Origin of the sequence: Bacteroides sp. ZJ-18 (assembly GCF_011038705.2) — a bacterium.
Taxonomy (GTDB): Bacteria; Bacteroidota; Bacteroidia; order Bacteroidales; family Bacteroidaceae; genus Bacteroides; species Bacteroides hominis.
Map to the genome: position 1 here is coordinate 634386 of NZ_CP072198.1, position 922746 is coordinate 1557131.

Consider the following 922746-nt stretch of genomic DNA (forward strand, 5'->3'; position numbering starts at 1 on the left):
CCTTGCCGTAGCGAGTGGTAACGGTACGTTCAGTTATCCGCAGGAAAAGAACAGTCTTTTTGAGACTTACCCCGGTTTTAGCGACTGGATAAACGGAAAAGCAAGTTCCATCGGCAGCTTCCAAAAGGAACTCGTTTACAAATATTGTTCCGGTGGCATCATAAGTGAAGATGGCAAGTCACATAAAATCTGGGACTATCAGGATCTGCAATAATTTCTCCGGAACTTATGAGGCAAATACGACTACGGGATTCCTTTAGCAGTTGTTCTGACTAAAGAAATCCCGTAGTTTCTATTTTTATTCAAAGAATATCTTACATTCTGTCCGGTACTTCAATGCCCAGCAATCCCATTCCCAAACGGACAACCTTGGCAATATTGGCAGACAGAGCGACACGGAACAGTTTCACGTCTTCATTCTCTTCACGCAGGATACTGAAGTCATGATAGAACTGATTGTATTCTTTCACCAAATCGTAAACGTAGTTGGCGATACCTGACGGGCTATAGTCTTCACCAGCCTGACGCACTACTGCGGCAAAGTCGGCAACCATCTGAATCAATCCCTCCTCTTTCTCACTCAGCTCGATATTGGCCGGAAGCACTTGCGGAATCACAATGCCTGCTTCGGCTGCTTTACGCAGAACGGACTGGATACGTGCATAAGTATACTGGATAAAAGGACCTGTATTACCGTTAAAGTCAATAGATTCCTTCGGGTTGAAGGTCATGTTCTTACGGGCATCCACTTTAAGGATAAAGTATTTCAGTGCTCCCAGTCCGACGATACGTGCAATGTCGTCTGCCTCTTCCTGTGTCAGCCCGTCCAACTTGCCCAATTCCTGAGAAGTTTCCTTGGCTGTCGCAATCATTTCCGCCATCAGGTCGTCAGCATCTACCACCGTACCCTCACGCGACTTCATCTTGCCTTCAGGCAGTTCCACCATACCATAAGAGAAATGTACCAGGCTCTTGCCCCACTCAAATCCGAGCTTATCAAGCAAGATGGACAATACCTGGAAGTGGTAGTTCTGTTCGTTTCCTACCACATAGATCATCTTATTAATAGGATAGTCGGCAAAACGCAATTTGGCCGTACCAATGTCCTGAGTCATGTATACCGAGGTTCCGTCTCCACGAAGCAGCAGTTTATGATCCAATCCTTCCGCCGTCAGGTCAGCCCAGACCGAGCCATCTTCTTTCTTAAAGAAGAAACCCTTTTCAAGACCTTCCATCACTTTCTCTTTGCCTTCCAGGTATGTATTGGATTCATAATAGATTTTATCGAAGCCCACTCCCATCTTACGGTAGGTTTCATCAAAGCCTTCGTATACCCAGTTATTCATCATCTGCCAGAGTGCACGCACTTCTGGATCACCCGCCTCCCATTTCACCAACATCTCACGCGCTTCATTCATCAGCGGAGAGGCTGCCTCGGCTTCTTCCTTGGTCATACCTTTCTCCATCAACTCCGCTACCTCAGCTTTATAGTGCTTGTCGAAAGCGACGTAATAATCGCCTACCAGATGGTCGCCTTTTTTACCCGACGACTCGGGTGTTTCACCATTGCCATACTTCTGCCATGCCAGCATCGACTTGCAGATATGGATACCACGGTCGTTGACGATATTGGTTTTGACTACCTTATTTCCGTTCGCCATGACGATATTGGCCAGTGCATTACCCAACAGGTTATTGCGCACATGGCCCAGATGAAGAGGTTTATTGGTATTGGGTGACGAATATTCAATCATTACCAGCGGAGCATTTTCATCCGCTGAGACAATGCCGTATTGTGCATCGGCATGAATCTCATTCAACAGTTCGATCCAGGCAGCCGACGCGATGGTCAGATTCAGGAAGCCCTTGATCACATTGAAAGCTGCTACAGCCGGTTCATTGGCTTTCAGATACTCACCGATTTCCTGTGCGGTTTGCTCCGGGCCCTTCTTCGACATTCTCAGGAAAGGGAATACCACAAGGGTGAGGTGTCCTTCAAACTCTTTCTTTGTCTTTTGCAACTGCACTTGCGCGGCAGGCACATCCTGTCCGTAAAGCGCTTTGAGTCCGCTGATTACGGACGCCACAAGTTTATCTTCTATCTTCATATCCAAGTTATTATTCTGCGCGCAAAGATACAAAAAAAGGAGACGCATCAGCGTCTCCTCTCTTAATTTCTTTTCAACTATAAATGCTTATTTTATAGCATCTGCCAGCTCAGCACCTGGCTTGAATTTAGCAACTTTCTTTGCGGGAATAATAATCGCTTTCTTTGTAGAAGGATTGATACCTGATCTTTCGGCTCTTTCAGCTACAGAAAATGTACCGAAACCAACCAAAGAGATTTTGTCACCAGCTGACAAAGCTTTTGTAACCGAAGAAAAGAAAGCTTCAAGTGCTTTCTTAGAATCCACTTTACTTAAACCGGATTCTGCTGCCATTGCATTAATAAGTTCAGCCTTATTCATAATACGTAAATGATTAATTAATATATGTTACACAAAAGATATCCTTAAAATCCTCACAAATATAGAGTAACAAAACAACATATCAAATAAAAACATCAAAAAAACACATCAAATTGTTGAAAAAGAACTAATAGTAGATTATTTTTCTGCTGTAGAACAGAATTTATTCGTATTTTTGCGTCTATTATCATGTGTAAAGGAGCTAATGCACACATTATCACATTAATTACATTAACAAATTAGAAGAATGCCAACTGTAACAAAAAACCTGATAATTATCAATGTCCTCCTATTCCTCGGTCAACTTGTAGCGCAAAGCTACGGGATTAACTTATCCGATTATCTGGGTCTCCACTTTTTCCTCGCCGACAACTTCAATCCGGCACAGCTATTCACTTATATGTTTATGCACGGAGGATTCAGCCACATCTTTTTCAATATGTTCGCAGTATGGATGTTCGGCCGGATTCTTGAACAAGTATGGGGACCGAAACGTTTTTTATTCTATTATATCCTCTGCGGCGTGGGCGCAGGCCTACTTCAGGAGGTGGTGCAATACATACAGTACGTGACCGAACTGTCGCAATATACCAGTGTAAACATCGGTACGGGCATTATCCCCATGAGTGAATACCTGAACATGATGACCACAGTGGGAGCTTCGGGATCCGTATATGCCATCTTGCTGGCTTTCGGAATGTTGTTCCCCAACCAGCAGTTGTTCATCTTCCCGCTGCCCTTCCCCATCAAGGCAAAGTTCTTCGTCATCGGATATGCCCTGATAGAGTTGTACGCAGGCTTTGCCAACAATCCGGGTGATAACGTGGCACACTTTGCACACCTCGGAGGAATGATATTCGGATTTATCCTGATCATGTACTGGAGAAAAAAGAACAGAAACAATGGGACATATTATAACTGACCTGAAAGAAGCGTTTCGCAGGGGAAACGTCTATATCCAACTGATATTCATCAACGTCGGTGTATTCGTTGTTACGACGCTGATCGGTATCCTGTTGCAGTTGTTCAACCGGAGCGCGGCAGGGATCTTTGAATTATTAGCTTTGCCGGCATCCTTCACACGGTTTGTGTGGCAACCATGGTCCATCTTTACCTATATGTTTATGCATGCAGGATTCCTGCACATCCTGTTCAACATGCTCTGGCTTTATTGGTTCGGTTCGCTGTTCCTGTATTTCTTCTCGGGCAAACACCTGAGAGGCCTTTATATTGTAGGCGGAATCTGTGGCGGGCTGCTGTATATGATCTCTTATAATGTCTTTCCGTATTTTCGCCCAATGACCGCCTACTCCACCATGGTAGGCGCATCGGCTTCGGTGCTGGCCATCGTAGTGGCAACCGCCTATCGGGAGCCCAATTATCCTGTACGCCTTCTCTTTTTCGGCAATGTGCGTCTGAAGTATCTGGCCCTGATCGTTGTGCTGACCGATTTGTTTTTTATCACCTCAAGCAATGCAGGCGGGCACATCGCCCACCTGGGCGGGGCACTGGCAGGACTCTGGTTTGCGGCCAGCCTGAACAAAGGGAAAGACATCACTTCATGGGTTAACAAAGCGCTCGACGCAATCGCCGCCCTGTTCAGCGCCAAAACCTGGAAACGGAAACCCAAAATGAAGGTGCATTACGGAAACAATACCCGTCAGAACGATTACGACTACAATGCCCGTAAAAAGGCACAGTCGGACGAGATAGACCGCATTCTCGACAAACTGAAGAAATCGGGTTACGAGAGCCTGACTACGGAAGAAAAAAAGAGCTTGTTCGACGCAAGCAAAAGATAACGCATGAAGCATATAGGCAGATTAGCCCTATTCCTGTTCCTGGCCGTCAACGCATTCTTCATCGGAATGTTGCTGCTGACGGCTTACAGTCCGTACATCAACCCTGAAGTACACCCGGTGCAGTCGTGTCTGGGACTGACATTCCCCATCTTTCTCGTCATCAATTTCTGCTTTCTGGTCTTTTGGCTTATCGTGCGCTACCGTCTCGCGTTGGTACCTCTTTTAGGATTCCTGCTTTGTTATCCGCAGATCAGGACGTATATGCCCTTCAACATGGGGCCGTCCGGACAGCCGGAGAACAGCATTAAACTCCTTTCGTACAACATCATGTCCTTTGGCAACATGAAGAAAGAGAATGGACAGAACCCTATTCTGAACTATATAAAGAACAGCAAAGCCGACATTGTCTGCATGCAGGAGTATGCGGGTTCCGAAACAGCCAAGATACACCTCAACAATAAAGAGATCAGGCAAGCCTTAAAAGACTACCCGTATCGTCACATCAAACAGGTGGGAAAGACGGGAGCCGGCAGCCAGATAGCCTGTTACTCCAAATTCCCCATTCTTTCCGCCCGTATGCTCGACTATCAGAGCAACTACAACGGCAGCATGGTTTACGATATAAAAATAGGAAAAGACACCGTCTTGCTGATAAACAATCATCTTGAATCGAACAAGCTTACCCGCGAAGATAAAGTAGTATACGAAGACATGCTGAAAGACCCGAAAGCAGGAAAAGTGAAAAGCGGTATCCGGCAACTCGTCAATAAACTGGCTGAAGCTTCGGCTATCCGCTCGGCACAGGCACGCGCCATTGCTCAGGAAATAGCCCGTTCGCCCTACCCCTCGGTCATCGTTTGCGGCGACTTTAACGACTCTCCCATATCGTATGCCCACCGGGTTATTTCGCAAGATCTGGATGACGCATTCACCGAATCGGGACGGGGACTGGGTATCTCGTACAACCAGAATAAATTCTACTTCCGGATCGACAATATCCTGATCAGCAAGAATCTGAAAGCATCGGGATGTACGGTAGACAATTCGATCAAAGACTCAGACCATTACCCCATCTGGTGCTACATCACGCTCCCCGATTAATCGTAGGAAACAGTTCGTTCCTACAGCATCCACACAGCCCCGTACGCGTCAGTACTGCCTTTGGGACACAACAAGCGGAATGTGCGCTTTTGTTTCCCGCCGATCCGATTCAGTAACAAAAAGACAGTAAAAAGCGCTATTCGCTAACCATACCCAGTGAAAAAAGTCTCAAACCAGGAGTCGGACAGAAGAAAAAACGGTGAATTGGAACCGGAAAGCCGGGGTTTACATCGACATGAGCCGGGGTTTAGGGCAAAAAGACCCTTTCTTTTCGGGAAAAGAAGTAAGCATTTACCCCAAAAGAAGTAAGCATTTTCGGAAAATGCTTACTTCTTTTCCCCCATATCTCTATATGTTATTCAAATTACATCTATTGTCCCGAAAAATAACACTTATCCGGACCTTATAATCTTCTAACAGCCTTCTCTCAACAGTCCTTATCGGAACATCAAAAAGACAGATTATCCTCCCCGGAAGACGTATCGGATACATTTACGTCCACACAGCTTTCTTTCTGAAAGAAAATGAAAGATAAAACCGAAAATGCGATAAACTCCGGAACGAAATAGAGCCGTTTTTCCGGGGCAACCTGTGCCAAGAGCCGAAAAAATGAAATCTGAGAGCCTTCATTTGACATATTGCCAAAATGACAAACGATACTTCCGCCAATATCCGCCAAAGCGTCTCAAAAATCCCCTTCACATTCAAATATTTGCCTCCTAATTACTTCTGAATGTGAAAAAAAAACTATATTTGCAGCCTTGTATGCGACAGAAATCAATTAAAATGTAATCATAATAAATTAAAAGTAAAATGCAAAACAAAGGATTTGTAAAGGTTTTTGCGGTATTACTCACGCTGGTATGCGTGTTCTACCTCTCTTTCTCCTTCGTGACTCGCCATTATACCAATAAGGCAAAAGAGTTTGCGAAAGGCGATGTGAAAGTGGAGCAGGACTACCTCGACTCTCTCTCCAACGAGAAAGTATGGTTGGGTAACTATACGCTGAAACAGTGTCGTGAAATGGAAATCAGTTTAGGTCTGGACCTTAAGGGAGGTATGAACGTTATCCTCGAAGTGTCTGTACCCGATGTTATCAAAGCATTGGCTGACAACAAGCCCGACGAAGCTTTCAACAAAGCACTGTCCGAAGCTGCCAAACAAGCTACTACCAGCCAGGACGACGTGATCACGCTGTTTATTAAAGAGTATCACAAGACTGCCCCGGGTGCCAAGCTTTCTGAACTCTTCGCAACACAACAGCTCAAAGACAAAGTAAACCAGAAATCATCTGACGCCGAAGTTGAAAAGGTGTTGAGAGAAGAAGTAAAAGCTGCCGTAACCAACTCCTACAACGTGCTTCGTACACGTATCGACCGCTTTGGTGTGGTTCAGCCCAACATCCAGAGCCTCGAGGACAAAATGGGACGTATCATGGTGGAACTTCCGGGTATCAAAGAACCCGAACGTGTAAGAAAGTTGCTCCAGGGATCGGCTAACCTTGAATTCTGGGAAACATACAACGCCAAAGAAGTAGCTCCTTACTTGCAGGCTGCCGACTCTAAACTCCGCGCAGTCCTGGCACACGAAACTACTGCCAACGATACTGTTGCCGCAGTAGATTCGACAGCTACAGCCGTAGCGGAAGCTACAGCCGATCAGGCAATCAGCGCCGCCGACAGCCTTGCTGCCGCACTGAAAGGCGGAGAAAAGAAACAGCAGGCTTCTTCTGCCGATCTGGAACAATTGAAAAAAGAACATCCGCTACTGGCCATCCTGAGTGTAAACCCCAACGGAGGTCCCGTAGTAGGTTACGCCAACTACAAAGATACAGCTACTGTCAATTCATACCTCGCTATGAAGGAAATAGCTGCCGAACTGCCGAAAGATCTCCGTTTAAAATGGGGTGTTTCTCCGTTCGAATACGATCCGAAAGGACAGACTTTCGAATTGTATGCTATCAAATCGACCGAACGTAATGGCAAAGCACCGCTGGAAGGTGACGTTGTAACCGATGCCAAAGACGACTACGACCAATATGGCAAACCGTCTGTAAGCATGTCGATGAACTCTGACGGTGCACGCCGTTGGGCATTGTTGACCAAACAGAACATCAATAAGTCCATCGCCATCGTATTGGATAACTATGTATATTCCGCACCGAACGTAAGTAACGAAATCACAGGCGGTAACTCACAGATCACCGGCCACTTTACTCCGGAACAGGCAAAGGACTTGGCTAACGTATTGAAGTCCGGTAAGATGCCGGCTCCTGCACACATCGTTCAGGAAGACATCGTTGGTCCGTCATTAGGTCAGGAATCCATTAACGCAGGTATCTTCTCATTCGTTGTCGCTCTGATCCTGTTGATGATCTATATGTGCTCTATGTACGGATTCATCCCGGGTATGATTGCCAACGGCGCTTTGGTGCTGAACTTCTTCTTCACGCTGGGTATCCTTTCATCTTTCCAGGCCGCACTGACTATGTCAGGTATTGCCGGTATGGTGCTGTCACTCGGTATGGCGGTGGATGCGAACGTGTTGATCTACGAACGTACCAAAGAAGAGCTTCGTAGCGGTAAGGGCGTGAAGAAAGCATTGGCGGACGGTTATTCAAATGCCTTCTCTGCTATCTTCGACTCCAACTTGACTTCTATCATCACCGGTATCATCCTGTTCTACTTCGGTACAGGTCCGATCCGTGGTTTCGCCACAACCCTGATCATCGGTATCCTCTGTTCATTCTTCACAGCCGTGTTCATGACCCGTCTGGTTTACGAACACTTCATGAACAAAGACAAACTGCTGAATCTGACATTTACTTCACCTATCTCAAAGAAGATGCTGGTAAATACCCACTTCGACTTTATGGGTGGCAACAAGAAATGGTTGACTATCACAGGCGTGATCCTGCTGATCTGCATCGGTTCATTGGTAACCCGCGGTTTGAGCCAGAGTATCGACTTCACCGGTGGACGTAACTTCAAGGTTCAGTTCGAAAATCCGATTGAACCGGAACAGGTACGTGAGCTGATTTCTAACAAGTTCGGTGATGCCAACGTAAGTGTCATCTCTATCGGTACCGACAAGAAGACTGTACGTATCAGTACCAACTACCGCATTCAGGACGAAGGTAACAACGTGGACTCGGAAATCGAATCTTACCTGTACGAAGCATTGAAACCCATGCTGACTCAGAACATCACCCTGGCTACATTCATCGACCGTGACAACCACACAGGCGGCAGTATTATCAGTTCACAGAAAGTAGGTCCGAGTATCGCCGACGATATCAAGACAGCTGCTATCTGGTCGGTTGTATTCGCCCTGATCGCCATCGGCTTGTACATCCTGCTCCGTTTCCGCAACATCGCTTACAGTGTGGGTTCGGTAGCGGCTCTGACCAGCGATACGCTGATGATCATGGGTGCATACTCTCTGTGCTGGGGTTGGATGCCATTCTCTCTGGAAATCGACCAGACTTTCATCGGCGCTATCCTGACTGCCATCGGTTACTCAATCAACGATAAGGTGGTGATCTTCGACCGTGTACGTGAGTTCTTCAGTCTGTATCCGAAACGCAATGTGAAACAGTTGTTCGACGACTCTCTGAACACAACTCTGGCACGTACCATCAATACCTCATTGAGTACGTTGATCGTATTGCTGTGTATCTTCATCCTGGGTGGTGATTCTATCCGCAGCTTTGCCTTCGCAATGATTCTGGGTGTTGTTATCGGTACACTGTCATCACTGTTCGTAGCTTCTCCAATTGCTTATATGATGCTGAAAAACAAAAAAGGTTCGGCACCGGCAACTACTACAGAAGAATAAAGCCTAATATATTATAAGGTATAAAAAAGCCTCCTTCGCGATTATGCGAAGGAGGCTTTTTGTTTTATGGTAGCCCCGAGGAGAATCGAACCCCTATCTAAAGTTTAGGAAACTTCTATTCTATCCGTTGAACTACAGGGCCATGATAGATATCGACTGCAAAGATAACGCATTCTCCCGATTTGGCAAACCCCGAAGAATAGATTTATACAAGAAGAATATGCAAATACCTCCTATATCAATAAAGAATAGACGAGCGATCACAAGAATGAACTCAAAACACAAAAAACGAAAGAAAATTCAATTAAAATACAATCATATATCTACCTATCAAGCCGATTGAAGAGCAATTCGTCAGAAGAAGGGTGAAGAAGCAATATCAATCTGTTTGTCAGAATGCCTATATTCGGACAAAATGCAGACATATTGCTTACTCCGGAGAACAAAATAGCAGCAAAACGGGTATCTTTTAATAAAGCCCTACAGATAAATCAGAAAAGATTTTGTTAAGTCACTTAACTTTGCGAACTTTGCCTGCCACATATACAAGGAAGTGACAAACAAAAAAGACACGCTGGTGGTTAATATTCTAAGAACACACTAACACCGGTTAATGTTAATCCTAAATTTAAATATATAAATAGAATTATGGCAGACGAAATGATGGTTAAAGAATTGGAGGAAGTGGTTGTTCGCTTCTCCGGCGATTCCGGCGACGGTATGCAGTTGGCCGGCAACATCTTCTCGAACGTGTCGGCTACGGTTGGAAATGACATCTGTACATTTCCCGATTATCCGGCAGATATCCGTGCTCCGCAAGGGTCGCTGACAGGTGTGTCAGGTTTTCAGGTACACGTTGGCGCAAGTAAAATATTCACCCCCGGTGATCATTGCCACGTATTGGTAGCCATGAATCCCGCCGCACTGAAAACTCAAATTAAATTCTGTAAACCGCAGGGACTGGTCCTCACTGACTCCGACTCCTTCGGAGAAAAAGATCTGGAAAAAGCACAGTTTAAAACAGGCAACCCTTTTGAAGAGCTGGGAATCAAACAACAAGTGCTCGAAGTGCCCATCTCATCGATGTGCAAGGAGAGCCTCAAAGACTCCGGACTGGACAACAAAGCCATGCTGCGTTGCAAAAATATGTTCGCCCTCGGATTAGTATGCTGGTTGTTCAACCGTAACCTGTCCGCCGCAGAGAAAATGCTGAACGAGAAGTTCGCCAAGAAACCGGAAATTGCCGCTGCCAACATCAAAGTGCTGAACGACGGTTACAATTATGGAGCCAATACGCACGCTTCTACTTCCACTTACAAAATTGAAAGTAAAACTCCGAAAGCCGCAGGACTCTATACCGATATCAATGGTAACAAAGCTACATCGTACGGCCTGATCGCCGCTGCGGAAAAAGCCGGGTTGGAACTCTATTTAGGATCATATCCTATTACTCCCGCTACCGACATCCTGCACGAGCTTGCAAAACATAAATCAATGGGGGTGAAAACCGTTCAGTGTGAAGACGAAATTGCCGGATGTGCTTCGGCCGTTGGTGCGGCTTTTGCAGGCGATCTGGCTGTAACAACGACTTCGGGACCGGGTGTCTGCCTGAAAAGCGAAGCCATGAACCTGGCTGTTATTGCCGAACTGCCATTGGTCGTAATTAATGTACAGCGCGGGGGACCTTCTACCGGTATGCCAACCAAATCGGAACAAACCGACCTGTTGCAAGCCCTTTACGGACGCAATGGCGAAAGCCCGATGCCCGTCATTGCAGCCACTTCGCCCACTAACTGCTTTGATGCCGCCTACATGGCTGCCAAAATAGCTCTTGAGCACATGACTCCGGTAGTACTGCTGACCGATGCCTTCATCGCCAACGGTTCTGCGGCCTGGAAACTTCCTAACCTGGACGAATATCCGGCTATCAAACCGCCGTATGTGACACCGGAGATGGCCGAAACATGGACTCCGTTCCAACGTAACGAAAAGAGCGGCGCGCGCTATTGGGCCGTTCCCGGAACAGAAGGATTCATGCACCGCATCGGCGGACTTGAAAAGAGTAATGAAACAGGTGTGATCTCTACAGAACCTGAGAACCACCAGAAAATGACGCTTCTACGCCAGGCTAAAATAGAAAAGATAGCCGACAGCATCCCCGAACTTGAAGTACAGGGCGATACTGATGCCGACCTGTTGGTAGTTGGCTGGGGCGGTACTTATGGACATCTCTATTCAGCTGTGGAACATATGCGCAAAAACGGAAAGAAAGTGGGACTTGCCCATTTCCAATATATCAATCCGCTGCCTAAGAACACTGCTGAAGTACTGAAGAAATACAAAAAGATCGTGGTGGCCGAACAGAACCTGGGACAATTTGCAGGATATCTGCGCATGAAAGTGCCCGGATTGAATATCAGCCAGTTCAACCAGGTAAAGGGCCAGCCGTTCGTAACGAGAGAACTTGTAGAAGCATTTACTAAATTATTGGAGGAATAAGAGATGAGCGAAACAGTATATACAGCAAAAGATTATAAATCAGGCCAGCCTCGTTGGTGCCCGGGATGTGGTGACCACGCTTTCCTGAACTCTCTGCACAAGGCCATGGCCGAACTGGGAGTAGCTCCACACAACATTGCCGTAATCTCCGGTATCGGTTGTTCTTCCCGTTTGCCTTATTACGTCAACACTTACGGTTTCCATACCATTCATGGACGTGCAGCTGCTGTCGCAACAGGCGCCAAAGTAGCTAATCCGAATTTAACCATCTGGCAGATTTCCGGCGACGGTGACGGGCTGGCCATTGGCGGCAATCACTTTATCCATGCGGTACGTCGCAATATCGACCTGAATATGATTTTGTTGAACAACCGTATCTACGGTCTGACTAAAGGTCAATATTCTCCGACTTCCGACCGTGGTTTCGTCAGCAAATCGTCTCCTTACGGAACCGTAGAAGACCCGTTCCATCCGGCAGAACTCTGCTTCGGAGCGCGCGGACGCTTCTTTGCGCGTTGTGTAGCAGTAGATGGACCGGCATCTGTCGAAGTCCTGAAAGCTGCCGCCAACCATAAAGGGGCATCAGTCGTAGAAGTTTTGCAAAACTGTGTCATCTTCAACGACGGCACACACGAATCGGTAGCAACCAAAGAGGGACGTTCTAAGAATGCAATCTATCTGGAGCATGGCAAACCGATGCTCTTCGGTGAGAACAAAGAATTCGGACTGATGCAGGAAGGTTTCGGACTGAAAGTGGTGAAAGTAGGCGAAAACGGCATTACGGAAAAAGACATTCTGGTTCACGATGCCCACAGCCAAGACAACACTTTGCAACTGAAGTTAGCACTGATGGAAGGACCGGATTTCCCGATTGCACTCGGTGTGATTCGTGACGTGGAAGCTCCAACCTATAACGATGCAATCGTTGAACAGATCGACGAAGTGAAAGGCAAAAAGAAGTATCACAACTTCAAGGAGTTACTGATGACCAATGAAACATGGGAAGTAAAATAAAACACCCTTCCCGTTAATTCATATGATCTAAAAATAAGGGGTATCGTTGAACGATACCCCTTATTTTTAGATCATATCTGTCCCCGCATCGTTTCACTCCTTCCATGTATGCTCTGGTCTGTATTTCTTCACAAACAATTCCGGTCTGTCCGTAGCCAACACATCCACTCCAAGTTCAATAGCTTTCCGGTCGGACTCTTCCACATTGTCGGTGCCCAATGCTAACGCAAGCACTCTCAACCCTTTTTTATGGCAACGCTCCACCAAATGCTCATCCAATGAATCGATCCGGATAACTGCAATATTAGGGTTTATTTCCGCTATAACCTTATCAAGTTCGGCACCACCTCCCACATACGCTTGCAAAGTCCGTACTTCAGGAGCCGCCTCACGAAATGCTTTTGCTTGTTTGTCCGACCAAAAAGTGAATGTACAATTTTCCAGCATTCCTTCTCTGCGCACCAGACTGAGCAATTGCCCGAAGTCCCCCGAACGATAATCGAGGGTCAGTTTTAATCCGTTCTGTTTGGCCTTGCGCAACAAAACCTCCAACCGGGGTACGCGCTGCCCCTTGAACTCTTCTCCGAACCACGAACCTGCGTCCAGCGTATCAATATCCGCCGAAAGCCATCCGGCAATCGGTCCTGTTCCATTCGTCGTACGGTCTAAAGTAGAGTCGTGTAACAAATAAAACACACTGTCCTTGCTGATACAGACATCACACTCCATAAAGTCAATCTTATACTTTATACAAGAATCCGCCGAAGCCAGCGTATTCTCCGGCGCGATACAATCGGCTCCCCGGTGCCCGCTCAGTTCCGGCAACCGGACGGGATCACTCTTACAAGCCCCGACCAATAAAGCAAAAGACGTATAAACAGCTATTGAGAATATTTTAGAAAATTTATTTTTCACTCTAATTGTATCTTTCCACGTTTCATTATATAGTGGTGACAAAGATACACAAATCTCTTCTTTCTTGTTTGCTATTAGAAACCATTTTATAAAAAAACAGCCTGCCTTCTTTCCCCCCGATCCATAATCAGGGAGCAAGAAGGCAGGCTGCCCGGCTATTATCTTTTCTATCTTTTTACTCTTTCTCACCAAAAGCAAGATCACCCGCATCGCCCAATCCTGGAACAATATACGAATGCTCGTTAATCTCAGGATCGATAGCGGCACACCAGATCGTAGTTTTATCTTCCGGCAGAATAGAGGCTATATGGTCCACAGCCCTTTGGCTGGCAATAATCGAAGCGACATGAATCTCTGAAGGATGCCCCTTGGTCAACATAGCCTGATAACTCAGCTCCATACTTCCGCCTGTGGCAAGCATCGGGTCTGTAATGATAAGAGTTTTTCCATCAATACGCGGTGAAGCGATATATTCAATATGTATGTCAAATTTCAGCGTATCTTTGTACTTGCGATAAGCTGAAACGAACGCATTCTCAGCATAATCGAAGTAGCTCAGGAAACCCTGGTGGAAAGGCAGTCCGGCACGAAGTATCGTACTGATAACTAACTGATTGTCCGGTGTACTGACAGGTGCTATTCCCAACGGGGTCTGTATCTCCTTTACCGAATAAGCGAACGTCTTGCTCATTTCATAAGCCATTACCTCGCCGATACGTTCAATATTACGGCGAAAACGCAAGCGGTCGTTTTGAACCTCAACGTTCCTTATCTCTGATACATACTGATTCAATATTGAGTTTGTCTCACTTAAATTAATAATCTTCATCTTTTCAACTGCGTTTTAATATTCAGGTTTTATACGGTGCAAAGTAAGTGATAATCTTTCAATTTGCAACGTTCAGTTTGCAGATATTGTTACGTAAACATAAAACGGTTTCTATTAAAGAAAAATTTCTCTAATATATTCTTTGTTTCCAAAGAAAGCATTACTTTTGTAGTCGATTTACAAGGGTATGTTTAAAAACATTCCTCTCCAAAATGCCAGAAAGAGATAATAAACAATATACCAATTTTAATTAATTCAAAAGAAAATGGCAAATTTAGATTTAAGCAAGTACGGTATTACAGGTGTAACTGAAATCCTGCACAACCCGTCTTACGATGTTTTGTTCGCTGAAGAAACAAAACCAGGTCTGGAAGGCTTTGAAAAAGGTCAAGTAACAGAATTGGGTGCTGTAAACGTAATGACTGGCGTTTACACAGGCCGTTCTCCTAAAGATAAATTCTTCGTTAAGAATGAAGCTTCTGAAAATTCAGTATGGTGGACTTCTGAAGAATACAAGAACGACAACAAACCTTGTTCAGAAGAAGCTTGGGCTGACCTGAAAGCTAAAGCCGTTAAAGAACTTTCTAACAAACGCCTGTTCGTTGTTGATACTTTCTGTGGTGCTAACGAAGGTACTCGCATGAAAGTACGTTTCATCATGGAAGTAGCTTGGCAGGCACACTTCGTAACTAACATGTTCATCCGCCCGACAGCTGAAGAACTTGCTAACTACGGAGAACCTGATTTCGTATGCTTCAACGCTTCTAAAGCAAAAGTTGACAACTACAAAGAACTGGGTCTGAACTCAGAAACTGCTACAGTTTTCAACCTGAAGACTAAAGAACAAGTTATCCTGAATACTTGGTACGGTGGTGAAATGAAGAAAGGTATGTTCTCAATCATGAACTACATGAACCCGCTTCGTGGTATCGCTTCTATGCACTGCTCTGCTAACACAGATATGGAAGGAACCAGCTCTGCTATCTTCTTCGGTTTGTCCGGTACAGGTAAAACTACTTTGTCTACTGACCCGAAACGTAAATTGATCGGTGACGATGAACACGGATGGGACAACGAAGGTGTATTCAACTACGAAGGTGGTTGCTACGCTAAAGTTATCAACCTGGATAAAGAAAGTGAACCGGATATCTTCAACGCTATCAAACGTGACGCTCTGTTGGAGAACGTAACAGTAGCTGCTGATGGCAAAATCAATTTCGCTGATAAATCAGTAACAGAAAACACTCGTGTTTCTTATCCTATCTACCACATCGAAAACATCGTTAAACCGGTGTCTAAAGGTCCTCACGCTAAACAAGTTATCTTCTTGTCAGCTGATGCCTTCGGTGTGTTGCCTCCGGTATCTATCCTGAACCCGGAACAAGCTCAGTACTACTTCCTGTCTGGATTTACAGCTAAATTGGCTGGTACAGAACGTGGTATCACTGAACCGACTCCGACATTCTCTGCTTGCTTCGGTGCTGCATTCTTGTCATTGCACCCGACTAAATATGCAGAAGAATTGGTTAAGAAGATGGAAATGACCGGTGCTAAAGCATACTTGGTTAACACAGGATGGAACGGAAGCGGCAAACGTATCTCTATCAAAGATACTCGTGGTATCATCGACGCTATCCTTGACGGTTCTATCGACAAAGCTCCTACTAAGGTTATTCCTTTCTTCGACTTTGTTGTTCCTACAGAACTTCCGGGTGTTGATCCGAAGATCCTTGATCCTCGCGATACTTACGCTGATCCTGCACAGTGGGACGAAAAAGCAAAAGACCTTGCCGGTCGCTTCATCAAGAACTTCGCTAAGTTCACTGGAAACGAAGCTGGTAAGAAGTTGGTTGCTGCTGGTCCGAAACTCTAATCAGACAAAGTTAACAACTTTAAATAATCGAAAGGCGGCTCCTTGCGGAGTCGCCTTTCTTTTTATCCTATACTACAAAACCCACCGATTAGCATCTTTTCTCAATTAACATTGTTAATACCGTTTTCATACTACTTTTTTCCTATATGCAAACAACAAGCCTTCTGCTTGTAAAAGACTTGTTATTTGTTAGCAGAACGCTTGTTTTAACAAGGTGTTAAAACAAGCGTTTCAATATCAGAAATCTCACACTCCATTTTGCTGATTTTCAAGATATCAGATAAAAAACAAGCCCTATTCTTTAAATATATCGTCATTCTTTTCTCAAAGACATAATTGTCGTTCTGATAAGTAGGCCCCCGCTTGGAGATAGAAAAAAAAACGTTAACTGACCGATACAAGCCTCCGATACGGATACGGAATAAATTTTGCAAAAATGATACTTGCGGAAAGAACGGAATTATCTAATTTCTCAGAATACGATAAACCACATTGAAAGGATCAACAACCCTTATAAATGATATATAATAAAAACAATGATAAAAATTTCAGCAGAAAAATAGCCTAAGTTCTAACTGAACTTAGGCTTTGTCCTATATATTGTTAGTCCTAAATTCATTTTTTCAAAATCCCATCAACTGTCGATAGAATGCTACTATGCCTTTAAGCCCTTACTTTGGGCAAAAGTAAAACAAATATTAATAAGAAACAAGAGATATTAATAAAAGATTGAAAAATATAGGTCTGCATTTGCCATTTTATTTTTGATAGCTAAAGTAGCTTTTGTAAAAAATGAAAGAATAAATTTTTCCGGGTAGAAAATTTAAATTGATTCTTCGTTCATATTATTGTTTTTTTTGTGATATTTTTTTATCAAATTGGTCATTTGTCTATTATACATTTACATATATCTATCTTTTATATCACATTTTGTGTGATAATCAATCTTATATATTCTCTCCATCTAAGTTCAGTTAGAACTGAGATAGTGGTCATACTGATACTATAATAATATATATACACGACTATAAAACATGACAAGACAAGATAAGATAAATGCCCCTTTAAATAACTAAAATATAATTTTTAAGAAATGCCTATGATAAAGTAAAGACACAAAAAACTAAATGATACAGAGGAATAAAGTTCCATCTGTATAATCAAACTTTAAAAGAATTAACAAATGAATGTTTAACCGAACAATTTAGTGTATGACAGAAAAAACTAACCTGTTTCCGAGCCTAATCCGGCTTCGAGAAACAAATCGCCTGAAAATGGCAATCGCTGCTTCTATCATGCTATGGTGTGCAACACCTCAGCAAGCGGCAGCCGATACTTACGAAAAGCACGAAATCACCACTGTACAGCAGCAGAAAGTGAAAACAACAGGTACGGTAGTGGACCAAGACGGAGAAGCCATGATTGGCGTATCCATCAAAGTAAAAGACAATGCTACCATGGGTGCCATCACTGACCTAAATGGAAGATTCTCTATCGATACCCCCAAAGGCGCTACACTTGAGATCTCCTACATTGGTTATAAAACAGTTACAGTTAAAGCAGAAGGTACAGCCCTCCAGATTACAATGAAAGAGGATACCGAGGTACTGGATGAGGTTGTTATCGTGGGCTATGGTTCACAGAAAAAAGTAAACGTAACCGGTGCCGTAAGCATGGTAGACGCTAAGGTGATCGAATCACGTCCGGTCTCTAACGTATCACAGGCTTTACAGGGAGTCGTTCCGGGCTTGAACTTAACAGTGCCTGCTGCGGGTGGCGCATTGGATGCAGGAATGAATATTAGTATTCGCGGTGCGGGTACGATTGGTGACGGATCTAATTCTTCTCCTTTAATCCTTATCGATGGTATGGAAGGAGATATGAACAGCATTAACCCTAATGATATAGAGACTATTTCTGTATTGAAAGATGCTGCCGCATCTTCTATCTATGGTTCACGTGCGCCGTTTGGTGTTATCCTGATCACTACCAAGAGTGGTAAAGCAGGTCGCACAAGTGTTAATTATAGCACTAATGTCCGTTTTAAATCTCCTATGTCAATGCCGGAGATGATGGATTCATGGAGTTTTGCCAATTATTGGAACGAGGCCGGTATTAATCAGAACGGTAATATTAAGTTCACTCAAGATGTGATGGATAAGATTCTGGCATTCCAACAGGGAACATTAACAGGGCCGGATGCATCCGGAATTTCCTGGGAAAACGGTCAGTGGAAGAAATATGCCGGTGCATGGGCCAATACTGACTGGTTTAAAGAGCAGTATCACAGTATCGTATCTAATGAGCATAATATATCAGTGAATGGAGGTACAGATAAAGTGACCTACATGGTTTCGGCCGGATACATGGGTGATAAGGGACTGACCCGCCATGGAGATGACCGTCTGACTCGTTATAACCTTTCGGGCAAAATTAACGCAACACTTTCTAAATATGTGAAGTTAATGTACAATACCAAGTTTATTCGTGAGGATTATGACCGCCCTTCTTATCTGACGGGTAATTTCTACCATAATATCGCTCGCCGCTGGCCGACCAATCCGGTAAAAGATGCCAATGGATATTACTTGGATCATAGTGAAATTATTCAGATGGAAGATGGTGGACGTGATGTGACTCAGAAAGATCAGTTCTACCAACAGCTTCAGTTGGTTATTGAACCTTTGAAGGACTGGTTGATCCATGCTGAAGGTAACATGAAGATTGTCAATAATCAAAATCAGTGGGAAATATTGCCTGTATATTATCATGATGACGAGGGGAGCCCTGTTGCCATGTCATGGTTTGACGGATATACTCCGGGGATGTCACGCGTCAGCCAGAGTTATTGGAAAGAAAACAATTATTCTCTCAACTTGTATACTGACTATTTCAAGCAGATTGGTGATCATTACTTCAAAGTGATGGGAGGTTTTAATGCCGAGTTGTATAAAAAGACAAACTTATCAGGACAGCGTGATGAGCTAATAACTCCGGATGTTCCGACATTGAATACTGCTACTACTGAACAAAAAGCGAATGGCGGTTATTCCCACTGGGCAAACGCCGGTTTCTTTGGTCGTATTAATTATAACTATAAAGAACGTTATTTGCTGGAAATCAATGGCCGCTATGACGGATCTTCTCGTTTCATCGGAGATAAACGTTGGGGCTTCTTCCCATCATTCTCTGCCGGTTGGAATGTTTCTCGCGAATCATTCTGGAGAGATCTGGAACACATTGTGAATAACTTCAAGATCAGAGGCTCATGGGGTGAATTGGGCAACTGTAACACGAAAGCCTTCTATCCTTTCTATCAGACGATGCCTACAGGTGTTGAAAACAGTGGTTGGCTGATTAATGGAAAGAAACCAAATACAGCTTCTGCACCGGGTATTGTGAGTGCTGAGATGACATGGGAAACCGTTCGTTCATGGAATATTGGTTTCGACTTCGGCTTACTCAACAATCGCTTGACGGGTTCATTTGATTATTTCGTTCGTAATACACTTGATATGATTGGTCCGGCTCCACAATTACCGGCAACATTGGGTGCTACGGTTCCTAAAATAAACAATGCGGATATGAAAGCATGGGGCTTTGAGGTGGAAGTTTCTTGGAGAGACCGCATTAAAGATTTTAATTACGGAGTGAAGTTTGTCCTTTCTGATGACCAGAGAAAGGTAACACGCTATCCGAACGAGGAACTGAATAGAAACCAGTGGTATGCAGGAAGAATGGATGGTCTGGTTTGGGGATATGAGACAGTAGGTATTGCCAAAACAGATGCGGAAATGGAAGCACATTTGGCTTCATTACCCAATGGAGGACAGAGCCAGTTAGGTAGTAAGTGGGCCGCCGGTGACATCATGTACAAAGACCTGAACGGAGATGGTAAAATTTCCTCAGGAGACGGTACTTTAAATGATCTCGGCGACTTGAAGGTGGTAGCCAATACTCAATTACGATTTAAGTATGGTTTGACAGTAGATGCATCATGGAAAGGTTTCGATTTCAGTGCTTTCTTCCAAGGAGTAGGCAAACGTGATGTTGTTGTCGGAGGACCATATTTCTGGGGAGCCAACGGACAGGGAATGTGGCAGGCTGCCGCTTTCAAAGATCACATAGATTATTTCCGTCCGGAAGATACAGAAAGTGTATTTGGACCGAATGTAAATGCCTACTATCCGAGAGTCATCTTTGGCGGTGGCAGCAGTGAAGGTGGAAAGAATACTCTGACACAGTCACGTTACGTACAAAACGGTGCTTATATTCGTTTGAAGAATTTGCAGCTTGGCTATACTTTACCGAGCATTATTACTAAGAAATTTGCTGTAAATTCACTTCGTGTATATGTCTCAGGAGATAATTTGTGGACAGGTACAAAGATGAGGGTATTCGATCCGGAAGTATTAGGTAGCACTAGTGATGCAGGAAAAGCATATCCTTTGGCAAGAGTGTGGTCTGTTGGTCTTAACGTAAACTTTTAATTGATACTTTTTATGAAAATAACATTCAAATATATAACTCTATCTCTGTTGGCCGGAGCGTCTTTATTGACCTCTTGCGAAGATTTTTTGGACAGAGAGCCGTTGGATTCAGTTACTCCGGATACATATCTTAAGAATGAAAGTCAATTGGCAGCTTATGCTATCAATGCATACAGTTTCAATGTTCATAGTGGATATAATGGGGGGCCGATCGTATCAGACAATGGCACTGATAATCAAGCTACTGCATCACCCAACACAACTTATTGGGAACCGGGACAGTGGCGTGTAGGTACTTATGACGCATGGGGATTCGGCACTATCCGTAACCTGAACTATTTCCTGGAAACGGTTATCCCGCGTTGGGAAGCAGGAGAAATCGAAGGTGTTGAAAAGAATATTAAACAATATATCGGCGAGATATATTTCCTCAGAGCATGGGAGTATTTCAGCAAGCTACAGAATCTTGGAGACTTCCCTATCCTCACTAAGGTATTATCTGATAAGAAAGAAGATCTTATCGAAGCAAGTAAGCGTCGTCCGCGTAACGAAGTGGCACGTTTCATCCTTAGCGACCTGGATAAGGCTGCCGAACTGATGACTAACAGCCCCGTAGGTGGAAAGAATCGTCTGACACGTAATGCGGCGTTACTGGTGAAGTCAAGAGTCGCTTTATCTGAAGCTACTTGGCTGAAATATCATAGAGGTACCGGACGCGTACCGGGTGACGATACGTGGCCGGGAAAACAAAAAGATTATTTGAAGGACTTTACCATTGACGTCAATCAGGAAATTAACTTCTTCTTAACAGAAGCTATGGCTGCTGCGAAAGAAGTAGGAGATCAGGTAACATTGACCGCGAATAGCAAAGAGGTGAATCCTACCGCTTCTGCTTCGGGATGGAATCCGTTCTTTGAAATGTATAATTCTAAAAACTTGGAAGATCTGTCAGAGGTTGTATTCTGGAAGGCTTATGATAAAGCACTCAGCGTAAATCACAATGCTACTTATTACACATCTCGTGGAGGTGGTAATTATGGTTTTACAAAAGGATACGTCAAGACATTCTTGATGGAGAACGGTTTACCATGGTATGCTTCGAACAGCCAATATCAAGGGGATGACCATATCTATAAAGAATTTCAGAACAGGGACTACCGTTTGAGACTGTTCTCGGCCTCAGAGCTGGATAGACTACAAATGAAACAAGAGCCGGTAGAGAATGATCCGACGACATGGAATGTACCAAAGATCCTGGAGTTACCGGAAGGAAGAAACGTAACCGGTTATCATATACGTAAAGCCATGTCGTACGAAACAGCACAAGGAAGTGGTGGCGATACTCACTTCTTGTCTGATTACGGCTGCATTGTATTCCGTGGTGTAGAAGCTATGTTAAATTATATGGAGGCTTGTTACGAAAAGAACAGCAACTTAGATGCTACCGCAGAAAATTATTGGAAAGCAATTCGTACACGTGCAGGTGTAGATCCGGATTTCAACAAAACAATTGCTGCTACTGATTACTCTAAAGAAGATGACTGGGCAGTTTATTCAGCTGGTCAGCCGATAGATAAAACGCTGTATAATATCCGTCGTGAACGCAGATGTGAGTTCATTGCAGATGGCATGCGAATGTGGGATTTGAAACGTTGGCGTGCGCTCGACCAAGTGAAGAATTATGTTATCGAAGGATTTAACTTGTGGGGAGGCGGTGCTGCTGAACTTTATAAAGACGATAAAGGTGAAAGTCGGTTGATTACAACCGGTGATCAAGCAAATGTTTCAAATCAGACTGCAAGCGGCAATAACTTGTGTCCTTACAGAATGACAGAAAAAAACAATACGATGTATAATGGATATACATGGACACCGGCTTGTTACTTGTACCCAATCGTATTCAGCGATTTCATGCTTTCATCCCCTGATGGTGATGTGAAAAACTCACCTATTTATCAAAATCCGGGATGGCCTATTGAAGATGGCGCTTCAGCATTGGAATTACCGAATTAAAGATAAAGAAAGACCTGACATTTTTCAATAGGTTATTTTCAATAAGCAATTTATCGCTACTATGTGAGGGCTGTAAAAGGAAATCGAATCCTAAGGCCTCACTAACCTAAAAAATCTTACCCAAGTTTACGCAGTTCAGCGTATTCTTGGGTAAGTTGTTTTTAAATGGTATTAAGTGCCATTTTTGTTATTCCTTATTATAGCTTTTATCAGAGACAAGAGTGAGATGGTAAAATATGGTGCACCGGAAACACTATAAAGTCACACCGTTCATCTCCACTTTCAGTTACATTCAAGTGCATGACCGATGACTCCATCAATCTAATATTTCTATTTTATATTTCTTCCTTGGAGAGGGTATGGGGGAATCCGATTGTTTTTCCGTGCCTTTTCAAATTATTATCAAAATAGCTTGTGATTTTTTCCCAAGTTCTTTCAGTACTTAGGAATTATACGAAAAGACAACAGATAGCTCTTAGAACCAGTTAACCATTGCATTTGCAATTATTAGCATTTATTATGGGGCCAAAGATAACAATAAGTTAATATCCCTGCAACTTTTTACTATATTTTTTTATGCCAACATAATTTATATAATAAGGATTTAATATCATTAAGATTTTCATTCATTCGGTTAGCACTGAAATGGCAGAAGAAACATGCGGATAGCGTTCACAACTCTTCCCATAAACGATAATCAACTATATTCCAGATGCATATATAAGTAAAAGGTAGAAAATAGGTATTATACCTCCCACTCAAAAGCATTAAAATATTCGGCCAAGCATCTTCACCGTTTTACACTCCACTTAGTACACCATTAATAATCAATCTAATACAGATGGTAAAAGTACTGAAAGAACCTATCTCATTTAGCTCTATTTTTTCCAGATAACAATCAGCATAGTTCAGCAAGGTTATTGAACAAACTTAATATTATAAACCCAAAGCTAATGCCTATGAGAACCTGAAAAAATCCTCCCAAACCGATGTAGATTAGACAGTCTGATCTATATCCTCCAAATCACATTTTTATGTTTAACCGAATAATTTAATGTATGACAAAAAGAACTAACCTGTTTCCGAAGCTCACATGCCCCCGAGAAATGCACTTTTTGAAAATAGCAGGCATCAGTCTCCTGTTATTCTGCACGACATCACAAGTTGCCGTAGCAGACACTTATGAAACATATGCTGTCACAGCCACACAGCAGAGTAAAACGGAGAAACTCACAGGTAAAATAGTCGATGAAAACGGAGAAGCCATTATCGGTGCCTCTGTAAAAGTACAAGGAAGCACTATCGGCACCATTACCAACCTGGAAGGAGAATTCACTCTGTCCAATGCCCCTCGCAAGGCCGTACTTGAAATCAGCTACATCGGATACAAACCGTTGGAAATCGCTATTGGAAAGTCCAGAGATTTGCGTATCACCATGGAAGAAGACACCAAGACATTAGATGAAGTCATCGTGGTAGGTTATGGCACGACTTCTAAACGTAAAACCACTGCTGCCATTGCCAGTGTCAACACCGAAGACATCATCAAAGCACCAACGGCAAACATCACCCAAAGCCTGGCGGGACGTGCGCCGGGTCTATTGGTTACAACCAGCGGTGGAGGTCTGAACAATTTCTCCAGTATTTCTATCCGCGGTGGCGGTACTCCTCTATATGTAATCGACGATGTTATCTCGGAAGAACGCGATTTCCGCAACCTGAATGCTGAGGATATCGAACAGATCACAATTTTGAAAGACGCCGCTTCTACCGCCGTTTACGGAGCACGTGCCGCCAATGGTATTGTAATGGTAGTCACCAAGCAAGGTAAAGCAGGAAAAATGAGCGTCAACTATAACTTTAACTATAACTGGAGCCAGCCTGCCAATATGCCCAATAAACTGGATGCTCACGATGCAGCCTTCTACAAGAACATGAGTATGACCAATGACGGATTGGCACCGGCTTATACGGATGCCGAGCTGGAATTGTTCCGTAACGGGTCAGATCCACGTAAGTACCCCAATACAGACTGGCAAAAACTCTGTTTGAAGAACTTCGCACCGGAAATGCAGCATACCCTGACCGTTACTGGTGGTAGTGAAAAGATAAAAGCATACACTTCACTGGGATTCTACGATCAGAAGTCACTCTATAAGTTCGACGTAAACAGCTTCAAACGCTATAACTTCCGTACAAACATTGTAGCGGACTTCAAAGAAATAGGCTTGAAAGTTACTTCCAGCATCGAAGCTTATAAGACGGACTTAAGATCGCCCAATGCCAAATCAGGAGACAGCTATTATCACACCTGGGGACATATCCAGAATAAAGCTCCCTGGGAAATAGCTTATAATCCGAACGGACAGATATTCAACACGCCGGACAACCCATTGCTGGAAATCTCCCCCGAAGCCGGATACACTAAGAACGAAAACCTCAGTGCCATAGCCAACCTCGCACTGGAATGGAGTGTACCTTATGTACCGGGCCTGCGATTAAAAGCACTGGGTAACTACCGCATCAACAACGACAAGTCAAAGAGCTGGAAAAAATCACCTTTAGCATATGACTGGGACGGCAATCCCAACGATCCGGGCAAACCTTCACTGAGTAAGTCTTACTCAAACTGGTCATCGTACACCGTGCAAGGTTTTGCCAATTACGACCGCACTTTCAATCAGGTACACACGATCAGCGCCACAGCCGGTATCGAAGCTTACAAGCTCTTCACTGACGACTCATCATTATCCCGCGAAGAGTATTTGCTGGATGTAGACCAAATCGGTGCAGGTCCTGTATCTACAGCCAAAAACAGTTCTTCGGAAGGGGAACAAGCACGTGCCGGTGTAGTAGCCCGACTGAAATACGACTATGCCAGCAAATATGTGGCCGAAGTTAGTCTCCGTTACGACGGTAGCGACAACTTCCCCCGAGGCAAACGCTGGGGAACATTCTATGCCGGATCTCTTGCATGGGTCATCTCGGAAGAAAGTTTCTGGAAGACATTAAAGGACCGTCATATTTTCGATCAGTTCAAAGTGAGAGCTTCTTATGGAGAGATCGGTTCAGATGCCATCGGACGCTATGCCTACCTCCAATCATACGGACTAAATGATCGTGGTTACCTGCTGAACGGAAGCTGGTATCCGGGATTTTCCGAAGGCGCTCTGGTAAGCAAAGATATTACGTGGTACACCACCCGTGACTTCAATATCGGCTTCGACTTCGGATCACTCAACAATCGTCTTTCTGGTTCTGTAGACTATTTCCGCAAAAGTACCAAAGGTTATCTGACCTCTCCGTCAGCAGTAGCTTATACTGACCCGTTGGGTATCGCATTACCCAAAGTAAAGTCAAACGGTGAATTCATCCGCCAGGGTGCTGAGTTTATTCTGCAATGGAAAGAGAAGAGAGGTGATTTCGAATATACACTTTCGGGCAATTTTACTTACTTTGACCAATACTGGAATATCAACCCGAATGAAGCGGAGACAGATACCAAGAACCCATACAAACGCACGACTCAAGCCAAAGGATATTGGGGTATCGGATACGACTGTCTGGGTTATTACCAGAATCAGGAAGATATAATGAACTCACCTAAAAGGCAGAGTTCCACCAACCTGGGTGCAGGAGACCTGAAATACAATGACTTCAACGGTGACGGTATCATTGATGGCTCCGACCAACACCGTATCGGTAAAAACAGTATGCCTCGCGGTCAATATGGTTTCAGTGCCGACTTAAACTATAAGGGTTGGTTCATGAACATGCTGTGGCAGGGAGCCACTCCCGCCGATCTCTACATGGGTGGTATGATCCAGGGAAGCCAAAGCGGCAGCGGCTATCCCCCTGTTATCTATGACTTCCAGACCGATGTATGGACTCCGAATAATACGGGAGCCCGCTATCCACGTTTGAGAAGTACGGCAAGCTACAATGGCAGTAACAACTACGGCAGTTCGGACTTCTGGCTGATCAACACAGGTTATCTTCGTCTGAAGACACTATCCATCGGTTACGATTTCAAACATAAATTACTGAAAAGAGTAGCATGGATGAATAAATGCAACGTTTCTCTGAATGGTTATAACTTATTGACTTTCAGTAAAGCGAATAAGTTCGATATCGACCCGGAAATCGGTGACGGAAACCTTTATACCTATCCGGTTTCAAGAGTATACTCCATCAGTGTCAATGTAGGATTCTAATAATATGAACTTAAAAAGAAGACAATATATGAAATTCATAAAATACATCACTCCCGCGCTCTTTTGCGCAGCACTGACACTCCAGAGCTGTGAACACTTCCTGGATACGAAGCCTATGGAATCTTATTCGGAAGACCTTGTCTGGAGTCTGAAATCAACAGCGGACGCCTTTGTATTGCAAACTTACAACAACGTCTTGCCATTCTACCACGATATCCGTACCGAAGAGCAATGGACTCTAAACTCGGTCATGCGGCAAAATTGCCCGAATGAAGCCAGAGACCTTATGAACCGCGACTGGGGATGGGGATTCAACCAGTTCGGTACCATCCGCCGATGTAATCTGATCATCGAAAAATCGCAAGCGTCTACAGGCCTGTCCGATGCTGATAAAAAAGCACTGGTAGCCGAAGGAAAAATGCTGCGTGCCATGACCTATTATTACATTGCCAAACATTGCGGACGCGTAATCTGGGTTGACCATGTACTGGCAGAAACCGATGAATTCAATCTGCCTCTTACAGAATCTATCGACAAAACATACGATTTGATTCTGAAAGATATAGACGATGCCATCGCAGGATTGCCCGAATCATCCTTGCAGGGACGTATCAATGCCAATGCCGCACGTGCGTTGAAATCAGAAGTCTGTTTAACGGCTGCTGCCTACAGCACAGACGACACACGTAAAAAGTCACTCTTTGAGCAAACTGTAGCTGCTGTAGACGGTATACAAGGATACACACTGGACAGCAATTATGGCAGCATGTTCAATCAGGATGGCGCCAAAACTTCTCCCGAAATCATCCTGGCACGATATTATAGCAAAGATAACACAAATGGTGCAGGAACACTTATGCAGGAGATGCTGCCTAACCAAAGCAACAAGCGCTTGGAGGACTACGGAGGACGTCCGTTCTTTAATCAGGATCTGGTGTTTGAATGCTGGCTGGAACACTCGCCTTCTCAAAACCTGGTAGACGATTATTTAGTGATTGACCAGACCACCAACCAAGGTGTGAAATGGAACAAGTCGACACAGTTTCTGAACAATACAACCGCGTTATCCAATGCCGATGTAGCCGACATGGCCGTAGATGCCAAAGAACTGGACGCCAGCAGTCTGGCATACAGGACAAACAGCAGTGATCCCAATGTACAGATCAACGATTTTATCTATAAAAACCGCGACCAGCGCTTCTACCACTCCATCCAGTATGATTCATGTATGTTCTACAATGAACTGATCACCCTCCACAAGGGAGGAAACCTACACAGAACAGCTGTAGACGGTAAAACACCGGGCAACGGATATATCCCTATAACAAACTACATCTGGCGCAAATATATCTATATCAATGCCGAGCGTATTTTTTGGAACAATCCGACGGATTACCATTATGTCATCTTCCGCTATGGCCGCGCGTTGCTGAATAAAGCCGAAGCGTTGCTCGGACTGGCCAAATACGATGCATCGAAAGTGAGCAGTGCGGTAGCTACATTCAACCAGACGCGTACCACTCATGGCAATCTTCCTCCTTCTATTGCCACTTCACTGGCTGACGCATGGAACGATTACAAGATTGAACGTCATGTAGACTTAGCTTTGGAGGGTGATTATTACTGGAGCTTGTTGCGTTGGGGCATGTACGGAGGAGAAGCCAACCACGGAAAGCCTGCGGGAGACATTATTCCTGAACTGAGTTCACCGGCAACGTTTATTGAAATCAGCCAGGACAGACACCGCATGTTTGTAGGTACCGTAGGTTACACCAACGCCGACCGTACATTCTCTAAGAAACGTTACCTGTTCCCGATTACACAAAGCATTATCAATGCCAACTCTGCCATCAATGACAGTGACCAGAACCCGGGATGGTAAACGTAGTATTTCATTAATAAACTAAAGAAAAGTAATATGAAGAGAATCAAATTATCAGATACGAAATGGCTCATGTTGCTATTGATGTGTATGCCACTCATCGCTTCATGCAGTAAAGAAGACCTGCCCGCCTACGAAGAGGCGGAAATAACCAAAGTAGGCGCTTACCACCGCTTCTACTCCGGTGATAAGGATGCCCTCACCGGAGAAAACATTGTGGCTGAAAAGGAATTGGACCGTACAAACGACATTGACTCCGACAACGGAATTGCTACAGCCGTATTTACAATTCCTGCCGCAGGAGGCAAATTTACAGAGGCCGAACGCGCCAAGGTATCATTGAACAACCTCGTAGTTTACGTCAATATATCTACCGCTGCACGTGTCACCCCATTGGACGGTTCACCTAAGTTCGGTGTACCTGCCGATTGGACCCAAGAGCATAAATATAGCGTAATGGCTGCTGACGGTACAAAGAAAATCTGGACCATAAAAGTTAGTCTTAATAAATAGCCCGCATGATTATGGCTTATAAAAGTCACAGATTTCAATAGGTAAGTATTGCTTAATTTTAAAGCCGTTGGTGAACGCGTTTATGAGAATAAATCGTGATCCAACGGCTTTTATCTAACTCCTCACCGATCTCTAATTCAGAAAATTTATATACCTTTAGATCCCCCAATAGTTTCCATCACTGATCTTATTAAATAATACATAAAACGAGAGATTAAATACCATGAAAAAGTATCTGCACATCTTATCCGCATTTTCTTTGCTTTGCGCTACCGCCTATGCGCAACAGAAAGATACCATCTACATCACCGATTTCGGAGCAACCCCGTACTCGTACGAAAACTGCGTTACGCAAATACAGGCAGCTATTGATGAATGTAAACGTACAGGAGCCAAGGTACTTTCACTCCCCAACGGACGCTATGACATCTGGCCCGAAGGGGCTACCCGCAAAGAATACTTCATTTCAAATACATCGACAGAACAGGAATGCCCTTCGAAAGTAAAGACTGTGGGACTGATGCTGGACAAAATCAATGACCTGACCATCGAAGGAAACGGAGCCACACTGATGTATCATGGAAAGATGACAACCCTTGCTCTGGAGCATTGTAGCCACATAAGAATCAACAACCTGCATATCGACTTTGAACGGCCGGCAGGTTCTGAGGTTCAATATAAGAAAGTAACCGAAGGAGAAACAGAAGTATCCGTACACCCCGACACACGCTATGAAATCGTAAATGGAAAAATCAACCTGTATGGCGAAGGATGGCGTTCAAACAAGAATCATTGCATCGAATACAACCCGGATACGGAATCTTTCACATACAGCCAAGGATGGAAAATACTGGCAAACTCTGCCGCCCAAGAGATTTCTCCCGGAATCATTCGTTTTACAACCCCGGCAGGATTCACGCCTAAAGTGGGAAATACGCTGACCATTCGTGATATAATCCGTGACCAGGTAGGGCTTTTCATACTCGAAAGCAAAGACATTACACTAAGCAGGGTGCAAATGCACTATATGCATGGGTTAGGTATCGTCAGCCAGTATACCGAGAATGTAACGATGGACAGAGTCAGGTGTGCCCCCCGCCCGGGAAGCGGCAGACTACTGGCAGCCTCAGCAGACATGATGCACTTTTCAGGATGCAAGGGAAAAATCCTTATCGATAGCTGTTATTTTGCCGGAGCGCAAGACGATCCGGTAAATGTGCACGGAACCAATCTGAGAGCCATTGAAAAAGTAGATGCGCAAACACTCAGATTACGATTTATGCACGGACAAAGCTATGGGTTCAACGCTTATTTCAAGGGAGACACAGTGGCTTTTGTCAGGGCGGCTACCATGGAACGCTTTGCCCGGGCAACAATCCGGAATGTAACACGAATATCGGACAGGATATTGGAAGTTCGCTTTGACCGGGATATACCGACAGGTATGGAGCTCAACCATGATTGTGTAGAAAACATGACTTGCACGCCGGAAGTGGAAATACGTAACAGTTACTTCACACGAACCAGCACAAGAGGTACTTTGGTTACTACTCCAAGAAAAGTAGTGATAGAAAACAATACGTACTACAAAACAGGAATGAGTGCTATCCTGATCGAAGCTGATGCCGAGGGATGGTATGAATCGGGACCGGTAAAAGATGTATGGATCAAAGGGAATACTTTCATAGACTGTGCCTACAACGGAGGTCCGGGGCATGCCGTCATCGCCATACATCCTTCCAACAAAATCGTTGATGCCTCGCATCCGGTTCATCAGAACATCCGTATCGAGAACAATACTTTCAAGACATTCGATTGTCCGGTACTCTATGCCAAAAGTACGGCAGGACTCTTATTCAGGAATAACACCATTACCCGTACACGAACCTTCCCCGCCACATCCGGCAATCCGTATACCTTCTATCTGAACGGCTGCAAAAATGCAGTGATAGAAAGCACCGTGTTCGAAGGAGAAGTGTTGGGGCGGAACATAAAAACAGAAAACATGAAAAGAAACCATCTGAAAACAACGCTTAAATAACCCACCCAACTTATGAACAAACCTTTATCGACCACCCCGCCCCGCTTGGCGTCACTGGACATTCTGCGAGGATTCGACCTCTTTCTACTCGTCTTTTTCCAACCGGTGTTATGGGCATTGGCACACCAACTCAACGCTCCCTGGCTGAACAGTATCCTTTCTCAGTTCGATCATGAAGTGTGGGAAGGGTTCCGCTTCTGGGATCTGGTGATGCCCCTTTTCCTCTTCATGACAGGAGCTTCCATGCCCTTCTCTTTCTCGAAGTTTAAAGACGATCCGGATAAGGGTCCCATCTACCGTAAAATCATCAGGCGTTTCATCCTATTGTTTATTTTCGGAATGATTGTACAAGGCAATCTGTTGGGCCTCAACCCCAAATACTTGTATCTATATTCCAATACCCTGCAAGCCATTGCCACAGGCTATCTGATTGCAGCCATCATCCTGTTGCATTGCAGCTTCCGCCGGCAACTGATCGTTACTGCCCTGCTATTATTAATCTACTGGACCCCAATGACCTTTCTGGGGGACTTTACACCGGAAGGAAACTTTGCCGAAAAGATAGACAAGCTGGTATTGGGACGTTTCCGTGACGGGGTATATTGGAATGAAGACGGTACCTGGAACTTCTCTCCGCATTATAACTACACCTGGATATGGAGCAGCCTCACCTTCGGAGCTACCGTAATGCTGGGTACTTTTGCCGGAAAGATAATGAAAGCCGGTAAAGATAACCGCCGGAAAGTAGTACGGACATTGCTGGTGATCGGCATAGCCCTGGTGGCTTTCTCGCTGGTATGGAGTCTGCAAATGCCGATCATCAAACGGCTGTGGACAAGCAGCATGACACTTTTCTCAGGAGGACTTTGCTTTCTGCTGATGGGTGCCTTCTATTACTGGATAGACTATAAAGGACACAGCCGCGGACTGAACTGGCTGAAAATATATGGAATGAACTCAATTACAGCCTATATTTTAGGGGAGGTGGTCAACTTCCGCTGCATAGCAGCATCTGTCAGTTACGGATTAGAGCAATACCTGGGCGGTTATTATCCGGTATGGCTCAGCTTTGCCAATTATCTGATTGTATTTCTTATTCTGAGGATCATGTATAAACAGAAGATATTCCTGAAGATCTAATCACATACAAGCAGACAGAGCGTTTAACAAACAATCTTTATAAGTATGAAAAGACATGTACTATCACTCGCACTCTTGTTATTTATAGCAGGAGGCACAGGGCTGATAAAAGCCCAAAAATCGCAGAACTATCTGTACGAAGTTCCTTCCCGCCCGTGGGAAGAGTCCTTCGGAAATCACCGGGCCGTACTGCAAATAGAAAAACCGGCACAAGTCGTGACTCTCGATTTTGAATGGCGGCGTCCGGATAAGGATGTGGACAACAAGCGGTTCCTGATTATCCATGCAACAACCGGAGATACCGTCCGCAACATCCGCCGGATGGAAGTGAACAATGAACACTGCCGTCTGCAATTCGGTCCGGTAGAGAAAGAAGGTACTTACTACTTCTATTACTTGCCCTACCGGGTACAAACAGGATATGGGTTCTATGGCGGCGGATATCTTCCGAAAGAGAGTACACCGGACACAACCTGGCTGATCCAAGCCCAAACGACCCGGAGAAACCCGCAAGCCACAGTGGTAAAAGTTGAGGCACGACAGGCTTTCGACAGTTTTTACCCGATGGAAATAGCCTCCACGGCAAAAGAGAAAGAGAACTACATCAATCGGAACAAAGCTGCACTCTATCTGTTTGCAGAGGACCGCAGATATCCCATCCGGATGCGCAACGACCTCCCCACTAAATGGTTGACACATAAACAGGGGGAGCTGTTTCAAGGAGAAGCAGCTCCCAATGAATACTATACTTTCCAAATCGGAGTATGGGCTGCCGGAAACAAGACCGACCGGATCGGTTATCAGGCTTCTTCCCTCCGGTGTGACGAAGAAATAATTCCGGCAACCGCCATCACTTGTTTTAATGTGGAAGGTACAGACCCTTACGGAAAGACCTTCAAGAAAGAAGTAAACGTAGCCGAAGGAAAAGTGCAGGCCCTTTGGTTTGGAATAGATATTCCCGGAGGACAGAAAGAAGGCGTTTACACGGGCACTATCACTATCAGCAATGCCGACGGGGCGCAAGGTACAATCCCCGTAAGCATACGGATCACGGGGAATCCACTGCCCGACAGAGGGGACAGTGAATTGTGGAGATACAGCCGCCTGAGATGGTTGAATTCAACCTTGGGCATTGCCGACACCCCCACTGCTCCTTACACAGCTATGACGATGGAAGAAAACCGTATCGGATGTCTGGGACGCACCATAACGGTGGACGAAACCACAGGATTACCGGCACAAATACGTTCGTGGAATAACGATGTGCTGAGTAGTCCCGTACAGTTTGTGATACAAACGGACAGCGGAGTGAAAGAACTGAAAGCAGGCCCCCAACTGACGGAACAGACAGCAGGCCATGTCGCAGGAAGTTGGAGAGCCGAAGATGAAGATGTAGCCGTAGACTGCAAAGCAATCATGGAGTTCGACGGATGGATGAATTATATATATACCATTACCCCAAAAAAGCGAATAGAGGTGAAAGATATCCGTTTGGTATTGCCGGTCAGAAATGAAATAGGAACTTACTTCCTGGGCATGGGTCTTCCGGGACAAGCCACTCCTCAACAGTATGACGGAAAATGGGATGCCCCCGAGAAAACGGTGAATAATTTCGGAGTGTCTATCCCCACATCCAAAGAACAACAATGGCTATGGCCATTCGACAGTTTCTGGATCGGAAACGAACATGCAGGTATCCACTGTGAATTCAGAGGCAGCACCTACAGCGGTCCGCTGTTGAATCTGTATCGTCCGGCCTATCCGGAAAGCTGGTTTAACGGCGGTAAGGGCGGCTTCTCTATACGGAAAGAGGCTGATGGAGTGAAAGCCATGGCATATAGCGGAGCACGTACACTGGAAACCGGCCAATCCATTACCTTCGACTTTGCCATGATTGTCACCCCGGTAAAACCACTGAATATGAAAAGTCAGTTCACGGACCGCTATTATCACAATGGTCCCAAACCCACACCGACACAGGCGGACATCGATGCAGGAGTACGCATCATCAACGTCCATCAGGGAAACGGCTACAACCCGTTTATCAACTATCCCTTCCTAACAGTCGATAAGATAAAAGAATTCACCAAAGAGTGGCATGCCCGGGGATGCAAAGTAAAGATATACTATACGCTGCGCGAACTAAGCAACGCTACCGCCGAGATATGGGGCATCCGCAGCTTGGGACATGAAATACTGAGAGGCGGAGACGGCGGAGGATTCACTTGGTGCCGCGAACACTTCGTAACGGATTATACACCGCAGTGGTACGAGCACTTTGACTATACCAACGAACAGGGTATTACGGCCGATGCATCCATACTAACAGCGGAAGGAGACTCCCGATGGTATAACTATTATATAGAAGGACTACGTTGGATGGTACAGAACCTGGATATCGACGGTATCTATCTGGATGACGTTTCCTTCGACCGCCGTATCCTGAAACGAATGCGCCGGGCAATGGAAAGCGTAAAACAGGGATGCCTGATCGACTTGCATTCGAATACTGGATTTTCCAGGGGACCTGCCAATCAATATACGGAGTTCTTCCCGTATGTAGACAAACTATGGTTCGGCGAGAGCTTCCTTTATGATAAAATGACTCCGGCCAACTGGCTCGTAGAGTCATCAGGTATTCCGTTCGGACTAACAGGCGACATGCTGTACAGAGGAGGTAACGCATGGTTGGGAATGCAATATGGAATGACCGTTCGTTATCCATGGTATACGGAAGGAGTCAACTGCGATCCGCGACAGGTATGGAAAGTATGGGATTCATTCGGCATTGCAGATGCCGCCATGCTCGGATTCTGGGAAGAACACCCGGCCGTCTCCACATCCGACGAAGCTGTCAAAGTCACTGCCTACCGCAAGCCGGGAAAAGTCCTGTTATCCTTAGGTAATTATTCGGATGAAGTGAAGACCGTAAAGCTGAACATAGACTGGGAACAGACTGGGCTGGATCCACAACAGGTGAAACTCATGGCACCCGGGATTCCGGACATGCAACAAGCCACTGAATGGGATATCAACGCTCCGATTGTGACAGCTCCCCGAAAAGGTTGGCTGATCTATATAATCCCAAAGTAAACATTTTATAGTCTGCACAAGATTCAAGGTTTTTCTTTATCTTTGTGCAGACTATGATCAACCAATACTAACTAATCCTAATAACACCAAAAACATGAAGAAACTTTACTCACTTCTCTTCACTGCCTTGTTTGCCCTGCCGGCTGCACATGTTCATGCTACCGATTACACACAAGGACTCACCATCTGGTTCGACACACCGAACACACTGCAAGGAAGAGCTATCTGGTACGGAAGCCGTCCCGACCTTTGGAAAGGCGAGAACAAACCGGAAAGTGCAGGAGACACAGCCAGAAACCCGGATGCCAACTGGGAGTCACAATCTTTACCGATAGGAAACGGAAGCATCGGTGCCAACATCATGGGCTCGATAGAGGCAGAACGCATCACTTTCAATGAGAAAACCCTCTGGAGAGGGGGGCCTAACACCTCAAAAGGAGCAGAAGCCTACTGGAATGTGAACAAGCAATCGGCACACGTACTGGACGAAATACGCCAGGCCTTCAGTGAAGGAGACCAGAAGAAGGCTGCAATGCTGACACGTAAAAATTTCAATAGCGAAGTGCCTTACGAATCGAATCGTGAAAAGCCTTTCCGCTTTGGCAACTTTACCACTATGGGAGAATTTTACGTAGAAACCGGGCTGAGTGCTGTGAACATGAGTGGTTACAAACGTATTCTATCACTGGACTCGGCACTGGCCGTAGTGCAATTCAAGAAAGATGACGTAGCCTACGAGCGCAGTTACTTCATTTCCTATCCGGCCAATGTGATGGCAATCCGTTTCAAGGCAGACCGCCCGGGCAAGCAAAACCTGACTTTCAGCTATGCTCCCAATCCGGTGTCAACGGGAAGTATGACAACCGATGGCAGTAACGGACTCACATACACCGCCCACCTGGACAACAACGGTATGCAGTATGTTGTACGCATCCATGCCACCACTAAAGGCGGAACATTGTCAAACGCAGACGGAAAAATAACCGTAAAAGACGCGGACGAAGCAGTATTCCTCATCACTGCGGATACGGACTATAAAATAAACTTTGATCCGGACTTCAAGGATCCCAAAACATATGTAGGAGTAAACCCTGCCGAAACCACCCGCCAATGGATGGACAATGCCGTAAGCATGGGATATGATGTATTGTTCAAGCAACATTATGATGACTACGCCGCCTTGTTCAACCGGGTGAAGTTGCAGCTGAATCCGGATCAGCAAAGTGCCAATCTGCCTACAGCCAAGCGTTTGCAAAACTACCGGAAAGGACAACCGGACTTTTATCTGGAAGAACTCTATTATCAGTTCGGACGCTACCTGCTTATCGCCAGTTCGAGACCGGGTAACATGCCTGCCAACCTGCAAGGCATCTGGCACAATAACGTAGATGGACCATGGAGAGTGGACTACCACAACAACATCAATATACAGATGAACTACTGGCCGGCTTGCCCGACTAACCTCAATGAATGTACACTTCCGTTGGTGGACTTTATCCGTACACTGGTAAAACCGGGACAGAAAACAGCACAGGCTTACTTCGGAACAAGAGGATGGACCGCATCCATTTCAGCCAATATCTTCGGATTTACCGCCCCGCTCGAAAGCGAAGATATGTCGTGGAACTTTAATCCGATGGCCGGTCCCTGGCTGGCAACACACATCTGGGAATATTATGATTATACCCGTGACAAGAAATTCTTAAAAGAAACCGGATACGATTTGATTAAGAGCAGTGCTCAGTTTGCTACTGATTTCTTATGGCGTAAACCGGACGGAACCTATACGGCAGCTCCTTCCACTTCGCCCGAACACGGACCGATTGACGAAGGGACTACCTTTGTGCATGCCGTGATCCGCGAGATTTTGCTGGACGCCATCGAGGCAAGCAAAGTACTCGGAGTAGACAACAAAGAACGCAAACAGTGGCAAGAGGTACTGGCACATCTGGCTCCATACAAGATAGGACGTTACGGGCAGCTGATGGAATGGTCGAAAGACATCGATGATCCCAAAGACGAGCATCGTCATGTAAACCATCTCTTCGGACTGCATCCGGGACATACCCTCTCGCCTATCACCACTCCCGACTTGGCTAAAGCCGCAAGAGTGGTACTTGAACATCGCGGTGACGGAGCAACCGGATGGAGCATGGGATGGAAACTCAATCAATGGGCACGTCTGCAAGATGGCAACCATGCTTACAAGCTTTTCGGTAACCTGCTGAAAAACGGTACACTGGATAATCTGTGGGATACTCACCCGCCTTTCCAGATCGACGGGAACTTCGGAGGTACCGCAGGTATCACAGAAATGCTGTTGCAGAGTCACATGGGATTCATCCAATTACTCCCTGCATTACCGGACGCTTGGAAGGACGGAAGTATAAGCGGAATTTGTGCAAAAGGGAACTTTGAGGTGGATATGTCATGGAAAAACGGACAACTTGCAGAAGCCACCGTTTTCTCGAAAGCCGGTGAACCATGTACAGTAAGATATGGCGATAAAACTCTTTCTTTCAAAACAAGCAAAGGCAAAGTTTATAAATTGGCAGTAGAAGCCGATCGCCTGATCGTCAAATAATACTTCATAGTAGGATGATAAAATAATATCCCCGGAGGAAAGATATTTTTCCTTCGGGGATATTTTTATTTCGTCATATCGTTATTCCTATTTATAAAAGAAAATCTTCATACAGTCCCCCATACACACATGCCATTCAGGCTGTATCCAACTATTACTGTTGTTCTACCATATTTTTATAAGATCTACAAAGTATCAAATTTAACATTTCCATTTTAGGGAGGGGTATCATTCCAATATAGAAACGAACAATGCCAAACAAGACAGAAAATCGGAAGAAAAATAAAATCTCAATAAAAAGAATCAAGTAAACAAAAGAAAGTTTCTATAATTAAGAGAATCTCATTGCTAAAATAAAAAAGAGAAGAAATTTAGTTCTCACGGAACTTATCACATTTAGATCTTTTCTTCAAGTATGCTTTAATCTTCGCCCTATTCCCATTTAATATTTTTCGTTAACACAGGTTATCATGTGTTTATAAACCCACAGTATCTTTTGGCAAAGATGCGATAAGTTTTAATAATACGCAAGAAAACATAATAATATTTTTCATTATCTCTTTTTATAGTACTGCCAATCTATTAAAAACAGATTAGCAATAAATAAAATATATCATCCTATAAGAAGACGGTAGAAAAGAAACTACTTTTTATTTGCGCAATATTCATCATCAGAATAGCATAATTATGTAACCATTTAACATAATCAACTATCTGAACCCTCTGTAACCACTAATACAGGCCCCAACAATAAAGAAAAATAACGAAAGACAAACACAAAAGATAGCTGATGGCAAACTTATTACCTTTTTCCAAGTTCCGTGAGAACTTAACACAAAAAACAAACAGTTAAATCAATAGGGCAACATCGTTCAGAAAGGAATAGGAAAGAAATGACATACATACATTAACCTCTAATAATTGCGCTTATGAAGTAGAAAAAACGAATCCTTTACAAACCTATTCCGGAAATACAATCGAATCCGGAATCCTAAAACAAACTATCAAATTAATGTTTAACCGAACAATTTAGTGTATGACAGAAAAAACTAACCTGTTTCCGAACCTAATCCGGTTTCGAGAAACAAATCGCCTGAAAATGGCAATCGCTGCTTCTATCATGCTATGGTGTGCAACACCTCAGCAAGCGGCAGCCGATACTTACGAAAAACACGAAATCACCACTGTACAACAGCAAAAAGTAAAAGCTACCGGTACCGTGGTAGATCAAAATGGGGAAGCTATGATTGGTGTATCCGTCAAAGTGAAAGACAATGCCACCATGGGAACTATCACCGACCTGAATGGTAAATTCTCTTTTGACGTACCTAAAGGCGCTACACTTGAAATTTCTTACATCGGCTACAAAACCGTAACTGTCAAGGCAGAAGGTACAGTCCTCAACATTACGATGAAAGAAGATGCAGAGGTATTGGATGAAGTCGTTATTGTGGGCTATGGTTCACAAAAGAAAGTGAACGTGACCGGTGCCGTCGGCATGGTCAGCTCCGACGTACTTGAAGCCCGACCGGTACAAAACGTATCGCAGGCTTTGCAAGGTGTAGTCCCAGGTCTGAACCTCTCGGTTGGCAACTCCGGAGGTGCACTGGACAGCTCGATGAGTATCAATATCCGTGGTGCCGGTACTATTGGTGATGGTTCAGGTTCTTCTCCTCTTATTTTGATCGATGGCATTGAAGGCGACCTGAACTCAGTTAACCCGAACGACATCGAAAATGTATCTGTACTGAAAGATGCAGCTTCTGCCTCTATCTATGGTGCCCGCGCTGCATTCGGTGTAATCCTCGTTACAACCAAGAGTGGTAAAAGCGGCAAAGCAAGGGTCAGCTATAACGGTAACGTACGTTTCTCTGACGCACTCTGTGTACCGGAAATGATGGACTCTTATCAATTCGCACAATACTTCAACCGTGCAGCCGAAAATGCCGGTGACTCAGGTCCATTCAGCCAAGAAGCACTCGACCGTATCCTTGCCTACCAAGCCGGAACCCTGAAAGAGACAATGACCATGAACGAACAAACCCGTAAATGGCAGGCTTATGGCGGTGCTAATGCCAATACCGACTGGTTCAAGGAATTCTATAATGACTGGGTTCCGTCACAAGAACACAGCCTGAGTATCAGCGGAGGTACAGAAAAGACACAATATACTATCAGCGGAAGCTTCCTCGACCAAAATGGTCTGCTTCGTCATGGTAGCGATAATTTCCAACGCTATACGATGAACGGTAAAATCACAAGCCAGATTGCTGACTGGTTCACTGTCACTTACTCAACCAAATGGACACGCGAAGACTTTGACCGCCCGTCATATCTGACAGGGCTCTTCTTCCACAACATCGCCCGCCGCTGGCCGACTAACCCGGCTTACGACCCGAACGGACATCCGGTAGACGGCATGGAAATCGAACAGTTGGAAAACGGTGGAAAACAGATCAACCAAAAAGACCTGAACACCCAACAGCTACAGTTCATTTTCGAACCCATCAAAAACTGGAGAATCAACGTGGAAGGTAGTTTACGCACAACGAACACGAATGAACACTGGGATGTATTGCCGGTGTATGCATACAACGCAGATAACGAACCGTACCTGATTTCATGGAACGGCGGCGCACTCGGCCTCTCTCAGGTAAACGAGTATTCATATAAAGAAAACTACTACACGACCAACATCTATTCGGACTACTTTAAACAGTTTGACAGCGGACACTACTTCAAAGTTATGGCCGGTTTCAACAGTGAGCTTTATAAAACCCGTTATGTCCAGGCTCAAAAGAGTACACTGATTTCAAGTTCAGTGCCTACCATCAACACAGCCACTGAAGACCCGAAAGCATGGGGAGGATATGCCCACAATGCCGTAGCCGGTTTCTTTGGACGTATCAACTACAATTATAAAGACCGATACATGGTGGAAGCTAACGGACGTTACGACGGTTCGTCACGTTTCATAGGTGACAAACGTTGGGGATTCTTCCCTTCATTCTCTGCCGGATGGAACGTTGCACAAGAACCATTCTTTGAAAGAATCGCCGAAAAATGCAGCATCGGTACATTGAAACTCCGCGCTTCTTGGGGACAATTAGGTAATACAGATACCAAAGACGCATGGTATCCTTTCTATCAGACTATGCCGACAGGCTCCAACTATGGCTGGTTACTGAACGGTGCATTACCTAACTACGCCAACAATCCGGGCATTGTCAGCATGAAGAAAACATGGGAAACCATCGAAACATGGGATGTCGGTTTAGATTGGGGATTGTTTAACAACCGTTTGACCGGTTCGTTCGACTACTTCGTTCGTTATACTTACGATATGATCGGTCCGGCTCCCGAATTGGCTGCATCTTTAGGTACAGGAGTGCCAAAGATCAATAATGCGGATATGAAGTCCTACGGTTTTGAACTTGAACTGGGTTGGAGAGACCGTATCCAGGATTTCTCTTATGGCGTGAAATTCGTTCTGTCTGATTCTCAGCAGAAAATCCTGAAATATCCGAATGAAGACTACAACATCGGTACTTATTACAAAGGCCAGAAACTCAATAATATCTGGGGATACAAGACAATCGGTATCGCACAAAGCCAGGAAGAAATGGACGCCCATCTGGCAAAAGTAGACCAATCGGCCTTGGGTAGTAAATGGGGAGCAGGCGACATCATGTATGCCGACCTCGACGGTGATGGCAAGATCAGCACAGGAAGCAATAAACTGGGAGATACAGGCGACCGCGTAATCTTGGGTAACAGTACTCCACGCTTTAACTACGGTCTGACTATCGATGCAAGCTGGAAAGGAATTGACTTCCGCGCGTTCTTCCAGGGCATCGGCAAACGTGACTATTGGCTGCAGGGCCCGTACTTCTGGGGATCAACCGGCCTTGGACAATGGCAGGCTGCCGGCTTCAAGGAACATTGGGATTTCTGGCGTCCGGAAGGTGACCCTCTGGGAGCAAACACCAACGCTTACTACCCACGTGTAGCAAGAAACGGCGGTAAGAATACGAATGTACAAAGCCGTTATTTGCAAAACGCAGCTTATTGCCGTCTGAAAAATATCCAGATAGGTTATACTTTGCCCAAAACATGGACAGAAAAGGCAGGCATGTCGTCTGTACGTGTCTATGTATCCGGAGACAACTTGCTTACTTTCTCCGATATCACAGGCATCTTCGACCCGGAAGCAATCGGAAGTACATATGATGCGAACAACGGTAAACTGTATCCGTTGCAGAGAGTCATTTCAGTCGGTTTAAATGTTAACTTCTAAAAAACACCAAGAATATGAAAATTAAAATGAAATATATCGTGGCGCAGGCTTGCCTCGTAGCGGGAGCATCCATGGCTCTGACTTCGTGCAACGACTTTCTGGACAGAGAGCCGCTGGATCAAGTCACTCCGCAAGAGTATTTCCAAACTGCAGACCACCTGGCAGCATATACTATTTCAAAATACAACTCTATGTTTTCAACACATAGCGGATGGAATGCCGGTACGGTAAACAATGATGGCGGTACAGACAACATGGTAGTGGGTGGTTATAACTCTACCTACTATGAAAAAGGGATCTGGAAAGTACCTTCAAACAATGACAACTGGTCCAACGGATTGTCACTGGCCCGTTATTGCAACTACTTCTTCGAACAAGTATTACCTAAATACGAAGCCGGAAAGATCTCGGGATCAGAAGATGACCTCAAACACTACATCGGTGAAATGTATTTCATGCGTGCATTGGTATATTACAACCAGCTACGCAAATACGGAGATTACCCTATCATCACTGAGGTGCTTCCGGATGATGAAGCGATACTGATTGAAAAGAGTGTACGTCAGCCACGTAATAAAGTGGCCCGCTTCATTCTTGAAGATCTCGACAAAGCTATCGGGTTAATGAAAAACCAAGGCTTTATGAACAACAATCGCCTGAACAAACAGTGTGCTTTGCTGATCAAATCACGTGTGGCATTATACGAAGCTACATTTGAGAAATATCATCAGGGAACGGGTCGCGTACCGGGTGACGAAACATGGCCGGGAAAGAGCGTACATCCGAATTTCTCACTTGATATAGCAGCCGAAATCAACTTCTTCCTCGACCAGTGTATGGATGCAGCTTCACAAGTAGCGGATGCTATCACACTGACCGAAAATACAGGGGTATTCAATCCGCTTAGCGACAGCGAATATTCCGGTTGGAATCCCTACTTTGAGATGTTCTCTGCCGAAGATATGAGCGGTTATTCCGAAGTTCTCTTCTGGAAAGACTATCTTCGTTCGGGAAGTATCAACATCAGCCACGGTGCTCCCAACTATATTTATTCAGGCGGAAACAATGGAATGTTGAGAAGCTATGTACAGACCTTCCTGATGGAGAATGGATTGCCTTGGTATGCCAGCAACAGCGGATTTAAAGGTGACAGCAGGGTTCAGGAAGAAAAAGAAGGACGTGACCAGCGCTTGCAACTTTTCTTATTCGGTGAGAAAGACAAGCAGGCTCCGAGAGCCGATGGTGACGGCACTATGCCCGAGTTCGGCGAACCTGCTCTCTTTGAGCTGCAAGAAGTAAGAGATTTGACAGGATATCGCATCCGTAAATGCCTGACTTATAAAAAGGATCAGATTATCTCCGGTTCCGACCAGTCGACCACAGGATGCATCATCTATCGTGGTGTGGAAGCTTACCTCAACTATCTGGAAGCATATTATCTGAGAAATGGCAAGGTAGATGGAAAAGCAGCCCAATACTGGACCGCCATCCGCAAACGTGGTGGGGTGGACACAGATTACGAAAAAACCATCCGCAATACAGATATGAGCAAAGAAGTAGACTGGGCTAAATACTCCGGTTCTACATTGGTAGACGCAACTTTATTCAATATCCGCCGTGAACGTCGTTGCGAATTCATCGGTGAAGGTATGCGTTGGGATGACCTGATGCGTTGGAGAGCTATGGACCAATTGCTCACAACCAAATATGTTCCGGAAGGATTCAACTTCTGGGATGAAGCTTATGATGACTATGTGGCAATGAAAAACGACAAAGGCGAGCCTAAATATAAGATTGTATCAGACGGTAGTTCAACAGCCAATATGTCAGCAAAAGAATTAGGTAAATATGTACGTCCATACTCAATCGTAAAAGCAAATAACGCTGTATTCGACGGTTACACATTCGCTAAGGCATACTACTTGTATCCGGTGCCGATACGGCAGATGGAGCTACTGTCTCCGGACCGTTCAGTCAGCAGTTCTGTACTTTACCAGAACCCATACTGGCCAAACAAAACAAGCGAGCCTGCTATCGAATAATAGTTTTCCAATAGGAATCAAAATATAAAAAAGTATTGATTTTTAGTATATAATAAAGTTGTTGTGGTAAGAGATTTATAGCAACTACACAAATTTAAAAAAGGAAAATTGGAAAAAGGGCGTCCGTGAGGATGTCCTTTTTTATATTACATATTAGAAGAACGGTATATATAAACAAAAAGGCCGCGCAAATTGCACAGCCTTTCATTATATAAATATCCGGAAATATCAGCTCTTGTTAGCGCGTTTACGTTCGTTTTCATCCAAAAGCACTTTACGCATACGCATAGCCTTCGGAGTAACCTCTACATATTCGTCTTCCTTGATGTACTCTAATGCCTCTTCAAGAGAGAACTGTACAGGAGGAATCAAACGGGCTTTCTCATCAGAACCGGAAGCACGCATGTTAGTCAGTTTCTTCGACTTAGTCACATTTACAACCAGGTCTTTTTCGTGAGCATGTTCACCCACTACCTGGCCAGCGTATACCTCTTCCTGAGGGAAAATAAAGAATTTACCACGATCCTGCAGTTTATCGATTGCATAAGCAAATGCAGTACCACTTTCCATAGCGATAATCGAACCATTGGTACGACGTTCGATATCACCTTTGAACGGTTGATATTCTTTAAAACGGTGAGCCATAATGGCTTCACCTGCCGAAGCAGTCAGAACGTTCGTACGAAGACCGATGATACCGCGTGAAGGCATGTCAAACTCAAGGTTAATACGCTCACCGGTATTCTCCATCATGGTCATCTCACCCTTACGGCGAGTCACCATATCGATGATTTTACTTGAATACTCTTCCGGTACGTTGATTGTAAGTTCCTCGATCGGTTCACACTTCACTCCATCTATTTCTTTATAAATTACTTGCGGCTGTCCAACCTGTAACTCGTAACCTTCACGACGCATCGTTTCGATTAAAACAGAAAGGTGAAGCACACCACGACCCGATACTACCCATTTACCGTCTTCTTCACTCTTACGCACGCGCAATGCGAGGTTCTTATCCAACTCCTTGGTCAGACGATCATGGATATGACGTGAAGTTACAAATTTACCATCTTTACCATAGAACGGAGAATCGTTGATGGCAAACAGCATGCTCATAGTCGGTTCATCAATAGCGATAGGCGGCAATGCTTCCGGATTTTCATAATCGCAGATCGTATCTCCAATCTCAAATCCGTCAATACCCACCAAAGCACAAATATCTCCTGAAGAAACCTCAGTCGTTTTCACACGGCCCAGCCCTTCAAAAACATGAACTTCCTTTATTTTAGATTTTACAATACTACCATCGCGCTTAGCCAAGGATACATTCATACCCTCCTTGAGCGTACCGCGGTGAACACGTCCTACAGCGATACGGCCTGTATATGAAGAATAATCGAGTGAAGTGATCAGCATCTGCGGAGTACCTTCCAATTGTTCCGGAGCAGGAATGTTCTCTACAATACAATCCAGCAAAGGCACAATGCTGTCTGTCTGCTCTTTCCAGTCCGTACTCATCCAGTTGTTCTTAGCCGAACCATAGATTGTCGGGAAGTCAAGCTGCTCTTCAGTAGCATCGAGGCTGAACATCAGATCGAACACCATCTCGTGTACTTCGTCCGGACGGCAGTTCGGCTTATCCACCTTATTAATAACAACAATCGGTTTCAATCCGATTTCCAAAGCTTTCTGTAATACGAAGCGCGTTTGCGGCATCGGACCTTCAAAAGCATCAACCAACAGAATACATCCATCGGCCATGTTGAGCACACGCTCTACTTCACCACCGAAGTCGCTGTGTCCCGGAGTATCAATAATATTAATCTTAGTTCCGTTGTAATTGATAGAAACGTTTTTAGAGAGAATCGTTATCCCTCGTTCACGCTCCAAGTCGTTGTTATCCAGAATTAATTCACCGCTTGTTTGGTTGCCGCGAAACAAGTTTCCGGCTAAAAGCATTTTATCGACGAGAGTCGTTTTCCCATGGTCAACATGGGCAATAATTGCAATGTTTCGAATATTTTGCATAGAATACCTATTATTTGGCGACAAAGGTACAAAAATTGGATTAGAAAAAAGGGATAGTATAGAAAATATTTCCTGCAATTCATTGTGGGATAAAAGATAATGCCTATCTTTGCACGCTCAAAGAAACATTTTATAGATCAATAATTTTATTAATTATGTATTTAGACGCTGCTAAAAAGCAAGAAATCTTCGGTAAGTACGGAAAGTCTAACACTGATACTGGCTCAGCTGAGGCCCAGATAGCTTTGTTTTCATACCGTATTACTCACCTGACTGAGCACATGAAGCTCAACAGAAAAGATTATAGTACAGAAAGAGCTTTGACTATGTTAGTAGGTAAACGTCGTGCTTTGCTCGACTACCTGAAAGCAAAAGATATCACCAGATATCGTGATATCATCAAAGAGCTTGGCTTGCGTAAGTAATCACTTACCGCGAACAAAATTTAAAAGCCGTTTCTTCCATCGGGAAGAAACGGCTTTTATTTTTTACCCTTCCCCTTGCTTGGATATAAAATTTCATTAATTTTGCAGCAAAACGAATTAAATTATAACCTTTTACCAGGAAAATACATTCAAACATTATGGATACAAGTAAAATCGTAGGAGAAAAGATAAAATCACTCCGTGAGAACAAAGGAATCTCAATAGAAGAACTTGCCGAACGCTCGGGACTGGCTATCGAACAGATAGAACGTATCGAAAACAATATTGACCTGCCGTCATTGGCACCGCTTATCAAAATAGCCCGTGTATTGGGCGTACGTCTGGGGACTTTCCTCGACGACCAGGATGAAACAGGTCCGGTTGTTTCGCGCAAAATGGAAGCAACAGACACTATCAGCTTTTCAAACAACGCCATCCATTCGCGTAAACACATGCAGTACCATTCACTGTCCAAGTCAAAAGCCGACCGCCACATGGAACCGTTCATTATCGATGTAGCCCCTACACAAGACAGTGATTTCGTGCTATCTTCCCATGAAGGAGAGGAATTCATCATGGTCATGGAGGGAGTTATGGAAATCAGTTACGGAAAGAGCACCTACTTGCTTGAGGAAGGCGATAGTATCTATTATGACTCCATCGTACCTCATCACGTTCATGCCTACGAAGGACAGGCTGCCAAAATTCTGGCAGTGATCTATACACCGATTTAATGATCAACGATTATCGCTCCACACATACTAAAAACATGCAACTATACGAAAGAACACTCGGCCAGTGGCTTGAACATTGGGCCGAAACAACACCCGACAAAGAATACATTGTATACTCCGACCGTAACCTGCGTTTCACCTGGAAGCAATTCAACAAACGGGTGGACGACATGGCGAAAGGATTGATTGCCATCGGAGTGGAAAGAGGTACCCATGTAGGCATCTGGGCGGCAAACGTTCCGGACTGGCTGACTCTGCTATATGCCTGTGCAAAAATCGGTGCAGTCTACGTGACAGTAAACACCAACTATAAACAAGCTGAACTGGAATACTTGTGCGAGAACTCGGACATGCATACACTCTGCATTGTTAATGGAGAGAAAGACAGCGACTTTGTTCAGATGACCTACAATATGCTTCCGGAACTGAAAACTTGTGAACGCGGACATCTGAAGAGCGAACGTTTCCCCTATATGAAAAATGTGATCTATGTAGGACAAGAGAAGCACCGCGGGATGTACAATACACAGGAAATCCTGTTATTAGGCGATAATATAGAAGACACCAGACTCAATGGACTCAAAGCCTGCGTCGACTGTCACGACGTGGTAAATATGCAATATACCTCTGGAACAACCGGTTTTCCCAAAGGGGTCATGCTGACACATTACAATATAAGCAATAATGGTTTCCTGACCGGCGAGCATATGAAATTCACAGCCGACGATAAACTATGTTGCTGCGTACCTCTGTTCCATTGCTTCGGCGTAGTGTTAGCCACCATGAACTGCCTGACTCACGGCTGTACCCAGGTGATGGTTGAACGCTTTGACCCACTCATCGTACTGGCATCCATCCATAAAGAAAGATGTACCGCACTCTATGGAGTACCTACCATGTTTATCGCCGAACTAAATCATCCGATGTTCGATATGTTCGACATGTCGAGTCTTCGTACAGGCATCATGGCCGGCTCACTCTGCCCGGTAGAGTTGATGAAACAGGTGGAAGAAAAAATGTATATGAAGGTGACCAGCGTATACGGGCTAACTGAAGCAGCTCCGGGGATGACTGCCACCCGCATTGACGATCCATTTGACGTACGCTGCAACACTGTAGGACGTGACTTTGAGTTCACAGAAGTAAAAGTGCTTGATCCGGAAACAGGTGAAGAATGCCCGATCGGCGTACAGGGAGAAATGTGCAATCGCGGATATAACACCATGAAAGGATATTATAAGAACCCACAAGCTACAGCTGAAGTGATAGATAAAAACAACTTCCTGCACTCAGGAGACTTGGGAATCAAGGACGAAAATGGAAACTATCGCATCACGGGGCGCATCAAAGATATGATCATACGTGGAGGGGAGAATATCTATCCGCGTGAAATCGAAGAATTCCTCTATAAGCTTGAAGGAGTAAAAGATGTGCAGGTATCAGGCATTCCGTCTAAAAAGTATGGAGAAGCAGTAGGCGCCTTCATCATTCTGCACGAAGGGGTAACCATGCAGGCATCAGACGTGCAGGACTTCTGCCGTAATAAAATCTCCCGCTACAAAATACCCAAATATATTTTCTTTATTGATGAGTTCCCTATGACCGGAAGCGGAAAGATACAAAAATTCAAACTGAAGGATTTAGGATTGAAACTCTGCGAAGAACAAGGTATCGAGATTATATAAAAACAGACATGATAAGTGATTAACCGGAGAGAAATTCCAAACGTTAATCACTTATCATTATCGCTTCACAGGTAAAGTAAAATAAAAAACAGTTCCTTTGCCCTGTTTGGAACGTACCCAGATTCGTCCGCCCATCTTTTCGACAAGCATACGGCAAATAGTCAGTCCCAACCCTGTGCCTTGCACAAAATCATCTATCTTTCCGAAACGCTGGAAGATCGTAGCCACCCTTTCTGCAGGGATTCCTTTCCCTGTATCCGATACATAAAACTGCACCATATCGGCCTTTTCCTGAAATCCGAAATGAATTTCTCCGGCAGAAGTAAACTTAATGGCATTGGTGATCAGATTGACCAAAATCTGCGAAATGCGCTCCCAATCTCCTTGTATGCATAGCTGCGGATCTACTTCGTCCAACATAAGTCGAACTTCCGGTTTAACCGATTTCACATACAATTCATGCAATTGCAGACAGATATCTTTCAACTTCACAGGATGATAAGAAAGTTCCAAGGAACCGGCTTCAAGGGCAGAAAGATCGAGAATATCATTGAAGAGATTCAACAGGACAGACGAATTGTGCTCTACGATATCGGCATATTGCCGCTTTTCATACTCATCGTCCGCCTCGATAATCAGTTTGGAGAAACCTACAATCGCATTTAGCGGAGTGCGTATTTCGTGGCTCATATTTGCCAAAAACGAAGATTTCATCCGGTCGGCCTCTTCGGCCTTGATCCGGGCCGCTATCAACTCTTTTTCCGTCTTCTTTGTTTCGGTCACATCCCATGACACTCCAATGATATAAGGATACCGTCCTCCTGAAGGAACCACTGTTTTCATGGTGGTCACTGTACGGGCTTCACCACTCATAGTGGTATAAGTTTCCAGATACTCAATGCGCCCCAGCTCCATCGCTTTCAAATCATCTTGCCGGAGACGCTCCGCATCCTTTTTATCCGGAAATATCTCCGCATCTGTACTCCCCACGGCCCTCTCGACAGAGATACCCGAATATTCGGCAAAAGCTTTATTCCAATAAAGATAACGAAAGTCGTTCCCTGTATCTTTCACAAACAAATAGACGGGAATATTATTGAGTATATCATTCATCAACGAATTGAGACGTACGATCTCACTTCGCTGAGCCTCGTTGGTTCTTGCCATTTCAGTCTCTTGTGATACGTCACGGCACATACACAACAAATATTGATCATCCAACGGGAAAATACGATTTTCATAATGATGAAGAACGCCGTCCAGCGTTAACGAATGTTCGGCTATCGAACTCTTCCCGGTACGGATTACTTTATCCATGTTCTGACGAACACTTTCATAAGCCTCCTCAGGAACAATATCTTTTACATTTGAATTTATAATACTATCGGCTGTCGTACCTTCAACATGATTCGTAGTAGGTGATGAAGCTAACTCTACTATATTGGCATTATGGTCAAAAACAGTAAGCATATCGGGCAAAGCATCCAAAATCCGAGTACTGTATCGCTCTCGGAACCGTCCTTTCCTGAGAGAGTCGAGTTCCGAAGAAAGCCTCTCCACTTTCTCCTCCAGTTTCTCTACAATTTCCAGTAGTTCTTCTTTTGTTTTATGCTCGTAATATCCCATGGATTTCAGTCTGTTTAAATCTATATTGTTGTATATAGCACTTCATTACTTGCAAATATAATACATAAATCTGAAAAATATCCTACAAATCGAAGTTATTATTGATTAAAAAATCCGATAGCTTTTGCCCTACTATTCAGAATGTTCTATCTTTGCACCACTTTATATTTTAAACAATTTACATTTATGTCCACAGAATTATTCTCTACCCTGCCCTACAAAGTGGCAGACATCACACTTGCCGACTTTGGTCGCAAGGAAATCGACTTGGCAGAAAAAGAAATGCCCGGCCTTATGGCTCTTCGCGAAAAATATGGAGAATCCAAACCGTTGAAAGGTGCCCGTATCATGGGTTCGCTGCACATGACAATCCAGACTGCTGTCCTGATTGAAACGCTGGTAGCTTTGGGAGCTGAAGTCCGTTGGTGCTCTTGCAACATATATTCGACACAAGATCATGCAGCAGCAGCCATTGCAGCTTCAGGTGTTGCTGTATTTGCCTGGAAAGGTGAAACTTTGGCAGACTATTGGTGGTGTACCTTGCAGGCTCTGAACTTCGAAGGAGGTAAAGGGCCGACAGTGATTGTCGACGATGGCGGGGATGCCACAATGATGATCCATGTGGGCTATGAAGCAGAAAATAATGCTGCCGTATTGGACAAAGAGGTACATGCCGAAGATGAAATAGAACTGAACGCCATACTGAAAAAAGTGCTGGCAGAAGACAAAGAACGCTGGCACCGGGTAGCGGCTGAAGTGCGCGGAGTTTCGGAAGAGACAACGACCGGCGTGCATCGCCTATACCAGATGCAGGAAGAAGGCAAGTTGTTGTTCCCTGCCTTCAACGTAAACGACTCGGTTACCAAATCTAAATTCGACAACCTGTATGGTTGCCGCGAATCACTGGCAGACGGCATTAAACGTGCCACAGACGTAATGATTGCCGGTAAAGTAGTTGTAGTATGCGGTTATGGAGATGTAGGTAAAGGCTGCTCACACTCCATGCGCTCTTATGGGGCCCGCGTGTTAGTGACAGAAGTCGATCCCATCTGTGCACTTCAGGCCGCTATGGAAGGTTTTGAGGTAGTGACCATGGAGGACGCCTGCAAAGAAGGTAACATCTTTGTTACCACAACCGGTAACATCGACATCATCCGTATCGATCACATGGAACAGATGAAAGATCAGGCCATTGTTTGCAACATCGGTCACTTTGACAATGAAATTCAGGTAGATGCCCTGAAACATTACCCGGGTATCAAACGTGTCAATATCAAACCACAGGTAGACCGTTATTATTTCCCTGACGGACACAGCATCATTCTGCTGGCAGACGGCCGTTTGGTAAATCTGGGCTGCGCCACAGGACATCCCTCTTTCGTGATGAGCAACTCTTTCACTAACCAGACACTGGCACAGATCGAGCTGTTCAACAAGAAATACGACATCAACGTATATCGCTTGCCGAAACACCTGGATGAAGAAGTAGCCCGACTGCATCTTGAAAAGATCGGCGTAAAGCTGACCAAACTGACTCCTGAGCAGGCTGCCTATATCGGAGTTTCGGTTGACGGCCCATATAAAGCCGACCACTACAGATATTAAAAAGTTACGATTGGACGATTTACGAATCACGGTTAAGCCGGATTGTAAATCGTCTAATCCTACAGTCAAACCTCAATCATAAATTGTAAATCGTCTAATCGTAAATGAAAAAGTTTCTTCCAGACCTTATTGCCATTCTGGCATTCATAGTCATCTCTTTCATCTATTTCTTCCCGGCGATCACTGAAGACCGGATTCTCTTCCAGCACGACACCGTAGCCGGAGCCGGAGCCGGACAGGAAGCTAAAGAGTACTATGAAAAAACAGGTGAACGCACACGTTGGACAAACGCCCTTTTCGGAGGAATGCCCACCTACCAGATGTCCCCAAGTTACGACTCCACCGAGCCGCTGACATTCGTACAAAAAGTATATCATCTTTTTCTCCCGAACTACGTATGGCTCACATTTATCATGATGCTCGGGTTCTATATCCTGCTAAGGGCATTCGGCATACCGGCATGGCTCTCGGGGTTGGGAGGAATTATCTGGGCCTTTTCGTCCTACTTCTTCATTTTGATTGCTGCCGGACATATCTGGAAATTCATCACCCTTGCCTATATACCACCTACAATAGCAGGTATTGTACTTGCCTACCGGAAAAGATATTTGTTAGGAGGGATTGTCACTGCTTTGTTCATGGCCATGCAGATTCTGTCCAACCATGTGCAAATGACCTACTATTTCCTGTTTGTCATTCTCTTCATGGTAGGTGCATTCTTCGAAGATGCCTGGCGCAAAAAAGAACTTCCCCAGTTCTTCAAAGCTACCGGTGTGCTGATTATCGCCGGATTAATCGGTGTATCCATCAATCTTTCGAGCCTATACCACACTTACGAGTATAGCAAAGAAACGATGCGTGGCAAAAGTGAGTTGAAATATGAAGGAGCTGCCGCAAAGCAGACAAGCAGCGGGCTCAATCGTGATTATATTACCCAATGGAGCTATGGCATCGGCGAAACATTCTCATTACTGGTCCCCAATGTCAAGGGAGGCGCCTCGGTGCCATTGTCACGAAGTGAAAAGGCAATGGAAAAAGCCAATCCGATGTACAGCAGCCTCTACTCACAACTGACCCAGTACTTCGGCGACCAACCCATGACAAGCGGTCCTGTCTACGTAGGTGCTTTTGTACTAATGCTTTTCATTCTGGGCTGTTTCATTGTAAAAGGTCCCATGAAATGGGCACTGTTAGGAGCCACCATTTTCTCTATCCTGCTTTCATGGGGTAAAAATTTTATGGGGCTGACAGACTTCTTTATCGATTACATCCCGATGTATAATAAGTTCCGCGCCGTATCCTCCATTCTGGTAATTGCCGAGTTTACCATTCCCCTGCTCGCAATCCTCACCCTGAAAGAGATACTTACCAAGCCGGAGCTGCTGAAAGAGAAACTGAAATATATCTATATCAGTTTCGGACTGACCGGGGGACTTGCGCTACTTTTTGCCATTGCTCCCCGCCTATTCTTCCCGACTTATATTCCTGCTAACGAGATGGCAGCCCTGCAGAATGCTCTGCCCGCCGATCAGTTATCACCTATAGTGGCTAATCTTGAAGAGATGCGTGTGCACCTTTTCACTTCTGACGCTTGGCGCAGTTTCTTTATCGTTACTATCGGTACCCTGCTCTTACTGGCTTACAACGCAAAAAAACTGAAAGCGACCTGGACTGTTGCCGCTATTGCCCTGCTATGCCTGGGAGACATGTGGAGCGTAAACAAACGCTATTTGTACGACGAACAGTTCGTCCCGAAATCCGAACAGGCTGCAACGTTCCGGAAGAGTCAGACAGATGAACTGATCCTGCAAGATCAATCACCGGATTACCGTGTATTGAACTTCGCAGGCAATACATTCGAAGAAAACAATACTTCTTATTGGCACAAGAGCGTAGGTGGCTACCATGCTGCCAAACTCCGCCGTTATCAGGAAATGATAGACCATCATATTGCCAAAGAAATGCAGGCAGCCTATCAGGAAGTAGCAACAGCAGGCGGTCAAATGGACAGTGTGAACGCAGCTAAATTCCCTGTACTGAATATGCTGAATACAAAGTACTTCATATTCCCTGCCGGGCAACAAGGCCAAACAGTCCCCATTGAAAACCCATATGCTTTCGGCAATGCGTGGTTCGTAGATAAAGTACAGTACGTGAACAATGCGAACGAAGAAATCGATGCCATCGGGCAAGTCGACCTCCAACAAACCGCTATAGTAGACTCTAAGTTTAAAGAGGCCTTGAAAGGGGTGAACGAGGGCTACAAAGACTCACTGTCCACCATCCGGTTGACCGACTATGAACCCAACCAATTAGTATACGAGACTTCCTCGCCCAAAGACGGTGTAGTTGTATTCTCGGAAATATATTATCCGGGATGGACGGCAACCATTGATGGCAAACCTGCCGATATTGCCCGTGCAGATTACATCTTACGTGCTATGAACGTACCGGCGGGTAAGCATACCATCGAAATGCGTTTTGATCCGCAAAGCCTGCACGTCACAGAAGGTATTGCATATGGAGCGATGGCATTATTGCTGATAGGAGTAATTATTCTGGTATGGATCAACCGGAAAAAATATGGAGAAAGCATAAAAAAATAACCGTCTACAGAGATCGGTTCATCATTTACAAACACAAACTCCTCAGACAGAAGTAGTCTGAGGAGTTTGTGTTTTATTCTATACGTAATTTATTATTAATTCTTTCATACTCTCTATAATTTCTTTTTCATTGATGGCATTTAAAAAAGAGTAGCCTCATCGAAAATGATAAATTCCGGATTCATATACACCGCTTGAGTTATTAAAACACATTATTTTTACCCAACACTTAAATCAAGACCTGCAATATCGCTTAGGAAGCTATTCTATAAATTCAGCAATGCGATCATAAGAACAGCCTGTATCAAATGTGCCATACCTCTTATGCCATTCATCTATATTCAACCGATTCATTGCCCCTAAATTCTTTGAATAAATCGTAGGATCAGCCACAGAACTATTCAATGGGCGACACAAGGCTATAGAGAAATATCCAGACATCTTGTTCTATCTTAGAGGTTAAAACGCCAACTAATACAAAAAGGTTGCAATAAAAATATATTCAAGTAAATAAATCCACGATAGCTTTTTGTCATTTTGTCTAAATGTATTCTAAAACTCTTCAGAATTGTTTTTTTGCACACCATAACAAAGAAAGAATAAAAAAACTCAGAAATAGCGTTGTTCTAAAAATCACATAGCCACCAAATACAGTGAAATACTATAAGAAAGATAATTAGCCGATCCCATTTACTATTCACAAGAAAGCCAGATAACAAACGAACGTTCAGAATGATATTAAAAAAAGAGGCTTTTAAAACTTTATTATAGAAAAAAAAGCCACTTTCTTCCCCTGAATTAAAGGCTTCTCCAAGAAAAAAAGCTCGTTTTCATCAGAAAACAAACTTCTTATTAATAAGAAGTTAACTTCCTACTCTCAGGAAATTAATTCTCTGCCGGCAGGAAGTTAGTTATTTGCCGACAGGAAGTTAACTTCGTGCCGGCACCTCTCACATTATTTCCCGGTAACAAGTGATCTAAAAAGAAATATCCGATGATTCCTCCTCTATTTCACAACATTTCGCCAAAGTGGATGTCAGCAAAAAAGTAGAATATCAAACATTTTGATACCGAACTACATTTTAAACCATCAAATAAAAAGCGCCATCCTTCCTCTGAATAGAGGATAAAGGATGACGCTTGATATAACTTCTTACTAAGAACCTTCTTACATCACGGCAGGTAACGTTACCTTAAAATTCGGATTTTCCGTATGTTGCCGGTGGATAATTCCAACCATTTTCTTCACAATATCCGGATTCTCGGCAGCTACATTATGGTCTTCATGGATATCTGTTGCCAAATTATAAAGGAAAGGAATACCTTTCTTAACAACCATTTTCCAATCTCCCATGCGTACGCCTATCTGGTTCGTTTCATTAAATTCCCAATAAAGAAAATCATGTTTCTTCTGGTTCTTCTTACCCAACAGAGTCCGGGCAAAAGAGATACCATCAAAATAATCGGATTCTTTCTTCTTATTCACATATTTTTTCGGGAAATTCTTCACACCCGTCAAATCACACAAGGTAGGCATGACGTCGTAAAAAGCACATTGGTGATCATTCACTGTTCCGGCAGCAACCTGACCGGGCCAACGGACAATAAACGGAACACGGATACCACCCTCGTAACACTGGCGTTTCAAGCCACGCAACTTCCCGTCACGCCCGAAGAAAGTGGGATCGGCCCCGCCTTCCTCGTGGGGACCATTATCACTGGTAAAGATGACAATCGTATTTTTATCCAATCCTTTCTCTTCTAACTTCTTCAGGACCTCACCCACATAATGGTCCAAACGGGTGATCATACCTGCAAACTGTGCATGTACATGGGTGATAGCGTTATATCGGGACCCCTTCTGACCACCAAAAGCTTTATCATCAGTAAACTGTGTCTTGTAATGGTTCAGAATAGAGTCTTCCGGCTGCACCAGTTCTGCGTGAGGCAAAGTATAGGTGAAAACACCGAAAAAAGGTTGATCTTCATTCTGTTTATCGATCCATTCCATCGCTTTCTGATGAATCAAGTCGGCTGAGTATTGAGTACGTTTATGATAATCGGGACCGTACATCGGATATTTGATATTCTCTTCCATCACAACACGTACGACACCCGTATCGCCCAACGACTGGCTATAACGGTTCAGGAAATTGGGATAATAGAGGTGAGCCTGAAACTGACAGATATATCCGTAATATTCATCGATTCCCCTTTTATCCGGAGTGGACACAGAACCTTCGTATCCCCCTGCCCATTTGCCAAACATGCCGGTAGTATATCCGTTATCTTTCATGATCTCAGGCAGAATGATATGTTCCGGATCATAAGGGTGTTGTCCGACAACCGAGAATTCTTTATTATCGCCATACATCACCGTAGATGCTTGAGTCCAATACTCTTTATTGCCACGTACTTCACAATGTCCGGTATGCTGTCCGGTCATCAACGACGCACGCGAAGGTGCGCTCACCGGACTTCCGGCATAGGCTTGCGTAAAACGCATACCTTCACGGGCCATGTTGTCGATGTTAGGCGTACTGATGTATGGCTGTCCGTAACAACCCAAATCTCCATACCCCATGTCATCGCACATGATAAAGATGATATTCGGTTTTTGAGGGTCATGTGCCTTCTCTTGATGGGCAAATGCTTGCGAGCTACCCAGCCCGACAAGCAATGCACTGCTATAAATGATTTTCTGGTTCATTCGTTGGGTTTATTTCGATTTCACCACAGATTACACGGATTTTCACAGATTAATAATTTATTTCACTGAGAGCTAAGTTAAATAATCTATGTAATCTGTGGTGAGTTTGGTTCATTTATATTCCGCTTCAGTTATTCCCATCCCGGATTGTTAGGTGCAAGTGCAGGATTCAGAATAATCTCCTGGCTGGGAACTTCATAAAGATAATATCTCTCCTGCCAGCCTTCGCCTGCTTTGATAGGATCGGGTTGCAGATAGATATATCCTTCTGTCATGGCTCCATCGGCAGGATCCGGTCCGCCGGTCGTTTCATCCAGCAAGAACTGGGCACCATGTCTGAACTTATCTTTCGTCATCCACATTCCTTTGAGCTGACGATTAAGGAACCAGGGAGCCATTCTCCAACGACGGATGTCATAGAATCCGAAGCCTTCACCCATTAACTCGATAATACGTTCACGACGGACTTCCCACAAAACAGGATCTACCAGAACACCTTGTTCATTACCTTTCGGGTAATAGCGGCCACGATTCGGGTCAAAGCTATCGTTGATCTCGGCAACCTTCATATCTGCCACACCGGCACGTTTACGTAGTTTATTGATAGACTCGTCGGCCACTGCCTGAGTGAACTGCCCTGTCTCGCACATGGCCTCAGCATAATTCAGCAATACCTCTTCTATTTTGAAGATAGGTTTATCCGATGTGTTCAGAGTGATACCTCCATTTCGGTTCGTTTCCCAGTTGCTCCAGTTCTTCCAGAAGTAATATCCCGAACGGCTTCTCACGAAACCTGTAGCTCCAATACCTCCCATAAAGTTGGGTGAAGAAGGAACCAGTGAGGCTGCCCAATTCTGTCCGGGCAGACGTTTCATACCGATACCGGGGTTATCACACGATTCGTTAGGTCCCATTATGTCAATGTATTCACGGTCGGCAGGATCATCGGTATAATCCCATGTTCTGGGATCATCTTTCGTCTTGGCCTTTGCTTTTACTTTATACGGAGGCATCACCACGTGATATAAACGCGGATCACGGTCGCGGAAAGTAGCGTATGGCGTTTTGTCTCCATGATAGTTCTCAGAAGTAGCAATCGGCTTACCGTCCTTACACAGATAAAGATCAACTGTGTGCTGGTTCATCTCCACATTATGGCTATCCATGTGTTCCAATGCACTGAAGTTGGCCATCTTGATGTCCTGAACAAACTCCATGTACAGAATGACTCCCGGCACTTTGCCCAAATCTTCTGTAGTCCACATCTCCCCATATCCGGCTGCAGGCTGACCGTCTGTTCCGTAGTAAAGAGTAGGATAATCATTCATCAACAGGCGAGACACCCGGATACATTCGTCAAAGAACTTCTGGGCACCCTCCATTCCGTGATATTTGCGCCAAGTGGCTTCACGCAACGTAAATCGTGAGATAGCTGCACGAATACAATCACGATTGATGGTATTCGCACCGTCTTGTTTCTCAAAATCCCCGATATTCGCTTCAGCCCATTTCAAACGATTCAATACGGAGTCTGCTACAATCTCACGGTCAACACGGGGGCCGTAAGCTTCGGGAGAACTTTCGTTAAGAACCGTATTGACCCAAGGCACTGCCCCGAAACGGTTGATAAGCTCCATGTACCAATATGAGTGGAAGAAATATCCCACCGCACGCCAATGGTCTTTTTCAGCATCAGTCATTTCTGACTTATCGATATTGGCAAGCAAGATGTTAGCACGACGGAATGTGCCGGAAAATCCCCAGCCATTGCCCGAAGCCACACTCTGCACCCTTCCGAAAGCATAGTCATTACCTGACTCATTGGCACGACTCTCCAAGTATCCGGCATTCATATCACCTGCGTAACAAGATCCTTGCCCGGTTCCGTTGATTGTATTGGCTATATTATTGTCTTTGAATATCTCATAGCAGGGCCATGCAAACGACTTAAAGTTATCGTAAGATTTAAAAGCATTATTCTCTGTCAGACTGGTGACAGGCGCATGCTCCAAAAAGCTGTCATTACATCCGGCCAGTCCGATTCCGGCTAAAATAGCCAATGATAGATATATCTTTTTCATTTTTAATTCTTGGTTATGCGTTTATAATGTAAAGTTGATACCGAACGAAACAGTACGGAATGCCGGATAGTTCCAGCTCAAGGTTTCAGGATCGATACCTGAAGGCAATGAAGAGAAAGTTGCCAGATTCTCTACACTGACAAAACCCTTCAACTGATTCAAGCCGATTCGGGATATCCATGTTTTAGGAACAGTATACGACAAAGTAACGTTCTTGATGCGGAAGTAAGCGGCGTTAGATAAGTATCTGTCTGTCTTACGTCCATAGTTGGAGCCGACTGTCGGATTCTGTCCGTACATACGTGGATATTTTGCATTCGGATTTACAGCAGTATAATCTCCATTGGCGGCATCTACCGGTTTCCAGTAGTCGGTCAGACCGTCAAATAACGGTTGGTACTTGATATCATTCACTGAGTAAATGTACATCGGGAATACCAGGTTGTTGGCAATCCATGCATCACGTTGACCGGTACCCTGCATCATAATATTCAGGTCGAAACCTTTATAATTGGCACCGAGAGTAATACCATACAGGTATTTAGGCAGGCTATTACCTATTACTTTCTGGTCACCGGGGTTATCCAATGTACCGTCTCCGCTGTCGATCTGGTTCGTACTCTTATCGTCATCACGGAGATTCTTGAATTTCAAGTCACCGGGACGCGGGCTGACACCTTTAATAGAGGCTACCCCGTCTTTAAGTTTCCAGCTGTTGGTATCTACAAAATCATCTACTGTATAGAATCCGTCTACTTCATATCCCCAGATCTCACCCAGTCTTTGTCCCGGATAGAAATTACTCAGCAATTTAGAAGCAGCATTGTCATCGTACTTAGTGATTTCAGAGTAGCTGTCAGAAAGATTGAATCCGACACGGTAGTTGAATTTACCGATGCGGTCTCTCCAGTTCACAGCCAGTTCCCAACCACGGGTACGCATATCAGCTGTATTCTGGAAAGGAGAACTTGCACCCACAACAGCAGGAAGCTGCATACCCGGTGCCAACATTCCTTTTGTGTCACGCTGATACCAATCGAACACGGCATTCAGACGATTGCCAAACATGTTCAGATCCAAACCGATATCAGTAGTCGCTACTTTCTCCCAGGTAAAGCTTGTACTTACCAGATTCGGCAAAGAGTTAATGGCAGTTACATAATCACCGCCTGACAACCAGCCGTTGTACTTGTTACTGACACTCATAGTCGGGAAATATGCATAGTTCACTACATTCTGGTTGCCGATCACACCATAAGATGCACGAATCTTCAGACCATCAATATAATTGCGTGTAACCTCCATAAACTTTTCCTGAGCCACGTTCCATCCCAAAGATACAGACGGGAAGAAACCGAAACGGGAATCTTTCGGGAATTTGGATGATCCGTCATAACGCCCGTTCACCTCCAGCAAATATTTATCCATGTAGTTATAATTAACCCGGAAGAATCCGCCACGAACAGAATATTCATTATAGCTGTCTGTCGCTTTCAGGTCACCAGTACCTGAGCCTAAGGCCGGCACTTCGATAACAGCTTGATTGTAAGACAGCACATTTACTCCTTCCGTATATTTAGACTCCTGGTTGAAACCGGCCATTACGCTAAAATGGTGGTCTTTCTTAATATCAAACTTATATGTACCATAAATATTGAAGGCATTGTAATCGGTGAACTGTTTTTCTTTCTGCAAATAGTCTTTTGCAGCATTCCAGATGTTGTTACCTCCCTGTATGTCTGTATACTGAGTTTTTCCGGTATAGAAATTATAGTCATACATGTTTTTGTCAAACGTGTATTCAAATACCCCTTCAAAGCCTTTGAATGGCTTCAAAATAGATTTCACGAAAACACGCGGATTGTCATACGACTTTTTCCATTTATTCGCCAACAACACCTGATTGCGCGGTGTATTGAAAGGCAAATCCTGAGAGATTGTAGAACAAACGTCCGCAGGCATATTACCTTCCGGTTGATAAGAAACCTGATTACTACCGAACATGCTTCCCAGGCCGGAACTCGGTTGTGACTGATTGGTACGCGCATAGCTCATTGTCAGCTCCTGAGTAAACCATTTGGTAATATCAGCAGAAATATAAGAGTTGATATTCAGACGTTTATACGTATCTTTATCGGTAATCAAAACACCGTCCGTAGATACATATCCGGCTGACATACGGTAACGCAACTTATCTGTACCGCCGGATACAGAAAGATTATGATTCATCTGGAAACTGGTCTCCATAAAATTCTTATATGGATCATGTTCGTTCAGATAATATAAGGCTCCGTCCGTATCGGCAAAAATACCATCACCTACAGTTTTGATAGATGAAGGATCCTGCCTGTACTGTGTCAGGTATTCCTTCCATTTTGAAACACTGGGTGAACCATAAGACCAATAAGCATCAGAATATCCTCCATCCTGATAAGCCTGCAGGTAATCCATTAACGATGCTTGCTTCGGCAGATTCATTGCAGTAGCAAAACCGAAATTATTGTTATAGTTCAGGCGGAAAGCCGTAGCTTCTTTCGGGCGCTTAGTAGTCACCAGAACCACACCACCGGCCGCACGCGCACCATAAATAGCTGCCGAAGCAGCATCTTTCAGTACCGTCACCGTTTCGATATCTTCCGGATTCAACATGTCGAGGCTACCCTCTACGTTATCAATCAAGATAAGAGGCGCGACATTGGCACCATAGCTTCCGTCGCTATTCTTGATACCTACTGAATAGGCACCACGCAGTTGGAATGACTTTCCGCTACCCGGTGCATTCCCGCTATTAGATACCAGCAGTCCCGGAACCGTACCTTGCAATGCATCGGAAGCTGTCATAATAGGACGGTCCCCGATAATCTCATCCATTTTGATAGATGAAACAGCACCTGTCAGGTTTGCTTTCTTTTGTGAACCGAAACCGACTACCACTACTTCGTCTAAGGTACGAGAGTCATCTTTCAGCACTATCTTCAAAGGAACACCGGCCACGGCTTTCACTTCTTGTGTTACATAACCGATATAAGAGATAACGATAACAGCACCCGGATTTACCGACAAAGAGAAATTTCCCTCTACATTACTGATCGTACCATTCTGGGCATTGTTTTTTTCCATAATGGTAGCACCAATAATCGATTCTCCCAGGTTATCCCTGATATTACCTTTTACAACGATCTTATTACTCTGCTGTGGTGTGGAAACTACCTCCGGAGCACTCTTCAGAATAACTTCATTGCCCTTGATGACATAGCTGATACCACTGTCCTTAAACAGCACATTCAGTACCTCCTCTATGGAGCCTTCACAATTGATGTCACGGATCTTTGCATTACCCAAATCGGCTGCCTTGTAAAAGAACGTATATTTACTGTTCTTTTCAATAACCTGGATGGCCTGTTTAATGCTCATTGCCTTTCCCTGCACGGCTATCTGTCCCTGCACGGCAAAAACGGACATAGGATACAGGAGCATAAACATAATTACGCCTGCCAGAAAACGCCTGTTACAGACGCTAAAACATTGTCTCATGTCTTTCATTTTTTTGATTATACGATTAATTAGTGATTGATAAAAAAGCGATTATTTATAAATAATGATTCTCTGTGTTTCTTTTCTAAATTTCAAATTCATATTGATACAAATCTTTTCGATAACTTTAGATGCGGGGTCATCATAACGCATATAGCCTGTGAACAAGTCATTTCGGGATACTTTCTCGTCGAGCTCTACCGGAATATGGTAAATATCATGAATGGCTTCTATCAAATCATCCATACGCATGTCGACAAATTTGTAACGTCCCTCATCCCAACTGATATTACCTATATTCTTTAATATCACTTCATCCTTTTCGGGATGAAAAATAATCTGTTGCAAAGGTTTCATTTCAATCTTCCTCTGCGAAGCCTTAGCGTTGAAATCAACCTTTCCACTGAAAAGAGTCACTTCCGCACCATACTGCCGGGTGGACTGAACACGAAAAACCGTCCCTTTGACTTCTACAAATGCCTGATCAATATATACCTTAAAATTACGTCCCTTACGTTTGGTTACCTCAAAAGTAGACTCTCCCTCCAACCAGACTTCCCGTTTATCCATAAAGTCCTGTGAAAAACGGATTCGACTTCCGGCTTGCATCCAAACCCTTGAACTGTCGGGGAGCACGTACAACCGGCTATTTGAAGAAACAATCTCAGTATACTCAATGATATGTTGCGAAGTGACAGGCTCCTCATTAAAAAAGAAGATACTTCCCCCAACAACCAATAACACTGTAATACATGCAGCGAGAGCAATCTTCAAGTACCTGAGCTGGAGCCGTTGCTTACGTTCAAAAGGAGTCTGACATTTGGAATCAATCTTATTCCAAATCCTACTTTCAACAGCAGCATCATCCACTATATTCCTTGCAGCATCAAATTGTTTTTTCATCTTTGTCTCCACAACATCCCAGTGCGCCAGCTCTTCTACTTCTCCCGGAGAAGACTTACCGGCAATCAATTTGCGGACAAGCCGATCGTATTTATTAGAAATCTTCATATTCTTTATATTTCTTTCCAAAAGCCCAAGCTATATTTATAAATCTATCCATAAATACACAATTTATAAAATTCCCCCCTATATGTTTTCCGCTTTTTTTCTGTTTTATAAATTGAGTATGCTATATTTGTAATCCAAACGTAACTCTTAATGAACGAAAAAGAAGCAATTATTAAACTGAAGACCCGCAATGATAAAGATGCCTTTGCATTCCTGTACCACTCTTATTGGGCTAAGGTTTACAACTTTACGCGACTTTATGTCACTTCTTTGGTTGATGTGGAGGAAATCGTTCAAGAGGTTTTTATTAAAATCTGGGAGAGCAGAGAGTCTCTGGATGAAGAACAAAACTTTGCAGGATATCTGTTCATCACCATGCGTAACCTTGTTTTTAACCGCTCCCGCAAGAATCTGAACGAGGCTTTCTACCAACTGTCAGTGATAGAAGCAGTAGAAGAGTCATATGATATAGAAGAAGAACTGGATGCAGCCAATCTACGGACACATATCGAATCACTTATTTCAATGTTACCACCCCGGCAACAGGAAGTATTCCGTCTGAGCAGGGACGAAGAACTTTCTTATCGTGAAATTGCAGAGAAACTGCAAATATCGGAAAGAACAGTGGAACACCACATATCCGATGCTTTGAAGTTTCTAAGAAAAAACATCAAGCTTTACACATTATTCCTTTCATTATAAATGAAGTAGCGCTGCTCTTCCCCGTTGGGACAGAACAGCGCCGATCATCAGTTTTTATGAAAAACGAAACTTTCTTTCATAGAGAGGTATTACACTTACATAACAATTCTCTCTTCACAGAGATACTATTAACACTATATATAAACATGATGATTTTCATTAATAAATCAAAAATAAACATTTCTATAAAAATAAGAAATGGAAATCGACTAATAGAACAATTTAATCGATCAAAATGTTCTCTACATTTTCAGTAAACGTTTACTCAAATACCTTACCGGATACCAGACAGATAAAAATCCGACAGTAAATACGGTAATAAATATCACGATGACATCCCCCAAATGAACACTGACCGGATAGGAATCAACTACAAAATTACCTGCAGCACTACCTCCACCCAATGAAACTATCCCGTAGGCCATCTGAACCCAACATAGAACCAAGCCGAGTATAATCCCGATTATAGCCCCATAAAAGGAAATCATACACCCTTCGAAAAGGAAAATACGCGAAACAAGCCGATCGTCAGCTCCCAATTTACGAAGTGTATTCACATCTTCCTTTTTATCCAGAATAAGCATCGACAGCGAACCTATCACATTGAAACAGGCGATCACGAGAATAAAGGTAAGAAACAAATACGAAACCAATTTCTCTATCTCCATGATGCGAAACACATCCTCCTGCTGCTCGTAACGGTTACGAATAACAAAACCATCTCCTAATGCCTTCCCGATCTTTTCTTTCACTACAGAAATATTAGATCCCGGCTTTAGTTTCAGTTCTATTGCAGACACTTCGGTAGTATAATCAAGCAAACGCCGGGCAAAATCCAACGAAGTGAGAATATACTGTCCGTCATACTTCTGCTGATTGACTACAAACACTACACCGGGCGAATACAAATAATCCATATTAAAGGAAGCAGCCGGATTTGCAAGATTAACCTTTCCATTCCTTTTAGGAATATATACCTGCAAAGGATCGACAAACCTGATTCCGGTCCCCAATGTAGAGACAAGCTCAATCCCCATCACTCCATAATCCACAACAGAATCGTTCAACAAAAACTCGCCTGCTCCATAAAGGATACTATCTATCGCAGTCAACTGCTCAAAATTATCTTGTACCCCCTTTATAACAGCCATTGTTTGACGATCCTTGTATTGCACCATCGCATTCTCTTCAAGTGTTTCAGTCAACACATCTACTTCCGGCATCTGCCGGATAGCCTGAATACGCGGATCCTGTGCATCGAAAACTTTCCCTTCGGCAATCGTCACTTTCAGTTCCGGATCAAACACAGTAAACAGATCGGCTACTGTATCCTGAAAACCATTGAATACGGAAAGTGTACACACCATTGCCATCGTAGCCAATGCTACTCCACACACGGAAATAGCCGAAATGATATTAATGGCATTGTGTTTCTTCTTTGAGAAAAGATATCGCCGGGCTATGTAGAAGGGAAGATTCACTTCAACAAGGCATCTATCTTTTCAATGTAGTCCAGCGAATCGTCCACAAAAAATTTCAATTCGGGGATAATGCGCAACTGATGACGAACACGGGTACCGAGTTCGAAACGGATGGACTTCATATTATTATTGATATTCTTTACCATTTCTTCGCTTTTATCAGAAGGGAAGACACTTAAATATACGCGGGCAATGCTCATATCAGGGCTGATACGTACAGCACTGACAGATACCAACACACCGGGCATGGCCTTGGTCTGCAACAGAAAAATCTCACTGAGTTCTTTCTGTAACAAACGGGCTATCTTATTCTGTCTCGTTGTTTCCATAAACTTTCTACGTAATTATTTTATCAAACAAGCAATTAGCACTTGTTACAATAGAACACAAAATTAGAGAAATATATCGTTTGACAGATAAAATATGTACTATTTTTAATCTTCATTATTGAATTATTCTTCCAATGCTAAAGAGTAATCAACTAATACACATCTCACTTTTTACGAATAATGGTCAGTCCATCACGCAAAGGGAGGATTACTTTCTCCACTCGTTCATCATGTGCCACCAATTCGTTGAAAGCCTTAATACCGATGGTCTGATAGTCGTTGTTATGTGGCTCTTCCAGCACATGACCATCCCATAAAGTGTTATCGGCTATGATATATCCTCCGGGAGAAAGATGCGCAAGAGTCATCTCATAATATTCAATATACTTACGTTTATCGCCATCCACAAAAGCAAGGTCAAACGTAACTCCCAATGCAGGTATCAATTGGAGAGCATCTCCAATGTAGAATTTAATTTTATCAGCATAAGCTGAATTTTCGAGCCAGGGACGGGTAAAGTCTTCCTGTTCGTCATTTATCTCAAATGTGTGGAGCATTCCACCCTCCTCAAGTCCTTCGGCCAAGCAAAGGGCGGAATAGCCACTATAAGTTCCTATTTCTAATATCTGACGAGGCCGTATCATACGAACAAACATCTTCAACATACGCCCCTGCAGATGACCGGAAGCCATACGGGGACGCAGAAGCTTGACATGCGTATCCCGATAAAGAGCTTTCAGGTATTCACCTTCTTCATCGATATGCTTTAGGATATATTCGTCTAAAAGATCGGTCTCTTTCATCTCATCCTACAGATAACGGTTGCTATTAGGCAATACACTGTCACCGGCATGCTTCAAAGCATCTTCCACGACATTGATCTCAAGGAAAGAGGTTTGTGTCCCGGCTTTACCGCTACTCAGATAACCCACCATATCAGTAGGATGTAAACGTCCTTCTTTCAATAAACGACGCAGAGCGGCAAAATAATACTCCTGTCCGTTGGCCAACTCAGGCATGTAGATCGCCTCCACTCCATAAGAGAGTGCCAGGTGACGCATCGTTTTCTCCTTATAACAAATGGCAAGCACCGGATATTTACCACGGAAAGCAGCCAGATTACGTGCAGTGCGCCCTTGATAGCTATCAGTAATGATAGCGCGTATTTTTAGTTTAGTAGTTGCTTTCACAGCCTGTTTGGCAAGGAAAGCAGTCACGTCATTACTATTCTCATCCAGAGGAATACGGATATCATTTTCTTCCAATTTGTCTTTTTCAGCCTGCGCAGCAATCTTAGTCATGGTTTTCACAGCCTCCACCGGATATTTACCATACGCGGTTTCACCACTCAACATCAGAGCATCCGTACGATAATAGATAGCATTCGCAATATCGGTTACTTCAGCACGAGTCGGACGCGGATTATTTATCATCGTATGTAACATCTGTGTAGCTACGATTACCGGCTTCTTGGCAAGAATACATTTACGTATCAATGTACGCTGAATTCCCGGAATGCGTTCCTGTGGAACTTCAATACCCAAGTCACCGCGAGCTACCATCACTCCATCAGCGACTTCCAGAATCTCATCTATATTATCTACACCTTCTTGATTCTCTATCTTAGCAATAATACGGATATCGCTGTTGTGTGCATCCAGAATTTCACGAATATCAAGCACATCCTGACGGTTACGTACAAAAGAATGTGCTATGAAATCGATATCTTTTTCTATCGCATAAAGAATGTTATTACGATCTTTTTCAGTCAGAGAAGGCAGGTTGATGCGGACCCCGGGAACATTTACACTCTTACGGCTCCCCAAAGTTGCTTCATTCTGTACCTCACAAAGCAAATATTCGGACGTTTTATCAATAACCCGCAACTCAAGATCACCATCGTCAATCAAAATAGTCCCACCTATATTCAAATCGTGTACGAAGTTCGGATAAGAAACGGCAATACATTCACGGGTAGTCTCACGTTCGGGATCCCCCACAATTTTAACCTTCTCGCCAATCTGATAAAGTATTGGTTCCGCATTGGCAGTGGTACGTACCTCCGGGCCTTTAGTATCCATAAGGATAGCGATGCGATTGGACACGGTACGAACATTGGCAATCAACGCTTCAAACCCTTCACGACTGGCGTGAGCTGTGTTCATACGAACCACATTCATCCCTGCATCAAACAACTCTTTTATAAAATCTACATCGCAACGTCTGTCTGAGATGGAAGCTACGATTTTAGTCTGTTTCAGCAACATAATCTATCTACCTATTTATATTTATACCTATTTATCTAATAAAGCCTCAAGTGCCAGACGATATGAGTTCAATCCAAATCCACAAATCACACCTTTACAGGCACAAGCAATCATAGAAACATGACGGAACGACTCGCGGGCATGAACATTGGAAATATGAACCTCAATCACAGGAGAGGGAACGGAACGGATGGCATCCTGCAAAGCAATGGAAGTGTGCGTATAAGCTCCTGCATTCAAAATGATTCCATCCACATCGAAACCGGTCTGCTGAATTTTATCTATCATTTCTCCTTCAACGTTCGACTGGAAATAACCCAACTCCACATCGGGATATTTTTTACGAAGCTCACCTAAATACTCTTCAAATGTAACGCTTCCATATATAGAAGGTTCACGCTTGCCCAAAAGATTAATATTGGGACCATTAATAATTTGTATCCTCATAACACAATCCTGCTATTTTTAATACCTTTGTCTTCGAGAACAATATTTCAAGATGCAAAGGTAGAAAAAAGAAATGAAATTAGACGAAAAAACAAAAAAGAAGGATGTGCAAGGGTTGATTATCAAAAAGTACCAACAGTATCTGAAACTGGAAAAGTCATTATCCAAAAACACATTGGATGCTTATTTGACGGATTTGGACAAGCTATTGAACTTTTTATCGGATGAAGGTGTGGATATACTGGAAATCAGCCTGAAAGACCTTCAGCGTTTTGCAGCCGGACTGCATGATATCGGTATCCATGCCCGGTCACAGGCACGCATCATTTCCGGCATCAAGTCTTTCTTCCATTTTCTGATAATGGCCGATTATATAGAAGCTGATCCGAGTGAATTACTGGAAGGTCCCAAGATTGGTTTTAAACTACCGGAAGTATTGACTGTAGAGGAAATAGACCGTATCATCTCAACTGTAGATCTGAGCAAAAATGAGGGACAGCGAAATCGGGCAATATTGGAGACACTCTATAGCTGTGGTTTACGGGTTTCGGAATTAACCAACTTAAAACTATCAGATCTTTATTTTAATGAAGGATTCATTAAAGTAGAAGGAAAAGGTAGTAAACAACGATTGGTGCCCATCTCCCCCAGAGCCATTCAGGAAATAAAATACTATTTCATGGATCGAAACCGGATTAACATAAAAAAAGATTATGAGGATTATCTGTTTTTAAGCAGACGGGGAACACATCTATCACGTATCATGATCTTTCATCTTATCAAAGAACTGGCCGATATGGCAGGTATCACCAAAAACATCAGTCCACACACATTCCGGCATTCTTTCGCAACACACCTTCTTGAAGGAGGCGCCAACCTGAGAGCTATTCAATGCATGCTCGGACATGAATCAATTTCGACCACCGAGATTTACACACATATCGACCGTAATATGCTGCGAAGTGAAATCATAGAACACCATCCGCGCAACATCAAATATCGGCAAGAAAAAAGGCATTTCAATAAACAATAAAGTCTGGTTTGGCGTTATTTAGAGAGAGAAATAGTGCTGAACAGCTCAGGAATGCGACAGTTTTCATTAAATTATAATAAAATTAAGGGTGTATTTGCCTAAATGTATAAGAATTAATATCTTTGCGTGGCATTTATGGGCAATCCACAGATGCGTATTGAATAGACAAAATTTCAATTACAAACATTTAATTTATACCTAAAATGATCAAGAAGTTGTATTTGCCTTTACTTATGGCATTGGTTGTTGCATTGTCATCATGTAGCAACAAAATGGGTGCACTGTCATCTGATTACTTCACTACGACTCCTCAGGTACTGGAAGCTGTAGGTGGTAAAGTTCCTGTGACTATCAACGGAAAGTTCCCTGAAAAGTATTTCAAAAAGAACGCAGTTGTTGAAGTAACTCCGGTCCTGAAATGGGAAGGTGGACAAGTGAAAGGACAGCCTGCTGTATTCCAGGGTGAAAAGGTAGAAGGTAACGACCAGACTATCTCTTACAAGATGGGTGGTAATTACACGATGAAAACTACATTCGACTATGTTCCTGAAATGGCTAAGTCTGAACTGTACCTTGAATTCAACGCAAAAGTTGGAAAAAAAACAATCGCTATCCCTGCAGTGAAGATCGCAGACGGTGTGATCTCTACTTCTGAATTGATTAACAATACTTTGAGCAGCGCTAATCCGGCTTTGGGTGACGACGCTTTCCAACGTATCATCAAAGAAGCACACAACGCTAACATCATGTTCCTTATCCAACAGGCTAACATCCGTTCAAGCGAATTGAAAACCGCTAAGGAATTCAACAAGGAAGTTGCTAACGTAAACGATGCAGAAAACAAAAAGATCAGCAATATCGAAATTTCGGCTTATGCTTCTCCTGATGGTGGTGTGAAACTGAACACAGGTTTGGCTGAGAACCGTGAAGGTAACACAACTAAACTGATCAATAAAGACCTGAAGAAAGCTAAAATCGAAGTTCCGGTTGATGCTAAATATACTGCTCAGGACTGGGAAGGTTTCCAGGAACTGGTTTCTAAATCAAACATTCAGGATAAAGAACTGATTCTTCGTGTTCTGTCTATGTATCAGGATCCGGAACAAAGAGAGACAGAAATCAAAAACATCTCTTCTGTATACAAAACTTTGGCTGACGAAATCCTGCCGCAGTTGCGTCGTTCTCGTTTGACTTTGAACTATGAAATCATCGGTAAGTCTGATGAAGAAATCGCTAATCTGGCTGCAACAGATCCGAAACAGTTGAATCTGGAAGAAATCCTGTATGCTGCTACACTGACTAACGACCCAGCAAAGAAGGCTGACATCTATACAAAAGCTTCTCAGCAGTTCCCGAATGACTACCGTGCATTCAACAACTTGGGTAAACTGGCTTATCAAGCAGGTGATTTGGACAAGGCTCAATCATACGTGAAAAAGGCAGAAAGCATTAAAGCTGCTCCTGAAGTAAACATGAACTTAGGTTTGATCGCTCTGGCTAAGGGTGACAAAGCTGCTGCTGAGTCATACTTAGGTAAAGCTGCCGGTGCTAAAGAACTGAACGAAACATTGGGTAACCTGTACGTAGCTCAGGGACAATACGAAAGAGCAGTAAACGCATTTGGAGACACTAAAACAAACAGTGCTGCTTTGGCACAGATCCTGGCTAAGGACTACAACAAAGCTAAAAACACTTTGGCTGGTATCTCAACTCCGGATGCTTACACAGACTATCTGATGGCTGTTCTGGGTGCAAGAACTAACAACACTTCTATGCTGACAAGCAGCTTGAAGAGCGCTGTAGCTAAGAACCCGGCTTTGGCTAAGAAAGCTGCTACAGACCTTGAATTCGCTAAATATTATACGAATTCTGATTTCATGAACATCGTAAAATAAGCGAGACTTAATTGAGAAAAATATAAAAAAGGAGTTGTCCGCCACATAAATGGCGGGCAATTCTTTTTTTTTATCTACAAAACCCTTACTTTCGCAGAAAAGAAATAAGAATGAGAAAGATAGGGATTCTATTTATTACCGTGTTTTGCCTGTTTGCCTGTAAAAGCAACAGCACCCAAATCAGTCTGGAAGGTGAACTTAAGGGACTGACTAACGACACACTCTACTTATATGGAACAGACGCTCTATATGATCGCATAGATACTATTTATGCACAAGAAGGTAAGTTTAGCTACAATCTCAACGTAGATTCGACAGTAATCGATACGCTCACAGCAACTGTACTCCTGATAAACGGGAATGTAGAGTATCCGCTCTTCCTGGACAAAGGAAACCAAATTAAGATAAAGGGAAATGCCAATGATCTCAGCCATTTGGACATAGATGGCAATGAACCGAACACAAGCTTGAGTCTTTTTATGAAAGAACAGAAAAGTTTGGGTCAGGCATCCAATAAAATGATGCAGGAAAAAGCCGAAACATTTATCCGCCAACACAACTCCTCACTGGCCAGCATTTATCTCCTCGACAAATATTTTGTGCAGACGCCACAGCCGGATTATACCAAAATAAAAGAAATAACCGAAAGCATGACGGGAGCACTCCTTGATCGTCCTTATATTGAAAATATCAGCGACTATATTGATCAACTGGAAAAAGTGACTGTTGGTAAATCTGCTCCTTATTTTAGTTTACCCAATAAAAAAGGTGAGAAGTTATCACGTTCAGCTGAAAAGTTCAGAGACAAATATCTTCTACTTAATTTCTGGGCTTCGTGGTGTGACCAATCATCCGAAACCAATACAGAGCTGAAAAGACTAAATAAGGAATATAAGAGAAACAAGAACTTTGCCATATTAGGCATATCGCTTGATATAGATAAGAAAGCATGGGAAACAGCCATCAGTAAAGATAGCCTGAATTGGGAGCAAGTATGCGATTTTACCGGTTTAAGTTCAGAAACAGCCAAGCAGTATGCAATACTGACGCTACCAACCAATATCCTGATCTCGCCAACCGGCAGAATTCTGGCAAGAGACATCAAAGGAGAAGCACTTACCAATAAACTAAAAGAATTACTGAAAACCGAAGAAAAGAAATCCGGAAGAACTAAACGCTAAAATCGAGTCACTAACCTCAAAATCATTAGAAACACGTGCTTATAAAAGTATTCGGAGCGGCTGTACAAGGCATTGAAGCAACCCTCATCACTATAGAAGTCAACAGTTCACGAGGATGCATGTTCTACATGGTAGGCCTTCCCGACTCAGCAGTCAAAGAAAGCCACCAGCGTATTCTGTCTGCCCTGCAAGTAACCGGGTACAAGATGCCTACCAGCAATATTGTTATCAACATGGCCCCGGCAGATATCCGCAAGGAGGGCTCATCTTACGATCTGCCATTGGCTATCGGAATGTTGGCTGCCAGCGAGACTATTTCATCCCAGAAACTATCTCGCTATATGATAATGGGAGAACTCAGCCTCGATGGAACAATCCAACCCATCAAAGGAGCTTTGCCCATAGCTATCAAAGCACGGGAAGAAGGATTTACCGGGTTAATCGTTCCTTTGCAAAACGCACGGGAAGCGGCAGTAGTCAATCACTTGTCGGTATACGGAGTGAGTAATATACAGGAAGTTATTGAATTCATCAATGATAAACACGAACTGACACCGACTACAGTCCAGACCCGTGAAGAATTTTATGCCTGCCAAAGTGACTTTGAATACGATTTTGCAGATGTGAAAGGACAAGAAAATGTGAAACGCGCACTTGAGGTGGCGGCTGCAGGAGGCCACAACCTCATTATGGTAGGAGCGCCGGGCAGCGGTAAATCGATGATGGCAAAAAGGCTGCCTTCCATTTTGCCCCCTCTATCCTTAGGTGAAAGCCTTGAAACAACCAAAATACATTCAGTAGCCGGCAAGTTAGGGCGCAACTCTTCTCTGATATCCCAACGTCCCTTTCGGGATCCACACCACACCATCTCACAAGTAGCTATGGTAGGCGGAGGCAGTTTTCCGCAACCGGGAGAAATCAGCCTGGCACATAATGGAGTCCTCTTTCTGGACGAGCTACCGGAGTTTAACCGCAGTGTGCTCGAAGTATTGCGTCAACCTCTTGAAGACCGTCGTATCACCATTTCACGCGTAAAAAGCACGATCGACTATCCTGCCAGTTTCATGCTGGTAGCGTCTATGAACCCGTGTCCGTGTGGCTATTACAACCATCCGACCAAACCATGTGTCTGTAATCCGGGACAAGTACAAAAATACCTGAATAAGATATCCGGTCCTCTGCTGGACCGGATTGATATTCAAATTGAAATAGTTCCTGTACCATTTGAAAAGATCTCAGAACAACGACAAGGAGAATCCAGTGCAGCCATCAGGCAAAGAGTGATTAAGGCCCGACAGATACAGGAAGAAAGATTTGCTTGTTATCCGGGAACTTATTGCAATGCTCAAATGACAAGCAAGCAACTATCGGCTTTTGCACAGCCTGAAACAAAAGGTTTGTCACTGTTGAAAAGTGCCATGGAACGCCTCAATCTTTCAGCCCGCGCTTATGATCGTATCTTGAAAGTATCTCGTACGATAGCCGATCTGGAAGGAAGCGGACAAATAAAACCAGAGCATTTGGCAGAAGCCATCAGCTACCGGAACTTAGATCGAGAGAATTGGGCTGGATAATGTTATGAAGAGCAAAGTTATAATGAAAGAAAACCTCCTTATCACACTCTGTCTTATCTTGTTATCATATGGAATGGCCGGATGCAAAGACTCTACACGAACTTTGCTTAGTAAGTCTGTAGAAATGGAAAAAGTCTCTACAGACAGTATGTTGTTTTATCTTCAACAAATACAAGAACCAAACCATCTAACCAATAAACAGCGGGCTGAATACTGCTTCCAATTATACAAAGCCACATTGTGGAAAACTCAAAAGCCCAAAGATTCTCTACTTAAAGTATGCATCCCACTTTTTTTACAATATGGAGATACAGCCCAATGGTTACAGGCTCAACTGGAACAAGCTAACAGTTACTTTTACAAGCACCAGCCGGATTCTGTTTTACATGTCGCTTCATCCCTTCAAAACAAGAAAAAGTATATGACATATAGCCAACAGAGGTATTATTACAACATGCAAAAATTTGCCTACTTTAATCTAAAAAAATATTCGCAAGCCCTTGATCTGGCAAATAGCGTACTGACACTGAATAATCCATCTAATGATACTCTATCTTTATTTTACGACCATCGGAGCCGATTGGAAATATTAAAAAAAATGGGAAAGACAGACGAAGCAATAGAAGGATATTATAAGATGCTTGAATGGCTTGCCCCTTCAAAAGAATACCGTTATCTAAACTATTCCATAGCCGAAGATATTGTGAATTATCATCTACAGCAGCAAGATTTCAACAAAGCACTGGAATCCATGCTGGAGCTCCGCTCGTATCGCCGTAATCGTTATGACGTACCCTACTATCAATTGATCCGCGGACAAATATTCCAATCCTTGCACCAACTGGATTCGGCCCAATACTATTATAAACAAGCAGCTATCTCAACCTCACCATATATCGCGGCAGAAGCAACCTCCCGCCTGTTCCGGTTAATAAATGCGACACAATATCCTGAGCAGGCATATTATCTGGCAAAAAATGAAGATATACTGTATGGCAATCTTACATTAAACGTTAAGACAGAAGAGACTACCAGAAAATACAACGAAGCCAAGCTTCAGAATGAGCTGTATCAACTGCGTCTCACTCAGCAAGAGAAAGAATTATGGATGATGGGAATCACAGTTATTCTATTATTCATAGCCCTACTGATATCATTTTTCTATCATCAGGAAAAGAAGAAAAGATTGCTATCGGAGCGAAAACTGCAAGCAGAACAGGCAGAAGAAGAGGCTCGCCGATTGCAACACGAGAATGAATTATTGCATAAAGAAGCTGAACTAAGTGCGCTACGCGAAAAAGAGATTTTCATGCGTAATAAAGAAAGTGAAATGCGTGAAGCCCTATTCCGTCACATCTCTTTCTTCCAGAAGCTTCCTTCCCTCCATACAGAAAACTCTCCGGAAGATAGTCCAAACAGCCGGAAAATCACTGTAAATGATGCAGAATGGAGCGAAGTAAAACAAGCGGTAAATGATGCATTTAATAATTTCGTTGACCGGCTGCAAGAAAATTATCCACAACTCAGTGAGAAAGATATTTGTTTTTGCTGCCTGGTAAAGATCAATGTGAACATACAAGACCTATCGGATATCTATTGTGTCAGTAAAGCAGCCATCACTAAACGCAAGTACCGAATTAAAACAGAAAAGATGCATATTTCTGATGAAACTCTCAGTTTAGACGCCATTCTCCAAAGCTTCTGATAATAGTTGTCCGCCAGACGAAAAGGAAAGTCCACAACTAATACACTGAGCAGCAACAAACTAAGCAACAGTCAAGCGTCTATTTTTGTCCGCCTGTTTTTTTGTCCTCCCTCCCACTAATAGCTAATTTTGCTATTACAAAACGCGTTTGATTATTCATCTAATTATTTATGCTTATGAAAACCAGAATGATTTATCACAGTTTGGCAATCTGCTGTTTATTGCCAACTTTTGCTTTTACAACGGGGGACAACGATCCACTCGCAAAATCACCCACAGTTGCCAAACTTACGAATACTCCCAATGGCCCGTTGATCAGTTGCGACTTAAAAGCACTGAAAGATACCGTAAATTTCCCATTGAGCCAGTTGACAGAAGAATTACAAATTGTAAAACTCGACAATCGGGATGAAGCGCTTATTGGTGACTGGGTACGAACGACCATCGGAGAGAAATATATTTTAGTAAGCAATAACAAACAGACCCCTTACAAACTATTCGATCGTTCGGGTAAGTTTATTGCCACTATCGGATCGTATGGACAGGGACCAAACGAATACCTTAATACATATGCCGAACAACTGGACGAAGCAAATAACCGCATCTACATTTTACCCTGGCAAAGCAACAAGATATTGGTATTTGACTTAAAAGGCAATGCATTAGACCCTATTCCCCTATGTTTGCGAGTTCCCAAAGGAAAATTCCGGGTAAATACTGCTAAATCAGAAGTCACAGTCACCGTTTTGCCATTCCCCAACTGGCCTGCAGTAGTATGGACTCAAGATTTAAAGGGTAAGCGTAAAAACTTTGTAGCACCGGGCAGTCTTTCTATGCCACAGGATTTCAGCAACGAAGTATTGATGGGAAATAATACCTCTGCTTATGATGTCATGCTACTCAAAATTATACCCAAACCAAGTATAGATACTCTATACCACTATAATGCCGCAAAAAACAAACTGGAAGGGCGTTTTACTGTAAAATATCCATCAAACGATAATCTGCCTTGGCACGGTTATTATGAGATACCCAATCATTTCATAGGCGATGTATCTTTCCCAGTACAAGTAGACGAGAACACATTCTCCAGTTCTAAACCGGCTTATTACATAGTTAACAAGAAAACTTTGCACGGCAATTATGTCCGTCTTTACAACGACTTCCTTACTACTCCCAGTTCGACAATCTACCCTTCATTCAGTAATGGGTATTATGTCACTAATATGGAACCACTGGCATTGAAAGAAATACTTGAGAAAGAAGTCAATAAGAAAGGACTGGCAGCTGACAGAAAGAAAAAGGTACAAGACTTAATTAAGTCTCTCAATGAAAACGACAATAATATCGTATTATTCGCCAAATTGAGAAAGTAAAAGAGTGATTGTAAATAGTAGCCATTGATAACTTAAGGGAAGTGCCCCGGTGAATTAACCTTCGGCACCTCCCTTATTGTCAAGCCATTGCGAATAATTTTCTAAAATCTTATAATAAATTTCTGCTATATAGAATCTGTTTCTTCCCGAGACTGTATTTACCAAATGTACGTAATAATCTATCAATCACCCCTGCTATGCCCCAACAACCCGAAATAACAAATAAAACAGTTGGATTTGCAGGACCTTTTATAAATACATTATCTCTCTATATGCTTAATTATAAGAAAAATAGTCCGGTTGCTTCTCCGTATTGATTATGTATATGTAACTTATATCCTTTATTTAGCGGCAAACCTTTCATCGAGATAGTATAAGTCATATTCTCGATTGGATGGACGAGATCATGGACAAGGACAGTGTTATGTGCATCCTTAATCTCAATATTTACATTATCAAAAGTTATATTAAATTTTACATACAATAACTCCTCTTCATAATTTATCGATGCTTCAACAGACGGTAAGCCTCTTACAACTTCCCAGCTTTCTGAAAGACTTATGTTCCGCTCCTGCACTGCGTTCAAAGATGTATTTTTTGTTATGGCTCTTGGAACCAAACAAAATAATAACGATAGAATAAATAGTAATTTTACTTTTTTCATAACTTGCTGTTTTTTTTGATTAGACACAGCAAAATTAATAGCAAATTTAATAAATACATCCATTTTGCTGCAATTAGGCATGGACAATCACATATTGAATATCAGTAATTTATATGATTTTTGATGGACAAAGGGAATAATGCCTATCTGTTTCTCAAGCAAATATTGTATTTATACCGAATAATTGGAAGTATATTGAAAAAAAGTAAAATCCGACACCGATTTTATGCTGTACCTAAGTTATAGATTAGTAAGTAAATGCTCGTAAAGAGTTGTTTTAGGTAAAGAGTTTAATCCAAGACGCTGGCGTAATCTTACTCTTTTTTTAGAGACAGAGTTTGGAGAAATACCCAACAAGTCAGCTTCAATATTAGAATCGAAATTAAACATAACCAGACAACAGTACTTCCACTCCTGTTCCGTAAGTTCCAGACACAGGCTATATACATGAGATTTGAGATTTGGGAATGTATCCGTACTCTCTTCCACTATGGAGTTCCATAACTTTTCTGTCAATAAACCCTCTTCCCGGGGAGCTTTATGATTGGTTAATTCCAACAGTTTTTTATAAATGGGGGAACTATTAATTTTCACTCTTTGCAACTGATGATATTTTTGTGTTAAATTGTCAATTTCTTCTTGCAATTCATTAATTGCACCTTCATTTTTATCTTTCAGGTCAACTAACTGGGACAGCTGCTGCCTCTTTTCTTCCAATTCAATAGTTGAATTCAATAATTCGATTTTCTTTGCAGCTAATTCTATCGTTTGTTTGTCCAGTTTGTTTTTTATCTTTTGTTTATAAAGAAAGTACATGAAAATTATAACACTCAGAAAGAAGACGCACATACAGAGGATTATGATGTAACGTTGTTGCTGGATTGTCAGCTCATTAACTTTTTCTCTTAATTTAAAGTTACTATACTTTTTCTCTATTTCCAACACTCTTGATGCATGTTGAGCCATAGTAATAGAATCAACAGCGCATTGATACTCTTCCAGATTCTCTAATGCAGACTGGTAATTACCCTCTGCTTTATTAATCCTATAGTAAGCCTTTCTAATTGAAAATTCTCCCGGAGGGAATTTCGAAGAAACCTTGTTCAATGCCATTCGTGCTTTTTGGGGGAATCCCGTTTCTAAATATAGATTGATTAGCCCCAAATAGCTGTAAGTTGTATTAATAGAATCGTAGGAAACCGATTTTATATAATAGTCTTCTGCTTCTTCGTACCGTTTCAAATCACGATATATATTCCCAAAAGCATTTTCTATAATTGATTGAATCCTTTTATCACTTAAACCTTGTGCAAGAGAATCAGCTTCTTTTATACAACACAATGCTCGATCAAAAGAGTCCAAAGCACACCATTGTCGGGCAATATTCCTTATTGCATAGATGTGGCTTTTTCTATTTCCCGCTTTCTCAAACAATACCTTAGAGTCTTCATATTGATTCATTGCCATTTGTGGCATATCGTTCAAGTTATATAAATCAGCTATATACGTACAGATATAGCCTGAAGTATTAAACAACCCATTATTTTTGGCAGAATGCAAGGCTTCCACATAGTTACTCATAGCCTTATCATATTCACCGTCGGCATAATAAGAACGTCCCAAATAAAGCTGCATCTTCGCTTGATCTTCGGTGCTTCCATGTTTCATGTACCATGCCAGTGCACGATCCAGATCACAGGGAGAAGGCAGATTGTTATTGTTCAGTTTATCAGCAACTTTTCCTTTCAGCATACACCACAAAGAGAATTCGGCTATACTTAGAGCGTCAGGAGAAGGTATTCCAGCTAAAATTATATTGGCACTGTCAGGGTAAGTTTCGATTAACCTTTCGGCATTAAGTAATAAAGGCAATGATGGGTGTTGCTTTTCACATCCTATAAGTATCATAGTGAATAATAGTAATAGAATATTTTTTGTGTGTTCACTCATCATTGTCTGATTTTGGTATCTGCAAAGGTAAGTCCTTCATGTATATGATCAAAATACTATAATAGCCTCTAAATAAAGCATGAATCAGTCCCTAATTATCCCAATCTATAAAAATAGCTCCAAATAATCTCCTAAAGTTTTACAATCCTCTTCTGATGACAAAAGAGGAGCTCCCCTTCGTCATTGTGCAAATGCATACCGTTACCTTCACAATAACGGAAAAAGCTACAATCCGCACATTCACCCTTACGTGCCCACTCACGATCACGGAACATCTGAAAGCGCTTCTCCCATACTTCCATAAAGTTATCTTTATAAATATTGCCTTGATGAAAATTACTGCGTATGCTGGGACAGGCTGAAATAGAGCCGTCGGCTAAGACAGAAGCCACACTGATACCCGCATTACACGAATAGAAATGATCACGTACTTCACTCTCATAATTACCAAGAAAGCCCTCACAACCATAGCTCAGATGGACACGTCCTTCCTTCCGTACCTGCTTGATAAATTCCAGAACTCTGGTAAATTCTTCATTTGTCAACTGAAATTCCGGATGACTGGCCGCACGCCCCACCGGAAAAATAGTAAAAATACGCCAGTTACGCACTCCTATAGTATACAAATAGCTTTTTAACTCTCCCAAATGAGAGTAATTCTTACGATTGACACAAGTAACAACATCCCAGGTCAGTTCGGGTTCGTGCACCAACATCTTAATGGCCTCCAACGCCTTTTCATAACTATCCGGATTACCACGTAACCAGTTATGCTCCTCTGCAAAGCCATCCAGACTAATTGTAACAGCATGCAGCCCGGCAGCCATCAGACTATCGAGCCGTTCACGGGTTAAATATAGCCCATTGGATACAATTCCCCATGGATATCCCCTACGATAAAGAGCTAACCCCACTTCCTCAAGGTCATTCCGCATCAGCGGTTCACCTCCGGTTATAATAATGTTAACCTCATTAGGATTGACGTGCGGTGTAATCGAATCTATAACCCGAAGAAAATCCTCTGCAGGCATATCCTTCTGTTCCGACATTTTCCGGCAATCACTTCCACAATGTTTACATGCCAAGTTACACCGTAATGTACATTCCCAGAAAAGTTGACGCAACGGATGCAATTCCCGGAGATTGTTTCTCATTTTAAGGGCTATCTCCAATCCCAGGCGTTTGCGAAGTGACAATCGTCCCGGATTATTTTTCATCGTCTTTTACCGTTTCCTTCTTGATTTGAATTGTTTTCTCTATAACTGTTTCTCCCCGATACCAATGGCTTCCACCTGTAAACCCACCAGCGTCTACATCTACGCTATCTTTAGAGTAACTGCCATTGGAATCACCATCCACATCACGGACGATAAAACGATATTTCTTAGACGGAAACTCTACCCTTTCAGTGGCAAAAGCCCCATCCTTATCAGTGATCAACGTATCCGGATAACTCAGCCATGCTCTGCCGTCACCTTCATGTACGGCTCCGGAAACTACTTCAATACCCGGAACAGGTTCCTGTGTATCAGCGTCGATAACTTTACCTTTCACCCGATATTTGGCAGAAGGCATACCATATTCGAGGGGCGTATCGCCCCCTCCATTGTCACAAGACATAAATCCAAGCAACACAAGTAGTCCAGAAAGTGCCCGATTACTATATCGCAGCCATTGTTCGTTTTTCTTTTTCATATATAGAATTCGCGTTTAAGTCCATCTCTTTTTAGTAAACGCAGGAATAAGTGTAATACTGCATCTGCTTTCCTTCTTTTTTATTCTGAAAACAGCATTTATTTTTCTATCCGGATACGGGCGTCTACGGCAATAACCTCCTTATCAGTGGCCAGCAGAGGGTTCATATCCATTTCTTTTATTTCTGTAGCAAAGCGAAGTAACGTGGACAGACGTACAATAATTTCCGCGAATTTATCTTCGTTCACCCCTTTCTGTCCGCGAGTTCCCTGGATAATCTTATAAGCCCGAAGCGAATGAATCATCGAATAGGCCTCCTCATAAGACAAAGGTGCCAAGCCGGAAGAGACATCTTTCAAGACTTCCACAAAGATACCACCCAAACCGCAAAGCACTACATGCCCGAACTTCTCCTCGTATTTAGCTCCGATAAACAACTCAGTCCCTTTCAGCATAGGTTGCACCATGATGGCCCGCGCCTCAGATATCTGCATCATACGGTCGAACTCAAGTGCCAAATGTTGCTCACTTTTTATATTAAGTACCACCCCTCCTACATCCGACTTGTGTACAGGTCCCACAACCTTAGCTACCACCGGAAAGCCACAACGTCGGGCAAAAGCAAGAACTTCATCTTTATTGCCGGACACAAACTCCTCAACTACCGGAATACCGGCAGAATGAAGCAAGGCCTGAACATAATGAGGTTCAATATAACCGTTCTGCGGAATAGAATCAATAATCCGGCGAATGCGAGGTACATCTACTCCAAACAATTCAATCTCCGGCACAGCCGGTTTAGGAGCATTGATGATACGCGACAAAGCCGTGCCCAACATCACCTCATCGGCAAAGTTAACATGTCCTTTCTCCAAAAAAAAGGCTACTTCCTCACCGGCAGTTCGTACTGAAGGAAGAACCGGAAAAAGAGGTTTCTTACAAGTCAGCATTTTCTGGTGCAGCACCTCATAGGTCTCAAACATTGTCACCAGTCCCGGCGTACCGAATATAGCAAGAATTGCATCTATATTCTCAAACTTTTCCTCACAATAATCAATGGCGATCCCCAAATGTTCAGGAGTTCCCGTTGCCAAAATATCAATTGGATTGCCTACTGAAGCACCGGGAAACAGCTTACTCTTCAACTCATCGGCAAGGGGACCCTCCAATTTCGGAACGTTCAGACCTCCTTTCGACAAAGCATCGGTCAACATCACACCGGGGCCCCCGGCATGAGTAACAATAGCAAAATTCCGTCCCTTCAATTCAGGCAAGGTAAAAATACAACCAACCGTTGTCAACTCTCCGCGTGAATAACATCGCACAATGCCGGCTTTACGAAATAAAGCCTCAACTGCCGAATCGGAACTGGCAATAGCTCCGGTATGTGAAGATGCCGCACGACTACCGCTTTCCGAACTGCCTGCTTTAATAGCTGCGATTTTACATCCTTTCCGAATTAACGAAGAAGCATGGAACAACAGTCGGTCGGGATTCTTAATGCTTTCAATATAGATAAGTTTAATTTTTGAGTCTTTTTGTGGATCGAAAGTTTCATCCATGTATTGCAGGACATCCTCTACTCCAATTTGTTTGGCGTTTCCTACTGACCAAACAGAATTGAACTGAAGACCTTTAGCTACTGCGGACTCCAAAATAAAAACAGCGGTAGCCCCGGAACTGGAGATCAGGTCTGCTCCTTGGGGGTTCAGGTTCGGAATGGGCTGAGTAAACACACTGTGATGCCACGTATTGAGCAATCCGATACAATTCGGACCAATCAGTGAAGCACCGTATTTATTAACAGTCTCAAGAATGCGCTCTTCCAATAAAGCGCCTTCCCGCGTTTCTTCTCCAAATCCGGCCGAAAGAATTATGAAAGCCCGCGTCTGCTTCTCTCCGGCCAGTGTTTCCACCACCTCCGGACAAAGAGCCGCAGGAATAGCAAGAATAGCGAGATCTGTATCGGGTAACTCCTTTGCATCGGCAAAAGAAGGCACTCCCTGCACTTCTGTTTCTTTGGGGTTGACAGCCCGGAGCTCTCCCTGATAACCACCGTTTATCAGATTCTTCAAGATAGCACCGCCCGGCTTATGTGTATTGTTCGACGCCCCTACCACAACAATGCTTTGGGGATGAAGTAACTGGGTTGTAATCATAGATTGTATATTATACGATTATTCATTCACAAATATATCGTTTTAGAAACAACCGACAAACAAATCTTACCTAAAAGATACAAAGCAAGAAGATCTCCGAACCGGACTCACTCATGTTTCAGGGAAATTAATACTATAACGGATAATAATGGGATTATCCTCAGGAGTCATTTGTTGCAATGCGGTTTTAAGTTGTCCTTCCGGTAAAAATGACACCAGTCGCATCGCCAAATAAAACTCATTCCATATATTATCAGTTCAAAATATAAATTCAATCACCAAACTCCGATTTCATCACCTCCTGTGCTTTGTCAAAAGCCTTATGAAAGTCACGAGAGATAATTTTCCCATCCGGTGAAATAAAAACAAAATAAGGTAGACCTGCAAAAGCAAAATCTTCTATAATCTTATGATTATCTCCCTTACTTTCTACTTCAGGCCATGGATGTGCCACCATATTTTCGAGAACAGGTTTCAGTTTCATTCCCAATACCTCGTCATCTTCTCCCACATTTTTATTCAGTTCACAAATAGTTTCCATATCATCCGTTATTCCAATAACGGAAAGATGATCCTTATATTTTTCATAGAAGGCAGTGACCCGCTTATCGACGGAAATAGAACCGGGACACAGCCCCCAATGATAAAGAAGAAGATATTTACCTCTGGCATCGTCAGAAGTGATCCTTTTCCCGTCAGTAGTAGTGACAGAGAATAAAGGAGCCTCATTACCGGGAGCAAGTCTTTCTATTGCCTCCACCTCCCGTCTAAATATCTGCCCATAATAACTATTCAGAGCCTCTTGGTTCATGTTCGACAGCACAGATTTCATTTCCTCCGGGGCAGCATACGAAACCTTTTGAAGATATTCCACTGTCACCCAAGTAGATGATGGATTGTTTGCTATCAATTCTTTTATCTTTTGCCGTAAGAGAGTGTAAGATTCTTGATGATTGCTACGAAAACGATTGAACTTATCAACGTATTCCTTAGCCTTCTCCATATCACCTTTCTTTCTTGCCTCATCGATAATCTTTCCATATTTTGCTCGTATGATTTCCAAAGAGTCTTCCAGGTGTACTATTTCTTTCAACGAAGGATCGTTATACAGTCCACCGCTAATGGTACTATAGTATATAAAATCAGTTTCTCCCTTTAGGTGATAGTCCCCTTCTTCCACAATAATCATCAGGGCTTGTCGTGAACTCGCTTGATATCCACCTGAAACGGGTTTATATATCATACTATAATATTGAGTATGTGGCTGTTCACCTGAGTAAAAGAATTTATTGGGATCACTTACAATTACGTTAAAAGCGACTTCCCCCTCCTCTCCTTTATAAGGAAGAGTGGTTTTCCGGAAGGAAAGAGTATCATTGGGCATTAATCCGTCTATCTCACCGGAAATGCTAAACTGATGACTTTCTTGGGCATCCGTGCCACTCACAAAAATCGGAAGAAAGAAAAATCCCAAGACAAGTATACACGAAAAAATTAGCTGCTTCATATATTTCGAATTTATGTTTTATTTCAAATAAAACGGTAACCGATTAATTCTTATAAACCTGATATTTAGGTATAAATATTAAAAATCCCCCTGCGAAATTCTCACCGGAAACCTTAAATATTATTCTCTATTTTTCACCAGCATAATCACCGGATTTGACTCTTCATCCAGTCCGGCAGCTATTTCTTTTAACTTCCCTTTCAATCCGTCATTCTTATACGCATCAACAATTTTGTTGGCTGCCAATGGTTGGATGGCTACTATTTCATCGCCATTCATAGGATCTGAAAGCATATCTACGTTTTGTTTTTCTACAAAATCACCATTGAGCACATTGGCTTCAAAAACTGCATTCTCCTGCTTGTCGTACATTAAATCGGTAATAAGAAATCCTCTTCCGGTAGTAAAATCAAAATCCTTCTTTACAGTATGCATAAAATAATAGCGGTCTGTAACAACTCCCATTGTGAGAAGTATCTCCAGATCCCTGGTAGGAGATTTTATAAGAAAAGGATTTAATTGATTCTTTTCCGGTACATAGTTATATACCGTATCGGAGGAAGTTTCAACAAGTAACCATTCTTTCCGATATGGAATTATAGAACGTATAGAAGTCATTGCAACCGCCCCACCCTTCTGTACAACCGGAGTTTTTATGACATCAAAAGGTATATAAATTTTTTGGGTGACACTTCCGTCTTGCTTCGATATAATCAGGTGATAGGATCTGTTTTCTTCTCTCGGTTGTCCCTCCTTATAATACAAAGACATATCATAACAAATCAGATTGTTCTTATCGTAATTAAATACTTCTAAATATTCACCACCTTCTACATGCTTAAAGTCCCGTTTAAAGTTTCCCGATAAATCATATACATATATTTTCTTTGTCGAAGCACAGTTGACAAACATTTCGTTGTTATCTTCATCTAAAATAATTCCGTTGATAAAACTATATTCTCCATCCCCCTGTCCTTTCCGGTTTATTTTTCTTATCCCTTTACCGGTTTTTCTGTCAAAAACAAAAATATTACCATCATGGCTCCAGTTTTTTACTAATATATATTTTTCACCTATAGCCATCACACTACCCTGAGTTATAAATTCATCGTTCGTTTCCAACGGAATATATTCTACGTCCATAAGATCTTGAAGAACCAATTCTTTCTTAGGATAAGTTGTAGTAACATCCACTGTGATTACATTTGTCTTTTCCTCTTTTTCCACGCATCCCAACAATCCGATTATCAGGAATAACGACATAATAATCTCTACTCTTCTCATAATATATGTTTTAAGTTTACTCTTGGTTTGAATCTAAAGCGAACCGGAAGCCTCCATATTCATCATTATAGTTTCCTATATCATAATCAATATATGACACTCGACATCCCAGGGAAGTACCTCCCCAACTACCTCCCCGCAATACACGCCTAAAGAAAAGAGTAGCTCCTTTTAACGGCCATTCCGGACTGACTGATTTGCCATCGTGATAATATTCTTTAGTGTACGTATCCTCGCACCATTCCCACACATTTCCACTCATGTCATACAACCCCAACTCATTGGGCTTTTTGAGCCCTACCGGATGTGTGGTTTTCATTTCTCCAGTTCCACCCTCTTGATAATTCTTAACATACCACGCCACCTCATCTATGTTATTACTTCCACTGTACTTATATCCTTCACTTCGCTTCCCGCCACGTGCTGCATACTCCCATTCTGTTTCTGTTGGAAGGCGGAAAGTTTTACCAGTAAGAGCATTTAGCTTACTTAAAAACTCGTGGGCTTCATTCCAGCTTACATTTTCTACCGGGCAATCATCACAGCCGGTATTTGCAGACGGATTAGAATCACTTCCCATCACGGCTTTCCACAATTTTTGTGTGACCTCATATTTACCCATGTAAAAAGTAGATACAGTTTCTTTATGCGCAGGCTTTTCATTGTCCTCACAATCACACCCTTGTTCATCTGTACATCCCATCATAAATGTACCGCCTTGTATTTGGATCATCTCAAAATCTTCTCCATTCACGGTAAACGTAACACTTTGTATAGGGTCTTGTACAGATTTGTTTTGCGTACAAGAAAAGGTGAGAAACAGTGCCCCCATAATTGTCAGGGTTCTGACTTTTGACATTCCGGTACAAGTACACAGATGTTTTATACTAAAAACAAAATCTCCCATTCTTTAATTCATTTAAAATTCTAAATAAGGCACCTCTGTATACTACAAGATAGGATATTTACCGATTTGCCGTTGTGTATTTACGTATATCTCTTCAAATACCTTTTGTCTATGGTTTTTATAGATACAACGTATTATTTATTTCATGTGGTCGTAAATGTAGATAATTAATTCAAGTTTTTGAATAAAGTTGTTTTTTTATTTCCCGGAAGTGTTCAACAACATAATTTCACTTCCTAAAAAACACAACCTGGCAAAAGGAAAAGATGACAAGACGTGGTATTTCCACCTATTTCATCGTTGATTATCCGGTCTCATCTGTCAATAGTACACCGGCTTGCCATCCTCCAATAAGAAAGGACGCTGCATAGGTCCCATATATGTATATACCAGGAACAGTGAGCGGACAGGTACTTCTCCAAAATCGAGTATACGGAAACAGGATATAAGGTCCGTCACCCAACTCCAAAACCCGCTTTACATCCTAAGTGAGAATACCACACACTCCAAAGAAATAACAACAACACTGTTTTCTACGAGTCAATCAAATTTTATCTAAGGAATTCTAAAATAATATTGTAAAATCTGGCGAAGATATGTTTTTGTTACGCTACTTTCATCTATTTGCGGAACATACGTGCTATTTATCCTAAAATTAGAATCAATTATAAAAAAATAGGGCCGTTCTATATCCGGAATACATTCATTCAGATTAGCACCTATATTAAATATTGGATATTTTATTTTTGAAATTCTTTTAAATTGCTTCATATAGAAATTACTATCATAATTTGTAAGCAATATAATATGATCAGCACCTATTGAGTCAACATACAGATTCAATAATTCTATTTGCTTATTTACACAAGTATTACAATTTAATTCAGAGTAACGTAACACTAACTTATTTCCATCAATAATCTTTGAAAGGGTTCTTTTATTCCCGTTAGTATCAAAGACTTCCAATGAAGGATTCAACACCTTCCCATTAGCCCTCAACTCATAGTTTCTAATTTCCCGCTCAATTCGATGACTACTCTTTTTTACAGAGTCTTCATTAACTAATCGTATAATAGTATCCTGCATCCTATCAGAGGTACTATTCCGTTTAAATATATATATGTTAAAACAGAGTAATAGTACACATATAATCAGAATTAAAAAATAATTAAGTTTCATCGTTTCTTATTTTACACTTTATAAGTACTGGATTATCATCTATATCCAGAGAATCAATTAATCTTTTCCATGTTTCTACTCTACCTTTATCTCTAAAGGTATTAGGACTAAAATGATTTTTCCACAAATTCAGGAGTTTAACAGGTAACCATGAAATAAAGTAATTATCTTCAATCAAAAAATTATGTGGAATAGTCAGATTACCTTCTTTCCTGACTCCCAATTGTCTCCCTATTTGATATTGCCCCGTTTTTTTATCAACTAACATATACCTATATTCCTTACCATCAACATAAGTACCTAACATCCATTGGTCTGAATGTTGAAGGTGAATTGGACCTCTTACATACCCCTCTTGGAAAGCTAAATCCATTATTTCATCTCCACTATGACTTTCTTTAAAATCATCAGGTATACTTCGTTTTGAAAACTTCAATGTATATACGGGGATAGCTCTATCTTTATTTATTTGATAGATTGTATCACTAAGGGCATAAAAAATAAACGACCGCTCACAAACCCGACTACATTGCTCCTCAATAGACCACGCACTTCTATTTACCGCAATTTTTTGAGAAAAAGGTAAATAAGACTCCATACTCGAATTTCTAAGATCAAGCCGATAGAGATTATAACATCCAGAATCAGCAGGGAAATATCCCGAGACAAAGTAAAGGATATCCGGATATGCAACAATCGAGTGATGATGAGGTTCATAGCGAATATCACCTACAAACCGATTTTCTTTTATACTATATACCAAATATTTATGAAGATTATAATCTTGAATCAGTAACGAATCTCCGGTTATAGTAAAATTACTAATTGTGCTATATTCTCCAGGCCCCCCTCCTTGGCTACCTATACTTTTTACAAATTTCCCATTTTTATCAAACATGAATATTTTTTGGCTAACATAAGGATCAGAAACAAAAATAAATTGATCGGTAAATGATACTTTTTTTATTTCTCCTATAAGACACTCATCACTGGTTTCCAATTTTATAATTTCAATCGAATCAGTTAAGATGCATGATAAATCCAAATCATCGGTAAAACGATCCGGATCTATTATAATGTCAAAAGTTTTATTTTGTTCCAGAATTCCATTTTTTGAACCAATACAACTCGCGCAAATAAATAAGAATAATAATAACAGATATTTTTGCATGTTTTCTATACTAATGCCACATGATTATTTTACCTCTCTACACGGCCAGCTATTGCATGTGCCATTAGTACCATCACAAATTCCTTTTTTGCCAGGAACCGTTACATTTATGATATGGTCCGCACCTTCAAGAAATACATCCTTAGAATAATTACAATCATGAGGAGTCGCCTCTCGATAGTCACTCCCTCCTCCTTCACCATCAGCTAAACTCTCAATACCCAGAAATGTCAATTTTTCTAATTGGTTTTCACCCCTTACACTTTTTGTAACGCCTATTAAAGTCGATACACTGGCAAATAGAATAATACCTACCATCCATTTTGTACTTCTCATAATCTATTAATTTATAGTTAATTATTTATGTTTCTCCTATTTTACCCGGCATCTAAATATGACGGGATTATCATCATCTTGAGATAAATCAATGATAGATTGTATTCTTTGTTTGTCAGCCGGATTAGTAAATTCAGCTTTATCAAAATACCTCCTCCATAACTTCAAACTTTGCATAGTATCCCAAAAAATCAGATAGTTATCCTCTATAAAAAATTCATTATTTATAGATTTTCTATCCAAACTATTAAAACGCAACAGTTTTCCCATCTGGGAACTATAATCGCGCTTATCAATCAAAAAATATCTGAGTCCTTTTCCTTCTGTGTAAGTTCCTAATATATATCCAGCAGATTGTTGTAAATGAACAATTCCGGAAATATGTCCTCCTTGTGTAGAAGATGTCCGGTCTTCACCATTAGGGAAGTGAATGACGCATTGAGGTGAGACTGTCAATTTATCAATCTGATATATGGTATCATTTGATCGATAATAAGCAAAAGACTTTAATTTATCTATCCGCCCACAAGGATGATTTATTGTCCAAGCCGGCTCGTTTGCAATACGATCTGCCGTAAAAGGCAAATAACCTTCTGTTTTCCGCATACTTAAATCATATCGGAAACAATTATAATCACCTATTGGAGAAGTGAAATAGTTAGATATAAAATAAAGATAATTATCAAGTGCAACCACTCCGGAATGGTGAGTATTATAGGGTATATCATCTTTAATTTCATCAGCTACCATATCATATACAACATACTTATTCTGATAATAATCCTGGATAAATACAGAATCCCCTTTTATCGCAAAATCTCCAATTACACTGTATTCACCAGGATTGTTTCCCTTATTGCTAATATAACGGATAAACTTGCCCTCTTTATCAAACAGATATATCTTTTGACTTACACGTGCATCCGAGACTAATATATACTTGTCAGTAAATGAAATCTTGTTAATAAAGCCAATAAGGCAACTGTCCGTTGTCTCTAATTTGATTACTTCTATCGAGTCCTTCATCATAACAGAGATATCTAAGCTCTTCAGGCAACTATCCGGATGCATAGCAATAGTAGGAATAGGACCTTGCAATGTATTTCGCTGACAACCTATGCAGCAAAAAACTACTAATATAAATAAATACAGTTGTTTCATCCTCTATTTGATTATAACCAGACTTCTGTGCATGGCCAACTTCTACATGTCCCTTCCGTACCATCACAAATACCAATTCTGCCTTCAACAGGGATATGCTCTAACCTACCCGTGCTTTCATCAAAGACTTCATTATTAAGATAGCACACATGTTTAGTTGCTATTCTCATATCACTACCTATTCCACCTTCCGGAAAGGCGAGACTCTCAACATTAACCAACATAATGTCTTCTATTTTCTTATTTTTTTGATTACTCTTAACGATATTAACTACCGTAAACAGGCTTATTAATAATACACCAACTACTGAAAATCTAACTTTCGCATGTTTTATTTTTATAATTTTGCGTAATATAATAAAAATAAAAACAAATTCAAAACATTTTCTTATTTATAATATAAAAACAGATACCGGCAAAAGTTTCATCTGTCAATAGTACACCGGCTTGCCATCCTCCAATAAGAAAGGACGCTGCATATGCCCCATATATGTATCGCCGTATACCAGAAACAGTGAGCGGACAGGTACCTCTCCAAAATCCAGTGTACGAGAATCTTTAGAGGTTACTTCTTTTAGTGGTTGCCAGCCATCTTTCCAATAAAGCAGCGTATAAGGTTCGTCACCCAACTTCAAAACCCGCTTTACATCATAAGTAAGAATACCATCCAACAAAGTAGGCTGCCGAGTCGGAGTAATGAAGTGAATGCTATCCGGGGTCATCACAAACGGATCACCTATCGGAAACAACTTTCCCTCCTTATCCGCCACCTGAAAATAAAGTAATCCGTAAGGCAACACGCGGTGCAATACACTGTTATCTTTCACTCTTCCCTGCGACACTACCTTGAAAGTTCCACGATTAAAAGTAGCGATATAAGCCACCGTATCCGATGTATGCACAGGTAACCGGACACTGTCGGACAAATAATACTGGGCAGTCACCCCCTTCAGTAAGCGATTGACCAATTGCGCATTCCAACGGTTGCGCTCTATTTCCGGCTCTGGTTGGCGTTCATAACAAACACGCTGCACCAAAGGAGCAATCCATCGATTCCGCTCCGGTTCACGCTCATAAGGAGAAAAGTAGAAAAATTTTCCGTCTTCATCGGTAAAACTGTTGTAAGCATGCCCTCCGTTTACCTTACCGTGGTATGGAAGAATATCCAGATTCAAAGGAATCCCGACAGCACGCATCAATTGAACCGCATTCAATGCCAGATGATCACAGGTACCTCCGCCCAGCTTCTCTATCAACTCGATAGAGAAGTCCCCCGGTATTTTGGCAGCATCATGAAGATATTTCTTTCCATGTTGTGAGTTAAAGAAGAAAACGACCTCCTGCATGGTAGCTCCTGCCCGTGCCAGCGAATCGGCTGTCGCTTTATAACGTGTATAGTAATAAGAACGCCATCGGTCCAAAGGCTCCTGTTTTAACCGATAAGGCAATATATTCCGGCAAAACTCTCCAAAAGACAATTGTTTGCACCAAGGATATTTTTGCCAGACCTCAAAAGCTAAATCAATGTTTTCTATCAAATAGTCGGCAGTAATACACGTTAAGTCCGGTTCAGGCTCTTGCCGTATATAACAGCTATCACTTTCTTGAAGCGAATAACGGATCGTCCCTTTACCAATCATATTTTCTATCAAAAAGCAGGCAGCTCTATGTTTCAACGAATCGTCTTCGTAATGCCCTAATACTTGTTGAAGTTCCTTCCGATTGTCTCCTGCCATTGTGAGAGCCAACTTTAACGGAGCATCATGTATCGGCGAACAAGAAAAATGAAGCAAAGACAAAAGCAATATGCCAATAAAGTGTTTCATCATCAGTCTTTAGTTTTTCAAAGTTAACAAAATTGTTCTTTCCCAAAGATATATCTTTTTTATAACGATACAGAGAAAACAGTACGTTATTTTAATACATCCCGATTTGTCACTCCCAATTTTTCGGACACACTTTATATATAACATTGAATATACTCACCACGAAGTTAAAATCAGAAGTCCTAAAGATGGCATTCAAAGTTTATCCGAACCCTCAGAGAAACAGTTTCCTTCACACATCTTTCTTCATCTTAGCGTTGAAGATACACATCTTGGCGTACAAGATATACATCTTAGCACGCAAGATGCACATCTCAGCAGCTAAGATGAACTATAACTACCGACAAGAACAAGTTTACTTCCGGTTCTTTAACTTTTTGAGAAGAACAGTGTGCTATTTATAATCAAACCCTTAACATTGATCTTTCCCTTAACGGACAATATTGGTCCATCACACCTATATCCCAAACCGGAAGCATGCAACCGGAGACACAAAAGAACTCTCAGTCCAACTGTTCCACCCCGCCATTTTATTCATTCCTTAAGATCATGATCTTTATTGAAATTAACAAAGAGTATGGGGTTATTATTCAAAATCATCCATCTTATTATATAAAGAATTCATCAGAAAGTCGTTATCTTTGCACGTTCCCAAGTAGATAACAATAAATACACGCAATATATCAATGGAAAAGAATTTTAAAAGAACTACCGTCACATCGGCACTGCCGTATGCGAACGGCCCCGTCCATATCGGCCATCTGGCCGGTGTATATGTACCGGCAGACATCTATGTCCGCTATCTGCGACTGAAAAAAGAAGATGTACTTTTCATCGGAGGTTCCGACGAACATGGGGTACCCATCACCATCCGTGCCAAAAAGGAAGGTATCACTCCGCAGGATGTGGTAGACCGCTATCACTTCCTGATTAAGAAATCATTCGAAGAATTCGGTATCTCGTTTGACGTATACAGCCGTACATCGTCCAAAACACACCACGAACTGGCTTCCGACTTTTTCAAGACCTTGTATGAAAAGGGTGAGTTCATCGAAAAAACTTCAGAACAATATTATGACGAAGAGGCACACCAGTTCCTGGCCGACCGTTATATCACCGGAGAATGTCCGCATTGCCACTCGGAAGGTGCTTATGGCGACCAATGTGAAAAGTGTGGAACTTCACTTTCACCTACCGATTTGATTAACCCGAAAAGTGCCATCAGCGGAAGCAAGCCGGTCATGAAAGAAACCAAACACTGGTATCTGCCACTTGACAAACATGAAACATGGCTGCGCCAGTGGATATTGGAAGATCACAAAGAATGGCGTCCGAATGTATACGGACAGTGCAAAAGCTGGCTCGACATGGGTTTGCAGCCACGTGCAGTCAGCCGTGATCTGGACTGGGGTATTCCTGTGCCGGTAGAGGGAGCCGAAGGTAAAGTCCTCTATGTATGGTTCGATGCCCCGATCGGTTACATCTCAAATACGAAAGAGCTGCTTCCCGATTCATGGGAGACCTGGTGGAAAGATCCTGAAACCCGCCTGGTTCATTTTATCGGAAAAGATAACATCGTATTCCACTGCATCGTATTCCCTGCCATGCTGAAGGCTGAAGGCAGCTATATTCTACCGGATAACGTACCGAGCAACGAATTCCTGAACCTGGAAGGAGACAAGATATCGACCTCGCGTAACTGGGCAGTGTGGCTGCACGAATACCTGGAAGACTTCCCCGGAAAACAGGATGTATTGCGTTATGTATTGACAGCCAATGCACCCGAAACCAAGGATAACGATTTCACCTGGAAAGACTTCCAGGCACGCAATAATAACGAATTGGTAGCCGTTTACGGGAACTTCGTGAACCGTGCGATGGTATTGACACAGAAATACTTCGAAGGTAAAGTACCTGCTGCGGGTGAACTTACTGATTATGATAAAGAGACGCTGAAAGAGTTCTCCGACGTTAAAGCTGAAGTTGAAAAACTACTCGATGTATTCAAATTCCGCGACGCGCAGAAAGAGGCGATGAACCTGGCCCGTATCGGTAATAAATATCTGGCTGACACAGAACCCTGGAAGCTGGCAAAAACTGACATGGAACGTGTAGGCACTATCCTGAATATCTCTCTGCAACTGGTAGCCAACCTGGCCATTGCTTTCGAACCGTTCCTTCCGTTCAGTTCGGAACGCTTACGCCGGATGCTGAATATGGATAGCTTCGACTGGGCAGAATTGGGACGGAACGACCTGCTTCCTGCCGGACATCAACTGAACAAGCCGGAACTACTGTTCGAAAAGATAGAAGATGCCACTATTGAAGCACAAGTACAGAAGCTGCTCGATACGAAGAAGGCAAACGAAGAAGCAAACTACAAAGCCAAACCGATCCGCGCCAATATCGAGTTTGACGACTTCATGAAACTCGATATCCGTGTAGGCACCGTTCTCGAATGTCAGAAAGTGCCTAAGGCCGACAAACTGTTACAGTTCAAGATAGACGACGGACTGGAGACACGTACCATCGTCAGCGGTATCGCACAACACTACAAACCGGAAGAGCTGGTAGGCAAGCAGGTCTGCTTCATCGCCAATCTGGCTCCACGTAAACTGAAAGGCATCGTCAGCGAAGGTATGATCCTGAGTGCCGAAAACAATGACGGCAGCCTGGCTGTCGTAATGCCCGGACGGGAAGTGAAACCCGGAAGTGAAGTGAAATAAGTAATAAAATAAAAGGTGTACTCAGGTCTCTATTGAATGAGGCTCCGGGTGCACCCTCTGTTTTTTTATTCAACCGTACTAATGTTTTAAGAACGAAAAGGAGGAATCTGCTTTAATATGACAGAGCAATCGCTAAAAGAGAAAACAGCCAAAGGATTATTCTGGGGAGGATTCAGCAATGGCATCCAGCAATTACTGAACCTTCTGTTCGGAATCATCCTCCTCCGTATGCTGGATGCAACGGACTATGGTATGATAGGCATGCTGGCCATATTTACCGCTATAGCCAATTCCATACAGGAAAGTGGTTTTACTGCCGCTCTCGCCAATAAGCAAGTGTTCCGTCATGAAGATTACAATGCGGTGTTCTGGTTCAGTTTTCTGATGGGGGCATCGCTTTATCTGCTGCTCTTTTTCTGTGCCCCTCTTATAGCGGATTTTTATAAGACTCCGCAGCTCGTTCCCTTATCCCGTTTCCTCTTCTTAGGCTTTCTGATCTCCAGTTGCGGGACCGCCCACAATGCGGTGTTGTTTAAAAAACTAATGGTAAAAGAGAAAGCGAAAGCTACGATTATCGCACTACTTTGTTCGGGGACCATAGGAATCGTAATGGCATACAACGGAATGGCTTTCTGGGGCCTGGCCGTACAGCAGATCACTTATATTTCCATCGCCAATGCGTTGCTGTGGCACTTCTCTCAATGGCGTCCCACTTTTTCATTTAATTTCAAACCCATCAGAGAGATGCTTCCATTCAGTAGTAAGCTACTTATCACCAATGTATTCCATTACATCAATGATAATATATTCTCTGTTCTTCTGGGACGTTTTTATACCAGTCAGGATGTAGGATATTATACCCAAGCCAACAAATGGACCAATATGGGATTCTCACTGATCAGCAACATGATCAACGGGGTGTCTCAGCCTGTCCTGGTCGAAACCTCTTCCGACGCCATGCGACAGAAAAATATATTTCGGAAGATGCTGCGTTTTACAGCCTTCGTATCGTTTCCCTCCATGTTCGGACTGGCATTGATAGCCAACGAGTTCATCGTAATTGCCGTCACCGCCAAATGGCAGGCATGTGTACCCATCATGCAGATTCTTTGCATCTGGGGAGCATTTGTCCCCATTACTTATATGTACTCCAATCTGCTGATCAGTAAAGGAAAATCGAATCTGTTTATGTGGAATACCATTGCACAGAGCCTGGTTCAACTCACAATACTTCTTTGTACGATCTCACAAGGCATACTCGTCATGGTCGCGATTTATACGGTTATCAACATCGGCTGGCTGTTGATATGGCATTACTTCGTAAACAAGCAGATACACATTACCCTGTGGGAGGCCCTGAAAGATATCACCCCGTACCTACTGATTTCCATAGCAATCATAGGCGCCAGCCATTTCTTAACACTCGGCTTCCACAACCTTTATGTGTTGCTGATACTCAAGATAACAATAGCCGTGAGCCTTTATGTATTCATCATGTGGATCGGCAAATCGGTGATTTTCTTTGAAAGTGTACAGTTTATCCGGAAAAAACTCCAGAAATAAGCTATGAATATCCTGATTCAACAAACCAAAGCATTTCCTCACCGTGCCAATAGTTTTTATTGGTTCTATGCGCAACTGACCGAATGGCTGACTGCACACGGGGTAGATAGCAAACTTTACTTTTCGTACCTGGAACTGGCTGACAGTGAATTTGAGAACGGGCTCTTGCTGCCCGATCATTATCCTCAGTTCTACACTCCCCGGAACATCGAGGCAATCTGTGAATTTATTGCCGATAAGAAAATAAATGTAATTCTTGACTACTCACATGTCATCACCGGAGACACACGCAGATATTACCTTGAAATCAGGAAAAGAAATCCCGGTATAAAAATATTCACGATGATTCACAACTGCCCCAGCCACACGACGCAGTTGAAACAATACGAATTGTCTACACTCCGTTTTAAGGATGTACGCGGGGCAAAACAATTCTTTCAATGGATGTTGCCACAACTTTATATCAACTTGTTAAAAAGAGTGGTCAGCCACCAGAACCGTTCAGCCTACGACACGCTTGATGAAGTAGTGCTGCTTTCGCCTGCCTATATCCCCGAGTTCAGAAAACTTATCGGTAAAAAAGATGCCCGGAGGCTATCTGCCATTCCCAATGCCATACAACCTGTACACAGCGTCATCCCAATAGAACAGAAGGATAAAGAAATTATCTTTGTGGGCAGAATGGCAACCGAAAAGGCATTACCCAGATTATTGAAAATATGGGAAATGATTCAGGATAAACTGCCGGACTGGAAACTTACACTCGTAGGAGACGGACCGCGATTCGACACATGCCGGCAGATCATCAGGGAAAAAGAATTGAAACGTGTCCGACTGACAGGTCATCAAATGTCTATTCCCTATATCGACCGTGCACGGATCATCTGTCTGACTTCTGTCATAGAAGGATTGCCCACCGTATTTACGGAAGCGATGTCATTAGGGGTAATTCCCATCGGATTCGACTCTTTCAATGCAATCTACGATATGATAGATGACGGAGTAGACGGGTTTATTATCCCTGACAACAATTATGAGCAATATGCGGCAACTATTCTTCGTTTAGCCGGAGATGACGCACTTCGCTGCCGGATAGCCCATAAAGCACAAACCCGTAAAAGCAGGTACGACATCGAGCATGTAGGCCCGCTATGGATGGACACTTTCCGCAGACACGGATTAATTTAACAGAAGAACACCATGAAAGTAACGATCTATCCTCATTCTACCAGTAAGGGCGATATACGGGTTAACCCGTATATCAGCGACTTTATCCAAACATTGGAACAAAACGGAATGATAATAGCCAATCCTCCGCATAAGAATCCACTGTTCAGCCTTATCCCGCAGAAAACGGACAGTGACGCTTATATTTTTCACTGGCTGGAGAATGTGCCGGATTATAAATACGGAGTATTACAAACCCTCGCTGCGATCTGGCTCCTTTTCAAAATCAAACTGCACAACAAAAAAGTGATATGGTTCCTGCACAACAAGCAGCCTCACATAATGAAGCACCGATGGTCGAAAAAGCTATTGATACACCTCCTTCTCCGCAAAGCGGATTTGATAGTGACCCACGCCACAGAAGGTATAAAAGTTGTTCAGGATCAATACCCGAAAGCCGTTCCCAGAACGATATTCTTACATCACCCCACAAAGAACCGGATAGAAGAATATATGCCTCAACCGGCAGAAACCGACCTGTTGATCTGGGGTAATATCTCCCGATACAAAGGAGTGCCGGAATTCGTGCGCTTTGCCGCGCGACATTCACTAAAGCTCAAGACTAAAATTATCGGCAAATGCAGCTCTACGGAACTGCTGGAAGAGTTGCGGACAGAAGGTAACGACAGGATCAGTATTGAGGACCGGAGTATCCCTTTTGACGAATTAAAACAAGAGATACGCAAATCACGCTTCGTACTGATACCCTATGCTGCCGAATCAATCCTGAGTTCGGGAATACTGATGGATTCTCTTTCATTCGGAGCTCAAGTAATCGGGCCGGATGTAGGCTCTTTCAGGGACTATGCAGCCGATCCTTTACTGAACGTATATACTTTTCATACGTTTGAAGACATACCGGACCTTGTCAACAAAGCAAACAAGGCGGTAAACATAGCCGATTACAATCGCTTCCTCGACACACACAGTTGGAACGAATTCGGCAAAGAATTCCAAAATTTACTTCAGAAAATAATACAGTTATGAAAGTTCTCTATACATTCGGCGGAATGCCCCATTACCTGAACGCCATGCTCAACAAGCTCCACGAAAAGGGAGTGGAAGTCACAGTCGTTACCCCACAAAAAGGAAATGCCACCATTGGCAAAGGGGTAAAAATGGTAGAAGGAGGTACATATAGGCATCTCACCAGTACCGAAAAGAAAGCATTTTACGGAAAAAGCGCTTACCCTGCCTTACCGGAAATAGTGCGTGAAGAACGACCGGACATTTTAGTAATGGGATGGCCTTACTTCCTGCAAGTATTCTTCCAACCCGGATTGAGAAAAGCTATGAAGGAGTGCCGGACACGGTTGGTGATTCGCGAGATTCCTTTCCAAACCCCTCCCTATGGAAAAATTAAAGAGTATTTCCGGAAAAACCCGATGTACGACGAAAATATGAGGCTGGTGAGTACCGGAACCGGCTTTTACCTTAAACAATGGCTCACGGCCAAAATACGCAAATATTGCTACGCACGTGCCACTGGAACACTGAATTACTCAACGGCCGCATACGATATCCTCCCTTCGTATGGTGTGAAGCGGAAACAGATACATGTTACTTACAACTCTACAGACACAGAATCGTTGCTGAAGGAAAAAGAAGCTGTTCTTGCCTCGGCTCCGCTTCTTCCCCACTCCGCCAAACGTGCCTTGCACATCGGCCGGTTGGTGAAATGGAAAAGAGTAGATCTGCTGATCGACGCATTTCCCAAGGTTATCGCTAATCATCCGGACGCAGAACTGGTCATAGTAGGTGACGGACCGGAACTGGATAACTTGAAGAAGCAAGCAGCCGAACGGAACCTGACGGATCGGATTCGTTTCATCGGTGCAGTATATAACCCCAAAGAATTGGGAGCTTATATGAACGAATCAACAGTCTATGTACTGGCAGGCATGGGAGGTCTGTCCATCAATGATGCCATGACTTACGGATTACCTGTAGTCTGCTCGGTATGCGACAGCACTGAACGTGATCTGGTAACGGACGGAGTGAACGGACTCTTCTTCAGGGAAGGTGATGCCGGCAGTCTGAGCGACAAACTTAACGAACTGTTCGCCTCTCCCGGACGTTGTACCGAGATGGGACGTGAATCGGAACGAATCATCCGCGAGAAAATCAACATTGAAACGGTAAGCGAACGTTATTTGCAAGCTTTCCGAACTTTTATGCAGTAAAAATGGAGTACGATAAAAAAGAATGATTATCTTTAGGCAAACAATAATCATTTAATAGCTCTACTACTATGACCGATCTTACCATCCTTATCGCAGTCATCGCATTGGCTCTATGGCCGATTGTATTCCTTATATCGCGTATCCTGCACGAGAGGAACAAGCTTGCAAAACCCTCGGGTGACACAGCCTCTTCCGAAACAGAAGAGGAAACAGAGGAAATGACCACCTCCGCACTGGTTATGAGTATCCTTCAACAGCTTGGTTGCCAGCCGGAAGTGAACGAAGAAAACCACATCAGCTTCAAGTATCAGGGAGACGACTTTCTTGTTGCAGCCGAGGACGGACTCCGGCTGATCATTGTATGGAATCCCTGGTGGGCCTCTATCAGCATCGATAATCAAGCGTTGCCTTATCTCAAAGAGATTATCAATGCGGTCAATATGAATTCATTAGTGACCACTGTCTATGCACTGGACGAAGATGAGAAAACACTGGGTATCCACAGCAAATGCCACATGCTTTTTGCACCGGAAGAAGAGGAACCGGAGAAAAGTTTCACCGATTTGCTGGACAGTTTCTTCACAACTCACAATACCATTAAGGAAAACCTGAAACAATTGAGCAACGGAATGCCCGATATGGAAAAGAAAGAACGGGTCAGAATCAAAGGGTTTGCCGCTTATAAGGATAACAGTACCGAACTGAAAGGGGAATAGCTCCCCATCTCACTCCGGCAAAAGAATCTAACGGATCAGTGCCGCTATGATACGTTCGCACGCATGCCCGTCACCATAAGGGTTATGTGTTTCGGACATACGCCTGTATAATTCTTTATTGTGAAGCAATTCGGTCACATTACCGACAATGGCCTCAGCATTCGTTCCCACCAGTTTCACCGTCCCGGCTTCTACTGCTTCCGGCCGTTCGGTAGTATTCCGCATTACCAACACCGGCTTGCCGAGCGAAGGAGCTTCTTCCTGTACCCCGCCACTGTCAGTCAGCAACAAAGTAGAATGTTGCATTGCGAAAATAAACGGCAGATAATCGAGCGGTGAAATAAGATACACATTATCCAACCCGGACAGAAGCTCGTATACAGGTTTTTGAACATTCGGATTCAGGTGTACCGGATATACAATATCCATATCGGGATGCAGTGCAGCCAGTTCTTTAATTGCTTTACAGATATGCAAGAATCCCTCTCCGAAGTTCTCGCGGCGGTGCCCGGTAACCAGAATATATTCGCGTCTACCTACTTCGTAACCTTTGTCGCGAAGTTCTTCATGCAGTCTTTCTTTGACTCCCGGTTTCTCCGAAATGATATCGACCGCCATCAGCAAAGCATCGATCACCGTATTGCCCGTAACAAAGATTTTTTTTTCATCAATATTTTCCTGCAACAAATTCTGTTTCGACTTCCCGGTAGGAGCGAAATAGTAAGTGCAAATACGATCCGTCACCTGACGGTTCATCTCCTCCGGCCAGGGAGAGAGCATATCGTAGGTACGCAAACCGGCTTCAACATGTCCCACGGCAATCTGTTGATAGAACGCAGCTAACGAAGCAGCCATGGATGTTGTGGTATCTCCATGCACCAATACCGTGTCGGGACAGAAGTCTTTCAGTACATCACGCAACCCCAACAACACTTTAGTCGTAATATCATATAAATCCTGATTGGGTGCCATGATGTTCAAATCGTAATCAGGAATGATGTCGAATACCTCGAGCACCTGGTCTAACATTTGGCGATGTTGCGCCGTCACACACACTTTCGTATCAAAGTGTTCCGTATCTTTTTGCAAAGCCTTTACCAACGGAGCCATTTTAATGGCTTCGGGACGGGTACCGAAAACAAGTAATATCTTTTTCATTGAACGATTACGATTGAGATTAGACAATTTCTATTTTCTGACTCCGCAAAAATCCAGTTCCAGTTTTCCCTCTTCGCGGGGTAATTCTACAAACGGAGTGTGGCGCACGAGCCATACAACAATATCGGCTTTTTTGTAAGCCTCCCGATAATCTGTCAGATGAAAGCTGGCGTGTGAAGCGACATTAGGTTCAACAATCAATACTTCAGCACGCGACTCGGATACGATACGGGAAGCGATATATTTGGCAGGGGACTCACGCAAATCATCGATATTGGGTTTGAAAGCAAGCCCCATGCAGGCTACTACCGGTTCCCGGTCATTCTTCTCCACAAACTGCTGGCAGGCTTCCATTACTTTGTTGGCACACCAATCGGCTTTATAATCATTCGTTTCACGGGCACGTTTGATGATCTGTGCCTGTTCGGGATAGTCCGAAACAATAAACCAGGGGTCAACCGCTATACAATGTCCGCCCACTCCGCAACCGGGTTGGAGGATATTTACACGCGGATGCTTATTCGCTAAATCAATCAGTTCCCATACGTTGATACCTGCCTTGTCGCAAATCATAGACAATTCGTTGGCAAAAGCAATCTGTGAGTCGCGCGAGGAATTCTCGGTGAGTTTACACATTTCTGCTGTCCGGGCATTGGTAGGATGCAGTTTACCCTGTACAAAGGCAGAATAAAACTCAATGGCCTTTGCTGTCGATTCGGGATTGATACCACCGATAACCCGGTCGTTATGAACCAGTTCATAAAGTGTATTGCCGGGCAACACACGCTCGGGACAATAAGCTATGTATATCTTGTCTTTGAGTTCGGGACGCTCCTTATAAATGACTTCGGCCATGCGTTCGGTAGTAAATACCGGTGAGGTGGATTCTATCACGAACAAATTGCCTTCCCGCAGATAAGGAATTACGGAACGGGTAGCCGATTCCACATAGGTGATGTCTGCACGGTGGTTTTGCTTGAAAGGAGTAGGCACTACCACAAAGAAGGCGTCTGCCTGCTCGGGCTTTGAAACCGCACGAAGGTTTCCTGTCCGCACTACCTTTTTGACAATTTGGTCCAGTTCCGGCTCCACAATATGTATCTTACCCTGATTGATGGTTTCTACAACCGAAGGATTAACGTCCACACCTACAACCTCATAACCATGACCGGCAGCCACGGCAGCCGTAGGAAGTCCAATATAGCCTAATCCTAAAAAAACAACCTTTTTCATACGTATATCTCCTTATCTATAAGTGCCGCAAAAGTACAAATAATATGTGACTTTGTACGGTTTCTCACCGAAAACCACTACTTTTGCCAAAACATTTCGATCGAATGAGAGTTTTAATTATCAATACTTCCGAACGTATGGGTGGAGCAGCCGTCGCGGCAAGCCGCCTGATGGAATCGTTGAAAAACAACGGTATCAAAGCCAAAATGCTGGTGCGCGACAAGCAAACCGACCAGATCAGTGTAGTAGGTCTGCAACGCAACTGGTGGCAAGTATGGAGGTTCGTTTGGGAACGTATCGTCATCTGGAAAGCCAACCGCTTCAAGAAAAATAATCTTTTCGCAGTCGATATAGCCAATACGGGTACGGATATTACAAGCTTGCCCGAGTTCCAGCAGGCAGACGTCATCCATCTGCATTGGGTGAATCAGGGAATGTTGTCATTAAACGATATCCGGAAGATACTGAAATCCGGTAAACCGGTCGTATGGACCATGCATGACATGTGGCCCTGCACGGGCATTTGCCATCACGCCCGCGAATGTACCAACTATCATCAGGAATGCCATCACTGCCCGTACCTATACGGGGGAGGAAGCAAGAAAGATTTGTCAAACCGTATCTTTCATAAGAAGCAACAACTCTATAAAGAAGCCCCGATCACTTTCATCACTTGCAGCCAATGGCTGAAAGGACAGGCCGAAAAGAGTGCCTTGCTGGCAGGAGAGACAGTAATCAGTATTCCTAACCCCATAAATACCAATCTTTTCAAGCCCAGAGACAAAAAAGAAGCGCGCCGCAAATGTCATCTACCCCAAAATGGTAAACTGATCCTTTTCGGTTCGGCAAAAATTACCGATAAGCGGAAAGGCATCGATTATCTGATTGAATCGTGCAAGTTACTGGCAGATAGGCATCCAGAATTGAAAGAATCGCTTGGTGTGGTTGTCTTTGGCAAGCAATCGGAACAACTGAAATCACTTCTTCCCTTCAAAGTATACCCGCTTAACTATGTAAGCAACGAACACGAGTTGGTGGATGTCTACAATGCAGTCGACCTCTTTGTCACCCCCTCACTGGAAGAGAATCTGCCTAATACCATCATGGAAGCTATGGCATGCGGTGTACCTTGCATTGGCTTTAACGTAGGCGGCATCCCGGAAATGATAGATCATCTGCATAACGGATATGTAGCACAATACAAATCATCCGAAGATTTTGCCAACGGTATCTACTGGGCACTGACCGATCCGGACTATCCCTCCCTCTCGGAACAAGCTAACCGGAAAGCGATTGCCAACTATTCGGAAAGTATCATCGCCAAGAGATACATCGATGTCTACAACAAAATTACAGGAAGATATGCATAACCACCTCAGCCCCAGATTCTCGGTCATCACGGTGACTTACAATGCCGAAAAGGTATTGGAGGATACCATACAGAGCGTGATTTCACAGACCTATCATCATGTGGAATATATCATCATCGACGGTGCATCGAAAGACGGCACTATGGCGATTGTAAACCGATACCGGGACCGGATCAGCCAAGTGGTGAGTGAACCGGACAAAGGACTTTATGACGCAATGAACAAAGGGATTGCCCTGGCAACGGGAGACTATCTTTGTTTTCTGAATGCCGGAGACAGTTTCCATGAAGACGATACACTGCAAAAGATAGTTCACTCCATCAATGCCAATGAGCTGCCCGATGTGTTGTATGGGCAAACCGCCTTGGTAGACACAGAAAGACACTTCCTCCGCATGCGCAGGTTATCGGCACCGGAGACCCTGTCCTGGAAAAGTTTCAAACAGGGAATGCTCGTATGCCATCAGGCTTTCTTTGCCCGCCACACACTCGTCGAACCATATGACTTACAGTATCACTTCTCGGCAGACTTTGACTGGTGCATACGTATCATGAAGAAGGCACGCACCTTACACAACACACATCTCACTCTGGTTGATTATCTGGAAGAGGGGATGACAACGCAGAACCGCAAGAAATCACTTCTCGAACGGTTCCGCATCATGACCCGATATTATGGTTTACTGAGTACCCTTGCATATCATGCCTGGTTTGTGGTAAGAAGTCTCTTCATCAAATCAGCCACTCCTTCCGACGCTCCTTTCTGAATGACATGTATCGGGCGGAAGCTATGCACATCCACCGGTTTGGGATCGATAAGGTATACTTCTGCATTCCGAGGTACGTAATTAAGCAACCCCGCTGCAGGATATACATTCATCGATGTACCGATAATCACAAAGATATCGGCTTTTTCTACCCAATTGATAGCTGTCTCTATCTCCGGGACCGACTCACCAAACCAAACTATAAACGGACGAAGCTGCGAACCGTCTCCGGCAAGATCACCCATCTTTACTTCAAACTCCTCCGGCCTCAGTTCTTTAATGTAGTGGGGGTTATTCGGATCCCGGCTTGAACATACCTTAGTCAGTTCACCATGCAAATGGATGATGTGGCTGCTGCCTGCCCGTTCGTGTAGGTTGTCTATGTTCTGCGTTACAATCGTTACACGGAAATCTTTCTCGAGTTCGGCCAGCAATTCGTGCCCCCGATTGGGTACTACTTCCAGCAACTGCTTACGTCGTTCATTATAGAAACGGACCACCAATTCGGGATTACGCGCATACCCCTCGGGGGTAGCTACCTGCTCCACCGGATAACGATCCCACAACCCTCCTGCGTCACGAAAGGTACTGATACCACTTTCGGCGCTCATACCGGCGCCTGACAATACAACCAGATTCTTCATACCAACTATTAATTTAAAGAAAAGCCCCCTCTGCCCGTTTTCGAGAAAAGCCAGAAGATGGAGCCTCACAAATTTAACTAAAATCTCCGAATAAACGAAGAAACCACCAAACATTCCACTTCTTCCCAATGCCTTTCCCATGACCGCCTGACCCGGATCGCATTGGATAATACAAACAATCCTTTCAAGAAACATCTTCCATCCCGGTTACGAAGTTAGCCGATAATAAGAAATTTTAAAACCAAAAAGTAAAATCATTCAAATAAAACACTTACTTTTGCCGCTTGTTAATTTGCAACTGACTGAAAGTGAAATAGAACATTCGGTCTCCAACAAAAAAATATATGGATAAATTTAGTTATGCAATTGGCCTCGGAATCGGCCAGAATTTATTAGGAATGGGTGCTAAAGGCATCGCAGTAGATGACTTTGCTCAAGCTATAAAAGATGTGCTCGAAGGAAACCAGACAGCCATCAGCCATCAGGAAGCCCGCGAAATCGTGAATAAATATTTCGAAGAGCTGGAAACCAAAATGAATGCAGCTAACATCGAACAAGGAAAAGCATTCCTGGAAGAAAACAAAAAAAGACCGAATATTGTTACCCTGCCCAGTGGACTACAATACGAAGTAATCACTGAAGGTAAAGGAAAGAAAGCCCAGGCTACCGATCAGGTGAAATGCCACTATGAAGGTACACTGATTGACGGAACTTTGTTCGACAGTTCTATCAAACGCGGACAACCTGCCGTTTTTGGTGTAAATCAGGTAATTCCGGGATGGATAGAGGCTTTGCAGTTGATGCCGGAAGGTTCAAAATGGAAACTTTATATCCCTTCTGAATTGGCTTACGGCGCACAGGGAGCAGGAGAAATGATCCCTCCTCACAGCACACTCGTATTCGAAGTAGAATTAATCGAAGTATTATAAAAATAAAATCGTAAAGCAAAATGAAAAAAGTAAGTATTTTAGCTGCTGTAGCCATAGCAACAGGCTTAGCTTCATGTACGGCTCAGGCTCCTAAAGCCACTCTCAAAACCGATGTAGATTCACTGTCATACGCTATCGGCATCAGCCAGACTAACGGTCTGAAAGACTATCTGTCACAGCGCATGGAGATGGATACAGCATACATTGCAGACTTCCTGAAAGGCGTAAACGATGCTGCCAATAAAACAAGCAAAAAAGACCAGGCTTATCTGCTCGGTCTGCAGATCGGATCACAGATGGCTGGTCCTCAGGCTATCAAAGGTATGAATCATCAGCTGTTCGCTGACGACTCGACTATGACTGTCAACAAGAGCGATATCCTTGCAGGTGTGTTCGCAGGTGTACTTAACAAAGATATGAAAATCACTCCGGAAGAGGCTCAGGTGCTGATTCAAAAGATGATGGAAAGCATCAAAGGAAAAGCTGCCGAGAAAAAATATGCCGATAACAAAGCTGCAGGTGAGAAATTCCTTGCTGAAAACAAAACAAAAGAAGGAGTAAAAACCACTGCAAGCGGATTACAGTACAAAGTGATCACTGAAGGTAAGGGTGAAATTCCTAACGATACATGTAAAGTGAAAGTAAACTACAGAGGCAAACTGATTGACGGAACAGAGTTCGAAAGCACTTACACACGTAACGAACCGTTCGTGACTAACGTAGGCGGAGTTATCAAAGGTTGGACAGAAGCTCTGAAAATGATGCCTGTAGGTTCTAAATGGGAACTTTACATCCCGCAAGAACTGGCTTACGGCTCAAGAGACATGGGACAGATTAAACCGTTCTCAGCATTGGTATTCGAAATCGAATTGCTGGGTATAGAAAAATAAGAAGCAGTCAGGCTTTGCTGAAAAACAAACAGGAGAGATGCCGGATAATTGTATCCGGCATCTCTTTTTTTGCATCCGGATAATTACAATAGAAAGTATACGATTTTTCTGTTTTTTCTGACTTTTATATAGAGAAATTAAAATAAATCTCTATATTTGCTTACTATTTGATAACAATTGGAATTTACATTTATTATTATGGAAAAAATAGACAACCTTGACAGGCAGATTCTGGAGATTATTTCTCAGAACGCCCGTATCCCTTTTAAAGATGTGGCAGCAGAATGCGGCGTTTCACGTGCGGCTATCCATCAACGCGTGCAGAGACTGATTGACCTGGGAGTCATTGTAGGCTCAGGTTATCATGTAAACCCGAAATCTCTGGGCTATCGTACCTGTACTTATGTTGGTATCAAACTGGAAAAAGGCTCTATGTATAAAGCTGTAGTAGCCGAGTTACAAAATATTCCGGAAATCGTAGAATGTCACTTCACGACCGGCCCATATACCATGCTGACCAAAGTATATGCACGCGACAACGAACACCTGATGGACTTGCTAAACAACAAAATGCAGGAGATACCGGGAGTGACTGCCACCGAAACCCTGATCTCGCTGGAGCAAAGCATCAAGAAAGAAATCCCTATCCACGCAGATAAATAACCGATGGAGTGGTTGAATGAATATCACCTGTCAGGGTTACTTATTGGGATCTGCACGTTTCTGATTATAGGCTTATTTCACCCTGTTGTGGTAAAAGCGGAATATTATTGGGGAACGAAATGCTGGTGGATCTTCCTGATATTGGGTATCGCAGGAGTAGCTGCCTCGTTGAGCACCGACAACATACTTGTTTCGTCTCTTCTGGGTGTATTTGCTTTTTCTTCTTTCTGGACTATCAAAGAAGTCTTTGAACAAGAAGAACGAGTGAAAAAAGGTTGGTTCCCTAAGAATCCCAAACGGACATACAAGTTTTGAGACATACGTAAAAGAGTCAGTTTTTGGCTAAAATATTTGCATAATTCACCCAAAAGCATTAATTTTGTCCCCGCATCCGATACAAAGGATACATCGGGCTTATAGCTCAGTTGGTTAGAGCAACAGACTCATAATCTGGAGGTCCTAGGTTCAAGCCCTAGTTGGCCCACTGAAATCGACTATAGATTATATAATCTATGGTCGATTTCGTTTTATACATACCTTAACAATTATTTTCTCAATGATTCAGCCATAGTTTGAAAGCAGAAAGCTTCTCTTCGCTGATCGTAATTTTCGATTTATAAGGCGGACGGACGGTTACTACTATTTTTCCGTTAAAAAAAGGCTCGGCATGGTCGATTGCATCGATACTGACAAGGACCTGACGGTTGGCACGGAAAAAACGTTCCGGATCCAACTGTTCCATCAGTTTATTCAAAGACAGATCGATGATATGTTCCTGACCTTTCCGGGTAACAGCAAACGTCACTTTATTCTCGGAATAAAAGTAGGCAATATCCGCAACTTGTAAAGACCAGAAACGGTCTACCCCGGAAATAAGGAAACGGGTACGGTAACGTTTCTCTTTGTGTTGAAGTGTTTCAAGCAGGACACCCAGATAATCTTCCGGCCGGGGAACTGCATTATTCAGTAAGCTTTCATATTTCACAATAGCTTCCGACAAGCGCTTCTCGTCTATCGGCTTAAGTATGTAGTCGATACTGTTGACCGTAAATGCACGGATGGCATACTGGTCATACGCTGTAGTAAAGATAATGACAGAGGAAGGATGTACCGCAGAAAGAAAATCAAAGGCATTCCCGTCTGCCAGATGTATGTCGAGGAAGATAAGATCAGGATGGGGATGCTCATGAAACCAAGCTACAGCCTCGTCTACATTGCCCGGAATCATAGTCAGAGTCCATTGTGGACGAAGTCCGGACACCATTGAATGCAGCAGACGTGCTGCCGGAATTTCATCTTCTATAATAACTACATTTAACTTATTCATACAGTAAAGGAACTTTTACGGTAAATACTTTCTCTTCCCTTTGAATGATTATCTCTTTGCCAAGCATTAACAGGCAACGGTTGGATAAATTTTTCAACCCTACGCCCGGGGATTCATGGCTCTTCTTCGGTTGTATGGGATTACTCACCACAAGATACTCTTCCTCTAAGCAGATCTCTATTTTCATGGGTTTACTCAATGTGATGGAATTGTGATTAATAACATTCTCTGCCAACAACTGCAAAGTCAGCGGGGGCAGCATGCAACCGGTATATCCGGAAGGAATACAACAGTTATAGCTAATACAGTCCCCTAAACGAACTTCGTGCAGGAACAAGTAAGATTGTAAAAACTCCAATTCTTCTGCCAACGTAACCAATGTTTTATCCTGGCATTGTAATACATAACGGTATACACTGGACAAATGCTTGGTGAAACGTACCGCATTGCCCGGATTGTATTCTATCTCAGCAATCAATGTATTGAGACTGTTGAACAGGAAATGAGGATTCAACTGACTTTGCAAAGCCGCATAACGGGCAGTATCGTTCTCCGTTTGCAATTTTGCAGCTTCTTGTTGCAGTTTCAGGTTGTTCTGGATGGAACGATTTGCCAATAGTAAGCCTACAATCACAAGTTCTACCAACCAGACTACAATCAGGATACGCCAACCGCCATTCGAGAAAGTGAACAGATTGGGCAGGCCTGCCAATAATTTGGCAGTAATCAGCAGACCATAGTTCAGCAGAAGGAACAACAGGGTTACGACGAGATAAGTAGCTGTTATTTTCCAACGATGGCGGATATTGAGTGCATACTGATTGTTTATCCACGAACTGATCCGAAGTGTAGAATATCCCAGCACATTGAGAGCTGCAATAAAGAAGACGAATGCTCCCTTTGAATAGAGAACATCCGCTACTTTAGGAGTAAGCTCCGTATAGTTGACAAGCAGGAGGTAGGAAAAGATACCTAATCCCGAGAATAGCAGACCATATAACAGGGTATTCCATTTCATGCGAACAAAGCTATTATATTTCGGGTAATTATCATAAACTATTTAATATTTATTCAAAGCTCTGATCAATTCGGAATAAGATCCTTGTGCCGAGACTTTCGCTTGTACATGGTTGATTTGGGAGGCCTGCCGATACGTTTGTGCCTCAATCACTTCTATGACAGAGGCCTTCCCTTCAGTGTACCGTTCCAATGCCATACGTTCGTTTTCAAGAGCCTTGCCCAGTGAGCTTTCGGTAAGCCGTACCTGCTCTAAGGCTTGGGAAAGTGAAACGCGGGCTGTTTCAACTTCCAGTTTTACCTGATCGGTTACCTGGTTCAAGTTGTCGGTTGCCATACCTATTTTCAAAGACGCAGCCCGCTTTTCATCACGTCTTTTCCCCCATTCGAATAATGGAACGGACAGCTTGGCGTAAACCGCATAATTAGGATCGAGATCAGAATGGAAATCATAACCGGGTGAAGAATAACTTCCATCCACACCTACATAAAATTGAGGCTTATATTTAGCATCTGTCAATTTCTTTGAGCTTTCTGCCATTTTAATCCGAGCATAAGCCATTTTCAACTCCGGACGGTCGGTTCCACCAGTCTCCCATAACTCCCCATCTAATACAACTGCAGAAATCGTATCTTCTATTTCAGTCGGGGCATGAAGTTCTACACCAATCAGAGAGTTTAGTGCCATACGCCCTGTTTCAAGATTTCTCTTAGCCTGCAACAGTTGATACTCCGCTTCATTCAGTTTCACTTCCGCCATGAGCAAATCCTGAGGATCGACCAATCCAGCTTCCACCCGTTCCCGAATGGTCTGAGAGAGAGTAGCGACCGAATTACGGTATTCGGTAGTTATGCGGACTATTTCCGAACGCGCAACAGTATTCCAGTATTGCATATCTGTCTGATAACACACAGCCGAACGGAAATAATCGGCTTGATATGTGGCCAGACTTTGCTGATGTTTAGCTAACCGGATATTCTCCAACAATCGTCCACCCGTATAAACAGGTTGCAATAAAGAGAGTGAAGCCCCGTACTTCATATTTCTCCCTTCAAAAGTCATCGGATTTTGCATCGAGGGTAAGTCAAGATCCAACTGAAGGGGATTACCGGTATACTGAAAATTCGCATCCCCTGACAATTTGGGTCTTAGGTCCTTCTGTGCCGCTTTCTCCAATTCGATACTTGCAGCGATATTCTTATCCGCAGCTTTCAGGTCGTGGTTATAATCTACAGCCATCGACCTGTACTTCTGCAGCAGATTATTTTGCTGAGCAAAAGAAGCTGTCGGAACACACAACAAAAGGATAAGCCATCTGTTTATTTTCTTCATCGTCATTTCTCTTTTATCTTATAAAACATAGCATAAAGTGCCGGAGTCACAAAAAGGGTCAGCAATGTGGCAAATGTCAGCCCGAAAATGATAGTAGCTGCCATTCCTCCAAATGCTATATCAAACAACAGGGGAACCATACCCAGAATTGTTGTCGTGGCGGCCATTAACACCGGACGAGTTCTCGAAACCGTAGATTCAATCACAGCCGTATAAGGAACAACCCCCTCCCGGCGCTGCACATCTATTTCATCAAGCAATACAATCACATTCTTGATAACCATACCCAATAATCCCAGCCATCCGGCAATCGGAAAGAAACCGAAATCAAATCCAGTCAGAAGCATACCTATGGCTACTCCAATGATGGATAACGGGAGTACACACAGGATAATAACCGGATCACGGAAGTTACCGAACAAAGCGACCAGAATAACTACCAACACAAGAAAAGCCAACGGAAAGAATTTACCGATTGCCTGCATCGCTTCCCCCTGATCTTTGTACTGCGAGTCCCAAAAGAAAGTATAACCCTCGGGCAGCTCCATCGCTTCTATCTCTTCACGAATCTCTCCATGCACTTCGGCCATTGTATGACCAGGTTTCACTCCACACATAGCAGCCATAGACAGCTGCCGGTTGTAAGTACGGATCTGCGGCCATTCCCATACTGACTCGATACGTTCCGTCACCTGCGACAGAGGCGCCGAATGTTCTCCGTTCCACACCGAGAAATTACCCAAAGAACGGACATCTGTAATGTCAACTCCCTCTGACTTCAATAACACAGGAACTTTCTTTTCACCGTCGCGATAAACTCCCACTCTGGTTCCGTCGCTAATCGATTTTACAGACTCCATCATCTGTGCTTTGGTTATGCCAAGGACACCGGCCTTCACCGGATCGTAAACCGGCCGTATCACCATCGTCATATTTCCCCATTCATTGCGTGTATCTGCCACTTTAGGATTACGACGCATAATTTCTATCGCTACGCCTGTCAACGAGTCCAAAACGGCAGGATCAGGCCCCAGAAAGCGAGCTTCTATCATAGCCTCCGTTAGTGGACTTAATTCAAACTTATTCACCTTGATCAGAGGTTCCGGGTATTTCAGCCGGATAGAATCCTGCAACAGAGCATTCAGCGTCCTTGATTCTTTGGAGCTCTTACACTTCACTAACAATTGGGCATAGTTGGATTGTGGACCAAAAGATATATTCGATAAATAATAACGGGGCGGAGTACGACCTATATAAGATGAAACCATCTCCGTTTCTTCATGCCTACGAATATAATCGGCTATATCTCCCGCCATACGGTCAGTCTCCTCAATCGCTGTCCCTTCAGGCAACCACATATCGACAGTGAAGTATTGCTTATCCAGAGCGGGTACAAAAACCTTGGGAATATACTTGAAACTCCAGGCCGAAAAGAACAACAAAACAATCAACGAAGCAACCGCCACCGTGCGATGCCGAAGTACCCAACGCAATGCTTTACGGAAAAGATTATAATACTTCCCGTCAAACAGGGATGCTTTCAACTCTTCGGGACGCGGACGTCGTACAAACTCCTGAATGAAAAAAGGAGTCTGTGTCAGGGCAAATACCCAACTGAACATCAACGAAACGCCGATCACCACGACCAATGATGATAATAGCTCTCCGGTAATATGGGGTGAATAGTAAATCGGCAGGAAAGTAAGGATAGCAATAACTGTCGCTGCCAATAAAGGCATAGCGGTTGACGAACATGCACGCATGATAGCAACCCGCTTGCGCATTCCCCGTTCCATGTTAATCAGTGCAGAATCGGATACGACGATGGCATTATCAACCAGCATTCCCATAGCAATGATAATCGCGGCAAGCGACATTCGCTGAAGAGCAATATCACATGCCATCATAACAATAAGGGTGGCAAAGATAGAGAAAACCAATCCGCTACCTATCAGAACCCCATTCCTGAATCCGATAAAGAACAACAGAATAGCAACAACAGTGATAACCGAAATAATCAGATTCAAGATAAACCCTTGATTTGCTACCGCCGATTCATAGCCTTGATCGTAGATGGGAGTCAACTCATAACCATCGGGCATGGTTTGAGACAACTCACCAATACGTGCTTTAACAGCCTCTGCCATATCCACGACATTTCCTGTCGGTACAGTAGAAATGGCAATTCCAATTGCCGGACTACCATTTATACGCATTTGGTTTGCAGGAGGAGTCTGATAACTCTCCTCGATCTTCGCAATATCAGCCAAACGAAAATGCTCACCGTTACGTGAAACAATAGTAAGATTCCGGATATCATTCAGCGAATAAAAGTTACCGGTAGACTCAATACGGATACGATTGGTACCGGCATCCATACCACCGGCATCCACAACTTTATTCTGAGCCTCAAAAGCTCGTGCAATGTCGGAAGTCGTAACTCCACTTTGTGCCATCACAGCAGGACTGATTAGAATATCAATCGTCGGTGTTTGCACACCATAGATCTCAATCTTCGCCACATCCTTGACTTTTAGCAATTCATTCTTTATCAGTTTAGCCTGGTCTTCCAGTTCTCTATACGTATGGCTATCCCCCGTCAGTCCATAAAACACGCCGAGCACATCACCAAAGTCATCGTTCACGATAGAAGTTCCCGCACCGGCCGGCAATTTATCCTGCACATCATTCACTTTCCGGCGCAACTTATCCCATAGCTGCTGCATCTCGTCAGCACGGATTTCTTTCTTCACATAAACTGTAATCTTCGATAGTCCGGCACGATTTTCTGTTTTCAGATAATAAAGCTCACCCAAAGATTGTATGGCTTCTTCCAGAATGTCGGTCACCTGCGACTGTACTTCTGACGGTGAAGCTCCGGGATAAGAAGTCAGAACCAATGCTTGCTTAATAGTAAAAGGGGCATCCTCCAATTTTCCCATTTTAAAATAAGAAAACAGGCCTCCTGCCAATATCAGCACCAACAATAAGATTGTAACAGCTCTTTTCTGTAGAAAGTACTTTACCATTTTCATAATGAATTCGCCTTAGAAGAGATTGTTACTTTCATGCCGTCTGATAAAAAGCGTAGTCCGCTTGTAGCCACAGTCTCGTTATCCTGTAATCCCTCAATTATGATAATATAACCGTTAGGAAGCAGATTTCCCTTTTTCACCTGTCTACGGTTCACCTGATGAGTGTCAGTGTTTACAACCCACACATAATCACCTTCCGACGGACGATGGCATAGAGCTGTCTGCGGAATGGAAACACCAACCGGATTTGTTACCCGGGAAACATCAAATATTGCCTTACCCGACATTCCAGCCAGTAATTCCCCTTTTTCATTTGGTAAAATGGCCGTTAGTAAATAAGAAAGGTTGTTGCGGGTTGTCCCCTTCGATATTTCCATAATCCCTGCCTTATAAATCTTATCCGGCCGGGCATCAAAACGTATCTGAACAGTATCTCCGGGATGTGAAACAAATGCAATATCTTGAGTAACATAAATCTCCATTCTCAGCCGGTCTATATCAATAAATGAAATGACCGGCTGAGTAGCCTTCACATCCTGAAACTTCTCTATATACACTTCTCCCACATATCCATTAAATGGAGCTATCAAGCGAGTATCCTCCAATTCGTAAGAGGCGGTATCAAAAGCTGCTTTAGCAGTAGTATAATCAGCCTTGGCCTTTTCGTATGTACTGGCCGAAACATTATTCTTCTCGTACAACTTCTCTATTCGTTCAAACTCAGCTTTAGCCTGGCAATAGATCGCTTCGGCCCGTTCTTTACGAATATGAAAGTCACGCGGATCTATTTCAGCAATAATACTCCCCTGTTTGTAAGAGTTACCGGCATATACTTCAAAACGATCGATGGGGCCTCCTACGCGAAACGACAATTCCGATGTACGGAAAGGTTGCGCAATGAACGGAAACTCCGTTGTGTTCTGTCCAAAGCCCGGAATAGCTTGTGTTGTCCTGACAATAAAGTCCTGACTTTGCTTACTGTCTTTATCTGTGCAAGAAAATAGCAGTAAGAGAGTAACTAATAATGCACCTATCTTCATATCTTATTTTTTTAATTTCCCGACAAAAATAGATAATCAGACGATGTAATAAGGAAGTAAAGATTCTGAGACCGGAAAAATGAAGATTGAGTCAGGAGTATATGGGATGAAGCCGATAAAAAGATTGTCAGGAGATATTGCTTATACCCAAAAACAAGTCATCCCCTCGTGTCTTCTGACCCGAGGGGATGAACTCTCTGAAAAAAACGGCGACTACCTACTCTCCCACTGTTACGCAGTACCATCGGCGTGATCAGGCTTAACTTCTCTGTTCGGAATGGGAAGAGGTGGAACCCTGATGCTATAGTCACCTGAATAAGGTAGACATAATGTACAAAAGTAAACTTAGCTGTCTATCAAACCGATAGTAAAGCTAAACGGATATATAAACCATAAAAGACAATAAAAGAAAGTCATCGGGCAATTAGTAACGCTCGGCTGTGATGTTACCACCTGTACACCTGCGTCCTATCAACGTTGTAGTCTACAACGACCCTAAAAGAAATCTAATCTTGTGGCTGGCTTCGTACTTAGATGCTTTCAGCACTTATCCAATCCCGACTTAGATACCCGGCAATGCACCTGGCGGCACAACCGGTAAACCAGAGGTCAGTCCAACACGGTCCTCTCGTACTAGTGTCAGAGCCACGCAAATTTCATGCGCCCACGATAGATAGAGACCGAACTGTCTCACGACGTTCTGAACCCAGCTCGCGTGCCACTTTAATGGGCGAACAGCCCAACCCTTGGGACCTTCTCCAGCCCCAGGATGTGACGAGCCGACATCGAGGTGCCAAACCCCTCCGTCGATATGAGCTCTTGGGAGGGATCAGCCTGTTATCCCCGGAGTACCTTTTATCCTTTGAGCGATGTCCCTTCCATACGGAAACACCGGATCACTATGCTCTAGTTTCCTACCTGATCGACTTGTGAGTCTCCCAGTCAAGCGCCCTTATGCCATTACACTCTGCCGCCGGTTACCAATCGGCGTGAGGGCACCTTTAGAAGCCTCCGTTACACTTTTGGAGGCGACCACCCCAGTCAAACTACCCACCAAACAGTGTCCTCGCAACTGCGAGTTAGAACTCAAATAATCAAAGGGCCGTATTTCAACAGCGACTCCACAAATACTGGCGTACCTGCTTCAAAGTCTCCGGCCTATCCTACACATCAATTACCCAAATTCAATGTTAAGCTATAGTAAAGGTTCACGGGGTCTTTTCGTCCCATCGCGGGTAATCGGCATCTTCACCGATACTACAATTTCACTGAGCTCACGGTTGAGACAGTGTCCAGATCATTACACCATTCGTGCAGGTCGGAACTTACCCGACAAGGAATTTCGCTACCTTAGGACCGTTATAGTTACGGCCGCCGTTTACTGGGGCTTCAATTCAATGCTTCTCTTGCGATGACATCTCCTCTTAACCTTCCAGCACCGGGCAGGTGTCAGGCTGTATACGTGATCTTTCAATTTTGCACAGCCCTGTGTTTTTGTTAAACAGTTGCCTGGACCTATTCTCTGCGCCCTCCCGTCACCGGGTAGGGACCCTTTATCCCGAAGTTACAGGGTCAATTTGCCTAGTTCCTTAACCGTGATTCACTCAAGCGCCTGAGTATATTCAACCCGACTACGTGTGTCCGTTTGCGGTACGGGTACCATTAAGATTAAGTTTAGCGGATTTTCTTGGGAGTATGTTTACACGCACTATTACCGTTTTCCGAGGAAATTGGTATACTATCAGGTTCGACTCTTATCCCGGATTTGCCTGGGACAATCAACATCTACACCCTTTAACGGACTATTCCGTCAGTCCGCGGCGTTGTCACTCCTCCGTCTCCACGTCACTCTTAATGCTAGTACAGGAATATTAACCTGTTCTGCCATCGGCATCACCGTTCGGCTGAGCCTTAGGACCCGACTAACCCTGATCCGATTAGCGTTGATCAGGAAACCTTAGTCTTGCGGCGAGGGGGTTTCTCACCCCCTTTATCGTTACTTATACCTACATTTGCTTTTCCACACGCTCCAGTAAAGCTCACGCTTCGCCTTCAACGCAGAGTGGAATGCTCCCCTACCGATACTTACGTATCCCATAGCTTCGGTAAAACACTTAATGCCCGATTATTATCCACGCCAAACTCCTCGACTAGTGAGCTGTTACGCACTCTTTAAATGAATGGCTGCTTCCAAGCCAACATCCTAGCTGTCTTAGCAATCTGACTTCGTTAGTTCAACTTAGTGTTTATTTGGGGACCTTAGCTGATGGTCTGGATTCTTCTCCTTTAGGACATGGACCTTAGCACCCATGCCCTCACTCCTGAGATCGAACTAATGCGCATTCGGAGTTTATCAAGACTTGATAGGCGGTGAAGCCCTCGCATCTTATCAGTCGCTCTACCTCACATTAGTAATTCTCAAGGCTGCACCTAAATGCATTTCGGGGAGTACGAGCTATCTCCAAGTTTGATTAGCCTTTCACCCCCACCCTCAGGTCATCCGGAAGCTTTTCAACGCTTATCGGTTCGGTCCTCCAGTTAGTGTTACCTAACCTTCAACCTGCCCAAGGGTAGATCACTTGGTTTCGCGTCTACTCCTTCCGACTATCCGCCCTGTTCAGACTCGCTTTCGCTTCGGATCCACATCTCAAGATGCTTAACCTTGCCGGAAAAAGTAACTCGTAGGTTCATTATGCAAAAGGCACGCCGTCACAGCATAAGCTGCTCCGACCGCTTGTAGGCGCATGGTTTCAGGGACTATTTCACTCTTCTATTCGAAGTGCTTTTCACCTTTCCTTCACAGTACTGGTTCGCTATCGGTCTCTCGGGAGTATTTAGCCTTACCGGATGGTCCCGGCTGGTTCACGCAGAATTCCTCGTGCTCCGCGCTACTCAGGATACCACTACGCTTCAGTTACCTTAGAATACCGGGCTATCACCGTCTATGGCGCGACTTTCCAGTCGCTTCTTCTCAATAACTTTCTTGCGAGAGCGTGGTCCTACAACCCCACACATGCCGTAACATGGGTGGTTTGGGCTATTCCCCGTTCGCTCGCCACTACTAGGGGAATCATTATTTATTTTCTTTTCCTGCAGGTACTAAGATGTTTCAGTTCCCTGCGTTAGCCTCCAACTTGGTTGGATGACATTCCTTCAGAATGCCGGGTTGTCCCATTCGGAAATCTTCGGATCAAAGGTTATTTGCACCTACCCGAAGCTTATCGCAGCTTATCACGTCCTTCATCGCCTCCGAGAGCCAAGGCATCCGCCATGCGCCCTTATTTACTTTCTTTTATCGCCAGGGTCATCTCCTTTTCTTAAAAAGGATCTGAACCAAATGGTTCGATATATACTTTTAGCTCTTACTAAATTTACTTTTTTTTGTACATCATGTCAAAGATCGTATGATAACATTCGGCAACTTGTGTTGCCAGAGTATCAATGGTGGAGAATAACGGATTCGAACCGTTGACCCTCTGCGTGCAAGGCAGATGCTCTAGCCAGCTGAGCTAATCCCCCAATCATACAAGATATCAATCTCGTCTTGGTAGTCCCAGGCAGAGTTGAACTGCCGACCTCTACATTATCAGTGTAGCGCTCTAACCAACTGAGCTATAGGACTAGTTCAACCGTGTCCTGTCTTTAGACTCGGCTTCTGTTTTCTCTTGTTTATCTCTATCTATATTGCTATAGACGGTCGATCTATATTCTATAAATAAACAAGTACCAGTAGTACAATTTTAGAACCGATGAACGTCGTTTTCAACATCGCTCCAGAAAGGAGGTGTTCCAGCCGCACCTTCCGGTACGGCTACCTTGTTACGACTTAGCCCCAGTCACCAGTTTTACCCTAGGACGCTCCTTGCGGTTACGTACTTCAGGTACCCCCGGCTCCCATGGCTTGACGGGCGGTGTGTACAAGGCCCGGGAACGTATTCACCGCGCCGTGGCTGATGCGCGATTACTAGCGAATCCAGCTTCACGAAGTCGGGTTGCAGACTTCGATCCGAACTGAGAGAGGCTTTTGGGATTAGCATCCTGTCACCAGGTAGCTGCCTTCTGTACCCCCCATTGTAACACGTGTGTAGCCCCGGACGTAAGGGCCGTGCTGATTTGACGTCATCCCCACCTTCCTCACATCTTACGACGGCAGTCTCTCCAGAGTCCTCAGCATGACCTGTTAGTAACTGAAGATAAGGGTTGCGCTCGTTATGGCACTTAAGCCGACACCTCACGGCACGAGCTGACGACAACCATGCAGCACCTTCACAGCGGTGATTGCTCACTGACATGTTTCCACATCATTCCACTGCAATTTAAGCCCGGGTAAGGTTCCTCGCGTATCATCGAATTAAACCACATGTTCCTCCGCTTGTGCGGGCCCCCGTCAATTCCTTTGAGTTTCACCGTTGCCGGCGTACTCCCCAGGTGGAATACTTAATGCTTTCGCTTGGCCGCTTACTGTATATCGCAAACAGCGAGTATTCATCGTTTACTGTGTGGACTACCAGGGTATCTAATCCTGTTTGATACCCACACTTTCGAGCATCAGTGTCAGTTGCAGTCCAGTGAGCTGCCTTCGCAATCGGAGTTCTTCGTGATATCTAAGCATTTCACCGCTACACCACGAATTCCGCCCACCTCTACTGTACTCAAGACTGACAGTATCAACTGCAATTTTACGGTTGAGCCGCAAACTTTCACAACTGACTTACCAGTCCACCTACGCTCCCTTTAAACCCAATAAATCCGGATAACGCTCGGATCCTCCGTATTACCGCGGCTGCTGGCACGGAGTTAGCCGATCCTTATTCATATTATACATACAAAACAGTATACATACTGCACTTTATTCTAATATAAAAGAAGTTTACAACCCATAGGGCAGTCATCCTTCACGCTACTTGGCTGGTTCAGGCTCGCGCCCATTGACCAATATTCCTCACTGCTGCCTCCCGTAGGAGTTTGGACCGTGTCTCAGTTCCAATGTGGGGGACCTTCCTCTCAGAACCCCTATCCATCGAAGGCTTGGTGAGCCGTTACCTCACCAACAACCTAATGGAACGCATCCCCATCCTTTACCGGAATCCTTTAATAATCAAACCATGCGGAATAATTATCCCATCGGGTATTAATCTTTCTTTCGAAAGGCTATCCCCGAGTAAAGGGCAGGTTGGATACGTGTTACTCACCCGTGCGCCGGTCGCCAGCAAAGAAAGCAAGCTTTCTTCCTGATGCCCCTCGACTTGCATGTGTTAAGCCTGTAGCTAGCGTTCATCCTGAGCCAGGATCAAACTCTTCATTGTAAAAGTATTGTTATATATCCCGTAAGGGATAATATTAGCTCTGTTCAGGATGTCGAAAATTTATTGACGGTCATTTTTTCATATACCTATATAATAAGTATTGACGGTTCTAAATTTTACTTGTACTACTTGTATTGTTTATCAATTTTTCAAAGAACTCTTCTTTTCGATTGCGCTTCGTTTCAAAAGCGGGTGCAAAGGTAAAAGGTTTATTTTAAAACACCAAATGTTTCTGGAAGTTTTTTTTTAAAATGTTCTCCCGGTCTGTTCTCTGGCTCTCTTAGCGAAAGGGAAAGGCACCGGAATAAACGCCTTTTATCGCGAATCGGACTGCAAAGATAACGAATTTTAATATTAAACTCCAAAGAAAAAGGAGATTATTTTTGTTGTTCGTTAAGGCAATCAATACGCACTTGCAACATGTCAATTTCAATCGGCTCTCCCTCTCTTGGAAAGCGGGTGCAAAAGTACGCGATTTACCAATACAAGGCAAATATATAAGGAAGTTTTTTTGAATAAAAATATAAATTTAGATGTAAAGGACTGAGGGAGAGGCAGGTTTTAGAGCATACTTTAAAAAGAAGGGAAAAGGGAGGGCCAAGGGAGACACATTATTATAATATATAGAGGGGGGAATACTTGGAAAACAAGAAGGGGGGATTCATTGGGGAGGGAGGGGAATCTCTGTGTTGGGAACGAACCGCCAGGCGGTTTCAAATTTCTCAGGGGGGGGATATGGGAAAGGGATTCTCAGGGGGCACCCGGACAAATGCGTAGCTGGGTCAGCAGTTAAATATCATTGATAATCAGAAGAGTATATTTACCTGAATTTTATTCTTGATGTAAAACCATTTACCCGGGCATGTAAAAGCATTTACCTCAGCATGTAAAGCCATTTACCTCGGCATGTAAAAGCGTTTACCCCGGTTGGTAAATGGAACCCGCATTCAAGGTTACGGGGGTACGCGCGTAAAGGCAGCGTCAAGGCAACGTATGCTTCGGACAGACCATGCTTGAGGGAAAGCGCCGGCGGAAGGAAAGGCGGGAGGACAAGGTAAAGGACAGACACCGTCTATTCAGGAAGGCGGGAGAAAGGGAACAGCGGACAGGAAATGGGGCGGACGGGGAGCAAAGAATATCCCAAGCGGCAAATAACAAAGGACTTCCGGAAAAAAGGCAAAGCATTTTCAAACAAACAAGCGGGGATATGAAAATGCTTTTTAAAGGGAAAACTGACAAGAAACAGAAAGTATAATTCTGAATACGAGGGAATTATGGAAGTTTTTCAAGCGATGGCAGAGGGTGGAAGATGGAAGATGAAGGTGGAAGATAAACGGGCTGAAAACGCAATCTTCCACCAGGGTAAATAAATGATAATCAGATAAAAAGATGGAAAAAGGTGGAAGATGGAAGATAGAAATGCATTTCGCGGAGGAGAGGACAGAAAAGGCACTGTCCACGATTTTGTGTAAATAGAGAGGACTCTCCATAGAGAGCAGCGCCCCTATTTACAATTACCTCTACCCATACCCTCACTTTTCTTTTGCAACTAACAGTAGTCATCCTTTTAAATACTTATTGATACATCTACGGTCCCAGTTAATTCCCTGTTTTACAACTTTAGCCGGAACACCCGCAATAATTACATTGGGTTCATTAAATACCCTCGTTACGATACTCCCCCAACCAATAATACTATTATCAGAGACTTTCACATTTTTACAAACCTTCACATCTTTTCCGATCCATACATGCTTACCTATTACGATACTCTTAGCAAAATTTATCGGCTCACCCTCTAAATTCGTTATCGTATGTGCGTCGGTACACCATATATCAACGCCCCAGCTCAACTGACTATCGTCTCCAATACTGATGCACGAATCATCTTCTTGCAAATATAACGTAACGCCATTAATTACTACACGATTTCCAATATCTACCCGACAATTATTAGCCATTCTTGAAACACCGGCTCCCAGTCCCGGAAGTTGCCCAATGATAAGCTTCAATCCCGTCATACCCAATATGGTAGAATAGCGTAAAATAATCGTCCCTATATTTACTATATTATTATCTCCTTTTACAACCAGAAGAAATCCATCACTTAGCAACAATTCTTCCGCACTATCTTCAGAATCGCAATACATTGAAATGTGATTGTTATTCCCAATGATCGTTATGTTAGCTTGATTTATAATCCGATTAAACCGTTCGTTCTGAGAAGCCATACAGTCAATCCGATTATGTGGGAAAATCAATGTAATTTCATTATTTTGACCATTAACATGTTCCATATCATTCTAAATCCTATAGTTTACATTCGTAGCAATACAGCTTTTACTCCTTTCTGCCAAATGTACGAAAAGGAATAGCTTCACATTCATTAGCCTACTCCTGATCTTCTTCATTTTAAGTAAATTAACGATTACAACAATAAACCGAAAGCAAATGATCCTCTCAAAGCAAATATCAGAGGAAAACAAGTATGGCAGGAAAGACAGGCACGATGAAAAGACTAATGCTTTTTGCTCAAAAAAGCTATCGGGAGAATCTAATTTATAATGCATTGTAAATCCGATGAGGTACATATAGGACAAGCCTTAAAAACGAAAAACTTCCTCACTTCTAAAATATGCGCATATGTTTTTATACTTTTGCATTTAATAATTCAACTAAAAAAATCATATGCAGCCCGGATCTTTAGCAACTTTCATCCTATTACTGTTTATCACAACCTCTTGCCGGAATAAGGAAACGCAGTTCTATCCCGTACCTATGGACTCCATAAATCTTGTAGCCCCAGAAAAGCCACAACCGATTGCAGCCAAAAGTCAAACAGCTCTTTATCTGGACTCAATCGGACTGGTAAATATCTCCGAACTCGACTCTACATTCATAATCAACCTGATGTATGCCACCCCGGATAATTTCACCGGTCAACTTCTTTATGGTGATTTGAAAGAGGCATATCTCCATCCGGACGCAGCTAAAGCCCTTTTGCAGGCACACCTGTTACTCAAAGCAGAGCATCCTGGCTATCGCCTGGTGATTTATGATGCAGCACGTCCGATGTCCGTTCAGAAAAAGATGTGGGATGTTGTAAAAGGAACCTCTAAATATTTCTATGTATCTAATCCGGCACGAGGAGGAGGACTGCATAATTATGGCCTGGCAGTAGACATCGGCATAGTAGACTCTCTCGGGCACCCACTTTCTATGGGAACCGAAGTTGATTATATGGGTGCAACATCGCATATCACAAACGAAGCAGAACTCGTGAAAAAGGGAAAAATAACACAACAAGAACGCGAAAACCGAATTCTACTAAGAAGAGTCATGAAAGGTGCAGGATTCCGTGCACTCCCCAGCGAATGGTGGCACTTTAACCTGTGCAACCGAGACGAAGCAAAACAAAAGTATAAACTTATAAACTAAAATAAGATATGTACCTTTCTCCGGAAACAGTCCTGTTTATCCGGGAGCATCGCAATGACGATATACGCTCCCTCGCATTACAGGCAAAGAAATATCCCCAGGTTGACATGTCCTCTGCTATCGTCCAGATAGCCGGATGGCAAGCCGCCGCTTCAAAAATACCAAGTTGGCATGCTACGGAAAACCTTCTTTATCCACGTCATTTATCATTGGAGCAATGTTCATCGGAAATCACCGCACTCTACAAAGCCTCACTGGCGCAGGGAGAAACGCTGGTCGATCTTACGGGCGGATTCGGTATTGATTGTGCTTTTCTCGCAGCCCGGTTCAAAACAGTCACCTACATCGAACGCCAAAAAGAACTTTGCGAGATTGCCGCTCACAATTTTCCACTATTGGGATTAAAGCAGATCCGGGTACAAAATGCCGATGGAGTAGAGTACTTGCAAACAATGTCGCCCACAGACTGTATCTTCCTGGACCCGGCACGCCGCAATGAACATGGCGGAAAAACAGTAGCCATATCCGACTGTGAACCTAATGCAGCCGCACTGGAGGAATTATTGCTCGAAAAAGGGCAACAGGTTATAATCAAACTTTCCCCAATGCTCGACCTTTCTCTGGCTATACGGGACATGAAGCATGTTTCTGAGGTCCACATTATCTCCGTCAACAACGAATGTAAGGAACTGTTGTTAATGTTGCGGTCCGAAAAGACATCTCCGACGATCCTGCCTACCCTATCGCAGCCTATCGTCTGCATCAACTTTGCAAACCGAAAAATACAGCGTTTCGTCTTTACGCGCGAAGCAGAGCAGAGCACCGATTGCTCTTACACCCATAAAATAGGTACTTACTTGTATGAACCCAACGCCTCTATTCTCAAAGCCGGTGCTTTCCGCAACATCGCTTCTGCGTTTCATTTAAGCAAGCTCCATCCCAACAGCCATCTCTACACCTCGGATGAACGGATAGAAGAATTTCCAGGCCGAATCTTCCGGGTGACCGGCTACTCATGCCTCAACAAAAAAGAACTGAAGAATCTCTTAAATGAAGTGGATAAAGCCAACCTCACTGTCCGCAACTTCCCACAATCTGTGGCAGAACTACGAAAACGGCTAAAAATAGCTGACGGAGGTGATATCTATCTGTTTGCTACTACCCTGAACGATGAAAGAAAAATCATCATCCGATGTGAGAAAGCATAAAATGAAGAGAGGCAACGTCGTCCCGACGCTGCCTCTTTCTCTCAATCAATTTATAGAAACTGTTTGTCCCAACGAATAAATCTCGTCTGACTGCCCATAAGGCTTTTCTTTCAACATCCCCTGAACTTTAACCACAATCCTGTATTTCGATTCAGGTTCTTTCAGTGTATATTCCCACGAAGTAGGCTCACCTTCCAAAGAAATCTGATGCTCTAACACCGCCCCCTTGTAAACCTGAACATAAACGGATAAAGGACGTTCCACCTCTTCCGGAATCGCTGTAGGCAATTTCCATTCAATCAAAGCTTCATTATCAGGTGATAGTGACGATTTCAAATCGGTCACCGGGGGCAAAGAAACCCCATCCTTGAAATCAATGATATCGCGATCCTGACAACCTGTGACAGCAAGTATACAAAGCATCACAGAGAGAAAATATAGTATTCTTTTCATAATCGTCTGTTTTTTATTAGTAACCCGGATTCTGTATATAATTTCCTTTCGCCCAGTTCATCTGTTGCTGAGGAATAGGCTTATATTCATCTCTTCCTGCAACAAAGACAGCATTATTCATCCACGAGAAGCGAGTTTTTTCTTTCTTGAAATAAGCATTCATCGTAGGTTCCAGAATTCCCCATCTTTGCAGATCGAAGAAACGTCTTCCCTCACATGCCATTTCAAGACGATTCTCAAACATCAGTGCTTTCCATGCATACTCTTTGGTCCATGCAGCCTCGTCAGTATATAAACTAACTTTATAATTCATATAAGGAGTACCGTCTGCCATCAATAGACGGATTCTACTGTTATTGGCACGTTCGCGTAGCTTATTGATGATAGGACGAGCTTCTTTATGGCGATCCAACTGAATCAGAATTTCAGCTTTCCACAATAAAACTTCAGCATAACGTATTTGTTTCACGTTCATTGAGTTGCGGTTTACAATGATACAATCGCAACCGGCAGGTACCAATTCCTTAACAGATTTCAGATAACCATAATCACCGGGGCTTCTGGAAGCCTTCTCTTCATACAACAAGTCCGGATTATATTTATAAGGATATCCCGGAATGGCTGCTGTATGACTCAGACGAGGATCGAAAGTATTTTCACTGAAATACTCTTTGAATCTTCCTTTCAGTTCCGCATCATTAAACGTATCGAACAAAGGCAAACCGTCTTTATCAGTTCTGAAAGCATTTGCCATATTAAAGCTCATCTTATGGAAGTCACAACATGGGAAATAAGGTTCCCAGGAAGGAGCATTCAATTCTGCACCGTTGTTTGTATTTCCTCCACTTGATGTTCCGTCATTGATAGAATACTGGATTTCCCAAATTGCTTCTTTGGTAGCATTATCATATTCCGGCAAGAAATTTTCGGCAAAGTCTTCACATAAACCTACATTTCCACCTTCCTGATCGGTGATCTCGTTGATATAAACCAAGGCACGTTCCAGAATCTTCTTATCCACCTCGACTACCTGATGTCTTTCATCTTGCTTGTATGCCATGAACAACAACGCTTTGGCAGCCATAGCCCGTGCAGCATTCTTATTGATACGGCCTATCTCTTCCTGCTTTTCAGGCAACAGTCTGACAGCTTCTTCCAGATCGGCCACAATGTGTTCCCACAAATATGTATCATCAGTACCATTGGGCCGGTTCGAGATATTGGTCACATCTTCCACCGTTCTGCCATTCTCTTCATCTACCCAAGGAATATATCTCCACAGCGTCTTCATAAAAAAATAGGTAGCTCCGCGCAGGAATTTCACTTCACCGGTACGTACGCCCTTCAACGGATAGTTTTCATCGGTAACTTTAGACAGGGCATAGAGTGCCAGATTGTATCTGGATATCGCTACATATCCCTTGAACCAAGGTCCGTCATTATTGCCTACATTAGCGGTCACAGAAGAGAAAACTTCCATATCGTGCCAGGCAGACTGGTCACTTACACCCGATCCGCCTTTGTAAGCATCGTCTGACCGGATGGAACCATGCATCCACCATGCATGAGCTTCCGACCAGGGCAGATAAGGGATCAGCGAATAGCACGGAGTCACAAAATCATCAATATGTTCAGGCTTTCCTAATAATAAATCATCAGCCAGCACCCCTTTAGGGTTAATATTCAATTGGTCGGCACAGCTCGTCACCAACAAGGAAAGCAAAAGGGCAGATGACAGAAATAAACTATAAAAGGTTTTCATACTATTTCTATTTAAAAGGTTATATTAACTCCAACTGTAGCGGTAAATGGAATGACATAGCCAAAGTCACGGATTTCAGGATCGGGACCCGAGAAGCGGTTGCTATCCCACCATTTCTTGATAGTGAATACATTGTTAGCCGAAACATAGGCACGCAAGCGGCTGATCATGGCTTTCTTCACCAGACTTTCCGGGAAAGTGTATCCCAATTCCACTGTTCTCAGTTTCAGGTACGAACCATCTTTGAGGAAATACGTAGACGTACGCTTTTCGTCATTAGTGTTACGGGTAGACAGAGCCGGAATGTTAGAATCCGGATTCTGGGGAGACCAGGCATTAAATACGCCTTTCAGGTGATTGGTATTATTCACATTCTGAATGTTCCAGAAGTCACTGTATTCAATCCATGAATCCCAAACATCTCCGCCATGTACACCCTGGAAAAAGAGAGCCAAATCTACATTCTTATATGAAGCCTGAAGGTTCAAACCATAAGTAAAGTCCGGATCGCTGACACCAATCCACGTACGGTCATAATCCTGAGTAATGCGTCCGTCGCCATCAAGGTCCTTGTAACGGATACGTCCCAAGCCTTTTCCAGCCTGTTGCGGTGAGTTGTCCACCTCTTCCTGAGTTTTGAAGATTCCGTCTGCCACATATCCGTAGACAGAGTTACGAGGACGTCCGATAATATCGTCCAACATACCGTTTCCACCATATACACTTCTCACGTTGTCCGGCAATTCGGTAATCTTATTCTTGAAGGTAGCAAGGTTTCCCGTAATGCTGTAACTAAATCCGGACGGAAGGTTATTCCGGTATGTCAACAAGATTTCAACTCCTCGGTTTTCCATGCTCGGACCATTCACATAAGTATCTCCACCTTCACCAAACGCACCGATATAAGGGGGTAAATAAAGCATATCGGTTGTTTTCTTATAAAAATAGTCGATAGTTCCGACCAGGCTCTGATTGAAGAAACCGAAATCGATACCGTAATTGGTCTGTGTCACCGTTTCCCATTTCAGTGTCGAATTACCGGTGAGATATTTGCGGAAACCAGACTGTAAAGAACCGCTTTCCTGTCCGTTCATAGCATAAGAAGTTCCGTTATAATCGGCTACATAGCTGCTTTGCAAGTATCCACTCGGGATAGCCGAGTTACCGTTACGCCCCCAACTGAATCTCAATTTCAGATCCGAAAGAAAATCTACATTCTCAAGGAACGGTTCGTTCTTGATTCTCCATCCCAGCGAAAATGCTGGGAAAACTGCCCAACGGTTATCAGCACCGAACTTGGAAGAACCGTCATAACGTAACGTTGCCGATGCCAGATATTTGGAAGCATACGAATAATTAAACTTACCGAAGTATGACAACAGAGCATAAGCATCACCCGAACCGGTAGCCTCTGTAATCTTGTCGCCGGTAGCCGAACTCAAAAAAGCATAGTCTCTGTCTTCCAGGGTCAAACCGTCTTTCCGCGCATAGAATGCTTCGCTTTCAGCTTTCGTGAATTCCATTCCGACTACAGCTCCTATCGAGTGTTTTCCGAATTGCCCGTTATAGTTGATCTGGTTGGTCCATTGGTATTCAAGGAAATGGGTCTGATCATTGCGGACATAATTAAATTTTTCATCACGGCCCGAACCATCTGCTTCACCCCATTTTTTATCGACTGCCCGATAGTATGAACCGCGATAGTCTACACCGAACGATGTTCTCAGGTTCAAACCTTTGATAATCATCAAATCGGCATACGTATTACCAATTACCTTCAGGAACTTATTGACATTGTCTTTCCCCAGGATAAGGTCTTTCACCGGATTACGATAATCGTCCATACCCACGTCGAGAGAGGCACCACCCCAGCCACCGGTTTCGGTATATACAGGAATGATAGGGGGTTCATTCGCTGCAAGCTGAGTATGATTGGCTTCGCGATAGTTCATGTAGTTCAACTCCAGATTCTCACCTACTTTCAGACGACCATTCAATAAATCGTATTCCGAATTCAAGCGGGCCGAATATTTCTTCCAGAAGGTTTCAATCTGGATACCTTCCGTATTTTCATAACCCAGGTTGAAAAAAGTACGTGATTTTTCAGTACCACTCGATACTGAGATCTGATGATTCTGCGATACTCCGGTACGGGATATTTCGTCGATCCAGTTAGTATCGGCCGAGCGCATAGTCTTGGCTGTATTCAGCCATTCCACCGGTTTCACGGAGTTAAGCACCGGATAACCGTTACCGTCATAACTCCAGTCGTAATCGAAGAAACGAACACTTTGTTTGATCTCACCCAATTTGTCATCGTTGGCATACGCCTGCCAGATGGCACGTCCATATTCTTCAGTATTCAGCAAGTCGGGTTTATTAACCCACTTGGAAAACTGTACACGACCTTCGTAGCTGATTTTCGATTCACCCTTTTTACCCTTCTTCGTTTCGATAATGATCACACCACCGGCAGCTCTCGAACCATAAATACTGGCCGAAGCAGCATCCTTCAACACCTGAATAGATTCAATGTTCGCCGGGTTGATGTCCCTCAAGTTGTAATCGCCTGCCAATCCGTCGAGTACGATCAGCGGGTTGGGTTGTGCATTCAATGACGTAAGTCCGCGAATCTGTATCGAAGCATTTCCACCGGGGCTACCATCGGCAGTAATAAATACACCCGGCAATTTTCCCTGCAAAGACTTCAGTGCGTTAGTCGAAGGATTCTGAGCCAAATCCGAGGTATTAGCAATGGCAACCGAACCGGTCAGATCGGCTTTGCGCTGCGTCATATATCCGGTCTGGATAACCACCTCGCCCAACATCGTGGCATCATCGGCCATTACCACGTCGATCTTGCTTAATCCCTTCACAGCTTTCTCCTGTGTAGCCTTTCCAATAAATGAGAATACCAGAATATCTTTATCCGAATTCACATCAACCGAATACTCACCATTCAGATTCGTAATCGTACCTTTCGAAGTGCCCTTTACCGACACGTTTACTCCGATCAGCGGGTCACCTGTTTCCTTTTCGGTCACCGTACCCGTAATGACTTTCACCTGGTTGATATCCAGATTGCCTGCGTATGCCATCATTGTCCCCGAGAACAAGACAACCACCCAGACCAAAAGCCTTCTCAACACTTCTTGCAGCCAGTCACTTCCGGAGGCCACAAGGCAAGGTCTTTCATGTTTCATATTCACCAATTAGATTTAATTAAAAATTTAAATAATACTATCATATGTTTTTCAGTTTGCCGAAGCTTCGACAGCAGGCAGCAGCTGCCGGCGGGCTTCTTCAATATCTGAAGTTCCAAATACCTGTGCCTCCGGATCACCATACCAGTAAATGGTAGTGGCATAATCAACCTCACCCCGTTTCCATCCCAGCATTTCAATATCGAACTTAAAGCTCTTATTGAAAGGGATGCCATCCAGATGGCGGGTGCGATAGAAAGCATTATAACCGTGAGAGCTTTCCAAATCGGCTCTCGGAGCTCCTCCGAATGGAGTATAGAAAGGCACTACCGGTGCCCAAGAGCTATTATAGTAGTCTTCCGTACCTGTGCCGAAATGTGAAGGGAAAGTATCATCGTCTACCCAAATCTTCTCGTCACCTTCGCCATACCACAACGGAGCATGATTGTACAGTGAAAGTAAATCACCTTTATAGACGCCCTTTCCTTTTAGTGTAGCGAAGTTCCATTCTACACACTGATCGGCCTCTTCGGGTTTATCATGGATGTAGATACCGTTCTCCTGCCTCCATGAAGCATAGAAATACAATGACCGGTCTTTATTCCACTTCAACGGGGCCACGTTTACCTCCAGTTCAGTATCAACCGGCTGGGAAGAAAGGTTCAGTACTTTCAAGACTCCCGATTTGCGGTAAGGCATCAACCAGCGACTGGAGATGTTCCCTTTCCCGTCGGACGTCAGATACCAACTATCCACTTTGGGAGCACCCATGCCACCTCCGGAGAAATCACTCAAGGGCACCCATACGGTCTGTTTCCCGTCGAATGTGGCACTGAACACCAATTCCCGCATCAATTGCGCATATTGCTCCGGATTATCAACACGGATATTGAACTTCACTTCATACACCGCATTTTCACCTGTCGGCAGCGGAATGGTCAGTGAATCGGAAGAAAGAAGGTTCTTATTCTCCCGGATCATTTCACCTTTACGTCCGGCCATCGGATGGAGAAGACGATCGTCTACTTCAGCTATTTTCTGTGCTGCTCTCTCTACCACTTCTTTAGAGAAAGTCTCCACCTGTGTACCCTCCGGATATTTACGGAAGTTGATGTGGTAATATTTTGGAGTAGGATTCACTCCCGGTTCGTCTTCGAACGTCACTTTACATCCACGGGCATACGGGATAGGCAGGAACAGGGTATTTCCTCCCTTACCTTCGGGCGTATAGCTGGTGTGTGCCTGCAACATTCCTCTTCCCAATCCGGGCACATTGATCCGCATCAGGTCATAGGCGGGAATAATCCAGCCCGGCTGGTCGGAACCATCGAAATAAAACCTCCATGTACCGCGTTTGTCAATAGTAGTAATCCAGATGCGGGTGATAGCCCCCGGTCCGACTTCGTCGAACATTACTTTCTCGATACGGCCTGCTATCGTATCTACCCGCTTGATTCCAAACCCATCGCTGTTGGCAAACCAACCGGCAGAATCGGGTGATACCGATGCACGGTCATAACTACTTTCCTGACGACAAGTATAAGAGGGAACCGGATATAGCGCCTGCTCCTCCACCGATACCATTTCGTCCAACAGCGTTTCCAGTGTTACCGGCTTATCCGACACTTGAGAGCCGCATCCCCACGAACAAAACAAGAGTCCTGCGCAAACGGACAACCATACATTTCTTTTACTTTGTTTCATACTTATATCTAATTTTGTGTTTATTATATTTTCGAGAAAGCATGTTCTTCTTTTGCGGTCTTTTCAGCTTCTTTATCCACTCCCAATTCTTTTTCTATTGCCTCCAGCGACTTTCCTTTAGTCTCGGGCACACAAAATAAAATGAATGCGAATGCAGCAATGCTGAAAACAGCAAAGATTCCGAATGCGACCGATCCGCCCAGGTTATTCAGTATCCAAGGAAAAAACTGAACGGTGAGGAACGTACATAACCAACTTACTCCGGTAGAGAGTGACATGGCCGTTCCACGGATACGGGAAGGATAGATTTCGGAAGTTACCACCCACATCAGCGGTGCCAGCGAAGCTGCAAAGAACCCGATGTAACACAGCACGGCTATCAATGCGCCGATGCCATTGGCAGCAGGTACAACGAAGGTATAGACCAAATAAAGCAACGAAAGACTCATTCCCAAGCTTCCGGCGAGAAGCAGGATTTTGCGTCCCACTTTATCGACCAGCCATACAGCAATCAGGGTAAACAACAGATTCACCACGCCCACCAGGATGGATTGCACAAGGGCAATATCCCCGGCAACACCTGTCATCTCAAAAATAGAAGGAGCGTAATTAATAATGACGTTAATACCCGTAATTTGCTGTAAGGCGGCCAGTATAGAACCTATGAAAACCACTTTAGCCAAGTTACCCTTAAACAATTCTGTTACCTTTATCCTATCTCTACCTTCTTGTGTGTTTGTGTCGGACACGGTCATCTCACCGGCTTCCAGGTTCAGCTTACTGGCCACCTGTCTGGCTCTGCCTGCTTTTCCGCGGGCCGAAAGCCATCGCGGACTCTCGGGCAATATAACCAACAGTAGCAGGTAGGCTACACTAAAGAAGAACGGGAATCCCAGCATCAGGCGCCAGTTCCGCTCGTAGTCCAGCAATATATAATCTACAATATAAGCAATCAGAATTCCTATCACAATGGCCAGTTGATTGTAAGAGACCAGTGTTCCCCTCAACCGGGCAGGAGAAATCTCGGATATATAGATAGGTGCTACGGCAGAAATCACGCCGATCCCCAGCCCACATATCAGGCGAAAAACCAGCAGTGAAACCAGATTGACAGACAATGCGCAACCTAAAGAAGAAACAATAAAAAAGATAGCTGACGAGAACATTACTTTCTGCCTGCCATAACGGTCACTGAAACCTCCTCCCAGCAAAGCACCGCAAAGGCAACCTACGGTCAGAATACTTACCACCAATCCCAAAGCCATATCATCCAACATGAATTGTTCCTGTAAAAAAGGAACGGCTCCGGAAATACCTGCCATATTTAATCCCACAATCAATCCACCAAAGACGGTGATAAAGGTATATAGGAATAAAGGTTTGTTCTCTCTGTTCATTTTGATTTTAAATTTATAGTAGTTATACGATGTGTGATTGTTGATGCAAGGTTAGCCAGAATAGTACAGAAGCGATATAACGCAGGAAACAAATAATATAAGAATAGTAACATCCAGCAAAAATACTGCCAGACTATCAATCCGGTTACCCACTGATGTAACGAAAGGATAAAGCTAATAATGAAGCATTTGGAAAAAAATGATTCTTGTAATAAGTGGGTTGTCTTTTATCAAAAGGAAGGTAACGTTTCAAAAGACGTTCGTCTGATGCAACAAAGATAAGTCGCTTTTTTCATCTGTGCAAATCTTTTTACATCGTTTTAATTATCAGTCATTTATCTCTTCTTTTTGTATTCAGCGCACAGAGCAAAGACCGTGTTTCAAAAAACGAACGTCTTTTGAAACACAAGAGCCGTTCTATCTATCTAACTTACACAAACTTACCGCAAAATAAAAGCTGTATTCACAGCCTGCTATAGCCGGCCTGTCCATTCTTAATGGGAAGGCCATGCTGAGTACGATCTATTTTATTCACTTCTAAACATTTGAATTATGAATACAAAGGCAAAACTTCTGTATGTAGGCTTTCGTGCGTTAAGCACATGCTGTGTGTGCGCGGCTTTTTTAATGATAACATCGTGTGGAGACAATGTTGTGAACCCCGACAGCCCCGAACCGGACGGAGGGGATATGATCCCTATTACGGTCAGCCGGGTTGAGGATGGCAGCTATATGGAAAGTCATGTTGATACTCCCGCCACAACCGGGGGAAGAACGCTTGTAGACGAATGGGTACCGGTTAAGGAATCACCCGCCAGCAGGGCCATACCTGCTACCGTACCTTACGAGGGTCCTTCAGTGGTCCGGATGACACTCCGCGAAGAGCCGCAAGTCACAACCCGTGCCGCTACATTGGGTAATGGCATTTATTTCCGATTGATCGCTTTCCGTAAGGTGGGCAGCAATTACGTGTTCCAGTCGGCAGCGGATTTTACGACGAACGGGGCTTCCGCTCCCACACTCAGGCAAGGAAAGTTACTCACCAGAACGGGAACTGTCCGTGTGATCGGATACTCGTTCAATAGTACGACAGCGATGGGAACAATCCCTTCATCCTATGCCTATAACGGTACTTCCGTCACTATCCCGAATATGAGTAATGACTTTATGGTTTATGACTCGGGGGACATAGCGAATGTGAGTACAATCAACCACAACCTGTCGGTTAGTTTCACGCAAAAACTCTGCAAGCTGACGGTTAAGCTCTCCTTGTCACAGTTTGGAAGCAACACGTTTACCAACTGTACGGGCGTATATGTTTCTCAGGGCGGTAATGCGTCCGCCTGGACGATAGGTCCCTCTACAAATAATGTAAGTGCCAATACCGGAAATACACCTACATTCAATATTGGCAATAATTCTACTGCCACTGTGCGGTTAGTTCCTTTTTCGGGTTCACGGGCGATCACGGTGCATATCGGTACGCTGAAACTTAGTAATTACTTCAATGCGAATAATCGGAATATCACCTCGAGTCAGAATGTGCAGTTGCTGCCGGGACGGAGTTATACCATTACACTGAAGTTTGAATTGGGAGTACAATTGGCGGCAAGTGACATTAACCTGACACAAAACGGATGTACAACGAGTGATAAGAATAACTTGGCGAAGTTGAGATGGGCCACGGGAAATTTGAAGAGTACCGGAAATACGAATTACGTGTGGACTACTGCAACAGATAGAGGTTATTATTATACGTTTTATAGTACTTATACCGGAAATACAAATACTAATAATACAGATCCTTGCTCTAAATTAAATACTGCATATTATGGTACAGGATGGCGTACTCCAAGTAGGAATACCTTAGCAATGCTATCTCGGTGTACAAACAAAGCATTGATTAATAAAGGCATGTGGTTTATGAATAGTAGTATAGGGCTTTTTTTACCTGCTGCAGGATATCGTAATGACAATAGGGGAGGCAGTGGCACTGAAGCCACAACAGGTCCTGATACTGAAGGATATTATCAAAGTAGAGACGATGCAGGGGGAACTGTTTCGTATTTTATGCTTTTAAGAAATGGAACGGCCGAAATTCAGGCTTACCAAAAGAAAGATGGTAAAACAGTACGTTGTGTAAAAGGAGATTAATGAGTTTTCTGAATATTCTTTAAATAGTAGCAGTCTATTTACAATAGATATTAAACAATAATATTCACTTTAAATAAACCGATTATGGGAACTTAATTCAAAAGCCAGCGTGAGAATAATGTTGTGTTACATATAAGAGAATAGGAATACAAGACAAGTAAATGAGAAGACTTATAAGATGCAAATTTAACTTTTGGGAACGGTGTTTCAAAAGACGTACGTCTGATGCAACAAAGATAAGACGCTTTTTTTATCTGTGCAAATATTTCCACAGTGTTTTAATTATCAGTCATTTATCTGTTCCTCTTATATTTAATGTGAAGAGTAACAATAATGTTTCAAAAGACGTACGTCTTTTGAAACATTATTGTGTATTCAAGACCGTTATATCTGATTGTAATACACAAACTTACGCATAATAAAAGTGGTATCAAACAGCCTTTCCGGACTTATACGAGGATGTATAGGTCTGCAATGTGTCTTTGATACGATTATTCACTTTAATATCATAGTATATGAATAGAACTTTTATTACGCGAGAGTGTCTCGGTAAAGCCTTATGGCTGTGTTTGTGCCTTTCGATAGCAGGATGTGCGGAAGATGACAGAATGACTCCCCTGTCTGCTGACAGCGGGGATACTGCCGACGAGTTAATCCCCATCCAAATCAGTCTGACGGGTGACAACGACTATCATTCTTCCTCTTTTAATGACGCTTCGACCCGTAACCACTCTCCCCTGATCGCCGAATGGGTGGGGGTAAAAGCTTTCTCCCCTACACGCACGGGAGAGCAACCGGACTATGAAGGTCCCCGGATAGCCTCGATGGAACTGACGGAAGATACCCTACCCCGTGCAAATACCCGTGCAACAGTATCTTCAGGAGTCTATTTCCGGCTAATTGTTTTCTGGAAGTCCGGAAATAACTATGTCTTTCAGTCGGCGGCCGATTACACCTCAAATGGTACGGGCACTCCTGTACTCAAACAAGGGAAATTGCTGACACGCTCGGGAACGATACGTGTAGTTGGTTACTCCTTTAATACCGCTACAGCTGCCGACTTGGGAACTATGCCTTCCACGTATGCCTACAACAGCAGCACAGTTTCTATCCCTAACATGAGCAAGGACTTCATGACCTTCGATTCCGGAGATATAACGAATGTAAACAGCCTCAGCCACAACCTTCCGGTGAGTTTCAGTCAGAAGTTGTGTAAACTGACAATTTCCATTAGTCCCACCGGATACCCGAGCAATACGATCAGCAATTGTACGGGTGTATACGTAAAGCAAGGGGGAAATTCCACATCGTGGAAGATCGGTCCTTCGAGCAATGTGGTAGCTGCCAACACGAATAATACGGCAGCATTCAATCCGAACACGACCCTGAGTACAACCATACGCATGGTTCCGTTTGCAGGGGCCAGAACGATTACAGTGCATTTCAATACGCTGACGGTAGGAGGACGGATTGTGAACAACAACACCGAAATCACGTCCACCCAAAGCGTACAGTTGAAAGAGGGAATGAGCTATACACTAAAAATACAGTTTAAAAAAGGTCCCGGCATCAATGTGTTGGAGAGTGATATTAATCTTACGCAAAACGGATGTACGGCTCAGGATAAGAAAGACCTGGCCAAATTAATATGGGCGGATGGGAATCTGAAAAGTACAGGAGCGAGTAATAATTATGTGTGGACTACTTCAACTGATTATGGATATTATTATACTTGGAATCAAGATTATAATAGAAACAATATAGATCCATGCGCAAGACTTAACCCTACGACATATGGTTCAGGATGGCGAACACCATCGATAAACGAATTGACTAAACTTTCTCGATGTACAAATAAAATAGTGACTAATAAGGGCGTATGGTTTATGAATAACAGCAAAGGAATCTTTCTCACTGTAGCAGGAGCAAGAGGAGAAGGAGGATGTGGTACAGTAGGGACACACTTTGTCGGAGAAGTTGGCTTTTATTGGAGTAGTGATAATAATAATAGTAATAATAATTGGGCGCGTAGGCTTGTTCTTGATGCTCGATCTACACTTAGCATAGAAATACAAGCTGATGGTCCGAAAGGTGACGGGCATTCTGTCCGTTGCGTAAAAGGCACCAAACAATAATATTCACTTTTAAACTTAACAAATCATGAAAACCGAACTCAAAGGCTGGCTTGCGGACAATACCGTGACCACCGACAACAAAGAAGACAAAATCCTGGTATTGGAAAGCGCCGGAAACCTGACGCTATCCGATGTACTGGATGAAATGAAGAAAGAAGATACCGGTTTGCGGGCAGAGACTTTAAAGCATGCCGTCGATCTTTTTCAGCGCACAGTATCGGAATTGGTACTGAACGGATACTCTGTCAATACGGGGCTTTTTCGTGCCGTACCACAGTTTCGCGGGGTAATAGACGGTGGAGTATGGAATCCCGAGAAAAATTCTATCTATGTTTCCTTCAATCAGGATAAGGATTTACGTGAAGCTATCGCACGGACCGGTGTGAAAATTCTGGGAGCCAAAGGTGACCCGGCCTACTTCATCGGCGGTGAAGACGCCGCCACCCGTGCTACGGACGGTAGTGCAACTGCGGGACGTAACTATCGCCTGCAAGGAAAGAATATTAAAGTAACAGGCACAGACTCTGCCGTAGGTATCGTATTGATTGACGAAAAAGGCACAGAAACGAAGTTACCGATGGATATGATTGCCATAAACAACCCCTCGGAAGTATTGGTGCTACTTCCTGCCGACTTGAAAGACGGAACCTATGAGCTGCGACTGACCACACAATACTGCCACAGTTCGCAGACAATGCTAAAAACGCCGAGAACTGTCAGTCGATTTATCAACATCGGCGCATCTCAAGGAGATGGCGATGGTGATATTGTAGATGATCCAACGGCCTAACAGTAAACATACCGGCACATTTCATATCGTCCCGCATTGAGAAAACTCAATGCGGGACAATTTTGTATAATGCGTATACAGCATTATCTACGGCTCGTATACTACTCTATATACGTACTGTATACAGAGTTGCATACGGTGCGTAGACAGAACGATCTGTTTCCCATATTCAGTTAGCCACCATTGCCTCTGTCGGAGTGACCCCATAAAGTGTACGGAAACATTTAGTGAAATAGGCGGGCGAAGTAAAACCGGTCATATAAGCTATCTCACTGATATTATACTGCCGGGCTTTAAGCAAAAGCATTGCTTTATTGAGCCGGTAATTCCTCAGGTAATCAGTGGGTGAAACCCCGAACAGTGTTTTCATCTTCCGGTAAAGGTGCACCCTCGACAATCCCAAATGTTCACTCAGGTCTTCGATGCTGAAATCGGAGTTTTCATATTGCGTGTCGACAATGCTCAGCAGCTTGTCCCTGAACAACTCGTCTACCTTCATCAGTTTGCATACCTCCACATTGTCCATCGTACCGGCCCGGAGATTCTTCATATAAGCTTCCTTCATCTTTTGCCGTTCCGAAATCATGTTGATGATACGTATTTTCAGGAAGTCGATGTTGAAAGGTTTGGGAATATACTCGTCCGCCCCTTCGGCAATGCCGTAAATGCGCTGGCTGTCTTCGGACAAAGCAGTCAGAAGTATGATAGGGATATGGCTGAAAGCAAGATCGTTCTTCACCCGGTTGACTAACTGGAAACCATTCATACCGGGCATCAGCACATCACTCAGAATCAGGTGGAAAGCGACGTCCTTCCCCAACAGATCCAACGCTTCATTGCCATTACCCGCCACTTCGACCTGGAAATTGTCGGACAGCTCCTTCCGCAGGCTGTATCGCACATCGGGGTCGTCTTCCACCACCAGAATATGATAATCGTAGGTCGTGGACAGCATTTCATTCACTATCGTCGTATCCACTTCCATGTCATGATAACTCAGATTGAAACGGTCGGTCTCTTCCAGTATATATTCGTGGGTATAGTGAGCCATGTCTTTGTAAAGCCGGACACTGAACAAGGTATATTCTCCGGGCTGGCTCTCTACACGAATTTCACCGTCATGCAAATCGACGTATTCTTTCGAAAGATTAAGTCCGATGCCGAAACCTGCCGTACCGAATGTCTTATTACCGGTATAAAACCGCTCGAAGAGATGCTCCATGCTCTCTTTTGAAATCCCCCGCCCGTGGTCCTCCACTTCCACCAGAACAGTTTCTGCCTCACCGATAACCCTGACGAAAATATCCCCGCCGCCATCCGAATATTTAAAAGCATTCGAAATGATATTCACCAATACCTGCTCTATCTTATTGACATCGATATGGATATTCAGCTTGTCGATGTTGGTGCAGAACTGATAATGGATCTGCTTCTCTTGGGCAATACCGGTAAAGTAATCGAAGACCTCTCTGACCATTCCTATCAGATCTACCTGACGCAGAATCAGTTTCATCTTGTCGTTGTCAATCCTGCGAAAATCGAGTATCTGATTGACAATCCGGTAGAGCCGGTCTACGTTCCGCTTCATCAAAGCCACATCTTCCTGAATAGAAGGATCGAGCCTGGAGTTTTTAATCAGTTTGTTTACCGGCCCCAGTATTAACGTAAGGGGAGTACGGATTTCGTGGGAGATATTGGTAAAGAACTGCAGTTTCTGGTTCGAGATGTTTTCTATCTGGTTATTCTTGACCGCCAGTTCCTCCTTCTGCGCCTCTACAAGCTGGTTTTTATCATACAGTTCTTTGTTTTTGTTCTTGATGCGGAGATTCATGTACATGACATATCCCAACAGAGGGATAATGAGTAACATCAACGCCAGGATCAATATGGTGGAGTTGCGCAGGAACTTGAAACGAGACAGCAGATTGTCTTCTTCCTGCTTCTGGCGGTTGATCCGCTTTTGGTAATGATTCAGTTGTTCGGACTGTGCCAGAATGGTTTTTGCGTTTCCCCGGTTAATGATAGCGGTATTCAATACGTAGTTTTTCTTCACCTTCTCGCCATTGATAATGGCCATGGCCACCTGAATGGAGATAGCTCCTCCGGTAGGATACTGAAAAGAGGCTTCCAATTTCTCGTCGGCTACAGCCTGCAACCCGGCTCCATCACCATATACTCCGTCGATACCTATAAACCGGATACGTCTGCCGGACACAGAGTCACGCTTCATAATGACATCACGTGCAGCAAGGGCCATTACATCATTATGGGCATACACCAAGTCGATATCTGTAAAAGCAGGCAGCTTGCTGACAGCATCGTAAGCACTGTTATAGTGCCACTTACCAAAAACCTGGGTCACCCGGAAGTTTTTGTCGCTGCGGAGATGGTCAATAAACCCGTCATGGCGTTCCATGGCGGGCGAAGAGCCTTCCAGTCCCCATATTTCAAGTATTTGGGAATTGGGCGAAAGTTGTCCGTTGATATATTCGCCGATGGCAGAACCGATGTTGTAATTATTGGCGCCGATAGAAACCGTATATTCATCCGACTGTATCTTACGGTCGTGGATAATGGTAGGAATGCCTTTCCGGTAGGCTTCCACTGCCACGTCGGTAATGGGAACAGCTTCGTTGGGTGAAATGATAAGTACATCCACATTCTGCGAGATCAGTTTACGGATCTGGGCTACCTGCCGGCTGCTGTTATCCATTGCATTATATACTACCAACTCCACGTTGCGGTAATTGGAGGCCTCAATCTGCATTTCGAGCAATACGGCTTCGCGCCAGGAATCGGAAGTGCACTGAGAAAAACCGATAACATATTTTCTGTCCGCCTCTTCCTTCCGTTGGCAAGAAGACAGGAATACGAACAGGCCTGCAAAAAGCAAAAAGCCGAACCGGAATAGATTTGTGTTTTTCATGCTGTGTTCTCCTTAGTAATACGTATATAAGACGTCCTGAAGCAAAGAAACAGGACGCCTTATCAAAAGAAAATGTTCGTTACCAGATGGATTTTACCGAGAACACTTCCAAGTTTTTGACTTCTATGTTGTTACCCCAGAAGTGAAGTCCTTCGCGATTTCCTTCACGCGGGCTCCGTTTCATCGAATACGAATAAGCTCCTCCGTCGATGAAGACTTCGATAGAGGTACGGTCGATGTATATGTCGGCTGTCAGTTCCATACTGGTGCGGTCGTCGGGTGAATAGAACACACCGTTTATCAGATTGGAGTTCATGTCATAATCCACCAGAGGCTGTCCGTAAAGATTCAGTCCGCCACTGGTGGCATGTGATAACTTGATGGTAGTCCGTATCCGCAAACAGTCCTTATCGGAAAATGATTGTAACCGCCCGTTGGCTGCATCAGAAGTAAGTGATGTCCAGTTTCCTACCGGCCGGAACAGTTGCTCTGCCTCCCTGACAGGAACACTAAACAAACGGACTCCCTTTGAAGTAGTACGAAGGGTCAGTTCATTAGGCAGCAGCATCATTCCGTTGAACGGCATGCCATCGTGTGAAATTCGTCCCCAGCCTATCTGGATGCGACGTCCGTCACTGGCAGGCAGGTTGCTATAGGTTTGGGCAGCATACATACTTCCTGTATAATAGTAGTACTTACCCGCCTCCGGAGTAAATGTCTGGCCATCAAACGATCCCAGCATATAAGTACCCGAGGCTCCGTACATCACCCATTTCGTGTGATTCTTATCTCCGTCGACCGGCAGCTCAAACAGTTCGGGACATTCCCAGAAACCGGTAACATGGCTCTTGTACTCCCAGTTCTTCAGGTCGGAAGAGTTGTAGATGGAATGTCCGTCCCGCTCGTTGAGCACCATCACCCAATGTTTGCCGGGTGCGTACCAGAAAACTTTCGGATCACGTGTGTCTTTACTATTCCATTTTGCCTTTGAGTCTATCACCGGATTGCCTTCGTATTTGGTAAACGTACGTCCCCGGTCGAGGCTGTAGGCAATGCACTGCCGCTGTTTCTCCGGATTATCCACTGTATAGGCGGCTACCAGTGCCGGCTCTCCTTTTTTATTAAATCCGGCGGTATTATCATAATCGATCACGGCCGAACCGGAGAAGATGGTTCCCAGTTCATCGGGGTGCAAAGCATCCGGCAGTTCCTCCCAATGTACCAGGTCACGGCTCACGGCATGTCCCCAGGTCATGTTCTCCCATTCCCGTTCGTAAGGATTATGCTGATAGAAAAGATGGTATTCACCTTCATAGTAAACCAATCCGTTAGGATCGTTAATCCATCCGCGACGGGTAGTGAAGTGAAATTGCGGACGGTTCTTCTCTTTATACAGGCTGTCTTGCCCCGCAATCACATCGTCCTGATAGATCTTCTCCAATCCGGCAGACTCTCCTTCATAGCTGATTCGGAGTGTCTTGCCTTTCCAGGAAGAAACATCGCAAAATACCCAATAATCGGGTTTCCCGTCGGCCAGGCGAATCACGAAATTACGTTCCGGAGCCCCTTTCACCTCGAATGTCATTTTCTTCCGGTCCATTTGGTGGGACACAGGAAGGTTGATATACTTCTTCGTAATCTTCAGCGTAACATCGCCGGCAAATGAAGCAAACAGGTTACCGGCAAGCAGCGTTGCGGCAAAAAATAATTTTGTAGTCAAATGCATAGTTTTATTTTGTTAGTTAATAATGGAAAACCTGAGTGCAATTTTACGCATTTTTTCAGGGATAAGCTATCACTCAGCGTACAAAACGTATCACTCAAGTTACCCGAAAGATATTCCCAATGGAAGCGACCGGCAGAGAATGACGGATTTAGCAAAGTTTATCACGGATTCAGCCAGAACCGGTAACCATAAAATGACCATCTTTGCAGCATATTACATTTTATATTATATCTGATCATCATGAAACATCTTACAAACATTTGCAAAGCAGCCTGTGGAGTCTGCCTGGGTGCAGCCTTATATGCCTGTACATCTACCGCCGTACAGACGGGGCCCCTGCCTACCAAAGGGCAACAAGCCATGATTGACCGTAAATACGGCATGTTTCTCCACTTCGGCATGAACACTTACCTCAACGTGGAATGGAGTGACGGCACTGCCCCCGCCTCAACGTATGCCCCTCCTGCCGACATTGCGCAGAAAGCCGCACAATGGGTGAAAACAGCCAAAGAAGCCGGAATGCGCTCCATCGTACTTATTACGAAACACCACGATGGCTTCTGCCTTTGGGACAGTAAATATACCGACCATGACATCGCCAATCCGGGCATCAAGCACAAAGTAGACATCGTACGCGCCGTATCGGATGCCTGCCACGAACAGGGAATCGCATTTTCCATATATTATTCTCTTTGGGACCGCCATGAACCCAGCTATAAGGATTCCGACAAATATAAATACATCGGGTTTATGAAAAACCAACTCAAGGAGCTGATGACCCAATATGGAACCGTACACGAACTCTGGTTCGACGGTGGATGGGACCGTAAAGTGGAAGACTGGCATCTGCAAGAGGTATACGATTACGTCAAAAAGATGCAACCAGAATGTCAGATATCTACCAACTGGACTATCGGCAAACGTCCGGTAGACATGCAGGAGGGCGATTCAATCATCTACTTCCCGTCTGACTTCCGTTTATGGGACCCGTTTCTCCCGGTAAAGGATGATCCTAAAATATATACACATAGCGGGAAGCAATACTATCTGCCTTTTGAAAGCACACAGACCATTTCTGTGCTTGGCAGTTGGTTCAATCATCCGGAAGACAGTACCGTACGTGAACTCGACGAGTTGGAGGAAATATTCTATGTGGCAACATCCAATGACAACTGTTTGCTACTGAATATCCCACCGGACACCAACGGCGAACAAAGCCCCAAAGCAGTGGAGCGCATCAAAGAACTGGGCAAGCTGCTGGGTATCGATTCCGGTAAACCGTTCCCGAAAACGTTGAAGCGTCCCCAGTCTATCACGACCGATGCACGGGCTGAAGCAAGCAGCACACTCAAAAACGACACCCTCCATTACGGAGCCAATTATGCAGTGGACAGTGACGTTACAACCTCCTGGATCAGTGCAGACTCCGTCGGCTCCATCACCGTCACTCTGGACAGGGAAGCCAGTTTCAGCAAGTTCTTTATAATAGAATCAGAGAACAGCATCCGGAAGTTCTCCGTCGAGGCAATAAAGGAAGGAAAAGAGATACAGGTTTACCAAAGCGAAGTATTGCCACTCACCAATTCCAATAGTTTCATGGGATACGGAATCATCGAATTCACACTTCCCGAAGTATTGACAACCCGACAGTTCCGTATACAGATTCAACAGTCCGACGGACATCCCAGCATCTATTCCATCCGTTTAAAATAGTCCGACTGTCCCAATATAAATGGATAACGTATAAAAACACGTTATCCATTTGTTTTTTTAGCCCCAAACATTTACCTTTAAACCCGCATAAAAACAATGTGTTTGCCTCAAACGATACATATGTCAATCTCAAACACGACATACACCTTTTCATTATCTATGCTCTACGCCGGCTTCAAGCGTGTAGAGAACTGGTGGAATTTCAGGAATGTCATCAGTCCGTTTTACCGCCTGTACTATATTGAGAACGGACGAGGAAGAGTATATATAAATAATGTGGTTTATGACCTTTTACCGGGCCAATTGTTCCTAATCCCCAAGTTTGCTTTCCACAGTTATGAATGCGATGACTTTATGGATCACTATTATATCTGTTTCTTTGATGATTTGAACGGAGTGCCGGGAGTGCTCAATCCACTTCAGCTAAACTTGCAACCGGAAGCCGCTCCGATGGACTTCTCACTGATAAAACGTTATCTGGAACTTAATCCGTACAAGTCATTACAGGTTGTAGACCCACAGAGTTATGACAATACCAAGTCACTTTATGAAAACAGGACCGAGAAAAATCTATCGCAGTTGTCCCACACCATAGAGAGTCATGGAATCCTGCTGCAACTTTTCTCCCGCTTCATTACAGAAGCCAGTATGAGTCAACTACACGGCAGTAACTCATACATCAAACTGGACGAGGTGATACAATACATCCACAAGAACCTCGACAAACGTATTACGGTAATCGAGCTATCCGAGCGGATGTGTCTCACCCCTGACCATTTCTCGAAAGTATTCAAAAAGATAATCGGTGTGCCTCCCTGCGAATACATCCAGATGAAACGTATCGAACGGGCACAAGCCATGCTGATCTCTTCGAAACTCAATATCATGCAGATAGCGGAATGTGTCGGCATTTATAATCCTGCGCAATTCACCCGCTTGTTCAGCAAGCTGACCCAATGTTCGCCCAGAGAATACCGGGCGAAACAATTGAATGATATCACTTACTTACGGAAGAAAGATTCAGCTTCTCACGCAAGCGGTTCAGAATCGTGATATCTTCTTGCCTCAGTTTGCCGTCACGACCGGGAGGGCAGTTTAAAATCAAAATATTGTCATTCCTGGTACATTGACGGTATAGTTTCGCCAACTCGTCAACAGACTTGAAGTTTGTATCCGTAGTATGATAAAACCAACGGTCACTAATACAAACGGTCGACTCCCAAGGCATATAATAATCTTTGCCGTCATGGGTAAACAGCTTCGGGTCATCGTCTGCCGGCAGGTACGGATCGCCCAGTCTGAAGTCACTCGGAAAATAACGAATCGGATATCCCGCCCGTTGATCACCCGGCAACACAGGATGCGCATCCGCATTTTCAGGTGAACCGATGCTCCAGTTGATGCCTATCTGGCATTCGGGTTCTTTCGACTTGATGGTTTGATAGATATCCATCACCGGCCAACGGTAATTCTGTTTCACCCATCCTCCGTCAAACCAGAACTCAACAATAGGAGTATGCTTTCGTGCAATGTCGACCAGTTCGGCGAGTTGCCGAAGCATATACTCATTGTATCCGGCATCTTTACTCCGGTCGTCAACGTCCCGGTTCATTTTGCGGTCCCAAAGTGAGTAATATAACCCAAGCCCAATTTTATACTTTTTGCAAGCCTTGGCCACAGCTTCTACCACATCGGTTTTGTTTCCGGAAGCAGCCACATCGTAATCGGTATACTTACTGTCCCAAAGACAGAACCCATCGTGATGTTTAGTGATCAGAATCACATATTTCATACCCGCATCCCTGGCGGTTCTTATCCACTGTTCGGCATCAATGGCAACAGGCGCATACGAGGAAGCCGGCTTGGAACCGTCCGTCCACTCTTCATTATGGAAAGTATTGATGCCAAAGTGAATGAACATGCCATACTTACGTGCGATCTGCTTCTGTTGTGCCTTGCTGGGGAGGTCAGAGGGAACAGGAAGAATCAGTTTTTGTGCATGAGCACTTATGCCCAGCATCATTAAAAGAAAGCTGCTTAAAAAGAATCTCTTCATAACTAATAATAAACTTGATGGTACATCACAGGATTATTCTCTACACAGCACAAAGATACCGGACATCCCGAAAGGTAACTTTTCAAAAAACGGGATATTATTGACTGTTTTAGTGTTATTGGGTAAGAAGATAACGACGGACAGGCGATAACAGAATCGTAACATCTTTGTCACCCAGCGTTCAAACAACTGTAAAAGTGACGAAACTTCCTCCCTCTACTTTTGCAACAAATTATTAACGCATACTAACAAATATGAAACGAATTCTGAAACTGGTATCATTCGTTCTTTTATTATCGAACATGGGCGGTCATCTCTACGCCGATGAAAAAGCAAACGTAGTAAAACAAGGTACGATCCGGGGACGTATCATCGACACATCCAAACAGACATTACCGGGGGCATCGATCTACATCGAGAACCTGAAAACAGGAGTAACGAGCGACGTAAACGGTTTTTATACCTTCGCCAATCTCAATCCGGGAACTTACACCGTAAAAGTAAGCTATGTGGGATATGCTCCCGTAGAAATGAAAATAACGATTCCCGAAGGCAAGACGCTCGAAAGAGATGTCATACTGAATGAAGGGGTCGAATTGCAGGAAATTGTAATAGGCGGTGCTTTTCAAGGCCAGCGCCGCGCCATCAACTCACAAAAGAACAGTCTGGGCATCAAGAATGTGGTTTCTGCCGATCAGGTAGGTAAGTTTCCGGACTCGAACATCGGAGATGCGCTGAAGCGCATCTCGGGTATCAACGTTCAATATGACCAGGGTGAAGCCCGTTTCGGACAGGTGCGCGGTACATCGGCAGACCTCAGTTCTGTCACGATCAACGGTAACCGCATCCCATCGGCAGAAGGTGATACACGTAACGTGCAGCTTGACCTGATTCCGGCGGATATGATTCAGACCATCGAAGTGAGCAAAGTGGTAACCTCGGACATGGACGGCGACGCCATCGGAGGATCGATCAATCTGGTCACCAAGAACTCTCCTTATAAACGTACGCTGACAGCCACAGCCGGTTCCGGCTACAACTGGATCAGCGAAAAGGCACAGCTGAACCTGGGATTGACTTATGGCGACCGCTTCTTTAATGATAAACTGGGAGTCATGCTATCGGCTTCGTATCAAAATGCCCCTTCGGGTTCGTACGATACGGAATTCCTCTGGGAGAAAGACGATAAAGGCAATGTATACATCAATGACTATCAGATACGCCAGTATTATGTGACCCGCGAACGCCAGAGCTATTCGGCAGCCCTGGATTGGGACATCAACGAAAACCATAAACTGATGTTCAAAGGTATTTTCAATAACCGGAACGACTGGGAAAACCGGTACCGCACTACTCTTAAAGATCTGGACGAAGAAGGCAAAGCAACCGTACGCGTACAGACTAAAGCCGGCACACCCGACAATCGGAATGCCCGTCTGGAACGCCAGCGCACAATGGACTTCACATTGGGCGGGGAGCATCTGTTCGGACCGCTATCTATGGACTGGAACGCCAGTTATGCCCAAGCAACCGAGGAGCGTCCGAACGAGCGTTACATCGACTTTCAGCTCAAAAAGCAGCAATTCGATATGGATCTGAGTAACGAACGCGAACCATTGGCTACTCCGAAGCCCGGCTCTACGATGACGCTGAACAAGGATTTCGGCCTGAAAGAACTTACCGAACAACAACAAGACATCAAAGAAGAAGATCTGAAATTCTCTATGAACTTCAAGCTTCCGTTCCAAAACGGAAACAAACTGAAGTTTGGAGCCAAAGTAGTGCGCAAAACCAAAGACAAGGAGGTGGATTTCTATGAATATACCCCGAAAGATGAAGATGCATTTATGACCCACAGCCTGCAAAATACGGTAGATCAGACTAACAAAAACTTCATGCCGAGTAACAAATACAAGGCAGGTGTTTATGCCAGCAAAGAATATGCAGGCTCACTGGATCTGAACAATCCTTCCTTATTTGACAAAGAACAGGTACAGGAAGAACTGGCAGGCAACTTCGAAGCACGCGAGACTGTAAGCTCGGGATACATCCGCTTCGACCAGAAACTCACCGACAACGTGGAGCTGATGACAGGACTACGCATGGAAAATACCAGCCTCAGCTATACCGGACGGACGTATGACGACGAAACAGACCAAACCTCAAAGACTGCCCGAGAAACAAACAGTTACATCAACTTCCTTCCGTCACTCCTTATGAAGTGGAGCATAAATGAAGATTTCAAGGTACGCGGTTCGTTTACCCAGACGCTGTCGCGCCCGAAGTATTCCGCCCTGGTGCCCAGCGTCAACATTAAACGTTCGGATAACGAAGTGACAGTGGGTAATCCCGGCCTGAAACCGACTCTTTCTTATAACTTCGACCTGAGCGCGGATTATTACTTCAAGAGTATCGGGCTGGTCAGCGCAGGAGTATTCTACAAGAAGATAGACGACTTCATTGTCAACCAGGTGGCTACGAACTACGAATACAACGGCAACCTATACAACCGCTTTATCCAACCCAAGAATGCAGGCAATGCCAATCTGATAGGTATGGAACTCTCTTACCAGCGTGATTTCGGATTTATCGCTCCTGCCCTGAAATGTGTCGGCTTCTATGGCACGTATACTTTCACCCACTCCCGTGTAGAAGACTTCAACTTCGAAGGACGCGAGAACGAAAAGGACCTGAGCCTGCCGGGCTCTCCGAAGCATACCGCCAACGTATCACTTTATTTTGAGAAAAGCGGGCTGAATCTCCGCCTGAGTTATAACTTTGCCTCCGCCTTTATTGACGAGATGGGTGAAGACGCCTTTCACGACCGCTATTATGACCGTGTGAGCTATCTGGACGTAAACGCCAGTTACACTTTTGCAAAACACTACACCCTCTATGCCGAAGCAAACAACCTGCTGAATCAGCCGCTCCGCTATTATCAGGGGACAAAAGACCGTACGATGCAGGCGGAATATTATGGCGTAAAGATTAATGCCGGGTTTAAGATCAACTTCTAACCGGCTATCAGAGGAGGTTGAATCAACGGTGCACCGCTGATTAAAAAACGGTGCACCGTGGGTCTGAGATTAAAACCGTCTTCTCGCATCACTGATGAAAAAACGTATTCAATTCATTAATAATCAATATAAAAAACCATATTTATGAAATTAAAGAACTTACTGACACTTCTGTTTATCTTCATCGGGGCGGTAGCCTCAGCCCAGATCAGAGACTACTCTATATTCGACAAGAAATTTAACTTCTATATTGCCAACGATCTGGGACGTAACGGCTACTACGACCAGAAACCAATCGCTGAATTAATGGGAACCATGGGCGAGGAAATAGGCCCTGAATTTGTACTGGCTCCCGGAGACGTCCATCACTTCGAAGGAGTACGCAGCGTGGACGACCCGCTTTGGATGACCAACTTTGAGCTGATCTACAGTCATCCGGAGCTGATGATCGACTGGTATCCCGTGTTGGGAAACCACGAATACCGGGGTAATACACAGGCTGTACTGGACTACAGCCGGGTGAGCCGCCGCTGGACCATGCCTGCACGTTATTACACCAAAACGTTTGAAGAAAAAGGTGCCACCATCCGCATTGTCTGGATAGATACCGCTCCCCTGATCGACAAATACCGCAACGAAACCGAAACTTATCCCGATGCCTGCCGGCAGGATATGAACGGACAACTGGCTTGGCTGGATTCTGTGCTGACTGCTGCCAAAGAGGACTGGGTAATCGTTGCCGGCCATCATCCTATCTATGCCGAAACACCGAAAGACCAGAGTGAGCGCGGTGATTTGCAAAAACGGCTCGACCCTATCCTGAGGAAGCATAAGGTAGATATGTACATCTGCGGACACATTCACAACTTCCAGCATATCCGTGTACCGGGCAGTGATACCGACTATATCGTAAACTCTGCCGGATCGCTGGCGCGTAAGGTGAAACCGGTTGAAGGTACTCAATTCTGTAGTCCCGAACCGGGCTTTTCTGTATGTTCTGCCGATAAAAAGGAATTGAACTTACGTATGATCGATAAAAAAGGGAATATACTCTATACAGTGACCCGAAAGAAATAAATCACTCTCTCTTGAAAAATACACAACTTTCAAAGAGCCGGCTTCTTCGCGACGAAAGAGCCGGCTCTGTTTTATGGGACACAGGAGCCGATTACGCAAACTGACACTGAGTTTTAATCTTTAGGAATATATAAGATAGAATCAGTCTCTATATCTTCTATAGTAAATCAGAACCTGAAAGCTCTATAGTACTCCTGCTTCTTCACTCTGCAATGAATCGGAGAACCGACTCTCTGAGAGGCTCTATTTGTCAATATTAAAAAACAAACCAGCAACCTATAAAATGTATTCTATAATTACCAGAATCGATTTAAGGGCGTTTACCCTCCGAAAAATTGAGATCACGACGACGATTTTTTGTCATCGAGACGATGTTTTGTTGAGATCGTGACGACGGCATATCGCCCTCTGGACGACGATTTTCAAATTTCCCGATTTTGTATAAAAAGAAAACCGCTACTAGTAGCGGTTTCTAATGGTATTATGTCTTGATTTTTACTTATCTTGATTTCTGCCTTTTTTAGAGGATCTATCCAGATACTGACCAAGCGGGCGGGATTCTTCTTTTTAATCTCCGTAAAGATAGGAACAATCGTTTGAGAAAGCAAAAAAACAGGGCGAAAACTTATTTCTTACGATAAAAGACATAGAGTGTGCCATAAAGTATTTATTCTTAATTAACCGGAAACTTAACCGTTTAAGATTCTCCGTGGTGTGAGTTTTTGACTCATCCGCTTACTACTGCTTATCGGTTTTAGGTCTCAGATCATCTTTCGGAATGGTAGACTCGTTGCCGTCACGCATAGCCATATAGTGAGGTGACATGATTTCGACGCCCGCTTCATTAAAACGATCCTGAATGTTCTGATGCAGATCCGAATAAATTTGCGCCAGCTTATCCGCCTCGCGAATATAAGCATTGATCTGATAAACCGGATACCAGTCGCTTAATGACGTTTCAAGTACAAACGGACGAGGATCATCAATCACTCCGGGAGTATTCAAGGCGGCTTCTATCAGCAACTGGTGCACCTGACGCCAGGGAGCATCGTAACCGATGGTCACCTCTGAGTGAATAATCAATCCGTATTCGCGCGCCGAAGAGCTATAGTTCACCGTATGGGACGACATGATAAACGAGTTGGGGATTGTCACCACTTCATTCTTCGGTGTCCTGATCCTGGTCACCAAAGGTGTTTTTTCTATCACGTTCCCGGTAGTATCATTCAGCTGGATGCGGTCCCCTAACTTGAAAGGACGCATATAGGTAATGACGAGTCCCGCAATGATATTACCGATCACCGTACTGGACCCCAACGAAACGATCAATCCGACGAAGACCGATATTCCCTGAAACACCCCGCTTCTGGATCCCGGCAAATAAGGATAAATCATCGCAATCATAAATGCATAAAGCAAAAAGCGGATAATATGGAAAGTAGGCATTGCCCAGTCGGGATAAAAACCGCCGAACTTAAGCCGCCCAGCCTCAATCTCACGGGACAGATAGTGGACAAAACGCACCAGATATTTAATAGCATACCAGATAATAAAGATGGTGAACAGATTGGGAATATAATCGACGATGCCTACCAAAATATCCTTCACCGGATTCCAGATATACGAAAAGATCGTGTCGGCCAACCCCTTGGTCTGCGGAAAAATAACAAATAGAAGCGGAACAGTAATCAACAACTGGAGAAACACCAGCACATAACGCAACAGGTTGGAAAGGAAGATCAGCAAATTAACCTGCCGTTGTGTGTCCAGCAGTTCATAGTCCTGAATGGAAATGGGTTTCAACTTTGTGTCCTTCAGCTTCTGGATACGTACTTTCAGCTTACGGAAAAGCCAGGTAGTAAGCCGGAACAAGAGATATTGCCCCACCAATACTAAAACGAAATAGAGAATCCGTTTACCCAATTGCCAGAAGCTGTGTTCCTCTTTCAGTTCCTTCAGCTTCTTCACTACCACGATACGCTTATCTGCCGCCAGTTGCTCACGGGAACGTCCTTCCCACAACCCGTCCTGGTCGGTAAACGAAGCAATGACCTTATTGCCATACATCAAATCGGACACTATATCACTGCTCTCTATATATACCGAATCGGGATGCAGCGTAAACCGTTTACCCAATTGGGTAATGGCCGCGTCAATCATTTCAGCCCTCTGCAACGGAGTATATCCTCCACGCTTGGTGTAGAGATAAAACAACGTATCACCCTCAACCACCACCGGTACGCCCGGAGTGAACTGACGGAGTGAGTCGATGCGTGCTTTCTGCTGTGCCAGCTTCACAGAATCGGCAGCAAAGGCCTTCAACCTCAACTGCTCCATTTCCATACGCATATTGGCTTCATTCAGACGTGCCTCTTCCAACTCCCTTTTCATATTTGCCATCCGTATGGAATCCGAATCATTCCGGACCGTGGTATGGGTAACGGCACTGTCGCCGGTCAGTATCTCCCGGACCGCTTTCCCTAACTGGGCAAACATACTGTTGGCCACTAACAGAAACAACAAAAGGCTGAATAATCTGTTCTTCTTCATATCAAAAACTCATATAGTCATTGTCACTAAAATGGATAAACGTGCCAAACATACAGATTGTTTTTGACATAGCATAGAGTGAAATCACTATATTTGCACCCGAATCAGTAATTTAAGGTATCAACATGGATATATTACTACTTATCGGAGGATTACTCCTTATTTTAGTGGGCGCCAACTGCCTGACGGATGGAGCTGCGTCCGTAGCCAAACGTTTCCATATTCCTTCCATTGTGATCGGACTGACCATTGTAGCTTTCGGGACATCGGCACCGGAACTGACGGTAAGTGTATCATCCGCCTTGAAAGGCAGTGCGGACATCGCTGTCGGCAACGTTGTGGGAAGCAACATTTTCAATACCCTGATGATCGTGGGTTGCACAGCCCTCTTCGCTCCCATTGTAATCACCCAGAACACCTTGAGAAAAGAAATTCCCTTGTGTATTCTTTCTTCCATTGTTCTGCTGATATGTGCCAACGATGTCTTTCTGGACAAAGCTCCCCGTAATACATTAAGTATTTCAGACGGACTGATTCTGCTCTGCTTCTTCACTATCTTTCTGGGCTACACATTTGCCATAGCTTCTCGTAATACGAACGACGCCCAGCCACCGGAAGAAGAAATCAAAAGCCTCCCGATGTGGAAATCCGTACTTTTTATTCTGGGCGGATTAGGCGGACTTATCTTCGGAGGACAGTGGTTTGTAGAAGGAGCAAGTAACATCGCCCGTAATCTGGGTGTCAGCGAATCCGTTATCGGACTCACACTCGTAGCCGGAGGCACCTCCCTGCCCGAACTGGCTACCTCCATTGTGGCTGCCTTGAAAAAGAATCCCGAAATAGCCATCGGCAACGTCATAGGCAGCAATCTGTTCAATATCTTCTTTGTGTTGGGGTGCAGTGCCTCCATCACCCCCTTACAGTTGGCAGGCATCAATAATTTCGATCTTTTCACGTTGGTCGGATCAGGCATCCTGCTCTGGTTTTTCGGATTATTCTTCGCCAAACGCACCATCACACGGATCGAAGGAAGCATTCTGGTCTTGTGCTATATAGCCTATACAACCTATCTTATCTATCAGATCTGAAAACATTGAGGCACACAGTTTTTAGTTTCTGTACGTGGTAATTTAAAGATTATCACGTATCTTTGCTGCCTCATCATAAATACAAGTTATGGCCATTACAATTAAAAAGGTATCGACGAAAAGAGAACTTAAGAAATTCATTCGTTTTAATTACGAATTATACAAAGAGAATCCCTATTCCGTACCTGACCTCTACGACGACATGCTGAACACATTCAATAAGAAGAAAAACGCGGCTTTCGAATTTTGTGAAGCCGAATACTTTCTGGCTTATAAAGACGGGAAAATCGTAGGGCGCATCGCAGGTATCATCAACCACCGTGCCAATGCCACCTGGAACAAGAAAGATGTCCGTTTCGGTTGGATCGATTTCATCGACGACCTTGAAGTATCTTCGAAACTCTTGCAAACCGTAGAAGAATGGGGCAAGTCCAAAGGAATGGAAAATATTCAGGGTCCCCTCGGATTTACCGACTTTGACGCAGAAGGCATGCTGATCGAAGGGTTCGATCAACTCAGCACCATGGCCACTATCTATAACTATCCCTACTATCCGCAACATATGGAGAAACTGGGATTCGGCAAAGACGCCGATTGGGTGGAATATAAAATCTTCATTCCCGATGCCATTCCCGAAAAACATCAGCGCATATCCGATCTTATCCAACGTAAATATAACCTCAAGGTAAAGAAATACACTTCATCCAGAAAGATCGCAGCCGATTACGGACAAGCCATCTTCGAATTGATGAACGAAGCTTACAGCCCGCTGTATGGCTACTCTCCCCTCTCCCAACGCCAGATTGACCAATACGTAAAAATGTATCTCCCGATTGTCGACCTGCGGATGGTGACCCTGATTACCGATGCGGAAGACAAACTGATCGCCGTAGGAATTTCAATGCCTTCACTTTCAGAAGCATTGCAGAAATCACACGGACGATTACTCCCCCTCGGATGGTATTATCTGCTGAAGGCATTATTTATGAAACGACGAGCCAAAATGCTTGACTTGCTGCTTGTAGCCGTAAAACCGGAGTACCAGAACAAAGGTGTTAATGCTTTGTTATTTTCCGATTTAATTCCGGTTTATCAAAAATTAGGTTTTATCTTTGCAGAAAGCAACCCCGAACTGGAAATGAACGGAAAAGTTCAGGCACAATGGGAATACTTTAAAACCGAACAACATAAACGACGTCGTGCGTTTACTAAGAAGATAGACTAAAAACAATGGAAGAGAACGAACTGATACCTGTAGACAACAACCCTGTAGAATATACAGACGACAACATCCGCCACCTGAGCGACATGGAACATGTGCGCACCCGTCCGGGTATGTACATCGGTAAGCTGGGCGACGGTTCGCATCCCGAAGACGGAATTTATGTCCTTCTGAAAGAAGTTATTGACAACAGTATCGACGAGTTCAAAATGCAATCCGGCAAGAAGATTGAAATCAGAATTGAAGAGAATCTTCGTGTCAGCGTACGCGACTACGGCCGTGGTATCCCACAGGGAAAACTGGTAGAAGCAGTCAGTGTGCTGAACACCGGTGGTAAGTATGACAGCAAAGCATTCAAGAAGAGTGTCGGACTGAACGGTGTCGGCGTGAAAGCTGTCAATGCCTTGAGCTCAAACTTCGAAGTACGTAGTTACCGGGATGGTAAAGTGCGCTGCGCCACCTTTACCAAAGGTGAGTTGATAGCAGATCACACCGAGGATACCGAGGAAGAGAACGGTACTTACATCTTCTTCGAACCCGATAATACTTTATTTCTGAATTATACTTTCCGTCCCGAATTTATCGAGACGATGCTCCGCAATTATACCTACCTGAACACCGGGTTGGCCATTATCTATAACGGGCAGCGGATTCTTTCGCGTAACGGTCTGGTCGATTTGCTGAATGATAATATGACAGCTACCGGACTCTACCCCATCGTCCACCTCAAGGGAGAGGATATCGAAATCGCTTTTACCCATACAGGACAATATGGCGAAGAGTACTATTCATTCGTCAATGGACAGCACACCACTCAGGGAGGTACCCATCAAAGTGCGTTCAAAGAACACATTGCCCGCACTATTAAGGAATTCTATAATAAGAACCAGGACTATACCGACATCCGTAACGGATTGGTAGCCGCCATTGCTGTCAATGTGGAAGAACCCATGTTCGAGAGCCAGACTAAAATTAAACTCGGCTCTACCAACATGTCGCCGGGTGGCGTTACTGTAAACAAGTTCGTTGGCGACTTTGTAAAACAAGAGGTAGACAATTTCCTCCACAAGCATGCAGATGTAGCCGAAATCATGTTACAAAAGATACAGGATTCGGAAAAAGAACGCAAGGCTATTGCCGGAGTTACGAAACTGGCACGTGAACGTGCAAAGAAAGCCAATCTGCACAACCGGAAACTGCGTGATTGCCGTATCCACCTGAACGATGTGAAAGGCAAAGGGCTGGAAGAGGAATCGTGCATCTTCATCACCGAGGGTGACTCGGCAAGCGGTTCCATCACCAAAAGCCGGGATGTAAACACACAAGCTGTATTCAGCCTCCGTGGTAAACCACTCAATTCTTTCGGCCTGACCAAGAAAGTGGTTTACGAAAACGAAGAATTCAATCTGCTGCAGGCCGCATTGAACATAGAAGACGGCATAGAGGGATTGCGTTATAATAAAGTGATTGTAGCGACCGATGCCGATGTGGACGGTATGCACATCCGCTTGCTGCTGATCACTTTCTTCCTCCAGTTCTTCCCCGATCTGATCAAGAAAGGACATGTATACATCCTTCAGACCCCTCTTTTCCGCGTACGCAACAAAAAGAAAACACTCTATTGCTATACCGAAGAAGAGCGGGTGAATGCCATCAAAGAACTTAGCCCGAATCCGGAAATCACCCGGTTTAAAGGTCTGGGAGAAATCTCGCCCGACGAATTCAAACACTTTATCGGTAAAGACATGCGTCTTGAACAAGTGTCGTTGCGCAAAACAGACACGGTCAAGGAACTCCTTGAATTCTATATGGGTAAGAATACAATGGAACGGCAAAACTTTATTATTGACAATCTGGTTATAGAAGAAGACATCGCATAGACATGAGAAGAGCCATCTTTCCGGGAACGTTCGACCCGTTTACTATCGGACACTATTCTGTTGTACAACGAACCCTGACATTTATGGATGAAGTTGTCATCGGCATCGGTATCAACGAAAATAAAAATACGTACTTCCCGATAGAGAAACGTGTGGAAATGATTCGTAAGTTTTATAAAGACGAACCCCGGATCAGGGTTGAATCTTACGATTGCCTGACTATTGATTTTGCCCGTCAGGTAGATGCCCGATTTATCGTCCGTGGCATCCGTACCGTGAAAGATTTCGAATACGAAGAAACCATTGCCGATATCAATCGGAAACTGGCAGGAATCGAAACCATTCTGCTGTTTACCGAACCGGAACTCACTTGTGTCAGTTCTACCATTGTACGCGAACTGCTGGGCTATAATAAAGATATCAGTATGTTTATTCCCGAAGGGATGGAAATGTAATAAATCCATGTGATCATGAAAAAAATAATATACCTGCTTATCGGCTTGTGTTCCGTTTTAGGATTACAGGCACAAAACTTCGGCTCACCTGCCATGCGAAAATTGCAACTGGCAGAGTTTGCCATCTCTAATTTATATGTAGATACGGTCAATGAAAACAAACTCGTTGAATCGGCCATTATCGAAATGCTGGCACAGCTCGACCCCCATTCCACCTATTCGGATGCCGAAGAGGTTAAGAAAATGAACGAACCTCTCCAAGGTAACTTTGAAGGAATAGGGGTACAATTCCAGATGATTGAAGATACGCTACTCATTGTACAACCGGTGAGCAATGGCCCTTCCGAAAAAGTGGGTATTCTGGCAGGAGACCGCATCATCGCAGTTAACGATACTGCCATCGCAGGAGTCAAAATGAGCACAGAGGAAATCATGGGACGTCTGCGGGGCCCCAAAGACTCGAAAGTAAATCTGACCATTATCCGGAGAGGTGTGAAAGAACCACTTCTATTCAACGTAAAAAGGGATAAAATCCCCATCCTCAGTCTGGACGCTGCTTATATGATTCAACCCAAAACAGGATACATCCGTATCAACCGTTTCGGAGCAACCACTGCAGAAGAGTTTCTGAAAGCCCTGAAAGAGTTACAGAAGAAAGGAATGAAAGACTTGATTTTAGACCTGCAAGGCAATGGGGGAGGTTACCTGAACGCTGCCATCGACCTGGCAAATGAGTTTCTGGGACAAAAAGAACTGATTGTTTACACGGAAGGACGTTCTGCGCAACGCAGTGAGTTCTTTGCCAAAGGTAACGGAAGCTTTCGTAACGGACGCTTGGTGGTATTGGTAGATGAATATTCGGCCTCGGCAAGCGAAATTGTAACAGGAGCCATTCAGGATTGGGACCGGGGTGTTGTAGTAGGACGCCGTTCTTTCGGAAAAGGATTGGTTCAACGCCCGATCGACCTGCCCGACGGCTCCATGATCCGCCTGACCATAGCCCGCTATTATACTCCTGCAGGGCGTTGCATACAGAAACCTTATGATAGCAACATCAACGAGAAGCCGGGAAAAGGAAAGAGCAGCGAAAGCAGTATCGATAAATACAATCAGGACCTTATCGACCGTTACAATCATGGCGAAATGGTAAGTGCAGACAGTATCCACTTCCCGGACTCACTAAAATGCCAGACTAAAAAGCTGGGACGCACCGTCTATGGCGGCGGAGGTATCATGCCTGATTATTTTGTTCCGGTTGACACGGCTCTGTATACTGATTACCATCGTAACCTGGTAGCCAAAGGGGTAGTAATCAAAACGACTATGAACTTTATTGAAAATAACCGCAAGGCTTTATTGGATAAATATAAGACCTTTGAGAAATTCAATGAGAAGTTTGAAATAGACGACCGGATATTGAATTTCCTGAGAGAGGCTGCCGACAAAGAAAAGATAGAGTTCAACGAAGAGCAGTACAACAAGGCTTTACCACTGATTAAGGCCCAATTAAAAGCTCTGATAGCCCGTGACTTATGGGATATGAATGAATACTTTCAAGTAATGAATGCTACCAATAAGAGCGTGGAGCGGGCACTGGAAATCTTAAATGACAAAGAATACGAGAAGATATTGAAATAATGATTCTCTAACGGAGAGTTATGAACGGTGAATGATGATCAGTCTACGCTTTTGGCAGAGTGTCCATCACTCACCGTTTATTGTTAATAATTTATGGTAACCTGCTTTTTCTCACCGAACAACCATTTATTGAGCCAGCGATTCACATAAATATTGGCTACTGCGCAACCGGCACCTATCACAGCTCCTGCCGCTACATCCGACGGGTAATGCACACCTTCGTTCATTCTTGAAAAGCCCACAGAACATGCCCAAAAGGCTGATGGAGCTATCACATACCACTTAGGATAACGGATACTCAAAGAAGTAGCCAACGAAAAGGCGGCTGCCGTATGCCCGGAGGGAAACGAAGGACTCGATTCATGGCTGCGCGCATTCACCCGATCCGGATAACGGTCATATGGCCGCTCACGGTCAAAAGCATATTTCATACCATATGTAATTACAACTGCCTCGGCTACACTCGTCCCAATATAAATAGCATCCTTCAATAACTCTTTATCTTTATCAATCCCTGCATATACAGCCATCGCCACCGGAACACCTACTGCGATATAAGGTGCCGATTTAGAAAAAGCCTTGCTATAATTCCTCGCAAACTTACCATCAAGACTGTTTATTTTATGTAACGTATTGATATCCCAGTTCTGAGCATACCCTCCCATCGAAGAAAGCACACAAAAACAAATAAGCACAAATTTCTTCATTTTTCTACTAATTTACTATTTTGCAGCAAAGATAGATTAAAAAGACAGAGTTTTCGCAAAAAAAACCTATCTTTGTTCCCCAAGTATTATTTACCCTGACACCTAACTTTAATTCATGGCCAGAGAAACTCTTTGTAATAGACAGACAGATTGTGCGCAATGTCCCAAAGCTACAGAAGGCATACTTGTTCATCGGACGTTTCCAAAAGGACAACATTTCCCGGCTGACAAATGCACACAAAACTGTATTCTGTTTATGCTACAAGGAGAGTTATTGATCAACAGCGAAGAGTATCCCGGCACAACGTTACGCGAAGGACAGTTTATCCTCCAGTCCATCGGCTCAAAATTAGAATTATTGGCGCTGACAGACGTAAGTTATGTAGTGTATTGGTTCAACGAACCACCTTTGATCTGTGAGCAACATTATCAGGAAATCCTCCAACAATCAGAATCACCCTTAACTTATACGCCTTTGGTAATGACCCAACGTATTACCAATTTCATGAAAGATATTTGTGATTACCTGAGTGAACAGATTCCTTGCGGTGCGTTTATCGATCTCAAATGTCAGGAACTTATGTATCTGATTACCTGCTATTACCCGTCACCCCAATTAAGTAGATTCTTTTATCCCATCAGCAGTTATACAGAAAGCTTCCAATATTTCGTCATGCAAAATTACGAAAAAGTGAAAAACGTGGAAGAGTTCGCACACTTGGGAGGCTATACAACTACTACCTTCCGCCGCTTATTTAAGAATATGTATGGAGTGCCGGTATACGAATGGATTCTGAGCAAGAAAAGAGAAGGCATCTTGGAAGATCTCCAGCACACCAAACAACGCATCACTGAAATCAGCAATCGTTATGGTTTCGATTCCTTATCACATTTTGCACATTTCTGCAAAGCTTCTTTTGGAGACTCCCCGCGTGCCCTTCGTACACGTGCAGCCAAAGGTGAAAAAATTACTACTCTAAAAACAGAATAGAAACCGCCCTTTGCCTGGCAAAAGAGAAACGGTCCGCTATTTGGCATCCATAGTAAGCAGACCTTCTGTTCCAATACCCTCCATTATATACCAGGACGATAACCATTACCACAAAACTTTATAAACATCCACTTCCTTGATGAAGCTTTTATTGGTGAGTTATTCCGGTTCTTCTTCAAATTTGGTGGTAAATTCTTTATTTCTTTATTTTCAAGTTGATAATTGTCCTTTTTATTTGCTTTAATAAGAAAAACCAGACACCGGCTGAATAAGATAACTCAAGTTTCGGAAGTGAATTTGCGCCGTCCGGACCGGTATCTTCATCCTTATACCTTTCTTCAATTAACATTGTTAACGCCTTTTGCAGTTCGTCAGGTTCTTATGCGCAAATAATAAGGCTTTTGCATTTAAAGAACTTGTTATTCACATCCAAAGAACAAGCTTTAACTCTGTGTTAAAACAAAGCTTTTGAGGATAGAAATCTTACTTTTTAAAGATATTGATTTTCAGATGGTTTATTCTAAAATTCGCTTCTTCACCTCATGGATGGACTCTTCGGGGGAAAGCCGGGATACTTGCTTTTTTGTCAACTATAAACGAGAGCTTACACTTCCGAAAACGGAATTAGATTCCATGAGTAAAAGAAAACTTACCACCAAATTTGGAGAAGAACCCTTATTCCACGAATTATTTATTTAACAGTGCTCTAATTCGCCTATTCATCGGCTTCTCAAAATAATAGTAAGAGAGCAGGCTTAACGAGACGATGACACAAAATAGAATCGGAATGGAAACGTACCAGACTATATGAAAGTTATTTTCTTTCTGCCACTCCGCATAAGATAACAAAACAAAAAGATGAATCAGGTAAAAGCTAAAGCTAATCTCTCCCCCAATCACTAAAATACGATTGGACAAAAGACGTGAGACCCAACCCTTTTGCAGAGAGAAACTGATCAGGATGAACGCGATCGGCAGCCAATAGTAACAGGAATACCGATATACTTTTGGAACTTCAGCAGCATATAGATAGAATACCCAAAATAAGACGATCGATATTATTTCAATAATACTTCCTTGGAAAGATGTGATGTTTTTATTTTTCAAACGGTCGTACAGTTGAAACAACAACATGCCGACTATAAAATCCGGAAATCGAGCAATCGGATTAACGTACCAATATCCTTTTATATCACTTTCCGGAGTAAAATACATACCGACAATAACCAATATAGCGGAAATTAAAAATACACAGAACAAACCCTTATAGTTTCTTGCTATCGGCACCAGAAATGGAAAACAGAAGTAAAAAAGCTGCTCGCAACATAAGCTCCACGAAGGACTGTTAAATGAAAAAAAGTAATCAGCTTTAGGTATATAGGCATTTGTTAATGTGAGTGAAGCCAAAAAATGCTTGCTCCAATCCGTAAATCCCGATGCAATTACATAGCCTCCTAAAGCGGCAGCAATCAATAAAGTCAGGACATGCAAAGGATAAATACGGGCTATGCGCGCTACCCAGAAAGATCGTTTGGTCATTTTGCTTTCACTTAGTTTCTTTTGATAATTGTATGCTATAATAAAACCGCTTAGTACGAAAAAGAAACTAACACCGACAAAACCTTCTTTAAAAAAATGAAGATCGAAAAAGTCGTCTATTACATAACAATGTGCTCCAAAAACCATTAAAGCAAATATAAGTCGCAAAGAGGTGAGTGTGTTTATCATAAATCCGGTATTGCCTGTTTCTTTTGATCATTCCTTCTCTGGGATGCAAAATTAAGAAAAGAACAGTTCGAATATGCACTAAACAACTTCTTTTTATACAGATCAAGGTTAACTTCTTAAGAACAAATAATTTACTCTTCTAACAGATTCACAATAAATCACTTATAAACACAACCGGCAATCCTTTGCCAGGTTTCCTCATGGAGTGCTTTCAGTCAATCAGTTACTATTTTACCGGCCCTATTTATCCTGTTCTCTCCGGGCACTTCAGATTAAAGAATTATTTCTTTAATTCTTTGGTTAATCAATGTATTTCGTGTACTTTTGCACAATGAGAAAGAAGGCTCGTAAAACAGAAATTATAGTTCTAACAATTAAATAATTTAAAATCAATCATTTATGTGGTTAAGTAATTCATCTGTAGGAAGGAAAGTGGTGATGAGCGTTACCGGTATCGCCCTTGTCCTGTTTCTAACGTTTCACATGGCGATGAACCTTGTTGCGATCATCTCGGCTGAGGGTTACAACCTGGTTTGTGAGTTCCTGGGAGCAAACTGGTATGCGTTGGTAGCTACGCTGGGCCTGGCTGCCCTCTTCGTGATTCACATTATCTACGCTTTCTGGCTGACAATCCAGAATCGCGCAGCACGTGGTAGCGAACGTTACGCCGTAGTTGACAAACCCAAAACCGTAGAATGGGCATCACAGAACATGCTGGTGCTGGGTATCATCGTTATCTTAGGTTTGGGCCTTCACCTCTTTAATTTCTGGGCTAAAATGCAGTTACCGGAATTGATACACAACATGGGAGGAGTAGCAGACACAACTTATGCTGCCGATGGTGTTTATCACATCATGAACACTTTTTCTAACCCCGTATACGTAGTGCTGTACCTCGTTTGGCTGGGCGCCCTTTGGTTCCACCTGACTCATGGTTTCTGGAGCTCTATGCAATCTCTGGGCTGGAACAACAAGATTTGGATCAACCGCTGGAAATGCATCTCCAACATCTATTCAACCATCGTTGTTGTATGCTTTGCTCTGGTAGTAGTCGTATTCTTCGTTAAATCGTTGGCATGCGGTGCTTGCTAAATTGTAAATTGTAAATGATTAAATTGTAAATAGCATTATGACTAAGATAGATTCAAAAATTCCTGAAGGCCAGCTCGCCGAAAAATGGAGTAACTATAAAGCTCATCAAAAACTTGTTAACCCTGCCAACAAACGTCGCCTTGACATCATCGTTGTAGGTACCGGACTTGCCGGGGCATCTGCCGCCGCTTCTCTGGGCGAAATGGGTTTCAGAGTATTCAATTTCTGTATTCAGGATTCACCCCGTCGTGCTCACTCCATCGCAGCACAGGGTGGTATCAACGCAGCTAAAAATTACCAGAATGATGGTGACTCGGTTTACCGTCTTTTCTACGATACAATCAAAGGTGGTGACTACCGCGCACGTGAAGCCAACGTTTACCGTCTGGCCGAGGTATCAAACGCTATCATCGACCAATGTGTAGCTCAAGGTGTACCTTTCGCACGCGATTACGGTGGCACACTCGATAACCGTTCATTCGGTGGTGCACAGGTATCCCGTACGTTCTATGCCCGTGGCCAGACCGGACAGCAGCTATTGCTGGGCGCTTATTCAGCATTGAGCCGTCAGGTACAAAAAGGTACTGTTAAACTTTACACTCGTTACGAAATGCTCGACCTCGTCGTTATCGAAGGACGTGCACGCGGTATCATTGCCCGCAACCTCGTAACCGGTGAAATCGAACGTTTCGCCGCTCATGCTGTAGTAATCGGCACAGGTGGTTACGGAAACGCTTTCTTCCTTTCTACAAACGCTATGGGTTCCAACGGTTCTGTTGCCATCCAATGCTACAAAAAAGGTGCTTACTTTGCTAATCCTTGTTTTGCCCAAATTCACCCGACTTGTATCCCGGTACACGGTGACAAGCAGTCTAAGCTGACATTGATGTCAGAGTCACTTCGTAACGACGGTCGTATCTGGGTTCCGAAGAAGATTGAAGATGCCAAAGCATTGCAGGCAGGAACTAAAAAGCCGACTGAAATTCCTGATGAAGACCGTGACTTCTATCTGGAACGCCGTTACCCCGCATTTGGTAACCTTGTTCCCCGTGACGTAGCTTCACGTGCTGCCAAAGAACGTTGTGACGCAGGTTTTGGTGTCAACAACACCGGTTTGGCCGTATTCCTTGATTTCAAATATGCCATCGATCGTCTGGGTGAAGATGTAGTTCGCGCCCGTTATGGTAACCTCTTCGACATGTACGAAGAGATCACTGACGAGAACCCGTACAAGACTCCGATGATGATATTCCCTGCTATCCACTATACAATGGGTGGTATCTGGGTTGACTATGAATTGATGACCTCTATCCCGGGCCTGTTCGCTATTGGTGAAGCTAACTTCTCTGACCACGGTGCCAACCGCCTGGGTGCATCTGCATTGATGCAAGGTCTGGCTGACGGATATTTCGTATTGCCTTATACTATCCAGAACTATCTGGCCGACCAGATTCAGGTACCACGTTTCTCTACAGACCTGCCCGAATTTGCGGCAGCAGAGAAAGAAGTGAAAGATAAAATCCAGAAGATTAAAGCTGTAAACGGAAAACATTCTGTTGACTCAATCCACAAGAAACTGGGTCACATTATGTGGGACTTCGTAGGTATGGCTCGTACTAAAGAATCTCTGCAGAAAGCTCTGACAGGTATTCAGGAAGTGAAAAAAGACTTCTGGACCAACGTTCGCATCCCGGGTGAAGTAAACGAACTGAACGTAGAACTTGAAAAAGCCCTCCGCCTGATCGACTTCATTGAAGTAGGTATGTTGATGGCTCGTGACGGTCTGAACCGTGAAGAATCTTGCGGTGGACACTTCCGTACAGAATATCAGACTCCGGAAGGCGAAGCATTGCGCGACGATAAGAACTTCTCTTACGTAGCATGCTGGAAATACACCGGTGAAGATTCAGAACCGGAATTGATCAAAGAAGACTTGAACTATCAATTCGTGAAAGTTCAGACTCGTAACTACAAGTCATAATTCGGTTAATCAATTAAAGGAAAACAAAAATGGATAAAAATATATCATTCACGCTGAAAGTATGGCGTCAGAAAAGCCCTAAAGCGAAAGGTGCTTTTGAAACATACCAAATGAAAGATATCCCGGGCGATACTTCATTCCTCGAGATGCTGGATATTCTGAACGAACAGATCATCAATGATGGTGGCGAACCTATCGTATTTGACCACGACTGCCGCGAAGGCATCTGCGGTATGTGTTCTCTTTACATCAACGGACACCCACACGGACCTGCAACAGGTGCTACTACCTGCCAGATGTATATGCGTCGTTTCAAAGACGGAGATACTATCACTGTTGAGCCGTGGCGTTCTGCCGGTTTCCCGGTAATCCGCGACTTGATGGTTGACCGTACGGCCTATGACAAGATCATGCAGGCCGGTGGTTACGTAAGCGTAAACACAGGTGCTCCTCAGGATGCCAATGCCATTCTTATCTCTAAGGACATCGCTGACGAAGCCATGGACGCTGCCGCATGTATCGGTTGTGGTGCTTGTGTAGCTGCTTGTAAAAATGGTTCTGCCATGTTATTCGTATCAGCCAAGGTTAGCCAACTGAACCTGCTTCCACAAGGTAAAGTAGAAGCTGCCCGCCGTGCAAAAGCAATGCTTTCTAAAATGGATGAACTGGGATTCGGTAACTGTACAAACACACGTGCTTGTGAAGCAGAATGCCCGAAGAACATCTCCATCAGCAACATTGCCCGCTTGAACCGCGATTTCATCATCGCAAAACTGAAAGACTAAGCAAAACTTAGCATTTGATTAATAAGTAGGAAAATTCCCCGCCGGCATCGGCGGGGAATTTTTTTATATGAAAAGTATTATTTCTTACGGTATCTACGATACCAGATAATGAAGCCGATCAGGGGAAGTGAAGCACCCGAACATTAAAAGCTACTCCTTACCGCTGGATTTTCGAATAGCCCGGGGCGAAGCACCGAACGACTTCTTACAAAAATTGGAGAAATGAGGCAAAGACTCAAAACCATATTTGTAACAAATCTCCGAAATGGTGGCATCGGTATACTTAAGATCATACATAATCCCCTCCTTACGGCGTTTCAGCATCCATTCGTAGACCGGTTCGTGAAAGATGGTATTAAAAATGCGACGGAATGTAGTCACGCTATATCCTCCCATGTGGGCCAGTTCCTCTACGGTTTTCACCCTCATATAGTTTTGCAGAACAAAATACTGAAAGCTATTGGTATATTGTGAGAGCGGATGAACCAATGAAGACAGGTCATAGTCCGAATAATAATACCCCAGAATAAAAGCAAGTTCTTTCCGTTTGAGTGATAACAGCTCCCGACAAATTTTATTTTCACTCAAATAGTTTTTCGATCCTTCAAGAAAATATTGCAACTCCGGGATAATTTTGAGAGGTGAGTAAATCAACGGTGCCGGAATTTCATTCATAATGTAGTTATAGCGTTGTTCACAAAAAAGCTCCGGCTGGTTAAAACTGTAACACACACACTCTACATCTGTCATAGCCAATACTTCCAACTTCGATCCGATGGCTTGAAGAATAAACTCTCCGGCACGTAACATCGTTCCGGCATATTCCTGACTATTGACTAATATTTCCCCTTTTAAGAGGAAAATCATCAGGTTCTCTTCACACTTCTGGGCAGGACGATGAAAACCTCTCGGATGAGAAGCATGCATAATGGCATTATCAACAGCCTTGGGACATATCTGACAGTTCATCTTATCTCCACAGAAGGAGTCGGACATAGCGCGTTGTGTTTTGTTTATGTTGCCGACAAATGTAGGAGATTTTTTTGAAAAAACAATTAAGAAAGAAGAAAATGGCATAAAAATAGGTTCATCCGACAAATACGTAACTGGATATCTTTCTCAATAGGATTGATAATCAGAAGATTATATTTACCATGGTTTTCTTCTCAATGTAAAGGCATTTACCCCGGCATGTAAAAGCATTTACCTCGGCATGTAAAGGCATTTACCTCGGTGCGTAAAAGCGTTTACCTCGGTACGTAAATGAAGCCGGCATGCAAAGTAACGGATCCTCTACCGTAGGATAAACGTCGGCAAGACGCATCCTTCGGATGAACCTAAAAAGATGTTCTAAACTAAAATGCCCATTCTAAATATTACAGATTGCAACCAACAAATATAAAAAGAGCCCTATCAAACTCTGCCTTTGAGTAATGATATGGCTCTTTTCTTTGTTGATAAGAGTTAGTCAAACTTCAGATGAAAAGTGCTCCTTTTCTAAACTGAACTTCAACACTCTCCTGCTGTTTACCTTTAATTCTTATCAGGTCCTGCTGTTTCCTCATTCCAAGGGTCTACTTTAGGAACGAATGTAACTTCTGCCCCATTATCTTTTAACAACAATGTATAACGTATTTTGCTACCAGCAGTCCAAGTTACTCCACCTAATTCAACATCTCCGGTACCATTAAATATGGTTGCATCTGAAGCGTCTTTCACTGTATAAGTAACTGTTATTTTAGCATCAGCAGGCAATGTCTGTGGCAATAGCATCAATGAACCATCCGATTTATCAAACGATTTTGTCTCAGTACCTGTTATTGTTGCATAGGTTCCAGCATATTCGTAAGGAGATGTAATAACCGAACTTGCAGTACCCCAAGTACCAGCAGTTACATCAAACGTAAATGTAGCAGTCTGATTGACACCCGATATTGCGATACCTGTTACATCATATTTGTAACCATCCGTGCTACCGGTTGCAGAAAAATTAACCTGAGTCAAAATATGCTTAAATCCAAGACTTACGCCGCTACCACTATCATCAGTCTTATTTTTATCGGCAGCCTGAGCTATAAGCAGATCCTCTTGAGAAGCCACAGGGTTGACGGTATAACTAAAGCTTGGATATTGCCCTTCGGCTGACCAAGCAGATAACGCTCCGGATTCAGAAGGAGAATAAGCAAAAAATTGAAGCTTATCAGTCAATGGCCAGTAATAGGTACCTTTTGTAGCCCATAAGCCTTCTTCTCCCTTCTCTGTTTTGATCCCATTCATAAAAACCGTAGTACTAAGTTTAGTAACGTCCTTTATAAGATTACTTCCCGAGTTATAGGCATACACTTTAAAGTCCTTAAAATTATCATTCAACATCGGTGTAGCTTTAGTTGCTTTGCCCACCGCCGTATTGAATCCAATTTCCACCGGCTGTACAGCCTTTTCAATCTCTTCATTCTGTGAGCAACCCGTAATTGCCATTGCAGCAACTGCTGCGAATAAAATCTTCTTCATAATAGTATGTTTTTTTAAGTTATTAATGTTTTATCTGTATGTATTCCTTTTTTCTTATCCAACGGGCAACTCCACATTTGTTTCGTCGTCCCAGTCTCCTACATCACCGCCAATGCCGCCACCTCCACCCGGAGGTACCTCCACATCGTCTACTTTTATTTCGTCTTCTATTTCAACTTCAACCAATGTCGGTGGTTTCGTTTCATCTCCTTCTCCTCCTTCACCACCGCCGGTAGGTTCTTGTACGGCTTCCGTTATATTAATCTTCACTTCCTGCACCGACTTGTCCACCTTAATAATCATCAGGTTCATCATCACCGGAAGTTCGGTCTCGGCACGGCTAAGAACAACTTCGGGTAGCCCAAAAGTGGTAAATACCCCTTCTATCTTTCCGGCTTTCACGTTCAGATCAATATTAATCGGACAGGCATCACACATGGCATAACCTTTTCCTAAAAAATAATGGTCTGCCATCCCACCGACACTCCCTATCACAGTAGAAACATTACTCAACCCCTGTGCTTTGATGCTAAAAGAGTAAGTTCTGACTACCAGCCTTGGTTTCAACTCCAGCGTCAATGTCTCCTCACTATTTCGTACATCCAGATCATCTATGTTTATCACATAAAGCGGATCCGGCCCCCAAACCATCTTTTCTGTTCCGGCAACCCCAAACTTACAGAGATTGGTGTAAGCCTGAATGGTTTCATAAGATTCTTCTCCACGAATCAAGACCGTTTCTGTATCGTAATTGTAAACCACAACCGAGTAATGTCCGGGAGGTACCGGTACCTCTCCACCGGTTACCGACAAATATGCACTCTTCTTTTTACCTCTTTCATCTTTCGGATAAAAGATAACCTGCATTCCCTCCGGTAGTTTCTCTGTCACTCCTTCCCAGTTTAGCGCGATCCGTACTCCACTAACCGGATAATCATCCAGCAGTTCCCGCCGGCTGCATCCCGTCATCAGCAACAACGGGCAGAAAAGCACAAAAAGCAACTGTCCTATATCTTTCATCCATCTCTATCTCCTTGCCGTTATAAGCCAGACCAATGATACCTTGGCTTTGGTAGGCCCGATAAAATTGTAACGTCCGCTATTTGTCCAGACTAACGAGCCTTCGTAAGGAGTATACTTACGGTATTCTGTTGTCAAGTATCCCACTCCCACACTAAACTCAAACGAAAGATGGCGGGCTACCTGTTTCGCATATCCATACGTAACCCCCGAGGCTGCATAATACTTTCCCTGATAACCATCTCCCTTAAACTGGAAGTCGTAAATACCTCCTTCTGCATAACATCCCAGAAAATGTCCTGTCAGCCTGCCGTGTTTCCGGCGATTTCCTAACCAGCAACGTCCTTCCACCCCTCCCGAAAGCAGCTGATAGCAGAACTCTTCTCTGCTGTTCAGCCACCAGGGACATTTGTATTCAGTATTCAAAGACCAACGCTTACCTAATGGTATTTCCACTTCTATATTGGGTGCCAACGCCAAGTCATAAAGCAGATTGTTCTTGACGGCCAATACCGTTTTCCGCCACACCTTCTCCGATTCCATTACTGATTTTTCCCTATTTACCATGACAGGCTCTCCTCCGGCAAGTTTACCGGGAAGCGGTTTAGCTGTTTCCACTCCATATACCGGCTTTGCTTCTTTTACCGTCATTGCCGGAAGCCGTTTTCTTTGCGGTACCGACAGTTCCGGTAATATCTGGTTCGCAATGTAATGGTAAGCTTTTCCTCCGTTAAGCCGACGCAATAAAGACTCACATCTTACAGGATCATCACGATGGTAATCCAACAACATCAGTACATCTCTCTGATCGGGCACCTGTGAATCTGCAGCAATCTTCTCGTACAAAACAGACCAGTCTATTTTTTGAAAATCGAACCCTTCTTTCCTTATGGCATCCGTCATCGTCATCATCGCAAAACCTTCACCCGGCAAAAAGAAAAGGATCCCCCAAAAGATGAATATATAGATGCGATTCTCCATAGTTGCTCTATTTGTATAAAGCAAATATAGAACTTTGAAATTAAACGAAATACACTTAATCTAACTAAATAAAGGGGCTGGTTTGTTGTGTGAAACGATTGGAACGATTTTGCAAGTTTGACGGGGTTTATCCTTCCCTAAAGACTGCTAAATAAACAGGAAGAAGAGACATTATAAAGGCATATCCGTGAAAAACCGTGAAGGAATTCAAAAGAGAGACAATATTCAGGGAAATATTTGGAGAATCATCCGAAGAGAATTACATTTGTATTGTGATTTTTTTCATAGTATTAGATTTAAGGTTAACAAAAGGTTGGAGTCAGGCGTGACTCCTTTTTTTTGCCCCTTTATTTAAGTAACTGATAGACTCCTCCCGCCAAGGCCCGGATTACTCCTTTCATTTCCAGCTCAAACAGAATGACACTGATCTTATTGATAGGAATATCAGCCTGCACCATCAACGCATTGATCTGCAAATCTCCCAGCCGTCCGAGAATATCTACAATCTTCAGTTCTTCGGCAGATAAATCAGGGAAAAGATTCCGCTGTACGGTTGTCGGTTTAATAGTATGTGAACCGGTATCCCACCCCATTGCCTTCACAAAATCCGCCGCAGACTCCAACAAAACAGCCTTATTGTCCCGTATCAACTGATTGCACCCTTTCGAATATTCATCAGTGACCCGCCCCGGGAAAGCAAAACAGTCGCGATGATAACTTCCGGCAATATCCGCCGTAATCAGAGAACCGCCTTTAGCGGCAGACTCCACCACAATAGTGGCATCGCTGATACCGGCAACAATACGGTTCCGACTGATGAAGTTATGTTTATCCGGATTTGTTCCGGAAAGAAATTCAGTTAACAGTCCACCCTGCCGGAGCATATCAATGGCTGTTTTACGATGTAACGAAGGGTAAATACGGTCCAGCCCATGAGCCAATACCCCCACAGTAGGAAGCTCGACAGCCAGTGCTGCCCGGTGGGCATTGATATCGATCCCATAAGCCAATCCGCTGACAACAAGTACATCCGGACATAACGCCTGCAAATCCTGCAGGAAACTGACGCAAATTTGTTTCCCGTAATCCGTTGCATTACGGGTCCCGACCATATTAATAATGTGGAAAGCATTGAGATCGGCTTTTCCTTTAAAGAATAATACGACGGGAGCATCATCGCATTCACGCAGTCTGGAAGGATAGCCCTCATCTGCCATCGTAAGGCAAGAGATACGGTTATCCCGTACAAACTCATATTCCTGTTCGGCACGCTTCAATGCCTGTGGAGAATCCAATGCTGCGACAACTGCCTGATTCACTCCGGGTAAGCGATCGGGCAATTCAGTCCGGTAACGGAATACATCGGCAGCACTCCCCATACCGTCTACCAGACGTTTGGCACCTATATGCCCAACGCCCGGTATTTGCGTCAGTGCAATACTGCATATCCGTTCTTCATCGGTGCTCATTGCAGGTAAGGCGCAAAAATCCGGTCGAATAATTCACTATCGCTCAAACGTCCGTTTACCACACATACCGTTTCCACCGTCGATTTAACGACAACCTTATTATCGCTTTTCCGGAAGATGTCCTGATAGAACACATATTTGATACCTTCTTTCTTCATATACAATTTGGAAACGAATTCATCACCACTCTTTAATGGGGTTTTGAAGGCCATATTAATGCGGGCTACCACCGGATCCACGCCCTCTTCGTGCAGTTTTGCAAAACTTACGCCTACCGATGAAAGAAACTCATGACGGGTATGTTCCAGATAATGTTGATAATTAGCGTTATTCACAATGCCTTGCAGGTCGCACTCGTAGTCACGTACCTTTAAAGTAAGTTCATAGATATACTTTTCCATCTTTATTCCAGTCCTTTAAATTTTTTCAGTTCTTCGGTCGAAACCAATTTATACAGTTTGTCACTCGGACGTATCTTATCCAGCTTCATAGAGAAGTGCTCTCCCTTCTTCACGGTTTCTACCGGTTTCAGGTCCACACGGGCCTCATCGAGCGTAGCAAACACAGCTCCGGTAGTAGGGCCGGTAATCAACAGCTTATCGCCTACACTCACTTCAGCCGCTTCCACCAGGAATTCGGCTACACCAATGTTGGAGAAGTATTTAATACCTTTCCCCACATAGATCTTACGTTCGGTTGCCGCCGATCCGTAATTCTTAGTCCATTCTCCCAGACGCTGTCCCAGATAGTAACCGTCCCAAAAGCCCCGGTTGAATACCGTTTTCAAGCGTTCATCCCACGCCGCAATCTTCTCGTCGGTAAACGTACCATCCAGACAGGCCTGAATAGCCTGCTTATAACACTCGACAACAGTACGTACATATTCGGGCCCGCGGGCACGGCCTTCGATTTTGAATACACGCACCCCGGCATCCATCATTTTATTCATGAAATGAATGGTCTTTAAATCTTTGGGCGACATGATGTACTGGTTGTCAACCTCAAGTTCCACATCGGTATCCTTATCACGGACAGTGTAAGAACGACGGCAGATCTGCATGCAGGCTCCCCGGTTGGCAGAATGATTCATTTCATGCAAAGACAGATAGCACTTGCCCGAAACAGCCATACAAAGCGCTCCGTGGCAAAACATTTCGATGCGGATCAGCTCTCCGCCCGGTCCACAGATATGTTCTTCTTGAATCTGACGATAGATCTCCGCTACCTGTTCCAGATTCAGTTCGCGCGCCAACACCACTACATCGGCAAATTGCGCGTAAAACTTCAAGGCTTCTGCATTCGAGATATTCAATTGCGTAGACAGATGCACTTCCTGACCAATCTTGTTGGCATAGCTCATCACCGCCACATCGGCGGCAATCACAGCCGAAATACCCGCTTCCTTGGCCGCGTCGACAATGGTACGCATCAGTTCAACATCCTTGTCATATATGATGGTATTCACCGTCAGATAACTCTTCATTCCATGTTCGTCACAGGTCCGGGCTATCTCGCGCAAGTCCTCAATGGTGAATGTATTGGCCGAACGTGCACGCATGTTCAGATTCTCAATACCAAAATAAATAGAATCAGCTCCCGCCTGGATGGCTGCCGCGAGCGATTCGCGTGAGCCAACCGGAGCCATTATTTCAAAGTCACTTATCTTATACATAGTTACCAATTATAAGTTACGAGTCCGCAACTACTGAATATATCCTTTTTCTTTCAGGTTTGCCACTATCTCCTGGGCAATCCCCATTCCGATCTGCTGACCCGCTTCCATGGCCTCGGCAGTCATCACCGGAGTGGACTCGGCCAGCTTCTTTCCCACAGGAGATTCATAGAACTGGGTAATCTTCTTCAGGTCGTTTATCGTCAGATACCTGTAATAAATAGATACATATATATCCATAAACTGTGTGTTTGCCTTTTCGGACAACTGCTCTTCAAAAGTTTTCCAGAATTCATCCGGAACGTTCGAATAAGTATGTTTCATCATCCCGATCATCTGCGGAACCATCGATTTCACAGTAGTCATAGCGCCCGAGGCCTCGAGCATCTTGCTTAACGCCTCTTTATAAGCAGCATCCTGAGCCGAAACGGAAGTGGCAGACAAGATAAAAGTCAGGCACAGAGCAATGGAAAATAGTCTTTTCTTCATAATTTCTATCCAGTTAAATAAATGAATGAAGTGCAAAGGTAGGGGTTTTTTCCGTACTTTTGCAGCCAAATAATGAATAGAAAATCGTAAAAAGATGAAAATAGGCCACATAGACCTGGGTGAACGCCCTGTATTTTTGGCTCCGATGGAGGATGTCACCGATCCCGCTTTCCGCCTGATGTGCAAAAAGTTCGGAGCCGATATGGTATACACAGAGTTCGTCTCGAGTGATGCTTTGATACGTTCCGTCAACAAAACAACTCAAAAACTGACCATCTGCGACGAAGAACGTCCCGTCGCCATTCAGATATACGGTAAAGATACGGAAGCCATGGTTGGCGCAGCACGGATTGTAGAAGAAGCACAACCGGATATATTAGACATCAACTTCGGCTGTCCGGTAAAGAAAGTTGCCGGAAAAGGAGCAGGCGCCGGTATGTTGCAGAATATCCCGAAGATGCTTGAAATAACCCGTGCCGTAGTAGATGCAGTCAAAATACCCGTTACTGTAAAGACCCGTCTGGGATGGGATGCGGACCATAAAATCATTGTCGACCTGGCCGAACAATTACAGGATTGCGGTATTGCGGCATTAGCCATTCACGGACGTACCCGGGCACAGATGTATACGGGCGAAGCGGACTGGACCCTGATAGGGGAAGTAAAGAACAACCCGCGTATGCATATACCGATCATAGGAAATGGCGACGTAACTTCGGCTACCGGTGCCAAGGAGTGTTTTGAGCGGTATGGAGTAGACGCTATCATGATAGGACGTGGCAGCATCGGCCGCCCATGGATATTCCGCGAAGTGAAGCATTATCTTGAAACCGGAGAAGAACTGCCGCAGGAATCCTTTGAGTGGTATCTGAATGTATTGCGTGAAGAGGTGCTAAACAGTGTAGCCCGCCTGGACGAGCGCAGAGGGATTATCCATATCCGCCGCCATCTGGCAGCAACTCCTTTATTCAAAGGAATACCCAACTTCCGGGAAACACGCATCGCCATGCTGCGAACAGAGTCGGTAGAAGAGCTTTTCCGGATATTCGATGGACTTCACCCCATCACTTAAACATCGGCACTGCAAACCATTTCTTGAACATCTTTGTCACCAGCACATACAGCACGAAAGCAGAGATAAAGCCCGCAATCGCATCAATCAGATAATGTGCCTGAATATAGACAGTAGCTCCGCAAAGCAACAGATAGAGCGGCAACAGGCAGGCAAAAAGTTTCTTGCTGCCACGCCAAGCCATAATCATCAGAATAGTCGAAACACCGACATGCGAACTGGGAAAAGCCGCCGTAGGACGTTCTCCCACTTGTTGCGAACCCTCTACCAGGCTATAAAAGAATCCATGCTGATAGCCGGGACCCGGAAGCAACTCCTGATTGTGATTGAAATAATCGCCAATGGCAGGAAAGACACCTTGTGAGACAGAATCCATGCCAATGGCAGGGAAATAGAACTGAGGACCGGCAACCGGAACGAATATATAAATAAGGTAGTAGATGAAAAAGCAGGTGACCAGTACAAACGACATCTTCTCAAACAGATCGAACCGATAGATGAAATAGAACAACGTCACCACGAGAATCATCGGATAATATGCGAAGTACCCCATATTGAAGGGTTCGCTCACCCACATTTGCGGAAACGCGTGGCAAAACCATACGGCAGGTTGCCCTCCGAACATCCACTGTTCGGCCGTAGCAAAAAGATGATCCAGGTTGGGGAAGACACGGTTGAACTCAAAAGTATCCGGATACCAGTATGACAAAAGGCTCATCTGGATAGCGATACGCACAAAAGCGGAAAACTTACATGGAGCCAACCGGTAGAGATACATCAGCAAAAAAGTCATTGCCGCAATCACTGCCCTGTCCCACAACATGTGGAGCGGATGGTCCATCCGTTGAAACATGAATAAAATCAAGATAGAAGTTAACAGATTATATATCAATGTTATCTTCTCAACAGCAAACAAGCCCTTACGGCTTTCTACACGTTTAAATAAATCTAAAGCCATCCTTCGTTCTTATACCAGGCAATCGTTTCCTTCACTCCCTTTTCCAAATCGTATTCAGGAGCATATCCCAGTTCTTTCACAGCCGGAGTTATGTCGCATTGCCAATTTCTTTGTTTCATTATTTTATATTTGTCCGAATTCAGTGTGCTGCTCTTTCCCGAACGGGTCGCTATAAATTCGGCGAGCAAAGATACGACTTTTAGCACAATTAACGGACATTTGATGTGAATAACAAACGGACTCCCCAATTCTTTTTGAATCAGATCGGAGAAAGCACGGCTTTTATATACCTTCCCGTCAGCCAGAAAGTAAGCACGCCGGGATACTTCCTTCTCAATTCCCAGAAAAATAGCCTGTACAATATCTTTCACATACACAAATGTCAGATCCTGCCGTTTATATCCCACGGAGAAATCCGTATGCTGCCGGATGGACTTCGCCATCAGGAAATAGTCTGCCTCACGAGGCCCGTACACTCCCGTCGGACGGTAAATGACATACGGAAAACCGGGCAGGCTCTGAATGTAGAGCTCTGCTTTCAGTTTGCTTAATCCGTAAGCCGTATTCGGAGCCGGAGTATCTTCTTCACGGATGGGAGTATAATCCTTTTCACGTATCGGACCGAATACACTCAGAGTACTGATATAGATAAACTGCTTGGGAATCATATTAAGCTCGCGCAACGTATCGACAAAATATTTGGTCTGCAGATAGTTGACACGGTCGAAGTCGTTCTTGTCCGCACACTTGGTCACGCCGGCACAATGGACGATATAATCGAATTTATTGTACGTACCTTTATGGCCGGACAGTTGTGCCCGCAACTCATTGGGGTGTGCAAAGTCCAACTCAAGGAAGTGAATCTTGCGTTCTTTCAGGTATTTCTTACTGCTGGATGCACGGATCCCCGCCCAGACACCAAACCTGCGTTTCAAAGCTTCCTGAACAATGAAACTGCCGATAAATCCGCTTGCTCCGGTAATTAGAATACTCTCCATAAAATTCAGATCAAATGATAATTATTTCGTTGGTTCCACATGAATGCCTACATGGGTTCCTTTCCCAAACATCTCTTTTAGTTTATTTTCGATAGCAGTAGCCGTGCCATGCGCCTCTTCCAGAGTTATCTTCCCATCCATGCGGACATGAATTTCGATGGCATAATAACTGCCGATCCTGCGGGTACGCAAATGGTGGGGCTGACTCACTCCCGGAAAAGAGAGTACGGTCTGTTCAATCTCTTTCTCGACATCGTCCGGCAAGGACTTTTCAAGCAGTTCGTCCACACAAGGAATCAGCAACTGCACAGATACCTTCATAATAAAGAAACTGACTACCACTGCGGCAATCGGATCGAGTACCCGCCAATGATCTCCCAGCAAAATGGCCCCTCCAATACCGATAGCCGTTCCGATGGATGATAACGCATCACTCCGGTGATGCCAGGCATTGGCTACCACGGCCTGAGAATTTAACTTCTTGCCCTGAATCACGGTATACTGATACAGTATCTCTTTTGACACAATCGACACCAATGCCGCCACCAATGCCACTACACCGGGAGACTCCAACTGTCCGCCCTGCAAAAAAGTATAAATGGAAGAGGCACCATTCCAAAAGATACCGAAGCCGACACACAAAAGTAACAACCCGATGATGGCCGTAGCCAATGTTTCATATTTGCCGTGCCCATAATCGTGCCCCTTATCTTCGGGCTTCCCGGCGATACGGACAAAGACAATGACAACAATATCGGTGATGAAGTCGGATAGTGAATGGACAGCATCGGCCAGCATAGCCGCACTATGCCCGGCAATTCCGGCAAAGAATTTAAAAACGAGCAAAAGGAAGTTCACGACACTTCCCACGATCGTTACTTTATAAATTCCCTTCTCCCTGGAAGACTTTTCACTTTCCATTTGTTAGATTATTCATAATGTGAGGGGCAAATGTACATGAAAATCTTGAATTATTAATATTTAATCGCTTACTTTGTACTGATTGATATAAAACGAACCGATTATGGCTAAAAAGAAAGAAAAAAAAGCCGGCAAAAGAATGAAGAAGAAAGAACTGTCAAAGGTGGTTCTCGATTTCTTCCATGCCAAACAAGACGAGGTTATCAGCCTGAAATATATTTTCTCGGAACTGAAGTTAACCACTCATCCGCTAAAAATGCTCTGCATGGATATCCTGTCCGATCTCCTGGCCGATGACTACATTACCGAAGTAGATAAAAACAAATATAAACTAAACAATCACGGTGTTGAGATGACCGGAACTTTCCAACGTAAAAGCAACGGGAAGAACTCGTTTATCCCCGAAGGAGGCGGAGACCCGATTTTTGTCGCCGAGCGTAACTCCGCTCATGCGATGAATAACGATAAGGTGCGCATCGCCTTTTATGCCAAACGTCGCGGACGCGAGGCCGAGGGAGAAGTGATCGAGATACTGGAACGCGCCAACGATACATTCGTCGGCACACTGGAAGTGGAGAAATCATATGCCTTCCTCGTCACGGAAAACCGTACGCTTGCCAACGACATCTTTATCCCTAAAGATAAACTGAAGGGCGGAAAGACCGGCGACAAGGCAGTGGTAAAGGTCACAGAGTGGCCGGACAAAGCTAAAAACCCGATCGGACAAGTGCTCGACATTCTTGGCAAAGCCGGTGACAATACGACTGAGATGCACGCTATCCTGGCCGAATTCGGATTGCCATACGTCTATCCGCAGTCGGTAGAAAAAGCCGCAGATAAGATTCCCGCAGAGATTTCCGCCGAAGAGATAGCCCGCCGCGAAGACTTCCGAAAAGTAACCACTTTCACCATCGACCCGAAAGACGCCAAAGACTTTGACGACGCTCTTTCCATCCGCCCATTGAAGGACGGACTTTGGGAAGTCGGCGTACACATTGCCGACGTGACGCATTATGTCAAAGAGGGAAGCATTATCGACAAAGAAGCCGAAAAGCGTGCAACTTCCGTTTATCTGGTAGACCGCACCATACCGATGTTGCCCGAACGTCTCTGCAACTTCATCTGCTCGCTTCGCCCCAACGAAGAGAAACTTGCTTTCTCTGCCATATTCGACATCACGGAAAAAGGAGAAGTGAGAGACTCGCGCATTGTACACACGGTCATCGAATCGGACCGCCGCTTCACTTACGAAGAGGCGCAACAGATCATCGAAACCAAAGAGGGTGACTTCAAGGACGAGGTACTGATGCTCGACACCATAGCCAAGGCCTTGCGTGAAAAGCGTTTTGCGGCAGGAGCCATCAACTTCGACCGTTACGAAGTGAAATTCGAAATCGATGAAAAAGGAAAACCCATCAGCGTTTACTTTAAGGAATCCAAAGATGCCAATAAGCTGGTAGAAGAGTTTATGCTGCTTGCCAACCGCACCGTAGCAGAGAAAATAGGCAAGGCACCCAAAGGAAAGAAGGCCAAAGTGCTGCCTTACCGTATCCACGACCTTCCTGATCCGGAAAAGCTGGACAACCTCGCACAGTTCATCGCCCGTTTCGGTTACAGACTTCGCACAAGCGGAACCAAGACGGATGTCTCTAAATCGATCAATCACCTGTTGGACGACATACAAGGAAAGAAGGAAGAGAACCTGATTGAAACCGTATCTATCCGTGCCATGCAGAAAGCGCGCTACTCTACGCACAACATCGGTCATTATGGACTGGCTTTCGACTATTATACCCACTTCACCTCTCCTATCCGGCGTTTTCCGGACATGATGGTGCACCGGTTGGTAACCAAATATATGGATGGCGGACGCAGCGTATCGGAAACGAAGTACGAGGATCTGTGCGACCACAGTTCGAACATGGAACAGATTGCAGCCAACGCCGAACGTGCTTCCATCAAATACAAACAGGTGGAATTCATGAGCGAACATCTGGGACAGACTTATGACGGAGTGATCTCCGGCGTAACGGAATGGGGACTTTACGTAGAACTAAACGAAAACAAATGTGAGGGCATGATACCTATCCGCGATCTGGACGATGATTATTACGAGTTCGACGAAAAGAACTACTGCCTGCGCGGTCGTCGCAAGAACCGTATCTACAGCCTGGGAGACGCGATCACCATCAAAGTGGCACGGGCCAATCTGGAGAAAAAACAACTGGACTTCGCACTGATAGAGTAACACTTTGTCAAAATGATAATCGGGACCCGCTCAGATTGCCTTATTTCCGGCAAGAGTACGTCCGCAAAGAAAAATCGCCTTCCACACGGATCGGTGATTTTCTTTTTATTATCCAGATAGGGAAAGTTGGCACAAAAGCGAAAGGATAAGTACACAGAAGCCGGACAAAGAAAAAGAAATAAAGGATATAAGGAATCATTTTATCTTTTCCTAAGCGCTCGCCATTCGGAAGCAACCAGAGAAATATATGGATTCACGCCGCTCCGAAATACCGGTAAAAGAAGATGTGAAACAAAAGACCTTTGTTTTTCTGAAAAAGAAGTAAGCATTTCACCCGAAAGAAGTAAGCATTTTCGGAAAATGCTTACTTCTTTTTGAGAAAAGCAAGGGGCTTCAACCCGAAAAGCCCGGGTTTCCGATCCCCAAAGCCCGGCTGTTGGAGTCCAAAAATCTGTTTTTGTGTTCCTGTGCTCCCTATCAGCCCGATAAAAGAGAAAGTACATGTAAGCGGAAACAGCCATTTACTCACTTTTTGAAATGAAACACAGACAAAACGCAGCAATCGGATCATCCGACAAGTTCTAATATATAAAATCCATTCCGACAATGTATCCAAGATGCCGTGCAATTCTTTGATTTAAGTGTAAATGCGACAGTTCTTCTTTTTACCATATACATTCGTACCCGCTTATCAACTCTGCTCATCGCCGCTTCATCATTTAGCATTTCAACAATAAAACCAATTTTCATTCGGTCATCGGAATTAAAACAGTATATTTGCCGCCAACTAAACAAAGTTGGAATACGGAGTAAAACAACTCAATAAAAAGAACATCACAAACATGCTTGGAATAAAACTGATTATAGCAATACTATTTGTAATCATCGCATTACTCAGCATCTTCTTTGTAATTATCAGAGCAATCAAGAATAATAAGAACTGGAAAATAATAGAACCTGAACTTATAAAGAAAGTTCAAAAGTCCACCGGGCAAGAAATTATACATACAATGACTTTAAACGCCAGCGACTCAACTGACTTCTCCAACGGCAAGGGTTTCTTACTATGGATAGCATTTACATCTGACTACACAGCTTTTATCAATAAGAGCTATATTGCCGATAGCGGTAATGGACATGTTTATCTTTCAAGAAGAATGGATACTTCAATGAAAAGATTAGAGAAAAGATTTATGGAACTTGAGTTCAGGAACAAGGAATCCGCAGAAATATTAAAATTAGACGTACTGGTCCGTCCCAAAGACATAGAGATACTAAGCGCATTTATTCCCAATAAAAAATCTTTGTAAAGATTGACAGTACAAAAACCGATCAGGAAACCGGATATCGAACGTACTTTCATCTGCTACGGCAGATAAAGGCAGAATGCAGATATTCCAATTATTTATTATCACAAAATAAACTAAGAAATCAATGAAAAAAGTTATTCTTTTACTCTTACTCGGAGCATGGGTATTCACAAGTGTTGCTCAGGAAAAGGTATTTCAAGTAAACGAAGTGTCCGTCATTAACTATGGTGACGGACGGTTGCTGTTCCGGGAACTGAACGAGGAAAAAACACCGTTACAGGGCGAATACCGCATCATCGACGGCTATCATTCGGAATATATCCTGGCTTCTTTCAAGAATGGCATGTACGACGGGCTGTATCGCCATTTCAAGAGGAATGTTCTTGCGGAGGAAAGCACATACAAGGATGGATGGAGAGAAGGCTATCGTAAAACATATTATGGCGACGGCAAAACCCTGCAGGGCGAAGGAACGTTCGTGGAAGGAAAGTTGCACGGTGTCTGTAAGTCATACTATCAAAATGGAAAAGTCGAAACGGAGGTCTGCTATAAAAGGGGAGACCAGGACGGATGCGACCGCAAATACAATGAGGAAGGAAGCCTCGTGCGCGATACTTATTATAAAGATGGCAAGCCCGATGGAAATTGGGTGGAGCATCTGTCCGGTAGTATTGATTTCACCCGTCGCAGCAGCTATAAAAACGGATTGCTGACGGGCGAATATTCTGAAACGCTAAAGAATGGAAATCTCCGTAAAAAAGGTACTTACAAGGAAGGCAAAAAAGACGGAATCTGGATCGAATATCGCCGTGATACGGGCATCCCCGAACGTTCGACTACCTACCGGGCAGGGGAAAAGACAGGAGAAGAGATTCGCTATTTCACTGATGGAAAGCCCGAAAGCTCCAAAAATTACCTGAATGGCAAGTTGGAAGGCATTAGCCGCGAATATTATTATAGCAACGGCCAGCTAAAGTCGGAATTCACCTACAAAGCCAACAAACAGCATGGCCCTTTTAAATATCTGAACGAGGACGGAACCGTCCGCGAAGCAGGCCGTTACGAAAACGATATGCGGAAAGAGTAATTCTGCCGGAACCAGTATGGAAGGCGGTTTTACATTTATAGATAGGAATATGAATAAACACATTTGTTTTTATGAATAGAAAGTGGATCTTAATAACATTGTGCATTATACTACTATCCGGTTGTATAAATTTTGGGAAACGTTCGTCCACTCCGAAGACTCAATCACCCGGCAACGAAACCGAACAATCAGAACACGCCATCAGTCAGCATTGGATTGGGAGCTATTCTTTATATATCCTCTCAGGAGAAACCATTCAAGAAGATGCCAGCAACATCGGAGTCGGTTATGATTTTGAAATTCAGGATTCGATGGTTTCTTTTACAGCAGAGGGCTTTCAGACGTTTTTCGTGTGTGAATGCTCGATCCGGGAAAGCAAAGATCAGTTGTTGTTACTCTACAAAAGAAAGATTGAAGAGACTACTACCGTACCTTTTAGAAACGAGGGCGATACGGTTGCCCTGATTACCTGCGAACAGGGAAAATATTATGTGCAAAGCCCGGTCATTCCGGTTGCCGGATGGGTTTACAATCAAAAGATATTGCTGGAGAAGGAGCCGGTTAATACATCAGAGGAATCGGATCATGGCTCGATCCCGGAAATAACCTATTGGCACGAGGACTTTGAATATGGCACTGAAGAAGATCATTTAGACCGTTGGGTCATTCCCATTGACGAAGCTGAATTTTTAGCTGCATCGGCTAACTATAAGAACATACAGCCGGACAGCACGGTTCAGTTACCCACTGATCAAGGGAGCTATTCTGTTTCACTGGAAAATGGGCACACAAAAGTGTTATCCGATTGCTATGAACAATCCGATGCGTATCGCAAATACCTATACAAAGGATATCTTGCAGAAATGAATTGTTATGTATTCGAATACGAAGGCCTTGAGTGGGAAGGAATTTCATACGTCTCTAAAGCGAACGGGGAAGAATACGGTCTCCGCACCCAAGCTTTGTTCTCTTTGAATCAGAATTGTTATTGTGTGGATGCATGCACCGAGCTTGAAGGCGAAAGAGCCGGAATTATAAAGGTATTTCAGGTCTCAGGCGGCGAATTCAAATTCATGTTCGGCTTATGGTCGGACAAGATATTCCCGCAAACCGTTTGCTGGAAGGATAACACCACTCTTTATGTGAAAGCCCTCCGGGAGGAAAATGGCGCAGATCAAACTTATTACTATAAGATACCTTTGGATCAGGTACAATGATTCGCTTTTGGTAAATGACCGATAAAGAGGCTGTCTCAAATTTTTTTTTGAGTTCAGCTTCTTGTTTTATTGTCTATTGCTTTTCTTACCTAATCTTTTTATACTCTTTTCCCTCTTATTCTTTTATAATAAAGCAATCTTGTAATAATAACATCGTTCGCCCGACTATAAAGTAAAGATTAAAACAAATGAAGTCGAACAAAAATGAATTTCTGAAGATGTTGACTGCCTATCAGGGGATTATCCACAAGGTAAACCGGGTATATTTCAGATCGGAAGCGGACAGAGAGGACAACTTTCAGGAAACCGTCTATCAGCTCTGGCGATCTTTCCCGGCATTGCAGAACAAGGAGAAACCCGCATCGTGGATCTATAGGGTAGCAATCAATACCTCTATTTCGAAAATAAGAAAGGATAGTCGCATCGAGTTTCATGACTCGCCGCCGGAGGGAGAGACCGTTGACCCTTGGGAACAGCAGGAACAGGACGAAAACTGGCAAAGACTTGTCAATGCCCTTCAAAAGCTGAATGAAATAGACAAGTCCATCATGCTGCTTTATATGGAAGACTATAGTTATGAAGAAATAGCAGAAATAGTGGGGATGAGCAGCTCCGCCGTCGGCGTAAAGATTCACAGGCTGAAAAGCCGATTACAAAAACAATTTAAAAAGTAAAGCATCATGGAAGCACATGACATTAAAGAAACCTGGAAAGCGGGAGTGGAAAAGAATATCAAACCGTATCCCGAAGACAAACTGAACGAGATGGTAGTCAAATCCGCGAGAAAATCAATCAAGACAGTGTATCCCGGAACCGTCTTCCGACTCGTTGTGGTCGCCGTGGTTGTTTACCTTATTGTAATGCTGTTTATAAGAGAGCAAAGCATGGAAAGAGCGTACGTGGATATAGCCGCTTTGGCCGTATTGTCCGTTTCCTATTTCCTTTGGGAACGTTCCGCTTACAGAATGCGGAAATACACCAACGGCATGGCTGTAAAGGAATGGTTGGAATACCGGATAAAAGAAGTTGAGAAAGACGTCAAATTCAATACCAAATATGGTTGGATCGTATATACGTGTTCCTTTCTCTCGGCAATAGGCTTCTATGTGTTCTATCTGATGGCAATGAATATAACTCCCGGCATATTGAACGTTGTAGTTGTCCCACTCGGCATAGCCATTTACCTGCTGATCATAGACCGTTCTTTAGGACGGAATTACCGGAAAACCCTCCGTGAACTGAAAGATTTATATAAACAGTTTGAAGTGGAGGATTGAAAACAACTATATCAAGGAAACGAATCATCATCGAGCAGGCACAGGCACTTACTATAAGCACCGGTACATCCCCATCCGACCGGAAATCAGAAAGTAAAAAAACAAGTAGACCCGGTCTGTCGGAAGATGAAAGTCGGAAAGACGGACTTTTATCTTCCGGCCGATCCCGGAAAAGAGGAAACATTATTATCCCAAGCATCCATCAACGTTCTTGCTGAAAGGTGAAAAAGAGAAATGACGCCGCTTTAGAGACAGCCGGTCATTGCCCCATGCCGGACTACCGCTTAACCGTAAAGACCTGACTCTGACCTGCCGGAATTACAACTTCCTTCACCTTCCGCCCGATCTTCAAACGGCAGGCATTTCCCTGTTCGGAAAATACCTTTACCACAGTTTTACCTGATTTACTCCAGGCAATATCTATAATAAAACCACCGCGGGCACGCAGCCCCGTAACCTTTCCTTCTGCCCATACATCGGGTAATGCCGGCAGAACGTCTATCACACCGTCATGGCTCTGCAACAACATTTCCGCCACACCGGCAGTATACCCAAAGTTACCGTCGATCTGGAAAGGGGGATGTGCATCGAACAAATTCTTATATAATCCCCCATGCCGATTTACTTTCGGCCCGAAGTCGGTGGGGGTGAATAAATTCCGTATAATACGATAAGCGTGATTTCCATCGTGCATACGGGCCCACATGTTGATCTTCCATCCCATACTCCAGCCCGTAGCTTCATCTCCACGCAATTCGAGCGTACGGCGGACTGCACTGACAAGTTCGGGGGTCTTGCCCGGTGTTATTTCACATCCCGGATGGAATCCATACAAGTGTGACAAATGGCGGTGGTGCGGTTCTACTTCATCAAAGTCTTCACTCCACTCCATAATCTGCCCCCGCTTTCCGATACGGTAAGGCACCAGTTGCTTTGCTCCCATTACGTGCAGCAAGAGAGTATCGGCAGGAGGAAGAATAGAATCGGCAGCTAAAATCGCAGCTGCTTCGGCCGTATTGCTGAAGAGTTCACGAATAATGGCCATATCCATCGCCGGAGCCGGAGCTACGGCCGAAGTTTTCTTTTCCGGAGTCAGAAACTGATTCTCGGGTGAAACTCCCAACGGAGTTTGCCACATCCCGTCTTTTTCCACCAGCCAGGCGTTATAAAACCGTGCGGCATCGCGCATCAGCGGATAGGCTGTCTCACGGAGAAACTTCTTATCCCCCGAAAACAGGTAATGATCCCACAAATGCCGGCAAAGCCAGCCGGCACTCATATTCCACATAAACCAGGTAGGTTCACCGTCTGCCGGTCCCGACTCACGCCAGATAGAGGTGATATGATGGGAAGTCCAGCCGGGAAGGTTATACATCTTTGTAGCTGTAGCGGAACCATTGACCGCAAGTTCCCGAATCAGTCGGAAAAGCGGTTCACTGCACTCAGGCAGTCCGGTGGTTTCGGCCGGCCAGTAATTCATCTCAGTATTGATATTAATGGTATAACTGCTGCTCCATGCCGGAACCACATCCTTATTCCATATACCTTGCAGATTGGCGGGTTGTCCGCCTTCACGTGAAGATGCTATCAGCAGGTAACGCCCATACTGAAACAAAAGTGCTGCCAGAGCATTGTCCGGATTGTCCCTGAATCCGATAATACGGCGGTCGGTAGGCAGACCAGAATAGTCTTTCTCCGATTTCAAAGTCAACGCCACACGACCGAACAGCCGTTGATAGTCCGCCAAGTGACGTTTCTTCAGATCTTCATAAGGCAGCTGCCCGGCAACGGAAAGAATCGTATCCAACTTGGCCTGATAATCACTGCCGTCCTGTGAAGGACTTCTATCAAAGCCATTATAGCTGGTGGCAGCAGCAACCAAAAGAATTATTTCACCCTCTCCGCTCACTTTCAACTGATTGTCTTGCAAGGTGGCATTTCCTTTCAGTACCTTCACCCGGCTTTGGAAAAACATCCCTTTGCCGCCAACCTCATCGGCATACAGCACTTGTTTGTCGGTCTTTCGGCGTCCGTGACTATCGAAAAGTTCCGGATGGCGATCTGTCAATCTGTTCTTTTCGAGGAAGTCCAGCGTCCGCCGCTCTACACAACCCGGAGCCTGTCCCGAAAGAATCAACTCTTCACCCGTACCATCCACTTTCGCTGTCGGATGCTCCGATGTATAGCTCACCGCTACATTTACGGGCGACCGACGTGAAGCAGAGATACGAATCACCATTACCCGGTCCGGATTGGATATAAAGTATTCACGGGTATAGCGGATGCCTTCTGCCTGATAGCGAATAGTATGTACGGCATCTTGCAGATTCAATTCACGCACATAGTTTTCCACCTTTCCCTGAACATCAAAGCTTAGAAAAAGGTCGGCCAGAGGTTGATAGCTCTGCGAAAGCCTGCCTTGCCAGTTCCGGGTTATCAATCGGTGGGCACCCGCATAATCGCCATGGTTCAACAAGGCAAGCACTTCATTGTATACACTTCCGATAGAAGGTACGCCAACACCGGAAAAAGGTTCACCGCTATACAGTGTGCTTTCATTCAGTTGCAAATGTTCTCTCCCGGCATCTCCGAATACCATCGCACCCAGATATCCATTTCCCAAAGGAAGAGCTTCATTCCAGTTGGCAGCAGGCTGCCGGTACCAAAGCGAAAGATTATTTCCGCCGAACAACAGGCAGGCTTCCAGTAAACAAAAAAGAGTGGTAAAAATGTGTTTCTTCATAACTATCAGGGTTAATTCATTTCAAAAACTGTATTTCTATATTCCCGGAAGGCAAAGTTATTAAAATAAATTTCCATCTTTGTATTCCTATCAAGAGAATATAGTTATGAAGACAGTAATCATTGAAAACAAAGAGCAGGTAGAAGAAATTATCTCCCGTTGCGATATTTGCTTTGTCGGTATCACCGACCTGGAAGGCAACCCTTATGTGATCCCCATGAACTTCGGCTATCAGGATGGAGTGATCTATCTGCATTCCGGCCCCACAGGCAGCAGCATCGATATGCTGGCAAAAAACAACCGTGTCTGCATCACTTTCAGTGTAGACCACGAATTGGTATTCCAGCACCCCAAGGTGGCATGCAGTTATCGGATGCGGGCCAAAAGTGTGATTTGCAGAGGACGCGTAAACTTTATCGAAGACCTGGAAGAAAAACGTGAAGCGCTCAATATATTGATGCGCCATTATAGCAGCCGGGAATTTGTATACTCAGATCCGGCAGTGAGAAATGTAAAAATCTGGGAGATACCGATTGAAAACGTTACGGCAAAAGAGTATGCGGTGCCGCATACGAAATAAATTCACCACAGATTACACGGATTCGCTCAGAATTTTGATCCGATAGTTAGTAAGACGAATCATTAATCTGTGCAAATCTGTGTAATCTGTGGTGAACAATGCATCAGAGCGGATACTCCTCGAACGCATACAAGATTGTCGACAGATAGCGTTCGCCTGTATCCGGCAATAATACAACAATCAATTTTCCTTCATTCTCCGGAAGTCTGGCTAACTCGGTAGCTGCATATACTGCCGCCCCGGAAGAGATTCCGACCAAAAGCCCCTCTTTAGCCGCCAGTTCACGACTGGTACGGATAGCATCATCGTTTCCTACCTGTTTAATCTCGTCTACCACAGCAGCATTATAGGTTTTGGGTATAAATCCTGCTCCAATACCCTGTATCTTGTGCGGACCGGGAGCACCACCCGATAATACCGGTGAATCGGTAGGCTCTACAGCCACAATTCGTACAGTAGGATTATGCTCCTTCAAAGCAGCCCCTACTCCACTTACGGTACCTCCCGTTCCTACTCCGCCCACAAAGATGTCCACCTTTCCATCGGTATCTCTCCAGATCTCCTGTCCGGTAGTACGTACATGAACCGCAGGGTTAGCCGGATTTTCGAACTGTTGCAGAATGACAGATCCGGGAGTAGCCGCTTGCAGTTCCTCAGCCTTGGCAATGGCTCCTTTCATCCCGTTTGCTCCCGGAGTAAGTACAAGCTCCGCTCCCAACGCCTTCAGCAGGTTCCTGCGTTCCATACTCATCGTGTCGGGCATGGTCAAGATCAGCTTATAGCCTTTGGAAGCAGCCACAAATGCCAAACCGACTCCGGTATTTCCACTGGTTGGCTCTATAATAACAGATCCTGGCCTCAACGTCCCCTTCACTTCGGCATCTTCAATCATAGCCAGAGAAATACGGTCTTTCACACTTCCGGCCGGATTGAAATATTCCAGCTTTGCTACTACACGTGCTTTGAGCCCTTTACTTGCGTTATAATTACTCAACTCCAGTAACGGAGTGTTACCGACTAAATCTGTCAGCTTCTTTGCTATCTTTCCCATATCTATCTATTATTAAATATCTGTTTATTAGTAATAGGACAAAAGTAGTGTAGATTTGGTTCATTCTCAATACCATAAGTATGGTAAATTCGTACTACGAATGAGGGAGAAATATCTTTCTAAAGAATCCAAACGAACCGCCGGTTACATTCCGGACACAGTAAAACGACGAATATAATTCGCCACCAGACAACAACCCGGAGTATATACCTGCCCGTGATCAAAGCCCTGCAATTCGTAAAGTGATACTTTCTGATTACCAATATTCTTCAGTACTGAAGCCAGCAAAGCATTTTCTTCGTAACGGTCTGCCATTTCCAAATTCCGGTCACCGGTAATCAATATAAAAGGAGGTGTATTCTTACGGGCTTTGTTGCAAGGCGCATACCGGTCTATCACCGGAATACCTTCGGGCAGCGCGCGTTCTTTACGTATGGTGAAATGTGTAACAGTCTGCCCGCTGATAGGAAGATACGCAGCTATGCTGTCAGCATCTACTCCATATTTCCGAAGATATGATTTATCTAATCCGACCATTAAAGTCAAATAACCTCCGGCCGAATGTCCGGTAACAAAAACACGTTTGGGACTACCTCCATATTCTTCTATATGTTTACAGGTCCAGGCAACGGCAGCGGCTGCATCATCGGTATAAGCAGGGTTTTTAGCTTTAGGACTAAGCCTGTAATTGACAGCGACTACTGCAAATCCTTGATTCATAAACATCTCAGGAATGTGTTTTCCTCCCCCTTCCAATCCTCCGCCATGAAACCAGACAATCGTCGGAAAGTCTTTTTTCCCAACCGGATAATAGACATCAAGTTTACAGCGTTCCTTACGGTAACCATCCGTTTCCCCCGCAGGAATATACGAAATGTCTTTTACTGTTTTGTACGTCTCCTGTGCCTGTAAGGTGAAGGCAACGAACAGGAGAATAAATGATAAATACTTTTTCATGCTATTAAGTGTTTGTGAATTACTTGGGCAAATATAATACAATAACGACACTGTTTGAAAAAATAATAGCTTCCTTTATACACTCAATATCAAAAAAGCATAGATAAGTGGTTGTATTAATTCCTATTTAATTACCTTTGTCAATATCATAACCTCCAAACACTTATTTCAATATGAGAAAGATCACCCTCATTATGTTTACGCTGCTAATCTGTGCAGCACAACAGGTAAAGGCACAAACTGACAGTATGCTCATCCGGCCGACAGTAGATAAGAGAGTCGAACTACTTAGCATTGTTTTCCGTTTAACGGGTAATCCGGAGTATAGCAAAAACGATTTCAAACTCTACACAGACCGCATCGAATCGCATTTTTCTCCATATAAAAACCACGAACTTATACTATTCGTACGCTCGTTGGTCAAGACTGACGGTGTTTCATACGATGCAGTGATGAGTATGGCTGTCAATCTCGACGACCAGTTCAATCTGCCCGAAGATTATGGTTCACTGGACTCTCGTTGGAATAGGAATCAAGTAGGGCCATTCATCAAACTGCTAAAGAAGTTTGTCAAAGACAGTCGTTTCGATGCCTTTTATCACTCAAACGAAAACTTATATAAAGAGGCTGTAAATCGTTTTATGCCTATTTACAAAAACATAGATATCCAATGGTATAATGACTTCTATGGGCAGAAGTCCAACGACCGGTTTCACATTATACTTTCAATGGGCAACGGTTCGGGAAATTATGGACCGAGTGTCACTGACAAGGAAAACGTACATAATGTCTTTTCAATCATGGGAGCATGGGTTACCGATTCCGTAGGAATGGTTGTTTATCCATCTGAATTAATCTTACCAATTTTAATCCACGAATTCAACCATTCGTTCGTAAGCTTCGATCCGGAAATGTTCCGCACAAGCGGCGAACAGATTTATGCTGCGGTTGGCGGACAAATGGCGCGCCAAGCCTATGGACAATGGTCTATTGTCCTCACCGAAGCAATGGTACGTGCGGCAGTCATAAAATACATGAAAGACCATAACTTCCCGGCTGTCGAAATCACCAAAGAAACCGTCATACAAAAAACACGTGGCTTTGTCTGGATAAGCAAGCTGGTCGATGAACTCGAGAAGTATGCCTCTGACCGCACGACATACCCGACTCTCAACAGCTATATGCCACGGCTGGCAGAAGCTTACACAGGCTTTGCCCAATACACCGCAAACTATGATTCTATCCGTCCCAAAGTAGTTTCGATCGACGAATTTACCAACGGCGATACAACCGTTCGGAGCGACATCAAAACTATTACTATCCACTTCGACCGTCCTTTGGTGGGCCGCGGATACTCTATCAATTATGGTCACCTCGGAATGGATGCAATGCCTAAGATTTTAAACGTCAACTACGCCAATGACAACCGTACTGTGATTATCGGAGTAGAATTGTTACCCGGAAAAGAGTATGGAATCACTCTTTTAGGGCTTTCTTTCCGCACTCCGGAAGGAGATGGCATAAAACCCTATGAAATTTCTTTCAGAACGGCACAGTGACATAAATTCTCTCTCATTGTCTGTGATCCAGGTAGTAAAAGGCAATCCCATTTTGGACAAAAAGGGAAAGCAGATGACTGCATTAGCCTAAAATTGATTATCTTTGCACCCCAAAACGGAATATTATTAGAGTAATTACTCTTTTTCAACTTTATAGGGTTACTCTTCCATTTGATAGAAATACACAACTGATTGATAATATAAAAAAGATTATAATATTATGGCATTGCAATGTGGTATTGTCGGACTACCCAACGTAGGTAAGTCAACACTTTTCAATTGTTTGTCCAACGCGAAAGCACAGGCGGCAAACTTCCCTTTTTGTACGATCGAACCGAACGTGGGTGTAATTACTGTACCTGACGAGCGTTTAAATAAACTGGCCGAATTGGTACATCCCAACCGTATTGTTCCTACAACGGTAGAAATCGTAGATATCGCCGGACTTGTGAAAGGTGCCAGTAAGGGCGAAGGACTGGGAAACAAATTTTTGGCTAACATTCGTGAAACCGATGCCATCATCCATGTACTCCGTTGCTTTGACGACGATAATGTAACTCATGTGGACGGAAGTGTGAATCCGGTACGGGATAAAGAAATCATCGATTACGAGTTGCAGCTAAAAGACCTGGAAACCATCGAGAGCCGCATACAGAAAGTGCAGAAACAAGCCCAAACGGGAGGTGATAAAGCTGCCAAGCAAGCTTATGACGTACTTGTGCAATTCAAGGATGCGCTGGAACAGGGCAAATCGGCACGTACAGTAACTTTTGAAACGAAAGACGAACAAAAAATAGCAAAAGAATTGTTTCTGCTCACCAGCAAACCTGTAATGTATGTTTGCAATGTAGACGAAGCGAGTGCAGTCAACGGAAACAAATATGTGGACATGGTACGTGAAGCCGTTAAGGACGAAGATGCCGAAATCCTCGTGGTAGCCGGAAAAACAGAGGCTGACATCGCCGAACTGGAAACTTACGAAGACCGCCAAATGTTCCTCGCCGAGATCGGTTTGGAAGAATCGGGCGTAGCACGCCTTATTAAATCGGCCTACAAACTGCTGAACCTTGAAACTTATTTCACTGCCGGCGTACAGGAAGTACGTGCCTGGACTTACGAAAAAGGTTGGAAAGCCCCACAGTGCGCCGGAGTAATCCATACCGATTTTGAGAAAGGATTTATCCGCGCAGAAGTAATCAAATATGAAGACTTCTTGCAATATGGCTCGGAGGCTGCTGTTAAAGAAGCCGGAAAGTTGGGCGTAGAAGGAAAAGAATACGTAGTACAGGATGGAGACATCATGCACTTCCGTTTCAATGTATAAGACATCTATTTTCAATTATAGACTGAGGAGCTGATCAAATGGTCAGCTCTTTTTTTCTCCTCCCCTCAAAACGAAAACTCCCCGCTTTCTAACACTATCTTCAAGCAAATCATTATCTTTGCGCCCGTATATTATGCCTAACAAGCAACACAAGAAAATATCATGAACATGGAAAGTACTAACAGACTTCGTTATCTTATCGCAGGAACCGGAGGCGTAGGCGGGAGTATCGCCGGCTTTCTGTCACTTGCCGGTAAAAACGTTACCTGCATTGCTCGCGGAGCACATCTGCAAGCGATACAACAGGACGGACTTAAACTGAAATCGGACTTAAAAGGTGAACATACATTACGGATAGACGCTTGCACGGCAGAAGAATATAACGGAAAAGCTGACGTGATATTTGTATGTGTTAAAGGATATTCCGTAGACTCCATCACAGAACTTATCAAACAGGCTTCCCATGAAAATACAATTGTAATTCCTATATTAAACGTATACGGTACCGGGCCGCGCATACAACGTCTGGTACCGGGAATCACTGTACTGGACGGATGTATCTACATCGTAGGGTTTGTTTCCGGACCGGGCGAAATCACTCAGATGGGAACTATTTTCCGTCTGGTATATGGTGCACACCGCGGAACCGTCGTTCCTGTGGGAATGATGGAAGCCGTACAGAGAGACTTACAGGAGAGCGGCATTAAAGTTGAAATCTCTCCTGATATTAATCGTGATACCTTCATTAAATGGTCTTTCATCTCGGCTATGGCAGTCACCGGAGCCTATTATAATGTTCCGATGGGAGAAGTGCAGAAACCGGGTAAGGTACGCGACACTTTCATTGGACTCTCTACCGAAAGTGCAGCCCTGGGAAAGAAACTTGGAATCGAATTTAAAGAAGATATAGTCACATACAATCTGAAAGTTATCGATAAGCTGGCTCCTGAGAGCACGGCATCCATGCAAAAAGACATAGCACGCGGACACGAATCAGAGGTACAGGGTCTGCTTTTCGATATGATAACAGCAGCTGAAGAACAGGACATTGATGTACCTACCTATCGGGAAGTTGCTAAAAAATTCATCAAACTATAAAGAAATAATTATGAACAACCTTCTTTTATCTATCAATTGGAATCCGAATCCGGAATTATTCAATCTTTTCGGCATCTCAATCCGTTATTACGGACTACTGTGGGCTATCGGAATATTCTTTGCTTATGTGGTAGTCCACTATCAGTACCGTGATAAGAAGATAGACGAAAAGAAGTTCGAACCGCTTTTCTTTTATTGTTTCTTCGGCATCCTCATCGGAGCACGATTAGGACATTGCCTGTTCTACGATCCGGCATATTACCTGAATCATTTCTGGGAAATGATACTTCCGGTCAAATTTCTTCCCGGAGGCGGATGGAAGTTCACGGGATATGAAGGACTGGCCAGCCACGGAGGTACGCTCGGACTGATTATTGCCCTTTGGCTTTACTGCCGTAAAACAAAGATGAATTATATGGATGTGGTAGACATGATTGCAGTAGCCACTCCTATCACAGCTTGTTTCATTCGCCTTGCCAACTTAATGAACTCTGAAATTATCGGTAAGGTAACAGATGTATCCTGGGCATTCGTTTTCGAACGGGTAGACATGCAACCCCGCCATCCGGCACAGCTTTACGAAGCAATAGCCTATTTTATCTTATTCCTGATTATGATGTTCCTTTATAAGAACTACAGCAAGAAACTACACCGGGGATTCTTCTTTGGACTTTGCCTGACAGCCATCTTTACCTTCCGTTTCTTCGTTGAATTCCTGAAAGAAAATCAGGTGGACTTTGAAAATGGTATGGCACTGAATATGGGACAATGGTTAAGTATTCCGTTCGTAATCATCGGTGTTTACTTTATGTTTTTCTATGGAAAGAAAAAGAGTGCAAAATGAAACATATTATTGATATTAAAACCTGGGAGAGAAAAGAAAATTACGAGTTTTTCCTTGGTTTCCAGAATCCTACTATTTCTATTACTTCAGAAGTAGAATGTTCGGGTGCCAAAACCCGTGCCAAAGCTGCCGGAGAATCCTTCTTCCTGCACTATCTTTATGCCGTGTTGCGTGCTGTCAATGAAATTAAAGAATTCCGGTTCCGCATCGATTCTGAAGGACAGGTAGTCTATTTCGATACAGTGGATATGCTGACTCCCATTAAAGTGGCAGATAACGGGCGTTTTTTTACTGTACGACTTCCCTGGCATCCTGATTTTAAAACTTTCCATACAGAAGCCAAAGCCATCATTAACAGAATAGATCCGGATAAAGACCCTTATGAAGCAGAAAAGACAGGAGGTAATGATCTACTGGATGTAGTGCTGCTCAGCGCCACTCCCGATTTATATTTTACCTCACTGACCTGTACGCAGGAACATCGTCACGGTAGTAATTACCCGTTGATGAATGCAGGTAAAGCCGTCATAAGAGGTGGTGTATTAGTGATGCCCATCGCTATGACCATTCATCATGGGTTTATTGACGGACACCACTTATCTCTATTTTATAAAAAGGTGGAAGAATTTCTTAAATAATTATTTGCCCCTGACTATTTTTTTGATATCGTTCAGTTTGTTTAATGCTTCAATCGGAGTCAGATTATTCACATCCAGATTAAGTATCTCATCCCGGATCTGACATAAGACCGGGTCATCAAGCTGAAAGAAACTCAACTGCATACCTCCACGATTCTCACTGACTTCTGCCAGCGGTTTACCTGAAATTCCCTGCTGGCGGTTGTCAGATTCGAGCTGCTTCAGAATTTCATTGGCACGTTTCACAATACTTTTAGGCATACCGGCCATCTTGGCCACATGGATACCGAAAGAGTGCTCACTTCCCCCCCTTTCAAGTTTCCGGAGGAAAATAACTTTGTTATCCACTTCCTTAACCGATACATTATAATTCTTTATGCGCTTAAAGGATTTCTCCATCTCGTTCAGTTCATGGTAGTGGGTAGCAAAAAGTGTACGTGCTTTTGCCTTCGGGTGCTCATGAATATACTCCACAATGGCCCAAGCTATAGATATTCCGTCATAAGTAGAAGTACCACGTCCCAATTCATCAAACAAAATGAGACTCCGGGAAGATACATTATTCAAAATATCAGATGCTTCATTCATCTCGACCATAAAAGTAGATTCTCCTACAGAGATATTGTCACTGGCACCGACACGTGTGAATATCTTATCCACCAATCCGATATGAGCACTCTCGGCCGGAACGAATGAACCAATCTGTGCAAGCAGGGTGATCAATGCAGTTTGTCTTAATAAAGCCGACTTACCGGCCATATTCGGACCCGTAATAATGATAATCTGCTGCGTTGCATTATCCAGCATCACATCATTAGCTATGTATTTCTCTCCAATCGGCAATTGCTTTTCAATTACCGGATGACGCCCTTGACGAATATCCAGCACATCACTGTCTTCAATAACCGGACGGATATAATTATTCTCTTTAGCTACATTGGCAAATGACAGCAAACAGTCAATGCGTGCTATTTGGTTAGCATTGATCTGAATGGCAGGAATAAACTCACTCAGCGCTTGCACCAATTCTGTATACAAGCGGGTCTCCAATACCAATATCTTATCTTCTGCACCCAGGATCTTTTCTTCATATTCTTTCAATTCCTGAGTAATGTAGCGCTCTGCATTTACCAATGTCTGCTTGCGTATCCACTCTTGCGGCACTTTATCTTTATGTACATTCCGCACTTCAATATAGTATCCGAAAACACTGTTATAGGCAATCTTCAAACTTGGTATTCCTGTCAGTTCGCTTTCACGCTGCTGTATCTGAAGCAAATAATCTTTACCCGAATAAGCTATCTGACGTAATTCATCCAGTTCCGGATTCACTCCGTCTTTAATGACTCCTCCCTTATTTATCAACAAAGGAGGATCATTATTAATTTCCTTCTCAATGCGGTCGCGAATAGAAATACAAAGATTTAACTGCTCTCCAATACGATTCAAACTGGGGTTATCAGCTTGCCGGCAAGCCTCTTTAATAGGTTCAATTGCTTGTAAAGCAACTTTTAACTGTACTACCTCACGTGGAGAAACCCGCCCGACGGCCACTTTCGAAATGATACGTTCCAAATCTCCGATCCGATGCAACTCGTCTTCGATCAACTCCCTGAAATCCGGTTTACGAAAAAAGTATTCTACTACATTTAATCGATCGTTAATAGGCTTCTCGTCTTTTAACGGAAATACCATCCAACGCTTCAGCAGACGCGCTCCCATAGGGCTGATAGTTTTATCGATTACATTGAGAAGGCTACTTCCACCATCATTCATGCTACCGATCAACTCCAGGCTGCGCACTGTAAATTTATCAAGACGTACATACTTGTCCTCTTCAATACGGGCTAATGAAGTGATATGCCCCACCTGAGTATGCTCCGTCATGTCCAGATATTGCAGAATAGCTCCGGAAGCAACAATACCGTTTTTAAGATGCTCGACTCCAAATCCTTTCAGATTTTTCGTCTCAAAATGTTTCAGTAACTTCTCCCGGGAACTGGATTCGGTAAATACCCAGTCATCCAGTTCAAAAGTAAAAAATTTACTTCCAAAGTTTCCTTCGAACATTCCACGTTTTCCACGTTCAAAAAGAACCTCTTTTGGGGCAAAATTATTCAGCAGCTTATCTACATAGTCAAAAGGTCCTTCTGCTGTCAAAAACTCTCCGGTAGAAATATCCAGAAATGCTATTCCACAAGCGGATTTTCCGAAATGAACAGCAGCCAGAAAGTTGTTTTCTTTATAATTTAAAACGTTATCATTGATAGAAACACCGGGAGTGACCAACTCCGTAATGCCACGCTTCACCAACTTTTTCGTTGTTTTGGGATCTTCAAGCTGATCACATATAGCCACCCGCTTACCGGCACGGATCAGCTTCGGCAAATAAGTATCTAATGCATGATGAGGAAAACCTGCCATTTCAATGGTTTTTCCTTTCCCATTGGCGCGTTTCGTGAGAGTAATTCCTAATATTTCAGCCGCAATAATCGCATCGGTAGAATAAGTTTCATAGAAGTCCCCACACCGGAACAGCATCACTGCATCCGGATGCTTAGCCTTCAGGTCAAGGAATTGTTTCATCATCGGGGTTAATTCAATATCATTGCTCACGGATAGTCTTCTTTTTTAAGTTCATAAATAACAAGGCAAAGATAAGGGTTTCCTACTAATCTACCTACCTTAACAGATAGTTTTACCATACCTAAAAAGATGTATATTTACTAACCTTACCAATTATCCCGCCAATAAAATCGGTTACACCAATTTCTAAATAAACCTTTCAAAAGGAGGTATATTTATTAATAACTTTATTAATTCCATTAAAATATATTATAATATACCGTTTTTCACCAGAATTATTTGCAGTTTTCGTGGAAAGCCGTACATTTGCAATGTGTTTTTCATAGTATTAGATTTAAGGTTAACAAAGGTTGGAGCAAGGCGTTGCTCCTTTTTTTATGTCCCTACTCCATGTCTCATCGGGAATCACGATAAACATCGTTTCAATCCGATTCACCACAAAAAATAGTAATTAAAGATCCTAAAACATTTAATAAACCGCACTTTTTTCTTAAAACGTGTTATAAAACATGCTTTTATTCTTGGATTATTTGCTATTCCCATGAAAAGCCGTACATTTGCAATGTGTTTTTCATAGTATTAGATTTAAGGTTAACAAAGGTTGGAGCAAGGCGTTGCTCCTTTTTTTATGTCCTTACTCCACAAATTCCAATAATTTCCCTTCCAAATGAATGTAATTCATTCCACACAGATGGTCACACTTTCTTCAAAGAGAGATTATTTTTTCCATTGATAATCAATATCAACCCGTCTCGCAATGGCATATTGAATTAGGAAAATATAAAGTAGCGGAAGATGCACGATACACACTGACAGATCCCAGAAAAAGTGTTTTTGATAATGCGGCGATATTGACTCTTATCGGAAAATGGGATAATAAACTCTTCTTTTCGGCAACAGCCAATAAACAAAATTATCTGCTCTACTATGATCTAAAAGAAAAGAAATCCGGTAATATCCGACTCCCCTATCCGCAATATTCATTCGCCATACCGGAAAAACACTCATTCATACCTAAATCCATGTCTGATAACGGAAAATATCTGATCTCGTATGAAATACAAGAAAATGATGAGAATCCGGTGATCATATTGGCCGAAAAATAAAAAAATCGGGATATATTCCATAAAGATTATATCCCGATCGTTATCCTTTCAGCACATCTTCGTGCTCAAACCTATTGAATGAATGTCATCATTTTTATCTTTTGAGTAATCATATGTCTAATCAATGATTACAAATATAAACACTAAAATTTAAATTATCAACAAATATAAGATTTTTATTTTCTGATCCTTCCCTTTCATACCTATTTTGTTTTTTAGCTATCTTCGTGGTTATCTGAAAATAATCATGTAAATTTGCTCCCTCATATTAAAGTATATATTATAAATCACTATAAACAAAAGGTTATCGCTATGGAATATAATTTCAGGGAGATCGAAAAGAAATGGCAGAAAATATGGGTAGACCACCATACCTACCAAGTAAATGAAGATGCATCCAAACAAAAATTCTATGTACTCAATATGTTCCCTTACCCTTCGGGAGCCGGATTACACGTAGGTCATCCGCTCGGATATATTGCTTCGGACATCTATGCACGTTATAAACGCCTGCAAGGATTTAATGTCCTGAATCCGATGGGTTATGATGCTTACGGACTGCCAGCCGAACAATATGCTATCCAGACCGGACAACACCCTGCAATTACTACCATCAATAACATCAACCGTTATCGTGAACAGTTGGATAAGATAGGATTTTCATTCGACTGGAACCGTGAAATACGTACTTGTGATCCCGAATATTATCACTGGACTCAATGGGCATTTATAAAAATGTTCAACAGCTATTACTGTAATGATGAAAAACAGGCACGTCCCATCGAAGAGTTGATCGAAGCCTTCGAAGCCAATGGAACGAAAAACATGAATATAGCCTGTGGTGAAGAAATGAATTTCACAGCCGACGAATGGAAAGCTAAGAGTGAAAAAGAACAACAGGAAATTTTAATGAACTACCGTATAGCCTATTTAGGCAATACGATGGTAAACTGGTGTCCGGCTTTGGGTACCGTACTTGCCAATGACGAAGTGGTTGACGGTGTTTCTGAAAGAGGCGGTTATCCGGTCATTCAAAAAGTGATGCGCCAGTGGTGTCTGCGTGTATCTGCTTATGCGCAGCGTTTACTTGACGGACTTGAAACCGTAGAATGGACTGACTCACTGAAAGAAACCCAACGTAACTGGATTGGACGTAGTGAAGGTGCTGAAATGAATTTCAAAGTGAAAGATTCCGATCTTGAATTTACCATCTTTACGACTCGTGCCGACACTGTATTCGGAGTTACTTTCATGGTGCTTGCCCCGGAAAGTGAATTGGTATCCCAATTAACGACCCCTGCACAAAAGGCAGAAGTAGACGCTTATCTGGAACGTACCAAAAAACGTACCGAACGCGAACGCATCGCCGATCGTAGTGTTAGTGGCGTATTCTCCGGAAGTTATGCCATTAATCCATTAACCAATGAACCTATACCGGTATGGATCAGTGATTATGTACTGGCAGGTTACGGTACTGGTGCCATCATGGCTGTACCTGCACACGACAGCCGTGACTATGCTTTTGCCAAACATTTCAATCTGGAAATTCGCCCGTTGATTGAAGGTTGCGATGTCAGTGAAGAAAGCTTCGATGCCAAAGAAGGCATCATGATGAATTCTCCCCGTCCGGGAACTCCTGAAGGGGGCCTCGTACTGAATGGCTTAACTGTAAAAGAAGCCATTGCTAAAACTAAAGAATATATCAAAGAAACCGGATTGGGACGTGTAAAAGTAAATTTCCGTTTACGTGACGCCATTTTCTCGCGTCAGCGTTATTGGGGCGAACCATTTCCGGTTTACTATAAAGACGGAATGCCTTACATGATCGATGAAAGTTGTCTCCCGTTAGAGTTGCCGGAAGTAGCTAAATTCCTTCCTACAGAAACAGGTGAGCCCCCATTGGGACATGCTACCAAATGGGCATGGGATACTGTCAACAAGTGTGTGACAGACAATGACAAAATCGACAATGTAACCATTTTCCCATTGGAACTGAATACAATGCCAGGCTTTGCAGGTTCTTCTGCCTATTATTTGCGTTATATGGATCCACGTAATCACGAAGCACTCGTTGCTCCTGCCGTAGATCAATACTGGAGAAATGTAGACCTGTATGTGGGCGGTACGGAACATGCTACCGGACACTTGATTTACTCACGTTTCTGGAATAAATTCCTGCATGATTTAGGCATATCTGTAGCTGAAGAACCTTTCCAGAAACTGGTCAATCAAGGAATGATACAGGGACGAAGCAACTTTGTTTATCGTATCAAAGATACCAATACTTTCGTATCTCTGAACCTGAAGGATCAATATGAGGTAACTCCTATTCATGTCGACGTAAATATTGTATCTAACGATATTCTCGATCTGGAAGCTTTCAAAGCATGGAGACCCGAATACGAAACTGCCGAATTCATCCTGGAAGACGGTAAATATATCTGTGGATGGGCTGTTGAAAAGATGAGTAAATCTATGTTCAATGTAGTTAATCCGGATATGATTGTCGAGAAATATGGCGCCGATACACTTCGTATGTACGAAATGTTCCTCGGACCGGTTGAACAATCCAAACCCTGGGACACGAACGGAATAGATGGCGTACATCGTTTCATTAAAAAATTCTGGTCGCTATTCTATGACAGAAACGGCGAGTATCTGGTAAAAGACGAACCGGCTACCAAAGACGAACTAAAGGCACTTCATAAGCTCATTAAGAAAGTAACCGGTGATATTGAACAGTTCTCCTACAATACTTCGGTAAGTGCTTTCATGATCTGTGTCAACGAACTCTCAAGTTTGAAATGCAGCAAAAAAGAAATATTGGAGCAGCTCGTTGTGGTCCTCGCTCCCTTCGCTCCCCATGTTTGCGAAGAATTATGGAATACATTAGGAAACACCACTTCCGTATGTGATGCACAATGGCCGGCATTTAATGAACAATACCTGGTAGAAGATACGGTTAATTACACGATTTCTTTCAATGGCAAAGCCCGTTTCAATATGGAGTTTCCTGCAGATGCCGCCAGCGATGTAATTCAAGCCACCGTACTTGCTGACGAACGCTCGTTGAAATGGACAGAAGGTAAAACACCGAAAAAAGTTATTGTAGTTCCGAAGAAGATTGTTAACGTTGTTATTTAATACCTACACACAAAATGATAAGCAAACCCACAAAATCCGATGTAATGCGAGAGTTGAGAGATTATATCTTTATCACTCTCGGACTGATAAGTTATGCGTTAGGCTGGACAGCCTTTCTTATTCCTTATCAGATTACTACAGGTGGAACAACCGGTATCGGTGCCATCATCTATTATGCAACAGGCTTTCCTATCCAATGGTCTTATTTCATCATCAATGCTGTGCTGATGACATTTGCCATTAAGATACTTGGTCCGAAGTTCAGTATAAAGACGACATATGCCATCTTTATGCTCACTTTCTTCTTATGGTTCTTCCAACTGGTTATTGTGGACGATAAAGGAGCTCCGCTTCAGTTGGTAGGAGAAGGTCAAGACTTCATGGCCTGTATTATCGGTGCCATCATGTGTGGACTCGGATTAGGGGTGGTATTCAATAATAACGGCAGCACAGGCGGTACTGATATCATTGCAGCCATTGTTAATAAATACAAGGATGTCACTCTTGGACGAATGATTATGTTTTGTGATATCATCATTATCAGTTCATGCTACTTCATCTTCAATGACTGGCGCAGAGTGATATTCGGTTTTGTTACCTTGTTCATCATTGGTTTTGTGCTGGACTACGTGGTTAACAGCGCCCGACAGTCTGTACAATTCTTTATCTTTTCGAAAGATTATGCAAAGATTGCCGACCGCATAACGAAAGAAACCCATCGGGGGGTAACCGTGCTTGACGGATTAGGCTGGTATAGCCAAAACAATGTAAAAGTATTAGTCGTGCTTGCCTATAAACGCCAGTCTCTCGACATCTTCCGCCTGGTGAAGGATATCGATCCGAATGCTTTCATTTCACAAAGCTCAGTAATCGGTGTATACGGCGAAGGATTCGACCGCCTGAAAATAAAATAAATCCAGAGCGAAAAAACAGATGAAAATAGAGCGTAGCGAAGAAGTTTGAAACTATATTCGTTACGCTCTATTTTTATTTGATTGAGGGCCAAAGAAAAGCCACATTAAAGCCAAACAGCACAGTATTTCCTGCCAAATATGTTGTAATCAATATATTACACATTTTTTATAGCTATCAATAAGTCATTATACACTATTTTGTAACCTAAAAGGAGTTGCAAAATGAATAAACACGAAACCTTATCACAAGAGGCACATACTCAAATGAATTCGCATTTTACGAAAATCTTTAAATAGAAAACAGACCAAAAGTCCATTATTTAAACCTCCCTTTAAATTCCATACTGTACATATCGAATCCTTCAGACCAATAATCTTTTTTGATTTCATTCAAAACAAATCCATGTTTTTCATAAAATCTATAGGTCAATTGCGAAGTTCTGACGGTTATTTTTTGAACACTATCAATAGTTTTCAATACCGAAATTCTATGTTTTAGCAGTTTCGTCCCTAACTTTTTTCCTTGAAATGTAGGGTGTATAATATCCCAACTTATTTTCCCAATAGTTCTGTTTTCAGCAAAATTTATCCCACCACAACCTACTATCTGTCCATCTACAAGTAAAACGTAATAAAATTCTATTTCTTTCTCCAAATACTTACTTAAATCAGATTCTTCCTCCGCTGCAAAAAAATCAGGAATATTCAGTCTGATTAAATTCATCACTGCATCCTTATCTGCCGGCAAGTACTCTCTAATTATAATTAATTCTGCTAATTTCATAAAATATACATCTAAAATTCCAACACAAAGGTATCACATTTATTGTTAGGCTTACACATCAGCAGATATCTATGAAGAATTGAATAACCTAAATTAAGAAGTCAATATTTGTACATTCAGAGAATTGTTATACTTTTGTATCCAGAAAGAGTTATTTGACAGTATAGCACCGCAAATCGCTGAAAATCGAACCATTGCTAACTTGTTATCTCTGTTTCTCAAGAACCTCACTAATTATTCTCAATCGGTTAAGTCAAATCGATTAAAATCTAAAATAAATAACAGACAATGAAACGTAAACTTGTTTTTGCCACTAATAATGCACATAAACTGGAAGAAGTATCATCCATATTAGCAGATAAAGTTGAACTGCTCAGCCTTGACGATATAAACTGCCATACAGATATTCCCGAAACAGCGGACACTCTGGAAGGTAATGCGTATCTGAAATCATCCTTTATTTACCAAAACTATGGATTGGACTGTTTTGGTGATGACACCGGATTGGAAGTTGAAGCATTGGGAGGGGCTCCCGGTGTATATTCGGCTCGCTTTGCCGGAGGAGAAGGACATAATGCAGAAGCCAACATATTGAAACTCATGCAGGAGCTGGAAGGAAAAGAAAACCGCAGAGCACAGTTTCGTACTGCCATTTCGCTTATTCTGGACGGAAAAGAGTATCTTTTTGAAGGAGTGATAAAAGGCGAAATAATCAAGGAAAAAAGAGGTAATTCAGGCTTTGGATATGATCCTGTATTCATCCCCGAAGGATATGACCGGACTTTTGCAGAACTGGGAAATGAAATAAAAAATAAAATCAGTCATCGTGCTTTAGCCGTAAACAAATTATGCGAATTTCTCCGCTCCATCTGATTGATAAAAACGGATAGATAAATGAATCCTCCGGAGGAATGTAATTTTCCTCCGGAGGATTCTATTTTTATATCTCCTGCTAAGAGAGATTATAGTATAACACAACAGCGTGTATATAACGAACTCTTTTTGCACTTTATCCAGTCCAAAACTTTAAATCTCCATTATCAAAACATCCGGATGTTTTGATATATAACATGGGGATCTTTTCATATAAAACATCCCCATGTTTTTGCGTTATAATTCTAACTTTAGTTCTTTTAATACCATTACTTCTCTATCATTCTTTACCAACTTTTTCATCCCTTCTTTAAAGAATAGCTTCCGATTGAATGAACCTGCTCTATCAAATTATCTATATTCTATTATTAACAGAGATTTCAACTATCTCTGTTAATAACAAAGAGCCGTATTATACCTTTATATATAAGTATAATACAACTCTTTCATATCATAGATCTATCAATTATTAACCGTAAAGTTAACTATTTATTCACAGCCTGTTTATAAACCCAGTTTCTCTGAAATTTCCAACATTCGTTTAATCGGTTTCACTGCTTCTTTAGCAACTTCCGGGTCAACAGTTACTTCAGGGAATTCATATTTAAGGCAATTATAGAGCTTTTCCAGCGTGTTCAGCCGCATGAAGTTACATTCATTGCATCCGCAGGTACTATCGTTAGGAGGGGCAGGAATGAATGTTTTTTGCGGGCACTTCTTTTGCATTTCATGTATGATGCCTGCTTCGGTAGCTACAATAAACCGTTGCTTGTCACTGTTCACTGCATATTTTAATAAGGCAGCCGTAGACCCCACTACATCGGCCAGTTTCAATACTACACTTTTACACTCAGGATGTGCCAGTACTACGGCATCGGGATATTGAGCTTTTAACTCCACTATTTTCTCCACCGAGAATTGTTCATGCACATGACAAGCTCCGTCCCATAACAGCATTTCACGTCCTGTGATCGAGTTTATATAATTCCCCAGATTACGGTCCGGTCCGAAAATAATTTTTTCATCTTTCGGGAAACTTTCCACAATCTGTTTTGCGTTAGTCGAAGTAACCACCACATCCGTCACTGCTTTGACTGCTGCCGTTGTATTTACGTACGAAATCACCGTATATCCCGGATGTTCCTTCACAAAGGCAGCAAACTTATCTGCGGGACAACTGTCTGCCAATGAACATCCCGCATTCAAATCGGGTACTAATACCTTCTTTTCCGGACAAAGCACTTTTGCAGTTTCACCCATGAAATGAACTCCACACATCACAAGAATATCCGCATCGGTTTTAGCCGCGATTTGAGCCAGAGCCAGACTGTCGCCAATGTAGTCGGCAATATCCTGTATTTCGCCTTTCTGGTAATAGTGTCCCAAGATTACTGCATTCTTTTCTTTTTTCAGTTCATTGATGGCTGCTTTCAGATCAATGCTTTTGTCTACGGGCTCGTCAACGAATCCCTTATTCACCCATTCTTCTCGATTCATTATATTCTTATTTTTTCTCTTCTTTTAAAAAGAAATCCTTTGTTAGTGATTATAGCCTGTTAATAGTGTTAGCAAATAAACTGGCTTTTTCTTGCCAGATAAGTTATTAGTTACTTATCTAAGTTTATAATCAGTTTATGAACGTGTCTATTTATTGATAATAAGCTATATTGCTAACTTCATTAACACCTTGTTGATAAAGTGCAAAGTTAAAAACTTTATGGATATAAACAGGCTAATTAGTACTGAAAAATCTGTTGAAGTATGCTTGGAAAGTTGAAGCTAACTTTTTTGTATTGTTCATATCCCGTTGCTCTTATACCTTCATTTGAATAATGCAAGAATTAGTTTTCAAAATATATGCTGATTCTTTTGACAGGTTTTAAACCGTTATCAACACCTATGTTAACAAGAAAAGAATTACTTTTGCAACATACTAACAGAAACGACATCATCATGCGAAAATTGAAAATAACCGAGCTGAACCGGATAAGTATAGAAGAGTTTAAAGAAGCTGATAAATTGCCTTTAGTTGTAGTGTTGGATGATATACGGAGCTTGCATAATATCGGTTCTGTGTTTCGTACGGCAGATGCTTTCCGGATTGAATGTATTTATCTGTGTGGAATTACGGCTACTCCTCCCCATCCCGAGATGCATAAGACAGCTTTGGGAGCCGAGTTTACAGTGGATTGGAAGTATGTTAATAACGCAGTTGAAACGGTTGATAACCTCCGGAGTGAAGGATATGTGGTATACTCTGTCGAACAGGCGGAAGGGAGTATCATGTTGGATGAGTTAACACTGGACCGTTCGAAGAAATATGCTGTAGTTATGGGAAATGAAGTAAAAGGAGTGCAGCAGGAGGTTATTGACCATTCGGATGGTTGCATTGAGATTCCCCAATATGGCACAAAGCATTCTTTGAACGTGTCGGTAACAGCGGGAATTGTTATCTGGGACTTATTTAAGAAGTTGAAATAGGATATTGGTAGGCTGTTGATAAACAATTTATAGTTGGTTTCGAAGCTATTAATTGCTTGGTTATTAAGCAGCGGATTTACAATTGTCCGCTTTCCACTAATACTATCACGCGTTCAGTCAGCTTATCTTCTCCTTCGGGGTCATATTGTTTTTTTAAACTGGCTCCGAAAAGAGCGGCAAATGTCTGATAGAAGCCTGCTTTAAAAGGCCCCATGAATGCTTTTACCAGTTCATAAGAACTCTGATGACTTTGGCGGTCTACCAACTTTATCAACAGCTTGCCTTGTGCAAAAGAGAGTTTTTTCATTCGTGGAGTATATTGTTCCTTCAACCCTTTTTCTACTCGTTTAATATGGCGTTGCCGGGCTTTTTCATTAGGTAAAGTTTGTAAGTATTCGTAAGTTTCAATGATAGTCTGGTTAATTTCTCTGGCAATGGGATATACCTTTTTTACGTTTCTCACTAATTTGTAATATTCCATCTGCTCCTTCTTATTCCTGAATTTTAAAGGCTTGAATATGTGGATGGTCGGAATCTGAAAGGCAGGTATTGTATCACCGTTATAAACACACATAGGTACCAGATATCCACCGAGATTTGTTTTTTCCTGTGCCTGTGATGCAGAAGAAAACAATAAGGCGATGGATAACATCAGTAGTCCTATGATAAGCCTCATATTCATTTTGCAAAAATAAGGGAATAAATTTATATTTATGATTTTCCTTGCAGCATTAACCTATTTAAATTATCTTCGACAACTCGTTTGCTATTTAAAACACAATAATCACACATGAAATGAATAGATATATATCTATATTCTGTGTATTTCTACTTGTTAATATAGCGTTGATAACTTCTACTTGCCATGCTCAGAATAATTCGGATTATCCTTGGGAGGACATAATGGAAAACCTGTCAATAGCCGATGAAGAAGGGGATACGCGCAATTGGGAGAATGAATTGGAGGAATTAACCGATCTTGTTAACAACCCTGTTAATATAAACTCTGTCACTAAAGATCAACTTCAACGTTTTCCTTTTCTCAGCAACATTCAGATTGAGAATCTGCTTGCGTACATTTATATTCACGGATCGATGCAGACTATCTATGAACTTCAATTTGTAGAGGGGATGGATCGACAAACTATCCGATATCTGGTTCCTTTTGTCTGTGTAGAGCCTGTTGATAAGAAAGAGTCTGTTACGTTAAAGCAGATTTTAAAATATGGAAAACATGAAGTGGTGACTCGTATGGATGTGCCTTTGTATAGACGTAAGGGATATGAGAAAAATTACCTGGGTCCTGCTGTTTATAACTCGGTGAAATACGGATTTCATTATCGGGAAACAGTTTATGCAGGCATAGTTGCCGAGAAAGATAGCGGCGAACCTTTCGGAGCTTTACATAATAAGCAGGGATACGATTACTACTCTTTCTATCTACTCCTTCATGATATAGGAATACTGAAAACGGGAATTGTAGGAAACTATCGGTTGAATTTCGGTCAGGGACTGGTACTCGGACAAGGTTCTATGTTTGGAAAAACAGCTTATTCTTCGTCTTTCACTTTCAGAAATACAGGGATACGCAGACATGCTTCTACCGATGAATATAATTATTTCCGTGGGAGTGCCATAGCTTTAAAATGGAAACAATGGACACTTTCTATGTTTTATTCACATCGTTCGTTCGATGGAGTGATAAAAGACGGTGAAATTACCTCGATTTATAAAACAGGTTTACACCGAAGCAAAAAGGAAGCTGATAAAATGAATCAATTGGTTATGCAGATGGGCGGAGGAAATATCAGCTATACCGGGAATAGTTATCAACTGGGTATAACCGGTGTTTACTACTGTTTTAACAGGTCTTATGAACCGGAACTTAAAGGCTATTCAAAATACAATCTGCATGGTCGTTCTTTTTATAATCTGGGTATGGATTATAAATATCGTTTTCATCGTTTTTCTATACAAGGAGAAGCAGCTTTGGGGATCAGTGGCATGGCTTTTATGAATCAGGTACTTTATTCTCCTTTACAAGATATACGGTTGATGTTGGTTCACCGTTATTATTCACATGATTATTGGGCTATGTTTGCTCATTCATTTAGTGAAGGAAGTAGTGTTCAGAATGAAAACGGATGGTATTTAGCTGCTTCTGTAAATCCTTTCAATCGCTGGACGTTTTTCATTTCTGCCGATCTGTTTTCTTTTCCCTGGTGGAGGTACCGGATAAGTAAGGCTTCGAAAGGAATGGATCTGTTCTTTCAGGCAGATTACGTTCCGTCGAAAACGGTTGATATGTATGTGAATTACCGTTATAAACGGAAAGAGCGTGATGTGACCGGTACGAAGGGAAAGGTGATTCTGCCTACCTATCATCACCGGCTGCGTTATCGTTTGAACTATTTACCCTGTTCTTCGTTATCTTTCCGGACAACGGTAGATTATAACCATTTTCATTCATACGGGAAAACGGCGGGGAAAGGTTATCAACTGACGCAAAAGGTCGGATGGAAACTTTCCCGGTTGCCTCTGACAACAGAATTGCAAGGTAGTTATTTCCATACAGACGATTATGATTCACGTATTTATATCTACGAGAAAGGGTTGCTGTATTCTTTTTATACTCCATCTTTTCAGGGAGAAGGTATTCGACTGGCTATTCATTTTCGCTATGATATGAACAAGCATTGGACAGTAATTGCCAAGCTCGGACAAACTACGTATTTTGATCGTGATGAAATAGGTTCCGGCAACGACCTGATCAGGGGAAATAAAAAAACGGATATACAAATGCAGCTGCGTCTAAAGTTTTAGTAATTTTGTAGAAATTCAAAACAGTTTCTAAGATTGAACGATTAAACAGAATTAAGTATGACTATTATTTTTCCTTCTCCCATATTCGGACCGGTTCATTCACGCCGGTTAGGGGTCTCACTTGGAATAAATTTACTTCCTTCCGACGGAAAAGTATGTTCTTTCGATTGCATTTATTGTGAATGTGGTTACAATGGCGAACATCGTCCTAAATCTTCATTACCGACCCGCGAAGAAGTCCGTATGGCTCTGGAAGATAAATTGAAAGAGATGAAAAGTAACGGACCTGCTCCCGATGTACTGACTTTCGCCGGAAACGGTGAGCCGACTGCTCATCCTCACTTTCCGGAGATTATCAACGATACACTTGCTTTGCGTGATGCTTACTTTCCGGATGCAAAGGTGAGTGTGCTCAGTAATGCTACTTTTATCAACCGTCCGGCTGTATTCGATGCATTGAATAGGGTGGATAATAATATTTTGAAGTTGGACACGGTGGATGAAGAGTATATTCGGACTGTAGATCGTCCGAACGGACGATACGATCTGAATGGAACAGTCGGACTTTTAAAAGCTTTTAAAGGCAATTGTATCGTGCAGACTATGTTTATGAAAGGAAAATATAAGGGGAAAGATGTGGATAATACTTCTGACAAGTATGTACTTCCCTGGCTGGAAGTTGTGAAGGATATCGCCCCGAGACAGGTAATGATTTATACGATCGATCGGGAAACTCCCGATCAGGACTTGCAGAAAGCCACTCCCGAGGAGTTAGACCGGATTGTGGCTCTTCTTACGAAAGAGGGACTTTCGGCCTCTGCTTCTTATTGAAAATTATTTTTAATATGTCATTTATAAACAGATTTTAATAGGATGAAATCAATTGATATCAACGAACTTACTGATAATTTCTTTGAGTCCATCAGTAAAGAATGGATGCTGGTAACTGCCGGTAATAAAGATGCGTTTAATACCATGACCGCCAATTGGGGAGGTATTGGTTTTTTGTGGAATAAACCAGTGGTTTATGTTTTTATTCGTCCGGAAAGATATACGTTCGATTTTATACAAAATAACGATTATTTTACTCTTTCTTTTTTAGGACAGGAGAATAAGGCCATACATAAAATATGCGGTTCTAAGTCGGGACGTGAAGTAGATAAGATAAAAGAAACCGGATTAAAGCCAATTATTACGGATAAAGGTAATGTTCTGTTTGAACAGGGAAGACTTAATATGGAATGTCGGAAAATGTACACAGATGTGTTGAAGAAAGAAAATTTTCTGGATCCGTCTGTCTATGAACAGTGGTATACTACCCATGGAGGTCTGCATCATGTCTATGTGGCAGAGATTACAGGAGTGTGGATAAAAGAGTAAATTTTAAATCATTTGAACCTATGAAAAACAATTATCTGATATGTTCCCTGCTGTTTACCACGGGTATGCAGAATGCTTGGGGAGTCCAAGCGACAAACCATAAAACAAATCCGGATAAAACGAAACCCAATATTATTCTGATTTTGTGTGATGATATGGGATTTTCTGATTTATCGTGTTACGGGGGAGAAGTGCATACGCCCAATATTGATTTCTTGGCGGAAAACGGAATACGTTTCAGCCAGTTTAAGAACACAGGGCGCAGTTGTCCCAGCAGAGCTGCTTTGTTGACAGGCAGATACCAACACGAAGTAGGTATGGGTTGGATGACTGCTGTAGATGAACATCGTCCCGGATATAGAGGTCAAATATCAGAGCAATATCCTACTATCGCAGAAGTGTTTCGGGAAAACGGATATCATACTTATATGAGTGGTAAATGGCATGTTACCGTTGACGGTGCATTCTCCAAGCCGAATGGAAGCTATCCGGTTGAGCGGGGATTCGAAAAATACTATGGTTGTCTTTCTGGAGGTGGAAGTTATTATACTCCGAAACCCGTATATTCCGGGTTACAGCATATTGCAGAGTTTTCAGAAGACTATTATTATACCACAGCCATTACCGACTCTGCCGTTAGTTTTATCCGTCAGCATCCGGTTGATGAGCCTATGTTTATGTATTTGGCCCACTATGCCCCTCATTTACCTTTGCAGGCTCCTAAAGAAAGAGTGGACGCTTGCCGTGAAAGATATAAAGTGGGATATGATGTGTTGCGTAAACAGCGTTTCGAGCGCATCCGGAAAAATGGTTTAACGGATTCCGAAAAACAGCTGCCGGTATTTGAGAGGGAATTCAGAGGAAAACGGCCGGCCTGGGATAGTCTTACTCCGCAGCAACAGGAACGTTGGATTACGGAGATGGCTACTTATGCCGCTATGATTGAAATTATGGATGATGGTATTGGAGAAGTAATAAAGACCACTGAAGAAAAAGGTATATTTGATAATACCGTATTTTTATTCTTAAGTGATAATGGAGCCACCAATGAAGGTGATCTGATCACACAGCTGCGGGCTGATTTGAGCAATACTCCTTTCCGCAGTTACAAACAATGGTGTTTTCAGGGAGGTACCAGTTCACCTTTGATTGTAATGTATGGAGGCGGGCAACCTGATGGGAAGAAAGGAGTGGTTTGTCATGAATTCACTCACATTATCGATCTTTTTCCCACTTGTCTGGATATAGCTTCTGTGAAATATCCCCGGGAGTTTAGGAATCATTCGATTAATGCTCCGGAAGGTAGAACCATTTTTCCGGCATTAAAAGGAAAGAAGCTACCGAAAAGAGATTTGTTTTTCGAACATCAGACATCTTGTGGAATCATATCCGGGGACTGGAAGTTAGTCAGGGCCAATGGTAAGCAACCCTGGGAGTTGTTCCATTTATTGCAGGATCCGTTTGAGCAAAACGATTTGTCTGCCAATTATCCGGAAAAAGTAAAAACACTGGAGAAAAAATGGGATGAATGGGCAGAGAAGCAACACGTATTTCCATTTGAATACAGGCCATGGACAGAACGTATCAATTATTATAAATCGCTGTATCCCGATCAGTCCGGGAAAGATTAAATACTTGAGTAAAGTAAGTAAGAGGAGTTGTATCAAAACTCTTTCACCATAGATTACACAGATTATCATAGACTAAGAATATTACTTTAGATTTACTCTAAAGTTACTCTGTGTCCTCTGTGGTGAGTTTCGATACATCCTCTTATATTTTCTTATCCGGAAAAGTACCTTTCCTTTATTGAAGGAAGGAAGTTAAACCAGATTTTTTCTTTTCAAATACATCCAATATCCTGTGATAGGTAATGAAGTTCCTATCAAAGCAGCAATAAAGGTGATGATTTTTGAAAACATTCCTGCATAGGTTCCGAAATGTAAGGCACGTACTACTTTCCAGACGGGAGCCCCCCGTTTTACTTCCACATCAAAGATAAAACTTACTACATCTCTGTACCATTGAAAGGACCACATTAATCCGGTCAGTGCACATACCAGCAAGATAAGTGCTCCATAGAATCCCAGTACGGAGTGTAGATCGAACATGAATCTCCGTTTTCCTCTTTGGTGTTCTATTGTCAGCCGGCTTTTTTTCCATTTGCGTGGCCAGTAAACTGTAAGCCCGCTGATCAATATAAAGATGAAAAAAAGAGTGGAGATGCCTACTATCATTTTGCCTGTCGTCCGGGTATCATCCATAAGCCACCGATGCAGCTTCATCACTATCATTAACGGACTTTCGCGGATAGATTCATATCCCATCATTGCCAGGAGTTCCTCTTTGAATACGAGGATGGCACCTGTAAAGCAAATAATACTGATCAGAATCCCTGCCGGAAGGGAGAGCCAAAGATGAATATAACGGCAATATCTTTTTATCTTCATTTAAAAACGGTAAGAGATTATTGCTGAGAAATTACGTGGATCGATCTGGTTGATGTATCCTCCACGATAGTAAGAATTATATCCTAATGCGTCGAATAAATTGTTCAGGTATACACGGGCGGTGAATTTGTGGATACTATAAGCCAACTGAGCATTTACTGTAGTATAACCGGGCATGTCAAAAGGCTTTTCGTTGGTCATGGAACCGTGTCCGTCCGGCTTGATTGCAAAATCATTAACAGGACGTTTTCCTACGAAATAGACCCCTATACCGGCTGATAGTCTTTTTAATACTCCTTTGTCGAATCGGTATTGAATCCATCCGTTAGCAGTATGTTTAGGGGTATTCATCGGGGCTGAACCATTTTTAAAGGCCGGGCTGTTTTCGTATTTTGCATCCAGATAAGCGTAACCCATCATTACTTGGAGGTTTTCAAGTATACTTCCGCTTAATTCGGTTTCGATACCTTTTCTTTTCAGGCTTCCCGCTTTATCAAAATAACCGGTAGGTTGTGTAGTTCCCGGATGATAAGTACTATAAGAGAGGTTTTTAGTAAGGATATCGAAATATGTCAGATTAAAGCGCAGGCGGTTATTCAGCCAGTCAGACTTGATGCCTACCTCAAATTGGCGGGTATTCGACGGACCTATTTCGTCTCCGTTCTCCATTCGTCTGGCCGCATGAAGGAGGCTGGTAGTGGTTGTATATGAACCGAACAAATTAATGTTCTTTATAGGAGTCAACATGATGCCCAACATTGGATTCCAGGCATCTCCGGTAGTGGGACCTGCACTTGTATTGTCCTGGCTGCTGATATAACTGTACCTCAGTCCCAGAATAGCTTTTATATACTTATTAAAAGTCATTACCTCCTGTGCCATTATTCCATAACTTGAAGAATTGGATTCTACCGGAGTCTCGGGAACAAATTTAACCGCGACAGGTAGCGCATTCGAGATGCTCGGGGCAAGTACGTTGATAGTGTCTATATTGACAGGGGTATAATTGGTGATCGACAGATCGGTGTTTTTGTAGTCGAATCCCAATTGGAATGTATGTTTAACAGGACCGGTGAAAATGTCTCTGCCGATAAAGTCAAGCTGGAAAGTTGAGTTGCGGTCATCGCGTAATGAACGTGAAATCGTTCTTCTACGCATGTTATATTCTTTATTGACTACGGTTTTTACGGAAGTACTTGTATTATCCACTTTATATGAAGAGCCGAAGTATGCTGCCCGCACACTGATATTATCTGTCAGCTGGCGGGTGATGCGTGCGGCATAAGTCAGCGTCTTGTTGTTTACATTATCGTTTTTGAATCCCAGGAATTTGTTGTGTGGCATGTCGTAGAGATTCTCTTCCGTATCTTTCGATAGATTGACTGAACTGGTATAAGGAGTACGGTTATCATTCAGGTAATCCATTTCTATGGTAATGCTTGTTTTGTCGTCCGGACGCCATTCTAATGAAGGGTTGATGTATACTCGATTGGAATGGATGACCGGGCGATAATTATCCGAACGTTCGAAGGCACCGTTCATACGGAAAGCGATCGTCTGATTTTTATCCAGAACGGACTGTACGTCGAATGTGGGACGGAACAATCCCCAGCTGCCTGCACGCAAAGATACTTCTCCTTCATTGGTGAACTTGGGTGTTTTGGTTACTACGTTGATTACTCCGCCGGCACTTCCGAGATCGTTTCCGATACCTTGTGTGACGGCTGCAGAACCCTTAATAACCTGTACACTTTCTACTCCCTGCATTTCGGATAAAGCAGATCCGGTACGGAAATCGGAATCTATCCGGACTCCATTCTTTAAAATAGGTACTCCCCGGTATCCGCGGATGGACATACTTTCTCTTACTCCGCCATACGATCCGAAAAGAGTAACTCCGGGTACATTTTTTGTAACATCGATTACGGTGAGTGCTCCCTGTTCGGCAATCGATTTTTCTGAGATTACAGAAATACTCTGTATCTGTTCACTGGGGCGTAATGGCATGCGGGTGATGGCATCCAGTTTTTTCGGTTGTTTATATCGTTCTCCGAATACTTCTACAGTCGATAGCAAATTCTCGTCCGGTAAAAGTGTAAAAGAGAGCTGTGCTACACTTCTTGAAGTGAGATCAACAGTACGCGTCTGAGTGACATATCCCACAAAACTGATATTTATCTTGTAAACTTTATGAGCCAGATTGCGCAAAATAAAACGGCCTTCACTATTGGTTGTTGTTCCGATGGTGGTTCCTTCTATTTGGACAGTGGCCGAAGCCAATGGTGTATCTGTTTCATCGTAGACTACTCCACGGATGGTGGGCACTCTATCGGCGGACTCTGATTCTGTGGCAAAAAGTAACGATGGGAATATTAGTAAAACTAATACAAGCAGGGCACTATACATTTGCTTCATACATTTAACGGCATTAAATTAATATTAAAAATTAGCGAGCCGCAAAGGTATGTGTACATGAAAGAGTCTACAATACCTATAAAAAGGTATAATGCAACACAAAATCCATAGAATTGGTGATTATTAAAAATAAGGAAAGCGGATGAAAGTGACCTCCGTCCACTTCCACCCGCCTGTTGTGTGCAGATAGTATCAGATTATAAATTCATAATTTCTTTGGCTCTGTCCAGTGCTACATTAATGTTCGGACAGATGTTTTGTTTTCCCAGTAATTCATAGAAGCCGGATTTCTCAAGTGTGTTGTGCACTTTTTCATTTACTCCCGAGAGCACAATGGTGATCTTTTCTTTTTGAGACATTTTGCAGAGGCTGGTCAGGTTATGAATACCGGTTGAATCGATAAATGGAACTTTACGCATACGTATGACACGTACTTTGGGACGGTCGCCCAGTTGTGCCATTGTCTCTTCAAATTTGGTTGCGATGCCGAAAAAGTACGGACCATTAATCTCATATACCTCCACTCCGGCAGGTATTATCAGATGTTCTTCGCACACCGCGATGTCCAGTTCGTCATTCGGATCTATTTCGTCTTTGATGACAGATATTTCGGTAGTTTCCATTACACGGCGCATGAACAAGATGCATGCAATCACCAGGCCTACTTCGATGGCGATAGTCAAGTCGAAGATGATGGTGAGGAAAAAAGTGATAAGCAGTACTGTTACATCCGATTTAGGATTTTTCAGTAATGCCTTGAAAGTGCGCCATTCGCTCATGTTATAAGATACGATAACCAATACTCCTGCCAGACATGCCATTGGGATGTACTGTGCCAAAGGCATCAGGAAAAGGAGGATCAGCAATAAAACTACAGCATGGATTATACCGGCTACCGGTGTTTTACCGCCATTATTGATGTTTGTCATTGTACGGGCGATGGCTCCGGTAGCAGGAATACCACCAAATAACGGTGTGATAAGGTTGGCTGTTCCCTGGGCAATCAGTTCGGTGTTTGAATCGTGCTTATCGCCCGTTACACCATCGGCTACGGTTGCTGACAATAACGATTCGATTGCTCCCAAAACGGCAATGGTAATAGCTACCGGAAACAAGTCCTTGATGGCCTCCCAATTGAGTGCAGGCATGGTCGCGTCAGGTAATTCGGATTTGATTGTAAAACGGTCGCCAATGGTATCGATGGTGTCAATACCGGCGTATGTTTTCAATAAATATACTACTGCCGTTACTACAATGATGGCAATAAGGGAACCCGGAATTTTCTTTGAGAACCGGGGGGTAATGGCAATAATGATGATACTGGCAATACTCACAATAGTGTTCCACCAATTGATTGTATCGAAATGGCGGAAATAAATCATCCATTTCCCGATAAAGTCTCCCGGTACTTTCTCTCCACCAAAGTTTAATCCGAAAATATCAGCAATCTGTGTTGTGAAAATGGTGACGGCTATACCGCTGGTAAAACCTACAATAATCGGGTAAGGAATAAATTTAATAATTGCGCCCAATTTAAAAACTCCCAATAAGATAAGGAGTATGCCGGCCATCAGGGTAGCTACAATCAATCCTGCTTCTCCGTATTGCTGGATGATGCCATAAATGATGACAATGAATGCTCCGGTAGGTCCTCCGATCTGTACTTTGCTTCCTCCGAGCAGCGAGATGATGAACCCCGCAATAATAGCCGTGATAATTCCCTTTTCGGGTGATACGCCTGATGCGATACCAAATGCGATGGCCAGAGGCAAGGCTACGATACCTACAATGATACCTGCCATCAAATCGGCCATAAACGTTTCTTTAGAGTAGTTCTTCAAGGCTGAGAATAACCTTGGTTTGAAATCAAACACTTTCATTTTTTTCTTTACTTATATATAATGTGATAAATGTCGTTATAATCCTTGTTTTGCAAAGTCGAGGTTGCAAAATTACATAAAATAAATGGTAATAAGATGTTTTTGAACATCTTATTTATTTTTGATCAGTTTTGTCTATATTGCAATAGATATTATTAATGAATAAAATTCCGGGTTTTGTGAACTAAATCCTTATATTTGCGTTGTTAATAAAGGCAAGTAACCGACAAACGTAATTACCAATCTAAAATATATCAGATTATGACTAAAAGTATTAAAGGCACTCAGACAGAAAAGAATTTGCTGACATCATTTGCAGGTGAATCACAGGCAAGAATGCGTTACACTTATTTTGCAAGCGTGGCTAAAAAAGAAGGTTACGAACAGATTGCAGCTATCTTTACAGAGACTGCCGATCAGGAAAAAGAACATGCAAAACGTATGTTTAAGTTCCTTGAAGGGGGTATGGTTGAAATCACTGCAAGTTATCCTGCTGGTGTTATCGGCAACACTCTTCAGAATCTGCAGGCTGCTGCAGCAGGCGAACACGAAGAATGGTCTATGGATTATCCTCATTTTGCAGATGTTGCAGAGCAGGAAGGTTTCCCGATGATCGCCGCTATGTATCGTAATATCTCTATTGCGGAAAAAGGTCATGAAGAAAGATACCTTGCTTTCGTGAAGAACATTGAAGTTGCATCTGTATTTGCCAAAGAAGGAGAAGTTATATGGCAGTGCCGTAACTGTGGTTATATCGAAGCAGGTAAGGAAGCTCCTGAGGTATGTCCTGCATGTCTGCACCCACAAGCATATTTCGAAATTAAGAAAGAAAATTATTAATAGAATCAGACTGTATTTTGGAGAAAGGTGGAGCTGTTTAATTATGGCCCCACCTTTTTTCTATGCATTAATAATACTGTTTCTTTATTTACCGGCGTGTGGATAGTCAACCGTGTAGTGCAGACCACGGCTTTCTTTACGTTCCATAGCCATGCGCATAATCAGATAACCCACATTAATCATATTACGCAGTTCACATATTTCTTTAGATGCCACGCTGCGTTTGAACAGGCTTTCGGTCTCTTCGTATAGGATATCCAGGCGGTCCCAAGCGCGTTTCAACCGGAGATCGCTACGGACAATACCAACATAAGTGCTCATAATTTGATTTACTTCTTTCATACTTTGAGTAATAAGTACCATTTCTTCCGGTGAGCGGGTACCTTCATCATTCCATTCCGGAATCTCTTCGTTATAAGAATATTGGTCAATCACCGATAAACAATGTTTGGCGGCAGCATCTGCGTAAACCACTGCTTCTATCAACGAGTTTGAGGCTAACCGGTTGCCTCCATGTAAACCTGTACACGAACATTCGCCGGCAGCGTACAAACGTTCAATAGAGGATTGGGCGTTCAAGTCTACCTTAATACCTCCACACAGGTAGTGTGCGGATGGTGCCACGGGAATATATTCTTTGGTAATGTCGATTCCTAAGCTGAGGCATTTTTCGTATATGTTAGGAAAATGTTTTTTGGTTTCTTCAGGATCTTTGTGTGTTACGTCCAGATAAACATGGTCGTCCCCACGATTTTTCATTTCATTGTCAATGGCACGTGCCACGATATCACGGGGTGCCAAAGATAAACGTGGATCATATTTTTGCATGAATTCTTTTCCGTCCATTGTGCGGAGCACACCGCCATATCCACGCATTGCTTCCGTAATAAGGAAAGAAGGACGGTCGCCCGGATGGTAAAGAGCTGTCGGATGGAATTGTACGAACTCCATGTCTTTTACGGTTCCCTTAGCCCGGTATACCATGGCGATACCGTCTCCGGTCGCTACAAGCGGATTAGTAGTGGTCTGGTAAACAGCCCCCACTCCACCTGTTGCCATTAGTGTCACTTTGGCCAGATACGTATCCACTTTACCTGTTCGGGGATCGAGTATATAAGCTCCGTAGCATTTTATGTCCGGTGTCTGGCGGGTGACAGTTACTCCTAAATGGTGTTGTGTCAGGATTTCTATGGCAAAATGATTTTCAATTACCGTAATATTGGGATGTTGTTGTACAGCTTGAATCAAACTGTCTTGAATTTCAGCGCCGGTATTATCTTTATGGTGTAAAATACGAAATTCCGAATGACCGCCTTCCCGGTGTAGATCGAACTCCCCTTTTTCATTTTTGTCGAAGTTTACACCCCAGCTGATCAGTTCTTGTATTTGCGCAGGAGCCTCACGCACGACTTTCTCTACAGCAGTACGGTCGCTGATCCAGTCACCGGCAATCATTGTGTCTTCAATATGTTTCTCGAAATTGTCTACCAGCAGATTGGTCACTGAGGCCACTCCTCCTTGGGCAAAATAAGTGTTTGCTTCTTCCAGCCCACTTTTGCAAACAAGGGCAACTTTTCCTTTATGTGCCACTTTTAGGGCAAAACTCATTCCGGCGATACCGGAACCGATTACGAGGAAATCGAACTTTTTAACCATAAGTTTTAGTGTTTATCACCGCAAAGCTACAAAATAAGTTTTTTCGTTGTGCTTTTCGTTGCCATTAATTCATAATTTTACTAACTTTCCGCCAAAAATCTGACAAAATGAACCGTATTTTTCATGCTCGCATTGTCTGGTACCAGTATTTTCTGCTGGTTGTATTGGGCATTAATGCTTTTGGTTTCTTATGGTGTAAGAATATTATATTGGCTACTTTGATGATGTTGTTTCTGATTGTTATCATCGAACAGATCATACATACAGTTTATACTGTTACCACTGACGGTTTGCTGATACTTAACTATGGGCGGTTTATCCGTAAGAAAACTATTCCGATAGCAGAAATTACTTCAGTCCGCAAAGTCCATTCTATGAAATTCGGAAATTTTGCAGTGACAAACTATTTATTGATAGAATATGGAAATGGAAAATATGCTTCTGTACTTCCGGTGAAAGAAAAGGAATTTATAGAACTGATTGAAAAAACAAGAAACTTAATTTAGTAAGCTATGAAATACCAGGTTATTATTATCGGCGGGGGACCTGCCGGTTACACTGCTGCCGAAGCAGCTGGAAAAGCAGGTTTAAGCGTGTTGCTTTTTGAGAAACAGAATTTAGGAGGAGTTTGTTTAAACGAAGGGTGTATACCTACAAAAACATTGCTCTATTCGGCAAAGACATATGATGGGGCTAAACATGCTTCAAAGTATGCTGTAACAGTTTCTGAGGCTTCGTTTGATCTTTCGAAGATCATTGCTCGTAAGTCGAAGGTAGTACGCAAGTTGGTTTTGGGGGTTAAATCAAAATTAACGTCTAATAATGTTACTGTCATAAATGGAGAAGCAACAATCTTGGACAAAAACAAAATCTGCTGTGGCGAAGAAATCTATGAATGTGATAACTTAATTCTTTGCACAGGATCCGAGACTTTCATTCCTCCTATTTCCGGAATCGATACGGTAAATTATTGGACACATCGGGAAGCATTAGACAATAAGGAATTACCCGCTTCGCTTGCTATCGTAGGTGGTGGAGTGATTGGTATGGAGTTTGCATCATTCTTCAACAGTCTGGGTGTGAAAGTGACCGTCATTGAAATGATGGACGAGATCTTGGGAGGCATGGATAAAGAGCTTTCTGCTCTGTTGCGTGCTGACTATGCCAAACGGGGCATTACATTTCTGTTGAGTACTAAAGTTGTCTCGTTGGCACAATCAGAGGAGGGAGTCTTAGTTTCTTATGAGAATGCAGATGGTGCCGGAAATGTGACTGCGGAGAAATTGCTAATGAGTGTAGGTCGCCGTCCGGTAACAAAAGGTTTCGGACTTGAGAACCTGAATCTTCAACGGACAGAGCGCGGAAGTATTTTAGTAAACGGGCAGATGGAAAGTTCATTGCCCGGAGTATATGTATGTGGGGATTTAACCGGATTTTCTTTATTGGCACATACGGCAGTTCGTGAAGCGGAAGTAGCCGTACATGCAATTCTCGGTAAAACAGATACAATGAGTTATCGTGCTATTCCCGGTGTAGTGTATACCAATCCTGAAATAGCCGGAGTCGGGCAAACAGAAGAGTCCCTTATTGCGAAAGGTATTGCTTATCGTGCTGTAAAGCTTCCTATGGCATATTCTGGACGTTTTGTTGCCGAAAATGAAGGGGTAAACGGTGTATGTAAAGTGTTGCTTGGAGATGATGATACGATTTTGGGAGCACATGTCTTAGGCAATCCGGCTTCTGAAATTATCACATTAGCAGGTATGGCCATAGAAATGAAACTAAAAGCGGCCGAATGGAAGAAGATTGTTTTTCCCCATCCTACTGTTGCCGAAATATTCCGTGAAGCATTGTAAGAGTTACAAGTTGTAAGTTACGGGTTATAAGTATCATGCGTATAATGGCGCAATTACTCGTAACCCGTAATTTATGACTTGTCATTCGTTGTTTATAAGCATTATGAAGAAACTGAATTTATTTATTTTATTCTCTTTTTGTTTTTCAATTATTATCCGGGGGCAGGTAGATTTCGCCGCAATTGATTCACTTATTAAGAAGGAATTGCCCCAAGGTTCCGAAGTTGGTATTTCCGTGTATGATCTGACTGCAAAGAAATCACTCTATACATACCGTGATGCCAAGCTTTCGCGTCCGGCATCTACCATGAAACTATTAACTACTATAACCGCGCTTGCCCGGCCGGATGCAGATGAACCTTTCCGGACCGAAGTGTGGTATAAAGGTACTATAGAACATGATACGCTCCGCGGAGACATTTATGTGATTGGCGGATTCGACCCGGAGTTTGACGATGAAGGTATGAATGCATTGGTGGAGGAAGTGATAACTTTTCCTTTTTCAGTATTGAAAGGGAGAATCTATGGAGATATATCGATGAAAGATTCTCTTTATTGGGGAAGCGGTTGGGCATGGGATGATACTCCCTATTCTTTTCAGCCTTATTTGTCGCCATTGATGTATCATAAAGGTGTAGTGAAAGTAACGGCTGTACCGGGAACGATACGTGGTGACTCGGCGCGCCTGAGTTTTGAACCATCGTCCTCTTATTATACTGTGATCAATGAAACTGAGACACGTACTCCTTCTGCCGGTAAGTTTTCTGTTTCGAGAGGATGGTTAGAGAATAAAAATAATCTTATTGTCAGTGGAAATGTAGAGAATAGAAGAATTGGTGATGTGAATGTGTATTCTTCGCAGGACTTCTTTCTGCATACCTTTGCCGAGCGTTTACGCAATAGGGGGATAGAGATTTCGGAGCAGTATGCTTTCGACAGCTTTCAGCCCGACAGCCTTTCTACCCGCATGGCACGTTGGGAATGTCCCGTTCAGAAAGTAGTAGACCAGATTATGAAAGAAAGTGATAACTTGAGTGCGGAAGCATTACTTTGCCGTTTAGGAGTACAAGCTACAGGCAAAAAGCAAGTTTCGGCTAAAGACGGGATCGATGAGATCCATCGGCTGATTAAAGATTTGGGGCATGATCCGGACAATTATAAAATAGCTGATGGTTGTGGATTGTCAAATTACGATTACCTCTCTCCTGCCCTGTTGGTTGATTTTTTGAAGTTTGCTTATTCGAGAACGGATATTTTTCGGAAGCTCTATAAAGCTCTTCCGGTTGCAGGTATTGATGGAACACTTAAGAATCGTATGAAAAAAGGGTCGGCATTTAAGAATGTACATGCCAAAACGGGATCTTATACTGCCATTAACACATTAGGCGGTTACCTAAAGATGGCTAACGGTCATCAGGTGGCCTTTGCCATTATGAACCAAAATGTATTGTCGGCAGCCAAAGCAAGGAATTTTCAAAATAAAGTATGCGAAATACTGGTAAATTGTAAATGATGAACGATGAACACTTTGTAGAAGTCACAGTCGGTTCATCGTTCATCGTTTATCGTTTATTTTTCGTATTCTGCCCAGTTCACGTTTTTCATATCTCCGCTTTTAGCCAGTTCGGCATGCATTCCCAAAGCGGCTTGAATGGCGTGAGGAGTCTGTGACTTATTACCGGCCAGTTTCAGATAATCCCATAAGATTTGTTTGTAATCCGGGTGTGCACAGTTTTCGATGATTGCCTGTGCTCTTTCCTTCGGACTTTTGCCACGCAAATCGGCTACTCCCTGTTCGGTAATAACGATATTAACGGAGTGCTCACTGTGATCCAGATGAGAAACCATCGGAACGATGGAACTGATTTTGCCTTCTTTAGCCACTGACGGACAAGTAAAGATGGAAATATAAGCATTGCGTGTAAAATCGCCCGAGCCGCCGATACCGTTCATCATCTTGGTTCCACCGATATGGGTAGAGTTTACGTTACCATAAATATCTGCTTCAATGGCGGTATTGATAGAGATGATTCCTAAACGGCGGACTACTTCCGGACTGTTAGAGATTTCAGACGGACGGAGAATCAGTTTATCACGGAAGAAGTCCATGTCGTCATAAATGCCTTGCAGACAGTCATTGGTTACGGTCAGTGAGCAGGCACTTCCGAATTTTACACGACCTTCACGGATTAATCCGATCACAGAGTTTTGGATAACTTCGGTATACATTTCGAAAGCAGGGATTGTTTTATCGCGTCCCAAGGCTCCTAAAACTGCGTTGGCGATGTTACCTACTCCCGATTGTAACGGAAGGAATGTGGAAGGAATAATGCCACGTTTCATGTCGGCAGCCAGGAAGTCGGCCACATTCTGACCAATCTTATCAGTAATAGGATCGGCAGCCGCAAATGAACGGGCTTCATCCGGCCAGTTTGTTTCTACGATACCTACAATCTTTTTCGGGTCGACTTGTATATAAGGTAGTCCGACGCGGTCACTCGGTTTGTAGATTGGAATTTCACGACGGTAAGGCGGGTCGAGCGGTTCGTACACGTCATGCATTCCCATCATATTTTTGCTATGTGCACTGTTCAACTCAATGATGATCTGATCGGCCAGTCGGCAGACGGTTGGTGCAATTCCACCGGCAGCTGTCAGATAGATTTTTCCATCCGGAGTCACTTCACAAGCTTCGATGATAGCTACATTCACTTTTCCCATGAATCCGTAGCGCACTTCTTGTGCCATTTGTGAAAGGTGAATGTCATTATAGGCAATCTCACCGTTATTCACTGCTTTACGGAAATCGGGATTGGTTGTGTAAGGGGCACGATAACGGATAGCCTTTACACGTGATAATATGCCATCACATGAGTCGCCGGTAGAAGCTCCGGTAAAGATGCCGATCTGGAAAGGGTTTCCTTTTGCATGTTCCGCTTCCGCTATTTTCGCTATTTCGGAAGTGACAGCTTTGGCCGTTCCTGCGGGGGTAAAACCGCTGAGGCCGATGTTATAGCCATGTTTTACAAGGCTGGCAGCTTCTGCTGCAGAAATGGATTTGAATGCCATAATTATAGTATTATTTTCGTGTTAGGAATAATCTTTCAATATTTTCTATTCAGAATTTCGGACCAGATAATGGCTTTTCGGGCTTCTTCAGCCGAGCGAATGGTAAATTCCGGATCATCTGTCGGGGATGCTTCCATTTTCGGAGGAATTGTTTTATTTTTCTTCACTTCCGCTTTCGGAGGGAGCGGTTGGGAACGGAATGTTTGATGTTTTCGCGGTGTTTGAAGGACTTCGGCCTCTTCCGTATCCGGAATGGGTACGAAAGGTTTTTGGGCAGATCTTTCCGTTTTGCTCTTTTTGATCTGTCTGATAAGAGGTAATGCGAAAACAGCCATAATGACGAGGACTTTTAAAATATCATCCATAGTACTTTTATTTTCTACAGTCCGCCAAAGTTATACATTTAATCTGATTGATACCAATATTTTGGCATGAAAAAAGGGCAGCTTCACAGCTCCCCTTAATTTTTTTAACCTAAACCTTAACTATGAAAAAATCTAATGTTTCTTTCATTGCACAAATGTGTGAAATAAAATTAATAGTGCCAAATCCTTACGCCATAAATGTTTGTTCTATTAACATAAATTATCCTTTTGCCTCTGAATCGATAAGCAAAAGTGTTATTTTGGTTTCATTTCACAACTTTTTGAGGATGAAGCTGTATCTTTGCAGGTACAAATTTAAATTCTGAATTTATGAACGAATTGACGGGAGCGGACTTTAAATCCGCAACTGCTGATGACAACAAGAAGTTGTTTATCGAGACTTATGGCTGCCAGATGAATGTGGCCGATAGTGAAGTAATTGCCTCTGTGATGCAAATGGCCGGTTATTCGGTTGCCGAAACGCTGGAAGAGGCTGATGCGGTATTTATGAATACTTGCTCTATCCGTGACAATGCCGAGCAGAAGATTCTGAATCGTCTGGAGTTTTTTCATTCGATGAAGAAAAAGAAGAAGCATCTGATTGTAGGCGTGTTGGGATGTATGGCCGAGCGAGTGAAAGATGATTTGATTGAACATCATCATGTAGATCTTGTAGTGGGGCCGGATGCTTATTTGACTCTTCCGGAACTGATCGCTTCTGTGGAAGCGGGTGAGAAGGCAATGAATGTAGAGCTTTCGACTACGGAAACCTATCGGGATGTGATTCCTTCACGTATCTGCGGTAACCATATCTCCGGATTTGTATCCATCATGCGTGGTTGCAATAACTTCTGCACCTATTGTATAGTGCCTTACACCCGTGGTCGTGAACGCAGCCGGGATGTGGAAAGTATTCTGAACGAAGTGGCCGATCTGGTATCAAAAGGTTACAAAGAGATTACTTTGTTGGGGCAGAATGTAAACTCTTATCGTTTTGAGAAGGAGGGAGGAGAAGTGGTTACCTTCCCAATGTTGCTTCGTGTGGTAGCTGAGGCGGCGCCGGATGTACGTGTCCGTTTCACAACTTCGCATCCCAAAGATATGAGTGATGAAACTTTGGAGGTGATTGCACAAGTGCCTAATGTATGTAAACACATTCACCTTCCCGTGCAAAGCGGTAGCTCGCGCATTCTTAAGTTGATGAATCGTAAATATACGCGTGAATGGTATCTGGATCGTGTATCGGCTATTAAGCGTATTGTCCCCGATTGCGGGCTTACTACGGATATATTCTCCGGTTTCCACTCCGAGACAGAGGAAGATCATCAGGAGTCACTTTCGCTGATGGAGGCTTGTGGCTATGATGCGGCATTTATGTTTAAATATTCCGAGCGTCCCGGTACTTATGCATCTAAACATCTGGAAGACAATGTTCCCGAGGAGGTAAAAGTCCGTCGTCTGAATGAAATAATTGCTTTACAGAATCGTTTGTCTGCTGAATCCAATACCCGCTGTATCGGAAAGACCTATGAAGTATTGGTAGAAGGTGTTTCGAAACGTTCGCGCGATCAGTTGTTCGGCCGTACCGAGCAGAACAGGGTGGTTGTATTCGATCGTGGTACTCACCGGATAGGCGATTTTGTGAACGTAAGAATTACGGAAGCCAGTTCTGCCACGCTGAAAGGTGAAGAAGTTTTCGGATAATCCGTAGTTTTGCATATAAAATAAAAGGTGTAGTCATTGAGAACGTATGGCTACACCTTGTTTGTTATATGGCTACAATGTTTTATCTTTGTGCGTACCTTAGAAAATAGAACACCATGAAGAACAAACTATTTATTTTAATTGCACTCTGCATTTCAATCCATGTTTTAGCCCAAGAACCTAAAAAGGAAATTCCTTTAAAATATGGTGCCACTAACATCGGCAAGCGTCAGGACGAAGCTATGAAGCGGTTTCGCGACAATCGTTTGGGAGAATTCATTCACTGGGGACTGTATGCCATTCCCGGTGGCGAATGGAAAGGTAAAGTATATAATGGAGCTGCCGAATGGCTCAAGTCGTGGGCTAAAGTTCCTGCTTCTGAATGGCTGGGGCTGATGAAACAATGGAATCCGGTAAAATTTGATGCACGCCAATGGGCGAGAATGGCCAAAGAGATGGGAGTAAAATACGTCAAGATAACAACGAAACATCACGAAGGATTCTGTCTCTGGCCGAGCCGGTATAGTGAATATACCGTAGCGCAGACTCCATTTAAGAAAGATATCTTAGGTGAGTTGGTAAAAGCCTACAATGATGAAGGTATCGACGTGCATTTCTACTTTTCGGTAATGGATTGGAGCCATCCGGATTATCGTTATGAGATTTCATCGAAAGAAGATAGCGTTGCTTTCAGCCGTTTTCTCACTTTCACCGATAATCAGTTGAAGGAATTGGCTACCCGCTATCCGACGGTTAAGGACTTTTGGTTCGACGGCACTTGGGATGCAAGTATTAAGAAGAATGGTTGGTGGACGGCTCATGTAGAGCAGATGTTGAAGAATCTTGTGCCGGGAGTCACTGTCAATAGCCGGCTTCGTGCCGATGATTATGGCAAGAGACACTTCGATAGCAATGGCTGTCTTATGGGAGATTATGAATCGGGGTACGAACGTCGTCTTCCTGATCCGTTGGAGGACTTGCAGGTGACTAAATGGGATTGGGAAGCTTGTATGACCCTTCCCGAAAATCAGTGGGGATATCATAAGGATTGGTCACTGAGTTATGTCAAGACTCCGGTAGAAGTAATCGACCGTATTGTGCATGCTGTATCGATGGGAGGGAATATGGTAGTCAATTTCGGTCCTCAGGCCGATGGTGATTTCCGTTCGGAAGAGAAGGAGTTGGCTGTAGCTTTGGGTAAATGGATGAAGAAGTATGGTGAGTGTATTTATGGCTGTGGCTATGCCGGATGGGATAAACGAGACTGGGGATACTATACCCGTAAAGGTCAAGAGATTTATATGGTTGTATTCAATTGTCCCTATTCGGGTTTCCTTGATGTAAAGGTTCCGAAAGGCACAAAAATAGAGAAAGCCGCTTTACCGGACGGACAGGAACTGAAGGTTGTCGAGACCACCCGGAATGAATATAATGTAGCTATGCCTTCGCAAAATCCGGGAGAACCCTTTATAATCAAATTGCAAATTAAAGAAACTTCCGCTACGACAGACAAGTACCGGGATGCATTGACATAGTAGAATTTCCTTATCTGTGTGTTCACCCGCAAAAAGGTGACCAATCATTAAAATAAAATATTATGAGAAAACTATCTTATTTAATTATTGCATGCTTATGCCTGTGCAGTAGTGTTTTTCCATTGATGGCACGACAGGTTACCGCATTCAATACCGGCTGGCAATTTAAGAAAGGTCCTTTTGCAGCCGATCCGATGCGGGCTGCTTCACAATGGGACGGAAAGTGGGAGACTGTTGAGATTCCACATACCTGGAATGCCAAGGATATGCAAGTTCAATCGGGCTCTTTCTATGAAGGGATGGGTTACTATCGGAAAACACAGTTTTTTCCTCAAGATTTGAAAGATAAACGTATATTTCTGCGTTTCGAAGGAGTAGGGGCTTGTTCGGAAGTATACGTCAATGGAAAATTGGTCGGCACTCACAAGGGGGGCTACTCTGCTTTTGCCTGTGAAATAGGTACGGTCCTTCAGTTCGGAACAGAGAACGAGATCGTTGTTAAAGCCGACAATAAGGCCCGTCCCGACGTAATTCCGGTCAATCAGAATCTTTTCGGAGTATATGGTGGTATTTACCGTCCCGTATGGCTGATTGTAACTGAGCAGAATAACATTACGGTTACCGATTGTGCCTCTCCGGGTGTTTATATTACCCAAAAGGATGTTTCAAAAAAGTCAGCCGATATAACTGTGAAGGTAAAATTGGATAATGCCGGGCTCCAACCTGCTGCTTTGACTCTTGAAAATGCTATTTATACGCAGGATGGGCGTAAAGTGAGTGTACACAGCCAGTCGTTCGACCTGACTCCGCAAGGAACACAGACCTATACATCTACTTTTAAGATGAAAGATCCGCACCTCTGGCACGGACGCAAAGATCCCTATCTCTATAAGGTTGTCTGCAAGCTGATGGCAGATGGAAAAGTAATCGACGAGGTGGTGCAACCTCTTGGTGTGCGTAAATATGAGATTGTGGCCGGGAAAGGTTTTTTTCTGAATGGAGAGAAGTATCCGATGTATGGCGTAACCCGCCATCAGGACTGGTGGGGACTGGGCAGTGCGCTTAAGAATGAACATCATGACTTCGATCTGGCTACAATAATGGATGTGGGGGCTACTACTGTCCGTTTTGCCCACTACCAACAGTCAGATTATCTCTACTCCCGTTGTGATACACTGGGACTGATTATCTGGGCCGAAATACCTTGTGTAAACCGGGTGACCGGATACGAAGCGGAAAATGCCCAAAGCCAGCTTCGTGAACTGATCCGTCAAAGCTTCAATCACCCTTCTATTTACGTATGGGGGCTTCATAACGAAGTATATCAGCCTCATGAATATACAGCTGCCTTGACCCAATCTCTTCATGATCTTGCTAAGACGGAAGATCCGGATCGTTATACCGTTTCGGTCAATGGATACGGACATATGGAACATCCGGTCAATCTGAATGCGGATATACAGGGTATGAACCGTTATTTCGGTTGGTACGAGAAGAAGATACAGGATATCAAGCCTTGGGTAGAACAACTTGAAAAAGAATATCCTTATCAGAAGCTGATGTTGACTGAATATGGTGCCGATGCCAACCTGGCCCATCAAACCGAATATTTGGGTGACGCCCTCAATTGGGGCAAGCCGTTCTATCCGGAAACATTCCAGACTAAGACACACGAATATCAGTGGAGTGTCATCAAAGACCATCCATATATCATCGCTTCTTATCTTTGGAATATGTTTGATTTTGCCGTACCGATGTGGACACGTGGCGGTGTTCCCGCACGTAATATGAAAGGCCTGGTTACCTTTGACCGTAAAATAAAGAAAGACTCTTATTTCTGGTACAAGGCCAACTGGAGTGAGAATCCGGTTCTTTATCTCACGCAACGTCGTAATGTCGATCGTGAAAAACGAATGACTACCGTTACTGTCTATTCTAATATCGGGACTCCTAAAGTATATCTGAATGGAAAAGAACTGGGCGGTATTCGCAAAGGATATACCGATGTGCATTACATCTTCGATAATGTGGCACTTGCTGATGGGAAAAATGTTCTGAAAGCTGTAGCCGCAATCAAAGGAAAGGAGTATACCGATGAAATCGTATGGAACTATTCCGGTGAGAAAAACCGGGAAGTAGATTCTTATGAGAATAAGAATGAACATTCAGGTTTTTGATAATAGATTTGTCCCACGTACCCGGGCTTATGAGCCCAGGTATGCGTGACGAGATCATGAAAAGGTTATAAACCCTTGTAGACATTATAAAATCTCTTTGATATAGCGCGTAGGCGGCACTTTATAGAACTTCTTGAATCTTGCTCCGAAATATTTAGCATCGCAAAAGCCTAAATAGGTTGCTATTTCTGTAATGGTGTATTTTTGTGTAACCAGTAAAATTTTGGCTTTATTCATTTTAAAATAATACATGTACTCTGCAGGTGCTTTATCTGTAATCTCTTTTAATTTAGTATAGAATGTAGTACGGCACATTCCCATATCGGCGCTTAACATGTCGACCGTATAATTGTCTGATGAGAGATTCTTTTCCAGAAGCTTATTTACTTTATCCATAAATAGGGTGTTCTCTTCACTCTTCGAAGTTGTCTCAGGGAGGTCGGCAGGCAAATTGCTTTCCAGAAGCTGTTTGATACGTTTATGCTTATTTATAAGTACTTGTATATCCGCTTTAAGCCTGCAAATACTGATTGCACGTGGTGCCAATTTATCTACTCCACAATGGATATGGGTGAGATAACTCCTATTATCATTGAAGTTCATCAGGAGAATGGCGGGAGTTTGAACCATGCTGGCATTTGATTTTATCCGGGAATAAATTTCTTTTCCGCCTATACCGTTCACTATTTCATCAATAATGATAATATCTGGTGTTCGCTGACCGGAGAAATTGGATAAACGTTCCGGATTATTAAGAATAGTTATCCGGAAGAGGGTTGAGAGGGCTTCATTTAAGTAGCTGCTCAACTCATTGTCTGACATGACTAACAGTACGTGTGACCTATTTTTATCAGAACGGCCCATCTTGCCATCTTTTATGGTAGGAATTTCCACTTCCGGACATTGGATTGTATTGCAGCAACCGTTTATGGGAACGATAACTTGAAAAGTAATAATTCGCCTATGGCAATCCCCGATTAATTTTCCACCATGTAAGCGGATTATCTTCTTTATGATTTGAAGATTCCCACAGTGGTATATCAACATAAGGGCAGAGAGTAGAGAAAGTAACTTTTTATTGTCCTGTTTGCATTCTGGTCCATTGGTAATCCGGAGGCTCCAATGGTTGTTCAGGTGAGACACGTTCATATTAATGCAGCCTTTGCAAGGTGTGGCATCGATTATTTTACTCAACAGGCATTGTAAGGCTGCAGTCATGGTAATTTCGTCTACCCGGCAACTGATATAGCCGAAATCTTTGCTGACGTTTAATTGTATCTGGCGAGTATTGGCATAACTCTGGCATTGATTGGTGATTGAGGTAATGAAAGTGTAAAGTTCAAACTCAATGGGAGAACCAGGATATATTTCATTCTCTATATTGCTGAATATTCCAATATTCTGGTAGCTGTTCATGATGTGGCTGGTGTAGCCGAGCACTCGCTTTAACTTTTGAGATGTAGGTTCAGGAAGGTTGTCAGAGGCGATTTCTTCCAGTAAGTGATGCATCAGAGTCAGTGGGGTTTGAGTTTTATGAGCTATGTTTTGAACAATGCCCAGTTTTTCGTGGGAAAAGAGTTTCGTGTTATACATGATTCTATAACGTATCATGAGAACAATAAACAACCCTATTACCAAACCCTCAATCGGGTATACCCATGACATCTGCCATAAGAAAGCAGGTATAAAAGTAGCTGTTTGGTACTGACTTGTAAGGTCGAGTTGTACATCGGTTTGCATACAAGGACATACATCATTAAATTGTGTGTCCAATAAGATCAACTGTAAAAATAGAATAACTGGTTCCATAACTGTATTTAGATAATTATTAATTTTGTTTTCATAGTTAAACCATCATTTTTTCAAACTTCTTTTTTGGGGGGAATTCCCAATTAGTCGTTGGTGCTGCAATTATAGGGCTTTTTGTACAGCTTGATTGGGTATAATCTTTTAAAAGATATGGGTAATATCTGGTAACGGATTTTAATGTATATATTTACGATTGTTTTAGACTTTGTCGTATGGAGGGGATTTTATAGTTGTGAGGTAATCAGGTTTATTTTCATGATCTATGCTTCACTTATCAGATTTTGCCCGCTTATTATTTATATTTAGATACTGATTGGTTACATAAAAAATGGTAGAAATAACTCCCGGGGATAAAAATAACTCCTGGCTACATACTTTATGGTACCTTCTGATAGTGGAATAATCGTAATGCCAGAATAGCTCCCTTTATGTTTGCAGATGCTTTTATGAATGTTTTGTTGTTTTTAAATATTTGATATTTAGACGGTTGTTGAATGTAGAGATCTTTTCCTTAGACAATTTTTTTGTTTTATACATTGAGTTGGGGGAGAGTGAGGCTGTTAAAACAATATTACCCTGACACCCAGCCTCGATTTCTTATCTGTTAATTGTATGTGCTTCTTTTAATTAAAAAGAGTGTATTACTTTTTATTACCTGTTAATGGATTGGTTTTTAATAATGTGATGGTATGTAATAAATTGTAATGCGTTGAAATGGACGTATTATGTCAAAATTTCTTTTTTAGCCTAATCGTTAAATTATTTTAGAATTTAATATGGGAAATGCCGTGAAATCAATAATCTTTTGATTATTGTTGTTTGAGGTAAACATTTAGGGTTCTATTTTTTATATCAATAACCGGGCGATTGTATGTTTATCCTCTGTTAATCAGTGAAATTGGTAGTGAGATTTTGAGATAATATTGTAAAGTATTACATTTGTTTGCAAAAACAAACTACGATGAAACGCTCTAGATTATTTTTATGGATTTTGGGTATAATAATGCAAGCATTCTTGGTCAGCATTCATTTCTATCAGAAAAATGTGGAGGCAATGCGTACCGAATCGGAAGACCTTTTAGTAGAAGTGCTCAAGAAAGAGTTGCACAGAAAGCAACAAGAGTTGAATCTGTTTTATGTTTTTAAGGTAACGACCGATACTATTCCTCTAACGGTACGCATTACAACCAGTGATGGAATTAAGGTTTATACTGTAGATGCTAAGAAAAGTGAAAAGAATATTTCGCAAAATATGGCAGAACGATCTTGGCATTCTATTGTTTGTATGAAGACTTGTTTGTCAGTAGACACTTTACGCCAACTTTGGGACGAGGAGCTCAAAAGGCGGGAAATTTTTGTTCAATCTGATATACACATATCAGTAACTAACTTGGATAATACTATCTCTCTTTTTAAATGTAAGGATTGCAATGACTTTTGTTCCGGGACGCACAGATTTACTTTTTATGTGGGTAATAGATGTGAACTTGAGATTATTGGTTTTTACTCTTATCCATGGTGGGCTGTATATCAGTATCATTCCACTCCATTTAAAGTGATAGGTGGTGTGGTAGCTGTTCTTATTGTTATTTTCTGTTGTTGGCTTCTGATAAAGAGATATATATCCAAAATTCGAATTGACAAGATACGTTTGGCCACTGATTGTGATCGTGAAAGAAAGGTTCGGATGAAATTAGAAAAGGATCAGAAAAGGTTAGAGGAAAAGCAAAAAGAATATGAGAATCGAGTTAAAGATCTTTCAGCAAGAGGTAAAGAGCGTGAAGAAGAACGAAAAAGAATGGAGAAGATGCTGAAAGAATATGAGGAACAGATTCAAAAGCTTAAAGAATTAAGGGAATCTGGTAAAGAACCATTGCTTTATGTATTGAGTCCAAAAGTTACTTTTGATTCTTATGCAAAAGTATTAATATGTGCAGATCGAGCTATTCCTCTTACTTCGCAGGCTTGTCGACTCTTGAATGCTTTTTTGAATGCTCCCGAGTATATTTTAACTTACGACGAATTATTAGAATGCCTGTGGAAAAATGGTGGTGGAGGTATGGTTCGTTTGCGAGTGGCTATTTCTCGTCTACGTATTTTGTTGAGTGTGGATCCTGATATTACTATTTTTCAAAGGGATATTGATAAATATCAATTAGTACTTCCTGAAAAGGGGTAATTTATGAAGCTTTTTATACTATGTAATAATTTGTAATGCAATAAATGATGCTTTATTGGTTAATAGCCTTTAACTTTGCAGTGAATAATTAAAACATATATCTTATGAAAATTAAGTATTTGAAGGTGGCTTCTCTTTTGGTTGCCATCGTTTCGGTTTGGTATCTAAAACCGGTGGAAAAATCTGAGAATGTAGATCCTCTTTTATTGCAAAATGTAGAAGCTCTGGCAAGTGGGGAAGATTTTACGCACACTCTGTGTTATGGGCCGGGCTCTGTAGATTGTCCTGTAAACCATGACAAGGTAGAGGTTGTATATGAGGGATACAGTTTAGGAGATTAAAGTTGTATTCAGTATCTTATCTCTAAAGAAAGATAGCTGCGTGTTTATCAAAGGGAGTGGAAGTATTTCTATTCCCTTTAAAACAGGCAAATCAGTCACTTCCTAAAGGACTTTAAAGTAGAAACCTTTGGGTCTGAAAGCTAAGTAAAGCTTTTAGTCCGCCTAAAATCGGATGCTTATGAATAAAAATGTTAGTGTATTAATCTTAATAGGGATTATTCTTTGGGGATGTCATCCGGCAAAAGAGAAGGTTGAGTTTTCAAACGAAGTTATTTGTAGCGATAGCATATCACGGGAACTGGTTGTTTTAAATGATACGTTTTTATTTTCGTATCCTTTGCAAATAGAGCTTATAGACTCAATGCTACTGGTGTTGGATAATGTTAATAATAACTTCTTTCATCTGTTTACTCTAAAGGGAGTACCTGTAAAATCATTTGGAGAAAAAGGTCAGGGGCCTGCTGATTTTATAAATGTGGGGGCATTCAATTTATCTGAAGATGGAAAAAACATGTATGCATACGATTCTTCAATGCGTAAAATAGTGAAATATGATGTCTCTTCTTTTTTAAAAGATTCATTGAAATCTGAAGTTATGCAAGTGAATTATGGTAGCTTGCCACACTCTGAGGTACCCACAATAATCTATGATATGCTTTCTCTTAAAGATTCGGATTTTCTTGTAAAAGCGAACCATAAGGATCTTCGGTTTGGATTATTAAAAGATGGAAAGATTACTCAATTATACAATTCTTTCTCTGATTGTTTAAATACAAATAATGAAGAAGAAGTATGGTCGGTTTTCTGTAGTAATACCAAAACCAAGTTAAAACCGGACAGGACGAAGATGTTGAATGCGACCTATCTGGGAGGGATCCTGGAGCTATTTGACTTGGACGAAAATTGTCGTTTGTCATTGAATAAAACGCTTTATATTTACGAACCTAAATATGGTATTGCTGAAGGAGCAATTCCGGCGTATGTAGTTTCCAATGGAACGACTCAGATTGGTTTCGAAGATGTATATGCAACAAATAATAGTATTTATGCATTATTGCATAATAGAGGAAGCGAAGCTTTACCTTCAGAGATTACTGTATTTAGTTGGCAAGGACTTCCAACAAGTAAAATTAAGGCTAATCACGGTCTTGTAAATATAGCTGTGGATGAGAAAAACAATCTAATCTATGTAATTGCGGAAAGTGAACAGAATGCTTATGAACTGTCTTGCTTATCTTTAAATTGATATGTATTCTACAATTTTCAAGAATAAAGCAAGCTGTCTATAAACGGTTTTCCGCTTAAATAGATTCACTACGGGGTGATGCTACTAAAAAACAGAAAGAAGTTAAGAAACCAATCTTAAAACGGCAAATCTTAGTTTTACGTTATATGGAAAAACTCCTGTCGATTTTAAAATCCCTGCTTCGGATTATAAGATCGTGACCTATGTCGATTCGTTGGGTTGTTCCAGTTGTAAATTGCAATTACCTAAATGGAAGGAGTTTATGAAATATGCGGATTCTATAGTAGGCTATCAAATACCTTGGTACTGTATGATCAGTCTTTGCAAACTATAAGTTCTTTTCAAATTGACAGTTTAGCTCAAGGAAGTCTCTCAAAGATAGATTGTGTTTCAGCTCCTAAGTTAGGAATGAATAGGGTGTATGCATATTCAGATTCCATATTTTACGGGAGTGGGACTTTTGAAAGTAGCCTGATAGCAAAATGTAATCAGAAAAAGGTTTTAAATCAATATCTCCCTTTTCCACAAACGGAGCAAGCGGTAAATCGGGATGTAAACTATTTGTTGTTCCAGGGGGATCTTATTATGAAACCGGATAACAAACGTTTTGCTTATTTGGCGTATGAGTGTGATTTATTATCTATTCAGAAAGTGGTAAATGACACGTGCCTCGAAAGTGTAGTACATTTGAATACGTATACGGCAGTATTTGAGAATCAATCTATTAACGAAGTGTCTTCTGTTAATGTCTCTGCCGATTCTCCTAAAGGATTTCTTCGTGGGGTAGCCACTGAAAACTATGTTTATGCACTTTACAGTGGGCAAATTGGGAAAAATAAGGCAATAGCAAATGAAGTTTATGTATTTGATTGGGAAGGACGTGCTGTAAAGAAAGTGATATTGGATAGATGGGGTATATGCATCTCGGTGGATAGTAATGATGAACGACTCTGCCTGATGACAAAAGAAACGGATGGTGGAGAAGAGCGCTATCATTATTATTGTTATCAGTTAAACTGACTTTTTTGTTAGGATGTTACGAGTTTGCTTGATATGTATATTTTTTGTTTTTCAAATCTTTCTTTATGCAGGGGTGGAACAGACAAGCGAGAGGAGGCTTTGTTATTTTCGGGCAATAACCGTGATGAATTTGAAACGGTACTGAATACAATCTATTTTGGAGGAATATTGGAATTAGTTGACTCGTGCAAGAGTTCTTGTTTGCGTGTGAAATGAACAGAATGCTTACAAACTGTTTTGTATATCTCTAAATTTGTTATTTAATTTTTTTCTGTCTTTTAGCTTCTTGTTAGGAAATAATATTATTTTTGTCAGTAAAATAAATCGAAATGACAAAAAATGAATTGCTTTCGTGTGTTATTGGAGTGATAATCCTATCACTATTGGTTGGAGCCTATTTCTATCAACGAAATAAGATGGGCATACATAAACAGGCGGAGAGACTATTCGTACAGATGCTTCAAGAAGAGATGGAAAGAAAAGAAAGAGATTTAAATCTATTTCACTTGTTTGCTGAGAGTTCATCCGATACTCTACCTTTGAAAATTTGCATTACAACAGCAGAAGGGAAAAAAGCGTACGAGGTTGATTCTTTGAAAAGTAAAAAGAACATTTCTCGGAATCTGAGAAACCGGTCAATACACTCTATCCTATGTGAGAAATCCCATTTATTGCCGGATTCTTTAAATGAACATTGGCAGAGTATGCTTAAGAAAGATCACATTGATACAGAGTCCACTATACATGTGCGGATGGAAAATCTTCAAGGAAAGATTATTAGTTCATCCAGTCACGATGGTGTGTGGGATACTTCTTTGGAGGTTGTGACTTCATATATAGGTAATCGTTGTGAGATAGAGGTCATCGGTCTTTTAGATTTTAGTTGTAAAACAATATTATGGTATCATTGGCAACCTTTTGGATGGATTGTAATTTGTTTGTTATTGATGCTTTTATTTATCTGCTTTTATTATAAAATGGTAAATCGGCCTCCGGAATTAAAGGAGGTTCCTTATGAGGTTGTCGTTGAAAAGGAAGTTATTGTTGAGAAAGAGGTGATTCGTGAAATAATAGTTGAAAAAGAAACATCTCCGGAAGAAAAGGCACCTCTAATAAAGCGGATTTGTAAAGTAGAAGGACAACTATATGGTTTACGTCATGGAGTTGTTTTTGATGCCCAGAATAGAGTTCTTAATTGTAATGGCAAGAAAATGTCTTTGTCCCCCCAACAGTGTCAGATTCTAAAGCTTTTTTTAGATGCTCCCGATTATACTGTGACTGATGAGGATATTATTAAGTTTATTTGGAAAGGTCAATCGAACGTTCAGATAAATACGTTTTGTTCTGCCGGAAACAAATTAGGGAAGAGATTAGAGCAAGCTGGTTGTGGTGTTTGTTTCAGGCGTTTTGGAAGCGATCGTTATCGTATGTTGTTCATAGACGACCTTGTTGGCAATGATTTGACATAAATGGCAATAAATGGCAATAAAATTGATAGCGGTTTATCCAAAATCTCTTTTTACCTTTGTTACCAGTTATTGACACTTATACTTTGAAACCATGAAAAACTATATGAAATTGATCTTTGGGCTTAGTTTAATAGCCTTGATAGCCTTGATCGGGTATTGGCCTACCGTGAAAACTCCTAAGAGAGTAAATTCCTTATTCTTGCAAAATGTAGAGGCGCTTGCCGGTGGTGAACACGTTACCAATTTAGGTTGCTTAGGTGACGGATCTGTAGATTGTCCTATTAACCATATCAAAGTAGAATATGTGGTTCAAGGATTTAGTCTTGGGGAGTGAGGACTCTTTTATATAAATCTTATCACATTATAATCATTCATTGCATTATTAATTGGGGTTAGAAAGGAGTGGAACGATCTACGTCCGAGAAAAGTCTTAGAATCGTCCACTCCCGGATAACCTTTAAAAAAGGAGGTTGCCCGGCACGAAGATAGCGAAAAATTAATTAGAAAGAGTAAATGTAGCATTTACTTTTTCTACGGAGGAGGTGGCTACCCGAGAGAGAGACACGGCAAATAAGAAAATAATTAACATCATAAAAGTAGATTATGAGTAAAAAGATTTTTGCGGCCCTGATAGTCGCTGTAGTCGCAACTTTTGCAGGCTACAATATATATCAGTCACAGAGAGTAGAAAGTATCATGTCGGATTTGACGATGGCCAATGTAGAGGCATTAGCTGGTTCTGAGATTAATGATGAGGATTGTGTCAGTGCATCTAATCGTTATTGCTCTGTTTTGATAGTGACCCCAAATGGGAATTATCTAGAAACTTATTTTGACCAAAAAACAAAGTACTGATTCTTATAAAAAGTGGGGATAGGAATATTAGCTTTGACTAGTATATTTTATCCCCTAATTTATTATTATGAATAAAATTGTATCGTTTTTTATTTTAATTCTTGTTTGTTCTTGTTCAGATAAGAAAGAGCATATAGCAAATATTCTGTCAATGAATTCTATAGATATTAAAACTAATAGGATTAATAAAGACGAAGTAATTGCTAGAGGTGCATTTCCTTTTGAAATGATTGATTCATTATTCTTTCTTTTCAATGGAGATCCTTCGTCTGGAGCATTGGTTTTATGTGAATCGAATGCTTCCGAACTGGGACACTTCTTGCAAAAAGGAAATGGTTTTGGAGAATGTATCACTCCTGGATATATAGGACATTGCAATGATACTATTTATGTTTCTGAACGTTCTAGGACAAGGCGAATGACTTATTTACTATCAAATCATAATGATAGTTTGCAATATAAGTGTCTTGAAGATGTTAGTCCTAAAATGAATTCAGAATTTTATTATCAGATTTGTCGTCTACAAAGTGGTTTATTTGTAGGGGCCCGTTTATTTGGAAAAGAACATTTGTTTACATTGTTAGACGAAAGTTTGGATACACTTACCACTTTTGCACGGGTGCCGATAGACATTGAGGAAAATGCAAATAATAAGCTCGCTCCTTTTATTGGTCATTTATGTATAGATGATAATACGGTTTATTATGCTTCTAATGACTTTTCTTATATGGCTGCTTATGATATTTTATCTGAAAAAGAGATAAAACCAGTATTTGAGAGGATGTATATATCTCCAATAATCCAAAAATCAGCAAATGGGATTTCATTAGATAAATACAAACATCTTTTGGGCTTTGGTGATATCAGGGTTTATCAGAATTATATTTTTGCGACGTATATAGGGAAACCTGATATAACAATGGATCAAGAGAATGATACTTCAGCCTTAGTCCCCACTCATTTGCTGGTTTTTAATAAAGATGGAGTTCCTATTGTAAAATTTAAGTTTCCGTTTAAAATAAGATCATTTGTGTTTACCAAATCCAAGATGTATCTATTAGATGTGGATTGTAATATAGAATCTGTCGATTTGGCAGAGTTGTGGAAGCATTTGCCTGATTGAAGTGGGATAGTGACTTTATAGAATAAATGTGAATAATATGAGATTTAATTTAGTCGTTTTATTTGTAATTTTACTTTCTTTCTCTTCTTGTGGCAGGGAAGAAAAAACTGTGTATGATTTTTCTTTAGAACAATCGCTTAAGAGTGATAAAGAAGTTAGTTTAAACAAGGAACTATTAGCTCCCTATCTGATGTGTTCTTATGATTCCACTCTGTGTCTAATAGATTGGACTGCCAATCCGATGGTGCATGTTTATAACATGAATACAGGGAAAGAGATGGTTGCTTTTGGAAATAAAGGCATGGGGCCGGATGATTTTCTATCTATATCCCAAATGTATGTAGATATGGGCAAGCGTTCTTTGGTACTGTATGATCAGTCTTTGCAAACTATAAGTTCTTTTCAAATTGATAGTTTAGCTCAAGGCAGTCTTTCAAAGATAGATTGTGTTTCAGCTCCTAAGTTAGGAATGAATAGGGTATATGCATATTCGGATTCCATATTTTACGGGAGTGGGACTTTTGAAAGTGGCCTGATAGCGAAATGCAATCAGAAAGAGATTTTAAATCAATATCTCCCTTTTCCACAAACAGAGCAAGCGGTAAATCGGGATGTAAACTATTTGTTGTTCCAGGGGGATCTTATTATGAAGCCGGATAAAAAACGTTTTGCTTACTTGGCCTATGAGTGCGATTTATTATCTATTCAGAAAGTGGTAAATGACACGTGCCTGGAAAGTGTAGTACATTTGAATACGTATACGCCGTTATTTGAGAATCAATCTACTAACGAAGTGTCTTCTGTTGATGTCTCTGCCGATTCTCCTAAAGGATTTCTTCGTGGGGCAGCAACTGAAAACTATGTTTATGCGCTTTACAGTGGGCAAATTGGGAAAAATAAGTCGATAGCAAATGAAGTTTATGTATTTGATTGGGAAGGACGTGCTGTAAAGAAAGTGATACTGGATAGATGGGGTATATGCATCTCGGTGGATAGTAATGATGAACGACTCTGCCTGATGACAAAGGAAACGGATGGTGGAGAAGAGCGTTATCATTATTATTGTTATCAGTTAAACTGACTTTTTGGTTAGGGTGTTACGGGTTTGCTTGATATACTTTAAAAATGAAATATACGTTAGTTGTTTAAAAGTAACGAAGATGAAACAAAAGTATATCTTATTTCTTTCATTGTGTTTTGTGCTTTTTTCATGTAGGAAGAACGATGTTGGTTCGGTCTATTCATTTGACACAGTATGCAAAATTGTAGACTATAATCTTATTTGTTCAGATGAAAATGCTCCTTGGGGAGCTATAATGAATATGGAAATAGTAGACAGCATTTTGGTTCTTCAGCATGCAATGGATGAATATGCATTTTCATTTATTAATGTAAATAATGGGGAGCTATTATCTCAATGGGGGCGTACAGGCGAAGGACCAGAAGAGTTTATAGATTTTGGGTCTGGTTTTGAAATCGTTGACTCGAGAATTGTTTTTCTGGATCGAATGAAGAAAGAAAGGATTTCGGTATTAATATCCGATATCTTAAGCAAAAAAGAACATCCGGATATAACAAGGGAGGCTTATCCTTATAATGTGGATTTCAGGGTTTTGGAGATTAATGCTGTTGGCAATAAAAAAATAGTAATAGGCGGGTTTAAGGAAGGTTATTGGGGAGCTCTTGACTCACAGAATCATATTATACCTAATGTGGTAGAGCTTCCTTTCGATGCGGGTGAGGTGTCCGGTTTAGAGAAGGGTACCGTTTTCGGAGGTATATTGAAGGCAAATAGTAAACAATCCAAATTTGTGCTTTCAATACGTGCTTCTGATATTTTCGAAATTTATCGTGTTTCTGACGATGGAATAAATCGTGTCTATGTGAGTCCTTTTAAGCATATTCCGAAAACCTGGAAGAAGGGAGGCGATTATGCAATTGATTATAACCAAAGTATTGGAGGAATAAAAAATATAGCAGTCTCGGATGACTTGATTTGTTTTTCACTCTTTTTACAAAATTACAATGAGGCTGCAAAAACAGACTTTGCGTCTAATGAGCTGTTCTGTTTTGATTGGGATGGGAATAAAGTGAAAAAATATGTGTTACCTTTTCCTATAGGTAATTTCTGTATTGATGGAACTCATATCTATGGAGTTCGGAACTTTGAAGATAAAATTATCATTTATCGTTTTAACATGTAATCTGAACACCGCAGAGGACACAGGGTAGCACGGAGGCGATTTTAAGTCGTTGATTATTAATAAAAGGCTCTGTGATGCTCCGTGGTGAAAAGAGTTATATGAATATGAAAATTATGAAATATATTGGGTTAGGCTTGCTTCTGCTTGTCTTCTCATGCGGGGGCAGAGACAGACAAGTGGAGGAGGCCTTATCCCTTTCGGGCAATAACCGTAATGAACTTGAAGCGGTGCTGAAGCATTATGAAGGAGATGGCCGGAAGCTGGAGGCGGCACGCTTCTTGATTGGCAATATGCCCGGAAGTTATGGAGCTAATCCGATAGTAGAGCAGGATTGTTCTGCTTTTTACGAGGCTTATGATTCATTGGGACAAAAGTATGGCTATCGGGTAGGAACGGAATGGGGGAAACAGGTAGATAGTCTTTGGAAAGATTTTAGTAATCGACATCGGGTGAGGCAGGAGCTTAACTATGATATTACCCGCATGAAGGCGGAAGATTTAATCCGGGAAATTGATCTGGCATTTCAAGTATGGGAGGAAAATGTTTATTCGAGAAACTGTTCGTTTAAGGATTTTTGCGAGTATATATTGCCTTATCGGCGGCAAAATGGCTTATCGATTGACAATGCACGCCGGGAGTTCAACAAACGGCATCAGGGAAAGTTTTTTGTGAAAGAGGGAAAGGATTGGCAACAAGAGATCGATTCGTTGTTATACGAATATAAGTATCTGACTCATTCCGGTTTTTGGGGGACGAAGATTCCGATATGGAATGCGGCGACTTTTGAGAAGATGCGTCATGGGTTATGTGCACAGCGCTGTTGGTATAACTCTTTGTTATTATCATCGTTGGGGATTCCGGTTGCCATTGACTTTGTTCCGGCATGGGGAAACCGAAATAATTCGCATACCTGGAATGTGGTGCTAATAGACGGGAAATCGCATGCTTTTGAGGCGTTTTGGGATAATGATCGCTGGAAATATAAGCGGATTTATAATAACCGGGATGATGATGAGCTTTGGGGAAGATTCCGCCTTCCGAAGGTATACAGATATACCTACTCAAATCATATTGAAGGACCGTTGGCAGATGTAGAGGTGGATAAAGCTGATATTCCGGAGCTATTTCGTAGTGTGAAAAAGGTGGATGTTTCTTCGGAGTATTTTGAAACGGCCGACGTAACGGTGGAGTTGACAGGTGAGGCGCCTCAAGGGGTGAAATATGCTTATTTGGCTGTGTTCGGATATCAGGACTGGCACCCTGTGCAGTGGGCAAAGATAGAAAACGGGAGGGCTGTCTTTCGGGAAATGGGTAAGGACATGGTTTATTTACCCGTTTATTACAAGCGGGGGGGATTATTGCCCGCAGCAGAACCTTTCAGATTGCGGAATGACGGAACGATGGAGAAGCTGAGCGGAAATGAAGAAACAGAGGAGGTTGCCGTGAGGATGGTGACGGGAGCGCCGGCTTATGATCAGAATAGGGAATATCTGGGGTGTATGAAAGGAAGCCGGATAGTAGGATTACTTGATGGAAAATCAGAAGAGGAACTGTGCAGATGGACGGACTCGCTGGCTCTGGAGCCGGTTGTACGGAAGGTGTCCGCACGATTACCTTACCGCTTTGTAAGGTTATTATTACCGTCGGATAGCATTGCTTTGGGGGAGCTTTCTTTTTATACGGAAGAAGGACGGATCGGGAATGTGAGGATAATTACTCCGATGAGGGCTACCGGAAGGAATGAAGTGCCCGGGATGATAACCGATGGTTTGGGGGCGACGGGCTATCGAGGTAGGGTGGCAGAAAGGCTGGTAGATATAGATCTGGGAAAAGAGTATATGGTCAGTCATATTGGAATGACTTCTTACCTGAAAACACAATTGTTCTGTCCGGATGAATTTGAGTTAAGATATTGGAACAATGGTTGGAAGACTGTGGAGCGTAAGCAAGCCGATAACAAAGGGTATCTTGTATTTGAGAAAGTACCCCGGGGAGCATTGTTGATGTTGAAGAACTGCCGCTGGAAAGGAAAGACGGCGGAGCGTATATTTACTTATGAAAAAGGAGATGTGAAGTGGGAATGATTGCTATGAACGAACAGTTGCCTTGCCATTATTGTTAAACCTCCTTAAGGAAATGCCTATCCGTCACTTTTTATTTGTTATTTTGCACCAAATTCGGGTGGAGTGTGTCCTGACGTTTCGGGGTACGCTTAAATATGCAAATAAAACCAATGAATAAACTCACTATAAATGCCTGTCCGCTATGTGGGAGCACACATTTGAAATGTGCTATGACCTGTACTGATTTTTATGCCTCCGGTGAACAGTTTGACTTGTACACCTGCGAAGATTGCGGATTTACTTTTACACAAGGAGTCCCGGTAGAGGCGGAGATAGGCAGATATTACGAAACACCTGATTATATTTCCCATTCGGACACGAAGAAAGGTGCCATGAATGCCATTTACCATCATGTACGTCAGTATATGCTTGGTCGTAAGGCACGTTTGGTCATGAAAGAGTCGCATCGTAAAACCGGTAGAATATTGGATATTGGTACGGGAACAGGTTATTTTGCCCATACGATGCAGAATAGGGGATGGGAAGTGGAGGCCGTGGAAAAGAGTGTGCAGGCCCGTGGGTTTGCCCGCGAACATTTCGGATTGGATGTAAAGCCGGAGTCTGCATTGAAAGAGTTCGTTCCCGGTTCTTTTGATGTGATTACGCTGTGGCACGTTATGGAACATTTGGAGCATCTGGATGAAACGTGGGAGTTGTTGCGCGAATTATTGACCGAGAAAGGTGTCTTGATAGTGGCTGTGCCCAATTGTTCGTCATACGATGCAATAAAATATGGGAAATATTGGGCTGCTTATGATGTACCCCGTCATTTATGGCATTTTACGCCTGCCACGATTCAGCAGTTTGGGTCGAAACATGGATTTATCCTGGCAGCCCGTCATCCGATGCCATTCGATGCTTTTTATGTGTCGATGCTGACTGAGAAACATAAAGGGAGTGCTTACTCTTTTGCAAAAGGTATGTGGACCGGATCGGCGGCTTGGTTGAGTGCCCAGGCCAAAAAGGAACGAAGCAGTTCAATGATTTATGTATTCAGAAAGAAACGCTGATGAAGAGTAAAAGCAGAAATAACGCTGTGTCATATTTTGATATGCAGTTCATAACTTCCAGCATCAGTACCACGTTGGTATTGCTGTTACTGGGGCTTGTGGTGTTCTTCGTGTTGGCAGCCAATAACTTGTCTGTTTATGTACGCGAAAATATAAATTTCTCTGTATTGATCAGCGATGATATGAAAGAAACGGATATTCTGAAGCTTCAGAAACGGCTGAATAATGAACCTTTCGTGAAAGAGACGGAATATATTTCAAAGAAACAAGCATTGAAAGAGCAGACCGAGGCTATGGGCACCGATCCGCAAGAGTTTTTAGGGTATAATCCGTTTACGGCCTCAATAGAGATTAAATTGCATTCTGATTATGCGAACTCTGACAGTATCGCGAAGATTGAGAAATTGATTAAAAGGAATACCAACATACAAGATGTGTTATATCAGAAAGATCTGATTGACGCGGTCAATGAAAACATACGTAACATCAGCTTGGTGCTGCTGGGATTGGCCATTATGCTGACATTTATCTCTTTCGCGCTGATTAATAATACGATCCGGCTGGCTATTTATTCAAAACGCTTCCTGATTCATACCATGAAACTGGTGGGAGCAAGCTGGGGATTTATCCGTCGGCCATTTTTGAAAAGAAATATATGGAGTGGGGTTTTAGCTGCTTTTATTGCAGATACAATCCTGATGGGAGCCGCTTATTGGCTTGTGTCGTACGAGCCGGAATTAATTCGGGTGATTACACCTGAAGTCATGTTGTTGGTATCGGGTGCAGTACTGGTATTCGGAGTGGTCATCACTTTCTTGTGTGCTTATCTTTCTATTAATAAATATCTGAGAATGAAAGCAAGCACGCTGTACTACGTGTAGTTCTGGATTTATAGATGTAAATAAATTAATTGTAAATAACAATGGGTGATAAACAGAAATTTGCCTTCGATAAAACGAACTTCATTTTGCTTGCCATCGGCATGGCAGTGGTTATCTTGGGTTTTATCCTGATGACAGGACCTTCATCGTCGGAAGCGGTGTTTCAGGCGGATATTTTCAGTGTGAGAAGAATTAAAGTGGCTCCGGTGGTTTGCTTCCTGGGTTTTATCTTTATGATATATGGCGTAATGCGCAAACCTAAAACAAAAGAATAAAACAGGATGGAATGGTTTGAAGCACTGATCCTTGGATTGATTCAGGGACTGACTGAATATTTACCGGTGAGCAGTAGCGGGCATTTGGCTATTGGCTCGGCTTTGTTTGGTATAGAGGGAGAAGAGAATCTGGCATTTACCATTGTAGTACATGTTGCAACCGTGTTCAGTACATTGGTCATTCTCTGGAAAGAAATAGATTGGATATTCCGTGGCCTGTTTAAGTTTAAGATGAACAGCGAAACACGTTATGTGATCAATATTTTAATTTCGATGATTCCTATTGGTATCGTCGGTGTGTTTTTCAAGGATGAAGTTGAGGCTGTTTTCGGTTCGGGATTGCTGATTGTTGGCTGCATGCTGTTGCTTACGGCTGCTTTGCTGTCGTTCTCTTATTATGCAAAACCACGTCAGAAAGAGAACATCTCGATGAAAGACGCGTTTATCATTGGGCTGGCGCAGGCTTGTGCCGTATTGCCGGGACTGTCTCGTTCGGGCAGTACAATTGCTACAGGTTTATTATTAGGTGATAATAAAGCAAAACTGGCGCAATTCTCCTTCCTGATGGTGATACCGCCTATATTGGGAGAAGCTTTGCTGGATGCTATGAAGATGATAAAAGGTGAGGCTATTGCGGGAGATATTCCGGCTTTGTCACTGATAGTGGGTTTTATTGCCGCTTTTGTCTCAGGGTGCCTGGCTTGCAAGTGGATGATTAATATCGTCAAAAAAGGAAAACTGATTTATTTCGCTATTTATTGTGCAATAGCAGGAGTGGTCACCATCGTTGTTTCACAATTGCAATAAGTAACGGATGAATTTTAAAGAAGGAGAAGTACTTTATTTTGATAAACCGTTGGGGTGGACGTCTTTTAAGGTCGTAGGGCATGCCCGGTACCATATTTGCCGACGGATGAAAGTGAAGAAATTGAAGGTGGGGCATGCAGGTACACTCGATCCGCTGGCAACAGGGGTAATGATTGTTTGTACAGGTAAAGCTACCAAGAGAATAGAGGAATTTCAGTATCATACAAAGGAATATATTGCTACCATTCAGTTGGGTGCCACTACTCCATCGTACGATCTGGAACATGAGATTGATGCTACCTATCCTACGGAGCATATCACCCGGGAGTTGGTGGAAGAGACGTTGAAAACATTTGTTGGTGAAATACAGCAAGTGCCTCCGGCATTCTCGGCTTGCAAAGTAGATGGTGCGCGTGCTTATGATTTGGCCCGTAAAGGTCAGGAAGTGGAGTTGAAGCCCAAATTGCTGGTGATTGACGAGATAGAACTGCTGGAATGTAACTTACCGGAAATTAAGATCAGGGTGGTATGCAGCAAGGGAACTTATATCCGTGCATTGGCACGCGACATCGGGGAAGCCTTGCAAAGCGGTGCACATCTGACCGGATTGATACGTACCCGTGTGGGGGAGATAAAGTTGGAGCAATGCCTGGATCCTGCAAAATTTGCAGAATGGATAGATCAGCAGGAAGTTGAGATATCTGATTGAAATAGAAAAGTAAGAAATAAAATAATTAATAAACGCACATTATTATCATGAAACTGTCGCAATTTAAATTTAAGTTACCCGAAGAAAAGATTGCTTTGCACCCTACAAAGTATAGGGATGAATCGCGCTTGATGGTACTCCACAAGCGTACGGGAGAGATTGAGCACAAGATGTTTAAGGACATCCTGAACTATTTTGATGATAAAGACGTGTTTGTATTCAACGATACCAAGGTATTCCCTGCCCGTTTGTACGGAAATAAGGAAAAAACCGGTGCACGTATCGAAGTGTTCTTACTGCGTGAGCTGAATGAAGAGCTGCGTTTGTGGGACGTATTGGTGGATCCGGCACGTAAAATCCGTATAGGCAATAAGCTTTATTTCGGTGATGACGATTCAATGGTGGCTGAGGTAATTGATAATACTACTTCACGCGGACGTACGCTCCGTTTTCTATATGATGGTCCTCATGACGAATTTAAAAAAGCATTGTATGCGTTAGGTGAAACTCCGCTGCCGCATACAATTCTTAACCGTCCGGTGGAAGAAGAAGATGCAGAACGTTTCCAGTCTATTTTCGCTAAAAACGAAGGAGCCGTGACAGCACCTACTGCGAGTCTGCACTTCAGCCGCGAATTGATGAAGCGTATGGAAATAAAAGGCATAGACTTTGCGTATATCACATTGCATGCAGGGCTCGGTAACTTCCGTGACATCGACGTAGAGGATCTGACAAAGCATAAGATGGACTCTGAGCAGATGTTCGTAACCGGAGAAGCTGTTAAGATTGTGAACCGTGCCAAGGATCTTGGTAGGAATGTATGTGCTGTGGGAACAACTGTGATGCGCGCCATTGAAAGCACGGTGAGCACAGACGGGCATTTGAAAGAATATGAAGGATGGACGAATAAGTTTATTTTCCCGCCGTATGATTTTACAGTGGCTAATGCTATGGTGTCCAACTTCCACATGCCACTTTCTACTCTGTTGATGATTGTGGCTGCCTTTGGTGGTTACGAGCAGGTAATGGATGCATATCACATAGCATTGAAAGAAGGCTACCGTTTTGGTACTTATGGAGATGCGATGCTGATTTTGGATAAGTGATGAGAATATATCTGGGATTAGGTACTAATTTGGGTGATAAGGAGTTGAATCTTCGTGTCGCTGTACAGAAAATAGAAGAGCGGATAGGGAAAGTGATTTTCCTGTCCGCTTTTTATGCTACTGCCCCCTGGGGATTTCAATCTGATAATAACTTTCTGAATGCTGCGGCGGGAGTGGAGACATCTCTGTCTCCTTTCGATATACTTGAAAGGACCCAACGGATAGAGCAGGAAATAGGGCGTTTACATAAATCACATGATGGGGTATATAGCGACCGTCTGATTGATATTGACCTCTTGCTTTATGGTGATAAGATATTACAGGACGAAAGGCTTTCATTGCCTCATCCATTGATGGCCGAACGAAAATTTGTTTTAGAGCCGCTTGCCGAAATCGCACCGGACGTTGTCCATCCGGTACTTCATAAAACAATCAGAGAGCTATTTCTGGTTCTTTCGTAATTTACGGATCATCAAATGCCGTGGAAGGTAAGCCACACAGCCGATCAATACGGCATACAATATGCGCAAGTCGTCAAACGGTTGATGGTTCAGATAACAAATAAAGGCATAAATACCCACTGTGACAGCAATATACACCAATAGTATAATAGCGGTTTTTAGTTTATTTTTCATAAGATAGTCTGTTAATACGAAGCAAAAGTAGCAATAAATCCAAAATATTATCTACCTTTGCCAATGAAATGAAGTGTGGAAAGATTTGAGTAGCTTGCAACCACAGAAAAAAATGCTAAAACAACATTCCCTTCTGTATGCGTTTTCTACTCTTTTTAATTTCTGTCCGCATTCATAATTTATAATTCATAATTCATAATTTTATTATGGGATATTTATTCACATCCGAATCGGTGTCTGAAGGACACCCCGATAAAGTGGCCGATCAAATATCGGACGCTGTGCTTGACAAACTGTTGGCTTACGATCCCAGTTCGAAAGTAGCTTGCGAAACCTTAGTGACTACCGGACAGGTGGTACTTGCGGGAGAAGTGAAAACAGGTGCTTATGTTGATTTACAACTGATAGCACGTGAAGTGATCCAAAAGATTGGTTACACGAAAGGCGAATACATGTTCGAAAGTAATTCGTGCGGTGTATTTTCTGCCATTCATGAACAGAGTGCCGACATCAACCGTGGTGTAGAACGTGAGGACCCTATGAATCAGGGGGCAGGCGACCAGGGAATGATGTTTGGTTATGCAACCAACGAAACTGAGAACTATATGCCGTTGTCGCTTGACCTGGCACATAGAATACTTCTTGTATTGGCCGATATCCGCCGGGAAGGTAAAGAAATGACTTATCTTCGTCCGGATGCAAAGAGCCAGGTAACTATTGAATATGACGATAACGGTACTCCCGTGCGTATTGATACAATTGTTGTTTCAACACAGCATGATGAATTTGTATTGCCGGCTGATGGTTCTGCTGCTGCCCAACTGAAGGCGGATGAAGAGATGCTGGCGGTAATCCGGAAAGATGTGATTGAGGTATTGATGCCGCGTGTCATTGCGTCTATCAATCACCCGAAGGTTCTTGCCTTGTTCAATGATAATATTGTTTATCACGTAAATCCGACCGGTAAATTCGTTATTGGCGGTCCGCACGGAGATACAGGGTTAACCGGACGTAAGATTATTGTTGATACCTATGGTGGTAAAGGGGCTCACGGTGGTGGTGCTTTTTCTGGTAAAGATCCCAGTAAAGTAGACCGCAGTGCTGCTTATGCTGCTCGTCATATTGCTAAAAACCTTGTAGCTGCCGGTGTTGCCGACGAAATGTTGGTACAGGTTTCTTACGCTATCGGGGTGGCGCGTCCGATTAATATTTATGTAAATACATACGGCCGCAGTAATGTGAAAATGAGTGATGGTGAAATCGCCGAAAAGATTGATGAGTTGTTTGACCTCCGGCCAAAGGCTATTGAAGATCGCTTGAAACTCCGTTATCCGATTTACAGTGAAACGGCCGCTTACGGACACATGGGGCGTGAACCTCAGGTAGTGACTAAGCATTTCCACTCTCGTTATGAAGGTGACCGGACTATGGAGGTAGAGTTGTTTACATGGGAAAAACTTGACTATGTGGACAAAGTAAAAGAAGCTTTCGGTTTGTAATCAGCGTAGCTTTACAGCTATTTATTATAGGGGGCCGTACTTGTTTTTATCCCATATGGGGAGAAAACAAGGCGGCCTTCTTCTTTTCTCCTTGAAATTTGGTACTTTTGCATCGTGTTTAACCAAACCCATGCAAGAAATGAACCAAATAACTTCCGTATGTGTATATTGTGCTTCAAGTACGAAAATAGATCAGATTTATTTTGATGCAGCTGTGCGATTAGGACAGTTGTTGGCAACCCGGCACATCCGTTTGATAAATGGAGCGGGAAATATAGGGTTGATGCGGTCGGTGGCTGATGCCGTATTACAGAACGGAGGCGAAGTGACCGGAGTGATCCCTCACTTTATGGTAGAGCAAGGATGGCATCATACCGGCTTGACGGAGCTTATCGAGGTGGACAGTATGCACGAACGTAAACGACTGATGGCTGAAAAGAGTGATGCTGTGATTGCATTGCCCGGAGGATGCGGGACCCTGGAAGAGTTACTTGAAATTATCACCTGGAAACAGTTGGGGCTTTATCTTCAACCGATCGTGATATTGAATACCAATGGCTTTTTCGATCCTTTGTTGACAATGCTCGACAAAGCCATAGACGGTAATTTCATGAGGAAACAGCATGGAGATATCTGGCATGTAGCCCATACTCCGGAAGAGGCTGTGGATCTGGTTTATTCAATACCTGTATGGGACAGTTCCATCCGTAAGTTTGCTGCTATATGATTTCTCCTCAGGACTCTGTCGGTGTGCAGGTGGCAGATACTTTGCCGCAGACCTTCCATGAAGCTTGTGTTCCGAAAGATACATTGGCGGCGGTTGATTTACAGACGGTGAGCGAGACAGTTACGGGAGTGGATGGCATATCGATCCCTTACTCTCCAAGGACGGATGACGGGTTGGCAATGATACTGCTGGGATGTTTCTTTATTTCTTCGTATGTATTGGCGCGCAGTAAGAAATTCCTGTTGCAACAAGTTAAAGATTTTATGTTGCATCGTGAAAGAACAAGTATTTTCGCTTCCTCTACAGCAGCTGATATGCGTTATCTGTTATTGTTGACTGTGCAGACTTGTGTTCTTGGAGGTGTATGTATCTTTAACTATTTTAATGATGTCCAGCCCTCACTGATGGAGCGCGTTTCGCCTCATGTGCTCTTGGGAGTTTATGTTGCTGTGTGCATATTCTATTTTTTATTCAAGTGGATTATATATTCGTTTTTGGGATGGGTGTTTTTTGACAAAAGTAAAACAGATATATGGCTGGAGTCTTATTCTACGCTGATTTACTACCTTGGATTTGCTTTATTTCCGTTTGTTTTGTTTCTGGTTTATTTTGATCTGAATGTTACCTTTTTAGTTTCAATTGGTTGCATTTTGGTAATTTTTACTAAAATATTGATGTTTTACAAGTGGCTAAAGCTTTTTTCCTGTAATATTTATGGGGTTTTCCTTTTAATTTTATACTTTTGTGCCCTTGAAATCATACCTTGTTTAATAGTCTATCAGGGTCTGATTCAGCTAAATAATGTTTTGATAATAAATTTTTAGGACGTTGAAAATTAAGAAAGTATTAGTGTCGCAGCCTAAGCCTGCTTCAGAGAAATCTCCTTATTACGACATTGCTGAAAAGTATGGTGTAAAAATAGATTTCCGCCCCTTCATCAAGGTTGAGAGCGTCTCTGCGAAAGAATTCAGACAACAGAAAGTATCGATTCTTGATCATACAGCTGTTATATTTACCTCACGCCATGCGATTGATCATTTCTTCCATTTATGTACGGAGTTGCGTGTGACGATCCCTGAGACGATGAAGTATTTTTGTGTAACAGAAGCTGTTGCTCTTTACATTCAGAAATATGTGCAGTATCGTAAGCGTAAGATTTTCTTCGGAGCTACGGGTAAGATTGAAGATTTGATTCCTTCGATTGTGAAGCATAAAACAGAGAAATATCTCGTTCCGATGTCGGATGTACATAACGATGACGTGAAGAATCTGTTGGATAAGAATAATATTCAGCATACGGAATGCGTAATGTATCGTACTGTTAGTAACGACTTTATGGAAGGAGAGGAGTTTGATTATGACATGCTGGTATTCTTTAGCCCTGCGGGAGTTTCTTCATTAAAAAAGAATTTTCCTGATTTCGATCAGAAGGATATCAAGATCGGAACATTTGGATCGACAACAGCACAGGCTGTTCGTGATGCAGGACTTCGTCTGGATTTGGAAGCACCTAATGTGAAGTCTCCTTCAATGACGGCTGCTCTCGATTTGTTTATTAAGGAAAACAATAAAGGAAAATAAATGAAACGGTGAACAGCAAACGGTAAACAATGAACAGGCATATTTATCTGTAGCATTGTTTACTGTTTGTTGTTTGCCGTTTATAATTATTATGGCAAATACCCTGTGCAAGGCCGAAAGGCTGAATAGTAAGATTCTGATTGAGAAGATGTTTGCAGGCGGCTCTAAGTCGTTTTCCATCTTTCCGTTGCGTGTGGTGTATATGCCTGTGGAAAATCAGGATGCTCAGGCATCTGTTTTATTGAGCGTTTCGAAGAAACGATTTAAACGCGCGGTAAAGCGGAATAGAGTGAAACGCCAATTGCGTGAGGCGTACCGGTTGCATAAGCATCTACTATTGCAGACTTTAACCGATAAACAGCAACAGTTGGCTATTGCTTTCATCTATCTTTCGGACGAATTAACGTCCTCGGCCGAAATAGAGGAGAAAATGAAGACTCTGCTGGCCCGTATCAGCGAGAGATTGGTATGAAACGTCTGCTTTCATATATATTATTGCTTCCCATATACTTTTACAGGGCTTGTATTTCGCCTATGACCCCTCCTTCATGTCGTTTTACGCCTACTTGTTCGCAGTACGCTATTGAAGCGATTAAGAAACATGGTCCTTTTAAGGGGCTTTATCTTGCCGTCAGGCGGATACTTCGTTGTCATCCGTGGGGTGGATCTGGGTATGATCCCGTTCCTTAGTGATTTATGAATATTCTGGATATACATACGCATCGGCTGCCTGCAGAACCGGGGCAGGCAATACAAAATTGTCAGCCGGCAGAATTTATTCCGCTGGCCGGTGCTTACTATTCTGTGGGGATTCATCCCTGGTACCTGACCCGTGAGAATTTCGTCCGCCAGTGGGAACTGTTGTTGTCAGCTATCCATTCTCCTCAGGTTCTTGCAATTGGCGAAGCAGGTCTCGACAAGTTGGCACAGACGGACTATGTGTTGCAGCAAGAAGCATTTGAAAAGCAGGCTATACTTGCACACGAAATGGGATATCCGTTAGTAATTCATGCAGTGCGGTCAGCAGATGAAATTATCCGCTTTAAAAGGAAAATGCAGCCTTCTAACCCCTGGATTATACATGGTTTCCGCGGGAAAAAAGAATTGGCTCTGCAATATATCCGGGAGGGAATTTATCTTTCACTGGGAGAGAAGTATCAGGAGGAAGCGCTTCGACAGATACCTTCGGAATACTTGTTTCTGGAGACAGATGAAAGTCTGATAGATATCCATAGCCTTTATGAGCGAGCTGCTTTACTTCTGGAGGTGCCTGTTTGCAAACTCATGCAACAAGTACAGCAAAACATTAATAACGTCTTTTTTAGGCAATAAGAGTTGCTTGTTCCGATAAAGAGTCGTACTTTTGCCCTAATTAAACTTTAAAACTTATTATCATTCGATGAATTTTGTAGAAGAACTAAGATGGCGTGGAATGGTGCATGACATGATGCCCGGCACAGAAGAGTTATTGGCGAAAGAACAGGTTACTGCTTATTTGGGTATTGATCCGACAGCCGATTCGTTGCATATCGGACACTTATGCGGTGTGATGATCTTGCGACACTTCCAGCGTTGCGGCCATAAACCATTGGCTTTGATTGGTGGTGCAACAGGTATGATTGGCGATCCTTCGGGTAAGTCGGCAGAACGTAATCTGCTCGATGAAGAGACTTTACGCCACAATCAGGCTTGTATCAAGAAGCAGCTGGCTAAGTTTTTGGACTTCGAATCTGATGTTCCTAATAGAGCCGAATTAGTGAACAACTATGATTGGATGAAGGAGTTCAGTTTCTTGGATTTTGTTCGTGAAGTGGGCAAACACATCACTGTAAACTACATGATGGCTAAGGAATCAGTAAAGAAGCGCCTGAACGGTGAAGCCCGTGACGGATTGTCGTTTACAGAGTTTACTTATCAGTTGTTGCAGGGTTATGACTTCCTTCACCTCTATGAAACCAAAGGATGTAAATTGCAGATGGGTGGTTCCGATCAGTGGGGAAATATCACTACCGGTACTGAGTTGATTCGCCGTACCAATGGTGGTGAGGCTTATGCACTGACATGTCCGTTGATTACCAAAGCTGACGGTGGAAAGTTTGGTAAGACAGAATCCGGTAATATCTGGTTGGATCCTCGTTATACATCTCCTTATAAATTCTATCAGTTCTGGCTCAATGTGAGTGACTCTGACGCAGAACGTTATATCAAGATATTTACTTCGCTTGATAAGGCAGAAATCGACGGGTTGGTTGCTGAACATAATGAAGCTCCGCATTTGAGAGCACTTCAGAAACGTTTGGCAAAGGAAGTAACTGTGATGGTTCATTCTGAAGAGGATTATAATGCTGCGGTAGATGCATCTAATATCTTGTTTGGCAATGCTACATCCGATGCGTTGAGAAAGCTGGACGAAGACACACTTCTGGCTGTGTTCGAAGGTGTTCCTCAATTTGAGATTTCACGTGATGCATTGACAGAGGGAGTGAAAGCAGTTGACCTGTTCGTTGACAATGCTGCTGTATTTGCTTCAAAAGGTGAAATGCGTAAACTGGTTCAGGGTGGCGGTGTTTCTTTGAATAAAGAGAAGTTGGCTGCTTTTGATCAGGTGATTACTACTGCTGATCTGCTTGATGAAAAGTATCTGTTGGTTCAGCGTGGTAAGAAAAACTATTATTTGATTATCGCTAAATAAGGAGTTTTCTTTTCCGCCTTTCATTCAGGGGGCGGGTTGAGTGAAACTTTAATATAAAAAAGAGGATGTCTCAAAAGGGGGTGCCATGTAATAGGCAAATTGACCCTGTGAGACATCCTTTTTCTTTGTGGAGTGGCAGATTAATGCTTTCCTGCTTTATCTGCCGGGAGTTCTTTCAGTAATTCTTCTACTGCCGTCTTCAATTGCGTATCTTCACCTTTGACGATTGTTTCCGGTGAGTTGGCAACTTTAATGTCCGGTTCCAGCTGTGTGTTTTCCAGATAGCTTCCATCCGGGAGTCGATAGCCTATGACAGGAATACCGAATACCAGAGATGGGTCTTGCAGGCGTTCCCATGAAACACTGGTCATAGTTCCCGGTACGGGCATACCTACCAATTTACCCAATTTCTGGTGGCTGTATACCCATGGTGTACCGTGCGCATTCGAGTAATTGGCTTCACATGTCAGCATGATAGATGGTTTGTTCCATCGGCGGCTGGGCATATCGCATGCTTCGCGTCCGCGAACAACCTGAGTGAAATACTTCTTGCCGCTGAACAATACTTCGATATCTTCGTGAAGGCGGCCACCACCATTGAAACGGGTGTCTATAACGATACCTTCGCGGTTATTGTATTTTCCTAAAATATCCGAGTAGACGGAACGGAAACTGCCATCACCCATCGACTGTATGTGTACATATCCCAGACGTCCATTGGACCATTTGTCTACATCGGCCGCCCGTTGTTTCACCCAGCGTTTGTAAAGCAGATTGTTGAGGGTTCCGTTGCCGACCGGGATTACTACTTCTTCCCACCGTTCACCGTTTTGCGGATTGTATAGCGAAACAAGCGTCTTCTTATTGGCTTTGTCATTCAGTAACGTCAGATAATCTGTTTCGGGAGTTATTGCCTGCCCGTTGATCTTTTCAATGACAGTTCCGGCTTTCACCTTCGAGCGGGCGTGATCAAACGGCCCTTTTTCAATCACTTCCATGATCAATGCACCTTTTCCTTTGTGATTCCAGTCTGTAAGCACTCCCAAACTGGCTGTGGCATCTCCCGGAATGGATGGAGAGAAGCGGCCGCCGGTATGCGATACATTCAGTTCACCCAGCCATTCGCTCAGCAATTCGGCAAAGTCGTAGTTGTTATTGATGTGCGGCAGGAATTTGCGGTAAGCAGCAGACATGGCATCCCAGTCTACTCCGTGCATGTTGGTGTTGTAGAAACGTTTCTGCTGCTGCTTATATACATGGTCGAACATATATTCTCGTTCTGCAGCTAAATCCATTTTCATCTCTGCTTTATAGCTGATCGGCTTCAGAGTCTCTCCGCTGAGGTCCATTTTCTGCATGGTGTTGCCTCCCAGGACAAACAGGGTTTTTCCTTCTTTGTCCATATTCATAGAAGCCCATCCGGCATTCATTTTATGAAGCAGCTTGGTTTCTTTTTTGCGGAGATCCATTTTCCATAGGTCAAATCCACCTTCGAATGCTGACAGATAGTAGAGGGTTTCACCGTCTTTTGAGATGATGGTACTGCCCAGATTCGAAGAATTGGGAGTGAGGCGGATGATACGGTCTTCGAGCCCATTCAGCTCCACTACGATGTTTTTTACCTCGTCTTTCTTTTCAGTCTCTGCTTTGGGATCTTTCTTTTTGTCTTTTTTCAGGTTAGCAGAAGCTTTTTCTTTATCCTTCTGTTGCTCCTTTTCCAGTTCTTTCTGCAATTCATAATCCTCTTTACTCAGATGGAACTTATCGAAAGCATCTTGATTGAGGAATACCAGCATGGCATCGTTTTGTGAACCCCAGGAAGCATGTGCACGCATCCCATATCGTTCGGTCGTGAACAAGATGGCATTGCCGTCCAGTGCCCAACGGGGAGATCCGCTCATGTAACCACTGTTAGTCAGGTTGATGATCGGGCTGCCACCCTGTGCACTCACTAATCCTATGTCTGAATATGGATCATGCCGGTTACCGATAAACTCGAGTGTGAACCATTTTCCGTCAGGTGACCATTGGTAGTCGAAATTTCCGTCGGTGCTGAACCAAGTGGATCCATCGGTGATCTGGCGAACCTTTTTCGTGTCTAAATTAACTACCATCAAGCGGTTGCGGTCCTCTATAAACGCCAGTTCTTTACCGTCCGGTGAGAATTGCGGATAAGCCCGTTCCACGGTTGTGGAGGGCAGTAACACTTCTTCTTCGATGATAGTGGCATTCGGGAAGTTGGCCTCCTCTTTACGGGCTATTTTAGCCAGGAAAAGTTGCCAGTTGCCGTTACGTTCGCTTGCGTAGGCCAAGGTACGGTTGTCCGGGGCGAAAGTGAGTCCGGCTTCGCGTGCAGGTGTTTGGGTGATTTGTTTTGTGGTGGCATAATCTGTCGAGGTCACAAATACTTCTCCCCGTACGATAAACGCAATCTGTTTTCCATCCGGCGATACGGTTCCCGATGTCGCTCCGTTTGTAAAAGTCAGGTCTGCTATTTTATCCTGATCATCGCGGACAATGTCTATGTCCGTTTTTTGTGGCGTGGCATTACCTTTTTGAGTATATATTTCCCCGTCATACGCATAGCATAATGTTCCGTCATGACTCATTGACAAGAAACGCACAGGATGTGTTTTGAAAGATGTCACCGTTTTAAGAGACTGTGTGTTGTCCAATGGGAAGTTGTAGACATTGAACGAGCCTTCGCGTTCACTTAATATATATACACTTTTTCCGTCCGGTGAAAGGATGGGGTTGCGGTCTTCTCCGGCGTGATTGGTCAGGTTGGTATGTTTTCCTGTTTTGGTGTTGTACATCCAGATGTCACGGGTGATGGACGAAGTGTGATGTTTCCGCCATTCATCTTCAAAACCTTTACGGTCCTGATAAAGGAAGAATTCCCCCGATGTTGCATAACAAACTGCTTCGGCCGGGGTGCCCAGCACCTGTTCCGTACGTCCTCCGTTTGCAGGGACCTTGTAGAGCTCTGTCATGGCTGTTGTCGGGAACATGGCGCTTTGTGCGGGATCTTGGATGGATGCTGAAAATAGAATATATTTTCCGTCCGGTGTAAAAGTTGAAGGGAGTTCGGATGCAGAATTGGTAGTCAGTCTTTGTGCCGTACCTCCTGTCGCCGGCATTATAAAAATGTCAAAATTGCCATTACGGTCGCTGGCAAAAGCGATTTGCTTACTGTCCGGCGACCAAATCGGTGTGCATTCATACGATGGTTGTGTTGTAAGCTGGGTGGCTACCCCTCCTCCGGCAGGTACCTTGTAAATATCTCCTTTGTAACAGAATGCTATTTCTGTTCCGTCCGGCGAAATCTGTACGTCGCGCATCCATAGCGGTGATGCGGCATTGCCGGTAAGCGTGGTGAGACCCAATGCAATGCATACAAAAAGTTTTCTCATACTTACTGAATTTATTCGTTTACTTTATTGATTTCTGTAAGTACAAAGGTAGCAATTAGCCGCGGCTAACGAGACTTATTATACAAAAAAGTCTAAAAAGATTTGGAAAATAACTTGCATGGCATTATCTTTGCATCGCTTTTTAACAGAAAGCGCATGAGCTTGTCCTATGGTGTAATGGTAGCACAACAGTTTTTGGTTCTGTTTGTCTAAGTTCGAATCTTGGTAGGACAACCCCCAAATGCCTTGAAAGTAAATTACTTCCAAGGCATTTTTCTTTTTGTATGGCCGAGTTTCCTTTAGGTCAGCTTGTATTATCCATCATCTCCTATTCATGTTATGCTATTTACCTTAATAATTAATTGAGATGGTACGTTCTTTATCTCGTCCTGTGTACGCAGGCTTATTAGCCCGTGTACCTGTGCCCATTAGCCTTGGTATGCGTGCCCATTGGCACGGGTATGCGGGACGAGATAGAGCCTTGACCATTTATATAAAAGATAGCAAGGAAAATGAAATACTTTTCAAGGTATAAATAGATAAGGAATTAACTTTATATGTCTATATAACAGTAGTTTACCATATACTTTCTGACAAAAATGGAGGGTGGAAGATGGAAGATAAGGGTGGAAGATTGATAGCCTAAAAAGACGATCTTCCACCATGATAAATTGCGGAATATCAGATGGTAAACTACAAAAAGGTGGAAGATGGAAGATGGAAATACTTTTTACGTATGAGTGGGTAAATTGGGGAAAAAATTTTCTTCTTTCTCTTTCTTTTTGCCTATTTTTGCCTATTCGTTAATACTAAAATCTAATAATCAATGAAACGTCGCGATTTTCTGAAGTGTTCACTTGCTGTAGGAGCAGGCTTGGCAACCTCTCCGTTGACTTATGCATTTAATGGTGAAAACCAAGAGTCAAACAATGATTCGTCCGGCTCCTCTAAGGCTCCTGCCACAAAAGGAGGGAAACCACATATCATTTTTATTATGAGTGACCAGCATCGTGGAGATGCTTTACATTGCATGGGGAATAAAGCCGTCATTTCTCCTAACATAGATAAGTTGGCTCAGGAAGGCAGCTTGTTTGTATGTGGTTATAGTTCTGCCCCCAGTAGTACGCCCGCGCGTGCCGGCTTGCTTACGGGGATGTCTCCATGGCACCATGGGATGTTGGGGTATGGAAAGGTCGCTTCCAAATATAAATATGAAATGCCCCGGATGTTGCGCGATTTGGGCTACTATACTTTTGGAATAGGGAAGATGCACTGGTTTCCACAGAAAGCCTTGCATGGCTTTCATGCTACATTGGTAGACGAGAGCGGGCGTAGTGAAACCTGTGATTTTATTAGTGACTATCGGGAATGGTTTCAGTTGCAGGCGCCCGGGAAGAACCCGGATTTAACGGGAATCGGGTGGAACAATCATAATGCCGGAACTTATAAACTTGAGGAAAGATTGCATCCTACGGCCTGGACGGGGCAAACAGCCTGTGAATTAATACGGAATTATGAAAGTGATCAGCCTCTGTTCCTGAAAGTCTCTTTTGCCCGCCCTCATAGTCCGTATGATCCTCCGAAGCGATATTTGGATATGTATGAAAAGGCAGATATCCCTGTACCGTTTGTTGGGGATTGGTGTGGAAAGTATGCTGAACGTAAAGATCCGGAAAAGGTTGCGAAAGACGCCCCTTTCGCGAATTTAGGAGAAGAATACGCTGTCAATTCCCGACGCCATTATTATGCGAATGTGACGTTTATTGATGATCAGATTGGGCAGATTATTCAGGCCCTGAAAGAGAAAGGAATGTACGAGAACGCAATCATTTGTTATACGGCCGACCACGGTGATATGTTGGGTGACCATTATCATTGGCGGAAAACCTATGCCTATGAAGGTTCGGCGAAGATTCCTTATATTATAAAATGGCCTTCTGCCATGACTACACAGGCTATTAAAGGAAAACGAATAGAACAGCCGGTAGAGTTACGTGATTTTTTGCCTACCTTCATCGAACTTGCAGGGGGAACGGTACCGGATGATATGGACGGCAAGTCTTTGGTTGCACTGGTTTCAGGAAATAATGATGGCTGGCGGAAATATATTGATCTGGAACATGCCACCTGCTATAGTGCCGATAATTATTGGTGTGCGCTTACTGACGGTAAAATGAAGTATATCTGGTTTATTCATACGGGCGAAGAGCAATTGTTCGATTTAAGTGCAGATCCCGGAGAACGGAGAAATCTTTTTGGAGACAGTCGTTATGCAGACCGGTTGGCTGAGATGCGTAAAGCAATGGTTTGTCACTTGCAAGAGAGGGGAACAGATTTTGTAAAAGATGGAAAGCTGGTAGTAAGAGATCAGACTTTACTTTATAGCCCTAATTATCCAAAAGATTAATGTTATTTATCTGTGCAGGATAATTGGGCGCAATTTATTCTCAAATCCCGTTTTCTTTTCTTATTTTTGTGTCGTGTACGCAAACGATGTTTGTCTGAGCGGCACCTAATGTAAACTTATAAATAAGAAATATGAAAACAAACTATGAGATTCGCTATGCTGCCCATCCGGAAGACGCAAGAAGCTATGACACCAAGAGAATCCGGAGAGATTTCCTGATAGAGAAGGTTTTTTCGGCCGACGAAGTAAATATGGTATACTCCATGTATGATCGTATGGTAGTGGGTGGAGCCATGCCGGTAAATGAAGTGTTGAAGTTGGAAGCTATCGATCCTTTGAAAGCTCCTTATTTCCTGACCCGTCGTGAAATGGGTATTTTCAATGTCGGAGGTCCCGGCGTTGTGAGAGCGGGGAATGCGATATTTCAGTTAGCTTATAAAGAGGCGCTTTATTTGGGTTCGGGCGATCGGGAAGTAACTTTTGAGAGTGTAGATGCCGCACATCCTGCTAAATTTTATTTTAATTCGCTGACCGCTCACCGCAATTATCCTGATAAGAAAGTAACGAAAGCCGATGCGGTGGTTGCTGAAATGGGCACGTTGGAAGGCTCGAATCACCGCAATATTAATAAGATGCTTGTAAACCAGGTGCTACCTACCTGCCAGTTGCAGATGGGAATGACCGAACTGGCTCCGGGAAGTGTGTGGAATACGATGCCCGCACATGTTCACAGCCGCCGTATGGAGGCTTATTTCTATTTTGAGGTACCGGAGGAGCATGCCGTATGCCATTTCATGGGTGAGGTTGACGAAACCCGTCATGTATGGATGAAGGGCGATCAGGCAGTATTGTCACCGGAATGGTCCATTCATTCGGCAGCAGCAACTCACAGTTACACTTTTATCTGGGGCATGGGGGGTGAGAACCTTGATTATGGTGACCAGGATTTTTCGTTAATCACGGACTTGAAATAAGGTGTTTGATATGAATATTTCTTTTTAGAGAATGGAAGTGAGATGAGTTTTTTTAAAACATTATAAGTATGGTAAACTTTTCATTAAAGGGCAAAGTGGCATGGGTCACAGGTGCATCTTACGGTATCGGTTTTGCGTTGGCTACTGCTTTCTCAGAGGCAGGCGCGAAGATCGTTTTTAATGACATCAGTCAGGAGCTGGTCGACAAGGGGTTGGCTGCATATAAGGAACTGGGAATTGAGGCCAGTGGATATGTGTGCGACGTCACGAGTGAGGAGCAGGTAAATGCTTTGGTTGCACGGATCGAGAAAGAGGTCGGAGTGGTTGATATTCTGGTAAATAATGCCGGTATCATTAAGCGCATCCCGATGTGTGAGATGACAGCGGAGCAGTTCCGGCAGGTGATTGACGTGGACCTGAATGCCCCGTTTATTGTGTCGAAAGCCGTGATTCCTTCAATGATTAAGAAGGGGCATGGAAAAATCATCAATATCTGTTCGATGATGAGTGAGCTGGGGCGTGAGACAGTATCTGCTTATGCCGCTGCCAAGGGCGGGCTGAAGATGCTCACCCGCAACATTGCGTCCGAGTATGGTGAGTTCAATATCCAGTGTAATGGCATTGGCCCGGGGTATATCGCCACACCTCAGACGGCGCCTTTGCGTGAAGCGCAGCCGGACGGTTCGCGCCATCCGTTCGACTCATTCATTATAGCCAAGACTCCTGCTGCCCGTTGGGGAACACCGGAAGACCTGATGGGACCGGCCGTATTCCTGGCTTCGGATGCTTCGAATTTCGTGAACGGTCATGTGCTTTATGTAGATGGCGGTATTTTGGCTTATATCGGTAAACAACCTAAATGAATCTGATCAATACAATTGAATCAATGAAGAAAGTTTTTCTTTTTGCCGCACTCGCTTTGTTGTGTCTGGCTTGCAATGAAGCGGGTAAGTCGGTTTCTGTTACGGTATCCAATGCCACTTCGCTGGAACGTGACGGTGAGATGGCAGAAGTATCCATGAGCGAGGTTTCCTCTAAATTGCAGTTACCCGATACCGCGCAGATAGTCATAGTGGATGCCGAAGGGCAGCAAGTATCCTATCAGATAACTTCCGACGAGAAAGTGATATTTCCGGTCAGTGTACAGGCGAATGGTTCGACTGTTTACACGATAAAGGCGGGCATTCCCCAGGAGTGTCCGGTGAAGGCTTGCGGAAGATATTATCCCGAACGGGTGGATGACGTGGCCTGGGAGAACGATTTGGTGGCTTTCCGTACCTACGGACCTGCTTTACAGGAAACCGGAGAGCGTGCTTTCGGATATGATATCTGGACGAAGTACAACACCACTGAGCCGGTGGTGGAAGCTCGCTATGAAGGCGAACTGAACCCGGATACAAAAGCTAAAATAGCAGAACTCGGGAAGACGGATCCTAAAGCTGCGCAGGAGCTTTACCGGTCGGTTTCTTATCATGTGGACCATGGCAACGGACTGGACTGCTATAAGGTCGGTCCTACTTTGGGAGGGGGCACGGCTGCGTTAATGGCAGGTGATACAATTATTTATCCGTATTGTTACGCTACCCAGGAGATACTGGATAATGGTCCGCTGCGTTTCACTGTGAGACTGGTGTATCATCCGTTGGTGGTAAGAGGAGACTCCGGCGTGATCGAAACACGTGTGATTACGTTGGATGCGGGTTCGCATCTGAACAAAACGATTGTTTCTTATACCAATCTGAAAGAGACAATGCCTCTGGCCGTCGGCATCGTATTGCATGAACCCGATGGAGCTGTGGTGGCGAATGCGGCAGAGGGATACATCACTTATGTGGACCCGACGGATAATGCCGGTAATGACAACGGTAAAATCTTTGTGGGTGCTGCGTTCCCCACTTTGGTGAAGGAGGCGAAACCTGTTCTGTTCCCGGAGAAAGAGAAGAAAGAGCTGCGCGGAGGTGCCGACGGGCATGTGCTGGCTATCAGCGAGTATGAACCGGGAGCTAACTTTACTTATTACTGGGGAGCTGCCTGGGATAAAGCCGATATAAAAGACGCTGCTGCCTGGAATGCCTATATGGCCGATTTTGCCCGGAAGATACGTAATCCGCTGACGGTAACGGTGAAATAAAAGAGTTACCTGACCAATAATCGATCGTTTTGCTGGCGTCAGCAAAACGATCGCTATGTCGGGAGGGGGCTGCAGGTAGATGATATAGCGAGAACATGCGGATAATAATTGGGCTACGTGAAGAAGGTGGGAAGAAGACTGACCAGTGAAGAGCGAAAGGCTTTGAAGAACCGGTCATAGCCCGACTTTTAGTCTTCCATCTGCTTTATATTCCTTATTAGTCCGCTATACTTAGCCCTCTTCACGGCACTGCCTTTGAAGAGGGTTCTGTATTTCTCCTCGCTTAGTTGTTGCCAGTCTTCTTTCTTCATATTCATAAACTCCGGCGAGGGTTGCAGCTCCGGTGTCCGGCAAGGAGTGGCAAACCGGTTCCAGGGACAAGCTTTCTGGCATTCGTCACATCCATAAACACGGTTTCCCATCAGAGGGGAAATAGAGGCCGGAATTTCGCCTTTATTCTCTATAGTGAGGTATGAAAGGCAACGGCGTGCATCCAGGCCGTACGGGGCTTCTAAAGCCTGCGTGGGGCAGGCTTGCAGGCAGCGGTTACACGTCCCGCAGCGATTCGGCCGGGGGCGGTCGTATGTGTCGGCTTCCGTGTTCAGGAAGAGTTCTCCCAAGAAGAAGGCAGATCCGGCACGGGGGATGATCAGCTGGGTATTCTTCCCGATCCATCCGAGGCCGGCACGCCAGGCCCAATAGCGTTCGGGTACGGGGGCGGTGTCACAGAACACACGTCCGTCCAGTTCCGGTACGTCTGATTCCTGTATGAAGCGGAACAGGGCGGTCAGCTTCTCACGCATGAGGTCGTGATAATCCATCCCATAGGCATACCATGCGAATTGGTACTCGTCCTCGGGTAACCGGGTAGCGGGGTAGTAGTTCAGGGCTACGGAGACTACGCAACGGGTGCCTTCGACCAGCAGAGCCGGATCACAGCGCTTGTCGAAATGGTTGGCCATATAAGCCATTTCGGCGTGCCTGCCCGAGCCCAGCCATTCCTTCAGAAAGTCCCGGTGTACGGGATCGACCGGCCCGGCCGGTGCTATGCCGCAAGCAGAAAAGCCGAGGCGCAAGGCTTCGGCTTTCAGGGCTTTACTGTTTATCTTCGTTTCCATTATAGGATCTTAAATTCGTATCCTTCCTCTTTCAGGAAGTCGATGGCACGGGGAAGTGCGTATTGCAGGTTTCCGTTGTTCCAGGACTTCAGCGAATCGTGGAAGGTAATGATAGACCCGTTGCGGGCATATCTCATCACATTGGCCAGCACTTGCGGCGGGCGGAGCTTCTTACTGTAGTCTCGTGTGACGAGGTCCCACATGACGATCTTATAGTGGCGCTTCAGCGTCATGTACTGCATCCAGCGCATGTGTCCGTGAGGCGGACGGAACAGGTCCGTTTTCATCAGCTCGTTGGCCTTGTCTGTATTGGCCAGATAATTTACCGACAGATATTCGAAGCCGCGGATGTGGTTGAACGTATGGTTGCCGATGCGGTGTCCGCGTTCCACTACCATACGGAACACATCCGGATGCTTGCGGATGTTGTCGCCTACCATGAAAAAAGTAGCCTTGATGTTGTGTTTGTCCAGCAACTCCAGTACCCAGGGCGTCACTTCCGGAATGGGGCCGTCGTCGAAGGTCAGGTAAACTGCCTTCTCGTCAGGGTCCATCCGGAAGATAGCGTCGGGATAGATTGCACGGAAAAACCAAGGCGGTTGCTCTATAAACATCTTCTTCGGTTACAGATTACTGATGGACTTTCATGCGTCCTACGTAAATGTTATATAGTTCGTTCACTTTCGGAGTATAGTTGCCGGCCAGTTTCGACTTGTATTTCTCCATCATTTTGGCTTCCATATCCAGTGCGCTGAGGTGCATGATGAATTCACGCTGCGACATCAACAGATGATTGTCGTCCAGGCTGAGATACCAGGTGAGGTATTCCACAGACTTATTCGCCAGTTCGTCGATGATCTGATCGGCTTTCGCGGTATCTCCCAACTGGTAGTAGGCTTCTGCCATCTCGAGTGCCCCGTTCTGGAAGTCGTAGGGTACGTTGAAGGCGGGAATCATCTTTTCGGCATATTCCAATGCGGCCAGCGCCTTGTCTTTCTTGCCTTCTTTCATCAGCTGTGTGATGAGTTGGGCGAAGATGCGGCGATGGGTGTAGCACATGCGCATTGTGTTCTCGTCGATGTAGATGCCCGGCTTGTCGATGCCTCCGAACTTGAATTTGTTCATCAGGTTGTCGTACATCTTCTCGCTGTCGATGGTTGCTTCGAGCGCTTCCGTATCGAACGGGGTGAAGCGGTACGTGAGGCCTTCCTGGATGAAATGCCCGCGCATATTCAGTTGGTTGTCCGTGCCTACGGTGATGGCCATGTAGATGGGGCGTTCCCAGTTGGCGTTGGCCAGCATCTCGAGCATCATCAGCTCGCTCTTGTAGAGGGCGCGTTTGGGGTTGCCCTTTTCGTCTTTGAGCGAGATGTGCATATAGTCGGGGATGGAGTCGCCCAACGCTGCCGGGATCATCATACCCGAACGGCGTACGGCTTCTTTGTCGATCTTGACAACGATGCTGTCGGTCGGTATCACCGCTTGTCCGTCTTTGGTGCGTACCCAGTATTTCAGGATATTCTTCAGTTCGTAAGGATTGTCTCCGAATTGTGCCCGGATGTTGTTCAGGGCTTCCGGGTTCTTGCCGTTCAGGACTTCTTCTTCGGCGGCTTTGTAGGCTTTGTCTATCTGCTTCTTGAAGTCCGGGCGGATGGGTACGTATTCGTTCTGTCCCTCCACGTATTCGGTTCTGTCCCAGGTGATGGGCAGTGCGGGGGAGTCATAAGCCGGGCGTTTCATCTGGTCGATGTACCAGTCGGTCTGCAGGTAGCTCAGGTTACAGGTGCGTGCGTCGGTGCGGAAACCTTCTGTCTCTTGGTTGTACCACAGCGGGAAGGTGTCGTTGTCGCCGTTGGTATAGATGATGGGGTTGCCGCTTTCCTGAAGTGACATCAGGTAGTTCTGTCCGAAGTCGCGTGCCACGTAGCGTCCGCTGCGGTCGTGGTCGTCCCATGTCTGGCTGGCCATCTGTATGGGTACGAGCAGGCAGACTGCCGACGTAAGGGCTGCTGCGGGAACTTCTTTCATGTATCTGCGCAGGAGGTGGACGATGCCCGCTACACCCATGCCGATCCAGATGGCGAAGGCGTAGAAGGAGCCTGCGTAAGCGTAGTCACGTTCGCGGGGCTGTCCCGGTGTCTGGTTGAGGTAGAGCACGATGGCTATACCGGTCATGAAGAACAGGAAGAATACCACCCAGAATTGCTGGATGCCTTTCTGTCCGCGCCATGCCTGCCAGAAGAGTCCGATGACTCCCAGCAGAAGCGGGAGGCAGTAGAAGACGTTGTGTCCCTTGTTGTCCTTCAGTTCCTGTGGCAGAAGGCTTTGGTCGCCGTACATGAGGTTGTCGATGAACGGGATGCCGGTGATCCAGTTGCCGTGCTCTATTTCGCCGCTGCTCTGGATGTCGTTTTGTCTTCCGGCAAAGTTCCACATGAAGTAGCGCCAGTACATGAAGTTGAGCTGGTAGGAGAAGAAGAACCTGATGTTGTCCCACTGTGTGGGCATGTTCACCATCAGCATCTCTCCGCATTGGTCGTAGGGGACGTCATATCCGGTGATGTTTTGCCAGGACTTGTAATAAGCGGCGTGTGCCGAACTGTACATGCGGGGGAAGAGCATGTTCTGCGCGTATTCATATTCCACGCGTCCCGGAAGTTCGACGTACGAGTCTTTTTCGTCCGGTGAGGTTTTCTCTTTGCGGACGTATTTGGTGTCCGCACTTTTCTGGCGGGGAACACAATAGCCGTCTTCCACGTCGAGTGCTACTTTTGAGGAGTAGGCCGGGCCGTAGAACAACGGGCGTGTGCCGTATTGCTCGCGTCCTAAGTATTCGCCCAGCGTGAAGATGTCTTCCGGTGAGTTCTGGTCCATCGGCGTGTTGGCTACCGAGCGGATCACGATGAGGGCATACGAGGAGTATCCTACCATGATCATCATGGTGCAGAGCAGCGCCGTGTTCATGGTGCGGGCGGACATGCGTATCTTGGCGTTGAGCTTCGATGCGTAGAAGAGGTAGAGGGCCAGTGCGCCCAGTACGAGGATGCCGATGATGACGGCGCCTGCTCCGTGTCCGTAGAACGGGATGCCGAGCATGGCGATGGTCAGCAGGAAGGAGAGGTTCATGCGGGTGCGGCTCTTCTCGTTGTAGCTTTCGTAGATGCCCCAGATGATGGCGGCTGCCAGCAGGGCGATGTAGACGATCACGCCGGTGTTGAACGGCATTCCGAGGGAGTTGACGAACAGCAGTTCGAACCAGCCGCCCACTTTTACGACGCCGGGTACGATGCCGTAGAGCACCGCTGCCACTAATACCATCGATCCGGCGAGTGCCAGCAGGGAGCCTTTAGCGTTGGCGCCCGGCACTTTCTTGTAGTAGTATACCAGTACGATGGCCGGCAGGCAGAGCAGGTTGAGCAGGTGCACACCGATGCTGAGACCTGTGAGATAAGCGATGAGGATGATCCAGCGGTCGCTGTGCGGTTGGTCGGCAACGTCTTCCCACTTCAGTATCAGCCAGAATACGATGGCGGTGAACATCGAGGAGTAGGCGTATACTTCTCCTTCGACGGCCGAGAACCAGAATGTGTCGCTGAATGTATAGGCCAGTGCGCCTACCAGTCCGGAACCCATGACGGTGATCAGTTGTCCGCGTGTGATGGCGTTCTCGTCTGTGATGACGAGTTTGCGGACCAGGTGCGTGATGCTCCAGAAGAGGAACAGGATGCAGGCGCCGCTCATCAGCGCACTCATGTAGTTGACCATTTTGGCTACCAGTGCCGGGTCGTTGACGAATTGCGTGAAAAGGTTGGCCGTGAGCATGAAAAAGGGTGCTCCGGGGGGGTGTCCTACTTCCAGTTTATAGGCGGTAGTGATAAATTCCGGGCAGTCCCAGAAACTGGCTGTGGGCTCTATCGTCATGCAATAGACGGTAGCGGCGATCAGGAAGGTGATCCAACCCACGAGGTTGTTTACGGTTTTGTACTGTTTCATTCAGACTATAGTTAGTTATTTGTTAACATGATAGACGGGCGCAAAGATAATGATTTACGTGAAGATAGCCGTAGAAAGTGTAGAGTTTTAGGAGTTTGGAGGGGAGAATTAAGAAACGGTAACGGTTGTTCTTAAATTTAAGAATAAGAATAATTGAAGATGAAGAATTATCATATGGGAGAATCAAAACAGGAGTTTCAAAAGACGTTCGTCTGATGCAACAAAGATAAGCCGCTTTTTTCATCTGTGCAAATCTTTTTACATCATTTTGATTATCAGTCATTTATCTCTTCTTTTTGTATTCAGCGCACAGAGCAAAGACCGTGTTTCAAAAAACGAACGTCTTTTGAAACACAAAAGCCGTTCTATCTATCTAACTTACACAAACTTACCGCAAAATAAAAGCTGTATTCACAGCCTGCTATAGCCGGCCTGTCCATTCTTAATGGGAAGGCCATGCTGAGCATGATCTATTTTATTCACTTTTAAACATTTGAATTATGAATACAAAGGCAAAACTTCTGTATGTAGGCTTTCGTGCGTTAAGCACATGCTGTGTGTGCGCAGCTTTTTTAATGATAACATCGTGTGGAGACAATGTTGTGAACCCTGACAGCCCCGAACCGGACGGAGGGGATATGATCCCTATTACGGTCAGCCGGGTTGAGGATGGCAGCTATATGGAAAGTCATGTTGATACTCCCGCCACAACCGGGGGAAGAACTCTTGTAGACGAATGGGTACCGGTTAAGGAATCACCCGCCAGCAGGGCCATACCCGCTGCCGTACCTTACGAGGGTCCTTCAGTGGTCCGGATGACACTCCGCGAAGAGCCGCAAGTCACTACCCGTGCCGCTACATTGGGTAATGGCATTTATTTCCGGTTGATCGTTTTCCGTAATGAGGGTGGCAATTACGTGTTCCAGTCCGCAGCGGATTTTACGACGAACGGGGCTTCCGCTCCCACACTCAGGCAAGGAAAGTTACTCACCAGAGCGGGAACTGTCCGTGTGATCGGATACTCGTTCAATAGTACGACAGCGATGGGAACAATCCCTTCATCCTATGCCTATAACGGTACTTCCGTCACTATCCCGAATATGAGTAATGACTTTATGGTTTATGACTCGGGGGACATAGCGAATGTGAGTACAATCAACCACAACCTGTCGGTTATTTTCACGCAAAAACTCTGCAAGCTGACGGTTAAACTCTCCTTGTCGCAGTTTGGAAGCAACACGTTTACCAACTGTACGGGCGTATATGTTTCTCAGGGCGGTAATGCGTCCGCCTGGACGATAGGTCCCTCTACAAATAATGTAAGTGCCAATACCGGAAATACACCTACATTCAATATTGGCAATAATTCTACTGCCACTGTGCGGTTAGTTCCTTTTTCGGGTTCACGGGCAATCACGGTACATATCGGTACGTTGAAACTTAGTAATTACTTTAACGCGGATAACCGGAATATCACCTCGAGCCAGAATGTACAGTTGCTACCAGGAAAGAGTTATACCATTACGCTAAAGTTTGAATTGGGAGTACAATTGGCGGCAAGTAACATTAACCTGACACAAAACGGATGTACCACAAATGATAAGAATGATTTGGCAAAGCTGAGATGGGGCACGGGAAATTTAAAAAGTATGGGAAACGCCAATTACGTGTGGGCACCTTCGCAGACAGAAACCGGATATTACTATGCCTTCAATAAACTTTATGATGGCAGTACCGGAGATCCGTGTTCTAAATTGAATACTGCATATTATGGCACAAGCTGGCGAACACCAACTAAAAATGAACTGGAAAAACTGGCACGATGTACAGATAAAGTTTATACTAATGGAGGTATGTGGTTTATGAATAAAAGTCTGGGGTTATTTTTAAAAGCTGGAGGAATGCGACAGGAAAGTGGAGCGGGTACAGGTGGAGCGGGATATACAGATCATGGGTGTTACGTGACTTCAACACTAGGGAGCAGTGGAAGTAATTGTTATGTTATGGAATTTACAACAACAACTGTAGTGGTCAGTAATACTGGTGCTTGGTGGTCTCTCCTAACTAATGGTTATTTTGTCCGTTGTGTAAAAGGCACCAAACAATAATATTCACTTTTGAACTAACCTATTAAACAAACTTGATTCAAAGGTTAGCATGAGGACAATGTTGTGTCACATGCAATTATAAAAGGCATGATAACGAGATTATAAAAGTGCTGATAACTTGGCACCTCCATACATGTTGAACGAAATGAGAAACAAGATTCTTTGCTATGGACAGAAAGCGTTTTGTCTATAGCAAAGAATCTGACATTGAATGAATATTTGACTAGTGCCAGTTTGTTTCGTGCTATAGATAAGTTCTGTAATGTAGTGGAGATAAACTGGAAATTAGACTTATAAAATACAGATTTAGTTTTTCAAATGGTGTTTCAAAAGACGTACGTCTGATGCAACAAAGATAGGTTGCTTTTTTCATCTGTGCAAATCTTTCTACATCGTTTTAATTATCAGTCATTTATCTATCCTCCTTGCATTTAGTGCGGAGAGTAACAATGGTGTTTCAAAAAACGTACGTTTTTTGAAACACCATTGTGTGTCCAAGACCGTTATATCTGATTGTAATACACAAACTTACGCATAATAAAAGTGGTATCAAACAGCCTTTCCGGACCTATACGAGAATGTATAAGTCCGCAATGTGTCTTTGATACGATTATTCACTTTAATATCTTAGTATATGAATAGAACTTTTATTATGCGAGAGTGTCTCGGTAAAGCCTTATGGCTGTGTTTTTGCCTTTCGATAGCAGGATGTGCGGAAGATGACAGAATGACTCCCCTGTCTGCTGACAGCGGGGATACTGCCGATGAATTAATCCCCATCCATATCAGCCTGACGGGTGACAACAACTATCATTCATCTTCTTTTAATGACGCTTCGCCCCGTAACCACTCTCCCCTGATCGCCGAATGGGTGGGGGTAAAAGCTTTCTCCCCTACACGCAGGGGAGAGCAACCGGACTATGAAGGTCCCCGGATAGCCTCGATGGAACTGACGGAAGATACTCTACCCTGTGCAAATACCCGTGCAACAGTGCCTGCGGGAGTTTATTTCCGGCTGATTGTTTTCCGGAAGTCCGGAAATAACTATGTCTTCCAGTCGGCGGCCGATTACACCTCAAATGGTACGGGCACTCCTGTACTCAAACAAGGGAAATTGCTGACACGCTCGGGAACGATACGCGTGGTGGGCTACTCCTTTAATACCACTGCCGCTGCCGACTTGGGAACTATGCCTTCCACGTATGCCTACAACAGCAGTACAGTGTCTATCCCTAACATGAGCAAGGACTTCATGACCTTCGATTCCGGAGATATAACGAGTGTAAACAGCCTCAGCCACAATCTTCTTCCGGTGAGCTTCGGCCAGAAGCTATGTAAATTGACGATTACCATCAGTCCTACCGGGTTTCCAAGCAATACGATCAGCAATTGCACGGGTGTATACGTAAAGCAAGGGGGAAATTCCACATCGTGGAAGATCGGTCCTTCGACCAATGTGGTAGCCGCCAACACGAATAATACCGCGGCATTCAGTCCGAACACGACCCTGAGTACAACCATACGCATGATTCCGTTTGCAGGGGCCAGGACCATTACAGTGCATTTCAATACGCTGACAATAAGCGGACGGACCGTGCCCAACAATACGGAAATCACCTCCACCCAAAGCGTGCAACTGAAAGAGGGAAAAAGCTATACGATGAAAATACAATTTAAGAAAGCCATCGGAATTAATGTACCTTCCGGAAGTATCAATTTAACTACAAATGGTTGTTCTGCAACTGATAAAACAAATTTAGCCAAACTGACCTGGGCAGATGGGAATCTGAAAAGCACAGGATCTGCTAATTATGTGTGGGGAACTTATTCAGAATACGGATATTATTATCCATGGTATAAAGATTATAGTGGAAATAATATAGACCCATGTACAAGACTTAAAAGTGATTACGGAACGGGCTGGCGTACTCCATCAAGGAATGAATGCTTATCGCTATCCAGATGTACGGATAAAGCTGCTGTAACTAGCGGAGGTAATAAGGGAATGTGGTTTATGAATAATTCCAAAGGTTTATTTTTACCCTTGGCAGGTGCGCGAACTTGGAGTGGGGGAAGTGGCACTACCGCTACAGAAAGTGGATACGCACGTTATTGGACCAGTACTAACAATAGTAGTAGTATTGCATATTCACTTAATTTTGAGAATAATAAAGCGGAAGTTAATTCAAGTACTAAAGGAGACGGATTTAGTGTCCGCTGTGTAAAATAATAGATTTATAAATTATTAAAATCGTAATGATCATGAAAACCGAACTCAAAGGCTGGCTTGCGGACAATACCGTGACCACCGACAACAAAGAAGACAAAATCCTTATATTGGAAAGCGCCGGAAACCTGACACTAACCGATGTACTGGATGAAATGAAGAAAGAAGATACCGGCTTGCGGGCAGAGACTTTAAAGCATGCCGTCGATCTTTTTCAGCGCACAGTATCAGAATTGGTACTGAACGGATACTCTGTCAATACGGGGCTTTTTCGTGCCGTCCCACAGTTTCGCGGCGTGATAGACAGTGGGATATGGAATCCCGAGAGAAATTCTATCTATGTTTCCTTCAATCAGGATAAGGATTTACGTGAAGCTATCGCACGGACCAATGTGAAAATTCTGGGAGCCAAAGGTGACCCGGCCTACTTCATCGGTGGTGAAGACGCTGCCACCCGTGCCACAGATGGCAGTGCAACTGCCGGACGTAACTATCGCCTGCAAAGCAAGAATATCAAAGTAGCAGGCACAGACTCTGCCGTAGGTATCGTATTGATTGACGAAAAAGGCACAGAAACGAAGTTACCGATGGATATGATCGCCATAAACAACCCCTCGGAAGTATTGGTGCTACTTCCTGCCGACTTGAAAGACGGAACCTATGAACTGAGATTGACTACACAGTTTTCAACCGGTAATAAGCTACTGAAAGTGCCTCGTACGGTGATCCGTAATCTGGTTATCGGTCTTCCTTCAGGAGGAGATGGTGGTATCGTAGATGATCCTACAGCCTGATTTCGGGGAAAGAGGATTTCCCAGTTCAAGGAAGGCTTTCTTCCAAATGTAGGGAGGGCGCCGTTCTTCGGCTGGGGAAGGAGGATTGTGTAAGGGCTCCGTTCTGCATTACTTCAGATTTTATGTGAGGTAGTGCAGAGCGGAGTTTTTGTATAGGGTGCGGCGGCGTTCATCACTCCTCGCCGCTCTCGTGGCAATGGCAATGCGGGCCCAGCACCCGGTGAGGCAGTGTGCCGTGTCCTAACAGCTCGATGGGGCAGTTGAAATTCCGTTCCAGCCATTCGGTGTTGACGCTTGCGGCCGGATGATAGTCCAGTGTTTCGTTCACACAGGCGATGTTCTTCACCTGTTGCAGCACCGTCCCGATGTCGTGGCTGACAAGGATGATGGCGCAGTCGCGGTTGATTTCGGCCAGCAACTGGTAGAGGCGGGCTTCGAAGCGCTTGTCGATATAGGTGCTCGGTTCGTCGAGAATGAGCAGTTGCGGGTCGCTGATGATGGCGCGTCCCAGCAGGGCGCGTTGCAGTTGTCCGCCGCTCAGCTGCCCGATAGCACGGTGTTCCAGTCCCTCGAGTCCCATGCGGAGGATGACTTGGCGGGCTTTCTCACGTTGAGGGTCGTTGAAGCGGCTGATCAGCGATTTCTTTGAGCTCAGTCCCGACAGGATCACTTCCAGAACCGAGATGGGGAAGGAGCGGTCGATCGAGTTATACTGCGGCAGATAGCCCGTCGTGAGCGGTTCGTGATGCTTGACGATCTCTCCTCCCGTGGGGCGGAGCAGTCCCAGGATGCACTTGATGAGGGTGGTCTTACCCCCGCCGTTGGGACCGATGATACCGAGAAAGTCACGCTCGTAGACTTCCAGGTTGACATCGTGGAGCACAGTGCGTCCGTCGTAGGCGGCCGAAAGGCCCCGGATGGAGAGGAGGGAGGCAGAGGCTGTTCCTTCCGTATGCTTGTGGCTGTTTCTTTCTTTATCCATAGGTTGGTTGGGGATTGGGAGTTCACCACGGATTACACAGATTAACACAGATTGATATTCTGTCTTGTTGGTTCTGGGATAAAAAGGTCTGTGTTAATCCGTGTAATCTGTGGTGAACTCTTATTCATGACTATTCTGTGGTGAATCCGCTGAGGCTCTTCGCTACGTTCAGCATCTCCTCCTCCCAGTCGTACGAAAGCGGATTGATGGGTACCACCCGTGTTCCGGTCTGCCGGGCAATGATTTCAGCGTTGCGGCGGTCGAATTCCGGCTGCACGAAGATGATCCGTACCCCTTCTTTGCGGCAGAGATCCATCAGCCCTTTCAAGTGGGCGGGTGAGGGTTCCTTGCCCCCTTCCTCGATGCTGATCTGGTGTAACCCGTAGTCGCGTGCAAAGTAAGAGAGGGCCGGGTGGTAGATGATGAAGGCACGGTCGGCTCCGGGTGCCGACAACGTCCGGCGGATCAGGCTGTCCGTCCGCTCGATGCGTTGGCAGAGCGAGTCGTAGCGGGCTTTGTAGTACGCCTCGTTCTCCTTGTCGAGCACGGTGAGCGCCTTGAACGTGTTTCCGGCTATGATCAGTGCGTTGGCTGCCGAGTTCCAGATGTGTGGCTCCACGCCTCCCTCGTGGCGGTGGTCGCCGTGATCGAAGGCGGATTCAAAGATCAGGTCTACCCCTTTCGAAGTGTCGAACACCTGGATGTGGGGCGTATTGTTCATCAGCCGGTCCATCCACGAACGTTCGAAGCCGATGTATCCGATGCGCAGGTACGCCTCGCTCTCGCCCAGCGACACCAGTTGCTGCGGGGTGGGGTCGTATGTTTCGGGGCTGCTGCCTTTGGGCACCATGCTGCGTACGGTAAACTTGTCTCCGGCGATGGCTTCGGTGAAATACCGTTGCGGCTCCATGGTGACGGTGATGATCCGTTCGCCGGTACTGTCCTTTCCACGCCCGGAACAGGCGGAAAGGAGGAGCAGAAAAAGAAAAGCGAAGACGGCCGCACCTCCCGTTCCTCTCCCCGGGAAGGGGAAGGCGGGGGCGACTGTCGGCTGTTGTATTCGGTTGGTTTTCATAATGGTTATCCTTGTTATCGTTTTAGTTCACCACAGAGGACGCAGAGGGCACAGAGTTTTAATCTCTTGCTTTTAAGATATGAAAGAGAAAATGCTCTCCGTGTCCTCCGTGGTGAGAGGTATCTTCTTCGCCCTCAATATTTCCCTTTTGCCACCCGGAGGGCCCGGAAGCCGTTCCACGGTGAATCCGGCCGCCTGCAGCATCCTCCGTACCACTCCTTTGGCGCAATACGTAGTCAGTATTCCGTCCTTTTCCATCATAACGTACAGGCGGTCGAATAGTTCTTGCGTCCACATCTCCGGCTGCTTCTCCGGTGCGAAAGCGTCGAAGTAGATAAGGGAGAATAGCGGTGAATGATCAGCGATGGACGGTGAATGATCAGCGATCGGCGACGGACACTCCATGCTTGTGAAGTCTCCCTGTATCTTCCTCAGGGTGAAATGTGGAGTGATCCGCACGTCTTCTCCCCAGGGCGATGTATAGAGAGCCTTCATCCATTGCGCAGCCTGTTCGTCGCCGGTCGTCCGCCTTTCCTCGTTAGTATACCCGAGCTTCTCCACCGTTTCCCACGGCAGGGGATAGAGCTCGATACCTGTATAGTGTACCTGCCTGCCCGACTTTTCCGCTTCGATCAGTGTGAGCAGTGCGTTCAGCCCCGTTCCGAACCCTATCTCCAGGATGCGGGGCGAGGGGGCGGCGGAAGTCTTCAGCCCCATGTCGATGAAGATATGCGAGGACTCCGTCAGGGCCCCTTTGACGGAATGATAGTGCTCGTCCAGTTCGGGAACGAAGAGAGTGGCACTTCCGTCGGCAGTATATTCAATGATTCTTTCCATCTTTCAGTTCTTTACATAACCAGGTTCAGGGCTTCCTGCATCGCTTTCAGCAGGATGATGTAACGTATCAGTTTCCCGGCAAACATCGAAGCGGTGGTCAGCCACACGTTGCTCCGCATGAATCCTAAGGCCATCGATATCACCTCGCCGATGGCCGGCAGGAAGGCAAAGAAAGCCATCAGGGCGCCTTTCCCCCGGAGGAAACGCTGCATCTTGTCTATCTTCTCCTTCTTGACCTTGAAGTATTTCTCAATCCAGTCTACTCTGCCCAGGCGCCCCATGTAATAGCACGTCATCCCTCCGGCTGTGTTCCCTAACGAAGCGGAAATGAGGCAGAGAGCAGGGTCGAGCCCTAATTTCACCAGCCCTAACAGTACGATCTCCGAACTGAATGGGACGATGCTTCCGGCCAGCAGCGCCGAAATGAACAGGCCGGGATAACCCCAGTCAATGAGTATCTGTGAAACGGTTTCTATAAAAGCGTCCATATGTTAAAGCAGAATAAGGCGATGAGGGCAACCATCGAACCGATGAAAAAGAGGTTGGATGTCCGGCTGTTGGTCAGTACGAACAGGTGTCCCACCAGGATACTGACGCCGATCAGCAGCAGCGAAAGCAGATTCATGCTCAGGGTGGGTTGCAGCACGATGAACAGGAAGATGCAGAAGTTGAGGAAAATAAGGAAATGCAGATAAGCGCGCGTCCGTATCTTATCCTCGTATCCTGCCACGATGCAATGCACCGAGCTGACCACATACAGGATGAACAGATAGCCTAACGTGACGACTTCCCACAAACGGAAATCGTGCCCGAAGTCGATGGGCCGGAAGCTGATCAGGTTGACGAACGGCTGATAGAAAAGCGCCATTTCGTTGTGGAAGAACGCATGTCCCAGTAAGAACCAGTAAGGGACGCTCCAGCCTGTCATTGCCCCACAGAAGCTGCGGAACGTGAGCGCCTGGAAGTTGGATGCCCCCAACAGCCAGATGGGGATGAAGTACGTCAGTTGCGGAAACACGATGCTGCCCGCGCTCAGAAAGGCGAACGAGTGGAACAGGTATCCGGCGGGCCGGGAGTCCTGATAGCTCTTGAACAGGAAATAAAGCGAGATGAGAAAGGCTACGGCGGCAATGTCGCCCGCATAGAGCAGGTGCATGCCGGGACAGGCCGTGATGAGCAGAAAGTAAAGCGATGTCTGCACGGATGCCCTCATGCGGATGATGGCAAACGTATTATTCAGCTCTATCAGGAAATAACCGATGGCGGCAAAGAGCAGGAAGCTGACAATGCGGTTGGCCCATGCGGGTATGTTTACGATATCCCATAGAGAGTAGGCCGACTCTTTCGTCTCCAGTCCGGGCAGTAGAAAGGAGGTCAGCACCCAACAGGCGATACACGTAAAGATAACGACAGGCAGTGTGAATCTGCCCGCCGTTATCCGGCCTTGTAGTCTTTGGTTTCTCATTATAAATCGAAGCCGATGTCGCGGCGATAGTTCTTGTCCTTAAAGTCAATCATGTCGGCCACCTTGTAGCATTGTGCCAGTGCCCCGGCCTTGTCGTTGCCGTAAGAGCAGATGGCGAGCACGCGTCCGCCACTGGTCACCACCTGGCCGTCCTTCATGGCTGTTCCGGCGTGGAACAGGATGCTGTCCGTTGCCCGGGCTGCTTCCAGTCCGCTGATGGCGTACCCTTTCCGGTAGGCTTCAGGGTATCCTCCGCTGACCATCATCACGCAAGTGGCCGTGCGCGGGTCGATGACGAGTGACCGGGTGTCGAGGTTGCCTTCGGCCACGCCTTCCAGCAATTCTACCAGGTCGCTTTGTATACGCAGCATCACGCTTTCCGTTTCGGGATCACCCATGCGGACGTTGTATTCAATCACCATCGGTTCGCCTTTTACGTTGATCAGTCCCAGGAAGATGAAGCCTTTGTAGACGATGCCTTCGGCTTTCAGTCCGTTGACGGTCGGTTCGATGATGCGGGTGCGCACCTTCTCCATAAACACCTCGTCGGCAAACGGGACGGGAGTCACGCTGCCCATGCCGCCGGTATTGAGCCCTTTGTCTCCTTCACCGATGCGTTTGTAGTCTTTGGCCACAGGCAACACCTTATAATGGTCGCCGTCCGTCAGCACAAATACGGAGCACTCGATGCCGCTCAGGAACTCTTCGATGACCACCGTTGCCGAGGCATTGCCGAACATACCGCCGAGCATCTCTTTCAGCTCTTTTTGAGCCTCTTCCAAGGTAGGCAGGATCAGTACACCTTTACCGGCGCAAAGTCCGTCTGCTTTCAGCACGTAGGGGGCTTCGAGTGTTTCGAGGAATGCCAGTCCCTCGTCCAGTGTATCGGCCGTTACGCTCCGGTAGCGGGCTGTCGGTATGTGGTGGCGCTGCATGAATTCCTTGGCGAACTCTTTGCTGCCTTCCAGCTTGGCTCCTTCCTTCGACGGGCCGATGACGGCAATCTCTTTCAGGCAGGGATTGTTCTGGAAACGGTCGTAGATACCTTCTACCAATGGGTCTTCCGGCCCTACTACAATCATGTCGATGTTCTCTTCAAGAGCGAATGCTCCTAAAGAGTCGAAATCGGTTGCTTTGATGTTTACGTTCTCGCCTACTTCAGCGGTTCCGGCATTGCCGGGCGCGATGAACAGCTTTTCTACTTTCGGGCTTTGGGCGATCTTCCATGCCAGGGCGTGTTCACGGCCGCCCGAACCTAATAGTAATATCTTCATGTCTTTTTGAGGATTTATATCTTTATAAATAGTCTTCGAAATAACGGGTTATCTTTTCATGCAGATGCACACGGTCGCGTCCCGACACATTGTGCTTGTGGCACGGATAGATGAATAGGTCCGGATACGTGCGGGCGTCGATGCAGGCTTTCATGAACGAAAGGGTGTGTTGCGGCACGCAAGTATCGTCGTGGTCGTCATGGATAATCATCAGATGTCCCTTTAGGTTACCCGCCAGGTTTTTCAGGTTGCACTCCTTGTACCCTTTCGGGTTGCTTTGCGGAGTGTCCATGTAGCGTTCGCCGTACATCACTTCGTAATATCCCCAGTCGATGACCGGACCGCCGGCTACACCTACTTTAAAGATCTCGGGATAGCGGAGGAGGAGGGCAGTGGTCATGTGTCCGCCAAAACTCCAGCCGTGTACTCCGATGCGGTTTCCGTCGACGTAAGGGAGGCTTTTCAGGAATTCGGCTCCTTTCACCTGGTCTCTTCCCTCTTCAATGCCCAGCTGGCGGAAAGTGACGTTCTCAAAATCGAGTCCGCGGTTGTCGCTTCCGCGTCCGTCCACGGTAAACAGGATGTAACCTTTGTTCGCCATGTAAATGTCCCAGCCGCGTGCCCCATTCTGCCAACCGTTGGTGACCATTTGTGCATGGGGGCCGCCGTATACATAGATGATGGCGGGATATTTCTTGTTCGGATCGAAGTCTGCCGGCTTGACCAGGCGGTAATACAGGTCTGTTTTGCCGTCTGCCGCTTTGATGGTACCGGTTTCGATGCTTGGCATCTTATAGCCTGCAAAGGGATCGGCTGCCGTGAGCAGGTTGACACTTTTACCGCTCTGTACGTCAAGGATATTAATGCTGCGCGGAACGCTTGGAGAACTGTACTGGTCAATCAGGTAGCGTCCCGAAGGGCTTAGTTTGCCGCTGTGCACGCCTTCGCCACTGCCCAGAGGAGTACGTGCCCCGGTTTTGATATCCACGCGGAACAGGTTGCTCTGCAAGGGCGAGAACTCCGTGCTTGCTATGATAATCTCCTTCTTCTTGGCATCGAAACCCAGCACCTCTTTAACCAGCCATTCGCCTTCGGTCAACTGGCGGAGTTGCTTGCCGCTTGTGTCGTACAGGTAGAGGTGGCTGAAGCCGTCTTTCTGGCTCTGGTAGATAAACTTGCTGCTGTCCCAGGGCAGGAAAATAATCGGTTCCTGAGGTTCTACATACTTGTCGTTTTCCTCTTCAAAAAGAGTAGCCATCAGCTCGCCTGTCTCGGCGTTATACTGGCAGAGCTTGGCATGATTCTGGTCGCGGTTCAGTTCTATCAGGTAGAGGCTCTTTTCATCCGGTGCCCAGCTGATATTGGTAAAATAGCGGTCGGTCGGGTCTCCGGCATTGAGATAGATGCTTTTTCCGGTAGCAGGGTTATAGATGCCCACTTTCACCTGGTGGCTGGTCATTCCCGCCATCGGGTAACGGATGTTGTTGACTTCGGCAATAGGAGTGGTGATATCGACCAAAGGATATTGGGCCACCATGCTTTCGTCCATGCGGTAGAAAGCGAGCAGGTTGCCCGAAGGACTCCAGAAGGTCCCTTTTTTGATTCCGAATTCTCTGCGGTGGACAGCCTGGCCGCATACGATGTCTTGCGGTTCGTTGGTTACGGCTTTGTCGTCTACATAAAGATTATTGCCGATGGTATAGGCCACATGCCCCGTTTCGGGCTGATAATCTCTGTTGACGCCTTCTTTGGGAACTGGGCGCGTACTGATAATCTCGCGGTAGTCGAAATCGTAAACGATGTATTTGTCCGGCAGACTGATCAGCATCAGGCTTTTCTTCGGCCATGGGAAGCTGACATTGTGGAAGTGTTGCAATTTACCGTGGTTGCCGGCTTCTAACGCCTTGTTTACTATATTACGGGTGGTCAGTGGTGTTTCCTTCCCGTTTTTGGGATTTATCATGAACACTACCTCTATTTCCGGTTTGATACACTCATCGCCCCACCATTGCAGGCCGAACAGATTCTCAGCAGAACGGTAGGTGGCTCCGCCTGGGATCAGGTCTTCCAAGGTCGGCGTTTTGGGTTCTTGTGCCATAACGTTTGGTATTAGTAAAGATAAGAGCATTACTAATAAAGCATTCTTTTGTTTACTGTTGGTTTTCATGATTTGCTTTATCATTATTTAGATCCTTTGATTTGTACTCTGCCCAAGTTCGTCGTTCTTGACTGGATGACAGCGCTTATCCGGGCAAGAACGATGTGCTCAGGTACGAAGAGCCGGATGGCAGCCGATTCATCCATTTACAGGCTTCTGTCGGGAAATAGCTTAGTCTTCCTGAGGTTTCTCGATTCTTGGCTCACGATTCCCTTTGAATTCTCTCGGTTTTCTGTCTCCATATCCCGAACTACGTTCTTCACGCGGTCTTCTTTCCCCTCTGAATCCGCCTTCTTCCCGGCGTGGCTTGAATTCTCTTCTTTCTCTTGGAGCACGTTCGCTGTTTTCATCACCACTTTCCTGACCCTTGAATTCCTTATATTTACCGTCGAAGATCTGGTATTTGCGGAACTCACACTCCAGGGGACCATTGAATAACGGGGTTTTTATACTCGGTTTCAGTCCGATCTGGTCGAAGCATTCTTCACGGTAAGACAGTATCCATGCATCGTTTCCGACAAAAGCATGTTTGAGGCGTTCGCCGATCATATTATACAGTCCCAGAAGGTCGTTGGTCGAGATACGTTCTCCGTAAGGGGGATTGGTTATGATAATCGACTTTTCAGCCGGTTGTTCAAATTGCTGGAATGGTTGCAATTTCAGGATAATGTCTTTCGATACTCCCGCTGCCTTTACATTATGGGTTGCTATCTCATTGGCTTTCGGGTTATTGTCGTAACCATATATCTTATGAGTGAACTCACGTTCCTGGCTGTCATCGTTGTATATCCGGTCGAACAGATCCTGATTGAAGTCTCCCCATTTTTCAAAAGCAAATTCTTTTCGGAACACTCCCGGGGCAATATTACGCGCAATTAAAGCCGCCTCGATGGGAATAGTACCCGAACCACACATTGGGTCAATCAGGTCGCACTCGCCTTTCCATCCCGTCATTAAAACCATCCCGGCTGCCAGAACCTCGTTCAATGGAGCTTCTACAGCTTCCTGGCGATAACCTCTCCGGTGAAGTGATTCACCCGAAGAGTCGAGTGAGAGGGTACAGGTGGTCTGTGCAATGTGGATGTTCAGTAGTACATCCGGCTTGCTGATGCGTACAGAAGGACGCTTTCCGTTCAATTCGCGGAAATAGTCGACAATGGCATCTTTTACTTTGTAAGAGACGAACTTGGAATGACGGAATTCATCGCTGAATACTACTGCGTCAACGGCAAAAGTCTTGTCTACATCCAAGATCTCTTCCCAGCGAATGGCTTTGATCTGTTCGTAAACAGCGTCAGCATCTTTTGCGGTGAAGTGCTTGATGGGTTTTAGAATACGGATTGCAGTACGCAGGCAGAAATTTGCTTTGTACATCATCTCTTTGTCACCGGTAAAAGAAACCATACGGCGTCCTATTTGTACGTCGTTTGCTCCAAGTGTTGTCAATTCCCCTGCCAGTATCTCTTCCAGTCCCTGAAAGGTTTTGGCAATCATTTCAAATTGTTCGCTCATAAAATGGATAGCATGCCAGTGTGTTAATGCTCCGGTTATGGACCGTGCGACCGGCGTTTTAATGTTGTTAATTATATTATTTTTTTGCTTTTGTCTGTACGATTCTGGCTCCTGCCGGTATGTTTTCGGTTACCCAAATATTACCGCCTACGGTGGCGTCACGTCCGATGGTAATCCGCCCCAGAATGGTAGCGTTGGAGTAGACAATCACATTGTCTTCCAGAATGGGGTGGCGTGGAATACCTTTAATCGGTTTGCCGTCAGCATCCAGGGGGAAGCTTCTTGCACCCAGTGTCACTCCCTGATAGAGTTTCACGTTATTGCCAATGATACTTGTGGCTCCGATCACCACACCGGTACCGTGGTCAATGGTGAAATGTGTGCCGATTCTTGCACCCGGATGTATATCGATTCCGGTTTCACTGTGTGCCATTTCGGTAATGATACGCGGAATTAGCGGTACTCCTAATTCCAGGAGTTCGTGTGCGATGCGATAGTTGCTGATCGCTTTAATGGCGGGATAGCAGAAGATCACTTCACCGAAACTTTGTGCGGCAGGGTCACCATTGTAGGCTGCTTCCACATCTGTGGCCAAAACACGACGCAGATGGGGGAGTTTACTGATGAACTTAGCCGCCAGACGAGCCGCTTCTTCACGTTTCGACTCGGTGCATTCATTGCATTGGTCACCATTGCCAAAACACAATCCGGCAAGAATTTGCTCTGTGAGCAGATTGAACAGTTTTTCTACATTGACACCGATATGGTAGTTGATAGTGCGGCTGTTGACTGTTGAGTTTCCGTAATATCCCGGGAAGAGAATGGAGCGCGCTAATTCGATAACATCGCACAATACCCGTGGCGAGGGCAATGGCTCACCGTCTTTATGTTGGTGAAACAGTCCTTTGTATGATTCGCTTTCCGATAGCTCATCGACTGTTTGTGTCAGGATGTGAGTGAAGTTCAGTGGACTCATTATGAGGCTATTCTAATTATATTGGCTACAAAGATATGAATAATTGCGCATAAAAAGTAGTTCGTTTGTTATCGAATTTAAAAAAAGGATGTATTTTTGTTGGGTATTACACGTGAAATCAAAACAATGAGGCATAAAACAAACCGGGCAATTGTATTTTTTTGTTTGTTATTACTGTTAACGGGCTGTAAACAAAACACAAGCCATTCTGATTTAGCTTTTCCGGGCATGAGTTCGGACTCTGTGGAACGGTGCGCCCAGGATTCATTGTTTACCAATACTCAATATTCACGTCATCTGTTGCGACAAGCCTTATCGGGCACCTCTGACAGCCTATCCTATTACCGTCTTTTATCATTCTATTCCAAATCTTATTTTGTTACGGCGGATTTTGATTCAATCCTGTATTATAATCAGTTTATTAAGCGTTTTTGCGACAGGGTTACACCTTCACCGGAGGTACATGATTTGCTTTCTACCGTTTATAATATAGAGGGTAACGTTCTGATGCAGCGTACTCAGCCCGACTCTGCAATCATCTCCTATGAAAAAGCATACAAAGAAAGGTTACAGGGAAAGGAGCCGGACTATCTGCCGGACTTATGCATAAATCTGGCTGATGCCAATGTTCATAAAGGAGATTATACGTATGCTGCGTATTACTATCGCCGGGCCTTGTTTCTTTGTGATTCCCTCGGATTACCGGATCGTAATAAGTTTCCGGTTTACTATGGTCTCGGACAGACATACATGGAATTGCGCGACTTTGAACTTTCCAATCATTATTATGAGTTGGCCGGGGCTTTTTTTGACCGGATGAGCGTTTCTGAGAAATGGACTTATCTGAATAACCGGGGAAATCATTTTTATTATAAGAAAGATTACCCCCAGGCTGTCTGTTACATCAGTCGTGCATTGGATGTGGTAGAGTCTTATCCGCAAATGGTTTTTGAGCAAAATCTTTGTAAGGCAAATCTCGGTGAGCTTTATGTGATAACCAATAAACTGGACTCAGCGCAACTATATCTGGACGAAAGTTATAGGTTCTTCTCCGAAATCGGGAATCAATCGGCGCTCTATTACATAGAGACACAAATGATTGAGCTTGCACTTAAAAAGGGGAATATGGCTCTTGCCGGACAAATTATCAAACGCTCGGCCAATTATGGACATATAGATGCCAATATGATAAACATACGTAATCACTACCTTCAGCATTATTACGAACGGGTAGGGGATTATAAAAAGGCTTATGAATATCAGAAATACGATCTTCAACTTAATGATTCTATTCGCAATGAACGGGTTCGTACTCGCGTTGCAGAATTGGATATGCGTTATCGGCAGGATACGATTGTGATGCGTAGAGAGTTGGTGATTGAGAAACAAAGAGGGGAGATGAAGGAACTGAAACTGACAGCATATCTATGGGCTTTGGTTTGTATTGTATCTGTTGTCGTGGCAGGATGTATTTATTGGTATATGAAGAAGAAGCGTATGTTTCTTCAGGAACGGCATATCAATCAGATCGGGCGTCTTCGCATGGAGAATATTCGGAACCGGATTTCACCCCATTTTACATTTAATGTGCTGAATCGTGAGATTAGTCAGTTTAAGGGTGACGGGGCTTTGTGTGATGATCTTACGGAGCTGGTCAGGCTGCTTCGTAAGAGTTTGGAGTTTACGGAGAAACTTAGCGTTTCTCTTTATGATGAACTGGAATTTGTGAAAACCTATATTCGTCTGGAGCAGGGACGGCTCGGAGATGATTTTTCAATGGATATAAAGATCGAAGAGGGCTTGGATATTCAACAAGTGATCATCCCCTCAATGATTGTACAGATACCGGTAGAGAATGCGTTAAAACATGGGCTGGCCGGAATCGAAGGTTTAAAGTCGCTCCGCATATCAGTCTGCCGGAGAGGCAATGGTATATTGGTTGATATTTGTGATAATGGGCGTGGATATTCACCACAAACTATGTCATCTGCGCGTGGGACAGGAACAGGGTTGAAGGTACTTTATCAGACCATTCAGCTATTGAATGATAAAAATCGAGAGAAGATATGTTTCGAGATAAAAAATCTGGCGAATAATGGGCAGACCGGAACACAGGTTTTAGTCTATATACCATTTGGCTATTCTTACAATTTATAAAGATAGGAAATATGTATAAGGTGATTATTATAGATGATGAGAAGGCTGCTATTGAGGCTTTGCGTCGGGATCTGGAAATGCAGGCTGATCTGGAGATAAAAGGGACAGCCGGCAATGGGGCAAAAGGGAAGAAGCTTATCATGGATATACATCCTGACCTTTTGTTCCTGGATATAGAATTGCCTGATATTCAAGGAATCCGTTTGCTTAGTGAGATTCGTGAGCAGGTCTTGTGGGACATGAAAGTCGTTTTCTATACTGCTTATGATAAATATTTGCTGCAGGCTCTGCGTGAGTCAGCCTTCGATTATTTGCTGAAACCTTATGATACTGAAGAACTGAACTTGATTATTGAGCGTTACCGTAAAACAATGGCTGCTGCCCAACCCATTCCCTCTTTCTCTTCTGCTGTCGGTACTTTAATTCCCGGTAGGGATCTATTTATGATCAGTACAGTGACAGGTTTCAGATTTCTCCGTCTTGAAGAAATAGGATATTTTGAATATTTGAAAGATAAGCGCTTGTGGCAAGTGGAGCTTTTTAATCAAACAAAGCTTTGTTTGAAGAAAAATACAACGGCTGGGGATATAACCGGTTACTCCGATGCATTCGTACAGATCAGCCAGTCGGCTATAATCAACATCAATTATTTGGCAATGATTAAAAGTAAGCAGTGCCTGCTTTATCCTCCTTTTAGTGATAAAGAGGACTTAGTTATTTCACGGGGATTTTTGAAGGAGTTGCAAGAACGCTTCTGTATAATTTAAGGTTTTTCTGTCAGATAAGCTTTTATTTTGCCATTTATACCTTGTCTGCAACCATATATCCTATTTTTAGATAAAGAGGAGTTGTTGTACTCTCTCTTTGCTTGTATCTTTGTGAGGTACGATTACTCTTAAAAAATACTGAGATGAACAGTATTAAACAATTAAACAATTCTCTTGATAGTTAACTGGTTGGGTAAAGCCGGAGCTTTTTGTGAAAAAACTCCGGCTATTTTGTCGGGGTACTTTTAAAGGTCATTTCTTTGATTTACTCTTTTATGTTTCACGTGACACAAAAAAAAGACCGAAGCTACTGCAACGGTCTTTTCAGAGTATGTATTGTGTTAGATCTTTAAGAGAGTAAAGTATTGGAGAATTATAGATTAGGGTTATCCATTGTAACAGTCATTTCCGGAGCCAATATAAATTCTTGTTTCCGGTTATTCCATTTATAATAGTTTGTAGTAACAGTTTTGCCTTCGTATGTATAGCGAACGAGCAGATCATTTTCCCAGTTATTTTTATAGCTGTTCCATTTCATGGTCTGACTTTCAATCATACGTTTATTGGTATCGTATTTATAGTTGTATTTCATGTAATTGGCCAAAGAAGAACCTTCCATTTTATAAACGGTTTGTCCTACAAGCATGCCGTTTTCTTCTTCAGAGTTATAAATAAGATTGTTATCATAGTTCCGTGCACAAACTGTAATGCTGCTTACTAAAAGAACTGCTGATAATACTGCTGTTTTTAAAAATCCTGTTGTTTTCATGATATCTGTTTTTAAGTCTTTGAATTGTCAAATTTCCAATGTTAGTTGGTTTTAACGGCGACAAAGTTACATATAAAACGGATATAAATGCATAAAACCCGAAGTTTTTTATCATATTGTCAATTGTCGGCTTCCGGTTAAGATTACTTTTTGATTCATTTAATAGAAAAAAGATATCCGGCAGGTAGTTTGCCGGATATTTATATAAACAGTAAGTATTTTTAGATGCTTTTTAAGTAGCTTTCTGAATGAATGGTTAATGATTGTTATCAATGTGCTTGCAGCCAGTTTGTACCCCATCCGCAATCTGCTTTTAAAGGGACATGCATACGATAGGCTTTCTCCATTTCTTCAATAACCACTTGCTCTACTATCTCTTTTTCTTTTACCGGTACACTGAAGTTTAGTTCATCGTGTACTTGCAAAATCATTTTAGCTTTCAAGCCTTCAGCTTTAAAACGTTCATAAATACGAGCCATAGCAACTTTGATTATGTCCGCTGCACTTCCCTGTATCGGAGCATTGATTGCATTGCGTTCTGCATATCCCCGCACTACCGCATTGCGTGAGTTGATATCCGGCAGGAAGCGTTTGCGATGGAAAATGGTTTCAACATAGCCGTGTTCACGCGCCACTTGAATACTTTTGTCCATGTAGGCTTTTACTTGCGGATAAGTTTCAAAATAACCGTTTATCAGTTCTTTGGCTTCTTTGCGGTCTACATTCATACGTTCGGCCAAACCGAAAACGGAAATACCATAAATGATGCCGAAGTTGGCAGTCTTGGCTTTACGCCGCATGTCTGCAGTTACCTCCTTTATATCTACTTTATAGATCTTAGCCGCTGTAGCAGCATGAATATCATAGCCGCTAAGAAAAGCATCAATCATGTTTTTATCTTCGCTCAAGTGCGCCATTATACGTAATTCAATCTGTGAATAGTCGGCGGAAAAGAAGCTGCAACCGTCATCGGGAATAAAGGCTTTACGGATTTCTTTGCCATCTTCGTCCCGGATCGGAATGTTTTGCAGATTAGGGTTACTGGAACTGAGTCTTCCTGTTGCAGTAACAGTTTGATTGAATGAGGTATGTATGCGGCCTGTTCTTGGATTGATCAGTTGCGGAAGAGCATCGATGTAAGTGCTTAATAGTTTCTTTAGCCCTCTGTATTCCAATATTTTACCGATAACATCATGCTTGTTGCGTAAGCTTTCTAAGACCTCTTCTGAGGTGACGTACTGTCCGGTCTTTGTTTTTTTAGCTTTTTCTACTATTTTCAATTTATCGAACAGTATTTCTCCTACCTGTTTGGGGGATGCAATGTTGAATTCTTCTCCGGCGAGGTTATAGATCTCTTTTTCGATACTCTGTAATCTTGTGGTGAAGTGCTCTGACGATTGTTTCAATGCTTCCGTATCTAAACGGACTCCGTTGCTTTCGATATTGACAAGAACGGGAACAAGAGGCATTTCTATTTCATAAAATAATTTCTCAGCATCATTCTTCTTTAATTCCTGTTCCAGGATATTTTTTAGCTTAAGCGTGACATCTGCATCTTCACAGGCATACAGATAAACATCTTTGGGAGAGAGGTCGCGCATGTTTTTTTGTCCTTTTCCTCTCGGCCCAATTAACTCTTCAATGTGGATCGTCTGATAATGCAGGTAAATTTCTGCCAGATAGTCCATGTTATGCCGAAGCTCCGGTTGGAGTACATAATGTGCCACCATGGTATCAAAGAGTCTGCCTCGGATTTCAATGCCATAGTTCTGAAGAACGAGCATATCATACTTTATGTTTTGTCCAACCTTGAGTGACTTATCGTTTTTGAAAACAGATTCAAATTCCTGAACGATTTTAGTCGCTTCTTCTCGTCCCGCTGGTACCGGAATATAAAATGCCTGATTTTCGGCGATACTAAAGCTCATTCCGACCAACTCTGCATCCATCGGATCTGTTCCGGTTGTTTCCGTATCTAACGCAAGAATTTCTGATGTCAGCAATTTTTTAATTATTTCCTGTCTTTTTGATTCAGTATCAATGAGTTGATAGTCGTAGGTTAATGAATTTAAGCTTTCCAGATTTGATTTTTTCTCTTCAGTTGGAGTGTCGGGCGTAAATTCTTCGAATAGATTACCTTGAATGGGACTATTTTCTTGACTAAACAGTGGTCCGGCAGGAGAGGGGGACGGTGATGATTCTTTTTTGAATATCCGTTCCATCAATGTACGAAATTCCAGCTCCTCAAAGATTTTGCGGAGTGCTTCTTCGTCTGCTTGTTCGCGGACAAGTGAATTCATGTCGAGTTGGATCGGTACATCTATTTTAATTGTTGCCAGGAACTTTGAGAAAATGATCATTTCCCGGTTCGTTTCAACTTTTGTCTTCAATGCTCCCTTCAACTGATCGGTATGTTCAAGGAGATTTTCAATGCTGCCAAACTCAGCAATTAATTTCTGAGCTGTTTTTTCTCCTACTCCCGGGCATCCCGGAATATTATCGGAGGAGTCACCCATCAGTCCGAGCATATCGATAACCTGTGCCGGAGATTGGATATCGAATTTAGCTTTTACTTGTTCTATCCCCATTACCTCAAATTCCTTGTCTCCATATTTGGGGCGATACATGAATACATGATCTGTTACCAGTTGACCATAATCTTTGTCGGGAGTCATCATGTAAGTGGTGATACCCTGTTTCCCGGCTTCTGTTGCCAAAGTCCCGATTACGTCATCTGCTTCGTATCCCGACACTTCGAGGATGGGAATTCGGTAAGCTCTGATGATATCTTTTATAATAGGTACGGAAAGGCGGATTGCTTCCGGAGTTTCTTCGCGTTGGGCTTTGTATTGCTCAAAAGCTTCGTGGCGGAACGTGGGGCCTGATGGGTCGAATGCAACTCCGATGTGAGTGGGGTTCTCTTTCTTCAATACTTCTTCCAGAGTGTTAACGAATCCCAGTATGGCCGATGTATTAAATCCCTTGGAATTAATGCGGGGATTTTTTATGAACGCATAGTACGCTCGATATATAAGAGCATAAGCATCTAAGAGGAACAGTTTGCTGTTTTGATTCATATTTTTCAGTTTTTTCATGGTAAAAGTACAAAAAAATACCGTATTAACCGTTTTATTATTACTTTTGTGCTCAAATAGTGTGTGCATGGATAGCTTATCTTTAATAAAGTCCCCGATTACTACGGAGCTGGAAGATTTCAAAAATCTGTTTGATAGTTCTCTGTCCAGTTCAAATCTTTTGCTTAATAATGTGATTGCTCACATCCGGCAGAGGAATGGTAAGATGATGCGCCCTATTCTTGTGTTGCTTGTAGCAAAGCTTTATGGAGAAATAAAGCCTGCTACTTTACATGCAGCTGTATCCCTTGAACTTCTTCATACGGCAAGTCTGGTGCATGATGATGTAGTGGACGAAAGCACGGAACGTCGTGGTCAACTGTCAGTAAATGCCATTTTTAATAATAAAGTAGCGGTATTGGTGGGGGATTTTCTTTTGGCAACGAGTCTGGTACATGCCGAGCGCACTCGCAACCATGATATTATCGGTGTGGTAGCATGTTTAGGACAAGATCTGGCAGAAGGAGAAATACTGCAACTTTCCAATGTCAGTAACCGGGAATATTCCGAAACGATTTATTTTGATGTTATCCGCAAGAAGACAGCTGCTCTTTTTGCAGCATGTACCAAGGCTGCAGCGCTTTCGGTAGAAATAACCGATGAAAAGGCTGAATTTGCGCGTCTTTTTGGCGAAAATATTGGAATCTGCTTCCAGATAAAAGATGATATTTTCGATTATTTTGAGAGTAAAGAGATTGGTAAACCTACCGGAAACGATATGCTGGAGGGTAAGTTGACTTTACCAGCATTGTATGTACTTAATACTACTAATGATGCCTGGGCGCAGGAAATGGCTCTCAAAGTGAAGGATGGTACGGCTACAGTAGACGAAATAGCCCGTTTGATTGAGTTTATCAAACAAAACGGAGGGATAGAGTATGCCATAAAAGTAATGTACGAATATAAAGAACGCGCTCTTGATTTATTGCGTATACTCCCGGATTCGGCAGTAAAGACTGCCCTGATTACATATGTGGATTATGTCGTTGATCGAGATAAATAACTTTTTTATTTCAGTGTTCTTTTTTTCCATGGGCTTTCTTCATCTTCTGTCGCTTTTCGGTAGAGGCTAATATTTCTTTCCTGTTTTTCTTTTTCAGAAGCCTCCATTGCTTGTCCCAAAAGGAAACTTTTTCCTACTTCAGTCCAATTGCTAAAAGCTTGCATACATTGTTGGCCCGCCGAACAAATATAATTCCACGCAAGGTCTTCATTAATATATCCGGTATCGTAGGCTATCCGTACCAGGCATACCATTCTTCCCATATCCCATGCTAATACTCCTTTTTTTAAGTCTTCTTCTTTGATTTCAACAGCCTGACCAGCTTTTGTACAAGTGATAAAATTGTGTAGGTTGTTGCATTTTCGTATGAAAAGTTCAATGCCGAAAAAACGCTCCCGTAGTTTTTCCTCCAGTTCTTTGGGAGCATATTCTGACAGTAGAAAGGGTAGGAGAATACTGAATGAAGTACGGTCGCCTTCATCATGCAGGAAGTGAATCATTTCAATAACAGCCGTTTCGTTTTTGATTCTTGGACTTCTCTGAAGAAGTTTAGAGAGGGTTTCTTGGTTTGCTCCTGTTGTCAGACTATCTACATAGAAATGCTCTTGCAGACTTGGAATCAGACTGATAAATAATCCGGTTTCCTTTGCCTTGTCTAAACTCTCCCTTTGTTGGTTCCGGTTGAATTGTTGAAATAATGCCTGTTCTGTCATACTCTTGTTTATTTTAATTCTTTGTTAACCGAAAAGCGTGAGAACTGTTGCTCTGTATCTTTCCTGGGGCTTCGGCAAGCCGTTATGATGATACAAGCAACAGTCTCACGCTCCGTTCGATATATAACAAGAGTATATACGTGAAGGTGCGTGAGACCCGTTTGCTTATTACCTTTCATAACATGAATTTTGCCGAATTCCAGGAAAAAGATAATAATTGAAACGTTCTCTAATACAATGATTTAGCCTACTCTCTGTGGGCTAATATCAGCGCAAAGATAGAAAAATCTTCTGACTTCTCTATAGGTAACTTTAGTTTTTCTTAAATAAAAATACCGTGTCACCCCACATTAATAAAGGGGACGACACGGCATGACATATTTGATTGCTAATGTAGCCTTTAGAAGAATTTTAGTTCTTCGCTTTTGATTTCAGACAGGAGCAGATTTGCCAAACGACTGGTTCCCAAACGGAACAGTTTGTTACTAAGCCATTCTTCACCTAATATCTCTTTTACAATGGTATAATAAATCAAGGCATCATTTACGCTGTTAATGCCGCCGGCCGGCTTAAAACCTATTTTATTTCCGGTTTGTTCGTGGTATTCTTTGATGGCCTGGCACATTACATAAGCTGCTTCCGGAGTTGCTGCCGGTTGCTGTTTTCCGGTGGATGTTTTGATGAAATCGGCTCCGGAATACATCGATAGGATAGAAGCTTTTTTAATGTTAGAGGCAGTCTTTAGAGCACCTGTTTCAAGGATTACTTTCAGATGATGTTCTTTACAAGTTTCCTTTAGCTCCATAATTTCTTCACACATCGTTTCGTAGTCACCGTTTAGAAATGCCCCTACAGGAATCACGATATCTATTTCGTCGGCTCCGTCAGCTACTGCCATTGCGGTTTCTGCTATCTTTATTTCAGTAAATGTTTGCGAAGAGGGGAATCCTCCTGATACGCAAGCGATATTTACACCTTCCACCTCGAGTGTGTCTTTTACCACCTGTGCAAAATTAGGATATACACAGATTGCCGCAACGTTCTTCAGATCAGGAAATTCATTATCGAACTGATTCACTTTTTCAGTGAATCTCATGACACTTTCATCGCTGTCTGTCGTATTGAGTGTGGTCAGATCAATACAGTTGAAAAGGAATTTTTTTACCTCCTCCGTATTGTTCTCCGGTACTTTTTTATCGATTAATGCTGCAACTTGAGCCTGTACGTCAGCATCGTTCAGTTGCGTGTTGTACTTAGCCAGAGCGGTCAGGTACTTGTCTTGAGGAGTATCATTCATTTCCATGTTCTCTCAGTTTTGGATTGTTGATATGTCTTTTATTATCTCTTTGAGTTTTCTTTTCCAGATTTCGTGCAAATGCCTCTGTGAGGTTTACGCCGGTTTGGTTCGCGATACACAGGAGCACCCAGAGTACGTCTGTTATTTCGTCACTGATGTTGTCTTTTTCGCCTTCCTTAAAAGATTGATCGCCATATTTGCGAGCCATAATGCGGGCCAATTCGCCTACTTCTTCCGTGAGAACAGCCATATTGGTCAGTTCGCTGAAATAACGTACACCGTATTCGTGTATCCACGAATCGACGGCTTTCTGTGCTTCTTCTAATGTCATTATTCCTTGTTTTTGGTATCAATACAAATAGTTACAGGCCCATCGTTCAATAATTCTACTTTCATATCGGCTCCGAATTCTCCTGTTCCCACTTCCTTCCCTAATGCACAACTCAAATCTTTGCAGAATTGTTCATAAAGCGGGATTGATATTTCCGGTTTGGCGGCCTTAATATAGGATGGACGGTTTCCTTTTTTTGTAGATGCGTGTAGCGTAAACTGACTGATTACCAATATATCACCTCCTGCATCTAAGATTGATTTATTCATAACTCCGTTTTCGTCATCAAAGATGCGGAGATTTACGATTTTCTTGCATAGCCAGTCAATATCCTCCTGTCCGTCCGTATCTTCAATACCTGTCAGAATCATCATTCCTTCCCGAATTGCGGATTTACAGTGTCCGTCAATTGTGACTGAAGCGTGGCTGACGCGTTGTATAACTACTCTCATTCGAATTATATTGCTTATCTTTACTATTGCAAAGATAGCTATTTTTAGCGATTATTGAGACCCTCTTTTACGATTTTTGCCTTCGATTCACCTATTACCGTGGCCACTTCTTCCATAGAAGCTTCTTTGATACGTTTTACGCTTTTGAACTCTTTCAGCAGGAGGGTTTTCGTTTTCTCCCCGATTCCCTTGATGCTGTCCAGAGCGGATGATACCTGTCGTTTGCTACGTTTGTCTCTATGGAAAGTAATGGCGAAGCGGTGTACTTCATCCTGGATCTGTTCCAATAGCCGGAATAAAGGGCTATGCTGTTTGATGCCGATTGTTTGAGGTGGGAAACCGAAAAGCACTTCAGAAGTTCGGTGTTTGCGGTCTTTGGCAAGCCCGGCAATAGGGATGTCCAGTTGCAACTCTTCCATTACTTGTCTGACTACCTCCATTTGCCCCTTTCCACCGTCAGTGATAATCAGGTCGGGCAAGGGAGATTCTTCCTCTAAGACGCGTTGGTATCGTCTTCTGACAACCTCTTTCATTGAGGCATAATCATCGGCACCTACAACTGTTTTGATATTGTATTTTCTGTAATCGTTCTTTGATGGCTTTGCTTTCTTAAAGACTACGCAGGCTGCCACTGCATCTGTCCCCTGGATATTTGAGTTATCAAAACATTCTATTTGCATCGGTAATCTGTCCAGATGTAGCTCCTGCTGAATCTCCTTCATCAGACGCATACTGCGTTGTTCGGGATTCAGTTTTTCAGCTTGCTTCATCCTGTCAGCCTTATATTGTTTTACGTTGAGTAGAGATAGTTCCAGCAGCTTCTTTTTATCGCCTCGCTGAGGTATGGTGAATGTGACGTTGTTCAACTCCATTTCTATATTGAAAGGAACGATAATCTCACGCGAAGCGCTTTTGTAACGTTCTCTCATTTCGATAATGCCCAATGTGAGCAGTTCTTCTTTTGTTTCATTCAGTTTCTTCTTGTACTCAAAAGTGAAAGCCTGATTGATAGCTCCGTTTGTGATATGGAGATAATTGATGAAAGCTGATTTCTCACCGTCTTCTTCGATTGAGAATACATCTATGTTATGCAGTACCGAACTGACAACCTCGGATTTCGAACGGTAATTTTCGATTAATGCGTATTTTTCTTTCACCTTTTGTGCTTCCTCGAATTTCATTTCAGCGGCTAATTCCTGCATCTGTTGGTACAGCATTTTGCTTATTTCCTGAGTATTCCCTTTAAGGATCTCTTTTATTTCAGAGATGTTTTTCAGGTATTCTTCTTGTGATTGCAGTCCGATGCATGGTCCGGCACAGTTCTTGATGTGATATTCAAGGCATACATTGAACTTCCCTGCACGAATATTCTCAGGTGAAAGGTTTAGGCTACATGTGCGTAAAGGGTATAAGTGCTTTATCAAATCGAGTACGGCATGCATGGACGGAGCGTGACTATATGGGCCGTAATAGGATGAACCGTTTCGGATGATACGCCTGGTTTTGAATACTCTTGGAAAGTATTCGTTCTGTACACAGATGGACGGATATGTTTTATCGTCTTTCAGCAGGACATTGTAGCGCGGCTTATACTTCTTGATCAGGTTATTTTCAAGCAGTAACGCGTCTTCCTCTGAATTTACTACGATGTAGCGTATGTCTGCGATCTTGCTTACTAATACACGGGTTTTTCCGGGTTGATGTTCTTTGCTAAAATAGGAATAAACTCTTCGTTTCAGGTTTTTTGCTTTTCCTACATAGATAATGGTGCCTTCGGCATTCAGATATTGATAAATGCCGGGCTTTTCAGGAAGGTTTGAAACAATTCCTTTTAAGTATTCGCTGGTTTTAAGTTCTTGATCTGTATTCATAAAAAAGGGCATAGTGATTATCACTATGCCCTGCAAATATATTCATTTTATTTATAACGACAATACGGATTGTACCTCTACGTCTTTGTCGTTTTCGAATACTTTTTTCCCATTCAACTCTTTTAATTCAATAATGAAGTTGATATATACTTTCTTCGGATGGAGTTTCTTTACGAGATTACAGGCGGCTTTCATTGTGCCTCCGGTTGCCAGCAGGTCATCGTGCAATAATACTACATCATTTTCGTTCAAGGCGTCTTTATGTATCTGCACTGTATCTTTGCCGTATTCTTTGTCATAGCTTTCTTCCATTGTCTCGGCAGGGAGTTTCCCGGGTTTGCGGATAGGTATGAATCCTGCTCCGAGGCGGGTTGCGAGAATCGGACCCATAATAAAACCCCGTGATTCGATACCTACTACCTTGGTGATCCCTTTGTCTTTGTACATTTCGTACATAATATCCGAGAGTTCTTGGAGGCGCTCCGGGTCTTTGAACAGTGTAGTGACATCATAGAATAAAATTCCGGGTATTGGGAAATCCGGTATTTCCCGGATGCTTTTTTTAAGCTTCTCTTTGCTCATAATCATTGTTTTATATCGTTTCTTTAAATGTTTTGTTTCACGTGAAACGCAAGTGCCCTATCGTCCGGAAAGGACCAGTAATACGTTGATGTCGCTTGGCGAAACACCGGGAATCCGGCTTGCTTGCGCTATTGTTTCGGGATCGATTTTCTTAAGCTTCTGCCGGGCTTCAGTCGAAAGTGATTGAAGATTGTCATAATCGAACTTGCCTTTTATCTTAATACTTTCAAGTCTCGCCAACTTGTCAGCGATGATGCGTTCCCGTCCAATGTAGCCTTCATATTTGATTAGAATTTCTGCAGCTTCCAGAATTTCGTCTTTCCTTTCATCTGTGATTTTTTCTAATTCGCGTTTAAATGCCGGTATGTGTTCGGAGATGTTCTCTATTGTAATTTGCGGACGATTAATCAAATCAATCAACTTGCATCCGTGGCGTAGGGGAGTAGTCCCTAATTTTTCAAGTGCATCGTTTATTAGTGCAGCTTTAATTGAATAGTTACGGGCAAAGTTTACGATGCTTTCTATTGCTTCACGCTTGCTCTTTAATAAAGCATAGCGGTCCTCTTTTACTAACCCCAATTTGTATGCTCTTTCTGTGAGTCGCATATCTGCATCGTCCATGCGAAGAAGAATGCGATATTCGGCTCGTGAAGTAAACATGCGATAAGGTTCGTCAACTCCTTTAGTCACGAGGTCATCGATTAATACGCCAATATATGCTTCATCTCTTGCTAAGGTGAAAGGCTCCCCGCCATGGCAATTGATGTGTGCATTAATACCTGCAATGATACCTTGTCCGCCGGCTTCTTCATATCCGGTAGTACCATTTACTTGTCCGGCGAAGAAGAGATTTCTGATTTTCTTCGATTCCAACGTGTGTTTTAGTTGTGTCGGATCAAAGTAGTTGTATTCGATAGCGTATCCCGGTCGATAAATAACGAGGTCTTTGAAAGCGGGAATCTTCTTCAGTGCTTTTATCTGTATATCCATCGGCAAAGATGAAGAGAATCCATTCAGATATAATTCCTGCGTAGTTTCCCCTTCCGGTTCAAGGAATAACTGGTGCTGTTCTTTATCGGGAAAGGTTACGATCTTTGTTTCGATACTCGGGCAATAGCGTGGTCCGATACTTTGTATTTGCCCGTTGAAAAGGGGAGAATCGGATAGGCCGTTGCGCAGAATGTCATGTACTTCTTCATTTGTAAAGCACGTCCAGCATTGCAATTGCTTAAGATGTCGCACACTGGTATTCATGAAGGAGAATTTGTGGAAGTCGCATTCACCATCCTGGGTGTCCATCAGTTCGTAATGTACGCTTCTTCCGTCAATACGTACAGGAGTGCCGGTCTTCATTCGTCCGTATTCAACGCCATGTTTCGCGATGGATTCGGTTAATTCGTAAGAGGCCGGTTCTGCCATACGTCCACCCGGAAGTTTTGTTTTTCCTACATGCATCAGTCCGTTCAGGAAAGTTCCTGCGGTCAATACGATGCATTTGGCGTGAAACGTCACATCCCAGAAAGTCTTCAGTCCCACAACCTCTCCGTTTTCAACGATGATTTCCTTTACGGTATCCTGCCAGATATGTAAATTAGGTATATTTTCTAATATTTCACGCCAGGTCCAGATAAATTTATTCCGGTCGCACTGTGCACGCGGGCTCCACATAGCCGGTCCTTTCGAACGATTTAGTATACGGAACTGGATAGCTGTCTGATCTGTTACCAATCCCATGTAGCCACCCAAAGCATCTATCTCACGTACAATTTGTCCTTTAGCAATCCCCCCTACAGCAGGGTTACAGCTCATTTGCGCCACCTTGTTCATATCCATAGTGATAAGGCAGGTTTTTGAGCCTAAATTTGCTGCCGCTGCAGCAGCCTCACAGCCTGCATGTCCAGCACCAATTACAATAACGTCGTACTTAAAATCCATTGAATCAATGTTTATTTCTTAACCGCGCAAAGTTACGAAAAAGTTGCCAGTTGCGGGTTTTATGCAATAAGTTTTAAGTGTTTATAGGTATCACAAACCAATGATTTAATTTATCGATAAGATCTTAATTTTGCTTTTTTACTGTCAAAACGTTTGTGATTTGAACGTTTTAAAAAACGCTATTTGGGACGAAATGTTCTCAATAGCCAAAAATATGAGCAATTGGGGCTCTTTTGGAGCGTAGGCGGTCAAATGAAGTTAACTTCATACCTTCGGGAAGTTAACTTTTTGTTGATAAGATACTAATTCTTTCCAAGTACGAAGTTAACATCGTATTAGCATGAAGTTGGGTTTTTGTTAAAAGAGGATGAACTTTACACTCAATAAGCTATTTAATAGTGTAAAAAACACCTTTTCTTTTTCTGAAACTCATCAGAAGTGTTTATGCTATTAAATGTCTTTTTGTTGAATGCATCTATTTTTTGCTTTCTAATATCCATGTTCTGGTTTTCTGTTTGGTCTTTTTGCTTGGGAAGGGTATAAATTCTTATCTTATTGAATTTATCTAATTCAAAATGCCAGCGTTTTTTTGAGTATTGTTTCCGGTTGGACGGAAATAGAGCGTTTTAGAAAGGTTTAAAAATACAGAATGACAGATTGGCAATTGAAGCAAGCAGAGTTACGCTGCACCACTGAAGAGAAAGTATATTTGAGTAATTGCCTGTTTAAGGAGACTTCTATTTTAATCGTATCCGGGTACTAAGCAAACTTGGATTTTTAGAACATTGGCGGGAGAATGTTATCACATTTGGCTGTTTTCTTCTATAAATCAGCCCTTTACAATGCTACAGATGTTATCCATTTTTCTCTTTTACGAAAGGGGAATGGGGTAACTTTGCCATCGAATTAATTTTATATCAATTATGAAGAAGAGTTTATTGAAAGTTAGTAGCTTTGCGCTACTATTGGGTGGTTGGCTATGTGCATGCCAAGATGACCAAATTGTGGATCAAAAGGTTGTTTAGACCATTCTAATACTATCCAATTAGTGGAAATAACAGATAATAATGAAGTTATTCCGGTTACATCCACTCGTGGTAATGTTGGTTCTGCTTCAAACTTAGCTCTTAGATTTGCTTCAGAGACGGATTATCTGGCAGCATTACGAGATATTGAGGGGAGAGATATTTCAGGAAAATTGCGTTTTGCTGATTCGTTGGGATTGACTTCAATGCAAAAGTTACTTCAACTTGCAGATGATGAATTGGAAAGTATCGGTGCTAATGCTTTGAATGAAAGTGATTTTAGGAATAAATATAATGCGTATAAAGAAAAATATTCAAAGTATTTTGTCTTTAATCAAGTTGATAAATCAGATTTATCTGCTTATATGCCGGCTGGTGATGAAAAAGCGTCTTTCGTTGTAGGTATAGGTCATAAAGTGGTAGTAGGCAATAGAGTGGAGCGCATTGACTTTCATCAAAGAATGAGTGTCGAAGATTCTTTGTTATTTGCAAATAGTCCTTCAAAAGCAGCTCAACCGTTTACGAGAGCTTTAAAACCGGAAGCAGAATGGCCTGTTAATAGTTTCAATGAACGTCCATTTAATGGGAAAAAAACCGTTTTTAATTTTAGACCTACGTCTGGCAGAGAATTTGAAATACATTTAGGTGCGCAAAAGAAAATGTGGTATGGATGGAAAAAAGATCCTGCAAGAGACTTTTATTTAAAATTTAGTGTAAGTAATTTTCAGTACGTTGTGGCGGGAGCTGGTGGTCATCCTGTTTGGACAAGTTCGCCGGAATATATTTATTCGTTTTTGGGAGCGAAAGGTAAAGTAAACATGACTATTGGGCGTGGATTAGGCGGAAATATTGAGGGGAAAGCATATGTCTGGACTGATCAAACTATTGAAAAGGATGCAAAGGGTAATGTGATAATGGAGCTGGTGAATAAAAGACCTTACCCGAAAGGTAATATCAATAATTCTTTGCCATGTAAGTTATCTTGGGCAAATGGTACTTATTAATTTTTTATGTTATATGAAAAAGATTTATTTTGTTTCTTTGATTATGTTAGTAGCTTCTATGAGCAGTATGGCTCAAGTGAAGTTTGGTATCGAAACCGGTATGACTGCTTCGCGCATAGTTTCAGGTCAGAGGATAACAGAGAGTGCTGCAAGTTCGGCCGGGGTACAGATTGGCCTGGTTGCCGATTTCACTTTTAGTAAAAAATGGTTGCTGATGTCCGGTTTGTCTTTTTTACAAAAAGGAGGCGGACTCAACAGGGAGTTGACTGTTAATGCCGGTCATGTGGATTTATACCAGGCTGGTCCTGCTTTTAATCATATCTCGTTTAAGATGAACTATCTGGAGCTTCCTCTAAAGCTGGGATATAAGTTTCAGTTAGGAGATAAACTTGATTTGATACCTTCTATTGGTATTTATGGAAGTTATGGTTTTAATGCAGGAAACTGTTCGTTGGATGTCTATCACTCCTATGAAAATTATGGAGCTTATGTGCCAACTCAATGGAAACCTTTTGATGGCTATTATAAGGTGGATGATGCAAACAGTAGCAGTGTGTCTGTCATTCCACTTAAAGAGTTGAGACATTGGGACTTTGGTGGAACTGTAGGATTGAAAGCGGTTATTTCTAACCATTTCACTGCGTCTTTCAACTATTCACATAGTATAAGGGCAATTCAACGGCAGATGGATTTGCGTAATTCAAACTTTCAACTTTCAGTAGGGTATCAGTTTTAAATATCATACGATTTCATTGAATTAATAAGAAGGCTTAGAGTGATCTTTGTACCAATGTACAAAGATAGTCTAAACTTAATTGAAATAACAGCTTAGACCGGTATTTATTGCTGTGTCTAAGTTGTTATTTTCTGATTTCGTCAATGTGCCACTCCAATCAATTCATCCTATTCGGTTTGTCGAACAGAGGCTGGATGCTGTGATGTTTGTTGGTAAGAAAGAGCGTTTTTTGTGTAAAAATCCGCTCTCAGGCATTCTTGCTCTGATTGTCGTAATGGTCTTGGCTGTATCCAACGCTTTGCCAACACTTGGATTGATATGCTTTAGCTTAATGATCCTCGTGTAGAAGTAACAGAGGAAAAGGCATTCTCTGTTATTACGCTTATATTCGTGGCAACAAGTGTTGAGGAAGGGGAGGAGTTGAATTTGCAGTCCGAATTTTATTTTGATTTGTGTTGACGTTTTTTATACACGCTGGTGGTCTTAATTAAAAAATGCGTATTTTTATAAAAATATTCAGAATCTGTTTTGAATTTATATAATAAGTTTTTAAGCATGATTTGGCAGAATGTAATTTGTAGCATTGCTTCTGCCGATTCTGTTTTATATTCATAATCCGCCGTCATTTTTCTGTAGTTTTCAATCCATGCAAACGTTCGTTCTACAATCCATCTGAGCGGAAGTACTTGAAACTTCTTTGACGATTCTTCAGGACGAAGTACTACAGATAATTCTCAACTCCAATTCTTTACTGTATCCGCTAATTTTCCTCTATACCCATCGTCGGCTATAATCTTCTTCAATCTTGGGAATGAATACCGAAGCTGTTTTATAGGTTCGACAGCCCCTATACGGTCGTGGATATTGGCAGTATGAACCGTGGCTGCCATTGGTAAGCCAAGCGTGTTGACAAAAATATGTTCTTTTCTGCCTTTGACTTTCTTTCCACCATCCATACCATATTTACGGCTGTCTATATGATGGGACGTTCTTACACTTCCGGAACCTATGAGTCCGATACCGGGGCTGATAGCTTTGCCAAAAGCTTTTCGAACTGATTCTAGAAGATGATGCATCAACTCCTCAAAGATTCCTTCCGGCTCCATTTACGAAAATAGAAGTAAGCGGTCTGCCAAGGACTAAATTCCTTGGGAAGCATTCGCCACTGACAGCCGATCTTAGTAAGGTATAACATAGCATTTATCATTTCACGTAAGGGATGTTTTCGTTTCCTTTCTTTGGTTTCTACTATATTTTTTATAACTTACCACTATTTATCAGTGAGGTTGGTTGGATAATTATTCATAACTTATGTCTTGGTAACCATAAGGTTAAGAGATGGTGCTTGATAAATCGGTTGATGAACAATATATTATATTGATCTTTTATAATTCAAAACAGCTTCTGAATATATTGTTCGTATAAATGGCAAATTGTTGTTTTATTGATATCGCGAGAATCGAAATACAGGCGTTTTTTTTTAATGAGTCTTCCGGTTGGACGGAAATAGAGCGTTTTAGAAAGGTTTAAAAATACAGAATGACAGATAGACAGTTGTCTTCCCTTGAAAAATTTGGAAGTGGCTGAAAAGAATCGTAAGTTTGTCATCATAAAGCATTATAATTATGAATAAGACATTTGTCGGTTTTATCTTTTTATTGTCTTTAGTGAGCGGAGTAGTTTCTTGTCAACGTTCTTCGTCACCGTATCCGTATTCTTTGAGATATGCCGATTCTTTGATGGAGATATTTCCTGAACGTACGTTGGCTTATCTTCGTAAACTTGATGTTTCTACTTATTCAGCGGGTGACCGAGCATATTTCAGTTTACTTTTGACACAGGCTACTGATAAAAACTTTTTGCCACTTCTTCCCTGTGATTCACTGATTGATGCCGCACTAGATTATTATGCTAAAAAAGATGGTATTAATTGGGCTAAAGCTTGGCTTTATAAAGGGCGGATCCAAAAACAAATGAATATGGCTGAACAGGCTTTGAAGAGTTGCTTTACTGCTTTGCAGGGAGTTGAAGGAAATACCGGGGAGGAATTAAAGCTGAAAGGAATGCTATATGAAGATATGGGATCGATTTATTTACATCAATCTCTTTATCAGAAAGCGTTTGATGCGTTTTATCGCTCTTATCAATGTGATTCTTTACTGAATGACCATAAAGTATTAATATATTCTCTTTCGAATATGGGATGGGTGCGTGTTGTTGAAGGAAAAGAAAAGGAAGCTTTGTTTTATCTCGATCAAGCCTTAGAGTTAGCATTGGCTTTGAAAGATTCTGTTTTTATGAGTAATATATACCAACGTATGAGCCTAAATTGTGAGAATGTTGACTCTGCATTTATGTATGCTCGTTTGGCCGAAAATTATCTGACGGAGAAGAATGATTCTATTAGTTACTATAGTTTGTGGTTAACATTTGGGGAACTATATTTGGATAAACAAGAGTTAGACTCTGCAGAATATTATTTAAAGCGTACATTTGATATTGCTGATTTTAAAAGGAAGATATTAGCGTCGTATTCTTTGGCTGAGGTTGAGAAGATTAGGGGTAACTATCAACGAGCTTTTGAATATCAGTCCTATTATGGCGATAATATAGACTCTATTTTTTCGTTAAACAAAGCCTCCGATATTGAGCGCTTGGCGTATAAATATGATTCAGAAGCAAAGGTAGCAAAAGAAAAGGAAAGGCATAGGCTTTTAGTTCAGCAGCTCTGTTATGGAGGAGTTTTGTTTGTGCTGGTTATTGCTATCATTTTTCAACGTATTTATAGGCGACGTCGAATAGCCCAGTTGCTGTACGAACAGCGTATAGCTCATTTAAATGAGCAAACAGCTTTATCTCAATTACAAATAGAACGTTTAGAGGCTCAAATCTCTGCTTTAAAACAGTCTGACATGGAGCGTGAACAGGAAATAGCTTTGAAACAGGCAGAATTGTGCCGTGTCATTGATGAAAAAGCACGCTTGCGTAACTGTCTGTTTGCAGAGACTTCTATTTTTAAGCGTATTCAAGAATTGAGCACTCAGGCTAAGCCGGGGCAAGATGGAGTGAAAAGGGATCCGAAAGTTCTTCTTATCAAAGAACAGGAGCAATTGAAAGGTGTGTTATTTGATATTTATGATGATTATATCCGATACCTTAAGGATACCTATCCTAAAATAACCGATGATGACTGTATTTATTGTTGTTTGAAACTTTGTGAATTTGACGATCAAACCATAGCTTATTGTTTTGGTAATGTGAGTAGGCAAATTGTGGCGCAGCGGCGTTTACGATTGAAAAAGAAAATGGCTGAAACCAATTGAATAAAGTCCTTTTGGAAGCTTTGTGGGGGGCTGACAAGGTTTAAATGTTATTGTGCCTGACTGCTTTCTACCTGTTAATCTGTTGTTTATAATGTTGTCTATGTTATCTCGTTTCTTCTTTTTAGAAGGAGAAATGGGGTAATTTTGCAGTCAAAATAAAAACGATATGAAACAATGAAAGTAAGAAAGGACGTTCTATTTACAGGGCTTATACTCCTACAACTGTTGGCATTGCCTGGAGAGGTATATGGCATGGAGCATGCAGTTATGGCTGTCATGAAGAAAAAGCATAATGTGCATACGAATACGCATTTTTCAGAAGAAAACCGGAGAGATATTTTACCTGTTGCTTGCGGTTATATTGAAGATAATCAACTGTTCTTAAGTTTTAGTTCTCCATTGAATAATATGAAGATACAAATTGTGGATTCTGAAGCAGGGCAGACGGTTTTTGATGATACTATAACGGGTACTTCTTTCTCTATTCTTTTAGAACGAGATTCTGATAGCTTTGACATTTATATTTCAAATATTAACAACTAAGAATTATTTTACAATGAAGAGAATTTTGTTTGCAGCAATTTCTTTTGTCGTATTATTTCCCGCATGTGGTAATGATGTAGAAAACATTCAGGGGATGCTAATGTAAATTTTAAATCTCTTTATGATGAATATGAAGCAGCATGGGAATTGAAGGAGAGTATCGGCTGACGGTAGATACAGATAAAATAGTTAAATAATAACCAGTTACAGATTATGAAAAAATTAATTTTATTATTGTTTTTGTCTTTACCGATAGCTGTTTTCGGACAACAGGTAGAGAAAGGTAGTGGTATCATTCTGGGTATAGGCGGAGGGCATATTTCTTCTCATACTCCAAGTGTTTATGGTGGTTTACCTGTAGATAAAGGAAGTTCTTTTTTAGACCGGAAAGTTGTTTTGGAAGCCGGGTACCGTTTTCGTTTGGTGCCTCAGAAAGGACGTTTTTTTTATGATGTAGACGCACTGTTTGGATATAGTAAGTGTGATTATAGAATTAGCTATTTGCCTACTGAGGAGAATACAGTATATAGTGGACCATCCGGTGATAAACAGAATTTGTCTTTGTCATTGGCAGGAATATGTAACTTTCAAATAGTGAAAGGACTTCATGTAGGTGTGGGAGTACAACCAACCTATTATATATGGGAAACAAGAACATTTGATATTCCTGTATTGGCTAAAATTGGCTATGATTTTGGGCCTGCTGAACTTGCCTTCTCTTATAAACAAGGACTTGTGAAAAATAATAAGATTTCGGCTTTTAAAGATAGCCGTTTCTCAAACTGGCAATTCTCTGTTTATATTCCTTTGTCAAAGTGTCTGCTAAAAAAATAACCTGAACTTGAGTTTACCTGTAAAGGTGGAGTGGAGTAAATATGTAGGAATTACTCCATTCCATCTTATTATTTTTCAAGTATCATTGTTTCCTTATCGCCAATGCCCTGTTTTCTGCCGCTTCCATGATTTCCCGCTCTCCGGGCCCCTTGTCATTAATGCCGCAAAGGTGGAGGATTCCATGAATGATGGTACGGTGTAATTCCTCGTCATAAGTCGTGTTGAATTGCTCTGAGTTAGTCTTTACCGTTTCCAGGCTAATAAATAAATCTCCAGAAAGACGGTCACCTTGACAATAGTCGAAGGTGATGATGTCTGTATAGTAATCATGTTGCAAGTACTGGCGGTTTACTTCCAGTATTTTTTCATCCGAACAGAATATATAGGCGATTTCACCGATTCTTTTCCCATAAGTGGCAGCTACGGCTTTGATCCATTCGGTAGTCTCGCGTTTCTTGATATCGGGTATTTTGACACCCTCTGTTTGATAAGTTACGGCCATAATTGTTTTTATTTTAAAAGAAGAATAAATAACTGATTAGAATTGCTGCAATGATTCCGGCAAAATCGGCAATCAGTCCGCACGTCACCGCATTACGTGTTTTCGTGATGCCTACGCTGCCGAAGTAAACAGCCAGAATATAGAAAGTGGTATCGGAAGCTCCGCGAACCACACAGCTCACGCGACCGACAAATGAATCGGGTCCGAATTGCTTCATGGTATCGATCATCAAGCCATTGGCACCGCTTCCACTGAGTGATTTCATTAAGGCAGTCGGCAGTGCATCTACAAAACCGGTGTCAAGCCCACAGAATGCCACAATGGAGCCGATACCTCCAACGAGTATATCCATAGCCCCCGAAGTACGGAAAACCGCGATTCCAACGAGGAATGCCACCAGGTAAGGAATGATGCGGACTGCTGTGGTAAAGCCTTCTTTGGCACCTTCTACAAAAGAATCGTATACGTTGATTTTTTTTCGAATGCCTGTGCCGATAAATAATATGATGACAGAAAACAGGATCACATTGGCTGTCAAGGTGGAATAAATTCCCATATCTTCGCGTGAAAGCGTAGCTGTCAGGTAAATGATTCCGCCAAAGAAAAGGCTCAGGCAACCCATAAGTGTCAATATCGCTTTGTTTATCAGATTGATGCGCTGGGAAATACTGACAGCGATGACTCCTACCAGTGTGGAGATAAAGGTACTTAGCAAGATGGGGATGAAAATATCCGTTGGCTGTGCAGCTCCCATCTGTGCCCGGTAGACCATAATACTGATAGGGATGATGATCAATCCGGAAGTATTAATCACCAGGAACATAATCATGGGGTTACTGGCGGTGTCTTTCTTAGGGTTCAGTTCTTGTAACTCTTTCATGGCTTTCAGTCCCATGGGGGTAGCGGCATTGTCGAGTCCCAGCATATTGGCAGACATATTCATAAAAATAGAACCCATGACCGGATGTCCTTTCGGAATGTCCGGAAACAAGCGGCAGAAGACCGGACTCAGCCAGCGTGAGAGGGCATTGATCAGTCCGCTGTTTTCACCGATTTTCATTATTCCGAGCCAAAGGGACAAGACACCGGTGAGTCCGAGGGAAATCTCGAATGCTGTTTTAGATGAGTCGAAAGTAGAATTGATAATCTCCGTGAATATTTGGGTATCGCCGAAGAACAGGAGTTTGCAGACGGCAACTACGAAAGCAATCACAAAGAACGCAATCCAGATATAATTTAGAACCATAAATATGCCCGTTAATTTTCCTACAAAATTAAGAATATGTTTCTATTCATTGTGGCTTTTTTGCCTATTTTTGTCAGGATGTAACTTTATAAACTCAATTGTCTCGATGAAATCGATAGAAATTCAAAAGGAGCTGGAGACTTATGTTGATCCGGTGAAGCGGGAATATCTTCCCGGATTCTTTAAAACCGGGAAAGGACAGTATGGCGAAGGTGACAAGTTTCTTGGGGTAGTAGTGCCCAATACTCGTATTGTGGCTAAAAGGCATAAGGACATCCCTTTTGAGGTAATGGCCGAATTGCTTCAGTCGGAGTGGCACGAATGCCGGTTGTGTGCATTGCTGATGATGGTGGAACGGTTTAAAAAGTCCGACGAGAAAGAGCGGGAGGCTATCTATCGTTTCTATCTGTCTCAAACGGAACGTATTAACAACTGGGATTTGGTAGACCTGTCGGCTCCTTATATTGTAGGCGAATATCTGAGAGATAAATCACGTGACGATCTTTATCGGCTGGCTGAGAGTAATCTGCTGTGGGAGCAGCGCATCGCGGTAGTGGCTACTGTTACTTTGATCAGAAATAACGATTTCACCGATATTCTTCGTCTGGCAGAGTTGTTGTTGCAGCATAAGCACGACCTGATGCAGAAGGCTATAGGCTGGATGCTCCGTGAGATGGGAAAGAAGGACCGGGACTTGCTGTTGCAATTCTTGGATAAATACAGGATGGTGATGCCACGAACTATGTTGCGTTATTCGATAGAAAAACTGACGGAAGCCGAACGAAAATATTACATGAAGCGTTAATTGGGGCATTGCAGGATTGGCTACAAGGATCCGGGGAACCGAGAGATTTAATCTCTTGCTTATAGGGATGTCATCCTCTGTGAACTCTGTGTCCTCTGTGGTGAACTTCTCGTTTCAAAGGAAAAACTCTGTGAAACGCTGTGCTACTCTGTGATGAAATCTATATCTTTGCTACCTATTTATAAAAAAGAAATGGAAGAAGATTTTAATATACGGGATCATCAACTGACCAGCAGAGAACGGGATTTCGAGAACGCTCTCCGTCCATTGAGCTTTGAAGACTTCAACGGGCAGGACAAGGTGGTCGATAATCTCCGCATTTTTGTCAAGGCGGCTCGCCTGAGGGGTGAAGCGCTGGATCATGTATTGCTGCATGGACCTCCCGGATTGGGAAAGACTACTTTATCGAATATTATCGCTAACGAGTTGGGTGTGGGATTTAAGATAACTTCCGGACCGGTACTCGACAAACCGGGTGATCTGGCCGGGGTGCTGACCAGTCTTGAACCGAATGACGTGTTGTTTATCGACGAGATTCACCGTCTTTCACCGGTAGTGGAAGAATATCTCTATTCGGCCATGGAGGACTATCGTATCGATATCATGATCGATAAGGGGCCCTCGGCCCGTAGTATCCAGATTGATCTGAGCCCGTTTACACTGGTGGGGGCAACAACCCGCAGCGGTTTGCTGACGGCTCCTTTGCGTGCCCGTTTCGGTATCAATCTGCATTTGGAGTATTATGACGACGATATATTAAGTGGCATTATCCGCCGTTCGGCAGGTATACTCGACGTGCCTTGTTCGTCTCAGGCAGCCGGTGAGATAGCTTCAAGGAGTCGTGGAACCCCTCGTATAGCCAATGCGCTGCTGCGCAGGGTGCGCGACTTTGCACAGGTGAAAGGTTCCGGGTCTATCGACACGGAGATTGCCAACTATGCGCTTGAAGCACTGAACATCGATAAATACGGACTGGATGAAATTGATAATAAGATTCTCTGCACCATTATTGACAAGTTTAAGGGTGGTCCGGTGGGATTGACAACGATTGCCACTGCCCTGGGTGAGGATGCCGGAACGATTGAGGAAGTATACGAACCATTCCTTATCAAGGAGGGGTTCCTGAAGCGTACTCCCCGGGGACGTGAGGTGACGGAGCTGGCTTACAAACATCTTGGGCGCAGCCTTTACGATAGTCAGAAGACACTGTTTAATGATTAGATACACAAAAACAACATGGCCGGATTAAAGTCATTGGTAAAAGATACAGCCCTGTATGGGCTGAGTAGTATAGTTGGTAGGTTTCTGAACTATCTGTTGGTGCCGTTATATACAGCGGTCTTACCTGCCGCATCCGGCGGATATGGGGTTGTCACCAACGTATATGCCTGGGCGGGGTTGATTATGGTACTGTTGACGTTCGGGATGGAGACCGGTTTTTTCCGTTTTGCCAATAAGTCGGAAGAAGATCCGGCAAAAGTATATGCCAATTCACTGATCTCGGTAGGAGGTATTTCACTTATCTTTGCCGTCCTTTGTCTGACATTCCTTCAGCCTGTCTCTAATTTTCTGGACTATGGCGATCATCCTGACTTCATCGGGATGATGATAGTGGTCATGGCGCTCGATTCTTTCCTGTGCATCCCGTTCGCTTATCTGCGTTATAAAAAGCGTCCCATTAAATTTGTTGCCATTAAGTTCGTTTCCATCATTGCCAATATCGTTCTGAACCTGTTCTTCCTGTTGCTTTGCCCGTGGCTGCATGTGCATTTTCCCGCATCGGTGGATTGGTTCTATAATCCGACCTATCTGGTAGGGTACATCTTTGTCACCAATCTGATAACAACCTGTTTGCAACTTTTTTGCCTGATTCCCGAGCTTCGTGGCTTTGCCTATCGGGTGGACAAGGCACTGTTGAAGCGGATGCTTGTCTATTCTTTTCCGATATTGATTTTTGGCCTGGTAGGCATTTTGAACCAGACGGTGGATAAGATTATCTATCCTTTCCTCTTTACCGATCGTCAGGAAGGGCTGGTGCAACTCGGTATTTACGGTGCTGCCACCAAGATTGCCATGGTGATGGCTATGTTCACTCAAGCTTTTCGTTATGCCTATGAGCCGTTTGTATTTGGCAGGGAACGTGAAGGAGACAATCGCCGGATGTATGCCCAGGCGATGAAGTATTTCCTTATTTTTGCCTTGCTTGCCTTTCTGACAGTCATGTTCTATCTCGATATTTTGCGTTATATGGTGGCACCCGATTATTGGGCTGGACTTAGTGTGGTAGCCATCGTGATTGGCGCGGAAATATTCAAAGGCATCTATTTTAACCTCTCGTTCTGGTATAAGCTGATCGATGAAACTCGTTGGGGAGCTTATTTCTCCATGGTCGGATGTGCTATTATCGTCGGAATGAATGTACTGCTGGTTCCCACTTACGGATTCGTGGCCTCGGCATGGGCTTCGGTAGCCGGATATGGGGTAATTACGGTTCTGTCTTATTGGATCGGACAGAAAAAATACCCCATCCATTATGACTTGAAGCACCTCGGTATGTATGTGTTGCTTACAGCAGTGCTCTATGCGGCAGGAGAGCTGGTACCTATTCAAAATGTGGTACTTCGCCTGGCTTTCCGTACCGTTTTGTTACTGATATTTGTGGCTTATGTTATCCGGACGGATTTGCCATTGAGCCAGATTCCTGTGATTAACCGATTTATTAAGAAGAAATAGTTATGAAGGCAGACAATCGAAACATTTTTGCCGTTAAGGCATTTCTCAGAGAATATCTGGACCTGAGAAAGGACAAAGACAACGAACTGGCAACGGTTGATTCCATCCGGAAAGGTGTGGAGTTCAAAGGGGCTAACCTCTGGATTCTGATTTTTGCTATCTTCATGGCCTCACTCGGACTGAATGTCAATTCGACGGCCGTCATTATTGGTGCCATGTTGATTTCACCGTTGATGGGACCAATCATGGGAGTGGGGCTATCGGTAGGGCTGAACGACTTTGAGTTGATGAAACGCTCTCTGAAAAGCTTCCTGATTACTACGGCGTTCAGCGTGACGACGGCTACTATTTTTTTTCTGTTTACTCCCATTGCCGAAGCGCAGTCGGAGTTGCTGGCACGCACGTCACCGACAATTTATGACGTTTTCATCGCACTTTTCGGTGGACTTGCCGGAGTGGTTGCCCTTTCTACCAAAGAGAAAGGAAATGTAATTCCGGGTGTTGCCATTGCTACTGCATTGATGCCGCCTCTCTGTACGGCAGGTTATGGGTTGGCTTCCGGCAATCTGATCTATTTTCTGGGAGCATTCTACCTCTATTTCATCAATTCCGTATTTATCAGTCTTGCCACGTTTATCGGTGTACGGCTGATGCACTTCCAGCGGAAAGAGTTTGTAGACAAGAACCGTGAAAAGAAGGTACGTCAATATATCGTATTCATCGTGATTCTGACTATGTGTCCGGCTATTTATCTTACGATGGGAATTATCCGGAGTACCTTTTTCGAGACGGCGGCCAATCGTTTTGTCTCCGAACAACTCAACTTTGATAATACCCAGGTTCTGAATAAGAAGATCCATTACGAAGGAGATTCATGCGAGATCCGTGTCGTGCTGATCGGTCCGGAAGTGCCGGAAGCTTCCATCGCCATTGCCCGCAGCAAGATGAAAGACTATAAACTGGAAAATACGAAGCTGATTGTTTTGCAGGGAATGAACAATAACGATGCGATGGACCTCTCGTCAATTCGTGCCATGGTAATGGAAGATTTCTATAAGAATAGCGAGCAACGTTTGCAGGAACAACAAGTCAAGATAACCACACTCCAGAAGAGCCTTGAACGATATAAGTCTTACGATGAAATGAGCCGGAAAATCATTCCGGAACTGAAAGTACTTTATCCTTCGGTGACGGCTTTATCTATTTCGCATACGATTGAGACGACGGTCGATTCGATGAAAACAGATACAATTGCACTTGCCGTGCTGAAGTTTACCCGCCATCCGAAGAACGATGAAAAGGAGAAAATCAGTGCGTGGCTTCAGGCGCGGGTAGGAGCCAAGAAACTCCGGTTGATTGTTGAAGAATGACGGGAAGCATATGGCGGGAGAGAAGAAGATGAATAAACATGATTAATATAAATGAATAGAAACAAAGTAATTAACTCTTTCTGTAGCAGAAAGAGATGGGGGGAAGTTCTGTGTCTGGTTTTGCTTTTTCTCTACCCGGCTTCATTGCATGCCGATGAAGGTATGTGGATGCTGGGCAATCTGAATAAAGAAACCCGTAAAGCGATGAAAGAACTGGGATTGCAGATGCCTGCCGACCGGCTTTACAGTACGAAGCGTCCGTCGCTGAAAGACGCTGTGGTCAGTTTCGGAGGATTCTGCTCGGGAGTAGTCGTTTCCGAGGATGGCCTGGTATTTACCAATCATCACTGCGGGTTCAGCAGCATACAACAACATAGTTCGGTTGACCACGATTATCTGAAAGACGGGTTCGTGGCGCATAGCCGGGAAGAAGAGTTGCCCAATCCCGAGTTGTATGTCCGCTTCCTGCTACGTACAGAAGACGTTACCCGCCGGGTCCTGAAAGCTACAACACCCGGTATGACCGAAGTTGAACGAGGTTTAGCCATCGATTCGATGATGATATTAATAGGGGATGAAGTCTCGAAAAAAGACTCCACATTGGTTGGCATTGTAGATGCTTATTACGGAGGCAATGAGTTTTGGCTTTCCGTTTACCGCGATTTCAACGATGTGCGTCTGGTGTTTGCGCCACCGTCCTCTATCGGTAAGTTCGGATGGGACACGGACAACTGGATGTGGCCCCGTCATACAGGCGATTTCTGTGTCTTTCGCATTTATGCCGATCAGGAGAACCGCCCTGCGGACTATTCGCCCGATAACGTGCCCTATCACCCCGAATATGTAGCTCCGATTACGTTGGATGGATATAAAGAAGGTTCGTTTTGCATGACGTTGGGCTATCCCGGCAGTACAGAACGTTATCTTTCTTCGTTTGGTATCGAGGAAATGATGAACGGGATGAATCAGGCTATGATCGACGTCCGCGGAGTGAAACAGGCCATTTGGAAACGTGAGATGGACCGGAGAGATTCTATCCGTATCAAATATGCGTCGAAATATGACGAAAGCTCCAATTACTGGAAAAACAGTATCGGAACCAATAAAGCCATACGTAAACTAAAGGTGCTGGATAAGAAGCGCCAGGCGGAAGACGCGCTCCGAAAGTGGATTCAGAAGACTCCGTCAGAACGGGAGAAGTTGCTGCACCTGATGTCGTCGCTCGAACTGAACTACAAGGATCGTAAAGAGGTGAACCGGGCGATGGCCTATTTCGGAGAGTCGTTTATTAACGGTCCCGAATTGGTGCAATTTGCGCTGACCATCCTGAACTTCGACTTCGAAGCGGAACAGAAGCAGGTGGTGGCTCAGCTCCAGAAGTTGCTCGATAAATATGCAAACTATGATGTGACCATTGATAAAGAAGTGTTTGTAGCCATGTTGAAGGAGTATCGGAGCAAAGTGGACCAGGCATATCTGCCCGATCTTTACCAAACCATAGATACGCTTTACGGAGGCAATGAACAGATGTATGTTGATTCATTGTATGCTCATTCTGAGATCACTTCTCCACGCGGCTTGAAGCGTTTCCTGGAGCGCGATACTACTTTCCATATGGTTGATGACCCTGCAGTTTCGCTCGGCATTGATCTGATTGTGAAATTTTTCGATATGCGTAGTCAGATGGCTGAGGCTTCTGATAATATAGAAAAGGACGAACGCGAGTTTAATGCCGCCATGAGAAGGATGTATGCCGACCGCAATTTCTATCCGGATGCCAACTCGACAATGCGGCTGAGTTTCGGTACCATAGGCAGCTATTCACCTTATGACGGTGCCGACTATGACTATTATACCACGGTAAAGGGAATTTTCGAGAAGGTAAAGGAGCACAGTGGTGACCCCGACTTTGCTGTACAGCCGGAGGTCCTGTCCCTGCTGGGATCAGGTGATTTCGGACGTTATGCCGACGAAAAGGGAGATATGAATGTATGTTTCATCTCAAACAATGACATTACGGGTGGCAATTCCGGCAGTGCCATGTTCAACGGCAACGGTGAATTGCTGGGGTTGGCATTCGACGGGAATTGGGAAGCGATGAGTAGCGATATCGTTTTCGAACCCGAAGTACAACGCTGTATCGGGGTCGATGTACGATATATGCTCTTCATTATCGAAAAGTTCGGAAAAGCAAGCCAGCTGATACAAGAACTGAAAATAGAAGACCGAAAGAAGTAAGCCCTTACCCTAACGTCTCAGTATGATTACGATTACTGCTGAGATTATGAGCAGAATGCCGATTCCGATGCTCCGGGTAAAGGGTTCGCCGAACATAAAGATACCTACACAAACAGCTGTTACCGGCTCCATGGCTCCAAGTACGGAAGTGAGCGTGGAGCCGATGCTTTTTACGGCCTGTACTAATGCCAGGTTAGAGATTACGGTTGGAATCAATGCCAGCAGCAGCAGATTTCCTCCCGTATGCCAGTCGGGAATGGCTTGAATACCCGTGGTCGCGCCTATCCCCACCAGCAGGAAAAGCGTACCGAACAGAAAAACATAGAAAGTAAGCCTTAGCCCTTTCATCTGTCCGATCTTGAGTTGACTCACCGTAACCAGGTAAAGCGCATATCCCAAAGCCGACAGGAGAACGATGAACAATCCGATGGCAGTAATTCCACCGGAACTGTCGCCGTAAGAAAGGCAGGAGACACCGACTACGGCAAGAGCGATGGCGAAGAAGCGCCAGGCTGACTTCTTTTCGCGGAAAAAGATCATCATAATCAGCGTGGTCAGTACCGGATACATGAAATGGATGGTAGTGGCTACCCCGCTTGCCATGAATTTATACCCCCAGAACAAGAAGACTGCGGACATCAGATAGAGGAAGGCAAGTAGCGACAGCGAAGGGATTTCTTTGCGGCTGATACGGAAAGACTGTTTGTCGAGCAACAGGATACATCCCAAAGCTAAGCAGGCGAACAGGAACCGATAAAACAGGATGGATTCGAAGTGCATTCCCTCACGCATGGCAGGGATGGTGAAAAGAGGAATCAGCCCGAAGGAGGCCGATGAAAGCAGACCGTAAAGGAAACCATTAAATTTGTTCATACCCGAAAACTATTACCTGTTTTTTTTTAATTCACGCAAAGGTAGTGTTTTTGGGGACAATATAAATAAGAGAACCCTGACTTAATCTTTTCTTATCATTTTGACTTTTTGCTTTTCTGACCCTTCCAGAATCGTTTATTTCGGGCCTCTCTCCGGTTGGTGTGAAAAAAACGTCCGGAATTTGCATTAGGTTCGCAATGTGCTGTCTTTGATTCGCTTGATCTGCTTTCTATTTTTAGAGTATATCGGGTGATTGCAAACAAATAGTTGCTTAATCTCTTTGTTTGAGCTCTTTTGGGTAGTTTCCGGTTGCTGCTCTATTGAAATGAACCAGCTTGTGAACAGAAGCTTTTTCGGAAAAAGTGGGAATAAAGAAGGCCTCTTCCTCCGATGGAGTAAGCATTTGCTCCGGATGGAGTAACCTTTCGGGGGAAATGCAGGTTGCATTTCGTCCGGAAGCCTGCTCTTCGGAGTGAGAAAGCCCGGCTCTTCACCCCGCTCAGACCGTTGCTAAGTGAAGTGAAGAGCCGGGCTTTCATCCGGCTTCTCTCCGAAAGAGAAATTTTATAAGAAAGGGAAGTAAGCAGGGAACGGCTAATCTGGTCTTTTTGAAAGTTGACAGACCGTTCTTCCTATCTTTTTGTCCTTAGCTCTTCTTGGGTTTTCTTCTTGCCCATCCCTCTTCGCTGAAGTCGGGTTCGGCATCTTTAAAGAACTGCTTCCATTCATCTTTACCTTTGGGACCACGTGCTGCGGAATATCCGCGTTCCTCGCGGCTGGGCTTTTGGGCTTTCCGGGTGTCCGCCTGTTTTCCGTCTTTACCGGCTCTGCCTTTATCCTTGCGGTCGGCCGATGCGGCTGTATTTCTTCCTTTGCCGCCCTTGTCACTGCCTTCATTCCGTTTTCCGCGTCCTCTGCGTTCCGTAGGTGCTTCTTCTCCGGCAACCTCTACCGTAACCTTGCGTCCGTTCCAGTTTGTCCGGTTCAATGCTTTTACTACGTTCTGCGCTTGTTTCTCTTCTACTTCGAAGAACGAGAAGTTCTTCATCAGGTCGATACGTCCCAGTTCCACTCTTCCACGGGTGTTATTGTTGAGCAGGGTAATCAGTTCATGGGGGAAGAAGTTATCCATCTTACCCAGGTTGATGAAAAGTCGGGTGAAGCCCGGTTCAGCCTGGCGGCCACTCTTGCCGTCACGGCTTTTTACGGCACGTTCGCTGCGGCTGTCTGTCGGCACCTCTATTTCTTCACGATTGCGATAATAATCCACGAACCGGTTGAACTCGTGCGATACCATGCGCTTGATAAGGTCCTCCTTGCTCAGCCATTCCAGTTTACGATAAATTTCGGGCATGAAGTCGTTAATGTCTTCCTCGTTTACCTTTACTTTTTCAAGGTCATCGATCACTTTAAGAAGCTGTTTCTCGCAAATCTGTTTGCCGGTAGGCATTTCGCCGGCAATGAACTTCTTGCCGATGATACGCTCTATTTCGCGCATTTTTCCCTTTTCACGCAGGTTGATAATCGCAATCGATGTACCTGTCTTACCGGCACGTCCGGTACGTCCGCTGCGGTGTGTGTAGCTTTCCGTATCATCCGGCAACCCGTAGTTGATGACGTGTGTCAGGTCGTCTACGTCCAGTCCGCGTGCGGCAACGTCTGTGGCTACCAGTATCTGGAGGTTGCGAATACGGAACTTCTGCATCACCGTGTCACGCTGTGCCTGCGAAAGTTCTCCGTGCAGTGAATCGGCGTTATAGCCTTCCTGCATCAGTTTATCGGCAATCTCCTGGGTCTCTTTACGGGTACGGCAGAAGACGATACCGTAAATCTGCGGATAATAGTCTACGATGCGTTTCAGTGCAGCATATTTATCTTTTGCGTGTACGGTATATACCACATGCTTCACATTGCTTGTACTTTCGTTTTTGCGTCCGATGGTAATCTCTTTTGCATCGTGAAGGTAGTTCTTCGAAATACGGGCTATTTCGGGGCTCATCGTAGCCGAGAAAAGCAGTGTGTTGCGTTCCTGCGGAACATCGGCCAGAATAGCGTTTATACTCTCCGTAAAGCCCATGTTAAGCATTTCGTCCGCTTCGTCCATTACCACGTTGGTGACAGTGGCAAGCGATACTGTTTTGCGTTCCATCAGGTCGAGCAGACGTCCCGGTGTGGCAACAATGATGTGCACACCCCGTTTCAGGCTGCGTATTTGGCTGTCGATGGACGAACCACCGTATACGGGCAATACTTTCAGCCCGTCAATGTATTTGGAGTAATCGTTCAGATCGCCCGCTATCTGGAGGCAAAGCTCACGTGTAGGGCATAGAACGAGTGATTGGGGGATTCTGTTTTTTACGTTAATTTTTTGGATGAGGGGCAAGCCAAACGCTGCGGTCTTACCCGTTCCTGTCTGTGCAAGAGCTACTACATCATTGTTCTCTCCTAAAAGGTATGGAATCACTTCCTCCTGTACCGGCATGGGATTCTCGTATCCCATCTCTTCAATAGCTTTACGTATCTCCGGAGAAACGCCAAGCTCTTCAAATGTCTTCATTAAATCTCTGTATATCTTTATATTCGGGTGCAAAGATACGGATTAATTGTGAATTACGAATGATAACAATAAATAATGATGGACAAAAAATGCGTTATTCCAGCAAGATGTTGCGTAGTCTGTGTGTGTCCTCGGGCTGCAGACCGATTGCTTTCTGCAGATAAGTGGATACATCACCGTATTTGCGCTCTATCTCGTCTTTGGCTGCATTAAGGAAATCTTCTTTTGCCGAGAAAAGAGTGGTAATGGCCTCCTGCGAGTTGGCGGGCAGGTTATAAGCGTACTTGGACGCTTTGGGGATATTAAAGTAATCGTTGCTCAGACGGTAATCTTCCATAATGATATCCGCATTAACATCTAAAGCAGCCAGTATCAGGGCAGATACGATGCCGGTCCGTCCTTTTCCCGACGAGCAGTGAATCACTACCGGATAGCTGTTTTTGTCGAGCAGGATATCGAATATTTCCTTGTATTCCTTCTGGTATTTTACCACCAGTTCGCGGTTCATCCCTTCCACCATGTGGTAAATGGTATCCGTCTTGATCTTCTCTTGTTGTATGCCGTGCAGGATATGTTCCATATCACCCGTACTGATAGGGATATGCACCACATTGAATCCTTTTTGCAAAGGAGGCGTATTATGGAGTTCGCTTTCGGAGCGCAGGTCCAGAATGGTTTTGATGCCCAGATTCTGTAGTTTTCTGAAGGCAAAGCAATTCAGGCTGTCTATCTGTGCCGAACGGTAGAGCTTGCCCCAGCGTACGTGCTTTCCTGTAGCGGATTTATATCCTCCCAAGTCGCGGAAGTTCTGTATGCCGGGCATATTTACATTGCGGGGAGCCACTTTTACACGGTATTTGTCATTGAATACCATTGTATAATAGGAGCGTTTGGAAGGATCGTTGGTCACAATCGTTATCCGTGCGTCGGAGATGTTAGCCATGGCGACGGGATTGTCTTCGGGTATGAACTCCGGATTGTCGGATGCATATACTTTCACCTGCCCCTTGATGAGAGGGGTTGTTTCCCATTTAAGAATACAGTTTCCTATATTATTCTCTTCGCAAACCACCGAAATGTTAGGAGACATATCTGTGCACGAAGGCAGAATAAGTAAAATAGTTAGTAAATTGAACAGGTTTTTGTACATAGTTCGTATTTGTCTGAGAGCACTATTTGCAAAGATATGGATTCTTGTTACATGGTATAATTACTTTGCTATAATTAGACAACGTTAATAGTAATTAGCTACGGGCTACACGCTACGGGTAATTATGCTGGATGATGCACATTTACTTGTTGCTTGTAGCTCGTAACTGACAAGCATTAACGGTAGTTTGCCGCAAACTCCTCCGATACGGAGTTGCTGAAACTCTTGCAGACTTCTGCGGAGAAATCCTGACCGCATTGTATCACCTTATCCCAGGTCTCCTCACTCAGGTTTTGCAAGTCGCGGTAACGGACGTCATATTTTAACATGCCGTAGATCAGGCCGGCATTGAAGTTGTCTCCTGCACCGATGGTACTGACTGCTTGCAACGGGGTGACAGGATACTCTTTCGATATTGTGTTGGTACGCAGCGAGATTTTCTCTGCTCCGGCTGTACAAAGGAATAGCGGACAATAAAACTTGATTTTATCCTTGTAGATCTTCTCTGCGTCTTTGATTCCGTACATGTAATAGAAGTCTTCCAGAGATCCCCTTACGATGTCGGCATATTCCAGATTCTCGATAATGGTTGGAGCTAACTTCATAGCCTCGTTCTTATGTGAAGAACGGAAATTGGGATCATAATATACAATCGCTTTTTTCTCTCTCGCTATGTCCAGCAGTTCCAGAATCTTGTCGCGTAAAACCGGATTCAGGGCATAATATGAACCGATGACAATGATATCATCTTCGTTGATGGGAGGGAACAAAACGTCCAGCCGCTGTTTGGGATAGTCTTTATAGAAGATGTATTCCGCGTCGCTGTGTTCGTTCAGGAAAGCCAGGGATACGGGCGATTTGCCATCCGGGAACACATTGACGTGATCCGTCGGGATATGATTGTCACGCATGAATTGCAAGATGATGTTTCCAACATGGTCGTTGCCCGTTTCGCTGATGAAACATACATTGACTCCCATGCGTCCTAAAGAAACGATGCCGTTGAAAACAGAGCCTCCGGGAACGGCTGCCGAAGGCTGGTCGTTCCGGAAGATGATATCGAGTATAGTCTCTCCGATGCCGATTACTTTACGCATAGTTTTCTTGATTTTTCACCCAGATAACCACCGTGATGGCGTTTGGAGTATTCTTCGATAGTGAATTCAGTCCTTTTCATTGTTTGTACCACGAGGATATCGCCGATGACGGTCATTACCGTAGTCGAGGTAGTAGGGGTCATACCCAGTGTACAAACCTCGGCAGGGTGCCCTGTACTCAGGCATACATCTGATTCGCTGGCAAGCGGACTGTCGGGGTTTCCGGTGATAACGATGAATTTAAGGCCCGGATTCAGGTTGTGGGCCAACTGCGTTAACTCTACGATTTCACGGGTTTTGCCCGAGTTTGAAATCAACAGCAACAGGTCGTTCTCTTGCAGGATGCCCAGATCGCCATGTTGCGCTTCGCTGGGATGCAGGAAGACAGAGGGAATACCGGTCGAACAAAACGTAGTGGCGATGTTCATCGCTATTTGTCCGGCTTTACCCATGCCGGAAGTTACAAGTTTGCCTTTTTTTCTGTGTATTTGTTCCACAATCAACTCAACCGCCTTTTCGTAGGCATTGGTCACGGGAATATTCAGCACGGCTTGTGCTTCCTTTTGCAGGAGTTCTTGAATCGATTCAATCATTATATCTTAGTTGTTAATTCATTAAATGTGTTTGCTACTTCATAATAGGAGGACAGCGGATGGCGGGCAAATCCTCTTGCCTGTAATTCGCTGAGTACGGCAAGCAACGGGCTATAAAAACCATTTGCGTTGTAGAAGATCACTTTCTTCTGGTGATAACCGATGGAAGCGGCTGCCATGACATGAAATACTTCATCCAGCGTGCCGATACCGCCGGGGAGAGCCACCAATACATCCGACTGTTGCAGGATGATATCCTTGCGGTCACTCAGATTGTGTGTGCGGATCATTTCATCGAGATATGTACTCACTTTGCCGTTCTCTTCAAGTTTGGAGGGTACTACACCGATGACACGTCCCCCGCTTTCTTTGACTGCCTTTGCCACACATTCCATGAGTCCGAGGTTGGCACCACCGTAGATAAGTGTCTTGCCGTTTCTTCCCATCCATTCGCCAATCTGATGGGCTGCATCGAAGAATGTCGGGTCGATGCTGTCGGACGCGGAACAGAAAATTCCTATCTTTTCCATAAGGGTTATTGATGTTATAGCTTACAAATATCTGCAATTTTCTATAAACGACAATAAGTTTTATTGTATTTTTGTATCCTCAACCTAACTTAATAGTAAGAATGAAGCAGTTAAGTACCCGTGCAGAAATGCAATATAATATACATACCCTGTCCAACGGTCTTCGCATCATCCATGAGCCTTCGCTTTCAAAGGTGGCTTATTGTGGATTTGCCGTAGATGCCGGCACCCGTGATGAGGCTGAAAACGAACAAGGAATGGCCCACTTTGTGGAGCACCTGATTTTTAAAGGTACCCGGAAACGGAAGGCATGGCATATCCTGAATCGTATGGAGAATGTAGGAGGCGACCTGAATGCATATACCAATAAGGAAGAGACGGTGATCTATTCGGCATTCCTGACCGAACATTTTGGGCGGGCACTGGAATTGCTGGCAGATATTGTTTTTCACTCCACTTTTCCGCAGAACGAGATAGAAAAGGAGACGGAAGTGATTATCGACGAAATACAGTCATACGAAGATACTCCTTCGGAGCTTATTTTCGATGACTTTGAAGATATGATTTTCCGGAATCATCCGTTGGGACGCAACATTCTGGGCAGGCCGGAATTGCTGAAGCAATTCCGAAGCGGGGATGCGGTTGCTTTTACTTCCCGGTTCTATCAACCTTCCAATATGGTATTCTTTGTTTTGGGCAACTTCAACTTTCAGAAAATAGTCCGCCAGGTGGAGAAACTGTTGGCAGACCTTCCGTTGATTGGAGTCGATAATCACCGTACTCCGCCTCCCCTTTACGTACCGGAGCATCTGGTTGTCCATAAGGAGACCCATCAGGCGCATGTGATGATTGGCAGTAGGGGATACAATGCTTATGATGATAAACGTACCGGCTTGTATCTGCTGAATAATATTCTGGGTGGTCCGGGGATGAACAGTCGCCTGAATGTTTCTCTCCGCGAGCGAAGAGGATTGGTCTACACTGTGGAGTCCAATCTGACATCGTATACGGATACGGGAGCTTTCTGCATCTATTTTGGAACCGACCCTGCGGATGTGGATACTTGTCTGCGGTTGACTTACAAAGAACTGAAAAGGATGCGGGATGTGAAAATGACCTCTTCGCAGCTGATGGCTGCTAAAAAACAACTGATCGGGCAGATTGGAGTTGCTTCGGATAATAATGAAAATAATGCGTTGGGGATGGCAAAGACCTTCTTGCATTACCACAAGTATGAATCATCCGAATCTGTTTTCCGGCGAATCGAAGCATTAACTGCAGAAGGGTTGCTGGAGGTAGCCAATGAGATGTTCGCAGAGGAATATCTTTCTACACTGATCTACAGATAAGAAGAAAAGGAAGAGGGTGCATCTGAGGATTGACATTACTATTAGACACACAATTAATACTTATATAAATCTTTACGATGCACTCTCTGACCTTGGAATATATAAACTAAAAAAACATCATAATCAGGGCTATGCCGAATCGCATAGACACCCGTAGTACAGAAAGTGCTAAATAAGAATATGCCTGAGCGCAAATACATAGTATTTTGGTGCAGGCTTAACTCTGTTATGAAGAGTATAAAAAGAAGTGTATTCTTTGAATGTTATTAATTTCTGAGAGTCCGTCTTGGCAGCCGGATGGAGGTTATTGCTTTGTTTATACGGGTTGGCCGAATCCGAAACAGCCTTTTTGACCAGTATCCCTTGATTAAAGTCGAATAGGTCATGTCCTGAGTTATCAAAAGAAGGTATGTTGTGAGTATGGCTTTTTACGGCAGTAGTGACTGTCACCCCGTTATTGGCGGGTTGTAGAGCACTGCTTTTCTGGATACCGAATACCAAAAATAACAGGCATAGCATTAATAGTTTGATGTATGCTGCCATAATTGGCGGCAAATGTATGGATTAATACGGATCTTTACTTCGGGTGGCTTTGCTTTTTCTCGGGTTATTAATCATTTTTAATAATAGAAGATTGAACCGTCCAAAGGAGCTGACCGACAGTGGGGCCATTAGTCACCTTGGATGGTTCAGTCTGCGGAGTTTGATTTATACTTTTAGTTTAATCTTAGCTTTGACCAGTAATCCTGTGATACCGACAATAATCAGTGAGAATATGGCCGATTTCATTAATCCCGGTATGCCGCTGCCCAATGCGGTGGGGTAGTGTAATCCAAGTAGTTGTTGCATTGCATACCAGATATATGGAATGATATAGCAGGTAAGGGTTGCGGTTCCTGCCGGTTTGATAATATCGAACCAGCCGGTTTTGCCTTTTATGTCAGTCAGCCAATAGAAGAAGCCGAATGACGGGAAGAAAGCTGCCGTACAGAAGAAGAACCAGCTTGGAGTGGCTTGTATCTTTGAGATAATCCAGAAAGGATGTGAGGCAAAGCCGACTGCCAGCATAAGGAGGCCCAGACCGCATAATATCCCTATAAACTTTCCGGGGCGTTCGGGGCTGGCATATTTCTGCATCAATAGTGAAGTTAGTATGCCCGATATCCCGAATGCGTGTAATGTCATATCACTTGGTATGAATGGAAGCGGCAGGACGTCTGCATGATTCAGCAATGCCAGGGCGATAAACAGTACCCAGACGAAAAGGTTGCGTACCAGGCTTTCCCGGGTAAATAAATATACAGAGGCACAGATTACATAGGTCCAGCCAATAAGGCCCAGAATTCCCCACCATTTCTGCTGGAAAGGTGCTCCATGAAATCCTTTGTAGAGGATCAGGAAAGTCAACAGTAAAATACCTGCTGTCTTCATTCCCGTATAGAGATATTTTTTTCGGGTGGTTATCGGTTTAGGGTATACTCCCCAGATCAGGAAGAAGCCAATCACCATAATGATAGAGAACCAGGGATGGGAGAGTCCTGCCACTCCTCCGCTGTTTACAGAGAAAAGTCCCATAACAACCAGTGCCACGGTTCGCCAGAAAATATGCATAATCACTTGGAGTGGTGAATCGCCCTTTTGGTATCGGTTTTGTACCGCAAACGAAATAGACATGCCCATGCAGAACAGGAAAGCTGGGAAAATAGTATCGGAGAAGCCCAACATGTCTTCTGTCATTGCTGCGTGTCCAAGCCAATGGGGGATGTTTCTGAGTCCGGGAATATCATTCACAAAAAGCATAAGGAACATGGTGAGTGCACGGAATACATCGACCGCAGCGACTCGTTGGGGGGATGAGGTTTTCATAATGTGTTAAATTAATCAGGGGTTATGCTCACAAAGATAGCGTAAAAATGTTTAAAGTCTGCTGTCTTCCGGCTTATTCCGCTTATCTTTGCCTGAAAACCTAAAAAATTATGATGACATTAAGCCGTATTACGAGTGCTGACGATTCACGTCTGAACCGTTTGATTCCTTTGTACGAGGAGTCTTTTCCCGAAAGTGAGAGAAGAAAAATCGGGCAGTTGAAACGAATGATTGAGAACCATACCCCCATGTATTTCAATGCTATTGAATGTGATGGAGAGTTGAGTGGAATGTTTGTATACTGGGATATGGGTGACTTCTACTATTTGGAACACCTGGCTGTATTCCCGGAAATGCGGAATAAAAAGATAGGGCAGCAGGTGCTTGATTATGTGGCCGGACACCTGAAAGGACTGCGCCTGCTGGAAGTAGAGCCTACGGAAGATGAAATGACTACCCGGCGCGTGAACTATTATCGGCGTAACGGATACAAGGTGCTCGATAAAACCTATGTACAGCCTTCTTATCATGCTATGGAGAACGCCTGTCCACTTTGGATTATGGGAAATGAAGATTCTCCCCGACTGTCTGAACAGGTGGAAAGAATTAAAGAGGAAGTGTATAGGCAGCAGATAGGATGAGGCCTTATAAATGTGTCAAAACTATCGCTGGCTCCACAGAAAAACAGAGATCGAGTAGGTCTCGGTCTTAATTTCTGTGTTAATCTGTGGAGGCAGCGGTGGGTGAAAAGGTCTTTTACTGCCTTTTCGTGTTTTTAAAAGATTGATTTTGCAATTCCCATTTCCAGTCCTCTTAGCTCGGCAAGTCCGCGCAGGCGTCCAATGCAGGAGTATCCCGGATTTGTTTTCTTCTTTAAATCGTCCACCATTTGGTGTCCATGATCCGGACGCATGGGGATAGATACTTTTCTTCTCTGTTGTAATTCAAGGAAAGCTTTCATGACCCGATACATATCTACGTCTCCTTCCAGGTGGTTGGCTTCGTAGAAATTTCCTTCGGAATCTCGCTGAGTGCTTCGGAAGTGGACAAAATTGATACGATCGCCGAATTGTTTCATCATACCTTCCAGGTCGTTGGCACTGCTTACTCCAAGTGATCCGGTACAGAGACAAAGCCCGTTCGATTCATTAGGCACAGCATCGATCAGTGCCTGAAAATCGGCCGCACAACTCATGATACGCGGTAAACCCAGAATGGGGCAGGGTGGGTCATCCGGATGAATCACCAGCTTTACACCGGCCTCGTCTGCTACCGCAGTCACTTCTTTCAGGAAGTAGATTAAGTGGGCACGTAGCTTATCCGCGTCGATACCTTTGTAACGATTCAGTTCCTGTTGAAACTGCTCCAGCGTGAAACTCTCTTCCGAACCGGGAAGTCCGGCAATCATATTACGGACAAGGAGTTGTTTCTCCGTTGCGTCCATCTGTTCGAAACGAATTTTTGCTTTGGCTTTTTCTTCATCGGTATAGTCGTTCTCTGCACCCGGTCGTTTCAGTAAGAAAAGATCGAAAGCGATAAAAGCGGCACGTTCAAAACGAAGTGCTTTGGAGCCATCGGGTAGGGTATAGGCAAGATCGGTGCGAGTCCAGTCGAGTACGGGCATAAAATTGTAGGTAACGATATGAATGCCACATTTACCGAGGTTACGTAAGCTCTCTTTGTAGTTTTCGATGTATTTTCTGTAATCGCCTGTCTGGGTTTTGATGTGCTCGTGTACCGGGACACTTTCTACTACCGACCATCGCAGACCGACGGATTCGATCAGTTCCTTTCGTTTCATAATTTCTTCTACAGTCCATACTTCGCCATTAGGGATGTGGTGGAGAGCGTTGACAATTCCCGTAGCTCCGGCTTGTTTAATGTCCCAAAGGCTGACAGGATCATCCGGTCCATACCAGCGCCAGGTTTGTTCGGAAAGAAAGAGTTTACTCTTTGATGAAGTGATATAAGGTTGATTCATAAGTCATTTTTTACTTTTGAAAGTAGGTTTAATCATTCTGTTTGTTTTACCTCTGGGGAGGGAAGATGTATGGGAGAGGCCTCTTTACATTGCAAAAGCATTGAATCCGCCGTCCACTATGGCCACAGTGCCCGTTACGAAGCTTGCTGCGTCGCTGATCAGGTATTGTATTGTGCCGCATAACTCTTCAGCGCGTCCCATACGTCCGAATGGGGTTTGGCGGATGACATCCTGTCCCCGTTGAGTATATGTTCCGTCCGGATTGGTTAGTAAAGTGCGGTTCTGCTCTGTCAGGAAGAAACCGGGGGCAATGGCATTTATACGGATTCCTTCACCAAACTTTTTGGCAATTTCTGTGGCCATAAATGCGGTAAAGTTGGAAATGCCTGCTTTGGAAGCCGAATAACCGGCCACACGTGTCAAAGGACGGAAAGCTGCCATTGAGGAGAAATTGACAATAGCTCCACTTTTCTGCTCTGTCATCGGTTTTAGAAATACTTGTGTCGGCAATACGGTACCGGTCAGATTAAGATCCACTACCTTCTGAAATTCATCTATTTTCAGATCGAAGATGTCACTTGCCGGTGCAATCGTAGCTCCCGGCATATTGCCGCCTGCCGCATTGAGCAATGCGTCTACCCGCCCATAAGCTTTCAATATATCTGCCAGGTTCTGTTCAAGGATGTTCCGGTCGAGTACATTGGTTGCCAGGAACAGAGCTTCGCCCCCTTTGGCGCATATTGTTTTTACTATCTCGTTGCCCACTTCGGCTTTACGTCCGAGGATAACGACCTTGGCACCTTCTTCTGCCAGATGGACTGCAATTGTTTTTCCCAATACTCCTGTTCCACCGGTAATGACCACTACCTTATCCTTTACACTAAATAAGTTTGCCATACTATTATATTTTAAGTTTAAACTTCTTCTTCTATAGCTCCGTTATCGTACACGCAGCATGCAAATATAGTTATAAAGTTGATGGAACGGTTCAAAAAAGGAAGGAAATTAATTTTTGGTCAACTCCTTTTATCGGGGATTGGCTATTGTTTGTTGCAGTATTAACAAACTTTCCGGTCCCATATTGAATAAGAGGTCGATGATACTCAGGTTGGGCAGGAATCCGTGGCGGGTTTCGAAAACCTGATAGTAAGGTTGGGGAATAAATTCCGGATCGGCTTGGCGGAAATTCTTTTTGGGATGGATGGCTTCCCGGAAGTCTATTTCGTTCGGGGCGAAGTCCGCTTTATATTCGGTGGTTCGTTCCGTATCAGGTTGTATATCTATCAGCTTGCATACAAGCCGGCACAATTCTTCATTGAAATCTGTGAGGAATTCATATTTCTTTTCATAGAAAGGGCGAAAATCGTCTTTATAATATTCAAAAAAAGGGGTGCTGTTATAGGCCGATTCCATTGCATTCCAGTGCAGATGCCTCCAGTTGCCATGGTCGGAAATCCGGATATCCTTCATCGGACATTTCGGGTTTTCCGGTTTTACGGTAGGAACAGAAAGTGCCAGTTCTCCCTCCGGACCTGCAATAGTACAGCGGTTCCGGTAGGTCTGTTTCATGTAATGATCGTGCTGCTCGATGAATATTTTATCGTAATTCAACAGTTTACTATAATATTCTACGGGTGCCAGATAGGCAGAAGAGAGATAAGCGACTTTCATGGGTAGTTGATACTTTGTGATTACTTGGTTGCTGATATATAATTTGTGGTTTGTGGGACTGACTACTTCACCGGTTGGAAGAATCGGTTCCAGCGGTATCCGTTGAAGATTCCCGTATGGTCTTTCTTTGAGAACCAGATTCGCGAAGCTTTCCCAATGACATGATCTTGCGGCACAAAGCCGAACAAGCGGGAATCGGAGAGATTTACCGAGTTATTGGAAGCCATCCAGTAATAATCTTTGGTAAAATAGCAATGCTGTGAAGGGTGACCTTCAATGTAGAGCGTATCGTTCCGGATTTCCGCTTGTTTGCCTTCATGCAACACCAGCGTATTCCGCAACAGGGTCCTGTTCCACGGATAAACTCTGACGGCCTTTCCCTTGCCAGGGATGATGAGCGGTTTAGTTTCTTCCTGCCGGCTTTGGCTCAGAGGTTGTATCCAGCTTTTTCCGTTCATCGCCTGTTCAAGCAGATAATATTCGTAACGGCTGAAGCTTCGTACATTCTTGCCTTCATGCTGCCCCATCAGTTCATTGGAGCCGATGGAAAGAATGGAAAGTAGTGAGTCTAACTGCTGTTCCTTGGTCTGTGGATAAGTGTAGAGTTGTTTCCGGTCCGGTCCGAGTTGTGTGTTGCGGTCTACTACATTGAATAGTGAATCGATAAGCAAAGTATCTCCCGGTACACCGATACACCGGCTGATATAGATTTCTCTCCGGTCGATGACCGGTTCTTTGATAGCCGCGGGATTATTGAATACGACGATGTCGTCTTTATCAATGCGCCTTGGATTCCAGCGGTGGTAGGAGAACAGTGACATATAAGGTGCCCGAAGTCCGTAGCTCCACTTATTGACCAGAATACGTTCGCCTTGGAAAAGGGAGTTCTCCATGCCCGATGAAGGTATCAGGCATGAGGTAAAAGCAAAGCCGCGGAGCAATAATACGATAACTATTGCTCCGGCAAATGCTATAATCCATTTAAATCCCTTTCTCATTACTACTTAGTCTACCCACTTAAAGATGCGGTTCCAGCGGATTTTACCGTCAAACCAGCCACGGTCTTTATCCAATGACAGCCATACGACGATCGGTTTACCTACTACGTGGTCTTCGGGTACGAATCCCCAATAACGGGAATCAGCCGAATTATGCCGGTTATCACCCATCATCCAGTAATAATCCAACTGGAAAGTATACTGGTCTGTCTTCACACCGTTAATGTAGATTCCGTCTTCTTTCTGTTCCAGTTTATTGCCTTCGTAGGCAGTGATGCAACGTTCGTAGATAGGCAGATTATCCGGAGTCAGCGTGATAGTGGCTCCCTTTGCCGGAATCCAGATAGGGCCGTAATTGCTGCGGTTCCAGTGAGTATATAAATTCAGAGGATACATGTCTCCGGCATAATCTTCCGGCTCTATCACGATTTTGCTGATCAACTTTTTGTTGGCGGACAGAGTATCATACATTTTTTTTGTGAGCGGAAGGTGATATACAGGATTCAGCCTGCCTTGGGCGTTTCGTCCATCCATTCCTAACTCAACCAACCCTTCTTCATAACCTGCTCCTTCGGGAGTTAATCCCTGGTCGGCTTTACTGATCCCCAGTTCGCGGAACATCTCTTCTGTGATATACGGACCCGTAGTTTGCACAAAGTAGTTGAATTGCAGGTTCTCAGGGTTTTCTATTGCCTTCCCGTCAATCATCACCTGACCGTTGATAATTTGGAGTGTATCGCCCGGCAGCCCTACACAACGTTTTACGTAATTCTCCCGGCGGTCCACCGGACGGGTGACAACTTTGCCATACCGTTGGGGATTGGACATTATTTCTTTTCGTCCGGCATTGTAATATAAATCGTATACTGTTTTCTGTTGTTCCCGGGTCAGACTGTCCATATTGATCGGATTCGGATAAATCTGCTTCCCGATGTTGTATGCCAGTGTATAAAAGTCGGCATCCGGAAAGTTCAGCGCAACAGTGTCTCCTGCAGGGAAGTTAAACACTACAATATCGTTCAGTTTTACTTTACCGAACCCGGGCACACGTTTGTATTTCCACTGAGGCCACTCAATGTACGACTTGGTGTTCAGTATCGGCAGTGTATGCTGTGCCAATGGCATCGATAGCGGAGTATTCGGTACACGGGGACCATAGCTCATCTTGCTTACATACAGGAAGTCTCCCACCAGCAATGATTTTTCCAGTGAGGAGGATGGGATCTGATAATTCTGAAAGATATAGATGTTCACGAAATATACTGCCACCAAAGCGAAAACGATGGCATCTACCCAACTCATTACGCTTCGGACAGTCGGGTTCTTTGACTTCTTCCAGAATGACCAGGGGATTTTCTTGGTAATGTAAACATCGAAAATAAAAGGAACCACAATCAGTCCCCACCAGCTTTTCACCCAGATCAGAAAGATCAGATAAAGAAGAATGGCAATGGAACACTTTATCCATTGAGTACGTGTTGCTTTTCTCATGATGTTAGTCTTTTAAGAATGGGAATAAATCGCTCATACCCAGATAGCCTTCATGGGTTGCTGTGTATTCTGCGGCAAGTACCGCACCCAAAGCAAAACCTCCCCGGTTTTTGGCATCGTGGGTGATGGAGATACTGTCCGCCTCCGAATCGTAACGGATGGTGTGGATACCGAATACTTCGCCTTCACGGATGGAGTGAATCGGCAACTCGTTCGCTGAGTGTGCTTCCTCTTTTACCCAAACGTTTTTACGTTCCATGTTTTCAAGAATACCTTCTGCCAGCGTGATGGCCGTTCCGCTTGGTGCATCGAGCTTGTGCACGTGGTGGGTTTCACTCATGGTCACGTCATATGCTGGGAACTGGTTCATTATTTTAGCCAGATACTTATTGACTGCCGAGAAGATGGCTACGCCCAGGCTGAAATTGGATGACCAGAACAGGGTTTTTCCACCTTTGCTGCATAGTTCCTTTACTTCATCGCCGTGCTCTGCCATCCATCCGGTACTGCCCGAAACTAACTTTACACCTGCTTTGAAAGCTCTCATATAATTGCTGTAGGCTACCATGGGATTAGTGAACTCAATAGCCACATCTGCCGATTTAAACGCTTCGGATTCGAAATCATCCTGATTATTGATGTCGATAATGCTGACAATTTCGTGTCCGCGACTGAGGGCTACTTTTTCGATTTCCCTGCCCATTTTTCCGTAACCTATTAATGCTATTTTCATTGTTTTACTGACTTTATAGACTTTATATCCAAAATATTAGTCGCAAAGATAGGATTTTTATTACATTTGTCGAGCACATTAACGTCTTGTTAACAATGGAACACCTCCTACACTATGTGTGGAAACACAAAATCTTTCCTCTTCATGAACTGCAAACAACCACCGGGCTGCCTGTTGAAGTGATTGATACGGGACTGCCGAATCCTAATGCAGGCCCCGATTTTTTTAATGCCAAACTAAAGATTGACGGTACGCTTTGGGTAGGTAATGTCGAAATACATGCAGTCTCTTCCGATTGGTTCCGTCACGGGCATGATCATGATATAGCCTATGACTCAGTGATTTTACACATTGCCACGGAAATAGATTGTGAGATATACCGCACCAATGGTGAACCTGTCCCGCAACTCCGGTTGGCTTGTCCCCGCCGGGTGAAGGAACATTATGACGAGCTTTGCCGGGCAGACGTACATCCACCTTGCTATTCGATCTTGGAAACTCTTTCCAAACTAACGGTTCATTCCTGGCTGACAGCTTTACAGACCGAGCGTTTCGATCAGAAGAACCAGACCATATCCCGGCGGCTTCAGCGCTGCAACCAACATTGGGAGGACGCCTTTTTCATCACGCTGGCACGTAATTTTGGTTTCGGACTGAATGGAGATGCTTTTGAAGCCTGGGCGAATCTGCTTCCGTTCCGCTCCATCGATAAGCATCGTGACGACCTGACACAAGTGGAGGCTTTCTTCTTTGGACAGGCCGGTTTGCTGGAGGGAGAACCTGTTGACGATTATTTCAGTTGGATGCAGAAGGAATTCCGTTATCTGCAACATAAGTTTGAACTTCCGCCGGTGATGAATGCTTCTTTGTGGCGTTTTCTCCGTCTTCGTCCCGGCAATTTTCCACATGTGAGGCTGGCACAACTGGCTTCCCTATATTACAAAGAGCGTTCCCTGTTTTCACGTGTCATGGAAGCGCAAACCCTGAAAGAGTTAAAGTCGATCTTCTCCGGTCATACTTCTGCTTATTGGGAGGAGCACTTCATGTTTGGCAGGACCTCTCCCCGGAAGGAGAAAAGCATCGGTTCCGGTGCAAGGGAACTGATCATTATCAATACGGTCATACCTTTTCTGTATGCTTACGGTTTGCATAAGGCAGACGAAAGGTTGTGTGAACGCGCAGCTTCATTGCTTGAAGAGTTGAAAGCTGAAAACAACTACGTCACCCGCATGTGGAGCGAAGCCGGAATTCCTGTCCGGACAGCAGCGGACAGTCAGGCGTTGTTACAGTTACAGAAGGAATATTGCGACAAGAAGAAATGTCTTTATTGCCGCTTCGGATATGAATACCTGAAACATAAATAATTCTGTCCTTCCCGATTGGATATTAGGAAGATATATTATCTTTGCCCGCTGAAAATGCGGGGTGGGATTCCCCGTCTTAATAACCCATTCATTATGAAAGTGAAAAGATTTGTGCTTTGTCTGTTTATGCTTACCCTGATGGGAGGCATTTGCTTTATTTCCTGTGGAAATACTTCGAAAGCGAAGGCAGAGAGTGCCGCTACTGCGGAAACGGCTGATGAACCTTTCCAGACGTTTCTGAAGAAGTTCACCTCAAGTGCTTCTTTCCAGTATACCCGTGTGAAGTTTCCGTTAAAAACTCCCATCACTCTGATGACGGACGATGGAAATAGCGAGAAAACCTTCCCCTTTACACAAGAGAAATGGCCGTTGCTGGATGGCGAGACTCTAAAAGAGGAACGCATTACCCAGGAGGAAGGAGGAATCTATGTTTCTAAATTTACGGTGAACGAACCTACCCATAAAGAGTTTGAAGCTGGGTATGAGGAGTCGGAAGTTGACTTACGTGTGATATTCGACTTGATTGACGGTAAATGGTATGTAACTGATTGCTATACCGGGTGGTATGGATACGATCTGCCGATTGACGACTTGAATGAAACTGTGAAGCAGGTGAAAGAAGAGAATCAGACTTTTAAAGAATTGCATCCATAGAGAATCTGGTATCAGGGGGAGGATCACTCAGGGACTCCCTCTCTTTTAAAGAAAAGATAGGTTACTGCTCCAAGATATGCAAGTCGACTAACATCGCCGTGTACTGGTCAAGATTTTACGTACCGGAGTAAATGGCTTTACATGCCGACGTAAAAGCCTTTACATGTCGGGGTAAATGCTTTTACATCGAAAGGAAAATACAGGTAAATATAATTTGCTGACTATCAGTGGTAATGAAACGGATGCCAAACTACGCATTGTCCGGATGAACTTTCTGTCAGAATGCCGAACGGACGGCAATGTTGTATTTGGTGAGCGTAGTGCTTTTATGGATAGCTTTCCAACTTTTCCGGTCGATCTGTGGAGCCAGATACTCCCAGAATGTTTTCATCTTGGTTACCAGTTGCGCTTCGCCACCTTGTATCTGCTCTTCATAATGAAGGAAAACGGCTGTGTGCAGTGCCTTAAGCTTTTCATGCCACTCTTCGGGAGAAAGCTTTCTGCCTTCTTTGTACTCCCAGCCTAATGCAGGGTTTGTCAGTAATCCGCGTCCGATCATCACTCCGGCAAGGCTTGGGAACTTGTCGGTAATGCGGTGGATGTCTGTTACGGTCAGGATATCTCCATTATAGACTACGGGATGTCTGCATGCTTCGTAGAAAGAGGTAAATCCCTCCATGTCTACCTCACCTTTGTATTGCTGGATGCCCAACCGGGGATGGAGGGTGATTTCGGTCAGGGGAGCAGCGTTAAGCAACGGTATCAGTGACAGGCATTCATCCGGTTTTTCCCATCCCAGACGCATCTTTACCGAAAAGCGTATGTCGGGAAATTGTTCCGTTTGTTTTAGCAATGCCTCCACCTTGTCGGGATAAGGCAGCATGCCGGACCCGCATTGCCGTTTTGCCAACATCGGGAAAGGACAGCCGAGATTGATGTCTATCTCCCGATAGCCCTGTTCGATGAAGAGGGCGATCATACGCTCTGTTTTATCCGCTTCGGAGGCTATGAGTTGCGGGATAAGGCGGGCCACCCGGTTGTTTTCGGGTAGAATGTCTCGAACGTCTTTGTGGCGGAACTCTCCCCGGTCTACTCGTACAAAAGGAGTATGATAGACATCTATGCCGCCGAAAACGGCGGCATGGGCATTACGATAGGCTGCCTCGGTATATCCCTGAAGCGGAGCGAAGTGGATAGGTAATGTATTATTCATCTGTTTTTAAAACATAAACATGGCTACACCTACGATACGGTTGTTACCGATGGAATGTGTATCGATGATTTTGCCGTTTTTAAGATTCAGTGAACCGTAAGCAGCGGAAGTATAGGTATATTCCACTCCAAACTTCCAGTGATTGACGTTGTATGTCAGTTCGGCTCCGGCAGTTACTACCTGGTCTACATTGGTTCCTGTTCCGTACAGTTGACCGGATGCTAAAGCATCACTTGTCCCCAGATTCTTGACATATCCCAGGAAGATGCCCGGTTTCCATTTCTGTCCGTATACAACGTTCAGCCATGAACTGGATACCCGGATCGGTGTATATTTCTGTTCTCCGGTCTGCTTATCGATCGATTTGATTCCGAATCCACCGAGCATCGAAGTTTGTGTCAGATTAGAGCCCAATACGGTTTTGGCCCCTACAAACCAGTCTTTATTGCTGTATTTTACATGTCCTTCATAAGATAAAGTGGTGATGCGTTCGTTCACTTTATAAACTTTATCATCTATTTTAGACTCTGTACGGGGTTTCAGAGAGAGAAGTTCTATGCCTGCTCCGGCTATCCATCCGTTGGCTTTATAATCGAGTCCCAGATAGAATTCGGGGACACAGCTGTTCTTTATATAAGCCTGGCTCTTGCCCGCAATGCCTTGCGATAAATACTGCGATTGCCAGATTGCGGCTCCTGTCAGTTGGAATCCCTTATGTGTATAGCGATAGCGAATTTGAGGGGCACGGCTGAATGGCTGGAAAGGTGCACCCACCGAAAGATTCAGTATTTGTGGTGATACGTCACCGAACAGCGGATGCCAGGTTTGGCCGAGTAAGAGAGCTGAACGTCCCCAATCCAGGTTCAGGTAGGCATGGCGTAAGCGGATGGTGGAGTAGGAAGTTCCTGAGCCGCGGAAGTCCACTTCTACTTTGGCAGAAGTCATGGCACGTCCCAATTTAGGGCCGGCTACGTCTATTCCCAGGCGGGTATATAAGGTATAAAAGCTACCGTTGGCAGTTGCGTTCAGGTCCTTGCCGTTTTCATCGAGTACTTCGTCTTTGGGATACATGTAAAACAATCCGTCTACTGTCTCTTCGTTAGCACGGCTGTTGTAATAAAGGTCTGTGCGAATCTGTCCGTAAAACTTATAACTAAAGTCTTTCTTTTGAGCAAAACTGCTTACTGCCATCATCAGGCAGGCAGATAAAATTAGATGCTTCTTCATTTTTTGTGTTATTTGTTAGATACAATGGGGATTTACCCGTTGAAGTTATTATCTTAAATCAATGTAAGATGGTTGTTTCACGCTGCAAAGGTAAGGAAATCATCTGACTGACCATGAAAAAGGATACCCGAAAGTAAACGTTTTCGGAAAAGGTTGTAAAATAGCACCGGATGGAGAATGAAATACTGGAATAAAGTATATATTTTTGCAAGATAAAAATAGAATAGACCATGAAAGTAAAAAAGATCAGTATTGCTAATGTGGAGGTCGATGCACTTCCCGAATTACTGGATAAAGAAAAGATCGGTTTCCAGACTATTGATAATGTGAATTGGGAAGCTTATCCTTATCGTCCGAAAGTGGAGTTCCGTATAGCCCATAGCGATGATGCTGTTTTGTTGCACTTTAATGTGAAAGAGGCCAGTGTGAGGGCTAAGTACGGAGAGGACAACGGGTCTGTGTGGACGGACTCTTGCGTGGAGTTCTTTTCTGTGCCTGCCGGTGACGGTATTTATTATAACATCGAATGCAACTGTATCGGGACGATTCTTATAGGTGCCGGAGCAGAACGTAACGACCGGGAGCGTGCCTCTCAGGAAGTGATGGATCAGGTAAAGCGTTGGGCCAGCCTGGGACGCCAGCCGTTCAATGAACGCATTGAAGAGTGTAACTGGGAAGTGGCGCTGATCATTCCATATACAGCATTCTTTAAACACAATATTACTTCTCTGGACGGAAAAACGATTACTGCGAACTTCTACAAATGTGGAGACGAATTGCAGACCCCGCATTTCCTTTCATGGAATCCGATTAAAATAGAGAAACCGGATTTCCATCGTCCCGATTTCTTCGGTACCTTGGAGTTTGAATAGAATGAACCTGCCTGTGTAAAAGCATGGAAAATAATAAAAGAAAGGTGTAGCCATCCCAGGATGACTACACCTTTTCTTTATCGGCAGATGATTGTGCCTATTTTACGATTCCACGTTTTGACTCCTTGACGAATGCAACGATATTTTCTATCTCTTCGCTCATGGGAACCTGGTCTACAATTTTTTGTACTGCATCCTGCAGGCTGAAATTGCCCTGATAGATCAAACGGTAAGCATTGGCAATATGTCGCAAGACCCTTTCGCTCGTATTTTTATGTTGTTGTAATACTACAGCGTTTACTCCGTGATATTCTACCGGATTTCCGGCCATAATAACATAAGGAGGTACGTCTTTTGATATGCGGCAACCGCTCTGAATCAACGTCCATTGTCCTACATGGCAATATTGATGGAGTGTGACGTTTCCACTCAGGATCACGCAATCGTCCAAGGCACATTCTCCGGCAATTGTAGTACCGATACCGGCTACGCAATTGTCACCGATTTGTACGTCATGACAGACATGAACCTTGTCCATCAGGAAGTTGCCGTTGCCGATCTTTGTGGCGTTTCCGCCGAAAGTGGCCCGGCTGATGACTACATTCTCGCGGATATGATTGTTATCACCGATGATCAGTGAACTTTCTTCTCCTTTGTAATGGAAATCCTGTGGCTCCGCTCCGAGTACGGCGTGTTGATGCACTTTGTTACCTTTTCCCAGCTGCGTACCATTCAGTATGCTGGCATAAGACATAATGATGCAGTCGTCCCCTATTTCGACATTATCTTCAATGTAAGCGAACGGTTGAATGGTGACATTCTTACCGATTTTTGCCCCGGGGGCTATCGATGCTAATGGACTAATCATAATTGTATTGTATTTAAAGTTAATCTTCTCTTCCGCCGCCTAATGCCTGATAAAGGCTTACTACAGCCTGCATCCGGTCGAAAGTATCGTTTACCTGAGATAAACGGGCACTGAGCAAAGATTGTTCGGCCGACAATACCTCCAGATAAGTAGACGTCCCTAATTTAAACAATTCTTTTGTATATTCAGATGCTTTCTCTGATGATTCCACTTGCATTTTGCGGGAAGCCGTTTTTTCGGAAGCACTCTGATACTGGTACAGTGCATTGCTTACTTCACTTCCTGCATTCAGTATACTCTGTTGGAAGGCCAGTTTAGCTTCTTCCTGTTGTGCCTTGGCTATCTTCAGACGGGCGATGTTTGCACCCCGGTAGAACAGCGGCTGAGTAAGTGAACCAAGTACGGAGGCCAGCAGTTTACCCGGGTTGACAATGGCGCTACCGGCACTGTTGGTCCATCCGGCTGACCCACTGATTGTGATCTGCGGATAGAAGGCGGCACGGGCTGAGTTTGCATTGTAATAAGTGCTGGCCAGAGCCATTTCGGCTGCTTTTACATCCGGACGGTTAGAAAGTAGCTGCAAAGGAACACCTACTGAAAACTCTTCCGGCAATTGCTGTTCTTCAAGGACTCCCCGTTGAATAGTCTGCGGTGCCTGTGCCAGCAGCATAGACATGGCATTTTCGGTTTCGCGGATACTCTGCTGAATGGCCGGGATAGAGGCCAATACTTGTGCATAGGCAGCTTTGCTTTGTTCCACTCCGGCAGAGGTCGTGTTGAACATGGCGGCATCCTTCATAGCTTGCATAGTTTCAACATTACGTTTCATGATGTCGGCGGTCTGTTCGGTGATGTCGAGCTGACGGTCGAGCATTAATAGCGTGTAGTATGTATTGGCAATTCCCGAGATGATCTGGGTCTGTACAGCTTGGCGATATGCTTTCGTTTGTAACAATGCTACTTGTGCACCCCGTTTGGCATTCAGCAGTTTGCCGAACAAATCGATCTCCCAACTGGCAGTTGCAGGCAGTGAATAAGTTTTCGTTGCCGCATGTTTGTCGAAACTGCTGATGGTTCCTTGTGGTGACAATCCGAGTGAAGGAGCATAAGCCAAGCGGGCTGACATCAGCGATGCCTGTGCCTCTTTCACTTTCAGTGCGGCAGTCAGCAGGTCAGTATTGTGAGTCAGTCCCTGTTCGATTAACGCTTGTAACTGAGGATCTGTGAAGACCTCTCTCCAAGGCAGATTTCCGAAGTTGGCAGTATCGGATACCAAAGTATCGGCAACAGATACTGTATCCCGGTAAAGCCCGGAAGCTTCTATATCCTTAGGTCTGTCATATGATTTATAGATGTGGCAGCTGCTCAGGAGAGCAGTTGCACACAACATACCTATAATTTGTTTCTTCATATTCTTTTCTTTATTCCTATTTAGCGTATTGTTCAATTTCTGTTTCTGCATCTGTATTATCGATGTCTTCCCATTCGATAGGTTTCACCTTCTCCTGTAAATACTGGAAGAGAACGAACAAAGCAGGAACCACAAATATCTGGCATATCATACCGATAAACATACCGCCTACCGCAGCTGTACCCAAAGCACGGTTACCATTGGCACCTACTCCCATGGCAAGCATCAACGGAATCAAACCTACTACCATTGCTAAAGAGGTCATCAGAATAGGACGGAGACGTGCACCTGCTCCCAATACGGCAGCCCAGGTGATGCTCATACCCATCTTACGACGGTCGAGGGCAAATTCGACAATCAGGATCGCATTCTTTGCTAACAAACCTATCAACATAATCAATGCAATCTGCATATAAATGTTGTTGGTAGCTGCTCCCAAAATAGGGATGATATTATTGGCCAATCCCATCAGGTGGGCAAAGATGAAGCTGCCTGCCAGACCGAAAGGAATAGAAAGCAATACAGCCAATGGTAAAATATAACTTTCGTACTGGGCACTCAGCAACAAATAAACGAATACGAAGCAAAGAACGAAGATCATAGCTGTGGAGCTGCCACTGGAACTTTGTTCTTCGCGGGTCATACCCGAGAATTCATAGCCATATCCTGTAGGTAAAGTCTGTTCGGCTACTTCCTGCATTGCCTGGATGGCTTGACCGGAACTATAGCCGTCAGCGGGAGAACCGTTGATGGTCATAGCGGTAAACATGTTGAATCGCTTGATATTATCCGGTCCGTAGATGCGCTTAATATTCATAAACTGAGTGATAGGCGCCATTTCGTTACCATTGCGTATCTTGATTGACTTCAGCGACTCGAGGTTGGTGCGACTGTTCGGTTCCGCTTGAATCATTACGCGATACATTTTACCGAAGCGGTTGAAGTTTGAAGAATACAAACCACCGTAGTAGCCTTGCAAAGTGGTCAGAATATCGTTAGGTGATAGTCCGGCTTTCTTACAGGCAGCTGCGTCGATGTCTATCATGTATTGCGGGAAGTTCGGATTGAACGATGTTTGCGCTGATTGAATTTCGGGACGGGCCTGCAATTTAGAGATGAAATCCTGAGCCACCTCATAGAATTTGTCAAGGCTACCTCCCGTTTTATCCTGTAGGTTCATCTCAAAACCGTTGGACACACTATAACCCGGAATCATCGGTGGAGCGAACAACAGTACACGGGCGTCTTTAATCACTTCACGAGCTTTGAGGTATAACATGCCCGAAACAAAGTCTGAACGTTCTTTGATGGATCGCTCATCCCAGTTTTTCAGTTTACAAATAAATGAACCGTAGCTGGGTCCCTGTCCTGCTATGAAGCTATAGCCTACAATCATCGTACGGCTGTCGATTGCCGACTCTGAAGCTATCAGGCTGTCTACCTGTTGCATCACCGCTTCGGTACGTTCTTTAGAACTACCCGGGGGCATGTCGACAACAGCCATGATGGTACCTGTATCTTCATTCGGAACCAAACCGGTCGGGGTGATATTCATCAGGAAAATCATCAGGGCAAAGCCGGCTACTACCGCACTGATTGTAAGCCAAGGTTTCTGGATGAAGAATAGTACCCTTTTCTTATATTTTTTCAAAATCGTATCGTATGCCGCATTGAATGAAGCATGGAAGCGTTTGGCAAGCGTCACTTTTTCTTTTTTGTTCGGATCGTGTGGTTTCAGTAGGATGGCACACAGTGCAGGACTCAATGTCAAAGCATTCAAGGCCGAAAGTGCAATAGCGATAGCCATTGTCAGACCGAACTGGCGATAGAATGTACCGGAAGTACCGGACATGAAACTTACCGGAATAAATACAGACATCATTACCAATGTGATAGAAACGATGGCACCTCCCAATTCATTCATGGCGTCGATGGAAGCCAGACGGGCTGATTTATAGCCTTGGTCAAGTTTTGCATGGACGCCTTCCACGACGACGATCGCATCATCGACCACAATCGCTATGGCAAGTACCATGGCACATAGTGTCAGAAGGTTGATACTGAACCCAATCAGATATAAGACAAAGAACGTACCGATCAATGCAACCGGGATGGCGATAGCAGGAATCAATGTAGAGCGTAGATCCTGCAGGAAAATGTATACCACAATGAATACAAGAATAAATGCCTCGATCAATGTCTTGACTACCTCATGAATAGAGGCGAACAAGAAGTCATTGGCATTCTGTGATACATTTACTTTGACGCCCGGTGGGAAGGTAGAAGCTGACTTATCCAGTAAGGCGAGGATGTCGTTGATAATAGCTGTCGCATTCGAACCGGCTGTCTGGAATACGATGATGGTTACTGCCGGATGCCCGTTCACTTTATTGGTAAATCCGTAAGTCAGACGTCCCAATTCTACACTGGCGATGTCTTTCAGTCGAAGTACCTGTCCGTCTTCAGTAGCACGGATTACAATATTCTCAAATTCTTCTTGACTTTGCAGGCGCCCCTTGTATCTCAGAGTATATTGAAAAGTCTGGTTACCCTCTTCACCGAATGCTCCCGGAGCAGCCTCAATGTTCTGTTCGGCCAACGCTGCGGAAACATCGGTAGGCATCAGGTGATATTGGGCCATGATATCCGGTTTCAGCCAGATACGCATTGAATAGTCTGCACCAAGCACCATGGCGTCACCTACACCCGGTACGCGCTGCACTTCCGGCACCAGATTGATCTTGGCATAATTTTCCAGAAATTCGTTATCGTATTTGTCGTCGGAACTATATAAAGAGAATACCAGCAACATACTGGTCTGCCGTTTTGAAGTGATGACTCCTACTTTGGTTACTTCGGCGGGTAGCAGACCTTGTGCTTTGGCTACGCGGTTTTGAACGTTTACCGCCGCCATATCCGGATCGGTGCCTTGTTTAAAGTATACGTCAATACGGGCTTCACCGGTATTGGTTGCTGTGGAACTCATGTACATCATGTTTTCCACACCGTTGATTTGCTCCTCCAGCGGGGCGACTACACTGTTTAATACCGTTTGTGCATTAGCACCCTGATAAGTGGTCGAAACGCTTACCGTAGGTGGGGCAATATCCGGATATTGGGAAATAGGCAGCGAAATCAAGCCCAGAATACCCAAGATTACTATAACGATGGAGATCACCGTAGATAGTACCGGACGATTAATAAATCTATCTAGTTTCATATTTAACTTGCTATGCTGATTTTATTTTCCTTGTTTTTTCTCTTCAAGTGCTTGTTGGAAGTTGGCTTTAGCCTGTTCCGGAGTAACTGGTTTGATTGCTTGTCCGTCTTTCAGGGTGCTGGCATTATCCAAGACCACTTTTTCACCGGCTTTCAAGCCGGAAGTCACTACGTAATCGTGTCCGTTATCCACATTGAAAACATTTATTTCAGTCATCTTTACAGTATTGTCCGGCTGCAACACGAAAGCAAATTTCTTGTCTTGTATTTCCGTTGTAGCTTTTTGCGGAATAACAATTGCATTTTCCAGATGATAGGGTACGATCAGGTTGGCCATACCACCGCTTCTCAGCAAATGTTCTTTGTTAGGGAAAGTGGCCCGAATACTTACTGCTCCGGTATTTTGGTTGATGACACCACTAATGGTGGACATTTTACCTTTATCGGCGTAGGTGGTTCCGTCCGATAGTTCAAGCCCTACCTCCGGATAAGACTCTACAGCTGAAATCTGAGAACCGTCTTTACGTACCAGTGCCAATAGATCTTTTTCAGTCAGTGAAGAGTAGACATACATTTCGTTAATGTCCGAAACGATGGTCAGCGGAGTTTGGATAGAAGGGCTGACAAGGCTTCCCAGACGATAAGGAATTGTGTTGACAATACCATCTGAAGGGCTTTTTACATTGGTGAAGGTTAAATTTTGTTCTGCACTTATCAGTTGTGCCTGTGCGGAAGCCAGTTGTGCTTTGGCAGATGCCAGAGAGTTTTCTGCCATCGCCAGGTCGTAATCACTGATGATATTCTTTTTATTTAATTCACGTTTGTTGTTCACTGTGATTTCTTGTGTGTTCACTCCGGCTTTTGCAGTAGCTACAGCTGCTTTGGCCGAACGGACAGCGGCTTCATATTGTACCGGGTCGATGATGAACAATATCTGTCCTTTGCGTACCATAGAACCTTCGTCTACGCAAACTTTTGTGATGAATCCCGATACTTGCGGACGGATTTCTACGTCTTGTTTACCTTTGATAGTGGCCGGATAGGAACTCTTCAGATTTACTGTAGTGGGTTGCAGCACCTGTACTGCGCATTCCGGGGTTCCCCCGCTCAGGTCAAATCCCTTTTTGCCGCAACTCGACAGGAGGGCTAAACAAAATGCAAATAAAACAATTTTACTTTTCATACCTTCTTTATATTCAATTTATAATGATGTCCATTTTGTGGTAATGTGATTTATCGTGCTAACCCTTCAATGATAAGGGAGAGAAAACCGAATGTACTTAATCAGTTTTCTGCGCAAAAGTACTCTTTTTTCCATCTTGATGTTCTTTGAATAGCTGTTTTTTAACTATGTTTTTCTCTAATTAATATAGGTGTTGCGTAAAAAGCTGTCAAAAGGTATCTGTCATTCTCGTTGGAAAGACTGCATAAGCGGAGCGGGAAAGGTATATATAAAAACAGTGATCCGGAACACTCCGGATCACTGTTTGATTGTTGCTTTGAGGAGTTTCTTTTTAATTCCTTACATGTTGACTTTATGACGTACAGGTGTCAGGATGAAACTGAATTCATAATCCTGATAAGGTACACGGTACTTTTCAAGCGGAAGTGTTCCCCAACTGTTGACACATCCTAATCCCATCTGCACCTTGTCAATGCACAGATTGGTGAAAGGAGCTTTCGGCACTTCAGGAGAGTGACGTTGGTCTTTCTGTGCTCCGTCATCCAAAGATTCGATGCTGTAGTTCAGGGCAGAAGCAGAGAAAGGAGTATCGCCTACGAACTGCAAGCCGTTTCCGCTGACGTCCAATACTCTCCACCAACGTAAATCGGTCTTGGTTCCGGTTTCCTGCGGTCGGATATATGGATAGAATTGTTCGGCAACTGTCTGGCGATATTTGCCAAGCATGGTAGAGTGATTACGGTCGGCGTAATTTTCTATCGGACCGCGGCCATAATATTCTACTTCATTAAAGTTCTCGGGCATTTGCATTTGCATGCCAAAGCGGAACATATCAGAAACTTTCTCTTCTTTGCCGGCTTCCATCTTTTGAGTTACTTTGATGGCGCCTTCATTGTTGATGACGTAAGTCAGGAACAATTTACCCTTTACGGCTTTCATGTCATATTCTGCCTGAATAACCGCCTGCTCGTTTTCAATATTCTGTTTCAGAGAAGTTAACTTCAGTCCCGGATTTTTCCATACGGCATACCGGTGCTGCAATCCTGCCCCATAGTCGTTGTCGGTAGGAGCACGCCAGAAGTTGGGAGTCAGTTGGGCTCCCTGATTCAATAACTGTATACCGTCTGCTTCGTAGCGAGAAAGATAGCCATTGTGTTTATTGAATTCAATAATGAAGTTTTCACCTTCTACAATCAGGTAGTTATGATCGTTATCTTTGATAACCGGTACATGAACGGCAATGTTAGATGCCTTCCGGTTCTTTAATTCCGGAGTTTGGGCTTTGTACGGACGGATGGTCAACTGGTCATATGCCACTGTACTTCCTGCCGGCATCAATGTTTCGGCGGATTTCAGTTTGTAAGCAACGTTGAGTAGCAGTTCTTTGCATGGGCAGATATTTTCCGTATTCAGATTCAGTTTAAGGGTAGCTGTTTGCTGTGGAGCCACGTTCAGGTCCTGAATCACTCCGGCTTGCATTACTTCGCCGTCTGCCAGTAATTGCCACTCCATATAGTATGCAGACAAGTCGCGGAAGAAGTTTTCATTATATACTTTTATTTCTCCTTTGGCAAGGTCTGCGGGAGTGGTCCAAATGGACTGATAGAAATATCCTACTTCATGGGCATGCGGATTCGGACGGCGGTCGGGACTGATCAAACCGTTATTATTAAAGTTATTGTCCGAAGCGTCATATTTATTGAAATCGCCGCCGTATCCGTAAATATCTACACCGTCTTTATTCTTCCAGTGGTTGGCTTGGTCAACAAAGTCCCAGATGAATCCGCCCTGGTATTTCGGATATTTACGTATCAGATCCCAATATTCTTTGAAACCACCCTGTGAGTTACCCATGGCGTGGGCATATTCGCACTGAATCAGGGGTTTGTCTATGTTGCCTTCACAATATTTCTTGCAGGCATCATAATCGTAATACATCGGGCAGAAAATGTCTGTGAACTGATTGGTGCCTGCCTGTTCGTATTGTACGGCACGCGTTTTGTCTTCATTCTTGATCCATGTGTAGCATTGTTCGAAGTTCGGACCGTATCCGGCTTCGTTCCCTAAAGACCAGAAGATGATGGAAGGATGGTTATACCCTCTTTGTACGTTGCGTTGGTTACGTTCCAGATGTGCTTTTTTATAAGATGGATTTTTGGCAAGTGTCTCTTTGCCATATCCCATTCCGTGTGATTCTACATTGGCTTCCGCCACTACGTAAATGCCGTATTGGTCACAAAGGTCGTACCACAGATTGTCGTCCGGATAGTGACAGGTACGCACGGCATTGATGTTCAGCTGTTTCATTCGTAAGATGTCTTGCAGCATGCGCTCACGTGAAACAACATATCCGCCGTCCGGATCTATTTCATGACGGTCGGCGCCTTTGAAAAGCACCGGCTGACCGTTTACCAGGATTTGTCCGCCTTTCAGTTCTATTTTGCGGAAACCTATTTTGACCGGGATCACTTCCAAGGTGGTATTGTTACCACTTTTCAATGTTGCAGTCAATGTGTATAAATTGGGTGTTTCTGCGGTCCATTTTGCGGGATTGTCTACGTTCATGCCAACAGACTTTTTACCGTTTCCGCTAACTTGGGCTGTGGCTACGTTTTTCCCTGTCGGGTCTGCCAGATTCAGTTCTACCGTTCCGCTTCCGTTTAGGTTGAGTGCTATATCCAGTGTACCGTTTGTATAATTGGCGTCCAAATCAGGCGTTACACGAATGTCCTGAATATATTTCTTATTGCGGCTGTATAGGTAGCAGTCACGTCCTACTCCGGAGTAGCGGAAAAAGTCCTGATCCTCCAGATATGTTCCATCACACCAGCGGAATACTTGGAAAGCGATCAGGTTTTTACCGGGTTTCAGGTAATTGGTCAGGTTAAATTCGGCTTCCAGCTTACTGTCCTCGCTATAGCCTACATATTTACCGTTGACCCATAAATACATATTTGAGGTTACCGAGCCGAAGTGAGCGAATATCTCTTTTCCTGACCATTCGGCAGGGATGATGATCTCTTTCCGGTATGAACCTACATGATTGTTTTCTATGGGTACAAAAGGCGGATTGTTTTTGTATTGGTTTCTCCAGGCATAACCTACATTCACATAAATAGGATCACCGTAACCGTTCATTTCCCATACACCGGGAACTTTCATTTGTCCCCATCCTTTGTCGTTATAGTCAGTCCGGTAGAAGTCGGTCGGACGTGCATCGGCATCTTTCACCCAGTTGAAGTTCCAGATTCCGTTCAGGGTTAAAAAGTTACTTGAGTTTTCTTTGTCAGCTTTCGCTGCTTCTTCACTTGAAGAGTAAGCAAAGTAATTGGTGTGCATCGGTGCACGGTTTACCGCATTAATTTCGGGGTTTTTCCATTCGTCATGTTGAGCCATGGTTGCGAGGCTACATATCGCCAGGCAGCAAGTCAGCAGTTGTCTTTTCATGGGGTTAATCTTATTAGGTTTGTAAATTGTTGGTCAAAGATACGTTTTTTGTCTTGTCAAGCAGACTCTTTTTGAATAAATTAGTGTAAAGTATAGCATTAATTAATGGATAAGGTTTATTTTTGCAGCATGTTAAAAGACAGTATACATAGAAAAAAACGATTCATCCGTAGTCTGTTGGGCGTCGCTATTTTGATGGCTACTCTTTATTCTTGTGCCAGTATGGGGCGTCCGGATGGAGGACCTTTTGATGAAACGCCACCCCGTTTCATCGGCAGTGCGCCGGCAGCAGGAGCTGTAAATAATAAAAAGTCAAAGATTGTTCTTGATTTCGATGAGTTCATTAAGCTCGAGAAGGCTAATGAAAAGGTAGTGGTTTCGCCCCCCCAGTTGCAACAACCCGAAATAAAACCCGGAGGAAAGCGGATCACCGTAAATCTTCTCGACTCTTTAAAACCCAATACAACTTATACTATCGATTTCTCCGATGCCATTGTTGATAACAATGAAGGTAACCCGCTTGGTAACTTTGCGTTTACGTTCTCTACGGGAGCTTCCATTGATACGATGGAGGTGTCGGGCACATTACTTGAGGCTTCCGATCTGGAGCCTATAAAAGGTATGTTAGTGGGGCTTCATTCCAACCTGAATGACTCGGCTTTTACCAAATTACCTTTTGATCGTGTGGCTCGCACCGATAGTCGTGGGCATTTTACGATTCGTGGAGTTGCACCGGGTAAATATCGTATTTTCGGTTTGATGGATGCCGATCAGAACTTTTTTTATAATCAGAAAGCCGAAGCTGTAGCTTTCAATGATTCATTGATTATTCCCCGCTTTGAAGAGAGGATACGTCAGGATACCACATGGGTCGACTCACTGACTATCGATACTATTGTTGAACAGAAGTATACTTATTACCTGCCCGATAATATTGTGCTCCGTTCGTTCAAAACACCTTCTGTTTCACAATATCTGGTTAAGAGTGAACGCCTTACTCCCCAAAAGTTTTCTTTGTATTTTTCGGCTCCGGCGGACTCTTTACCTGTACTGAAAGGACTGAACTTCGATGAAAAGGACGCTTTTATTGTAGAAAAAACATTCCGTAACGATACTATCCATTATTGGATACGCGACTCGTTGCTCTATAAGCAGGATACGCTTACGTTGAGTTTGAACTATTTGTACACAGATACGTTAAATCAGTTGGTCCCACGTACAGATACGCTGAGGTTGGCTGCGAAGAAAGTGAAGAAAGAAGAACCTAAAAAGAAAAAGAAGAAAGACGATGAGCCCGAACCTACCAAGTTTTTGTCGGTAAATACTCACGCGCCTTCATCTATGGACGTATTCGATTATATTACCCTGACTTTCGAAGAACCGGTCGCGCGCTTTGACAGTGCCGCTATCCATCTTCGACAGAAGGTAGATACGATATGGACGGATGTTTCTTTTGAGTTCGAACATGATTCACTGGATGTGCGCCGCTATAATCTCTATTATGACTGGGAACCCGGAGGAGAGTATGAGTTTGCCGTTGACTCTACAGCTTTTCATGGTATTTATGGCTTGTTTACCAATAAAATAAAACAAGCTTTCAAGGTTCGCCAGATCGAAGAATATGGTAACGTGTTCCTCAATATAACCGGAGCAGATTCTATTGCTTTTGTCGAACTGTTGGATAATCAGGATAAAGTGCTTCGACGGCGTCCGGTGGTTGACGGGAGGGCGGAGTTCTATTATCTGAATCCCGGCAAATATGGAGCCCGGTTGATTAATGACACCAACGGTAACGGAGTATGGGATCCCGGTGACTACGAAAAGGGTATACAGCCGGAGATGGTATACTACTATCCGCATATCATTGAATTTAAAGCGAACTGGGATGCCACTCAGGACTGGAATGTGACGGCTGTGTCTCTGGATAAGCAAAAGCCGGACGAACTTAAAAAACAGAAACCAGATGAAGACAAGAAGAAAAAGACCCGAGATAGTCAAAATGCTAACCGTAACCGCCGTAACAATTAGGCGGAAAGAGTTGGTATGTCTTATTATTGCTCTGCTTTTTGCTTTCCCATTGTCGGGTAACGCACAATGTGAAGCGAAAAACGATGCGTTTAAATCCGGTGAGCACGTCATGTACGAACTCTATTTCAACTGGAAATTCATCTGGAAGAAAGTAGGCTTGGCCAGTCTGACTACCAATTCCACAACGTATCATTCCGAACCTGCCTATCGGGTCAATCTGCTGGCCATCAGCAGTAAGGAAGCCGATTTCTTTTTTAAGATGCGGGACACCTTAACGAGTGTCATGACGGAGAAACTCGAGCCACGTTATTTCAGGAAAGGTGCCGAAGAAGGAAAACGTTATACCGTTGATGAAGCCCGTTTTTCTTTCCGGAACGGGATGTGCTACGTCAACCAGAAACGGGTGCGTAAAGATGGGAGTGTCACAGAGACAGAGCAAAGCGATACCCGGTGTATTTATGATATGTTGAGTATTCTGGCGCAGGCCCGTTCGTTCGATCCGAAAGATTACACCGTCGGCCAACGTATTCAGTTTCCGATGGCGACAGGGCGTAAGGTAGAGGAGCAGACCCTCATTTACAGGGGTATCAAGAAGATTACTGCCGAAAACGATACGACCTATCGCTGTCTGATATTCTCACTGGTAGAGTACAATAAAAAGGGAAAGGAGAAAGAGGTTATAACGTTTTATGTAACAGACGACCGGAATCATCTTCCGGTACGGTTAGATATGCACCTTAACTTTGGTTCGGCCAAAGCATTCCTGCGGAGTGTCAGCGGTTACCGTCATCCCCAGACCTCTATCATTACAAAGTAAACGGAACTTCGTCTTTTTTTCGGAATACGCTTGACTCAAAGGTGGCTATCAACCTGCCTTCCTGATCGGTTACATCTATCTGATAGTAACCCGTGCTGCGTCCTGTATAGCGTTCTCGTGCTTCGGCATAAAGCGTGTCGCCCGGTCCGCTGGCCCGTAAGAAGGTGATGTTGGAAGAAAGGGAGAAGGCCAGTGTGCCGTGTGAATTGGCTGCCGCTGCCAGTGCCAGGTCAGCCAGAGTAAAGATGGCACCTCCCTGTGTCCGTTGTCCTGCATTCAGATGTTCGGGCTTGATTTCCAGTTTTGCTTTACTGTATCCTTCCCTTATTTCAATCAACTCTACACCTGCGTTGGTGGCAAAAAGGTCATTTTTAAAGAATTCTTGTGCTGTCATTTTAATATCTGTTCCGATTTATTACAAAAGGACGCGGAGTATACAGAAAAAGTTATCAGTCCTGTTCCCTCCGCGTCCTTTGTGGTGCTTTTAAATAATTTTCTGAGATTTTATTTATTCAGTTTCCACTCAAATCCGTCCTTAGTATCTTTAATTTCGAATCCCAGTGCAGTCAGTTCGTTGCGGATCAGGTCACTCGTAGCCCAGTCTTTGTTAGCTTTTGCTTTCACCCGCTGTTCCAGCAGCATATCGACCACTTTCCCATAAGCGGCTTCACGTCCGTCCGACGAGCCGATTTCTTCTTTCAGGCCCAGGATATCGAAGCAGAATGTATGGAATACTTCTTTCAGTTCTTTCAGGTCATCGGCAGAGATGGTATTGTTTCCGGCAATGATATTATTGATCATCTTGGCTCCGTCAAAGAGATGTGAAATCACAATCGGAGTGTTCAAGTCATCATTCATCGCTTCAAAACATTTCGTGCGCAAGCTTTTTACGTCGACGTTCGAAGTAGCTGCAGGAGTGATTTTCTCCAAACCATCCACTGCTTCCATCAGTCGGCTCAGTCCTTTTTCTGCTGCCTGTAATGCTTCGTTGCTGAAATCCACCGGACTGCGGTAGTGTGCCTGCAAGATAAAGAATCGTATGGTCATCGGGCTGTAAGCCTGAGTCAGCAATTTGTGTGAGCCGCTGAAGAATTCATCCAGCGTGATGAAGTTTCCGAGACTCTTGCCCATCTTGGTGCCGTTGATGGTGATCATGTTGTTGTGCATCCAGTAGTGAACCATATCGTCACCCTGTGAAGCTACCGACTGTGCGATTTCGCATTCGTGGTGCGGGAAGATAAGGTCCATGCCTCCTCCGTGAATGTCGAAGTGTTCGCCCAGATACTTACGTCCCATGGCTGTACACTCGGCATGCCAGCCGGGGAAACCGTCACCCCATGGCGAAGGCCAGCGCATGATGTGTTCCGGTTGTGCCCGCTTCCAAAGGGCAAAGTCGGCAGGATTATGTTTTTCTTCCTGTCCGTCCAGTTCGCGGGTTGTATTCAGTACATCGTCCAGATTGCGTCCCGAGAGTTTACCATAATGGTAGTCTTTATTGTATTTGGCTACATCGAAGTATACCGAACCCTGGCTTTCGTATGCATAGCCGGCATCCAGAATCTTTTTTACCAATTCGATCTGCTCGATGATATGTCCCGAGGCATGTGGTTCAATGCTGGGGGGAAGTACGTTCAGTGCCTCCATGGCTTTATGGTACCGGTTCAGGTAGTATTGCACTACTTCCATGGGTTCCAGTTGTTCCAAACGGGCTTTCTTGGCAATTTTATCTTCCCCTTCGTCTGCGTCATGTTCCAGGTGGCCTACGTCGGTGATGTTACGCACGTATCGCACTTTATAACCCAACCGGGTGAGATAACGGAAGAGTACGTCGAACGTGATGGCCGGACGGGCATGTCCCAGATGTGCATCGCCATATACCGTCGGTCCGCAGACATACATGCCCACATGTGGAGCGTGCAAAGGCACAAACAGCTCTTTTTTTCTATCTAAAGTGTTGTAAATCGTCAGTTGATGTTCCATAACGTTTGAGATTTATTCTGTTTTAAACCACAAAGTTAGAATAAATAATTTGAATTGGGACGTGTTCTGCCGGATTATTCTCTGTAAGTATATGTGTCTGATGTAAGATCGGGCCACTCATACGAAAAATGCATTCCGATCTTCCATCTTCCACCTTTTTCTGTTTATTTGTCTAATTATCAACGAAATGAATGGGTGGAAGATAGCGTTTTCAAGCCGTTTATCTTCCACCTTTATCTTCCATCTTCCACCCACTGTTTTTGATGGATAAGGTATTGATCTGTAATTGTATATAGTGTGTTATCTATCTGTTTATGCCGTTTAAAGCATTTCCTTTTCCTTAGTATCTTTAGTGAAAATGGTCCGGACTTTATCTCGTCCCGCATGCCCGGGCCCATAAGCCCGCATGCCCGGGCCCATAAGCCCGCATACCTGTGCCCATGAGCCCGTATATCCGGGCCCACCGGCCCGGGTATACGGGCTGAGATAAGTTTAGTATGATGAATGATAATATACTTATATATAACGCGTTAATATCATGGAGAAATCAACTTGCTTTCTTATTAATTTCTGTGTTTAAACTGTTGTCTCCCCCTTCTCGGGTGCTTTTGTAAAGAACTTGTTTACGACCGCAGCTACACCGTCCTCCTCGTTGCTAAGGGTAATGTAGTCGGCGGCTTTCTTTACCGGTTCCTGTGCATTGCCCATGGCTACACCCAATCCGGCAAATTGAATCATTGAAAGATCGTTGTAGCCGTCGCCTACAGCCACCATCTCTTCCCGGTTCATGTTCAGCTTGTTAAGTAAGACAGATAAAGATTGTGCCTTGTCTATTCCCTGTGGCACCAGTTCGAGGAAGAAGGGCTCCGAGCGGTAAACACTCAGTTGACCTTGCAGTTCTACCGAAAGTTCGGCTTCAATGGGAATCAGACGATGTGGCTCACCCACAATCAAGCACTTAGGAAGCGGCAGACGGATATCTTTCAGAAAATCCTTGGACGGATATATCTGCATTTTATTGAGGAAAGCCTCTTTCCGGACATACACGTCATCGGGATATTCAGTGATGATATATTGCCGGTCGTAAGTCAGGATAGGGAGTTGGTTGCGTGTGGCGCATTCGTATAGCCGAGGTATCACTTCGTCCGGCAATACATTGGCATAAACGATCTCTCCGGTACTCCAGTCGATAATTTCTCCGCCGTTATAGGAGAGGATAAATCCGCCGAACTCCTTCATGCGCAGTTCGTTGGCCAAGGGTGCAATGCCGAAGGTAGGACGTCCCGATGCAAGTATCAGTTTCACACCCTGTTGTTGTACACGTATCAGTGCTTCTCGGTTGCGTGGAGTTATCTCTTTTTTAGCGTTGGTCAGTGTTCCGTCCAAGTCGAGTACGAGGAGTTTGTATTTCATCAGTCGCTTTTGTTTGGGTTTTGAGGGTGCAAAGGTAGTGGTTTTGGGTATATCACCCAAACAGGATGCGAGTAAATAAAGAATGAATGATACGTAGTCTGTTTGATGCGCTTTGATACGTTTATGCTATTGGGGAATTTATTGTCTTGAAATTTTTCTTTATTTTCTTTAAAACCAGAAATAAATACACGATATTTGTATAAATAGAGAATTAGATATGAGGCCGATAAAACTAATTTGGGGTATTGGAGGGATACTATTGGTAGCTTTATTAATAGGTTGTTATTTCTATCAGAGAAGTAATGAGATGATGTGTGTGGAATCAAAAAATCTATTCATACAGGCATTAAAAGGTGAAATGCTGCGAATGGAAAGGGAACTGGATCTACCATGTGTGTCTATGAATGTATCGGGTGCAACGGCTCCTTGGACCAGACTTTCTGTGAAAACTGAGTTTGGTACAAAAGATTATGTTGTAGATGTAAAAAAGGATTTGAAAAATATATCTTCTGATTTTAATGAGCGTTCTTTGCATTCTGTTGTTTGTATGGAGAAGCAGCTTTCTGCTGATACTTTGAATCGGATTTGGGCAGATAGTTTGAGAATGCGGCATATTGTTGCTAAAACCTCTGTACAGGTAGTTACTGTCGATTCAAGTAAATGTATTCGTTCTGAAGGGAGTTGTGACAATGATTGTTTTGTATCGCCCATTTGGATTGCCTATGTCGGGAACGAGTGTGAGGTAGAGGTTGCCGGTTTTTTATCTTCTACTTGTTGGTCGGTGATTCGATACTCTTCTTCTTCATTTGTCCTTATTGTTGGAGTGACTTTTATACTTATTGCTTTTTTCTACTATGTGTATAAGGTGAAAAAACGTTTGTCTGATTCGGAGGTTGAAGAAGAGCTTCTAAAGGAAAGGCTGGAGAAGGAGAGAGAGCGGTATCAAGATTTAGAAGAGAAACGCAGGCAATATGAACAACAATTGAATTTGCTTCAACAAGAAGAAAAAATGCGGATAAGAGAACTGAGTGATCTACGGGAGAAGCATAAACAAAAAGAAGCTCAGATTGAAATATTGTCAGTAGAGAAGAAACGTAGCAAAGAACAGCAAAGTATTCTTGCAAAGGAATGTCAAGAGGGTATGCTCCAAATAACGATGCTTTCCGATAAATTGGAAAAGGAAAAGATAGACCGGGGAGAGCTTCAACAAAAGTTGGCTGCATGCGAACTGCAAATAGCAGAACTGAGAAAAATAAAAGAAATGTTTGGTGAAGAATTAGTCATTTATAAACTCTGTTCAGGGTTGACTTTTGATCCTCGAAATCATATTTTGGATTGTGCCGGAAACCGGATAAAACTGGATGCTCAGGGTAGCCGGCTTTTACTCCTTTTTTTAGAGGCCTCTGAAAATAAACTATCATATGAAGAACTGCTTGAAATGATGTGGGCTGATCGTCGAAAGGATAAGAATCGTTTATGGACGGCTGTTTCTCGTTTGCGTAAAGCTTTAGCGCCTACTCGTGTTATCATAAAAATGGAAAATGAAGGTGGGTATCAGTTGGTGCTGCCTAAGAAGAGTGATGACTTCTCGCAGAGAGAACTCTTTTGATATAAGTTCTGGTAAGGGGGCATTTTATTGATTTTCAACTTGTAAGTTTTAGTAAGGAATGTTTTCTTAATAGACAGAAGAAATCGTCTATATTTGTTATGTGTTACTAAAACAACCGAGTATATGAAAAAGTATTTAAAAGCAATTGGCTGTTTTGCCATTTTCGTATTGGCTGTATTCTCGTATTTCAGAGAGCAATCTTATAAGTTGGATTCTTTGTCATTACAGAATGTTGAAGCATTGGCTGAAGGTGAGGAATATACACATATTTCTTGTATAGGTGTAGGCTCTTTGGATTGTCCTGTTAATCATAGTGGTGTGAAATATATATTTAAAGGATATTAAATATTTAATTGGGTTGGGAAGGGAGTGGAACGATGCATGCTCTGGAAAAGTTTAGAATCGTCCACTCCCGGAAAAACCTTCAAAAGAAAGGAGGTTTATAGGTTACAAAGGTAATGAATTTAAGTAAGAATCAGTAGGTGCATCATTTACTTTTTCTGCGGGTGGGTGATTCCCCGAAAAAGAGACACAAGAAACAACAAAATTATTAACCTCATAAAAAGGTGTGAAAATTATGAGTAAGAAAATCTTCGCGGCCCTGATAGTCGCTGTAGTCGCAACTTTTGCAGGCTACAATATATATCAGTCACAGAAAACAGAGAAAATAGTTTCAGACTTGGTGATGGCTAATGTCGAAGCATTGGCAGGCGATACTGAGGGTGGTGCTACTATCACTTGCTCCCGTACGTGTTCTGATGGAGTAGGACGTTGCTACAAGACCATTGATAAGTGGGGAAACTGTCATTTTGACGGTAGTCAATTATATTCTTGTACCTGTTAACTATTAAGAAGAAGTTATACCAAAAGTTTAGAGTTTCTTCATTTCCTTTTTTAAAATACGGGAGAGGAGATGATTATTACAAATTTCTTGGTATAACTTCCTGCATTGTTAATCTAATCTAATAAAGTTATGAAGAATATCTTGTTACCACTTCTCTTGTTTGTACTTTTTTCATGTAAAAGTACTGGAGATAAAACCGACTGTGAAGTATTACATGTCGATTTGGTTGAACGCCCTGTTCCAACGGAAGAATTATTTTCTAAAATATCTGTCATTCCATTGGAAACCAATGATAGTTCCTTTCTTGTAAGGCCTGTGAAAGTTATTATTAAAGATAACAGATATTATATTGTCGATGAAGGGGTTCCGGCTGTGTTTTCTTTTGATGAAGAAGGGCATCTTTTGCATAAAATAGGTAAAAAGGGACAAGGTCCCGGAGAGTATCGTGAAATATACGATGCCGTTATTAAAGAAAAAGAAAATGCAGTGTATATGCTATCTCCATTTGGCTCTCTTTATGTGTATTCTCTGGATGGAAAATTCATAAAAGAAATAGAACTGCCAACGAGGGCAAATTATCAATTGATAGAGGAGCTGGAGAGTAAGTATTTCATTACATGGACACTACCTGCTTCTGAGAATGATAATTGTATCAGCGTTATTTCTAAAGAGTCTTCCAAGAATGTGAAAGAATTTTGGCATGTGCCTCCCGTTTTCACTATTCTGAATTCTAAACCTTTCTATAATTATGAACATAAAGTATATTTTTCCAATCCTTATCAAAATGAAGTATATGAAGTAAGGACAGATAGCTTACGGGTTGCATACCGTTGGGATTTTGGAAAAGATAATCTTGATTTGAAGGAGTATGGATTCACTTTATTAGAGGATAAAAAGGTTGAAGAATATAAATTAATGTTGCAGTATTTACGTGATTCTACTGTGCCTTATTTTTTATGCGATCAATATCAGAATGATAAATTCTATTATATCATGTTGGTGTTTGGGCTTAAGCATTCGAAAAATCTATTTTACCGGAAGGAAGACGGCAAAAGTTTCTTTTTTGAAAAAACAACAGAAGACATTCATTTTGAACCTTTAGCCTTTAATGAAGATTTCCTGACTTGTATTGTTTTCAATGAAGACTTTCCAAACTATGAAAAAGTGCTTCCTCCAAAGGAATATAAGAAGCTGGAAGAGCGTTTAGAAGATGATAACCCCTGTTTAATCAAATTTTATTTTAAATGAAAAATCTTATATTTGTACTGGGTTGCTTTCTCTTTCTAATCTCATGTCAGCAGACCGAGAAGGAAAAACTTGAAGAACTTGTTAAAAATTGGAATGGGAAGGAGGTACTATTTCCGACAAATCTTAGTTTTACGTTATATGGAAAAACTCCTGTCGATTTTAAAATCCCTGCTTCGGATTATAAGATCGTGACCTATGTCGATTCGTTGGGTTGTTCCAGTTGTAAATTGCAATTGCCTAAATGGAAGGATTTTATGAAATATGCGGATTCTATAGTAGGCTATCAAATACCGGTTCTTTTTTTTCTTCATCCTGCTAATGTTCGCGAGATGAGGTCTGTGTTAAAACAAAATCGTTTTGATTATCCTGTTTGTATGGATACGGAAGATACTTTTAATAAAGTGAATAAGTTTCCTTCACAGCTAAATTTTCAAACTTTTTTATTAGATAGAAACAATCATGTAATTGCGATAGGAAATCCGGTCCATAATTACGATGTAAGAGAACTCTATATCCATCTTATTTCAGGAGGAATAGATGGAGATTCTCTTTCAAATATGCGAACTGTGATAAAAATAGAGAAAGATATGGTTGATTTGGGGAGTTTTGATTGGAGGCGAGAGCAGCATATAACTTTTGAGATACACAATATTGGTGATAATAATTTAGTCGTTTATGATAATAAGACATCTTGCGGATGTACTTCTGTTGAATACTCGAAAGAACCTGTTCAGCCCGGAAAGTCTTTAGCAGTTAAAGTAACTTATAAAGCGGACCATCCGGAACACTTTAATAAAACTATTATACTATATTGCAATGCTTCCGCTTCTCCTTTGGAGTTAAAGATAACTGGAAATGCTGAATAATTTAATGTTTATATTTAGTACTTTTGAATCTTTATTGACAGGTATTTGTATATGTCCCCTTAGCTTGAATATATGTTGCTAAATATAGGTAGTCAACCTTGGATCATTGCATTGGAACCTATTAATGTTATGGTTCAAGGTTGATTTTTATTTAATATTTGTTATATGAGAAATCTGTTTTTAATATTCCTTTTTTGCTATGTAACTGGGAAAGCCCAGGACAGAGCGTGTGTCGTGAGTGAAAAGGATAGCATTCCTCTTTCAAATGTATATATCTGTTTGAAAGATAGGAAAGTCATAGCTATCAGTGATGAAAAGGGTGTGTTCTCATTAGAGAAATATGATTCGTTGTCATTGAATGATACTTTATATTTTTCTCATATTAATTATTTGCACAAGAAATTGTCTTATGGTGATTTAATTAAAAATAGATGTACCGTTTTTTTGATAGAGAATAATCGGGTTTTGGAAGAAGTATCTATTTTTAGCAATAGGCATTTAAATCGCTTTTTGCATTATGAAATATTGTCTCCATTGAAAAGAGGAGTCTATTCGTTTGCTTCGGTCTTGGTAGATGGGCAGATTTATATTGTAGGAGGGAGTACGTCGTGCGGTCCCTTTCAGAGTAATATACGTTCTACTCTATTTTGGGAAAAATATAGTAACATGATGTATAGATATGATATCAAGCAAGATAAGTGGGAGACGATCAGGCATAAGTTTAGAGAAAGGGCATATCATACGGCGGGTTATTATGATGGAAAAATTTTTATTTTAGGGGGAAAGAGATTGTCTGAAACCAGAATTGTTGATTATCTGGATAATGCAATAGAAATATATGATATTAAGCGTGATACCGTTTGGACAGATTATACTAATCCGCATCAAGCGACTTTATTGGGATCCGTTGTGTATAAAGATAATATGATTGTTTTAGGCGGTGTTAAAAAGGTTTTGCAAAATAATGAAGGAGTCTATTCGGATGAAATGCATTTATGGAATTTAAAATCCGGCTATTGGTATGAGTTGGGAAAAATGCCGATTAGGCAAGCTCCTGATGCAATTCTGGTTGATCATTGTATTTATTTAATCGGAAATAGTAACGGTGGCGGCTGGAGTATTGAATGTTATAACTTATTGACAGGCGCATGGACCAATGCCGGACATTTGTTATATCGGCTTGGCTGGCCCAGTTTAGCTTATCATAATGATATAATTTATATTTTTGAACAAGGTGTTGTGCAGACGTTCAATATAAAAAGCAGGCAAGTTCGTTCGTATATGATAGATCTGAAATTGAAATCTCCAGCTTTGTATTACTTTGATGGGAAATTATATATTTTGGGAGGATTTTATATGGGAGATCCCTCGCGCAATGTATATAGTATTGATCTGAAAGAATTTGATAAAACAGAAATCGATTATTATTATAACAATAAAAGGTAAGCATTCGGTGAATCCTGTCTATTGTATAGAAACTGAACTTTATTGTTTTTTCTTATTCTACCATTATTATCATATTTTTAAAATCTAAAAGTATCTCTTTGCGATTTTTGAAATAGTCAACCCCTAAATAGCCATTGTATTTGCCATTAGCATTCTTCATGATAGAAAACTTATGCATATTTGTTTTGTGTTTATCAATAATTAAAGGGAAATCAGATATTGAATAGCTTTTATTAACTATAAATCCACTTATTCCACCAGCCTTGACAGAATCTTCTTTAAGTTTTAGCTCTCCCAATTTATCTTTGTTTTGTTGATAGAAATCATAATTAATATATCCTTCCATAGTCATACCTGTATCACAGAATAAAAGTAAACGAAGATTATTATAGAAAGCTTCTACTCCAACACTACCCATGAAATTAATCATATTAGAAGGTCGTTTTTGGATATTTAAATCTTGTGGAAGAGATGGGAATATTATTTTCTGTTCTTTAGGGTATATTATTGTTTGACCTATAGCTTCCATGAAAGGATTACCTAATACAGCTTCCATAGTATATACCAACGAATCTGTTTTGGGAAAAATATTGTCAAGTATATTAACTTTTACATTAGTGTAGGTAATATTACCTATTCTGAGTGTATCTACAACTCCCACTTTTGAATAGACAATGTCACCTGATATACCTGTTATGGACATGGAGTCTGCTACAACCTTTATGTGGTGCTTTTTTGCAAATGAGGTCGAAACCATATGAATTGCTGCTCCGGTATCAAATATAAAAGGTTCTTTTGTTCCATTTATTTCTACTGGAATGTACCAATAGTGTTTTGCACCTTTTATGTCTGTAATCATGTCTATAATAACTTCAGAGTTAGGAGATTGTTTTATGACTTCGCTCTTAGGCGTATTGCTTAGATTTTTATACCCTTTGTAGTAATTATGTATCATTGTCTGCATTTCTGCGTCTTTATCGTAGTCGTTCACTTTTTTTAGAGTTTCAGCAGCCTCTTTATATTTTCCTATTTTAGATAATTGTTCCGCCTTTATTATTGTATAAGCTATAACCGCAGATGAACCCAAATCTGCTGAATAGTTATTTAATAAAGAATCAAGTAGGCTTATAGCCTCATGTGGTTGATTAAATGCGCAATTTATACCAGCTTCAGCCATTAATCCTATCATTGGATATGCTAAACTATCCTTTATAGTAGGATAGACCCTTTTTAGTTCCAAATAATCGTACGTGTTGATCAAATCTGCAACTTTTTGATCAGTATATTGAGCATATGATGAAAAACATAGACTCAGAATTACTAAAATCAAGCTTGTTCTTTTCATAATATTATGGTGTTGTTTACAAATATGGTAAGTCTTATAGATGATAGCAAATATTCTTTTCCAAAATTTGTTAATCTTGTTTGGGGTGCTTGAAGTATTTTAAATTAATATGGTAGAATATTTATTTGGTTTTCTTTTTATCAAGAAATATCGAAATGAATATTTATCATTGGGAATATTGGGCATTTAATTCGATTAAATAATCAAAGTTATTATTGAATATATTCTTATAATTTTGGAATTATAGTAAGGGCTTTGGGAAGAATACTAAATTTTGAGGTAATGAGTTGGCAACTGTGTCTATTACTGTAATCTGCTTCGCCTTACTTCTTAGAGTAACTCTTATCACAAAAGTATAAATCTCGATAGAAGAAGCCTCTTCTATTATTTTTCTGTCGAATTTTAGATTTTCATTCAATGATTCCTGGTTTAGGAATGATATGCATGACAAATCTCTGGTTGTCTTTATTCCCTCTAATATCAGGTTGCACACGAAACTTGCTAGATTGTCCACTACCGGAAATCAATATTTCGCAATTACCAAGAGAATCAAATTCAATGCTATTAGTAGACCAGAATTTTATCAGAGCTAAAGCTCTCTCATAACTAAGTTCGTAATTTTTTATATAATTATCTTTTGATGACTGTCCTTCTATTATGAGAAGATACTGAGCTTCGGGTATTTTTATTTTAGCATTTTGCATAAAAAGCATAATAGCTTCTCCTGCTTTCAAAAGTTTATCAAGTTGCTCCTTCTCTATATCTTGGATATTGGAACTATAAGTGTTGAAAGAAACGTCAATATCTCTTAAGGTGTGTCTTTTAAACTGCTCGTCATACTTAAAATATTTATTGTCTATTTCTTTAATCGAATTGTTTAATTCCTCAATCTTTTCAAGTTGTTTCTTCGTTGCATTAGCAGTTCTGTTCAGTTCAGCATTTATTCCTTTCATTTTTACAATACTTACTATAAATAAAACAAGCATAACAAAGAAAAGACTTGTCATTAAATCCGAATAGCTCAACCAAAAAGAATCTTTTTTATTTCTCATTGTCATATTTTTCCACGTTAATATCTTTAATAGATTTCGTCATTGTATCTATTGCCATTAATATAGATTTATTCAAGTCTATATTCTCGATTTGAGCATCTTTATAATCTTTTCTAAGATTAAGAATTTCACTTTTTAAATCCTTATAGCACTCTGCTTGCACTTGGGTGTATTGAACAAGGGTTGCTATCACCTCTTTCATTTTATCAAAAGACTCAAAGAAATCTCGGTTTCCAGAAACAAATTTTTTGATGTACTCGGTTGATGCTGTAAGTTGCATAGACAAACTGTCTGAAACATGCTTTGCATCAGTCATTAATAAATCAAATTCTTTGCGCCAAATGTCTCGTCCTTCTGAACCTGTAGGGAAGTGCGTTTCTATTGCTTCTTTGAACTCTTGCTGGAGAATTGCTGCTTTATTTTGATTGCTAACAACAACTGATAATCCAGCACCAAATTCATCGAACCTTGACAAGACTGCATCTATTTTTGATGCTGCATCTGTAACTCCTTTAATAGTTGTATTAAGTTGTTCTTGATAAGTTTTAAATACATATAAGGATTCTGCAGAATCTTTAAGTGTCACAAATGTTTCCGCAATTTTATTGGCAGTTCGTGTCAAACTCAATTTGTTTATTTCTTCCAATACAAGATGTTGTTTCTCTAAATTGTCATTTAATAGTTCTGCCGAATCTGCATAAGCATTCAAATTCTTGCCAAACTTATCAACGAAATGACCAAGAACTCCTTTTAAAGAATTCAAACTTGATGCCATACTATTTGAAAGTACAGGCATTAATTCTCTGCGTATGAAATCATAATAATCCTCTTTTTTAGCATCAACAATAGTCATAGTCTTACCATATGAAAAAGCACTATTGTATACTGTAAGACCTAATCCAACCAAACTTGCCCCCATTGCCGCCATGACACCATAAAGAAGATGTTGCAAACCATTCATATTTCCATTACTTGCCAATATAGCAGAAAAATCGACTCCCCATAGACCTGTTATAATTCCTACAAATGTACCTGCAAGTCCTATATACAATGGAACATTCAAAGAGCTATGTATTTCATTCTCCAATGCATCAATTTGATGTTCACAAATACCTTTCAGAATGTCGAAATCTGCACTTGTTCCCACATTCTTACAAAGATATTCATTAGTCCGTGAAATAATTGATGAAAACTTGGTAGATTGGTTATTATTCTTCAAGGATATTAAAGTAATATCCATGTATTCTTCGTTTTCGCCTTCTTCATCTGAGTATTTAGAAGGAATATTCTTTATGAATTCTTTCAATTTACTTTTGCTTTTGAGGACATCTGTTGTTATGGAGGACATCTTTAAATCTAGTGAATCAATGCTCGGAAAAAAAGATTTCAACTCTTTGATACGCAAACGCGTTTGATTGAAATTCCATAATTGAAATAGAATCACGCAAATTACTACTGCAATTGCAACAATAAGGGCAATATTATTATCCATATTCTGTATGATTTATTCGTTAAATAATTTTATTTGTTTAGGCTTTGCTACTTTTTTTGTACGCTTACCTTTTACTTTTTTTGCTTCTTTCTCAATCTGTTTCTTTTGTTTGAGTTCTGCTTCGGTCATAGGTGAATATTGTTGAACTTCGTTGGGATACTTTCCTTCAATGTATAACTTCACAAGACCTGCATGAGAGAGCGGCTTAGTTATATCTCGGAAATCAATATTGGTGTTATAGTCAAGTAAAACTATATCTTGCTTAATTGATTGTGCTTTGATACGTTCTACTACATGATACACTTCTTTAATATTATCAAGAATCCATTTATATGTGGGTAAATAAATAAGCATTCTAGCCTCAAAATAGCCAAGAAGTTCTTTTCCATAAGCTCCTTTTCGATGTCCTAATGGGATTCCGAATTTTCGTACAGTTCTCTTCAAATTATGCATAGTATCATTCTTGAATGTCGAAAAATCCACATCTGCATTTTCAAAAACTTTAAGTCCTTGCCATACGGCTTCAACACAAGTAGCCTTTAACGTATCTGGCGTAAAAGGTATAGGAATATTGCCATGCGGATAGAACGGGCTCAGTATTTGGGCATATCGCATGGTAGAATTTGAAGTTACGTCAAGAATAACTGCATTAGGGTATTCTTCTTGTATCTTTTCGATTTTTCTTTTTCTATTTTCAATGTATATCATGTCTCACTTTTAATTATATTAATATTGGATTGTCTATATTTATAATATATTCTAACGGAATAAATGTCTTGACCATAACCTCTGCTTGATGAGGTTTGAAGTCTTCATCATTCCTATTTACATAATGTCTTTTTGTTGCTGCAAAATTTACTTTTTGTAAGTGGCACAAATCACCTCCATGAGAGTGTAATTGGTCTGCTGCATTTATATCGGAAAATAATGTTTCTTTAAACCATGCCACATCTATTTTTATTCGGAGCAAAACCAAATTACTTCCACTTTGTTTAAGTCGCCATGTCATAGGATGGTCATCACAAAAGCTTAATCTGACATAATCTTGTAAACCATAACGCATATCAAGGTTTTCAGAGTCCGCATCTCCACCTTGGTTGGGTATAACGATACCATGTGTTTTACAATAATGCCAAGACAGGAGTCCTCTTTGCTTTTTGATGGACAACAGGTTTCTCCTATCTGTAAAATGATAAAAGCAAGTAATGCCATTAGCTGTGAGTATATCCTTGAAACTTTGAATATTTAGCTTTTTTTCATTACAGAGAGAGTTTAGACGATCACGTTCAGCCTTTTCTGCTATTTCTTTTTGTCTTGCTTGTTCTGCAAGCCTTTTGGCTGCTCCTTCTCGTACTTCGTTCTCTTTTCTCTGTTTTTCTTCAATTTCACGTTGTCTACATTCTTGTTCTTTTCTTTTTTTTCTTGCTATATTCTCCTTTTTTTCCCGTTCTTCAGCAATTCGTTGTATTTCTCGCTTCTCTAATGTTTCTCGCAGATTAAGGATACTATTTTGTACTTCTTTGTACTGTTGCAAAATATGGGAAGTATGTATCTGAGATATTATAGATTGAACTTTATCGAAAATTTTATCTGCTTCATTGAGCTTTTTCCTTGATATAAGCGATTTTATCTCAAGTAAATCTTTATTTAACTGGTCTTCTAATGCAACTAATCTTTCTTGTTCTTTTCTCAGACGCTGTTCTTTTAAGAATTTTACTGTAACAATATCTGGAAAGCTATAACGAACGAAGATAGAAACCTCTTTGAAAGATTTATTTTCTTTAGGAGTTAGGTGATACCAATTAACGGATACAGTTTTCATGCTATTTCTAGTAGAAACCACATCTTTGCGCCTCCCTTCTAATATGTTAATCTTAGAGGAAGATTTACCTATTTCCCCCTTAGAATATGGGGAGATTGGTTTATCAAAGCCAAATACTTTTTTTATCCATTCAAAAAGCATATATCCTTTTTTATACAGAAGCGTGGAACTGCAATGCCACTTCTTAATTTGGAGGTCGTAGGAAACCTTGGATACAGATGTAGTAATAGCAGCCCACGCTATAGCGTGAGAACCACTATGCCATCCTTGTGTCCTTTTGAAAATTTCCTACGTTCCCAAACTATAAGATAAACATAACGCTTCTTTTTTCCTAATATGTATTGGAAAGAGTTTTCTCAATTCAATCGCAAAAATAGTACAAATCTTCAAAAATAAGGCTGTTTGAGAGTAATATCTTTGTGCCACAATGGAATAAAACTTTTTTCAGAGCCTCATTCCTTTATTTTGTTTAGTAGGAACATCCAAATTTTCTTTCCATTCGCTCATCTTCGTTCTGAACCATTGTATCAGTGAAACTCCATTTACTCATATCTGAAAGTTCCCTTTCTTACTGTTGTCTTTCCCAAACGGAAATGTGGCATTTTCTGCTTGGAACTTGCGGTTAAACTCCGAAGAATAGAAATTACCTTTAAAAGGTACTTTTTTGAACCTGCATAGCTCACTAATGATAGCATCGGAAAAGTATATCGTATTCCGACAATAATCAATCAGTGGCAATAGCTTTTCCACATAAGGGAAGTATCTTCTTGCCTTATCAAGGCATTCTGTAAGTTTAGATTGTTCCGTTTTGTGTTCCTTCTTGATATACTGCTCCCGCTCTTCTGCTTGGCTTTCAAGTTCAGAGATGCGTTGCTTCAATTGTTCATTCTCCGTTTTAGTTTTATTGCTTTCGAAAAGAGAACCGACACTTTCCACAATATTTGGTAGCAATGGCTGTCGCTGCTCCTTTCAGCCGTTCGGTATGCACCTCTTTCTTTACTTGTTTCAATTCTTCCTGCGCTATTTGCTGTTGCTCTTTTAATTGCTGCACGTTAATTTGTAGCTCTCCGGTCTGGCACAGTAACTCACGGTAATATTCTCTGGTCGAGACGTGTTTGACTTTCGAGTCATCAATGCCACGTTGTAGACCGTATCGCTTCATGGCTTCGGCATAGGTCTCTTGATAAGACTTGAGTTTATTCCTTGTCATAATTTCATCTGCACATAACCGGGGCATATCGGTTGGTTTCTTTCGGTATCGTTTACTAACCTGTTCTTCTTTTTTCTTGCGTTTACGCTCACCTCTGACAAGTGGCACGAGCGTAGCATGGATATGGGGAGTACTCTCATCCATGTGCAAGACTGCCGAAACAATATTTTCTTTTCCAAATGTATCCGAAAGATATTTCAGATTATCGTCACACCATTCATCAAGTTTACCCTCCTGCTCAATACGCTTCATATTTTTGGGAGTACCCGTCAATAATATTCGGATTGCCCTTACTTGGTTCTTTCCGATTTTACGTGGCAGTTCTGCATTCTCCAAACGGTGTTGGATAGCTTGTGTTCGGTTCGTCACACCATCGGGAAAACTTATCAGTTCTCGATTGAGGTGCGTTCTGTTTTCATCTGCATTCTTTGGTTTGATGGTTCGTTCGATGTGGGCGGACATGGCACTGTCCATTCCGTTAGTTTTCTCCATGTGCAATACGGCATAACCCATATATGATTTCTTTTTTAACTTGTGGAACAATAATTTATATAACCCGTTTATAGCACGGAAGCCATTCATAAGGAGAGTCCAGAGAGGTGAAACCTCTTTGGCTTATTGGGGAATTTTTAGTGTAATACTCAAACTCAACTGCTTTGTTCTTCCAATTTATTCGTCTATTCCAGCGTTTTTTAGTAATATTGCTTTAGTGCTATGATTTCATCTTTAAGTTTTCCTAATTCATTTATTGCTTGATTAAATTTTTCTTCATTATAACGTGACTTTATTATATGGAAACATTCTATTTTCTTATTTTCTGGGTATAAAAGTTCTATTAAATAGAGCTGGTTGAATATTATGTCTGCATGATTAACTCTGTACGATACATTTGGGGATTCTCTAAAAATGTGTCCAAAAGTAATCATGATACCTACACTTGGTTCCATATTTTGACCCCGTTTTACAAGTACATATCCACGTAGTTTCTCTAACAACAAGTCAAGAGGGAGCATACGTCATTGACAACCGGTCTTCACTAAATAAAAGATTGCATTCCAAATCATTCGTAAATCATATTTTCGCTTTCTTGCTTGCGGGTTCAACACTTTTGTTATATATTGCCACTCTGTTTCCGTTAAATCAGTTTGATACATCTTTTTTTAAGTTTGATCACTTCAAAGAAAGCAACTATCAGACTGATATGGAAACTTTGTTAGAATTTTTTTTACCGCCTCTAAACAAACTGCAAAATGCAGTAGTATTGGAAGGTCTGGAAATGAAGGTGATTTTCGGGGGAAGCGGGTCTTCGTTGTGCCCAGATGGTTATCCGTATGTATTCAGGTGTTCTAATGGCAATCTACATTGTTGCAAAGTTAATTCAGAGTCTGTTTGTTGTCCATAATTGACAACTTACTCTTTATTAAATGCTTATCATCTATTTTGGTGGATGATAAGGCTCTGTTAATTAATTAAAATTGAAGATCATGAATATGAGAAAAGTATTTTATTTAGTTCTATCACTTGTAATTGCAAGTTGCACCTCTAATAAGGAACTGCAAGAGAAACTGGCATTTATTGATGTCACCAAAGAATATCCCGAAAAGAAAATTGAGCTCACCGATATTGCGGATGTCTCTTATCTGTACCTCAATTCGAAAAATGATGATTATCTCTATAAAGGCAGCATTGATTATGTAACCGAAAACAATATTATTGTTATAGACCGCTCTCAGAACAGCGTGCTGTTTTTCTCAAAAGAGGGAAATCCCAAATCACATTTTAACCGTAGGGGACAGGGATCGGAAGAATACAGAGATGCATATTCGGTAATGTATGACGAAGCAAATGATGAAGTGTTTGTTTCGCCCGACTTTAGCGATCATATTATGGTCTATTCATCATTGGGTGAATTCAAAAGGAAAATAAATTTACCTCAGACGAATGTTAACGGACAAATGGCCTTATTTGACGATGTGTCCATATTGGTGTATGATAACACGAAATTGTGGAAATCTATCATGCAAAGCAATGCCCCAGATATAGTACAAACCATTGATTCAGCTTTCTTTCTTATTTCTAAATTGGATGGTACAGTGCTGGATTATATCTCACTACCAAACAAAAATATAGATCTGAGTTATAAAGATTTGAACAGTGTATTTACTGGTCAGGTGAGTTACGGACGTGTGAGAAAGTCGGCTGACGGATTACTTTTATACAATCCTGAATCCGGCACCGTTTTTCATTACAGCAAAGAAAAGCGTTTAACTCCATATATGCACAAAAAACCAATATTGAGCAGTCAAACCTCAATGACGGTTATGGATATCTGCATGGATGCGGGAAAATATCAGTTTATAGCGGTTTACCCTTATCGGGAAACAGCGAAATCTCCGACACCAAAGTATTATATGCGCAACAAAGCAACAGGAGAACTGTTTCGCCCAAAAATAACTCTTTCCGATTTTGAAGGAAAAGAGTTGTATATCAATCCCCGGCTTTTAAATTATTATGAACATGCATACCACTTTGAACTGGATTTTGCTGAACTCGAAGAAGCATATTACAAAAACAAGCTCAGCGGTAAACTCAAAGAACAGGTTGCTTCACTTCTTGAAGATGAGGAAAGTAATAATGTTTTTGTGTTTGCGGATTTTTATTGATAAAAACACACCTTCTGGGGTTGTTTTCAATATTGAGTGATTTGTAAAAAGAGTTACAGATAAGCCTGGACTACATGAAGAGATGATATTACATGTCGTACCAAGATCAATACAATATTTTAGTAATTGCCAACAAGTCTTCAAACTACAAAACAATGACTTTTCTCGTAGCGCACTCAGCGATAATACTCATTATTAAATATTTAATAGAGGGGGAAGTTTACAAAAGTCCCGCCCACTCCTGGTTGGTTAGTGTGGGGAGCTGATCTGTTTCTGTGATGAAAGTTTCCGCCAGTTTTCGTTTTTCCTCTTGTAGCTGTATGATTTTCTCTTCTATGCTTCCTTGCGTGATGAAACGGTAGGCAATTACTTGTTTGTCTTGTCCGATACGGTGCGCGCGGGCAATGGCCTGTGCTTCGGCTGCCGGGTTCCACCAGGGATCGATGATGAACACATAGTCTGCTTGTGTCAGGTTGAGGCCCACTCCTCCGGCTTTTAGTGAGATAAGGAAAGCTTGTATCCTGGGGTCACGGCTAAAGCGTGCAATCTCTTCCGGGCGATTGGTAGAAGAGCCTGTTAGAAGAGCATAATCCCATTGACGTTTACGAAACTCATCGGCCACCAATTCCAGATGTTTGACGAAAGAAGAAAAGATCAGGACCTTATGGCCTTCGCTCCGGAGTGTTTCGAAGGTCTCTATAATCAGGTTTAGTTTACCGGATTCACCGATGAAACCGGGTAAAATCATCTGCGGATGGCAGGCGAGTTGCCTTAAACGGAGAATCCCGTTGAGTACTATGAGCGGTTGCTGACCCTTCTCTGAGGTCTGTTCCAGCAGAATGTTCCGGAGACTGTTCTTTTCATGTTGGTAGAGCTCGTTCTGTTTCTTTGCCATGTCGCAATAAATCACTTCTTCGGTTAATGACGGTAGTTCCGGAGCTACTTCCTGCTTGCTTCTGCGTAGTATAAATGGGGAAATGAGTTGTCGTAGACGAAACTTCATCCGTTCGTCACCTTGACGGATGGCGTTGACGAACTGTTTGCTGAACGCTGTCTCGTTTCCTAAAAGTTCAGGCTGTAGAAAATGAAACTGTGCCCAAAGATCCTTCAGGGAATTCTCAATAGGAGTTCCTGTCAGAATTAGCCTGTGTTTACTTTGTAATTGTATCGCTGAACGGAATGTAAGTGATTCGCTGTTTTTTATGTTTTGACTTTCATCGAGAACTATGTACTCAAACTTATATTGGGATAAAGTCGCAATATTATTGCGCATCGTGCCATAAGTGGTAAAGACCAGATGATATTGGTCGAAGTGCTTTGACAAGCGATTGATTTCATTGGCGGAGTTTCCGTTATATTCCGTCATTGACAGGCTGGTAAAACGGGATGCTTCCCGTTTCCAGTTATGCAAAAGCGAGGTAGGCACAACAATAAGGGTGGCATGCAGACGTGGTGTCTGGCTTTTCTTTTGATTTAGTACAGCACATTGCAAGTCGTTTTGTCCGCTTCGGGAGGCGTTGAGGGCTTCGGTTTTTACCGGAAAAAGTGATAACTGCCCCTTTTCATCGAAGAAAGCTTCCTTTTGCACAGGAGAGTCTTGAGTGTTTTCTTTCTCTTCCAGGCTGTTTGTTTCCTGATTTGTTGAGGCGGCTGTTCCCGGTTTGTAGATGTATTGTAAAAGTGTAAGAGTTTGCAAGGTCTTTCCAAGGCCCATATCATCGGCCAGACATCCTCCGAATTTTTCGAGGTATAGGTTTGCCATCCATGAGAAACCTTTCTGCTGATAGGAGCGAAGATTGGCCTTGAGCCCTGCAGGTACAGGGATTGGTTTCTCCAATCGGAGGCCGATTGCTATACCTGGACCTTTTTCCAGGATCGATTTTATTACACCCACAAAAGGACGCTTCAGTCGGATGTTCTTACCTGATTCTTTACCTATCTCAAGCAGATTGGCGTATTTGGTGAACCATTCTTCGGGGAGGAGGATAATGCGTCCGTCAGAGAGGGGATATTCCCTGTTGTTGTCCAGTATATTTTTGCGGAATCGGCTGAAGGGAATTTTCTGATTGTCTATGACGACATTGATATGTAATTCGAACCAGTCGCGGCCATCTTCGTAATCCTGTTCTATCCGGATATCCGGAAGATAGTATGGCTTCTTGTGCGTATCACTTGATAAGATAAACTTTTCCAGTAGCATTTCCCGGTGACGGCTGACCCACTCGGTAATGTTTTTTTCGGGAGCGATAGGCGATAGTTTGAAATGGGAATCACTGACACATTGTAATCCGGCTTTTTGAAGCAGACGGATTGCCTGCTTCTCGGCAGTTGAGTTACGTTGGAAATAGTGGATGACAGTTTGTCCATTCTCTTGCTCCCGGAAGATGATTTTCTTGATTCCATCGGAACCATGAGGTGAAAAAGTCCGGTCTCCATAACGAAAATCAAGCCGTAACAAAGTATCATTATAGATTGTATCTTCAAGGTAGAGATAAGCATCACACGGACGTCTTTCTCTGATCACTTTGACTCCTTGAATATTGATTTCATGGTAATATGCAAGGGGAATCATGATATTGTCTATGTATTTTTCAGTCAATGAAGCGTCCACGCTGATACGTTCTTTCTTGGTGAAAGGCAGTAAGCGTGAAGCTTCAATATGGGGGACAGTAAATAAATCCATACCCAGCAATAAGGTGGCAGGATTGGAGGTGAGGACAGTGACAGGTTTTTGTTCCATCAGTGAAACCGGCAGGTCGTCATAGTAGCATTGCAGTTGATAGCTGAAATATTCCTCGGTTACTTTAAAAGAGAAATGGGCTTCTAAATCGTGGGGATGGACACGGTATGCATGGTGTTCATAGAGTTGCTTGCTTCCACTTGGTTTCTGATAAAACGGAAGTTGCCTGGTGCGTATCAGTTCTAACATCTCCAACAGTTTCTTCTCTATGAAAGGACGGATTTGTTCTTTAAGTTTGTTATTGTCCTCGGCCAGTTTGCGGAGGAATTTAGGGACTGTTTTTTCACGGGAATAGACTCCCATCAGATATTTTTCAGTATAATGAGAAGCAATGTCAATGGCTTTTTGTTCTGCTTCATTCATTTTTTTGATCGCATCGGGAGAGGCATGGAAAGCTTGTTCGATCACTTCCAACGTGTTGTCAGGGGTTCGGCTGACAGTGTAGGGGATGAGTAATATCCCCAGAACAGGGTGCTCTACGAGTACAATGACAACTTGGTTGGTGGAAAGTGCTTTTTTCATTCTGTCCGGTTTGGAAGGTCAAAGATACGGGATTTTATGTAATTTTGCGGTATGATGGAGGAAAACAAACGAGTCTTATTGGGAATGAGCGGTGGTACGGATAGCTCTGTGGCTGCCATGCTATTACTTGAAGCCGGTTATGAAGTAACGGGAGTTACCTTTCGTTTCTATGAGTTTAATGATTCTACGGAATACTTGGAAGATGCCCGTGCATTAGCAACTCGCTTAGGTATCGAACATATCACTTATGATGCGCGCGAGATTTTCCGGAAGAAAATTGTTGATTACTTTATCGATGAATATATGGCCGGACATACTCCGGTCCCCTGTACTCTTTGCAACAACTGGTTAAAATGGCCTTTGTTGGCCAAGATTGCCGATGAAATGGGTATTTTCTATTTAGCTACCGGTCATTATGTGAGAAAGAAATGGATGGATGGAAGCTATTATATTACGCTTGCCGCAGATCCGGATAAAGACCAGTCATTTTTTCTGTGGGGATTAAAACAGGATATTTTGCAACGTATGTTGCTTCCGATGGGTGAGATGACTAAACCTGAAGCACGTGCTTATGCTGCCGGAAGAGGTTTTGAGAAAGTTTCAAAAAAGAAAGATAGCATCGGGGTTTGTTTCTGTCCACTTGATTATCGTAGTTTTCTGAAAAAGCATCTTTGCGATGCGGGAGGCGACAGGAGCAATAAAATAATCCGGGAAGTGGGCAAAGGCAGATTCCTCGATGAAAGCGGCAATTTTATTGCCTGGCATGAGGGATATCCTTTTTATACTATAGGGCAACGCAGGGGGTTAGGCATCCAACTGAACCGTGCTGTTTTTGTAAAGGAGATCCATCCTGAAACCAATGAAGTGATATTGGCTCCTTTAAAGTCCCTTGAAAAGTCAGAGATGTGGTTGAAAGACTGGAATATAATCAACGAATCCCGCCTGCTGGGCTATGATGATATTATTGTGAGAATACGTTATAGGAAACAGGAAAACCATTGTTCTGTCACAATCACTCCGGAGGGATTATTACATATACAACTACACGAACCTTTGTCCGCCATTGCAGAAGGACAAGCAGCCGCTTTCTATAAGGATGGTTTGTTGTTGGGAGGAGGGATTATAACGATGAATGATGAACGATGAATCGTATGCGGATAGCACACAGCCCATTCATCGTTCATCGTTCATCGATTATCGTTCATTGTTTATTCAAAGCAATCATTTCTTCAATGTAGTCTCTTGTATTGCTGAGCCTCGGTACTTTATGCTGACCACCTAATTTCCCTTTTTGAGCTAACCAGTCATGGAAAAGTCCTTTGCGTGCGACAATCACTTCCAATGGTTGGAGAGCGATATCTTTCCATCGTTTTGCTTCGTAGTCGGAGTTTACTTCTTTCAGTGTAGTATCCAGTACCGCCGCAAATCTTTCGATGGAATCGGGCATTTTGGCAAACTCAATAAGCCATTGATGACGGCATTTGGCATTTTCATCCATAAATACGGGGGCAGCGGAATATTCGCTGACTTGAGCACCAGTTTCAGCACATGCTTTGGCAAGCCCTTTTTCTGCATTATCTACGATCAACTCTTCACCAAAAGCATTGATGAAGTGCTTGGTACGTCCTGTAATGACGAACTTATACGGATTCTTTCTGGTGAATTTCACAGTATCCCCGATCATGTACCGCCATAATCCGCAGGAAGTGGAGATCACCATAGCATAATTTTTATTTAGCTCTACTTCTTCAAGGCAATAGGTGCGGGGATTCTCTTTTTCCACATCCTCCAAAGGAATAAATTCGTAGAAAATACCATAGTCAATCATCAATAACATAGATGGGTCGGAGAAATCGTTTTGTGTCCCGAAATAGCCTTCCGATGCATTGTAGGTTTCGACATAATGCATTTTAGAAGAATGAATGACTTGCTTATATTGTTCACGGTAAGGGGTAAAAGCGACGCCTCCATGGAAGAATACTTCCAGATTGGGCCATACTTCTTCCAAGGTCTGCTTGCCTGTTTTTTCAAGAATACGTTTGATTAAGACCAGCATCCAGGAAGGAACACCCGAAAGATTGGTTACATCTACCGGTATGGTGCTGTTGGCGATAGCTTCAATTTTGGTTTCCCATTCGTCCATTAATGCTATTTGCTTGCTTGGCACACGTATCAGGTTGATCAGCGGACTTACATTCTGGATCAATATGGCTGAAAGGTCACCTACCAGACTATGGTTGGAGTTCAGGTTCGGACTATGGCTGCCTCCCAGAATCAGTCCTTTACCGGAAAAAAAACGGCTGTCGGGATTCATGCGGAAGTAGATTGCGGCCGCGTCTTTTCCTCCCCGGTAATGAATATCCTGCAAGGCCTCTTTGCTAACCGGAAGAAACTTGCTTTTATCGTTTGTGGTGCCCGAGGATTTTGCAAACCAGCGTATTTCTGAAGGCCACAATAGGTTTTGTTCGCCTGCACGGAGACGTTCCACATAGGGCTTTACTTCTTCGTAGGTTTGTATGGGGAGTCGGTTTTTAAAGTCTTCGTAATTGCGGATAGATTTATAATCATACTTCTTTCCCCATTCAGTATTTTCTGCCTGTTTTACGAGACGGGTCAATACCCGGTGCTGTATATCTCCGGCTTGTGTATCATAAAGATCTATGGCTTTTAAACGGGAATCAAATACTTTGCTTATAATCTTTGTAATATTCATTGCTCTTTAACATATAATGTTTAGTCGTGCAAAAATAGCCTTAATTATCTTTTTTTTCTATCTTTACGACGGAAATAATAGTTAAAAGTGAAGATATGTCATGCTTTTGCAGACAGATGAGTAACTTTTTTCTTTTAAATACGTAATATTCAATAAAAAAAGAGCAGCAATGAAGATCGGAATTCTTACATCCGGAGGAGATTGCCCCGGCATAAACGCTACGATTCGCGGGGTGTGTAAAACGGCCATTAATCATTATGGAATGGAAGTTGTGGGGATTCACAGTGGTTTTCAGGGATTGCTGACGAAAGAGGTAGAATCGTTTACTGAAAAATCCTTGTCCGGATTGCTAAACCTGGGTGGTACTATGTTGGGAACTTCACGCGAGAAGCCGTTCCGTAAGCAAGGTATTATTTCGGATGTGGATAAACCGGCGCTGATACAACGTAATATTGCTGAATTGGGACTTGATTGCGTGGTGTGTATCGGTGGAAATGGTACGCAAAAGACTGCCGCAAAATTTGCAGCGATGGGAATTAATATCGTTTCTGTTCCTAAGACGATCGATAATGATATCTGGGGTACGGATATCTCTTTCGGATTCGATTCGGCAGTGAGCATTGCTACAGATGCTATCGACCGGCTTCACTCTACGGCAAGCTCTCACAAGCGGGTGATGGTAATCGAAGTGATGGGGCATAAAGCAGGATGGATTGCTCTATACTCGGGTATGGCAGGAGGAGGAGATGTAATCTTGGTTCCGGAGATACCTTATAATATAAAAAATATAGGGGATACAATTTTAAATCGTTTAAAAAAGGGGAAACCTTATTCGATTGTGGTCGTTGCCGAAGGTATCCAGACTGATGGGCGTAAGCGTGCTGCCGAATACATTGCCCAGGAAATTGAATATGAGACAGGTATTGAGACGCGTGAAACGGTGCTTGGCTATATTCAGCGCGGTGGCTCACCTACACCTTTCGACCGTAACTTATCTACCCGAATGGGAGGGCATGCAACGGAGCTGATTGCTAATGGGCAGTTTGGACGTATGATTGCATTGAAAGGTGATGAAATATCTTCCGTTGCATTAGAAGAAGTGGCCGGAAAGTTGAAATTAGTGACTGAAGAACATGACCTTGTTGTACAAGGGCGCAGGATGGGAATATGCTTCGGATAATAATCGGAGGTGTTTAGATTATATACTGATATTTTCAGTTGATGTTATTTTATCAACTTGCGGAGATTCCTCTGTCTGGTTTATTTCAGGATCGTCGGGTGTATCTTCTGTGGAGATATTATTCTGTACTTTGGCTTCTTGTACACCTGCCATGAACTCAGGATCCCCTTTGATTTTTTTGAGGGCCATCTGTGCGGCATTCTGTTGTGATTCCTTTTTGGAGTATCCTGTACCGGATCCTCCGAGTATGCCTTCAATCCGGACTTCTGTCTGAAACACAGGATTATTCTCTTTGTCAAGGAACTGTTCTATTAGTTCGAAAGAAACTTCCATCTTGTTTTTCTGGCTCCATTCAATCAGTTTAGACTTGAAGTTCACCTCTTTGCGTGAGAGTTTGTCCAGATCTATATAGGGCTCGATGATTTTCTTCTGCATAAACTGTTTGCAACATTCATATCCCCGGTCAAGATAAATGGCTCCAATAAAAGCTTCGAACGCATTCCCATACATATAGCTGTTGTGGGAAGAAGAACGTGTAGAATATTTGATAAGTTTGTCCAGGCCTATTTCGACAGCCAGTTTATTTAATGTTTCACGCTGAACTATTTTAGAACGGGTGTTTGTCAGGAATCCCTCTCTTTTACCTTCAAAATGTTGATAGACAATATCCCCTACGATGGCGTCAAGAATGGCGTCACCAAGGAATTCCAGGCGTTCGTTGTTCAACGGACGTCCTTTCTCCGAACGTACAGCTGTCGATTTATGCAGGAGAGCCTGCTCGTATAGCCGGATGTTGCGTGGATAGAATCCAAGTATGCGATAAAAACAAAAATAAGACTCTCTATCCTTACAGAACAGGAGCCTTATCTTATCTATTTTATTACGTAACACGACTTTATTCAGCGTATTTCTTGAAGATTACACAAGCATTGTGACCACCAAATCCGAATGTATTCGAAAGGGCAACGTTAACTTCACGTTTCTGTGCTTTGTTGAACGTGAAATTAAGGTTATAGTCGATGTTCTCGTCGTTATCACCTTCGGCATGATTGATAGTCGGAGGAACGATGCCGTTCTTGATGGCAAGGATACTTGCAATAGACTCTACCGCACCGGCAGCACCCAACAAGTGACCTGTCATTGATTTGGTTGAACTGATATTCAACTCAAAAGCATGTTCGCCAAATACTTCCTTGATTGCTTTGGCTTCCGATATATCACCCACCGGAGTGGATGTACCGTGAACGTTGATGTAATCCACTTCTTTAGGATCCATTTCTGCATCTTCCAGGGCATTCATCATCACCAGTTTTGCACCAAGTCCTTCCGGATGAGATGCTGTCAGGTGGTGAGCGTCAGCAGACATACCTACACCGGCTACTTCTGCATATATTTTTGCGCCACGGGCTTTTGCATGTTCAAGTTCTTCAAGAATCAGACATCCTCCACCTTCACCCATTACAAAACCGTCGCGGCTCGCGCTGAACGGACGAGATGCTGATTGTGGTTCGTCGTTACGAGTTGACAATGCATGCATAGCGTTGAAACCTCCTACACCGGCTGCTGCGATAGCGGCTTCCGAACCACCGGATACAATCACGTTTGCCTTACCCAGACGGATCAGGTTGAATGCATCGGCGATGGCGTTAGTAGAAGTTGCACATGCAGAACAAGTTGCGTAGTTCGGGCCGTGGAAACCATACATAATAGAAATCTGTCCGGCAGCAATATCTGAAATCATCTTAGGGATGAAGAACGGATTATACTTGGGACCGTTTTCTTTGTGAAGGGCATAATTGCTTGTTTCCTCCTCAAATGTACGTATACCACCGATACCGGCACCAAAAATAACGCCGATTCTGTTTAAATCCTCATTTTCGATATCAAGACCCGAGTCTGCAACCGCTTCTTTGGCAACGGCAACGGCATACTGTGTGTACAAGTCCATTTTACGTGCCTCTTTGCGGTCGATATATTGAGTTACATCGAAGCCTTTCACTTCACATGCAAATTGAGTCTTGAATTGCGATGCATCGAAATGAGTAATAGGTCCTGCTCCACTAACCCCGTTCACGAGGTTTTCCCAAAATTCCGGGACAGTATTGCCAACAGGAGTAATGGCGCCCAGACCTGTTACTACAACTCTCTTTAATTCCATACTGATGAAATCGAATTACTTAGCGTGTTCTTCGATGTAAGCTACAGCATCCTGTACTGTGCCAATCTTTTCAGCTTGGTCATCAGGAATAGAGATACCGAATTCTTTTTCGAATTCCATGATAAGTTCTACAGTGTCAAGAGAATCAGCTCCCAGGTCGTTAGTGAAGCTTGCTGTTTCTGTAACTTCTGATTCTTCTACGCCCAATTTATCGACGATAATCGCTTTCACTCTTGATGCAATTTCAGACATAACTTTAAGTTTTTAATTAATAATTAGTTTTATTTCTTTAAATTTGCGGTGCAAAGGAATAAATATTTATCGTCCTGCGCAAATTTTTGATTAAATAAATGCAATCTTTTGCACATTTTTCACTGTTTTGTGCACTAAAAGGTCTGATTATGGAGAAAAACATCGCTATTTTTGCTTCCGGCTCTGGTACAAATGCTGAAAACATTATCCGGTATTTCGAGGGAAATGATTCAGTCAGGGTAAAATTAGTTCTTTCTAACAGGAAGGACGCGTATGTTTTGGAGCGTGCACATCGTTTAGGAGTGCCCTGTAGGGCTTTTCCGAAGTCTGATTGGGAAATAGCGGAATCCATCTTGGATTTGCTGCGTGAACATCAGATTGACCTGATAGTGTTAGCCGGCTTCTTGTTGCGTATACCGGATGCACTTTTGCATGCTTATCCTAATAAAATTATAAATATTCATCCGGCTCTTTTACCTAAGTTTGGGGGAAAGGGGATGTATGGCGATCGGGTGCATGAGGCGGTGGTAATGGCAGGAGAGTCCGAAAGTGGTATTACTATACATTATATAGACGAGCATTACGATGAGGGAAGTATCATTTTTCAAGCTAAATGCTCAGTACTTCCCGGAGATACCCCTGCGGAAGTGGCTAAAAAAGTTCATGCGTTGGAATATGAATGGTTTCCCAGGATCATAGAACAAACCGTAAATACCTTCTTGTAGAGCTGGTTTTCTGAGGAAATGTTTTATAGTATCGTATGAGGTTGTGTCGAAACTCTTTTCACCACAGCCTCATGCAATGTTTAATATCCTCTTATTGAGGATCGGCATTATCAGGGTTAAATAGTAAATCAACCGATATTAATCTTATATGCTCCTTCTTCTCTCCTTAATGGGTAATCTCCCCGGAGTTGTTCAAATAGCTTCGGATGGGTCTTTAGTGCATCGCTGTCCCGTCGGGGATCGTAAATTTGCAGGGAGGCCGCTTCATAAGTTGTTGCGGAAATTATTTTGTTTTCCGGTTCCGGAGGAACAATCTGATAGCCGGCTTCAATCCGGAAGAACCGGCATAAGGCTTCAAGTGACATTCGGGTTGCGTTTGCTTTTCCGTCTGCGGAATATCCGGCGATGTGAGGAGTGCCTATAATTACTTTCTCTAATAATTTAAGATTGATATCCGGTTCATGTTCCCATACATCAATGACAGCATCGGACAAGGTACCTGACTGAAGAGCATCGAGCAGTGCCTCTGTTTCGATAACTTCACCGCGTGAGGTGTTCATGACTATTGTCCCCTTTTTCAGTGAACGGAAGAAGTGTTTGTCTGCCAAATGATAAGTTTTATATTTTCCCTCCTTATATAAAGGTACATGAAATGTGATTATGTCACACTCTTTGGCTATATTCTCTAAAGTAGTGAACATTGTGCTTTCTTCTTTTTCTGCTCTGGGAAGATCGTTCAGCATTACTCGCATTCCTAATTTTCGGGCTACATCAGCTACTTTGCTTCCTACATTTCCTACGCCTACGATGCCAATGGTCATTTGATGCAACTTCATTGCATGGGTTTGTTGTAAAATGAACAGGGCAGATTGGATATATTGTGCAACGGATGCCGAATTACATCCCGGGGCATTGGTCCATGTGATACCTGCTTCCCGGCAATAGGCTGTGTCGATATGATCGAATCCTATTGTAGCGGTTGCGATAAATTTTACTTTGCTTCCGGCAAGCAGTGAACGGTTACAATGCGTACGTGTGCGGATAATTAATGCATCGGCATCATGTATCAGTTCCGGGGTGAAATCTTTTCCCGGAGCATATACTACTTCATCGGCTATTTGCTCAATAGCCTCTTTGATGTAAGGTATTTTGTTGTCTACAATAACTTTCATGATTGATCAGGGGTTTGCATGCAAAGGTAGGAAATAAAAAGCAGGAAAGATTGGCTATATGGAAAATATTGCATAGATTTGCCCGGTAATGCGCATTACGATAAGTTTGAACTTAGACAATTTATATCAATAATGAAGTGTATCCACATTATTACTCCGGTAAAAGATTCTATTGAGTTGACGTTGCAAACAGCTGAGGCTATTTTAAAATCAGATTTCACCGTTCCTTTTCATTATACTATTTATAATGATTTCAGCACCGATGAAAACACGAAACGACTGAAAGAAGCATCCCTGGCGATGGGATTTGAGTTAATTAATCTGTCCGAGATCACTTCTCATCCTTCTCCCAATTATTTGCTGGTGCTTCAGATGGCACAAGAAAAGGCTGTTGCCGCTGAAGCAGGCTTGCTGATCGTTGAATCTGATGTGATTGTGAAAAAACACACTTTGCAGGCTCTTTTTGATGGTGCGCAGTCCAGACAAAACTGTGGAATAGCTGCTGCTGTGACAGTAGATGAGAACGAGGTAATTAATTATCCCTATTTATATGCGAAAGGCAAAGAAAATCAGGTGTTTCCGGAAAAGAAACATCTTAGTTTCTGCTGTTCTTTGCTGACAACCGACTTTCTGCGTGCTTTTGATTTTCATTCTTTGAATCCGGAAAAGAACTGGTTTGATGTAACTATTTCCCATCAAGCACTTGAAAAAGGTTTTGTCAATTATCTGTTTACTACTTTGACTGTATGGCATCGCCCGCATAGTAGTCGTCCATGGAAACAGTTGAAATATACGAATCCGCTTAAATATTACTGGTTGAAGTTCACTAAAGGATTGGATAAAATTTGATGGTATGGCAAAGCCGTTAGTATCTGTAGTTATTCCTGTATATAATATGGAGGAGTTTCTGGAGGAGACACTGGATTCTGTCCTGTCTTCTGATTATCCGAACTTTGAGGTGATTGTGATGGATGATGGTTCGAAAGACCGTTCTTTTGAAATTGCCGAAAGCTATAAGTCCCGGTATGAAAATGTAAGGGTTTACACACAAGCAAATAGTGGCGTTGCTACGGCTCGTAATCATGCTATTTCTAAAGCAGGCGGAGTATATATCTTGCCGGTCGATGCTGATAATCGTATTAGTAAAGAATTGATTCATTCTGCTGTAGATATACTGGAGTCGGATCCGGAAGTAAAAGTGGTCTGTCCACGTGCCGAGTTTTTCGGAGACCGTTCGGGCGAATGGGTATTACCACCTTTCTCGCTATCATTGCTTGCTCGTAAAAATATGATGGATACTTGTGCTGTTTACCGTAAGTCCGAATGGGAAAGAATTGGAGGATACTGTGCGGAGATCGTGGCTCGTGAAGATTGGGAATTTTGGATCTCAATGTTAAAGGATGGAGGAAAGGTTGTAAAGTTGCCGGAAATAGGTTTGTTTTATCGGGTGCGCGAACAGTCTAAACGTGTTACTGACCGTTTGCTAAAAAAGCATGTGATTGATGTCCTAAATAGACGACATCCTGATTTCTTTGAGTGGGAATTGGGAGGGCCGTTACGTTATCAGCGTTCCTGGTCAAGGTTAATCAATCGGATTTCCCGAATAATCCACCCTCGGAGAGTCTTCGTTGGAGATGATTTTCAGGACTTATCTTCTTTTGTACGTGTATTACCTGTGCATTTTGAGAATGGAGGAACGTTGATATATGAAGGAAGAAATAAATTGAAAGAGTTTGAAATACATGGTAGAAAGTTGATAGTGAAGTCATATCAGCTTCCTCACCTGATTAATCGAGTTGTTTATAATTCTTTTCGTGCCTCTAAAGCCCGCCGTTCTTATCAATACGCACAGATGCTGCGTAAAGCAGGTATTGGCTCTCCTGCTCCTGTTGGATTTTATTCTACGGGAACATGGTTGTTGTTTGGCCGTAGCTACTTTGTGAGCCTAAAGTCCGAATGTCCTTATACGTATCGTAATCTGTTAGAGGAGACTTTTACCGGTGACAAAGAAAAGGTGTTACGTGCTATAGCCCGTACCACAGCAGCTTTACACGAAAACGGTTTTCTACATAAAGATTACTCGGGAGGGAATATTCTTTTTAGGGAAACGGATAAAGGCATTGAAGTGGAAATCATTGATTTAAACCGCATGCGTTTTGGTAAAGTCGACATAGAAACCGGTTGTAAGAACTTTGAGCGCTTGCCCGGAACACACGAGATGTTTGTTATCTTGGCAGATGAATATGCCAAAGTGAGGGGATTCGATGCCGATAGATGTCTGGAACTGATTGAGAAGAGTCATTTATGACGCATTGATTGAGACAACCCTTTGCCTAAGATTATGGTGGGCAGTATATACCAACGTCTGAAGTGGAAACATAATTTGATTATAATGATCCATTTATATATGATATAGAATAAAAAATTGGAATGCTTTTTATATACATATAATTTTGAAATAAACCTTTCTTTGTAAGCCAACGCATAAACTTTTGTAGATTCACCTTGGAGGTGTAAAAATCTATAGGTTGGCAGAACCGTTGACTGATAGTTGTGATAAGATAATCTTGTACAGATATCATACTCTTCATAATAGAGGAATATATTAGTATCAAAGCCTTTGATTTTGAAGAAGACTTCTGAAGGAAACATCATAAATGCTCCGTTGATCCATGAAGCATGTATAGGAAACTGGTATACTTTCTTTTTTCGTTTGGGGTAGCGGGCGGGACATAATCTTTCCGGGATGTCGTTTCCTAAAATCTCATATAGAATACCGATTGGATGATTGAATGAGGGTACTGCCTTCAGGTGTTTGTTGTATTGCTGTGGTGTAATGCATCCTGTTTGAGGATTTTCTTTCAAGTAACTGCATAATGGGCTAATGCAGTCCTCTAATAGCTCAGTGTCATTGTTTAGAAAACAGAGGTATTTCCCTTGTGCTATGTTTGCGCCAACCATATTCCCTGCCCCGAAACCACTGTTTATTTTGTTGCGTATAATAGTAATTTCCTGACCGGAAAGATTTTCAGTAAGGTGTTGATAGTCTGTTTCCTGGCTGGCATTGTCGACAACTATTATTTCGTAAGTGCCATTAGGCAGGTATTTGTGTATACTGTTAATGCAGTTTAGGGTTAATCGGGAGGTATTATAATTCAGGATGATAATTGATACTTTCATAGTGGTATGGGGGTTATTTAATTATTATTGGGGTTATATATCTATCGAAATCCAGCTTTCCGGAAGTATGTGGGGTGTCTTCTTGACGTTTGACCAGCGTGAAGGTGCGATAACAGTTTTATCCTTATAGGCATTTAGCCATGCTCCCCACCAACTGAAACTGCTGTTGGCTATTATATTATGACGGCACAGGCTCATCAACATCATGTCCTGCCAACTGTCAGGGCCCTTATTCCAGGATATATATTGATGGGGTAAATGATGTATCTTCAAATGTGCTTTCGTCCATTCCACATCATCAGAAAAGATATGGAAGAATGCTTTCGGTTCTTTTTTTAGTATGATTGAGATTGCCTTTTGATAGTATTCTTCTGTGCATATATTTCCATATTTTATTTTGTTTTTGGCTGATGTATAATCTCCTCTTCGGATATGAATTGATACGCTCGAACGTTGTTCTTTAATTATCTTTGCCCATTCTTTTGTTCTGAAATTGGCATTTTCTGTGTTGAAAGAAAAAATATCTCTTATGGTATCTGAAGATTCTTTGAAGAAGAGTTCAGATTGAAAGAATCCTTTGTAATATACTAATGGCCATCTCTTGTGTTGTGTGTATTTATGAATGGATAATTCTTCTTCGGATTTTTCTCGTATAATCGAAAAGAATGCATACACAATTACTCTTTTAAGCCATTTGTGGGCAGATATTGTTTGGGGACGGATCGAAAATACATCTTCCAATTCATATCCGTTATGTAATTTATATTTCTTCATTTCAGACATATCTATCCGAAGCTCCGGAAATATTGTTTTCATTTGTATATAGAAGGCGTAAATGAACATTTGATTCCCTAATCCGCCTGTCATTCGTACTAATTTCATCATTCTTTGATTTTGATATGTTTTTTTAAACGTACGTTTAAAAAACATCATATTTTAACCTGCCATTTATTTTTATATGTTGTGAAATATGGATTATATTGTATGAGGTGTAAAAGGCTTATTAAAGGTTTGTTTAATCTTTATCTTCGGTTTTCTTAATAAAAAACTGTAATTAGTTTTTTCAAGTAGAAAATAAGTCTTATTTTTGTTTCATTAAACGTACGTTTAATGAAACAAAAATGAAGCTGAAAGACGTTTAGCTTAACTGCTTAATGATATGAATGATAGTCTTTTATATAAACTTTCCAGTGGCAAGCCTCCTAAGTTTATTTATTTTATAAGTAATACTTTGAAGATGCTTATTCCGAATGCTTTTTATCGGTATAAGTTGAAAAGTACATTGGCTCAATTACAGTATCGTTCGGATAAAGACTATATCGAAGAGAGGGTGAATTATTATAATAAGCTGTCTTCTCCTTCTTCTTTGCCGGAAAAGTCTTTTATAAAGAATGAATTTCGGTATTTGATCTTTTTAGGAACTCTTGCGGACAATAAAAAATCTCTTTTTCATACCGCATATTTTTTTGATACCAGGGAATATACCCGTTGGTTTAAACAATCTCTTCGGTGGGGATATTGCCCGGGCGATGTATATTTCACTCCGGAATTCCCGTCTATTGTGAAAAGCCGTTTACTGACCGATTCCAATGATAACTCTGTTGTTATGAAACTGGATAAGTTCAGGCATTTTATGTTTGTAAATGATACAATGCCTTTTTCTTCTAAAAAGGATATGGTTATCTTCAGAGGGAAAATACGACGAAGCCGTACCCGTAAATTATTTTTAGAGATGTATATGGACCATCCGATGTGTGACTGTGGAGTCGTTGGTAAGGATGAGGGAGTACCGGACGCATGGATGACTCCTAAAAAAACGATTCGTCAGCATTTGGATTATAAGTTCATAATGGCATTGGAGGGGAATGATGTTGCATCAAATCTGAAATGGGTAATGTCTTCTAACTCGATAGCAGTGATGCCGCGTCCCACTTGCGAAACTTGGTTTATGGAAGGGAAATTGATTCCTAACTATCATTATATTGAGATTAAACCCGATTTTACGGATTTGGAGGAACGGTTGAAGTATTACATCGAACATCCGGAAGAGGCTCAACAAATCATAGAGCATGCTCATGAATATGTGGCTCAGTTCAGAAATCCTCGTCGTGAAAAATTAATATCGCTGTTGGTTCTGGATAAATATTTTCGGATGACAGGTCAAAATATTGAAGATTGATAAAACTCTATTCTCCTATGATACATATAGCATGTAATATTGACTCTAATTTTACGGTACACTGTGCAGTAACTTTGGTTTCACTGTTCGAAAATAACCGTGAATCTGAGTTTTGTATCCATATTGTGGCCTCTACACTGCCTTCTGAAGATAAGGAAGTACTAAAAACAATAGCAGGTCGTTATGGCAATGAAGTACGCTTTTACTTTCCTCCGGAAGACTTGTTGCATAATTTTTCTATCAAGAAGTTTGGTAAGCGCATTTCTATGGCTACTTATTACCGTTGTATGTTCTCAGCCATTTTACCGGAAGAGGTGGATAAAGTGCTTTATCTGGATTGTGATATTGTTATTCTTGGAGATATATCAGAGTATTGGAATACAGATATGAGTAATTATTCGGTTGCTTGTGTCGAAGATATCGGCAGTAATGAAGATGAACGTTATGATATCTTGAAATATGATAAGTCATTCTCTTATTTTAATGCGGGAGTACTACTTATCAATTTGCGCTATTGGCGTGAGCATAAAATAGATGAACAATGTGAACAGTATTTTTTACGATATCCCGAGCGTATCCGCTTTAATGACCAGGATCTTTTGAATGCTGTTCTGCATGAATCTAAACTTTTTGTTCCCTTAAAATGGAATATGCAGGATGGTTTCTACCGTTATGGGGCGGATAAAGGAGTGAAAGATAAGAAGCAATTGCATCAACAATTGCTCCATCCTGTTATCCTGCATTATACTAATAAAAAACCCTGGAATTATGATAGCATGCATCCTTTGAAAGGAGAATACTTTAAGTATCTGGATATGACTCCCTGGAAAGGCAAACGACCTTTATCTACTTTTAAAGCTCGTTTGTCCTGGTGGTTGAAGTTGCTTCCTTATGCAATGCGGTTCCGTAAGCCCAAGTATATGAATTTAATTTAACCTAATAAACTTAATTATGTATGAATGTGGATTGTGTGATAGTTACTTACAATAGGCTATCTTTGTTAAAAGAGTGTATTACTGCAGTGAAGGCTCAAACATCCCCTGTGCATAGGATATATGTTATAGATAATAACTCTACTGACGGGACGTTTGAGTTTCTTGAGAATTTTGCATTAGATTCTCAGGTGAAGGTTATTAGCTTGACTGAAAACATAGGTGGAGCAGGTGGTTTTGCCCGAGGTATTAAAGAGGCTGTAATAGCTGGGGCTGATTGGGTTTGGGTTATGGATGATGATACTATACCTTATGATGATGCGTTAGAGAAAATGCTGAGAGCTATTGATCTGACACAAGATGTGGGATATGTTTGTAGTAAAGTACTTTGGACAGATGGAACCCCGCATCGTATGAATGTGCCTGGTTATTTTATTGGTAAGCAGAAAGAGACTTTATATAATGCATTTTCAAATGGAGATACTCCTGCTTTTTTAATTCAGCATGCTTCTTTTGTTTCATTGTTAATAAATGGAGGAGCTGTAAAGAGAGTTGGTTTGCCTATTTCTGAGTTTTTTATTTGGGGTGATGATATAGAGTACACTATGCGTATCTCTTCGTCTGGATATATTGGCTTTTATGTAGATAATAGTATTGTATTGCATAAGACTCCTACTAATTATCAACCATATCCTGATACGGCTCCTGCTAATACAGCATGGAAGTTTTATTACCATGCACGTAATACTACATATTTGAAAAGAAGGAAGACTAAAAATAGATTATGTTTTTTGTTCTCTATTATTAATAAATATAGAGTGTATATACGCCGCATTAATAAACGAAAAAGCAATGATAAACTTATATTCAAAAAACATGTAAGAAAAGGATGTTGGGATGGATTAACTTTTAATCCTCAAATAGAATATTTGAAAATAGAGTAGCTATATAACCTTGCTTTTTATTAATTTCCGGTTTTAAAAAACTAAAAAGCAACTAGTTTATTGTAAATTAGTTGCTTTTTGTTCATTTGTAATATTCTTTTGTCTACTTCATTCCCATATTAGAGTAATTCTGTTTAAAAGGTGCTTTGAATTTCTTTATTCCAAAGAGATAAAGCTGCTTCTACCGTATCATCCATGTCTGCATACGTATATTGAGCCAGTCGTCCACCAAAAAGAACCTTCTTATTAGCTTTTGCTAAAGTTTGATATTTTCTAAAAATAGTTGTATTTTTCTCATCGTTAATTGGGTAATATGGCTCTTTGCCTATGCTCAATTCCTCTGGAAACTCATATGTTATAATTGTAGAGTCCTGAGTTCCAAATTCGAAATGCTTATGCTCTATTACGCGTGTGTAAGGAATATTGCTGTCGCAGTAATTAATGACTGCATTTCCTTGATAGTTGGATATGTCATTGAGGTAGTGAGTTTCAAATCGTAAACTTCTATATTCAAGCTTTCCATAACAAAAATTAAAATACTCATCAATACATCCTGTAAAAAGTACTTTTTCTGCAATGGAATCCCACTGGTCTCGATCATCTAAATAGTTTACATTAGTTCTTACTTCAATCCCTTCAAGTAGGGCATTTATTAATCGGTTATATCCTCCGATTGGTATACCTTGATATGGGTCGTTAAAATAATTATTATCAAAAGTAAATCGGAAGGGGATCCGTTTAACAATAAAAGCTGGTAGTTTAGTCGCGGCTCTTCCCCACTGCTTTTCTGTATAACCTTTTATTAAACGATAATAGATATCGCTTCCGCATATTTTTAAAGCCTGTTCTTCTAAATTTTTTGGATTTGTGATAAAACGATATTGGTGACGTTGCTCTTCTAACTTTATTTTTGCTTCCATAGGAGTCTGTACACCCCATAACTGGTAAAAAGTATTCATATTGAACGGAAGATTATATAATTTACCTTCAGAGGAAGCCAAGGGAGAATTAATAAATTGGTTGAATTCAACTAAGCTGTTTACATAGTTCCATATATTTTTTTTATCAGTGTGAAAAATATGTGCACCATATTTGTGAACATGTATTTTATTTATATTTTCACAATAAATATTGCCACCAATCCATGGGCGTTTTTCTATTACTAAACAGCGTTTATTCCTTTTATGTGCTTCGTGTGCAAATACAGATCCGAATAAGCCAGCTCCTACAATTAAATAATCATATTTGTTAATTTTATTATTAGCTTCTTGCATAATGGGTTATTTAGTTAAGGGTTTAGGGCTTTCTTATTACTCCGAAGAGTATTTAGGAAGGGCCAATGCATAGATGAAATTTACTTGCTTGTATTTTTCTGGTTGCAAAGATATGCATTTATCTTGATTATAATACAATATATTGCTCTAAATGATTATATGTAATATATTCGGTAATAGTAATAGTGAATTAGATCGCTTTTTATTAAATTATATAATTTCTTGTGTTTTTAGTTTTAATAGCATATATTTGCAAAACATTAAAAACTTAAACCATATTGTAATTTATTATGAGAAAACTATGCTATTGTATTCTTTCATCTTTTATTTTGTTCTCGTGTTCTGAAACTGATCTAATAGATAATCCTATTGATGATCAATTAATTTCGACCAGAGCCTCAGGCGATAGGCTTTATGATGTGCTTGGTTATGGATATGATATTACAAAGGAGTATTTACACCCTATGTCAGTTTGTAATCCTGTTTTAGATATAAATAAGTATGAACAGGATTATAAAGAGAGGCTTGTAACAGGTACTCCTAGTTTTGGAGGAGATCAAATGTATTATGGGTATTCTGCACTTGACTATCTAAAAGATATGACGAAAGAGACTAAAGCTTCACTCCAAGTGGGTGATACTGCAAAACAAGCTGCATATTCGGGATCAATTTCTGGAGGAGCTTATTTTAAATCGTCGTATTCTTATTCGTCCAAATATTCATTTGCCAGTATTGACGCAGTAAGAAAACTTAAATATATTAGAATTAATGATGAGAAAAGCCGATTAATGAACTACTTATCAAGCAGTTTTAAGGAAGATTTAAATAGGCTGTCAGCGGAAACGTTAGTGAAAAGATATGGGACGCATGTATTGACAAATTTTACAATAGGGGGGCGTTACAAATTACTTTTTAGATCTGTAATTACAAGTACAACGGAAAATTCTGTAAAAAGAAAAGTTATAGCCTCTGGCTTAAAAGCCCTCGTGAATGATATAGGAGTCGGTGTTAACTTTGATCGTAATGTTGAAACTTCGGAAACATTAATACGTGAGAATCAGCATCGAATGCTCTATGTTCTTTTCTATGGAGGTACAGGAACCAATTTAGTTTATGACTTGGAGAAGGGATTGCCAACAAGAATTGATATACAGCAATGGGAATCAGGTGTTAATTTGTCAAATGCTAATTTGACGGATATAAACTGGGAAGAAACTTATCCGATATATGAATTTATACAGAATCCGCAAAAGAAAGCAGAAGTAAAAAATGCTGTTGAGCGATATATCTTAGAAAGGCAAATAAAAGTGTTAGAACTTAGACCTATGTATAGAATGCATAGTAAGCGTCAAAAGAATACATTCTATGTGTTTACTAAAGCTGATGCCGATTATATCTCTGGAAAATGGGGAGATGTGTCAAGTGGTATTGATGGATATATTCCCATGACACCTGAACCTAATACTAAACCAATGTATTGTCTTTTTAGTAATAGAAGTAAGAATTCATTTTATGTGTTTGATAGGGCAGAGGCTGATTATATCGTACATAAATGGGGAGATACTTTTTATGGACTTGATGGCTATATGTTAACCAAGCCAGAAGTTAACACTAAGCCTGTTTACTGCCTACATAGTAATAGGGCTGATAATACTTTTTTTGTATTTGATAAAGGTGAAGCAGATCAGATTGTACGGAAGTTTGGAGATACCTATAGAGGGCTCGTTGGATATATTTATGAAGCGGATTAAATACTCGCTGATTTTGTTATAGTTAAAATGGGAGTTTGAGTGATATTACTTTAAACTCCTGTTTTTTTTTAGATGATATATGATGGATTGTTATTTAAGGATTGAAGTTCGCCACTGACTTTCTACTCTCTGAATAGTAACTTGCTGAATATTTTCTGTTATCTTTGCAACTTAATCATTTAATAGTAAGTAATGAAGGAATTTTTTCAACTTATGCGGCGTTTTGTACCGCCTTACAAGAAGTATGTAATATGGGCGTTGATACTAAATTTATTCTCGGCCATTCTGAATATATTTTCTTTTTCTTTGATAGCCCCCATTCTACAGATATTATTTAAGGTTGATAAAGATGTATATGAGTTTATCCCATGGGATACTGCTTCAATTAGTACAAGGGACCTTCTGATAAATAATTTCTATTATTATGTTTCAGATATGATCCAGATCAACGGCGCTTCTTTTACTCTGATGTTGTTAGGGCTCTTTTTAGTGGTAATGACTTTCTTTAAAACATTCTGCTATTTCGCTTCGTCAGCCGTGATGATTCCTTTGCGTACCGGTGTGGTACGGGATATTCGAGTGATGGTCTATGATAAAGTGATTCGTTTGCCACTTGGATTCTTCTCGGAGGAGCGAAAAGGAGATATCATAGCCCGTATGAGCGGGGACGTGGGAGAAATAGAGAACTCGGTTACCAGTTCATTGGATATGTTGGTAAAGAATCCGATCTTGATAATCGCTTATTTTACTACGCTGCTTGTAATCAGTTGGCAACTAACCCTTTTCACTTTATTGGTTGTACCATTGATGGGGTGGGTGATGGGTACGGTAGGCAAAAAACTTAAACGTCAATCCCTTGAAGCTCAGGCAAAGTGGAGCGATACGATGTCGCAACTGGAAGAAACATTAGGAGGACTTCGTATCATTAAGGCTTTCATTGCTGAAAATAAGATGATGAATCGTTTCCTGAAATGCAGTAACGAGTTTCGGGAGGCAACCAATAAAGTGGCGACCCGTCAGGCATTAGCCCATCCGATGAGTGAGTTTTTAGGTACGACCATGATTGTAATTGTGCTTTGGTTTGGCGGTTCACTGATTTTGAGCAGTCATTCTTCTATTGATGCTTCTACTTTTATGGTATATCTGACCATCCTTTATAGCGTAATCAATCCTTTGAAGGAATTTTCAAAAGCCGGGTATAATATTCCTAAAGGTTTGGCTTCGATGGAGCGTGTGGATAAGATTCTGAAAGCGGAAAATAAGATTGTGGAGATTCCTGATCCGAAGCCGCTGAATGGGTTAAAAGAGAAAGTAGAATTTAGGGATATTTCTTTCAGCTATGATGGAAAGAAAGAAGTGCTTCAACATATTAACCTCACTGTACCTAAAGGTAAGACCGTTGCTTTGGTTGGACAGTCCGGTTCAGGGAAATCTACATTGGTAGATTTGTTGCCCCGTTATCACGATGTACAGGAAGGAGCGATTACTATTGACGGAGTCAGCATTAAAGACGTTCGCATCTCCGACTTGCGCAGCCTGATCGGGAATGTCAATCAGGAAGCCATCTTGTTTAACGATACTTTCTTTAATAATATAGCTTTTGGTGTAGAAAATGCTACAATGGAGCAAGTGATTGAGGCTGCTAAGATTGCCAATGCTCACGATTTTATCATGGAGAAAGAAGATGGCTATCATACGAATATAGGTGACCGGGGCAGTAAACTTTCCGGAGGCCAGCGTCAGCGTATCAGTATAGCACGGGCTATCTTGAAGAATCCTCCGATTTTGATTCTTGACGAGGCTACTTCTGCTTTAGACACTGAGTCGGAACGGTTGGTGCAGGAGGCATTGGAGCGTTTAATGAAAACACGTACTACTATTGCTATTGCCCACCGTCTCTCTACCATCAAGAACGCAGATGAAATATGTGTATTATATGAAGGAGAAATAGTAGAACGTGGAAAACACGAAGAATTATTGGCTAAGAACGGTTATTATAAACGACTGAATGACATGCAGTCGCTGTAGGCATGGCAGAGAGATAGTGAACTCCCTCACTTTTTAATAATAACTTTTTTGCTAAGGCGGGTAGGGCAAGGTGGATTTGCCCTACCGGGGTTATAGGCTAATTCGATATCAGAAGAAAGAATCTTTGAGGCGGTTGAACGTTATCATGTTTGAAAGAAATTTTTTCGGTAGTATTCCTTTCGGGATTTATTTGTTATTGGGGGTGATACGATACAATCCTTATTTCCTTCCGAAGTCTGCCGGGATTTCTCCCCATTGCTTGGTTTCCCACTTCAATATTGGGGTGGAATATTTATTTTCTTTAAGCCATTTTTCTGCACGTTCTATCAATCCGAACAATTTTTCTGTTTCAGCGGTCCGGGGAAGTTTTGTCTTGCATTTTTTTTGTTTTACCCAGCTGATTGCATTTGCGCTATCGCTATAGATAGGCATGTCGAATCCTTTCTGTTTCAGTAAAGCGAGTCCATGTACCAATGCCAGAAATTCGCCAATATTGTTAGTCCCCTTCATCGGGCCGAAATGAAAAATCTCTTGTCGGCTTGCGACGTGAACGCCACGGTACTCCATAGGTCCAGGATTACCACTGCATGCTGCGTCTACTGCAAGGCTGTTTTCAATGACCGCTGCCGGGAGTGTGTCTGGGGGGGGAGGGGAATCAGCTGTTTTCTTCTTAGCATTCTTGCCGATATAAGCATAAGGTGATGAAGCAAAAGCACGTTCTGCTTCCTCCCGGTTATCGAAAGATTTATATTTGGCACTATCATATCCTTTCACCTGCAGCTGACATTCGGTCCAGGATGTATAAATGCCGGGAGTTACTCCATCCCATATAACGTAATATTTTTGTTTGGCCATACTTGGTGTTTTCAGCTTATTGGGCAGTAAAGGTACGAATATATTCTATTACCGAACAACTTTCGTTTATAGGTTGTTTTAATTTCAAAGAACCAATGTAAAAAAGAAAGGAGTATTTTTATGAAAAAATCCTTCGAAGAGGCCCTCAAGCATAGAAGGACCTATTATTCGATAACAAATCAGTCTCCGGTTTCTGATGAGGAGATAGAGCGGATTGTCAATCTTGCTGTAACCCATGTGCCCTCTGCATTTAACTCTCAGTCCACTCGTGTAGTGCTGTTGTTGGGTGAGAATCACAAGAAACTATGGCATATTGTAAAAGAAACATTGCGAAAGATTGTTCCACCGGAAGTTTTTAAAACGACTGAAGCTAAAATTGATAATTCTTTTGCCAGTGGTTATGGAACTGTTTTATTCTTTGAAGACCAGTCGGTTGTGAAGGGACTCCAGAATGCTTTCAGTAGTTATAAAGATAATTTTCCGGGGTGGTCGTTGCAAACGTCTGCGATGCATCAGTTGGCGGTTTGGACAATGTTGGAAGATGCCGGTTTTGGAGCTTCCCTGCAACATTATAATCCACTAATTGACGAAGAAGTTCGTCATACCTGGCACCTACCGGAAGAGTGGCACTTGATTGCCGAAATGCCGTTTGGACTTCCTGTGCAAGGACCGGGTGATAAGGATTTTAAAGATCTGGATTCCAGAGTGAAGGTCTTTAAATAAGGTATATTCATTTAAAGAGGCCCGGAGTTGGTTGATCCCTGGTGGGGCTTAGGGACTTTTAATATTTCTGTGTTTGCTTCTTTGTGAAATTGATAGCCGTAGAGAGGTCATCAAGAGGATAAAGAACAAATTGTATGATAGGATTTCATCCGATTCAAAGTGCTAAAGTATTGGAAGAAAACCTGCTTAAGAAAGCAATTAAGGTTCATCTTAGGCGCTAAGATGTGTATCTCAGCACGCAAGATATACATCTTGGCAGCCAAGATGTATATCTTAGCGGCTAAGATGGAGAAAATGAAATGAAGGGGCATAAACAGGAAAGATACTAAGGAACATAAAATGATATAATAGGCAAATATAGATAAAAAATACTGATATGCTATTGGATATCAGTAGTGCATCCGAAGTTTTACCTAAGAAACAGAAGGTGAAAGATGAAGGATCAAACTGAGCTTTTTGTATGGGAGATGCTTGAATTCAAGTTATGAATGCGAATGATAAATTGAAGAGTGGGGTCGCATTTATAACTTGAATTCAGAGCATTATAATTAAAATGACGAGTATTCCTTTTTATAGTCAGTTTTCATAATTTTCGAAAACCTTCTTACAATCTCTGGATAGGCATATATTATATTGTGCAATTCGGATGGGTCATTATTTAAATCATATAGTTCTGCACCTTGTCCGTTATAATGAGGAATGTATTTCCATTTTCCCATTCGTAAAGCTACCTGCCCGGCATTATTTTGTGTCATAATATATGGGCGATAGATAGGTGCTTCTTTAGAAAGAAACAATTTGGATCCGTCACGGCTGTCATTTTTTTCAGAGTCTGGTAAAGTGCTTCCAATCAGTGAGGGTAAAGTGGAGAGTAAGTCTAAGTATACAAAGGGCTGCTCTTGAATAAATGGAGATTTCATCACTGCAGGCCATGAAAATATAAATGGAACTTTAGTTCCTCCTTCATGTAGAGAATACTTTTCACCACGTAGATTTCCATAAGGATTGTGTCCGTTTATATTCTCCAAAGCTCCGTCTTGATACCCTTCCTTTATCATAGGGGCATTATCGCTCGATATAATTAAGATAGTATTTTCGTAAAGTCCCTCCTTTTTTAAGATTTCTACTAATCGACCTATCAAATCATCAAATTCTTCTATAACATCGCCATACACACCTGCTTGAGATTTTCCTTTGAAGGCTTTGGAAGGGACTCGTGGTTCATGGGCATTGTGTGGAGCATAATACAAAAAGAATGGCGCGTCTTTTTGAGAATGGATAAATTCTTTCACTTTATCAAATAAATGGTCAGCCATTTTATCATCTTTCCATAATGCTTTTTTGCCACCTTTCATCCAACCGATACGACTGATACCATTTATAATGGTACCATCATGTCCCAAATGATAAGGCATGGATAGTAATTCGGGATGTTCAGCTCCTGTAGGGTATTCTCCTATTTTCTTTCTATATGAAACTTCTATGGGATCTTTAGTATCAAGCCCATCTACTCGTTCATTCTCAATAAATAAGCATGGTACTCTATCATTCGTAGCGGGAAAATAATAACAATAGTCAAATCCGATCTCATGAGGTCCCATAGAAATTTCTTCGTTAAAATTTACAGGATTGTTTTTACTGCCTAACCCTAAATGCCATTTCCCTACTAAACCTGTAGAATAACCTAACTTCTGTAACATTTTGGGTAAGGTGTTTTTAGCCGTATCTATGGAAAGGGGAGCATCAGCTGGTAAAATTCCTACATTTTTTCTCCATGCGTATTCTCCTGTCAGTAGGGCATATCGAGAAGGAGAAGAGGTGGAGGCCGGGGCATAAGCATTTGTGAATCTCACACCTTGGGCGGCTAAAGTGTCTATTGAAGGAGTTTTTATTTTTTCTGCACCATAGCAACCTATATCCGTATAACCAAGGTCATCTGCTAAAATACAAATTATATTGGGGCGTTGTTGAGAAAAAGTGTTCATGATACAACAACTTGCTCCAAGCATAAGAAATAAAGGTTTCATAAGTTATTTTTTTATTATAATAATGTATTATTGAGTTTTTTGATAGAGAATATAAGTATGATTATTACTATGTTTTCATCTCCATTGTTCTCATAATATTAATTGTACTTACATTCTCTATTGTAATAAGTGAATTTTTACTCGATCAGCCTACTCACGTAAATTCGGATTTAAATTCTGTTCAGATAATGGTATAGGCCAAGTATAATCTTGTGGAATGCGGAAGTCTCGACGTCCCACATACCAGCGACAATTACCAGTAGGATCTACTTGTTTGGTAGCTTTATCATACTTTTTTGATTCAGGATAAGGAGCCCCCCAAATTGTGCCGACTAAGGCTTTATCAGCTATCTGCCAACGCATCACATCCCAGTAACGAATACCTTCAAATGCCAATTCCACACGGCGTTCGTTGCGTACCCTTTCGCGAAGTGTTGTAGGATTGGTATCAGTAATTTTAGGCATATTCACGTCAGTGCGTCCGCGTACTTTGTTGATAGTCGCATCCAAAATTTCTTGGGTGATGGGTTGACCGCTTTCAATCATACACTCCAAATAGCTCAATAATACTTCCGCATAGCGAACGATTGGGGTCACAGCACTGTAGCTGGTAATGTCAGTGATAGGTGCTTCGTTAAAATATTTTCTCCACATGAATCCGGTTTTACTTGTTTCTGACGAGTAGTCTAAACACTCTTTGGTCGCAGCATCATAGTCGGGGCTTATGCGGTATTCAGAGCCATTAAAGTTGGAACCGTTGTAGTAGATGGTGTAGTCTAAACGTGGATCACGGTTTTCGCCCAGATTTTTGTGATTGTAACGAGCATCGTCATAGCTGAACGCTGTACCATCATTGAACTCATATGCTTCGAACAGTCCTGCAGTAGGATTGGACAGGCTCCAACCACCATCTTTAGCTGAGAGACATTGTTGCGGCATACCGCAACCAAAGTAATTTTCCAAGTATTCAATGTAGAAGATATTTTCTTTATTGGCCACACCTGTGGCAGGCCAGAATAGTTCAGAATATGTACTGTGGATGTCATTGTCACCATAATCTATAATTTCCTGATAAGCAGTAGCGGCACTATTCCAGTCTTGTTGCAACATGCAAGTACGTCCTAAGAAAGCTAGTGCAGCCTGTTTGCAGGCATGACCTGTTTGAGTAGAAGTGATGTCCTTGAACCGAGGTAAATCGACAGCTGCTTCTTTGAACTCGGTTGCACACCACTTTAGAATGTTGATTTGTGTCTCTTTAGTCACATTGTTGGCCTCTTCACCAGTCAGTACGGTAGTCACTAAAGGTACGTCTTTGAAATAACTGGTCAAGTAGTGATACTGGGTGGCACGTAAGAAACGGGCTTCAGCAATTTTTCTACGCGTAGTCTCTGTATCAGGACAATTTTTTATGCCTTTGAGGAATCGGTTACATTTGCCTATGCGCATATAGGCTGATTGCCAATATGACTTGATAAAAGCATTATTATTGGTTAGTCTACCATTTGAGATCTGGAAGAAGCCATTGGTCTCTCCTCGACGATCGAAAGCGTTATCCGACAAATGTTCCATAAACAGAAGTCCGTGATATGACCAAAAATCCGACACTCCATATTCTAAACCGTTTGTGATGCTTCCACGATATAGAGCGGTTAATGCCAGATCAGCATTTTTCTCATCGTTCCAAAAGTTCTCTTCAGCCAAGCTCGTTAGAGGAAATCTCTCCAAATCGCATGAAGAAAAAGCCAGGGCAGTCATCAATGTGATGACTGATAAGAATCTATTTTTTTTCATTGTATATTAGAATTTTACTGATAAACCAAATGTGTAAGTTGACATAGTAGGATAATAATTACCACCATTACTTGTGATTTCAGGATCCCATCCTTGTCGATAATTACTAAAAGTAAGAGGGTTATCTAATGACACGTAGAACCGCAAACTCTCGGAACCGAATTTTTTAGATAGAGTTTTGTGTAATGTATAGCCCAATTGAACGTTACGTACCTTTACGAATGAAGCATCGAGTATCCAATAATCGGAAGTGAGTGTATTGTTACTGCCACCTTGTGAAATAGCTTCCAGACGCGGATATTTAGGGTATCGATTGTCCTGCTGTACGTTCCAGCAGTTTTCCATCTGCCATCTTTGGATATTTCCTTCTTGATAGAATGCATATCCTGCCCAACCTGAGAACATTCCGCTTACATCGGTTACTCCCTGAATCAGTACGCTGAAATCGAAATTTTTGTATTCTGCTCCTAAATTTAAACCAAAAGTATATTTAGGAATGCTTGTACCCAAATAAGTACGATCATCGGAAGTTACCTTGCCATCACCTGTAATGTCTACATAGCGAATGTCGCCGGCTTTTGAGCCTTTAGCGATAGATGACTGGTTGTACCATTCATCCACTTCTGCATCAGTCAGGAATACACCATCAGTTTTGTAACCATAGTACATGTTCATAGGATAGTTTATGAACAGGTCGCTACCGTTACCTACCATACCATTGGGTTGGGTGACATTACCCATACCCAATGTTAACACTTTATTTTTAATGATGGAGAAGTTGCCATTCAAATGATAGTGAAAATCGCCAATATGATTGCGATAGCCCAACTCAAACTCCCAACCTTTATTTTCTACGGCACCGGTATTAACTTGCGATACGTTCATACCGAAAATAGAAGAGTAACTGGCCGATGGCTTATAGAGTATATCAGAGGTCTTTCTGTGGAAGTAAGAAGTATTGAATGTTAATGAATTATTGAAGAAGGCTGTCTCTATACCAAAGTCATAAGTGCGTGTACGTTCCCATTTTAAGTTAGGGTCCACATAGGTTGTGACAGCAGCACCTTGGGTATAAACACCTCCAAACACATAGTTACTACCCAATGCATATACCGACTGATAAGGATAGTTACCAATGTTATTATTACCCAATACCCCATATGATGCTTTCAATTTCAAGTTGCTAAACCATGATGACAAGGATTCGTTCTCTTTCCAGAAGTGTTCCTCTGATATGCGCCATCCACCGGCCACTGAAGGGAAGAAACCAAACTTTGTGTCTGTAGGGAAGCGAGAAGATCCGTCGTAACGCATTGTAGTTTCAAATAGGTAGCGTTGATCGTAGTTGTAGGTTAACCGACCGAAAATTGATTGAATGGCCCAGTCGTATCCACCGCCACCGTTGGTTTGTCCGTCACCGCCGCCGGCATCCAAATAAGGTACATCATCTGAAGGGAAGTTAACGCGGTAGCCACTAAGAGTTCGCTGCCCTTCATCTTCCCAAGTGTAGCCAAACAATGCAGAAATATTATGCTTTTGAGCAATAGTAGTGGTATAGTCAGCTATGCCTTGGAAGGTTTTGTAGACTGTGCGATACATAGTCTGCTGCAAATTAGAGGGGCCAGTACTTTTGTCACCCGCTAATATTAAGTCAGCGCGATAAGCTTTTGTCTGGTTGAGTGTATAATTATACCCTCCGATAGCCTTCAATGTCAGTCCCTTGAGCGGTTTCCAGGTCAATTCCATATTTCCCTTGAACTTGTCATTATCTGCACGGTAAAACGATGCGCTGTTCATCCAAGCTACGGGAGTACCTGTTAGATTAGGTCCTAATCCCGGGTTTCCATTTTGTAGATAGCTGGGAGTCTTACCTGGATAGCGGACCGCATTAGTGATAATCCCTCCAGCGCCTCCTATATCGACAATACCTGGAGTAGAAGGTTCATGGTAATCGGAAATAACCCCTGATACGCGAATTCCCAAAGTAAAGTTTTTAGCTATTTCGGCATTCAGGTTAACACGAGCATTATATCGGTTATAGTAATTGTTTTCCATTAAACCATTTTGGCGAAGATAACCCATACTGGCCATGTACTTCACTTTGCCAGTACCACCGCTTACGCTCAATTCATGTTTGGTCTGTAGAGCATGACCACCTAACAGCTCTTCTAAATACATTTCATCGGCGTAATTATCAGGATCGCTTCCATCACGATACTTTTGAATCATTTCAGGGGTATAAGACTCTTTGCCAATAGCCATATTGTAATATTCGGCATATTCATAAGAGTGTGCCATATCGGGTAACTCGGTAGCTTGGTTCATACCGATAGAGGCATTGTAGGTGATGATTGGCTTACCTTCTTTGCCATTCTTTGTGGTAACGAGAATCACACCGTTGGCAGCACGCGAACCATAGATGGCAGCAGAAGAGGCATCCTTCAGTACAGAGATATTCTCAATGTCGGCAGGGGTTAGGTCACTGAGTGAGCCGGGCATCCCATCTACCAAGACTAACGGGCTGGGGGTAGCTCCGAATGAACCTACACCACGCACTCGGATAGTACCACCATCATAACCAGGTTTACCGCTTGATTGAGTGATGGTTACTCCTGATAATTGCCCAGTAAGCATATTTGACACATCGGCTGTAGCTCGCGATTCCAGTTTCTTACTATCAACTGTGGCGATAGAACCAATCACATTCACTTTTTTTTGTGAACCGTAACCCACTACCACAACTTCAGACAAAAGCTTGGAATCTTCCGCAAGTACCACTTTCAAAGGCTTAGTGGGTACAGCAGCTACTTCTTTCGTCGCATAGCCAATATAGCTGATTATCAATATGGAATTCTCGGGTACAGATAGTGTAAAGTTACCATTTAGGTCGGTTATAACACCAATGGTGGTATTCTTTACCATCACACTTGCACCAATGATAGACTCGCCCTTGGCATCGACTACATTTCCCGTTACCTTTACAGCATGCTGCTGAGTGGTGAAGGTTGCGTTTGTTGCTGCTTTTACCTCGGAGAAAGGTGTGAAGCACACTGCACCTACAAGAAGCAGTGAGTGTAGCATTCTACAATAAATAAAATGTTTCTTCATACATGATAATAATTATTGAACCATCATTCTGATGATTTAAAGTTAATAATTTGAGAAAAGAATATAGGGTGCACCAAAATATGTCGTTTAAGGGGGGTAAAATAATGTGGCTGATTCTTAATGTATAAATTATTGTTTATCTTTAATTGTTTTATCACTTGAATATATTTCTTTGTTGGAGCGAGATTGGTAGTTTGCATACACTTCATTAGACTGTAATGTAATTGGTGGACTTCCAGGCGGTTAGACGGATTGCTGCTCAAGCTGGAATTGTATAGTAGGAGTTTATCAGAACTTGTATTGGTATCTAATACTAAAGTCAAGTTACGACTTTTATAAAAGTTATCAGTCATTTGGGAGCTTTTAAAATAGTGATTTGTCTTCATATCTTGTTTGCTTTCATTATAGTTTTTTTTATATATTTGTTTGATCTCTAATTAATATTGTTTTAGTTCTTTTTTATGAGGAAGCATAAGCTTCCTCATAAAAAAGAACTATGTCTCCTGAAAATAAGTCTGTGTACTCTATTTATTTACCTTATTATGATAATTCATTGATAATGCTTTGTTGCTTAGATCTGTCTTCTTCCCAATATAATATGGTAGTAATAAGTCTGGTTCCCCTCTTCCAGATCATCTTTTTAAGTGCTTAATTGGGGGTAGTGAAAAGACAAACATAATTTTTTGTGCTTTCCAAAGGAGCGTGGTATCCTATTGATGCTGATTTTATCAAAAATATGATAAAAGATGAACCATTCCAATAGGGTGATAATTTTTTGGGGGGCCAAAGACAAAAAGTCGTTGACAAGGAATTTTCGAACATATTTTCATAATATCATTTTTTTATATTGCAAAGTTATGAATATGAATTTAAAAAAAAATGCAGGTTCTAATTGTATATATGTATTATATTACTATTTTTGTGGCATCAAAATCTATAAAACAAAAGATGTTTGACTTGCCATGTATAAAACTATGATTATGATGTAAAAATGAACTAAAAAATAAAAATGCTTATGGAAAAGGTCGCTGAAGGTTTTAAAGGAGAAAAGGCAATCGTAACTCCTTATAATATACGAAAGCTTCAAAGTGAAAATTCTATAACTCGAAGATTATTTGTAACTCACATAGGGTATTATCCCAATGCAGTTCACCATTTCAGAGAGAGAGAAAATGGATGCCCAGAGAATGTCTTAATATACTGTAAAGAAGGTTCTGGATGGATTGTATATAATGACGAGAAATATGTATTATACCCAAATCAAGCATTTATAATACCTGCAAATGAATATCATGTCTATGGTGCATCCGAGGCAACCCCTTGGAGTATCTATTGGCTACATTTCCGTGGGGAGGATGCTTCAATGTTTTCCTCAATTATAGGTACTTTAATTAGTCTTGAAGAATCAGATAAAAGCCGGCACGAAGATCGTTTTAGGTTATTTGAAGAGATGTATCAGAATTTAGAAATGGGATATAGCCCTGCAAATTTAGAGTATATCAGTTTTTGCTTAATGTATTTTTTAGCCTCTTTTCAATATATTAATCAGTTCAGAGAAATAAAAAAAATAAAAGGGAATGATTTGATACAAGAGAGCATATCCTATATGAAAGAAAATATAGAGAATTCTGTTACTTTAGAGAACATAGCTCGGCATATTAACTATTCCGCTTCACATTTCAGTGCATTATTTTCTCAGAGAACATCTTTTGCTCCTATGGAATATTACAATTCTCTGAAGATACAGCGGGCCTGTTCATATCTGCAGTTTTCAGATTTAAAAATTAAAGAAATAGCATTTCGTTTGGGATACTATGATCAATTTCACTTCTCAAAAGCTTTTAAGAAAGAAATGGAACTGACCCCAAAGGAATATAGAAAGAAATACCAAGAAGTCAAACTAACGACGTTAAAATAGACCTTTATAAAGAAGTCGTTTGTAGAGTAGAAGTAAGTGTTCATAAGATTTATACTTGCATGCGAAAAGTTACCATCCGGGTTATTGGTTGTTCTATTAATAAATATCTATCTTTGCACCAAAATGCCGTTTGCTTATGATTCGTATATTTCTGACCGGCTATATGGGGGCCGGGAAAACTACGTTAGGAAAAGCTCTCGCACGAGAACTACATGTCCCATTTATCGATCTGGATTGGTATATTGAAGAACGTTTTCACAAGGCGGTCGGAGAATTATTTACCGAGCGGGGAGAGTCCGGCTTTAGGGAACTTGAAAAGAGCATGTTACATGAGGTTGGTGAATTTGAAGATGTGGTAATCTCTACAGGGGGAGGAGCGCCTTGCTTTTTCGACAACATGGAGTATATGAACCGGGTTGGTACTACTGTTTTTTTGGATGTAGACCCCAAAGTGCTGTTTCGTCGGTTACGGGTTGCCAAGCAGCAGCGCCCCATACTGCAAGGAAAGGAAGATGACGAACTGTTTGATTTTATAATACAGGCGCTTGAAAAACGTTCATCTTTTTATCGTCAGGCTAAATATATTTTCTGTGCTGACGAATTGGAGGATCGCAAGCAGATTGAAACTTCCGTGGAACAATTGCGCAAACTTCTGGATTTGCACATAGTAAGCTAAACTCTAAGAAAACTTATTTTCTGATTCGGCAATCATTCTTTTTCTTCTCTATTTTTTGTTCAGTCGACCAATATTACTATCTTGCAGTCGCTGTGAGGTTTTGTGCCTTCCGGTATCTTACAACCCAAATAAAACGATCAGACAATTATGGAAACTTTAAAAGAGAAATTCGAAGCCTTATCCCGTCAAGTCCGGGCATCCGGGAAACCTGCCGCCGCATGGTTCCCTCAGTTTACACCTGCTACATTGCTGAATGCCGAAAACTGGTGGGAAGCACTTGCTGTATGTGAGTACGCATTGGATACACAGGAAGATGAAACGCTCACAGCTGACTTTTTTGAACAGATATTCAGTGCATACGATTGTAATGTAGAGGTGGATCTTAATGAAGAAGAGTATGCTTATTGGTGGGAGAAGGTGATAAGTATATGCGATCGTGTAGCTGTATTTAACGGTGCCGGTTGGTCGCAGAAAGGTGCGCAATATTCAGAAGCCCGTTATGGGACACGTGATCTCAGTCTCTTATTTCCTTATTATGAGAAGGCGGCAGCTATGGGAAGTCCGGAAGCTGAGGCAACCGTTGCCTATTGGCGTTATATGGGCTTCTATTGTGAACAGGATAAAGCGGAAGGAGAGCGCCGCTTTGAGGCTCTGTCTTCACCCGAGGCTGTGTTATGGGGAAAATACTACCGGGCCTATGCCGAACAACACACCGGTAGTAAAGAGAAAGCTTTGCTTATGCGGAAAGAACTGCTTGGTGAACTCCCTGAAGGACACCGTCTGCGTGCTCATGTTTATGCCGCTATGGGCGATGCACTGGACGTAGAAGAAGGAAATGTGGCCGAAGAGGCAGCATGCTATGAGAAGTCTCTTGAACTTGTTCCTAATTTATATTCTCTCAAGAATCTGGCTACGCTCTATTTCCGTTATCCGGAACTTGGTAAAAAGAAAGAGCTGGCGTTTGAGTTATGGGAGAAAGCCTGGCATGCCGGTGTATGGTCTGCAGCCAATTTCCTGGGGTATAATTATCAGGAAGAAGAGTGGCTTGACATGCCTAAAGCCATTGAATGGTTGGAGAAGGGAATGCTTTACTGCGAATCGTATTGCGCCTATGAATTAGCTTTGATTTACCTTTATAATGATGAGTATAAAAATGTAGAACGTGGTTTGATGTGCCTGCAGCGTTGCATTGACGATAATTATGTAGAGGCTTTTGAGACTCTTGCTAATATTTACTTTAACGGTGAATTGGTGGAAGAAGATATCCAACGTGCACGGCAGTTGCTGGAGAAAGCTATTGAATTGGGGTCCGGTAATGCGGCCTACCGTATCGGTTGGATGTATGAACGCGGATTACTTTCCGAAGATCCGGATTACCTGAAAGCCATGGAGTATTATGAGAAGGCGGCATCTATGAATAATGCTGACGGATACTCCCGGGCGGCTCTTTATCTGGCTAACGGATACGCCGGTGTTACGGATCCTGAAAAGTCAAAAGCCTATTATGAAAAGGCTGCCGGGTTAGGTTCATGCTTTGCATTGGTAGAGTTAGGATTCTTATATGAAAATGGAGATGTGGTAGAACAGAATTATGGGAAAGCTTTCGAATTGTTTCAGAAAGCCGCTGAGGAGGAGTACCCTTATGCGATGTATCGTGTAGGTCTTTATTTGGACAGAGGAATCATCGGTGAACCACAACCCGTAGAGGCATTCGCTTGGTATGAAAAGGCGGCCGGAAGGGGAGACGGAGATGCAATCTTTGCTCTCGGACGTTGCTATAAGAATGGGATTGGTACGGAAGAGAATCCGGATAAGGCTCTCGAATGGTTTGCTAAAGGGGCGGATAACAACGAACCGCGTTGCCTTACCGAGTTAGGACTGGCTTATGAATATGGCAGTGGGGTAGAAGAGAACCCGCATCAGGCAGTTGAATATATGACCAAAGCGGCCGAACAAGATTATGGCTACGCTCAGTTTAAGATGGGAGATTACTATTTCTTTGGTTATGGCGCTTGTCCGGAAGATAATAAACAGGCTGTGGAGTGGTATGAGAAGGCGGTCGCCAATGATATTCCCTTAGCTATGCTGCGCATGGGTGAGTATTATCTCTATGACTATGACAAACTGAATGAATCGGAGAAGGCTTTCAACTACTTTAAAAAAGCTGCTGAGGCAGAATGTTATAACGAAGGGCTGGGAATCTGCTACGAGATGGGAATCGGGGTGGAGGACAATGAAACCGAGGCGTTTAAATATTACACGTTAGCTGCGGACAGTGGAAATGTCATGAGTATGTACCGCACCGGATTGTGTTATTACAATGGAGTCGGTGTAAAACAGAATTATGCAGAAGCCTACCGTTGGTTTAATGATGCTGCCGGAAATGAGAATGTGGCTTCTTACTATTATTTAGGCAAAATGCTGATGTACGGTGAAGGTTGTGTGCCCGATGCGGAAACAGGTATTCAATGGCTGATGAAGGCTGCAGAGCATAACAGTGATAAAGCACAGTTCGAATTGGGTAATGCTTATCTGATGGGAAACGGAGTAGAGGAAAATGATGAGATTGCCATGGAGTGGTTTGAGAAGGCTGCTGAGAATGGAAATGAGAAAGCCTTGAAGATTACAGGAAGAAGACAACGCTAAAGTAAAATGGAAAAAGAAGGTAATAATCTGTTTCAGGTCAATCTAAAAGGGATGATTGCCCTGTTATCAGAACATATTTATAGTAACCCGAATACCTTTGTCAGGGAGTTGTTGCAGAATTGTGTAGATGCTATTACCGCACTTCATAATATCGACGAAAGTTATGCCGGGCGTATTGATGTTTTTCTGAAAGAGGACGGTTCGGTGGTCTTTCAGGACAATGGGATCGGCTTGAAAGAAGAGGAAGTCCATCGTTTTCTTACGGTTATTGGTGAAAGCTCGAAGAGAGATACCCCCGATGCAGACGATTTTATCGGTCGGTTCGGCATAGGCTTGCTGTCTTGTTTCGTGGTGACCAATGAAATTAGGGTAGAGAGCCGGTCGGCAATGGGAGGAAGCCCCGTCTGCTGGTGTGGAAAGGTGGATGGCACTTATCAGACCACTTTTCCCGAAGAAGAGTGGGCGATAGGTTCAAGGGTCGTGTTGTGCCCCAAAAGTGAGTGGACTCATTTGTTTGAGTATGAAGTGTTCAAGAAAATACTGATCAGTTATGGAGAGGTGTTGCCTTACCCGATTTATCTGCATCGTGGAGAGGAAGAAGAACTGGTTAATACCCCGTCACCGGTCTGGCTCAATCCGAAAGCTACCCGAAAAGAGTTATTGGACTATGGGACGAAGGTTTTTCAGTCGTCTGCTCTTGATGTCTTTCGTATCCGTACAGAGAGCGGGCGGGTAGAAGGCGTACTCTACGTATTGCCTTATCGTACACAATTTTCTGTACGTAACTCGCATAAGGTGTATTTGAAGCGGATGTTGTTGAGTGAAGATGATTGTAACCTTTTGCCCTCATGGGCATTCTTCATTCGATGTTTGGTAAATGCCGACGGGCTTCTTTCTACTGCGTCGCGCGAGTCGTTTGTCAGCAATGATTTATTGAAAGATGCCCGCAAAGAGATCGGGGTTGCTATTAAGGAGTATCTTCGAGGATTGGTGCAGAACAATCGATCGGTGTTTGACAAAATACTGGATGTCCATCATTTCCATATTAAAGCCATAGCTTCGGAAGATAATGAACTGCTACGTTTGTTTATGGATTACCTGCCCTTTGAAACGAACAGGGGAATACGAAGTTTCGGGAGCATCCGTTCGGCGGGGAATACCATTGGCTATACACGTAATCTGGAAGACTTCAGGCAAGTACGGAGAATAGCCGGTGCACAAGGCCGGTTGGTGATCAATGCTGCCTATACATTTGATGAAACGCTGTTAAAGAAGTATGCCCGTCTTAATCAGGAACTGACTTTGGAGGAGATCTCACCCGCTCGTCTGTTGGAGCAGTTTGCTGAAGTGGAAGGTAACAAAGAACACCGGGCCTTTGAGGCAAAAGCCAGTGAGCTGTTGAAACGTTTTGGCTGTATCTGCCGCTTGAAACATTTTACACCGGTGGATACTCCGGTTATATTTGTGGCCGAAGAGAAAGAAGAGAACAGCAAAGTCGCCAATAATCCGTTGGCAGCAGTACTGGGTTCGGTAAATGCTAAAAAACGCTTACCGCCTACATTGACTTTCAATGCCGATAACGAGATGGTACAGACATTACTGCAAATTCAAGGAGACAATAAACTGTTTCAGCATGTAGTGTGCATTCTTTATGTACAATCGCTGTTACAAGGCAAATATCCTGTAAACAGTGAGGAAATGGAACTTTTCAATCACTCTCTTTCTGAACTGATGACTACTAAAATGAATGATTTTATAAACTTCCTCAATTAAACAAAAGTATGAAATACACACTTGAGATACAAAAGCTACTGTTGCAGGCACAAAATGATAACCTGCATCCCCGTGAGAAAGCCAATCTACTGAAAGAGGCTGTTCGCATTGCAGATGAGAATGAAGATATACAATGGGCTGTAGAGATGAGGCTGGACCTTATCTATGAATTGAATCTCCTCTCGGCAGATGCTGAAGAGATCGCGGTGTTCTCTAAAATCCTGGACAACTATGAAAACCATAAGGATTTGATTAATGAGGATGATATCTTATGGAAATACAAATGGATATGGTCTTGTACCTTTGATCTTCCCAGTATACCGATGGAGCAGGTGGAAGCGGTAGGTGAAGATTATAAAACCCGTATTTTGCGCAATGGTTATTCATTGCGTACATATTATCACCGGTTGTCTGTGGAATACACTAAAATGAGGGAATATACGAAAGCCAAAGATTACATAGATAAGATGCTGGCGGAAAAGATGGATGACCTGACTTGTGAAGCTTGTGAGCTGAACTTCATGTTGGATTATTATCTTGAAACTGGACAGTTTGAAGAGGCCTATAATCGTGCGCAACCTTTAATTTCCAAGCAAATTTCTTGTTACGAAGCCAATCTGAGAGCTTATCTGAAATTGGCATATTATGCTTATAAAGCCGGGAAGCCGGAGATAGCGGCGGATATGCGTGCACGGGCCGAAGAAGCTTTGGCGGGAAGAGAAAAAGATGAATATCTGCTTCTTTATCTTGGGCTATTCATTGCCTATTATTTTATGACTGATCCGGACAGAGGCTGGGAGTATGTAGAACGTTGTATCCCATGGAGTCTGAATACTAATATGCAGAAAAGATACCGTTTCTCGTGTGATATGGTGGAGGCTCTAAACTACGAGCAGCGTGAAGAGGTCAGTCTGGCTTTACCGGAGGATTTTCCACTTTACCGGGTTGACGGAGTATATTCTGTGGCTGCGCTACGTAATTATTTTTATAGACAAGCGGATGAATTGGCAGGCTTGTATGATGCGCGTAACGGAAATAGCGGATATCAGGAACGATTATTTAATATCAATTTAATTGGCAACCTGTAGATTAATACGTATTTTTGCCGTCCAATTATTTATTAAAAACAACTGAATAACAGAAAAATGAGAAAGTGGCGTATTGAAGATTCTGAAGAACTTTACAACATCACAGGTTGGGGGACTTCATACTTTGGTATTAATGACAAAGGTCATGTTGTTGTTACACCGCGAAAAGATGGCGTAGCCGTCGATTTGAAAGAATTGGTCGACGAGTTGCAGTTGCGTGATGTGGCGGCTCCTATGCTGGTGCGTTTTCCGGATATTCTGGATAACCGTATTGAAAAGACTGCCTATTGTTTTAAACAGGCATCCGAAGAGTATGGATACAAAGCCCAGAATTTTATCATCTATCCGATTAAAGTGAATCAGATGCGCCCGGTTGTTGAAGAAATTATCAGCCATGGCAAGAAATTTAATTTGGGCCTTGAAGCCGGTTCCAAGCCCGAACTGCATGCAGTGATTGCTGTTAATACGGATTCTGACTCTCTTATTATCTGCAACGGCTATAAAGACGAAAGCTATATTGAGCTTGCTTTGCTGGCACAGAAGATGGGTAAACGTATCTTTCTGGTAGTTGAAAAGATGAATGAGTTGAAGCTGATTGCCCGCATGGCAAAGCAGCTGAATGTACAGCCTAATATTGGTATCCGTATCAAATTGGCTTCTTCAGGAAGCGGAAAGTGGGAAGAGTCAGGAGGAGATGCCAGTAAGTTCGGACTGACTTCCAGTGAGTTGCTTGAGGCACTTGACTTTCTGGAAAGTAAAGGCATGAAGGATTGTCTGAAACTGATACACTTCCATATCGGAAGTCAGGTGACAAAGATACGCCGTATCAAGACAGCATTGCGTGAAGCTTCTCAGTTCTATGTGCAGCTCCATGCGATGGGTTTCAAAGTGGAATTTGTTGATATTGGCGGTGGTCTTGGAGTTGATTATGACGGCACCCGTTCGTCAAGTAGTGAGAGTAGTGTCAATTACTCTATTCAGGAGTATGTCAACGACTCTATTTCCACGTTAGTGGATGCCAGTGACAAAAACGGTATTCCCCATCCCAATATTATCACTGAGAGTGGCAGGGCTCTGACTGCACACCACTCTGTCTTGATTTTTGAGGTACTTGAGACGGCTACTTTGCCGGAATGGGATGATGAAGAGGAGATTGCTCCGGATGCGCATGAACTGGTACAGGAACTTTATGGCATTTGGGATACATTGAATCAGAACAAGATGCTTGAAGCATGGCATGATGCCCAGCAGATACGTGAAGAGGCACTCGATCTGTTCAGCCATGGTATCGTAGACCTGAAGACACGTGCTCAGATAGAACGTCTTTACTGGTCTATTACTCGTGAAATCAATCAAATTGCCGGTGGACTGAAACATGCTCCCGATGAATTCCGCGGATTGTCTAAATTGTTGGCTGATAAATATTTCTGTAACTTCTCACTTTTTCAGTCGCTTCCGGATTCTTGGGCGATCGACCAGATATTTCCGATTATGCCCATTCAGCGTTTGGATGAAAAACCGGACCGCTCGGCTACCTTGCAGGACATTACCTGTGATTCCGATGGAAAGATAGCCAATTTTATCTCTACCCGGAATGTAGCACATTATATGCCGGTACATAGCCTGAAGCAGAAAGAGCCTTACTATGTAGCGGTCTTTTTGGTAGGGGCTTATCAGGAAATTCTGGGAGATATGCATAATCTGTTTGGAGACACGAATGCGGTGCATGTTTCTGTCAATGAGAAGGGGTATAATATCGAACAGATTATTGACGGGGAAACGGTCGCAGAAGTGCTCGATTACGTGCAATATAACCCGAAAAAGCTGGTTCGTACTCTTGAAACATGGGTAACAAAATCTGTAAAAGAAGGGAAGATTTCTGTAGAAGAAGGAAAAGAGTTCCTTTCCAATTATCGTTCGGGCTTGTACGGATACACATACCTTGAATAAATAAAAAGAACTATCATTTTATAAATGACGAGCTACAAGTTACGAATACTGCACATGATATCAGTCTCGTTTCTTGTAGCTCGTGGCTTGTAACCTGATGGAGTATAAATCGTAATTTGTAAATAGAAAGAATATGAAGGAAAAACTGACAGTCATTAAAGTTGGTGGCAAAATCGTAGAAGAAGAAGCTACATTGAAGCAGTTACTGGATGATTTTGCTGCCATTGAAGGGCATAAGGTACTTGTTCATGGAGGGGGACGTTCGGCTACAAAGATAGCTGCTTTACTGGGGATTGACAGTAAAATGGTCAATGGACGCCGTATAACCGATGCGGAGACACTGAAGGTTGTGACAATGGTCTATGGTGGGTTGGTAAACAAGAATATTGTAGCCGGATTGCAAGCCCGTGGGGTCAATGCCCTGGGGCTGACCGGAGCGGATATGAATGTAATCCGTTCGATGAAGCGCCCCGTAAAAGAGGTCGATTATGGATTTGTCGGGGATGTAGAGCAGGTAGATGCCACATTGCTTTCTGATTTGATTCATAAAGGAGTGGTTCCGGTGATGGCACCGTTGACACATGACGGACAAGGGAATATGTTGAATACGAATGCAGATACCATTGCCGGAGAGACAGCTAAAGCTCTTTCTGCCATTTTTGATGTGACCTTGGTTTACTGCTTTGAGAAGAAGGGGGTTCTTCGTGATGAAAACGATGATGAGAGTGTCATTTCTCAGATCAATCGTGCCGAGTTTGAACGATATATTGCCGAAGGCGTTATTCAGGGAGGCATGATACCGAAACTTGAGAATTCTTTTGAAGCAATAAATGCAGGTGTGTCTGAGGTGATAATAACCTTAGCGTCAGCCATTCACAAAGGTGGAGGAACCCGGATAAAAAAATAATTCAAAAAAAAGAGGAATACATCTGTAACTTTTCACCAACTCACCCGTCAACTTAATAGAGATGCAAGAAATCAGCTTCCGAGACGACATATTGCCATTGAAAGATAAACTCTTTCGTTTGGCACTCCGAATCACCTTCGACAGGGCCGAAGCAGAGGATGTTGTTCAGGATACGATGATTAGAGTGTGGAATAAACGTGAAGAGTGGACACAGTTCGGATCTATTGAGGCTTATTGCCTGACTGTGGCGAAGAATCTGGCCATAGACCGAAGCCAAAAGAAAGAAGCTCAAAATGTGGAACTCACACCGGAAATGGAGGAAGAATCCGAAGCATCCGGTCCTTATGATCAGTTGATTAATAAGGAACGAATGTCAATCATCCATCGTCTGATTAACGAACTTCCTGAGAAGCAACGGCTTATTATGCAGTTGAGAGATATAGAAGGGGAAAGCTATAAAGAAATAGCGAAAATCTTGAATCTGACAGAGGAACAGGTAAAAGTGAATCTTTTCAGAGCAAGACAAAAGGTAAAACAAAGGTATTTAGAGATTGATGAATATGGATTATAAGTATATAGAACAGCTTTTAGAGCGATACTGGCAATGTGAGACTTCTTTGGAAGAGGAATCGGAATTGCGGTCTTTCTTTTCGGAGGAAGAGGTACCCGCTCATTTGCTCCGTTACAAGGACTTGTTTGTTTATCAGGCAGTTCAACAGGAAGCAGGGCTGGGAGAAGACTTTGATGAACGTATTCTGGCTCAGGTAGAGGCACCTGTAGTAAAAGCAAAACGTCTGACGATGGTTGGAAGGTTTATGCCTTTGTTTAAGGCTGCCGCCGTGATTGCGTTGATTTTGTCATTGGGCAATGTAGCGCAACATACATTCTTTGCCGATGAGGCTTTGGATTATAATTATGATGCTTATAAGGACACATACGATGATCCCGAAGTGGCTTACAAACAAGTTTCTTCTGCTTTGATGATGGTGTCTGAAGGTATAAATAAATCACAGGATCAAATCGCCGGAGATAGTGTGAAGGTTGAATCGATTCGAGTGATGAAGGAATAAAATAATGAAGAGCGTTCTTTTAATGTGCTGGATGGCATTGCTGTCTGTGGCTGTTTCGGCCCAGGACTTTGCTTCACGTTTTATGGCTGAACATAAGGCGGATTCTAATCTGACTTGTGTTACGATCAGTCCGAAAATGATGGAGGAGATAATGAAGAGCGATGCTGAGAAAGATAAAGAGGTGCTGGATATGATCTCTAATCTCAAGAGTATGCAGGTGCTTACTTCCGATGTGGAAGGAAAAAAGTATTTTGATGCAGCTTTGAAGGTGGTTGAGAAGAATACCGGAAGGTTTGAATCGTTTCTTTCTTTTAAGGATAAATCTGAGAATTGTCAGATTATGGTTCGTAAAAAGAAGGATACAATTGTTGAACTGGTGATGCTAATGCACGAAAAGAATCATTTTGCTGTAATAAACTTTACCGGAAATATGAGTCCGGAGTTTATTGCACAGATAAAGAGACATTTTCATTTGCTTTAAACATATAATATAGTTAGTGTGCTTAATTAAAACAACTTTTTGATTTGAGGCTGTGAAGTTTCAATTCTCTCAATTTCAATAAAAAACTAACTAAATAAATGGGCTACCGCGTGATGCAGTAGCCCTTTTATGTTTATGCTACGTCGTCTTCATAGAGCGAAGTTAAACTAAGAGAGAGTTTCTATATTTAAAGTTTTCGTAATCCTCTTTTTGAAAAGTTTATTTGCGGATTACCTTTGTATGCCACACTTCCACTTCCACTGACACCTCCTGTCAGGTTTTCAGTAGCATGACATTTTATGCTGCCCGAACCACTGATATGTGCATTGACATCTTCTGTCTTTAAATCTATGGCATTAATATCTCCCGAACCTGCAATACGATACTCGGCTTTGCCCGATTTGCCGTTCAGCAATACATTTCCCGAACCTGAAATATTTGCTTCTGTGCATGGTACATCGATTTTTTTCAAATTGATGTTTCCTGAACCGTAAATATGCGTTGACAATTTTGTACAAGAGAAATTGGTTCCATTGATGTTCCCCGATCCGTAAATGCATATTTCTAAATCGTCGTTGCTCTCCATTCCATTTGTAAAGGTCGTGTTTCCTGAGCCATATATGGATAAATGGTTTAATGATGGAGAAGATACTCTGATTTCCAGTTTTCCGCTATTGCGGATGGAGCTATTCTTTTTAAATTTAACCACCAGTGTTTTTCCTTCAATAGTGGTTTCCAATAACTGGACGATGTTGTCGGGACCATAAATCTGTACAGTGGGAGTTCCTTGCTTTTGTGTATAAACAATATCCGAACTGCTCATTGATTTAATTTTGCTGAAAGAACCGACTCTTATGTCTTTAGTGATATAGTTTGAACTTCCACTTACCTGCTTTGTCTGTGAACAGGCCCCAATGATTAATAACAGCATGGAAATTGTAAGGCATGATAATAATTGTTTTTTCATGGTCTTGTGATTATTGTATCAGATATTCTTAATAGTTCCCACTCCTTTTTTATTGAGTGATTTTATGGTAGGATTACCTTTATACTTAATGCTTCCCACTCCTCGTACGGCTGCATTGATAGATTCTACTGCGTTGCAGGTAATATCTCCTACACCCTGTGAACTGGCTTCTACTATATTGGCCTGCAGGTTTCCGGCTTCTATATTGCCTACCCCTTTAGAGTGAAGAGTAGCTGCCTGAACTGTTCCTTCAAGTTTTACATTTCCTACACCCATTGATTGCACATTTAAGCTACTGCAGATTAGTGATTTAATTTTTATATCACCTACTCCTTTGCTTTCCACATAGAGGTTGTCGGTAGTCAAACCGTTATCAATATGTACATCACCTACTCCTTTGAAGGAAATACTGTTTAAAGTTGGAGATGTAATTGTTATCTTCATCTTTTTGAAGTTGCGTACCTTTTTCGATTTATCGATGCTTAACAATAAGGTACTATCTTTTACAGCTACCTGTATTAACGCCACAATGTTATCCGGCCCATAGATTTGTACGTCTGTTTTTCCATCTGCGGATTGTGTGTAATAGATGTCACCTACGGTCCCCGCGTCAATTTTGTTGAACTCCTTCACTTTATAATCTCTCGTGATGAGTTTCTTACTGGGTTGAATACCTTCACCCATATATACGCAACTGCTCAATAACCCTGCTGTTAACAGTAATGTTGACAACATTTTAAAGATTGTTTTCATTTTATTTCGTTTTTAGAGGTTTCTATTAGTTTAGACGTAGGTTGAGTAGGAAAAGTTGCATCTATCTTTCTTTTTTCTGCAAAATAATCCGTTTATTTGTATTTATAATTAAGAACAACATTGGATAAGATTATTGAAGATAAGGAGTTAGGACGTCTGATCGTACGTGATAATGTGCGTGCCAAGAGACTCGTTTTTCGTACAAAAGCTGATGCGATCTATGTTAGTATACCTCCGGGAGTTACGATGAAGGAGGTAAAGGAGGCGATAGAGAAATTACGTTCCAGATTGTTGGATTCCAGGCAGAAGTTGATACGTCCTCTGATTGACCTGAACTATCGGATCGAGACAGAATACTTCAAGTTATCATTGGTTAGTGGTAAGAGGGAGAAATTCTTGGCTCATTCCGAATTGGGAGAAATGCGGATTATTTGTCCCCCGACGGCCGATTTTACAGATTCTAATTTACAGGACTGGCTCCGTAAAGTAATTGAAGAAGCTTTGCGACGGAATGCAAAGATTATCTTGCCTCCCCGGTTGTATATGCTTTCGGAGCGGTATGGGTTGCCTTACAAAAGTGTTCAGATAAATTCAAGTCGTGGACGATGGGGAAGCTGCTCTTCTCACAAAAAGATAAATCTCTCTTATTTTCTTGTATTATTGCCAAAGCATTTGATAGATTATGTTCTTTTGCACGAACTTTGCCATACTTGTGAGATGAATCATGGTGATCGTTTTTGGGATTTGCTTAATGGTTTCACCGGAGGTAAAGCTTTAGAGCTGCGCGAAGAGTTGAAAAAATATAAGACTGAGATTTGACATTGCAATCACAAAACAGATGTTGCAAGAATCCTTTCCACCAAAGATTACACTGATTGTTACAGATTGATTGCCGGCATTGATAATCGGTTTTGGGCTTTTTCATCTGTGCGAATCGGAATAATTCTGTAGTGTCTTTTGATATCTCCCTTTACAGTCTTTTATACCCTATGCGGTCAGGAAAAAAACGTCTTTCTATTTTTGTGGTAGCTGTTTGATACCGTCAATATCCTTTTCAAAACGGTAAGTACCACCTTTTTCACTCAGATCAAATGCGGCTACTGTTTCAGTCTGATTATTTACAATCATCAGTGCACTTTGCTCTGCGAAGCGTCCGACTTCGATAGCAGTAGGCTCTTCTTTAATCTGTTTATTCATGATCAAGCTGTCATTGACAAACAGTGAGATCGAATCACCCACGAAGCCTTTTGTCAGCTGAATGGAGTACGTTTCACTAAAGTGACGGACAGCTTCTTTTTCCCGTTGCAATCTCAGACTCATATATACAAAGATGACTACGACAAATATGACGGCAAATGCTAAAATGCCGTTTCCTACCATAAATTGCTTGTTAGTGTTAAGACGATGTGCCATAATACTATATTCTTTAATATTCGGGGTAAAGATAGCAAATCTTTTTGTATCTCATTTGTTTTTGTGTAAGTATAAAAGTTACAAAAAAATAACGAGATCTCTGAATTCTAATGCTTTTGTGTTATATAACATATCAGTTTACATTGTTCGAGCAGAATAAATTATCTTTCTTTGCATCGTGATAGTTCAGCATAGCTATCTATAATTAAAAACCTTTATTGATACGTATGAAAATAACTTTTGGACAACAAACGACCAAAGTAAAGCAATTGGCTGACAAGATTAGCTTTGATATCTCGATGGGAGTATATAAATCGGGAGATTCACTGCCTTCGATCAATCAACTTAGCCATGCGTATGAGGTTTCCCGAGATACTGTATTTAAAGCTTTTCTTGATTTAAAAGAGAGAGGAATTATTGATTCTACTCCCGGGAAAGGGTATTATGTGGTTGGAAGATTGAAAAATGTACTTCTTTTACTTGATGAATATTCACCTTTTAAATATGCACTTTATAATAGTTTTGTAAAGCGTTTGTCTATCCGTTATAAAGTCGACCTATTGTTTCATCAGTACAATGAACGTTTGTTCAATACCATCATCCGTGAATCGGTGGGACGATACAATAAATATATTGTGATGAACTTCGATAACGAAAAGCTGTCTCCTAATCTTTATAAGATAAATCCATCCAAACTTCTTCTTCTTGATTTCGGTAAATTTGAGAAAGAGGAGTTCTCTTATGTTTGTCAGGACTTTGACCAAGGATTCTATAATGCGCTACTTCAACTGGCAGATCGATTGAAGAAATATCAAAAACTCGTTTTCGTGTTAGTGAATGATAGCATGCATCCCCGGAGTAGCCGTGACTTTTTTGAGAAATTCTGTGCCGATCAACATCTTGGTTGTGAGGTAGTGAGTGATATTGAAGGACTTCAGGTTCGCAAAGGAGAAGTATATATAGCGATTCGTCAAATAGACGTGGTGAGTATTATTAAGAAAAGTCGTATTGAGGGTTTACAATGTGGAGTTGATTTTGGCTTAATAGGGTATAATGACACACCTGCTTATGAAGTGATAGATCAGGGAATAACTGCATTAAGTGTAGATTGGGAGAAAATGGGTGATAAGGCTGCCGAATTTGTTCTGCAGGGAAAAGCCATACAAGATTACCTGCCTACGGAAGTCAGGCTGAGAGCTTCTTTATAAAAGAGTTTTTCAGAATTGTGTGTCAGCACAGGTCAGCATGGAAGAATTGTCTAATGAATTTAATAATATAGTATGAAAAAGTATCCGAAAATCGGGATTCGTCCCACCATCGATGGACGCCAGGGTGGTGTTCGCGAAAGCCTTGAAGAAAAAACAATGAATCTGGCAAAAGCTGTTGCCGAGTTGATTACTTCTAATCTCAGAAATGGCGATGGAACTCCTGTGGAGTGTGTGATTGCAGATGGAACTATCGGACGTGTTGCCGAAAGTGCTGCTTGTGCAGAAAAGTTTGAACGTGAAGGGGTAGGAGCTACTATTACTGTCACCTCATGCTGGTGTTATGGGGCTGAGACAATGGATATGAATCCATATTATCCGAAAGCTGTTTGGGGATTCAATGGGACGGAGCGCCCGGGAGCGGTGTATCTGGCTGCTGTGCTGGCAGGACATGCACAGAAGGGGTTGCCTGCATTTGGTATTTACGGTCGCGATGTACAAGACTTGAATGATAACTCTATTCCTGCGGATGTGGCAGAAAAAATTCTGCGTTTTGCCCGTGCTGCTCAGGCTGTAGCTACGATGCGTGGGAAGTCTTACCTTTCTATGGGTAGTGTTTCTATGGGTATTGCCGGTTCTATTGTAAATCCGGACTTCTTCCAGGAATATTTGGGTATGCGTAATGAGTCGGTCGATTTGACAGAGATAATTCGCCGCATGGCCGAAGGCATTTATGATAAGGAAGAATATGCCAAAGCGATGGCTTGGACTGAGAAATATTGCAAAAAGAATGAAGGACATGATTTCAATGTGCCTGAAAAAACAAAGACACGTGCACAGAAAGATGAAGACTGGGAGTTCATTGTCAAGATGACTATCATCATGCGCGATTTGATGCAGGGTAATCCGAAGTTAAAAGAACTTGGATTTAAGGAAGAGGCTTTAGGACACAATGCCATTGCAGCGGGGTTCCAAGGACAGCGTCAATGGACGGATTTCTATCCGAATGGTGATTTCTCGGAAGCATTGCTCAATACTTCATTCGACTGGAATGGTATTCGTGAAGCATATGTAGTGGCCACTGAGAATGATGCTTGTAATGGTGTAGCTATGCTGTTCGGTCATCTGTTGACGAATCGTGCACAGATTTTCTCGGATGTACGTACTTATTGGAGTCCGGAGGCTGTGAAACGTGTTACGGGTAAGGAACTGTCAGGTATGGCTGCTAATGGTATTATTCATTTGATTAATTCGGGAGCAACTACTCTTGACGGAACAGGGCAGCAAACGGATGCCAATGGAGAACCTACCATGAAACCTTGTTGGGAGGTTACGGAAGGAGAAGTTGAGAAATGTCTGGAAGCTACTACTTGGTACCCGGCCAATCGTGATTATTTCCGTGGAGGAGGTTTCTCTTCTAATTTCCTATCGAAAGGAGGTATGCCCGTAACTATGATGCGACTGAACCTGATTAAAGGTCTTGGACCAGTGCTGCAGATAGCCGAAGGCTGGACAGTAGAGATTGATCCGGAAATTCATAAATTACTTGATGAACGTACGGACCGTACATGGCCTACTACTTGGTTTGTTCCTCGTTTATGTGATAAACCTGCCTTTAAAGATGTATACTCCGTGATGAATAACTGGGGAGCTAACCATGGTGCAATCAGTTACGGGCATATTGGTCAGGATGTGATTACACTGGCTTCCATGCTTCGTATTCCGGTTTGCATGCACAATGTGGAGGATGATCAGATTTTCCGTCCGGCGGCCTGGAATGCCTTCGGTATGGATAAAGAGGGAGCTGACTACAGAGCTTGTACTACTTATGGTCCTATTTATAAGTAACCTTTAGAAGAACGCAATATGATCAATCGATTTATATTAAACGAAGTTTCTTACTTCGGTCCGGGAGCACGTGAAGTGCTCCCTAAGGAAATCTCACGTTTGGGACTACACAAAGCATTTGTCGCAACCGATAAAGATTTGATAAAATTCGGAGTGGCGGACAAAGTGCTTAAGGTGCTGGATGCTGCTAAGATTCCTTATGTGATATTCAGTGAAATTAAGCCGAATCCTACAGTATCGAATGTAAAAGCCGGTGTGGAAGCATTTGCGGCATCCGGTGCGGACTTTATCCTGGCGATTGGCGGTGGCTCTTCTATGGATACGGCAAAGGCAATTGGGATTATTACTAATAATCCGGAATTCAGTGATGTCGTTTCATTGGAAGGCGTGGCGGATACCAAGAAGAAATCCGTACCTATTATTGCATTGCCTACTACTGCCGGAACGGCAGCAGAAGTGACTATCAACTATGTGATTACAGACGAACAGAACCAAAAAAAGATGGTTTGTGTGGATCCGAATGATATTCCGGCTATAGCGATAGTAGATGCCGAGCTGATGTATACACTTCCTAAAAGCCTGACTGCAGCTACGGGACTTGATGCACTGACACACGCTATTGAAGGGTTGATAACCAAAGGTGCATGGGAGATGAGCGATATGTTCGAAATTAAAGCTATTGGAATGATCAACCGTTATCTGGTGACTGCCGTTGAAGAACCGTCAAATGCGGAGGCACGTAATGGTATGGCAGTAGCCCAGTATATTGCCGGTATGGCTTTTTCGAATGTCGGTTTAGGAGTCGTTCATGGTATGGCACATCCGTTGGGAGCTATTTTTGATATTCCTCATGGCGTAGCCAATGCGTTGTTATTACCTATTGTTATGGAGTTCAATGCTCCGGCTGCTCTTGACAAATATGTAGAGATAGCTAAGGCTATGAACGTGTATTCTGCAGGTATGGCTAAAGAAGAGGCAGCTAAAGCAGCCGTAGATGCTGTAAAAGCATTATCTTTGAGGGTCAATATTCCACAACACTTGTCCGATTTGGGCATTCAGGAAAGGGATCTTGACCGTCTTGCTACAGCTGCGTTTGCTGATGTCTGTACGCCGGGTAATCCACGGGAAGTAACAAAAGAAATTATTCTTGATTTATATAAGAAAGCATTATGATAACTAATGAACATATCGAGCAGTATCTTGCTCAGGCACATCGCTATGGCGATGCTAAATTAATGTTGTGCAGCAGCGGTAACCTTTCATGGAGAATCGGTGAAGAAGCACTTGTTTCCGGAACGGGTTCTTGGGTACCGAACCTGCAGAAAGAAAAAGTATCTGTTTGCAATATTTCTACGGGTATACCCCAGAATGGAGTAAAACCTTCTATGGAAAGTACTTTTCATTTGGGAATCCTTCGTGAACGTCCGGATGTAAATGTAGTTCTGCATTTTCAATCGGAATATGCTACAGCTGTTTCCTGTATGAGAAACAAACCGTCAAATTTCAATGTAACTGCTGAGGTACCTTGCCATGTCGGTAAAGAGATTCCTATCATTCCTTACTATCGTCCGGGTTCGCCTGAACTGGCTGAAGCTGTTGTGGAAGCGATGAAAGAGCATAACTCTGTATTGCTGACCAATCATGGACAGGTGGTGTGTGGTAAAGATTTTGATCAGGTGTACGAACGGGCCACTTTCTTTGAAATGGCTTGCCGGATTATCGTTCAATCCGGAGGAGATTATTCGGTCCTGACTCCGGAAGAGATTGATGATCTGGAAATATATGTGTTAGGAAAGAAAACAAAATAGAAATAATGACGACCAGCTTATGAGTACTTACTTAGCAGCTGACTTTGGTGGAGGTAGTGGCCGTATTATGGCCGGTACCCTCACTGAAGGTAAGCTAAAACTGGAAGAGGTATATCGTTTTGGTAATCGGCAAATTAGACTCGGAAACCATGTCTATTGGGATTTTCTTTCTCTCTTCGAAGAAATGAAAAACGGACTTCGTGTCGCTGCCCGAAAAGGCTATCTGGTGAAAAGTATCGCTATAGATACTTGGGGAGTCGATTTTGGGCTGATTGACAAAGATGGTAATCTGTTGGGGAATCCGGTTTGTTACCGTGATTCTCGTACTAATGGTATGCCTGAGCGGGTGTTTAAGCAGATTGATCAAGCTGCCCATTATGCAGAAACAGGTATCCAAGTGATGCCTATCAATACTCTGTTTCAACTATATAGTATGAAGCAGAACAACGATGTACAACTCCGGGTAGCTGATAAACTATTATTTATGCCTGATTTGTTCAGCTATTTCCTTACAGGAACAGCGAATAATGAATATTGTATTGCTTCTACTTCTGAGTTACTTGATGCTTGTCAGCGCAACTGGTCGGATAACTTGATTAGTGAATTAGGATTACCCCGACATCTTTTTGGTGACATTGTGCTTCCCGGGACTATTCGCGGTAAACTGAAACAAGAAATTGCGGATGAAACCGGTTTAGGCTGTATTGATGTCGTTGCTGTCGGTTCACATGACACAGCCAGTGCTGTATTTGCTGTTCCTTCCAATGAACCGGATCGGGCTTATCTTAGTTCGGGAACCTGGTCCTTGCTCGGAACAGAGATTGACCAACCGATTTTGACGGAGGAAGCACGTTTGGGAGGATTCACGAATGAGGGTGGCATACAAGGCAAGATACGCTTCTTGCAGAATATAACCGGGCTTTGGATTTTACAACGTTTGATGGCTGAGTGGAAAGAACGGGGCGAAGAAACCAGTTATGATCGTGTGATAGCCGAAGCAACGTTATCAGATATCCGTTCGGTAATCGATGTAGATGATTCCTCTTTTTGCAATCCGGACTGTATGGAAGAGTCGATTGCTGAGTATTGTCATAAGCATCATTTGAGAGTGCCGGTTTCTCAAGGAGAGTTTGTTCGTTGTGTCATTGAATCATTGGCACACCGTTATAAATTAGGAGTTGAACAGATGAATCGCTGTCTGCCGGTACCGGTTAAACAACTCCATATTATTGGAGGAGGCTGCCAGAATCGTTTGCTAAACCAACTTACTGCAAATGCTTTAGGCATTCCGGTATATGCAGGTCCGGTGGAAGCGACTGCTATCGGCAATATCTTAGTACAAGCAAAAGCTCAAGGTGAAATAGATACTTGGGAAGAGCTAAAAGAAATTATCATAAACAGTGTAAAACCTCAGGTATATTATCCTGAATAACCCGACAACCCATGAAAAACACCAACCGTTCCATTCTTCATAAAGATGGAGTTAGTTATATCCTGCCATTTATTTTAGTGACTTCTTGTTTTGCCTTATGGGGGTTCGCTAATGATATTACCAATCCAATGGTAAAGGCCTTCTCGAAAATATTTCGTATGAGTGTCACCGACGGGGCATTGGTGCAGGTCGCTTTTTACGGAGGCTACTTTGCGATGGCCTTCCCTGCTGCAATGTTTATTCGTAAATACTCTTATAAAGCCGGTATCCTGCTGGGACTGGGGCTATATGCTTTGGGTGCCTTGCTATTTTTCCCGGCAAAGATGACAGGCGATTATTACCCTTTCCTGCTCGCTTATTTTATTTTGACGTGTGGACTCTCGTTTCTGGAAACAAGTGCTAACCCTTATATATTATCGATGGGTACGGAGGAGACGGCGACCCGACGATTGAATCTGGCGCAGTCGTTTAATCCAATGGGATCATTATTGGGTATGTATGTAGCCATGAACTTCATTCAGGCGCGTCTGAATCCCATGGATACGGTAGAACGCAGCCAATTGTCTCCGTCTGAGTTTGAGGTATTGAAAGAGTCGGATTTGTCCGTGCTGATTGCCCCTTACCTGATTATAGGATTAGTGATTCTTGCCATGCTTTTTCTGATACGTGCCGTTAAAATGCCTAAGAATGGTGATAAGAATCATAATATTGATTTTATACCAACGCTAAAGCGTATTTTTAAAGTTCATCATTATAGAGAAGGAGTCATAGCGCAATTCTTTTATGTGGGTGCACAGATTATGTGTTGGACTTTTGTTATCCAATATGGAACACGCTTGTTTATGTCGCAGGGAATGGAGGAGAAGGCTGCTGAAGTGCTTTCTCAGGAATATAATATAATTGCTATGATTATTTTTTGCATAAGCCGTTTCGTGTGTACATTTATTCTTCGCTACCTGAATCCGGGGATGCTTCTCAAGATTCTTGCGATTGCGGGTGGTGCTTTTACGTTAGGTGTGATTTTTTTGCAAAACATATGGGGATTGTATTGTTTAGTAGCTGTTTCGGCTTGTATGTCACTAATGTTTCCCACGATTTATGGTATTGCTCTTCGTGGTTTGGGTGATGATGCCAAGTTTGGGGCTGCCGGTTTGATTATGGCAATTCTGGGAGGTTCTATCTTGCCACCATTACAGGCTTGTATTATTGACCAACATACATTGTTGGGTATGCCTGCTGTAAACTTGTCTTTTATACTTCCTTTTATCTGTTTCGTAGTGATTATCATTTATGGACATCGTACTTGTGCACGTGTGAAGAAGATAAAAGCAGCACGAAAGTAATATGGAGAATCGGATGCGGCGTTTGACGATTCTTCTGAGTAACTGTTTTCTTCTGCTTGTGTCATTAGTTTCTTGCGGGAAAGTGCCATTAGCGGAAGAAGCAGTGTTTTCTATACCGGTGGATACGGCATTTATGAGGCTTCGTCAATGGGAGTGGTATTGTCAGAAACGGGCTGACAGTTGCCTGACAGAGAATAATTATCAGGGAGCTTTATCTTGGCTGGATTCCGCTCGTATCCAAGTGGAACATTACGGACGTCCTTATTATATATTGGCACGCGGGGACGTATATTATTCCACCCATCAATATGATTCTGCCCGTCGTTATTTTAGTATGGCAGCCCATTCCATTCATCCGCATATTGCTATCGAAGCTTGGAGGAAACTTGCAGAACTGGAACTTATGGAAGGAAATGAGAAGCAAGTGTTCTATTCTACGCAGAAGGCAGATGCGCTTTTCCGGGTGGAGATAGGCCATGTGCAGAGTGATAACAGTGAAGCTCTATATCAGGAAGAGAGGTTGAAAAACGAGTTAAACCAATTGAAGATTGCCAAACAGAATCGGGAAATTGCCATGTTAACTTTGAGCCTTTGTCTGATTATACTGATTGCTTTGTTTATTTTCTACCGGCAAAATAAGATAAAGCGTGAAAAAGAGCGTCTGCTTCTTGAAGAGAAAGCCAAGTTGGAGCAAGAGAACCAAATACTGAAACAAACTGAAGAGTTAAGTGCTTTGAGAGAAAAAGAGGCGGTTTTGCGAGAGTCTTTGTTCCGTAAGGTCGATGTTTTGCGTAAAATACCCTCCCTCAATGAAGAAGAGCAGGAGAGTGGTGAACATCGCATAGCTTTGTCGGAAAGAGAGTGGGAGGAAATTCGTCAGACGGTGGATAATGCTTATGATGGGTTTTCACAACGGTTGCTTGCACGCTTTCCTTTGTTGACCTTAAAAGATATTTATTTCTGTTGTCTGGTGAAGATCAATGTCAGTATAAAGGACCTTTCCGATATTTATTGTATTAGTCGTACCTCGGTTAGTAAAAAGAAATTTCGCATCAAGCGAGAGAAGCTTGGAGCAGAGGATTCGGACTCTTTAGATGACTTTTTGCGTGGCTTTTAGTTCTCGGAAACTTGTTTGTCCATGCTGTTTTAAGAGGTGGTTTATGTAATATCTTGATATGTAGTATGATAGCATGTCCATTTTTGAAGTGCTTTGTCTATATCCCTTTTTGTTTTTCCTGTACCCGATGGTTAATTTTGCAATATCAAAACTTTAAAAATGTACATGATATGTTGAATCGACTGAACTATTTCATTATGTCGGCAGGGCTGCTTGTTTTAGTAGCATGTTCGTCTAATTCCGGGAAACAGATAGAGGTGGCAAATACACCTTTTGTTTACGATGGATTAAAAGAGTATCCGGTAAAAGAGTTGAAACTGTCCGATCTGGCAGTTAGTGATTATGTGGCATTAAAAGACAATGAAAATTCATTGTTGGGTAGGTTACCGACAAATCCTTGTATACAGGTCACTGAAGACCGGATTTATATTCAGGATGAAGAGCAGCAGGCTATATTTATTTTTGACCGTCAGGGAAATCCATTATTGCAAATGCGTCATAAAGGAGGCGGCCCTCAGGAATGGGCATCTCTGAACTCTTTCTATGTGGACAGTCCTAACAAAGAAATTATAGTGTTGGACCGCGCTAAAAAGTTTATAGTTTATGATTTGAATGGGAAATTTAAACGAAGCTTCCCGACACCCGGTTGCTCTTGGAAGTTTGCTAACTTGAATGATAAGGCTGTATTGGTATATTGTCCTTTTACAAAGCGTAATAACGGAGAGGCAGTTTGCATCCTTTCTAAAAAAGATGGCAAAAAGTTGCATGTGTGTCCTATTACGATAGATAATTTTGTGTGGGATAGCGAGGGGCGTATTGGCTATGAACCATTGAAGCCTGCTTATGGTGGGATTTTATTTTCAGATTTATCATTGAAAGGTGTGTATTTTATTGATGCTGAAACATATGAAGTAAAACAGGTTATTGATGAAGTGACAGAATATAAATTTGAAAATGCAGAGTTCGTTAAGCTACATCCGGCGATCGATGCTAAAGACTATACTTTGTATACTACGCTCGGTACGAAATGGTTGACTCCGGATATGCCAATGAACTATTATTATTTCGATAAGAAGGAGCAGAAAATGTATACTTTGAAAAATGAAACCGGATGGGCTGTTTTAAAAGATGTCTGCAATGTACAGAGAACCCGTACAACAAATACTCCAGGTATCGGCATTGGTTATTATTGGCCTTCTACTATGAAAGGAGAGTCGATGCAAGCTGAAAAAGAGCAGTTTGACCCTCGTTTCCGGGCAATAATGGACTCTATACCTGAAGAAGGTAACCCTGTATTACAAATTATGAACTTCAATAAATGATGAAGCTGTTCCGCAAGATATTGATTATTTGTCTTCTTGGGAAGTTAATGGCTTGTTCGCCATTAGCTTCCGGGGAGATAAATGATGTTTGGGGGCATAAGCAAGTGGCTACGGTTGAAATGGCAGGCTCTGATAGCGTTTGGGTTTGCCACTTGTCTATGTTGAAGGATACGGTTACTGTACCTCTTAGTCATTTTGTCGAGGAACTGGAAATGGTCAAACTTGATAATCGGGATGCTGCATTGGTATCTCCTTCCAAAACAATTATTGGCAAACAGTATATTTTAGTATATAAAATGGGGCATGTCCCTTTCAAACTTTTTACTAAAAGCGGGACCTATTTGAGGGATATCGGTTCCTTTGGTCAAGGTGCGGGTGAATATGGCTTAGCTTACGATGCACAGATGGATGAGGAAAATAACCGGCTTTATGTGTTATGTTGGCAGGCCGACCATATCTTGGTATTCGATTTACAAGGAAATATACTTCAACCGATTCGATTGGGGCATTGGTCACCTAAAGGGGTATTTCATGTAGAAACGGAACGAGGACGAGTGCATGTTTGTGCTCTTTCTTTTAATCGTGACTTTGTAGGTGATAGGCATTCGCCTATGATTTGGACGCAAAGTTTGGATGGCAAGATTATAAAAGAACTTTCGGCAGGGTATTTGGCCGTGAATGATTATGGAAATGAAATCAAATCTCTGAATAATGGGACGGTGATGGATATCGGTTTCTGGTTTGGAGGGCAATATCGTAACGATTCATTATATCACTATAATAACCACGAGTTTAGGCTCGTTCCACGTTTTACGCTTGATTATGGAGGACATGAGTTGACCCCACACAGCTTCGGAGAGTTGCCGAATCACTTCTGGGGAGAAATATCATATCCTGTAAGGCTAAGTCCACATTCGTCAACTACCACTCCTCCGGAATATTATATGGTTGATAAACATACTTTACGAGGCGCTTTTGTTGAAATATACAATGATTTCTTAGGTGGCATTCCTGCTGACTGGTTCTTTTCATCTCATGACGGATATTATGTTTGGAATGTTGAACCTGCACGATTGAAGCAAATGGTTGAGGATCGTTTGTCTTCAGGTGAGATTATCTCGGATTCGGATCGAAGAAAGCTGACCGAACTGCTTGGGAATATTAAAGAAAACGATAACAATTATATTTTCTATGGTCGATTGAAATGTAGATAGTTCCTGTTTTTTTCTTATCATTTCTTTTTTTTCTCTAATATTTTGTAGTCGAACAGATTATTTATATCTTTGCACCCGAAACGGATGAAAGGTGGAGGGGCGATTAAGCTCCTTTTTTTGTTCTTAATAGTTAATCAATGATAGAAAAAAGAACTGTTTGTCAGATTGTTGAAGAGTGGCTGGAGGGAAAAGACTATTTTCTGGTAGAAGTGACCGTCAGCCCTGATGACAAAATTGTGGTCGAAATTGACCATGCAGAAGGGGTTTGGATTGAAGACTGTGTGGAGCTGAGTCGCTTCATTGAGTCGAAACTGAACCGTGAAGAGGAAGATTATGAGCTGGAAGTAGGTTCTGCCGGAATCGGACAGCCATTTAAAGTATTGCAACAGTACTATAACCACATCGGCCTGGAGGTGGAAGTACTGACTAAAGGCGGACGCAAACTGAGCGGGGTCTTGAAAGATGCCGATGAAGAAAAGTTTGTTGTGACCGTACAAAAGAAAGTAAAACCCGAAGGAGCCAAACGTCCTCAGTTGGTAGAAGAGGATGAAACCTTCACCTATGATGATATAAAATATACTAAATACTTAATTAGTTTTAAATAATTATGGCCAAGAAAGAAGAAACAATCAGCTTGATTGATACATTTTCGGAATTTAAGGAACTGAAGAATATCGATAGAACCACGATGGTAAGCGTGCTTGAAGAGTCGTTCCGTAGTGTGATCGCGAAAATGTTTGGCACTGATGAAAATTACGACGTAATTGTGAACCCGGATAAGGGTGACTTTGAAATATGGCGTAACCGTGAGGTAGTGGCAGACGAGGATTTGACTAACCCGAATATGCAAATTTCGTTGACTGAAGCACAAAAAATCGATGCTTCTTACGAAGTGGGTGAAGAAGTAACCGATGAAGTGATTTTCGCTAAGTTCGGTCGCCGTGCTATTTTGAATCTTCGTCAGACACTGGCTTCTAAAATTCTTGAGCTTGAAAAGGACAGTATTTATAATAAATACATTGATAAAGTAGGTACTATCATCAACGCAGAAGTATACCAGATCTGGAAAAAAGAGATGTTGCTGCTTGACGATGAAGGAAACGAGTTATTGTTGCCGAAAACAGAGCAGATACCAAGCGATTTTTATCGTAAAGGAGAAACTGCCCGTGCAGTGGTGGCACGCGTGGACAACAAAAACAACAATCCGAAGATTATCCTCTCGCGTACTTCTCCGGTTTTCCTGCAGCGCTTGTTCGAGATGGAAGTACCTGAAATAAACGATGGCTTGATTACCATCAAAAAGATTGCCCGTATTCCCGGTGAACGTGCTAAGATTGCGGTAGAATCTTATGATGACAGAATTGATCCCGTAGGAGCCTGTGTAGGTGTAAAGGGAAGTCGTATTCATGGCATCGTACGTGAACTTCGCAATGAAAACATTGATGTGATTAATTATACATCAAATATTTCATTGTTTATCCAGCGTGCTTTAAGCCCGGCCAAAATCTCTTCTATTCGGTTGAATGAAGAAGAACGTAAAGCTGAGGTATTCCTGAAACCGGAAGAGGTATCGTTGGCTATTGGTAAAGGCGGTTTGAATATCAAACTGGCCAGTATGTTGACTGAGTACACTATCGACGTGTTCCGTGAGTTGGATGAAAACGCGCAGGATGAAGACATTTATCTGGATGAATTCAGAGATGAAATCGACGGATGGGTGATTGATGCTATTAAAGCAATTGGCATTGATACGGCTAAGTCCGTATTGACTGCACCTCGCGAAATGCTGATTGAAAAAACGGATCTGGAAGAAGAGACGGTGGACGAGGTATTACGCATTTTGAAATCGGAGTTTGAAGATAATGAATAATAGATCAATGCGATGATGTGCCGATATGCCAATAAACAGAAAGGGCGTATAGGAATTGGCACATTGGCATATTGAACGATTATCAAATTATTCTTTCTCCATTATTCTTTAAATTAAAGTATGACGATAAGGTTAAACAAAGTTACAAGAGATTTAAATGTAGGAATCGCGACGGTAGTTGAGTTCTTGCAAAAGAAGGGGTATACCGTTGAGGCAAACCCGAATACGAAAATTACCGAGGAGCAGTATGCAATGCTCGTGAAAGAGTTCAGCACAGATAAGAACCTTAGACTTGAATCGGAACGTTTCATTCAGGAACGTCAAAACAAAGATCGCAACAAGGCATCTGTTTCTATCGATGGTTATGATAAAAAAGAGCCGGAGAAAACTGTTGCTGATGATGTGATTAAGACGGTCATTCCGGAGGATGTACGTCCGAAGTTTAAACCTGTCGGAAAAATAGATTTAGATAAACTGAACCGGAGAACTGAAAAAGAGCCGGTGAAAGAAGAACCGAAACCACAACCTGTAGTAGCTACTGAAGAAAAGAAGGTGGCGGAAGAGGTTAAGCCTGTTGTCAACGAAGTGAAAAAAGAAGAAGTCGCTATGGCTCCTGTTGCTTCGGAATCGAAACCGGTGAAAGAAGAACCGAAACCGGTGGTGGTTGAAAAGCCTGCAGAAACAGAGAAGAAAGTGGTTGAGGAAGTCAAGAAAGAAGAACCCAAAGTCGTGGTATCTCCAGAAAAAACAGAGAAGAAAGAAGAGAAACCGGTAGCAGAAGCACCGGCTACTCCAGTAGAGAAGGAAGAGGAGGGCGTATTTAAGATTCGTCCGACTGAGTTTGTATCTAAGATTAATGTTATCGGACAGATTGACCTGGCTGCATTGAATCAGTCGACCCGTCCGAAGAAAAAATCGAAAGAAGAAAAACGGAAAGAGCGTGAAGAAAAGGAAAAACTTCGTCAGGATCAGAAGAAACAGATGAAGGAAGCCATCATCAAGGAAATCCGTAAAGAAGATAATAAACAAGCTAAAGTAGCCGGTAAAGAAAATCTTGATCCCAACGGTAAGAAGAAACGTAACCGCATCAACAACAATAAAGAAAAAGTAGATGTGAACAACGTTGCTTCTAACTTTGCGCACCCCACTCCAAACAGTGAGCGTACCAATAATAACCGTGGAGGAAATCAGCAAGGTGGCGGCGGACAAAACAGAAACCGTAACAACAATAATAAAGATCGCTTTAAGAAGCCTGTAGTGAAGCAGGAAGTGAGCGAAGAAGATGTAGCAAAGCAGGTAAAAGAAACTTTGGCTCGTCTGACAAGTAAAGGTAAGAACAAAGGAGCCAAATATCGCAAGGAGAAACGTGATTTGGTATCGAACCGTATGCAGGAACTGGAAGATCAGGAGATGGCAGAAAGCAAGGTACTGAAATTGACAGAATTCGTGACTGCCAATGAATTGGCCAGTATGATGAATGTATCTGTTAATCAGGTTATCGGAACTTGTATGAGTATAGGTATGATGGTTTCTATCAACCAGCGTCTGGATGCGGAAACAATCAATCTTGTTGCTGAAGAATTCGGATTTAAGACCGAATATGTCAGTGCGGAGGTAGCTCAGGCCATTGTTGAAGAGGAAGATGCTCCGGAAGATCTGGAACACCGTGCTCCGATTGTTACAGTAATGGGTCACGTAGACCACGGTAAAACTTCATTGCTTGACTATATCCGTAAGGCAAATGTAATTGCGGGTGAAGCCGGAGGTATCACACAGCATATCGGTGCATATCACGTTACATTGGAGGACGGACGTAAGATTACATTCCTTGATACTCCGGGTCACGAAGCGTTTACTGCAATGCGTGCCCGTGGTGCGAAGGTAACGGATATCGCGATTATTATCGTAGCTGCCGATGATGATGTAATGCCTCAAACTAAGGAAGCTATCAATCATGCTGCGGCTGCGGGTGTTCCTATAGTATTTGCTATTAATAAGATTGATAAACCCCATGCTAATCCGGAGAAAATTAAAGAGACACTGGCTCAGATGAATTATCTCGTAGAAGAGTGGGGGGGTAAATACCAGTCGCAGGATATTTCGGCCAAGAAAGGTCTTGGAGTACCCGAACTGATGGAGAAAGTCCTTTTGGAGGCAGAAATGCTTGATTTGAAGGCAAATCCGAACCGCAATGCTACGGGTTCAATTATTGAATCAACTCTGGACAAGGGACGTGGATATGTTGCTACTGTATTGGTTTCCAATGGTACGCTGAAGGTAGGTGATATTGTGCTTGCCGGAACAAGTTACGGCCGTGTAAAGGCGATGTTCAATGAACGTAATCAACGCGTAACACAAGCTGGACCTTCGGAACCGGTATTGATTCTCGGTTTAAATGGGGCTCCTGCCGCAGGTGATACATTCCATGTGATTGAGACTGATCAAGAGGCCCGTGAAATTGCCAATAAGCGTGAACAATTGCAGCGTGAACAGGGATTGCGTACTCAGAAGCTGTTGACTCTCGATGAAGTGGGACGTCGTATTGCTTTGGGTAACTTCCAGGAACTGAACGTAATTGTGAAAGGTGATGTGGACGGCTCTATCGAAGCATTGAGTGATTCGTTGATCAAGTTGTCTACCGAACAGATTCAGGTTAATGTGATCCACAAGGCTGTAGGTCAGATTTCAGAATCGGATGTGACATTGGCAGCTGCTTCAGATGCTATTATCATTGGATTCCAGGTGCGTCCGTCAGCTTCAGCGCGCAAGTTTGCCGAGCAGGAAGGAGTAGATATACGTTTGTATTCTGTAATTTACGCTGCTATCGAAGAGGTGAAGGCTGCTATGGAAGGTATGCTTGCTCCGGAAGTGAAAGAGGTGGTGACTGCTACTATCGAAGTGCGTGAGGTATTCCACATTACTAAGGTGGGTACTGTGGCCGGTGCCGTTGTGAAAGAAGGCAAGGTGAAACGTTCGGATAAGGCTCGTCTGATCCGTGATGGTATCGTAATCTTCTCAGGTTCTATTAATGCCTTGAAGCGCTTTAAAGATGATGTGAAGGAAGTAGGTACAAACTTTGAATGTGGTATCAGCCTTGTCAACTACAACGATTTGAAGGTAGGGGATATGATTGAAACTTACGAAGAAGTAGAAGTGAAGCAAACTTTATAATTCTCACGAAACTGAAAATATACGGAGGCACAGAGTGATTACAACTCCGTGTCTCCGTTTTCGTTTTACATAGAATGACTACCATAGATATTATCATACTGATTGCCCTTGGAGCCGGTGTTATTATCGGATTTATGAAAGGCTTTATCCGGCAGCTTGCCTCCATACTTGGATTGATTGTGGGGTTGCTGGCAGCAAAAGCTTTGTATACTTCACTGGCTGTAAAGCTATGTCCTACAGTGACAGATTCCATGACTGTGGCACAGATATTGGCATTTGTCATTATTTGGATAGCTGTACCATTAATCTTTACGTTAGTGGCTTCAGTGTTGACAAAGGCGATGGAGGCAGTTTCGCTTGGCTGGCTGAATCGTTTGCTTGGAGCCGGACTTGGAGCCTTGAAATATCTTTTACTGGTGAGTCTGGTTGTCTGTGTCATTCAATTCATAGATACAGATAGCCAGTTGATTAGTCAAACAAAGAAGGAGGAATCCTTGTTATATTATCCTATGGAAAGGTTTGCGGGAATGTTCTTTCCCGCAGCAAAAGAGGTTACACAACAATATATACTCAAATAAAAATGATGCAACAAGAAGAACCCAATAAATATGTAAAAGAACTCACGCAGGAGAAGTACAAATATGGCTTCACTACGGAGGTACATACAGATATCATAGAGAAGGGACTCAATGAAGACGTAGTGCGGCTTATCTCGTCTAAAAAGAACGAGCCGGACTGGTTGTTGGAATTCCGTCTGAAAGCCTATCGTCATTGGCTGACACTGGAGATGCCTACCTGGGCACACTTGCGTATACCTGAGATTGACTATCAGGCCATTTCGTATTATGCCGACCCTACAAAGAAGAAAGAAGGTCCGAAGAGTATGGATGAAGTTGATCCGGAACTAATAAAGACATTCAATAAATTGGGTATTCCTTTGGAAGAGCAAATGGCACTGAGCGGTATGGCTGTGGATGCAGTGATGGATTCAGTATCTGTGAAAACGACCTTTAAGGAAACACTGATGGAGAAAGGTATTATCTTTTGTTCGTTCAGTGAAGCAGTGCGTGAACATCCCGACCTGGTGAAGAAGTATCTTGGATCTGTAGTAGGTTATCGGGATAACTTTTTTGCTGCATTAAATTCCGCGGTATTTTCAGACGGTTCTTTCGTTTATATTCCTAAAGGGGTACGCTGTCCGATGGAACTTTCCACATACTTCCGTATCAACGCAGCCAATACCGGGCAGTTCGAACGTACATTAATCGTAGCAGATGACGATAGCTATGTTTCCTATCTGGAAGGTTGTACCGCACCAATGCGGGACGAGAATCAATTACATGCCGCTATTGTCGAGATTGTGGTACACGATCGTGCAGAAGTAAAATACAGTACCGTTCAGAATTGGTATCCGGGTGATGCCGAAGGTAAAGGTGGAGTATACAATTTTGTGACGAAACGTGGTAATTGTAAAGGAGTAGATAGCAAACTCTCGTGGACTCAGGTTGAGACGGGATCAGCCATTACCTGGAAATACCCTTCTTGCATTCTCTCAGGTGATAATTCTACCGCTGAATTTTATTCGGTAGCAGTGACAAACAATTACCAACAGGCAGATACAGGAACTAAAATGATTCATTTAGGTAAGAATACCCGTAGTACGATTGTCAGTAAAGGTATATCTGCCGGAAAAAGTGAGAACTCTTACCGTGGGCTGGTTCGTGTAGCCGAAAAGGCGGATAATGCCCGTAATTATAGCCAGTGTGATTCATTGTTGCTGGGTGATAAGTGTGGTGCACATACTTTCCCCTACATGGATATCCATAACGAAACAGCAGTTGTTGAACATGAAGCAACTACCAGTAAGATTAGTGAAGATCAGATATTCTATTGTAATCAGCGTGGCATTTCCACTGAAGATGCCATTGGGCTGATTGTAAACGGCTATGCAAAGGAGGTACTTAATAAACTTCCGATGGAATTTGCTGTAGAAGCTCAGAAGTTGCTTACGATCTCTCTTGAAGGTAGTGTAGGATAATGGGGTGCAAACGAATTGGTTGGTTATTGATATTCCTGCTTTATGTAGGTATAGCGTTTGCACAGAATCTGGATGATCAGGAGAGAAGATGGGCAATCAGTGGCTCTTGGGGAGGAGACTGGCCGATAGTAACAAAGAACACACTTTCGGGAAAAGCTGTTTCTACAGGCCATATACATACTTTATTGCTGGAGTATTATATCCCTTATACCCGTTTCTCTTTGAAGGGCGGTTATACAGGTGAAGAGATAAAACTGAATCCCGGTATTTCTGCCTCACTGAGCAATTTGGAAGTGGGAGGGCGATACTATTTCCTGCCACAACGTTTTGTGATTCAGCCTTACGGGGGACTTTCCACAGCATGGAATCTGTCTCCACGTCGACAATACGGCATAACCAGTGGCAGTTACTACGATCCTTCAAGGCAGGAATTTCGTAAAGACTACGATTGCCGATATCAGGTAAAAGAACCGCTATTCACTATCTCTCCGGTGATAGGGGCCGATATATATTTTCTTTCGTGTCTTGCTTTCACCCTGGAGTATAATTTCCGGATGGGCATTGCCGGAAGAATGAATGGAGAAGTAGAGAAGACTAATTCCCGGGGGACCGGGATAGTGCGTAGTAGCGGGATGCGGCAGACATTAAGCGTAGGAGTGAAAGTGAATTTTCCTTTTACTATTACGCAGACAGACGGCAATTCCATACTGCAATTGTTGGACGAAGTTATTTTTGGAGAAGAATAGATAATGAAATAATTGATAAGATCATGTTAGAGATAAAAGACCTGCATGCCAGCATTAACGGCAAAGAGATATTGAAAGGCATCAACTTGACGGTGAATCCGGGCGAAGTACATGCCATTATGGGACCCAATGGTTCAGGTAAGAGTACGCTTTCTTCTGTTCTGGTAGGTAATCCTGCTTTTGAAGTGACGAAAGGGAGTATTACATTCTACGGTAAGAACCTTTTGGAATTAAGTCCTGAAGACCGTAGCCACGAAGGTATCTTCCTTAGTTTTCAGTATCCGGTAGAGATTCCGGGTGTGAGCATGGTTAACTTTATGCGTGCTGCTGTCAATGAACAGCGTAAATACAAAGGTTTGCCTGCTCTGACAGCCAGTGAGTTCCTGAAGCTGATGCGTGAAAAGCGTGCAGTAGTTGAGTTGGATAACAAATTGGCAAACCGCTCGGTAAATGAAGGCTTCTCGGGTGGAGAGAAAAAACGTAACGAGATTTTCCAGATGGCTATGCTCGAACCCCGTCTTAGCATTCTGGACGAGACGGACTCCGGACTCGATATCGATGCGCTTCGTATTGTAGCCGAAGGAGTAAACAAATTGAAGACACCCGATACCAGTTGTATTGTCATCACTCACTACCAGCGTTTGTTGGATTACATAAAGCCGGATATCGTACATGTGCTCTATAAGGGACGTATTGTGAAGACAGCAGGTCCGGAGCTCGCTCTTGAGCTGGAAGAAAAAGGATACGATTGGATTAAGAAGGAATTAGGAGAATGAGTGTGATTATGAATGTAGAACAGCAATACATAGATCTTTTTGCTCAGTGTGAAGCGATGATCTGTCGTCATAGTGCCGAGCCCATGAATGCTCCCCGGGCGGCAGCTTTTGCTGATTTCGAGCGTCAGGGATTTCCTACGCGGAAGCAGGAAAAGTATAAATACACGGATGTCAGTAAATTCTTCGAGCCGGATTACGGCTTGAACCTGAATCGTCTACCCATTCCGGTGAATCCTTATGAGGTGTTTAAATGCGATGTTCCGAATATGAGTACCTCATTATTTTTTGTGGTGAACGATGCATTCTACAATCAGGCACTTCCTAAGTCCGGATTACCTGAGGGAGTTATTTTCGGCGGTCTGAGAGAAATGGCTGAGCAACATCCGGAACTTGTAAAAAAGTATTATGGTAAGTTGGCAGATACTTCGAAGGATGCAGTAACGGCCTTTAATACAGCTTTTACTCAAGACGGAGTACTGATGTATGTCCCGAAGAATGTGGTTGTTGATAAACCCATCCAGTTGGTTAATATACTTCGTGCAGATGTCAATTTCATGGTAAACCGACGTGTGCTGATTATCCTTGAAGAGGGAGCTCAGGCCCGTTTGCTGGTTTGTGATCATGCCATGGATAATGTGAACTTTCTGGCAACGCAAGTCATTGAAGTGTTTGCGGAAGAAAACTCTGTTTTCGATCTTTACGAACTGGAAGAGACCCATACCAGCACAGTGCGTTTCAGCAATCTGTATGTAAAGCAGGGAGCGAATAGCAATGTACTGCTCAATGGGATGACACTTCACAACGGGACAACCCGTAATACGACAGAGGTTACCCTTGCCGGTGAAGGTGCCGAGATTAATCTTTGTGGCATGGCCATTGCCGATAAGAACCAACATGTGGACAATAATACTTCGATAGATCATGCTGTGCCGAATTGTACCAGTAATGAGTTATTCAAGTATGTACTTGATGATCAGTCAGTGGGTGCCTTTGCCGGATTGGTACTTGTACGTCCGGATGCACAACATACCAGTTCTCAGCAGACAAACCGTAACCTCTGTGCCACTCGTGATGCCCGTATGTATACTCAGCCACAATTGGAGATATATGCCGACGATGTAAAATGCTCCCATGGAGCTACAGTAGGTCAATTGGACGAAAATGCTCTCTTCTACATGCGTGCTCGTGGTATTGCAGAGAAGGAAGCCCGTTTGCTGTTGATGTTTGCTTTTGTCAACGAGGTGATTGATACCATTCGTTTGGAGGCATTGAAAGATCGCCTGCATTTGTTGGTTGAAAAACGTTTCCGTGGTGAACTGAATAAGTGCCAGGGGTGTTCTATTTGCAAATAATCAGTGATAAAATGAATATTCAGAAGATACGTGAAGACTTTCCCATACTCGGCCGTACGGTATATGGTAAGCCTTTGGTTTATTTAGATAACGGAGCGACTACTCAGAAGCCGCGCTTGGTGATTGACTCGATTGTAGATGAATATTACTCGGTCAATGCGAATGTACACCGTGGGGTTCATTTCCTGTCTCAACAGGCAACAGAACTGCATGAGGCCTCACGTGAGACTGTGCGTCAGTTCATTAATGCACGTAGTACTCGTGAAGTCATTTTCACTCGCGGCACTACAGAGAGCATTAATTTAATTGTTTCCAGTTTTGGTGAAGAGTTCATGCAAGAGGGGGATGAAGTGATTATTTCAGTGATGGAACACCATAGTAACATCGTACCTTGGCAGTTGTTGGCAGCCCGTAAAGGGATTGCGATTAAAGTCATTCCGATGAATGATAAAGGTGAGCTGTTACTTGATGAATATGAAAAGCTTTTTTCTGAGCGTACTAAGATCGTCAGTGTAACTCAAGTATCCAATGTATTGGGAACAATCAATCCGGTAAAAGAGATGATTGCCACAGCACATGCCCATGGAGTACCTGTTATGATAGACGGTGCTCAGTCCATTCCTCATATGAAGGTGGATGTACAGGAACTGGATGCTGATTTTTTTGTTTTTTCGGGTCATAAGGTATATGGACCGACCGGAATCGGTGTCCTGTACGGAAAGGAAGATTGGCTTGAGCGTCTTCCGCCTTATCAGGGTGGGGGAGAGATGATTCAGTCCGTTTCTTTTGAGAAAACCGTTTTTGGTGAATTGCCTTTTAAGTTTGAGGCTGGAACTCCCGATTATATTGCTACTACCGGACTTGCCAAGGCTTTGGATTATGTCACAGGCATTGGTTTAGATCATATAGCTGACCACGAACATGAGCTTACCATCTATGCTATGCAGCGATTGAAAGAGATCCCGGGTATGCGTATCTTTGGTGAGGCTGCACATAAAAGTAGCGTAGTTTCTTTCTTGGTAGGTGACATACATCATCTGGATATGGGGACTCTGCTCGATCGGCTGGGTATTGCCGTTCGTACCGGTCATCATTGTGCAGAACCATTAATGCACCGTTTGGGTATTGAAGGTACAGTTCGTGCATCTTTTGCTATGTACAATACAAAAGAAGAAATTGATGACCTTGTAGCCGGCATCGAGCGGGTTAGTAAGATGTTCTAAGCCAGTGTGTGTATTCTGACAAATATTAAAGTGTCGTGAAAGTAATGGGTTTTCACGACACTTTTTTTATAATATCCGAGTGTTGAAATTATATTGATAAAAGGCGAGTCTTCGAGTATATCATTAGATGTTAAGTGGATAAAGTTTCATTTCCGAATGTAGCTTTTGAGAATATACAAATAATAAATAGCCGGTTCCTTGTAACTTTTCGCCTCTTTTTGCGTCTAATAATAATATAAACCTTATAAACAGAAAAGAATATGTTATTAGCAACCACTCCGATAATCGAAGGAAAACGAATAACCACTTATTATGGCATTGTGTCTGGAGAAACTATTATAGGTGCCAATGTCTTCCGTGACTTTTTTGCCAGTATTCGTGATATAGTAGGCGGACGCTCCGGTTCATACGAAGAAGTGCTTCGTGAGGCAAAAGATACTGCTCTGAAAGAAATGTCTGAACAGGCTCGCCAAATGGGCGCTAATGCTGTGATCGGAGTTGATTTGGATTACGAAACAGTTGGGGGAAGTGGTAGTATGTTGATGGTAACTGCCAGCGGGACAGCTGTATTTTTGGAATGAAAATATAATTATATGTCTATGATAATGGCGAGCTTTTCTGAAAAGCTCGCCATTATTTTCATTATAGTTTTATATTTTTATCTTTCTATTGAACGATAAGGTTGAGATGAAGCTCTCATATGATAAAATACAAACTGTTTCGATCTTAGTTTATTTTAAATAAGCTTGCTTTATTTCGTTAGAATAATTGTGATAAATCGTTTTAGCTATCTCTATTTCTTTCTTGATAGGTACTGCAGGAAACTCCTCCTGACTTTCGATCCAATCGGTTTCCATCGTGAAGAAGTCAATTTCTTTTGGATTTTTTCCTTTTAACTTAGCACGAAGATAATTGAAGTATGCTTTCCAGCGTGGAGCATATAAAGTACTCAATATCCCGTTCCATTCTTTGTGAGCATATTCATGTAGGCTTGAATTTACAGAAGCCCAAGTTGTAATCTGACGTTTTGCATTATTTATAAACATCCTTTTTTCCATCGGATCCGCACCACATGCATCTGCTTGTCTTATGAATTCTCCTAATAGGAATTCTTTGCGTGTACTTAATAGCAAATCTTGGTCAGAAATCATTTGAAGAAATTTTGAGGTGTAAAAATCAAACTTTTCTGTATTTTTTTCATAGTAAGCGTCTGCTATGCATTTATGAATATATTTTCCATAATCAGCTAACACTTGGCGAGTAACATCTACCACGTCATAACGGTACGTGTCGATTTCTTTTAACTCATTCTCTGCTTTTAACAGATGTTCCAGTGCTTGGAGGACGTTTATAGGTTGATAGTACAGATGGGCTGTTCCCCAAGATGATGTGCGATCTATTTTTAATGATGGACGGGCACAAAAATAGGACTCTTGTGGACCATCTGCTGCCCATGGACAATTGTATACAGAAGTTGATAATTGCTGCATGGCTGCTTTTGAGTTATTGTTTGAAGAGCCATATCGATAGGTTGTATAATTGGCTATCCAATTTTTTACGTCTATACTATCCGTCCTCCAGGCCATATCGTATACCATATCATAATCAATCGGGTTTGTTCCGATACCCTCTGGAGTAGTTCCTACTCCACATACGTATTTACCTTTGGGATGATGTTCGGCTTTTATAACTCCTGTAGCATAGCTATGGAGCTTTCCATACATTCCAATGCGTCCGCCAAAATTAGGTAAAGCACACCAGATCCAGTTATGATCCAGGTAGCCGCCTTCTCTATGGGATTGTGATGAAGGCTCACCTCCCCATTGGGGACGGGCGCATGACATTAGGTCGAGTATTAACGCTTCGCCATGTTTAAGCCCCTTTAATAATGCATACGAAGGATTTGTGCCCCAACCTTGGAGCACCCATATAGCATCTGGATTGTTGGCTTTCATTGCTTTATATATATCAGAGGCTGCCTCTGTTATATTAATCCCCTCTGAGTTGCCTCCTTCATGAAAAGGGTCTCCACCGTAGTAGCGGGACTTTCCAAATAGTTTCTCTTGTTCTTCATAGAATATTTGCGCAACTTTGGTAAATAGAGGATCTGAAGGAACTAAGAATGCTGGACGCTGGTAGGTGATCCATTTACCTGCATCGCGTATGTCTGCATTTGGAAATTTTGTGATCATACTGTTGGGTACCATGCCATAGAAACCTTGTAGCACAGGTTCCATACCGTATTCTCTCATTCGGTCTAACATCTTTTTTTGAAGTTTGGTTTGCCGCTCAATGAATTGTTGTGAAACTGGACCGCCAAATTTTTCAAGATTTCCCATTAACCACCATGCTTCGTAACCGGCTCCTGGTAAAAAGTCCAATATTTCTTTCTCTGAGTACCCTAAGCGTCGAAGTGTGTTTTGCCAGACCGCATACTGTCCAATAACTGCTACTAATGGCATATTGATGCCTTGCATAGCCATACGGTCTATTTCATCTTCCCATTGTGTCCAGTTCCAAAAAGCCATAGAGTAACTATATGTGCAATAATTCAAATAATATCTTAATGGCAACGTAGCATTTACATGTATTTTTTCTTTTATTATGGGCAAAGAAGATGTATATGATAGATTATGTCCCGTCCAACTTGTAGTGCTGTGCAGATAATAACGCATATAATGGTTTAGTCCACGGGCCATGGAAATGCCGTTATTCCCTCGAATAATTAACTTTTTGCCTTTGGTCTCTAACTCAAAGAAGTCGGTTTCGTTTACAACTCTTTCAAAGACGATGTTTTTTGCTTGGTTAGGTACCATTTTGTTAGCAAGACGTTGTAAGTTACTCTCTTTTGCGTGTATTATAGTGGTACAGAGACAGGATATAAATAGTATAAAAAACGTTGTGTTTTTACTTTTTATGTACGACATCATAAACTATTTTGTTTTTAAAATTTTAAAAAAAAGAGGGTGAATCAATTTATATTAAACCCATTCACCCTCTATTATATAATTACTCTATCGAAAACATTTTATTTACCATCCTGGATTCTGAATCAGATTCGGATTGATGTCAATGTAATCCTGTTTGATAGGATATAAATATTGCTTTTGGGTAAAGATTAACGGTCGTTCAGGCAAAACTCTTGCTGTATAGAACTCTTCTGCTGTTGCACCGGCTGAATTCAAGCCTCTCATACCATTAGCGTCTTTCGCAAAGAACCTCTCAGCTTCTTTCCAACGTTTCAGGTCATATAACCAATGTCCTTCAAAGATTAATTCGTTCATTCTTTCACGGCGTACCACTTTTACTAATGCGTCACCGGTTGGATTGCCAAAAGACTCGGCAAGTGTCGGTAAGCCTGCTTTTTCGCGAATGGCATTAAAGTAACGGGTTGCGTCAGCATCCAGTGTTCCGTTATATTCAGCGCATGCTTCTGCATAGTTGAGATATAATTCTCCTAAACGGATAATAGGGAAAGGATATGTGTCAATAGTGAATGTTCCTGAATTTAAAGCTTGGTCAGAAGGGCAGACGCCTTTCTTTAAAGCGTATCCGCCATAGAGGTGGTCAGCATTCAAGTCGGCTTGCGCTACACCGTTTTGTTCTCCAAAGCGAAGTTTCAAGGTTACGGTATCACTATTTATTTCGTATGGACCACGGTCGTATCCTACAAAGGCGTAAAAACGAGGTTCACGTTTACGGTGCAGATAAATTGTGGAGTCATTAGGCATGATCTTCATGCGGTCTTCCCATTTATAGCTCGGATCTTGGTCACATGGAATCCCGTTTTCGGAATAGAAAAATTCCACAGCCTCTAAAGAAGGACCGATACCGCCAATGGGAGCCTGACCTCGTGGACAAAATCCTTTAGGGATAACCAGCACCTGAAAAAAGTTCTGATTAGTAGCATCTTCTTTTACGCCACTGTATCCCCAGATAAGTTCTTTATTCCATGGATCTACCATTGTATAGCGTTGATTAGCTACAGCCTGATCAAATTTGCTAAGTGGTCTACTGCTTGCATATCGGTATAATTCATTACCAGCTTGCTCGGCTAAAGTGATTGCTTTTTTAGTCTCATCCATCGCAGTCTTCCATTTAGCTTTGTCATATGTCTGATTGATAAATGGGGTTCCGTTTTGATCTTTAAAATCTGAGTAGAATTCACTATTGCCATTGTATAATGGGCTAGCTGCAAATAGATACATTCTTGCTTTTAATGCTTGGGCAACAACTTTGGTAGCACGTCCAAGGTCACTACTGGGAACAGTTAAAGGTAAATCTGCAATTGCTTTATCAAACATTCCTCCAATTGTCGTGACACATTCGTCGTATGGTTTACGGGGACGGAAAAATGTTTCTCCTTCTCCGTCCAATGGAATGTCTGAATCGACAATCACTACCGGACCGTAGTTTTGTAGCAGTACCGAGTGGAAATAGGCTATCAGGAAGTTGGTTTCTGCAAGCCATACTTTCTTTTTAGCTTCGTATTCAGCGGCCGAGATTGTCATAGGAACTACCTTGTCGATATTACTTTGAAATATATAGCATTGTTTGATGCCTTTATAACACTGTTGCCAAATATCCAGAACCGGATTACTGGAACTATATTGTAGCTGCTGCATCTGCAAAAAAGAGAACCACTGTAATCCCCAGTGTTTGGAACAAACTGTTTCGTTTGACATCAGCCAACCGAAATTAGTGCGGCAGTTGTTATATTGAGGGATAAAAGAGTAACAAGAATAAATGAAATTCTCTGCTGTTGTTTCGTTTTTAAAAGCGTCTTCCAATGTGGCGGTATCATCTGGCACTATATCCAAATAGTCACAGCTATGGAAGAGAACTGCAGTAAAGAGTGTAAGAATAAATATTAACTTTTTCATATAGACTCATTTAAAATGTTAATTGTAAACCGATTGTTGCAACACGTAAGTTTGGATAAGTTAGTCCTTTTCCTCCACCAAGTTCCGGATCCCAGTGCTTGAATGGAGAGAAGGTTAACAAGTTCTGGCCTGATATAAAGAGGCGCGCTACTTTGTAGGTATAACCTATTTCTACATTTTTCAGACGCAAGAAAGCGGCACTTCTTAACCAGTAGGTCGAATTCATAAAGTTATTATGTGAGTCGAGATTGCTGATTAAACGAGGATATTCTGCGTTTGGATTAGGATTCTCTTCTGTCCAATAATCTTTTGCTATAAAATCGAGCAAGGTTGTCTGGTCGGATGTAAACGGATGAATGTTTTGCATCATTAGGCTTGTTTTGGCGACTCCTTGAAAGAAGACAGAGAAGTCAAAGCTTTTGTATTGTACAGAGCCTCCGAAACCGTATACAATTTGAGGGACCGTTGGATCACCTATTTCAGTCATGTCATTGCTGTCGATTTTCCCGTCTCCATTTAAATCTTTGTATTTAATGTCTCCTGGTTTCAGGTTCGGAGAGAAAGTCTGTTCCGGGCTATTCTCAACATCTGCTTCATCTTTAAATAATCCCATTGCTATCAATCCGGTATAACGATTCAGCGGTTTGCCGATTTCGGAACGGTAGGCTTCTTCTTCCGGATAGCTGGGTTCGTCTGCTTCAAGAAGTGTGTTCTTTGCGTATGTAAAGCTACCTTTTAATGATACAATCAGATCTCTGGAGAAAGCTTTATTATACTCAATATTTAGGTCGACACCTTGATTTTTCACTTTCCCTAAGTTAGCGTATGGGCGTAAATCCCCCGTAATGCCTGATTCTGCCGGTACGATGTTTCTGCGCATAAAAATGTCTTTACGGGTTTCTGTAAACCAGTCAAAAGTGATATTTAATGAATTGAATAAATTCAACTCAACTCCCATATCGGCTTTTATACCGGTTTCCCAGCGTGCGCCAGCTGCACCGTATCTTGTGATTATGGCACCTGTTCCTGTGTTCTGCCAGTTGTTGCCGAATGTATAGGAGGCTCCGGACAGATTTACGTAGGTCAGATAAGGGAAACGAGAATCGGTTGACGAGTTACCTACTTTTCCATAAGAACCTCTGATTTTCAGATTAGAAATGACTTTTCTCAGCGGAGTGAAAAAGTTTTCGTTAGAAATATTGTATCCGATAGCTACTGAGGGGAAGAAACCGAAACGCTTGCCTTCTCCAAAATTCTCACTACCGTTATATCCAAAGTTGGCTTCAATCATGTATCTGTCATCATACCCATAAGTAACACGCCCTGCGATACCTTGGTTACGTACCGGTAGAGTGGCGTAAAAGTCTGCTGGTGCATTCTGGTTGTAATCTCTTTGCAGATAGACTAACATTGCTCCAACATTGTGTTTGTCTGCAAAGGTCTGTGCGTAGTCCAATGAAAGTTGATAGTTAAGTAAACGGTCGCCTCCATTAGATGTGCTTGTGGAAAGAGCTTTACTACCTTTTGTGATAGCCTCGTAAGTATAGGTGTATTCACCGTTGGCTCCTTGTTCGTAGTCTTTGATTCCGTAAAAATAGGGGTCGAAAGAACGTACTACGTTGGTTGTAGCCCAGTTTTTGAAAGATATCAATCCTTTGGCTTTTAATCCTGGAACAATGAATTTGAGGTCTTGTTCAAGATCGAGGCTCGCGATCATAGTAGATTCGTTTTTTTCGGAATAGCCTCTAACCATTTCAGCATATGGGTTACGGTATCTACCAGAAACCGGTCCACCATTGCGATTACCAAACAGGATATAGTCTTCGCCATTTTGTGCGGGAAGTACCGGAGCAAACATAACGGGAGGGGCTTCGAAAATGCCCTGATAGATTGCGTCAGTTCCAGCGGCAGAACCTGAGTAATCCAGTACCTGTGCGTTTAGTCGCACATTAGCCTTAGTGGTTGATGTCAAATTGACACCCACATTTGCTTGTAAAGATAAACGTAGCTGATTGATGTTGTTGTCAAAGTTGTTTTTGGAGTCTTTCTTTAGCATACCGTTATCATTGTTTAGTGTACCGCTAAGGAAATAAGTGACACGTTTACCACCACCGGTAACATTTACATTGGCAGATTGAGTAGTGGTGAAATCTTTAAATAGATAATTCTCCCAATCTACATTCGGATAAATGTATGGATTTAGTTGCTTACGTGTCCCTTCAATAACCTCCTCAGAATAATAAGGTTGCGCATTCGGAGTACGGTTTAGTACTGCATCGTTTCTTGCAATCATATAGTCTATACCATCTGCTACTTTTACGGTTTTGGTAGGCTGTGTAAAAGAATTTTGCACACGGATGTTGATTCGTGCCTTTTCCATGTCTTTACCATTTCTGGTTGTAATCAACATAACTCCATTGGCACCGCGTGCACCGTATAATGCCGTGGCTGTTGCATCTTTTAGAATTGAGAATCCTTCAATTACTTCTGGAGAAAGGGCATTCAGATCACCGATAGATACTTCTACATTATCAATAAAAACGAGTGGAGATGTGTTGCTGGCGAAGGTTGAAATACCACGTATCCAGAAATTTGCTCCATCGGCACCCGGTTCGCCACCACGCTGCACTGCTACTACACCAGCGATACGTCCGGCAAATGAATTACTTAGTGTACTTGATGGTGAACGGAGTTCACTGGCTTTTACCGTTTGCACAGCTCCTACTACACTCGCTTTCTTTTGGGCGCCAAATCCGACGACGACCACTTCGTCGAGTTGCTTAGCATCTGGAGCTATTTTTAAAATGACGTTTGTTTTGCCGTTTAAAGGAAATTCCGTAGGGGTATATCCGATAAAACTGGCTACCAAGACCGTATTAGCTGGGACTGTGAGAGTAAAGTTACCCTCTATATCCGTCATTGTGCCTTTGGTCTTATCACCTTTCACCACAACATTAGCTCCAGGAACTCCTTCACCATTTTCGTCAAGAACTTTTCCAGTAACTTTTATTTCCTTTTTCTCTTGCTGCGGTGCTTCTGCCGCAACTTTGGTGACTGTGATCTGACGGTCGTTAATGTTATACTTCAATCCTGCTTCTTTAGATAAAATATTCAGAATCGACTCCACGTCCTGTTTATCTATCGAAATGGATACTTTTTTCTGTAGTACAGGTAAGAGATCTTTTGAGTACAAAACAACAAATTCACTGTTTTTCTCAATGTATTCCAACACTTCTTTTACAGTTTTATTACTTGTGTGAAGCGTGAAAACAGTTTGCTGGGCATAAGTCTTTGCAGCATAAATCGGAGTAGTGATACTCGGTATAAGTAAAAAAATACTAATTAATAAAAAAAAGGACGTAATCCTCCCTGCCTTATGACAAGGAATTGCTTTCTTTTTCATACATTTACATTGATTTTAGTTAATCATTAAAGTTTGTGATTTAATAAAAAGTCATTAGAGTCGGATAATATGGGCGTATTATCCGATTTTCTTTTTTTATCCGCTTTCTTTCTACATAATGGTGTGTGTTTTTTAAGGTTAAACATTGGTTACTTAAAACTTGTATTATTCTATATAGATTACATTGTTTTTCATTGTATATTCAGTAGGTAAAATAGACAGAATCGACTTCATTACCTGATTTAGATCATCATTCAAGTAGAGTTTACCAAACATTTGCTCGTCCTCTACCGCAGCGTCACATCGTATGTCCTGACCGTAATAATCTCGTAAATGTTGCAAAACTTGTTTCAGGCTTTCTCCCTGCAAAGTCCATATCCCGTCAATCCAGCTGATATAGTCGCAGGCATTTACTTTCTCTTTTCCCGATATACCTTTCTCGTTAAGTTCCACTTTCTCGTTAGGCACCATTTTTATATGGTGATTTTGCTGGTCTTTTACGTTGACCGAACCATCGACCAGTACGACCGTAGCTCTTTCTTGATTTTTGTAGGCCGATATGTTGAAAGATGTACCCAAAACTCGTACTTCAAATCCGGAAGTATTTACAATAAACGGTTTCGAAGTATCATGTGTCACATTCAGATACACTTCTCCTTCCACATAAATTTCTCTATATTTCCCTTCAAATGTGCGGGGATAAATAACTTTACTTCCGGAGTTGATCCATATTTTACTGTTATCGGCTAAGACAATCTGCGAGCGTTTGCCTTTCGGAACGATAATTTGGTTGTACTCCTCTTTACTGTCATCTTCTGCAAGTTTATTAGAGTTGACCTGCACTTGGCCCGTCGCGGAATAGACGACTTGGGCATTGTTATCCAATTCTATCTTTTTTTGATCTGAAACGACCAGTGTTACTTCTTTAATGTCGTGTGGAATTTCCGTTTGCAGACTTTGCGCGATCTTATTTAAGTCATGCCTTTCTTCGTCATTCAACAGAAGAAAACAGCTTATTCCTATCAACAGGACTACAGAAGCCGCAACTGCCGAATATCTCAGGATACTGAACAGTCGTGTCGTTTTATTAATCTTTGAGGTAAGACGGACCGGTGTGTTGCCGGCATTTATCTTTTCCCGCACTTTTGCCCATATATCCGGTTCACTCATTTCTTCGGAGTGACATCGGTTCCAGAGAAAGTCGAGCTTATCATATTCGGCCTGCTCTTCCGGAGACTTAAATGATATCTTTTCCGGATGGTCGCCATCCTTATTCAGGCGTGAGGCAAATGATTTAAACTTATTCTTTCTCATACTTTAATAGGGTTACATAAATAAAGACGCAGTTTACCCGGGAATGTCCTATCCGGATTCCATCTTTTTTAGATTATTTTCTGATTTATTTTTTCAGGCCGCTCGAGATGATCTCTAATGCTTTGGCAACGTGTGCATTAATGGTCTTTACAGATATATTCAGCATATCGGCTATTTCTTTATAGGGTAGGCGTTCTATCTTGGCAAGAGCGAAGACTACCTTGCATTTGGGAGGAAGTGTTTGAATGAGGCTGTTGATTTGGGCTATCTCTTCCTTGCTGATCATCTGTTCGTCGGGAGTTTGCAGATTTCCGATTATCTGGAAGCTGTCTATTTCTTCCCAGGAAGTTATTTCATTTGAATTTTCCGCTTTTCGCAGATACGAGATGGCTTTGTTGTGAGTTAAAGTAAGCAACCAGGCTTTTATATTCTTGATTTCTTCTATTTCTTCCCGGTGCCTCCATACATCCAGAAAGACATCGCTGACTACTTCTTCGGCAGTTTCTTTGGTTCGTACGAAACACTGTGCATAGTAGAACAAGTCTTTCGAGTAGCTATTCACAAAATGACGGAAAGAAGCTTCTTCTCCTTTCTTTATCTTGCTGATATATTCGATGTCGTTGTTCATATATAGAGTAATGGTTGCTATATGTGTGCTGCAAAAATATAAAATATAAACTTCTTTTCTTAATATTTATTACATTCTTTCGTTCTTCAATTTAATAATATGTGGTATTTAAAGGTTGGATTAACTTTTCCTGCTTTTATTTGCATGTTTTGTGTTAACCATAAATGAAAGGCGGGATACTGTCAAAGTGCCCCGCCTTTTGCATCTGTGTTTTGTGGGTTGATAGTAATAAGTTTATTCTGCCACCAGTTCTATTACCCGGCTATGGGTCTGTGAAGTAGTAAATGCATTCAATCCTATTTTCATCAGATAGTCACCGGAGAAGATTTTTTCATTACCCGGTAGATTCGATTTCCGGCCCGGCATTAGATTAATTTCTTTCACCCGGTACATTTTTCCGGCATCAAGTCCCTGGAGCTTAATCGGGAGCAGTTTCTCGCCAAAGCGGGGATGGATATCATATGCGAAGAGAACAGCTTTCGAAGCATCCGGTGCGGCATACATAATCGCCATGTGATTGCTTTCATATGGAGAGATGAGGCGGTATTGATCACCATCCAGTATGACAGGCTTCAGGCGCTTATAATTTGCCACGGCTTCCTGGCAATAAGCCAGTTCGTCCGCTTTCATATCTTTCAGGCCGATGTCGAATCCCAATTTACACATGCTGGCAACATCGGTACGGAACTTTACACTCGTCCTGCTGTTCCAACTTGTAACATGGGCACACATGGCTTTGGAAGGGAAGAATTGTGAAAAACCCCACTGGATGAACAAACGCTCTATCGGATCGGTATTGTCCGAACACCAAAACTCTGTGAAGTATTTCAGTGCTTCGTAGTCGCAACGTGCACCACCGCCGGAACATAGCATCATCGGGACATTGGGGTATTTTTCTTTGACCCGTTTCAATACATTATATATACCGCGTACATGATCGATATAGAGTTGTCCTTGTTTGTCTTTCAGATAGGGAGAATAGATATTGGTGATGGGGCTGTTGCAATCCCACTTAAAGAAAGCTACATCAGGGTTTTCCGTCATAATCTTATCGACTACGCCGAATACGAAATCCTGTACTTTGGGATTGCTCAGGTCGAGTACCAATTGATTGCGGTAATAATAAGTTTCACGGTTCGGATAATGGATTGCCCAGTCGGGATGTGCTTCGAACAGATCACTTTGAGGATTCACCATCTCCGGTTCTATCCAGATACCGAATTTGACACCGGCTTCTTTCGCTTTCTCTACTAATGCAGGGATACCTCCGGGAAGTTTGCTTTTCATTGCTTCCCAATCGCCCAGGCCGGCATGATCGTCGTTGCGTGGATGTTTATTCCCAAACCAGCCATCGTCGAGCAGAAACATATCTACACCCAGATGTTTGGCTTCTTTCATCAATTTACCCAATAACTCTTCATCGAAAGTGAAATAAGTGTTCTCCCAATTATTGAGGAGAGTCATCCGGTCTCCCTGGCCATCTTTCAGTTGGTAGTTGCGTGCCCAGTTGTGTAAATTGCGGCTGGCTTCTCCCGTACCGTTGTTACTCAGGGTAAAGATAAATTCCGGGGTAGTGAATATTTCGTTTGCTTTTAATTGATAATCCGAAGCATACGGGTTGATGGCAGGGATTACCCGCAAGTTCCCCTCGTTGTCTACCTCAAAAGTAAACTGGAAGTTGCCTGTCCAGCCAATGGTACCCAATATTACTTGTCCCTGATGTTCTTGTGCAGGCTGTTCCAGTCCGAGTTCGAAGAAAGGTTGCATGTGCATGGCTGCGCGGCTTCCTAATTTTGTATCGAGAATTTTTTTGCCCGGTTGCAGCTGTTGTGTACTCATCTGTACCTCTTTGGCCCAGTCACTGCTGAATTCGGTGAGATAATATTTTTGGTTTGCGAAATAAAGCATCGTTGAAGCATAACGCCATAGAGTGACCGGTTTCTTCTGTTGATGCGTGATCTCACTCCATGTCTTGATTACATTTTGTTTAGGATAAGATACATAGTGCAACGTCACATCTACCGGATACTGGTCGTCTTTCATCCGGATGATGGTCTCTGTCCCTCCTTCTACTGTTTTCTGTTCCGAGGACACATAACGCAGGATGGTACTGGGGTTACCGTCGTTGTTTGTAATGGCTACAGCCGGTTCGAAATAGTCTTCCCCACCGGATCCCGGATATACTTCCCATCCGCGGGATCGCCCTGAAAGGTGGCTCAGGTCCCGGTCGTTTAATAGTTTGTCACCCAGATAAGCCTGATATAGGCGTCCGTTCGGAGCGACTTCTAAAATAAGGTCTGTCCGTTCTGTCGAGATGCGAATCTGCTTCGATTCTTGTGCACTTACATGGAGGCAGGCTGTAAGAACCAATAGTGTTGCAAGTAATTTTTTCATGGTATTATTATTGATGTTATAAAATATGCATTGTGCATGCAAAGTAAAGGAAACTTCGCTATATTCACAAATGAAACGAAAGGAAACAAACGGGAATCCATACTTCTGTTTGTTAAGTGGTTCTCCGGCAAGTAGTGCAACTTTCAGGGCAGATTCCTTTATTGCGGGAATTATCGTTCCGCTACTTTGTTTTTGCATAACATAAAATTGTGTAATTTTGGAGAGCTAAAAATAAAGGAGGATGAAAACAAGTCTGAAACTAATTCCGGGAGCTATGCTTGTGCTTCTTTTTCTGATTACCGCCTGCAATCTCTACAGGCGACCGATTCCCGATGAGATGATAGGAGAGCATAGGATTCACCGTGCTGACGGCTTCATGACCCAGGACTATCGTTTAGCGATTAATCCGGTCAATGATTCGGTATATGATATTAAGTTGTGGGAGAAGAAGAGCTCCTCAAGAAAGCCGGAGCAGATATATTATGATGGATTACGTTTCCATTACCGGGATACTGTGCATATTTCCACGAAACGCGTCACGAGCGGTACGGAAACTTATCGGGTAAATAAAAGACGGGTAACACGAGATAAGAATCCTCGTACGTGGTATACTATTCGGCTGAGCAGTGGCGGATTTGTAATGTCTGATTCATTGATAGAGCGGCAAGGAGTTTCCGACGAGCAACACCGGAAGTGGCTTTACAAACAGTATGGCAAATTGACTTTCCGCGAAGGGAAAATTGTTTTTCTGAACAGTCGTTGTCCGGCGTTTTATTTAAAGAAGCAGGAGAGATGAAGCGTTTTGTATCTGCTCCCATTTTTTGGGGCTGGCAGAAGCAAAAGGCAAAAATATTTGGTTATCTCGTTTAGATTCAATACTTTTAGGCTTTCGTTAAACCTTTAAATATTGTACGTCTATGGATAGCATCCTTTTCTGGCTTGTTCCGCTTGCCTCTGTTCTGGCTCTCTGTTTTGCGTTCTATTTTCATAAGCAAATGATGAAAGAGAGCGAAGGTACTCCGCAAATGATTAAGATTGCCGCTGCTGTACGTCGGGGCGCTATGTCTTATCTGAAGCAACAGTATAAGATTGTTGGCTGGGTCTTTCTGGGACTCGTGATTCTGTTCTCTGTAATGGCTTATGGTTTTCAGGTACAGAATGCCTGGGTACCGATAGCCTTTCTGACCGGGGGCTTTTTCTCCGGACTTTCGGGTTTTCTGGGAATGAAAACTGCCACTTATGCTTCGGCACGTACTGCTAACGCTGCGCGTACGTCACTGAATGCCGGACTTAGGATTGCCTTCCGAAGTGGGGCTGTGATGGGACTGGTGGTAGTAGGGTTGGGGTTGCTCGACATCTCTTTCTGGTATTTGTTGCTTAACTGGGCGATTCCCGCTGATGCACTGACACCTACCCATAAACTCTGTATCATTACCACTACGATGCTCACTTTCGGTATGGGTGCCAGTACACAGGCGCTCTTTGCCCGTGTAGGCGGGGGAATTTATACAAAGGCCGCTGATGTGGGAGCCGATCTTGTAGGTAAAGTTGAGGCCGGCATTCCGGAAGACGATCCGCGTAATCCTGCTACCATTGCCGATAATGTAGGTGATAATGTAGGCGATGTGGCAGGTATGGGGGCCGACTTGTATGAATCTTATTGTGGTTCTATTCTGGCAACGGCTGCTTTGGGTGCTGCCGCCTTTATTCATACGGGTGATACGGTGATGCAGTTTAAAGCTGTGATTGCCCCGATGCTGATTGCTGCTATCGGTATCATTCTTTCCATTATCGGTATTTTCTCTGTCCGCACCAAGGAGAATGCCACCATGAAGGATCTGCTTGGTTCGTTGGCTTGGGGAACAAATCTGAGCTCGGCTTTGATTGTAGTGGCTACTTTTTTCATCCTATGGCTCTTGCGACTGGACAACTGGATGTGGATTTCGTGTGCGGTAGTTGTAGGGTTGGTTGTGGGTATTGTCATCGGTCGTTCGACGGAATATTATACTTCTCAATCCTATCGTCCTACTCAGAAGTTGAGTGAAAGCGGTAAAACCGGTCCCGCCACAGTTATTATTTCAGGTATCGGGCTTGGTATGTTATCTACGGCTATTCCGGTGGTTGCGGTGGTGATCGGCATCATTGCCTCCTATTTGCTGGCTTCCGGTTTCGACTTCGACAATGTAGGAATGGGGCTTTATGGCATCGGTATCGCTGCTGTCGGTATGCTTTCTACATTGGGTATCACGCTTGCTACGGATGCTTATGGCCCGATAGCAGATAATGCCGGTGGCAATGCAGAAATGTCCGCTTTGGGTAAAGAGGTCCGTAAACGTACCGATGCGCTCGATTCGCTGGGAAATACAACGGCGGCTACCGGAAAAGGGTTTGCCATTGGTTCGGCAGCTCTGACAGGATTGGCATTGCTGGCATCTTATATCGAGGAGATCCGTATCGGACTGACCCGTTTGGGTAATCTGGAACTGACCTTCCCGAATGGAGATACCATTACTACGGCTAATGCCACCTTTGTAGACTTCATGAATTACTATGAAGTAAACCTGATGAATCCGAAAGTACTTTCCGGTATGTTCCTCGGTTCGATGATGGCATTCCTGTTTTGTGGACTGACTATGAATGCAGTCGGTCGTGCGGCCGGACACATGGTAGATGAAGTACGACGTCAGTTCCGCGAGATGAAAGGTATCCTGACCGGAGAGACCGAACCGGATTACGAGCGTTGCGTGGCTATCTCTACGAAAGGGGCACAACGTGAAATGGTGGTTCCTTCTCTGATTGCCATCGTTGCGCCGATTCTTACCGGGCTGATATTTGGTGTCCCCGGTGTATTAGGCTTGCTGATTGGCGGATTGAGCAGTGGGTTTGTACTTGCCATTTTCATGGCCAATGCCGGCGGAGCATGGGATAATGCGAAGAAATATGTGGAAGAAGGGAACTTTGGCGGTAAAGGCAGCGAGGTACACAAAGCTACAGTGGTGGGTGATACTGTCGGTGATCCGTTTAAAGATACGTCCGGTCCGAGCCTGAATATCCTGATTAAACTGATGAGCATGGTTGCTATCGTCATGGCGGGATTGACTGTTGCCTGGAGCCTGTTCTGAGTTCTAAAAAAGACCGTTTTATCCTTCTCCTACAGAAAATGTGTTTCGATCTTCCATCTTCCACCTTTTAATGACCAATTGCTTGTATCATTGTGTGTTAACAAGGTGGAAGATGCGTTTTTAAGGCCGTTTATCTTCCACCTCTATCTTCCATCTTCCACCCTCTTTCTGGGAGGTTGGTTTAATGTTAAATGTCTGGGAGTTAGATAGATGAAACTGCTTTTCTATGGATAAATGTCAGTAATAGCATTTTGCTTTCCTTCATACCTTTAGCGATTATGGTTTGAAGTTTATCCCGGCCCTTGTACCCGGACTGATGAGCCCGCATACCTGTGCCCATGGGCCCGCATACCCGGGCTTATGAGCCCGGGTATGCGGGCCGGGATAAAGTTACGGTAACAGATGCTTGTTCTCTTATTCTTAATGTGTTATAGATGCTATGACGGATGCTTGCTTTCTTCTTAATCTTTTTGCAGAAAAGGTAGATGCTCCTATTCCGGATAGTAAGATGAGATTCGGTTTGTTCTGTTGTTCATTTCCGTTTAATTGATTACATTTGCCATGTTAAATAAAAGAAACGATGCTCTTACCCTGGTTAAACGAAGAACTGATAGAAGCCGGTTGTGATGAAGCCGGACGTGGTTGTCTGGCGGGTGCGGTTTATGCCGCTGCTGTGATCCTGCCCAAAGATTTTGAGAACGAGTTGTTGAATGACTCCAAGCAGTTGTCCGAGAAACAACGTTATGCTTTGCGCGAAGTGATTGAACGGGAAGCCATCGCTTGGGCAGTCGGCATTGTTTCACCCGAAGAGATTGATAAGATAAACATCCTGAATGCTTCGTTTCTTGCCATGCACCGGGCAGTAGATGGGCTAAAAAACCGTCCTCAGCATCTGCTGATCGATGGAAACCGTTTCAGGAAATATCCCGATATTCCCCACACCACCGTCGTAAAGGGAGACGGCAAGTATCTTTCGATAGCTGCCGCCTCTATTCTTGCAAAAACGTATCGTGACGACTATATGAATGGGCTGCATCAGGAATTTCCATGTTACGGCTGGGACCATAACAAGGGGTATCCGACGAAAAAACACCGTGCGGCTATTGCCGAAAACGGTGTTACTCCTTATCATCGTATGACCTTCAACCTGTTAGGCGATGCACAGCTGGAGTTGTTTCCTAAATAGACGATTCTTTATCAGAACCACTTTATTTTCCTGAAGATAACAAAAGAAAGAGCCGACAGGAGTACGGATATCAGAATAATCAGCATGAAGGCATGAGGCATCTCTTCCAGGTGTATATCCACATTCATGCCATAAAAACTGGCTATTAACGTGGGGATCATCAATGTGATGGAAAGGCTTGTCATGCGTTTCATGATGGCGTTCACATTGTTTGAAATGATAGACGCAAAGGCATCCATCGTCCCTGTGAGAATATCGCTGTAAATGTTGACCGTATTGAACGCCTGCTTCAGTTCAATGATAACGTCTTCCACCAACTCTTCATCCAGAAAGTCGGTATCCTGAAAGATGGTTTTCAGTTTACCGATCATCACTTCGTTGCCGCGGATGGAGGTGTTGAAGTAGACCAGTGTCTTCTGCAACTTCATCAAGCGTAGCAAATCTTCGTTACGGATGCTGCGTTCCAATTCCTTTTCGGCAGCGGTGATGTCAATATTTATCTGTTTCAGGTACTTCAGGAACCAGACTGCCGAGGAATAAATCAGGCGGAAAATCAGATCGAGTTTGTTGCGCACTTCGATTCCTTTCCGGCGGGTATGCTCGATGAAATCCGGAATCATATCCGTCTGATGGTAACATACCGAAACAATGATTTCATTGTTGGTGATGATGCCGATGGGGACGGTGATGTAGGGGAGGCTGCTTTGAGTGTTCTGTACCGGTATGCGCAGAATGGTCAGCAGCCAGTTACCTTCGGTTTCCGTTCGCGGGCGTTCATCGGTATCGGCTATATCGTTTAAAAAAGATTCAGGGACTTTCAGCGTTTCGGTCAGGAATTTAAAATCACTGCTGTCCGGGCACACTACGTTGACCCAGCTGTTCGGAAGCCATTGTGCTTTTTCCACAAAGCCGGCTTCACAATAAAGATATGTTCTCATCTTATTGCCTCCTTTCGTTTGTTGATGTCCGAGCAGAGGCATTACCGCAGAATGACTCTGTTCGTGTTAGTTAATACTGTTGCACGTTCGCGGGTTTGAATCGTCCATATTCTGTTTTTTATTTTTAAAGCGGCGCAAAAGTAAGGAAATCATTTCAAATCCACCGCATTTTTTCTTCCTTTTTGTCTGATAGGGAGATAGCTTAACATAGATTAAACGTGTTCGTAATTAACTTTTTTGTACCTTTGCACCCGAAAATCAGAACGACAATTAAATTTTAGAATATTATGAGTAAGAAAGCCCTTTTAATGATTCTTGATGGTTGGGGATTAGGCGACCACGGGAAAGATGACGTAATCTTCAACACTGCTACTCCGTACTGGGATTATCTGATGGAGACCTATCCTCACTCTCAGTTACAGGCCAGCGGTGAAAACGTAGGTTTGCCCGACGGACAGATGGGTAACTCAGAAGTGGGTCACCTCAATATCGGTGCAGGACGTGTAGTTTATCAGGATTTGGTAAAGATCAACCTCTCTTGCCGTGATAACAGCATCCTGAAGAATCCGGAAATCGTTTCAGCTTTCTCTTATGCAAAAGAAAATGGAAAGAATATCCATTTCATGGGATTGACTTCAGATGGCGGTGTGCACAGTTCTCTGGATCACCTGTTCAAACTTTGTGATATTGCTAAAGAATATAATATTGAGAATACTTTCGTTCATTGCTTTATGGACGGACGTGATACAGACCCGAAAAGCGGTAAAGGCTTTATCGAACAGTTGGAAGCACACTGTGCCAAGTCTACCGGTAAAGTAGCTTCTATTATCGGACGTTACTATGCCATGGACCGTGATAAACGTTGGGAACGTGTGAAAGAGGCATACGACCTGTTGGTAAACGGTATCGGTAAGAAAGCTGCTGACATGGTGCAAGCTATGCAGGAGTCTTACGATGAAGGTGTAACGGATGAGTTCATCAAACCGATTGTGAATGCCAATGTAGACGGTACCATTAAGGAAGGCGATGTCGTTATTTTCTTCAATTACCGTAATGACCGTGCTAAGGAACTGACAGTCGTTTTGACGCAACAGGATATGCCGGAGGCGGGTATGCACACTATTCCCGGGTTGCAGTATTACTGTATGACTCCGTACGACGCTTCGTTCAAAGGTGTACACATTCTCTTCGACAAGGAAAATGTTGCTAACACACTTGGAGAATACCTGGCTGCTAAAGGAATGAAACAGCTTCACATTGCCGAAACAGAGAAATATGCTCACGTAACATTCTTCTTTAACGGCGGTCGCGAAACTCCGTACGATAACGAGGACCGTATCTTGGTTCCGTCTCCGAAAGTTGCCACTTACGACTTGAAACCGGAGATGAGTGCCTATGAAGTAAAAGATAAATTGGTGGCTGCCATCAACGAGAATAAATACGATTTTATCGTTGTGAATTATGCAAATGGTGACATGGTAGGTCATACCGGTATCTACGAAGCCATTGAGAAAGCGGTAGTTGCGGTAGATGCTTGCGTGAAAGATACCATTGAAGCTGCCAAAGCCCAGGGTTACGAGGCTATCATCATTGCTGACCACGGTAATGCTGACCACGCTCTGAATGAAGACGGTACTCCCAATACGGCTCACTCTTTGAATCCTGTACCCTGTGTATATGTGACAGAAAACAAAGATGCAAAGGTAGCAGACGGACGTTTGGCAGATGTGGCTCCTACTATCCTGAAGATTATGGGATTGGAAGCTCCTGCTGAAATGAACGGTCAAGTTTTAATTAAGTAAAAGCCTGATAAACAGATAGGAGGGCGGAGTTCTACTCCGCCTTTTTTATAGGATAGAATTATGATTCAGATAGATGACGTTGTTGTAAGCCTGGATGTGCTTCGCGAAAAGTTTATATGCAACCTGGATGCCTGCAAAGGTGAATGTTGCATTGAAGGAGATGCCGGGGCTCCGGTAGAACTGGAGGAAGTGGAGAAACTGGAGGAAGTGCTTCCGGTCGTTTGGGACGAATTGTCACCCGAGGCGCGTGCCGTGATAGACAAGCAGGGAGTGGTGTATACCGATCCGGATGGCGATCTGGTGACTTCCATTGTGAACGGAAAGGACTGTGTGTTTACCTGTTATGACGAGAAAGGATATTGTTATTGTGCCATCGAGAAAGCATACCGGGAGGGAAAAGTAAATTTCTATAAACCGGTCTCTTGCCATCTGTATCCCATACGGGTAGGTAATTATGGACCTTATAAGGCGGTAAACTACCATCGGTGGGATGTGTGTAAGGCTGCTGTATTGTTGGGCCGGAAAGAGAATGTGCCTGTCTACCGTTTCCTGAAAGAACCGTTGATTCGCAGGTTTGGTCAGGAATGGTATGATGAACTGGAAATTGTGGTAAAAGAGTTACAGGATAGAGGGATGATATGAACAGACAAGTAAAGAAGATACTCAAGATCAGTGGCATCACATTGGGCTCTGTACTCTTGGTGCTGCTTGTAGCCATTGCTTTCGTGATTAATTTTATCGTAACTCCGAAGAAACTGACTCCGGTCGTGTTGGATGCTGCCAATCAGACTCTGAATGCACACTTGGATATGGAAAGCGTAGAATTGACTTTCTTTTCGACTTTCCCACAATTTGGACTGAAAGTTAAGAACGGCTCTCTGGTGTCCAGAACTTTGAATGATAGTAATTGGTGTAAAACCGATTCATTGCTTTCTTTCAAAGAGTGTGTGCTGACTGTAAACCCGGTGGCATATTTGACGGAGAATCGTATTATCGTTCATAATCTCTCTTTGGACGAAGTATCAGTGTATGCCTACCGGGACAAGGCCGGACAGGCAAACTGGGAAGTGACCCGTGCTTCGGCAGATACGATTCCGGAGGATACTGTGTCTGCTGACTTTAATAGCGAAATTGATATCCGGAATATCGAACTTAAACATGCCAATCTCATTTTCGATGACCGGAATACGGATATCTATTCGCGGATAGATGATGCTAATCTGAAGTTGAGACTTTCATTGACAAAAGGTGTTTCTACCCTGGGACTGAAGTTCGACAATAAGAATATACTTTTCTGGCAACAGGGAGAATTGCTGGTCAATAAGATAGCTACTTCTCTTCGGACGGATATTACGGTGGATCGTCAGACTGCTGTCTGGAAACTGAAAGATACGGAGCTTAATGTAAATGGGATTCAATTGGATGTGAACGGGGCATTCCGTCGGGATACTGTGGCAAAAACGATCGGTATGGATCTGGAATATGGCTTGCATGCTCCATCTATGGAGACAGTACTTCGAATGATTCCGAAAGCATATGTGAAAGACAGTAAAGTATCGGCCAAAGGGGAGGTTACTGTCAGTGGCAGGGTGAGAGGTGTGTATGGTGACAAAAAGTTACCGGCTGTGTCATTGAAGATCGGTATTAAAGAGGCTTCGGCACAATACAAGGGTTTGCCGTATGGCATTGATGAGGTGACGGCGGATTTTGATGCGTATGTCGATCTGATGCGTCATCAGCCTTCTTATCTGAATCTGAAAATCTTCCACTTTAAGGGGGCGCATACCGAAGTACTGGCCGATGCGAAAGTAGACGATTTGTTGAATGATCCGTTGATCACTTTTCATACCAAGTCGACCGTTGACCTGGATGCACTTGCCAAAACCTTTCCGTTACAGGAAAGTGTGACGATCCGGGGTAAACTGGATGCGGATATGGGAATGAAGTGTCGTCTTTCTACTTTGAAGAAGCAGGACATCGGACGTATGAAGTTGGGAGGCAAGCTCGAACTGAATGATTTCGAATTGAAAGATACCGCTAAAGATTTCAACTTCCTGGGTAATGCGACTTTCCGTTTCCGTGATAACGAGACTCTGCAGGCTCAGGTGGATATCCGGAAACTGGTGTTGAGAAGCCGTTTGCTTTCTTCTGATATTGAACGGTTGGTTGCCAACGTAACTTCTACTAATCCGCAGGATACTACCCGTATCGTTTCTTTGCAGTGCGATATGGAAGTAAGTAAACTTCATGCTTCGATGGGAGATTCGATAAAGTTATACAGTACCCGTGCTAAGGCCCAAGCGGCTTTGGAACCTCAGGAAGCGGATGTAACAAAGCCGGCAGTTGATTTCTCGCTTCGTGCCGATTCGCTTTTCTTCAGTGCGGCGGAGACTCGTATGGCTATGAATGTGGCCGGCATCAAGATGAAAGCTGAGAAATTGAATGACTCTTTGTGGGTGCCTAAGGGAATCGTTGGTTTCGACCGTTTGCGTTTCCGTACACCGGAGTTCGGATTGCCCATCCGTATGGCAAAGACAGCGGTAACAGTCGATGGGCCGAAAATCAGGCTGAAGAATGCTTCTGTCCGTATCGGACGTTCTGACATGACGGCTACCGGTGATATGGAGGGCGTTTACAGGGCTATGACGAAAGGCGAGAAGCTGACAGCGCATTTATCCCTTACTTCCAATCTGATAGATTGCAATCAATTAATTAATTCATTGTCTTTCCCTCAGGACACTACGGAAGTGCTTACCGACAGTGTGCCTTCGGAGATGAAGTTATTCGTGATTCCCCGAAACATAGATTTTGAACTGCAGACAGATTTGAAAAAGGTAGTTTTTGAAAAAATGCTCTTTGAAAATGTGCATGGTGCGGTGGATATTAAAAATCAGGCCATACATCTGGAAGACCTTTCGATGCGCGCTCTCGATGCGGATATGAAAGCGGTAATGGTTTATAAGGCCAGTAGCCCGCGTGGTGGATATGCTGGTTTCGATTTCAAAATCCGGAATATCAATATTGCAAAGCTGGTTGATTTCGTGCCTTCACTCGACACGATAGTGCCCATGCTCCGTTCTTTTAAAGGGCGTGTTATGTTTGATGTGGCAGCCGATGCCCGCTTGGATTCGGCTATGAATATCCGTATCCCGACTTTGCGCTCGGCTATTCATATCAAAGGGGACAGTCTGGTTCTGATGGATGGAGAAACCTTTGCTGAGATTTCGAAGATGTTGATGTTTAAGAATAAGAAGGAAAATGTATTCGACAGTATTTCTGTCAATGTGACGGTACATGACGGTAATGTGACCGTTTATCCGTTCCTCGTAGAGATAGACCGTTATAAAGCGGCTATCGGCGGTGAACAAGGACTGGATATGAATTTTAATTATCATATTTCCATTCTTAAATCGCCATTGCCGTTTAAAGCCGGAGTAAATATTACAGGTAATCTGGATAAAATGAAATTCCGCATTGGCAAGGCTAAGTATAAAGATGCGGTTACCCCCGCTGCAGTGCATCGGGTGGACAGTACCCGTGTGAATATGGGTAACGAGATTGTTAACCGCTTCCGGAGAGTAATTACCGGACGAAGGCCCAGATAAAAAGATAATCAAAGAAAAGCGCCGGTCCGAAGGATTTTCCTTCAGTACCGGCGCTTCTTCGTTGTAAGATGTGAGGTTGGTGTTTATATTACGAATTATGCATCGATATTTGCATACGTTGCATTCTCTTCTATGAATTCGCGGCGTGGTCCTACATCTTCACCCATTAACATGGAAAAGATATAATCGGCTTCTGCTGCGTTGTCAATATTAACTTGTTTCAGCATACGGTTTTCAGGGTCCATGGTTGTTTCCCACAACTGCTGGGCGTTCATTTCACCCAAACCTTTGTAACGTTGTGTATGAATTGCATTTTCCGAACCGCCACCGTAAGTGTCGATAAACTTCTGGCGTTGTGCATCTGTCCAGCAATACTCTTCTACTTTACCTTTTTTGCAGAGATAGAGTGGGGGAGTTGCGATATAGAGATACCCATTCTGTATGATTTGCGGCATATACCGGAAGAAGAAGGTCATGATCAGTGTGTCGATGTGTGAACCATCGACGTCGGCATCGGTCATGATGATGATCTTGTGATAGCGCAACTTATCGATATTGGCAGCCTTACTGTCTTCTTCAGTGCCGATGGTAACGCCTAAGGCGGTGTAGATATTGCGTATTTCTTCACTTTCAAGAGCTTTGTGATACATTGCTTTCTCTACGTTCAGAATCTTACCGCGTAGTGGAAGGATGGCCTGGAATGCACGGTTACGGCCTTGTTTGGCTGTACCGCCTGCTGAATCTCCCTCGACGAGGAACAATTCGCACTTTTGCGGGTCTTTATCCGAACAGTCAGCCAGTTTTCCCGGTAGTCCGCCTCCTGACATGGGGGATTTGCGTTGAACCATTTCACGTGCTTTACGTGCAGCGTGGCGGGCAGTGGCAGCCAGAATCACCTTGTCTACAATGGCTTTTGCTTCTTTCGGATGTTCTTCCAGATAATAGTTCAGCACTTCACCTACAGCTTGGTCGACAGCACCCATCACTTCGTTGTTTCCCAACTTGGTTTTAGTCTGTCCTTCAAATTGAGGTTCAGCAACTTTTACAGAGATCACGGCTGTAAGTCCTTCACGGAAGTCATCACCGGAGATTTCTATTTTGACCTTTTCCAGCATTTTGCTGTCTTCTGCATACTTTTTCAGTGTACGGGTCAAGGCACGGCGGAAACCTGCCAGATGCGTACCGCCTTCTATTGTATTGATATTATTGACATACGAGTGGATATTCTCAGAGAATCCGGTATTATACATGATAGCTACCTCGATGGGGATGTTCTGCTTCTCCGTGTTCAAATAGATCACATCGTTAATCAAGTGTTCGCGTGACGATTCTATGAAGCGTACGAACTCTCTTAAACCTTCTTCCGAGTAGAAAGTTTCGTGTTTGAAGCTACCGTCTTCGTTTATTACACGTCGGTCTGTCAGTGAGATGCGTAATCCCGCATTCAAGTAAGCCAGCTCACGTAAGCGTGAGGCCAGAATCTTGTAGTCATAGACTGTTTCGGTAAAGATACTGTCGTCAGGCCAGAATTGTTGTTTGGTTCCTGTATGGTCGGCTGTTCCTACTTCTTTGACTGCATAAAGGGGCTTGCCGATTTCGTATTCCTGCTGGTAGATTTTACCGTTACGGAATACCTGGGTGGTCATGTGTGTAGACAATGCATTTACACAAGACATACCGACACCGTGCAAACCTCCGGATACTTTATACGAGCCTTTATCGAATTTACCTCCGGCATGTAGCACAGTCATGGCAACTTCAAGGGCAGATTTCTGCTCTTTTTCGTGGAAATCTACGGGGATACCACGGCCATTGTCCTGTACGGTGATAGAGTTATCTTCGTTGATAGTTACTTCGATATGGTCGCAATAACCAGCCAATGCTTCGTCGATAGAGTTGTCGACAATTTCATATACCAAGTGATGAAGTCCCTTTACGCTGATGTCACCAATGTACATCGCAGGGCGTTTTCTAACTGCTTCAAGTCCTTCCAATACTTGGATACTATCTGCTGAATAAGACCCGTTATTGGTGGGATTCTGTTCTTCGCTCATAATTTGATTCCTAATTATAATAACAGAGCAAATATAGTGAAAATATCTGAGTTAGAGAAGAATGAAGAGTGAAAAAAGAAGAATTTAAAGTAAACCGGATGGGATGGTTTTAAACATGAAAAGCCGAACTAAAAAGTTCGGCTCTCAATATTGTATAGAGTCTGTTATAAGTCTTATTTCTTAAGCAAGCTTATTGATGTAAATAGCCAACTTAGATTTCAAGTTGTTAGCTTTATTCTTATGAATAACATTTGTTTTAGCTAACTTGTCTACCATCTTAGTGATGCTTGGGTACATAGCAGTTGCTTCTGCTTTGTCAGTAGTTGAACGAAGTTTTCTAACAGCATTTCTCATGGTTTTACCATAATATCTGTTGCGAAGTCTTCTGCTTTCTTCTTGTCTGATTCTCTTGATTGATGATTTATGATTTGCCATCTCGACTAATCTGTTTTAATTCGTTTATTTTTTTAATTGTAGCCCGTGGGGGAATCGAACCCCCCTTTCAAGAATGAAAATCTTGCGTCCTAACCGATAGACGAACGGGCCATCCTGTATTGAGCATTTCTGCTCTTTTTGTTTCGCTTTGCTTTCGTTCTGTATCGTTGTTTCCCGATTGCGAGTGCAAAGGTAGGCCTTTTTTTGAAACTACCAAACTATTTGCAGAAAAAAAATCTAATTATTTTTGATAGATATATTGTTTTTCTTTGTTTATTTATTGATAATCAGTGATATATGTTCTTTTTGCGTTTTATTCGGGATATGAACTTTTTTTTGAGATAGGAGTCTTTGATTGTCTATTCACACTTTTTTCGTAGCTTTGTTACCCGAAAGAAAAGTTAGAGATATGCTGCAAAAAACAGTTGGAATCGTTCTTCATATACTAAAGTATAACGATACTTCAAATATCGTTGAGATGTATACTGAGCTTTCAGGACGTGCATCTTTTCTGGTTGCTGTGCCACGCTCTAAGAAGGCTGCTGTCAAATCAGTACTATTCCAGCCGTTGGCGCTGATTGAGTTTGAGGCAGATTATCGGCCGAATACTTCGCTTTTCAGAATTAAGGAAGCTAAATCCTTTAGTCCGTTCGCCTCCATTCCTTATGATCCTTTTAAATCGACTATAGCTCTTTTCCTTGCGGAATTTCTTTATCGTGCCATTCGCGAAGAGGCGGAGAACCGTCCATTGTTTGCCTATTTACAGCATTCTATCTTGTGGTTGGATGCTTGTAAGATTAGCTTTGCCAACTTTCATCTGGTGTTTCTGATGCGTCTTTCCCGCTTTCTGGGATTGTACCCCAATCTGGATGATTATCATACGGGTGACTATTTTGATATGTTGAATGCTAACTTTACTTCGGTTCGTCCTCAACTTCATTCTTGCTATATCCAGCCTGATGAAGCTGGGAGATTACTGCAATTGATGCGTATGAACTATGAGACAATGCACCTTTTCGGAATGAACCGTACGGAAAGGGCCCGATGCCTGGCTATTATTAATGAGTATTACCGGTTACATCTTCCTGATTTTCCTGTACTGAAATCATTGGATGTATTGAAGGAATTATTTGATTAGTATCTCTTGCCTATTTCTGTGTACTTCATTTGGCTTTGGTAATCCGTGTCTGTAAACAAGATACCCCCGGATGTAATTCTGATGTACATCCGGGGGTAGATTTCTTTTAAAAGAGAGTATAGCTATTGTGTAGCTTCTCTTATAAGCAGGATTTATACGTTGAGATTATCCCAACAACTCTTTTACTTTAGTTGAAATAGCGCGTCCTTCGGCCAATCCGGCAAGTTTCTTGGAGGCTACTCCCATTACCTTTCCCATATCTTTACCACTGGTAGCACCTACTTCAGCAATAATCTCTTTCAGTGCAGTTTCCAGTTCTTCGGCAGTCATTTGTTTCGGTAAATAGGTTTCCATGACTTGTACTTGTGCCAATTCTGCATCGGCTAAGTCCTGACGACCCTGTCCTATATATATTTCTGCAGCATCTTTACCTTGTTTTACCAGTTTTTGCACGATTTTCAGTGCATCTGCGTCTGTAAGGATGTCATTGGCTCCCGGAGCGGTTTTAGCTTCCAGAAAGAACTTCTTTACATTTCTAAGGGTTTCAAGGGCTACTTTATCTTTCGCTTTCATTGCGTTTTTAATGTCTTCGCTGACTCTTTCGAATAAATCCATGATGTTATGTTATATTATGATTTAACGATTTACGGTTTATAATTGGTAAATCCGGGTTAATGATCGATATATTTAGTTGGTCATTAAAATGTGATAACTCCACTGTCATCTATAGCTTCTTCAGTAGCTATCTCTTCTTCCAATGCGGCTTTTGCTTTGATCTTACCCAAAGTCGTTTTGTCGCGAAGGTAAGTAGGAGAGTCTTCTACCATAGCGATGATATCATCATTGTCCAGATCTTCCGGATTGAAGAGATAGATATGACGGCGTTTCCGCAGGTTGCGCGTTCCGATGCCACTGGCACTTTCACCATATGCTTTACGAATGCGCTCTTTGTTCTTTTCCTTCTCTTCTTCCAGCTGCAACTGACGTTCTTCTTCTTCCTGGCTGCGTTTCTCGTGTAGGTCGTCCATACCTGGTACGTCTTCCACACCGAAACCGGTAGCAAGCACAGTGATCTTCACTTTCGTATCCAGTGAGGTATCCATAGCCACACCCCAGATCACTTCTACACCTTCGCGGAATTTGCTCATAAACTCGTGTACTTCATTCATTTCCTCCATCATCAGTTCGGAAGCAGGACAGAACGAAACATTCAGCATGACTTTCTTCGCATTAAAGATGTCATTGTTATTGAGTAACGGTGAATGGAGTGCGTCGTCGATTGCTTTGGTTACGCGGTTTTCTCCTTCACCGAATCCGGTACTCATGATGGCTACACCACCGTCTTTGAGGATTGTTTTTACATCAGCGAAGTCCAGGTTTACCGTACCCCGCATGGTGATGATTTCGGCAATACTTTTGGCTGCGATTGACAGTGTGTCATCTGCCTTGCCGAATGCGTTCATAAAGGTAAGGTCGGAATAAATTTCACGCAGGCGTTCGTTATTGATCACCAACAAAGCGTCTACATGTTGGGCAATGCGTTCTACTCCATCCAGAGCCTGGATAATTTTCTTTTCGCCTTCAAAGATAAAAGGGATGGTAACGATTCCGACAGTCAGGATATCCATCTCTTTAGCGATACGGGCGATGACGGGGGCTGCTCCGGTTCCGGTACCTCCGCCCATTCCGGCAGTGATAAATACCATCTTGGTACCATCATTCAGCAGGTTTTTTATGTCTTCGATGCTCTCTTCGGCAGCATCACGTGCACGCTCCGGACGGTTTCCGGCACCGAGTCCTTGCGTGATGGAACGTCCCAGTTGCAGTTTGACCGGTACAGGAGACTCAGCCAATGCCTGGTTGTCGGTATTGCAGAGAACGAATGTCACGTCGTGTATGCCTTCCCGGTACATGTGGTTGACGGCGTTACCTCCACCACCTCCTACACCAATCACTTTGATGATTTTCGGCGAATCTGTAGGGAAATCGAATTGTACTATCTCGTCCATATTATATTGTATTATGAATTATCACTTTATTTCATATCTTCATCGGAGAAAATCTCATTAGAAAGTTTGTCGAAAGTCGATTTAAACCAATTCGGTTTGTTTCTTCTTTCTTCTTCTCTTCTTTTTTTCTCCTCCAGTTTACGTTGCTTTTCTTCTTCTTTCCGTCTTTTTTCCTCTTCCTCTTTTTTCTTTTTGGCAGCACGTGCAGCGGCTTCCTGTTCTTTCAGACTCTCATCTTCTTCAAACATATTCACCGGTTCGGGTTGAGGCTGAGGTTGTACATGCGGCTGGGGAGCAGGTGTCTCTTGCAGGCAACAGTTTTCATTGCCGGCAGCAAGCAGTCCGAATAAGGTGTTTTGTGTACCGTCTTTCTTCACAACATCTTCGTCTGCATGAATGGTGTTGCGTACGAATCGTGCGCTTCTCACCTTTTCTATCTTACTTCGTTTACGGAGAGCTTCGTCCAGGTTTTTCAGATTGGAGGCTCCTCCTGTAATGATAAGTCCGGCCAACAGTTTATCATCATACCCTGAAAGTTGAATCTGATTCCATACGTTTGCGATAATTTCTTCAGTACGCGCCTCGATGATATTATTCAGTTTGCCGAGTTCTACGGTTCTACCTCCTTCTTCCAGTTGGCAGGTAGCAGGTTCTTCGCCTTCTTCCTCTTCGTAAAAGGCGTTACCATATCTGATTTTCAGGCGTTCGCCTTCTTCCTCTTCTATCTGAAGGGAAACGAGATCATGAGTAATACTGTTTCCTCCTAATGGCAGTACGGTAAGGAATCGGAGAATGTTATTCTTATAGATGGAAATAGTCGATGTGTCGGCTCCGAAATCAATCAGTGCACAGCCGGAGCGTCTCTCACTTTCCGTCAGCACTGCATCTGCAGTAACCAGCGGGGAGATCAATAAATCTGCTATTTCAATTTTGGCTTGTTCGAAACAGCGTTCCAGGTTTTTTTTGAGCGAAGCACGTGCCACAATGTTCAGAAAGCGTCCTTCAATATGGCTTCCTGCCACACCGACGGGATCTGCCTGGAGATTGTTTCCAATTTTGTATTCTTGCGGAGCAACGTCCAGTATATCCATATCGATCAGTGGTATCTCAAGATTTTCATCACAGATGGAGTCGACTAATTCCTGAGAGATAATGGTCTCCTCCTCAAGATCGCGACTAACTACGTTGCGTACCGTACGGAGCGATTGCCCCCCGATACCCACATAGATCTTGGCAATTGAGTTGTTGAGAGCACCCTCCAGCTTATTGATGATGGAGGTCAGGCTCTGTGCCGTTTTATCCAGATTGTAAATCACTCCTTTCCGGATGAATGAAGACGAATCCTCCCTGGCATAAGCTAATACCTGTATGCTTCCATCACTATTCTTCTTTCCGGCTATACCGGCTATTTTCGATGAACCCAGTTCAATAGCGGCGATAAAATCTGTTGTTGCCATATAAAATTCTATTTTATTCCCTTTTGTATTATAGACTCATCTCTTTAACACAAAGGTACGTTTAGCTGTTTACGAATTATTGTTTCTTTTTTGTGCAGATAATCTGATTACCGAATTCCAGGCTGATGCGTGAATATTTGTTCCATCCCACCTGGTTCAGCCCTTTTTCGTAAAAGGTCTTCAATCGTCCCAGTTTATCCTCAAAATGTTCTAACTTGCCCAGATAGATAATATGATTACCTACACGGGGAATCAATTCGATCTCTTTCCCGGGGAGCACGTTTATTTGCACAATCTGGGCTTCCCAGAACGGATTGTTTTGCAAAAATACACCAAACTTATATAAATCCTTCATTGCAAACGACTTTTCTACATTTCCGGTGACAATTGCCCGGTGTGCTACGCATTTTGCAGCGGGAGGCATCACTTTACCTTTGTTATCCAGATAGTAGTTTTCACCATTGTTGCTCATGATGCGGAGAATCGGTACACGTTGTGTCACTTCCACGCAAAGTTTGCCGCTTGGAGTTTTATAGCATTGTGCTTCATTGATCAGCGGATGCTTGTTCAACTCTTTTTCCAGCGTTTTGGTGTGAATGCGGTCCATTTTCTTTCCAACGGGATAAATGCCTTTCTTTTGCAGGATGGCAGCTACCTCGTTTTTAGTGACGAAACCGGCATTGAGCGTATCCTTTATTACTAATTCCATGTCGCGGCAGACCTGATGGGCAGGTTTGCTGTTGAATACTGTCACAGCCGCTACGAGATAGGCTATGAGAAGTAACATGACGATGGTCAGAAGGATTCTTTTTATCATGAGGAAATTTATTGTTTTGACGATTTACAAATTAATTGTCCGATGGAGTTACCCTTCGGGTCAATAGTTCACAAATATCCGGGACATAGCTATCTATGTCTCCTGCTCCCAACGTGATCAACACCTCGATATGCTTCGTTTTCAGCACATCGAGTATTTCCTCTTTCTTACACATGCTTTTTTCAATACCCGGACGTAGGTTATCATATATCAGTTGACTGGTTACCCCTGGAATAGGCTGTTCGCGCGCCGGATAGATATCTACCAGTATTACTTCGTCGAGTAGCGACAAGCTATCGGCAAAGTCTTTATAGAAGTCCCGTGTACGGGTATAGAGGTGTGGCTGAAAAACAGCGGTGATCTTTTTATCCCGGTAGAGTTCACGCATGGACATCACACTCTGTTTGATTTCGGAGGGATGATGAGCGTAGTCACTCAGGAACACGATCTGGTCGTTTTTGATCTTGAAGTCGAATCGACGGTCCACACCTCGGAAACTTGCCATTCCTTGTTTGATTTCTTCGGCGGTCACTCCATTGAGATAGGCAAGTGCCATGGCAGCGACTCCATTCTCTATATTGATACTTACGGGCACTCCCAGCTGAATGTTGTCGATGCGAATATCCGGTCCTATAAAATCGATGAAGATTTCTCCGTTTCCAATGCGAATGTTTTCAGCATGGAAGTCTCCTTTATCGCGTGAATAGGTGTAAATCTTGACACCCTCTTGCACTTTAGGCTGAAGAGAAATGCCTTCGCGGATGATCAGTGCCCCTCCCGGCTGGATTAATGTGGTATAGTGCTCAAAGCTTTCCAGATAAGCCTGTTCGGTTCCATAAATATCCAGATGATCCGGATCGGTTGCGGTAATGACAGACATATATGGAGACAGCCAGTGGAATGAACGGTCGAATTCGTCAGCTTCGATTACGGTATACGGACTGCTTGGAGAGAGTAACAGATTCGTTCCATAATTTTTGGAAATACCTCCCAAAAAGGCAGTGCAGCCTATATGCGAGTGATGAAGCAGATGGGCCGTCATCGTTGATGTAGTGGTTTTACCATGTGTACCGGCTACACAAAGCCCTTTACTGGAATGGGTGATGGTGCCTAATACTTGTGCACGTTTTTGTATTTCGAATCCGTTGTCACGGAAGTAGGTCAATTCGGCATGTTCCTGAGGTACGGCAGGAGTTAAAACGACCAGTGTCGTGGCCGGGTCTTTACAGGCATCCGGGATAAGATTGATATTTTCTTCGTAATGAATCTGTGCTCCTTCTTCTATAAGGTGTTGAGTCAGTTCACTGGGGGTACGGTCATAGCCTGCCACTACCTTCCCTTTAGAAAGGAAATAGCGTACGAGGGCACTCATTCCGATACCTCCTGCACCGACAAAATATACAGATTGAATAGTTTCTATGTTCATGGCTGTTGTGCTAATTTTATAACTTCTTTTGCTATCACGATGGCAGAATCTGGTAGGGCCAGGTGAGCGATGTTTTCACTAAGTTCTTTTAGTTTTCCGGAATCTGCTATGGTTTCTAATGCCACGGATAATAATTTCTCTTCCGCTTCTGCGTCCTTTACGTAGATGGCAGCTCGTTTGTTCACCAATGCCAATGCATTTTTGGTTTGGTGATCTTCTGCTACGTTGGGAGACGGAACCAGGATAACTGCTTTATTCAACAGGCAGAATTCGGAAATGGAGCCGGCACCTGCACGCGAAATAACCAAGTCGGCAGCAGCATAAGCGGCAGCCATATCTTTAATGAAGTCTGTCACATACAGATTAGGAATGTTTCCGGCAACTTTTACGGCTTCCGTTACTTGCTGGTAATAGATTTTTCCTGTTTGCCAGATGAATTGTACATTTTTAGTCTGACGAATCAGCTGCAATCCGGCAATCAATGTATTATTGATTGTGCGGGCGCCCAGGCTTCCCCCCAGAATCAGAATGGTTTTCTTCTCCGGATCCAGTCCGAAAGAGCGAATAGCTTGTTTTTGTTCCGGCTTCTCCGTTAACAGATTCTGACGTACCGGGTTGCCTGTCATAATGATTTTGCTGCCCGGAAAGAATTTTTCCATCCCATCATATGCTACACAGATTTTCCGTGCTTTCTTTGCCAATAGTTTGTTGGTTACTCCGGCATATGAGTTTTGCTCCTGTATTAAGGTGGGTACACCCATCATTCCGGCCATTTTTAATGTCGGACCGCTTGCATATCCGCCTACTCCTACTGCTACCTGTGGACGGAACTGACGGATAATGCTGCGCGCTTTCCATTGGCTGCGTGCCAATTTCAGTAATACGGCAACATTTTTCCACAAATGTTTGCGATCGAATCCTGCTACGGGTAATCCGATGATCTGATAGCCTGCATCCGGTACTCGTTGCATCTCCATTCTTCCTTCGGCTCCTACAAACAGGATTTGTGCATCGGGACGTAATTCTTTTATGGCGTTTGCAATGGATATAGCCGGAAAAATATGTCCTCCGGTACCACCGCCACTGATGATGATCCTTAAAGTGTCATCCCGTCCCTCTTTATTATTTTCCTTATTCATATCACTCTTCAAATTTAGCATCACTGTTTAAGACTTCCGCTGTAGGCTCAGCTGCTGTTTGGGCTTCGCTTGCAACGGTTTCACTCCCTTCTTCTCCGGTAAGGAGGGGAGCGGGATTATCTTTTTTCTCTTCCAGATAAGCGGTATAACGGCTGACACTCAATATCATTCCGATATAGGCGCAGTTGATCAGGGTACTTGTACCTCCTTTACTGATTAGTGGTAAGGGCTGTCCTGTGACAGGAAACAAACCGACAGCTACCATCATGTTCAATATGGCTTGTGATACCAGCATCAAGGCGATTCCCATGACAAGGAATGCCGGAAATGTACGTTCACATTTCTGGGCGATTCGGCCTGTTCGAACCAACAGCCAGATGTAGAGAATAACCACAAAGGCTCCTCCTACCAGCCCCAACTCTTCAATGATAATGGCAAAAATGAAATCGGAGAATGCCTGACTCAGGAAATCGCGTTGAATTGAGTTTCCCGGAGCTTTACCTATCACGTTACTGGTAGCAATGGCTATACGTGCATGGGCTATCTGGGCATCTTTGTCAATATCGAACTTTGCAGCCGGTACTTCCTCTTTCTCAGTGAAGTTGGTGATACGGCTTTTCCAGGTATCAAAGCGGTGGAGGAACGGAATGTCGGTGTCTTTAGGTATGGCCAGCAGGAAGATTACTCCCAGACACCCAGCCAGTGCCAGTCCGCCCAATAACATAGCTAACTTTTTGAAGGCGACACGCCCGATGAACATCATCAATACTACGACCCCGAACAGCAGCATAGCTGTCGAAAGATTTTCCGGAGCAATGAGCATGCACACCAGTCCGGTCAGTATCATTATATATTTAAAGGCTTTTGGATTGGCTCCTTCATCATCCTGTTTTTTGGAAAGAATAAAGGAAACCGCAATGATTACTGCCATCTTGGCCAGTTCCGAAGGTTGAAACTGTAATCCCATAAAACTCATCCAGCGGGCAGCCCCATTTACACGGTCGCCTGTGATGACTCCCATCAATGTGACGAAAGCTAACAGCACTACCGAAATGGGGTACAGGAAGACCGGGAACACCTGAAACCATTTATAAGGGATGTTGTGCATCAAAACCACCACGATTGCGCCGATCATCAGGATGATGGAATGCTGTGTGATGGGTCCCCAGTGATCACCACTTTTATAAGTCAGTGTACTGGCAGCACTAAACACCTCTATAATAGAGATGAGGCAGAGGCAAAGGAAAATGATCCAGATTACCTTATCACCTTTGAATATGTTCTTTAATAAATCCACGGCTTTTAGTTTTTAGCTCTTAGGAGTCCTGCCTTTTTAAAGCTCAGAGACTCTTATTTCATAATTCTCTTACATACTTCTTAAATTGGTCACCACGGTCCTCATAACTCTTAAAAAGGTCGAATGAAGCACAGCACGGGCTTAACAATACCGTTTCACCTTTTTTTGCCAGTTTGTAGGCTGCTTCTACAGCATCCTTCATACCGGTTTGTACTTCTGCTACGGGAAGTCCCAGGCGATCGAAGAACTCATGGAGTTTTTCGTTGTGCAATCCAAGGTAAACCAATGCCGAGCATTTTTCCCGAACCAGCTCCTCTATTTCCGTATAATCATTCCCTTTATCTTTACCCCCGAGGATCAACACTGTTTTGGTGGTCATACTTTGCAGAGCGTACCAGCAAGAGTTGACGTTGGTTGCTTTGGAGTCGTTGATAAAATCAATCCCCCGTACACGTGCTACTTTTTCCAAACGGTGCTCTACCCCTTGAAAATCGCTGAGCGCTCTTCGTATATTCTCTTTGGTAATGCCGGCCAGATTTGCAGAAATCCCGGCAGCTAAAGAGTTATAAAGGTTATGTTGTCCCGTCAAAGCCAATTGTTCCTGCTCCATGTTGAAGGCAATTGGTGCGGTAATCACTACTTCATGGTCTTCTACATAAGCGATAGACCCTTCTTCTTTAATTGCCGAGAATGGATACAGGTGGGCACAGATGCCGTGTTTATCCAGTTCACGTTTGATGATAGGGTCATCATTCCAGAAGATAAAAGCGTCTTCTGATGTCTGGTTCTGTGTAATACGGAATTTTGCGTTGATATAGTTCTGCATGCAGTGATCGTATCGGTCCAGATGGTCTGGTGTGATATTCATCAGCACGGCGATATCTGCACGGAACTTATACATATTATCCAGCTGGAATGAACTCAGTTCAATTACATAATAGTCATGCTCCTCTTCCGCTACTTGTAATGCCAGGCTCTTACCAATGTTGCCGGCAAGTCCCACATTTAATCCGGCACTTTTAAAGATGTGATAGATAAGTGAGGTCGTAGTTGTTTTTCCGTTCGAACCGGTGATACAGATCATCTTTGCATCAGTGTATCTGCCGGCAAATTCTATTTCAGAGATAATAGGCGTACCCTGCTCTTTCAATTTCAGAATTAGGGGGGCGTCATTAGGAATTCCGGGGCTCTTCACCACTTCATCTGCATTCAGAATCCGTTCTTCTGTGTGCCGGCCTTCCTCCCAGGCAATGCCATGGCTGTCAAGGAGAGTTTTATACTTATCCTTGATGGCAGACATATCCGATACAAAAGTATCGAATCCTTTTACTTTTGCCAGAACGGCTGCTCCCGCACCGCTTTCACCGGCTCCTAATACTACAATTCTTTTCATGATTTTTAGTTATGGTTTATCAACCGGAGTTTTGTGTACGGTCGGTAAATCCTTTGTCTCTATGCTACAAGTTTGAGGTTCATACTCAGTGATCGGCAGCAGGCACTTGTAGCTTGTAGCCTGTTACCTGTCACTTTGGGTTATCTTATCTTTAGTGTTATAATCGTAATGGCTGCCAACACGATGGTTACAATCCAGAAGCGGACTGTAATCTTGGATTCGTGAAACAGTTGATCCGGTTTTGTAAATTTCACACTGCATCCCGGTTCCACCAGGCTCATCGAAGTACGGAAATGGTCATGTATCGGTGCCCGTTTGAAAAGACGTTGTTTTACCCCTTTTCTTTTGCCTGCTTTATAATAGAAGCGTTGCAGGAGTACTGACAGGTTCTCAACCAGGAATATACCACAGAGAATCGGAATCAGCAATTCTTTGTGGATAATAATAGCAAATACTGCGATGATTCCTCCAATGGTCAGGCTGCCTGTATCACCCATGAATACCTGTGCCGGATAAGCATTGTACCATAAGAAACCGATTAATGCGCCGATAAAGGCACATATAAAAATTACCAATTCTTCACTTCCCGGAATATACATGATATTCAGGTAACCGGCGAATTCAATATGGCTCGATACATAGGCCAGTATACCCAGTGTCAGTCCGATGATGGCTGAATTGCCTGCTGCCATACCATCCATACCATCATTCAGATTGGCGCCGTTGGATACGGCTGTTACAACGAAGATAGTGATAATGACAAACAAAATCCATCCGGCCGTTTGGGCATGTTCTCCCATGAAGCCCACAAGGTCTGCATAGTCCAGGTTGTTGCTTTTGAAAAATGGAATCGTGGTCTGGGTTGATTTCAGGTCGTGGGTGCCATGTATCACTTCGATTTCGTTTTCTGATTTCTGAATCTCTATATTCTCGCGGATTACTACATTAGGGCTCAGATATAGAGTCAGTCCGACAATCAGCCCGAGTCCCACTTGTCCGATGATTTTGAATTTGCCATGGAGGCCTTCTTTATCTTTCTTGAATATCTTGATATAGTCGTCCGCAAACCCCAAAGATCCCAGCCATACAGTAGTTATCAACATCAATATCATATAGATGTTATGCAGTTTTCCCAGTAATAAACAGGGAATCAGAATTGCTACAATAATGATCACACCTCCCATACTGGGTACGCCTACTTTATTAACCCCAAACGGATCGATCTTAGCGTCACGCTGCGTTTCGGTGATTTGTTTCCGTTTCAGCAGATTGATGAATTTGTCTCCCCAGATACTGGAAATGAGTAGCGCCAGGATGACAGCCATCAATGCCCGGAACGAGGTGTACCCAAACATTCCGGCACCCGGAAAGTTGAGTTTATGTAGCCATTCAAACAAGTAGTATAACATAACTTTATTTACAATGAGACGATTTATGGTTTACGATTGAAGGAATCAGGCATTTGGCATCGGAATTACTTCAATCATTGTCCGTTAAATAGTCAATGAAAAAATCTCTTTTAAAACCTCTTTATCATCAAAGTGATGTTTCACTCCTTTGATTTCCTGATAATTCTCGTGTCCTTTTCCGGCAACCAGAATCACATCTCCTTTTTCAGCAAGCATGCAAGCCGTGCGTATAGCTTCCTTACGGTCTGCAATGCTCAGTGTTTTTTTCTTGTCTTCGTTGTCCAGTCCGGCCAACATGTCGTTGATGATGTCCTGTGGCTCTTCGAAGCGTGGATTGTCTGAGGTGATGATAACCCGGTCGCTTCCCTTGGCTGCTTCTTTTGCCATGATGGGACGTTTGCCTTTATCCCGGTTGCCACCGGCACCGACTACAGTAATCACTTTGCCCTTTCCTTCAAGCACTCCATGTATGGCGTTCAAGACGTTGACCAAAGCATCCGGTGTGTGTGCATAGTCTACGATCGCTGTATATCCTTGCGGGGAGCGTATGGCATCGAAACGTCCGGCAACAGGATGCAACGTACTAAGTGCAACCAATACCTCCTCTTCCTTCTTACCCAGTAAAACGGCGGCGCCGAATACGGCCAATAAATTCGAAGCATTGAATCTTCCTATAAACTGTACTGCGAGCTCATGGTTGTTGAAGTCAAGAAGCATTCCCTCAAAATGTGACTCCAGTACTTTCCCTTTGAAGTCACTCAGGCTGCGGAGAGAATACGTGTATACTTTCGACTTCGTATTCTGCGTCATCACGAGTCCGTTTTTGTCGTCCAGATTGGTGAGGCTGAAAGAACTTTTAGGCAGTTCATCGAAGAATTTCTTTTTTGCTTTCAGATAATTCTCTACTGTTTTATGGTAGTCCAGATGATCGCGTGTCAGGTTCGTAAAGATGCCGCCGGCGAACTTCAGTCCGCTGATTCTTTTTTGCGCGATGGAGTGCGAACTTACTTCCATGAAAGCATATTTGCAGCCTTCGTCTGCCATACGTCCCAAAAGACGGTTCAGCGTAATCGGGTCAGGAGTGGTGTGTTCGGTAGGGATGGCTTCATCGTCTATATAATTGCATACCGTAGAGATAAGCCCCACTTTGTAACCGAAATACCGGAATGTATTATATAATAAGGTGGCAATCGTCGTCTTTCCATTTGTACCGGTGACACCCACCAGTTCCATTTTCGAAGTCGGGTCTCCATAGAAAGCCGTAGCTACTTTACCAACAGCATCTTCACTGTCGGTTACCTGAATGTAGGTAATTTCTTCGTTTAGTTCTGCTGGCAACTCTTCGCAGAGAATGGCTATGGCCCCTTTCTCAATTGCTGCCGGGATATAGGCATGTCCGTCGGTTTGTGTACCGCGCATGGCCATAAACAAATGGCCGGACCCTACCTGTCTGGAGTCGATGTCAACTCCGGTTATTTCGATATCCTGATTTCCGGTTATTTTTACCGGATGGATAGATGTTAGAATCTCTTTTAATTTCATACCTTAATCTATAATAATCAATTCAGATGGATACTGATGGTTTGTCCTTTCTTTATTGTAGTACCCTGGGGCAACGATTGGCTTCTCACTTTGCCAACTCCCGACAGAGCCACTTTCAATCCTTTGCTTTCCAGCAGGTAAACAGCATCTTTGGCTCCCATGCCGATAACGCTGGGTACAAAGTTCCGTAATTGTTCCTTTCCCTGCAGGATCACTGCTTTGGGAGCTGCCTGTGCATGTCCCCAAACTTCTTTATTCTTTTTAGTTTTAAACTCTGCCTGAGTCTGAATATTCAATCCTTCCAATACTTGTCTGGCCTCTGTCATTTCGCCTGCTTTAACATCGGGAATCACTACCGTATTGGTATCGATTGCGTTCCGAATGTCCAAACGTAGGTCTTTGGCATACACTCTTTCGGCAATTTTGCTGAAAACGCTACCGGCCATCAAGCCTCCGGAGGCAGGAGGATTTGGCTTTTGTATGGAAACGATACAGCTATACTTTGGAGCTTCTGAGGGAAAGTATCCGCAGAAACTGACCAGATAGTTCACTCCTCCCGATGTATATCCGGCAGCACCTTGTGAGATCTGCGCCGTACCCGTCTTACCCGAAACGGCAAATTGTTTGGAGCCTGCCGGGGCTGCCAGACCTTCATGCACAACCTTATAAAGAATCTCCTGTATTTGTTTCAGGGTCCGTTCCGAACAGATTCTCGGATTGATAATTTCTGTCGGATATTCTTTCACTATTTCACCATTTTTTATGGCTGCTTTCACAAATTTGGGACGCACCATAACACCGTTATTGGCAATGGCATTGTAGAAAGTAAGGATATTCATCGGTGGTACCTGGGTCTCATAGCCGATGCTCATCCACGGCAGAGTAGTTTTTGCAAAGTAACGCTCTTTCGGACCTTTGATATTAGGCTTACCTTCTCCGGCTATTTGCAATTGGAGAGGCTGATCGATACTCATTCGTTTCAGTCCGTCGACAAACTTTTGCGGGTTACTACCATAATATTTATCAATAATGCTGGATGTACCCACATTTGAAGATACTTCCAGTATTTGTGTAACTGTCAATGGACCATATCCGCCTTTGCGCCAATTCCAATCTTTCATGGGACGACCGTACATCATCTTGACACCATTGCCTGTGTCTATTACATCTTCTGGTGTGATTTTACCGTCTTCAAGTGCCACCATGATAGAAGCTGTCTTAAAGGTAGAACCCGGCTCGAGCATATCACTGATGGCATTGTTTCTCATTTCATAATAGTTGCCGTCTCCGGCTTTCATCATGTTTACGATGGCTTTAACCTCTCCGGTCGCTACTTCCATCAATACGGCTACTCCTACTTTGGCATTCAGCTCTTTCAGTTTATCGGTCAGGGCCTTTTCACAAATATCCTGCATGCCTACATCAATCGTAGAAAGAAGGTCACAACCATCTACCGGAGGAATATCTACAATATTCAGGTATTTATTCATCACTTTTTGCCGGTGGGTAATCCCGTCATGCCCCTTCAGTATGGAGTCAAAAGCTAACTCTATGCCATTCTTGGCACCTTGGGCGGTGTCAGCATATAAGTCCCCCAGTGTGCGGGCTGCAAGTGAACCAAAAGGTTTTTTTCTTTGGTTATAAGCTAACTCGTGGAAACCGCCTTTGTATTTATTCAGGTTGAATACCGGCAGGCGTTTGGCTTCTTTATATTGGATGTATGAAATACGTTTTGGATAAATCAGATAGTTGCGACTTCCCTGTTTCCGTCCTTTTTTAAGGTGCGCTTTAAATTCCGAAGCACTTTTATCAGGGAATATCTTATGGAGTCCTGCACATATTTCGTCCAGATGATTCATCAGCATGGTGTCCTTCTTTACTCCACCGGCTTTGAAATCCATATAAATGCGATATTCCGGCAGCGAACTGGCCATTAGTTTGCCGTCGGAAGAGATGATGTTTCCGCGGTTGGGCTTTACCGTTACATTCTCTTTGACGAAACGGTCGGCCACATCCTGCCAATATTGACGTTCGGCAAACATCGTGATGCCTGCTTTGACAACAATGGCTACTCCAATCAATCCCATCAGCAGGATGACGAAGAAGTAACGGGTCATTATATTTTTCTTGTTTACAGCCATCTTTTATTTCGTTCTGATTAAATAAGGTGGATTGGTCGATGTCTGCAAATCACTTTCTTTGGTGGATATATAGTCCTCTATTCGTGACTGGCGGCTTTTTTCCATCAGTTCCGAACTTCGGGTCAGTGCATCGTATTTGATGTCAATCAGCTCTTTTTTCAACTTGTCTATTTCGATTTGCTGTTGCTGGCTTGCGTAACGATTATGAATGTAGAAAATGACAAGCACCATAATCAGTACCAGCAATTTAGTCTGGCGGCGAAAAAAATCCGTTGCCAGAATATCACCTCCCAGAATACTTTTCAGGGAATTGCTTTTCTTCTTTTTTGCTTCTTTATCTTCCATTTCACTTCTCTTATTTCACTCTGTTCTCTTACTTCTTTTCGGCTATTCTCAGTTTGGCACTGCGTGAACGCGGATTGCGTGCTATCTCTTCTTCATCGGGCACAATTACTTTGTTGTTTACCAGGCGGAAGGGAGTTTGCAGGTTGCCGAAAAAGTCCTGCGTTGTTTTACCTTCTACATTACCGGTTTTCATGATGTTTTTCACCATGCGATCTTCCAAAGAGTGATAGGTGATTACCACCAGCCGTCCTCCTGGCTTCAATGCTTCTGTTGCTGCCATCAGCATTTCCTTCAGTGCTTCCATTTCCTGGTTTACTTCAATGCGGAGTGCCTGAAACACCTTTGCCAATTCTTTCTTTTCGCGTTCGCGTCCGAAAAGCGGTTTCACTACTTCAAGAAATTCACCGATCGTTTCTATTTTCTGTCCGCTGCGTGCTTTGACTATGACGGAAGCCAGTTTGCGGCTGTTTTTCAGTTCACCATATAGGTAAAAAATATCTGCCAGGCGTTCTTCTTCGTATGTATTTACCACATCGGCCGCTGTGATGCCTGCACGCTTATTCATGCGCATATCCAGTTTTCCGTCAAAGCGGAAAGAGAATCCCCGTTCACTGTCATCGAAGTGATGTGAAGATACTCCCAGATCAGCCAATATGGAATCTACTCCTTCAATATCGTGGTAGCGCAGAAAATTATGCAAATAACGGAAATTGCTCCGTACAAAAGTGAAGTGCGGGTCGTTTACAATGTTACGTTCGGCATCCTCGTCCTGATCGAAACCCAACAGGCGTCCGCCGTTTCCAAGACGCGAAAGTATTTCGCGGGAATGTCCTCCCCCGCCGAAAGTAACGTCTACATACGTCCCGTCCGGGGTAATGTTCATGGCATCTACGCTTTCCTTCAGCAGTACCGGTACATGATATGTTGTTTCTTCTTCTTTCATTTTACCTCTTTGTTCGTTGTTCACCGTTCTTCTTTCATAATTTCCTCCAGGGCTGCACCAAATGCATCGGGGGGCATAAAGGGCATTTCCGTACGTTCCTTAGCCCATATTTCTATCTTGCTGTCTACACCGATAAAGCGCACGTCGCTTTGTATACCGGCTATTTGCAGATAGCGTTTGGGTATTAATATCCGCCCGTTTCCGTCTATCGTGATAATTTCTACATCACTGACGAATTGGCGGAAGATAAGTTGGTGGTTAGCGTTCCATTTATTTAGTCGTTGCCGGAGTTCATTCAGCTCTTCATTCCAGACTTCTTCCGGATAGAGTACCAAGCAGTCTTGAAATACGTCTTTGCGCATGATGAGCTTGTCTTCAGAACCGGCTTGTAGCTGCCGTCTGAATTGGGCGGGGATAAAAACTCTTCCTTTCGCGTCCGCCTTAGCTTCAATATTGCCTAAAAAACGTATCATTTCACCTTATTATAATAAGCGACCGTAAAAGTAGGTATTTCCCCACAATTCCCCACAATTTTCCACCAAAAACTTTCGGAGAAGTTTTCAACCGATTGTTAATTGCTTATTCGTCTGATAATGAATTATGTTCGGAGATGCTTTGCTGGTGGGGGATAGAGTCGGTTGTATCCTTCCCGGAGCCGTTTTGTGGCTTTGTGGGCTTCCGTCCGTATTTTAGTTGCAGACTGACAAAATCGGTTTTCCTCACGTTGTTCAGGAAAGTCGGGGCGGCTTTGAAGCAAATGCGGGATACCCATACTTTGTTGGCGGTACATTCTTCCGGTTTATCCACCGCTTCACTGGTGATGCTGGGATAAAAATTGCCCAATCCATCGATAGAAACGGTGCGGCCTTCCTTCAAGTGGGCGGCAATAATGTCCGATAGTTGAGTAAGTGCAGAGAGTACGTCTCCGTTTTGAAGAGAACTTCTTTCTGCGAGCTGATTAGCAATCTGTACACTGTTTACAGGCTTTTTCTGTAAAGCTCGTGTTGTGGCATAATATCGTTCTTTGACGACACCTTTACTTTTGTCTACTTTCTTAGTGACTGCGTAGTTGATGGACATTAGTACTTCGTTTTTTTTATGTGTATACTTTCTCTGTCTTTCTCTTATTGTGTTAATCTATAACATCTATATCTAATAATTAAAAACATCCGGATGTTTATGAATAAAACATCCGGGTCTTTTATAGAATAACATCCGGATGTTCTATATTAATACATCCGGATGTTTTTAATCATAAATTTTAAGCAAAGATATGCTAAAGTGAGGATATCAGCAAGGAAATATGGGACGTTTCTTTGTTTTATGTTTCAAATGGTGCGAAAGAAAAGGAGCAGAAAAAGAGAATCTCTCTTCCTGCTCCTTGATACACAACTAAAAATCTGCACTAAAATGATTTATTGAAATCGACAATGTATGTGGCCTATTGTCTAAAGTCTTTCAGTTCTTCCTGTAGACGCTGGCGAGTGAAAAAGATGCGGCTTTTTACTGTTCCGAGCGGCAGGTCCAGTTTCTCGGCTATTTCTCGGTATTTGAATCCGGAAACATGCATGGAGAAAGGTACTTTATATTCTTTGGGTAATGAATTGACAATGCGGTGCATTTCTTTCAAGTCATAACGGCTTTCGGTGCTGTCGAATCCGGACTCTTGCGGAAGGCTCAGGTGATAGAGGTTATCGGTCTGATCTACAAAAGTCTGATCGCGTACCACTTTACGGTAGTTGTTAATGAAGATGTTGCGCATGATAGTGTACATCCATCCTTTAAAGTTAGTGTCGGGAGTATATTTATCTTCGTTATCTAACGCTTTAAGAGAGGTTTCCTGCAACAAATCGTTTGCTTCTTCACGGTCGGTTGTTAGTTTGTATGCAAAGCGAAGTAGTTCTTCCTGAACTCCAATTAAATCTTTTCTGAAGCTTAAACTTTTCATAACGTTGCTTTTTAAATTGTGAATATTCGTTGTTTTTCGATGATGCAAGTTTACGGCATTTTTTTAATTGTGATGGGGGAAATTTAGGCTTAAAACAGGGCGAAAACTGTCAAATGATAGTTTTTAGGTGTATTTTGATAGTTTTTGGGTGTTTTTGAGACAAGAGGTTTTCTATCTTTGCGTCGGTTTAAATATGAATGGGCATGAGGAGAAATACTATACATAGGATTTGGCTTGCATGGATGTTGCTGATGACATTCATGCCCTTGTCCGTCGTGAAGGTTTTTCATAATCATTGCGATGAAACATCGGCAACCTGCACAAATACGCAGCCCGGGAAAACACATCACGCATGTGACACCTGTCCCATTTGCCAATTCATGCTTTCTCCATTCATCGAGACGTCTCCTGCTCTTTTGACTTATATACCTTTCTATATAAGATGGGAGACCGGAACTTTTCAGGATAAGAAGCTTGCTACTGCTTTTTATCCGCATTATCTTCGCGGACCTCCTTCCAATTTTCGTCATATCGTATAATTTCTCGGGCAGATATCTGTTGTTTGCCCGTTTATCAGTTTTATCTAACTAAAACGATTAAGTATGCGTATCGGATTTATTTCGGGTATGCTGGGTGGATTGTGTTTAACTTCTACCTTGCATGCCCAGGAGCCCGATTCACTGAAAGCTGTGTCCTTATCCGAAGTAGTGGTGACGGAGAGTTACCGACATCTGAAGAATAAGAATTCGACATGGCATATGGAGGTGGTAGGGAAGGAGTTTTTGCGTGAACACTTCACTGGCAACTTGATACAGACTCTTGGAACGATTCCGGGAATACATTCGATGGATGTCGGTTCGGGCTTTTCTAAGCCGATGATCCGGGGAATGGGATTCAACCGGATTTCGGTTGTAGAGAATGGAATCAAGCAAGAGGGACAACAGTGGGGAGCCGATCATGGGCTGGAACTGGATGCATTCAATGCAGGACAGGTGACTATCCGTAAAGGACCTGCTTCACTGCTCTATGGCAGTGATGCTATGGGAGGTGCTATTGAATTGGCTCCATTACCATTACCCACCAGTAACCAGTTGTTTGGTGAAGCGGACTTGCTGGGAAAATCTGTAAACGGAACGTTGGGAGGCTCGCTGATGCTTGGAATAAAGAAAGACGCCTGGTATACCTGGGCGAGATATTCGGAGCAGCATTTTGGCGATTATCGTATTCCGGCAGATACCATTGTGTATCTTACCCAACGGATGCCTGTCTATCACCGGAAACTGAAAAATACGGCAGGTTTTGAGCGAGATGTCAGTTGGACAGCCGGTTTCAGGTATGGACGATACAAGTCTTCCTATTCAGTAAGTAATGTTTTTCAGAAAACCGGTTTCTTTCCCGGAGCACACGGTATTCCTGATATATCGCGTTTGCAGGATGATGGGAACAGCCGCAATATAGAACTACCTTACAGTCAGGTGAACCATCTGAAGGTATCTGCCCAGCAGAGCTTCTTGTGGGATCGATCGGCATTGATATGGGATATCGGCTATCAGAAGAATCATCGTGAGGAATGGAGCCGGTTTCATACCCATTATGATACTCAGCCTGTTCCGGAGAAGGATCCTGACAAAGAGTTGGCTTTTATATTGAATACTTATAGTTCGGCTGTTAAATTGAAGTTGTTTGGAGCTGCTTCGTGGCAACATATAGCAGGTTGGGATATACAGTATCAGAGGAATACCATTTCCGGATATTCATTTCTTTTGCCTGCTTACCGGAGATTCACCACAGGGGCTTTCTGGATGACAACTTACCGTCCGGGTCCTGCTTTGTCAGTCAGTGGGGGCTTTCGCTATGATTACGGAAAGATAGATGCATCTGCTTATACTGATCCTTATCTTGCGGTTTATCTGCGGGAGCAGGGATATGATGATGATTTTATCCGGAAATATGAGTGGCGTAGCTATGCTGTCCATCGCCATTTTGGTGACTATTCCGGTTCGCTGGGAGTGGTGTGGACCCCTTCCGGAGGACACATGCTTCAAGTGAATATCGGGCATAGTTTCCGCTTGCCGGGGGCCAATGAACTGGCATCGAACGGTGTTCATCACGGCACTTTCCGTCATGAACAGGGAGATGCGGCTCTTTCGTCCGAGCGTGGTTGGCAACTGGATGTCTCGTATACCTATGAGAATGGTCCGTTATCGGTCAATTTTTCGCCATTTATCAGTTGGTTCAGCAATTACATCTTTCTTCGGCCTACCGGAGAATGGTCGGTGTTGCCCCATGCCGGACAGATTTACCGTTATACCGGTGCGGAAGCGTTGTTTGCGGGTGGTGAGGCGACAGTGGGAATTGACTTTTTACGTCATTTCAACTATCGTGTCAGTGGAGAATATGTCTATACTTATAATTGTGACGAACATATTCCTCTGAGTTTTTCCCCTCCGGCTTCCCTTCGCAATACGCTGACGTGGAGGTATAAAAACTTCAGTATTTATGGTGAGGTACAGCACATTGCCGCACAACACCGGGTAGCACGGAATGAGGATCCTACTCCCGGAGCGCAGTTACTGAATGCCGGGATATCCGCCAATCTCCGTATGGGAGGTGTATTAGCCGAAATTACTTTATCGGGTCGGAATTTATCCGATACCAGATATCTTAATCACCTTAGTTTTTACCGGAAAGTTGAAATCCCGGAACCGGGACGTAACTTTCAGATTTTAATTAAAGTACCATTTAAAAGTTTATTAAAATGAAAACCAGAATTTATTTATCAATAATCGGCCTGATGGCTTTTTCTTTCTTGTTTGTGTCCTGTTCAAAAGATGACGAAGGCGATACGGTAAAGCCCGTTATTAATCTGTTGGAACCTGAAGAAGGTGCAGTGTTGAAGATCGGAGATGCTAACGGAGTGCATTTTGAGATGGATATAGCTGATAACGAAGCAATTGCTTCCTATAAGATTAATATTCATAATAATTTTGACGGCCATTCGCATACCAGAGCTTCAGAAGGAGGAACAACCAAACCTTTTGCTTTTGAGAGAACATATACGGATAAGGCAGGCCAAAAACAGGCGCGTGTACATAACCATGACATTAAGATACCGGCAGATGCCACTCCGGGAAATTATCATCTGATGGTATACTGTTTGGACCGGTCTGGTAATGAAACTTACGTAGCACGTAATATCGTATTAAGTACGACAGGCGGTGTAGAGAGTGAGCATCACCATGATTAAGTGGAATACCTGAACCTGAATATGGACAGGGCCATGCCGACGGATGGGAAGTTTAAACTCCCGTCTTCGGGCATGGCCTTCTTTTGTGTATTGTTCTTTATCGCTTGATTATTAGCACTCTTTCTTCTCTTTTTTCTTCTCCATTTTCTCATAAATCGCCTTCTTTTTCTTTTTTTGATAGGACAAAATCTGTATTTTCTACCGATTTATTGCGATTAATAAAAAAGAACAGTTAATTTTGCGCAATCATTTCATCTAAAAAGAATGGCTGACGACTCTTTATTTTTAATAGATATTGATAAGATACTTCAGACGAAAGCTCCGAAGCACTCCAAGTACATACCAAAGTTTGTCGTCTCCTATCTGAAGAGAATCGTTCATCAGGAGGAGCTAAACGTTTTTCTGCGCGACTCAAAAGATAAAGTGGGAGTGGATTTTCTGGAGGCTTGTCTTGAGTTTCTGGATGCAAAGCTGGATGTGAAAGGACTGGAAAATATTCCGAAAGATGGTTTATATACGTTTGTGTCCAATCATCCGTTGGGAGGACAGGACGGAGTTTCTCTCGGGTATATTTTGGGACGCCGTTTTGACGGGAAGGTGAAGTATCTGGTAAATGATTTGTTGATGAATCTTCGCGGATTGGCACCCTTGTGTATTCCTATTAATAAAACGGGCAAGCAGGCCAAAGATTTTCCGAAGATGGTAGAAGCCGGATTCAAGTCGGATGACCAACTCATTATGTTTCCTGCGGGACTCTGTTCCCGGCGTCGGAATGGAGTGATCCGGGACCCTGACTGGAAGAAAACATTTATTGTAAAAAGTGTCCAGTTCCAGCGTGATGTGGTTCCTGTCCATTTTGAGGGTCGTAATTCTGATTTCTTTTATAATTTGGCTAATGTCTGCAAGACACTGGGGATCAAATTCAATATTGCTATGCTTTATTTGGCAGACGAGATGCTGAAAAATCGTCATAAAACATTTACTGTCACTTTCGGTAAACCCATTCCATGGCAGACTTTCGATAAATCGAAAACTCCGGCAGAGTGGGCACAGTATGTGAAAGATATCGTGTATAAACTGTAACAGATTAAGGAACAACTACTAACAAAGTATATGGAAGAAGTTATTGAACCGGTAAGCAAGGAGCTGATTAAAGCTGAGTTGACTGAAGACAAGCGGCTACGTATGACCAATAAGAGTAATAACCAGATATATATTATTACTTATCAGGATTCTCCCAATATTATGCGGGAGATCGGGCGTTTGCGTGAGATTGCTTTTCGGGCAGCAGGAGGCGGTACGGGATTATCGATGGATATCGATGAGTATGACACCATGGAGAATCCGTATAAACAATTGATTGTCTGGAATCCTGAAGCAGAAGAAATTCTGGGAGGTTATCGGTACATTCTGGGGACAGACGTACGTTTTGACGAGCATGGTGCGCCGGTTCTCGCTACTTCACACATGTTTAATTTCTCGGATAAATTTGTGAAGGAGTTCCTGCCTACGACTATTGAACTTGGACGTTCGTTCGTTACGTTGGAATATCAGTCAACCCGTGCCGGAAGCAAGGGATTATTTGCCTTGGATAATTTGTGGGACGGATTGGGAGCATTGACAGTAGTTATGCCGAATGTGAAATATTTCTTTGGTAAAGTAACCATGTATCCCAGTTATCACCGTCAGGGGAGAGACATGATTCTGTATTTCCTGAAGAAACATTTTGGGGATAAAGACGGACTCATTACCCCGATGAAACCGCTTGAGATGGAAACAGAAGAGGCGGAACTGGCGAGAATCTTCTGCAAAGATTCATTTAAAGATGATTATCGGATACTGAACGGTGAGATCCGTAAGCTTGGCTTTAATATCCCCCCTCTGGTAAATGCTTATATGAGTCTGAGCCCGACTATGCGTATGTTTGGCACGGCTATTAATTATGGATTTGGAGATGTGGAGGAAACCGGTATCCTGATTGCTGTAGACGAAATTCTTGAAGAAAAGCGCATGCGTCACATCGAATCGTTTGTTAAGAATGATCCGGAAGACTGCCAGATAACTTCCGGTGTAAATAAAGTTTTCACTCCGAAAGTGGTTACACCGCAGGAAGACTGTTCCCGTTAATTTTACGATAAAGATCCAGGGCAAAGACATCGGTCATGCCCGAAATATAATCAAGCACCGCCTGTACTCTTTCGTAGAGTGCAGGCGCTTTTATATTATATTGCCCTGATACGCGGTTAATAAGCAGCTGTGAATAGGCTTTCTCCGGCGAAGTGACAGCATCTATCATTAATTCAAGGAGCGTGTTGATGACCCGGAAACCTGCTAACTCAATGTCCAGTACGTCCCGTGAACGGTAAATCTTCTTAAACGATACTTCCGAGCAATGTTTGTATGCTTTTTCCGGACGCTCCGAGATGTGCTTGATAAGAGGTCCTTCAAATGTGCCGGAAAGGATTTCGGTTTCGTTATCTAAGAATGCCCGGGTGCATTCCTTGATCAGCAGGCCAATGACAGAAGAACGGAGGTAGGCTATCTGTTCGTTTGTGTCGTTGACAATGTTGAACGTTTTACGAATACGTGATTGGCGTTCCTCTGTGAAATAAGCCAGAAGCAGCTCCTTAGTCTCTTCCGTAGTCAGGATTTTCAACTTGTGGGCATCCTCGATATCCATCATTTGGTAACAGATGTCATCGGCTGCTTCTACGAGGTAAACTAATGGATGGCGTACGTATTTTAATGGCTGATCACTAATCTGGATAAGTCCCAGTTCCGTTGCGATGCGGCGGAATCCTTCTTCTTCGGTCGTGAAAAAACCGAACTTGGACTTGTTTCCTGCAAGGCTCGATGAAAAAGGATATTTGACAATAGAAGCCAGGGTAGAATAAGTTAGTACGAATCCCCCTTTCCGGCGTCCTTCAAACTGGTGTGTCAATAAGCGGAAAGCGTTGGCATTTCCTTCAAAATGTGTCAAATCATCCCATTCCATCGGTGAAAGCTGATCTTGCAGCCGTGTTCCTTTACCTTCCGAGAAGAAAGTGGAAATCGCTTTTTCGCCGGAGTGTCCAAAGGGAGGGTTACCCAAATCGTGTGCCAGGCAGGCGGCAGAAACAATAGAGCCTATCTCCGGCAGAAAAGAGTCTTGTAATTGGGGTTGCCGTGTGAGGATCGCTTTTGATACATCATTGCCCAAAGAGCGTCCCACGCAAGATACTTCAAGGCTATGCGTCAATCGGTTGTGAACAAATATACTGCCCGGGAGCGGAAAAACCTGTGTTTTGTTCTGTAACCTTCTGAAAGGGGCAGAGAAAACAAGGCGGTCGTAGTCCCGCTGAAATTCCGAACGGTTTTCCTGACGCTCCTCGTGAAACTCTTCCATGCCGAAACGTTTAGCTGAAATCAATCTTTTCCAGTCCATCATGATCTTTACAATTGGGTATTTGCACATTATTTAACTGCAAAAGTATGAATTTTAGGCTCAAATTGCGTATTTTCGCCCGTTAAATAGTAAACATACTGAATATGAACGTACAAGTAATCAATAAATCGAAGCATCCGCTTCCGGCATATGCAACCGAACTTTCTGCAGGAATGGACATCCGCGCTAATATTTCCGAACCGATTTCTTTAGATCCGATGCAACGGTGTCTGGTTCCTACAGGACTGTTTATCGCTCTTCCACAGGGATTTGAAGCGCAAATTCGTCCTCGGAGCGGACTGGCTTTGAAGAAAGGGATTACTGTCTTGAATTCTCCCGGAACAATTGATGCCGATTATCGTGGGGAGATTTGTATTATCCTGGTGAATCTTTCGGCTGAGACGTTTGTCATTGAAGATGGGGAACGTATTGCACAGATGGTGATTGCACGTCATGAGCAGGCGATGTGGCAAGAAGTAGAGATCTTGGACGAAACGGAACGGGGTGCAGGTGGCTTCGGGCATACCGGAAGAGGATAGAAGTTCGATTGAATCAATAATTGTAGTAAAATGAAGATAGATAAATTGCTTTTCGGAGTGCTGTTGCTTCTGTTTGCCTCCTGTGGTTCATCCCGTAAGGTGGAGAAACCGTCAGGGCAAGCTGCCGTTCAGGAGATAAAACTCGCTCCGGAGCAGCAACGTAAATATGACTATTTCTTTCTTGAAGCATCGCGTCTGAAAGTGAAAAAGGAGTATACGGCCGCCTTCGACCTGTTACAACATTGTTTGGCTATTAATCCAACCGGTTCGGCAGCTCTATACGAGATTTCCCAATATTATCTTTTCCTTAAACAAGTGACGCAGGGGCAGGAAGCATTGGAGAAGGCGGTAGCTTATGCTCCTGATAATTATTGGTATAGCCAGGCATTGGCCACTCTGTACCAACAGCAGGATCAGAAAGAAAAAGCGATCGGAATACTCGAAAAGATGGCGACACGTTTTCCCGCTAAACAAGATCCGTTGTTCAACCTGCTCGATTTATATAATCAGAAGGAAGACTATGGCAAAGTTATTTCTACCCTAAACCGTATAGAGGAAAAAATGGGGAAGAATGAGCAGATTACAATGGAGAAGTTTCGTATCTATCTGCAAATGAAGGATGACAAAAAGGCTTTTGAAGAAATAGAGAGCCTGGTCAATGAGTATCCGATGGACTACCGCTATCAGGTGATTCTGGGCGATGTCTATATGCAGAATGGCAAGAAGCAGGAAGCTTATGATACTTATAAGAAAGTACTTGCCGCAGAACCGGACAATCCGATGGCATTGTTTTCATTGGCTTCGTATTACGAGCAGACCGGACAGAAAGAACTGTTTGAACAACAGATGGATACTTTGCTATTGAACCGGAAAGTTCCTTCGGATACAAAGGTGAATGTGATGAGGCAGTTTATCGTCCAGAGCGAACAGGAGGGAAAAGACAGTACACAGGTTATCGGACTGTTTGACCGGATGATGCAAATGGATATGGACGACGCGCAAATTCCGATGCTTTATGCACAGTATCTACTATCCAAAGGGATGGAGGCACAGTCTATTCCGGTATTGGAACAAGTAGTACAGATAGATCCTACCAATAAAGCTGCACGCATGACTTTATTAGGTTCCGCCATCCGAAAGAATGATTATGAACAGGTGATTAAGATCTGTGAGCCGGGGATTGAAGCAACTCCGGATGCCTTGGAGTTTTATTTTTATCTGGCTATTGCATATAATCAGGCCGAACGTTGGGACGATGTACTGGAAGTCAGTCTGAAAGCACTGGAACATGTCACTCCGGAGAGTGACAAGCAAATGGTCTCCGATTTCTATACAATTACGGGTGATGTATATCATACCAAAAAGTTGATGAAGGAGGCGTATGCAGCGTATGATTCGGCTTTGGTATACAATCCGTCCAATATCGGTGCACTAAATAATTATGCTTATTATTTATCGGTAGAGCGCAGGGATCTCGATAAGGCGGAGGAGATGAGTTATAAAACCGTAAAAGCCGCACCGAGCAATGCGACCTATCTGGATACTTATGCCTGGATTCTTTTTGAGAAAGGAAACTATGCTGAGGCCCGTATCTATATTGACGATGCCATCAAGAATACCAAACCGGAAGAAGAGAGCAGCGTGGTGTTTGAACATTGCGGGGATATCTATTTTATGACCGGTGACGTAGAAGGTGCCTTGAAATATTGGAAGAAAGCACTCGAACTGGGTACTGAATCGAAAACACTTAAACAGAAAATAGAAAAGAAGAAATACATTGCGGAATGAAAGGATGTATGTTTAAGAAATCTGTTATCAGACAGTCATACCTGCTGCCTTTACTACTTTTGGTAATGCTGCTTGCGGGTTGTAAAACATCGAAGGTTGTCAAGACCGCACCGGTGGAACCGGCTTACCTTTCGTCTAAGCTGCAGCTGACAGTGCCTAACAAAAACGGCAGTATTACTGTAAGTGGCAGTATGAAAATGAAAAGTGGCGAACGGATTCAGCTGTCTGTCCTGATGCCGGTGTTCCGTTCGGAAGTAATGCGCATGGAGGTCACTCCGGATGAAGTATTGCTGATAGACCGTATGAATAAACGTTATGTACGGGCAACCCGTGATGAACTGAAAGAGTTATTGCCTGAGAATGCCGATTTCGACCGCTTAGAGAAACTTTTGTTCAAGGCCTCCCTTCCGGGAGAGAAGAAAGAGCTTACAGGACGTGAACTGGGGATTCCTTCTTTGGAGAAAGCCAAAGTGAGACTGTCTGATTTTTCGACCGCCGAATTTGAATTAATCCCCACCGAGGTATCATCCAGATATACTCAGGTGGCATTGGAAGACTTGCTAAAAATGCTGATGAAACTATGAACCGCTTTCTTTTGATTCTGGTAAGCTGTCTTTGTTTGACAACTGTTGTTTCAGCTCAGTCCAATAAACTGATTAAGGAGCTGGAGAGTAAGCGTGGTGCCTTGCAACAACAGATTGCGGAGACTGAGTCATTGCTGAAGAATACGAAGAAAGATGTAGGCAGTCAGTTGAACGGGCTTGCCGCCCTTACCGGGCAGATAGAGGAGAGAAAGCGCTATATCATTGCCATGAACAATGACGTAGAGGCTGTCGGTAGAGAAATCTCCGGATTGGAGCGTCAGCTCAGAGGGCTTCAGCGTGACTTAAAAGATAAAAAGAAGAAATATGAGTCATCCGTACAGTACTTGTACAAGAATAAATCGGTTGAAGAGAAACTGATGTTTATTTTTTCTGCGAAAAGCCTTGGACAGACTTACCGGCGCCTCCGTTATGTGAGAGAATATGCCACTTATCAACGTCTGCAGGGAGAAGAGATCTTGAAGAAACAGGAACAGGTGAACCGTAAGAAGAAAGAACTTCAGCAGGTGAAAGCCGCTAAAGAAAACTTGTTGCGTGAACGGGAGGGCGAAAAGGCTAAACTGGAAGCACAGGAGAAAGAGAAACGTGAGATGGTGGCCAGCCTTCAGAAGAAACAGAAGGGGCTGCAAAACGAAATTAATAAAAAACGGCGTGAGGCTAACCAGCTGAATGCAAAAATCGACAAGCTGATTGCAGAAGAGATAGAGCGTGCCCGCAAGCGTGCCGAAGAAGAAGCTCGCCGGGAAGCAGCTGCCCGCCAGAAAGCGGCTGCCAAAGAGGACAAGACCTCCTCAACGGGAAGCGGCACTGCTCCGGCAAAGAAAAAGGCGGCGCCTCTGGAACGTTTCACTATGAGTAAGGCCGACCGGGAACTTTCGGGTAATTTCGTGAGCAACCGGGGCAAACTGCCGATGCCTATCACAGGTCCTTACATCATTACCAGCCATTACGGACAATATGCCGTGGAAGGATTGCGTAATGTGAAACTCGATAATAAAGGAATTGATATACAAGGCAAGCCGGGTGCACAGGCACGTGCTATCTTCGATGGTAAAGTAGCAGCCGTGTTCCAGTTGAACGGGCTTTTTAATGTACTGATACGTCACGGGGATTACATTTCGGTATATTGTAACCTCTCGTCTGCTTCTGTGAAATCCGGTGATACGGTAACCACCAAGCAGGCTATCGGTCCGATTTTCTCAGACGGCAGTGACAATGGGCGGACTGTCCTTCATTTCCAACTGCGCAGAGAGAGGGATAAGTTGAACCCCGAACCGTGGTTGAACCGGTGACGCTTTCATTGGGTAAATAGGCACATACAATAACAACAAGTCGTTTTTTAAATCTTAAATGAATACAACACATGCGAATCATCACTCTACTAATTACTTTATTTGCTTTTGGGATAACACCGTTACAGGCATTCTCCTATTTCTCTTTTAAGAAGTATCAGGTAGAAGACGGATTATCACATAACACAGTCTGGTGTGCCATGCAAGACAGCTATGGCTTTATCTGGCTGGGCACGAGCGACGGTTTAAATTGTTATAACGGGCGGGGCAACAAGGTTTACAGGAATATCCTGAATGATAAGTTCTCGTTGGAGAATAACTTTGTGCAGGCGCTTTTTGAGGAAGAGAATCAGAATATATGGGTGGGAACCAACTGGGGACTTTATATTTATGATCGGGAACATGACCGTTTCAGCTATTTCGACAAGAAAACCCGCTATGGAGTCTTTATCAGCAGTGAGATTAAGAAAATCATAAAGACCGAGAGCGGATTGATCTGGATTGCCACTCTGGGGCAGGGATTGTTTGTCTATGATCCTAAGACCGATGTGCTGACACAAAACAGCCTTCAGACTTCTTTTGTATGGGATGTCTGTGAAAGTAACTCCCGCCACATTTATGCTTCTTCCTTACAGGAGGGCTTGCTTTGCTTCGATGAGAGCGGCAAATTTCTACAGTCTTATCCTCTTTTATCCGCGGGGAATAATCCCGATAATTACCGCATTAACTGTTTGCTCGATATTCGCAGCGATATTTGGTTCGGAGCCGGAAGCAATCTGCTGTATTGCCTGAACGAGCGCACCGGAAAGTTGGACAGTTATAATGCCTCCCATCTGAATTTCGGTGTTATCCGCTGCCTGCTGAGTTATTCGGAAACAGAACTTCTGGTAGGCACTGACAACGGGCTTTACCTTTTTGACTTGCGTGATAAAACTTTTTCGCGGATCGATAACCCGTCAGATCCCAGAAGCCTGAGTGACCAGTCGATCAATGCGATGATGCGTGATGCGGAAGGTGGAATCTGGGTGCTGACCAATCTCGGAGGAGTGAATTATCTGGCTAAACCTACCAAAAGATTCGACTATTATCCTCCTGTCTACCGGGATGGGGGGGTAACTGCCGGGAAAGTGGTAGGTCCTTTCTGTGAGAATGCCGCAGGAAATATCTGGGTGGGTACCCGCGACGGTTTATGTTTCTTCGACGTGTCCACTTATCAGTTGACCGCTTATCCGATCGGTGGGAAAGCAGACAAGAAATATGACATACGCTCTTTGTTGCTGGATGGTGACCGTCTGTGGATAGGCACTTATGCCGAAGGGTTGAAGGTACTCGACCTCCGGACCGGGCATGTGAAGTCGTACAATCATCTGCAGGACACCCCGAACACGATTTGCAGTGACGATGTTCTGGCTGTCTACAAAGATCGCAGCGGAGATATTTTTGTCGGGACCAGTTGGGGGCTGTGCCGTTACAATCCTCAGGAAGATAACTTTTCAACCATCACTACGGTAGGATCGATGGTATCTGTGGTCGATATTCTGGAGGACATGTATGACAATTTGTGGATTGGCACATCCAACAGTGGGGTGTTCCGCTTTAACACACGAAACGGACACTGGAAACATTTCCAGCACGAAAGGAATGATTCGACTACCATTACCAACAACTCCGTGATTACACTGTTTGAGGACCTGAAAGGTACCATGTGGGTTGGTACGAACGGTGGAGGACTTTGTTCATTCGATCCGAAGACGGAGACATTCGTTGACTTTGATCCGGACAATACCATATTGCCCAATCGGGTCATCTACTCCATCGAGCAGGATAAGACGGGCGATTTCTGGATATCAAGCAATGCGGGACTGATAACGATTAACCCGATCACCAAGCAGCATTTCCGCCAGTTCACGGTCAATGACGGTCTGCAAGGTAACCAGTTCACTGCCCAGTCATCTTTGAAGACGGCAAGCGGCAAGCTTTATTTCGGCGGAATCAGTGGGTTCAATTCTTTTGTTCCCGACCAGTTCATGGATAACCAGTACATCCCTTCTGTATATATCACCGAAATACGTCTGCCCTATACGACAGATGAACGGGTGGTACAGGATATTCTTCATCTGGAAGAGCCTCTTTATCGTGCCAAGACCATTACGTTGCCTTACGAATATAATACTTTCTCGGTTAGCTTCGTTGCCTTGAGTTACGAAGATCCGTTGAAGAACCGCTATTCCTACCGCTTGAAAGGGGTGGACAAAGAGTGGGTGGTCAATTCAGAACTGAATACGGCTTCTTACACCAATTTGCCTCCGGGCAAATATGTGTTCGAAGTAAGAGGCTCGAATAATGACCATAAGTGGAATGACCAGACTACCTCTCTCCTGATTGTAATCACGCCTCCATGGTGGCTGACTACATGGGCATACTGCATCTATACGCTTCTTCTCATCGGATTTGCCTATTATGCAGGTTGGCGATGGAACCGGCATGTGAAGAAGAAGTACAAACACCGGATGGAAGAGTATCAGACTGCGAAGGAGAAGGAAGTCTACAAATCAAAAATTAGTTTCTTCATCAATCTGGTGCACGAAATCCGCACTCCGTTGAGTCTGATCCGTCTTCCTCTTGAAAGGTTGTTGGAAGATAAACGGGAAGGACGGGATGCCAAGTACCTGTCGGTGATCGACCGGAATGTCAATTACCTTTTGGGAGTCACCAATCAACTGCTTGATTTTCAGAAGATGGAGAACGGCGGAGTACAGTTGAATCTGAAGAAATGCGATATCAATCAGCTGGTAAGCGATGTTTATGGGCAGTTTACAAGCCCTGCCGAACTGAAAGGCATCTCGGTGATGCTTGATCTCCCGGAAGGTGAGATCTTTGCCTCGGTGGATCGCGAAAAGGTCTGTAAGATTATTGTCAACCTGATAGGTAATGCGGTGAAATATGCCCAGAGCCGTATCGACATTAAATTGGTATCTTCCGGTGAAGGTTTCCGGGTTTCGGTGAGCGATGACGGTCCGGGTATTCCGGATGGAGAGAAGCAGAAAGTGTTTGAGGCCTTCTACCAGGTGAAGGACGGTAAGTCGGGTGCGGTGGGTACAGGCATCGGACTGGCCTTCTCCAAGTCGTTGGCCGAAGCACATCATGGTACGTTAAGTCTTGAGGACAGCGTGTATGGCGGTTCTTCTTTCGTGCTCACTTTGCCTTGGGGCGAGGAGGTGGTTTCTGAAGAGTCCGAAGTGCTGATACCGGAAAGTCAGAATCCGGTTGCCGAAGGATCGGTTGCCGAGGCGCCGGGCAGTAAGTTTACCATCCTGCTGGTAGAAGATAACGTAGATCTGTTGAATCTGACGCGGGAGTCACTGAGCACCTGGTTTAAAGTCCTGAAAGCCCAGAACGGCCGGCAGGCGCTTGAAGTGCTTGCCAATGAAACGGTAGACGTGATTGTCAGCGACGTGATGATGCCTGAGATGAATGGTTTGGAGTTGACGGCTAAAGTCAAGACAGATATTGAATACTCCCATATTCCTGTCATCCTGCTGACGGCAAAAACTACGTTGGAAGCTAAGGTTGAAGGTTTTGAGTATGGAGCGGACGTGTATATCGAAAAGCCGTTCTCCATCCGCCAGTTGCACAAACAGATTGAAAACCTGCTGAAGTTGCGCCAGTCGTTCCATAAAATGATGACCGAATTGTCCGGCAACAGTGGAGCTTCGCCCGTCAGTCTCGTAGAATATTCCGTTTCGCAGAAAGATTGCGAACTGATGGCTAAAGTGCGGGCAGCTGTTGAGGCGCAGCTCTCTGATGAGCATTTCTCTGTCGACACATTGGCGGAGTCCCTCAATATGAGCCGTTCCAACTTCTATCGCAAGATAAAGGCACTGGCCGGCATGCCGCCCAATGACTATCTGAAGACGATCCGCCTGAACAAGGCTGCCGAATTATTGAAAAACGGGGTACGCATTACTGACGTGTGTGAGCAGATCGGTTTCAGTTCTTCGTCTTATTTTGCCAAATGCTTTAAGATTCAGTTTGGAGTGTTGCCCAAGGATTATCATTGATCATCTTCTGCGATGAATAATATTTTACGAAAATATTTGCTGAAAGATGGCTTGGTCCGGCCTTTCGGAGACCTCCCGGAGAAGGGGGGATTTCCGTATATGCGCAGGCAAGTTTCCGCATATACGCAGATTTATTTCTGTCTATGCGTAAATCCGAATCCTTCAGAAAGGTTGCTTTGGGGCGTTTTGGAGAGAGAAAGAGTGATCGGAGCGGAGCGGGGAGTAGCGGTACCCCCTGTTCCGCTTTTATAGATAGAAGTCGGGATGATTCTTAATTTTTATAAATTAAATATCGGGCGGAGAGGTGTCTTTCACTTCTCATTGATCCCTTCTTCGCGAGGTTTTCCCAGGAGAGGCATTCCATCGGTATCCCAGCTTATTTTTTGCAGGCGGGGACTGCGTGAGTCTGTTGCGCCCGGAGCGTCATTCGGGATTCTTCGGGCATGATAAAGCATATACCATTCCTTTCCGTCCGGCGAAGGTACGAAAGAAGGGCTGCCCGGTCCGAAGACACTGTCTTCGGGTTGTTGTTCAAAGACAGGCGTGTCCAGCTTCTTCCACGATGCTGCGTCTGTCAGGTCGCTGCCGGCATCGGCAGTCAGCAGTCCGATGCAGTAATAAGGGGTCCAACTTCCACTTGCACAGTAGTATATCAGCACTTTGTCCTTGTTTTTCGACTCAAAGAACTGTGGGGCTTCGTTGACGTGGATCGGATAGGCCGTTTTACTGCCGTCGGGCGAAATCCATTGACGTTCCCATTCATACTCCGGTTCCGAAATCATCACCCTGTCCGACGAGAGTATCCATGGATTCTCCATCTTGGCTATGTAGATGCATTGGGTTTCGGCCTCGATCCGTCGTTTGGGCCATCCGCACCAGATGAGGTAGCGTTCACCCCGGTGCTCAAACGTACTGGCATGGATTGCCCAGTTATCGTCTTTGTCCGTTTTGATCCGCCCTTTCATCACGAACTCACCCTCCAGCGGGTTGGCTGAGACATTTTCGATCACATAGATGTGGTGATTGTCCATATTGCCGTCGTCCGCGGCGAAGTATACGTACCATTTTCCGTCAATCCGGTGTATTTCCGGTCCCCAAAGGTGATACGAGCTGGATACCTCCTTCGGTATCCACACCTCTTTCCGGGTTGCATGCTCCAGATCGGTGATATCATTCGTTTCCCAAAGGATGATTTTATTCTCGGCTCCTTGTGTATAGTAATACTTGCCTTCATGAAAAACAGCCCATGGTTCTGCTCCCACGGGCAGTAGGGGGTTGGTATAGGTGGCTCCGGAAGGGACCTCCTTGGATACGGGAGCTTTTTTGTTTTGACAAGCCGGACAGCAGATGAGTGCCAGCAAGAGCAACGGGATATGTATGAGTTTCATAGGCTTGGGGTTTACAACAACGTTACAAATATAGATACCTTTTGAGGGGGCTGAAGGCGGAGAGGGGCAAGTTTAGGCTATTTTAACGTGAATCGGTCAACCACGCGGAGGGCACAGAGTCCCACAGGGAATCTATTTCTTAGTAAAATAAGAGATTAACACTTTGTGGAACTCTGTGGTGGGCCGATGGCGTTAGAGCTCGCTGATTTCCGAATACAGCTCAATCATGCAGGAGTTTTCCAGCAAGCTTTTGAACTTGTCTTTACGGTTGCCCGACCAGTCATTGTTCAGCAATCCGTTTTCGTCACGGGTATACTGCCAGGCATAGTCCGCATTGTCTATCATGGCTTTCACGTATGTATCATTTTTATCAACCTCGTAAAGAGCTTTCAAGCCGCGGAAGAGGATGACGTTGAACCACGGACTTGACGGAAAGAACTTCATTTCCCCTTTTACCGTAGGCTGCGGTTTCAGGAAATGCCGGCAGGCACCTTTGGCCGTCTGCTGTGCGTCTTTCAGGTACTGTTCGTCGCCGGTAGCCTGATAGAGTAATACGCCTGCCTGGATCATCTGTCCGCTGTTGTACGTATATTTGGCATAACCGATTTTTCCTTGCAGATTTTTATTGTCCCAGTAGACAAAATCAGACGGGTCACGGAGGTTATCACGTGTCCACTGGTAAGTTGCCTTGGCTTGGTCGAGGTATTTTTTCTCCTTGGTCAGCTTGTAGAGCTTCATGCAGAGAACTGTTGCAGGAGCATTCGAACAAGTATTCTTTGATTCCTTTTTCTGTTCGCACCAGTAGATACCGCCTCCCAGATCGTCCGACCATCCGGAATAGATGTAATCGTGCAAGGCAATGGCCTTCTTCAGGTATTCCTTATTCTTTGTGGCTGCGTAATAGTCGCAGAAGTCAATCGCTACCCAATCATTGTCGTCGTAGTAACGGTCATTCTGGCCGGCAAAGGCGGGATAAGACTGATAACACTCCGGTTGGCGGGTAGTATCCCAGTACAAGTCGAGTCCGGGCTTGATTTGTTTGTCCATCAGTTTCTTGTACTTTTTGTCGCCGGATGTTTTATAGAGCGATACACAGCCTGACACCATTGCCGAATAAGGCCACAGGAAGGATACTTCTTGTTGGGTAACCTCTGAGCCGGTGTTGGCTGTATACGTAATTTGTTGATTCGGATTTCGTGGATAAGTTTCCATCAGCAATCCATACTTTTTTACCTCATAGAGAGACAGTACCCGTTGGAGGAGTGAATCGGCTCTTTGAAGGTAGACTTTACCTCCCAACTGTGCCGACAAACAGGCAGGAACCAGCAAGAAGGTGAGGGCAATGAATGATTTTCTCATACTTATATTCAAATAATGGCGATCGGTGGTTGGGCAGGTGGCACGGCGTTCATAGGCGTTAATCCGGTGAGCGGGCTGTGCGACTTGACAATAACTCAACTACTGATTCGCATAAACAGTAAAATTGTAGATTGCAGTCGAGAGCTTCCCGGGGTGCAAGGACCTTTTCACCACAGGTAACACAGGTTATTCATGTTGACCATTCGTGACTTAGAAGTCACTCTGTGTAACCCTGTATCCTCTGTGGTGAGTTTGGACACATCCCCGGGCGCGAGGCTCCCTTCTTTACTTTATTTTCTCGAAGATAGCTTTGATCCGTTTCATATCCAGTTTGGGAGTACGGTCGTAATAGTAGATACCGTTCTTCTCCTGTTCCACGTCGGTCAGCTGTGTATAGCAGAATCCCGTCACGTGCGGTGAGTCGATAAAGGCATCGATCTGACCTTCCAGACGTTTGTAGAATGCTTCTGCATTTTCCGGCATGCCTCCGTATCCCCATGAATTTTTCCGGTCTTTCTCTGCCATCCAGGGGATACCTCCGAACTCGTCAACCATGTAAGGTTGTCCTTCGTAAACAGCCAGAAAGTCTTTGTCGCGTGCATTACGATAAGGCTCTTTGCCCTCTTCCATCTTTAACTGTTCCGTCAGTTTGACACGATCCTGTTCGTAGTTGTGTACACTCCAGATATCTGTTATCACGTGATTGTCACCACTGGCATCATTTACCGGACGGGTCGGGTCGATGGCTTTCGTGATGTTGTATACGTCGCGGATCAGGCGGACATAAGCATCCGGACCGCCACCCCAGGTTTCGTTAAAAGGAGTCCAGGTCACCAGCGAAGGGTGATTCCGGTCACGGACTACGACTTCACTCCATTCGCCCAGGAAGTTACGGGCAGCCAGTTCCTTGTTTACATCCAGCATCCAGCTTGCCGATTCTCCCCAAGTGATGTAGCCTAACTTGTCGGCCCAGTAATAATATCTCTCTTCGAAGACTTTCTGGTGGAGGCGTGCCCCGTTGAAACCGGCTTCTTTACCCAGTACGATATCGTTCTTCAAAGCTTCGTCACTCGGAGCTGTCCAGATACCTTCCGGATAGAATCCCTGATCGAGTACCAGACGCTGGAAATAAGGCTGGTTATTCAGGTAGAAACGTCCGTTGGCTGTGTGTACTTTACGCATACCGGCGTACGATTTTACTTCATCCACTACGTTGCCTTTGGCATCCTTTACCTGATAAACGAGGTCGTACAGGAACGGAGATTCCGGCGACCACAGTTTCATATTCTTAACCGGCAGAACCACTACTGAACTATTGGCACAGTTTACGCTCTTTTTGGCCACGGTTTTGTTTCCGTCTTTTAGAGTGACTTCCAATGTGTTGGCTGATTCATTGTAAAACTCCGGTTCGATGACCAACTGCTTCTGGTCGATGTCCGGACGGGCGAATACCGATTTCAGTCCATTGGCTGAAACGGCCTCCATCCATACGGTTTGCCAGATACCGGTAGTACGGGTATATGAGCAACCTCCCGAATAGTAGTTACCACATTGTTTTCCTCCGGTCTGGAGTCCGGAGCGGAGGTCGTCCTGCACAAATACTACCAGGTTATGAGTCTTTCCGGGTGTAACATAACGGGTCAGGTCTACAGCGAACGAAGATGAACCGCCGAAGTGACGCTGTACGAACTTACCGTCGATAAAAATCTCTGCGCAATAATCTACGGCACCGAAGTTCAGGAAGATTTTCTTTCCGTTCCAGTCCGATGGAATGGTGATGTTGCGCTGATACCACATCTGTTCGATGAAATCGGTATAGCCCACTCCCGAGAGTTTGCTTTCCGGACAGAAAGGTACCGTAATGTTTTTATCAAATTTCTCTGCCGATTGCAAGCGGCGGTCTTTTCCCGACTTTCCAAAATCAAAATCAAATGTCCAGGTACCGTTCAGGTTGATCCACTGTTCTCTTTCGAACTGTGGACGGGGATACTCCGCTCGCGGAGTATCTGCGCTGAAACAAGACCAACTGTTCAGCATGAATAGCATTGCTGCTGCTAAAAGTTTTTTCATTGTAATTGTGTGTTTGAAGCCTCTTTCCCCCCTATCTCTTCCCACAGGGAGAAGAGGAAAGAAGGCTTATGTGTGAATATTAAGTTGTTTTTGTTATCACTGTTTGTTGCGGAAATCAATGGGAAGCTCCTACTACCGGAAATTCCGTTATTCTTAAGGTAGTGCATCCGTAAGGAATCAGTGTGATCTCTGTTTCCGGTCCCTCACCTCCACTACAGAAAGAATAGGGTTGAGGCCCTGCCATCTCGTTGTAAAGTTTCCATGACGGTATCAGCCTTGCCTTCATCCGTATCTCTATCGGAGCGTTTTCTTTATTCCAGGGGAATATGGAAGATTGCTTTTCCGGATGAATCGTTACCCGGGCATGTTCATTCGCTTTGCTGCGGTTGAAGTCCACCAGACCGTAATTCCATGGTTCTGTTGGAGTCACTGCATAATAATACGGGCCGTACCAAGGTTCCTCAAACTTTTTCTTTTCCCATTTCTCTTCCATCTTCAGGGCAAATACCAATGGGCCACGTTCAATGGCTACCGAATTTTCATACCAGGTATCGGCAGTGACTTCCATCGGCAGGTGTAGTTCCACGCGGTCTCCTTTTTTCCAGATACGGTCTACAACAGCCATCCGTCCACCTTCCACATGCTGAAGAAGCTGGCCGTTGACTGATATACCGGCTTGTTTGCACCATTTGGGGATGCGTAACTGAAGGGCAAAGTTGACTTCTTTCCGTTTCTTGTCCATAGATTGGAGTGTGAAACTGATTTTATCATCCATCGGATAGTAAGTGTCTTCACAGAAAGTCACCATGCAGCCTTCTGCTACCTTGGCCGTCACCTCCGATGGGGCATATGCTGTAACAGCCAGTCCGCCATCCGGTGTGGCATACCAAAGGCTCTGCGTGAATTTGGGCCATCCTTGGTGCATGTTCGATGCGCAACAAGGATATCCTGTCAATAGTCCGAAACAGTTGTCCGTTCCTCCATGATCCTGATCGAAGTTGCGGCGGTGGCGTGTCACCATTACCTGATTAGCTTGCTGGAAATATTGTTTCGTCATGAAATCGTCAGAAATCTGGGTAGGCAGTGCATTGAATGCAATCCGTTCCAGATGGTCGGCGAAGTCGATATCACCTGTGATCTCTACCATTTTCTCCAGCGAATACATCAGTTCCACTGCCGAACAAAGTTCGGAACCCTGAGTTGGATTATTGCCATGCAAAGCTTCGTCACCGCCATACATTCCCTGGGGCTGACCGTGAAACTGGCGAATATCACTGAAAGCACGTTTCACTGCATCGAGATATGCCTTGTCCGGTTCTTGTTGATAATAGATGACAGGTTCTTTGATGCCTTGCGCCAGGTTGACGCAATGAATTGTGTTGATGCGTCTCAGGTCACCCCGGTTCACCATGTCTACAAAACTAAAACTCTGTTTATGGATCAGTTTGCCAAGATCAAGGAGGAACGAATCTCCGGTGATATTATAAAGCCAATACACAGCCTGAAGATTATCACAAGCACGGAATTCTGCCCAAAAGGTCCAGTTGCCCAGTGGCTTTTCCGGTAAAGTTTTCAGTTGGTAGCGGAAATAGTTGGTCATGAACCGGATAACCCGCTGGTCATTGGTGGCGGAATAATATTGTTGAAGTATCTTTAACATTACCATGCGTGGCCACCAGTCGTGTGAGTTGTCCCGTTGTATGCCGGCCTCTCCCGGATAGTCTTTGGCCGGGCCAAAGAATCCGTCTTCCCGCTGGCTATTTAAAGCCCATTCTATCCAGGGTTGTACTTTGGCCTTCAGCTGTGCGTCGTCCAGAAGGTATGCCAGTGGAAGTAATCCGTCAATCCAATACGGTCCTCTTTCCCATTGGTCACCGTCGCCGCCGAGCCAACCGTTGCGTTCGCCCATCACTAACGGATACAGTTTGTCCATTTGCCCGGTTGCCCCGTTTTTCTGTCTGACCAGCATTTCCTGCAGCCATCCTTTAGCTTTGATACTGCCCAATGGCAGTTCCATAAAAGGTTTGCGCACCAACGGATAGCGGTTGTTGGTATAATTTTCGGGGGTATCGGCCCGGAGCCCGCTTCCTAAAGAAGAGAAGCAGAGGCCCAGTCCGATAAGCAGATATGTAAACGTATTCTTTTTCTTCATGAGTGTTTTTCTATTAATGTTTGGGTACAGAAAGTTTTATTCTCTGGTGTTCGGGAAAGCGGAAACACGCAGCCTGGCTGCTCCCATCGGTATCAGTGTAATTTCCTCTTTCTCTCCTTTCGGTGCATCCATTTCAGGGAGTTCGCTGCACAAATCGTATTGGTCGATGATCCATGAAGGAACTTTCCGTCCGATGGCTTTTACTTCAATCGGTGTACTTGCTACGGTGAACGGGAAGTTATCTGCCGGCCATTCTTTGCGTACTACTTTAAAGTCTTTCAAAGGTTTGTCCTTGCCGAGTACCAATGCGTAGTTCCAAGGAGTTTTTGCATAGATCTCGTATGTCGGCCATTGGCTGGCGTCGGCGCCTTCCTGCCATTTGGAGTCACCGATAGCCGTAGCGCGGCTGTCCTTTTTCACATAATCTTCGTCAATTTTCAGTGACATTGTCAACGGACCGTAGTCTACGCTTACACTGTTTTTGTTCACTTGCCATGTACGCATCGAAAGTTGCATCGGCAGCTGAATTTCCACTTGGTCATTGTCTTTCCATTCGCGATGGATGCAGGCATATTGTCCGGCTTCGGGGTTGGCCGCTACCTTTTTGCCGTTAACAAAGATAGTCGCACCCTCTGTCCATGAAGGAATTCTCAGATAGAAGGGGAAACTTACTGCTTTCGGAGTATTTACCGTAAACCGGATCGTTTCCTCAAAAGGATAGTTAGTCTGTTCGTGAAGAGTTATTTCGTTTCCGTCACCCACTTTCACTGTTGCTTTGCAGGCAGCATACATAGCGGCTGCTATACCGTTATCCGGGCTGGCCAGAATCAGATGTTCGGCATAGTAAGGCCATCCCTGTGCATGATTGTGCTGGCAGCAACGGCTACTGAAGGGATTCATTGCCAGGAAAGGTCCCCGGTTGTCGATGCCCGGATGATGGTTCTTTGAGTCACTGACAGTTTGATTGGGACAAGTGATATAACGCAAACCCTTGAAGTCCGGCATTACGGCAGCCGGATAACTGTTGAATGCCACCTCTTCGCAGTGTTCTGCCCAAAAAGGATCGCCGGTCATACACAGCATCAACTCGTCCGAGGCCATCTGTTCCACCAATCCGCAGGTTTCTACTCCCTGGCGCGGGTCAATTGATCCCATACGTGCATTTTCATCGGCACCGAACATACCGCCCGGCACTTGTCCGAAAGTACGGCGGATCAGGTTGTGCACATTATAAGATGCTTTCAGCAGGGTCGAGTCTCCCGTCATCATATAATAGGTAGCCGGTTCGCGGAAACACTGCGCGATGTTCACGTTGTGCCAGTTTGGCAATGCCGACGGACGGGTCCAGTCTGCTGTGTTGCGGTGTATTTTCTCAGCCAGTTCCAGTAAGAACTGATCTCCTGTACGGTTATAGAGCCAATATACGCTTAACAGGTTGTCCCCGCCACGGCTGTTTTCCCAATAATCTTCCAGAAACTGTTCATCCGGTACACTCAGTTGCCATTTGAAGTAATTGGTCATCAGGTCAATAACCCGTTGATCATTTGAATATTCGTAATAGGATTGAAGACACCAGAGCATGATCATCTGTGCCCACAACTCTCTTTTTCCGTTTCGTTCGTTGATAGGACCGAAATATCCGTCAGGCTGTTGGCTGGCAAATGCACCTTCAAGCCATATCTTGGCCTCGTCGATCATTTTCTGATCCTTTAATATATAGGCCAGGTTTCCATATCCTTTCAGCCAGTAGGGAACCTCTTCCCATCCATGGTCTCCTCCTTGGGTCAGCCAGGCATTGTTCTCCTTACCCAGCCATGCGCTGATTTCATTCAGATGCCCCGTCAGTCCATCTTTCTGTAGTTCCAGATATTTCTTTAACCATCCTTCGGGTTGGATACTTCCTACAGGTAGTTTAATGAAGTTCATCGGTTTCAGTGGCAGGCGGTTTCCTACATAATTTACGTTGGTTTGTGCACAGTCGGGCCGATTCACTATAGCTACTGCCGACGATGATTGATCGGAAGTGCACGATGCTGCCAGTAATCCGGCGGTAATCAGGATTCCTGCCAGGCCTCCTTTCAGATTTTTCATCTTTTTCATGTTTGGGTGTTTTTACTTATGGTTATTATTTAGGGGTTATTTCGATACAAATCAGTAGCTTCGTCTGATATCATGCTACAAAGTTTGTGAATTCTGCATGAAATGTGTGAAACAAACTATTCAATAAATAGCAATTACTGACCAATAAGATGTGAAATACAGGTTCAGTGAACAATAGGAGCATAAAAAGAACAGTTTCTTTTGTTTATTGAGCAGTATTTATCCCTTTATTCAACGAAAATGTTTTTTCTTTGTAGCATCTTAATAACGAAAAGCTATGAAAACAAAGATCTACCTGCTATTTATTACTACCTTATTCTTCTGCGCCGGTTGTGGAAACAAGAACGGCGGGCAGAAACAGAGGTCGGTAAGTGCAGCAAAGGATACATATGTAAATCCTTTGTTTCCGGAAGGAGCCGATCCGAGTGCTCTGTTCCATAATGGCAAGTATTATTATACACATGGGACAGAAGATAAAATCCTGCTTTGGGAAACGTCTGACATTACCGATATGGCTCACTCTGTTTGTAAAATGGTGTGGCGTCCGGAAGATCCGTCCAATTGTTGTCACCTCTGGGCACCGGAGATTCATTATATAAATGATAAATGGTATATTTATTATGCTGCCGATGATGGCAATACGGACAACCATCAGTTGTACGTACTTGAAAACTCTTCTCCCGATCCCATGCAGGGTAAATTTGAAATGAAGGGGAGCATTATGACCAATCCCGAATGGAATTGGGGTATACAAGCCACTACTTTCGAACATAAGGGAGTTCGTTATTTAGCTTGGTCCGGTTGGCCCAAGAGGAGAACCAATGCTGAAACTCAATGTATCTATATTGCCCGGATGAAAGACCCGTGGACACTTGACTCTCCTCGTGTCTTGATATCCAGACCCGAATATGAGTGGGAACGCCAGTGGGTAAATCCGGATGGTAGCCGTACGGCTTATCCTATTTATGTGAATGAAGGACCTCAGTTCTTCCATTCGAAGGATAATAAGACATTGATTCTCTATTATGCCGCCAGTGGTTCATGGTCACCTTATTATTGCATCGGAATGCTGACTGCCGATGCCGAAAGTGATCTGCTCGATCCGGCCTCTTGGACAAAAAGTCCGGTTCCGGTATTCCAGCAATCGTTGGAAAACGAAGTATACGGTCCGGGTGGTCTCTCGTTTGTTCCGTCGCCCGATGGCACGGAGTGGTATATGATTTACCATGCCCGTCAGGTAACCAACGGAGATACCGGTAGTCCTGAGACCCGCAATCCGCGGATACAGAAAATAGGATGGGATGCTAACGGAATGCCCGATTTAGGGATTCCGGTTCGTGCAGGAGTCGCCTTGCCGAAGCCTTCGGGTACTCCCTTGAAATAAAATAGTTATTTAGAACGTTTTTCCTTAGTTTGACAGGTAGCCGACTACCTGCCCCGGGGAACGTATTGCGTAATCAATAGGTTAAACATAATTTTAAGACAATGAAAAAGAGCATTTTAATTGCTGTTCTGACAGCGTCGATGGCTACTTCCGCTTTTGCACAATGGAAACCGGCAGGAGACAAAATCAAGACAAAGTGGGCTGAACAGGTAAACCCTGAGAATGTACTGCCCGAGTATCCGCGTCCGGTAATGGAACGGGGAGAGTGGAAAAACCTCAATGGTTTGTGGAATTATGCCATCACAGAAAAGGGAGCCGTTCCTTCGGCTTATGAAGGACAGATCCTGGTTCCTTTTGCCGTAGAGTCCAGCCTTTCAGGTGTTGGTAAGAAAGTAAGTCCCGATGAGGAACTCTGGTATCAGCGTAACTTCACTGTACCTGCCACTTGGAAAGGTAAAAAGGTGATGTTGAATTTCGGTGCTGTAGACTGGAAAGCCGATATTTGGGTGAATGATATTAAAGTAGGGCAGCATACCGGCGGATTTACTCCTTTCTCGCTTGATATTACAGCTGCTTTGGCTGCTAAGGGAGACAATAAGCTCGTAGTGAAAGTATGGGATCCGACAGACCGCGGACCTCAGCCTCGCGGCAAACAGGTGAACCGTCCCGAAGGTATCTGGTATACGGCCGTGACAGGTATCTGGCAGACTGTTTGGATGGAACCTGTGGCCGAACGTCATATAACGAATGTTCGTACTTCTTCGGATATCGACCGAAAGAAACTGACCGTAGATGTTGCTACCAGTACCGGTTGTCCTTCCGAAGTTATTGAAGTGAAAGTGTTCGATGGCAAACAATTGGTTGCTACCGGAAAAGGACTGAATGGCCAGACCATCGACATTCAGATGCCTGCCGATGCAAAATTGTGGAGTCCTGCCTCTCCGGCTCTCTATTCCATGCAGATAGCTCTGTTGAATAATGGTAAAGTGACTGATAAAGTAGACAGTTACACAGCTATGCGTAAATATTCTACCCGTCGTGACAAGAACGGAATTGTACGTCTGCAACTGAATAATGAAGATGTGTTCCAGTTTGGTCCGCTCGATCAGGGTTGGTGGCCCGACGGGTTGTATACAGCTCCGACAGACGAGGCATTGGTGTATGACATCCAGAAAACCAAAGACTTCGGATTCAATATGATCCGTAAGCATGTGAAGGTGGAACCGGCACGTTGGTATACACACTGCGATAAACTGGGTATCATTGTATGGCAGGATATGCCGAACGGTGACCGTGAGCCGGAATGGCAGATGTATAATTACTTCACGGGTAACGAGCTGAATCGTAGTGAAGAGTCGGAACAGATTTATCGTAAAGAGTGGAAAGAGATCATGGACTATTTGTACAACTATCCTTGCATCGGTGTATGGGTTCCGTTCAACGAGCGTTGGGGACAGTTCAAGACCGAAGATATTGCGGCATGGACAAAGAAGTATGATCCTTCACGCTTGGTGAACCCGGCAAGTGGCGGCAATCACTTCCCTTGTGGTGACATTCTCGATTTGCATCATTATCCCAATCCGTCCCTCGACTTCTATGATGCCGGACGTGTTACTGTATTGGGTGAATATGGTGGTATCGGACTGGCATTAAACGAACACCTTTGGGAACCGAATCACAACTGGGGATACGTAAAGTTCAATTCTCCGGAGGAAGTAACGAAACAATATGTTGAGTACGGTAATGAATTGTACCGGTTGATTCAGCGAGGTTTCTCGGCTGCTGTCTACACACAGACCACTGATGTGGAAATGGAAGTGAACGGACTGATGACATATGACCGTAAGGTGATTAAGGTGAATGAAGCCCAGGTGAAGGCTATCAATACCAAGATATGCAATTCTTTAAATAAGTGATTAGAGTAGGGTGTCGATAGGTACACAAGTTTTTGATTAAGGTATAGATTGTTGAAGGATACGATTTTGAGTGAAACATACAAATAAATAAAATAATGAAAAAACTATTTGCAATGGCTTTAGCAGTCGGTATGCTATGTAATGCACAGGCAGCTGATTTGTACAAAGCGAGTAAAAATGTAGCTTTGCGTGCTCCGGCAGTGCCTCTCATCACTTCCGACCCTTATCTGTCCATCTGGTCGCCCACAGATGCACTGAATGAAAGCAGCACGATGCATTGGACCGGAACGGAACATCCTTTGTTGGGTGCCATACGTGTGGATGGGAAAACCTATCGTTTTATGGGCAAAGATAAGTTGAACCTTGAGACTCTTGTTCCGATGACGGATACCGATACCTGGCAGGGAAGTTATACTTTTGACCAGCCGGCTGCGGGATGGAATACCCTTTCGTTCAATGCTGCCGGATGGAAAGAGGGACAAGGTGCTTTCGGTACTCCCGATATGCCTCGTGTCCAGACTCGCTGGACTACTCCGGATATCTGGGTTCGTCGTGAATTTCAGATCAATGACGACCTGAACGGAGAAACCATCTATCTGAAATATTCGCACGACGATGTATTCGAACTCTACCTGAATGGTGAAAAGCTGGTTGCTACGGACTATTCATGGAACAACGACGTATTACTCGAACTATCGGACGCAGCCAAGAAGAAGCTGCAAAAAGGAAAAAACGTACTTGCCGCACACTGTCACAACACAACAGGAGGTGCTTATGTAGATTTCGGCCTTTATCGCCTGAACAAACAGACGACAGGCTTTGAGACGGCAGCCGTCCAGAAATCGGTAAGCGTACTCCCCACACAAACTTACTACACGTTTACTTGTGGTCCGGTGGAACTGGACCTGGTGTTTACCGCACCTTTGATGATGGACGACCTCGATTTGTTGTCTACTCCCGTTAATTATATTTCTTACCGCGTTCGTTCGCTGGATAAAAAACAGCACGATGTGCAGATGTACGTGGAGACCACTCCACAGCTTGCCATCAATGAACTGACACAACCTACCCGTTCGAAAGTGATCCGTCGTAACGGTATCAATTATGTACAGGCGGGAACCATCGATCAGCCTATCCTCGGACGAAAAGGAGATGGAATCTGCATTGACTGGGGATATGCTTATCTGGCCGGAAATATAGGTGCCAATACGGCTGTAAGCCTGGGTAACTATTATGGCATGAAGAACGAATTTGCGACTAAGGGTACTTTATTGCCCACGCAAGCCGAATGCGTGACCCGTCGTGCCGACCAGATGCCGGCTATGGCCTATACCGATAACCTGGGCAAAGTAGGTGCCGATGGCAAATCCGGCTTCCTGATGTTGGGATATGATGATATCTCAGCTATTGAATACTTCTACCAGCCTCGTATGGCTTACTGGAAACATGACGGTAAAGTGACTATCTTTGATGCCTTCGAACGTGCCAAGGCCAATTATGCATCTGTTATGGAACGCTGTCGCGCTTACGACCAAATGATTCTGAACGATGCAGAAAAAGCAGGTGGCAAAGAATACTCTGAACTGTGTGCGCTCGCTTACCGCCAAGTGATTGCCGCCCATAAGCTGTTCAAGGATGCGGATGGTAACTTGCTCTTCTTCTCTAAAGAGAACAATAGTAACGGTTGTATCAATACCGTCGACCTTACCTATCCGTCTGCCCCGCTCTTCCTGGCTTATAACCCCGAATTGCAGAAAGGTATGATGACCAGTATTTTTGAATACAGTGCCAGCGGACGTTGGAACAAACCTTTCCCGGCTCATGACATAGGTACATATCCTATTGCGAACGGACAGGTTTACGGAGGAGATATGCCGATTGAAGAGGGTGGAAATATGGTGGTCCTGACTGCTGCTATTGCCAAAGTAGAAGGAAATGCCGATTACGCCAAGAAGTACTGGGATTTACTGACTATCTGGACGGATTATTTGGTAGAATACGGACAAGATCCCGAAAATCAACTTTGTACCGATGACTTTGCCGGGCACTGGGCACACAATGCCAATCTTTCGGTAAAAGCCATCATGGGAGTAGCCGGTTATAGCGAAATGGCCCGTATGCTCGGTATGGATGATGTAGCCGACCGGTATGCCGCTAAAGCCAAAGCCATGGCCACCAAATGGGAACAAATGGCACGCGAAGGCGATCATTACCGTCTGGCTTTCGACCGTGAGAATACCTGGAGTCAGAAATACAATATGATTTGGGACAAAATGTGGAATCTGCACCTCTTCCCCAACAATGTGATGGAGAAAGAAGTCGCTTACTATCTGACCAAACAAAATCTTTATGGTCTCCCGTTGGATTCCCGCAAAGAATATACTAAGTCCGACTGGATTATGTGGAGTGCTGCCATGTCTTCGGACAAAGCGACTTTTGAGAAGTTTATTTCTCCGGTATATAAGTATGCCAACGAAACCGTATCACGCGTTCCGCTGAGCGACTGGCATTATACCGATAGTGGTAAATTTGTCGGTTTCAAGGCACGCTCTGTAATCGGTGGTTATTGGATGAAGGTATTGATGGATAAAATGCAGAAATAATAAGAACCGGTATATAATAGAGTTTACTGTTAAGGGTTGTATCCAAAGCTTGTTCGGCTTGGACACAACCCTTTCTTAATTTCCCTATAGAAGATACTGCGCTGGCTGTTCTACTTAAGTCGGTGCCGATTTAAGTAAAGATTGGTTGTTAAGGATGTTCCGGTATCTCTGCAACCTGGAAGTCCGTACCAATCAAACCCTCTTCCGAATGGCCTTCACAATGGATCACGTATTCTCCGTCTTCCTGATCGTTTAAAAAGAAAGATATTTGTGCTTTACCTTCCTTGTCGGTTTTTACAGTAGGATTCCAGTACAGTGTATTTCTTTGTTCCGGCTGTTCGAAGAATAAATGATCGGAAAGATCAGGGGTATAAAACTCTTTTGTTTGATTATAACCTATCCAGTGACAGATTTTGTTATTTGTTGCTATAACTTCTCCTTGTATCGGACGGCTATATAATACGATAGTACCTCCATAGTTTCTAAATCCTCCGAACTGAGTGGACGTCTGTTGTAGGACTTCTACCCGTTCGATTCTGGATGCCTCCATGCTATACACTACTTCAGGATCTTGGGCAATATACCCATCCAATACCAAGGCAGCTACTGTCCCTCCGGGAAGTCCGTTGATGTGAGCATACTGTAAATTACTCTTTGTTTTATCCGGATTAGGAACCATGGTGATGCCGGGCATTGTTCTCAGTAATTGACGGACATCTCCAAAACTGTTGCTTGCTTTCACTTGAGTACTTGTTTTCACGAACCCTTCACTATAAGGACGCCGCTTTTCAATCGGATCTCTTCTTCGTGCGGTTACTTTTACTTCTCCTAATTCGAAGAGCTGTTTGTCAATCTCCTTTTTGGGGATGTAGGACTTGGTGATATCCCATTGTACGTGAAAAGAACTATCAGGTGCAAAAGGAGAAGGCATATATTTCACCGGTGGAACCGGGATGGAATCATCAAGTTTGATCGGATAGGTTTTCCCATTTTTATCGGTGGCTGAGAGCATGACCTCCTTTGTTCCTTCAAAAGAGATTCCCGATAGGCTAAAACGTTTTTGTCCATCCAACGGACAGGTAATAAATTGTTTGAGTGAATCTTGACGTAGGATAGCCTGAAGTTCAACAGATTTAGCCTTCTGTTTATTTATATTTTCCACTTTTCCTGATAAGGTGAGAGATTGTTCCATAGGATATCGGGGGAGATTATCGGGCTGGTTGAAAGCTTCAAGTGAGTAGCGTCGCCATCCTTGAGTCAGCAATAGAAGTTCTATTTTAGACAGACTTTCAGCATCTCCTGGATTCCAGTAGCTTAATGGTTGCTCCGTTTGCCCTTTCAGGTTGCTACTAAGAAAAGAGTAGGTATTGAAGTTATCACGGATCGTTGGTTGCTCTAAAAAAGTTTGTGCGACTGCCAGCGAGAAAGAACCCGGTTGGGGAATTCCCCTCTGATCGGTACTACGGATATTCACCAACATTTTTCGATGTCCTTCTTGTTCCGAAATAGTAGATGAAAGTTTTAGGTTGAGTGTTTCAGGGAAGTGAGTAAATACCAGCCTTTCACAATAGGCATGATAGTTTTCATCGATCAGGGTTAGTGTGAAGACACCCGTAGGCAGTTTATCTAAAGGCAAATCGAAAAGTGTACGCGGTTGCGAACCATCGACAGGTAGTATAGCAATCAACCGTCCTTCTTGATGGAGGATAAGTGAATAAGCCGGGATTTTGGTTGAAGGGTCAATGTTTTGAGTCAATAAGATGCGTAACGCTTCTTTCAGGTGCTTAACTGTGATTACAAACCCCTGTTCGCTTATTGAAGGCATTTTAAAATCCGTATTATCTCCTGTCAGACGGGCAATGTATTTTTCTTTTTTTTGTGGGATGAAAAAGAAACTTCCTTTACCCAAGTGATTGGTAGCAAATTTACGGATACTGTCTCCGTGAGCATTCAGTATGACTCCTTCTGCCTGGACACCTTTTCCGGTGCTGGCATCCACTATTTCGAATGCTATCCGGGAGGTAAGTCCGTTGATCAGATTTCCTCCTTCCGGAAAGAATTTCAGTTTAAATCTTGTTGTCTGCTGGGGTATTTTGTCTTTCTCTGAATCTCCATAAATCGTTAGTTCACGATGGAAGAAAAACTCCGGATCAAAATTCTGCATCCATCGGGTATAGGCGCGAAGTTGATAATGATCGGTGTGTAGATGCTCCGGGATCGAAAGGCTACCGGAGGCTGCTCCGTCTGCCAAAGGATACTTGACTTGTTTTACAATTTCCCCTTTACTATTTGACAGATCTACGTATACAATCCTGCTGGCTTCACTTGCTGAGGCAGAGAGTGTTTGATACACCTTAAACCAAATGGTTTCTCCGGCATAATAGTTGGTACGGTCTTGATGCAGATATAATTTCTCAATCGGATTTTCACGGGCGTATTGGTTGAACCGGATTGACAAAAGAGTGTCACTTACGGCTTTTTGTGGGGTTGCTACGCAATGGATGGTGCATACCAGACAAAGAATGGTTAATGTTGAATGTATTTTCATATGTAAATTATATTCCTTATCTAAAGCGAGCTGTTTTAAATCATTAATAAATTGATTTTATAATGTTATATCAGAATTTCTTTGAATAAAAGTAGAAACAACTATTCGCTATTTATATTTTTATTCAAAGGAATAATTAGATATTTTTGAGATTATATTTATCTTATTACAGTATAACACCGAGTTTCATACCGATAGGATATATCACTCATGTCAGCACTTATATTTGTTGCTTCTACATTAATAATAAATTTGTCTGTTGAAAAGTATGGGATATCGACATAGTTACTATAATTCGAAGGTGTGTATATCTCTATATAAGTTTTTGTTCCGGATTGCCAATCAATTCTTACACGTTCAACAGACGGATGGAGACGAATGCGAAAGGAATAAAATTGATTTGAAAAATCTCCAATCTCAACAGCTTTTATTAGTCCACTCCCAGATTGGTAGACTATGTTTAAAGATACTGCATTAATCTCCAGATTGTTCTCAATCAGTGAAGATGCTTTGGTGTTAAAGATAAAGCAACTGACTAATAAAATAATGAGATGAATTTTTTTCATAATAGTAATAATTTAAAAGTTAAAAATAGGCATTGGTTTTCTTTATAAACTTTTCTAATATATAGAAAAAATGATTCTGGAAATATTTAGTTCAGAGTTATTTAATATTAAATAACTCTGAACTAAATAAACATAGCTGTTATTTATAAACTTCCAGTTCGTAGATACGTGTATCTCTGCCTCTGGTGCTCTGTGTAGGACGGGTCACAAGCAGACGGATGTAACGTACTTTTCCGTCATAGTTCAGCGGACGTGAAATGACATTTGCATGATTACCATCTATGGCATCCAGAGTAGTCCATTCGTCACTCTGATTCATTTTCCCTTGCAGGAAGCAACCATTGGTGATGTATGAGTGACTTTCCTGTCCGGCGTTCACCATCTTCCAACCGCTGATGTTTTGTGCTTTACCCAGATCGAAGTCTACATAGTTCGGCGTTTGTGAAACGTCACACCATTTTGTATCCGTTTTACCATCCAGCAGGAAGTCCGGTTTTTCTTCGTCGTTGGTGTATCCTGAACAAGCAATGATTTTAGCTCCTTTCAGGATATTTTCGCGTACTACTTCCTTACCTTCTCCGGCAGTGGCTGCATTGCCTACGTTATTGGTGCGGAAAAGAGTGCCGGCAACGGTTGTAGCCGGTTCATTTTCGGTAACCAGGGTAGCAGCAAACAAAACCACTTTCTCATTTCGGGGCAAGATTACACTGGTAGCTCCTTTCGGAATATCCATACCAAACTTGAACATATAAGTGAATTCATAAGGCTGATCACCGTTGGATACATGGCGGTGTGTACCGACATAGGCAATCTCGGCGTCTTTGAGATATCCTTCGGTGTGTCCTTTATGTCCCCATTGGCCGATGAAGCCGGTATAAGAAGGCACAACGAATGAAGCGGTCTGCTTGCCAATGCGGAAGTCGGCCTGATTGTCTCCTTCGGTAGAGGCGGCGAGGATATAGAGACGGTTGTATTTGTTTCCCGCAGGCAGTTGCAAGGTGTCACCCTCACAAGTCATTCCGTTCGCAATCTCTTTTTCTCCCAAGCGGAAAGTGATCTGACCGGCTATCAGTGAATCCGGCAGAAGTTCGGCTGCAAAAGAATAACCCGATTCGAAGTCGCCTTCTCCACGGAATTCATTATAAGAAGCACATTTGCGGTCGTAGTCAAGCGGTAAAGCGGCATATTCGATCGGAGATGCCTCACGTCCCGATGGTTTGAGGCGAACCTTGTAAGTTCTTACAGAATAAGGAGTAATGTTTACCTGCAATTTGTTTCCTTCGAAAGTTGCATCGCCGATTGCCTTTTCCGTACCGTTGGCTTCGCTGGCACTGATGATCTCACCGGCAAAAGTCAGTGTGGCACTCTGTGCTTTCCGACCCTCGGTTTCGTATACGCGCACTACATACTCATCGGTTTCTTCCGCTTTTTTCAGTGCTTTGATCAGTACGTTGCGGTTGTCCGAAGAAGCAAACGAGAACGATTTTCCGGCATTTCCTTTGTGCTTTTCAGTACGGAAGGCTTTCAACTGTTGATTCAGTATCTCAGCTTTCTCCACAGTACCGGGCTTGTCCAGCTTTCCCTGATGTGGTACGAGGCTATAAGTGAACACATGATGTCCGAAATCCTGGTGATCCTGATATGCATAACCGTTGCGTGTTTCCGGTGTGTGGAGCAGTGTGAGGCGAAGTGTATGGTTATCCGGTTTGTCCCATCCATATTTGCTGTCGTTCATCACCGATACACCGTAACTTCCGTCACGATCGGTCAGGTCGGCCCAATATTGTGCGTATACTTCATAAGCGGTTTCGATATTATTTCCACGTTCGATGCTTCCGATACCTAAGTCGTATGTAGCTTTCTCGTTCTCAATGTTGAGAGGAAATTCGGCTTTCAGCAGTGCGTTAGTCGATTGCCAGTCTACTTCATTATAGAAGTCGATGCGTTCTGCACGGCTGCCTTCATATAGCCGTATATATTGGCGGAATACCGATTCTCCATGACGTTTCTCTATACAAAGCGATTTACGTAAGATTCCGTTCTCTACTAAAGTCATTTTTACATCATCCGTAATCGAAACCGGAGTTCGGTCAGTTGTCTCTTTCAGCACTTCCCATGCCGGCCAGTTGTACGACTTATTTTGAGTGAAGAGTGCCAGGCGGATTGCTTTCCCGGCTTTCACCAGCTCTTTGCCGTTCTTTTTGTCAGTCAGAGAGACGATATCTCCGTTTTTATCCAATGTAATCTTATACAGGGAGTTTTCCAAAGTATTGACGTTGGGGGCAACATCACCTGTGGCGGTTCCCGATGTGCGTACGTCATATACCACATATCCTGTAGCCGGAACTGTTGCTTCTACCAGGATGCGTGCCTTTCCGTCAGTATAAGAAATGAGCTGTGCAGATACTTTTTTGCCCTTTTCATCGTATACTGTTACTCCTTTAGGAGCTTTCGGAAGGTCAAGTTCGATTTCGGCAATATCTGAAACTGTAAATCCCAGTGCATTATAAAGGATTACCGGAATACCGCTAACCCGTGTATCCAATTCCCTGCCGATGCCATGGATGGAGGAAGTCAGTACATTGGAGAACTGTTTCAGTGAGATCAGTTCATCGTTCCATGAGAATTCGTAGGCACGCGGTATGCTGGTTCCTGTCAGGTCATCGTGGAACTGATGATAAATGAAGCGTTTCCATGCTTCATTGATGGTGCTTCCCGGGTATTTGGCCTGATTCAGCCATTCGGCAGTTACGGCAGCTCTTTCGGCAGCATCTCCCAGCAATTCGTTCTGGCGGTTGTACAATTTCATGGCAGCCTGAGAGGTGTAGCATCCTGTACCATGAACGTCCATCAGCAGTTCACCGTCGTATACCGGTAGTTCGGGATGATTCTTATAAGGAAGGTAGTCTTTATAAAGCTGGTCGCTGGTCGCACTGATAATTTCTACCGGACCGTTCCCTTGAAGCCCTTTCTCCACAGATCGGACGGACCCCAGTGTCGGTGATCCGCCGATATCGCCTGTACCGTAATATCTGTATACTGTATTAAGAGGTGTACGGCCTGCCAGCTCTTTCAGTTGTTTGTTTTCTGAAAGGTCTTCGTCATTCCATCTTCTGCCATAATCATATCCATGTGCCAGCATGATAGACGATCCGTCTATTCCTTTCCACAAGCCGATTGTAAACGGATGCTTGCTCTTACCATAGAATGGATGCACACGCCAGTCCAGCTTTTGTGAAGAGAAACCAATCAGTCCACAATGTGAAGCGATGGTAGGCAGTGTCCAGCCAAATCCGAAACAGTCGGGCAGGAAGATGTCCGTGCTTTCTACTCCGAATTCTTGTCTGTAATACTGTTGTCCCAGCATAATATTGCGGATGAACGATTCAGTCGAAGGTACCAGAGCGTCCGTTGCGTCCCAGCTACTTCCGGAAATGTGCCAGCGGCCTTCCCCGATGTACTTCTTCATTTCTTCGTATTGTGCAGGGTAGTACTCCTTCATCCAGGCATATTTCACTCCGCCTTCAAAGTTGAACACATAGTTCGGATACTTTTTCAGCAGAAACAGGTTCTGGCTGATCGTATTCCAAACATACTCTTTAATGGTAGTCTGTACATCCCAGTTCCACTGAGTGTCCAGATGGGCATCTGCCACCATGTAGGCTTTCGCCTTTTTTTCCTGTTTATTCCCTTGGGCGTACGAGGCTCCTCCGGATAACAGCAGGGTAGCTGCCAGCATAGCAATGTGTAATTTCATGTTTGCTTAATACATTATTTAATTAATAAATGAGGAATTATACAAAGGTGACCAAATTCGTAGAAAGGAGATGAAAAATACTGTTCAATAAATAGCAGAATCTGTTCAGATGTCGTTTTGAGGCTCTGTGAAGGGAATTGAAATGTAGAAAAGAACAGATTTTGTTGTTTATTGAACGGAAATTATCGTCTTATTAGCTAAAAATAACTTTCCTTTGCAATGTTTCGAAACCGTAAGAGCTATACTATGAAATACATCCCGTCTTATATCCCGGGGATTATTTCCATAACGATGCTTTTATACATTAAAGATTTATAGAACCTGTTTTTTAAATTTATGTACTATGCGTAAAAAAGAACAAATGTTTTGGCTCGCAAGTCGTAGCAGAATGTGGCGCATACCACTTTGTATGGCTGCCTTTTCGCTTTTGCCAAGTGCCTACAGTTTCGCCGGTGCCGAAAATCCGGCAATAGAAACTGTATGGGCTGTGAACTCCGTTCAACAACAACGGACCGTAAAAGGTATAGTTATCGACGCCAATGGCGAAGCGGTAATTGGTGCTAATGTAAAAGAGCCGGGAAGCACGACTGGTACCATCACCGATATGAACGGTGAATTCTCGCTGAATGTTGGCCCTAAAGCTACACTGGAAGTCTCATTTATTGGTTACACAACACAAAAAGTAAACGTAGGAGCATCAAACACAGTTAAAGTTATTCTAAAAGAAGACACAAAAGTACTCGATGAAGTCGTTATTACCGGTTTCGGTATGTCACAGAAGAAAGCTACTTTGACAGGTGCCGTTGCTGCAATTGCTTCTACTGACATCGAACGTTCCAATGCAACGACAGCTTCAGGTGCATTGGTTGGTAAGATTGCTGGTATCAATACCCGTCAGAATGATGGACGTCCGGGCGCTTCTACACAATTGCAGATCCGTAATATGGGAGCTCCATTGTATGTAATTGATGGTGTTGTATCTGATGATGGACAGTTTAATAATATGGATTTTAATGATATAGAATCTATCTCTATATTGAAAGATGCATCTGCTGCAATTTATGGTGTGCGTGCTGCCAATGGTGTAGTAGTGGTTACATCAAAGAAAGGACATCGTAATTCTAAGAACTCTGTATCTGTTAATGCTTATTATGGTTGGCAACATAATTCACGTTATGTTCAGCCTGCTAAAACTAAAGACTATGTGACTGCTTATGTCTCTGCAGAAACTTGGGCTAAAAAGGCGGACAATGATCGCAGGTACAACAAAGAAGAATATGCGAAATGGATGGCCGGTACTGAGAAAAATTACCAGGGTTTTGACTGGAGCGACTATATTTGGATTACTGCTCCCCAATCGTATATTAGTGCGAATCTTTCAGGAGGTACCGATAAAGCAAATTATTATGTAGCAGTTTCTCATATCGATCAAGAAGCGACTGTGCGTGGTTATGGTGGATTCAGACGTACAAATGCTCAAATGAATATTGATATGAATATTTCTGATCGTTTCAAGATTGGTGCCACGATGAATGGACGTATTGAAGATCGTCACCATCCGGGTGTTCCTGGTGGAGATGATACATGGTTGCCTCGTTTTGCTACAATGAAGAATCAGCCGACAAAGCGTCCGTATGCCAACGACAATCCTTTATACCCACAACTTGTTTCTGACCAGAAAGAGACAAACTTCGCTCTTTTAAATTATGAAACCAGTGGTAAGGTATCCGATGTATGGCGTGTTCTTCAAATGCAGACAACTGCCGAATATGAGATTCTGAAAGGATTGAAGGCTAAAGGTATGTTGGGCTATTATTATGCTTACAATGAACTGGATAATCAGGAATACACATTCAAATTGTATGGATACAATGAGAAAACGGGTGAGTATTATGAAACAGCTTCTATGGATAATCCTTATCGCGAACGTAATCGTGAGAAGGTGGAGGATCAGTTTGCTAATTTCCAGTTGAACTTTGATCGTAGGTTTGGTAATCATTCTATCAATGCTGTTGCTTCTTTTGAGGCTACACAACGTAAACGCCCCAAATCATGGGTACATTCAGTTCCGGTTGCTAACGGTATGGATCTGATTCGTTTTAAGGAGATTGTGGAGTATAACGATACTGGTAACAATACGGAAGCTCGTTTGGGATGGTTAGGACGTATCAATTATAGTTTTGCTGATCGTTATCTGATCGAATTGATTGGTCGTTGGGATGGTTCTTGGAAATTTAAACCGGAAAACCGTTGGGGCTTCTTCCCTTCTGCTTCTTTGGGATGGAGAATATCTGAAGAAAATTTCTGGAAAGAAAGTAAGATTGCCAATGTATTCTCTAATTTGAAGATACGTGGTTCATACGGTGTGGTTGGAGATGATAATGTGAGTGATTATGCTGCGTTTGATTATCTGCCTGGTTATAAATACAATAACGGTGGCGCCGTATTAGATGGCGATTGGGTTGTTGGAACTGAAACTCGTGGCTTGCCTAATAAAACTTTATCATGGATGGAATCTAAGATTCTGGATATTGGTGTAGATTTGGGCTTCTTTAATAACCGTTTGAATGCTCAGGTAGACTTCTTCCAGCGTATTCGTGATGGAATTCCTGAGTCTCGTTATGATGTGCTGATTCCGAATGAAGCAGGTTTTTCTTTACCTAAAGAAAATTTGAAATCGGACAAACATGTTGGTTTTGATGCAATGGTAAACTGGACCGATCATATCAATGATTTTAACTATAGTGTCGGTGCCAATATGACTTATTCACGTTTCTGGGATTGGGAACAATATGACACACGTCACAGCAACTCTTGGGATGTGTATCGTAACAGTATTTGGCATCGTGTAGGTTACGTAAATTGGGGATATGAGGCAGTTGGCCGCTTTACAAGTTGGGAACAGATTGCTACTTATCCGATAGATAACGATAGAAAAGGAAACAAGACAGTTGTTCCGGGTGATATTATGTATAAGGATGTCAACGGTGATGGTGTAATCAATTATATGGATGAGCGTCCAATCGGTTACCGTAGTGATAGTACTCCTACACTCAACTTTGGTATTAATTTGTCGGCAAGTTGGAAAGGATTTGACTTGGCAATGGACTGGACAGGTTCGGGTATGACTTCATGGCAACAACAGTATGAAACGGCTCGTCCGTTCCAGAATGACGGTAATAGTCCGGATGAGGTGTTTAAAGATGCTTGGCATTTGGCGGATATCTGGGATGCTGATAGTCAGTTGATTCCAGGAAAATATCCGTTAATTCGTTTGAATAATGAAGAGACAAGTGCTTACGATAAGAGTACATTCTGGCTGCATAATGTGAAATACATTAAGTTGCGTAATCTAGAGTTTGGTTATACTTTGCCCAAACGGATTGTTGCTAAAGCAGGTATCAGCAATTTGCGTTTATATGTATCCGGAACCAACCTGTTCTCTATAAGTAATATACCTTTTATGGATCCGGAGTGCATCGATTCAAATGGTTTGGATTATCCGACGATGCGTGTGGTTAACTTAGGTATCAATCTCAAATTTTAAGTAAACAATGAAAAACAGATATTTTTTAATGGCTCTTGCTGCTGCGGGGGTATTATCGTTGAGTAGCTGTAATGGCTTTCTGGATACGAAGCCAAACGACATTATGACACAAGATCAGGTGTATGCTGACCCGGCGTTGGTGAAATCTGTTCTGGCTAATTTTTATGGTCGTATCACTTTTGGCCAGCGTAATGAAGCTGTAGAAGATTATTTCATGCTGGATGAGGCTATTCATTATGATAACAATAGTGATGAAAATATAGATAGAAATAAATGGCGTCCTTATGACTATACATTGATTCGTAATTTGAATCAATTCTTACAGGGTATTAAAGGATCTACTGCTGTAGATGAGGAGACTAAGAGACTTTATGAAGGTGAAGTTCGCTATATTCGTGCTTGGACTTATTTTTGCATTGCCCGTGGGTTAGGTGGTATTCCAATTGTAGGAGATGACGTATTTGATTATACCGGTGGTATGGATATTACTACAATTCAGGTTCCCCGTTCTACTGAAGCTGAAACTTATGACTACATTATTAAGGAGTGTCAGGAAGCGGCTGCTATGATGAGTAAGCAGACTAATAAGAACAATTCTCGTGCAAACTATTGGGTAGCAAAAATGTTGGAAGCACGTGCAGCAATTACAGCAGCTTCATTGGCTACATACAATACGGTGGCCGAACATCCTCAATTGAGGACTGCCGGTGGTGAAGTAGGTATACCCGCAGATAAAGCAGAGGGCTACTATCGTACAGCTTTAGCTGCGGCAAAGGAGGTTATCGAAGGATCTGCAGATGGTACGGCTTCTCCATATAAGTTGATGTTAGCTGCTGATAAGACTTCAGAAGCTTTAGCTGATAACTTCTTTAAAGCTGTTTGTGAGAAAAGTGGTAATACTGAAGTTATTTGGACACGTGACTATGCTACTCCTGGCTATGGTCATGAATTTACAAAGAATTGCTTACCTAAAAGTATCGAACAAGATACTGGTAGCGACAGAATGTCTGTATTGTTGAATTTGGTTGAGGCTTATGAATCAACAGATGCAACGGAAGCAGAACGTGGTAAAGCTGCGAAATTTGATATAGGTACATTAGATGATCCTAAATTCTTTGATGATCCGATGGATTTATTTGCAGACCGTGATCCACGCTTGGCGGCTACAGTTCTTTTACCGGGATCTACTTTTGACGGAAAATTAATAGAACTGCAAGCAGGTCAATTAAATAAAGTGGATGGACGATGGACCGAGAGAACAGGCCGTAGAAATGAAACGGATGCCCAAGGACGATTGATTACTGCCAATAATGGTCCGTTCGGAGGTAATGAACGTGAAATTAACCGTACAGGATTCTTCGTTCGTAAATATCTGGATAAAACACCTTTGGCCGGTACTCAAGGTACAAAATCGGCTATGTGGAATGTATATTTCCGCATTTCAGAGGCTTATCTGATTGCTGCTGAGGCTTCTTGGGAACTGAGTCATAATAACAGCGATGTAGAAGCTTTGAAATATATCAATGCCGTTCGTGAACGTGCCGGTATTCAGCCTCTAACTTCTATCGATCACCAGAAAATTATGCATGAGTATCAAGTTGAATTTGCGTTCGAAGGTCATCGTTGGTGGGATTTGAAACGTTGGATGGAAGCTGATAATATTTGGACTGGAAATGAAAATGATCGTACAGCACAACGTCTTGGCTTATGGCCTTACCGCGTAGTTGCAGAAGGTGATGTTAATAATGGTAAGTGGGTATTTGTAGAAAAGAATATGCAGACATTAGATTTATGGCGTAAACCGCTGAAGTGTACTGATGTTCAGTATTATTCAGAAATCGACAATGGCTGGATTAATAATAATCCGAAATTGGTTAAAAACCCGTATCAATAATCTAAAATTAGAAGAGACAATGAAAACAATATCAAAGATTTTTTCAGTATTGCTGTTGGGAGCGATGATGTTTACCAGTTGTATGAAAGACAACTATGACGCTCCTGAGTCAATGTTGACAGGTCGTGTGATGTATAATGGTGAAGCATTGCAACTTCGTGGCAATGAAGCTGTACAATTACAGCTTTATCAACATGGTTATGCTAAACACGATCCTATTAATGTGTATGTTAATCAGGATGGTATGTATTCTGCTAATTTGTTTGATGGTGAATATCAGATGATAACAAAGAGTGGAAATGGCCCTTGGTCTTCAGAAGGTCGTGATACTATTTATGTAACTGTTGCTGGTAATACAGTGCAGGATGTTGAAGTAACTCCTTATTATCTGGTAAGAGATGCACAGATGACATTAGAAGGTAATAAGGTAAATGCATCTTTTAAAGTGGAAAAAGTTGCAGGTGGAGGTATTGACCGGGTATTTTTCATGTTAAGTACTACTCAGTTTGTGAATGATGCAGAACATAATGTAGACCGTTATGATGAAACTGACAATATGGGTGCTTACGATGAAACAGGTAAGCTATATACTTTTGCTACAAGAGATTATACGGATAATAGTATGTTCCAAACTGCTTTGAAAAGAGGTACATTGTTCGGTCGTATTTGTATCTGGCCTAAAGGATCTGATCAGGGTATTTACTCTAAAGTAATCCGACTGAAATAATTCATATCAATGTTTAATGTGGGAAGGGTGTCGGGGTTCCTGGCACCCTTTCTGTTTAAATAAATTTTTTATAAACTTTTAAATTATTGTATTATGAACAAAACGATTTTGTTAGTATTGGCATTTGTGTTTGCGGGGATAACAAGTGTAATGGCTAATACATCGAAGGATGAAAAAGCTGAAGTAAGCAGTGTTGATAAAAAAGCTGCTACAGAGTATTATTTGGAGATTGGCAGCCAGAGTGGTTCCGGAGTTTTTTCTACGATTGAATTAATAAATCCATTTGAAAGAAAACTTAGGGTAGTGACTCGTGGACGCTCTACAGTTGAGATAAGCTTTCATGAAGAGGGGACTATTTATGGTCGAAGACTTTTTTATACTCCAAATACTGATGGACAGGTTATTACCGATGAAATTAAATCTAGTGAATTTACCATTAGTACCAGTTACAATGAGAGTAGTAGTAGCTCTACTATTAAATATGAAACTCGGTATTATTATATCAGAGAAAGATAATTTGATAACTGGTTAAAATTAAAGTCTCCTATGTTTGGGTTTATTTCTGATAAACTGAATAAGGGGACTTTTCTTAATTTATATATTCAGCATGAAGAAACTTTTATTTTCCCTTTTTACTGTTTTTTCTTTCTGTGTTCCTTCCATTGCACAGCAGTATTCCAACCCCGTTATTAATTACAGCCTTCCCGACCCTACGGTTATCAAGGCAGATGATGGTTATTATTACCTGTATGCAACGGAAAATATCCGGAATCTCCCTATTCACCGATCGAAAGATATGGTAAACTGGAGCTTTGTGGGTACGGCTTTTACCAATGAAACCCGCCCTACATTCGAGCCGAAAGGAAATCTTTGGGCGCCGGATATAAATAAAATCGGTGATCGGTATGTGATGTATTACTCCATGTCTGTTTGGGGTGGAGAGTGGACCTGCGGGATTGGTGTGGCTACGGCAGATAAACCTGAGGGACCTTTTACCGATCATGGAAAACTCTTCCGCAGTAACGAAATAGGGATTCAGAACTGTATCGATCCTTTCTATATAGAAGATGGCGGCAAGAAATATCTTTTTTGGGGGAGTTTTCATGGCATTTATGGAGCCGAGTTGAGTGATGACGGGCTCTCATTGAAAGAAGGAATGAAACCACAGCAGGTGGCAGGCATAGCCTATGAAGGAACTTATATTCACAAGCGGGGAGGTTACTACTATTTGTTTGCTTCCATTGGTCGCTGTTGTGAAGGGTTAAAGAGCACCTATACCACAGTGGTGGGGCGGTCAAAACACTTATTCGGTCCTTACGTAGATAAAAAAGGGGCATCGATGCTGGAGAATCACCACGAAGTGCTGATTGATAAAAATGCAGCATTCGTGGGCCCCGGGCATAACTCTGAAATCGTAACAGATGATAAAGGAGCGGACTGGATGTTTTATCACGCTGTCAGTGTAGCCAATCCTGAAGGAAGAGTGTTGATGCTCGACCGTGTAAACTGGAAAAAAGGATGGCCTGTTGTAGAGGGGAATACACCATCGTTGCAAGCAAAAGCCCCTGTTATCCGGCACAAATAAGGGGGTAAACATCAGTATTCTGCTATACTTCTAATGGTCTGTATACCGATATGCTACGTCTTATTCCGTTATCTCTATCTCGTCCCGCATGCCCGGGCCCGTCAGCCCGGGTATGCGGGCTCATGGGCACAGGCACGCGGGCTCATGGGCCCGGGTATACGGGACGGGGTAAACATCGCACCATTTTCAGCTAAGTAATAGGGAAAAACAAAATGCTTTATACGGCATATTTGCTTAGAAAACTCGACTTTATTCTTTGTGAATCAGTTCTTTATTCTGAATTATTCTCCTAAAACAGTGGGTGGAAGATGGAAGATACAGGTGGAAGATAAACGGGCTGAAAACGCGATCTTCCACCAAGTCATCCTGCTGATTATTAGAATGATAATCGTTGAAAGGTGGAAGATGGAAGATTGGAATGCATTTTTTGTATGAGAGACGGCATAGCGAGAACTACAAATGAATTCTTTTCATATTGCTGAATGTGTTTCTTGGTCACGCAGAATATGGAATGAACAAATTCAGGTCAAAAGCCTGCTACAAATGTTCCAATATTGATATTAAGTGTTCTATCCCTTGTTTTTGGTCAGTTTTTGCTATTTATTGAATAATAATTATCCTCTTTTCTCCAATATTTCCCCAATCTTTGTAACATCAAAATTTAAAATCTGAGGCAAAGACATGAAAAACAAAGTACTGACCCTGGTAACTATCTTATTAATTCTTCCCTGTACACTCGCATGGGCCGCTCAGCCCGGGGATGGAAAACTGAAGCACTTTACGAAGAAAGACGCAACGACGGCAATCGATGCTTTTCATTCTACTTTTTATAATCCGGAGATGAAACTGTATGCCATTTCTTCGGATATGAAAGGAAGAGCTGCCATCTGGGTACAGGCTATCTATTGGGATATGATTATGAACGCGTATAAACGTACGAAGGCTCCTGAATATCGCCGGTTGATAGAAGAGGTGTATCAAGGCGGATACGAACAATACGATAAATACAATTGGGACAATAAAATCGAATGGTTTATTTATGACGATATGATGTGGTGGATTATTTCGTTGGCGCGTGCTTACGAAATCACCGATGATCCGAAATATCTGGCACATGCCTCTTCGGGATTCTACCATGTCTGGAAAGAGTCGTATGATAAAGAGCGGGGTGGCTTGTGGTGGAACTTCAAGCACGATGGCAAGATGGCTTGCATCAACTATCCGACTACGGTGGGTGCCATGACTCTTTATAATGTAACCAAAGATCCCGACTATCTGGAAAAGGCTAAAAATGTATATGCATGGTCGAGGGATGTTTTCTTCGATAAAGAGAAAGGCCGTATAGCAGACAATATGCACTATCATTTCCAGAGACAGAATGGTATGGATATTGACTGGACCACCCAACTTTATAATCAGGCTACATTCATCGGATCGGCAGTGATGCTTTACAAAGCAACCGGCGAAAAGTCTTACTTGGACGATGCCATTCTGGCTGCGGACTATGTTCGCAACGAGATGTGTGATTCTGACGGACTGCTGCCGTTCAAGAACGGAGTGGAACAAGGTATTTATGCCGCCATCTTTGCACAGTACATCATTCGCCTGATAGAAGATGGCAATCAGCCTCAGTATATGGATTGGTTACGCCACAACATAGACGTGGCGTGGAACAACCGGGATATGAAACGCAACGTGACATTCAAAGATGCAGCCAAACCCTGTCCGACAGGTGTGATGGAAAGCTATGATGCCAGCGGATGTCCCGCTTTGATGCAAGTGATTTCTCCATTCAAATAACAACACAAACACGTGACAACACAAACACATGAGTAAGAGGGTATTAGTTTTGATTGGTTTGTTTTTGGCCTGTGGCGGCGTCTATTCTCAAACCGCCACAGGCACAAAAACGAATTTCCAGACAGCAGAGCCGTGGAAACCGGAAACAGATGTGCGTGCCGATGCCGTGATGGTATACGGAACGCTGGATAAGAAAGGCGTTACTTTTGAGCAACGCGTACAATCGTGGAGAGACAAAGGATACCGGGCCGAGTTTATGACAGGGGTGGCCTGGGGAGATTATCAGGATTATTTTCTTGGAAAATGGGATGGGGTGAAAGATCACCTCAAAGAGGGGCAGCGTGACCGCGAAGGACGGGAAATTGCGCACGGGCACCTGATTCCTTATATCGTACCTACCGAGAGCTTTATCCGTTACATGCAGGAAAAGCAGATCAAACGGGTGATCGATGCGGGCATTACTTCTATTTATCTGGAAGAACCGGAATTTTGGATGCGGGGCGGATATAGTGAAGCTTTCAAGTCCGAATGGCAGAAATATTACGGATTTCCCTGGAGAGATCAACAGGAATCTCCTGAGAATACGTACTTATCGAATAAACTGAAATATTATCTTTATTATAACGCTCTTAACGAGATATTTACGTATGCCAAAGCATATGGAAAATCGAAGGGGTTGGATGTGAAGTGCTTTGTGCCTACACATTCACTGGTCAATTATACGTCGTGGCAGATTGTAAGCCCCGAAGCGAGTCTGGCTTCGCTGGATTGTGTAGATGGATATATAGCGCAAGTCTGGACAGGAACTGCCCGCGAACCGAACTATTATAACGGAGTGAAGAAGGAGCGGGTATTTGAGAATGCTTTTCTCGAATATGGATGTATGAAATCGATGACGGCTCCGTTGAACCGTAAGATATATTTTCTGACGGACCCTATTGAAGATCGGGCGAAGGACTGGCTTGACTATAAGATAAACTATCAGGCTACTTTTGCTGCCCAACTGATGTATCCGACAGTAGACACATACGAGGTGATGCCTTGGCCGGATCGTATTTATCAGGGATTGTATCGTGTGGCGGGGACAGACCGGAAAGAACGTATTCCGCGTGACTACTCTACACAAATGCAGATTATGGTAAATACGCTGAACGATATACGGACTTCGGAAACCCGGGTAAGCGGTACGCACGGCATCGGAGTGCTGATGGCAAATTCACTGATGTTCCAGCGCTTTCCCGACCACGATGGTTATGACGATCCGCAATTCAGCAGTTTTTATGGGCAGACCTTGCCATTACTTAAAAGGGGAATACCGGTAGAATTGGTACATATGGAGAATACTCCGTTTGAGGAGACGTTTGAAGGGTTGAAAGTGTTGGTCATGTCTTATTCGAATATGAAGCCGATGGAACCCCGTTACCATGATTTCCTGGCAACCTGGGTGAAAAAAGGGGGAGCCTTGATTTATTGTGGTGAAGATATTGACCCCTATCAGTCAGTACTGGAATGGTGGAACTCCAATGGTAACCGGTATAAAGTCCCTTCGGAACATTTGTTCGAAAAGCTGGGACTGGATAAGTCGCCTGTCAACGGGACTTATTCTTGTGGGAAAGGAACAGTGACCGTCCTGCGTGAGGATCCGAAACATTTTGTGCTGAAAAGTGGGAATGACCAACGATATTTTGACACGGTTTCGGCTGCTTACAGAAAGACTGCCAAGAAAGAAATAGAACTGAAAAATAGTTTCCTGCTTGAACGGGGACCCTATACCATTGCTGCCGTATTGAACGAAAGCGTCTCTGATGCTCCGATGGAACTTTCGGGATTATATATCGATCTGTTTGATAAAGATCTTCCGGTGCTGACTCGTAAAGTAATTCGTCCCGGTGAACAGGGTTATTTATATAATGTCAATCGGGTTCCGGGCCGGACAAAGGCAAAAGTCCTTTGCGGTGCTTCCCGGATATATGATGAAAAGATAGGAAAACGCAGTTATTCATTTGTTGCGAAAAGCCCGTTGCATACAACCAATGTTTCGAGAGTGCTTCTTCCGAAACAACCGCGACGGGTTTGTGTGAACGGGAAAGAAGAACTTGAACCGGGAAAATTGTGGGAAGAGCGTTCGGGTACCTTGCTGTTGAGGTTTGAGAATGATCCCGCCGGCGTGCAAGTAGATATTGAATGGTAAAAACTATAAAAAAAGAATCTGAAGTTATGAAACTTAAACTATCGACTCTGTTCTTAGGTGCAGCCGCCATGCTGAGCAGTTGTGGTGCACCGCAGGACATCAAGAGTGACAAAAATGAGTTGCGTGCGCCGGCTTATCCGTTGGTGACAATTGACCCTTATACCAGTGCCTGGTCGTTTACGGATAATCTGTATGACGGACCGGTGAAACACTGGACGGGTAAGGATTTCCCGTTCCTGGGTGTTGCCAAGGTAGACGGACAGATTTACCGTTTCATGGGAACGGAAGAACTGGAGCTGCTTCCGCTGGTAAAGACCTCGGAACAGGGCAAGTGGACAGCTAAGTATACAACAACGAAACCGGCTGACGGCTGGCAAAATGCCGATTTTAATGATGCTGCATGGAAAGAAGGCGAGGGTGCTTTCGGTACTATGGAAAATGAAAGTACAGCCAAAACCCAATGGGGAGAAGAGTATATCTGGATACGCCGTAAAGCGGATATTAAAGACAACCTGCAAGGTAAAAATGTATATCTGGAATATTCTCACGACGATGACGCCATCATCTATGTGAATGGCGTGAAGGTGGTGGATACCGGTAACTCGGCTAAAAAACACATGCTTGCCAAACTGCCGGAAGAGGCTGTGGCCGCACTGAAACAGGGAGAGAACCTGATTGCAATTTACTGTAACAACCGTGTTGCCAACGGTCTGATCGATTGCGGTCTGTTGGTAGAGAAGGACAATACACAGAACTTTACTCAGACAGCCGTGCAGAAATCAGCAGATGTGCAGGCAATGCAGACCAATTATGAATTTACTTGTGGACCGGTGGATCTGAAACTTATCTTCACTTCACCTCTCTTTATGGACAATCTCGATTTGATGACTCGTCCGGTGAACTACCTTACATATGAAGTAGCTTCGAATGATGGAAAAACACATAACGTAGAACTTTATTTTGAAGCCGGTCCGCAGTGGGCACTCGACCAGCCTCATCAAGAAGCCGTAGCCGAAAGCTTTACCGAAGGTGATTTGGTATACCTCAAGACAGGAAGCCGCAATCAGGAAATATTGGGTAAAAAGGGAGATGATGTCCGCATTGACTGGGGATATTTCTATCTGGCTGCTGACAAGGAAAACAGCACTTGTGCAACCGGAGATGGAAAGACACTGAGAAAGAGCTTCATCGACGGACAACTGACTTCATCGAAAACCGATGGAAGTGATAAGTTGGCATTGGTTCGCTCATTGGGTGAAACGAAGAAAGCAGAAGGACATCTGCTCCTGGGATACGATGATTTATATTCTGTTCAGTATTTTGGAGAGAACCTCCGTCCGTACTGGAATCGTACCGGAACCGAAACCATTCTGTCACAGTTTGCAAAAGCCGATAAAGAGTACGATGCATTGATGGATAAATGTGCCGCATTCGATGCCAATCTGATGAAAGAAGCCACCGAGGCCGGTGGGCGTAAATATGCCGAGCTCTGTGCGCTGGCTTATCGGCAGGCTATCGCTGCCCATAAGTTGGTGGAAGCTCCGAACAAGGACCTGTTGTTCCTTTCAAAAGAAAACTTCAGCAATGGTTCAATCGGTACGGTAGACATCACTTATCCTTCTTCTCCTTTGTTCCTTATGTACAATCCGGAATTGGCAAAAGGTTTGATGAACCACATCTTTTATTATAGCGAAAGTGGAAAATGGAACAAGCCGTTTGCAGCACATGATGTAGGTACTTATCCGTTGGCTAACGGTCAGACATACGGCGGCGATATGCCGGTAGAAGAATCGGGAAATATATTGGTACTGACTGCTGCTGTCGCTGCTGTTGAGGGGAATGCCGACTATGCTCAGAAACATTGGGATGTACTGACCACCTGGACGGATTATCTGGCAGAATACGGTCTGGATCCGGATACCCAGTTGTGTACAGACGACTTTGCCGGACACTTTGCACACAACGCCAACCTGTCTATCAAAGCCATTCTGGGTGTAGCGTCTTATGGCTACCTGGCTGATAAGTTAGGCAAGAAAGAAGTGGCTGAGAAATATACACAGAAAGCCAAAGAAATGGCTGCCGAATGGGTGAAGATGGCAGATGACGGTGATCATTACCGCCTGACCTTTGACAAGCCCGGAACTTGGAGCCAGAAGTACAATCTGGTATGGGATAAACTGATGAATCTGCAGATATTCCCTGAAACAGTTGCACAGAAAGAGATAGCTTACTATCTTGGCAAGCAGAACAGATATGGATTGCCGTTGGATAACCGTGAAACTTATACCAAGACCGACTGGATTATGTGGACTGCTACACTGGCATCGGATAAAGCCACATTCGAGAAGTTTATCGATCCGGTTTACCTGTTCATGAACGAGACTACCGACCGTGTACCGATGTCTGACTGGGTATTTACCGATCGTCCCAACCAGAGAGGTTTCCAGGCTCGTTCGGTAGTAGGCGGATACTATATCAAGATGCTCGAGAAGAAGTTGAAAAAATAAGATTCTGTCACAGGTTACACGGATTTTCACAGGTTAATCATTTTTCCCATTGGTATTGAAGATTAAAGAATCTGTGTTAATCCGCGTAATCTGTGGCGAATTTAAAACCATTATTATCATGAAGAAATTAGCGCTATTACTTGTTGGCGTACTGGGTACTGCTCTTTGTACTTTTGCAAAGAACACAACAGAGCCGGTGGACTATGTGAGTCCGTTGGTTGGTACCCAGTCAAAACATGCTTTGTCTACCGGAAATACATATCCGGCTATTGCCATGCCTTGGGGGATGAACTTCTGGGTGGCACAAACCGGAAAAATGGGTGACGGATGGGCTTATACGTATGATGCTGATAAAATCAGAGGGTTTAAACAGACTCACCAGCCCAGCCCGTGGATTAATGACTACGGGCAGTTTGCCATTATGCCTGTCACGGGAAAGGTGGTATTCGATCAGGATCAGCGCGCAAGCTGGTTCTCGCATAAAGCTGAGGTTGCCAAACCGTATTATTATAAAGTATATCTGGCCGATCATGATGTAACTACCGAGATTGCTCCGACCAGCCGTGCGGCTATGTTCCGTTTCACTTTCCCTGAAAGCAATGACTCTTATGTGGTGGTAGATGCTTTCGACAACGGTTCGTATGTGAAGGTGATTCCGGAAGAGAATAAAATCATCGGATACACGACCAAGAACAGTGGAGGTGTACCCGAGAACTTTAAAAATTACTTTGTACTGGTTTTCGATAAACCGTTCACTTTCACTGCGGCAGTAACCAACGGTAATATCCGTCCGGGTGAATTGGAATCGAAAGATAAACATGCCGGTGGTATTATCGGTTTCTCCACCCGTCGTGGAGAAACGGTAAACGTGCGTGTCGCTTCCTCCTTCATCAGTCCCGAACAGGCTGAACAGAACCTGAAAGAACTGGGCAAAGACAATCTGGAAGCTGTTGCTGCCAAAGGACGCCAGGAGTGGAACAAGGTGCTGGGACGCATTGAGGTGGAAGACGATAATATGGATCATCTCCGCACGTTCTATTCTTGTCTGTATCGTTCGGTACTCTTCCCGAGAAGTTTTTATGAACTGGATGCCAAAGGAAGCCCGGTACATTACAGCCCCTACAATGGGAAAGTCTTGCCGGGTTATATATTTACCGATACCGGTTTCTGGGATACTTTCCGTTGCCTGTTCCCGTTCCTCAACCTGATGTATCCTTCGATGAACGAAAAGATGCAAGAAGGATTGGTGAATACTTATAAAGAGAGTGGATTTCTTCCCGAATGGGCAAGCCCGGGTCACAGAGGCTGTATGGTAGGAAACAATTCCGCTTCGGTAGTCGCCGATGCCTATCTGAAAGGTCTGAAAGGATACGAGATAGAAACCCTCTGGGAGGCAGTGAAGCATGGTGCGAATGCAGTTCATCCGCAGGTTTCCTCTACCGGACGTCTCGGCTACGAGTATTACAATAAACTGGGCTACGTACCCTACAATGTAGGTATTAACGAGAATGCCGCCCGTACGCTGGAATATGCTTATGATGACTGGTGTATCTATCAACTGGGCCGGGCGCTGAATAAGCCCGAAGAAGAGATAGCCGTCTATGCACAGCGTGCCATGAACTATAAGAACCTGTACGATAAAGAACATAAGCTGATGCGTGGCAAGAATAAGGACGGACAATTCCAGTCACCATTCAATCCGCTGAAGTGGGGTGACGCTTTCACCGAAGGAAACAGCTGGCATTATACCTGGTCCGTATTCCATGATCCTCAGGGACTGATCGATCTGATGGGCGGACAGCAAGGATTCAACCAAATGATGGACTCGGTGTTTATCCTGCCTCCTGTATTTGATGACAGCTATTACGGTGGTGTGATTCATGAGATCCGTGAAATGCAGATCATGAATATGGGACAGTATGCCCACGGTAACCAGCCTATCCAGCATATGCTTTATCTGTACAATTACTCGGGACAACCGTGGAAAGCGCAGCATTGGATTCGTGAGGTGATGGATAAACTTTATACACCCAATCCTGACGGTTATTGCGGCGACGAAGACAACGGGCAGACATCGGCCTGGTATGTGTTCTCTGCAATGGGATTCTATCCTGTATGTCCGGGAACGGATCAGTACGTGATGGGTACACCGTACTTCAAGCAGATGAAACTGCATCTCGAAAATGGCAAGACGGTGGTAATCAGTGCACCGGGTAATAGTGATGAAAACCGTTACATCGCGTCGATGACTGTAAATGGTAAGTCGTTAACCCGCAATTACCTGACACATAAAGAACTGATGAACGGTGCGAAGATCACGATGAAAATGTCGTCTACTCCCAACAAACAGCGCGGAGTGCGTGAATCGGATTTTCCATATTCGTTTTCTAAAGAAGTTCGTTGAGGCTGCAAAAAAGATAACTTATATAAACCAATCAAGATTATGCCAGGAAAAAACTCAAAGAAAATGATCGGGGCATGTGTCGTAACTGCGGCATTGCTCTGTGTACCTTCGGTTCTGAAGGCAGAAGGTATGTTGTCACATTATACTTGTGTGGCAGATGCTATTCAGAAAGACAACCGTCCGGAATCGGCTAAACGTCTGTTCCGTTCACAGGCAGTAGAAAATGAAATTATCCGCGTACAGAAGCTGTTGCGTAATTCGAAGTTGGCCTGGATGTTTACCAACTGTTTTCCGAATACGCTGGATACCACCGTACACTTTCGTATGGGCAAGGACGGCAAACCCGATACTTTTGTTTATACCGGAGATATTCATGCCATGTGGCTTCGCGACTCGGGCGCCCAGGTATGGCCTTATGTACAGCTCGCCAACTCCGATCCGGAGTTGAAAAAAATGCTTGCCGGAGTGATCAACCGCCAATTCAAGTGTATCAATATCGATCCGTATGCCAATGCATTCAATGACGGTCCTAAAGGAGGCGAATGGATGAGTGACCTGACGGACATGAAGCCTGAACTGCATGAACGTAAATGGGAAATCGACTCACTCTGCTATCCCTTGCGTCTGGCTTATCAGTACTGGAAGACAACAGGTGATGCCAGTATCTTCGATGAAGAATGGATACAGGCGATTACCAATGTATTGCGTACTTTTAAAGAACAACAGCGTAAAGACGGTGTAGGCCCGTATAAGTTCCAGCGTAAGACAGAGCGTGCACTCGACACGGTGACTAACGACGGACTGGGTAATCCGGTGAAACCTGTCGGACTGATTGTTTCTACTTTCCGTCCTTCGGATGATGCTACCACACTGCAATATCTGGTTCCTTCGAATTTCTTTGCCGTGTCTTCGCTTCGTAAGGCAGCCGAGATTCTGACAACGGTAAATAAAAAGACCGCTTTGGCCAACGAATGTAAGGCTTTGGCAGATGAAGTGGAGACAGCCTTGAAAAAATATGCTGTTTACAATCATCCCAAATACGGAAAGATCTATGCTTTCGAGGTAGACGGTTTTGGCAACCATATGCTGATGGACGATGCAAACGTTCCGAGTTTGCTGGCTATGCCTTATCTGGGCGATGTTTCAGTGGACGATCCGATTTATCAGAATACCCGTCGCTTTGTGTGGAGCCTCGACAATCCTTACTTCTTTAAAGGTAAGGCAGGCGAAGGCATTGGCGGACCACATATCGGTTACGATATGGTATGGCCTATGAGTATCATGATGAAGGCTTTCACCAGCAAAGACGATGCAGAAATCAAGTCGTGCATTAAAATGCTGATGAATACGGATGCGGGTACAGGCTTTATGCACGAATCGTTCCACAAAGACAATCCGGAGAAATTTACCCGTGCCTGGTTTGCGTGGCAGAACACTTTGTTCGGCGAATTGATCCTGAAACTGGTGAACGAAGGTAAAGTGGATATGCTGAATAGTATACAATAAGAATATAACGAAACAGAAAAGAATACGATTCACCACAGATTACGCGGATTACCACAGAATTTTTGATATAAAGTCTCAATAGGACAATTTATTAATCTGTGGAAATCTGTGTAATCTGTGGTGGACTCAAAACAGTTTAATCATGAAGAAATTAGCTGTATGGGCACTTGGTGCCCTCTTTGTAGCCGGTTGTGCAAAGACAGAACAGACTACTACGGATTCCGGTTTGGTGAAGAGTAACTTCCGGACTGAAGTGAACGGAAAGAAAACCGATTTATACGTACTCCGGAATCAGAACAACATGGAGGTTTGCGTCACTAACTTTGGCGGACGCATCGTTTCGGTGATGGTTCCCGGTAAAGACGGGGTGATGCGTGATGTGGTACTTGGCTTCGATTCCATTCAGGATTATATCAGCAAACCTTCGGATTTTGGTGCGAGCATAGGCCGTTATGCCAATCGCATCAATCAGGGAAAGTTTACGCTGGATGGTGTTGAATACCAGTTGCCGCGCAATAACTACGGACATTGCCTGCATGGTGGTCCGAAGGGATACCAGTATCAGGTATATGATGCTCTTCAGACCGGTCCTCAGGAACTTGAACTGACCTATCGCTCAAAAGACGGTGAGGAAGGTTTCCCCGGTAACATTACTTGCAAAGTAATCATGAAACTGACAGACGATAATGCGATTGATATTCAGTATGAAGCCGAAACTGACAAACCGACTATCGTCAACATGACCAACCACTCTTATTTCAATCTGGATGGTGATGCCGGCAGCAACGCAGATCATCTGCTGACTATCGACGCCGATTCTTATACTCCGGTGGACAGCACCTTTATGACTACAGGTGAGATTGTGACAGTGGAAGGTACTCCGATGGACTTCCGCACACCGACTCCGGTTGGTGCACGTATCAACGATTTTGATTTTGTTCAGTTGAAGAATGGCAATGGCTACGATCATAACTGGGTGCTGAATGCCAAGGGAGATATTACCCGGAAAGCTGCTACTCTCGAATCGCCCAAGACAGGTATCGTACTCGATGTATATACCAACGAACCGGGTATTCAGGTGTATGCCGGCAACTTCCTCGATGGTTCGCTGACCGGAAAGAAAGGCATTACTTACAATCAACGTGCTTCTGTCTGTCTGGAGACTCAGAAATATCCCGATACACCGAACAAGCCCGAATGGCCTTCGGCTGTGTTGCGCCCGGGTGAGAAATATAACAGTCATTGTATATTCAAGTTCTCGGTTGACAACGGCAAATAATCACAAGCGTTTTTAGTTGTATGGGCATAAGGAACATAGGATCCGACAGGTTTGATTCTATATCCTTATGCCTTTTTTAATTCCTTATGTTCATACCATAACACATACACAAACTAAAGGTAAGATTGATACCGATAACCTGTTGAAGTTAGACTGGTTTCAGTTTAATAAGCGCCGAAGAAAATAGTCGGTTGGCTTAATACTGATCAGAAACGAATACGATTCACCACAGAGGACACAGAGGACACAGAGTTTTAATCTCTTGTTTATATGGATGTTTAAGAGAAAGATATTCTCTGTGTCCTCTGTGTCCTCCGTGGTGAATTAAACTCAAAACCCTTACAGTTATGAAAAAGAAAATGATTATTGGCGGGACAATGTTGCTGGGATTACTGATTACGTTTTGTTCGTATACAGGAGTTACTGAAAAGCCGGACATCCCCGGAGTGAAAGCTATGGGAGAGTCGGTTCCATTGGGTGATCCATTCATTCTGTTGCACGACGGCGTTTATTATGCCTATGGAACGCATGCGGCAGATGGCATTGAAGTCTATACTTCAAAGGACTTGAAGCGGTGGAAACTGCATGGGCTGGCACTGAATAAAGAAGATGTGTGGGCGGATAGCCGCTTCTGGGCACCTGAGATTTATGAGATCCATGGTAAGTTTTATATGTATTATACGGCGGATGAACACATCTGCGTAGCGATTTCCGATTCACCCGTAGGACCGTTCAGGCAGAAGGAAAAGAAACCAATGATAGCTGACGAGAAAATGATCGACAGTTCGTTGTTTATTGATGATGACGGGAAGCCGTATCTTTTCTTTGTCCGGTTCAACGACGGTAACAACGTGTGGGTAGCCGAACTGGAAAATGATTATATGACGATCAAAGCAGAAACCATGCGTCCTTGCATTCATGTGTCCCAAGCATGGGAAGAAGTCTGGCCCCGGGTCAACGAGGGTTCTTATGTGCTTAAACACAAGGGGCTGTATTATATGACCTATTCCGGTAATAGCTTTGAAAGTCCGTTCTATGGGGTAGGCTGTGCCACGGCAACCGATATAATGGGCGAATGGACCAAATATGATGAAAACCCTATTTTGCAGAACCCCGGTACTTTGCAGGGTGTAGGGCATAGCGCTATGTTCAAAGATAAAGAGGGTAAACTTCGTATCGTTTATCATGCACATAAGGATAAAGAGCATATTCATCCGCGTGGAATGTATATTGGTTCTGTCAGCTTTCAAAAGGTGAATGGTGTGGACCGTATGCGCATTAGCAAAGATTATATTACTGCAGAGCTGGTAAAGTAAAGCAGAGAGAGTGATTTGATAATATGATCCTGTTTTCCTGTATCAGCTTTCAAAAAGTAACTGAAATGCTTTTTCTGATAACTGCCTCTTCCTTTCTTTCTGTTCAACCGGAAGGATAGGAGGGCGATAGCCGGGGTAAATGCAATGAAAAGCCGGACTTTTGGGACTCTGAAGCCGGCATTTCCCGGAAAAGAAGTAAGCATCCGGCACAAAAGAAATAAGTATTTACTCTAAAAGAAGTAAGCAATTTCCGAAAATGCTTACTTCTTTTTTGAAAATCTCCTAATGTTTTGCCCGATTACATATATTGTTCCGGAATAGAGAGATTATTTTCTTCCTTTCTTTTCTGGTTGACAAGTACAGGAGATCTCTCTCTGACTTTCTAAAAGCACTTTCTTTTTACGAAAAACAAACATGAGTGCTCTCGGTTCCCCCCTTTGGGCATTCATTGTGTTGTGAAAACGTCCGGATTCCTGCAATATGATAAACAGAAAAATGAAATGGAGACGATTTTTAGTACGAACCTGGCTAATGTACTGAAATAATCGAACCTGAGAAGGGCTGTTTAGCAAACTGTCAAAAAGCTATATGGCATGTTTCTTTTGATGCCGAACTAATTTATAAAGGAGCAGATTTCATTTGTTTCTTTCGTAATTCTGATTTGAGGTTGTTATCTTTGTTGCGATAACTTTAAAGGGCAGTATTAAGAAAATACACATTCTTCATTTTAGACGCGATTATGGTTAAACTCTTATTGATATGTCTGGCAGCGATAGTGATGATCTCTTGCGGATCGGAGCAGGAAAAATTAACTGTGTATATTTCCGATACGTGTACGGATACTCTTCAACACGAAATCTTCTTGTCGGAAGAAGAAGGACTGAATATTTTCTATGATTTGTGTGTAACTGATTCTTTTTGTGCTTTTTTGGACGCACGTAATGATACATTATTAAAGATTTTCACAGCTACAGTTCCTCCTGCTTTTGTCGGATTGGGGATGAAAGGAGAGGGTCCGGATGATTTTCTTTTTCCTTTTTTTGAGAAGTCGATAGGCAGGGGAGGCAAGGGAAAGCTGTCGTTCATTGAATTGAATAGTTGGAATAAAAAGACTGTTGCGATTCATTCGGCGGCATCTCCCGGTCCTGTCGCTGTTTCTGTTGTTGAGGCACAACAATTGCCGGAGATGCCTGTAGTCAGGGATTATAATGAAACAGACTCTTGTGTATATGGCATTGATGTAGATATGCAGCATGGTTTGTTTTTCATTTATGATAAGCATACTGCCCGGGTTAAGACAGTGGATTATCATCGTGATATTAAGTCCGAATATCCGGAAGGACATTTATCTTATCTATACGAGAGCTGTTTAATGGTAAATCAAGATGCAAAGGCAGTTTGTACGGGATTGCTGAACCTGAACTCTCTCTGTTTTTATGATTTAAAAGGAAATCTGATGAAAGAAATAGTGATAGGGAAAGATCTGAAATACCCGGACTATGATCCTGAGTTTCTTGATTTTCCGAATGCACCTAAATATTTCATTTCTCTTTGTGGCACCCCCAATTATCTTTATGCCCTTTATAACGGTTTCCCGGGTACTTCGGGTAAATCAAAGATTATGGTCTTTATCTGGCAAGGTGCTCCGGTTGCCATTTATCACACAGATGTAAAATTGGAGAGAATTGCCGTTGATCCATCCGGCAGATATGTATTGGGACTGAATATAACGGAAGAGGGAGGGAGTGATGTGTTGAAGTTTGACCTTCCTCTTAATGAAGTTTAACTCTGTTAGGTGCTTATATTCAGCACTATCCTTTAACTTTGCCTGAAACATAAAACCACATGACTATGAAGACTTTTTATTCCGTCTTTTATTTATGCTTCTTGCTCTGCCTGCCTTTTTCCGTGGTGGGATGTTCGGAAGATAATGAACTATCCGGGGAGATTGAAATAAACCAGCTGCCAGGTACTGCGCAGTTCTTTTTATCTAATTATTTTCCGGGACAATCTCCGGAGAAGATAGAAAGAACGATGACCGGGCAGGAGAATGATCAGTTGCTCTACCGGGTTGCTTTTCCCGATGAGGTGAAAGTGGAATTTAATGAAAATGGAGGATGGAAGAGTCTGATGGTTCCAAATCAAAACTTGCCCGAATCACTTCAATCCCTTTTTGGAGGAGTCATCGCATATGTAAAACAACACTTCTCTAATGATCCGTTTGTCGGTGTGGAGAACACCTGCTACGGAGAATGTGTGTTATTGAACAGTGGCAAGAAAGTAGCATTCTACTACGACCAAACCTGTGTCGGATATGAAATGGATATAAAAGGTGAATCTTCATTGCCGCAGCCGGTGCGGGAGTTTACTGAAAAATACTTTCCGGATGGAACCTTTGAGGCTGTGATTGAACATATACCTGATAGGGAGTTTCCTGCCGGTTATACTTTCTGGTTGGAGAACGGATTTAAATGCGTGCTTGATGATAGGGGAGAGTGGACGGAAGTGAATGGAGGAACCGAACTGTTGCCGACTTCGATTCTGGGAACATTACCTGCGAAAGTGACGGAAGATTTGCACCGGAACTATCCGAATGCACAAGTCACCTTCATTCGTCTGGAGGGTACCCGTTATACAATTCAGGTCAGCAAGACTGTGTATGTGACTATCGATCCCGAGAGTAAACCGATAGAGGTACCTCTGATGCAGGCACAGGCACTTGCAGAAGAGTATTTCGGTAAGCAGAGTTCCATCTCTATCAGTCATCCGCTGCATTCGGATGTGCTCAACTTTACCGTCCGCCTGCCGAACGGCTTTAATATGCTTGTTAACGAAGATGCCAGTGCATGGATTAATATAGACGGAAACGGATTTGCGTTTCCGGAGAAGCTCGTGGCATCGTTGCCGGAAAAGATTACCGATTATGTTTCGGGATATTCGAACTCTGAAATTACACGGGTAGACCGTTCGGTGGCAGCTTCCTATTTGGTGGAACTAACCAACGGAGACGGATTGATGTTCGACTCACAGGGAGATTTTCTTGGGAAAGAAAAGATAGAGTTGAGCGCCTCAGAGAAGGTGTACAGGTATATGCGTTATCATTATCCCAATGACCTGGATATGTATCTCGGCTCTTACAGCATAGAGGGTTGGGTATACAAACTGAGTGACGGTTCGCAAGTCAGATTCGATCGGAACGGTAATTTTGTGGAGATCATCTCATTAAAGTGAGTGCCGGATATTCAGTTCCCAAGGGTTCTCTATGGTTTTTATCTCTTTCTGCGTAAGAAGTGAAGCCATGGTTTGCCCCATTTGCTTGAAGTCGGTGGATAAAGTAGTGATACCTCCGGCCAGTATCTCTTTCAGCGGAGTGTCGTTGTAAGAGATGATACCGAAGTCTTTTCCGGGAACAAACTGCTGTAGTTGCGCCTGTTTAAGCAGATCTACCAAATCCCGGTCGTTGACAGTCATAAATATTTCTCCTTTCTTGATCATCCGGTCCCTTACGGAGTCGGTATATTCGTGTGTAAACTGATGTTCCTCACAGAAAGTACAGAGGCCGTTGTATCGTTCGATAGGCTCTTTCTCTTCCTTCTGGACCATGATGATGTGGTCGTATTTTTTCAGGTGAGGGAGTCCGTATACCAAAGCTTCGTAAGTGTCTTTCTCGAAATTCTGTGCAACGGAGGAGTATTTGCCTGCCAGTTCCGGGTGAAAGTGGTCGAGTAGGAAGACCCGTCCGGATAGGCTCTCCAATAGTGGGGCTATGTTGGTGAACTTGCCCGGCATCAGGATATATGTGGTGTATTTATAGTTGGCTTCATTGATGAGCGTCTCGAAGACTTTGCGGTTATAGTTGTGAAAATAGAGATCTACGTTTGCGGTCTTTTTGATGGAAGACATGAATGAATTGTAAAGATCTTCCTTGAACTCGTTGAATTCGTTGAAAAGGAGGAATACATTTAGCTTTTGCGCAATTCGGGTTGTTGCTATGTAATAACCTACACCCGGGGTGGAATCGATAATTCCTTTTGATTTAAGCTCGCTCAAACCTGCGAATACCGTATCTCTGGATAGATTATAGTTCTTTCTGAATTCATTGATAGAGAGAATCCAGTCTCCTTTTTTATAACTACCATTGTTGATGCCGTCTATAACGTGATTTACTACTTGTTTGTATTTTGATTCATTCCTTTTCATATTCTTGTTTTTGGTGCTGCAAAGATAGGATAAAAAACGTAAAAGGCTATGGATATTCTCCGGATATAGTATATGTTTTGTAACATAATAAAAATACAGACCAGTTCGTATCAGTTTTGATGGCTTTCATTATCTTTGCACTGTTGCTTGGATCATAAGATTCATAAGCAAGAAAGAAAGACGGGAAAACAACAAACTATAAATAAAACAATGAGAACGTACAGATTTATGTTTCCGGTGTTGCTTGCAATGACTGCGACCGGAAGTTTGACGGCAAAGCCGTCTGATAAAGGAGGTTCCGGCATTCAGTTTCCGGAAGTAAGCCAGGTGAAAATAGAAGATGCATTTTGGAAACCCAAATTGGATCTTTGGCAGAAGGTGACGGTGAATGATGTCTTTGACAAGTTTGAAGGGAAGCATCTGGAACATCCGGGAAAATTCTGTAATACGTTTGAGAACTTTGACCGTGTAGCAAAGGGCGAGCGAAATATCGGTCAGCATGCAGGTGCTCCCTGGTTTGACGGACTTGTTTACGAAACAATCCGTGGGGTGGCAGACTTGATGGCAAGACAGTCGGATGTTGCTTTGGAGAAACGTGTCGACGGATATATCGACCGAATAGCTAAGGCACAGGCATCGGAGCCCAATGGTTATATCGATACTTATACTCAACTGATGGAAGCTGACCATCAGTGGGGAGAACGGGGAGGAATGCTTCGTTGGCAACACGATGTGTACAATGCCGGTATGCTGGTGGAAGCAGGGATACATTATTATAATGCAACCGGAAAAACGAAGTTGCTGGAAGTGGCAACCCGCTGTGCCAATCTGATGGCTGGATACATGGGGGCTTTCCCTAAAAAGAATGTGGTTCCGGCCCATTCCGGTCCGGAAGAGGCTTTGGTGAAACTTTATATCATTTATAAAAACAATCCGGAACTGAAAAAGCAAATCAATGTCCCGGTTGCTGAGCAGGACTATCTCAAATTGGCCGAATTCTGGATCGAAGGCAGAGGACATCACTGTGGATTCCCTTTGTGGGGTACATGGGGTAATCCGTCTGCCGAACAATGGATACGTGACCGGAAATATGAAGCTCCCGAATTCGGGAATCATACCCGTCCGTCATGGGGGGACTATGCACAAGATTCCATTCCGCTTTTCGAACAGAAGACTATTGAAGGACATGCCGTTCGTGCTACTTTGTTTGCTACCGGAGCAACGGCTGCCGCACTTGAGAATCATTCACCGGAATATATCGCTGCCGTTAGTCGTTTATGGGATAATATGATTGGAAAGCGTATGTTCATCACCGGCGGAGTAGGTGCTGTTCACTTTGACGAGAAGTTCGGACCCGATTACTTTCTGCCTACAGATGCTTATCTGGAAACTTGTGCTGCTGTCGGTGCCGGTTTCTTCAGTCAAAGAATGAACGAGCTGACAGGTGATGCCAAGTATATGGACGAATTGGAACGCACCTTATATAATAACGTCCTGACAGGTATTTCTCTTTCCGGCACACAATACACTTACCAGAATCCGCTGAACTCTGCTAAGCATGCCCGTTGGAGCTGGCACGATTGTCCTTGTTGTCCGCCAATGTTCCTTAAGATGATGTCTGCAATGCCCGGATTTATCTACTCGCAGAAGGGAAGTGACGTTTATGTGAACCTTTTTGTTGGTAGCGAAACGGAAATGACTCTGGCGGATCGGAACCGGGTACGTTTGACGCAAAAGACCGGTTATCCGTGGGAGGGTGTTGTCACCATGACCGTTGAACCCGAAAAAGAGAAGACTTTTATATTGAAAGTGCGTATCCCGGGATGGGCGCAAGGTGTGGAGAATCCTTATGGCCTGTATCGTTCGGAGGTACGGTCTGCCGTAAGCCTGAAGGTAAACGGTAAGTCGGTTCCACTAAAAATATTCAAAGGATATGCCGAAATTCAACGGAAATGGAAAAAGGGGGATCAAGTTGAGCTGACACTACCCGTTCAGCCGCGTTTGGTGACAGCCAATGAAGCAGTGGCGGATTTACACGACAAAGTAGCCATTGCCGCCGGCCCCTTTGTATATTGTCTGGAAGGATGTGATAATGAAGGTTTGGCTGATTTGAAGGTTGATATGCGTTCTCCCCTGTCGATCACTTTTGAAAAGGGATTATTGAATGGAATCAATGTAATTAAAGGTCAGGCACTGGATAAGACAGGAAAGAAAGTACCGGTTACGGCTATTCCTTATTATGCTTTGGGTAATCGCCAGGATAAGGGTTATGCGGTTTGGATTCCGGCAAGTAAATAATGCGAACGAACATAAACACAATTGTAAGATGAGGGTAAACTGTTTGTTAGCTCTGATATTGTCTGCTTCGGTAGTAGCGGCACAGGACGCTGTGATCCGGGTGGATGCGGGTAAGGTCGAAAATAAAATAACTCCTTATTTATATGGAGCTTGCATGGAAGATGTAAATCATGAGATTTATGGGGGAATTTATGATCAGCAGATTTTTGGCGAGAGCTTTGAGGAACCTGCCTCCATGGATAACTTTATCGGGTTTACCCGGTGCGAAGGGGTATGGAAGATGCAAGATGATCAACTTTCCGTATCGTCGCATCCGGGGGCGAAATTGGTTTATGATGATGCGGAGTTCTCTGACGGTAGGGTCGGAGTCGATATAAAATTTACCGATGACATTTCGTCTGCCAATAATGCGGGACTTTTGTTGCGTGTCGGTGAATACGGAGGTGGAGCGGATAATTTTGATGGATACGAAGTCAGCCTGTTTGCCGATGGCAAACGCGTGCTGTTAGGTAAGCATCTGCACAACTGGCAGGAACTGAAAACAGTTCCGGTAGATGTAGATCCGTCGCAATGGAATCGTATGGAAGTGAAGATGGAGGGTGATGAACTGGTGATTCTGCTGAACAGTCGTGAAGTATTGCGTTTCGAAGATCATCTTACCACTTTACGTAATGGAAAGGTCGCTTTCCGCAATTGGGGTGCCGGTGCATCTTTCCGTAACCTGACCATCGGAGATGGTACTCCTGTCAAGCTGTTAACCCGATCGGCACCACAGGTCAGTGGCATGTGGGATGCTTTTGCAGATCTGAATGCGGCCGCTTCATATAAACAGGTTGCGGACAAACCTTTTCATGGACACTATGCTCAGCAAGTAGAGTGTCTGGCAGGTATCGGTAAAGTGGGCATTGCCAACCGGAGTTTGAATCGCTGGGGGATCTCCGTACGTCAGGGTGAGAAGAAAACCGGTAGCCTTTATTTGAAAGGGAAGGCGGAAGTATGGGTAGCCCTTCAAAGCGTGGATGGTGAAAAAGAATATGCTGTACAGTGTATCCGTACCGAGTCCGGTGACTGGAAAAAGTATACATTTGAGTTGATTCCGGACAAGACCGATGAAAACGCACGCTTTGCCATTTATTTGAAAGGGAAAGGGCGTTTTCTGGTAGATATGGTCACTTTGATGAACGGTGCCGACCGACAGTTTCGTGGGTTGCCGTTGCGTAATGATATCGGGCAGGCAATGGTGGATCAGGGGTTGCGTTTCCTGCGCTATGGAGGTACGATGGTTAATGCTCCCGAATACCGTTTTAAGAACATGATTGGTGATCGTGCACTGCGTCCGCCTTATAAAGGCCACTGGTATACTTATTCGACTAACGGTTTCGGTATCGAGGATTTTCTCCGGTTCTGCGAGAAGGCAGGGTTTGTGCCTGCTTATGCAGTGAATGTAGAAGAGTCGGCGCAGGATATGGCGGACATGATTGAATACTTGAACGGGCCGGTAGATACGGAATGGGGGAAGAAGCGTGCCGCGAACGGGCATCCCGAACCTTACGGATTGAAGTATCTGGAGATTGGAAACGAAGAGGTCATCTGGGGGGATATCGAGGCAGACTATCAGCATTACATTGATCGTTTTAATGATATCTATGAAGCGGTTCATGCCAAAGATCCGGAGGTGCAATTTATTCATTCTGCCTGGTGGCGTCCCGAATCGCCTAACATGGAAAAAGTATTTAAAGCCCTTGACGGAAAAGCTGCTTATTGGGATTATCACCCTTGGACGGATGATCTCGGTAGCCGTGAGAACATAGACAGGGAGTTGACGGATATGAAGGCCAAGTTCTTGAAATGGAATCCGAATACAACGATGCGTTGTGCCATTTTTGAAGAAAATGGAAACCTGCATAACATTCAGCGTGCCATTGTACATGCTACCGTTCAGAATGTAGTTCGCCGCCATGGTGACTTCATCCTGACTACCTGTGCGGCCAATGCCCTTCAACCCTATCTGCAAAATGACAATGGTTGGGATCAGGGGCAGGTATTTTTCACACCGGGACAGGTTTGGGGAATGCCGACTTTCTATGCACAGCAGATGTCTGCTGCCCATCACCATCCGTTACGTTTGTGGAGTGAAGTGAAAGGAGAACTGGATGTGACAGCCACAACGAATGAAGCACGTGATGAAGTGATTCTGCATGTTGTGAACACTTCACCTGAGGTACGGCGGAGCCAGATAAACTTGTCCGGTTTCATTCCGGAGGGAAATATGGAAATATATACTTTGAGTGGAGAACTGAATGACGAAAATCTTCCCGATACGCCGACCCGGATTCTTCCGAAAGCTATCTGGATGCAGGCTGCCGGATCTGATTTTACTTATTCGTTTCCTGCTTACTCGTATACGATTGTCGTGCTTGGGAAGTAAGTTATCGTTATGGGAATTAACATTGTTAATACCGCTTCGGAAAGTTTTGCTGACAGATTGTAAACAACAAGTCTTTTGCATGTAAAAGATTTGTTGTTTACAATCAAAACACTTGTTTTAACAGACCGTTAAAACAAGTGTTCCTTCAATGTGATATAAACACTTATAACCTTCTATTTATCAGCCGGAACCTAATCAAAGGACCTTTGTTTCCTAAAGCCTCTGCCTGCATGGTTTCGAGTGATCTACTTGTCAGAATGACAAGTAGAATATAATTGATGAAAAGTTATGGAACCTTTTATGGTCTGGAAATAGCTGATACATTGCACGAATTTGTTCCATCGGCCGACAGCACTACAGACGGAAGGGTCAGATTTCCAAGCCGTCCAGTATCTTCAGATATAACTCCAATGCTTCTTCGATTTCTTTAATCATGATATATTCATCGGCTGTATGTGAACGCGAAGAACGGCCGGGACCCATTTTTACCGAAGGGAAAGACATTAACGCCTGATCAGAAAGGGTAGGGGAACCGAAAGGTATACGTCCCAGTTTTTTTGCTTTTTGTACAAACGGGTGACTCTCTTCGATACGTGAAGAGTTAAGGCGGAACGAGCGGGCTTCGGCTTTGCAGGAAATATGTTTTTGTATTTCGGCAAACAGTTCTTCATTGGAGTAAAGTTCGTTGCTTCGTACGTCCACTACGAAATTGCAACGGTCGGGGATGACATTGTGCTGTGTACCGGCATTGATCACCGTGACACTCATTTTGACAGGGCCCAGCAGAGACGATTCTTTGGCAAAACGGTAATCGCGGAACCAGGCAATGTCGTCCAATACCTTATATATAGCATTATCACCTTCATTACGGGCTGCGTGTCCTGCTTTTCCGATGGCAGTGACATCAAGTACCATTAACCCTTTTTCGGCAATAGCAGGTTGCATTTCGGTAGGTTCTCCCACTACGGCAAAACTGATAGGAGGAAGTCCGGGCAATACACTTTCGATACCCCCTTTTCCCGATACTTCTTCTTCGCAGGATGCCAGATAAATGAGGTTATAACTTTGTTGCCTGCGGCATAGTTGCAGAAACACCTGTAAGAGTGTCACTACGCTTGCACCGGCATCGTTGCTGCCCAATCCGTAAAGTTTCCCATTCTCTTCGCGAGGAGTGAACGGATCTTTTCGCCAACCGTTGACCGGTTTTACGGTATCGATATGGGAATTGAGCAGGATTGTCGGTTTCTTCAGGTCGAACATGGGACTCAGACACCAGATGTTGTTTCCTTTACGGCCTGTGGTCATACCTTCGGCCTCGATATAGTTTTGCAGGTAATCGGCTGCTTTTTCTTCTTCGCGGCTGAGCGAAGGGATGCTGATCAGAGATTTCAGCAAGCCGACAGCTTCGGATGTAATGGATTCGTCTATCATTTCTTTTTTTGCTTTGAACGGATGCAAATGTACAAATAATACTTGAATCTTTCAGTTTGTCAGACAACTATTTATCAGGTACTATATGGCTAAGTGCCTGACTCTGTTAAGCAAAATAATTCAGTGTTCACACCTGATAATTCCAAATTAAACGATACCTTTGCAGACGAATAACTAACAACAAAGGATATGACTTATCATCATTTATCTGTCTTGGTTCATCGTCAGGCTGAAAAGTATGGCGACAAGACAGCTCTGAAATACCGTGACTATGAGAAGGCACAGTGGATCCCTATCTCTTGGAATGAATTCTCGCAAACTGTAAGGCAGGCCGCCAATGCCATGGTGGAACTGGGGGTACAGGAAGAAGAAAATATCGGTATTTTCTCTCAAAATAAGCCGGAATGTCTGTTTACGGATTTTGCCGCTTTTGCTAATCGTGCGGTGACGATTCCACTCTATGCAACCAGCTCTCCGGCACAGGCACAATACATTATCAATGATGCACAGATACGTTTCTTATTTGTAGGAGAGCAGTTCCAATACGATGCTGCTTTCAGTGTATTTGGCTTTTGCCCTTCACTTACCCAGTTAATTATTTTCGATCCGGCAGTAGTAAGAGACCCGCGTGATATGAGTTCCATCTACTTTGACGAGTTTCTGGCCAAAGGAAAAGATTTGCCGCACAACGAAGTGGTGGAAGAACGTACGGCACGTGCCGGTGCCGATGATTTGGCAAATATATTGTATACGTCCGGTACTACCGGTGAGCCCAAAGGAGTGATGTTACATCATTCTTGCTATCTGGAAGCATTCCGCATTCACGATATTCGTTTGGTGGATATGACCGATAAGGACGTTTCGATGAACTTCCTGCCTCTGACCCATGTGTTTGAGAAGGCGTGGACTTATCTCTGTGTGCATAAAGGAGTACAGGTATGTATCAATCTCCGTCCGGCCGACATCCAGACGACGATTAAAGAAATTCGTCCGACGTTGATGTGCAGTGTACCCCGTTTTTGGGAAAAAGTATATGCAGGTGTCCAGGAGAAAATTGCCGAGACTACCGGTATCAAGAAAATGTTGATGCTGGATGCCATCAAGGTAGGGCGTATCCACAATCTTGAGTATCTGCGGGTAGGTAAGACGCCTCCCAAAATGATTCAGCTGAAATATAAATTCTACGAAAAGACTATTTATGCCTTATTGAAAAAGACTATCGGTATAGAGAATGGTAACTTCTTCCCGACGGCCGGTGCCGCTGTTCCTGATGAAATCTGTGAATTTGTGCATTCCGTAGGTATCGATATGTTGGTGGGATATGGTTTGACGGAATCTACTGCGACTGTTTCGTGTACTTCGAAGACCGGTTATGACATCGGTTCGGTAGGACAAGTGATGCCGGAGGTAGAGGTAAAGATCGGGGAAGACAATGAAATTCTGCTTCGGGGAAAAACGATCACGAAGGGATATTATAAGAAAGCGGAAGCTACGGCAGCTGCTATTGATGAAGAGGGATGGTTCCATACCGGAGATGCCGGCTATTTCAAAAATGGTCAGTTGTATCTGACGGAACGCATCAAGGATCTGTTCAAAACATCGAATGGAAAATACATTGCTCCCCAGGCGTTGGAAACCAAATTGGTTATTGACCGTTATATCGACCAGATAGCTATTATTGCCGACCAGCGTAAATTTGTATCTGCGCTGATTGTACCCGTATACGGCTTTGTGAAACAGTATGCCAAAGAGAAAGGTATCGAATACAAGGACATGACCGAACTGTTGGAGCATCCTAAGATTATTGCTTTGTTCCGTGCACGTATTGACACGTTGCAGCAACAATTTGCCCACTACGAACAGATTAAACGTTTCACATTGCTTCCTGAACCGTTCAGTATGGAAAAGGGAGAACTGACTAACACTCTGAAACTGAAACGCCCGGTAGTGGCACGCAATTATAAAGAGGTAATTGATAAAATGTATGAGGAGTAAGAACACGAAATTTTGTATATCTTTGCTCCCCATTATTAACGAAAACCATAAATAAGAAGTATGATTACTATTGAACAACTTAAAGACGTGAAAGAGCGCACTGATGCGCTGAGGAGGTATCTTTGACATCGACGGGAAGAAAATTCAGGTCGAAGAAGAGCAATTGAGAACACAGGCTCCGGGATTCTGGGATGACCAGAAGAAGGCCGAAGCACAAATGAAACTGGTGAAAGGATTACAGAAGTGGATTGACGGTTACAACGAAGTCAAAACACTGGCAGACGAACTGGAACTGGCTTTCGATTTTTATAAAGACGAACTGGTCACCGAGCAGGAGGTGGACGAGGCGTATGCAAAGGCTCTGGAACATGTGGAAAACCTGGAGTTGCAGAATATGCTTCGTGATGAAGCCGACCAGATGAGTTGCGTGCTGAAGATTAACTCCGGTGCCGGTGGCACGGAGAGTCAGGACTGGGCATCGATGCTGATGCGTATGTATCTTCGTTATGCCGAGACCAATGGTTATAAAGCAACCATGGCCAACTTGCAGGAAGGTGATGAAGCGGGTATTAAAACCTGTACCATCCAGATCGAAGGCGACTATGCTTATGGATATCTGAAAGGCGAAAACGGTGTACACCGTTTGGTTCGTGTTTCCCCTTACAATGCGCAGGGTAAGCGCATGACTTCTTTTGCTTCCGTGTTTGTCACTCCGTTGGTGGACGATAGCATTGAAGTGAATATTTTGCCGGCCTGTATCTCTTGGGATACTTTCCGTTCGGGAGGTGCCGGTGGACAGAACGTAAATAAAGTGGAATCCGGCGTTCGTTTGCGTTATCAGTACAAGGACCCTTATACCGGAGAGGAAGAGGAAATCCTGATTGAGAATACCGAAACCCGTGACCAGCCTAAGAACCGGGAGAATGCGATGCGTCAGTTGCGCTCTATTCTTTACGATAAAGAATTGCAGCACCGCATGGCCGAACAGGCCAAAGTGGAAGCCGGTAAGAAAAAAATCGAATGGGGGTCGCAGATACGAAGCTATGTATTTGATGACCGTCGTGTAAAAGACCATCGTACCAACTTCCAGACCTCTGATGTAAACGGAGTGATGGATGGTAAAATAGAAGGCTTTATCAAGGCTTATCTGATGGAATTTTCGTCCGAAGAGGCTTAAACATAACAGAATTGTAACATCCTCCGGGGTTTTCTGCCCCGGAGGATGTTTTTTTTATTTCCTTTCTTTGCTCATCATTTTATTCTCCATATTTTTGGCTGGTTAAAAGATTTGTTCTTACTTTGTTAGCGTTGAACTTTAAAGCTAACGATTATGAGTAAGAATAAGAAAAAAGTAACACACAGCAAGAAAGAAGAAGAACAAGCCAAAAAGGTTGTTAAGGTAGTTTTTGTCTCGCTGGTCATTCTGGCATTGGCTATGATTATCGGTTTTTCTCTTTTGGGCTAAGAGTGAGTGATTAGTGACTGACAATTAGTGATTAGTACCGTATAGATGAATTGTACTAATCACCGGTTATTAGCTGCTAATCACTGCCAATTAATCGCAAATCACTAAAAAGACGGATGAACAAGCAACTGATTACTATTTTTTCTATCTTCTCAATTACTTGTCTGGGGATGGTTTCTGCCCAGGAGTCTAAATCTTTTCTTCCTGAGGTGAAGAAAGAATCATTAACCTTCAGTTCGGAGGACAATAAGTTTAAACTGACTTTCAATGGCCGTATCCAGGCAGATGGAGCGGTGTTTTTTGGAGAGGATTACCAGCCCATAGGCAATGGTGTCGGATTTAGGCGTGTACGTTTAGGTGCCACTGCTGCATTTGGTAAAAGATTATCCGGTAAAATAGAGATGGATCTGACCGATGGCGGATTTTCGTTAAAAGACTGTTTCATTAAATATGCTTTTCCCAACGGGCTCTACTTTAGGGCAGGTAATTTTAAAGAGAGTTTTGGGATGGCTGCAATGACTTCTTCGGGCGATTTATGGTTTATGGAGAAAGCGAATGTGGTATCGGCATTTGCTCCTGAATATCATATTGGCGTACAGGGAACTTGGGAACATGACCAGTTCCTGGGGGTAGCAGGTGTACATTTCAAGCGAATTGAAGGTAATAAAGAAAAAGATTATTCTGAAAGTAACAACAAAGCCGGAGAAGATGAAGGAATATCGGTGACTGCCCGTGCGGTTTGGCAACCTGTTTCGGCAGATAAAGTGAAAGGCTTTCATCTGGGAATTGCTGCATCTTATCGCACTCCGAAGACTACGGTTGGTTCACTGATGCCAAATACGGTGAGATACAGTACAAGGTCGCTGTCTTATATCAATAAAATCAAGTTTCTGGATACGTCGCCTATTGCCTCGGTCAGTCACGACTGGCTGGCGGGTGCCGAGTTGGCCGGATTCTACAGAGGGTTTCGTTTTCAGGGAGAATACATTATGAACAACACAGTGCGTATGGAAGGATTAGCGACGGAGAAGTTCAATGGTTTCTATGTACAGGCTGCTTATCTGCTGTTTGGCGGACAGCAGCGGTATAGTAAATCACGTGGCGCTTTTTCACAGCCGTCGTTTGGGCGTAGTTGGGGCGACATAGAACTGGCAGCCCGTTTTGACCGTATCGACCTGAACGGAACAGAGGTGATGGGCGGATCGGCCAACGGATGGACGTTTGGGGTGAATTATTATGCTACCCGGAATCTTAAATTCCAGATTAACTATTCGTATGTAGATAATGATAAATATGCCAATGCCTTCGGACAGGCAGCGGTGGGGTATAAATCGAACGGAGAGATTGCTTACAAACCCGAGGAAGTAGACGAATCGTTGGGGAAGGGGGGGAATGCATATGGCATTCTGGGACTCCGTATACAATTGAATTTTTAAATATGCCACAAGAGATAGAACGTAAGTTTCTCGTTAAAGGAGACTATAAATCACAGGCTTTTGCGCAGAGTCGCATTGTTCAGGGATATATCAGCAGTGCCCGTGGAAGAACGGTCCGGGTACGTATCCGCGATGGGAAAGGTTACCTGACTATTAAAGGAGCCTCCGATGCCTCAGGGTTGAGCCGCTATGAGTGGGAGAAAGAACTGCCGCTTATTGAGGCAGAGGAACTGATGAAACTTTGTGAACCGGGAGTGATCGATAAAACCCGATACCTGGTTCGTAGCGGGGAACACGTATTCGAAATAGATGAATTCTACGGTGAGAATGAAGGACTTGTAGTAGCTGAGGTTGAATTGGGGGCAGAGGATGAAATGTTTGTAAAACCTGACTTTATCGGGGAAGAGGTAACTGGGGATGTTCGCTACTATAATTCCCAGTTAATGAAAAAACCGTATACTACCTGGCCGTAGCTAACAAATAATCCGTATATTTGTTTCTTTAGTTACGGGCTCAAGAATAAAGATATATGGAACAACTGTACAACTACTTGCCGGAAAAGCTGGTGACCTTTATTCTGGTCACCTTGTTTTCACTTTTAATAGGACTCTCGCAACGCAAGATCAGTCTGAAGCGTGAAGGAGAAACCACTCTTTTCGGTACGGACCGCACCTTTACGTTTATTGGAATGTTAGGGTACCTTTTGTATATCCTCGATCCAGAAGAGATGCGGCTCTTTATGGGAGGCGGGTTGATACTCGGTATGCTTCTGGGATTGAACTATTATGTAAAACAAACCCAGTTTCACGTATTCGGGGTGACGACCATCATCATTGCGCTGATCACTTATTGCATTGCTCCTATTGTTTCTACACAGCCTTCCTGGTTTTATGTCATGGTGATTGTAACCGTTTTATTGTTCACTGAATTGAAGCATACCTTTACGGAGATTGCACAGCGAATGAAAAACGATGAAATGATCACACTTGCCAAATTTTTGGCTATCAGTGGAATTATTCTCCCCATGCTGCCCAATGAGAATATCATTCCGGATATCAACCTGACCCCCTATACCATTTGGCTGGCTACAGTAGTTGTCTCGGGCATTTCTTACCTTTCTTATCTGTTGAAGCGATATGTCTTTCGTGAATCGGGAGTATTGGTTTCCGGTATCATCGGTGGATTGTATAGCAGTACGGCCACTATTTCGGTATTGGCGCGTAAAAGCAGGAATATCCACTCGCAGGAAGCACCCGAATACGTTGCTGCCATGCTGTTGGCTGTGAGTATGATGTTTCTGCGTTTTATGATTTTAATTCTTATTTTCAGTTCCACCATCTTTGCCTCTATCTATCCTTATCTTTTGATTATGGCTGCTGTTGCAGCCGGCGTTGCCTGGTTTATCCACTGCCGGCGGAAACGGACGCCTGGTGCTGATCTTGTGGAAGAAGAGGATGACAGCAGTAACCCTTTGGAGTTCAAAGTAGCACTGATTTTTGCCGGACTATTCGTTATCTTTACTGTGTTGACACATTACACATTGATTTATGCCGGTACCGGAGGATTGAACTTATTATCGTTTGTGTCCGGATTCAGTGATATCACTCCTTTCATCCTGAACTTATTGCAGGGAACCGGGAGTGTGGCGGCCACTGTTGTGATGGCTTGTACCATGCAGGCCATTATCAGCAATATTGTGGTGAATATGTGTTATGCACTTTTCTTTTCGGGTAAACAGAGTAAGTTGCGCTCATGGATATTAGGCGGTTTCGGCTGTGTGATTGCGGCAAATGTTGTCGTACTTTTTTTCTTTTATCTGATTTAATGTGCGTTATCGAACAACTTCTGATAAAAAAGAATAAAAATCGCCCTATTTCACCTTTCTTAACTCCGAGGGTTTCGTAAACGAATATAAAGTCGATATTTTCGTTGCCAATCTGTAACAAATACTATGATTTTGCGTCTGATAGACTATAAACTAAAACATAACTTCACATGAGAAACAAACTACTACTATTATTGCTGTTGATGTTTATAACATCCGGCATGATGTATGCTCAACAGCAGAAACCTCAGCAAACCCAGCAACGTACAGCAGCTCCATCTTATACATTGAAAGGCGTGCTTCTTGACTCGCTGACGCAAGAGGGAGAACCTTATGCTACGATCAAAATCGTGAAAAAGAGTGCTCCCCAAAAAGCCTTGAAAATGGCCGTAACTGACTTGAATGGTAAATTCCAGGAAAAATTGACTGTCGCTCCCGGAAACTATGTCGCTACTTTTTCATCTGTAGGTAAAGTGACATTGGTGAAAGACTTCACCGTAAAGGCAGGAGATAAAGTAATTGACCTCGGACAATTGAATATGGCTGAGGCTACTAACGAACTGAAAGGCATAGAGATCGTTGCCCAGAAACCATTGGTAAAGGTGGATGTGGACAAGATTGAATATAACATTGAGGACGACCCGGACTCAAAGACCAACACAGTGATGGAAATGCTTCGTAAAGTCCCGTTGGTTACAGTGGACGGTGAAGACAACATTAAGGTGAATGGCAGCAGCAGTTTTAAAATCCATGTAAACGGTAAGCCGAATAACATGATGAGCAATAATCCGAAAGATGTGCTCAAAAGTATGCCTGCTAATACAATTAAGCATATCGAGGTAATCACTTCTCCGGGAGCTAAATATGATGCAGAAGGTGTAGGCGGTATCCTGAATATCGTTACTGTAGGCGGTGGCTTTGAAGGGTATACCGCTACTTTCCGTGCCAGTGGCAGTAACCGTGGTGCCGGTGCGGGCGGATATGCCACTATTAAGTCGGGTAAACTGACTCTGACCGGTAACTATAACTACAATTATAATACAACTCCGAAGAGCTACTCAAATAGTTTCCGTGAAAACTTCGACTCGGAAGATCAGAAATATCTGGAATCAAACAGTACTTCCGATTATGACGGTAGTTTCCAGTACGGTAATCTGGAAGCCAGTTACGAAATTGATACATTACGCCTGCTGACTGCTTCTTTCGGTATGTATGGAGGTAGTAATGATAATAACAGTGACGGACTGACTACGATGTGGAATGCAAACAGAGATGTGTTGGCTTATCAATATGGCTCTCTGAGTGATGGAAGCGGTTCGTGGTATTCGATGCGGGGTAATGTCGACTACCAGCGTACGTCTAAAAAGAATAAGGACCGTATGATTACTCTTTCCTACAAGATCAGCACTCAACCCCAGAATTCGGATTACTACACTAAGTATAGAGATATAAAGGATCCTTTTGAATTGGAAATTATTGAGAAGTTCCTATTAAACAACTCTCACTCGGATGGAAAAACGAATACTACTGAACATACCTTCCAGGTGGACTACACCACCCCTATCGGAAAGTTACATACGATAGAAGTAGGTGGCAAATATATTATCCGTAATAATTTAAGTGATAATAAGTTGTTCGAAGCTAAAGGGGCAACCGACGATTATGAATACAACAACGACCGTAGCAGTAAGTACAAGCATATGAACGACATTCTTGCTGCTTATTTAGGATACACTCTTCGTTATAAGGGCTTCTCTTTTAAACCGGGAGTACGTTATGAATATACCGCTCAGGATGTAAAATATTTGGCTGGAGCTATCGGTCCGGAAGCGGATTTCAGCACCAACTATAATGATTTTGTTCCATCTGTTACGATGGGTATTAAGATTGGTAAGACACAGAACTTGCGTGGTGGTTACAACATGCGTATCTGGCGTCCGGGTATCTGGAACTTGAATCCTTATTTTGACGACCGTAACCCGATGTTTATCAGCCAGGGTAATTCGAATCTGGAAAGTGAAAAGAGCCACTCGTTCAATCTGAGCTATAGTATGTTCAGTATGAAGTTCAATGTGAATGTTTCTTTGCGTCACTCATTTGGAAACAATGGTATTGAGCGGGTGAGCCGTCTGATCGGTAAAGGCGGTGAGGACTTCCCCGGAGGACATCATGCTCCCGAAGGTGCATTGTACAGCACGTACGAAAATATCGGTAAGAACCGTAATACAGGTCTGAGCCTTTATGCTAACTGGAATGCTTCTCCCAATACTCGTATCTATCTGAATGGTGATGGTAGCTACGCTGATATTAAGAGTCCGGCCCAAGGATTACATAATTATGGATGGAGCGCTTCTATGTATGGCGGCATTCAGCATACTTTCCCATTGAAAATACGCGCCAGTCTGAATGCCGGAGGAAGTACTCCTTACATTAGCTTGCAGGGTAAGGGATCGGGTTACTATTACTATAGCCTGAGTGTGAACCGTTCATTCATCAAAGATCGTTTTACGGTAAGTGCTTATGTTAGCAATATCTTCGAGAAATATCGTTCGTTCAACAACACTACTATCGGTGAAAACTTCTTGTCTAAGAATAGCAGCCGCTATCCGAGCCGTAGCTTTGGTGTCAGCCTCAGTTATCGTATCGGTGAGTTGAAAGCCAGCGTGAAGAAAGCTGCCCGCAGTATCAATAATGATGATGTGAAAGGTGGCGGTGGCCAGGGTGGTCAAGGCGGTGCTAACTAAGAGTCAGGACTTCTGGTAAAGATAAAAACAGAAAGGTGTAGCTATCCGCAGTGGTAGCTACACCTTTCTGTTTTTGAATGGGGATGTGTCATTATTCACCACAGAGTAATACAGAGTCCCATAGAGCGAACTTGATCTATTGATAACTACTGAATATTTATCTGTGTAAATCAGTGTAATCTGTGGTGAATACGAGTTCCGGCACACCCCATTTCGTCCGGTTGCCGGTTTATAATGAATGATCTGCCGGCACCTCTTTCCCCGACCAGGCTTTCAAGTTGGTCCATTCGGCGGGAGGAGCTGACCAAAAGGCATCGTCAGCAGGTAATCCCAGTGGTAAGAACCCGGTCAGACACAGATAAGTACTTCCCGTATTGATGTAGCTTTCCGACATTCTTATCTGATTACCGGAGAAACCTATCCTTAACCAACCGTTTGCGTCAAAATTGTCGGCTGACCGAAACTGATTTTCAATGACCTTGGTCATTGCACAACGTACTTGGGCGGGAGTAATATGTTCGGGAAGCAGATGTAGTAGGGCAGCTTGCCCTAACGCATGAAATACTCCGGTACGATACACGATAGACCGTCCGATTACCGGATAAGTTCCTTCCGGTGAAATAAACCGTTCCAGCTGTTCGGCATAGCGTTCCAAGCGTTTCTGCTGTACTTTCAGAAATTCAGCTCCCGGCATCCGGTGCTTTTGCATGACGATTAATATGTCAGTTAGCATGGGGTGAATCACAAAGCTGTTGTAATAATCGAGATGGAAGTCAGCCCCGTCACCGTATTGGGCATCTCCCTTATACCAAAGATCCCTGAACTTGCGTACTCCGTAGTTAAGGCGTACCGTATCGCACTCACCGGTGAATTCTTGCAATGCAGCCTCTATGATAGAGGCAAACAGCAACCAGTTGCTTTCGTTGGGTTTAATGGCACGGCTTCGCTTCAACTCCGTCACTACCCGCTTGCGGGCAGATGCAGAGAGATTACCCCATAACTGTTTGGGGGCGCGCAGCAATCCTTCTGCCAGGAATGCGGCATCTACCAAGGGCTGCGAAGGTTCTCCGAAAATCAGGTAATCGGGTGAGGAGGGGTTAACGGCATTGCTGATTCCTTTTACAGTCAGCTCGATGTATTTCTTGCGTAACTGTCCTTCCGGCGTATCGTCCGCTCCCAATTCCAGCCATGGAGCCATGCCGCAAACTGTACGTCCTACTGCTTCCAGATAAGAGAAACGTTGCCGGTCGGGGGCAAGCGATTGGTATGGCATTCTTTTCTTCAGTGTTTCGTTAGCCAGATTACTGAGTACCGGATTGGCCAGGCGGACAAGTGTCTTTACCCAGACATCCCGGTCGGCAGTTCCTGGCCGGCACTGTGCCCAAAGACAGGGGACTGCCGGCCATCCTCCGGCCAGCAATCCCCATACAATAATTAAGATGATCCGTTTCATTGAAGCGATCCGTCTTCTTTATATTCCACTACCACTACGTCCGTAAGTGGTTTTTTCCCCGGAGTAGTTACACGGATGGTATTTTCTCCTGCCTTCAGTTTGACACCTTTCCATACAACTGTTGAGTAAGTATCTGCTTTTTGTTTGCCACAACTGACACCGTTTACAAACAGTTCGGCTTCCGGGGCAGTGGTGAATGCCATGAAAGTCTGCTCCGGTTGGTAGCGAAGCCTGCATCGCTTCTCTGCCAAATAAATCATCGGCTCCTGTTTGTTCCAGTTTGCTTTATAGAAGTAGTAGGAGTCTTTCTTCACCTTTCGGTCGAAGGTGACGAGACCTTTGTCATTAATACCCGGGCGGTCACCTTCCGTACGATGGGCAGCGCCGAAGTCGAACATGTTCCAAACGAATGTACCCCATACGAACGGACGTTCGGCTATGATTTTCCAATTCTCCATATGATAGTAGGTCTGCCAGTTTTCAGGGTGCCACCATCCCGAAGCGGACGGTTGCCTGAGCGAGTCCTGCTGGTGGTAGACACTGGCTCCTGCCCCGTATTCACTGATGCCGATACGTATTTCGGGATATTTCTCGTGTGTACGGTCCAGAAAGGTTGCCAATGTTTTCGGAGTACTTCCATACCAACCATCGTAACGGTTCCAGGCAATGTTATCGGTAATGAAGTTCAAATCACCGTTCTGGTTGCTGGCGGAAGTTGTCGGACGGGTAGGGTCTTCCTGTTTCGCCAGTACATTCAGTTCTTTGATATACTCTACAGGATTGTCCCCGACTTCCTTCAGTTCATTGAACAGGCCCCAGAAGCAGATAGAGGGATGATTGTAGTGCTGGCGAATCAGTTCGATGAGTTGCTGTTTGCCATTCTCACGGAAGGAAAGCTGGTTGACAAAACCTTTATCCGCATATCCTCCGGGACCGACAAACGGAATCTCAGCCCAAGTGACGATACCGTGCCGGTCCATCAAATCGTACATATAAGTTGCCTGCGGATAGTGTGCCAGGCGGATGGCGTTGACTCCCATCTCACGCATCAGTGCCACATCTTCTTCATGATGCTGGGGACAGAGTGCGTTACCCACTTCGGCACGATCCTGATGGCGGCATACCCCATGGAGTGGCAGATGCTTGCCATTCAGGAAGAATCCTTGAGCCGGATCGGTATGATAATAGCGTAGACCTAATGGCTGTGTTACACTGTCGATCTGTTTACCGTTCTTGTGGAGGCTGACAGTGACCTGATACATAAACGGGTCTTCACAACCATTCCAAAGACGTGGTTTTTGAATCAGTAAAGGAAGCTGTTCCTGAATATCGGTCCCCTGTTTCAGCGATATGCTCCGGTTTTCTTTGCAAATCACTTTAGAGCCGTCCGTCACTTGGATCCGAAGTTCGGCTGCTCCATCGGCTGCTCGGTTGGACAGGTTCACTTTGGCACATACTTTTGCTTCTTGGGCGCTGACGGCTTCCTGCACCAGATAAACTCCCGGTGAAGCATAATCCAGAGGCGAGATACAAGTCTCGTCCGTAATCAGCAGATGTACATCCCTGTAGATTCCCCCGTAAAAATTGAAGTCGCCTACGAGTGGCATTATGTCCAGTTGCTCACCGTTATTGGCACGTACCAGAATGGAGTTCTTTTCTCCGTATTTCACTAAGTCTGTGATTTCGAATATAAAGGCTCCGTATCCGCCCCGGTGTTCGCCAATGTGTTTGCGGTTGATGAACACGTTGGCTACACTGTTCACACCTTCAAAGCGAAGAAACAGGCGCTTGCCTTTCCATTCGGGACGAACATATAGAGCTTTTTCATAGTTCCCGATACCCCGTTTGTAGTCTGTTTTGCCGGCAAGCGCATCTTGTGCATTCCAGGTGTGCGGCAGGTCTACCCTGCGGGTGTCTCCCTGTACCTGATGCGAGAAACGGAAATTCCAGTTATTGTTGAGTAGAATATCCTGACGCTGGGCGTGAAGGGAGAGAGAGAAGAGAAGTAGGAGAAGAAAGGGGATTAAATCTTTTCCTCGGCCCCTCCGCCATAAGGAGGGAAAATAGTTACATTTCTGCTGTTTCATATGTTCTTGATTATGTATTGATTAATGATGTTATTATTGAGATCATCTGTATTTCCCTATCCGTTTTGTAATACGTCCGCTTTCTCCGGTCCGCCCGGTTCGGGAGTTTCTTGTGGGTGAATCACATCGAAATAATAGATGCCTTGTTCCTTCAGATAGTCCAGGAAGGACGGCAACCGCATGCAGAAACGGCTCCAGTCTTTTGCGCCGGGTGAAGTCCATGCCGATTCTGCCAAGGCTATCAAACGCGGGAAGGTCATGAAATCCAGTCGTTTGGCATCCGCGATCCGTTCGGTCCAAAGTGTGAACTGCATACCCAGTATCTGATTTTCGTATCCTTTAAAGAGATGACTGACCGGTTCGGGAAAAGCGTAGACATCTTGCAACGGATTGAATCCATCCCAATAGCGTCCCACTTTATGTGAGGCATCCTGTACGAAATCGCCATACAGCGGACGGCGTGGAGTCAGCACTACCTGATAGCCCTGTTCAAGCGCTTTCAGCAACTGGTACTTGCGGTCGTGACGCCACCACATCACCAGTGCTTTCGAGGGGGAGATACCGGCATCCACTATTTCGTCCCAACCGATCATCTTCTTGCCTTTGGCTACTACCAGATCGGCGGCACGGCGGATGAAGTAATGCTCCAGTCCGGTTTCATTGACCAGCCCTTTTTCCTTTATGAAGTTCTGGATATCCGGATCTGTGAACCAGTTCTGGTTACCATAGTGCACTTCGTCACCTCCGATATGGATATAGGGAGCCGGAAAGAGAGCAGTTATTTCATCGAGCACATCGCTGATAAAACGATAAGTTTCTTCTTTGCAAGGATGGAATGTGAAATGCTTCCAGCGTCCTTCACCTCCCCCCGATACCTCCGGATAGGCACGGCAGACTGCCGTGGCATGTCCCGGCATATCGAACTCCGGAATCACCATAATCTGGCGTTCGGCTGCATAGGCCACGATCTCCCGGATGTCGTCCTGTGTATAGAACTGCGGAGCTGCTTTGGCATCATGCCAATTACCGACGGCTCCTATCTCCGTCAGCTTAGGATATTTCTTGATTTCAATGCGCCATCCCGGTTCGTCTGTCAGATGCCAGTGGAATACATTGAGATGAAGTCTCGCCATCAGGTCGAGGTATTGTTTTACTTTCTCTTTGCCGAAGAAGTGGCGGCTTTCATCGAGCATAAATCCGCGCCATGTGTAGCGTGGCGAACTGTAAATCCGGCAACAGCGGATTTTGCCCCGTCCGTGCTGTGCCAGTTGTCTGATGGCCTGGCCGGCATAAAATGCGCCTTTCTCAGAAGTGGCATCAATGAAGATAGAATCCGGCGTAATTTCCAGTTGATATGCTTCATCCGAATATGCTGTACCGATGGCAGGCAGAGACTTAGAGATAGTAGTTCGTACACACTCAGCCGAAATTTCGTCATAAGAGAATGTGCCTTTATGTGTCTCTATCGCAGAAGGAGCGGGGAATAGCTTTTGTGCTTGTAAGCCTTGAAAAGCAAATAGAGCAAGAAGAAGAAATTTTATTCTCCCTCTTGCTGTATTATGAATGAATAATGGTCTGTTGGTTCGTTTCATCCTATGTCTTTAACTTGTTAGCATTCTTTTTTACTTAAATACTTCCATTATAGGCCTTCCGATCCATACTTGTGGCTGTTTCAGTTTGAAAATGGCAGCCACGGTAGCGGCTACGTCAAACTGCATCATGCTGGCCTGAATCTCATGCCCTTTCCTGATATTTTTCCCCGAGATGATGAACGGAGTCTGCATTTCCAGCATTGTTTTTCCTCCGTGTCCTTTATTGATTCCGCCATGGTCGGATGTTACTATAAAAATCGTTTCATCCAGCATTCCGGCTTCTTTCACCGCGTCAATCACTTTGCCGATGTATCCGTCTATTTCTTCAAGCTTCTGGTAATAAGCCGGTGTGTCATGTCCTTCCTTATGTCCTACATGATCCGGATTATCCCAAGCGATAAGTGTCAAAGCCGGCTTTTTCTCTTTAATATACTTCACGGCTGTTTCGCATAGTTCCGTAGGATGTTTTTCGTAGTTAATCCCTTGGTTGTATTTGTTTACTGCCAGCGTATCTACCAGGTATTTGATGCCGATCCATTCGTAGAGAGTGCCAATTTCAGCTTTCGGGTCAGCTTCGCGGAGCAATTGGAATACAGTTGGAAAAATGCCATCTTTACTTAATTCTTTCGAAGGAAGATCCGGAGTGCTTGAATTCCAAGTCGTGTATCCGTGTAGCTCCGGGCCTGCTCCCATGAACATAGATGCCCAGTTCACTGCACTGGACGAAGGGAGTACAGAGCGTTTGGTCAGTGTGTAAGAACCATCATTCATTAATTGTTTGATATGGGGAATATTCGCTTTCTCTACACTGTAGGAACCCCAGCCGTCCAACCCAATCAAGACTACATGTTTGGCTTTCCACTTGCTGCCGGCATGGCAATTGGGAACTATCGTTAATAAACAGATAATTAAACAGGCTAATTTAAACACTTGTGTTTTCATGATACTTTTTTATAATAAAATTATTTATCTAAATCTTTTCTACGCTTCAGGGCTTCCAGAAAGTAGTAGTCTGCATAGTTCAGAGGTACGTCGATTTCACTATTATGCGGAATACTGCCTACGCTATGCATCAGGATAAAATTGCCGTTAGTGCCCAATGTGGCCCGATAGTCAGGTGAGGCGAGACTATGCATGATGCGGTCTGCATATTCCCTGTAGGAAGCGGCATCGGGGACGTCATATGTGCTGATCTCGTACAGGGCAGAAGCGATGCAGGATGCGGAAGAGACGTCCCGGGGTTCATCGGGTATATTGGGTGCGTCCATGTCCCAATAAGGTATCAGGTCTTCGGGCATGTGCGGATCATTTTTCATCCTATTGAATGTTTTCAGTGCCTGATCCAGATATTTGCGGTCTTTCGTTTCACGATAGCAAATAGTGAAGCCGTAGATGGCCCATGCCTGTCCGCGTGACCAAACCGATTCATCAGCATATCCTTGTGCTGTTTGTTTATGGCGTACGGAGCCGTCCGAAATATTGTAGTCCACTACGTGATAGCAACTTCCATCAGGACGGAAATGCTCGGAAAGAGTACGGTCGGCATGTGCTACGGCTACTTTATGGAAAGTGGAATCACCGGATAGTTTGGTTGCTTCGAACAGAAGTTCCAGGTTCATCATGTTGTCAATGATAACCGGACATTCCCAGCCTCTTTCACTTTGCCAGCTATTACCCTTTACATCCCAGCTTTGAATGACTCCGGCATTGGGGCGGAAACGCGTACAAAGTGATTTGGCTGCCTGTACCATTACGTCTTTATATGCAGCTGTATCGGGAGCGAGCCTCAGGCCGTTACCAAAACTGCAATTAATGATGAATCCTATATCGTGATGCCAAGTCAGGTGCTCGGCCGGGCGGATGGCTTCAGTATATTTTCTGGCCAGTGGGAGGTAGCTGGTGTCACCTGTCAGTTCGTACAGATACCAGATGCTACCGGGAAAAAATCCACTGCGCCAATCGGCATATCCGCAATAATATACAGATCCATCTCTATTGAGAGTTACAGGATTGAGACATTTTCCACTGGCCTCGATGGTGTCGATGGCCAAACCGAGTTGTGCTTTGGCAAATTCTACATTTTCTGTTATAAAAGACGGTACTGTGGGTTTGTGGCTTGAGCAAGCCACACATATCATTGCGCAGGCTGCTCCCAATAAGGGTTTTAAGTTCATGTTTTATTGTTTTTTTATGGTAAAAGAATAATTTCCTGTTTTATAAATGTTTGTTGCTGTGAGTGTAATGCGACAAATCGATTTACCCCATACATTGGATAGCCGGGGATCTGTTAATGGGATTATTTCTGTTTTCACATCGAACAGTTGTTTATCATATTCTATGACAGCTTTCTTTCCTTTTACTTCCAATTGAATTTTTTCCGGTATTTCCGTACACACCTGCCCCCATGTCATGAAATTGATTTGATTGGGCTGTTTGGCTGTCTTCAGACGGAAAGAATCTGAAATCCGTAATTGTCCTTTCTGAAGTGAATAGGAACGTATCCATGATTCCACTTCTGCTTCGGCCGGATAGGCTGTCGCTATATTGGCTGTGAATGTGTTTTTCCTTTTGTCAGCTTGTACTTGTGTTGCTTTATATGTTGCTCCGTATTTCTGGGGGACGCCATTAATCAGGGGGAGATTGTGATAATTGCTCTGCATGGTCCAAATGGTGTAGCGATCCTTGCTGAATGTCTGGCGTGTATAAGTCCCTACTCCGGCATCAATAAGAAAAGGAGTTTGGTCTATCCAGAATGAGAAGGTACCTGCGTCATTATGATTATGGCTTTCGTCGTTATATCCTCCTTTAGCGGCCAGGAAGTTTCCTTTATTGTCAGTTATATAGCAGAATTCGGTTTCCGGATACCAGGAGAATGGGGGAGTGAGATGTGCCGCTTGAGTTTCTTTTAGTTCGTTCGCAATTTTTATAGCAGCAAGCGTACGGTATATATCGCGTCCGGAAGGAAGCTTATTGGTGTTAATCATAGCAGCGAATCCTTTCATTTCGTTACTGTTTACAGCCTTGCCATACCGGAATATCAAGGGAGCGTCTCCACTGCTTTTCGCCGAGGCATCAGCGAAATTAACCACCCATCCTTTGCCCACGTATGAACGTGATATATATTCGCCCATATTCTTTATCATGGGATTATCGAAGATGGAGACAGTTCCTCCGGTAACGGCTGACAGTAATTCCAGATAATCAAACATTTTTCCTGCGGCATGTCCCCAGTAGGAGGGACCTTCCTCACATGCACCGTCGGTATGGGTATAGTTGATGAATTTATCTACCGAAACCATACTGCGGTATACTGCCTTCGCTAACATTTCTTTATCATTTTCAAGCAGCATAAAACACATTAAGGCGTTGCTGTTACACCAAGGATTCCAGTTGTTGACCATCATTCCCGGTTTATAGTCCACTGCCATCCACCAGAAGTGATCGTTATTCATGTAAGGATCCAGTATACGCTGTTGGAGCGTATGCCGTAAACGTTCGGATATGGCAGGATTGAGTTTGTCAAATTCTTGATGCATGTAATAATAGGTCCATGCGAGTAAAGAGCCCAGGTCACCTGCTGTCAGGTCTATGATGTTTTCTTTAAAATCGGGTAGTGAGCGGTGAGACTGTTGTGCATTCAAATGGGCGGCCAATGCCCAGGAAGTCATCTCGCAGGAATGATATGCACCGTTGATCAGCTGATCGATAAATCGTCCTTTTCCTTCTGCGAGTTCAGCGAGTAGCAGGTCGGCTATGGCATTGTTATTGTTGGCGAAAGGAGTTTCCATGACGCTACGGTTGCCGCTGCGTTCAAATTCCATATAATCAGTAGCTTTCACAACCTGCCATTGATAATTCAGCTGCTTCTCTCCGCGAAGGATACATTCATTCTTGAAAGAGCCTAAAAAAGTGTCCCATCCGGTTCGGTCGGTATAAGCAGGATAAGTGACCCATTGTTGATTTAATATAAGCACTTCCTGCAAACTGCTTACGCTGGCTTGTTTTTGAAGATAGTTCCGTTCTGTATAGCTGAGGGCTCTTACAGTACAGCATAGCAAGAGAGTGAATATTAATAATTTCTTCATCGTAATAAAATTAAGATTTTAACGTAGGCAAAGTAACAAAATTTATTGCTATTTCATCTTACTAAATGGTTCTTAATGCTATATAAATTTTCTATTTTAGTTGGATATTTGAGGGAATCAATCCTCAAAAGAGGAAAAGTCGATAAGAGAGTTTATTTAGAACTTTCTTTTCAGATGGAATAGAGGGCGTGTGTCGAAACTCACCACAGAAGACACTGAGTAACACAGAGTGAATTTTAAGTCATTGATTATCTATGTTGATAATCTGTGATAATCCGTGTAATCTGTGGCGAAAAGAGTTTTGACACACCCCTTTGGTTTATAAGAATCAGTAGCTTAAACGTATTTGTTTAATTCCAGCCCGAGTTCTGAGTCAGTGATTTATTCATATCAGTTTCATGTTTTGGGATTGGCCATACATAATATTGGTCTCCTCCCCATGTATAAGGATAGGTGACAGTACCCCATACATCTTTCATCCCGGCTGTACCATCAGCATTATTAAACTTACTTTCTTTCCATGTTTTCCAACGGAGTTCTTCGTAAAAGTCAACCCCTTCACCCGCTGTTTCCCAGCGGAATTCATTCTGGATGCGAATGCGCATATCTTCCTGTCCCTGGACCATAGTGGCAGTATTGCTGTTCAACAGTGCAACACCGGCACGTTGGCGTACTTTATTCAACCATTCGATGGCCTCGTCGGTTTTACCCTGCTCATTCAATGCTTCAGCCAATCCTATGACGACAGTTGCGTAGCGGATAATTGGCAGGTCAATCGGAGATTGTTCGCGATTGGTCATTTCACTTGAACCTTCGGCAACAAATTTGCGGAACAAATAGTATAAATGGCTCTGGGTGTCAGTGCGTAAGTCATAAGGATAATCGGTGTCGGCACCATAATAAGGCCAGCGTGAAGTGAAGGTGTGGTCTACGCTGTTTCCGGAACCATCATATGTAGCATATGGAGTGATGACAGTCTGGGCTAAACGAGGATCTCGGCTGTCATAAGCAGCTTTAATACGGGCCTCGTTTCCTGCCGGCAGATAGAATGCTTTTGCCTTGTCACTTAGCTTTTCCAGACGTCCGTCTACTTTTGCTTTTATTTTTTTTACCATATCGTCCAATGCCTCTTCCGTACCGTCAAAGCCGATTTCGCGATACTGTGCTTTTACTGTTGCCGGATCAGTATTACGCAAGAAGAATACTTCACGGTCTTTAATATCTAAGCTTGAGAACCCCGGAATGTATTCATCCCAGTTAAATTTACTGCCGTCTATATTTTCGTAGGTTTCTACAAAATCCACACTGGCCAACATGGTGTTCCAGCAAGAACCAAATGTAGTACGGCCGCCATAACGGAAGCTCATGGAATTTCCGTAAGTGCTGCCATTGTTATCGATACACTGCAAAGAGAAGATAGCTTCATCACTCTGTTCATTAGCTTCTTTGAAGAGTTGCTTGTAACCATCCTGAAATAATGAATGTCCCAATTCACCTACTTTACGGAAATCTGCTTCCGCCTTACTCCATTCTTTGGTCCACAGATAGATTTTGCCACGCAGTGCATAAGCCACTGATTTGGTGACATGACCCCATTCTGCTTTACCGGCAGCGATACGGTCGGGGAAATTCGGATCGTTTATTGCGTCGGTTAAATCTTGTATGCAGAAATTCCATATATTTTCTTCGCTTTCACGTGGTTTGTCTGCTTGATCAAGTTCCATAGGCGTATTATAATAAGGAACACCCCTGAAGACTGCATTCAGTTTGTAATAATAAAACGCACGCAATACTTTTGCTTCGGATAATAATTTGCCTTTTACGCTTTCACTTATCGGTGCGTCGGGTAGATGTACAATGGCATCATTGGCACGATAGATACCTGCATAATGTTGTTTCCAATAGTCTGAGAATATTCCGGAACCGATAGAAGCTGTACCGGCCAGCAGTGGATAATCGTTGTCGCGGCAGGTTGCACCCACGCTGAATGCCTCCATTAGATAAGCCTCTTTTGCCACATACCCTTCGCGCAGGGTGGCGTAGATAGAGGCTACTCCCATAGTACAAAAGTTTTCATTACTCCACATACTGCCCGATGATGCTTTATCATATGGCTTTGTATCCAGTAAATCTCCTTGGCAACTGCTTATAGCAATTGCTGTGGCTGTTAATATGAATAATTTATTTAATAGTTTCATAAGATTTCAAGATTTATTTAGAATGTTATATTGGCACCTATTGCAATTGTTCTAAACGGAGAATAGCCCATACCGGTAGCAGATTCCGGGTCTTGGCCTTCAAATCCGGTAATTGTCAGCAGATTTTCAGCTGAAACGTAAACACGTGCATTCTGCATAGCGATTTTTGAAACCCAGTTTTTCGGTAGAGTATAACCTAAAGACAGGTTCTTCAATTTGATGTAATCACCTTTGTATAGCCATAAAGTTGTATTTCCATGACGATTTTGTACATAGCCGTCTATATAAGCCATACGCGGATATTTCGCATTGATGTTGGTACGTGGATCATCCGGATTTTCGGGATTGTAGAAATAATGGTTTTCGGCAATCCGTTGTGCGATGGTGCTACCCCATTCTGTAGATGCGGCATTATAGCCAGTGGTTGCTCCCCAGTATATGCTGAATCCGGCAGCTCCCGCCCATACCATAGAGAGGTCGAATCCTTTCCATGCGGCAGAGGCCTGAAAACCGAAATTATATTTGGGCTTATTGGATGTTTTTTGGAAAGTATAGTCGTTATCGTCACCATATACTCCATTATTATTGGAGTCGGCATAGATGTAATCACCATACCAGATCTTGTTTTTGGCAACCGTCTTGCCCGGCTGAAATTCATATCCGGCTGCGATCATGTCTTTTACCCATGTCATATCTTTTTCTGTACGGATCATACCGGTCTTAGGTCCTCCTTGAGGATTTACGCTGCCATCCGCATTGTAGTAAGAGCCATTGCCATGATAAACGTTCCGTAAATAGTATTCATTCATCATGCGGCCTTCAACAATGGGGGTTGTGCCACCACTGGACACTTTACCGATATTATCTTCCCATTTACCTCCGGTCAGTTTGTTACTCGGATCTTCTACCCATGTTCTTTCATAAGAGCCGTTATAGGCATCTATATTGCTTTTGTTGTATGAGAAGTTGCCGTTAATGGAGTAGCTTACCCCTCCTATGTTATCACGCCATCCCAGTGATAACTCAACTCCCTTATTGCTCACTTTGGCGAGGTTCTGACGGGGGGCAGTCATTGTTCCGAATACATAAGGAATAGTTGGGCGGTATAAGATACCGTCGGTTTTCTTCTGATACAGGTCGGCACTTATGCTCAGACGGTCCTTTAATAAATTAACATCAACACCAAAGTTGACAGAGGTGGTAGATTCCCATTGCAGTAAGCTATTGGCGATGGCACCCATATACAGTGCAGAATTTAAGGCATTTCCAAATACTGCGTTGGTGGTACTGTATACCGACATGTATTCGTAGTTACCAATTTCAGAGTTACCTAATTTACCCCAGGATGCACGGATTTTCAGGTTATCCAGCCAGGCACGGGTATTTTCCATGAAGCTTTCTTCTGAGATGCGCCATGCACCTGATAAGGAAGGGAAGAATCCCCAACGATGATCTTTATGGAAGCGTGAGGATCCGTCATAACGGAAATTCGCCTCAAATAAATACCGGGAGTTATATGCATAGTTCACGCGTCCGAATACAGAACGTGTGGCATAATCCTGGGTTGCACCTTTGGTACTTGTCATTTCGGTTGCTTCATCAAACTGGTTCAGTGATTCGTCGATCAAGCCTTTCTTTGCGGCATCTACAGTATAGTAATTCTTGTAGAATTCCTGATAACCTAACAATGCGGATACATCGTGTTTCTGAGCAAATGTGTGATGGTAGTTTAACAGGTTTTCCAATGTATAAGAATAATTGGATTCATAACCGAAACTTGTGCTTAATTGAGAAGGAGGAGTGATACCATCGACAATTACCCCGTCACTGAAACGTGTCTGATAAGCGGGTACTCCCCATTGGCGGGTTTCGTAGATGTAACGGTTGTAATTGAAGTTGAAATCCCAACTTAGATCTTTAAAGAACTTGACCTTACTAAACAGGGTCGTGTTGAAACGGTTGTAGCGTTTGAAGCCATCATTCCGTGCCAGTTTATATAGTGGGTTATTGGCTGTTGCACGTTCGTCCGGACATTCCGGGTAGCCGAAACTTCCGTTCCATTCAGGATAAGTACCGGCTGTAGATTGTCGGAGGAAAGTATTGGCATTGCTAAAGTCACCCACTTCACGGTCCATTTGTGAGGCATAAGTGCGCGTACCTAAAGTCAACCATTGAGTTGGGTTGGCTTCAATATTGGCACGTACAGAGTAGGTTTTGTTGGCTGTATTGTCTACAATACCTTCATTATCCTGATAACGGGCTGACAATAAGAAACGAATTTTGTTGGATCCTCCTGAAACTGAAAGATTATGTTCGTGTATCATACCTCCTGAGTATAGCTCTTTCAGCCAGTTGGTATTTGGGTATGCGATGTAATTAGGAACACCGTTTTCGTTTACTCCATTGGGATCTTTTGATTTCTCTCTCCACAAATCGATATACTTTTGGTCAAAAAGAGTTCCGGAGCCAACATTTTCGCAAGATTCGTTCATTAATTCCATATAATCCGCATAGTTGCTCATAGTTTCTATCATGCGTGTCGGGCTGTTGAAAGAGACGCGTCCACTATAGTTTACCTGTATCTTGTCGCGATCGCCGCTTTTTGTTGTGACTAAGATGACTCCGTTGGCAGCACGGGCACCATAAATAGCACAAGAAGCTGCATCTTTTAGAATAGAGATATTTTCTATGTCCTGAGGGTTAATGGCATTCAATGAACCTTCCATGCCATCGATGATAATCAAAGGTGAGGCATTATTCATTGTACCGTTACCGCGTACCCGTAGGGTTGTGTTATCCTCTCCCGGCATTGCCGAGCCTGAGCTGGCTTGAAGTCCTGGACTTAGACCGGCTAATGCCGAAGATACTGTCGTAATGGGGCGTGATTTAGTTTGTTCTTCAAAATCAACGGAAGATACGGCACCTGTTAAATTTGCTTTCTTCTGTGTGCCATACCCTACCACTACTACCTCGTCGAGTGTTTTGCTGTCTTCTTCCAGTTGGATGTTGAAAGACACCTGGTTGCCACTTACTTTGACTTCTTTATTGAGATAGCCGATGTAAGAGATTTGCAGTGTTGCGTTGGACGGTACTTCGAGACTAAACTCTCCGTTCAGGTTTGTGATGACGCCAATAGTTTTATTACCTTTTACAATGACGTTAGCTCCGATAATCGGTTCTCCATTTGCATCTTTTACAATACCTTTAATCGTTCTGTGCTGTTGGGGGACTGCTGTGATCGCATCTCCGTTTTCAACTGTCTCTTGTGAAGAAACAGCCCAGGCACTACCGCTTAAAAGCATTATTAACGATGTACTTACAAGTACCCTTTTAGAAGATAAGGGTAGCAAATGTAATTTGCTTTTTCTCATAATACTTTAGATTGAGTTAATAAAAGTGTTAAATACATCGCAAAACTACGGTAACTGATCTGATCCGATGTGATACTTTTATTCTCAATAGGGGCACTAATTATTCAGAGCCTATTTGGAAGCTGTCCTAATCTGTGTTTTCCATATGGTTTTATGTACAAAATTTTGTGATAAAATGCTAAATTGAATAGGAATTTTGGGCATAATTTGTTCTTTTTCATGATCCGTATACTATTAAACTTTACAAAAAACAAATGAAAGAATCGGACTATGTCGTGAAGCAGACCTCTCTATGCTATTTTTGTTCGCAGTATAGGCACTAATTGTTCTTAACTCAGTAGAAGTTCCAGAAGAACTTTGGCGATGTCGCTGGAGAAAGAACGTATTGAAAAGGAACATATTGAAGAAATGAATCAAGCTAAATTACGATTCTTTACCAACGTGAGCCATGAGTTCCGTACTCCTTTAACTCTCATTATAAGTCAGGTAGAACTTATGTTACAGAAGAATACAATACCTCCATCTTTGCACAACAGTATTTTCAGGATAAGGAAGCATGCCCAACAAATGAAACTCCTAATCTCAGAATTACTTGACTTCCGGAAATTCGATCAAAACTATATCCAATTAAAACTATCGGAACAAAGTCTGAATACATTTTTGGAGGAGGTCTATCTGTCTTTCTCAGCTTATGCCTCTCAGAAGTCTATTTCTTATCATCTGAAGCTACTGGAGCAGGATGTATTTATTTGGATAGATGACTGGCAAATGAGAAAGGTTCTGTTTAATTTGCTTTCGAATGCTTTTAAACATGTTCCGGATAAAGGAAAAATAAATATATTGACCTCTACTACGCCGGATCAGGTAATTATTGCGGTTAAAGATTCCGGAAATGGCATTAGTAAAGAAGAACAGGAGCGGATATTCGACCGTTTTTATCAGGCGGACAATCGGAATAAAGCGATTCATGTTGGCACTGGTATCGGACTCGCATTAACGAAAAGTATTATTCAGCTACATCATGGTACAATTGAGGTAGAAAGTGAGTTAAATGAAGGAAGTTGTTTTATTGTGAAGTTACCTAAAACTCGTGCTTGTTTTGAAAAGGATACTGAAGTCGTTTTTCTGGAATCTCCAGAAAAAGAGCCTATGATACAAGAGAGTACCATACCGGATGAGAACTTTATGGAAAAGGATGATTCTATGTTCGAAACTCCCTTGATAGATGGGCGGGAAGGGAAACGGAAAGTTCTGTTGGTAGAAGATAATGTGGAACTTCTGCATGTACTCAAAGAAATATTTTCATCACTTTATCAGGTGGTGACGGCAGCTAATGGCGAGGAGGGATTAAAACAGGCTTTTGCAGAAGTTCCCGATTTGATAGTGAGTGATGTTATGATGCCGGTAATGACAGGAACGGAGATGTGCCTGAAAATAAAGAATAACATAAACCTGTGTCACATTCCGATTGTATTGTTGACTGCACTTGACACTGTAGATCAAAATATTGAAGGACTACGTCGTGGGGCAGACGACTATATCACCAAGCCATTCAATGCAAAAATCTTAATAACCCGTTGCAATAATTTGATCCGTAACCGCTTGTTGATGCAAAGCCGTTTTGCTAAAGATCAGATTTCGGAAGTCGATCTGTTGGCTGCTAATCCGATAGATAAAAGTTTCTTGGATAGAGTAATCAAAGTGGTAGATAAGTATCTTGATAATGAGGACTTTGATATTGGTATATTATGTCAGGAACTTGGAATGGGGCGGACGTTGTTGCACACAAAATTCAAAGCATTGACAGGAATGACACCCAATGAATTTATTCTAAATCACCGATTGAAAAAAGCATCGCTGATGTTGAAGAACGAACCTTATTTGCAGGTAGCAGAAATATCCGATAGGTTAGGTTTCGGTTCTCCGCGCTATTTCAGTCGTTGTTTTAAAAACCAATATAACGTTACTCCGATGGAATATCGCAAAGGAGCTAAACAGGAAAATCTTAAATGACCTAAGTTGGATACCGGATAAGGAGAATAACATCTGAAAGTAAATTTACGCTCGTAAAGAAACTATTTAATCAATATGGACTCATGGTCTATTTAAATAGCCGGATTAAAAAGAATCTGATGATAGGTGAGAGAAGAGGGATTTTGCCGTAATATCGCCAAAGTTCTTCTGGAACTTTTTTCGCGCCATATAAAGTAGGTCACTGAAATGCTGATGGTGATGTAACTGAGCCATGCCCACCAAGTAAGATACCAGGGAGTGCTGATATGTATCTGTAATAAGATTTCTTGTGCTTTGCGCATTTTCAGCGAGTTGCCTTTTTGGCGTACGTGTAGCACGTAGTCTCCAGGATCAAGGTTGGTGTATTTCAGGCTTGTTTGTGAGGTGAGTGACCATTGCTTGTCAAAACCTTCTAACTGATACTCATACCAAGTATTATTCAGTATATCCACATAGTTGGAAGAAGCAAACTCAATAGTCAGGTTATTTTGAGCGGCATTTAGATTTACTTCCCGGACAAAAGGGAGCCCTTCTGTCAGTATACGACTTTTGTCATCCGGACTTATCCGTGCGTTGTTGACGGATAAACTTGAAAAATAGAGTTTAGGTTTGGGATATTCTTTGTTCAGGTCTTTCTCCAGAAAAGAACTAAGCCCTCCTGTACCTCCGATAAATATTGTATGGTCACTACACATCCATACACCACAACCATTAATGATGGATGAGAGGGACAGTCCGTTATCCAGTTCAATGGAACGGAATGATTCGGTGGTTGGATTAAATAGTGTGATACCCCGATCACTTGTGATAAGTATGTTATCTGTCGAAGTCTGTAGAAGATTATAGCAATAATTGCTAAGTAGTTGGTTCTGTTCGGGAGTATAGTTGATGCAGGTCTGAGTTTGTTCGTTATAGCAAAAAAGTCCTGAACCTAAAGTGGCGATATAAAGATATTGATTGTTACCTTTCAAAATCTTGCTGATGCCGAACTGTCCAATGGATGCAGGCAGGCTGAATGATTTAACTTCTTCGGGGTGTTTCAGGTTTATACTATATAAGTTAGTACCTGCCGACAACCAGAGAAAGCCTTTGGGGTCAATGGTGAAAGTTTGATAGTAATATCCGTCATAAAGCAAGCGGAATTCATTCGTATCGGGATTCATGGAGAAAACTCCGTTGCGTGCGGAAACGATTAGCTGGTCGTTATAGAAAGATACTTGGAAAATAACATCATTGGGCTCTTTTTTGCCTTTCGTGGAGTAATTGAGGTAGTTGTAAAAACGTCCTGTTTTGCGGTCGAGCCGGGAAAGACCTCCCATATGCGTACCTATATATAAGCAGTCTCTTTTAGGGTCGTAACAAATACTCTTCAGATTGTTGTGGGGCAGAGAGTTGGGGCCTCCGGCAGTGTAAGTCCTGAAATGCCCCGCTTGGCGGTCTAAACATGCCAATCCGCCACCATCGGTGCATATCCATAGGTGATGATCTTTGTCCTCGGTCATGGCCCCGGCGAACGGGTAGTTGAGACAGTCACTGCGATCGGGATTATAAGTGTAGTAATTGAATGTGTTGTTATCCGGGTTGAAGTAGTTGACTCCTCCATAATAACTACCTATCCAGATAGTGCCTTGTACATCTTGATAGAGCGAAAATATAGAAGAATGGCTGAGTCCTCCCGGGCGTTGTTCTTGCTTGATGAGGCTGTAGGTTTGGGTGTGTGGATCATATTTTTGTAAACCGTCGAAGGTTCCGAACCAGATGTTCCCTTGCTGATCTTCAACAAATTCACGTATTTGTTCACTGGAAATGCCTTTGGGGGATGAGGGGTCATAAGGAATACGGCTAATTTGTCCGTTTCGGTTGATATGGTATAGCCCTTGTGTACGGCAACCTACCCAAAGTTCCTGACTGGAACTTTGGAAAATACGGTAAACATCTACTTTGGGGATCAGGCATTGAACCGCTCCTTTATTTTCTGTCGTATATAGGCCTTCTTTGGCACCGATATAAAATCTGTTGCCATCTGTCATCAGATAGTTGATGGATGGTATACCTGTTTTTTGCTGAAAATCTAATTGATTGTTTTGGGGATTGTATCGGAAAATAGAGTCGTGCCCGGCACACCATATCTCACCGGCATGAGATGTTAGAGCATAGACAGAGCCTTGACGCAGACGTTCGAAAGTCTCTTTACGAATATCGTATTTCAATAAAGCACGATCAACAATTAAAAACACATCTCCGTTTTGACTTCCAGTAATGGCGCTCACCTCATTCCCTATCAGAACTCTCTGATCCGGTTGATTCCCGTTCTGGATCCATGCTTTATAAACCGTCATCCTATCACTATTGTAGATGTTGACCCCTTCACGTGTACCAAACCACATTCTACCCAGTTTATCTTGATAGATAGCCATAACAGACGATTGCGAAAGACCTTCTTCTCTACCTATGTGTTTAAAATATCCGGCGTATGATAATTGAACGATGAAAATGCCGATAAAAGAAAAGGCTAATTTGTGTTTATTCATAGTTATTCCGTATTTATAAACGCAAATATATAAATAACAGATAGATTTAGTATACCAACTCTATGAAAAAAGTATATAAACAGAAATAAACCTCCCTACCATTCAACAGATAGGGAGGCTTGTGGGGGAAATCGTAGGTTTATCGGATGCTTTCCTGTATTTTCGGTTTCAGGATAGCGGTCCAGAGATCGTAGCCATTCTGATTCATGTGCAGGCCGTCCGGTTTAAAGATATCTTTTCGCAGTTCTCCGTTTGCACCGTACAAGCAAGAGGCTACGTCGACATAAGTGAGTCCGTCCGTCTTCGAAGCATACTCTTTAAGCAAAGTATTAATGATTTCATGCTTCGGAATCATCTCCTTGCGTGCGAGCGAAGGCTTATAGGAGAGAATGAATATCGGAATATCCGGATAGTCCCGTTGCAGCCGGTTGGTCAGTAAACGAAAAAAGTCGAATGTTTCTCCGACAGTCAGATCTTCGGGGGTACCTGCAAGATCATTTTCTACATAAACCACGATACTGCGCGGGTGATATCCCCGGGCAATCACGTCGTAATTATAAAGCATGTCTCGTAAGGCGGCACCACCGTATGAACGGCGGAGAATCTTCAGTGGGGCCATGTCCCGGTAAATGTTATCCCACAAGTTGATGGAAGAACTGCCTAAAAAGAGAACGTCGCAAGAAGTATCTTTCAATGTCCGGTTTTCTGTTTGGTACCGGTCTATTTCTCCTTGGTATCGGGTTACCCATGTAACCGGATCCGTGTGGCGGACAGGAAGATATTCGCTGAAGCGCACAGAATCCTGTGGCGTTTGTACCTCTGCTGCAAGAGTGTTGCAGCAGAGGAGGACAGTACAAAAGGTGATAAATATTGATTTTATCATTTATTTCTTTACGTTAAATCCAAGTTTCTTCAATCCGTTCTGCACGTCGGGATGACTCATGAAAAGTTTCCATAGAAGTCCGGTCCGGTAGTTTTCTATCATTACGGCTATCGGCCCTTGGTCGATGGCCAGATATCGCTTCGGATACCAGTCCGCGGTTTCGCTGAAGGCATCATAGAATCCGTAAGGACCGAATACCTTATCTCCCATCTGATACAGATGACGCATCACTTGCAGTGACTGGTCCGGTGTATAGACGATGGAAGAGAGGGCGGCGGTGGGAGAGATCACTCCCCGGTCATCACGTTCCAACGGGCCGTGGGCAGCATATCCATCCACGGAATAACTGGCGGTCAGCCCCCAGCAGTCAGCCCCGTAACCTTTATAATGTTTGGGGTTGCGGATGCAATATTCACGGTTTACCAGTGTAAGATTTCGCATCTCGTTGAAGTAGCTCGGGCAATATTCATCTTTCAAACCCACCGGATCGAGTCCGAGGAAGGAATACTGCGCCCAGAACAACGGACCGACTTCTCCACCCTGATAGCGGAGATGCAGTTCGATACCCTCTACCCGGTGTGGAGAAACAATCGCACCATTCTGTGCCCATCCTTCATGATATACCGCAGCCGGCACTCCATGAGTAGGAGAAGCAGCGGCAAGGATATACATAATCAGGCATTCATTGTAGCCGTGTACCGGAAAGTTCATTTCCCAACCATATTCCGGACTCCAGTGCCAGTAAAGCACATTTTGCCCGTCACGGCGATACCAGTTCCAGTCTACCTCCCGCCATAGTTTATCGATACGTGCCGCAAGAGCTTTCTCTTCGGTTGAACCTCCTGCATAGTATTGATGTACGGCCAGCAAACCTTGCATCAGGAAAGCTGTTTCTACCAGATCGCCTCCATTATCTTTTTGTCCGAAAGGTTGCACACGTCCCGTTTCACCGTTCCACCAGTGTGGGTAAGCGCCTTTAAAGCGGTCCGCCTTTTCCAGGAAACGGACTATTTTCTCCATGCGGCGCAGCCCTTCTTCCCGGCTGACGTATCCACGATCGATACCCGCCAGTATGGCCATGATGCCGAAGCCGCTTCCTCCTGAAGTAACAATCTCCGGACCTCCGGCCGGATATTCGCCATCCATATGATAGCGTTCGCGTGCCAGTCCGCTATTGGGTTCGGCTGCTTCCCAGAAATAATTGAAGGTTCGTCGCTGGACGGTATCCATCAGGGCATCGTCTGTCAGGGTAGCGGCAGAAGAAGGTTTATCCTTTGGCTTGCAAGCTACAAGAAGAAAAAGAGCGAAGAGGAAGAAGAGGAGCTTGCTGTTGTAAGTGACAAGTTGGGTATTCATAATGATTTCTTGTTTGTAATGGTTTTGAGTTTAATTCACCACGGAGGACACAGAGGACACAGAGTTTTAATCTCTTGTTTATCAGGATATTTAAGAGAAATATATTCTCTGTGTCCTCTGTGTCCTCCGTGGTGAATCGTATTCTTTTCTATTCCCTTGTGTAGCCGATTCAACGCAACGTGAACCGTGCCGTTTTCACGTTTTGGCTGTCAGGTCCTATCATCACATCGAAATCGCCCGGTTCGGCTACGAATTGCAGGTCGGCATTGTAAAACTTCAACATTTCCGGAGCAATCGTAAAACGGACAGTACGCGACTCATTGGGCTGCAGGTAGATCTTTTCAAATCCCTTAAGCTCTTTTACCGGGCGGGTGACACTGCCTACGAGATCACGGATGTAGAGCTGCACTACTTCACTGCCGGCACGGTCTCCGGTATTCGTTACGGTGACGGAGGCTACCAACTGATTGTCCATCCCGATGGAGGGTTGACTTAAAGTGACATCACTGAAGCGGAATGTGGTATACGACAATCCATATCCGAACGGATAAAGTGCATCATTGTCTACGTCCAGATAGTTGCTGCGGAATTTCTCAAACCATTTGCCTTCTTTGAGCGGGCGACCTGTATTTTTGTGTGCATAGTAAAGCGGAATCTGGCCTACATTCTTCGGGAAAGTCATGGTGAGTTTGCCGCTTGGGTTCACTGCTCCGAACAGTACATCGCCGATAGCCAAGCCTGCCTCCGAACCTCCAAACCATACGTTTAAGATGGCGGGTACATTCTCCTGCTCCCAGTTCAGCACCAACGGACGGCCTGTGAAGAGTACGAGAACCACCGGCTTGCCTGTTTTCAGTAGAGCTTCCAGGAGTGTGTGTTGTACGTCCGGCAGGTCGAGGTTGGTACGACTGCTGCTTTCGCCACTCATTTCCGATGATTCGCCCAGTGCGGCAATGATTACGTCCGACTGTGAAGCTATTTTCAACGCTTCGTCCAGCAGTTGCTTGTCAGTACGGTTGTCGCGGTTCAGCGAACGGCCAAACAGGGTGGCTCTTTCCTCATAGGCAGCATCGCTTATCAGGTTACTGCCTTTGGCATAAAGAATCTTTGCCTGATTGCCTACCCACTCGGTCAATCCCTCTACCAAAGATGGGCTCTTGTCCAGAACTGCCGCCACACTCCACGTACCCGGCATATTCGAGCGGGTATTGGCCAAGGGACCTATCACTGCGATGGTACCGGTGGGTGAGAGAGGGAGAAGGGGAGAGGAACCGGGAGAGAGCTGTCCGTTTTTCAGTAGTACGAAACTTTCTCCGGCAATTCTCCGGGCTACGGCACGATGCTCTTTGGTAAAGATGTCACGTGCCGGACGTTTCAGGTCACAATATTTATAAGGATTGTCAAATAACCCCAGTTTATATTTGGCTTCCAGAATGCGGCGGCAAGCGGTATTAACGGTTTCTACCGATACTTTGCCTTCTTCGATCGATTTCTTCAATGTGCCGGCGAAGCCTTCACTGACCATGTCCATATCTACTCCCGCATTGATGGCACGTGCCGATACGGTTTGCAGGTCGCCAATCCCGTGTTCTATCATTTCAGAGATTCCGGTGAAGTCTGTCACTACAAATCCGTTAAATCCCCATGCTCCACGCAACACATCGGTCATCAGCCATCGGTTGGCAGTTGCCGGCACACCCTCCACTTCGTTGAATGAAGCCATTACACTGCCTGCTCCGGCTTCAACACCAGCCTGATAGGGGAGCATGTAATCGTTAAACATCCGTTGGCGGCTCATGTCTACGGTATTGTAGTCCCGTCCGGCTTCGGCTGCCCCATACAAGGCAAAATGCTTGATACAAGCCATGATCTCATCGTTACGGCGCATATCTTTTCCCTGATATCCGCGTACCATGGCTTGGGCAATCTGAGCTCCGAGGAAAGGATCTTCGCCCGAACCTTCGGATACCCGTCCCCAGCGTGGATCGCGACTGATATCTACCATCGGACTGAAAGTCCACGAGATGCCGTCAGCGCTTGCTTCGATGGCTGCGATACGTGCCGATTCTTCGATGGCCGGAATATCCCAGGTACACGAAAGCCCCAATGGGATAGGAAAGATGGTTTCGTAGCCGTGAATCACGTCCATACCGAAGAGCAGAGGGATACCCAGACGGGAATTTTCTACAGCCAGACGTTGTACGTCACGAATTTTATCCACTCCTTTCAGGTTGAAGAGTCCACCTACTTCACCTCGCTTTATCTTGGCGGCGATGTCGCTGCTTTTAGCTTGTCCGGTGGTGATTTCACCTGTTACCGGCAGGTTAAGCTGCCCTATTTTTTCTTCCAGGGTCATCCGTTTCAGCAGATTGTCGAGGAAACGGTCCATGTCCTGAGGAGCTTTTTGCGCTTGCAGCCCCAACGGGAGTAAAAGTGCAAGCAGAATGAGTAAAGAATATTTCTTGTTCATAACTGTATATGGTTAAGAGTTCACCACAGATTACACGGATTATCACAGAGAAGAGATCCATTGGATTGATAATCTGCACTTAATATATCTATGATAATCTGTGTAATCTGTGGTGAAACTCTGAGATTAATAATCCGGGTTCTGTACCAATACGCCTTTCGACTTGTCTATCTCGTCCTGTGGAAGTGGCAGCAAGGCATTCTTGGGTTGATAACCCGTTTTGCCAGCAGCATGTAGCACTTGCGAAGCGATACCCCAGCGTACCAGGTCGTAGAAACGTCCCGATTCCAATCCGAGTTCTACCCGTCGTTCATGCCGGATGGCATCACGCAACACGGTCTGATCCAATGAAGTCACTTTGGGCAGAATGTCCGGATTGTTGCCACGGGCGCGGGCACGCACCATTTCCAGATAACCCGATGCTTCGCCTGTTTTACCTAACTCATTAGCCGATTCTGCTGCCATCAGCACTACGTCGCCATAGCGGATGATACGGATGTTCACCCAGAAACCATGACGGGTAAACTCCTCACGAAGTGCCGGGTTGGTATAAGCTTTCTTGTTAAAGTAAGCCCCGTCAGCCTGTGATACCGGAGACTCTCCATAAGGCTTGTTGGTGTTTTCAGGAGTAATCGGGTCGTCATCCGAACGGCGGAAGTAGAGCAGGGTAGCGTCTTTGCGCGGGTCACCCGGTTCGAATGCTTCACCCATCAGTTCGGTTCCCATATGCCATCCCCAGCCAAGGTCCCATTGGCCGGAGCCGCGTACACCTTGTACCTCGCAGAACTGACTGCCTATTTTATCACTTGCAGGCAGGGCGGCAGTCGATGCACATTGCAGCTCAAATACCGATTCACTGCTGTTTTCGCCATCATCGGTAAAGATAACGTCATAAGGAGTGTCCAGATTATACTGTCCGGAATTCATTACATCGGTTGAGGCAGTATACATGTTCTGCCAGTCGTTACGCATCATATACGTGCGGGCATGCAGTGCACGGGCACTTCCCCAGGTTAGACGTCCCAGGTAAGCAGACTGCCATTGACGGGGTAAAAGCCCTTCAGCCTGTGTCAGGTCTGAGTCGATCTGTTTATAGATCTCTTCGGCGGTGGTCTTCGGTACATTGGCTTCCGAGGCGTCGTTCACTTTGAAAGTGACCAACGGCACTTCGCCGAATGCACGGACCAGGTTGAAGTAACAGTAAGCACGGAAGAAAAGAGCTTCTCCCTTATTCCGGAGATCATTTTCTTCTGTCAGGTTACCTTTCTCGATGGTTTCTATCACGTCGTTGCATTGATAGATGATAGCGTAATTCTGGCTCCAGTAGGCTTTGATCAGTCCGTTATTGGTATTGTACTGGAAATCATCGTACATGGCAGCCTGATCGGCACCGTCGCTCGCCGTACTTCCTTTTTCCGAATCTTCCGAGCGGAAATATTCGATGGCAAAGGCCGGGATACCTGCGGTAATGTTATAGTTACGCATCATGGTGTAGATATTGAAGACTTTTCCTTCGGCAAGTGCTCCGGGATTATCATCTTCGGTGAACTGCCCTTGAGGGTGACGGTCCAGAAAATCGTTGCAACTGCTGAAGCTCAGAGCCGATACGGCTAATGCAATGGGTAGGATGTATTTATTTAGTTTCATACTCTGCTTCGTTAAAATGTTAAGTTAATACCAAATGTATAGACTGCCGGTACCGGATATGTTCCGTTATCCACTCCGAAGGCAATGGCCGATCCGCCGATTTCCGGTGTATAGCCCGTGTTATGCTTCCACGTCTTCAGGTTTTGTATGTTGACATAAACCTTCAGAGCCTGCATGCGTATTTTCGCCAGCAAGGTTTTGTCGAAGTTGTAAGCCAGTTGGAGGTTACGGATACGGAAGAAGCTGCCGTCTTCGATGAAGTACTCGGAGTTCTCGCTGTTGATGGCATGTTTTGTATTCAGCAGGGGTTGCGTGTTCGATGTGCCTTCTCCGTGCCAGCGGTCGAGACGTTGCTCCATATAATTGAACTGTGCCCAGTTATAATTGTCCCAGGTACGGTAAATCTGATTGCCGCCTTGTCCCATCATTTCCATGCTGACTTCCCAGTTCTTATATGAAAGGCCGAGGCTGATGCCGTATGTTACGTCCGGTGTCGGATCACCGATCATCGTGCGGTCGTCCGGTGTGATTTTTCCATCTCCGTTTACGTCGGCAAACTTAAGGTCGCCGGGTGTGACGGTTGCCAGTGTATTCGCCGGTGAAGCGTCGATCTCGGCCTGGTTTTGGTAAACGCCCGCTACTTTGTAGCCGTAGAAATAACCGATCGGATAGCCTGCCATTGTGTAGCTCTGGCTTTTGTCGCCTGCGATGATGGAGTATCCTTCCTGTACCAGACTCTTCACTTTGTTACTGATAGTGGTCAGGTTCGCGCTGACAGAATATCCCCAGTCGCCGATCTGATCTCTCCAGGAGGCCATCAATTCGATACCTTTGTTCTCTATTTCTCCAAGATTTCCGATACCCGGTACGGTTCCCGACAATCCCGGTACGGTAGCCAGCAGGTCTTTGGTATTCTTCTTGTAATATACTCCTTCCAGATGGAAGCGGTTGCGGAACATATTGGTCTCGAATCCGGTTTCCCATGCTTCTACTTTTTCCCAGCGGAGGCGCGGGTTGGGCAGGTAAGCCAGTTGGTATCCGGGATAGATGATAGCCGGTTTGCCGAATACGGCAGCGAAAGCATTCTCCAACAACGGTTCTGCCGGATAAGCCCTATCCATATTCTGGTTACCTAATGTGCCCCACGAACCTTTCAGTTTCAACATGTCCAGCCATGTGATGTCTTTCATGAACTCCTCTTCAGTCATCAGCCATCCGGCACCTACAGAGTAGAAGTTCTGCCATTGGTTGCCCGTGTATGCGAAGGCCGATGAGCCGTCACGACGGAATGAGCCGTTGAACAGGTATTTTCCTTTATAATTATAGATCACACGGGCCAGCATGGACACGGTGGTGCGTTCCCACTGTGTACTTCCGTTGGTAGCGGTAGCCAGATCGCCAATGCTGACGAACCATTTATCGGGATTATTCGGAATCACCAGCCCGATACCCTGTCCGCGCGAAGCATCCAGTCCGCTGAGTGAATTGTAGTAGGTTGTGAAACCGGCAGTAGCGGTCAGGTTGTGTGTACCATCGGCAAAACTGTTTTGGTATGTCAGCAGATAGTCACTCTGCACTTTGGTTTCATTTTGTTTGTTCTGGCTCACTTCCGTCTTTCCCGTTCCGAGTGTAGCCACATTGCCGGCTACGGTTGCGTCATATACTTTAATGATCGGTTTGTAAGTCCGGCTGTCATTGGTGGCATAATCCATGGAGAACATTGCTTTGAATGTGAAATGCTTCAGGAAATCCACTTCACCGTAAATGCTACCCGATGCACGGTAATTGATGGCGCGGGTGGTGTTGGCACGCAGATCTACGTCGACCAACGGATTGGTCATCTGTGCTTTCTGGAATTCCGGCAATGAAGTATACAGACCGTATTCTTCGTTGTAAACCGGAGCTACAGGAGTAGTGCGAATTGCGTTCAGGACCGTTTTGCTGTCGGCCGGGAGCATTCGTGCTCCGTTGAACTGAAATCCCACTTTGATATCTTTGGTGATCTTATAATCATTACTTGCATTGATCGTCACTTTGCTATACTTCTCATGCTTAATGTTTCCCTGTTCGTGCGAGTAGCCCACACCGAGATAGAAACTATGTTTTTCCGAAGCACCTGTGATACTGATATTATTGTTCGTGATGAATCCGGTCTGGAATATTTCGTCTTGCCAGTCCGTATTTGCGTTCCAGTTGCTGAAGTCGAATGGGGTGTTTCCCTGATTCGCCATCTGCTCGTTATAGAGTTCCTTGAACTGTGGCGCATTCACCATTTTGATTTTGTCTACTACGCTCTTCCAGCCGAAAGAGGTGTTGATGTTGACCAGCGTCTGTCCCTCTTTGGCGCGTTTGGTAGTTACGATGATCACGCCGTTGGCACCACGTACACCGAAGATAGCCAATGAAGAGGGGTCTTTCAATACTTCCATCGATTCGATGTCTTCCGGGTTCAGGAAGTTGATATTGTCATTGAAGAGTCCGTCTACAATATACAGCGGCTTGTAACCATTGATGGAGTTTGTGCCGCGGATACGGATTTCGGGATCGGCACCTGCCTGTCCGGAATTGACAATCTGCACACCGGCAATCTTTCCTTGTAGGGATGATAGTGGGTTAGTGGCCGGTTTGTTGGCTATTTCCGAACCCTTGATGTTGGTGATAGAACCGGTCAGGTCACGTTTCTTGGCACTACCATAACCGATAATTACTGTTTCAGCAAGCATTTGGGAGTCGTCTTTAAGCGTGACATTAATCACAGTCTGCTGCCCCACTTTGATTTCCTGCTTTTCATATCCTACATACGAGAATACGAGTACATCGTTGGGCGTTACCGAGATGGAGTATTTGCCATCCATATCGGTGATGGCTCCGGTAGAAGTCCCTTTTACCAGAATAGATGCGCCGATCAGGGGCTCATGGGTTGAATCTGTAACAGTACCCGTTACTGTTTTGGTTTGCGCCATGGCTACCGATGCGCTCAGCAGTAGGCACGTCAGGACAAATACACTTTTTAGCCATAAGGCTCTCTTCTGCCGAAGAGGTCGTAAAGGTTTAGTCTTCATTGCATTAAATTTTACCATTGTATAACTATTTTGATTTAACACACCTTCTGCCAGCTCTCTTTCAGATACTCGATAGTTATATCGACGGCAAAAGTACCCAATGAAACAAATAAATGTCGAAAAAGATGTGAACGGATTCAAACTCCCTGCACTTTTAACATATATCGGACTTGGAATCCGACTAATGTAGAAGAAGTTTCTATTATGATATATTTACCTTATGATGGCTATTGGATTTTATATAATTGTATGGAATTATGTGCTTTAATTGAATAGCTTTTCGAGTTGCGTCTATTATCTAATTGTTAATTGTTTAGGCTGGATAAAATAAGCAATGATATTAGAAAACTTTTTCATGATAGATGGTGTTCAAATGGCGAAATCTCTATTATAAACTCATAAAAAAATAGTTATGATTAAAAAAACGATTTTACTGGCAATGTTAGTCAGTGCGCTGTTTGCTTGTGATGATAAGGAAACAACAGAAGACATACCTTTAGCAGGTATTAATAATGTGACTCTGAATGTAGGGCAAAGTGCTTTCTCCAGAGGTGTTAATGGGCAAAAAGGAGCAAGCGAATACGCTGTTTTGGGTTCTGGAAAGCTCTATTTCCTCGATAATACTTATACCAGTATTTTCCAACGCCAGTTGACACCAGCTGAGGTGACTACATTGGCCAACACTTCTTCTACTGCGACAAGTGGAAAAGGGGTTACTATCAGCGGTGTGCCCAGTTCCGCACAATATCTCTATTTTATGGCTAATATTAAAACAGATGTCGGTCAGGTATTTCCCGCTGTCGAGGGAACGACAAGTGCTGATGCCAGACTACGCCTGGATCGTTTACAAGGAAATGCTCAGAACGTGCCTATGTCCGGATTGAGTTCGGCCTTTACGCAAAGTAGTGGAAATAATTACACGACTTCAGTAGAAATAAGTCCTATTGTAGCCCGTATAGAGTTGGGACAAGTGACTTGTCAGGATGTTACCGTAGGTTCTCCAATCAGTACGGATATTATCAGTTATAAATTGTCAGGTGTGTTTATTAACAATGTCAATCAGTATGTTTTGTTGAATGGTACTCCTTATCTAAATGCTCCTGTAAATATTGTTAACCAAGCAGGGTGGGCGACCGACTATGCCACTTACTTTACTGGTAATGTGAACTTTCCTCATTTTTCCGGTGGCTCTCCTACAGCACCCAGTGACTGGACTGCCAATGCTTTCGTGGATTATTGTACGCCTCTTACTTCCGGATTGAGTTTCTATCCGGATGTAACCAATGGAGCAACAATTGTTCCTCCGGTTACTACTCCTAAACCGGCATGGGCTTATCAGGTATGTCCGAGTACGGTTCCGGCATCAGGACAAACTACGCCGGTTGGTGATATTCCGCATATCATTCTCAAATTAACAGAGGTTCAGTATGTCAATAACCCGTTAGGGGCAACTACTCTTTATGTTGTAGTCTCCAAATATAAAGATAGTACGACTAATGATAATATTCTGGAGTTTAAACGTGGTAATGTGTATCGTATTAATAATCTTGTTTTCAATCAGACGCAAGCGACTGGTAAGCCTTACGATAGCAATATTTCAGTAACATGCAGTGTCACTGTGAAACCTTGGGTGATAAACACCATTAATCCGGTGTGGTAATATTTTTATTTCAAACATCTTCTCCGTATGAAACATACGGAGGAGATTAAATGCGGACGACTTATGAGATGTATATCTGTGAAAATTGTCATTCTCACCGTTCTCTTTTTTATGCAATCGTGTATAAGGGAGGATACTTCTGATTGTATTACTAGTGCGTTGCGGCTCAGTTTCCGATATACATTAAATAATCAGAATTCTGATTTGTTCGGATCTGAAGTACATCAGGTGGCAGCTTATATTTTTGATGCTGAAGGCAAGTATATAGGGAGTTATTTGGAAACCGGTGATAAGCTGATAAGTAAGTATATCATGACTATCCCTCTGCCTGAAGGAAGTTACCAGGCTATCGTCTTTTGTGATAATCTTAACACCTTTTCCGCAGGCTGGGTGGATAGGGAGACAAATTTGTTTTATGGTGAGCTTCAGCCGGAAATAACCACTGTTGCCGATTTCCGTGTCATGCTAAAAAATAAAGAAGGGACAGACGGATACCTTGTACCTGAGTCGGTCCCTGGTGATCTTTATGCCGGATATATAACCAATGCTCTTTCCACTTATAATGTATCGGACATTACCAATGTCAATTTAATGAAAGATACAAAGAATATAAAAATAAAGATATCAGGTCTGAATTCTCTGACACGTTCGACAATTATTCCTGAAGTATATGTTACTGCCAAAAACGGCAGGTATAAAAGTGATAATAGTATAGATACTTTACATCAGGCATTGAAATATATACCCCATAGCACGTCTGTAACGAACGATACGATCAATAGCGAGTTAAAAACCATGCGCCTCATGGCTGGCTATAAGCCAATGCTGGTTATTAAACATCCTGTAACTTCCGGATATCTTTTTAATCGGGATATAACGGAACTCATCTTATCGAACCCCAAATATGCTTCTCAGGAAGATATTGATAGAGAAGACAGTTTTGTATTCGAAGTGAATTTTAATAGGGAAGATAATGATTTAGTAATATCCGTATCAATAAATGGCTGGGAAGTAAATACTGTTGTTCCTGTAGATGACTAAAAATATTCATATTTATGAAACAGATATTAAGTATATTATTCACTATCATAGTCACCACATCTTGTACGGCGGAATATGGGGAAGATATCCCGTATAAATCAGTCGATGTTGATTATACCTTCAATTTGGCTGTTGACGGGCGTTCGGTATCAACACGTTCATTGGCTGCTGCTACGGACGAGAACAGTTTATATGATCTGAATGCATTTATTTTTGATGCTTCAAACGGAAAGGCCATATCATTCAAATACTTTCCCCCTTCAGCGATGTCAAACCTTTCAATACCCATGTTGATAAGTGGCTCTTCGGGGAGTCGTATCTTTGCTTTTATTGCGAATGCAGGGGTGTCGATCGGTAGTACGGTGACTAATCTGACCGATTTAAATAATCTGAAAAAAACGATGTCATCCGGAACGGATTTCCTATCTGGAGGACGTGTCGTAATGTCTGCCCTTACAGATACGAAAGTAATCAATATTACTCCGGGAACCACTAATGGAACGTATGCTCTCGGTGTTATCAGTCTTGAGCGGCTGACCGCTAAGGTGACTGTCGTAATTGATAAAAGCGGGCTTGAGTCAAGTACGCTTGTCACAGTACGTTCTATCCAGTTGAAGAATGTACCGATGGTGTATAGTTATATTGCTGCGAATGCACCTACTGCTTCGACTACCACTTTTGTGAACGGTGATAATATCACGGTGAACGACGGTAATCTGGAGCCTGTGGATCCTACTGGAAACAATCTTCCTCACAATTATGCCACTCCGCTATATATGGTAGAAAACATGCAGGGAACAAGGACGTTGCCAACCAACGTGCCGGGTGAAGAATGCACTTCGTCAAAAACACAGATTCCACTCCAGCCTGCACAATGCTCTTACATAGAAGTCGTCTGTGAATATCGCACTACTTTGCCTGTGGGAGAACGCGACGGACTGGTAACCTATCGTGTTTATCTGGGAATTAATATTAACGGGAACCATTGGAATAATTTTGATGTGAAGCGTAATGTCTGGTATCAGGCTACTCTTACACTGACCGGGCGAGGAGGAGCTGACGAGGTGTCTTGGCGCATAGTGACTGATCTTATTACTCACAATGGCGAAAACTACCCATGGGGTAAAGGAGGATTCGCGTATACTATTGATCCTTCGGACTCTCGTTTTTGGAGTATCGAAAGTCCTTATCAAAATACCTTGGTGACATTTGCTTCCAGTAATGCTAATCTCCATCCCGATAGTGAGTATTCAGAAGGTCGCGGAGTGACTTATCTTAATGGTACCTCACAGAATCAGACTGCCATCCGCCAGTGTTGGAGGTTGAATGGCGAAAATGGTATAACACTTGATGCTGTAACGAAAACCATCTACTATTTACCTTCTCAGAACCAGCTCCAGATGATAAGTATTTATTTCAATGCCCGTACTTATCCGACCGGACTATTCTGGAGTTCGACACAGTTGATTGGCGGAACAAGCAACTCAAACCAGTATGCTCGTGCTATATCATACGCCAACTATGGTGAAGCTCAGACGTATACCAGCATCAGCACACAAGGATATTCACGTTGTCTGATGGAGCCGGATCGTACTTACCCGTTCCCGGTAGCCAGTTTGTCTACCCCGACAAGTCCTGTTTATTATCCGTTGCAGATAGCTCCTAATATAAAGACTTATCCTTATTTTCAGACTGGGGCATTCCCCGTTATTGTAAATCAGGAAATGTGGAATTATGGAGGAGTAATAGGATTTCAGCCACGTGGTGTAGTATCCATATCACTTCGTACGGGAGAACCTTATACGGCCCTCACAAGCAACTATCACACGGTGCGCAAACCTTATACCCTTATCAGAGTAGCGAAAAACGATTGTGATAAAAATGGGAATCCGGTAATAAACAATGCAGTTACACGCTACACGATGAACTGGTATGAAGCTTTGGGGTATGTAACTCCTTCAGGAACTGACCCTGCTACTCCAACAGTAAATACGACTCGTACCGGTTGTAATGCCTATTCGGAGCGGAGCGATAAAAAGGACTTGGGTACCTGGCGCGTTCCGACTTCACTCGAATTGACACAACTTTGGGTTATGGGTGCAGGAGTTGGCGGTACTACTCCTGTAAATCCGAATTATACATATGCAGTAAGTGGAAGCGGATCGAATGTAACGATCTCAACACCGAGATATCCCCGTATGAGTGAACAATATCCCGGAGTGCTCCCATTGTGGGGAGATGTTAGCACTCTGACCAATAATATTGCGAATATAAACTATGTGTGGCCTGGGGGAACGGCTTCAACACCTTATAACTTAAATAAATTATACTGGTCGTCGAATACTTCTCCTAATACGACTCCAGCAAATGCTTTCGCTATGATGCTTGATTTTTATTCGGGGGATTCCTATACGGGAAGTGGTCCGCGGACTGCCGGATTTCCACGGAAAAAGGGGCAGGGGCTTTTGCGGTGTGTGAAAGATGTGACCGAATCCACACGCTACCAGCAATAAAGCGGAAGCTTGTGGCAGCTATCTATAAAGATGTCAATACTTTAATAGATTTTTGATAGAAGTTGTATGTTTTATATATATCTTTGAATGGACCGGGCATAAACAATTCGCCCGGGTGATGCTTCCATCACCCGGGCGAAACCGTTTAAATTTTTACTTCGATATTCAGTTTACCGCCAAGCCCCCGTTCAACTATATCTATCAGGGTTTTTAGTGTCAAGTTGCCTCCGTCATTCTCTACTTTAGAGATAAACGTACGCTTTTTATCAATGCGCTCGGCCAGTTGTGCCTGCGTCATTTCTTTCTTCTGACGGGCATTGCGGATTTGAACGCCAATACACAAAGCTTCCAACTCACGTTCAAAACGATCACGATCTGGTGTACCTTTTACACCGAAATACTCGTCTTTAATTTGGTCTAATGATTTGAGTTCCATCTCTTTCCCTCCTCTTTTTTTTCTGCATAATACTCAGCCATCAATCGGACAGCTCTGTCAATCTCTCTTTTAGGGGTTCCTTGTGTCTTTTTTTGAAAGCCCGAAAGTAACACAACTAACTTCCCATCATCAAAAAAACAAAATACCCGGAATATATCACTACCCAGGGAAACACGTATCTCAAACAATCCGTCAGTGCCTTCCATATATTTAAGATACGTTGTCGGAATACGTTCTACGGATTCTATTAAACTTAAAATTTTGGCTATCTTTTCTTGGACTTTTCGTGACTGTTTCCCGAAAAAATCCTCAAAGTATCCTTTATACGTAGTAACCTTCCTTACTTTTTTCATTACGTAAAGGTAATGTATAAATGACACATAAGCAAGCAGAAAGTTCAGTAATTACAAATTTTTATGTATCTTTGTTCCGTGCTCTCTACCGAGAGGGCACTTTGTTTTTATCACGTTTAGTCGAAGCGCAAAGAAAAAGCGGCAATTTTTTCAATAGCAGAGCATAGACTAAACGGACTGGTTGTGTTGTATCCATACAACTCAATAAGCGTGTCCGTTTAGTTTTTATAATGCTCTGCTTGGTTTGATGCCGCTTACCTCTTTGCCGTTATATTAACTAATTCGGGCACGTCCTCTTTAAATCTGTTTATATGTAAAATTACGGCAAACAAAACTTTTTCGGCCTACCACACAAAGCCGCTTACTGCTTGGTGATTAGTACATGGATCATCAGTATATATGCCATTATAGAGCAACAAGAAATTATCCGGGAATATCAAAGTATAGTAGACGATTCCATACGCAGCACGCAAGCTCTGATTACACCCATGCGGACACTACTCAAACCCGAACCGCCGTTTGACTGTATGACGATCAGCGAATACAACTACATCTTTAACCCGGAAAATGACGGAAACCGATAGAGGGGTATTTTTCCTCTTTTCATGCACAAAGATAGGTCGCAGCCGTTCATTCATCAATGACCGCTACGCTATTTCAGCACAAAATATCCTGCGCTCCTGCGTCGTCCGGTATTTTCTGCCGAAATTCATTGCCGGCTGTCCGTCTGTGTCCTGACGGATGTTTAAGAAAAAAGGAAAAAAATGTGTAGAGCCTGCGCTGGTGATACCGGAAATTATGTACACCTTTGTATGTTTCCAGTGGCGTCGGTCTTGCCGCTTACTTGGCGGCTGCTGAGAGACAGCTATTTAAAACTTTAGATAAACGGTTCTGTTCCCGTGTCTGATACTGTAATAGGTCGGTATATTTTTCTTTCTTTGTTTCTGCATCGGATGTCTTATAGTGCAACGGGTCAGCAGAGCCATTCTATTTTCGTTAAATCACCCTATACTAATGGCGCTCAGTAAACAATCCTATCAATAAAAGTGTTTCATTATACTTTTTTCGTCCGTTTGCTATGGTATTTCAGAAATAATCACCATCTTTGTAATGCGTTATGTGATTTTTTTGATGTAGAATAAAGGGACTGCATTTCTTTGTTTTACACTAACTGTAGGTGTATAATTTTATATGCCTACAGTTTCTGGATAAAAACGGCTCTGCCCCCGGGACTAATACCGTAATGGGTTAGCATATGCTTTTCCTTGCTCTGCATCGAAATTACATAACGCAAGCGGGTCAGCAGGGCCGTTCATTTTTCCCTGCCCGATTTACGTTTGAATTATGGGCGAACAATCTACTATCAAAATTCTGTATTTCCATCGACGCAAAACCAACGCAAGCGGTTGGTATAAGTTGGAATATATTTTTCAGCGAGGTAAAAAGATTCTGCATTATACACTCTCTACCCGGGATTATGAATATTTAGAAAGTTTCTGTTCCCCCTGCATTGCCGAACGTTCAGAAGTGATTGTCTATGTGGCCGAACTTCTTTTGGAAATCCACAAAGTGAAATATTCTCGCTTGAAAGTCAACCCAAGTTATGCCTATGCTACTTCTAAATATAAACCCCGAATCAACCAAATGTGCAAAAAGAGCCGTTACCACAGAACATCTGTCATTATAGACGGGCTATAGTACTTTGATTTTTCATAATAAATTCTCTTTTATAATTGGCCTTGAATCTAAATTCTGCTCACCTAACCAGTTAGCTCGCCGAACCGCTGTCACTCTATCCCCCCGGAGGACAGCGGTTCTTTTTCTTTAGTATACAAGAGCACGAATAATTTATCAGACACATTACCCTTTTTAATTTTTGATGTATATTTGTTCGCTACAGATATGTGCTGATTCATGGCTGTATTTGAAGAAAAAACTTGTGAAAAAATGAATAAAATTAGTGCTTGTGTGATTCTCTTAATAGTCGTGCTTAGCTGTAGCGATCCTGTGAATAACAGGCAGTTAAAGACTACGGAATCTTTGACTCAGAACATTGCATCCAGTGACACGATTAAAGATGTTCTTAATGAAAATACAGTTAAAGACTTTTCTACGGTTGCTTTAGGAATGAAATATAGGACTAAAAAAGAATGGAATGACTTTACCGAACCTGACAGGGAGGAATACATCATCACTTCAAAAGGGTTAGGAAAGTTGTTCGGAATACAGGATAGTGTATTTGCAGATAATGATGGAACTATATTGTCGGAAGAAAACCCTGTGGTTTTATGTGATTATATATCTGCAAATAAATATGAATATCCCAATTGGCTAATCATTTCTACACAGAATAAATCCGAAGGGCAATACACATTGACCGGAGTAATTCGAATAAACGAGGGGACTACTTATAGTGTTCATTGTAAATTAAAAGATGACTACTATGCCGGATGTGTATGTGTCGGGAAGTATCCTATTATGAACGGTGATTCAATCTTATTTAGGATAGAAGAAATCTATGGCATAACAAAAACAGGGAAAGTGGATATACTTCCATTGAATACGCCGGTGGAAAATTGCCCCGAACCGTTTGAACCTACTTTCCCGGAAGGAAGAACTCCTGCATACTATTATGTACAAGGAGATGAGAAGCATACTCAAAGCTGGCAGGAACTGTAATCTAACCAATCAAAACGAATTGTTTCTTTATTTTATCGCATATTTAATTGTTTAATTATAAGTGGTTAATCATTCGTGTCGGTATCTTTATCCGGGCCCGGGCACCCGGGCTCATAAGCCCAGGTATACGGGCTTATGGTCCCGGGTACACGGGCCCATGGGCACACCTGCCTGGGACCAGATGTAGATTGCACCATTTCCGGTTGAACACGAAGGGAAAACAAAATGCTTTAAGAGGTGTGTTTGCTTAGGAAATAGATGGTTTGTGATTGATAATCAATGGTCTGTGCAGCGTTTTCGCCTTAAAACAGTAGGTGGAAGATGGAAGATACAGGTGGAAGATAAAGGGCTGAAAAACGCGATCTTCCACCCGGTCATTTCTTTGATTATTAGGGCAATAAACTCTAAAAGGTGGAAGATGGAAGATCGAAATGCATTTTTCGTATGAGAAGGCCTTACATTGATTTATTTCCCGGTGTTTTTCTTTTGCTCATTTCTTTCTCTTTTTTCTTTTTTATCTTTGTAGATAGCTACAATGATATCTTTCAAAATGGGGCAGAGGCAGGTAAGAATTATGCCACTTATTATCGCCATAAAAATGCCATTGAGGAGTGGTTGAATGGCTCTTGCTGTGTGGGAGATCGTAAATAGTCCTATAATACATAGGAACATTCCATAAATAAAAAAAGTCAGGGACAATATCAGACCGGCAATACAGAGCATTACTATGTCATACTCTCTGAATACTTTCAATGTCAGCCATTTTTTCCATTTTTCTCGTTTGGCCTCCTTTCTGCGTTGCTTTTCTCTTTCCGGGCTGCCTTTTTCCCATTCTTTGACCATCTCCAAAAATTCTTCTTGGGGACGTTTTAAGCTGATATTATATCTCCGCATCTTTTCGCTGGTGCGTCTCTTTTTCCTTTTATTCATTTGGGTAGTATGTTGCGGGTTTAAAGAAAAAGCCCGCCAAAACAATTGTTTTAGCAGGCTTTTTATACAACATTGAAAGTTTGTGCGGATGATAGGACTCGAACCTACACGTCGCAAGACACCAGATCCTAAGTCTGGCGCGGCTACCAATTACGCCACATCCGCTCACTAAATGCTCACTCGTTTGGAGTTTTGCGCTGCAAAGATAGATACTTTTTCCGATTTTACAAATTTATAAGCAATAAAGTTATTTACCGGGGAATCTGCGGGCGATCTCTATCAATGTAGCTTTTCCTCTCAGGGGCTCTTGTCAAGAGGGTTGTAGAATAGTTCCACATCTTTGTGGAGCAGTTCTACAACCCTTCTTTTCATTTTTAGCTTTTCTTGAATATTTAATACTCTTATTTACTGATGTTTAGACTTTATTGATTTCATCAATACTTTTGAGGTACAATTATTGGAGTACAAGTGCAAATAGGTATTTGTAGATTTAAAATGATTAGCCAATGAGAAGTTTGAAAACAGTGTTGATTATCTTGTTGTGTATGTGTGGTATACATGTGCAAGCACAACAGTTGGAAATAAAAGGTTTAGTGACGTCATCGGAGGATAAACAGCCGCTTATCGGAGCTACGGTTGCCGTAAAAGGGGTACCGGGAAGGGGAGTGGTAACGGATATGGACGGCCGTTACACTCTGAAAATAGAACCATCAGATAAAATCCTTGTCATATCCTATATAGGAATGAAATCGTCTGAGGTCAAAGTGCCGAAGAATGGAGTCTTGAATGTGGTGTTGCAGCCCGAATCACTTAATCTGGATGAAGTTGTGGTGACCGGATACGGAAATTTTTCAAAGTCATCCTTTACCGGATCAGCTAACACCTTACGGGCCGACATGCTGAAAAACGTACCGGTACTTTCTGTAGAACAGAAGTTGCAAGGTATGACCACGGGGGTAAATATTACTTCCGGTTCCGGCCAGCCAGGAGCTAACCAGAGTATCCGTATCCGTGGTATGGGTTCATTCAATGCATCCAATGAACCTCTTTTTGTGATTGACGGTATACCGGTCACTTCCGGCAGTATGGGAGCCGGTACGGGGGCTGATGCCGCCTATATGAACAATGCGAAAACAAATGTAATGAGTACCCTTAATCCTGCCGATATTGAGAATATTACAGTGATAAAGGATGCCGCCGCCGCTTCTCTTTACGGTTCGCGTGCCGCGAACGGGGTGATTCTGATCACTACCAAGAAAGGAGCGGCAGGGCGGACTAAAGTTACTTTGAGCGCGAGCGGAGGCTTTTCTAATGCAGCTGTCAACTTCCGTCCCACATTGAACGGTGAACAACGCCGTGAAATGATTTATGAAGGTCTTTACAACTCTGCAGTAGACAAGGGACTCCAATCTCCCGAAGCATATGCAAACGCCAATATTGATACATATGCGGGGATACCGGAACTGGGATATACTGATTGGAGGAAAGAACTGATCCGAACCGCTCATAATCAAAACTACGAGGTGACGGCTTCCGGAGGTAACGAGCGAACTACTTTTTATGCTTCTCTCGGCTTTAACCGTCAGGAAGGTCTGGTCGAGAATTCTAATCTGGACCGTTACTCTGCCCGCCTGAACATGACACATAAAATGGGTAGCCGTGTCGAGGTAGGAGGTAACATGATGTTCACCCAGATAAGTCAGGAGATGAACGAGGAGCGCGGTTCCAATATCAATCCTTTCCTTTGTGTTGCTGTATCTGCCACACCTTCCATGCCTGTGCGTGACGCTTCGGGCAACTATGTGGGGTCTTATATAGGAACCAATGTGAATCCGCTTCGTGACATCCGTACCGACTATAACCGCAGTCGTATGACACGTATGTTCTCCACCGGTTATGCTTCGGTAGATATCATCAAAGGATTGAAACTGAAAGAGACCCTGAGCTATGACTATACTGTACAGAAAGATTCCCGCTATTTGAATCCGCTTAGCGGGGCAGGTCCCAAGAGCGGAAGTGATGCTCAGACCTCAAAGGGATTTACCGAATATGGTAAGCTATTGTCGTCTACTTCACTCAACTATACCCACACATTTGCCGCTAAACATCACCTTGACATTTTGGCTGCCTATGAATTGGAAAGCTATCAGAGTGATAAAGCTATGGGAGAGAAGGCTAAACTCCCCTCGGATGTGTTGCTTGAGCCGGATAATGCCGCTGTGCTGAAGAGCTTTGTTTCTTCTACACAGGCATACAGAATGATTTCTTACCTGTCCCGTTTGAACTATGATTACGATAATCGTTATTACATTGCAGGCAGTTATCGCCGCGATGGCAGTTCCCGTCTTGCTCCGGAAAGTCGGTGGGGAGACTTCTGGTCTGTTTCCGGTATGTGGCATCTGGGCAGTGAACCTTTTATGGAGGCTGTGAAGCCGGTATTGAACGATGTGAAAATCCGTGCTTCTTATGGTGTCAATGGGAATCAGCCGGGAGCTTTTTACGGATATATGGGGCTATACAGCTACGGGCAGAACTACATGGGGGCAGCAGGTTCATATGAGTCTGCTCAAGCCAATCCCAAACTGAAATGGGAAAAGAACTATAACCTGAATATTGGGCTTAGCCTGACTTTTATTGACCGTATCTTTGTGAATCTCGAATACTACAACCGCGATACAAAGGACTTGCTTTATAATCGCCCTATCAGTTCTACTACCGGTTTCCTGAACTATCTTGCAAACATCGGTCAGCTCAACAACAAAGGGGTGGAGTTCGAACTGCGCACGATTAACTTTGCCGGTCCTGACTTCAACTGGACATCGGTGCTGAATTTAACACATAACCGTAATAAAATCGTGGCACTGGACGGAGATATAAAGCAATCTGTCGAGGGCTCCTGGTTTATTCATAAAATAGGTCTTCCTTACAATAGTTTCTACGTGAAAGAGTTTGCCGGAGTAGACCCGTCGACCGGGAAAGCTCTTTATTATCTCAATACACAAGATGAACAGGGGAATTATAATAGAGAGATGACTGACGATGCTTCTAAAGCGCAAGCTATTCCGTATAAATCTGCTGATCCTAAGATATCGGGAGGGTTCACTAATATCATTTCTTATAAGTGGTTTGATCTGGGACTTACCTTTACCTATTCGTTGGGAGGATATTCTTTTGACAAGACAGGTACTCTGATAGAAACCGACGGCAGCAAAGAAAAGTCATACAACCTGCCTGTATATGCTTTGGACCGTTGGCAGAAGCCGGGAGATAGAACTGATGTGCCTCGTTTTGTATTGGAACAGGGAGCCGGTCCACAAAATTCATCCCGCTATATTCACAGTACCGATCACATCCGCCTCAAGAACCTGACACTCGGTTTCACACTTCCCAGCAGATGGGTACAAAAGGCACTGATAGAGAATGCACGTGTCTACTTCTCAGGAAGTAATCTGCTGACATGGGCCAAATGGAAACAGTATGATCCTGAAGTACCGGTTAATGGTGAGGTGTTCTGTGAGGCTCCTCCCATGCGTACCTTCAATTTTGGGGTTGAGATAACTTTCTAAATCATTCATCATTATTAATATTCAGATATATGAAACGTACACTTATATACATGTTTGCCGCTATGTCGCTTGTGGGTTCTTCTTGTTCCGGCGACTGGCTGAATTTAAATCCATCTACCTCTGTGACTACTCCGCAAGCCATCCGTACACTTGAGGAAGCACAAATAGCTTTGAACGGCATTTATCGCATTGCCGCTTCACATAGTTATTATGGTGATAATTATCTCTATTATGCCGATTGCCGTGGTGAAGATGTTCAAGCACGTGTCAGCAAGGGAGCCGGAAAACGTGTATCACCTTATTATGAGTTCAATGTCACGGCCGATGATGCCTTGAATATTACCCGTGTATGGAATCAGCCTTATAGTGTCATTCATCAGGCAAATAGTCTGCTGGAAAGAATAGAATCCGGTGCGGTGGTTACCGATGATGTTGTGGCTCTCAACTGTATCAAAGCTGAAGCGCTTGCTTTGCGCGGACTGGCTTTGTTCGATCTCACCCGTCTGTTTGCTATGCCTTATACCTTGAACAATGGTACTTCTTTGGGAGTACCTATTGAGATTAAAACAACTTTGCCTACTCACCAGCCTGCCCGCAATACGGTGGCCGAATGCTATCAGCAGGTGATAGACGATATGACAGGTGCACTGAAACTCTCGGCACTTTCCGCTGATAAGAAAAACGGTTATCTTAATGTGTGGAGTGTCAAAGCATTACTTTCACGGGTATATCTTTATATGAATGATAATGAAAAGGCTCTCGCCTTGGCCAAGGAAGTGATGAATAACGGTGGATTGTATCAGTTGTTCACACACGATGAATATCCTACTGTATGGGGAAAAGACTTCAGTTCTGAGTCACTGTTTGAGTTTTACTACACTCTTTCCGAGCCTGATGGCGGAACGGGAGGTGAAGGCGCTCCGATGGTTTATGCCGATAATGTGAAGGATTGGAACAACCTTGTACTGACCAAAGCATTCCTCGATCTGTTGGGAGAAGACCCGGATGATGTGCGTCATTCATTGAATCGTTTGCCGGAGAAACCGGAAGAGGATATATTGCCCGAAGGTTCCAAGGGGCATCCTAAATATCTGAATAAGTATCCGGGCAAGACGGGGGATAATCCGCAGGATAATGACATCTGTATTATCCGTCTCTCCGAAGTTTACCTGAATGCTGCCGAAGCTGCCTTTAAGTTAGGGGGAGCAGAAAACCTAAAGTTTTCTTTGGATTGCCTTAATGCCATCGTGAGCCGTGCTAATCCGGCGAAGTCTGTAAAAGAGTCGGAGTTGAGCCTGGAGCGTATCTTGAAAGAACGCCGTAAGGAATTGGTAGGAGAGGGACATGCTTTCTTTGATGCCATGCGAAATGGTTTGTCTGTAAATCGTACCGGTGGTTGGCATTTGCCTTCTGTAGCGGCTGCTGCGGTTATTGCTCCGTCTGATCCGCGGGTAGCATTACCTATTCCGCAGGCGGAGATAGATGCTAACCCGAATATGGTGCAGAATCCGCGTTAATGCTTTCTGGGAGGTGAGATATACCGGCTTTTCGGATGACAGGGCTCGAACCGGCATGTTGTGAGACACCAGAAGGTTATTTACTGAGGAATCTGCGGGCGATCTCTATCAGTGTATCTTTTCCTCTCATTTCGTCTTCTTGCAGCATATCTACCTGAATGTCCGGTTCAATGCCGAACTCGATGTGCTTCATCTCCGCATCGAAGTGCGGGCTGGCGGAGAAACGTACGCTCCACCCGTTGGGTAATTCGGAGGTAAAGGGCATACCCGATCCTCCTCCGGTTTTATCTCCGATGATGGTGACATTGGGCAGGCAACGCATGTGGTTGACAAAATCGTTGGTTGCGCTGAAAGAACGGCGATTGGTCAACACGACTGCTTTCTTTTGCCAGCGTACCCCATTGGCTGGTTCCAGATAGATGGCATAGGGTTTAGAGAAGTCGTTGTGTCCGGTTCCTGTCTTATGGCAGATGTATCCTGTCAGAACCTTTTCGTTAGTGAATCGGGAAGCGATGCGGGCGGAATTTGTTGCGTTTCCACCACCATTATCGCGCACATCGATAATTAGTCCATTGCAAATGGCCAGGTAGGAGAGCACTTCGTCCAAGTTGCCGTTGCCAATCGGGTCGGCAAAGCTTTCATACCGTATATAGCCGATGTTGTCTTTCAGTATCTTATATTTGAGGCCTGCTGCCGTACGATAGTCCGTACTGGCACGGCCCAGATAAGAATCTTCAACCAGGTCTGCACGGAAGTTACGGGGATAATCCTGATACCAGGCGTCGTAATAAGACACGTTGTGAGCCGAAGCCAGATTGACATGCCCGTCCTGCAATTCATAAAGCATTTCACTCAGAACTTCGAACAGCCCTTCGTTGCTCATATTCGGGGTAATACGTTTTTGATATTGGGTATAGATATCATCCCAGTCGATTTGTTTGTAATCGAGAAAGCAATATTGCCGGTCGATGATTTTCCATAACTGCTCAAAGTTTCCTTGTGGATCGTTGGCATACTCTTCTTCCCGGATACAGGAAGAGAGGAGAGCCAGAAAGAAAATCAGGCAGAAGCTTTGTTGCAGGATACTATGGATAGGAGGATTCTTCATGATTCACTTCTGTTTTAATAGGCTCTGACGGCAGGTGGCAGGGGAGTTCCGTTTTTATTTCGGATACGGAACAGATCGTGTACAAATCCCACCATGAAAACTTGTGAATAAGTATGTGTTTTGATTCCGTTCAGTTTGGATTGTTGGAGATCACACAAATAGCTAAGGCGCATTTTGGTATATCTGATTGGAAAGTCGACTGATATCATCTGTCGTAACGCCGGCTGATTATGCAGAGAAGTAAAACGGACTACGCCACTGGCGTGTCCGAGTGTGAATATTTCGTAGTAAGATTGCCCGTAATGGGGAGAGAACATGAGCCCTATTACCGGAAGATTAACCTGGTAACGTAATGCCAACGGATAATTTTTTATTTTTGTATGCCAGATGGCCATTCCCGAAGCGTCCAGGTTGATGTAAGCACGTGCTGAGGCCGGATTGTTGGTATTGCGCAGATTGTAGACAAAGCCGCCGTTGAAATCTCCCATTCCTCCGGCAAGCAGCTTAAAGTTGTCTGTTATGCGGAACTGATAGTGCAGTCCATAGTTCCAATTCACTAATCCGGCAAATGTATTGTTGTTATCTACCCGGTTGTGAGTATATGCCAGGTTTGCCTGGAAAAAGTTCTGTACCGAGACATTGCCATCGCCCCAGGCGGTCATACGCATTGTTTCGCGTGAGATACGAAATTCGATACCTTTATATTCCTGCGGAGAAAGATAGGTGTCGAATACATTGGTGTATCCCACACCGTACATGGTGGCACGTGTCACATAGCGGGTAGCTTGAAGTGAGTCTGTGCCGTTACCATTTCCGTTCCCTCCAAAAGAAGGGAGAGCGATTGCTATCATTAATAATAGCAATATACTTGTATTTACTTTCATACGCAGTTTTATCTTGGACTTGTGCTAAAACAGCTTCATCTGTCCGGTCATTTCATCGAGTATGTCGTTTTCTGTTTTACCATTGTCCGGGTCCAGATTTTCCGGTTCTTCATCCGTGTTTTCGTCATCCGTGGTTTGTGGCGGATCCGGGAAACGGGTCGGTTCCAGTTCGTTGATGGTCTCTACTGTATAAGTAGTGAGACGTTTCCCTTTGGCCTTAAAACCTTTGACGGCAATGAATTCTTCGGCATCAATGACAACAGGTTCGCGGAAACTGTCGTGACCTCCGAAGATGATCTCCAATCTTGGGTAATACTCATCCGTCAGTAAAATCAGGCGGTTATGTTTGTTCTCACCCAGATAGTTCTGCTTGCGGGCAGTGGCTTCGAAGCAGAAACGTTTCAGGTACGGATAGTTCTGTTGGTCGGCATCATAAAGCGCAGCCGTCCATATCTTGTTGGCATCGAACTTCTCGACGATACTCACATTATCTTCGTAGTGATTGCTGAGATCGAAGTTTGAGGTATAGAACTCTCCGGTGTTCAGCACAACAAGGATGCTGTCGTCGCTCTGGAACTCACCCAAATATTCACCCCGGCCGTCGTAATTGAGGCGGAGCACATCGCGGTCGAACCATACTTTACGTCCGCCCAGTGTAGAGCCTCCCCGTTGTTTCAATACAATTTTGTGTACTGGCAGACGTGTCAGAATGACACCCAGACTTTGTCGGCTGCGAATGGTCACTTCACTGAAATCACGCTCGAAGATGATGCGGCGTACACGAGGATTAGGTTTCAAGGTGACCTTGATGATTTCAGCTTCACCATTGGGGTTGGCACTGAAATAAGAAATGCGTGAATCGGGTTTACCTTGTGTCACGTCGTATTCACGGTCGCGTACGATGGAAGTGACTGCAAACCGTTTGATGTAGTGTGTTCCTTCTGCACCGTCGCGGTAGGCTACGTTGTAGATGGTGCGTTTGTCATTCTTCTTAAATACATTGACGTAGATTACGTTTTTGCCCACAAACTTTTTGTCGGCTACGGGAGTGACCATGTAACGCCCGTCCCGGTAGAAGATGATCACATCATCGATGTCCGAACAGCATGCCACGAATTCGTCTTTCTTTAATGACGTTCCGATGAAGCCTTCTTCACGGTTGATATAGAGCTTTTCGTTGGCTTCCACCACTTTGGCGGCTTCAATGGTGTCGAAGTTGCGCAACTCAGTACGTCGGGGGAAGTTTTTCCCATATTTATCTTTAAGCATCCGGTACCATTGGATGGTGTACTCCACGATGTTGGCCAGATGATTGTTGATCTCGGCAATGTCTTCGTTCATGCGGGCAATAGCCTCTTCCGCCTTGTCGGAATTGAACTTCAGGATACGTCCCATCTTGATTTCCATCAGGCGGAGGATGTCTTCTTTCGTTACTTCACGTATGAATTGCGAATAGAAAGGAGTCAACCGTTCGTCGATGTGTGCGCAGGCGGCATCCATATCTTTAGACTGTTCGAACTCTTTATCTTTATAAATGCGCTCTTCAATGAATATCTTTTCAAGAGAAGCGAAATGCAGGCTTTCCTGTAGTTCGTCTTTCTTGATTTCCAGTTCCTGGCGAAGCAGGGACAATGTATTGTCGGCAGATTTTCTCAGGACGTGGCTGATGGTGAGGAAGTGAGGCTTCTGATCATCAATCACACAACAGTTGGGCGAGATGCTTACTTCGCAATCTGTAAAAGCATAGAGGGCATCGATTGTTTTGTCCGATGAAGTGCCCGGAGCCAGATGGACAAGGATCTCTACGTTGGCTGCTGTGTTGTCGTCTACCTTGCGTATCTTTATTTTTCCTTTGTCGACGGCTTTCAGGATGGAGTCGATGACCGAAGTCGTAGTCCTGCCATAAGGAATTTCGGTAATGGCGAGTGTTTTATTGTCTACTTTATTGATTTTAGACCGTATCTTTACTGCTCCACCGCGTTCACCGTCGTTGTATTTCGACACGTCAATAGAACCTCCGGTCTGGAAGTCGGGATATAGTTTGAACTCTTCGTTTCGCAGGTAACTGATGGAAGCGTCGCAAAGTTCGTTGAAGTTATGTGGTAAGATCTTGGATGAAAGTCCTACGGCGATACCTTCTACTCCTTGTGCCAGCAAAAGTGGGAACTTCACCGGCAAGGTGATAGGTTCTTTGTTTCGTCCGTCATACGACAGTTTCCATTCGGTTGTTTTAGGGTTGAACACTACATCGAGTGCAAACTTTGACAGGCGTGCTTCGATATAACGGGGAGCGGCCGCACCGTCACCGGTGAGGATATTACCCCAGTTACCCTGGCAGTCGACCAATAAGTCTTTCTGTCCCAACTGTACCAATGCGTCACCAATAGATGCATCGCCATGGGGGTGAAACTGCATCGTATGTCCTACAATGTTAGCCACCTTGTTATACCGTCCATCATCCATGCGTTTCATGGAGTGCAGGATGCGGCGTTGCACCGGTTTCAGTCCGTCATTGATATGGGGCACGGCTCGCTCGAGGATAACGTATGAAGCATAGTCCAGAAACCAGTTCTGGTACATTCCTGTAAGTTGATGTTTAATGCTTTCGTTATGTGAGTCCGCCGGCTTATAGTCAGAATGTCCTTCCGTAATCTCGTTGTTCTCTTCGCTCATAAAATCAAATTTCCCTCTGGTTTTAACAACAAATTATCTTTTTTACATCATTATTGGGTGATGTGCAGGCAAAAATACGAATTTAATTGAAAAAAATCATTTACTTTGCAGATTATTTCTGAGTCTGGCTTACAGGCAGATGTATGAAATGTAAATTGTAAATGACTAAATTGAAAATAAGACGATGGCACAAGAAGATGTTTTTAAGAAGTTAGTATCACATTGCAAAGAATACGGTTTTGTGTTCCCCTCAAGCGATATCTACGACGGATTGGGCGCAGTGTATGACTACGGACAGATGGGTGTTGAACTGAAAAACAATATTAAAAAATACTGGTGGGACAGCATGGTGCTGCTGCACGAAAACATTGTCGGCATTGACTCTGCAATTTTTATGCACCCTACCATCTGGAAGGCTTCCGGACATGTGGATGCATTCAATGATCCGTTGATTGACAACAAAGACTCTAAAAAACGCTATCGTGCCGATGTACTGATCGAGGATCAACTGGCTAAGTACGACGATAAAATTAATAAGGAAGTAGCCAAGGCTGCCAAGAGATTTGGCGAAGCTTTCGATGAAGCCCAATTCCGCAGCACGAATGGCCGTGTTCTTGAACATCAGGCAAAGCGTGATGCATTGCACGAACGTTTTGCAAAAGCACTGAATGATAACAATCTGGAAGAACTTCGCCAGATCATTATCGACGAAGAAATAGCATGTCCTATTTCCGGGACCAAGAACTGGACGGAAGTCCGCCAGTTTAATCTGATGTTTTCTACCGATATGGGGTCTACTGCCGATGGAGCCATGAAAATTTATCTTCGTCCGGAAACTGCGCAAGGTATTTTCGTAAACTACCTGAATGTACAGAAGACCGGTCGTATGAAAGTTCCTTTTGGTATCGCTCAGATCGGTAAAGCTTTCCGTAACGAAATTGTAGCCCGTCAGTTTATCTTCCGCATGCGTGAGTTCGAACAGATGGAGATGCAGTTCTTCGTTCGTCCGGGCAGCGAATTGGAATATTTCAAGAAATGGAAAGAAATTCGTTTGAAGTGGCACAAGGCACTTGGTTTTGGCGATGATCATTATCGTTTCCACGATCACGATAAATTGGCTCACTACGCGAATGCCGCCACCGATATTGAGTTCCTGATGCCATTCGGTTTCAAAGAAGTAGAAGGTATTCACTCTCGTACTAATTTCGATCTTTCCCAGCACGAGAAGTTCTCCGGAAAGAGCATTAAATATTTTGATCCCGAGTTGAATGAATCGTACACTCCGTACGTAATCGAAACTTCGATCGGTGTCGACCGTATGTTCCTCAGCATTATGTCTGCCGCTTATTGTGAAGAACAGCTGGAGAACGGTGAAAGTCGTATCGTATTGAAATTGCCTGCTGCATTGGCACCCGTGAAGTTGGCTGTAATGCCGTTGGTAAAGAAAGACGGACTGCCTGAAAAGGCTCGTGAGATCATTGACAATCTTAAGTTCCACTTCCATTGCCAGTATGATGAAAAAGACAGTATCGGTAAACGTTACCGTCGTCAGGATGCCATCGGTACCCCGTACTGTGTGACTGTTGACCATCAGACATTGGAAGACAATTGTGTGACACTGCGTAACCGCGACACTATGGAGCAGGAACGTGTGGCAATCTCTGAATTGAATAATATCATTGCCGACCGGGTAAGTATTACCTCGTTGTTGAAAACAATCCAATAACTCTTTAGCGAATGAACAAAAAAATCTATTTATTACCGTTGCTGTTACTGGCCCTTATCTTTGTTTCTTGTGAAGAGACGAAAGAAGCTACAAAGTTTGATAATTGGAGGGCACGTAATGAAGGATATATTGATTCTTTGAAGGCGGTATTTGATGACAAGAAGGATCCCGAGCTGAAAGCTTTTGCACCGGAAATAAATCCTAAGTTGCGAATTTACTATAAAGATAAAACACCTGCTGATAGACAATTGGGCGATAAACCTCTTTATACGGATTCTGTCGAAGTATTCTATCGTGGTTATTATATTTTTGGGGAATCTTTTGATGGTAATTTTACTGGTAGTCAGCCGAATCTTGACTTTGATGTACCTTTGAAGTGTTATGTAGATCCATTTAAGAGTACTACACAAACTTCAAAGTATATATCTGTCATTAGTGGTTGGGGAGAGACTCTACAACGGATGCGTGTAGGACAACACTGGACTATATATTTGCCTTATGAAATGGGGTATGGTGAAAAAGGGGATAGAGATATTCCAGGATATTCGACTTTGATTTTCGATATACAATTACAAAAAATTGTAAATGAATAGGATATGATTAATCTCTCCTGATTATTAATGCAATAATCAGGAGAGGTTATTTTAGGGTTTGTTTTATGATATTCTTACTGTGTGGCAGACTTTTTATTGAGGTTGCCATTCTACTAATGGGTAACTCCATCCATTATACATTTTAGTGCTTGGTATTCCGACTACTTCATGAATAATATAACCTTCTATATTTATGGAGTGCGATTGGGAGGTTGTGTTTTGAACGTCTATGCGGATCTCTTGATTGAGTTTTACTTTTCCTAAGTTACGTTTACACACATTGAAGTTTATGGAGATGTTCCTTTCTTCTTTTTCTGCAACTTTCCATTTCTTCTTACCTTTCCATTCTAACTTTAAAACCAAGAAAAGATTACTCCATGTGGTATGGGGTGGGAGGTTTTCGCGAATAATGACCGATTTAAGTTCATGGACATATTTGTATCTGAATTTGGATCCTGGTATTTTAAATTCATGTTGATATGATGTCCCAATCTTTCCATATTGTGTTTTGTATATCGCTCTTGTTGTTATTTCTGATTCTTCTTGGTTAACTCCTACTTGCCCATATAAAAGTGGGACAGTCAATGTCTTTCCTTTAATTGATTTCACGTACATATTTCCTTTTTCAAATGCAATTATGGTATCATTTATTTGCATTTCCATTTTATGGTTGAATAGTGCTTGAAATGCTCTCGGCATTTCTGCCATGATTTCATCTTCGCAAAATTCAAGGTCTGTATATAGCGGATATTTAATACCCGAGGCACGAACCCATTCTGTTTGTTCTTCATAAGTCATGTAAGATAGTGTGTCAAGGGTGTTATAAAACTCTTTTGCACTATTGAATACAATTCTGGAATCTTCTTCTTTTTGCGGATTTACTTGATTAGTCACCGTTTGATCCAATTCTGTTTCATCACATGATGAAAGTAGAATAATTGAAAATAGCAAAAATAATTTAGATATGGTTTTCATATATAATAAAGATTTATGCTCTTTGAGAGAAAGAGCTTGTTATTATTTAAAAATAAAATCTCAGATTTCATTTGTTGTAAATTCTCCGGTATATGCTCTGTTATCCAGTATTAATTCAATATTATAGTTTGATTCACTTTGATTGTTGCCTAAATCTATAGAGATACTACAATCGTTTGTTGAAACATTGTAATGAATGGCTTCTCCCGTATCTAAATTCATAATTGTGACAACTGCAGTTTTATTTATTTCTCTGAAAATAAGATCAACCGTATTTCCACAGATAAAAGCTTCTGCGGGACAAGGTGGGGGCAGAGAACGTTGATGGTGCTGAGTTTCTACTTTCATTTTAATTTTCTTTCTTGAGGCCATTGTTTCTGCATTTATATAGCCAACACTAATGAATAAGAATAGGGTAATTAGACAGGTTAACTTTTTCATGATAAATGAATTTATGTTTCTGCAAAGATAGTCCAATGCCCAAGTGATGATACTGATGTGAGATAACAATTGAAGGATTTATGATCACTGATAATCAGTGGTTTATGAATTTTGATATAACAAGGAGGCGGAACCGTATGATAAAAGGTCATAAAATTCTTTCTGAAGGAGAGTTCTCATTAAAAATTATAGAAAAAGTCTGGGGACTGATTTGTTTTTTTATGCGATACTTTCTTTGGGTGAGTGCCTGGTTACTTTCAACTCTCATACAAAATTTGATTGTAGAGGTAGATAGACGCAAATATTGTAGAATGCAATAGAAGAGGTTTTCTTGTGTTAGTTTTGGATATTGTTCTCGTAAATCCTGAATTGCTTCGATGAAAACTTCGTTTATCTCTTTCTGTATGGAATTAATTTCTTTCTGTTTTTCTTCTTTTTCTTTTTTAAATTTGGCTGTTTCTATTGCATGTAATTTTTTATATGATGTGGAAGTATGAAACAGTCGTGTACATATTTGAAGTGTTCTTCTCCATAATTCAACTTGTTGCTGCTTTAGTTCTTCTTTTTTCAATTCTTTATTCCTTTCCGCAATATATGTATTACTATCAATCAGCGTTTTGATTTTCTCTTTTAATTCATCTTTCTCTATTTGGTTATTTCTTAATTCACATTGTATTTTAATGTATACTTTTTTTCTTTTATTATCTTTATAAAGAAAGATAAATGTGATACACGCAATGAGTAATAATGTAGTTACAATAAGAAAAGCTGCATGCTTTTGCCGTTTTATAACTTCGGCCTGTTGTAATGTCTCTGTCGCATGTTGCTTTAGTATGTGACTTATTTCTGCACTATGGTTTAAATCTTGTATAGAATCATATAGAATGAGAGACGTGTCATTGTATAGAATTGCATCATTTAATTCTCCTTGTTCTTTTTTTATTTCATATAGAGCTTGGTATGCCGATGCCTGTGTATTTAAGTCTGAACTTTTTTTAGCTAAATTGATATAGTAAAAAGCAGAATCCAATTGATTCAGATTGTGTAATATTTCTCCTTTCCAAAAATACATGGCAGATAGATCGCTACTGCGTGGAGCATATTGAATAGAGCGTACTATATAACTATATGCCGCTTCATAGAGGTTTTCATTGTCATAAATCCGGGAAATATCACAAAATAAGATAGACTGCCATGTAGAGTCATTGGTACTTGATGCAATGGTGAGAGCTGTTTGGTAATATTTAAGAGCTTTCTCAAACTGTTCTTGAATAGCATATATGCTTGCCATTCCTCGAAGTGGATATAGGATATTCTTGCTATTGTATTGTTTATAAATGTAGTATGCGTCTTTATATACTTCTAAAGCTTTGTCATAAAAATCTTGGTTTTTATAGCATGTACCCAAATTATCGTATATCAAAGTTAATAATGTGTCATGGTCTGATGTTGCTTTTTCTGCAATGAGATATGAGTTAATGGCTTTTGCATAATCATTATTGTTTTGATAAAAGCGTCCTAAATAAAAGTATGCTTTTGCTTTATTGTTGTCTTTTGATAAGTGATCATAATGGTTTATAGCAATCAAAATTAATGAATCGTTGATTAATTGATAGCCGGTTTTATCCTGTGCTTGTGCTAATAATAATGCGTATTTTGCGTTTTCTGAAACAGATAAATCTGTTTGATTTATTGTTTTTAATAATTTAAACGCACTATCGGGTTGATATTCCATAATGGAATCTGCCAGAAAGATGGTTCTGTTTATTTGTTGATGCTGTGAACAAGAATAAATGATAGTGAATCCTAAAAATAACAGTATTATATTTAGTAAATATTGTCTCATCTTTATATTTTTGCTTATTCGGAAGGTAAAGGTAACAAATTTTGTAAAAATAATAATTGATATTACTTTTTAAATTTTGATAGAATGGAATATATCAACGATTTAATCCGACGGAAGGACCGCCTTTTATCGGAAGACGAAGCAATGAGTTTACTTGAAAATGGAGAATACGGAGTGTTATCTATTTCTTCACCTGAAGAAGGTGTTTATGGCATTCCCATTAATTATGTATGGGATAAACAACAGTCTATCTATTTTCATTGTGCTCCCGAAGGGCGTAAGCTTTGTATACTTCAAGACTGTAATCAGGCATCGTTTTGCGTGGTAGGACGCACGCGCGTTGTTTCCAATCAATTTAGTACCGAGTATGAAAGTATCGTGATTAATGGGACTATGATTTGTCAGTTAGAAGAAACTGAGAAGCGAAAGGCATTGGAACTTCTGCTTGATAAATATTCTCCGGAAGATAAAAAGGTGGGGTTGAAGTATATGGAAAAGTCTTTTCACCGTACCCACGTCTTGAAACTTGTTATTAAAACAATATCCGGTAAGTGTAAGAAAATGAATCAGCCCTGTCCAGATTATTAAGAAGCCCCTGCCTTATCTCTCCCTTGTTTATCTTTTGTTTTTTTAGCATGGGTTATTTTTCTTTCGCAAATGTAATCTGGATTACATTCTTTTTAAATGGAAATCCCTTTCTTTGCATAAATACATAGCATACATACTATGAAGGTAAAAGAATATATCCAATGGTTACTCCCTTCGCGTAAGTGGAGAGTACTTGCGATCATTATAACAGGTGTGATTGTAGGTGGAGGGGCTCTGACCCTTTATATGCTTCGGGCACATACCTATCTGACCGATGATCCGGCTGCTTGTGTTAATTGCCATATCATGGGACCGTATTATGCGACGTGGTTTCATAGTTCGCATAGCAGGAATGCTACATGCAATGACTGTCATGTACCACACGAAAATGCAGTGAAGAAATGGGTATTCAAGGGAATGGACGGTATGCGTCATGTTGCCGTATTCCTCACCCATGGAGAAAAAGATGTGGTTCGTGCCAATGGTGAAAGCTCGGAGGTGATTATGAATAATTGTATTCGTTGTCATACACAACTGAACACTGAATTTGTAAGTACAGGACGGATAGATTATATGATGTCTCAGGTAGGTGAAGGGAAAGCTTGTTGGGACTGTCATCGGGACGTACCGCATGGAGGAAGTAACAGTGTCGCATCCACTCCTAATGCGTTAGTCCCTTATCCGGATTCTCCTACACCGGAATGGTTGAAAAAAATGATCGAATAATATAGAAAATCAAGATAACAGAATTATGGAAAAGAAACTGAAATCATGGCAAGGATGGTTGTTGTTCTGCGGAGCGATGGTAGTCGTTTTTGTGCTTGGGCTTGTTGTCTCGGCGCTGATGGAACGCCGGGCAGAGACGGTAAGCGTTTTCAATAACAAACGGGTGGAAATTACCGGAATAGAACCACGAAACGAAGTGTTTGGGGATAACTACCCACGTGAGTATGAAACATGGAAAGAAACGGCTAAGACCGATTTCAAGAGTGAATTTAACGGTAACGAAGCGGTAGATGTACTTGCACAACGTCCCGAGATGGTGGTGCTTTGGGCCGGCTATGCATTCTCAAAAGATTATTCGACTCCGAGGGGACATATGCATGCTATTGAGGACATTACACATTCACTCCGTACCGGTGCGCCGATGGATGATAAAAGCGGGCCGCAACCTTCTACCTGCTGGACTTGTAAGAGTCCGGACGTTCCTCGCATGATGGAAGCTATTGGAGTGGATTCGTTCTATAATAATAAGTGGGGAGCTTTCGGTAGTGAGATCGTCAATCCGATAGGTTGCGCCGATTGTCATGAACCGACAAATATGAAATTGCATATCAGCCGTCCGGCTTTACGGGAGGCTTTTGCCCGCCAGGGAAAAGATATAGACAAAGCGACTCCGCAGGAAATGCGTTCGTTGGTATGCGCACAATGCCACGTGGAATATTATTTCAAGGGAGATGGCAAATACCTGACTTTCCCTTGGGATAAAGGATTTTCGGTAGAAGATATGGAAGCCTACTATGACGAGGCCGACTTTGCCGATTATACACATGCACTGAGCAAAGCCCGTATACTGAAAGCACAACATCCGGACTACGAGATCTCTCAGATGGGAATTCATGCCCAACGCGGAGTGTCGTGCGCCGATTGTCATATGCCCTACAAAAGCGAGGGAGGCATGAAATTCAGCGATCACCACATTCAGAGTCCGTTAGCTATGATCGACCGGACTTGTCAGGTTTGTCATCGTGAGAGCGAAGAGACATTGCGGAATAATGTATATGACCGTCAGCGTAAAGCGAATGAAATTCGTGGCCGTCTGGAACAGGAGTTGGCTAAAGCGCATATTGAAGCTAAATTCGCCTGGGATAAAGGTGCGACGGATACTCAGATGGCAGAGGCGTTGAAGTTGATTCGCCAGGCCCAGTGGAGATGGGATTTCGGTGTGGCTTCACACGGTGGTGCGTTCCATGCTCCGCAAGAGATACAGCGCATTCTGGGACACGGACTTGATAAAGCTTTGCAGGCCCGTCTTGCCATCTCAAAAGTGTTGGCTCAGCATGGCTATACAGCCGATGTGCCGATGCCTGATATTTCGACTAAAGAGAAAGCGCAGCAGTATATCGGTCTCGATATGCAGAAAGAGCGTGAAGCGAAAGATAAATTCCTGAAAACAGTAGTACCCGAATGGTTGGAGAAAGCGAAGGCTAACGGTCGTCTGGCTAAACTGTAAACTATGTGGCAGAAACCTTGGGGATATAAAGAAGGGTTCGCCATCTGTGGCGGACTTTTTCTGACAGGCATTTTCCTGCAAATGACGTTGGGGAAGTGCACGCTTTCCATTCTTTCTTACCCTGTGAATGTGTGTGTAGGGTTGCTATATGTCGTTATCTTGTTATCGGCCTACACCTTTTCACAAAAGAGTTATTTTATCCGGTGGATGGGGAGCTGTCAGGCTGTCGTTTCATCCATGGTGTCAGTGGCTGTGCTCACTGTAGTGATGGGACTGATCCGCCAGGTGAAGTCCGATATACCTTTGTCCGGTATTGAAAACTGGCTGGGATTTTCGCAAATGTTGTCCGCCTGTTCGTTTGTGCTGTTGTTCCTCTGGATGGTCACTTTGTTGGGGTTGACCACCATTCGGCGGATTCATCATTTCCATTGGCGGGACGTTCCTTTTGTGCTGAACCATCTGGGACTTTTCCTTGCACTGACCGGAGCTGTATTGGGAAATGCCGATATGGAGCGTCTGCATATGACTACAAAGATAGGACAAGCCGAATGGCGGGCTTCCGATGAAAATCAGAAAATGCGGGAGCTGCCTTTGGCTATCGAGCTTCAGAACTTTACGATCGATGAATATCCCCCGAAATTGATGTTGATTGACAATGAAACAGGTAAAGCACTGCCGGTCGGGAAGCCGGAAAACCTGCTGATTGAAGATGATTTTCGTGCCGGGCATTTGCTTGATTGGGAAATCCACATAGAGAAGAAACTCCCTTTGGCAGCCAGTGTAGCGACTCAGGATACTTTGAACTTTGTGGACTTTCCTTCAATGGGAGCTGCTTATGCTGTCTATCTGACGGCAGTGAATGATAAAACAGGCCGGAAACATGAAGGATGGGTGAGTTGTGGCAGTTTTATGTTTCCTTATAAGGCTATCCGTCTTGACGATCAGACCAGTTTGGTAATGCCCGAGCGTGAACCTCGCCGTTTTGCATCCGAGGTGAAAGTTTATACAGAGTCGGGACGCCGTGATTCGGCCACGATTGAGGTAAATAAATCTTTTGAGTTGGAGGGATGGAAAATATATCAGTTAAGTTATGACGAGTCGAAAGGTCGCTGGAGCGATATAAGCGTGTTTGAACTGGTTCGTGATCCGTGGTTACCGGTGGTTTATACTGGTATCTGGATGATGATAGCCGGAGCTGTCTGCCTGTTCGCCCTGTCACAGAAAAGAAAGGAGGACAACGTATGAGTTGGGATCATTTTGTGATATTTGCCATGGCAGCTCTTCTGTGTTGGGCTATCGGTGCCGTTGCCGCATGGAAAGAGAAACGCCAGTTTGTTGTTTATGCAGCCACGTTGGCAGGACTGGCCGTCTTTTTTGCTTTTATCCTTGGGATGTGGATTTCATTGGAACGGCCTCCGATGCGTACAATGGGTGAAACCCGATTGTGGTATTCTTTCTTTTTACCTTTGGCGGGCATCATCACTTATAGCCGCTGGCGATATAAGTGGATTCTGAGTTTCAGCTTTGTTCTTTCGCTTGTATTCATCTGTATCAACCTGTTTAAACCCGAGATACATAATAAAACCTTGATGCCTGCTTTGCAAAGTCCTTGGTTTGCACCGCATGTCATTGTATATATGTTTGCTTATGCTATGTTGGGCGCAGCGGCCGTTATGGCGGTATACCTGCTTTGGATCAAGAAAAAAGCTACCGAAGAACGTGAGATGGAACTGTGTGATAATTTGGTCAATGTAGGACTATCCTTCATGACATTGGGAATGTTGTTCGGAGCTTTGTGGGCTAAAGAGGCCTGGGGGCATTACTGGAGTTGGGATCCGAAGGAAACCTGGGCGGCAGCCACGTGGATAGGCTATCTCTGTTATATCCACTACCGGATGAACAGGCGGCAAAAAGTACGTGTGGCACTTGTCGGGCTCCTCATCTGTTTTGCATTGCTGCAAATGTGTTGGTATGGCATTAATTATCTGCCATCGGCACAGGGAACCAGCGTACATACGTATAATTTGAATTGATAAATCGCTAACTACTAATTACTAATTGAGTTATGAGAATCACGAATCTAATCTGGGCAGCAATGCTTTTTGCACCGCTGTCCGCCTTTGCACAGCAACAAAAGGAGAATCAGTTTACAATTGATGCACAAATACGTACTCGTGGTGAATACCGCAATGGAGTGTTGAACCCCCGTCCCGAAGGCGCAAGTCCGACTTTCTTTATCAACGAGCGGGCACGGCTATCCTTAGGTTATCAGCGCGATCGCCTGCAAATGAAACTTGCTGCACAGCATGTAGGGGTGTGGGGGCAGGATCCGCAGATCGATAAAAACGGACGGTTTATTTTGCACGAAGCTTGGGCACGGCTTGATTTTTCAAAAGGCCTGTTTGCGCAGTTGGGGCGTCAGCCACTCTCGTATGATGATGAGCGTCTGCTTGGCGGACTGGACTGGAATGTGGCAGGCCGCTTCCACGATGCATTGAAATTGGGGTATGAAAGCAAGATACACAAGTTGCATTTGATACTGGCTTTTAATCAGAATAATGAAGATCGCTCCTATGGTGGCACTTATTATGCTCCCGGTGGACAGCCTTATAAAACCATGCAAACGGTATGGTATAATGGCCGGTGGGCTAAAGATTTCACTGCTTCACTGCTTTTTATGAATACCGGATTTGAAACAGGGACGGAAGAAAAGGGTAAAACTGCTAATATGCAGACGATGGGTACTTATCTGGTGTATACACCCGGGGCATGGTTGCTGAACGGTAGCGTCTATTACCAGTCGGGTAAAAACAAAGCCGACAAGAAGGTATCTGCTTATATGTTCAGCTTGAAAGCCGGGTATAAGATTGATCCAAAGTGGAGTGTAAGCCTCGGCACGGACTACCTGAGCGGAGATCCCGACAGTAAGAAGGTAACTACTTTTGATCCGCTTTACGGGACACATCATAAATTCTATGGAGGAATGGATTATTTTTATGCATCGGCTTATAACAAAGGTTTGTGGGACAAAATACTCAGTGTTGACTTCAAGCCGACCCAAAAGATAGGGTTCTCACTGAATTATCACCATTTTTCTACGACTTATGACGTAACGGCCACAGACGGTAAAGAAGGACGCAGTCTGGGATCGGAGTTCGATTTGCAGGTAGATTATACTTTGATGAAAGATGTAAAACTGACAGCCGGTTATTCGACCATGCTTGGAACTAAATATATGGACATTGTAAAAGGTGGCAGCCATAAGAGCTGGCAGGACTGGGGATGGCTGACACTGAACATCAATCCGCGTATTTTATTTACCAAGTGGTAGGATTGGTACGGGAGAAAATGCTATCTTTGCTAAAAAGACAAGCATTGTGGTAAAAGTAGAGTTTACAGACGAATATCAAAAAATCTTGTGGCAGATATCTTTATTTAAGGATATGGATGTCAGTTTGCAACGTCGGCTGCCTTTGGAACTGGAACTTTCGGTGTACGAGGTTGCCAGGAAAGAGGTCGTATTGAAGCAGGACACCTATTGCAATCATTTGTATGTATTGCTGAAGGGAGAACTGGAGGTCAATATCGTTGATGTGGCAGGAAATCTGGTGAAGGTAGAAGATATCCGTGCTCCCCGTGCTTTTGCCACACCCCATCTGTTTGGCGATAAGAATCTCTTGCCTGCTACGTTTACTGCCAGCGAAGATTCTGTTTTGCTGATGGCTACCCGTACTTCCGTTTTTAAGTTGATCAGTTCCGTACCCGATTTACTGCACCGTTTCCTGTGTGTCACAGGCAATTGTAACAAGTGTACGGTCACCCGTCTGAGGATTCTTTCTTACAAGATGCTGCGCAGCCGTTTGGTTTATTACTTCATGGAGCATAAGACTTCTCCGAATACGGCTATATTGGAGCATAATCAGGTCCAGTTGGCAGAATATCTGGGGGTAACCCGCCCTGCACTTTCGAAAGAAATAAATAAGATGATGAAGGAGGGCCTGATTTCAATCAATAAGAAAGTGGTGACGCTGGAAGATATGGCGGCACTTAAAGAATATATTTGAAAGGGCTGTGCCAAGAGTCTTTTCACCACAGATCACCACAGATTATCAATATTGATAATCAATGGCTTAAAATTTACTCTGTGCCTTCTGTGGTGAGTTTCGACACACCCTTCTCAATGCTTTGCTCCAAATCTTGTAGCCTTCCTCCGTCAGATGGAGTCCGTCCGTAGTCAGTTCTTTCCGCATCACATTGCTACCTTTCTCCGTAAATAGAGGGAAAAGGTTGATAAAAGGTATTTTCCTGTCTTTGGCAAGTGCTTCCAACTTACTGTTGATTTCGGGTATCAGGTCGGTTTTACCGGTCATTGTTTTGTATCGTCCGAACGATTCGTTAATGGGTAAAAGGCTCTGCAGATAGAGTTCGGTGGATGGTGATCCGGTTCGTATTTTGTCTATGACCAGAGTAACCAGTTCTACCACACTATCGGCACTCAGGTTGTGTGACACATCGTTTATTCCTGCCATCAGGAAAATCTTCCGGGGAGTGCCGGGCAATATCTGGAAAAGACGTTGGTAAATTCCCATTGCTTCGTCACCGATGATTCCGCGGTTTCTTATATTCTTTTTATTCAGGCGTATGCTCCAGTCTCCGCCGTTTTCGGTGAGGCTGTTGCCCACCATTACGATATCCTTCGGCCCGATGGGAGCATCTGCTTCAAATTCCAGGAAACGTTTGTAATAATGATCCGTATATACTTGTGCGGGCGGGCAGATAGAAGCGGCTACTGCATTGGCAACCAGCGAACGGAGGCGGACTACACTGTGTCCGTCTTCCGGATGCACGGCGTTGATGAGCAGGATGACGGCCGTGTCGTTATCTGGGTCAATCAGGATGGAAGTACCCGTATATCCTGTGTGCCCGAAGGTGTTCGGGCCGAAGAGGTCGCCATGATTTGAGGCATAGGCTGAGAAGACATCCCATCCCGGAGTGCGTCCCAGTCCGGCTACTTCGCGGGGAACGGTACGCATGGTTTTTACCCCCAGTGGGCTGAGAATACGGCGACCATTATATTCGCCCCCATTCAGCAAGGCAGCTGCGAGAACGGCAATATCATTGGCGTCCGAGAAGACCCCTGCATTGCCGGAGATTCCTCCGTTCAGGATGCGCGCCAACGGATCGTGCACCTGTCCGCAGAGTACACTTCCGTCTTTTTGCTTCTCGGTAGGTGCAATCAAATCCATCCAGGGGTAATCTACGGTATTTATCCACTTTCCGTCTTTCTGCTGTACGGTGGGCAGATAATCGGTGTGCTGCATGCCCAGGACATTGAAGATATTCTCTTTGGCAAAGTCCCGCAGGTTTTGTCCGGTAATGACTTCGATGACATGTTGCAAGGTGATATAGTTGAGGCAACTATACTGAAAATTCGTTTGAGGCTTGAAGTCACGTTTGCAAGTGGAAATATACTTCATGAGCCCTTCCGGATTGGGTGAACCGTACTCTTTCTGTAACTCGGCTACCGGTGCGTAAGGTGGAAGGCCCGAAGTGTGAGTCATAAGGTCTACAATGCGGATGTCCTGTTTCTCTCCGTTCTCTCCCTGCCATTCCCGGAAGTCAGGCAGGTAGAGGTTGACGCGATCGAGTAGGCGCAGTTGTCCGCGTTCAATCAGAATCATGGCAGAAACAGCAGTCGACATCGGCTTGCTGCAAGAAGCCATATCGAAGACGGTATTTATCTCCATCGGTTCTATATTGGGATAGATCCGCCGGTTACCATAAGCCTTGAGATAGGCCATTTTGCCATGACGGACCACGGCGAGTACGGCCCCCGGTATTTCTTTGTTAAGGATCGCCTTCTGAATAGCCTCGTCGGCATGCAACAGACGGTGAGAATCCATGCCTACTTGCTCGGGGGCAACGCGTGGCAGAGGTTGTGCGACAGCTTGCAGGCTGCAGAACAGAAGCGCCAAAGCGGTGAGCAGAGATTTCGTCCCTTTTCTTTCCTGCAGGGAGATGGGGGAGAAGTGAACTTTGTTTTTCGTATTCATGGTATTGTAAGTTTAGGAGGGTTCGGTTTTGTTATCCGGCTTTATATGCATCCACCGCTTTTTTTACGGAACCGTGCATCAGCAACAGTGCTTTAGCCTTGTCATATTCTAACCCGAGTTCTTCGACAATCATGCGTGTGCCGCGGTCCACTAACTTCTGGTTGCTAAGCTGCATATTGACCATCTTGTTGCCTTTCACGCGTCCCAGTTGAATCATAACCGAGGTTGTGATCATGTTCAGAATCATCTTCTGTCCTGTTCCTGATTTCATGCGCGAACTGCCTGTTACATATTCGGGGCCTACGATCATTTCGATGGGTACATCGGCTTCTGCGGCCATCGGCGAGTTCGGGTTGCTGGTGATGCAACCGGTGAGGATGCCGTGCTCGCGTGCCGCATGCATGGCTCCGATCACATAGGGAGTCGTACCTGAGGCTGCAATACCGATGACGGTATCTTTACTGTTGATGTTATGTTCCGTCAGTTCTTCCCACCCCCGGGTGGTATTGTCTTCGGCATTTTCCACCGGATTACGCAAGGCGGTATCTCCGCCTGCAATCAGCCCGATGATCAATGTGGGAGGCATCCCGAAAGTGGGAGGGATCTCTGAAGCATCGAGAACCCCGAGGCGTCCGCTGGTTCCGGCCCCCATGTAGAAGATGCGTCCCCCCTGTTTCATGCGGGGGACAATCTGTGTGACTAACTTTTCAATTTGAGGAATAGCTTTCTGTACGGCAAGAGCCACCTTTTGGTCTTCGGTATTGATATCTTCCAGTATTTCGCGGACCGACTTCTTCTCAAGATCACTGTAGAGCGAGGGTTGCTCGGAAATCTTGACGAAGGATGTTTTATCTGATTTTTCTATATTACTATTCATGTTTTTGTTCTATAATTCGTATACGTTACTCGTGAAATTTAATCAGTCCTTCCATCGGACTCTTGATAATCGTTCCCAGGTGAATCTCCATTGCCTTACACGCCTCCGATAGTAATTCTTTGTAGTAGAACGCTACTGAACCGATGAAATGGACCCGGGCATGCTGGTAGTCGTATTGCATTACATTGCGTTTCAGGAACTTCTTAAAGCTGTTCAGAACCAGTTCGCGTATGGCCGGTTCATCGAGGTGTTCGACCAGGAATGGAGAGAAACTTGCCAGGAAACGATTTGGAAACGGTTGGCGATATACCCGGTCGATAATTTCGGCAGGCGTCAGGTTGTATTGTTCCAGGAACTTTTCTTTAAGTCCCGGAGTCATTTGATTCTTAAGGATATCGCCTACCAGCAGCTTACCCAAAACCGCCCCACTGCCTTCGTCACCCAGAATAAATCCTAATGGCGATACATTGCTGACTATGTTTTTACCGTCATAATAACAAGAGTTCGATCCTGTGCCCATGATGCAGGCGATGCCCGGTTGATGGCCACACAGTCCCCTGGCGGCAGCAAGCATGTCCGTACTGACCTCAATCTCTCCGCTTACTTGCAGATGCGCAGCTATGGCTTTGCGCACCGTTTCTATTTTGTCGGGGAAAGCGCAACCGGCTCCATAGAAGTGAACAGTCTCGAACTTGTTTGTCTTTAATTGAGGAATCAGGGCGGTTGCTATTTCATTACTGATTTCCTCTTCAGACTGAAAGAAAGGGTTAGTGCCTTTCGTAAAAATCTGCTGGACTAACTGTCCATGCTCTACTACACACCAATCGGTCTTAGTAGAACCACTGTCTGCTATTAGTATCATATCTTTATATATATTTTTTTCTTATACAGGATGTATCCGATACACCAGTTCAGCCCTACGAATAAGATGGCGAATGCTAAAGAACCGGGATAATCGCCGAGCAGGGGTTGGAGGATGATCTTATACACAAATCCGTGAAGGCTGATGGTATGACCGTCATAAGGTATCAGTATGTTGCCCAACAGAATAGAGAGAACGGCTCCGGTCACGTAGATGAATAGTGGGTTGACTCCGAACGATTCGAAGAACCGGCTCCATCGTGTATAACCTTTTACGTCGATAATCCATACGAGGAGTGCCAGGAAACTGGATGCCAGTCCGCAAGTGACAATCGCGAATGTCGGTGACCAGATCTTCTTGCTGATTGGACAGCCGTAGCTGAGTAGGAAACCCGCAAAGGTGAGGATAGTGCCAACCAGGAACAGGCGTTCTATTTTTTCATTGATGTCTTTTACTTCCATCAGCAGTTTGCCTACGCAGAAGCCTATCAGCACATGGGCTATCGAAGGTATGGTGCTTAATACACCTTCCGGATCGATGCCGTTGTCTTTGTACATATGTGCCTCGCCCAATACGGCACGGTCCACCACCGCCAGGATGTTGGTACTGTTGTATTCAAATCCGTTTCCGGTGATCAGGATGATGAAGTAACCGATTAGCAAGGCGGCTATCAGGTATGGGATGTATTTATGCTTCATGATTAAAGCGATGATAGCCGTTGCGCCGTAGCAGAGGGCCAATCGCTGCATGACACCCAGGATGCGAATGTGACCGAAAGTCCAGACTGATTCCCCCAGACGGGAGAAGAATGGAATATCTTCGCCGGATAGTGAATTCCAAGTGTGGCAAAACATGGAGAACCATGCGATTCCCAAACCGATGGCAAAGATCACAATGGTTCTTTTAAGTATTTTCAAGGCCGCAGAATGACTGAATTCGAAGTTATACTTTCTTAATGATATATAGGTGGAAATGCCCATGATGAACATGAAGAAAGGAAAGACCAGGTCGGTCGGAGTCAGACCGATCCATGCCGCATGTCCGAGGGGAGCATATACGTAGCTCCAGCTGCCGGGATTGTTGACCATAATCATTCCTGCGATAGTGATACCCCGCAACACATCGAGGGCAAGTAGACGTTTGTTGGCTGTTTGATTCATTGCATTCTTATTTAAGTGTTAAGTTATTCTTTTGTTTCACGTGGACGAGTGCACTGATCCACCAGATAGGCAATCGATACATAGGGGATGCCGGTGTTAGTGGCTAAACCGATTTCACAGGTGCGGCTGTTTGAATAGCCGATACTGATTCCTGCTTTCTCCAGTTGCGGACGTAGTTTGCGTAAAGCATAAGTGTTGAGTTCCGGCCGGGTGAATCCTTTATCTCCGGCAAAGCCGCAACAACCCACCTCTTCTGGAACAAGCACTTGCGTTGAACATAGTCCGGCCAGTGAAATCAGTGTATTCGACAATCCCATTTTACGCATGGAACATGTGATGTGTACGGCTACGGGACGGTTTGTGGGAGTGAATTCCAGTTTATCCCGCAGGAACGTATAGATAAATTCAGCCGGTTCGTATAGCTTCATCTTTTGGATAGTGGCACGCATACGGTGCAGACAAGGGCTCTGGTCGCAAAGTACCGGATAACGTCCCTGTTCGCTGGCCTCCCATAAGGCGGCTTCCAGTTCAGCCGATTTGCTGTCGGCTATATCCAGCATACCTTTGCTTTCCCAAATGGTTCCGCAACAGAGTCTCTCCATCTTGGGCGGGAAGATGACTTCGTATCCCGCTTTCTGAAGCAGAGAGAGCATTTTGTTAACCAAAGGTTGCTCTACGGGAGAATTTTTTGCCAATCCCATAGTTTGGTTGATGCAACTGGGGAAGTAGACCACCTTGTTCTTTGCATCCGGTGCCTTGTTGTTGTCCTTCTTGTGTATCTTATAGCTCATAGGCATGGCCGGTGTCCATTGCGGAAGTCCCCATACGTTGTGCATCTTTCGAGTAATGGAAGTCATCCTGGAAGTTCCCAGCAGGCTGTGTGTCGTATTGGCAAGTGACAGTACCGGTCGCAGGGCATTTTTTATTCCTGCGAAATGATTGGCGGCAAATTTCCCCGCCTTATAACCGGTGCTGTTGGACGGTAGCTCTGCCTGACGCAGGAGGTGGGTCAGGTCACCGGTATTGATACCCATCGGACAAGACGTGGCACACAGGCCGTCACCGGCACAGGTCTGATTACCCGGATACCGGTATAACTTGGACAGTGTTTCCAGTAACTGCGGATTTTCCCCGCTTTTTTTCAGGCGTGAAATTTCCCTCTGTATGACAATGCGCTGGCGTGAGGAGAGCGTGAATCCGCACGAGAGACAGTTCACTTCGCAGAATCCGCATTCGATACACCGGTCTATCTGGCGTGTCACTTCGGAGCCTTCTCCTATTGTCAATGGCGAGAGAGGCTTGAAATGTTTGATATGGCATTGAGGGTCGTCGTTGAAGATAACACCCGGATTAAATAATCCTTTGGGGTCAAAGAGTTGTTTTACCGCCTTCATGATAGCGAAAGCTTCTTCTCCCCATTCCTGCTTTACGAACGGAGCCATGTTTCGTCCTGTGCCGTGTTCTGCCTTTAATGAGCCGTCATATTTGTCCACTACCAGTTCTTTTATGTCGTTCATCAGGGCTTCATACCGTTTTATTTCAACTTCATTACTGAATGACTGGTTGATAATGAAGTGGTAATTGCCTTCTAACGCATGACCGTAAATGCAGGCGTCATCGTATCCGTGCCGGGCAATGAGCTGTTGCAGTTCGGCTGTTGCCTCGGGGAGGTCTTCAATGTGGAAGGCCACATCCTCAATCAGACAGGTTGTTCCCGGAGGACGGGTTCCTCCTACAGAGGGGAAAATGCCCGAACGGATTGCCCAATATTTGGAATATTCCTCGGGACGGTCGGTAAAGTGGACCGGGATGTAGGTTTTAAATGCCTTTAATGTATCTTCGATGACAGTGATGTTGTGGTTGAGCTCTTCCTGTGTGCGTGCTTTGGTTTCGGTCAATACGGCTGTTAGCCCTTCTCCCGTCGGATCATTCACAGAAGCCAGGGATTTCCAGTCGAGCAGTTCCGCACCTTTTACAATCCACTCCCCATCTGTGTTGACGAGTTTTTTCATGGCTACCACTGCACGGCATGCTTCTTTGATGTCGCTGAAATAGAGCATGGCGCTTGCCTTGTGCGGATAGTCGTATTCCGTTTTCATAGTCACACCGGAAAGGAAAGCTAATGTGCCCTCCGAGCCTACCATCAGGTGGGCAATAATATCGAACGGATCATCGTATACGAGGAAGGGAAGAATATTCAACCCTGTTACGTTCTTGATTGAATATTTATAACGGATACGTGCACTCAGTTCTTTGTTGCTGCGTACCTGGTCACGTAGCTCGCAGATGCGGCGGAGGAAATCGGGATGATCTTCTTCAAAGTTTTCTCGGGATTCCTGGCTGGCGGTATTAAGATAATATCCGTCAGGGAGTATGATACGTACCGACAGCAGCATCTTATCACTGTTGGCATGTGTCCCGCAGTTCATGCCCGAAGCATTGTTCATTACGATTCCACCTACCATGGCGCTTTTTATGGAAGCCGGATCGGGAGCAAATTTACGTCCGTAAGGTGCGAGGATCTCGTTTACCCGTTGTCCGATGATACCGGGCTCCAGGTAAATCTGTTCGTGATCGGGTGAGAGTTCGTAGTGATCCCAGCCTTTGCCGGCTATAATCAGAACAGAGTCACTGATGGACTGTCCCGAAAGACTGGTTCCGGCAGCGCGGAAAGTTACCGGTATATTATATCTGTCGGCCAGATAGATCATTTCGAATACTTCATCGTCGTCGATCGAGTTAACTACAATTAGAGGAATCAGTCGGTAGAAACCCGCATCTGTCCCCCATGCCAGGCGATGGAGCTCGTCGGTAAATATTCTATCCTGTGGGATAAATCGGCTGATGTCTCGCAGGAATTCGTCATAGTTTCTTTCCGTTTTCATTGTTTCTTTGTTTGTCGGGCACTCCTCGGTCCCAGTTTTTATTTATACAAATAATACTTCTTCGACAGCCGGCGGAAGTCGTCAACGTCTTTGTACCAATAATCGCGGACGTCTTCCCAGCGGTTGCGCCGACTGAAACGTTCGCGTACTTCTTTGGAGCCGCTAACGAGATCGAACATACGGAAACGTCCTTTATCGGCATGGTCGAATACGGCCCGGCCCGGATAGAGTACAGCTATTTCCTGCATCACGTAAAACTGTATCTCGCTTAGTGCAGCTTTATTAAAGTCCACAATATGTACTTGTACGCCTTGCAGATGTTCCCCTTTGCCTACCGAATAGAAGGGTTTGAGGTGCATCGGACGGAATATCACTCCCGGCAGGTTCAGACGGTTCAGGTTATCAGCCAATCTGTCTGCCTCTATCCAAGGAGCGGCAAACATTTGGAACGGAATGGTATAACCCACACCAATCGACATATAGCCCAGTTCGCCGAGTATCCCCGAAACGGGATAGAAGAAAGCGGAATGCGGATGCGGGATGTGTGGGGACGAAGGAATCCATTGGAGTCCTGTCTGTACATAATCCATTTTTCGCTTCCACCCCTTCATTTTCACAACATGCAGGTTGCATGGCCTGCCCAACATTTGTTCTCCATTGAGCATCAGTGCAAGCTCGCCACAAGTAAGTCCGTAAAGGTACGGAATTTTAAATTGGCTGACAAAAGATATGTATCCATCTTCTACGAGATTCCCTTCTATTTTTAATCCGCCTATCGGATTGGGGCGGTCAAGGACAATAAACTCTTTACCATTTTCGGCGGCAGCTTCCATAGCCACTCCCATGGTGCTGATATAGGTGAACGAGCGGCAGCCGATGTCCTGTATGTCATATACCAATACATCAATGTCTTTTAGCATTTCAGGGCTCGGCTTACGCGTTTTGCCATAGAGTGAATAAACGGGTAGTCCGGTAGTGGGGTCGTTCGTGTTATCCACTTTGTCGCCGGCATGTACATCACCCCGTACACCATGCTCCGGTCCGTACAGAGCCACTAAGTTGACATTGGGCGCTTCATGAAGAATGTCGATAGTGGACCGCAACTGATTGTCTACACCGGTCGGGTTGGTGATCAGTCCTACACGTTTCCCTTCAAGACATTTGAAGTTTTGTTCTTTTAGGACTTCAATACCTGTTTTGATACGGATTCCCGGAGGTTTTACACCTGGTTCCATCCCTTGGGAAAAGGGAGTATTGGAAACAAGGATAAAAAGAATGAGCAAAAGTCTCAATATACTTCTTTTATGTGTCATAATCTTATCTTTTTTTAGTTATCCTACCAATGCCTGGAGTAACTTTATTTCTTCTCCTCGGCAATATTCTCTTTTTTCTTCCCATAATCGGGGTCTATCTTGATGAATGCACATACGGCAATTGTGGCGGCACAACAAGCCATTACCCAGATAAAGAAGTTTTCGTATCCGATCAGTTCCTGTAACCAGCCGGCGGCCATGCCCGGCAGCATCATGCCTAATGCCATGAAAGCAGTGCAGATGGCATAGTGCGCCGTCTTATGTTCTCCGTCAGAGTAGTAAATCAAGTAAAGCATATAGGCTGTGAATCCAAACCCGTAACCAAACTGTTCGATAAATACGCACAGGTTGATGATCACAAAGTTCTGTGGCTGGAAGTAACCCAGATATACAAAGGTGAGGCAGGTCAGCGACAGGCTCCATGCCATTGGCCACAACCATTTTTGCAGTCCTCCTTTGGCTGCGCAAATACCGCCGACGATGCCTCCTAATGTCAGTCCGATGATGCCGATGGTTCCGTAAACCAATCCTACTTCGGCGGTAGTCAGTCCTAATCCGCCTTTCTCGACAGGATCGAGCAGGAATGGGTTGATGAGCTTCACTAACTGTGCTTCAGGGAAGCGATAGAATAGCATAAAGAGGATGGCTACTCCAGCCTGTTTTTTGCGGAAAAAAGAGGCAAAGGTTTCTATGAATCCATTGAAAATGGCGCTTGCGCTGTTCTCACCTACTACTGCTTTGTCACTGTCAGGTTTCGGTAATACGCATTTGTGGTAGAGGCAAAAAGCGAGGAACAGTCCTGCAAGGATAAAGAAGGTGATGCTCCATCCGTATTTAATACTGCCTGTCCATATTTCCAGGCCGCCGGCAAGCATCACCAACAAACCTTGCCCGGCAATTGTGGCAATGCGGTAGAAGGTACTGCGTATCCCTACATAAAGTGCCTGGTCTTGTACGTTCAGTGCCAGCATATAAAATCCGTCGGCAGCAATGTCATGCGTAGCCGAACTGAAGGCCACCAGCCAGAAGATGGCAAGGGTGGTCTGGAAAAAATTTGGCATGGGTATGGTGAAAGCGATTCCTGCCAGTCCGGCACCAACCAGCAACTGCATGCTGATTACCCACCAGCGCTTGGTTTTCAATAAGTCGACGAACGGGCTCCAAAAGGGCTTGATGACCCAGGGCAGATAGAGCCAGGAGGTGTAGAGTGCAATATCCGTGTTGGAGATACCCAGATTCTTGTACATAATTACCGAAATAGTCATTACGGCTACATAAGGTAATCCTTGTGCAAAGTACAGGGTCGGAATCCATGCCCATGGTGATATGGTCTTGTTTTTCATGATAAGAGTGTGTGTTTAATAAAGTTTATCTATCGTTGCACCGATGTAGTAATGCAATAAAATAGTATCGTATGGGTAACCTTGTTCGCCCATGACGGCTGCTCCTATTTGGCAAAGTCCTACTCCGTGCCCCCATCCGGCACCGGTGAGGATAAACCGTCCCGGTACGTCATCCACGATATCTGCCTTGTCGATGACGAAAGCGGAACTGTAAAGGTGAGATGTAGAGAGTGTACGGCGTATTTCCAGTTCCTTACCGATAGTCATGGTCCGTTTGCTCCCTCTGATTTTTAACTTGACAAGCCGTCCGGAGGTTCCCCGTTCCACCGGAATCAGGTCGAGTATCTGTCCATAATCAATGCCCGAACGTTTCAGGATAAGCTCGGAAAGTTCGTCTTGTTTATACTCTATTTTCCAACGATAGAAGTCGGTGGTCTCCTGATCGTAGTTATTTAAAACCTGAGACAATATTTTCTTGTCTTTTGTGTTACAGAAAGCTTCGGGTGAGGTTCGAATCCATTGGTCGGCTTCGGACTCTACCCGTAGATCGGACAGTCCGGATCCTGTTTTGCTGTCTCTTTGCTTGGAAAGATACGGATGCTTGATACCTTCCCAACAATATTGGAACTCTTCGAAAGCACCGCCGCAACATTTTGAGAAACGGGCGTCACAAATGTTTCCTTCCCACATAAGTACTTGTCCGCAGGTGGCAGCGATGGCTTGCCTCACCATTTCGGTTGAGGCACGGGTGATGCCTTGGTAGCGCTGGCAATGGTCGTCGGCGCAAACGTCGAAGTGGGTGTGATCTTCACGGTCGTACCATCTGATAAGCTCCTGGTCGGTCTGTGTGAAAGCTGAATAGAGGCTTTGAGATGCCGTAATTGCTTTGTTCTTATGAATTTGGGCCAATAACCAGCTTCTTGAGATCACTGCATGGGCCTTCAGCAGTTCGAGGCTTGCCGTTGCACTCATCTCTGATGAGATGACACTGGTCAGGTAGTCTTCCACATGAATTACATTGATCCCTGTCAGCTTTTCGTTCTCGACAATGATTTTCAATGCTCCCATAAAGCGTTGGTCTTCTTTCCGTTCCCAATGGAAGTTAATGCCGATGGTGACATTCAGTAATTCGAAAGCATCACTTTCTTCGTGCATGGGTTCAAACAGCAATTCGTCATAAAGGTGTCCTTGCCAGCGGATTTGTCCGTCAACATAGGTCACGACCTGTCTGCCGGCAATCTCTTTTCCTTTGATATGGTAAGAGTTCAGCAGTATGAATTCGATTTGAGGTTCGGACAAAATTCCGACCTGTACTTTAGGCTCTTTCATGATCGTTGTTTTATGCGTTCTATCAATGCACGGAAGTCTGCCGGTTTCAAGCATACCTCACTGAGAATGTCGGCAATATCATTTGCTGTGATTTTCTCAAAGTCCTTCTCCAATGGGGTGATGAAAACGCCACCCATATCTACTGACGCCGGGCTGATCAGTATATTGGTATCCCCTTGGGCCATATAACATGCAGGGCGGTGTCTGGCGCGGGGAAAGGTACAGACAATCTGTTTGCCTCGTTCTTTCCATGCCAATACATTCATCATCGGCTCCTCTTCGCCGGATTTGAGATTCATGGCTCCGTATACGGCGTTGAACAGTGTGACGGCTGCCTCTTTACTTTCCGATTCAATTAAGAGTGTTGTACGGGGAGAGTCGTCCAGTGCCCATAGAGTGGCAGCTTCATTGGTAATTATTTTCTCTGCCCTTTTCTCCTTCCATTCTTGTTCGATGGGAAGGAAGCCTTTGCTACCGGCCTGGAAATGCATATGGTCGGGGGCTGATGCGCCACATTGGGGGCCGTTGTAGAAGACAATATAATCTTCCGCACAATCAGCCAGATCGAGCATATCAGCAAAACGGTACAAGATGCGCTGGTCGACGTGCTGTAGTTCGGGAACTGTCAGGTGCCTGGGGAATATGGGAAACGGATTGACCAATATCTGATAATGGTCTCCGAAAGGAATCCCCTTTTGCATTGGCGGAAGATGGGCCGGACACAGGAAACACTTACGTTCCTGAATCGACTTGCTGTCTACTTTGGCTGCCGATGAAACAATGCGTGCCGGGTTGAATTGCACTTTGTAAAGACAGCCATTCACTTCTACCTCTTTTACACGTACACGCTTCAACGCATCGTAATTCTTTTGCGCCATTTCCCACGAGGTGAGCTGTTCATTCAGCAGGTTCTGTAATTCCTTGTTCATCTTTGTTTTTTGTTTAATGCGATCCGTGCCTGCAATTCCCAGGTACGGATGCGATCTTTGTAAAGGTTGTGTCCATTCATCTTCACAATGTCGAGTGAGGCGTCCGAGTTATCGTCCCATCGGCGGCAGAGGTAGACAACTTCGTATATACGGCCGATCTGGTAGCGGCGTGAGAAATTCAGTCCCAATGCGTAATCTTCACCATAGCTGGTATTGGGCACTTTCACTTCGCGGAGCATCGGTGTATAGAATGCACGGGGAGCACCCAGACCATTAATACGGAGCGCATTGTTGCGTCCGTTTTCCGGGGTCCACTCTTTATGGTCAATGACGCCCGGCGGAATCATGTTCATATCGAAGTCTGTCATCATGTAGGTGCCTACTACCATGGCACAGTTCTGTTCGTAGAAGGCATTGACCATCAGTTGCAGCGCTCTCTCGTGAGCATATACATCGTCACTGTCCAGTTGCACGGCAAACTTGCCGCACAGGGGGTGGTACACGCCCAGGTTCCAGCAACCGCCGATACCCAGATCGTTACGCTCGGGAATGAGGTGAATCAGGCGGTCATCCTCTTTATATTCGTCGATGGCTTCGGTAGTGCCGTCGGTAGAATGATTGTCGATAACGATCAGATTGAACTTGAATTCTGTTTTTTGGCTGAGCACCGAACGGATGGCATCGCGTATGGTGCGGATGCGGTTACGTACCGGGATTATCACGGAAGCTTCGTATTCAAAGTTATCGGCACTGAACTCTATCTTTTCAAACTCCGGTTTCAGATAACCGCCTATCTCTTTCAGGTGTTCGGTGCAAGTTGCTTCCATTTCGATCTGCCGTTCACGATTTTTCGGGTCTACATAATCGAATATTTTTTCACCACTCTTGCGGGTATCATTCTCTATTTCCGAGTAGAGATATTCGTTGATGTGTACCAGCGGATATTTCTGCGATAGTTTGAGGCGCAGGTCATAGAGACCGGCGAAGTCGTAACTGGTTTTCATCCTCTTGACAGTCTCTTTCAGGGCTGAGGCCTTGAATAGGAGTACAGAGCCGAAGTCAAAATCGTCACGGAGGCTTCCGAACTGATAGTCGATGACAGGGGCATTGCTCTGCTTACCTTCCGTCACCTGATAGTGGTCGGCATATACCATGCCGGCTCCCGAGTCTTTGGCGATATGAATCATCCGTTCGAGTGCGAACATGCCCAACTCGAGTGTGGTATGTTTGGTATAGAGTAATGCATAGTCTGCATCGGAACGCTCAGCAATGGCGTACATGGCAGCACTGTCAGTGAGTTTGTCCACATAGAGCAGTTCGCATCCCGGCAGTGGATCGATGTCGGGAGAGGTGGCGAGGAGGTAGATTTTCTTCACTAAATCTGTAGCCTGTAATCCTTGAACTGTTTTTTCTGCTTGTGCCACTCCCGCATAGGGGATGAAGCAATTGATTGTTGATTCCATAAGCGATTGACGGTCTCTCCCAAAATCTCTCCTACATTGGAGGGGCGGAGGGATACTGCCGATTATTATTGTTATTATTTCATTTTTTTCTCTCTTTATTGTCTTCCGGCCTGTCACTAAGGCAGGTAGTCTCTTTTTCATTCATCCGATAGATGCGTAATTCCGATAACCGGAATAAAGCGTTCGTCTCTTTTCACGATCACTCCATTCACTCCGCATGATCACTCCATTTACATACCGGAGTAAAGAGCTTTACATGCCGGGGTAAAAGGTTTTACACGCCGGGGTAAAAGCCGTTACGCGCCGAGGTAAATGCTTTTACATCCGTTCGAAAAAGCCGGTAAATGTAACGCGTTGATAAATAGAGCTATTTATTAAACTACGCATTTACCGGATGAACCTCTCTATTCTCCTCATTACGGGAGGGGAGAACAGTTGAGTCTTCCCACTTCGCCGCCGGTAGCTGTAAACAGTACCTGGTGGCGACTGACGGGAATCACGGTATTAATCAGTGAATTACCGATCTTATGTTTCCACAGTACCTGCCCGGTGCTTGCTTCCAGTGCAAAGATAAGTCCTTCTTTGGTACTACTGAACACTACGCCGTCTTTTTCCATCTGCATGGATGGGGCATGTTCATAGCCGAAACCGACATTAGAGGCCCAGAGCTTTTTCGGGACGTCTCCGATGGTGGAGTAACAGACTACGCTGTCATTCATTGTTTTGCTATAGATCCTTTTTTTGTCGGCGGATAATCCGATGGTTTCGCGTACCATCGACTGGAAGGTACGCCATACAGTTTCTCCTGTCTCCAGGTTGATGGCAGTCATGGCACGTTGCGGGTCGGTGATGAATACTTTTCCGTGTGCAGCTACCGGCCATACGGCAGCGGGTGAGAAGTGCATGCGGGTGAGTCCTCCGGTCCATTTCCAGAGTTCCTTGCCGTTAGTCTTGTCAAGGGCATAGAGCGTATTGTCCCATGCACCGAATATGACTTTGTTTCCTTCTATCAGAGGTTTTGTCTCAACATAGCCCTTGATGCCGGCATAGCTCCACAACACCTTTCCGCTTTTGATGTGGATGGCACGGAAGGTGGAGTCGCTGGCACCGATATAGGCAACTCCTTTTTCAATGGTTACGGCTCCCAATACCGGTTCTCCTGCGGTCACTCGCCAACGTTCTTTACCGGTTCGGGCATCCAGACCGTAAATGTTATGGTCGGCAGAGCCAAAGACGACGACTCCGTCGGCTACATCGGGAGTGCCTACAATACGTTTTCCGGATTGGAAATTCCACAATTTCTGTCCGCTTTTCAAGGTATAGCAGGTCAGAAAACCCAAGTCGTCACCGACATAGACTTTGTCTTTCCAGACAGCAGGTGAGCAGTAAATACCGGCTCCGGTCTGCACTAACCAGTCTGCTTTCACTTGTGGATATTCTTCGTTCACCGCGAAACTGGGATATTTCACTGCTTTTCCGGAACGGTCGTAATAAGGTTTAGTGAGTGACAAGGCAGCCCATCGTTTCATCGGTTCACCGATACGCTGTTCGTAAGTGATAATAGAATCCGGAGTGACATCAAATATGCCATAACCGCCTATGCCATCTTTGTCCCGCAGGTTCGAGCGGGTGAGAATGCCCGGAATCCCGTCGTACGAGAGGAGACGGTTACGGTGATAGTGCCCTCCGATAAAGGTGCGGATATTATAGGGACGCACGGCATCGGTGACATCATACCAGTTGTCAACATCTCCATCCAGCATGGGGTAGTGGGTGACCAGAATCACAGGCTTGTCTTTCCCTGCTTTGTTCATTTCCTGTTTCATCCATGTGATGTCTTGCGGCACTACATGCCCGTAGGCCATGCGCATTAGCGGACCGGAATTGAATCCAAGGAACAGGAAGCCTTTGTGTTCAAATTCAAATCGCTCTCCTCCGAAAATATCGCTGAACGCGGTGCATCCGGAGTCGCTCCATTTGGTTTCGTGATTACCCAGTATGACATAGTATTTCACCTCCAACTGGTCGAGTATGGACTTTACAAGCAACATGGTGGCACGGTCACCTTCTTCGGTGAGGTCTCCGGTGACTAATACAAAGTCTATTCCCGGCGTGGTGTTAATCTGTTCGACAGAACGCTTCAAATCTTCTGCCGGTTTCGGGTTGTTGGGACTGAGGTGTATGTCCGTCAGTTGTGCAAAGCGGAAAGAACCTGTTGCCTGTGCCTGCACGGCGGCAGGCAACAGGAAAAACAAAATGATTACGAATATAGAAAGCCTTCTATTCATAGATGATGATTTTATTTGTTATTACTACACTTTTCAGTTTCTTGTCAGTGGAACGGTTGCTGCCTTGATGAGGGTATGTACCCTATACGTGCAGTTACTCCACCTGTGTTATCATTGTCCAAAGAAAGCCAGTATGGCTTTCATTAACTGTTCTCTCTCTTCGGAGGTACGTACCGATTCGAACGGGAATCCCAATATACAGGTCTTATAATCTCCTTTATAGGCTATACCGGCACTCAGGTTGTTTTCCGAATATCGCAATACGGTGAATGCTCCCCGGACGGCCGGTTCGATGGCATCGGGCGACTCTACGACATACGATTCCGGATTCAACTCCTGATGGTATGTGTAATTTCCCTTGATTGCAGGGAATGGGGAAGCAACGCCTTTCACTTTTCCGTTACGGGCGGCTTGTCCTGTGCGCCATTTGTATTTCAATACTTCCATCGCGAACTTCTTGTCTTTTTCGTCCGCTTTCGCTAAACGATTATCCCATAGGTCCGATGCTACATAGGCTCCCGATACGAAGAAATTACCCCCTGTCCGGCAATAATCTGAGATGGCATTCTGCATTTCTTCGCTAAAAGTCTTAAACTCCAATGGTTTTACTCCTTCCCGTCCCATCTTGCTCTGACATTGTTTACCCAAAATCAGGTCTACGTATTTGTAGTCGTTCATCCGCAAGACCGGAATGCCCCCTGACGCAGCATCCGTCTGGTTGGCGATACTATCTCTCCCGTTTTTCTTCTTGAGTGAAGAGCAGGGAGTGAGACCACACGATACAAATGAATATCCTGCTTTCAGAATCGCCTCTCCATGTACAGCCGGATAGTCGAATGAGTTTCCGGCAATTACCATTGTCTCGTGCGTACCATAGCTGTCGCCGAATCCGGAGGCGTCGTCGTCCATCCATGGGATCTGTCGACGAAACTCTTTCATCGGACCAATATAGCTGATGTCTGTCTGGTAAGGTACTCCGTGGTCCAGTTCGTCAAGGAATCCGGCCAGGGTGTCTGCATCTGCCGTAAAGTCTGCCGGACCACTGACTCGGCTAAACCCGTTCACTACCAGTACTGTTCCCTTTTCGTTGAGGGCTTTCCCGATAGAAAGAATTTCGGACGGGAAACTTTCACCTCCCTTGTTGAGGGCGGTTACTTTGAAACTGCAAACTACGCCTGAAGGGATGTTTGTCTGGTAATCCGGAGTGTCTACGATCACGCCATTATCAAAGTCTCCTTCTCCAATGCGGGTATATACGATGTATTGGTCTGCTTTTGCGGTAGGTTCCAGCGGATCGTCTACCGGTTGCCATGAAAGCATTATCCGGTTGCCCTCTATGAAGCGCAGGCTTATAGAATCGACGGGCAAAGGCTGTACCACATAATCCATTTTATATTGGGAACAGAGGAATTGCAGCATTCCTTTGTAGATGGCACGGCTGACGGTGAAACGAAAACGAGGATCCAGTCCGTAACGCATGTCGGCAAAGTTCTGGTGAGACAGGAGCTCAAGCAACATGGTTGGTACTCGTGGCACACGGGCCTCATAATAGGACTGGTTCCACATTCCCCGGCGGGTCCATTCCGGTTCATGCAAAGTGCGGATGTCTTTCACGATGTTGGACTGTATCAGGTCGCACAAGTCCCGGGAGGCATACCGTGAAGTGCCATTTGCATATATCCCGTCATAGGCAGAGGTTTGGAAAATACCTAATGTGCCGATAATGGTGTCACCATAGGTGGTGCCGGCATCTGAATGGAAGGCGAAAGCCATGTCTATGGGAATATTCAGTCCTTTTTCAGTGGGGTTGGCAGCCGAACCTCCGGCGAGATAGTTCACCCAAATTCCACGTGATTTATAGTCATCGGTATAATCGTTCTTACCGCGACTGTCTGAGTAAACGCTATCCGGTATGCCTGCCCATTGCATCCAGTAGCGTGCTGCTTCGCAGAAACGAGGGTAGTTACTAATCTCATAGGGATAATCTACACTCCCTTCTTCAGAGATACTGCGGGCGATGTTTCCATAACCACCGCCTATTTTTACAGCATCGGCTGTCACCAGACGGCCCGCTTTGGAGGATTGGTTGCTGAGGACGACTTTATGATCGGTTTTGCCTGCACTGAAACTAAAAGTGCCTAAGTAGATCCAGGTTCCTCCTCCCATCTGCTGGTTTACTTTGAACTGTGATGTGCCGCCTTGGTGATAGACGGTGTATAGGGCATCGTCTGTACTGTTGTCCACCGTTTTATAGGAGACATAAACAGCATATCGGCCTGACCGGGGAATTTCGGGGATCCATTCGGCAATGCTTGCAGTTCCTTTCTTAATCGTTTCTGTCTGGCGGTAACTGCCTTCGCAAAAGGGATTCTCAAAGTCTTTGTACGTTGCCCTCAGGTGGGCGAATCCTGTTTTGGCTCCGTTGCTCCATGCCTTACTGCCGTTTTGTTCTGTATAAACTGAGTGTCCGTCTCTGCATCCATCGTTGTCGACAATAATTTCAGTTGTCTGCCAGTCTCTTTCACGAGGAAGAAGGACAGTCGCTCCGGCATTTTCTAACATCGGAACAAGGAAAGGGAGTACATAGCTTTGAGTGTAGAGATCTTCTACGGTCTGAAAAATACGTGCACGCTGCCACTCCCAACGGGTTAGCTTCGGTTCGTAATAAAAGCCGTGACTTTGCCATAAAGCGATGTGCCGGTTCTGTAATCCGTTTGTGGGAGCATACGGAGCAGATAACCTGGTAATCAGGGGGTTGTCTACTTTGTGGCTGAATGTCAGAGTTTTCATCTTGCCCTTTTTACTTCGAAGTGCCAGGGGGATCAGTTCTTCGATGGCATGGTGGTCTGTCCGGATCTGTAATTTCCGTTTGCTCAACTCTGGGGGGAGCAGCGCTTTTACGCTCTGATAGATTTCGGCTACGTTGTTTTCGCGGAAAGGAATGTATGAACAGTTCATGTTAGCGAAAAATATCAGTTCGTTTTTTTCCATACTGATAGAATCGATAAGGATTTTCCCGATAGAAACTTCTTTTCGGGCAGTTTCATTCAGGAGCTCACCTACTTGGGAGCGTAGGCCTTTGGGCAGGTCTTGCGCTGCTGCGGCTTGTGGGAATAAGCCGGCTGCAAGCAGCAGAATCAGGGAAGTGCGGATTGGTTTCATTGTGATGTTAAGTTAATTGGTTTTCTTAATCAGGAGGCATAGTCCTATAAAAGTGAACAAGGCATTAAATATCAGTAGTTCGTAACTGAATTGATAACCATTGAACCAGGTCTCCGAGTTCTTTTGCAAAATGAAACAGAGGATGGGTGAGAGGATGGCTACCAGGGGGATATATCGGTCACGTACTTGTTTTTTAGTAAAAATGCCAAAGGCGAACAGGCCTAAAATAGGGCCATATGTATAGCTGGCAAGGATGTAGACAGCATCAATAACGCTGGTATTATTCAGTAGATTGAATACGAAGATGACAATTCCCATCACGACCGCCATGCCGATATGTACTCGTTTACGTATCTTTTGTACAGTCTTTTCTGTTTTCCCTTTGCTTCCCAGTATGTCTACGGTGAACGAGGTAGTCAGTGCTGTCAGGGCTGATCCTGCTGCGGAATAAGCTGCTGAAATCAACCCAATGATGAACAAGATGCCCACAATGGCTGGAAAATATCCACCTGTAGCGATCATAGGGAAAAGCTCGTCACTTTTTGCCGGATTTGCGATGCCCTGGCGTGACGTGAAGATGTAGAGCAGTACTCCCAGCATCAGAAATAAGAGGATTATGAAAAATTGGGAGATGCCGCTGGTAATCATATTCTTTTGTGAGTCTTTGAAGTTTTTGCAGCTTAGGTTACGCTGCATCATGTCTTGGTCGAGTCCTGTCATGGCTATCATTGTAAACACACCGGCAAGAAACTGCTTGAAGAAGTAACGTTTGTCATTTACGTCGTCAAAAAAGAACATACGTGACAGGGAACTGTCGGAGATACTGGAAATCATCTCTGTGAAACTGAGCCGCAGATCGGTGGCAATGTAGTAAATACATAATACGACGGATACTACCAGACAGAATGTTTTCAGTGAATCAGTCCAAATCAATGATTTCACTCCTCCACGGAATGTGTAGAGCCAGACCAATGTTACTGTGAGAATGACATTCAGGATGAAAGGCATGTGAAAAGGTTCGAAAACCAGAAATTGTAATGTGAGGCATACGAGGAATAACCGTACAGCTGCTCCCAGCATTTTGGAGATGAAGAAAAACCATGCTCCTGTCTTATAAGAAGAGGTTCCGAAACGGCTCTCCAAGTACTCATAAATGGATACCAAATTCATCCGGTAGAACAAGGGTATCAAAACAAAGGCTATAACGATTTGTCCGGTTACAAAACCAAGTACCATTTGCAAGTATGAGAAATTACTGACTCCAACCATGCCGGGAACCGATACAAAGGTGACTCCGGATATGCTGGAACCAATCATGGCAAAGGCTACCACATACCAAGCCGATTTGCGGTTACCCACAAAGAATCCTTCGTTATCAGCTTTTCTTCCTGCAATGTATGAAATGGTAAACAATATCAGGAAATAAGCAGCAATAGTGATTAATACCGCTATAGGTGTCATGCTTTTCAGATTAATGAATATAATATTTCCGGTTAAGAGTTAATCAATTGTCTGGATAGAGTAGATAAGGCTTTCGCTGTACTTTGAACTTCTCCACATCCTCTTTCCATCTTGCTTTTATTTCGTCGGCATTTTTGCCCTCTTCTATCATTTTACGTACATAGTCCGTACCGATCAGCAACTCAAAAAATGGTCTGAAGAAATGGTCCCCCATATTTAGATTACGATAGGCATCGATTATGTAGGTTAGGTTTACTCCTTTTTTCCATATATCTTCGTCGCTGAGATTGCTTAGATTTACTCCATGACACAATTTATTGAGTTGTGGCGGGTTCTTCGCTCCTGGGACACTTCGAGGAGTAAAACTGTAGTTGTATCCGGTCATATTAGGATGTCCGTAAACTTGGAAAGGTAGACTGGTCCCACGTCCCAAACTTACCGGGGTCGCTTCAAAGAAGCAGGTAGAAGGATATAGGTAGATCGCTTTCATATTCGGCAGATTAGGTGAAGGAGGAATGGGCAGGCGATACATCGTCTGGTGAGTGTAGTTCTTACAAGGAATGACTGTCACATCACAAGTCCGTGAGGAGGGCAACCAACCCTCACCGTTGACCATCAGGGCTAACTCACCCAGTGTCATTCCATGTACAATGGGAATAGGTAATCCGCCTACTCCTGATTTATATTTCATATCCAATATCGGTCCATCGACATAATGCCCGTTCGGATTGGGGCGATCCAAGATAAGAACCTTGCGGTTGTATTCTGAACAGGCATCCATCAGCCGTACCATGGATATGTAATAAGTGTAGAAGCGCAGCCCTACATCTTGTATGTCTACAATCAATATGTCGAACTTTCGTATGGAACTCTCACTGGGTTTCTTGGATTTTCCATCGTAGAGAGAAAGAATGGGGACTCCTGTTTTTGAATCTACTGTACTGGATACATGCTCACCGGCATCGGCATTCCCTCGGAAACCATGTTCGGGAGAGAAAATAGCGACTACATTGAACTTGTTTTCCAGCAAAACATCCAGAAGATGCTTGTTTCCTATCATTCCGGTATGATTGGAAAAGATAGCTATTCGCTTATTTTTCAGGATAGGAAAGTATTCATTGGTTTGCTCGGCACCTACAATTACCTCCTTCTTTTGTGCCTGACAAAAGAGAGTACTGCATAATAAAGTGAGTATAAGTAGGATCTTTTTCATAAAAATAGTATTAGCAGGAATTTCTTTGTAGCAAAGATAGTCTTTATTTTAATATCAAAAACATATATTCAGATATATTTTGTATTATAATCAATAATTTGCAAATTGAATCTTTGTCTGAAGCTATAAGGTAAAATATAAAACTCTTCCTATTTCTATGGTTCAAATCGTTATAGGAATAGGATGAGCTTTGTATTTTGCTGAGTATCCCTGATTGCCAACCGGGGATGTTGAGGCTTAATTGCGGATTTTACGCAATTGATAATGTCTTAAAGTATAATTCTTCGCAGCCTGTGCCATTATCATATCCTAAGAGTTATTCATAAAATGTATTCACATAGCCGGATATATTTCTTTCATTGGGGCATTTAGTTCATGAGAATTGTCACGTACTGAGTTCTGATCTACTCTGCATCTTCATTGACTTCTGTTGGGGGGAGAAGTATTTATTTTTTTCTCCCTGGGAATTTCAATACACTGTCGGCAATCTACTGGTTTAATGGCTGTATTATTGAGGTTAAATATATAGTTGGCATTTGAAGTTAATCCTTTGATAGTATTTGCTTTAAGGAAAGCTTCTATACGGGTATAAGAACTGTTGGTTTAGTCATTTACTGTTTGCTTGAGGATATGAGGCAATGTTCTTTATGCCAACTTCCTGATAAGTTCCATTAGAACTTATATGAAAATTAGTGTACTTATATATCTGCACCTGTTCTGAGTAGTTAATCTTCTAATTAGCACTAATAATATGCGTCCAATCCAACACAAGTCCTGTAAGTATCTGGTAACCTGTTTTTTGATATTGATAGTTTTAAAATAAGTCATAATATCAATGTTATGTTAAATCAAAGTGTCTTTTAATGAACTGATGACTTCTATTGCATATAGATAATCATCACATTATTATATATATAAAAGATTCTCGGATATTAGGTTATGGATAAAAGAGTATATTAAATAATATTGTTTTTGACGATCTCAAATATTCGGCATATGCAGAAAAAACACATGGATTTTTCTACCAACTATAAATAAAGTTTTGGGGTGGTTATTGCGTTATAGAAAAACTTTCCGATCAAAATAAATTAAATTACAAAAAATGTTATATATTTGTATCCAAATCAAAAAAAACTGCGAAATGAAACTTATTGCGGAAAGTGGTTCTACAAGAACAGAGTGGGCATTGGTTGAAGACAATCATCTCGTACAACGTGTGTTTACCGAGGGGTTAAACCCTTTCTTTCAGACCAGAAGAGAAATTAGCAGAAGTGTCAGACTGGGATTACCGGAGTCTTTCTTCAAAAAGAAACTGGACCAAGTATATTATTATGGTGCCGGATGTAGTTCATATGAAAAGAAAAACATTTTAGGTGCTTCCTTAGTAGCACAGTTTAAAACTCCTATCCAAGTTGAAAGTGACTTGTTGGCGGCGGCTCGAGGACTATTCAAATGTGAATCTGGAATTGCCTGTATTTTAGGTACCGGATCGAACTCATGTTTTTACGATGGTAAAATCGTTGTCAAAAATGTGAAAGCTGCAGGATATATTCTCGGTGACGAAGGCAGTGGAGCTGTTCTCGGAAAACTATTTCTGGCTGATCTTCTTAAAGGGTTAGCTCCCAAAGAATTGGCGAGTGAATTCCATGAAAAATTTCGCATATCTGCCAATGATGTGATGGAATCTGTATATAATTTACCTTTCCCTAACCGTTTTTTAGGTACGATTGCATATTTTTTAGGAGATTATATGGACAATGAATACGTATATAATTTGTTAACCAATAATCTGCGAAGCTTCTTTAACCGTAGCGTGTGCCAATACGATTATATGAATTATCCTATTCGGTTTGTAGGATCACTTGCCTATGCGTATTCAGACACTTTGCGTAAAGTAGCCAGAGAATTTGGAGTGGAGATTGACGTTATAGAAGAAACTCCAATGAATGGCTTAATTGAATTTCATTCAATGAACATTGAAGAACCTTAAAAATACACAGCTATATCTAAATAATAGTTTCGAACTCTTAAATACCGCATTTTTATCTGTCAGTATGAGCCAAAACTCTTAAAGTCAAATCACTCTCTATGTGAATATATAGATATAAATCTAAAATATAATAAATATTTGTTCTTGATATTAAAATAATATATATCTTTGCTATGATGAAACTCGGAAGGGTTTGAACCTTTGTTAATAATGGACAATTTATCTCTTAAAAGAACCATAAAGCTAATTGACATTAATTAAACTGGCGAAAACCAAAGTTCTAATGGAACTTTAACTCAGTTAATAATAGAGATAATATAAAAATTAAAACCTTTAAATGACAAGAAGCCTATGATGAATAAACAACCTCTTGTGGTGGGATGATTCCCACTTCCTAATTTTACCTTACCTGCATTTTGAGAAATCAATCGATTAACAAACAATTTAATCATCTATCTTTTATGAATGAAGATCGCAAGAAACGAGGACTAGCAAACAGCAAGCTCCTTACGGCCGTGGCAATAACTGCTTTGTTTATAGGCAGTGGTAATGCGGTGGCTGCTTCAACTGCTTCCGGCAGTGTTTATGAAGTGACAGAACAATTACAGTCGCAAGCTATTAGTGGTGTAGTGACTGATGCAAACGGAGAGCCTGTTATTGGTGCCAGTGTTTCAGAGAAAGGGACAACAAATGGTACTATTACAGATATTAATGGCAAATTCAGTTTAAATGTTAAACCCGGGGCTGTCTTGAAAGTCACATTTGTGGGCTATAAGCCACATGAAGTGAAAGCTACAAGAACAATGAAAATCATCTTGAAAGAGGACAGTGAGCTTTTGGATGAAGTTGTCGTTGTAGGTTATGGCACTCAAAAGAAAGAGAACCTGACAGGTGCAGTGGCTTCAGTAGATGTGAATAAAACACTAAGTAGCCGTCCGATTGCGGATGTTGGACGTGGCTTGCAAGGAACGACACCGGGACTTTCTGTTGTAATCCCGAGTGGAGAAATTGGTTCGGATCCTACCATGAAGATCCGTGGCCAGATTGGGTCTATTAACGGAGGTTCCGCTCCGCTTATTTTAATGGACAATGTTGAGATTCCAAGTATTCAGATGGTCAATCCGGACGATATTGAATCTATTTCAGTTTTGAAAGATGCGGCAGCATCTTCTATTTATGGTGCAAAAGCTGCGTTTGGTGTTGTATTGATTACTACTAAAAAAGGAGCTAAGCAGGAAAGTATAAATGTGAGCTACTCCGGAAACTTTTCTTGGCAGAATATTTCCAAGAAAATGGAGATGGGAGGAATTGATGCCTTGGAGTATTCGGTCGAAGCTTTTAAACGTGTGGGAGGAACCGTAGCCGGTGCATTTGTTCAGATTACTGAAGAGGGTCTTGTCAAAGCCAAAGAGTGGGACCAAAAGTATGGTGGCAAGTTAGGTCCTAATGATCCTTACGTGTATGGTCGTGACTGGTATGTAGACGCTAATAACCGTAAGATTGGTTTGAGAACTTTCGATCCATATGATTATATGATTAAAGAGTGGACTCCCTCAATGACTCATAATCTCTCGGTTAATGGTAAAAGTGGACGTACGACTTATAATATTGGCTTCGGTTATCTGGATCAAACAGGACTGATGAAACCGGCGAAAGATGATGATTTTAAGCGCTATAATGGTTCTTTGAGAATCAGTACCGATATTAATAAATATGTCACAGTGAGAGCTGGAGCCATGTATTCTAAACGTGAAAAGAGATACGCCTATGCTACCTCCTCTACTACTGCTGATCCTTGGTTGTATTTATACCGCTGGGGACCGAACATGCCGATGGGGTATGATGATGAAGGAAATATTATCCGCAGCCCGCATTCGGAAGTAGCTCAAGCCAATACGGCATCACGTGCATACAACTATATAAATGTAAACGTAGGGGCTACGGTCAATATTATGAAAAACTGGAAGTTGGATATTGACTATACACATGCTGCCAATGAATATGTACTTAAAACTCCTGGTACCCGCTATACAGCTCTTAATTCATGGGGTGGAGCAGTAGCTAAAAATGATGCCAGTGGTAATCGTATTTATGTCAATGAAGCCGGTGAAACAGTTGCTGCCGGAACTCCGGGAGCAATGCCTGCCTATAAATTAGGTATGACAGAGTATACGGCTCATGGAGCGAATCCCGACCATATGTATCGACGTTCTGAGACAACGAACCAGGACACTTGGAATATTTCTACTACATATGACTGGAAAGTGGATAAGAATAATGCGTTTAAGTTCTTGGTCGGCATGAACCGGGTGACTTATGATGAAGAATACAACTGGTCGCGGAAAGGTGACTTATCTGATATTACCAATCCACAGTTTGACCTCGCTGTAGGTTTACAAGAGGCAAGTGGAGGATACGATTGGGAGGGTCAACTCGGGTTCTTCGGACGTATCAATTACGCTTTAAAGGATAGATACTTATTGGAGGCTAATCTCCGTTATGATGCAACTTCCAAATTTCCGGATAACTTGCAATGGCGATGGTTCCCATCTTTTTCAGCCGGATGGCGTGCAAGTGAAGAAGCTTTCATGCAGTGGATGAAACCTGCTGTCACATCATTGAAATTCAGAGGGTCGTGGGGTATTATCGGTGACCAGACTGTATCCAATTCTTTATATATCCCCACCATGTCTACCGGTCAATTGAATTGGCTGGACGAGAGTGGAAATAAGCTGGTTTATGTAAGTACACCCAGTGCAGTGGCAAGTAACATCACTTGGCAGGACATTCAGACTGTCGATGTTGGCTTGGATGCACGTTTTCTGGATGGCGAACTCGGTTTAACTGTTGACTGGTATCAACGTGATACAAAAAATATGATTGTCCCGGGTGCCGGTGTTACTTTGGCGTTTGGTACCGGAGCCCCGAAAGGAAATTTTGGTTCTTTGAGAACCAGAGGATGGGAAATCGCACTTGATTACAATCACCGTTTTTCTAACGGATTAGGTATAAATGCGATGGCTACCCTGTCTGATGCTGAAACAGAGATTACAAAATATAGTGATACCCGGGTCGTTAGTGATTGGTATGTTGGTAAAAAGTATGGAGAGATCTGGGGATATCAGACGGAACGTCTATATCAGAAAGATGATTTCGTATATAATGGAGATCAGATTGTGACAACTTGGGCTTTGAATGGTAAAGAAGTTGCTCAGGGAACTAAAGGTGCTAAAAAAGTGAATAAACTGAAAGGGGATAATCCTGTTTATCAGGACTTTTTGCAGAGTGGCAACTTTGTTTTTGGTCCGGGTGACGTAAAATTTGCTGATTTGAATGGAGACGGATTGATTGATTCCGGAAGTGGAACAGTCGATGATCCGGGTGACCGTAAAGTAATCGGTAATTCCACTCCGCGCTACGAATATGGTTTCCGTTTGGGAGCCGACTATAAGGGGTTTGATTTTTCTGTATTCTTCCAAGGTGTTGGCAAACGCGAAGTTTGGGGTAATGGTTTTCTTGCCATTGCCGGATATAACTCTTCGGATGGTGCTATGCCTCAGGCTATTGCCGGAGACTATTGGAGGGAAGACCGTACTGATGCTTTTTATCCGCGTCCTTACAATTTAGCCGGTTCCAATAACTCTTTGAATATGGTAACTCAGTCGCGTTACCTTCTCGATATGTCTTATTTGAGAATGAAAAATATTACGATAGGTTACTCCATACCTGCCGATATCCTACGAAAAGTGCGGATGCAGAAAGCGCGTATCTATATGTCTTTAGAGAACTTTGTGACTTGGGATAATTTGAATGGTCTGCCTATCGATCCGGAAGAGGTACAAGGATTTTCGATGTTTAATACAGATAATTATAATTCGGGTCGTACCGGTGTCGGAACTCCTACCTTTAAGAGCTTGTCCGTTGGTATTCAGTTGAATTTCTAAAATAAAGAAGAATATGAAAAAATATATATTTACTTTACTTTCACTTGCCGCACTGAGTTTCACCAGTTGCGATGATGTGTTAGACCGTCCTCAGTTGACGAAACCGGTTGATACGAACTATTGGCGAAGCGAAACAGATTTCCGTCTGTATGCCAATGAATGTTATCCTAATTACTTTGTTGGCTATAACAATACATGGGGAGTGGATTATGCTCCGTTGCGTGGATATTATTTTTCGGATGATAACGCATGGGCAGGGAAGCAGTCTGTGATGGAAAATGCCGTTCCGTCCAGCAGGGGATCGAGCAGCTTGTCTACTGGTAGCGACCTTTGGTTGACTAAGTATGGAAGTGCAACTTGGAATTTTGCATGGGTACGTAAAATTAATACGATGATCGACAGACTTGATATGTATGGCAAAGTAAATCTGACAGAAGAAGCATACAATCACTGGATGGGGGTTGCCCGCTTCTTCCGGGCATTCGAATATCATCGTTTGGTCTGGTCTTTTGGAGACGTCCCCTATTTTGATAAGGTTTTTGTGGAGACAGACGCAGCTCAAATGTATAAAGACAGGACGCCGAGAGCTGAAGTCATGGAGAAAGTTTATGATGATTTGAAGTTTGCTTTTGAGAATCTTCGTTTGTCAGACGGTGCGATGTATTTGAATAAAGACATAGCAGCCGGCTTTATTACCCGGATTATGTTGTATGAAGGCACTTGGCAGAAATATCATAATTTAGATCAGGCATTGGCAAAAAAATATCTGGAATTTGCCAAGGAAGCGGGTGATTATGTGATTGGTACCGGGAAATATGCGATTTCCGGAGATTTCAGAAGCCTGTTCGGTTCTCAGGACTTGAAGGGACACAAAGAGATGTTGATGTACAGGCACTATGATGCTGCGAATGCGACACATCACGTGGCTTCTTATTCGAATGGTTACGGGGGGCAGTCCCCGTCTCCTAATCTGGCATTGGCTAAGTCATTCTTATGTAATGATGGTAAACCGTATGAAGCATCAGCAGTGCCTGATGCCGCGAAACTGGATATCAAACACATGGTTAAAACCCGTGATCCCCGTTTTGAAGCTACCTTCTGGGATGAACCGAGAGTACAGGCCAGTACGCTTTTATACGCTTGTAAATTTATCGACCGCACCGGGCCAACATACTGGAATGCTGCAACTATACCACCTCAGTACGGAAGCATGACCAACACAAACGATGCTCCTGTTATGCGTTATTCCGAAGTGCTTTTGAACTGGATAGAAGCTAAAGCAGAGTTGGCAATCATGGGAGAAGCGGCAGTCACACAAGGTGATATTGATATTTCAATCAATGCGATTCGTAATAGAGATCTCGACGCTGAGGCTATTGCTAAAGGGGTACAGAAAACAGCTCCGATGAAACTTGCCGATATCACTGAAGCTTTTGCACCCGATCGTGATGCCGATGTGCCTGCTTTGATTTGGGAGATCCGTCGTGAACGTCGTATGGAATTTGTATACGAGCATACTCGTTTGGCTGATATCAGACGTTGGAAGAAACTCGACTATATGGATAATAATAAATACCCGGATACAATGTTAGGATTGTGGATTAATCTGAAAGAAGAACTTCCTTCATATCTGGAACAGGGTAAAGACGGAAAGTATACCGCTTATCAGGTTCGCAAGATGGACGGTACCGTGGTTACTTATGATGGTAGTAATGCTGACGATATGGTTGGCTTCTTTGTTCCGCTGAAGGCGGTAGCCCGTGATGTGTTTGGCGATGAATGTTATTTGGCTCCTGTGGGCAAAGCACAAATCGATCAGTATGCCGATCAAGGCTATAAATTGAGTCAAACTCCCGGTTGGGAGAATAAGTAAATAAAAAGGGGAAGCAATTGCTTCCCCTTTTTTGATATGAATATTTTGGCTTATCCGATATTTCCTTCTTTAATCAGGTATTCGGCAATCTGAACAGCGTTCAGTGCGGCACCTTTCTTAATCTGGTCACCTACAATCCAGAAAGTCAGTCCGCAGTCATTGGTCAAGTCTTTGCGGATACGGCCAACGTAAACAGGGTCTTTGCCTGCCAGGAACAGCGGCATCGGATAGTCTTTTTCTGCCGGATTGTCCTGAAGTACCAATCCTTCGCCTTTGGCAAAAGCTTCACGAGCCTCTTCTACGGAAATAGGACGTTCTGTTTCTACCCAGATGCTTTCGGAATGTGCACGAAGTGCCGGAACACGTACGCAAGTAGCACTAACCTTTACGTCAGAATGCATGATTTTGCGGGTTTCGTTAAACATCTTCATTTCTTCTTTTGTATATCCGTTTTCTGTAAATACGTCAATCTGAGGAATCAGATTGAAGGCCAGCTGGTATGCAAACTTCTCAACAGTGACAGGTTCATTGGCCAAAACCTGGCGATACTGTTCATAAAGTTCGTCCATAGCGGCTGCGCCGGCACCACTGGCTGCCTGATAAGTAGATACATGCACGGTTTTTATATGAGAAAGCTCTTCGATGGCTTTCAGTGCGACAACCATCTGGATGGTTGTGCAATTCGGGTTAGCGATCACGCCGCGCGGACGATCTTTAGCATCGGCTGCATTCACTTCGGGCACCACCAAAGGTACATCTGTATCCATACGGAAAGCGCTGGAATTATCGATCATTACCGCACCATATTGGGTAATGGTTTTCTCGAATTCCTTAGATGTGCCTGCACCGGCCGAAGTGAAAGCAATGTCCACCCCTTTAAAGTCATCGTTGTGTTGCAGAAGTTTGACCTCGATCTGTTTACCGCGGAAAGTATATTTGGTCCCGGCACTACGTTTAGAGCCGAACAAAACTAACTCGTCCAACGGGAAATTTCTCTCATCGAGCACGCGCAGGAACTCTTGTCCTACGGCTCCGCTTACGCCAACAATAGCTACTTTCATCTTTTTCTTTTGTTTTATGTGAATACTCATCCTCTACAATTTAAATCAATCGTAAGGATTTGGCTGCAAAATTATAACATTTTGCAATATAATAAGCATTTTAGGGAGAAGATTTCTCATTGAAAATCTCTTTCCTAATGAATTGGCGGTGTGATAACTTTTTTGTTATTTTGCAGTTAAATACAAAAATCCCGATATATGCACTGGTTTGATCTCAGTTTACAACTTCCGATAACAGACCCTACATGGGTGTTTTTCTTGGTTCTGATCATTATTCTATTTGCGCCGATGATACTGGGACGCTTGCATATCCCCCATATCATTGGTATGATTCTGGCCGGGGTAGTTATTGGTGAATATGGTTTCAATGTTCTCGAACGGGATAGTAGTTTTGAGCTGTTTGGGAAAGTGGGACTCTACTATATCATGTTTCTGGCCGGGTTAGAGATGGACATGGAAGATTTTAAGAAGAACCGGACCAAAGGGTTGGTCTTCGGGTGGTTTACATTTATTATTCCGATGACATTGGGCGTATGGAGCAGTATGGAGTTGTTGGGGTATGGATTTACCACAGCTGTGCTCTTGGCCAGCATGTATGCTTCCCATACATTGATTGCCTATCCCATTATCAGTCGTTATGGGCTATCTAAGCTAAGAAGTGTAAATATAACGATTGGAGGGACAGCCGTAACCGTTACTTTGGCTTTGATTATTCTGGCTGTCATTGGAGGTATGTATAAAGGGACTGTCGACGGCATGTTCTGGATTCTGCTGGTGGCAAAGGTTGCATTCCTGAGTTTTTTGATCGTATTCTTTTTTCCGCGTATCGGCCGTTGGTTTTTCCGTAAGTACGATGATAGCGTGATGCAATTTGTTTTTGTACTTGCAATGGTGTTTTTGGGTAGCGGCTTGATGGAGTTTGTTGGCATGGAGGGCATTTTGGGGGCTTTCCTTGCAGGGTTGGTACTGAATCGTCTCATTCCGCATGTCTCTCCTTTGATGAATCGTTTGGAATTTGTCGGAAACGCTTTGTTTATTCCCTATTTTCTTATTGGTGTGGGGATGATTATCGATGTCCGCACTTTGTTTGCCGGAGGCGAAGCTTTAAAGGTTGCGGTAGTGATGACCGTATTCGCTACTTTGAGTAAATGGCTCGCTGCCTGGATTACACAGAAGATTTATCGTATGCAGCCCAATGAGCGGAGCATGATGTTCGGTTTGAGCAATGCGCAGGCGGCTGCTACTCTGGCAGCAGTACTGATAGGGCATGGCATTATAATGGAGAATGGAGAACGTTTGCTGAATGACGATGTGCTGAACGGTACGGTGGTGATGATTCTCTTTACATGCGTAATCAGCTCACTTGTGACCGAACGCTCTGCACGACGTTTCGCTTTGCATGAAGAGATGCAGTTCGAAGATAACAAGGAGAAAACAGAACAGGAACAAATCCTGATTCCGGTAGCGAATCCGGATACTATTGAAGATCTGATTAACCTCGCATTGGTTATCAGAGATACCAAACAGAAGAAAGAACTGATTGCACTCAACGTAATTAATGATAATAACAACTCGGAAAATAAGGAGTTACAGGGTAAACGGAATCTGGAAAAAGCAGCGATGATTGCTGCCGCTGCCGATGTTTCGGTTAATATGGTGAGTCGTTACGACCTTAATATTGCTTCAGGCATTATCCATACCATTAAAGAGTATGATGCGACGGACGTAGTAATCGGTCTGCACCGTAAGGCAAATATTGTCGATTCATTCTTTGGTAATCTGGCTGAGAGTTTGCTGAAAGGTACTCACCGGGAAGTGATTATTGCCAAGTTCCTTATGCCGGTCAATACACTTCGGCGGATCATTATTGCCGTACCCCAAAAAGCTGAATACGAGACCGGGTTCTCTAAATGGGTGGAACATTTCTGCCGTATGGGAAGTCTGTTGGGTTGTCGGGTACATTTTTTTGCCAATGAGCAGACCCTGATGCGGTTGCAGCAGTTAGTGAAGAAGAAGTATGGAAGTACTCCCACCGAATTTTCCAGACTGGATGAATGGGACGACCTGCTTTTGCTGACCGGGCAAGTGAATTTTGATCATTTGTTAGTGATTATCAGTGCGCGGCGCGGATCTATTTCGTATGATCCTGCGTTTGAGCGGTTACCCAACCAGCTTAGCAAATATTTTTCTAACAACAGCTTGATCATCCTGTATCCCGATCAGTTTGGCGAGCCTCAGGAGATAGTTTCTTTTTCTGATCCACGGGGGTACAACGAATCTCAGCATTACGATAAGGTAGGTAAATGGTTCTATAAATGGTTAAAAAAGAATTGATGGAAAACTGGCAGCAGAGAACTAAACTTCTTTTAGGAGAAGAGAAAACGGAACGTTTAAGAAAATCACATGTGTTGGTTGTTGGGTTAGGTGGAGTAGGCGCTTATGCGGCCGAAATGATTTGCCGTGCAGGTGTAGGCCGAATGACGATAGTGGATGCCGATACTGTGCAACCTACTAATATCAACCGCCAGTTACCGGCTACGCATGCCACCTTGGGTATGGAGAAAGCAAAGGTGCTGGAAGTAAGATTCAGGGATATTAATCCGGAGATAGAGTTGAACGTATTGCCTGTTTATCTGAAAGACGAAAATATACCGGAGTTGCTGGATGCCTCAAAATACGATTTTATAGTTGATGCCATTGATACCATCAGTCCGAAGTGTTACTTGATTTATCACGCTCTTCAGCGCCGTATAAAGATAGTATCGAGTATGGGTGCCGGAGCGAAAAGTGATATCACTCAGGTGCGTTTTGCCGATCTTTGGGATACGTATCATTGCGGTCTTAGCAAAGCTGTCCGCAAACGTCTGCAAAAGATGGGAGTGAAACGTAAGTTGCCCGTCGTCTTTAGTACGGAACAAGCCGATCCGAAAGCAGTATTGCTGACGGAGGACGAGAGAAATAAGAAATCGACTTGTGGAACAGTGAGTTATATGCCGGCTGTGTTTGGCTGTTATCTGGCAGAGTACGTTATAAAAAGATTGTAAGATTATGATTCATTTAGAAGGTATAACCAAGAGTTTCGGTTCGTTGCAGGTGTTGAAAGGGATAGATCTGGAGATAGCCAAAGGAGAGATAGTAAGTATCGTAGGTCCCAGCGGAGCCGGAAAGACCACACTGCTTCAGATTATGGGGACTTTGGATAGTCCGGATACAGGTACGATAAATGTTGATGGTACGAACGTAAGCAAGATGAAGGAGAAGGAACTTTCTGCTTTCCGGAACAAACACATTGGCTTTGTGTTCCAGTTCCATCAATTACTGCCTGAGTTCACGGCATTGGAAAATGTGATGATCCCTGCATTTATTGCGGGTGTGTCTACCAAAGAAGCTTCTATACATGCCATGGAAATACTTGATTTTATGGGATTGACGGAGCGTGCATCACATAAGCCTAATGAACTCTCGGGCGGAGAAAAACAACGGGTGGCTGTAGCTCGTGCATTGATCAATCAGCCGGCGGTTATTCTGGCCGATGAACCTTCGGGAAGTCTGGACACCCATAACAAGGAAGAACTGCATCAACTCTTTTTTGACCTGAGAAATCGGTTTGGACAAACCTTTGTGATTGTGACACATGACGAAACATTAGCAAAAATCACCGACCGTACGATTCATATGGTGGATGGAAAGATCATCTGATTATTCAAAACAGACGTAATGACTGATCCGTTCCAGATCTTGAGTCGTGAATTCTTCGTAAAGGGATAATTGTTTCAGGCTCTTCAATGTTCTTTTTTTCTTTCTGTATTCTACGATTACTTTGGCTTGATAAAAGTTGATATAGGGATGAGCTCTGAGTCGTTCAATGCCGGCTTTGTTGAGGTTTATTCGTTGAGTCGTTCCGGCTGTCACACAGAGCCAGGGACGGAGTTTATCCACATCGAGATGTATCTCTTCCAACTGGGCTATATCGTAGAATCCACCCAATCGTTTGCGATATCCTGTTATCATACGCGCAATCCCACTACCGATGCCGGGAATCTTTTTCAATTCTGTAGTATCTGCCTGGTTCAGTTCGACTACTGTTCCGGCTTCGTATTTAAAGTCTTTCAGTGTATCCTTCTCCGCTTTCCGGATGTAGAGGTGAAATGTATCTTTTTGTTCTATGATCGGAGCTATACGGATATAAGGCTGGAGAGTGGCGTATTGTTCTTGTGTCAATCCATATACTTTCCGGAAGTCTTCTACCCGGCGGAATTTTCCTCCTTTATTTCTGTATCTGAGTATATTCTTTGCCATCCATGCAGGAATCCCTAAGTTGAGAAATCCTGTAGAATCTATTGTGTTAGGATCGAAAGGTGCCAGAACTATTTCCCGTCGGTGCCGGAAGTGGCTGTTGTGTGTATATCCTCTTTCTTTTTTCTCTTGTATGGAGGCCATGAACTCTGCATATTCCTTTTTGAATTTCTCAGTATCGTTCGTGGCGGTATTCTCTTTGTCGGGTATCAACCATCCGCCAATGAATACCAGTATACACAAAACGGCAAGTATCAGGATACCTTGCCGTTCTGTACGTGTAAAGTAAAAGAAGTCTTTCCACATTTTTATTTCAGCAGCCCCAGTTCATTGATGAAGATTACTGAAATGGCAATCGGGGCTACATATTTCAGAATAAAGATAATCAGTTTATAGATAGGTACTTTCAGTGTACCATTATTGGTTATTTCCGACCAGACAAGCTTCTTGTCCAGATACCATCCGGTAAAGATGGAGATAAGCAATCCTCCTAACGGCAACATCAGTTTGGCGGTCACGAAGTCAAATAAGTCAAACATGCCTAATCCGAATATGGTGAAATCTTTGGTAACTCCCAAAGAGAGTGAACAGAGTACCCCCAGCAGAATACAACCGGCAGTTACCAACCGGGCCGCTTTTCCCCGGGTAAAGTTGAATTCTTCGTGTAAGTAGGCCGTTACTACTTCATGCAACGAGATGGTAGAAGTAAGGGCCGCCAATGCCAACAATACGTAAAACATCACCGAAAAGATGTATGCCAGGACAGGTATTCCGCTGAAAGCCTGTTGGAATACATTGGGCAGGGTGATGAAGATCAAGCTTGGACCTGCATCCGGCTGGATGCCTACCGAGAAAGCCGCAGGGAAGATGATAAATCCCGCCAGTACAGCTACAAATGTATCGATAATGCCTACACTGAAAGCAGTCCGGGTTAGGTTGGTGTCTTTGCTGAAATAAGAAGCATAGGTACATAGACATCCCATGCCCAGACTAAGCGAAAAGAATGCCTGTCCCATAGCTCCCAGAAACACGTTACCGTCCACTTTGCTGAAATCCGGTTTCAGTAGAAATTCGATGCCTCTGCTTGCTCCGGGTAAAGTGACGGAACATCCCACCAATACAAGAATAATGATGAAAAGGGTCGGCATCATAATTTTGGATGACTTTTCGATACCCTTCTCCACTCCTTTTACAATGATGAAGTGGGTAGCGAGTAAAAACAGAGTGAGCCACAAGGCCGGACGCCAGGGATTGCTGGAGAAGCTTTGGAAAGAAGAGATGAACTCTGCCGGAGTTTTACCTGCAAAACTATTGCTGACAGCCTCAAATATATACTCTAATGTCCATCCTGCTACTACGGAGTAATAGCCAAGAATAAGGAATCCTGCCAAAACTCCCATTCGCCCTACCCAACGCCATTGAGTGCCCGGAGCCAGTATCTGGTAGGCACGGGCGGTGTTGGCTTGTGAGTGTCGTCCGATTAAGAATTCGGCTATCATAATAGGTAACCCCAGTAGAAGGATACATCCCAGGTAAATAAGGATAAAAGCTGCTCCTCCATGATTACCTGTTTCATAAGGGAATCTCCATATATTACCCAGCCCGACAGCTGAACCTGCAGAAGCTAATATCACACCTAATTTACTACCAAAATTACCCCTGTCTTTTTTTGTCATAGAAAGCGTATGTTATCTTACAATTCGATAGATTTTATTGTTTTAAACGTGCAAATATAGAAAATGTTCCTTATATTTGCGACTCATCTGTAATTTATTTAGGTATGCTATCTTATATTAAGAAATATCCCGTATCGCTCTTTATTATTCTTGCGGTCATCTATTTATCGTTCTTTAAACCTCCTTCAACGGAGATCAGTAAAATTCCTAATATCGATAAGATTGTTCATATTTGTATGTACTTCGGCATGTCCGGTATGTTGTGGCTGGAGTTTTTGCGGGCACACCGTAGAGATCATACCCCGATATGGCATGCATGGGTAGGAGCTTTCGTTTGTCCTGTATTATTCAGTGGATGTGTAGAATTGCTACAGGAATATTGCACTACTTATCGCGGAGGAGATTGGTTGGACTTTGCAGCCAATACCACAGGAGCGGTATTGGCCAGTCTGATAGGGTATTTTGTAGTTCGTCCACGGATGGTAGACCCAAAGTAACTTATTATAGGAACTCTACGACCGTACTTAGCTTAATGCCATTTGAGCCTTTAATCAGGATGGTGTAGCCTTGGGGTTTTTCCGTTTGCAAGTCCTTTATTAATTCCTGTGCGTTAGCATATGTAGGATAGGGAGGATTGGTTGATGCAAATAATTCTCCTACCAGCAGGACTTTTTCAAACGAACACTCTTGCAGGTATTCTACAATTTTATGGTGTTCGGCTGCGCTTTCTGCTCCTAACTCGCGCATATCACCTAATATCAGCATTTTCCGTTCCACAGTCATGTTACGGAAGTTCTGCAGAGCGGCCATCATACTGGTCGGATTGGCATTGTAAGCATCTATAATCAGTGTATTATCCGCGGTCTTTTTTAGTTGCGAACGGTTGTTGCGGGGAGTATATCCGGCCAAAGCTTCATCTATCTTTGAGGATTCTACTCCAAAGAATCGTCCGATCGTGACGGCAGCCAGTGCATTCGGAAAGTTATATTCACCGATAAGTTGTGTTTGTACCTGATGTAAATTTCCATCTTTGCCTGCTTTCCATTTGAAAGTCAGGTAAGGAGAATTACCGGTTACGTGGCCGTTGACGTACAGCGAATTTTCACTTCCGTAAGGAATCAGGTTCAGCCCCCGTGCGATGTCCATCAGATAAACATTATCATGGTGGATGAATACGGTAGAATCATCCTTTTCACGGAGGTAGTCATATAATTCACCTTTTGTCCGAATCACTCCTTCGAATGAACCGAAACCCTCTAAATGGGCCTTACCCACGTTGGTGATGATTCCATAATCCGGTTCAGCAATATGTACCAGAAACTTAATCTCTCCCGGATGGTTAGCCCCCATCTCGATCACTGCCAGGTCGTGTTCCGCCTTTAGGCGAAGCAAGGTCATCGGTACACCAATGTGGTTGTTCAGGTTACCTTCCGTGTAAAGCACATTGTGGGCTTTCGCCAGAACAGCAGAAATCAATTCTTTAGTCGTCGTCTTACCGTTGGTTCCGGTGATACCGATCACCTTCGTACCCAACTGCCGGCGATGGTAATTGGCAAGTTGTTGCAGGGTTTGCAGACAGTTGTCCACAAGTATGATGTGTTTATTATCTTCCGGAGCATATTCCGCTTCATCCACCACAGCATAGGCACAACCGTCCTTCAAAGCCTGGGCGGCAAAAGCATTTCCGTTGAACGATTCGCCTTTCAAGGCAATAAACAGTGAACCTTCAGGGCAGTTACGGCTGTCGGTGGTCACTACGGCACAATCCAGGAATATCTGGTAGAGAGCAGAAAGTTTCATAATAATCCGTTTTTACGGAGGGTGTTGCAAAAGCTCATCACAGACTTTAGTAACACCCTCTTCTGTTGTTGCTGCAAAATTACATTTTCTATTTCAGATTATCATTAAACAGGAACGAATTTCGTTTGGTATAAGAAATGACGAGCATCACAATGCTGATACATAAATTGAATACAAAAGCAAACTGTTGGGATTTGATATGAAACACGGTCGACTGGAAGAAATCGATAATGAAAGGGCACAACAGGATGGCGAGGTAATTCATCGCCATCACAAATGCCAATGCCAATGTCACTTTGCGGGGGATTGCCGTGTGGGTTGTCTGATTGTAGACAACAGGTTGAATGACTCCGTATCCCAATCCTACCAAGATACATCCCGGAGCTATCATCCATTCCTTGGGTGAGATCCAGATCAGTGCCAGCCCGATGCCGATACTGAGGAAGCTGTAGAATTTAGTTTTCTCCTTCAGTGTACCAACGATGCGGCTTAAAAAGAAGCCGGGAGCCATGATGGCCAGAAAAAAGAGTGAGATCATAATGCCGGAGTTACCGCTGGTGAAATGATATTCTTCCATCAGGAACGGCAGGTTGAAACTGACTACCAGTACCAGGAAAGTGGCAAGCCCGTAAACAGACATGATTCCTGCAAGATGGCGGATATGAATGCCGTATTTACTGTTTCCCGTATCTACATCCTCCTCTTGGCTTGCCGTATCTTTATCATTGGTAAGTGAGGTGCTTCCTTCGCTTGCCATGCTGCGTTGCAGATATACTGACAGGATAAGTGAGACAATCGGCAACAGGTAGACCACAAATGGCAGATGCCAGTTGACTTCAGCCAGATATCCGGTGACCACCGTAGCTATCACAAGGGTTATATTCGTAATGGCGGAACTTAATCCGAACTGTTTCACACGATATGAACCGGTGAAGTATTTTGAGATCAGGCCGGTGGACAACGGAACGATCAGCCCCGATCCTACTCCCAGTAAAGCACTTACAGCAATCAGTTGCCACATTTGTCCCGAAAGTAGATAAAGTATTCCGCTTAAGGCAAAGATGGCAAGCCCGGCTTGTAATAGATGTATGAAATTGACCCGTTCGGTCAGTTTGCCCGCCAGAAGGATAAATGGGATAATCAGTAGTGAGGGCAGAGACGAAAGCATCTGTATGTCCAGTTCGGTGGAGTGTGGAAAGATGACGGATAGCTTCCCCAAAATAGGAGAAACCGCCAGACCGGGTAGGGCATTCAGGGCCGAGATAGACCAGATGCCGATAAGGGTGATAAGGGGTATAGTCCCTTGGCCAGTTTGAATACGCATAGTTGTATAGGTATTATAAAGTTTAGGTGTGTGAAGAACAAACGATTCGTCAGAATGTTCGGCATCTAAGCAGCAGAAAGTGTGTTGGGATATCTTCCTGCAGGATTGAAGATAACTTATTAACTTTTCCGTTTCCCTCCCTTTTTAATAAACGCCAAATAATGTAAAACCGAAGAACTTTCATATCCCTTCGATGTTGTTGTGGGAAATTCGACGGGGAAAATCCCCATCGCCTAAACCTAATTAAAAATAAGAGTAATTATGGAAGATTTAAATTTCAGAAAAGGTGATGCTAAAACCGATGTATTTGGTTCAAACAAAATGTTGCAACCCTCTCCGGTGGAGAAAATACCTGATGGACCTACGACTCCGGAAATCGCCTACCAGATGGTGAAGGACGAAACTTTTGCTCAAACTCAGCCCCGTCTGAATCTTGCTACATTCGTGACTACTTATATGGATGACTATGCAACGAAGCTGATGAATGAAGCTATCAATATCAACTATATTGATGAGACAGAATACCCGCGTATTGCCGTAATGAATGGTAAATGTATCAACATTGTAGCCAACTTGTGGAATTCTCCGGAGAAAGATACCTGGAAGACAGGTGCGTTGGCTATCGGTTCTTCAGAAGCCTGTATGTTGGGTGGTGTTGCAGCTTGGCTGCGTTGGCGTAAAAAACGTCAGGCACAGGGCAAACCGTTTGACAAACCAAACTTTGTGATTTCAACCGGCTTCCAGGTAGTTTGGGAGAAATTTGCGCAGTTATGGCAAATTGAGATGCGTCAGGTTCCTCTGACATTGGACAAGACCACACTCGATCCGGAAGAAGCCTTGAAGATGTGTGATGAAAATACAATTTGTGTAGTTCCTATCCAGGGTGTTACATGGACAGGCCTGAATGACGACGTTGAAGCGCTTAACAAAGCCCTCGATGCTTATAACGCCAAGACCGGTTATGACATTCCTATCCACGTAGACGCTGCCAGCGGTGGTTTTATCCTTCCGTTCCTGTATCCGGAAACCAAGTGGGACTTCCGCCTGAAATGGGTACTCTCTATCAGTGTATCCGGTCATAAGTTCGGTCTTGTATATCCGGGTTTAGGTTGGGTTGTCTGGAAAGGTAAAGAATATCTGCCCGAAGAAATGGCTTTCAGCGTAAACTATTTAGGAGCTAACATTACTCAGGTAGGTTTGAACTTCTCACGTCCGGCTGCTCAGATTCTGGGACAGTATTATCAATTCATCCGTTTAGGATTCCAGGGTTACAAGGAAGTACAGTATAACTCTCTGCAAATAGCTAAATATATCCACAGCCAGATCGCTAAGATGGCTCCGTTTGTCAACTACTCTGAAGATGTAGTGAACCCGTTGTTTATCTGGTACATGAAACCGGAATATGCAAAGAACGCCAAATGGACTCTTTATGATTTGCAGGATAAACTGGCTCAGCACGGCTGGATGGTTCCGGCATATACACTGCCTTCTAAACTGGAGAATTATGTGGTTATGCGTGTGGTAGTTCGTCAGGGATTCAGCCGGGACATGGCCGATATGCTGTTGGGAGATATCAAGAATGCTATTACCGAACTTGAAAAACTGGAATACCCGACAACCACCCGTATCGCCCAGGAAAAGAATCTGCCGGTAGAAACCAAAGTGTTTAATCATACCGGTAAACCGCAAGTTGCTAAGAAATAAATAACATTATTGGTATGGACAAAAAAATATCTATTTCCCAAATAAAAGAGATAGTACAACAGGCTTATGAGCAAGTCAAGGGTAATACCGGTGGTAAGAATGCCGATTATATTCCCTATCTTGCTAATATTGACAAGAACCTTTTTGGTATCAGTGTCTGTTTGCTGAATGGTCAAACTATTACCGTAGGGGATTTTGACTATCGTTTCGGTATCGAATCCGTATCTAAAGTACATACAGCCATTCTGATTCTCCGTCAATACGGGGCGCAGAAGGTGTTGGAAATGATTGGAGCGGATGCTACCGGACTGCCTTTCAACTCTATCATCGCCATCTTATTGGAAAATGATCATCCGTCTACTCCGTTGGTCAATGCCGGAGCCATCTCTGCTTGTTCCATGGTGACGCCGGTTGGTAATTCCGATAAGAAGTGGGATGCGATTGTACAGAATATTACCGATCTTTGCGGCTCTGCTCCACAGCTGATTGAAGAACTCTATAAGTCGGAAACAGCTACCAACTTCAACAACCGTTCTATTGCCTGGCTGCTGAAGAATTATAACCGCATCTATGATGATCCGAATATGTCGCTCGACCTCTATACCCGTCAGTGCTCTTTGGGAGTTACTGCACAGATGCTGTCGGTGGCTGCCGGTACGGTTGCCAATGGTGGTGTGAATCCTGTTACCAAGAAGCAGGTGTTCGATGCCGAACTGACTCCTAAGATCACTTCTATGATTGCCACCGTAGGTTTCTACGAACATTCGGGTGACTGGATGTATACTTCCGGTATTCCTGCCAAGACCGGTGTAGGTGGTGGTGTGATGGGGGTATTGCCGGGCGTATTCGGTATTTCTGCCTTTGCACCTCCTTTGGATGGTTCGGGCAACTCTGTGAAAGCACAGTTGGCCATTAAATACATCATGAATAAGTTGGGGTTGAATGTATTCAATGGTGCAAGAGTAACCATTGTTGAGTAGTAGCGGTAACGCTTTACCGTTTTTTTGTTTAGGTTGCTCCGAGGGCGGTTTCCGCCTGAGGGGCAACCTTTTTCTTTTCACACATTGGCCCGGATCAAAGGAAGGGTGAAGATAAAACGGCATCCTCCTGTATATTCCTTATCTATGATGAGGCTGCCACCTAACTTTTCTGCGATAATACGGCATATCGGGAGTCCCAGTCCGGTACCTTGAGAAAAGTCGTTCAGTTTGGCAAAACGCTCGAATACATATTCCTGTTGTTCTGCAGGAATGCCTTTTCCCGTATCGGTAACGGTGTATATGATCCGGCTTGGACTTTCCGCTATAGTGTAGGCCAGAATAATGCTTCCTCTATCCGTAAATTTAGCTGCGTTGTGTAGCAAATGGGTCAGTACTTGCGCTACTCTTGTCGGATTAGTCAATATGGTGAGCCGTCTGCATTGTGGCTCAAAGTAAAGGCTGACCCCCGGTTTCACAGAATCTCTTGACCGCTCGATGCTTGTCTGGCAGCAATTGTTGATGTCGTCGGGTTTATTGTATGGCAATTCTTCCGACTGATCAAGATACGAAATGTCGAGTACGTCACTCACAAGCCGCAATAAGTTAGTGCTGCTTGTCTCTATGATAGAGGCATACTCTTTTGTTTCATCTTCGTTTTTAAAGTAAGCACTCAGTACTTGCGAGAATCCTACAATCGCATTCAACGGCGTACGTATTTCGTGTGACATACTTTGGATGAATGTTGTTTTCATCTGGCTTGCAGTTTCCGCACGTTCTTTGGCTTTGCGCAGCTCCTCACCGTTTTCTGTCAATTCCTTGTTCTGTTGCACCACAATTGCTTCCGACTTCTTTAATTTCTGATTCAGTTTAGAAATGCGGCAGAACATCATTGCTACTACTAACAGGACGACAACGAGTGAGATCAGGATTGTATAAATAGTCTGTAGCTTTTCCTCTTGCATGTGAAGCAGCAAATCGCTTTTTTCTTTCTGTAACTGTTCTACCTCCAGGATGGCGTAGAACTCACTGGTAGAGTTCTGTATTTCCTGGGTGCGTATCGAATCTGTAGCCAGGATGTAGTCCCGGTAAAATTGGGCCGCCCGTGCTCTATCGTTCATTGCCCAGTAAATATTTCCTTCTTTTTGAGTGATGCTGTAGTTCAAGTATTTGTTTGAAAAGAGAGAGTCGGCTTTGATCCGGTCGATCACTTCGAGCGCTTTATTATATTCTCCGGTAGCCAGGTAATACTCAGTCTGTACATAGTATAATCCGTTTCTGTAGATGGTAAGTGTTTTGTCCTCTTCGAATAGTTGTTCCATCTTCCGAAGTATTTTCTTCGCTTTATCGTATTCTTTCGTTTCGATGTAGTACAGAATGTAAGCCTTGTTTATTGTAAAATTCTGATAGGCACTTTTTATCTTTTTGCTTCCTTCGTCCAGCGCTTTTTTGGCATCCTCAGGTTGGTGCAATTCAAGGGCACACTGGGCAAGCGATGCGTATTGGGTAGGCAGGTTGATGTCTTCTATTCCGTTTTGCTCGATAAGCTCTATTTGTTTTTTGAAATTCTCATATGCCAGTTTGGGATTCGACTGAGTCATATAAATGGTTGCCAATGCCCGATAACACTGTACGATTCCGGGGATGAAATTATCAGCTTCGGCCGACCGGAGCATTTTTTGCGCCTCATAAATGGCCGTACTGGTTTGATGTTGCTTTATGTAATAAGTAATCAGCCGGCTTCCCCAGGCAAAATAGAAGTATTTCAACTGGCCATTCTGTTTGCTTATCTTTTTCACGTTCTCTACTTCAATCAGAATGCTGTCGAGATCATTTTTATAATAATAATAGTCCAGCTTCAGCGAAGCGGCAACAGCTTCCATGTGTCTGTCCTTTTTCTGTTTTGACAGGCGGGCAAGGGTATCGTTTATTTGCAGGAAAGCCGGACTGTTGATTTCTGCCTTACATTTTAAGAAGTAGCTACGCAAAACGCTGTCCGTCTTTGTAAGCGTGTGTTCAGCTCTTGTCTGATATTGAAAGCAGAACAAAACCAGTATAGGTAATATGATGTGACGGCATAATTTGATAAACATTGTTTCAGTAGTCTTGATACCTGCAAAGATAACTTTATTTTTAGTGTGCAGATAGCATAGGGACATTTATTTTTCTTTATCTTTGCGACAATCAACTGTAAAAACAGAAAATGGATTCAATGATTCTCAAAAGTCTGAATGTAAACGGACGTTTACTCGATCTTTCCACTCCGCAGGTCATGGGAATACTCAACGTCACGCCCGATTCTTTTTATGCAGGCAGCCGTAGCCGGACTGAAGCCGAGATCGCTGCGCGTGCATGTCAGATATTGGATGAAGGTGCATCAATTATTGATATCGGTGCTTATTCGTCACGTCCCAATGCCGAGCATATCTCACCGGAAGAAGAGATGCAAAGGCTGCGTACCGGGCTGGAAATATTGAACCGTAATCACCCGGATGCTATTATTTCCGTGGATACATTCCGTGCCGAAGTGGCGCGGCAGTGTGTCGAGGAGTATGGAGCCGCCATTATCAACGATATTTCGGCGGGTGAGATGGACGAGCAGATGTTCCCAACCGTAGCCCGTCTGAACGTTCCCTACATCATGATGCATATGCAGGGCACTCCCCAGAACATGCAGAAGGAACCCCACTATGAAAACTTGTTGAAAGAGGTTTTTATGTATTTTGCACGGAAAGTCCGGCAGTTGCGTGATTTGGGGATGAAAGATATTATTCTTGATCCCGGTTTCGGTTTTGGCAAAACACTGGAGCATAATTACGAACTGATGGCACATCTGGAGGAGTTCGGTATCTTCGAATTGCCTTTGTTGGTAGGAGTCTCACGCAAATCGATGATTTATCGCTTGTTCGGAGCTACTCCGCAAGAGGCACTCAACGGGACGACTGTGCTCGATACGGTGGCATTGATGAAGGGAGCCGATATACTACGTGTCCATGATGTACGTGAAGCAGTGGAGGCGGTCCGGTTGATTGAAAAACTGAAAAGCGTATCGTTTCATTCCTGATATCCGAATATTTAACTCTTAATATTTTAATCCGTGTTTTTTGAATTTGGCATAAAAGATTTTATTGATATCCTGTTGGTGGCTTTCCTGCTTTACTATACATACAAGCTGATGAAAGCCTCCGGATCTATCAATGTGTTTACCGGTATTCTGGTGTTTATCCTTATCTGGCTGGTTGTTTCGCAAGTGCTCGAGATGAAACTCCTCGGTTCTATTTTCGATAAGTTGGTAAGCGTGGGAGTATTGGCACTGATCGTTTTGTTTCAGGATGAGATCAGGCGTTTCCTTCTCACGCTCGGTTCGCATCAACATGCCAGTGCCTTGGTACGTTTCCTTACCGGAAATAAAAAAGAAAAACTTCAGCATGATGATATCATGCCCATCGTGATGGCCTGTATCAGTATGGGAAAGCAGAAGGTGGGGGCCTTGATCGTGATGGAACGTAATGTCCCTCTTGACGATGTCATTCGTACCGGTGAGATTATCGATGCCAATATCAACCAGCGTCTGATAGAGAACATTTTCTTTAAGAACAGTCCTTTGCATGACGGTGCAATGGTAATCAGTAAGAAGCGTATCAAAGCTGCCGGATGTATTCTTCCTGTGTCACATAATTTGGATATACCCAAAGAACTGGGACTCCGTCATCGGGCAGCAATGGGCATATCTCAAGTCTCGGATGCTTTAGCCATTATCGTTTCCGAAGAAACCGGAGCAATTTCTGTAGCATGGCGCGGACAGTTCTATCTTCGCCAGAGTGCTGAAGAACTTGAAAGTCTGCTGACAAAGGAAAGCTAAATATCACGCTCTCATACAAAAAATGCATTTCGATCTTCCATCTTCCACCTTTTAAGAATTTTGGTTCTGATAAACAGACTCTTAGCGGGTGGAAGATGCTGTTTTTAAGGGCTTTTATCTTCCACCCCTATCTTCCATCTTCCACCCTTCATTTTAGTAAAGGAAATAAGCGTAATCTATTTATATATAGCATGATGGGTGGGCTGTTCTTTCTGTTTATACCTATAAAAGCATTTTGTTTTCCTTAGTATCTTTAGCGAAAATGGTCTGAATCTTATCCGGGCCCGCATGTCTGTGCCCATGAGCCCGGGTACGTGGGCCGATGAGCCCCGGTATGCGGGCCCATGAGCCCACGTATGCGGGCCGGAGTAAAGATCGTATGAAAAATGGTAATTATCTTGTTCATAAAGGTTTATGATATGGGGGAAATCAAGTTGGTCTCTTCCTTATTTGTGCAGGGGGAAAGGTCTTTGGGAAATTGTGTGAAGAGTAATGAATCAATAGTGTATTTGCATGTGGCTCAGTTGGATAATGCCGGACTGTTATTGATAAGATTTATAGATGAAACTGGAGGTAGAAAAATTATATTTTATTTGCAATCAACTCTTTTTTTGATTTTCTTTGCAAAAGAAAATGATGAACAATGAAATTTATCTATAGTATCTTATTTGCTTTACTTTGGATAGGGGTTACAATTACTTTTGGATCCTATCTTTATCGTATGGGTCTGCCTATTGTAAATGCAAGTGTACAAAAACTCTTGTTGCGTACAATTGATGAAGACTTGGAATGTAGATTCCGAAAATTGAATCCCAATCATGCGTACGCTACCGGAAAGAAACAAACAAAGCATAAGAAAGTAACCCTTACAGATAAAAGTGGGACTTGCAATGTATGTCAATTTGCCATTGATACTGTTTATACGGATACATCTTTTATACAGAAAGCCAAGCAATCTTTCCTGATAGAACGAAACCCTATTCATGTAGATTCTCTGAATCAGAAATGGCAGTTGAAACTTCGTATGGATGGAATCTGTGCTAAGACCGGAATAAAACTAACAAATTCTCTAAAGAACGGAGAGCGGATATCGGCATCGAGTGGGCTAAATGAACCCGATTGTTTTTTATTAGCCTATAGTACAGGGGTCGGTTATGGTATAAAAATGGATGCTTTTATAAGACCTTTTTGGGCGAGCGTTATTTTAAAAGCGCATTGGAATAATATCTGGACTTGGAGCTATGTTCTTTTTTCACTGATCTTTTGTTTGTTTTATGTTCCGGGTGTTCGTCTTTTTCTTGTTCAAGTTTTATCTAAGTTCAGAATAGTAGATAATCATGTTAAATCGCCGCAACCGCTTGTTCAACAAAAAAGTGAATTTGTTTGGGAAGTCAATGGACTTACATTTGATTATCTGGAGAGGAGTATCACTTATCGTAAACAGACTTGTATACTCCGAAAACAAGTTGCTGAGGTATTGCTGGCATTTCTTAAAGCACCCGGCCATTTGCTGTTGAATGAAGATTTGAAAAAACTATTCTGGAAAGAATTAGAGGATGTAGATTCTTGTATGGAACGCAGGAACCGACTGATTACTGATTTACGTACTGATTTAAGGAAAATAGGGGCTAATCTTGGTGTTACTTTGGTAAATGGAGGCTATCAACTCCACTTTCGTTCAGAAAATAGTAAGAAATCAGTGAAAAATCAGTGAGAAATCAGTCTTTCTCACTGGCGGTGGGCGGGATAAGCCATACCTTTGCAAAAAAAACATAGAGTATGAAAAACGCAAAAATTACTATTGGACTTATCGGGCTATTGCTAATAGGTCTTGTTTCTGTGAGAAAAGAAGGAAAGGTACAAGAAGCCGGTTTACTATTGCAAAATGTGGAGGCTTTGGCTACAGGAGAGTCGTTTCCGGATGGAGAAATAGCCTGTTTCGGTGACGGATCTGTGGACTGTCCGTTCACATATCTGAAAGTTGAGGTAGTATACCGTGAAGAATAATGGGCTGTCCCATTAAACTTATCGGCTATTTATGCTTTCTGATGACACTTTGCTCATGTAAAGAGACCAAAGAGCAGCAAATATCCCGTTTGATTCACGAATGGGAAGGTAGAACGATTGTCTATCCCGCTGATTGATATAACATTCAGTGTTTTGGGAAAGGGCAGTGCTGACTATTCGTTTCCTCAAAATGAATATACCATAATGATTTGCATATTTCAAAGGGAGAAAAGGAAGCTTCAATACACATACACAGACTTGCAACCTTTGTTAATGAAGCTCCTCATACCCCATCATTATCAACCAATACGAAAGGAGGTGATGTGTGCAAAAGTAGCAAATTCTATCAAAACAGGAAAAGGTTTTTGATTCCACCTTAAAAGGAATGAGTGTCATGTTTTGGCACAAATGTCTATAATTTTTCCACACGTAGTTTAATAGTATGTAAACCTATGCAGAAACAGTTCTTTTTTATAGTAATTTTTTCATGCTTATTGTCGAGCTGTAATTTGAGGGATAATACGAATATCTCAACATTCGATAAGGTAATAGAAGTAAAATGCGAACAATCAGATACAGAATTATTGATTAATATGGGATGGATTGGTTGTGTTGATACTTTTTTAGTAATGACCCATATCGCCCAAAAGGACTTTTGCAGTGTATATTCGATACCTTCAGGAATGAAAAAAATATATGCTTATGGATCTTTAGGAAATGGTCCGGGTGAATTTCTTCAACCGATGATTACATACGCTCATGAAAACACATTTGGTTTGAACGATATCAATACGCAAACTTTGGCTGTAATGTCTTTGAATGATAGTAAAGATGGTATGGTTATTAAAGAGTTATCAAGAAATAGAGTACCTTATAAGCGTAAGAAAGGTGAACTAAATCCGGCAGATTATAACTTTGTGAAATTGGATGACAGACATTTTGTTTCGCTATTATGCGGAAAAGATGGAAGTTTCTTTTCGCTGTTAGATAGTAATTTACAACCATTACAAAGATTTGGAAATTCTCCTATTGAAGGAGAATTGTCTATGCAATCGTCACGAATGAATTTAAAGGGGTGTTTATCTGCTTATGAGGGCAATATGGTATTTACTCCTAACAAATTGCCATACCTTGCAAAATACCATTTGGAAAACGATGTCATGATAAAAGATTGGAGTTTTTATTTTGATAAATCTTTTTATGAATGTAAAAACAGCGACCTTCTGTTTAGTAAAGAAAGAAGTTTTGGACAAGTATTAGATTTAGCAATGGATGACAAGTATATTTATGTATTATATTTAGACCAGCTATTAAGTGATTATGATTTTAAAGACCCACATAAATCAATGGCAAACAAAATATTAATTTTCGACTATAAAGGATTGCCTATTGCAAAATTATTATTAGATAAAAGAATATACCGGATAGCTTTATGCACGAAGTTGCATAAAATAATAGGATTGGGTAATATGCCTGAACCTACTTTAGTATCGTTCGATAACATTCCATAATTTCAGAAGAGAGTGGGGCATTTCGCTGCGACTAAGTCCCTATATTCAAATTTATCATTTGGTCCTGTTAAGCATCATTGGTATCATTGTTAGGTATATCATGGTTTGTGAAGTTTCTGGAAGTACTTCGTTGTCTTTACTGAGCCTTCTAAAACTTTCGAACCATGAAAAAGTTCTGTCCACAATCCATCTTTTGGATGGTACTGTGAACTGTTTGGCGGCATCAGGCCTGAGTATGTTTGCAGTGTGAATAACTACCACCGGAATTATGCCAAGCGTATCAATGTGATGAGAAGTTCTTACAGTTTTGGAATCTATGGGGCTGATAGCTTTGCCAAAAGCTTTTCGGACCGATTCTCGGAGATGGTGCATCAACTCCTCAAAGACTCTTTCCAACTTCCATTTACGGAAATAGAAGTAAATGGTTTACCAAGGGCCAAATTCCTTGAGAAGCATTCGCCACTGACAGGCGGTCTTAGTAAGGTACAGCATAGCATTTATCATCTTACGTAAAGGATGTTTTCGTTTCCTTTCTTTGGTTTCTACTATATTTTTTATAACTTACCACTGTTTATCAGTTAGGTTGGTTGGATAATTACTCATAACTTATGTTTTGGTAGCCATAAAGTTAAGAAATGATATTTAATTAATCTGCTGATAAATAATATGTTATATTAATGTTTTATAATTCAAAACAGCTTCTAAATATCTTAAAAACAATAATTGTGAATAGAAAGAATTGTCAGGTTTTTTTTCGCTATCATGATAGTCGTTTGTTATCTGTTTTTTTATTCAGATGCAGTTCGGGTGTTAATGACGGAAGTGGTGAGTAAAAGTCTTGCTGCTTCTAAAGAAATTTATTTTCGATCGGCTAAAATTGATTCGGTATATAGGAAGCATGAGGGGTATAAATACTTTCGGTTTGTGAAGAAGCTTGATGATGTGGAATTATCAAGTAACCTTGTTGAAGGCTCAGACTTGGTACTGGTTATAGTTGATGATAGATATAAATTACCTGATTGTGAACATTTGGTTAGTCTTTCTGCCGATGCATTTCCATTTATTCTCCTAGATAGTGAAGAGGATGTCTCTTTTGTTGTGTCATGTGTGGTGAAAGATTCGTTATATCGTTATCGGTTGAAAAGAGAATAGAAGGAAGGAAAGAGCTGACTGTTGTGTGGTGATGGCATTTACTGGTTGTTTTGAATTTATTGAATCATCACAACTGCCAGCTCAACAAAAAGGTGAATTTGTTTGGGAAGTCAATGGACTTACATTTGATTATCTGGAGAGGAGTATCACTTATCGTAAACAGACTTGTATACTCCGAAAACGAGTTGCTGAGGTATTGCTGGCATTTCTTAAACCCGATCATTTGCTGTTGAATGAAGATCTGAAAAAACTATTCTGGAAAGAATTAGAGGATGTAGATTCTTGTATGGAACGCAGGAACCGACTGATTACTGATTTACGTACCGATTTAAGTAAAATAGGGGCTAATCTTGGTGTTACTTTGGTAAATGGAGGCTATCAACTCCACTTTCGTTCAGAAAATAGTAAGAAATCAGTGAAAAATCAGTGAGAAATCAGTCTTTCTCACTGGCGGTGGCCGAGATAAGCCATACCTTTGCAATAAAAACATAGAGTATGAAAAACGCAAAAATTACTATTGGACTTATCGGGCTATTGTTAATAGGTCTTGTTTCTGTGAGAAAAGAAGGAAAGGTACAAGAAGCCGGTTTACTATTGCAAAATGTGGAGGCTTTGGCTACAGGAGAGTCGTTCCCGGATGGAGAAATAGCCTGTTTCGGTGACGGATCTGTGGACTGTCCGTTCACATATCTGAAAGTTGAGGTAGTATACCGTGAAGAATAATGGGACGGCCCATTAAACTTATCGGCTATTTATGCTTTCTGATGGCACTTTGCTCATGTAAAGAGACCAAAGAGCAGCAAATATCCCGTTTGATCCACGAATGGGAGGGTAGAACGATTGTCTATCCCGCTGATATGACATTCAGTGTTTTGGGAAAGGACAGTGCCGGTTATTCGTTTCCCCAAAATGAATATACCATAATGACTTACGTGGATTCGGTGGGCTGCACCAGTTGTAAATTGCAACTTCCTACATGGAAATATTTCATTTCTATGGTCGACACAATGGCAAATGGAAAGGTATCTTTTCTCTTTGCTTTCCATCCGAAAAACAAAAATGAAATCTCTTTTCTATTGAAAAGAGATCGATTCCTTTATCCGGTTTTTATCGATGAAAAGGGAGGTTTTGATGCTTTGAATCATTTCCCTTCGGATGTGAACTTTCAAACTTTCCTTTTGGACAGTCAGAACAGGGTGATTGCGATTGGTAATCCTGTCCATAATAAAAAGGTGCGTGACCTTTATTTGCAAATTATTACCGGACAGCAAACCGGAGTCGCTACCTCCTCCCAAACAAAAGTGGTTTTGGATAAAAACCTCGATGAAATGGGCGATTTTGATTGGAAAACTCCCCAGACTGCTACTTTTAGTTTGCGGAATCTTGGCGATCATCTTCTGATTATCGAGGACATAAATGCTTCGTGTGGCTGTACATCCGTCACTTACAGCAAGGAACCTGTGCCTTCGGGGAAGTCTGCTGATATTCAGGTTACTTACCGTGCAGAACATCCCGAACATTTTGAGAAGACCATTACTGTATATTGTAATACTCCCACCTCTCCAATACGTTTGAAGATTCGGGGTAATGCGGTTGATAAAGAAAACTAATAGTTAACCTTAAAAAAATATGGAGAATGTTAGCCTATGGAAAAAGTTTGATTTAGAAGGCAATTGGATTGCTTTTCCGTGGAAATGATAAGCGGGAAATTATTGGAGTGCTTATTATCGATATTTTTTTCATTTCTTTTTATTTATTACTATGAAGGGTTATAATATTTTTTTCTTTATACCGTTGTTGTTTTTATTGCTTTCTTTGCACGCTTGTACAAGTAAATCAAAGAAAGATATGGAATATGTAAAAGGCTGGCACGGCAAAAAAATAAGTTTACCTTCGGAAAGTGATTTTTTGTTATTTGGGAGAGACTCAGTGGTATATGACTATAGCTCTTTTCCATATAAGATTGTTCTTGTAATTGGAAAAGAACAATGTATAAGTTGTAAGTTTGATGTGGCTAAATGGCAAGAATTGATTCAACAAGTAGATTCTATCACATCTTTTAAAGTTGGTTTTGTTTTTGTGTTAGAGCCTATTTATCAGCATGATGTCTACGTGATGTTGAGATCTCATCAATTTATGACTCCAGTATTTATTGATACTAATAACACATTTAGAAGTATGAATAAAATATCAGATAATGATTCTCATGTTTGGTTGTTGGATTCTAACAATAGGATTATTTATATTGGAGATCCAACTGTTAATCAAAAGATAAATAAAGAATATATGGAGTTAGTGAGAACTAACTATTTGTTTAACGATAAATAAAAGTGTATTATGAAAGTAAAGTTATTATTTGTGATATGTTTAAGCGTTTTTTCGCTGTGTGGTATTTATCATGTTCAAGCGAACAAAGAGGATAAAAACGTATCAACTTTAGTATTACAAAATATTGAGTCATTGGCTCAGAATGAAGGAAATAGTGATCATGGAAATATTGATACGACTCTGGAACCTTATTATTATCTGAGTTCTAGAGATTATTGGTTACCGGGGATGAATGGTACAACTGAAATTCCCTGTTGTGAAAAATGTGATAGTAAATACAGTGGATGTGCTAAAGGATTAGCTCGTTGTTAAGAGATTATTGTGAGGCTGATCAGAAGTTAGATAGTATAATAATTATTTTTCATAAAGGTGTTTATAAATTAATATATGGTTGCCTTTTCAACTTTTGATCAGCTTCTTTAAAACAATATTTATGAAGAAACTGAATCAATTTTTATTGGGATTATTACTCGTTGGAAGTGCGATAGCCTGTCATCGAGAAACATCTTTGGAAGAGAGAGATATAGTAATTGATCTGTCTGTCTCTAATCCATATCTGCCGATGTCTGTATTGGTGGACACCATTGAGTCTGTCAGGCTGCAATTACCTTCTCCTTATTTTTGGGGTATGGTCGATAATGTAATTTCAAAAGATTCTTGTTATTACATTTCGGATAGAAAGCAAGAAATGGCATTCCGGTTTGATAAGAATGGTACTTTTTTGAATACGATTGGCCAGCGGGGTGAGGGACCGGGAGAGTATAGAGAGATGGACTCTTTTTTCGTAGGAAAAGATTGTGTTTATGTCTGTGATATGGGTAAACGGACTATTTATTCTTACGGTTTTGATGGAGAATTTCTTCATTCGTTGAGTTTCCCTTATTCTCTTGTTTTCAATGATGTTGTTGAGTTGCCGGATGGCCGTTTTCTCTGCCATCGTCCTTCTCAGTCTGAAAACTGTACAGGGCTTTGGATTCTGGATCAGAAAGGGAGAAGAGTGAAGAATTTATTAGAATATGAAAAAGGGACTCCTTGCAAGAACTCCTATTGGAATACGCTGTGTGCTCAAGAGGATGGAACCATAAAAATCTATAATCCGGTAGATGGAAGCTATTATCAATATGATGCTGTGAATGATACGGTGGTAAGAACCATGAGGCAGAAGTCTAATTTGCCTATGTTGGCGGATTTTCACTGCTCGGACCGGGAATTGTACGAGACGAAAGAGGAGTGCACATACAGTCTTTTCACGGTGGATGGAAAGAATCTTGTTTTCTCTCTTTGGTCTTTTAATTCAGCAAATAAGGGAATGTGGTCTGTCTATTTTAAGAAGGATGGGCGGATAGAGCAAGGAAATTTGACCAAGATGGATATTCCGGGATATTCGGAAATGGGACGTCCGGTTTCATCTAATATCCCTAATACATTTGTCACAGTTTATACGGATGAATTCCCGGATGATGCATTTCCGTCCGCTTATCAGCAACAGGAGATAAATGAGCAAACTGCGATACTTAGTCTTTTGAGATTAAGATGAGTATTAGGGGTATGAGAAGGTATGATTGTCTGTTAGTAAGTTAGCGAAATAGAACCAAGATGGGAATCAATGAAAAGGTTAAACTTAAAAATCAATAAAGAGATACCGGAAGAAGAATTCAAACGCTTTCTAAATAGAATGCTAAACTTGATTCTCTCTTCTGGATAGTGCAGTCTCATGTATTGATGTATGTGTATAGACATTGATTGACGAAGGGCTGATTCCTTTATCCGACTTTTATCGATGAAATGGGCGATTTTGATTGGAAAACTCCCCAGACCGCTACTTTTAGTTTGCGGAATCTTGGCAATCATCTTCTGATTATCGAGGACATAAATACTTTGTGTGGGTGTACATCCTGCTTATAGCAAGGAGCCTGTGTCTTCGGGGAAATCTGCCGATATTCAGGTTACTTACCGTGCAGAGCATCCCGAACATTTTGAGAAGACCATTACTGTATATTGTAATACTTCCACCTCTCCAATACGTTTGAAGATTCGGGGTAATGCAGTTGATAAAGAAAACTAATAGTTAATCTTAAAAATTATGGAGAACGTTAGCCTATGGAAAAAGTTTGCTTTAGAAGGCAATGGGGTTACTTTTCCGTGGAAATGATAAAACGGAGTTAATGAAGTAATAATCGGCTAAAAAATGAAAACAAAAATAATGATTGCATTTGTTCTATGTGCGTCATGTCATCGGAAAGAGAATCGCTTACGAGAACAAATTGTGATTGATTTATTATCCAATGTGTAAGATACTTTGAAATATTCTTCTTTTGTAGATTCTATAAGTTATGTATCATTGGAGACAACAGACCAGTACCTTGTTGGTTCTTTTGGGGGGATGGGGGAATTATTCTCTTTTTCAATACTGGAAAGTGTCAATTGGAAAATAAAAGTTTTTTGGGTTTTTAAAGTGTTATCGAAAGGAAACGTTTTGGCAATGTGACTGAGACTTTCTTCCTCCTGAAGGGGATAATAACGATTATCAACTAAAAGATGGGGAAGTTGATTCTCTTTTTGACATTGTTTGAATGATTATTATTTATTACTTTCTTTTAAATATTAGTACAATTGCTTATCTTTAGATCGTAATCTAATTATTAGCTTATGAAAACGGTATTATTTTTAATTATAGGCTTTTGTCTATTCTCTTGTGTGCACAAAGGAAGGATGGCGGGAGACAAAGCTATCTGTTTGGATTCTATTGTTATACAAAAGGAGCTTCGATTCTCAAGTCTTTTTGAAAAACCGGAAATTATTATTTTGGATGATGATACCATTGTTGGCAATATTGACAAACTGTTGGCAAAGGACTCTTTGCTTCTTATTTTAGATGAAGAATTGAATGCTCTCCACGTATTTGATCGAAGCGGAGAATTTAAGTATAATATCGGAAGCCAGGGGAGTGGTCCGGGAGAGTATACGTTGCTGTGTGATTTTACCCTTGATAAGGAAGGGAATGTCTATGCCTTAGATTTTACCAGGCAGATTGTGTATTGTTATTCTTTATCCGGTCAGTTTTTCGGCTCTTCATCGTTGAATCGTGATGAAGGTCAAAGCCATTATATACACTATAATCAGGGTGATTTATACACAGATTTACATTCAAAATCGGGTGAAGACGCCATGATGAGGAAAGTTGATTTGAAGGGGGGGCAAACAGAAAGAAAATATTTTTCTGTAAATGTTAATAATGAAGGATGGAGGCAGATTCAAGGGCATTCTCCTTTCTGTTTACCTTTGGAAAAGGAATTATGCTTTTCTCCTTTGTATTCAAAGGATATATTATGTTTACAGGGTGACCGGGAAGATATCTGGCTGAAATTTGTAACGGACGCTTGGATGGATAAAAAGACACTTGATAAAATAGATGTGAATAAAGGAGAAACTCTTCGGTATTTAGTAGAATCCGGTAAGGTACATAGCTTGATATTTTTGGCTCATGTGAAAAATGATTATCTTTTTAAGTATCAGAAAGGTTATCAAACTTATTATGGTTTATTGAGTGCGTCTCGGGACTCTTGTTCTATATTCAATGGGTGTGTTGATGATTGGGTGTACAGGGCGAAGGGGGACGATGTACATATCATTCCTAATTTGATAACTTATGACGAGAAGGGAGTGTATGGCTGTCTTGATATGTACACTATGCCTTTGTTTTTGTCGTTAGTGAGATCGGGGCAAGTGAATGAGAGTTTGGATAGGATTTTAGAACTGAAGAATTTGACAGAGAATTCTAATCCATTGGTATTTTATTATCCTGCAAAAGAATAGATATCTTAGAAATAATAACTATGAATAGAAAACGGTATTTCGTTTTTTCTTTGTCTGCTATCACGATAATCGTTTGTTATCTGCTTCTTTATTCAGATGCAGTTCGGGTGTTGATAACAGAAATAGTACGTCAAAGTCTCACTACTTCTGAAGAAATTTATTTTCGATCGGCTAAAATCGATTCGATATATAGAAAGCATGAGGGGTATAAATACTTTCGGTTTGTGAAGAAGCTTGATGATGTGGAATTATCGAGTAACTTTGTTGAAGGCTCAGATTCGGTACTGGTTATAGTTGATGACAGATATAAATTACCTGATTGTGACCATTTGGTTAGTCTTCCTGCCGATGCGTTTCCATTTGTTTTCACAGATAGTGAAGAAAGTATTTCTTTTGTCGTTTCATGTGTGGCGAAAGATTCGTTATATCGTTATCGGTTGAAAAAAGAATAGGAGGAAGAAGAGAATTGGCTGTTTGACAGTATTTACTGGTTAAATTTTTATATTATGAGAAACTTCAGTTTAGTAGTATTGGGAATATTGTTTACGTATTGTGTTTCATCTTGTCAGAAACAGATTGATAAGGGGTTTGAAATGACGGTCGATCTGTCTATTTCTAATCCATATCTGCCGATGTCTGTATTGGTGGACACCATTGAGTCTGTCAGGCTGCAATTACCTTCTCCTTATTTTTGGGGTATGGTCGATAATGTAATTTCAAAAGATTCTTGTTATTACATTTCGGATAGAAAGCAAGAAATGGCATTCCGGTTTGATAAGAATGGTACTTTTTTGAATACGATTGGTCAGCGGGGTGAGGGACCGGGAGAGTATAGAGAGATGGACTCTTTTTTCGTAGGAAAAGATTGTGTTTATGTCTGTGATATGGGTAAACGGACTATTTATTCTTACGGTTTTGATGGAGAATTTCGTCATTCGTTGAGCTTCCCTTATTCTCTTGTTTTCAATGATGTTGTTGAGTTGCCGGATGGCCGTTTTCTCTGCCATCGTCCTTCTGAAGATGAGAATTGTAAGGGACTTTGGATTCTGGATCAGAAAGGGAGAAGAGTGAAGAATTTGTTAGAATATGAAAAGGGGATTCCTTATGTGCATTCTGCTTGGAATACACTGTGTGCTCAAGAGGATGGAACCATAAAAATTTATAATCCGGTAGATGGAAGCTATTATCAATATGATGCTGTGAATGATACGGTGGTAAGAACCATGAGGCAGAAGTCTAATTTGCCTATGTTGGCGGATTTTCACTGCTCGGACCGGGAATTGTACGAGACGAAAGAGGAGTGTACATACAGTCTTTTCACGGTGGATGGAAAGAATCTTGTTTTCTCTCTTTGGTCTTTTAATTCAGCAAATAAGGGAATGTGGTCTGTCTATTTTAAGAAGGATGGGCGGATAGAGCAAGGAAATTTGACCAAGATGGATATTCCGGGATATTCGGAAATGGGACGTCCGGTTTCATCTAATATCCCTAATACATTTGTCACAGTTTATACGGATGAATTCCCGGATGATGCATTTCCGTCCGCTTATCAGCAACAGGAGATAAATGAGCAAACTGCGATATTTAGTCTTTTGAGATTAAAATGACTATTCTGTTGATTTTTAAATAATAATCACAATATAAACTAAATTAAAAATATGCATATCATTAAAGTGATATTTAGTCTTGCACTAATATTGAATATTTGCGTTAGTTGTCATGAAAATGATGACACCGCATACTTCAATGGTAAAATTCAAACGATTGAAGATAGTATCAAAGACACGAAGAAAGCTACATTGAAAATACTTCCATTGGATGGAGCGAATTTTGGATGGCTATCCACATACGACTCACTGATGTTTTTTATGAATCCTAAATTACCGGATCGCTTTTATAATATATTTAATGTAGACACCGGAAAAGAAATAGGCACTTTTTGTTATAGAGGAAGTGGTCCTGGGGAAGTTGCCGCTTTGGGTCCGATTTTTCATTTCTTTAAAGAAAAAGGGGATCTGAAAACTCTACTGTTCGCTCCTAATGAAGAGAAGCTATTTATCTGGAATATAACTCAGTCGATCAAGCGGGACACCACTGTTATGGATAAGCAAATCTCCTATCCCTGGAGAGAGGAGAATGGAGGTGCTCCATACTATTTGATGTTTCTGAAGGATGAAAATACATTAATTACAGAGTTACAGTCGTTCCCGCTTAATGATAAAGAAGCTACTTTGCCCGCTTATCAAAAACGGACACTTGACACGAATAAGTTGCTGAAGAGCTTTTCAAGCTATAAGAAGTCGATAAGGAATGATGAAGCTTCCATTCTGCCGGAGTCTTTTTTCTACTCGAATGATGCCATTAAACCGGATGGAACTAAAGTGGTGCAAGCTATGGTTCATCTTGCGCAATTGAATATTCTGGATCTTGAAACAGGTCATGTGAGCGGCTATCGTTTGGAAGGTGAACCGGACTTTTCTGTTTTTAAAAGTGATGAAAAAATAAAGTCGTATTTTACAAGGGTTCAGGCGGATGACAATTACATATATGCAGTATATTGGGGAAAAGAGCGTTGGGAACGTTTTGAGACTCCACACATGAATATCATTCATGTATATGATTGGGATGGGAATCTGATACAAAAAATAGAGACGGATTATAGCATTGGGCAGATGTGGATAGATCCTATCCGAAATAGATTATATGTGACAAATCCCCAAATAGATGACGTGCTTTATTTAGACCTGGATGATTTCTTGGTTCCTAACACAGGCTTATGAATTCATCAACTAAAATAATAGGATTGCCTCCGATGTCAAATTCAATCCTAAAACATGAATATCTTAGAAAGAATAAGTCTGAATAGAAAATAAGCATTTTTTTTACTATGAAATATATACTGTTTATCCTGTTAGTTTTAACTTTGGCAGCTTGTCAATCGGAGAAAGATAGGCGGTTGGAATATGCTTTGGAATTTGCCGGCGATAATCGCGTGGAGCTTGAAAAGGTATTAGAACATTATAGAACTGATCCGGAAAAATTGGAGGCAGCTCGTTTTTTAATTCGTAATATGCCGGGATGGTATTCTTATGAAGGAAATGAACTTGATTCTATTCACCATTTATTAGTTGGGGTTTGTGAAGGGCGTCCTATATCTAAAAGGGAGAAGAATAAATGGAACAGAATTTCCTTTGACTCTCTCTCCAAGATATATGACGCCCAAGTGATAACAGCGGAATATTTGATAGATAATATAGACCTGGCTTTTGAAGTTTGGAGGAAATATCCTTGGAATAGAAATTTGCCGTTCGATGATTTTTGCGAACTGATATTACCTTACAGAATAGCCGATGAACCTTTATCGGATTGGCGTAAATTGTATTATGAAGATTATGGAACTCTACTCGATTCTCTTTATAAGGGGGATGATGTTATTGAAGCTTCTAAGATCATTGACGGGAAACTGAGAAAGCTGTATTACATCTACAATACTGATTTTCGGATACCTCACTTGGATGCTGTTTTTCTTTATCATAATCGGATTGGTTATTGTCGTGAAGCATGCGACCTGACAATATATGCTATGCGTGCTTGTGGAATTCCTGTTGCGACCGACTATTTTGCTTATTCACCCGATTATCAACATTATCATTGTTGGACGATGTTGCGTGACACAACGGGAACTTTTCTTCAATTCGGATTTAATGAGTTTGAAGCGTCACGTGATACCTTACGGCATGACGGAAGGAAAAAGGGGAAGGTGTATCGCTATTGTTTTGGCGTACAACCTGAGAAAATCTCCGGGATTTCGGGCAATAAACGGTTGTATCCTGTGTTTAGAAATAGATTTGTGAAAGATGTGACATCTGAATATTTTGGAAGTAATGATACGACAATACCGATACAAATACCTGGAGAGCAATACATCTACTTAGGGATATTTAGTCCCGGCGGATGGATTCCTGTAGATATGGCACTTGGTAATGCAGGTAAGGTTACTTTCCGGGATATAGAACCCGATGTGATTTATCAGACTCTTTATCAGGGAGATGGAGGAAAACTTTATCCGGCGGGATATCCGTTCATATCTAAAAGGGGAGGTGAGTTTGTTTTGCTGAAACCCAATATCGATTTGATGAAGGAAGCTATATTAAGGCGGAAAATGCCTCAGCAAAAGACAATTGCGGAATGGGCTTATCGAGCAGTTATAGGGGCAAAGATTGAAGCTGCCAGTGATTTGTCATTTATACATGCAGATCTGTTATGGCAATTTGAGGATACGCTTACCACTAATTATTGCATATTAACTCCGCCTTCAAGAAAGAAGCATAGGTATGTGCGGTATGTTGCTCCGGCAGGGAAAAGAATGGAGTTGGCGGAACTGGCACTATTTAAGGATTCACTGTGTCAGGAGAAGATTCGGTTGAGGAGGATAAACAGTATAGAACCGATTGCAAAATTAGAGTATGTTACAGATGGCAATATATTGACTTATTTTCAGGCACGTGATACATCTTCTTATCTGGCCTATGATCTGGGAGAAAGTATGCCGATTGAAAGAATTGTTTTCTCTCCGCGTAACGATGATAATTACATTTGGCCCGGGGATAATTATGAGTTATTCTATCAAGACGGAATCAATGGATGGAAGTCATTAGGCAGGAAAGTGGCAACGGAAAGAAAAATTGAATTTTTAGTTCCGCAGAATGCCTTATTGTGGTTGAGGAACTGTACCAAAGGACGGGAAGAACAGGTTTTTATCTATAAAAATGGAAGGCAAACTTTTACGTTTGATTTATAAAAGTCGGGTGTGCGATGGTGTATAGGTGGATATGTTATATATTTGTGGGTCTAATCTTAATTGGTGTACTATGGAGATATTGCTATTAAAAGACATGCGACTTAAACTTACAGCCGTTTTAGGAATATTATTCTTGGTTGTTTCATGCCAAAGACAACCGGAGGAGGTGTCTATTCCTGTTTTACCGTTAGATTTAACTTCTGCTACTTCTGTTCCTTATCAGGTGGTACGGACTGATTATTTATTCTCTTATCCGGAGTGTATGTGGATAGATGGTGATTGCTTGATTGTTCAAGATAAACGGGCTGTTACCAAACTTTTCCATCTGATAAACTTGACGGATGGGTTATTGAAAGAAGAGTTTTGTCTTTGGGGAGATGGACCGGGGGAATATTCGGATGCAACTTTGAATACTGTATGGGACCGGACAAAAGGAACTTTATCTTATTTTAGTGCCAATAAAAGGGCTCTGGTAACTTATCGTAAATATGGAGACTTTTTTAAATATAGTGATAGTCACTCTTTAAGGGGGATGGAAGGAAGCAAAGATACACATTTTAAAGAAATGATTCCTTGTGGTAAGCATTATATCGCCTTAGGGGAGCGTGGCATATTTCAACAGAGGCGTTTTGCCGTATTGGATAGTGCTTGCCAGATTATGAACCAATTGGGAAACTACCCCGCATTGTCAGATTTGCTGGTGGATCCGGAGAATGATTTGCAAAAGATGCTATTTGATCCTGCTTTGTTTAAGATATCTCCCGACTGGGGAAAAGCCGTTTTTGCAACTTATAGGGGTGCGTTAATTCAGTTCTATGATTTAAAGGGGCTGCCCGATTCAATACATCATGTGTACTCCAGGCAACTGGAGGTACCTATCAAAAAGTCGCAAATCTCAAAAGAACATGAGGGGTGGGTTTATGGCTTTGAGGATGTTTCTGTGACTGATAGTGCCGTTTATGCTATTTACAATGGAGAAACAGCAGAAGAGAATCCTTTGTTAGGGAAAAAAATTTTAGTATTTGACTGGCAAGGCAACCTTCAGAAGATATATCAGTTAGATTTAAACTTGCGTTGTTTGACAATTGATGAACGCAGACATTGTATTTATGCCGTTGGTTACACAGAAGAAGATGGCTTCTTTTTGGTGACTATAAATATGTAATAATAAAGATGTGTGCTTATTACTAACTGGATGAATTAATATTGTTAATTCTGTTGTGAACCTCTTTTTTCCCCAGGACTGAAAGGTTTAGTTCATCATCAGACTCATATACGGTTGCATCTCGCACAGTATTTTTTCTGATAGTTCACCGATGGTCATTCGGGTGTGTGCTCCCGGTAAGCGGACCTCACTGGTCATGCACTTTCCATTGCAAAGATAATAATATCCGTTATTGGCTGACAATTGTTCATCGGTCAGTTCAATGTTCATTTCTATTTCCGGATGACTGGCTGCGTAGAGCTGAAGAACTGTCCGGGCATCAATGACACGTGCCATTCCTAATGTTTCGTTGGGCAGGGAGGCTACAGGAGGAAGTTGAAGAATGATCCGGTCGGTGCCATTCCTTAGCCCGGCCCGGCAGAGCAATTGTGCCCGGACAGCTTCATTGTCAGCAAATAACTCGTTGATATACGAGGTATTATCGTGTTTATAGACAACAGCTATACCCGTTATTCGATTGTCCTTTCGGGCTACGAGAGCGGTATTTTGTGTCAAGGCAAGATCGGCAAGAACTACTTTGAAATCAGTGGACGTATGTTGTAAACAACAGGTACGTTCTGATAATTTGCCGTTCAAATATTGATAAACATCTTCTTGGTATTCTGTAACTTCCTCAATGCTGCCCGTTTCCGAATCGGCAGGTAATTCTGAAAGAGAGAAGGATTGGTGAGAGATGCGGAAAACCGGGGCATAACCTGCTTTTGCATAATAACCGAACAACCAGGGTTCAGCGGGAATAAGCGTACTAAACAGGACACCGTTGCGGAGCATACGTGCAAAACTTTGTGACAGTAGTTCGCGCATCACCCCTTTGCTTCGATAGTCGGGATGAGTGCATGCGCCGGATATGTATGAAGTAGGCACGGTTTGACCACAAAACGTCATGGGATAAGGGAGCATTTGGAGCGCAGCAATCACTTCTTCGCCACTTTGGATGGCTAAGTTGACTTCGTTGTTATAACGAAGCCGGAAGTAGAGTTCGATGAATGCTTCGCTATCATCGAAACACAATTTCCATAATGATTTTACCTGTTCTCTTATCATCAGTATGCTACCATTTTATCATTTCTACAGGTTGTTCTTTCAAACAAGCCATATATTTCTCCAGAATCGTTTCCGGGTGATATGAGAGCTTAGCTTTACGCAACCCTTCTATTCCCAAATCTTCTTCACGGTTGATGTAAATATATTGTTCGGGGATGTGGTTGGCAAATTCGTAATTGATCATGGCATAAGCTCCATCAATATTCGTATCTGCTTTTTCCACATGTACACCGAAGGTTTCTTTATTGATCGGCATGCCGAAAGTAAAAGCTACAATCTGACCATTGACATGCAGGATACCTCCCGTTAATCCTAACTCTTCGAAATGGTTGAGGGCATAGAGCAAAGCACGGCGCTCGTTTCCGGTTCCCTCCTGCTGGTCACAGTCATTGGCTTTGCACCATTTTGCTTCCAGTTCCAGACACTCCTGAATTCTGTCTTTGGTGATCGGAGTGTATTCGTAATCAGGGTATGTGTTGCGAAATTTGTTGATGTGATTCCGCTTTGACTGGAATTTTTTTCCCTTCAGTGTTGCGAGATCGCTGCGCAAATAAATGTAGTCGGCATAATCACGGTCAACCGTGAATCCGAACTGACCGGGCATGATAGCCTCAAGGTCTTCGCGCATACACGAACAGACACCCAGCATACAAAAAGGTTCGCCCTCCTGCCGGGCATCCTCAACCAGTTCGTTCAATACCTTTTCGAGGTTTCCTTCACCGACAGGCATCATATAAGCCAGTTCATCACCGGCCCAAAATTTGAAAACCAGAAAATTATCGACTATGGCAAACTTGGTGTGATACAAGAACCGCCAGCTGCATAAGTTTGAAAAAGATAGGTCGCAGTTGCGGCGGCAACTATTCATCGTGTAAGCTGTGATGGTATCCTTATCCTGGATCGTTATATCTTTGAATGCGATCATAAAGTTTTTGTTTCCTAATTAACTGTTTATATATAACAAAGATAAAACGATTTTGTTAGAGAATGCCTAACATTCGTAAAATAGTTGGAGTCAACAATGCGGTAAATATACCGTTGAGCGTTAAGCCAAGACTTGCATAAGCTCCGTATTTGCTACTGATGTCCATAGCCGTTGAGGTGCCGACGGCATGTGCGGCCGTACCCATGGATAGCCCTTGAGCTATAGGACTACCTACGTGCATGATTTTCATGGTCTTGAAACCTAATACAGCACCCAGCAGACCTACACATACTACTACAGCTGCTGTCAGTGACGGAATTCCCCCCAATGTTTTAGTGACTTCCATAGCAATCGGAGTGGTTACCGATTTAGGAGCAAGTGACAGAATTACTTCCTGCGAGGCTCCCATTAACTTGGCTATCAATACTACTGATATCACACCGACGATACAGCCGGCCAATTGGGACAGAATGATGGGAAGCAGCTGTTTTTTTATGGTTTCAAGTTGCAGATATAAAGGAACTCCAAGTGCTACGACTGCCGGTTTCAGCCAAAATTCAATCAGATGTCCACCCTGATTGTAAGTCTCAAAAGAGATGTTTGTTATTTTGAGGAAGATAATAATGACTGCAATAGTCAACAGGATCGGATTTAGCAACAGAATTCCTGTCTTTTTCTGTAAAAGCTTGGCAAAGAAGTAAATCCCAAAAGTGATTGCCAACAGGAAAAATTCATTTTCTAAATAGTTCATTTGAGTTTACGTGTTAATTGATGAACCCATCCGGTGATGACAAGCACCAGCAGGGTACTGACTAAGGTAGCTATCACAATCGGCCAGAATTGCGCCGCAATGATGTCGAAATACAACATCAGGGCCACTCCCGGGGGGATGAAGAAGAAACCAAGATTAGCAACCAGAAAGTCGGACATTCCTTGCACCCAATGCAATTTGATCCAACCTAATTTTAAAAAAAGGGTGAGCAGCAACATCCCGATGATGCTGGACGGGAGCTTAATTCCCGTGAGATAAACAATCAATTCACCCAAAGCCAAACAGCCAAATAAAATGGCACACTGACGTATCATACTATTACCTATTGAATTTTGAAAACGTTGCAAAGTTATGAAAAATAGAGTTAGGGTATCAACTAATATGGTACGAAGATTCTTTTTTAACAGTGGGCAACTACAAAAAAATCAAGAAAAAGTAAACGAAATGGATTACTTTATCTATTTTTGCAAAATGAAAAACGAATATACATAACGAATATTAACTACTAAAAACAGAATTGACATGAAAAAGAGTTTGTTAATCAGTGTTTTTGCAACACTGGCAATGATGATTTCTTTAAATGCATTTGCACAAGAAAAAGCGACAGGTAAGGCTTATAAAGCAATTCAAAAGGACGAAAAAGTAATCAACAAAGATTTGCAGAAAAAAGCGATTAAAGAAGCCCGCAAAGAGGCGAAAGCACTGGCAAAAGAAGGCTTCAAGACTCCGGTTGGAAAATTGCCGTTGGACAAACAGCTGGAAAATTCATGGGAAAAACAGATGGAAATCGATATGAATGGCAATCCATATTGGTATATAGCAACTGCAAGAGTGATTGGTGGAAATCAGTCGGCTGCGGCTATGCAGGCAACCAATACTGCTAAGATTGACATTGCCGGACAGGTTCAGACAAAGGTGACTCAACTGATTGAATCGAAGGTTGCCAATGATGATATGGGACAGGAAGAAGCGGCCAGCCTGTCGAGTGCTGTAGCTGCCGGAAAAAGTATTATCAGCGGAACATTGGGGCGCACTATTCCTTTGGTGGAAGTGTACAGGACATTGCCAAATAAAAATGTTGAGGTAATGGTTACCATTGGTTACAGTCTGGAGGCGGCAAACAAAGTTGCTGTCAAAGCGCTTAGCGAAGAATTGGCTAAAAAATCACCGGAACTGGCTAAAGAACTGGATAAACTTGCTCAGTGAGTTTTAATATAAAAAGGCAAACTGAATGAACGTAAACAGGCTATTAGGAATTTTAGCTGTACTTTTATTGACCGCTGCCAGCGCTCTTTACGCGCAGAAACCCGTAAAAGTGAAAGGTGTACAAGGGCGTTGGCAGGTCAGCGATGACATCACATTGAAGCAGGCGGAAGAGCGTGCTTTTATGGAAGCAAAGAAAGCTGCTTTGCAAAAGGCGGGCGTGATGGAGAATGTGTGGTCTGTTTTTGGGCAGATTACCCAGGAAGACGGACAGGAGCTTCACGAAGCTTATTCGCAAATGAATGTGCTTGCTATCGGAGGAATGGTGAATATTACTAATAAAAAGGTAGAAGAGGTTTGGGACACAGATACACGCAGCTTGTATAAGGTAGTAACCATCGATGCCGAAGTGCAGAAAGAGGATAAACCGGACAGTTCGTATGCTCTCGAAGTGAAAGGGGTGGAGACACTCTATCGTGAGGGGGATGTGTTTCACTGTAAATTGACTGTACATGGTACGGATTCATACTTGAAGTTTTTCTGGTTCGACAGTAATGGGGGAGCTTTGCTTTATCCTAATAGTTACGAACCCAATACGTTGTTGAAAGCCGGCAAAGAATATTCGATTCCTTTCAGTAATGCTGTGGACTATCGTATGGAGAAACAGCATAACAAGGAGAGCGAGAAGATAAATATGATGATGGTGGCAACTAAAGAGGATATTCCGTTTACTAAAGAGGTCACTTATCAGAATGTATTAGAGTGGGTGTACTCTATTCCGGCAGTTCAGCGTTGTGCTTTTTATGATATGGTACTTATAAAATAGTGGTTCCCGAACTACTGACCGTTAATCATTAATCACTTATTATGATGAAAACGAAATATTACTTTTCTTTCGTTTTTGCGTCACTCTTTCTGGTTCCATCCGTTGCTATGGCACAGGATGTGAATTATCAGAAGGAGTTTGATAATTTCCAAAAGAAACAGCAGAAAGAATATAAAGACTTTAAAAATAAAGCAGACGAAGAGTTTGCCACATTTCTGAAGGAAGCGTGGCAAAAGTATAATGCCTCTGTGGGGGATTCAATGCCGACACGACCGGAACCGGTGAAACCGACACTTTTCGATAAAAAGAAACCTGTCCCTGCTCCGGTAGAGATTAAGCCGGCGGCTCCCAAAATACCTGTGTCCGATAGACCGGGAGTAGGGGATAAAGTAAATGTGGAAGTTAAAAAGCCGGATCTGCCTGCGGTAGCAGATAAGCCGGCACCCGGTGTCTATGTACCGGGTAAACCTTATATTCCTGTGAAAGTTGATATCCCGGTTCCGCTGCCCGGAAGTTCGGTGCGGCGCAATGTGGTTGAGTTCTATGGTACTCAGTTTGAGGTGGCTACGGATATTATTGAAGACTTTGTACTGGGGGGGACAAGCGAGAGTAAAGTTGCGGCTGCTTGGAGCCGGTTGTGTAAAGCCGATCACGAGCAATTGATTAACGATTGCGTCCGTTTGAAGAATGAGCACCGGATGAACGACTGGGCATTCTTGCTGTTCATTAAACAGTTAGGGGTACAAATGTGTGGTGCTGCCCGGAAAGATGATGTTGCTTTTTTACAGATGTTTATTCTCAATAAATGTGGATATAAGGTGCGTCTGTCTAAAATAAACGATAAGCTGAAGTTGTTGGTGGCTCCGGCAGGAACTATATTCGGTGTTCCGTATATTACTTTCAAGGGTGTCAAGTACTATGTGTTTGAAGCAGATAAGGGCGGTTCGATGGCTGTTTATACCTACAGTCAGGATTTTGCCAATGCCAAGAATCTGGTGTGTATGGATTTGAACGCTGTGCCACAGTTCGGTATGCAAAAGTTGGGTAAAACAGTGTCTCCTTCGGAAAAATCTCTTCTTCAAATCAATGCGGTTGTCAATAAGAACCTGATGGACTTTTATAAAGATTATCCGCAATGTGAAGTTGCTGTCTACTATAAAACACCTATGAGCAAAGAGTTGAAGAGTGCCCTTTACCCGTCTTTACAGACAGCTATAAAGGGAAAATCAGAGAAGGATGCTGCGAACATTCTGATTGATTTTGTACAGAATTCATTTCAATATCAGACAGATGGTGAACAATTTGGCTATGAAAAGCCTTTCTTCATGGACGAGAACTTTTATTATCCGGCTTGTGACTGTGAGGACCGTGCCATCTTGTTCTCCAATCTGGTGAAAGACTTGATGGGATTGGACGCTGTGCTGCTCGACTATCCGAACCATATCGCTTCGGCTGTCCGGTTCAACGAAGAAATCTCGGGTGACTACATCTTGCTGGATGGTAAAAAATATCTTATTTGTGATCCTACTTATATCGGTGCACCGATAGGAATGTGTATGGATCGTTTCAAGAGTGTAGCTCCGGAAATAATCCGTTAGTGTTAAATATTATAATAATTGCAGGTTCGGGGTAAAAAATACCCCGAATTGCAATGTTGATATTGCAATATTGTGTACTTTTGCGGCGTGAAATAACACACCCTACTGAATTTATATACAATATTAAATATCTATGCTTAATTTAATTAACTCTATCGTTGCGCGTGCGCAAGCTAATCGCCAGCGCATTGTCCTTCCCGAAGGTACAGAGGAACGTACCTTGAAAGCTGCCAATCAGATTTTGACAGATGAAGTTGCAGATTTGATTCTTTTGGGTAATCCGGAAGAAATTAATGCTGCCGCTGCCAAATGGGGACTCGGAAATATCAACAGGGCCACTATTATTGATCCTGAGAATCATCCGAAGAAAGAAGAATATGCGCAATTGTTGTGCGAACTCCGTAAGAAAAAAGGTATGACTATCGAAGAAGCCCGTAAATTGGTACTCGATCCGTTGTATCTGGGCTGTCTGATCATTAAAAGTGGTGACGCTGACGGACAATTGGCGGGTGCCCGTAATACTACGGGAGATGTGCTTCGTCCGGCTCTCCAGATTATAAAGACATCTCCGGGGATTACATGTGTGTCGGGTGCTATGCTGCTGTTGACACATGCACCGGAATGCGGTCAGAATGGTCTGCTGGTGATGGGGGATGTTGCTGTAACTCCGGTTCCGGACGCTTCACAACTGGCACAGATTGCCGTTTGTACAGCGCGTACTGCTCAGGCGGTAGCAGGAATAGCTGATCCGAAAGTAGCAATGCTTAGTTTCTCTACTAAAGGTTCGGCAAAGCATGAAAATGTGGACAAGGTGGTAGAGGCATTGAAATTAGCTAAAGAGATGGCACCCGATTTGAATATCGATGGTGAAATGCAGGCGGATGCTGCTCTGGTTCCTTCGGTAGGTGCGAGCAAGGCTCCCGGTTCTCCGGTTGCCGGTGAGGCAAATGTGCTGATTGTGCCGAGTCTGGAAGTTGGTAATATTTCTTATAAACTGGTGCAGCGTTTGGGACATGCCGATGCTGTAGGCCCGATTCTTCAGGGTATTGCCCGCCCGGTAAACGATCTTTCACGCGGATGTTCTATTGAAGACGTATACAGAATGATTGCAATCACAGCCAATCAGGCGATTGCTGCAAAGAATGGTAAATAATTAAATCGAAAATCAGATATGAAAGTTTTAGTGTTGAACTGTGGTAGTTCATCTATCAAATACAAGCTGTTCGATATGGACAGCAAAGAAGTGATTGCCCAGGGAGGAATCGAAAAAATCGGTTTGAAAGATTCATTCCTGAAACTGACTTTGCCCAACGGTGAGAAGAAAATCCTTGAGAAGGATATTCCGGAACATACTGTAGGGGTAGAGTTCATCCTGAATACCTTGGTAAGCCCGGAATATGGCGCTATCAAATCACTTGAAGAGATCAATGCCGTAGGTCATCGTATGGTACACGGGGGTGAACGCTTCAGTAAATCAGTATTACTGACTAAAGAAGTGCTTGAAGCTTTCGCTGCCTGCAACGATCTGGCTCCCCTCCACAATCCTGCTAACCTGAAAGGAGTTGATGCCATTACGGCTATTCTGCCGAATGTTCCGCAAATCGGTGTATTCGACACTGCATTCCACCAAACCATGCCGGAATATGCATACCTGTATGCTATTCCTTATGAATTGTACAAAAAGTACGGTGTACGTCGTTATGGTTTCCACGGAACTTCCCATCGTTACGTTTCACAGCGCGTGTGCGAATATCTGGGGATTAAACCGGAAGGACTGAAACTGATTACTTGCCATATCGGAAATGGTGGTTCGATCGCCGCTATCAAAGATGGCAAATGTATCGATACTTCTATGGGATTGACACCGTTGGAAGGTTTGATGATGGGTACCCGTTCTGGTGATATCGATGCCGGAGCTGTAACATTCATTATGGATAAAGAAGGTTTGACAACTACAGGCATTTCCAACCTGTTGAATAAGAAAAGCGGTGTGGCTGGTATGATGAACGGTTCAAGTGATATGCGTGACTTGGAGGCTGCCGTTGCAAAAGGTGATCCTCAGGCTATCTTGACAGAACAGATGTATTTCTACCGCATTAAGAAATATATTGGTGCATATGCTGCTGCTTTAGGAGGCGTAGACGTTATCCTGTTCACAGGTGGTGTCGGTGAAAATCAGGCAACTTGCCGTGCCGGTGTTTGTGAAGGACTGGAATTTCTGGGCGTGAAACTCGACGCTGAAAAGAATAAGGTTCGTGGTGAAGAGGCCATTATCTCAGCTGATGACTCAAGAGTGAAGGTAGTGGTGATCCCTACAGACGAAGAATTGCTGATTGCGTCTGATACAATGGCTATCCTGGATAAATAAAGGTTGATAAGTAATATAGAGGAAAGGCCGGAGGCGGAGATTTATTCTCTGTACTCCGGCTTTTTATATAGTTTGGGTGTGGAGGGAGGCAATCCGTTTTTGAGCGCTAAGCAGCCGGGGACGAGCTATTTAACAGAATATTCATACCCCTTTCTCCTTTTCTTCATTTTAAAAGTTTTATCTTTGCTATCACTAACTCAAATAAACTTAAATGATACAAGAATGAAACGACTTTTTTATTTCTTTCTTTTTGTCTGTGTGGCAGTTATTGCGAATGCTCAGGCAAAATATGTTTTCTATTTCATTGGTGATGGAATGGGTGTGAACCAAGTAAATGGTACGGAGATGTACCGTGCCGAAATCCAGAAAGGGCGCATTGGTGTGGAGCCTTTGCTTTTCACCCGGTTTCCCGTCGGAACGATGGCTACTACTTTTTCTGCTACCAACTCTGTGACAGATTCTTCTGCTGCCGGGACAGCCCTTTCAACCGGTGAAAAGACCTATAATGGTGCTATTGGCATGGATGATCAGAAGAATCCCTTACAGACTGTTGCCGAGAAAGCTAAGAAAGCCGGCAAGAAGGTTGGGGTTACTACCAGTGTAAGCGTCGATCATGCTACTCCTGCAGCTTTCTATGCACACCAGCCGGATCGTAATATGTATTATGAAATAGCTACCGATCTTCCTAAAGCCGGTTTTGACTTTTATGCCGGTGCCGGTTTCCTGAAACCGACTACTACTTACGACAAAAAAGAAGCTCCGAGCGTTTTCCCGATGTTCGAAGAAGCCGGTTACACCATTGCCCGTGGATATAACGATTATAAGGCTAAAGCTGCCACAGCCGGTAAGATGATTTTGATTCAGGAGGAAGGTGCCGATGCGGGTTCTTTGCCTTATGCTATCGACAGTAAAGAAGGTGACTTAACCCTCACACAGATAACGGAAAGCGCGATTGATTTTCTGACCAAAGGAAAAAATAAAGGTTTCTTCCTGATGGTAGAAGGTGGTAAGATAGACTGGGCATGCCATGGAAATGATGCTGCTACAGTGTTCCACGAAGTAGCCGATATGGATAATGCGATCAAAGTTGCTTATGAATTTTACAAAAAACATCCGAAAGAAACCCTGATTGTAGTAACTGCCGATCATGAGACAGGTGGTATGGCATTGGGAACCGGAAGATACGCTCTGAATCTTAAAGCACTTGAAAACCAGAAGGCATCTGCTGAAGAATTGTCTAAGAAGATCAGTGATTTGCGCAAAGCTAAGAACAACCATGTGGCTTGGGAAGACGTTAAAAATCTGTTGTCCGAACAGATGGGCTTCTGGTCTGTACTTCCTATCTCGTGGGAGCAGGAAAAGAAACTGCGTGACGAATATGAAAAGTCATTCGTGAAAAATAAAGTAGAATTTGCCGAGAGTATGTATGCCAAGACCGAACCGATGGCAGCCAAAGCCAAAGAGGTGATGGATCAGATCGCTATGGTAGGCTGGACCAGCGGTGGGCATTCTGCAGGATATGTGCCGGTGTTTGCTATCGGTGCCGGTTCTGATCTGTTCATCGGTAAAATGGATAATACAGAGATTCCGAGACGCATTGCAAAAGCGGGCGGATATAAGTAACCGGCAGGTAAGTTCACCATAGAGCCCGCAGAGTATACAGAGGATTTGTTGATATACGTATTAATAAACTCTGTGTACTCTGTGTGTTTTGTAATGAACTTGCCTCGTTGACGTTAATTTATCCTCAATATTCTCTATCTTTCAAAGAATTTCTTTAGCTTTGTCTTGTAAACTTTCAAAGAAATATAGAAATGACTAAGTTTGAAATAGAAGAAAAGATAGTAGATATGCTCAAAACCGTATTCGATCCCGAGATACCGGTAAACGTATACGATCTGGGACTGATCTACAAGATAGACGTCGCCGAAGAGGGAGAGGTTTCTATCGATATGACCCTGACCGCTCCTAATTGTCCTGCGGCAGATTTCATTATGGAAGATGTGCGGCAGAAAGTAGAGTCAATTGAGGGAGTGAATTCCGCCACTATCAATCTGGTTTTTGAGCCGGAGTGGGACAAAGATATGATGAGTGAAGAGGCTAAACTGGAACTGGGCTTTTTATAATCGTTACTGTTTTACCTCTATTCTTAAACGATCTATTCTTACAGTATGAAGAACGTATATTTCCTTTCTGATGCCCACTTGGGTTCACGTGCCATAGAGCACGGACGTACACAGGAGCGGCGCCTGGTCAATTTTCTCGACAGCATAAAACATAAAGCTGCCGCGGTATATCTGCTGGGTGACATGTTCGACTTTTGGTATGAGTTCCGTTTGGTGGTGCCCAAAGGTTATACCCGTTTTTTAGGAAAACTCTCTGAACTGACTGATATGGGAGTAGAGGTGCATTTCTTTACGGGCAACCATGATCTTTGGTGTGGCGATTACCTGACCAGGGAGTGTGGGGTGACGATTCACCGTGAGCCGGTGACTACGGAAATCTATGGGAAAGAGTTCTATTTGGCGCATGGTGACGGACTGGGCGATCCGGACAAAAAGTTTAAGTTACTGCGCACGATGTTCCATAGTCGTACGTTGCAGACTTTATTTTCCGCCATTCATCCCCGTTGGAGTATGGATTTAGGACTGAATTGGGCCAAACATAGCCGATTGAAACGTGAAGGGGGGAAAGAGCCTGATTATATGGGTGAAGATAAGGAGTTCTTGGTGCTTTACACAAAGGAGTATCTGAAAAATCATCCCGATATAAACTTCTTCATCTACGGTCACCGTCACATTGAACTTGACTTGATGTTAAGTGCTACCGCACGTATACTTATTCTGGGCGACTGGATCAATTATTTCTCTTATGCGGTGTTTGATGGTGAGAACCTGTTTCTTGAGAATTACATCGAGGGAGAAACACAGCTTTAATTTTCCGGAGTCAGTTGCCGGAGACGAATCAGATAAGCCCTTCGTCAGCAAAACTATAAAAACAACCGTCGCAGACAATGATATGATCCGTCAGGGTAATATTCATTGTTTGCGACGCTTTTTGTATAGCTGCCGTCAGGCGTTTGTCTTCCTGGCTTGGTTTTGCATTGCCCGACGGATGATTGTGAATCAGAGCTATCTGTGTGGCACGTCCTATCAGGGCTTCCCGCAAGATGGTACGTACATCGGCGTATGTTCCGTCAATCCCCCCTGTACTGATACGTAATTTGCTGATTACTTTGCATGCCTGATTCAAAAGTAGGATCCAGAACTCCTCTTGTGGCAGGTCGCACATTAATGGGTGGAACAGCCTGTAAATGTCCTCTGAGCATCTGACTTGTTTACGCTCTTTGCTTTCCTGTAGTTTGCGCCTTTTCCCCAGTTCAAGAGCTGCCATGATAGTAAGACTTTTGGCGGGTCCCATGCCCTTGAACGAGGAAAAGTCTCGTACTTCCCATTTCCCCAGTTCATTCAGGTTATTGTCGCAAGAGGCAAGTACCCTTCTCATCAGTTCAACGGCACTCTCTTCCGTATTGCCCGAACCTATCAAGATGCCCAACAGCTCGGCGTCGCTCAATGCTTCGGCACCTTTTGCCATCATTTTTTCGCGTGGCCTATCGGCTTTGGACCACTGGTTGATGTTTAGTTTTTGTTTGTTTTTCATAAGTCGGATAGAGAGTGTTTGTATTCTTTTTATATCAACAACTGAAAGACCGCCTTTTTTATTTATAGAAGTTCTTGCGGAAAGCTTCAAACTCGTTTTTTCCCAATACACAGCGTTCCCACCACGCACGCCAGAATCCCGTTCCGTATCCGATAAGTTGGATGAAAGAGGCAGCGATGGAATAGATGCCGATGCGTAAACTTTTGTTTTGCAGCGCAGAATCCAGACAGACCAGCAATGTATAAAGCAGAATCGGGACAAGACTGAACAGGCAGAAGGGAGTACATAATAGCAGAAGTGTAACTCCTAATGTGAATGCAGCCGGTAGCAGGTGGACGACTTTCAGCGATTCGGGATATTTTTTATAGAGGTTGATACGCGCAATGCCGGAGTTGTGTACTTGCTTGAAGAACTTCTTAAAATCTGTGCGCCGTTTGTGGTATACCCAGGCACCGGGAAAGAGACGGCATCGGTATCCTCCTTTGAAAATGCGAATGCTGAAATCGATGTCTTCGCCGAAGCGCATATTAGAGAAACCTCCCAATGCCTGATAGACTTCACGGCGGACACCCATATTGAAACTTCGCGGATAGAACTTATCCATTTTCTTTTTACCCCCGCGTATGCCTCCGGTAGTGAAGAAAGAAGTCATCGAATAATTGATCGCTTTCTGTATATCAGTGAAAGAACTATGTGCCCGGTCCGGTCCGCCAAAGGCATCGGCCGGGGTGGCAGAAAGTTCCTGTTCCACTGCATCGAAGTATCCTTCGGGAAGGATACAGTCCGAATCTAATATGATAAGGTAGTCCCCTCCGCTGCGTTCGGCCCCGTAATTACGGGTCTGTCCCGGGCCGGAGTTTGGTTTGGCGTAATAATGTATGTCCAGTTTCCCTTGATATTTATTTACTATCGCTTCGCAAGGGACAGATGATCCGTCTTCTACCACTATGACTTCGAAATCCTTGAAATGTTGGGTAGTGAGGCTTTGCAATAATTCGTCCACTTCATCGGGACGATTGTAAACGGGGATAATAACGGAGTATCGCATAGGTTTAATGATAATCGGTTGTTGACTTGCAAATATATGCCATTATTTTTCGATAACCGTCATGGATGGTAATAAAAAAATGCGGCCCCTATTCCCGTAAGGGATAGAGACCACATTTTTTTTCGGCAGTTAACCTGTTTATGCTTTTACACGACCTACATAAGAGCCGTCACGAGTATCGATTTCGATTGTTTCGCCTTCGTTGATAAATAGCGGAACACGAACGGTTGCACCTGATTCTACAGTAGCCGGTTTCAATGTGTTAGTAGCTGTATCCCCTTTCATGCCCGGTTCTGTATAAGTAACCTTCATCTGAACTTTGATAGGCATATCAGCGTAAAGTACGGTTTCAGTAGAAGCATCAGATACTACTTCCAGAACGGCACCTTCCAACAGGAAGTCTACACCGTTGATCAGGTCGTGGGCAATCGGGTGTTGGTCGAAAGTTTCCTGATTCATAAAGATATAGTCTTCACCTTCTTTATATAAGAACTGGTAGGGACGACGTTCTACACGTACATCTTCCAATTTTTCACCGATGTTGAAGCGACGTTCGAGAACGTAGCCGCTTACCACATCTTTCAGTTTAGTACGCATGAAAGTGTTACCTTTTCCAGGTTTAACGTGGAGGAATTCGATACAGAAATACAGTTTGCCATCCATGCGGATACAAGTTCCGTTCTTGATGTCTTGAGCATTAATCATACTTGATATTCTTTATTTTATAGATTGTTATTGAGTTATCTTCGAACCTTTTCGGGTGCAAAAGTAATCTAAATCGGCAAAAAACACAAAATGTTTTGACTAAAAATGACTTAACTCTTGGTTTATTTAAAAAAAGTGCCTATTTTTGCAGCCCGAATCCGTAGAAATAATAACATAAAACAAGATACAGTAATGAAAAGAACATTTCAACCCTCTAACAGAAAGAGAAAAAACAAACACGGTTTCCGTGAGAGAATGGCTACAGCTAACGGTCGTAGAGTATTGGCTGCGCGTCGCGCTAAAGGTCGTAAGAAACTGACTGTTTCTGACGAATACAACGGAGTGAAGGCATAAGTATTAGCCATAGCAAACGAATAAGAAGAAGTGAAGGAAGATTCCTTTGCTTCTTTTTGTTTTAATAAGCTTTTATCAAAAACTCAGTGAAACTCTGTGATACTGTGTAGCGAAAATAGTATCTTTGTCCGGATTAACAGCTTATAATTATGACGATAAAAGAATTTTTTTCTTTCAAAGCCAATAGATTCTTCTGGGTAAACATCATAGCCATGGTTGTGGTGGCTGTGCTCATTGTGTTCGGCGCACTTAAAGGATTGGATATATACACACGCCATGGCCAAGCTGTAGTGGTGCCCGACGTAAAAGGGATGTCTGTAAGCGAGGCTGAAAAGATGTTCCGGGATCAGGGACTGACTTATGTTGTGTCCGATTCCAATTATGTAAAGAACAAACCGTCCGGCATCATTCTTGATCTTAATCCGTCGGTCGGGCAGAAAGTGAAAGAAGGACGAACGATCTACCTCACAATAAATACACTCAGTACTCCTTTGTGCGTAGTGCCCGATGTGGCCGATAACAGCTCCGTGCGTCAGGCACAGGCAAAGTTAATGGCTGCCGGCTTTAAGCTGACCGAGAACCGGATGGTGAGCGGAGAGAAGGACTGGGTATATGGTGTCATTTATCAGGGACGCCAGTTGCAGATTGGAGATAAAGCTCCTATCGGTGCTACTTTGACTCTGATGGTGGGTGACGGGGTACAATCTGCCGGAGCCGATTCGGTCGATATGGTAGAAAATGCTGCCATTTCTGCTGATGATTCCGGGACTGAAGACGATTCCTGGTTTTAATGTAAGAAACGTATACGTAGAAAAAACGCATGATAGAAGAATTGCCTGACGAACTTGAACAGGACGAATTGGATGATATAGAACTTGTAGGTGACGAGAACCAGCTCTACGAGCATTTCCGTGTGGTAGTGGACAAAGGGCAGGCGATGGTCCGGGTAGATAAATATTTGTTTGAACGCATCGTCAATGCTTCGCGCAATCGCATACAGAAGGCTGCTGAAGACGGTTTTGTCATGGCTAACGGCAAGCCCGTGAAGAGTAGCTATAAGGTGAAACCGCTGGATGTGATTACGGTGATGATGGATCGTCCCCGCTACGATAATGAGATTATTCCTGAAGACATTCCCTTGAATATTGTCTACGAAGACAAATACCTGATGGTGGTGAACAAGCCTGCCGGGCTGGTTGTGCACCCCGGACACGGAAACTATCATGGTACATTGGTCAATGCCATCGCCTGGCATCTGAAAGATAATCCGGACTATGATGCTAACGACCCTCATGTGGGATTGGTACATCGCATCGATAAAGATACTTCGGGGTTACTGGTCATTGCTAAAACTCCGGATGCCAAAACCAATTTGGGCATTCAGTTTTTCAACAAGACTACCAAACGCAGATACCGTGCACTCGTATGGGGAATTGTCGATCAGGACGAAGGTACCATCGTGGGGAGTATCGCCCGTAATCCGAAAGACCGGATGCAAATGGCCGTTATGCCCGACCCGGCTCAAGGAAAACATGCTGTCACCCATTACCGGGTACTTGAGCGTCTGGGATATGTCACTCTGGTGGAATGTATTCTTGAAACAGGGCGTACGCACCAGATACGCGTACACATGAAGCATATCGGTCACGTACTCTTTAATGACGAACGGTATGGAGGTCACGAAATCCTGAAGGGAACTCACTTTAGTAAATACAAACAATTTGTAAACAATTGCTTCGACACTTGTCCGCGGCAGGCCTTGCACGCCATGACGCTGGGGTTTGTGCATCCCGTCACTGGTGAAGAGATGCATTTCACTTCGGAGTTGCCGGATGATATGACCCGGTTGATAGAGAAGTGGCGAGGCTATATTAGCAACAGAGATTTAGAATGAAACGCAACATTGCCATCGTGGCAGGAGGCGATACCTCCGAAATCGTAGTTTCCCTGCGTAGTGCACAGGGCATTTACTCCTTCATTGATAAGGAGAAGTATAATTTGTACATCGTAGAAATGGAAGGCCGTCGCTGGGAAGTGCAGTTGCCGGACGGAAGTAAAACGCCGGTAGACAGAAACGACTTTAGTTTTATGAATGGGGCGGAGAAGGTTGTATTCGACTTTGCCTATATCACCATTCATGGGACGCCGGGTGAAGACGGACGTTTGCAGGGGTATTTCGACATGATGCGCATTCCGTATTCGTGTTGTGGTGTATTGGCTGCTGCCATCACTTACGATAAGTTTGTCTGCAACCAGTATCTCAAGGCATTTGGCGTACGTATCTCCGAATCATTGTTGTTGCGTCAGGGACAGACTGTTTCCGATGAGGATGTGATAGAGAAAATCGGTCTGCCTTGCTTCATCAAACCCAATTTAGGAGGGTCCAGTTTTGGAGTGACAAAGGTAAAAACGCGCGAACAAATTCAGCCGGCCATCGCTAAAGCTTTCGGCGAAGCGGAAGAGGTAATGATAGAAGCTTTTATGGCCGGAACAGAATTGACTTGCGGTTGTTATAAGACGAAAGAAAAATCGGTCGTTTTCCCGTTGACTGAGGTAGTGACGCATAATGAGTTTTTCGATTACGATGCGAAGTACAACGGACAAGTAGACGAAATCACTCCGGCACGTGTATCGGAAGAACTGACCAAACGGGTACAGGCATTGACTTCGGCTATCTATGATATATTGGGATGTTCGGGCATTATCCGCGTAGACTATATCATTACGGAAGGTGAAAAGATTAATCTTCTGGAGGTGAATACCACACCGGGTATGACCGCTACCAGCTTCATTCCCCAACAGGTGCGTGCTGCCGGAATGGATATAAAAGATGTAATGACTGATATTATTGAGAATAAATTTTAACTGTAAGCTGTGAGCAATGGGCTACAGGCTGCACAAACCGCAAGTTTGGTGTGGTATAAGATAGCGTGGCTCTCGTAGCTTATACAAAGAATGAAAGCTATGAATACAACCGAGTTTGATGAAATCCGTCCTTACAACGACGAAGAGCTCCCCGGAGTTTTCGAAGAACTGATTGCCGATCCGGCTTTTCAGAAAGTGGTTGCCGGGGTGATACCGGATGTTCCCTTTGAGATGTTGGCACAAAAGATGCGTGCCTGCAAAACGAAACTGGAATTTCAGAAGACCTTCTGTTACGGTCTGCTGTGGAAACTGGCGGGGGAGTGTACTGATGGTATCTCATTAGATCATACGGCTATTCCGGACAAGAGTAAGGCATACACATACATTTCGAATCACCGGGATATAATCCTCGATTCCGGCTTCTTGTCGGTACTGTTAGTCGACCAGGGGATGGATACGGTGGAAATTGCCATTGGTGATAACCTGCTGATTTATCCGTGGATCAAAAAGTTTGTCCGGGTCAATAAATCATTTATCGTACAGCGCGCACTGACTATGCGGCAAATGCTTGAATCATCGGCACGTATGTCCCGTTATATGCACTATACGATTGGTCAAAAGAACCAGTCCATCTGGATTGCACAGCGTGAAGGACGTGCCAAGGACTCCAATGACCGCACTCAGGACAGTGTGCTCAAGATGCTTGCGATGGGTGGAGAGGGTGATGTAGTGGATCGTCTGATGGAGATGAATATTGCTCCTCTTGCTATTTCTTACGAATATGATCCTTGCGATTACCTGAAAGCACAGGAGTTCCAGTTGAAACGTGATATAGAGGGGTATAAGAAGACCATGGAAGACGATCTGAAAAATATGCAGACCGGTCTGTTTGGTTATAAAGGTAAGGTACACTTCCAGACCGGGGCCTGCCTCAATGATTTGCTTTCGACAGTGGATCGTTCTTTGCCTAAGCCTGAGTTGTTTACACGCATCTCTACATGGATCGACGAACGCATTCATGGCAATTATCGACTCTACCCGGGCAATTATGTGGCTCATGACTTGCTGACCGGCAAAAATGATTTTGAGTCCCATTATACATTGGCCGACAAACAACGTTTCGAAGCCTATATGGAGAAACAGCTTGGAAAGATTGAGATACCCGATAAGGATATTCCATTCTTGCGTGAAAAGTTGTTGCTGATGTATGCTAATCCGCTTGTGAATTACTTAGCTGCACGTCAATGAGAATATGGGTGCTGCATATCGCCCGACTTGTATTGCTCTCTGCTTTCCTGATCTCCTGTAATGAAGAAGAGGGAGCCTCTTACCCTCCTGTGAAACTGGAGTTTCTGACCGCTGAGGCGGGAGCAGACGGTACTTTGCAAACATTGGTAACGGATAAGGGAGAGCGTCTGGTGGTGGCAGAAGACCGCACCCGGACGGAATTATTCCCGAATGGAAGTAGCCGCGTGGTGAGTAATTATGAAGTAATCTCGTCCGCCAGTGGGCAGAAGGAGGTGCGGATTTATGCATTGGCCAATACTGTATCTCCTGCCCCGGTACCCGCTGCGGAGTTCGGAAATGGTTTGAAACTGGACCCGGTTGATGTGCTGAGTATCTGGATGGGGCGTGATTTTCTGAATATGACCCTCTCCATCAAAGCACAAAGTGAGAAACACAGGTTCCATTTCATTGAAGAGTCCGTTGTGAGGGATGCCGTAACAGGGCGGTTAACTGTCCGTTTGATGCTCTATCATGATAATGGAGGAGATATGGAAGCCTATACCAAGCGGGCTTATGTCTCGGTACCGTTGGGCCGGTATGCGGCAAGTGCTGCCGAACCGGCAATGATTTATTTCAGCTTGCATACGTATGACGGGAAGGTGAAGACCTATCAGTTTGAGTACGTACCCAGTCACTAATCATTAATTACTAAAAAGTTGTGTTTTGAATTTATTATTTAATTCTGTAGAGATGTGTATGATTGTATTGGGTGGAGTATATTTAAGTGATATTGGAAAGCGTTTTTGTTATTAAACGACTTTAGATATTATTCTTATTTTGTGTTCTCATTTCACCATGTCTTGAGAATTTATTAGTTTATTTATGTGTATATTGTGACCATTAAATGATATTTGATTAATCTTAAAAAAGAAGCTTATGAAAAAGAACATTTTATTGGGGAGTGTTTTGTTATTTATTATGGTTATCACATTGGGAGTCTCTATATCAAGAACTCAGAATGTGAATTCCGATTTGTTTTCTTTGGTTGGCGTGGAACAGCTATCTTATGCTGAGGTTATTGGCCCTGTTGAAGTAACTTGTAGTGGAGGTAGTTCTGGTACTTGTTTCAAAATGGGATATCAAGAGGGATTATATGGTACTTGTTACTTCTTTTGTACTTTTACTGGATATCAAAGCGACTATTGTAGTTCTTGGTATGTTAACTTGGTGAATTTTTGTACAATAATAGGGGGGATCTAAACGTATCGATATAAAATGATTTTGAGGGTTATGTATAACTTTTGAGAGCAGAAACTATGAATTTGAGTAAAAAGTGTTAATATACAATGTGCTAATGTATTATAGCTTTTTACTCAAATTGTTTTAATATTTATTTCTCTGAGGCTTAAATTATGAAAAATATACTTGTTTTTATTATTATAGCAATGGGACTTGCAGCATGTAGGCGTTCGTCTACAATCACTCCAAGAGATGTAAAGGGCATAAAGACAGTAAATATAGATAAAAATAATGTAGTTTCTATCTATGATATTTTTTCTAAGGTGGAAATAATTCCTTTAGAGATGACTGAGGAGTCTGCATTAGGCTATCCTCTAAGAAAAATTTTAGTGAATGATGGAAATTATTATGTTTTAGATTACACTCAAAATACAATCTTTAAATTTGACTCTTGTGGCAAATATTTAGATAAGATTAATAAATTAGGCTCTGCTCCAGAAGAGTATACTTTATTATATGATTTCAGTTTTAATCCTTATAACCAAAATTTGGAATTAATGTCTGCTATGGGATATATTAATATTTATGATCATTCTGGGGAATTTTTTAAGCAGCGTGTAAATTTACCCAAAACAGTACATTCTATTAACTATTTTGCAAATTTATCTCCCGACAAATATGTTTTCTTTAGTAACACAAAAGAAGGTAATAAGATTATGCTTTATGATATAAAAGAGAAAAAAATAACTTCTGAGAATTATGATGTACCAAGTTTTATTTTTACTAATACCCCTTATCATCATTCTTATAGTCCATTTTATATGCATAATGATACTGTTTGCTTTGTGCAAGCTTATAATGGCGATGTATTTACCATTTGTGAAGATGGAACTCTGAAACCTAGATTTCAATGGAATTTTATGGAATATAATTTTGATATTTCGACTCTTAAAGAGGAGTCGATCGAATTTTATGTTAATCATAGTCGTAACGTAAGTAGCCATTATGCAACATGTTTTTTAGCTTATGGTGAGAATTCTGATTATTATATAACTCGTTTTAGACTGAAGAAGAGATATTACCATTTGATATTAAATAAAAAAGAAGGGACCTGTCTCACATTTAATTCTTTGAAGGAGGGGTGTGACTGTTTCCCGTTTTTAATGGATAATAATTATCTCTACTTTTATGTAAGCCCTCGGGAACTAAATTTTGCATTGAATCCAGATGTACTTAATAGTAGAGACCGATTGAAATTTGAAACTGTAACTTTTGACGATAATCCAATAATAATTAAATATACATTTAAATGACAGAAATGAGAATAAAAGTGATTTTGTTTTCTGGCCTTTTGATGGCTTTTTCGATTTTAATAATAACAGTTATAATATTATTTATGTGCGCAAATATTACTCAGAAACCAAAAGAAGAAGATAATCCTGACTTTGGAATAGAGAGAATGTATATTGAGGATAATATTTATGAGGCCAGTATGAATAATGGTTTAGAGTTAGATTTGCCTTGGATTCATTTAGATACAGTATTTGTCTGCTATTATTCTGCTCAATCATGTGGCATTTGTGTTGAGTATGCTTTAAATAAGATAAAAGAGTCCTTTGAGCCTACTGATATGGGGCAATGTGTATGGTTTTTAACTTCTGATTTTAATCCTAAAATGAAATTTAGTGAGGAAGGGACAATAAATCTTGGTAAGAAAAAAAGTGGATTAAAAATAGAAGGCTCCATGTATGTATGTTATTTTTTGCTGATAAATGGAAAGGTCCAACATCTTTTTATACCTGAAAAAAAATTCCCTAATTATACAGATATTTATCTGAAAACAATGAAAAAACGATATTTCTAGGAACTTGTTTGAGGAATAATTTCTGAGTTGTAAAATTGTAATATAATATATTGGGCTTTAATTAAATATTGTTTCCTAACTTCTTGATTATTATGGGATAACTTGATGTAAACATAATGGGTATTGTTAAAATATGGTAATCGAATTATTGACATCTCTTTCGATGTTGACAATCAACTTTGGGGAAAGAAACAATATGCAGCAATGCTGCTCAGTAGATTTACAACAAGATTTGAAAAGCTTATGTTTGGAATGCCCTATTTGGACGATGTTCTTTAGTTCATCATTGATAGTTTCGGTGATAGATTTTTTCTTGAGCAATATTCTGTCGTGAATGCTCATAGGTGTTCTCCGGTGTGTTGCTGTTGAGTAGGGTAATCAATTGTATTCAGTTAATAAACAACTTTTTGAGGAGTTTTTGATTATATGTCCTTTGTTTTCGATAATGATCATAGGAAATCAGATGGAGAAACAGGTGAGTCAAATGTGTGTATACATATTGCTGATAATAATGTTCCAAACGTCTGTAATCTAAGGTATGAAACATAATGAGAATTGAATCACCTACGGCATTCTTGGATTTTGGTGATATTTCTGCTTTTGAGAAGTGTTTCAGAATTTATGTTATATTTTTCAACAGGGTATCAAAAAACTAACAGAAATCATTTGTTAAACAGAATATTTCAATAACTTTGTTTTCAGCAAACATAGCGATAAGAGACTTGAAAATGTTATAATTAAGCATTATAACTTTGCGGGTATTATTGTTATTTATCAAATAATCAAACGATTAAATCCTGTTGAACTCACGTCGTTATAGAATCAAACAATTACTAAATTATATGTCGAAAATGAATTCAATGCTTATGGGAATATGGTTTTTATTGTCATCTCTCTTTTCTTGCCAGCAGTCGAAAGGGGATTTCAAGACAGTGCCGGTAAAGGAGTTTGCTTCACTGATTCAGGACGAGAGCGTACAGCGGTTGGATGTCCGTACAATGGCCGAGTACTCTGAAGGCCATATCCCAGGGACTATCAATATCAATGTGCTTGATGATTCGTTTGCCGCTATGGCAGACTCTACGCTTCAGAAAGATAAGCCGGTAGCTTTGTATTGCCGTAGTGGTAAGCGCAGCAAGAAAGCGGCTGTCATCCTCAGTGAGAAAGGTTATAAAGTTTACGAACTGGATAAGGGATTTAATGCCTGGCAGGAAGCGGGAGAGAAAGTAGAGAAATAACGATCAACGATGAACAGCAATCATGTGCAACCCTGTTCATCGTTGATCGTTCATTGTTATTATAGATTTTCCAACAGTCTTTTCAATACTACTGTTGCTGATATTTCGCGGTTTGCAGCTTCTGGGATCACAATGGATTGCGGGCTCTCGATAACATCGTCCGTCACAATCATGTTCCGTCTTACCGGAAGGCAATGCATGAAGTAGGCGTTGTTGGTTACGGCCATTTGGCGTTCGCCTACGGTCCAGTTGCGGTCTGTACTCAAAATCTGTCCGTAGTTGTCACCTGTGTAGGCTGCCCAGTTCTTGGCATATATAAAGTCGGCTCCTTCGAATGCTTTCATCTGGTCATATTCTACCCGTGCGTTTCCTACAAACTCCGGGTCGAGTTCATAACCTTCAGGGTGGGTGATGACAAATTCATAGTCAGTGGCATTCATCCATTCGGCAAACGAGTTGGGGACCGCCTGTGGCAATGGACGCGGATGCGGTGCCCAGGTCATTACTACTTTCGGACGGGCAGTCTTTTTATATTCTTCGATGGTGATAAGATCGGCAAAGCTCTGCAACGGATGGCGGGTGGCCGCTTCCATGGAGAATACCGGGCGTCCGGAATGTTGTATAAACTGATTGATGATTACTTCGTTATAGTCGTACTCGCGGTTCTCGAAGCGGGCAAACGAACGTACACCGATAATGTCGCAATAACATCCCATGACCGGAATGGCTTCCAACAGATGCTCTGGTTTGTCGCCGTCCATGATGACGCCACGTTCCGTTTCCAGCTTCCAGGCTCCCTGGTTGATGTCCAGCACAATTACGTTCATACCCAGGTTAAGCGCAGCTTTCTGAGTGCTGAGGCGGGTGCGGAGGCTGGAGTTAAAGAAGATCATCAACAGGGTTTTATTACGTCCCAGTTCTACATATTTAAACCGGTCTTTCTTGATCTCGAATGATTCGGCCAGGGCTGATTTCAGGTCGCCGATGTCTTGTACGCAAGTAAATTTCTTCATAATTGTCTTTGTTAGAATGAATATACCTTTCCGCAAAGGTATGATAAAATTTTCAATTGGCAGACTGTGCCCATGAAAGATACTCCGTTTGCCGTGGGGACAGGAAAGTGCTGTTGGCCAGATAATCCTTATTATTGGCATAGATAAAGAGCACACTGCCCTTTTTAATCGTGTCGATTATCGGTTTGGCAAGTGCCTGCGGCAGGGCAGGACAACCCAGGCTTCGTCCCAGGCGGCCGGCAGAAGCGGCTATGTTAGGGTTGGCATAAGCGGCGCCGTGCATCACGATGGCACGTTGTTTGGCTTGGTCATTAATTCCTTTTTCCAGTCCGTTCAGTACCAGAGAGTAGCCGTTGCGCCCCTGATATGTATTTTCTGTCAGGTAAAAGCCAAGTGAACTTTTGTATGAACCGTTTTTATTGGAGAAAGAAGTTGCATAGTTCTCTCCGCTGTTTCTGCCATGTGATACGACAGAGGTATAAAGCAATTTCTTATTCTTCATATCGAGCACATAGAGGCGCTTCTGGGTAGATGGTTTAGAAAAGTCTATCAGCGTCATGATAGACTTGCTTTTCTGCTCGATTTTCCGGTAGCCGGTGACTGCCTGACGGAAGGCTGTATAGCTTACGATACCATCCAGGTGCATATCGTCGAACAGTTGATCCACTTCGTCCGTTTCGGGAGTGGAGGCAACGGATACAGGTTCACTGACCGGTATACGGCTGGGTGCTTCTGCCAAAGGAAGAAGAAACAACAGGAGAAATAGAAATACTTTTTGCATAGGAAACAGAGAAAAATAACGGCGCAAAGATACGGATTTCTATTCCAAAACAAAAATAATTGTCTCATTTACAGGTGCCCAGTCGAAAATAAACTTCGAATGTGAGGTGGCATTCCGTACACACATGTGCGAACGGGGGGTAGTGCCCAGTGACGGACTGTACTCGATGAGTGCTTTGCGTGGCTCGTTTACCGGGACTCCGTGAATGTATCCTCCGTCCGAGAACCGGCTTGCGTAAGGTGCAAAGCCTCCGGTAGCGGTAGAACCGTCTTTGAGGAATATCATGCGTGCCTTTTTCTCCTGCAATACGAAGATGCCTAACGGGGTTTCCTGTGCATACGGCGGGCGGTGTCGTCCGGTGGTGGCGGGGTTCATGCTGCGTACAGCCCATCGGGCCTCACCGGTTTGTTCCAGTGTTGCTATGTTCTGGTCTCTCCGGTCTATCATGATTGCTTTGGTGAAACGGGTCGTATCCGGGAGTACTTTGACGTATTTCTTGGGTACATACCACTCTTCGCCTATGTAGATGGGAGATACCTTGACGAACTTTTCTCCGTCTGCCAGAAAACGTACCAGCGAACCGTCTTCTCCATAACGTTCGGGTACCAGTGTATCGGTGAGCAGATAGAGCGGAACGGACTGGTAACGCTCTATGCCCAGGGTGTCGGCAATGCGTTTGTAAGCATTCCGTTTGTAGTGGCGCACCAATGGGGCTTCACCGTTCCGATTCTTATAGTTTTGCAGGATACCCCATCGAGAGGGCTCTTGCTGGATATTTTCGAGCAGAGCCAGACGTTCTTTGATCTTATCCCACTGGAAACTGCGGGTGGTATCTTTGTACGGGTAAGTATCTTCAAGGGTATATTTGTCGTAGAGCAGGTCTTTCACAATCTCTATCTGCTCTGCCGAGATAGCCTTGGGCTTCTCTTCGGGAGGTGTTTGTTCCAGTGAATCTGCTACAGTAACCGTTTCGGGCTGTAGCGGATTTGTTTTGTTTTCTCTGTTGCATGCGCAGAAAAGGAAGAGGAGGGAGAACAAGTATATATGGGCTGTTTGCTTCATAATGGGATGGGTTAGGGGTTCATTTACAAATATAATATTTTTTATAAGGAATAGCAAAGCGTTTTGTTTTCGTATTATTAATAATTTGCATATTTGCCCTATGTTTTGTCAAGAGCAAGTTTACACTTCTTTAACGTGAGGCCTTGCCGGATTAAACTATTTATACTTTTCGGATTTTGCGCGGAGGAGTTATGCCGGATGTAACCGCGATAATAAGGTGAAGATGCCGTCTCCGGTTCCGGAAGCAACCGTCTTCGGGCCGGAACACCGGCTCTTCCGGCACGGAATACCGGCTCTGTTGAGGGGAAACACCGGCTCTGTCTTTCGGAAATGCAGCCTTTGAAAAAAAGAAAGGGGGAGGCAGCGGCCTCTCCCTTTTATCGCATTCTAAATAGAATGTAATGTATGATTGTATTTACAAAGATAGCATAATCCGGGGGCAAAGTCAAGTTTTGAACCGATTATTTTGCGGATTTCGCCTGAATAAAGATCATCGGCGCGTTTGTCCGTCACCTTCGATGATCCATTTATAGGAAGTGATCTCTTCCAGCCCCATCGGGCCACGGGCGTGCAACTTCTGTGTACTGATGCCGATCTCTGCTCCCAACCCAAATTGTGCTCCGTCGGTAAACGCCGTAGATACATTGGTATATACACATGCTGCATCTACCATCCGGGTGAAAAGGGCGGCGCGTTCCCGACTTTCAGTGACGATGCTCTCGCTGTGGCGGGAACTGTACTCTTGAATATGTCCGAGTGCGTCTTCAAAACTACAGACTGTCTTGATCGCCATTTTATAGTCCAGGAACTCTGTCCCGAAACTTTCGGGTGTAGCCGGTTTCAATCCTTTGGCAGGATAATGTCCTTCAAGTGCCTGATAAGCCAACGGATCAGCGTAGATAATCACATTGCTTGCTTTGAGCTTCTCGCATAGCGCAGGCAGGTCGGACAATCTGCTCTTATGAATGATCATACAATCGAGTGCGTTGCAGACGCTGACACGGCGTGTTTTGGCATTGTGAATGATGGCTGCTCCCTTAGTAGTGTCTCCGTATTCGTCAAAATATGTATGGCAGATGCCTGCACCTGTTTCTATCACCGGTATGGTGGCATTCTGTCGCACGAAGTTGATCAGGCTGCTGCTACCGCGGGGAATAAGCAGATCTACATATCCGGCGGCATGCAAAAGTTCGTTGGTCGCTTCGCGGTCAGCCGGCAGCAACTCGACGGTGTGGGTGTCTGCATCAAACAGCCGGAGCACATTATGTATCACTTCTACGATGGCGCGATTCGAAAAGTCGGCATCGCTACCGCCTTTTAAAATACAGGCGTTACCACTTTTCAGGCAAAGCGAAAAGACATCGAAACTGACGTTAGGACGTGCTTCGTAGATGATACCGATAACTCCGAAGGGCACACTTACTTTTGTCAGCTTCATTCCGTTGGGCCGGATGCTTTCTTTCAGGACCCTGCCCAGCGGTGAGGGGAGTGTCGCTACGTTCCGTATGTCGGAGGAAATTCCTTTCAACCGTTCTTCGGTCAGTTTCAGCCGGTCGTATTTCGGATTGTCGGGTGACATCCGATCCAGGTCTTTCCGGTTTTCGGAAAGGATATACGGCGTTTGTGCCAAAGCAGCATCCGCTACGGCGTTCAATATCCGGTTTATTTGTTCGTCGGGCAATAATGCTAAACGACGGCTGGCTGCTTGTACGGCAGCAAATGTATCATTCAGGTTCATACGCAATTCGTTTATTCGATGTAAAGGTAGTCATAATGGACCACTGCTTTTTTTCCATGCTTTCCGATGGCGTCCCGTGCTTGTGTCGAGTCACAGTTGGCTTTGCCCACACCTATGGGAACGCCCCGGTTATCGATGATCCGCACGATGTCATCTTTCTCAAACTCCCCTTCGATGCGGGTGATTCCGATGGGAAGGATGCTGACTGCCTTGTCCGAGTTCAAAACTTCGGAGGCTTGTTCATTGATGTGTATCTCTCCTTTGGCGAAGCCTTCGCTGTGGGCTATCCATTTCTTGATACTCGACACCGGCTGTGGGGCGGGGATGAAACGGGTGCAAATGGTTTCTTCCGGATGTTCCGTCAGGTTGATGAGTATATTGTCACGTTTGCCGTTGGCAATGATTACGGTAATACCTTCGTCTGCCACTTTGCGGGCAATGTTGGTTTTAGTCAGCATACCGCCCCTCCCAAAACTCGATTTGCTGGTCTGGATATAGTTTGTCAGGTCTTTCCCTTGCCCTATTTCCCGTATCACGGATGAAGCCGGATCGGCAGGAGAACCGTTGTATATGCCGTCAATATTGCTTAGGATGATAAGAGCCTGCGCATCCATCATTGAGGCGATGAGTCCCGATAATTCGTCGTTGTCCGTGAACATCAGTTCGGTGACGGAGATGGTATCGTTTTCGTTGACAATGGGGATGACTCCGTTCTCGAGCATTACCGTCATGCAATTTTTCTGGTTGAGGTAATGCCGGCGGGTACCGAAATTCTCTTTGGTGGTGAGTACCTGGCCTACGGCGATGCCGTGATCACGGAACAATTCGTAATATCGGTTGATGAGTTTGGCTTGTCCTACAGCAGAAAATAACTGGCGTTGGTCAACGCTGTCGAGTTTCCTGAGGGTGCGTATTTCACTTCGTCCTGAGGCGACAGCCCCCGAAGAGATAAGAATGATTTCCATTCCGGCTTTATGCAGGGCAGCTATCTGGTCGGTTAGGGCAGACATCCGGGTGACGTCCAGCGTTCCGTCTTGCCGGGTAAGTACGTTACTTCCCACCTTTACAGCTATTCGTGTAAACTCCTTTTTCATTATGCTAACGATTTGAAAGCACAAATATATGGATTTTTGTCGAAATGTAACCTAAGGGGTACATTAAATGAAAGGTCTTATCATCCGGGTGCCTAAAGAGAGGGATTAGGTGCCGGTAGTACATACCTCTCCCACGTGGGTATGCCTAACGGACATGTCTGCGTGGGAGGAGAAAAAATGTTTGGTGATTTATTCGTTCGCCTTTTCCCGGTTTCTCACTATTTCCATAGCCTGCTCGTAGTCGTCTTCATTGACGAGGACGGCTATTTCCTGTCCGATGTAGTAAGGTGCCAGAGCCGCAAGGCCGCCTCCGTCCTTCAGAATGGATTCTATTCCATTGCTTTCAAGTAATCCTTTGGTAAACTCTGCTTCCCAAGGCGAACCGGTGAAGACTTCTACTAAGCGGGTGTCTTTATCTTCTTTCATAATGGTAGGGATATTATGTGGTTATCTCCTACAAATATAACAAAAAGAACCTGGATAATGTTGTTTTACATATAGATTATTCCAAAGATATCCGTTGTACCGTAATGTCTTGGTTGAGGAATGTTGAGGCCGATTCAATAAATTTATCTTCGGCTTCTGTGGTACAAAAGCTGCAACTGCCTCCCCGAGTGCATTTCCGGTCCATTTCGGGGTGCCTGTAGAGGTAATCTTTCAGGCTGGCGGCTACATATTCTCCCTGTGCAACCACTTTCATACTTTGGGGCACGAACTGTTGTATCTTGGGCAGCAGCAGCGGGTAGTGGGTACATCCCAAAATGATAGTGTCTATCTGTCCGTCTTTGGCAAGCAGGTTGTGGATGTATTTACGGATGAAAAAGTCGGTTCCCTCACCATTGGCTTCGTTGTTTTCGACCAGAGGTACCCACATTGGGCAAGCTTCTCCACTTACTTTTATGTCCGGAAAGAGTTTATGTATTTCGAGCGGATACGATTCCGATTTGATGGTGCCGGCTGTGGCCAGTACTCCGACATGGCGGGTTTGGGTTATGCTGCCGATGCACTCTACCGTTGGACGAATGACTCCCAGGACTCTTCGGCTGGGATCGATATCCGGAAGGTTGTTCATTTGTATGGTTCTTAATGCCTTGGCCGAAGCTGTATTGCAGGCAAGTATCACTAAGTGGCAACCCATCTCAAACAGTTTGTTAACCGCCTGCAGGGTAAATTCATATACGATTTCAAAAGAACGGGTACCGTAAGGGGTACGGGCGTTGTCGCCCAGGTAGATATAGTCATAATCCGGAAGAGCCTCCCGGATTTTACTCAGGATGGTCAGTCCGCCATATCCGGAGTCGAATACTCCGATAGGACCGGGTTTCTGGGAAAGGGATTGTTTCATAACGGAGATGGGTTAAAATGTTACGAGCTACAAGTGACAAGTCGTAGCGTATTTTCCGCATAGTACTTGTAGCTTGTAGCTCGTAACTTTATAGCTTCCGACTCTTATTTAATGCCCAATTGGGTCTTTACTTTCGGAGTCAGGTTGATGCTCTGATTTTCGTTAATGTAAGGTATCGGAGTACGTGCCATGTCGAAAATGTAGATAACACCTTCTGCTGCGCCTACTGCTTTGATAGCATCGTCCAGCTTCTTGTATACCGGAGCCATCAGGTCGTTATTAGCTTTCTCCATATCCTGTTGCGCCTTAGCCTGGAATTGTTCTTGTCTCTGCATCATGTCTTCCAGCTCTTTTTGTCTTCTTTCTGCAATCACAGTAGGAAGAGAGTCTTTCTGCTGCATGAACTCCTGATATTTTTTGTTGAATTCTTCTTGAGTTCTCTGAAGGTCCTGTCCGAGTTGTTTGTTCAATGCCTGCAATTCAGATTGTGCTTTGGTGTATTCCGGCATAGCCGAAACAATTTCCATTGCATTGATGTGACCGAATTTAAGATTTTGTGCGAATACGCCCATCGGGAGTACCAGCATCATTAAAAGTGCAATTTTTTTAAGCATAGTTCTATTATTTATTTGAATGATTACTTTTTAGTTATCGGCTGCAAATGTATGAAATTAATTTGAATATCCTAATTTCGCCAGCACTTCATTGCTCACATCAATGCGCGGAGTGGCAAAAATAATGCTCGAAGCTGAGGCTCTGTCCACTACTACAGCGTAGCCGTTTTCTTCGGCTACTACTTTTACGGCATTGTATATTTCATCCTGAATGGGCTTCATCAGTTCTTCTCTCTTCTTAAAAAGCTCGCCTTCGGGACCAAAGTACTTCCGTTTCAATTCTGAGGCAGCCTTTTCTTTTTCTACGATGGCATCTTCTTTTTGAGTTTTCTGCGCAGCCGTCAGCTTTGCAGATGCAGCTTGATATTCTTTAAACATGGTTTGTGCTTCCTTTGCCAATACTTCGACTTCACCCTGCCATTGTTTGGTGGCTTGGTTCAATTGTTCGTTGGCACGTTCGTAAGCCGGAATGTTCTTCAGGATATACTCCATATCGATCAGAGCAAACTTTTGTGCTTGAGCTGTCATACCTACGGCAAACAGCAAGATGATAAATAGAACAGACTTTTTCATAACGCTTAGTTTTTAATGAAACAATTAGAATTCCTGACCCAATACGAAGTGGAATCTGCTTCCGCCTGCGCTCTTGTCGCCAAGTACTTTGTCGAAACCGTATGCCCAGTCGATACCCATCATACCGATCATCGGGAGGAAGATGCGGACACCTACACCGGCCGAACGTTTCAGGTCGAACGGATTGAAGTTCTTCACATCATGCCATGCATTACCGGCTTCCAGGAATGTTAACGCATAAATATTGGTACTTGTTTCCAGCATCAGCGGATATCTTAATTCAAATCCGATACGAGTGTAGGCATATCCTTCCTGTCCACGGTACGGAGTTAACGAACTGTTTTCGTAACCGCGAAGGGCGACACTCTCGGTTGCATAGCTTGAATATCCGGTCATACCGTCACCACCGACGTCAAATGTACCGAACGGAGATTTCTTATATTTGTTGTAGTGGCCCAATATACCGAATTCCACACGTGTCATCAGCACCGGAGTCTTTTTCACGGTTGTCGGGTTCAGCAACGGAATATATGTTTTTGCTTTGAACTTCCACTTATGGTATTCTACCCATTTGTGCATTTTGTTCATATCGTTCTGGTTGTACTCGTTATATTTACTGTAGTCTACTCCGTCGAACAGTGAGTAAGGCGGTGTGAACTGTACAGACAGAGAGAAGTCTGAACCACTACGCGGATAAATCGGGTTATCATAAGAAGCACGTGCCAATGTCAAGCCGATGCTTAAGTCGTTACATTTACCGTTAGTTACCGGGAAGTACTGCCAGTCTTTCAAGATATATCTTTGATAAGAAAGCTCGGCTGAAAGCTGGAAGTAGTCATCCGGCCAGTTCAAGCGTTTTCCCCAACCTGCTGACAGACCCCACATTTTGATTGACTTGTCAGGGTCATAATAGTTTTCGTAGTTGTTATAGTTACCATAATTGTACATACCGTAACCGCCTAAGCCGCTGTAATAACTGTTGTAGTAATTGTTATAGTAGCTTGAGTTATAGTAACGGCTACTGATATCAGTCTGAACTGAGAAGAATGCCGACAGGGAGAATGAATTCGGACGTTTACCTCCGAACCAGGGATCAAAGAACGAAATGCTATACTGCTGATAGTATTGTGCATTGGTCTGTCCACTGATGGTCAGTGTCTGTCCGTCGCCCTGAGGCAGGATACCACGATAGTTTTCTCCCGGGTGCAATAGGTTTGCCAAAGAGAAGTTCGTAAATTTCAAACTTAATTTACCGATAACACCCGTCTGTCCCCAACCGGCAGAGAACTCTACCTGGTCATTTGCTTTGGATACCAGATCATAGGCAATATCTACCGTTCCGTTCACTTGGTCCGGCTGAATATCCGGTTTGATGTTTTCCGGGTCAAAGTGTCCCATTTGTTGGATCTCACGCATAGAACGCATCAGGTCCTCACGGCTGAACAACTCGCCCGGGCGGGTACGGAGTTCACGGCGAACAACGTTTTCGTACAAACGGTCATTACCATTGATCTTGATCTTATTGATGCTGGCTTGCCGGCCTTCGTAGATTCTCATCTCCAGGTCGATAGAGTCGTTGTCGATATTCACTTCTACCGGATCTAACGTGTAGAACAGATAACCATTGTTGTAATAGAGGTTACCGATAGCGTCTTCATCGGTTGACAAACGTTCATTCAGCAATTTCTGGTTGTATACATCTCCTTTCTTCATGCGGAGCATAAAGTTCAGTTGTTCTGAGGGATAAAGAGTGTTACCCACCCATGTTACGTTGCGAAGGTAGTATTTATCGCCTTCCTCCAATTCAATGTATACATCTACCGTTTTATCGTCAAATTTGGATACGCTGTCTTTCACGATACGTGCATCGCGATAACCCAGTTCGTTGTACTTATCAATAATCAGTTGCTTGTCCTCTTCATACTTCTCATTAACAAACTTCTTGGTGCGGAACAAGTTCAGCAGTTTTCCCTTTTCGTTTGTTTTCTTCATCACACGTTTCAGCTTCGATGTTTTGATAGCATGGTTACCGGCAAAAGTAATGGCATGGACTTTTACCTTTTCTTTCTTATCGATATCTATGTCGACCAATACTTGATTTTCATTTGCAGGATCATCTCTTTGAGTGATGGTTATTTCTGCATTCTTAAATCCTTTATCGTCGAAGTAGCGTTTACTTAAAACCTTTGCACGGTCCACCAGATTAGGAGTGATCTGACTGCCTTTTATCATACCCAGTTTGGTCTGTAGGTCTTCACGCTCCGACTTTTTCACACCGTGATAGCGTATGTCTGAAATGCGCGGACGTTGAGTCAGACTGATCTTCAGCCAGATTTTATTGCCTTCTACCTTTTCGGCTGTGATTGACACGTTGGAGAACAGACCGTGACGCCAGTAGCGTTTGATTGCCCCCGTGATCTCATCACCCGGTACGGTAATAGTTTGTCCTACAGAAAGTCCGGACAGTCCGATAAGAACATAATCTTCGTAGTTCTTGACACCTTCGACCTTGATGTCGGCTATTTCATATTTTTTCGGTGTCCCGGAATACATGATAACGGGTTTTGATTCGTCAGTGTTAGCATCTTGTGCTACGCCCGGCAATGCAAAGCAAAACAGGCTGATAAACGTTACGAATATGAAGGAAATACGATAATGCATTTATGTTATAATTAAGTTTTGAGTTAACTGATTTGTTCGCTGGTCTTTCCGAATCTGCGTTCGCGTCTCTGGTAGTCACAGATAGCCTTGTGCAATTCTTCTTCCTTAAAGTCTGGCCAGAAGGTTTCACAAAAATAAAGCTCCGAATAAGCACATTGCCAAAGTAGATAGTTGCTTAAACGAATCTCTCCGCCTGTACGGATTAAGAGGTCCGGATCGGGCATGAAATTGGTTGTCAGATGCGTCTGGATGCTTTCCGAAGTAATTTCTTCAGGAGTCATTTCTCCTTTCTGGACCAATGTGGCAATCTGCCGTGCGGCCTCGGTTATTTCCCATCTGGCAGAATAACTGAGGGCAAGTACCAGACACATTCCTGTGTTTTTGGAAGTACGTTCGACACAGGCATTCAAGCGCTTCCGTACATTTTCGGGTAGTTTGTTGATGTCTCCGATGATACGGAAACTTATATTGTTTTTCATAAATGTTTCCTCTTCGATAGAGTCGAATAGGAGACTCATCAATGCAGCGACTTCGTCCGATGGCCGGTTCCAGTTTTCGGTTGAAAAGGTATATAAGGTAAGGAATTTGACTCCTAACCTGGCTGCCTCTTCAGTGATGATATGCACAGTTTCGGCTCCGGCCTGATGTCCAAAACTACGTTCGCGTCCGCGTTGTTTGGCCCATCGTCCGTTACCGTCCATGATAATGGCTACATGCTTAGGTATCCGGTTTAAATCTATTTGTTCTTTATAGGACATTTCTTTAATTATTTGTTCTGTCTGGCAAAACCAAATTTATTAAGTCGTCCACGCCATACTTCGTTGGCATCGCCGTTACTCCATATTACCCAGATAAAGTTATCTTTGTCCACTACAGTAGAGTAGTTGTTCCCTCTGTCTTTGAATTCAGTCGGTAAGAAGATTTTCTTATCGGCTTTATACCAGGCAAGTCCTGCTTCCGATGTGTAGATCGTTTCGAACTTTCCTCCGAATGCCCAGAAAGCGTTGCCATAATAGAAGAAAGACGGTTTGTCGAGCTTCGGACAATAGGCAGTGGTCGATGACGTTTTTAAAGGAATCCAAAGTAAACCGTCCTGTGAACTCCAGGCCACCGAAGTTGTATCGCTTGCATTGCGATTATTGCCCATTACGGCTATCGTCTGTATTCCTGTAGCATTGAGATAAGAAGTTGCTGACAAATTATCCAGCGGGAAGTCAGATCCGACTTCTTCTGGACTGATATTCCATGTGGTTGCTTCAGAATTGCTTATCGCAAATGTAGATTGACTACCATTATTAATAATACCGGCAATTCCGGAGATATCCAGCAGATTGCCCTCATTCTTGGGGAAGGGAGCGATCAGCATCTCTACTTTACCGTTTTTATTCAAATCGGTTGCAAGACTCCATGATGCCCCATCTGAAGAAACATATACTTTCTCACCGTTTGTGGCATACAATTTTTCACCAAAGGCAATGAGGGAAGAGAGTTTTATGTTTTCCGGAAGACCGGTAACAGATACCTGTGTCCAACTTCTTCCTTTGTTGATTACGTCTCCTGATGATTTGTAGGCAGTAGTGTTTGATGTATACACAAGAATGTCTTCACCCAGAATTACGGACTTCTGATACCCACTGTAGTTAGCAAAGTTATCTGTCATTTTAGTCCAGTTCATGGAATCCGGATCCTGTCGGTGTACGCGCACTGAAATGGTGTACTCTTTGGTATATTGCATATCCGCGGCCCATACCTTTATTCTCATGGGCTTTTCCATAGTGCCCCTGAAGTCAATAGAGTCAGAGTAATTAAACAAGGTGTCTTGACCCTCTGCGTTTTTAGCCGTGATTATTCCGGACGCTGTGGTCAATGTCTTTATAAGAATACGGTCAATAATTGTATCGGAGCCCACAGGCAGTGAATCCTGGTTATAAATAAGTCCAACTCCGTCAGGTCCAAATTGATCTATTGTAAATTTATAGTTTACCCCATGTACGGTATCAAGTGCAAATGCATGTATGGTAGCATCCGGGCTGTATTCAATTTCTTCAGTGTCAAGGCACGAAGTAACGGCAAACGATACAAGGAAGAAACTTACAATTACTGATAAAAACTTTATTCTCATTTGAAAGATTGTGTTTATTTACAAGTTGCAAAAATAGGAACATTTTTCTCTATATTGAACATTGAAGGGAAGTTTTATATAAAATTATAGATAATCTGCTCGATTTTGTCGATATAAAACTCCCTGAATGCTGCGAATTTAGGTATTTCTCTTTAAGTAATGCCTGAAGGTTGTAGCGAAATGTTTTTCTTCTGAATAACTAATTTTATCGCTTATTTCAGGTGCTTTAACACCGGAATAAAGCCGTTTGTCGCTTCTTTCTATAATAATTTCATCCCATATTCCGGAGCAGATAAATGATTCCAGCAATATCTTGCCTCCTTCGACCATCAAGGATTGTAGATTACGCTGATAGAGGGTTGCCAGTATTTGTGGCAGAATATCTGTTTGATAGTCCAAGGGGATATATTCCAGATTCTTTTTACCGGGGCGGTGGCATTCCGTAAAAATGAGTGTAGGCACACTGCCATCCAAAAGGTGTGAAGTCTGAGGAAGCGAATGATTACGGTCCAGAGCTATGCGTGCCGGGTTATGCCCGTACCAGTGACGTACAGTTAATGCCGGATCGTCTAATAATGCTGTTCGGGTACCTACCATGATAGCATCCGATTCTGCTCTTTTTTTATGTACCAACATGGAAGTGAGGGGAGTGGATAATAGCACAGGATGTCCTTCTGTACGCTCTAAGTCGATGAAGCCATCAGCCGATTCTGCCCATTTTAAAACAATATAAGGGCGATGAAGGGTGTGGAAGGTGATGAATTTCCGTATAAGTTCGCGGCACTCCTTTTCCAGGACTCCCACTATGACCTCACGTCCGGCATTCCGTAATTTTTGGATGCCTTTACCCGCAACTTTGGAAAATGGGTCCTGGCAACCGATTACGATTTTGGGAATTTGCTTTTCTATGATTAGGTCAGCACAGGGAGGTGTCTTTCCATGATGGGAACAAGGCTCAAGGCTTACGTATATAGTACTGCGTTTCAGTAAAGAGGAGTCTTTAACAGAACGGATAGCGTTGACTTCGGCATGGGCTTCTCCACAACGGACATGATAACCTTCGCCGATGATTTGTTCATCACATACGATGACGGCCCCCACCATTGGGTTGGGAGATACGTTGCAAAGACCGTTTCTTGCCAATTGGATGCAACGTCTCATGTATTTTTCTTCTTCCATCTTTTAGGCTTATAGCTATATTATTTGTATTTTTGCACCCCAAAATAATGAGAATGAACTGCGTCACCACTTATATCCGCCAGTCTTTACACCATATTTATCCACCGGGAGAACTCAGGAGCCTCACAAAAATGATTTGTTGTGATCTGCTGGGGCAGGATGCTATTGACTATTATTTGGGCAAAGATATAATTTTATCTGCAAACGAACAGCGTGATTTAGAAAGCATTGTTGAACGGTTGAAGAAAAACGAGCCAATTCAGTATATTCAGGGAAGGGCAAATTTCTACGGATCCATGTTCCGGGTAGCTCCGGGAGTCCTGATCCCTCGTCCCGAAACTGAAGAACTGGTGGATTTAATAGTAAAAGAGTCTGCTACAGGTGTCCGTCTGCTTGATATAGGAACCGGAAGTGGGTGTATTGCTATAAGTTTGTCTAAGCATATTCCTGGAGCGGAGGTTACGGCGTGGGATGTGTCGGAAAATGCACTTGCCATTGCCAGGCAAAACAATCAGGAACTGAAAACTAAAGTGAATTTTGAGAAAGTGGATGTCTTTTCTACGGAGTTTTCTGGAGACAGACGATATGATATTATTGTAAGTAACCCTCCTTATGTGACAGAGAGCGAAAAAAATGAAATGGAACCTAACGTCTTGGATTGGGAGCCCGGTCTGGCTCTGTTTGTTCCGGATAATGATCCTTTATTATTTTACCGGCGTATTGCCTCTTTGGGGAGAGAGATGCTAAGTCTGCATGGTAAACTCTATTTTGAGATAAATCGGGCGTATGGTGAAGAAGTTTTGCAAATGCTTGGCGGAAAGGGATATAGAGACCTTCGTTTGATAAAAGACATATCGGGTAATGATCGAATTGTAACTGCTAAACGATGAATATAATAACAGAAGAAGATGCGTTAAACCGCATGGCTGGCTATTGCTCTGCAGCCGAGCATTGTAAAGCTGAAGTGAGTGAAAAACTACAGAAGTGGGGCTTGCCTTATGAAGCGGTCAATCGGATTATTGATCGGCTTGTGGTTGAGAAGTTTATAGATGAAGAACGTTACTGTAGGGCATTTGTCAATGATAAGTTTCGTTTTGCCAAATGGGGTAAAATGAAGATTGCTCAAGCACTTTACATGAAAAAGATATCTCGTGAAGTGTCTTATAAATACCTGAATGACATTGATCAGGAAGAGTATCTTGCTATTTTGGGAGATTTGATGGCTGCTAAACGTAAAAGTATACACGCTAAAGATGAATTCGAGTTGAATGGGAAGTTGATCCGTTTTGCTATGAGCAGAGGATTTGAAATGGATGATATCCGCCGTTGTGTGCAAGTGGAAGAAGAGTAAGTGACAAATAACAAAAAAATAATACGGCTTCTTCTTTTTAGTCTCGTTCCATTTCCGTATTTTTGCATCCTGTAATTATCATAGTTAGTTTAGTTATGAAAAATTTAGAGAGATTATTCGCCGAGAAGTTGTTGAAGATTAAAGCTATTAAGCTTCAACCGGCAAATCCGTTTACATGGGCTTCCGGATGGAAATCACCGTTTTACTGCGACAACCGTAAAACCCTTTCTTATCCTTCTCTTCGTAGTTTTGTTAAGTTCGAAATTACACGTCTGATTCTGGAACGTTTCGGACAGGTAGATGCCATTGCCGGAGTTGCAACAGGTGCTATTCCTCAAGGTGCTTTGGTAGCTGATGCATTGAATCTTCCGTTCGTGTATGTCCGTTCTACCCCTAAAGACCATGGCTTGGAGAATCTTATCGAAGGCGAACTTCGTCCGGGTATGAAAGTCGTTGTAGTAGAAGATTTAATCTCTACCGGTGGAAGTAGTTTGAAAGCCGTAGAGGCTATCCGTCGGGATGGTTGTGAAGTAATTGGTATGGTAGCTGCCTATACTTACGGATTCCCGGTTGCCGAACAGGCTTTTAAAGATGCTAAAGTACCTTTGGTAACGTTGACTAATTATGAAGCAGTGTTGGATGTTGCATTGCGTACCGGTTACATTGAAGAAGAAGATATTGCAACGTTAAACGAATGGCGCAAGGATCCAGCTCATTGGGAAACCGGAAAATAAGACTGATTTTTTTGATGATTAAAATATAGAAAGAAGGGCCATTCGGACAGAGTTTGTTCGGATTGTTCTTCTTTTTTCTTTATAAGTAAGATAGAATAAGATGACTAAATTTGAGAGTAGTGTCAAGGTAATACCTTATAGCCAGGAACGTGTGTACGATAAACTTGCGGACCTTAGTAACCTGGAATCCATAAAGGACCGTTTACCACAAGACAAAGTGAAAGATATGAGTTTTGATACGGATACACTTAGTTTCAATGTAGATCCGGTGGGACAGCTAACCCTTAAGATTATTGAACGTGAGCCCTGTAAGTGTATTAAATTTGAGACGATTAATTCTCCTCTGCCTTTTAATATGTGGATTCAGATTGTATCTTCAGCCGATGAAGAATGTAAACTTAAAATAACCATTGGGTTGGATATTAATCCATTTATGAAAGCAATGGTACAGAAGCCTTTACAGGAAGGACTGGAGAAGATGGCTGATATGTTATCCATGATACAATATTAAAGAATATGGCACAGAAACTTTGGGAGAAATCTGTTGAGGTAAACAAGGATATAGAACGCTTTACCGTTGGTCGTGACCGTGAGATGGATCTTTATCTTGCTAAACATGATGTACTTGGTTCAATGGCACATATCACTATGCTTGAGAGCATAGGTTTATTGACAAAAGATGAATTATCTTTATTGTTAGCCGAATTGAAAGATATTTATGTTTCTGCCGAGAAAGGTGAGTTTGTAATAGAAGAAGGAGTTGAGGACGTTCACTCTCAGGTGGAGTTGATGTTGACTCGTCGGTTGGGAGATGTGGGTAAGAAAATTCATAGTGGTCGTTCACGTAATGACCAGGTATTACTTGACTTAAAGCTTTTTACCCGCACACAGATAAAAGAAGTGGCAGAGGCGGTGGAGCAACTCTTTCATGTTTTAATTCGTCAGAGTGAACAATATAAAGATGTATTAATGCCCGGGTATACTCATTTGCAGATTGCGATGCCCTCGTCATTTGGCCTTTGGTTCGGGGCATATGCCGAAAGTTTGGTGGACGATATGCTCTTTTTGCAAGCTGCATTTAGGATGTGTAACCGTAATCCTTTGGGATCGGCTGCGGGATATGGTTCTTCATTTCCTTTGAATCGTACGATGACTACCCAGTTGCTTGGTTTTGACTCTTTGAACTATAATGTAGTTTATGCTCAAATGGGACGTGGCAAGATGGAGCGTAACGTCGCTTTTGCACTGGCAACAATTGCAGGAACCATTTCAAAATTGGCTTTCGATGCCTGTATGTTCAATAGCCAGAATTTTGGTTTTGTGAAACTGCCGGATGAATGTACTACCGGTTCCAGTATCATGCCGCATAAGAAGAATCCGGATGTGTTTGAATTAACACGAGCTAAATGTAATAAGTTGCAATCTCTCCCACAGCAAATTATGATGATTGCCAATAACCTGCCTTCTGGATATTTTCGTGATCTGCAAATTATCAAGGAGGTTTTCTTGCCGGCTTTTCAAGAACTGAAAGATTGCTTGCAGATGACTACATACATCATGAATGAAATTAAGGTGAATGAACATATTCTTGATGATGATAAATATCTTTTTATCTTTAGTGTAGAAGAAGTGAATCGCCTTGCACGTGAAGGTATGCCTTTTCGGGATGCTTATAAAAAAGTAGGCTTGGATATTGAAGCTGGTAACTTCTCGCATAATAAGAAGGTGCATCATACTCATGAAGGGAGTATTGGTAATCTTTGTAATGATGAGATATCCGCTTTGATGCAAAATGTAGTGGAAGGCTTTAATTTCTACAGCATGGAACAGGCTGAAAAGACCTTGTTAGGGCGTGTTTGATAGATTATTGCTATGTGAAGATAACTTCTATCTTTACATAGCTTTTATGATAAAAATAGTTTTCCGTTTCTTTGAGAATTTTTTCTTTGGAAAAAGTTTGGCAGAAAGCAGGAAACTACTTATCTTTGCACCCGTTGAAAAAACGCGGAAATAGCTCAGTTGGTAGAGCATAACCTTGCCAAGGTTAGGGTCGCGAGTTCGAGTCTCGTTTTCCGCTCTCTTTGAAAGGATGCTCGAATGGTGGAATGGTAGACACGAAGGACTTAAAATCCTTTGGCCATTGCGGCTGTGCGGGTTCAAGTCCCGCTTCGAGTACTATAGTTGCATCCTAAAAAGCTCCATAAGTAATGAACTTATGGAGCTTTTACTTTATTCATGGAGATGTTATCTATATGCCGTTAGTTATGCAATAAGGATAACATTCGCATGCATTGATGGACAGTTCTCTCTATGTTGCTGCAGGTCCTTGATTTTTCCATAGCTTGCTCTTGAGAGACCGGACCTTCTACAATAGGATATACAGCCAGAAAACCTGCATTATTCAGCAATTCGGTTTCATCTACACATCCGGCAATACCAATTACAGGAATATTTTTTCGTTGGGCTGCTTTGAGAACTCCCATAGGAGCTTTTCCCATTATAGTTTGGGCATCCATTTTCCCTTCGCCTGTAATCACAAGATCGGCTCCTTGTAGTTTCTCATTAAAATGGAGAGCATCCAATACAGTGTCAATTCCCCGGGATAACCGAGCGTTGAAGAAGGCCATAAAACCGCCACCCATGCCTCCGGCTGCTCCTGCTCCAGGGATAGCATCAATATCCTTATATAGGGTTTGGGCAATCAACTGTGCGAAATGCTTCAGTCCTGTGTCTAATATGCGTATTTGTTTTGCATCGGCTCCTTTTTGGGGAGCAAAAATAAATGCGGCCCCTTGTGGTCCGGAAAATGGGTTGTTTACATCGCATGCGATGGTGAATGTACACTTTGCCAGTTTATCTTCCGGGAAATCGTTGCTATCAATCATCTCTATCTTTTGAAGTATTTCTCCTCCATACCCTAATAAATTTCCGGCTATATCCCGGAACTTCATGCCTAATGCCTGCAACATTCCCGTGCCTGCATCATTGGTGGCACTACCTCCGATTCCTATCAGAAATTTCCTGCAACCGCGTTCCAAGGCATCCTGTATTAATTCGCCTGTACCATAAGTGGTTGTTTTCATCGGATTTCTCAGATGGGGTTCAATCAATGTCAGTCCACTCGCGGCTGCCATTTCGATGACAGCAGTTTCTCCATCTCCCAAAACGCCATACCGGGCTTCTATTAACCGCATTAATGGATCGTGCACGTGACACGAATGTATCCGCCCATTTGTTGCACTGACCAGTGCTTCAATTGTTCCTTCTCCGCCGTCCGCTATAGGGAGTTTTATGATTTCACATTTCGGAAATACTTTTCGAATACCTTTTTCACATGATACAGCTACCTCTGCGGATGACAGGGAACCCTTAAACGAGTCGGATGCAATGATTATCTTTTTCATGCTTGGAGAAAATTGTTTTTATTTAGAAGATGTGATAATAATCATAAGAAGCGTTGAAAATAAAAAGCCGGAATGTAACACGAATCATTCCGGCTTTTGTCCCTAATCAAACCTAATCTAACAAACCTATGAAGCTATTCTGTTGCTGATAACCCGCATTGCTGCAGTGTAATATTCACAGGGGACAGAAAGCAGTATGCAATCTATTCCTTTGTCCTTCATCACCACTTCGATAGATGCAGCCTTTAGAAGGGTTCTCACACTTGCCACTTCCCATGGGCTACCAGCGAATACTTCAACCTGAGAAATCTTTCTACTTACTACCATTTGCTTTTTAGTTATTAAATGAATATGTTGCAAATATAGCAGGTTGTTTTCTTTCAGAAGAGCAATTTTAGTTCATATTATAGCACTTATGTTGCAAACGTTTGCTGATTTGTTGGTTTGATCAATATTTTATGTACGAATTTTGTATAATTGGGCTATTTCTCATCATTCTTACGGATTTCCACCCGCCGGATTTTGCCACTGATAGTTTTGGGTAATTCATCTACAAATTCAATGACACGTGGATACTTATAAGGAGCCGTTACTTTTTTCACATGGTTCTGGAGTTCTTTTATCAATTCTTCACCTGCACGTTCTTTATAATCTTTTGCCAGCACAATAGTTGCTTTTACCACTTGCCCTCGAATTTCATCGGGTACACCAGTGATGGCACACTCCACTACAGCAGGGTGAGTCATCAGCGCACTTTCTACTTCAAACGGTCCGATACGGTAACCGGAGCTTTTTATTACGTCATCGGCACGCCCTACAAACCAAAGATAGCCGTCTTCATCTTTCCAGGCCACATCGCCTGTATAATAGATGCCGTCATGCCATGCTTCGTGTGTACGCGCAGCGTCGCGATAATACTCTTTGAACAGTCCCAACGGTTTACCGTTAGTAGTCCGAATAACAATCTGTCCTTGTTCGCCAGCCTCTACCGAACGGCCTTCATAGTCTATCAGGTCAACATCATATTGGGGGTTAGGGACTCCCATGCTTCCCGGTTTCGGTTCCATCCAGGGGAAGGTGGCAACCGTTAGTGTTGTTTCCGTTTGGCCGAACCCTTCCATCAGTTTGATGCCTGTCAGTTTCTTAAATGTATCGAATACTGCCGGATTTAATGCTTCACCGGCAATCGTGCAATATTCCAAGGAAGAAAGATCGTATTTGGTCAGATCTTCGTGAATCAGAAAACGGAAGATTGTGGGAGGGGCACAAAGTGAAGTAACATGGTAGTTTTGTATTTTCTCCAATATGTCGGCTGGAGTAAACTTCTCGTGGTCGTAGACGAAAACATTAGCTCCGGCTATCCATTGTCCGTACAGCTTTCCCCATACAGCTTTTCCCCAACCTGTATCGGCGATGGTGAGATGAAGGCTGTTCTCTTTCAGATTGTGCCAGAAACTACCGGTGACAATATGTCCCAACGGATAGGTGAAATCATGTGCAACCATTTTGGGCTCACCGGTCGTTCCGCTGGTGAAGTACATCAAAGAGATATCATCGTTGGAGTTTGGATGTTCCGGTTTAGCGAAAGGGGCTGCATCTTTAATGCCTTGATGAAAATCTTCGAATCCTTCTGCTATTTCAGGGCCAACACTTACCAAATGTTTCACTGTAGGAGAGTCCGGCATGGCATCTATGATATGTTTAGTAATAACCTCTTCTCCGGCTGCTACGATCATCTTTATATCGGCTGCATTGCAGCGATATACGATGTCTTTCTTGGTTAGCAGGTGGGTGGCAGGGATAACAACGGCTCCCAGCTTATGCAAAGCGATGATGCTGAACCAAAATTCGTAACGTCGTTTCAATATCAGCATGACCATATCACCATGTCCGATGCCCAGACTTTGAAAGTAGGATGCTGTCTGATCTGTATATTGTTTTATATCCGCAAAAGAGAACTGGCGTTGTTCACCTTTATCATTGGTCCATAACAAAGCCGGTTTGTCTGGCTGTTCAGCAGCCCAGGCATCTACTATATCGTATCCGAAGTTGAAGTTTTCCGGAACATTTATCTTTAAGTTCTTGACAAAATCTTCCTGTGAACTGAAGGAAGTTTGCGATAAAAATCTATCTATCATTTTCTTCATTTAAATAATTACATGATTACTGCCAGAAAGCGCACTGTTTTTCCATCCAGTGCTTTCATTCCATGGGGCAGTTTTGAGTTGAAGTACAAGCTGTCTCCTTCGTTTAGTATCAGGTCTTTTCCATCTATGCTGATCATCATGCGACCTTCAAGTACCAAGTTGAACTCCTGGCCGCCATGGCTATTATAGTGTATCGGTTCGTTGTCCGGTTTTGGTTCGACAGTTACGATAAACGGGTCGGCGTTTCGGTTCATAAAGCCCGCCGCTAATGATTGGTATTTATACGCCTTTGTACGTTCTATACTGGTTCCTTTACCTGCACGTGTCAGGAAATAGCTGCTCATCTTAGGCTCTTCTCCGAACATCAGAGCATCAAGAGCTATGCCGTATTTACGTGCGATTTTTTGCAGCATACTTACTGAGATGTCGTAATCTCCGGTTTCTGCAAGACGATATTCTTCCGCTGAAATCTCACAATCACGGGCGATGTCTTCAGCTGTCAGTTCAAGTACGTCACGTAGTCCACGCAGACGTTCTGCTATTTGTTTAATTTGGTCGTCCATATAAATTTAGTGTTTAGTGATTAATGTTTTTGTTTTTTGTGATTAAAATTAGATAATCACTATCTTGATGCTTTCATTGCTTTAATAATGGCAGAGGTAAATCCATTATGCTCTAACTCATTGATACCTTTGATTGTAATTCCGCCGGGAGTAGTCACTTTGTCAATCTCTACACTCGGATGGGTATCGTTGTTCAGTATCAGTTCGGCAGCCCCTTTTACAGATTGCGCAATCATATCCATGGCATCCGACGGGCGGATTCCCATTTCAATACCTGCTTGCATAGCAGCCTGAATATATTTCAGTACATAAGCAATGCCACAAGAGGTTAGAGCAGTAGCTGCTTCCAGCTTGTCCTCAGGCAAAATCATAGCCATCCCCATCTCACTGAAGAGGTTGACCATCAGTGTTTCCAGATCGTGTCCGGCATTTCGTGAAGCTATCAGTGTCATACTTTGTAGTTCGCTGATAGCTGTATTGGGGACAATACGGAACATGGGCATCTCTGGTTCAACGACATCATGCGCCAATTGTTCGAAGCTGATTCCGGCTGCAACGGAAACGAGAATCTGTTTGCTTTTTAGTTTCATTTCGCGGAGCACACTTCTGATTAGCCAGGGTTTCACGGTCAAAATCACAATATCAGCACCGATAGCAGCTTCTGCATTATTGCGAGTGGTAGTGATAGAAGGGAATTCTTTTTTCAACGCTTCCAGTTTTCCGGCACTGGGGTTGGACACTATAATATCGGAAGCCGAGATCAGCTTGCCTTTTGCCAGTCCGCAGGCAATGGAGCCTCCCATATTTCCTGCACCAATGATAGCTACTTTCATATTTTATAATTATTTAGTCTGTTTCTGACAAAGGTATAAGTAAAAAGTGAAAATACGAGCAAACGTGGCAGGTATTTTCACTTTTTCACTTTCCTTATAAGGATGCTGATTATTAACCGAGTACTTTTCTTAGCCGGACAAGGAATTCATCGGCTTCTGCCTTGCTGAGGCAGAGAGGAGGTAGCAAACGGATTACATTCGTACCACTGGCACCGGTAAATACTTTTTGTTCGTGAATCAGGCGGTTGCGGATTTCCTTTACCGGTTGGTCGAACTCCATTCCGATCATAAGTCCGCATCCGCGAACTTCTTTGATTTCTCTGAATTTTTTCAATTCTTCTAACAGATAGGTACCGATGTCGGCTGCATTTTCTACCAACTTTTCCTGTTCAATGACATCCATTACTGCCAGTGCAGCGGAGCAAGCCAGATGATTGCCACCAAAAGTAGTCCCGAGCATGCCATATACCGGTGTGAATATCGGGCTGATCAGTACCCCTGCCATTGGAAATCCGTTTCCAATGCCTTTGGCAACAGTGATTATGTCAGGTTTGATTCCGGCATACTGGTGGGCAAAGAATTTGCCACTACGTCCGTAACCGCTTTGTATCTCGTCCAAGATCAGGATTGTGCCGTTGTCAGTGCAGGCTTTACGGAGTTCCTGCAGGAATTCGGTTGTTGGTATTTTGATACCGCCTACTCCTTGTATGCCTTCAATAATGACAGCACAAACATCTCCTTTTGCCAGTTCGGCTTTCATCGTCTCCGTATCGTTTAGCGGAAGGTAGGTTATATGCCCGTTGGCATTGATCGGAGCTATAATCTTAGGATTATCTGTAGCTTCTACCGCCAGCGAAGTACGCCCGTGAAAAGCTTTGCCGAAAGATATTACTTTGGTCCGTCCGTTATGGAACGAGGCCAATTTCAGTGCATTTTCATTTGCTTCGGCACCACTGTTGATCAGGAATAGGGAGTAATCTTCATATCCGGATAGTTTTCCAAGACGTTCGGCTACCTGTTGCTGTAACTTGTTGATTACAGAATTTGAATAGAAGCCCAGTGTTGCCACTTGCTTGCTAATCATGTCAACATAATGCGGGTGAGCATGTCCGATCGAGATGACAGCATGTCCTCCGTAGAGATCCAGATATTCCGTGCCGTTTTCATCCCAAACGTGACAACCTTTTCCTTTTACTATGTTTATATCAAAAAGGGGATATACGTCAAATAGGTTCATTGCTTTTTAGAATGCAGAGGGTTTAAGGCGCAGGCCTACCGTCTCCTCCAGATTAAACATCAGGTTCATGTTATGGACTGCCTGCCCGGATGCACCTTTCAACAGATTGTCAATACAAGAAATGATCAATAGTTTATCACCGTGTTTTTCCAGGTGAATCAGACATTTATTGGTATTTACTACCTGTTTCAGGTCTATGTTTTTGTCTACGATGTGTACAAACGAGTCTTTGGAATAATATTCCTCATACATGCGTACAATTTCCTCTAATGCTACCTTTGTTTTTACGACTAAAGTAGCAAAAATACCGCGGGGAAAATCACCCCGGTAAGGGATGAAGTCAATTTCTGAATCAAAACTATTCTGTAATTGTTTCAGTGATTGCCTGATTTCGGGAACGTGTTGGTGTTCAAAAGCTTTGTACACGCTCATATTATTGTTTCGCCAACTGAAATGACTGGTGGCTCCAGGTTTTACTCCTGCTCCTGTGCTTCCTGTAATAGCGTTTACCATTACATCTCCGTTTAGCATCAGATGTTTTGCCAATGGAAGTAATCCTAATTGGATACAAGTAGCAAAGCATCCCGGATTGGCTACATGTTTTGCTGTGCAGGTTGCACGGCGATTTAATTCCGGCAGGCCATAAATAAAGTCATGATCCGGTGAAGCAATGCGGTAGTCCATTGATAAATCAATGATTTTCAGATCCTCCGGAATGTTGTGACTTTCTATAAATTTCTTTGTATCTCCATGGGCGGTACAGAAGAAAAGCACATCGATGTCTTCTAACGGGAGTTCGTCGGTAAAGACCAGATCGCACTCTCCGTAAAGTCCTTCATGCACATCGGTAATTTTGTTTCCGGCATTACTGGTACTGTTAACGAATATGATTTCGGTTTCGGGATGGTTGATAAGCAGGCGGATAAGTTCGCCTGCCGTGTATCCTGCTCCGCCAATTATTCCTGCTTTTATCATACTTCTTCGTCTTTATGGTTAGCATAGTAAACACGTAGCGGGGTAGAAGTTACTTTGATGAAGCCTTTAGCGTCTTCGGCTGTCCAACCCTTTTGCATTTCTCCATATTCACCAAATTTGGTTTTTACCAGATCGTCTTGTGACTCTACACCAACGGTGGAGAATGACAAGGGGCGGAGTTCAAGGATTGCAGTACCGTTTACATTGCGCTGAGATTCCTGTAGCATTGCTTCAATATCACGCATTACCGGTTCCAGATACTGGCTTTCGTGAAGGAACATGCCATACCAGTTGGCTACTTGGTCTTTCCAATATTGTTGCCATTTGCTCAGCGTATATTTTTCGAGGAACCGGTGTGCGCCGATGATAAGCATCGGGGCAGCTGCTTCAAATCCAACACGTCCCTTAATGCCGATGATGGTATCTCCTACGTGCATATCACGACCAATACCGTAAGCTGCACCTATTTCTTCCACCTTCTGGATGGCTGCAATCTTGTCTTCAAAGACTTCACCGTTTACAGCATGAAGCTCACCGTTTTTAAATTCAAGACGCAGTAGTTCGCTACCTTCTTTGGTGACTTGTTTCAGATAAGCTGTTTCGGGCAATCCCTGTGCGCTGTCCAGAATTTCTCCTCCACAGATGGAAGTACCCCATAATCCGACGTTATAAGAGTATTTCAGCTTCGTAAAGTCGGCTTCGAAACCATTTTTGTTCAGGTAATCGATTTCCTCCTGACGACTTAGGGCCATATCACGAGTCAGCGTAATGATTTCTACACCCGGAGTCATGACAAGGAAAGTCATGTCAAAGCGAATCTGGTCGTTTCCTGCTCCGGTAGAACCATGTGCAATGGCTTCTGCACCAATCTCCTTGGCATAACGTGCAATGGCCAGTGCCTGGAAGATGCGTTCGGAGCTAACAGAAATCGGGTAAGTGCCATTACGCAGTACGTTGCCGAATATCATGTATTTCAAACTCTTTTCGTAGTATTCCTGAGTGACATCGAGGGTGACATATTTCACAGCACCCAGTTTGTAGGCATTCTCTTCGTTCTGCTTCAGTTGTTCTTCGCTGAAACCGCCTGTGTTGGCGCATGCAGCGTACACTTCATATCCTTTTTCCTTAGCCAGGTACATTACAGTGAACGAGGTATCGAGACCTCCGCTGAATGCAACCACTACTTTCTTTTTCTGTTCCATAGTGCTGTATTTTTTAAATGTTATTTCTTTCTTGTTCCTTTTTAATGTTATGCGGATCTGCCGGATCATATAGCATGGCGGTGCAAATACAGAATTTACGATTCTTTGCCACCAGGATTTCATGGTTAGTGCAACCTTCACATCCTTTCCAGAAAGCTTCGTCATCGGTCAGTTCATTAAATGTGACCGGTACATATCCCAGTTCCGTGTTCATTTTCATCACGGCCGCACCACTGGTCAAACTGAATATTTTAGCTCTCGGCCATCGTAAACGAGCCAACTGAAAAGAGGCCTGTTTGATACGTTTGGCCAATCCTAATCCCCGGAAGTCGGGATGTACAATCAATCCCGATGTAGCAACGTATTGTTTGTTTCCCCATGATTCAATATAAGTAAATCCGGCAAACACATCTCCACTGAGGGCTATGATTGCTTTTCCTTCTTTCATTTTGGTGGCTACGTACTCATGTGTACGTTCTGCTATTCCGGTTCCGCGTACTTTTGCTGCGTTTCTGATTGTCTCCAAAATAGTGTCAACGTAAACCTCATGCGAGGCGTCGGCTACCATAACATCTATTTGTTGAGTGTCCATTTTTGATTTAGTGTAGAGTATAATTGTTGTTAGTTAGTTGATATTCGGAATAATGAGAGACAAGAAACTTCGTACGGCAGTGGGAGTCACTCCTTCGCGCAACACCAGCATGATGGTATCGTCTCCGGCAATCGTTCCCAGAATGGTATCCGACTCACGGTTATCAATGTCGTAAGCCATGCTGCTCGCGTATCCGGGGCGGGTTTTGATTACTGCAATATTTCCGGAGAACTGAAGGGAGATAAATCCATTATTCATTAACATTTCACTGGCACTTTGGTCGCCAACCCGTTTGTACATGATGTCATTGGGCAATACATATACATATTTGCCATTCATGCTGGCAGCTTTGGCTACTTTCAGTTGTTTCAGGTCACGTGAAAGAGTGGCTTGTGTCAGTTCGAATCCTTCCTGTCCTAATTCTTGCAAGAGTTCTTCTTGTGAACCTACTTCTTTACTGGAGATAATCATTTTTATGGCATCTAACCGGTTTGCTTTCTTCTTCATCTTGTATAATTATTCTAAGAATGGCGCAAAAGTATGCAATAATTTGGAAATAGTATGCATAAAAGGCTGTTTTTTTACTCTTTTTATACATAAACATAGCATATATTGTGGAAATATGCAGAAATGGTAGCATGAATATATCTATGCTTGAATGGTTATGTAGTTTTTATGAATTGCTGAATTCTGATTAGAAGCGATATATAAATAAGGTGAAGATATATTTCTATGGAATCAGAACTGATTGGGAGGTGGATAGTTGTATGGAAAGGAAGATTAGGAAAACTGTTGTTTTTAATATAATTCAATTATTCCTCTAAAAAAACAGACAAGCCGCTCAATTTGAACGGCTTGTCTATGCGAATGTCGGAATGAGGCGACTCGAACGCCCGACCCCTACGTCCCGAACGTAGTGCGCTACCAACTGCGCTACATTCCGCTATCTGCAAAGTGGTGCCACCAGGAATCGAACCGGGGACACAAGGATTTTCAGTCCTTTGCTCTACCAACTGAGCTATGGCACCTTTGTGATTGCGGGTGCAAAGATAGGTATAATTTTTAATACTGCAATAGTTTGGCAAAGAAAATATAAAATATTTGCTCAAACGAGGTGAAGAGCATCTTTCTCTTCCGGATTTTAAGATGGATATAATATACATTTCTGATGAAAACGACATTAATTGATACGTTTCTATACATAGGACAGGGCGTTAATTGGGGACATAACTTGCCATCTGTATTATTAGGAGGAAAGGTTTTTTTAAATGTAGTCATTTTTAGTAAAATAAAGGTTTACTCTTCCTTTGACATCCTGAATGGTTTCTCCAAAGAAATAAGAGGTTGTATCCGGTAGAATTTAGATTAAATCTCCGGATACAACCTCTTTCATTCAGGTAGATAGATATTTCCTTTTAACTTTACTTTTGCGGAGTGTCCTTATCAGAAGGAGCAGAACCTGCTGACGGTGCAGAAGTAGTATTGGTGGAAGTGTTAGCACCGCTTACAGCCGGGCCGGATACTGTTGCAGTAACGGGAGCTGCTTGTGGTTTGGCTTGTGCTTCCCAGTGGAAGGGTTCAAAAGTACTGTTGGGGTCGGCCCATGATGGTTTCTTTGCTGCGTAGATGATGAACGGAGCAATCACTACGATCAGTGCGCCGATGATCAATACTGAGAACCATACAGTGTTGCTGCCGGTAGAGATTTGGCTGGGCGGAATGAAGCTGAGGATGAATGCCAGCAATGAGCCAAGGAAGCCCAGGCCGCCTACAATCCACATTAAACCATTACCCTTCTTACCGATACGGAACGGACGGTTGGCCTTCTTCATGTTATAGCGCAGATAGATGGCGCCGGAGAACATAAGCAAGTACATCACCAGATAAAGAATAACTGTCAACTGTGACAAAATCTGATAGAAACTCTGTACGGAAGGCATAACCACAAACAAAAGGCTCAATACGGTAACAGCACCACCCTGAACGAACAGAATGTTTTTCTGTACACCCAGTTTGTTGGTCTTCTGGAAGAACGGAGGCATATAACCGGCCTTACCTACGGCAAAGATACCTTTTGACGGACCGGCAACCCATGTCAATACACCTGCCAACACACCAAATGCAAGGGCGATGGCGATGATTGGTGATAACCAGGAGGCATGGATATATCTGAAGTAATTATCGAAACCTACAAGTAAACTCTGTGTCAGGTTAATGTCTTTTGCCGGGATGATGATACCCAGTGAGAAAGTACCTAAAACGAAGATAATAACTGTGATCAAAGCACCGATGAATACGGCCTTAGGATAGTTCTTTGAAGGGTTTTGCATGTCTTTCACATGAATGCCGCCCATCTCCATTCCGGCATAAAACAAGAAGATACTGGCAGCCAGTACAACATTATCAAAGTTTGTGAGATCCGGGAAAAAACTGCTGTGGAAATCCAAATTGGAATGTCCTCCTGTTGCTAAATAAGCGATGCCGAGAATAATTAAAAGAGCTGCAGGAATAATAGTTCCTACAAGTCCGCCAACTTTCGCTACTTTACCAACCCATCCCATACCCTTGAGAGAGATGAATGTGGCTAACCAATAGATGATTAAAACAACGATTAAGGTGTAAATCTTATTGCTGGCTAACGTCATATCGTGTGCGTCATTCGTTCCGATAAAAGCTATGGAAACAGCACCAAAGGTGAGCACTGTAGGATACCAGATGGTACTTTCAATCCATTGTAACCAGATGGCAAGGAATCCTAATTTTTTTCCGTATGCTTCGCCTACCCAACGGAACACACCACCTTGTTTGTCTTGGAACATGGCAGCCAATTCCGCCGCAACGAGTGATGTCGGAATAAGGAATACGATAGCTGCGAAAAGATAATAGAAGGCCGAACTCATTCCATATACGGCCTCGGCAGGAAGTCCACGTAGGGATACTACTGCCGTTACGTTCATGATCGCCAGGGTGAATACCCCCAGTTTCACTGCTTGTTTAATATTTGCCATAAGTTAAGGTTTTAAGTGAAAAATATTTTTAAGTCAGTGTCTATAACAACGTTTAACGTAAGATGTTTCAGTTTACTAACGTCAAACTTGGTTAATTAACATCGGCCAAGAGTGAGAAAACCGGTTTTCCTCCTGATCTTGATTCGATATCAAACAAATCGTGTATGACTCTTGTTCCTTTTGCATAATTAAAAATAACCCATAAAATATCAGTGCTTATGAAAATGGCTCTTTCTGATTTTTCTTTACGGAAGAAAGGGATCTACGGCATTCTGCATGTCATCATCCTGCTGCTTTCTCTTTTTCTGGTCATCAGTATTTCGATTGATACATTCAAGGGCATCCCTTTTTATACTCAGTCGGTATATATGAAAGTCCAGTTGTGGATTTGTGTCTTGTTCCTGTTCGACTTTATTCTCGAATTGTTTCTTTCGAAAAACAAATGGCACTATCTCAGTACACACTTCATTTTCCTGCTGGTGGCGATACCCTACCAGAATATTATATCGTATATGGGATGGACTTTCTCTCCCGAAGTGACTTATATGATTCGTTTCGTTCCCTTAGTACGGGGTGGGTATGCGATGGCCATTGTGGTAGGTTGGCTCACTTATAATAAGGCTTCCGGTCTGTTTGTCTCTTATTTGACTATGCTGCTTGCCACTGTCTATTTTTCCAGTCTGGCTTTCTTTGTGCTTGAGCATAAAGTCAACCCGCTGGTGACCGGTTACGGAGATGCGCTCTGGTGGGCATTTATGGATGTGACTACGGTTGGTTCCAACATCATTGCCGTCACCGTGACGGGACGTGTACTCTCGGTGCTGCTGGCTGCACTGGGTATGATGATGTTCCCGATTTTTACTGTTTATGTCACTAGTCTGATTCAGAAGAAGAATAAAGAGAAAGAAGAATATTACAAGCAGTTGGAGACGGCCGATGACAGTAAACAAAAGTAAGGCTTTTCAGCTCTTTGTCCCGCAGGGACGGGAGTTGATATAGAGAAAGGGAAATAGCTCTATTCGGAGAATGCGTCATTGGAGTGCGTACCCTATGGGAGGGCATCTGTCACGTCGAATGCCGGTTCCGTTTACATACCGGGGTAAATGCTTTTACGTACCGGGGTAAATGGCTTTACATACCGAGGTAAATGCTTTTACATGCCGGGGTAAATGGTTTTACATAGAAAGGGGAAATTCAGGTAAATATAATCTGCTGGTTATCAGTGTTACTGAGGCGGTCGCCCAAGTCGATGTTTTCCGGATAAAACTAAAAATACTGCCCATCCGCATATGGCAGACAGGCAGTATTCCAACTAATTAAACTTTGTATGATGTCATCAATTTATATGCTTGTTCAGCTCGTGCCATTTATTGATTTCCGGAAGGATACCCATAGCTATCACTTCATCACGCAGTTTGCATAAGTGAGCGTAGCTCTCTTCCATTTCTTTCTGTTCTTCAGGAGTACCTTGTACTTCTTTATAGCTAACGCCTTCTTTGGTGATGGAAGTTTCCATTGCCATCAGGATGTGGTCGAACTTCTTGTCAGATACATAAGTGCCTGCCGGCCAGCGGAAAGGTTGTCCGCCCATGGCTGCCGCGATCATTTCGATAGACAGATAAGCCGGGCTTTGGAATGAAGAGCGTCCGCGCAGATCAATGATGTGTTTTCCACCTTGAATAACGCGTACTTTCAGATCTTCCCAATCCTGCATAGGCATGCGTGGAGTATCGATGATCTTGGTCAGCGCTTCACCTTGTACTTTAGTGGTAGAAGCAAATACGGCCATCTGTTCTCCGTGGCCGCCATATGTACGGCAGTTTACAATTTCGGATGCGGGGATATGGAGGTACTTCACCAGTTCGTTTTGCAGGCGGGTGCTGTCCAGAGCGGCCAGTGTGGATACCTGTGACGGTTTCAAGCCGGCATAGAGCAATACAATCAGTCCGGTGATATCGGCAGGATTGAACACTACGACCACATGTTTCACATCCGGGCAATACTGGCGGATATCTTTACCAAACTGGGCTGCGATTTCTGCGTTACCTTTCAACAAGTCTTCACGGGTCATGCCTGCTTTACGGGCGGCACCACCGGATGACACAATGTACTTCGCACCTGATAAAGCTTCTTTGATATCTGAAGTGTAAGTCAGGTTTACGCCTTCGAACGCACAGTGGTACAGCTCCTCGGCTACACCTTCCAAAGCGGGTGCATAAGGATCATACAGACAAATGTTCGGAGTCAGTTTCATCATCAGGGCAGTCTGTGCCATGTTAGAGCCAATCATTCCGGCAGCTCCTACGATCGTAAGTTTTTCGTTGGTTAAGAATTCCATAATTTATATCTTTTTTTAATTCGACAATTGCTTTGTTTCTTGTTTCCGGTGCAAAGATAACTCGTTTAAACGCAGGTTGTTTATCGAAAAAAGTTTTGCGCTATAATGAAAAGTTATCGTCTGCGGATGATAACAAACAGATGCAGCGATATGTTTTTCGACGGCTTATTATTCTTACGTCTGTTTTTTATTTATCTTTGTCACAAACTGAATGAAGATTATGAGTATTGAATTAGGAAAATTCAACCAGCTTGAGGTAGTCAAGCAGGTAGATTTCGGTATGTATCTGGATGGCGGAGAAGAAGGCGAAATTCTGCTGCCTACCCGTTATGTGCCCGAAGATTGTAAGGTGGGAGACTGGTTGAACGTCTTCCTCTATCTGGATAATGAAGAACGGTTGATAGCCACTACGCTGACACCTTTGGTACAAGTAGGCGAGTTTGCTTGTCTGGAGGTATCCTGGGTCAATCAGTTCGGAGCTTTCCTCAATTGGGGACTGATGAAGGACCTGTTTGTCCCTTTCAGTGAGCAGAAGATGAAGATGCAGGTAGGGAATAAATACGTCATTCATGTCTACATTGACGATGAAAGTTTCCGCATCGTAGCTTCAGCCAAGGTAGACCGCTATTTGTCCAAAGAGAAAGCTCCTTATCAGCCGGGCGAAGAGGTGAACATACTTATCTGGCAGAAGACGGACCTTGGGTTTAAGGCGATCATTGAGAATATGTACAGTGGTTTGCTGTATGATAGTGAGATCTTTCAGACCTTACATACGGGCGATACGCTGAAAGCATATATTAAGCAGGTACGCGAAGACGGCAAGATAGACCTGATTCTCCAGAAACCGGGTTTTGAGAAAGTTGATGATTTCTCAAAAACACTTTACCACTATATTGCAGACCACGGCGGACGGATCGGATTGAATGACAAGAGCCCTGCCGAAGAGATTTACGATGTTTTCGGTGTCAGTAAGAAGACATTCAAGAAAGCCGTTGGCGACTTATATAAGAAACGTCTGATCCTGCTCCACGAAGACGGAATCGAGTTGGTTCGTCCCTAAACTGAATAGGGAAAACCCTACGTATGAATAGACAGAATCATTAGGGTGGGGAGTTTCCTCACCCTATTTTTGTGATATTAAAAACAATAAAAACTAAACGATATGCGAAAAGTAATCATAACCCTTTGTTTCTTGTTCGCTGCATTTATGGCACAAGCCGGAAGAATCAGCGGAATAAATATCCAGAGTGCAGGTGAGGCGATTCTTGTCTTTATGGATGGCGAACAGATATGCACGCCGACAGAGACTTGCTTCATTGCCAACTATTCGGGCAGACACCGCATAGAGGTATATGCCGCACGCTATATCCCGCGCACCGGACAGAGTGTAAAAGGAGATTTGTTGTTTCAGGAATGGGTGTCAAATCCCGGTATGAACATACGCGATATCCGGGTAGGTAGAGAGGGTCGTCCCGGATACGGATATGATGTGGTGATGAACCGTGCAGAGTTCGACCGCTTTCTGAGAACAGTGAAAGATAAGCCTTTCGATTCTGACCGCAATAAACTGATCGAGACTACGCTTGTCTCTACCGGCTTTACTTCCGATCAATGCCTCCAGTTGGTTAAGTTGTTCAGTTTCGACAGTGAAAAAATAAAGCTGATGCAGGCCATGTATCCGCGGATTGTTGATAAACCGAATTTTTATCTGGTTATTGAGAGTCTGACCTTTCAGTCCGATAAGAATAAGATGAACGAATTTGTGAGAAAATACCATAGTCAACGTAACTAAAACCTATATAAATTATGAAAAAGATACATGTTTCAGCAATACTACTTTTGCTCGTTGTCATGAGTAGTTGTGCCAGCCTGTTGGCAGATTTCAGGAACAGCCAACTGATGGGTATTCAGAAAGGAATGACGCAACAAGAGGTGAAAACCATTCTTGGAGAACCGAACTACAGACGCTTTGATGGTGGCATGGAAGAGTGGGAATATCGCGGGTACCTTTCCAAAGCAGGGCCTTCGGTGATTTGCGTTAACTTTATAGACAACCGTGTCATAGGGCTGGATTCGTTCAAGGACGGTGCACCCACTGTTCCTCCCGCTCCATCTTTCTCTTTAGGTATTGGCGGTACAGTTTCCGCTTCGGAAGTGGGGCATTCCTATAGCTACAGGGCAATGAGAAATGATGAATTTGCCCGCTTCCTGAATGATGCAAAGAGTAAAACATTCGACTCGGACAGGACGGACTTTATCGAAAAAGCAGCGAGTTCTACCGGGTTTACTTCAGAGCAATGCCGTAGACTGATAAAACTTTATAGCTTTGATGATGACCGCACTAAGGTGCTGAAGATACTTTACCCGAGTGTAGTGGATAAAGATAACTTCTCCATAGCAGTAGATGAACTGGACTTCCTGTCGAATCAAAGTACTGTGAAGGATTTTGTGAAGAATTATAATAGAACTAAATAGACTTGAGATATGAAGAAACGAGTACTGATATTCTTTCTGGCCATCGGAATCACTGCTGTAAGTAGTGTGAGCATGGCTGCCATGAGCAATAGCCGCATTCGTAAGGAGACTCGTTTCCTTACCGACAAGATGGCCTATGAATTGAACCTGAGTACGGGACAATATAATGATGTATACGAAATCAATTATGATTTTGTTTACTCCATCCGTTATCTGATGGACGATGTGATGCGGGGAGAAGAGTGGGCGCTCGATAAATACTATCGCACGTTGGATATTCGTAACGATGACTTACGATGGGTGCTGACTGCTTCACAGTATCGGCGTTTTATAGGGGTGGATTATTTCTATCGCCCGATTTACGCCAATGGCGGAGGCTGGAGCTTCCGGGTCTATATCCGGTATACAAACCATAACCACTTCTATTTCGGAAAGCCTTACCACTATAGCAGTTATTGCGGCGGACACTATCGTACGCACTATCATAACAGCTATTATCGCGGACGTTACCGGCATGATTTCTATTCCGGTTCCCACAGCATAAGAGATCACCGGAATTATAACACGCACCGTCGTTCCGATTTCGGTACGGTAACTATACGTCCTAATTCGGCACGGAGAGATGATGTGCGGAGGAATGATGTGCGGAGGGAAAGTTCTGCCTCACGAGATAAAAACAGGGTGACTCCGAGGAGTTCGGCAACTCCCAATAGGGTGACTCCTGAACGTACGGATAGCAGACGCAGTAGTAGCCGGAGCCAGGAGAGGGTGAAGAGTAATAATGGCACCCGAAGTTCAGTCTCTGAGCGTTCTTCTTCAAGCAGACGCAGCAGTGGAAATTCTGCTTCAGGCAGTAGCCGTAGTTCTTCTTCCCGCTCGTCGGAAAGAGGGAGCCGGGATAAATAACGTCAGTTCGACGAATCTTATTTGTCTGCATTTCGATCTTCCATCTTCCACCTTTTTGCGTTTATTACTCTAATAATCAAAGAGATATCCGGGTGGAAGATCGCATTTTTCAGTCCTTTATCTTCCACCCGTATCTTCCATCTTCCACCTACTGTTTTAAGGCAAAAATAAGGCGTAAAATGCTGGTCATCAGCCGAAAGATACGCCTTTCTTAAGCAAATAGACCTCTTAAAGCATTTCGTTTTCCCTTGTTGTTTAACCGGAAATGGTGCAATCTGCATCCGGTTCCGGGCAGGCGTGCCCATGAGCCCGGGTACACGTGCCCATGAGTTTGTATACCTGGGCTTATAAGCCCAGGTATACGGGACGAGATAAAGATACCGACATGAATGATTAAATATTGATAATTAGATGATTAAATATGAAATAGAATAGAGAAGCGATTCATGTGAACTGGTTAAATGAAAGAAAAAGAACCGCTGTCCTCCGGGGGGTAGAGTGGCAGCGGTTCGACGAGTTAACTGGTTTGGTGAGTCGGATTTAGATTTAAAGTCAATTATAAAAGAGAATTTATTATGAAAGATCAAAGTACTATAGCCCGTCTATAATGACAGGCGTTTTGTGATAATGGTTCTTTTTGCATATTTGATTGATCCGGGATATATATTTGGAAGTGGCATACGCCTGGCTTGGTGTACGTTTCAGGCACGAATATTTCACTTTATGAATTTCTAAAAGAAGTTCGGCTACAAAGACAATCATGTCTGCACGTTCGATATGGGAAGGTGAACAGAAACACTCTGAATATTCATAATCCCGCGTAGAGAGTGTATAATGCAGAATCTTTTTACCTCGCTGAAAAATAAAATCCAACCGATACCAACCGTTTGCGTTGGTTCTGCGCCGGTGGAAAGACAAGATTTTGATAGTAGATTGTTTGCCCATAGCTCAAACGTATATCGGGCAGGGAAAAATGAACGGCCCTGCTGACCCGCTGAACTATATCAATTTCGATGCGAAACAAAGAAATAACATATGCTAACCCATTACGGAATTAGACACGGGGGCAGAGCCGTCTTTATCCTGAAGCTACGGACATATACATGTAATACGCCCGTAGCCAGTTTAAAACAAAGAGATGTATCTCTTAGTTTCGCCAACAAAAAATTGATAATAGTTCACCACAAAGATGGTGATAATTTTTGAATTACCATAGCAAACGGCTAAAAAATGTACAATGAAACACTTTTTGCGCTGGAATTGTTTGCTGAATACCCTTTGTATAGGGGGACTTAACAAAAAAAGAACGGTTCTGTGTCGGTAAATGCTCTCTTAGTAGATAAATCAGTTAGGATGGGGATGTGTCAAAAGCCTTTTCACCACATAGATTATCACAGATTAACAACTTTACTAATCAATGACTTAAAATTCACTCTGTGTCCTCTGTGTCCTCTGTGGTGAGTTTCCTCCTATTCTGCTTTTGGTATCTGATAAATTACTGTATGCTGTCTCTCTCCAAGTCTTTCCTTGCTTCGCCGGCCACATTTATCTCCGGGCGGATACTGTCCGCCGTTGCTTCGCTGATAACTCCTTTTTTTGCCAGTCGTTCGGCTATCAATCGATAATAGCCTTCCAGGTTTTCTTTCAGTTTCATGTCACCGGTGAACGAATTTCGGAAATGCTTGGGCTTCGGAATGATGGATGCCAGGAAGATGGACTCCTCGGCTGTCAGTTGAGACGGGCGTTTTTTAAAGTAGTAGGCAGCAGCCTCCTGTGCTCCGTAGACAAGCGGCCCCCATTCCACTATGTTCAGATATACTTCGTACATCCTGTCTTTGGAAGTGAGACGTTCCGTTTCTATCAGCCAGACGATCAGGGCTTCTTCCAGTTTCCGGGCGATGTTTTTGTTCCGGTTCAGGAATACGTTTTTTACCAGCTGCATGGTGATGGTACTTCCCCCACGGGCAAAACGTTTCACTTTCAGGTCTTGTATCAATGCTTCACGCATGGCATCGGGAAGAAAGCCCCGGTGATAGTAGAAAGCTCCGTCTTCACTTTGCATCACAGACATTTGCAATAGTGGGGAGATGCTGTCCAGTGGCGTGAAATGCTCCCATGAGGGGCCTATGGGGAAAGTGCGTACCGGCTGTCCGTTTTCGTAAGCCGTATAGATAAACTCTTCCGACATTTTACCAAGGTCTGTGGCTCCGTATTTCACAATGCGGAAGTTTCTCTCCTTTAATTCCGATTCCAGCTTCAGGCTGTCCGGTAGGGCAAAGTCCACATCCAGCAAGAAATGATAGGACAGCTCGCCGTCCGTCTTTATCCCTTCCAGATTGCTGAATAGTCCTTTGGGGAGCGAGCCGAAGAGTTCGTTTGCCGGAAACCAGGACTTGTTTAAAGCTGCTGTGAAGTGCCATTGGTGTTCTCTCTTCTCAGCTTTCAGATAAGGATGAAGCTGCATCTGGTTGAATTGCACCAAGGTTGTGCTGTCCAGTTCGGCGAACTCTTTACCCACAAGAACCCGGTAGGATATTTGTCCGCGGTCCAGATTGACTGTTTGAGGGGAAAGAGCTTTGTGATACACTTCAAGTCCGTTGACTGCTGCTTGTCCTGTCAGTATAATCTGACCGCTGTTTCCTTCCGATTCAGTCAGGCTATAGGTAAGGGTATCCAAGCGAATGTCCGCACCGAAACGGCGTTTGAGATAGGGGAGGGCGATCTTCTCCTTATGCTGTGCATAAAGTTCGGCTTTTAGCGTGTGGTTGCTTCGGTTTACCTCTCCACAGGTGGTCCAGTGTTGGCTTACCGAATCTTCCTGTACTTCGATATCGGAGTTGAAATGGTTTTGCCGTATGCTTAATTGCGGGATGCGGATGGCTACGAAGTTACGGTCTTTCCGTTCGCTGACGTCGACTTGACGCAGTGTTCCGTTTTCGGGTAAGAAGCCATAGAGCAGGTTCAGTATCCTGTTCACTCTGTGGGCATAGTCGGCTTGTGCCGAACCGGCCGGTACCTCCTGTTCCTTTTTCAGGAAGAGGAAGTCATAATTAGCTGTGCTGTCTGCTTTGATGAATGAAACTTTCAGCCGGTCGGCGGTTACGTTGCGTACTTCGATCTTTCCGCGTAGCAGTTTCCAGAAGCTGAGGCGCATGTTCAGGGCATGCAGGGTGAGGAGGGTGTCCCGCTTGTCAGGGACTACGGAAAGATTGCTCAGCTCGATTTCGTTCAGCCCTTTCATTCGCAAGGCATCGTAGCGGATGGATAATCCGTATTTTTGTTCGGTGCGCAGTATCCGCTTGCCAACCATTCGGCAGAGAATTCCGTTGCGTCCCCAATATAAACCTGTCAGAACAAGGATCAGGACACTTCCTGCAATGATGAGAGCGATGCTCCCTTTCGTACGATATTTTCCCATTATGATATGTAAACTACGGATTTATCGGCTGCAAAGTTATACAATTCCGGGAGGATGGATGATGCTCTTTCCGGAAAAATATTCTATCTTTGAGAAATCGATCATATGAGATACCGTGAAACAACTACGAACAGATAGACAGACTCTCAATGACTTAGGAGTGATGGAGAGTACGTACGGAGAGAAAACTCTTTTCTCTCTCTTTGACATGACGGAGAGTGACGGAGGAAAGAGGTGTCTGGAAGATTGGGCAACCCATCCCATATCCGATTGGCAGATGCTGCATGAAAGGCAGGAGGCAATCCGGTGTCCGGACTTCCCCGAAATACGTATTTGTCGGGAAGAGCTGGATTTTATAGAGTTTTATCTTAGTCAGGGAGACCGTCCGACAAGGGTTACTTATCTGGAATCTGTTTTATCACGTGCTTTCAGGTTGTTCAGAAGCACTCCCGAACGCTATATCATTCAGAGAGGAACAAAGTTGCTTGAAAATGTTTTGCTGGAACTGAAGATTTTTGCGGATCATGTGACCGAACTTTCTCCCCGGTTAATCCGCAGCATGGTAGCTACTGTCCTGGAGACTTATCAGGCTACGGAGTTGGGCAAAATGGTAGAATCCTGCGGACAGGAGGACGGTTTTTACCGGACCGACCGACTGGATTATATTTTCCGCTATCGGCGCAACCATACCATTGCTGATCTTCTTTCGATTGTATATCAATTGGATGCCATCCGTACCATGCACCGTACGGCTGTTACGAAAGGATGGTGTTTCCCTACGTTTACGACCGATGGCAAATTTGTGCTTCGTGACTTTTACCATCCTCAGGTGAAAGATGCGGTGAAGAACGACTGGGATATGGAGAATGGGAATATCTGTATCTTTACAGGATCAAATATGGCCGGTAAATCCACGACCTTGAAAGCGATAGCGTCCGCCGTATGGCTGGCTCATGCCGGATTTCCGGTGCCTGCTTCTTCTATGGTCTGTCCGGTGTTTGATGGTATCTTTACTTCTATCAATCTTCCGGATTCGTTAAGGGATGGGCGCAGTCATTTTTATGCGGAAGTACTCCGGGTGAAAGAGGTGTTGCAACAGATTAATGAAGGTAACCATTGTTTTGTGCTGTTCGACGAATTGTTCAGGGGGACCAATGCACGGGATGCTTTTGAAGCATCGGTAGCCGTGACCGAAGTGCTCAGGGGGAAGGTGCACAGCCGTTTCCTGATATCCACGCATATCATAGAACTGGCCCGGAGGCTGGATGGAGACGATTCTTGTTGCTTTTATTACCTGGAATCTGCCATAACAGATGACGAACTGGTATGTAACCATAAAGTGAAGCCGGGTATTTCGGAGTCCAGGGTCGGATACTGGATTGTGAAGAGAGAACTTGCCGGAATGCAGTAATCGGATATAGAGGGTGTGCCTGGAGCCTGCCACAGCCTGACGGGTTCCCGGCACATCCTCGTGTTATTACTGTATCTTGATTACAACCGGTTTACGGATGTCCGTAACCTTGACTTGCACTACAATTCCGTTTAATTCCTTATCCGGAGTGGCTCTTACCTTTTTACCGTTCACCTGTATGCGGGCTTGTGTCGTGACTCCCGGCAGTTCAATCCGGTAAGCACGTTTCCGGGGCTGCCCTTCATAGGTTCCTTCTGCCGGCGACACGGTGATGATTGTTTGTTCTCCGGTCTTCTGATAGTTGAGGCGGGTGGTGGCATACTTGCCGGCCAGATAATCCTGCGTCAGTCCGTCATCCTCGTACAGGGTGTAAGTGTTGTCCGCTCCCTCTTCTCCCGGATAGCAACGCACGGTCAGTTCGGTGAGCGGGGTGGAGCACATTCTTTCCGTATATGGCTGCATCGGCAGCGGATGGCCTCCTTTGATAAACAAGGGGAATTCGTCCAGTGGGCTTTCTGTCTTTATGACTTGTCCACCCTCTTGTTTCTCGCCGGTGAAGAAGTTATACCAGCTTGTTCCGCCCGGCAGCCAGACCTCTTGTGTGGCTGTTTTCTTCTCTCCTTTGCCCTTTGTAGTGATGGGGGCACCCAGTAAGAGATCTCCGAACAGGAATTGTCCCGGATATTGATAGGCTTTTTCTTCTTCCGGATATTCGATGTACATGCCCCGGTTGAGCGGCAACATATCCGTATGGCACTGGCGGACGGAGGAGTAAATGTAGGGCATCAGCTGCGAGCGCAGGTGATAAATCCTGTGCATGGCCTTTTCTGCCTCTGTCCCCCAAAGCCAGGGGCGGCGGTCGAGTTTCTTGTCATATACCGAGTGGATGCGGAGTGAAGAGTTCAGCAGTCCGAATTGTGTCCAGCGGGTATAGAGTTCCGGATCGGTTCCGTCATAGAATCCACCGAGATCGTGTGCCCAGAAGAAACAGCCCGCATTGCCGCTGGTAGTCGTCAGGTCAACCTCAAAGCGGAGCAAGTCCCAGTTGCCCACGGCATCTCCGGAGAACTGGATCGGATGGCGATGGTCTCCCCAACCTGCCCAACGGCTGAATCCTGCGCCGCGGAGGCGGTTACCGGCCGAGTAGTTATAATAAATGTGATTCAGCCAGGGAAGGTGTTTCATGTTTGTACCCCGTACCAGCGGATACAGATAATCTTGTTGCCAGTCGAGCCACCAGAATGCTACACCCATGGAGTCGCTTTCCTGATGGGCATGTCTCATGAAGGCATTCATATAATTGCGGTCGCCTGCGTCAAACAAGGGTACGCCGGTTTTCAGCGTATCTGCTCCCAGGTCACGTATGAATGCTTTGTAGCTGTCCTCGTGCGGGCGGATACCGTCGTGCGGATGTTCGTTCAGTACCACGTAAATATGGTCGTCTTTGAAGTCGCTTATCAGCTTCTCCGGTTCCGGAATCAGTTTCCGGTTCCAGCTGTAACCCGTCCAGCCGCGTGTGCCGGCATGTCCGGTTCCCACTTTGGCGTTTTGCGTATGCCATCCCATGTCGAACACCATGATGTCGAGTGGGAAGTCGTGTTCGCGATATTCACGTACCAGTTGACGGTAGTCTTCGTCCGTATAATTCCACCAGCGGCAATACCAGGAACCGTGTACATATTTGCGGGTCATCGGTGACGGACCGCTGACTGCCTGAAGCGATTTCAGGGCTGCCTTGTAGTCATTGCCGTAAACAAACAGATACAAATCCTGTACATGGCTGCGGTCGCGTTCGGTGACCCATCCGTTTTTCAGGATTTCTTTGCCGGTGTCGTTAATCAGGTACCATCCATCGCGGCTCAATAATCCTTCCTGTCGGTCGATGGGGCCGTCTACATCGTCGAGCGTGGTCACCGGTCCCAGCAGGTTCCGGCTTTGGCGGCTGGCTATGTACCAACGCGTCTCTTTGGGTGCGTCTCCGTTTCTGAAGTAGACAAACAGGTTGGTTTGCCCGAAGGGGAATCCGTCGTTGTAGTACTCGATGCGCAGGACGGGGGTGGTCATTACGTAGCGGTTGCCCTCTTTTCTCTCCACTTTTACGTCGGTACATCTGGGAGTGCGGTCGACAGCGAAGAGTGTAGAGTCATTCAGGAACTGTCCTTGCTGTGCGTACTCCATACGCACCAGATGGTCGGTGATGAACGTGAACCGGCTGTTGCCTATAACTACCGGATTTGAACAGAAGGACGGCAGGCAGAAGAGTAGCCCGGCTATCCGGAGAATGGTTCGTTGGATGTTTCTCATGTCGTTTTTATTTTCGTTAATTGAACTGTTCAGGCTGTATTTTCATTTCATACGAGGGACCCTCGCATACCCGGACGAGGGTGCTTCGTATACCCGGACGAGGGTGCTTCGTATACTCGGACGAAGGTGCTTCGTATACTCGGACGAAGGTGCTTCGCATACTCGGACGAAGGACCCTCGTATACTCGGACGAGGGTCCCTCATAAGATTCTCCTTTTATGGATTCTGTTCCAGTACTCCCGGATACGAGTCGATCTCACGTTGCGGGATGAACTCGATTGCTGCCGGATCATCGGCAGAAATGGTCAGGCGAACCGAAGTTGCGGCGCCACGGTCGTGAGTACCCGGATAACTGCGGTTCATCGTCAGTCCGTTGCGGAAGATGTCGAAACGGCGATGACCTTCGAAGGCCAGCTCTTTGCGACGTTCTTCCAACACGTATTCCAGCAGGGTTTTGCCCGGTTTCATCTCTTTTGCCGTGAGTGCCGGGATGTGTGCACGGGTACGGATCACGTTCAGGTCTGCCAAAGCATCGCCCAGTGCCGGTTCTTTTGCATACGCTTCCGCACGGTTCAGGTACATCTCGCCCAGGCGGAGAACGGTTGGCGACCACAGTTGAGGCTGGTTCTCCTGCTTGGAGCATTTGTATACATAGTACTTCGGGTAGTCGTTGCGTTTTGCCATCAGGTTCTGGATGGTTACGTAATGCTTTTCGTACGTGCCCGGATTGGGGTTATCCTTGCCCTGTTTCAGCCTCGATTCCACGTAATAGCCTCCGGCATCCTGCTTCATGGCCAGTGTGTCTTTGTATTCGTACTTCGACAGATAAGCGTCTTTGATGCGATAGTTTCCGTTTTCTTCCACGATTTCATTCCAGCGGTAGTACTTTCTGGGCACTCCGTCTTCTTCGGAAGATTCGATGTAGATAAACTCTTTGCGATATTCGCCCGTATCATCGTCTTTCAGATATTGTGGAACGATGTAGCGTGAGCGCAGATCTTCCGGATATTCGGCATACGCATCCCGGAGTGGTTCGGAAGCGTACAACTCTCCCCAACCCACACCGTCGATGTTGGCATAAAAGCCTCCGATGGAGTTCCAGCCGTAGTCGTCTTTATCTTTGGTGCAACGGATGGCGAAGATGATTTCCGGATTGTCCTCGGGCACCAGTACATTGGCTGTGGCATACGTTTCTCCTTCCAATAGTGTGCGTCCCGAGCTTTCTATCACCTCCGTTGCATATTCGGCAGCCAGTTTATTGTTACCCATATACAGGTAGACACGTGACAGTAGCGCTTTGGCGGCACTGGGGCCGGCGTAGATATTCGATTCCGAGTTCAACAGGGCTTCCGCTTTCTTCAGGTCTTTCAGGATCTGTTCGTAAGATTCCTTCACGGTAGAGCGCATCGGATAGTCGTTTACGTCCGCCGTCAGTTTCAGGGGAATCCCCAGGTTGGTTTCCGGCGATTGGTTGTAAGGGCGTCCGAAGACGTTGACCAGTACAAATTGCAGCCATCCTCTGAGGAAGTAGTTTTCACCGATCAGCTGATCCATCTCTTTGCTTTCCCCCTCTTGTGCCTTCTCAAGTATCTTGTTCGAGTTGATGATGGAGCGGTAGGCCCATCCCCACATGTTGGACATGTGGTAGTTGTCCGTGATGCGCTGATAGTTGTAGATGTACATTAAGGCATCCGACGATACACCGCTCAATGACACGTTGTCACTGGCCAGTTCGCCTGCATAGTGCCATCCCTGGTGGAAAGCGGTTTTTTTGAATACGGCATAGTTGCCGCGGGTGGCAGACAACAACGATTCATAGCTGCCGTCCAGTTCGTCTTCCGTCAGCTGGTTATAGGGGAGTTCCTCTATGGAGCAGGCCGAGAACCCGATCAGAGAAACGAATAAGCAAGATACGATATGTTTGATTTTCATAATATGACGTGATTTTTTAGAATGAAACATTAAGACCGAACACGATTCTTCTGCTCAACGGATAGATGGTACCTGCATAGCCGTCCGTGCTGCTGTCCGACAGTTGCGGAGATACACCCGAGAACGGAGTAAACGTGAACAGGTTGTCGGCACTGCAAGAGACGTTGACCCGGTGCAATCCCAGTTTTCCGCATAGCTTTTCCGGTATGGAATATCCCAGTGACAGGTTGCGCAGGCTGAAGTAGTTGCCTTTCTCCAGATAGCGTGAAGACGATTTGTTGGAGTTCTTGTTACCGCCGTTGATGGCTTTCGGATGCGTGGCGATGTCTCCTTCCTTTTCCCAGCGTTTCCATCCGCTTTTCAACTTCATAGAGTTGTAGTCGGCATAGGCACCGTCGGAGTCAAGCAATTCACGGGATTGGTTGTAGAGCAGGTTGCCATATACAAAGTCGAAGTTGGCAGTCAGCGTAAAGCCTTTGTAAGTGAACGAGTTCATCCATCCGCCGGTGAACTTCGGTGCGGCAGAACCACAGTATACGCGGTCGGCTTTATTATAAGAGTCGGTGGTGACACGGTTGCCGTTTTCGTCGGTGGTATACCACAGCGGAGAACCGTTGGCAGGATCTACGCCGGCCCATTCTCTCAGGTACCATTCGTCCATATCCCGTCCCTCTTCCAGACGTTTCAGACCCTTCAGTTCCGGTTTACCTCCATAAAGTTCGGTTACCCGGTTCCGGTTGAATCCGATGTTGAAATCGCTGGTCCATTGGAATTTGGACGTACGGATGACATCTGCGTTGAGGCTGATCTCGATACCCTTGTTATTGATGGCACCTACATTTTTGTATTGTCCCGTATAACCCGATATATTGGGCAGCGGGGCGTAGTACAATAAGTCCGAGGTGTTTTTGTTGTACAGGTCGATGGTAACCCCGAAACGGTCGAAGAACCGTGCGTCAATACCGATGTTGGTAGTGTAACACTTTTCCCATGACAGGTCGGCATTTCCCATTTGTGAGGGGAAATAGGCAACTTCATCATTGTACATCATTGAAGAATAGAGCGGATAATGACCATAGTATGCTCCGGGAGTGTTTCCCAAAGAACCGTAACTCACTCTCACTTTCAGTTGGTCGATGGATTCACGGAGAGACTCGAAGAAAACCTCGTTCTGGATATTCCAGCCACCACTGACTGTGAAGAAGTGCCCCATGCGGTTGTTTTTACCGAAACAAGACGATTCGTCCATACGATAAGACACTTGCCCCATGTAGCGGTTGTCATAATCATAGTTAGCGTTGAACAAGGCCGATTGAGTGGCGATGGCATCTTTGTATCCACCGATGGATTTGATTCCGGTCGTTACATCCAGAATCTCTCTGCCCGGCTGGATGCCTCTTCCTTCGGCAGAAGTCGATTCATAAAAGTGGCGGGTGTATTCGTAAGCTCCTAATGCGTTTACCTTGTGTTTGCCGAATGACTTTTCAAAACGTATCATCTGGTTGGTGAACTGCTTGGTCAGTAACGAATTGGAGTTTGACAGAGAGCCTTTGTCCGATTGTCCCGAACGCGAACGCTTGTCCGTATAGCTTTCGGAGCGGTTACTGATGTAACGGATGTAGTTGTTCGATTCGAAGCGCAGCCAATCCGTAATCTGGTAATTGAAATTGATGGTCCCGTCAACCGTCAGCTTCTTTGAACGGCCCCAGTTCCATTGCAGGTCATACATGTCGTTGATCCCGTCACGCCCTCTCCAGTCCTGCTCTTGTCCCGAGCGGATGGAGCCGTCTTCATTGTACGGATAATCCCAGGGCAGATAGAGGTAGGTGTTGTACACACTGCGCTGTTGGCTGTCTGTGCGTGACAACGAACCCGAAATCTTGGTTGACATCGTGAAGCGGTCTGTAAACTTCACATCGTTGTTGGAGCGGAAAGTGAAGCGGTCCAGTGTAAAGTCCTTGATGGCACCCTCTTCGCGATAATAGTCTGCCATGACGAACGAACGCATGCGGCCGCTGCTTCCGGTATAGGTAATGTTTGCGTTGGTATATAATCCCGGTTTGGAAGCTTCTTTAAACCAGTCCGTGTTGTGTTTCAGCAGTTCTTCCGTGAACCATGACTGATTGTTCCAGGACTTCTGGTAGTCGTAAAGCTCCTGTGAATTCATCATTTCAAGACGTCCGGTCGAGAGCAGCGATACACCGGCATTCACCGAAATGCTATATTTGTTGGCATCGTATTCACCTCTTTTAGTCGTAACTACAATGACCCCGTTGGCAGCACGCGAACCGTATAATGCCGTAGCCGAGCCGTCTTTCAATACGCTGATGTTGTCTATTTCATTCGGGTTCAGTCCCGGATCTTCACCTACGATCACACCGTCGACTACCCAAAGCGGGGAGACTGACGAGTTTAGCGTGCCTTTACCGCGGATGCGGATTTTGCTGGCCTGTCCCGGCTCGCCGGATGAACCGGAGACGTATACACCCGAAACCTTTCCTTGAAGCATGTTTCCCACTTCCAGTGTGTTTACGTCCTTCAGTTTATCGGCTTTCACAACAGCCACTGAGCCGGTTACGGCCGATTTTGTTTGCACGGTATAGCCCACCACGACAACCTCTTCCAGCGTCTTACTGTCTTCCAGTAACTTGATGTTCAATGTCTTCTGAGAGCCTACTTTAACCGTTTGAGTCAGATAACCGATGAAGGAAACCACCAGTTCGTCACCAACTGCCGCTTCGATGGAGAATTCACCGTCAATGTTGGTACTCACGCCTGTAGCGGTACCTTTTATCATAATATTGGCACCGATGATGGTTTCTCCTTTGATGTCTTTCACCACTCCTGTGATGATACGCTTTTGCAGGGAAGCGTCTGTCTGGTTTGTTTTTGCCATCAACATGATGTTATGGCCCTCCATGGCATAGCCTACATTGGTGTTACGGAATAGAGAAGAGAGCACCTCGGCTACCCGTTGCTGTTTTACGTTTACGGTTGTGTGCTGATTGACATCGACTTCTTTCTCGGAGTATACGAACAGATAGTCGGTCTGGCGTTCTATTTCGCTCAGGACTTCCCGGATTGGTTTGTTGTTTTTCGAGATAGATACCTTTGTTTCCTGAGAGTTCGCATTGTTGGCGAATACTCCTGAAATGAAAACGAAAAGGAATAAAACTATCATTTTCATAGTATGTGAAATTGATTTATTTACGATTTTACTTGTTTTTATCAGAGTGTTTTTCATACATTTGTACACTGTGTTAATTAATACTCACTAAGTTTTCGCAGACTGGGGTATTGTTAACCCGGAGCCGGAAGTGTGCCACCACTTTCGGCTCTTTTTGTTCTTATGTTTTCATTTGTTCCGGTTTTTAATTTAAAGTTAATACTTGGTTTTTAGTTTATAGTAATGGTATTATGTTCTTCGTCGCGTTTATAGGTGAATTTACATTTCAATTGAAGTACTTTCAGCACATGTTCCACACCATCTCTGATACGGAACTTTCCGGTAAACCGTACATTCGCCAGTGACTCTTTTTCCAAGACGAATTTTACATCGTAATATAGACCTAACTGGCGGATGATTTCATCCATACGTGTGTTGTCGAAATAGAGGATTCCTTGCATCCACAATGCCCGGTTCCATTCGCTGATACTCTCTTTCCGGAGCTGACCGGCTTTGCCGAACAGACGTTCGTTGGGTTGCAGTCTTACTTTCTTACCGGTAGTGGTCTCGCTCACCTCAACCGAACCTTTTAGGAGCACCGTTTCAAAGAAATCCTGGTCTTTATACATCATCACATTAAATTCCGTACCCAGTACCCTTACTTCATATTCTTTGGCTTGCACGATAAAGGGCTTTTTTTCGTTTCTTGCTACCTGAAAGTACCCTTCACCATCCAATGTCACCCTGCGCTCTTTCCGGTCAAACCGGTCGGGGAATGTGAGTGTCGAATTTGAATTCAGGCATACTCGTGTTCCATCGCCCAGTGTCAGTTCTGCCCGTTGTCCCGAAGGAACATGTATGGCTCTCAGATCCGGGGTCTGTTTCCCTCTTTCCGGCGCCAGGAAATAAACAGAGGTAACTGCTATGAGGAAGATAGCGGCAATTTTAATGATCTCCCGGATGAAGGGGAGTGTAAACCGTTTCTTTCCCTCTATGACTGTTGCCGGTTTTTCTTGCCAGAGAGTGATGTCGTACAACTTTCTCAAGGCCAGATATTCGCGCATGTGTTGTGGGTCGGCATCCAACCATTGCGCTACCATCTGTTTTTCTTCCGTACTGGCATCTCCTGCAAGATATCTGTTGAGTATCTCTTGATTCATAATTTATTAAGAGTTCTTGATGAACGTTTTTCGATCCGTTACATATATAAGACGATAGAAATGAATGTAACCCTAATCAGTTTCTTCATTTTTTTTAGTGAAAATAGAAAAAGAAGTAAAAAAGAGGTAGATAATCTTTGAGTGAAACGCGAAATTCTTTGAGTGCTTTCGATATGTGATATTCCACTCCTTTAACTGTAATGTGCAGTTCTTCAGCTATTTCCTTATTCATCTTGTTCTCGAAACGGCTTTTCTCAAATACCCGGCGGGTCTGTTCCGGAAGTGAGCGTAAAGTAGCCTGAATAATTTTGTTAACTTCGGCAGAAAAAATCTCCGATGGGTCGCAAGCTTCCAGACTGGATACACGAATGTCCAGTTCACGGACACAAAGTTCGCTCAATTCGGACATCGCGTTCAGTTTGTTCTGTTCCAGACGCAGGTAATCCAGTGATTTGTTCTTCAGGATAGTGAGTAACATAGCCTGGGGAGAATTTATAATATCAGATTTCAGCTTCTCCCATAGCTTTATCAGGGCTTCGGCAGCGATGTCTTCTGCTGCCTGTTCGTCGTGTACATACGATCTGGCAAACAAGAAAGACTTTCTGTAGTAGAGAGTATAAAGAGTATTAAAACTGTTGATATTTAAGTCGTCCATCCTAATATTCCGTACCTGGGTATTTTTCTGTATTATCTAAATGCGCTGCAAGGTATGAAAAAAAAAGCAAAAGAGGATTAAAAGGTGTGTGTTTTCCTTTTTTCTGATATAAAATGTCCGCTAATGTAAGTGATATGTCCGTTACTGAACATCTCTTCGTTTTGTTTATGTGTTGATAATTAGATAGTTGTATGCTTGGCACATTACTTGTACAGGGATAAACGGGTGAGTTGTCCGGTCGTGGTGTAACTTACTCTTAGATTGTAATTTTGATTGATAAAGGGTGGAATGTGAATTTCGCCCTTTATTTTGTGCGGGCAACAGGGTAAAAAAGATAGGGGGTGTGTCGAAACCCGTATTCACCAAAGACTACACAGGTTTGCACAGATAAATATCATTAGCTATCAATAGATTAAGCTCTCTCTATGGAACTCTGTGTTACTCTGTGGTGAATAATGACACATCCCCCTATCACTTACAATAATAATAACCTCTTTTCTTAATCAATGGGCTGTCCTTTATAGAAGTCCAGTATCTTTGTACGGAACAGATAATCATATTTGGCTTGAATCCGGTCGGACAATGCTTTGGTGAGATTCAGCTTAGATTCATTGTATTCAACCGAAGTTGCTTTTCCATTATCGAATTTCTCACTCATCAGACGGAAAGATTCCCGGTTGGCCTCTACGGCTGATTCGCTTGACTTAAACTTGCTTTCGGCGGCTACAGCATTGTACCATGCTTGTTGGATTTCTTTGTACAGTGCTTTCTTGCTGTTGTCCAATTGCAGTGCCAGATTGGTCTGTTGCAGGCGTGCCGTACGTACGCGGTTGCGGGTAGCCAGACGATTGAATATAGGAATATTCAAACTGAATCCGGCATATTTATTCAGGTTGTTCTTCATTTGATTACCAAAACTTGAACCGGCACTACCGTTTACTGTATAGAAATTCGTACCTAATCCGGCTGAGAAGGATAACTGAGGATAGTAGCTGCTTTTAGCTATACGGATGTTTTTCTCACTACCTTCAAGGCGGTATTGGGCTGCTTTGATACCAGGCTTGTATAACATGGCCTGATTATAAATATCGTCCGGTGAAGTAAGTGGAGAAAACTCCAACTCAGTATCCGGGGCAGCCAATGCGAAGTTCTCCGGAGTTGGCAGTTCAAGCAATTGGCTTAGGTCGAGCAAAGCCAACCGGTAATTGTTATCTGCCTGTACAGCGCTCATTTCGTCTTGTGCAACACGTGCTTTGGCTTCAGCAACCTCGGCAGGAGAGGCTTTCCCTACTTCATGCAAGCGGGTGATACGGTTCAGTTGCTCTTTACTGAGGCCTACCTGGCTCTGGGCCACTTTACTTAGTTCCAGATTAAAGAGTACTTGCAGATAAGCAGAAGTGACATTGATGGCCAGATCCTCTTTCGCTTTATTCAAGTCTTCTATTGCAGCTTTCAGGTTGAGCTTCGTAAGCTCGTACTGATTGGGTAGTTCCAGACCGGTGAATAAGGGAATATTCGTACCCAGGCTAAAGCTGCTGCTACCGCTGTTAATGTCGTTGTAGGTATTGTCTACGGGTGATGCCGTGCGCCCCCAGCTCCAGTTTTGCGAAGCGCTACCGCTGAGGTTGGGCAGGCGTGCCCATTTGGCTGTGTTTACATCCACCTTGCTTTGTTCGGCTGAATTTGCTGTTTGCTGCACACTGATGTTATGCTCAATGGCGTAATCGATACACTGACGTAGGGTCCATCCTTCCTGTGCCTGTGCAGCGTAAGTGGACAGTCCGGTCAGTATCAGTAAATTAATTAATATTTTGTTTCCCATATTATGCGTTGTTGGTGATTCGTATTTTCTTTATACCTCTTTTATATATAAAGGCTTATTTACTTTTCTTTTCCGAAGCTCTCACTTTTTCTTTTCCGGTCAGACCCTCTTTGATTTCCAGTTTGATACCATCGCTCATACCGGTTTTTATTTGGCGACGTTCGAACTTCTGTTCAGGAATGCTATCGGTCATTACCCATACGAACGTGCTGTCACCGCTGAATTCGATTACGCCCTCGGGAACTGCCAAAACTTTCTGTGCGCGTTGCAGCACGATTTCTGCGTTGGCAGAATATCCGGAACGGATCTGTACTGAATCCGGTGCGTGAACGGCCGCTTTAATCTCAAACTGATTGGCTCCGTTTTCTTCCACACCTTTCGGAGAAATGTATTCCAGTTCGGCATCAAATGTAAGATTCTGCAAAGCACCGATCGTCAGTTTCACCGGCATACCTTCATGGATACGTCCAACCTCTGTTTCGTCTATTTTACCTTTGAAAATCAGATCATTCATGTTAGCTACCGTGGCGATAGTCGTACCGTCATTGAACGTATTACTCATAATAACGGAGTTACCTACTTTGATAGGTACATCCAGAATCAGTCCGTCGATGGTCGAACGGATCAGTGTGCTACTGAACGATGCACTGTTTTTGGTGATCCCCTCTTTGATGATTTCCAATGCATCTTTTGCTGTCTGCAATTCTTCGCGTGCCTTCTTTATATCCACTTCACTCTTCTCGAACTCCTCTTTGCTGATTAGCTTGTCATTATAAAGCTTCTTGATACGTCCGAAGTCGGTTTCTGCCTGAGCTGCACTGATTTCTGCTACACGCACACGGCTTTCGGCTGAGTTTAACTGGCCCAGTTCCGGAATAACTTTCACTTTTGCGATCACTTCACCTTGTCTGATGGTTTGTCCGGCCTCCTTATATACCTCGGATATGATACCGGATATTTGTGGTTTAATAAGTACTTCATCTCGTGGTTCTACTTTACCGGTGGCCACTGTAGTCTTTTCCAGGTCGGCAACTTCCGGGGTGACAGTTTCATATACAGTTGTTTGGGGTTTCGACTTCTGGTACAGGAATATGAATGTCCCAATGAAGATGGCGGCTACCACTACCAGTAATGTGATTTTCAGATACTTTTTCATCTTGTTTTATATTTTGAATTGTTATTTTCTATACTTGACTGTGTCTCTTTTCTGCTTTTTGTGGGGGAGAGGCTGTACTTTATTCATCTCTGATAGCCTCTATCGGACGGATGGCCATTGCCCTGTAAGCCGGTGCCAGCCCGGCCAGTAATCCCAGTGTCACCAGCAACAGGCACGTTCCGATAGCCATGCCAAAGGAGACCTGGAAGTGAGAATAATGGTCTTTACCGGAGTTAACGCCTATTTCCATCAATTGCAGGATCAATACTCCAAAAGAGATGCCGGCCATGCCTGCTATGGTAGTCAGTACCATACTTTCCGATAAGATCTGTTGCAAGATATCTTTCGGACGGGCACCGATGGCACGTCGTATACCTATTTCCGTGGTTCGTTCCTTTACCGTTACCATCATGATGTTCGATACACCGATGGCGCCGGCCAGCAAAGTACCTAAGCCCACCATCCAGATCAGTACATGGATACCGGTAAACAAATTATCCATCATCGAGAACATGGCTTCCGCATTCAGCTTCATGACTGCCTGCTTATCGTCCGGTGCTATATAGTGTGCTTCTTTCAGGATGCTTTCTATTTCCGGTTCCAGATCGCTTACTTTTTTCCCTGGTTTCACGGTATAGCATATCACATCGATACGTTTTCCCATATTGTAGGCTTGTTGCATGGTACTAAAAGGTAATACAACAGCTTCCGAAGCTCGTCCCTGAATATTTATGTTTCCTTCGGATACGCACATACCGATCACCTGGTAATAGATTCCGTCTACCCGTACATACTTTCCACAAGGATCTTCGCCCGGATTGAAAAGGCTTTCGTAAACGCGTTTGCCGATCACGCAGACTTTGCGTCCTTCGCGTACGTCCACATCATTGATGAATCTTCCGTAAGCCATATCCTGATTTTCAATCTTGGCGTAGTCCGGATAGAGCCCCTTTACGCTGCAATCATACTTTTTTTCTCCGAAAATGGCCGTCGAGCCCCAGCGGGCTATCGATGGGGTAATAACATCGATATCTTTTACTTTCTCACGGATTTGTTCTACATCCGAGTTCTCGATATCCCAGTAGCGCCCTTTACGGAATCCTTTGTAAGCTTCCCCTGTTTTCTGGGAGCCCATGAATCCCGAGTTGGTGGCAAATCCTTCGAATTCGGCTTGCATCATGTCCTGCATCCCTTGTCCGCCCCCCATCAGGGCTATCAACATGAAGATACCCCAGAATACTCCGAAAGCCGTCAGCAGGCTTCGTGTTTTGTTTCTTGTTATCGTGACGAGGATTTCCTCACACGTGTCTATATCTACTCTCATAATCAATCTGCTCTAAGTGCTTCAATAGGTCTGATACTTACTGCTTTTTTGGCCGGGAAGAATCCTGCCAATGTGCCTGCGATTACCAGGGTTAATGTGGCCTGTATGGCAATACTGATATCTACCGTCGGATTCAGGAATACCGTCTCCGAGAACATTCCCACATCTACGGTTTGTTCTCCGGCCACCTTATTCATCCATTCGGTAGCTGCGATTCCCGCTACCATGCCGATATATCCAAAGAGGGTCGTAATGGTTACACTCTCTACGATAATCAGCCACAGGATGGAGAATGGCTTGGCACCCAATGCCTTGCGGATCCCAAATTCGCGTGTTCTCTCTTTCACTGTGATCAGCATGATATTTGATACACCCACAATGCCACTCAGCAGTGTAAAGACACCGATCACCCAGATGGCCGTGCGCAGGATACCCATGGCATTCTGAGATTGCAGATAGTTGGTAAAGCGGTTCCATATCCATAGTGCACTGTTGTCCGAAGGATCGAAACGATGTTTGGCACCCATCACTTTACGATAGGCTGCTTCAAATGCCTCATTCGATTCCATCGTGGTGAGCCCTTTGGTCGTGAAAGTCAGGTTGTTTAGTTTATCGCCTTTATTGTAAATCACCTGTAGGGTTGAGAAGGGAATATATGCTTCACTGCTTCCCTGGTCACCCGGATCGGTGTAAAGTCCTACTACCTGATAAGAAACTCCACCGGCATTTACGAATTTTCCGATAGGCTCTGTTCGGCTTTTTCCGAAAAGGATCTCAGCCGTCTTGGTATGTAGTACAATTACTTTTCGCCGTTCTTTGAGGTCGATATCATTAATGAACCGTCCCTCTGTCGATTTTACGGATTCCACTTCTGTAAAGTTCGGATATACCCCTTCCAGTGAAAGGTTAACGTACTCCTGTCCGTAACTCAGATTCACATTGCTCTGCCATTGACTGGCACCTACGCTGATGATGTTGTCACTGAAATGTTCCATGGTAGCATTCAAGTCTTTGTTATCCAGTTGAATGCGGCGTCCCTCTTTCAGTCCGTCGTAGGGTTTTCCGGTCCATCCCGGATAGATTTTGATGGAGTTCAGTGCTCGTGCGGAGGATGACTTTTCAAAAGCATGGATCAGCCCGTTACCGGCTCCCAATAGCACTATCAGCATGAAAATTCCCCATGCTACGGCAAATCCGGTCAGGAACGTACGAAGTTTGTTCCGTTTGATGGTGCCATATATTTCTTGCCAAATGTCAATCATATTTGTATTTGTTTTTATTTCATATATCCATCCTTGCCGAATGGTGAGGCATCATGATTCTGGTTCTCTTCAATCCGTTCGATAATACCGTCTTTGATGTGAATAATCTTGTCCGTCTGGTTGGCAACTCCGCTTTCGTGGGTTACTACGACAATGGTCATTCCGGTCTTGTGCAGGTCTTTCAGGATTTGCATGACTTCTACTGAAGTTTTGCTGTCCAGTGCACCGGTAGGTTCGTCAGCCAGAATAATCTGAGGCTGTGTAATCAGGGCACGGGCGATGGCTACACGCTGTTTCTGACCGCCGCTCATTTCGTTGGGCATGTGATGTGCCCAGTCTTTGAGGCCAAGTTTGTCGAGGTATTCCATAGCCATTGCGTTCCGCTTTTTCCGGCTTACTCCTTGGTAAAATAGAGGTAGTGCAACGTTTTCTACTGCGTTTTTGAATGAAATCAGGTTAAACGACTGGAAGATGAAACCGATCATCCGGTTGCGGTACTCCGCGGATTTAGTTTCGCTCAGGTTTTTAATCAACACATTGTTGAGGTAATACTCTCCGTCATCGTAATTATCCAGTATACCTAATATATTAAGTAAAGTAGATTTGCCGGAACCTGATGCTCCCATAATGGAAACGAATTCACCCCGCTCGATATCGAGATTGATGCCCTTGAGTACGTGGAGGGGGGCTCCGTTGTTGTAGGTTTTGTTAATGTCTTTTAAGTGTATCACAGTTTCATCTATTTAGTTTCAATTTTCTTATGATTTGTTCTATTAGACGCACGGTTGATACGAAAAGTTGCAAACGAAGTGAACTTTTTTAAAAAAAGATTTTGTAGACTCAATCTTCTTTACGTAATTTGTGTGCAATAAACATTTAATATTAACTAACCCTTTAAATAAGAGTATCATGAATTCAAGCATGGAGAAACCCTACGTAGTGGGTATTGACATTGGCGGAACAAACACTGTCTTTGGAATTGTTGACGCGCGCGGAACTATTATAGCAAGCGGTGCAGTGAAAACTCAGGTATATCCTACAGTAGAAGAATATGCAGATGAAGTATGCAAAAATCTTCTGCCGTTGATCATTGCAAATGGCGGGGTGGATAAAATAAAGGGTATCGGCATTGGCGCTCCTAATGGAAACTATTATACCGGAACCATTGAGTTTGCTCCTAACCTGCCTTGGAAAGGTGTATTGCCGTTGGCTTCTATGTTCGAGGAACGTCTGGGCATTCCGACAGCCTTGACAAACGATGCTAATGCTGCCGCTGTGGGTGAAATGACTTACGGGGCTGCTCGCGGTATGAAAGATTTTATCATGATTACTCTGGGAACAGGTGTCGGTAGTGGTATTGTTATCAACGGACAAGTGGTTTACGGACATGACGGCTTTGCCGGAGAACTCGGTCACGTGATCGTTCGTCGTGACGGACGTATCTGTGGTTGCGGACGTAAAGGATGTCTGGAAACATACTGTTCGGCTACAGGTGTGGCACGCACTGCACGCGAATTCCTCGCTGCACGTACCGATGCCAGCTTGTTGCGCAATATCCCGGCAGAGAGCATTGTATCGAAAGATGTATACGATGCTGCCGTACAGGGAGATAAGCTGGCTCAGGAGATTTTCGAATTTACAGGTAATATTCTGGGTGAGGCATTGGCTGACGCTATTGCTTTCTCAAGTCCCGAAGCTATTATCTTGTTCGGTGGTTTGGCAAAATCGGGCGACTATATCATGAAGCCGATTACAAAAGCCATGGAAAATAATCTTCTGAACATTTACAAAGGCAAAACAAAATTGCTCGTTTCTGAGTTGAAAGACTCCGATGCTGCCGTACTGGGTGCCAGTGCATTGGCTTGGGAGTTGAAAGACCTGAGAGACTAAGAGCGAATGAAAGCGATTATTTAGCTGAAAGCTCCGGAAGCAATTCCGGAGCTTTTTTTGTCTGTGTGTGGGCAGGAACTTCGGGATGTACTCCAATATCGTTTTGTCAGAAATGTCATTTTGTATTTTCTATCGATTCAGGGCGGGCATATTCCGATCTTTGTTGGGAACCGGTGGGAAAAATGAATTTTAGCTGACTCCCGGCAGGTCAAAAAGATGTCTTATTGAGCTTAACCCTCGCCGGAAGAAAGAAAAACTCTTTTATTTCGTTTTATGTGATAGTGAATCTTGTAGTCTAACTTTGAAATGGTATTTGGGGTACTTCTCTCCAACCGGAGCTAATAAGTGAAAAATGACTTTGATTTTAGACTATTAATAACCTCTTTGGAAGAAGTTAATGATTTGTTTCGACTTTATTAATAAAAGACTTGGACGTTATTAACAAAAGACTTGGACGAAATTAATAATCTCTTTCGTCTTTTTCCGTATATATACTCTCAAAGTGATCAAGTTCTGCATGAATACTCTTTTTTTATTCTTTTTTATGCAAGAAAGATCTACAGAAGCTCTTTGTTTAAGAAAGGGGTGGTTAGCAAATCGATTGAAAAGAGAGTATAATGATTCCATTTTATAAGATTTAGCATCTTTTTGCCGGATTCCTTTTTTATCATCTTCCAATGCTGTAAGGGGGGCTATTTGTTTCTTTTGGATTTCCACACATGAAGACTATCGGAAGCTTTTTGGTGATTATACTGTATAAGTGCTTGTGCCGCGAAAGGTAGGAATGATAATTGTGTTACGAAATAAAAAAGAGGAAATCTTGCCAGAAGATTCCCTCTTTTTTATTTCGAATCGAAAAGTAAGGCTGATTAGCCGTTAACTCTTTTTTCTTTGATTCTTGCTTTCTTACCAGTAAGAGCACGCAGGTAGTACAGTTTAGCGCGACGTACTTTACCAACCTTGTTCACTTCGATGCTGTCGATAGCCGGTGATTCGATTGGGAAAATTCTTTCTACGCCTACAGTTCCTGACATTTTACGTACAGTAAAACGTTTCTTTTCTCCGTGACCTGCAATTTTGATAACAACACCACGGTACAACTGTACACGTTCTTTGTTACCTTCGATAATACGATATGCTACTGTTACAGTGTCGCCTGCTTTGAAGCTCGGGTGCTGTTTTCCGGTAGCGAATGCTTCTTCTGCAATTTTAATTAAATCCATTGTTGTTTATTATTAAATTGTTTTATCGTTACAACGCAACATACCAGGCAACTCTCTCCTGACAGCGATTGCGCGAAAGCGGTGCAAAGTAACGAATTATTTGCCGGATAGCCAAATGTTTTTGTATATTTGTAGCATTATTAAGTACTTAAGGATATGAAACAAAATTACGCAAAGATTATTTCAGGAGTAATTCTGGCGGGGTTGCTGACATTTACTTCTTGCCAGTCGACGCACGAAATGGCAAAAGCCGATTATCGGGTTGCCAAGGTAGAAGGAAGGATGATTGACATTGACGCTAAATGGGATGCTCATCCCGATGCAGATGCCGTGGCAATATTAAAGCCTTACAAAGAGAAGATAGACAACATGATGTATGAGGTAATCGGCACCAGCGAGCAGAAGATGGACAAAGGTCATCCCGAAAGTCTGCTTTCCAATCTTGTTGCGGAAGTATTGCGCCAGGCTGCGGTGAAAGTACAGGATAAGCCGGCTGACATGGGATTGGTGAATATGGGCGGATTGCGTAATATTTTGCCTGCCGGGGATATTACGGTGGGAACGGTATATGAGATATTGCCATTCGAAAATTCACTTTGCGTAATGACGATGAAGGGAACACACCTGAAAGCATTGCTCACAAGTATTGCTTCGCTGAAGGGAGAAGGAGTGAGTGGTATCCGGATGGAAATCACTAAGGATGGAAAATTACTGAACGCTACAGTGGGCGGCCGGCCGATTGATGACAACAAACTTTATACGGTGGCGACCATTGATTATCTGGCTGACGGTAACGGAAGCATGGAAGCTTTCTTGCAAGCGGAGAAACGTGTATGTCCGGAAGGAGCAACATTACGCGGACTCTTTCTTGACTATGTGAGACAACAAACAGCTGCCGGAAAGAAGATAACTTCGGCACTGGATGGTAGAATCACCGTGAAGTAAAGGTATAATAGAATGTAAAATGATAAAATTCAGTGAATTATGATATCCCCAACCAATAATAAATATATTCTTAGTTTTATGGAAAAGAATTTTCTGGCTTTCTTTTTCATTTTCTTTTTTTCTTTTTCAGCATTTGCCCAACAGGATAAAAAACTGATCCTGTTGCAGACCAGTGATGTGCATAGCCGTTTGGAACCTATCAATCAGGAAGGTGACCGGAATTATGATAAGGGAGGATTTGTACGTCGCGCTACATTTGTGAAAGAGTTCCGTAAGGAACATCCTGATATGTTATTGTTCGACTGCGGAGACATATCACAGGGGACCCCTTATTATAATATGTTTCAGGGTGAGGTAGAAGTGAAGATGATGAACGAAATGAAATATGATGCCATGACTATTGGCAACCATGAATTTGATTTCGATCTGGATAATATGGCACGTTTGTTCCGGATGGCCGACTTTCCGGTGGTATGTGCCAACTACGATGTGAGTGCCACAGTGCTTAAAGACTTGGTGAAACCATATGTAATCATCGAGAGAGACGGAGTTAAGATTGGTGTTTTGGGATTGGGCTGCCAACTTGAAGGCATGGTTCAGGCCAATAAATGTGTGGGAGTCGTTTATAATGATCCTGTAGCTACGGCAAATGAAGTGGCTGCTGTCTTGAAAGAAAAAGAGGGTTGTGATGTGGTTGTTTGTCTTTCTCACTTGGGTGTGCAATATGATGAAAACCGGTTGATTCCTAAAACCCGTAATATAGATGTTGTTCTCGGAGGGCACTCGCATACCTTTATGAAAGGACCGAAGACTCTTCTTAATATGGATGGCAAAAATGTATCATTGATGCATACCGGTAAGAGCGGGATCTATGTAGGACAGATGGACTTGACACTTGAAAATAAGAAATAAGAGGGATTTTCCCTCTTGAAATACCCCCAAACAAACTATGCTAAAACAACTGCTAACCGCTGCGTTGCTGCTGGGTGCGGGTGCTCTTTGGGCTCAGCAAACAGCAGGACTCTTGCCTGTACGGGAAGATGTACATTGCAATGAATGGGTAGAGCAAACGCTCTCCCGCATGAAACTGAAGGATAAGGTCGGACAATTATTTGTTTATACCCTGGCTCCACGGACAGATAAAGATACTGAAAAATTAGTGGATAAACTGACCCGTAAGTTGAAAGTGGGTGCTTTCCTGTATTCCGAAGGAACGGTAGAAGGTCAGGCGAAATTGACCAACCGGGCACAAAGCCGGTCGAAAATTCCGTTGATGATCACTTTTGATGGTGAGTGGGGACTATCCATGCGATTGGAGAATACGCCTGTGTTTCCGCGTAATGCGGCATTGGGTTGCATCAGTGATAATGCACTGATTGAGGCCTACGGTCAGGAAGTGGCACGTGAATTCCGGGAGATGGGTGTACATGTTAATTTTGCTCCGGATGCGGATGTCAATACCAATCCTGATAATCCGGTGATCCATGTGCGTTCGTTTGGTGAAAACCCGGAAGCGGTGGCTGAGAAAGTGATAGCTTATGGGCGTGGATTGGAGAGTGGTGGTATCTTGTCTGTTTCCAAACATTTTCCCGGACATGGTGATACGGACGTAGACTCTCATAAGGCGCTGCCTGCGGTCTATTACAATCGGGCACGTCTGGACAGTGTGGAACTATATCCTTTTAAAGAGGCCATTCGGGCTGGTTTAGGTGGTATTATGGTAGGGCATTTGCAGGTTCCGGCTCTGGAACCTGATCGTATAACTCCTTCTTCATTGTCGCGTAGCATTGTGACAGATGTGCTGCGAGGAGAGCTGGGATTCAATGGCTTGGTCTTTACTGATGCGCTTGCCATGAAAGGAGTAGCAAGCGAACCGGATGTGACGGTGAAGGCTCTGAAGGCGGGCAATGATATGGTATTGGTGCAACAAAATATAGAGAAAGCACAGCAGGATGTTCTGCAAGCCATTAAGGAAGGACGGCTCAGTATGGAAGAAGTAAATGCAAAATGCCGCAGGATCTTAACTTATAAGTACCGTTTGGGATTAAATAAGCGTCCTGTGATTTCAGTAGATGGGTTGAGTGATCGTATCAACACTCCTGAGGCACGGGCTTTACTGACAAAACTCCGCACGTCAGCAGTGACCGTACTGGGGAACTATTTCCGGATTCTACCTCTTGTTACTAAAGATGAAATAGCTGTATTGACGGTAGGTGGTGAAGGTAGTGATGCTTTGTTCATTGAAGAGTTACGCACCAGGCTGTCATTGAAAACATTCCGAATGGATAAAGATACGGGAGAGGAAGAACGCAAACGGATAGCAAAAGAACTTGGAAAACATCGGAGGGTCATTGTGAGTATGACGATAAAAGATAAAGAAGCGGAAGAATATCGTCCGTTCTTTACAGACCTCAATCTCCAGGCTCCTGTGGTTTATGCTTTCTTTACTTCGTACCGGACCCTGGTGACACTTGAAGAGGCTGTTGCCCGTTCGGCTGCTGTTGTACTGGCACATTCCGATGAAGCGGATTTGCAACGTTATGTAGCGGATGTGGTATTGGGTAAAGCTTCGGCGACAGGGCGTTTGTCTATGCGTATCGGAGAGACGTTTGCTGCCGGTTCAGGTGTAGATATAGTGCCCGGCATGACTGCCGGTACGGCTCCTGAAGATTATGGATTGAAATCGTACCGGCTTCATCGTATAGACTCTGTAGTATCTGCCGGATTGGCTGCCAAAGCATTTCCCGGGTGTCAGGTACTGGTATTGCGACATGGACAGCCTGTTTATGATAAATGCTTCGGCATTCATTCCGATACGGATAGTACCCCGGTACGTCCGACCGATCTTTTTGACCTTGCCTCTTTGACCAAGACAAGCGCTACACTATTGGCTGTGATGAAACTTTATGATCAGGGACAGTTGAAATTGACTGATCCTGCTTCTAAATATTTGCCTGCTTTACGGAATACGAACAAAAAGAATATTACCATCCGGGAGTTATTGTTGCATGAATCCGGCTTGGTTCCCTATATCCGTTTTTATCGCAACGCAATCGATGAATATTCAGTAACCGGTCCTTTTACACAAGGGTTTGTGGATGAATGGCATCATACCCGTATGGGGGAATATACTTATGCCTGTTCGGATTTCAAGTTCAGGAGAGGGCTCGTCTCTGCAACAAAAACGCCGGAACATACGTTGAAAATAGCCGATGGAATGTGGCTGCACAGAAAGTTTAAAGCCGCAATGATGAAGAGTATTGTTCAGTCGGAACTGGATCGTAAACGTTTTGTGTATAGTGATATCGGCTTTATTCTGTTACAGCAGGTGGTAGAATCCATAACCGGTCAAACGCTCGATGCTTATTTGGCTGCTGAGTTTTATCGACCTATGGGGTTAGAACGTACGTTGTTCCAACCGTTAAACTGTTATAAGAAAACAGAAGTAATGCCGACTGCTACCAATGATTATTTGCGTCGGCAGAACCTTTGCGGATATGTGCATGATGAAGCGGCTGCCTTTATGGGAGGCGTGAGTGGCAATGCCGGATTATTTTCGACAGCCTGCGAACTTGGAAAGATCTATCAGATGATTCTCAATGAAGGCGAACTGGACGGGAAGCGTTATCTCAGATCGGAAACCTGCCGTGCATTTACTATGGGAAAATCTGCTGTCAGCCATCGTGGATTAGGATATGACAAGCCTAACTTGAATGATCCGAAAGCAAATGCCTGTGCACCTTCGGCACCGGCCTCTGTTTACGGACATACCGGATTTACCGGTACTTGTGCTTGGGTGGATCCGGAAAATGACTTGGTTTATATCTTTCTGAGTAACCGTCTCTGTCCCGATTCCTGGAATGGAAAGTTGAATAGCATGAAGATTAGGCAAGGGATACAGGAAGTGATTTATCAGTCATTATATACAACAGAATAGCTAATGGCTTTTTACAATATAGAATGAAAAGAAGATATTTATTTGCTGGTTTAGTCGTATCAGCGTTTTTTGTGGTAGGGGCGAAAACTCCTACTTTAAAAGATACTCCTATTGGTGAGAACTTTCATGCTCCTCCCGGTGTATCTGCTCCTATAGAACCTTTATTGCTTTATCAGGCCTCTCAGGACGAAAAATGCCGTCACTGGGTCGATTCTGTTTACAAGCGGATGAGTTTGAAAGAAAAGGTTGGCCAATTGTTCATTTATACCATTGCACCTGTGCAGACCAAACGGAATATGCAGTTGTTGCGTGATGCCGTTCATACCTATAAAGTCGGTGGATTACTCTTTTCCGGTGGAAAGATACAGAATCAAGCTACACTGACCAACGAAGCGCAACGGATGGCGCGCTGTCCGTTGCTGATAACCTTCGATGGTGAGTGGGGACTTTCCATGCGTTTACGCGGTACTCCTGTTTTCCCAAGAAATATGGTATTAGGATGTATTCAGGATAATCGGCTGATCTATGAGTATGGACGGGAAATGGCTCGCCAGTGTCGTGAACTGGGAGTACAGGTGAATTTTGCTCCGGTGGCTGACGTAAATATCAATCCGGATAATCCGGTTATCAACACCCGTTCGTTCGGTGAAGATCCGATGCAGGTAGCCGACAAAGTGATTGCTTATGCTTCGGGGCTGGAGAGTGGAAAAGTCCTTTCGGTTTGCAAGCATTTCCCGGGGCATGGTGATACGGACGTGGACTCACACAAAGCATTGCCCGTATTGCCTTTTACACGTGAACGTCTGGACAGTGTAGAACTATATCCGTTTAAAGAGGCTATCCGTGCCGGAGTCAGTGGTATGATGGTGGGGCACTTACAGGTTCCTGTAATCGAACCAATCGGTGGATTGCCCTCATCTTTATCGCGCAATGTGGTTTATGGTTTGCTGACCGAGGAATTGGCTTTTAAGGGACTTATTTTTACGGATGCGCTTGCTATGAAAGGGGTTTCCGGTAATCAGAGTGTCTGTCTGCAAGCCTTGAAAGCCGGAAATGATATGGTATTGGCTCCCCGCAGGCTAAAGGAAGAGATAGATGCTGTATTGGCAGCGGTGGAAAAAGGAGAACTTCCGGAAGAGGAAATTGATGCAAAATGTCGGAAAATACTCACTTATAAATACATTTTAGGTCTAAAGGATAAACCTTTTGTGAGACTATCGGGGTTGGGGTCTCGTATTAATACGCCTCAAACACGTGATTTGATTCGCAGGCTAAATCTGGCTGCAATTACAGTGTTGAATAATAAAGGAGGTGTATTGCCTCTGCATCCCGACCTGAAAGAGGTAGCTATATTGAATGTCGGTGATGGCGGGAAAACAGAACCTTTTGACCGCGAAATAAAGAAGTATATTCCATTTACGCGTTTTCAATTGCGTAAAGATTTGCCGGAGGTCGAACAGCAGAAACTGCGTGATTCTCTTGCTGCTTATCGCCGCGTTATTGTTACTGTTACCGAGCAACGCCTTGCTCCTTACCAATCATTTTTTGCCAGGTTTGCTCCGGAAGCTCCTGCAATTTATGTGTTCTATACTCCGGCTAAATCCATGTTGCAGATCCAGCGGGCTGTATCGGCGGCTGAGGCTGTGGTACTGGCTCATGCTCCTCATGATGATGTTCAGGAACGTGTGGCTGATATACTTTTTGGCAAAGCGACAGCAGACGGAAGGCTGTCTGCCAGTGTGGGTGGATTGTTTTCTGCCGGTTCGGGAGTGACGATCACGCCGCATACGCCTTTCCATTTTGTACCCGAAGAATATGGTCTGAAATCGGAAGTGCTAAGTCGCATCGATTCAATTGCTTTGGAAGGTATTAAAGAAGGAGCTTATCCCGGTTGCCAGATACTGGTAATGAAGGATGGTAAGGCTTTATATGACCGATGTTTCGGGCACCATACAGATAAGCATAGTGAAAAAGTGAAACCGACCGATCTTTATGATCTGGCTTCACTGTCAAAAACAACAGGTACATTGTTGGCTGTAATGAAGCTCTATGATAAAGGGTGCTTTAATCTGACTGATAAAGTGTCTGATTATCTGCCTTTCTTGCGTAAGACGAATAAGGAGAATCTGACCATTCGTGAACTACTCTTGCACCAATCGGGGTTACCTTCCGGATTAGTCTTCTATCAGGAAGCTATTGATAAGAAAAGTTATAAAGGTTCGTTGTTCAAGCAGTCAAAGGATGCTTTGCATACGGTACGGTTAGGTGCTCGTACTTGGGGAAATCCGAGGTTCCGGTTCAATAAAGGGATGGCAGCCGAGACGAAAAGCGGAGACTGTATCCTTCAGGTTTGCGATAGTCTATGGTTGAATCAGTCGTTCAGGGAAGAGATGCAGAGAAAAATTGCAGAAGTACCGTTAAAGGATAAGAACTACCGTTACAGTGATATCGGATTTATCTTGTTGCAGATGCTTGCAGAAGAGTTAAGTGGTAAACCATTGGATGAATATCTGTGGCAGGAATTCTACAAACCGATGGGGCTGGAGCGTACTGCATATTTGCCATTGCGCTACTTCGAAAAGAAAGAGATTGTACCTTCTGCTGTAGACCGTTTCCTCCGTAAGACCACTTTGCAAGGTTTTGTACACGATGAGTCGGCCGCATTTCAGGGAGGTGTTTCAGGAAACGCCGGACTTTTTTCTACAGCTCGTGAGGTTGGCAAGGTCTATCAGATGTTACTTAATGGTGGTGAGCTGGATGGACGACGTTATTTAAGTAAAGAGACTTGTGCTTTGTTCACTACCGATAAATCAAAAATCAGCCGCCGTGGTCTGGGCTTTGATAAGCCGGATGTGGTGAATGAAAGTAAAAGTCCGTGTGCTGTTTCTGCTCCTGCTTCTGTATATGGGCATACCGGATTTACAGGAACCTGTGCTTGGGTAGATCCGGATAATGGTTTGGTTTATGTGTTTCTGAGCAATCGTACCTATCCCGATGCTTGGGTTAACAAATTATCTAAAATGGCAATACGGGAAAAAATTCAGGAAACCATTTATGAGGCGATGAAGTAGAATTAATCATTACATATGCCAGCGTGTTATAAGTCAACTCTTGGTGAGGATGTACCTCGCTGAGATTTGATTTATAATGCTTTATGATTCATGATGTTTTGTGCTTTGATATTTTTATTTAGTACTATAACTCCACCGTGATAGCTTCTGACAAATGTGAATGGCATTCTTTTAATGTAAATAATTTAGCCTGAGATGGGTGTGGGATAGAGAAAAGTATTAAAATCAATAGTAAAAAGAGCATTCTCTTCTAAGTTCTATCAGAACTTTCCGAAAGGAGTTAGGGGAAATTGGGGAACATTTTCTCATAAGTATTAATATTTAATTGGTTTTGAGATAGCAATATAGGATCTGTTTGGAATCGGTTAAATATATGTTTGTTTACTATCCTAATCCTATTTTTCTACCTGTATTAGATTTAACTTTCGCAGACAAAGTTAACTCTATTTTTTATAAATACAATAAACAATACTAAAAAATAATATAAAAGAAGTCCCCTGTTGGAGTGAATGTTTCCCCAATATGAATCAAAAAGTAATATAAAATGAAAATGGATGATTACATATTGTTTTAAGTTCTGATAGGACTTGGCATTTCTGCCGGCCTACTCTCTCCGAACCATGTGTTCGCTACGTCTTTAGAGACTTATGAGAACCAGTCTGTTGCTGCCGTTCAGCAAGCAAGGAAGATTACCGGTACTGTAACCGATGCTGCCGGTGAACCGGTCATTGGTGCTACTGTCCTGGAAAAGGGTAATGCTTCCAATGGTACAATTACCGATATTAATGGTAAATTCTCTCTTTCTGTTTCGGGCAATGCCGTAATCAGTATTTCGTATATAGGATACATAACGCAAAATATTAAGATAACCAATCAGAGCTCACTCAAAGTGATATTGATGGATGATACCCAAGCACTGGAAGAAGTGGTAGTGGTAGGCTATGGCTCTCAGAAGAAAGCGAATCTGACCGGTGCCGTATCTTCAGTCAAAATGGATGAGGTATTAGGTGACCGTCCTATCTTGAATGCATCCGATGCTCTTCAGGGAGCTGTCCCGGGATTGTTTGTTTCTAACGGAGGTAATGCTCCCGGAACAAGTAAATCTTTCCAGATTCGTGGTGCCTATTCTGTCGGCGTCAAGAACTCGGACGGTTCATATGGTAATACCATTAAGCCACTGGTACTGATCGATAATGTGGAAGGTGATCTTGACATGGTCAATCCGGAAGATATCGAGTCAATCAGTGTATTGAAAGATGCTGCTTCTGCGGCAATCTATGGTGCACGTGCTGCCGGTGGTGTAATTGTTGTCACAACCAAACGTCCCAAAGGTGCCGCTAAATTCTCATTGAATTACAATAATAACTTTGCTTTCGGAACAGCTGTCAACCTGCCTAAGCAAGCTCCGTTGATGGATTATCTGCAAGCTTATCTGGATTGCGGATATTCGGATGCTTATTGGTCGCTCGGTTCGCCAAGTGTCAGTAAATGGATGGAGTATCTCAGTGAATACCAGAAAAATCCGTCTGCTTTCAATACGGTAGGTGATGGTATCTATATGGATGAATCCGGTGTACCTTATTATCTGAATGAGAAAGACCTCTATAAAAACTTTATGGAGACCAGCTTCCAGATGACCCATAATATTTCGGCCTCCGGAGGTACGGACAAGCTCCGTTATCGTATTTCGGGAGGATATACTTCAAACGATGGTGTGTTGATATCCGATCGTGATAAGTTTGAGCGTATGAACATCAACACCTTTATTTCGGCCGATGTGACTAATTGGTTTACTCAGGAAGTGACAATGAGCTATGCTCACAGTTTGCAAACTTCACCTGGTGGAATGGGTGGTGTGTATAACACCCGTTTGATTTCATACTATCCCGAAGGAGATTTGCCGGCATCGGTTAATACTTTGGCAAACGAAGACCTTCCTTTGTTTACCCCGCGGAATCAGATTTTACTGTCGAACCCGGTAAACAACAATAATGATAATCCACGTATCTTCTTGAAATCCATTCTGAAACCGCTTAAAGGGCTGGAAGCAGTATTTGAGTATACGTTCGATAAAAACATTTATGATTATCATTGGTATACAGGGCAGTATGATTATACCACTATCCAGGGAGGAAGCTCTAAATCTTTTGTAGACGATTATCTGAGAAAATACAAACAGCATACGAATTATAATGCTATCAACGTGTATGCTACGTATAGTAAGAACTTTGGCAGTCATAATTTTAAAGTAATGGCCGGATTCAATCAGGAATCGAGCTATCAAGAGACTTTGGATGCCTACTCATACAATCAAGCTGTGATTGATGTGCCGGCAATGGGCTCCGGAACCGGAACCATCAAGACTACTGACTCATATAGTGAGTATGCTGTACGTGGTGGCTTTTTCAGGGTTAACTATAACTATCAGGACAAATATTTGCTGGAAGTAAACGGGCGCTATGACGGTTCTTCCAAATTCCCGAAGAGTTCCCGTTTTGGCTTCTTCCCTTCAGTGTCAGCCGGCTGGCAGATAGCACAGGAGAAGTTTATGGAGTCTACACGTAACTGGTTGGATGGGTTGAAAGTCCGTGCATCATATGGTGTTATTGGTAACCAGAATGTGAATCCATATACATTCACTCCGACCATGAGTGTCAGCAATAAGTCTACCTCCTGGATTATCGATAATACGTATGTTACCTCTATCAGCTCGTTGCCTGCATTGGTAAGCCAGAATTTTACCTGGGAAAAAGTAGGTACGGTCAATGTCGGACTGGACGTGAATCTATTCAATAATCGCCTGAATGGTGTATTTGAATGGTATCAGCGTAATACTAACGGTATGCTTGCTCCGGGCGTACAGTTGCCTGCTGTTGTAGGTGCCAGTGCTCCTTACCAAAATACGGCCGATATGCGTACCCGAGGTTGGGAACTGAGCCTGAACTGGCGCGACCAGATCGGTAAAGTAGGATATCGTCTTGGTTTTAACCTCTCTGATTATAAGTCGAAAATTACCAAATACGATGACAATGCGGCCACTAAACTGTTAAGCAGTTTCTATCCCGGACAGGTGATGGGTGAAATATGGGGTTATGTAGCAGACGGCTATTATACAGTAGATGATTTTGAAGATACTTCGTCCTGGAAACTGAAGGAAGGCATAACTTCGATTAATGGTTATAACGTCCGCCCGGGTGATGTGAAATTCAAAAATCTTCGTGATGATGAAAGTTCTACTAATGTTATTACAAGCGGTGACAACACATTCGATAATCCGGGTGACCGCAAAGTGATTGGTAATACGACTCCGCGTTATCAGTATGGTATTAATCTGGGAGCCAACTATGCCGGTTTCGACCTGAATGTTATTTTGCAGGGAACTGGAAAACGTGATTACTGGATCTCGAATGTTCTGACTTTCCCGATGAACGGTGATAACTTTATTCCTCTATTCGATGGGCTGGATGACTATTGGAAGCCGAAAGACCCGGATAACGGTGACTGGACAGCAGTTAATCCGAATGCTAAGTATCCCCGTCTGTATGGTAACCGTGGTAATTCAGGATCAAATCTTCGTCAAAGCGACAAATATTTGTCCGATGCTTCTTACCTCCGTATCAAGAACATTACTCTGTCCTATAACCTGCCCAAAAAGTGGCTGTCTCAGATCTTCCTGTCACAAATGAAAGCGTTTGTCAGTGTTGAAAACGTAGCTACTTTCACCTCTCTGCCTTCGGGTATCGACCCGGAAAGAATAGAATGGAACTATCCGGCATTCCGCACGGTTTCATTCGGTATAAATGTCACATTATAAACTCTAATCTGATACACGAATATGAAAAAGATATTATTGTTTTTAACCCTTTTCGCGGGGATGATGCTGTCGGGATGCAACGATAGTTTCCTGGAGAAATATCCTGTAACCAGCCTGACGGAAGAAAATGCCTTCAAATCTTATGACAATTTTAAGGCCTTTATGTGGCCATGTTATGAAATGTTTTCTAATACGAACATTGCTACTTCTACCACTGCAATCGGGCGTAATTCTCATTACTTGGGTGATGTGTATGCCGGATATCTGAATCAGCGCGGAGCCAGCAGCCAGAATAAATATGCGTTCCAAACGGTGACTAATGCTACATCAGGTAATGGATGGAATTTTTCCACCTTTATCCGCCGTATTAACCTGATGCTTTCACATGTGGATGCTTCTGATATGACGGAAGCTGAAAAGAATCACTGGAAAGCCGTCGGATATTTCTTTCATTCATTCTGGTATATGGAGCTTATCGATCGTTTCGGTGATGTGCCTTGGATTGATAAACCACTGGATGAAACCTCAGAAGAGGCTTATGGTACCCGCATGCCACGCTTTGAAGTAGCCGATAAAGTGCTGGAGCGTTTACAATGGGCTGAAGAGAATATCGGTGATGCATCGGTTTACGAGAAAAAAGACGGTTCGAATACCATCAATCGCGACTGTGTGCGTGCAGCTCTTTCACGTTTCACGCTGCGTGAAGCTACCTGGCGTAAATATCATGAACTGGGAAGTTATGATAAGTATTTCACTGAGTGTATCCGTGTATCCAAACTGTTGATGGCAGACTATCCGACATTATATTATGGAACTGACGGACAACCGGCAGCCGGATATGGTGAGATGTGGACCACAGAGGACCTGAGTAAGGTACAAGGCGTTATTCTGTATCAGCAGTGGCTGGAAACAATAAAACCGGGACACTCGTGCTATTATGAACATACTTCTTCGCACGACATAGAAATGCATCAGGGAACAGTGGACCTGTATTTGTGTAAAGATGGAAAAACTATTTCTCACTCAGATTTGTATAAGGGAGACAAAGATATTTATTCTACTTTCCGCAACCGTGACCCGCGTATGTATCATACCATCATGCCGCCTTATAAAGTGAAAGACGGTAAGGGAGATTATGCTACATGGTCTTATACCAGTGATCCCGCCGACCGTGAATATATCGACATCATGGGAGCGAATGAGTCGTGTAGCAATCCGGGTATCGGTATGAAACGTTTACCGGGACAGAACTGGAGTGCTTCATTGGTACGCCGCGTTCCGAATTTGCAGGGAGGCGCACAATATACGATTGAAGGAAAGAAATACGGACCACATGCTTATGTTGCTTGCCGTTCGGGATATTATGTATGGAAAAACTGGGATAACTGGGAAGAAAATTATAACAATGCCCAAGTGAACACTGCCGATAAACCTGTCTTTAAAATTGAAGAGGTTTTGCTGAACTATGCCGAGGCTATGTTTGAGACCAACCAGTTCACACAGACAATTGCTGACGAGACAATCAATAAATTGCGTAAACGTGCCGGTGTGGCCGATATGGTAGTGGCGCAGATTGATGCTAATTTTGATCCGAATCGTGGAAAATATTATCCGAAGGGAAATGATAATGGAATTCTCGTTGATCCGGTATTGTGGGAGATCCGTCGTGAACGTATTATTGAACTGATGGGAGAAGGATTCGGTTTCTACGATGTACGTCGTTGGAGAATGGCTCCTTGGTTTGTGAATATGCAGCAGAAAGGTATGTGGATTTCGAAGAGCGAACTCAGCTCACTGACACTGCTTAACGAAATGACCGGAACATCGGATGGGGCAAATGGATCTATGACCGAAGGTTATATCTATTTGTTCAACGATCCGTTGAAAGAAGGAAAAGGCTGGCTTGAAAAATATTATCTCTATCAAGTCCCGTTGGAAGAAATAGCGCTTAATCCTAATCTGACTCAAAACCCGGGCTGGGAATAGAAAGATCTTTATCCGTTCTTTTAAATTAAACAATGAGAGAAGAAGAGTGGCGAAACTGGCTTTAGTAGCGCCCTCTTCCTTCTGTTTTGAAAACTTTAAATACATATCATGAATCAGAAATTATTACTCGGAAGTGCATTGCTCGTAGGGATGGTTTCTACACAACAAACGTTGGCACAGAAAAAGAAAGCACAGGGGCAAACCCGCCCTAACGTTGTTTTTATACTGGCTGATGACCTGGGGTACGGAGATTTGAGTTGCTATGGGCAAGAGAAGTTCGAAACCCCTAATATCGACCGATTGGCACAGAATGGCATGCGTTTCACCCAATGTTACTCGGGAACAACGGTTAGTGCTCCCTCGCGTTCGTGCCTGATAACCGGAACCCATAGCGGGCACACAGCTATTCGCGGGAACAAAGAGCTTGCTCCGGAAGGACAATTCCCATTACCGGAAAACTCACAGACCATCTTTAATGATTTTCGTAATGCAGGTTATCGTACAGGTGCCTTTGGCAAATGGGGGCTTGGCTACATCGGTTCGGTGGGTGATCCTAACAAACAGGGAATCGATCAATTTTACGGATATAACTGCCAGTTGCTCGCCCATAGTTATTATCCCGACCATTTGTGGGATAATGATAAACGTGTCGATTTGCCGGATAATAATTTAAACGTGCAATACGGAAAGGGAACTTATTCGCAGGATCTGATTCATTCTAAAGCATTAGCTTTCCTGGATGAAGCTGCTAAGGATAAAGATAAACCGTTCTTTATGTGGTATCCTACTATTATCCCGCATGCCGAACTGATAGTACCGGAAGATAGTATTATCAAGAAGTTCAGGGGGAAATACCCGGAGAAACCCTATCGTGGAGCAGAGCCCGGCAGTCCCGGTTTTCGTAAAGGGGGATATTGTACCCAGTTCTATCCGCATGCTACTTTTGCTGCAATGGTTTACCGGTTGGATGTGTACGTAGCGCAGATTGTACAGAAACTCAAAGATATGGGAGTATACGATAATACCATTATTATTTTCTCAAGTGATAATGGTCCTCACATGGAGGGCGGTGCCGATCCGGATTTCTTTAACAGTAATGGTATCTGGCGCGGATACAAGCGTGATGTATATGAAGGTGGTATTCGTGTACCTATGATTATATCGTGGCCTGGACGTGTACAGCCAAATACGGAAACCGATTTCATGTGTTCATTCTGGGATTTGATGCCTACTTTCAGGGAAGTATTGGATCCGAAAGTGGATACTCGGAATATGGATGGTGTCAGCATACTTCCTTTGTTGCAAAACCGCAAAGGACAGAAAGAGCACGAATATCTTTATTTTGAATTTCTTGAGATGAACGGACGCCAGGCTGTCCGCAAAGGCGATTGGAAACTCGTTCATATGAATATACGTGGAAACAAACCCTACTACGAATTGTATAATTTAGCTTCGGATCCGTCAGAGAAACACAACGTGCTGAACCTGTTCCCCAAGAAAGCGGATGAGCTGAAGACAATTATGAAAGAAGCTCATACAGAAGATCCTAATTGGCCTTTATTTCGATAAATAGTGATTGATAAAGTTGTCAAAATGAAAGGCAAGCATGTATTGCTTTAAAAGGAAGGGGCTGTTATGTGATATAACAGCCCCTTTATGTATATATAGTCAGGTACCTCTGCTCTTTTTAGAAAGCAAGACCTACCCTGAAGCCGAAGTTGTTCAGTTTGTCTACATTGTAAGTCAACACATTGGCTTTGTTGGTAGCATAGCTGTAATAAACAGCGATGTGCAGGCCCGGGCCATATGCCCAAGGGTAAACGTTCAGACCGAGTTCCGGTGATACGTAAAATCCCCAAGTATTGTCGCGGGTTTCGAACATATTGTAGTTAGAACGTACTTTCGCATAGTTGGCACCCAGTTTGACACCAAAGTAAGGCTGCCATGCTCCCCCACGATTCAACTGATAGCGTGCGGCGGCACCAAAAGGTAACTGGAAGATGGTATGCTGCTGGTCAGTATTCACGGTTCCTTCGCCCACAGGGAAAGTTGCGCGTGGGAAGTATTCGTGATTGCTGCTATAGTTCATAAAGAGACCCAGTCCGAGGTTAGGGGTTACAAAATAACCGCCTTCGAAGTTCATACCCCATCCACTGGCTTTATCGGCAAAGTGATTTTTCAATGGCACGTTGAACTGCCAGTCCACGTTAGCGTATCCATTATCTGATAACTGTGCCTTGGCCGGCATGGCAAAGGCCAGAGCAAGGGCCGCTATGGCCAGTACTCTAAGAGAAATATATTTCATTGTTTTCATAACGGTTCTTAATTAAATTATTTGTTAGTGAGATAAGGTGACTGTGCAAACGACTGATTGATTGCGCGAACAACCAGAGTCTGGTTCACTTTGCCGGAATAGCTTGCAGGACCGCTCAGGAAGCTGCTCCACAGAACCGGAAGTTTCTGATTATCACCTTCGGGAGCCTTCAGGTTCATGATTTCAGTCAGGAATGAGTTGGTTGTAATGCTATAGTTCACAACATACGGATAGTACCAACCGCCCCAGTTACCCCAGTAAGGTGCATCCCAATAGCCGGGATAGTTCCACCACCATTCGGGTTGTCCGTAGTCGGTAAAGTAATAAGTACTCTGAACGTAACTAATCTGCACACCCAGATCGGCAGCATCTTTATTGTCAGTATAAGCAAAACCTTTGCTGTTCAGGTTGTCTTTGTATGCATTGATAATGGCTGCTGCTGCTTCACCTTTCCAGTATTCCGGATCTTTTTTATCTCCTATTACGAGAACGCTGTCAGGGATGTAGTACGTGCTGAACTGTTTAAAGTCAGCTTTCTTGTCGTAGTTGGTATAAACCAAATAGTCATTGTCCAATTTGTCCATGTCAGGGTCTTTTTCGCAAGCTGCGAATGCAAAGACCGCCAATAAGATGGGAATTAATCTCTTCATATCTTTATAATGTTTAGGTTATTAAAAAAATCTTGCCCTGGTACCTTAAGGCGTTTGCAGAAAATAACAAGACTCTTGTTAAAAGGTTCGCAAAGAATAATGTTAAAATGCAGTATGATTACTTGGAGCCTTTGGTGAAAGATCTATCTTTGTACAAAATTAAAACCGAAATAAATATGAAGAACCTACGCATCTGCCAGACATTTTCTCTTTGGCTCGTTTTGCTTGCTACATCTTTGTCTCTATCCGCCCAAACAACTTTATTGGATAAGTTGGGTAAGATTACCGAAATCACCAAGACCCAGCCCTTGGAATCTACAGAGTTTGTTGAGAAATATGTGGCTTATTTCACCCAGCCGTTAGATCATCATCATCCAGAGAAGGGCTCTTTCAGTCAGCGTGTTATTGTTTCCCATGTCGGATTCGATCGTCCTACTGTGATGGTTACCGAAGGTTATGGCGCTTCTTATGCTTTGGGAATCAATTACCGGGAAGAGCTATCAAAACTATTTAATACCAATATGATATTTGTGGAGTATCGCTATTTCCTCGAATCGACTCCTACTCCTAAAGATTGGCAATATCTGACAGCCGAGAACTCTGCTGAAGATTTACATGCCGTGCGCGAGGCTTTCCGCTCCATCTATCCCGGTAAGTGGATTGCTACCGGCATCAGTAAGGGGGGACAGACAGCGATGCTTTATCGGACTTTCTTTCCCGAAGATGTGGATATCTCTGTTCCGTATGTGGCTCCACTCTGCTATGGAGTCGAAGACGGGCGTCACGAACCATTTTTAAAGATGGTATCTACTCCTGAGGCTCGTGAGAAAATTGAAAATTTTCAGTTGGAAGTGTTGAAGCGTAAACCTACTTTGCTACCTCGTTTTGAGAAGTATTGTGCCGGAAAGAAATATAAATTCCGCGTTCCTGTAGAAGAGATTTATGATTATTCAGTACTCGAATATTCGTTTTCTATCTGGCAATGGGGGACCCCGGTCGATCAGATTCCTGCAATTACGGCCTCGGATGACGAACTCTTTAAACATTTGCTTGCAATTAGCGAACCGTCTTATTTTGAGGAAGAGGGTGCCAATACTTCCTTCTTTGTCCAAGCTGCCCGCGAGTTGGGGTATTATGGGTATGATATCCGTCCATTCAAAAAATATCTTACCATTAAAACCAGTGAAGATTACTTGAAGCGTTTGATGCTTCCTGAAGAACTCGGCAATATGAAGTTTGATAAGACTCTGAGCCGGAAAATAATTCATTTCCTAAAGAAAAATGATCCGAGGATGATCTTTATCTATGGGCAGAATGATCCATGGACGGCAGCAGGTGTCACTTGGCTGAAAGGAAAAAAGAATATTCATGTCTTTGTGCAACCAAACGGAAGTCATTTGGCCCGTATCGGCACTTTACCTCAAAAAGAGAAAGAGGAGGCTATCGAGTTGATAAAAGAATGGTTGGAAGAGTGATTCCATTCTTACCCTTCTGTAAATGAATAGAAAAGTTACAGGGGTGTTTTCACCACAGATTACACAAATTTATACAGATGAAAAGCAACTGGATTATTGCCCATACAGATAATCAGTGTAATCTGTGGTGATCTCTGATGTTACAAACTTACATCAGCGGTTTCAATATCTCCGGCACCTCTACTTTGTCCAGGTCCAGCTCGTCTAAACGCTTCTTTCCCGCTTCTGTCAGGCTGAAATACATTTGACGTTTATCTACTTCACCCAATGAGCGGCGGATAAGTCCTTTATCCTCCACTGCACGGATGACTTTCGACGTATGTGATGGAGCCATTTCCGTTCGTTCGGATATGGCGGTCGATGTAATCTCTTTTCCGGCTTCACGTAACGCACATAGCACCATTGCTTCGTTAAGCGATATCGCATACATCTCCTCAAATGCTGTTTCGAATACAGAGAGAGCTTTGTAGATATCGCGCATTTTACATATTGTATTCATACTTCTTTATTAAATAAACAAATTGATGTTAGCATTATCGGCACGCTCCATGTAAGTGGCCACTCCACCTACTGTAACCTCATCGAGCAGTTCTTCACGTTTCACTCCCATGACATCCATCGACATCTGGCAGGCTATGAATTCCACACCGTTTTCCAATGCCTGTTGCCGCAGGGATTCCAGTGAGTCGATGCCCTTGCGGTGCATGATGTATCGCATCATCTTTCCGCCCATGCCTCCCATATTCATTTTCGACAGCTTCAGTTTCAGTGAACTCGATGGTAACATCATTCCGAACATCTTGCCGAAAGCGTCTTTCTCTACCTTCCGTTTATGAAGTTTTTTAATTACATTCAGTCCCCAGAAGGTAAAGAAGATAGTCACTTTCTGTCCGGTCGCAGCCGCACCGTTGGCCAGGATGAAAGTAGCAAGCGCCTTATCCAGATCGTCGCTGAACATAATCAATGTTTTTCCTTTGCTGTCACACGTTGTAGTGAGACTACAGGCTTTGGGCTCTCCTTTTTCAATAATTACTACCGACTTTCCGTCTGCACTCTCTTTTGAGATGAAATTATTTCCGGTCGAGTTGCACCATGCTGCGGCATCTCGTGAGAATCCCGGGTCTGTAGCTACAATTTCCACTCGTTCTCCCGGGGCGAGTGTATCCATTGTTTTCTTCATTTTCAAGATTGGGCCCGGACATTGTAATCCGCAGGCATCCACTCGGATGGTTTTAGACATTGCAACGGGTGCAGCCTGCATCTTTTCAGCAGAGGCAGGCTGCTTTACCTGACTTTCTTGAGTAATAGACATGTTTTCCGTTGCTTCATCTTCGTGCAGGATGATAGGAGCAGTAGCTGCACGGTATGTTTTCAGTCCGCCGGAAAGATTATATACATCTTTGAAACCATGCTGAATCAGGATACGGTAAGCGAGATACCCTCTCAACCCTACGGCACAGAAAGTATAAATGGGTTTCTCAGAAGGTATTTCGTCCATACGGTCGCGTATTTCATCCAACGGGATATTGACCGCTCCCGGCAGCGAACCCAGTGCGAATTCATCCGGTGTACGCACGTCCAGCAAGAATACGTTTTTCAGTTCGATGTCTCTCAGGTCACGCCAGTATATGGGTTTCACTTTGCCAAGGATGATGTTTTCGGCTACATAACCGGCAATAGCCACGGGATCTTTTGCCGAAGAGAAAGGAGGGGCATATGCCTGTTCCACTTTCATCAGGTCATAGATCGTTCCCCCGTGCTTGATGACGAGTGAGAGTTCGTCGATTCGCTTGTCCACACCATCGTATCCCACAATTTGCCCGCCATACAACTTGCCTGTTTGAGGATCGAAAGTTATCTTGATACTCATCGGCATAGCGTTCGGATAGTATCCTGCATGTGAAGCCGGATGTGTTGTTGAAGAAGCGTATGAGATGCTCGCTTGTCTCAGCCGCTTGCCGGGAAGGCCGGTAGAGGCTACCGTCATGTCAAATACTTTTGCGATGGATGTACCGATGGCTCCTTCATAAGAGATTTTCGCTCCCAGCAGATTGTCGGCAACGATACGTCCCTGGCGATTAGCCGGTCCGGCAAGATAGTTCAGCCAGGGTTTGCCCGTAATGGGATGGCGGAATTCAATGGCATCACCGATGGCATAAATTGATTCATCGGAAGTCTGCAAATTGTCGTTCACTGCGATGCCACCCGCTTCGCCGATTGTAAGCCCGGCAGCCCGTGCCAGTGTAGTTTCCGGACGTACACCGATGGAGAGGATCACAATATCCGCCGGAATAGACTGTCCGTTTTTGAAGATCACTTTCACCTCTTTGCCTGCTTGTTCGAACGAAGCCACAGCCTGTTCCAGATATAAGTTTACACCTTTCTCCATCAAATGTTGATGAACCAGTGCCGCCATTGAAAAGTCAATAGGTGCCATCACCTGGTTGCCCATCTCGACAATAGATACTTGTGCTCCTAATGCATGCAGGTTTTCTGCCATTTCCAGTCCGATGAATCCGGCTCCGATCACGACAGCCCGGCGGGGAGGCCGACTGTTGACGTATGCTTTAATGCGGTCGGTGTCTGCTACATTCCGCAAAGTAAAGATACCGCTTGAGTCAATGCCCGGTAATGGTGGGCGTACAGGAGATGCACCGGTGGATATTAACAGTTTGTCATAACTCTCCTCGTAAGTGTCTTCACTCTTAAGGCGGACGGTTACTGTCTTTTTTTTCCGATCTATAAAAATAACTTCATTTTCGGTACGTACATCCACTCTGAAACGTACTCCGAAAGCCTCAGGAGTCTGCACGAATAACTTCTCGCGGTCTTCAATAACGTCACCTATATAATAGGGTAGTCCGCAGTTGGCATAAGATATATATTTTCCTTTTTCCAGTAAGATGATTTCTGCTGTTTCATCCGAACGTCTGATGCGAGCCGCAGTAGTAGCTCCTCCCGCTACGCCTCCAATAATAATGATCTTCATTTGAATATGTTTTCGTTTTAAAATAGTTTCCTTTGGAAATAAACGTTTATAGGCTTCAAAAGGTTCATGGGATGTACAGGAAATTATCCGGCATCCGCTCTCTTATCTTACTGAGATATGGTTGATTTAAAAGACGGCTCTTTTATCCCGTTATTATCTGTTGACAGATATGAGGATATTCGTATTCTCAATATCCCTTATATTAGTCAACTTTTCTTTAGAAGAAAAGATGGTTTGTCCGTGTTGTTCCACTTACTGCGGTTTAATGTCGGGGCACATGTATGAGAGACCATTGTAGCTGAAGGCTTAAACAGGGTATCGTTCAGTAGTTGCAATGCTTCTTTCTTATTTTCTGCTTTGATAACAAGAGAAACGTCGTTATTATTACTACCATAAGAAATCATCCGAATCGGGATGGCTGTCAGAGCGTTTAGGATTCGGGTCTCCAATCCGGTATATTGCCATTGTATGTTTCCAATGACCGACAGGATGCACATACGGTCCTTTACTACCGTAGTTGCGTATCGCGAAAGCTCATGCAGGATATTTGGTAGATGTTCTTTATCGTTGATGGCGACGGATACATCCGAGCCGGACGAAGTAAAAAGGCACAGGGGAGTGTGGTATTTTGCAAAAACATCGAATATCTTGCTGATGAACAAGTAGGGACGCAATGTCCGGTTCGACTGGAATCTGATGTAACAAATACCGTCTCTGGCAGTAATGGTTTTTATACTTTCTCCGCTCTGTATGTGTGAAATCAGAGTACCCTTTTCCGTGGGATCCATTGAACAGAACAGGCGTATCGGTATATTGCTTTCTCTTGCCGGGAAAATGCAGCAGGGATCGAATCCCGTTCCTCCGCAATGGGCGAATCGTTCGGCTTCGTCGAAACTGAGTTGTGTAACCATAGCCGGATGTTTCACGAAATGCGGATCACAACTGTGTATGCCATTACCACCTATCCATAGCCGTATTTCTTCGGTCCGTAGGGCGGCTCCGATTAATGTGGCAGAAGCATCGTCTCCACCCGGCTTGAGAAAACAGGTTTCGCCATAAGCATTCCGGCAGAGGTGTCCTTGGGTAAGAAACACGTTGATGTGTTTGTTGTCTTCCATGGATGTGTGCAGTTTTTTATTGATGTATTCCAAGTCAGGTTCTCCTTCCGGAGTCAATCGCATAAAGTCAAGACTGTTAAGCAATAGATTATTGATTCCCCGTTCTTTCAGATAAAGGCCGGACAGCATGCTGCTTATGAATTCTCCTTGCGACAATATGTCTTTTTCATCGACCGATGTAAAACGTTGCCGGGTAAAGTTCCATAAGGTACGGAAGCGGTCGATGATGGAGTCAACAGCTTGTTGTTTGATCGACTCGTCGTTGAATAGTTCGTTAGCGAAATCAATGAATCTGAATTCCAGTTTGCTTATTTCGTCATGCGCCCGTTCTGTATCTCTGCTGAAAAGATGTGCTGCTATTTTCGTTAGATGCTCCGTAGTTTCTGTAGGGGCAGATAGAACGATTATTTTGGGTGTACTGTCGTTGACCAGTTGGAGCATTTCCTGCATTCCCCGGATTGAACCAGTGGGAATATTACCGAATTTGTAGATCTTCATTTTTTTGTTTTTGAGTTATACGATATATTTTCTTTGTTCGTTACCCCTTTCCATTTTAGGTTGTTTTTATCAAAATGGGAGGGAATATAAGTACCTGTTCCGGCTGTATCTTGCCCATTGAAAGCGCTGCTGTAGTATTTGTAAGGCAGATTAGACGAATTTTCAGGGACTATGTCATGAATGAAAGATCAAAGTATATGCCATTGAAGGCACGGCTCTTTCATTTAATAACCGCCTTCCTCCCTTGTCCCCCCCCCACAAAACCTTCCATTCGCACACAGCGATGCGGAAGCAGCGCTTCGTTGTTTCTTTTTTAAGAAAGAATCCGGCCGGCTATTACCGGAGAAGTGTAGTAGATTAACCATTGTCATACAACTCTTTATCCCGGCCCGCATACCTGGGCCGATGAGCCCGCATGCCCGGGCCGATGAGCCCGCATGCCCGGGCTGAGATAAAGATCCGACCATTTGCACTAAAGAGAGTAAGTGAAATGAAATGCTTTTAGAGAGATTAACGGATAAGAAATTGGATATATCCATTTGTTTTCCAAACCTTTACTGCTGAAATATCCCCTAAAACAGCGGGTGGAAGATGGAAGATAGGGGTGGAAGATAAATGGCATAAAAACCGCATCTTCCACCAATCTATACATCTCACAATCAACTATATGCACTCTAAAAGGTGGAAGATGGAAGATCGAAACGCGTTTTTTGTATGAGAGGAAGACGGTTGTTAAATGAAAGAGCCGTGCATTGAAGGTTGTTTTTTTCCACAGTCCGATCATTTGCATTGTAGTAGAAAACCATTATATTTGCACACCCTGTTTTTTACCGTTCACATTTTAACTTATCAGACATGAGTAAAATTCTGATTATAGATGACGAAGTTCAGATTCGTGGTCTGCTGGCCCGTATGATGGAACTTGAAGGTTATGAAGTGTGCCAGGCCGGCGATTGCAAGGCAGCGCTCAGACAATTGGAACTTCAAATGCCCGACGTGGCTTTGTGTGACGTATTTCTTCCGGATGGAAACGGGGTAGACCTGGTGACGGAAATAAAGAAAAAAGCACCCGGAGTAGAAATCATCCTGCTGACGGCTCATGGTAACATACCCGACGGTGTGCAGGCCATTAAGAACGGAGCTTTCGATTACATTACAAAAGGAGATGATAATAATAAGATCATTCCTCTCATTAGTCGTGCTGTAGAGAAAGCGCGAATGAATATCCGTTTGGATAAGCTTGAGAAAAAAATCGGACTGATGTATTCGTTTGACACTATACTTGGCGAATCGAAGGCACTGAAAGAAGCGGTGTCACTGGCACGTAAAGTATCAGTGACTGATGTCCCTGTGTTGCTGACAGGTGAAACAGGGACCGGAAAGGAGGTCTTTGCCCAGTCGATACATTATAACAGCAAGCGGTCGCAGCAGAATTTTGTAGCGGTCAATTGCTCTTCATTCAGTAAAGAGTTGCTGGAGAGTGAAATGTTTGGGCATAAGGCGGGTTCGTTTACCGGTGCGTTGAAAGATAAGAAGGGGCTTTTTGAGGAAGCCAACAATGGAACAATCTTTTTGGATGAGATTGGTGAGATGGCTTTTGAATTGCAGGCCAAACTATTGCGCATCCTCGAAACCGGTGAATATATCAAGATAGGAGATACGAAGCCTACCCGCATCAATGTACGCATCATTGCTGCTACGAATCGGGATTTACCTGCTGAGATAGCAGCCGGACGCTTCCGTGAGGACTTGTTCTATCGCCTTTCTGTATTTCAGGTACATCTTCCGCCTCTGCGTGAACGTACGGGGGATATTAAGATTCTGGCTGAATCGTTTGTCCGTTCTTTCTCGGAGAAGCTTTCACATCCGGTGGGTACTATTACGCCTGCTTATCTTGAGGCTTTATGTCAACAACCGTGGAAAGGCAATATCCGCGAATTGCGTAATGCCATCGAACGAAGTCTGATTGTCTGTGAGGGTGATTGTCTGGATGTAGACGACCTTCCGCTTGAAATACAGAACAGCCATTATGAAAAGTCTGATGAAGGAATGCCGGGCAGCTTTGAACTTTCAGCCATGGAACGCAGGCATATTGCCAGGGTATTGGAGCATACTAAAGGGAATAAGACTGAAGCGGCACGTTTGCTGAAAATCGGATTAACTACCTTATATCGGAAAATAGAAGAATATAAACTTGGCAGTTGAGCGGACAGGAATATACTTGCTTGTCCGGGTTTATGCTTTTCTCCCTTTCAAAATAAAACATACCTTTTCAAAATGATAGGGTATCCTTGCACTGACGAGGATACCCTATTTGTTTTATCTGTCTGTATGTTAGTTGATTATGCTAACTCTCTTCATTTTTGGCACACATTTGGCATTAATTGTTTCAGGTAAAACAGAAATATAAACATTCTAATTAAAAGGTAAAGAACATGGGAATAACAGTTTCATTTATTTTCTGCCTGTTGAGCGGCATCGTCTGCTTCTGGCTGTTTTGGAAATGTGTCGATTGGTTTGAAACAATTTAAAGAGAGAGGAGAATTAAGTTTATGTACACAACACTATTTGTAATAAGTATTACACTTTTCGGCTATTTGGCGTATGTGCTCATTCGGCCTGAGAAGTTTTAATTGGAAGTAAAGCAATGAATACAGAAATTTTAGGAGTGGCGGTGCAAATCGTCCTAATGGTGGTCTTAGCTTATCCGTTGGGACGTTACATAGCCCGGGTTTATAAGGGAGAGAAGACTTGGTCGGACTTTATGGCTCCTGTAGAGCGAGTGATTTATAAGATATGCGGTATAAATCCGCAAGAGGAGATGAATTGGAAACAGTTTCTCAAAGCCTTGTTGATTTTGAATGCCTTCTGGTTTGTATGGGGAATGGTACTGCTGGTATCACAAGGTTGGCTGCCACTCAATCCCGATGGTAACGGACCTCAGACACCCGATCAAGCATTTAATACCTGCATCAGTTTCATGGTAAACTGCAATTTGCAACATTATAGTGGTGAGAGCGGATTGACTTATTTTACCCAGCTGTTCGTTATTATGCTGTTCCAATTTATCACTGCTGCTACAGGGATGGCCGCTATGGCCGGTATCATGAAAAGTATGGCTGCCAAATCCACCAGAACAATAGGTAACTTCTGGCATTTCCTGGTAATAAGCTGTACACGTATTTTATTACCTCTTTCGTTGATTGTCGGTTTCGTCCTGATTTTGCAGGGAACACCGATGGGATTTGATGGTAAGATGAAGGTGACTACCCTGGAGGGACAGGAGCAGATGGTATCGCAAGGACCTGCGGCTGCAATTATTCCTATTAAACAACTGGGAACCAATGGTGGCGGTTATTTCGGGGTTAATTCTTCACATCCGCTGGAGAACCCTACTTATCTGACTAATATGGTTGAATGCTGGTCAATCTTGATCATTCCGATGGCAATGGCGTTGGCTTTGGGCTTCTATACCAATCGCAGAAAGTTGGGATATAGCATCTTTGGAGTGATGCTGTTTGCTTATCTGGCCGGAGTTTTCATTAATGTTCAGCAGGAAATGGGAGGTAATCCACGTATCGATGAGATGGGAGTTGCTCAGGATCATGGTGCGATGGAAGGCAAGGAGGTAAGGCTTGGGGCCGGAGCCACAGCATTGTGGAGTGTTACTACAACGGTTACCTCTAACGGATCAGTCAATGGCATGCACGATTCGACTATGCCGCTCAGTGGAATGGTCGAAATGCTGAATATGCAGATTAACACTTGGTTTGGTGGTGTCGGTGTCGGATGGATGAATTATTATACTTTCATTATTATGGCCGTGTTTATCAGTGGCTTGATGGTGGGACGTACACCTGAGTTTCTGGGAAAGAAGGTAGAAGCCCGGGAGATGAAGATTGCAACTCTCGTTGCTTTGCTCCATCCGTTTGTTATCCTTGTGTTTACTGCCATTTCAAGTTACGTTTATACACATCATCCCGATTTTGTAGAGAGTGAAGGAGGCTGGTTGAATAACCTCGGTTTCCACGGGCTCAGCGAACAACTCTATGAATATACCTCTTCGGCAGCCAACAATGGTTCCGGTTTTGAGGGGTTGGGTGATAATACTTACTTTTGGAACTGGACATGTGGGATTGTGCTTATCCTGAGCCGTTTTATTCCAATTATCGGTCAGGTAGCCATTGCGGGACTTTTGGCACAGAAAAAGTTTATTCCCGAAAGTGCCGGTACATTGAAAACGGATACTGCGACTTTTGCCATGATGACTTTCGCTGTTATCTTTATCGTTGCAGCCTTGTCTTTCTTCCCTGTGCATGCATTAAGTACGATTGCCGAACATTTAAGTTTATAAGAATAGCAGGATAATATAGTTATGAAAAATAAAATGTCAGCTTCTATGTTTCAAAAGGAGCAAGTAATGGAAAGTATCAAGCAATCGTTTGTGAAGTTAAATCCGCGAATGATGGTAAAGAATCCGATCATGTTTACAGTAGAGATAGTTACCCTTATTATGTTGGTGGTGACGGTGTTCTCTCTGTTCACTTCGGAGTATGGTGCTTTCGGATATAATTTGTGTGTATTCCTGATTTTGTTTATCACTTTGTTGTTTGCCAACTTTGCCGAAGCGATAGCCGAAGCCCGTGGCAAAGCACAAGCGGATAGCCTGCGTAAGACGCGTGAGGAAACTCCTGCCAGACTGGTGATGGGTGACAAGATTCAGACGGTGAGCAGTTCAATGCTGAAAAAGGGAGATGTTTTTGTGTGTGAGGCAGGCGATACGATTCCTGCCGATGGAGAGATTATCGAAGGATTGGCTTCGATTGATGAAAGTGCCATTACCGGTGAATCTGCTCCTGTGATTCGTGAAGCAGGTGGAGATAAGAGTTCGGTGACCGGTGGAACTAAAGTGCTTTCGGATCACATCAAGGTATTGGTGACACAACAGCCCGGTGAAAGTTTTCTCGACAAAATGATTGCTTTGGTAGAAGGTGCCAGCCGACAAAAGACACCGAACGAGATAGCTTTGACCATTCTGTTGGCCGGTTTTACACTTGTGTTTGTCATCGTTTGCGTCACTCTGATTCCGTTTGCTGATTATACCAGTCTTGAGCATCCTGGAACGGCCATCTCGATCGCAGCTATTCTTTCTCTGTTTGTCTGTTTGATTCCGACTACTATCGGGGGACTGCTTTCTGCAATCGGTATTGCCGGTATGGATCGTGCACTGCGTGCCAATGTGATTACGAAATCGGGTAAGGCTGTTGAGACGGCAGGTGACATTGATACTCTGCTGTTAGATAAAACGGGTACCATTACGATTGGTAATCGTAGAGCGACAAAATTCCATTCGGCACCGGGAGTCGGTCCGCGTGAGTTTATTACGACCTGTCTGCTGGCTTCCCTCTCGGATGAAACGCCTGAAGGTAAGTCCATCGTAGAGTTAGGACGTGAATCGGGGGTACGCATGCGGAGTCTTAATACGACCGGTGCACGCATGATTCAGTTCACTGCCGAAACCAAATGTTCGGGGGTTGATTTGTCCGATGGTACACAAATCCGTAAAGGGGCTTTCGATGCAATCCGTAAAATAACGGAGGCTGCAGGAAATAAATTTCCGAAAGAAATAGAAGAAGTGATAGCTGAAATTTCGGGTAATGGCGGTACACCGCTGGTAGTGTGTGTCGACCAGAAGGTAACAGGGGTTATTGAGTTGCAGGATATCATCAAACCGGGAATTCAAGAGCGTTTTGAGCGCTTGAGAAAGATGGGAGTGAAAACGGTGATGGTGACCGGTGACAATCCCCTGACCGCTAAATATATTGCAGAGAAGGCAGGAGTAGATGATTTCATCGCCGAGGCGAAACCCGAAGATAAGATGGAATATATCCGTAAGGAACAACAGTTAGGTAAGTTGGTGGCTATGATGGGCGACGGAACGAATGATGCTCCTGCGCTGGCACAGGCTAATGTCGGTGTGGCAATGAACAGTGGTACCCAGGCGGCCAAGGAAGCCGGTAATATGGTCGACCTTGATAACGATCCGACGAAGTTGATAGAGATTGTGGAAATCGGAAAGCAACTGCTGATGACTCGCGGTACGTTAACAACTTTCTCTATTGCAAACGATGTGGCCAAATACTTTGCTATTGTGCCTGCCCTGTTTATGGTGGCTATTCCAGAACTCGGTGCACTTAATGTCATGAATCTGCACAGTCCGGAAAGTGCGATCCTTTCGGCTGTTATCTTCAATGCTATTATTATTCCGATCTTAATTCCATTGGCTTTGAAAGGAGTACAGTATAAACCGATCGGAGCATCGGCACTACTTCGTCGTAACCTGCTGATTTATGGGTTAGGAGGGGTGATAGTTCCTTTTGTCGGAATCAAGTTAATCGATTTGGTAGTCAGTTTATTCTTCTAAATATTCAAACAATGAAAACATTATTAAAATCTATCAAGATAACGCTTGTGTTTTGTGTATTCTTCTCAGTGTTCTATATTCTCGTGTTATGGTTGTTTGCTCGGGTAGCCGGTCCCAATCAGGGTAATGCGGAGGTGGTGACATTGAACGGTAAAGTGGTCGGCGCCGCCAATGTCGGACAAAAATTTACGGAGGATATTTACTTTTGGGGACGCCCTTCATGTGCAGGTGACGGTTATGATGCAACCAGTTCATCTGGTAGTAATAAAGGGCCTACCAATCCGGAATATCTGGCAGAAGTGAAATCCCGTATCGACACTTTTCTGGTTCACCATCCATACTTGTCCCGTAAAGATGTGCCTGCCGAAATGGTGACGGCCAGTGGTTCGGGACTGGACCCCGATATCACTCCTCAGAGTGCTTATGTGCAGGTAAAAAGGGTCGCTCAAGCACGAGGAATGGATGTAGAGGAAGTCAGAAGGATTGTAGATAAGGCAGTGGAAAAACCATTGTTAGGGGTATTCGGAACCGAGAAAGTAAATGTATTAAAATTGAATATAGCTCTTGAAGAGACAAAAGTAAACAGGAAATGAATATGAGAAATATTATAAATAAAAACACGATTTTAACATCACTGGCACTTGTGGCTATGTGTTTTTGGGGAGGCATAAATGCAAATGCTCAACAGTTCAATGTTCAGGGCGATCTGGTAAGCTCTTACATTTGGCGTGGAATGTATCAGACAGGGGTCAGTATTCAGCCGACTCTGGGTTTCAGTGCCGGAGGCTTTTCGCTGACGGCATGGGGATCTACAGATTTTGACGGGACTTCCGCTTCGGCCGGAGCTGCTGCCAAAGAGATAGATTTGACTGCTGCCTATACTTTAGGTAATTCCGGATTGACTTTTTCAGTTGCAGATTTATGGTGGGCAGGACAGGGAGCGCGTAAATACTTTAATTTTAAAAGTCATGAAACCGCTCACCATTTTGAAGCAGGACTTACTTATGCCGTCCAGTCTGAAAAGTTCCCTTTATCTATAGCATGGTATACCATGTTTGCCGGACAAGATAAGAATGCGGAAGGCAAACAGAATTACTCGTCTTATGTCGAGTTTAATTATCCTTTCTGTGTAAAGATGGTAGATCTGAACGCAACTTGCGGTATTGTCCCTTATGCGGCTCCTCAGTACAATTGTGATGGATTTGCTGTGACCAATGTTGCTTTGAAAGGAACTACCCGGATCAGATTCAATGATACGTTTGCTTTGCCTATATTTGCACAGGCTGTTTGGAATCCTCGTATGGAAGATGCACATTTGGTGTTTGGTATCACTTTAAAACCGTGAAATCAGATATAACTTAAAAACTCATGAAGTTGTTAGCCGGCCCGTAGCAGTAGTGATACTGTTACGGGTTATGCAGTATAAAAAATGAATAAATATGGATAGAGAAGAGAGTGTACAGCATTTCCTCGATTTGATAAAGAGATCACGTCGTGGTAAGTTCAAGGTTTACATCGGTATGATTGCCGGTGTAGGCAAGTCTTACCGGATGCTTCAGGAAGCACACGATTTGATTGATAGTGGAGTAGATGTCCGGATAGGATATATTGAGACACACGGGCGTGCCGGAACGGAGGCCGTATTGGAAGGCTTGCCGGTTATTCCGCGTAGGAAACTGTTTTATAAAGGGAAAGAGCTTGAGGAGATGGACTTGGAGGCGATTATCCGTATTCATCCCGAAATTGTAATAGTGGACGAGCTGGCACATACTAATGTGGAAGGAAGTCTAAATGAGAAACGTTGGCAGGATGTGATGACATTGCTCGATGAAGGCATTAATGTGATTTCGGCAGTCAATATCCAGCATATTGAGAGTGTAAACGAAGAAGTACAGGATATAGCAGGCATTGAAGTTCGGGAACGTATCCCCGATAGCGTACTTCAAGAGGCTGACGAGGTCGTGAATATTGACCTCACAGCCGAAGAACTGATTACCAGGCTTAAAGCGGGGAAGATATATAAAGCGGAGAAGATTCAGACCGCACTCAATAACTTTTTTAAGACTGAAAACATTTTGCAACTCCGTGAATTGGCCTTGAAAGAGGTCGCATTGCGAGTAGAGAAGAAAGTGGAAAATGAAGTTGTGATGAGCATTGGCCTTGGGGTTCGTCATGAAAAATTTATGGCTTGCATCAGTAGTCAGGAAAAGGCTCCCCGGCGTATTATACGGAAAGCAGCCCGTCTGGCTACCCGGTACAACACCTCGTTTGTAGCACTCTATGTACAGACTCCCAGAGAGAGTATGGAGCGTATCGATCTGGCCAGCCAACGTCATTTGCTGAATCATTTTAAACTGGTGACTGAGTTGGGGGGAGAAGTGGTTCAGGTGCAGTCGAGAGATGTGTTGCGGAGTATTGTACAGGTTTGCAAAGAGAAACAAATATCCACTGTTTGTATGGGATCCCCTTTCCTCCGATTGCCCGGCGCTGTGTGCGGAATATTGAAATATCGCAGATTTTTAAATAATCTGGCACAAGCGAACGTAGATTTGATTATACTTGCATAAAAAATGATTTAGTCTCATTATCGATTATGAATATAAAAACCAAATTACTTTTCGGCATTGGAATATTGGCCGGAATGATCATTTTACTGGTAACACTTTCAGTGGTTAATCTTCAGATTTTGACGGCTACGGAACCCGACAGTCCGGTTGCTATGCCTGCTCTGGAACGTGCTCTTTTATGGATTTCCATAACGGGTGGTATTTGTATCTTGACGGGGTTGGTTCTGCTTATTTGGCTACCCCGCTCCATTAATAGACCGGTAAAGGAACTGACTCGTGGAATTCTGGAAATAGCCAATCATAATTATGAAAAGAGATTGGATATGAAGGGGTATGAAGAATTCAGGGAGGTTTCCGATAGTTTTAATCGTATGGCAGAGAAACTGACAGAATATCGTGACAGTACGTTAGCTGATATTCTTTCTGCAAAAAAATTTCTTGAGGCTGTAGTCAATAGTATCCATGAACCGATTATCGGGCTGAATACCGAACGGGAAATTCTTTTTATTAATAATGAAGCACTGAATGTGCTCAATATGAAGCGTGAGAATGTGATTAGACACTCGGCTGAGGAACTTTCTTTGAAGAATGATCTGCTGCGCAGACTGATACGTGAACTGGTGACTCCCGGCGAAAAGAATGAACCCTTGAAAATCTATGCGGATAATAAAGAAAGTTATTTCCAGGCTTCTTATATCCCGATTGAGAATGCAGAGGCAGAAAAAGGAGAAGCCCGTAATTTGGGAGACGTCATTTTGCTGAAAAATATCACAGAATTTAAGGAACTCGATTCGGCAAAAACAACCTTCATTTCCACTATTTCTCACGAACTGAAGACCCCCATTTCTGCCATTATGATGAGCCTTCAGCTATTGGAGGACAAGAGGGTAGGAGTTCTGAATGGAGAACAAGAACAGCTGTCAAAGAATATAAAGGATAACAGCCAACGTTTGCTTGATATTACCGGAGAATTACTGAATATGACTCAGGTGGAAGCCGGTAAACTTCAGATGATGCCGAAAATTACAAAACCTATCGAACTGATTGAATATGCCATTAAGGCCAATCAGGTACAGGCCGATAAATTCAATATACAGATAGAAGTGGAGTACCCTGAAGAGAAGATACCTAAGTTATTTGTGGATAGTGAAAAGATAGCTTGGGTGCTTACTAATCTTTTGAGCAATGCAATCCGCTATTCTAAAGAGAATGGACGGGTGGTGATTGGTGCACGGCGTGAAGAAGAGTATATCGAACTCTATGTCCAGGACTTTGGGAAGGGTATTGATCCGCGATATCACCAAAGTATTTTTGATCGTTATTTCCGTGTGCCGGGCACCAAGGTGCAGGGGAGTGGTTTAGGATTGTCTATCTCAAAAGACTTTGTAGAAGCACATGGAGGTACGTTGACCGTGCAGAGCGAATTGGGTAAGGGGAGCTGCTTCGTGATGAGACTGAAGGCTTGATGATGATTGTAAATGACAGAGGTGAACTTGTGGCTCTGTAGGGCATTTTCCGGAAAAAACAACTTATAACATCTTTATATTAAGCTTTTTTTGTTATTTTTGTCAGCGTATTGATATATAATCTGATACTTGTCTAAGTTAATCTTTTAAGCGAGGTATAATAATGCATTCTGAAATCGCAGATGAAAAATTGCTGGTCGTCCAATTCTCACAAGGAAACCATATAGCGTTTAAGACATTGTTTGTGCGTTATTATCCAAAAGTGCGCTCTTTTATTATGGGATTGGTTAAATCAGAGAGTGAAACGGAAGATTTGGCACAAGAGGTTTTTCTTAAGCTGTGGACCCATCGGGAACGATTTCGTGAAGTGGAAGTCTTTGGTACTTATCTGTATGTTTTGACTAAAAATACAACTTTCAATTATTTGCGTTCCAGGCAGAATCGTCAGGATGATCAAAGGGCTGATTCAGTGGAAGAGTCTACGGATACTACACCTTACGAAGAGTTAGTTGCCAAAGATTTGCAATTATTGATTGATATGGTGGTAGAGAACATGCCTCCTCAACGGCAAACGATTTTCCGGTTAAACCGGGAGGCTGGGCTTACCAATGCAGAAATAGCGGAAAAGTTGCAGATAAGTAAAAAAACAGTTGAGAACCATCTTAACCTGGCATTGAAAGAACTGAAAAATGCTTTGTTACTCTTTATTTTTCTCTATTTATGTTAATACGGTTAGGGATAAACTCGGATTTATACGTCCTATTATAAATTACTAATAGAATGAGTTATTTAAAAAATATAATCACTTACTTTTTCCATCATCCGGCATCGGAAGAGGTGGCGGGGAGAGTGTATAAACGATTAACCGACACAAACAGCAAGCAAGAGAAAGAGGAGGCTTTGTCTGGTATTTGGGAACAGATCGGTTTCCCGGAAGGGGATGAACACGAAACATTAAGAGCGTTTGAGAAGCTGGAACAACAGATTGGAGGAAGCTCTGTGAAGTTGGAAGCGGACTCTCCGCGTTTCCGTATTCCCCGGTGGACTTGGGTTGCTGCATCTATCATCATCCCTCTATTGCTTTTATTCGGTTCTGCTTATTTATATACAGAAACTCTTACTATCAAGAATGAACTCAGTAATGTGACCTTCATCCAATACTATGTTAATAATGGGAAGAGGGAACAAATTATCTTACCCGATCAATCGAAAGTTTGGCTCAATTCCGGTTCTCTGTTGGTTTATCCATCTTCGTTCATTGGAGATGAACGTGAAGTTTATCTGGCCGGTGAAGGTTATTTCTCAGTAACGAAAAATAAAGAATGTCCTTTCATTGTGAAAACGAACTCTATTTCAATCAGTGTACTCGGTACGGAGTTCAATATAAATGCTTATCCTAATATCGATAAGGTCGTGACAACTTTGGAAGAAGGATCCATTCGTATGTTGCTGAATCGTTCCAATTCATCCTATTTACTGGAGCCTGATGATCAAATCGTTTATATCCCGTCTACCGGACATATAGAGCGAAAACGGGTAAAAGCTTCTGATTATTCTGACTGGAGAGATGGAGGTTTGTATTTTAGTAGTAGTCCGTTTAAAGAAGTGATGCAGACCTTAGAACGCGCCTATTCGGTTCAGGTACATTTACAGACTTCTATTTATCAATCCAATAATCTGACTATTCATTTTTATCCTAATGAGTCGATAGAAAATGTAATGATGCTGATCAAAGAAATGATTCCGGGACTTGAATATCAGATAGAGGGGAAAGATATTTATATCGAATAAGATTTTAAATATTAGCTTTTGTTAACTTTTTGTCGTTGGGTGTAGTTAAATAACAGACTGTCCTATTGTAAAAGTCGCCAAAGGACGGCTATTGTTTAACTAAAAAAAATAATATTATGAACAAAAATCGGTCAATCCGAGTGGCAACCTTTTGCCTTGGTTTGATGTTGGCGGGTTCTCTGCAAGTACATGCCCAGAAAGTTACGTTTCGGGATGGAACAGTATCATTGAAACAAGCGTTTGAGAAGATCGAAGCATCTTCGAAGTATAAAATCGCTTATAATGATTCACACCTGAACGTCTCCCGTAAGGTTTCGTTAAACCAGAAAGAAACTGAAGTCTTGGAGATATTGGCAACCATCCTGAAAGATACGGGTTATACATACAAAAAGAACGGCAACTACATCGTTATTGTGCCGGTGGAGCAAAAGCCTGCTTCAAAGGTAAAGAAAGTGAAAGGAGTTGTAAAAGATGCCAGTGGCGAGGCGATTATCGGAGCAAATGTATTAGTAAAAGGTACGACAACAGGAGTAATTACCAATCTCAATGGAGATTTTGAGTTAGAAGTGCCGGATAACGCAGTATTACAGGTTACATATATTGGATATGTACAGCAGGATATAGCTGTAAAAAACCGGAATCAATTAACTATCTCGCTGAAGGAAGATACTAAAACTTTAGATGAAGTTGTTGTCGTAGGTTATGGTACTATGAAGAAAAAGGACCTGACCGGAGCTGTAGCATCAGTGAAGATGGATGATACTCCCTTAAGTACAATCTCTACGGTAAGTCATGCATTGGCAGGTAAGGCTGCTGGATTGCAAGTAAACACAGTTAGTGCCCAGCCGGGTGGGGGTACAACATTTCGTATTCGTGGAGCTGCTTCGACCGGTGCAGGTAATGATCCGTTAATTATTGTGGATGGATTTCCTGTAAGTAATGCGGGAAATGTCAGTGTCGGTTATAACAGCGATAATGGTACAACTGATAATATCTTGGCCTCTATTAATCCCAATGATATAGAATCAATTGAAGTATTGAAAGATGCCAGTTCTACTGCCATCTATGGTGCGCGCGCAGGCAGTGGTGTTATTATTATTACGACTAAACGGGGAAAAGAGGGGAAACCCAAAGTTACCTATTCAGGATCGGCTACTGTACAGACCATGGCTACCCAATATGAAATGTTGGATGCACAGGATTTTATGATTCAGTCTAACCGCTGGTTCAAGGAAAAATGGATGTATGACAATAAAGTTGGTATTTATGGCGGTAAGAGTGAATCGGATGTCGCCAGTGCATATAGTCCAAAATATTCGGATGCGGAGATTGCGAATCCGGTGAACGATACGGATTGGTATGATCACATTACGCGTACCGGTTTTCAGACACAGCATAATATTTCTATCAATGGAGGTACAGAATATACCAAATATCTGATTTCGGGTAACTTTTTTAATCAGAAGGGTATTGTGAAGAATAATGGTATGTCGCGTTATACCGGGCGTGTTAATTTGGATCAGAAACTTAGTAAATATGCAAAAGTCGGTATCAACCTGACTGTGAGCCGTAATACCTTGGACAATGTTCCGTTGGGAGCGGGGCAAAATGAATATGCCAGTATTTTAGTGTCGGCAGCTCAGTTTAGTCCTCTACTTTCGGTCAAAGATGAAAATGGTGATTACAGTTTGAATCAACAAGCTGCTTATATTCCAAACCCTGTTTCATTACTTGAGATTAGTGACCAAACGACTAAAGAACGTTTGTTGGCTACTCCGTTTGTTGAAATTAAACCTATTAATGAACTCACATTAAAAGCGAGCTTCGGCATTGACCGCAACTACCAGCGTCGTGAAGTCTATATGCCCAAAACAACTCTTTATGGAGAAAAGGCAGATGGACGTGCAGATATCGGGCAATATGACAGATCTGATTATTTGCTGGAACTGACAGCCAATTATGCAAAGCGTTTTGGTAACCATAATTTGAATGCTTTGGTTGGATATTCTTTCCAGCGTTTCACCAGCAAATATCTGAATGCCGGTAACCAGGGGTTTTTGACGGATGCTTTTCTGTTTAATAATCTGGGTGCAGGTACTTATGAGAAACCATGGGTTGGTTCTTCCGCTTCTAAAAGCGAAATGGCTTCTTTCTTCGGTCGTGTAAATTATACCTATAAAGATCGTTATTTGCTGACTGCCACTCTTCGTGCTGATGGTGCCTCTAACTTTGCAAAAAATAACCGCTGGGGATATTTCCCTTCTGTCGCTTTGGGTTGGAGATTTACGGAGGAAAATTTTGCCCGGTCTTTGAATTTGGATAAAGTGCTATCTAACGGTAAGTTAAGGTTAAGTTACGGACAAACAGGTAACTCGAATATTGGAGATAAATCAGTCACTTATTATGGTACTGGATATAATAAAGTTTTCGGTAATAAAGAATATACAGGAGTTTATGTCAGTCAGATCGGTAATCCGGATTTAAAATGGGAGACGACGACCGAGTGGAATGTAGGATTGGATCTGGGCTTCTTAAACAACCGTTTTAATGTAACGGCAGAATACTTTCATAAGGTAGTTTCTGATTTGCTTAGTTCCCGCAGTGTGCTTTCATATAATGAAGTAGGTTCAATTGCGGCCAATATTGGTAAAACACAAAGCCAAGGATTTGAACTGACAGTCAATACAAAGAACTTTGATACAAAAGATTTTAGCTGGAATACCGATTTCACCTTCTCATTCTATCGTGATAAATGGAAAGAACGTGACGAGAGCTGGAGCCCGAACCCATACGATATGTATAATGCTCCGTTGAGGGGATACTATATGTATCTGTCTGACGGGTTGATTCAGCCGGGAGAGGAAGTATCCTGGATGCCGGGAGCCCTACCGGGACAGGTGAAATTAAAAGATATTGATGGATATGCATACAATGCAGACGGAACTTATAAAACCGATAAACATGGCATTCCATTGAGGACTGGAAAGCCGGATGGAAAGATCGATTATGCGGATGCTGTATTTAAAGGTTGCAGTGATCCGGGGTATTTGTTGGGATTGAATAATACTTTCCGTTATAAGAATTTCGATCTGAATGTTTACTTCTATGGGCAGCTGGATTTATTAAAGAGTGGTTCTTATAAAGATTATTGGATTGTTGGTTCAGGGACAATGACTGGAGTGAATAACTTATATCGTGGCTATAACATGCCGACTTCGGCTAAAGATGTGTGGTCACATGATAATACATCGGGTAAGATGCCGGGTTATTTTCAATATATGAGTAATTATGGATATGGAGACTATTTTCTGGAAAAGAGCTGGTTTATTCGATGCCGTAATATTACATTGGGATATACATTGCCTGTTAAATCGGCAAAGAAGCTGATTTCCAATGTACGTATCTACGCTGATGTAAACAACTTGTTTACTATTACTCCGTATGATGGTTTGGATGTGGAAACGGATGATTCTTATTGGGCATATCCTAATGTGCGCAGTTTTAGTATTGGTCTGGATATTACTTTCTAAGCAATAAAAAATAAAGAATGATATGAAAAAGATAATTTATATATTTTCCCTGTTTATCGCAGTGATTGGTTTATTGGATTCTTGCATTAACCTGGAATCCGAATCATACGACTCTATTAATACAACTATATTTCCAACTAATGCAGATGATGCAGATGCACTGGTTATTGCAGCAGCTTACGGTCCGTTCCGTGCAGATGGATATGGCGGATTATTTCAATGCGCTAAAGGTGGTCTGGCCTCCAATACAGATATGTCTACCGACCTATTGGATTGTAAATGGGGAGATTCATGGTGGCCGGCTGTATTACAGTTGAATTTCACTGCTACCTCTGATATCCCTACTTCTTTTTATGGTACGTGGGCGAATCATATCGGAAAGATGACATTGACATTAGACCGTATTTCTGGTATTGATATGAAAGAAGAGGAAAAAACACGTTTAGTTGCCGAAACACGTTGTGGACGTGGCTGGTTAGCATATATTCTTTACGACTTGTATGGCCCTATTCAGATTCCTTCATTAGAAGTTTTACAGAATCCTACCCAGAAGGTCATTGTACCTCGTTCTTCAAAAGAGGAAACAGTGAAGTTGATTGAAGATGATTTGAAAGCGGCAGCTGAAGTACTTCCTGCTAAATATAGCAAGTCTGATGAGAACTTCGGACGATTTACCAAAGGACTGGCATATACAGTGTTGATGAAACTTTATATGCATGAAAAAGAATGGGGCAAAGCTGTGGAATGTGGAAGAGAAGTTATGAAATGTGGGTATTCGTTGGTTGCTAATTATAAGGACATCTTTACTTTAGATAATGAAGGCAATGATGAAATGATCTTTTCATGTATTGAAACCAGAGGGGTAAATGAGCAAATGTGGCATGCACATGTGTTGCCAAGTAATTATCCTACAACTAATCCCAATATCCAAAAATGGAATGGCTATCGTATGCCATGGCAGTTTTACCACAGTTTCGATCCTAAGGACAAGCGTCTGGAAGTTATTTGTAGTGAATATGTAGGAACAGATGGGGTGACATACAATGAAACTAATCCGGGCGAGTATCTGGATAAAGGTGCATTGCCCATCAAGTATGGAGAAGATCCGACACAAACCAGTGAAAGCAGTGAAGTAGATGTTGTTGTTTACCGTTATGCCGATGTATTGACTCTGATGGCTGAGGCATTGGCACGTAGTAATAATGCGGTTACTCAGGAAGCTGTGGACCGTCTGAATGATGTACATACACGTGCAGGATTGACTGCTTATCAGTTGAGTGATTTTACCTCACTGGACGATTTTCTTGGAGCTGTTCTTAAAGAACGTGGGCATGAATTATGGGGTGAGGGCTGCCGTCGTAGTGATCTGATTCGTTATGGATTGTATATTGATTATGCTATCAAGTATAAGGGATCTACTACTGCAAAAGAGTATATGAACCTGATGCCGTTGCCGCAGAGTGTCATTACCGAAAGTAGTGGACAGGTTATTCAGAATGAGGGGTACTAATGCTTATTAAGAGATTATTATAAATTTATTCAAAACGGATTCCGCAATTTGTCATGGGGCATCTTATGATTCTTTAAATTGCCGGGATCCGTTTTTTCACAATTAGAATAGAAAAACAGATTATGCTTTTTAAAGGAATACGTTTAGCCGTTTTATTATCCGGAATGTTGATTTTCAGTCCAATGACTCCGGCACAAATTATTTTGAAACACCCTGGTTGGGAATGGAGAATTTCTGAAACCGGATGTGCGGAACAACTAATATTTAAAAATAAACAACGAAATGATACAGTACCTTTTTTCCGTAAGGGCGATCATGCCGGCCCCTCTTTCTATGCTAAACGCGAGGGAAAAGAGATACGTGCGCCTTGGATTCCGGATGGATATGCTTCCTATCGCAGCGAAATAGACGGGGTGCTTTGCTGCATTTCCTATACAAAAGTTCATGGGCAACCTGCATTGAGGGTAAAGTTGACTAACGAGTCATCAGTTCCTTTTCAACCTCAGAAGGCAGGGCTTAAGTTAGGTATCGATACATATATGGATAAATATCCGGATTGGTTCGGTAAATATTTTCCAACTTTGATGAGAAATGAAAAGACTCATTTTTACGGGTATCTGCAGGCTCCTTCCGGACATACATTGGGACTTGTGTCACAACAGCCTGTAGCATCTTGGAGTGTGGACTATAATTTGGGATATCAGGATCCGGCACCGTTTTGGTTCATGGGGCATCGCATTGAATCGCTAAATCTTGACTTGTTGAATGCTTTACCTTTACCGTCTCGTCATCCGCAAGATTTGTATGAGTTGAAACAAGGCGAAAGTAAAGAGTGGACCTTCCTGTTCATCAATGTGGGGAAGCTGGATAATTTGGAATATGCTATAACACAAGCTGCAGATATTCCTTTGATTGATATTCGTCAGACCTCTTATGCTGCGCATGAGGAAGCGTCATTCATGCTTACAGCGGATACTCCAGAGGTAAAAGTAACTAATGATGCGGGGGCAGAGTTACCTGTTGTGCTGACTAAAGCGGAGGGTAAACGTTGGATAGGAAAGGTTAAACTGGAAGATGCAGGACTTTATACTCTTTCCGTCCGTTCGGGCAATAAGGTTGCCGAAGCGGTATGGACGGTGCATCATCCTTGGCAGTGGGTGATGAAAAAGGCACGTGAGAATGTAGCCCGTTATCATCAGAAACCCACATCACATGCCGAAAGTTGGTATGGGTTCTATTCGGCCTTTCTGGCCGCCCGTTATTTTCCGGATAAAACATTGGATAAACAATTGAGTGATTATTTTGATCAGCTCTACAATAAATTGCATGATCCGGAAAAAGTGGAGCCATTGTATTTTAAAACTCGTATTCAAAATACTTCCACTACAATTGGGATGTTGGCAGATAAGTATGAGGCACAGGGAAATTTGGAGGATCTGAAGAAAGCATCGAAATTGGCTGACTGGATGATTCGGACTTCTCAGCGTGATGACGGAGCCTATTATAATCACGGAACAGTCTATACCAGTGTTATTTATATTGCTAAAAGTGTTTTAGAACTTGCCGTTCTTGAACGTAAACAGGGTGAGCAAGATCCGTTTTGGAAAGATTGTGCCGAACGTCATTTTTTATCTGCCAAAAAGGCAATCGACCAATTGGTTGCATCACAAGGTGATTTCCAGACAGAGGGAGAGCTGACATTTGAGGATGGAATGATTTCTTGTTCGGCTTTACAGATCGGTATGATGGGGGTTCTTGAAAAAGATGCTGAAACACGTAAATATTATACTGATGCAATGCTGAAGATTCTTAATAGTCACGATTGCCTGACTCAGCTTCGTGTTCCTGATGGACGTCGCCGGCAAGGTACTATGCGTTATTGGGAAGCGCAATACGATGTGCAAATGTTACCGAATATGTTTAATTCGCCACATGGTTGGAGCGGATGGCGTGCATATGCTACCTATTATGCCTATTTGTTGACAGGTGACGAAAAATGGTTGGAACAGACATTTAATGCAATGGGGGCCTTTGCTAATTTGATTGATTATAAGACAGGACAGTTGCGTTGGGCTTTTGTTGTTGATCCACACCTTGAAGTAGAGCAGGCATGCAGTGCTGATACAAAATTGAACTTTTCAGATCTTAGTTTTGGCAATCCGCATCCCAAATTATATGATACCCGTAAGTTTGTTATTGGCGAACAATATGTAAACATGATCAGCGATTGGCAGACAGTCAATACTCAGGATAATGATGTGCACGAACTGTTTAAGTGTATTGGTGAGACGGTACTGACTAATGCTTTTGTGATAGAACGTCCAAATGGTGAGGTGGTTGGATATAATTGTCGTGTATCCGGAAAAGGTAATACACTGACAGTAAAGGCAGACGAAAAACAAATCGTGAATCTGCATTGTAACTTAAAACAACCGTTCTCTGTGACTTTTGGTGGCAAATCCCGCTCTTTACCCAAAGGATACTGTGATTGGGCCTTTGGGCAATCCGGTTATTAATTATTCGATAACTTTCATTGATCCCCTGTATTCATAAAACGAGATGTGTGATATGTTTCGTTTTATGAATATAGGGGATGTTTTTTAAAGAAACTGTTTTTATGAGAAACTTTGGCTTACTCATAGGAATACTTATCTTTGCATAGAATGAAATAACACTAACAGAAACACTAAATGAGACATTTATTTTTATTGGCAGTGCTTTTGTATGCCTGCACTTCTTACGCACAGATTCGTGTGCAAGAGCGACTTTCGGAGGGGGAGACCAGCTTTGTTTTGACTACTCCTGAGTTACAAGCCAAAATTTATTATGATGTAAATGATGAACTTGTCATCAAAAAATCGGCAGAGTTATTTGCTTTTGACGTTGAAAGAGTGACCGGCCGAAAGCCTGAGTTAATCCAAAAGCGTGAAAGAGCGAACTTCCTGGTTATTGTCGGAACTATTGAAAAGAATAAATGGATTCAGGAGTTGGCGCAAAAGGGGAAAATCGATATACGCCCGTTGCAAGGGGCTTGGGAACGATATCTGATTCAAACGATCGACAAACCTTATCCGGGGGTGGATAAAGCCCTGGTCATAGCCGGGAGTGATCGGAGGGGAGCTGCTTATGGTTTGTTTTCCATCTCCGAGATGATAGGGGTGTCTCCTTGGTATTGGTGGGCCGATGTTCCAATAAAAAAGCATGAAGCACTGTATATTGATGCTCCGGCCACTTACTCTAAAACTCCTTCGGTGAAATATAGAGGTATTTTCTTGAATGATGAAGACTGGGGGTTGAAGCCCTGGGCAGCTAAAACCTTTGAGAAAGAACGTGGTAATATAGGTCCCCGTACCTACGCGAAGATTTGCGAGTTGTTGCTGCGTTTGAAAGCTAACCACCTGGCTCCAGCCATGCATCCTGTATCCACGGCATTTTACCGGATTCCTGAGAATAAACTGGTAGCCGATACATTCGCCATTGTCATGGGGTCCAGTCATTGTGAACCTCTATTGTTAAATACAGCCAGTGAGTGGCATAGTGAGACGATGGGGCCGTGGGATTATAACGCTAACAAGAATAAGATTAACGAAATATTAAGCAATCGTGTGAAGGAAATTTGCACTTACGAGAATGTATATACATTAGCTTTAAGGGGATTACATGACGCCGCCATGGGAGGTGGCAATGTGCCGATGAAAGAGAAGGTAAAGATGCTGGAGAGTGCATTGAAGGATCAGCGGAATCTGATAGCCCAACATATTAATAAGCCTGTCGAAACCATTCCCCAGGCATTTACTCCCTATAAAGAGGTATTGGATATTTATTCGAATGGTCTGGAGCTGCCGGAAGATGTCACTATTATTTGGGCAGATGATAACTTTGGTTACATGAAACGGCTGAGTGGTCCGCAGGAACAAAAGCGTGCGGGACGTGCGGGGGTATATTATCACCTTTCCTACCTTGGAGTACCCCATAGCTATTTATGGTTTAGCACCACTCCTCCGGCATTGATGTATGAAGAACTTCGCAAAGCGTATGATACTACAGCTGATTGTATTTGGTTGGCGAATTGCGGAGACCTGAAAGGTTCCGAGGTACAAGTTTCGTTTTTTCTCGATATGGCTTATGATATTGAGCAGTTTAACGAAAAAAATGTGCATACCTATCCTGCCCGTTGGTTGGCAAAGATGTTTGGAGAACAATATTACAATATGTTGGAGGATATTACCTGTTCGCATATAAACCTGGCTTTTTCCAGAAAACCTGAATATATGGGTTGGGGATATTGGAATAATTATTGGGGTGGAGGAGAAAAACGTACTGATACAGAATTTTCTTTTACGAATTATGAAGAGGCTGGGAAACGTCTGGCAGAGTACCGGCGTATCGGTAAAAAGGCAGAAGATATGCTGGTTACATTAGAAGAGGCGGCCAGACCCGCACTGTACCAACTGCTGTATTATCCGGTAAAAGGCGCTGAATTGATGAATCGAATGAATATGACAGGGCAACTGTACCGACAGTATGTGCGTCAGAAACGTGCCGCTGCCAATAATCTGAAAAGCGAAGTAGAATGTTGTCACGATAGTTTAGAGGTTATTACCGATAGGTATAATTCTCTCTTGAATGGTAAGTGGAAATACATGATGTCTCTAAGACAAAATTATGATGGAAGTAGTTCTTATTTTATGCTTCCCTTGATGGAGGAATGCTATATGCCGGCAGGTGATCCGAAATTAGCTGTTCAGGCCGAAAGCGAACAACTGGACCGGGGAGGTTTCAGTTGTCATGTTTTACCTACGTTCAACACGTATTCCCGTAAAAGTCACTGGATCGATATTTATAATCAAGGAGGTGGAAAATTGGCTTGGAAATCGGTAGCCTCTGACGAATGGATTGTTTTGTCCTGTCAATCGGGCATTACTTCTACGGAGGATCGGATCCGGGTATCTATCGACTGGGATAAAGTCCCCGTAGGGGAGAAGGTCACAGGAGGGATAGAGTTCTCTACCGGGATGCAGAAAGAGCGTGTGTTTGTATCTGTATTCAATCCGATGGTTCCGGCACGGGATGAGTTACAGGGACTTTTTGTGGAAGAAAATGGTTATGTATCTCTGCCTGCTACTGACTTTCACCGTAAATTTGAGAGTAATGACATTAAGATGCACATACTGCCAGGATTGGGTTTCGAAGGCTCTGCCTTGCAAATAGGCAGTCCGACAGCTCCGTTACAGATGTACCGATCGGGTGAGGTCCCCAGGGTAGAATATGATTTCTATACTTTCAATGCAGGGATAGTTGATGTGTATACCTATGTACTACCAACTTTTCCTTTACATGCTGAGCGGGATTACAAACTACCGGAGCATACCAATTCGGATACAAAATACAGTGTCCGTATTGACGATGGCTCTATTTCCACCCCATCTACTTCGGCCATAGAGTACTCGCAGATCTGGTATGATAGTGTATTGAAGAATTGCAGGGTGAACAAATCAACCCTTTATGTAAAAGCTCCCGGCAAGCATACCTTGCAGATTCGTTGTGGAGATCCCGGAACAGTGATTCAGAAAATAGTAATTGATATGGGCGGTCTCAAAAGATCATATTTGGGACCTGAAAGTACTCTTTACCGTTGATATTATTTTTAATTAACATTCTTGGATGCAGGCTTTTCGGAATTGTTTTATTTCTATAAATAGAGAGAACCTATTTTGAATGTCTAATGAAAATGAAATCTATTATGAAAGTCTGTTCATTCTTGAATAAAGGAGTTATAATTGCGATGGCGGTTGTTTGTTCTGCCGGTTTACAGTCTTGTCTGGATGACAATGATAAGTACTATTATGTAGGAGGATTTCCTAATGCTCTTGTAACAGTGAAAAACGCGACTGATGGTTCATGCTTTTTACAGTTGAATGATAGCACGACATTATTGCCTACTAATATGACCTCTTCTCCTTTTGGCGAGAAAGAAGTAAGGGCATTGGTGAATTATGATGAATTGGATGAATCAGGTGGAAAATATGATAAGGCCATACAGGTGAACTGGATAGATAGTATTCTGACCAAATCGATTGCACCTGATCGGGGGACGGAAAATGATGTTGTATATGGCACGGATCCAGTCGAAATTGTGAATGACTGGGTGACTATTGCAGAAGATGGTTATTTGACTCTACGTTTCAGAACAACGTGGGGAGACTATCATAAAGCCCATTTCGTAAATTTATTGTTAAGCCAGAATCCGGAGAATCTTTATGAGGTAGAATTCCGTCATCATGCGTACGGAGACACATATGGTACGATGGGAGATGGTCTGGTCGCTTTTAAACTGGATGGTCTGCCGGATACAAATGGTAAAACAGTCAAATTAAAACTAAAATGGAAATCATTTACCGGCGATAAATCTGCAGAGTTTGATTATTGCACTCAAAAGTCCGTTACACCAGTTAATGCAGCAATCACATCGGTAAGGAGTAATTTGAACTTAAAATAACTTCTCAAGCCCCAAAAGGTTACGTTTCTGTGAATCTCGATTGGAGCATACGGCTTGCCGGGATCTGAAAATAGATAGGAGCGTAGCCCTTTTCTATTAACATTGTTAATGCCTTTTTCAGAACGTTTTTTTCTATTTGCAGAGAAGAAGTCTTTTGTGCACAAAAGACTTCTTCTTTATTATCAAAAGGCTTGTTTTAACGTACTGTTAAAACAAGCCTTTTGCAGGAATGTAACTAATGCTTATAATTACTTGATTTTTAATCTTATGGAGTAATGTCAGAACTTTTACTCCCCAATTTTCTCCTATAAGGTTTAGCGGGGATATTTGTTATTTTAATAAGTATATGTGCTTTGATAAAAAAAAAGTAGGTGGTTAAACCTTTCGATAAGATTGTTTGTTCAGACTTCCTGTATTTACCTCGTTTCAGTAAATAGACTTACATAGTTGAAGCATTATCATTTTCCCTTGTTGATAGCCTGTTTGAAGTAATGGTTAATAGAATGAATGTAAACTTGTAATCAATTGAAGCTTATTTTGTTATCCTGTTGATAACTTTAGTGGATACCTGTTAATAACCTTGTTGATAACTGAGTGGAATGTATGAGGGGAGCAGCGTGTCGGGCAATAAAAAAGCGCCCAAGAGTGGAAGCCTCCTAAACGCTAATTTTCTTTTGGTAGCGGGACCCGGGATTGAACCGGGGACCTCATGATTATGAATCATGCGCTCTAACCAGCTGAGCTATCCCGCCATTGTTTCTCGATTGCGGGTGCAAAGATAGAGCCTTTTTTTTAATCTCCAAAACATTTTCTATCTTTTTTGTGTTTAACTTAAAAAAAACATCTCTGAAAGTATGATGAACAGGCTATTTCTGACTCTGAAAGAAGAGATGTAATGAAGAAAGTGAATTAATTATGCCTTGTATTTAGAAAAAAGTATTTATCTTGGCACACACAATCAATAATAAAGCTATGAAAAAGGAGAAAATACATTTGGAATATCTTCTGAATGCGACTTCTAAAAATATTCTTTGGTCAGCAATAAGCACACCTACCGGTTTGGAGGACTGGTTTGCAGACAAAGTAGTATCAGATGATAAAACAGTGACTTTTTGTTGGGGTAAAACCGAACAGCGTCAGGCAACTATTGTTGCCATTCGGGCCTATTCGTTTATTCGTTTCCATTGGCTTGATGACGAAAATGAAAGGGAGTATTTTGAAATAAAAATGAGTAATAATGAATTGACGGGCGATTATGTGCTTGAAATTAGTGATTTTTCTGATCCGGAAGAGGTTGATGATTTGAAGGAATTGTGGGATTCCCAAGTGAGTAAGTTACGTAGAACATGCGGTTTTTAGTTAACTTTCAACCAAAAATTTTTTGCACTCCTTTTTTTGTGCTAATTTTGTATCTTAATTGCATGAAACTATTAAGATGCTACGCATAAAAAGATTAGATATTTTTATAATAAAGAGTTTCTTATTACTCTTTGTCGGTACATTTTTCATCTGCCTCTTCATCTTCATGATGCAGTTTTTGTGGAAGTATGTAGACGAATTGGTGGGAAAAGGGTTAGAAATGAGTGTACTGGCTCAATTCTTCTTTTATTCTGCGTTGAGTCTGGTACCGATGTCTCTGCCTTTGGCAGTGTTGTTGGCTTCTTTAATTACGTTTGGTAATTTTGGCGAGCGTTTTGAATTGCTCGCCATGAAGGCAGCAGGCATTTCGTTGCTTAAAATTATGCGTCCGCTCATTGTCCTTGTCTTCGCCATTTGTTGTGTATCCTTCTATTTCCAAAATGTCATAGGGCCGCGGGCACAAGCCAAGTTGGGCACTTTGCTCATTTCGATGAAGCAGAAATCTCCTGAGGTAGATATTCCCGAAGGAGTTTTTTATGATGAAATTGATGGGTATAATTTGAAAGTGCAAAGAAAAGACCGTAAGACGGGCATGCTCTACGATGTGATTATTTATGATTTCTCCAATAACTTTGATAATGCACGTATTATTGTAGCCGATTCGGGACGTCTGGAGATGACAGCCGATAAGCAGCATCTTTATCTACATCTGTACAGCGGTGAGATGTTTGAGAATCTGAAGGCACAGAGCATGAGTTCGAAGAATGTTCCTTATCGCCGGGAATCTTTCCGGGAGAAACATACGATCATTCAGTTCGATTCGGACTTTAATATGGCTGATGCCAGTATTATGAGCAATCAGTCTACCACCAAAGATATGATAAAAATACAGGCTTCCATCGACTCGATGACTGTATTGGCCGATAGTATCGGCAGGCAGTATTACATTGAAGCAAGTAAGGGGCCGTATCGCACTGCGGCCGGACTGACCAAGGAAGATACCCTGAAGATGGAGGAAGCGCGCATTGGCGATTACAATGTGGATAGTCTGTTTAAAGTTGCTACCTTGATGAATAAGCAGAAGATCATAGCTTCAGCCGTTGGCCGTACGGAGAATCTGTCGAGTGACTGGGGGTTTAAGAGCTTTACAATGGCTCAGAATGATCTTAGCATACGAAGACATAAAATAGAATGGCATCGGAAAATCACAATTTCTCTTTCCTGTCTCTTATTTTTCTTTATTGGCGCACCTTTGGGAGGCATTATCCGCAAAGGTGGATTGGGTATGCCGGTTATTGTTTCCGTGTTTACCTTTATCATTTATTATATTATTGATAATACAGGCTATAAAATGGCTCGCGACGGGAAGTGGATTGTATGGATGGGGATGTGGATGAGTTCCGCCATTCTGGCTCCGCTGGGATATTTCCTGACTTATAAATCGAATAAAGATTCTGTGGTATTGAATACTGATGTTTATATTGCTTGGTTTAAGCGAGTATTCGGTGTGCGCAGTGTCCGCCATCTGTCAAAGAAGGAGGTGATTATTCATGATCCGGATTATCGGCGCCTTCCCTCTGATCTGGATGCACTTTCGGAGGAGTGTAAAAACTATATGGAAAAGAACCGGTTGTCTAAAGCTCCTAATTATTTTAGTTTGTGGATGACTGCCGGTCAGGATCAGGAGATCATTGCGATTAACAACCGCATGGAGTCATTGGTAGATGAGATGTCCAATACCCGTTCGTTGATATTGCTTCAGAAGCTGGAAAAATATCCGATTATCCCTGTAAACGCACATGTGCGTCCGTTCCATAATTATTGGCTTAATATGGCAATTGGAATTTTGATGCCTATCGGTTTATTTTTCTATTTCCGTATCTGGGCTTTCCGTATACGCCTGAATAAGGATATGGAACGGATAATTGCATTGAACCGGGATGTAGAACTTACAATAAAGGATATTAATAACAAAAATTAAGATATAAGAGTATGGAACCAATAAGACTGAATACCATCGAAGAGGCGATAGCCGACTTCAAAGAGGGTAATTTCGTAATTGTGGTAGATGATGAAGATCGTGAAAACGAAGGTGATTTCATTATTGCTGCCGAAAAGATTACTCCGGAAAAAGTGAATTTCATGCTGACTCATGGCCGTGGCGTACTTTGTGCTCCTATAACGGAAGAACGCTGTGCCGAGTTGGAACTGGATATGCAGGTGTCATCCAATACTTCAATTTACGAGACTCCCTTTACGGTTACTGTCGATTTACTTGAGGGATGCACGACGGGAGTTTCCATGCACGACCGTGCTATGACTATCCGTGCTTTGGCCGATCCGAAGACAAAACCTTCCGATTTGGGACGTCCGGGGCATGTCAATCCTCTGCGTGCCCGTTCGCGTGGAGTCCTTCGTCGCGCTGGACATACCGAGGCGAGTGTCGATTTGGCTAAACTTGCCGGTTTGTATCCTGCTGCCGCGTTGATTGAAATCATCAATGAAGACGGAACCATGGCTCGTCTGCCCCAATTGGTGGAAGTGGCCCGTCGTTTCGGATTGAAAATAATCTCCATCAAAGACCTGATCGCATACCGTCTTCAGATGGAGTCGATTGTTGATAGAGGAGTGGAAGTGGATATGCCTACGCAGTTCGGACATTTCCGTTTGATACCTTTCCGTCAGAAATCGAACGGGATGGAGCACATTGCATTAATAAAAGGAACGTGGGACAAAGACGAACCGATTCTGGTACGTGTGCACTCTTCGTGTATGACTGGTGATATTTTCGGTTCATGCCGTTGTGAATGTGGTGAGCAGCTTCATAAAGCTATGCAGATGATCGAAGCTGCCGGAAAAGGGGTAATTGTCTATATGAATCAGGAAGGTCGTGGTATCGGTTTGATGAACAAGATTGCCGCTTATAAACTCCAGGAAGAAGGATATGATACGGTAGATGCCAATCTCCATTTGGGTTTTGATGCCGACGAACGTGATTATGGGGTCGGTGCGCAGATTTTGCGTGAGATCGGAGTGAAAAAGATGAAGTTGATGACGAATAATCCGGTGAAACGTATTGGTCTGGAAGCCTATGGGTTAGAGATTACCGAGAACGTGGGAATAGAGGTTAAGCCGAATCCTTATAATGTACGTTATCTGAAGACAAAGAAAGAGCGGATGGGGCATACGCTTCATTTTAATAAGTAAACTGTCTATTTGCTTTCATATATCAAATATTATAGTTTATTTTGCAATCAAATTCACTCAACAACAATAAAATAGATACGAAATGAACCAACTATCAGACCGTTTGAACAGCTTGTCGCCTTCGGCGACTCTTGCTATGTCGCAAAAAAGCGCTGAGCTGAAAGCTCAGGGTGTTGATGTAATTAACCTCAGTGTGGGAGAACCCGACTTCAATACTCCCGATCACATCAAAGAAGCTGCCAAGAAAGCGGTAGATGACAACTTCTCTCGCTACTCTCCGGTTCCGGGCTACCCGGCTTTGCGCAATGCAATCGTAGAGAAACTGAAGAAAGAAAACGGTCTGGAATATACAGCCGCTCAGATTTCTTGTGCAAATGGTGCAAAACAATCTGTATGTAACACCATCATGGTGCTGGTAAATCCGGGTGATGAGGTGATTGTGCCTGCTCCTTACTGGGTAAGCTATCCGGAAATGGTGAAACTGGCCGAAGGTACTCCGGTGATTGTAACTGCCGGTATCGAACAGGATTTCAAAATCACTCCTGCCCAACTGGAAGCTGCCATCACTCCGAAGACCAAAGCTTTGATTCTTTGCTCACCGTCTAATCCGACCGGTTCTGTCTACAGCAAAGAAGAGTTGGCCGGTCTGGCTGCCGTATTGGCTAAGTATCCGCAGGTTATCGTCATTGCCGACGAGATTTATGAGCACATCAATTATATCGGAAAACACCAGAGTATCGCTCAGTTCCCCGAGATGAAAGAACGTACGGTGATTGTAAACGGTGTGTCAAAAGCATATGCGATGACCGGATGGAGAATTGGTTTCATTGCCGGTCCGGAATGGATTGTGAAAGCCTGCAATAAACTTCAGGGACAGTATACTTCGGGTCCTTGCTCAGTTTCTCAGAAGGCTGCTGAGGCTGCTTATACAGGTTCTCAGGCTCCGGTGGAAGAGATGCGTAAGGCTTTCGAACGTCGTCGTAACCTGATTGTGAAGTTGGCGAAAGAAGTTCCGGGATTTGAGGTGAATGTGCCGGAAGGCGCTTTCTACCTGTTCCCTAAATGCAGTTCTTTCTTTGGCAAATCTGTTGGGGATCGTAAGATTGAGAATTCGGATGATCTGGCGATGTATCTGCTTGAGGATGCTCATGTAGCTTGCGTAGGCGGTACTTCGTTCGGTGCTCCGGAATGCATCCGTATGAGCTATGCTACCAGCGATGAAAATATAGTTGAAGCGATCCGTCGCATCAAAGAAGCATTGGCTAAGCTGAAATAAGACTCTGCCAATCAGATAAAGGAGAAGGATGTATCGGTGAAAAGATGCATCCTTCTTTATTTTTAAGAGTATCCGGTTTCAATACCCGGGTAGGGGTAAAAATCAATAAAGGCCGCTTTCCATCAGGAAAGCAGCCTTTATCTTGTTTTGGGGGATTGTATTATTCAGCTGGGTGAATTGCTTCAGAAGGACATACATCTGCGCAAGTACCACAGTCTGTACACTGTTCAGGATCAATTGAATAAATATCACCTTCAGAGATAGCGCCAACCGGACACTCGTCAATACAAGTTCCGCAAGCAATACAATCATCACTAATTACGTAAGCCATTTTGTTTGATATTTTAATTATTAGTACTAATTTGTAGGTACAAAAATAGAGTTTTTAATCATTAGTTGGTATCGATTTTGATTAAAATGTTTTAATTTGTATATCTTCTAAATAAGGAAAACACTATTTTTGCATTGATTATTAAATACGTATGCAATTATGCCTTTAAATTTACCCGATAAGCTTCCTGCGATAGAACTATTGAAAGAGGAGAATATCTTTGTGATAGATAACTCCCGCGCAACACAACAGGACATCCGCCCGCTACGCATTGTCATCCTCAACCTGATGCCGTTGAAGATTACGACAGAAACAGACTTGGTGCGTCTGCTCTCGAACACTCCGCTTCAGGTGGAGATATCTTTTATGAAGATAAAGAGCCACACTTCGAAGAACACGCCGATAGAACACATGAAGACATTTTATACCGACTTCGACAAGATGAGGGACGATAAGTACGACGGTATGATCATTACCGGTGCGCCGGTAGAGCAGATGGATTTCGAGGAGGTGAATTATTGGAACGAAATAACGGAGATATTTGACTGGGCACGTACCCATGTCACCTCTACGCTCTATATATGCTGGGCCGCGCAGGCCGGTCTGTACCATCATTACGGTGTGCCCAAGTATGCACTGGACAAGAAGATGTTCGGCATTTTCAAACATCGCACGTTGCTTCCGTTGCATCCCATCTTCCGCGGGTTCGATGATGAATTTTATGTTCCCCATAGCCGGCATACGGAAGTGCGGAAAGAAGATATACTAAAGGTGCCTGAACTGACATTGCTTTCGGAGTCGGACGATTCGGGAGTGTATATGGTGGTGGCTCGCGGTGGGCGTGAGTTCTTTGTGACAGGGCACTCGGAATATTCGCCGTTGACACTGGATACGGAATACCGCCGGGATGTGTCGAAAGGTCTGCCTATCGAGGTTCCTCGCAATTATTATGTAGATGATGATCCGGACAAGGGGCCGCTGGTGCGTTGGCGCGGACATGCCAACCTGTTGTTCTCCAACTGGCTGAACTATTTCGTCTATCAGGAGACTCCTTATAATATTGAAGATATCAGATGATAAAACAACGTAAGATAGAATTGCTGGCTCCGGCCAAAAACCTGGAATGCGGCATGGCTGCCATCGATCATGGGGCGGATGCCGTATATATCGGTGCGCCGAAGTTCGGTGCCCGTGCGGCAGCGGTCAATTCATTGGAAGATATAGCCGCTTTGGTGGAGTATGCCCATTTGTATAATGTGCGGATTTATGTTACGGTCAATACGATCCTGAAAGATGAAGAACTGAAGGAGACGGAGGAGATGATCCGGGCCCTGTACCGTGTCGGAGTGGATGCGCTTATTGTGCAGGATATGGGAATCACCGGTCTGGAGCTGCCGCCTATTCCGTTGCATGCGAGCACGCAGATGGATAACCGTACGGCAGAGAAAGTGAGATTTCTGGCCGATGCGGGCTTCCGCCAAGTGGTGTTGGCGCGTGAACTTTCGTTGCGGGAGATCGGCAAGATACACGAGGCTTGTCCCGACGTGCCTCTGGAAATCTTTGTGCACGGAGCGCTCTGTGTAAGTTATAGCGGGCAGTGCTACGTTAGCCAGGCTTGTTTCGGGCGTAGCGCCAACCGGGGTGAGTGTGCCCAGTTCTGTCGTTTGCCGTTCAGCCTGGTCGATTCGAACGACCGGGTGATTGCGAAGGACAAACATCTTCTTTCACTCAAGGATCTCAACCAAAGTGAGGAGCTGGAGGCTCTGCTCGATGCCGGTGCCTCTTCTTTCAAGATAGAAGGCCGGTTGAAGGACGTTTCGTATGTAAAGAACGTGACGGCCGCCTACCGCCAGAAGCTGGATGCCATCCTTGCCCGCCGCAAGGAGTATGTGCGTGCTTCTTCCGGCAGTTGCCGTTACGCTTTCAAGCCTCAGCTGGACAAGAGTTTCAGCCGTGGTTTTACGCATTATTTCCTGCACGGGCGCACCAGGGATGTTTTTTCGTTCGACACCCCCAAGTCGTTAGGAGAGGAGATGGGGACGATGAAAGAGGCCAGGGGGAATTATCTGACCGTGGCGGGATTGAAGTCGTTCAATAACGGTGACGGTGTTTGCTACATTGACGAGCAAGGCAAACTGCAAGGTTTCCGCATCAACCGTGTGGAGGGCAATAAGCTCTATCCGCAGGAGATGCCCCGCATCAAGCCCCGAACGGTGTTGTACCGTAACTTCGACCAGGAGTTTGAGAAGATACTCGCCCGCCGGTCGTCCGAACGCAAGATGGCCGTGGCCATCCGGCTGGCGGACACTGCCTTCGGATTTGTCCTGACGCTGACGGATGAGGATGATAACCGTGTGACCCTGTCGCTGCCGCGTGCGAAAGAGCCGGCGCGTACGCCACAGGAAGAGAACCTGAAGACGCAGCTGGCTAAGTTGGGGAACACTCCTTTCGAAGCGGAGCGCGTCGACATCGACTTCACGGAGAACTGGTTTCTGCCTGCTTCGGTATTGGCCGATTTCCGCCGGCAGGCGATTGAGAAACTGATTGCCGCCCGCCGTATCAACTACCGGAGAGAGCTGGCGGTGCTTAGGCCTACGACTCATGCTTTTCCGCAGACGACGTTGACCTATCTGGGAAATGTGATGAATGCGCGGGCTGCCTCTTTTTATGCCGGGCATGGCGTGGCAAGCATTGCTCCTGCTTTTGAACAGACGCCTGTGGAGAAGGCGGTGCTGATGTTCTGCAAACATTGCCTGCGCTACAGCATGGGCTGGTGTCCGGTTCATCAACGGGAACGTTCTCCGTATCGTGAACCCTATTATCTGGTATCGACGGACGGCAAACGCTTCCGCCTGGAATTTGACTGCCGGAACTGCCAGATGAAAGTGAGTGCCTTATGAAAATGAAGGGGCTCTGCGCGCGTCTGTGTTATGCTGTGATAGGCTTTTTCCTGCTGGCGGCCTGCCATTATTCACCGCCCGATCTCACTGCCGAGGGGCTGGGGGAGAAAACAAAGGACTCTTTAGCTTATCTTTTCCGGTACCATTATACTTGGAACACGAATCTGGAGGTGCTGGACGACTCCGTCCGGTTGGAATATCTTCCGGTGAAGGATGCCTATGTCAGTCTGAACAAAGGTGACCGGGTGGTCGTGGCAGAGTTCTCCATTCATCCGCAGGACAGCGTGGACAGCGTATGGGTGAAGCTGGCCCACTCGCAGGACGTCCAGGGGTGGGTGCGCAACCGTGATCTGGTGCGCTCCTTCGTGCCCACCGATAGTATTTCGCAGTTTATCCACCTTTTCAGCAATACTCACGCTTCGTATTTCGTCATCATTTTCGCTCTCTTTGTCGGGGTCTACCTGCTCCGTGCTTTCATGAAGAAGCAGTTGCAGATGGTTTACTTCAATGATATCGACAGCGTCTATCCCCTTTTCCTCTGTCTGCTGATGGCGTTCAGTGCTACGGTTTACGAGACGATGCAGGTGTTTGTCCCCGATACCTGGGAGCATTTCTACTTTAATCCCACCCTTTCGCCGTTCAAGGTGCCTTTCATCCTTTCGGTTTTTCTGCTGAGCATCTGGTTGTTTATTGTCGTCACGCTGGCCGTGCTCGACGATTTGTTCCGCCAACTCACTCCTGCCGCCGCCGTTTTCTATTTGCTGGGGCTGATGTCTTGCTGCATCTTCTGCTACTTCTTCTTCATCCTGACCACGCACATTTATATCGGTTACCTGTTTTTAGCTTGCTTCATCTGGCTTTTTGTGAAGAAGGTGCGTAGGAATTCCGGCTATAAATACCGGTGCGGAAACTGTGGGCAGAAACTCCGGGAGAAGGGTGTATGCCCGCATTGCGGGGCGATCAACGAATAAGATCTTCTCACCACAGAGGACACAGAGGGCACAGAGTTTTAATTCCGCTCGCCCTTGGAGGGTGGAGGACAGAGAAAAGAGAGAGAAAAAAACTACTCTGTGTCCTCTGTGGTGAGAACAGCCAAAATTACGGTGCACCGCCGTCGGAAAAACGGTGCACCGCTCTTAAACAAACAGTGCACCGTTCTTGAGGAAACGGTGCACCGTTGTTTCCGCCCCCTTCGGGCGTCCTTCCGGAGGCGCAGGCTTCGGCGTCAGAACCGGCAGCGCACGTCTACCCCGAAGTGCACCGGACGGCCTTTTTGCATGAATCCGTTGCCCATTGATTCGAAATAGAACGCGGCATATTCCTTATCCAGTATGTTGCGTACCCAGAATCCGATCTGTCCGTTTCCCTTCTCCAGGCTGACACGTCCGTTCAGGGTTCCGTAGAACGACTGGCTGACGTTGTTCTGCTCCGTCCAGTAGATCCGTCCGACACCGTTGTAGTTCAAGTTCACCTGTACCCGGTCCAGCCAGTGGCGGGGAGCGATGCGGAAGATGTATTGCGCGCCCACGTTGAGCGTGTGTTTGGGGACGAAAGGCACGTAGTTGCCGTTATAGTTCTCTTTTTCTTGCAGGCTGCCGTCCTCCGTTTTCTGGCGGACGACGTAATCGGTGAACGTGGCATACGTATATCCGTAGTTAGCGTTCAGGCTGAGCGCGTCTGTCAGGCTGCTGCGCAGGGCGACTTCGGCGCCATAACTTCGGCTCTTGCCGGCATTGATGGTGATGCGTCCCAGTCCGCTTTCGGCAAACTGCGCTATCTGCTGGTCGCGCGTATCCATATAATAGGCGGCGAGGTCGGCCCAGAGACGGCCTTCCCACAGGGTGAGGTGCGCGCCCGCTTCGTAGTTCCACGAGTATTCGGGCTTATACGTGGTCGATGCCTTCACGTCGATCTTCTCTTCCGGCATCATCTGGCCGATCATCCCGGCGTATTTCTTGAACACGTCGCTTTCCATCATGGCGGTTTTCATCGAGTTCTTCAGTTCGCTCTGCACCAGGTCGGAGAACATCTGCACGTTGTATCCTCCCGAACGATAGCCGCGTGAAACCGTGGCATAGACGCTGTTCCCTTTTTGCCATTCATATTGCAGGGCGAATTTGGGGAGCAATTGCAGGTAATCGTTCTTCAGCTTGCCTTTGAAGGATGCCGGAGCCTTCATGTGCTGGTCCTTCAGGTTCAGCATAGGTGGCATGCTGATGCTGAAATCAAAGTCCATCGGGTCGCTGACGGAGTTGTACGTCATCGATATCTTTTCATAGTCCAGGCGCAGGCCGGCGGTAAAGGAGAGCCCTTCGGTGAAGAGGTTGTTGAATGTAGACTGGTGGTAGATCGCTCCGCTCAGTATCGGAGTGTCAAAGTTGCCGCTGACGCGGAGTGTCGGGTTGTTCACCGTCAGCGCCATCCGGGGGGCTTTGGGGCCTAAGTTGGCGAAGGCCTTGTTGGCGCCTCCCTCTATCACCTCTTTTACCCCGTCTTCTTTAAATATCACCGGTCCGTCCGTGTTCAGCCACTGATAGAAACCGAAGGCGCCCGTAGTCCATTGCCAGTTGCTTCCCGGTTTCGATTTCAGCATCACTTCCTCCGAGAGGGTATTCAGCTTCTGCTTCTGAATCAGGTTGAACAGGTTCTTCTCCGTGAAGTCCTGGTCGAGAAACATGCGGTCGTTCAGGTTCTGGAATCCGGTTACGGCGCTCAGGATGAACTTCTGCGCCTGGTATTCTATGTTGACTCCCGCATTCAGCAGCCCGCGGCGGTAGGTGCTCTCATCGTTGTACGAGATCTTGCCGATTCGTTCTTTTCGCGGATCGTCCTCTCTTTCCGCCGGGTCCACTCTTCCTGTGTAGAAGTACGGATATCCCCCTTCGTGGCTGTACTCGTAGCTGATGTTCAGGTCCAGTTTCAGGTTCTCGCCGGGCAGGTAAATGCCGCGGAACCGTCCGCCTGCTGCCTGACTCTTGTCTATTCTTTTGTTAAGGTAGGTATTCTTGAAAAATCCGCCGCCGTATTCGTAGAATCCGCCCGTTGAAAAAGCGAATTGATCCGATACACGATGGTAGTGGGTCACCGAAGCGTTGTAATTGTTGTAACTTCCGGCACCCAGACGGAGGTCGGTGCCCTGATAGCTGAAAGGCGATTTTGTGTGCACCTTGATCAGTCCGCCCATGGTGTTGCGCCCGTAGAGGGTCCCCTGAGGACCGCGCAGCACGTCGATGCGTTCGATGTCGGCGTAGTTGAAGTCGAACGCCGATTTGTCGATATAAGGTACGTTGTCCACATACAACCCCACGGAAGGCGTGTTGATGCGTGAGCCGATTCCGCGGATATAGATGGCGGAAGTCAGCTTGGAACCATAGTCCGGTATGAAGATATTCGGCACAAGGGCAGTCAGGCTTTTGATGGAATTTACCTGGTTGGCCTGCATATCCTGCTGCGAGAGCATGGTGACTGCGGTCGGCAGTTCCCGTAGTTTGCGGTTTTCTTTCGGAGCGGCGATGACTACGATTTCTTCTACGTCTATCACCTTCAGTGTGTCCTTCGGCAGCTCCCCGGCCCATGTTCCGCTGGCCGAAAAGAGGGCAAGAGCAATAAGAATGCTGTTTTTCTTCATTTACTGTATCTTTTCATTGATTCGTTTGCAAAGATGCAGCAAAAAATGTTAAACGGCAATCCTCATTTATTAGGATATATCGGATTCACCACTGATTCACCACAGAGGACACAGAGGGCACAGAGTAAGCTATATGGTGAATATAGGGTAGTGCATATAGGGTACACAGAGCGGACAAGGCGGACAGCGCCCACAGCGCAATCGATAACTCAAAATATCCTCTGTGCCCTCTGTGCCCTCTGTGTCCTCTGTGGTGAATTCCCGGTTTATATCCTGTCCGCCTCCACGTATCCGTTCATCACCGCGTAGATGGTCAGTCCGGAGACCGACTTGATGCCTAACTTCTCGGTGATGTTCTTCCGGTGTGTGATCACCGTAGTCAGGCTGATATTCAGCTTGTCGGCGATTTCTTTGTTGATCAGCCCTTTGGTGATCAGCACCAGCACCTCGATCTCGCGTGCCGAAAGCTCGTGTCCGGTGGCAGCAGGCGGGGCAGGAGGCATGTCCTTCACCGGATAACCGTCGTGGTGCGCGTGCTGGTGGAGTTTCAGGATGTCCTTCACCAACCCCTCTTCCGTCTGGTAGATGTTGAGTATCGGGACGCCCGAAAGCTGGAATTGGTGACTGTCTCCCGCCAGTACGATGGTTTTCCGTTTCCGGGGGAGGAAGAAAGCATTATGCTCCACATATATCTGTGCGGAGATAAAGTAATGAGCGTACATGTCCGGCGTGTCGTCCATCAGTTCGCCGAAACCGGGAAACGTGCGGATGACTGCCATGGGGATCATCCTCTCCAGGATTGTTTTCAGTCCCAGGCTGGTGAGGGTGTTCGCCTCTACGATGGCTATTTCGGGTTGGTGATTCATCATAAGTCCTATTGATTCATAAATTGTGCTACTGCTTCTGCGCATCGTTCTCCATCGATTCCTGCCGAGACGATGCCCCCCGCATAACCGGCCCCCTCACCGCACGGGAAGAGTCCGCGCAGGGTGATGTGCTGCAATGTATCCTTGTCCCGCACGATGCGTACCGGCGATGAAGTCCGTGTCTCTACGCCTATCATCACCGCCTCGTTGGTGAGGAATCCGTGGCTGCTGCGTCCGAACTGCTGGAAACCCTGTGACAGCCGGCCGGTGATGAACTCCGGCATCCAGAAGTGCAGCGGAGAAGAGATAAGCCCCGGGCTGTACGACGATTCCGGTAAGTCGTAACTCAGCTTCCTGCGTGTGAAGTCTGCCATGCGCTGGGCGGGAGCCGTCTGTCGTCTGCCTCCTTGCAGCCAGCACTGGCGCTCCAGCTCTTCCTGAAAGCGCAGCACCGCCAGCTCGGGATGGCTCCCTTCTGCTTCATCGTTCATCGTTAACCGTTCGTCGTTCATGATGTCTTCCGGCTGTATCTCCACCACCATCCCCGAGTTGCTCCACCGGGAGCCACGGTTGGAGGGCGACATTCCATTGACCACCACCTGCTCCGGCCCGCTGGCGGCAGGTACGATAAATCCTCCCGGACACATGCAGAAGCTGTATACCCCCCGGCCTTCCACCTGTGTGACGAAACTGTATTCGGCTGCCGGCAGGTATTTCCCTCTCCCGTTCCGGTTGTGGTATTGGATCTGGTCTATCAGTCCTGCCGGATGTTCCAGGCGTACCCCGACGGCAATGCCTTTCGCCTCGATGGGCACCTTGTTGGCCGCCAGCCATCGGTATACATCCCGTGCCGAGTGCCCTGTCGCCAGAATGACAGGTCCGAGGAATGTCTTGCCCGTCTGGGTTTCAATGCCTTTCACCTCCCCCTTCTCGATGATCAGTGCGTCCATCCGGGTTTCGAAATGCACCTCACCGCCACATTCGATAATCGTATGACGCATGTTCTCTATCACCCGTGGCAGTTTATCCGTACCGATGTGCGGATGGGCGTCCACCAGGATGGCGGTGGAAGCCCCGTGCTGGCAAAATACGTTCAGTATCTTGTCCACGTTTCCCCGCTTTTTGCTCCGGGTATATAGTTTCCCGTCCGAGTAAGCGCCTGCTCCCCCTTCACCGAAACTATAGTTCGACTCCGGGTCTACCCGGTGCTCCCGGCTGATTTGTGCCAGGTCCTTCTTGCGTTCGCGTACATCTTTGCCACGCTCTACGACGACGGGACGCAGCCCCAGTTCTATCAGTCGCAGTGCGGCAAACAATCCGCCGGGTCCGGCGCCCACAACAATTACCTGTGGCTTGTCTTCCACCTTATTATATATAGTACGTTCGTATTCATCATCCGTCGGCATTTCATTGAGGTATACCCGCACTTTCAGGTTGACGAAGATGGTGCGTTGCCGGGCGTCTATGCTCCGTTTCAGTATGCGGAGAGAGGTTACATCACGCAGGTTCAGCCCTTTCTCCTGAGAAAGGTATGTCTTGAGTTGCTGCTCGTTGGCGGCAATTTCAGGGAGGATTCGTAGTTGGTATTCTTGTATCATAGGTTCACCACAGAGGACGCAGAGGTCACAGAGTTTAATTAGTTTATAATATGAAACGTTTGATGCCGTATTTGAGGCTTGCAACGTTGAAGTTTAATAATAGTCCGTACTTAATATTACTCAATTTCATATAAGTCAGGATTTGGGCAGAATGTACCGGAAGTAGCGCTTCCACGCTTTTTAGCTCTATAATAAGCCGGTCGTCAATTAGTAAGTCCAGCCGATAGTCGGTATCCAGTTTACTACCTTTATATATGATAGGCAATTTCTTTTGTCTTTCCACTTTTATGCCAGCTTCGATAATTTCGTGGAATAAGCATGTCTCATAAGTACTTTCTAATAATCCCGCTCCCAGTTGCGTATGTACTTCGAAAGCTAATCCCAGAACCTTGCTGGTAAGTATATTAATCTCTTCCATTCCTATGTCTTTCTATTTTTTTAACTCCGTGTCCTCTGTGTCCTCTGTGGTGAACTCATCCGAAGAGTCCCCGGAACGCCTCTTCCACCTTTCTCACCGGCACCAGTTCTATCTTCAGCTTCTTCATGTCGATTCCCTGCATATTATACTTAGGCAGGATAAACCGTTTGAATCCAAGCTTCTCGGCTTCACCGATACGTTGTTCGATCCGGTTCACCGGACGGATTTCACCGGACAACCCGATTTCACCTGCCATACATACTTCCGGTTCGATGGCGGCATCCATATTGGATGAAAGGATGGCACTGATAACAGCCAGGTCGATGGCAGGGTCGTTCACCTTCAGCCCCCCGGCAATATTTAGAAAGACATCTTTCTGTGCTAACTTGAAGCCGACACGTTTCTCGAGCACAGCCAGCAGCATGTTCATGCGTCGGATATCGAATCCGGTTGCCGAACGTTGCGGATTGCCGTAAACGGCAGAACTGACAAGTGCCTGTGTTTCTATCAGGAACGGCCTGACTCCTTCGATGGCAGATGCGATGGCTACCCCGCTCATGCCTTCGTGATCTTGCGATAGCAACAGCTCCGACGGGTTGCTGACCTGGCGAAGACCATCTTGCCGCATCTCGTAAATACCCAGTTCGGCCGTACTGCCAAAGCGGTTCTTGATGCTGCGCAGGATACGGTACATATAATGCTGGTCCCCCTCAAACTGGAGCACGGTGTCTACGATGTGTTCCAGTACCTTCGGACCGGCAATGCTGCCTTCTTTGTTGATATGCCCGATCAGTAATACCGGAGTATGCGTCTCTTTGGCAAAACGGAGAATGGAGGCCGAGCACTCCCGCACTTGCGCGATACTTCCCGGCGAAGACTCGATGCTTTCGGTGGATATGGTCTGTATGGAGTCGATGATTACCAGGTCCGGACGTGTATTCTTAATGTGCACATAGATCTGCTCCAACGACGTTTCGCACACAATCAGGCAGTCGCTCGACGTTTGTGTCAGTCGGTCTGCGCGGAGCTTCAGTTGCCTTGCACTCTCTTCTCCGGAGATGTAGAGTATCCTGCGTTCGGGCATGTGGAGCACGGTTTGAAGTACCAGAGTCGATTTTCCGATACCCGGTTCGCCACCGATCAGCACCAGTGATCCCGGCACCAGTCCGCCGCCCAGTACCCGGTTCAACTCCTCGTCGTGCATGTCGATGCGGGGTTCCTCGTCCGCTTCGATCTCGTTCAGGGTGACAGGTTTGGCTTTAGGCGATTCGATGCCCGATACCGGACGTTTATTCGGAACCTCCTTGCGTACGATTTCTTCTACATAAGTATTCCACTCGCCACACGAAGGACACTTGCCCACCCATTTGGGTGATTCCTGTCCGCAGTTACTGCATACATAAACGGTTTTCTCTTTTGCCATTGATCTCTTGATAAATAGGTCTCAAAGTTACGCATTTCGTCTTTTTCTGCCAAACAGAATATAGCTTTTGACTTTTGAATGCTGGGAAGCCGTTATTCTTTTGGATAAAGCATCTGGCCGATTGTCAGCGAAATGAACGGATTGCTGACTCAATGTCGCCTATTGGCCGGCTTCGCTGACAAGCTTTGTGCGATAAGATTGCATTCCGGAAATGGAACTTGAATAAATATTCCCAAATAACTGCATATTCCGCATTTCCGTCGTTAGTTTATTCGGTTTTAGGACTTCAGGTTATTAACTTCGTTGCGGTAAGATGCTAACTTCATAGCGGCAGGATGTTAACTTCGTGACGGCACAATGTTAACTTCGTGCAAGTAGAGTGTCAACTTCCTGCCGGCAGAGGCTTCGTTTCCTGAAAAGAGAGCCTCTGCCGGGGAGAGATTGTACTTCTTGTAGCGCTGGTTGGTTATGGATCTTGATCGGGCTGAAGCTGTTGAAAAGATGGTATTTGGTAACTATATCCGTCTGAATCGGGCAGAAAAGACTTCTTCACTTTCTTCTTGTTTGAGAAAAACGTGTTTCAGTATCAATCTGATTGTGTCTTAAACGAAATGACGGCGTTTTTTGAACCATTCTTTATCCTGTGCCCGGAATAATGGATTCTGAGGTCTTAGGAATATCGTTTTGACAAAAAGATAATTGCTTCTTTTATTGCCGGCGGATCTGTTTGGATACTGGGTGCTGTTATTTTATTCTGTAGGTTTTGAGTAAATTCGATTGGTAAGTATTATCTTTGTTTGGATAATTATAAAAGCATGACACTATGACGATTGCAGTTGATTTTGACGGAACGATAGTGACGGACCGCTATCCCGGCATTGGTAATGAGATTCCTTTTGCGGTGGAAACCTTGAAGCTGTTGCAACAAGAGCACCACAGACTTATTTTATGGAGTGTGCGCGAAGGCAAACTACTGGACGAGGCCGTGGCATGGTGCAAAGAAAGAGGGGTGGAGTTTTATGCCGTTAACAAGGAGTACCCCGAACAAAAACTTCAGGATGACGGATTCTCCAGGAAACTGAAAGCCGATCTCTTTATTGACGACCGTAATGTGGGAGGACTGCTCGATTGGGGTATTGTATACCGGATGATAAAAGAACACAAAACGTACCGGGACATTTATGCTTCAGGAGATGATGTCCTGAAAAAGAAAAAGAGAGGGTGGTTTTAAGAGAATGCCGTTTGTGCAGAGTTTACGTCTGCCGTTATAACAGCATTCTCTTTTGAAAAGATGAAATGAAAAGTTGGTATTATTGATGATACGTTTAATGGGTATGTCCATATCCGTAACCGTATCCGTATTTCTTCTCTGACAGATTACCACCGTTTACAATCAGTGAAATGTGGTTTAACCGTCCTGTACGTTCCGTATTCACAATCTCAGGCAATACATTCTTGTAGGTATAATTTATGCGACAAACGTATAGTGTGAAATCCGTCACTTTGCTTAAGCTCAGCGTATCACTGGCTAAGCCGGTAGGTGCTGAGTCTACAATGATATAGTCGAAGTGCTTCCGGAAGTAAGTAAAGGCATCCTTCAGTCTTTCCCTTTCCAACAGTTCTGCCGGATTGGGAGGGACAGGACCCGATGGAACCACGGATAACAGTTCGTGCACTCCCGATGGATAAATGATACTTTCCGGTTTTACCTCGTTTCCGGCAAGGAAATTCGTTATTCCTTGCCGGTTCTGAATATGAAAATGCTCTGCTAACCGGGGGCGTCTGATGTCTAAACCGACAATGAGTACCCGGCATCCGAGAAAAGCAAAGGAAAGGGCTAAGTTGATACTGATGAAGCTCTTGCCCTCTCCGCTGGTGGACGAGGTAATGAGTATGCACTTCTCGTCTCCTTTTTCCGTCAAGAAACGCAGGTTGCTTCGCAGTCGGCGGAAAGACTCTTCCATAAGCCCGTTCTTGCCTTCGGTCACACCGATTTGTTCTTTATCGAGGGGAATCGTCCCTACTATGGGAAGTTGTATGGCTTCTACCTCGGATATTGATGAAATCTTGGTACGGAACATGTCTTTGAACAGAATCAGTGCTATGGTCATGATGCAAGCCATAAACAAACTTCCTGCATAAATCATCGGACTCTTGGGCGCAATGGGAGCATCGGCGGTTAACGGTGCGTCGATCACCCTTGCTTTATTTATGGTTGCCGCCAAAGAGATGGTGGCCTGTTCGCGCCGTTCCAATAGCATCAGATACAGGTTAGCCTTGATCTGCTGTTGGCGGTCTATGTTATTGAACTCTCTCTCCTGTTTGGGCATGTTGCCAATACGTGAATTGAAATAGTTCGTCTTGCGTATGATATCCTTGCGGGCAATCTCGAGTCCCTCTTTGACTCCCGTGACAGATGACAAGATGTTTTTTCGCAAAGCCGTGATGTTTATATTTTGGTTTACAATGGTAGGATTGTCTGGCTTCATGGTATTCAACAGGCGTTCACGTTCCAGTAGTTCCTTATTGTATTCGTTAATCAGACGCATCAATTCCATGTCCGAAATCCCGGTATTTACCGGCAATAGGGAGAAGTGATACTGTTCATCTTTCAGATAATCGTAGATGTAGGTGGTCATGTTCAATTGGGTTTCCACTTCCAGCAGTTTCTTTTCGTATTCGTTGTTGGTGTTCAAGTCGAGATCCATGTTCGTTTTAAGATCGATCAGTCTTTCCTTTTCTTTATACTGTTCCAGATGTTTTTCTACAAATCCCAATTCACGGCTGATGCTGTCCAGCCTTTCCTCCAGAAAGATCAATGTATTTCCTGTTACCTTATTCTTGTCGTTCATGGCATCGCGGTTGTAGACTTCTATTAGTTTGATAAGAAATGCTTCTGCCCGCTTCTTATCTGTATCCTTGAAAGTGAGGCTGATGATGGATGTCTTTTTCGAAGTTGTGGCAACGGTCAGCTTTTGCAAGTAATGGTTTACTGCGTCTGTCGGCCGGCAGATATTTACCTTGACGGTCCGGTCGAAAGTTCTATTGGAAAGTAACTCCAAGGTACATAATCCTGCCAGAGTCTTTATGGTTGCGGGAAAGGTGGTGAAAGATTCTGTCAGGCAAATGTCATGCAGGGCACTCCGCGCTTCATAATGATCGCCCATTTTCTCTATTTGTATCAGCAGTGCCTCCTGTAAAGTATCCATTGCGGTTTTCTCCAACGTCACGCTGATGGGAGGGGTGGTGGTCTCCGTATATCCGAGTCCTTCCTTTATTCTATAGCTCGTGTGCATATTCAGTTCGTTGATGACTTGCAATAATATGGATCTTGAACGCAATATTTCCAGTTCGTCTTCTATCTGAGTATTTGTTGCCGCCATATTGGACGGAGATACTTGATTAAACAGATCGTTGATTGCTTTGTCGCTTCCTTCAGAATCTTTGATCACTACCGAGGCTGAAGCCTGGTATACCGGTGTGGTGATGTGTACATAGATATATGCGCCTGTCAGTGCGACAGCGATTGCTATCAGGAACCACCTCCAGTGTACTATGATTTTATAGAATAGTTCGATTAAGTCTATTTCCTGTTCTTGTTGTTTCTGTTCGTTTTCCATGGGGCGTAATTTGTTTTGTTATCTTAATATGGTCACAATCAGTCCGGCCATTGATATTAATATAGATGTAATAGAAATCAGCAGATTGGTGGAAGAACCGATATTGGCTCCCTGTGTTTTGGCTTTATTGGGTTCCACATACACAATGTCGTTCTGATGCAGATAAAAATCGGAAGAGTGGATGACGTTTACATCATTGAGGTTGACGGTGATTAATCGTTGCCGGTTGTTTTCTTTGCGGATGATGCGTACGTTGTTCCGTTTGCCATAGATGGTAAGGTCACCTGCCATTGCTATTGCTTCAAGAAGATTCACCTGTTCATTGTTTACCGTATATATGCCGGGATGGTTTACTTCTCCGATTACGGAGATTTTATAATTCACCAGGCGCACCGTAACAATGGGCTGTTCTTTCAGATAGCGTTTCAGCTTCTCGGCGATCATATCCGAAATCTCCTGGGTTGTCATTCTCTCTACTTTTAACTCTCCAAGTACGGGTAAGGTAATCCTTCCCTCACTGTTCACCAGATAGTTTTGCAGGATCGGTTGGCTCGTCGAGTTGGTGGTATTAAGCTCGTTTTGTGATGTGGGTACTATTAAATTGAAAGGGAGGGCCGCTTCCGGTTCGGAGCAGCTAATGGAAATCGTAAGCAAATCTTTCGGCATGATACGGGCATTGAACTCTACAGGAACATTGTTCTGCTCCGTACCTAACTGCTGTAAATAAGCTACTCGTTTGCTTGAGGAACATGATGTGCAGAGAATGCACCAAAATAACGCTGTCCATACGGTTTCTTTCATCATTGTATATCGCTGCCCGTCATTCCCCGAACCGGCGTTTGAGTAAATAAAAAAAGCGTGGGAACTGTTGCTGTTATCTGTCAAAGAGGCATCGCCAAACGCCTGAGTATAGATAATAAAGACAACAGCCCACGCCCAATTATATACTATTGAAGGATATACATTGAGCATGAGCGTTTTGTTGCCTATTATTCTTATACTCCTCTGAAATTGGCGATTTCCTTTGACAAGAATAATATGGTAAACGCTTCTAACTACTTAAATATGTTTAGTTTAAAAGATACATCAACGCTCTCTAAACTGAGTGCAAAAATAATCAATAATTTATAAAAGGCAATAATATTGATTCTTTATTTCATCATAAGTCTGGTTTAACTTTTTTCTTTTATGGAATTTGCCATAAACAGGAGGCGATAGAAAAAAGGAAGCGGTTCCCGGTAAGATGGAAAGAGGACGGCATGGAGCTTGCTATTCTACATTTTTTATCCTCTTTCGGAGCTTATCTGTATTTTTATCGCAAAATAATCACAAAAAGTGATAGATTGAATGAAATTATTCTTATTTTTGCAACATCTTATCAAAATCAAAAGTAGAAACAGAGACAATGATGCATTACTATCCACATACAGTCACATCGATGTGTATCCTGATGATCGGGACACAGGGGACAATGGGGATGACCCTTAGGGGTTAATATATAGTATGATGTGTATCTACGTGATTCACGCTTACAGGAAGTAAGCAAAACTCAATTTTATATTTTATTATTTGTATCAACAAAAGTGGTTTTGTATGCCTTAAGGAGCGTACAAAGCATTCCATTAAATAAGTATCTGCATGAAAGTAATGAAATTCGGCGGAACGTCCGTAGGTTCCGTGAACAGCATTTTAAGCGTAAAGAAAATCGTAGAGTCTGCCGGTGAGCCGGTAATCGTTGTAGTGTCCGCATTGGGCGGGATCACTGACCAGTTGATTAGTACTTCCCGAATGGCCGCCACGGGCGATGCAGCTTACGAAGGGGCATATCGGGAAATAGTACGCCGTCACGAAGAAATGGTAAAGGGAGTGATTCCTGCCGGAGAAACTCAAACTTTGTTGCACTATCAGGTGAATGAACTGCTTGATGAACTGAAAGATATTTTTCAGGGCATTTATCTGATTAAAGACCTTTCCCCGAAAACATCCGATACCATTGTCAGCTATGGTGAACGCCTGTCTTCACTGATTGCGTCACGGCTGATTCAGGGGGCTGTGTGGTTCGATTCACGCACTTTTATCAAGACAGAAAAAAAACACAATAAGCATACACTGGATACGGAACTGACCAATCGGCTGGTGCGGGAGGCTTTCAAAGAGATTCCACAGGTATCACTCGTACCGGGATTTATTTCTTCTGATAAGGTTTCGGGAGACGTGACCAATCTGGGACGCGGTGGCTCCGACTATACTGCCGCCGTCATTGCCGCAGCCCTCGGTGCCGATAGCCTGGAGATATGGACAGATGTGGATGGCTTTATGACTGCCGATCCGCGGGTGATCAGTACGGCCTACACCATCAGTGAGCTGACCTATGTTGAAGCGACGGAGCTCTGTAACTTTGGTGCAAAAGTGGTTTATCCGCCTACCATCTATCCGGTGTGTCACAAGAATATACCGATTCTGATTAAAAACACATTCAATCCGGATGGGCAGGGAACGGTGATCAAGCAGCATGTAGATCATACGAAGAGCAAGGCCATCAAAGGTATTTCGTCTATCAACGACACGAGCCTGATTACGGTGCAAGGTTTAGGTATGGTGGGGGTGATCGGTGTAAACTACCGCATCTTTAAGGCGTTGGCAAAGAACGGCATCAGTGTGTTCCTCGTTTCGCAGGCTTCCTCAGAGAACAGTACCTCTATCGGTGTGCGTAATGCCGATGCCGATCTGGCTTGTGAGGTGCTGAACGAAGAGTTTGCCAAAGAGATCGAGATGGGTGAGATCTCGCCTATCCAGGCAGAAAAGAACCTGGCTACTGTGGCTATCGTAGGTGAGAATATGAAACATACACCGGGTATTGCCGGAAAGCTGTTCGGCACGCTGGGACGGAATGGCATCAATGTGATTGCCTGTGCGCAGGGAGCGTCCGAAACCAATATATCGTTTGTGGTCGATTCAAAATCACTGCGTAAATCGCTGAACGTGATCCACGACTCTTTCTTCCTCTCGGAATACCAGGTGCTCAACCTCTTTATCTGCGGTGTGGGTACGGTGGGTGGAAGCCTTGTCGAACAGATACGCCAGCAACAGAAGAAACTGATGATGGAGAATGGGCTGAAACTGCATGTGGTGGGTATCATCGATGCGACGAAAGCGATGTTCAGCCGTGCCGGATTCGACTTGGGCAACTATCGTGAGGAGTTGAAAGAGAAAGGAACCGACAGTTCGCTGGACACTATCCGCGAAGAGATTATCGGCATGAACATATTCAACTCGGTATTTGTGGATTGTACGGCCAGTCCGGACATTGCATCTTTGTATAAGGACTTCTTGCAACACAACATCTCTGTGGTGGCGGCCAATAAGATCGCTGCTTCGTCGGCTTACGAGAACTACCGCGAACTGAAGCTGATAGCCCGTCAGCGTGGTGTGAAATATCTGTTTGAAACCAACGTGGGTGCCGGACTTCCGATTATTAATACCATCAATGACCTGATACATAGCGGTGACAAGATCCTGAAAATCGAAGCCGTCCTTTCGGGCACACTGAACTATATCTTCAATAAGATCAGTGCCGATGTGCCTTTCAGTCGTACCATCAAGATGGCGCAGGAGGAACGCTACTCCGAACCTGATCCGCGTATCGACCTTAGTGGCAAGGATGTGATCCGTAAACTGGTGATCCTGGCTCGCGAAGCCGGATATAAGCTGGAGCAGGAAGAGGTTGAAAAGAACCTGTTTGTGCCGAACGACTTTTTCGAAGGTTCTCTGGAAGACTTCTGGAAGAAGGTACCCAGTCTGGATGCTGACTTCGAAGCCCGCCGCAAGGTGCTCGAAAGCGAGAATAAACATTGGCGTTTCGTTGCCAAGCTGGAAAACGGTAAGGCATCCGTAGGCTTGCAGGAAGTGGACCGCAACCATCCTTTCTACGGACTGGAGGGTAGCAACAACATCATCCTGCTGACTACCGAGCGCTATAAGGAATACCCGATGATGATTCAGGGATACGGTGCGGGTGCCGGAGTGACAGCCGCCGGTGTGTTTGCCGACATCATGAGTATTGCAAACGTATAAAAAGAAGCTTATGAAACACATCATCCTGTTAGGCGATGGAATGGCCGACTGGCCTGTGAAATCGTTGGGAGGCAAGACGCTCCTGCAATATGCAAAAACGCCTTATATGGATAAACTGGCCCGTATGGGACGGGTCGGACGGTTGGTGACCATAGCCGACGGGTTTCATCCGGGAAGTGAAGTAGCCAACATGTCGGTTTTGGGATACAATCTTCCGCAGGTATACGAGGGGCGCGGGCCGCTTGAGGCCGCCAGTATCGGTGTAGATCTGCAGCCGGGCGAGATGGCGATGCGTTGCAACCTGATTTGTACGGAAGGGGATATCCTGAAGAACCATTCGGCCGGGCATATCACCACGGAAGAGGCGGATGTGTTGATCGGGTATCTTCAGGAGAAGTTAGGTGACGACCGGGTGCGGTTTCATACCGGTGTGCAATACCGCCATTTGCTGGTGGTGAAAGGGGGGAACAAGCAGCTGGACTGCACTCCGCCGCACGATGTGCCTTTAAAGCCTTTCCGTCCGCTGATGGTGAAACCGCTGGTGCCAGAGGCCGAAGAGACAGCCGGCTTGCTCAACGAACTGATCCTGAAGTCGCAGGAACTGCTGAAGGATCATCCGCTGAACCTGAAGCGGATGGCCGAAGGCAAGGACCCTGCCAATAGTATCTGGCCGTGGAGTCCGGGTTATCGTCCGCAGATGGAACGTCTGTCCGATACATTTCCGCAAGTGAAGAGGGGAGCCGTAATCTCGGCTGTCGATCTGATCAACGGTATCGGATATTATGCCGGACTGCGCCGCATCGCGGTGGAAGGGGCGACGGGACTGTACGACACCAACTATGAGAATAAGGTGGCCGCCGCATTGGAAGCCTTGAGGACGGATGACTTTGTCTATCTGCACATCGAAGCCAGTGACGAAGCCGGGCACGAAGGTGACGTGGCACTGAAGTTGCGGACCATCGAGAACCTGGACAGCCGTGCCGTAGGCCCTGTCTACGAGGCGGTGAAGGATTGGGACGAACCGGTGGCCATCGCCGTATTGCCCGACCATCCCACTCCTTGCGAGCTGCGCACGCATACTAATGAACCGGTACCGTTTTTCATCTGGTATCCGGGCATCGAACCGGACAGTGTGCAGACCTTCGATGAAATGGCAGCAGTGGAAGGGAGCTACGGGTTGATGAAAGAGGACGAATTTATCAAAGAGTTTATGAATCATTAGCGAATACGGTTCACCACAGATTACACGGATTAACACAGAACTTTTAATCTTAAATATCAACGATCTATATTATTAATCTGCGAAAATCTGTGTAATCTGTGGTGAAACGGAAATGAAACATTTAGCGCATAATCATTATAAAAGTATCTATGAAATATTATAGCACAAACAAGCAGGCACCGCTTGCTTCACTTGAAGAAGCAGTGGTAAAAGGGCTTGCTTCCGATAAGGGCTTATTTATGCCCATGACCATCCGGCGTTTGCCGCAGGAGTTTTACGACGAGATAGACAGCCTTTCTTTTCAGGAGATCGCATATCGGGTGGCGGATGCCTTTTTTGGCGAAGATGTCCCGGCGGAAATATTGAAAGAGATCGTTTATGACACATTGAACTTTGATGTTCCGCTGGTACAGGTTAAGGACAATATCTACTCACTGGAGCTTTTCCACGGTCCCACGCTTGCCTTTAAGGATGTGGGCGGACGGTTTATGGCCCGTTTGCTGAGCTACTTTATCCGCAAGGAAGGCAGGAAGCAGGTGAATGTGCTGGTGGCTACCTCCGGAGATACGGGCAGTGCCGTGGCCAATGGCTTTCTGGGAGTGGAAGGCATCCATGTGTATGTGCTCTATCCGAAGGGAAAGGTGAGTGAGATACAAGAAAAACAGTTCACTACGCTGGGGCAGAACATCACGGCACTCGAAGTGGACGGCACTTTCGACGACTGTCAGGCGCTGGTGAAAGCGGCCTTTATGGATAGTGAACTGAACGAGCGGTTGTTGCTGACTTCGGCCAACTCCATCAATGTGGCCCGTTTCCTGCCGCAGGCTTTCTATTACTTCTACGCTTACGCACAGTTGAAACGGGCGGGACGGGCAGCGAATGCCGTCATCTGTGTGCCGAGCGGAAACTTCGGAAACATTACGGCAGGCTTGTTCGGTAAGAAGATGGGGTTGCCCATCCGGCGTTTTATCGCTGCCAATAACAGGAATGACATTTTCTATCAATACTTGCAGACGGGTCAGTACAATCCTCGTCCGTCGGTTGCTACCATTGCCAATGCGATGGATGTGGGCGATCCGAGTAACTTTGCCCGTGTACTCGATCTGTATGGTGACTCGCATGCGGCTGTCGCAGCCGAGATTTCCGGTTCGACGTATACCGACGGGCAGATCCGTGAGACTGTGAAAACCGTATGGCAGGAGACCGGCTATCTGCTCGATCCCCACGGTGCATGCGGCTTCCGTGCCTTGGAAGAGGGCTTGCAGCCGGGTGAGACAGGTGTCTTTCTGGAGACGGCCCATCCGGCAAAATTCTTGCAGACGGTTGAGGCCATCATCGGTACTGAGGTCGAGATACCTGCCAAGCTCCGGGCATTTATGAAAGGTGAGAAGCAAAGCTTGTCGATGACGAAGGAGTTTGCCGATTTCAAGAGCTACCTGCTGGGTAGGTAGAAACTCACCCCTGAGGGTACAGGGGGACACATGAGGGCACAGGGTGACGCAGACGATTTAGGTCATGGATTATTGACGTGAATACTCTGTGCCGCTCTGTGCCCTCGGTGGTGAAATATGCTTTTTCCCCCGCCGCCGGCTTTTCCCCCGGATTCGCTTCCGCGCGCATGCGGTTTTTTTTCGTTTCACATGCGGGTGAAAGCCGTTTTTTTGTGTAAAACTAAATAACTGGAATCCGCTTCCCGCTCCGGGCTTTATCGCCCTCCTTTTCCCGAACTTTCCGCCGCCTCTTTTGTTGTACCCCAATAAAACCTAACCCCTTGTGTATGATGAAGAATAAAAAAGTGGAGGCCAATCTGAGCATGGTGGTGTCCAAAACCTTTAGCGGATTGAATATGAATGCGTTGAAATACCTGCTTCCCGTGTGGGTCAGCCCTCTTTCGGGAGTGGCCCTCCGGTGCGTGTTTGCCGCCGTTGCTTTCTGGATCATCGGAATGTTTGTCAAGCCCGAGACTTCTACCCGCAAAGAAAAGATCTACCTTTTCCTCCTTGGTGCGTTGGGCATTTACGGTTTTATGTTTCTCTATCTGGTGGGGCTGAGTAAGACGACCCCCGTCTCCAGTTCCATTTTCACCAGTCTCCAGCCCATTTGGGTGTTTGTCATCGCCGTTGTCTTCTTCAAAGAGAAAATCAGCGTCCTGAAGGTTGCCGGCATCTCCCTCGGACTCGGCGGGGCCATCCTCTGTATCCTGGCACAAAAGAGTGACGACTTGGCTTCGGACGCCCTGACGGGGAACGTGCTGTGCCTGTTGAGTTCGATTGCCTATGCCATCTATCTGGTGGCGAGCAACCGTATCCTGAAATCGGTCGGAATGTTTACGGTGCTGAAGTATACCTTTGCCGGAGCAGCCTTTTCGAGCATTCTGGTCTCTGCCATCACCGGTTTTCACGCACCGGTATTTTCCGGACCGGTGCATTGGTTTCCGTTGTCCGTTCTCCTGTTCGTCCTGATTTTCCCTACGGTCGTCAGTTATCTGCTGGTGCCCATAGGACTGAAATATCTGAAGACTACCGTGGTCGCCATTTATGGTTATCTGATTCTGATGGTGGCCACCATCGTTTCCCTGTTGGTCGGGCAGGACCGCTTCAGCTGGGCGCAGACCATTGCCATCGGCATGATATGCATCAGTGTCTATCTGGTCGAGGTGGCGGAAACGAAGGAGAAACCTCTCAGTAATTCAGATAAACCAGGTAGTCTCCCTCCGCATGGATCGTGAATTCGTCACCTGTCGCCTCGTTCAGTGTCCCTTGCCACCAGTTGTCGAAGTCGCTGAGCGGGTATACCAATCCCTCTCCTCTGAGTCCGGTGGCACCGAAGTTAAAGACAGAGACCTGTTGTCCGGGGCGTGATTTGAAAGTGTTCCGTCCCGATGCGGGAACGAACATGCCATGATCGGTCAGCATCGTCACCTGTGCTCCCACCTTCATATAATCCACCAGCAGGCTGATGTTTCCCAATGTATGGTCTTCCCGTTTGCCGGTTGCGCCTACAAGGATGATCACCTTCTTGCCTTGGTCCAGCAGGAAATGGACCGCTTTGGTCTGATCGTTCGTCTCCTGGTCGTCTATCTGATGGAATATTTCCCTGAAACGGTCTTTATTCTCCGCCGAGAGGGAGTCCCCGTCACCGATGATGGCATTCGGGATGAATCCCCGGCGGATGTGTTCATCGGCCGATCCGTCACAGCATACCACATAGGGAGCCATGATCAGCATGGTTTCGGGCATGGAGTGGGTTGGATATTCGCCGTTGCCCAGTATCACGGCATCCATATCGATATCATTTACTTTCATAGTGCATCATTTGTTTCCATTTAAAGTAGCCAAAGATAGCAATTATTGAGTAAAGTCCGTAAAGGGCGGATGTGAAATAAAGCTCTTTGTAGATGTAGAGTCCGCAGCATACCACGTCGACCAGTATCCATGCCCACCATTGTTCTACGTATTTGCGCGCCAGCATCCACATGCCGATGATGCTCAGTGCCGTGGTAAACGAATCGAGCCAGGGTACGTTGCTGTCCGTGAACCGGATCAGTATCCAGGCAATGCCGAGGAAGGCTGCTAAGAATACCGCGGTCAGCGGAAGATACCTTTCCGGCGGAGTATGTGTGATGGGGAGTTCGGCTTTCGACTCCCGGCCGGCACCCCGCATCCAGACAATCCATCCGTAAACGGCCGCTAGCAGATAGTAGATGTTGATTCCGAAGTCGGCATACAGTCCCGCCCGGTAGTAGACGAAGATGTAGATGGCAGGCATGATGATGCCCGCAATCCAGAGGTAAATGCTGGCACGGTATTCCAGCCAGAGATAAATCAGCCCGATCAGGGTACCTGTGATTTCGAGGTAGTTCATGGCTTAAAAGCGGATGGAAATGTTACCCATTACATTCGTTCCGGCCTGTGCGGCGTAGCCGGCATAGTTGTAGCGCTCTACCTCTCCTTTTACTATCTTATAACCGCTGCCTGCATATCCGTTGTTTTCGTACTCGGCATTGAAGAGGTTGTAGATGGTGAATCCTGCCGTAACCGACTTTACGTGAGGGAGCTTGAAGGTATAAGCCAGGTTGAGGTTGCTCACGAAATAGGCGTCCAGCGTCTGGTCAGCCTGTCTGGCATTGCTCATGTACTGCTTGCTGACGTATTGTGATTGCAAGGCGGCCTCGAATCCCCGATAGCTGAACGAGAAGCGGTTGTTCAGGATCAGGTCCGGCGAGAAGGCAATCGGTGTATTTCCGTGGCTGACCTCGATCGGATTCTTCCATTCGTCTTCATACAGCTTTTCGGTGAAGTTTTTCACCCGGTTTTTGCTCAGTGTACCATTGATGTCCCACTGGAACCATTGGCAGGGCTTCACACCCAGCATCAGTTCCACTCCCATCCGGTAACTGTCGGGCACGTTGCGCGCCATAGCCTCGCCTATCTCGTTCAGCTCTCCGGTCAGTACCAACTGGTCTTTGTAGTCCATATAGTAGAAGTTGGCCCCGGCGCTCAGCCAAGTGTTCCGGTAGGTATATCCCAACTCATAGTCGAGCAGTTTTTCCGCCTTTGGATACTCGTCCGCGTTGCCGTCGGTATAGTTGTTCCGTGTCGGTTCCTTCTGGGCGATGGAGAACGATGCGTAAACCCGGTTGTTGGCGTCTATGTCCCAGTTCAGCCCGGCTTTCGGGTTGAAAAAGTTGAAGTGATCGTTTACCGCCAGTTTTTGCAGGGCATCCGCGTTGTAGTCAAACTTATCGTTGTCGCCGTTTATCTTATAGTTGATGTAGCGGTATTGCAGGTCGGCGTATGCATTGAGCCCCGCCACCAGGTTATAGTTGGCTTTCAGATAGAGGTTGCCGTCCGTCTTCTTCGCTTTATTCCGGTAGTATTCGTGGTCGGGGAGCAGTTCGCCGATGTAGTTTTTCACCCAGATCACCCGTCCGAAGTGCCATCCGTCATAATGGTTCAGCGCACCTCCCAGTGAAGCGTTCAGCTTTCCGTTCTGGTAATTTACCGAGAACACGCCGCCACCGAAGTGGTTGTCCATCTTCTTCTGACGGATCAGGTCGCTCTTGTCCACCTCTTTGCCATCGTGCATGAAAGGTGGCAGGCGATACTCCTTCAGTGTCCGGTCCTCCTTATACTCCTGATAATATCCGTCTCCTTTCGTATAATGGAGTGCTGCGTTCAGGTTCCATTCCGGCGAGAAAGTGTGGTTCAGTAAGAGCTGGTAGTTCATTTGCAGATAGTTGTCTGTCTGGTCTTTGTAGAAACGGATGTTGCCGTCATCATCCGTGTACATGCCGCACGAGTTGAAACGTCGTCCGTACTTCTCCATTTCTTCCTTGCTGGCATAATTCCAGGCATGATACGTTTTCTCTTTTCCGCCGAAAGTGATGAACTTCACCGAAGTGTTGTCGGCGAAATATCCCCCCTGTGCATAAAAAGAATAAAGGTCTACCGAAGCCCGGTCGATGTATCCGTCCGTACCGATGTTGGACAGGCGGGCATCGAAGGCCCAATGGTCGTTCAACAGTCCGGTACCGAATTTTACCGTTTCTTTGTGCGCATTGAAGGTTCCGTACGAAGCATTCAGTTCGGCATACGGCTTCATCGAAATCCCCTCCGTCTGCATATTCACGCTGGCACCGAAAGCACCGGCACCGTTGGTCGAAGTTCCCGCACCGCGTTGCACCTGTATATCCTTCACCGATGAGGCAAAGTCGGGCATGTTCACCCAGAAAAGCGTATGGCTTTCGGCATCGTTCATCGGAATGCCGTTGGCGGTGATGTTGATACGTGTCCCGTCCGTTCCGCGCACACGCAGGGTGGTATAGCCGATGCCTGCTCCGGCATCACTGGTGGTCAGTGCCGAAGGTGTCATACTGAGCAGATACGGGATATCTTGCCCGAAGTTCTGCTTTTTGAGTTCCTCTTTCGACACGTTGGTAAATGCTACGGGAGTCTTCGAAGTGGCACGTGTGGATACTACCTGCACCTCTTGCAGGTTTACTACTTTCAAGCTGTCTGTCTCGCCCGCTTGCGCGAAGACGCTTGCTCCGGCTATCAGGCAGCCGGCAAAAATCATCTTTTTCATGTTGCTAATTTATTTTTCTCTACGCCGGCATTACCCGGATCAGGTCAAAGGGTATGTTCTCAGCCCGTCATGTTAAGGCACCCCTACTCAGTGAATCGGTGGCAAATTTACGCTTTTTGGGCGTGTTAAGCAAGAAACACTTCGCTATTTGATAAAAACATTGTAGCTTTGTCTGCTGTTATTAAATGAAAAACTTTTAAAATTGTACTATTATGCTACTATTCTTTCAAGCCGCGCAACAAGTGGCAGACTCTCTGCAGGTGGCGGCCGATAAGCTCGATCAGGCCATTGCACAGGCCGATGGGCTGGATAAACTGGCTCTGGTTACCCAGCAGTTGATCGATTCGGGTATACAGGCCGGAGGTCACATCCTGAAGGCTGTGATTGTCTTTCTGGTCGGACGTTTTCTGATCCGGATGCTGAACCGACTTGTAAGGCGTCTTATGGATAAGAGAAATGTCGATATCAGTATCAAAACTTTTGTAAGGAGCCTCGTTAATATCCTTCTCACCGTATTGCTGATTGTTTCCGTGGTAGGTGCATTAGGAGTGGAAACCACTTCGTTCGCCGCTCTGCTGGCTTCTGCCGGTGTGGCTGTCGGTATGGCTCTTTCGGGTAATCTGCAGAACTTTGCCGGCGGACTGGTCATCCTGCTGTTCAAGCCTTATAAGGTGGGCGACTGGATAGATGCACAGAACGTTTCCGGTACTGTCAAGGAAATCCAGATCTTCCACACCATCCTGACCACTGCCGACAATAAATTGATTTATGTTCCGAACGGTGCACTGAGCAGTGGGGTCGTGACTAATTACAGCAATCAGACAACCCGGCGGGTAGAGTGGATTGTCGGTGTGGATTACGGTGAAGATTATAATAAGGTTGAGAAGGTGGTACGTGAGGTGCTGGCTGCCGATAAGCGTATCCTGGATGATCCTGCTCCCTTTATAGCTCTCCATGCCCTGGATGCGAGCAGTGTGAACGTGGTGGCCCGTGTCTGGGTGAACAGTGCCGATTATTGGGGAGTATATTTCGATATTAACAAGGCGATTTATGCTACATTCAACGAACAAGGCATTAACTTCCCCTTCCCTCAACTCACAGTTCATCAGGCACCCAACTGATAACTCATACAAAAAGGGTGGCTACTTCGTCGGAGGTAACCACCCTTTTTCAAGATTTATATTTAACCGATTAACACACTCCAAAATCTTCTGTCGGATCATACGTGTTGTCTGTGATGCCTAACAGATGGTTTATCTCTCTCCGCTTATCCAAATCCTTGAAATAGGTTTCCACCACTTTGTAAAGATCGAAACTGAATGTAGATCCGGCTGCCATATCCAATGACTCTACCATCTGTTCTACTGCCTGGTGGATTCTTTCTTGATCGATCAGGTGAAGCTCATTACTGTGAATAAGATATTTTTCCATAACCGTTGTTGTTTTAAATTTCTACAGATAAAACATTCTGAAAGAGGATAAGGTTCAATCTGTTTTTTCTTATCTTTGCGGTCTCTGTATTTTGCCTTAAATCTTTAAGTGGGGAATATTCGATAATGAATCAGTTCTTAGACTTTGACCAGAAACTGTATGCAGAACTCCGTAAAGGTAGCGAGCATGCTTTCGTTACTGTTTTCCGGCAGTACAATCGCTTGTTGTATGCATTGGCCTATCGGTATTTCAAATCCGGTGAAGAAGCCGAAGATGCTGTACAATATACCTTTATGAAACTGTGGGAACAGCGGGAAAGGTTTGACTTTCAGTCCGGAATCCGGAGTTTATTATTTACTATTTTAAAGAACTACATACTGAATGAATTACGACATCGTAATCTTGTTTTCGAGAAACACTATGAAATGGCCCAGAAAGACGAAGAAGCCGATGATGGTTTCCTGAAAGATTTTGAGGATAAAGACTTCAGGGAGCATCTCCGGGCCGCTATCGGCAAACTCCCCCCTCAAAAGCAAAGAATATGCCGTTTGAAAATAGAGAAAGGGCTTTCCAATCAGGAAATAGCGGACGAGATGCACATTACGGTTCCTACCGTAAAATCACATTATACCCAGGCCATTAAGATACTTCGTGCGGAAATAGAATCGTTGATTGTATTACTTCATGTATTGTGGATTCATTTTTTAGGGTGAGTGTCAACTCATACTTTTAAGTTGGTGAAGTGTTTTTATTAGTAGATAAAGAAAAGTAGAAATGAAAATAGATGATGCGATTATAGATAAGGTGCTCAATAATGAAGCTTCTGCAGAGGAGGCTGGAAAGGTGGCGGAATGGTTTGCTACAGAGGAAGGTAGCCGCTATCTGTCGGAACGGCTGGAAAATGAATCTTTGCGGTTGACGGAAGAGCAGGCTTTGGATTGGCTGGACCATCCGGTGCCGGAAGAACGGATGCGGCAACGCTTTATGGGAGAGATCAAATCACAGAAAAAAACAATATCTTATCGTCGCGGACTGATAGCGGCGGCCGTGTTGATCCCTTTCCTTTTTCTCAGTTTGTCGCTTTGGTTTCTGGCCGACAGAACCGGTGTATTCTCTGCTACGGAGTATGCTGAACTGAAGGTTCCTTGCGGTGAACAGATGCAGGTTGTTTTGCAGGATGGTACGGTCGTACAGTTGAACTCGGATACTCGTTTGCGATATCCCAAACAATTTGGGCTGTTCAATCGTAGTGTTGAGCTGTGGGGAGAAGGCTATTTTGTGGTAGCCAAAGAAAAGAACCGTCCATTTATTGTTGATCTGAAGGGAATCGAGGTGAAGGTGACCGGAACCAAATTTAATGTGAAGGCATATCCTGCAGAGCAGAATGTATGGGTGACACTGGAAGAGGGCGGAGTTCTGCTAAAGGATTCGAAGCATAAGGAGTATCCTCTTGTACCCGGTCAAAGTGCGGAATATAACAGAAAGTCCGGACGTTGCCAGATATCCGAACCGGAAGATATGAACCAGATCTCTTCCTGGCGTTCCAATAGCCTGAACTTTTATCTCACTCCGTTGAAAGAGATCATAAAAGTGATGGAACGGCAGTATGATGTTCATTTCATTGTGCGTGATTCTACTTTATTGAATAACAGGTTTACTCTGTCTACCAGCAAAGTGAACGTTGATGATGTATTGCGTGATTTGGAGGCGGTTTCATGGATACGTTTCTCACAAACAGAAGACGGGGTGTTCGAAGTCCTGAAGAAAGAATAGATGGATTGAATCATCATTCCTATATAGATAGATGCAGACCAAACAAAAGGGACTGCATCTATTTTTTTAGATGTACTCTAAAACAGAAGACTCATACTTTCTTTCGGGTGAGGTGTTAGCTTATGTATACTAAAAAGGCCTTTCGGAATATTTATTTTGAGTATGAACCAGATGTCTGTACATAAAGATATCACAATGATTATGTGTTTATATGAAGTATTTGTTTACTTTGTTGATGGCCTGTCTCCCGTTTTCCTTTACTCATGGGATTGAGAGCCATCCATCTTTTCTAAATTCGTCCGGACGATGGGTAGTTTGGTCCGAAAAACCTGCTGCATCCTGGCAGGATGCATTCGTTACCGGTAATGGAAGTCATGGAACAATGGTGATGGGACAGCCGGGAGAAGAAAGGATTATCTGTGTCCACGAAGAATTATTTATAAGGGGATGGGACCGCAATAAAGTGGCGGTTCCTTGCACCGCTTCTTTGCTCCCGCAAGTACGAAGTCTGATGGAATCAGGAAAAAGTGATGCCGCGGATGCGTTGATGACGAGTGAAGCGGACCGTCAGTTGGTTGCCATGGGAGCCCGCCAACGTTGGCCTTTGATTCCTCATCCGGCTTTCGACCTGTGTATCCGGCATACGGGTATACCTTTACAAACCGAAAAGCAGTATAGAAGGCAGCTCGACCTGGAGACTGGAGAAGTGCTCACTTCCTGGTGCGAAAACGGGAAGGTGACGGAATCTGTGTTCTCGTCCAGGGAGCATAATGTGAATGTGGTCCGCTTGAAAGCCGATGAGGGTAATAAGATGAATCTGGTGCTGAGTCTGAAAGAGACTCCTGGGCGTGAAGGTATGCACTTTGATCATAACTTGGACAGTGCTTTCTCATCGGTGAAAGCAGAAGCCGTGTCGGGTTGGTTATCCTATCGTGCCGGCTATAAATATGATGTCGGTGGCTATGAAGGGTTAGCCCGTGTGACGGTTAAGGGAGGAAGTATGACGGCTGAAGGAGATTCTTTACGGATAACGGACGCTGAAGAGGTGTTGGTGCTCATTAGGATCACTCCTCTGAAGGAGGCCCGTTTATCCGTGCGTTCGTCCGTACAAAAAGAACTGTCGGGTTTGCCGCTTGATTATGGTAAGTTGCTGAAACCTCATAGCCGGATACATGGGGAAATGTTCCGCCGTATGCAGTTGGATCTGGGATGTTCGTCCGACTGGAAGACCGTTCCGACTGAGAAAATGCTTTCGACGATTCACGAATGTGGGGTTACTCCTTTGTTTTTAGAGCAGATCCACGCAATGGGCCGTTATCTCTTGATTTCTTCGTCCGGCAAATATCCGCCTCCTTTACAAGGAATTTGGGGAGGAGGCTGGAAACCCGGATGGATTGGCGGATTTGTTTGGGATTCAAATATTAATTTAGCTATTTCGGCAGCATCTATGGGCAACTTGCATGAATGTGCGGAGTCTTATATTGGATATGTCGAAAATCTATTGCCGGGTTGGAGACTGAATGCGAAAAACTACTTGGGATGCCGGGGCTTTCTTGTAGCCCATTACAATGATCCGGAAAACGGATATCTGACTCATTTCGGAAGATCTTTTCCCTGGATGTTCTGGGCGGGTGGGGCTGGCTGGAATATACGGCCATTCTACGAGTATGCTATGCTGACCGGTAACGAGACCTTCCTAAAAGAACACGTATTCCCCCTCTATCGGGAGATGGCCGGTTTTTATGAAGATTATCTTATTATGGGCTGTGACAGCCTTTATCATATCTGTCCGAGTGTTTCACCGGAAAACGCATCTCCCGGAACTGATACCTGGCTGAGCAAAGATGCTACGATGGATGTTGCCATTGCCAGAGAAGTGTTTGGCCTGCTTCTGGAGATGGGGCATAAGTTCCGTGTGGATAAGAAAGAACTGGAACGGTGGAGTCATTATCTGCAACGCTTGCCGGCTTATCGGATAAATAACGATGGGGCATTGGCCGAATGGATTGATCCCCATTATCCGGATGTGTATAACCACAGACATCTTTCACACTTATATCCGGTGTTTCCCGGTTCCCGGTTGGGTAAGTCAAAAGGAGATTCCCGTCTTATTAAAGCGGCAAGTGTAGCTTTGGACAAGCGTTTTGCCTTCGATACCGGTTCGGCTCATGGACTAATCCATGTGGCACTACAGGCTGTACGGTTGGGAGATATAGAGAAAGTGAAGACCAATTTGGACCGCTTTTGCCGCCGCCATTATTTATATGACGGACTGGTTACCTCGCATGATCCCGAGCATCAGGTTTACAATCTGGATGCGGTTTTGAGTTTTCCGCGTCTTTTGATGGAAATGCTGGTTTATACGGAAAAGGGGAAAATAGAACTACTGCCGGCTTGGCCCCATGAATATGCCGATGGCTGCATAAAAGGGATACAGGTGTATGGTGGACACACATTGGATATTACGTGGAAATCCGGACAGCTGGTGGAAGCCGTCCTGCATGCACGGCAAAACGAGTCCTATGAAGTAGTTTATGGGGATCGGAGAACACGATTACAACTACGTGAAGGCAAGACTTATCATTTCTCTGCACAATTTTTTGCAGAAAAATGAAAATGACACTCATACCTTCTTTGGGATGGTGTGTTAGCCTATATAGAAAGGCCTTTTTATAAATCATAAAAATAACTAATTTAATACTGTATGAAATGAAAACAAGAACCAGAACGAAAATGCTGTTGCTCTTAGGAGTTCTTTTATTTGGCTTCACTGTTTCGGCATGGTCACAAAAAGTTTCTTTAAATTTTAATAATGAGAGGGTAGAGAAGGTACTGTCTTCTATAAAAAGCCAGACAGGGTTAGGGCTGGTGTTCAGCGATCAGTTGATCGACGTAAACCGTAAAGTATCCATTCAGTTGAAAGATGCCACTCTGGAGGATGCGTTGACAAAACTATTGGCAGGAACGAAAGTTACTTTTGAGGTCAGAAATAATAAGATTTATTTTATTGAAAAGAAAACGGACCAACAACCCGGTTCCCGGAAGAAGAAGGTATCCGGAGTGGTGAAGGACGCTATGGGGGAACCTGTCATCGGAGCCAATGTTGTTGAAAAAGGAGCAGGCACCAATGGGGTGATAACAAATCTGGATGGGGAGTTTACGCTGGAGGTTCCGGAGAATGCTTCTTTGACTGTCAGTTACATCGGCTATCTGCAACAAGATGTTTCGACAAAAGGGAAGGATACGTTTAACATCATTCTGAAGGAGGATACCAAAACCCTGGAAGAGGTGGTAGTTGTGGGATACGGTGTTCAGAAGAAAGTGAATCTGACGGGAGCAGTTGCTGCAGTCGATTCCAAATCATTGCAAAACCGTCCGGTGACTAACGTATCGAATGCCATCCAAGGGTTATTGCCCGGTGTGACTGTCATTTCCGGAACCGGACAGCCGGGAAGTGACAATACAACCATTCGTGTGCGTGGTGTCGGGACTTTAAATAACTCTAATCCGATGTATGTTGTGGATGGTTTACCCGTATCGAGTATCAATGAGGTAGATCCCAGCGATATCGAGAATATCTCAGTACTGAAAGATGCTTCTTCAGCAGCTATTTACGGTTCACGTGCGGCAAATGGAGTTATCCTGATTACTACTAAAAAGGGAGGTGATAAAGCACCTACTCTACGTTATGACGGCTATGTGGGCTGGCAGAAACCTACAGCTCTTCCCGAATATCTTCATTCATGGGAATACGCAAAGCTGTACAATAAAGCCATGGTTAATGAAGGTAAGAAACCTATTTATACGGACGAAGAGATTGAAAAGTTCAGAAACGGTTCAGATCCTGACAACTATCCCGATACGGATTGGCAGGGGCTATTCTACAAAACCGGTTTGCAACACAGCCACCGTGCCGAGATTTCGGGAGGTACGGATAAGATGACTTATATGTTCTCTGCCGGTTATCTGGGACAGGATGGTATTATCGATATTGCTAAATACGATCGCTATTCGGTACGGGGTAATATGAATGCCAAGATGGGAAAGTTTACAGCAGGGATGAACCTTTCTTTCACGTATGGTGAGGCACAAGAACCTGTGAGTGGTTTTACCGGTGAGATGTCTAATATCTTTTCACAAATCAACCAGATCGCCCCTTTTATTCCTTATAAATATTCAAACGGATATTATGGATATGCCAATGACGGTAACCCGTTGGCTTTTATCGAGGAAGGCAACTTGCGTACCACCAAGCAACACATCACCAGAGCCATCGGAAATGTAAGCTACGAACCGGTCAGGGGATTGAAGATTCAGGAAATCGTGGGTTATGAATATAAATCGATCTCCGACGAGAAGTTTATTAAGGATATCCAGTATTATAACTGGAAAACAGGAGAGCCTACAAAATATCAGGGACCTAACAGTCAGACTGATGAACGTAAGAATGGGCTGAAACTGAATTTACAGACACTGGTCAGTTATAACAATACGTTTGGAAAACATACTGTAGGTGCACTGGCGGGATACGAACAGGAATATTACCGTGAGGACTGGACTAAGGGATACCGGAAAAATTTCTTGAACAATGATCTTTGGGAATTGAATGCCGGTTCACCTGATGGACAGACAGCCAATGGCTCAGCCAATGAATACGCATTGCGTTCATTCTTCGGGCGTCTGACTTACGACTATGACAATCGCTATTTGGTAGAGGCAAATATCCGTCGTGACGGAACTTCACGCATCTTTAAAGACTCCCGTTGGGGTGTGTTCCCCTCTTTCTCGGGGGCATGGCGAATCATCAATGAACCGTTTATGGAAGGAACCCGCAATGTACTGTCCGATCTGAAGCTGCGTGGAGGTTGGGGCGTTCTGGGCAATCAGGCTATTTCTTACTATTCTTATCAATCTGTACTTGATCAAGCCAATTATTCCTTCGGTGGAACAGTTGTACAGGGAGTGGCTCCGGTAGATGGTGCTAACCGTAACCTTGTTTGGGAGACCACAGAAACATTGAACTTCGGACTCGATATGGGATTCTTGGGCAATCAGTATACTTTGTCTATTGAAGGATACCGTAAACTGACTTATGACATTCTGATGAAATTGCCGGTGAGCACCTTGTACGGTCTGAATGCTCCTTACCAGAATGCAGGTAAAGTAAAAAATACCGGTTTTGAAATGACTGCAGGCTATAAACTGAATACTCATGGCTGGAACTTCCAGGTGTCGGCTAATGCTGCATATAACAAGAATGAAGTACTTGACCTGAAGAATGGCGGAGCACGCATCTGGAGCGGTAAGTATTTTAATCAGGAAGGTTATGCCATCAATTCTATCGGAGGATACATTGCGGAAGGACTTTTCAAAACAGAAGAAGAGGTTGCCAATAGTGCTACGATACCCGGTACCGAAACTGCACCCGGTGACATCAAATACCGCGATATCAATAATGATGGAAAAATTGACGGAGAGGATCGTGTTTATATCGGTAATACAATGCCTAAGTGGACTTTCGGGCTGAATCTGTTTGCTGAATGGAAAGGGTTTGATGCTACTTTCCTGTTCCAGGGAGCTGCTGATGTGCAAGGGTATCTTGCAGGCCCCGGTGTAGTGGGCGAAATGATCGGAGCTAAGGGAAAACCTTCTTATATGTATCGTGATTGTTGGGATGCTGAAACCAATCCGAATGGCAAGTTTCCGAGAGCATTCTCTTCTTATCGCCAGAACAACAGTATCTATAATCCCTCTTCTTTCTGGATTGTCAACTCTTCATATTTACGTTTGAAGAACTTCCAGTTGGGATATACACTTCCAAAAGAGTGGTGTAATATAATGGGAATTTCACGAATCAGAGTTTATTATAGCGGGCAGAATCTGCTTACCTTTACCAAATTTGATAAAGGTTTCGATCCGGAATCACCCGAAGGAGGAAGCTCTTATCCTCAAGTCAAAACAAATACATTTGGTTTAAACATAACTTTCTGATAGATAATACGTATGAAAAAGATAATATATAGTTTGTTATTTGCCGCTTTGTTCTCGGCATGTAGTACCGATTTTCTGGATCGGAATCCTTTGGACAAACCCTCAAACGAAGCCTTTTGGAGAACTGAAAAAGATGCCATGGCCGCAGCTACAGGATGTTATAATGGTTGGTTTTCTATGGATGAAGTGATTTATGCCGACTGTGCGTCGGATAATGCTTATAATCCTTTTACTTGGGAAGGCTGGGCGGTACAGGCCGCAGGAACAGCGACCCCTACCGATCCGGGTTATAGTTATATGGGATATGGGAACATGGTTCGCTATAATAATTTCCTGGAGAATATCCACCGCCCCGAAATGAATGAAGATTTACGCAAACGCTTGACAGCCGAAGTACGTTTTCTGCGTGCGTGGGATTATTTTCAGAAAGTGACACATTATGGTGATGTGCCGTTGGTAACTTCCGTACTTGAAATTAAAAATGCCAATTTACCACGTACCGAGAAAGCGAAAGTGGTTGAGTTTATCTTGAATGAACTGAAAGAGATCGCTCCGCAACTTCCCGAATCTTACTCCGGAAGTGATGTCGGACGTATTACTCGTGGCGCAGTTTTGACACTGAAAGCCCGTCTGGAACTGTTCGAACACCAGTATGATGATTGTATGGTTACTTGTAGCGAAGTAATGGGATTGGGCTACGAATTGTTTCCCGATTATAAAGGTTTGTTTAAGATTGCGAATGAAAATAATTCGGAAGTTATTCTGGATATACAATATGTAGAAAGCTTGTATGGTAACTGGGTTTTAGGAGTATTGCCTCCGGCCAGTGTGGGTGGATGGTGTTCTATCAATCCTACTCAATCACTGGTAGATGCTTTTGAGTGTGAAGATGGAAAAACGATCGAAGAGTCTGAGGTATATGATCCGAAAGAACCTTACTTGCACAGAGACCCTCGTTTGGCTGTTACCGTATTAGCTCCGGGAAATCTATACGAAGGAAAACGTTACGACCCAATTGATGTGAAAGATCCGAATGGAGATTATTATGCTCCCTACGGACGTTCTAAAACAGGATATTTGGTTCGTAAATATGTGGACGATTTGTCTGATTATGCGGATATGTGGGATTGTGGCATGAATGCCATTGTCATGCGTTATGCAGAAGTGCTGTTGATGTATGCCGAATGTAAAATAGAGCTGAATCAGATTGATAATTCCGTTTACGATATTTTGGACGACATACGTACCCGTGCTAAAATGCCGGTTGTAGACAGAACCCGATATACCGGTCAGGAGAAGTTGCGCGAATTACTCAGAAGAGAAAGACGTGTGGAACTTGCTATGGAAGGACTTCGGTGGTTCGATATTTGCCGTTGGAAAATCGGTGAACAAGTGTTGAACGGTAAGGTATACGGTTGTTTACTTGGAACGGTCGATCCTGTAACCGGTGCCCTTTCATTGACAAATGAACGGATTTTTGTTGAGAACCGGAAATTTGATCCGGCAAAGCATTATCTGTGGCCTATTCCGCAGACAGTGATCGATGCCACTCCGGCAATTGTACAGAATCCCAATTATTGATTTGGATGGGGAACTTTGAATACTTATATACAAAGAGTGCAATATTATTGTTTGCACTCTTTGTTACTACAGATGTTTACTCGAATTGTGTTGAATCATGCCCGTCGGGTAGGGATATTCATGTGTCTTCTTCGCGTGGTAATGATTCTTATGGAGGAGAGGAAGCCCGGCCTTTAAAGACCATACAGGCTGCTGCCAATATTGCGCGGCCGGGAGATGTCATTACTGTTCATGAGGGGGTCTATCGGGAATGGGTGAATCCCCCCGTTGGAGGGGAAACAGCGGATAAACCTATTATTTATCAGGCTGCCGGAGGAGAGTATGTGGAAATCAAAGGTTCGGAGAGAATTAAAAACTGGAAAAGGCTGAGTAATACTACCTGGAGTGTAGCAATCTCGAATAATATATTCGCTGCGTTCAATCCCTATGCTGATACTTTGAAAGGAGACTGGCTTGAAAAAGGTAAATGGGCACATACCGGAGAAGTTTATTTGAATGATCGGGCGCTTACGGAAGCTCCACGACTGGAAAATGTATTATTAAACAAGACAGATAGTGCCCTGTGGTTTTGTAAAGTTACTAAAGACACAACTTATTTGTGGGCTAATTTCGGTCAGAAAGACCCGAATGAAGAATTGACCGAAATAAATGTTCGGCAAGCTGTGTTCTATCCGGAAAAGCCATTCGTCAATTATATTGTTGTGCGCGGATTTCGCATGAGCCATGCCGCTACTCCATGGGCACCGCCGACTGCTGAACAGATAGGATTGGTGGGTACACATTGGAGTAAGGGGTGGATAATAGAAAATAATACGATAAGCCATTCCAAGTGTGTCGGCATTACACTGGGAAAATATGGAGATGAATGGGATAATAAATCCGAATCTGTTGAAGGCTATATACAAACTACCCAACGGGCACTTGAAAATGGTTGGGATGAAAAGCGGATTGGTAACCATTTGGTGAGGAATAACCATATTTCCTATTGTGGTCAAGCTGGAATAGCCGGAAGTCTTGGAGCTGTTTTTAGTAGAATAGAAACGAATGTCATACATGATATCAGGTTACAGGAAACTTTTTGGGGATACGAATTAGCCGGAATAAAATTGCATGCTGCAGTGGATGTAATGATAAGCGGGAATCATATCTATCGGACAGAAGGAGGAATTTGGCTTGATTGGATGGCACAGGGAACCCGGATAAAAGGTAATCTGTTACATGACAACCAGACACAAGATCTTTCTTTGGAAGTGAATCATGGTCCCATACTGATAGATCATAACTTGTTTTTATCTCCGGAACTGGCGCAGATTAGACTTTCGCAGGGAGTTGCGTTCGTCAATAACTTGATTGCCTGGGAGATTTGGCCTACTGATAGCGTTGATAAGCGTGAGACCCCTTATTTAGAGCCGCATGGTACATCTATTATCGGATTTCATGATTGTCCTTGCGGCGACGTGTCCTATTTCAACAATATTTTCATGCGGACAGATTTGACTCCTTATGATCAGTGTCGTTTGCCAGTGCAAATGAAGGATAACGTGTTTTGGTCAGGGGCTATACCATCCATTCATGAGACTATGTGTGCAGTAGATACCACTCAACATCTGGTTGGGATAAGGAAATGTGAGGATGGCTGGTACTTACAAATAGATGTTCCCGAAAGTTGGGAGAAAGAAAAAAAACGGGTTATTCCTACTGTTGGACAGTTGAGATATGCAATTATTTCAAATCAAGCTTTTGACAAAATGGGCGGACTACCTGTGTCGTTAAAGGAGGACTACTGGGGTAAAAGACGTAAGAGTAAGATAACTTATTGTCCGGGTCCTATTGAGTTTGAAGCGAAAGGATTACAAATGATTAAAGTTTTTTGTGAAGATGAAAAGATTGTATTATAGGATTATTTTTTCTTGTTTAGCTATTCTGTTTCCACTTTCTCTGCTTTATGCGGGGGAAGTGGAGACAAGAATTTCGCTGAACATGAATCTTGGTTGGGCCTTTCACCGCGGGGATATTGTAAATGGTGAATATCCTGATTTGGATGATTCCGGCTGGATAGCCGCTACCCTTCCTCACATTATGCAATTAGAGAAGAAACATTGTGGAGGGGATATTATCTATGATGGAATAGGTTGGTACAGACGCACTTTCAAGGTACCGTCACAATACAAAGATAAAAAGATCAGTATCTCGTTCGAAGGAGTGATGAACGCCTGTGAGGTATTTCTGAACGGGCAAAAAGTATATACTCACCGAGGCGGATATATTGGTTTTGTGGCAGATCTCACTTCCTATCTTAATTGGAATCAAGATAATTTGTTGGCTGTCAGAGTTTCAGCAGAGTATGATCCGCTTACACCTCCCGGTAAGCCACAGGGAGGAATGGATTTTTATTATTACAGTGGTATTTATCGGGATGTGGAAATGATTATTGCCGATCCGCTTCACATCACTCATGCATTAGAAGAGGATGAAGTTGCCGGTGGCGGAGTTTTCGTCACATATCCGATAGTTGAAAAAGAGAGAGCTGTTGCTCATGTAAAAACACATATCAGAAATGAAGGTCAATATCTCCGGAAGGCGCAGCTTCGTACCCGGATGATTGATAAAAACGGTAAAGTGGTAGCTTGCCAACAAGACTCTTTTCGTTTGTTGGCCGGTGAGGCTCTTTATATCGAGCAAGATTTAAAGATAGACAATCCTTTTCTGTGGCATCCATATACTCCCGATCTGTATCAATTAGAAAGTGCGGTTATTGAAAATGATAAAGTGATAGATCATTGCGCTGAGGCAGTTGGTATACGTACGATTGCTTACACCCGTGACGGGGGATTTTTCATAAACGGTGAACCGCTTTATTTGCGTGGAGCAAATCGTCATCAGGCATTTGCCTATATTGGAGATGCCGCTTCCAACTCCATGCAAGAAAGAGATGTGATCGATTTGAAACGCGGGGGCTGTAATGCCGTCAGGGCAGCTCACTATCCACAAGATCCTGCTTTCTTGGCTGCTTGTGATAAATATGGGTTATTGGTTGTGGAATGTATTCCCGGTTGGCAGTATTTTAATAAAGATTCTGTATTTATTTCCCGTCTCTATGAAGTCGGGAAAAAGATGATTCGTCGGGATCGCAATCATCCTTCGGTAATTCTTTGGGAAACAGCTTTGAATGAGAGCCGTTATCCGGCGGAAGTGGCCCGGGAATTACATGCCATTGCACATACCGAATATCCCGGCGACCAAATGTATACTGCCGGTGACTACTTCGGACATACGGACCGGGTTGATTATTTTGATGTATTTTATAAACAGGTATCCCGTTTCCCGAAAGATGGGGATGTGATGAGTAATTATCCGGAAGACCAGATTGCGGTGAAACCACTGTTCTGTCGTGAGTGGGGTGACGGCGTAGGAGAAAAACCTCGTGTGAGTCTAATGGAGAATGAAGAGGAACAATTGAAGCAGTGCCGGGGACGTTTTCAGCAGCTTAACGGACATGGATACTTTGACTGGTGCATGCTTGACGCTAATTCACGGATGGGGGGACATTTTTTGTGGAGTTATAATGATTATGCACGTGGAGCAGAGCAGGAAACTATGTTTTGTGGAATGGTCGATATGAATAGATATCCCAAATTCAGTTATTATATGATGCAGAGTATGCGTGATAAGGATATATCCCAACCCGGATTATATGACGGACCGATGGTATTTATCGCGTCACAGAATACAGCTCCGCGTTATGTCTCATCCGTGAAAGAGATTACCGTATTTTCCAATTGTGACGAAGTCCGCTTGTTTCGTAATCATCAACTGATAGGTAAACAGACGCGCATAGAGCGTACACCGTTTTATCATCCTATTGTGGAGAAGGGGGGAAGTCCCTGTTATGTCTTCGATGCCGGAACCTATGAAGCCGGTGAATTAGTTGCTGAAGGACTGGTAGACGGAAAGGTGGTTGCAACTCACAGTGTGCGTACTCCCGGACAACCCCGGCAGATTGAAATCTGGTTGAAAGAAGATGGAATACAACCCATAGCGGATGGTTCGGATATGATTCCTGTCTATTTTAAGATCTGTGATTCGTATGGAACTCCCGTTAATACTTCAGATGTCAGGATATATATATCCGTATCCGGCGAAGGGAGTCTGATAGGGGATGGTATAGAGCGTATCGGGGTTAATCCTCAGCAAGTAGAGGGTGGAATCGGATACGCACTGATACGGACTACTTGTCGTCCGGGTAAAATTCATGTTTCGGTTTCGGCTGATGGGCTTAAGGGAGATAGCCGGGAGATTACGACCCGAAGATATAACGGAGCGTATGTGCCTGAGGGACAACATGCTTCCTATATCGGAAATGAAGAGGAAGGAGCAGTTGTGAAGGCAACTGCTTGGGAAAATATAATTCGTACAAAAACTCCGTTGAAAATAGTGCGGGTTGAAGCCACTTCGGAACAGAAACGTTATACAGCCGCATGCATTACAGATGGAGACGATTTTTCGTGGTGGATTGCTGACAATGAAACTCAGCCTCAAGTAGTAACGCTTGAACTGGATAAATCCGAGAAAGTGTTTGCAAGCCGTATCCGGTTTCAGAAGGATAGTTCCACTTATACACATAAAGTGGAAACCTCTATCGACGGAAAAAATTGGGAACTTCTGTATGAACGTGAGTGTACGGGGTGGGATTTTAAGCCGGTGCAGATCGGTAAGGAACTAAAATATATGCGTATCACCATTGAGAAAAGTTCGGAAGGAGCAGCCGGACTGGCTGAAGTCACAATCTATAAGTAAATTGATAATTGGAATATAAAAAGAGACTACTACCATGAAAAATTTTTGTTTATATATTCTTTTAGGATGGTTTGCTTCGCTACAATGTTTGTGTGCTGAGAAAGAACCGGTAAAGGATGCGGATATACAAAAGGTGTACGTAATATTCAAGACCCATTTAGATGTAGGATTTACTGATTGGGGCTCTAAAGTGATTGACACCTATACCTATAATTTCATTCCGGCAGTTTTAAATCTGTCAGAAGAAATTACGAAAGATTCGTTGTCACAGATTGATTATCCCTGGACTTGTGGGTCGTGGCTTATCTGGAATTATTTGGAAAGGGCTTCAAATGAAAATGGACAACGAATAAAGGAAGCTATTGGCCGGGGAGACTTTACCTGGCACGCAATGCCTTTCACAATGCAGGTTGAATTGTGTGATAGTGCCATGCTGTCCGCAGCATTGAATATTTCGAAAAAACTGGATCTGCTTTTTGGTCGGAAAACGATTGCTGCAAAAATAACGGATGTACCCGGTGTCACGAGGGGGGCTATTTCTGTCTTAAAGCGGAATGGGATTCAGTTGTTGCATGTAGGGACAAATCCGGGTGCAGCTGTGGCACGATTTCCGGAGATATTTCGCTGGAAGAATGCTAAAGGCGATGCCATTAATGTAATCTATCAATCAGACTATGGCAAACCGGTGCATCTGCCCGGAACAAAAACTGCTGCGGTTTTTTGTTTCACTCATGACAATCATGGACCACATTCCTTGAAAGAGATTAAGCGAATCTATGCCGGCTTAAAGCAAAAATATCCGTCAGCCCGGATCATACCGTCTTCGTTGAATGAAGTAGCTCTTGAATTGAGTAAAGTTGAGAACAGTCTGCCGGTCGTTACTCAAGAGTGGGGAGATACGTGGATATATGGTATTGGCAGTGATCCTATGAAAGTGGCTCAGTTCCGTCAGTTAATGCGTTTACGTAATCAATGGATACAGGATGGTAAGCTAAAGGTTAATAGTGAAATGGATACACAGTTTTGTATTCCTTTGCTGTTAATGGCTGAGCATACATGGGGAGTGGATGTAAAGTGGTATTTGAGGAATTTTGATAAATATCAGTTCGATCTTTACCCTTCCTTTTTGGACAGTGAAGAAGCCCGGTATTCCGAACGCTCCTGGAGTGAAAAGAGAGAATATATTTATCAGGCTATATCCAAACTCACTCCGGCCTTGCAATACGAAGCGATGCAAGCTCTCATGAAACTGGTTCCGGTGAAAAATCAAGATACTGATTTCCGTTCCTACCGTTCAAAAGCAAAGATAAATACCCCATTTTTTCGGTTTGCTTTCAATCAGGAGAATGGTACACTATGCTATCTGGAAGATAAACAAAAGGGCATTGTTTGGGTAGATGATACGCAGGGCTGGGGGGACTTTGCCTATCAACGTTATTCCGGAGCCGATTTTGCACATTTTATTGATAGGTATTGTCCAAAGAATCCGGAAGGATGGATGTTGGCGGATTATGGAAAACCCGGGCTCGATAAACTGTCTGTTACCCATGGGATATGGAGTTATAAGGCATCGGATATCCGGATAAAAAAGGAGGTCGGACAGACCACTGTCCGGATTCGCCAGCAATTGAATGAACCTGTTTATGGTGCACCGGAGTATGTTGAAATAATATATGTATTCCCGTATGACTCACCTGATATCAAGGTGGAGATCAATTGGTTTGATAAACCGAAGAATCGTGTTCCGGAAGCTGTTTGGTTTTCGTTCTTTCCAAAAGCCTGTGATTCGAAAGTTTATGTTGATAAGATGGGAGAGCGTGTCGATGTGGAAGATGTTGTTTATAACGGAGCGAGGCAGATACACGGAGTGACGGGAGACGTTCTTTTTTCCAGTGGAAAGGGAAAATTGAGTCTTGAGTCTTTGGATGCTCCTTTGGTGGCGTTTAATAATCGTGATTTATTGTCATTCGACAATAAGGTTGCAGACCCCGATGCCGGTATCCATTTCTGTTTATTGAATACTCTATGGGGGACGAATTATCCGCAATGGTTTGGAGATAATATGAAATATCGTTTTAAACTTAAATTTTATTGAAAATCAGATGAAACAACCGTCTAAGAATTGGTTATTATGTGTCCTGTTGGGGATGATAGTGTGTTCCTCAGCAACGGCTCAGAAGTTGCCCGAGAAACAGTTTTTCCATCCCGACCGGGTGAGATACGACAAAGATTGCTTTACAATCGAAGGGAAAGATATTTTTATACTCAGTGCTGCATTCCACTATTTTCGTTGTCCGCAGGAGTTGTGGCGTGACCGTTTCAGGAAGATCAAAGAAGCAGGGTTTAATACAGTGGAAACTTATGTGCCCTGGAATTGGCACGAACGGAATATGCCTAAGAATGTAGATGATTATTCACAATTCGACTTTGATGATCTGAAAGCATGGCTGCGTATGGCACACGAGGAGTTCGGATTTTATACCATTGTCCGTCCTGGCCCTTTTATCTGTGCCGAATGGGCGGGAGGGGCATATCCCCGTTGGTTGGCTAAATATTGCCCGGACAGTTATGACACCAGTTTCTGGCTCCGGAGCAACCATCCCGAACATATGAAATGGTCTGAACACTGGTACAATGCTGTTTGCCGGGTATTTTGTGATGAACAGCTTACACATAAGAAACCCGGAGAGAAAGGAATCATTATGGTGCAACTTGAAAATGAATATATCTATTTTGATATGGAATCTGAGAAGAAAGAAGAATTTCTGCGTGTACTGTCAGATGCTTGTATCCGGAATGGTATCGATGTTCCCCTTTTCACTTGCGTAACTCCCGAAGTTCGCGGCTCGCACGATCCGGTGATCAGTCAGTTATTCGATATGGATAATCAATATGTATGGTGGAATATGCATGAAGCCAAGTCACGTATTGAAAATCTGAAGGCAGAACAGCCCAATGCTCCTGCTTTTGTGTGTGAGTTGCAGGGAGGGTGGTTCTCTACGGTTGGCGGACGCTTGAGCGAAGATAGCTATCTGGACGGACGGCATGCCCGGGGAATGGCATTGATGGCAATGGCAGGAGGTTCTACCGGGTTGAATTACTATATGTTTTTCGGTGGGACACATTTTGACGGCTGGGGAGCACGACGTATGACTACCACTTACGATTATGGAGCTCCTTTGAAAGAAACCGGAGGCGTTGGAGAGAAATATGCTGCTGTGAAAGGAATCGGTGAGGTGGTCGGTAAATTTGGAAGCCGGCTTGTCAGAAGCAAGTCTGTACCGTTTGAGATGAAAGGAAATGATAATCTGACGATGGGGGTACGCCGGGCTACGGACGGAACTTTATTTATTTTCTTACTGAACCGTGATAAAAAGCAAGAATTCCGTCAGATAGTCAGCTTGACTATAGAAGGAAAGCCGATGCGGATAGATTGTCGGTTGGGGGCGCTTGACAGTAAGTTACTGGTACTTTCTCCCGGAGGCACTTCGACCGAATGGTATCCCCGTGAACAAGTATTGCCGGCACGTCCGGTTGCACTTCCCGCCGCCATATCAGTAACGAAAGTATGGCGAAAAGACGAAGATTTTCGTGGCGACTGGAAGCCTTTGCGCAAAGGTGTATCGCTTCCCGAATTGGGTGTGAACGATTGCCGTTATTCTATGTATCGCAGCCGGGTGAACCTCACTCAAAAGGAAGTAGATCTTTACGGTTCGTTGGTGTTCGAACTTTTCACTGGTGACCCGGTTTACGTGCAAGTGAACGGAAAGTTTGCCGAGCGGGTGTCGAGAGACGAATTGGATAACACCTTTATCGTTTCAGGATTGTTGCATAAAGGAATGAACGAAGTGGTTGCTATCTACGAAAACCGGGGACATGCTCATGGTTACCGTCCGATGGAAGAGTTGAGCGGACTCCGGCAAGCCGGTTTCGGTCGTAAACAGACGGGAATTTTGCCGGTAGAGGAATGGGAAGTAAGAACCATTGATAAAGAGGAACCGCTGTCTGCCTTGCTTGCCGAAGAAACGGGCTGGGAAAGAATACGGCTCGATCAACGGACTATTGACGATCTGGCCACTTTGCAGATAGCCGGACTTGAAAAACCGGAATGGCCTGCTGCCTGGATTTTGCAGGAGAAGGCCGGACGTGCAGTTTATCGTACACACCTTAGGTGGACACCGGAGATGATTCGGGAAGGAATGACTGTTCTGGAATTTGGCTGTATCGATGATGCCGGAACTTTGTGGGTGAATGGTAAGGAAGTGGGTACGCACGAAGAATGGGATAAGCCTTATGTAGTGAATGTTGCTCCATTCGTCAAACCTGGCGACAATGAGATAGCTATTGTGGTGAGTAACCAGAGTGGGGCAGGAGGTCTCCTTAAAGCTGTCCGCCTGAAACAGGAATTCGAAGTGATTAAAAAAATAAACTGGGAGGTCTCTGCCGATCTGGGAGGAATCTGTCAGGGCTGGAACAGAGAGCCGGATAGTACGGAGGGCTGGTCGGTAGCAGAGCTTCCTGCAGATTATCCTTTAGTTCGTAAAGGAAGGATTACAGAAACTCTTGAAGCCGGTGTCGGACGGGATGCATTGCTTACCTGGTATCGTCTTGAGTTTGATATGCCCCGGAATGATCCTTCTGTCCGGATACCTTGGAAGTTGATAGTAAATGCTATGGGTACCGGTTATATGTGGCTGAACGGACATAACATCGGACGCTATTGGGAGGAGGGTCCGCAACGGGAGTTCTATCTTCCGGAATGCTGGCTACGTCCCGGTGAAAAGAATGTGATAGTGTTGGGATTGCGCCAATCTGAAAATAAAGGTGCCCGTTTGTTTGGGGCAGAAGTGGCTCCTTATGTTGAAGATGCTGAATGTATCCAATAAAAAAAGTACAAAGATGAAAAGAGTTTTTTATATTATGATCGCATTGGTGCTGCCTTTTTGCAGTGTCGGTGCACAAACTTCGGTGTGGAACCCGGATAATGGAAACGGGACATTTACAAATCCTATAATGTGGGGAGACTGGCCTGATCCCGATGTCATTCGAGTAGGGGATGATTTTTATTTTGTTTCTACCAGTATGCACTATGTTCCCGGTTGCCCTATTGCTACCTCAAAGGATCTTGTAAACTGGGAGATGGCCGGATATGCGGTAGAGCGTTATGATGAGCATCCCTGCTATGATTTAAAAGGGGGTGACCGTTATCTTCGGGGATCGTGGGCGGCTACCATTCGTCATCACAATGGTAAGTTTTATGTGGGCTTCTGCACCCCTTCATGGGAGGGGGAAGGTCCCGGACACTTCTCAATCTGTATTGCCGATGATGTGAAAGGTCCTTGGGAGCGTACAATCTTTCCTGAATATCTGTACGATCCCGGATTACTGTTTGATGATGACGGAAAAGTTTATGTCGTCCACGGACAGGGTACGCTTTATGTCACGGAGCTGAATGCGGATGCCAAATCTGTGAAAGGAGAAAAAGTGAAAATCTGGGAAAAGAGGTTCAAGAACGCTCACGAGTTTGGAGGAGGATATGGTATGGAAGGTGCACACGTCTATAAGATAAACGGGAAGTATTATATCACTTGCCCGGCAGGCGGAACCGAAGGCTGGCAGATTTGTTTGCGTTCCGACAATATCTATGGTCCTTACGAACATAAATTAATTATGAATGATTGTAGCTCTTATCCTCCCAACGGTTTACATCAGGGAGGGATGGTACAGCTTAAGAATGGTGATTGGTGGTTTATCATTATGCAGGACAGGGGGCCCATCGGACGTGTTCCCCATCTGGTTCCTGTAGAGTGGGTAGACGGATGGCCCATGTTGGGGCGAAATGGTAAAGATGCCATTACGTATCCGAAACCGGAAGTAGGTAAAGCATATCCGTTTGCTTCTCCTGCTACAACGGACGAATTTAATACTCCCGTACTTGGGCTGCAATGGCAGTGGAATCATAATCCGGACAATACCCGATGGTCCTTGAAGGAACGGAAAGGCTACATGAGGCTGAAAGCTTCATATGCCGACTCATTGAAAACAGCTCGTAATACATTGACACAGCGTGTGCAGGGGCCTTCGTCCGAGGCAATGGTCGAAATCGACGTGTCCGGACTAAAGGATGGAAATGTGGCAGGATTTGGAATTTTCGAGTTTCCTTATGCCTATGTCGGTGTGGAACAGTCGGAGGGTATAAAAAGAATCGTGATGTGTAATGACGGTAAGAATATTGAGGTCATCGACAACTTTACGGGAAATAAATTGTGGGTACGTGCCCGTGTGATGGATGTGAACTTCCGTGCTACTTTCTATTATAGCCTTGATGGGAAAACATTCATTCCGATAGGTAATGATCTTAATATGGGGCTTGGGCTGGTCTGGACAGCCAATCGCTTTGCTTTATTTAATTTTACCAGAGATAAAGCCGGTGAAGACGGATATGCCGACTTTAACTGGTTCCGTTTTACCAATAAATAAGAATCAATTATTGGGTTGAGAATAGAGATATAAAAGGAGGTGTATCGAAACTCGTATTCACCACAGGTTACACAGGATTTACACAAATAAATATCATTAGCTATCGATAGATTAAGCTCGTTCTGTGGAACTCTGTGGTGAATTATGCTTTCTCCGTCTTGTATTCCGATCTACTATCCGAAGCATTTATTATCCACCGGATATAAGAATTACAAGGTTACGGGAATTAAAGCAGGGGGATGCCTGTTTTACCAAAATTTATTCTGTTCGGCATTGTATTCAAATCCGGCCGATTCCAGTTTGCCAATCAGTGTTTCTTTATTGACATTCATATCGTCACATAGTTCATCGAGCGATTTGTAACAATCGCGGAGTTTCATGTTGATGACGCTGAACAACATCATCGGGTCTTCTGGAAGTTCCATAATCATTCTTTTTTAAACGGCTGCAAAGATACGGTAACTCTGTTTATTCTGCAAGAAGAGCCCTTGTTTATTAGAACCATGAAAGGCATCGGTCTTTATTTATCAAAATAGTGGCATAATATCGGATTACCTACTGTAGTCAATATGGCTTCTTTAGACACCTCACCTGTCTGTATGTCCAGAGAGTAGATACCTTTCGCTTTAGTCGAAGAGTTACCTATCAGCACAGTTCCTTTGTAGAGGGCAAGCATGACTCCGAAACCATTGGAAAGGTCGAGTCCCTTGATCTTTTTCATGGACCGGTCGTATAGGTTTATTTCTACAGCGAGATCGGCGATGGCGGTATGTCCTTGTTCTCCGGGCTTGTAGTAACCGGGCATATTGATATAAGCATATGCTTTTCCATTGTTTACATACCGGATGGCAGAGATAAATCCCGCAGTTTTTTCTTCTCCGCTGATGTCAGTTCCCGTAATGGTCCAGCGATACGTTGGGTCGAACTCAGTCTCTCCTGCCTTGATACGTAATATTCCGGCATTATGACCTTTGACCATGCCAAAGGCACCGACACACGAAATATAGATATCCTTTTTTTCATCCATGAAGATTGAATAGCGGTCAATCGGACGGGTAGGCATGGAGATACCACTGGTTTTGTCTGTAATCATTTTCAGTAGTTTATCCGTTTGAGTGTCTATAATGGCAATGTCGCTGTATGGACGGTCCTGTGGAGGAACCCATCCGCCCACCATCTGGCTGAGGCCTACGTATAAAAGTCCGTCGCGCAACAACATGGCAGAGGGGTCCGGATTATTGTCGGACACTCCGAGAGAAGACAGATCGATCTCTCCCTTCTGGACCATGGTGATAGGGTTGAAAATAGCGATCTTGCCCAGTCCTGCCATAGATAGGTAGGCTTTTTCAGCAGAAGCGAAAACAATATTGGTGGCCGAAGAGTTGGGAGGCAATTTCATTGTTCCTGTTTTTGATAACCGGCCGTTGACTCTTGTGTATTTCACCAGTTCGTTTTTACTGTCACCCATGTATCCCGGGAATACAAAGATGTCGTTTCCTTCAATAACCGGATATGCTCCTTCGTAGGGAATGGGAATTCCGTTGTTATTGTTGGTGTTCTGCGGAAATTCATCACGGATCAGCTGCAGGTAAGCGGCTCCCGTCATACCATCGGGGTTGGGCAGAATAGTTGCCAGGGCGATGTTAGCATTGTCGGCCGGGACTTTAGGGTCAGGATCCTTTTCGCATGCCGAAAATACAAGTGCAGTACCGGCAAGTGCCAGTGTCAGATTTCTAATCTTCATAGTTCTCTTGGTTTTTAAATAAATAATCTTGTTTCATTTCAATACATATCTCAGCCTTACTCCCCAATTGCGTCCGGGTAGAGGACGGTTGAATTCGGACATCATCCGGGCATTAGTCAGATTGTTTATCCGTGCTGTGATGATGAACCGTCCGTTCATGAAGCTATGCTCTATTCCGACGTTGGCAGAGAAGGTGCGTGGTATTCTTCGCTCTTGGAACCGGCTTTGTTCAAAGTCGTAGAAATACTCTTCAACGAAAGAACCGTCCGTAAAGATGCGGGTATTCTGCATTTTGCCTCCGAATAGATTTTCTTTATGAAATTCCAGTCCGGCGTTTGCCAGAAGATAGGGGATGTTAGGCATCCGGCTACCTTTGGTCGGGTTGGGGACATGAGTGTTCGGTTCGAACTTTCGTACATCCCGCAAATCCTGATAGGTCATGTTGCAGTAGCCGTAAAGCCAGTGGGTAAGGTCCGCTTTCACCTCTACTTCTGCTCCCAAAGTGCGCATTTTTCCGAAATTCTGGTATTGCGATTGCAGATAACCTCCGGTAAACCGTATCATATTCTCGAGATACCCATAAAAAGTGTTCAATTCCAGTTGAAGATTACTGGCAGACTTTCCGGTACGGTCGAACAGGAACCCCAGATTGATGCTTGTGTTCCGTTCCGGGAGCAGATTTCCGGAAGGAGCGACTGCATATCCATCGCCCAAAAGTTCACTTTCGGCAGGCAGGCGTACGTCATATCCAACCGAAAACTTACCCATGAAGTCCGGAGTGAATCTGTAACGGAGGGCATTGCTGATACCGAAATCCCGTTTCAGCATGTCTACTTTTTCTGCTTCCGATGACATAATACTGCTCATGTGAGTATTCATGCCGTATGTATAATACTTCACGTTAAGTGAATTCAGGAAAATATCATTGTTCGTGCGGAAGTCGTATCCTATTCCGGCAATCCAACTCATCATCGTACTTTTGAAGTTGGTTTTATAACCGACAACTTTGTCCTTCAGGTCATCCTTAGGATGTCCGGAGGCATAACTGAACAGTGAGTTGAAGTTAACAGAATGGTTGTTGTTGATAACGTAGTTCAGGTGTAACTTGTGGGTGATTGTATGTTTCTCGTTTCTGGCGTTTGAAGCCCATTTGCCTATTTCCCCTCCATATTCGGATACGGCGGGGTAAGTGGTACCGTCCCAATTGTACCGATATGCGGCGGTATCCACCATATGAAATACCGTATAAGCATAGGCCAGATTCGATTCCATATCGAGCCCTTCGACAAGAAAGTTTTCTTTCTCCAACTTGTTGGCAAAGAGGAAAGCGTCAGAGTAAGTGTGGGCTTTTTCAATATTATATTCGATTCCTTGGATTTCTTTGAAAGTGTGCATAAAGACAGGTTCAAACTCAATCAGGTCGAACCACCATTTACGTGCTTTCAGACTACCTGCAACAGCTAACTTTTTAAATTTATCGTGGTTACGTTTAATGACAAGCCCCTCTTCGAAGGGAGATTCCATCTTATAGTTGTTGTCAGAATAGGTATAGAATCCCCCGCCTCCGAATTCCAGTCCTTTAGAAGCAATATTCCGTTTGGTTACCAGTGAAAGCTTGTGGGTATTGAAACTTTCGATGCTGTAGCTGGCATCGAGGTACTTGGGCGGATACTCCCTGATGACAATGTTTACAGCTCCGCCTACGGACGATCCGCCAAACCTTGCGGGTACCACTCCTTTGTAGATTTCAATTCGGTCGATCATCTCCACGGGTATGTCATTAATGTCGATGAAGTCCGAATTATCATTCATCGGGCTTCCGTCAATGAAGAAACCGATTCGTTTCCCCTCCAGACCGCGTACCGATACCCGGGACGCACTGCCTACACCTCCTGTGTTACGGATGGTTACACCTACGGTTTTCGACAGGACATCTTGCACATTGCTGACCGTCCCCTGTAGTTGTTGCATGCTGATTACCGACATAGGCATGGCCTGCTCGCGCAGTTGGCGGGCTTCACTTTTGGCTGTGATGACAACTTCATCCAGTGACTGAGTTTCCGGTTCCAGACGGATAACCAGCTTTTTACCTTTGGTATTCGGAATCGTTATTTCCTCTTTCCGGGTGTGATATCCCATAAACGAAAAAGTGACCGAATAACGTCCCGCAGGAGCTTCGATGAGGAACTCCCCGTTTTTATCCGCCGAGACACCTTTCTTCAGTGCTTCTATATATATGTTGGCACCTGGGAGTATTTCCTCGTCATTGGTGTCGATGATGACTCCGCTCAGTTTGCCTGGTTGTGTTTGGGCCGGGAGGCCGCTGCACAGTGAGAGCAGAGTGATGATGAAAACACAGATTTTATTTCTCATATCCTGTTCTCCTTATTTAGATGATTGTTGTTGGAACTTCATATGTACTATCCGGGACGATTTCCGTAAAGATGGGAATAGTGGGAGCATCACTTTGAAGAACAGAGGCCATCGTTTTTTTAAGCGGTCCATGTACAGGTATTCCTTAATCACGTGTAGTCCCGGATACCAGTCTTCCATCTCATATACGTTGTCTGTTCCCCATCGGAATGGTGCGTTATACTTCTTTACGTCCGGATGCCATTTGTAGTTCCGGGCTGTCCATGTATTAATTACGTCGAATGCCATTTCCGCATGGTGGAAGCGTTGTCCGATCCAGTAAATTAACTCTCTGATATCTTCTTCTTTGAAGTACATCATCACTCCTTCCGATATGATCAGCAGAGGAAGACCTCTGGGAACAGAGTTCATCCATGAATCATCGAACATCGACCGGGCGATCATTTTATAATTATCCGTTTCCTTGAAGAAAAGTTTTCGTAACCCGATGGATTCTTCTACGTCGATGTCTAACCAAAGGCAATTGTGCAATGGAAGTCTTTTGCAGCGTGCATCCAGTCCGCATCCCAGATTTACGACGGTAGCTCCCTTAGGGTGTTTCGACAGGAAGTCGAGGATGATTTCGTCCAATACGAGGGTACGGGCAATTGTGCCCACCTGCGAACCTTCCGAAACTTTGTCTTTCGAAGAACTTGCCAGTTCGATTCGGTGGAGTATATCTATGGCATAAGGGTCTTTGATAGCGCCGTTGGGTTTTACTGTTTCTATAGCCCTTATTCGCAAGGTTATAAACAGAGTTTCGGGAACTCCTGATAAATTTACTTTCATGTTTAGTTTCTGCTTTTATATTTCCGGTTGTTGTTTATTATTCGTGGAGAATTACCTATTAATGGGGATTGTGCCGATAGGTGGCTTATTGTAATTTTGTATCTACTCTCCAATTGGAGACAAAAGTAGAGCCTTACCGGCTTTTACTGCTTACGCGAAAAGGAACTTGACTTTAACTTAAAGGAATAATGATGGCAACTCGGTTAATGAAACATGATTTGCATGAAATGATGCTGGAATGGCCCGTACAGAATCTGGCGGGAGAGAGCCGGACAGAAAGAAATAGTTATCGGATTGACAATGGGTATCTGAAGGCGACATTCGAAGAAATATGTACTCCGTTTTTTTCGATTATGGAACATCATATATCATGTGAGGAGTCCATTGAGATGTATGCACAGGCCGATGAATATCATGCTGTTTGGTTTTGTGCCGCCTTAGCCGGACACGTCACTTGTTTTTACGACCCTATTACCCGGAGTGAGGAGTGGAACAAAGGAGATGCCAATCTCCTGCAATGTGACGGGATAGACTCATGCGCCTGTTTCCCTAAGCATACGCCGTTTCACATGATGGAGATTATGCTTTCCAACGATTATATCCGTGAACTTGCCGGACAATATCCCGACCTGTTTGGTAATGAAGATATCGAAACCATTTTTTGTGATAGACTCTACAGGGCATATCGGACAAATCGCCCTTTTTGTACCGGTATTTATAAAGCGTTGAGTGATATTAAGCTTTCACAGCTGAATGGGAATATGGCACTTATGTATGTGGATGCCAAGATTAGGGAAATTCTTTCGCTTTTTCTCGCACGGCGGGGAGGAGAGGAGTGTCTTCATTGTTCGTGTTCTGTCGGGATAGAGTGTGATAAGATCCATCATGCCAAGGCCATTATTGAGCAGGAGTATCTCAATCCCCCTTCGCTTCATCAGTTGGCATTGCGGGTAGGTACCAACGAATGTACTTTAAAACGAGGTTTCAAAACGGTATTTGGTACCACCGTGTTCGGTCATATCTTTGATTATCGTATGGAGATAGCCTGTCGTTATCTGCTGGATAGCAGTAAGACGATACAAGAGATCGGGGCATGTGTCGGTTATGAATATCATGCCCATTTCTCTACGGCCTTCAAACGGAAGTTCGGACTGACCCCTCTGGAATACAGGTGCAGCCGTTTGGGCGCCTCCTGAGGTGACGACGGGATTGCCGTCCGACGGAATAAATGGTAAAAGCGTTTGAAAAAACTTTCTTTATCAGCAGATTTACACGATAATATCATTGGGATAAATCCGTATATGAAGTCTGGTCTGTGAAAGTTTGCGCGGGTTTTGCTCCCTTTGCTTGTTCAGACTTTGACGGCAGAAACAGCCAGCATCATAGGCCGTCTCAATTCCTCTTCCATATCCTTGATCTGTTGCAGCATCTCTTTAGTCGGTTGAGGCTCTATCACATTGGTTATGGTAAATCCGGCCTGCAATAGTCCCTGCAATATGGAAGTTAAAGTATGATGGAATTTCACTACCGTTTCTCCCAAGAAAGAAGTCTCCCGGTATCCTTCAGTGAAATAATGATCTACCGGCCAGTGCTGTGCGGTTCCTGCTGTGTTGTAAAACCAATCTTCGTTTCCGTGTGCCGTAAATATCGGATGTTCCATTGTAAACACGAATGTTCCTCCTTGGGCTAATGTACGGTACACCTTTCGGAATATCTCTTCTAAATTTTCAATGTAGTGTAAAGCCAGTGAACTGACAACTACATCAAAGCGATTTGACGGATAATCATAGTCTTCTATCCCTATCCGGTGATATTCTATTTTGTCGGACTCCTTCTTTTTTTCAGCCTCTTGTAGCATTTTCTCAGACAAATCAATACCCACCACATGGCTTGCTCCTTTAGAAGCTGCATACATGCAGTGCCATCCATAGCCACATCCCAAATCAAGTGTCCGTTTCCCTTCAAAATCAGGTAATATCTTTTCCAGTGTCGGCCATTCTCCCGCACCTTTCAACCCTTCTTTTGAGCGTAGCATCTCGCCATATTTCTCAAAGAAGGATTCTTTATCGTAAACATTCTCCTTCATAAATTATTAATCGTTTCTGTTTATACATCTTGCCCTGCATTTCGCCTATGTATTAACCGCTGAAGAGGCAAAAGTACGAAAGATAATCTGTTGGTTATCGGAATAGATCGTATTTTTGTGCCGATATCCACTTTGCTTTTCTTTGATCCTGGGAATTTTCTATAAAGTTATTAACAGGATAATTGATTGATATGTAGGTGATAGTCTTTTTTTTATCGGGTTTATGAACAACTTTATAGAGAGCTGCTGCCTGCTTTGAGACATCTTTTTGGATTCGTTGTTGGTGGAAACTTGTCTATGGCTTTAAATACACTCATAGCGAAATTAGATACTAAATCCAGAAGCACTTCGACTAAAGTTCTTTTCATCCCTTTGGAAAGTAGCTTTCTTCACCTGACTTTAAGTTACTTTCTTTCTCTGTTTTTCATTTAATGCTTTAGCACTTTGGAACAGGTAGTATCTTATTTAAGAACTTGCTTCTTAGTTTCCTTTTCACTGCAGAGTATACAGGGAGAATCCCTTTTATCTTTCTTATTCAACAGCTTTTGAACAAAGTTATTAACAAGATAATTCTCTGGTTATCTGTGGCTTGTTTTGTAGTAAGCAGATTTTATGAACAGGTGTGAAGAAGGAACTTGTTGATAACTGGGAGAGGGGTATTAATAAAATAACCTCAGAATTGATTCTGAGGTTATTTCAGTGATCCGCCTGGGGCTCGAACACTTTATATTATGCTTCTGTAACCATTTGATTATCAACCTTTCTAAGATATCAAGTTTGTGAAGTCCTCCGATTTCACCCTGTATTACCTGCTGCATTTTACAGTGGTATTCATCCTTCTATCATGTTACAAAGTTACGAAATTTCTATTTGATATGCTAATTTATGAGCCATTAATTGAACGTAGTACTCTTATAATCAGATGAATATTATACAGAACGCCTTTGATAATATTTCAGACCGGATAGAGAATCTACTCTTGAAAAGCCTTACAATAATTATCTTCCAATAACTTTTCCACATCTGATTCTTTATACAAGATCTTCCCCCCTAACTGATAATAAGGAAGCATTCCATTGTTACGATACTCTTGCAAAGTTCTTCTGCTAATTTTCAATCATTGGGCTAACTCCTTATCTGTAATATATCGCTCTCCATTCAATGGAGGACGGCTATTATCTACGATCTTGTTCATTTTCACAAGCATACTGTCCAATGCCTTGAAAAAAGCAACAACCTGTTTGTTGTCTTTCATTATAATACCTTCCATGACCTATTCATTTATATTTTTTGATTTTAATTTTTTTTCTTTCCGTTGAAGCCCGACAAAAGTCAATAATGCCTCTACATCCTCCGGTTTATAGAAAATCTTGTGCTGAATTTGTGAATAAGGTAATTTACCGTTATCTCTTAGGGTTTGTAATGTCCGGGGAGAAATATTCAATCTCAAACATACATCTTGGCTATCCATTCATGCACTAAGATTTTTGACATCGACTTTTTGACAAAGCGAATCTACTTGTTTTGTAAAAGCGTTGAATTGATTCATCATCTTTTCAAACAGTTTGGTTTCAATGTAAATGACTTCCATAATAATGATATTTTTTAAGTTGCACCATAATTTTGATGCAAGATAGGGCGTATTTGCATGATTTAGGTTATAGTGTCATTTATTGTCACGGAAAGTCAGCTATTTTCATAAAGAATGGAATTAATCAACTGGTGATGATACGAAATTACCCCAAAAGATAAAAAAGTGAAATAATAGCAAGAAAAGTATTTTTTATGCAGATTATTTCTTATTTTTGTATGAAAGTTACGAAATGAAAGGGTGAATGTATGATTAGAGAACTCAGTATAGAAAATTTCATGTCAATACGAAAAGAGCAGGTGTTATCTTTCGAGGCTACCAAAGACAAGACCTCTCATGAGTTATTGACTGTCGAAATCAAACCGGGGATGCGGTTAAATCGTATGCTTATACTTTATGGGGCTAATGCTTCCGGGAAGAGTAATATTCTCTATGCCTATGAAACAATCTGGAGAATGTTGGTTTCTCCCTATACTAATAAGCTGCAGGCCATACCTTTTTATCCGTTTGCTTTGGATAAGGATAAAAATACCCGATTGTCCGTGTCCTTTTATATAGGGCAAGTACGATACGACTATTCAGTGGAGTATAATAACCGCTATATCATTTCTGAGAAAATGGAATATGCTCCTAATGGAGTATTATCTTTATTTTATAGTCGGAAGTTTGTCCATGAAGATGTAGTACCGGATATTGAATTTGGTCGTACAGTCGGTTTGCATTTGAAAAGTAAGAAAACAATTGTAGACAATACTTTGAATAACCATACTGTACTGTCTACTTTCGCAAAAGTATCTTTAAATGAAGATGCAAAGATATTCCGTGATACCTATAACTGGATTGTTCGGTATGTGCATGGCATGAAGGGAAATGCTCTTTTGGATATTGCCCAACAGTTGATTGATAATAAAGAGAAGAAAGATTATTTTATATCGGCTATGCGAAAGGCTGATTTTAATATTTCTAATATAAGTATTGACAATGAAGCAAGAATGCAAAGTGGCAAAGATGTATTTTTTACTCATCACACCATAGATGGATCTGATTTTACTTTATCTTCTATTGACCAATCATTGGGGACATTACGCTATTTTCAGCTACAGGAATGCATGTTCAATATGTTGCGTGAAGATCATATATATAGTTTTGATGAAATAGAAAGTAATTTGCATTATGATCTTTTGCTCCATTTTCTGACGACTTTTATGATGAATACAGTCAATTCGCAAATACTGTTCACGACACAAGACCAGCAGTTATTGGATGAAGAATTTATACGTCGGGATATGGTTTGGTTTACTGAGAAATCAAAGGAAGATGCCTCTACTGAACTTTATTGTGCTTCTGAATTTGGATTGCACAAAAATCTATCTCTTTATAAGGCATATAGAACAGGAAAACTTGGTGCAAAACCGGAATTAGGTTCTATTTTTTAAGGAGGTGATATGAAAACGCGAAAAACAAGAACTACAATAGCTGTTATCGGTGAAGGACCGACTGAAAAGTATTATTTGAAGTCATTAGAAGGTGTTATCCATGCACAAGTGAAACCAGTGGTTCCGAATCATGCGACCAGCATGGCAGAACTTGAACGCCGGATTGAACAGTGCATTGACGATGGGTATAATATGGTATTCTGTCTCATTGATATGGATAATAAGAAAGATGGGCGTAATCGTGATAATTATCTGAAACTAAAAACAAAATATCATCAAAAAACGATTGCCAGAAAACGTCAGGGAACAGAAAGTATGATACGTTTCTTTGAAAACGAACGTTGTTTAGAGATTTGGTTTTTATACCATTTCAAATATACGACTCAACGGTTTAATAGTTCTGATGAGTTGGCTAAAGAAATGGAACGTGTCTGCAAATATGAAAAAACTGAAGACTTTTTAGGTAGGAAATGCAAAGGACTGCATAATTTTTTGCTGGTTAATGGTGGTGATTTTGAAAGAGCTGTTGCGAATGCAGAGAAATCCATGTTGTCTAAAAATAGAGAATCCCGTGAATATACTTATAGTGAAATGGCAGATTTCTTTCATGAAGTAATGAGAAAATAGACTATATTCTCTCCTCATTAATTAGTTAGTGTAATAGATAGAAATCAATTCATAATTGATGATTTTTATCTATTGACATTTACCACGTAATAACTTAATCTACAATTTCTTGCTGCTCCAATGCAGTACGCCGCAAATATATCCTTGTCGTTTCTATGCTCTCATGTCCCATGAGGTCTGCCACCAAAGAGATGTCATTGAATTTTTCTAAAAAGTTTTTAGCAAAGCGATGACGGAAAGAATGAGGATAAATGACTTTAGGGTTTATTCCATATTTCTCTGCAAAGTTTTTAAGTTACAGGGAAATTCCTCTGGTAGTGATTCGTTCTCCAAAGTGATTCAAGAACAGATAGCCACTTTCTCTATTGGTGGATGCAAGCCATGTCTTAGCCTCTTCTTTTAATTTCTTCGGTATGAAAAGACGGTGTGTCTTTTCTCCTTTTGTATAGATGTTAAAGTAGCCTATATACCATTGCCCGTTTCTCTCTCAGAATTTTCAGTTCACTCATTTTCTAATCAGTTTTTTGATTGTTTTATGGCAAACTTACCGTACGAGCGAGACCCTTTACTGAAACTTTGTCTCGGTATTACGATGATTATTAAATAAATCAAAAGTTACTTTTTTGATTTGCGATAGTGGATATAGCAAAATCCTCACTATATTTGTAGCTAATACATGGTATTTCTAACGGAAAATGATTTGTATGAAGCTTAATAGAATTAAGGAAGTACTTGAAGACAAGGGGATAACGCAGACTTGGTTAGCAAAAAAACTTGGTAAAAGTTTTAGTATTGTTAATGCCTATGCGTGTAATCGTCAACAACCGCCGCTCGAAACTCTATTTGAGATAGCCGAGATATTGGGAGTTGGAACAGAAGATTTATTGATTAAGAATAATAAAAAATAAAAATATGCAAAGTCGAATAGAAGAAGGTCTACAAAAAGGCCTTATTAAATTTGCAAATGCGGACAGGTCTCAGATTGTCTATATCAATTACGACAAACCGAGGAATTATAATAATCCCGAAGAGCAAGTGCAGGCAGAGGCATTTCTTCGGCTTGTTTTGGAGAGTGGATACAAGCCTGAACGAATAAAACAATATGTAAAAGTTACTCAAGGCTCCTCTGTAAAAGAAGCCGATATTATTGTTTACAATGATGATGAGTGCTTACAACCACATATCTTAGTTGAATGTAAAAAACAAGATGTCAGTGAACAAGAATTCCAGCAGGCTATTGAACAAGCCTACAGTTATGCCTACGCTTTGCCTAATGATGTTAAATATGTTTGGGTAACATCTTGGCTTAAAAATGAATATTTTGAAGTTGACAAGAAACTGAATACACGAAAGCAAGAGCCTGACATACCACAGTTTGGAGTTAAAGAATTAGCACCATATAGATTCGTTTATGATGCAGATAAATTACCTATAACTGAGGGGAAACAGCGCTTTGCAGATCTTGCAATAATCGAGCAGAGTGACTTAACTCGCAGTTTTAAGTTGGCTCATGATGCGTTGTGGGCTGGTGGCCAATTAAATCCATCAGAAGCATTCGATGAATTAGATAAACTGATTTTCTGTAAAATTTGGGATGAACGAAAATACCGTAAAATAGGAGAACCGTATGACTTCCAAATAATAACCATAAGTAAAAACGAAGAGCCTGATCCTATTAAGCGCAGACAAAAGGAGAATGAAAGTTTATACAAGCGAATCTTAGCTCTCTATGAAGAAGGTCGAAAAAAAGATGCAGAAGTATTTAGAGATAATATTCGTTTATCCCCAGAAAAAATTCGGACGGTTGTCGGATATCTCGAAAGTATAAATCTTGGAGAAACTGATTTAGATAGTAAAGGGAGAGCCTTTGAAACCTTTATGGATTCATTTTTCAGAGGAAATTTTGGACAATATTTCACTCCTCGTCCAATCGTAAAATTTGCCACAGATATTTTACCTATCAAGAACACTTCATACGTCCTTGACAGTTCGTGTGGAAGTGGAGGATTCTTGCTATATGCACTTAACAAAGTCAGAGAACAGGCAACTGCGTTATATCCGAATTATAAAACAGATCCGAAACAATATGCTCGTTGGCATAAGTATTGGCATGATTTTGCAGAAAATAATCTTTATGGCATTGAGATAAACGAACAAATCTCAAGAGCTGCAAAAATGAATATGATTATTCATGATGATGGTCATACTAATGTTATTACCTCTGATGGGTTAATTTCAGACAAGGAGATAGAACGAATTACAACCAATAGAGGATTTAAGTATAATCATTTTGATTTTATTATCACGAACCCACCTTTTGGAAGTACTATTAGATTAAGCGAGAAAGCTTACATGAAGACCTATCGTTTCGGTCTTAAAGATCAAGATTGGTTAGCAGTGAAACCAGCCAAAAGCGAAAGAGAGAATCAGAGTACCGAAATTTTGTTTATAGAACAAGCTTATCGTTTTTTGAAAGATGAAGGTTTTTTAGCTATTGTCATACCTGATGGTATTCTAACCAATAGTTCATTGCAGTATGTGCGCAATGGCATAGAAGAGATGTTTCGTATTGTTGCAGTTGTTTCTATGCCTCAAACAGCATTTACGGCCACTGGTGCTGGTGTTAAAAGTTCTGTTTTAGTTCTTCGTAAATGGGGAGAGCGAGATAGTGCCAACATTACCGCAACCAAGCAAAGTATTGAATCGGAGATATTGAAAAAAACGAACTACTTAGTTAAAGTAAATGCTTTGACCAGAGAAAAAACATCAAAGCTCAAAATGCTTTCCAAGTCATTAAACGAAGCTGAATTGAAAATAGAAAAAGCAGAAATAAATAATTGGTATAATGAAGAAATTACTTCATTGAAAGAGATGTTGCAAGAAAAATACGATATTGCTAAACGCGAGCGACTTCCGGACTATCCAATTTTTATGGCGATAGCAGAAGATATAGGTTACGATGCAACAGGAAAACCTACGGCAGCGAACGAGTTGGATTATATAGCTCAAGAGTTAAGCAAATTTATTTTATCACTTTAATTGCAGATTTATGATAATTCGAGGAATATTAGATAACTCACTTAACGGACAGTTGTGCTTAAGAGGCTTTGCACCTATTAAAGAGTTAGCCAGAATTTCAAAAGCAGATTATTCATATCAAAGAAATCCAATAAAGGATAGAAGCGACATTATTGACTTTTTGGAAACACAAACATATTTATTTTTTCCTGAGATCATTCTTAGTTATAAGGTAAAACATTCCTTTGACAAATCGGATAAAACACCTTTGAGCTTAATACAAAGTGGCTTAGGGTATAAATCTAATGTGGATAACACTCAAATAAAAGTCAAAAAAGTACCATTCCCAAAGTTTACGGATGTTAGTGGTAAAAATGACATACGTATCGTTGATTTGATAATTGATGAAACAGAAATAAACGATGAAGATCGTCCATTGCATAGAATAGATGGAAACCACAGATTAAAAGCAGCAGAACAATCTAATGATTCTAAGGTGGAAAGAATGGTTGCTCCATTTTGCATAATACTGGGCGAGGAATTCTATCGAAATAACTCAATAGTTGAAACAACTGATACTGTTGCCTTTAATAAGGCAACGAAAGTGTTTTTTTATAATATCAATACAAAAACAATCCCCCTAACTTCAGAAGAGAATTTAAGAGTTTTGATAGATGACAAAGAGAACTTCTCTGATAGTGAGTTGGAAAATATTTTCTCTGGGACATACCCGATTAAAACAAGAGAATTAAAGCAAAAAGCTTCTCCTGATATTTTCACTGGAATTAAACACGTTCTACAGAAACAATTCAGGACACATTATAATGAAATTTTTAGAATATTGCTTTCTAAAGGAGAAAGTGAAAGTGAGGTTGTTGAGAAAGTATTTGAATCTCTAAAAGCTATAGAACAACTATATATGAATGAGAGCAAATTAACTAAACATAAAGGTGTGGGATTATTTTATGCATTCCTTTTTTACCATATTACAGACAACTCGAGGTTTGATTTCTTTAAAAAGTGGGTACTAAGCAATAATATTTGCGATATTAGTGAAACTAAAGCTGAAACGATAATAGAAATCTTTAACAAAGTAGCTGGCCGGACTATAAAGGTTTTTGTAGCTATGCCATATTTTAGTGAAGAAGAGGTTGAATCTGCTAATGAGATATATACTACTACTATTGCGGAAATTGCAACCAAAAACAAAATAAATATTGAATTGAGTGGCAAAATAATGACTTATGAGGGAGCTACATTAAATATTGTCCAGGATATCCTTGAGAAAATAAGAGACTGTAATATTTGTGTATGCGACATTACAAATAATAATCCAAATGTCACCTATGAAATGGGATGGGCAAGAGCTCTTGGAAAACCTGTTATAATATTGCGTGAGAAAAGTTCGGAGAAACCTAAATCAGACTACAGTATGGATTATTATGATGTATACAACAAAACGGCTCATACTTCATTGAAAAAGATGATAAAAAAAAATCTTCAAGCCGTATTGGAAAAAGAACTTAGTTTTGCAATCACCAAATAAAGATAAGATGTTATCACAATTAGATTCAATTAATAGCAACTGCTTTATTATTAATCGTTCAGAAGTGGATGGACGATTAGACCCATTGTATTACAATTCTAATTTAAATAGGTTTATTCAAAAATATGATGCTGTTTCACTTCGTTCTGTTTGTTTAAGTTTTAAATCGGGTTTTGGCGCAGGCAAGGATGATCAAACAACAGAAGATAATGGGATCATTCAGCTTCGTCCAACGAATATGGATAATGAAGGCTTTTTGAAATTTGATAAAAATGTGTTTGTTCCATATAATCCTCTGATGGAGTTTCTTAAACCAAGGACCGTTTTGTTTAATAATACGAACAGTCAAGAATTGGTAGGCAAAACAGCATTATTACTTGAAGATAAGGAATTATACTACTCTAATCACATTACAGCAATTCGTGTAAATGAAGAAAAAATTTCACCAGAATATTTATGGTTAATTCTTAACATATATCAACAGAATGGAATTTTTTATACTATTTGTACAAATTGGAATAACCAATCTGGTGTAGGTATTGAACTACTTAAGTCTTTAAAAATCCCTTTACCTTCTATGAAAATTCAGCAGCAGATTGTTGATATATATTGCAGTGCTTCTGATGAAAAGAGAGAGAAAGAGATGATGAGTAATAAATTGCTGAATAGCATTGATCGTTATTTATTGGACGAACTTAGAGTGGAATTGCCCGTGGTTGACAATTCTTTGCAAAACCGTGTTTTTATTACAACATTTAAAGATGTGACAGGTTCACGTCTTGATCCTAAATTATATGATGCAAATACACAGAACTTAAAAGCAGCAATAGAGAGAAGCCACTTACACAAAACTTCATTAAAAAATCTTGTAACTCATAGTAGTGCTGGTGATTGGGGGTTGGAGGAAACGGAAGATTTTGAAGGTGAAAAATATGAAAGGTGCTTAGTGATAAGAGCTACAGAATTTGATAATAAATATAATCTGAATCTTGATAATTCAAGAGTTAAATATAGACTAATAAATAGATCTAAATTATTAAGAATGAATATTCGTGAAAACGATTTGCTAATTGAAAAGTCTGGAGGAAGTCCTGATCAGCCTGTTGGGCGTATAGCTATTCTTTCACAAGATATTTTCAAAGGGAATAGCATATGTTACAGCAATTTTATTTATAAAATTAGAATAGATGAGACAAAAGCTATACCTATGTACGTATTTTCATTTTTGAAAACATTACATAATGTCAAACTTACTGAAGCTATGCAAAGTCAAACAAATGGTATTCGTAATCTAATTATGAATACATATTTGAATCAAACTATAGTTCTACCTAATCTCGAAAAACAAAAAGAAATAGCAAATAATATCAAATTGCTTAGAGAACAGGCAAAGAAATTACATATTGAAGCTTCGGCGATTCTTGAAATAGCAAAAAAAAGAGTAGAACAAATTATCTTAGGCGAAAGACTATGAATAAACAAATTCTGAAACAATATCTAATCACTTTCAAAAAGTGGTTTAAGGCGAATAAGTCTCAAGCTATGTCAGAGCAGAAAGAGCGTGAAAATATAGCAGCTCACATTCAAAGTTATAACAAAGAGAAACTTTTGAATATGTCTGAGGAGGATTTGTTTAACTATATTGCTCCACTGTGGGCTATGGCAATGTGGGGAAACAAACACTACCAGGTGGATAAAATTATCGAAGCCAATGGAATGAATTTGTTAAGAGAGCAGTTTACCAATCTCATTTACGGTAACTCCTCTATTGAAAAACGTTGGGACGAATTTCGTTCAAAAATCAAAGGTGTAGGGCCCGCAATAATGAGTGAGCTCCTTTGCAAAACTTATCCAAATGAATTCTTGATTTGGAATAAGAAAACATATAACGGATTTAGATTACTGGAAGTGCCTGAACTACCTCGCTATGAAGCTCGTCTTAATGGAAAAACTTATGCATATCTATCTGCTAAAGGTCGAGATATAGTTGCTTTTGCCAAAGAAAACGAGTACGCTGAAATTTTCGACATGCTTACCCTCAATACATTTATATGGCAAGAGTTACAGATTAGTAGCGATATAGAAACAAAGGCAGATTTGTTAGAAGAGCTTATACCTAAGAACACAAAAGACGCTACGTTTATCCATAATGACATTAGAGATAAAATTGCAGATATAGGTAGCTTTCTTGGATTTCGTTCAGAAATAGAAAAGAAAATTGCCGATGGGGCTATTGTTGATGCAACCTGGGAAGTCACCATTGGTAATATGGGCCGAGTAATCTATGTATTTGAGGTGCAGACGTCTGGTTCAATTGACAGTCTGATTCTTAATTTGATGAAAGCCAAAAACAATAAGGCTGTACAAGGTATTGTAGCTGTTACCGACCAAAAGCAGATTGAAAAAATTAAAAAAGAGATAGCAACATTACCGATTCACGATGAAGTGAAATTTTGGGACTATACCGAAGTTCTCAAAGTACACGAATCTCTCCAATATGTAAATGAGTCAATTAATAATTTGGGGCTTGTTCCGTTAGGGCTGTAATTTTAGCTGTAATATTTTAGCCAACCGCTTCCTTCACTGACTTTCAGCATTGGAGCGGTTGGGCTTTTTTTGCTCCGGATGATTGGTCTGAATGGCTATTAAATTTGTAATTGACGATGAAACAATGTAAGCCCCCGATAAAGTCCCCGTTGTCTTGTTTTTGTTTTCGCTCAATCTTTGCCTAAAAAATGATCAAAGAAGAATTCTTGGAAATTCTCTTTCGTCAACAGCGTAGCGGCTTGACGATAAAAGACTTCTGTGTTAACGAAGCCTATACCGAATCAAGTTAGGGTAAAAAAGCGTGTAGTTCGTTTTAATCTTTTATAAATCAGCGATTAAAAGTGTTTTTATAAAGATGTAGGTAACGATATAGTAGTGAAAGTCCAGCTACACATTGCATTGCTCTGCATAATTTCAAATATCTCTCTAACGCAAAGGTAAGCAATGTTTTTGGTGGTTACAAGTTAATCAGAGTGTTTTTTCAAGAAGGGTTGACTATTAATTGCTAGTTTTTTCTACTATGTATCTTTCATCATCATAATTCTCAGTTAGCATTTGTGTGGGAAAATAGTACTATCTATTTTACTGCACATCATCTTATGAAGAAGAAAAAGCATTCAGAAAATAGAGTTGTATAATGAATGCAGCACAATACAACTAAGTAATAGAGAGTAATGCAATTCTTTTAGTATAAGAATATAAAATGAAATATTAGATGTATTTTATTAAGCATGAGAGAATTGCATTATTTATTGTAATAATAGAGAATGGTCTATATTTTTTCATTTTTAGGGCCGATAAATGTTGCAAAATAGTTACTTTTGCGTAATAACCAGTAAATTCTATTAAAAAATGATTCAGAGACTTATTATACATAATTTCAAAGGAATAAAAAAAGCAGATATATCCTTCAATGATTTTAAAAATATCATTGTTGGAAATAATGGTGTAGGTAAATCCACAATCATTGAAGCATTATCGCTTGCATTAGGATATGGACTTAACAAACTCGAAGTGACTCCTTATCTTTTTCATACTTTGGCTGTAGAACAATTCAAAGTAGATAAAGTTCCTCCGATAATTACTATTGAAGTGTTTTTTGACACTAAGAAAGATGAATTTTCTGGTACTAATAATACACTTCATACACTATCAAGAGGACTACAACTCAAAATATGTTTTGATGACGAATCATATTCAGAATTGTATGAACTTGAAAAAGAAACGTGTATCCATATTCCTTGCGAATATTATAAGATTGAAAGAAATTGGTTTTCTGACAAACCAGTTAAGCAACTCCTTATACCCTACTATGTACAGCTTGTTGATTCTTCCTCGAATTATTTCAATTCATCGTCTAACCAATACATTGCACATTTATTAAGAAAATATATCGGTGATAATGATTTCACCAAAATCAAGTCTAGTCTTCGATACCTTAAACAAGGTTTTGAGGAACAACAAAATATCACAGAAATAAACACAAGACTCAAACAAGAAAGAGAAAACTTGGAGGTTTCTATCGACATAACCTCTAAAATTATTTTGCGTGATATTCTTTGTCCTTTTTTGGAGAACATTCCTATTGAACAAATTGGAGCTGGCGAACTCTGTATTTTAAAGACGATGCTTTCTATTGATAAAAATCATCAAACTGATAAACCTAAAATTATCATTATAGAAGAACCTGAATCTCATCTTTCCCATACAAAGATGTATGAACTCATTAGTAAGATAGAAGAGAACATCAATGCTCAAAATACGCAGTTAATAATAACGACGCATAATAATTTTATAGCAAACAAGCTTGACTTAGCGAATCTTATTCTTATAGAAAATGAAAATGGCGAAATAAAAACTCAAAAAATTCAGAATGACGATAAAGATAAATTTAAATTTTTCACAAAGGTATCTAACTATCCGACATTGAGACTAATACTGTGCAATTCTGCAATATTAGTAGAAGGTCCTACGGATGAAATGGTATTAACTTATTATTACTATCGACAATATGGGCGTCATCCATTTGATGATAATATTGAAGTTATATCTGTAGAAGGAGTTGGATTTAAAGAATATGTTAACATAGTTTCTCCGTTTCAAAAAAAAGTTGCTGTTATTACAGATAATGACGGAAAGGACCTTGATAGTCTGAAAAAGCAAAGAGGTTTGGAAATCCTGCCTAAAAATGTTTCCATATATACGGAAAACGATACAACGCTAAATACGTTGGAACCCTCTTTTATCAGAAAAAATCAAAGAAAAATCCAAGAACTATCTGATGCAATCAGAATGCATAAGAAACCTAATGACACTGAAGCTGATTTGGCTGCTTTTATGAAAAACAATAAAACCGAATGGGCATTTAAACTGCTAAATAAAGTTGATAAATTAGATTTTTCTGTGCCTGATTATATTGTTAATGCTGTTAATTGGATTAAAGAATAATGGGAAATAGTAAGGTATATATTGCAGCAGCAGGTTCAGGTAAAACATCCTTTATCCTTGAACAAGTTTACCAGTCCCTCGACAGAGCTGTAGATGCAGGTAAATATCTTATAATAGTCACATATACGTCGAAGAATCAAGAAAATATAAAAGAGCGAATCATTCAAAAATACGGATATATACCCAAGGCAATTGTAGTTGTTGGATGGTATACTTTTCTTTTAGATTTTTGGATAAGGCCATTCAAAGGCTCTGTCATTAACATTCTGTATGATAATCATATAGGGATGGTCTATGTTGAAGGCCAATCTGGAGTTATTAAGACAAAAGATGGTAGAACTTTCACAACTTACCATACCCCTATTGAAAAGTTCTTGGATAACAAACAAAGAAATTTGTATTCAGATAAACTCAGTGAGTTTGCTTATCAATGTTATGAAACCAATCCTATTTCATTATTAGAACGACTTTCAAACATTGCTGATGCAATATTTATTGATGAAGCACAGGATTTATCGGGATGGGATTTTGAGATAATAAAAGTGATACTAAGATCACAATCAGAAATAAAATGTATCTTGTGTGGTGACCCAAGACAACACACATATTCAACATCCGCATGTCCTAAAAACAAGAAATATAATGGAAAGATAAATTTATATATAACAGAAAAAGTAAATACAAAACGAAAAATATATGCCGATATCGATACAACAACACTAAATCTGTCGCATAGATGTGTTCAACAAATATGCGATTTTGCTTCAAAAGTGAGTAGTGATCACCCAAAATCCGATTCTTGTAAATGCGCACAATGCAACAAACGCCGGGAAGAATACTCTCGTAAAACAGGTATGTTCCTTTTGAAAAAGGAAGATATCCTAACTTATATAACAGAGTACAATCCCATTTCTCTAGTATGGGATTCACTTCAGAAGCCTACAATAAAGACTGAAACTACATATAATTATGGTGAATCTAAAGGCTTACAAGCAGATAGTTCACTAATATACCCAACAACACCTATTCTTGATTTTTTGCGTAGTGGAAAGAATCAACTCAAAGCTGTGACTAAAAGCAAATTATATGTAGCAATTACCAGAGCTCGATACTCTGCTGCAATTGTCGTTGATAATGATTTTGACAATAGTAAAATTGCATTACCTTTTTGGGGAAAAGAAAAATCTGTTTAAATAAAAATTATAATATTGAAATATAAAATTAATTGAGCTGTTAGTAATATTATTATACACAAGGTGAGGCGTATGTAATCCTGCGAATATTTGTATGCAGTATTCTTCATAATATCTTTAAAGAATCTATATAAGATGATAGATGTTGATGTAGAAAGAGGAAATCATTGATATAGTTGAAAAGTCTCTCACATTTCCTATATACAATCTATAAATAGTTAAATAATTATGAGTCATAAAAGAAAGATTATGAACTATTGTTTATTCCAGAATAATCCATAAATAAGAAAATCTTTTTTTGAGTCTAAAATTACGTTATAAAAAGACATTTCTTTTTATGAAGGAACAAAGAAAATTCTAAAAATCCACATTGATATTAAGTAAGTTACAAAGAAAAAATAGGGCTGGCGGTAACCGTCAGCCCTATTTTTTCATGCCCATTTTTGAAAACTTTGCAACCGAAGAAAGAAAAATAACCCATTGGAACAAAAGAATATTGTATGGAAGAGAACAGAAATGATATTGAGATACTCAAAGCAATGATAAAGGAAAACTTTGAGGAACAACGAAAACTGATTGCCAAGTTGGAAACGGCTCTGGAAGCAGTAACTAGTTTCAACGGCAAGCAAATGCTGGACAGTCGGGACATGCGGCTGATGTTGAAAGTCTGCGACCGTACCCTGATCCGCTGGCGTAATTCGGGCAAACTCCCTTATTTTAAACTTAGCGGCAAGATTTACTTCTGGGCCTCGGACGTGCATAAATTCCTAAGAGAAGAATGCAAACAAGAAGATTTTATATCCGATTCTATTAACTCATAAATAAAAATTCATATGGAAAATCAAAGTAAAGTAATCGTCATTGAACGAAACAAATTCGCAGCACTCGTCAAATCACACCGCAAATGCCTCCAGATGCTGAACATTCTGACTTACATCTACATGGTTAAGGAAGTAAGCCTTACCCTGACCTTGCAGGAAATTTGTGAAGTCCTGCACATGACTCCCGAAGAAGTAGAGATACAGCGACAGAAAGGATATATCCGCTTTACAACGCAGAAAGGGATGACCGTCTATGAAATTACCGACCTGCTCCGATTGGAGAATATGCTGGAGATGGGGAGTGTCTATCGCAAGATTGACAAGAAAGTAATGAATCTCGAACCTCTAAATAATGAATAACAATGAAAGAAGAACAGGAAAAGAAACAGCGGAAGCGTCTGGTACACGCTTCCCTGTTCAGCGGATTCGGTGCCCCCGACCTGGCAGCCGAATGAATGGGATGGCAGAATGCCTTCCATTGTGAGATAGACGATTTTTGTAATACTATTCTAAATTACTGGTTTAAAGATGCAGAAAGTTATACTGACATCAGAACGACTGATTTCAGAGAATGAAGAGGAAAAATCAATGTTCTTACAGGAGGGATTCCTTGTCAACCATTTTCTGTCGCCGGCCAAAGAAAGGGAGCAGCGGACGACCGTTATCTCTGGCCTCAGATGCTCAGAGTCATACAAGAGGTCAGGCCCGATTGGGTCATTGTTGAAAACGTTGCTGGCATCCTCACGATGGTACAGCCCGGTCAGGAGACTGAAGTGGGAAGTCAATCCACTCTATTCGGAGAGAGTGAGCCTGTATTTACAAGGCGGCAGCAATATGTTGTTGAAACCATTTGCCGTGATCTTGAACGTGAAGGATATTCCGTCCAGCCGGTACTTATACCGGCTTGTGGCGTCGGCGCGCCTCACCGACGGGATAGGGTTTGGTTTATTGCCCACCGTAACGGCGCAGGACTTCAAACTGAGAGGACCGAACAGCCGCCAGCAGGGACTGCCGGAGATAATACGTGAGGGACTTCTGCCCACTCCGGTAGCCAGCGATGCGGATGTGGGAACCATCATCGGGAAGGATGACCGGATCATAATGAGTCCGAAAGGGAAGATACGGAAAGTCAACCGGAAAGGACAGTGTTGGAGCGTAGGATTGGGGAAAATGGTGGAACTGCTGCCCACTCCGAGAGCCAATCTGATAAACGGATGCAATCTGAACAGCCCGGAGCTTGCCAACCGGAACAAGGGGAATCTTGAAGAAGTCATATCCCAATGGATTCGGGAAGAGATGATTCCCACTCCGACAGCGAGGGACTGGAAGGGTGCGGCAAGTCTGGAGAGTCTGGAGAAGAGAGGTCGGATACCGGAAAAGAACAGCCTTCCCGATTTCTTCGCCCGGACTGGAAAGAGTTTCCAACTCAATCCCCTGTTTGTGGCCGAGATGATGGGTTTTCCTCCAAATTGGACGGTATTACCTTTTCTCAGTGAAGAGAAAAATCCATCAAAGGATACGGAAACGCCATCGTCCCCCAGGTAGTCTACGAGATATTTAAAGCAATAGAAGAAACCTATAAATTAAACATTCATGAATAAAGTATCGATATTTGAACATCCCGAGTTCGGACGCATCCGGACACTGGAAATTGACGGGAAAATATGGTTCTGCGCCTCGGATGTTGCCGCCGCACTTGGCTACTCCAATCCGCGAGATGCCGTCGTAAGACACTGTAAACCAATGGGCGTCGTGGTTTACGACACCCCCACACGCAGTGCCGTCCAGAAAATCAAGTACATCAGCGAAGGGAACGTATACCGGCTGATTGCCGGTAGCAAGCTGCTTTCCGCCGAGAAATTCGAAAGCTGGATATTTGATGAACTGGTTCCCGAAACACTAAAGAACGGTGGCTATCTTCTTAAGAAGAACGGCGAAACGGATAATGAACTGCTTGCGCGTGCCGTATTGCTCGCACAGAACCGTATAAAAGAGCGAGACAGCCGTATTTCAGCATTGGAGAAGGAGAACAACTATGCTATCCTGAAACTCAAGCTACAGGCCCCAAAAGTTCAGTATTATGACAAAGTCCTCCAATCCCAAAGCACCTACACGACCACACAGATAGCGAAAGAATTGGGAATGACTGCCGGTATGCTGAACAAACGGCTTCGATGGGCAGGCATCCAGTTCCGTCAATCCGGTCAATGGCTGCTCAAAGATCCTTATCAGAATCAAGGCTATACGGCAACCCGGACCCATGTATGGGAAAGCCGCACAGGAGAAACCGGCACGGCCATGTTGACCGTTTGGACGGAAAAGGGCCGGTTATTCATACATTATCTTTTTGAGGCTTATCTGGTATAGCCGGAATATAAGACCGGGATAAATAAAAAAGCTACTGAATTTTTGTTTCAGTAGCTTTTTTATTGCTTTCAATTGATACTATCTCAACCGTGGTCCCGTTTTCTTCTTTTCTTTCACAGGCACAATTTCTTGTCGGGGTGCTTCTTGCGGCCTTATCCTTTCACTTACAGTCTCACTCTGAAGAAGCCTGTTTAAATACCGGAGGTCCTTCAGCAATTTCTGTTTGCATTCTATCTCCAGGGAATGGGCCATATTCGACATCGGGCTGGTACTTTTCTTGACAAGCGGACCGTTTAGGAGATCATCTTCTATATACAGGGTACAACGCTTCAAAATCCCTTCAATATCCTTCGGCGTTTCAGCGGCATCAATCGCCTCCTGAATGGCCTTATAATTCTTATCCATATAACAGGCCTTATACAAGTCATCGGCATGCCAGTCAAAGAAATGAAGATAGTTGCTTGCCAGTTGCGCGCTATACTCTTTTATATCGCTTTCCACAACCCCTTTCTTCTTGTCAAGATATTGCTGCAACTGTTCGATCCTTAAATCACTTTTATCCATTGTTGTCCGATTTATAGTTCCATGTCCGTTTCAGTTTCGCTCTGAAAGGATATATCCAGTTCTCTTTCCTGATGGAAATTATCCGCTATCACGAATTTAATCTCCGCATTCTTGCTGCTTCGATTATGATAGAAGAGCGTGAATACTTGGCGGCAGGGATCGCTGTCATCCAACTCCGCTATCGAATCCAACGGTTGCATCTCCCGGTTCACCAGATAGACCTTCTTCTTATCGTACACCTCGCCGCTGCCCTCCATCTGTATATAACCGATTTGATAGCCGGCTTCCTCATAGTTTCCGCTACGATTGAGTGTCAGACGAATCTCCACGGTTTCATCCGGGGAAATGGTTTTCTGGAGATACCAGGATGTTAACGAGAAATCGTAAGCCTGCTGCACTTCCAATTTATCATCACAACTACTCAACAGGCAAAGCATTGTGAGCATGATGCTACTAATTATTAATTTTATCTTCATGATTTTACGTATTACTAAATGAATAATCTACTTGAATCCGGTAACGGCTAACGCCTGATGCCCGTTTTTACCTTTCTTTCAGGCGGTTCTTCTTTCTTCGCTGTTTTAGTTGCCGCCTGTTGCAGGTTCTCTTTGGGAGGCGTTTGTGCAAGGATATTCGCGAATTCCCGGTAATCCCTTACCAACTGTTGCATACACTCCAACTTCAGGAAATGGGCCACACTTGTTGTCCGGCTGGAACTCCTATAATCCACCTGGCCGTTCAACAGTTTGCTTTCACAGTAAGCGGCGTTGTCCTTAACAATCTTCCGAACCGTATCAATGTCCCTTGCCTCGTCCACCGTCTGTCGGAGTTTCTTATAACACCCGGACATATAGTGGGATTTGTACAGACTCTCCGCATCCCATTCGAAAAAGTGCAGAAAATTCTCATTCATCTTCTTGCTTTGTTCACGTATGTCCCGTTCTTCCCGGTCTATTTTGATATCCAGCCAGTGAAGCATCTGGTCCACGTTCCAATTACCTTGTTCCATACTATTACTGTTAATTGAAAATGTACTTGACGCCGACAGCTACCACCGTGTGGAAATTCCCCACGGATGATCCGAGGAATATCCTCTCTCGGACATTGAAAAGAAAAACCAGCCTGTCGGAAAGGAAGGCCTCCATCTCGAAAGCCGGGGCAACACCATAAATGAAGCATCCGTCATTCTTTAAAGTCGCCCCGTCATAGAGCAGCTTACGGTTCCAGTTGGTCGCCTCATAACCCGCCAGAGCGGAAAGACCGGCAGAGAAGAACACGTTCTTGCCACGGTCCGAGAAGAACGGCACGAAATAACCGACCTCCCCGGTAAACTGCGCTTTGGGGATTGCAATGTCCTTATAGGAATAGTGCTTTTTCACAAAATCTGCCCCGAACAGCCAGCGGGAATGGTTCCAGTTGTACCGGCTCAGAGCCAGTCCGATCTGGAAGTTACCATGCAGGTGCTTCACATTCGAACCGAAGTCGTCTACACCGCCTAACGTAAGCTGAATACCTTTCTGCCCCGGCAGGTAACGCTGGGCAAAGGATTTGCCTGCCACGAAGGGCAGACAAATGCATAACATAATAAATAAAACTCTTTTCATGATTATTCCCCGATTAATTCATTCACAATACGCGCATCCACCAGGTCACTGTTCTCAATATAGAACCGCTGGTGACGGCCTCCCTCTTTCTCGTAAATTTCCACTTCCAGTAACTTGTCGTCAGGAATGACAATCTTTGGAAAGGCATACACAATCCGTCCCGTGCTCTTTCCCTCAATGCGTGTCAGGGCATTGAGCGTGCGTACCGGTTCAATATAAGTTTCCTGTTGAGCCGTCCTTTTGGCAATCTTCTTATCTACCACTTTAAACCGCACGAAATCCACATCGAAAGGCACATTGGAGTTGTTCGTCAGGGAAACATGGAAGAAGATCAGGTCCTTATGTACATAAATACCCTTCAGAAGAGCCTGCATCCCGAACTGTCGGCATCCGATATGCTTCACGTCCCTGCGGTCCAGCCGGTGGATGGTGTACATCACGCTGGCGATGACCGTGGGATCTTCCTCACCCAGCTCCGTGACACGGATGGAACTGCCTCCTTTCTTATCCCCTCCGTCCGGGTTTATCCATTGGTCCATGTTGATATTCAGCGTGGAAGGCTCCTCCTTATAAACCACATTGAATGAAAAGAAAGAACCGTCTCCCGTAATAACCGAAAAGTTCGTCTCCCCCGGAAACTCCTTCACAGCCGCCTTCACGCGTACCACATTCTCCACCCCGTCGGCTTTTCCCGCGATGATGTTGTTACTGCCCAAGTCTACATAGCGCACTTCCGTGGGGAAAAGGATGTGCACCGTCTTGCTGAAAGTGACCTCTATTTTATAAGGGGTGATATGCTGGCCCGCCGTCAGAATCCTGACGGGATTTACCGGTCTTTCTTCCTGTGCGAAACCGGATACCGAGGTCAGAACAGCCATCAAAAATGCTATAACTATTTTCATTGTCTTATCTTTTTTAATTAATTGAAGTGAATAAATCCGTTATTGTTTTTTGGGGACCAACAGTACCTTATACCCGGCTTTCAGTGTCACTTTTACCGCACGAACCCGTCCGGCAATCAACCGCGTGCCGCCCTGCATGACTCCGCGCGTCAGGTCCATCACCACCTGCTGTCCGGCAGAACGTGCAAACGAAACGCTGTTTCCCATGCTCTCGCTGACCGTCCCTGCCGCGTCCTTTGCCGCACTGCGGGTCTCCGATCCGGGAACGAAAATCCCCTTCTGCCCATCTACATCGTAAGTCGCCAACTGCACGGGAATGATATTCCCGGCATACTCGATACTGCTGATCAGGATATCCAGCCGTTCTCCCTGAATGACCGCAGCACCCGTAACCAGGCTGTTTGCAGGAACGGTGATGTTTCCGGCTTGCAGAGGTTGGAGCAACCGGAGTCTTACCCTGCCTCCCTGTTGGGTGGTCTGATTCTCCGAAATGCAGGCGGCGATGGTATTCGTCCCCGTTTGGTAGCTGCTGCCCACAGCCGTATTGAATCCGTAATTCCTTTCAACTACCAGCGAAGCGATAAAAGCGGAATCCGTGACCGGCTGTGAAAGGCCGGAGGCTGTCTGATGCTCCACCCGCTGTACCGGAACAGGTTCCGGCAGTTCTTCTCCGGTTGTTTCTTCTTTTATGGTATCCTTATCCGGATTCAGATACTTTGCCGCCATCTTGTAGGAACGCTCCATCAGTTCTTCACGGGAAGCCGTCCGGTTCTTTTCTTTTTCCGCTTCTTCCAGCTTTTTGTTCAGCTCCTCCACTTTCCTCTCCAGATCACTGTTCTGAGTTTCTCCGGGAGTCCCATAGAAATCATCTAACTGGCTGGAAATTTGCTCGTAGGTATCGACGGACTGTTGCAACTTGTCGCCGGCTTTTTCTTTTTCACTGGTCGAGGTCTTTCCCTCATTCATCAATGCCCCGGCAAGCTGTTCCAGTGATTTCATCCGGTTGCCTTCTTCCACTTCCGCCTGTAGCTTTTCATAAGCGGCGGTCTTCTTATCCACCAGTTTGGCCGTGGTAGGCTCCGGGACATTCACATTGAACCCGGAGTTGCCGGGAGCTTCCGTCCCGCTTTCCTTACCGGATGGAGCGAATATTCAGTACATGACTCCCAGGAACACCAGTACAAAGACCGGAATCACAATGAACTTCCTTCTTTTTTCCATCTCTTCCGGTGTGAGCACCTTTTTCTCTTTTTCCGGCTCGTCCTGCAAGGCTCTGCCGGTTTCCGGCTGTACCACTGCCTCTTCTGCCGCTTCGGGCTTTTCCAAATCTTTATCTTCCATTATTCGCGGGTTTTAGGGTGAAACATTATACTGTCTTTATCAGTCCGGTGAAGTGAATCCACCGGCGTATTCCTGTCAAAGGGCAACTCCTTTTGTGTGGCGTGAAAAAGAAAACGTCCGAAGGCACGGGTTACCGTGATACCACACAGGATCGTGCTGATAACCAGCATACCGATCAGCACTCCCTTACGTTCTTTCTCTGACAGGCTTTCACAAACGTCCTTCAGCTTTTCGCCGATTTCTGTTTTTATCTTTCTGTTTTTCATTATCCTGTTCTTTTTAGCGTTCAACGATCCTTATATCCCTGTTCTCCAGAATCTCGAAACGCTCCGCCATAAAGCCTTGCGGATTATTATCCGACCGGGTTACACTCTGCAGGAAGCAACGGGTGACAAGGGAACGCTCAGTGATATTACTGCTGCGGATAACCATCTGCCGGGCAAAAGTGGTGATCCGGTAGGGATAGTTGTCAAAATCACACTGCATGCTGTCCACAAGGACGGTCTGGTTGATATTGCCGCTGATCAGCCGGTTGTAATACCCTTTCTCGTTCCAGTCCCGGTAATAACCATACAGGCTCTTGTCCGCCAGATACATGGCACGGTTGATATTGGACTCGATGGCCGCCTTGTCGGGAGCCAGCGTAAAGAACAGCTCATGCAGGCGGCGTACATGCTCACGGGCTTCCACAGGACGGTTCAATGCCGCATCCTGCGACAACGCCAGCATCAACGACTTGCCCTGATCCAATACATAGATCTTCTCCCGTTGCTGACTGGCAAAAAGGTAGGACTTTCAGATAGCATACGTGGTCAGCGAGGCGCAAATACCCAGAAAGACCAGTGTGAACAGGCGTATCTGCCTGAACGAGGATTCGATGTTTTTAAAACTCTTGAATTCCATAATTCCTGTTTTTATTAAGTTTCTACTTTTTCAACAATATGGCTCCGACATTCCCCGTTGAAGCACCTGCCGCAGCACCTGCCACATTGGTCACTTTGGATGCCGTATTGTTTACGTTACGATTGTAAGAACTCATGCCTCCTGCCTGAACGATCCAGTTCGATACGGTCGGGACACAAAAATACCCGATGATACCAATAATCATGAATATCAGGTAGATGGCAGAAGAACCGTCCACGTCGATGATGCTCATCGGGTCAGCCATCAGCTTCATCTCCTCCTGCATGATAAGCGTCTGTATCTTGGCGAGCATCGCCCCGAAAAGGTCTGATACCGGCAGCCAAAGATAAACACTGATATAGCGTGCCAGCCATTGGATGAGCGTATTCTGCAGACCGTCGAACACACTCAGGGCAAAAGCTATCGGCCCCAGAATGCTCAGTACAATCAAAAAGAAGGTACGGATCGTGTCGATGACCAGCGAAGCGGACTGGAAGAGGATTTCCAGTAGTTTGCGCATGATCATCTGGGTGATCCCCTGCAGGGAAAAGGCATAGGAAACCTCATACATAGTCTGTAGAGCGGTATGTTCCTCTTCACTCCAACCCATATTGTCAAGTTCAGCGTCCAGCTCCTCATTGGAAGCGAAGATACGTCCTGTCATCGCGGTCTTTGCCATCATGTCCGCCCGGAGCTTGTCTTTCTCCTGCTGGTACTTCTGCAAATCAAAAGTCTGGTCGCGGAGCAGCATTCCGGTTCCCTGCACAATGGGGCTGAAGATACCGTTCAGAGTGCCCAGCACCATCACGTCGAAAAAGAGGATACAGATTCCCAGCACGAAGGGCCGGAGCATTGAAAAGACATCTATCGGCTCGGCACGGGAGAGTGACTGCCAGACGCGGTAGGCGATATAAAACAGGGCTCCCAAGGCGGCAAGTGCCATTCCCATATCCATCATCGGGTGGCAGAGCTTGATCATCGTATCATACAGATCCCGGAGAATCTGATGCATGTTTTCAAATGAAACAGACATTAATAACATACTATTCTTATTTTAGATTGAGTGACTACCAGTAACGCTCGTCCTTGCCATACAGGTCGAATACCTGCTGCTGTTCGTTCTTCTCCTTGGCACGCAGGTAGGATACGTGCAGGTTCTTCCGGGTGTAATAATTGGCCAGCTCCTTATAATGTACCATCTCCCGGTAGACCCGGTTCACCAGGTCGATGCGTTCCTTGTCGTTCATGGACATGCCGGTGGGATTAATGATATTCTTCAGTTCGGCAATACTCCGGCTGCTCTTTTTCATAATAGTATTATAACCGGATGAAATGGCGTTCAGCTCCCGCTGGCTGAAGTTCTTGTCGGTGAGCATCTTGCCGTAATTCTTCACGTAGATTTCAGAGATGTCGCTGAGTATCAATACGGACTCTTTTACTTTTTCGCTGCCGCTGATCAGGTCGTTCACCTTGCGCAGCTTATCATAATACTCCCGGCCCTGTTCGAATATCTTGGAGGTCTCCTTTCATGTGGAGAGGGCGTTCTGTGCCGTCTCTGAAGTTTCCACTATCTCATTGACACTGTTCACGATCCCCTGAATCATATTTCCGGGATCGGACACTACCCATTGCGCCTGTACGTTTGCCATGAAAGCCGGCAGTACAAACAATATGCTTAAAATTCTTCTTTTCATTCTTTCTTTATTTTACGGGTTATTTTTTCTTTTTCTTCTCCTTGGCCAACATACGGATGGCCTGTTCCATATTGCCGCCCAGCTTCTCCGTCATCTGTGTAACTTCGAGTTTCTCGGTTTCCTCCGTGGTATAAGTGAGGTACTCCTCAACGGAGGTCTCCGTGGCATAGACCGCAGACTGCACGCCTCCCAAACCCAGCCAGACTTCCTTATACTTTCTTGCCGGATCATTAGACTGATTGATAGACAGAATCTGTCCTTTTTCCTTGTCGGTCAATCCCAGCAGGGATTGTACGCAGTCGAACTTATTGATATACTTGCGCTGGTCCAGCAGGATCTTACAATCGGCATTATTTATAATGGTGTCCTTGATAATCGAACTTGAGACGATATCATCCAGTTCCTGCGTGACCACTACGGCCTCCCCAAAATGTTTGCGGACTGTTTTATAAAGGTAGCGGATATAATCCGCCATACCCTCACGCGCGATTGCCTTTCATGCCTCTTCCACGACGATCATCTTCCGGATGCCATGCAGCCGTCTGATCTTGTTAATGAAAGCCTCCATGATAATGACCGTAATCACCGGAAAAAGGATTTTGTGATCCTTCACCGAATCCACCTCGAATACCACGAAGCGTTTGTTCAACAAGTCGAGCTGCTCGTCCGAGTTCAGCAGGTAATCATACTCTCCGCCTCTGTAGTAGGGAGCCAGGACATTGAGAAAATTAGTGAGGTCGAAATCTTTCTCACGGTAGTGTTTCTTTTCCAGTACCTTCCGGAAATCTTCCTGAACGAACTCATAAAAGGTATTGAAGGAAGGAACCGGCTCCTTACCGCCCTTTATTCTTTCGATAAAGAGGTTCACCGCCATTGAAAGGGCTACCTCCTCGGCACGGGTGATGACTTCCGTATCCCTCTTTCAGAGCGACATAATCAGTGTTTTAATGGACTCTTTCTTCTCCAGGTCAAAGACCTTATCCGCGGTAAAAAAGGGATTAAAAGCTATCGGGTGTTTTTCACTATACGTATAATACACACCATCCTCCCCGTTTGTACGCTGGTGGATCAGGTCGCATAAACCCTTGTAACTGTTCCCGATATCAATCAATATAATGTGGGTATTCTGTTCCCAATACTGGCGGACAAGGTGGTTCATGAAAAACGACTTGCCCGAACCGGAAGGCCCTATGACCAGCTTGTTACGGTTGGTAATGATACCCCGGCGCATCGGCTCGTCCGAGATATCCAGATGTAGAGGTTTCCCGTTTGCCCGGTCTGCCATCTTGATGCCGAAAGGCGACAGGGAATCCGCATAGTTCGTCTCTTCCGTAAAGAAGCAGACTCCCTGCTCGATGAACGTATAGAAGGACTCCTCGGCAGGAAAGTCACCCTCACCACCGGGAATGCCGGCCCAGTACAGGGTAGGTGCGTCAATGGTATTGTAACGGGGCTTGCATCCCATCAGTGCCAGAGCCGAACCGGTATCGTTCTTTATTACTTTCAGCTTCTCCCGGCTGTCTGACCACGCCATGACATTGCAATGGCAACGGATGGCAGTCAAACCAAAAGAGTGCGCCTCGTCCAGATAGGCATCGATCCATTGCTTGTTGAGCTGGTTGGCACGGCTGTACTTGGAGAGTGAATGCATGTTGCGTGCCGTCTTTTCAAAGCGTTGCAGGATTTCTGTCGAATCGTCGATGAACAGGAACTGGTTGTAGATATGATCACAAGAGAGCATCAGTCCTACCGGAGCAGCGAAACTCAGACGGCAGTCGCTACGGTCGGTGGAGTATTTCTCATACCGGGTATCTGTCTGGACAGAGCCGGGAAGATCGTCCACATCGGAAAGGGTATGCACGCAGAGGATATTGTCCCCGATGCGCATCTTGGACGCGCTCATCTGTATATCCTTCAGCGTGGTTGTGTCCTGCTGTGAAAGAGAAAAGTATTTCTCAATCAATCCGGCCTGTTGCGGCGTGCCGACAATCTCATCGGTGGTCAACCGTTCCAGACGGATAAAGGCCGAGTCGTTCAGGATGCGCTCGAACTGGTCGACACTTTCCAAAAACCGGCTGACCACATCCTTGTCCCGGACTTCCTTCGGGATAATATTTCCCCGGCAGAGGATGGAGAAGTTGCTCTCTTTGCGGCTCCGTTCTTTGGTTGTCTTGGTGATGAAAAGGTAGGAAAAATGATTCAGGAAAGGCCGTTCATTAAAATGAAGTTCAAAAGAACGATCCAGAAAGCTCATTTCATCTTTCTGCGTGTCGGCCTTATAATTCTCTTTCAGGAACCAGTCCTGTCGGTGTACTATCGTGTAAGCGGGCAGCACCTTGACTGCCTTTGTTCATGTGCCGTGCATGGATTCATAGTCTGCGGAAGTAACTGTGAACAGTTCCGGCAAGAAGACCTTGAAGCCGATGGTCACATCCGCATCCTTGGAGAGGATGCATCCTTCTTCCACGGACAGGATAGGAAACTTACTTTCCAGCGTTGCGGCTTTTAATATATTTCTCATAAATGCGTTTTTTAAATAAGGAGGATATACGTTTGCGATTGATGATATAAAACGGGTGGTATTTAACTGCGGTAAGCTTCATCAAGCCATTGGGACCATACTTCTTGTTCAGGTGGAACACCCCGAAGATCAGCCCGAAAGCAGAGAGGACACCGAAGCCGATGCAGACCCACCGGTCAATACCTATCATATAGAAGATGACGAACAACAGGAAGATGGCAAGCAAGCCTCCTACGAAGAAGTACAGGTATTGTGCCTGCAAGCCGTGAAACTCCACGCTACGTCCGATCCCTTTGTTGATATTGTATTGCATAATCGTCTATATTACAGGAAGAAGGAACGCAGGACGGTCGCGGCGACAATTAAGAAAACACAGGCTCCAAGCCAGCTCCCGGCAACTTTGCCGGTGTCCGGGTCGCCGGACGAGAACTTGGAGTAGACTTTTATCGCGCCTATCAGTCCCACAATAGCTCCTGCAGCATATATCAATTTTGTAGCCGGATCGAAATAGCTGGACAGCATGGATGTGGCCTTTGTGATACCGGCACTTCCGTTCCCCTCTGCATAGGCACTCAGGGTGGCAACAGCTATTCATGCGATAAGTGCAACCGTCTTTTTAAAATGTCTTTTCATATATAATCTACTAATTAAATGTGAATAAAAAACTCCTTTCAAATGAACCGCAGGAAACTTCCTGCGGTTCACTGCTTGCAACCACGATGTGTTTTTTAGGATCAACCTGAGTCATAGTAACCAATCATAGATACCTCCGTTTTTAAAAGGTTAATTACTTGTTTTGAATGTTCGCTCCGGTAAGGGGAAAAGATCAACCGGAATCATAGAAGCCTCTCATATCTTCTTTTTTAAAGGGTTATATACTACGTTTTAAAAACTCACTATTCCCGGATCAACCGGAATCAAAATACGGTCTCTTGTCCATTAACTTATTTTTTATCTATTGTAGGCACATGCTCCGTGATATCAAATTCCCGGAGGATGTCGTCCTTATTTTTTCCTGTCAATAAATGGGGTTCACCCTTATCCACATACAAGCGCATATACCGTTTGAGTTTGTCGCTGCTGCCCAGAACACTCGCCTGCAGGACTCTTTCCATATTCGTGCCTTCCAACTTCTGGAAGGTCTGCCGGGCCTGTTCCTGTTCCGTTTCCGTAAGTCCGTCCGATGACATTGCTTTCTCAATCATATCCATATCGTCAAAGGTGACACCGGTTGCCCGGTGGGGATTGCTCCGCTGTACGTATCCTGTGATTTCGTAACGTTCGGGAATCTCCTCTTTTTCTTCACCGGAAGAAGGAGAGGTTTCGTGTATATAGTCGATTTCAGGATAATTCAGTCTTTGAAAAGGAGCCGGAACTTCCGGGAATTTCGTATGCTTGTCAAGGGTTTCGTGCACTTGAAGAACCGGCTCTGTTTTCTTTTCGGGAGTAAAGGTATCACTCTTTTCCATGCCGGATTCAGGCTGTCCGCTATTGTCATCCATTGTTAGTGATTGTCGCATCCGGTACCGGCTCTTACCTATGATCTCCGCTTCGGGCACGGGGATTTCCGGGTGCGTGGCGGCAGGTGCAGCCGGACGTTCCTTTTTGCCTTTTCCGCCCCTCCATGTGAAAATGTCGCCCGTATGGACATACTTTTCAATACTCAGGTAAGAGGCATAGATAAACAGGATAATAAAAAGGTATTCCATGGCCTTATGACTTTAATGACTGGTAATGTTTATCCCGTACGGCGTCGAACACTTTACCTTTTTCGGCAAAATGAAGTTCCAGAAGACGGTTGACAAAACCGGCTACAGTCACTCCGCTTCGTCCGGTGGTGCAAACCAGCGACAAGATGCGCCGGTGGTATTGGGCGTTAATATGTAAAGACTTGCTTGAGGCACACCGGTCATCACAGAGGAACATTTCCTCATAGGCTGCTATCTCTTCCCCCGTGACAGGAGCTTCGGTTGTCTTCTTCCTGCCGTTGGAAGCACTTTTCTTTTTTCTGATATTTTCCATACTGTACATATACTATAAAGTAGAAGAAGATTTTAAGCCGGCAATCCCACTGATCTCGTCCAGCAGTTCCAAAAGGCCGGAACCTTTTATTTCACGGTTATCCGGTGGAAACAGGGTGGAACGAAAAATATTGTTACGGGTATAGCTAAGCTCCCTGTTGTAGCGTTTCGTATCGGGAATACGTGTATCCAACAGTTTCATATCCGCTTTCCGCATGACCGTATCCCATGCCTGACAAGTCTCTTTTCTCTCACGGCGGTCAATCATATTCCAAAAAAGATAGACACCTTTCAAATTGCAATTATGACGGGCTACCAATTCTTCCCCGACAACTTCGGCAAATTCAAGGGAACTCTGCATGACGATATTGTCCGCTTTGAGAGGCACGAAAATATAATCCATCGAAGAGATGGTATAAATCACTCCTTCGGATCGCAACGTTCCCGGCAGGTCGAAAAGGACAATGTCAAATTCGGCTCCTTCTTTTCGCATATAATCATGCACGTCCTCCGTCGCTTTCTCCGGATCGCTCCTGATGACCGGATAAGCAAGTTTCTGAAGTTGTTCGTGCTGGCGGTAGAGGGCGACTTTCAGGAAATCACTCTTCTCCACACTTTCCATGTCACGTTCACGCATGTTGAAGATACTGTGCTGGGGGGCGTCGCAATCCACGACCCCCACCCGGTAGCCTTTCTGGTAATGCAGGATGCTGGCGACCAGAACGGTGAAAGCCGACTTCCCGACACCACCCTTCTGGCTGGCAAAGGCAATAAATAACGGTTCTTTTTTCATTTTCTTTATTTTTAAAGGATAATAATGCAATCGTGTAAAATCTGAAACCTTGATGGCGGTATCATATTTTGCGGTGTAAAGGAAAAGATTCTGCCGGCAAGATGAAATAGCCTGTCATGTATAGTCATCCGCAGTCGGTTATTGTCAGGGAAGGAACCGATGGTTGAAATTTGCTCTTTAAAATACGATTATGTGCATTGATCGTTACCTTCTGACGAGCGAGGAAGAATCGGCACGTATGTGCCGGAGTGGAAGATTTGTATCCCACGATATCTCATGGAATTGCGGTGAAAGAAAAAAAATCCCCACCCGAAAACCGAAAGCGGAATACCGGGCAGGGATCATTACAATAAAGTTTTTTTTTACTCTTAAGGTCTTATGTAACCGTATTCACGCAAATCTGCCATGAATTGCTCCGGTGTATTAATATGATTACAAGTTATGAAAAAGACAGCAGATTACCTGTCTTCTGTCATTGCATTGAGCACATCTTTGTATTCTTCGAAATGTTGCGTCAGAAGTCTATTGACAAGCCCCTCCATGGTGATATCGCCACATCCGACAGCCCATATCAGGGAGGAAAGCTGATGATGCAGGTTGGCATCAATGTGCAGGGATTTACGTTTTTCACTCCGGATGCCATGAAGAAATTTCGTTTCGTGATCAGGCATCCTGCCGGGTTGTTCTGTCTGTCCGGCAGGTTGTTCAGAAACGATACTTGCCGTATCCGTTTCTTCCGGAGGCTTGGTAACAATACGTTGCGGGGATTTGCCTCCTACCAGCTCTCTGATGGCCTGTTTATCAATTCGACGGGGATCTATCTTCTTTTTCCCGGAATTTTTCATAGGCATTTACTTTTTCTTCCAGGACTGGTAGGCTTTCCCCATCAGAGCGTCAATCAGTTCTTTGTTCTTTTCCAAATAATCTTTCAGCACCTGAGTGACAAAACCGGAAATGGTGCCACACCCTGCAGCCTTGACCAGAGTTGCGATATCCCGATGTAACTTACCATCAATATATATGGTTTTGCAGGTAGTGCCTTTAGTTATGGAAACCATATATTTTCTTTTAAACTCTTCAACCTCTTCGTCTGTGGGAGCTTTTCTTTCAGTATCAGAAATATCCGGTACCATATCAGGTTCATTTGATACAAACCTGCCCGCCATACTTTTTTGAGCGACCTTACTGATAAAATCCTTTTCGTCTATGCTGCCGGGAGCAGCTTTCTTTTTTTCCAAGTATTCCATATTGTTATCGTATTAAATTAGACATTTTTTATTATTAATATTCCATGACAAAATAAAGGAATGGAATAATCTTATGGAATACCCTGTCTGTTATAGTCACTGAAAGTCAGTTTTAGTCACGCCCTCTTACCGTAAGGGTGCCTGTGGAATATACTTATATTCTCCATTTGTAAATGCATAATACTAATATATGACAGTTGTGTATAAACAGTAAATCCCTATATACACTTGTGGAATATCTTTAAATTCTCCTTTTGCGGATGTGTAATATCAATTAAATGTGCCGAACATAGCCATGTTTAGCTTGGAAAACAAGGGCACGAAATGCGTTAATTTCTTAAATTTTTCTTCAAAGAGTCCGATGGTGCAGGGCAATACACAATTCCTATTGGAGAATGTTGTCCCCGTGGAGGGGACAGCAAGTTGTGTTTTCGTTTAACGAAAACGGAACGGTTTAACGGTATTTCACCGCCAACCGTCCTCACAGGAGAAGAGCTCCGGAGTCGCTTATTTTCTAAGATGCTCTACATGTATTATATCTGATAGAATTACAGATTTTCTATAATTGCTAAAGGCAGTTCCGTGCACTCTGCGATTGTTGTAAATTCCACATTCTTCGCTTTTAATTTTCTGGCAATTTCCAATTTTTCTTTGTCAGGGGATAATTCGTCAAAGAATTTCCTTGCCAGATAATCTATGGCATTGATAATTCTGTCTTTTCCGGCCTGGCTATTTACATCTATTCCACAAAATGTACACAAGTCACGATGCAATATTAGATAGTAAATGCCCCCTACGATTAAAGATGAAACTGCTCTAATGTCAATGGAAGTGTCTTTAAACAATTCTTGGAACTTTTCATCTAAAGGAAGCGTATGAAACTCCCGTAACTTAGCAGTACGTATAGTCGTTTCATTATTAACCGTAAGCTCCCAACTTAGCAAGTGTTGCATTATTTTATTGTCAGACAGTGAAGAAAACAGTTCTTTAAGAATGAACTTATAGCCATGTTCTGAAAATAAGTCCCCCTTATAATTCTGAAAGATACTGCTAAACCAATAGTCATATTTTCTCACGAGCTTGTCTAAGCAATCATCAAGAGTTACAAAGTTATTATAAAAAACCGAAGGTTCTACTTTGGCCTCCCTGGTAATTCCGGTTAATGTTATACCGGTGAATCCTTTTTCTTCTATTAGAGAAAGAGCTCCATTAATTATATCCTCTTCTACTTCTGATTTCGTTCTTTTTCTTCTTCTCGCTGTATTCATTTTAGTCCTATAGTATCATCAATTTCACTCAATGCATTAATTAATCTATCCATATGTTCTTTTGTATGGGATGCCAGAACGCTTACTCTCAAACGAGGTTCTTTGATCCTTACTGCCGGATATACGATTCCGTTGGTAAATATACCCTTTTCCTGTAACATTTTAGCTATTTCATATACCTTTTTATTATTTCCAATCATTATAGGGAATATAGGTGAGACCGATGCTCCGGTATCAATTCTTAGTTCTGTAAACTTGTTTCTTAAATAGTTTACGTTATCCCATAGTTTCGATCTTATTTCAGGTCTTGTTTGAATCAATTCCAATGCCTTCAAGACAGAAGCCGTAACCTGGGGCGTTATTGCGGCTGAAAAGATATTGCTATCGGCATAATATCGCAAGTACTGTATCAGCTTCTTTGAAGCGGCAACAAATCCACCTACACAACCAAATGATTTACTGAACGTTCCCGTTATTATGTCTACTTGCCCAATGCAATCAAAATGTTCGGCCGTACCTCTCCCATTCGCTCCAAATACTCCGATTCCATGAGCATCATCCAGCATTAGCATGGCATTATATTTGCGACAAATAGATATAATTTCAGGCAATTTAGCCAGATCTCCCCCTTGTGAATATACGCCGTCAATGATAACCAACTTAGTTTTGTATTTATGGCTTTCATTTTTGAGGGCCATTTCAAGGTACTCCAAATTATTGTGTGGCAAACTCTTGACATTAGTACCTAATAATCCGGAAAGGGCACTTACATGAATATATGCGTCTGTGAATGCAATATCGTTCTTTCCTAATAGTGCGCGCAATAACCCGGCGTTTGCTCCAAACCCCGATGAAAATATCAGTGCGTCTTCATGTCCGACAAATTTAGCGATATTCATTTCCAATTCCTTATGAATATCGAGATATCCACCTATGACAGGGGCGGCACAAGCTCCCGTTCCATATTTTCTCAGGGCGCTGATTCCTGCTTCAATAGTCTCCGGATTTTGAGACATTCCCAAATAATCGTTGGAAACGAAAGCTGCCACATTATTATCGGGTTCAATATGCATTGCGGCTCCTATACCGGAATCGGACTGTATCCAATAGCTCTTACACCCGAAACTATCGAGTTGGTCGATATATTTTTGAAATGCTTCCGCCCTTTCAATCGCATTAAGTTCAAGAGATAACTCGAAGTCCTTTAAAGTATACATTTTCTTTTCCATGGTATTTATGATTTCGTGATAGATGTATATGATATAGCTAAAAACTATAATGTATTGCAAATATACATATTTTCATACTTTATAATACATTGCAAATGTTAATTATGTATATATGGCTGTTCCGCTGGTTTGTTGAGATACTTTTCCTTATAGATTCATATATACATATGTAATAGAGCGGACTTTATTTATCAGCTTTAAAGGGCGGATAATTTTGAATAATGTGGTTTCCGTTAAATAATACAAATATGATCGTATTAAATAAACAATAGCTATTGTATATTGTACTATATCGCTATTTTTGCAAAAGAAGGAAGTATGATAAACTATTTTGGAAATGATAGCTTTTTCAGCTTACAAAACAAAAATGAAACAACATTGAGGAACACACTAACATACGGAAGAATACATCTCACACACTGGTATGATATAGCGCAAATGGCACTATTGGTCATAGTGATCGGTTTATTGCCTTCAGTCAGTTCCACTGAATTGATGCAGGGAACGACAAGCGGAAAGATGTTCTTTTTCTTATATGTAATTCTTGTTTATGCTATTTTATACTCTTTGAAATTTATTACGAAGCTTCCTTCCTCTATTTCGTTCAGTTATATGGACGGATTATTACTGGTATGGACAGCCTACATATTTATAAATGGATGGTTTCATCATATCCATATATCAGATAGGCTTTTAGAATTCGGAGGATTGATACTCCTTTATATTTTTTTACGGCAAATAGGGCCGTCAAAATATGGGATTGTATTAGTTGCAATGGTTTTGGGAGGCTTCGTTCAAGCTATATACGGCAACCTTCAGTTATGGGGGTACATGCCATCCCATCATGCCTTATTCAAGATGACAGGAAGTTTTTTCAATCCGGGACCGTTCGCAGGCTATTTGGCTTCTGTTTTCCCGGTAATTATTGGGGCTATCCTTTTTAAAAAGAAATATGTTCCGTTTATACCGGAAAAAGTAAGCCGGGGTATTGCTTGGGGTGGAATTGCTTTTGTTTTATTGGCATTATCAGCTTCCGGTTCGCGTGCAGCCTGTCTATCAATCGCGGCTTCTTCTCTCTTGTCGTTTATCAAACGATATTCAATAGTCCAATGGATCAAGAATTGCACTATGATAAAGCGTATCGTTTTATTCGTTTCGGTACTATTATTTGCAATTGTCTGCTTTATAGGGCTTGTGAAGATTAATACCGATTCTACCAGTGGTCGCTTCTTAGTTTGGAAAGTGGCATCCGGCATGGTTGCGGAACATCCGTTTACCGGTGTGGGTTATGATCGTTTCAAGGCTTATTATATGGATAAACAGGCCGACTATTTTAAAGAGAATCCGGATTCTTCCGAAGCTATGGCAGCCGGAGATACAGTTTATTGTTTTAATGAGTTTTTGCAGCATGCAGTTGAAACTGGTGGGATAGGCTTAATCTTCATGTTAGGGGGATTAATTTATATTTTTAGTTTGTCTAATAAATTTTTAAGTGATGAATTATGGATAGCAAAAGCAGGAATTGCAGGCATTGTCGTTTTTGCGATGTTTTCCTATCCGGCACAGATCTTACCCATTAAAATTAGCCTGGTTTGTTATCTGGCATATATTGCAATACTTACTGATAACAAAAAAACGATATCTCTACAGAAAGGGAAATACTTCTATAAAGTTGTATTTGTGGCATTGGCCATAAGTGCAGTTTTTATAGTAAGTAAAAGTTTGCCGGCATATTATACAGCATGGAAAGGTTGGAGTGTGGCTTATCAGTCTTCCCAAATGAATGATTATCCTGCCAGCGTGAAAGAAGATGTAAAGGCATGGCCATTATTAAGATATAATGGGGATTTTCTGACCCATTACGGCAAGATGCTTAACAAGGTGGGTGAATACAGACAATCCATAGATATTTTGCAAGAGGCGGCATTATATTCTCCTAATACAATAATATACATAGCTTTAGGAGATAATTATAAAGCTTTGAAGAGATTTGACGAAGCGGAACATGCATATTTGAGGGCATGGTATATGAATCCCAGTCGATTTTATCCTAAATATTTGTTAGCCAAGATGTATGATGAAACCGGGCAGGTTACAAAAGCCAAAACAGTAGCCAAAGAATTATTGGAGAAAAAAGTAAAGGTTGAATCTACGGCTATTGATGAGATCCAAACAGAGATGAAGAATATCCTAGAGAGAAATAACGAACGGAGGTAATTGTGTTAGTTTTTGACGCGTTACCTTTTATGTCTAATTTAAAAAACTTATTAACAATGAAGACGAAAGGTTTGAAGTTTTTTGGTGTTGCAGCTATGTTCGCTGTGGCAATGTTCGTGAGTGCGTCCGTTAATACGGATAAAGGTTCACAAGATGTAACGCTTGCTGATTTGGCTAACGCTACTGAAGCAAATGCTGAATGTGCTCCTTCTACAGGAGCATCATCAGATGGTTATTGTTATGAACTATCTGGTAACTGTTTTTGGAATCCGGGCTACAGAATGTGCGATCCTTGGCGTTAAGTATTTATTTTATAAGATAAAATTCTGATTACGGTGATAAAAATCAAAGGAAGGTTTCATCTCTTTTTTTAGAATATTATCTATTAATGAAATTACTTTAATCGGCTCCGAACTATTAATTTGTAAGCCACGGATATAATTCTGTGGCTTACTTTTCAAAGAAAGATACAATTGTAACATTTAGATTATGCTAAAAAAAATATTTTATATTGCTGTTATAATAGCGCTTGCAATATCTTGCACCCAAAGTAATGTCATAAGGATAGAGAACTCTAAAGAAGGTATGCTTCATAGTAGTTATCAATTGGTATTAAATGATACGAAATCATTCTGTTTGGATTCTATGACTGCTCCTAGGCCTATATATATTCAATTACTGAAAAACGCAAATGGAGAAGATTCAATACTTACCTTCCTAAACCAATACAATAATTCTATCTATTTTTACAATTATAAAAACAGCAGTTTTCTCAGTAATATTGCTTTTAACAAAAATGACAATAACAAATTCCGTCGGATAGGTGGTTATTATTATAAAAATAGAGATTCTATCTATGTCTATGATATGGCTGAAGTTAAGCTTTATCTAACTAATATGGACGGAACTATGAGGCAACCCATCCAGTTACATGATGAAAATCTGAATTGGCCGCTTTATTATCCGCAATATATGTTAAATACAGTAAATCCCATTATTGAGAATAAAGGAAAGTTACTTATGACGGGACAATACTTCCCTTCGGTTCCAATGTCTATTATTGATAAATTCCGGTTTTCCAGCTATATTGATCTTAAAACGAATCAAGTGGAATATCACTCTACATACCCTAAAGAATTATATGGCTCAGGTGCAAATTGGGAAGGTGGAATATCTACTGCCGTATACACAGTACTATCACCTGAAAATAAAGTTATTCACAGTTATCCTGTTTCACATAACTTATATATATCAGAATGGAATGGGGATGCATGTTCTATCACATATGGAGGAAGTAATGTCGCAAAAACTATTTCTTCAATAGATAGAAAGGAAACAGTGCGCACACCGAATGAGCTGATTTTATCACATTATATACAACAAGATATGTATGGAGGAATTCTTTATGACCCTTATCGTAAATTATATTATCGTTTCTTATTACAAGGAATTCCTAATGCCAGTTTAAGTACGCTTAAAGAAGAAAAGCCTATAAGCATTATTATTATGGATGATAAATTTAATTATTTAGGGGAAACTGTCATTGGTACAGGAAAAGAATGGAATTGGAAAAATTCTTTTATTACTAGTGAGGGGCTGAACATTGAATATATTGATAAGAATGATGTTGATGAGAATTATTTGACTTTCAAAATTTTCTATCCAAAAGCTGTTTGATAAATTTTAAACATTGATAATATGAAGAACTATATTTGTGGAATATTGATCATAATTGGTGCCGTTTTTATGGTATCATGTAAAGGTGGTTCTGAAAAAGTAGAAAAGGACTTTTTGACAAATACGCTTGAACAACTTAAGATTGACCAAGCATATGAATGGGTTGTGATATTACCCGGACTTGGTTGCCATGGCTGTATTCAGGAAGGCGAATTTTTTATGAAAAAGAATATATCAAATACGAAAATATTATTTGTATTGACTAATATATCATCTTTAAAAATCCTACAGCAAAAGATTGGCATTAAAATCAACGATCATCACAATATATTCGTGGACAGAGACAATCGATTCAAGTTACCGACGGAGAATGCTATCTACCCATGTATAATTCAGGTAAAAAATGGAGAAATATTACAATATGCTTTTCAATCTCCTAACACTGCTGCTTTTCATAATATGAAAAAATATCTTAAATAAAACAAGGGCTGTAGATGAAAGAAGTAATTGTACATAAAATATTTGTTCTCTTGTTAGGAATGTGTCTGGCAGTCCCTGTGATTCATTCCCAGGAATCCATAGATTCCATCGCGAGTGGCATGGAAAAGCACTTTTCCACCCATCCTTCTGAATTGATTTATTTTCAGACCGGCAAGGGCATTTACGAGACCGGCGAAGACCTTTGGTTCAAGGCCTACCAACTGGATGCTCAGACCTTTGGCTTGTCGGATAAAAGCAAGACCCTTTACCTGCAAATGGTAAATCCCGAAGACAGTGTGGTGTGGCAGGAAAAGTATCCGGTTGAGAATAGCATCGTTGCCGGCCATATCTACATAGACGAGAAACTTTCGGAAGGTGATTATTTTCTGGAGGGCTATACCAAATATTCTTTTTACAAAAACGATACTATCGGGATAACACCCCGCCGTAAAATAAAGATCGTAAAGAATATATCCCGTTCGAGAGTGACAGAACTTCCAAAAGATTCTACTTTCCGCTTCGAGTTATTTCCCGAAGGAGGTAATCTTGTTTCCGGCCTTTCATCCCAATTGGCTTTTAAAGCGACCGATGGCAGGGGGAATCCGGTGTTTGTTGAAGGAACGATCTATCAGGATAATAAACCCTTGTGCACAATAAAGAGCGTACATGACGGAATGGGAACCGTTTCGCTTACTCCTTTTAAAGATAAGACATTCCGGATTGAATTAAACAATGGGAAGAGTTATCCGTTGCCCGAAATTCACCCGCAAGGAATGGTTTTGAAACTATCGGGACGGGATAAGGAGCAATTGGATTTTGTCGTATCCCAAAGTGAGAG

687 protein-coding genes, 12 tRNA genes, 3 rRNA genes, 13 pseudogenes and 1 riboswitch (2 of these 716 running past the window's edge) are annotated in these 922746 nt (G+C 43.4%); of the genes and pseudogenes, 381 read left to right on the forward strand and 334 right to left on the reverse strand.

What is annotated here, in order from left to right; genetic code table 11:
- Window positions 1–214, forward strand: partial view of a DUF4842 domain-containing protein gene (locus tag G7Y45_RS02695; protein WP_032530943.1) — the final stretch only. The gene continues 764 nt to the left of window position 1, outside the view; the window shows 214 of its 978 coding nt (coding positions 765–978); its start codon lies beyond the left edge, outside the window; the stop codon is at window positions 212–214.
- A gap of 100 nt (window positions 215–314) precedes the next feature.
- Here the strand turns inward: G7Y45_RS02695 and argS are convergent, their stop codons facing one another.
- Both argS and G7Y45_RS02705 read right to left on the reverse strand, forming a co-directional pair.
- A complete protein-coding gene (argS, locus tag G7Y45_RS02700; protein ID WP_032530971.1) occupies window positions 315–2108 on the reverse strand; it encodes an arginine--tRNA ligase in 1794 nt (597 codons plus the stop codon).
- Window positions 2109–2195: 87 nt separating this feature from the next.
- Window positions 2196–2468, reverse strand: a complete 273-nt coding sequence (locus tag G7Y45_RS02705; RefSeq protein ID WP_005781816.1) for an HU family DNA-binding protein — start codon at window positions 2466–2468, stop codon at window positions 2196–2198.
- Window positions 2469–2715: 247 nt separating this feature from the next.
- Here G7Y45_RS02705 and G7Y45_RS02710 point away from each other — a divergent pair, with 247 nt between their 5' ends.
- The 4 genes from G7Y45_RS02710 (at window position 2716) to secDF (ending at window position 9208) form a co-directional block, all read left to right on the forward strand.
- Window positions 2716–3390: a rhomboid family intramembrane serine protease gene (locus G7Y45_RS02710; protein ID WP_005781814.1), complete on the forward strand. Its 675-nt coding sequence runs from the start codon at window positions 2716–2718 to the stop codon at window positions 3388–3390.
- Window positions 3371–4270: a rhomboid family intramembrane serine protease gene (locus G7Y45_RS02715; RefSeq protein WP_005781812.1), complete on the forward strand. Its 900-nt coding sequence runs from the start codon at window positions 3371–3373 to the stop codon at window positions 4268–4270. The genes G7Y45_RS02710 and G7Y45_RS02715 overlap by 20 nt, the downstream gene beginning before the upstream one ends.
- 3 nt (window positions 4271–4273) lie before the next feature.
- On the forward strand, window positions 4274–5371 hold the full coding sequence (locus tag G7Y45_RS02720; protein ID WP_005781809.1) for an endonuclease/exonuclease/phosphatase family protein: 1098 nt from the start codon (window positions 4274–4276) through the stop codon (window positions 5369–5371).
- 813 nt (window positions 5372–6184) lie between these two features.
- Window positions 6185–9208 carry a protein translocase subunit SecDF gene (gene secDF, locus G7Y45_RS02725; protein WP_165016516.1) on the forward strand — a complete coding sequence of 1008 codons (3024 nt, stop codon included), beginning with the start codon at window positions 6185–6187 and terminating at the stop codon, window positions 9206–9208.
- Window positions 9209–9275: 67 nt separating this feature from the next.
- Here secDF and G7Y45_RS02730 read toward each other — a convergent pair.
- A tRNA-Arg gene (locus tag G7Y45_RS02730) sits at window positions 9276–9350 on the reverse strand.
- Window positions 9351–9856: 506 nt separating this feature from the next.
- Between G7Y45_RS02730 and G7Y45_RS02735 the strand changes: the two genes are divergently transcribed.
- Window positions 9857–11707, forward strand: coding sequence for a 2-oxoacid:acceptor oxidoreductase subunit alpha (locus tag G7Y45_RS02735; protein WP_032530968.1), 1851 nt, complete (start codon window positions 9857–9859; stop codon window positions 11705–11707).
- A 3-nt stretch (window positions 11708–11710) separates the two neighbouring features.
- On the forward strand, window positions 11711–12721 hold the full coding sequence (locus G7Y45_RS02740; RefSeq protein ID WP_005781799.1) for a 2-oxoacid:ferredoxin oxidoreductase subunit beta: 1011 nt from the start codon (window positions 11711–11713) through the stop codon (window positions 12719–12721).
- A gap of 93 nt (window positions 12722–12814) precedes the next feature.
- Here G7Y45_RS02740 and G7Y45_RS02745 read toward each other — a convergent pair whose 3' ends face one another.
- Window positions 12815–13636 (reverse strand): glycerophosphodiester phosphodiesterase family protein, encoded by an 822-nt coding sequence (locus tag G7Y45_RS02745; RefSeq protein ID WP_165016519.1) that lies wholly within the window; start codon window positions 13634–13636, stop codon window positions 12815–12817.
- Between the two features lie 175 nt (window positions 13637–13811).
- Window positions 13812–14465, reverse strand: coding sequence for a uracil phosphoribosyltransferase (gene upp / locus G7Y45_RS02750; RefSeq protein ID WP_005811733.1), 654 nt, complete (start codon window positions 14463–14465; stop codon window positions 13812–13814).
- A gap of 265 nt (window positions 14466–14730) precedes the next feature.
- Here upp and pckA point away from each other — a divergent pair, with 265 nt between their 5' ends.
- From pckA to G7Y45_RS02810, 12 genes are all read left to right on the forward strand, one after another.
- On the forward strand, window positions 14731–16338 hold the full coding sequence (gene pckA, locus G7Y45_RS02755) for a phosphoenolpyruvate carboxykinase (ATP) (RefSeq protein ID WP_005811735.1): 1608 nt from the start codon (window positions 14731–14733) through the stop codon (window positions 16336–16338).
- A 1211-nt stretch (window positions 16339–17549) separates the two neighbouring features.
- A complete protein-coding gene (locus G7Y45_RS02760; protein WP_005811737.1) occupies window positions 17550–20828 on the forward strand; it encodes a TonB-dependent receptor in 3279 nt (1092 codons plus the stop codon).
- Between the two features lie 12 nt (window positions 20829–20840).
- On the forward strand, window positions 20841–22841 hold the full coding sequence (locus tag G7Y45_RS02765) for a RagB/SusD family nutrient uptake outer membrane protein (RefSeq protein WP_044300342.1): 2001 nt from the start codon (window positions 20841–20843) through the stop codon (window positions 22839–22841).
- Window positions 22842–23899: 1058 nt separating this feature from the next.
- Window positions 23900–27055 (forward strand): TonB-dependent receptor, encoded by a 3156-nt coding sequence (locus tag G7Y45_RS02770; RefSeq protein ID WP_165016522.1) that lies wholly within the window; start codon window positions 23900–23902, stop codon window positions 27053–27055.
- 28 nt (window positions 27056–27083) lie between these two features.
- Entirely contained in the window at window positions 27084–28937 is a 1854-nt protein-coding gene (locus G7Y45_RS02775; protein ID WP_005822374.1) for a RagB/SusD family nutrient uptake outer membrane protein, read from the forward strand.
- Window positions 28938–28973: 36 nt separating this feature from the next.
- Window positions 28974–29450 carry a hypothetical protein gene (locus G7Y45_RS02780; protein WP_005781788.1) on the forward strand — a complete coding sequence of 159 codons (477 nt, stop codon included), beginning with the start codon at window positions 28974–28976 and terminating at the stop codon, window positions 29448–29450.
- A 223-nt stretch (window positions 29451–29673) separates the two neighbouring features.
- Window positions 29674–31491, forward strand: coding sequence for a right-handed parallel beta-helix repeat-containing protein (locus G7Y45_RS02785; protein WP_165016525.1), 1818 nt, complete (start codon window positions 29674–29676; stop codon window positions 31489–31491).
- Window positions 31492–31503: 12 nt separating this feature from the next.
- Window positions 31504–32631, forward strand: a complete 1128-nt coding sequence (locus tag G7Y45_RS02790; protein WP_165016528.1) for an acyltransferase family protein — start codon at window positions 31504–31506, stop codon at window positions 32629–32631.
- 45 nt (window positions 32632–32676) lie between these two features.
- Complete coding sequence (locus tag G7Y45_RS02795; protein ID WP_165016531.1) at window positions 32677–35724, forward strand: glycoside hydrolase domain-containing protein; 3048 nt, start codon at window positions 32677–32679, stop codon at window positions 35722–35724.
- Window positions 35725–35818: 94 nt separating this feature from the next.
- Entirely contained in the window at window positions 35819–38308 is a 2490-nt protein-coding gene (locus G7Y45_RS02800; RefSeq protein ID WP_165016533.1) for a glycoside hydrolase N-terminal domain-containing protein, read from the forward strand.
- 1036 nt (window positions 38309–39344) lie between these two features.
- The gene (locus G7Y45_RS02805) at window positions 39345–42605 is read left to right on the forward strand and encodes a TonB-dependent receptor (protein ID WP_032529822.1); all 3261 of its coding nucleotides are present in this window, start codon (window positions 39345–39347) and stop codon (window positions 42603–42605) included.
- A 14-nt stretch (window positions 42606–42619) separates the two neighbouring features.
- Window positions 42620–44647, forward strand: a complete 2028-nt coding sequence (locus tag G7Y45_RS02810) for a RagB/SusD family nutrient uptake outer membrane protein (protein WP_165016535.1) — start codon at window positions 42620–42622, stop codon at window positions 44645–44647.
- Window positions 44648–44875: 228 nt separating this feature from the next.
- Here G7Y45_RS02810 and typA read toward each other — a convergent pair whose 3' ends face one another.
- The gene (typA, locus tag G7Y45_RS02815; protein ID WP_005811760.1) at window positions 44876–46675 is read right to left on the reverse strand and encodes a translational GTPase TypA; all 1800 of its coding nucleotides are present in this window, start codon (window positions 46673–46675) and stop codon (window positions 44876–44878) included.
- Between the two features lie 155 nt (window positions 46676–46830).
- On the opposite strand from typA, the gene rpsO reads away from it, so the two are divergent.
- From rpsO to G7Y45_RS02830, 3 genes are all read left to right on the forward strand, one after another.
- Window positions 46831–47100 (forward strand): 30S ribosomal protein S15, encoded by a 270-nt coding sequence (gene rpsO / locus G7Y45_RS02820; RefSeq protein ID WP_005781774.1) that lies wholly within the window; start codon window positions 46831–46833, stop codon window positions 47098–47100.
- A 158-nt stretch (window positions 47101–47258) separates the two neighbouring features.
- Window positions 47259–47834 carry a helix-turn-helix domain-containing protein gene (locus G7Y45_RS02825; RefSeq protein WP_005781772.1) on the forward strand — a complete coding sequence of 192 codons (576 nt, stop codon included), beginning with the start codon at window positions 47259–47261 and terminating at the stop codon, window positions 47832–47834.
- Between the two features lie 35 nt (window positions 47835–47869).
- Window positions 47870–49519 carry an AMP-binding protein gene (locus G7Y45_RS02830; RefSeq protein ID WP_005781767.1) on the forward strand — a complete coding sequence of 550 codons (1650 nt, stop codon included), beginning with the start codon at window positions 47870–47872 and terminating at the stop codon, window positions 49517–49519.
- 57 nt (window positions 49520–49576) lie between these two features.
- On the opposite strand, the gene G7Y45_RS02835 is transcribed toward G7Y45_RS02830, so the two are convergent.
- Complete coding sequence (locus tag G7Y45_RS02835) at window positions 49577–51145, reverse strand: PAS domain-containing protein (protein WP_165016537.1); 1569 nt, start codon at window positions 51143–51145, stop codon at window positions 49577–49579.
- 186 nt (window positions 51146–51331) lie between these two features.
- Between G7Y45_RS02835 and ahcY the strand changes: the two genes are divergently transcribed.
- Both ahcY and G7Y45_RS02845 read left to right on the forward strand, forming a co-directional pair.
- Window positions 51332–52750, forward strand: coding sequence for an adenosylhomocysteinase (ahcY, locus tag G7Y45_RS02840; RefSeq protein ID WP_005781763.1), 1419 nt, complete (start codon window positions 51332–51334; stop codon window positions 52748–52750).
- 104 nt (window positions 52751–52854) lie between these two features.
- Window positions 52855–55356: a YfhO family protein gene (locus G7Y45_RS02845; RefSeq protein ID WP_165016539.1), complete on the forward strand. Its 2502-nt coding sequence runs from the start codon at window positions 52855–52857 to the stop codon at window positions 55354–55356.
- Window positions 55357–56524: 1168 nt separating this feature from the next.
- On the opposite strand, the gene G7Y45_RS02850 is transcribed toward G7Y45_RS02845, so the two are convergent.
- From G7Y45_RS02850 to G7Y45_RS02865, 4 genes are all read right to left on the reverse strand, one after another.
- Window positions 56525–58066, reverse strand: a complete 1542-nt coding sequence (locus G7Y45_RS02850; protein WP_032529820.1) for an arylsulfatase — start codon at window positions 58064–58066, stop codon at window positions 56525–56527.
- A 131-nt stretch (window positions 58067–58197) separates the two neighbouring features.
- A complete protein-coding gene (locus G7Y45_RS02855; RefSeq protein ID WP_005781752.1) occupies window positions 58198–60147 on the reverse strand; it encodes a RagB/SusD family nutrient uptake outer membrane protein in 1950 nt (649 codons plus the stop codon).
- A 21-nt stretch (window positions 60148–60168) separates the two neighbouring features.
- The gene (locus tag G7Y45_RS02860; RefSeq protein ID WP_165016541.1) at window positions 60169–63681 is read right to left on the reverse strand and encodes a TonB-dependent receptor; all 3513 of its coding nucleotides are present in this window, start codon (window positions 63679–63681) and stop codon (window positions 60169–60171) included.
- A 51-nt stretch (window positions 63682–63732) separates the two neighbouring features.
- The gene (locus G7Y45_RS02865; protein WP_032542973.1) at window positions 63733–64713 is read right to left on the reverse strand and encodes a FecR family protein; all 981 of its coding nucleotides are present in this window, start codon (window positions 64711–64713) and stop codon (window positions 63733–63735) included.
- Between the two features lie 129 nt (window positions 64714–64842).
- Here G7Y45_RS02865 and G7Y45_RS02870 point away from each other — a divergent pair, with 129 nt between their 5' ends.
- Window positions 64843–65394 carry an RNA polymerase sigma-70 factor gene (locus G7Y45_RS02870; protein WP_005811780.1) on the forward strand — a complete coding sequence of 184 codons (552 nt, stop codon included), beginning with the start codon at window positions 64843–64845 and terminating at the stop codon, window positions 65392–65394.
- A 242-nt stretch (window positions 65395–65636) separates the two neighbouring features.
- On the opposite strand, the gene G7Y45_RS02875 is transcribed toward G7Y45_RS02870, so the two are convergent.
- The 5 genes from G7Y45_RS02875 to aroQ form a co-directional block, all read right to left on the reverse strand.
- Complete coding sequence (locus tag G7Y45_RS02875) at window positions 65637–66875, reverse strand: FtsX-like permease family protein (protein ID WP_165016543.1); 1239 nt, start codon at window positions 66873–66875, stop codon at window positions 65637–65639.
- Window positions 66872–67204, reverse strand: coding sequence for a 30S ribosome-binding factor RbfA (gene rbfA, locus G7Y45_RS02880; protein ID WP_005781741.1), 333 nt, complete (start codon window positions 67202–67204; stop codon window positions 66872–66874). Before rbfA ends, G7Y45_RS02875 begins: the two co-directional genes overlap by 4 nt.
- Window positions 67205–67368: 164 nt before the next feature.
- Window positions 67369–68007: an O-methyltransferase gene (locus G7Y45_RS02885; protein WP_005811781.1), complete on the reverse strand. Its 639-nt coding sequence runs from the start codon at window positions 68005–68007 to the stop codon at window positions 67369–67371.
- A 6-nt stretch (window positions 68008–68013) separates the two neighbouring features.
- A complete protein-coding gene (gene pyk, locus G7Y45_RS02890; protein ID WP_005781737.1) occupies window positions 68014–69471 on the reverse strand; it encodes a pyruvate kinase in 1458 nt (485 codons plus the stop codon).
- 27 nt (window positions 69472–69498) lie between these two features.
- Complete coding sequence (gene aroQ, locus G7Y45_RS02895; RefSeq protein ID WP_005781735.1) at window positions 69499–69918, reverse strand: type II 3-dehydroquinate dehydratase; 420 nt, start codon at window positions 69916–69918, stop codon at window positions 69499–69501.
- A 73-nt stretch (window positions 69919–69991) separates the two neighbouring features.
- Between aroQ and xerD the strand changes: the two genes are divergently transcribed.
- The 6 genes from xerD to G7Y45_RS02925 all read left to right on the forward strand — a co-directional run bounded on the left by xerD (window position 69992) and on the right by G7Y45_RS02925 (window position 78682).
- A complete protein-coding gene (gene xerD, locus G7Y45_RS02900; protein WP_005811782.1) occupies window positions 69992–70951 on the forward strand; it encodes a site-specific tyrosine recombinase XerD in 960 nt (319 codons plus the stop codon).
- A 203-nt stretch (window positions 70952–71154) separates the two neighbouring features.
- The gene (locus G7Y45_RS02905) at window positions 71155–72846 is read left to right on the forward strand and encodes a tetratricopeptide repeat protein (protein WP_005811783.1); all 1692 of its coding nucleotides are present in this window, start codon (window positions 71155–71157) and stop codon (window positions 72844–72846) included.
- 110 nt (window positions 72847–72956) lie between these two features.
- Window positions 72957–74027: a TlpA disulfide reductase family protein gene (locus G7Y45_RS02910; protein ID WP_005811784.1), complete on the forward strand. Its 1071-nt coding sequence runs from the start codon at window positions 72957–72959 to the stop codon at window positions 74025–74027.
- 35 nt (window positions 74028–74062) lie between these two features.
- Entirely contained in the window at window positions 74063–75601 is a 1539-nt protein-coding gene (locus tag G7Y45_RS02915; RefSeq protein ID WP_005811785.1) for a YifB family Mg chelatase-like AAA ATPase, read from the forward strand.
- 22 nt (window positions 75602–75623) lie between these two features.
- Window positions 75624–77306, forward strand: coding sequence for a hypothetical protein (locus G7Y45_RS02920; RefSeq protein ID WP_165016576.1), 1683 nt, complete (start codon window positions 75624–75626; stop codon window positions 77304–77306).
- Window positions 77307–77482: 176 nt separating this feature from the next.
- Window positions 77483–78682 (forward strand): 6-bladed beta-propeller, encoded by a 1200-nt coding sequence (locus tag G7Y45_RS02925; protein WP_005811787.1) that lies wholly within the window; start codon window positions 77483–77485, stop codon window positions 78680–78682.
- Window positions 78683–78962: 280 nt separating this feature from the next.
- On the opposite strand, the gene G7Y45_RS02930 is transcribed toward G7Y45_RS02925, so the two are convergent.
- The 13 genes from G7Y45_RS02930 to G7Y45_RS02995 form a co-directional block, all read right to left on the reverse strand.
- Window positions 78963–79409, reverse strand: a complete 447-nt coding sequence (locus G7Y45_RS02930; protein WP_165016545.1) for a DUF3244 domain-containing protein — start codon at window positions 79407–79409, stop codon at window positions 78963–78965.
- Window positions 79410–79586: 177 nt separating this feature from the next.
- On the reverse strand, window positions 79587–81299 hold the full coding sequence (locus G7Y45_RS02935) for a tetratricopeptide repeat protein (RefSeq protein WP_234059416.1): 1713 nt from the start codon (window positions 81297–81299) through the stop codon (window positions 79587–79589).
- A 128-nt stretch (window positions 81300–81427) separates the two neighbouring features.
- On the reverse strand, window positions 81428–82513 hold the full coding sequence (locus G7Y45_RS02940) for a TIGR04133 family radical SAM/SPASM protein (RefSeq protein ID WP_165016547.1): 1086 nt from the start codon (window positions 82511–82513) through the stop codon (window positions 81428–81430).
- On the reverse strand, window positions 82503–82991 hold the full coding sequence (locus G7Y45_RS02945; RefSeq protein WP_005781724.1) for a radical SAM-associated putative lipoprotein: 489 nt from the start codon (window positions 82989–82991) through the stop codon (window positions 82503–82505). Before G7Y45_RS02945 ends, G7Y45_RS02940 begins: the two co-directional genes overlap by 11 nt.
- Window positions 82992–83089: 98 nt before the next feature.
- Window positions 83090–85150, reverse strand: coding sequence for an acetate--CoA ligase family protein (locus tag G7Y45_RS02950; protein ID WP_005811793.1), 2061 nt, complete (start codon window positions 85148–85150; stop codon window positions 83090–83092).
- A 271-nt stretch (window positions 85151–85421) separates the two neighbouring features.
- Window positions 85422–86657: a redoxin domain-containing protein gene (locus G7Y45_RS02955; RefSeq protein ID WP_032536902.1), complete on the reverse strand. Its 1236-nt coding sequence runs from the start codon at window positions 86655–86657 to the stop codon at window positions 85422–85424.
- Window positions 86658–86777: 120 nt separating this feature from the next.
- Window positions 86778–87941 carry a 6-bladed beta-propeller gene (locus G7Y45_RS02960; protein ID WP_165016549.1) on the reverse strand — a complete coding sequence of 388 codons (1164 nt, stop codon included), beginning with the start codon at window positions 87939–87941 and terminating at the stop codon, window positions 86778–86780.
- A 16-nt stretch (window positions 87942–87957) separates the two neighbouring features.
- Window positions 87958–88848, reverse strand: coding sequence for a formylglycine-generating enzyme family protein (locus G7Y45_RS02965; RefSeq protein WP_022012091.1), 891 nt, complete (start codon window positions 88846–88848; stop codon window positions 87958–87960).
- A gap of 555 nt (window positions 88849–89403) precedes the next feature.
- Window positions 89404–90027, reverse strand: a complete 624-nt coding sequence (locus G7Y45_RS02970) for a hypothetical protein (RefSeq protein ID WP_005781717.1) — start codon at window positions 90025–90027, stop codon at window positions 89404–89406.
- The gene (locus G7Y45_RS02975; protein WP_165016551.1) at window positions 90017–91198 is read right to left on the reverse strand and encodes a 6-bladed beta-propeller; all 1182 of its coding nucleotides are present in this window, start codon (window positions 91196–91198) and stop codon (window positions 90017–90019) included. Before G7Y45_RS02975 ends, G7Y45_RS02970 begins: the two co-directional genes overlap by 11 nt.
- Before the next feature lie 24 nt (window positions 91199–91222).
- Entirely contained in the window at window positions 91223–91534 is a 312-nt protein-coding gene (locus tag G7Y45_RS02980) for a hypothetical protein (protein ID WP_165016553.1), read from the reverse strand.
- Between the two features lie 36 nt (window positions 91535–91570).
- Complete coding sequence (locus G7Y45_RS02985) at window positions 91571–92695, reverse strand: 6-bladed beta-propeller (protein WP_165016555.1); 1125 nt, start codon at window positions 92693–92695, stop codon at window positions 91571–91573.
- 431 nt (window positions 92696–93126) lie between these two features.
- Complete coding sequence (locus G7Y45_RS02995; protein WP_165016582.1) at window positions 93127–94521, reverse strand: hypothetical protein; 1395 nt, start codon at window positions 94519–94521, stop codon at window positions 93127–93129.
- Window positions 94522–95207: 686 nt separating this feature from the next.
- On the opposite strand from G7Y45_RS02995, the gene metG reads away from it, so the two are divergent.
- The 6 genes from metG (at window position 95208) to G7Y45_RS03025 (ending at window position 102936) form a co-directional block, all read left to right on the forward strand.
- Window positions 95208–97247 (forward strand): methionine--tRNA ligase, encoded by a 2040-nt coding sequence (gene metG, locus G7Y45_RS03000; protein WP_022012088.1) that lies wholly within the window; start codon window positions 95208–95210, stop codon window positions 97245–97247.
- 117 nt (window positions 97248–97364) lie between these two features.
- Window positions 97365–98810 (forward strand): lipopolysaccharide biosynthesis protein, encoded by a 1446-nt coding sequence (locus G7Y45_RS03005; RefSeq protein WP_165016557.1) that lies wholly within the window; start codon window positions 97365–97367, stop codon window positions 98808–98810.
- 3 nt (window positions 98811–98813) lie between these two features.
- On the forward strand, window positions 98814–99998 hold the full coding sequence (locus G7Y45_RS03010; protein WP_165016559.1) for a glycosyltransferase: 1185 nt from the start codon (window positions 98814–98816) through the stop codon (window positions 99996–99998).
- 12 nt (window positions 99999–100010) lie between these two features.
- Window positions 100011–101024, forward strand: coding sequence for a glycosyltransferase (locus G7Y45_RS03015; protein ID WP_165016561.1), 1014 nt, complete (start codon window positions 100011–100013; stop codon window positions 101022–101024).
- Complete coding sequence (locus tag G7Y45_RS03020; RefSeq protein ID WP_165016563.1) at window positions 101021–102220, forward strand: glycosyltransferase family 4 protein; 1200 nt, start codon at window positions 101021–101023, stop codon at window positions 102218–102220. The genes G7Y45_RS03015 and G7Y45_RS03020 overlap by 4 nt, the downstream gene beginning before the upstream one ends.
- 68 nt (window positions 102221–102288) lie before the next feature.
- The gene (locus G7Y45_RS03025) at window positions 102289–102936 is read left to right on the forward strand and encodes a hypothetical protein (RefSeq protein WP_005822431.1); all 648 of its coding nucleotides are present in this window, start codon (window positions 102289–102291) and stop codon (window positions 102934–102936) included.
- Between the two features lie 27 nt (window positions 102937–102963).
- Here G7Y45_RS03025 and wecB read toward each other — a convergent pair whose 3' ends face one another.
- Together wecB and wecC are read right to left on the reverse strand one after the other, a co-directional pair.
- The gene (gene wecB, locus G7Y45_RS03030) at window positions 102964–104094 is read right to left on the reverse strand and encodes a non-hydrolyzing UDP-N-acetylglucosamine 2-epimerase (protein ID WP_165016565.1); all 1131 of its coding nucleotides are present in this window, start codon (window positions 104092–104094) and stop codon (window positions 102964–102966) included.
- A 30-nt stretch (window positions 104095–104124) separates the two neighbouring features.
- Window positions 104125–105327: a UDP-N-acetyl-D-mannosamine dehydrogenase gene (gene wecC, locus G7Y45_RS03035; protein WP_005781671.1), complete on the reverse strand. Its 1203-nt coding sequence runs from the start codon at window positions 105325–105327 to the stop codon at window positions 104125–104127.
- Between the two features lie 104 nt (window positions 105328–105431).
- Between wecC and G7Y45_RS03040 the strand changes: the two genes are divergently transcribed.
- The gene (locus G7Y45_RS03040) at window positions 105432–106697 is read left to right on the forward strand and encodes a glycosyltransferase family 4 protein (RefSeq protein ID WP_005781668.1); all 1266 of its coding nucleotides are present in this window, start codon (window positions 105432–105434) and stop codon (window positions 106695–106697) included.
- On the forward strand, window positions 106690–107463 hold the full coding sequence (locus G7Y45_RS03045; protein ID WP_165016586.1) for a glycosyltransferase family 2 protein: 774 nt from the start codon (window positions 106690–106692) through the stop codon (window positions 107461–107463). The genes G7Y45_RS03040 and G7Y45_RS03045 overlap by 8 nt, the downstream gene beginning before the upstream one ends.
- Here the strand turns inward: G7Y45_RS03045 and G7Y45_RS03050 are convergent.
- Window positions 107397–108107 (reverse strand): NAD-dependent deacylase, encoded by a 711-nt coding sequence (locus tag G7Y45_RS03050; protein ID WP_005781663.1) that lies wholly within the window; start codon window positions 108105–108107, stop codon window positions 107397–107399. The genes G7Y45_RS03045 and G7Y45_RS03050 overlap by 67 nt on opposite strands.
- 344 nt (window positions 108108–108451) lie before the next feature.
- Here G7Y45_RS03050 and G7Y45_RS03055 point away from each other — a divergent pair, with 344 nt between their 5' ends.
- The 5 genes from G7Y45_RS03055 (at window position 108452) to G7Y45_RS03075 (ending at window position 111073) form a co-directional block, all read left to right on the forward strand.
- Window positions 108452–109036 carry an FKBP-type peptidyl-prolyl cis-trans isomerase gene (locus G7Y45_RS03055; RefSeq protein WP_032539107.1) on the forward strand — a complete coding sequence of 195 codons (585 nt, stop codon included), beginning with the start codon at window positions 108452–108454 and terminating at the stop codon, window positions 109034–109036.
- A 20-nt stretch (window positions 109037–109056) separates the two neighbouring features.
- Window positions 109057–109926, forward strand: a complete 870-nt coding sequence (locus tag G7Y45_RS03060; protein WP_005781660.1) for an FKBP-type peptidyl-prolyl cis-trans isomerase — start codon at window positions 109057–109059, stop codon at window positions 109924–109926.
- A gap of 198 nt (window positions 109927–110124) precedes the next feature.
- Window positions 110125–110589, forward strand: a complete 465-nt coding sequence (locus G7Y45_RS03065) for an Lrp/AsnC family transcriptional regulator (protein WP_032529828.1) — start codon at window positions 110125–110127, stop codon at window positions 110587–110589.
- A gap of 3 nt (window positions 110590–110592) precedes the next feature.
- The gene (locus tag G7Y45_RS03070) at window positions 110593–110904 is read left to right on the forward strand and encodes a DUF4491 family protein (RefSeq protein WP_005791909.1); all 312 of its coding nucleotides are present in this window, start codon (window positions 110593–110595) and stop codon (window positions 110902–110904) included.
- 95 nt (window positions 110905–110999) lie between these two features.
- Window positions 111000–111073 (forward strand) — tRNA-Ile (locus tag G7Y45_RS03075).
- A gap of 69 nt (window positions 111074–111142) precedes the next feature.
- Here G7Y45_RS03075 and G7Y45_RS03080 read toward each other — a convergent pair.
- The 11 genes from G7Y45_RS03080 to G7Y45_RS03130 all read right to left on the reverse strand — a co-directional run bounded on the left by G7Y45_RS03080 (window position 111143) and on the right by G7Y45_RS03130 (window position 125944).
- The gene (locus tag G7Y45_RS03080) at window positions 111143–111916 is read right to left on the reverse strand and encodes a LytTR family DNA-binding domain-containing protein (protein ID WP_005822438.1); all 774 of its coding nucleotides are present in this window, start codon (window positions 111914–111916) and stop codon (window positions 111143–111145) included.
- Window positions 111909–112934: a sensor histidine kinase gene (locus G7Y45_RS03085; protein ID WP_005781652.1), complete on the reverse strand. Its 1026-nt coding sequence runs from the start codon at window positions 112932–112934 to the stop codon at window positions 111909–111911. Before G7Y45_RS03085 ends, G7Y45_RS03080 begins: the two co-directional genes overlap by 8 nt.
- Before the next feature lie 42 nt (window positions 112935–112976).
- Entirely contained in the window at window positions 112977–114266 is a 1290-nt protein-coding gene (locus tag G7Y45_RS03090) for a TolC family protein (RefSeq protein ID WP_165016567.1), read from the reverse strand.
- Window positions 114267–114268: 2 nt separating this feature from the next.
- Window positions 114269–117301 (reverse strand): efflux RND transporter permease subunit, encoded by a 3033-nt coding sequence (locus G7Y45_RS03095; RefSeq protein ID WP_165016569.1) that lies wholly within the window; start codon window positions 117299–117301, stop codon window positions 114269–114271.
- Window positions 117298–118341, reverse strand: a complete 1044-nt coding sequence (locus G7Y45_RS03100) for an efflux RND transporter periplasmic adaptor subunit (protein WP_005781647.1) — start codon at window positions 118339–118341, stop codon at window positions 117298–117300. Before G7Y45_RS03100 ends, G7Y45_RS03095 begins: the two co-directional genes overlap by 4 nt.
- Window positions 118342–118545: 204 nt before the next feature.
- Window positions 118546–118656: ribosomal RNA gene (gene rrf / locus G7Y45_RS03105) — 5S ribosomal RNA — on the reverse strand.
- An 89-nt stretch (window positions 118657–118745) separates the two neighbouring features.
- Window positions 118746–121633: ribosomal RNA gene (locus G7Y45_RS03110) — 23S ribosomal RNA — on the reverse strand.
- A 150-nt stretch (window positions 121634–121783) separates the two neighbouring features.
- Window positions 121784–121860, reverse strand: a tRNA-Ala gene (locus tag G7Y45_RS03115).
- A gap of 26 nt (window positions 121861–121886) precedes the next feature.
- Window positions 121887–121963, reverse strand: a tRNA-Ile gene (locus tag G7Y45_RS03120).
- A 155-nt stretch (window positions 121964–122118) separates the two neighbouring features.
- A 16S ribosomal RNA gene (locus G7Y45_RS03125) occupies window positions 122119–123647 on the reverse strand.
- Together the 16S, 23S and 5S rRNA genes with 2 tRNA genes alongside form the textbook arrangement of a ribosomal RNA operon.
- 1559 nt (window positions 123648–125206) lie before the next feature.
- The gene (locus tag G7Y45_RS03130) at window positions 125207–125944 is read right to left on the reverse strand and encodes an acyltransferase (protein WP_005812561.1); all 738 of its coding nucleotides are present in this window, start codon (window positions 125942–125944) and stop codon (window positions 125207–125209) included.
- Window positions 125945–126335: 391 nt separating this feature from the next.
- Between G7Y45_RS03130 and G7Y45_RS03135 the strand changes: the two genes are divergently transcribed.
- Together G7Y45_RS03135 and G7Y45_RS03140 are read left to right on the forward strand one after the other, a co-directional pair.
- Window positions 126336–127085: a M15 family metallopeptidase gene (locus G7Y45_RS03135; protein WP_122330826.1), complete on the forward strand. Its 750-nt coding sequence runs from the start codon at window positions 126336–126338 to the stop codon at window positions 127083–127085.
- 8 nt (window positions 127086–127093) lie between these two features.
- Window positions 127094–128293: a class I SAM-dependent methyltransferase gene (locus tag G7Y45_RS03140; protein ID WP_165018012.1), complete on the forward strand. Its 1200-nt coding sequence runs from the start codon at window positions 127094–127096 to the stop codon at window positions 128291–128293.
- A gap of 45 nt (window positions 128294–128338) precedes the next feature.
- Here the strand turns inward: G7Y45_RS03140 and G7Y45_RS03145 are convergent, their stop codons facing one another.
- Genes G7Y45_RS03145 through G7Y45_RS03165 form a run of 5 tightly spaced genes read right to left on the reverse strand, consistent with a single transcriptional unit; the run spans window position 128339 to window position 136812 of the window.
- Window positions 128339–128746 carry a DUF4945 domain-containing protein gene (locus tag G7Y45_RS03145; protein WP_165018009.1) on the reverse strand — a complete coding sequence of 136 codons (408 nt, stop codon included), beginning with the start codon at window positions 128744–128746 and terminating at the stop codon, window positions 128339–128341.
- Window positions 128747–128762: 16 nt separating this feature from the next.
- The gene (locus tag G7Y45_RS03150; protein WP_032540055.1) at window positions 128763–130508 is read right to left on the reverse strand and encodes a RagB/SusD family nutrient uptake outer membrane protein; all 1746 of its coding nucleotides are present in this window, start codon (window positions 130506–130508) and stop codon (window positions 128763–128765) included.
- 11 nt (window positions 130509–130519) lie between these two features.
- Window positions 130520–133711, reverse strand: a complete 3192-nt coding sequence (locus G7Y45_RS03155) for a TonB-dependent receptor (protein WP_032529723.1) — start codon at window positions 133709–133711, stop codon at window positions 130520–130522.
- A gap of 51 nt (window positions 133712–133762) precedes the next feature.
- Window positions 133763–135415, reverse strand: coding sequence for a glycoside hydrolase family 172 protein (locus G7Y45_RS03160; RefSeq protein WP_165018006.1), 1653 nt, complete (start codon window positions 135413–135415; stop codon window positions 133763–133765).
- A gap of 23 nt (window positions 135416–135438) precedes the next feature.
- Complete coding sequence (locus G7Y45_RS03165; protein ID WP_005812555.1) at window positions 135439–136812, reverse strand: sugar porter family MFS transporter; 1374 nt, start codon at window positions 136810–136812, stop codon at window positions 135439–135441.
- A gap of 552 nt (window positions 136813–137364) precedes the next feature.
- Between G7Y45_RS03165 and G7Y45_RS03170 the strand changes: the two genes are divergently transcribed.
- From G7Y45_RS03170 to G7Y45_RS03180, 3 genes are all read left to right on the forward strand, one after another.
- The gene (locus G7Y45_RS03170; RefSeq protein WP_165167669.1) at window positions 137365–138966 is read left to right on the forward strand and encodes a fimbrillin family protein; all 1602 of its coding nucleotides are present in this window, start codon (window positions 137365–137367) and stop codon (window positions 138964–138966) included.
- A gap of 515 nt (window positions 138967–139481) precedes the next feature.
- Window positions 139482–141101, forward strand: coding sequence for an FISUMP domain-containing protein (locus G7Y45_RS03175; RefSeq protein ID WP_165016836.1), 1620 nt, complete (start codon window positions 139482–139484; stop codon window positions 141099–141101).
- Between the two features lie 25 nt (window positions 141102–141126).
- A complete protein-coding gene (locus G7Y45_RS03180; protein ID WP_165016834.1) occupies window positions 141127–141891 on the forward strand; it encodes a DNA-binding domain-containing protein in 765 nt (254 codons plus the stop codon).
- Window positions 141892–142060: 169 nt separating this feature from the next.
- On the opposite strand, the gene G7Y45_RS03185 is transcribed toward G7Y45_RS03180, so the two are convergent.
- Together G7Y45_RS03185 and G7Y45_RS03190 are read right to left on the reverse strand one after the other, a co-directional pair.
- Window positions 142061–144817 (reverse strand): substrate-binding domain-containing protein, encoded by a 2757-nt coding sequence (locus tag G7Y45_RS03185; protein WP_165016832.1) that lies wholly within the window; start codon window positions 144815–144817, stop codon window positions 142061–142063.
- A 79-nt stretch (window positions 144818–144896) separates the two neighbouring features.
- Window positions 144897–146543: a glycoside hydrolase family 32 protein gene (locus G7Y45_RS03190; RefSeq protein ID WP_165016830.1), complete on the reverse strand. Its 1647-nt coding sequence runs from the start codon at window positions 146541–146543 to the stop codon at window positions 144897–144899.
- A 240-nt stretch (window positions 146544–146783) separates the two neighbouring features.
- Here G7Y45_RS03190 and G7Y45_RS03195 point away from each other — a divergent pair, with 240 nt between their 5' ends.
- Entirely contained in the window at window positions 146784–148256 is a 1473-nt protein-coding gene (locus G7Y45_RS03195; protein ID WP_165016828.1) for an alpha-L-fucosidase, read from the forward strand.
- A gap of 120 nt (window positions 148257–148376) precedes the next feature.
- Window positions 148377–149309 (forward strand): AraC family transcriptional regulator, encoded by a 933-nt coding sequence (locus G7Y45_RS03200; protein ID WP_165016826.1) that lies wholly within the window; start codon window positions 148377–148379, stop codon window positions 149307–149309.
- On the opposite strand, the gene G7Y45_RS03205 is transcribed toward G7Y45_RS03200, so the two are convergent.
- Entirely contained in the window at window positions 149254–150312 is a 1059-nt protein-coding gene (locus tag G7Y45_RS03205; RefSeq protein ID WP_032540908.1) for an alpha-L-fucosidase, read from the reverse strand. The genes G7Y45_RS03200 and G7Y45_RS03205 overlap by 56 nt on opposite strands.
- Window positions 150313–150566: 254 nt before the next feature.
- On the opposite strand from G7Y45_RS03205, the gene G7Y45_RS03210 reads away from it, so the two are divergent.
- Together G7Y45_RS03210 and G7Y45_RS03215 are read left to right on the forward strand one after the other, a co-directional pair.
- Complete coding sequence (locus G7Y45_RS03210; protein WP_165016824.1) at window positions 150567–153329, forward strand: TonB-dependent receptor; 2763 nt, start codon at window positions 150567–150569, stop codon at window positions 153327–153329.
- Window positions 153330–153473: 144 nt separating this feature from the next.
- On the forward strand, window positions 153474–154406 hold the full coding sequence (locus tag G7Y45_RS03215) for a metallophosphoesterase (protein WP_005782938.1): 933 nt from the start codon (window positions 153474–153476) through the stop codon (window positions 154404–154406).
- A 738-nt stretch (window positions 154407–155144) separates the two neighbouring features.
- Here G7Y45_RS03215 and G7Y45_RS03220 read toward each other — a convergent pair.
- Entirely contained in the window at window positions 155145–156956 is a 1812-nt protein-coding gene (locus G7Y45_RS03220; protein WP_022012251.1) for a mechanosensitive ion channel family protein, read from the reverse strand.
- A 125-nt stretch (window positions 156957–157081) separates the two neighbouring features.
- On the opposite strand from G7Y45_RS03220, the gene G7Y45_RS03225 reads away from it, so the two are divergent.
- The 5 genes from G7Y45_RS03225 to G7Y45_RS03245 all read left to right on the forward strand — a co-directional run bounded on the left by G7Y45_RS03225 (window position 157082) and on the right by G7Y45_RS03245 (window position 163239).
- Window positions 157082–158044: a calcium/sodium antiporter gene (locus tag G7Y45_RS03225; protein WP_165016822.1), complete on the forward strand. Its 963-nt coding sequence runs from the start codon at window positions 157082–157084 to the stop codon at window positions 158042–158044.
- Window positions 158045–158132: 88 nt separating this feature from the next.
- On the forward strand, window positions 158133–159269 hold the full coding sequence (locus G7Y45_RS03230) for a hypothetical protein (protein WP_005782935.1): 1137 nt from the start codon (window positions 158133–158135) through the stop codon (window positions 159267–159269).
- 5 nt (window positions 159270–159274) lie between these two features.
- A complete protein-coding gene (locus G7Y45_RS03235) occupies window positions 159275–161146 on the forward strand; it encodes a DNA topoisomerase IV subunit B (RefSeq protein WP_022012250.1) in 1872 nt (623 codons plus the stop codon).
- Between the two features lie 2 nt (window positions 161147–161148).
- A complete protein-coding gene (coaD, locus tag G7Y45_RS03240) occupies window positions 161149–161601 on the forward strand; it encodes a pantetheine-phosphate adenylyltransferase (protein ID WP_005812543.1) in 453 nt (150 codons plus the stop codon).
- A gap of 15 nt (window positions 161602–161616) precedes the next feature.
- The gene (locus G7Y45_RS03245; protein WP_165016820.1) at window positions 161617–163239 is read left to right on the forward strand and encodes a S41 family peptidase; all 1623 of its coding nucleotides are present in this window, start codon (window positions 161617–161619) and stop codon (window positions 163237–163239) included.
- 83 nt (window positions 163240–163322) lie between these two features.
- Here G7Y45_RS03245 and G7Y45_RS03250 read toward each other — a convergent pair whose 3' ends face one another.
- The gene (locus tag G7Y45_RS03250; protein ID WP_005782927.1) at window positions 163323–163946 is read right to left on the reverse strand and encodes a phosphatase PAP2 family protein; all 624 of its coding nucleotides are present in this window, start codon (window positions 163944–163946) and stop codon (window positions 163323–163325) included.
- Window positions 163947–164061: 115 nt separating this feature from the next.
- Between G7Y45_RS03250 and G7Y45_RS03255 the strand changes: the two genes are divergently transcribed.
- Window positions 164062–164937, forward strand: coding sequence for a helix-turn-helix transcriptional regulator (locus G7Y45_RS03255; RefSeq protein WP_005782925.1), 876 nt, complete (start codon window positions 164062–164064; stop codon window positions 164935–164937).
- A 687-nt stretch (window positions 164938–165624) separates the two neighbouring features.
- On the opposite strand, the gene G7Y45_RS03260 is transcribed toward G7Y45_RS03255, so the two are convergent.
- On the reverse strand, window positions 165625–166665 hold the full coding sequence (locus tag G7Y45_RS03260) for an acyltransferase (RefSeq protein ID WP_032531523.1): 1041 nt from the start codon (window positions 166663–166665) through the stop codon (window positions 165625–165627).
- A gap of 399 nt (window positions 166666–167064) precedes the next feature.
- Between G7Y45_RS03260 and G7Y45_RS03265 the strand changes: the two genes are divergently transcribed.
- From G7Y45_RS03265 to G7Y45_RS03275, 3 genes are read left to right on the forward strand one after another with little or no spacing between them, the layout of a single operon-like run.
- Complete coding sequence (locus tag G7Y45_RS03265; protein WP_005782920.1) at window positions 167065–167757, forward strand: succinate dehydrogenase/fumarate reductase cytochrome b subunit; 693 nt, start codon at window positions 167065–167067, stop codon at window positions 167755–167757.
- 37 nt (window positions 167758–167794) lie between these two features.
- A complete protein-coding gene (locus G7Y45_RS03270) occupies window positions 167795–169738 on the forward strand; it encodes a fumarate reductase/succinate dehydrogenase flavoprotein subunit (protein ID WP_005782919.1) in 1944 nt (647 codons plus the stop codon).
- Between the two features lie 29 nt (window positions 169739–169767).
- Complete coding sequence (locus tag G7Y45_RS03275) at window positions 169768–170523, forward strand: succinate dehydrogenase/fumarate reductase iron-sulfur subunit (RefSeq protein WP_005782917.1); 756 nt, start codon at window positions 169768–169770, stop codon at window positions 170521–170523.
- 150 nt (window positions 170524–170673) lie between these two features.
- On the opposite strand, the gene G7Y45_RS03280 is transcribed toward G7Y45_RS03275, so the two are convergent.
- The 8 genes from G7Y45_RS03280 to G7Y45_RS03315 form a co-directional block, all read right to left on the reverse strand.
- Window positions 170674–171519 carry an AraC family transcriptional regulator gene (locus G7Y45_RS03280; protein WP_005822475.1) on the reverse strand — a complete coding sequence of 282 codons (846 nt, stop codon included), beginning with the start codon at window positions 171517–171519 and terminating at the stop codon, window positions 170674–170676.
- Between the two features lie 537 nt (window positions 171520–172056).
- A complete protein-coding gene (locus tag G7Y45_RS03285) occupies window positions 172057–173034 on the reverse strand; it encodes a fimbrillin family protein (RefSeq protein ID WP_165016817.1) in 978 nt (325 codons plus the stop codon).
- Window positions 173035–173088: 54 nt separating this feature from the next.
- On the reverse strand, window positions 173089–174054 hold the full coding sequence (locus G7Y45_RS03290; RefSeq protein WP_005812524.1) for a DUF5119 domain-containing protein: 966 nt from the start codon (window positions 174052–174054) through the stop codon (window positions 173089–173091).
- Between the two features lie 6 nt (window positions 174055–174060).
- Window positions 174061–175035: a DUF3575 domain-containing protein gene (locus tag G7Y45_RS03295; RefSeq protein ID WP_165016814.1), complete on the reverse strand. Its 975-nt coding sequence runs from the start codon at window positions 175033–175035 to the stop codon at window positions 174061–174063.
- Between the two features lie 347 nt (window positions 175036–175382).
- A complete protein-coding gene (gene dprA, locus G7Y45_RS03300; RefSeq protein ID WP_005812520.1) occupies window positions 175383–176504 on the reverse strand; it encodes a DNA-processing protein DprA in 1122 nt (373 codons plus the stop codon).
- A complete protein-coding gene (locus tag G7Y45_RS03305) occupies window positions 176501–176905 on the reverse strand; it encodes a thioesterase family protein (protein ID WP_005782900.1) in 405 nt (134 codons plus the stop codon). Before G7Y45_RS03305 ends, dprA begins: the two co-directional genes overlap by 4 nt.
- A gap of 2 nt (window positions 176906–176907) precedes the next feature.
- Complete coding sequence (locus tag G7Y45_RS03310) at window positions 176908–178149, reverse strand: peptidase U32 family protein (protein ID WP_005812518.1); 1242 nt, start codon at window positions 178147–178149, stop codon at window positions 176908–176910.
- 57 nt (window positions 178150–178206) lie between these two features.
- The gene (locus tag G7Y45_RS03315; RefSeq protein ID WP_005822479.1) at window positions 178207–178665 is read right to left on the reverse strand and encodes a DUF2059 domain-containing protein; all 459 of its coding nucleotides are present in this window, start codon (window positions 178663–178665) and stop codon (window positions 178207–178209) included.
- Between the two features lie 94 nt (window positions 178666–178759).
- Here G7Y45_RS03315 and dusB point away from each other — a divergent pair, with 94 nt between their 5' ends.
- Window positions 178760–179737 carry a tRNA dihydrouridine synthase DusB gene (dusB, locus tag G7Y45_RS03320; protein ID WP_005812515.1) on the forward strand — a complete coding sequence of 326 codons (978 nt, stop codon included), beginning with the start codon at window positions 178760–178762 and terminating at the stop codon, window positions 179735–179737.
- Here dusB and G7Y45_RS03325 read toward each other — a convergent pair.
- The 3 genes from G7Y45_RS03325 to G7Y45_RS03335 are packed head-to-tail and all read right to left on the reverse strand — an operon-like array spanning window position 179730 to window position 182614.
- Window positions 179730–180695 (reverse strand): phosphatase PAP2 family protein, encoded by a 966-nt coding sequence (locus G7Y45_RS03325; RefSeq protein WP_005782893.1) that lies wholly within the window; start codon window positions 180693–180695, stop codon window positions 179730–179732. The genes dusB and G7Y45_RS03325 overlap by 8 nt on opposite strands.
- Complete coding sequence (locus G7Y45_RS03330; protein WP_005812513.1) at window positions 180686–181693, reverse strand: NAD(P)-dependent oxidoreductase; 1008 nt, start codon at window positions 181691–181693, stop codon at window positions 180686–180688. The genes G7Y45_RS03325 and G7Y45_RS03330 overlap by 10 nt, the downstream gene beginning before the upstream one ends.
- 21 nt (window positions 181694–181714) lie before the next feature.
- Window positions 181715–182614 (reverse strand): cation diffusion facilitator family transporter, encoded by a 900-nt coding sequence (locus G7Y45_RS03335; protein ID WP_165016811.1) that lies wholly within the window; start codon window positions 182612–182614, stop codon window positions 181715–181717.
- 103 nt (window positions 182615–182717) lie between these two features.
- On the opposite strand from G7Y45_RS03335, the gene rnr reads away from it, so the two are divergent.
- Window positions 182718–184862 (forward strand): ribonuclease R, encoded by a 2145-nt coding sequence (rnr, locus tag G7Y45_RS03340; RefSeq protein ID WP_165016808.1) that lies wholly within the window; start codon window positions 182718–182720, stop codon window positions 184860–184862.
- Between the two features lie 200 nt (window positions 184863–185062).
- Here rnr and G7Y45_RS03345 read toward each other — a convergent pair whose 3' ends face one another.
- Window positions 185063–185383 carry a hypothetical protein gene (locus G7Y45_RS03345; RefSeq protein ID WP_165016806.1) on the reverse strand — a complete coding sequence of 107 codons (321 nt, stop codon included), beginning with the start codon at window positions 185381–185383 and terminating at the stop codon, window positions 185063–185065.
- A 276-nt stretch (window positions 185384–185659) separates the two neighbouring features.
- Here G7Y45_RS03345 and G7Y45_RS03350 point away from each other — a divergent pair, with 276 nt between their 5' ends.
- The 5 genes from G7Y45_RS03350 (at window position 185660) to G7Y45_RS03370 (ending at window position 189753) form a co-directional block, all read left to right on the forward strand.
- Entirely contained in the window at window positions 185660–186172 is a 513-nt protein-coding gene (locus G7Y45_RS03350) for a hypothetical protein (RefSeq protein WP_005782884.1), read from the forward strand.
- A gap of 124 nt (window positions 186173–186296) precedes the next feature.
- Window positions 186297–187259, forward strand: a complete 963-nt coding sequence (locus tag G7Y45_RS03355; protein WP_165016804.1) for a toxin-antitoxin system YwqK family antitoxin — start codon at window positions 186297–186299, stop codon at window positions 187257–187259.
- A gap of 71 nt (window positions 187260–187330) precedes the next feature.
- Entirely contained in the window at window positions 187331–188476 is a 1146-nt protein-coding gene (locus G7Y45_RS03360; RefSeq protein ID WP_032540928.1) for a DUF5991 domain-containing protein, read from the forward strand.
- A 188-nt stretch (window positions 188477–188664) separates the two neighbouring features.
- A complete protein-coding gene (locus tag G7Y45_RS03365) occupies window positions 188665–189150 on the forward strand; it encodes an RNA polymerase sigma factor (protein WP_005782877.1) in 486 nt (161 codons plus the stop codon).
- 6 nt (window positions 189151–189156) lie between these two features.
- Complete coding sequence (locus G7Y45_RS03370) at window positions 189157–189753, forward strand: hypothetical protein (protein WP_032535559.1); 597 nt, start codon at window positions 189157–189159, stop codon at window positions 189751–189753.
- A 277-nt stretch (window positions 189754–190030) separates the two neighbouring features.
- Here the strand turns inward: G7Y45_RS03370 and G7Y45_RS03375 are convergent, their stop codons facing one another.
- The gene (locus G7Y45_RS03375; RefSeq protein WP_165016801.1) at window positions 190031–192496 is read right to left on the reverse strand and encodes a glycoside hydrolase N-terminal domain-containing protein; all 2466 of its coding nucleotides are present in this window, start codon (window positions 192494–192496) and stop codon (window positions 190031–190033) included.
- Between the two features lie 106 nt (window positions 192497–192602).
- Between G7Y45_RS03375 and G7Y45_RS03380 the strand changes: the two genes are divergently transcribed.
- A complete protein-coding gene (locus G7Y45_RS03380) occupies window positions 192603–193076 on the forward strand; it encodes a pyridoxamine 5'-phosphate oxidase family protein (RefSeq protein WP_005782870.1) in 474 nt (157 codons plus the stop codon).
- Window positions 193077–193179: 103 nt separating this feature from the next.
- On the opposite strand, the gene cysK is transcribed toward G7Y45_RS03380, so the two are convergent.
- Both cysK and G7Y45_RS03390 read right to left on the reverse strand, forming a co-directional pair.
- Window positions 193180–194127, reverse strand: a complete 948-nt coding sequence (gene cysK / locus G7Y45_RS03385) for a cysteine synthase A (RefSeq protein ID WP_032535562.1) — start codon at window positions 194125–194127, stop codon at window positions 193180–193182.
- A gap of 144 nt (window positions 194128–194271) precedes the next feature.
- Window positions 194272–195084: an alpha/beta hydrolase gene (locus G7Y45_RS03390; RefSeq protein WP_005782868.1), complete on the reverse strand. Its 813-nt coding sequence runs from the start codon at window positions 195082–195084 to the stop codon at window positions 194272–194274.
- Between the two features lie 173 nt (window positions 195085–195257).
- Between G7Y45_RS03390 and G7Y45_RS03395 the strand changes: the two genes are divergently transcribed.
- From G7Y45_RS03395 to G7Y45_RS03415, 5 genes are all read left to right on the forward strand, one after another.
- Complete coding sequence (locus tag G7Y45_RS03395; RefSeq protein WP_032531535.1) at window positions 195258–196643, forward strand: DUF4932 domain-containing protein; 1386 nt, start codon at window positions 195258–195260, stop codon at window positions 196641–196643.
- Between the two features lie 220 nt (window positions 196644–196863).
- On the forward strand, window positions 196864–197967 hold the full coding sequence (gene ychF / locus G7Y45_RS03400; protein ID WP_005782865.1) for a redox-regulated ATPase YchF: 1104 nt from the start codon (window positions 196864–196866) through the stop codon (window positions 197965–197967).
- Between the two features lie 168 nt (window positions 197968–198135).
- On the forward strand, window positions 198136–199065 hold the full coding sequence (locus tag G7Y45_RS03405) for a ketopantoate reductase family protein (protein ID WP_032535599.1): 930 nt from the start codon (window positions 198136–198138) through the stop codon (window positions 199063–199065).
- A gap of 10 nt (window positions 199066–199075) precedes the next feature.
- Window positions 199076–199909 (forward strand): prolipoprotein diacylglyceryl transferase, encoded by an 834-nt coding sequence (gene lgt, locus G7Y45_RS03410; protein WP_005782862.1) that lies wholly within the window; start codon window positions 199076–199078, stop codon window positions 199907–199909.
- Window positions 199906–200547 carry a chloramphenicol acetyltransferase gene (locus tag G7Y45_RS03415; protein WP_005812487.1) on the forward strand — a complete coding sequence of 214 codons (642 nt, stop codon included), beginning with the start codon at window positions 199906–199908 and terminating at the stop codon, window positions 200545–200547. Before lgt ends, G7Y45_RS03415 begins: the two co-directional genes overlap by 4 nt.
- Here G7Y45_RS03415 and mutS read toward each other — a convergent pair whose 3' ends face one another.
- Window positions 200548–203163 carry a DNA mismatch repair protein MutS gene (mutS, locus tag G7Y45_RS03420; protein WP_204368786.1) on the reverse strand — a complete coding sequence of 872 codons (2616 nt, stop codon included), beginning with the start codon at window positions 203161–203163 and terminating at the stop codon, window positions 200548–200550.
- Between the two features lie 821 nt (window positions 203164–203984).
- On the opposite strand from mutS, the gene G7Y45_RS19890 reads away from it, so the two are divergent.
- From G7Y45_RS19890 to G7Y45_RS03435, 3 genes are all read left to right on the forward strand, one after another.
- Entirely contained in the window at window positions 203985–204239 is a 255-nt protein-coding gene (locus tag G7Y45_RS19890; RefSeq protein ID WP_234072666.1) for a hypothetical protein, read from the forward strand.
- 312 nt (window positions 204240–204551) lie between these two features.
- Window positions 204552–207383: a leucine--tRNA ligase gene (leuS, locus tag G7Y45_RS03430; protein WP_005782854.1), complete on the forward strand. Its 2832-nt coding sequence runs from the start codon at window positions 204552–204554 to the stop codon at window positions 207381–207383.
- 14 nt (window positions 207384–207397) lie between these two features.
- Window positions 207398–208297 (forward strand): YitT family protein, encoded by a 900-nt coding sequence (locus G7Y45_RS03435; protein WP_005782852.1) that lies wholly within the window; start codon window positions 207398–207400, stop codon window positions 208295–208297.
- 316 nt (window positions 208298–208613) lie between these two features.
- Here G7Y45_RS03435 and G7Y45_RS03440 read toward each other — a convergent pair whose 3' ends face one another.
- Complete coding sequence (locus G7Y45_RS03440; RefSeq protein ID WP_032531538.1) at window positions 208614–209081, reverse strand: GNAT family N-acetyltransferase; 468 nt, start codon at window positions 209079–209081, stop codon at window positions 208614–208616.
- Window positions 209082–209369: 288 nt separating this feature from the next.
- Here G7Y45_RS03440 and G7Y45_RS03445 point away from each other — a divergent pair, with 288 nt between their 5' ends.
- Window positions 209370–209954 carry a non-canonical purine NTP diphosphatase gene (locus G7Y45_RS03445; RefSeq protein ID WP_005782848.1) on the forward strand — a complete coding sequence of 195 codons (585 nt, stop codon included), beginning with the start codon at window positions 209370–209372 and terminating at the stop codon, window positions 209952–209954.
- 504 nt (window positions 209955–210458) lie between these two features.
- On the opposite strand, the gene nadA is transcribed toward G7Y45_RS03445, so the two are convergent.
- Window positions 210459–211451: a quinolinate synthase NadA gene (nadA, locus tag G7Y45_RS03450; RefSeq protein ID WP_022011334.1), complete on the reverse strand. Its 993-nt coding sequence runs from the start codon at window positions 211449–211451 to the stop codon at window positions 210459–210461.
- Window positions 211452–211907: 456 nt separating this feature from the next.
- Here nadA and G7Y45_RS03455 point away from each other — a divergent pair, with 456 nt between their 5' ends.
- Window positions 211908–212435 (forward strand): RNA methyltransferase, encoded by a 528-nt coding sequence (locus tag G7Y45_RS03455; RefSeq protein WP_005782842.1) that lies wholly within the window; start codon window positions 211908–211910, stop codon window positions 212433–212435.
- A 76-nt stretch (window positions 212436–212511) separates the two neighbouring features.
- Here G7Y45_RS03455 and G7Y45_RS03460 read toward each other — a convergent pair whose 3' ends face one another.
- A complete protein-coding gene (locus tag G7Y45_RS03460; RefSeq protein WP_022011333.1) occupies window positions 212512–213111 on the reverse strand; it encodes a DUF4294 domain-containing protein in 600 nt (199 codons plus the stop codon).
- A 119-nt stretch (window positions 213112–213230) separates the two neighbouring features.
- On the opposite strand from G7Y45_RS03460, the gene G7Y45_RS03465 reads away from it, so the two are divergent.
- From G7Y45_RS03465 to G7Y45_RS03480, 4 genes are read left to right on the forward strand one after another with little or no spacing between them, the layout of a single operon-like run.
- Window positions 213231–215258: a helix-hairpin-helix domain-containing protein gene (locus G7Y45_RS03465; protein ID WP_165016799.1), complete on the forward strand. Its 2028-nt coding sequence runs from the start codon at window positions 213231–213233 to the stop codon at window positions 215256–215258.
- Between the two features lie 57 nt (window positions 215259–215315).
- Window positions 215316–216089 carry a radical SAM protein gene (locus tag G7Y45_RS03470; RefSeq protein ID WP_005782835.1) on the forward strand — a complete coding sequence of 258 codons (774 nt, stop codon included), beginning with the start codon at window positions 215316–215318 and terminating at the stop codon, window positions 216087–216089.
- Between the two features lie 42 nt (window positions 216090–216131).
- Window positions 216132–216638 carry a flavin reductase family protein gene (locus G7Y45_RS03475; RefSeq protein ID WP_165016797.1) on the forward strand — a complete coding sequence of 169 codons (507 nt, stop codon included), beginning with the start codon at window positions 216132–216134 and terminating at the stop codon, window positions 216636–216638.
- Window positions 216639–216658: 20 nt separating this feature from the next.
- Window positions 216659–218269, forward strand: a complete 1611-nt coding sequence (locus G7Y45_RS03480; protein ID WP_165016794.1) for an arylsulfatase — start codon at window positions 216659–216661, stop codon at window positions 218267–218269.
- A gap of 192 nt (window positions 218270–218461) precedes the next feature.
- Here the strand turns inward: G7Y45_RS03480 and G7Y45_RS03485 are convergent, their stop codons facing one another.
- The 3 genes from G7Y45_RS03485 to G7Y45_RS03495 all read right to left on the reverse strand — a co-directional run bounded on the left by G7Y45_RS03485 (window position 218462) and on the right by G7Y45_RS03495 (window position 223383).
- Window positions 218462–219088 carry a PepSY domain-containing protein gene (locus tag G7Y45_RS03485; RefSeq protein WP_005782830.1) on the reverse strand — a complete coding sequence of 209 codons (627 nt, stop codon included), beginning with the start codon at window positions 219086–219088 and terminating at the stop codon, window positions 218462–218464.
- On the reverse strand, window positions 219089–221503 hold the full coding sequence (locus G7Y45_RS03490) for a TonB-dependent receptor (RefSeq protein WP_165016791.1): 2415 nt from the start codon (window positions 221501–221503) through the stop codon (window positions 219089–219091).
- A gap of 197 nt (window positions 221504–221700) precedes the next feature.
- On the reverse strand, window positions 221701–223383 hold the full coding sequence (locus G7Y45_RS03495; protein WP_005812459.1) for a SulP family inorganic anion transporter: 1683 nt from the start codon (window positions 223381–223383) through the stop codon (window positions 221701–221703).
- A 261-nt stretch (window positions 223384–223644) separates the two neighbouring features.
- Between G7Y45_RS03495 and rbr the strand changes: the two genes are divergently transcribed.
- Window positions 223645–224223, forward strand: a complete 579-nt coding sequence (gene rbr, locus G7Y45_RS03500) for a rubrerythrin (protein WP_005782823.1) — start codon at window positions 223645–223647, stop codon at window positions 224221–224223.
- Between the two features lie 84 nt (window positions 224224–224307).
- Here rbr and nadB read toward each other — a convergent pair whose 3' ends face one another.
- Window positions 224308–225879, reverse strand: a complete 1572-nt coding sequence (gene nadB / locus G7Y45_RS03505; RefSeq protein WP_005782820.1) for an L-aspartate oxidase — start codon at window positions 225877–225879, stop codon at window positions 224308–224310.
- A 107-nt stretch (window positions 225880–225986) separates the two neighbouring features.
- Between nadB and G7Y45_RS03510 the strand changes: the two genes are divergently transcribed.
- The 3 genes from G7Y45_RS03510 (at window position 225987) to dacB (ending at window position 229248) form a co-directional block, all read left to right on the forward strand.
- Window positions 225987–226385, forward strand: coding sequence for a PH domain-containing protein (locus G7Y45_RS03510; protein WP_032531545.1), 399 nt, complete (start codon window positions 225987–225989; stop codon window positions 226383–226385).
- Window positions 226386–226391: 6 nt separating this feature from the next.
- Complete coding sequence (gene lpdA / locus G7Y45_RS03515) at window positions 226392–227735, forward strand: dihydrolipoyl dehydrogenase (RefSeq protein WP_032531546.1); 1344 nt, start codon at window positions 226392–226394, stop codon at window positions 227733–227735.
- Window positions 227736–227838: 103 nt separating this feature from the next.
- Window positions 227839–229248, forward strand: coding sequence for a D-alanyl-D-alanine carboxypeptidase/D-alanyl-D-alanine-endopeptidase (gene dacB, locus G7Y45_RS03520; RefSeq protein ID WP_165016788.1), 1410 nt, complete (start codon window positions 227839–227841; stop codon window positions 229246–229248).
- Between the two features lie 56 nt (window positions 229249–229304).
- Here dacB and G7Y45_RS03525 read toward each other — a convergent pair whose 3' ends face one another.
- The gene (locus tag G7Y45_RS03525; protein ID WP_005782811.1) at window positions 229305–230804 is read right to left on the reverse strand and encodes an acetyl-CoA hydrolase/transferase family protein; all 1500 of its coding nucleotides are present in this window, start codon (window positions 230802–230804) and stop codon (window positions 229305–229307) included.
- Window positions 230805–230839: 35 nt separating this feature from the next.
- Window positions 230840–231169, reverse strand: a complete 330-nt coding sequence (locus tag G7Y45_RS03530) for a hypothetical protein (RefSeq protein ID WP_032543393.1) — start codon at window positions 231167–231169, stop codon at window positions 230840–230842.
- Between the two features lie 330 nt (window positions 231170–231499).
- Between G7Y45_RS03530 and miaB the strand changes: the two genes are divergently transcribed.
- The 3 genes from miaB (at window position 231500) to G7Y45_RS03545 (ending at window position 236585) form a co-directional block, all read left to right on the forward strand.
- Window positions 231500–232873 (forward strand): tRNA (N6-isopentenyl adenosine(37)-C2)-methylthiotransferase MiaB, encoded by a 1374-nt coding sequence (gene miaB / locus G7Y45_RS03535; RefSeq protein ID WP_005782802.1) that lies wholly within the window; start codon window positions 231500–231502, stop codon window positions 232871–232873.
- A 116-nt stretch (window positions 232874–232989) separates the two neighbouring features.
- A complete protein-coding gene (locus tag G7Y45_RS03540) occupies window positions 232990–234408 on the forward strand; it encodes an alpha-L-fucosidase (protein ID WP_044301690.1) in 1419 nt (472 codons plus the stop codon).
- A gap of 62 nt (window positions 234409–234470) precedes the next feature.
- Window positions 234471–236585: a glycoside hydrolase family 2 TIM barrel-domain containing protein gene (locus G7Y45_RS03545; protein WP_165016785.1), complete on the forward strand. Its 2115-nt coding sequence runs from the start codon at window positions 234471–234473 to the stop codon at window positions 236583–236585.
- A gap of 84 nt (window positions 236586–236669) precedes the next feature.
- Here G7Y45_RS03545 and G7Y45_RS03550 read toward each other — a convergent pair whose 3' ends face one another.
- The gene (locus tag G7Y45_RS03550; RefSeq protein ID WP_165016783.1) at window positions 236670–238394 is read right to left on the reverse strand and encodes a helix-turn-helix domain-containing protein; all 1725 of its coding nucleotides are present in this window, start codon (window positions 238392–238394) and stop codon (window positions 236670–236672) included.
- Between the two features lie 961 nt (window positions 238395–239355).
- Here G7Y45_RS03550 and G7Y45_RS03555 point away from each other — a divergent pair.
- The 18 genes from G7Y45_RS03555 to folK all read left to right on the forward strand — a co-directional run bounded on the left by G7Y45_RS03555 (window position 239356) and on the right by folK (window position 256203).
- A complete protein-coding gene (locus G7Y45_RS03555) occupies window positions 239356–240573 on the forward strand; it encodes a winged helix-turn-helix domain-containing protein (RefSeq protein WP_032535584.1) in 1218 nt (405 codons plus the stop codon).
- A 104-nt stretch (window positions 240574–240677) separates the two neighbouring features.
- Window positions 240678–240914 (forward strand): NVEALA domain-containing protein, encoded by a 237-nt coding sequence (locus G7Y45_RS03560; RefSeq protein ID WP_032530142.1) that lies wholly within the window; start codon window positions 240678–240680, stop codon window positions 240912–240914.
- A 178-nt stretch (window positions 240915–241092) separates the two neighbouring features.
- Window positions 241093–242160: a BF3164 family lipoprotein gene (locus G7Y45_RS03565; RefSeq protein WP_165016780.1), complete on the forward strand. Its 1068-nt coding sequence runs from the start codon at window positions 241093–241095 to the stop codon at window positions 242158–242160.
- 408 nt (window positions 242161–242568) lie between these two features.
- Window positions 242569–243180: a BF3164 family lipoprotein gene (locus G7Y45_RS03570; RefSeq protein ID WP_241159039.1), complete on the forward strand. Its 612-nt coding sequence runs from the start codon at window positions 242569–242571 to the stop codon at window positions 243178–243180.
- A gap of 329 nt (window positions 243181–243509) precedes the next feature.
- A complete protein-coding gene (locus G7Y45_RS03575; RefSeq protein WP_165016777.1) occupies window positions 243510–244649 on the forward strand; it encodes a hypothetical protein in 1140 nt (379 codons plus the stop codon).
- A 103-nt stretch (window positions 244650–244752) separates the two neighbouring features.
- Window positions 244753–244983 (forward strand): NVEALA domain-containing protein, encoded by a 231-nt coding sequence (locus G7Y45_RS03580; protein ID WP_186993725.1) that lies wholly within the window; start codon window positions 244753–244755, stop codon window positions 244981–244983.
- A 269-nt stretch (window positions 244984–245252) separates the two neighbouring features.
- A complete protein-coding gene (locus tag G7Y45_RS03585; protein ID WP_005783617.1) occupies window positions 245253–245504 on the forward strand; it encodes an NVEALA domain-containing protein in 252 nt (83 codons plus the stop codon).
- A 67-nt stretch (window positions 245505–245571) separates the two neighbouring features.
- Window positions 245572–246627, forward strand: a complete 1056-nt coding sequence (locus G7Y45_RS03590) for a BF3164 family lipoprotein (protein WP_005783619.1) — start codon at window positions 245572–245574, stop codon at window positions 246625–246627.
- A gap of 37 nt (window positions 246628–246664) precedes the next feature.
- The gene (locus tag G7Y45_RS03595) at window positions 246665–247708 is read left to right on the forward strand and encodes a BF3164 family lipoprotein (protein ID WP_165016771.1); all 1044 of its coding nucleotides are present in this window, start codon (window positions 246665–246667) and stop codon (window positions 247706–247708) included.
- Window positions 247709–247787: 79 nt separating this feature from the next.
- Entirely contained in the window at window positions 247788–248831 is a 1044-nt protein-coding gene (locus G7Y45_RS03600) for a BF3164 family lipoprotein (RefSeq protein ID WP_165016768.1), read from the forward strand.
- Window positions 248832–248905: 74 nt separating this feature from the next.
- Entirely contained in the window at window positions 248906–250915 is a 2010-nt protein-coding gene (locus tag G7Y45_RS03605) for a hypothetical protein (protein WP_206265659.1), read from the forward strand.
- A gap of 149 nt (window positions 250916–251064) precedes the next feature.
- Window positions 251065–251964 (forward strand): bifunctional 2-polyprenyl-6-hydroxyphenol methylase/3-demethylubiquinol 3-O-methyltransferase UbiG, encoded by a 900-nt coding sequence (locus G7Y45_RS03610; protein ID WP_101604092.1) that lies wholly within the window; start codon window positions 251065–251067, stop codon window positions 251962–251964.
- Complete coding sequence (locus G7Y45_RS03615; protein WP_005812419.1) at window positions 251964–252845, forward strand: ABC transporter permease; 882 nt, start codon at window positions 251964–251966, stop codon at window positions 252843–252845. Before G7Y45_RS03610 ends, G7Y45_RS03615 begins: the two co-directional genes overlap by 1 nt.
- A 41-nt stretch (window positions 252846–252886) precedes the next feature.
- Window positions 252887–253120, forward strand: a complete 234-nt coding sequence (locus tag G7Y45_RS03620; RefSeq protein WP_005812418.1) for a DUF3098 domain-containing protein — start codon at window positions 252887–252889, stop codon at window positions 253118–253120.
- A 6-nt stretch (window positions 253121–253126) separates the two neighbouring features.
- Window positions 253127–253927 carry an undecaprenyl-diphosphate phosphatase gene (locus G7Y45_RS03625; protein WP_005812416.1) on the forward strand — a complete coding sequence of 267 codons (801 nt, stop codon included), beginning with the start codon at window positions 253127–253129 and terminating at the stop codon, window positions 253925–253927.
- Window positions 253928–253934: 7 nt separating this feature from the next.
- Window positions 253935–254636, forward strand: coding sequence for a tRNA pseudouridine(55) synthase TruB (truB, locus tag G7Y45_RS03630; RefSeq protein WP_005812404.1), 702 nt, complete (start codon window positions 253935–253937; stop codon window positions 254634–254636).
- Window positions 254637–254683: 47 nt separating this feature from the next.
- The gene (gene queA, locus G7Y45_RS03635; RefSeq protein ID WP_005779710.1) at window positions 254684–255742 is read left to right on the forward strand and encodes a tRNA preQ1(34) S-adenosylmethionine ribosyltransferase-isomerase QueA; all 1059 of its coding nucleotides are present in this window, start codon (window positions 254684–254686) and stop codon (window positions 255740–255742) included.
- Complete coding sequence (gene folK / locus G7Y45_RS03640; RefSeq protein ID WP_165016763.1) at window positions 255742–256203, forward strand: 2-amino-4-hydroxy-6-hydroxymethyldihydropteridine diphosphokinase; 462 nt, start codon at window positions 255742–255744, stop codon at window positions 256201–256203. The genes queA and folK overlap by 1 nt, the downstream gene beginning before the upstream one ends.
- Here folK and G7Y45_RS03645 read toward each other — a convergent pair.
- On the reverse strand, window positions 256183–256377 hold the full coding sequence (locus G7Y45_RS03645) for a hypothetical protein (RefSeq protein WP_005812400.1): 195 nt from the start codon (window positions 256375–256377) through the stop codon (window positions 256183–256185). The two genes, folK and G7Y45_RS03645, sit on opposite strands and share 21 nt — an antisense overlap.
- A 206-nt stretch (window positions 256378–256583) precedes the next feature.
- Between G7Y45_RS03645 and metK the strand changes: the two genes are divergently transcribed.
- The 8 genes from metK (at window position 256584) to tyrS (ending at window position 262876) form a co-directional block, all read left to right on the forward strand.
- Entirely contained in the window at window positions 256584–257876 is a 1293-nt protein-coding gene (metK, locus tag G7Y45_RS03650) for a methionine adenosyltransferase (protein ID WP_005812398.1), read from the forward strand.
- A 139-nt stretch (window positions 257877–258015) separates the two neighbouring features.
- The gene (locus G7Y45_RS03655) at window positions 258016–258603 is read left to right on the forward strand and encodes a TIGR00730 family Rossman fold protein (protein ID WP_005812396.1); all 588 of its coding nucleotides are present in this window, start codon (window positions 258016–258018) and stop codon (window positions 258601–258603) included.
- Window positions 258600–259427: a DUF4271 domain-containing protein gene (locus G7Y45_RS03660; protein ID WP_165016760.1), complete on the forward strand. Its 828-nt coding sequence runs from the start codon at window positions 258600–258602 to the stop codon at window positions 259425–259427. Before G7Y45_RS03655 ends, G7Y45_RS03660 begins: the two co-directional genes overlap by 4 nt.
- A gap of 4 nt (window positions 259428–259431) precedes the next feature.
- A complete protein-coding gene (locus G7Y45_RS03665) occupies window positions 259432–260184 on the forward strand; it encodes a uroporphyrinogen-III synthase (protein ID WP_005779700.1) in 753 nt (250 codons plus the stop codon).
- A gap of 91 nt (window positions 260185–260275) precedes the next feature.
- Window positions 260276–260656, forward strand: a complete 381-nt coding sequence (gene rnpA / locus G7Y45_RS03670; protein ID WP_005779698.1) for a ribonuclease P protein component — start codon at window positions 260276–260278, stop codon at window positions 260654–260656.
- On the forward strand, window positions 260653–260874 hold the full coding sequence (gene yidD / locus G7Y45_RS03675; protein WP_005779696.1) for a membrane protein insertion efficiency factor YidD: 222 nt from the start codon (window positions 260653–260655) through the stop codon (window positions 260872–260874). Before rnpA ends, yidD begins: the two co-directional genes overlap by 4 nt.
- A gap of 6 nt (window positions 260875–260880) precedes the next feature.
- A complete protein-coding gene (locus tag G7Y45_RS03680) occupies window positions 260881–261516 on the forward strand; it encodes a TatD family hydrolase (RefSeq protein WP_165016757.1) in 636 nt (211 codons plus the stop codon).
- 67 nt (window positions 261517–261583) lie between these two features.
- Window positions 261584–262876 (forward strand): tyrosine--tRNA ligase, encoded by a 1293-nt coding sequence (gene tyrS / locus G7Y45_RS03685; RefSeq protein ID WP_005779687.1) that lies wholly within the window; start codon window positions 261584–261586, stop codon window positions 262874–262876.
- A gap of 140 nt (window positions 262877–263016) precedes the next feature.
- Here tyrS and G7Y45_RS03690 read toward each other — a convergent pair whose 3' ends face one another.
- Window positions 263017–266289, reverse strand: coding sequence for a S41 family peptidase (locus tag G7Y45_RS03690; protein WP_165016754.1), 3273 nt, complete (start codon window positions 266287–266289; stop codon window positions 263017–263019).
- A gap of 163 nt (window positions 266290–266452) precedes the next feature.
- Here G7Y45_RS03690 and G7Y45_RS03695 point away from each other — a divergent pair.
- The 5 genes from G7Y45_RS03695 (at window position 266453) to G7Y45_RS03715 (ending at window position 271801) form a co-directional block, all read left to right on the forward strand.
- A tRNA-Gln gene (locus G7Y45_RS03695) sits at window positions 266453–266523 on the forward strand.
- 592 nt (window positions 266524–267115) lie between these two features.
- Window positions 267116–268696 carry an arylsulfatase gene (locus G7Y45_RS03700; RefSeq protein ID WP_165016751.1) on the forward strand — a complete coding sequence of 527 codons (1581 nt, stop codon included), beginning with the start codon at window positions 267116–267118 and terminating at the stop codon, window positions 268694–268696.
- A 131-nt stretch (window positions 268697–268827) separates the two neighbouring features.
- The gene (gene kduI, locus G7Y45_RS03705) at window positions 268828–269670 is read left to right on the forward strand and encodes a 5-dehydro-4-deoxy-D-glucuronate isomerase (protein ID WP_005779680.1); all 843 of its coding nucleotides are present in this window, start codon (window positions 268828–268830) and stop codon (window positions 269668–269670) included.
- A 68-nt stretch (window positions 269671–269738) separates the two neighbouring features.
- The gene (locus tag G7Y45_RS03710) at window positions 269739–270533 is read left to right on the forward strand and encodes a gluconate 5-dehydrogenase (protein WP_032541081.1); all 795 of its coding nucleotides are present in this window, start codon (window positions 269739–269741) and stop codon (window positions 270531–270533) included.
- 23 nt (window positions 270534–270556) lie between these two features.
- Window positions 270557–271801, forward strand: a complete 1245-nt coding sequence (locus tag G7Y45_RS03715; RefSeq protein WP_165016748.1) for a DUF4861 domain-containing protein — start codon at window positions 270557–270559, stop codon at window positions 271799–271801.
- Between the two features lie 188 nt (window positions 271802–271989).
- Here G7Y45_RS03715 and queG read toward each other — a convergent pair whose 3' ends face one another.
- The 3 genes from queG to G7Y45_RS03730 are packed head-to-tail and all read right to left on the reverse strand — an operon-like array spanning window position 271990 to window position 276912.
- Window positions 271990–272919, reverse strand: a complete 930-nt coding sequence (gene queG, locus G7Y45_RS03720; RefSeq protein WP_032541080.1) for a tRNA epoxyqueuosine(34) reductase QueG — start codon at window positions 272917–272919, stop codon at window positions 271990–271992.
- On the reverse strand, window positions 272919–273533 hold the full coding sequence (locus G7Y45_RS03725; RefSeq protein ID WP_005779672.1) for a polysaccharide deacetylase family protein: 615 nt from the start codon (window positions 273531–273533) through the stop codon (window positions 272919–272921). The genes queG and G7Y45_RS03725 overlap by 1 nt, the downstream gene beginning before the upstream one ends.
- Before the next feature lie 16 nt (window positions 273534–273549).
- Entirely contained in the window at window positions 273550–276912 is a 3363-nt protein-coding gene (locus tag G7Y45_RS03730; protein ID WP_005812378.1) for a protein O-mannosyl-transferase family, read from the reverse strand.
- A 500-nt stretch (window positions 276913–277412) separates the two neighbouring features.
- On the opposite strand from G7Y45_RS03730, the gene G7Y45_RS03735 reads away from it, so the two are divergent.
- The 3 genes from G7Y45_RS03735 (at window position 277413) to G7Y45_RS03745 (ending at window position 282041) form a co-directional block, all read left to right on the forward strand.
- Window positions 277413–279020 carry a fimbrillin family protein gene (locus G7Y45_RS03735; protein ID WP_137569997.1) on the forward strand — a complete coding sequence of 536 codons (1608 nt, stop codon included), beginning with the start codon at window positions 277413–277415 and terminating at the stop codon, window positions 279018–279020.
- A 634-nt stretch (window positions 279021–279654) separates the two neighbouring features.
- Entirely contained in the window at window positions 279655–281250 is a 1596-nt protein-coding gene (locus tag G7Y45_RS03740; RefSeq protein WP_032541127.1) for an FISUMP domain-containing protein, read from the forward strand.
- Window positions 281251–281282: 32 nt separating this feature from the next.
- Complete coding sequence (locus G7Y45_RS03745; protein ID WP_165015049.1) at window positions 281283–282041, forward strand: DNA-binding domain-containing protein; 759 nt, start codon at window positions 281283–281285, stop codon at window positions 282039–282041.
- Window positions 282042–282213: 172 nt separating this feature from the next.
- Here the strand turns inward: G7Y45_RS03745 and G7Y45_RS03750 are convergent, their stop codons facing one another.
- The 9 genes from G7Y45_RS03750 to G7Y45_RS03790 all read right to left on the reverse strand — a co-directional run bounded on the left by G7Y45_RS03750 (window position 282214) and on the right by G7Y45_RS03790 (window position 292320).
- A complete protein-coding gene (locus G7Y45_RS03750; RefSeq protein WP_032541126.1) occupies window positions 282214–283023 on the reverse strand; it encodes a metal ABC transporter ATP-binding protein in 810 nt (269 codons plus the stop codon).
- 130 nt (window positions 283024–283153) lie between these two features.
- Window positions 283154–284098: a metal ABC transporter solute-binding protein, Zn/Mn family gene (locus tag G7Y45_RS03755; protein WP_032541125.1), complete on the reverse strand. Its 945-nt coding sequence runs from the start codon at window positions 284096–284098 to the stop codon at window positions 283154–283156.
- A gap of 72 nt (window positions 284099–284170) precedes the next feature.
- Entirely contained in the window at window positions 284171–284935 is a 765-nt protein-coding gene (mnmD, locus tag G7Y45_RS03760) for a tRNA (5-methylaminomethyl-2-thiouridine)(34)-methyltransferase MnmD (protein WP_032541123.1), read from the reverse strand.
- An 11-nt stretch (window positions 284936–284946) separates the two neighbouring features.
- A complete protein-coding gene (locus G7Y45_RS03765; RefSeq protein WP_005779653.1) occupies window positions 284947–285423 on the reverse strand; it encodes a YqaA family protein in 477 nt (158 codons plus the stop codon).
- Window positions 285408–286400, reverse strand: a complete 993-nt coding sequence (locus G7Y45_RS03770; RefSeq protein ID WP_032541122.1) for a hypothetical protein — start codon at window positions 286398–286400, stop codon at window positions 285408–285410. Before G7Y45_RS03770 ends, G7Y45_RS03765 begins: the two co-directional genes overlap by 16 nt.
- Window positions 286400–287674, reverse strand: a complete 1275-nt coding sequence (purD, locus tag G7Y45_RS03775) for a phosphoribosylamine--glycine ligase (RefSeq protein WP_022011637.1) — start codon at window positions 287672–287674, stop codon at window positions 286400–286402. Before purD ends, G7Y45_RS03770 begins: the two co-directional genes overlap by 1 nt.
- A gap of 22 nt (window positions 287675–287696) precedes the next feature.
- Entirely contained in the window at window positions 287697–289841 is a 2145-nt protein-coding gene (locus G7Y45_RS03780; RefSeq protein WP_032530771.1) for a S9 family peptidase, read from the reverse strand.
- Between the two features lie 162 nt (window positions 289842–290003).
- Window positions 290004–291344, reverse strand: a complete 1341-nt coding sequence (locus G7Y45_RS03785) for a class I SAM-dependent RNA methyltransferase (protein WP_005822583.1) — start codon at window positions 291342–291344, stop codon at window positions 290004–290006.
- Window positions 291345–291420: 76 nt separating this feature from the next.
- Window positions 291421–292320, reverse strand: coding sequence for a serine O-acetyltransferase (locus G7Y45_RS03790; protein ID WP_005779645.1), 900 nt, complete (start codon window positions 292318–292320; stop codon window positions 291421–291423).
- A gap of 126 nt (window positions 292321–292446) precedes the next feature.
- Between G7Y45_RS03790 and G7Y45_RS03795 the strand changes: the two genes are divergently transcribed.
- Complete coding sequence (locus G7Y45_RS03795; protein ID WP_165015046.1) at window positions 292447–294477, forward strand: histidine kinase; 2031 nt, start codon at window positions 292447–292449, stop codon at window positions 294475–294477.
- An 11-nt stretch (window positions 294478–294488) separates the two neighbouring features.
- Window positions 294489–295244 (forward strand): LytTR family DNA-binding domain-containing protein, encoded by a 756-nt coding sequence (locus G7Y45_RS03800; protein WP_005779643.1) that lies wholly within the window; start codon window positions 294489–294491, stop codon window positions 295242–295244.
- A 373-nt stretch (window positions 295245–295617) separates the two neighbouring features.
- Here G7Y45_RS03800 and G7Y45_RS03805 read toward each other — a convergent pair whose 3' ends face one another.
- Both G7Y45_RS03805 and polA read right to left on the reverse strand, forming a co-directional pair.
- Window positions 295618–296013, reverse strand: coding sequence for a DUF3836 domain-containing protein (locus G7Y45_RS03805; RefSeq protein ID WP_005779642.1), 396 nt, complete (start codon window positions 296011–296013; stop codon window positions 295618–295620).
- A 269-nt stretch (window positions 296014–296282) separates the two neighbouring features.
- Window positions 296283–299090, reverse strand: coding sequence for a DNA polymerase I (gene polA / locus G7Y45_RS03810; protein WP_165015043.1), 2808 nt, complete (start codon window positions 299088–299090; stop codon window positions 296283–296285).
- An 85-nt stretch (window positions 299091–299175) separates the two neighbouring features.
- Here polA and G7Y45_RS03815 point away from each other — a divergent pair, with 85 nt between their 5' ends.
- Window positions 299176–300150: a polyprenyl synthetase family protein gene (locus G7Y45_RS03815; RefSeq protein ID WP_022011643.1), complete on the forward strand. Its 975-nt coding sequence runs from the start codon at window positions 299176–299178 to the stop codon at window positions 300148–300150.
- A 5-nt stretch (window positions 300151–300155) separates the two neighbouring features.
- Here G7Y45_RS03815 and G7Y45_RS03820 read toward each other — a convergent pair whose 3' ends face one another.
- From G7Y45_RS03820 to mnmG, 7 genes are all read right to left on the reverse strand, one after another.
- On the reverse strand, window positions 300156–300863 hold the full coding sequence (locus G7Y45_RS03820) for a DUF1266 domain-containing protein (protein WP_005779637.1): 708 nt from the start codon (window positions 300861–300863) through the stop codon (window positions 300156–300158).
- 400 nt (window positions 300864–301263) lie between these two features.
- The gene (deoC, locus tag G7Y45_RS03825) at window positions 301264–302166 is read right to left on the reverse strand and encodes a deoxyribose-phosphate aldolase (RefSeq protein ID WP_165015040.1); all 903 of its coding nucleotides are present in this window, start codon (window positions 302164–302166) and stop codon (window positions 301264–301266) included.
- Entirely contained in the window at window positions 302153–302491 is a 339-nt protein-coding gene (locus G7Y45_RS03830; protein ID WP_005779634.1) for a nucleotide pyrophosphohydrolase, read from the reverse strand. Before G7Y45_RS03830 ends, deoC begins: the two co-directional genes overlap by 14 nt.
- The gene (gene dtd, locus G7Y45_RS03835; RefSeq protein ID WP_005779633.1) at window positions 302491–302943 is read right to left on the reverse strand and encodes a D-aminoacyl-tRNA deacylase; all 453 of its coding nucleotides are present in this window, start codon (window positions 302941–302943) and stop codon (window positions 302491–302493) included. Before dtd ends, G7Y45_RS03830 begins: the two co-directional genes overlap by 1 nt.
- A 44-nt stretch (window positions 302944–302987) precedes the next feature.
- Window positions 302988–304814: an excinuclease ABC subunit UvrC gene (gene uvrC, locus G7Y45_RS03840; RefSeq protein ID WP_165015037.1), complete on the reverse strand. Its 1827-nt coding sequence runs from the start codon at window positions 304812–304814 to the stop codon at window positions 302988–302990.
- A gap of 51 nt (window positions 304815–304865) precedes the next feature.
- A complete protein-coding gene (locus G7Y45_RS03845; protein ID WP_080546255.1) occupies window positions 304866–305402 on the reverse strand; it encodes an adenine phosphoribosyltransferase in 537 nt (178 codons plus the stop codon).
- A gap of 51 nt (window positions 305403–305453) precedes the next feature.
- The gene (mnmG, locus tag G7Y45_RS03850; RefSeq protein WP_165015034.1) at window positions 305454–307331 is read right to left on the reverse strand and encodes a tRNA uridine-5-carboxymethylaminomethyl(34) synthesis enzyme MnmG; all 1878 of its coding nucleotides are present in this window, start codon (window positions 307329–307331) and stop codon (window positions 305454–305456) included.
- Between the two features lie 1048 nt (window positions 307332–308379).
- On the opposite strand from mnmG, the gene G7Y45_RS03855 reads away from it, so the two are divergent.
- Together G7Y45_RS03855 and G7Y45_RS03860 are read left to right on the forward strand one after the other, a co-directional pair.
- Window positions 308380–309360 (forward strand): DUF4848 domain-containing protein, encoded by a 981-nt coding sequence (locus G7Y45_RS03855; protein ID WP_234070899.1) that lies wholly within the window; start codon window positions 308380–308382, stop codon window positions 309358–309360.
- Window positions 309361–309373: 13 nt separating this feature from the next.
- Window positions 309374–310096 (forward strand): porin family protein, encoded by a 723-nt coding sequence (locus tag G7Y45_RS03860; RefSeq protein ID WP_032541130.1) that lies wholly within the window; start codon window positions 309374–309376, stop codon window positions 310094–310096.
- A 440-nt stretch (window positions 310097–310536) separates the two neighbouring features.
- Here the strand turns inward: G7Y45_RS03860 and G7Y45_RS20100 are convergent.
- Window positions 310537–311202 (reverse strand): annotated as a pseudogene (locus G7Y45_RS20100) (IS5 family transposase).
- Window positions 311172–311303 carry a transposase gene (locus G7Y45_RS19900; protein ID WP_308919604.1) on the reverse strand — a complete coding sequence of 44 codons (132 nt, stop codon included), beginning with the start codon at window positions 311301–311303 and terminating at the stop codon, window positions 311172–311174. Before G7Y45_RS19900 ends, G7Y45_RS20100 begins: the two are co-directional and overlap by 31 nt.
- Window positions 311304–311721: 418 nt before the next feature.
- Here G7Y45_RS19900 and G7Y45_RS03875 point away from each other — a divergent pair, with 418 nt between their 5' ends.
- The 3 genes from G7Y45_RS03875 (at window position 311722) to G7Y45_RS03885 (ending at window position 314796) form a co-directional block, all read left to right on the forward strand.
- Window positions 311722–313419: a tetratricopeptide repeat protein gene (locus tag G7Y45_RS03875; protein ID WP_165015031.1), complete on the forward strand. Its 1698-nt coding sequence runs from the start codon at window positions 311722–311724 to the stop codon at window positions 313417–313419.
- Window positions 313420–313593: 174 nt separating this feature from the next.
- Window positions 313594–313962: a DUF3244 domain-containing protein gene (locus tag G7Y45_RS03880; RefSeq protein ID WP_032541115.1), complete on the forward strand. Its 369-nt coding sequence runs from the start codon at window positions 313594–313596 to the stop codon at window positions 313960–313962.
- Between the two features lie 213 nt (window positions 313963–314175).
- Complete coding sequence (locus G7Y45_RS03885; protein ID WP_032541114.1) at window positions 314176–314796, forward strand: hypothetical protein; 621 nt, start codon at window positions 314176–314178, stop codon at window positions 314794–314796.
- Window positions 314797–314878: 82 nt separating this feature from the next.
- On the opposite strand, the gene ybeY is transcribed toward G7Y45_RS03885, so the two are convergent.
- On the reverse strand, window positions 314879–315298 hold the full coding sequence (gene ybeY, locus G7Y45_RS03890; RefSeq protein WP_032541113.1) for an rRNA maturation RNase YbeY: 420 nt from the start codon (window positions 315296–315298) through the stop codon (window positions 314879–314881).
- Window positions 315299–315311: 13 nt separating this feature from the next.
- Window positions 315312–316544, reverse strand: a complete 1233-nt coding sequence (locus tag G7Y45_RS03895) for a nucleoside recognition domain-containing protein (protein WP_032541110.1) — start codon at window positions 316542–316544, stop codon at window positions 315312–315314.
- Window positions 316545–316650: 106 nt separating this feature from the next.
- Between G7Y45_RS03895 and G7Y45_RS03900 the strand changes: the two genes are divergently transcribed.
- The 5 genes from G7Y45_RS03900 (at window position 316651) to G7Y45_RS03920 (ending at window position 323690) form a co-directional block, all read left to right on the forward strand.
- Window positions 316651–317349, forward strand: a complete 699-nt coding sequence (locus G7Y45_RS03900; protein WP_005812333.1) for a DNA alkylation repair protein — start codon at window positions 316651–316653, stop codon at window positions 317347–317349.
- Window positions 317350–317541: 192 nt separating this feature from the next.
- Complete coding sequence (gene ruvB / locus G7Y45_RS03905; RefSeq protein ID WP_005779612.1) at window positions 317542–318570, forward strand: Holliday junction branch migration DNA helicase RuvB; 1029 nt, start codon at window positions 317542–317544, stop codon at window positions 318568–318570.
- 15 nt (window positions 318571–318585) lie between these two features.
- Window positions 318586–320082, forward strand: coding sequence for an oligosaccharide flippase family protein (locus G7Y45_RS03910; protein ID WP_165015028.1), 1497 nt, complete (start codon window positions 318586–318588; stop codon window positions 320080–320082).
- Window positions 320083–320084: 2 nt separating this feature from the next.
- Window positions 320085–321452, forward strand: coding sequence for a TIGR00341 family protein (locus G7Y45_RS03915; protein ID WP_005779608.1), 1368 nt, complete (start codon window positions 320085–320087; stop codon window positions 321450–321452).
- A gap of 51 nt (window positions 321453–321503) precedes the next feature.
- Entirely contained in the window at window positions 321504–323690 is a 2187-nt protein-coding gene (locus G7Y45_RS03920; protein WP_165015025.1) for a S46 family peptidase, read from the forward strand.
- 9 nt (window positions 323691–323699) lie between these two features.
- On the opposite strand, the gene G7Y45_RS03925 is transcribed toward G7Y45_RS03920, so the two are convergent.
- The 6 genes from G7Y45_RS03925 to G7Y45_RS03950 form a co-directional block, all read right to left on the reverse strand.
- Window positions 323700–324563: a DMT family transporter gene (locus G7Y45_RS03925; RefSeq protein ID WP_005779605.1), complete on the reverse strand. Its 864-nt coding sequence runs from the start codon at window positions 324561–324563 to the stop codon at window positions 323700–323702.
- A gap of 646 nt (window positions 324564–325209) precedes the next feature.
- Window positions 325210–327120, reverse strand: coding sequence for a DEAD/DEAH box helicase (locus G7Y45_RS03930; RefSeq protein WP_032541107.1), 1911 nt, complete (start codon window positions 327118–327120; stop codon window positions 325210–325212).
- 94 nt (window positions 327121–327214) lie between these two features.
- Window positions 327215–328270 carry a tyrosine-protein phosphatase gene (locus G7Y45_RS03935; protein ID WP_005779599.1) on the reverse strand — a complete coding sequence of 352 codons (1056 nt, stop codon included), beginning with the start codon at window positions 328268–328270 and terminating at the stop codon, window positions 327215–327217.
- Window positions 328271–328446: 176 nt separating this feature from the next.
- Window positions 328447–329367: a carbohydrate kinase gene (locus G7Y45_RS03940; protein WP_005779597.1), complete on the reverse strand. Its 921-nt coding sequence runs from the start codon at window positions 329365–329367 to the stop codon at window positions 328447–328449.
- Complete coding sequence (locus G7Y45_RS03945; RefSeq protein ID WP_005779596.1) at window positions 329355–329960, reverse strand: SIS domain-containing protein; 606 nt, start codon at window positions 329958–329960, stop codon at window positions 329355–329357. The genes G7Y45_RS03940 and G7Y45_RS03945 overlap by 13 nt, the downstream gene beginning before the upstream one ends.
- The gene (locus tag G7Y45_RS03950) at window positions 329960–330490 is read right to left on the reverse strand and encodes a TIGR00730 family Rossman fold protein (RefSeq protein ID WP_005812321.1); all 531 of its coding nucleotides are present in this window, start codon (window positions 330488–330490) and stop codon (window positions 329960–329962) included. The genes G7Y45_RS03945 and G7Y45_RS03950 overlap by 1 nt, the downstream gene beginning before the upstream one ends.
- Before the next feature lie 128 nt (window positions 330491–330618).
- On the opposite strand from G7Y45_RS03950, the gene G7Y45_RS03955 reads away from it, so the two are divergent.
- On the forward strand, window positions 330619–331839 hold the full coding sequence (locus G7Y45_RS03955; RefSeq protein WP_005779593.1) for a pitrilysin family protein: 1221 nt from the start codon (window positions 330619–330621) through the stop codon (window positions 331837–331839).
- 168 nt (window positions 331840–332007) lie between these two features.
- On the opposite strand, the gene G7Y45_RS03960 is transcribed toward G7Y45_RS03955, so the two are convergent.
- The gene (locus G7Y45_RS03960; RefSeq protein WP_032536491.1) at window positions 332008–332382 is read right to left on the reverse strand and encodes a hypothetical protein; all 375 of its coding nucleotides are present in this window, start codon (window positions 332380–332382) and stop codon (window positions 332008–332010) included.
- Between the two features lie 165 nt (window positions 332383–332547).
- A complete protein-coding gene (locus tag G7Y45_RS03965) occupies window positions 332548–333705 on the reverse strand; it encodes a DUF5009 domain-containing protein (RefSeq protein WP_165015022.1) in 1158 nt (385 codons plus the stop codon).
- 110 nt (window positions 333706–333815) lie between these two features.
- Between G7Y45_RS03965 and G7Y45_RS03970 the strand changes: the two genes are divergently transcribed.
- Entirely contained in the window at window positions 333816–334346 is a 531-nt protein-coding gene (locus tag G7Y45_RS03970; RefSeq protein WP_005779586.1) for a GNAT family N-acetyltransferase, read from the forward strand.
- 134 nt (window positions 334347–334480) lie between these two features.
- On the opposite strand, the gene uxuA is transcribed toward G7Y45_RS03970, so the two are convergent.
- The 6 genes from uxuA to dapB form a co-directional block, all read right to left on the reverse strand.
- Window positions 334481–335686 carry a mannonate dehydratase gene (gene uxuA, locus G7Y45_RS03975; RefSeq protein WP_005812313.1) on the reverse strand — a complete coding sequence of 402 codons (1206 nt, stop codon included), beginning with the start codon at window positions 335684–335686 and terminating at the stop codon, window positions 334481–334483.
- A gap of 84 nt (window positions 335687–335770) precedes the next feature.
- A complete protein-coding gene (locus tag G7Y45_RS03980; protein ID WP_005779582.1) occupies window positions 335771–336583 on the reverse strand; it encodes an SDR family oxidoreductase in 813 nt (270 codons plus the stop codon).
- A gap of 129 nt (window positions 336584–336712) precedes the next feature.
- A complete protein-coding gene (locus tag G7Y45_RS03985; protein ID WP_032541098.1) occupies window positions 336713–337357 on the reverse strand; it encodes a WbqC family protein in 645 nt (214 codons plus the stop codon).
- Between the two features lie 62 nt (window positions 337358–337419).
- On the reverse strand, window positions 337420–338355 hold the full coding sequence (lepB, locus tag G7Y45_RS03990) for a signal peptidase I (RefSeq protein WP_032541096.1): 936 nt from the start codon (window positions 338353–338355) through the stop codon (window positions 337420–337422).
- 6 nt (window positions 338356–338361) lie between these two features.
- A complete protein-coding gene (locus G7Y45_RS03995) occupies window positions 338362–339846 on the reverse strand; it encodes a S26 family signal peptidase (RefSeq protein ID WP_005779578.1) in 1485 nt (494 codons plus the stop codon).
- Window positions 339847–339850: 4 nt separating this feature from the next.
- Window positions 339851–340579, reverse strand: a complete 729-nt coding sequence (gene dapB, locus G7Y45_RS04000) for a 4-hydroxy-tetrahydrodipicolinate reductase (RefSeq protein ID WP_005812312.1) — start codon at window positions 340577–340579, stop codon at window positions 339851–339853.
- Window positions 340580–340674: 95 nt separating this feature from the next.
- Between dapB and G7Y45_RS04005 the strand changes: the two genes are divergently transcribed.
- Together G7Y45_RS04005 and G7Y45_RS04010 are read left to right on the forward strand one after the other, a co-directional pair.
- Window positions 340675–341943, forward strand: coding sequence for a DUF2851 family protein (locus tag G7Y45_RS04005; protein WP_032541095.1), 1269 nt, complete (start codon window positions 340675–340677; stop codon window positions 341941–341943).
- Between the two features lie 93 nt (window positions 341944–342036).
- A complete protein-coding gene (locus tag G7Y45_RS04010) occupies window positions 342037–342597 on the forward strand; it encodes a DUF4348 domain-containing protein (RefSeq protein ID WP_005812309.1) in 561 nt (186 codons plus the stop codon).
- 277 nt (window positions 342598–342874) lie between these two features.
- On the opposite strand, the gene G7Y45_RS04015 is transcribed toward G7Y45_RS04010, so the two are convergent.
- Together G7Y45_RS04015 and G7Y45_RS04020 are read right to left on the reverse strand one after the other, a co-directional pair.
- On the reverse strand, window positions 342875–343810 hold the full coding sequence (locus G7Y45_RS04015) for a tRNA-dihydrouridine synthase family protein (RefSeq protein WP_032541094.1): 936 nt from the start codon (window positions 343808–343810) through the stop codon (window positions 342875–342877).
- 6 nt (window positions 343811–343816) lie between these two features.
- On the reverse strand, window positions 343817–345037 hold the full coding sequence (locus G7Y45_RS04020; protein WP_005812304.1) for a hypothetical protein: 1221 nt from the start codon (window positions 345035–345037) through the stop codon (window positions 343817–343819).
- Between the two features lie 230 nt (window positions 345038–345267).
- Between G7Y45_RS04020 and G7Y45_RS04025 the strand changes: the two genes are divergently transcribed.
- Window positions 345268–345909, forward strand: coding sequence for a carbohydrate-binding family 9-like protein (locus G7Y45_RS04025; RefSeq protein WP_005779568.1), 642 nt, complete (start codon window positions 345268–345270; stop codon window positions 345907–345909).
- Between the two features lie 97 nt (window positions 345910–346006).
- Here the strand turns inward: G7Y45_RS04025 and lpxA are convergent, their stop codons facing one another.
- From lpxA to G7Y45_RS04050, 5 genes are all read right to left on the reverse strand, one after another.
- A complete protein-coding gene (gene lpxA, locus G7Y45_RS04030; RefSeq protein ID WP_005779566.1) occupies window positions 346007–346777 on the reverse strand; it encodes an acyl-ACP--UDP-N-acetylglucosamine O-acyltransferase in 771 nt (256 codons plus the stop codon).
- 19 nt (window positions 346778–346796) lie between these two features.
- Window positions 346797–348188 carry an efflux transporter outer membrane subunit gene (locus G7Y45_RS04035; RefSeq protein WP_005779564.1) on the reverse strand — a complete coding sequence of 464 codons (1392 nt, stop codon included), beginning with the start codon at window positions 348186–348188 and terminating at the stop codon, window positions 346797–346799.
- 16 nt (window positions 348189–348204) lie between these two features.
- The gene (locus tag G7Y45_RS04040) at window positions 348205–351408 is read right to left on the reverse strand and encodes an efflux RND transporter permease subunit (protein ID WP_005779563.1); all 3204 of its coding nucleotides are present in this window, start codon (window positions 351406–351408) and stop codon (window positions 348205–348207) included.
- A gap of 21 nt (window positions 351409–351429) precedes the next feature.
- A complete protein-coding gene (locus G7Y45_RS04045) occupies window positions 351430–352590 on the reverse strand; it encodes an efflux RND transporter periplasmic adaptor subunit (RefSeq protein ID WP_005812297.1) in 1161 nt (386 codons plus the stop codon).
- Between the two features lie 339 nt (window positions 352591–352929).
- The gene (locus G7Y45_RS04050) at window positions 352930–356037 is read right to left on the reverse strand and encodes a glycoside hydrolase family 2 TIM barrel-domain containing protein (RefSeq protein WP_165015019.1); all 3108 of its coding nucleotides are present in this window, start codon (window positions 356035–356037) and stop codon (window positions 352930–352932) included.
- Between the two features lie 105 nt (window positions 356038–356142).
- On the opposite strand from G7Y45_RS04050, the gene G7Y45_RS04055 reads away from it, so the two are divergent.
- Window positions 356143–358065 carry an Ig-like domain-containing protein gene (locus tag G7Y45_RS04055; RefSeq protein ID WP_005822637.1) on the forward strand — a complete coding sequence of 641 codons (1923 nt, stop codon included), beginning with the start codon at window positions 356143–356145 and terminating at the stop codon, window positions 358063–358065.
- Entirely contained in the window at window positions 358001–358882 is an 882-nt protein-coding gene (locus G7Y45_RS04060) for a DUF3108 domain-containing protein (RefSeq protein ID WP_032530739.1), read from the forward strand. Before G7Y45_RS04055 ends, G7Y45_RS04060 begins: the two co-directional genes overlap by 65 nt.
- On the opposite strand, the gene G7Y45_RS04065 is transcribed toward G7Y45_RS04060, so the two are convergent.
- The 3 genes from G7Y45_RS04065 to G7Y45_RS04075 form a co-directional block, all read right to left on the reverse strand.
- Window positions 358872–359276, reverse strand: coding sequence for a PaaI family thioesterase (locus G7Y45_RS04065; RefSeq protein ID WP_005779558.1), 405 nt, complete (start codon window positions 359274–359276; stop codon window positions 358872–358874). The genes G7Y45_RS04060 and G7Y45_RS04065 overlap by 11 nt on opposite strands.
- Before the next feature lie 110 nt (window positions 359277–359386).
- The gene (cysS, locus tag G7Y45_RS04070; RefSeq protein ID WP_005812284.1) at window positions 359387–360862 is read right to left on the reverse strand and encodes a cysteine--tRNA ligase; all 1476 of its coding nucleotides are present in this window, start codon (window positions 360860–360862) and stop codon (window positions 359387–359389) included.
- 576 nt (window positions 360863–361438) lie between these two features.
- A complete protein-coding gene (locus tag G7Y45_RS04075; protein WP_165015016.1) occupies window positions 361439–362275 on the reverse strand; it encodes a Cof-type HAD-IIB family hydrolase in 837 nt (278 codons plus the stop codon).
- Between the two features lie 217 nt (window positions 362276–362492).
- Between G7Y45_RS04075 and G7Y45_RS04080 the strand changes: the two genes are divergently transcribed.
- From G7Y45_RS04080 to G7Y45_RS04105, 6 genes are all read left to right on the forward strand, one after another.
- Window positions 362493–363884 carry a winged helix-turn-helix domain-containing protein gene (locus tag G7Y45_RS04080; protein WP_165015013.1) on the forward strand — a complete coding sequence of 464 codons (1392 nt, stop codon included), beginning with the start codon at window positions 362493–362495 and terminating at the stop codon, window positions 363882–363884.
- Window positions 363885–364007: 123 nt separating this feature from the next.
- Window positions 364008–364229: an NVEALA domain-containing protein gene (locus tag G7Y45_RS04085; protein WP_022011668.1), complete on the forward strand. Its 222-nt coding sequence runs from the start codon at window positions 364008–364010 to the stop codon at window positions 364227–364229.
- Between the two features lie 232 nt (window positions 364230–364461).
- Window positions 364462–364728 (forward strand): NVEALA domain-containing protein, encoded by a 267-nt coding sequence (locus G7Y45_RS04090; protein WP_032530735.1) that lies wholly within the window; start codon window positions 364462–364464, stop codon window positions 364726–364728.
- Between the two features lie 129 nt (window positions 364729–364857).
- Window positions 364858–365976 (forward strand): 6-bladed beta-propeller, encoded by a 1119-nt coding sequence (locus G7Y45_RS04095; RefSeq protein ID WP_137568998.1) that lies wholly within the window; start codon window positions 364858–364860, stop codon window positions 365974–365976.
- Window positions 365973–366842, forward strand: coding sequence for a DUF1573 domain-containing protein (locus G7Y45_RS04100; RefSeq protein ID WP_137568999.1), 870 nt, complete (start codon window positions 365973–365975; stop codon window positions 366840–366842). Before G7Y45_RS04095 ends, G7Y45_RS04100 begins: the two co-directional genes overlap by 4 nt.
- 165 nt (window positions 366843–367007) lie before the next feature.
- Window positions 367008–368288: a kelch repeat-containing protein gene (locus G7Y45_RS04105; protein ID WP_165015010.1), complete on the forward strand. Its 1281-nt coding sequence runs from the start codon at window positions 367008–367010 to the stop codon at window positions 368286–368288.
- A 52-nt stretch (window positions 368289–368340) separates the two neighbouring features.
- On the opposite strand, the gene G7Y45_RS04110 is transcribed toward G7Y45_RS04105, so the two are convergent.
- From G7Y45_RS04110 to G7Y45_RS04145, 8 genes and pseudogenes are all read right to left on the reverse strand, one after another.
- The gene (locus tag G7Y45_RS04110; protein WP_165015007.1) at window positions 368341–369633 is read right to left on the reverse strand and encodes a retropepsin-like aspartic protease; all 1293 of its coding nucleotides are present in this window, start codon (window positions 369631–369633) and stop codon (window positions 368341–368343) included.
- A gap of 410 nt (window positions 369634–370043) precedes the next feature.
- Window positions 370044–370685, reverse strand: a complete 642-nt coding sequence (locus G7Y45_RS04115) for a flagellar motor protein MotB (protein WP_165015004.1) — start codon at window positions 370683–370685, stop codon at window positions 370044–370046.
- Complete coding sequence (locus G7Y45_RS04120; protein WP_065739744.1) at window positions 370675–372177, reverse strand: hypothetical protein; 1503 nt, start codon at window positions 372175–372177, stop codon at window positions 370675–370677. The genes G7Y45_RS04115 and G7Y45_RS04120 overlap by 11 nt, the downstream gene beginning before the upstream one ends.
- A gap of 12 nt (window positions 372178–372189) precedes the next feature.
- Window positions 372190–372885, reverse strand: a complete 696-nt coding sequence (locus G7Y45_RS04125; protein WP_005779536.1) for a hypothetical protein — start codon at window positions 372883–372885, stop codon at window positions 372190–372192.
- A gap of 13 nt (window positions 372886–372898) precedes the next feature.
- On the reverse strand, window positions 372899–374140 hold the full coding sequence (locus G7Y45_RS04130; protein ID WP_165015001.1) for a DarT ssDNA thymidine ADP-ribosyltransferase family protein: 1242 nt from the start codon (window positions 374138–374140) through the stop codon (window positions 372899–372901).
- Window positions 374141–374443: 303 nt separating this feature from the next.
- Window positions 374444–375722: pseudogene (gene mobV, locus G7Y45_RS04135) on the reverse strand (MobV family relaxase).
- Between the two features lie 179 nt (window positions 375723–375901).
- Entirely contained in the window at window positions 375902–376156 is a 255-nt protein-coding gene (locus G7Y45_RS04140; RefSeq protein WP_139018704.1) for a hypothetical protein, read from the reverse strand.
- Between the two features lie 69 nt (window positions 376157–376225).
- Window positions 376226–376363, reverse strand: coding sequence for a transposase (locus tag G7Y45_RS04145; RefSeq protein ID WP_032542923.1), 138 nt, complete (start codon window positions 376361–376363; stop codon window positions 376226–376228).
- Window positions 376364–376699: 336 nt separating this feature from the next.
- On the opposite strand from G7Y45_RS04145, the gene G7Y45_RS04150 reads away from it, so the two are divergent.
- Window positions 376700–377872, forward strand: a complete 1173-nt coding sequence (locus G7Y45_RS04150; RefSeq protein WP_241158964.1) for a 6-bladed beta-propeller — start codon at window positions 376700–376702, stop codon at window positions 377870–377872.
- 220 nt (window positions 377873–378092) lie between these two features.
- On the opposite strand, the gene G7Y45_RS04155 is transcribed toward G7Y45_RS04150, so the two are convergent.
- Window positions 378093–381134, reverse strand: coding sequence for a DEAD/DEAH box helicase (locus tag G7Y45_RS04155; protein ID WP_165014995.1), 3042 nt, complete (start codon window positions 381132–381134; stop codon window positions 378093–378095).
- A gap of 54 nt (window positions 381135–381188) precedes the next feature.
- Here G7Y45_RS04155 and mnmA point away from each other — a divergent pair, with 54 nt between their 5' ends.
- Complete coding sequence (gene mnmA, locus G7Y45_RS04160; protein WP_005812267.1) at window positions 381189–382280, forward strand: tRNA 2-thiouridine(34) synthase MnmA; 1092 nt, start codon at window positions 381189–381191, stop codon at window positions 382278–382280.
- A 55-nt stretch (window positions 382281–382335) separates the two neighbouring features.
- Here the strand turns inward: mnmA and G7Y45_RS04165 are convergent, their stop codons facing one another.
- Window positions 382336–383847: a GH3 auxin-responsive promoter family protein gene (locus tag G7Y45_RS04165; protein ID WP_005779518.1), complete on the reverse strand. Its 1512-nt coding sequence runs from the start codon at window positions 383845–383847 to the stop codon at window positions 382336–382338.
- A 169-nt stretch (window positions 383848–384016) separates the two neighbouring features.
- Between G7Y45_RS04165 and G7Y45_RS04170 the strand changes: the two genes are divergently transcribed.
- Window positions 384017–385027 carry an ATP-dependent 6-phosphofructokinase gene (locus G7Y45_RS04170; protein ID WP_005779516.1) on the forward strand — a complete coding sequence of 337 codons (1011 nt, stop codon included), beginning with the start codon at window positions 384017–384019 and terminating at the stop codon, window positions 385025–385027.
- Window positions 385028–385045: 18 nt separating this feature from the next.
- Here G7Y45_RS04170 and rnc read toward each other — a convergent pair whose 3' ends face one another.
- The 3 genes from rnc to G7Y45_RS04185 are packed head-to-tail and all read right to left on the reverse strand — an operon-like array spanning window position 385046 to window position 387437.
- Window positions 385046–385918 carry a ribonuclease III gene (gene rnc / locus G7Y45_RS04175; protein WP_032530639.1) on the reverse strand — a complete coding sequence of 291 codons (873 nt, stop codon included), beginning with the start codon at window positions 385916–385918 and terminating at the stop codon, window positions 385046–385048.
- A gap of 4 nt (window positions 385919–385922) precedes the next feature.
- Window positions 385923–387185, reverse strand: a complete 1263-nt coding sequence (fabF, locus tag G7Y45_RS04180; RefSeq protein ID WP_005779512.1) for a beta-ketoacyl-ACP synthase II — start codon at window positions 387183–387185, stop codon at window positions 385923–385925.
- Between the two features lie 15 nt (window positions 387186–387200).
- On the reverse strand, window positions 387201–387437 hold the full coding sequence (locus G7Y45_RS04185; protein WP_005779510.1) for an acyl carrier protein: 237 nt from the start codon (window positions 387435–387437) through the stop codon (window positions 387201–387203).
- 98 nt (window positions 387438–387535) lie between these two features.
- Here G7Y45_RS04185 and purN point away from each other — a divergent pair, with 98 nt between their 5' ends.
- Window positions 387536–388162 (forward strand): phosphoribosylglycinamide formyltransferase, encoded by a 627-nt coding sequence (gene purN / locus G7Y45_RS04190; protein ID WP_032530640.1) that lies wholly within the window; start codon window positions 387536–387538, stop codon window positions 388160–388162.
- A 128-nt stretch (window positions 388163–388290) separates the two neighbouring features.
- Here the strand turns inward: purN and pdxB are convergent, their stop codons facing one another.
- The gene (gene pdxB, locus G7Y45_RS04195; RefSeq protein ID WP_165014992.1) at window positions 388291–389334 is read right to left on the reverse strand and encodes a 4-phosphoerythronate dehydrogenase PdxB; all 1044 of its coding nucleotides are present in this window, start codon (window positions 389332–389334) and stop codon (window positions 388291–388293) included.
- Between the two features lie 132 nt (window positions 389335–389466).
- Here pdxB and G7Y45_RS04200 point away from each other — a divergent pair, with 132 nt between their 5' ends.
- Together G7Y45_RS04200 and G7Y45_RS04205 are read left to right on the forward strand one after the other, a co-directional pair.
- Window positions 389467–390183, forward strand: a complete 717-nt coding sequence (locus tag G7Y45_RS04200) for a glycosyltransferase family 2 protein (protein ID WP_032538286.1) — start codon at window positions 389467–389469, stop codon at window positions 390181–390183.
- A gap of 4 nt (window positions 390184–390187) precedes the next feature.
- On the forward strand, window positions 390188–391642 hold the full coding sequence (locus G7Y45_RS04205) for a glycosyltransferase (RefSeq protein WP_165014989.1): 1455 nt from the start codon (window positions 390188–390190) through the stop codon (window positions 391640–391642).
- Here the strand turns inward: G7Y45_RS04205 and G7Y45_RS04210 are convergent.
- Both G7Y45_RS04210 and G7Y45_RS04215 read right to left on the reverse strand, forming a co-directional pair.
- Window positions 391633–392514 carry a glycosyltransferase family 2 protein gene (locus tag G7Y45_RS04210; RefSeq protein ID WP_032530643.1) on the reverse strand — a complete coding sequence of 294 codons (882 nt, stop codon included), beginning with the start codon at window positions 392512–392514 and terminating at the stop codon, window positions 391633–391635. The two genes, G7Y45_RS04205 and G7Y45_RS04210, sit on opposite strands and share 10 nt — an antisense overlap.
- A 33-nt stretch (window positions 392515–392547) precedes the next feature.
- Window positions 392548–393447, reverse strand: coding sequence for an alpha-1,2-fucosyltransferase (locus G7Y45_RS04215; RefSeq protein WP_005812247.1), 900 nt, complete (start codon window positions 393445–393447; stop codon window positions 392548–392550).
- A gap of 226 nt (window positions 393448–393673) precedes the next feature.
- On the opposite strand from G7Y45_RS04215, the gene G7Y45_RS04220 reads away from it, so the two are divergent.
- Genes G7Y45_RS04220 through G7Y45_RS04230 form a run of 3 tightly spaced genes read left to right on the forward strand, consistent with a single transcriptional unit; the run spans window position 393674 to window position 396569 of the window.
- A complete protein-coding gene (locus tag G7Y45_RS04220; RefSeq protein WP_005812245.1) occupies window positions 393674–394693 on the forward strand; it encodes a glycosyl transferase family 90 in 1020 nt (339 codons plus the stop codon).
- 17 nt (window positions 394694–394710) lie between these two features.
- The gene (locus G7Y45_RS04225; RefSeq protein ID WP_005812242.1) at window positions 394711–395628 is read left to right on the forward strand and encodes a glycosyltransferase family 8 protein; all 918 of its coding nucleotides are present in this window, start codon (window positions 394711–394713) and stop codon (window positions 395626–395628) included.
- A 20-nt stretch (window positions 395629–395648) separates the two neighbouring features.
- The gene (locus G7Y45_RS04230; protein WP_044301391.1) at window positions 395649–396569 is read left to right on the forward strand and encodes a glycosyltransferase family 2 protein; all 921 of its coding nucleotides are present in this window, start codon (window positions 395649–395651) and stop codon (window positions 396567–396569) included.
- Between the two features lie 134 nt (window positions 396570–396703).
- Here G7Y45_RS04230 and glf read toward each other — a convergent pair whose 3' ends face one another.
- The gene (gene glf, locus G7Y45_RS04235; RefSeq protein WP_371729365.1) at window positions 396704–397843 is read right to left on the reverse strand and encodes a UDP-galactopyranose mutase; all 1140 of its coding nucleotides are present in this window, start codon (window positions 397841–397843) and stop codon (window positions 396704–396706) included.
- A gap of 290 nt (window positions 397844–398133) precedes the next feature.
- Between glf and G7Y45_RS04240 the strand changes: the two genes are divergently transcribed.
- Together G7Y45_RS04240 and G7Y45_RS04245 are read left to right on the forward strand one after the other, a co-directional pair.
- Entirely contained in the window at window positions 398134–399594 is a 1461-nt protein-coding gene (locus G7Y45_RS04240) for an MAC/perforin domain-containing protein (RefSeq protein ID WP_005812234.1), read from the forward strand.
- Between the two features lie 192 nt (window positions 399595–399786).
- On the forward strand, window positions 399787–401622 hold the full coding sequence (locus G7Y45_RS04245; protein ID WP_165014986.1) for an ABC transporter ATP-binding protein: 1836 nt from the start codon (window positions 399787–399789) through the stop codon (window positions 401620–401622).
- Window positions 401623–401841: 219 nt separating this feature from the next.
- Here G7Y45_RS04245 and G7Y45_RS04250 read toward each other — a convergent pair whose 3' ends face one another.
- Complete coding sequence (locus G7Y45_RS04250; RefSeq protein ID WP_165014983.1) at window positions 401842–402477, reverse strand: viroplasmin family protein; 636 nt, start codon at window positions 402475–402477, stop codon at window positions 401842–401844.
- Window positions 402478–402597: 120 nt separating this feature from the next.
- Here G7Y45_RS04250 and G7Y45_RS04255 point away from each other — a divergent pair, with 120 nt between their 5' ends.
- A complete protein-coding gene (locus tag G7Y45_RS04255) occupies window positions 402598–403200 on the forward strand; it encodes a nitroreductase family protein (RefSeq protein ID WP_005779392.1) in 603 nt (200 codons plus the stop codon).
- 548 nt (window positions 403201–403748) lie between these two features.
- Here the strand turns inward: G7Y45_RS04255 and G7Y45_RS04260 are convergent.
- The 3 genes from G7Y45_RS04260 to G7Y45_RS04270 form a co-directional block, all read right to left on the reverse strand.
- Window positions 403749–405227 carry a sulfatase-like hydrolase/transferase gene (locus tag G7Y45_RS04260; protein WP_165014980.1) on the reverse strand — a complete coding sequence of 493 codons (1479 nt, stop codon included), beginning with the start codon at window positions 405225–405227 and terminating at the stop codon, window positions 403749–403751.
- Window positions 405228–405377: 150 nt separating this feature from the next.
- Window positions 405378–407018: a RagB/SusD family nutrient uptake outer membrane protein gene (locus G7Y45_RS04265; protein WP_165014977.1), complete on the reverse strand. Its 1641-nt coding sequence runs from the start codon at window positions 407016–407018 to the stop codon at window positions 405378–405380.
- 6 nt (window positions 407019–407024) lie between these two features.
- Window positions 407025–410126, reverse strand: coding sequence for a TonB-dependent receptor (locus G7Y45_RS04270; RefSeq protein ID WP_165014974.1), 3102 nt, complete (start codon window positions 410124–410126; stop codon window positions 407025–407027).
- Window positions 410127–411141: 1015 nt separating this feature from the next.
- On the opposite strand from G7Y45_RS04270, the gene G7Y45_RS04275 reads away from it, so the two are divergent.
- From G7Y45_RS04275 to G7Y45_RS04320, 10 genes are all read left to right on the forward strand, one after another.
- Window positions 411142–412044, forward strand: coding sequence for an AraC family transcriptional regulator (locus tag G7Y45_RS04275; RefSeq protein WP_165014970.1), 903 nt, complete (start codon window positions 411142–411144; stop codon window positions 412042–412044).
- Between the two features lie 136 nt (window positions 412045–412180).
- On the forward strand, window positions 412181–412720 hold the full coding sequence (locus G7Y45_RS04280; RefSeq protein ID WP_005812227.1) for a shikimate kinase: 540 nt from the start codon (window positions 412181–412183) through the stop codon (window positions 412718–412720).
- Between the two features lie 147 nt (window positions 412721–412867).
- A complete protein-coding gene (locus G7Y45_RS04285) occupies window positions 412868–415366 on the forward strand; it encodes a tetratricopeptide repeat protein (protein WP_005822691.1) in 2499 nt (832 codons plus the stop codon).
- A 6-nt stretch (window positions 415367–415372) separates the two neighbouring features.
- Window positions 415373–417139 (forward strand): HSP90 family protein, encoded by a 1767-nt coding sequence (locus G7Y45_RS04290; protein WP_005779385.1) that lies wholly within the window; start codon window positions 415373–415375, stop codon window positions 417137–417139.
- Window positions 417140–417147: 8 nt separating this feature from the next.
- Window positions 417148–418227 (forward strand): hypothetical protein, encoded by a 1080-nt coding sequence (locus G7Y45_RS04295; protein ID WP_005812223.1) that lies wholly within the window; start codon window positions 417148–417150, stop codon window positions 418225–418227.
- A 57-nt stretch (window positions 418228–418284) separates the two neighbouring features.
- Window positions 418285–420177 (forward strand): biosynthetic arginine decarboxylase, encoded by a 1893-nt coding sequence (speA, locus tag G7Y45_RS04300; RefSeq protein ID WP_005779381.1) that lies wholly within the window; start codon window positions 418285–418287, stop codon window positions 420175–420177.
- A 133-nt stretch (window positions 420178–420310) separates the two neighbouring features.
- A complete protein-coding gene (gene argB / locus G7Y45_RS04305) occupies window positions 420311–421084 on the forward strand; it encodes an acetylglutamate kinase (RefSeq protein ID WP_005779379.1) in 774 nt (257 codons plus the stop codon).
- A 61-nt stretch (window positions 421085–421145) separates the two neighbouring features.
- The gene (locus tag G7Y45_RS04310; RefSeq protein WP_005779377.1) at window positions 421146–421655 is read left to right on the forward strand and encodes an RNA polymerase sigma factor; all 510 of its coding nucleotides are present in this window, start codon (window positions 421146–421148) and stop codon (window positions 421653–421655) included.
- Entirely contained in the window at window positions 421645–422154 is a 510-nt protein-coding gene (locus G7Y45_RS04315; protein ID WP_005779375.1) for a hypothetical protein, read from the forward strand. Before G7Y45_RS04310 ends, G7Y45_RS04315 begins: the two co-directional genes overlap by 11 nt.
- Before the next feature lie 4 nt (window positions 422155–422158).
- Window positions 422159–422635 (forward strand): DUF4252 domain-containing protein, encoded by a 477-nt coding sequence (locus G7Y45_RS04320; protein WP_005779373.1) that lies wholly within the window; start codon window positions 422159–422161, stop codon window positions 422633–422635.
- A gap of 187 nt (window positions 422636–422822) precedes the next feature.
- On the opposite strand, the gene G7Y45_RS04325 is transcribed toward G7Y45_RS04320, so the two are convergent.
- Window positions 422823–423602: a head GIN domain-containing protein gene (locus G7Y45_RS04325; protein WP_165014967.1), complete on the reverse strand. Its 780-nt coding sequence runs from the start codon at window positions 423600–423602 to the stop codon at window positions 422823–422825.
- An 18-nt stretch (window positions 423603–423620) separates the two neighbouring features.
- Window positions 423621–424355: a head GIN domain-containing protein gene (locus G7Y45_RS04330; RefSeq protein WP_005812213.1), complete on the reverse strand. Its 735-nt coding sequence runs from the start codon at window positions 424353–424355 to the stop codon at window positions 423621–423623.
- Between the two features lie 120 nt (window positions 424356–424475).
- Here G7Y45_RS04330 and G7Y45_RS04335 point away from each other — a divergent pair, with 120 nt between their 5' ends.
- Window positions 424476–425174, forward strand: a complete 699-nt coding sequence (locus tag G7Y45_RS04335) for a SprT family zinc-dependent metalloprotease (RefSeq protein WP_022011219.1) — start codon at window positions 424476–424478, stop codon at window positions 425172–425174.
- 195 nt (window positions 425175–425369) lie between these two features.
- Here G7Y45_RS04335 and G7Y45_RS04340 read toward each other — a convergent pair whose 3' ends face one another.
- Window positions 425370–425768, reverse strand: a complete 399-nt coding sequence (locus G7Y45_RS04340; RefSeq protein ID WP_005779366.1) for a hypothetical protein — start codon at window positions 425766–425768, stop codon at window positions 425370–425372.
- A gap of 227 nt (window positions 425769–425995) precedes the next feature.
- Here G7Y45_RS04340 and G7Y45_RS04345 point away from each other — a divergent pair, with 227 nt between their 5' ends.
- The 19 genes from G7Y45_RS04345 (at window position 425996) to G7Y45_RS04435 (ending at window position 448814) form a co-directional block, all read left to right on the forward strand.
- Window positions 425996–426976 carry a GntR family transcriptional regulator gene (locus G7Y45_RS04345; protein WP_005812205.1) on the forward strand — a complete coding sequence of 327 codons (981 nt, stop codon included), beginning with the start codon at window positions 425996–425998 and terminating at the stop codon, window positions 426974–426976.
- A 72-nt stretch (window positions 426977–427048) separates the two neighbouring features.
- Window positions 427049–428821 (forward strand): L-fucose isomerase, encoded by a 1773-nt coding sequence (gene fucI, locus G7Y45_RS04350; RefSeq protein WP_005812202.1) that lies wholly within the window; start codon window positions 427049–427051, stop codon window positions 428819–428821.
- Window positions 428822–428839: 18 nt separating this feature from the next.
- Window positions 428840–429994: a lactaldehyde reductase gene (gene fucO, locus G7Y45_RS04355; protein ID WP_005812198.1), complete on the forward strand. Its 1155-nt coding sequence runs from the start codon at window positions 428840–428842 to the stop codon at window positions 429992–429994.
- A complete protein-coding gene (locus tag G7Y45_RS04360) occupies window positions 429991–430629 on the forward strand; it encodes a class II aldolase/adducin family protein (protein ID WP_005812195.1) in 639 nt (212 codons plus the stop codon). The genes fucO and G7Y45_RS04360 overlap by 4 nt, the downstream gene beginning before the upstream one ends.
- 19 nt (window positions 430630–430648) lie before the next feature.
- Window positions 430649–432061 (forward strand): rhamnulokinase family protein, encoded by a 1413-nt coding sequence (locus G7Y45_RS04365; protein WP_005812193.1) that lies wholly within the window; start codon window positions 430649–430651, stop codon window positions 432059–432061.
- An 11-nt stretch (window positions 432062–432072) separates the two neighbouring features.
- A complete protein-coding gene (fucP, locus tag G7Y45_RS04370) occupies window positions 432073–433404 on the forward strand; it encodes an L-fucose:H+ symporter permease (protein ID WP_005812191.1) in 1332 nt (443 codons plus the stop codon).
- A 1-nt stretch (window position 433405) separates the two neighbouring features.
- Window positions 433406–434521, forward strand: a complete 1116-nt coding sequence (locus G7Y45_RS04375) for a hypothetical protein (RefSeq protein WP_229080799.1) — start codon at window positions 433406–433408, stop codon at window positions 434519–434521.
- Window positions 434522–434691: 170 nt separating this feature from the next.
- Entirely contained in the window at window positions 434692–435843 is a 1152-nt protein-coding gene (locus tag G7Y45_RS04380; RefSeq protein WP_165014964.1) for a 6-bladed beta-propeller, read from the forward strand.
- Window positions 435843–437057 (forward strand): 6-bladed beta-propeller, encoded by a 1215-nt coding sequence (locus G7Y45_RS04385; RefSeq protein ID WP_165015052.1) that lies wholly within the window; start codon window positions 435843–435845, stop codon window positions 437055–437057. The genes G7Y45_RS04380 and G7Y45_RS04385 overlap by 1 nt, the downstream gene beginning before the upstream one ends.
- Before the next feature lie 137 nt (window positions 437058–437194).
- On the forward strand, window positions 437195–437662 hold the full coding sequence (gene rimP, locus G7Y45_RS04390; RefSeq protein WP_005779347.1) for a ribosome assembly cofactor RimP: 468 nt from the start codon (window positions 437195–437197) through the stop codon (window positions 437660–437662).
- Between the two features lie 2 nt (window positions 437663–437664).
- Window positions 437665–438927 (forward strand): transcription termination factor NusA, encoded by a 1263-nt coding sequence (gene nusA, locus G7Y45_RS04395; RefSeq protein ID WP_005812181.1) that lies wholly within the window; start codon window positions 437665–437667, stop codon window positions 438925–438927.
- A gap of 120 nt (window positions 438928–439047) precedes the next feature.
- The gene (gene infB / locus G7Y45_RS04400) at window positions 439048–442098 is read left to right on the forward strand and encodes a translation initiation factor IF-2 (protein WP_022012910.1); all 3051 of its coding nucleotides are present in this window, start codon (window positions 439048–439050) and stop codon (window positions 442096–442098) included.
- Between the two features lie 74 nt (window positions 442099–442172).
- On the forward strand, window positions 442173–442676 hold the full coding sequence (locus tag G7Y45_RS04405; RefSeq protein ID WP_005812179.1) for a CvpA family protein: 504 nt from the start codon (window positions 442173–442175) through the stop codon (window positions 442674–442676).
- Between the two features lie 5 nt (window positions 442677–442681).
- Entirely contained in the window at window positions 442682–444136 is a 1455-nt protein-coding gene (sufB, locus tag G7Y45_RS04410) for a Fe-S cluster assembly protein SufB (protein ID WP_005779339.1), read from the forward strand.
- Window positions 444136–444882 carry a hypothetical protein gene (locus G7Y45_RS04415; protein WP_005812177.1) on the forward strand — a complete coding sequence of 249 codons (747 nt, stop codon included), beginning with the start codon at window positions 444136–444138 and terminating at the stop codon, window positions 444880–444882. The genes sufB and G7Y45_RS04415 overlap by 1 nt, the downstream gene beginning before the upstream one ends.
- A 23-nt stretch (window positions 444883–444905) precedes the next feature.
- A complete protein-coding gene (gene sufC / locus G7Y45_RS04420; protein ID WP_005779335.1) occupies window positions 444906–445658 on the forward strand; it encodes a Fe-S cluster assembly ATPase SufC in 753 nt (250 codons plus the stop codon).
- An 8-nt stretch (window positions 445659–445666) separates the two neighbouring features.
- A complete protein-coding gene (gene sufD / locus G7Y45_RS04425) occupies window positions 445667–447010 on the forward strand; it encodes a Fe-S cluster assembly protein SufD (protein WP_005779333.1) in 1344 nt (447 codons plus the stop codon).
- Window positions 447011–447021: 11 nt separating this feature from the next.
- On the forward strand, window positions 447022–448233 hold the full coding sequence (locus G7Y45_RS04430) for a cysteine desulfurase (protein WP_005779330.1): 1212 nt from the start codon (window positions 447022–447024) through the stop codon (window positions 448231–448233).
- 260 nt (window positions 448234–448493) lie between these two features.
- Window positions 448494–448814 (forward strand): heavy metal-binding domain-containing protein, encoded by a 321-nt coding sequence (locus G7Y45_RS04435; RefSeq protein WP_005779329.1) that lies wholly within the window; start codon window positions 448494–448496, stop codon window positions 448812–448814.
- 150 nt (window positions 448815–448964) lie between these two features.
- Here the strand turns inward: G7Y45_RS04435 and G7Y45_RS04440 are convergent, their stop codons facing one another.
- The 6 genes from G7Y45_RS04440 to G7Y45_RS04465 form a co-directional block, all read right to left on the reverse strand.
- Window positions 448965–451163 carry an alpha-N-acetylglucosaminidase gene (locus tag G7Y45_RS04440; RefSeq protein ID WP_165014961.1) on the reverse strand — a complete coding sequence of 733 codons (2199 nt, stop codon included), beginning with the start codon at window positions 451161–451163 and terminating at the stop codon, window positions 448965–448967.
- 102 nt (window positions 451164–451265) lie between these two features.
- The gene (locus tag G7Y45_RS04445; RefSeq protein ID WP_165014958.1) at window positions 451266–453116 is read right to left on the reverse strand and encodes a RagB/SusD family nutrient uptake outer membrane protein; all 1851 of its coding nucleotides are present in this window, start codon (window positions 453114–453116) and stop codon (window positions 451266–451268) included.
- A gap of 10 nt (window positions 453117–453126) precedes the next feature.
- Complete coding sequence (locus G7Y45_RS04450; protein WP_032531036.1) at window positions 453127–456519, reverse strand: SusC/RagA family TonB-linked outer membrane protein; 3393 nt, start codon at window positions 456517–456519, stop codon at window positions 453127–453129.
- Window positions 456520–456684: 165 nt separating this feature from the next.
- Complete coding sequence (locus G7Y45_RS04455; protein ID WP_005822769.1) at window positions 456685–457833, reverse strand: FecR family protein; 1149 nt, start codon at window positions 457831–457833, stop codon at window positions 456685–456687.
- 85 nt (window positions 457834–457918) lie between these two features.
- The gene (locus G7Y45_RS04460) at window positions 457919–458461 is read right to left on the reverse strand and encodes an RNA polymerase sigma-70 factor (protein ID WP_005779311.1); all 543 of its coding nucleotides are present in this window, start codon (window positions 458459–458461) and stop codon (window positions 457919–457921) included.
- A gap of 234 nt (window positions 458462–458695) precedes the next feature.
- Window positions 458696–460855, reverse strand: a complete 2160-nt coding sequence (locus G7Y45_RS04465; protein ID WP_032531037.1) for an alpha-galactosidase — start codon at window positions 460853–460855, stop codon at window positions 458696–458698.
- A gap of 241 nt (window positions 460856–461096) precedes the next feature.
- Here G7Y45_RS04465 and G7Y45_RS04470 point away from each other — a divergent pair, with 241 nt between their 5' ends.
- The 3 genes from G7Y45_RS04470 (at window position 461097) to G7Y45_RS04480 (ending at window position 465163) form a co-directional block, all read left to right on the forward strand.
- On the forward strand, window positions 461097–461651 hold the full coding sequence (locus G7Y45_RS04470; RefSeq protein ID WP_005779307.1) for a hypothetical protein: 555 nt from the start codon (window positions 461097–461099) through the stop codon (window positions 461649–461651).
- 121 nt (window positions 461652–461772) lie between these two features.
- Window positions 461773–463977 (forward strand): sodium-translocating pyrophosphatase, encoded by a 2205-nt coding sequence (locus G7Y45_RS04475; RefSeq protein WP_122200263.1) that lies wholly within the window; start codon window positions 461773–461775, stop codon window positions 463975–463977.
- A gap of 580 nt (window positions 463978–464557) precedes the next feature.
- The gene (locus tag G7Y45_RS04480; protein ID WP_165014955.1) at window positions 464558–465163 is read left to right on the forward strand and encodes a ribonuclease HII; all 606 of its coding nucleotides are present in this window, start codon (window positions 464558–464560) and stop codon (window positions 465161–465163) included.
- Window positions 465164–465174: 11 nt separating this feature from the next.
- Here G7Y45_RS04480 and G7Y45_RS04485 read toward each other — a convergent pair whose 3' ends face one another.
- A complete protein-coding gene (locus G7Y45_RS04485; protein WP_005779298.1) occupies window positions 465175–466101 on the reverse strand; it encodes a magnesium transporter CorA family protein in 927 nt (308 codons plus the stop codon).
- A 287-nt stretch (window positions 466102–466388) separates the two neighbouring features.
- On the opposite strand from G7Y45_RS04485, the gene gpmI reads away from it, so the two are divergent.
- Genes gpmI through G7Y45_RS04500 form a run of 3 tightly spaced genes read left to right on the forward strand, consistent with a single transcriptional unit; the run spans window position 466389 to window position 471508 of the window.
- Window positions 466389–467903 (forward strand): 2,3-bisphosphoglycerate-independent phosphoglycerate mutase, encoded by a 1515-nt coding sequence (gene gpmI / locus G7Y45_RS04490; RefSeq protein ID WP_005779296.1) that lies wholly within the window; start codon window positions 466389–466391, stop codon window positions 467901–467903.
- A 60-nt stretch (window positions 467904–467963) separates the two neighbouring features.
- On the forward strand, window positions 467964–468545 hold the full coding sequence (locus G7Y45_RS04495; protein ID WP_032542844.1) for a DUF3109 family protein: 582 nt from the start codon (window positions 467964–467966) through the stop codon (window positions 468543–468545).
- Window positions 468542–471508 (forward strand): AsmA family protein, encoded by a 2967-nt coding sequence (locus G7Y45_RS04500; RefSeq protein WP_165014952.1) that lies wholly within the window; start codon window positions 468542–468544, stop codon window positions 471506–471508. Before G7Y45_RS04495 ends, G7Y45_RS04500 begins: the two co-directional genes overlap by 4 nt.
- Window positions 471509–471603: 95 nt before the next feature.
- Here G7Y45_RS04500 and gyrB read toward each other — a convergent pair whose 3' ends face one another.
- From gyrB to G7Y45_RS04515, 3 genes are all read right to left on the reverse strand, one after another.
- Complete coding sequence (gene gyrB, locus G7Y45_RS04505) at window positions 471604–473562, reverse strand: DNA topoisomerase (ATP-hydrolyzing) subunit B (RefSeq protein ID WP_005779291.1); 1959 nt, start codon at window positions 473560–473562, stop codon at window positions 471604–471606.
- Window positions 473563–473742: 180 nt separating this feature from the next.
- On the reverse strand, window positions 473743–473997 hold the full coding sequence (gene rpsT, locus G7Y45_RS04510) for a 30S ribosomal protein S20 (protein WP_005779290.1): 255 nt from the start codon (window positions 473995–473997) through the stop codon (window positions 473743–473745).
- A gap of 39 nt (window positions 473998–474036) precedes the next feature.
- Window positions 474037–474108: transfer RNA gene (locus G7Y45_RS04515), tRNA-Glu, on the reverse strand.
- A gap of 298 nt (window positions 474109–474406) precedes the next feature.
- Here G7Y45_RS04515 and recO point away from each other — a divergent pair.
- Complete coding sequence (recO, locus tag G7Y45_RS04520) at window positions 474407–475135, forward strand: DNA repair protein RecO (protein WP_165014949.1); 729 nt, start codon at window positions 474407–474409, stop codon at window positions 475133–475135.
- A gap of 165 nt (window positions 475136–475300) precedes the next feature.
- Here the strand turns inward: recO and G7Y45_RS04525 are convergent, their stop codons facing one another.
- The 16 genes from G7Y45_RS04525 to G7Y45_RS04600 all read right to left on the reverse strand — a co-directional run bounded on the left by G7Y45_RS04525 (window position 475301) and on the right by G7Y45_RS04600 (window position 493001).
- A complete protein-coding gene (locus tag G7Y45_RS04525; protein WP_005779288.1) occupies window positions 475301–475750 on the reverse strand; it encodes a GatB/YqeY domain-containing protein in 450 nt (149 codons plus the stop codon).
- 83 nt (window positions 475751–475833) lie between these two features.
- Window positions 475834–477144 (reverse strand): cell division protein FtsZ, encoded by a 1311-nt coding sequence (gene ftsZ / locus G7Y45_RS04530; protein WP_005779287.1) that lies wholly within the window; start codon window positions 477142–477144, stop codon window positions 475834–475836.
- Window positions 477145–477170: 26 nt separating this feature from the next.
- Window positions 477171–478601, reverse strand: a complete 1431-nt coding sequence (gene ftsA, locus G7Y45_RS04535; RefSeq protein ID WP_005822778.1) for a cell division protein FtsA — start codon at window positions 478599–478601, stop codon at window positions 477171–477173.
- A 76-nt stretch (window positions 478602–478677) separates the two neighbouring features.
- Window positions 478678–479418, reverse strand: coding sequence for a cell division protein FtsQ/DivIB (locus tag G7Y45_RS04540; protein ID WP_032540406.1), 741 nt, complete (start codon window positions 479416–479418; stop codon window positions 478678–478680).
- Window positions 479419–479449: 31 nt separating this feature from the next.
- Window positions 479450–480844 carry a UDP-N-acetylmuramate--L-alanine ligase gene (gene murC, locus G7Y45_RS04545; RefSeq protein ID WP_165014946.1) on the reverse strand — a complete coding sequence of 465 codons (1395 nt, stop codon included), beginning with the start codon at window positions 480842–480844 and terminating at the stop codon, window positions 479450–479452.
- Window positions 480841–481983, reverse strand: coding sequence for an undecaprenyldiphospho-muramoylpentapeptide beta-N-acetylglucosaminyltransferase (murG, locus tag G7Y45_RS04550; protein ID WP_005812150.1), 1143 nt, complete (start codon window positions 481981–481983; stop codon window positions 480841–480843). The genes murC and murG overlap by 4 nt, the downstream gene beginning before the upstream one ends.
- A 1-nt stretch (window position 481984) precedes the next feature.
- A complete protein-coding gene (locus tag G7Y45_RS04555) occupies window positions 481985–483280 on the reverse strand; it encodes an FtsW/RodA/SpoVE family cell cycle protein (RefSeq protein WP_005779278.1) in 1296 nt (431 codons plus the stop codon).
- A 58-nt stretch (window positions 483281–483338) separates the two neighbouring features.
- Window positions 483339–484673, reverse strand: a complete 1335-nt coding sequence (murD, locus tag G7Y45_RS04560) for a UDP-N-acetylmuramoyl-L-alanine--D-glutamate ligase (RefSeq protein ID WP_005812148.1) — start codon at window positions 484671–484673, stop codon at window positions 483339–483341.
- Window positions 484674–484813: 140 nt separating this feature from the next.
- Complete coding sequence (mraY, locus tag G7Y45_RS04565; RefSeq protein ID WP_005779275.1) at window positions 484814–486082, reverse strand: phospho-N-acetylmuramoyl-pentapeptide-transferase; 1269 nt, start codon at window positions 486080–486082, stop codon at window positions 484814–484816.
- 84 nt (window positions 486083–486166) lie between these two features.
- Window positions 486167–487624, reverse strand: a complete 1458-nt coding sequence (locus G7Y45_RS04570; RefSeq protein WP_022012504.1) for a UDP-N-acetylmuramoyl-L-alanyl-D-glutamate--2,6-diaminopimelate ligase — start codon at window positions 487622–487624, stop codon at window positions 486167–486169.
- 17 nt (window positions 487625–487641) lie between these two features.
- Entirely contained in the window at window positions 487642–489741 is a 2100-nt protein-coding gene (locus G7Y45_RS04575) for a penicillin-binding protein (protein WP_032531123.1), read from the reverse strand.
- Window positions 489742–489768: 27 nt separating this feature from the next.
- Window positions 489769–490110 (reverse strand): FtsL-like putative cell division protein, encoded by a 342-nt coding sequence (locus G7Y45_RS04580; RefSeq protein ID WP_005779267.1) that lies wholly within the window; start codon window positions 490108–490110, stop codon window positions 489769–489771.
- A gap of 28 nt (window positions 490111–490138) precedes the next feature.
- The gene (gene rsmH, locus G7Y45_RS04585; protein ID WP_005812144.1) at window positions 490139–491053 is read right to left on the reverse strand and encodes a 16S rRNA (cytosine(1402)-N(4))-methyltransferase RsmH; all 915 of its coding nucleotides are present in this window, start codon (window positions 491051–491053) and stop codon (window positions 490139–490141) included.
- A gap of 20 nt (window positions 491054–491073) precedes the next feature.
- Window positions 491074–491526, reverse strand: a complete 453-nt coding sequence (gene mraZ / locus G7Y45_RS04590; protein ID WP_005812142.1) for a division/cell wall cluster transcriptional repressor MraZ — start codon at window positions 491524–491526, stop codon at window positions 491074–491076.
- Window positions 491527–491632: 106 nt separating this feature from the next.
- Window positions 491633–492133: an HU family DNA-binding protein gene (locus G7Y45_RS04595; protein ID WP_005812140.1), complete on the reverse strand. Its 501-nt coding sequence runs from the start codon at window positions 492131–492133 to the stop codon at window positions 491633–491635.
- Window positions 492134–492494: 361 nt separating this feature from the next.
- Entirely contained in the window at window positions 492495–493001 is a 507-nt protein-coding gene (locus G7Y45_RS04600) for an RNA polymerase sigma factor (RefSeq protein WP_005779258.1), read from the reverse strand.
- Window positions 493002–493603: 602 nt separating this feature from the next.
- On the opposite strand from G7Y45_RS04600, the gene G7Y45_RS04605 reads away from it, so the two are divergent.
- From G7Y45_RS04605 to G7Y45_RS04620, 4 genes are all read left to right on the forward strand, one after another.
- Window positions 493604–495763 carry a TonB-dependent receptor gene (locus G7Y45_RS04605; RefSeq protein ID WP_165014943.1) on the forward strand — a complete coding sequence of 720 codons (2160 nt, stop codon included), beginning with the start codon at window positions 493604–493606 and terminating at the stop codon, window positions 495761–495763.
- Window positions 495760–496248, forward strand: coding sequence for a DUF4625 domain-containing protein (locus G7Y45_RS04610; protein ID WP_005812125.1), 489 nt, complete (start codon window positions 495760–495762; stop codon window positions 496246–496248). Before G7Y45_RS04605 ends, G7Y45_RS04610 begins: the two co-directional genes overlap by 4 nt.
- A gap of 264 nt (window positions 496249–496512) precedes the next feature.
- Window positions 496513–497331: a 1-acyl-sn-glycerol-3-phosphate acyltransferase gene (locus G7Y45_RS04615; protein WP_005812123.1), complete on the forward strand. Its 819-nt coding sequence runs from the start codon at window positions 496513–496515 to the stop codon at window positions 497329–497331.
- 30 nt (window positions 497332–497361) lie between these two features.
- Window positions 497362–498375 (forward strand): GNAT family N-acetyltransferase, encoded by a 1014-nt coding sequence (locus tag G7Y45_RS04620; RefSeq protein ID WP_005822786.1) that lies wholly within the window; start codon window positions 497362–497364, stop codon window positions 498373–498375.
- On the opposite strand, the gene G7Y45_RS04625 is transcribed toward G7Y45_RS04620, so the two are convergent.
- Window positions 498347–499675 carry a deoxyguanosinetriphosphate triphosphohydrolase gene (locus tag G7Y45_RS04625; protein WP_032531048.1) on the reverse strand — a complete coding sequence of 443 codons (1329 nt, stop codon included), beginning with the start codon at window positions 499673–499675 and terminating at the stop codon, window positions 498347–498349. The two genes, G7Y45_RS04620 and G7Y45_RS04625, sit on opposite strands and share 29 nt — an antisense overlap.
- A gap of 101 nt (window positions 499676–499776) precedes the next feature.
- Here G7Y45_RS04625 and dut point away from each other — a divergent pair, with 101 nt between their 5' ends.
- The 5 genes from dut to G7Y45_RS04650 all read left to right on the forward strand — a co-directional run bounded on the left by dut (window position 499777) and on the right by G7Y45_RS04650 (window position 507954).
- A complete protein-coding gene (dut, locus tag G7Y45_RS04630) occupies window positions 499777–500211 on the forward strand; it encodes a dUTP diphosphatase (RefSeq protein WP_032541624.1) in 435 nt (144 codons plus the stop codon).
- 30 nt (window positions 500212–500241) lie between these two features.
- The gene (locus G7Y45_RS04635) at window positions 500242–501999 is read left to right on the forward strand and encodes a tetratricopeptide repeat protein (protein ID WP_165014940.1); all 1758 of its coding nucleotides are present in this window, start codon (window positions 500242–500244) and stop codon (window positions 501997–501999) included.
- On the forward strand, window positions 501996–502583 hold the full coding sequence (locus G7Y45_RS04640; protein WP_005812113.1) for a DUF4292 domain-containing protein: 588 nt from the start codon (window positions 501996–501998) through the stop codon (window positions 502581–502583). Before G7Y45_RS04635 ends, G7Y45_RS04640 begins: the two co-directional genes overlap by 4 nt.
- Window positions 502580–503893, forward strand: coding sequence for a murein hydrolase activator EnvC (locus G7Y45_RS04645; RefSeq protein WP_165014937.1), 1314 nt, complete (start codon window positions 502580–502582; stop codon window positions 503891–503893). Before G7Y45_RS04640 ends, G7Y45_RS04645 begins: the two co-directional genes overlap by 4 nt.
- Before the next feature lie 71 nt (window positions 503894–503964).
- On the forward strand, window positions 503965–507954 hold the full coding sequence (locus G7Y45_RS04650) for a hybrid sensor histidine kinase/response regulator transcription factor (RefSeq protein WP_165014934.1): 3990 nt from the start codon (window positions 503965–503967) through the stop codon (window positions 507952–507954).
- A 311-nt stretch (window positions 507955–508265) separates the two neighbouring features.
- Here the strand turns inward: G7Y45_RS04650 and G7Y45_RS04655 are convergent, their stop codons facing one another.
- The 5 genes from G7Y45_RS04655 to G7Y45_RS04675 form a co-directional block, all read right to left on the reverse strand.
- Entirely contained in the window at window positions 508266–509342 is a 1077-nt protein-coding gene (locus tag G7Y45_RS04655) for a family 43 glycosylhydrolase (RefSeq protein ID WP_165014930.1), read from the reverse strand.
- 192 nt (window positions 509343–509534) lie between these two features.
- Window positions 509535–510701: a glycoside hydrolase family 76 protein gene (locus tag G7Y45_RS04660; protein ID WP_032536501.1), complete on the reverse strand. Its 1167-nt coding sequence runs from the start codon at window positions 510699–510701 to the stop codon at window positions 509535–509537.
- Window positions 510702–510986: 285 nt separating this feature from the next.
- A complete protein-coding gene (locus G7Y45_RS04665) occupies window positions 510987–512771 on the reverse strand; it encodes a glycoside hydrolase family 2 protein (protein WP_165014927.1) in 1785 nt (594 codons plus the stop codon).
- Window positions 512772–512886: 115 nt separating this feature from the next.
- The gene (locus tag G7Y45_RS04670) at window positions 512887–514923 is read right to left on the reverse strand and encodes a beta-L-arabinofuranosidase domain-containing protein (protein ID WP_122142592.1); all 2037 of its coding nucleotides are present in this window, start codon (window positions 514921–514923) and stop codon (window positions 512887–512889) included.
- A gap of 36 nt (window positions 514924–514959) precedes the next feature.
- Complete coding sequence (locus G7Y45_RS04675) at window positions 514960–517023, reverse strand: beta-L-arabinofuranosidase domain-containing protein (protein ID WP_005812097.1); 2064 nt, start codon at window positions 517021–517023, stop codon at window positions 514960–514962.
- A 277-nt stretch (window positions 517024–517300) separates the two neighbouring features.
- Between G7Y45_RS04675 and G7Y45_RS04680 the strand changes: the two genes are divergently transcribed.
- The 3 genes from G7Y45_RS04680 to G7Y45_RS04690 all read left to right on the forward strand — a co-directional run bounded on the left by G7Y45_RS04680 (window position 517301) and on the right by G7Y45_RS04690 (window position 522926).
- Window positions 517301–518407 (forward strand): family 43 glycosylhydrolase, encoded by a 1107-nt coding sequence (locus G7Y45_RS04680; RefSeq protein WP_101604152.1) that lies wholly within the window; start codon window positions 517301–517303, stop codon window positions 518405–518407.
- Between the two features lie 101 nt (window positions 518408–518508).
- Window positions 518509–520323, forward strand: coding sequence for a glycoside hydrolase family 2 protein (locus tag G7Y45_RS04685; RefSeq protein ID WP_005779224.1), 1815 nt, complete (start codon window positions 518509–518511; stop codon window positions 520321–520323).
- Between the two features lie 95 nt (window positions 520324–520418).
- Entirely contained in the window at window positions 520419–522926 is a 2508-nt protein-coding gene (locus tag G7Y45_RS04690; protein WP_165014925.1) for a glutaminase domain-containing protein, read from the forward strand.
- Between the two features lie 148 nt (window positions 522927–523074).
- Here G7Y45_RS04690 and G7Y45_RS04695 read toward each other — a convergent pair whose 3' ends face one another.
- From G7Y45_RS04695 to G7Y45_RS04705, 3 genes are all read right to left on the reverse strand, one after another.
- On the reverse strand, window positions 523075–525474 hold the full coding sequence (locus tag G7Y45_RS04695) for a TonB-dependent receptor plug domain-containing protein (protein WP_165014921.1): 2400 nt from the start codon (window positions 525472–525474) through the stop codon (window positions 523075–523077).
- A 158-nt stretch (window positions 525475–525632) separates the two neighbouring features.
- Complete coding sequence (locus G7Y45_RS04700; RefSeq protein ID WP_165014919.1) at window positions 525633–526040, reverse strand: hypothetical protein; 408 nt, start codon at window positions 526038–526040, stop codon at window positions 525633–525635.
- A 139-nt stretch (window positions 526041–526179) separates the two neighbouring features.
- Window positions 526180–529797 (reverse strand): glycoside hydrolase family 38 C-terminal domain-containing protein, encoded by a 3618-nt coding sequence (locus G7Y45_RS04705; protein WP_165014916.1) that lies wholly within the window; start codon window positions 529795–529797, stop codon window positions 526180–526182.
- A gap of 343 nt (window positions 529798–530140) precedes the next feature.
- Between G7Y45_RS04705 and G7Y45_RS04710 the strand changes: the two genes are divergently transcribed.
- The 14 genes from G7Y45_RS04710 to G7Y45_RS04775 all read left to right on the forward strand — a co-directional run bounded on the left by G7Y45_RS04710 (window position 530141) and on the right by G7Y45_RS04775 (window position 553784).
- Window positions 530141–533344 (forward strand): TonB-dependent receptor, encoded by a 3204-nt coding sequence (locus G7Y45_RS04710; RefSeq protein ID WP_165014913.1) that lies wholly within the window; start codon window positions 530141–530143, stop codon window positions 533342–533344.
- Between the two features lie 7 nt (window positions 533345–533351).
- Window positions 533352–535238, forward strand: coding sequence for a RagB/SusD family nutrient uptake outer membrane protein (locus tag G7Y45_RS04715; RefSeq protein ID WP_044299827.1), 1887 nt, complete (start codon window positions 533352–533354; stop codon window positions 535236–535238).
- A 19-nt stretch (window positions 535239–535257) separates the two neighbouring features.
- Window positions 535258–535965, forward strand: coding sequence for a DUF3823 domain-containing protein (locus G7Y45_RS04720; protein ID WP_044299826.1), 708 nt, complete (start codon window positions 535258–535260; stop codon window positions 535963–535965).
- 93 nt (window positions 535966–536058) lie between these two features.
- Entirely contained in the window at window positions 536059–536481 is a 423-nt protein-coding gene (locus G7Y45_RS04725) for a hypothetical protein (protein ID WP_044299825.1), read from the forward strand.
- Between the two features lie 91 nt (window positions 536482–536572).
- On the forward strand, window positions 536573–537550 hold the full coding sequence (locus tag G7Y45_RS04730) for a family 43 glycosylhydrolase (RefSeq protein ID WP_165014910.1): 978 nt from the start codon (window positions 536573–536575) through the stop codon (window positions 537548–537550).
- Window positions 537551–538231: 681 nt separating this feature from the next.
- On the forward strand, window positions 538232–539350 hold the full coding sequence (locus G7Y45_RS04735; RefSeq protein ID WP_005812081.1) for a glycoside hydrolase family 76 protein: 1119 nt from the start codon (window positions 538232–538234) through the stop codon (window positions 539348–539350).
- 28 nt (window positions 539351–539378) lie between these two features.
- Entirely contained in the window at window positions 539379–541541 is a 2163-nt protein-coding gene (locus G7Y45_RS04740; protein ID WP_165014907.1) for a hypothetical protein, read from the forward strand.
- Between the two features lie 26 nt (window positions 541542–541567).
- Complete coding sequence (locus G7Y45_RS04745; RefSeq protein WP_032542927.1) at window positions 541568–544048, forward strand: glutaminase domain-containing protein; 2481 nt, start codon at window positions 541568–541570, stop codon at window positions 544046–544048.
- Between the two features lie 118 nt (window positions 544049–544166).
- Window positions 544167–546452: a GH92 family glycosyl hydrolase gene (locus tag G7Y45_RS04750; protein WP_165014904.1), complete on the forward strand. Its 2286-nt coding sequence runs from the start codon at window positions 544167–544169 to the stop codon at window positions 546450–546452.
- A gap of 39 nt (window positions 546453–546491) precedes the next feature.
- Window positions 546492–547958, forward strand: coding sequence for a glycoside hydrolase family 125 protein (locus G7Y45_RS04755; protein WP_165014901.1), 1467 nt, complete (start codon window positions 546492–546494; stop codon window positions 547956–547958).
- A gap of 142 nt (window positions 547959–548100) precedes the next feature.
- Window positions 548101–549237, forward strand: a complete 1137-nt coding sequence (locus tag G7Y45_RS04760) for an aldose epimerase family protein (protein ID WP_005779199.1) — start codon at window positions 548101–548103, stop codon at window positions 549235–549237.
- 347 nt (window positions 549238–549584) lie between these two features.
- On the forward strand, window positions 549585–550553 hold the full coding sequence (locus G7Y45_RS04765; RefSeq protein ID WP_165014898.1) for a glycoside hydrolase family 43 protein: 969 nt from the start codon (window positions 549585–549587) through the stop codon (window positions 550551–550553).
- Window positions 550554–551292: 739 nt separating this feature from the next.
- Window positions 551293–552339 carry a hypothetical protein gene (locus G7Y45_RS04770; protein WP_165014895.1) on the forward strand — a complete coding sequence of 349 codons (1047 nt, stop codon included), beginning with the start codon at window positions 551293–551295 and terminating at the stop codon, window positions 552337–552339.
- A 65-nt stretch (window positions 552340–552404) separates the two neighbouring features.
- Window positions 552405–553784, forward strand: a complete 1380-nt coding sequence (locus G7Y45_RS04775) for a PepSY-like domain-containing protein (protein WP_165014893.1) — start codon at window positions 552405–552407, stop codon at window positions 553782–553784.
- Here G7Y45_RS04775 and G7Y45_RS04780 read toward each other — a convergent pair.
- Window positions 553776–554753, reverse strand: a complete 978-nt coding sequence (locus tag G7Y45_RS04780; protein WP_165014891.1) for a substrate-binding domain-containing protein — start codon at window positions 554751–554753, stop codon at window positions 553776–553778. The genes G7Y45_RS04775 and G7Y45_RS04780 overlap by 9 nt on opposite strands.
- Before the next feature lie 210 nt (window positions 554754–554963).
- Here G7Y45_RS04780 and G7Y45_RS04785 point away from each other — a divergent pair, with 210 nt between their 5' ends.
- Both G7Y45_RS04785 and G7Y45_RS04790 read left to right on the forward strand, forming a co-directional pair.
- On the forward strand, window positions 554964–557051 hold the full coding sequence (locus G7Y45_RS04785; protein ID WP_165014889.1) for a glycoside hydrolase family 127 protein: 2088 nt from the start codon (window positions 554964–554966) through the stop codon (window positions 557049–557051).
- Between the two features lie 28 nt (window positions 557052–557079).
- Window positions 557080–559479, forward strand: coding sequence for a family 16 glycoside hydrolase (locus tag G7Y45_RS04790; RefSeq protein ID WP_165014886.1), 2400 nt, complete (start codon window positions 557080–557082; stop codon window positions 559477–559479).
- A 369-nt stretch (window positions 559480–559848) separates the two neighbouring features.
- On the opposite strand, the gene G7Y45_RS04795 is transcribed toward G7Y45_RS04790, so the two are convergent.
- Window positions 559849–560910, reverse strand: coding sequence for a M20 family metallo-hydrolase (locus tag G7Y45_RS04795; RefSeq protein WP_032531066.1), 1062 nt, complete (start codon window positions 560908–560910; stop codon window positions 559849–559851).
- A gap of 189 nt (window positions 560911–561099) precedes the next feature.
- Here G7Y45_RS04795 and G7Y45_RS04800 point away from each other — a divergent pair, with 189 nt between their 5' ends.
- From G7Y45_RS04800 to G7Y45_RS04825, 7 genes are all read left to right on the forward strand, one after another.
- On the forward strand, window positions 561100–562905 hold the full coding sequence (locus G7Y45_RS04800; protein ID WP_005779168.1) for a long-chain fatty acid--CoA ligase: 1806 nt from the start codon (window positions 561100–561102) through the stop codon (window positions 562903–562905).
- A gap of 60 nt (window positions 562906–562965) precedes the next feature.
- A protein-coding gene (gene prfB, locus G7Y45_RS04805; RefSeq protein WP_122142574.1) for a peptide chain release factor 2 occupies window positions 562966–564082 on the forward strand; the annotation gives its coding sequence in 2 pieces (ribosomal slippage) (window positions 562966–563028 and window positions 563030–564082; 1116 coding nt in all).
- Window positions 564083–564235: 153 nt separating this feature from the next.
- On the forward strand, window positions 564236–564370 hold the full coding sequence (locus tag G7Y45_RS20030; RefSeq protein ID WP_005812004.1) for a hypothetical protein: 135 nt from the start codon (window positions 564236–564238) through the stop codon (window positions 564368–564370).
- Between the two features lie 116 nt (window positions 564371–564486).
- A complete protein-coding gene (locus tag G7Y45_RS04810) occupies window positions 564487–565806 on the forward strand; it encodes an OprO/OprP family phosphate-selective porin (RefSeq protein WP_005779161.1) in 1320 nt (439 codons plus the stop codon).
- 2 nt (window positions 565807–565808) lie between these two features.
- Entirely contained in the window at window positions 565809–566279 is a 471-nt protein-coding gene (locus G7Y45_RS04815; RefSeq protein WP_032536781.1) for a CYTH domain-containing protein, read from the forward strand.
- 56 nt (window positions 566280–566335) lie between these two features.
- Window positions 566336–567631 (forward strand): DUF4010 domain-containing protein, encoded by a 1296-nt coding sequence (locus tag G7Y45_RS04820; RefSeq protein ID WP_165014883.1) that lies wholly within the window; start codon window positions 566336–566338, stop codon window positions 567629–567631.
- 170 nt (window positions 567632–567801) lie between these two features.
- Entirely contained in the window at window positions 567802–570375 is a 2574-nt protein-coding gene (locus G7Y45_RS04825) for an outer membrane beta-barrel family protein (RefSeq protein ID WP_032531070.1), read from the forward strand.
- Between the two features lie 229 nt (window positions 570376–570604).
- Here G7Y45_RS04825 and G7Y45_RS04830 read toward each other — a convergent pair whose 3' ends face one another.
- The 8 genes from G7Y45_RS04830 to G7Y45_RS04865 all read right to left on the reverse strand — a co-directional run bounded on the left by G7Y45_RS04830 (window position 570605) and on the right by G7Y45_RS04865 (window position 585161).
- Entirely contained in the window at window positions 570605–571828 is a 1224-nt protein-coding gene (locus G7Y45_RS04830; RefSeq protein ID WP_165014880.1) for a DUF2264 domain-containing protein, read from the reverse strand.
- A complete protein-coding gene (locus G7Y45_RS04835) occupies window positions 571825–573915 on the reverse strand; it encodes a glycoside hydrolase family 2 TIM barrel-domain containing protein (RefSeq protein WP_165014878.1) in 2091 nt (696 codons plus the stop codon). Before G7Y45_RS04835 ends, G7Y45_RS04830 begins: the two co-directional genes overlap by 4 nt.
- A 56-nt stretch (window positions 573916–573971) precedes the next feature.
- A complete protein-coding gene (locus G7Y45_RS04840; RefSeq protein WP_165014875.1) occupies window positions 573972–575507 on the reverse strand; it encodes a beta-N-acetylhexosaminidase in 1536 nt (511 codons plus the stop codon).
- A gap of 30 nt (window positions 575508–575537) precedes the next feature.
- Window positions 575538–576449, reverse strand: coding sequence for an alkaline phosphatase (locus G7Y45_RS04845; RefSeq protein ID WP_032536776.1), 912 nt, complete (start codon window positions 576447–576449; stop codon window positions 575538–575540).
- A gap of 20 nt (window positions 576450–576469) precedes the next feature.
- Window positions 576470–577681, reverse strand: a complete 1212-nt coding sequence (locus G7Y45_RS04850; RefSeq protein ID WP_005779145.1) for a glycoside hydrolase family 88 protein — start codon at window positions 577679–577681, stop codon at window positions 576470–576472.
- Between the two features lie 3 nt (window positions 577682–577684).
- Entirely contained in the window at window positions 577685–579592 is a 1908-nt protein-coding gene (locus G7Y45_RS04855) for a heparinase II/III-family protein (protein ID WP_165014872.1), read from the reverse strand.
- A 350-nt stretch (window positions 579593–579942) separates the two neighbouring features.
- Window positions 579943–581790, reverse strand: a complete 1848-nt coding sequence (locus tag G7Y45_RS04860) for a RagB/SusD family nutrient uptake outer membrane protein (protein WP_005779141.1) — start codon at window positions 581788–581790, stop codon at window positions 579943–579945.
- A 17-nt stretch (window positions 581791–581807) separates the two neighbouring features.
- The gene (locus G7Y45_RS04865; protein WP_005811985.1) at window positions 581808–585161 is read right to left on the reverse strand and encodes a TonB-dependent receptor; all 3354 of its coding nucleotides are present in this window, start codon (window positions 585159–585161) and stop codon (window positions 581808–581810) included.
- 363 nt (window positions 585162–585524) lie between these two features.
- Here G7Y45_RS04865 and G7Y45_RS04870 point away from each other — a divergent pair, with 363 nt between their 5' ends.
- Window positions 585525–587174, forward strand: a complete 1650-nt coding sequence (locus G7Y45_RS04870) for an ATP-binding protein (protein WP_032540361.1) — start codon at window positions 585525–585527, stop codon at window positions 587172–587174.
- A 92-nt stretch (window positions 587175–587266) separates the two neighbouring features.
- Here G7Y45_RS04870 and G7Y45_RS04875 read toward each other — a convergent pair whose 3' ends face one another.
- The 6 genes from G7Y45_RS04875 to G7Y45_RS04900 form a co-directional block, all read right to left on the reverse strand.
- Window positions 587267–589705: a two-component regulator propeller domain-containing protein gene (locus G7Y45_RS04875; RefSeq protein ID WP_165014869.1), complete on the reverse strand. Its 2439-nt coding sequence runs from the start codon at window positions 589703–589705 to the stop codon at window positions 587267–587269.
- Window positions 589706–589844: 139 nt separating this feature from the next.
- Window positions 589845–590588 (reverse strand): SGNH/GDSL hydrolase family protein, encoded by a 744-nt coding sequence (locus G7Y45_RS04880; RefSeq protein ID WP_022012547.1) that lies wholly within the window; start codon window positions 590586–590588, stop codon window positions 589845–589847.
- On the reverse strand, window positions 590589–591944 hold the full coding sequence (locus G7Y45_RS04885) for a glucoamylase family protein (protein ID WP_165014866.1): 1356 nt from the start codon (window positions 591942–591944) through the stop codon (window positions 590589–590591).
- A gap of 169 nt (window positions 591945–592113) precedes the next feature.
- Entirely contained in the window at window positions 592114–594414 is a 2301-nt protein-coding gene (gene bglX / locus G7Y45_RS04890; protein ID WP_005811975.1) for a beta-glucosidase BglX, read from the reverse strand.
- A 126-nt stretch (window positions 594415–594540) separates the two neighbouring features.
- Window positions 594541–596061, reverse strand: coding sequence for a RagB/SusD family nutrient uptake outer membrane protein (locus G7Y45_RS04895; protein ID WP_005779130.1), 1521 nt, complete (start codon window positions 596059–596061; stop codon window positions 594541–594543).
- A gap of 11 nt (window positions 596062–596072) precedes the next feature.
- Complete coding sequence (locus G7Y45_RS04900; protein ID WP_080714275.1) at window positions 596073–599141, reverse strand: TonB-dependent receptor; 3069 nt, start codon at window positions 599139–599141, stop codon at window positions 596073–596075.
- A 394-nt stretch (window positions 599142–599535) separates the two neighbouring features.
- On the opposite strand from G7Y45_RS04900, the gene G7Y45_RS19905 reads away from it, so the two are divergent.
- From G7Y45_RS19905 to G7Y45_RS04915, 3 genes are all read left to right on the forward strand, one after another.
- Complete coding sequence (locus G7Y45_RS19905; protein WP_233481233.1) at window positions 599536–600783, forward strand: hypothetical protein; 1248 nt, start codon at window positions 599536–599538, stop codon at window positions 600781–600783.
- A gap of 111 nt (window positions 600784–600894) precedes the next feature.
- Entirely contained in the window at window positions 600895–601824 is a 930-nt protein-coding gene (locus G7Y45_RS04910; protein ID WP_241158967.1) for a FimB/Mfa2 family fimbrial subunit, read from the forward strand.
- Between the two features lie 14 nt (window positions 601825–601838).
- Complete coding sequence (locus G7Y45_RS04915; RefSeq protein ID WP_165014858.1) at window positions 601839–604337, forward strand: DUF4906 domain-containing protein; 2499 nt, start codon at window positions 601839–601841, stop codon at window positions 604335–604337.
- Window positions 604338–604482: 145 nt separating this feature from the next.
- Here the strand turns inward: G7Y45_RS04915 and G7Y45_RS04920 are convergent, their stop codons facing one another.
- On the reverse strand, window positions 604483–604773 hold the full coding sequence (locus G7Y45_RS04920) for a helix-turn-helix domain-containing protein (RefSeq protein ID WP_032531087.1): 291 nt from the start codon (window positions 604771–604773) through the stop codon (window positions 604483–604485).
- On the reverse strand, window positions 604755–605126 hold the full coding sequence (locus G7Y45_RS04925; RefSeq protein WP_032531088.1) for a type II toxin-antitoxin system RelE/ParE family toxin: 372 nt from the start codon (window positions 605124–605126) through the stop codon (window positions 604755–604757). The genes G7Y45_RS04920 and G7Y45_RS04925 overlap by 19 nt, the downstream gene beginning before the upstream one ends.
- Before the next feature lie 368 nt (window positions 605127–605494).
- Between G7Y45_RS04925 and G7Y45_RS04930 the strand changes: the two genes are divergently transcribed.
- The 3 genes from G7Y45_RS04930 (at window position 605495) to G7Y45_RS04940 (ending at window position 607805) form a co-directional block, all read left to right on the forward strand.
- Window positions 605495–605710 (forward strand): hypothetical protein, encoded by a 216-nt coding sequence (locus tag G7Y45_RS04930; protein WP_165014855.1) that lies wholly within the window; start codon window positions 605495–605497, stop codon window positions 605708–605710.
- 760 nt (window positions 605711–606470) lie between these two features.
- Entirely contained in the window at window positions 606471–606824 is a 354-nt protein-coding gene (locus G7Y45_RS04935; protein ID WP_005779117.1) for a hypothetical protein, read from the forward strand.
- A 249-nt stretch (window positions 606825–607073) separates the two neighbouring features.
- Complete coding sequence (locus tag G7Y45_RS04940) at window positions 607074–607805, forward strand: hypothetical protein (protein WP_139478934.1); 732 nt, start codon at window positions 607074–607076, stop codon at window positions 607803–607805.
- A gap of 465 nt (window positions 607806–608270) precedes the next feature.
- On the opposite strand, the gene G7Y45_RS04945 is transcribed toward G7Y45_RS04940, so the two are convergent.
- Together G7Y45_RS04945 and G7Y45_RS04950 are read right to left on the reverse strand one after the other, a co-directional pair.
- Window positions 608271–608735: a hypothetical protein gene (locus G7Y45_RS04945; protein WP_165014852.1), complete on the reverse strand. Its 465-nt coding sequence runs from the start codon at window positions 608733–608735 to the stop codon at window positions 608271–608273.
- 83 nt (window positions 608736–608818) lie between these two features.
- A tRNA-Leu gene (locus G7Y45_RS04950) sits at window positions 608819–608900 on the reverse strand.
- 341 nt (window positions 608901–609241) lie between these two features.
- Between G7Y45_RS04950 and G7Y45_RS04955 the strand changes: the two genes are divergently transcribed.
- Both G7Y45_RS04955 and G7Y45_RS04960 read left to right on the forward strand, forming a co-directional pair.
- Entirely contained in the window at window positions 609242–612301 is a 3060-nt protein-coding gene (locus G7Y45_RS04955; RefSeq protein WP_032542869.1) for a TonB-dependent receptor, read from the forward strand.
- A 29-nt stretch (window positions 612302–612330) separates the two neighbouring features.
- Window positions 612331–613818, forward strand: coding sequence for a RagB/SusD family nutrient uptake outer membrane protein (locus G7Y45_RS04960; RefSeq protein ID WP_032531091.1), 1488 nt, complete (start codon window positions 612331–612333; stop codon window positions 613816–613818).
- Between the two features lie 76 nt (window positions 613819–613894).
- Here G7Y45_RS04960 and G7Y45_RS04965 read toward each other — a convergent pair whose 3' ends face one another.
- The 3 genes from G7Y45_RS04965 to G7Y45_RS04975 are packed head-to-tail and all read right to left on the reverse strand — an operon-like array spanning window position 613895 to window position 618483.
- Entirely contained in the window at window positions 613895–614926 is a 1032-nt protein-coding gene (locus G7Y45_RS04965) for a S41 family peptidase (protein WP_165014849.1), read from the reverse strand.
- 14 nt (window positions 614927–614940) lie between these two features.
- A complete protein-coding gene (locus G7Y45_RS04970) occupies window positions 614941–615777 on the reverse strand; it encodes a DUF3316 domain-containing protein (RefSeq protein ID WP_229066957.1) in 837 nt (278 codons plus the stop codon).
- A gap of 57 nt (window positions 615778–615834) precedes the next feature.
- Window positions 615835–618483, reverse strand: a complete 2649-nt coding sequence (locus tag G7Y45_RS04975) for a DNA gyrase/topoisomerase IV subunit A (protein WP_122142943.1) — start codon at window positions 618481–618483, stop codon at window positions 615835–615837.
- A 184-nt stretch (window positions 618484–618667) separates the two neighbouring features.
- Between G7Y45_RS04975 and G7Y45_RS04980 the strand changes: the two genes are divergently transcribed.
- Window positions 618668–620209, forward strand: coding sequence for a glycine--tRNA ligase (locus G7Y45_RS04980; protein WP_005779103.1), 1542 nt, complete (start codon window positions 618668–618670; stop codon window positions 620207–620209).
- Window positions 620210–620220: 11 nt separating this feature from the next.
- A complete protein-coding gene (locus G7Y45_RS04985) occupies window positions 620221–620802 on the forward strand; it encodes an FKBP-type peptidyl-prolyl cis-trans isomerase (protein ID WP_165014846.1) in 582 nt (193 codons plus the stop codon).
- A 93-nt stretch (window positions 620803–620895) separates the two neighbouring features.
- On the opposite strand, the gene G7Y45_RS04990 is transcribed toward G7Y45_RS04985, so the two are convergent.
- The 3 genes from G7Y45_RS04990 to G7Y45_RS05000 form a co-directional block, all read right to left on the reverse strand.
- On the reverse strand, window positions 620896–621777 hold the full coding sequence (locus G7Y45_RS04990) for a hypothetical protein (protein ID WP_005811945.1): 882 nt from the start codon (window positions 621775–621777) through the stop codon (window positions 620896–620898).
- A gap of 60 nt (window positions 621778–621837) precedes the next feature.
- Window positions 621838–622218: a DUF3244 domain-containing protein gene (locus tag G7Y45_RS04995; protein ID WP_005811944.1), complete on the reverse strand. Its 381-nt coding sequence runs from the start codon at window positions 622216–622218 to the stop codon at window positions 621838–621840.
- Window positions 622219–622366: 148 nt separating this feature from the next.
- Window positions 622367–624064 (reverse strand): lipopolysaccharide assembly protein LapB, encoded by a 1698-nt coding sequence (locus G7Y45_RS05000; protein ID WP_165014843.1) that lies wholly within the window; start codon window positions 624062–624064, stop codon window positions 622367–622369.
- A gap of 84 nt (window positions 624065–624148) precedes the next feature.
- Here G7Y45_RS05000 and G7Y45_RS05005 point away from each other — a divergent pair, with 84 nt between their 5' ends.
- The 7 genes from G7Y45_RS05005 (at window position 624149) to G7Y45_RS05035 (ending at window position 630949) form a co-directional block, all read left to right on the forward strand.
- A complete protein-coding gene (locus G7Y45_RS05005; RefSeq protein ID WP_005811941.1) occupies window positions 624149–624652 on the forward strand; it encodes a pyridoxamine 5'-phosphate oxidase family protein in 504 nt (167 codons plus the stop codon).
- A 138-nt stretch (window positions 624653–624790) separates the two neighbouring features.
- On the forward strand, window positions 624791–625378 hold the full coding sequence (nrfH, locus tag G7Y45_RS05010; RefSeq protein WP_005779097.1) for a cytochrome c nitrite reductase small subunit: 588 nt from the start codon (window positions 624791–624793) through the stop codon (window positions 625376–625378).
- 25 nt (window positions 625379–625403) lie between these two features.
- Window positions 625404–626885: an ammonia-forming cytochrome c nitrite reductase gene (gene nrfA, locus G7Y45_RS05015; RefSeq protein WP_005811939.1), complete on the forward strand. Its 1482-nt coding sequence runs from the start codon at window positions 625404–625406 to the stop codon at window positions 626883–626885.
- A 3-nt stretch (window positions 626886–626888) separates the two neighbouring features.
- Window positions 626889–628130: a cytochrome c biogenesis protein ResB gene (locus G7Y45_RS05020; protein WP_165014840.1), complete on the forward strand. Its 1242-nt coding sequence runs from the start codon at window positions 626889–626891 to the stop codon at window positions 628128–628130.
- Window positions 628127–628918, forward strand: a complete 792-nt coding sequence (gene ccsA / locus G7Y45_RS05025; protein ID WP_005811936.1) for a cytochrome c biogenesis protein CcsA — start codon at window positions 628127–628129, stop codon at window positions 628916–628918. The genes G7Y45_RS05020 and ccsA overlap by 4 nt, the downstream gene beginning before the upstream one ends.
- A 32-nt stretch (window positions 628919–628950) precedes the next feature.
- Window positions 628951–630216, forward strand: a complete 1266-nt coding sequence (locus tag G7Y45_RS05030; RefSeq protein WP_032540340.1) for an alginate export family protein — start codon at window positions 628951–628953, stop codon at window positions 630214–630216.
- 46 nt (window positions 630217–630262) lie between these two features.
- Window positions 630263–630949 carry a Crp/Fnr family transcriptional regulator gene (locus G7Y45_RS05035; protein ID WP_005822874.1) on the forward strand — a complete coding sequence of 229 codons (687 nt, stop codon included), beginning with the start codon at window positions 630263–630265 and terminating at the stop codon, window positions 630947–630949.
- 66 nt (window positions 630950–631015) lie between these two features.
- Here G7Y45_RS05035 and G7Y45_RS05040 read toward each other — a convergent pair whose 3' ends face one another.
- The 14 genes from G7Y45_RS05040 to G7Y45_RS05105 form a co-directional block, all read right to left on the reverse strand.
- Window positions 631016–632938 (reverse strand): serine hydrolase, encoded by a 1923-nt coding sequence (locus tag G7Y45_RS05040; RefSeq protein WP_032540339.1) that lies wholly within the window; start codon window positions 632936–632938, stop codon window positions 631016–631018.
- A 31-nt stretch (window positions 632939–632969) separates the two neighbouring features.
- Entirely contained in the window at window positions 632970–633815 is an 846-nt protein-coding gene (gene murQ, locus G7Y45_RS05045) for an N-acetylmuramic acid 6-phosphate etherase (RefSeq protein ID WP_005811927.1), read from the reverse strand.
- A gap of 25 nt (window positions 633816–633840) precedes the next feature.
- On the reverse strand, window positions 633841–634677 hold the full coding sequence (locus G7Y45_RS05050; RefSeq protein ID WP_005779081.1) for a BadF/BadG/BcrA/BcrD ATPase family protein: 837 nt from the start codon (window positions 634675–634677) through the stop codon (window positions 633841–633843).
- Window positions 634674–635837, reverse strand: a complete 1164-nt coding sequence (locus tag G7Y45_RS05055) for an acyltransferase family protein (protein ID WP_005779079.1) — start codon at window positions 635835–635837, stop codon at window positions 634674–634676. The genes G7Y45_RS05050 and G7Y45_RS05055 overlap by 4 nt, the downstream gene beginning before the upstream one ends.
- Before the next feature lie 23 nt (window positions 635838–635860).
- Window positions 635861–638722, reverse strand: a complete 2862-nt coding sequence (locus G7Y45_RS05060) for an FAD-binding and (Fe-S)-binding domain-containing protein (RefSeq protein WP_165014837.1) — start codon at window positions 638720–638722, stop codon at window positions 635861–635863.
- A 38-nt stretch (window positions 638723–638760) separates the two neighbouring features.
- Window positions 638761–640035 (reverse strand): exo-beta-N-acetylmuramidase NamZ domain-containing protein, encoded by a 1275-nt coding sequence (locus G7Y45_RS05065; RefSeq protein WP_022011026.1) that lies wholly within the window; start codon window positions 640033–640035, stop codon window positions 638761–638763.
- A gap of 44 nt (window positions 640036–640079) precedes the next feature.
- Window positions 640080–641378: an MFS transporter gene (locus tag G7Y45_RS05070; RefSeq protein ID WP_005779073.1), complete on the reverse strand. Its 1299-nt coding sequence runs from the start codon at window positions 641376–641378 to the stop codon at window positions 640080–640082.
- Between the two features lie 15 nt (window positions 641379–641393).
- A complete protein-coding gene (locus tag G7Y45_RS05075) occupies window positions 641394–642707 on the reverse strand; it encodes a SpoIID/LytB domain-containing protein (RefSeq protein WP_165014834.1) in 1314 nt (437 codons plus the stop codon).
- A complete protein-coding gene (locus tag G7Y45_RS05080) occupies window positions 642704–643636 on the reverse strand; it encodes a DUF4922 domain-containing protein (protein WP_165014831.1) in 933 nt (310 codons plus the stop codon). The genes G7Y45_RS05075 and G7Y45_RS05080 overlap by 4 nt, the downstream gene beginning before the upstream one ends.
- Window positions 643633–645099, reverse strand: a complete 1467-nt coding sequence (locus G7Y45_RS05085) for a glycosyltransferase family A protein (RefSeq protein WP_005811909.1) — start codon at window positions 645097–645099, stop codon at window positions 643633–643635. Before G7Y45_RS05085 ends, G7Y45_RS05080 begins: the two co-directional genes overlap by 4 nt.
- A 416-nt stretch (window positions 645100–645515) precedes the next feature.
- Window positions 645516–647387, reverse strand: a complete 1872-nt coding sequence (locus G7Y45_RS05090; protein ID WP_165014828.1) for a PQQ-binding-like beta-propeller repeat protein — start codon at window positions 647385–647387, stop codon at window positions 645516–645518.
- Window positions 647388–647498: 111 nt separating this feature from the next.
- Window positions 647499–650549, reverse strand: a complete 3051-nt coding sequence (locus G7Y45_RS05095) for a xanthan lyase (protein WP_165014825.1) — start codon at window positions 650547–650549, stop codon at window positions 647499–647501.
- A gap of 12 nt (window positions 650550–650561) precedes the next feature.
- Complete coding sequence (locus G7Y45_RS05100; protein ID WP_005822896.1) at window positions 650562–652010, reverse strand: sodium:solute symporter; 1449 nt, start codon at window positions 652008–652010, stop codon at window positions 650562–650564.
- A 43-nt stretch (window positions 652011–652053) separates the two neighbouring features.
- The gene (locus G7Y45_RS05105; protein WP_005811900.1) at window positions 652054–653223 is read right to left on the reverse strand and encodes an exo-beta-N-acetylmuramidase NamZ domain-containing protein; all 1170 of its coding nucleotides are present in this window, start codon (window positions 653221–653223) and stop codon (window positions 652054–652056) included.
- Between the two features lie 1141 nt (window positions 653224–654364).
- Between G7Y45_RS05105 and G7Y45_RS05110 the strand changes: the two genes are divergently transcribed.
- From G7Y45_RS05110 to G7Y45_RS05120, 3 genes are all read left to right on the forward strand, one after another.
- The gene (locus G7Y45_RS05110; RefSeq protein ID WP_005783329.1) at window positions 654365–655213 is read left to right on the forward strand and encodes a hypothetical protein; all 849 of its coding nucleotides are present in this window, start codon (window positions 654365–654367) and stop codon (window positions 655211–655213) included.
- 461 nt (window positions 655214–655674) lie between these two features.
- Window positions 655675–659157 (forward strand): TonB-dependent receptor, encoded by a 3483-nt coding sequence (locus G7Y45_RS05115; protein WP_032531105.1) that lies wholly within the window; start codon window positions 655675–655677, stop codon window positions 659155–659157.
- Window positions 659158–659170: 13 nt separating this feature from the next.
- Window positions 659171–661030, forward strand: coding sequence for a RagB/SusD family nutrient uptake outer membrane protein (locus tag G7Y45_RS05120; protein WP_165167610.1), 1860 nt, complete (start codon window positions 659171–659173; stop codon window positions 661028–661030).
- A gap of 50 nt (window positions 661031–661080) precedes the next feature.
- Here the strand turns inward: G7Y45_RS05120 and G7Y45_RS05125 are convergent, their stop codons facing one another.
- Window positions 661081–662091, reverse strand: coding sequence for an aspartate-semialdehyde dehydrogenase (locus G7Y45_RS05125; RefSeq protein WP_032531107.1), 1011 nt, complete (start codon window positions 662089–662091; stop codon window positions 661081–661083).
- A 198-nt stretch (window positions 662092–662289) separates the two neighbouring features.
- On the opposite strand from G7Y45_RS05125, the gene G7Y45_RS05130 reads away from it, so the two are divergent.
- The 3 genes from G7Y45_RS05130 to G7Y45_RS05140 are packed head-to-tail and all read left to right on the forward strand — an operon-like array spanning window position 662290 to window position 665790.
- The gene (locus G7Y45_RS05130; protein ID WP_165014822.1) at window positions 662290–664425 is read left to right on the forward strand and encodes a cation:proton antiporter; all 2136 of its coding nucleotides are present in this window, start codon (window positions 662290–662292) and stop codon (window positions 664423–664425) included.
- Window positions 664407–665135, forward strand: a complete 729-nt coding sequence (locus G7Y45_RS05135) for a ThiF family adenylyltransferase (RefSeq protein WP_005811888.1) — start codon at window positions 664407–664409, stop codon at window positions 665133–665135. Before G7Y45_RS05130 ends, G7Y45_RS05135 begins: the two co-directional genes overlap by 19 nt.
- Before the next feature lie 4 nt (window positions 665136–665139).
- Window positions 665140–665790 (forward strand): ABC transporter ATP-binding protein, encoded by a 651-nt coding sequence (locus tag G7Y45_RS05140; protein WP_032540324.1) that lies wholly within the window; start codon window positions 665140–665142, stop codon window positions 665788–665790.
- Here G7Y45_RS05140 and G7Y45_RS05145 read toward each other — a convergent pair whose 3' ends face one another.
- Window positions 665791–666693 (reverse strand): helix-hairpin-helix domain-containing protein, encoded by a 903-nt coding sequence (locus G7Y45_RS05145; RefSeq protein WP_005822908.1) that lies wholly within the window; start codon window positions 666691–666693, stop codon window positions 665791–665793.
- A gap of 2 nt (window positions 666694–666695) precedes the next feature.
- On the reverse strand, window positions 666696–668063 hold the full coding sequence (locus G7Y45_RS05150; protein ID WP_005779041.1) for a sodium-dependent transporter: 1368 nt from the start codon (window positions 668061–668063) through the stop codon (window positions 666696–666698).
- Window positions 668064–668167: 104 nt separating this feature from the next.
- Between G7Y45_RS05150 and G7Y45_RS05155 the strand changes: the two genes are divergently transcribed.
- Complete coding sequence (locus G7Y45_RS05155; RefSeq protein WP_005779039.1) at window positions 668168–668560, forward strand: VanZ family protein; 393 nt, start codon at window positions 668168–668170, stop codon at window positions 668558–668560.
- Between the two features lie 4 nt (window positions 668561–668564).
- On the opposite strand, the gene murF is transcribed toward G7Y45_RS05155, so the two are convergent.
- The gene (gene murF / locus G7Y45_RS05160; protein ID WP_165014819.1) at window positions 668565–669863 is read right to left on the reverse strand and encodes a UDP-N-acetylmuramoyl-tripeptide--D-alanyl-D-alanine ligase; all 1299 of its coding nucleotides are present in this window, start codon (window positions 669861–669863) and stop codon (window positions 668565–668567) included.
- Window positions 669864–669951: 88 nt separating this feature from the next.
- The gene (locus G7Y45_RS05165; RefSeq protein ID WP_005779036.1) at window positions 669952–671187 is read right to left on the reverse strand and encodes an MFS transporter; all 1236 of its coding nucleotides are present in this window, start codon (window positions 671185–671187) and stop codon (window positions 669952–669954) included.
- A 261-nt stretch (window positions 671188–671448) separates the two neighbouring features.
- Between G7Y45_RS05165 and G7Y45_RS05170 the strand changes: the two genes are divergently transcribed.
- Both G7Y45_RS05170 and glsA read left to right on the forward strand, forming a co-directional pair.
- Window positions 671449–672891: a glutamate decarboxylase gene (locus tag G7Y45_RS05170; protein WP_165014816.1), complete on the forward strand. Its 1443-nt coding sequence runs from the start codon at window positions 671449–671451 to the stop codon at window positions 672889–672891.
- 14 nt (window positions 672892–672905) lie between these two features.
- Window positions 672906–673871: a glutaminase A gene (glsA, locus tag G7Y45_RS05175; protein WP_165014814.1), complete on the forward strand. Its 966-nt coding sequence runs from the start codon at window positions 672906–672908 to the stop codon at window positions 673869–673871.
- 77 nt (window positions 673872–673948) lie between these two features.
- Here glsA and G7Y45_RS05180 read toward each other — a convergent pair whose 3' ends face one another.
- On the reverse strand, window positions 673949–675961 hold the full coding sequence (locus G7Y45_RS05180) for a HAMP domain-containing sensor histidine kinase (RefSeq protein ID WP_165014811.1): 2013 nt from the start codon (window positions 675959–675961) through the stop codon (window positions 673949–673951).
- 110 nt (window positions 675962–676071) lie between these two features.
- Between G7Y45_RS05180 and folP the strand changes: the two genes are divergently transcribed.
- From folP to G7Y45_RS05210, 7 genes and pseudogenes are all read left to right on the forward strand, one after another.
- The gene (folP, locus tag G7Y45_RS05185; protein ID WP_122142921.1) at window positions 676072–676932 is read left to right on the forward strand and encodes a dihydropteroate synthase; all 861 of its coding nucleotides are present in this window, start codon (window positions 676072–676074) and stop codon (window positions 676930–676932) included.
- Window positions 676933–676965: 33 nt separating this feature from the next.
- Entirely contained in the window at window positions 676966–677730 is a 765-nt protein-coding gene (gene cdaA / locus G7Y45_RS05190) for a diadenylate cyclase CdaA (protein ID WP_005779023.1), read from the forward strand.
- A gap of 419 nt (window positions 677731–678149) precedes the next feature.
- A complete protein-coding gene (locus G7Y45_RS05195) occupies window positions 678150–678377 on the forward strand; it encodes a hypothetical protein (RefSeq protein WP_005811873.1) in 228 nt (75 codons plus the stop codon).
- The gene (locus G7Y45_RS05200; RefSeq protein ID WP_165014808.1) at window positions 678374–679444 is read left to right on the forward strand and encodes a hypothetical protein; all 1071 of its coding nucleotides are present in this window, start codon (window positions 678374–678376) and stop codon (window positions 679442–679444) included. The genes G7Y45_RS05195 and G7Y45_RS05200 overlap by 4 nt, the downstream gene beginning before the upstream one ends.
- 65 nt (window positions 679445–679509) lie before the next feature.
- The gene (locus G7Y45_RS05205) at window positions 679510–679737 is read left to right on the forward strand and encodes an NVEALA domain-containing protein (RefSeq protein ID WP_005779008.1); all 228 of its coding nucleotides are present in this window, start codon (window positions 679510–679512) and stop codon (window positions 679735–679737) included.
- A pseudogene (locus tag G7Y45_RS20105) lies at window positions 679737–679944 on the forward strand (hypothetical protein); the annotation flags it as partial. The gene G7Y45_RS05205 and the pseudogene G7Y45_RS20105, both read left to right, overlap by 1 nt.
- A gap of 245 nt (window positions 679945–680189) precedes the next feature.
- Entirely contained in the window at window positions 680190–681248 is a 1059-nt protein-coding gene (locus G7Y45_RS05210; RefSeq protein ID WP_005779014.1) for a BF3164 family lipoprotein, read from the forward strand.
- Between the two features lie 54 nt (window positions 681249–681302).
- On the opposite strand, the gene G7Y45_RS19910 is transcribed toward G7Y45_RS05210, so the two are convergent.
- The gene (locus tag G7Y45_RS19910; protein WP_241158966.1) at window positions 681303–681620 is read right to left on the reverse strand and encodes a transposase; all 318 of its coding nucleotides are present in this window, start codon (window positions 681618–681620) and stop codon (window positions 681303–681305) included.
- A 54-nt stretch (window positions 681621–681674) separates the two neighbouring features.
- Window positions 681675–681752, reverse strand: coding sequence for a transposase (locus G7Y45_RS20110; protein WP_080546258.1), 78 nt, complete (start codon window positions 681750–681752; stop codon window positions 681675–681677).
- 258 nt (window positions 681753–682010) lie between these two features.
- Between G7Y45_RS20110 and G7Y45_RS20115 the strand changes: the two genes are divergently transcribed.
- The 14 genes and pseudogenes from G7Y45_RS20115 to G7Y45_RS05285 all read left to right on the forward strand — a co-directional run bounded on the left by G7Y45_RS20115 (window position 682011) and on the right by G7Y45_RS05285 (window position 694510).
- Window positions 682011–682400 carry a hypothetical protein gene (locus tag G7Y45_RS20115; RefSeq protein ID WP_032535549.1) on the forward strand — a complete coding sequence of 130 codons (390 nt, stop codon included), beginning with the start codon at window positions 682011–682013 and terminating at the stop codon, window positions 682398–682400.
- Between the two features lie 52 nt (window positions 682401–682452).
- Window positions 682453–682830 (forward strand): annotated as a pseudogene (locus tag G7Y45_RS05225) (hypothetical protein); the annotation flags it as partial.
- A 65-nt stretch (window positions 682831–682895) separates the two neighbouring features.
- Entirely contained in the window at window positions 682896–683123 is a 228-nt protein-coding gene (locus G7Y45_RS05230; protein ID WP_005779008.1) for an NVEALA domain-containing protein, read from the forward strand.
- Complete coding sequence (locus tag G7Y45_RS05235) at window positions 683123–684010, forward strand: DUF1573 domain-containing protein (RefSeq protein ID WP_005810850.1); 888 nt, start codon at window positions 683123–683125, stop codon at window positions 684008–684010. Before G7Y45_RS05230 ends, G7Y45_RS05235 begins: the two co-directional genes overlap by 1 nt.
- A 238-nt stretch (window positions 684011–684248) precedes the next feature.
- On the forward strand, window positions 684249–684728 hold the full coding sequence (locus G7Y45_RS05240; protein WP_005810848.1) for a hypothetical protein: 480 nt from the start codon (window positions 684249–684251) through the stop codon (window positions 684726–684728).
- A 9-nt stretch (window positions 684729–684737) separates the two neighbouring features.
- Window positions 684738–685040: an NVEALA domain-containing protein gene (locus G7Y45_RS05245; protein ID WP_005810845.1), complete on the forward strand. Its 303-nt coding sequence runs from the start codon at window positions 684738–684740 to the stop codon at window positions 685038–685040.
- A 121-nt stretch (window positions 685041–685161) separates the two neighbouring features.
- Window positions 685162–686265, forward strand: coding sequence for a 6-bladed beta-propeller (locus G7Y45_RS05250; RefSeq protein ID WP_165167612.1), 1104 nt, complete (start codon window positions 685162–685164; stop codon window positions 686263–686265).
- Window positions 686266–686513: 248 nt separating this feature from the next.
- A pseudogene (locus G7Y45_RS05255) lies at window positions 686514–686793 on the forward strand (DUF1573 domain-containing protein).
- A 584-nt stretch (window positions 686794–687377) separates the two neighbouring features.
- Entirely contained in the window at window positions 687378–688544 is a 1167-nt protein-coding gene (locus G7Y45_RS05260; protein WP_165018046.1) for a 6-bladed beta-propeller, read from the forward strand.
- 20 nt (window positions 688545–688564) lie between these two features.
- A complete protein-coding gene (locus G7Y45_RS20120; RefSeq protein ID WP_005810832.1) occupies window positions 688565–688996 on the forward strand; it encodes a hypothetical protein in 432 nt (143 codons plus the stop codon).
- 54 nt (window positions 688997–689050) lie between these two features.
- Complete coding sequence (locus G7Y45_RS05270) at window positions 689051–690151, forward strand: 6-bladed beta-propeller (protein ID WP_209377349.1); 1101 nt, start codon at window positions 689051–689053, stop codon at window positions 690149–690151.
- Between the two features lie 51 nt (window positions 690152–690202).
- Window positions 690203–691324 carry a BF3164 family lipoprotein gene (locus tag G7Y45_RS05275; protein ID WP_032540318.1) on the forward strand — a complete coding sequence of 374 codons (1122 nt, stop codon included), beginning with the start codon at window positions 690203–690205 and terminating at the stop codon, window positions 691322–691324.
- Window positions 691325–691431: 107 nt separating this feature from the next.
- On the forward strand, window positions 691432–693345 hold the full coding sequence (locus tag G7Y45_RS05280; protein ID WP_032540316.1) for a discoidin domain-containing protein: 1914 nt from the start codon (window positions 691432–691434) through the stop codon (window positions 693343–693345).
- A 31-nt stretch (window positions 693346–693376) separates the two neighbouring features.
- Window positions 693377–694510, forward strand: coding sequence for a BF3164 family lipoprotein (locus tag G7Y45_RS05285; RefSeq protein WP_080594399.1), 1134 nt, complete (start codon window positions 693377–693379; stop codon window positions 694508–694510).
- Window positions 694511–694597: 87 nt separating this feature from the next.
- Here G7Y45_RS05285 and eis read toward each other — a convergent pair whose 3' ends face one another.
- From eis to G7Y45_RS05305, 4 genes are read right to left on the reverse strand one after another with little or no spacing between them, the layout of a single operon-like run.
- Window positions 694598–695614 carry an enhanced intracellular survival protein Eis gene (gene eis, locus G7Y45_RS05290; protein WP_005778999.1) on the reverse strand — a complete coding sequence of 339 codons (1017 nt, stop codon included), beginning with the start codon at window positions 695612–695614 and terminating at the stop codon, window positions 694598–694600.
- 7 nt (window positions 695615–695621) lie between these two features.
- Window positions 695622–696539 carry a DUF2156 domain-containing protein gene (locus tag G7Y45_RS05295; RefSeq protein WP_005778998.1) on the reverse strand — a complete coding sequence of 306 codons (918 nt, stop codon included), beginning with the start codon at window positions 696537–696539 and terminating at the stop codon, window positions 695622–695624.
- Window positions 696540–696594: 55 nt separating this feature from the next.
- Complete coding sequence (locus G7Y45_RS05300; RefSeq protein WP_005778997.1) at window positions 696595–697290, reverse strand: LrgB family protein; 696 nt, start codon at window positions 697288–697290, stop codon at window positions 696595–696597.
- Window positions 697287–697625 (reverse strand): CidA/LrgA family protein, encoded by a 339-nt coding sequence (locus tag G7Y45_RS05305; protein WP_005784314.1) that lies wholly within the window; start codon window positions 697623–697625, stop codon window positions 697287–697289. The genes G7Y45_RS05300 and G7Y45_RS05305 overlap by 4 nt, the downstream gene beginning before the upstream one ends.
- Before the next feature lie 208 nt (window positions 697626–697833).
- On the opposite strand from G7Y45_RS05305, the gene G7Y45_RS05310 reads away from it, so the two are divergent.
- The 8 genes from G7Y45_RS05310 to G7Y45_RS05345 all read left to right on the forward strand — a co-directional run bounded on the left by G7Y45_RS05310 (window position 697834) and on the right by G7Y45_RS05345 (window position 706242).
- On the forward strand, window positions 697834–698517 hold the full coding sequence (locus G7Y45_RS05310) for a hypothetical protein (RefSeq protein ID WP_005778995.1): 684 nt from the start codon (window positions 697834–697836) through the stop codon (window positions 698515–698517).
- Window positions 698518–698542: 25 nt separating this feature from the next.
- Complete coding sequence (locus G7Y45_RS05315) at window positions 698543–699340, forward strand: DUF4384 domain-containing protein (RefSeq protein ID WP_005778994.1); 798 nt, start codon at window positions 698543–698545, stop codon at window positions 699338–699340.
- 44 nt (window positions 699341–699384) lie between these two features.
- Complete coding sequence (locus tag G7Y45_RS05320) at window positions 699385–700938, forward strand: hypothetical protein (RefSeq protein ID WP_005822971.1); 1554 nt, start codon at window positions 699385–699387, stop codon at window positions 700936–700938.
- Window positions 700939–701071: 133 nt separating this feature from the next.
- Window positions 701072–702091: a phosphate acetyltransferase gene (gene pta, locus G7Y45_RS05325; protein ID WP_005810809.1), complete on the forward strand. Its 1020-nt coding sequence runs from the start codon at window positions 701072–701074 to the stop codon at window positions 702089–702091.
- A gap of 18 nt (window positions 702092–702109) precedes the next feature.
- Window positions 702110–703306, forward strand: a complete 1197-nt coding sequence (locus G7Y45_RS05330) for an acetate kinase (RefSeq protein WP_005810807.1) — start codon at window positions 702110–702112, stop codon at window positions 703304–703306.
- 222 nt (window positions 703307–703528) lie between these two features.
- On the forward strand, window positions 703529–704929 hold the full coding sequence (locus tag G7Y45_RS05335) for an alkaline phosphatase (protein ID WP_005778990.1): 1401 nt from the start codon (window positions 703529–703531) through the stop codon (window positions 704927–704929).
- A 191-nt stretch (window positions 704930–705120) separates the two neighbouring features.
- Window positions 705121–705432, forward strand: coding sequence for a metal-sulfur cluster assembly factor (locus G7Y45_RS05340; RefSeq protein ID WP_005778989.1), 312 nt, complete (start codon window positions 705121–705123; stop codon window positions 705430–705432).
- Window positions 705433–705477: 45 nt separating this feature from the next.
- Window positions 705478–706242 (forward strand): UDP-2,3-diacylglucosamine diphosphatase, encoded by a 765-nt coding sequence (locus tag G7Y45_RS05345; protein WP_005810803.1) that lies wholly within the window; start codon window positions 705478–705480, stop codon window positions 706240–706242.
- 28 nt (window positions 706243–706270) lie between these two features.
- On the opposite strand, the gene radC is transcribed toward G7Y45_RS05345, so the two are convergent.
- The 3 genes from radC to efp form a co-directional block, all read right to left on the reverse strand.
- Entirely contained in the window at window positions 706271–706966 is a 696-nt protein-coding gene (gene radC, locus G7Y45_RS05350; protein ID WP_005810801.1) for a DNA repair protein RadC, read from the reverse strand.
- Between the two features lie 58 nt (window positions 706967–707024).
- Window positions 707025–708014 carry a glycosyltransferase family 2 protein gene (locus tag G7Y45_RS05355; protein WP_005810799.1) on the reverse strand — a complete coding sequence of 330 codons (990 nt, stop codon included), beginning with the start codon at window positions 708012–708014 and terminating at the stop codon, window positions 707025–707027.
- 138 nt (window positions 708015–708152) lie between these two features.
- On the reverse strand, window positions 708153–708719 hold the full coding sequence (gene efp / locus G7Y45_RS05360; protein ID WP_005778982.1) for an elongation factor P: 567 nt from the start codon (window positions 708717–708719) through the stop codon (window positions 708153–708155).
- A 192-nt stretch (window positions 708720–708911) separates the two neighbouring features.
- On the opposite strand from efp, the gene rpmH reads away from it, so the two are divergent.
- The 9 genes from rpmH to G7Y45_RS05405 all read left to right on the forward strand — a co-directional run bounded on the left by rpmH (window position 708912) and on the right by G7Y45_RS05405 (window position 716268).
- On the forward strand, window positions 708912–709073 hold the full coding sequence (gene rpmH, locus G7Y45_RS05365; protein ID WP_004292199.1) for a 50S ribosomal protein L34: 162 nt from the start codon (window positions 708912–708914) through the stop codon (window positions 709071–709073).
- 149 nt (window positions 709074–709222) lie between these two features.
- Complete coding sequence (locus G7Y45_RS05370) at window positions 709223–709864, forward strand: PASTA domain-containing protein (protein WP_005778979.1); 642 nt, start codon at window positions 709223–709225, stop codon at window positions 709862–709864.
- Between the two features lie 29 nt (window positions 709865–709893).
- The gene (locus G7Y45_RS05375; RefSeq protein ID WP_165016414.1) at window positions 709894–710967 is read left to right on the forward strand and encodes an RluA family pseudouridine synthase; all 1074 of its coding nucleotides are present in this window, start codon (window positions 709894–709896) and stop codon (window positions 710965–710967) included.
- The gene (locus G7Y45_RS05380; RefSeq protein ID WP_005778975.1) at window positions 710964–711938 is read left to right on the forward strand and encodes a D-alanine--D-alanine ligase; all 975 of its coding nucleotides are present in this window, start codon (window positions 710964–710966) and stop codon (window positions 711936–711938) included. The genes G7Y45_RS05375 and G7Y45_RS05380 overlap by 4 nt, the downstream gene beginning before the upstream one ends.
- 99 nt (window positions 711939–712037) lie before the next feature.
- Entirely contained in the window at window positions 712038–713186 is a 1149-nt protein-coding gene (locus tag G7Y45_RS05385) for a 1-acyl-sn-glycerol-3-phosphate acyltransferase (RefSeq protein WP_005778973.1), read from the forward strand.
- Window positions 713183–713863, forward strand: coding sequence for a NigD-like protein (locus tag G7Y45_RS05390; protein WP_165016411.1), 681 nt, complete (start codon window positions 713183–713185; stop codon window positions 713861–713863). Before G7Y45_RS05385 ends, G7Y45_RS05390 begins: the two co-directional genes overlap by 4 nt.
- A 238-nt stretch (window positions 713864–714101) precedes the next feature.
- Window positions 714102–714425 carry a hypothetical protein gene (locus G7Y45_RS05395; protein ID WP_005810792.1) on the forward strand — a complete coding sequence of 108 codons (324 nt, stop codon included), beginning with the start codon at window positions 714102–714104 and terminating at the stop codon, window positions 714423–714425.
- Between the two features lie 152 nt (window positions 714426–714577).
- Entirely contained in the window at window positions 714578–715717 is a 1140-nt protein-coding gene (locus G7Y45_RS05400) for a 6-bladed beta-propeller (protein ID WP_005810790.1), read from the forward strand.
- Window positions 715714–716268, forward strand: a complete 555-nt coding sequence (locus tag G7Y45_RS05405; protein WP_022011445.1) for a hypothetical protein — start codon at window positions 715714–715716, stop codon at window positions 716266–716268. The genes G7Y45_RS05400 and G7Y45_RS05405 overlap by 4 nt, the downstream gene beginning before the upstream one ends.
- A 126-nt stretch (window positions 716269–716394) precedes the next feature.
- On the opposite strand, the gene G7Y45_RS20125 is transcribed toward G7Y45_RS05405, so the two are convergent.
- The gene (locus G7Y45_RS20125; RefSeq protein WP_080594398.1) at window positions 716395–716610 is read right to left on the reverse strand and encodes a transposase; all 216 of its coding nucleotides are present in this window, start codon (window positions 716608–716610) and stop codon (window positions 716395–716397) included.
- A gap of 500 nt (window positions 716611–717110) precedes the next feature.
- Between G7Y45_RS20125 and G7Y45_RS05415 the strand changes: the two genes are divergently transcribed.
- The gene (locus tag G7Y45_RS05415) at window positions 717111–717506 is read left to right on the forward strand and encodes a rhodanese-like domain-containing protein (protein WP_032531766.1); all 396 of its coding nucleotides are present in this window, start codon (window positions 717111–717113) and stop codon (window positions 717504–717506) included.
- Window positions 717507–717565: 59 nt separating this feature from the next.
- On the opposite strand, the gene G7Y45_RS05420 is transcribed toward G7Y45_RS05415, so the two are convergent.
- From G7Y45_RS05420 to ribD, 13 genes are all read right to left on the reverse strand, one after another.
- Complete coding sequence (locus G7Y45_RS05420; RefSeq protein WP_032540311.1) at window positions 717566–718519, reverse strand: acetylornithine carbamoyltransferase; 954 nt, start codon at window positions 718517–718519, stop codon at window positions 717566–717568.
- 52 nt (window positions 718520–718571) lie between these two features.
- Window positions 718572–719300 (reverse strand): murein L,D-transpeptidase catalytic domain family protein, encoded by a 729-nt coding sequence (locus G7Y45_RS05425; RefSeq protein WP_165016408.1) that lies wholly within the window; start codon window positions 719298–719300, stop codon window positions 718572–718574.
- Between the two features lie 39 nt (window positions 719301–719339).
- Complete coding sequence (locus G7Y45_RS05430; RefSeq protein ID WP_022011448.1) at window positions 719340–720362, reverse strand: L,D-transpeptidase; 1023 nt, start codon at window positions 720360–720362, stop codon at window positions 719340–719342.
- A 490-nt stretch (window positions 720363–720852) separates the two neighbouring features.
- Window positions 720853–722100 (reverse strand): glutamate-5-semialdehyde dehydrogenase, encoded by a 1248-nt coding sequence (locus tag G7Y45_RS05435; protein WP_165016405.1) that lies wholly within the window; start codon window positions 722098–722100, stop codon window positions 720853–720855.
- 11 nt (window positions 722101–722111) lie between these two features.
- Window positions 722112–723194, reverse strand: coding sequence for a glutamate 5-kinase (gene proB, locus G7Y45_RS05440; RefSeq protein ID WP_005778957.1), 1083 nt, complete (start codon window positions 723192–723194; stop codon window positions 722112–722114).
- Window positions 723195–723383: 189 nt separating this feature from the next.
- A complete protein-coding gene (locus G7Y45_RS05445) occupies window positions 723384–723620 on the reverse strand; it encodes a DUF2007-related protein (RefSeq protein ID WP_005778954.1) in 237 nt (78 codons plus the stop codon).
- A gap of 76 nt (window positions 723621–723696) precedes the next feature.
- The gene (gene murI, locus G7Y45_RS05450) at window positions 723697–724539 is read right to left on the reverse strand and encodes a glutamate racemase (RefSeq protein ID WP_005778951.1); all 843 of its coding nucleotides are present in this window, start codon (window positions 724537–724539) and stop codon (window positions 723697–723699) included.
- Between the two features lie 104 nt (window positions 724540–724643).
- On the reverse strand, window positions 724644–725153 hold the full coding sequence (locus G7Y45_RS05455) for an OmpH family outer membrane protein (RefSeq protein WP_005778949.1): 510 nt from the start codon (window positions 725151–725153) through the stop codon (window positions 724644–724646).
- 57 nt (window positions 725154–725210) lie between these two features.
- On the reverse strand, window positions 725211–725726 hold the full coding sequence (locus G7Y45_RS05460) for an OmpH family outer membrane protein (protein ID WP_005778948.1): 516 nt from the start codon (window positions 725724–725726) through the stop codon (window positions 725211–725213).
- Window positions 725727–725750: 24 nt separating this feature from the next.
- Complete coding sequence (gene bamA / locus G7Y45_RS05465; protein ID WP_032531764.1) at window positions 725751–728387, reverse strand: outer membrane protein assembly factor BamA; 2637 nt, start codon at window positions 728385–728387, stop codon at window positions 725751–725753.
- Window positions 728388–728410: 23 nt separating this feature from the next.
- Window positions 728411–729145 carry an isoprenyl transferase gene (locus G7Y45_RS05470; protein ID WP_005778944.1) on the reverse strand — a complete coding sequence of 245 codons (735 nt, stop codon included), beginning with the start codon at window positions 729143–729145 and terminating at the stop codon, window positions 728411–728413.
- An 8-nt stretch (window positions 729146–729153) separates the two neighbouring features.
- Entirely contained in the window at window positions 729154–730509 is a 1356-nt protein-coding gene (locus tag G7Y45_RS05475) for a DUF6242 domain-containing protein (RefSeq protein WP_165016403.1), read from the reverse strand.
- 138 nt (window positions 730510–730647) lie between these two features.
- Window positions 730648–731688, reverse strand: a complete 1041-nt coding sequence (gene ribD, locus G7Y45_RS05480; protein ID WP_032535394.1) for a bifunctional diaminohydroxyphosphoribosylaminopyrimidine deaminase/5-amino-6-(5-phosphoribosylamino)uracil reductase RibD — start codon at window positions 731686–731688, stop codon at window positions 730648–730650.
- 53 nt (window positions 731689–731741) lie between these two features.
- Here ribD and prmC point away from each other — a divergent pair, with 53 nt between their 5' ends.
- From prmC to G7Y45_RS05515, 7 genes are all read left to right on the forward strand, one after another.
- The gene (gene prmC / locus G7Y45_RS05485; RefSeq protein ID WP_022011450.1) at window positions 731742–732578 is read left to right on the forward strand and encodes a peptide chain release factor N(5)-glutamine methyltransferase; all 837 of its coding nucleotides are present in this window, start codon (window positions 731742–731744) and stop codon (window positions 732576–732578) included.
- Window positions 732575–733039: a regulatory protein RecX gene (locus G7Y45_RS05490; protein WP_005778936.1), complete on the forward strand. Its 465-nt coding sequence runs from the start codon at window positions 732575–732577 to the stop codon at window positions 733037–733039. The genes prmC and G7Y45_RS05490 overlap by 4 nt, the downstream gene beginning before the upstream one ends.
- A gap of 95 nt (window positions 733040–733134) precedes the next feature.
- Window positions 733135–733773, forward strand: a complete 639-nt coding sequence (gene pyrE / locus G7Y45_RS05495; protein WP_005810767.1) for an orotate phosphoribosyltransferase — start codon at window positions 733135–733137, stop codon at window positions 733771–733773.
- Window positions 733774–733873: 100 nt separating this feature from the next.
- Window positions 733874–734284 (forward strand): SRPBCC family protein, encoded by a 411-nt coding sequence (locus G7Y45_RS05500; RefSeq protein WP_005778931.1) that lies wholly within the window; start codon window positions 733874–733876, stop codon window positions 734282–734284.
- Window positions 734285–734289: 5 nt separating this feature from the next.
- Complete coding sequence (gene argH / locus G7Y45_RS05505; RefSeq protein ID WP_005822983.1) at window positions 734290–735633, forward strand: argininosuccinate lyase; 1344 nt, start codon at window positions 734290–734292, stop codon at window positions 735631–735633.
- 144 nt (window positions 735634–735777) lie between these two features.
- Window positions 735778–735850: transfer RNA gene (locus tag G7Y45_RS05510), tRNA-Gly, on the forward strand.
- A 14-nt stretch (window positions 735851–735864) separates the two neighbouring features.
- Window positions 735865–735948 (forward strand) — tRNA-Leu (locus tag G7Y45_RS05515).
- Window positions 735949–736031: 83 nt separating this feature from the next.
- On the opposite strand, the gene G7Y45_RS05520 is transcribed toward G7Y45_RS05515, so the two are convergent.
- The 13 genes from G7Y45_RS05520 to gadC all read right to left on the reverse strand — a co-directional run bounded on the left by G7Y45_RS05520 (window position 736032) and on the right by gadC (window position 747734).
- Complete coding sequence (locus G7Y45_RS05520) at window positions 736032–737177, reverse strand: glycerate kinase (protein WP_032542904.1); 1146 nt, start codon at window positions 737175–737177, stop codon at window positions 736032–736034.
- A gap of 126 nt (window positions 737178–737303) precedes the next feature.
- Window positions 737304–737504: a DUF2007-related protein gene (locus G7Y45_RS05525; protein ID WP_005778894.1), complete on the reverse strand. Its 201-nt coding sequence runs from the start codon at window positions 737502–737504 to the stop codon at window positions 737304–737306.
- A 155-nt stretch (window positions 737505–737659) separates the two neighbouring features.
- A complete protein-coding gene (locus G7Y45_RS05530) occupies window positions 737660–739315 on the reverse strand; it encodes an AMP-binding protein (protein WP_032531776.1) in 1656 nt (551 codons plus the stop codon).
- 17 nt (window positions 739316–739332) lie between these two features.
- Window positions 739333–739887 carry a helix-turn-helix domain-containing protein gene (locus G7Y45_RS05535; protein WP_005778890.1) on the reverse strand — a complete coding sequence of 185 codons (555 nt, stop codon included), beginning with the start codon at window positions 739885–739887 and terminating at the stop codon, window positions 739333–739335.
- A gap of 59 nt (window positions 739888–739946) precedes the next feature.
- Complete coding sequence (gene proC, locus G7Y45_RS05540) at window positions 739947–740720, reverse strand: pyrroline-5-carboxylate reductase (protein WP_005810731.1); 774 nt, start codon at window positions 740718–740720, stop codon at window positions 739947–739949.
- 112 nt (window positions 740721–740832) lie between these two features.
- Complete coding sequence (locus G7Y45_RS05545; RefSeq protein ID WP_032542905.1) at window positions 740833–741957, reverse strand: aspartate aminotransferase family protein; 1125 nt, start codon at window positions 741955–741957, stop codon at window positions 740833–740835.
- Between the two features lie 6 nt (window positions 741958–741963).
- Window positions 741964–742932 carry an N-acetyl-gamma-glutamyl-phosphate reductase gene (gene argC, locus G7Y45_RS05550; RefSeq protein ID WP_005778883.1) on the reverse strand — a complete coding sequence of 323 codons (969 nt, stop codon included), beginning with the start codon at window positions 742930–742932 and terminating at the stop codon, window positions 741964–741966.
- Window positions 742929–744134 carry an argininosuccinate synthase gene (locus G7Y45_RS05555; protein ID WP_005778881.1) on the reverse strand — a complete coding sequence of 402 codons (1206 nt, stop codon included), beginning with the start codon at window positions 744132–744134 and terminating at the stop codon, window positions 742929–742931. Before G7Y45_RS05555 ends, argC begins: the two co-directional genes overlap by 4 nt.
- 13 nt (window positions 744135–744147) lie before the next feature.
- Window positions 744148–744726 (reverse strand): GNAT family N-acetyltransferase, encoded by a 579-nt coding sequence (locus G7Y45_RS05560; protein WP_005778879.1) that lies wholly within the window; start codon window positions 744724–744726, stop codon window positions 744148–744150.
- A 33-nt stretch (window positions 744727–744759) separates the two neighbouring features.
- Window positions 744760–745233 (reverse strand): arginine repressor, encoded by a 474-nt coding sequence (locus G7Y45_RS05565; RefSeq protein WP_005778877.1) that lies wholly within the window; start codon window positions 745231–745233, stop codon window positions 744760–744762.
- 363 nt (window positions 745234–745596) lie between these two features.
- Window positions 745597–745669 (reverse strand) — tRNA-Pro (locus G7Y45_RS05570).
- Between the two features lie 12 nt (window positions 745670–745681).
- Window positions 745682–745754, reverse strand: a tRNA-Phe gene (locus G7Y45_RS05575).
- A gap of 393 nt (window positions 745755–746147) precedes the next feature.
- Entirely contained in the window at window positions 746148–747734 is a 1587-nt protein-coding gene (gadC, locus tag G7Y45_RS05580) for a putative glutamine/gamma-aminobutyrate antiporter GadC (RefSeq protein ID WP_005810726.1), read from the reverse strand.
- A gap of 218 nt (window positions 747735–747952) precedes the next feature.
- Between gadC and G7Y45_RS05585 the strand changes: the two genes are divergently transcribed.
- The gene (locus G7Y45_RS05585) at window positions 747953–748690 is read left to right on the forward strand and encodes a potassium channel family protein (protein WP_122141462.1); all 738 of its coding nucleotides are present in this window, start codon (window positions 747953–747955) and stop codon (window positions 748688–748690) included.
- Between the two features lie 380 nt (window positions 748691–749070).
- Here the strand turns inward: G7Y45_RS05585 and G7Y45_RS05590 are convergent, their stop codons facing one another.
- Window positions 749071–750072, reverse strand: coding sequence for a malate dehydrogenase (locus G7Y45_RS05590; RefSeq protein ID WP_005778865.1), 1002 nt, complete (start codon window positions 750070–750072; stop codon window positions 749071–749073).
- Between the two features lie 220 nt (window positions 750073–750292).
- Here G7Y45_RS05590 and G7Y45_RS05595 point away from each other — a divergent pair, with 220 nt between their 5' ends.
- The 4 genes from G7Y45_RS05595 (at window position 750293) to G7Y45_RS05610 (ending at window position 753453) form a co-directional block, all read left to right on the forward strand.
- Window positions 750293–751132 (forward strand): S1 RNA-binding domain-containing protein, encoded by an 840-nt coding sequence (locus G7Y45_RS05595; protein WP_165016401.1) that lies wholly within the window; start codon window positions 750293–750295, stop codon window positions 751130–751132.
- 102 nt (window positions 751133–751234) lie between these two features.
- Complete coding sequence (locus G7Y45_RS05600; RefSeq protein WP_005778861.1) at window positions 751235–751864, forward strand: DUF4476 domain-containing protein; 630 nt, start codon at window positions 751235–751237, stop codon at window positions 751862–751864.
- A 14-nt stretch (window positions 751865–751878) separates the two neighbouring features.
- Window positions 751879–752547, forward strand: coding sequence for a DUF4476 domain-containing protein (locus G7Y45_RS05605; protein WP_005823008.1), 669 nt, complete (start codon window positions 751879–751881; stop codon window positions 752545–752547).
- Between the two features lie 9 nt (window positions 752548–752556).
- Window positions 752557–753453, forward strand: a complete 897-nt coding sequence (locus tag G7Y45_RS05610) for a hypothetical protein (protein WP_005810716.1) — start codon at window positions 752557–752559, stop codon at window positions 753451–753453.
- A 591-nt stretch (window positions 753454–754044) separates the two neighbouring features.
- On the opposite strand, the gene G7Y45_RS05615 is transcribed toward G7Y45_RS05610, so the two are convergent.
- Both G7Y45_RS05615 and G7Y45_RS05620 read right to left on the reverse strand, forming a co-directional pair.
- Window positions 754045–754398 (reverse strand): hypothetical protein, encoded by a 354-nt coding sequence (locus G7Y45_RS05615; RefSeq protein WP_032531754.1) that lies wholly within the window; start codon window positions 754396–754398, stop codon window positions 754045–754047.
- A gap of 550 nt (window positions 754399–754948) precedes the next feature.
- The gene (locus G7Y45_RS05620; protein WP_165016399.1) at window positions 754949–756871 is read right to left on the reverse strand and encodes a biosynthetic peptidoglycan transglycosylase; all 1923 of its coding nucleotides are present in this window, start codon (window positions 756869–756871) and stop codon (window positions 754949–754951) included.
- A gap of 163 nt (window positions 756872–757034) precedes the next feature.
- Here G7Y45_RS05620 and G7Y45_RS05625 point away from each other — a divergent pair, with 163 nt between their 5' ends.
- Window positions 757035–758282: a MutS family DNA mismatch repair protein gene (locus G7Y45_RS05625; protein WP_241159007.1), complete on the forward strand. Its 1248-nt coding sequence runs from the start codon at window positions 757035–757037 to the stop codon at window positions 758280–758282.
- A 66-nt stretch (window positions 758283–758348) separates the two neighbouring features.
- Here G7Y45_RS05625 and G7Y45_RS05630 read toward each other — a convergent pair whose 3' ends face one another.
- The 10 genes from G7Y45_RS05630 to G7Y45_RS05675 form a co-directional block, all read right to left on the reverse strand.
- On the reverse strand, window positions 758349–760586 hold the full coding sequence (locus G7Y45_RS05630; protein ID WP_165016395.1) for a glycoside hydrolase family 31 protein: 2238 nt from the start codon (window positions 760584–760586) through the stop codon (window positions 758349–758351).
- 216 nt (window positions 760587–760802) lie between these two features.
- A complete protein-coding gene (locus G7Y45_RS05635; RefSeq protein WP_165016393.1) occupies window positions 760803–762518 on the reverse strand; it encodes a RagB/SusD family nutrient uptake outer membrane protein in 1716 nt (571 codons plus the stop codon).
- Window positions 762519–762534: 16 nt separating this feature from the next.
- Window positions 762535–765705 carry a TonB-dependent receptor gene (locus G7Y45_RS05640; RefSeq protein WP_165016391.1) on the reverse strand — a complete coding sequence of 1057 codons (3171 nt, stop codon included), beginning with the start codon at window positions 765703–765705 and terminating at the stop codon, window positions 762535–762537.
- 209 nt (window positions 765706–765914) lie between these two features.
- A complete protein-coding gene (locus G7Y45_RS05645; RefSeq protein ID WP_032531748.1) occupies window positions 765915–766844 on the reverse strand; it encodes a FecR family protein in 930 nt (309 codons plus the stop codon).
- A gap of 94 nt (window positions 766845–766938) precedes the next feature.
- A complete protein-coding gene (locus tag G7Y45_RS05650; RefSeq protein WP_032531747.1) occupies window positions 766939–767499 on the reverse strand; it encodes an RNA polymerase sigma-70 factor in 561 nt (186 codons plus the stop codon).
- A 499-nt stretch (window positions 767500–767998) separates the two neighbouring features.
- On the reverse strand, window positions 767999–769321 hold the full coding sequence (locus tag G7Y45_RS05655) for a TolC family protein (protein ID WP_032531746.1): 1323 nt from the start codon (window positions 769319–769321) through the stop codon (window positions 767999–768001).
- Window positions 769322–769376: 55 nt separating this feature from the next.
- Window positions 769377–770477 (reverse strand): efflux RND transporter periplasmic adaptor subunit, encoded by a 1101-nt coding sequence (locus G7Y45_RS05660; protein WP_005810704.1) that lies wholly within the window; start codon window positions 770475–770477, stop codon window positions 769377–769379.
- A 79-nt stretch (window positions 770478–770556) separates the two neighbouring features.
- On the reverse strand, window positions 770557–771801 hold the full coding sequence (locus tag G7Y45_RS05665) for an ABC transporter permease (RefSeq protein ID WP_005778840.1): 1245 nt from the start codon (window positions 771799–771801) through the stop codon (window positions 770557–770559).
- A gap of 2 nt (window positions 771802–771803) precedes the next feature.
- Complete coding sequence (locus G7Y45_RS05670; protein WP_005778838.1) at window positions 771804–773063, reverse strand: ABC transporter permease; 1260 nt, start codon at window positions 773061–773063, stop codon at window positions 771804–771806.
- Between the two features lie 14 nt (window positions 773064–773077).
- On the reverse strand, window positions 773078–773794 hold the full coding sequence (locus G7Y45_RS05675; protein ID WP_005778836.1) for an ABC transporter ATP-binding protein: 717 nt from the start codon (window positions 773792–773794) through the stop codon (window positions 773078–773080).
- 178 nt (window positions 773795–773972) lie between these two features.
- Between G7Y45_RS05675 and G7Y45_RS05680 the strand changes: the two genes are divergently transcribed.
- On the forward strand, window positions 773973–774953 hold the full coding sequence (locus G7Y45_RS05680) for an ROK family protein (protein ID WP_005810700.1): 981 nt from the start codon (window positions 773973–773975) through the stop codon (window positions 774951–774953).
- 869 nt (window positions 774954–775822) lie between these two features.
- On the opposite strand, the gene rplS is transcribed toward G7Y45_RS05680, so the two are convergent.
- Window positions 775823–776176, reverse strand: a complete 354-nt coding sequence (gene rplS, locus G7Y45_RS05685; RefSeq protein ID WP_005778830.1) for a 50S ribosomal protein L19 — start codon at window positions 776174–776176, stop codon at window positions 775823–775825.
- 156 nt (window positions 776177–776332) lie between these two features.
- On the opposite strand from rplS, the gene G7Y45_RS05690 reads away from it, so the two are divergent.
- From G7Y45_RS05690 to G7Y45_RS05720, 7 genes are all read left to right on the forward strand, one after another.
- Window positions 776333–777121, forward strand: a complete 789-nt coding sequence (locus G7Y45_RS05690) for a 5'-nucleotidase C-terminal domain-containing protein (protein WP_032536151.1) — start codon at window positions 776333–776335, stop codon at window positions 777119–777121.
- Between the two features lie 39 nt (window positions 777122–777160).
- A complete protein-coding gene (locus tag G7Y45_RS05695; protein WP_032541599.1) occupies window positions 777161–778033 on the forward strand; it encodes a bifunctional UDP-sugar hydrolase/5'-nucleotidase in 873 nt (290 codons plus the stop codon).
- A 37-nt stretch (window positions 778034–778070) separates the two neighbouring features.
- Window positions 778071–781058 carry a glycoside hydrolase family 3 N-terminal domain-containing protein gene (locus G7Y45_RS05700; RefSeq protein WP_032531743.1) on the forward strand — a complete coding sequence of 996 codons (2988 nt, stop codon included), beginning with the start codon at window positions 778071–778073 and terminating at the stop codon, window positions 781056–781058.
- A gap of 23 nt (window positions 781059–781081) precedes the next feature.
- Window positions 781082–784129, forward strand: coding sequence for a glycoside hydrolase family 3 N-terminal domain-containing protein (locus tag G7Y45_RS05705; RefSeq protein WP_165016389.1), 3048 nt, complete (start codon window positions 781082–781084; stop codon window positions 784127–784129).
- Window positions 784130–784751: 622 nt separating this feature from the next.
- Window positions 784752–787943, forward strand: a complete 3192-nt coding sequence (locus G7Y45_RS05710) for a TonB-dependent receptor (protein WP_165016387.1) — start codon at window positions 784752–784754, stop codon at window positions 787941–787943.
- 21 nt (window positions 787944–787964) lie between these two features.
- Window positions 787965–789929, forward strand: coding sequence for a RagB/SusD family nutrient uptake outer membrane protein (locus G7Y45_RS05715; RefSeq protein WP_005810692.1), 1965 nt, complete (start codon window positions 787965–787967; stop codon window positions 789927–789929).
- A 108-nt stretch (window positions 789930–790037) separates the two neighbouring features.
- Complete coding sequence (locus G7Y45_RS05720; protein ID WP_165016385.1) at window positions 790038–791498, forward strand: arylsulfatase; 1461 nt, start codon at window positions 790038–790040, stop codon at window positions 791496–791498.
- Window positions 791499–791616: 118 nt separating this feature from the next.
- On the opposite strand, the gene G7Y45_RS05725 is transcribed toward G7Y45_RS05720, so the two are convergent.
- Both G7Y45_RS05725 and G7Y45_RS05730 read right to left on the reverse strand, forming a co-directional pair.
- On the reverse strand, window positions 791617–792243 hold the full coding sequence (locus G7Y45_RS05725) for a porin family protein (protein WP_005778814.1): 627 nt from the start codon (window positions 792241–792243) through the stop codon (window positions 791617–791619).
- Between the two features lie 17 nt (window positions 792244–792260).
- The gene (locus tag G7Y45_RS05730) at window positions 792261–792893 is read right to left on the reverse strand and encodes a DUF4136 domain-containing protein (protein ID WP_005778812.1); all 633 of its coding nucleotides are present in this window, start codon (window positions 792891–792893) and stop codon (window positions 792261–792263) included.
- Between the two features lie 176 nt (window positions 792894–793069).
- Here G7Y45_RS05730 and G7Y45_RS05735 point away from each other — a divergent pair, with 176 nt between their 5' ends.
- Window positions 793070–794368 carry a S28 family serine protease gene (locus G7Y45_RS05735; protein WP_032542920.1) on the forward strand — a complete coding sequence of 433 codons (1299 nt, stop codon included), beginning with the start codon at window positions 793070–793072 and terminating at the stop codon, window positions 794366–794368.
- Between the two features lie 148 nt (window positions 794369–794516).
- Here the strand turns inward: G7Y45_RS05735 and G7Y45_RS05740 are convergent, their stop codons facing one another.
- The 4 genes and pseudogenes from G7Y45_RS05740 to G7Y45_RS05750 all read right to left on the reverse strand — a co-directional run bounded on the left by G7Y45_RS05740 (window position 794517) and on the right by G7Y45_RS05750 (window position 798973).
- Complete coding sequence (locus G7Y45_RS05740; RefSeq protein ID WP_005810690.1) at window positions 794517–794867, reverse strand: MarR family winged helix-turn-helix transcriptional regulator; 351 nt, start codon at window positions 794865–794867, stop codon at window positions 794517–794519.
- A 9-nt stretch (window positions 794868–794876) separates the two neighbouring features.
- Window positions 794877–795611, reverse strand: a pseudogene (locus tag G7Y45_RS20130) (DsrE/DsrF/DrsH-like family protein); the annotation flags it as partial.
- 74 nt (window positions 795612–795685) lie between these two features.
- Window positions 795686–797357, reverse strand: a pseudogene (locus tag G7Y45_RS05745) (FAD-dependent oxidoreductase); the annotation flags it as partial.
- Between the two features lie 206 nt (window positions 797358–797563).
- Window positions 797564–798973, reverse strand: coding sequence for an aspartate kinase (locus G7Y45_RS05750; protein ID WP_165016381.1), 1410 nt, complete (start codon window positions 798971–798973; stop codon window positions 797564–797566).
- A gap of 855 nt (window positions 798974–799828) precedes the next feature.
- Between G7Y45_RS05750 and G7Y45_RS05755 the strand changes: the two genes are divergently transcribed.
- From G7Y45_RS05755 to G7Y45_RS05825, 15 genes are all read left to right on the forward strand, one after another.
- Window positions 799829–801178: a sigma-54 dependent transcriptional regulator gene (locus G7Y45_RS05755; protein ID WP_165016379.1), complete on the forward strand. Its 1350-nt coding sequence runs from the start codon at window positions 799829–799831 to the stop codon at window positions 801176–801178.
- Between the two features lie 347 nt (window positions 801179–801525).
- A complete protein-coding gene (gene kdpF / locus G7Y45_RS20135) occupies window positions 801526–801606 on the forward strand; it encodes a K(+)-transporting ATPase subunit F (RefSeq protein ID WP_080546244.1) in 81 nt (26 codons plus the stop codon).
- Between the two features lie 14 nt (window positions 801607–801620).
- The gene (kdpA, locus tag G7Y45_RS05765; protein ID WP_005823051.1) at window positions 801621–803327 is read left to right on the forward strand and encodes a potassium-transporting ATPase subunit KdpA; all 1707 of its coding nucleotides are present in this window, start codon (window positions 801621–801623) and stop codon (window positions 803325–803327) included.
- 21 nt (window positions 803328–803348) lie between these two features.
- On the forward strand, window positions 803349–805397 hold the full coding sequence (kdpB, locus tag G7Y45_RS05770; RefSeq protein WP_165016377.1) for a potassium-transporting ATPase subunit KdpB: 2049 nt from the start codon (window positions 803349–803351) through the stop codon (window positions 805395–805397).
- Window positions 805398–805408: 11 nt separating this feature from the next.
- The gene (locus G7Y45_RS05775; RefSeq protein WP_005778797.1) at window positions 805409–805990 is read left to right on the forward strand and encodes a K(+)-transporting ATPase subunit C; all 582 of its coding nucleotides are present in this window, start codon (window positions 805409–805411) and stop codon (window positions 805988–805990) included.
- Between the two features lie 2 nt (window positions 805991–805992).
- Window positions 805993–806742: a hypothetical protein gene (locus G7Y45_RS05780; protein WP_005823055.1), complete on the forward strand. Its 750-nt coding sequence runs from the start codon at window positions 805993–805995 to the stop codon at window positions 806740–806742.
- A gap of 94 nt (window positions 806743–806836) precedes the next feature.
- Window positions 806837–807964, forward strand: a complete 1128-nt coding sequence (locus tag G7Y45_RS05785; RefSeq protein ID WP_165016375.1) for a sensor protein KdpD — start codon at window positions 806837–806839, stop codon at window positions 807962–807964.
- 26 nt (window positions 807965–807990) lie between these two features.
- Window positions 807991–809430 (forward strand): ATP-binding protein, encoded by a 1440-nt coding sequence (locus G7Y45_RS05790; protein WP_005810680.1) that lies wholly within the window; start codon window positions 807991–807993, stop codon window positions 809428–809430.
- A gap of 163 nt (window positions 809431–809593) precedes the next feature.
- Window positions 809594–810157 carry an RNA polymerase sigma-70 factor gene (locus tag G7Y45_RS05795; RefSeq protein ID WP_022011483.1) on the forward strand — a complete coding sequence of 188 codons (564 nt, stop codon included), beginning with the start codon at window positions 809594–809596 and terminating at the stop codon, window positions 810155–810157.
- A gap of 53 nt (window positions 810158–810210) precedes the next feature.
- The gene (locus tag G7Y45_RS05800; protein WP_005810675.1) at window positions 810211–811221 is read left to right on the forward strand and encodes a FecR family protein; all 1011 of its coding nucleotides are present in this window, start codon (window positions 810211–810213) and stop codon (window positions 811219–811221) included.
- A 116-nt stretch (window positions 811222–811337) separates the two neighbouring features.
- A complete protein-coding gene (locus tag G7Y45_RS05805) occupies window positions 811338–814751 on the forward strand; it encodes a TonB-dependent receptor (RefSeq protein ID WP_165016373.1) in 3414 nt (1137 codons plus the stop codon).
- 22 nt (window positions 814752–814773) lie between these two features.
- Entirely contained in the window at window positions 814774–816261 is a 1488-nt protein-coding gene (locus tag G7Y45_RS05810; protein WP_032531734.1) for a RagB/SusD family nutrient uptake outer membrane protein, read from the forward strand.
- A gap of 122 nt (window positions 816262–816383) precedes the next feature.
- Entirely contained in the window at window positions 816384–818777 is a 2394-nt protein-coding gene (locus G7Y45_RS05815) for a hypothetical protein (protein WP_165016371.1), read from the forward strand.
- Window positions 818778–818951: 174 nt separating this feature from the next.
- The gene (locus G7Y45_RS05820; protein ID WP_165016369.1) at window positions 818952–821900 is read left to right on the forward strand and encodes a glycosyl hydrolase 115 family protein; all 2949 of its coding nucleotides are present in this window, start codon (window positions 818952–818954) and stop codon (window positions 821898–821900) included.
- 104 nt (window positions 821901–822004) lie between these two features.
- Entirely contained in the window at window positions 822005–822760 is a 756-nt protein-coding gene (locus G7Y45_RS05825) for a NigD-like protein (RefSeq protein WP_165016367.1), read from the forward strand.
- A 675-nt stretch (window positions 822761–823435) separates the two neighbouring features.
- On the opposite strand, the gene G7Y45_RS05830 is transcribed toward G7Y45_RS05825, so the two are convergent.
- A tRNA-Met gene (locus G7Y45_RS05830) sits at window positions 823436–823512 on the reverse strand.
- 220 nt (window positions 823513–823732) lie between these two features.
- Here G7Y45_RS05830 and G7Y45_RS05835 point away from each other — a divergent pair.
- The 4 genes from G7Y45_RS05835 (at window position 823733) to G7Y45_RS05850 (ending at window position 828602) form a co-directional block, all read left to right on the forward strand.
- Window positions 823733–824119, forward strand: a complete 387-nt coding sequence (locus tag G7Y45_RS05835; RefSeq protein ID WP_005778656.1) for an START-like domain-containing protein — start codon at window positions 823733–823735, stop codon at window positions 824117–824119.
- A gap of 76 nt (window positions 824120–824195) precedes the next feature.
- Complete coding sequence (locus G7Y45_RS05840) at window positions 824196–826100, forward strand: LptF/LptG family permease (RefSeq protein ID WP_005778654.1); 1905 nt, start codon at window positions 824196–824198, stop codon at window positions 826098–826100.
- A gap of 11 nt (window positions 826101–826111) precedes the next feature.
- Window positions 826112–827326: a bifunctional 3,4-dihydroxy-2-butanone-4-phosphate synthase/GTP cyclohydrolase II gene (locus G7Y45_RS05845; protein WP_005778652.1), complete on the forward strand. Its 1215-nt coding sequence runs from the start codon at window positions 826112–826114 to the stop codon at window positions 827324–827326.
- Window positions 827327–827408: 82 nt separating this feature from the next.
- Window positions 827409–828602, forward strand: a complete 1194-nt coding sequence (locus G7Y45_RS05850) for a pyridoxal phosphate-dependent aminotransferase (RefSeq protein WP_005823072.1) — start codon at window positions 827409–827411, stop codon at window positions 828600–828602.
- Between the two features lie 160 nt (window positions 828603–828762).
- On the opposite strand, the gene G7Y45_RS05855 is transcribed toward G7Y45_RS05850, so the two are convergent.
- A complete protein-coding gene (locus G7Y45_RS05855; protein WP_005810660.1) occupies window positions 828763–828933 on the reverse strand; it encodes a DUF362 domain-containing protein in 171 nt (56 codons plus the stop codon).
- 159 nt (window positions 828934–829092) lie between these two features.
- On the opposite strand from G7Y45_RS05855, the gene metA reads away from it, so the two are divergent.
- Genes metA through G7Y45_RS05870 form a run of 3 tightly spaced genes read left to right on the forward strand, consistent with a single transcriptional unit; the run spans window position 829093 to window position 832804 of the window.
- Window positions 829093–830010 carry a homoserine O-succinyltransferase gene (metA, locus tag G7Y45_RS05860; RefSeq protein WP_005810659.1) on the forward strand — a complete coding sequence of 306 codons (918 nt, stop codon included), beginning with the start codon at window positions 829093–829095 and terminating at the stop codon, window positions 830008–830010.
- Complete coding sequence (locus G7Y45_RS05865; protein WP_165016365.1) at window positions 830007–831833, forward strand: U32 family peptidase; 1827 nt, start codon at window positions 830007–830009, stop codon at window positions 831831–831833. The genes metA and G7Y45_RS05865 overlap by 4 nt, the downstream gene beginning before the upstream one ends.
- Window positions 831830–832804: a zinc ribbon domain-containing protein gene (locus G7Y45_RS05870; protein ID WP_005810656.1), complete on the forward strand. Its 975-nt coding sequence runs from the start codon at window positions 831830–831832 to the stop codon at window positions 832802–832804. The genes G7Y45_RS05865 and G7Y45_RS05870 overlap by 4 nt, the downstream gene beginning before the upstream one ends.
- Window positions 832805–833058: 254 nt before the next feature.
- Here the strand turns inward: G7Y45_RS05870 and G7Y45_RS05875 are convergent, their stop codons facing one another.
- From G7Y45_RS05875 to radA, 5 genes are all read right to left on the reverse strand, one after another.
- Window positions 833059–835461, reverse strand: a complete 2403-nt coding sequence (locus G7Y45_RS05875) for a TonB-dependent receptor (RefSeq protein WP_032536846.1) — start codon at window positions 835459–835461, stop codon at window positions 833059–833061.
- A 266-nt stretch (window positions 835462–835727) separates the two neighbouring features.
- On the reverse strand, window positions 835728–836327 hold the full coding sequence (locus G7Y45_RS05880; protein ID WP_032531771.1) for a response regulator transcription factor: 600 nt from the start codon (window positions 836325–836327) through the stop codon (window positions 835728–835730).
- An 8-nt stretch (window positions 836328–836335) separates the two neighbouring features.
- Window positions 836336–837925, reverse strand: a complete 1590-nt coding sequence (locus G7Y45_RS05885; protein WP_032538157.1) for an NAD(P)/FAD-dependent oxidoreductase — start codon at window positions 837923–837925, stop codon at window positions 836336–836338.
- A 43-nt stretch (window positions 837926–837968) separates the two neighbouring features.
- On the reverse strand, window positions 837969–838343 hold the full coding sequence (locus tag G7Y45_RS05890; protein WP_005778635.1) for a GxxExxY protein: 375 nt from the start codon (window positions 838341–838343) through the stop codon (window positions 837969–837971).
- A 55-nt stretch (window positions 838344–838398) separates the two neighbouring features.
- Window positions 838399–839766 carry a DNA repair protein RadA gene (radA, locus tag G7Y45_RS05895; RefSeq protein WP_005810649.1) on the reverse strand — a complete coding sequence of 456 codons (1368 nt, stop codon included), beginning with the start codon at window positions 839764–839766 and terminating at the stop codon, window positions 838399–838401.
- 823 nt (window positions 839767–840589) lie between these two features.
- Here radA and G7Y45_RS05900 point away from each other — a divergent pair.
- The gene (locus G7Y45_RS05900; RefSeq protein ID WP_005778632.1) at window positions 840590–840997 is read left to right on the forward strand and encodes a BT0820 family HAD-type phosphatase; all 408 of its coding nucleotides are present in this window, start codon (window positions 840590–840592) and stop codon (window positions 840995–840997) included.
- A gap of 94 nt (window positions 840998–841091) precedes the next feature.
- Here the strand turns inward: G7Y45_RS05900 and G7Y45_RS05905 are convergent, their stop codons facing one another.
- The gene (locus G7Y45_RS05905) at window positions 841092–843386 is read right to left on the reverse strand and encodes a tyrosine-protein kinase family protein (protein ID WP_165016363.1); all 2295 of its coding nucleotides are present in this window, start codon (window positions 843384–843386) and stop codon (window positions 841092–841094) included.
- Between the two features lie 18 nt (window positions 843387–843404).
- Complete coding sequence (locus G7Y45_RS05910; RefSeq protein ID WP_206265651.1) at window positions 843405–844358, reverse strand: polysaccharide biosynthesis/export family protein; 954 nt, start codon at window positions 844356–844358, stop codon at window positions 843405–843407.
- Between the two features lie 666 nt (window positions 844359–845024).
- On the opposite strand from G7Y45_RS05910, the gene thrA reads away from it, so the two are divergent.
- The 4 genes from thrA (at window position 845025) to G7Y45_RS05930 (ending at window position 851410) form a co-directional block, all read left to right on the forward strand.
- A complete protein-coding gene (gene thrA / locus G7Y45_RS05915; RefSeq protein WP_005778625.1) occupies window positions 845025–847460 on the forward strand; it encodes a bifunctional aspartate kinase/homoserine dehydrogenase I in 2436 nt (811 codons plus the stop codon).
- 10 nt (window positions 847461–847470) lie between these two features.
- A complete protein-coding gene (locus G7Y45_RS05920; protein ID WP_165016361.1) occupies window positions 847471–848682 on the forward strand; it encodes a cofactor-independent phosphoglycerate mutase in 1212 nt (403 codons plus the stop codon).
- A 149-nt stretch (window positions 848683–848831) separates the two neighbouring features.
- Complete coding sequence (gene thrC, locus G7Y45_RS05925) at window positions 848832–850133, forward strand: threonine synthase (protein WP_165016358.1); 1302 nt, start codon at window positions 848832–848834, stop codon at window positions 850131–850133.
- Between the two features lie 329 nt (window positions 850134–850462).
- Entirely contained in the window at window positions 850463–851410 is a 948-nt protein-coding gene (locus tag G7Y45_RS05930) for a DMT family transporter (RefSeq protein ID WP_032531769.1), read from the forward strand.
- Here the strand turns inward: G7Y45_RS05930 and G7Y45_RS05935 are convergent.
- From G7Y45_RS05935 to G7Y45_RS05945, 3 genes are all read right to left on the reverse strand, one after another.
- Complete coding sequence (locus G7Y45_RS05935; protein ID WP_005810634.1) at window positions 851364–851987, reverse strand: thiamine diphosphokinase; 624 nt, start codon at window positions 851985–851987, stop codon at window positions 851364–851366. The two genes, G7Y45_RS05930 and G7Y45_RS05935, sit on opposite strands and share 47 nt — an antisense overlap.
- A complete protein-coding gene (gene pnuC / locus G7Y45_RS05940; protein ID WP_005778616.1) occupies window positions 851974–852546 on the reverse strand; it encodes a nicotinamide riboside transporter PnuC in 573 nt (190 codons plus the stop codon). The genes G7Y45_RS05935 and pnuC overlap by 14 nt, the downstream gene beginning before the upstream one ends.
- Before the next feature lie 3 nt (window positions 852547–852549).
- The gene (locus tag G7Y45_RS05945) at window positions 852550–854769 is read right to left on the reverse strand and encodes a TonB-dependent receptor (protein ID WP_165016355.1); all 2220 of its coding nucleotides are present in this window, start codon (window positions 854767–854769) and stop codon (window positions 852550–852552) included.
- A riboswitch (TPP riboswitch) is annotated at window positions 854768–854864 on the reverse strand. It overlaps the preceding gene by 2 nt.
- A 117-nt stretch (window positions 854865–854981) precedes the next feature.
- Between G7Y45_RS05945 and G7Y45_RS05950 the strand changes: the two genes are divergently transcribed.
- Complete coding sequence (locus G7Y45_RS05950) at window positions 854982–855890, forward strand: mechanosensitive ion channel family protein (RefSeq protein ID WP_005778613.1); 909 nt, start codon at window positions 854982–854984, stop codon at window positions 855888–855890.
- A 70-nt stretch (window positions 855891–855960) separates the two neighbouring features.
- Here G7Y45_RS05950 and G7Y45_RS05955 read toward each other — a convergent pair whose 3' ends face one another.
- Window positions 855961–856200, reverse strand: coding sequence for a hypothetical protein (locus G7Y45_RS05955; RefSeq protein ID WP_005778611.1), 240 nt, complete (start codon window positions 856198–856200; stop codon window positions 855961–855963).
- 125 nt (window positions 856201–856325) lie between these two features.
- Between G7Y45_RS05955 and G7Y45_RS05960 the strand changes: the two genes are divergently transcribed.
- The 10 genes from G7Y45_RS05960 to G7Y45_RS06005 all read left to right on the forward strand — a co-directional run bounded on the left by G7Y45_RS05960 (window position 856326) and on the right by G7Y45_RS06005 (window position 876822).
- On the forward strand, window positions 856326–856913 hold the full coding sequence (locus G7Y45_RS05960; RefSeq protein ID WP_005778610.1) for an RNA polymerase sigma-70 factor: 588 nt from the start codon (window positions 856326–856328) through the stop codon (window positions 856911–856913).
- A 61-nt stretch (window positions 856914–856974) separates the two neighbouring features.
- Window positions 856975–857973: a FecR family protein gene (locus tag G7Y45_RS05965; protein WP_165016352.1), complete on the forward strand. Its 999-nt coding sequence runs from the start codon at window positions 856975–856977 to the stop codon at window positions 857971–857973.
- A gap of 211 nt (window positions 857974–858184) precedes the next feature.
- On the forward strand, window positions 858185–860587 hold the full coding sequence (locus G7Y45_RS05970; RefSeq protein WP_165016349.1) for a glycoside hydrolase N-terminal domain-containing protein: 2403 nt from the start codon (window positions 858185–858187) through the stop codon (window positions 860585–860587).
- Window positions 860588–860682: 95 nt separating this feature from the next.
- Window positions 860683–863964 (forward strand): TonB-dependent receptor, encoded by a 3282-nt coding sequence (locus G7Y45_RS05975; protein ID WP_165016346.1) that lies wholly within the window; start codon window positions 860683–860685, stop codon window positions 863962–863964.
- A gap of 12 nt (window positions 863965–863976) precedes the next feature.
- Window positions 863977–865545: a RagB/SusD family nutrient uptake outer membrane protein gene (locus G7Y45_RS05980; protein WP_005810627.1), complete on the forward strand. Its 1569-nt coding sequence runs from the start codon at window positions 863977–863979 to the stop codon at window positions 865543–865545.
- 5 nt (window positions 865546–865550) lie between these two features.
- Window positions 865551–867443 (forward strand): right-handed parallel beta-helix repeat-containing protein, encoded by a 1893-nt coding sequence (locus G7Y45_RS05985; protein WP_165016343.1) that lies wholly within the window; start codon window positions 865551–865553, stop codon window positions 867441–867443.
- Entirely contained in the window at window positions 867424–870342 is a 2919-nt protein-coding gene (locus G7Y45_RS05990; RefSeq protein WP_165016341.1) for a glycoside hydrolase family 2 TIM barrel-domain containing protein, read from the forward strand. Before G7Y45_RS05985 ends, G7Y45_RS05990 begins: the two co-directional genes overlap by 20 nt.
- A 34-nt stretch (window positions 870343–870376) precedes the next feature.
- Window positions 870377–872437 (forward strand): DUF5054 domain-containing protein, encoded by a 2061-nt coding sequence (locus G7Y45_RS05995; protein ID WP_165016338.1) that lies wholly within the window; start codon window positions 870377–870379, stop codon window positions 872435–872437.
- Window positions 872438–872444: 7 nt separating this feature from the next.
- Window positions 872445–875228 (forward strand): beta-galactosidase, encoded by a 2784-nt coding sequence (locus G7Y45_RS06000; RefSeq protein WP_165016335.1) that lies wholly within the window; start codon window positions 872445–872447, stop codon window positions 875226–875228.
- A gap of 13 nt (window positions 875229–875241) precedes the next feature.
- Window positions 875242–876822, forward strand: coding sequence for a glycoside hydrolase 43 family protein (locus G7Y45_RS06005; RefSeq protein WP_165016332.1), 1581 nt, complete (start codon window positions 875242–875244; stop codon window positions 876820–876822).
- Window positions 876823–877070: 248 nt separating this feature from the next.
- On the opposite strand, the gene G7Y45_RS06010 is transcribed toward G7Y45_RS06005, so the two are convergent.
- The 4 genes from G7Y45_RS06010 to G7Y45_RS06025 form a co-directional block, all read right to left on the reverse strand.
- Window positions 877071–877247: a DUF4250 domain-containing protein gene (locus G7Y45_RS06010; protein ID WP_005810613.1), complete on the reverse strand. Its 177-nt coding sequence runs from the start codon at window positions 877245–877247 to the stop codon at window positions 877071–877073.
- A 95-nt stretch (window positions 877248–877342) separates the two neighbouring features.
- The gene (locus tag G7Y45_RS06015; RefSeq protein WP_165016329.1) at window positions 877343–878566 is read right to left on the reverse strand and encodes a hypothetical protein; all 1224 of its coding nucleotides are present in this window, start codon (window positions 878564–878566) and stop codon (window positions 877343–877345) included.
- 33 nt (window positions 878567–878599) lie between these two features.
- On the reverse strand, window positions 878600–880939 hold the full coding sequence (locus G7Y45_RS06020; protein ID WP_165016326.1) for a TonB-dependent receptor: 2340 nt from the start codon (window positions 880937–880939) through the stop codon (window positions 878600–878602).
- A 12-nt stretch (window positions 880940–880951) separates the two neighbouring features.
- Window positions 880952–881767, reverse strand: coding sequence for a class I SAM-dependent methyltransferase (locus G7Y45_RS06025; RefSeq protein WP_165016323.1), 816 nt, complete (start codon window positions 881765–881767; stop codon window positions 880952–880954).
- Between the two features lie 188 nt (window positions 881768–881955).
- Between G7Y45_RS06025 and G7Y45_RS06030 the strand changes: the two genes are divergently transcribed.
- On the forward strand, window positions 881956–882963 hold the full coding sequence (locus G7Y45_RS06030; RefSeq protein WP_022011409.1) for a helix-turn-helix transcriptional regulator: 1008 nt from the start codon (window positions 881956–881958) through the stop codon (window positions 882961–882963).
- A gap of 155 nt (window positions 882964–883118) precedes the next feature.
- On the opposite strand, the gene G7Y45_RS06035 is transcribed toward G7Y45_RS06030, so the two are convergent.
- The 3 genes and pseudogenes from G7Y45_RS06035 to G7Y45_RS06045 all read right to left on the reverse strand — a co-directional run bounded on the left by G7Y45_RS06035 (window position 883119) and on the right by G7Y45_RS06045 (window position 885324).
- Complete coding sequence (locus G7Y45_RS06035) at window positions 883119–883853, reverse strand: bifunctional 2-polyprenyl-6-hydroxyphenol methylase/3-demethylubiquinol 3-O-methyltransferase UbiG (RefSeq protein ID WP_165016321.1); 735 nt, start codon at window positions 883851–883853, stop codon at window positions 883119–883121.
- Window positions 883854–884826: 973 nt separating this feature from the next.
- Window positions 884827–885123: pseudogene (locus G7Y45_RS06040) on the reverse strand (helix-turn-helix domain-containing protein).
- A 3-nt stretch (window positions 885124–885126) separates the two neighbouring features.
- On the reverse strand, window positions 885127–885324 hold the full coding sequence (locus tag G7Y45_RS06045; RefSeq protein WP_165016319.1) for a helix-turn-helix domain-containing protein: 198 nt from the start codon (window positions 885322–885324) through the stop codon (window positions 885127–885129).
- A gap of 368 nt (window positions 885325–885692) precedes the next feature.
- Here G7Y45_RS06045 and G7Y45_RS06050 point away from each other — a divergent pair, with 368 nt between their 5' ends.
- Complete coding sequence (locus G7Y45_RS06050; protein ID WP_165016317.1) at window positions 885693–886880, forward strand: ATP/GTP-binding protein; 1188 nt, start codon at window positions 885693–885695, stop codon at window positions 886878–886880.
- Window positions 886881–886889: 9 nt separating this feature from the next.
- Entirely contained in the window at window positions 886890–887507 is a 618-nt protein-coding gene (locus tag G7Y45_RS06055) for an RloB family protein (protein ID WP_165016315.1), read from the forward strand.
- Window positions 887508–887601: 94 nt separating this feature from the next.
- Here the strand turns inward: G7Y45_RS06055 and G7Y45_RS06060 are convergent.
- Window positions 887602–887973 (reverse strand): annotated as a pseudogene (locus G7Y45_RS06060) (tyrosine-type recombinase/integrase); the annotation flags it as partial.
- A 238-nt stretch (window positions 887974–888211) separates the two neighbouring features.
- Between G7Y45_RS06060 and G7Y45_RS06065 the strand changes: the two are divergent.
- The 12 genes and pseudogenes from G7Y45_RS06065 (at window position 888212) to G7Y45_RS06115 (ending at window position 901447) form a co-directional block, all read left to right on the forward strand.
- Entirely contained in the window at window positions 888212–888415 is a 204-nt protein-coding gene (locus G7Y45_RS06065) for a helix-turn-helix domain-containing protein (RefSeq protein WP_371729390.1), read from the forward strand.
- 4 nt (window positions 888416–888419) lie between these two features.
- Window positions 888420–890546, forward strand: a complete 2127-nt coding sequence (locus G7Y45_RS06070) for an N-6 DNA methylase (protein WP_165016312.1) — start codon at window positions 888420–888422, stop codon at window positions 890544–890546.
- Window positions 890547–890556: 10 nt separating this feature from the next.
- Window positions 890557–892071 carry a nucleoside 2-deoxyribosyltransferase gene (locus G7Y45_RS06075; protein ID WP_165016309.1) on the forward strand — a complete coding sequence of 505 codons (1515 nt, stop codon included), beginning with the start codon at window positions 890557–890559 and terminating at the stop codon, window positions 892069–892071.
- Window positions 892072–892078: 7 nt separating this feature from the next.
- Entirely contained in the window at window positions 892079–893545 is a 1467-nt protein-coding gene (locus G7Y45_RS06080) for a restriction endonuclease subunit S (protein WP_165016307.1), read from the forward strand.
- Window positions 893542–894618, forward strand: a complete 1077-nt coding sequence (locus tag G7Y45_RS06085; RefSeq protein ID WP_165016305.1) for a hypothetical protein — start codon at window positions 893542–893544, stop codon at window positions 894616–894618. The genes G7Y45_RS06080 and G7Y45_RS06085 overlap by 4 nt, the downstream gene beginning before the upstream one ends.
- A gap of 188 nt (window positions 894619–894806) precedes the next feature.
- Window positions 894807–894905 (forward strand): annotated as a pseudogene (locus tag G7Y45_RS19930) (IS66 family insertion sequence element accessory protein TnpB); the annotation flags it as partial.
- Window positions 894906–895470: 565 nt separating this feature from the next.
- Complete coding sequence (locus G7Y45_RS06090; RefSeq protein WP_165016303.1) at window positions 895471–897066, forward strand: ATP-dependent endonuclease; 1596 nt, start codon at window positions 895471–895473, stop codon at window positions 897064–897066.
- Entirely contained in the window at window positions 897066–898259 is a 1194-nt protein-coding gene (locus tag G7Y45_RS06095; protein WP_165016301.1) for a UvrD-helicase domain-containing protein, read from the forward strand. Before G7Y45_RS06090 ends, G7Y45_RS06095 begins: the two co-directional genes overlap by 1 nt.
- Before the next feature lie 500 nt (window positions 898260–898759).
- Window positions 898760–899080: a helix-turn-helix domain-containing protein gene (locus G7Y45_RS06100; RefSeq protein ID WP_154030298.1), complete on the forward strand. Its 321-nt coding sequence runs from the start codon at window positions 898760–898762 to the stop codon at window positions 899078–899080.
- Between the two features lie 12 nt (window positions 899081–899092).
- The gene (locus G7Y45_RS06105) at window positions 899093–899440 is read left to right on the forward strand and encodes a hypothetical protein (protein WP_165016299.1); all 348 of its coding nucleotides are present in this window, start codon (window positions 899093–899095) and stop codon (window positions 899438–899440) included.
- A 245-nt stretch (window positions 899441–899685) separates the two neighbouring features.
- Window positions 899686–900108 carry a DNA cytosine methyltransferase gene (locus G7Y45_RS19935; protein ID WP_241159004.1) on the forward strand — a complete coding sequence of 141 codons (423 nt, stop codon included), beginning with the start codon at window positions 899686–899688 and terminating at the stop codon, window positions 900106–900108.
- 565 nt (window positions 900109–900673) lie between these two features.
- Window positions 900674–901447: a phage antirepressor KilAC domain-containing protein gene (locus G7Y45_RS06115; protein ID WP_165016297.1), complete on the forward strand. Its 774-nt coding sequence runs from the start codon at window positions 900674–900676 to the stop codon at window positions 901445–901447.
- A gap of 78 nt (window positions 901448–901525) precedes the next feature.
- On the opposite strand, the gene G7Y45_RS06120 is transcribed toward G7Y45_RS06115, so the two are convergent.
- From G7Y45_RS06120 to G7Y45_RS06220, 21 genes and pseudogenes are all read right to left on the reverse strand, one after another.
- Window positions 901526–902011, reverse strand: a complete 486-nt coding sequence (locus tag G7Y45_RS06120) for a hypothetical protein (protein ID WP_165016295.1) — start codon at window positions 902009–902011, stop codon at window positions 901526–901528.
- Window positions 902012–902022: 11 nt separating this feature from the next.
- Entirely contained in the window at window positions 902023–902487 is a 465-nt protein-coding gene (locus G7Y45_RS06125; protein WP_165016293.1) for a TraQ conjugal transfer family protein, read from the reverse strand.
- 47 nt (window positions 902488–902534) lie between these two features.
- Entirely contained in the window at window positions 902535–903020 is a 486-nt protein-coding gene (locus G7Y45_RS06130; RefSeq protein ID WP_165016291.1) for a hypothetical protein, read from the reverse strand.
- Between the two features lie 10 nt (window positions 903021–903030).
- Window positions 903031–903615 (reverse strand): conjugal transfer protein TraO, encoded by a 585-nt coding sequence (locus G7Y45_RS06135; RefSeq protein ID WP_165016289.1) that lies wholly within the window; start codon window positions 903613–903615, stop codon window positions 903031–903033.
- A 2-nt stretch (window positions 903616–903617) separates the two neighbouring features.
- A complete protein-coding gene (gene traN / locus G7Y45_RS06140) occupies window positions 903618–904517 on the reverse strand; it encodes a conjugative transposon protein TraN (RefSeq protein WP_165016287.1) in 900 nt (299 codons plus the stop codon).
- Window positions 904518–904556: 39 nt separating this feature from the next.
- Complete coding sequence (gene traM / locus G7Y45_RS06145) at window positions 904557–905669, reverse strand: conjugative transposon protein TraM (protein WP_165016421.1); 1113 nt, start codon at window positions 905667–905669, stop codon at window positions 904557–904559.
- Complete coding sequence (locus G7Y45_RS06150) at window positions 905670–905858, reverse strand: hypothetical protein (protein WP_165016285.1); 189 nt, start codon at window positions 905856–905858, stop codon at window positions 905670–905672.
- The gene (locus G7Y45_RS06155) at window positions 905858–906124 is read right to left on the reverse strand and encodes a hypothetical protein (protein ID WP_165016283.1); all 267 of its coding nucleotides are present in this window, start codon (window positions 906122–906124) and stop codon (window positions 905858–905860) included. Before G7Y45_RS06155 ends, G7Y45_RS06150 begins: the two co-directional genes overlap by 1 nt.
- A gap of 13 nt (window positions 906125–906137) precedes the next feature.
- Window positions 906138–906761, reverse strand: a pseudogene (traK, locus tag G7Y45_RS06160) (conjugative transposon protein TraK).
- Between the two features lie 22 nt (window positions 906762–906783).
- Window positions 906784–907803 carry a conjugative transposon protein TraJ gene (gene traJ / locus G7Y45_RS06165; protein ID WP_165016281.1) on the reverse strand — a complete coding sequence of 340 codons (1020 nt, stop codon included), beginning with the start codon at window positions 907801–907803 and terminating at the stop codon, window positions 906784–906786.
- 25 nt (window positions 907804–907828) lie between these two features.
- Window positions 907829–908455, reverse strand: a pseudogene (locus tag G7Y45_RS06170) (DUF4141 domain-containing protein).
- Between the two features lie 19 nt (window positions 908456–908474).
- A pseudogene (locus G7Y45_RS06175) lies at window positions 908475–910976 on the reverse strand (TraG family conjugative transposon ATPase).
- Window positions 910939–911289 (reverse strand): DUF4133 domain-containing protein, encoded by a 351-nt coding sequence (locus G7Y45_RS06180; protein ID WP_206265649.1) that lies wholly within the window; start codon window positions 911287–911289, stop codon window positions 910939–910941. The pseudogene G7Y45_RS06175 and the gene G7Y45_RS06180 overlap by 38 nt, the downstream one beginning before the upstream one ends.
- 11 nt (window positions 911290–911300) lie before the next feature.
- Window positions 911301–911567, reverse strand: coding sequence for a DUF4134 domain-containing protein (locus tag G7Y45_RS06185; RefSeq protein ID WP_165016417.1), 267 nt, complete (start codon window positions 911565–911567; stop codon window positions 911301–911303).
- Window positions 911568–911920: 353 nt separating this feature from the next.
- A complete protein-coding gene (locus tag G7Y45_RS06190) occupies window positions 911921–912685 on the reverse strand; it encodes a hypothetical protein (protein WP_165016273.1) in 765 nt (254 codons plus the stop codon).
- A gap of 4 nt (window positions 912686–912689) precedes the next feature.
- The gene (locus G7Y45_RS06195) at window positions 912690–912998 is read right to left on the reverse strand and encodes a DUF3408 domain-containing protein (RefSeq protein ID WP_165016271.1); all 309 of its coding nucleotides are present in this window, start codon (window positions 912996–912998) and stop codon (window positions 912690–912692) included.
- Window positions 912999–913010: 12 nt separating this feature from the next.
- On the reverse strand, window positions 913011–913790 hold the full coding sequence (locus G7Y45_RS06200) for a ParA family protein (protein WP_165016269.1): 780 nt from the start codon (window positions 913788–913790) through the stop codon (window positions 913011–913013).
- 458 nt (window positions 913791–914248) lie between these two features.
- The gene (locus tag G7Y45_RS06205; RefSeq protein ID WP_165016266.1) at window positions 914249–914635 is read right to left on the reverse strand and encodes a DUF3408 domain-containing protein; all 387 of its coding nucleotides are present in this window, start codon (window positions 914633–914635) and stop codon (window positions 914249–914251) included.
- Window positions 914636–914641: 6 nt separating this feature from the next.
- Window positions 914642–915037: a DUF3408 domain-containing protein gene (locus G7Y45_RS06210; protein ID WP_165016264.1), complete on the reverse strand. Its 396-nt coding sequence runs from the start codon at window positions 915035–915037 to the stop codon at window positions 914642–914644.
- 548 nt (window positions 915038–915585) lie between these two features.
- Entirely contained in the window at window positions 915586–916305 is a 720-nt protein-coding gene (locus G7Y45_RS06215) for a TetR/AcrR family transcriptional regulator (protein ID WP_165016261.1), read from the reverse strand.
- Complete coding sequence (locus G7Y45_RS06220; RefSeq protein ID WP_165016258.1) at window positions 916302–917534, reverse strand: aminotransferase class I/II-fold pyridoxal phosphate-dependent enzyme; 1233 nt, start codon at window positions 917532–917534, stop codon at window positions 916302–916304. Before G7Y45_RS06220 ends, G7Y45_RS06215 begins: the two co-directional genes overlap by 4 nt.
- Before the next feature lie 318 nt (window positions 917535–917852).
- On the opposite strand from G7Y45_RS06220, the gene G7Y45_RS06225 reads away from it, so the two are divergent.
- The 5 genes from G7Y45_RS06225 to G7Y45_RS06245 all read left to right on the forward strand — a co-directional run.
- Window positions 917853–919751: an O-antigen ligase family protein gene (locus tag G7Y45_RS06225; RefSeq protein WP_165016255.1), complete on the forward strand. Its 1899-nt coding sequence runs from the start codon at window positions 917853–917855 to the stop codon at window positions 919749–919751.
- A gap of 56 nt (window positions 919752–919807) precedes the next feature.
- On the forward strand, window positions 919808–920053 hold the full coding sequence (locus G7Y45_RS06230; protein WP_165016252.1) for a hypothetical protein: 246 nt from the start codon (window positions 919808–919810) through the stop codon (window positions 920051–920053).
- A 187-nt stretch (window positions 920054–920240) separates the two neighbouring features.
- The gene (locus tag G7Y45_RS06235) at window positions 920241–921428 is read left to right on the forward strand and encodes a DUF4221 family protein (protein WP_165016249.1); all 1188 of its coding nucleotides are present in this window, start codon (window positions 920241–920243) and stop codon (window positions 921426–921428) included.
- Window positions 921429–921449: 21 nt separating this feature from the next.
- Complete coding sequence (locus G7Y45_RS06240; protein WP_165016246.1) at window positions 921450–921908, forward strand: hypothetical protein; 459 nt, start codon at window positions 921450–921452, stop codon at window positions 921906–921908.
- Window positions 921909–921922: 14 nt separating this feature from the next.
- Window positions 921923–922746, forward strand: partial view of a hypothetical protein gene (locus G7Y45_RS06245; protein ID WP_245207740.1) — the 5' end (the start) only. 1510 nt of this gene lie beyond the right edge of the window; only the first 824 of its 2334 coding nucleotides appear in the window; its start codon is at window positions 921923–921925; its stop codon lies beyond the right edge, outside the window.

Coding starts and splice junctions, on each gene's coding strand:
- argS (WP_032530971.1), bottom strand. CDS start 2,108: ATGAAGATAGAAGATAAACTTGTGGCGTCCGTAATCAGCGGACTCAAA.
- G7Y45_RS02705 (WP_005781816.1), bottom strand. CDS start 2,468: ATGAATAAGGCTGAACTTATTAATGCAATGGCAGCAGAATCCGGTTTA.
- G7Y45_RS02710 (WP_005781814.1), top strand. CDS start 2,716: ATGCCAACTGTAACAAAAAACCTGATAATTATCAATGTCCTCCTATTC.
- G7Y45_RS02715 (WP_005781812.1), top strand. CDS start 3,371: ATGGGACATATTATAACTGACCTGAAAGAAGCGTTTCGCAGGGGAAAC.
- G7Y45_RS02720 (WP_005781809.1), top strand. CDS start 4,274: ATGAAGCATATAGGCAGATTAGCCCTATTCCTGTTCCTGGCCGTCAAC.
- secDF (WP_165016516.1), top strand. CDS start 6,185: ATGCAAAACAAAGGATTTGTAAAGGTTTTTGCGGTATTACTCACGCTG.
- G7Y45_RS02735 (WP_032530968.1), top strand. CDS start 9,857: ATGGCAGACGAAATGATGGTTAAAGAATTGGAGGAAGTGGTTGTTCGC.
- G7Y45_RS02740 (WP_005781799.1), top strand. CDS start 11,711: ATGAGCGAAACAGTATATACAGCAAAAGATTATAAATCAGGCCAGCCT.
- upp (WP_005811733.1), bottom strand. CDS start 14,465: ATGAAGATTATTAATTTAAGTGAGACAAACTCAATATTGAATCAGTAT.
- pckA (WP_005811735.1), top strand. CDS start 14,731: ATGGCAAATTTAGATTTAAGCAAGTACGGTATTACAGGTGTAACTGAA.
- G7Y45_RS02760 (WP_005811737.1), top strand. CDS start 17,550: ATGACAGAAAAAACTAACCTGTTTCCGAGCCTAATCCGGCTTCGAGAA.
- G7Y45_RS02765 (WP_044300342.1), top strand. CDS start 20,841: ATGAAAATAACATTCAAATATATAACTCTATCTCTGTTGGCCGGAGCG.
- G7Y45_RS02770 (WP_165016522.1), top strand. CDS start 23,900: ATGACAAAAAGAACTAACCTGTTTCCGAAGCTCACATGCCCCCGAGAA.
- G7Y45_RS02775 (WP_005822374.1), top strand. CDS start 27,084: ATGAAATTCATAAAATACATCACTCCCGCGCTCTTTTGCGCAGCACTG.
- G7Y45_RS02780 (WP_005781788.1), top strand. CDS start 28,974: ATGAAGAGAATCAAATTATCAGATACGAAATGGCTCATGTTGCTATTG.
- G7Y45_RS02785 (WP_165016525.1), top strand. CDS start 29,674: ATGAAAAAGTATCTGCACATCTTATCCGCATTTTCTTTGCTTTGCGCT.
- G7Y45_RS02790 (WP_165016528.1), top strand. CDS start 31,504: ATGAACAAACCTTTATCGACCACCCCGCCCCGCTTGGCGTCACTGGAC.
- G7Y45_RS02795 (WP_165016531.1), top strand. CDS start 32,677: ATGAAAAGACATGTACTATCACTCGCACTCTTGTTATTTATAGCAGGA.
- G7Y45_RS02800 (WP_165016533.1), top strand. CDS start 35,819: ATGAAGAAACTTTACTCACTTCTCTTCACTGCCTTGTTTGCCCTGCCG.
- G7Y45_RS02805 (WP_032529822.1), top strand. CDS start 39,345: ATGACAGAAAAAACTAACCTGTTTCCGAACCTAATCCGGTTTCGAGAA.
- G7Y45_RS02810 (WP_165016535.1), top strand. CDS start 42,620: ATGAAAATTAAAATGAAATATATCGTGGCGCAGGCTTGCCTCGTAGCG.
- typA (WP_005811760.1), bottom strand. CDS start 46,675: ATGCAAAATATTCGAAACATTGCAATTATTGCCCATGTTGACCATGGG.
- rpsO (WP_005781774.1), top strand. CDS start 46,831: ATGTATTTAGACGCTGCTAAAAAGCAAGAAATCTTCGGTAAGTACGGA.
- G7Y45_RS02825 (WP_005781772.1), top strand. CDS start 47,259: ATGGATACAAGTAAAATCGTAGGAGAAAAGATAAAATCACTCCGTGAG.
- G7Y45_RS02830 (WP_005781767.1), top strand. CDS start 47,870: ATGCAACTATACGAAAGAACACTCGGCCAGTGGCTTGAACATTGGGCC.
- G7Y45_RS02835 (WP_165016537.1), bottom strand. CDS start 51,145: ATGGGATATTACGAGCATAAAACAAAAGAAGAACTACTGGAAATTGTA.
- ahcY (WP_005781763.1), top strand. CDS start 51,332: ATGTCCACAGAATTATTCTCTACCCTGCCCTACAAAGTGGCAGACATC.
- G7Y45_RS02845 (WP_165016539.1), top strand. CDS start 52,855: ATGAAAAAGTTTCTTCCAGACCTTATTGCCATTCTGGCATTCATAGTC.
- G7Y45_RS02850 (WP_032529820.1), bottom strand. CDS start 58,066: ATGAACCAGAAAATCATTTATAGCAGTGCATTGCTTGTCGGGCTGGGT.
- G7Y45_RS02855 (WP_005781752.1), bottom strand. CDS start 60,147: ATGAAAAAGATATATCTATCATTGGCTATTTTAGCCGGAATCGGACTG.
- G7Y45_RS02860 (WP_165016541.1), bottom strand. CDS start 63,681: ATGAGACAATGTTTTAGCGTCTGTAACAGGCGTTTTCTGGCAGGCGTA.
- G7Y45_RS02870 (WP_005811780.1), top strand. CDS start 64,843: ATGAACGAAAAAGAAGCAATTATTAAACTGAAGACCCGCAATGATAAA.
- rbfA (WP_005781741.1), bottom strand. CDS start 67,204: ATGGAAACAACGAGACAGAATAAGATAGCCCGTTTGTTACAGAAAGAA.
- G7Y45_RS02885 (WP_005811781.1), bottom strand. CDS start 68,007: ATGAAAGAGACCGATCTTTTAGACGAATATATCCTAAAGCATATCGAT.
- pyk (WP_005781737.1), bottom strand. CDS start 69,471: ATGTTGCTGAAACAGACTAAAATCGTAGCTTCCATCTCAGACAGACGT.
- aroQ (WP_005781735.1), bottom strand. CDS start 69,918: ATGAGGATACAAATTATTAATGGTCCCAATATTAATCTTTTGGGCAAG.
- xerD (WP_005811782.1), top strand. CDS start 69,992: ATGAAATTAGACGAAAAAACAAAAAAGAAGGATGTGCAAGGGTTGATT.
- G7Y45_RS02905 (WP_005811783.1), top strand. CDS start 71,155: ATGATCAAGAAGTTGTATTTGCCTTTACTTATGGCATTGGTTGTTGCA.
- G7Y45_RS02910 (WP_005811784.1), top strand. CDS start 72,957: ATGAGAAAGATAGGGATTCTATTTATTACCGTGTTTTGCCTGTTTGCC.
- G7Y45_RS02920 (WP_165016576.1), top strand. CDS start 75,624: ATGAAAGAAAACCTCCTTATCACACTCTGTCTTATCTTGTTATCATAT.
- G7Y45_RS02925 (WP_005811787.1), top strand. CDS start 77,483: ATGAAAACCAGAATGATTTATCACAGTTTGGCAATCTGCTGTTTATTG.
- G7Y45_RS02930 (WP_165016545.1), bottom strand. CDS start 79,409: ATGGATGTATTTATTAAATTTGCTATTAATTTTGCTGTGTCTAATCAA.
- G7Y45_RS02935 (WP_234059416.1), bottom strand. CDS start 81,299: ATGATGAGTGAACACACAAAAAATATTCTATTACTATTATTCACTATG.
- G7Y45_RS02940 (WP_165016547.1), bottom strand. CDS start 82,513: ATGAAAAATAATCCGGGACGATTGTCACTTCGCAAACGCCTGGGATTG.
- G7Y45_RS02945 (WP_005781724.1), bottom strand. CDS start 82,991: ATGAAAAAGAAAAACGAACAATGGCTGCGATATAGTAATCGGGCACTT.
- G7Y45_RS02950 (WP_005811793.1), bottom strand. CDS start 85,150: ATGATTACAACCCAGTTACTTCATCCCCAAAGCATTGTTGTGGTAGGG.
- G7Y45_RS02955 (WP_032536902.1), bottom strand. CDS start 86,657: ATGAAGCAGCTAATTTTTTCGTGTATACTTGTCTTGGGATTTTTCTTT.
- G7Y45_RS02960 (WP_165016549.1), bottom strand. CDS start 87,941: ATGAGAAGAGTAGAGATTATTATGTCGTTATTCCTGATAATCGGATTG.
- G7Y45_RS02965 (WP_022012091.1), bottom strand. CDS start 88,848: ATGGGAGATTTTGTTTTTAGTATAAAACATCTGTGTACTTGTACCGGA.
- G7Y45_RS02970 (WP_005781717.1), bottom strand. CDS start 90,027: ATGAAACTTAATTATTTTTTAATTCTGATTATATGTGTACTATTACTC.
- G7Y45_RS02975 (WP_165016551.1), bottom strand. CDS start 91,198: ATGCAAAAATATCTGTTATTATTATTCTTATTTATTTGCGCGAGTTGT.
- G7Y45_RS02980 (WP_165016553.1), bottom strand. CDS start 91,534: ATGAGAAGTACAAAATGGATGGTAGGTATTATTCTATTTGCCAGTGTA.
- G7Y45_RS02985 (WP_165016555.1), bottom strand. CDS start 92,695: ATGAAACAACTGTATTTATTTATATTAGTAGTTTTTTGCTGCATAGGT.
- G7Y45_RS02995 (WP_165016582.1), bottom strand. CDS start 94,521: ATGAAACACTTTATTGGCATATTGCTTTTGTCTTTGCTTCATTTTTCT.
- metG (WP_022012088.1), top strand. CDS start 95,208: ATGGAAAAGAATTTTAAAAGAACTACCGTCACATCGGCACTGCCGTAT.
- G7Y45_RS03005 (WP_165016557.1), top strand. CDS start 97,365: ATGACAGAGCAATCGCTAAAAGAGAAAACAGCCAAAGGATTATTCTGG.
- G7Y45_RS03010 (WP_165016559.1), top strand. CDS start 98,814: ATGAATATCCTGATTCAACAAACCAAAGCATTTCCTCACCGTGCCAAT.
- G7Y45_RS03015 (WP_165016561.1), top strand. CDS start 100,011: ATGAAAGTAACGATCTATCCTCATTCTACCAGTAAGGGCGATATACGG.
- G7Y45_RS03020 (WP_165016563.1), top strand. CDS start 101,021: ATGAAAGTTCTCTATACATTCGGCGGAATGCCCCATTACCTGAACGCC.
- G7Y45_RS03025 (WP_005822431.1), top strand. CDS start 102,289: ATGACCGATCTTACCATCCTTATCGCAGTCATCGCATTGGCTCTATGG.
- wecB (WP_165016565.1), bottom strand. CDS start 104,094: ATGAAAAAGATATTACTTGTTTTCGGTACCCGTCCCGAAGCCATTAAA.
- wecC (WP_005781671.1), bottom strand. CDS start 105,327: ATGAAAAAGGTTGTTTTTTTAGGATTAGGCTATATTGGACTTCCTACG.
- G7Y45_RS03040 (WP_005781668.1), top strand. CDS start 105,432: ATGAGAGTTTTAATTATCAATACTTCCGAACGTATGGGTGGAGCAGCC.
- G7Y45_RS03045 (WP_165016586.1), top strand. CDS start 106,690: ATGCATAACCACCTCAGCCCCAGATTCTCGGTCATCACGGTGACTTAC.
- G7Y45_RS03050 (WP_005781663.1), bottom strand. CDS start 108,107: ATGAAGAATCTGGTTGTATTGTCAGGCGCCGGTATGAGCGCCGAAAGT.
- G7Y45_RS03055 (WP_032539107.1), top strand. CDS start 108,452: ATGGATAAATTTAGTTATGCAATTGGCCTCGGAATCGGCCAGAATTTA.
- G7Y45_RS03060 (WP_005781660.1), top strand. CDS start 109,057: ATGAAAAAAGTAAGTATTTTAGCTGCTGTAGCCATAGCAACAGGCTTA.
- G7Y45_RS03065 (WP_032529828.1), top strand. CDS start 110,125: ATGGAAAAAATAGACAACCTTGACAGGCAGATTCTGGAGATTATTTCT.
- G7Y45_RS03070 (WP_005791909.1), top strand. CDS start 110,593: ATGGAGTGGTTGAATGAATATCACCTGTCAGGGTTACTTATTGGGATC.
- G7Y45_RS03080 (WP_005822438.1), bottom strand. CDS start 111,916: ATGAATAAGTTAAATGTAGTTATTATAGAAGATGAAATTCCGGCAGCA.
- G7Y45_RS03085 (WP_005781652.1), bottom strand. CDS start 112,934: ATGAAATGGAATACCCTGTTATATGGTCTGCTATTCTCGGGATTAGGT.
- G7Y45_RS03090 (WP_165016567.1), bottom strand. CDS start 114,266: ATGAAGAAAATAAACAGATGGCTTATCCTTTTGTTGTGTGTTCCGACA.
- G7Y45_RS03095 (WP_165016569.1), bottom strand. CDS start 117,301: ATGAAAATGGTAAAGTACTTTCTACAGAAAAGAGCTGTTACAATCTTA.
- G7Y45_RS03100 (WP_005781647.1), bottom strand. CDS start 118,341: ATGAAGATAGGTGCATTATTAGTTACTCTCTTACTGCTATTTTCTTGC.
- G7Y45_RS03130 (WP_005812561.1), bottom strand. CDS start 125,944: ATGGAACATGTTAATGGTCAAAATAATGAAATTACATTGATTTTCCCA.
- G7Y45_RS03135 (WP_122330826.1), top strand. CDS start 126,336: ATGCAGCCCGGATCTTTAGCAACTTTCATCCTATTACTGTTTATCACA.
- G7Y45_RS03140 (WP_165018012.1), top strand. CDS start 127,094: ATGTACCTTTCTCCGGAAACAGTCCTGTTTATCCGGGAGCATCGCAAT.
- G7Y45_RS03145 (WP_165018009.1), bottom strand. CDS start 128,746: ATGAAAAGAATACTATATTTTCTCTCTGTGATGCTTTGTATACTTGCT.
- G7Y45_RS03150 (WP_032540055.1), bottom strand. CDS start 130,508: ATGAAAACCTTTTATAGTTTATTTCTGTCATCTGCCCTTTTGCTTTCC.
- G7Y45_RS03155 (WP_032529723.1), bottom strand. CDS start 133,711: ATGAAACATGAAAGACCTTGCCTTGTGGCCTCCGGAAGTGACTGGCTG.
- G7Y45_RS03160 (WP_165018006.1), bottom strand. CDS start 135,415: ATGAAACAAAGTAAAAGAAATGTATGGTTGTCCGTTTGCGCAGGACTC.
- G7Y45_RS03165 (WP_005812555.1), bottom strand. CDS start 136,812: ATGAACAGAGAGAACAAACCTTTATTCCTATATACCTTTATCACCGTC.
- G7Y45_RS03170 (WP_165167669.1), top strand. CDS start 137,365: ATGAATACAAAGGCAAAACTTCTGTATGTAGGCTTTCGTGCGTTAAGC.
- G7Y45_RS03175 (WP_165016836.1), top strand. CDS start 139,482: ATGAATAGAACTTTTATTACGCGAGAGTGTCTCGGTAAAGCCTTATGG.
- G7Y45_RS03180 (WP_165016834.1), top strand. CDS start 141,127: ATGAAAACCGAACTCAAAGGCTGGCTTGCGGACAATACCGTGACCACC.
- G7Y45_RS03185 (WP_165016832.1), bottom strand. CDS start 144,817: ATGAAAAACACAAATCTATTCCGGTTCGGCTTTTTGCTTTTTGCAGGC.
- G7Y45_RS03190 (WP_165016830.1), bottom strand. CDS start 146,543: ATGCATTTGACTACAAAATTATTTTTTGCCGCAACGCTGCTTGCCGGT.
- G7Y45_RS03195 (WP_165016828.1), top strand. CDS start 146,784: ATGAAACATCTTACAAACATTTGCAAAGCAGCCTGTGGAGTCTGCCTG.
- G7Y45_RS03200 (WP_165016826.1), top strand. CDS start 148,377: ATGTCAATCTCAAACACGACATACACCTTTTCATTATCTATGCTCTAC.
- G7Y45_RS03205 (WP_032540908.1), bottom strand. CDS start 150,312: ATGAAGAGATTCTTTTTAAGCAGCTTTCTTTTAATGATGCTGGGCATA.
- G7Y45_RS03210 (WP_165016824.1), top strand. CDS start 150,567: ATGAAACGAATTCTGAAACTGGTATCATTCGTTCTTTTATTATCGAAC.
- G7Y45_RS03215 (WP_005782938.1), top strand. CDS start 153,474: ATGAAATTAAAGAACTTACTGACACTTCTGTTTATCTTCATCGGGGCG.
- G7Y45_RS03220 (WP_022012251.1), bottom strand. CDS start 156,956: ATGAAGAAGAACAGATTATTCAGCCTTTTGTTGTTTCTGTTAGTGGCC.
- G7Y45_RS03225 (WP_165016822.1), top strand. CDS start 157,082: ATGGATATATTACTACTTATCGGAGGATTACTCCTTATTTTAGTGGGC.
- G7Y45_RS03230 (WP_005782935.1), top strand. CDS start 158,133: ATGGCCATTACAATTAAAAAGGTATCGACGAAAAGAGAACTTAAGAAA.
- G7Y45_RS03235 (WP_022012250.1), top strand. CDS start 159,275: ATGGAAGAGAACGAACTGATACCTGTAGACAACAACCCTGTAGAATAT.
- coaD (WP_005812543.1), top strand. CDS start 161,149: ATGAGAAGAGCCATCTTTCCGGGAACGTTCGACCCGTTTACTATCGGA.
- G7Y45_RS03245 (WP_165016820.1), top strand. CDS start 161,617: ATGAAAAAAATAATATACCTGCTTATCGGCTTGTGTTCCGTTTTAGGA.
- G7Y45_RS03250 (WP_005782927.1), bottom strand. CDS start 163,946: ATGAAGAAATTTGTGCTTATTTGTTTTTGTGTGCTTTCTTCGATGGGA.
- G7Y45_RS03255 (WP_005782925.1), top strand. CDS start 164,062: ATGGCCAGAGAAACTCTTTGTAATAGACAGACAGATTGTGCGCAATGT.
- G7Y45_RS03260 (WP_032531523.1), bottom strand. CDS start 166,665: ATGATAAACACACTCACCTCTTTGCGACTTATATTTGCTTTAATGGTT.
- G7Y45_RS03265 (WP_005782920.1), top strand. CDS start 167,065: ATGTGGTTAAGTAATTCATCTGTAGGAAGGAAAGTGGTGATGAGCGTT.
- G7Y45_RS03270 (WP_005782919.1), top strand. CDS start 167,795: ATGACTAAGATAGATTCAAAAATTCCTGAAGGCCAGCTCGCCGAAAAA.
- G7Y45_RS03275 (WP_005782917.1), top strand. CDS start 169,768: ATGGATAAAAATATATCATTCACGCTGAAAGTATGGCGTCAGAAAAGC.
- G7Y45_RS03280 (WP_005822475.1), bottom strand. CDS start 171,519: ATGTCCGACTCCTTCTGTGGAGATAAGATGAACTGTCAGATATGTCCC.
- G7Y45_RS03285 (WP_165016817.1), bottom strand. CDS start 173,034: ATGAAGAAGATTTTATTCGCAGCAGTTGCTGCAATGGCAATTACGGGT.
- G7Y45_RS03290 (WP_005812524.1), bottom strand. CDS start 174,054: ATGAAAGATATAGGACAGTTGCTTTTTGTGCTTTTCTGCCCGTTGTTG.
- G7Y45_RS03295 (WP_165016814.1), bottom strand. CDS start 175,035: ATGGAGAATCGCATCTATATATTCATCTTTTGGGGGATCCTTTTCTTT.
- dprA (WP_005812520.1), bottom strand. CDS start 176,504: ATGAGCACCGATGAAGAACGGATATGCAGTATTGCACTGACGCAAATA.
- G7Y45_RS03305 (WP_005782900.1), bottom strand. CDS start 176,905: ATGGAAAAGTATATCTATGAACTTACTTTAAAGGTACGTGACTACGAG.
- G7Y45_RS03310 (WP_005812518.1), bottom strand. CDS start 178,149: ATGGCTCCGGTTGGCTCACGCGAATCGCTCGCGGCAGCCATCCAGGCG.
- G7Y45_RS03315 (WP_005822479.1), bottom strand. CDS start 178,665: ATGAAGAAAAGACTATTTTCCATTGCTCTGTGCCTGACTTTTATCTTG.
- dusB (WP_005812515.1), top strand. CDS start 178,760: ATGAAAATAGGCCACATAGACCTGGGTGAACGCCCTGTATTTTTGGCT.
- G7Y45_RS03325 (WP_005782893.1), bottom strand. CDS start 180,695: ATGGCTTTAGATTTATTTAAACGTGTAGAAAGCCGTAAGGGCTTGTTT.
- G7Y45_RS03330 (WP_005812513.1), bottom strand. CDS start 181,693: ATGGAGAGTATTCTAATTACCGGAGCAAGCGGATTTATCGGCAGTTTC.
- G7Y45_RS03335 (WP_165016811.1), bottom strand. CDS start 182,614: ATGGAAAGTGAAAAGTCTTCCAGGGAGAAGGGAATTTATAAAGTAACG.
- rnr (WP_165016808.1), top strand. CDS start 182,718: ATGGCTAAAAAGAAAGAAAAAAAAGCCGGCAAAAGAATGAAGAAGAAA.
- G7Y45_RS03345 (WP_165016806.1), bottom strand. CDS start 185,383: ATGGCTGTTTCCGCTTACATGTACTTTCTCTTTTATCGGGCTGATAGG.
- G7Y45_RS03355 (WP_165016804.1), top strand. CDS start 186,297: ATGAAAAAAGTTATTCTTTTACTCTTACTCGGAGCATGGGTATTCACA.
- G7Y45_RS03360 (WP_032540928.1), top strand. CDS start 187,331: ATGAATAGAAAGTGGATCTTAATAACATTGTGCATTATACTACTATCC.
- G7Y45_RS03365 (WP_005782877.1), top strand. CDS start 188,665: ATGAAGTCGAACAAAAATGAATTTCTGAAGATGTTGACTGCCTATCAG.
- G7Y45_RS03370 (WP_032535559.1), top strand. CDS start 189,157: ATGGAAGCACATGACATTAAAGAAACCTGGAAAGCGGGAGTGGAAAAG.
- G7Y45_RS03375 (WP_165016801.1), bottom strand. CDS start 192,496: ATGAAGAAACACATTTTTACCACTCTTTTTTGTTTACTGGAAGCCTGC.
- G7Y45_RS03380 (WP_005782870.1), top strand. CDS start 192,603: ATGAAGACAGTAATCATTGAAAACAAAGAGCAGGTAGAAGAAATTATC.
- cysK (WP_032535562.1), bottom strand. CDS start 194,127: ATGGGAAAGATAGCAAAGAAGCTGACAGATTTAGTCGGTAACACTCCG.
- G7Y45_RS03390 (WP_005782868.1), bottom strand. CDS start 195,084: ATGAAAAAGTATTTATCATTTATTCTCCTGTTCGTTGCCTTCACCTTA.
- G7Y45_RS03395 (WP_032531535.1), top strand. CDS start 195,258: ATGAGAAAGATCACCCTCATTATGTTTACGCTGCTAATCTGTGCAGCA.
- ychF (WP_005782865.1), top strand. CDS start 196,864: ATGGCATTGCAATGTGGTATTGTCGGACTACCCAACGTAGGTAAGTCA.
- G7Y45_RS03405 (WP_032535599.1), top strand. CDS start 198,136: ATGGAAAGTACTAACAGACTTCGTTATCTTATCGCAGGAACCGGAGGC.
- lgt (WP_005782862.1), top strand. CDS start 199,076: ATGAACAACCTTCTTTTATCTATCAATTGGAATCCGAATCCGGAATTA.
- G7Y45_RS03415 (WP_005812487.1), top strand. CDS start 199,906: ATGAAACATATTATTGATATTAAAACCTGGGAGAGAAAAGAAAATTAC.
- leuS (WP_005782854.1), top strand. CDS start 204,552: ATGGAATATAATTTCAGGGAGATCGAAAAGAAATGGCAGAAAATATGG.
- G7Y45_RS03435 (WP_005782852.1), top strand. CDS start 207,398: ATGATAAGCAAACCCACAAAATCCGATGTAATGCGAGAGTTGAGAGAT.
- G7Y45_RS03440 (WP_032531538.1), bottom strand. CDS start 209,081: ATGAAATTAGCAGAATTAATTATAATTAGAGAGTACTTGCCGGCAGAT.
- G7Y45_RS03445 (WP_005782848.1), top strand. CDS start 209,370: ATGAAACGTAAACTTGTTTTTGCCACTAATAATGCACATAAACTGGAA.
- nadA (WP_022011334.1), bottom strand. CDS start 211,451: ATGAATCGAGAAGAATGGGTGAATAAGGGATTCGTTGACGAGCCCGTA.
- G7Y45_RS03455 (WP_005782842.1), top strand. CDS start 211,908: ATGCGAAAATTGAAAATAACCGAGCTGAACCGGATAAGTATAGAAGAG.
- G7Y45_RS03460 (WP_022011333.1), bottom strand. CDS start 213,111: ATGAGGCTTATCATAGGACTACTGATGTTATCCATCGCCTTATTGTTT.
- G7Y45_RS03465 (WP_165016799.1), top strand. CDS start 213,231: ATGAATAGATATATATCTATATTCTGTGTATTTCTACTTGTTAATATA.
- G7Y45_RS03470 (WP_005782835.1), top strand. CDS start 215,316: ATGACTATTATTTTTCCTTCTCCCATATTCGGACCGGTTCATTCACGC.
- G7Y45_RS03475 (WP_165016797.1), top strand. CDS start 216,132: ATGAAATCAATTGATATCAACGAACTTACTGATAATTTCTTTGAGTCC.
- G7Y45_RS03480 (WP_165016794.1), top strand. CDS start 216,659: ATGAAAAACAATTATCTGATATGTTCCCTGCTGTTTACCACGGGTATG.
- G7Y45_RS03485 (WP_005782830.1), bottom strand. CDS start 219,088: ATGAAGATAAAAAGATATTGCCGTTATATTCATCTTTGGCTCTCCCTT.
- G7Y45_RS03490 (WP_165016791.1), bottom strand. CDS start 221,503: ATGAAGCAAATGTATAGTGCCCTGCTTGTATTAGTTTTACTAATATTC.
- G7Y45_RS03495 (WP_005812459.1), bottom strand. CDS start 223,383: ATGAAAGTGTTTGATTTCAAACCAAGGTTATTCTCAGCCTTGAAGAAC.
- rbr (WP_005782823.1), top strand. CDS start 223,645: ATGACTAAAAGTATTAAAGGCACTCAGACAGAAAAGAATTTGCTGACA.
- nadB (WP_005782820.1), bottom strand. CDS start 225,879: ATGGTTAAAAAGTTCGATTTCCTCGTAATCGGTTCCGGTATCGCCGGA.
- G7Y45_RS03510 (WP_032531545.1), top strand. CDS start 225,987: ATGAACCGTATTTTTCATGCTCGCATTGTCTGGTACCAGTATTTTCTG.
- lpdA (WP_032531546.1), top strand. CDS start 226,392: ATGAAATACCAGGTTATTATTATCGGCGGGGGACCTGCCGGTTACACT.
- dacB (WP_165016788.1), top strand. CDS start 227,839: ATGAAGAAACTGAATTTATTTATTTTATTCTCTTTTTGTTTTTCAATT.
- G7Y45_RS03525 (WP_005782811.1), bottom strand. CDS start 230,804: ATGGCATTCAAATCCATTTCTGCAGCAGAAGCTGCCAGCCTTGTAAAA.
- G7Y45_RS03530 (WP_032543393.1), bottom strand. CDS start 231,169: ATGGATGATATTTTAAAAGTCCTCGTCATTATGGCTGTTTTCGCATTA.
- miaB (WP_005782802.1), top strand. CDS start 231,500: ATGAACGAATTGACGGGAGCGGACTTTAAATCCGCAACTGCTGATGAC.
- G7Y45_RS03540 (WP_044301690.1), top strand. CDS start 232,990: ATGAAGAACAAACTATTTATTTTAATTGCACTCTGCATTTCAATCCAT.
- G7Y45_RS03545 (WP_165016785.1), top strand. CDS start 234,471: ATGAGAAAACTATCTTATTTAATTATTGCATGCTTATGCCTGTGCAGT.
- G7Y45_RS03550 (WP_165016783.1), bottom strand. CDS start 238,394: ATGGAACCAGTTATTCTATTTTTACAGTTGATCTTATTGGACACACAA.
- G7Y45_RS03555 (WP_032535584.1), top strand. CDS start 239,356: ATGAAACGCTCTAGATTATTTTTATGGATTTTGGGTATAATAATGCAA.
- G7Y45_RS03560 (WP_032530142.1), top strand. CDS start 240,678: ATGAAAATTAAGTATTTGAAGGTGGCTTCTCTTTTGGTTGCCATCGTT.
- G7Y45_RS03565 (WP_165016780.1), top strand. CDS start 241,093: ATGAATAAAAATGTTAGTGTATTAATCTTAATAGGGATTATTCTTTGG.
- G7Y45_RS03570 (WP_241159039.1), top strand. CDS start 242,569: ATGAATAGGGTGTATGCATATTCAGATTCCATATTTTACGGGAGTGGG.
- G7Y45_RS03575 (WP_165016777.1), top strand. CDS start 243,510: ATGACAAAAAATGAATTGCTTTCGTGTGTTATTGGAGTGATAATCCTA.
- G7Y45_RS03580 (WP_186993725.1), top strand. CDS start 244,753: ATGAAATTGATCTTTGGGCTTAGTTTAATAGCCTTGATAGCCTTGATC.
- G7Y45_RS03585 (WP_005783617.1), top strand. CDS start 245,253: ATGAGTAAAAAGATTTTTGCGGCCCTGATAGTCGCTGTAGTCGCAACT.
- G7Y45_RS03590 (WP_005783619.1), top strand. CDS start 245,572: ATGAATAAAATTGTATCGTTTTTTATTTTAATTCTTGTTTGTTCTTGT.
- G7Y45_RS03595 (WP_165016771.1), top strand. CDS start 246,665: ATGAGATTTAATTTAGTCGTTTTATTTGTAATTTTACTTTCTTTCTCT.
- G7Y45_RS03600 (WP_165016768.1), top strand. CDS start 247,788: ATGAAACAAAAGTATATCTTATTTCTTTCATTGTGTTTTGTGCTTTTT.
- G7Y45_RS03605 (WP_206265659.1), top strand. CDS start 248,906: ATGCTCCGTGGTGAAAAGAGTTATATGAATATGAAAATTATGAAATAT.
- G7Y45_RS03610 (WP_101604092.1), top strand. CDS start 251,065: ATGAATAAACTCACTATAAATGCCTGTCCGCTATGTGGGAGCACACAT.
- G7Y45_RS03615 (WP_005812419.1), top strand. CDS start 251,964: ATGAAGAGTAAAAGCAGAAATAACGCTGTGTCATATTTTGATATGCAG.
- G7Y45_RS03620 (WP_005812418.1), top strand. CDS start 252,887: ATGGGTGATAAACAGAAATTTGCCTTCGATAAAACGAACTTCATTTTG.
- G7Y45_RS03625 (WP_005812416.1), top strand. CDS start 253,127: ATGGAATGGTTTGAAGCACTGATCCTTGGATTGATTCAGGGACTGACT.
- truB (WP_005812404.1), top strand. CDS start 253,935: ATGAATTTTAAAGAAGGAGAAGTACTTTATTTTGATAAACCGTTGGGG.
- queA (WP_005779710.1), top strand. CDS start 254,684: ATGAAACTGTCGCAATTTAAATTTAAGTTACCCGAAGAAAAGATTGCT.
- folK (WP_165016763.1), top strand. CDS start 255,742: ATGAGAATATATCTGGGATTAGGTACTAATTTGGGTGATAAGGAGTTG.
- G7Y45_RS03645 (WP_005812400.1), bottom strand. CDS start 256,377: ATGAAAAATAAACTAAAAACCGCTATTATACTATTGGTGTATATTGCT.
- metK (WP_005812398.1), top strand. CDS start 256,584: ATGGGATATTTATTCACATCCGAATCGGTGTCTGAAGGACACCCCGAT.
- G7Y45_RS03655 (WP_005812396.1), top strand. CDS start 258,016: ATGAACCAAATAACTTCCGTATGTGTATATTGTGCTTCAAGTACGAAA.
- G7Y45_RS03660 (WP_165016760.1), top strand. CDS start 258,600: ATGATTTCTCCTCAGGACTCTGTCGGTGTGCAGGTGGCAGATACTTTG.
- rnpA (WP_005779698.1), top strand. CDS start 260,276: ATGGCAAATACCCTGTGCAAGGCCGAAAGGCTGAATAGTAAGATTCTG.
- yidD (WP_005779696.1), top strand. CDS start 260,653: ATGAAACGTCTGCTTTCATATATATTATTGCTTCCCATATACTTTTAC.
- G7Y45_RS03680 (WP_165016757.1), top strand. CDS start 260,881: ATGAATATTCTGGATATACATACGCATCGGCTGCCTGCAGAACCGGGG.
- tyrS (WP_005779687.1), top strand. CDS start 261,584: ATGAATTTTGTAGAAGAACTAAGATGGCGTGGAATGGTGCATGACATG.
- G7Y45_RS03690 (WP_165016754.1), bottom strand. CDS start 266,289: ATGAGAAAACTTTTTGTATGCATTGCATTGGGTCTCACCACGCTTACC.
- G7Y45_RS03700 (WP_165016751.1), top strand. CDS start 267,116: ATGAAACGTCGCGATTTTCTGAAGTGTTCACTTGCTGTAGGAGCAGGC.
- kduI (WP_005779680.1), top strand. CDS start 268,828: ATGAAAACAAACTATGAGATTCGCTATGCTGCCCATCCGGAAGACGCA.
- G7Y45_RS03710 (WP_032541081.1), top strand. CDS start 269,739: ATGGTAAACTTTTCATTAAAGGGCAAAGTGGCATGGGTCACAGGTGCA.
- G7Y45_RS03715 (WP_165016748.1), top strand. CDS start 270,557: ATGAAGAAAGTTTTTCTTTTTGCCGCACTCGCTTTGTTGTGTCTGGCT.
- queG (WP_032541080.1), bottom strand. CDS start 272,919: ATGGAAACGAAGATAAACAGTAAAGCCCTGAAAGCCGAAGCCTTGCGC.
- G7Y45_RS03725 (WP_005779672.1), bottom strand. CDS start 273,533: ATGTTTATAGAGCAACCGCCTTGGTTTTTCCGTGCAATCTATCCCGAC.
- G7Y45_RS03730 (WP_005812378.1), bottom strand. CDS start 276,912: ATGAAACAGTACAAAACCGTAAACAACCTCGTGGGTTGGATCACCTTC.
- G7Y45_RS03735 (WP_137569997.1), top strand. CDS start 277,413: ATGAATACAAAGGCAAAACTTCTGTATGTAGGCTTTCGTGCGTTAAGC.
- G7Y45_RS03740 (WP_032541127.1), top strand. CDS start 279,655: ATGAATAGAACTTTTATTATGCGAGAGTGTCTCGGTAAAGCCTTATGG.
- G7Y45_RS03745 (WP_165015049.1), top strand. CDS start 281,283: ATGAAAACCGAACTCAAAGGCTGGCTTGCGGACAATACCGTGACCACC.
- G7Y45_RS03750 (WP_032541126.1), bottom strand. CDS start 283,023: ATGGATAAAGAAAGAAACAGCCACAAGCATACGGAAGGAACAGCCTCT.
- G7Y45_RS03755 (WP_032541125.1), bottom strand. CDS start 284,098: ATGAAAACCAACCGAATACAACAGCCGACAGTCGCCCCCGCCTTCCCC.
- mnmD (WP_032541123.1), bottom strand. CDS start 284,935: ATGGAAAGAATCATTGAATATACTGCCGACGGAAGTGCCACTCTCTTC.
- G7Y45_RS03765 (WP_005779653.1), bottom strand. CDS start 285,423: ATGGACGCTTTTATAGAAACCGTTTCACAGATACTCATTGACTGGGGT.
- G7Y45_RS03770 (WP_032541122.1), bottom strand. CDS start 286,400: ATGAGAAACCAAAGACTACAAGGCCGGATAACGGCGGGCAGATTCACA.
- purD (WP_022011637.1), bottom strand. CDS start 287,674: ATGAAGATATTACTATTAGGTTCGGGCGGCCGTGAACACGCCCTGGCA.
- G7Y45_RS03780 (WP_032530771.1), bottom strand. CDS start 289,841: ATGAAAACCAACAGTAAACAAAAGAATGCTTTATTAGTAATGCTCTTA.
- G7Y45_RS03785 (WP_005822583.1), bottom strand. CDS start 291,344: ATGAGCGAACAATTTGAAATGATTGCCAAAACCTTTCAGGGACTGGAA.
- G7Y45_RS03790 (WP_005779645.1), bottom strand. CDS start 292,320: ATGAGTCCACTGAACTTCACTCACATCCTGACACAAACAGTCGATGAG.
- G7Y45_RS03795 (WP_165015046.1), top strand. CDS start 292,447: ATGAGGCATAAAACAAACCGGGCAATTGTATTTTTTTGTTTGTTATTA.
- G7Y45_RS03800 (WP_005779643.1), top strand. CDS start 294,489: ATGTATAAGGTGATTATTATAGATGATGAGAAGGCTGCTATTGAGGCT.
- G7Y45_RS03805 (WP_005779642.1), bottom strand. CDS start 296,013: ATGAAAACAACAGGATTTTTAAAAACAGCAGTATTATCAGCAGTTCTT.
- polA (WP_165015043.1), bottom strand. CDS start 299,090: ATGAATCAAAACAGCAAACTGTTCCTCTTAGATGCTTATGCTCTTATA.
- G7Y45_RS03815 (WP_022011643.1), top strand. CDS start 299,176: ATGGATAGCTTATCTTTAATAAAGTCCCCGATTACTACGGAGCTGGAA.
- G7Y45_RS03820 (WP_005779637.1), bottom strand. CDS start 300,863: ATGACAGAACAGGCATTATTTCAACAATTCAACCGGAACCAACAAAGG.
- deoC (WP_165015040.1), bottom strand. CDS start 302,166: ATGGAAATGAATGATACTCCTCAAGACAAGTACCTGACCGCTCTGGCT.
- G7Y45_RS03830 (WP_005779634.1), bottom strand. CDS start 302,491: ATGACATTAGAAGAAGCACAGAAAGCCGTCGATTCGTGGATACACGAA.
- dtd (WP_005779633.1), bottom strand. CDS start 302,943: ATGAGAGTAGTTATACAACGCGTCAGCCACGCTTCAGTCACAATTGAC.
- uvrC (WP_165015037.1), bottom strand. CDS start 304,814: ATGAATACAGATCAAGAACTTAAAACCAGCGAATACTTAAAAGGAATT.
- G7Y45_RS03845 (WP_080546255.1), bottom strand. CDS start 305,402: ATGATTATGAGCAAAGAGAAGCTTAAAAAAAGCATCCGGGAAATACCG.
- mnmG (WP_165015034.1), bottom strand. CDS start 307,331: ATGGATTTTAAGTACGACGTTATTGTAATTGGTGCTGGACATGCAGGC.
- G7Y45_RS03860 (WP_032541130.1), top strand. CDS start 309,374: ATGAAAAAGATTTATTTTGTTTCTTTGATTATGTTAGTAGCTTCTATG.
- G7Y45_RS19900 (WP_308919604.1), bottom strand. CDS start 311,303: ATGATAAATGCTATGTTATACCTTACTAAGATCGGCTGTCAGTGGCGA.
- G7Y45_RS03875 (WP_165015031.1), top strand. CDS start 311,722: ATGAATAAGACATTTGTCGGTTTTATCTTTTTATTGTCTTTAGTGAGC.
- G7Y45_RS03880 (WP_032541115.1), top strand. CDS start 313,594: ATGAAAGTAAGAAAGGACGTTCTATTTACAGGGCTTATACTCCTACAA.
- G7Y45_RS03885 (WP_032541114.1), top strand. CDS start 314,176: ATGAAAAAATTAATTTTATTATTGTTTTTGTCTTTACCGATAGCTGTT.
- ybeY (WP_032541113.1), bottom strand. CDS start 315,298: ATGGCCGTAACTTATCAAACAGAGGGTGTCAAAATACCCGATATCAAG.
- G7Y45_RS03895 (WP_032541110.1), bottom strand. CDS start 316,544: ATGGTTCTAAATTATATCTGGATTGCGTTCTTTGTGATTGCTTTCGTA.
- G7Y45_RS03900 (WP_005812333.1), top strand. CDS start 316,651: ATGAAATCGATAGAAATTCAAAAGGAGCTGGAGACTTATGTTGATCCG.
- ruvB (WP_005779612.1), top strand. CDS start 317,542: ATGGAAGAAGATTTTAATATACGGGATCATCAACTGACCAGCAGAGAA.
- G7Y45_RS03910 (WP_165015028.1), top strand. CDS start 318,586: ATGGCCGGATTAAAGTCATTGGTAAAAGATACAGCCCTGTATGGGCTG.
- G7Y45_RS03915 (WP_005779608.1), top strand. CDS start 320,085: ATGAAGGCAGACAATCGAAACATTTTTGCCGTTAAGGCATTTCTCAGA.
- G7Y45_RS03920 (WP_165015025.1), top strand. CDS start 321,504: ATGAATAGAAACAAAGTAATTAACTCTTTCTGTAGCAGAAAGAGATGG.
- G7Y45_RS03925 (WP_005779605.1), bottom strand. CDS start 324,563: ATGAACAAATTTAATGGTTTCCTTTACGGTCTGCTTTCATCGGCCTCC.
- G7Y45_RS03930 (WP_032541107.1), bottom strand. CDS start 327,120: ATGAAGACATTTGAAGAGCTTGGCGTTTCTCCGGAGATACGTAAAGCT.
- G7Y45_RS03935 (WP_005779599.1), bottom strand. CDS start 328,270: ATGTACAAAAACCTGTTCAATTTACTAACTATTTTACTTATTCTGCCT.
- G7Y45_RS03940 (WP_005779597.1), bottom strand. CDS start 329,367: ATGCGTAAAGTAATCGGCATCGGAGAGACTATACTCGATATCATCTTC.
- G7Y45_RS03945 (WP_005779596.1), bottom strand. CDS start 329,960: ATGATTGAATCGATTCAAGAACTCCTGCAAAAGGAAGCACAAGCCGTG.
- G7Y45_RS03950 (WP_005812321.1), bottom strand. CDS start 330,490: ATGGAAAAGATAGGAATTTTCTGTTCCGCGTCCGACAGCATCGACCCG.
- G7Y45_RS03955 (WP_005779593.1), top strand. CDS start 330,619: ATGCAATATAATATACATACCCTGTCCAACGGTCTTCGCATCATCCAT.
- G7Y45_RS03960 (WP_032536491.1), bottom strand. CDS start 332,382: ATGGCAGCATACATCAAACTATTAATGCTATGCCTGTTATTTTTGGTA.
- G7Y45_RS03965 (WP_165015022.1), bottom strand. CDS start 333,705: ATGAAAACCTCATCCCCCCAACGAGTCGCTGCGGTCGATGTATTCCGT.
- G7Y45_RS03970 (WP_005779586.1), top strand. CDS start 333,816: ATGATGACATTAAGCCGTATTACGAGTGCTGACGATTCACGTCTGAAC.
- uxuA (WP_005812313.1), bottom strand. CDS start 335,686: ATGAATCAACCTTATATCACTTCATCAAAGAGTAAACTCTTTCTTTCC.
- G7Y45_RS03980 (WP_005779582.1), bottom strand. CDS start 336,583: ATGGCAAACTTATTTAGTGTAAAGGATAAGGTAGTGGTCATTACCGGT.
- G7Y45_RS03985 (WP_032541098.1), bottom strand. CDS start 337,357: ATGAAAGTCGCTTATCTCTCTTCTGCCTATCTGGCACCCGTAGAATAT.
- lepB (WP_032541096.1), bottom strand. CDS start 338,355: ATGAGAAAGGGATTTAAATGGATTATAGCATTTGCCGGAGCAATAGTT.
- G7Y45_RS03995 (WP_005779578.1), bottom strand. CDS start 339,846: ATGAGAAAAGCAACACGTACTCAATGGATAAAGTGTTCCATTGCCATT.
- dapB (WP_005812312.1), bottom strand. CDS start 340,579: ATGAAAATAGCATTAATAGGTTACGGAAAAATGGGCAGGGAAATCGAA.
- G7Y45_RS04005 (WP_032541095.1), top strand. CDS start 340,675: ATGGAACACCTCCTACACTATGTGTGGAAACACAAAATCTTTCCTCTT.
- G7Y45_RS04010 (WP_005812309.1), top strand. CDS start 342,037: ATGAAAGTGAAAAGATTTGTGCTTTGTCTGTTTATGCTTACCCTGATG.
- G7Y45_RS04015 (WP_032541094.1), bottom strand. CDS start 343,810: ATGAATAATACATTACCTATCCACTTCGCTCCGCTTCAGGGATATACC.
- G7Y45_RS04020 (WP_005812304.1), bottom strand. CDS start 345,037: ATGAAGAAGCATCTAATTTTATCTGCCTGCCTGATGATGGCAGTAAGC.
- G7Y45_RS04025 (WP_005779568.1), top strand. CDS start 345,268: ATGAAAGTAAAAAAGATCAGTATTGCTAATGTGGAGGTCGATGCACTT.
- lpxA (WP_005779566.1), bottom strand. CDS start 346,777: ATGATTAGTCCATTAGCATCGATAGCCCCCGGGGCAAAAATCGGTAAG.
- G7Y45_RS04035 (WP_005779564.1), bottom strand. CDS start 348,188: ATGAAGAAACAAATTATAGGTATGTTGTGTGCAACTGCTCTCCTGAGC.
- G7Y45_RS04040 (WP_005779563.1), bottom strand. CDS start 351,408: ATGAAACTAGATAGATTTATTAATCGTCCGGTACTATCTACGGTGATC.
- G7Y45_RS04045 (WP_005812297.1), bottom strand. CDS start 352,590: ATGAAAAGTAAAATTGTTTTATTTGCATTTTGTTTAGCCCTCCTGTCG.
- G7Y45_RS04050 (WP_165015019.1), bottom strand. CDS start 356,037: ATGAAAAGACAACTGCTGACTTGCTGCCTGGCGATATGTAGCCTCGCA.
- G7Y45_RS04055 (WP_005822637.1), top strand. CDS start 356,143: ATGGATAAGGTTTATTTTTGCAGCATGTTAAAAGACAGTATACATAGA.
- G7Y45_RS04060 (WP_032530739.1), top strand. CDS start 358,001: ATGAAGACAAGAAGAAAAAGACCCGAGATAGTCAAAATGCTAACCGTA.
- G7Y45_RS04065 (WP_005779558.1), bottom strand. CDS start 359,276: ATGACAGCACAAGAATTCTTTAAAAATGACCTTTTTGCCACCAACGCA.
- cysS (WP_005812284.1), bottom strand. CDS start 360,862: ATGGAACATCAACTGACGATTTACAACACTTTAGATAGAAAAAAAGAG.
- G7Y45_RS04075 (WP_165015016.1), bottom strand. CDS start 362,275: ATGAAATACAAACTCCTCGTACTCGACTTGGACGGAACACTGACCAAC.
- G7Y45_RS04080 (WP_165015013.1), top strand. CDS start 362,493: ATGAGGCCGATAAAACTAATTTGGGGTATTGGAGGGATACTATTGGTA.
- G7Y45_RS04085 (WP_022011668.1), top strand. CDS start 364,008: ATGAAAAAGTATTTAAAAGCAATTGGCTGTTTTGCCATTTTCGTATTG.
- G7Y45_RS04090 (WP_032530735.1), top strand. CDS start 364,462: ATGAGTAAGAAAATCTTCGCGGCCCTGATAGTCGCTGTAGTCGCAACT.
- G7Y45_RS04095 (WP_137568998.1), top strand. CDS start 364,858: ATGAAGAATATCTTGTTACCACTTCTCTTGTTTGTACTTTTTTCATGT.
- G7Y45_RS04100 (WP_137568999.1), top strand. CDS start 365,973: ATGAAAAATCTTATATTTGTACTGGGTTGCTTTCTCTTTCTAATCTCA.
- G7Y45_RS04105 (WP_165015010.1), top strand. CDS start 367,008: ATGAGAAATCTGTTTTTAATATTCCTTTTTTGCTATGTAACTGGGAAA.
- G7Y45_RS04110 (WP_165015007.1), bottom strand. CDS start 369,633: ATGAAAAGAACAAGCTTGATTTTAGTAATTCTGAGTCTATGTTTTTCA.
- G7Y45_RS04115 (WP_165015004.1), bottom strand. CDS start 370,685: ATGAGAAATAAAAAAGATTCTTTTTGGTTGAGCTATTCGGATTTAATG.
- G7Y45_RS04120 (WP_065739744.1), bottom strand. CDS start 372,177: ATGGATAATAATATTGCCCTTATTGTTGCAATTGCAGTAGTAATTTGC.
- G7Y45_RS04125 (WP_005779536.1), bottom strand. CDS start 372,885: ATGATATACATTGAAAATAGAAAAAGAAAAATCGAAAAGATACAAGAA.
- G7Y45_RS04130 (WP_165015001.1), bottom strand. CDS start 374,140: ATGCTTTTTGAATGGATAAAAAAAGTATTTGGCTTTGATAAACCAATC.
- G7Y45_RS04140 (WP_139018704.1), bottom strand. CDS start 376,156: ATGGAACCAAGTGTAGGTATCATGATTACTTTTGGACACATTTTTAGA.
- G7Y45_RS04145 (WP_032542923.1), bottom strand. CDS start 376,363: ATGTATCAAACTGATTTAACGGAAACAGAGTGGCAATATATAACAAAA.
- G7Y45_RS04150 (WP_241158964.1), top strand. CDS start 376,700: ATGAGAAAAGTATTTTATTTAGTTCTATCACTTGTAATTGCAAGTTGC.
- G7Y45_RS04155 (WP_165014995.1), bottom strand. CDS start 381,134: ATGAAAAAAGCACTTTCCACCAACCAAGTTGTCATTGTACTCGTAGAG.
- mnmA (WP_005812267.1), top strand. CDS start 381,189: ATGGAGGAAAACAAACGAGTCTTATTGGGAATGAGCGGTGGTACGGAT.
- G7Y45_RS04165 (WP_005779518.1), bottom strand. CDS start 383,847: ATGAATATTACAAAGATTATAAGCAAAGTATTTGATTCCCGTTTAAAA.
- G7Y45_RS04170 (WP_005779516.1), top strand. CDS start 384,017: ATGAAGATCGGAATTCTTACATCCGGAGGAGATTGCCCCGGCATAAAC.
- fabF (WP_005779512.1), bottom strand. CDS start 387,185: ATGGAATTAAAGAGAGTTGTAGTAACAGGTCTGGGCGCCATTACTCCT.
- G7Y45_RS04185 (WP_005779510.1), bottom strand. CDS start 387,437: ATGTCTGAAATTGCATCAAGAGTGAAAGCGATTATCGTCGATAAATTG.
- purN (WP_032530640.1), top strand. CDS start 387,536: ATGCAATCTTTTGCACATTTTTCACTGTTTTGTGCACTAAAAGGTCTG.
- pdxB (WP_165014992.1), bottom strand. CDS start 389,334: ATGAAAGTTATTGTAGACAACAAAATACCTTACATCAAAGAGGCTATT.
- G7Y45_RS04200 (WP_032538286.1), top strand. CDS start 389,467: ATGAAGTGTATCCACATTATTACTCCGGTAAAAGATTCTATTGAGTTG.
- G7Y45_RS04205 (WP_165014989.1), top strand. CDS start 390,188: ATGGCAAAGCCGTTAGTATCTGTAGTTATTCCTGTATATAATATGGAG.
- G7Y45_RS04210 (WP_032530643.1), bottom strand. CDS start 392,514: ATGAAAGTATCAATTATCATCCTGAATTATAATACCTCCCGATTAACC.
- G7Y45_RS04215 (WP_005812247.1), bottom strand. CDS start 393,447: ATGATGTTTTTTAAACGTACGTTTAAAAAAACATATCAAAATCAAAGA.
- G7Y45_RS04220 (WP_005812245.1), top strand. CDS start 393,674: ATGAATGATAGTCTTTTATATAAACTTTCCAGTGGCAAGCCTCCTAAG.
- G7Y45_RS04225 (WP_005812242.1), top strand. CDS start 394,711: ATGATACATATAGCATGTAATATTGACTCTAATTTTACGGTACACTGT.
- G7Y45_RS04230 (WP_044301391.1), top strand. CDS start 395,649: ATGAATGTGGATTGTGTGATAGTTACTTACAATAGGCTATCTTTGTTA.
- glf (WP_371729365.1), bottom strand. CDS start 397,843: ATGCAAGAAGCTAATAATAAAATTAACAAATATGATTATTTAATTGTA.
- G7Y45_RS04240 (WP_005812234.1), top strand. CDS start 398,134: ATGAGAAAACTATGCTATTGTATTCTTTCATCTTTTATTTTGTTCTCG.
- G7Y45_RS04245 (WP_165014986.1), top strand. CDS start 399,787: ATGAAGGAATTTTTTCAACTTATGCGGCGTTTTGTACCGCCTTACAAG.
- G7Y45_RS04250 (WP_165014983.1), bottom strand. CDS start 402,477: ATGGCCAAACAAAAATATTACGTTATATGGGATGGAGTAACTCCCGGC.
- G7Y45_RS04255 (WP_005779392.1), top strand. CDS start 402,598: ATGAAAAAATCCTTCGAAGAGGCCCTCAAGCATAGAAGGACCTATTAT.
- G7Y45_RS04260 (WP_165014980.1), bottom strand. CDS start 405,227: ATGAAACCTTTATTTCTTATGCTTGGAGCAAGTTGTTGTATCATGAAC.
- G7Y45_RS04265 (WP_165014977.1), bottom strand. CDS start 407,018: ATGAAAAAAAATAGATTCTTATCAGTCATCACATTGATGACTGCCCTG.
- G7Y45_RS04270 (WP_165014974.1), bottom strand. CDS start 410,126: ATGAAGAAACATTTTATTTATTGTAGAATGCTACACTCACTGCTTCTT.
- G7Y45_RS04275 (WP_165014970.1), top strand. CDS start 411,142: ATGGAAAAGGTCGCTGAAGGTTTTAAAGGAGAAAAGGCAATCGTAACT.
- G7Y45_RS04280 (WP_005812227.1), top strand. CDS start 412,181: ATGATTCGTATATTTCTGACCGGCTATATGGGGGCCGGGAAAACTACG.
- G7Y45_RS04285 (WP_005822691.1), top strand. CDS start 412,868: ATGGAAACTTTAAAAGAGAAATTCGAAGCCTTATCCCGTCAAGTCCGG.
- G7Y45_RS04290 (WP_005779385.1), top strand. CDS start 415,373: ATGGAAAAAGAAGGTAATAATCTGTTTCAGGTCAATCTAAAAGGGATG.
- G7Y45_RS04295 (WP_005812223.1), top strand. CDS start 417,148: ATGAAATACACACTTGAGATACAAAAGCTACTGTTGCAGGCACAAAAT.
- speA (WP_005779381.1), top strand. CDS start 418,285: ATGAGAAAGTGGCGTATTGAAGATTCTGAAGAACTTTACAACATCACA.
- argB (WP_005779379.1), top strand. CDS start 420,311: ATGAAGGAAAAACTGACAGTCATTAAAGTTGGTGGCAAAATCGTAGAA.
- G7Y45_RS04310 (WP_005779377.1), top strand. CDS start 421,146: ATGCAAGAAATCAGCTTCCGAGACGACATATTGCCATTGAAAGATAAA.
- G7Y45_RS04315 (WP_005779375.1), top strand. CDS start 421,645: ATGGATTATAAGTATATAGAACAGCTTTTAGAGCGATACTGGCAATGT.
- G7Y45_RS04320 (WP_005779373.1), top strand. CDS start 422,159: ATGAAGAGCGTTCTTTTAATGTGCTGGATGGCATTGCTGTCTGTGGCT.
- G7Y45_RS04325 (WP_165014967.1), bottom strand. CDS start 423,602: ATGAAAAAACAATTATTATCATGCCTTACAATTTCCATGCTGTTATTA.
- G7Y45_RS04330 (WP_005812213.1), bottom strand. CDS start 424,355: ATGAAAACAATCTTTAAAATGTTGTCAACATTACTGTTAACAGCAGGG.
- G7Y45_RS04340 (WP_005779366.1), bottom strand. CDS start 425,768: ATGGCACATCGTCTTAACACTAACAAGCAATTTATGGTAGGAAACGGC.
- G7Y45_RS04345 (WP_005812205.1), top strand. CDS start 425,996: ATGAAAATAACTTTTGGACAACAAACGACCAAAGTAAAGCAATTGGCT.
- fucI (WP_005812202.1), top strand. CDS start 427,049: ATGAAAAAGTATCCGAAAATCGGGATTCGTCCCACCATCGATGGACGC.
- fucO (WP_005812198.1), top strand. CDS start 428,840: ATGATCAATCGATTTATATTAAACGAAGTTTCTTACTTCGGTCCGGGA.
- G7Y45_RS04360 (WP_005812195.1), top strand. CDS start 429,991: ATGATAACTAATGAACATATCGAGCAGTATCTTGCTCAGGCACATCGC.
- G7Y45_RS04365 (WP_005812193.1), top strand. CDS start 430,649: ATGAGTACTTACTTAGCAGCTGACTTTGGTGGAGGTAGTGGCCGTATT.
- fucP (WP_005812191.1), top strand. CDS start 432,073: ATGAAAAACACCAACCGTTCCATTCTTCATAAAGATGGAGTTAGTTAT.
- G7Y45_RS04375 (WP_229080799.1), top strand. CDS start 433,406: ATGGAGAATCGGATGCGGCGTTTGACGATTCTTCTGAGTAACTGTTTT.
- G7Y45_RS04380 (WP_165014964.1), top strand. CDS start 434,692: ATGTTGAATCGACTGAACTATTTCATTATGTCGGCAGGGCTGCTTGTT.
- G7Y45_RS04385 (WP_165015052.1), top strand. CDS start 435,843: ATGAAGCTGTTCCGCAAGATATTGATTATTTGTCTTCTTGGGAAGTTA.
- rimP (WP_005779347.1), top strand. CDS start 437,195: ATGATAGAAAAAAGAACTGTTTGTCAGATTGTTGAAGAGTGGCTGGAG.
- nusA (WP_005812181.1), top strand. CDS start 437,665: ATGGCCAAGAAAGAAGAAACAATCAGCTTGATTGATACATTTTCGGAA.
- infB (WP_022012910.1), top strand. CDS start 439,048: ATGACGATAAGGTTAAACAAAGTTACAAGAGATTTAAATGTAGGAATC.
- G7Y45_RS04405 (WP_005812179.1), top strand. CDS start 442,173: ATGACTACCATAGATATTATCATACTGATTGCCCTTGGAGCCGGTGTT.
- sufB (WP_005779339.1), top strand. CDS start 442,682: ATGCAACAAGAAGAACCCAATAAATATGTAAAAGAACTCACGCAGGAG.
- G7Y45_RS04415 (WP_005812177.1), top strand. CDS start 444,136: ATGGGGTGCAAACGAATTGGTTGGTTATTGATATTCCTGCTTTATGTA.
- sufC (WP_005779335.1), top strand. CDS start 444,906: ATGTTAGAGATAAAAGACCTGCATGCCAGCATTAACGGCAAAGAGATA.
- sufD (WP_005779333.1), top strand. CDS start 445,667: ATGAATGTAGAACAGCAATACATAGATCTTTTTGCTCAGTGTGAAGCG.
- G7Y45_RS04430 (WP_005779330.1), top strand. CDS start 447,022: ATGAATATTCAGAAGATACGTGAAGACTTTCCCATACTCGGCCGTACG.
- G7Y45_RS04435 (WP_005779329.1), top strand. CDS start 448,494: ATGTTATTAGCAACCACTCCGATAATCGAAGGAAAACGAATAACCACT.
- G7Y45_RS04440 (WP_165014961.1), bottom strand. CDS start 451,163: ATGATGTCGTACATAAAAAGTAAAAACACAACGTTTTTTATACTATTT.
- G7Y45_RS04445 (WP_165014958.1), bottom strand. CDS start 453,116: ATGAAAAAGTTAATATTTATTCTTACACTCTTTACTGCAGTTCTCTTC.
- G7Y45_RS04450 (WP_032531036.1), bottom strand. CDS start 456,519: ATGAAAAAGAAAGCAATTCCTTGTCATAAGGCAGGGAGGATTACGTCC.
- G7Y45_RS04455 (WP_005822769.1), bottom strand. CDS start 457,833: ATGAGAAAGAATAAGTTTAAATCATTTGCCTCACGCCTGAATAAGGAT.
- G7Y45_RS04460 (WP_005779311.1), bottom strand. CDS start 458,461: ATGAACAACGACATCGAATATATCAGCAAGATAAAGAAAGGAGAAGAA.
- G7Y45_RS04465 (WP_032531037.1), bottom strand. CDS start 460,855: ATGAAAAAATTACTTGCAACACTATTGGTTCTTACAGCCTGCCTCCAT.
- G7Y45_RS04470 (WP_005779307.1), top strand. CDS start 461,097: ATGAAAACAAGTCTGAAACTAATTCCGGGAGCTATGCTTGTGCTTCTT.
- G7Y45_RS04475 (WP_122200263.1), top strand. CDS start 461,773: ATGGATAGCATCCTTTTCTGGCTTGTTCCGCTTGCCTCTGTTCTGGCT.
- G7Y45_RS04480 (WP_165014955.1), top strand. CDS start 464,558: ATGCTCTTACCCTGGTTAAACGAAGAACTGATAGAAGCCGGTTGTGAT.
- G7Y45_RS04485 (WP_005779298.1), bottom strand. CDS start 466,101: ATGAGAACATATCTTTATTGTGAAGCCGGCTTTGTGGAAAAAGCACAA.
- gpmI (WP_005779296.1), top strand. CDS start 466,389: ATGAGTAAGAAAGCCCTTTTAATGATTCTTGATGGTTGGGGATTAGGC.
- G7Y45_RS04495 (WP_032542844.1), top strand. CDS start 467,964: ATGATTCAGATAGATGACGTTGTTGTAAGCCTGGATGTGCTTCGCGAA.
- G7Y45_RS04500 (WP_165014952.1), top strand. CDS start 468,542: ATGAACAGACAAGTAAAGAAGATACTCAAGATCAGTGGCATCACATTG.
- gyrB (WP_005779291.1), bottom strand. CDS start 473,562: ATGAGCGAAGAACAGAATCCCACCAATAACGGGTCTTATTCAGCAGAT.
- rpsT (WP_005779290.1), bottom strand. CDS start 473,997: ATGGCAAATCATAAATCATCAATCAAGAGAATCAGACAAGAAGAAAGC.
- recO (WP_165014949.1), top strand. CDS start 474,407: ATGCTGCAAAAAACAGTTGGAATCGTTCTTCATATACTAAAGTATAAC.
- G7Y45_RS04525 (WP_005779288.1), bottom strand. CDS start 475,750: ATGGATTTATTCGAAAGAGTCAGCGAAGACATTAAAAACGCAATGAAA.
- ftsZ (WP_005779287.1), bottom strand. CDS start 477,144: ATGGACGAGATAGTACAATTCGATTTCCCTACAGATTCGCCGAAAATC.
- ftsA (WP_005822778.1), bottom strand. CDS start 478,601: ATGGCAACAACAGATTTTATCGCCGCTATTGAACTGGGTTCATCGAAA.
- G7Y45_RS04540 (WP_032540406.1), bottom strand. CDS start 479,418: ATGATAAAAAGAATCCTTCTGACCATCGTCATGTTACTTCTCATAGCC.
- murC (WP_165014946.1), bottom strand. CDS start 480,844: ATGAACATAGAAACTATTCAATCTGTATATTTTGTCGGTGCAGGAGGT.
- murG (WP_005812150.1), bottom strand. CDS start 481,983: ATGAATAAGGAAAATAATAAAGAGGGACGGGATGACACTTTAAGGATC.
- murD (WP_005812148.1), bottom strand. CDS start 484,673: ATGAAAAGAATTGTAGTATTAGGAGCCGGTGAAAGCGGTGCGGGAGCA.
- mraY (WP_005779275.1), bottom strand. CDS start 486,082: ATGTTATACTACTTGTTTGAATGGCTACATAAACTCAACTTTCCGGGT.
- G7Y45_RS04570 (WP_022012504.1), bottom strand. CDS start 487,624: ATGAAATTAAAAGAGATTCTAACATCTATCCATCCGGTAAAAATAACC.
- G7Y45_RS04575 (WP_032531123.1), bottom strand. CDS start 489,741: ATGACCCGTTACTTCTTCGTCATCCTGCTGATGGGATTGATTGGAGTA.
- G7Y45_RS04580 (WP_005779267.1), bottom strand. CDS start 490,110: ATGGAAGATAAAGAAGCAAAAAAGAAGAAAAGCAATTCCCTGAAAAGT.
- rsmH (WP_005812144.1), bottom strand. CDS start 491,053: ATGAAAGAAGAAGAAACAACATATCATGTACCGGTACTGCTGAAGGAA.
- mraZ (WP_005812142.1), bottom strand. CDS start 491,526: ATGATACGTTTTTTAGGCAATATTGAAGCTAAGGCGGACGCGAAAGGA.
- G7Y45_RS04595 (WP_005812140.1), bottom strand. CDS start 492,133: ATGTCCATCAACTACGCAGTCACTAAGAAAGTAGACAAAAGTAAAGGT.
- G7Y45_RS04600 (WP_005779258.1), bottom strand. CDS start 493,001: ATGAAAAGTTTAAGCTTCAGAAAAGATTTAATTGGAGTTCAGGAAGAA.
- G7Y45_RS04605 (WP_165014943.1), top strand. CDS start 493,604: ATGCGTATCGGATTTATTTCGGGTATGCTGGGTGGATTGTGTTTAACT.
- G7Y45_RS04610 (WP_005812125.1), top strand. CDS start 495,760: ATGAAAACCAGAATTTATTTATCAATAATCGGCCTGATGGCTTTTTCT.
- G7Y45_RS04615 (WP_005812123.1), top strand. CDS start 496,513: ATGGCTGACGACTCTTTATTTTTAATAGATATTGATAAGATACTTCAG.
- G7Y45_RS04620 (WP_005822786.1), top strand. CDS start 497,362: ATGGAAGAAGTTATTGAACCGGTAAGCAAGGAGCTGATTAAAGCTGAG.
- G7Y45_RS04625 (WP_032531048.1), bottom strand. CDS start 499,675: ATGATGGACTGGAAAAGATTGATTTCAGCTAAACGTTTCGGCATGGAA.
- dut (WP_032541624.1), top strand. CDS start 499,777: ATGAACGTACAAGTAATCAATAAATCGAAGCATCCGCTTCCGGCATAT.
- G7Y45_RS04635 (WP_165014940.1), top strand. CDS start 500,242: ATGAAGATAGATAAATTGCTTTTCGGAGTGCTGTTGCTTCTGTTTGCC.
- G7Y45_RS04640 (WP_005812113.1), top strand. CDS start 501,996: ATGAAAGGATGTATGTTTAAGAAATCTGTTATCAGACAGTCATACCTG.
- G7Y45_RS04645 (WP_165014937.1), top strand. CDS start 502,580: ATGAACCGCTTTCTTTTGATTCTGGTAAGCTGTCTTTGTTTGACAACT.
- G7Y45_RS04650 (WP_165014934.1), top strand. CDS start 503,965: ATGCGAATCATCACTCTACTAATTACTTTATTTGCTTTTGGGATAACA.
- G7Y45_RS04655 (WP_165014930.1), bottom strand. CDS start 509,342: ATGAAACTCATACATATCCCGTTGCTCTTGCTGGCACTCATCTGCTGT.
- G7Y45_RS04660 (WP_032536501.1), bottom strand. CDS start 510,701: ATGAGAAAATCATTCATTGCCCTCACCTTCTTGCTGGTTCCTGCCTGT.
- G7Y45_RS04665 (WP_165014927.1), bottom strand. CDS start 512,771: ATGAAAAAACTTTTAGCAGCAGCAATGCTATTCATGCTGAACAGTTGG.
- G7Y45_RS04670 (WP_122142592.1), bottom strand. CDS start 514,923: ATGAAGAAAAAGAATACGTTTACATATCTGCTTATCGGACTGGGCCTC.
- G7Y45_RS04675 (WP_005812097.1), bottom strand. CDS start 517,023: ATGAAAAAGATGAAAAATCTGAAAGGAGGCCTGGCAGGAATCCTGATT.
- G7Y45_RS04680 (WP_101604152.1), top strand. CDS start 517,301: ATGAAAACAAAGATCTACCTGCTATTTATTACTACCTTATTCTTCTGC.
- G7Y45_RS04685 (WP_005779224.1), top strand. CDS start 518,509: ATGAAAAAGAGCATTTTAATTGCTGTTCTGACAGCGTCGATGGCTACT.
- G7Y45_RS04690 (WP_165014925.1), top strand. CDS start 520,419: ATGAAAAAACTATTTGCAATGGCTTTAGCAGTCGGTATGCTATGTAAT.
- G7Y45_RS04695 (WP_165014921.1), bottom strand. CDS start 525,474: ATGAAAATACATTCAACATTAACCATTCTTTGTCTGGTATGCACCATC.
- G7Y45_RS04700 (WP_165014919.1), bottom strand. CDS start 526,040: ATGAAAAAAATTCATCTCATTATTTTATTAGTCAGTTGCTTTATCTTT.
- G7Y45_RS04705 (WP_165014916.1), bottom strand. CDS start 529,797: ATGAAATTACACATTGCTATGCTGGCAGCTACCCTGCTGTTATCCGGA.
- G7Y45_RS04710 (WP_165014913.1), top strand. CDS start 530,141: ATGCGTAAAAAAGAACAAATGTTTTGGCTCGCAAGTCGTAGCAGAATG.
- G7Y45_RS04715 (WP_044299827.1), top strand. CDS start 533,352: ATGAAAAACAGATATTTTTTAATGGCTCTTGCTGCTGCGGGGGTATTA.
- G7Y45_RS04720 (WP_044299826.1), top strand. CDS start 535,258: ATGAAAACAATATCAAAGATTTTTTCAGTATTGCTGTTGGGAGCGATG.
- G7Y45_RS04725 (WP_044299825.1), top strand. CDS start 536,059: ATGAACAAAACGATTTTGTTAGTATTGGCATTTGTGTTTGCGGGGATA.
- G7Y45_RS04730 (WP_165014910.1), top strand. CDS start 536,573: ATGAAGAAACTTTTATTTTCCCTTTTTACTGTTTTTTCTTTCTGTGTT.
- G7Y45_RS04735 (WP_005812081.1), top strand. CDS start 538,232: ATGAAAAACAAAGTACTGACCCTGGTAACTATCTTATTAATTCTTCCC.
- G7Y45_RS04740 (WP_165014907.1), top strand. CDS start 539,379: ATGAGTAAGAGGGTATTAGTTTTGATTGGTTTGTTTTTGGCCTGTGGC.
- G7Y45_RS04745 (WP_032542927.1), top strand. CDS start 541,568: ATGAAACTTAAACTATCGACTCTGTTCTTAGGTGCAGCCGCCATGCTG.
- G7Y45_RS04750 (WP_165014904.1), top strand. CDS start 544,167: ATGAAGAAATTAGCGCTATTACTTGTTGGCGTACTGGGTACTGCTCTT.
- G7Y45_RS04755 (WP_165014901.1), top strand. CDS start 546,492: ATGCCAGGAAAAAACTCAAAGAAAATGATCGGGGCATGTGTCGTAACT.
- G7Y45_RS04760 (WP_005779199.1), top strand. CDS start 548,101: ATGAAGAAATTAGCTGTATGGGCACTTGGTGCCCTCTTTGTAGCCGGT.
- G7Y45_RS04765 (WP_165014898.1), top strand. CDS start 549,585: ATGAAAAAGAAAATGATTATTGGCGGGACAATGTTGCTGGGATTACTG.
- G7Y45_RS04770 (WP_165014895.1), top strand. CDS start 551,293: ATGGTTAAACTCTTATTGATATGTCTGGCAGCGATAGTGATGATCTCT.
- G7Y45_RS04775 (WP_165014893.1), top strand. CDS start 552,405: ATGAAGACTTTTTATTCCGTCTTTTATTTATGCTTCTTGCTCTGCCTG.
- G7Y45_RS04780 (WP_165014891.1), bottom strand. CDS start 554,753: ATGAAAAGGAATGAATCAAAATACAAACAAGTAGTAAATCACGTTATA.
- G7Y45_RS04785 (WP_165014889.1), top strand. CDS start 554,964: ATGAGAACGTACAGATTTATGTTTCCGGTGTTGCTTGCAATGACTGCG.
- G7Y45_RS04790 (WP_165014886.1), top strand. CDS start 557,080: ATGAGGGTAAACTGTTTGTTAGCTCTGATATTGTCTGCTTCGGTAGTA.
- G7Y45_RS04795 (WP_032531066.1), bottom strand. CDS start 560,910: ATGATAGACGAATCCATTACATCCGAAGCTGTCGGCTTGCTGAAATCT.
- G7Y45_RS04800 (WP_005779168.1), top strand. CDS start 561,100: ATGACTTATCATCATTTATCTGTCTTGGTTCATCGTCAGGCTGAAAAG.
- G7Y45_RS20030 (WP_005812004.1), top strand. CDS start 564,236: ATGAGTAAGAATAAGAAAAAAGTAACACACAGCAAGAAAGAAGAAGAA.
- G7Y45_RS04810 (WP_005779161.1), top strand. CDS start 564,487: ATGAACAAGCAACTGATTACTATTTTTTCTATCTTCTCAATTACTTGT.
- G7Y45_RS04815 (WP_032536781.1), top strand. CDS start 565,809: ATGCCACAAGAGATAGAACGTAAGTTTCTCGTTAAAGGAGACTATAAA.
- G7Y45_RS04820 (WP_165014883.1), top strand. CDS start 566,336: ATGGAACAACTGTACAACTACTTGCCGGAAAAGCTGGTGACCTTTATT.
- G7Y45_RS04825 (WP_032531070.1), top strand. CDS start 567,802: ATGAGAAACAAACTACTACTATTATTGCTGTTGATGTTTATAACATCC.
- G7Y45_RS04830 (WP_165014880.1), bottom strand. CDS start 571,828: ATGAAACGGATCATCTTAATTATTGTATGGGGATTGCTGGCCGGAGGA.
- G7Y45_RS04835 (WP_165014878.1), bottom strand. CDS start 573,915: ATGAAACAGCAGAAATGTAACTATTTTCCCTCCTTATGGCGGAGGGGC.
- G7Y45_RS04840 (WP_165014875.1), bottom strand. CDS start 575,507: ATGAAACGAACCAACAGACCATTATTCATTCATAATACAGCAAGAGGG.
- G7Y45_RS04845 (WP_032536776.1), bottom strand. CDS start 576,449: ATGAAAACACAAGTGTTTAAATTAGCCTGTTTAATTATCTGTTTATTA.
- G7Y45_RS04850 (WP_005779145.1), bottom strand. CDS start 577,681: ATGAACTTAAAACCCTTATTGGGAGCAGCCTGCGCAATGATATGTGTG.
- G7Y45_RS04855 (WP_165014872.1), bottom strand. CDS start 579,592: ATGAAGAAATTATTAATATTCACTCTCTTGCTATGCTGTACTGTAAGA.
- G7Y45_RS04860 (WP_005779141.1), bottom strand. CDS start 581,790: ATGAAACTATTAAATAAATTATTCATATTAACAGCCACAGCAATTGCT.
- G7Y45_RS04865 (WP_005811985.1), bottom strand. CDS start 585,161: ATGAGAAAAAGCAAATTACATTTGCTACCCTTATCTTCTAAAAGGGTA.
- G7Y45_RS04870 (WP_032540361.1), top strand. CDS start 585,525: ATGTCGCTGGAGAAAGAACGTATTGAAAAGGAACATATTGAAGAAATG.
- G7Y45_RS04875 (WP_165014869.1), bottom strand. CDS start 589,705: ATGAATAAACACAAATTAGCCTTTTCTTTTATCGGCATTTTCATCGTT.
- G7Y45_RS04880 (WP_022012547.1), bottom strand. CDS start 590,588: ATGATAAAATCAATATTTATCACCTTTTGTACTGTCCTCCTCTGCTGC.
- G7Y45_RS04885 (WP_165014866.1), bottom strand. CDS start 591,944: ATGAATACCCAACTTGTCACTTACAACAGCAAGCTCCTCTTCTTCCTC.
- bglX (WP_005811975.1), bottom strand. CDS start 594,414: ATGAACAAGAAATATTCTTTACTCATTCTGCTTGCACTTTTACTCCCG.
- G7Y45_RS04895 (WP_005779130.1), bottom strand. CDS start 596,061: ATGAAACTAAATAAATACATCCTACCCATTGCATTAGCCGTATCGGCT.
- G7Y45_RS04900 (WP_080714275.1), bottom strand. CDS start 599,141: ATGGTAAAATTTAATGCAATGAAGACTAAACCTTTACGACCTCTTCGG.
- G7Y45_RS19905 (WP_233481233.1), top strand. CDS start 599,536: ATGATTAAAAAAACGATTTTACTGGCAATGTTAGTCAGTGCGCTGTTT.
- G7Y45_RS04910 (WP_241158967.1), top strand. CDS start 600,895: ATGCAATCGTGTATAAGGGAGGATACTTCTGATTGTATTACTAGTGCG.
- G7Y45_RS04915 (WP_165014858.1), top strand. CDS start 601,839: ATGAAACAGATATTAAGTATATTATTCACTATCATAGTCACCACATCT.
- G7Y45_RS04920 (WP_032531087.1), bottom strand. CDS start 604,773: ATGGAACTCAAATCATTAGACCAAATTAAAGACGAGTATTTCGGTGTA.
- G7Y45_RS04925 (WP_032531088.1), bottom strand. CDS start 605,126: ATGAAAAAAGTAAGGAAGGTTACTACGTATAAAGGATACTTTGAGGAT.
- G7Y45_RS04935 (WP_005779117.1), top strand. CDS start 606,471: ATGGGCGAACAATCTACTATCAAAATTCTGTATTTCCATCGACGCAAA.
- G7Y45_RS04940 (WP_139478934.1), top strand. CDS start 607,074: ATGAATAAAATTAGTGCTTGTGTGATTCTCTTAATAGTCGTGCTTAGC.
- G7Y45_RS04945 (WP_165014852.1), bottom strand. CDS start 608,735: ATGAATAAAAGGAAAAAGAGACGCACCAGCGAAAAGATGCGGAGATAT.
- G7Y45_RS04955 (WP_032542869.1), top strand. CDS start 609,242: ATGAGAAGTTTGAAAACAGTGTTGATTATCTTGTTGTGTATGTGTGGT.
- G7Y45_RS04960 (WP_032531091.1), top strand. CDS start 612,331: ATGAAACGTACACTTATATACATGTTTGCCGCTATGTCGCTTGTGGGT.
- G7Y45_RS04965 (WP_165014849.1), bottom strand. CDS start 614,926: ATGAAGAATCCTCCTATCCATAGTATCCTGCAACAAAGCTTCTGCCTG.
- G7Y45_RS04970 (WP_229066957.1), bottom strand. CDS start 615,777: ATGATAGCAATCGCTCTCCCTTCTTTTGGAGGGAACGGAAATGGTAAC.
- G7Y45_RS04975 (WP_122142943.1), bottom strand. CDS start 618,483: ATGAGCGAAGAGAACAACGAGATTACGGAAGGACATTCTGACTATAAG.
- G7Y45_RS04980 (WP_005779103.1), top strand. CDS start 618,668: ATGGCACAAGAAGATGTTTTTAAGAAGTTAGTATCACATTGCAAAGAA.
- G7Y45_RS04985 (WP_165014846.1), top strand. CDS start 620,221: ATGAACAAAAAAATCTATTTATTACCGTTGCTGTTACTGGCCCTTATC.
- G7Y45_RS04990 (WP_005811945.1), bottom strand. CDS start 621,777: ATGAAAACCATATCTAAATTATTTTTGCTATTTTCAATTATTCTACTT.
- G7Y45_RS04995 (WP_005811944.1), bottom strand. CDS start 622,218: ATGAAAAAGTTAACCTGTCTAATTACCCTATTCTTATTCATTAGTGTT.
- G7Y45_RS05000 (WP_165014843.1), bottom strand. CDS start 624,064: ATGAGACAATATTTACTAAATATAATACTGTTATTTTTAGGATTCACT.
- G7Y45_RS05005 (WP_005811941.1), top strand. CDS start 624,149: ATGGAATATATCAACGATTTAATCCGACGGAAGGACCGCCTTTTATCG.
- nrfH (WP_005779097.1), top strand. CDS start 624,791: ATGAAGGTAAAAGAATATATCCAATGGTTACTCCCTTCGCGTAAGTGG.
- nrfA (WP_005811939.1), top strand. CDS start 625,404: ATGGAAAAGAAACTGAAATCATGGCAAGGATGGTTGTTGTTCTGCGGA.
- G7Y45_RS05020 (WP_165014840.1), top strand. CDS start 626,889: ATGTGGCAGAAACCTTGGGGATATAAAGAAGGGTTCGCCATCTGTGGC.
- ccsA (WP_005811936.1), top strand. CDS start 628,127: ATGAGTTGGGATCATTTTGTGATATTTGCCATGGCAGCTCTTCTGTGT.
- G7Y45_RS05030 (WP_032540340.1), top strand. CDS start 628,951: ATGAGAATCACGAATCTAATCTGGGCAGCAATGCTTTTTGCACCGCTG.
- G7Y45_RS05040 (WP_032540339.1), bottom strand. CDS start 632,938: ATGAATACGAAAAACAAAGTTCACTTCTCCCCCATCTCCCTGCAGGAA.
- murQ (WP_005811927.1), bottom strand. CDS start 633,815: ATGAATAGTAATATAGAAAAATCAGATAAAACATCCTTCGTCAAGATT.
- G7Y45_RS05050 (WP_005779081.1), bottom strand. CDS start 634,677: ATGATACTAATAGCAGACAGTGGTTCTACTAAGACCGATTGGTGTGTA.
- G7Y45_RS05055 (WP_005779079.1), bottom strand. CDS start 635,837: ATGAATCAAACAGCCAACAAACGTCTACTTGCCCTCGATGTGTTGCGG.
- G7Y45_RS05060 (WP_165014837.1), bottom strand. CDS start 638,722: ATGAAAACGGAAAGAAACTATGACGAATTCCTGCGAGACATCAGCCGA.
- G7Y45_RS05065 (WP_022011026.1), bottom strand. CDS start 640,035: ATGACACATAAAAGAAGTATATTGAGACTTTTGCTCATTCTTTTTATC.
- G7Y45_RS05070 (WP_005779073.1), bottom strand. CDS start 641,378: ATGAAAAACAAGACCATATCACCATGGGCATGGATTCCGACCCTGTAC.
- G7Y45_RS05075 (WP_165014834.1), bottom strand. CDS start 642,707: ATGAAAGAGCCTAAAGTACAGGTCGGAATTTTGTCCGAACCTCAAATC.
- G7Y45_RS05080 (WP_165014831.1), bottom strand. CDS start 643,636: ATGAACAAGGAATTACAGAACCTGCTGAATGAACAGCTCACCTCGTGG.
- G7Y45_RS05085 (WP_005811909.1), bottom strand. CDS start 645,099: ATGGAATCAACAATCAATTGCTTCATCCCCTATGCGGGAGTGGCACAA.
- G7Y45_RS05090 (WP_165014828.1), bottom strand. CDS start 647,387: ATGAATAGAAGGCTTTCTATATTCGTAATCATTTTGTTTTTCCTGTTG.
- G7Y45_RS05095 (WP_165014825.1), bottom strand. CDS start 650,549: ATGAAACCAATCCGCACTTCCCTGATTCTGCTGCTTGCAGCCGGCTTA.
- G7Y45_RS05100 (WP_005822896.1), bottom strand. CDS start 652,010: ATGACACCTATAGCGGTATTAATCACTATTGCTGCTTATTTCCTGATA.
- G7Y45_RS05105 (WP_005811900.1), bottom strand. CDS start 653,223: ATGAAAAAGATCCTACTTATACTCACTTTATTATGCAGTACTCTCTTT.
- G7Y45_RS05110 (WP_005783329.1), top strand. CDS start 654,365: ATGAAACTTATTGCGGAAAGTGGTTCTACAAGAACAGAGTGGGCATTG.
- G7Y45_RS05115 (WP_032531105.1), top strand. CDS start 655,675: ATGAATGAAGATCGCAAGAAACGAGGACTAGCAAACAGCAAGCTCCTT.
- G7Y45_RS05120 (WP_165167610.1), top strand. CDS start 659,171: ATGAAAAAATATATATTTACTTTACTTTCACTTGCCGCACTGAGTTTC.
- G7Y45_RS05125 (WP_032531107.1), bottom strand. CDS start 662,091: ATGAAAGTAGCTATTGTTGGCGTAAGCGGAGCCGTAGGACAAGAGTTC.
- G7Y45_RS05130 (WP_165014822.1), top strand. CDS start 662,290: ATGCACTGGTTTGATCTCAGTTTACAACTTCCGATAACAGACCCTACA.
- G7Y45_RS05135 (WP_005811888.1), top strand. CDS start 664,407: ATGGTTAAAAAAGAATTGATGGAAAACTGGCAGCAGAGAACTAAACTT.
- G7Y45_RS05140 (WP_032540324.1), top strand. CDS start 665,140: ATGATTCATTTAGAAGGTATAACCAAGAGTTTCGGTTCGTTGCAGGTG.
- G7Y45_RS05145 (WP_005822908.1), bottom strand. CDS start 666,693: ATGTGGAAAGACTTCTTTTACTTTACACGTACAGAACGGCAAGGTATC.
- G7Y45_RS05150 (WP_005779041.1), bottom strand. CDS start 668,063: ATGACAAAAAAAGACAGGGGTAATTTTGGTAGTAAATTAGGTGTGATA.
- G7Y45_RS05155 (WP_005779039.1), top strand. CDS start 668,168: ATGCTATCTTATATTAAGAAATATCCCGTATCGCTCTTTATTATTCTT.
- murF (WP_165014819.1), bottom strand. CDS start 669,863: ATGAAACTTTCTGCTCTCTACCAGATATTCCTGGATTGTGCCGTAGTG.
- G7Y45_RS05165 (WP_005779036.1), bottom strand. CDS start 671,187: ATGCGTATTCAAACTGGCCAAGGGACTATACCCCTTATCACCCTTATC.
- G7Y45_RS05170 (WP_165014816.1), top strand. CDS start 671,449: ATGGAAGATTTAAATTTCAGAAAAGGTGATGCTAAAACCGATGTATTT.
- glsA (WP_165014814.1), top strand. CDS start 672,906: ATGGACAAAAAAATATCTATTTCCCAAATAAAAGAGATAGTACAACAG.
- G7Y45_RS05180 (WP_165014811.1), bottom strand. CDS start 675,961: ATGTTTATCAAATTATGCCGTCACATCATATTACCTATACTGGTTTTG.
- folP (WP_122142921.1), top strand. CDS start 676,072: ATGGATTCAATGATTCTCAAAAGTCTGAATGTAAACGGACGTTTACTC.
- G7Y45_RS05195 (WP_005811873.1), top strand. CDS start 678,150: ATGGGGGAAATCAAGTTGGTCTCTTCCTTATTTGTGCAGGGGGAAAGG.
- G7Y45_RS05200 (WP_165014808.1), top strand. CDS start 678,374: ATGAAATTTATCTATAGTATCTTATTTGCTTTACTTTGGATAGGGGTT.
- G7Y45_RS05205 (WP_005779008.1), top strand. CDS start 679,510: ATGAAAAACGCAAAAATTACTATTGGACTTATCGGGCTATTGCTAATA.
- G7Y45_RS05210 (WP_005779014.1), top strand. CDS start 680,190: ATGCAGAAACAGTTCTTTTTTATAGTAATTTTTTCATGCTTATTGTCG.
- G7Y45_RS19910 (WP_241158966.1), bottom strand. CDS start 681,620: ATGCACCATCTCCGAGAATCGGTCCGAAAAGCTTTTGGCAAAGCTATC.
- G7Y45_RS20110 (WP_080546258.1), bottom strand. CDS start 681,752: ATGATAAATGCTATGCTGTACCTTACTAAGACCGCCTGTCAGTGGCGA.
- G7Y45_RS20115 (WP_032535549.1), top strand. CDS start 682,011: ATGATAGTCGTTTGTTATCTGTTTTTTTATTCAGATGCAGTTCGGGTG.
- G7Y45_RS05230 (WP_005779008.1), top strand. CDS start 682,896: ATGAAAAACGCAAAAATTACTATTGGACTTATCGGGCTATTGTTAATA.
- G7Y45_RS05235 (WP_005810850.1), top strand. CDS start 683,123: ATGGGACGGCCCATTAAACTTATCGGCTATTTATGCTTTCTGATGGCA.
- G7Y45_RS05240 (WP_005810848.1), top strand. CDS start 684,249: ATGGAATATGTAAAAGGCTGGCACGGCAAAAAAATAAGTTTACCTTCG.
- G7Y45_RS05245 (WP_005810845.1), top strand. CDS start 684,738: ATGAAAGTAAAGTTATTATTTGTGATATGTTTAAGCGTTTTTTCGCTG.
- G7Y45_RS05250 (WP_165167612.1), top strand. CDS start 685,162: ATGAAGAAACTGAATCAATTTTTATTGGGATTATTACTCGTTGGAAGT.
- G7Y45_RS05260 (WP_165018046.1), top strand. CDS start 687,378: ATGAAAACGGTATTATTTTTAATTATAGGCTTTTGTCTATTCTCTTGT.
- G7Y45_RS20120 (WP_005810832.1), top strand. CDS start 688,565: ATGAATAGAAAACGGTATTTCGTTTTTTCTTTGTCTGCTATCACGATA.
- G7Y45_RS05270 (WP_209377349.1), top strand. CDS start 689,051: ATGAGAAACTTCAGTTTAGTAGTATTGGGAATATTGTTTACGTATTGT.
- G7Y45_RS05275 (WP_032540318.1), top strand. CDS start 690,203: ATGCATATCATTAAAGTGATATTTAGTCTTGCACTAATATTGAATATT.
- G7Y45_RS05280 (WP_032540316.1), top strand. CDS start 691,432: ATGAAATATATACTGTTTATCCTGTTAGTTTTAACTTTGGCAGCTTGT.
- G7Y45_RS05285 (WP_080594399.1), top strand. CDS start 693,377: ATGTTATATATTTGTGGGTCTAATCTTAATTGGTGTACTATGGAGATA.
- eis (WP_005778999.1), bottom strand. CDS start 695,614: ATGATAAGAGAACAGGTAAAATCATTATGGAAATTGTGTTTCGATGAT.
- G7Y45_RS05295 (WP_005778998.1), bottom strand. CDS start 696,539: ATGATCGCATTCAAAGATATAACGATCCAGGATAAGGATACCATCACA.
- G7Y45_RS05300 (WP_005778997.1), bottom strand. CDS start 697,290: ATGAACTATTTAGAAAATGAATTTTTCCTGTTGGCAATCACTTTTGGG.
- G7Y45_RS05305 (WP_005784314.1), bottom strand. CDS start 697,625: ATGATACGTCAGTGTGCCATTTTATTTGGCTGTTTGGCTTTGGGTGAA.
- G7Y45_RS05310 (WP_005778995.1), top strand. CDS start 697,834: ATGAAAAAGAGTTTGTTAATCAGTGTTTTTGCAACACTGGCAATGATG.
- G7Y45_RS05315 (WP_005778994.1), top strand. CDS start 698,543: ATGAACGTAAACAGGCTATTAGGAATTTTAGCTGTACTTTTATTGACC.
- G7Y45_RS05320 (WP_005822971.1), top strand. CDS start 699,385: ATGAAAACGAAATATTACTTTTCTTTCGTTTTTGCGTCACTCTTTCTG.
- pta (WP_005810809.1), top strand. CDS start 701,072: ATGCTTAATTTAATTAACTCTATCGTTGCGCGTGCGCAAGCTAATCGC.
- G7Y45_RS05330 (WP_005810807.1), top strand. CDS start 702,110: ATGAAAGTTTTAGTGTTGAACTGTGGTAGTTCATCTATCAAATACAAG.
- G7Y45_RS05335 (WP_005778990.1), top strand. CDS start 703,529: ATGAAACGACTTTTTTATTTCTTTCTTTTTGTCTGTGTGGCAGTTATT.
- G7Y45_RS05340 (WP_005778989.1), top strand. CDS start 705,121: ATGACTAAGTTTGAAATAGAAGAAAAGATAGTAGATATGCTCAAAACC.
- G7Y45_RS05345 (WP_005810803.1), top strand. CDS start 705,478: ATGAAGAACGTATATTTCCTTTCTGATGCCCACTTGGGTTCACGTGCC.
- radC (WP_005810801.1), bottom strand. CDS start 706,966: ATGAAAAACAAACAAAAACTAAACATCAACCAGTGGTCCAAAGCCGAT.
- G7Y45_RS05355 (WP_005810799.1), bottom strand. CDS start 708,014: ATGCGATACTCCGTTATTATCCCCGTTTACAATCGTCCCGATGAAGTG.
- efp (WP_005778982.1), bottom strand. CDS start 708,719: ATGATTAATGCTCAAGACATCAAGAACGGAACTTGTATCCGCATGGAT.
- rpmH (WP_004292199.1), top strand. CDS start 708,912: ATGAAAAGAACATTTCAACCCTCTAACAGAAAGAGAAAAAACAAACAC.
- G7Y45_RS05370 (WP_005778979.1), top strand. CDS start 709,223: ATGACGATAAAAGAATTTTTTTCTTTCAAAGCCAATAGATTCTTCTGG.
- G7Y45_RS05375 (WP_165016414.1), top strand. CDS start 709,894: ATGATAGAAGAATTGCCTGACGAACTTGAACAGGACGAATTGGATGAT.
- G7Y45_RS05380 (WP_005778975.1), top strand. CDS start 710,964: ATGAAACGCAACATTGCCATCGTGGCAGGAGGCGATACCTCCGAAATC.
- G7Y45_RS05385 (WP_005778973.1), top strand. CDS start 712,038: ATGAATACAACCGAGTTTGATGAAATCCGTCCTTACAACGACGAAGAG.
- G7Y45_RS05390 (WP_165016411.1), top strand. CDS start 713,183: ATGAGAATATGGGTGCTGCATATCGCCCGACTTGTATTGCTCTCTGCT.
- G7Y45_RS05395 (WP_005810792.1), top strand. CDS start 714,102: ATGAAAAAGAACATTTTATTGGGGAGTGTTTTGTTATTTATTATGGTT.
- G7Y45_RS05400 (WP_005810790.1), top strand. CDS start 714,578: ATGAAAAATATACTTGTTTTTATTATTATAGCAATGGGACTTGCAGCA.
- G7Y45_RS05405 (WP_022011445.1), top strand. CDS start 715,714: ATGACAGAAATGAGAATAAAAGTGATTTTGTTTTCTGGCCTTTTGATG.
- G7Y45_RS20125 (WP_080594398.1), bottom strand. CDS start 716,610: ATGAGCATTCACGACAGAATATTGCTCAAGAAAAAATCTATCACCGAA.
- G7Y45_RS05415 (WP_032531766.1), top strand. CDS start 717,111: ATGTCGAAAATGAATTCAATGCTTATGGGAATATGGTTTTTATTGTCA.
- G7Y45_RS05420 (WP_032540311.1), bottom strand. CDS start 718,519: ATGAAGAAATTTACTTGCGTACAAGACATCGGCGACCTGAAATCAGCC.
- G7Y45_RS05425 (WP_165016408.1), bottom strand. CDS start 719,300: ATGCAAAAAGTATTTCTATTTCTCCTGTTGTTTCTTCTTCCTTTGGCA.
- G7Y45_RS05430 (WP_022011448.1), bottom strand. CDS start 720,362: ATGAAGCAAACAGCCCATATATACTTGTTCTCCCTCCTCTTCCTTTTC.
- G7Y45_RS05435 (WP_165016405.1), bottom strand. CDS start 722,100: ATGAACCTGAATGATACATTTGCTGCCGTACAAGCAGCCAGCCGTCGT.
- proB (WP_005778957.1), bottom strand. CDS start 723,194: ATGAAAAAGGAGTTTACACGAATAGCTGTAAAGGTGGGAAGTAACGTA.
- G7Y45_RS05445 (WP_005778954.1), bottom strand. CDS start 723,620: ATGAAAGAAGATAAAGACACCCGCTTAGTAGAAGTCTTCACCGGTTCG.
- murI (WP_005778951.1), bottom strand. CDS start 724,539: ATGAAACAATCCCTTTCCCAGAAACCCGGTCCTATCGGAGTATTCGAC.
- G7Y45_RS05455 (WP_005778949.1), bottom strand. CDS start 725,153: ATGCTTAAAAAAATTGCACTTTTAATGATGCTGGTACTCCCGATGGGC.
- G7Y45_RS05460 (WP_005778948.1), bottom strand. CDS start 725,726: ATGAAAAAGTCTGTTCTATTTATCATCTTGCTGTTTGCCGTAGGTATG.
- bamA (WP_032531764.1), bottom strand. CDS start 728,387: ATGCATTATCGTATTTCCTTCATATTCGTAACGTTTATCAGCCTGTTT.
- G7Y45_RS05470 (WP_005778944.1), bottom strand. CDS start 729,145: ATGTCCTATAAAGAACAAATAGATTTAAACCGGATACCTAAGCATGTA.
- G7Y45_RS05475 (WP_165016403.1), bottom strand. CDS start 730,509: ATGAGAATAAAGTTTTTATCAGTAATTGTAAGTTTCTTCCTTGTATCG.
- ribD (WP_032535394.1), bottom strand. CDS start 731,688: ATGGAAGAAGAAAAATACATGAGACGTTGCATCCAATTGGCAAGAAAC.
- prmC (WP_022011450.1), top strand. CDS start 731,742: ATGAACTGCGTCACCACTTATATCCGCCAGTCTTTACACCATATTTAT.
- G7Y45_RS05490 (WP_005778936.1), top strand. CDS start 732,575: ATGAATATAATAACAGAAGAAGATGCGTTAAACCGCATGGCTGGCTAT.
- pyrE (WP_005810767.1), top strand. CDS start 733,135: ATGAAAAATTTAGAGAGATTATTCGCCGAGAAGTTGTTGAAGATTAAA.
- G7Y45_RS05500 (WP_005778931.1), top strand. CDS start 733,874: ATGACTAAATTTGAGAGTAGTGTCAAGGTAATACCTTATAGCCAGGAA.
- argH (WP_005822983.1), top strand. CDS start 734,290: ATGGCACAGAAACTTTGGGAGAAATCTGTTGAGGTAAACAAGGATATA.
- G7Y45_RS05520 (WP_032542904.1), bottom strand. CDS start 737,177: ATGAAAAAGATAATCATTGCATCCGACTCGTTTAAGGGTTCCCTGTCA.
- G7Y45_RS05525 (WP_005778894.1), bottom strand. CDS start 737,504: ATGGTAGTAAGTAGAAAGATTTCTCAGGTTGAAGTATTCGCTGGTAGC.
- G7Y45_RS05530 (WP_032531776.1), bottom strand. CDS start 739,315: ATGATAGATAGATTTTTATCGCAAACTTCCTTCAGTTCACAGGAAGAT.
- G7Y45_RS05535 (WP_005778890.1), bottom strand. CDS start 739,887: ATGGACGACCAAATTAAACAAATAGCAGAACGTCTGCGTGGACTACGT.
- proC (WP_005810731.1), bottom strand. CDS start 740,720: ATGAAAGTAGCTATCATTGGTGCAGGAAATATGGGAGGCTCCATTGCC.
- G7Y45_RS05545 (WP_032542905.1), bottom strand. CDS start 741,957: ATGAACCTATTTGACGTATATCCCCTTTTTGATATAAACATAGTAAAA.
- argC (WP_005778883.1), bottom strand. CDS start 742,932: ATGATAAAAGCAGGAATAATTGGCGGAGCAGGATACACGGCAGGCGAA.
- G7Y45_RS05555 (WP_005778881.1), bottom strand. CDS start 744,134: ATGGAACAGAAAAAGAAAGTAGTGGTTGCATTCAGCGGAGGTCTCGAT.
- G7Y45_RS05560 (WP_005778879.1), bottom strand. CDS start 744,726: ATGGACACTCAACAAATAGATGTTATGGTAGCCGACGCCTCGCATGAG.
- G7Y45_RS05565 (WP_005778877.1), bottom strand. CDS start 745,233: ATGAAGAAGAAAGCAAACCGGTTAGATGCCATAAAAATGATTATCTCC.
- gadC (WP_005810726.1), bottom strand. CDS start 747,734: ATGGCAAATATTAAACAAGCAGTGAAACTGGGGGTATTCACCCTGGCG.
- G7Y45_RS05585 (WP_122141462.1), top strand. CDS start 747,953: ATGAAAATGGCTCTTTCTGATTTTTCTTTACGGAAGAAAGGGATCTAC.
- G7Y45_RS05590 (WP_005778865.1), bottom strand. CDS start 750,072: ATGGAATTCTTAACCAACGAAAAACTTACGATCGTAGGAGCTGCCGGA.
- G7Y45_RS05595 (WP_165016401.1), top strand. CDS start 750,293: ATGAGTATTGAATTAGGAAAATTCAACCAGCTTGAGGTAGTCAAGCAG.
- G7Y45_RS05600 (WP_005778861.1), top strand. CDS start 751,235: ATGCGAAAAGTAATCATAACCCTTTGTTTCTTGTTCGCTGCATTTATG.
- G7Y45_RS05605 (WP_005823008.1), top strand. CDS start 751,879: ATGAAAAAGATACATGTTTCAGCAATACTACTTTTGCTCGTTGTCATG.
- G7Y45_RS05610 (WP_005810716.1), top strand. CDS start 752,557: ATGAAGAAACGAGTACTGATATTCTTTCTGGCCATCGGAATCACTGCT.
- G7Y45_RS05615 (WP_032531754.1), bottom strand. CDS start 754,398: ATGGGCAAACAATCTACTATCAAAATCTTGTCTTTCCACCGGCGCAGA.
- G7Y45_RS05620 (WP_165016399.1), bottom strand. CDS start 756,871: ATGGGAAAATATCGTACGAAAGGGAGCATCGCTCTCATCATTGCAGGA.
- G7Y45_RS05625 (WP_241159007.1), top strand. CDS start 757,035: ATGGAGAGTACGTACGGAGAGAAAACTCTTTTCTCTCTCTTTGACATG.
- G7Y45_RS05630 (WP_165016395.1), bottom strand. CDS start 760,586: ATGAGAAACATCCAACGAACCATTCTCCGGATAGCCGGGCTACTCTTC.
- G7Y45_RS05635 (WP_165016393.1), bottom strand. CDS start 762,518: ATGAAAATCAAACATATCGTATCTTGCTTATTCGTTTCTCTGATCGGG.
- G7Y45_RS05640 (WP_165016391.1), bottom strand. CDS start 765,705: ATGAAAATGATAGTTTTATTCCTTTTCGTTTTCATTTCAGGAGTATTC.
- G7Y45_RS05645 (WP_032531748.1), bottom strand. CDS start 766,844: ATGAATCAAGAGATACTCAACAGATATCTTGCAGGAGATGCCAGTACG.
- G7Y45_RS05650 (WP_032531747.1), bottom strand. CDS start 767,499: ATGGACGACTTAAATATCAACAGTTTTAATACTCTTTATACTCTCTAC.
- G7Y45_RS05655 (WP_032531746.1), bottom strand. CDS start 769,321: ATGGGAAACAAAATATTAATTAATTTACTGATACTGACCGGACTGTCC.
- G7Y45_RS05660 (WP_005810704.1), bottom strand. CDS start 770,477: ATGAAAAAGTATCTGAAAATCACATTACTGGTAGTGGTAGCCGCCATC.
- G7Y45_RS05665 (WP_005778840.1), bottom strand. CDS start 771,801: ATGAGAGTAGATATAGACACGTGTGAGGAAATCCTCGTCACGATAACA.
- G7Y45_RS05670 (WP_005778838.1), bottom strand. CDS start 773,063: ATGATTGACATTTGGCAAGAAATATATGGCACCATCAAACGGAACAAA.
- G7Y45_RS05680 (WP_005810700.1), top strand. CDS start 773,973: ATGAATTCAAGCATGGAGAAACCCTACGTAGTGGGTATTGACATTGGC.
- rplS (WP_005778830.1), bottom strand. CDS start 776,176: ATGGATTTAATTAAAATTGCAGAAGAAGCATTCGCTACCGGAAAACAG.
- G7Y45_RS05690 (WP_032536151.1), top strand. CDS start 776,333: ATGAAACAAAATTACGCAAAGATTATTTCAGGAGTAATTCTGGCGGGG.
- G7Y45_RS05695 (WP_032541599.1), top strand. CDS start 777,161: ATGATATCCCCAACCAATAATAAATATATTCTTAGTTTTATGGAAAAG.
- G7Y45_RS05700 (WP_032531743.1), top strand. CDS start 778,071: ATGCTAAAACAACTGCTAACCGCTGCGTTGCTGCTGGGTGCGGGTGCT.
- G7Y45_RS05705 (WP_165016389.1), top strand. CDS start 781,082: ATGAAAAGAAGATATTTATTTGCTGGTTTAGTCGTATCAGCGTTTTTT.
- G7Y45_RS05715 (WP_005810692.1), top strand. CDS start 787,965: ATGAAAAAGATATTATTGTTTTTAACCCTTTTCGCGGGGATGATGCTG.
- G7Y45_RS05720 (WP_165016385.1), top strand. CDS start 790,038: ATGAATCAGAAATTATTACTCGGAAGTGCATTGCTCGTAGGGATGGTT.
- G7Y45_RS05725 (WP_005778814.1), bottom strand. CDS start 792,243: ATGAAAACAATGAAATATATTTCTCTTAGAGTACTGGCCATAGCGGCC.
- G7Y45_RS05730 (WP_005778812.1), bottom strand. CDS start 792,893: ATGAAGAGATTAATTCCCATCTTATTGGCGGTCTTTGCATTCGCAGCT.
- G7Y45_RS05735 (WP_032542920.1), top strand. CDS start 793,070: ATGAAGAACCTACGCATCTGCCAGACATTTTCTCTTTGGCTCGTTTTG.
- G7Y45_RS05740 (WP_005810690.1), bottom strand. CDS start 794,867: ATGAATACAATATGTAAAATGCGCGATATCTACAAAGCTCTCTCTGTA.
- G7Y45_RS05750 (WP_165016381.1), bottom strand. CDS start 798,973: ATGAAGATCTACAAATTCGGTAATATTCCCACTGGTTCAATCCGGGGA.
- G7Y45_RS05755 (WP_165016379.1), top strand. CDS start 799,829: ATGAGTAAAATTCTGATTATAGATGACGAAGTTCAGATTCGTGGTCTG.
- kdpF (WP_080546244.1), top strand. CDS start 801,526: ATGTACACAACACTATTTGTAATAAGTATTACACTTTTCGGCTATTTG.
- kdpA (WP_005823051.1), top strand. CDS start 801,621: ATGAATACAGAAATTTTAGGAGTGGCGGTGCAAATCGTCCTAATGGTG.
- kdpB (WP_165016377.1), top strand. CDS start 803,349: ATGAAAAATAAAATGTCAGCTTCTATGTTTCAAAAGGAGCAAGTAATG.
- G7Y45_RS05775 (WP_005778797.1), top strand. CDS start 805,409: ATGAAAACATTATTAAAATCTATCAAGATAACGCTTGTGTTTTGTGTA.
- G7Y45_RS05780 (WP_005823055.1), top strand. CDS start 805,993: ATGAGAAATATTATAAATAAAAACACGATTTTAACATCACTGGCACTT.
- G7Y45_RS05785 (WP_165016375.1), top strand. CDS start 806,837: ATGGATAGAGAAGAGAGTGTACAGCATTTCCTCGATTTGATAAAGAGA.
- G7Y45_RS05790 (WP_005810680.1), top strand. CDS start 807,991: ATGAATATAAAAACCAAATTACTTTTCGGCATTGGAATATTGGCCGGA.
- G7Y45_RS05795 (WP_022011483.1), top strand. CDS start 809,594: ATGCATTCTGAAATCGCAGATGAAAAATTGCTGGTCGTCCAATTCTCA.
- G7Y45_RS05800 (WP_005810675.1), top strand. CDS start 810,211: ATGAGTTATTTAAAAAATATAATCACTTACTTTTTCCATCATCCGGCA.
- G7Y45_RS05805 (WP_165016373.1), top strand. CDS start 811,338: ATGAACAAAAATCGGTCAATCCGAGTGGCAACCTTTTGCCTTGGTTTG.
- G7Y45_RS05810 (WP_032531734.1), top strand. CDS start 814,774: ATGAAAAAGATAATTTATATATTTTCCCTGTTTATCGCAGTGATTGGT.
- G7Y45_RS05815 (WP_165016371.1), top strand. CDS start 816,384: ATGCTTTTTAAAGGAATACGTTTAGCCGTTTTATTATCCGGAATGTTG.
- G7Y45_RS05820 (WP_165016369.1), top strand. CDS start 818,952: ATGAGACATTTATTTTTATTGGCAGTGCTTTTGTATGCCTGCACTTCT.
- G7Y45_RS05825 (WP_165016367.1), top strand. CDS start 822,005: ATGAAAGTCTGTTCATTCTTGAATAAAGGAGTTATAATTGCGATGGCG.
- G7Y45_RS05835 (WP_005778656.1), top strand. CDS start 823,733: ATGAAAAAGGAGAAAATACATTTGGAATATCTTCTGAATGCGACTTCT.
- G7Y45_RS05840 (WP_005778654.1), top strand. CDS start 824,196: ATGCTACGCATAAAAAGATTAGATATTTTTATAATAAAGAGTTTCTTA.
- G7Y45_RS05845 (WP_005778652.1), top strand. CDS start 826,112: ATGGAACCAATAAGACTGAATACCATCGAAGAGGCGATAGCCGACTTC.
- G7Y45_RS05850 (WP_005823072.1), top strand. CDS start 827,409: ATGAACCAACTATCAGACCGTTTGAACAGCTTGTCGCCTTCGGCGACT.
- G7Y45_RS05855 (WP_005810660.1), bottom strand. CDS start 828,933: ATGGCTTACGTAATTAGTGATGATTGTATTGCTTGCGGAACTTGTATT.
- metA (WP_005810659.1), top strand. CDS start 829,093: ATGCCTTTAAATTTACCCGATAAGCTTCCTGCGATAGAACTATTGAAA.
- G7Y45_RS05865 (WP_165016365.1), top strand. CDS start 830,007: ATGATAAAACAACGTAAGATAGAATTGCTGGCTCCGGCCAAAAACCTG.
- G7Y45_RS05870 (WP_005810656.1), top strand. CDS start 831,830: ATGAAAATGAAGGGGCTCTGCGCGCGTCTGTGTTATGCTGTGATAGGC.
- G7Y45_RS05875 (WP_032536846.1), bottom strand. CDS start 835,461: ATGAAGAAAAACAGCATTCTTATTGCTCTTGCCCTCTTTTCGGCCAGC.
- G7Y45_RS05880 (WP_032531771.1), bottom strand. CDS start 836,327: ATGAATCACCAACCCGAAATAGCCATCGTAGAGGCGAACACCCTCACC.
- G7Y45_RS05885 (WP_032538157.1), bottom strand. CDS start 837,925: ATGATACAAGAATACCAACTACGAATCCTCCCTGAAATTGCCGCCAAC.
- G7Y45_RS05890 (WP_005778635.1), bottom strand. CDS start 838,343: ATGGAAGAGATTAATATACTTACCAGCAAGGTTCTGGGATTAGCTTTC.
- radA (WP_005810649.1), bottom strand. CDS start 839,766: ATGGCAAAAGAGAAAACCGTTTATGTATGCAGTAACTGCGGACAGGAA.
- G7Y45_RS05900 (WP_005778632.1), top strand. CDS start 840,590: ATGACGATTGCAGTTGATTTTGACGGAACGATAGTGACGGACCGCTAT.
- G7Y45_RS05905 (WP_165016363.1), bottom strand. CDS start 843,386: ATGGAAAACGAACAGAAACAACAAGAACAGGAAATAGACTTAATCGAA.
- G7Y45_RS05910 (WP_206265651.1), bottom strand. CDS start 844,358: ATGCTCAATGTATATCCTTCAATAGTATATAATTGGGCGTGGGCTGTT.
- thrA (WP_005778625.1), top strand. CDS start 845,025: ATGAAAGTAATGAAATTCGGCGGAACGTCCGTAGGTTCCGTGAACAGC.
- G7Y45_RS05920 (WP_165016361.1), top strand. CDS start 847,471: ATGAAACACATCATCCTGTTAGGCGATGGAATGGCCGACTGGCCTGTG.
- thrC (WP_165016358.1), top strand. CDS start 848,832: ATGAAATATTATAGCACAAACAAGCAGGCACCGCTTGCTTCACTTGAA.
- G7Y45_RS05930 (WP_032531769.1), top strand. CDS start 850,463: ATGAAGAATAAAAAAGTGGAGGCCAATCTGAGCATGGTGGTGTCCAAA.
- G7Y45_RS05935 (WP_005810634.1), bottom strand. CDS start 851,987: ATGAAAGTAAATGATATCGATATGGATGCCGTGATACTGGGCAACGGC.
- pnuC (WP_005778616.1), bottom strand. CDS start 852,546: ATGAACTACCTCGAAATCACAGGTACCCTGATCGGGCTGATTTATCTC.
- G7Y45_RS05945 (WP_165016355.1), bottom strand. CDS start 854,769: ATGAAAAAGATGATTTTTGCCGGCTGCCTGATAGCCGGAGCAAGCGTC.
- G7Y45_RS05950 (WP_005778613.1), top strand. CDS start 854,982: ATGCTACTATTCTTTCAAGCCGCGCAACAAGTGGCAGACTCTCTGCAG.
- G7Y45_RS05955 (WP_005778611.1), bottom strand. CDS start 856,200: ATGGAAAAATATCTTATTCACAGTAATGAGCTTCACCTGATCGATCAA.
- G7Y45_RS05960 (WP_005778610.1), top strand. CDS start 856,326: ATGAATCAGTTCTTAGACTTTGACCAGAAACTGTATGCAGAACTCCGT.
- G7Y45_RS05965 (WP_165016352.1), top strand. CDS start 856,975: ATGAAAATAGATGATGCGATTATAGATAAGGTGCTCAATAATGAAGCT.
- G7Y45_RS05970 (WP_165016349.1), top strand. CDS start 858,185: ATGAAGTATTTGTTTACTTTGTTGATGGCCTGTCTCCCGTTTTCCTTT.
- G7Y45_RS05975 (WP_165016346.1), top strand. CDS start 860,683: ATGAAAACAAGAACCAGAACGAAAATGCTGTTGCTCTTAGGAGTTCTT.
- G7Y45_RS05980 (WP_005810627.1), top strand. CDS start 863,977: ATGAAAAAGATAATATATAGTTTGTTATTTGCCGCTTTGTTCTCGGCA.
- G7Y45_RS05985 (WP_165016343.1), top strand. CDS start 865,551: ATGGGGAACTTTGAATACTTATATACAAAGAGTGCAATATTATTGTTT.
- G7Y45_RS05990 (WP_165016341.1), top strand. CDS start 867,424: ATGAAAAGATTGTATTATAGGATTATTTTTTCTTGTTTAGCTATTCTG.
- G7Y45_RS05995 (WP_165016338.1), top strand. CDS start 870,377: ATGAAAAATTTTTGTTTATATATTCTTTTAGGATGGTTTGCTTCGCTA.
- G7Y45_RS06000 (WP_165016335.1), top strand. CDS start 872,445: ATGAAACAACCGTCTAAGAATTGGTTATTATGTGTCCTGTTGGGGATG.
- G7Y45_RS06005 (WP_165016332.1), top strand. CDS start 875,242: ATGAAAAGAGTTTTTTATATTATGATCGCATTGGTGCTGCCTTTTTGC.
- G7Y45_RS06010 (WP_005810613.1), bottom strand. CDS start 877,247: ATGGAACTTCCAGAAGACCCGATGATGTTGTTCAGCGTCATCAACATG.
- G7Y45_RS06015 (WP_165016329.1), bottom strand. CDS start 878,566: ATGAAGATTAGAAATCTGACACTGGCACTTGCCGGTACTGCACTTGTA.
- G7Y45_RS06020 (WP_165016326.1), bottom strand. CDS start 880,939: ATGAGAAATAAAATCTGTGTTTTCATCATCACTCTGCTCTCACTGTGC.
- G7Y45_RS06025 (WP_165016323.1), bottom strand. CDS start 881,767: ATGAAAGTAAATTTATCAGGAGTTCCCGAAACTCTGTTTATAACCTTG.
- G7Y45_RS06030 (WP_022011409.1), top strand. CDS start 881,956: ATGATGGCAACTCGGTTAATGAAACATGATTTGCATGAAATGATGCTG.
- G7Y45_RS06035 (WP_165016321.1), bottom strand. CDS start 883,853: ATGAAGGAGAATGTTTACGATAAAGAATCCTTCTTTGAGAAATATGGC.
- G7Y45_RS06045 (WP_165016319.1), bottom strand. CDS start 885,324: ATGGATAGCCAAGATGTATGTTTGAGATTGAATATTTCTCCCCGGACA.
- G7Y45_RS06050 (WP_165016317.1), top strand. CDS start 885,693: ATGATTAGAGAACTCAGTATAGAAAATTTCATGTCAATACGAAAAGAG.
- G7Y45_RS06055 (WP_165016315.1), top strand. CDS start 886,890: ATGAAAACGCGAAAAACAAGAACTACAATAGCTGTTATCGGTGAAGGA.
- G7Y45_RS06065 (WP_371729390.1), top strand. CDS start 888,212: ATGAAGCTTAATAGAATTAAGGAAGTACTTGAAGACAAGGGGATAACG.
- G7Y45_RS06070 (WP_165016312.1), top strand. CDS start 888,420: ATGCAAAGTCGAATAGAAGAAGGTCTACAAAAAGGCCTTATTAAATTT.
- G7Y45_RS06075 (WP_165016309.1), top strand. CDS start 890,557: ATGATAATTCGAGGAATATTAGATAACTCACTTAACGGACAGTTGTGC.
- G7Y45_RS06080 (WP_165016307.1), top strand. CDS start 892,079: ATGTTATCACAATTAGATTCAATTAATAGCAACTGCTTTATTATTAAT.
- G7Y45_RS06085 (WP_165016305.1), top strand. CDS start 893,542: ATGAATAAACAAATTCTGAAACAATATCTAATCACTTTCAAAAAGTGG.
- G7Y45_RS06090 (WP_165016303.1), top strand. CDS start 895,471: ATGATTCAGAGACTTATTATACATAATTTCAAAGGAATAAAAAAAGCA.
- G7Y45_RS06095 (WP_165016301.1), top strand. CDS start 897,066: ATGGGAAATAGTAAGGTATATATTGCAGCAGCAGGTTCAGGTAAAACA.
- G7Y45_RS06100 (WP_154030298.1), top strand. CDS start 898,760: ATGGAAGAGAACAGAAATGATATTGAGATACTCAAAGCAATGATAAAG.
- G7Y45_RS06105 (WP_165016299.1), top strand. CDS start 899,093: ATGGAAAATCAAAGTAAAGTAATCGTCATTGAACGAAACAAATTCGCA.
- G7Y45_RS06115 (WP_165016297.1), top strand. CDS start 900,674: ATGAATAAAGTATCGATATTTGAACATCCCGAGTTCGGACGCATCCGG.
- G7Y45_RS06120 (WP_165016295.1), bottom strand. CDS start 902,011: ATGGATAAAAGTGATTTAAGGATCGAACAGTTGCAGCAATATCTTGAC.
- G7Y45_RS06125 (WP_165016293.1), bottom strand. CDS start 902,487: ATGAAGATAAAATTAATAATTAGTAGCATCATGCTCACAATGCTTTGC.
- G7Y45_RS06130 (WP_165016291.1), bottom strand. CDS start 903,020: ATGGAACAAGGTAATTGGAACGTGGACCAGATGCTTCACTGGCTGGAT.
- G7Y45_RS06135 (WP_165016289.1), bottom strand. CDS start 903,615: ATGAAAAGAGTTTTATTTATTATGTTATGCATTTGTCTGCCCTTCGTG.
- traN (WP_165016287.1), bottom strand. CDS start 904,517: ATGAAAATAGTTATAGCATTTTTGATGGCTGTTCTGACCTCGGTATCC.
- G7Y45_RS06150 (WP_165016285.1), bottom strand. CDS start 905,858: ATGGAAGATAAAGATTTGGAAAAGCCCGAAGCGGCAGAAGAGGCAGTG.
- G7Y45_RS06155 (WP_165016283.1), bottom strand. CDS start 906,124: ATGAAAAACAGAAAGATAAAAACAGAAATCGGCGAAAAGCTGAAGGAC.
- traJ (WP_165016281.1), bottom strand. CDS start 907,803: ATGTTATTAATGTCTGTTTCATTTGAAAACATGCATCAGATTCTCCGG.
- G7Y45_RS06180 (WP_206265649.1), bottom strand. CDS start 911,289: ATGCAATACAATATCAACAAAGGGATCGGACGTAGCGTGGAGTTTCAC.
- G7Y45_RS06190 (WP_165016273.1), bottom strand. CDS start 912,685: ATGGAATACCTTTTTATTATCCTGTTTATCTATGCCTCTTACCTGAGT.
- G7Y45_RS06195 (WP_165016271.1), bottom strand. CDS start 912,998: ATGGAAAATATCAGAAAAAAGAAAAGTGCTTCCAACGGCAGGAAGAAG.
- G7Y45_RS06200 (WP_165016269.1), bottom strand. CDS start 913,790: ATGAAAAAAGAACCGTTATTTATTGCCTTTGCCAGCCAGAAGGGTGGT.
- G7Y45_RS06205 (WP_165016266.1), bottom strand. CDS start 914,635: ATGAAAAATTCCGGGAAAAAGAAGATAGATCCCCGTCGAATTGATAAA.
- G7Y45_RS06210 (WP_165016264.1), bottom strand. CDS start 915,037: ATGGAATACTTGGAAAAAAAGAAAGCTGCTCCCGGCAGCATAGACGAA.
- G7Y45_RS06215 (WP_165016261.1), bottom strand. CDS start 916,305: ATGAATACAGCGAGAAGAAGAAAAAGAACGAAATCAGAAGTAGAAGAG.
- G7Y45_RS06220 (WP_165016258.1), bottom strand. CDS start 917,534: ATGGAAAAGAAAATGTATACTTTAAAGGACTTCGAGTTATCTCTTGAA.
- G7Y45_RS06225 (WP_165016255.1), top strand. CDS start 917,853: ATGATAAACTATTTTGGAAATGATAGCTTTTTCAGCTTACAAAACAAA.
- G7Y45_RS06230 (WP_165016252.1), top strand. CDS start 919,808: ATGAAGACGAAAGGTTTGAAGTTTTTTGGTGTTGCAGCTATGTTCGCT.
- G7Y45_RS06235 (WP_165016249.1), top strand. CDS start 920,241: ATGCTAAAAAAAATATTTTATATTGCTGTTATAATAGCGCTTGCAATA.
- G7Y45_RS06240 (WP_165016246.1), top strand. CDS start 921,450: ATGAAGAACTATATTTGTGGAATATTGATCATAATTGGTGCCGTTTTT.